The sequence below is a fragment of the Mycolicibacterium rutilum genome, from assembly GCF_900108565.1.
Lineage (GTDB): Bacteria > Actinomycetota > Actinomycetes > Mycobacteriales > Mycobacteriaceae > Mycobacterium > Mycobacterium rutilum.
Map to the genome: position 1 here is coordinate 3,456,833 of NZ_LT629971.1, position 916,495 is coordinate 4,373,327.

A 916,495-nucleotide genomic window follows, 5' to 3' on the forward strand; every position below is an offset into this window, starting at 1 on the left:
ACCCCGACGGCACGGTCGCCGAACTGCCGTGTGCGCCGCTGCCGTCGCTGCCCGGCACGCTCACCCACCTCGAGGCCACCGCCGGCGACGGCACCCGGGTGCGGTCGTGGCTGGTGCTGCCGGACGGCGACGGCGAAGCACCGCTGCTGTTGTGGATCCACGGTGGCCCGCTGAGCAGTTGGAACGTGTGGTCGTGGCGGTGGAATCCGTGGCTGCTCGCGGCGCGCGGCTACGCGGTGTTGCTCCCGGATCCGGGCCTGTCCACCGGCTACGGCCAGCAGTTCATCGAGCGCGGCTGGGGCGCCTGGGGCGGCGCACCGTTCACCGATCTGATGGCCGCGACCGACGCGGCGTGCGCGCATCCGCGCGTCGACGCGAGCCGGACCGCGGCGATGGGCGGATCCTTCGGCGGCTACATGGCCAACTGGGTGGCCGGCCACACCGACCGCTTCGATGCCATCGTCACCCACGCCAGCCTGTGGGCGCTCGACCAGTTCGGCGCCACCACCGACTCGTCGTACTACTGGTTGCGCGAGATGACTCGCGAGATGGCGCAAGCGAATTCGCCGCACCACCATGTGCACGAGATCCGCACGCCGATGCTGGTGATCCACGGCGACAAGGACTATCGGGTGCCGATCGGGGAGGCGCTGCGGCTGTGGTACGAGCTGCTGACCCACTCGGCGCTGCCCGCCGACGACCAAGGGCGAAGCCCGCACCAGTTCCTGTACTTCCCGTCGGAGAACCACTGGGTGCTCACCCCGCAGCACGCCAAACTCTGGTACCAGGTGGTGACCGCGTTCCTGGCCAGGCACGTGCTCGAAGAGGACGTCGAGGTGCCCGAGACGCTCGGGTAGCGTCGCGGGCATGAGCGGAGAACAGCGCGAGTTCGACATCGTCCTGTACGGGGCCACCGGTTTCGTCGGGAAACTGACCGCCGAATACCTGGCCAAAGCCGGCGGCGACGCCCGCATCGCGCTGGCCGGCCGGTCCCCGGACAAGCTGCTCGCCGTCCGAGACAGCCTGGGCGACAAGGCGCAATCGTGGCCGCTGATCACCGCCGACGCCGCGCAACCGTCGACGTTGAACGCGATGGCCGCTCGCACCCGCGTGGTGGTCACCACGGTCGGGCCCTACGCCCGCTACGGGCTGCCGCTGGTGGCGGCCTGCGCCGCCGCGGGTACCGACTACGCCGACCTGACCGGCGAGCCCACGTTCATCCGCGACAGCATCGACCAGCACCACAAGCAGGCCGCCGACACCGGCGCGCGGATCGTGCATTCGTGCGGATTCGACTCCATCCCTTCGGATCTCACCGTCTTCGCGCTGTACCGGCGCGCCGAGCAGGACGGCGAAGGCCAGCTCACCGACACCAACTACGTGGTGCGTTCGGCCAAGATGGGCGTCTCCGGCGGCACCGCGGCGTCGATGGTGGAGCTCGTGCGCACCGCGGCCACCGACGACGAGGCGCGCCGACTCCTCGACGACCCGTACGGCCTGAGCCCGGACCGGGCCGCCGAACCGCAGCTGGGCGGCGAACCGGACATGCGGTGGCGCCGTGGCCGCGACATCGCCCCCGAACTCGACGGATACTGGGTCGGCCCGTTCGTGATGGCGATGGTCAACACGCGAATAGTCCGGCGCAGCAACGCCTTACTCGACTACGCCTACGGTCGTCGCCTCGAGTACGCCGAGCAGATGAGCGTCGGCCGGTCGGTGCTGGCACCGGCGCTGTCGGCGCTCTCGGCCGTGGGCAACACCGCGACCGTGGCGGTGGGCAGTCGGCTGCTGCACCGGGTGCCGAACAAGGTCGTCGAGCGGATCCTGCCCGCACCCGGCACCGGCCCGAGCGAAGACATCCTCGAGAACGGGCACTACACCATCGAGACGTACACCTCGACCACCACCGGCGCGAGGTACCGCGCGACGATCGCGCAGAAGGGGGATCCGGGCTACAAGGCGACGTCGGTGCTGCTCGGCGAGTGCGGCCTGGCGCTGGCCGTCGACCGCGACAAGCTCTCCGAACTGCGCGGCGTGCTCACCCCCGCGGCCGCGATGGGCGATGTCCTGCTCAGCAGGCTGCCTGCGGCCGGCGTCACACTGGAAACCACCCGCCTCGGGTGAGCGCCCCGCCCGGCGGCGGGAAGTAACGTCCCGCCTGGGGCCCGCCCGCGCGTCGTTCCTAGAATTGCGGGGTGACCGCCAACCCCCAATCCTCTGCTGAAGCCCTGCCCAAGTCCTGGGACCCGAGCGCGGTAGAGAGCGACCTCTACGAGGGTTGGGTCAAGGCCGGCTACTTCAGCGCCGACCCGACAAGCGCCAAGCCGCCGTATTCGATCGTGCTGCCGCCGCCGAACGTGACCGGCAGCCTGCACATGGGCCACGCGCTGGACCACACGCTGATGGACGCCCTGACCCGCCGCAAGCGCATGCAGGGCTATGAGGTGTTGTGGCTGCCCGGCATGGACCACGCCGGCATCGCCACCCAGACGGTGGTGGAAAAGCAACTCGCCGTCGACGGCAAGACCAAAGAGGACTTCGGCCGCGAACTGTTCATCGACAAGGTCTGGGACTGGAAACGCGAATCCGGCGGGACGATCGGCGCGCAGATGCGCCGCCTCGGCGACGGTGTGGACTGGAGTCGCGACCGCTTCACCATGGACGACGGGCTCTCCCGCGCCGTGCGCACGATCTTCAAGCGACTGTTCGACGCCGGGCTGATCTACCAGGCCGAGCGGCTGGTGAACTGGTCGCCGGTGCTGGAGACCGCGATCTCCGACCTCGAGGTCAAATACGAGGACATCGAGGGCGAGCTGGTGTCGTTCCGGTACGGCTCGCTCTCCGACGACGAACCGCACATCGTGGTCGCGACCACCCGGGTCGAGACGATGCTCGGCGACACCGCGATCGCCGTGCATCCCGACGACGAGCGGTACCGCCACCTGGTCGGCAGCACGCTGCCGCACCCGTTCCTCGACCGCGACATCGTGATCGTGGCCGACACCCACGTCGACCCGGAGTTCGGCACCGGCGCGGTGAAGGTCACCCCGGCCCACGACCCGAACGACTTCGAGATCGGCCTGCGCCACCAGCTGCCGATGCCGTCGATCATGGACACCAAGGGCCGGATCGCCGACACCGGAACCGAATTCGACGGGCTGGACCGCTTCGAGGCGCGGGTCAAGGTGCGCGAGGCGCTCGCCGAGCAGGGCCGCGTCGTCGCCGAGAAGCGTCCGTACGTGCACAGCGTCGGGCACTCCGAGCGCAGCGGCGAACCGATCGAGCCGCGGCTGTCGCTGCAGTGGTGGGTGAAGGTGGAGTCGCTGGCCACGGCCGCCGGCGACGCGGTGCGCAACGGCGACACCGTCATTCACCCGCCGAGCCTGGAACCGCGATGGTTCGCCTGGGTCGACAACATGCACGACTGGTGCATTTCGCGGCAGCTGTGGTGGGGGCACCGCATCCCGATCTGGCACGGCCCCGACGGACAGACGGTCTGCGTCGCCCCCGACGAGACGCCGCCGGAGGGTTGGGAGCAGGACCCCGACGTACTCGACACCTGGTTCTCCTCGGCGCTGTGGCCGTTCTCGACCATGGGCTGGCCCGAGCACACCGCTGAACTGGCGAAGTTCTATCCGACCACGGTGCTGGTGACCGGCTACGACATCCTGTTCTTCTGGGTGGCCCGGATGATGATGTTCGGCACCTTCGTCGGCGACGATCCCGCGATCACCCAGAACGGGGCGCGCGGTGCGCAGGTGCCGTTCGAGAACGTGTTCCTGCACGGGCTGATCCGCGACGAGTTCGGCCGCAAGATGAGCAAGTCGCGCGGCAACGGCATCGACCCGCTGGACTGGGTGGAGAAGTTCGGCGCCGACGCGCTGCGGTTCACCCTGGCCCGCGGCGCCAGCCCCGGCGGTGACCTGGCCATCGGCGAGGACCACGCCCGCGCGTCGCGCAACTTCGCCACCAAACTGTTCAACGCCACCCGGTTCGCGTTGATGAACGGCGCCGCCCCGGCGCCACTTCCGGACGCCGCGGCGCTCACCGACGCCGACCGGTGGATCCTCGGACGCATGGAAGAGGTTCGCGCCGAGGTCGATTCGGCGTTCGACGGCTACGAGTTCAGCCGCGCGTGCGAGTCGTTGTACCACTTCGCGTGGGACGAGTTCTGCGACTGGTACGTCGAGCTGGCCAAGGTGCAGCTGGCCGAGGGTGTGGAGCACACGACCGCCGTCCTGGCGGCCGTCCTCGACACGCTGCTCAAGCTCCTGCACCCGGTGATGCCGTTCGTCACCGAGGTGCTGTGGAAGGCACTGACCGGCGGCGAGTCGCTGGTGATCGCCGACTGGCCGGCCCCGTCCGGCTTCGCGGTCGATCCCGTTGCGACACAACGGGTCGCCGACATGCAGAAGCTGATCACCGAGGTCCGCCGGTTCCGCAGCGACCAGGGCCTCAACGACCGCCAGAAGGTGCCGGCCCGGCTGACCGACATCGATGCCGCGGATCTGCAGGAGCAGGTGCCCGCGGTGCGGTCGCTGGCCTGGCTGACCGGCGACGACGACGGCTTCGCCCCGACGGCGGCGATCGAGGTGCGCCTGTCGCGCGGCACCGTGACCGTCGAGGTCGACACGTCGGGCACGGTCGACGTGGCCGCCGAGCGGCGCAGGCTGGAAAAGGACCTGGCCGCCGCCCAGAAGGAATTGTCAAGCACGACAGGCAAACTCGGCAACGAGGCGTTCCTCGCCAAGGCGCCCGCCGACGTCGTCGACAAGATCCGCGGCCGCCAGCAGCTGGCGCAGGAGGAAGTCGACCGCATCACCGCGAGGCTCGAGACGCTGAAATGACCGACCCGGCGGATCTGCCGCAACCGCCCGACGTTCCGACGCCCGACGAGATCGCGGCGCTGCTGCAGGTCGAGCACCTGCTCGACCAGCGTTGGCCCGAAACGAAACTCGAGCCCAGCACGACCCGGATCGCGGCGCTGCTGGAACTGCTCGGCTCACCGCAGCGCGGCTATCCGTCGATCCACATCGCGGGCACCAACGGCAAGACCTCGGTCGCGCGGATGGTCGACGCGTTGCTGACCGCGCTGCACCGCCGCACCGGCCGCACCACCAGCCCGCACCTGCAGTCGGCCGTCGAACGCATCTCCATCGACGGCAAACCGGTCAGCCCCGCGACCTACGTCGACACCTACCGCGAGATCGAGCCGTTCGTCCAGCTCGTCGATCAGCAGTCCGAAGCGGCCGGCGGTCCGGCTATGAGCAAGTTCGAGGTCGTCACCGCGATGGCGTTCGCCGCGTTCGCCGACGCGCCGGTCGACGTCGCGGTCGTCGAGGTCGGCCTCGGCGGGCGTTGGGACGCAACGAACGTCGTCAACGCGCCGGTGGCCGTCATCACCCCGATCGGCATGGACCACGCCGACTACCTCGGCGACACGATCGCCGACATCGCCGCCGAGAAGGCCGGGATCATCACCAAACAGGAGGATGACCTGGTGCCGACCGACACCGTCGCCGTCATCGGCCGCCAGGTGCCCGAGGCGATGGAGGTGCTGCTCGCGCAAACCGTGCGCGCCGACGCCGCGGTGGCCCGCGAGGACTCCGAGTTCGCGGTGCTGGGCAGGCAGATCGCCGTCGGCGGCCAACTGCTCGAACTGCAGGGCCTCGGTGGCGTCTACAACGAGATCTTCCTGCCGCTGCACGGCGAACATCAGGCGCACAACGCGGTGGTCGCGCTGGCGGCGGTGGAGGCGTTCTTCGGCGCCGGCGCGGACCGCCAGCTCGACGTCGACGCGGTGCGCGCCGGCTTCGCCGCGGTGACCAGCCCGGGGCGACTGGAGCGGATGCGCAGCGCACCAACGGTTTTCATTGATGCCGCGCACAACCCCGCCGGCGCCGCGGCGCTGGCGCAGGCGCTGCAGGAGGAATTCGACTTCCGCTATCTCGTCGGCGTGGTGTCGGTGATGGCCGACAAGGACGTCGACGGGATCCTGGCCGCGCTGGAGACGGTGTTCGACCAGATCGTGGTGACCCACAACGGGTCGCCGCGCGCCATGGACGTGACGGAGTTGGCGCTGCTGGCCGAGCAGCGGTTCGGCCCCGACCGGGTGGTCACCGCGGCCACGCTGCCCGACGCCATCGAGACGGCCACCGCCATCGTCGAGGAATCCAGCAGCGAGGGTGAGAGGTTCGGCGGCGCCGGAATGGTGATCACCGGTTCGGTGGTCACCGCCGGGGCGGCGCGCACGCTGTTCGGGAAGGACCCGCAATGACCGAGCAGGCGCCTGCGCACCAGCCCGATCCCTGGAAGAGCTTCCGCGGGGTCATGGCGGGCACCCTGATCCTCGAGGCGATCGTCGTGCTGCTGGCGCTGCCGGTGGTGGCCAAGGTCGGTGGCGGCCTGACCACGGCCAGCACCGGTTACCTCGTCGGCCTCGCGGTGGTGCTGGTGCTGCTGGCCGGTGTGCAGGGCAGGCCATGGGCCATCTGGGTCAACCTGGCGATCCAGCTCGCGTTGATCGCCGGCGCGGTGTTCGACGGCGCGATCGGCTTCGTCGGCGTGATCTTCCTGATCGTGTGGCTGCTGATCGCCTATCTGCGCGCCGAGGTCCTGCGCCGCCAGAAGCGCGGGCTTCTGCCTGGTCAGCAGCGTCCCCCCGAGTAGTCGACAACGGCGACTATCCTGTCGGCCGTGACTGAGCCGACTGAGCGCACCCTCGTTCTGATCAAGCCCGACGGCGTCAAACGGCGTCTCGTCGGCGAAATACTCGCCCGGATCGAGCGCAAAGGCCTGACCTTCGCCGAGCTGAAGCTCGTGACCGTCAGCGACGACCTGGCCCGCAAGCACTACGCCGAGCACGAAGACAAGCCGTTCTTCGGTTCGCTGCTGGAGTTCATCACCTCGGGGCCGGTCGTGGCCGCGATCGTGGAGGGCCCGCGCGCTGTTGCCGCGTTCCGTCAGATCGCCGGCGGCACCGATCCGGTGGAGAAGGCCACCCCGGGCACCATCCGCGGTGACCTGGCCCTGATCACCCAGGACAACCTCGTGCACGGCTCGGATTCGCCGGAGTCCGCGGCCCGCGAAATCGAGCTCTGGTTCCCCAGCAAGTAGGGCGCTGACACGGCTACCCGCCCAGCCTGGTCGGGCGGGGTGGCGTGATGTGGGATACTTGCCACGGGTAACCGGCCATCAACCGGGGTCGGAAACCCGAATGAAGACTTAGACGTGCGCGACCATCGCCACGCGTGATGCGGCGCCGACCGTCCAGCCATCATTCAGACCGGCACCGGGATGGTTCACCCAGTGGACTGCCCGGGGCAAGACCACAACAAGCTCGGGCGAAGTTTCCCGGGCCAATAGCGGAAGCCCTCGCGTGGCCGCGTCAAACACGACGCGCCCGGGGGCTTAGAGGAGACTACGTGGCTGAAGATGCCCCTACCGAAGACCTTTCCGAAGACAGCCGACACACGGAGGATGCTCAGCCCGAGAAGCTGAGGGTGCACTCCCTGGCCAGGGCGTTGGGCACCACCAGCAAGCGGGTGCTCGATGCGCTGGCGGCGCTCGACGGCCGGGCGCGAAGCGCGCACTCGACCGTCGAGGAGGACGAGGCCGAGCGGGTGCGCGACGCGCTCGCCGAGGCGTCCGACGAGTCGGCAGCGCCCGAGACACCGGCCTCCGAGGCCGAACCCGCCGCTGCCGCACCCGAGCCTGAGGCCACTGCTCCCGAGGTGCTGTTCGCTGCGCCCGAGCCGACCGCGGACAGCGCCCCGGCCGAACCCGAGCGGCCGGCGTCGAAAGACGAACAGGCCGCCGACTACCTGCCGCTGTTCGTCGCGCCGCAGCCCGTCACGTTCGACTACGACGACGATGACGACGACAGCGACGACAGCCAGGACGACCAGGACGACGACGACCAGTCCGAGCGGCCGTCGGCTCGGCGTCGCCGCCGCGGCCGCCGTGGCCGGGGCCGCGGTCGTGGCGAGCAGAACGGCGACGACTCCGACGCCGACAGCGACGACAGCCAGGACGGCGAGCAGGACTCCGACGACAGCGACGACTCCGACGACGACAACGGCGACGACGAGTCGAACGGCACCGAGGGCGCGACCCGCCGCCGGCGCCGTCGTCGTCGCCGCAAGTCCGGATCCGGAGACGACAGCGACAGCACCGGCTCGCCCGACGACCCGCCCAACACGGTCGTGCACGAGCGCGAACCGCGGAAGTCCAGCAAGGCCGACAAGGCCGGGCAGAGCGGCGACGGGGAAATCCAGGGCATCAGCGGCTCGACGCGGCTGGAGGCCAAGCGTCAGCGCCGCCGCGACGGCCGCGACGCGGGCAGACGCCGGCCGCCGATCCTGAGCGAAGCCGAGTTCCTGGCCCGGCGTGAGGCCGTCGAGCGGATGATGGTCGTGCGCGACAAGGTGCGCACCGAACCCCCGCACGAAGGCGCCCGCTACACCCAGATCGCCGTCCTCGAAGACGGCGTCGTCGTCGAGCACTTCGTGACCTCGGCCGCCTCGGCGAGCCTGGTCGGCAACATCTACCTCGGCATCGTGCAGAACGTGCTGCCCTCGATGGAGGCCGCGTTCGTCGACATCGGCCGCGGCCGCAACGGCGTGCTCTACGCCGGTGAGGTCAACTGGGAGGCCGCGGGCCTCGGCGGGCAGAACCGCAAGATCGAGCAGGCCCTCAAACCCGGCGACTACGTCGTCGTGCAGGTCAGCAAGGACCCGGTCGGGCACAAGGGCGCGCGGTTGACGACGCAGGTGTCGCTGGCCGGCCGCTACCTGGTCTACGTGCCGGGCGCCTCGTCGACCGGGATCAGCCGCAAGCTGCCCGACACCGAACGCCAGCGGCTCAAGGAGATCCTGCGCGAGGTCGTCCCGCCCGATGCCGGGGTGATCATCCGCACCGCGTCCGAGGGCGTCAAAGAAGAAGACATCCGCACCGACGTCGAACGCCTGGCCAAGCGCTGGACCGAGATCGAGGCCAAGGCCGCCGACATCACCGCGAAGAAGGCCGGCGCGGCCGTCGCGCTCTACGAAGAGCCCGACGTGCTGGTCAAGGTGATCCGCGACCTGTTCAACGAAGACTTCACCGGGCTCACGGTATCTGGCGACGAAGCCTGGGAGACCATCACCGGTTACGTCAATGCCGTTGCGCCCGAACTGCTTCCGCGGCTGACCAAGTACGAGCCCGCGTCCCCGGACGGCCCCGACGTGTTCGCGGTGCACCGCATTGACGAGCAGCTGACCAAGGCGATGGACCGCAAGGTGTGGCTGCCGTCGGGCGGCACGCTGGTCATCGACCGCACCGAGGCGATGACGGTCATCGACGTCAACACCGGCAAGTTCACCGGCTCCGGCGGCAACCTCGAACAGACCGTCACCCGCAACAACCTGGAGGCGGCCGAGGAGATCGTGCGCCAGCTGCGGCTGCGTGACATCGGCGGCATCGTGGTCATCGACTTCATCGACATGGTGCTCGAATCCAACCGCGACCTGGTGCTGCGCCGGCTGACCGAGGCGCTGGCGCGCGACCGCACCCGCCATCAGGTGTCCGAGGTGACCTCGCTGGGCCTGGTGCAGCTGACGCGCAAGCGGCTCGGCACCGGACTGGTCGAGGCGTTCTCGACGTCGTGCACCCACTGCGCCGGACGCGGGATCGTGCTGCACGGCGATCCCGTGGACTCGGCGTCGGGCAACGGGCGCAAATCCGACACCGGTGGCGGACGCCGCGGCAAGCGCGGTAAACGCGGCGCCAAGGCCGAGGACGTCCCGGTGGCCAAGGTGCCCCCGCATCCGGCCGGTGAGCACCCGATGTTCAAGGCCATGGCCGCGGCCAACGGCAAGCACGAGGACGACGAGGACGGCTCCGACGAGACCGGCGAGGCCGAGGACGTCAAACCCGCCGAAGAGGTGGGAGAGGCCGATTCCGAGGCGATCCGCGACGCGGTGGGCGAGGACCTCGTCGACAGCGACGACGACTCCGACGAGGACACCGACGACGAGGACTTCGACGACTCCGACGAGGACGACGAAGACGAGGACGAGATCGACCTCGACACCGATGACGACGAAGACGCGATCGACGACGACATCGAGGTCATCGGCGACGACCCCGACGATGATTCAGACGACGACTCGGACGACGACGAGGACTCAGATGAGGACGAGGACGAGGATCCGGCACCGCCGGTGGTCTCGGGAGGTCGCCACCGCCGACGCGCGGCGGCACGACCCGCGGGCCCGCCGACACACGATGCCTGACCGGGGGTTTCTCGGCGACCCGCCTACCTGCGGTGATTTGACCCTCGTGCGGCCGCTCAAGTAGCCTTGAGCAGTTGTCGCCAGGCTCTGGAACGTGCGAGCCGGTGGCAGTCGGGAAACCCAGACAAGCGCAGCAGCAATTGCGCGCGCCCAGTGAACGACGTAGGAGTAGCAGCACGATGGCGACGTACGCAATCGTCAAGACCGGCGGCAAGCAGTACAAGGTCGCCGTCGGCGACGTGGTCAAGGTCGAGAAGCTCGACCTCGAGCCGGGCGCCGACGTGTCGCTGCCCGTCGCGCTGGTCGTCGATGGGGCCAAGGTCACCTCGGCCGCCAAGGACCTGGAGAAGGTCGCGGTCACCGGTGAGGTCCTCGAGCACACCAAGGGCCCGAAGATCCGCATCCACAAGTTCAAGAACAAGACCGGCTATCACAAGCGGCAGGGTCACCGTCAGCAGCTGACGGTCCTCAAGGTCACCGGCATCAAGTAAGGGTTTCGACATGGCACACAAGAAGGGCGCTTCCAGCTCACGCAACGGTCGCGACTCAGCCGCTCAGCGGCTCGGCGTCAAGCGTTTCGGCGGCCAGATCGTCAAGGCCGGCGAGATCCTGGTCCGTCAGCGCGGTACCCACTTCCATCCCGGTGTCAATGTCGGCCGTGGCGGCGACGACACCCTGTTCGCCACCGCCCCCGGCGCCGTGGAGTTCGGCACCAAGCGCGGCCGCAAGACCGTCAGCGTGGTCCGGCCGGCGCCGCAGGAGGCCTGACTTCCTGCCGCGAATGTGAAGCTACTGCGAATTCTCGGCTGAATTCTTCGCAGTAGCTTCACAGTCACCGAAAGGAAGTCCGATGCCCCGCTTCGTCGACCGCGTCGTGATCCACGCGCGGGCCGGCAACGGCGGTAACGGCTGCGCCTCGGTACACCGCGAGAAGTTCAAACCACTCGGCGGTCCCGACGGCGGTAACGGCGGCCGCGGCGGCAGCGTGGTCCTCGTCGTCGACCCGCAGGTGCACACGCTGCTCGATTTCCACTTCCACCCGCACGTCGTGGCGCCGTCCGGCAAGCAGGGCGCCGGCAGCAACCGCGACGGCGCGGCAGGCGTCGACCTCGAGGTCAAGGTGCCCGACGGCACCGTCGTGCTCGACGAGAACGGCCGGCTGCTCGCCGACCTCGTCGGCGCGGGCACGCGGTTCGAGGCGGCCGCCGGTGGCCGCGGCGGTCTTGGCAACGCGGCGCTGGCGTCGCGCGCCCGCAAGGCTCCCGGCTTCGCGCTGCTCGGTGAAAAAGGTGAGGTCCGCGACCTGACCCTGGAACTGAAGACCGTCGCCGACGTCGGGCTGGTGGGGTTCCCGTCGGCGGGCAAGTCGTCGTTGGTGTCGGTGATCTCGGCGGCCAAACCGAAGATCGCCGACTATCCGTTCACCACGCTGGCCCCCAACCTCGGCGTCGTGTCGGCGGGTGACAACACCTTCACCGTCGCCGACGTGCCCGGCCTGATCCCCGGCGCGTCGGAAGGCCGCGGCCTCGGTCTCGATTTTCTGCGGCACATCGAACGCTGCGCGGTGCTCGCGCACGTGGTCGACTGCGCGACACTGGAACCCGGGCGCGACCCGATCTCGGACATCGACGCCCTGGAAGCCGAACTGGCCGCCTACACCCCGACGTTGCAGGGTGACACGACGCTGGGCGATCTGGCTGAACGCCCGCGCGCGGTGGTGCTCAACAAGATCGACGTGCCCGATGCCCGCGAGTTGGCCGACTTCGTCCGCGACGAGGTCGCCCGCCGCTACGGCTGGCCCGTCTTCGAGGTGTCCACGGTGACCCGGGAAGGGTTGCGGCAGTTGACGTTCGCGCTGTGGGACATGGTGTCGGCGTACCGCGCCGCGCAGCCGGAGGTGGTGCCGCGTCGGCCCGTCATCCGGCCGGTGCCCGTCGACGAGAGCGGGTTCTCCGTCGAGTCCGACGGTCAGGGCGGCTTTGTGGTGCGCGGCGTGCGGCCCGAACGATGGGTCAATCAAACCGATTTCGACAACGACGAGGCCGTCGGCTACCTCGGTGACCGGTTGGCCCGCCTCGGCGTCGAGGACGAGTTGCTGCGCCTGGGCGCCAAGCCGGGTTGCGCGGTGACGATCGGCGACATGACCTTCGACTGGGAGCCGCAGACCCCGGCGGGGGTGGACGTCACGCTGTCCGGGCGCGGCACCGACGCGCGGTTGGAACAGACCGACCGCGTCGGCGCGGCCGAGCGCAAGGCCGCGCGCCGCGAGAGGCGGCGCCCCGGCGGTGAGTCGTGAGCCCGCATCGGGACGCGATCCGCAAGGCGCGCAGCGTCGTCGTCAAGATCGGCACCACCGCGCTGACCGCCCCCTCGGGAGTCTTCGACGCCGGCCGGCTGGCGACGCTCGTCGAGGCCATCGAGCGCCGCATGAAGGCCGGCTCCGACGTGGTGATCGTGTCGTCGGGTGCGATCGCCGCCGGTATCGAACCGCTGCGGCTGACCAAGCGGCCCGCCGACCTGGCCACCAAACAGGCCGCCGCCAGCGTCGGGCAGGTGGCGCTGGTCAACGCATGGAGCGCGGCGTTCGCGCGGTATGAGCGCACCGTCGGCCAGGTGCTGCTGACCGCGCACGACATCTCGATGCGGGTCCAGCACACCAACGCTCAACGCACGCTGGACCGGTTGCGGGCACTGCACGCGGTCGCGATCGTCAACGAGAACGACACCGTCGCCACCAATGAGATCCGCTTCGGTGACAACGACCGGCTTTCGGCGCTGGTCGCGCATCTGGTCGGCGCCGACGCGCTGGTGCTGCTGTCGGACATCGACGGGCTCTACGACTCGGATCCTCGAAAAGGCAACGCGCGCTTCATCTCAGAGGTGTCGCAGCCGGAGGATCTCGACGGTGTGGTGGCGGGCCGGGGCAGCAATCTGGGCACCGGCGGGATGGCGTCGAAGTTGTCGTCGGCGCTGCTGGCCGCCGATGCGGGCGTCCCGGTGCTGCTGGCCGCCGCCGCCGACGCGGCCACCGCGCTCGCGGACGCGTCGGGGGGCACGGTGTTCGCCCCCCGGCCCGAACGGATGTCGGCGCGCCGCTTCTGGGTGCGCTACGCCGCGGAGGCGTCCGGAGCGCTGACCCTCGATGACGGGGCGGTGCGCGCGGTGGTCAAGCAGCGGCGGTCGCTGTTGCCGGCCGGTATCACGGCGGTGTCGGGCCGGTTCTACGGCGGTGACGTGGTCGAGTTGCGCTCGCAGGACGCGACGATGGTCGCCCGCGGCGTGGTCGCCTACGACCACGGTGAGTTGGCCACCATGCTGGGTCGCTCGACATCGGAGCTGCCGGCGGAGATGCGCAGACCCGCCGTGCACGCCGACGACCTGGTCGCCGTCTGAGCGGGTTCGGTGCGCTAGCGATCGTGCAGCGACTGGATGCGCACCGAAATCGCGTGGAGTGCGGACTTGATCTGCTCCACGCGGTCGTCGGCGTCGTCGAGGACGTCGTCGTCGGCAGGACACACCGCAACACCGTGCGCTTGCGCCGTCGCTTCCAGACACTGGCGCACCGCGGGATCGGCGAGGATCACCGCGGCCAGCACGCCCGGCGCGAGCTCGCGGGTGCGCAGCAGCCCGTCGTAGCGCACCTCGGCAGGGATCCGGATCTCCAGCGCCCCGCCGTCCAGTTGCTGCTTGGCGGCGGCGAGCAGCAGCGTCAGCGCGGCTCGCGAAACAGCGCCGATCACCTTGCGGCGGAACGGGAACCAGGGCAGCGGCAACTTGTCGACCTGCTTGTCGAGGCCGCCGGTGAACAGGTACCCGACGAGGCTGTGGGTGCGGATCTCCTCGACGTCGGCCCACTCGACCGAATCGCCGTCGAACTCGAGGGCGTCCTCGCCGATGGCCACCCCGCCGAAATGGTTGAGCTTGCGTGCCAGCCAGCGGAGCCGGCCCGGGGTCAGCGAGTGCTCGGCGACCGCGTCACCGATGCCCAGTGCCCACCGTCCCGTGACGGGGCCGGGGTCGGGTCGACGCCGGTCCAGCAGTGCCTGCAGCCATGAGGCATCGTCGGATGTCCGCGTCACGCCGCCATTCAAGCCGATGCCGCGACCTCGGGCAGCTCGTCGGCCAACAGCGCCAGCATCTCCGAACACCCGGTGTCGACCTTCACGGTCGACAGGTCGTCGCCGCGGGTGGGTCCGCGGTTGATGATCGCGACCGGCATCCGCGCTGCCGCGGCGTGCCGCACGAACCGGTAACCGGAATACACCGTCAGCGACGAACCCGCCACCAGCAGCGCATCGGCCCCGTCGACCAATGAATAGGCCTGCGCCACACGTTCCTTCGGGACACTCTCACCGAAGTAGACGATGTCGGGCTTGAGCATCCCGCCGCAGTCACCGCACTCGACGACACGGAACGACGTGGTGTCGCCGACGACGGCGTCGGCGTCCGGCGCGACCGCGATGCCGCCCACCGCCTCAGCAGCCTGCGCGGCGAAGCCCGGATTCGCCGCCTCCAGCAGTTCGGCCAGCGCCGCCCTGGACATCGTCTGCCCGCAGGCCAGGCAGATCACCTGGGCGTAGGTGCCGTGCAGGTTGACGACGCGGTGGCTACCCGCCTTGCTGTGCAGCAGGTCGACGTTCTGGGTGATCAATCCCGAGATGACACCGGCGGCCTCCAGTGCGGCCAGCGCGCGGTGCCCGGCGTTGGGCAACGTCGCGTCCATGTGGCGCCAGCCCAGATGGTTGCGCGCCCAGTAGCGCTGCCGAAAGACCGCATCCGCCGTGAACTGCCGGATCGTCATCGGGTTGCTCGGCGGGGAGTCCGGCCCGCGGTAGTCCGGGATCCCGGAATCGGTCGACATCCCCGCGCCGGTGAGCACGGCCAGGCGACGGCCACGCAACAGCTCGACGAGTTCGGGCGCTTCCACTGTGTCCAGGGTAGGCGTTATCTGAGGCATTCCGCTGCCGGCGTGATCTCGGCGCTCATGTTGCTCTTCATCATCGTCAACGCCGCGTCGCTGAGTTCGGGGTCGATGTGCGCGACTGCGTCGGGCGGCACGACCACTGGGAAGTGCCGGACGTAGGCGTCGAGCGCGGTGTAGAGGATGCACTGCTCGGTGACCTGCCCCGTCAGGATCACCCGCTCGGGCTTGAGCTGGGTCAGCAGGTACGCCAGCGAGGTGGCGTAGAACGCGCTGTGGCGCACCTTCGTCATCACCTGACAGCCCGATTGCGGAGCGATCGGCTTGACCAGGTCGGGCCGTTCCCCGTCGAGCGCGCCGCGCACGATGTCGCTGAACTCGGCGGTGAAGTCGCCGTAGTTGTCGTTGACGTAGATCAGGTCAACGTCGTCGCGGCGGCGCGCCTCGTCGACCAGGCGGGAGAGCGGATCGATGATCTCCGCGACGTGCGGGGCCAGTTTGTCGGCGTCGGGATGCCGGTAGGTGTTCATCATGTCGATGACCAGCACAGCGGTATCACTCATGGCCTCCTGCATACCCCGTTCCGTTTTCGGGCAACAATGAGGCATGGATTTCTACTCGGCGTATCGGCACGGCTTCGTTCGCGTCGCCGCCTGCACGCACCACACGGCGCTGGCCGATCCCCGCGCGAACGCCGAATCCGTGCTGCGGCTGGCGCAGGCCTGCCACGACGACAACGTCGCGCTGGCGGTGTTCCCGGAGCTGACGCTGTCGGGGTACTCGATCGAGGACATCGTGATGCAGGACGCGCTGCTCGACGCGGTCGAGGACGCCGTGCTCGACGTCGTCGCCGCCTCGGCGGACCTGATGCCGGTGCTGGTGGTCGGCGCGCCGCTGCGCTACCGGCACCGGATCTACAACACGGCCGTGGTGATCCACCGCGGCCGGTTGCTCGGCGTCGCGCCGAAGTCCTACCTGCCGACCTACCGGGAGTTCTACGAGCGACGCCAGATGGCGCCGGGCGACGACGTGCGCGGCTCGATCCGGATGGGTGGCGCCGACGTGCCGTTCGGTCCCGACCTGCTGTTCACCGCCACCGACATGCCGGGCTTCGTGCTGCACGTCGAGGTGTGCGAGGACATGTTCGTGCCGATCCCACCGAGCGCATCGGCGGCGCTGGCCGGCGCGACGGTGCTGGCCAACCTGTCCGGCAGCCCGATCACCATCGGCCGGTCCGAGGACCGCTGCCTGCTGGCGCGGTCGGCGTCGGCGCGGTGCCTGGCCGCCTACGTGTACGCCGCGGCCGGCGAGGGGGAGTCGACGACCGACCTCGCCTGGGACGGGCAGACGATGATCTGGGAGAACGGCGAGTGCCTGGCGCAGTCGGAGCGGTTTCCGAAGGGGGAGCGGCGCTCGGTCGCCGATGTGGACCTGGAACTGATTCGCGCCGAACGCATCCGGATGGGCACGTTCGACGACAACCGCAGGCATCACGGCGCGAGCACCGACGAGTTCCGCCGGGTGGAGTTCGTCCTGGACCCGCCGACCGGAGATGTCGGGCTGCTGCGGCACATCGAGCGGTTCCCGTTCGTGCCGTCGGATGCGCAACGGCTGGAACAGGATTGCTACGAGGCCTACAGCATCCAGGTGTCCGGTCTCGAGCAGCGGTTGCGCGCCTTGAACTATCCCAAGATCGTGCTCGGGCTGTCCGGCGGCCTGGACTCCACGCACGCGCTGATCGTCGCGGCGCGCGCGATGGACCGCGAACAGCGGCCCCGCAGCGACATCCTCGCCTACACCATGCCCGGATTCGCCACCGGCGATCGGACCAAGGGCAACGCGCTGCGCCTGGCCGAGGCGCTGGGCGTGACGTTCACCGAACTCGACATCAAGTCCACCGCGGAGTTGATGCTCAAGAACATGGGCCACCCGTTCGGCCGCGGCGAGAAGGTCTACGACGTCACGTTCGAGAACGTGCAGGCCGGGTTGCGCACCGACTACCTGTTCCGGCTGGCCAACCAGCACGGCGGGATCGTGCTGGGCACCGGCGACCTGTCCGAACTGGCGCTCGGCTGGTCGACGTACGGCGTCGGCGACCAGATGTCGCACTACAACGTCAACGGCGGGGTGCCGAAGACGTTGATCCAGCACCTGATCCGCTGGGTGATCGGATCCGGTCAGTTCGACGACACGGTCAACGAGGTGCTGCAGTCGGTGCTCGACACCGAGATCTCCCCGGAGCTGGTGCCTGCCGGTGAGGACGAGGAGATCCAGAGCAGCGAGTCCAAGGTCGGACCGTATGTGCTGCAGGACTTCTCGTTGTTCCAGGTGCTGCGGTTCGGGTTCCGGCCGTCGAAGGTGGCGTTCTTGGCCTGGCATGCCTGGAGCGACGCCGAGCGCGGCGATTGGCCGCCGGGATACCCGCACGACAAGCGGCCGTCGTACTCGCTCAGGGAGATTCGGCACTGGCTGCAGGTGTTCGCGCAGCGGTACTACTCGTTCGCGCAGTTCAAGCGGTCGGCGGTGCCCAACGGGCCGAAGGTGTCGCACGGCGGGTCGCTGTCGCCGCGCGGCGACTGGCGGGCCCCGTCGGACATGTCCGCGCGCGCCTGGCTCGACGAGATCGAACGCGAGATCCCCGACGAGTGATCCCGGCGCGCTACCGCCGTCCGACGCCGGGCACGAACCGCCCGACCGTGGCCAGGTAGTCGCGGTAGTCCTCGCCGTGCGTGGTGAGCAGATAGGGCTCCTCGACGATGCGCACCTGCGCCTCGATCGTCGCGAGAAGCAGCAGAAAACCCGCGACGGCAACGGCATTCGGGGTGATCAGCATCAGACCGAAGCCGAACACCAGCATCGCGGTGAAGATCGGATTGCGGACCACGCCGAAGACGCCGCGGCGCACCAGCGTCGTCGTCTCACTGGCGTCGACGCCGATGCGCCACGACTCGCCCATGTCGACCTGCGCGTAGAGCGTGGCGGCGATCCCCGCGACGGCGATCACCACACCCGCGACGAGCAACGCCGACGACTCGACCAGCGGCCGCACCAGTCCCGCGAGCTGCAGAGTCGGCGCGACCACCGCCGTCGCCATCGCCGCGATGAACCCGACGCCGGCCAGCCACTCCGCGGACAACGGCGTGCCACTGATGCCCTTGAACCCGGTCGAGCCGGTTCGGCGCCGCTGTTGCCAACTGCGCCAACCGAACCCGAGCGCGGCGAACACCACGAACAACGTCAACGCGAGCACGGGCGCGATCATCAGCAGCACGCGTCCTCGGCGGCGGCCGGGCAGCAGGCCGGGTCGACGTCGAGCACCAGGCCGACGAGGTCGTCGAGCGCGTGGGTGATGCGCCGGTCGGACAGTTCATAGCGGGTGCGACGGCCTTCGGGGTGCGTGACGACCAGACCGCAGCCCCGCAGACACGCCAGGTGGTTGGACAGGATCTGCCGCGAGACGCCGATCTTGTCCGCCATCTCGGCGGGGTAGCCGGGCCCGTCGCGCAGCATCAGCAGAATCTCCGCGCGATTTGGGTGTAGTTGGTTGCGGTCAGCGCCACCAACTACACCGAAATCGCGGCTAGAGGCGGCCCTCGGTGCGCAGGTCGGGGTGCACCCACTCCGGCGAGCGGCGCTCCTTGAACGCCCGGAACCCCTCGATCACCTCCGGCGCCGACAGGCTGGCCTGCATTCCGATCCGGTCGAACAGCCCGAGGTAGTTGTCGATGCTCGACTTGACCAGGCCGCGGGCGCCTGGCGCGGTGCGACTGCACTGGGTGAGCACTTCGCGGGCGGTGTCGAGCAGCTCATCGTGTGGCACCACGCGGGCGACCATGCCCCACTCGCAAGCTTCCTGCGCGCTCAGCGTGCGCCCGGTGAACATCAGGTCGCGGGTGCGCACCGGCCCGATGAGCCGGGTCAGCATCTGGCTGTAGTACGTGTCGGCGATGCCGCGGAACAGCTCGGGCACCCGGAACGTGGCCCGGTCGCTGACCACCGCCATGTCGCTGCACATGGCGATCTGCAGGCCGCCACCCTGGCACAACCCGTTGACCGCCGACACCACCGGCTTGACCGACTGGCGCAGCGTCTCGAACGGCGTCACGTCCATGCCCAGCGCCGAACCGAAGGTCAGCCAGTCGTCGCTGCCGTCGCCGCCGCCCATGTCGCCGCCCGGCGCGAACACGTCCCCGGTGCCGGTGATGAGCAGGCCCGCGAGGTCGGGATCGGCGTCGACGTGGCGCACCGCGTAGCGGATCCCGAAGTACATCGCCGGCGTCATCGCGTTGCGCGCCGCCGGCCGGTCCAGCCGACACACCCCGAACGCGCCCTCGCGGGTGAACTTCAGATACGGGGTGCCCAGCCAGTCGCCTTCGGGGGGCCGCGGGGTGTCGGTCGTCGTGGTCGGGTCGGCGGCTGTCATAGGTGCCTTTCTGTCTCCTTGCGATCCGATACAGCATCGTCGATGGCATCGGCGTAGGGCGCGCAGTCGCCGGCTCCCGGCACCAGCGTCGACAGCGCGGCCGCGGCGCACGCCCGCCGCAGCGCCGTCTCGTGCCCGTCGAGCCAGCCGGCGGCGAGCACGCCGGCGAACACGTCACCCGCACCGGTGGTGTCCACCGCGCGCACCGCGGGGGCCGGCACGTCGAAGCGTTCGCCGTCCCCCAGATAGGTCGCACCGCGGGAACCGCGGGTGATCACCAGATGCGGTACGGGCCAATGCCATTCGCCGGCCTCGGTTTCGTTGACCACGACGACGTCGGCGAGGTGCGACAGACCGATCAGCTCGTGCGGCGGTGCCCCGGTGGGGGAGGCGTTGACGACGACGAGCGCGCCCGCCGCGCGCGCCACCTCGGCGGCCGCGGCGACGGTCACGATCGGGATCTCCAGCTGCATCAGCACCACGTCGCTGTCGGCGATGACGGCGCGCAGTTCGGGCGCGTCGACGCTCAGCGCCGCGTTGGCGCCCGGTGCGACGACGATCGTGTTCTCCGCCGCGGCGTCGACGACGATGGCCGCCGTGCCGCTGGGGCCCGGCACCGTGACGACGCCGTCGAGGCCGACGCCGTTGCTTGCGAGGTGCTCGCGCAGCCCGGCCGCGGCGCCGTCGTTGCCGAGCGCGGCGACGAGTTGCACCTGCGCGCCCGCCCTGGCCGCCGCGACCGCCTGGTTGCCGCCTTTGCCGCCGGGCGCGAACGCCAGATTCGACGCGAGCACCGTCTGGCCGGGTCGCGGCAGCGTACGCACCGAGAAGGTGAGATCGGCGTTGACACTGCCCACCACGCACACCCGGCTGCAGCTTCGCGCCACCATGACGCCAAAGCTAATGCAGCCCGCCCTCCTGACACGTGTCGAACGGCCGAACCCTGTTCGATACCCTGGATCAATGAGTGTGCAGGCACCCTCTGGCCTGGATCTGCGCTCGCAGGTTCACGACGCCGCCCGCCGGGCGCGCGCCGCGTCGCGCGCGCTGGCCACGCTGAGCACCGAGACCAAGAACCGCGCGCTGAACACCGCCGCGGATCACGTGCTGATGTCGGCCGGTCAGATCCTGGAGGCCAACGAGGCCGACCTGGAGGCAGCGCGCGCTGCCGGCACCCCCGAGGCCATGCTCGACCGGCTGGCGCTCAATCCGAACCGCATCGACGGCATCGCCAGCGGTCTGCGTCAGGTGGCGGGCCTGCCCGACCCGATCGGCGAGGTGCTGCGCGGCCGCACGCTGCCCAACGGCCTGCAGCTCCGCCAGCAGCGGGTGCCGCTCGGCGTCGTCGGCATCGTCTACGAGGGGCGCCCCAACGTCACCGTCGACGCGTTCGGGTTGACGCTGAAGGCGGGCAACGCGGTGTTGCTGCGCGGCAGCTCGTCGGCGGCGCGCTCGAACGCCGCGCTGGTGAACGCGCTGCGCGCCGCGCTGGCCACCGAGCTGCTCGACGCCGACGCCGTCCAACTGCTGCCCAGCGAGGACCGCGCCAGCGTCACCCACCTCATCCAGGCGCGCGGTCTGGTCGACGTGGTGATCCCGCGCGGCGGCGCCGGCCTCATCGACGCGGTGGTGCGCGATGCGACGGTGCCCACGATCGAGACCGGCGTCGGCAACTGCCACGTGTACGTGCACGCCTCGGCCGACCTCGACGTCGCGGAACGCATCCTGCTCAACGCCAAGACCCGCCGGCCCAGTGTCTGCAACGCCGCCGAGTCCGTGCTCATCGACGCCGCGATCGCCGACACCGCGGTGCCGCGGCTGACCGCGGCGCTGCGCGAGGCCGGGGTCGCGGTGCACGACAACCCGTCCGAGGACGAGCTGCGCGCCGAGTTCCTGTCGATGGACATCGCCGTGGCCGTGGTCGACGGTGTCGACGCCGCTATCGCCCACATCAACGAGTTCGGCACCGGCCACACCGAGGCCATCGTGGCCACCGATCTGGCTGCGGCCCAACGGTTCACCGAGCGCGTCGATGCGGCCGCGGTGATGGTCAACGCGTCGACGGCGTTCACCGACGGTGAGCAGTTCGGGTTCGGCGCCGAGATCGGCATCTCCACCCAGAAGCTGCACGCCCGCGGCCCGATGGGGCTGCCCGAACTGACGTCTACCAAGTGGATTGTGTGGGGAGACGGCCACACCCGCCCGGCCTGAGATAGAGGAGAACTTCTCTCGTGAGTGTCCCTGCGCGTCCCGCGCCGCTGTTCGCCGACATCGAGGATGTCGGTCGGCGGCTCGCCGAAACCGGCTATCTGCCCGACACCGCCACCGCCACAGCGGTGTTCCTCGCCGACCGGCTCGGCAAGCCGCTACTGGTGGAGGGGCCGGCCGGCGTCGGCAAGACCGAACTGGCCCGTGCGGTCGCGCAGTCGACGGGCTCGGGCCTGGTGCGGCTGCAGTGCTACGAGGGTGTCGACGAGGCCCGCGCGCTCTACGAGTGGAACCACGCCAAGCAGATCCTGCGGATCCAGGCCGGGCACGGCGACTGGGACCAGACCCGCGACGACGTGTTCAGCGAGGAGTTCCTGCTGTCGCGGCCGCTGCTGACCGCGATCCGGCGCACCGAGCCGACCGTGCTGCTGATCGACGAGACCGACAAGGCCGACATCGAGATCGAGGGCCTGCTGCTCGAGGTGCTGTCCGACTTCGCGGTGACGGTGCCGGAACTGGGCACCATCACCGCCGAGCGGCCGCCGTTCGTCGTGCTGACCTCCAACGCGACCCGAGAACTGTCCGAGGCGCTCAAGCGCCGGTGTCTGTTCCTGCACATCGACTTCCCCGATCCGGACCTCGAGCGGCGCATCCTGCTGTCGCGGGTGCCCGAGCTGCCGGAGCGGCTGGCCGACGAGCTGGTCAAGGTGATCGGCGTGCTGCGCGGCATGCAGCTCAAGAAGCTGCCGTCGGTCGCCGAGACGATCGACTGGGGCCGCACCATTTTGGCGCTGGGCCTCGACACCCTCGACGACGCGACGATCGCGGCGACCCTCGGCGTGGTGCTCAAACACCAGTCCGACCAGATCAAGGCATCCGGCGAGCTGAGGCTGAACTGACATGGCGCTGCGCCGGACCCGCCCACCTCAGCCGCTGGCACCGCACGGCCTGCCCGGGCATCTGGTCGGGTTCGTCGAAGCGCTTCGCGCGCAGGGGATCTCGGTAGGTCCGTCGGAGACCGTCGACGCGGGACGGGTGATCTCGGTGCTGGGCCTGCAGGACCGCGAGGCGCTGCGCGAGGGCATCGCGTGCGCGGTGTTGCGCCGCCCCGATCACCGCGACACCTACGACGCGATGTTCGACCTGTGGTTCCCCGCGGCGCTGGGCGCCAAGACCGTGCTGATGGAGTCCGACGACGACGGCGATTCGGATTCCGATGATCAGGGGTTGCCGCCCGAGGACATCGAGGCGATGCGCTCGGCGCTGCTCGACATGCTTGCCGACAACGAGGATCTGGCCAACCTCGACGAGCGGCTGGCCGCGATGATCGCCCAGATCGTGGAGGCTTACGGCCGGTACAACTCGAGCCGCGGGCCGTCGTACTCGTCGTATCAGGCGCTCAAGGCGATGAACCTCGACGACCTCGAGGGCCGGCTGCTGGCGGGACTGCTGGCCCCGTACGGCGACGAGCCGACGCCGACGCAGGAGCAGATCGCCAAAGCCCTTGCCGCGCAACGCATCAATCAATTGCGCAAGATGGTCGAGGGGGAGACCAAGCGGCGCACCGCCGAACAGCTCGGCCGCGACCACGTGCAGATGTACGGCGTGCCGCAGCTCGCGGAGAACGTCGAGTTCCTGCGCGCCTCCGGTGAGCAGCTGCGCCAGATGCGGCGGGTGGTCCAGCCGCTGGCCCGCACCCTGGCGACCCGGCTGGCCGCGCGGCGGCGCCGGTCGCGCGCCGGTGAGATCGATCTGCGCAAGACGCTGCGCAAGTCCATGTCCACCGGCGGGGTGCCGATCGACGTGGTGCTCAAGAAGCCGCATCCCGCGCGGCCCGAGCTGGTGGTGCTGTGCGACGTGTCCGGCTCGGTGGCCGGTTTCAGCCACTTCACGCTGCTGCTCGTCCACGCGCTGCGCCAACAGTTCTCGCGGGTGCGCGTGTTCGCGTTCATCGACACCACCGACGAGGTCACCGAACTGTTCGGGCCCGACGCGGATCTGGCGGTTGCCGTGCAGCGCATCACCCGCGAGGCCGGGGTGTACACCCGCGACGGGCACTCCGACTACGGGCACGCGTTCGTGTCGTTCATGGACAAGTGGCCCAACGTGCTCTCGCCGCGCAGCGCGCTGCTGGTGCTCGGGGACGGCCGCAACAACTACCGCAACCCCGAGGTCGATCTGCTCGCGCACATGGTGAACTCCAGCAGGCACGCGCATTGGCTCAACCCCGAGCCGCGGCACCTGTGGGGCAGCGGCGACTCGGCCGTCCCGCGCTACGAGGACGTCATCACCATGCACGAGTGCCGGTCGGCCAAGCAGTTGGCCACCGTCATCGACGCGCTGCTGCCGGTCTGATTTCTCCGCGGTACTTCCCGCGAGCAGACGCAAAATCCCCCGAAAAACGGCGAAAAAGGGGCATTTGACGTCTGCTCGCCGGAAGAAGTCACTCGAACGAGACGGTGACGTCCCCGCCCGACGGATCCGCGCCGGCCACCAGTGACCACGGCGCCCGGTAGACCCGGCCGGGGGAGGCCGGCCACGGGGTGCGGTGGCGGGCCAGCACCTTGCCGTCCTGCACGGCGCGCAGCCGCGGCAGGCGCCGGTACTCGTCGACCCACATCAACAGGTCACCGCGCGGGGCCGTGTCGCCGTTCGAAACCACCTGCGGCGCAATCCATCTGATCGGCCCGGCGGTGCGGATGCGGGGTCCGGTCTGAGGCTCGTGGCTGCGGGTCAGCCACCGCGTCACCGCGTCAGCGACGTGCCGCCCGTCGAGCGCCGCGCAGTCGGCCGTATCGACCGGATGCAGCAGGTTGCCCACTGCGAACACCCCGGCCGCGCTGGTGCGCAACGCCGCGTCGACGACCGGGCCGCGGGTCGCGGCATCCATCGCCAACCCGCCGGTGCGCGCGAGTTCGTGATCGGGCACCCAGTCCCCGGTGAACACGACGGTGTCGCAGTCGATCGTCGAGCGCGCACCGGTGTCGAGGTTCTCCACCGTCACCGAGCGCACCCGGCCCTTGCCGTGGATCCCGACCACCTTGCTGCGGGTCAGCACCGGTCCGTCCATCAGCACCCGTCCGGGCACCCGGAACGCGGCGTACGCCTCCGCACGCGGATACTCGCTCACCATCGCCGCCGTGGCACAACCGGATTCGCGCAGCGTGAGCACCGCCGACCAGCTGACCAGTTCGGCGCCGACGATCACGGCGCGGCTGCCCACCTTTGCGTGGTGGATGTGCACCAGGTTCTGCAGCTGCCCGGTCGTGTAGACGCCGTCGGGCCGGTCGCCGGGCACCAGCCGGGCCGGCCGCGGCCTTTCCCGGGCGCCGGTCGCGAGCACCACCGCGTCGGCGGTCACGGTGCGCACCCCGCGCGGGGACGTCACCTGCAGCCGGCGCTCACCGGCCCACCCGGTGACCATCGCCTCGGTCTCCAGCACCGCACCGGCCGCCTGCGCCGCTTCGGTGAGCCGACGGGCATAGGCCGGTCCGGTGATGAACCGCTTGAGGTCGCGGATGCCGTAACCGAGATGGTCACTGTGGCGGGGGATTCCGCCGGTCTCGGCTTCACGCTCGATGACGAGGACCTCACCGTCGACGCTCTTGGCCAGTGCGGCGGCGGCGGTCAGCCCGGACGGTCCGCCGCCGACGATCGCCACCGCCACGTGCTGGTCGGTCATCGCACGCCGCCGTTCGCCTGCAGCAGCGCGTGAGTGTTCGCGCCGCAGTAGAAGCCCTGGCACCGCCCGTTCATCACCCGGGTGCGGCGGCGCAGCCCGTCGAGATCGGCGGGCGGGATGACCGACCCGAACGCATCGCGGATCTCCCCGGCGGTCACCCGCTCGCAGAAGCACACGATCCGGCCGTACTCGGCGTCGGCGGCGATCCGGTCGGCGTCCTGGTACGGGCGCATCCCGTTCTCGCCGATGTTCGGCATCCGCGGCGGCGCAGGCAGTTCCGGCCGTTCGGTGAGGTCGAGGCCGGCGTCGGCCAACAGTCCGGCGACGTGTTCGGCGATCGCCATGCCGGACGTCAGCCCCGTGGAGCGGATGCCGCCGACGAGGACGTAGCGCTGGCTTGGGTCGAGGTCGATGAGGTAGTCATCGCGGTCGATGGCGGCGCGCAGGCCGGCGTAGGTCGCGGTGATCTCGTCGTCGAACAGCGACGGCATCAACGCGCGGCCCTTGCTGACCAGGAAGTCGAAGCCGTCCTCGGAAGTGCCGGTGGCGGTGCGGTCTTCGAGGTTCTCCGACGTCGGCCCGACCATCACGTTGCCGTAGATCGTCGGGCTGACCAGCACGCCTTTGCCGCGCGATGACGGCACCGCGAGCACGATCAGCGGCACCATCGGCCGGGTCAGCTTGTCGAACACCAGTAGTTCACCGCGCCGCGGGGTCACGGTGAACCGGTGATAGCCGAACTGCGCGTCGAGATGGTCGGCGCCCAGTCCCGCGGCGTTGATCACCCACCGGCCCGTCACGTCCCCGGCCGTCGTGTGCACGGTGGTGACGTCGTCGCCGACGCTCACCCCGGTCACCCGTGCGCGCCGCCGCAAGTGCGCCCCGCGCTGCACGGCGTCGGTACCCAGCGCAAGGTTGGTCGTCCACGTACAGATCAGTCCCTCACCCGGGACGGTCAACCCGGCCAACGCGCCGGGGCCAAGCGCCGGAACGCGGCGGTAAACCTCGTCGGCGCCGACGATCTCGCACGCGTGATAGCCGTTGCGTTCGGCCTTGTCCTTGAGCTTGGGCAGTGCGTCGCGCTCTTCGTCGGTCCAGGCGACCAGCAGCGCGCCGGTGCGTTCGACGGGAATCCCGGTCTGCTCGGCGTAGTCGCCGAGCAACTCGTAGCCGCGGGCGACGAGCCGCGACTCGAGCGTGCCCGGCGTGGCGTCGAAACCGGTGTGCAGCAACGCGGTGTTGGCCTTGCTGGTGCCGTCGCCGATGTCGGCGCGGGCTTCCAGCAGGGTGACCGACAGGTCGGTGCCTGCCAACGCCCGCGCGATCGCGCAGCCCACGATTCCGCCGCCCACCACGATGACGTCGTAGACGTTGGCCGGGCCGCTCATGTGGTCGTCTCCTTCTGTGTCAGTTGTGATTCCGCGGCTCGACGCCACCTGTCCAGGTAGTCGGCGGCGCGGTCGGCAGGCCATTGCGGGTCGTAAGTGCGGTGCGGGGTCCACGTGCCGACCGCCTCCTCGACGGTCAGGCTCGGGTCGAGCGCCAGCCGGGCGCAGGCGGCGGCGCCGAGCGCGGTGGCGTGCAGCGACGGGTAGACCTCGACGGGGATGCGGCCGAGATCCGCCTGCGCCTGCATGAGCACGGCCGAGCGCGTCAATCCGCCGTCCACCCGCAGCCGGGTCAGCGGCTGCCCGAGGTCGGTGCCCACCAGGTCGGTGAGCGCGCACACCGAGGCGGCGATGCCCTCGATCAGCGCGCGCACCAACTGGCCGCGCCCGCTGGACAGCGTCATCCCGGTGAACGACGCGGTCGCCGACGAGTCCCACCACGGCGCCGCCAGCCCGGCCAGCGCGGGCACGCACAACACACCGTCGCTGGAATCGGCTGCGGCCGAGTCGATCTGATCGGGTGCGGGGACCAGGCCGATGTCGATGGCCCAGCGCACCGCCGACGCCGCGGTGTACACCTGGCCGTCGACGCAGTACGAGGTGTCGCCGCGCAGCCGCCACGCCACCGACGTGGTCAGCCCCGACGTCGAGCGCGCCGGGTTGCCGCCGAGCTGCGCGAGCAGGAACGCCCCGGTGCCGTAGGTGCATTTCGCCGAGCCGGGCGCCAGGCACGACTCGGCCAGCAGCGCGGCCTGCTGGTCGACGATCAGCCCGGCGACCGGGATCGGCGCCCCGAACACCTCGGTGTGCCCGACGACCTCGTCGCTGCCGACGATCTCCGGCAGGGCCTCGCCGCCGAGCCCGAACAGCTCGACCAGTTCGTCGTCCCACGCGGCCGAGTTCAGGCCCGTCAGCAGTGAGCGGCTGGCGGTCGAGGCGTCGGTGACGAACGCACCGCACAACCGGTGCACCAGCCAGGTGTCGGTGGTGGTGACGACGCCCGCGGTCGTCGAATTCGCCCGCAGCCACGCCATTTTCGGTGCCGAGAAGTAGGGGTCGAGCACCAGGCCTGTGCGTTCGGCGACGGCGGCCGCCGACGCCGACAGCGGCTCGCAGATCGTCGCCGACCGCCGGTCCTGCCAGACCACCGCCGGGGTCAGGGGCCGCCCGGTGTCGCGGTCCCAGGCCAGCACGGTCTCACCCTGGTTGGCCAGCCCGACCGCCGCCACCGGCACGCCCGCCTGCGCCAGCGCCTGCCGTCCCGCGGTGACCACGGAGTCGAACAGTTCCTCGGGGTCCTGTTCGACGCCGCCGCCGGGCAGATACTGCGGCCGCAACGGAACCTCGGAGATCGACACCACCTGGCCGGTGTCGTCGACCACCACGGCCTTCGTTCCGGAGGTGCCCTGGTCGATCGCCAGGACGTGACGCATGCTCAGCCTTTCTCCGCTTCATGCTCGAGTTCGGCGTCGATCGACTCCATGCCGGGCATGGTCAGCCCGTGCCGGCCGCGGGTGGCCAGCAGATAGCCGAGGTAGCAGGCGCCGATCACCCACATCACGATGACGTATGCCCACGCCTCCTTGAAACTCGAGTCCCGGAACAACGCGAGCTCGAACGCCAGCCACACGACCGCGACGACGAGCACCGGGATCTCCCAGGCGCCGAGGTTGAACTTGTCGCTCTCGGGCAGCGACTTGCGCTTGATCAGGTAGAGCACCACCGTCGAGGCGTACATCACCGCGGGCAGCAGCGTCGCGGCACTGAAGAGCGTGAACAGGGCGGTCTCCGACTGCGAGAAGATCGCCAGAATCAGTTGCGCGAGCACGAAATACAGCACCGTCGCCTTGAACGGGGTGCGGAAGCGGTTCGAGATCTGGCCCCACTGCTGCCAGCCGGGGAACCGTTCGTCGCGCGACATCGCCCACGTCAGCCGCACACCGGTGATCATGATGACCAAACCGCAGGCGAAGATCGCCAGCACCACCATGATCAACAGCAGGGTGGCCACGGCCGAGCCGAGCGTGTTCTCGATGACGTCGGCGATCGGGGTGCCCGATTCGGCGAGCGCGACGGGGTCGCCGGCGGCCAGCGTCACCGCGACGATGAACAGGAAGCCCAACACGCCCGAGGCCAGCACGGCCTGCCACATCGCCCGGGGCACAACGCGTTCCGGGTCGTTGGTCTCCTCGGCCAGGTTCGCCGCCGACTCGAAGCCGACGATGGTGAACGCGCCGAGCAGGAAGCCGAGCATCCACGGCCCCGCCGAGGTCAGGTCCCCGAAGCTCCAGAAGCCCTCGGTAGCAACGGCGCCCTTGCTGAACAGGTTCGCGACGTCCACCTCGCCGCGGATCGCCGCGACGACGAACAGCAGCAGGGTCAACGCGACCATGCCGACGAGTTCGAGGGTGACCAGGCTGTTGTTGACCCGCTCGGCCCACGGCGTCGAAAACGCCACCAGCAGCGCCTGACCCGTCAGGACGAGGGCGGTGACCAGCCACGTGATGGTCGCGGTGGCCTCGTAGTTGAGCAGCACCGGCATGATCGTCGACGCGATCGTGTAGTCGACGGCGACCACCACGATCGCCAGGAAGGTGAACGAGATCCAGCCCAGGATCCACCCCAGCACGGGGTTGGCCAGCCGCGACATCCACTGGTAGTGGTAGCCGGTCACCGGGATCCTGGCGGCCAGCGCGCCGAGCGCGAACGCCACCGCCAACTGTCCGATCACGGCGATCGGCCACGTCCAGATGCCGACCGGACCCGATGAGTTGAGCACCGACCCGTAGGTGGTGAAGATGCCGGTCGCGATCGAGACGAACGCGAACGCCACCGCGAAGGACGCGAATCGTCCGGTGCGGCGTTCGAGGGCTTGTTTGTAGCCGAACTGCGCGAGCTCGGCGGCGTCGCTGGAAACCGCTGGATCTGGTGCCGACATCGTTCCCTCCGGTGGTATAGACCATCTGGTTGAACCGAAGTATGGAGTGCATGCGAACCGTCGTCAACCGTTGACACAGACTGTTAACGAATCGATGGCATAGACCATGTGGTTCGTGATCGACGCGTGCTGCGGGGCGGTTTTCCCGGCTACGCTGCGAGCATGCCGCCGGCCACCCCGCGCTACATCGCGATCGCCGCCCTGGTTCGCGACCGCATCGAAACCGAGCAGCTCGGGCCCCATACCCTGCTGCCGTCGGAGCGTGAGCTGGCCGAGCAGCACGGGGTCAGCCGGATGACCGCCCGTCAGGCGCTGTCGCTGCTGGAGAGCGAGGGGGTGGTCTACCGCAAGCCGCCGCGCGGCACGTTCGTCGCCGAACCGCGGGTGCGTTTTCACATCGGCAGCTTCTCCGAGGAGGTGGCGCGGCTGGGCCTGCGCCCGGCGGCCCGCCTGCTGTGGGCCGAGCACCAGCACCCGACCCCGGCGGTGCAGCTCGCGCTGGGACTCGAGGACGGCGCGATGGTGCACGCCTTCCATCGGCTGCGTTCGGTCGATGACGTCCCGTTTGCGCTGGAGACGACGTTCCTGCCGGCGGATCTCACCCCGGGCATCCTCGACGAGTCCGGGGACGGGTCGCTGTGGGCGGTGCTGCGCGACCGGTATGGCATCGACCTGGCGCGATCGACTGCGGTGCTGGAGTCGATCGTGCTCGACGACGCCTCGAGTGCCCAGCTCGGCGTGCGCGCGGGCTCGGCGGGCACGTTGCTGACGCGCCGCACCGAGGACGCTGCGGGGCGCTGCGTCGAGTACGCCCGCGACGTCTACCGCGCCGACCGGGCGTCGTTCGAGGTGTCCGAACGTCTCGGTGCGCATCGGCTCTCACCCGTCTGAGCGGCTCGGCTACTGCCGTAAGCTGGCTGTTCGTGGCTCAAAGGCGCAGGCTCGGCGTGATGGGTGGAACGTTCGACCCCATCCACCACGGGCACCTGGTCGCCGCCAGCGAGGTGGCCGACCGGTTCGAGCTCGACGAGGTGGTCTTCGTGCCGACCGGCCAGCCGTGGCAGAAGGGCCGCGACGTCACCGCCCCCGAGGACCGCTATCTGATGACGGTCATCGCGACCGCGTCCAATCCGCGGTTCAGCGTGAGCCGTGTCGACATCGACCGGGGCGGGCCCACCTACACCAAGGACACCCTGCGGGACCTGCATCGGCTCAACCCGGACGCCGACCTGTTCTTCATCACCGGCGCCGACGCGCTGGCGTCGATCCTGACGTGGCAGAACTTCGAGGAGATGTTCTCGATCGCCAACTTCGTCGGGGTGAGCAGGCCGGGCTACGAGCTCGACGGCAAGCACATCGCGGCGGCGATCAAAGAACTGCCCGACGACGCGCTGCAACTCGTCGAGGTGCCCGCGCTGGCGATCTCGTCCACCGACTGCCGCAAGCGCGCGGAGGAGAACCGGCCGATCTGGTACCTGGTGCCCGACGGTGTCGTCCAGTACGTCACCAAACGCAAACTCTATGCCGCCCAATCACTCACAACACAGGGGAAGCATCAATGAGCGCCTCCGACGAAGCCGTCCGCATGGCCACGGTGGCCGCACAGGCGGCCGCGTCCAAACTCGCCGACGATGTCGTCGTCATCGACGTCTCGGGCCAACTCGTGATCACCGACTGCTTCGTGATCGCGTCGGCCTCCAACGAGCGGCAGGTCAATGCGATCGTCGACGAGGTCGAGGAGAAGATGCGCCTGGCCGGGCACAAGCCCGCCCGCCGCGAAGGCGCCCGCGAGGGCCGCTGGACCCTGCTCGACTACGTCGACATCGTCGTGCACATCCAGCATCAGGACGAACGCAATTTCTATGCGCTGGACCGGTTGTGGCGCGACTGCCCGACGCTGCCGATCGACGTCGACGCGCCGCCCGCAGCGGAAGGCGACCAGTGAGGGTCCGGCGCCTGGTGATGCTGCGGCACGGCCAGACCGAGTACAACGCGGGCAGCCGGATGCAGGGTCAGCTCGACACCGACCTGACCGACCTCGGCAAGGAGCAGGCCCTCGCGGCGGCCGAGGTGCTGGCCAAACGCCAACCGCTGGTGATCGTGTCCTCGGATCTGCGGCGCGCATTCGACACCGCGATCGTGCTCGGTGACCGCTCCGGCGTGCCGGTGCAGGCCGACGTCCGGCTGCGCGAAACGCATCTTGGGGAGTGGCAGGGCCTGACGCACCATGAGGTCGACGCCGTCGCGCCCGGTGCTCGGATGGTGTGGCGCAACGACTCTCGGTGGGCACCGCCGGGCGGGGAGAGCCGCGTCGACGTCGCGTCGCGCAGTATGCCCGCGGTGAGCGAGCTGATCGAGCAGCAGACCGACTGGGGTGCCGTCGATCCCGACCGGCCCGTGGTGCTGGTCGCGCACGGCGGTCTGATCGCGGCCTTGACCGCCGCGCTGCTCGCCCTGCCGGTCGACAACTGGCCGATTCTCGGCGGCATGGGCAACGCCAGCTGGGTGCAGCTGTCCGGCCACAGCGACGCCGACGCCACTGCTCAGGGCATCCGGTGGCGGCTCGACGTGTGGAACGCCTCGGCGCAGGTGGCCGGCGATGTCCTCTGAACGCCCCACGCTGCTGGTCTTCTGCGACTCGCTGTCGTACTACGGCCCCACCGGCGGCCTGCCCGCCGACGATCCCCGCATCTGGCCCAACCTCGTTGCCACACAACTGGACTGGGATGTCGAGGTGATCGGGCGGATCGGCTGGACCTGTCGCGACGTGTGGTGGGCGGCCACGCAGGACCCCCGCGCGTGGGCGGCGTTGCCGCGGGCCGGCGCCGTGGTGTTCGCAACCGGTGGCATGGACTCGCTGCCCTCGCCCTTGCCGACCGCGCTGCGTGAGCTGATCCGCTACGTGCGGCCGCCGTTCCTGCGGCGCTGGGTTCGCGACGGGTACGGGTGGGTTCAGCCGCGGCTGTCGCCGGTGTCGCGGGCCGCGCTGCCACCGCACCTGACCGCCGAGTACCTCGAGATGACCCGCGGTGCGATCGATTTCAACCGGCCCGGCATACCCGTCGTCGCCTGCCTGCCGTCGGTGCACATCGCCGAGACCTACGGCAAGGCGCACCACGGCCGCGAGGGCACCGTCCGGGCGATCACCGAATGGGCCGAGCAGCACGACGTTCCGCTCGTCGACCTCAAGGCGGCGGTCGGCGAGTACGTGATGAGCGGTCAGGGCAACCCCGACGGCATCCACTGGAACTTCGAGGGGCACCGGGCGGTGGCGGACCTGATGCTCAAGGCGCTCGCCGAAGCCGGCATCGCATGTCCGTAGTGGTGGTCACCGACTCGTCGTCGCGGTTGGCGCCCGACGAGTTGAAGCAGTGGAACATCCGTCAGGTCCCGCTGCACGTGCTGGTCGACCTGATCGACCTGCGCGACGGTGTCGACGAGGTGCCCTACGACATCCACGCGGTCCCGCGGGCCAGTACCGCGGGCGCCGCGCCGGCCGACCTGGCCGAGGCCTACCAGCACGCGCTGAGCGACAGCGACGGCGACGGTGTTGTCGCCGTGCACCTTTCGGCGGCGCTGTCGAGTTCGTACAGCTCGGCAGTGCAAGCCGCCCGCGAGTTCGGGTCCTCGGTGCGGGTGGTGAACTCGCGGTCGGCGGCGATGGGTGTCGGCTTCACCGCGCTGGCCGCCGCGCGTGCCGCAGCGACCGGAGCCGACGTCGATTCCGTTGAGGCGGCGGCCCGTTCGGCGGTCGAACGCACCTCCGCGTTCATCGTCGTGCACCGGCTCGACAATCTGCGGCGCAGCGGGCGGATCGGCACCGCGGCGTCCTGGCTGGGCACCGCGCTCTCACTCAAACCGCTGCTGGCCCTCGACGTCGACGGCAGGCTGGTGCTCGATCAGCGCATCCGGACGATCGGCAAGGCGCACGCCGCGATGGTCGACCGCGTCGTCGACCTGGTCGGGGAGCGGCGCGCGTCGATCGCGGTGCACCACGTGGACAACCACGACGGCGCCGATCAGCTCGGCGCAGCGCTGACCGACCGGCTGCCGCAGGTGGACCCGCTGATCGTCACCGACATGGGGCCGGTGCTGTCGATTCACGTCGGCGCGGGCGCGATCGGCGTCGTCGTGCAGGTCGCCGACTAAGGCCCTTTTTCACGCCGAGCGCACGCTTGTTCGCGCCTTCACTCGCGATTTACGTACACAACCGCACTCTCGGCGACCCTTGTCGGGCTCATCGGTAAGTGCTAGCTTACCGTTCGTGTCCACTTACCAAGACGCCGACGCGTGGGTGGCGATGGCAGACCGCACCCGGCGGTCGATCGTCGAGCGCCTTGCGCACCGGCCGATGGCGGTCGGTGAACTGGCCGCCGATCTGCCGGTCAGCAGGCCGGCGGTGTCTCAGCACCTCAAAGTGCTCAAGCGCGCCGGCCTGGTCTGCGACCGCGCCGAGGGGACACGGCGCGTCTACCAGTTGGAGCCCGCGGGACTCGCGGCGATGCGCGACGAACTCGACCGGTTCTGGCTGCGCGCCCTGGACGGTTTCAAAGAACTCGTCGAAGATGAAGGAGACCCACCATGAACGCTGCCCAGTCGACCGTCGTCCGGCGCGAGATCACCGTCAACGCGCCGATCGAGAAGGCGTTCCGGGTGTTCACCGAGCGGTTCGGCGATTTCAAACCGCGCGAGCACAACCTGCTGGGCGTGCCGATCGTCGAGACGGTGTTCGAATGCCGCGTCGGCGGCCACATCTACGACCGCGGCAGCGACGGCAGCGAGTGCCGATGGGCCCGGGTCGTCGCCTACGAGCCGCCCGACCGCGTGGTGTTCCTGTGGGACATCGGCCCGACGTGGCAGGTGCAGACCGACCCGTCGAAGGCCAGCGAGGTCGAGGTGCTGTTCACCGCGGCGCCCGACGGCCGGACCCGCGTCACGCTCGAACACCGCCACATCGACCGCCACGGTGACGGCTGGGAGTCGGTCGCCTCGGGGGTCGACGGCGACGGCGGCTGGCCGCTGTACCTGCGCCGCTACGGCGAACTCGTCGAGGGTCGGTGATGTCCGACCTGATGCGGATGGCCTACGACGAGCGGGCCGATCTGGCCGACCTGCTCGCGGATCTGACGCCGCAGGAGTGGGCGCACCCCAGCCTGTGTACGCGGTGGACGGTGAAAGACGTTGTCGCTCACGTGATCAGCTACGAAGGGTTGGGTGCGCTCGGCCTGGCGCGCAGGTTCGCCAAGGGGTGGGTGGTACGCGCCAACCAGGTGGGTGTCGACGAGCTTTCGGCGCTGTCGACCGACGAGCTACTCGACGGCCTGCGCAGCCATTTGCGGCCGTCGGGTCTGACCGCGGGGTTCGGCGGGATGATCGCGCTCGTCGACGGCACGGTGCACCATCAGGACATCCGGCGCGCCCTGCACCGGCCGCGCACCATTCCCGCCGACCGGCTGGTGCGGATCCTGCCCCTGATCCCGGGAAACGCGCGCCTCGGCGCGGGCCGACGAATCAGGGGCCTGACGCTACGCGCGACCGACGTCGACTGGACGCACGGCAGCGGACCCGAGGTGACCGGACCGGGTGAAGCGCTGATGATGGCGATGACCGGGCGGCCGGCAGCGCTCGACGACCTCAGCGGGCCCGGCAAACCGACGCTGACGCAACGGCTTTAGCCGACTGCGGCGCGACCGGTTACTGGAGGCAGGTCCTTCAGCGTCACGATCCCCGGCGCGGCGGCGACCACCGCCGGCACGGCATTGGTGACCGGCAGCGCGGTGTAGATCATGCCCAGACCCATGAAGCCGGGTTCGGTCCAGTCCCGCGGCGGCAGGCAGTGCAGCACGGTGCGCATGTTGGGCACCCCGAACACCTGGATGACATGCCCGTGTTCGAGCGGCTTCGGGGGAGTGACGTGTTCGCCCATGATCCAGTTGAACCCGACGCTGACGACGTTGCGGTCGCCGACCCAGCCGCGGTGGTAGCCGTACACGCCGGCGACCGTGCCCTTCGGGATCGTCATGAACCCGAGATCGGAATCGCCGGTGGCCGTGGTGAATTCGACGTCGAAGGTGATCCGGTCGAGGGTGGCGCCGATCGCGTCGGCCATCATTGCCGCGGATTCGGCGAACACCTCGCTCTCGCGGCGGACGCTCTCGGCGAGTCCGGGGGTGTCGGCGTCCTGCGAGAAGCCCATCGCGGTCTGTGTTCCCGCCGACTCGTAGGTCGAGCAGTCCACCGACTCGGTGATGCGGATCTCGTCGACGCGTTCGCAGGCGCCGCTGAGCACCATGCCGACCATGTTCGTCATCCCGGGGTGCGCACCGCTACCGAAGATCGTGGAATTGCCTTTCTCGCAAGCCTTCCGGATGCGGTCGAGGTCTTCGGGAGTCTGCTTGCCGCCGGTGATCCACGCGGCGCTCGAGCACACGTTGACCCCGGCCTCGAGCAGGCGGACCAGTTCGTCGATGTTGGGCCACAGCGGGTTGTAACAGCACGCGTCGGGGCGTTGGGCCAGCAGCGCCTCAATGTCGTTGGTGGCGGCGACGCCGGTGGGCTGAGGCCAGCCGGCCAGCTCCGCGGCGTCGACACCCACCTTGTCGGCGCCGTGGGCGTACACACCGACCAGCTCCATGTCGTCGCGGCCGATGATCGCGTGCAGCGACCGGCGGCCGATGTTGCCGGTCGTCCACTGAATGACGCGCAGGGGCCGGTCAGGTGTCACGGATTCTCCTCGGTGTCAATCGATCACATGTGGGTGCCGCCGTCGATGCGGACCTCGGTGCCGGTGACGAAGTACGCCTCCGGCGCGGCCAGCATCGCGACCACGGCGGCGACCGCGTCGGGCCGGGCGAACATCCCGCCGCCCTCGACCGCCAGGGTCGGCATGATCTTCCCGAACAGCGTGTAGTCGGCGTCGTCGGGCAGTCCCGGCCCGACGCTCTGCTTGGACTGTCCGGTGCCGTCAGTCATTCCCGACGAGATGGAACCCGGTTGCACACAGTTGAACCGGATGTTCTCCTTGCTGAACTCGAGCGCCAGCGTGTGCGTCATCGCCTGGATGCCGCCCTTGGACGCGGCGTAGGCCGCCATATAGGGGTGCGCGTAGTTGGCCGAGGTGGAACTGAAGTTCACGACGGCGGCGGCGGTGCCGGCCCGCAGCGCCGGTAACGCTTCGCGGGTGACCAGGAATGTCCCTACGAGGTTGACCCGCAGCACGTGCTCAAAGTCGGCCAGCGTGGTGTCGGCGAAATGCCACGAGCGCAGGATCCCGGCCCCGTTGACCAGTGCATCGAGTCCGTTCATCGCGTCGACGGCGCGCTGCACACCGGCGATCACCGATTCCTCGCTGCCGACGTCGAGCACGACGGTCGTCAGCCGACCGCCGGTGTCGCCCGCCTGGGTTGCGGTGTCGGCCAGCCCCGACTCGCTGATGTCGGCGGCGACCACGGTGCCACCCTCGTCGAGGATGCGCAGCGCGGTGGCCTGACCGATGCCCGACCCGGCTCCGGTGATCAGCACTCGACGGTCGGTGTATCGCTGCAACGTCGCCACCGGGGGAATGCTAGTGCGCCATCGACGCGAACCGGGCGATTCCCGGCCGATCGAACCGCGGGGCGTCCGCGTACGTGTCTATCGCATGGGTGCGGCGGGCATTGCCTCGATGGCTGCGACGGCGGTGATCGCAGCCGCGACTGTGGCGCCGGTACCGGACACCGTGCCCGCGACTTCCGCGAGTCCTTCGGTACATCTCACCGCCGGAGCGCCGCCGCTCGGCGCGATCCCGGTGGCGTTCCTCCGCAACCAGTTCGAGTACTGCAGCATCATCTGTCCCTACGCCGTACAGGCCGCGGTGACTGTGCCCGTCGGCGCGGCACTGAGCCCCGCGCAGTTTGTGGGCACGCTGACGACGACGCGGTCGCTGACGCGGGCGCTCGGCGCCGCCGCGGCATCTGTCACCGGGCCCGCGAACGCCGCGCTGACACCGCTGCTGGAGAACGACGTGTACCGGGTCGTCCCGAAGGCGTTCAACAGCCTGGGGGTGGGGGTCGTCGAGTTCATCAACGTGGCGTCGGCCGCGACGCGCCCCGCGGACTTCCTGCGGGCGGTGGCCACTGCGCGCGCGAACATCTCCGCCGCGCTGAATCAGCCGCTGCCGCCGCCGGCACCCACCGAAACCGGTGCCCGGACACTGCCGCAGGTGCTGGCCGTCGCGGCGGTCAACGTCGTCACCGCCGTCGTCTTCCAGGCGGGTGAACTCGTCTTGCTCGGGGCGGTGCAGACAGCCGACGCCGCCGCGCAGATGTTGGCGTCGACGGGGGACCCTGCGGCGGCGGTCGCGGCGGGGGCGCGCACGGCGGCCCGCTCGATCGGCACGGCCGGCGCGGTGGTGCGCGACGCGGTCGTCACCGCCGTCGACGATGTGCGTGAATCGCTGGCCGATCCGGTGCCATCGCGCGTCACGGAGCCGCGTCGTCAGTCCCGGTCGGAGCCAACCGAATCCGAGCCCGGCGACGAACCGGACACCGCGGCCGAGGAGTCGGCCGGAGCGTCGGAACCCGCTGAGTCACCCGCCGTGTCGCCTGACTCCACGTCGTCTGAGGCGGGCGAACCGGCCGGCGCGTCCGAACCCGCATCTTCCGGCAGCGACAGCGCCACGCCGAGCGCCAGGAAGAACAGCACGAACAGCGGTCCACCCAAATAGAGGTTCATCGGTCCGCCCGGTGAGATGAAGCTTCCCGGCGGACCGATGATCGTGATCGTCTCGATCAGTTGCTCGACACCGAAGACCGCCGCGGCGATGCCGACCCAGCGCGGGAAGCGACCCTCGTTCGCCGCCAACAGGATCGGCGCGGCGACCATGATGTTGGCGACGGTCAGGACGGGGACCGACATCGTCACGACGTCGGTGATGGTGCGCGCCGTCGCGGAGCCGAGTTCGCCCGGGTGCAGCGCGAGTCCCGCGGTGAACCACGTGGCGATGGTGATCTTGGCCAGCACCACCGCCGCGCCGATGGTGAACATGTATGCGTACGGCCCGGTGAGCCGACTGCGGGCCTGACTGAGCACCACGACGAGCGCCAGCGACGCGAACGTCACCAACAACGCCTGGGTGCGCATCGCCGCGGCGTGGTCGTTGACATGGGCGACGACGTCGAGACCCGACGAATCGATGCCGGGCAGCGGCGGAACCGTCAGCAGTGCAACGCCGTACAACACCGCGAACGTGATGCCGGCGACGACCGGCACTCGACGCTCCACAGCGACAACTGTAAACAGTCGAGTAATCCCCAACGCTGATTTCATCCACAGGGCGCGTCGCGCGCGGCCTCGGACACCGCTGCGGGTCGGCGCCCGGGCCTAGCGTGCGAGACATGCGAACCGAACTGCCTGCCGAACGATTGCAGCGCCGACTCGGCGCCGACGTCGAGACCGATACCGGCGGCGACACCGACGGCGACGCCGGGCCCCCGGACACCGCACTGACCCGCTGGCTGCCCGAGGCGCCGGCCGGTGGCGTGGCGGGCTGGGTCGCGGCGGTGCGTGCCGATCCGGGGCGCGCGGGGATGCTCGCACTCGCCGGGGTGGGGGTGATCGCGGTGCTGGTGACGGTGTTCGCGCTGATGCGTAACGACACCCCGGCGGTGGCTGCCGCGAAACTGCCTCCGGTGCAGATGGTTTCGTCGACGAGCCCGCCACCCGACGCCGAACCGGCCGGGCCCGTGGTGGTCAGCGTCGTCGGGCTGGTGCACAAACCCGGGCTCGTCACCCTGGACGCGGGTGCGCGCATCGCCGACGCGCTGAGCGCCGCGGGCGGGACGCTCGACGGTGCGGATCTGCTGGGGCTGAACATGGCCCGCCGGGTGGCCGACGGCGAGCAGATCGTGGTCGGGATCGCCGCGCCGCCGGGCGAGCCTGCCGCGATGGGCAGTTCGGTCACCACCGACACGGCGACGACCGCGAACGCGCCGCCGGCGCAGGGACTCGACGCGCCGCAGGGCGGTTCGGTGGACCTGAACGCCGCCACACTCGAACAACTCGACGCGCTGCCCGGGATCGGGCCGGTGACCGCGGCCGCGATCATCGCCTGGCGGGACGCCAACGGCCGGTTCTCGTCCGTCGAGCAGCTTGGCGACGTCGACGGCATCGGGCCGGCGCGGCTCGACAAGCTGCGCAACCTCGTTCATGTGTGACGGCGGTGGGCGACGCCGGTGCGGCCCCGATCGACCTGCGCCTCGTCCCGGCAGCAGCGACTGCGTGGGCGGTCACCGCGGCGGGCATCCTCTGGCACACCGTGGGTTCGGTGGTCGCTGCGGTCGCCGCGGCCGCGCTGACGGCGGCGGCGGGCCGGTTCGGTGATGCACGCCGAGCGGACCGCAACACCCGGGCGGGTGTGCTGGCGGTCGCGGCCGTGGCGACGGCGTTCGCGATCGCGATCGGATTGCAGGTCGCCGAACTACGCCAGCACCCGGTCGCCCAGCGCTACGGCACGCTCGCCGCCGTCGTCGTCACACCCACGGAGACCCCGCGGGCGCTCGGCGGGAACCGGACCATGTTCCGGGCCTCGCTGCTGTACCTCGACGGCCGCGAGACGTCCGGCCGGGTCCTGGTCTTCGCGTCGACCAACGACCTCACCGAGCTGACCGCAGGCACACCGGTCCGGTTCCGCGCGAGGATCGGCCGCCCGACTCGCCGCGACCTGTCGGTGGCGGTGCTGTCGGCGGTCGGAGACCCGACGCTGGGTGAGGCCGCGGCGATCCACCGCGCGGCCGCCGGGGTGCGCGCGGATTTCGCCGACGCCGCACGGCGCGCGCTGCCGGTCGATCAGGCCGCGATGCTGCCGGCGCTGGTGCTGGGCGACACCTCGGCGGTGCCGCGCCTGACCACCGACGAGTTCCGGGCGTCGGGGCTGACGCATCTGACCGCGGTGTCCGGGGCGAACGTCACGATCGTGTGCGGCGCGGTGTTGCTGTCGGCGGGGCTGATCGGGCCGCGCGTCGCGGTCGGCATCGCCGCCGTCGCGCTGCTGGCGTTCGTCGTCGTCGTGCAGCCCACGGCCAGCGTGCTGCGGGCCGCGGTGATGGGGGCGATCACCCTGCTGGCGGTGTTGTCACATCGGCGACGCCAGGCCATCCCCGCGTTGTCGGCCAGCGTGCTCGCGCTGATGATCGCGACTCCGGAGTTGGCGGTCGACGTCGGGTTCGCGCTGTCGGTTTCGGCGACGGCCGCGCTCGTCGTGATCGCGCCGGTGTGGTCACGCCGGCTCGTCGCGCGCGGCTGGCCCAAACCGCTGGCCGACGCGGTCAGCGTCGCCGTCGCCGCGCAACTGGTGACCGCGCCGCTCGTCGCCGGGATGGCCGGCACGTTCAGCGTGGTGGCGGTGGCCGCGAACCTCGCGGCGGCGCCGGTCATTCCGCCGATCACCATCGTCGGCACCGCGGCGGCCGCGCTGAGCCCGCTGTGGCCGGCCGGGGCCGGGCTGCTGATCCGCTTCACCGGACCCGAACTGTGGTGGCTGCTGGGCGTGGCGCGGTGGGCGGCGGGGGTGCCGGGGGCGTCGCTGACGGTGCCGTCCGGCCCGGCGGGTGTGGTGCTGATCGCGCTGTCCGGCGCGGCCCTCGTCGGCGCGTGGCGCTGGCGCTGGGTGCGTCGGGCCGCGTTCGGCGCCACGATCTGCCTGCTGGCGTGGACGGTGTCGGGGCTGTCGGCCGGACGTGACACGATCGGGGGGTGAGCGATGAGGCACAGCTGCACCTGGTGCTCGGGGACGAGGAGTTGTTGGTCGAACGCGCGGTCGCGGCGGTGCTGCGCGACGCCCGCAAGAAGGCCGGCACCCAGGACGTTCCGGTCGACCGGCTGCGCGCCGGCGACGTCAGCACCAGTGAGCTCGCCGAGCTGCTGAGCCCGTCGCTGTTCGCCGAGGAGCGCGTCGTGGTGCTCGAGGCCGCGGGCGAGGCCGGCAAGGACGCGGTCACGCTGATCGCCGACGCCGCCGCCGACCTGCCGCCGGGCACCATGCTGGTCGTCGTGCACTCCGGCGGCGGGCGCGCCAAGGCGCTGGCCGATCAGCTCAAGAAGCTTGGCGCACAAGTTCATCCGTGCGCCCGCATCACCAAGGCCGCCGAACGCGCCGATTTCGTCCGCCGCGAGTTCCGCGCGCTGAAGGCCAAAGTCGGCGACGACACGGTCACCGCGGTACTCGACGCCATCGGCTCGGATCTGCGCGAATTGGCCGCTGCCTGTTCGCAGTTGGTGACCGACACCGGCGGCGCGGTCGACGCCGCGGCCGTCCGCCGCTATCACTCCGGCAAGGCGGAGGTGAAGGGTTTCGACATCGCCGACAAGGCCGTCACCGGTGACGTCGCCGGCGCGGCGGAAGCGCTGCGGTGGGCGATGATGCGCGGCGAACCCCTGGTGGTGCTCGCCGACGCGCTGGCCGAGGCCGTGCACACGATCGCCCGGGTCGGGCCGCTGTCCGGGGACCCCTACCGGCTGGCGTCGGAGCTGGGCATGCCGCCGTGGCGGGTGCAGAAGGCGCAGAAGCAGGCGCGGCGGTGGTCACGCACTTCGGTCGCGGAGGCGATGCGGCTGGTGGCCGCGCTCAACGCCGACGTGAAGGGCGCAGCAGCGGACGCCGACTTCGCGCTGGAGTCAACGGTGAGAAAGGTCGCCGAACTCATCGACGACTGAGGCTGCGGCGTCGGTCAGAGCTTGTTGAGCGCCGACGCCAGAGCCGACTTGCGGTTGGCGGCCTGATTCTTGTGGATCACGCCCTTGCTGGCGGCCTTGTCCAGCTTGCGGCTGGTCGACACGAGCAGCTCGGCGGCCTTGTCCTTGTCGCCGGCCTCGATGGCCTCCCGGAACCCGCGGACCGCCGTGTGCAACGACGACTTGACCGACTTGTTGCGCAGCCGACGGCGCTCGTTGGTCTTGATCCGCTTTTCCTGCGACTTGATGTTGGCCACGCGTGTAGTCCTTCGTAAATGCTGTAGGGGTTGCCCAAAGTCTGGTGGCGCCCGCTCGGCGGGCAGCGAGGGTTCAGGTTACCAGCGCAGTGGGTAAATGCCCAAAGTGAGTCCGCTGGCCTGCCGAAATGTCCGAAGTGTTGCAGCATGTCAGGGGTGAGCCTGCGAACGCCCCGCGCGCGGGGCGCGGATACCGCCGCCCCGACCTCGACCGCGCGCTCGCGCGGCAACGGCAGCGGTAAGGCCGCCAAACGGTACGAGGGCGTCTTTGCCGGCTACAGCGAGCTCGGCAGCTACGCGGCCGCCTTCGACGAGATGTTCGACAACCAGGGCAACGTCCGGGGACCGTACAAGGGCATCTACACCGAACTGGCCCCCTCGGACGCCTCCGAGCTGGAGGCCCGCGCCGAAGCGCTGGGCCGCGCGTTCGTCGACCAGGGCATCACGTTCTCGCTGTCGGGTCAGGAACGGCCGTTCCCGCTCGACCTGGTGCCGCGCGTCATCTCGGCCGCGGAGTGGACCCGCCTCGAACGCGGCATCATCCAGCGGGTCAAGGCGCTCGAGCTCTATCTCGACGACATCTACGGCGAACAGGAGATCCTGCGCGACGGCGTCATCCCGCGCCGGCTGATCACCTCCTGCGAGCACTTCCACCGCGAGGCCGCCGGCATCCTGCCGCCCAACGGCGTGCGCATCCACGTCGCGGGCATCGACCTGATCCGTGACGCCAAGGGCGACTTCCGGGTGCTCGAGGACAACCTGCGGTCCCCGTCGGGCGTCTCCTACGTGATGGAGAACCGCCGCACCATGGCGCGGGTGTTCCCGAACCTGTTCGCCACGCACCGGGTGCGTGCGGTCGGCGACTACTCGTCCCACCTGCTGCGGGCGCTGCGCAACGCGGCGGCCAACAACGTCGCCGACCCGACCGTCGTCGTGCTGACCCCCGGCGTCTACAACTCGGCCTACTTCGAGCATTCGCTGCTGGCCCGCCAGATGGGCGTCGAGCTGGTCGAGGGCCGCGACCTGTTCTGCCGCGACAACGCCGTCTACATGCGCACCACGGAGTGGGAGCGGCAGGTCGACGTCATCTACCGCCGCATCGACGACGCGTTCCTCGACCCGATGCAGTTCCGGCCCGACTCGGTGCTCGGGGTGGCCGGCCTGCTCAACGCCGCCCGCGCCGGCAACGTCGTGATCTCCAGCGCGGTCGGCAACGGCGTTGGCGACGACAAACTCGTCTACACCTACGTGCCGACGATCATCGAGTACTACCTGGGCGAGAAGCCGCTGCTGGCCAACGTCGACACGTTCCGCTGCTGGCTCGACGACGAACGCGAAGAGGTGCTCGACCGCATCGACGAGTTGGTGATCAAACCGGTCGAGGGCTCCGGCGGCTACGGCATCGTGTTCGGCCCCGACGCCTCCGACAAGGAGCTCAACGCGATCGCCAAGAAGATCCGCAGCGACCCGCGCGGCTGGATCGCCCAGCCGGTGATGCAGCTGTCGACGGTGCCGACCCAGATCGGGGACCAGCTGGTGCCCCGGCACGTCGACCTGCGGCCGTTCGCGGTCAACGACGGCGACGACGTGTGGGTGCTGCCCGGCGGGCTGACCCGCGTCGCGCTGCCCGAAGGCTCGCTGGTGGTGAACTCCAGCCAGGGCGGCGGGTCCAAGGACACCTGGGTGCTGGCCTCGCGCACCTCGGTCGCCGACCGCGAGCTGGGCGCCGCCGAGGTGGTGCGCAAACTGCCGAAGTCCGCGCGCGGGCCCAAGGCCGAAAGCTCCGACTCGCAGACCCAAGACCAGCAGCAGCAGTAGGCGGTGGTGATCTGACATGTTGGCCCGCAACGCCGAGTCGCTGTACTGGATCGGCCGCTACGTCGAACGCGCCGACGACACCGCGCGCATCCTCGACGTGACCGTGCACCAGCTGCTCGAGGATTCCAGCGTCGACCCCGACCAGGCGTCGCGCACGCTGCTGCGGGTGCTGGGCATGGAACCGCCCGACCAGCCGCTCGATGTGTGGTCGCTGACCGACATCGTGGCGTTCAGCCGCGGCACCCAGGGCTCGATCGTCGACGCGATCTCGGCGGCCCGCGAAAATGCCCGCGGCGCACGCGAAGTCACGTCCACCGAGATCTGGGAGTGCCTCAACACCACCTACAACGCGCTGGCCGAACGTGAACGCGCCGCCAAACGTCTTGGGCCGCATGAGTTCTTGTCGTTCGTCGAGGGACGCGCCGCGATGTTCGCCGGGCTGGCCGATTCGACGTTGTCGCGCGACGACGGGTACCGGTTCATGGTGCTGGGCCGCGCGATCGAGCGCGTCGACATGACGGTGCGGCTGCTGCTGTCGCGGGTCGGCGACAGCGCGTCGTCGCCGGCGTGGGTGACGCTGCTGCGCTCGGCGGGTGCGCACGACACGTATCTGCGCACCTATCGCGGCGTGCTCGACGCGGGCCGGGTCGTGGAGTTCATGCTGCTGGACCGGCTGTTCCCGCGGTCGATCTTCTTCTCGCTGCGGCTGGCCGAGCACAGCCTCGACGAGCTGATGAACCGGCCGCACAACCGGCTCGGGGCCACCGCCGAGGCGCAACGGCTGCTGGGCCGCGCGCGCAGCGAGCTGGAGTTCCTGCAGCCCGGCGTGCTGCTCGAGTCGCTGGAGCAGCGGCTGGCCAACCTGCAGAAGACGTGCGCCGACGTCGGAGAAGCCTTGGCGCTGCAGTACTTCCACTCCGCGCCGTGGGTGGCGTGGCACGACGCCGGCCACAACGGTGCGGTGGTCATCGAGGAAGGCGAGATCTGATGTGGCGGCTGCGGGTGGTGCACTCGACCGGGTATGCCTACAAGTCGCCGGTGACCGCGTCGTTCAACGAGGCGCGGCTGACGCCGCGGTCGGATTCGCGGCAGAACGTCATCCTCAACCGCGTCGAGACCGTCCCGGCCACGCGGTCCTACCGCTACGTCGACTACTGGGGCACCGCGGTGACCGCGTTCGACCTGCACGCCCCGCACACCGAACTGGAGGTGACGTCGTCGTCGGTGGTCGAGACGGATCCCGACCAGATGCCCGACGACGAGGTCACCTGGGACGACCTGCGTTCCGAGGCGGTCATCGACCGCTTCGACGAGGTGCTCGCGCCGACGCACTACACCCCGGAGAGCAAGCGGATCGCCCGGGTGGGCCAGCGGATCATCAAGGAGCACACGCCGTGCGAGGCCGTCACCGCCGCCGCGAACTGGGTGCACAGCGAACTGGCCTACGTCGCGGGCACCACCGGTGTGCACTCGTCCGGACTCGACGCGCTGCGCGAAGGTAAGGGCGTGTGCCAGGACTTCGCGCACCTGACGCTGATCCTGTTGCGCTCCATGGGGATTCCGTCGCGCTACGTGTCGGGTTATCTGCACCCGAAGCGTCGCGCCGCGATCGGCGACACCATTGACGGGCAGAGCCACGCGTGGGTGCAGGCCTGGACGGGCGGCTGGTGGAACTACGACCCGACCAACGACGCGTCGATCAACGAGCAGTACGTCAGCGTCGGCGTCGGGCGTGACTACTCCGATGTCAGCCCGCTCAAGGGGATCTACTCCGGCGAGGGCTCGACCGACCTGGACGTCGTCGTGGAGATCACCCGCCTGGCCTGACCCTCCTCCTCCGTCGCTGCGCCGAACGTTGATTACCGCTCGACTATTCGGCGAAATTTCGCGCGGTAATCACCGTTCGCGCGGTTGGGCGGCGGGTTTGGCGCAGACGCCCGGGTGCACCTCGACGCGCAGCAGGTCGTCGCCCAGTTCGATCTGCCGGTCGAACCGCGACGCGGCCAGTGCCCGCCACTCGTCCTCCTGGCCCGGTTCGATCGCCGGCACGTAGTGGGTCAGGACGAGGATCCCGACGCCCGCGCGGGCCGCCGTCTCGGCGGCCTCTTCCACCGAGGAGTGGTAGTCGCAGATGTCGCGGATCCGCTGCATCGGCATCTTGTCGATCAAGTCCTTGCGGATCACGGTGTGCACCAATGCGCCTGCGCCGGTGGCCAATTCGTCGAGGCTGTCGCAGGGGACGGTGTCGCCGGCCAACACCACCGACGCGTCGGCGTGCTCGACGCGGAACCCGATCGTCGGGGCCACGGGCCGGTGGTCGGTGGGCCCGACCCGAATCGTCACGCCGCCGCTGTTCCAGACCTCGCCGTCGGTGTACTCGAACACCTGCACCGGCGGCGGGGCGTTCAGGTCGGCGTGGTGGGCGATGCGGTACCCGATGTCGAAACCGAACGCCTTGAGCGTGGCGTCGACGACCTCGGCGGTGCCGGGCGGGCCGATGATCGGCAGCGGCGCCGGATCGGGGGTGAACGTCGACACCCACCGCGTGATGATGACGTCGCCGAGGTCGGCGATGTGGTCGCTGTGCAGATGCGTCAGCAGCAGCGCCGTCAGTCCGCCCGCGCCCGCTCCCGCGGCGGTCAGCCGCTGCTGCACACCGCGGCCGCAGTCCACCAGGAACGTCTGTCCGCCGGCGCGGACGAGCGTCGACGGACCGGCCCGCCGAGCGTCGGGGATCGGGCTGCCGGTGCCGAGCAGGGTGACCTCGATCATGCCCCCACATATACCTGACGCGGTCGTCAAAAGGGCGTTATTCGCGGCCGGCCGACACCCAGCTCATGTCCTCGAAGCGGGTGCCGCTGACGGCCGCGCCCGCCGCTTCCAGCGCGTCGAGTTGCTCGGGCGTCAGCGTGACCGCCAGGGAGCCCACGTTCTCCGCGATGCGTGCGGCCCGCCGGGTGCCCGGGATCGGCACCGAGCTCACCCCGAGCGCGTCGGCCCGGTTGCGCAGCCACGCCAGCGCGACCTGCGCCGGTGTGGCCCCCTGCTGCTCGGCGACCGACGTGACCGCGTCGACCACCGCCAGGTTGGCGTCGAGCGCGTCGTCGCGGAACCGCGGCATGGTCTTCCGAAAGTCGTTGGCCGAGGCCAGGTCTGCGCGGGATCGCACAGCGCCGGCCAGAAAGCCCCTGCCCAGCGGCGAGTAGGGCACGAAACCGACGCCGAGTTCGACAGCCGCCGGCACCACGTTGCGTTCGACGTCGCGGCTCCAGATCGACCACTCGCTCTGCACGGCGGCGATCGGATGGACCGCGACGGCGGCGCGCAGCTCGTCGGCGGTGACCTCTGAGAGCCCGAGGTGCCGGACCTTGCCGGCCGCCACCAGCTCGGCCATCGCGCCCACCGTCTCCTCGATCGGCACGGACGTGTCGCGCCGATGCATGTAGTAGAGGTCGACGACGTCGGTCTGCAGCCGCTGCAGGCTCTCGTCGAGGCACTGCCGCACGTAGGCCGCGTCGCCCCGAATGCGGGGTCGACCGGCCGCGCGGTCGGTCGGGTTGCCGGCGATGCCGAATTTCGTTGCCAGCGTGACCTCGTCGCGCCGGTCGGCCAGCAGGCGCGCGATGAGCCGCTCGTTGTCGCCGTTGCCGTAGATGTTGGCGGTGTCGATGAAGGTGACGCCCAGATCGATGCTGCGGTGCAGGGTGGCCAGCGACTCGACGTCATCGACGTCGCCGTACACCGGCGTCAGCGCCATTGCTCCGAAACCGATTGCACTGACTGATAATTCGTCGCCGAGCGATACCGTCGGTACGTTGTTGGCTGTTGTCACGGTGCTCCCTTCGTTCCAGCGGTGCAGCCGATCCGGGACGGGCTTTATTCCGGGTTCAGCCGACCCAGTCGGTGATCGGTGGCCAGTCCGCCTGTGTGCCAGGGTCGGGGGCCCAGGCGACGGAATTGAGGACCCGCTCGAAGGTTTCCGTCGACCTCGACTCGCCGGGCGGGTCCATGTCGAACTGCACATAGACGCCGGGAGCCAGGAGGATCGCGGCCCAGAACAGCGACCCGTCGTAGCGACCGGCCCGGCCGCCGATCGCCCTGTCGACCTCGGCGCGGTGTGACCCGTCGGTGAACTCGTCGCGGTCCAGGATGCGCACCGACAGCGATCCGGTCGGGGCCGCCTCGTCCCGGCACTTCTGTTCCTTCGTCAGGGTGACGCACGGACCGAACCCCAACACGGTGCCGACGTCGCTGTCGGGGGAGTAGATCGGCTGGTAGGTGGTGTGCACGTGGACCAGCGGCAGCTGCGGGGGCACCGCGCCCAAGCGAAGCGGCGCCCGGACCGCGGTGCGTTCGTCGGGTCGCAGCGCGCGGGCGAGTTCGAGCAGGCGGTCGCGGCCGGCGGTGACGGGCGTCAGGCCCCGCGCCGTGGCCCAAGCGTCGTCGGCGTACTCCCAGGTGAGCGTCGCGTCGCGGAATCCGTCGGGCTCGGGGGCGGTGTTCTCGCCGAAGGGCCGGAAGAACCCGGCGCGGCCGTCGACGTCGACCGGTTGGCCGGAGCGCACCGTCGCGGGGTCGAATCTGCCCGGGGCGTAGACCTTCACGTACGCCGTCGGCGGGTTCACCCCGCAGCCCTGGCACGGGCTCGGCGTTCCCGTCTCGTCGGTCGGCCGGAAGCCGAACAGCTGGAAGTCCGGGGTGATGTGGCGTTCGAGGTCGACCCAGTTCCACGGCTGGGTCTTCGCGAAGCTCATCCACCGCGGATCGATCAGGCCGGCGACGGCGGGCGGAGTGACCGGCGCGGATGAAGTGGAGGCCGGCGGCGACGGGGACGTGCCACCGCAGCCGACGAGGGCCGCGGTGACACCCAGGGTGGCTGCGAGCGCAGCGCACCGAAGCCACCTCACCGCCGGGAACCTAGCCGAGCCCGTCGCGTGCTGCAGCGAAACGCGACGAGCGGCATTTCCTGGCATTGACGGCGGAAGCCACCTAGCCTGTGACGTACATCACGAGGGAGGCTTCGATGCGGATCGCCGATGTGTTGCGCACCAAAGGGGCCGCGGTGGCCACGATCACGCCGGAGACGTCGGTCTCGGGGCTGCTGACCGAACTGACCGTGCACAACATCGGCGCGATGGTGGTGGTGTCGCCCGACGGTGTGGTCGGCATCGTCTCCGAGCGCGACGTCGTGCGGGCCCTGCACACCCGTGGCGCCGAACTGCTGCGCGCGCCGGTGTCGGAGATCATGACCAGCTTCGTGGCGACGTGCGCCCCGACCGATTCCGTCGACAGCCTCAGCGCGCTGATGACGACGAACCGGGTGCGCCATGTCCCCGTGATGGAGAACGGCAGGCTGGCGGGCATCGTGAGCATCGGCGACGTGGTCAAGACCCGGATGGAAGAACTCGAGGCGCAGCAGGAGCAGCTGCAGGCCTACATCACCCGTGGCTGACATCGAGGTCGCGGCCGCGCAGCGGGGCGACGTGCGGCAGATGGCCGCGGTGCTGGCGCGTGCCTTCGACCGCGATCCGGTGATGATGTGGATGGTGCCCGACGACGCCGGTCGCGGGCGCGCGTTGGAGCGGATGTTCGCGACGATGGTCCGCCACCACTTCCTGCGCACCGGGGCGCCCGAGGTCGCCGGCGGTGGCCGGGTCGGCGCCGCGGCGCTGTGGGACCCGCCGGGACAGTGGAAGCAGTCGCGGCTGCAGGAGCTGCGGATGATGCCGGGGTTCATCCGCGCGTTCGGCAGGAATGTGCAACGGGGCCAAGAGGTTTCGGAGTTGATGAAAGAAAAGCACCCTGAGGAGCCGCACTGGTATCTCGCGGTGATCGGCAGCGACCCCACCGTGCGCGGCACCGGGTTCGGGCAAGCCTTGATGCGGTCGCGGCTGGACCGCTGCGACGCCGAGTACGCGCCGGCGTATCTGGAGTCGAGCAACCCGGACAACATCCCGTACTACGAGCGGTTCGGGTTCCGGGTGACCGGCGAGATCAGGCTCCCTGAGGGTGGGCCGTCGTTGTGGCCGATGTGGCGGCAGCCGGCCTAGCTCCAGGAGTATTCGGCGCGCAGGCGGCCCGCGACGACCTCGAACTTGTGGCGTTCCAGGATCGCGCCCTCCCGGCGGATGCCCTCCTCGGGCACGTCGAGCACCCGGTCCAACCGGACCCAGCTCTCGCGGCCCTCGAAGTCCCAGGTGCCCTTTCCGATGCCGACCCAGTTCGGGTCGTCGCGGTGATGGTCCTGGCTCGACAGCATCAGCCCGAGCAGCGTGGCGCGGTCGCGCCCGACGACCAGCACCGGCCGGTCCTTGCCCTGCGTCGGGTCGTCCTCGTAGACCACCCAGGTCCACACGATCTCGCCCGGGTCGGCGCGGCCGTCGAGGTCGGGCGCGTAGACGATCTTGCGGGCGCGGTGCGCGGTCGGAACGGCGTTGTTGGTGATGGGCCTGCCCGCGGTGATCGCCACTGCCTCCTGTTTCGGGGCGCCCGCGATCGCGTCCAGGCCGATCCGGATGCCCTGCTGGATGCCGCGCTGCACGGTCTCGGACTGGCCGATCTGGCGGATGAACTTCGGCGCCTCGTTGAACACCAGGTTCTCCGCGAATCTCTGAAACGATTTCCACGGCGGAGCCATGTTTTCGAGCATAAGTGAGGCCCGCTCGGCGCGATTGTGTGCGGGGGCCGTGACCTCGATACGCTGTTGGCAACCCCCGCACCCATCTACCAGGAGATTCCCATCAGCAGTTTCGCCGACCGGACATTCACGGCGCCGGCGCAGATCCGGAACTTCTGCATCATCGCCCATATCGATCACGGCAAATCGACATTGGCCGACCGGATGCTGCAACTGACCGGCGTCGTCGACGAGCGCTCGATGCGGGCCCAGTACCTGGACCGGATGGACATCGAGCGTGAGCGGGGCATCACGATCAAGGCGCAGAACGTCCGGCTGCCCTGGACGGTCGACGGTGTCGACCATGTCCTGCACCTGATCGACACCCCGGGCCACGTCGACTTCACCTACGAGGTGTCGCGCGCGCTGGAGGCCTGCGAGGGTGCGGTGCTGCTGGTCGACGCCGCCCAGGGCATCGAGGCGCAGACGCTGGCCAACCTCTACCTGGCGCTCGACCGCGACCTGCACATCATCCCGGTGCTCAACAAGATCGACCTGCCCGCCGCCGACCCCGACCGCTACGCCGCCGAACTCGCCCACATCATCGGCTGCGAACCCACCGACGTGCTGCGGGTGTCCGGCAAGACCGGTGCGGGCGTGACCGAACTGCTCGACCACGTCGTGCGCGAGGTGCCGCCGCCGGTCGGAGACCCCGATGCGCCGGCGCGGGCGATGATCTTCGACTCGGTCTATGACACCTACCGCGGCGTCGTCACCTACGTGCGCGTCGTCGACGGCAAGATCGTCCCGCGCGAACGCATCAAGATGATGTCCACCGGCGCCCACCACGAACTTCTCGAGGTCGGCATCGTCTCGCCGGAACCCAAGGCCTCCGACGGACTCGGCGTCGGCGAGGTCGGCTACCTCATCACCGGCGTCAAGGACGTCCGCCAGTCGAAGGTCGGTGACACCGTCACGACCGCGCGCCACGGCGCCCAGGAACCGCTCACCGGCTACCGCGAACCGCGGCCGATGGTGTACTCCGGGTTGTATCCCGTCGACGGCTCGGACTACCCGGACCTGCGCGAGGCGCTGGACAAGCTGCAACTCAACGACGCCGCGCTGACCTACGAGCCGGAGACGTCGGTGGCGCTGGGCTTCGGGTTCCGCAGCGGGTTCCTGGGGCTGCTGCACATGGAGATCACCCGCGAGCGGCTCGAGCGGGAGTTCAACCTCGACCTGATCTCGACGTCGCCCAACGTGGTGTACCGCGTCGAGAAGGAGGACGGCACCGAACTCGTCGTCACCAATCCGTCGGACTGGCCCGACGGCAAGATCCGCAACGTCTGGGAACCGGTGGTCAAGACCACGATCATCGCGCCCAGCGAGTTCATCGGCACGATCATGGAGCTGTGCCAGTCGCGGCGCGGCGAACTCGGCGGCATGGACTACCTGTCGCCGGAGCGCGTGGAACTGCGCTACACCATGCCGCTCGGCGAGATCATCTTCGACTTCTTCGACGCGCTGAAGTCACGCACCCGCGGCTACGCCAGCCTCGACTACGAGGAGGCCGGCGAGCAGGAGGCCGATCTGGTCAAGGTCGACATCCTGCTGCAGGGCGAACCGGTCGACGCGTTCAGCGCGATCGTGCACAAGGAGTCGGCCTACGCCTACGGCAACAAGATGACCACCAAGCTCAAGGAGCTGATCCCGCGCCAGCAGTTCGAGGTTCCGGTGCAGGCGGCGATCGGTTCCAAGATCATTGCTCGCGAAAACATCCGCGCGATCCGCAAAGACGTGCTATCGAAGTGCTACGGCGGCGACATCACGCGCAAGCGCAAGCTGCTCGAGAAGCAGAAGGAAGGCAAGAAGCGGATGAAGACCATCGGCCGGGTCGAGGTGCCGCAGGAGGCGTTCGTCGCCGCGCTGTCCACCGACTCGTCCGCCGACAAGGCCAAGAAGTAGCCGTCGATGCGCGCGGCGGCGATGACGGTGGCGGCGGCCGGCGCGTGCGTGATCCTGGCGGGCTGCTCGACGCCGACCGCTGAGCCGCCCGTCGTGCAGATCGCCGAGGCCGTGCAACCGTCACCGGACCGCACCCTGGACCGGGCGCTGCCGACGGCCGAGGAGATGAGCACCATGTTCGGCGCGGCCGGGTTCATGGGTCAGCTCGTCGAGGGCGGCCCCGACATGCTGCTGCAAGGGGTGCGCGAGGCCGAGGCGACGCCGGTCGACTGTGTCAGCACCGGCTACCAACTGCAGAAGGTCGTCTACCAGTCCGCCCCGGTGCGGTCGGTGGTCAGCCAGTCATGGGCGGGCGGAGATGCCAACGGCCCCACCGCGACCGGGTTCTTCGGCGTGGTCCAGTTCGCCGACGGCGACACCGCCGAGCAGTTCTTCGCCGCGTCGGCCGACAAGTGGCACCGCTGCAACGGGCAGACCCTGAACCTGCGCCAACCCGAGCACGGTGCCGACGGATCCAGCCGGATCACCGACGTGGGTGTCGACTCCCGGATCGTGTCGGCGGTGGTGATGCAGGACGCCGGGTCGACGGTGCAACGCGCGCTCGGCGTCGCGGCGGATTGCGTTGTGGACGTGGAGATCACCGATGTGGCCGGGCCCACCGCGACCGGTGCGCGCGACGCTGTCGCGGTGGCCAACCTGATGCTGCAGAAGCTCGGCGGGCGCTGAACCGGCCGCGGTCGAATTGACGGCCACCGCCCGAATTTGCCGGACGTCGGTCACAATTACGCGGTGACCTACATCGGTACGGCGTCGCGGCTGGCTGTGGCCGGCGCCGTCTTGGCGGTATCGGCGCTGCTCAGCGGCTGTGTGAGCACGGTGTCGGGGACGGCGGTGCGCGGGCCGGGCGGCGGCCGCCTCGACGTCCCGCCGCTGGAGGCGACTCAACTCGACGACGTGTTGCTGACCATCGGCGAGGTGAACGGCATCATGGGCTCGACGACGATGGAGGTCACCGCCGAGCTCGAGGAGATGACCGACCACTCCGACGTCGTGTCCGACCCCGACTGCCTCGGCGCGATCTACGGCGCCGAGGAACCGGTGTACGCCGGCAGCGGATGGACCGACATGCGCGACCAGGTGGCCCGCGAACCCGACGAGGACAACGAGCACTGGGTCGAGCAGACCGCGGTGCTCTACCCGTCGGCCGACGACGCGCAGCAGTTCTTCGAGGATTCCAAAGCCGCGTGGGAAGACTGCGGCAATTCGACTGTCGTCGTGACGAGTTCGGGCGACGACTACCTGTGGTCGCTGGACGAGTTGCAGGCCGAGGACACGCTGATCACTCAGGTGACCACGCAGCAGGACGCCGAGGGCTGGGCGTGTCAGCATGCGCTGTCGGTGGTGTCGAACCTGACCGCCGAGGCGTGGGCGTGCGGCTACTCCATCACCGACGAGGGCGCCGCGATCGCGACGGGGATGGCCGAGAACGCGGCCGGATAGCCGGAACGTGCGGTCGGGTTAACCCCCGCCCGGGCGGCGGGTCAGCCCCATTTCGTCACACGCCGGCGCGCCATAGCGTCGCTGCATGCGGACGACGCCTCGGGGAGTGCGGTCGATGCTCGCTGCGCTGGTCGTCGTGGCGGCGCTCAATTGTCTGCTGCCGCCGCTCGTCCCGCCTTCGGTCCCGGCCCTCCGCCTTCCGCTGTGGGTCGCGATCGCCGTCCTGAGCGTCGCCCTGGTGTGGCCCCGAGCGACCCGGGTGGTTCGGCTGAGCGTGGGCTGGCTGCTGGTCCTCGCGACGGTGGGGCAGGCGTTCGTCGTCGGCGACCTGATCGCGATGTTCGCCACGCTGTTGGCGGTGCCGGTGCTCGCGCTGCTCGCCGGGCCGCTGCGGCCCAGGCCGCGCAAGGCTCTGGTCGCCGCCCACGCCGTCGCTGCCGCGTGCTGGGTCGGCATTGCGGCGACGTTCGTCGCCATGGCGGTGCTTGCTATGTCCACCAACGACATTCACCGCTCGGCGACGGTGTATGAACTCATGGCGCTGTTCGACATCACGCTGCTGCCGTGGGCCAACTTCGCCACGATCCTCACCGGTGTCGGGTTGAGCCTCACGACGAAGTGGGGGCTGCTGCGGTACCGGTGGGTCGTCGCGAAGATCGCCATCGCGGCGGGAATCCTCATGATGGCGTTCGGCTTTCTGCACGACAGCCTCGAACGCGTCGGCGCGGAGGCCACGCAACTGGCGGCGCGCGGGGCCGCGACCGCGCACCTGTCCGGCACCGCCGACGTCGTCCTGTGGAGTTTCGGGTGCGCGCTGCTCGGCCTCATCGCCGCGCTGCTGTTGTCGCTGTACAAGCCCGGCGGGCGGACCCGGCGCGCCGCGGGCGACCTACATCGGGGCGTTCGCCGGCACGAACACGCCTGAGCTGTCGGCTTCCTCCTCGGCGCGGATCACATGCACCACCGCGTTGATCAACGCCAGGTGGGTGAACGCCTGCGGGAAGTTGCCCAGATGCCGGCCGGTGCGCGGTTCGATCTCCTCGGCGTACAGGTGCAGCGGGCTGGCGAACGACAGCAGCCGCTCACACAGGTGCTTGGCCCGGCTGATCTCGCCGATCTCCACCAGCGCGGAAACCAACCAGAACGAGCAGATCGTGAAAGTGCCTTCCTCGCCGGACAATCCGTCGTCGGTCTCCTCGACGCGGTAGCGCAGCACCAGGCCTTCCTCGGTGAGCTCGTCGGCGATCGCCAGCACCGTGGCCCGCACCCGCGGGTCGTCGGGCGGCAGGAACCGGGTCAGCACGGCCAGCAGCAGCGACGCGTCGAGCGCGTCGTCGCCGTAGCGCTGAGTGAGCACGCCGCGCTTGTCGACGCCGTGCTTGAGCACGTCGGCCTTGATCTCCTCGGCGATCGCGCGCCACTGCTGGGCATAGGACTTCTCGCCTTGCAGCTCAGCGAGTTTCGAGCCGCGGTCCAGCGCCACCCAGCACATGATCTTCGAGCTGGTGAAGTGCTGCGGGTCCCCGCGCACCTCCCAGATGCCGCGGTCCGGTTCCTTCCAGTGCTTGATCGCCTCTTCGACCTGCTGCTTGAGCACCGGCCACAGCGTGTCGGAGATCTGCTCGCGCGATTTGGCGTGCAGATACACCGAATCCAGCATCGTGCCCCAGATGTCGTGCTGCATCTGGTTGTAGGCGCCGTTGCCGATGCGCACCGGCCGCGCACCGTCATAGCCGGACAGGTGGTGCAGCTCTTCCTCGACCAGCGTGCGTTCGCCGCCGACGGCGTACATCACCTGAAGCGGGTGGCGCTCACCGTTGTTCGCGCCGGACACGTCGGCGATGAACGCGAAGAAGTCGTCGGCCTCGCGGTCCAGTCCGAGTGTGTACAGCCCCCACAGCGCGAAGGTGGAGTCACGCACCCACGCATAGCGGTAATCCCAGTTACGTTCGCCCTGCGGGGTTTCCGGCAACGACGTGGTCGGCGCAGCCAGCAGCGCGCCGGTCGGGGAGTAGGTCAGCCCCTTGAGCGTCAACGCGCTGCGCTGCAGATAGGACCGCCACGGGTGATCGGGGAAGTCGCCGACGTTGATCCACTGCCGCCACGCCTCGCTGGTCTGCCACATCTTGTCGGCGGCCTCTTCGTAAGTCTGCGGCGCCGGGTGCTTGGACCACGACAGAGCGACGAACGCGTTGTCGCCCTCCTTCATCCGGGTGCGGGCCCGCGCCTCGTGCCCTTCGAGGCCGAGCCGCAGATTCGTCGTGAGTCGCAGCGTCGGGTGCGCGTCGGCGTCGCGGCTGGCCCGCGCGATCGCCTCGCCGTAGGCCTGCGCCGAGTACTCCCAGGTGGCCGGGATGCGGTGGTAGTCGAACGCCGGCTCGCAGTTCATCACCAGCTCGACCGTGCCGCTGACGCAGCGCACCGTGCGCAGCAGGATGTGCTCGGCGTCCCAGTCCATCGGGGTGCGGCGGTGTGTGCGTGACCGCGTCTCGAGGTCGTGCCACGGACCCATCACCAGCGCCTCGCGCACGATCAGCCAGCCGGTGTGGGTCTGCCAGGTGGTCTCCAGGATCAGGCTGCCCGGCAGGTAGCGCCGCGCGGAGGGCACCGACACCCCGTACGGGCCGAGCCGGAAGTGTCCGGCGCCGCGGTCCAGGATGGCGCCGAACACGCTCGGCGAGTCCGGGCGCGGCACGCACAACCACTCCACCGAACCCGCGGACGAGATCAGGCAGGTGTTCTCGCAGTCGGAGAGAAAACCGTAGTCGGCGATGGGCGGAAACGGGTTGCGCAGCGCCCCGGTGGGCGCGTACGGCGTCGGCGCCGTGATGGTCAGCGGGGTGTTCGCGGCCACGGCCGGCGCGGGCATCGACCCCGCACCCGGCTGCGAAGTCCCGTCCGAGGGTCCGGCTTGCTGCAAAACCATGCCGACATCATCGACTGCGGACCTGCCCGGCGTCCACTCATCGGCCGCGTGTCAGCTCACCGGCGGGCAAACGCCGGGATGTGCTCGGGCAACGGGCCGATCGCCACGGCGTACGCGACCACCCGGCGCAGCAGCGGCGCCCGGCCCGCGACGCGGATCAGCAGCGGCGCGCGCACCGACCCGGGCGACGTCACCGCCACCGCGATCACCCGGCGGTGGACGGTGTGCTGCACGGCCTGGATCAGCGCGGTCGGCAACCAGCGGCGCCGCTGCACGCGGGCCAGGTGCCGGGTGGACACGGTGCCGGTCCGCAGCGGCTCGGCGAGCAGGCGGCCGGCGGCGACGGCGTCGGCCACCGCGAGGTTGATCCCGACGCCGCCCACCGGCGACATCGCGTGCGCGGCGTCGCCGATCAGCAACAGCCCGTCGGTGTACCAGCGCCGCAGCCGGTTGAGCTGCACGTCGAGCAGCTTGACGTCGTCGAACGACGACACCGTCGCCACCCGGTCGGCCAGCCAGGGGACCAGCGTGGCCGCGCCGCGGTGCAGCGCGCCGATGCCGGCCGCGCGCAACTCCGCGTCGCGGCCCTTGGGGATGATGTAGGCGCACTGGAAGTAGTCGCCACGGTCGATGGCCGCGAGCGCGTGCCCCGCGCCGAGCTCACCGGCCAGCCCGGCGGGATCGCCGTCCTCGCGCGGCACGCGGAACCACCAGACGTCCATCGGCGCGCCGAAGTCCTTGGCCTTGAGTCCCATGGCGGCGCGCAACGTCGACGAGCGCCCGTCACAGGCGACGGTCAGTGCCGCGCGCATCTCGCGCACCTCGCCGTCGGTACCGCGGTAACGCACCCCGATCACCGTGTCGCCGTCGAGCAGCGGGCCCAGTACCTCCGTGCTGCGCAGCAACGTGAACGTCGGCTCCTGCTGCGCGGCCGACGCCAGCAGCTCCAGGAAGTCCCACTGCGGCACCAGCGCAATGTGCTTGTGCGGACCCGGAATTCGGCGCAAATCCATCGCCAGCGGGCTGCCCTGCACCGACAGCCGCAGCGTCTCGATCACACGGTGCGGTACTCGGGCGAACTCGTCGCCCAGGCCCAACTCGTCGAGCAACCGCAGCGTGCTCGCGTGCACGGTGTCGCCGCGGAAGTCGCGCAGGAAGTCGGCGTGCTTCTCCATCACCGTGACGTCGACGCCCGCGCGGGCCAGCAGCAGGCCGAGCATCACGCCCGCGGGCCCGCCACCGGCGACGATGCAGGTGGTCCGTTCGGCCGGCACGGCGCCATTCTCGCATCGCATAGGGTGGCGGTGTGGGCGGCTTCCTCAATTGGTGGGACGGCGTCGAACTCTGGTTGACCGGCCTTCCGTTCATCGCCCAGACCGCTGTGGTGATGCCTGTCGTCATCGCGCTGGCCTACGGCATCGCGATGGTGCTCGACGGCGCACTCGGCAACGGCATCAAGTTGCTGCGCCGCGTCCGCCACGACGACCCGGACATCGAACGATGAGGGGCGGGATGCCGAGGTCCCGGGTCACGCTGGTGCTCGTTTTCCTGGTGGTGCTGGTGATCGTCATGTGGCTGCTCACCCGGTGACGTCCGGGAATCCCTCGACAGGAACTTCGCAGCGACTCTGTTAGGCTTCGCGCCATGCAGACGGCGTCCGGCAACAAGAGTGGCCACATCCTGGCCCTCATTGCCGTGGGTTTCAGTGCCGTCGCTGATGTCTGTTGTTGTTGCTGACTCCTCACCCGTCCGCGGTCTGGTGTCGGTGACGGCTGTAAAGGTGACGCCTGAGGGCTGAGCCGTCGGAGCCAGCGCCTTTTCCGTCGAGACGGGGTCCACCGCAGTCCCCCTCAACGAAAGGTCCCCGATGGTCAACATCCGTTCCTGGCGCGCCGCAGCAGCGCTCGCCGCCACCGCCACCCTGCTCGCCGCGTGCGGTGGCGGATCCAGCGACGTCGCCGGCGAAACCGGCGGCGAGAAGGCCGACACGACGCTGACGCTCGTCGCGTACGCCGTGCCCGAGCCCGGCTGGAGCAAGGTCATCCCCGCGTTCGCCGCGACCCCCGAGGGCAAGGGCGTGGGCGTCACCACCTCCTACGGCGCCTCGGGTGACCAGTCCCGCGCGGTCGTCGACGGCAAGCCCGCCGACATCGTGAACTTCTCCGTCGAACCCGACATCACCCGCCTGGTCAAGGCCGACAAGGTGGCCAAGGACTGGAACGCCGACGCCACCAAGGGCATCCCGTTCGGGTCGCTGGTCACGTTCGCGGTGCGGCCCGGCAACCCCAAAGGCATCAAAGACTGGGGCGATCTGCTCAAGCCCGGTGTCGAGGTCATCACGCCCAGCCCGCTGAGCTCCGGCGCCGCCAAGTGGAACCTGTTGGCGCCGTACGCGTGGGCGAGCAAGGGCGGCCAGGACCCGCAGGCCGGCCTGGACTACGTCAACGAGTTGGTCACCCAGCACGTCAAGCTGCGTCCGGGGTCGGGCCGCGAGGCCACCGACGTGTTCCGGCAGGGCAGCGGCGACGTGCTGCTGGCCTACGAGAACGAGGCGCTGAACTTCGACCTCGAGCACGTCAACCCGCCGGAGACCTTCAAGATCGAGAATCCGGTCGCGGTCGTCACCAGCAGCGCGCACCAGGACAAGGCCAATGCGCTGAAGAACTTCCTCTACACCCCGGAGGCGCAGAAGCTGTGGGCCGAGGCCGGCTTCCGGCCCGTCGACCCCGCCGTGGCCGAGGAGTTCAAGGACAAGTTCCCGGCGCCCGCCAAACTGTGGACCGTTGACGACCTCGGCGGTTGGGAGAAACTGGATCCGGAGCTGTTCGACAAGGAGAACGGCAGCATCACCAAGATCTACACCCAGGCGACCGGATGACCTCTCCTGTGACGGCCCGGCCCGAGCTCACCGACAGTGAGCCGGGCCGGGCGTCCAGTTTTCTGGGACGCCGTCATGGGACGACGTCGCTGCGGGTCGGGGCGGCGTCGATCTGGCTGAGCCTGATCGTCCTGCTGCCGCTGGCCGCCATCCTGTGGCAGGCGGTGGGCGGCGGCTGGCGGGCGTTCTGGCTGGCGGTCAGCTCGAACGCGGCCCTCGAGTCGTTCAAGGTGACGCTGACCGTGTCCTTCGGCGTGACGGCGGTCAACCTGTTCTTCGGGCTGCTGGTCGCGTGGGTGCTGACCCGCGACGACTTTCCGGGTAAGCGGCTGGTCGACTCCGTGATCGACCTGCCGTTCGCGCTGCCGACGATCGTCGCCAGCCTGGTGATGCTCGCGCTGTACGGACCCGCCAGCCCGGTCGGGCTGCATCTTCAGCACACCAAGTGGGGAATCGGGGTGGCGCTGCTGTTCGTCACGCTGCCGTTCGTGGTGCGCTCGGTGCAACCGGTGCTGTTGGAACTCGACCGCGAAACCGAGGAGGCCGCGGCGTCGCTGGGCGCCAACAACTGGGTGATCTTCACCCGGGTGATCCTGCCCGCGCTGCTACCCGCGCTGCTGTCCGGTGCGGGGCTGGCCTTTTCGCGCGCGATCGGCGAGTTCGGGTCGGTGGTGCTGATCGGCGGTGCCGTCCCGGGTGAGACCGAGGTCTCGTCGCAGTGGATCCGCACCCTGATCGAGAACGACGACCGCACCGGCGCGGCCGCCATTTCGATTGTGCTGCTGTTGATCTCGTTCGTGGTGCTGTTCGTCTTGCGGGCGGTCGGGTCCCGTGCGGCCAAACGGGAGGAGTTGTCGCAGTGATCCTGTCGCCGCCGGTGAAGTACCTCCTGCGCTTCCTCGCGCTGGCCTACATCGTGATCCTGGTCGTCGTGCCGGTGGGGCTGATCCTGTGGCGCACCTTCGCGCCCGGTTTCGGCGAGTTCGTCGCGTCGATCACCACACCGGCGGCGATCTCGGCGCTGAACCTGTCACTGCTGGTGGTGGCGATCGTGGTGCCGCTCAACGTGCTGTTCGGGGTGCCGACGGCGTTGGTGTTGGCGCGCAACCGGTTTCGCGGCAAGAGCGCGCTGCAGGCCGTGATCGATCTGCCGTTCGCGGTGTCGCCGGTCGTGGTGGGTGTGGCGCTGATCCTGCTGTGGGGTTCGGCGGGACTGTTCGGGTTCGTGGAGAACAACCTCGGCCTCAAGATCATCTTCGGCTTCCCGGGTATCGTGCTGGCCAGCGTGTTCGTCACGGTGCCGTTCGTGATCCGCGAGGTCGAACCGGTGTTGCACGAGATCGGCACCGATCAGGAGGAAGCCGCCGCCACGCTCGGATCGCAGTGGTGGCAGACGTTTTGGCGGGTCACGTTGCCGTCGATCCGGTGGGGTCTGACGTACGGCGTGGTGCTCACCATCGCGCGCACGCTCGGCGAGTACGGCGCGGTGCTGATGGTGTCGTCCAACCTGCCCGGGTCCTCGCAGACGCTCACGCTGTTGGTGTCCGAACGCTACGCCCGCGGTGCCGAGTACGGCGCCTACGCGGTGTCGACGCTGTTGATGACGGTGGCGGTGGTGGTGCTGGTCGCGCAGGTGGTGCTCGACGCCCGCCGGATCCGGGCGAGCAAATAGGTTCAGGGAGAGAGACACTCATGACCGATGCGATCATCGTGCGGGGCGCCAACAAGCGCTACGGCGACTTCGCGGCGTTGGACAACGTCGACTTCGAGGTGCCGTCCGGATCGCTGACCGCACTGCTGGGGCCCAGCGGCTCGGGCAAGTCCACGCTGCTGCGCGCCATCGCGGGGTTGGACCAGCCCGACACCGGCACGATCACGATCAACGGCCGTGACGTCACCGATGTGCCGCCGCAGCGCCGGGGGATCGGCTTCGTCTTCCAGCACTACGCGGCGTTCAAGCACCTGACCGTGCGTGACAACGTCGCGTTCGGGCTCAAGATCCGCAAGCGGCCCAAGGCCGAGATCGCCGAGAAGGTCGACAACCTGCTGGAAGTGGTGGGGCTGGCGGGCTTTCAGACCCGCTACCCGAACCAGCTGTCCGGCGGGCAGCGTCAGCGCATGGCGCTGGCCCGCGCGCTGGCCGTCGATCCGCAGGTGCTGCTGCTCGACGAACCGTTCGGCGCGCTGGACGCCAAGGTGCGTGAAGACCTGCGGGCCTGGCTGCGCCGGTTGCACGACGAGGTGCACGTCACCACGGTGCTGGTCACCCACGACCAGTCCGAGGCGCTCGACGTGGCCGACCGCATCGCGGTACTCAACAAGGGCCGCATCGAACAGGTCGGCTCACCCGCAGAGGTGTATGACGCGCCGGCCAACGCGTTCGTGATGTCGTTCCTGGGCGCGGTGTCTTCGCTGAACGGCTCGCTGGTGCGCCCCCACGACATCCGCGTCGGCCGCAATCCGGACATGGCGATCGCGTCGTCGGACGACTCGGTGCAGGCCACCGGGGTGCTGCGCGCGACGATCGACCGAATCGTCATGCTGGGCTTCGAAGTTCGGGTGGAACTGACCAGCGCCACCGACAACACGCCGTTCACCGCGCAGATCACCCGCGGCGACGCCGAGGCGCTCGGCCTCAAGGAAGGCGACACCGTCTACGTGCGCGCCACCCGGATCCCGCCGCTGCCGGGTGGGACCGAGATCCCGCACAGCGACAGCGCCGACGACGACGGCGCGCTGACCAACGCCTGACACGGGTCAACGCGGCTGCGTCGCGATGACGGTCCTGAGCTCGTCACGCGAGCGGATGCCGAGTTTCTGGTACACGTGGCGCAGGTGGTACTCGACGGTCTTGGGGCTGAGGAACAGCGCAGCCGCAGCCTCTTTCGTGGTGGCGCCGTCGCCGAGCATCTGCGCGATCCGCAGCTCCTGCGGCGTGAGGTGGGCCGAATACCCGTCGGCGCTGCGCCGAGCCCGCTCGCCGGTGGCGTCGAGTTCGGTGGCGGCGAGTTCGGCCCACGGACGCGCCCCCAGCCGCTGAAAGTCCTCGAGCGCCCGGCGTAGATGCGGCCGCGCGGCGACCCGCTGCTTGGCGCGGCGAAGACTGGAACCGAACACGAGCCGAGTGCGGGCGGCCTCGAACGTGTCCGGGTTGAGGTCGTGCAGGCGCAGAGCCTCGTCGAGGTGGCGCGCGCGGACGACAGACGTGGGGTTGACGAGTGCCATCGCGCGGTGTGCCCGGGCCAGTGCCCACGGCTGACACTTCTCCTCGGCGCGGCGAAGGTAGTCGCGGGCAATCGCCTCCGCGGTGTCCTCACGGCCGCTGCGGACACAGGCTTCCACGAGTTCCGGCGCGGGGGAGACGTCGACATCGCGGAAACCGATGTCGGACAACATCATCGAAAGCTCTTCGTAGTGCCGGCAGGCCGCGGCGGCGTCGCCGGTGGCCAGCGCGAGGTCGCCCAGCGCGTACTGTGCCCAGATCTCCGCCAACGCCATGTGGTTACGCTTCGCAAGCGCCTGTGCCTCGGCGGCGTTGGCGAGACATTCGTCGGCGCGGCCCATCCGTGCCTGCAACCAGGCCAGGCCCGCCAGGGCAGCGGCCAGGTCGGTCGTCTGACCGGTTTCACGGGCGAGCGCCGCGCTCTCACCGTAGTCAGCCAGCGCCGACTGCCACTTGTCGGTCGTCGCTTCGTCGCGGGCCACGTGGAACAGCAGGTTCGGCAGCGACCCGAGGGCGATGCGGTCGCGACGGTCCTGCACGACCCGCGTCACGAGGTCGCGCCCCACCGCAGATTCGCGCAGGAACAGCGTGCCGAGGATCGGCCAGTCCGGGCGGCGCGGATCGTCGAGCACCGATGGTGTCTCACTCAACGTCGTGACGGCCGACCGCAGCCACCCGAGGCCGTCCTCACCGGCCAGGATGCGGGCGATGCCGATCGACAACTCGCCGCGGACTTGCGTCGAGGCCGCCGTGCACGACGGCAGCAACGCCTCGATACGATCGGCCGCGACGAGGCCGGATGCCGTGTCGCACAGGCAGAAGCACGCGGTCACGGCATCGCCGAGTAGTGCGACGGCGACCTGGGGATCCACGGATTCGGCTCGCCTGGCGGCGTCGACGAGCAGATCGCGGGCGTCGCGCAGCGACCCCGTGCGCAACGCGATCGTCCCTCGCAGCGCGGCGATGTCGGTGAGCCTGCGGGCATCGTCGGTGATGGTCTCGGCGTCGACGAGCAGATCACCCGCGCGTGCGGACTGGCCCGAGAACCACGCCGCCTCCGCCGCGGCCACCAGCCTGCCGCACCGGAGCGCATCGTCGTTGGTCAATTCCGCGCTGCGCACCAACGCCCGCACGGCGACCCCGTACGCCCCGCGCGCACAATAGGTCTCGGCCACCGCGGCCAGTTGGTCGGCGACGTCGTCGTCGGCTCCGATCGCGGCCTCGCTGAGGTGCCACACCCTGCGGGCCTGCGCAGCAGCGGGAAGTGCCTGCGCGACGGCGCGATGCACCTCGCGTCGTGACTGCGGGTCGGCGCCGCGATAGATGGCCGATCTGACCAGCGGGTGGCGGAACTCGGCGCGGCCGGCAGAAACCTTCAGCAGCCCGGCGGATTCCGCTGCGGCGATCGATGCGATCGACGCTCCCGTCGCGCTCGCCGCGCGTGAGGCGAGACCGAGGTCACCGTCGGCGACCACGGCCAGCAGCAGGGCCAGTCGCGTCGCGTCGTCCAGAGCGGTCACACGGCGTCCGAAGACGGCCGCGACGGTCTCGGTGACCGGCATCGGCAGTTCGTCCGGGGTGTCGCGGATGCGGTCCAGCTCGCCGGCCAGTTCCACGATGGCCAGCGGACTGCCCAACGTCACGCGATGCAGGTGCGCAGCGTCCTCCGCCGTCGCGGGGATGGCAACCGATTGGGAGAGCAGCGCGGAGGTCGCGGCGAGGGTCAGCCCGCCGAGGTGCACCGTCGGCAGGTCGGTGAACCTGGCCTCGGCTTCCGGCCGCGTCGAGATGACGATCGCGACGGGATCGGCGAGAAGTCGGCGCGCCACGAAGCGCAGGGCGTCGGCCGACGGCGGGTCGAGCAGGTGCGCGTCATCGACGAGGATCAACAGCGGACGGTCTTCCGCGTGCCGACTGAGCAGGCTGAGTGTCGCCGCGCCGACCGCGAACCGTTCCGGTGTCGCACCTGCACGCAGCATCAGCGCGACGGCGAGCGCGTCGGCCTGGGGCGCGGGAAGTCGATCGAGAAGGTGCAGGGCAGGTCTCAGCAACTGGTGCAGCCCGGAGAACGCCAGTGCGGACTCCGCGTCGGTGCCCGCGGCCCGCAGCACCGCCATATCGCCGGCGCGTGATGCCGTGTCGTCCAGCAGCGCGGTCTTGCCGATCCCGGCCTCACCGTGCAGCACCAACACACCGCTCTGCCCGAGCCGCGCGCCTGCGACCAGTTCGGCGATGCGCTGCTGCTCGGGTTCGCGGCCGAGAAGCATGCGCCGATAGTAGGCGTCGGGAACTAGGGGGGTCACCTGATTCGCCCGAGCCGTGCGCGGTGCGACGGTGGACGTCGTGCTACCAGGAAGAAAGGCAGTCTCATGACCGACACCATCACTCCCGTTGACCCGGAAAAGCTCATGGGTTTCGTATTCCGCGCGGTCGAGGAGACCGGCGCGGCCCTCAACGCCGCGCTTGTCGTCATGGGCGACCGGCTCGGCTACTACCGCTGCCTGGCCGACCGCGGGCCCAGCACGCCCGCGGAGTTGGCCGAACACACGGCGACCGACGAGCACTACGCCCGCGAGTGGCTCAATGCGCAGGCGGCCGGATCGTTTGTGACGTATGACAATTCGACCGGCCGCTACCACCTCCCGCCGGAGCAGGCGATCGCGCTGCTGGACGAGACCAGCCCCGCGTTCGTCGGCGGTCTCTTCCAGCTCGCCTACGGAACCCTCTGCGACGCAGGCACCATCGTCGAGGTCGCCCGGACCGGTGACGGGATGGGCTGGGGCGAGCACAATTCCGATGTCCACGACGGCTGCGAAAGGTTCTTCTTCCCCACCTACGCGGCCAATGTGGTGGACAGCTGGATCCCCGCGCTCGACGGGGTGGTGGACAAGCTGAGTGCCGGGGCCCGCGTCGCCGACGTCGGATGCGGTCACGGCGCCTCGACCATCATGATGGCCACCGCTTTCCCGGCCTCGACGTTCCACGGCACCGATGCCCACGCGGCATCCGTGCAGACGGCCAGGGACCGGGCGAACGCCGCCGCGCCCGATCTACCCGTCACCTTCGACGTGACCGGCGCCGACGGAATGCGTGGCGGGCCCTACGACCTGATCACGATGTTCGACTGCCTGCATGACATGGGTGATCCGATCGGCGCTGCCAGGCGGGTGCGCGAGGTGATCGCCGACGACGGCACATGGATGATCGTGGAACCGGCCGCGGGCGACCACGTGGAGGACAACTTCAATCCGATCGGGCGGGCGTACTACGGGTTCTCCACACTGTTGTGCACCCCGTCGTCGTTGGCCCAGCCGGTCGGATTGGCGCTGGGCACGCAGGCCGGTCCGGCGCGGATCCGCGATGTGGTGACCGCCGCCGGTTTCACCCGGTTCCGGCTCGCGGTCCAGACCCCGTTCAACAACGTTTTCGAGGTTCGGCCCTGAAACCGACCGCACGGACCGAGGATAGGGCTGTGAGCGGTCCACAACGCGCGCGGCGACCGGACCTGACGGGTTCGGTGACCCGCGACGGTGTGTCGCTGCACTACGAGGTGTTCGGCGACGGACCGACCTCGGTGCTGCTCATGCCGTCGTGGTCGATCGTGGACTCCCGGTTCTGGAAGGCGCAGGTGGCGTTCCTGGCCCGCAGCCACCGCGTCGTCACCTTCGACGGCCGCGGCTGCGGACGCTCCGCCCGGCCTCGGGGCGCCGCCGCCTACCTCAACCGGGAGTACGCGGCGGACACGGTCGCGGTGCTCGACGCCACCGGTACCGAGCGCTGCGTGCTCGTGAGCCTGTCCCGGGCCGCCGATTGGGCGGTGCGTGTCGCGGCGACCGATCCCGACAGGGTCGCAGGCATCTTCGCGATCGGGCCGTCCTGTCCGGTGCCCGCCGCGAAGCTGGATCTCGAGCGCGAGTGGTTGTGGCTGGCGCCGGCCGTCGAGGAGCTGGCCGGCTGGCAGACCTACAACCGGGAGCACTGGCTGCGCGACGGACTCGACGACTTCCGCCGCTTCTTCTTCGGCGTGATGTTCTGCGAACCGCACTCGACCAAGCAGATCGAGGACATGATGTCGTGGTCAGCCGACATCGATGCGGAGACGCTGGCCGACACCACCGACGCGCGACTCGACCCGAACGTGCTTGCGGCTGAACCGTTCGAGGCGTTCGCCGCCGCCGTCCGGTGTCCCGTCCATGTGGTGCACGGCACCGAAGACCGGATCAGCCGCCCAGCGGTAGGCGAGCAGTTGGCCGCGTTGACGGGTGGGTCGCTGACGCTGATCGAGGGGGCCGGGCACGTCCCGCTCGCGCGCGACCCCGTGCGCATCAACCTGATGATCCGCGACTTCGTCGCCTCGGTGACACCGCCGAAACCCGAACGCACACAGTGGGTGCGAGCTCCGTACCGGCGCCGGCGGGCGCTGTACCTGTGCTCGCCGATCGGGCTCGGGCACGCGCGCCGCGACATCGCGATCGCCGCCGAACTGCGGAAGATCCGGACGGATCTCGAAATCCACTGGCTCGCCCAGGACCCGGTCACACGCGTCCTGGCCGCCGCCGGTGAACAACTGCATCCGGCATCGGCGCATCTGCTCGGCGAGTCGGCGCATCTCGAGCGCGAAGCCGGCGAGCACGACCTGCATGTGTTCGACGCGATCCGTCGGATGGACGAAACCATGATCGCCAACTTCATGGTGTTCGCGGAGCTCGTTGCCGAGGACCCGCCGGATCTCGTCATCGCCGACGAAGCGTGGGAAGTCGACCACTACCTGCACGAGAACCCCGACCTGAAGAACTTCGAGTTCGCCTGGCTGACAGACTTCGTCGGCTGGTTACCGATGCCCGACGGCGGTGCGCGGGAAGCGGCGCTGACCGCGGACTACAACGCCGAGATGCTCGAGCACCGGGAACGGTATCCGCGCCTGCGGGACCGCTCGATATTCGTCGGGAATCCCGACGATGTCGTCGAGCAGGATTTCGGTCCCCACCTACCGGGCATCCGCGAGTGGACCGAGCGCAACTACGACTTCTGCGGTTACGTGCTGGGATCGCCCCCGCCTACCGGACCGGAGCGAAACACGCTGCGCCGCAGGCTCGAACTCCAGCCCGAGCATCGGCTCTGTGTGGTCACCGTCGGCGGAACGTCGGTGGGTACGTCGCTGCTGCAGCGGATCCTGCAGGCGGCCCCGCTGGTCCGTCGTGCGATACCGGAGCTGCACTTCCTGGTGGTGACGGGCCCGCGGATCGACCCGGCGACACTGCCCCGACGGCAGGGGGTCCGAGTCCGCGGGTTCGTCCCTGATCTCGCGGACTACCTCGCCGCCTGCGACATCGCCGTGGTCCAAGGCGGATTGAGCACGTGCATGGAGTTGACCTCGGCCGGTACACCTTTCGTCTACGTGCCGCTCGAGCACCATTTCGAGCAGAACATCCATGTCCGGCACCGGCTCGAACGCTACGCCGCCGGCCGCCGGATGCGCTATGCCGAGGCCGCCGATCCCGACCTGCTCGCCAAGATCATCGTCGACGAGATGACCGCCGATTCGTCCTTTAGGCCGGTCGAGACGGACGGCGCGATGCGTGCCGCAGCGATGCTGGCCGAGCTGCTGTGACAACCCCTGGGGCGCCGGAGTGAATTCCTAGGGGGGCCACCGGGTTCGACGACCCGCAGCATGCTGAGAGTCTCGAAGACGTGACCGTATTCGTATACGACTCGCGACCCGGGCGGGTCACAGCACTGTGTTCGTGCGGTTGGGCCGGGCGGCGCAGGCAATCGAGGGCGTTCGCCAAACACGACGCCTGGGCCCACTTCATCGACGCCCGGTGCGAGCTCGCCAACCCCCTGGTCATTTCAGCACCCACGAGGAGGAACCCGATGATGAAAACCGCGATGATGGTGACCATGTTGGCCACCGGCCTGGTCGCGGCGGGCGGTGCGGACACCCCCGCCGGCGCGCAGATCACACCGCATCCGACAGAGTTTCACGACTTTCGCGTCGTCGGCACGGCGGCCGTCGGAACGCCGAACCGGCTCTACTCGGCGGCTGTCACGGCGCGGCCGGCCACCCAGGTGGTCGCGGCGCCCACGCCGTTCGTGGCATTGCCCTACATTGCGGGCGACGACGACGTTGTCGAGCGTGCGAAGCGACGACGGCCGCCGCGAACCGATGATTCGCCTGCGTTGTTCGTCCGGACCGTCGAAGCGGACCGTCCGGCCCTGCCGGCGAGAGGAATTCGGCCTGCCGATCAGTTCGCGCCACCGGCCGCCGATGTCGTCGGGCGCATGGTCGCCGATGTCGTCGGCATCTTCGTCAGCAACGGCGACGAACCCGGCGAGAACGCGGGCCTGCTGATAGGTAACGGGGCCGACGGAATCGACGGGCAGAACGGTGGTCGCGGTGGACTACTGTTCGGCAACGGTGGCCGCGGCGGTGACGCGATCCTGCCCGGCGGGACCGGCGGCGCGGGCGGCAACGCCGGGCTCTTCGGCAACGGCGGGACAGGCGGCAACGGTAAGAGCGAGTTCGCGGTGGGCAACACGAACACCGTCGGCGGGGCCGGTGGCCGGGGCGGCAACGGCGGCCCGCTCATGGGCAACGGCGGGCAAGGCGGTAACGGGGGTTTCATCCACAACACCGGCGCCAACAGCGACGCCTTCGGCGGTGCCGGCGGCGCAGGAGGCGACGCGGGAATCATCGGCCGGGGCGGCACCGGGGGTAGCGGCGGACATGCCGTCGCGTACGGAAAAGCGGTCGCCGGCGACGGCGGTCGCGGCGGCGACGCCGGCGCCTTCGGCGACGGAGGCTTCGGCGGTCTGGGCGGTACGGCCCAGGGCAAACAAGATGCCACCGGCGGGAACGGCGGCGTCGGCGGCACCGGCGGCTCGGTGACCGGCGACGGGGGTGAGGGCGGCAACGGCAGCCTCGCCACGAGCGGATCGGGTCGGGCGCAGGCCGGGCACGGCGGCACGGGCGGTGACAGTAGAGGCCTCGGCGACGCCGGCGACGGAGGACGCGGCGGTGCAGGCACGTCCAACGGCGAGCACGGCTTCGGCGGAAAAGGCGGAAACGGCGGCAGGTCCGCGAACGGCACGGGCGGCAGCGGCGGCGCGGGAGGAAAAGGAACCAGCACCACCGCCGTGCACAACGGCTACGGCGGCGGGGGCGGCACCGGCGGTCAAGGACGCAGCGGCGGAGACGGCGGTGCCGGAGGAGAAGGCGTCGCGAGCGGCGGAAACGGCATCGGTGGGACCGGCGGCGTTGCCGGCGCCGGGAACGGAATGGCCGGGGGCACAGGCGGTCGCGGCGGTGCAGGTACGTCGGCGACCGGCAACGGCTACGGCGCCAACGGCGGATCCGGCGGCGACGGCAGGCCGCCGGGATCCGGTGGCGCAGGCGGTTCGGGCACCACCACCAACGGCAACGCCGGAAACCCCGGGGTGCCGAACTGAGCCGTTACGCCGCCGACAGACCCGCGGCGGCGGCGCTCACCGCGTCGTAGCGGTCCAGCGCCGTCGCCGCGACGAGGTTGTGCGAGCCCAGCGGCTCGGCCATCGGAATCGACTGTCGCGCAGCGTAGTCGGCGACCCGGTCGGTGATCCGGCCATGCGCCAGGAACCACGGCGCGATGACGAGCCGCTCAGCGCCACGGGCACGCAACCGGTCGGCAGCCTCGGCGACACCGGCGTACGGTCCGGTCGCGAACGCGACTTCGGTTGCTGACCAACGCGTCCCGTGCGACAGCCGCTGCGCGACGGTCGCGGTCCTGGCATTGGCGGCCGAGTGCGACGAGCCCACCGCGACGACCAGCACCCCGAGTCCGTCGTCGTCGGGTGAGACACCGATCTCGGCCAGCCGCAGGCGGAGCACGGTCAGCAGCGCGGGATCCTCGCCGAGCACCTCGGCGCGGTCCACCACGGCACCGGACTCCTCGATCACCGCGGGAATGTCGATGCGCGCGTGGAACGCGCTCGCCAACAGGAACGGCACGACGACGCCCGGCCCGTCGAGGCCGCGCAACGTCTCACCCAGGAAGGGGCCGTTCTGCTCGAGGAAGGCGGGACGCACATCGAGCCAGGGCCTCAGCCGCCGGATCCGACCCGCCACGGCGTGGGTGACCGCCGCCGAGCGCGGATCGGCGCTGCCGTGCGCGGTCAAGACGAGCGTCACGAAGCGTGCAGCCCGCATTCGATCTTGCCGGTGCCCGCCCAGCGTCCACTGCGGGGATCGGCGCCCTCGACGGGCTTCGCGGTGCACGGCGCGCAGCCGATCGACGGGTAGCCCTCGTCGACGAGCGGATTGACCAGCACGCCGTGGGCGTCGATGTAGGCCTGCATGTCCTCGTCGGTCCACGCGGCCAGCGGGTTGATCTTCACCAAACCGAACGCCTTGTCCCAGCTGACCAACGGGGCGTTGGCGCGCGTCGGCGCCTCCACCCGGCGGATCCCGGTCACCCACGCGGAGTAACCGCTGAGCGCCTTGGACAACGGCTCGACCTTGCGCATCCGGCAGCACTCGTTGGGCTCGCGGGCGAACAGGTCCTTGCCCAGCAGCGCGTCCTGCTCGGCCACGCTGCGTTCCGGGGTGACGTTGACGATGTTCACGTCGTAGACCGCCTCGACGGCGTCACGGGTGCCGATCGTCTCGGCGAAGTGATAGCCGGTGTCGAGGAACAGGATGTCCACCCCGGGCCGCACCTGCGCCGCCATGTGCACCAGCACCGCGTCCTGCATGTTGGACGCGACGACGTAGTTTCCGCCGAAGTTCTCATCGGTCCAGCGCAGCAGGTCCGCCGCGCCGGCGCCCTCGAGCTCGGCCGCGCCGCGCTCGGCCAGTGCCTGCAGATCGATATCTGTCATCGCTTCGTTCATCGCCTTTGTCCGCTCTTCGCGCAAGCGCTCATCGCAGGTCCGCCTCGTCCGCTCGAATAGCCCACGTTGCGAAACGCTCGCCCTGCTCCCTTTGTTTCACGAAGTTGCGAACCACCCGGTCGATGTAGTCACCGAGCTCCGACGACAGCACCTTGTGCTGGCGCAGCTTGCGGCCGAACCCGCTGTCGAGGCCCAGGCTGCCGCCGAGGTGCACCTGGAAACCCTCGACCGAGCCGCCCTCGCCGTCGTCGACCATCTGGCCCTTGAACCCGATGTCGGCGACCTGGATCCGCGCGCACGAGTTCGGGCAGCCGTTGATGTTGACCGTGATCGGCACATCGAGCTGGGCGTTGATGTCCTCGAGCCGCCGCTCCAGCTCGGGCACCAGCACCTGGGCCCGGTTGCGGGTCTCGGCGAACGACAGCTTGCAGTACTCGATGCCCGTGCAGGCCATCAGGTTCTTGCGCCACGCCGACGGCCGGGCAGGCAACCCCAGCGCGTCGAGACCGGCGGTCAGCTCGTCGAGCTTGTCGTCCGGCACGTCGAGGATGACCAGCTTCTGGTACGGCGTGAACCGGACCCGGTCCGATCCGGCCGCCGCGGCCAGGTCGGCCACCTGGGTCAGGATCGTGCCCGACACGCGGCCCGCGATCGGCGCGACGCCGACGGCGTTGAGGCCGTTCTTGAGCTTCTGGATCCCGACGTGGTCGATCGGGTGCTTGACCGGCTCGGGAGCAGGCCCGTCGATCAGCTTGCGGTGCAGGTACTCGTCCTCGAGTACCTGACGGAATTTTTCGACACCCCAGTCCTTGATCAGGAACTTCAGCCGCGCCTTCGACCGCAGGCGCCGGTAGCCGTAGTCGCGGAACACCGACGTCACCGCCTCCCAGACGTCGGGCACCTCCTCCAGCGGCACCCACACGCCGACCCGCTGGGCCAGCATCGGGTTGGTCGACAGGCCGCCGCCGACCCACAGGTCCAGGCCGGGGCCGTGCTCGGGATGGTGCACGCCGATGAACGCGACGTCGTTGACCTCGTGCGCGACATCCTGCAGCCCCGAGATCGCGGTCTTGAACTTGCGCGGCAGGTTCGACAGCTCCGGGCTGCCGATGTAGCGGCGCACGATCTCGTCGATCGCCCAGGTCGGGTCGAGCACCTCGTCGAGCGACTCGCCGGCCAGCGGCGAACCCAGCACGACGCGCGGGCAGTCACCGCACGCCTCGGTGGTCTGCAGGCCGTGCTCGGCCAGCCGCCGCCAGATCTCCGGGACGTCCTCGATCCGGATCCAGTGGTACTGCACGTTCTCGCGGTCACTGATGTCGGCGGTGTCGCGGGCGAACTCGGTGGAGATCTCGCCCAGCGTGCGCAGCGCACCGGTGGTCAGCGCGCCGCCGTCGCAGCGCACCCGCATCATGAAATGCGAGTCCTCGAGCATGTCGGTGTTGTCGTCACCGGTCCAGGTGCCGTCGTAGCCCTGCTTGCGCTGGGTGTACAGGCCCATCCAGCGCATCCGGCCGCGCAGGTCCTGCTTGTCGATGCTGTCGAAGCCGCGCTTCGAGTAGATGTCGAGGATGCGGGCGCGCACGTTGAGCGCGTCGTCGTCCTTCTTGAACTGCTCGTTCGGGTTGAGCGGCTCGCGGTAACCGAGCGCCCACTGGCCCTCGGCACGGGGGCGTTTGGCGGGCTTCGGCTTGGAATCCGCAGTGGTCATGAGGTGGCTCCTTCGTGGAGCCGGCGTTCGGATCGCGCGGGATCACCGGTGGCTGTCCGGCGGCGCAGATCCGGCGGCCAGCTGAACAAACGGGTGGGCTGGGGTGCTAGATCAACGTCAAGGCAGACAGCAACACGTACATACGCGCTTGAAGTCGACGTGCCGCCGCGCCACCAGGAACACACGCTGGGGGAAGTTGCGGCCGGCATTCACGTCGCCAATTGTGCCATGAACCCCCGCACCGGCCCTAACCGGGCGAAATTTGCGCTCACCGTGAGCAGAACGATCCTCTGGGAGACTGGCTGCATGACCGTCCGAACCGCGCCCGTCGCGCTGCCCGCGATGCGCTCGACCGCGGACAGGCCGTTCGGCATCTACATCCACGTCCCGTTCTGCGCCACCCGCTGCGGATACTGCGACTTCAACACCTACACCCCCAGCGAACTCGGCGGCGCCAACCCCGACGGCTGGCTGACCGCCCTGGCCGTCGAGCTGGAGCAGGCCGCACGACACCTCGGCACGGCTCCCGAGGTCAGCACCGTGTTCGTCGGCGGCGGCACCCCGTCGCTGCTGGGCGGTGCGGGCCTGACCGCGGTGCTCGACGCGCTGCGCGGGAGCTTCTCGCTGGCCCCGGACGCCGAGGTGACCACCGAGGCGAATCCGGAGTCGACCTCGCCGCGGCTGTTCGAGCAACTGCGTGCCGCCGGCTACACCCGGGTGTCGCTGGGCATGCAGTCGACCGCGCCGCACGTGCTGGCCACGCTGGACCGCACCCACTCGCCGGGGCGCGCCCTGGCCGCAGCACGGGAGGCCGCCGCGGCCGGGTTCGACCACGTCAACCTCGACCTCATCTACGGCACGCCGGGCGAGACCGACGACGACCTGCTGCGCTCGGTCGACGCGGCCGTCGCCGCGGGGGTCGATCACCTGTCGGCCTACGCGCTGGTCGTCGAGGACGGCACCGCGATGGCGCGCCGGGTCCGGCGCGGCGAACTCGCGATGCCCGACGACGACGTGCTGGCCCGCCGCTACGAACTGCTCGACGCGCAGCTGAGCGCCGCCAGCTTCGCCTGGTACGAGGTGTCGAACTGGAGCAGGCCCGGCGGCGAGTGCCTGCACAACATCGGCTACTGGAACGGCGGCGAATGGTGGGGCGCCGGGCCGGGCGCACACGGCTTCGTCGACGCCGTCCGCTGGTGGAACGTCAAACACCCCGCCAACTACGCGCGCCACCTCGGCGACGGCATGCTCCCGATCGCCGACTACGAGCGTCTCGACGCCGACACCATGCACGTCGAGGACGTGATGCTGCGGGTCCGGCTGCGCGACGGGTTGCCCCTGGGTGTGCTCACCGCATCCGAGCGCCGGCGGGTCGACGCGCTGGTCGGCGACGGCCTGCTGCGCCGCCTCGGTGATCGGCTGGTGCTGACCGATCGCGGCCGGCTCCTGGCCGACGCGGTGGTCCGCGATCTGCTCGATTAGATGCGGCGACGGCCTGGTTGAGGCACGCTTTCCCCGGCGGGTGTGAACGACCGCCACCGTCTGATCGTTGTGCTCGGTGTGGATGACGGGAAAGCAGGGATGGCCGTTGACTGAGCATCAGGCCGAGTTGCTGCGCGCAATTCATGACGAACACCGCCAGGCACTGCTGCGCTATGTGCTGCGACTGACCCGCGGGGACATGCCGTTCGCCGAGGACGTGGTCCAGGAGTCGTTGCTGCGGCTGTGGCGCAAACCCGAGATCCTCGAGCAACCGGGCGACGCGGCCCGCGCCTGGTTGTTCACCGTCGCCCGTAACCTGGTGATCGACGACCGGCGCAGCGCCCGGTTCAGCCGTGAGATGCAGACAGACGACGTGCCCGAGCGACCGTCGCTGGACGCCATCGGCCCCGCCGTGGACAAGTGGATACTCGCCGACGCGCTGAAGTCGCTGAGCGCGGACCACCGCACCGCGATCGTGCGCTCCTACTACCTGGGCCAGACGGTCGCCGACATCGCCCGGCTCGAGGACGTCCCGCCGGGCACCATCAAATCGAGACTTCACTACGCGCTGCGCGCGTTGCGAATAGCGTTGCAGGAGAGGGGAGCGGTCCAGTGAGTACCGACCGGACGCCCGACGACATCGCCGAGTGGGACGCGGCCTATGTGCTCGGGGCGCTGAGCGTCGACGAGCGCCGCACCTACGAGCAGTACCTCGCCGCGAACCCGGCGCGCGCCGCCGAGGTGAACGCCTTCGCCGACCTGCCCGACATTCTCGACGTGCTCAGCCCCAAGGAGGCGCTGGCACTGCTCGACGCGCCGCCGGCCGCCGCGCAGGCACCGCAGGCCGAGGTGGTGTCGCTGGACGCCCAGCGGCAGCGGCGGTCGCGCCGCGCGACCGTGGTGGGCGCCGTCGCGGTGGCCGCGGCGCTGGCCGTGCTGGGCGGCGTGGTGGGAGCAACGATCTTCCCGCGCACCTCGTCGTCGGTGCAGACGGTGGCGATGTCACCGATGCAGCCCGGCCAGCGCCCCGGGTTGACCGCGCAACTGGCCGTCACCGAGAAGCAGTGGGGCACCGAGCTCAACTGGGCGTGTGAGTACACCAAGGACTGGGCCCGCGACGTCGACAGCTACGACCTCGTGGTGACGACGCGCGACGGCGCCCAGACGGCGGTCGGGTCGTGGCGCCCGGCCGGTGACGAGGCCACCGGTCTGTCGGCGGCGACGAGCATCCCGACCGCGGAGATCAGCAGCATCGACATCCGGGTGTCAGGCACCGACCAGCCGCTGGCGGTCCGCACGTTCTGACCAGTCGATCGACGTGACCGGCACCACCCGGCAGCGGCCTGCGTAAATCCCAAAAAAGGTCGCGATTGTGCCACTATTGCCGCCATGGCGCGCGGGTTATTAGGGAAGGCTAACCAGACCTCGGATCAGCTGACGTGATCAACCACGACCACACCGATCCGGAGCCCATCGCGATCATCGGGATCGGCTGCCGCGTCGCCGGCGACATCGGCACGCCCGACCAGTTCTGGAAATTCCTGCTCGACGGCGGAAGCGACGTGCGCGAGGTGCCCGCGGAGCGCTGGGAACCGTACCTGCGCCGCGACCCGCGCAACGCGGCGGTGCTCAAGGACGTGACGCGGTGGGGCACCTTCCTCGACGACCTGCCCGGCTTCGACGCCGAGTTCTTCGGGGTGTCGCCGCGCGAGGCGGAGTTGATGGACCCGCAGCAGCGGCTCGCGCTCGAGGTCAGTTGGGAGGCCCTCGAACACGCCGGGGTGCCGCCGAAATCGTTGGCGGGCAGCGACACCGCAGTGCTGATGGGCGTCAACTCCGACGACTACGGCAAGCTCATCATGGAGGACCTGCCGGGCATCGAGGCGTGGACCGGCATCGGCACCTCGCTGTGCGGTATCGCCAACCGGGTGTCGCACCTGCTGGATCTGCGCGGCCCGAGCGTCGCGCTCGACGCGGCGTGCGCGGCCTCGCTGGTCGCCGTGCACCAGGCCTGCCAGATGCTGCGGGCGGGCGAGACGTCGCTCGCGCTGGCCGGCGGGGTCAGCGCGCTGATCGGCCCGGGCCTGACCCGCGTGCTCGACGTGGCGGGCGCGACCGCTCCCGACGGCCGCTGCAAGACCTTCGACGCCGCCGCCGACGGTTACGGCCGCGGTGAGGGCGCGGGCGTGGTCGTGCTCAAACGCCTGGCCGACGCGCTGCGCGACGGTGACCACGTGTACGCGGTGGTGCGCGGCGGCGCCGTCGCGCAGGACGGGCGCACCGTCGGCATCATGTCGCCGAACGGGGACGCGCAAGCCGACATGTTCCGGCGCGCATGCGAATTCGCCGGCATCGAGCCCGCAAGCGTCGGCTTCGTCGAGGCGCACGGCACCGGCACACCGAGCGGCGACCCGACCGAGGTTAGCGCGCTGGCGGCGGTCTACGGCGCCGGCAGGCCGGCCGATCAGCCGTGCCGGATCGGGTCGGTGAAGCCCAATGTCGGCCATCTCGAAGGCGGCGCGGGAGTCGTCGGGCTCATCAAAGCCGCGCTGGCACTGCACCATCGGACGATCCCGCCCACCGCAGGAGTGACGTCGCTGACGCCGGCCGTCGACTGGGCCAACAGCGGCCTGCGGGTCCCCACCATGGTCGAGACGTGGGACCGCCCCGACGACAACCCGCGCCGCGCCGCCGTGTGCAGCTACGGGTACGGCGGCACCATCGCCCACGTGCTGCTCGAGGAGGCGCCCGGAGCCCCTGCTGCCAGAATCGATGAATCACAACGTTTTCCGCTGATCCTGCCGGTCTCGGCGCGGTCGGCGACCCGGCTGCAGGCCCAGGCGCGTGCGCTCGCCGGCCATCTCCGCGGCGACGGCGCACCCGCACTCGCGCAGGCCGCCGCCACGCTGTGGTCGCGCCGCTCACACGAACCGGTGCGCGCCGCCGTGGTGGCCGACGAGACCGACGCCGCGGTCGCCGCGCTCACCGCGGTCGCCGACGAGGACTCCTCGGCGGTCACGGGCACGGTGTTGCCCGCCGCTGCATGGGGCGCGGTGTGGGTGTTCTCCGGGCACGGCTCGCACTGGGCCGGGATGGGTCGCGAACTACTCGCCACCGCACCCGAATTCGCCGCGGTCATCGACACCATCGACCCGGTGTTCGGCGCCGAACTGGGCTTCTCGGCGCGCCAAGCGCTGACCGCAGGCGATCTCGGCGGCACCGACCAGGTACAGGCTTTGACGTTCGCGATGCAGGTGGGGCTCGCCGCGGTGCTGCGGACGCGTGGCGTCACGCCCGCGGCCGTCATCGGACATTCCGTCGGTGAGGTCGCCGCCTGCGTCACCGCCGGGGTGTTCGACCTGACCGTCGGCGCCGCCGTGGCCTGCTACCGTGCGCGCGGCTTCCGCGTCGTCATGGGTCAGGGCGCAATGGCGTTGGTGCGGTTGCCGTTCGACGACACCGAACACCGACTGTCGGGACGCACCGACGTGGTGGCGGCCATCAGCGCATCACCACAGTCGACGGTGATCTCCGGGGCGGCGTCGGCCGTCGAGGACATCTGCCGCCGCTGGACCGACGAGGGCGTGATGGTGCGCCGTGTCAACACCGACGTGGCGTTCCACAGCCCGGCGATGGACGACCTGACCGCCGAACTCGGCAGGCTCACCGCGCAACTGCCGGCGCCCCGCGCCCCCGAGATCCCGCTCTACACCACGGCGCTGCCCGACCCGCGGTCGGCGGCGCGGCGCGACCAGCACTACTGGGTGGCCAATCTGCGGGACCGGGTGCGGTTCGCCGAGGCCGTCTCCGCCGCGGTCGACGACGGGCACCGGCTGTTCCTCGAGGTGTCGGCACACCCGGTGGTCGCGCACTCGATCGTCGAAACCCTCACCGGTGTCGACCAGTATGCCGTCGTGCCGTTGCTGCGCCGCGACCGGCCCGAAAGCCATTCTGTCGCAACAGCTGTCGCGCAGCTGTACTGCCACGGCGCGCCCGTCGATTCCGGACTGCCGGCCGCCGCGCCGTGGGCTGCCGACGTGCCGGTGACGCAGTGGGAGCACCGGCGCTTCTGGCGGACGCCGACGCCGCCGCCGGGTGGGCGGGCCGTGCACGACGTCGACAGCCACACCCTGCTGGGCGGCCGCACGGAGGTGACCGGTGCGGTCGCCTCCCGCGTGTGGCAGACCCGCGTCGACCTCGACACCAGGCCGTACCCGGGCGACCACCCGGTGAAGGGGACCGAGATCGTGCCGGCCGCCGTCATCGTCAACACGTTCCTCACCGCGGCGGCCGGGCTCGACAACCGCGGCGCGGGAACCGATCTCGTCGAGGTCCGGCTGCGCACGCCGGTCGCGCCGGCACGTGCCCGCGACGTGCAGGTGGTGCTGCAGGACCGCGGGCTGACACTGGCCACCCGACTGGTCGACGACGAGGACGACGAGGACGGCGGCTGGTTGACCCATTCGAGCGCGGTGGCCGCCGCCGATGACGACATCGCCGACGTGATCGGCGACGTGCTCGACGAGGCCGCCGCCCGCGACCGCTGCGCCGAGCAGCTGCCGACGAGCCACGTGGTCGACACCCTCGCCGCACTGGGCGTGGCCGCGATGGGATTCGACTGGAACATCCTCGAATTGCACGCGGGGGAGGGCGAACTGCTCGCCAGGGTCGCTGCCCAGGGAGACGGCGCGACGCCGGCGACGTGGGCGTCGCTGCTCGACGCCGCCACCTCGGCCGCCTCGACGGTGTTCGACGGGCCCCCGCGGCTGCGCATGCCCGCCCGCATCGAACGCGTGCGGGTGCACGGCCAGCCACCCGAGGTCGCGCTACTGCACGTCCGGCGCCGGCCGGGCACCACGACGACCGACGTCGCGCTCGCCGAGGAGTCGGGCAAGGTGCTGGCGTCGCTGTCCGGGATGACGTTCGACCAGCTCGAGAACCCGTCGGGCAGTGACGTGACGCGGATGCTGCACCGGGTGGCGTGGCATCCTGTGCCGTGGGACCGCGACGCCAGACCGGCGGCCGTCGCCGTCGTCGGCGGTGACGACGACACCACCCGTCAGGCGGTGCTGCGCGACCTGTCGAACGCCGGAGTCCCGCACGCGCATTACAAGAACGCCGCCGAATTTGCGGCAGCGACGTTGACCCGCGACACCGCGGTGCTGGTGCTGCCGTGTACCCACGGTGAGCCGCAGCGGTCGGTGGATGCGGTGATGCAGACGCTGCGCGCGCTGCTCGACGCGGGCGCGAAGGCCCGGCTGTGGGTCCTCACCGAGCAGGTGCACGAGGGCGTCAACGTCGCGCACGCGCCGCTGTGGGGACTGGCCAGGGTGGCCGCGGCCGAACACCCGGACGTGTTCGGTGGTGTGCTCGACGTGGCGGCTGGTCCGCTGCCGGTCGGGGTGCTCGCGTCGGTGCACGGACATCCGGTCGTCGTCGTCCGCGACGGCGAGGCGCGCTCGGCACGGCTGGCGCCGGCGGGGCGCGGCACCGGCGCGCCGCTGCAGTGTTCGGCGGGCGGCACCTATCTGATCACCGGCGGCACCGGCGCGTTGGGGCTGCGGATGGCGCAGCGGCTGGCCGACGTGGGGGCCCGCCGGCTGGTGCTGCTGTCACGCAGCGGGATGCCCGATCGTGCTGACTGGGACCAGGATTCGGAGCTGGTGCGGACGGTGGCGGCGCTCGAGGAACGCGGCGTGTCGGTGCGTGTGCTCGCCGTCGACATCGCCGCCGCCGGGGCCGCCGAGGTGCTGCGGGACGCGCTGCGCGATCTGCCGCCGGTGCGCGGGGTCATCCACGCCGCGGGAGTCGAGGCGGGTGCGCTGCTGGTCAACACGACCGCGGACGACTTCACCGCGGCCATGCGGCCCAAGGTCGACGGCACGCTGACGCTGCACGAGCTGTTCCCGCCCGAACAGCTCGACTGGCTGGTGCTGTTCTCGTCGTGCGGGTACCTCGCCGGGTTCCCCGGCCAGGGCGCCTACGCGTGCGCGAACTCGTACCTCGACGTGATGGCCCGGCACCGGCGCCGGCTCGGCGACCGCACGGTCAGCGTCGCCTGGACCGCGTGGCGCGGGCTCGGCATGGGGTCGGCGTCGGGTTTCGTCGCCGCGCAGCTCGACGCACTGGGCATGGACACCATCGGGGTCGACGACGCGATGCGCGCCCTCGACCTGGCGATGCGCCACGACGATGCGAACGTCGTTGTGCTGCCGGTGCTTTCGGCGGCCGCGTCGGTGGAGATGCTGGCCGACGTGGCGCCGACCGACCGGGACGAGTCCGCTCCCGAGCCGTCGGCCGCGCCGGTGCTGACCGGTGCCGACCCCGAACGGGTCGCCGAGGTGGTCAGCGGCGCGATCGCCGCCCAGCTGGGCGTGGCGGCGGGCGACGTCGATACGGGGCTGCCGCTGGTGGAGCTCGGCGTCGACTCGATCATGACGGTCGGACTGCTGCGGGCGCTGGAGAAGCAGACCGGGCTGTCGCTGCCGCCGACGCTGCTGTGGGAGTATCCGACCGCGGCGGCGGTCGGCGAGCGCATCGCCGAGCTGCTCTGCGCGCCGACCGCCGAACTCTCGGCGGCAAGCGGGCGTTCAGCCGGTCAGCTGCGCGACGACCTTCTTCTTGTCGACCTTGCCGACCGCGGTCTTGGGCAGTGACGGCAGCGGGGCCAGCACGTCGGGCTTGCTGTGCGACGAGACGCCGCGCGCGTCGAGGAACTCGTGGAGCTCGGCGAGTGTGATCGGGGCGCCCTTGAAAACGACTGCTGCGCAGATTTTCTCGCCGAGGTACTCGTCGGGCAGCGCGACGGCGGCCGCGGCGTAGATCGCGGGGTGCGCGAACAGGTGCTCCTCCAGGTCGGACGCCGACACCGTCTCACCGCCGCGGTGGATGACGTCCTTGATCCGGCCGGTCACCTCGACATACCCGGCCCGCGGGCCGTCGGCGAAGATCCGCACCCGGTCGCCGCTGCGGTAGAAGCCGTCGGGGGTGAACGACCGGGCGTTGGCTTCCTCGGCGCGGTAGTAGCCGTTGAGCGTGTACGGCCCGCGCACCAGCAGTTCGCCCTCCTCGCCGGGCGCGACCTCGGCGCCGGTCTCGTCGACCACCCGCATCTCGTCGTGCGGAGACATCGGGCGGCCCTGCGTGTTGACCACCACGTCGACGGGATCGCCCGGCCGCGTGAAATTCAGCATGCCCTCGGCCATTCCGAAGATCTGCTGCAGCCCGGGAGTCAGGCCGGCCAGGATGTACTCAGCTTCCTGCGGCGTCATCCGGGAGCCGCCGACCTGCACGACGCGCAGCGACGTCGGCAGCACCGGTTCCCACTCGCAGGCCTGCGTCCACACCTTGGCCAGCGCGTTGACCAGTCCGGTGACCGTGACGCGGTGCCGGTCGATCAGCGCGAACGCGGCCTCGGGGCTTGCGTCGGAGGTGAACACCGTCGTCGCGCCGACGGTCATCGACCCCAGCAGGCCCGGACAGCCCAGCGGGAAGTTGTGCCCGGCCGGCAGCACGACGAGGTAGACGTCCTCGCCGGTCATCCCGCATTCCTGCGCGTGGGTTCTGGCGTTGTACACGTAGTCGTTGTGGGTGCGGGCGATCAGCTTCGGCAGCCCGGTCGTGCCACCGGAAACCAGCAGCAGCGCGGGCACATCGGCGTCGACCGGCGCCCGTTCGGGCAGCGGACCGTCGAAATCGGCCAGCGCTGACCAGGATTCGTACTTTCCCGGCTCGCCGTGAACGAACACGTGCCGCAGCGCCGGGTTGTTGCGCACCAGGTCGTCGGCCAGGTCGCGGTAGTCGAATCCGGCGATGACGTCGGGCACGATCAGGCCGACGGCGCCGCTCACCGCCGCGAAGTGGTTGAGCTCGGCTGACCGGTGGCCGGGCAGGCACATGACCGGCACCAGGCGCGCCCGCAGCACCCCGAACAGCGCGACCGCGAACTCGCAGATGTTCGGCAACTGCAGCAGTACGCGGTCACCGGGGGCCAGGCCGCGCTCGGTCAGCGCGGCGCCGATCCGCTCTGCCCGCGCATCGAGTTCGGCGAAGGTGTAGCTGACCTCGGTGTCGACGATCGCGGTCCGGTCGGGCCAGTGCGCCGCCGCGTCGCGCAGGATCGAGTCGAGCGGATCGTCGGTCCAGTACCGGCGGCGGTACTCCGCGGCGCGGTCGGCGGGGAACGGGACAAAACCCGTCAGCAGGTCACCGACGTCGGGCCGCTGTTCGGATCTGCGCTGCTCGGTACCGGTGCTCATGGCGGATACGCCCCTCGGGGTAGGTGTGGTCGCGAATCGAATATAAGGTAGCGTTCGCCAAGTTAGTTAGGGCAGCCTGTACTAATTTGGAGGTCAGTGTGAGCGGTGCCGGCCGCAGCGTCCGCGAAGAGGTGGCCGAACTCCTCGGCGTACACCCCGACGAGGTCGACCCCGACGCCGACCTGATCGCCTCCGGGCTGGACTCGATCCGGATGATGTCGCTGTCGGGTCGGTGGCGCAAGCAGGGCCTCGACATCAACTTCGCGGCGCTGGCCGAAAAGCCCACGGTGGCAGCGTGGTCGGCGCTGGTGGGGCAGCACTCGGACGTGCCCGCCGCCGATACCGCACAATCCGGTCCCGTGAACTCCGACGACGCCGACCAACCGTTCCCGCTGGCGCCGATGCAACACGCGATGTGGTTGGGGCGCAACGACGACCAGCAGCTCGGCGGCGTCGCCGCGCACCTCTACGTCGAGTTCGACGGTGCAGGCGTGGACCCAGAGCGGCTCCGGTATGCGGCCACCAAACTCGTTGCCCGCCATCCCATGTTGCGTGTCGAGATCCTGCCCGACGGGACGCAGCGCATCGGCGACCGCGACCTGCCGGTCACCATCTACGACCTGCGCGACCTCGACGACGCCGCCGCCGAAGAGCGGCTCGAGGAGATCCGGAACGAGAAGTCGCACCAGATCCTCGACGGCGACGTGCTCGAGCTCAGCCTGTCGCTGCGCCCCGACGGCCGCACCCGGCTGCATGTCGACATGGACATGAACGCCGCCGACGCGGTGAGCTACCGCAAGTTCATGGCCGACCTCGCGGTGTTCTACCGCGGCGGCGACCTGCCCGACCTCGGCTACACCTACCGTGAGTACCGCGCCGCGCTGACCGCCACGGACCCCGGCCCGTCCGACGAGGACCGGCAGTGGTGGGCCGAGCGGATCCCCGAGTTGCCGGAAGCGCCTGTGCTGCCGCTGGTTCCGCCCGCCGAGCAGCAAGACCCGCGGCGCAGTGTCCGGCTCTGGCACATCTTCGACGTGCCCACCCGCGACGCGCTGTTCGCCGCGGCGCACCGGCGGGGGATCACCCCGGCGATGGCGGTCGCCGCGTCGTACGCCAACGCGCTGGCCCGGTGGTCGAGCAACCCGCGATTCCTGCTGAACCTGCCGATGTTCGGCCGCGAGCCGTTCCACCCCGACGTCGAGAAGCTGGTCGGCTGCTTCACCTCGTCGCTGATGCTCGACATCGACCTCACCGACACCCGCACCCCGGCGCAGCGGGCGCGTGCGGTGCAGGAAACGTTGCACCACACCGCCCGCCATTCGCGCTACTCCGGACTGTCGGTGCTGCGCGACCTCGGCCGCCACCGCGGTCACCAGGTGCTCGCCCCGATCGTCTACACCAGCGCGCTCGGCCTCGGCGACCTGTTCGCCGGCGAGGTCACCGACCAGTTCGGTGCGCCGGTGTGGACGATCTCGCAGGGCCCGCAGGTGCTCATCGACGCGCAGGCCACCCCGCTGGCCGACGGGCTGATGATCAACTGGGATGTCCGCGTCGAGGCGTTCCGGCCGGGCGTCGCCGACGCGATGTTCGCCTACCACCTCGCCGAGTTGACCCGCCTGGCCACCGATGACGCTGCCTGGGACCGTCCCGATCCGCCGGCGGTGCCGGAGGCCTCGGCCGCGGTCCGGCACGCGGTGAACAGCACCACGGCACCGTCCAGCGGCGAGGCCATCCACGACGGGTTCTTCCGCGCCGCGTCCGTCCACCCCGAGGCGGTCGCCGTGGTCGACCGTGACGGTGAGCTGACCTACGCCGAACTGCGCACCCGCGCACTGTCGGTCACAAAAGCGTTGCAGGACAAGGGAGTCCGGCCCGGCGACCTCGTCGCCTTGGTCGGACCCAAGTGCGCCGACCAGATCCCGGCGGTGCTGGGCATTCTGGCGGCCGGCGCGGCGTACCTGCCGATCGGCGCCGACCAACCCGCCGAACGCACCGCGCGCATCCTCGACACCGACGGGGTTACGGCGGTGCTGCAGTGCGGCGGGGCCGACGCCGTACACACCGAGGTGCCGACGTTGACGGTCGCCGAGGCCACCGCGGGCGACGCCGCTCCCGGGCCCGTCGACGTGGCACCGGACGCGCTCGCCTACGTGCTGTTCACCTCGGGCTCGACCGGTGCACCCAAGGGCGTGGAACTGACCCACGACGCGGTGATGAACACGATCGAGTTCGTCACCGACCACTTCGCGCTCGACGCGACGGACCGCAGCCTGGCGCTGGCGTCGCTGGAGGCCGACATGTCGGTGCTGGAGATCTTCGCGCCGCTGCGCGCCGGCGGCACCGTGGTCGTCGTCGATGAGGACCAGCGCCGCGATCCCGACACGTGGGCGCGGCTGATCCGGCAGCACGACGTCACGTTCCTCAACTGGATGCCCGGGTGGCTCGACATGCTGCTCGAGGTCGGCGGGGACCGGCTGACGAGCCTGCGGGTGGTGCTGCTCGGCGGTGACTGGGTGCGCCCGGAACTCGTTAGCGCGCTGCGGGACTCGGCACCCAACGTGCGGGCGGCCGGGCTGGGCGGCGCGACGGAGACCGCGGTGCACGGGACGATCTGCGAGGTCGGCGAACCGCCGGCGGAGTGGACGTCGGTGCCCTACGGGGTCCCGTTCCCCAACAACGCCTGCCGTGTGGTGGCCGCCGACGGCTCCGACTGCCCGGACTGGGTGCCCGGCGAACTGTGGTTCACCGGGCGCGGCATCGCCCGCGGATACCGTGGCCGCCCCGACCTGACCGCGGAGAAGTTCGTCGAACACGACGGCCGAACCTGGTACCGCACCGGTGATCTCGTGCGCTACCTGCCCGACGGGTCGCTCGAGTTCGTCGGCCGCGTCGATCACCGGGTGAAGATCAGCGGATACCGCATCGAGCTCGGCGAGGTGGAGGCGGCGCTCAAACGCGTCGCGGGGGTCGACGCCGCGGTGGCCGCGGTGCTGTCCGGGGAGCGCGATGTGCTGGCCGCGCTGGTGCGCACCGACGTCGCGGGCGTCGACGCCGGGACCGTCACCGCGGCGCTGACCGACCTGGTCCCCGCGCACATGATCCCGAAGGTCGTCGTCGTCACCGACCGGATTCCGTTCACGGTCAACGGCAAGATCGACCGAACGGTCGTCACGCGTATGCTCGCTGATGCCGATCTGCCTGTCGCACAGGAGTTTCGGGCGCCCGCCACTCCGCTGGAGACCGCGCTGACCGCGATCGTCGCCGAGACGCTCGGCATCGGCGGCGACACACCGATCGGGGTCGACGACGACTTCTTCGCCCTCGGTGGGGACTCGGTGCTGGCCACCCAGGTGATCGCGCGGGTCCGCGACTGGCTGGACACCCCGACGGTTCTGGTCACCGACATGTTCGCCGCGCGCAGTGTCGCCGGGCTCGCCGACCGGCTCACCGCGCGCGAACCGGACGGCGAGCGGCTCAACGCCGTCGCCGAGATCTACCTAGAGGTCGCCGAGATGGACAGTGCAACAGTGCTGTCCGAGCTCGAGTCGTCAGCCTAGCGCGGCAGCCACGCGGCGCCACTGATCATGCGGGAACTCCCGCGGATCGGCGGTGAGCACCTGCACGCACACGTGGTCGGCGCCGGCGTCGAGGTGTTCGCGCACCCGCCGCACCACCGTCTCCTCGTCGCCCCAGGCGATGATCGCGTCGAACAACCGGTCGCTGACCGAGGTCACGTCCTCTTCGCTGAACCCGGACCGCAGCAGATTGTTGCGGTAGTTCGGCAACGCGAGATACGAACGCAGCCAATCGGTTCCGATGCCGCGTGCCTCCTCGCGGTCGGTCGTCAGCAGCACCGTCTGCTCGGGCAGCAGCAGCGGGCCCGCGCCGAGCTGCGCGCGGGCGTAGCGTGTGTGGTCGGTGGTCACCAGGTACGGGTGGGCGCCGCGGGACCGGGTCGCCGACAGCTCGAGCATCTTCGGGCCCAACGCCGCGAGGACGCGGTTGCCGACCGGAACCGGCTGCGCGGTCGCGTCGATGTCGTCGAGGTACTTGCGGGTCGCGGCCAGCGGCTTGCGGTACAGGCCGGGCTCCTTGGAGTCGATCAGCGGGGCGTGGCTCACGCCGATGCCCAACAGGAACCGCTCACCGTGCGCCTCGGTCAGCGCGGCGTAACGCGCGGCCACTTCGGCGGGTTCGTTCATCCAGAGGTTGAGGATGCCGGTGGCGATCACCGCCTGCTTGGTCGACGACAGCAGGTGCTCGACCGAGTCGAGGATCCCGCCGCTCACGTCGGGAATCCACAGCGCGCTGAACCCGAGCTCCTCGAGCTCGGCGGCCGCTTCGGCGGCCTGCCCCTGATCGCCGTACCGCAGCTGCGAGCTCCACACACCGACGCCTGCCAGATCCATGGCCGTCCCTTCGTTGCCGAGTAACCCTTCTTACGTTACGTAGCGACCGGCGCGCGTTAAGCGACCGGTAGGGTTAGGCGACCCTTACCCCGACCCTGGAGGGCGCATGACCGCAGTGCAGGCCGCGCCGGACGTCGAAGCGGCGGCGGAGCGATCGCCGGACGCCGCCAAGCGCGCCGCGACCTACGACAAGCTCGCGCTGCAGCAGCTGCTGGCGCCGACCAGGGCCCGTTCGGGGCGCGCCCAGCGGTATCAGCTGCTGGCGTCGGCCGCCACGATCGTGCCGTTCATCGGCATCGTGGAGATCGGCCGCGAACTGCTCGCCGACGGCGCACCGGACACCACCCGGATCTGGATCGTCGTCGCAGTGGTGATCGCCGCGCTGTTGGTGCGCACGCTCGCCGGCGGCGCCGCGCTGGCGATCACCCACGCCGCCGACGTCGATCTGCAGCGGTCGCTGCGGCTGCGCATCGTCGACAAGCTGGGTCGGCTGCCGCTGGGCTGGTTCGGGGCTCGCTCGTCCGGCGAGGTGCGCAAGGCCGTGCAGCACGACGTCGGCGAACTGCACTTCCTGGTCGCGCATTCGGCGGTGGAGAACACCGGCGCGCTGGCCACACCGCTGTTCGGCCTCATCTACTGCTTCTCCCTCGACTGGCGGCTCGGGCTGCTCGCGATGGCGACCGTGCCGTTCTACATCGGCGTGTACGTGGCGCTGGGCCGTGACACCCGCACGCAGATGGACCGCCTCGACCGGGGTGTGGAACGGATCAGCGCGACGATCGTCGAGTTCATCGCCGGGGTCTCGGTGGTCAAGACGTTCGGCGAAACCGGCAAGGCGCACAAGCGGTTCGCCGACGCGGCCGACGAGTTCAACGACGGCTTCGCCGAATGGATCGGGCCGCTGGTGCGCGTCAAGGCGATCTCGTCGATCTTCATCGACACGCCGGTCCTGCTGCTGGCCAACCTGGCCGGCGGCTACTGGTTCGTCCGCAGCGGCTGGGTGAGCCCGATCGAGGTGCTGGGCGCGACGCTGGTCGCGGTCACGATCCCGGCGGCGGTGCTGACTGTCGGCTACTCCGCGCACATCAAGCGGCAGGCGGCCGCGGCGGCGGGCCGGCTGCAGCGGCTGCTCGACACCCCGACGCTGCCGGTGGCACGCGATCCGCAACTGCCGCAGGGCAATTCGATCGAGTTCGACGGCGTGCGGTTTAGTTACGACGGTGCGCACACCGTGCTGCACGACGTGTCGCTCACCCTGCCCGCCGGCACCATCACCGCGCTGGTCGGCCCGTCGGGCAGCGGCAAGTCCACGCTCGCGACCCTGGTGCCGCGCTTTCACGACGTCGACGCCGGCGCGGTGCGCATCGGCGGGGTCGACGTCCGCGACATCGCACCCGCCGAGCTGTACCGGCACGTCGGGTTCGTCCTGCAGGACGTGCAGTTGCTCGGCATCAGCGTCGCCGACAACATCCGACTGGGCCGGGCCGACGCCACCGACGACGAGGTCGTCGCCGCCGCGAAGGCCGCCCACATCCACGACCGGATCCTGGCGTTGCCGAAGGGCTACGACTCGGTCGTCGACGAGGACGCGCACTTCTCCGGCGGCGAGGCCCAGCGCGTCAGCATCGCGCGCGCCCTGCTCGCCGACACCCCGATCCTGGTGCTCGACGAGGCCACCGCGTTCGCCGACCCGGATTCGGAGGCGCAGATCCAGCAGGCGCTGTCGCGGCTCATCGCCGGGCGCACCGTGTTGGTGATCGCCCACCGCCTGGGCTCGATCGTGTCCGCCGACAACGTCGTCGTGCTCGACGGCGGCCGCATCGTCGAACAGGGCCGCCACGACGACCTGGTCGCCGCCGGCGGGCAGTACGCGCGGATGTGGCAGACCTACACGGCGGGCAACGCACGGGAATGGGAGGTGGCCCGATGATCCGCGGGTTCCTGCAGATCCTCGGCCCCGAGCGGGGCAAGATGTTCGCCTTCCTGGCCGTGGTGAGCGTCTACGGCGTGCTGAACGGGCTGGTGATGCTGCTGCTCGTCCCGGTCACGGTGTCGCTGTTCGACGGTGACTACGCCGCCACCGGCCGGTGGCTGGCGCTGATGACCGCCGCCGTGCTCGTCGGCGCGGTGGCCAACTACGCGCAGGCCAAGCTGGCGATCCGGATGGCGCTGACCACGATGCGGCTGCTGCACCACCGGATGGGCGACCACATGGTCACGCTGCCGCTGGGCTGGTTCACCCGCGAGACCGTCGGCAAGGTGTCGCAGATCGCGGTCAAGGGCACCGTGTTCGTGGGCACCAGCGGCGGCAATCTGGTCACGCCGCTGGTGGTGAACACGGTCAGCGCCCTCACCGTCGCGGTCGGGCTGTTCTTCTTCGACTGGCGCATCGGGCTGGTCGCGATCATCGGCGGTGCGCTGCTCGTGGTGTGCGGCCGGTTCACGTCGGGCCTGGTCGCGGCGGCCGAGGTGCGAACCCACGACGCCGCGACCGAAGTGAACAACCGGGTCATCGAGTTCGCCCGCTACCAACCGGTGCTGCGCGCGTTCGGCCGCACCGGCGCGGACTACGAGCCGCTCGGGGAGGCGCTGGAGACCCAGCACCGGGCAGGCGGCTCGGCGCTGTGGCAGTCGGTGGCCGGCCTGATGCTCAACGGCGTTGCGGTACAAGCCGTTTTCTCGGTGCTGATCGCGGCGGGCGCATGGATCGCGGTGAGCGGTGAGGTCAACCCGGTCACGCTGGTGGCGATCCTCGGGCTGGCCGCCCGGTTCGCGTCGCCGCTGTCGCAGCTGGCCGAACTCGGCTCGGCGATGCGGCTCGCGACCGCCGAACTGCAGCGCATCACCTCGATCCTGCAGACGCCGGCGCTGCCGGAGCCCGCCGCACCCGCGCACGCCGGGCAGCCGGGCCGCGTCGAACTCGACGGTGTCGCGTTCGGTTACGGCGATCGAAACGTGCTGTCGGACATCAGTTTTGTCGCCGAACCCGGCACCATGACCGCGCTGGTCGGCCCGTCCGGGTCCGGCAAGTCGACGATCACCAAACTGATCGCCCGGTTCTACGACGTCGACGCGGGCGTGGTCCGCGTCGGCGGAGTCGACGTGCGCGACCAGCACACCGCCGATCTGATGGCCCAGCTGTCGCTGGTCTTCCAGGACGTCTATCTGTTCGACGACACGCTGTGGGAGAACATCCGCATCGGGCGCGCAAGCGCCACCGACGACGAGATCGTCGAAGCGGCCCGCACCGCCGGATTGCTGTCGGTGGTCGAACGCCTGCCCGACGGCTGGCACACCCGCGTCGGCGAGGGCGGCTCGGCGCTCTCCGGCGGCGAACGGCAGCGCGTGTCGATCGCCCGCGCCCTGCTCAAGAACGCCCCGATCGTGCTGTTCGACGAGGCCACCAGCGCGCTCGACCCCGAGAACGAGCACCACGTCGCCGAGTCGATCCGCACGCTGGCGCAGGGCAGCGCGGTGATCGTGATCGCGCACAAGCTGTCGACTGTCACGGCCGCCGACAACATCGTGGTGCTCTCGGCCGCGGGCACCGTCGAGGACCAGGGCCGGCACAGCGAGCTGATGGAGCGCGGCGGTCAGTACGCGCAGTTCTGGACCCAGCGGGTGGCCGCCGGCGGGTGGGTGATGGCCGCCGCCGACTAGGCGATTTCGGTGCATTACCCGTCGCCTGGCGATCGGGAGTGCACCGAAATCACCCGGAGGCGGCACGCGTCCCCGTAGGCGTATCCCGGGCGGGAAGGATAGGGTAACCTCACTTCCGACTTAGGGCAGCCTGCGCTAATCGCACGGAGGGATCTCATGGGTGTTTGTGCTGCAGACCTGTGGATCTCCGGCCTCGAATCGACTGTGACCTCTCGATGATCAAAGAACAGAGCCAACTCACCTTCGCGCCCTGGATCAAGCGCACGCCGGGGCAATCCGCGACCGGAGCGACCGTCGTCTTCCCGCATGCGGGCGGCGCGGCGGCGGCCTACCGGGGTTTCGCTGCGGCCCTCGCCCGCGGCGGCGCCGACGCGTACGTCGTGCAGTACCCGCAGCGCGCCGACCGGCTGAGCCATCCGGCGCCCGACACGGTCGAACAACTCGCCGCCGACCTGTTCGCGGCGGGGGACTGGGCGCAGCTCGGCCCGCTGACGCTGTTCGGCCACTGCATGGGCGCGGTCATCGCGTTCGAGTTCGGCCGGGTCGCCGAACGGCACGGGGTCGAGGTGGGCCAACTGTGGGTCTCCGCGAGCCAGGCGCCCTCGACGATCGCGGACTCACCGCGACTGCCGACCGCCGACGCAGAGGTCGTCGCCAACATGGTCGACCTCGGCGGGACCGACCCGCGACTGCTCGCCGACGAGGACTTCATCGAGCTGCTCGTGCGCGCCGTGCGGGCCGACTACCTGGCGTTCAACCGCTACGCCTGCGGCGCCGACGCGCGTCTGGCCGCCGACATCCACACCATCGGCGGCCGCAGCGATCACCGGATCAGCGAAGACACGTTGCGGCGCTGGGAAATTCACACCGCCGGCGCGTTCACGCTGAGCCTGTTCGATGGTGGCCACTTCTACATCAACCACCACATCGACGCGGTCGCGGAGTTGGTCAATGCCCGATAGCGGAGTCGACGATCCGGTCGTCATCGTCGGGATGGCGATCGAGGCGCCGGGCGGCATCGAGACCCCCGACGAGCTGTGGGACCTGCTGGCCGCCGAGCGCGAAGGGCTGTGCCCGTTCCCGCGGGACCGGGGCTGGGCGGTGCGCGAGGTGCTCGACGGCTCACAGCGCGACGGCTTCAAACGCATCCACGATCTCGGCGGGTTCCTTTCCAGCGCAGCAGCTTTCGACCCGGAGTTCTTCGGCATCTCACCGCGTGAAGCGGTCGCGATGGATCCGCAGCAGCGGGTCGCGCTGCGCGTGGCCTGGCGGGCGCTGGAGAACAGCGGGATCAACCCCGATGACCTCGCCGGTCACGACGCCGGCTGCTACGTCGGTGCCTCGACGATGGGGTACGGACCCGATCTCGCCGAATTCACCGACCTGACCGGACATTTGATGTCGGGAACCGCGCTCGGGGTGATCTCGGGGCGCATCGCCTACACCCTCGGACTCGCCGGTCCCGCGCTGACCGTCGACACCTCGTGCTCGTCGACCCTGACCGCTATCCACCTGGCGTCGCAGGCCTTGCGGTCCGGCGACTGCGACCTCGCGCTCGCCGGCGGGGTGTGTGTGATGGGATCGCCGGGATTCTTCGTCGAATTCGCCAAGCAACACGCGCTGTCCGACGACGGTCGCTGCCGGCCCTACAGCGCGCACGCCAGCGGAACCGTCTGGGCCGAGGGCGCAGCGATGTTCGTGCTCCAGCAACGGTCGGCGGCGCTGCGCGACGGCCGTCAGGTGCTCGCCGAGTTCAAGACCACCTGCCTGAACCAGGACGGCCGCTCCGTAGGCCTCACCGCGCCGAGCGGGCCGGCCCAGGCGCGGCTGTTCGCGCGGGCGCTGCACCGCAGCGGGGTCCGCGCCGAGGACATCGGGATGATCGAGGGTCACGGCACCGCGACCCGGCTCGGTGACCGCACCGAATTGCTCTCGCTGGCACAGACATACGGCGCCACCGCGCCCGGCGCCGGACCTCGGCTCGGCTCGGTGAAGTCCAACCTCGGCCACACCCAGGCCGCCGCCGGCGGGCTCGGACTGGCCAAAGTGCTGCTCGCCGCCGAGCACGGCGCGATCCCGGCCAGCCTGCACAGCGACGACGCGAGCCGGGAAATCGACTGGGACAGCCAGGGTTTGCGGCTCGCCACCGAGATGACGGCATGGCCCGCCGTCGACGGTGAACGCCTGGCCGCGGTGACGGCCTTCGGGATGAGCGGAACCAACGCCCACGTCATCGTGTCGATACCGGCCACCGAGGCCGAGGCGGCATGACGCCGGGCACCGGTCTTCCCGACGGGCGCGTGCCCGTGCTGCTCAGCGCGCACGCCGCCGAACTGCTGGCGCAAGACGCCGCGGCGATACTGCGCTACCTCGACCGCAAACCCGACGTCGGCGCGGTCGCCGCCACACTGCTGCGCACGCGTCGACCACGCAGACACCGCGCGGTGATCCGCGCCGCCGACACCGCAGAACTGGCCGACGCGCTGCGGGCGCTGGCCTCCGGTCAGGGGCACCCGTTGATCGCGCGGTCCTCGGCATCGGCCGCGCCGCGCACCGCGTTCGTCTTTCCGGGCCAGGGCAACCAGTGGCCGGCGATGGGCGCTGACGCCTACCGCACGTCGGCGGTCTACCGGGCCGAGGTCGACCGGTGCGCCGAGGCGTTCGTCGCCGCCGGCCAGCCGTCGCCGTTGCCATACCTGCTGGCGGCGGAGGGCGACTGGTCACAGGTCGAGATCCAGGCGGCGCAGTTCAGCCACGCGGCCGGACTGGCGAACCTGTGGCGGTCGTGCGGACTCGTGCCGGACGCCACCGTCGGACACAGCCTCGGCGAGGTGGCCGCGGCCTACGTCGCGGGCGGCATCACGCTGGCCGACGCGGCCGCGGTGGTCGTCGCGCGGGCGACCGCGGTGGACCGCCTCAGCGGCGGATACGGCATGGCGTCGCTGGGCATCTCACTTCCCGAGACCGAACAACTGATCGCCACGATCCCGGGCTGGCTGGAGATGTCGGCCGTCAACGCCGGCACGTCGGTGGTGGTGTCGGGGGAGCGCGCGGCCATCGACACGTTGGTGGCCGCCGCGACGGACCGCGGCCAGTTCGCCCGCCGGCTCGATGTGGACTATCCCGGCCACACCAGCGCGTTGGAGTCGCTGCGCGAGGACCTGGCCGCAATGCTGCCCGACGCCCGATTCGCCGACGCTCCGATCCGCTTCATCGGATCGACGACCGGCGACATGGTGCCCGCCGGCACCGCGTTCGGTGACTACTGGTACGAGAACCTGCGCCGCACCGTCCGTTTCGACCGCGCGATAGCGACCGCACGAGGTCTCGGTGTGGACGCGTTCGTCGAGATGTCGGCGCATCCGTCGCTGCTGTTCGCCCTCGGCGACCTGCTCGGCGACGACGAGTCGACCGTCGTCGGCTCCGGGCACCGCGACGTTCCGTCGCTCGAGGCACTGTCGCAGAACATCGCCGCCGTCGCCGTGGCCGACCCCGGCTACCGATGGGCCGACCTGGTCGACGTCGCCGCTCACCCGCATCTGCGCGGCTTCCCGAACGCGCCGATGCGCGACGTCCGGCTGTGGGCGGAGCCGCGCCGCCTCGCTCCGATCCAGCCGCTGACCGTCGCCCACGAAACCTGGTCGGCCACAACCGCGTCCGCGGACAGGACGGAACGGCGCGTCGCGGTCGTCGACGTCGCCGGACCGAGCGGACCGCTGTCCGACCGGCTGCGCGCCGCGCTGACTCGCCGCGACCACATCAAGTTGGTCGACGCCGCCGACGCCGACCTCGTCGTCGCGGTCGCACCCACGATCGACGAGCCCGACGTCGAACGTGCCACCGCCGCGCTGGCCGGCCTCCTCGACGACGGCCTGCTCGATTACGTCGACACCGCCGGGACGGCGTGCCGCGCCGTCTGCCTCGTCACCGCGGGCGGAGAGCGGGTCCGCGCTGGTGAGCCGTCGGCGCTGCCCGCCCAGAGCGCTCTGGCGGCGATGCACCGCAGCATCGGCTTCGAACACCCGGAGCTGGCGTTCCGCCACCTGGATCTGCCGTCGTGGGAACCGGACGACGCCAGCGCCGACGCCGCCGTCGACGCGCTGCTGGCATCGGAACCCGAAATCGCGGTGCGCCTCAACGGTTCACAGGCCGAACTATTAAACCGAGAGGTGACCGAATCGGTCGAACCGGCGCCGCCGTTCCCCGCCGTCGACGATGTGGTGATCACCGGCGGCAACGGCGCGGTCGGCCTGCACTTCGCCCGCTATCTGGCCGCTCACGGCGCGCGACGCATCGTGCTGCTCAGCCGCGGTGGCGTCGACGACGCCACACTGGCCGGACTCGCCGCACCCGGCGTCGAGGTCGTCGCCGCCCGCTGCGACGTGAGCTCGGCCGCCGACGTGGCCGAGGCCGCCCGCCGATTCGGCAAGAACGGCGCGTCGCTGCTCATCCACGCCGCGGGTGCGGCGACCTTCGCCGACCGGCCCGCGCTCACCGGCGCCGCACTCACCGACACCGCGGCCGCCAAGATCGCCGGGCTCGCACGGATGACCGAACAGTGGCCGCTGCGGCCGGACGCACGAATCCTGGTGTGCTCGTCGGTGTCCGGGGTGTGGGGCGGCCGCTCCCACGCCGCGTACTCGGCGGCCAACCGGCTGCTCGACGCGATGGCCGCCCAGCTGCGGGCCGGCGGCACACACTGCGTCGCCGCCCGCTACGGGCTGTGGCGGGGCAGCGGCATCGCCGGCGCGGGCGAGGTGACCAGGATCGAGCGGTCCGGGCTGCTCGCGATGGATCCGGAGCGGGCGGTGGAAGCCAGCCTGTGCGAGTATCGCGACGATCCGCTGCTGTACAGCGCCGACCGGGACCGGCTGCAGCTGTTCCGCGACAGCGCGGCCACCACCGAGAACCACGAGCCCGCAACGATTTCCGGGGACACCGCGGCCCAGGTCCGCGCGGAGATCGCCGCGGTGCTGGGCCAGGATGCGGCGTCGGTCGACATGGCGACATCGCTGCTCGACCTGGGCGTCGACTCCCTGCTGGCGCTGGATCTGCGCAAGCGGCTGCAGCGGGTGACCGGCCACAAGGTGGCGCTGGGCACCCTGCTCGGCGGCATCACCGGCGACGAGCTCATCGCCGACCTCGACACGAAACGATCAGAGAAGGTGGACACACGTGACTGACACGGTCGATATCGGCGAACAGGTCGAGGACCGCCGGCTGGAACTGCTGCGCCGCAAGCTCGCCGAGCGCGGCCTGCGCACCGAAGCGGGCGCCGACACCCCGCAGACCGCGCCCAGCGGCCTGTCCGACGGGCAGCGCCGGATGTGGTTCGTGCAGACCGCCGACCCCACCGGCGCGATCCTCAACATCTGCCTGTCCTACCTGATCACCGGCCACCTCGACGTGGCCCGCCTGCACGACGCCGTCGACGCCGTCGCCGCCCGCCATCCCGTGCTGCGCACCACCTATCACGCCGACGACGCCGGTGAACCGCAACTCGAGGTGCACGACGAACTCGCGCCCGGCTGGGCGGTGCACGATCTGACCGAGCTGTCCGAGCACGCCCGGAGGCTGCGGCTGGAGGTGTTGGCCCAGCGGGAGTTCGGCGCGTCGTTCGACCTGAGCACGGATTCGCCGCTGCGGATCACCATGGTGCGCACCGCACGCGACGAGCACGTCATGCTGCTCGTCGCCCACCACATCGCGTGGGACGACGGCTGCTGGGCGGTGTTCTTCGCCGACCTCACCCGCGCCTACGTCGGTGAGCCGCTGGCGCCCGCACCCGCGGCGCCGGCGCTGCCGCCCGGTTCCGTCGACGAGGATCTCGACTACTGGCGCGCGGTGCTCGCCGCGCCGCCGGAGCCACTGGAGCTGCCGGGCCCGAACGGGTCTGCGGTGCCGACGAACTGGCGTTCGCAGCGGATGTCGCTGCGGTTGCCGGACACGACCGCCGAGCGGGTGTCGGCGCTGGCCAAGGAGCTCGGCGCGACGCCGTACATGGTGCTGCTCGCGGCGTTCGGAGTGCTGATGCGGCGTTACACACACGCCGAGGACCTCCTGGTGGCGGCCCCGGTGCTGAACCGCTCCGCCGAATTCGACGACGTGGTCGGCTATTACGGCAACACCGTCGCGCTGCGGCTGCAACCCCGAGCGCGGCAGTCGTTCCGGCAGGTCGCCGAGCAGGCCCGCGACGTCGCGGTCGGCGCGTTCGCCCACCAGCGGGTCAACCTCGACCGCGTGGTGCGCGAACTGAACCCGGACCGGCGCCACGGCGTCGAGCGGATGACGCGGGTGACGTTCGGTGCGCGCGGCGCCGACAGCGCGGGATTCCGCCCGCCCGGCATCACCTGTGAGCGGGCCGAGTTGCGCGGCCAGTTCACCCAGCTGCCCCTCGGGTTCATGGTCGAGTTCGACGGCAGCGTAATCGAGATCGAGGCCGAATACCTCGTCGAGATCCTCGACGCGGCGCTGGTGCGCCAGCTCCTCGACCACTACGTGGTGCTGCTCGACGACGCCCTGCGACGCCCGGACCGCGCGATCGTCGACCTCGACGTGATGGGGCCCGCCGACGCGGACTGGCTGCGCGCGGTGTCCGCCGGCGAGGAGTTCGAGACCGCGCCGTCGACCATGACCGCGCTGGTCGAGGCGCAGGTGGCCCGGACCCCCGACGCGGTCGCCGTGGTCTACGAGGGCCGCCGGTACAGCTACCGCGAGCTCAACGAGTCCGCGAACCGGGTCGCGCACTGGCTGATCGAGCAGGGCATCGGCAGCGAAGACCGGGTGGCGGTGCTGCTGGACCGGTCACCGGAGCTGGTGATCACCGCGCTCGGCGTCATCAAGGCGGGCGCGGTGTATCTGCCGGTCGACCCCACCTACCCCGAGGACCGGCTGACGTTCATCCTGTCCGACTCCGACCCCAAACTCGTTGTCCGCGAGCCGATCACGAACATCGACCACTTCAGCGACAGCAATCCCACGGACGCCGAACGGGTCCGGCCGCTGTTCCCCGACAGCACCGCCTACCTGATCTACACCTCGGGTTCCACCGGGCTGCCCAAGGGTGTGCCGGTGCCGCACCGACCGGTCGCCGAGTATTTCGTCTGGTTCAAGGGCGACTACGGGATCGACGCCGACGAGCGGCTGCTGCAGGTCGCCTCGCCGAGCTTCGACGTCTCGATCGCCGAGATCTTCGGCATGCTGGCCTGCGGCGGGCGGCTGGTGATCCCGCGCCCGGACGGCCTGCGCGACGTCGGCTACCTCACCGATCTGCTGCACGACGAGGGCATCACCTCGATGCACTTCGTGCCGTCGCTGCTCGGGTTGTTCCTGTCGCTGCCGGGGGTCAACCAGTGGCGCACGCTGCAGCGCGTGCCGATCGGCGGTGAAGCGCTGCCGGGCGAACTGGCCGACAAGTTCCACGCCACCTTCGACGCGCTGCTGCACAACTTCTACGGGCCCACCGAGACGGTGATCAACGCCAGCCGCTACAAGGTCGAAGGCAAGCAGGGCACCCGCATCGTGCCGATCGGCAAACCCAAGATCAACACGCAGATCCACCTGCTCGACGACGCGTTGCGGCCGGTGCCGGTCGGCGTGATCGGCGAGATCTACATCGGCGGAACCCATGTCGCGCACGGCTACCACCGCAGGCCGGGGCTGACGGCCGAGCGGTTTGTCGCCGACCCGTTCACGCCGGGTGGGCGGCTGTACCGGTCCGGGGACCTGGCCCGGCGCAACGCCGACGGTGACATCGAGTTCGTCGGCCGCGCCGACGAGCAGGTGAAGATCCGCGGGTTCCGCATCGAACTCGGCGAGGTCGCCGCGGCGATCTCGGTCGACCCCAGCGTCGGCCAGGCGGTCGTGGTGGTCAGCGACCTGCCCGGCGTCGGCAAGAGCCTCGTCGGCTACGTGACCCCCGCCGACGACGCGGAAACCGTTGACGTGGAACGAATCCGCAGCCGTGTCGCCGCGGCGCTGCCCGAATACATGACGCCCGCGGCGTACGTGGCGGTCGACGAGATTCCCATCACCGCACACGGCAAGATCGACCGCGCGGCGCTGCCCGAACCCGACATCGCCTCCGGCGTCGACTACCGCGAACCGGTCGGGGACACCGAGCGACGGCTGGCCGACCTGTTCGCCGACCTGCTCGAACGCGACCGCATCGGCGCCGACGACTCGTTCTTCGACCTCGGCGGGCACTCGCTGCTGGCGACCAAACTCGTCGCCGGGATCCGCGCCGCGTTCGACGTCGACCTCGGAGTGCGGGAAGTCTTCGAACTCGGCACCGTCGCGGCGCTGGCCGACCGGATCGAATCCGCGGCGGCCGGGCGTTCCACCCGGCCCAAGCTGGTGCCGGTCCCGCACGACGGACCGCTGCTGATGTCGGCGTCCCAGCTGCGGATGTGGTTCCAGTACCGCGTCGACGGCCCGAGCCCGGTCAACAACGTGCCGTTCGCGGCGCGGATCACCGGGCCGTGCGACACCGACGCGTTCGTGCAGGCCGTGCGCGACGTGGTCGCCCGCCACGACGTCCTGCGCACCACGTACCGCGAAATCGACGGTGCGCCATACCAGATCGTCAACGACGACGCGGAGGTCGCGGTGCGTCGCGCCCGCGGCGCGGACGACGAGTGGCTGCAGGGCGAACTCGACAAGGAACGCAGGCACGTCTTCGACCTGGAACGGGATCCACCGGTGCGCGCCGCGGTGCTGGCCACCCCGGACGCGCATGTGGTGTCGCTGGTCGTGCACCACATCGCGGCCGATCACTGGTCGGCGATGGTGCTGTTCACCGACCTGCTGACCGCGTACCGGGCCCGGCGGGCCGGCGACGCACCGGCGTTCGCGCCGCTGAGCGTTCAGTACGCCGACTACGCCGCGTGGCAGGCGGCGCTGCTGGCCGAGACCGAGGGCCCGATCGCCGAGCAGCGTGAGTACTGGCGCGAGCAGCTGGCCGGACTGCGCGAGGACCCGGGGCTCACCCCCGACTTCGCCCGGCCCGCGGTGCTGAGCGGCGAGGGCGACGCCGTCGAGTTCGGCATCGACGCCACCACCCGCGAGAAGCTGGCCGAGCTGAGCCGCGAACTCGGGGTCACCGAGTTCATGCTGCTGCAGGCCGCGGTCGCGATCGCCCTGCACAAAGCCGGTGAGCTGCCGGACATCCCGTTGGGCACGCCGGTCGCCGGCCGCACCGAGGCCGAACTCGACCAGCTGGTCGGGTTCTTCATCAACATCGTGGTCCTGCGCAACGACCTGACCGACAACCCGTCACTGCGGGAAGTGCTGCGCCGCGCCCGCGACACCGCACTGGCCGCCTATGCCCATCAGGACCTGCCGTTCGATCAGGTCGTCGACGTGGTGTGGCCGACGCGGTCCCTGTCGCGCAACCCGCTGTTCGGTGTCGTCGTGCACGTGCGCGACGCACTGCCCGCCGGGCAGCTCATCGAGTCCTGCCCCGACGGCGACACCGTGTTCAGCGCGCTCGAGCCGCCGTTCGACGTCGCGCACGCCGACCTGTCGGTGAACTTCTTCGGCACCCACGACGGCTACCGCGGGCACGTCATCTACCGCACCGATCTGTACCGGCGCACCACCGCCGAGCGGTTCGTCGGCTGGCTGGGTCGCGTGCTGGCGGCGTTCGCCGACGACCCCGGCCAGCGGGTGCGCGATGTGCAGATCGCCGACCGTGACGAACGCCGCCGGGTGGAGCAGTTCAGCGCGGCGGCACGGGCCAGCGTGCTCGACGGCTGGCGCGACCCGGTCGCGATCGGCGTGGTGGGCGACGTCTACGACCACGTCACCGACGAGAGCGGAATCCACCTGCGCGCCACCGGCAAACGCGCCCGCTGGACCGCCGACGGGGAGCTGGACTTCGTCGAGGCACCCGAGCAGCGCCGCCCGTCGGCGCCGTCGGGTCCCGCCGAACCGGCGCGCACCGAGACCGAACGGGCGCTGGCCGCGCTGCTCGCCGACATCGTGCACGTGCCGCAGGTCAACCGCACCGACGACTTCTTCGAACTCGGCGGCGACTCGATCCTGGCCGTGCAGCTGGCGGCGCGGGCCCGCGACGCCGGCCTCGCCGTCACCGCGCGAATGGTGTTCGAACACCCGACCCTTCACGACCTGGCCACGGTGGTCGACGAGTCAGGCGCCGGTGCCGGGGCTGCCGATACCCGACACGAGCCGATGGCCGCGTCCGGGCTCTCACCGGAGGAGTTGGCGGCGGTGACGTCGATGTGGTCGGCCTCGCAAGACGGTGCCCCATGACCTCGACCCAGCCGAAAACCCCAGCGGCTGACATCGAGGACGTGATGGCGCTCAGCCCGCTGCAGCAGGGGCTGTTCTCGCTGGCCGCCCTCAGCACGTCCGAGGACGGCGGCGAGGACCCGTACGTCATCGCGATGGCGGCCGACATCACCGGTTCGCTCGACGCCGACCTGCTGCGGGACTGCGCGGCGGCGATGCTGGCCCGCCACCCGAACCTGCGCGCCAGTTTCCTGCGCGCCGGCACGAAACCGGTCCAGGTCGTGCCCAGCCGCGTCGAGGTCCCGTGGCGCCACATCACCGCAACCGCCGACGAGGTGGATGCGCTCGAGGCCGATGAGCGGCGCCGACCGTTCAACTTAGAACGTGGGCCGGCGATCCGGTTCGTGCTGATCGAAATCCCCGGCAGCCACTGGCGGTTCGTCGTGGTGGCCCACCACATCATCGTCGACGGCTGGTCGCTGCCGCTGTTCGTCGGCGAACTGATCGCGCTGTACCGCTCGGGCGGCGACGCCGGCGTGCTGCCCCCGCCGCCGCGCCCGTACCGCGACTACATCGGCTGGCTGGCCAACCGCGACCAGGACACCAGCCGGGGGTTGTGGCGCGAGCACCTGGCCGACCTCGGCGGCCCGACGCTGCTGGCTCCGGCGCTCACGTCGGGCGAGGCGCCGACCGGACCGCCGAGCCGCACCGAGCTCAACCTCGACCGCGCCGCCTCGAGCCGGCTGGCCGCGGCGGCCCGGTCACGCGGCGTCACCGTCAACACCCTGGTCCAAATGGCCTGGGCGGCAATCCTGTCGGCGTTCACCGACCGCCGCGACGTGGCGTTCGGCGTCACGGTTTCCGGGCGTCCCGGAGAACTCGCCGGCGTCGAGTCGATGGTCGGGCTGTTCATCAACACCGTGCCGCTGCGGGTGCGACTGGATCCGGCGGCGCGGGTCGGCGCGCAGTGCCTGGCGCTGCAGCGTGAGGCGGCCAAGCTGCGCGACCACAGCTACCTGCCGCACAACGAACTGCGTGCGCTCGGCGGCATCGGCGAGATCTTCGACACCCTGCTGGTCTACGAGAACTTCCCACCGGGCGGACTGGTCGGCGGCGGCGACTTCGACGCCAACGGCGCGACGTTCTCACCCGCCGCGCTGGAAAGTGTGTCGCACTTCCCGGTCACCATCGCCGCGCACATGGTCGACGACGAACTCACCGTGCTGGTGGAGGTCGTCGACGGCGCACTCGGCCAGATGGCGCCCGAGTCGCTGGGCCACCGCCTGCTCACCGTCGTCGAGCGGCTGATCACGCACTGGGACAACGCCTTCCGCGATGTCAGCGTGCTGCTCGACGGCGAAGGTGTGGTGCCGGGGACGGCACCGGCGGCGCAGCCCGACCACTCGGGCGTGCACACCGCGTTCACCGACGCCGCGAGCGCACGGCTCGGTTCGCCCGCGCTGAGCTGGTCCGGCGGTGAACTCACCTACCGCGAACTCGACGAGGCCGCCGACCGGCTGGCCGCCGCGCTGTCGGCGCGCGGGGTGACGGTCGAAACCCCGGTCGCGATCCGGCTTCCGCGCGGCCCGCAGTATGTGATCGCGATGTTCGCCGTGCTCAAGGCCGGCGGGGTGATCGTGCCGCTGGACCCCGCGATGCCCGCCGACCGCATCGCCGACATCCTCGCCCAGAGCGGTGCGACCGTCGTCGTCGACGACGACCTGGTCGCCGCGGCCGACCGCGAAGCCGCCGCAGACTTCGAACCGGTGCCCGCCCGGCCGGACCAAGCCGCCTACATCGTGTTCACCTCCGGCACCACCGGCAGGCCCAAGGGTGTCGTCGGCACCCACCGGGCCGTGCTGGCCTACGCCGAGGACCACGCCCGAAATGTGCTGCGGCCGGCTGCGTCCCGGCTACGCCACCCGCTGCGGGTCGCACACGCCTGGTCGTTCACGTTCGACGCCGCGTGGCAACCGCTGGCCGCGCTGCTGGACGGGCACGCGGTGCACATCGTCGACGACGCGACCCAGCGCGACGCCGAGGCGCTCGTCGAGACCATCGGCCGCTACGCGATCGACCTCATCGACACCACCCCGTCGATGTTCGCCCAACTGCACGCCGTGGGCCTGCTCACCACCGTCCCGCTCGGCGTGCTCGCGCTCGGCGGGGAAGCAGTCGGCATCCCGGCGTGGAACATGATCCGCGACGAGTGCACGCGCACCGGCATGACCGCCTACAACTGTTACGGCCCAACCGAAACCACCGTCGAGGCGGTCGTGGCGGCCATCGCCGACCATGACCAGCCGAGCATCGGGCGGCCGACCGAACCCACCCGGGCCTACGTGCTGGACTCGTGGCTGCGGCCGGTGCCCGACGGAGTGGCCGGCGAACTGTACCTCGCCGGCGACCAACTCACCCGCGGCTACCTCGGCAGGCCGGCCGAGACCGCAAGCCGGTTCGTCGCCGACCCGTTCGCCCCCGGCGAGCGCATGTACCGCACCGGTGACGTGGTGCGACGCCAAACCGACGGCGGACTGGAATACCTCGGCCGCTCCGACGCCCAGGTCAAGATCCGCGGCTTCCGCGTCGAACCCGCCGAGATCGCGGCGGTGCTGCACGGCCACCCCGCGGTGCGACACGCGCACGTCGCCGTGCGCGAACAACGCTGGGGTCCCCAGCTGGTGGCCTACGTCGCCGCCGAGCCGGCGCCGGACGTCGCCGAGCTGCGCGCGATGGTGGCAGAGCGGTTGCCGCGCTACATGATTCCGCACACCATCGTCGTCGTCGACCACATGCCGCTGACCGGCCACGGCAAGGTCGACGAGGCCGCGTTGGCCGCACTCGGGGTCGCCGACGGTCCCTCGGCGACGCCGCAGACCCCGACGGAGACCGCGCTGGCAACGGTGCTGAGCGAACTGCTCGACGGCGCCGATATCGACGTCGCCGCCGACTTCCTCGCGCTCGGACTCGACAGCATCGTCGCGCTGTCCGTGGTGCAGGCCGCGCGCCGCCGAGGAATTCCGCTGCGGGCCAGGCTGATGCTCGAATGCGCGACCATCCGCGACCTGGCCGCCGCGATCGACTCCGAGTCGGCCCCCGTCGCCGCGCCCGCCGCCGAGAGCGGCGGCCCGATCCCGGTGCTGCCGAACGTGCACTGGCTCTACGAGCACGGCGACCCGCGCCGGCTCGCGCAGACCGAAGCGATCCGGCTGCCCGCCGGCATCACCCGCGTCCAACTCGAGCAGGTGCTGCGCGCGGTCGTCGACGGCCACGAGGTGCTGCGCTCCCGGCTCGACCGGCAGGCCATGACCCTTGTCGAACACGGGGCCGGTGAGCTGCTCGCCGAGGTGGCGGTCGATGGCGACCTGACCGACGCGGTCGCGCGGCACGCCGCCGAATCGGTGGACCGCCTCGACCCGCAGAGCGGTTCGTTGATTTCCGCGGTGTGGCTGCGGCCCCCGGACGGCGGGGGCGTGTTGGTGCTCAGCGCGCACGTCCTGGCGCTGGACCCCGCCTCGTGGCGGATCGTCCTGGCCGAACTCGACGCCGGTTGGCACGCAATCGAATCCGGTACGCCGCCGGCACCCATTCGCGAACACACCAGCTACCGCCGGTGGGCGCGCCTGCTGGGGGAGCGCGCGGCCACGCTGGACACCGCCGACTTCTGGTCCGCGCAACTGGCCGGTGACGATCCGCCGCTGGGTGCGCGCCGGTTGCGCCCGCGGACCGACCGGGTCGGCGACGTCGTGGTCTCGATGTCGGCGACCGACAGCGACCTGACGCGGCGCCTGCTCGCCGCCACCGAACCGGCGCCGCACCTGCTGGCCGAGGCCGCCGCGGTGATGATCACGCGGTGGCGCGGGCACCGGGGACAAGATGGGCGACCGGCACCGCTGCTGGCGTTGGAGACCCACGGCCGCGTCGACACCCTCATCGACGGCGCCGACACCTCCGACACCGTCGGGCTGCTCACCGCGATCTACCCGCTGCGCGTGCGTACCGCACGTGACGTCGCCGACCTGCCCGGCGACCCGATCGACTACGGGTTGCTGCGCTACATGCGGCCCGACACCGCGGAACGCCTCGGCGCACTGCCCGAACCGCAGCTGCTGCTGAACTTCCTGGGCCGCGTGCACGTCGGCATCGACGGTGGCGCGCTGCGACCGGACCGTGCACTGCTGGCCAAGGTGACGCAGTTGCCGGAGCCGAACCTGGCGGTGCGGCACGAACTGACGATCCTGGCAGCCGTATTGGGCGAGACCGACGCGCCCACGCTCGTCACGCAGTGGCGCACCCTGCCCGACATCCTGACCGCCGAGGATGTCGCCGCGCTGCAGGACATCTGGCAGGAATCGCTACGAGAGGTCTTGAGGAAAGGGACTGCATGAGCCGGACACTGGCCGTGGTGGGCGCGGGGGCGAAAGCCGTCGCGGTCGCCGCCAAGGCAGCCGAACTGCGCGACATGGGCGTCGAGGTGCCCGACGTCGTCGCGGTCGAAAAGACCGGCGTCGCCGCCAACTGGCAGGCCGACGGCGGCTGGACCGACGGTCAGCACCGGCTCGGCACCAGCCCGGAGAAGGACGTCGGCTTCCCGTACCGCTCGAACCTGGTGCCGCGGCGCAACGCCGAACTCGACGAGCGGATGACCCGGCACAGCTGGCAGCAGTACCTGATATCGACCGGGCAGTTCGCCGAATGGGTCGACCGCGGCAGGCCGGCGCCCACCCACCGCCGCTGGAGCCAGTACCTGCGCTGGGTCGCGGGTAACGTCGGGCTGAACGTCGTCGCCGGTGAGGTGCAGCGCATCTCGGTCGACACCGGCGCCGACGGCCAGCGCTGGCAGCTGCACACCGCCGACCAGACCGTGGCCGCCGACGCCCTGATGATCACCGGGCCCGGCCAGCCCGAGCGGTCGATCCTGCCGGGCAACCCGCGGGTGCTGTCGATCGCCCAGTTCTGGCACCGCGCGGCGCAGCACGAACTGATTTCCGCCGAACGCGTCGCGGTGATCGGCGGCGGCGAGACCGCCGCGTCGATGCTCAACGAGCTGTTCCGACACCGGGTTTCGACGATCACCGTGATCTCACCGCAGGTCACCCTGTTCACCCGCGGCGAAGGGTATTTCGAGAACTCGTTGTTTTCCGACCCGACCGGATGGACCGGCCTGACGATGGCCGAACGCCGCGACGCGCTGATGCGCACCGACCGTGGGGTGTTCTCCGCGCGTGTGCAGGACGCGCTGCTCGCCGACGACCGGATCCGCCACCTGCGCGGCCGGGTCGCGCACGCCGTCGCCAGGGACGGCCGAATCCGGTTGACGCTGAGCACCACTGCGGGCGGCGAGTCGCTGGAGACGGTGCACGGCTTCGATCTGGTGATCGACGGTTCGGGTGCCGACGCGCTGTGGTTCGTGCCGCTGCTGGCCCAGGACGCGCTCGACGTGCTCGAACTCGGCCTCGGCGGACCGCTGACCGGTGAGGCGCTGCAGGCGGCGATCGGTGATGACCTGGCGCTGACCGACGTGGCGCCGAAGATGTTCCTGCCGGGGCTGGCCGGGCTGACCCAGGGCCCCGGATTCCCGAACCTGTCGTGCCTCGGGTTGCTGTCCGACCGGATCCTGGGCGCCGACCTGACCATCGACCCGACCCAGCCACCGTTGAGGAGAGGCCATGAGCACCAACCCGTTCGATGACGAGAACGGCACGTTCTACGTGCTGGTGAACGACGAGGACCAGCACAGCCTGTGGCCGACGTTCGCCGATGTCCCCGCGGGCTGGCGCGTCGTGTACGGCGAGAGCACCCGCGCCGACTGCCTGGCCTACGTCGAGGAGAACTGGACCGACCTGCGGCCCCGCAGCCTGCGCGAGGCGATGTCGGAGAACTGACCTCGGAACGCCGGCGGCGAGCACACCGGCGCGGGTTGTGCCCTACGTTGTTGCTATGACGACGACGGTGCACCGCCGCGCACTGGTGGCCGGCGCCGGATGCTGGATCGTCGCTTCGCTCGGGTTCGTCGTCCTCGAACTGCTCACCGCGGTGGCGGTGCCCGGCTACAGCTACACCGCGCACTACATCAGCACGCTAGGCGTACCGGCCTGGTCACCGCGGTCCTACCTGCTCAACGGCGCTCTCTATGTGCAGGGCGCGCTGTTCGTCGTCGGCGCGGTGCTGGTGGCCCGCGCGGTGCGGGCCCGGTGGAGCGGCGTGTTGTTCGTGGTGCTGGCCCTGATCGCCGCCGCGGGTGACTTCCTGGTCGCGTTCGTCTACGGCGGTTCACCGTTGTGGAACGACGGGCACGAGTCGCTGCACGCGCTGGGCGCCATCTTGGCGATCTTCGGCGGCAACCTGGCGATCATCGCGGGCACCGTGGTCGCCGGCCGGGCCATCGGCGGCCGCGCCTACCGGGTCGTGGGCCTGCTGATCGCCGCGGCCGGGCTGGTCATCTTCGCGCTGCTGCAGAACTACGACTACTGGACCGTGCGCTACGCGCCGATCGGCACCGTCGAGCGCGGCTGCGTCTACACGGTGATGCTGTGGCAGTTGCTCACCGGCATCTGCTTGCTGACGCGGCGCGTCAGATCTGCTGGCTGAGCGGCACATCCATGTCGAACACCCGCGCGTGCAGCACCGTGCGGTTCCGCAGCGCCGCGCGGACCGCGCGATGCAGGCCGTCCTCGAGGTAGACGATGCCCTTCCATCGGACCGCGTGCGGGAACAGGTCGCCGTAGAACGTCGAGTCCTCGGACAGCAGCCGGTCGAGCGCCAGCACCGTGGTGGTCGTGACCAGCTCGTCGAGGCGGATCTGGCGCGGCGGGATCTGCGCCCATTGGCGATGCGACAACCCGTGGTCCGGGTACGGCTTGCCGTCGCGCACACCCTTGAAGATCATCGAGCAAACGTCCTTCGCGTCGTTCCCCCGCACTGACATGACGTCGCCAGCAGTTAGCAAGGCTAGTTCAACCGGGGCTCGAGCGGTGGTCGGCGGCGCGCGCGAACGGTCAACGGCGCGGTCGGCCGTAAAATGGGCGGCAACACGATGCGAGGGGTAGGTGAACAGTTATGGGTAGCGCCGACGACCGTCGGTTCGACGTGCTGCGCGCGATCGTCGCCGACTTCGTGGCCACCAAGGAGCCGATCGGGTCGAAGACGCTCGTCGAGCGGCACAACCTCGGCGTCAGCAGCGCGACGGTCCGCAACGACATGGCGGTGCTGGAGGCCGAGGGCTACATCACCCAACCGCACACCAGCTCCGGGCGGGTCCCGACCGAGAAGGGCTACCGGGAGTTCGTCGACCGGATCGACAACGTCAAACCGCTGTCGTCAGCAGAACGCAGCGCGATCCTGAAGTTCCTCGAAACCGGCGTCGACCTCGACGACGTGCTGCGCCGCGCGGTGCGGCTGCTGGCGCAGCTGACCCGCCAGGTCGCGATCGTGCAGTACCCGACGCTGACCACGTCGACGGTGCGCCACCTCGAGGTCGTCGCGTTGACCCCCGCCAAGCTGCTGCTGGTGGTGATCACCGACACCGGCCGCGTCGACCAGCGCATCGTCGAACTCGGCGACGCCCTCGACGAGCACGACGTCACCAAGCTCCGCGACCTGCTCGGGCAGGCGCTGGAAAGCAAGCCGCTGGCCGCCGCCTCGGTCGCGGTGTCGGATCTGGCGTCGCACCTCAACGGCAACGGCCGGCTCGCCGACGCCGTCGGCCGGTCGGCCACCGTGCTGGTCGAGACGCTCGTCGAGCACAGCGACGAACGCCTGCTGCTCGGCGGCACCGCGAACCTGACCCGCAACACCGCCGACTTCGGCGGCTCGCTGCGGTCGGTGCTCGAGGCGCTCGAGGAGCAGGTGGTCGTGCTGCGGTTGCTGGCCGCGCAGCAGGAAGCCGGCAAGGTCACGGTGCGCATCGGCCACGAGACGGAGGCCGAGGAGATGGCGGGCACCTCGGTGGTCACCACCGCGTACGGCAGTTCGGGCAAGGTCTACGGCGGCATGGGGGTGCTCGGTCCCACCCGGATGGACTATCCGGGAACTATCGCTAATGTCGCTGCGGTTGCTCTTTATATCGGGGAAGTCTTAGGCGGCCGATGAACGCCAGTGAAGAGGCTAATTAGGTTCAGCCGGTAGCACCGGCTCGAGAAGAACAGCCGGTCACACCGGCTCATGTGAAAGGTCAGGCAAGTCAGCGTGGCACGCGACTATTACGGGCTGCTCGGAGTGAGCAAGGGCGCCTCCGACTCGGAGATCAAGCGCGCCTATCGCAAGTTGGCGCGCGAACTGCACCCGGACGTCAATCCCGACGAGGAGGCGCAGGCCCGCTTCAAGGAGATCAGCGTCGCCTACGAGGTGCTCAGCGACCCGGAGAAGCGCCGCATCGTCGATCTCGGCGGTGACCCGATGGAATCGGCGGCCTCGGCGGCCGGCAACGGGTTCTCCGGTTTCGGCGGGCTCGGCGACGTCTTCGAGGCGTTCTTCGGCGGCGGCACCACCACGCGCGGCCCGATCGGCCGGGTCCGGCCGGGGTCGGACTCGCTGCTGCGGATGCGGCTGAACCTCGAGGACTGCGCCACCGGCGTGACCAAGCAGGTCACCGTCGACACCGCGGTGTTGTGCGACCTCTGCCACGGCAAGGGCACGCACGGAAACTCCAGCCCGGTCGCGTGCGACACCTGCGGCGGGCGCGGCGAGGTCCAGACCGTGCAACGGTCGTTGCTGGGCCAGGTCATGACGTCGCGGCCGTGCCCGGTGTGCGGCGGCGTCGGCGAGGTCATCCCCGATCCGTGCCACCGCTGCGGCGGCGACGGCCGGGTGCGCGCCCGCCGCGAGATCAGCGTGAAGATCCCCGCCGGTGTCGGCGACGGGATGCGGGTGCGGCTGGCGGCCCAGGGTGAGGTCGGCCCGGGCGGCGGCCCCGCAGGCGACCTGTACGTCGAGGTGCACGAGCAACCGCACGACACGTTCGTGCGCGACGGCGACGATCTGCACTTCACGATCTCGGTGCCGATGGTCGACGCGGCGCTGGGCACCACGGTCAGCGTCGACGCGATCCTCGACGGCCCGACCGAGATCTCCATCCCCTCGGGCACCCAGCCCGGCGCGGTCATCTCGCTGCGCGGCCACGGCATGCCGCATCTGCGCTCCGGCGTTCGCGGCGATCTGCACGCCCACATCGACGTCGTGGTCCCGACCCGACTGGACCACGAGGACATCGAACTGCTCACCAAGCTCAAGGACAAGCGCAGCCGCGACACCTCCGAGGTGCGCTCGACGGCGACGAACCACTCGGGCGGCGGCCTGTTCAGCCGGCTGCGCGAGACGTTCAGCGGCCGCTGAACAGCGGGCTGACCGCACCTCCTATGAGCGCCGCGCTGTTCTACGTCGACGCGTTGCCGCCCGCCGGTGAGCTCGCCGTCGTCGACGGCGACGAGGGACATCACGCCGCCACCGTGCGCCGCATCCGCGTCGGCGAACACCTCGATCTCAGCGACGGCGCAGGCGAGCTGGCGCGGTGTGTCGTCGAAGACGTCGGCAAGGGCACGCTGACCGCGCGGGTGCTGGAGCGGTGCGACGTGCCGGCGCCCCGACCCGCCGTGACCGTCGTGCAGGCACTGCCCAAATCCGACCGGTCCGAGCTGGCGATCGAACTGGCCACCGAGGCCGGCGCCGACGCGTTCGTCGCGTGGCAGGCCGCCAGATGTGTGGCGCGCTGGGAGACGCCCGCCAAGGTCGAGAAGGGCCTGCGCCGGTGGAAGGCGGTCGCCCGGTCGGCGGCCCGGCAGTCGCGGCGCCCCCGGATTCCCGAGGTCAGCGGCGTGGTGTCGACGGCCGAATTGGTCGGCGGGCTGGCGAAGCGAGGAACCGTCGTGCTGGTGTTGCACGAATCCGCGACCCGCCCGATCACCGACGTCGCGCTGACGTCGGCCGACGCGGTCGTGCTGGTGGTCGGGCCGGAGGGCGGTATCGCCGACGACGAGGTCGCGGCGCTGTCCGATGCCGGCGCGACGGCGGTGCGGCTGGGTCCGAGCGTGCTGCGCACGTCGACGGCCGCGGCGGTGGCGCTCGGGGCGCTGGGCGTGCTGACCGGCCGGTGGACGTGATGCGACGCGTTATCCACTGGGATGCGTCCCTACCCGGCGGTAAACTGTGAGTACAGAGCAACCAGGCAGAACCCAGAAAGCAGGCACGGAACCCTCTTGACGCCCCGCGAGACGACCGCTGACTCGTCGCAGGCTGATCAGTCTCCTGAGTCGGTACGCAGCAGCATTAATGTTCCGCCCGACCTCGTCATGGGACTGCTGGGTTCCGCCGACGAGAATCTGCGCGCCATCGAGCGCTCCCTGTCGGCCGACATCCACGCGCGCGGCAACGCGCTGACCCTGTCGGGCGAACCCGCCGACGTCGCGTTGGCCGAACGGGTGATCTCCGAACTCATCGCGATCCTGGCCAACGGCCAGACGCTCACACCCGAGGTGGTGCGCCACAGCGTCGCGATGCTCACCGGCACCGGCAACGAGTCACCCGCCGAGGTGCTCACCCTCGACATCCTGTCGCGGCGCGGCAAGACGATCCGCCCGAAGACGCTCAACCAGAAGCGCTACGTCGACGCGATCGACGCCCACACCATCGTGTTCGGCATCGGCCCTGCGGGCACCGGTAAGACCTACCTGGCAATGGCCAAGGCGGTCAACGCTTTACAGTCCAAGCAGGTGTCGCGCATCATCCTGACGCGGCCCGCGGTGGAGGCGGGTGAGCGGCTCGGCTTCCTGCCGGGCACGCTGAGCGAGAAGATCGACCCGTACCTGCGGCCGCTCTACGACGCGCTGCACGACATGATGGATCCCGAGCTGATCCCAAAGCTGATGAGCGCCGGTGTCATTGAGGTCGCGCCGCTGGCGTACATGCGTGGCAGAACGTTGAACGATGCGTTCATCATCCTCGACGAGGCGCAGAACACCACCGCCGAGCAGATGAAGATGTTCCTGACCCGTCTCGGCTTCAACTCGAAAATCGTTGTGACGGGCGACATCACGCAGGTCGATCTGCCCGGCGGCGCGCCGTCGGGACTACGGGCCGCGATGCGGATCCTCGACAACATCGACGACATCCACTTCGCGGAACTCACCAGCGCCGACGTGGTGCGCCACCGCCTGGTGTCCGAGATCGTCGACGCCTACGCCCGTTTCGAAGAGCCGGCGCAGCTGAACCGGGCGCAGCGACGGACCTCCGGCGGCGGCCGGCCTCGGCGGTAACGGTTGACCGTGAGCATGCCGATATGAGCATTGAGGTGTCCAACGAGTCGGGCATCGACGTCTCCGAAGAGGAACTGATCAGCGTCGCCCGCTTCGTGATCCGCAAGATGGACGTCAACCCCGCCGCCGAGCTGTCGATGGTGCTGCTCGACACCGCCGCGATGGCCGACCTGCACATGCGGTGGATGGATCTGCCCGGTCCCACCGACGTCATGAGTTTCCCGATGGACGAACTCGAGCCCGGCGGCCGGCCCGACGCCCCCGAGCCGGGCCCGGCGATGCTGGGCGACATCGCGCTGTGCCCGCAATTCGCCGCCGACCAGGCCGCCGCGGCGGGCCACTCGTTGGGTCAGGAGCTGGCCCTGCTCACCGTGCACGGTGTCCTTCACCTGCTGGGCTACGACCACGCCGAGCCCGACGAGGAGAAGGAGATGTTCACCTTGCAGCGTGAGCTGCTCGAAGAGTGGGTCGCCGACCAGGTCGAGGCCTACCACAAGGACCGGCAGTCGGAGAAGGAACGCCGACTGCTCGACAACTCGCGATACTTCGACGAACTGTGACCGGCTTCGGACAGCTGATTTTCGCGATCGTGCTCGTCGTGCTCGGCGGAGTGTTCGCGGCGATCGACGCCGCGCTGAGCACCGTGTCGATGGCCCGCGTCGAGGAACTGGTGCGCGACGAGCGGCCCGGGGCGGTGCGACTGGCCAAGGTGATGGCCGAGCGGCCGCGCTTCATCAACCTGATCGTGCTGCTGCGGATCGCGTGCGAGGTCGGCGCGACGGTGCTGCTGGCGGCCTACCTCGACGGACACCTCGGCGTCACGTGGGGACTGTTCGCCGCCGCCGCGATCATGGTGGTGGTCAGCTTCGTCGCGATCGGGGTGGGGCCGCGCACCCTCGGGCGGCAGCACGCCTACACCATCGCGTTGCTCAGCGCGCTTCCGCTGCAGGCGCTTTCGGTGCTGCTGACACCGATCAGCCGGCTGCTGGTGCTGATCGGTAACGCGTTGACGCCGGGCCGCGGGTTCCGCAACGGACCGTTCGCCTCCGAGATCGAGCTGCGCGAGGTGGTCGACCTGGCGCAGCAGCGCGGCGTGGTGGCCGACGACGAGCGTCGGATGATCCAGTCGGTATTCGAACTCGGCGACACCCCGGCCCGCGAGGTGATGGTGCCGCGCACCGAGATGGTGTGGATCGAGAGCGACAAGACCGCCGGGCAGGCCACCTCGCTGGCGGTGCGCAGCGGGCACTCCCGCATTCCGGTGATCGGCGAGAACGTCGACGACGTGGTGGGTGTCGTCTACCTCAAAGACCTTGTGCAGCGGACGTATTACTCCACCGACAGCGGCCGCGGCACCAACGTGTCCCAGGTCATGCGGCGGGCGGTGTTCGTGCCCGACTCCAAGCCGCTCGACGAACTGCTGCGCGAGATGCAACGCGACCGCGTGCACATGGTGCTGCTGGTCGACGAGTACGGTGCGATCGCCGGACTGGTCACGATCGAGGATGTGCTCGAAGAGATCGTCGGCGAGATCGTCGACGAGTACGACGCCGGCGAGGTGGTGCCGGTCGAGGAGTTGGGCGACAAGCGTTATCGCGTGTCGGCGCGGCTGCCCATCGAGGACCTCGGCGAGTTGTACGACATCGAGTTCGACGACGACCTCGACGTCGACACCGTCGGCGGTCTGGTCGCGTTCGAACTGGGCAGGGTCCCGCTGCCAGGCGCCGAGGTCACCTGGGACGGGCTACGGTTGCAGGCCGAGGGCGGGCCCGATCATCGCGGCCGGGTCCGGATCGGCACGGTGCTGGTCAGCCCCACCGAGACCCCCGAAGGAGAGGCCGATGAGACGGTGCGCGAGGAGGATCAGGCCCGATGAGTGAGCTCGACGCGGAGGACGCCAAGCTCGTCACGCTGGCCCGCGGTGCGATGGGTCGCGCCGAGGCCGGCTCCGGTGCCGCGGTGCGCGACGCCGACGGCCGCACCTATGCGGCGGCCCCGGTGACGCTGAACACCCTGCAGCTCACCGCGATTCAGGCCGCGGTCGCGGCGGCGGTGTCCAGCGGCGCCACCGGTATCGAGGCGGCGGTGCTGGTCGGCGGGTCCGCCGACGACGCCGGTGTGGACGCGGTGCGGGAACTGTCCGCCGACGCCGCGGTGATCGTCACCGACCGATCCGGGCGCCGAGTGTGAAGCCACGGCGACAAATCCGGCCGATTCTCGCCCTCAGCGCACAGTCGGCGAGTGGTCCGCGATGAGCACCGAATTCCGTTCGGGGTTCGTCTGTTTCGTCGGACGGCCGAACACCGGCAAGTCGACGCTGACCAATGCGTTGGTCGGCGCGAAGGTGGCGATCACGTCGAACCGGCCGCAGACCACCCGGCACACGATCCGCGGAATCGTGCACCGTGAGGACTTCCAGATCATCCTGGTCGACACGCCGGGTCTGCACCGGCCGCGCACGCTGCTCGGACAACGGCTCAACGACCTGGTCAAGGACACCTACTCGGAAGTGGACGTGATCGGGTGGTGCATCCCCGCCGACGAGAAGATCGGTCCGGGTGACCGCTGGATCTACGACCAGATCCGCGCTGTCGCCCCGAAAACCACGCTGGTGGCGGTGGTCACGAAGATCGACAAGGTGCCCAAGGACCGTGTCGCCGCGCAACTGGTCGCGGTGAGCGAACTGGTCGGGCCCGACGCGGAGATCGTCCCCGTCTCGGCGACCGCCAACAACAACCTCGACGAGCTGATCGGCGTGCTCGCCGCCCAGTTGCCGCCGGGGCCCGCGTTCTATCCCGACGGTGAACTCACCGACGAGCCCGAGGAAACGCTGATGGCCGAGCTGATCCGCGAGGCCGCCCTCGAAGGCGTGCGCGACGAGCTGCCGCACTCGCTGGCCGTCGTGATCGAAGAGGTGGAGCCGCGCGAGGACCGCGAGGACCTCATCGATGTGCACGCGATTCTCTACGTCGAGCGCGACAGCCAGAAGGGCATCGTGATCGGCAAGGGCGGCGCCAGGCTGCGGGAGGTCGGCACCGCCGCGCGCACGCAGATCGAGAAACTCCTCGGTACCAAGGTGTTCCTCGATCTGCGGGTCAAGGTCGCCAAGAACTGGCAGCGCGATCCGAAACAGCTGGGGCGCTTGGGGTTCTGATACTCACATCGGCGACGTGACGTTGATGGTGACGACGGTCGGGAGGGAGTCGTCCTCGCCGTCGTAGGCGGTGTAGTAGAAGTTGTCGACTCCCACGAAACCCGGGTCGGGGGTGTAGACGAACGACTGCTCGGCCGAGTTGCGCTGCACTGTGCCGTGTGCGGGTGCGGAGACCTGCCACGGCACCAGAGCGAGCGGACCGTCCGGGTCGACGTCGTTGCCGAGCAGCGTCGTCCAGGGGATCGTCACCGGTGTGCCGGCGACCGTGGTCAGTTGGTTACCCCCGGCCTGCGGCACGGTATTGGCCGGGACGCCGACGTTGACGGTCACGAGGGCCTGGGCAGAGCCTTCCGCACCGTCGGTGATGGTGTAGGAGAAGGTGTCCTCGTCGAAGAACCCGGCGCTGGGCGTGTAGGTGTAGGTGCCGTCCATGTTGTCGGTGATCGTTCCGTGCTCGGGCTGACCCACCGTCAGGATCGACAGCGCGTCACCTTCGGCGTCGAAGTCGTTGATCAGCAGGTCATCCGGGCCGAAGGTCACCGCGGTGCCCGTCAGCGTGGCCAGGCTGTCGAAGCCGGGGACCGGGGCAGTGTTGACGACCGCCTGACCGACGGTGATGGTCACCAGCGTCGGGGTGCTGTCGGCCTCGCCGTCGAAGGCGGTGTAGTAGAAGCTGTCGGTGCCTTCGAACCCGGCGTAGGGCGTGTAGGTGTAGGTGCCGTCGAAGTTGTCCACGAGTGTGCCGTGGCTCGGCTCGGAGATGACAAAGGCACTGAGACCGTCGCCGTCGGCGTCGAAATCGTTGCCCACCAGATCCTCGTCGGAGATCACGAGCGGCGTATCGACAGCGGTGGACAGGGGATCGGCGTCGGCGACCGGTGCGGTGTTGTTCAGCTCGCCGACGTGCACGGTCACGAACGCCGGCGCGCTCTGACCGGTGGCGTCGCTGAGGGTGTAGGTGAACTGGTCTGCCCCGGTGAACCCGCCGTCCGGCGTATAGGTGTAGCTGCCGTCGCCGTTGTCGACGAGGGCACCGTTCTCCGGTGTTCCGACCGAGATCGACAGCGCGTCGCCCTCGGCGTCGAAATCGTTGCCCAGCAGATCGTTCTGCGTGAACGTCAAGGCGGTGCCCGCCGGGGTCGCCAGGCTGTCGTAACCGGCCACCGGCACCGCGTTGGCGCTCACGGTGATCGTGACAGCCGTCGGGACGCTGTCGGCTTGGCCGTCGAAGGCGGTGTAGTAGAACGTGTCAGTGCCCACGAACCCGGCGTCGGGCGTGTAGGTCATGCTGCCGTCGGGATTGCCGGACAGCGAGCCGTGCAGGGGGTCGGAAACAACGTACGGTGAGACCCCACCCTCGGCGTCGGAATCATTGTCGACCAGATCCTGGTCGAGAATGACCAGAGGAGTGTCGACAGCGGTGGACAGGAAGTCCGGTTCCGCGACCGGTGGTGTGTTGGCCGCGCCGCCGATGTTGATGGTGACAGCTGCGTTGTAGAGGCTGTTGTCGGTGCCGTCGCTGGCGGTGTAGGTGAACTGGTCTTGGCCTGTGATGCCGGCGTTCGGGGTGTAGGTGTAGGTGCCGTCGCCGTTGTTGACCAGGCTGCCCTTCGTCGGGTTGCCGGCGATGGTGATCTGAATGGGATCACCGTCAACGTCGAAGTCGTTGGCCAACAGTTGGTTTGCTGTGATGGTCAATGGCGTGCCCACCGGGGTGGCCAGGCTGTCGTATCCGGGCACCGGGGCGGTGTTCGGCCGCTCCACGACGTTGATCAGCACCACCGTCGGGAGGCTGTCAGCTTGGCCGTCGTAGGCGGTGTAGTAGAACGCGTCGGGGCCGGCGTATCCCGCGTCGGGCGTGTAGGTGAAGGTCCTGTCGCCCGTATTGCTGGTCAGGGTGCCGTGGCTGGGTTCTCCGGCGATGTAGAGGATGGGGGCCTCAGGGCCGTCGGTGTCGGAGTCGTTGGTCAGCAGGCTGTCCCAGCTGATGGTCACCGACTCGTCCTGAGTGGTCGCGGCCTGGTCGGCCTGGGTGACCGGCGGTGTGTTGGCCGCGCCACCGACGTTGATGGTGACGACGGCGGAGTACACGCTGTTGCCGGTGCCGTCGTTGGCGAAGTAGCTGAACTGGTCCGGGCCGGTGACGCCGGCGTTCGGGGTGTAGGTGTAGGTACCGTCACCGTTGGCGACCAGGCTGCCGCTGGTCGGGTTGTCGTCGATGACGATGTGGAGCGGGTCGCCGTCAGCGTCAAAATCGTTGGCCAACAGCTGGTCTGGCGTGATCGTGAGCGGCGTGCCCGCCGGGGTGGCCAGGCTGTCGTATCCGGGCACCGGAGCGGTATTGTTCGCGGCATCACCGACCTTGATGGTGACGGTGGCGGTAGCGGTGGCCTGCCCGTCGCTGATTGTGTACGTGAAGGTGTCGATGCCGTCGAAGTCCTGGTTCGGCGTGTACGTGATGCCACCGCCCATGCTCGGTGTGAAGGCACCGTGGCTGGGCAGTGTGGCGTCGATGATCTGGATGGGATCGCCGTCGGGATCGAAATCGTCGCCCAGCAGGTCCTCCACTGTGAAGTCCACCGGTGTGTTGACCGCGGTGGTCAGCTCGTCGTCGACCGCCACGGGCGGGGTGTTGGGTGCGGGCTGCCCGACCGTGATGACGACGGTGCCCGTGCTCTCGATCTGTCCGTCGCTGATCACATAGGTGATGGTGTCGACGCCTTCAAAGCCGGCTTCCGGCGTGTAGGTGATCGTCATCGTTTCCGGGTCGAAGGCGAGGCCGCCGTTGCCGAAGTAATCGACGCGGGTCAGTATCAGGGCGTCACCGTCGGGATCGGTGTCATCGCTGACCCATTCGTCCAGCGTGAACGAGATCGGGGTGTCGACCTCGGTGGCGTATTCGTCGTCGACCGCCACCGGCGCGGCGTTGGTTTGGGGATCGCCGACGTTGATGACGACGGTGGCCACGTTCGACAGGTTCTCGCCGTCGTACGCGCGGTAGGTGAAGGTGTCGGTGCCGGTGAAGCCGGCGTCGGGGGTGTAGACGAAGTTGCCGTTGGCGTCGACGTCGAGGGTGCCGTTGCTCGGCTGTCCGACCGGGAGGACCTGCAGATCGTCATTGTCGAAATCGAAGTCATTGGACAGCAGTAGATTCGACGTGATCGTCCACGGGGCGCCCGGCGGGATCTTGAGCACGTCGTCGGCGGCCAGGGGTGCGGTGCCGGTCGGCTGGTCGACGTCGATGGTGACTGTCGCGGTGCTCTCGGCCTGTCCGTCGGTGATGGTGTAGGTGAAGGTGTCCTTGCCGAAGAATCCGGGATTGGGCGTGTAGGTGTAGACCTGGGTGACGTCGTTGTACGAGATGGTGCCGTTGGCCGGCAAAGTGCCATCGCCAGCGATCTGGATGAGGTCACCATCGGGGTCGGAGTCGTTGCCCAACAGGTCGCCGATCGTGAACTCCACCGGGGTACCGGCGGTGGTTTCGAGTTCGTCGTCGACGGCGACCGGCGGTGTGTTCGGCACGGCGGCACCGACGGTGACCGTCACCTGGCCGACGTCGGAGGTCAGCCCGTCGGTGACGGTGTAGGTGAAGGTGTCGACGCCGGTGAAACCTGCTGCGGGCGTATAGGTGTATTCGCCGTTGGACTGCATGTTGACCATGCCGCCCTCGGTGCTCTGGTACTCCCCGGTGCTGGTGACGGTCAACGGTTCCGTCGGCCCGTCCGGGTTCTGCGCGATGTCGTTGGTCAGCACGTTGCCGCCGATCGGGACACCCGCCGTGGTCTGGTTGACGTCGTCGCGCGCCACCACATCATCGTTGGACGGGCCGACGTGGATGTGCACGACAGCGACATTGCTCGTCGCGGTGCCGTCGAACGCACGGTAGGTGAAGGTGTCCTCACCCACGAAGTTGGCCGTCGGGGTGTAGGTGAAGGTTCCATCCGGATTCAGTTGGAACGCCGACGCGTGGCTCGGCCCCGAAACAAGTTGTGCGGTGAGGTCGTCGTCGTCGACGTCGGAGTCGTTGAGCAACACGTTGTCGCTGATGCCCGGGAAGTCCTCGGCGGCGTAGACGGCATCGGGCTGGGCGACCGGCGCATCGTTGACACTGCTGACGGTCACGGTGACCGTACCGGTGTCACTGGCCGTGCCGTCGGAGACGGTGTAGGTGAAGGTGTCAGTGCCGTGATAATTGGCATCCGGTGTGTACGTGTAGGACCCGTCGGCGTTGACGACCGCGGTGCCGTGCGCGGGCCCGTTCTTGAGCTCGGCGGTCAGCCCCGTCGAGTCGACATCGGTGTCGTTGGTCAACACGTTGCCCGACTTGGCGGTGTCTTCGGCAGTGGTGGCGGTGTCGTCCACGGCGACCGGCGCGTCGTTGACCGCGGTGACGGTGATCGTCACGGTCGCGGTGTCGGAGTGGCTACCGCCGAAGAGTCCGAAGAACCCGTGCAGATGCGGACTGGTGGCGTCGCTGGCGCGGTAGGTGAATGTGTCTGTGCCGCTGTAGTTTGCGTCCGGGGTGTAGGTGAACGAACCGTCGGCGTTGAGCGTGAGATCGCCGTGCGCCGGTCCGGTGACCACACCCGCGGTCAGGGTGTCGCCGTCGGCGTCGGTGTCGTTGGTCAGCACGTTGCCGGTCAACGCAACGTCTTCGGAGGTCGTGTAGGCGTTGACCACTGCGTTGGGGGAGCGGTTGAAGAAGGTCCGTTGAATCTCACGGCGCACCCAGTCCAGCACCGCGAACAGGGTCAGCGGGGGTTGCGTCGGCGCGAACGGCCCTGGCGCGAGGAACGGGGACAGCACGGCCGCAACGAATACCGCCGCGATGTTGACGACCGTGGTGGGTATCGCCATGAGCGCCTGGATCGGGTTCTGGGCGGCGATGCCGACATCCTGCACCGTCGCGAAGGCAGAGTTGTCCTCGGGAACCGATGTGGTCAGTGCGGCGAAAGTCGTCGGGCCCTCCGAGTTCGAGGCGGTGAACGTCTCCGGCTCGGTGTGCACCGTCGGATCGGTGGATCCGCCGGTCGCGCCGGCGTTGTCGGCGGGCTGCGGATCGGTCGTCGCGGGTGCCGGCGATGGGCTGCCGGCAGGCGTGTTGTTCCCGGTTGGGGATTGTGTCTGCGTCGGTTGAGGTTCCGCGGTGGCGGGGTCGGCGGCCGGCTCAGGCGTGGCGGTGGGCTGGTTGCTCGGCTCCGGCTCGTGGGTCGGGCTGGGGGCCGTCTCGGTCTCCTCACCGGCGGTCGGCTCGGTGTCGGTTTCCACGGCGTTGGGCCCGTAGCTGCCCGTGACCGCGCCGCCCGAGCTCTGCACCACACCTTGTTGCGGCGCAACGCCGCCCGACGCGGGTGTCTCGGCCGAGGTGTCGGTGCCTGCGGTCGTGGTGGTCGTGGTGGTGGTCTCCGTCGACGTGGTTGTCGTCTCGGGCTCGGTGGTGTTGGCCGGTTCCGATGCGGGCGTGTCTGTCGATGCCGACGATTCGGTGTCGTCCGCCCGCGCGAAACCGGGTACTGCGGTGGTGAATCCGACGCCCACTCCGAGCGCCACGGCGAGTACGCCGACGCGGCCGACGAATCGCGCGTACCCGGACCGCGCCGTGCGCTGCGGTGGGGTGATGACCAGGCCGCGGGCCGGGACGCATGTACCGGCCGCATTCGCCCGCTCGTTGCGGTGCCGGCCCTGATGAGATTTACGCCCTGCAGACATTCCCGTCCCCCTACGGTCGTGTGATTGGGTCGGGTAGATCGTGTGCCGACCGCGGGGGGTTTGACGTGAGTAGTGGACTACTCGTCTTTGGTTCGAGTAGTGACGGCGGTACTCACATCATGGACAGATCGGGCTGTTGAGGATGGGTAGATTGACGCCACACAGCGGATGCTGCGCAGGTGGCGCGGCCGGCGCCGGTTGGTTGGCCTGCTTGCGTGACTGCGCGGCGGCGTTGTCGGCGGCGGCTTGGGCGCGGACATCGGGTGTCACGCACACGACGTCGCCGCCGTAGGCCTCGCGCCAGACGAAGCCCTGCTTGCAGGTGTTGGGTCCGTATGCGCCACCGCCGGGTTCGACGTTCTGGCCGGCGGCCGCATTCTGCTGGGCGGTGGCGGACCGGACCGCCGGTGTGACACACACGGTGTCGCCGGAACGCGCCTCCCGCCAGACATAGCCTTGGATGCAGGTGTCCGCGCCGTAGGGCAACGGTTCGGCAAGTGCCGGAGCCGCGAGGCTGGTTGCGACGGCAGCAACTACCGCGGCGAGTGTGAAGGTACGTTGGGTTGTATTGAGAGACATGATGACTCGCTTGTCAGGTGAATGCAGCACTGCGCTCGACTCAGCGCAAAGAAGGACACGGGTGACGATGCCACCCAGAGAGTCGACCGGATTTCCGGGCGACAGCGCGGTTTTCGCTCGCCGGTGGTTACGGCGGTCCGGTGTCGGAGTTCATTGACGGTCCCCAGACTTACGCCCTTGTGGCGCAACCAGGGTCGACGGTAATGCGCGGGAAATCCCGTTGAATCGGGTGTTTCCCTACTTTTGGCTCATCTCAGCCCGGTGCGCCGGCGCCGGGCTGACCGAACGGCCTGCGGGGTCCGGGTACCGGCGGGGCGGCGTCGCCCTTGCCGTAGACCGCCACCACGACGGTGCGGTCGATCGCGTTGGCCGACCACACCCCGATGTCGACGTTCGAGCAGTCGGACATGATGCCGTAGTAATCCGGCCGGTGGTACCACTGATTGATCAGCTCGATCCCGCTGATCGCCAGCGCTGGGTTGATGGCGACGGTCTCGGCGACATCCCCGACGTAGCCGGCGTTGCGCGCGCGGTCGGCGACGGTGGTGCCGTCCGACCCGATGTCACCGTTGAGTGCCCGGTTGTTGAGGGCGTCGTTGGTGTGCCACTCGGCGGCCAGCCGCAGCTTCGGGTTGATCTCGATGTCGGTGTCGCAGCCGGCCTGCGTCTTGACGGTGTAGACGTTCGACACCACGGCGTCGTTGAGCCGCTTGTTGTCCGCGCCGGCGGCGGGGGTGCCGACCACCGCGCCGCAGGCCAGAGCCAGAACCGTCACACCAAGAACGCCACGCCGCGAGCTCATGGTGCAGAACTTTACGCGACCTCGTGGGAGACGTCGTGCGTTACCGGCCGGTCCGATGGAGGTTCGGTCGTCGTGGGGGCGGTGATCGGCTGCGGCACCCACCACGGGTCGGGCTGGCGCGAGGCCCAGCCGTTGATGGCCTCGAGCTCGGCGGCCAACGACACCAGCAGCGGTTCGCTGTTGGCCGGGCCCATCAGTTGCACGCCGATCGGGAGCCCGTCGGAGGTGAAACCCGCAGGCACGTTGATCGACGGCCAGCCCAGCAGGTTCCACGGCCAGGTGACCGGGCAGGCCTTGATCATCGCCCGGTCCGTCGACAGCCCGCCGCGGTGGTCGAAGTCGTGCACCGGGGGCGCGGGCTGCGCGGTGGTCGGGGCCAGCACCACGTCGGCGATGTTGAAGATGTAGCCGATCCGGCGATGAGCGCGGGCCTCGCGGGCGCGTGCCTTGCGCAGCACGTGTTCGGACAGCAGGCGGCCGGTGCGCAGATTGGCCTTGGTGCGGGCGTCGAGCTGGACGCCGTGCCCGAGCCGGTCCGCCCAGTCGAGCAGCCCCGACGTGGAACGGGACAGGAAGTTCCACGACATCCCGACGCTGTAGTCGGGGTCGGCGGCCACGATCTGGTGTCCGAGCTGTTCGAGCTGGTCGGCGACGACCGACATGGCGGCCCGGATCTCGGGATGCAGCTTGGCCCGGAACACCGTGAACGGGAACCGGGTCGACAGCGCGATCCGCAGCGGACCGGGCGCCTGGGCGACATGGTCGGAGATCTGCACCGGCGGCGGCTGGTGGCGGTCACCGGCGACGTTGCCCGACGCGGCGTCGAGCACCAGTGCCGCGTCGGTGACCGTCCTCGCCAGCACGCCGTTGACGGTGATCCCGTTGAACGCCTCCGGCAGCGGCCATGTCGAGATGCGTCCGCGCTGCGGCTTGATGCCGACCAGGTGCGTCCACGCCGCCGGGATCCGGACGCTGCCCGCACCGTCGGAGCCGATCGCCGCGGCCACCAGCCCGGCCGCCACCGCCGCGGCGCTGCCGCCCGAGGATCCGCCCGGGATGTGCTCGCGCGACCACGGGTTGCGGGTGTGCCCGAACGCGGGCCCGCTCGTGAACGGCCACTGGCCGAGTTCGCAGGTGTTGGTCTTGCCGACGATCACCGCGCCGGCGGCCCGCAGCCGTCGCACCACTTCGCTGTCCTCGGTGGCCGCGGGCACGGTGCCGTCGGCGCCGAACCGGGTCGGCACCCCGGCGACGTCGACGTCGTCCTTGACCGCGATCGGGATGCTCAGCAGCGGTTGTTTCGAATGATCCTGGCCCGCCGCGCGTTTGCGGTCGGCCCGGGCGGCGTCGGCCAGCGCCTGCTCGGTGAACACCACCCGGAACGCGTTGAGCGTCGGCTGGCTGGCAGCGATCGCGTCGAGCGAGCGTTGCACCAGTTCCACCGACGTGACGGAACCACTCGCGAGCTGAAAAAGCTGTTGAGTCAGGGTGGGAAATCGGGTTGTTTGGGGCATCGGTTACGAGGATATCGGCGGTGCGAACCGGAATCTGACAGACCGCAATGCAAGACTGGACGAATGCGGCTGTACCGGGACCGAGCGGTGGTGCTGCGCCAGCACAAGCTGGGCGAGGCCGACCGGATCGTCACCCTGCTCACCCGCGACCACGGGTTGGTCCGCGCGGTGGCCAAGGGCGTGCGACGCACCCGCAGCAAGTTCGGCGCCCGGCTGGAGCCGTTCGCGCACATCGACGTTCAGCTGCATCCGGGCCGCAACCTCGACATCGTGACCCAGGTGCAGGCCATCGACGCGTTCGCCACCGACATCGTCAGCGACTACGGCCGCTACACCTGCGCGTGCGCGGTGCTGGAGACCGCCGAGCGCCTGGCCGGGGAGGAACGTGCGCCGATGCCGGCGCTGCACCGGCTGACGGTGGCGGCGCTGCGCGCGGTCGCCGACGGCAGCAGACCGCGTGAGCTGGTGCTCGATGCGTACCTGTTGCGAGCCATGGGCATCGCGGGCTGGGCGCCGGCGCTGACCGAATGTGCGCGCTGCGCGGCGCCGGGCCCGCACCGGGCGTTCAACGTGGCCGCCGGCGGCAGCGTGTGCGTGCACTGCCGGCCGTCCGGGTCGGTGACGCCGCCGCAGGGCGTGCTGGACCTGATGGCCGCCCTGCACGACGGGGACTGGGCGCACGCCGAGACCTCGACGCCGTCGTACCGAAGCCAGGCCAGCGGGCTGGTGGCAGCACATCTGCAGTGGCACCTGGAGCGTCAGCTCAGGACACTGCCGCTGGTCGAGCGCGTGTACCGGGTCGATAGGAGTGTCGGCGAGCAGCGGGTATCGCTGGTCGGGCAGGATGTGGCCCATGGCAACCAAACGGGCGGGCAAGAGGACCTACCCACAGCTGCCCCCGGCGCCTGAGGACTACCCGACCTTTCCCGACAAGTCGACCTGGCCGGTCGTCTTCCCGGAGATCCCGGCGGGCACCAACGGCCAGTTCGCGCGCCCACCCCAGCACACCTCGAAGGAGGCCGCGCCCCGGATCCCGGCCGACCAGGTGCCCAACCACGTCGCCGTCGTCATGGACGGCAACGGCCGCTGGGCCACCCAGCGCGGCCTGCACCGCACCGAAGGCCACAAGATGGGCGAAGCGGTGCTCATCGACATCACTTGCGGCGCAATCGAAATCGGGATCAAGCACCTGACGGTGTACGCGTTCTCCACCGAGAACTGGAAGCGCAGCACCGAGGAGGTGCGGTTCCTGATGGGGTTCAACCGCGAGGTCGTGCGCCGCCGCCGGGAGAACCTCAACGACATGGGCGTGCGGATGCGCTGGGTCGGCTCGCGGCCGCGGATGTGGCGCAGCGTGATCAAGGAGTTCGACATCGCCGAGCAGATGACCGTCGGCAACGACGTCATCACGATCAACTACTGCGTCAACTACGGCGGCCGCACCGAGATCGTGGAGGCCACGCGCGAGCTCGCGCAGCTGGCCGTCGACGGCAAGATCCGGCCGGACCGCATCACCGAGGCCAGCTTCGCCAAGCACCTGCACCGCTCCGACATCCCCGACGTCGACCTGTTCATCCGGACGTCGGGGGAGCAGCGGGCCAGCAACTTCCTGCTGTGGCAAGCCGCGTACGCGGAGTACGTGTTCCAGGACAAGCTGTGGCCGGACTACGACCGCCGCGACCTGTGGGCGGCCTGCGAGGAGTACGTCAACCGCAACCGAAGGTTCGGACGGGCCTGATGAATCTGCAGGAGCGGCTCGGCGAGATCCTCGAGGGCGTGCTGCCGGTGACCCGCGAGGACGACGGGGCGGTCACCGTCCACCACGACGAGACGTTCGCCTCGCTGCGCACGGTCCCGGTCGCCGAGGGGCTGGAGCTGGTGTCGCTGACCCAGATCCTGGCCTGGGACCTGCCGTTGGACGCCAAGCTGCGCGCCACGGTCGCCGAGCACGCGCACAACACGCTGCTGGGGACCGTCTCGCTGGCCGCCAAGAGCGCGCCGGCGCAGATCGCGGCCGGGGCCAAGCGCAATTCCAAGAAGGCCGCGGATGTGTTGCTGCGCTACAACTTTCCCGCCGCCGGGCTGACCGACGACGCGTTGCGCACCCTGATCCTGATGGTGCTCGCCACCGGCGCGGAAGTGCGTCGCGCGTTAGTCGGCTGAATTCGCCGCGCAGCCGCCGCACACGCCGAAGATCTCGATCGTGTGGCTGACGTCGGAGAAGCCGTGCTCGCGGGCGACGGCGGCGGCCCAGTCCTCGACGTCGCCGCCCTGGATCTCCACCGTCGACCCGCACGACCGGCACACCAGGTGATGATGGTGATCCTGCGAGCAGCGCCGGTACACCGATTCACCGGTGTCGGTGCGCAGGGTGTCGACGGCGCCGGCGGCCGCCATCTGCTGCAGCGTGCGGTAGACCGTCGTCAAGCCGATGCCCTCACCGCGGCGCCGCAGTTCGTCGTGCAACTCCTGCGCGGACCGGAACTCGTCGAGGTTCTCCAGCAGAGCGCTGATCGCCGCGCGCTGTCGCGTCGCGCGCACACCCGTCGAACCCGGCGCCGTCGTCATTGACCGCCCTCGGCCGCGTGCGTCACCGCCGCGACGACGATGTCGGCGAGGTGCTCATCGACGAGGCGGTACATCACCTCGCGGCCCGAGCGCTCACCGGCGACCACCCCGGCGGCCTTGAGGATCCGCAGATGTTGGCTGACCAGCGGCTGCGGCACCGCGAGCGCGTCGACGAGCTCGTGCACGCAGCGCGCCGATTCGCGCAGCTGCAACACGATCGCGATCCGCACCGGGGCGGCCAGCGCGCGCAACAGGTCCCCGGAGGTGTCCAGCACGTCGCGCGTCGGCACGTCGGGGAACGGCGCGCCGCTGTGCTCGTGCGCGGCCGCGGCGTCGCCGACCGCCAAAGTGGAAACCGTTTTCATTATGGCGCCAACAATACATGCGCATCCCTGCATGTCAACGCGGCGAGCCGGGGTCGCTACGCTGTGCACTCGTGGCTTCAATCATCGACACCGTGGCGAACCTGGCCAAGCGGCGCGGCCTGGTCTATCAATCGGGGGAGATCTACGGCGGCACCAAGTCGGCGTGGGACTACGGCCCGCTCGGGGTGGAACTCAAAGAGAACATCAAGCGGCAGTGGTGGCGCGCGGTGGTCACCGGCCGCGACGATGTCGTCGGCCTGGACAGTGCGATCATCCTGCCCCGCGACGTGTGGGTGGCCTCCGGCCACGTCGAGGTGTTCAACGACCCGCTCGTCGAGTGCCTGAACTGCCACAAGCGCCACCGGCAGGACCACATGCAGGAGGCGTACGCCGAGAAGAAGGGAATCGATGATCCCGACTCGGTGGCGATGAGCGAGATCTCCTGCCCGGACTGCGGCACCAAGGGGCAGTGGACTGAACCGCGCGACTTCAACATGATGCTGAAGACCTACCTCGGCCCGATCGAGACCGAGGAGGGACTGCACTATCTGCGGCCGGAGACCGCGCAGGGCATCTTCGTCAACTTCGCCAATGTGGTGACCACGCAACGCAAGAAGCCGCCGTTCGGGATCGCCCAGACCGGCAAGAGCTTCCGCAACGAGATCACGCCGGGCAACTTCATCTTCCGCACCCGCGAGTTCGAGCAGATGGAGATGGAGTTCTTCGTCGAGCCGTCGACGGCCCGCGAATGGCACCAGTACTGGATCGACGAGCGCCTGCAGTGGTACGTCGACCTCGGCATCGACCGCGACAACCTGCGACTCTACGAGCACCCGAAAGAGAAGCTGTCGCACTACTCCGACCGCACGGTCGACATCGAGTACAAGTTCGGCTTCGTCGGCAACCCGTGGGGTGAGCTCGAAGGTGTCGCCAACCGCACCGACTTCGACTTGTCAACGCACACAAAGCATTCCGGTGCCGACCTGTCCTACTACGAACAGGCCAACGACACCCGCTACGTGCCGTACGTGATCGAGCCGGCAGCGGGCCTGACCCGCTCGTTCATGGCGTTTCTGGTCGACGCCTACGCCGAGGACGAGGCGCCCAACGCCAAGGGCGGCGTCGACAAGCGCACCGTGCTGCGGCTGGACCCGCGGCTGGCGCCGGTCAAGGCCGCGGTGCTGCCGCTGTCGCGCAACGAGGCGCTCTCGCCGAAAGCCCGCGACCTGGCGGCCGACCTGCGCAAGTTCTGGAACGTCGAGTTCGACGACGCCGGCGCCATCGGCCGGCGCTATCGCCGCCAGGACGAGATCGGCACGCCGTTTTGCGTGACCGTCGACTTCGACACGCTCGAGGATCAGGCCGTCACGATCCGCGAGCGCGACGCGATGACGCAGGACCGGGTCGCCCTCGATCAGGTCAGCGACTACCTCGCCGCCCGCCTGAAGGGCTGCTGATCCCGCGGGTCTAGAAGCGGCCGCCGCCGCCGAACATGCCGCCGCCGCCCCCGGATCCGCCGAACGATCCGGGGTTGAAGCCGCCGCCACCGAAGCCGCCGCCGCCGAAACCGCCGAAGCCGCCGCGCATTCCGCCGCTGAGGATGTTGCCGATCAGGATGCCGCCCAGGACCGCGCCCATGTTGCCGCCGCCACCGCCGCCGCCGTAGGGGCCCATGAACGTGGTCTGCGCGTTCTGCACGTCGTTGTGGGCCAGCGTCTGCGCCTGCGACGCCAGCATGGCGGCGCCGTTGGCGTGCGCGATCGCCTCGGCGGGGTCAGTCGCGCGTTTGCTTTCCGCCGCGCCGAGTTGGCGCACCGCCTCGGCCAGCCGGGTGCGTGCCTCCGGGCCGACCGCGCCGCGCCGGGTGTCGATGAAGTCCGACACCGAGCGCACCCGCGAGCGCGCGGTGAACAGCGCCTCGTCCAGCGCGCGGTTCAACCGCTCGGCGGCCTCGCGTTCCTCCTCGACGGCGGCGAGCAGACGGTCCAGATCCGCGTCGGCCTTGGTCAGTTCGGTGACTGCGCCGAGCGGATCGACCTGGCCGGTGCGCTGGGCGGTTTCCACCGCGGCCGCCGCTGCGTCGCGGGCCTTTTCGAGTTCCGCGCGCTGAGCCGTCGAACCCTGCTGCAGCAGCGCGCCGGCCTGTTTGATGCCGTTCTGGATGTCCTCGATCGCCGCGGGCAGCCGGGTCACTGCCCGCCGGATGTCGCTGGCGGCGCTGTCGACCGCATCCAGCAGTGACTTGGCCTGCAGCAGCGCCGACTCGGCGGCCCGGACCGCGTCGATGAGCTCGCTCTGCTGCCCGACCACCGGCCGGTTCGCCAGTTCGCGGCCGCGGGTGACGTTCTCGTCGGCGAACGCCAGCAGCTCCTTGGCCGCGTCGACATTGCCCGCCACCGAAGTCAGTGCCGCGACGTCGAATTCGCGATGCAGCTCCTCGAGCTTGTGCGCGGACCCGTCGAGCCGGGCGGTGATGTCGACGATCTGCTGGGTCATCGCGTCCAGCCGGCTCGGGGCGTTGATCACCAGGTCGCGCAGCCGGGCGAACGCCTCGCTCTGCGACTCGAGCTCGCGGTCGGCCTTACCGGCGGCCACCACCACCCGGGTCAACAGGTCGCGGCGCTGGGCAGGCGTCTCGGGGATCGCGTCGTCGAGGATCTGCCGCACGTTGAACGCTTGCGTCAACGTCGTTTTCGCGTTGGTCACCGCGCGGGTGAACGGTTCAGTCCGGTCCTGGCCGAACTCCTCGACGGCCAGCTCCAGCTCGTGCTCGCTGGTGCGCACCGCGTTGTCGACCTCGACCACAATCGCCTTCGACAGGTCGTCGAGCGCGTCGATGGACACCGCGGCCAACGCATGCGGGTCGGTCGGGTCGACGCGGCGTGCGGCGGCGAACTCGGCTTCGCGACGCTTGCGCTTGCGGCGCCGACGCCACAGCAGCAACACCACCAGCGCGACTGCGATCGCGGCCAGGATCGCCAGCACCGCGAACCCGCTGATGCCCGAGCCCGAGCTCGACTGCCCGAGTCCCGTGGCCGCCGCCACCGCCGCGCCCGCCCAATCGTTCTGGCGCAGGGCGGGTTCGATGTCGTTGCGCCGCACACTGTCGACGCGGCTCGAGCTCAGGTCGGTGGCGCTGTCGGGCACCAGGAACGCGTAGGCGCGGTCGACGGTGGCCACCGCCAGCAGCGCGTCGTAGTCACCCAGGTCGCTGCGCTGGCGGGTCGCGTTCGCCCACGCCTGCGCCGACTGGCCGTTGAACGTCTCGACGTACACCACCCACAGCCGGGTCCTGCGGTCGTTGTAGAGGGTGTCGATGGCGGAGGTGACGCGGCCGCGGTCGGCGCCGTTGAGCACGCCCGCGTCGTCGGTGAGGTAGCCGCCCAGCCGGACGGGCGGTTCGGCGGCGGTGGCGGGCGCGAGCAGCAGGCTGGCGGCCAGCACCGTGAGCACGACGCTGAGCAGACGGGCGGCGCTGAACAGACGGGCGGGGCGCATGTTCGCCAATCTAGTGCCGAACGCGCCGCCGACCTCGCCGCACCGGACAACCGTGCTGGCAGACTGTGCGTCGGTGGCAGCGAAAAGTGATCCCTACGACGAGTTCGACCGGCAGCGGCTGGTGGTCGAACCGGTCAAGGGTGCCGCATTGCCGGGCACCGACACCGAACACCGCACCGACTTCGCCCGCGACCGGGCGCGGGTGCTGCACTGCGCGGCGCTGCGCCGGCTGGCTGACAAGACCCAGGTCGTCGGGCCGCGTGAGGGGGAGACGCCGCGCACCCGGCTCACCCACTCGCTGGAGGTCGCGCAGATCGGCCGCGAGATGGCCTTCGGCCTGGGCTGCGACCCCGACCTCGTCGACCTCGCCGGGCTCGCCCACGACATCGGCCACCCGCCCTACGGCCACAACGGCGAACGCGCGCTCAACGAGATCGCCAAGGCGTTCGGCGGGTTCGAGGGCAACGCGCAGAACTTCCGCATCCTCACCCGACTGGAACCGAAAGTCGTTGACCAGCAGGGCGGTAGCGCCGGGCTGAACCTGACCCGGGCGGCGCTGGACGCGGTGACGAAGTACCCGTGGCAGCGGACCGGTGAGCGCACCAAGTTCGGCTTCTACGACGACGACATGGCCGCCGCGGACTGGGTCCGCGCCGGCGCGCCCGCCGAGCGGCCCTGTCTGGAGGCGCAGGTGATGGACTGGGCCGACGACGTCGCCTACTCGGTGCACGACGTCGAGGACGGGGTGATCTCCGGGCGGATCGACCTGCGGGTGCTGGCCGATCACGACGCCGCCGACGCGCTGGCACGGCTCGGCGCCCGATCGTTCCCGGCGTTGGCGCCCGACCATCTGCTGGCCGCCGCCGAGCGGCTCTCGGCGCTGCCGACGATCGCGGCGGTCGGCAAGTTCGACGGCACGCTGGCAGCGTCGGTCGCGCTCAAACGGCTGACCAGCGAGCTGGTCGGCCGGTTCGTCACCGCGGCGATCGCCGAAACCCGCGCGGTCGCCGGTGCCGGCCCGCTGCGCCGCTTCGACACCGACCTGTCGGTGCCGACGACGGTGCGCGCCGAGGTCGCGGTGCTCAAGACACTGGCGCTGCAGTTCATCATGTCCGACCACCCGCACCTGCAGCTGCAGGCCGACCAGCGGGCCCGCGTCCACGAGGTGGCGCTGGCGCTGTGGGCGCAGGCGCCGAGCAGCCTGGACCCGCAGTTCGCCGCGCAGTTCAGCGCCGCCGACGACGACGGCGGCAGGCTGCGCGCGGTCGTCGACCAGATCGCGTCCTACACCGAGGGACGGTTCGAACGAGTGCACGAGGCCCGGTCTCCGAGGCGCATAGACTGACGCGCGTGGCCGGGCGGATTGCTGATCGAGACATCGCGGCGATTCGTGACAAGGTCCGCATCGAGGACGTCGTCGGGGACTACGTGCAGTTGCGGCGCGCCGGCGCCGACTCGATGAAGGGGCTGTGCCCGTTCCACGACGAGAAGTCGCCGTCGTTCCACGTCCGGCCCAACCACGGCCACTTCCACTGCTTCGGCTGCGGCGAGGGCGGCGACGTGTACGCGTTCCTGCAGAAGATCGAGCACGTCAGCTTCGTCGAGTCGGTCGAACTGCTCGCCGACCGGGTCGGCTACACGATCACCTACACCGGCGCGTCCAGCACCAGCGTGCAGCGCGACCGCGGCAGCCGCAGCCGGCTGATCGCCGCCAACGCCGCCGCGCAGGAGTTCTACGCCCAGGCTCTCGAGTCCGACGAGGCCGCGCCCGCGCGCCAGTACCTGCTCGAGCGCAATTTCGACGCCGACGCAGCCAAGCGGTTCGGCTGCGGGTTCGCGCCCTCGGGCTGGGACACGTTGACGAAACACCTGCTGCGCAAAGGGTTCGAGTTCAAGGAACTCGAGGCGGCCGGGCTGTCGCGGGAGGGCAAACGCGGCCCGATGGACCGCTTCCACCGCCGGCTGCTGTGGCCGATCCGGGCCAGCGGCGGCGAGGTGATCGGCTTCGGGGCGCGGCGCATCTTCGACGACGACCCGATGGAGGCCAAGTACGTCAACACCCCCGAGACGGTGCTGTACAAGAAGTCGGGGGTGCTGTTCGGCCTGGACCTGGCCAAGCGCGACATCGCCAAGGGACACCAGGCAGTCGTCGTCGAGGGCTACACCGACGTGATGGCGATGCACCTCTCGGGGGTGACGACGGCGGTCGCGTCGTGCGGCACCGCGTTCGGCGACGAGCATTTGTCGATGCTGCGTCGACTCATGATGGACGACAACTTCTTTCGCGGTGAACTGATCTACGTGTTCGACGGCGACGCGGCCGGGCGGGCGGCGGCGATCAAGGCGTTCGAGGGTGAGCAGAACCTGGCGGGGCAGTCGTTCGTGGCGGTCGCCGACGATGGCATGGACCCGTGCGACCTGCGGCTCAAGTCCGGCGAGGGTGCGCTGCGCGACCTGGTGGCCCGGCGAACTCCGTTGTTCGAGTTCGCGATTCGCACCGCCCTGGCCGAACACGACCTCGACAGCGCCGAGGGTCGGGTGGCCGCGCTGCGCCGCTGCGTGCCGATGGTCGCGCGCATCAAGGAGCCCATGCTGCGCGACGAGTACGCCCGCAGGCTGGCCGGCTGGGTGGGCTGGGCCGACGAGTCGCAGGTGCTGGGCCGGGTCCGCGAGGAGGCGCAGAAGCGCGGCATGCCCGAACGCGGAGGCCGCCGCCGCGCCGCGGCCGAGCAGCCGCGCAAGGTCCGCCCGGCCGAATCGGCGGCGCGACCCGATCCGGCCGATCCGACGTTGTGGCCGCAGCGCGAAGCGCTCAAGGCCGCGCTGCAGTACCCGGTGATCGCCGGGCCGGTGTTCGACTCGCTGACCGTGGAGAGCTTCACCCATCCGGGTTACGCGGCGGTGCGCTCGGCGATCGCCGCGGCCGGCGGGACGTCGGCGGGGCTGTCCGGCGCGGAGTGGATCGAGACGGTGCGGGCGCAGACGGCGACACCCGCCGCGGCCAGCCTCGTCAACGAGCTCGGCGTGGACGCCATCAACGTCGAGGACGAGGAGAAGCTGCCGCGCTACATCGGCGGGGTGCTGGCCCGGCTGCAGGAAGTGTGGGTGGGCCGTCAGATCGCCGAGGTGAAGTCGCGGCTGCAGCGCATGTCGCCGGTCGAACAGGGCGACGAGTACCACGCGCTGTTCGGTGACCTGGTCGCGATGGAGGCCTATCGCCGCAGCCTGCTCGAACAGGCCAGCGGCGACGACATCTCTGCGTGAGCGCGTGTAACGCGATATGGTGGGCGCGCTATTAAACCGTCGGGGGACGGTAGGAAGGCGAACACGTGACATCCACCAACAACCAGGCGCGGCGCATCATCGCTGCCGGCGCATTCGCGGTGGCCGCGGTCGCGGCGCCGTTCGCGGCGTCCGTGCTGTCCGACGCCTCTGACGTGCAGGCCGGTCCCGCCTGCCTGGCGTGGTTCGGCAACAAGGAAGACGGCAAGTGCCTGTCGTACTCCAACGGCAACGGCGTCAACGTCGGCACCCCCGACCTCGGCGTCTACGGGCCCAACTCGAGCAACGTGCCCGGCGGCGGCGTCGGCGTGAGCACCGGCCCGCTGTTCCCGGGCCAGACCTGGTCCAACGGGATCAACTGACTTCGAACGTCCCTTGACGGGTTGATCGCACGCAGATTCTGCGGGCAATCAACCCGTCAATTCGTTTTACGGGTCTCCGGGCCGATGACCGCGGTGCCCTGATCGAGCTCGGTGAGGGTGACCATCGGCGGATCGGGGGAAACGCGGTCGGCGATCTTGCGGCGGCCCGCGTCGATCACGGCCTTCGCGGCAGGGCTTTCGGTGACCGCGCGGTAGGTGCCGGCGATCTGCTCATATCGGCGGCGGCCGGCCTTGGAGCCCAGCACGTAGCCGACACCCAATACGACGACATACCCGATCACGGGGTCCCTTCCAGACGACGGTGTGTTCGGTTCCATCCTGCCTCACACACCTGAGAGCGCGCGTGGTGGCAGCGCGTTGGCAAGCCGAGCGATGCGTACGCTAGAGTCATCCCTCGGCCCGCACAGTAAGCGTGATCGCGGGTGAGCAGTCCCCTGTAGCTCAATTGGCAGAGCATTCGGCTGTTAACCGAAGGGTTGCTGGTTCGAGTCCAGCCGGGGGAGCCACGTTTTAGCGATCATCGGCCGCGCGGCGGCTAGACGGCTGCCAGTCGTTATCCAACGGCGAACAAGGCCGAATTCGTTGCCACTGATCTGGCGGTGGGTGCCCTACCGTGGGTGAAATGCTGGCCCTGTTCGACGTCTCACTCGGCAGCGCGGCGTGAATATCGAGGACTCGCCGCCATGGTCGAAGAGCCAGCTGCGTCGGCTGGGCGAATCACTGCTCGAGAGGTGCGCCCCACCCGAAGGTTGCCCCGACTACAACGCAGTGATGCTCTGGCACAACGACCTCGCTAGCGAAGTCGCGCGCATACTCACCGAAACCGAGTGGAGCTGGAAGCCCGAACAATTCAGGCTGACCGCCCGATCGAAGACCGTCGACACCTTGGTACAAAAGCTTCAGCGATCAGCGTTGAAGCTCGACCGCGTGCAAGACCTCGCGGGCGTTCGTATCGACGCCGAGATGAACCTCACGCGACAGACGCTCCTCGCAGGTGAGATCGCTCACCACTTCGGCGGAGACCAGAGGGTGACGATCCGGGACCTACGGCAGCAGCCTCATTCGGGTTATCGCGCCGTTCATCTGTGGCTCGTAGTGCCGGCTGGCCGCGTCGAGGTGCAAATCAGGACGAACTACCAGAGCTTGTGGGCCAACGTCTACGAAGGGCTCGCAGACTTGGTCGGCAGAGGAATCCGGTACGACGAGCCGCACGATGATCCGGTCGTCCAGCAGATTGTCGAACGGATGCACTCGATGTCCGCCGAGATCGCTCACGACGAAGTGGTCGCCGATCAACTCGACAATATGTTCGGCCAGGCCGTGCAGGAGATTGTCGACGATGTGGCTGCAGGCGCTGCTGAAATGGGCGTGAATGCGCCAAATCCGCACCTGCTCGACCAGGCGATAAAGGCTCTTTCCAGCGGGTCCAACCTGGAGTTCCTCGCAAGGCTGAGACAAACGGGTGACCAATTGCGTGACCTGCGTCGTATCTTGAACAAAGAGACAGAGGAGAAGTAGAACCTATGCCCGGCTTTGTAATCGAATTCAACCGACACACAGGTGTCCGCCGTGTGACGGAGTTCGCGACTGCCCGCGAAGCCATGGAGCGACGGCTCCAGCTGGAAGCCGACCGCACAGATGACAACGTCGAGATCGTGGCTCTAATCAGCGACTCTGTCGACACGCTTCATCAGACCCACTCTCGATACTTCACCGGCGAGGAACTCGCTGCAATCTGAGACCGGCGCGATGTCACATCTCGTATATCGAAGCTGTTAACCGAAGGGTTGCTGGTTCGAGTCCAGCCGGGGGAGCCACGTTTTCAACACTCCGACCTGATGGTCGAGCAGTCACGCGATCGCAGAGCATGATGGGGCGATGGCCGACGCAGGAATCTGGATCGCGTGGGGCTTGCCCGCGCGTGGACGTGAACCGCAAGCTCTCGAACTCCTGAGGGAAACCACGACGGGCTACCTCGACCAACTGCGCGGCGACGGTCGCATCGAACGCTTCGACACCGCGATCCTGCGCCCGCAGAGCACCGAGCTCGGCGGCTTCATCTTGATCCAAGGCACACAGGACCAGATCGACGCGCTGCGCCGCGCGCCCGACTTCGAGCAGTGGGCCACCCGGGTGCAACTGGTGGCCGATCGGGTCGGCATGGTGGAGGCCTGGGTCAACGACGGGCTCGGCGAAGCGATGGACCTCTACAACGAGGCACTGCACCAGGCGGGCATCCTCCCGTAACGAACGTTGCTCGTAGAGCGATATTGACGGCGAACTCCCCACGAGGTCGGCGACTGTAGCGACAGCTGTGGTTACTGGGACGATCGTCCCTTTTGCTGTATGGCTCCTCCAGGTGCTGTCTAATGGCAATGCGACGGGTTGGGGGAAGGCCTGCGGGAGGTACACATGGGAGCAGCACACTACATCGGTCGGGTCGGGGGTCTGGCCGTCGCGCTCGGGGTCGGCACCGCGATCGCGACGGGGCACGGCATCGCGACCGCCGATACGACGGAGTCGCAATCCGAATCCACCTCCGAGCAGTCGTCGACCGATAACGACACCGCCGGCACCACGACCACGAGCGGCACGACCACCGCGGGTGACAGTCACGTCGACGCCGGCGACGACGACGGCGAGGCGGAAGCTCCGACGACGTCGACGACGACCTCCACCACCGTCACCGACGGCGTGACGGTTCGTGCGCAGACCAACACCAGCGCCGAGCCGACCGAAGAGCCGACCGAAGAGCCGACGCCCACTGCAGAGCCGACCAAGACTGCCGAGCCGACGCCGACCGAAGAGCCGACACCCACTGCCGAGCCGACGAAGACCGCCGAGCCGACGCCGAAGCCCGCACCGGACAAGCGCGCCCCGGAGGTAGCGCCGACAGCGGCGACGTCGTCCGAACAGACCAACGCCACTCCGTCAGCCGCCAGGGTGCAGTCGTTGTCCGATCCGGCCGCGACCGTGCAGAAGCCCGCCAAGGTCGCGGTGTTCGCCGACGCCCGCTCGCTGGCCGCGCCGGATGCCTCGCCGCTGCTGACGACCAGCCAGCCGATCAGCACGCCGGCCGCCGCGACGCCGTCGCTGCCGAACCTGTTCACCGCCGTCACCAATGTGGTGTCCAGCACGATCAACTGGATCCTCAACCCGTTCGCCGGGACGGCGCCGTCCACGCCCGCGCAGCCGCCGCTGATCTGGGGCCTGCTGGCGTTCGCGCGCCGCGAGTTCGAGAACTTCTTCGCGGCGTTGACCGGTCGCAGCGAGACAGCGGCAGTGCAGCAACCGATGGCGGCACTCGCGCTCGCGGCGGCCCCGAACACGCCGCTGTACTCGCCGTTCCCGAACGCGCAAGTCAGTCCGTCGACCCAGTTCGTCGCGTGGGTGACCGGCAACTACCAGTACCCCAACAACGGGCAGTACTCGGATCTGATCGCCGACACCTCGACCCGGTACACCGTCGGCGGCACGGACCTCGGAATCATGTGGGACAACGGAATTCCGGACAATCCGCTGACGAAGGACATCAACGAGAACCAGATCCTGATCGCCGTCGGTGACACGTTCGCCGACGGGAACATGTCGGTCGACTGGCGGTCCAACACGATCTTCCGCAGCTCGGATCGGGACCTCAGCAACGGCATGGAGATCCCCGACGGGCAGTGGTACACCGGCAACATGTTCGGTGGCGCGCCGCTCGGGCCGGACGGGTACCCGAACCGCGCCCGCCAGGTCATCTTCGCCGAGGGGCTGCCCGCCGGCATCACGCTGATCCCCACTGCAGGTATCTCGGTACCCAATCCCGACTCGAAGTACGGTGCCCGCCAGTACGTGAGCTTCATGTCGGTCACCCAGTGGGGTGCGCCGGGTTCGTGGACGACGAACTACTCGGCCCTCGCGTACTCCGACGACAACGGCGAAACCTTCCACGTTGCGCCGCAGACCGTCCGCTACAACCAGCCGTGGAGCGGTAACCAGAACTTCCAGCAGATGGCCTTCGTGCGGCCGGGCGACGGATACGTCTACGTGTACGGCACCCCGAACGGCCGGCAGGGCGCCGCACACCTTGCGCGCGTGCAGGAACAGAACATGCTCGATCTCAGCAAGTACGAGTACTGGAGCAAGGGCAGCAGCGGTTTCTTCGGTTGGGGCGCAACCCCGGCCGGTTGGAAGAAGAACAACCCCGCCGCCGCCACCGCCGTTTTCGGGGTCGACAAAGGGGCCTGCGGTGTCGCCAACCCCGGCAACCAGGTCAGTGAGATGTCCGTGCAGTACAACAAGGCGCTGGGCAAGTACGTGGTGCTGCACGGCGACCAGTTCAACAACATCGTGATGCGCACCTCGGACACTCCGCAGGGCAGCTGGTCGAGCGCCAAAGTGTTGATGACACAACAGAACGGCGGCATCTACGCGCCGATGATGCACCCGTGGTCGCCGTCGACCTTGGGCACCGGCACCGATCTGTACTGGAACCTGTCGTTGTGGTCGGATTACAACGTGATGCTGATGCGCACCGACCTGACCAAGGTGTGACGTGTTGAGAGCCGCCGTGCTCGCGGTGCTCGTCGCGCTGGCCGGCGCACCGATGGCGTGTGCCCAACCCGGCGCCGGAAGCACCGGGTGCACAAGCGATCTCGATGGCGCGATGACGCGTACGCCCGATGCCGACGTCCCGTCGGTGTGCCGCGGCGGCGCCTGGCAGCCGGTCACCGCGCCGCAACCGCCGGCCGACCGGTGGGTGAGTTCCGAGGCGCCGGAACTGCTGCACGGTCAAGGGATGCGCAATCCCGAGATGGCCGCGGGCACCTGGACCGCGACACCACGCGATCCGTCGGCGCGCTGCCGGGCGCAACAGCGAGATGTCGTCGCGCCCGGGCAGCTCAGCGAGCCCGCGACCGTCGAGGGTCAGCCGGGTGAGCCGGTGCGCGTGCAGGTGGCGCCCCGGATGTTCACCATCGAGCTGAGCGGTAACTGCGTGTGGGTCCGCGGCTGATCGCCGCCTACCGCTTCAGTGACCCCGGCGGCCAGTCCACGCCGATCTCGTCGCAGATCGGCGGAATGATGATCAGCGATCCGCGCGGGCTGCAGAACGGTGTGCCGGGCGGCTTCTGCAGCGGAGGCGCCGGCGGGCCTTGCGGTGCCGGCGGCGGGGTGGCCGGCTGGGCGCCGGAGCCGTTCCACGGATACATCGTGTTGGTGGTGACGTCGACGATGCCGTCGGAGTTCCAGTACCAGTCGTGCGGCACGTTCCAGTCCCACGTCAGCACCTGGCCACCGGGCGGTGGCGGCTGACCCGGCAGCCAGTGCGTGCAGGTGACCCCGGGCGGGCAGTTGCCGCCCTGGTAGCTCGGGCCTTGGGCCTGCGCTGCGCCGACGGTCATGGCCGTGCCTGCCGTCAGGCCGACCGACACCGCCGCCGTCAACGCGAACCGCGCGATTCGGTTCATGAGTGGGTTCCTTCCCTTCGGCCCGACCCCAGTAGCCGTCGCCGTTGGGCCCATTCCAGCCGGACCGCGCAGCTACCGGTCCCAACTATGCGGCCGAGACCGCAGCCGTACGGCCGTTTTGGACGGATTGCCGCTGTTCAACGGGCTGATTGCATTCGCAGGAGGTTGAATCTGATTGCACTTGCAACAACGTCAATATTGATGTGCCAATCGCGCCACCCGCCGTTCGCCGAGGCGCACAATTCGAGGCGGCGGCGAACGGTCTGACTGATCCGGGGGCCGCGCCCGCGCGACTCCACGACCGGCCACGCTCTCGCGGCCGCAGTTGATCGGATGCGGAAAAAAGGGGATCGCTATGTCCGAGCAGGAGAACAAGCAACTCGTCCAGCGGGGGTACGACGCATTCGCCGCCGGCGACATCGAGACGGTCATGAGCCTGTTCGATGACGAGGTCGAATGGGTGCAGCCCGGCGACAGCGTGGTCAGCGGCACCTATCACGGCAAGGCGGAGCTGATGGAGTACATGGGCCGGATCGGGCAGAAGGCGCCGACGATCCGCGTCGAGCAGATGATCGCCGAGGGCGACACCGTCGTCGCGCTCACCGAGATCACGGTCGACGGCCACACCTCCCGCGACGCGGACGTCTACACGATCCGCGACGGCAAGACCACCGCCGTGCGGATCCACGGCGACACCGCTCTCATGGAACAGGTGTACGGCAAAAAGGAACTGGCCGCCGGCTGAGTGATGATGGGATCCGGCCCGCCCGGTCAGCGGCGGGCCGGTCTCACTTCGGCTCGATCGTTCCCGAGCTGACGGCGTCCTGCGAGGTGTGCTCGTCGGCGTCGGGGATGTGCTCGGGATGCAGCATCTCGGCATAGCGCAACGGCTCGGGGATCCCGAACCCGTCGACCAGCAACTCGGCGTACGGGCGCAGCGTGCGACAGCGTTCGTTGAGGCCCCGGGTGACCGCCTTCGCGCGCTCGGTCGAGATATAGCGGTGCTCGATGAACCACGCCTTGTCGGCCTCGATCACCGACAGCGCGTACAAGTCGCAGACCATGTTGAGGACCTTGCGGGCCTCCTCGTCGGGGCACGCGTCGATGCCGGCGACGAACGCCTCCAGGATCACGCGGTCGATGTGCGCCTGCGCGGTGTGCAGCACGTGGTCCTGCACGGCGTTGAACGCGTCGAACTCGCTCATCTCCTTGGACTTGCCCTGCAGCCGGCGGGCCACCGTCGACAGCAGGTACTCCTCGCGATCCTCGAACATCTTGACCTGGGTGCCGCGGTTGAAGAGGCTGCCCTCCTCCTCGTTGTCCTGCCGCGTGTCGAGGATGGTCTGCATGATCGTCTCGGCCGCAGTGCGTTTGAGCACCCGCTCACCGGCGAAGTTGGCCGCGAACCGCACCCACTCCACCGGGCTCATGCTCTTGACGTCGTCGGCGTAGGCGGTGAGCAACTGCTTGGCCACCAACTGCGTCAGCACGTGGTTGTCGCCCTCGAAGGTGGTGAACACGTCGGTGTCGGCCTTCAGTGCGATCAGGCGGTTCTCGGCCATGTACCCGGCGCCGCCGCACGCCTCGCGGGCCTCCTGGATCGCGCGGGTGGCGTGCCAGGTGTTGGCGGCCTTGAGCCCGGCCGCGCGAGCCTCCAGCTCGCGCTGCTCCTCGGGGTCGGGATCCTCGGCGCTCTGCAGGTCGTGGCACTTGGCGACGAGTTCGTTCTGCGCGAACTGCAACGCATACGATTCGGCGATCAGCGGGAACAGCCGGCGCTGATGCACCAGGTAGTCCATGATGACCACCTCGTGGTCGTCGCCGGGCGCCTCGAATTGCCTGCGCTGCAACGCATATCGCGTCGCGATGTCGAGCGCGACACGGGCTGCGGCCGCCGCGCTGCCGCCGACGGTGACGCGCCCGCGGACCAGCGTGCCGAGCATGGTGAAGAACCGGCGGCCCGGATTCTCGATCGGTGAGCTGTAGGTGCCGTCGGGTGCGACGTCGCCGTACTTGTTGAGCAGGTTCTCGCGCGGCACGCGCACCTGGTCGAACTGGATGCGCCCGTTGTCGACGCCGGGCAGCCCGCCCTTGTAGTGGCAGTCCGACGTCGTCACGCCCGGCAGGTCGTTGCCCTCCTCGTCGCGAATGGGCACGAGCACGCAGTGCACCCCGTGGCCCTTGCCGTCGGGCGTGATCAGCTGCGCGAAAACGGCGGCGATGCGAGCGGTTTCGGCGGCTCCGCCGATGTAGTCCTTGCGGGAGGTCGGCGTCGGGGAGTCGACGATGAACTCCTCGGTGGCCGGGTCGTAGGTGGCGGTGGTCTCCAGCGCCTGCACGTTGCTGCCGTGCCCGGTCTCGGTCATCGCGAAGCAGCCCAGCAGGTCGCAGTCGATGATCCGCTTGACGTACTTCTCGTGGTGCCGCTCGGTGCCGAGGTTCTCGATGGCCCCGCCGAACAGGCCCCACTGCACACCGGCTTTCACCATCAGCGACAGGTCGCTCATCGCCAGCATCTCGATCTGGGTGACCGCGGCACCGACATCGCCGTTACCGCCGTGCTCCTTCTTGAAGCCGTCCTCGGCGGCGCCCTTGGCCGCCATGATCTTGAGCTGCTCCGCCACCTTCGTGCGCGCGATGACGGTGTTGGGGGTGTAGTGCGGGCGGAAGATCTCGCTGGACAGTTCTTCGCGCATCCGGTTCTTCACATCGCGCCAACGGCCGTCGAGCGCATTGCGCAGATGTTCCGCAGTGGTGGTCATGAGTTTCTCCTATGTCAAGCTGCTGCCGGTTGGCAAGGTTGTTGGCGGGTTTGGTGGTCGGTGTGCAGGTGGTGAAAGACGACGCGGGCCAGGCGGCGTTTGAGGCAGCGCAGGGCTTCGGTTGGGGAATCGCCTTCGGCGAGGCGGTGTCGGTAGTAGGCCTGTCCGAGGCCATCGAGGCGGATCTGGGTCACGGCGATGCGGTGTAGTGCGGCGTTGAGTTGACGGTTGCCCGAGCGGGTCATCCGAACTCTGCCCGCGGTGTTGCCTGACCACACCGGGATGGGCGCCACACCGCTGTGGCGGGCGAAAGCCGCCTCGTTTTTGAAGCGGGTCACTCCCGCGGTCTCGCCGATGACCTTGGCCGCGGTGAGCTCGGCGCAGCCGGGCATCGCCAACAGCGCCGGGGCGATTGCGCGTACCCGCTCGCCGATACGTTTGGCCAGCATGTTGATCTGCTCGGTAAGCCGGGTGATGTCGGCCAGCTCATCGCGGGCCAACTCCGCCACCAAACCCGACTGTGTCGCCAGCCAGTCGGCGAGTAACCGGCGATGCTTGGCCAGGTCCAGCGAGCGCGGTTTCGGCGCCCGCTCAGGGTCCAGCTCGTGAACGCGCCATAACAACCGGTTGATCGTCGAAGTCCGTTGACCGACAAGGTCTTCGCGTCGATCGACCAGCAACTTCAACTCCCGTGACATCTCGTCATGCGAGGCGACCGGTAGGTCAGGTTCACGCAAGAACGCGCGCGCCACGGCCAACGCATCGATGGGATCGGACTTGCCGCGCGTACGCGCCGAGGCCCGCGTCTGCGCCATCAACTTCGGCGGCACCCGGACCACTTTCTGACCCGCAGTGAGCAGATCGCGCTCCAGGCGTGCCGACAGGTGCCGGCAATCTTCGATCGCCCACACCAGCTCTATCCCGAACTGGGTGCGGGCCCACCGCACCGCCTGCTGATGCCCGGCGGTGGTGGCTTTGACAACCTTCTCGCCGAGGTGGCGTCCGACCTCGTCGACGGCGACGAAGGTATGGGTGCGCTTGTGCACATCGGCTCCAACAACAACCATGGTGGTTGCCTCCTTCACTGTGAGGTGACGGTTGGGCCGGTCGGCGGACACATCTCAGTGGGGGCGATGCCACGCTCCTATCAAGTCACGCCGGCCGGTCCTTCACACCTGGTGCCGACAAAACGCATGAACGCCAACCCGAAGGCGGCATCGACGGTACGAGCCAGACACCAGGTGATCAGGATCCAACCACCGCGATAGGCGGCACCATCACCCTGACACTGACTCGACGGTAGCCCCCGGCGGCGTCGCGCAAACTGTGATGTCACAAACCCAGGTAATCCTCAGTAACCGCCCGCACAGGCGCGGGAGTTGAATACGGCCATGACACAGCAACAACCCGAGCCGTGGCGTCCGCACGACTTCGATCACCGCCACGGTGACGTGAGCGGCGGATGGCTGCGCGCGGCCACCTTCGGCGCGATGGACGGCCTGGTGTCCAACACGGCGCTGGTCGCCGGCGTCGGCGCGGCGGCAGGCGCGCACTCGGTGATCGTCAGCGGTTTCGCCGGCCTGGCGGCGGGCGCATTCTCGATGGCGCTGGGGGAGTTGGCGTCCGTGCAGACCGCCAACGAACAGATCGACTCGGAGGTCCGCGTGGAACGGCGCGCGCTGCACCGGCATCCGCAGGCCGAGAAGGCCGAACTCGCCGACATGATGGTCCAGATGGGGATGCAGCCCGAGACGGCCCGGCAAGCCGCCGAGGAGATCCATCGCGACGAGAACCGCGCGATCAACTTCCATCTCGTTCAGGAGATCGGGGTCAACCCCACCGAGAAGCCGTCCCCGTATGTCGCGGCGGTGTCGTCGTTTCTGACGTTCGCGGTCGGCGCGCTGGCTCCGCTGATCCCGTACCTGCTCGGCTTCGAGTCGTTGTGGCTCGGTCTGCTCTGCGGCGGGCTGGGCCTGCTGATCGCAGGTGGGGTGGCGTCCCGGTTCACCAAGAAGCCCGTCTGGTTCTCGGCGTCGCGCCAACTCGCCTTCGGAGTGGTCGCGGTCGCGGCCACTTACGTCGTGGGCACGCTCGTCGGCACCGCCGTGACATGATGTGATCGAGGTCTCGAACTAGCGTCTCAATTTGATACGCTGGCGCCGCCACAGTTGCATACTGTGGACCACGTCACACGGGACCTGGGAGGTGCGCGAGCGATGGACCGTCCACTGGCTGGGGTTCGAGTACTCGAAGTCGCACAGTTCACGTTCGTTCCGTCGGCCGGCGCGGTGCTGGCGGACTGGGGCGCCGAAGTGATCAAGATCGAGAATTCGATCACCGGCGACGGCCAGCGCGGACTGGCCACGGTGCTCGGCCACGGCACCGGCGTCGACAGCGCGGTGTTCGCACCGGTGATGGAGGGGCCCAACCGCGGTAAGCGCAGCATCGGACTCGAGCTCGGCGTCGCCGAGGCCCGCCCGGTGCTCGACGAGTTGATCCGGCGCAGCGACGTGTTCCTGACCAACTACCTGCCCACGACCAGGGCCAAGCTGCGCATCGACCTCGACGAGGTCCGCCGCATCAATCCCGACATCATCTACGTCACCGGCAGCGGCTACGGGACCAAGGGCCCCGACCGCGAGTCCGGCGCCTACGACTCGACCGCGTTCTGGGCGCGCGGCGGCAGCGCCGACGGTGTCACCCCGTCGAATGCGGAGCAGTCGGCGTACATGCCGGCCGGCGGGTACGGCGACAACATCGGCGGGATGGCGATCGCAGGCGGCGTGGCCGCCGCGCTCTACGGCCGTCGCATGACCGGCGAACCGTCGGTGCTCGACGTGTCGCTGCTGGCGGTCGGCGCGTGGGCCACCCAGTACAGCGTCAACACCGCGCTGCAGGCCGGCGGCCCGATGCCCAAGTTCGAGAGCAAGACCCAGGCGCCGTGCAACCCGTTGACGGGCAGCTACCGCACCGCCGACGGCCGCTATATCCAGCTGGCGATGCTCCAGCCCACCCGCCACTGGCCCGAGTTCTGCCGGCTGATGGGCTGCGTCGAGTTCGCGTTCGACGAGTGGTTCTCGACGCTCGAGGCGCTCACCGAAAACCTCGAAACCGCAATAGAAATCGTCGAGACGGCGATCGGCACCCGTACCCTCGCAGAATGCGCCCGGCTGCTCGATTACGGCACCGGGCCGTGGGCTGTGGTCCAGGACGGCTGGGACGTCGGCAACGATGAGGCGCTGATCGCCAACGGGCGCATCGCCGAGGTCCGCGACGCCGGCGGGCGTCCCCAAAAACTGGTCGCCAACCCGGTCAAATTCGACGAGGGCGAACTGAGTCTGCACCGCGCCCCGAAATTCGCCGAGCACACCGACGAGGTGCTGCGCGAACTGGGCCTCGACGACGAAACGCTGACCGAGCTGAAATTCGCCGGGGCCATCACGTGACCGCCAGCATCTTCGACGCCGCCGGCGAGGACGACGACTTCGTCAGGACCCGGCTGATCAGCGCCGCCGAACAGGAGTTCGCGGAAAACGCCGGGGGCACAGTGCAGATGGAGGCGATCGCGAAACGGGCCGGGGTGTCGCGGGCCACCGCGTTCCGCCGGCTGGGCAGCATCTCCGAGGTCGTCGTGCAGGTCGCGATGCGCCGCGCCCGGCGCCACATCGACGCCGTGCAGGAGGTGATGGCCGCCGAGTCGGCGGTGTTCGCAAAGATCGAGGCCGCGCTCATCTACACCGCGCGCGAACTACCGACCGACGCGTCGATCGCCGCGCTGATCGCGCAGCATTCCACCGCCGCCAACGACCCCCGGGTGCACCAGGCGGCGGTCGGCGCGATGGGCGACGTGATCCGAGAGGGACAGCGCCGCAGCGAGATTCGCGATGACGTCGAGTTGGACGACCTGATCGACTTCCTGGTCGAACAGACCTATCTGGCCGCAGAAGCCATTGACCGCTCCGAGACCGCCGTACGGAAACGGTTCCGCCAGTTCGTCGTCCCCGCGATCGAGGCCCGCGGCGGGTCCGGCGGTGAGGCCATCGCCCAAGCCCGTGAGCTCGAGGCCGCCGCGGCGGCGGCGCTGGCGGCCGCGCAACGACTGACCGAACAGTTGGAGAAAGGAACCAGCAGTGACCGCTGACGGAGCTCAGGGCAAGAAGCAGCCGAGGTAGTCGATGCTGGCGCGGGTCATCTCCGCGAGTATCACGTTGTCGCCGGCGGAATCGTTCCGGTAGGCGAGGTCGAGGCCCTTGTCGAGCATGCCGATGAAGATCTGCGCGACGACGTCGAGGGGGACCGCCGGAGCGTCGGGCCGCGTCGCGGTGACGCTGGTGGCCAGGTAGGCCGCCAGCGCATCGTCGTGCATGCGGTTGGCCTGAAGCATGCGTCCGGAGAAGTCCGCGGAGAACCAAAGTGAGCGGAATCCCGGTGAAGCATCGAAGAACTCGATGATGGTTTGGATGCCGGCGCGCACGGTGGATCGCCAGTCCGGCCCGGCGAGGCTGAAGCCGACCTCCTCGAGTCTGTGGTCGAGTTGCATCAACCCGCTGGCCACAATCTCCTCCAGCAGCGCCTGCCGGTCGTCGAAGAAGTTGTAGAGCCAGCCGATGGACACTTCGGCGCGTGCCGCAACAGTCGTGGTGGTGACGGCTTCGGCTCCGCTTTCGTCGAGTATGGCCGCCGTTGCGTGCAGCACGCGGGCCATCTTGTCTTGGCTGCGCGATTGCGCAGCCGAACGACGGGCTCCGACCTGATCCATCACCGGGACCATCAGTTGAGACAGCGAAGTAACGAGGGTTACGTCGCTTTTACCGGCCAGCACCGGATCAGAAATCTGAAAATGATTCAGTTTCACAGTCACTGACTCCACCTCATCGCCGAGGCCGCTCGGGCCTGCTCACCCGGGCAACCCTACCCGCACCACCTCGTGATCGGAGTTCCTCGATGCCCAAGTACCACCTGCCCCCAACCGCTACACCGGATGAAGTCACCGCCGCGATCCGCGAGGACGGCTTCGTCATCGTCGACAATCTCGTGTCCAACGAACTGATGGACAGGGTTGCCGAGGAACTAGAGGAGTACATCGACATCACGCCCACGGGCAACGACGACTTCGTCGGGCGGATGACCCGCAGGACCGGTTCGTTGATCGCTCGGTCGCCGGCAAGTCGCGAACTGATCATGCACCCGTTGGTTCTCGGATCCGTCGCAGATCTGTTGGCCAAGGCCACCGCCTATCAGCTGCACCTGACCCAGGTGATCTCCGTGCTGCCCGGCGAGACCGATCAACCGTTGCACCGTGACGAATTGGCATGGGACTTCTTCCCGTTCCCGCTCGACTACGACGTCCAGTGCAACACGATGTGGGCGATGACGGACTTCACCGTCGAGAACGGCGCGACGCGCTTGGTGCCGGGAAGCCATCTCACCGAGGGGAAACAAACTTACGACGACGACGCGATCGTGCGCGCCGAGACGGAGCGGGGATCGCTGTTCTTCTACTCCGGCAAGGTGTACCACGGCGCTGCGGCCAACCGCTCGCCGATGGTCCGCCAAGGCATCAACATCACGTACTGCGTCGGATGGGTACGCCAGGAAGAAAACCAGTACCTGTCGACGCCGATCGAAGTCGCCCGCACCCTCGACGACGACCTGCTCAAGCTGATGGGTTATCAGATGGGCGGACTGGCCATGGGCTACATCCGCGACTTCGAAGACCCGATGGTCGCGATCCGGGACGACGGCGTCAAGCGTCAATACGACTTCGCGTCGCTGACACAGAATCCCAACCACACCAATGCCGGTCTCATGGACTCGTTCCACGAGGAGATGGTCAGTGCCGAGACCCCGGCGGTCGCAGGAGAACTCGCGTGATCACCCGGACCAACCCCGAGGTCGGGTATGTCGACGAGTCCACCTTCACCATGCTGGGGTTCAGTCAGGTCGTGCGTGCAGACCGCACCGTGTACTACTCCGGCATCGCGCCGTTCGTCGGCGCACCACCGGATTTCACGGTTGTCGGAACCGGATCGATGGAGGAGCAAGTCGTGTTCTGCATGGACGTCCTCGAGCGGTGCATGGCGTCCGAAGGACAGAGCCTTGACGGGTTGGTGGCAGTCACTGTTTACGCAACGGATATGCCCGCTCTGATGGCCACGGCTGAAATCTTCGCCAAACGGTTCGGGGCCGCACCTCCCGCGAGCACATGGGTGGGTGTCACAGAGCTGGCGCACCCCGACCAGCTGGTCGAGATCACCGCTACCGGAGTAGATCTCACACCCAAGGACGAAGCATGACCGCCACACCCGTCGCACCCTCGGCCGAGGTAGCTGCAGAAGAGCCCGGGCTGGCAAAGGGCGTCATCAAGCTGCCCGGCGTTCTGTTCGTCGCGATCGCCACGATGGCGCCGGGCGCCGGTGCGGCGTACGCGGTGAGTACCGGCGCGTCGTTCGGAGGCGGTGCCCTTCCGCTGGCCGTGGTGTTCGCGCTTGTCGGCAGCTTGTTGGTGGCGGCGGCGATCGGCCAACTGGCCAAACATATTTCGTCGGCCGGTGGGCTGGGATCCTACGTCGGTACCTCGTTTCACTCGGCAGCCGGTTTCGTCGTCGCGTGGGCTTACCCGTTCATGTACCTGTTCGCGATGCCGTACCTGGCCCTGGTATTCGGCAACCTGCTGGCGATGACGGTGGCGCCCGACGGTGGAGGTGACTTCAACGCCGTGTGGACGATCGCGGCGTTGGCGTGTCTGGCCGGTGCGTTCGCGACGAACTACTTCGGCGTCGAGGTCGGGGTCCGGTTCGGCCTCATCCTGGGCCTGTTCGAAATCGTGGTCCTGGTGGTGGCATCGGTGTGGATGATGATCGCGGCGGGTGACGCCAACAGCCCGTCGCTGTTCACCACACACTTCGCAACAGTTCCCGGATTCGAGGGCCTCGGCGGTGTGGTTGCGGCCTCCGTCTACGGCTTCCTGGCGTTCATCGGATTCGAATCCGCCGCGCCGCTTGCCGAGGAGACGGAGAATCCGCACTGCAACGTGCCGCGCGCTGTCATTCTCTCGTGCTTGCTGATCGGCGTTTTCTACGTGCTCACCTCCTATGCCTCGGCGGTGTACTTCGGTCCCGACAAGATGGCTGACTTCATGAGCTACAACGGTGGCAACGCGTGGATCGGGCTGGCCCAAACGATGTGGGGTGGCGGCTGGATCCTGCTGTTGGTGGTGCTGCTCGTGTCCGCGTTCGCGTGCATGAACAGTGCGGCGCTGGCCGCCACTCGCAGCATGTGGGCCATGGGCCGCAGCGGCACGATCCCGTCGACGTTCGGCCGAGTGCATCCCCGGTGGCGCTCACCGTCGACGGCGATCTGGGTTTTCTTCGCTGTGGGGGCCCTGCTCACTGTGGTCGGCGGATACACCTGGGACCCGGTGACGGCTTATGCGGTGTTCGGCACGGTGCTGACGGTGTGCGTGCTGCCGATCTATTTCGTGACGGCGCTGGCGTGTCCGGTGTACTTCTTGCGTTACCGGCGAAGCGAGTTCAAGGTGCTGCTTCACCTGGTGGTGCCGGTGCTGGGGGCGATCCTGTTGATTCCGGCGTTCTTCGCGGGAGCGGGAATTCCGGCGTTCAGCTTCGCGTCTGCACTGAGTTATCCGCTGAACCTTGCGGGTCCGATTGCCGGCGCGTGGTACATGATCGGGATCGGGGTGGCGATTTACCTGCTGCGTCGGCGCCGGGCCAACCTGCAGTTGCTTGCGGAGAACGCGATTCCTGAGGAGGCTGGCTGACGGATCAGTCAGTCGCCGACGGTGAGCGCGGTGGCCTGCTCGGTGAGCTCGTCGAGGTCGGATTCCTCGGCGTCGATGCCCCGCAGATGCGACCGGGTCACGGCCAGCACGCCGGCGCCGAGCAGCACCGCGGCCGCACCCACCCAGTACGGCAGGTGCACGTTGACCTGTTCGCCGAGCACGCCGGCCAGCCAGGGCGCGACGGCCGCGCCGCTGAACCGCATGAAGCTGTAGGCCGCCGAGGCCACCCCCCGCTCGACGGGCGCGGCCTTCATGACCGTCTCGGTGATCAGCGTGTTGGTGATGCCGCACCACAGCCCGGCCACCACGACCGACGTCGCCAGCACGACCTTGTCATCGGTGCCGAGCGCCATAACGACCAGCGTCACGGCCATCACGACCAGGTTCACCAGCAGGACCGGGACGGTGCCGAAACGATGTTGCAGCCGCGGCGCGACGACCACCGACGTGAAGGCCAGCGCCACGCCCCAGCCGAAGAAGATCAGCCCGATCTCCTTCGCGCCCATGTCGAGCGGGAACGGGGTGAACGCCAGCAGCGTGAAGAAGCCGAAGTTGTACAGCAGCGCGGTCACCGCCACGCCCAGCAAGCCGCGGTGCCGCAGTGCCCGGAACGGGTCGGCCAGCGTGGTCGCGCGTTCGGCGCGCGGAGTCGCCGGCAGCAGGAAGACCGTCACCACGAGCGCGAACGCCATCAGCGCCGCCACCCCGAAGAACGGCCCACGCCACGAGATCGAGCCGAGCACCCCGCCGACCAGCGGGCCGACCGCGATGCCCAGGCCCAGCGCGGCCTCGTAGAGGATGATCGCCTGTGCGACCGAACTTTTGGCGGAGTTCACGATCGCGGCCAGCGCCGTCGCGATGAACAACGCGTTGCCCAGGCCCCAAAGTGCGCGCCAGCCAACGATTTCCATCACGGTCTCGGACATTCCGGCCAGCCCGGCGCCGGCGATGATGATCGCCAGGCCGAGCAGCAGCGTGTGTTTGGGGCCGATGCGGCTGGACACCACGCCGGTGATCAGCATGGCCACGCCCATCACCGCCATGTAGCTGGTGAACAGCAGCGACACCTGCGACGGCGACGCGTCGAGGTTCTCGGCGATCGGCTTGAGGATGGGGTCGACGAGCCCGATGCCCATGAACGCGACGACGCACGCGAAGGCAACGGCCCAGACAGCTTTCGGTTGACGCCACATACGGGCGAACACTCCTTACGAGATGACTACTTGGTGATGGTGGTCGGCGCCGAGGCATCCTCGAGCAGCCGGCGCAAGACACGGACGGCGTCGGCCAGCGTCTCGCGGTCCCCAGATGACAGGCGCTCCAGATACGGGTCGATGGCTGCGCCGCGATCGGCGCGCACCTGCCGCAGCGTCTCCACACCCTCGGGGGTGATCTCGATGAGCACCGCGCGGGCGTCCTCGGGGTCGACGCTGCGCGACACCATGCCGGCATCCTCCAGACGGCGGACCTGGGTGGTCATCGTCGGCTGCGAGCAGTGATCGAGCGCGGCCAGATCGGAGATGCGGGTCGGGCCCTGATCTTCGATCGTGGACAGCAGCCGCGCCTGGGCGTAGCCGAGCGGGAGACGGACCCGCTGGGTGGCCAGTCGGTTGATCCGGGCCACGACGGACAGCAGATCGGAGCCGAGCGTCTGGGGCATGGGTACCAGATTACATAGTTTTACTATGTGATTCAACCGGCTCGCGTCCGAGCCCGGTCCAGCGGGTTCAAGGCTCGCACATCCCGGCTGGCAGAATCGTGCAATGACCGCGACCGGGCACCCGCCGAGACGAAGCGGTGTCCTGCGTCCCGTCGAACTGGCCCAGGCCTCCGTCATGGCCGCGCTGTGCGCGGCCACCGCGATCATCGCCGTCGTCGTCCCGTTCGCGGCGGGCCTGTCGCTGCTCGGCACGGTGCCGATGGGTTTGCTCGCCTACCGCTACCGGCTGCGGGTGCTGCTCACCGCGACCGTCGCCGGCGGGGTCATCGCGTTCCTGATCGCCGGGATGGGCGGCTTCATGACGGTCGTGAACTGCGCCTACATCGGCGGGCTGACCGGCATCGTCAAGCGGCGCGGACGCGGCACGCCGACGGTGTTCGTCGCCGCGCTGGTCGCCGGGGCCGCGTTCGGCGCTGCCGTGGTGGTGGCGCTGACGGTGCTCTCCCGGCTGCGCCACCTCATCTTCGAGTCGGTCACCGCCAACGTCACCGGCACCGCCGCAATCCTGGCCCGGATCCCGAACATGGAAGGCGCGGCCGAGCGGCTCAAACACGACTTCGGCGTCGCCCTCGACTACTGGCCGCTGCTGTTCTTCGGCTCCGGGGTGCTGTCGATCACGTTCGTCAGCCTCGTCGGCTGGTGGGCGCTGTCGCGGGTGATGGACCGGCTGTTCGGCATCCCCGACGTGCACAAGCTCGAGTCCTCGACCGACGCTGGTGCCGTCGCCCCGGTGCCGACCCGGCTGCGTGACGTGCATTTCCGCTATCCGTCCGCCGATCACGATGCGCTGGGCCCGGTGTCGATGACCGTCGAACCGGGCGAACACCTGGCGATCACCGGAGCCAACGGCTCGGGCAAGACGACACTCATGCTGATGCTGGCCGGGCGCGAACCCACCGCGGGCCGGATCGAACGCCCCGGCGCCGTCGGTCTGGGCCGCATCGGCGGCACGGCGGTGATCATGCAGCACCCCGAGAGCCAGGTGCTCGGCAGCCGGGTCGCCGACGACGTGGTGTGGGGCCTGCCTCCGGGCAAGGTCACCGACGTGCCGCAACTGCTCGAGGAGGTCGGCCTCGACGGCATGGCCGAACGCGACACCGGCGGATTGTCCGGCGGCGAACTGCAGCGGCTCGCGGTGGCGGCCGCGCTGGCGCGCGAACCGTCGCTGCTGATCGCCGACGAGGTCACCAGCATGGTGGACCAGCAGGGCCGCGACGCGCTGATGGGCGTGCTGTCCGGGCTGACCCGCCGGCACCAGATGTCGCTGGTGCACATCACGCACTACAACGACGAGGCCGACGCCGCCGACCGCACCGTCGACCTGACCGGCAACGGCGGCGCCGACGACAACACCGACATGGTGGAGACCTCCGAGGCGCCGGCGGCCACGGTCGCCCCCGGCCACGACGCCGCCCCGGTGCTCGAACTCAAGGGCGTCAGCCACGAATACGGCAGCGGGACGCCGTGGGCCACCACCGCGCTGCGCGACATCACCTTCGCCGTCCACGAGGGCGACGGCGTGCTGATCCACGGCCTCAACGGCTCGGGCAAGTCGACGCTGGCGTGGATCATGGCGGGGCTGACCGTGCCGACTGCCGGCGACTGCCTGCTCGACGGCACGCCGGTCGCCGATCAGGTCGGTGCCGTGGCGATCTCGTTCCAGGCGGCCCGGCTGCAGCTGATGCGCGGCCGCGTCGACATGGAAATCGCTTCGGCGGCAGGGTTTTCCGTCCGGGACCACGCTCGGGTGACCGAGGCGCTGGCCACCGTGGGGCTGGACGCCTCGCTGGCCAGGCGCCGCATCGACCAGCTCAGCGGCGGTCAGATGCGCCGGGTGGTGCTGGCCGGCCTGCTGGCCCGCAAGCCGCGCGCCCTCATTCTCGACGAGCCGCTGGCCGGGCTGGACGCCGCCAGCGGCCGGGGCCTGCTGCGGCTGCTGGCCGAACTGCGCCGCACCGCGAACCTGACCGTCGTGGTGATCTCCCACGACTTCACCGGCCTCGAGGAGTTGTGCCCGCGCACACTGCATCTGGAAGGCGGAGCACTGGTTCCCACGCCGACGACGGCGGGGGGACGGGCATGAGCACGGTGTCGACGGGCCGTCGCCAGCGCCGCGCGGTGGTGCTGCTGCGTCCGGTGCCCGGCACCAGCGTCGTGCACCGACTGTGGGCGGGCACCAAGCTGTTGATGGTCGCCGCGATCGGCGTACTGATGACCTTCTATCCGGGCTGGGTGCCGATCGGCGCGGTGGCGCTGCTGGTGCTCGTCGCGGCGCGGCTGGCCGGCATCCCGCGCGGTGTGCTGCCGAGCATCCCGGGCTGGCTGTGGGCGCTGGTGTTCCTCGGCGGCCTGACCGCCACGTTCGCCGGCGGTGACCCGGTGATCGGGCTGGGGTCGGTCGAAGTGGGCCTGGGCGGGCTGTTGAACTTCCTGCGCATCACCGCGCTGTCCATCGTGCTGCTCGGGTTGGGCGCGATGGTGTCGTGGACGACGAACGTCGCCGAAATAGCGCCCGCCGTCGCGACTTTGGGGCGGCCGCTGCGGGTACTGCGGATACCGGTCGACGAGTGGGCGGTCGCGTTGGCGTTGGCGCTGCGGGCGTTTCCCATGCTGATCGACGAGTTCCGCGTCCTGTACGCCGCGCGACGGCTGCGGCCCAAAGAGGTGGCGGCACGGCGGCGCGGACGGCTGCGGCACTGGTGGCTGGAGGCGATCGACCTGCTGGCCGCGGCCATCACCGTCGCGCTGCGGCGCGCCGACGAGATGGGTGACGCGATCACCGCCCGCGGAGGGGCCGGGCAGATCTCGGCGGCGCCGTCGCGGCCGAAGGCCATCGACTGGTGGGCCATGCTGATCGTCGCCGCGGTGTGCGGGGTGGCGCTGGCGCTGGAGCTGACCGTGCTCGGCACCAGCGCCGTGACCCGCTGACCCCCACCGTTACGGTGGTGACCGTGACAGCAACCCGACGAGTCGACGCCGACTTCCTCGCGCTGCCGCGGACGGCGCTCGCCGATGCCGCCCTGTCCGCCGCGCTGGCCGAGGGCGCCAGTTACGCCGACCTTCGGGTGCACGCGATCACCACCGAGCTGATGCAGTTGCGGGACGGCGACCTGGAGACCGCGGTCGTCGACCGCGAGATCGGCCTGGCCGTGCGGGTGATCGTCGACGGCACCTGGGGATTCGCGTCGCACGCCGAACTCAACGTCGACGTGGCGGCCGACACCGCGCGCCGGGCGGTGCGGGTGGCGCGCACGTTGGCGCCGCTGAACGCCGAACGCATCGAGTTGGCCGCCGAACCCGTCTACGCCGACGTGAGCTGGGTGTCGGACTATGCGATCGATCCGTTTGACGTGGCCGCGGCCGACAAGCTGGCGGTGCTCGGCGAGTACTCGGGGCGGCTGCTGGCGGCCGACGGCGTCGACCACGTCTCGGCGGGCTGGCATGCCGCCAAGGAGCAGACGTTCTACGCCGACACGTTCGGCTCGTCGATCACCCAGCAGCGCGTGCGGGTGCAGCCGTCGTTGGAGGCCGTCACCGTCGACGCCGCGGCGGGCACGTTCGAAACGATGCGCACGCTCGCGCCGCCCACGGCGCGCGGCTGGGAGTACGCCGCCGGTGACGAGGTGTGGAACTGGTCCGAGGAGCTGGCCGAGCTGCCGGTGTGGCTGGCGGAGAAGGTGAAGGCGCCCAGCGTCACCGCCGCGCCGACCGACCTTGTCATCGACCCGTCGAACCTGTGGCTGACGATCCACGAATCCATCGGCCACGCCACCGAATACGACCGCGCGATCGGCTACGAGGCGGCCTATGCGGGCACGTCGTTCGCCACACCCGACAAGCTCGGCACCATGCGCTACGGCTCACCGGTCATGCACGTCACCGCGGACCGCACCGTCGACTACGGGCTGGCGACAATCGGTTTCGACGACGAAGGGGTGCGCACCCAGAAGTGGGACCTGGTGCGCGACGGGATATTCGTCGGCTATCAACTGGACCGGGTGTTCGCGCCGCGGCTGGGTGTCGGCCGCTCCAACGGCTGCTCGTACGCCGACTCACCGCACCACGTCCCGATCCAGCGGATGGCCAACGTGTCGCTGGAGCCGGCCGCCGAAGATGTCAGCACCGCCGACCTCATCGCCTGCGTCGAGGACGGCCTGTACATCGTCGGCGACAAGAGCTGGTCGATCGACATGCAGCGCTACAACTTTCAGTTCACCGGGCAGCGGTTCTTCCGGATCCGCGACGGCCGATTGGACGGGCAGGTGCGTGACGTGGCGTATCAGGCGACGACGACGGATTTCTGGGGGTCGATGGAGGCGGTCGGAGGGCCGTCGACGTGGCGCCTCGGCGGGGCGTTCAACTGCGGCAAGGCCCAGCCGGGTCAGGTGGCCGCGGTCAGTCACGGCTGCCCGTCGGCGTTGTTCCGCGGGGTGAGCGTGCTCAACACCGTGGCCGAGGCGGGGCGGTGACGATGATCGGTGCACAGCAGGTGGTGGAACGCGCGCTGGCCGAGGCGGATCGGCTGGGCGGCGCGGACGAGACGATCGTGTTGGTGACCGACCGGGCGGACGCCTCGCTGCGGTGGGCGGGCAATTCGATGACCACCAACGGGGAGTCGCGCAGCCGCTACACCACGGTGGTGTCGATCGTGCGCAAGGGCAGCGACTCGCACGTGGGGTCGGTGCGCTCGAGCGAGGTCGACCCGGCGGCGATCGCAGGGTTGGTGGCGTCGTCGCAGGAGGCGGCGCGCTCGGCGCCGGCGGCCGGCGACGCCGCGCCGCTGCTGTCCAGCGGGGACGCGCCTGCCGATTGGGACGCGCCGGTCCCGGCGACGGGCGCTGAGGTGTTCGGTTCTGTCGCAGCGGATCTGGCGCGGGGATTCCGCGGTCGCGACCAGTTGTACGGCTATGCGCGGCACATCCTGGAGACGACGTTCGTCGCGACCTCCGGCGGCTTGCGCAGGCGGTTCACCCAGCCCACCGGGTCGGTGGAGATCAACGCCAAGCGCGACGGTGCCAGCGCGTGGGTGGGGGTCAGCACCGCGGATTACGTTGACGTGCCGGTCGAATCGATGCTCGACGAGCTGTCCACGCGGCTGGGTTGGGCGCAGCGCACGGTCGAGTTGCCGGCCGGCCGCTACGAGACGATCCTGCCGCCGTCGACGGTCGCGGACCTGATGATCTACATGTCGTGGGCGATGGAGGGTCGCGGGGCGCAGGAGGGCCGCACGGCGTTCTCCGCGCCCGGCGGCGGCACGCGGGTCGGAGAGAAGCTGACCGACCTGCCGCTGACGCTGTACTCGGATCCGTTCGCCGAGGGGCTGGCCTGCACGCCGTTCGTGGCGACCGCGACCTCGTCGGAGCGGATGTCGGTGTTCGACAACGGGATGGACGTCAACCGGGTCGACTGGATTCACGACGGGGCGATCAACGCGCTGGCGTATCCGCGGGCGGCGGCCGCGGAGTTCGACACGGTGCCGGCGGTGCCGGCAGACAACCTGCTGATGACCGGCGGGGAGGCCAGCCTGGCGGACATGATCGCGCGCACCGAGCGCGGTCTGCTGCTGAGCACGCTGTGGTACATCCGGACGGTGGATCCGGCGGTGCTGCTGCTGACGGGGCTGACCCGCGACGGGGTGTACCTGATCGAGGACGGTGAGGTGACCGCCGCGGTGAACAACTTCCGGTTCAACGAGAGCCCGCTGGACGTGCTGCGCCGGGCGACCGAAGCCGGGGTCAGCGAGCCCACGTTGCCGCGTGAGTGGGGTGACTGGGCGACGCGGGCGGCGATGCCGACGTTGCGAATTCCCGACTTTCACATGTCGTCGGTCAGTCAGGCGCAATAATCGGCGGGTGGGCGACGACGGGTTGGCCGAGCGGATCGCCGGGCTGGTGGCGATGTCGTCGGGAGACAGCCGCCGGGACACGCTGATCCGGTTGACGTGCGGGCGGGCGCTGTCGGTGCCGCCGCTGCCGCTGCCGGCCGACCTGCTCGACGAGTCGACCGAAGAGGACCGGATGCTCGCGGCGTTCGCCGAGCAGTTCGCGGTCGACGTGTCCGGGATCGGGGACAATCAACGGGGCCGCTTTCTGGAGGTGTTCGGCAACAACGCGTTTCGCGTCGTGGTCGCCGTCTTCATCGCGGACTTCGTGCCGAGGGTGTGGGCGGGCTGCGAGGCGGTCGGGCTCGGGCGGCCGGGCAGCTGCGACGAAGTCGCCTGGGACGACTCGTCGGATCCGATCGGCGCATTGCTCAACGGGTTCGCGCCGGCGGTGGCGCGGCTGCGGGAGCTGGATCCGGTGACCACGGAGATCGTGCGGCTGCGCGGGGCGACGCAGCACAACTGCCGGTTGTGCAAGTCGCTGCGCGACGGGGACGCGCTGGACGCGGGCGGTTCGGAGGACCTGTACACGCAGATCGAGCGGTACGAGTCGGCCGAGGGTCTGTCCGAGGCGCACAAGGCGGCGCTGCGCTATGTCGATGCGCTGATCTGGTCACCGTCGGCGATCGCGCCGGAGGTGGCCGACGGCGTGCGCAAGCACTTCTCACGCAAGCAGGTCTGGGAGCTGACGCTCGACGTCATGCGCAATGCGTGCAACAAGATCGCGGTGTCGCTGGGGGCCGACGCGCCGCGGGTGGCATCGGGCACCGAGCGGTACTCGATCGGCGAGGACGGCCAACCGGTGTACGCCGACATCGCCTGACGCGGGGGTGCACACTGCTCAATGCCAGCCTCGCAGCGACAAAGTCGCTCACCTACTACGCGCCGTCCCAACTTCGCCGACAAAGTCGCTGTGAGGTTGGCGAGGGCGGGTGTGGGATCATGGGGCTCGCGTCACACACCGGGGGCGGTAGCTCAGTCGGTTAGAGCCGTGGACTCATAATCCATTGGTCGCGGGTTCGAGCCCCGCCCGCCCCACTCACATTTTTTCTGTATTAGGTCGGTTGATGCTGGACATATCTGTTTCGGCTGATGCTGGACAGTGTTTCGGCTGATGCTTGTCAGTTGCTTCGGTTGATCCTTGACACTCCCTAGATGAGGGAGTTGAGCGTGGCTGAGCAGCGGTATCAGGCCGTGTTGGCGGTGATCAGCGATGGTTTGTCGATTTCGCAGGTTGCATCGAAAGCAGGGGTGTCGCGCCAGACGCTGCACCCCACTCACATCGCCGACGGGCGGTACGGCCCGCCCGTGATCTCGTACGACGTGACAGTCGTCGTGGCGGTCGCCGCGTCGGTGGCTGAGATCAACAGTGTTGCTCTGCCGGTCCGATGGACCGTGAAGCCGCTGATCGTGCCGGTGAACGGCAGCGCCTTCGACTCGCCGGACGGTTCGACCACGGGGTAAGTCCCCTGGGGTGGTGGGGTTTCGGGACCGGGGCTGAGCTGGACGGGCACGTTCGGGGTGTGTCGTTGCCGGTGTTGGGGTGGGCCATCGCGTAGTGGTCAGTGAGTTACCGACGAAAGTGACTCACGAAGGACCATCCACGCGATGACCCAGGACCATTCTGCCTTGCTCGCTCAGCTCGATGTGCTCAAGTCTGCGGACTCGTCGGCGGTGTTCGCTGAGCTGATCCGCGCCGGGCTGCAGGCGCTGATTGAAGCTGAAGCCACTGCGGCGATCGGCGCCGGCCGTTACGAGCGTGCCGATGGGCGTACGGTGCACCGCAACGGGCACCGACCGAAGACGGTGTCGACGACTTCCGGTGATATTGAGGTGCAGATCCCCAAGCTGCGCGCTGGGTCATTCTTCCCGTCGCTGCTCGAGCGCCGCCGGCGCATCGACCGCGCGTTGCACGCGGTGATCATGGAGGCCTACGTGCACGGTGTGTCGACCCGCAGCGTCGATGACCTCGTCGCCGCGATGGGCGTGGGCTCCGGGGTGTCCAAGTCCGAGGTGTCGCGGATCTGCGCGGGCCTCGATGAGGAGATCGAGGCGTTTCGTACCCGCTCCCTGGCCCACACCAGCTTCCCGTACGTGTTTTGTGATGCCACGTTCTGCAAGGTCCGTGTCGGGGCGCACGTGGTCTCTCAGGCCCTCGTGGTGGCCACTGGGGTGTCCATCGACGGCACTCGCGAGGTACTGGGCACCGCGGTCGGCGACAGTGAGTCTTTCGAGTTCTGGCGTGAGTTCCTCGCCTCGCTGAAAGCTCGCGGTCTCTCGGGGGTGCACCTGGTGATCTCCGATGCTCATGCTGGATTGAAAGCTGCTGTGTCCCAACAGTTCACCAACTCATCATGGCAACGATGCCGGGTGCACTTCATGCGGAACTTGCACACCGCGGTCGCGGCCAAACACGCCCCGGCGGTGACCGCGGCGGTCAAGACGATCTTCGCTCACACCGACCCCGAGGAGGTCGCCGCCCAGTGGGACCGCGTCGCCGACACCCTGGCCGGGTCGTTCCCGAAGGTGGCTGCGATGATGGCCGAGGCCAAGACCGACGTGTTGGCGTTCACTGCGTTCCCGAAGGCGCACTGGCAGAAGATTTGGTCGAACAATCCGATCGAACGGTTGAACAAGGAAATCAAGCGTCGGGCCGATGTCGTGGAGATCTTTCCCAACCCCGCGGCGTTCCTGCGCCTGGCCACCGCGGTGGTCATCGAAGCCCACGACGAGTGGCAGGTCACCCGCCGCTATCTCTCCGATGTCTCCATGGACGAACTACGCGTCGTCATCGCGAAGAAACACGCCGCCGCGGCACTGGACAAACAACACCAAATCGCCTAACGTTCAACATGACTCGTTGATCACAACGCGTGAACCACGCCAGATCCGAAGTCCACCACTCCACGGGACGCTATCCGACCACGAGCAGCGTTGCGCTTCCTCGCGGGTTCGATTCGAGCAGTTGGTAGAGGACTCCGTCGGGTCCGAACGTCGCCGGCGACTGTGGAATGCCCGCGCCGGGGTACGTCTGGGCTTCTTGCCCGGGACGCACCACCGTGAATGCGCTCGCCGTCGGGCTAATCTGGGTGGCCACTGCGACTGTTCCGTCGGGGCCGACGATCGGAGCGCCGCGCGGGCTACCTGGCGCGCTGTACGGCGTCGGGTTCACTCGCCCGGGTCGCAGGACTGTGATCTCGGTTCGTGTGGGGTCTTCGACCGTGCCGGCGCCGCGCGCGGTGACGACGGCGAAGGTCCCGTTGTCGCCGATGGCCGCGGTGCTGCCCGGGACGTCGGTGATGGTGATGTACACGGGGTCCGCCCCCGGGCGGAGGACGACGTACTCCCGAAGCCATCCGCCCGACGGGCCGGTCAGCGTATTGAGCACGACCGTGCCGTCTGGATTCATCAGCAGGGGATTCAGGAATCCCGCGGTCGCCGTCGCCACCAACGGATCCTGGCCTGGGCGCAGCACGGTGACGGTGAGCTGGTACGGATCCGCCGAACTGCCCGAACCGGTATAGGTTTGGTAGGCGACCGTTCCGTCGTCACCGATCTGCGTACCGTAGTGCGCTCCATCCGCCGTCGACACGACGGCCCCGTGTCCGGCTCGCAGCACTGTCACCGTCGTCACGCCGCCGCCCGACCCCGTCGCGTAGGACACTGTGCCGTCCCTGCCGACGGCGATACCGCTGGAGCCGCCAAATGCGTTGCTGGTGACGGGGTCCCGCTCGGGGTGCAGGACCGTCACGGTCGTCACGACCGGGTCGCCGACAGCACCCGACCCCGAGGTCGTCGTGAAGGCGACCGTCCCATCGCCGCCCACGACCGGCTCTCCGACCAGCCGTGACGGGCCGTCCTCGGCGAAGGCGTACTTCTCTATGACGGCGCTACCGGGGCGCAGCACGTTTACGGTGCGGGAGGTCGTCGTTCCCTCGGCATCCTCCAAGCTGGTCGTGAAAACCACTGTGCCGTCGGGCGTCACCGACGGCGGAAAGAATTGCGGCAGTTCATCGATGTCGATGACGATCGGCGTTTCACCCACCCGGGCCACCCGCAGGCGCATCCGGAACCCGCCGTCGACCGCAATGTAATTGATGCCGGCTACCGCCGTCCCACTGGTGTTCGTCACCGCGAAGCCGGCCGTGCCGGGCGTCGTACTCGAATCTGTGGCCATCCCCGGCCGCATGACGGTGAAGGTGACCATACTGGGATTGGCCTCAGTCCCGGACCCGCTGATGGTGGTGACCACCGCCGTGCCGTCGGCGAGCACATCGACTGGCCCCCGCACCGAGCCGAGAACATCGGCCGTGACGGGGTCTTGGCCGGGGCGCACCACGGTGATGAACGTGCGGTACGGGTCGGCGGAAGTACCCGAACCCGTCCGGTAGCTGACGGCGAACGTACCGTCGGATCCTTGCGCCGACGAGGTCGACGTCGTCGGGACCGTGACCTCCCCGACAGCCGTGGCAGTGGGTTCGGTCATCGTGGGAACAAGCGCGACGCTGATCTCCCTGGTGGTCGTGTGTTTACCGCCGAAGAACAGGCCGGCGAGCCCGTGCACGTGCCAACCGTTTCCTCTGTCGCTGACCGTCACCGTGAAACTGTCGGTCAACACCGATGTGCCATCCCATGTCTCGGGTGCCACATAGGTGAATTCGCCTCGGTCGTCGATCGTGACGGCACCGCCGGCAGTGCTCGTCGGCTGCACCGTGTAGGTGAGGTTGTCGCCGTCGGGATCGGACCCGACGACAACGCCGGTGACCGCGCGGTCGACTTGCTCGACGTCGGTGGGGGCGGCCAGCACCGGTCGGCGATTGAAGAACGTCGTCTGGATCTCGCGCCGTATCCATCCCAGCACCGCCCACAGCAACGGCGGTTGCGCGGGTGCCGGGCCGCCCGGTGAGATGAACGGCGACAGCAGCGTCTGCACCACCGCCGACACGATTCCGACCGGTATCGCGACGAGGCTGGCGATCGGGTTGGGCATCGCGGTGAGTGCCTGCGAGTGCCGCTCACCGACGAGCGGAGACGGCACGTCGACACTCGCGGTGGTGGATTCAGCTGCGCCCAGGGTCTGCGAGAGGGGTGCACTGCCCGAAGGCTCCACGCCGCGAGCGCTCGATCGTGTGGGGGTGCTCTCGGTCGCGGCGCGGTTCTGCGCGGACGACGTGACGGCAGGCGTCGCGTGTTTGGACCCGTTGCGTTCGACCGGCGCCGTGACGATCGGCGGTGACGCCGAGAGTTCCGGTTCGGCGTCCTGCTCGTTCTGCTCGGGTTCCGGCTCGATCTCGTCAGTCTCGTCGGACGCACCTGAGGTGTGTGCTCCGCCTGAGGACGAGATCGTTACGCCGTTAGGAAGTTTCGTGGTTTCCTGCGTCGACCGCGAGGTGGTCGAGCCGGTCTCGTCAGCAGCGTCGGGCGCCTGCTCGACCGGCGAACCGGACGCCGATTCGTCGACGGCCTCGGTCGAAGCGTCGGTTTCGGCCGTGGTGTCGCTGATGTTAGCGGGTGTGGGGCGAGTCCGGTGACGGGCTCGTCGTCGACGTATCCGCGCACGCGGCTCCGGGCGATCCGGTCACCGCGATTCCGACGCCCAGCGCCACCGCCAGTGCACCCACGCGTCCCACATAGGTCGCCACCCGGCGGACCCGAACCGGGGATCGCGACTCTGAACAGGCTGCGCTTGTATCGACCACTATGTCCCGCCTCCAGGCAAAGGGAACGCTGGCTGGCGACAGGCCCCGGTGTCACAGGGCAAAGTTGCCCGGCTGTCGAACAGTAACAGCACATGGGGAGCTAGCAACGATAATTGACGATCGAAGAGATAAATTTGTTTCTTCCCGCTTCACGCAACGTCAACAGCGCGCGGTCAGCTGTCACACGCGGTCCCGTCGCCGTCGCGGTCGAGTTCGTAGATGTCATCGCCGAGCACCGTGATGGGACCGGCGACGTACTCGGGGCCATTCCCACTACCGCCGGCACAATCGACGTCGCTGGCGACAGGAACGCACCCGGAGTAGTTCGAGTCGCAATCGGAGCTCTGTCGCAGAGGTGCGTCGAAGTCCATCTCGTGCGCAGTCGCCACACCCGAGGCGCCGGCCGTGGTGGCCGCGCACAGCGCCACCGCCAAGATGAAACCGCTCGTCAACGATGCGAACCTGCCCACGAGGGCAAATACTAACTAGACCGTCAACGTTGCATAGCGAGTTTGCTGGATTTACTTCCGCCTCCCGCGCGGAGGTCAGCTGAGGAACTCGTTCAGCAGTCCGGCGACCATCTCGGGCTGGTGCTGCGCAACGCCGTGGCCCGCGTCGCAACGAGCTTTATCCTCGCCGCAGGCAATTCCATTCGCAGCCGAGCGGCCGACCTCGGCCCGTTGTTCGCTGTTTCCTGTTCACCGATGACCGCCAGGACCGGAATCCGCGCGTCCGCTATCGGTTTCAGGTCGCAGTCGCTGCGCAGCGGCCACGGCCGCGGCTGAGGATTCGACAGTGACATGCTGAAAGTCAAAGCGCCCGCGACAAATTGCTCGTTGATCAGTCCCCAAGGCGGCCGGCGCAGGAGACCGCGGGACGCCGGCGTGACCAACGAATCGAGCATCGACCACACCCGCCGCGAGCTCGGCCGCACGCCATCGAAGTCAGTCCGAGCATCAGGAACCGCGGGCGCATCCCGCCCGCGATTCCGACCGGGCACAGCAGCGCCAACCGTTCGACCCGCTCGGGATACGCCGCCGCATAGTGCGTCGCGATCCACGTCCCGCGTGACGCACCGACCAACGCGGATCGCTGAATTCCGAGGGCGCACAACACTTCGTCGAGCCAGCCGACCAGATCGGCACTGCGGATCGTCGGCCTGGCGGCCACGCTCTTGCCGACCTCGTCGATCGCGCCGACCGTGGTGACGAGGTGGGTCGCGGTGAGGACCGGCAGATTCGGCACCCACATCGTCGAGCTGATCGACGATCCGTGCAACGCGACGAGCGGCGGCTTCGACCGGTCACCGGCGGCCAGTACATGGGTGCTCCCGAACGACGTCGGCACGTCTGATTCCGTGCGTGCCCAGTCCGACCGGAATGCCGACTTTCCCATTCAGCCGAGATCCACCACCAGACGGGGCGGATCGTCGAGCACCGACACCGCGAACGGCGCCTTTTGACGCAGACCGACGACCCACGTCAGCACCGCTTCGAAGTCGCCGGCCTCCTTCACCTCGGTCACCTGCCTGGTGTCGGCCCTGACCGTCGACGGCCCGAAGTAGGTCTGCTCGCCGTCCGTCCATCCGGTCGCAGTCGCCGGGTTCAGCGTCACCAGCACCATCGCGTCGGCTCCGGGCAGCGGAATCACCTTGCCCGACGCGTCGGCGTGTGCCGGCAGCGCTCGATATCCGACCGTGTAACCCGGCACCCTGTCGGTGAACTCCAGCACCAGTCGGTCGAAGTCCTCGTGTACGCCCACCCGCACGTCGGCCAGGTGCGCGATCGGGCCGGGACGGGTCTCGCGGACATCGTCGGTGCGGCGGTCGGGCTGTGCCTCCGCCGGCCCGCAACCCGCGACGAGCGCCAGCAGCCCGGCGACCGCAAGAGTCCTGCGCATCACCTCAGCTTAACGACGCCGCCCACGAGAGAGCTGCGTCAGGCTACATTGCCTGCGCTGCAGGCGGTCTCATCAACCACACCGGGTATGCCGCCGCTGCAGGACAGCACCAGCACCGTCGCCTGCTGCTCCTGCTGCGGCCACGTCGGCGCCGGCGGAGGAAGCAACGGGAAGATCCGGGCGCCGTGGACACCGGTCAACAACGCGACGACCTGCGCCACGAGATTCGTCGGCACATACAGGATGTCGCCGACGAACGCGAACGGCGTCCCGACGGTGAAGTCCATAATGAAGTACGGGATCGACGCGAAGATCGTCCGCGCACCCAGCGCCACCTCGGTGATCAGTCCCGGCGACTTGTTCGTCGCGATCATGTCCTGAAGCGCCTGATGGAGATCGGCTGGATCTTCGTCGCTGCCGGCCAGCGACGTGAGCGACACGCCGTCCGAGTAGCCCGGCACCGGAGCGCCGAACAACGTCAGCACCGTCGGCGTCGTGTCGACGATCTCGTACTCCGGGTTCACCCACCCTTCCTTGAAGTTCGGACCCGACGCGATCACGAAAGTCGCTGTCTCGCTGGGCGTCTGGAAGCCGTGGCCGAGGCCCTGCTGCGGCTGGTGGCCGTGATCGGTCACGACGATGACCGTCCACTCGCCCTCGTCGGGGTTCGCGGTCTCCCACGCCTCGACCGCCGCGAGGATGGCCCCGAGGTTGTCGTCGACGTTGCGGATGGCCAACTTGTATTCCTCGGACGCACCGCCGTACGCGTGCCCGTTCTCGTCGACCCCGACGAAGTAGCTGAACATGAACGTCGGCTTGCCGGTCGCGGTGGCCGCGATCGCGTCCACGGTGGCCTGGCCGACCGCGTCGTCGGTCAGATCCCAGTAGGGGTCATTGGCCTGGCGCGGGATGAAGATGTTGGTGTCGGCATAGTTCTCGCCGGTGCCGGCGATCGCGTTGATGACGTCCCAGTCGGCGATGTTCGTCGTGTCGATGTTCGGGTTGTGCGTCTCGAGCATCGTGAACACCGTCGGGTACTTGTCATACGTCCACGGCGTCCAGATGTTGTTGATCACACCGGTTTTCTCGCCCCAGGCGCCAGTCAGGATCGCCGTCCACGACGGGTTCGACAGCGTGGTGTGCCCGACGATGCTCGACGCCGCGGTGGTGCCGTCGTTCATCAGGTTGAAGAAGTTCTGGTTGTAGTCGTCGGCCAGGATCCGGCTCAGGTTGGTGCCGTCCACGCCGATCACCAACACGTTCGGGTTGGGATCGTCGACCAGCGACGGCCCGGCGATCTGGGTCACCGTGTACTGCGCCGGCCGACGGTTCGAGATCCGGTCGAATTCGTTGCGCACCAACGACAACATCCCCGTCAGCAGCGTCCCGTTGAACGGTGACCAGTTACCCGGGCCGAGGAACGGCGTGAAGATCGCCGACACCACGTCGTTGACGATCTTCACCAGCGCCTCGAGCGGCTGCGGCGCCGCCGGCGTGGTGGTGGTCGTGGTGGTGACGGACGTCGTCCGGAACGCCGAGGCGGTGTCGGAGTCCTCGGGCCCGCTGTCGGGGGCGTCGCTGGTGAACGCCATCAGCGACGGCCCGGTGTCGGTGGCGGTCTCGTTGTCGCCGGGCTCCTCGTCGGCCGAACCGCTGCCGGTGTTCGTCGTGGCGGCAGGCGCTGTGCCGGTGGCGTTCTGCTGGGCCGGGCCGTCGTTGTCGGCGGGGCGGTTGTCGTTCTTCTGCGGCGGGGTCTGCTCGGTCGTCGTCGGCGGGGTCTGGGTCCCGTTCTCTCCGCCGGCCGCGAGTTCGTCATCGCCCTCACCGGCGCCTTCCTCGTCGCCGTCTTCGCCGTCGGATTCCTCTACCTCAGTTTCCTCGGCGTCGGTCTCTTCGGCGTCCGTTTCGTCGGCGTCGCTCTCGTCGGTGGCCCTTTCCGTGCCCGGTGTCGTCGCCCCGGTGGCCCCGCCACCCGTCGTCGCGTTGCCGGTCGTCGTCCCCGGTTTGTCACTCGGCGACGAATCCGTCGTCGAGCCCTCGGTCGACGAGGACGCGCCCGTCGGTTCGGCATAGGCGAACCCCGGCGTGGAAGCCACCGCGACGCCGACTCCCAGCGTCACCGCCAGAGCGCCGACCCGACCGATGTACCTGGCATAGCCCATGACGACGTCCTTTCGAAAATCTGCTGTGCCGCAAATTACGCCCTCGGCTGAGCAGGTTTGCCAGATTCGGCGAACTCCCACGCCGGACCGCGTGTCACCGGGGCGGGGGAGACGGTTGAGACGAAAGGTATTCAGCGACCGGGATCCGCGTCTGCGCGAAGTAGCCGACGGGCAGCAGCACGTCACCGGCCGTCGTCTTGTAGTACACCTGCCACCGGTGATAGCCGGCGAACGCGGCGGGATCGTCGGCCAGCACCGCGGCGTAGTCGTTGACGGCCTGCACGTAGTCGGTCGAGTTGTTGTAGCGGAACAGCGCACGATCGGGGTCGGCGGCGAAGCCGTTCGCGGCGAGGTACCGCCCGGCCGCCATGATACTGTCGCGCGGAGAGTGGATGTCGCCGCCCTCGCCGTACGCCGCGAACGTCGACGGCAGGAACTGCATCGGTCCCTGCGCGCCCGCGGTGCTCACGCCGGCGACGCGACCGAACACGGTCTCGATCATGTTGATCGCCGCCAGGTGGCTCCAACTCACCCCGGACGCTGCCTCGGCTTCGCGGTAGTAGGCCAGCAGTTCGTCGGCTGGCGGCGGCGGCACGATCCGCCACGCCGGCAGGGTGTCCTGCGCGGTGCCCTCGCTCAGCGCGGTCAGGTGCTGCCGTGCGCTGATGTTGCGGTCGTAGATCGCGGCCAGTTGCGGGGGAATCCGCGGCCGCGCCACCCGTTCCCAGTCGGCGTTGCGGCCCAGCGTCCGGTACGCGAGCTGCTGGCGATGCGCGGCCGCCACGAGCACGTCGTCCGGTGCGGACGGATCGCGCAGCGTGCGTTCATCGGCGACCAGGTCGTCGGCGATCTGCACGGGATCGGATGCCAGTTCGCGGCGGGCGGGTGCCGGCGTGGGGGCGGGCGCAGACGTCGACGGCGGAGCAGCGGTGGTCGACGGCGGCGGCTCAGCCGGCGTCGTGCATCCGGTGAGCGCGAACGCTGCGACGGCGACGACGGGCGCGGCGCGCCGAATCGCGGCGATCACCGACATGGCTCCTCCTGCCCCCGATAGCGTGGCGCCGAGCGCCGACACCGGCCCAATAGTAGAAGCCGAGGAGAACTGCATGGCTTGGGATTTCAGCACCGAACCGGAATGGCAGCAGAAACTCGACTGGGTCAGGCAGTTCTGCGAGGACAAGGTCGCCCCGCTCGACCACGTGTTCCCGCACGCGGTGCGTTCGCCGGATCCCGCCGTCAAGTCCTACGTGCGCGAACTTCAGCAGGAGGTCAAGGATCAGGGTCTGTGGGCGATCTTTCTCGACAAGGATCTCGGCGGTCCGGGCTTCGGGCAGCTCAAGCTCGGCCTGCTCAACGAGATCATCGGCCGCTATCCGGGCGCCCCGCACATGTTCGGGGCGTCGGCGCCCGACACCGGCAACATGGAGATGCTTGCGGCCTACGGTACCGAGGAGCAGAAGGATCGCTGGCTCAAGCCGCTGCTCAACCAGGACATGTTCTCGGCGTACTCGATGACCGAACCACAGGGCGGCTCCGATCCGAACCTGTTCAAGACCCGCGCCGTGCGCGACGGTGACGAGTGGGTGATCAACGGCGAGAAATGGTTCACCTCGGCAGGCCGCGTCGCCGACATCCTGTTCGTGATGTGCACCAACGGCATGTTCGTGGTGCCGCGCAAGACGCCGGGCGTGGAGATCATGCCCGAACCCCGCAACCACAACCACATCGTCTACCGCGACGTGCGGGTACCGCTCGACCATCTGCTGGGACCCGAGGACGGTGCAAAAGTGTTGGCGCAGAGGCGTCTTGGTGGCGGGCGGATCCACCACGCGATGCGCACCATCGCCCAGTGCAACCTCGCGTTCGACATGATGTGCGAGCGCGCGCTGAGCCGCCAGTCGCACGGCAAGGTCATCGCCGAACACCAGATGGTGCAGGAGAAGATCGCCGAGTCCTACGCGATGATCCGCATGCTGCGGCTGTTCGTGCTCGAGACCGCGTGGAAGATCGACAACACCTCGACCCAGGAGGCCCGCACCGAGATCGCCGCGGTGAAGTTCACGATGGCCAAGGTGCTGCGCGAGGTGTCGTTCAACGCGCTGCACATCCTCGGGTCGCTCGGCACCACCGACCTCACCCCGATCCAGGCGATGTACGCCGCAGCGCCGACGATGGGCATCGCCGACGGCGTCGACGAGGTGCACAAGGCCACCGTCGCGCGCCGCGTCCTGCGTGACTACAGCCCGCACGAGGGTGACTTCCCGACCGAGTTCCTGCCCTACAAACGTGAAGAGGCACGCCAGAAGATGCAGCCGGTGCTCGACGCGCGGCCCGAACTCGCGGCCGCCGCCGAGGCGTACGAGAAGTACCTGGCGCGTCGTCGTTAGGACAGAGCCGCCGCGATCATCTGGGTATCGGGCAGGATTCGCTCCTCGGCGAGCTTGCCCCAGACGACACGCTGGAAAGTGCAACCGCGGTACACCGGCTGACCGTCCTGCACAGCGACGTAGCGGGTCGCGATCCGCATCGACCACGGGCCGCCCTCGACGACCGTCGCCTCCGGCTCGAAACGCAGCCGGGGAAACCGGGTGAACAGATCGCGCAGCCACCCGCGCAGCGCGTCGGCGCCGCGCAAGTCGGCCGCCAACGCGTGGTCACCGAGAAAGACGAAGCGGACGTCGCCGGCCAAGGGCAGGTCGTCGATGCGGTGCTCCGACAATCGCTGCCACCCGATTTGTGTCCCTTTACGAACCAGCCATCCGTAGATCATCGAATGACGGTAAGCCGCCGCCTACTGTGAGGCCATGAGGTTCGCCATCGTCTTCGTCGGTGTGGTTGTCGCGTTGTTCGGTCTGCTGTTCGCGCTGCAGGGGTTCGGCGTCGTCGGCGGCAGCCCGATGAGCAACACCACCACCTGGTCGGTGCTCGGGCCGATCATCGCGCTGATCGGCATCGCCCTCGTAGTCGGCGGCCTGCGCAAGTCGAAGCGCTAGGCGACGCGAAAGACGGTCTCCAGCAGCATTCGGCGGCACCACGCCCGGCAGGCGGTGCGCGTCCAGCCGTCGTGACGGTTCATGCGGATGTAGGTGTCGACGCTGCAGATCACTGCCGTCGTCTCCACGAGTTCGTCGAACGCGACGTCGTCGCGCAGCCAGCCGCGACCCTCGAAAATCTCGAGGACTCTATGGATTTGGCTGTTGACGCCGGCGATCACCTCGGCGCGATACCGCTGCAGTTCGGGGTCAGCCGCGGCGCCGCCGTGCAGCGCCTGCGCCAGGTCGGCGGTGCGATGGTTCACGTCGTCCTGCAGCGCCACCATCGCATCGACCGCTGCGTCGACGTCGGCGACGGCCACCAGGTCGCGTCCCGCCTGGAGGTTCAGCAGGTTCTCTTCGCCCACCACGCCGACCGCCGCGTACTCGATCGCCGCGATGAGAAGCTTCGCCTTCGGTCCGTGCAACTGGACGGTCTCGGCGGAGACTCCGGCCTGTGACGCGATCTTGGCCAGGGTCGTGCGGGCGTAACCCTCGGCGGCGAACAGCTCGGCGGCCGCCGCCACGACGCGGGACCGCGTCTGCTCGGCCTGCCGCCGGCGCAGTTCCGAGCGGTAAGTGCGACGCCCGGGCATTGACTTGGGTGACACAGTAATGAATACTAGCTCACCATAGCGAACGCCGGGGGGCGCCATGTCATCGATCGTCATCACCAGCGTGCCGGCGCAGGGGCACATCGCACCGCTACTGACCGTCGCCGAGAACTTCGTCGCCCGCGGTGACGACGTCCGGTTCCTCACCGGCGCGGCGTTCGCGGACAGGGTCGCCGCCACCGGTGCCGAGTTCATCGCGCTGCCCGCGGAAGCCGAGTTCGACGAGCGGCCCCTGTGTGACCAGTTCCCCGAACGCGCGAAACTCAAGGGCACCCGAGCGGTCGCCTTCGACGTCGAGCACGTCTTTGCCCGGCCCGCCAAGGCGCAGTACCAGGCGCTGGCCTCGGTACTTGCCGCCCGGCCCGCCGACGTGGTGCTCTCCGAGCCCACCTTCCTCGGCGCGGCGTTCCTGCTCGGACGTGTCCGCGCGGAACGCCCTCCCGTCGTCATGTGCTGCGTCATTCCGCTGTGCATCGAGAGCCGCGACGTCGCGCCGTTCGGGATGGGATTAGCGCCTGCGCGCTTCGGAAACCGTGCCCGCAACGCGGCGCTACTGGCGATGCACCGCCGCATTCTGCGCGGCGCCTACGCCACCATCGACGCGTTCCACCGCGACGTGCACGGCACGGCGATGCCGGGAACCTTCATGAACTGGGGTCGGCGCGCCGAGGCGCTGGTGCAGTTCACGGTGCCCGCGTTCGAGTACCCGGTGTCCGACGCCCCGCCGAATCGCTGTTTCGCGGGTCCGCTGTCGGCGACCGGATCGTCGGCACCGCTGCCGCCGTGGTGGCCTGATCTGGACGGCGACCGGCCCGTCGTGCACGTCACGCAGGGCACCGTCGCCAACATCGACTACGACCAGGCGATCGCGCCGACGCTAAGCGCGCTCGCCGACGACGACGTGCTGGTCGTGGTGTCGACGGGCGGCAGACCCGTGGACACGCTGCCGCCGCTGCCGGACAACGCCCGCGCGGCGGAGTATCTGCCGTACGACGAATTGCTGCCGCGCACCGCGGTTTTCGTGACCAATGGCGGCTACGGCGGCGTGCAGTATGCACTGCGTCACGGGGTGCCGATCGTCGCCACCGGCGGCAAGGAGGACAAGCCCGAGGTCGGCGCGCGCGTGCAGTGGTCCGGTGTCGGGCGACGCCTTCGCGCCGAACACCCGTCGCCGCGCGCGCTGCGCCGCGAGATCCTGCGCGTGCTCAACGACCCGCGTTACCGGAACGCCAGCGAGCGCATCGCGGCGGACATGGCGGCCTCGCCGGGCTTCGACGGGCTGGCCGAAATCGTCGACGGTCTGGTGGGCACGTCGAGCTCCGGCGGCACGCGCTGAGCGATTTGCGGTTGTCACCGCCGCGTCCGCGGTGGAGGCTGATCGTCTGGCTGTAACACCTGAGCCAGCCCAGCGATGAATCTTCTGAGACTGGAACCGGGCCACCTTCGGGCACCCGTACCAGGCAGGTCTGTCGCAGGTCGGGGGAGTGGCGTCAACGCCACGGATGAGAAGGGAGTTGTGCACGATGGGTGCACCGCTTTATAAGCACGGCGTCGCGGTTCTCGCGTCGGGAGTCGTCATCTCGCTGACGGCGTTGACGGCCGGCCTTTCGCCGGCGGTCGCGCAACCAGGCTTCGACGACGTCGTGACGACCACGGCCGCGCCGGAACCCGAGGTGAGCGCCCCGGAGCCCGAGGAGACCGCCGAGGCGCCGGCGGCGCCGCCGTCGCAACCCGCGCAGGTGGCCCCGCAGCCGCAGGCACCGGCCGCTGTCGAGCCCGCGCCGGCGCCCGCTCCCGAACCCGAGCCCGCTCCCGAACCCGAGCCCGCTCCGGAACCCGAGCCGCAGACCCAGGCGCCGGCACCGCAGACCAGCACCGCGGTGGAGACCGCCGAGCCGGCCGACGAGCCGTCCACCACCGTCGAACGCACGCCGTCGACCTCGACCGCACCGTCGACCGCGACCAGCGCGCCGGCGACGACGTCGGCGGAGGCCGAGGCTGAGGAGCCGACCACGAGTGCGCCCGGGTCGTCGGCCGCGCTCGCGCCGGCCACCGAGAGCACGTCGGCCACGGCGACCAGTGCGTCGGAGACCCCGGCCAGCGGGACCGAGACCAGCGAGTCGCGCGAGTCCGAGACCAGCGAGTCGGCCACCGCCGAAGAGGGCAGCGAGTCCGACACCCCGACGGTGTCGATCACGCAGGCCGCCAAGGAGATCGAGACCCTCGCGCCGGAGACGCTGGAGGCCCCGACCGAGGACATCGAGCTGGCCAAGAACGCCAAGCCGGTCTTCGAGCCCGAGCCCGCGCCCGCGCCCGAGCAGGACGTCAACGCCTTCAAGCAGTCGGTGGATCTGACCCTCGGCCTCAACGGCAACGAGGCCAGCGTCAGCGCCAAGGCCGAGATCGACGCCAAGCGGGACCGCGACTTCGAGCTCGTGTCCAACGTGCGGCAGTGGCGGCCCGACTGGATCGAGTACGACGAGTACTACCGGCCCGTGCTGATGAACCCGTTCCGCAATCCGGTGCGCATCGTCTACATGTACGACATGCGTCCGCGCATCGTGTACATCCCGCCGCTGGCGCGGCTGGTGCTCGAGGCGGCGCAGTTCGCGGCGTACAGCTTCACCGCCGCGGTGCTGGCACCGGTCAACGCCGCGATCGACCTGGCGCAGGCGGCGACCAGCATCGCCGTGGGCAGCTTCTTCGGAGGCGGCTACTTCCCGGGTGCCGGGCTGCCGCTGCCGCCGCCCCCGCCGCCGGTGCTGCGCTACGACAACGTCCCCGTGCTGGTGAACTACTCGAACGCTCGCTACGAGCCGTTCCGGGTCCGCCAGATCGTCGACGTCGGTCAGGATCCCGTCTACGGCGGCCGCAAGGTGCTGCTCGACGGCGCCACCCCGGCCTGGGGTGAATGGACCCAGACCGCAGGCGGCGAGCGTCAGTTCGAGGTCCGCAAGACCCAGCAGTTCCCGGGGCTCAGCGAACCCGCCGAGGGTCCGCTGCCCGGCGACTACCGGCTGCGCCTGGCCTCCGACGAGGCGGCGTCCGGCGGCCTCAGCGGACGGGACATCTTCTTGATGGTGGCGGCCGGCGTGATCGGCACCCTGGGCTTCGGCGCCATCGGTCTGGCGTTCTTCCTGGGACGCCGTCGGCCCGAGCACTGAGCACCGCGTGGTTTCGGTGTAGTTGGTGGCGGTCAGCGCAACCAACTGCACCGAAATCCGCACTCAATATCGGTGTAGGCGTCAATAAGTGATGCATGATGGGGCGATGCCCGAAGTTCGCGTGGGGCCCCTGCTTCGGCACGTCGGCACGACCGACGCGACCGTCTGGGTCGAGACCGACAAGCCCTGCGAGGTCGAGGTTCTCGGCAGCCGCGCCGACACCTTCGAGGTCGAGGGCCACCACTTCGCGATCGTCTGCATCACCGATTTGGACCCGGACCGCGAGCATCCCTACGACGTCCGGCTCGACGGCCGGACCGCGTGGCCGCCATCCGACTACGAATTCCCGGCTCCGCGGATCCGCTTGATGCCGCGCGACGGCTCGCTGCGACTGTTGTTCGGGTCGTGTCGCGCGTCGGCGCCGCACCGGCCGCCCTACACCTACCAGCACTGGTGGCACCCCAAGGGTCAAGGCATCGACGTTCTGCGCACCTACGGTCAGCGGATGCTGCGCCAGCCGTCGGCCATGTGGCCGGACGCGCTGTTGATGATGGGCGATCAGCTCTACGCCGACCAGGTCAACGACACGATCAAAGACCTCGTCGCCGAACGCGAAGTGCACGCGAACGGTCCCGTCGAGGTGCTCGAGGACTTCGAGGAGTACTGCATCGGCTACTGGGACGCCTGGAGCGACCCGGTGGTGCGGTGGATGCTCTCGACGCTGCCGACGTCGATGATGTTCGACGACCACGAGATCAACGACAAATGGAACACCTCGCAGGCGTGGCTCGAGGAGAAACGCAAGACCGACTGGTACCAGACCCGGATCATCGGCGGGTTGATGGCGTACTGGGTCTATCAGCACCTGGGCAACATGTCGCCGGACGAATTGGCCAAGGACGAGACGTTTCAGCGGGTCATCGAGACCAGGAATGGTTTGGAGCCGATTCGAGAACTCGCGCAGATGGCCGAAAAGGACGACGGCGCCTCATATTTCAGCATGTGCCGCGACTTGGGGTCCACCCGCCTGATCGTCGCCGACGCCCGTACCGGGCGACAGTTGCGGCCGGGACAGCGCAAGATCATGACCGACGAGGAATGGAACTGGATCACGGCCAAGGTCGACGGCCACTACGACCACCTGCTGTTCGCCAGTTCGCTGCCGATGCTGCTGCCCTACGGGATGCACCACATCGAGGCGTGGTCGGAGGCGGTCACCGACGGGGCCTGGGGCCGACGGTTGTGCGGGGTGGGCGAAAAGGTCCGTATCACCGCGAACCTCGACCACTGGGCGTGTTTTCAGGACAGCTACCGCAAGTTCGAGGACCTGGTGATCGATGTGGCCACCGGCCGCCGAGGCACCGCGCCGCAGTCGATGGTGGCGTTCGGCGGCGACGTGCACCACTGCTGGGTCTCGGAGGTGTCGCTACCCGAGGACGCCCCGCCCGCGACGACGAAAGTGTGGCAGGTGGTGTGCTCGGGGCTGCGCAAGGAGCCGTCGGCGGTGGAGCGAGTCGTGTTGCGGCTCGGCCATACTCGCGTTGCAGAGAGGTTCGGCAAACTGCTGGCCAAGACCGTCGACGTGGGTGCGCCCCGGCTGCGGTGGCGTCCGGTGACGATGCCGCACTTCCGCAACCAGATCGGCACGCTCGAGATCGCCGGCGGTGAGATGGGTGTGCGCATCGAGAAGGTCACCGGCGGCTGGCGCAAGCCGCATCTGACCGCGGTGATCGAGCACAAGCTCCTCTGACGTCGTCGCGAAACCGCCTCAGCCCGCGCCTTTTCCGTTGTCCACGCGGTACACGGCGCCGTGGATCGCGGCGGCGTCGTCGCTGGCGAGGAACGCGATTGTCTTGGCCACGTCGACGGTGTCCATGAACCCGCGCGGCGAGGCGATGCGCATGATGAGGTCCCAGTCGGCGTTGTCGGGCGCGGTGAACTCGGTGGTCTGCGCGGTGGGCATGCCGCCGGGACAGATCGCGTTCACCCGGACCTTCTCCTTGGTGTACTCGACCGCCAGCGCGCGGGTGAGGCCGATGAGGCCGTGCTTGGCTGCGCAGTAGCCGGCCGAGTAGACCTCGCCCTCCACGCCCGCGATCGACGCGACGTTGACGATGTTGCCTGCCGACTCGAGCAGGTGTGGCAGCGCCGCGCGGCAGAGATAGAACGGGCCGTTGAGGTTGACCGCGAGGTCGCGATCCCACTCGTCGTCGGTCATCGTCGTGGTGTGGCGCATCTGGTGGAAACCCGCGACGTTGGCCAGCACGTCGAGCCGGCCGAACTCGGCGACGCACTGCGCGACGGCGTCGCGGCACGCTGCCGCGGACGTCACGTCGACCGACGCGAACCGCCCGCCGGGCACCTGCTCGAACACCTCCGCCATTCGCTCGGCGTCGCGGGCGATGCCGAACACCTTCGCGCCGCGTTCGGCGAACAGCTGCGCGACCGCCGCGCCCAGCCCCGCCGAAGCGCCCGTCACCAATGCGACCTTGCCGTCGAGTTGAGTCATGGTTGTAGACCCTCTCATGGCCGCGGCGAGTGAGAGGTGAGGGCTGTTCGATCGCCCGGCGCGACGGTCGGGCTGGTTTTTGCGTTGAGGGTTGTTGGGGCGGACGATCCGCGACCCTGTGTGCAAAATTCGCGGCTGGGCCCGCCGCTGCGGCGAGTGAGAGGTGAGGGCTGTTCGATCGATTGCGGCGGGACGGTCGGGCTGGTTATTGCGTTGAGGGTCGTTGCGGCGGCCGATCCACGACCCTGTGTGCAAATTCGCGGCTGGGCCCGCCGCTGCGCTATTTCGGCGCCCCGGGCGCGACGGCCCGCGGGCGTTCCGGCGGGACAGCGGCCAGCAGCGCCCGGGTGTACTCGTCGTGCGGCGACGCGAACAGCTCCGCGGCGGGCCGGTACTCGACCGCCGCCCCGTCGCGCATCACCAGCACGTCGTGGCTGACCTGCTGCACGATCGCCAGGTCGTGCGCGATGAACAGGTACGTCAGTCCCAGTTCCCGCTGCAGCTTCGCCAGCAACTCCAGCACGCGCGCCTGAACCGAAACATCCAGCGCCGCAGTCGCTTCGTCGAGGATCAACAGATCGGGTTCACCGGCGAGCGCCCGCGCGATGCTCACCCGCTGGCGTTCACCTCCGGACAGCTCGTGCGGGAACCGCGACGCGTACTCCGACGGCAGCCCGACGAGGTCGAGCAGTTCGGCGACCCGCTGCGCGCGGGCGTGCCTGCCCTTGGCCAGCCCGTGCACGATCAGCGGCTCGCTGATCGTCGCGGCGACGCGGGCGCGCGGATTGACCGACGAGAACGGGTCCTGGAACACCAGGCCGATCCGCCGTCGCATCGCCTTCTGCGCCGACCCGCGCACCCCGAACACGTCGACGTCGTCGAGGGTCGCGGTGCCCGCGTCCGGCTGCACCAGGCCGGTCAGCGCGGCCGCGACCGTCGACTTGCCCGAGCCTGATTCGCCGACGAGCCCCAGCGTCGTGCCGCGCCGGATCTGAAACGACAGGTCCTTGACCGCATGCACGCTCGACTTGCCGACCGGTGTGCTGATCTCGAAGCGCACGTCGAGACCCGCGACGTCGAGCAGGACCGAGGCGTCGGGCGCCGCCGGGGGGCCGTCGCGGCCGATCAGCGGGCGCGCGGCGAGCAACTCGCGCGTGTAGTCGTGGCCGGGGTGGTCGAAAACGTCGCTGACCGAGGCTTGTTCGACCGCCTCACCGCTGCGCAACACCGTCACGTCGTCGGCCACCTGACCGATCACCCCGAGGTCGTGGCTGATCCACACCACCGCGGTGCCGAAGTCGCGCTGCAACTGGGCCACCAGCTCGATGATCTGCGCCTGGGTCGTGACGTCCAGCGCGGTGGTCGGTTCGTCGGCGATCAGCAGCGCCGGGTCGCACGCCATCGCGATCGCGATCATCACCCGCTGCTTCTGCCCGCCCGACAACTGATGCGGGTAGGCCCCGAGCTTGGTCTCCGGATCGGGCAGGCCGACGGCGGTGAGCAACTCGAGCGCACGCCCCCGCGCCTGCTGCCGACCCATCTTGCGATGCGCCTCCAGCGATTCGGTGATCTGGCGCTCCAGCGTCAACAGCGGGTTCAGCGATGTGCCCGGATCCTGGAACACGAAACCGATCTGACCGCCGTGCACGCTGCGCAGTCGGCGGTTCGACGCACCGACCAACTGCACCGACCCCGATTCCGTTGTCAGCGTGCTGGTTCCGGCGACCGTCGCACCGGGCGCATCGAGCAGTCCGGTCGCAGCCAGCACGGTCATCGACTTGCCCGACCCGGACTCACCGACGATGCCGAGCGTCTGCCCGCGGTGCACGTCGAACGACACGCCGTGCACGATCTCGCGCCTGCCGATGCCGACCCTCAGGTCGCGCACGCTCAACACCGGGTCGGTCACTTCGCCCTCCGGGCCTCGATCATCGTGCGCTGCTTCGGATCCAACACGTCCCGCAACCCGTCGCCGAGCAGGTTGAACGCCAGCACCGCGACGAAGATCGCCGCGCCGGGGAACACCGCCATCCACCACGCCAGCGTCACGAAACCCTGCGAGTCGAAGATCATCCGACCCAGCGACGGCTGCGGCGGTTGAATCCCCAAGCCCAGGAACGACAACGCTGCCTCGGACAGGATCGCGAACGCCAACGACAGCGACGTCTGCACCACCAGCGGCCCCGCGATGTTCGGGACGATGTGGCGCCCGAGGATGTACAGGTGGCCGGTGCCCATGCTGCGCGACACCGACACGAACGGTTCGACCCGCACGCTCATCGTGCTGGCCCGCGCCACCCGCGCGAAGATCGGCGTGTAGACGATGCCGATCGCCAGGATCGTCGTCGTCACACCCGGTCCCAGGATCGCCACCACCGCCAGCGCCAGCAGCAGTACCGGGAACGCGAACATCACGTCGACCACCCGCATGAACACCGTGTCCAGCCAGCCGCCCCGGTAGCCGGAGACGACGCCGACCGTCACCCCGACCACCACCGCGAACGCCACGCTGATCACCGCGACCCGCATCGAGGCCTGCGTGGCGACCAACACACGGGAAAACACGTCGCGGCCCAGTTCGTCGGTGCCGAACCAGTGCGCCCCGCTGGGGGGCCGCAGCGCATTCGGCACGTCGACGTCGTTGATGCCGTACGGCGCAATCCAATTGGCGGTGACCGCGACGAACGCGATCACCACCAGCAGCGCGACGCTGACCACCGTGACCGGGTTGGCCATCAGCAGCCGCCACGACGACGTCCTGGTCGGTGCGGTCATGACAGCCGGATCCTCGGGTCGACGACCGCGTAGAGCACGTCCACGATCAGGTTGATCAACAGAAACAGCGCCGCGATCAGCAGGATGGTGCCCTGGATGACGGGGTAGTCGCGCGCGGCGACCGCGTTGTAGACCAGTCGGCCCAGACCGGGCCACGCGAACACCACCTCGACGACGATGACGCCCGACATGATCGTCGCCAGTTGGATACCGGTGATCGTCAGGATCGGGATCAACGCGTTACGCACAGTGTGGCGCAGCGTGACCACCTGCGGGGCAAGGCCTTTGGATCGGGCCGTGCGCACATATCCCATCGCGGCGACCTCGAGCACCGCCGAGCGCACGTAGCGCGTCATGATGGCGCCGGCGACCAGACCGACCGTCAGCGCGGGCAGGATCAGATGGCGCAGCCACCCACCCGGATCCGTCAGCAGCGGGCGGTATCCCGACGTCGGCAGCCAATGCAGCGTCGAGGCGAACAGCGCGATCAGCAGGATGCCCATCCAGAAGTCCGGGATGGACACCCCGAACTGGCTGCCGACCCGCACGATCGCGTCGCTCACCTTGCCTTCGCGCAGCGCCGACCAGATGCCGGCCGGAATCGCGATCAGCAACGCGATCACGATGCCCACCGCGGCCAGCGACACCGTCGCGGGCAGCCGGTCGAGCAGAATCTGCGTCACCGGGTCGCCGTTGCGGAAGCTGACGCCGAGGTCACCCCGCAGCGCGGAGCCGATGTAGGAGAAGAACTGCCCCACAATCGGTTGGTCGAGGCCGCTCGCCGTGCGCAGCGCCTCGTAGGCCTGCGGGGTGTAGCGGGTGCCGAGCGCGATCCGCACCGGGTCGCCGGGGACCAGGTGCACCAACGCGAAGCTGACAATCAGCACCCCGAGCAACACCACCGCCGAATACGCCAACCGCCGCGCGACGAAGCGCACGACGGGATGGCTCACCCACCGGCTCATGCGGCCCGGTCCTCGGACAGGTCCGCCGTGCGGAACCGCACGGCGCCGTCGCGGCGGGCCTCGTATCCCGACAGGTTTGGCACCCACGCCTGGATCACCGATGGGTTGTACAGGTAGATGTAGCTGACCTCGTCGGCGATGCGCGTGGCGGCCCTGCGGTAGATGTCGTTGCGCGCCGCCCGGTCGGTTTCGACGCGGCCGGCGTCGAGCAGCCGGTCGACCTCGCGGTCGGAGAACTTCTGGGCGTTGCTGGTGCCGTCGGTGTGGTGCTGGGCGTAGTAGAAGTCGTCCGGGTCGATGTTGCCCAGCCATCCCATCATCAGCATGTCGAAGTTGCCGGAGTTCTGTTCGTCGAGCCAGGTCGCGAAGTCGACGGTGCGAATGTTGACCGTAATGCCCAGCGGCGCAAGGTTATCGGCGATCACCTGCGCGGCCGTCACGGTCTCGGGGTACTCGCTGGTGACCAGCATGTCCATCGTTGCGTCACCGACGCCGGCCTCGTCGAGCAGCCGGTTGGCCTCATCGGGGTCATAGCGGTAGCGGTCGTAGTCGGTGTGCCAGGGATTGCCCTCGGGGATTGCCAGCTGGTTGGCGACAGCAGTGCCGTAACTGGTGGCCTGGACGATCGCGTCGCGGTCGATGCCGTAGGCGACGGCCTGGCGCACCCGCACGTCGTTCCACGGTCGTCGGGCCTCGTTGAGCGCGAGATACCAGTAGTCGTTGCTCGCGGTCACCGCCAGGTGCAGCGACTCGTCGTCGCGCAGCTGCGCCACCCGCTGCGGCGGAATGGAATCGGTCCAGTCGACCTCGCCGGCCTGCAGCGCCGACAGTGCCGTCGACGGTTCGGAGATGAAGCGGAACGTCACCCCGGCGACCGCGGGGGCGCCGCCCCAGTAGGACGGGTTGGCTGCCAGCGTGATCGAGTCCCCGCTCTTCTGCGACTGGAACGCGAACGGGCCGGTGCCGATCGGGTGACTCGCGATCTGCCCGCTTTCGACGTTGGCGCGCTGCACGATCGCCATGCCCTTGAACCCGCCGAGATTGGTCAGCAGGTTCGGTGTCGGCTGCTTGACCCGGATCTCCACGGTCATCGGGTCGACGGCCCGGACATCGGTGACCGCGCTGAACTTGTCGGCGTTCGTCAACTGCTCGTCGATGATGCGGCGGTAGGAGTACACGACGTCGTCGGCGGTGAACGGTCTGCCGTCGTGAAACGTCACGCCCGGGCGCAGCCGGAATGTCCAAGTCAGCTGGTCGGGGCTGACCTCCCACGACTGCGCGAGCGCCGGCCGCATCTCCAGCGCGGCGTCGGGTTCGACGAGCGTGTCGAAGACGTTCTCGAGCACCTCGAACGAGAAGTACGCGCTCGTCTTTTGGGGGTCGAGCTGGTCGGGTTCCCCGGCGATCGCAGCGATCAGATTGTCCGACGACTCACCGAGGTCGACCCCTTCGCCGGTCGAACAGCCGGCCACCATGATCGCCGCGAGCATCGCTGTGGCGAGGGCCGCCACGGCCGTCACCACTCGTTTCACAGATCTCTCCCCGAATCGCGTGCCCCGTCTTTACCCCGCAGCGGTGGTCGCCGAAACGCGGAGCCGGGCAAAGCTGTGACGGGGCGCCGTGCACACTGTGATACTCGTATGCACTGTGGACAGCGGAAGGGCACGAGGTTGAGAAAGACGATCGCGCGGATGCTCACCGCCGTGATGCTGGTCGCCGGCGTCGCGCTCAGCGCCGCAGGCGTCGCCGGCGCGCAGGGCGACGTGAAGTCGCCGGACACCCCCGAGGGCAACTACACCGTGCGGATCGACGGTCAAGCCGAGACCACGTGGGAGATCTACCCGATCTGTGTACCGACGGTCGGCGACCTGCGCGAGCCGCTGATCCTCCCGGTCGCCTGCCGGCTCAAGGTCACGCCCGCCGGCCGCGGCGGATCGGAGGCCACGCAGATAGGTGGCCGCTGGACGTTTCAGTCGAACACGTTCGACTCGGTGAAAACGTGCCCGGACGGCAGCACGGCCCTGCAGAAGGAGATCTACTCGTTCGACGGGGCGACGCTGACCGGCAGCGTGCAGATCTTCAACGGCGCCGGTGTGTGCGATCAGCCGGCCGGGATGGTGGAGCTGCCTCTGACGATGACGTACAGCCGACCGCTCGACATCCCCGTCACCCCGTATCCGTTGATCTGCGAACCGGGCGGCCTGCGCCGCTGCTTCTAGATGCCCTTTCGCGGCGGCAAACTGGTGGACCTGACCGGTCCCGGGCTGACCGACCGCTGGGGCGTCACCTGCACCGACCTCGGGGCATCGGCAATCGCGCCGAACGGCACACTGGTGTCGGTGTTCGGTGACACCTTCTCGGGCGAGCGGGTCGGGGAGGGCCACTGGCGCTCGCCGGTCGTGCTGGTCGGCAGCGGCGATGCCGACCACGAAATCGTCTACGAACGCGCCGGCGGCAGCGACCCCGACTACGCGCACCAACTGTGGCACTACGTGCATGACGACGCCGCAGGCGGCTGGCGCCGAGGCGGGATCAGCACGGTGATCCCGTCTGACCTACTGACCGTCGGCGACTCGATGTACCTGCACGCCATCGTCAACCGCGGCTTCGGCACCGTCGTGTGGACCGAGATCTGGCGGTCCGACGACAGCGGCGTCACGTGGACGCACATGGGGCGGAAGGCCAAGTTCCCGGCGGCGCTGCACGACGGCCACGCCCAGTGCTGGGCCTGGGACCACGACCCCGACGACGGCTGGGTTTACGTGGCGGCGACGGGTTTTCAGCGCGACAAGGGCATCATCCTGATGCGGGTCCGGCCGGCTCACATCGGTGACCGGACGCGCTATCACAGCTGGGGGTTCATCGACGGCCGCTGGCGGTGGGGCACCACGGCGACACCGATCACGCCCGTCGGGGAACGCTGGGGCGAGTTGACGTTCCGCCGCGTCCGGACCGGCAAGTGGGTGCTGGGCGGTTTCCTTGCCTCCGGTTACGCGCTGGGTTACCGGGTGGTGGACTCGCCGGTGGCCAACATGCACACCACGCCGATCCAGATCCCCGTCACCGGATCGGCCTGGGACACGGAGAACCACCGCGACAATCAGGTCGCCCAGCTGTACGGCGGATACCTGCTGCCCGGGTCGCGCTTCGACGTCGACGGCGGCATCGGCCTGGTTGTCTCGCAGTGGAACACCGCGACCGGCTGGCCGTACCGGGCAATGCAATTCAAGGCGTCGCTGAAGGACAGCACCGGGACCGTGCAGCCGACCGATCCGATCAACCTCTAGCTTTCGCGACGGTCGGCGGTGGCACCCGCCTATGGTGTAGCCCGTGGCAATGGATTCTGGCGCCAAGCGTGTCGTGGTGTGGGGCACCGGGTTCGTCGGCAAGATGGTGATCCCCGAGATCGTCAAGCACCCGCTGTTCGAGTTGATCGGTGTCGGCGTGAGCAACCCCGACAAGGTGGGCCGCGACGTCGGCGAGATCTGCGGACTGGACAGCCCGCTCGGGATCACCGCGACCGACGACGTCGACGCGCTGATCGCGCTGAAACCCGATGCGCTGGTGCATTACGGGCCGACCGCCGCGCACGCCGACGACAACATCGGGCTGATCACCCGGTTCCTGCGGGCCGGCATCGACGTCTGCTCGACGGCGATGACGCCGTGGGTGTGGCCGACCATGCACCTCAACCCGCCGAACTGGATCGAGCCGATCACCGCGGCCTGCGAACTGGGTGAGTCGTCGTGCCTGACCACCGGCATCGATCCGGGTTTCGCCAACGACCTGTTCCCGATGACGCTGATGGGGCTGTGCTCGGAAGTCCGCAAGGTCCGCGCGTCCGAGCTGCTGGACTACACCAACTACACCGGTGACTACGAGCGCGAGATGGGCATCGGCCGCCCACCCGAGAAGAAGGCGATGCTCGAGACGTCTGACATCCTCGTATTCGCTTGGGGTGCAACGGTTCCGATGATCGCGCACGCGGCGGGAATCATGCTCGACGAGATCACCACCACGTACGACAAATGGGTGACCCCAACCGACCGCAAGTCGGCCAAGGGGGTGATCCCGGCGGGTCACGTCGCGGCCGTGCGGTTCACCATCAACGGCGTGTACCAGGGTGAGACCCGTATCCAACTCGAACACGTCAACCGCATCGGCGACGACGCTGCGCCGGAGTGGCCGTCGGGCAACGAGAACGACGTCTACCGCGTCGACATCGAAGGCACGCCCAGCATCTTCCAGGAGACCGCGTTCCGGTTCACCGACGGCTCGGGCCGCGACGCTGCGGCCGCCGGCTGCCTGGCGACGGGCCTGCGCGCGCTCAACGCCGTGCCCGCCGTCAACGACCGGTCGCCGGGCTGGGTGACGGCGCTGGATTTGCCATTGATCCCCGGCGCGGGCACCATCCGCTGACGGGACGCGAAACAGCGGGACGGGGAGTGATGGTGGACGGCGTAGGGCTGTCGGTTGGTGCGACCAACCTGACGGCCGTCGTGGTGGGCAGGGCAGCGGTCACCCGGTCCCCGGTGCTGACGCGGTTCGCGCACCGGCCGCCGGAGGTCGGCGTGCCCAGCGAGAACCGCAACCTCAACGAGCGCGGTCTGATCCTGACCGATTTCGTCGACCGCGTCGGCGACCCGGTCGGCATCGTGGCCGCCGACGGTTCCACGCACCGCGCCGACACCGTGCTCGCCGACGCGCTGCGCGCCATGCTCTACGCCGTCGGCGGCGGCCGCCCCGTCAGCGAACCCGCCGCGGTGACGCATCCGGCGCACTGGCGGCCCGCGGCCGTGGAGGCGCTGCGGACGGCGCTCGCCGACCTCGACGAGTTCCGGCGCCCGGTGCTGGTGGCCGATTCGGTGGCGGCGCTGACCGCGCTGCAGAACGACCCCGGCCTGCCGACCCGCGGCGTCATCGCGCTGTGTGACTTTGGCGGCACCGGGACCAGCATCACCCTGGTCGACGCCGGCAACGGCTTCGCGCCGATCGGGTCGACGGTGCGCCACACCGACCTGTCCGGCGATCTGGTCGACCAGGCGCTGCTGACCCACGTCATCGAGGATCTGTCAGCGGCCGGGACCATCGACCTGTCGGGCACCTCGTCGATCGGGTCGCTGACCCGGCTACGGGCGCAGTGCCGCGGCGCCAAGGAGCGGCTCTCCACCGCGTCGTTCACCTCCCTGGTCGCCGAACTGCCCGGGCACCGCAGCGACGTGCGGCTGACCCGCACCGAACTCGACGACGTGCTGCGCGGGCCGCTGTCCGGCTTCGCCGACGCGCTGCAGGACACGATCGAACGCAACGGGGTGCGCGAACTGGCCGCGGTCGCGTCGGTCGGCGGCGGCGCGCGCATCCCCATCATCACCACGACGCTGTCGGAGCGGTTCCGGGTGCCGGTGATCACCACGGGTCAGCCCGAACTGGCCGCGGCGATCGGCGGTGGGTTGGCCGCCGTGCGTGGCACCGTCGAGGAAGGTATGACCGCGATGTCACCGGCGCCCGAGGCGGCCGCCGCAGCGGGCGCGGCGACGGCGATGGCGCCCGAGGTGCCCGCCGATGCCGCGCCGCAGTCGGGCAGCTTCGGGGCGCTCGCCTGGTCCGACGCCGACGAGCCGCCCGAGGTGGCGGCCACCGACCCGTATGAGTACGGCGGCGCGGCCGAGGTCCGCCCGCAGATGCAGTTCGAAGAGGAGTCCTGGGACGACATCCCGCCGCGGCCGGTGCCGTGGTACCGCAATCCCGCCGTACCGCTGGCCGGCGGCGTGATCGCGGTGCTCGTGGCACTGCTGGCCGCGGTGGTGTGGGTGATGACCGGCGACGAGTCGCCGCCGGAGCCCGCGTCGACGACCGCGCCGCCGATGACCGTCACCCCGAAACCCGCCACCACCGCGCCGCCCTCGCCCGAACCAGAGCCGACGGCCGAGGCGCCGCCACCGCAGACGGTCTACCAGCCGCCGCCGGTCACGCAGACCGTCACGGCGCCGCCATCCGAACCGCCGCCGTCGCCCGAGCCGCCGCCGTCGCCCGAGCCGCCCCCGGCCACCGAGCCACCGCCGCCGACCGAGCCGCCGCCCCCGAGCCCGGAACCGCCGCCGACGACGCAGCCCCCGGTGTGGACCCCGCCGACGCTGACCGCGCCGTATCCGACGATCCCGGGCCTGCCGTGGGTGCCCGCGCCGCAGATCCCGGCCCCGCCGGGCCCCTGACGCTGGCCAGATCAAGCGTCAGCGCCGGGAAATTGCCAGCCTCCTGCTAGGCTGCGGTGGTGCACACCGTCGCGGTCCTGGCACTGCCGGATACCATCGCCTTCGACCTGAGCACCGCCATCGAGGTGTTCGGCCGCGTCCAATTGTCTTGTGGTGAACCGGGATACCGGATCATGGTGTGCGGCACCGCGCCGGTCGTGAAGGCGGGGCCGATCGGCATCGCCACCGAGTACGGCATCGCCGATCTGTCCGCCGCGGACACCGTCGTCGTTCCCGGTCGCGAGGACATCGACGGCGAGGTCCCGGCGGACGTCCTCGACGCGTTACGGGCCGCCTACGACAGGGGAGCGCGGGTGACGTCGATCTGCACCGGCGCGTTCATCCTCGCCGAGGCCGGTCTGCTCGACGGCCGGCGCGCGACGACGCACTGGGCGGCCGCCGACGAGTTCCAGCGCCGGTATCCCGCCGTGCGCCTGGACCCCGACGTGCTCTACGTCGACGAGGGCCGGATCCTCACCGCGGCGGGCGCGTCGGCCGGACTGGACCTGTGCCTGCACATGGTGGCCTGCGACCACGGCACCGCGGTGGCCGCCGACTCGGCCCGCATGGCCGTCGCACCGTTGCACCGCAGCGGTGGTCAGGCGCAGTTCATCGTGCGCAACCGGCCAGGGCTCAACGCGATCGCCGCGCAGACGACGCTCGACGACCTGCTGGCTTGGATCGAGCACAACGCACACCGCGACCTCACCCTGGCCGACCTCGCCGCGCAGGCGGCGCTGAGCGTGCGCACGCTCAATCGCCGGTTCCAGTCCGAGACCGGCCAGACGCCGATGCAGTGGCTCACCGGGGTACGGATCCGGCACGCGCAGCAACTCCTGGAGAGCACCGACCACGGCGTCGAACGGATCGGACGCGAGGTCGGGTTCAGTTCCCCGGCCAACTTCCGCGACCAGTTCCGCCGGCTGACCGGTGTGCCACCGCAGAACTACCGCAACACCTTTCGCGACCGCATCGCCGGTTGAGCGCTCACTGCACCTTCGGCCTCTTCAGCAGCACCACATGCGCCATCGGGATCCGGGACTGCTCGGGCGCCGCGGCCAGGCGGGCCGCGACGCCGCGCTCCAGCCGGTCGAAGAATTCCGCCGACCGCGGGCCGGCGGCGCCGCCGTCGAGCGCGCCCGCCAGCGTCGGGAACACCGCGGCCCGGCAGAACGCCGCCCACTGCGCGCCGAACGTGGCGGCGTTGCCGTCGGCGCGGTACTGGTTCCAGTACCGGTCCTCGGCGTCGAAGATCTCCAGGTGTTCGATCTCGAGTTGCTCGAATCGGCCCTTCGGCGCGAACGGGGCGCAGAAGTCGGACTCCGAGCGGCCGACGATCGGCAGGTCCATCCGGTGCGCCTCCTCGGCGGTGATCACCCCGGCGGCCACCAACTCCTCGATCGCGTCGACCAGCGCCGTCAGCACCGGACGGTGCCCGACCTCGCCGTCGTCGCCGACGCCCATCGTCATCACCACCAGGCGGCCGCCGCGGCGCAACTCGCGGCCCCGGAACGCGATGAACTCGTGCCAGTCGTGGGCGGCCTGCCTGGCGTACGCGGCGCGCACCGCCTCGTCGCGGCTGTAGGCGACGTGGACATGATCGGGCACCGGGGCAGGGACGCGGCTGAGCCACTGCACCGCCCACGAACTCCAGCCCAGGTGAACGCTGCTGGACGGCATGATCTGGCTGTAGAACGACCGCCCGATCGCCGAGGCGAACGTGTTGGCGTCCTTGCTCAGATAGCTGTCGGGATCCTCGGACAGCGTGCGGAACAACGCGGTGAAATCGTTGTCCGGCACGTCGGTGTGCACCACCAGCGTCGAATGATCCACGCGGGTCCGCTTGCGCAGCACCGCGATTGCCGAGCAGATGGGCAGCAGCGAGTTGTGTCCGGTCGAGGCGCCGTAGTCGGCGATCACGAGCGGCTGCGGCGCCCGCGGCATCGGCACGGCCGCCGCCGCATCTTCGAACAGCTTGATCGCGGGCTGCAATCCGGCCGCCTGTAACCGCGAGCCGGCGGTGTACTTCCCGCTATCCATCGGCTCCGGCCGCACGACGATGCTGGATTCGGGCACCGCCACCTCCGTGGACTTGCAAACGACAGGTCGATCAGTTCCGACGGTAGTCCCCGCCGCTCGGCGCCGCCCAGGAAGGTTGGTCGACGCGTGGCAATGGCGCGACGCCGAGACACCTGTCATGACAGACTTTCGCGCATGAGCGCACGGGTCGCTTCACGGGTCGCCGTCATCGTCGCCGTGGTCACCCTGGTGCTGTCGGTCGTCGGATTCATCGTCACGCTGGTGCTCAGCGCGTTCGTGTTCGACGAGTTCGACGCCTACGGGGAGGTGCCGATCCCGGGCAGCGGCACCGTCGACCTGCCGGCCGGCGAGGTGACCGTGAGCTTCCACACCGTCGACACCGGCCAGCCGACGAGCGGCTTCCCGATCCCACAGATCAGCGTCAACATCGAACCGCCGCCCGGCGCCGCCGATCCCGTCGTCACCGAAAGCGTCGGCGGGACAACCACAGTGAACAGCGACACCCGCGTGCGCGTCTGGGTCGTCGACGTGGCGCAGGCCGGGGCCTACGAGGTCACCACCGACGGCGACGTCGGCGGCTACATCAGCCCGCGGCTGGCGTTCGGCCACGGCAGCTCATACGGCTGGCTGCTGTGGCTGTGCGGTGCGCTCGCCGCGGTCGGTGTGGTCGAACTCGTCGCCGCGCTGATCTGGTCGGGGCGGGTCAACAAGGCGGCGCGACCGCTCGCGCCGCACGAGGTGCTCACCGTCGACGGCCCGCCGAACCTGACGGCGGTGCCCTCGATTTCGGCGGGCCGGCCGCCGAGCGACCAGGGCATCCGGCTCGAACAGCTCCGGCAATTGGCGGCGCTGCGCGACTCGGGAGCCCTCACCGAGGACGAGTTCCAGGCCGAGAAACGCCGCATCCTCAACCAGGCCTAGTGCCACTTTCAGTGGCTCATGTTGATGGCCACTTTCAGTGGCCGCGCGCCACCCAGTCGTCGTAGTTCACGATCTCGTCGCCGATGGTGGTGGAGTCGCCGTGCCCGGTGTAGACGACGGTCTCGCCGGGCAACTTGCCGAGCCGGCCCGAGATGGACTCGAGGATGGTCGGGAAGTCCGAGTAGGACCGGCCCGTCGCGCCCGGCCCGCCCTGGAACAGGGTGTCACCGGAGAACACCGCGTTCAGTTCGGGCGCATGCCAGCACACCGAACCCGGCGAGTGGCCGGGGGTGTGCAGCGCGCGCAGTTCGGTGCCGGCCACCGTCAGCGTGTCGCCGTCGGACACCGACCGAAAGTCGATGTCCGGGTGCGTCATTCGCCACAGCACGTCGTCGGCGGGATGCAGCAACACCGGGGCGTCGAGCGCATGGCCCAGCTCCGGCGCGACGGTGACGTGATCGTTGTGGCCGTGGGTGCACACGACCGCGACCACATGCCTGCCGCCGACCGCATTGACGATCGGGCCTGCGTCGTGGGCGGCGTCGAACACCACTACCTCGTTGTCATCGCCGACGACCCAGATGTTGTTGTCGACTTCCCAACTGCCGCCGTCGAGTTCGAAGGTGCCGTGCGTGACCACCCGGCCGATCGGTCCGCCGTTCATCACAACACCACCACCGAGCGCAGTACCTGGCCGCCGTGCATCTTGTGGAACGCCTCTTCGACGTCGTCGATGCCGATGCGTTCGGTCACGAACTTCTCCAGCGGCAGGCGGCCCTGCAGGTACAGGCTGATCAGCGTGGGGAAGTCGCGCTCAGGCAGGCAGTCGCCGTACCACGAGGACTTCAGCGACCCGCCGCGCGAGAAGAAGTCGATCAGCGGCATCTCCAGCGTCATGTCGGGCGTCGGAACGCCCACCAGCACAACGGTTCCGGCCAGGTCGCGGGCGTAGAACGCCTGCTTCCAGGTCTCCGGCCGGCCGACCGCGTCGATGACGACGTCGGCGCCGAAGCCGTCGGTCAGGTCCTGGATGGTCTCCACCGGATCCAGCTCGCGGGCGTTGATCGTGTGGGTGGCGCCGAACTCGCGCGCCCAGTCGAGCTTCTTGTTGTCGGTGTCGACGGCGATGATGCGCTTGGCGCCGACGAGTCGCGCCCCGGCGATCGCGGCGTCACCCACACCGCCGCAACCGATCACGGCCACGGTGTCGTCGCGGTTGACCGCGCCGGTGTTGACCGCGGCGCCCAGCCCGGCCATCACGCCGCAGCCCAGCAGCCCGGCGACCGCGGGGTCGGCCTCCGGATCGACCTTCGTGCACTGGCCTTCGTGGACCAGGGTCTTGTCGGCGAACGCGCCGATGCCCAGCGCGGGCGTCAGCTCGGTGCCGTCGGTCAGCGTCATCTTCTGGGCCGCGTTGTGGGTGTCGAAGCACAGGTGCGGGCGACCGCGCTTACAGGCGCGGCACTGTCCGCACACCGCGCGCCAGTTGAGGATGACGAAGTCGCCCGGCTCGACGTTGGTGACCCCATCGCCGACCGATTCGACGGTGCCGGCGGCCTCGTGGCCGAGCAGGAACGGGTACTCGTCGTTGATTCCGCCCTCGCGATAGGTCAGGTCCGTGTGGCACACCCCGCAGGCGGTGACCTTGACGACCACCTCGCCGGGACCCGGATCGGGGATGACCACATCCACGACCTCGACTGGTTCGCCCTTCTTCCGTGAGATCACACCGCGCACCGTTTGGCTCATGCGTACAACCTAATAGGCGAAGGGGGCACACTCGAACCATGGCCGAACCCTTTCCGGCGCTCTATCTGTCTCACGGGGCGCCGCCGTTGGTCGACGACGAGCTGTGGGTGAGCCAGCTGGCGGCCTGGGCCCGCGAGCTGCCCCGCCCCGCGGCGATCCTCGTCGTATCCGCGCACTGGGAATCCGAGCCGCTGACCATCGGCTCGACCTCGGCGGACACCCCGTTGACCTACGACTTCTGGGGCTTCCCGCAGCGCTACTTCGAAACGACGTACAACGCGCCGGGCGCCGAACAGCTGGCCGAGCGCGTCGAGGCGTTGGTGTCGGGCGACGGCCCGGTCCGGCGCCATCCCGACCGTCGGCTCGACCACGGCGCCTACGTCCCGCTGACGGTCATGTATCCCGACGCCGACATCCCGGTGCTGCAGATCTCGATGCCGACGCTGGACCCGGCCGCGCTGCTGCGCCTCGGCGAGCGGCTGCGCCCGCTGCGCGACGAGGGCGTGCTGATCATGGGGTCCGGGTTCACCACGCACGGGCTGCCGTTCCTCGACGACTGGTCACCGAATGCCGACCCGCCGCAGTGGTCGGTGGAGTTCGACGCCTGGGCGGCCGACACCCTGGCCGCCGGCGACGTCGACGCGCTGATCGACTTCCGCCACCGCGCGCCGGGGATGCCGTACGCGCATCCGACGATCGAGCACTGGTCGCCGCTGTTCGTGGCGCTCGGCGCGTCGGCCGATCCCGGGCAGGCGCCGCGCCAGGTGATCGACGGCTACTGGATGGGCCTGGCGAAACGGTCGATCCAACTCGTTTGAACCGCGCGAGGGGCGGCGCCGTTGTGCAATTGACCGAGTGCGATTGACCTTGCACGTGCACCCCGGGGAAGGACCGGCCCATGACCGACACCGTTGACCTCACCGACACCACGGAGGAATTCGCCGGACGCATCGTCGGCGCGATCGACAGCGCGAGCCTGGCGCTGCTGCTGTCGATCGGCCACCAGACCGGGCTGTGGGACACCCTGGCCGGGCTGACCGAACCCGCGACCAGCGCGCGGATCGCCGACGCGGCCGGGCTCAACGAACGGTACGTACGGGAATGGCTGGGCGGGGTGGTGACCGCGCGGGTCGTGGACTACGACGCGGCGAGCGGGACCTATGCGCTGCCTGACCACCGGGCGGCGGTGCTGACGCGGGCGGCCGGTCCGGACAACCTCGCGCGCGTCGCGCAGTTCATCGCGCTGCTCGGCGAGGTCGAGCAGAAGATCGTCGAGCGGTTCCGCACCGGCGGCGGCCTGTCCTACAGCGAGTACCCGCGGTTCCATTCGCTGATGGCCGAGCAGAGCGGCGAGGTGTTCGACGCCGCGCTCGTCGACGTCGTGCTGCCGCTTGATCAGGGGTTGCCGCAACTGTTGCGCGACGGCGCCGACGTCGCCGACATCGGCTGCGGCAGCGGGCACGCGATCAACGTGATGGCGCGGGCCTTTCCGGCGAGCAGGTTCACCGGCATCGACTTCTCCGAGGAAGGGTTGGCCGTCGGGCGCGCCGAGGCGATGCGGCTCGGCCTGCCCAACGCATCGTTCGTGGCCGCGGACGTGGCGACTCTGGAGATGCCCGAAAGCTTCGACGTGGTCACGGTTTTCGACGCCATCCACGATCAGGCCGCCCCGGCCGCGGTGCTTTCGAACATCTACCGCGCGCTGCGGCCCGGCGGTTATCTGCTGATGGTCGACATCAAGGCGTCGTCGCAACTCGAGGACAACGTCGGCTCACCGCTGGCGACCTACCTCTACACGGTGTCGACGATGCACTGCATGAGCGTGTCGCTGGGGCTCGACGGCGCCGGGCTCGGCACCTGCTGGGGTCACCAGCTGGCCACCACCATGCTCGAGGACGCCGGTTTCACCGGCGTGCGGCTGCACGAGATCGAGTCGGACCCGATCAACAACTACTACATCGCGCGGAAGTAGTACCCGCGCCGATTAGAGTCGGCGCGGTGAGCGCGCTGGATGCGATAGCGGAGTGGCCCGTCCCCAACGCCGCCGCCGCGGTGGTGGGCCCGTCGGGAGTCCTGGCCGAGCACGGCGACACCCGGCGTCGGTTCGCGCTGGCGTCGGTGACCAAACCGCTGGCCGCGCGCGCCGCGCAGGTCGCCGTCGAGGAGGGCGCCGTCGCGCTCGACACCGACGCCGGGCCGGCGGGGTCCACGATCCGCCACCTGCTCGCGCACACCGCCGGCTACTCGATGCACGAGGCGAAGACGATGGCCGAACCCGGCAAGCGCCGGGTCTACTCGAACTACGGCTTCGCGGTGCTCGCCGAGACGATCGAGAAGGCCACCGACATCGCGTTCGACCGGTACCTGACCGAGGCGGTGTTCGAACCGCTCGCGATGACCGACTCGACGCTGGACGGCGGCGCGGCGGCGGCCGGGTACGGCGTCACGTCGACGGTCGCCGATCTGGCCGCGTTCGCCGGCGACCTACTGCGCCCGGCGACGGTGTCCGCCGAACTGCACGCCGAGGCCACCTCGGTGCAGTTCCCGGGTCTGGACGGGGTGTTGCCCGGCTTTGGGGTGCAGCGGCCCAACGACTGGGGGCTGGGCTTCGAGATCCGCGACGACAAGTCGCCGCACTGGACGGGGTCGGCGAACTCGCCGGCGACCTACGGGCATTTCGGCCAGTCAGGGACGTTTTTGTGGGTCGACCCGCGGGCGGATCTGGCCCTGGTGGTGCTCACCGACCGCGACTTCGGCGAGTGGGCGTATGAGCTGTGGCCCGCGTTGTCTGACGAAGTCCTGAGAGAATTTACCCCGGACTAGCGCAACAGGCGTCTCACAAGGCACAATAGACACGCACGACACAGCTGTAATTCGGATCTGCAGAGGCCGTTGGGGAAGACGTCCCTCGTGGAGCCGAAGGAGTAGCTGATGCGTGCGTCGAACCAGTTCGCCGAAGCGACGACGGGCGTGGTCTACATCCATGCCTCACCCGCTGCGGTATGCCCGCATGTCGAGTGGGCGTTGTCGTCGACCCTTCAAGCAAGGGCGAATTTGAAGTGGACCCCGCAGCCGGCGATGCCCGGACAGCTGCGCGCGGTCACCAATTGGGTCGGCCCGGTCGGCACCGGCGGCGCCTTGGCCAGCGCGTTGCGTTCGTGGTCGGTGCTGCGCTTCGAGGTGACCGAGGATCCCAGTCCCGGCGTCGACGGACACCGGTGGTGCCACACCCCGCAGCTCGGGCTGTGGAGCGGGGCGATGAGCGCCAACGGTGACGTGATGGTCGGGGAGATGCGGCTGCGGTCGCTGATGGCCTCGGGCGCCGACATGCTCGCCGCGGAGCTAGACTCGGTGCTGGGCACCGCGTGGGACGAGGCGCTGGAGCCCTACCGCGACGGCGGTGCGGGCGCGGAGGTCAGCTGGCTGAGCCGCGGAGTCGGGTAGCTCTTCTCTAGGGAGCAGCCGGGGTCAGGATCTTCAGCGCGCCCGGCACGGCCGACACCTCGACGGGCAGCGGGCACATGTACTCGCCGTCGGCGTAGGCGTTGATCCCGGGGGAGTCGACGGTGATGGTCTTGGCGCGGGCAGTGCGCACCTCGTCGAGGTCGGTGTGCGTGCCCTTGAACACCGTGGGAAACAACCGGATCAGTTTCGTGCGTGACGCCGACGCCACCATCGTGACGTCGAGTTGCCCGTCGCTCGGGTCGGCGTCCGGACAGATCAGCATGCCGCCGCCGTAACTGCGGGTGTTGCCGAACGCCGCGAGCGTCAGCTCCGTCGCCACCTCCTCGCCGTCGAACGACAGCCGAAACGGCAACAGCCGCAACTTCGACAGCTCGGCCACCATCGCGAGGTTGTAGCGCATCCGGCCGTGCGGCCAGCGCATGCGATTGGTCCGGTCGGTCACCAGCGAGTCGAAGCCCGCCGCCATCACCGTGCCGAACCACTTGTCGGAGCCGTCGGCGCCGCGGATGCGGCCCAGGTCGATCGTCCGCTCCACGCCGTCGACCACGACGTCGGCGGCGGCCTCGGGATCGCGGGTCGGGATCGCGAACTCGCGCGCGTGGTCGTTACCGGTGCCTGCGGGGATGATGCCCAGCGGGATGCCGGTCTGTGCAAGCACCTGCAGCGCAAGGGAAATGATGCCGTCACCGCCGACGACGACGAGCGCGTCCATGCCACGCTCCAGCGCACCCTCGACGAGTCGACGGGCGTGCTCGGCATCGGTTCCGGCGATCGCGACGACGTCGACGCCGCGCCGATGGAACTGCGCGACAGCGCGTTCGGCCGCATGCGGTGCGCTGCCGTGCCCCGACGCGGGGTTGGTCAGCATCGTGATGCGGCCCTGCGCGGTCACGGGATCAGCTTGCCCGGGTTGAGAATTCCCGCCGGATCGAGCGTCTCCTTGACCGCGCGCAGGACCGCGACACCGAGGTCGCCGATCTCGTCGCGCATCCACGGCCGGTGATCGGCGCCGACGGCGTGGTGGTGGGTGATCGTCGCGCCGGTGCGCATCATCGCGTCCGACGCGGCGGTCTTGGCCTTGCGCCACTGCTCGATCGGGTTGCCGCGCTGGCCGGCCACCACGGTGAAGTACAGCGACGCCCCGGTCGGATACACGTGCGAAATGTGGCACAGCACCAGGGCGGGCGTGCCGGTTTCGGCCAGCGCGCTGGTCAGCGCCTCGGTCACCGCGGCCTTGAGCAAGGGCACGTTCGACCAGTTGGTCGCGGTCTCCAGCGTCTCGCACAGCGCACCGGCCGCCAGCAGCGAGTCGCGCAGATACGGCGCACCGAACCGGCCGTGCTCCCACGCCCGCGCCGGATCCTCGCCGAGCGATGTGCCGCCTGCGGCTTCGAGCACGGCCCGCGTCTCGGCGTGCCGGCTGGCGACGTGCGCCTCGGTGCCTTCGAACACCGTGATCGCCAGACAGCCGCCGGTGATCTGTTGTTCGCCGATGCTCTCGGTGGTCGCCAGGTTCACGCCGGTCTCGGCTTCGTCGGACAACCGGATCACCGTCGGGCCCGTCCCGGTCTGCACGACCGCGCGCAGCGCGTCGGCGCCCGTCGCGAAGTCCGGGAACGACCATGCCTCGTAGCGAGTCGCCGTCGGCACCGGATGCACGCGCACCCGCACGCGGGTGATGACGCCCAGCACGCCCTCCGAGCCGATCAGCAGCTGGCGCAGATCGGGGCCGGCCGCCGACTCGGGCGCACGGCCGAGGTCGAGCGCCCCGGCAGGCGTCACCGCCCGCAGCCCGCGGACCATGTCGTTGAACCGTCCGTAGCCGGCGCTGTCCTGGCCCGACGACCGGGTCGCGGCGAACCCGCCGATCGTCGCGAACTGGAAACTCTGCGGGAAATGGCCCAGCGAGAAGCCGCGTTCGCCCAGCAGATGCTCGGCGTCCGGGCCGGTCAGGCCGGCACCGAGTTCGGCCTCCCCGGACACCTCGTCGAGCGAGTGCAGCGCGTCGAGGCGGCGCAGATCGAGCGAGATCACGGCGCTGAAGTCGCCGCGCAGCGGATCGAGCCCGCCGACGACGCTGGTGCCGCCGCCGAACGGCACAACCGCGATGCGGTGCTCGCTGCCGTACTGCAGGATCTCGGCGATCTCGTCTTCGTCGGCCGGCAGCAGCACCGCGTCCGGCGCGTCCTGCACACCAGAATCCTTGCGGCGCAACAGGTCCAGCGTCGACTTGCCGCCGGCGCGCAGCAGCCTGCCGCGATCGTCGACGTGGCAGTAGTCGGTTCCCACGATCCGCGCCAGCGCGTCGCGGTCGGCGTCGGCCAGTGCGGACGGCCGCAACTTCACCTCGTCGGCCGTCAACTCCGGGACCGTGGACTCGGTCACGCCGAGCGCCTGCTCCAGCAGCGCCCGGATGCCGTCGGACAGCGGTTTCGCCTCGTGCGGGTCGCCCCAGGCGTTCCACTTCATCGGGGGCAGCAGGGCGGCATCGCGAGCGTCGGGGCGCGTCATGCGTTACAGTATTACACATGTCGTCAATCCGTAACGATGAGTCGTCGGTCGAGGAGCGTGTCCTCGCGGCCGCAGCGGCCTGCGTGCTTGCCGTCGGCGTCAAACGGGTGACGATGACGGAGATCGCCCGGCGCGCCCGGATGAGCCGTCCGACCATCTACCGCCGGTGGTCGGACACCAACGGTGTGCTGGGCGCGCTGATGACCTCCCGCATCGCCGGTGTGCTCGACGCGATTCCGGGTGGTGGCGGACGCGACCGGGAGGCGTTGGTGCAGCGCGTCGTCGCGGTGGCCGAGCATCTCCGCAACGACGATGTCGTCATGTCGGTGCTGCACGACGCCCCCGACTTCGCCATGGTCTACATCGCCGAACGCCTCGGCACCAGCCAGATGATCCTGGTCGATGCGCTTGCCCAGGCGATCAGCGCCGCGCAGGCGGACGGCAGTGTGCGACAAGGGGATCCGCAGCAGTTGGCGGCGATGTGTCTGCTGATCACGCAGTCGACCATCCAGTCCGCGCAGATGGTCGAGAAGCTGCTGGACCGCGACACGCTCAACGCCGAACTCGCCCGCTCCCTGAACGGATACCTCGCCCCGTGAGCTCCACTGCGTTGAACGCGGCGCGCCGCGCTGCCGAACTCGAGGCGCTGTGCAACGGCGAGCGCGTCGACGTCGTCGTGATCGGCGGCGGCATCACCGGGGCCGGCATCGCGCTGGACGCCGCCACGCGCGGGTTGAGCGTCGCGCTGATCGAAAAGCACGACCTGGCGTTCGGCACCAGCCGGTGGAGTTCGAAGCTGGTGCACGGCGGGCTGCGCTATCTGGCGACCGGCAACGTCGGGATCGCCCGGCGCAGTGCCGTCGAACGCGGAATCCTGATGACCCGCAACGCCCCTCATCTCGTCACGGCGATGCCGCAACTGGTGCCGCTGCTGCCGTCGATGAAGCCCGCCTCGCGGGCGCTGGTGCGATTCGGCTTCGCCGCCGGCGACGGCCTGCGCAGGCTGGCGGGCACACCGGCTGCGACGTTGCCGCGGTCCCGACGGGTCGACGCCGCGCGGGCGATCGAGCTGTCGCCCACGGTGCGCCGCGACGGGCTCGACGGCGCGTTCCTGGCCTACGACGGACAGCTGATCGACGACGCCCGGCTGGTCACCGCGGTGGCGCGGACGGCAGCCCAGCACGGCGCACGGATCCTGACCCGCGTCGCGGCGTCGAACGCCACCGGCACCACGGTCACGCTCACCGACCAGCTGACCGGCGAGTCGTGTGACATCACCGCCGGCGCGGTGATCAACGCCTCGGGTGTGTGGGCGGGGGAGGTGGACCCGTCGATCAAGCTGCGGCCCAGCCGAGGCACGCATCTGGTGTTCGACGCGGCGACGTTCGGCAATCCCGTTGCGGCGCTGACCGTTCCGATCCCCGGCGAGCTGAACCGGTTCGTGTTCGCGATGCCCGAGCAACTCGGCCGCGTCTATCTCGGCCTGACCGACGAGGACGCGCCGGGCCCGATTCCCGATGTGCCCGAGCCGACGCAGGACGAGGTGAAGTTCCTGTTGGACACGGTGAACACCGCGCTGGACACGGCGTTGACCCCGGCCGACGTGGTCGGCGCGTACTCGGGCCTGCGGCCACTGGTCGACGCGGGCGCCGGTCGCACCGCCGACGTGTCGCGCGACCACGCGGTCACCGTGTCGCCGTCGGGGGTCATCAGCGTGATCGGCGGCAAGCTCACCGAGTACCGCTACATGGCCGAGGACGTGCTGAATCGGGCGGTCGCCTTGCGCGGCCTGACCGCGGGCGAGTGCCGGACCCGCAACCTGCCGCTGGTCGGCGCGCCGTCGAATCCTGTTGCGACGCTGCGCCACCCGACCGAGATGCCGGGATCGCTGGTCGCCCGCTACGGCGCTGAGGCGCCGAACGTCATCGCCGCCGCCGGCTGCGCACGGCCCACCGAGCCGGTCGCCGACGGCATCGACGTGATCCGTGCGGAATTCGAGTACGCCGTCACCCACGAGGGGGCGTTGACCGTCGACGACATCGTCGACCGTCGCACCCGCATCGGTCTCGTCGAGGCCGACCGCGAGCGGGTGCTGGCGGCCGCCGAGGAATTGCTCCCAGCCGTCGGCTAGCGCTTCTTCCACCGAGACCGACGTGATGGTCGATTTCGCTCGCGCAAACCCGCCAAAACGTCGGCTTCGGCGCCGAACGGGTTACAGCGGGATGTTCTTGTGCCGGCCGCGGCGCGCCGGGGCCTCCGCCAGCGCCTGGGTCAGCTTGGAGCGCGTGTGCGACGGGTCGATCTTCTCGTCGACGACCCCGATCTCGATCGCCGAATCGACACCGCCGGCGATCTTCTCGTGCTCGACGGCCAGCTGCTCGTGCAGAGCCTCGCGCTCGGCGGGGTCCTCGACGGCGGCCAACTTCTTCTTGTGCAGGATGCCGACCGCGGCCTTGGCGCCCATCACGGCGACCTCGGCGTCCGGCCAGGCGTAGACCTTCGTCGCGCCGAGCGAGCGGGAGTTCATCGCGATGTAGGCGCCGCCGTAGATCTTGCGGGTCACCAGCGTGACGCGGGGGACCGAGCACTCGCCGAACGCGTGCAGCAGCTTGGCGCCGCGGCGGACCACGCCGCCCCACTCCTGATCCACACCGGGCAGGTAGCCGGGCACGTCGACGACGTTGACGATCGGAATGCCGAACGCGTCGCACAGGCGCACGAAACGCGCTGCCTTCTCCGCGCTTTCGGAGTTCAGGCAGCCGCCCAGGCGCAGCGGGTTGTTGGCGATGACGCCGACGGTGCGGCCGGACAGCCGGCCCAGGCCGATGACGATCGACGGCGCCCACTTGGCCTGGAACTCCTCGAACGGCACGCCCTCATCGAGCAGTGCTTCGACGAGCGGGTGCACGTCGTAGGCGCGGCGTGCCGACTCGGGCAGCAGCGCATGCAGGTCGGAGTCGCCGGCCTCGGCCTTGGCGCGGTCGAAATGGCCCTGCTGGCAGAACAATCCGACCAGCCGGCGGCCGCGCTCGTAGGCGTCGAGTTCGTCGTCGGCGACGATGTGGCAGACGCCGGACTTCTTGTGGTGGGTGTCCGGGCCGCCGAGCGAGGCCATGTCGACGTCCTCGCCGGTGACGCTGCGCACGACGTCGGGGCCGGTGACGAACACGCGGCTCTCCGGGGCCATCACGATCACGTCGGTCAGCGCCGGCCCGTAGGCGGCGCCGCCCGCGGCGAACCCGACGACGACCGAGATCTGCGGGATGTAGCCCGACGCGCGGATCATCGCCTCGAACACCAGGCCGACCGCGTGCAGGGCTTTGACGCCTTCGGCGAGCCGGGCACCGCCGGAGTGCCAGATGCCCACGATCGGGCTCTGCTCCTCGATGGCCTGGTCGTAGGCGTTGACGATGTGCGCGCAGCCCTCGACGCCCATGGCGCCACCCATGACGGTGCCGTCCGTGCAGAACGCGATGGTGCGCACCCCGTTGACGGTGCCGGCCGCGGCCAGCACGCCGGAGCGGTCCCGCTCGTGCAGCAGCTCGACGCTGCCGTCGTCGAAGAACGTGCTCAGGCGCAGCAGCGGATCGCGCGGATCGAGCGATTCGCCGACCGTTTCGGGGGCCATCGTCGTCATGTAAACCTCCTGTTGCGCCCGGACAGCGGAATGTCAGTACTTGCCGAAGGCGAGCGCAACGTTGTGCCCACCGAATCCGAACGAGTTGTTGATCGCGTATTGATAGTTGCCCGACCGCGGCTCACCGGCGACCACGTCCAGATCGATCTCCGGATCCAGGTTACGCAGGTTCAGCGTCGGCGGGATGATGCCGTCGCGCAGGGCCAGCACGGTGAGGATGGACTCCACCGCGCCGACGGCTCCGACCGAGTGGCCGAGCGCGGCCTTGGGTGCGTAGACGGCAGGCTTGTGGCCGCCCATCGCGTTGTTGATCGCCTTGCCCTCGGCGACGTCGCCGACGCTGGTGCCGGTGGCGTGCGCGTTGACGTGGTCGATGTCGGTGGGTTGCAGCCCGGCGAGCTGGATGGCGCGGGTCATGGCGTGACCGGCCTGCTCACCGTTGGGGTCGGGGGCGACGATGTGGTAGCCGTCCGACGTGATGCTCGCCCCCATCACACGGGCGAGGATGTTGGCGCCCCGGGCTTTCGCGTGCTCCTCGGTCTCGATGACCATGAGCGCGCCCCCTTCACCGAAGACGAAGCCGTTGCGGTCCTTGTCGAACGGACGGCACGCGCCGGCGGGGTCGTCGTTGGTGGTGGACAACACGATTCGCATCTGGGCGAAGCCGGCGATCGGCACCGCCTCGATCTTGGTCTCCACGCCACCGCAGATCGCGACGTCGGCCTCGCCGAGCACGATGTTGCGCCACGCGTGCGCGATGCCCTCCGAACCCGACGCGCACGCCGACACCGGGGTGACCACCCCGGCGCGGGCCTGACGTTCCAGGCCCACCGCGGCGGCCGCGGCGTTGGGCATGTACATCTGCACGGCCAGGGGAGACACAGCGCGTAATCCCTTGGCGCGCATGCCGTCATAGCTGAACACGAGCTCCTCGGTGGAGCCCATGCCGGTGCCGATCGACACCATCAGCCGTTTCGGGTCCACCTCGGGGGTGCCTGCGTTCTCCCACACCCGCCGGCCCAGGACCGTCGACATCTTCTGCAGGTACGAGAGCCGCCGCAATTCCACCCGCGTCAACTCCTGGTCGAAGTCCTCGAGGAGATGACCGCCGATTCGCACCGGCAGGTCATACTCCTCGACGAACGGGTCCTCGAGCCTGCGGATTCCGCTCTGGCCGTCCAGCAACTTCTTCCAGGTGTCGTCAGCGCTGGTGGCCAGGGCAGTCGTCATCGCAATGCCGGTGACGACGACGTTGGGGAAACCGTTGCCGGTTGCCAACCCTCCCATGCTGCTGAAAACCCTCTCGCTCAGTAGCGCCCGAAGGCCAGGGCGACATTGTGTCCACCGAAGCCGAACGAGTTGTTGATGGCGTACTGGTAGTCGCCGTAACGAGGCTCGCCCGCAACCACATCGAGATCGATCTCGGGGTCCGGCGTCTCGTAGTTCAGCGTCGGCGGGATGACGCCGTCGCGCAGCGACAGCACCGTCAACACCGACTCCAGCGCACCGACCGCTCCGATGGAGTGGCCGAGCGCCGACTTCGGCGCATACACGGCGGCGTGCTCGACACCTGCCACGCGGATCGCGTTGGCCTCGGCGACGTCACCGATCGACGTCGCAGTGGCGTGCGCGTTGACGTGCGAGATGTCCTTGGGATCCAGACCCGCGGTCTCCATGGCACGCTTCATCGCCTGCCCGGCGCGGGCGCCGTCGGAGGCCGGAGCCACCATGTGGAAGGCGTCCGAGGTGATGCCGGCACCCATGAGGCGGGCCAGCGGCTTGGCGCCGCGGGCCTTGGCGTGCTCCTCGGTCTCGATGACCATGAGCGCACCGGCCTCGCCGAAGACGAACCCGTCGCGGTTCTTGTCGAACGGCCGCGACGCGCCTGCGGGATCCTCGTTGTTGGTCGACATCGCGCGCATCATCGAGAACGCCGCGATCGGCAGCGCTTCGATTCCGCCCTCGACGCCGCCGACAACGGCGATGTCGGCGTCACCCATGACGATCTGACGCCAGCCGTGGGCGATGGCCTCCGAGCCCGACGAGCACGCCGACACCGGGGTGATGACCCCGGCGCGGGCGCCCAGCTGCAGACCGACCACCGCGGCCGCACCGTTCGGCATGATCATCTGCACCGCGAGCGGCGAGACCTTGCGGGGCCCACCCTCGTTCATCGCGTCGTAGGTTTCGACGATCTTCTCGCCGCCACCCAGACCGGTGCCGACGACCACCGAGAAGCGGTCCGGGTCGACCTCGGGGGTACCCGCGGTCTCCCAGAGCTGGCCACTGAGGTACTTGGCCATGCGCTGGACATACGACATGCGTCGCATGTCCAGTCGCGTCATGTGGTCGTCGATTCCGTCGACCAGATGGCCGCCGATGCGGACCGGCAGGTCCCACTTCGTGACGAACTCGTCTTCGAGGATGCGGATCCCGCTTTCGCCGGCCAGCAGCCCCTTCCACGTGCTCTCGATGTCCGCCGCGATCGACGTGGTCGCCGTGACGGCGGTCACGACGACGTTGGGGAAACCGCCGTTAGCAGTGGAAGGTCGACTCATGCCCGGTCGGCTTCAATCTGCGCGCGGATGGCCGCGGCGGCTTCGGGGTTCTCTTCCTCGAGCTTCTGGATGTAGGCGACGACGTCACCGACGGTGCGCAGACCGGCGAGGTCCTCGTCGGGGATCTTCACGCCGTACTTGTCCTCGGTCTGCACGGCGATCTCGACCATCGACAGCGAGTCGATGTCCAGGTCGTCGACGAAGCTCTTCTCCGGGGTGACCTCGGACGGCTCGATACCGGTGACCTCTTCGATGATCTCGGCGAGACCGGCGATGATTTCATCCTGACTGGCGGCCACAGTGGCTCCTTCTAATTGGTGTTGTTACTTGGGAATTGACGATCTTTATGTGGTTGTACTGGTTAGAGCTGTGACAGCCCATCCAGATCAGCGGGGGACTTGACGGCGTGCGTCGGCGTTCCCCGAAGTTCTCTCTTCGCGATGCCCGCGAGCGTCCCGGCGGGCGGGAACTCGACGATCGCGGTGACATTGAGCTGACGCATGGTCTCGGTGCACAGATCCCAGCGCACCGGCTTGGTCATCTGCGCGACGAGCTTGCTCATGGCGTCGGCAGCCGACGCGACCGGCCGGCCGTCCGCGTTCGACAGGAGTGTCGTGGTCGGTTCGGAGGTCGTTACACCCTCGGCGGCGGCGGCGTAACCCGCGCTGGCCGGGGCCATGAAGTGGGTGTGGAAGGCGCCCGCGGTGGCCAGCTTGCGCACCCGTGCCTTCTCCGGCGGGTCCTCGACCAGCTTGTCGAGCGCGGCGACGGCGCCGGCCGCGACGATCTGCCCGACCGCGTTGCGGTTGGCGGGGATCAGGTCCAGCGCCTCGAGGCGTGCCAGCACGTCGGCTTCGTCGCCGCCGAGCACCGCGGCCATCCCGGTGGGCTCGACCGCGCAGGCCTTGGCCATCTCCGCGCCGCGGGTGGCGGCGAGCTTGACCGCGTCGTCGGCGGAGATGACACCGGCGATCGCGTAGGCGGCGATCTCACCGACCGAATGGCCGGCGACGACGGTCTGCTTGCCCGCGATCAGGCCACGGCGGGTCAGCTCCTCATGAGCCAGCAGCGTGGCGGCCACGACGAGGGGCTGGGTCACCGCGGTGTCGGTGATCTCCTCGGCGGTCGCGGTGGTGCCGAGGGTCGCCAGGTCGAGGCCGGCGATCTCCGACCACGCGGCGATCCGGTCAGCGGCACCGGGCAGCTCGAGCCAGGCGGCGAGCATGCCGGGAGTCTGCGAGCCCTGTCCGGGCGCCAGAAGCGCAAGCACATCGTTTTGGGGCACGAATTAAGAAAACACTGTGAAGACGGTTTTGCGCGGTGTAAGAGATTATGAACCTCGTCTTATGTTTTTGTAGAGACCTTACAAATCACCCTGTGATGCGACATTACCGATATCCGCCCGCTATATAGGGCCGTCTGCTACTCGAGAACCAGGGGTGTGGGACGCGTCACCCGGGGCAGCGTGGCGGGCGTGTTTGCTGGACTGGTCTGGTACGGCTGGCGGCCGAGGCGGCCGACGGTCGAGGCGACGCGCAGCACGTAGGCGTCGCGCGGCAGCATCGGATCACGCCCGGTGAAGTCGGCGATCCGCTTGAGTCGGTACCGGACGGTATTTGGATGAACGAACAATTTGCGGGCGCACGCTTCGATGGCTCCGCCGGAGTCCAGAAACGCGTCCAGAGTGTCGGTCAGCGCGGGTCCGGCGTCGGCGAGCGGGCGCATCACCTCCGTTTCAAGTGCCGCGATCGCCGTCGCATCGCCCAAGAGGGCGCGCTCGGGCAGCAGTTCGCGCGCGGCGACCGGACGCGGCGCTCCCGTCCACCCGGCGACGGCGTTCATCCCGGCGATGGCCTCGGTCGCGCTGCGGTGCGCTGTGCCCAGCGTCGGCGCGGTGGGTCCCACCACGACGGGGCCGTCGGCGAACACCGCCAGCAGCTCGGTGAGGAACCGGTCGGTCGGGGAGAGCGCGCCGGAGACGATCGCCACCAGCCAGGTGCCGTGCACGTCGACCAGCGCGGCCCGGCCGTTGCGCTTGACCACGTCGTGGACGTCGTCGGCTGCCAGGTCGATGCGGTCCGGCTGTGGCAGCCCGACGATCACGGTGGCCGGTGCGGTGGCGTCCCAGTTCAGCGCGGCGGCCTGCGACTGCAGGTCCGGGCCGGTGTCCCCGCGCACCACGGCGTCGACGACGTTGGCCTCCATCCGGGTGTCCCAGGCCCCGCGCGCCTCGGCCTGGTCGGCGTAGGCCGACGCCGCGGCGAACGCCAGGTCGCGGCTGTAGCGCAGGATGCCCGCGGTCAGGGCGGTCAGCTGTTCCTCGGAACGCGCCAGCAGCGGCACGACCTCCTCGAAGTACTCCATCGTCGTGCGCACCATCTCCACCGACTGGCGCAGCGCGATGCGGCGACGCAGATCCTGCGGCACCACCTCGAACGCCTGCGCCGTGTAGCTCAGGTTGTTCTGCGGGTCGCGCATCCACTCGACGAAGTTGACGACCGCGGTCTGTACGACCAGCTGCACGCTGGACCGTTGCGACGCCTCCAGCCCGGCGAAGAACGGCAGCCGCTCTTCCAACGCCCGGACGGCCTCGGTGGCCAGCCGGCCGGAGTACTGGTGCAACCGGTTGAGCACGGACTCGGGCACGTTCTCGAGCACCTCGACCGTCGACTTCGGCGGCACATACCTGTTGTTGGGCACCTATAAAGGCTACGCCGGCTCTCTTGGAGGAAACCTCCAAGCGGGGTGTCTTCCCCTCATGTTGATCCTGCGGTGAGGGCACTGAAATACCGAGTTTTCGCGCCCTCACCGCAGAGTCGACGCCCCGCTACGCCACTCCGGGCTGGATGTCGTGGCTACGCCACTCCGGGGTCCGACGTCTGCTCCGGCGCCGCCATCACATCGTCGATCTCGTACTTCTTCGCCGCCTCCACCGCGGCCGACTGGTCGATGTTGCCGTCGCGGGCCAGCCCCTCCAGCACCGCGACGACGATCGACTCGGCGTCGGTGTTGTAGTAGCGGCGCGCGGCGGGCCGGGTGTCGGAGAACCCGAACCCGTCGGTGCCCAGCGTGATGTAGGTGCCTGGCACCCAGGCGCGGATCTGCTCCGGGACACCGCGCATCCAGTCCGACACCGCGATCACCGGGCCGGCGGCGTCGGCGAGCACCTGGGTGATGTACGGCGTGCCCGCCTGCCGGTCCGGATACCGCAGCCGCTTCTTCTCGATCTCCACGCCGTCGCGGTTGAGCTCGCCCCAACTGGTCACCGACCACACGTCGGCGGCCACGTCCCACTCGTCGGCCAGCAGCTCGGCGGCCTTGAGCGCCGACGGCATCGCCACCCCCGACACCAGGATCTGGGCGACGTTCGAGCGTTTCTCCGGCGCGGGGCGGTAGCGGTAGATGCCGCGCAGCAGCCCCTCGACGTCGAGGCCCTCGGGCTCCGGGGGCTGGGCGTAGGGCTCGTTGTAGATCGTCATGTAGAAGTAGACGTTCTCCGGGTCCTCGCCATACATCCGCTCCAGGCCGCTTTCGACGATGTAGGCGATCTCGTAGGCGAACGCCGGGTCGTAGGCGACGACGGCCGGGTTGGTCGCGGCCAGCAGCAGCGAGTGCCCGTCGGCGTGCTGCAACCCCTCACCGACCAACGTGGTCCGCCCCGCGGTGGCGCCGAGCACGAACCCGCGGGCCATCTGGTCGGCGGCGGCCCACAGGTTGTCGCCGGTGCGCTGGAACCCGAACATCGAATAGAAGATGTAGAGCGGGATCATCGGCTCGTTGTGCGTGGCGTACGACGTGCCCGCGGCGATGAAGCTGGCCGACGACCCGGCCTCGTTGATGCCCTCGTGCAGGATCTGCCCCATCTCAGACTCCTTGTACGCCAACATCAGTTCGGCGTCGACGGAGGTGTAGAGCTGACCGTTGCGGTTGTAGATCTTGAGGTTCGGGAACCACGAGTCCATGCCAAAGGTGCGGGCCTCGTCGGGGATGATCGGCACGATGCGCCAACCGATCTCCTTATCGCGCAACAGTTCCTTGAACGTACGCACGGTGGCCATCGTGGTGGCCACCTCCTGCTTGCCCGAACCCTTCTTCAGCGCCTTGTAGGTGTCGCGGCCCGGCAGGGTGAGCGCCTTGGACTTGGTGCGACGCTCGGGCAGGAAGCCGCCGAGCGCGCGCCTGCGGTCGAGCATGTAGCGGATCTCGGGCGCCTCCGGGCCGGGGTGGTAGTACGGCGGCAGATACGGGTTCTCTTCGAGTTGGGCGTCGCTGATCGGGATGCGCTGCGCGTCGCGGAAGTACTTGAGGTCTTCGATCGCAAGCTTTTTCATCTGATGGGTGGCGTTGCGGCCCTGGAAGTGGGCGCCCAGCGAGTACCCCTTGATGGTCTTGGCCAGGATCACCGTGGGCTGACCCTTGTGCTCGGTGGCCGCCCGGTAGGCGGCATACACCTTGCGGTAGTCGTGGCCGCCGCGTTTGAGGTTCCAGATCTCCGAGTCCGACATCTTGTCGACCAGCGCCTTGGTGCGCGGGTCGCGGCCGAAGAAGTGGTCGCGCACGTACGCGCCGTCGTTGGCCTTGTAGGTCTGGTAGTCGCCGTCGGGCGTGCTGTTCATCAGGTTGACCAGCGCGCCGTCGCGGTCGGCGTGCAGCAGGGCGTCCCACTCGCGGCCCCAGACCACCTTGATGACGTTCCAGCCGGCGCCGCGGAAGAACGACTCCAGCTCCTGGATGATCTTGCCGTTGCCGCGCACCGGGCCGTCGAGCCGCTGCAGGTTGCAGTTGACGACGAACGTCAGGTTGTCCAGCCCCTCCAGCGCCGCGACATGCGCCAGGCCGCGGCTCTCCGGCTCGTCCATCTCGCCGTCACCGAGGAACGCCCACACATGCTGGTCGGAGGTGTCCTTGATGCCGCGGTCGTGCAGGTAGTGGTTGAACCGGGCCTGGTAGATCGCGTTCATCGGGCCCAGGCCCATCGAGACCGTCGGGAACTCCCAGAAGTCCGGCATCAGCCGCGGATGCGGGTACGACGGCAGTCCGCCACCGGGGTGGCTGTGCTCCTGCCGGAACCCGTCCAACTGGTCGGCAGTTAGCCGGCCCTCCAGGTACGCGCGCGCGTAGATGCCCGGCGACGCGTGGCCCTGGATGAACACCTGGTCGCCGCCGCCGGGGTGACTCTTGCCGCGGAAGAAGTGGTTGAAGCCGACCTCGTAGAGCGCCGCCGACGACGCATACGTCGAAATATGGCCGCCCACACCGACTCCCGGCCGCTGCGCGCGGTGCACCATGATCGCGGCGTTCCACCGGATCCAGGTGCGGTAGCGGCGTTCGGTGTCCTCGTCGCCGGGGAACCAGGGTTCCAGTTCGGTGGGGATGGTGTTGACGTAGTCGGTCGACGTCAGCGCCGGGATGGCTACCCGCTGTTCGCCAGAGCGCTCGAGCAGGCGCAGCAGCAGGTACCGCGCCCTCGCGGGTCCGGACTGCTCGAGCAGGGCGTCGAACGATTCCAGCCACTCACCGGTCTCTTCGGGATCGATGTCGGGCAGATACGACGCGACGCCTTCGCGGATCACCCGCACGCGATCGTGTTCGGCTGCGGTGGTGGAGTTTTGGGCCAGGTCCTGGCGCGCGAACTCGGTGGTCAACTTCCGCTCCTTGGTATGCGGTTATCGGGTGCCCGCGCGGTCGGCCCAGATGTTTTCTGCGCTTCCCGAGCGGGCGACGGATCTCATCCTTCTCCAATCCTGCACTACCCGCTTCGTCAGGGGGGCCGACTGGAATGATCCGCCTTCGCCGAACCCGAACCGGTAACGTCTGCAGACCGTGGTGATCGGTGCGCTGGTGCGTGAGCGGCTGCGAATCGGCGCACTGGCGGTCGGTGGCGTGGCCACCGCGGCGATGGTCATCGTCGGCTGCAGCACCGTGACCGAGGGCGCGGGCTCGGCGGACAGGGCGGAGGCGCCGGTGTACCGGGCGTCGGTGTCGGCGTCGCTCGAGGAGTCGGCGGCCAGTTCCAGCGCACGCGAGTCCGAGCGGCAGGCGTCGATCACCAAAGAGGCCATCCACGACTCGTGCGAGACGCTCAGCTCCAGCAGCGTCGACGCGATCACCGCGGTCAACGCCTACGTCGACGCGTTCAACCAGAGCGCCGGCGACGTCGGCGCCAAGGCGCGGCCCGCGATCGACGCGCTCAACCACAGCGCCGACGCCGTCGCCCGCAGCGTGTCGGACCCGCTGGCACCGGAGCTGCGGGACTCGCTCAACGCGTGGGTCGACGCGGCCAGGAGTGTCGCCACCGCGATCGAGGGCAATTACGGACCCGAGGAATTCAACGCCGCGATCAGCCGGCTCAACGACACCAAGACCTCCGCGCTGAACCTCTGCGACGCCTTATATTGACCAACCTTGCCCGCCACGCACGTGCGCTGCCATCCGGCATGCGACGATAGGCACACGACAACGCCGAGCGCAGCAGCGCCCGAGCCGGCTGAAGGAGGACCTACCGTGGTCGCGGCGGACGACGCCCCGAGCTACGCCCGCAGACTGGGCATCCAAAAAGATCAGGTTGTGCAGGAACTGGGCTGGGACGAGGACGTCGACGACGACATCCGAGCCGACATCGAGGAGGCGTGCGGGGGCGAACTGCTCGACGAGGACGCCGACGAGGTCATCGATGTCGTGTTGCTCTGGTGGCGCGACGACGACGGGGATCTGGTCGACGCGCTCATGGACGCCATCACTCCGCTGGCCGACGACGGCGTGATCTGGGTGGTGACGCCCAAGACGGGCAAACCGGGTCACGTCCAGCCCGCCGAGATCGCCGAGTCGGCGCCGACGGCGGGCCTGATGCAGACCTCGTCGGCCAACCTGGGGGACTGGATCGCCAGCCGGCTGGTGCAACCGAAGTCGAAGGCCGCGGGGAGGCGCTCGTGATCGAAACCGGTACCGAAGCACCGGATTTCACGCTCAAGGATCAGAACGGTCAGCCCGTCACGCTCAGTGACTTCCGGGGTGCGAAGAACGTGTTGCTGGTGTTCTTCCCGCTGGCGTTCACCGGCATCTGCCAAGGCGAACTCGACGAGATCCGCGACAAGCTCCCGGAGTACGAGAACGACGACACCGCGACGCTGGCGATCTCGGTGGGGCCGCCGCCGACGCACAAGGTGTGGGCCACCGAGAGCGGGTTCACCTTCCCGGTGCTGTCGGATTTCTGGCCGCACGGCGCCGTCGCGCAGGCCTACGGCGTGTTCAACGAGGACGCCGGGATCGCCAACCGCGGCACGTTCGTCGTGGACCGGTCCGGCATCGTCCGGTTCGCCGAGATGAAGCAGCCCGGCGAAGCCCGTGATCAGGCGCTGTGGACCGACGCGCTCAAGGCGCTGCAGTCCGGCTAGACGATTTCCTGTCGCAGGTCATCGCGGTGTAGCTTGCCCTGCTAGGGGCGCGTAGCTCAGTGGTAGAGCTCTGGTTTTACACACCAGCGGTCGGCGGTTCGATACCGTCCGCGCCCACCATCGTGGCTCATGACGATCAGCGGCCGTGCGCCGGTGCGCTCGCCTTGCGCCACGTGCGTCCGCTCAGCAGTCGCAGGCCGTTCACGGCGACGATGATCGTCGAGCCCTCGTGGCCCGCCACGCCCAGCGGCAGCGGCAGATGTCCGAACAGATCCCACGCGACGAGCGCCGCGATGAACGTCGCGGCGATCGCGAGGTTGGCGATGACCACGCGGCGGGCGCGCTGAGCCAATGCGATCACGGCCGGAATGGTGGTGAGGTCATCACGCACGGTGACGGCGTCGGCGGTCTCGAGCGTGAGGTCCGCGCCGCCGCGTCCCATGGCGATGGAGGCATGCGCGGCCGCCATGGCCGGGGCGTCGTTGATGCCGTCGCCGACGAACAGCACACGGTGACCGTCCGCCTCCAGCTCGCGCACCGCGGCGGCCTTCGCGTCGGGCAGCAGATCGGCCCGGACGTCGTCGATGCCCACCTGTGCAGCCAGCCGGGCCGCGGCGCGACGGTTGTCCCCGGTCAACAGGATCGGCGCGGCCGAGGTCAGTGCGGCGATGGCCTGCACCGCGCTGCCTGAGTGGTCGCGGACCGTGTCCTCCAGGCCGAGGGCACCCACGGGGCGTCCGTCGGTCACCACGACGACGGCGGTCAGGCCGCGGGACTGCAGCGCGGCCACTTCCGGGTGCTCCTCGGCAGCGAATGCGCGGGGGCTGAGGACTTCGACGACCTGACCGTCGACGTCGGCGCGTACGCCGCGGCCCGGCACCGCCCGGAAGTTGTCGGACTGCGGTATCGCCGGACCGCGCGTCTCGGCCGCGGCGAGAACGGCTCGGCCGAGCGGATGCTCGCTGAATCGTTCAGCGGCAGCAGCGATTTGGACGATGTCATCGTCATCGAGACGCTCGTCGAGGGACACGACGGCGGTGAGTCGCGGCGTTCCGGTGGTCAGCGTGCCTGTCTTGTCGATCGCGACCACCGTGGTGTCGGCGAGGTGTTCCATCGCAACGGCGGATTTGATGAGGACGCCGTGGCGGCCGGCGTTGGCGATGGCCGACAGCAGCGGCGGCATGGTGGCGAGCACGACCGCGCACGGCGACGCGACGATCATGAAGGTCATCGCCCGCAGCAGCGCAGACTGCAGGTCGGCACCGAACGCCATCGGAATGGCGAACAGCGCGAGGGTCGCGGCGACGACGCCCACGGAGTACCGCTGCTCGACCTTCTCGATGAACAACTGGGTCTTGGCCTTGGTGGCCGACGCCTCGGCGACGAGTGCGACGATGCGGGCGACGACGGTCTGCGACGGATCCTTCGTCACCCGCACGCGCAGCATCCCCGCGCCGTTCAGCGTGCCCGCGAAGACGTCGTCGTGGAGCGATTTGCCGACGGGCAACGGTTCTCCCGTGACCGAGGATTGGTCGACGTCTGATGCGCCGCCGATCACGACTCCGTCGGCCGAAACCCGTTCTGCGGGACGCACGATCACGACATCACCGACCCGCAGCTCCTGCGCGTCCACGGCGCGTTCGGTGCCGTCGTCGTCGACGCGCGTCGCCTGGTCGGGCGCCAGGTCGAGAAGTCCTTTGACGGAGTCCTCGGTGCGCTTGGTCGCCGCGTCCTCCAACGCGCCGGACGCCGCGAAGATCACGATCAACAGCGCTCCGTCCAGAATCTGACCGATGGCGGCGGCGCCGACAGCCGCGACCACCATCAGCAGGTCGACGTCTAGTGAGCGCGACCGGAGCACCTGGAGTCCTTGCCATGCCGGCTCCCACCCGCCTGTCGCGTAGCAGGCCAGGTACAGCGCAGAGGAGACCCACGCGGGTGCATCGAGAAACTGTGCGGCCAATCCCGCGACGAACAGGACCATAGCGGTCACCGCCCACCGCACTGACGGCACGGACCACAGCCCCGAAAACGGTGCTGTCGGGCGGGGGAGAGCGGAACGGGCGGTCGCCGAGGCATCGGATTCGGTCAGCGGCATCACGTTCACATTGAAACATGTACAGATTTACATGTGTCACCTACATCCACCGGTCGTGCTTCAATGAGGGCATGGGGCACGGCGTCGATGGCAGAGTCACGCCGCCGGCGACCCTCGATCCCACGTCGGCGGCCAAGGTCGCCGAGACGCTGCAAGCCCTGGCCTCGCCGAACCGCCTGATGATCCTGACCCGGCTTCGGCAGTCGCAATGTTCGGTGGGTGAATTGTCCGCGGCGGTAGGGATGGAACAGCCCGCTGTGTCGAATCAGCTACGGCTGCTTCGGGCACTCGGTCTGGTCGCGGGTGACCGCCAGGGCCGCAACATCATCTACCGCCTCTACGACAACCACGTCGCACAACTCCTCGATGAGGCGGTCTACCACATCGAGCACCTCCGGCGCCGGCGATACCACCACCGCCTGACGCTGCCTGAATCGGCGCACTCCTGAACGGTTGTTCACTTCTCGCGACCGTTTTGCTTTACGCCGTACCGCGCCGTTGTGAAGGTATCCAGCTAACGAAAAGCGCCACATAAGGCCGCATAGGTAGTTACTTCAAGTAACGATTACAGCAGTTTGCTGGAATCGCACCGATCTTGTTGAAAATGCCATTCTCAGCTGACCAAGATCACTGAATATGCAGGTAGAAGCGTAGGAATCTGTGACGAAACGGATTAAAGCGCGCAATTGCTGGGAATGAATCCAAGCGTATCGATGAGGCCGGTGCGGGGACCGGTAAGGGTGGAACACGGAATGAGGATACTGATGCAGCAAAGGGATGGTCGTCGGTTGAAGCGGCCCGTGATCAAGATTGGCTTGGTTCTCACTGCCTCTGCGGTAGTGGCAGCAGGGGCAGGCACGATCTTCTCGCAATCGTCATCAAAAGACGTGGTGACGTTGCCGTTCGTCAACGCGGCGGCGATCAACACGTCGAACACTACGGTCGGCTTCGCCGACTCCGATCTCTACGGCATGACGCCCGAAGAGATCAACCGCACGCTCGACGAGATGCAGGCGATGGGTGTCAACAACGTCCGCATCCTGATCCCTTGGGCGGGTGTGGAACTCGCCGATGACTACTACTACTGGGACACCGTCGACTATCTCGTCGAGGCGGCCGACAGTCGCGGTATGGGGATTCTCGGGGTGCTGAACTCGACGCCGGCATGGGCGACCGAGCCGGGACTGCCTGCCGTCGTCAGCCCGCCTGCGGACAACGAACAGTACGCCGAGTTCGTGTCGCTCGCCGCCGAGCGCTACGCCGGCAAGGTCTCGGCCTACGAGGTCTGGAACGAGCCCAACGCGTATTACTACTGGGCGCCCTCACCGGATCCGGCCGCCTACACCGAGCTGTTGCAGGCCGCGTACCCGGCGATCAAGGCCGCCGATCCGGACGCGACAGTCGTTGGCGGCGTAGTGGGTTGGGTCAACGACGTGCCCGGGCTGGCGTACAGCCCCGCCAACTACGTCGAGGAGATGTACGCCAACGGGGCGGCCGGCTATTTCGACGCGCTGTCCTACCATCCGTATCACTACACGCTGCCGTTCTCGCAGGGTCGGCCCTATGGCGAGATCGCGCCGATCACGCAGCTGGAGACGATGCGCGAGTTGATGGTCACCAACGGTGACGGCGACAAGCTCATCTGGACCAGCGAGTACGGCGAGCCGACGTCGGTGGTCGACGAGGGGACCCAGGCGGCGTTCATCCAGGACTACCTGAACACCTGGAGCCAGTACGACTACACGGGTCCGTCGTTCATCTACACCACGCGCGACCGCGACACCGAGAGCACCGGCGTCGAGGAAACTCTGGGCGTGCTGCGGGACGACTGGTCCTGGAAGCCGGCGGCTTACGTCATCCAGCAGTGGACGGCCACGCACCCGCAGACCGTGCCGGATCCGGTGACGCTCACCGCGTTCGCCGAGGAACTCGAGGGAGCGACCGGTGAACCGTTGACGCTGGCAGCGATGCAAGCGACCGAGGTGCCGCCGAGCTCGTTGACGACGACGGTTGCGCCGACGACCGAGACCGAGGCGCTCACGCCGGAGACCGAGGAAGCGGCGCTCGCCGATCTGGCCACCGCGACCGAAGAGGCCACGGAGGCAACCGATGTCGAGGTCGAGACGGCGCCTGTGGGTCGGTCGGCGGTGACTCCGACGGCCGTCGAGCCCACCGACGCCGACGCCACCGATGCGGACGCGACAGAGGCGGACGTGACGGAGGCCGACGCTACCGAGGCCGACGCTACTGAGGCCGACGCTACTGAGGCCGACGCTACTGAGGCCGATGCCACGGAGGCCGATGCCACGGACGCGACCGACAGCACCGATTCGACCAGCAGCACGAGCTCGACCGACAGCGACACCGGTTCGAGCGACACCGGGTCGAGCAGCGACACCAGCAGCACCAGCTCGACCGACAGCTCGGACAGCAGCGATTCATCGGACGCTGCGGCCTAGCACGAGCAGACGCAGAAACCCCCAGAACCGCGAGATTTTGGGGGTTTTTGCGTCTGCTCGCGAGGACCTCGTGTCACCGCGCCGACGACGCTGTGAGACGCTCGCGGGGTGTCCGCGTCCATCTTCCGTGCGCACACGGCCGGAATTGCGGCCGGTTACGTGGCGGACGTGTTGCTCGGCGATCCGCGCCGCGGGCACCCGGTCGCGCTGTTCGGCAGCGCGGCAGCAGCTTTGGAGCGGCGCAGCTACGTCGACACCCGCGCTGCCGGGGCGGCGCACGTCGGTGTCCTGCTCGGGGCGCTGGCCGCGGCCGGCGTGACCGCTGAATGCGCCGCCGCCCGAAGCGGTTTCGCCGCCGTCGCCTTGACGACGGGGGCGTCGGTGTTCGTCGCGCTCGGCGGGACATCGCTGGCGCGCACCGGCCATGAGATGGCGCGGCGCCTGGACCGCGGCGATGTCGACGCCGCGCGAGCGCTGTTGCCGTCGCTGTGCGGTCGTGATCCGTCCGTGCTCGATGTATCCGGGCTCACCCGGGCCGCGCTGGAATCGGTCGCCGAGAACACCTCCGACGCCACCGTCGCGCCGCTGCTGTGGGCGGCGCTCGGCGGCACACCCGCGGTGCTGCTGTACCGCGGCGCCAACACCCTCGACGCGATGATCGGCCACAAATCGCCAAAGTATCTACGGTTCGGCTGGGCCGCAGCGCGTTTCGATGACATCGCCAACTATCTGGCTGCGCGGCTGACCGGCGTCCTGGTGGCAGGCTGCGCGCCGGTGGTGGGTGGCTCACCCGTCGCCGCACTGCGCGCGTGGCGGCGCGACGCTGCCCGTCACCCCAGCCCCAACGCCGGCGTCGCCGAGGCCGCGTTCGCCGGTGCGCTGGGTGTGCGGCTCGGCGGGCCCACCCAGTACGCGCACGAACTCGAGATTCGGCCGGCGCTCGGCGACGGTCAGCCGCCGGATGTCGGCGATCTGCGCCGGGCGGTGCGGCTGTCGCGGGCCGTGCAGGCGGCCGCCGCCGTCGTGGCGGTCGGGCTCAGCGTCGCCGGCCGTAGCGGTCGGCGAGCTTTTCCTCGGTCGTGAGCGGCGCGTCGGGGGTGGCCTCCGCGGCCTCCTTGGCGGCCTTCTCCCGCCGGCGTTGCCGCAGTTCGGCGAACGCGAAATAGCCCAGACCGATCGGGGCGATGATGCCGAACGCGATCCACTGGATCCCGTACGACAGGAACGGGCCCGCGTCCAGATGCGGCAGCGGGATGACGCCGAGCCCGCCGGGCTGGTCCTCGGTGAGCTGCAGGTAGGAGCCGGCGAGCGGGACGCCGGTGAGCGCGGCGATCTGCTCGATGTTGATCGAGTACACCTGCCGCACACCGTCGGCCTCGAACGGTTCGCGGCCCTGGGCCAGCAGCTCCGAGTCACGCAGCCGGGCCTCGATCGTCACGGTCCCGTCGGGCACCGGCGCGATCTCGGGCACCCCGGAGCCCTGCACCGGCCGCACGTAGCCGCGGTCGACGAGCACCGTCGGTCCGTCGTCGACGGCGAACGGCACGAGCACCTCGAAGGCCGGCTCGCCCTCGACCGTGCGCAGCCGAGCCAGCACCTGACCTTCGGGCAGGTAGCGGCCGGTCGCGGTCACGCGATGCCACTGCTCGTCGGGCGCCGCCGAGTCCTGTTCGGGCAGAACCGATGTCACCGGCACCGGGTCGGCGGACAGCGAGTTCGAGATCTGCGCGTTCTCCCGCGACGTCTTGGTGTTCTTGCCCAGCTGCCACGGCGCCAGCACGGTGAAGCACAGATACGCGAACGCCAGTACGACCACCATCAGCGCCAGCCACGACGGCCGGAACAAGAACGCCCAGCGCCGCATCAGCTCGCGATTCCCCTGGCGGCGAGTTGCTCGTCGACCCATGCGTGCAGGCCGGGTAACGACGCCTCGATCACCGTGAACACATCCTCGAAGTCGGCGTGATCGCCGTAGTACGGGTCCTCGACATCGAGCGCGTGAGCACCCGAGCGCGGATCGAACGACCGCAGCATCCGGAGCCGCTCGTCGGGCACACCCAGGTCCTTGAGCATCCGAACGTGGTTGCGGCCCAGCGCGATCACCAGGTCGGCGGCCAGATGATCGTCGTCGACCTGGGCGGCGCGGTGAGCCGTCGGGTAGCCGTGTTCGCGCAGCACGTGACTGGCCCGTCGGTCGGCGGGCTCACCCTTGTGCCAGCCGCCGGTGCCCGCGCTGCTCACCCGCACCGCGTGCCCGAGGCCGCGCTCGCTGATCTGGTGGGCGAACATCTTCTCGGCCATCGGGGAGCGGCAGATGTTGCCCGAGCAGACGAACGTCACGTGCAGCAGTTCAGACACCCAGCACCTCACGCAGATCGGTGACGGTCGCGACGTGCGCGACGGCCGGGGCGGCGTCCGGACCCTCGAAATCTGCCCGCCCGTAACCCCATCCGACCACCACGGTGTCGATACCGTGCGCGGCGGCGCCCTCGACGTCGTGGGAGCGGTCACCGACCATCAGCACGCGTTCGGGCAGGTCGTCGATCTGAGCCAGCGCGTGGGCGACCACGTCGGCCTTCGCGGCGCGGGCACCGTCGACGCTGGCGCCGGCGATCACCTCGAAGCAGTCGTGCAGGCCGAAGTGCTCGAGGATCCGCTGCGCGGTGGGCTCGGCCTTCGAGGTGGCCACCGCGAGCCGGACACCGGCCGCCCGCAGGTCGGCCAGCAGCGCGGGGATCCCGTCGAACACCCGGTTCATCGCCCAGCCGCGGGTGCGGTAGTCCTCCCGGTAGGCGGCGATCGCGGCGTCGGTCCGCTCACCGAGCCCGAGCCCGCCGAGGGTGTGGTGCATCGGCGGCCCGATGATCATGGTGGCCAGGTCCCCGTCCGGGACCGCGGCGCCGACCGAGCCGAGCGCGTGCCGAAAGCTGGCGACGATGCCCTGCGCGGAATCGGTCAGGGTGCCGTCCAGATCGAAGATCACCAGCTGCGGTCGGGTCGCGGTCGTGGTCGGGTCCAGCGTGTCGGTCACGGCTCCATTCTCCCCGATCACTGAACCCGCCGACGGGGCGCACTACTGTCGTGATGTGGCGAGCCCCCGACGTGCGGCAGCGCGGTACCACGGCGACCAGGCCGCGGTCCCGGGCATGCTGGATTTCGCCGTCAACGTGCGCGCCGCCGAACCGCCATCGTGGCTGGTGCAGCGCCTGGCGAGCCGGTTGCCCGACCTCGGGCGCTACCCCAGTCAGGCCGACGACCTGCGCGCGCGCAACGCGGTCGCCGCGCGCCACACGCGCCGCGTCGAGGAGGTCGCGCTGCTCGCCGGCGCGGCCGAGGGCTTCGCGCTGCTGCCCGACCTGCGGCCCCGCCGCGCCGCGCTGATCGCGCCGTCGTTCACCGAACCCGAGGCGGTGCTGGCGGCGGCCGGAGTGCCGTTCGACCACGTGGTGCTCGACCCGCCATACACCCTGGCCGCCGACGCCGTGCCCGACGACGCCGACCTCGTCGTCATCGGCAACCCCACAAACCCGAGCGGCGTGCTGCACACCCGCGAGCAGGTGCTCGCGCTGCGGCGCCCCGGCCGCATCGTCGTGGTCGACGAGGCGTTCGCCGATGCGATCCCCGGCGAGCGGGGCTCGTTGGCGGCCGACGCGCTGCCCGACGTGCTGGTGCTGCGCAGCCTGACCAAGACGTGGGCGCTGGCGGGTCTGCGGGTCGGTTATGCGCTGGGCCCCGCCGACGTGCTGGCGCGGTTGACCGCGCGGCGCCCGCACTGGCCGCTGGGCACGCTGCAACTCGAGGCGATCACCGCGTGCAGCGCGCCCGAGTCGGTCGCCGAAGCCGACCGCTCGGCGCGCCGGTTGCTCGAGGTCCGCGCCGAGATGGTGGCCGGGTTGACTAGCATCGGCGTCCAGGTCGTCGACGGTGCGGCACCGTTTGTGCTGTTCGCGGTGCCGGACGCCGAACTGGTACGGAAACGACTGGAGGACAAGGGGATCGCCGTGCGTCGCTGTGACACGTTCGTCGGGCTGGACGGCCAGTTCCTGCGGGCCGCGGTGCGCCCGGAATGGCCGGTGCTGGTCGACGCGGTCGCCGAGGTGATGCGGTGAGCGCACGGCTGGCGGACGTCATCGACGTCCTCGAGGAGGCGTACCCGCCGCGACTGGCCCAGGACTGGGATTCGGTCGGGCTGGTGTGCGGCGATCCGGCCGAGACGGTCGAGTCGGTCACGGTCGCGGTGGACGCCACCGCCGCCGTCGCCGCCGAGGTGCCCGAGCGCGGCCTGCTGCTGGCCCATCACCCGCTGCTGCTGCGCGGTGTCGACACCGTCGCCGCCAGCACCGCCAAGGGTGGTCTCATCCACGGCCTGATCCGGACCGGTCGTGCGCTGTTCACCGCGCACACCAACGCCGACTCGGCCGCGCCCGGCGTGTCCGACGCACTGGCCGAGGTGCTGGGGCTGACGGTCGAAGAAGTCCTCGAACCCGTCGGCGGGGGACCGGACCTCGACAAGTGGGTCGTGTTCGTGCCCGCCGAGAACGCCGACGCGGTGCGCGGCGCGATGTTCGCCGCAGGCGCCGGACACATCGGCGACTACTCCCACTGCAGCTGGACCGCGGCCGGGACCGGCCAGTTTCTGCCGCACGAGGGCGCGTCGCCCGCGATCGGCAGCGTCGGCACCGTCGAACGCGTGCCCGAGGACCGGGTGGAGATGATCGCGCCCGCCGGGCTGCGGGCGCGCGTGCTGGCGGCGCTGCGCGGCGCGCACCCCTACGAGGAACCCGCGTTCGACATCTTCGCGCTCGCCCCGATACCCGGCGACGTCGGGTTGGGCCGCATCGGCGTCCTGCCCGAACCGGAACCGTTGGCCGCGTTCGTGTCCCGTGTCCGTGCCGCGCTGCCGGAGACGTCGTGGGGTGTGCGCGCCGCCGGTGACCCGCACGCGACGGTGTCGCGGGTCGCGGTCTGCGGGGGAGCGGGTGACTCCCTGCTGGCGCGGGTGGCGCGCGCCGGCGTCGACGCATACGTGACCTCCGACCTGCGCCACCACCCCGCCGACGAGCACCGGCGCGCCTCCGAGGTCGCCCTGATCGACGTCGCGCACTGGGCCAGCGAGTACCCGTGGTGTCACCAGGCGGCCGCCCTGCTGCGCGACCATTTCGGCGACGCACTGCCCGTGCAGGTGTCGACGGTGCGCACCGACCCATGGAACGTTGAGGATCAGACATGAAAGCCGATGTTGCACAACAGAAGTCGCTGCTCGAGCTCGCAGAGCTCGACGCCGCGCTGAGCCGGATCGAACACCGGGGCAAGAACCTGGCCGAACAGCAGCGCCTCGAGGAGGTGCAGGCCGCCCACCGGGAAGCCAACGACCGGCTCGCCGCGCTGCAGATCGCGATCGAGGATCTCGACGCGCAGATCGCCAAGTTCGAAACCGAGATCGACGGGGTCCGCCAACGCGAGGAACGCGACCGCAACCTGATGGCCGGCGGAACTGTCGACGCCAAACAGCTCACCGAACTGCAGCACGAACTCGACACGCTGGAGCGGCGACAGTCGGCGCTCGAGGATTCGCAGCTGGAGGTGATGGAGCGCCGCGAGGAGCTGCAGCGCGACCAGGAGGCCGCACTGGCCAGGATCGACGATCTCGAAGGCGAACTCGGCGCCGCGCGGACCGCGCGCGACGAGGCACTCGCCGACATCGATCAGCAGCGCCACCAAAGCGTGTCGCGCCGTGACGAACTCGTCGCCGCCATCGACTCGGAGCTGGTGTCGATGTACGAGCGGCAGCGGTCCCGCGGCGGTGCCGGCGCCGGGCTGCTGCAGGGCCGGCGCTGCGGGGCGTGCCGGATCGAGATCGACAAGGGTGAGCTGGCGCGGATCTCGGCGGCCGCCGACGACGAGGTACTGCGCTGTCCCGAGTGCGGCGCTATCCTGTTGCGTCTCAAGGGAACCGGCGCATGAAGGTGATCGTCGAGGCAGATGGCGGGTCGCGCGGCAATCCCGGGCCGGCCGGCTACGGTTCGGTCGTCTGGTCGGCTGACCACGCCACCGTGCTGGCCGAGAGCAAGGAGGCCATCGGCCGGGCCACCAACAACGTCGCCGAATACCGCGGGCTGATCGCCGGTTTGACCGAGGCGGCCGACCTGGGCGCCGACGAGGTCGACGTCTACATGGACTCCAAGCTCGTCGTCGAGCAGATGTCGGGGCGTTGGAAGGTCAAACATCCCGACATCGCGCCCCTGCACCGGGAGGCCAGCGGGCTTGCCGCGCGCTTCGGTCGCGTCAGCTTCGAGTGGATCCCCCGGTCGAAGAACAGCCACGCCGACCGTCTGGCCAACGAGGCGATGGACGCCGCGGCCGAGATGCCAGCGGCGGCAGAGCAACCCGCGCAGCCGGCGTCGAACCCGGTGGCGTGGACCGGTGCTCGCGGTAAGCCCACCCGCTTCCTGCTGCTGCGGCACGGTCAGACCGAGCTGTCGGTGGACCGGCGTTATTCGGGCCGCGGCAATCCCGCGCTGACCGAACTGGGCCGGCGCCAGGCCGAGGCAGCGGCGCAGTATCTGGGCCGCAAGGGCGGCGTCGCCGCGGTGATCACCTCACCGCTGCAGCGTGCCTACGACACCGCGGCCGCGGCGGCCAAGGTGCTCGGACTTGATGTCACCGTCGACGACGACCTCATCGAGACGGACTTCGGTGCGTGGGAGGGCTTGACGTTCGCCGAAGCGGCAGAACGCGATCCGGACCTGCACCGCCGCTGGCTGCGCGACACCAGCCTGGCGCCGCCGCAGGGCGAGAGCTTCGACGCAGCTGCGGTGCGGGTGAACCGGGCGCGCGCCCGGATCATCGCCGAGCACGCGGGCGAGACCGCGCTGGTGGTCTCGCACGTGACGCCGATCAAGTCGCTGCTGCGGGTGGCGCTCGACGGCGGATCGAACATCCTGTACCGCCTGCATCTGGATCTGGCGTCGCTGTCGATCGCCGAGTTCTATCCCGACGGTGCGGCGTCGGTGCGGCTGGTCAACCAGACGGCATATCTGGATTAGTCGTGCAGGTGCAGCCGCTCGCCGTGCGGCCCGAAGATCGTGATCGCCTCGACCGGGCCGTCGACCGCCCCGAACCAGTGCGGTGTCCAGGTTGAGAACTCAACGGCCTCACCCGCTTTGACGGTGAAGTCGCGGTCGCCGAGGATCAACCGCAGCTGACCGGACAGCACGTACATCCAGTCCTGTCCCTCGTGCACGGGCAGCTCTTTCGGTGGTGTGCGGCGCCGCGCGCTGATCCGGATCTTGAACGCCTGCAGGCCCCCGGCGGGTTGCCGGGTGAGCGGCCAGTAGGTGATGCAGTGGTGCGTGTGTGAGCTGCCGCGCACGCGCGGATCGTCGGCCTCCGGCGCGCGCAACAGTTCGTCGGTGCTGACCGACAGCGCGGCGGCCAGTCGGGGTAGATGGTCCAGGGCGAGGCGGCGCTTGCCGGATTCCAGCCGGCTCAGCGTCGAGACGTCGATGTTGGACCGGCCGGCGACTTCCTCGAGCGTGAAGCCGCGCTGCATGCGGAGTTCGCGCAGCCTGCGGCGCACACGGGCGTCGACGCTGTCCTCTTCTTTTGCCTCCATGGCAAGAAAGCTTGGCATTTCTGCGACGCGGTTGCAATGTGGTGGCATGGACATCGAATGGGATTGCGTCGTGGTCGGCGGCGGCGCAGCGGGGTTGAGTGCGGCGCTGGTGCTCGGGCGTGCGCGGCGCCGGGTGCTGGTGGTCGACGCCGGTGCGCAGAGCAACCGGGCCGCGCACGGCATCGGTGGGCTGCTCGGCCACGACGGGCGGCCACCCGCCGAGCTGTACGCGATGGGCCGTCAGGAGCTGACCGCATATCCGAGCGTCGAGGTGCGCACCGGCGAAGTCGTCGATGGTTCCAGGGACGCAGGCGGTTTCACGCTGAAGCTGGCGAACGGCAGGATCGAGCGGACCCGCCGCGTGCTGCTGGCGAGCGGCATGGAGTACCGGCCGCCGCAGCTTCCCGGCGTGGCGGAACTGTGGGGAAAATCGGTGTTCCACTGCCCGTTCTGCCACGGCTGGGAGGTGCGCGACCAGCCGCTGGGTGTGCTGGCCCGCGGTGAACGCGCGGTGCACATGGCGCTGCTGCTGCGGTACTGGAGCGACGACGTCGTCGTGCTCAGCGACGGCGACGACGAACTCGACGGGAGTCAACGGGCGCGGTTGGCCGCCGCGGGGGTCACGGTCGACCGCAGGACGATACGCGAGCTGGCGGCCCGCGGCGGGACCCTGGAGGCGGTGGTATTGAACGATGGAACCCGGTTGCCGCGAACGGGTTTGCTGGTCGCCACAACGTTGCGTCAACGGTCCGCGCTGGCCGCGCGGCTCGGCGTCGAGGCCGGCGAACCGACACCGGTGACGCAGGATCCCGTCGCCGTCGACGCCATGTATCAGACCAATGTTCCCGGCGTTTTCGCGGCCGGCGATCTCACCGCGGCGATGCCGCAGGTCGCCGCCGCGGTCGCGGGTGGCTCGGGCGCGGCCGCGGCCGTGATGCAGAGCCTGCTCGCCGAGGACAATCCAGTCATTGCGGAAGGGAGTCAGCATGTCAACGTCTGAGGCCAAACAACATTGGGAAGAGCACTACAGCGCCCGCGACCGGATCTGGAGCGGCCGGGTCAACGCGCGGTTATCGGAGATCGCGCCGACGTTGACGCCCGGCACGGCGCTCGATCTGGGCTGCGGTGAGGGCGGTGATGCGGTGTGGCTCGCCGAGCAGGGCTGGCAGGTGGTGGCCGTCGACATCGCCGAAACGGCGCTGCGGCGAGCCGCTGACGAAGCGGCAGCACGAGGGGTGGCTGACCGCATCGAGTTCCGGCAGCACGATTTGTCGGCCGGCTTCCCCGACGGCGAATTCGATTTGTTGTCAGCGCATTTCCTGCACTCGACGTTCCCGCTCGACCGGATGCCGATCTTCGCTGCGGCAGCACGGGCGGTGCGGCCGGGCGGAATGCTGCTGATCGTCGACCACAGCGGTCCGCCGCCGTGGCACTCCGACCTGGATCACCACCACACGTTCGACGCGCCGCAAGACATCGTCGCCGCGTTGAATCTCGCTGATGATCAGTGGGAGCCGGCCGAGATCCGGTCGGTCGAGCGGGAGGTCACCACACCCGACGGCGAGCCGTTCACCTGGTTCGACAACGTGATCATCCTGCGGCGGCGGTAGTTCTCATGCCGCGTCGTGGAAGATGAGGCCCAGCGTGTACCGCTCGCCCGAGCGCACCACCGAAACGCCGTGGCGCACAGGGGCAGCCGACCATCCGCGGGTCGAGCGGACGGGGCGCTCGCGGGTGGTGAACACGTAGCCGTGCCCGCGCGGCAGCAGCGTGGCCGTGCCGCGGGACTGGGCGCGGGGCCGCTGTTCGAGGAGCAGGAACTCACCGCCGGTGTGGTCGACACCCGGGTCGCTCAGGTTGATCACGACCTGCAAGGGAAAGACCAGATCGCCGTAGAGCTCTCGATGTAGCGCGTTCCAGTCGCCCTGCTGGTACTTGAGCAGGATCGCCGTCGACTTGGTCTGGCCGGCGGCGTGACACTGGTCCAGCCACTCGTCGAGGGTGTCCGGCCACGGTGTCGCCCGGCCCAGCCGGCTCCACCAGTCCTGCGCGATCGGCAGCAGGCGCGGGTACAGCGCGTGGCGCAGCGCCTCGACGGGTTCGGGATAGGGCTCGGCGAAGTAGCGGTACTCGCCTTGGCCGAAGCGATAGCGGGCCATGTCGATGGTCGCGCGGAACTGCGTGTCGGTGGGGTAGAGGGCGCGGAGCGCGGTCGTCTCGTCGTCGGTGAGCAGTCGCGGGAGCAGCGCGCCGCCGAAGTCGTCGAGGTCGCGCGCGATGCCCGCCCAGTCGGCGGAGTTCACGCGGTCGTGCCAGGTTCGCGTCATCGTCTCTCTGTCGGTGCGCATACCCGGTAGACGGTCGGCAGCACCCGAATGTGAGATCGGATCGGCAAGGAGTGGGTTATCCCCAAGTCGGGATTCATCCACAGGCGGGGCTGCATCGGTGGCTCACCACGACGCTCAGCACTAACGTCGAAAGCATGTTCGAAGAGTTGGTGGCTCAAGCGGTCGGCAGCCGGGACGCTGTCGGGGCGGTGGGCGCGTGGGCGCGGGCGGAGAACGCAGCATGCGCGCGACGGCTCGCAGCGTGCGCCGACGTGCTCGAGCGGCACGTATCCGCCGACGGATCGGCCGAGCGTGAAAACTGGTCCGCGGACAACTGGAACGCTGCGGCCGCGGAGATAGCCGCGGCCCAGGGGGTCTCCTTGGGTGTGGCATCCCATCAGCTCGTGATCGCATGGGGGTTGCGGAAACGACTGCCCAAGGTCGCGGAGGTCTTCGCTGCCGGGGCAGTCTCGTACCGGATGGTCGAGGCGATCGAGTCGCGGACCCGGCTCGTTCGCGACGCCGAGGCAAACGCCAAGATCGACGCCGAGATCGCGGCACGGGTGGAGCAGTGGGCGGGGTTGTCGGTCGCCAAGATCGAGAACGCGATCGACTTCTGGGTGGATCGCTATGACCCGTTCGCGGTGCGGCACGCGCAGACCAAGGCGCGTGGGCGCCACGTCGACGTGCATGTCTCCGACGACGGGTCGGGCACGGCGTATGTCGACGCGTTGTTGATGGCCACCGACGCCGAGGCGTTCGACCGCCGGTTGGATGCGATGGCCGCCGCGGTGTGCGAAGACGACCCGCGCACGATCGAGCAGCGGCGTGCGGACGCGATGGGTGCTCTCGGTCATGGCGCGGATCGGCTCGCATGCGCGTGCGGGCGCGATGACTGCGAAGCTGCGCAACTGACGGTCAGCTCGACGGTGATCCATGTGGTGGCACGTGAGGAATCACTATCCGATGACACTGACGTCGACCTCGACGGGGAGGATCCGCCCGGACCGTCACGTGAGGAACTGCTGAAAATGACGGTGCGGGAAGCGTTGTCGCCAAGAGCTGAGGACATGCCGTCCGCGCCGGCCGACACTGATCCGGCTTACCTGCTGGGCCGCGGAATCCTGCCCGCGCCGCTGCTGGCTGCGAAACTGGCCGGCGCCGCACAGATCAAGTACGTACGACATCCCGGCGACGCGCCGCCCGAACCACGGCACCGGCCCTCGACGGCGTTGGCGTGGTTTGTCCGATGCAGAGATCTGACCTGCCGGTTCCCTGGCTGCGATGTCCCCGCCGACCACTGCGACATCGACCACACGATCGCCTACCCGGCGGGGCCCACGCAGGCATCGAACCTGAAATGCCTGTGCAGGAAGCATCATCTGATCAAGACGTTCTGGGCGTGGCGAGAAGTTCAGCACCCGGACGGGCGGGTGGACTGGACCTCTCCGACTGGTCATACCGTTTCCACCTGCCCGGGCGCCGAACTGCTGTTCCCGGCGCTGTGCCGGCCGACCGCACCGGTAGACCCCGCGATTGTGCGACGGGCAGCCGAGGCGCCGACCGACTCCGAGGCACGCGGGCTGATGATGCCCCGCCGCAAGCGAACGCGCGCTCAAGACCGAGCCGCAGCCATCGACGAAGAACGCGAACTCAACGCACCGATCAACGCCGCCCGACTCGCAGAACGAGACGAACCTCCGCCCTTCTAAGGCGTAGTCAGCGTCGACAGGTCTGCCAGCTGCGTCAGCCGCACGCTGTTGCCCGACGGGTCGCGGAACCCGCAGTCGATGCCGTACGGCATCTCGTGGGGCTCCTCGGTGAACTCCACGCCGCGCGACTTCATCTCCTCATAGGACGCCCGGCAGTCCTCGGTCGTCAGGAAGATCGTGCCCGCGAAACCCTTGGCGGTCAGGTCCATCACCTGTTGGCGGGTCGGTTCGTCCATCACCGGCTCACCCGGCACCGCCATCAACACGATCGACACATCGTCCTGGCCGGGCGGCCCGACGGTCAGCCAGCGGAAGATGCCGTCGACATCGGGTAGTGAAACATCCTGACGCACTTCCATTCCGACCTTCTCGGTCCAGAATTTCAGTGCGGCTTCCTGGTCGTGGACCCACAGGTGGGCGCTTGCGATTTTGATCATGACAGCGACGCTACGGTCGCCGCGCGTCGCGCGTCTTCTCCCCGTGTGCTGTCTTTGGCGACGCGGCTGTCGGCGCGAGGGCGGGTGTCGCGCTTGAGGATGCAACTGGGCACCGGTGCGGTCAGCGCCGCCGGCGGCAGGCTCGCCCGGTACGCCGCGGGCGGCAGCCCGTAGACGCGGGCGAAGCTGGTGGTGAACGACCCGACGCTCTGCAACCCCACCATCACGCAGATGTCGGCCACCGAACGGTCGGTGTAGCGCAGCAGCGCCGCCGCCCGCTCCAGCCGTCGGGTCTGCAGGTACGCCCGCGGGGACTCGCCGAACGTCCGGGTGAACATCCGCGAGAAGTGCGCCCGCGACAGCCCCGCCGCGGCCGCCAGGTCGTCGACGGTGAGCGCCTCGGCGTACCGCGCGTCGACCATGTCTTTGGCCCGCATCAGGTAACGGGCCGGAGGCACCTGCGCCATGGGCACAAGTATGGCGAAGATCGTGAACTCGCAAAACTGTGTCACCAGGCAGTACCGTGGATCCGCGGATGAGTTGGCTGGGCGGCCGCGGGATCCAGGTTCGCCTGGGTTTCGAGGAAAGTCCGGACTTCACAGAGCAGGGTGATTGCTAACGGCAATCCGAGGTGACTCGCGGGAAAGTGCCACAGAAAACAGACCGCCACCACGGAGTCTTCGGGCTCTGCGGTGGTAAGGGTGAAACGGTGCGGTAAGAGCGCACCAGCATTCCGGGTGACCGGAGTGGCTAGGCAAACCCCACCCGAAGCAAGGCCAAGAAGGCCGCAACCTGGTTGCGGTCGCGCAGGCGCTCGAGGGCTGCTCGCCCGAGCCTGCGGGTAGGCCGCTCGAGGCACCCGGCGACGGTGTGTCCAGATGGATGGTCGCCGCTGCGTCGCCGTGGTCAACCACGGCGGTGCGGAACAGAATCCGGCTTACAGGCCAACTCATCCGCCCGGCCCTGGATTACCTGCGTTTTTAACTGCTCGGATCCGTCTGCGTCCGCAGTGCGTCTGCAGGGGATCCGAGCACCGCGTCAATCGCATCCCGCGTCCGGTCGTCGGAATTCGGCCACAAATGGCTGTAGGTGTCCAGCGTCTCGACGGTGCTCGCGTGGCCGAGACGCGCCGGCGCCGTCTTGACACTCCGCTGTGCCGGATCAGCAAGCTCGCTTAAGAGTGGCGGAGATCGTGGAACCCTGGGAGGCAACTCCGCCGCCTCGACCGCAACACGCCACTTTGGCCGAACGTCGACCGCCGAATCGCCTTACCCCTTCACGTGGACACCAGCCCGTCGGGACTGGCAGGGTACCGCGCCAGGTGTGCCGCCAGGGCGTTGACAAATAGACTGGGGATCGGGATCGTCCGGTTGCTCGCCAACGATTTGAGCGGACCGAACTTTGGCGGCTGCCTCTGCACCGAAACGAGCTGGTGGTCGACCACCACCATCCGGTCGACGGTCAGGCCCAAGCACTTCGCCCTGCCGCATCCCCGTACCCGCCGCCAGCGTCACCACGGCACGCAACGCCGGTGGCAGCGCCCCACGCACGGCAGCGACCTGCTCGGTCGCCAGCGGCACCATCTGCTTGCGCTGGCCCTTCGCTAATTTCGTTCCCTCGCAGGGGTTCGACGCCAGCCGGCGGTCCCGAATCGCGGACTTCATGACCGTGGACACGATGGCGTGCACCACCCCAACCGCCGACGGCGCCAACTCGGGGCTATTGACCCAAGCCTGAATGTCGCTCGGCAGAATCGATGACAGGCGGCGATTGCCAAGCGCTGGGTAGGCGTGGTGCGAGCATTGTCTCGACGTCGGCGCGGGAACTGGGCCGCTGTAGCGGAACTGACGCCACCGCTCCGCATAGTCGCGGAACGTGATGTCACCGGCTTTGGGGTCGATGTAATGGCCGGCGACGACCCGCAGCGGTTACCTCATGCAGCAACCGTTGCGCATCGACGTTGCGCCCGAAGCGTTTCGCGTGCTCGCGTCCACATAGCATGCGCGCCGCCCCAATCCACTGGCATTACTGGCTGAAAGTGTGCCGTCCGCGTTGCGCCAGCGATCCTCAACACCGCTGTGCCGGTTGAGTCTTTGAGTCATCATTATCAGCGAGCTTCAGTTCGACGTCGTCCTATCTACTAACTCCACGGAGACCCTGCGCACCAGGTTGACGTGGTCATGTTCGCTGCGCGTCCGGGAAAAGCTCGCGAAGTGTGTGGCTCTACCGCTTGTCGCTGAGCTTGCGTTTTCGGCGGTATCGGATCGATGCGAGAAGGCCAAAGGCGCACGCGGAGTGCCGGAGGAAAGACAAGAAAGCTAGAGACAAGGAAGCTTTGGCATTTGGTCGCCGGAAGGCGAGTCAAGAGTGCTAAAGATCAGGGCCGCCAGGCCGCCCCTCTGGAAGCAGTGTGACTCAGTTCTGCCATCCTCGCCGTGTGGCGTTCGGCCATGGCAAGAGCGGATCCCAGGCGGTGACGATGTGGATGTTCTGCGCCTCACGCATCATCTCCGACCAGTAGCCATAGCTCCGCAGCTTGAGACGCTTCTGTGCAGTCGACGTCAACGTCGAGTACCACAGGCGTTCGTTGAATCCTGTGTAGGCGCCCTGGTAGGCAATCGCGGCCCAATGCTCGGCGTCGGTCGTGCAGCAGACGACGGATTCCTCGACGAGCCGTTTGTCCTTGTTTGGTGGCCAGCGAATTGGCTGCAAATCGGTGGCTAGCTCGAAGTACCGTCCTGCTGCCCACATCTGAGGCCATGACATGACCTCATGCATGAAACCGTCGGTGAGCGGGTCGGCCGTGCTCGTCTCCCAATGGTCGCCGCGTCGTATCGCGACGTATCCGTAGCCGGACTTCTTGAACCGTACTACCGAGCCGTTCGCGGGTTCAGGAAGGTCTTGCCGCTGGTGGCGAGGTAGCCTCCGTCTGGTGGGTGACGAGGATTCAGGAGGCGCAGAAGGCGTCGGGACGATGCGCAGGTGACGCTGAGGTCGGTCGTTGGCAGCGTTCACGTGGGCAGTATGTCGCCACCCATCAAGACCGTGCGCCGGTTTCAGATGTCGCGCGCCTTCATCTCGACGTAGACATCGACAATCGGAGGCAACCGGAACTTCTCCGTGTTGTTATCTTGCACTACGGCGACGATAAGACCGTCCAAATTCCCGTCGCCCGCATCCATAACAGCTGCCTTGTAGTCGGCGTCCAACTCTCCGTCGCGGTTCTCGATCAGATAGTTCTGTACCTCGGGGCCGACCTTCGACCACCACTGGTCAAGGTGCTGGCGGATCCGTTCGAGTCGGTCAGGAAGCTCGCCTTGGAGTGTGAACGGCTCGTTCGGCTGTCGATTCGATGGCCAGGTCGATTGAACGGCTGCGGTGCCGCGAAGCTGGCTCAATTTCGGTACGAGTTGCGCTGGCACCGGGCCGTGAGGGCTCACCATGAGTGCGACTTTGACGTCCATCGACGTCAACGAGCGGTACACCGATAGGGCATCTTCCGTCATGTTTGCCGACCCTAGCGGGGCACTGTGACATAGATCGGTCCGTCACCGGGCGAGAACGGTAGCCGACTGAACACCTGATTCAGACGCAGGCGGTGCGTCTGCGGCTTAATCTCCGTCTGTAGTGCGTCCGCAGTTGTTCCAGCGCAGGCTTTCGCGAGCCAACTCTGCCAACGCTCTGACCTGCGGGTTCATCACACCGCCACCACATATAAGCGCCCAGATAACAGAATCCGGCTTACAGGCCAACTCATCCGCCCTGCTCTTGAACGTTCGATTGCGCTCGAAAATCCGCCGATTCATCGCACACAAGTCGCCGTTCGGCGACAAGGGTGGAGAGCTACCGCTTCTTCTTGCGGACCGCCTTGTCCAGCTTCTTGAGCGCCTTGTCGAGCTGGTCGCGCGACTGCTGGGCCAGCTCGTCCTCCAGCCGGTATAGCAGCCCGTAGGTGAACGTGTCCTCACCGGCGGCGTGAGCGGCCTCGGCCTGCTGGCTCAGATGCGTCCGGCTCACCACGCTGTCCTGATGGTCGCCCAGCAGCGACTGGATGCTCTTGGCCCGATCGGACACCTTGCCCGCGCCCGTCGCCGCCGCCGTGTAGCGAAGCCGCTTGGCGCCCTTGCGGATTCGATGCAGAGCCTCGTCCTTGTCCTCGTCGGCACCGGCTTCGGCGGCAGCCTTGGCGGCCTTGCGAACCCGCTTGTATGCCGAGTGGAGCGTCGCCGCCGGCTGTTCGTCCTCACCCGGTCGCTCGCCGGGCTCGGCGGCCACCAGCCCCTCCAGCGCGTCGAGCAGCCGGAAGTACCGCTCCGAGCGCATCGCGATGTGCGACCGTCGCAGCCCCGACGCGTACCGTCGCTGCGCACCCTCCACCAGCCGCTCACGGATCGGCCCGCGGACCAGTTCCGCCGGCAGCTCGTCGAGCGCCTTCTGGTAGCGCTCGGCGAGCACCTCGGCGTCGCGTGCCACCCCCAGGATCGAGGCCAGCTGCCGCAACTCGTCGAGGATCCACGCGTCGTCGGAGATGCCGAACGCGTCGCGCGCCGACTGCAGCAGGCTGCGGATCTTGCGGGTGGTCACCCGCATCTGATGCACGGAGTCGTAGACGTCGGCGCGGACCGCGCGGTCCCACTCGATCAGCTCGTCGACCTGCTCGGCCACCGCCCGGTGGATCGGCCCGGCCGGCGTGCGGTCCTCCGTCGGGACCGTGTCCGCCAGCACCCGCGCCAGCTTCGACCCGCTGGCCGCCGGTTCCGCACCCGCATCCAGTAGCCGGTTGGACAACCGGTCCAGCAGGTCGCGGTCGTCGCCGCCGACCAGTTCGAGTTCCCACTCGCGCCAGCTCTGCTCCTCGCCGTCCGGAAGGGCCGCCGCGCTGACCTGGTCGTCGCAGAACTCCGCCAGCGGAGCCCCGTCCGCGTCGTAGAGCATCTCCACCGTGCGCTCGGTGCTGATCCGCGCGACGGGGGACAACGGGCGGTCCCGCACGATGGCCAACACGACGTCGCGCAGGCTCTCGGGCACCCCGCCGTCGTCGTCGCCGAGCGGTTCCCTGACCTCGGTGCGGGCATCGGGCCCCGCGGGCAGCTTCAGGTGCCAGCCGGCGTCGGGCCCACCGGTGCGGCGGCGCAGCGTGATGCGGTGCGCGGCCAGGTCACGGTCGGCGGTGTCGAAGTAGACCGCCTCGAGTCGGTACGCCGGTTGCCGCTCGACCCGGCCCACCGCCGACAGCCCGTCGAACGACGGCGACACGCTCGAGGCGACCACGTCGAACTTGCGCTCGACCTCCAAGTGACGCGAGGATTTGCCAGCCGATTTGCCCATGGTGAAAATCAGCCTGCCATACGTGCATGAACACCGCGGGTTGCTGCGGGGCTAAGGTCCACCTGTGACCGATTACGAAACGCTGACCTTCGAACAGTCCGGCGCCATCACCCGCATCGCGCTGAACCGGCCCGACGCCGCAAACGGCATGAACGGCACCATGACTCGTGAACTGGCCGACGCCGCGAAACGGTGCGACACCGACGCGACCAAAGTCGTCGTGCTCACCGGCACCGGCCGGTTCTTCTGCGCGGGCGGCGATTTGAAGGACTTCGCTGCCGCGCCCGACCGCGGTGCGCACGTCAAAGGCGTCGCCGACGACCTGCACCGCGCCATCTCCAGCTTCGCCCGGATGAACGCCGTGCTCATCACCTCGGTCAACGGCACCGCCGCCGGCGCGGGCTTCTCCATCGCGGTGACCGGTGACCTCGTGCTGGCCGCCGAGTCCGCGTCGTTCACGATGGCCTACACCCGGGTGGGCCTGAGCCCCGACGGCAGCGCGTCCTACTACCTGCCCCGGCTGATCGGCATCACCAAGACCAAAGAACTCATGCTGACCAACCGCACCCTGTCGGCACAGGAGGCGTCGCAGTGGGGCCTGGTCACCGAGGTGGTGCCCGACGCGGAACTGGCCGAGCGCACCACCAAGCTGGCCGACCAGATCGCCGCCACCGCAGCCGGATCCAACGGCGGGGTCAAGGCGCTGATGCTCGCGACGTTCAAGAACGGTCTCGAGGAGCAGATGGAACTCGAGGGCCGGCTGATCGCCGACCGCGCCAACTCCGCCGACGGCCGCGAGGGCGTCGACGCGTTCCTCGGGAAGCGGAAAGCCGAGTTCGCCTAAAACGAGTGCTCGTCGGCGGGGAACACCCCGCTGGCGACCTCGTCGGCGTATTGCTCTGCCGCACGGCGCAATTCGCCGCCCACATCGCCGAAGCGCTTGACGAACTTGGCGGTCTTGCCGTTCGTCATGCCCGCCATGTCCTGCCACACCAGGACCTGCGCATCGCAGTTCGGGCCGGCGCCGATGCCGATGGTGGGGATGGTCAGCTTGCCGGTGATCTGGGTGGCCAGCTCGGCGGGCACCATCTCCATCACCACGGAGAACGCGCCGGCTTCCTGAACCGCGATCGCGTCGTGGATGGTCTGCTCGGCGGCGTCGCCGCGGCCCTGCACCCGGAACCCACCCAGCCCGTTGACGCTCTGCGGGGTGAAACCGATGTGCGCCATGACCGGAATGCCCGCGGCGCTCAGCGTGGCGATCTGGTCGGCCACCCGCTCACCGCCCTCGAGTTTGACCGCGTGCGCGCCGGTCTCCTTGAGGAACCGGGTCGCGGTGGCCAGCGCCTGCTGCGCGCCGCCCTCATAGCTGCCGAACGGCAGGTCGGCCACCACCAGCGCGTGCGGGGCGCCGCGCACCACGCCGCGTACCAGCGGGATCAGCTCGTCGATGGTGACCGGCACGGTGGTGTCGTAGCCGTAGACGACGTTGGCGGCCGAATCACCGACCAGCAGCACCGGGATGCCGGCGTCGTCGAAGACGCGGGCGGTGGAGTAGTCGTAGGCGGTCAGCATGGCCCACTTGTGGCCCTCGGCCTTCCACTTCTGCAGGTGCAGGGTGCGGGTCTTGCTGCGAGGTGCGGAGGCAGCCCCATAGACGGTCTGCTCAGACATCGTTGTCCCCCAAATCGGGTGGGTCGGGTCGAATCCTCGAGGCCCGATGCGGGTCCCCGGGTTCGTCTGACCCGACCAGTCTGCCACTTGCGCTCGGAGAAGTTGAAAGCCCTGTTGAGTGGATTTCCTCACACCCGCCGGTTGCGGGCATAGCATCGGTCAATGCAACGGCTCAGCGGGCTGGACGCCAGCTTCCTGTACCTCGAGACCGCGCAGCAGCCGCTGCATGTCTGTTCGATCCTCGAACTCGACACCTCGACGATGCCCGGCGGCTACACCTTCGACCGGTTCCGCGCCGCGCTCAACGAGCGCATCAAGGCGATGCCGGAGTTCCGGGAGAAACTCGCCGACAACCGCTTCAACCTCGACCACCCGGTGTGGGTGGAGGACAAGGACTTCGACCTCGACCGGCACCTGCACCGCATCGGGCTGCCCTCGCCGGGCGGCCGGCGCGAACTCGCCGAGATCTGCGGCCACATCGCGTCGCTGCCGCTGGATCGCAGCCGGCCGCTGTGGGAGAAGTGGGTGATCGAGAACATCGACGGCGTCGACCCGGCGCACGGCGGCAGCCTCGTGGTGATGACCAAGGTGCATCACGCCGGCGTCGACGGGGTGACGGGGGCCAGCCTGATGTCGCAGCTGTGCAGCACCGAACCCGATGCGCCGCCACCGGATCCGGTCGGCGGGTCCGGCGATGCCAGTTCGCTCGAGATCGCGGTCACCGGTGCGGTCAAGTTCGCCACCCGGCCGCTGAAACTGGTCAACGCGCTGCCGCTGACCCTGACGTCGGTGGTCGACACCGTGCGCCGGGCCCGGTCCGGTCTGTCGATGGCGCCGCCGTTCGCCGCCCCCAGGACGCCGTTCAACACCAACGTCACCGGACATCGCAACGTCGCGTTCGCCCAACTCGACCTCGAGGACATCAAGACGGTCAAGAACCACTTCGGGGTCAAGGTCAACGACGTGGTGATGGCGCTGGTCTCCGGTGTGCTGCGCAAGTTCCTGGCCGATCGCGGTGACCTGCCGACCAACTCGCTGGTGGCCATGGTTCCGGTGTCGGTGCACGAGAAGTCCGACCGGCCGGGCCGCAACCAGGTGTCGGGGATGTTCTCGCGGCTCGAGACCCACATCGAGGACCCGGCCGCCCGGCTCAAATCCATCGCCGAATCCAATTCCGTTGCCAAGCAACACAGTTCGGCGATCGGTGCGACCCTGCTGCAGGACTGGACGCAGTTCGCCGCCCCCGCGGTGTTCGGGGTCGCGATGCGCGTGTACGCCGCCAGCCGGCTCAGCGGTGCGCGCCCGGTGCACAACCTCGTCGTCTCCAACGTGCCCGGCCCGCAGGTGCCGCTGTACTACGTGGGGTGCGAGGTCAAGGCGATGTATCCGCTCGGGCCGATCTTCCACGGCTCGGGACTCAACATCACCGTGATGTCGCTGACCGGCAAGCTCGACGTCGGCATCGTCTCCTGCCCGGAGTTGCTGCCCGACCTGTGGAAGATGGCTGACGACTTCTCCGCGGCGCTCGACGAGTTGCTCGCCGCCACGCGATAGCGGCCTAGCCAGGGCCGATGCCCGGTCATGGCAGCATGTGGAGCCATGAACGCCAAGATCGGGGTCCTCGCGGCCACGGTGCTGCTCACCGTCAGCGGGTGCAGCAATATGGTCGACGGACGCGCGGTCGTTGCGGTGCCCCCGCCCGGCAGCCCGATCGAGTGGACCAAGTGCCAGACCAAGTCGCCCGACGAGTCGCGGGTCCCGGCGGGCGCCGAGTGCGGGATGCTGTCGGTGCCGGTGGACTACGACGACCCCGACGGCGACGTTGCCCGGCTCGCGATGATCCGGTTCCCGGCTACCGGCGACAAGATCGGCTCGCTGGTCATCAACCCGGGCGGGCCGGGGGAGTCGGGCGTGGAGGCCGCGGCGAACCTGGTCGGCTCGCTGCCCCCGTCGGTGCGTGAGCGCTTCGACCTCGTCGGCTTCGACCCGCGCGGTGTCGCGAACTCCACCCCCGCGCTGTGGTGCAACTCCGACGCCGACAACGACCGGTTGCGGGCCGAGCCCCAGGTCGACTACTCCGAAGAGGGCGTCGCCGAGATCGAAAAGGAGACCAAGGAGTTCGTCCAGCGCTGCGAGGACAAGATGGGCAAGGAGTTCCTCGCCAACGTCGGAACCGTCAACGTGGCCAAAGATCTCGACGCGATCCGGCAGGCCGTCGGCGACGAGAAACTCACCTACCTCGGCTACTCCTACGGCACCCGGATCGGTGCCACCTACGCCGAGACGTTCCCCGACAAGGTGCGCGCGATGGTCCTCGACGGCGCGGTCGACCCGAACGCCGACCCGACCGAGGCCAACATCCGCCAGGCCGCCGCGTTCCAGACCGCGTTCAACGACTTCGCCGCCGACTGCGCGCAGTCCCCGTCGTGTCCGCTGGGTACCGACCCGGCCAAGGCCAACGACGTCTACCACAGCCTGGTCGACCCGCTGGTCGACGCACCGCTCAAGACCCGCGACCCGCGCGGGCTGAGCTATTCGGACGCGGTGGTCGGCACGATCCTGCCGCTGTACTCGCCGAACCTGTGGCGCCATCTGTCGCAGGGGCTTTCGGAGATGAAGCAGGGCCGCGGCGACACCATGCTCGCGTTGGCCGACCTGTACATGGGTCGCGACGAGGAAGGTCACTACAACAACTCCACCGACGCGCGGGTCGCGATCAACTGCGTGGACAAGCCGCCGGTGACCGACCGGGCCAAGGTCGTCGAGGAGGACCGCCGGGCCCGCGAGGCCGCCCCGTTCATGAGCTACGGCGAGTTCACCGGGCACGCCCCGCTGGGCACCTGCGCGTTCTGGCCGGTGCCGCCCACCAGCGAACCGCACGAGATCAAGGTGGACGGGCTGCCGCCGACGCTGGTGGTGTCGACGACCAACGATCCGGCCACGCCGTACCAGGCGGGCGTCGACCTGGCCCGCCAACTCGGCGGGACGCTGGTGACCTTCGAGGGCACCCAGCACACCGTCGTCTTCCAGGGCAACACGTGCATCGACGACATCGCCGCGCGCTATCTCGTCGACGTGCAGGTGCCTCCGCCGGACACGCGCTGCTCGTAGAACCACCGCGCCGTCACAGCCTGATCACCGTTGGGTCGCGGCAGGCGATCGGCGCCCGTCGGCGTGTAACCATGTCAGCCATGTGGCGGCGGGTGGGGTCGATGGTGTGTGCGCTGACGGCGATTGCCGTCGTCGCGCCGCCCCACGCTGCGGCGACGCCGGAGGGCGAATCAAGCCAGCAGCTGTTCGGGCAGCCGCCCGCGTGGAGTAGCTGCGACCGGATGATCGGCGCCGAGAAAGCCCGGACCGTGCCGACCGCACAGTGCGGTTCGGTCGCCGTGCCCGTCGACTGGGACGCAGCCAATCCGCAAGGGGCGCAAGCGAACCTGGCGGTCATTCAGATTCCCGCGACCGGCGACCGCATCGGCGTGCTGATGGTCAACCCCGGCGGACCCGGTGCCTCGGCCGTCGACACCGTCGCCGAGATGGGCGCCGCGCTGGCGGGCAGCGAGATCGCCGAGCGCTTCGACCTCGTCGGGGTCGACCCGCGCGGCGTCGGGCACTCCACACCCGAACTGCGCTGCCGCACCGACGCCGAGTTCGACGCCTACCGCCGCGAACCGCTGGCCGACTACAGTCCCGCCGGCGTCGCCCACATCGAAGAGGTCTACCGGCAGTTCGCGCAGGCGTGCGCCGACCGGATGGGCGCCGACTTCCTCGCGAGCGTCGGCACGGCCACCGCGGCGCGCGACCTCGACATGGTGCGCGCCGCGCTCGGCGAACACCAGCTCACCTATCTGGGCTACTCGTACGGCACCGAACTCGGCGCCGCCTACGCCGAGCAGTACCCGGACCGGGTGCGGGCGATGGTGCTCGACGGCGCGATCGATCCCGGCCTCGACCCGATCGAGCACCGCATCCGCCAGGTCGCCGGATTCCAGAAGGCGTTCGACGCCTACGCCGCCGACTGCGCCCGCTCGACGGGATGCCCGCTGGGCACCGATCCGGCGCACTTCGTGACGCGCTATCACCACCTGGTGGACCCGCTGGTGCAGCGGCCCGGCCCCACCTCCGACCCGCGCGGGCTGAGCTACCAGGACGCGATCACCGGAACCGTCAACGCGCTCTACTCGCAGCGCTACTGGAAGTTCCTCACCAGCGGGCTGCTCGGCTTGCAGCGCGGCACGGACGCCGGCGACCTGCTGCTGCTGGCCGACGAATACCAGGGCCGCGACGTGAGCGGGCACTACACCAACCAGCAGGACGCGTTCACCGCGATCGGCTGCGTGGACACGCCGTACCCGGCCGACGCCGCGGCCTGGGCGGAGGCGGACCGGCGTGCGCGCGAGGCCGCGCCGTTCTTGTCCTATGGCGCGTTCACCGGCTTCGCTCCGCGCGAGGTGTGCACGATGTGGCCGGTGCCGCCGACGTCGGCGCCGCACCCGGCGTCCTCCCCGGGGCCGGGCAAGGTCGTCGTCGTCTCCACGACCGGCGACCCGGCCACGCCGTACCAGGCCGGCGTCGACCTGGCCCGCCAGATGGGCGCGCCGCTGATCACCTTCGAGGGCACCCAGCACACCGTGGTGTTCAACGGCGACGCCTGCGTGGACACCGCGGCGGTCGACTTCCTGGTCGACCTGGCGCCGCCGGCGGACGGCCTGCGGTGTTAATCGCAGCCGCCGTGTAACACAGAATTAACAGCCGGTGCCTACGCTGCGCTCATGGATCGGCAGAAGGAATTCGTGCTGCGCACGCTGGAGGAACGCGACATCCGCTTCGTCCGGTTGTGGTTCACCGACGTGCTCGGATACCTGAAGTCGGTCGCGATCGCCCCGGCCGAACTCGAGGGCGCCTTCGAGGAGGGCATCGGCTTCGACGGTTCGGCGATCGAAGGCTTCGCCCGCGTCTCCGAAGCCGACATGGTGGCCCGGCCCGATCCGTCGACGTTCCAGGTGCTGCCGTGGGCCGACGGCTCCGGTAGGCACCATTCGGCACGGATGTTCTGCGACATCACCATGCCCGACGGGTCGCCGTCGTGGGCGGACTCGCGCCACGTGCTGCGCCGCCAACTGGCCAAGGCCAGCGATCTCGGGTTCTCCTGCTACGTGCACCCCGAGATCGAGTTCTTCTTGCTCAAGCCCGGCGAGGACGACGGCACCCCGCCGCAACCCGCGGACAACGGTGGCTACTTCGATCAGGCCGTGCACGACTCGGCGCCCAACTTCCGCAGGCACGCCATCGAGGCGCTCGAGCAGATGGGCATCTCGGTCGAGTTCAGCCACCACGAGGGCGCGCCGGGCCAGCAGGAGATCGACCTGCGCTACGCCGACGCGCTGTCGATGGCCGACAACGTGATGACGTTCCGGTACCTGGTCAAAGAGGTGGCGCTGGGCGACGGCGTGCGCGCGTCGTTCATGCCCAAACCGTTCGCCGAACATCCCGGTTCCGCGATGCACACGCACATGAGCCTGTTCGAGGGCGAGACCAACGCCTTCCACAGCGCCGACGATCCGCTGCAGCTCTCCGATGTCGCCAAGTCGTTCACCGCGGGGATTCTCGAACACGCCAACGAGATCAGCGCCGTCACCAACCAGTGGGTGAACTCCTACAAGCGGCTGGTGCACGGCGGCGAGGCGCCGACGGCGGCGTCGTGGGGCGCGGCCAACCGGTCGGCGCTGGTGCGGGTGCCGATGTACACCCCGCGGAAGGCGTCGTCGAGACGGGTCGAGGTGCGCAGCCCGGACTCGGCGTGCAACCCCTACCTCACGTTCGCGGTGCTGCTGGCCGCCGGCCTGCGCGGCATCGAGAAGAACTACGTGCTGGGCCCCGAGGCCGAGGACAACGTCTGGACGCTCACGCCCGAGGAGCGCCGCGCGATGGGCTACAAGGAGCTGCCGGGCAGCCTCGGCGTCGCGCTGAGCGAGATGGAGGATTCCGAACTCGTCGCGGAAGCGTTGGGCGAGCACGTGTTCGACTACTTCCTGCGCAACAAGCGTGCCGAGTGGGAGAACTACCGCAGCCACGTCACGCCGTTCGAGCTGAAGGCCTACCTGTCTCTGTAAGCGGGGCTCGCGCTACCTTTCTAGGGTGGCCAAACCTGCGACGCAGCGCCCGAAGCTGCCCAGCGTAGGTCGGCTCGGGCTGGTCGAACCCTCGGCGCCCGCGGACCTCGACCGGCTCGGCTGGAACACCGACGAACACGTCGAGCTGCTGTGGTCGCTGTCGCGGGCTCCCGACGCCGACGCCGCCCTGCGCACGACGGTGCGCCTCGCCGAGGCGTTGGACGCCGACTGGGGCGAGCTCAACCGCAAGCTGCTCACCGACCGCGGGCTGCGCGGACGGATGTTCGGGGTGTTCGGCGCGTCGATGGCGCTCGGCGATCACCTCGTCGCGCATCCGCAGGACTGGCGGCTGCTCGCCGGCGACGTGCGCTTGCCCGACGCCGACGCGCTGCGGGAGCAGTTCGTCGCACTGGCCGACGAGGCCCCCGACAAGACGGCCGCGCTGCTGCCGCTGCGCAAGCTCTACCGCGACCGGCTGCTGGTGCTGGCCGGCCTCGACCTGGCACCCACGGTCGAGAACGAACCGGTGCTGTCGTTCCCCACCGTCGGCGCGCACCTGTCTGACCTCGCCGACGCCGCGCTGGCCGCCGCCCTGCACATCGCGGTCAAGGCCGCCGGTGGCGACAACCCGCCGCGAATCGCGGTCATCGCGATGGGCAAATGCGGTGCGCGCGAACTGAATTACGTCAGCGACGTCGACGTCATCTTCGTCGCCGAGAACGCCGACGCGATCGCGATCCGGGTGGCCGGGGAGCTGATGCGGTTCGCCGCCGACGCGTTCTTCGAAGTCGACGCGGCGCTGCGGCCCGAAGGCAAGCACGGCCAGCTGGTGCGCACGCTGGACTCGCATGTCGCCTACTACCAGCGGTGGGCCAAGACCTGGGAGTTCCAGGCGCTGATGAAGGCCAGGCCGGCCGCTGGCGACCCCGAACTCGGCCGCGCCTACATCGAGGCGCTCATGCCGATGGTGTGGACCGCCTGTGAGCGTGAGGATTTCGTGTCCGAGGTGCAGGCGATGCGCAGGCGCGTCGAGGAACTCGTGCCCGCGGGTCAGCGGTCACGGGAACTCAAGCTGGGCACCGGCGGCCTGCGGGACGTCGAGTTCGCCGTGCAGCTGCTGCAGTTGGTGCACGGCCGCAACGACGAGGCGCTGCACGTCGCGTCGACGGTCGACGCGCTGGCCGCGCTGGGCGAGCGCGGCTACATCGGCCGCGACGACGCCGCGAACCTGACCGCGTCGTACGAGTTTCTGCGACTGCTCGAACACCGGCTGCAGCTGCAGCGGCTGGTGCGCACCCATCTGCTGCCCGACGAGGACGACGACGAGGCGCTGCGCTGGCTGGCCCGCGCCGCGCACATGCGCCCCGACGGACGTCACGACGCGCTGGGTGTGCTGCGCGAGGAACTCAAACGGCAGAGCCTGCGCGTGTCGCGGCTGCACGAGAAGTTGTTCTACCAGCCGCTGCTAGAGTCGGTCGGTCAAGCGGCCGTTGAGCTTTCGGACGGAATGACGACCCAGGCCGCCGAACGGCAGCTGGCCGCGCTGGGGTACGAGGGCCCGCAGAGCGCCCTGACGCATCTGCGCGCGCTGACGAGCACCAGCGCCCGCCGCGGCCGCGTGCAGCAGGTGCTGTTGCCGACGCTGCTGAACTGGCTGTCCGACACACCCGATCCCGACGCCGGGTTGCTGTCGTACCGCCGGATCAGCGACGCGCTGTCCGAACAACGCTGGTATCTGGCGACGCTGCGCGACGAGAGCGCCGTCGCCAAACGGCTGATGCGGGTGCTGGGCACGTCGGCCTACGTCCCGGATCTGCTGATGCGCGCGCCCGAGGTGATCCAGGCCTACGCCGATGGGCCCAACGGGCCCAAGCTGCTCGACTCCGAACCCGACGGGGTGGCACGGGCGTTGGTCGCCTCGGCGGGGCGGCACGCCGACCCGCAGCGGGCCATCGCCGCGGCGCGCACCCTGCGGCGCCGCGAACTGGCCAGGATCGCCTCGGCCGACCTGCTCGGCATGCTCGAGGTCACCGAGGTGTGCCGGGCGCTGACGTCGGTGTGGGTGGCGGTGCTGCAGGCGGCGCTGGAGGCGGTGATCCGCGCCAACACCACCGACCGCGGGCCGCTGGCCAAGATCGCGGTGATCGGCATGGGCCGGTTGGGCGGCGGCGAACTGGGCTACGGCTCCGACGCCGACGTGATGTTCGTGTGCGAACCCGAAGCGGGCGTTGAGGAATCGGCCGCCGTGAAGTGGTCGGTGACGGTCGCCGAACAGGTGCGCTCGCTGCTCGGCACGCCGAGCGCCGATCCGCCGCTGGAGGTCGACGCGAACCTGCGGCCCGAGGGCCGCAACGGGCCGCTGGTCCGGACGCTGGCGTCCTACGAGGCCTACTACGCGCGGTACGCGCAGACGTGGGAGGTGCAGGCGCTGCTGCGGGCGCACCGGGTGGCCGGTGACCTCGACCTCGGCGAGCGGTTCCTGTTGATGATCGACAAGACGCGCTACCCGACGGGTGGGGTGTCGGCCGAGGCGGTGCGCGAGATCCGGCGGATCAAGGCCCGCGTCGACGCCGAGCGGCTGCCGCGGGGCGCCGACCCGAACACGCACACCAAGCTCGGCCGCGGCGGCTTGGCCGACATCGAGTGGACGGTGCAGCTGCTGCAACTGCGGCACGCAGACAAGGTGCCCGCGCTGCACAACACGTCGACACTGCAGTCGCTCAATGCGATCGGCGCCGCCGAGCTGATCGCCGAGGGCGACGTAGAACTGCTGCGACAGGCGTGGCTGACGGCCACCCGCGCCCGCAACGCGCTGGTGCTGGTGCGCGGCAAGCCGACCGACCAACTGCCCGGACCCGGCCGCCAGCTCAACGCGGTCGCGGTGGCCGCCGGCTGGGACAACGACGACGGCGGCGAGTTCCTGGACAACTACCTCAGGGTGACGCGCCGCGCAAAAGCGGTGGTGCGAAAGGTTTTCGGGGAATGAGACGCAGCCAATGAGCATGGATTTCGGGTTCGACATGATCACCGAGGACGAGTACCAGCGGCAGCGCGCGCTCTACGAGCCGCTGACCGAGGCGGTCCGCAGACTGATCTACGCGAGCCTGCACACCGATGTCGGCGCCGACGCGGCCGCTGAGGCGCGGACGAAGATCGAGGCGGTCACCGCGCTGCTGGAGACCGAACAGCGCGCGAGCGTGCCGCTGGTGCACGAGAACACCGGCCGCCCGTTGGCGTGGGCCAATCCCGCTGTGGGACTGCGCAACGCGATCGCTCCGCCGATGGTGATCCACCACGAGGACGACGGCAGCTGCTGGAGCGAGTTCACACTCAGCGGGGCCTACGAGGGACCACCGGGCTGGGTGCACGGCGGCATCTGCGCGCTGGTGCTCGACCACCTGCTCGGCGAGGCGGCCAGCGAGGGTCTCACCCAGCCGAAGTTCACCGGCACGATCTCGTTGCGGTATCTGCGCGGCACCCCGCTGGGTCCGCTGCGCGCCGAGGCGTTCGTGGAGCGCACCGAGGGGGTCAAGACGTTCGCGCGCGGCTATCTCAAAGACGCCGACGGCGCGACGGTCGAGGCCGAGGGCGTGTTCATCCGGCCGGCGTGGGCGCGGGATGCCGGATGAGGCTCTACGTCAGCCTGGCGTTCCTCGACACCCGCGAGGTCGTCGAAATCGCCAAGGCGGCAGATGATCTCGGTTACGAGGGATTGGGCGTGCCCGATCACGTCGTCAACTTGGAGACACTCAAGACGCCGTATCCGTACACCAAGGACGGGCGCCGGCGGTGGGAGCCGTTCACCGACTGGCCCGATCCGTGGGTGCTGATCGGCGCGCTCGCGCTGGTGACGTCGCGGGTGCGGTTCGTCACCACCGTGTACCTGCCCGCGATGCGCGACCCGTACTCGGCGGCGAAATCGATCGGCACCGCGGCGGTGTTGGCCGACGGCCGAGTGGAGCTGGGTGTCGGTGTCGGCTGGTGTCGCGATGAGTTCGAGCTGATGGGTCAGCAGTTCGCGCGGCGCGGCAAGCGCACCGACGAGATGCTGGTGCTGATGAAGGAACTGTGGCAGCCGGGCTACACGGAGTTCGACGGCGAGTTCTATCAGACGCCGCGGCTGGAGATGGAGCCGTCGCCGCCGCCGATCCCGGTGTACGTCGGCGGGTTGTCCGATATCGCGCTGCGCCGCGCCGCCCGCCACGACGGCTGGATCGGCGACCTGATCACCACCGACCGGGCGTTGGAGCGCATCGCCACGCTACGTCAGCTGCGCGCCGACAACGGGCTGACGATGGACGACTTCACCGTCATCACGCCGCTCACCGACGCGTTCACCCCCGAGCACTACGAGCGCGCCGAGGCCGGCGGGATCGACGGGATCATCACCATGCCGTGGATGTTCTATGCCGGCCCGCAGGCCACGCTCGCGGAGAAGATCGATGGGATGAAGCGGTTCCGCAAAGACCTCAGGCTGGATCGCTGAGCGCGCGAAACCCGTTGTTTTCTGATCTTGTTGGCGGCGCGGGGACCCTACGTCGTCGTTGCTGAAACTGGGGGCAACGGTAGGGAAACTCCCGATTCCTGCTCGCGGTCGGCGACCTAGCGTGGTCTGCAGCGCCACGGTGGTCGTCGCTGGGCGGGGGAGGACACACATGAAGCACGCCCAGTACATCGGTCGGGTCGGGGCATTGGCCGTGGCGCTGGGGGTCGGCGCCGCTGTCGCCACCCATCCCGGTATCGCCCTCGCGCAGGACGAGTCGGAGCCGTCGACCACCGGCACAACGGCGGCGGCTGATCCGATCGCGCCCGGTGTCGAGGCGCCGCCGTCGGAGCCGAACGGCACCGAACCCTCCGGTGAGCCCGGGCCGGTGGGCAGTCCGCCCGACATGAACGTCGCCGCCACCACCATCGACACCTCGACCCACGATGAGGATCCGGTTGACGGCGAGGTTCTCGAGGACGAGGAAGCAGAAGAACCTCTGGCAGAGGTACCCCGGGAGCAGACCGTCGTCGCGACCAAGAACGAGTCCGCGCCGGTCCCGACGAGGGACCCGGTGGCGCCGCAACAGGTCGACGAACCACGGCCACAACCGGTTTCGAACTTTGCCGAGGCGGACGGACCTGTCGTCGAAGAGGCCGGCTTCGTGACCGCCCGGACTCTGGTCGACACCGAGGATGCGCCGTCGAAGCCCGAGGTGGATTCATTCGCGCTGCAGGCGCCGACGGCTGCCGCACCGAATCCGATCGCCGCGCTCGTCGCGCTGCCGCTGCGCATCGTGGGTGACGTGCTGAGCGCGTTCGTCGGCGGCGGGTCGGGCGCCCCGGGTGAGAACCCGTTGCTGCTGGGTGTGTTGGCCTGGGCGCGACGGCAGTTCGAGACGTTCACCCGCACGTTCTCCAACCAGGCGCCGGTGATCACGGGCGCGCAGGTCGACGAGAACGCCGACGGCACGTTCACCATCACGGTGGACACCGAGGGCGACGACGCCCAGGCCACCGATCCCGACGGTGACGCATTGACGTTCAGTGCGACCGGCGGGTTAGAGGGCACGATCGAAAAGACCGGCGCGAACACCTTCCGGTACACGCCCGGCGAGGACTTCGACGGCGACGACGTCATCACACTGACCGCCAGCGACCCGGGCGGGCTGTTCGGATTCAACCGCAAGACCGCGACGACCGAGGTCGCCATCGAGTCCGGCGACGACGACCCTACGCAGCCCGAAAATCCGCAGCCGCCGACCCAGCAGGATGACGGAACCGTCGAGCAGACACTGAATTTCGACCCTGCCAAGGTCACCGACGTCACGATCGCACCGGGCTTCGAGCCGAAGTACTACACCTACGAAGAGTCCTACAACGAGGAAACCGGCGAGTACGAGCTCACCCTCACGCCGACGCAGGCGGGCATGCTGCGCGCGGCGCTCGGCCTGGACACCACCGATTCGGTCGGACTGCAGGTCACCACGGCCGAGGCGCCGCAGACGGTGCAGATGTTCGCCATGCGGTCGGCGTCGTTCGCGGCGGCCGCAGAGGCACCGGACTATGTCGTGAACCTGCCCGACATCCCGGCGGGCCGCTTCGTCACCGGCACTCCGATCGTGACCAGTCCCGCGGCCGAGGATCCCGCAGACAGTTATCCAGCCGGCACCGTGGTGACCGACCGCTACGCGTACGTACTGAATTCGAATGTATACACGGGCAACTCTCCAACGCTGACCGTGATCGGAGCGGACCCGAACCACCCTGTGGACTACTTGCAGGTGATCGAGGAGATTCCGGTCGACGGGTCCGCGCTGCTACTCACTCAGGCCGGCGACCGCCTGTACATCGCCGCCGGCGGTTCAGTGCAGGTCATCGACATCGACGGCGAAGACACGACCGATGAATCCGATGACAACGCGGTTCTCGCGCCGATAGAGCTTGATGAGTACGCCGCTGTCGTTCCCGTCGCGAGTCCAGACGGCAACACGGTCTACCTGATCAACCAGCAGTTAGGGAAGATCTACGTCGTAGACACCGACCCGACGAATTCAGGCACTTACCACACCGTTGTCGACGAGATTATCGTCGCTGACCCGCCGACGGTCGTTAACAACGGCGACGGAACACGAACAGTCTCCGGCCAGTTCCCGCTCAGCGCCGCATTCAACGCCGACGGTTCGCGGATGTATGTGGTTCGTGATACCCAGAGCTACACGCAGAACAGTTCGACCTTCGAGGTCACCAATTTCAGGTACTCCGGGGAGATCATCACGATCGATACGACGATCAACGAAGTGATCGGCGATCCGCTTCCGCTGCAGGGCGACTACGGCTACTTCGCATCGAGCGACGGCGAGTACGTCTACGTTCCCGTGCTGACGATGAACGACTTCGACCCGACGGTGGTGGGCGGCGACATCGCGCCGATCACCGGTTCGGTCAACGTGATCGATGTGCGAGACCCCGACAATCCCGTCATCGTCGCGACCCTGCCCGCCGGGAACTTGCCGGTCAATGTCGCCTTCAGTCCCGACAAGAGCCTTGCTTACGTCGTGGACGCGGGCCGGGGAACGGTCTACGTGATCGACACCGTCAATCAGCAGGTCCTCGATCTCGATGAGGCGGCGGGCGTGCAGGGCCTGGTGTTCGACGCTGATCCGACCGCGGCGTTGGGCCAGGTGTTCAACGTCATTGCGGCCAGCCCGGACGGCGCCCGGCTGTTCGTCACCAACTTCAGCAAGGGCACCGTCGTGCCGCTGGAGTTCGTGCGGGACGAGGTCTGATCGTCGCGGGCGCCTAGCGCCGGAACCGGCTGAACAGCCCCCCGCGCCGGACCGGCTGGCCGGTCGCGTAACCGGCGGGCGCCGCGGTCCCGGACACCACCCGACCGGGCGCCGAACGACCAACGCCACCGCGCCGCCGAGCGTCGACCGACCAGGCACCCGCACCCAACGCCGCGATCGCGAGGAAGCCGAAGCAGTACAGCAGCACGACCTCGCCGCCGTTCTCCATCGGCCAGAAGCTCGCAGGCGGACCGTCCAGGGGCGGCCAGTGCATCCAGAAGTAGGCCACCGCCATCTCGCCGGAGGCGATGAAAGCCGCTATGCGCGTGAACAATCCGACGGTGATCAGCAGGCCGGCGACCAGCTCGATGATGCCGGCCCACCAGACCGGCCAGGTGCCGGCCGGCACGGCCTCCCCGATCGGCCAACCGAACAGCTTCATGGTGCCGTGCAGTGTGAACATCAGTCCCGCGATGATCCGGAACAGACTCAGAATCGGTGACGAATAACTGGCGAGGCGAGCGTCGAAGGTCGTCATGGACAAACCTTACGCCGACAGACACTTCGGGCCGGGGGAGTTGACTCCACCCGGCCCGAAGCGTCGCCTCGTGTCTACACGTCGTAGTACAGCGCGACCTCGTACGGATGCGGACGGATCTGGATCGGCATGATCTCGTTCTCCCGCTTGTAGGAGATCCAGGTCTCGATCAGATCCTCGGTGAACACCCCGCCCTCGGTGAGGTAGTCGTGGTCCTCTTCGAGCTTGTCGATGACCGCCGACAGCGAGGTCGGCGCCTGCGGAATGTTGGCGGCCTCCTCCGGCGGCAGCTCGTAGAGGTCCTTGTCGACCGGCGTCAGCGGCTCGATCTTCTTCTTGATCCCGTCGATGCCGGCCATCAGCATCGCCGCGAACGCCAGGTACGGGTTGCCCGAGCTGTCCGGGCAGCGGAACTCGAGTCGCTTGGCCTTCGGGTTGTTGCCGGTGATCGGGATACGCACACACGCCGAGCGGTTGCGCTGGCTGTACACCAGGTTGATCGGCGCCTCGTAGCCCGGCACCAGCCGCTTGTAGGAGTTCACCGTCGGGTTGGTGAACGCCAGCAGCGACGGCGCGTGGTGCAGGATGCCGCCGATGTAGTGGCGGGCCAGATCCGACAGGCCGGCGTAACCGGACTCGTCGTGGAACAGCGGCTGGCCGTCCTTCCACAGCGACTGGTGCGCGTGCATACCGGAGCCGTTGTCACCGAACAGCGGCTTGGGCATGAAGGTCACGGTCTTGCCGGCCTGCCACGCGGTGTTCTTGATGATGTACTTGAACAGCAGCACGTCGTCGGCCGCGTGCAGCATCGTGTTGAACTTGTAGTTGATCTCGGCCTGGCCGGCGGTGCCGACCTCGTGGTGACCGCGCTCGAGCACGAAGCCCGCGTTCTGCAGGTTGGTCGCCATCTGGTCGCGCAGGTCGACGTAGTGGTCATACGGCGCGACCGGGAAGTAGCCGCCCTTGGGGCGCACCTTGTAGCCGCGGTTGGGGCTGCCGTCGGCTTCCAGCGGCTCACCGGTGTTCCACCAGCCGGACTCGGAGTCCACCTCGTAGAAGGTGCCGTTGATGCGGGAGTCGAAGGTCACCGAGTCGAAGATGTAGAACTCGGCCTCGGCGCCGAAGTACGCGGTGTCGGCGATGCCGGTGCTGGCCAGGTAGTTCTCCGCCTTGCGGGCCACGTTGCGCGGGTCGCGCGAGTAGGCCTCACGGGTGAACGGATCGTGCACGAAGAAGTTCATGTTCAGCGTCTTGGCGGCGCGGAACGGGTCGATGCGAGCGGTCTCGGGATCCGGCAGCAGCATCATGTCGGATTCGTGGATCGACTGGAAGCCGCGAACCGAGGAGCCGTCGAAGGCCAGACCGTCCTCGAAGACGTCCTGGGTGAAGGCCGAAGCCGGGATCGAGAAGTGCTGTACGACGCCGGGCAGGTCGCAGAATCGGATGTCGACGTATTCGACTTCCTCGTCCTTGATCTGCTTGAGAATGTCGTCGGCCGTCTTTTCTGCCACTGAAGTTCTCTCCTTAGTTTGATAACCCGCGCGTTGACGCTAAGGACACGATGTTGCACGGCCGTCAACCGTATGTTGCGCCGACGTTACGCAATCTCGGCTGGAGCGGGGGCCGAAGAGCCACCTCGCGTCCCGCCTATCCTGTCACTATGGCGCGAACGTTGGGGTCCTGGCTGTCGGGTCCGGATCCGACCAGTGACGCCGGACCAGACGACTACCCCGGGAAACGCCTCGGTTTGCCAGAGACCGGTCCCGGGTCGGTGGCCAGGTTCGGCCGACGCATCGCGGCTCTGCTGATCGACTGGTTCATCGCCTACGGGCTGACCTCGCTCACGGTGGCCGTCGGGGCGATCAGTCGGGAGATGTTCCTGTACACCTCGCTGGGATCGACGTCGATCGCGGCGGTGTGGCTTCTGCTCGGCATCGTCTCGGTGCGGCTGTTCGGCTTCACCCCCGGGCAGTGGGCGCTGGGCCTGCGCGTCGCGTCCGTCGACCACCGCCAGCACGTCGGGATCGGCCGCGCCACGGTGCGCGGCGTGCTGGTGTTCTTCGTCATCCCCGCGCTGTTCACCGACCGCGACTTCCGCGGCTACCAGGACCGCTTCACCAACACCGCGGTGGTCCGGCGCTAACTTTCTCCGCCCTGGCGCGACAAGAAGGGGAGGTCAGCGGCGGCGGACCGTGCGCTGCACGCCGCGCATCTTGGCCTGCGTCGGCAGCGGGCCCTTGGGCATCGCCGCCGGTCCCACCTTCGTCCCCAGCGCGGCCAGCCGCGACTCGAGCGCGTCGAGCTGCTTGACGGTGATGTTGGCGGGCAGCTTGTTGAGGTGGCGTTCGAGCTTGGCCAATGGCACCTCGCCCTCACCGTTGCCGATGATCACGTCGTAGATCGGGGTGTCGCCGACCAGCCGCGCGGTGCGCTTCTTCTCCTGAGCCAGCAGCGGCTTCACCCGCGACGGCGCGCCCTCGCCGACGAAGATCACGCCCGGCCTGCCGATCACGCGGTGCACGGCGTCGAAGTGCCCGGTCGCCGCGACGCCGGGCGTGACCCGCCACTTGCCCCGCAGATTGTCCAGCGCCCACGCCGCCGCACCGGTCTGGCCCTCCGCCTTGCGGTAGACCGACTTCTGCGCGCGGCGCCCGAAGATGATGAACGCGACCAGCGCACCCAGCACGATGCCCAGCGGGATCATCAGGTACGTGGTGAACCCGCCGGCGAACAGCCCCAGCACCACCGATGCCGCGACGACCAGCACGAACGCCGCGATCATATACGGCAGTAGCCGCTTGTCCTCTTTGCGCTGAATCTGAAACGCCTGCCACAACTGGCTGCGGCGTTGCTTGGAGGCCGCCTTGCGGGCCGCCTTCGCCTCAGCCTTGGCGGCCTTGACGGCCTCGGGGTTGCGGGTCTTCGCCATGGGTTCAGGATACGGTTCGCCGCGTGGCGACCGCCTGGGCGTACAGCCGTCCCGCCCGGTACGACGACCGCACCAGCGGACCCGCCAGCACACCGGCGAACCCGACGTCGCGCGCGAACGCCTCGTGCTCGACGAACTCCTCGGGCTTGACCCAGCGTTCGACCGGATGGTGGCGCACGGACGGCCGCAGGTACTGGGTGATCGTCACCAGGTCACAGCCCGCCTCGTGCAGATCGGTCAGCGCGCCGCGCACCTCCTCGGGGGTTTCGCCCATCCCGAGGATCAGGTTCGACTTCGTCACCAGGCCGAACTCGCGCGCCGCGGTCAGCACCGAAAGGCTGCGCTCGTAGCGGAACCCGGGGCGGATCCGCTTGAAGATCCGCGGCACGGTTTCGACGTTGTGCGCCAACACTTCTGGGCGCGACTCGAACACCTGACGCAGCAGTTCGGCCTCGGCGTTGAAGTCCGGGATCAGCAATTCGACGCCGGTATTCGGGTTGAGCTGTTTGATGGCACGCACGGTCTCGGCGTACAGCCAGGCGCCGCCGTCGGGCAGATCGTCGCGGGCGACGCCGGTGACCGTCGAGTAGCGCAGGCCCATCGCCTGCACGCTCTCGGCGACGCGGCGCGGTTCGTCACGGTCCAGTTCGGCGGGCTTGCCGGTGTCGATCTGGCAGAAATCGCAGCGACGGGTGCACTGTTCACCGCCGATCAAAAAGGTGGCCTCGCGGTCCTCCCAGCATTCGAAGATGTTGGGGCAGCCGGCTTCCTCGCACACCGTGTGCAGGCCTTCGCGTTTGACGAGTGCCTTGAGCTCCTTATATTCCGGGCCCATCTTCGCGCGGGTCTTGATCCACGGCGGCTTGCGTTCGATCGGCGTCTCGGCGTTGCGGACCTCGAGACGCAGCAGCTTGCGGCCTTCGGGTGTGACTGTCACTGTGTCAAGGCTACCCGCAGGCGCCCGTCGAGCGCGTCGCCGACGGCGTCGGCTACCTGCGTGATGACGTCGGACACCTGCACCCGCCGGCCGAGTTCAGCCGTCAGCGAAGTCACCCCGGCATCGGTGATACCGCAGGGCACGATCGCCGAGAACGCCGCCAGATCGCAGTCGCAGTTGAGCGCGAACCCGTGCAGCGTCGTCGCCCGCGATACCCGGATGCCGATCGCGCCGATCTTGCGCGCCGGACCCCGCGCGTCGGCGGGCACCCAGACGCCGGAGCGGCCCTCGACCCGGCCCGTCTGCACTCCGAAGTCCGCGCACACCTTGATCAACGACTCTTCAAGTCGGCGAACGAAATTCACGACATCGAGCGGTTCGGCCAGGCCGATGATCGGATAGCCGACCAGTTGGCCGGGGCCGTGCCAGGTGATCTTTCCGCCGCGGTCGGTGTCGATGACGGGCGTGCCGTCGAAGGGACGCTCGTGCGGTTCGGTGCGCTTGCCCGCGGTGTAGACCGGCGGATGCTCGAGCAGCAGCAGGGTGTCCGGGCCGCCGGCCACGCGCTGGTCGACGAGGTCGCGTTGCATCTGCCAGGCGTCCCGGTAGTCGACGGTGCCCAGCGGTCGCACGTCGATCGGCCCGGTCGCCGACCGGATCGAACTAGTCACGCTGATCACGCTACTCCGGCGTCGAGGTGGCGAACGCCAGCGCTTCACCGATCGTGTTTTGGTGGAAGACGAATCCCGCCCGCTCCAGCGCCGCCGGGATGGCCCGTTGCCCGCCGAGCAGTCCCTCGTCGGCGAATTCGCCGAGTGCGGCGCGCAGCGCGAAGCCGGGCACCATCAGCGGCGTCGGGCGGTTCAGCGCACGGCCCAGCGCCGTGGTGAACTCCGCGTTCGTGACCGGGGCCGGGCCGGTGAGGTTGACCGGCCCGGACAACTCGTCGTGGTTGATCGCGAACAGCAGCGCCCGGACCTCGTCTTCGAGGCTGATCCACGGCATGTACTGGCGACCGTTGCCCAGCCGCGCACCCAGTCCCAGCGAGAACAGCGACCGCAGCCGCGCCAGCATCCCGCCGCCCGGCGCGAGCACCAACCCGGACCGTGCCAGCACCACCCGGGCGCCATCGTGCCGCGCCGGCGAGGTGGCCGCCTCCCAGTCCACGCACAGGCCCGCGAGGAACCCCGAACCGGCGGGCGCGGTCTCGTCGATGATCTGCCTGCCGGTGTCGCCGTAGTAGCCGACCGCGCTGGCGTTGATCAGCGTCGGAACCCCGGCCTCGGCCACCGCCGCGGCCAGCACCTCGGTGGGCCCGATCCTGCTGTCGCGCAGGCTCTGCTTGAACGCCCCCGACCAGCGCTTGTCGCCGACGCCGACGCCGCACAGGTTGACGACGGCGTCCACCCCGGCCAGTGCGGCCGGGTCGAACTCGCCGGTGTCGGGGTTCCAGAACACCTCGTCGGCGTTGGACGGCGCGCGCCGCACGATGCGCATCACCCGGTGATCGGTGGCGCGCAACGCATACACCAGCGCGGTGCCGATCAGTCCGGACGAACCGGCAATCGCGATGACGGACACGACAGGCGTAAGCCCTTTCTGCAGACCGCTACAGACCCAGGTCGGCCTCGAACGCGCCTTCCTCGAGCCGACGCTTGATGGTCGTCAGGAAGCGTCCGGCGTCCGCGCCGTCGATCAGGCGGTGGTCGTAGGTCAGCGGCAGGTAGCACACCGAGCGCACACCGATCGACTCGTTGCCGTACTCGTCGGAGATCACCCGCGGCCGCTTGACGATCGCCCCGGTGCCCAGCATCGCCGCCTGCGGCGGCACCAGGATCGGGGTGTCGAACAGCGCGCCCTGGCTGCCGATGTTGGTGATGGTGAACGTCCCGCCGGACAGCTCGTCGGGTTTGAGATCACCCGAGCGGGCCCGCGCGGCGATGTCGGCGATCGCCCGCGCCAGCCCGGCCAGCGACAGGTCGCCGGCGTTCTTGATCACCGGAGACAGCAGGCCCTGCTCCGTGTCGACCGCGAAGCCCAGGTGCTCGGCGTCGTAGTAGGTGATCTCCTTGCTGTCCTCGTTGTAGCTCGCGTTGACGTTGGGATGCGCCTTGAGCGCGTCCACCACCGCGACGGCGATGAACGGCAGGAACGTCAGGTTCACGCCCTCGCGCTCGGCGAAGCTGTTCTTCGCCTTGGCCCGCAACGCCACGATCTTGGTCATGTCGACCTCGTGGGTCTGCGTCAGCTGCGCCGTCGCCTGCAGCGACTCGCGGGTCTTCTTCGCCGTCAGCTGCCGGATCCGGGTGGCCTTCTGCGTGCTGCCGCGCAGGTGCGCGAGCGGCGACGGCGAGGTGTTGGCATCGGCCGGCGCCATCGCCGCGGCGGGGGCCTTGCCCGGGGCCTCGGCGGCCTGCTCCGTCGACGACTCCTTGCTCGACTCCGCCGCCGCGAGCACATCCTGCTTGCGGATCCGTCCGCCGACGCCGGTGCCCTTCACAGAAGCCAGGTCAACGTTGTTCTCCGCGGCCAACTTTCGGACCAGCGGGGTGACATACGGGCCGGAGTCGCCGGATGGCTGCGGGGCAGCCTCCCGCTTGGGCTCGGGCTTGGGTTCGGGCTTGGGTTCGGGCTTCGGCTCCGGCTTGGGCTCGGGTTTGGCTTCCTGCTTGGGCTCGGGCTCCGGTTCGGGTTCTGGCTCAGGCTCGGGTTCCGGCTCGGGCTCCTCGGCGGCCTCCGCACCGGCCTCACCGATCTGGGCCAGCTCCCCGCCGACCTCGACCGTGTCGTCCTCCTCGGCGGTGATCGACACCAGTGTGCCCGCCACCGGAGACGGGATCTCGGTGTCGACCTTGTCGGTCGAGACCTCCAGCAGCGGCTCGTCGACCTCCACCGAGTCGCCGACCTTCTTCAGCCAGCGCGTCACGGTGCCCTCGGTCACCGACTCGCCGAGTTCGGGCATCAGCACCGGAGTGCTCTTGCCCGACGACGACTTCGCGGCCGGCTTCTCAGCGGGCTCGGGTTCCGACTCGGTCTCCTCGGCGGCCGGCTCGGGCTGGGCCGAGGGCTCCTCGGCGGGCTTCTCCTCCTCGGCCGGCTCCTCCTCGGCCGAGTCGTCGGCGCCCTCGTCAGCGCTCGAATCGCCGCCCGAGTCGCCGCCGTCCTCGTCCGCGTCGCCGATCACCGCCAGCTCGCCGCCCACCTCAACGGTGTCGTCCTCATGCGCGATGATCTTCTTCAGCACACCGGAAGCGGGAGCGGGAATCTCGGTGTCGACCTTGTCGGTCGAGACCTCCAGCAGCGGCTCATCCTGTTCAACCGTGTCGCCCTCTTGCTTGAGCCAGCGGGTGACAGTCCCCTCGGTGACGCTCTCGCCGAGTGCCGGCATCTGGACAGAGATGGCCATGTGATTGACTCCTCGCTCCTTTGAACGGTCGATCAGTGGTGCTGGGTCGATTGTCTTCACGCCCATCCTGTCACGTCCGGGCGCACAGCTCGCCGCAGACCGGCTGACCCGCGGCTCTGGCACTATCGAAAAAGGGGTGAGCGAAGGGAGCGCGGGCCGAGTGGGAGCCCTCGACATATTTCGCCGCAAACGCCGCGGCGGCAGGGGACCGGGTAACGACCCGGCCGCCGATCTCGACTATCTGCGCCACTGGGTCGCCACGCACACCGGAGTCGAGGCCTTCGTCGAACCGAAAACCACCGTGACGGACGTGACCGTGGTGCTGGTCGCCGCCGACGGTGAGTGGACGCGGCGCCGGGCCGGCGGCGACGCCGGTGCCCGGAGGTTGTCCGACCGGCTCAAGATCCCCGTCTACGACGTCCAGAAGGTCGGCTATCCGCAGCGGATGCGTGACTACGACGAGCGCCGCCGCATCGAGCGCCGCCGCGCCCAACGCCGCGAGCTCGACGAGCGCTGAGCGCCTGTTACCGTGCCCGCGGTACCGCCCAGTCCCATGGAGGTGTGATGGGGGAGATCGCCGAGCGCTTCGTCGACAGTACGGACGACGTCCGCATCGCGGTGTACGAGCAGGGCAACCCCGACGGTCCCACACTGGTGCTCGCCCACGGCTGGCCCGATTCCCACGTGCTGTGGGACGGTATCGTGCCGCTGCTGACGGACCGCTTCCGGATCATTCGCTACGACAATCGCGGTGTGGGCAGATCGACTGTGCCCAAGCAGGTTTCGGCGTTCCGCCTCGGTCGCTACGCCGACGACTTCGCAGCCGTCATCGCCGCGGTCAGTCCCGGCGCGCCCGTGCACGTGCTGGCCCACGACTGGGGTTCGGCGGCGCTGTGGGAGTACCTCGCGCGCCCGCAGGCCGGCGAGCGCGTCGCGTCGTTCACCTCGGTCTCCGGCCCCAGCGCCGACCACGTCAACCGCTTCATCGTGGGCTCGCTGCTGCGGCCCTACCGCCCGCGTCGGTTCGCCCGGGCGGCGGCCCAGTTCGCCCACTTCGCCTACATGGCGGTGTTCTCGACGCCGGTCCTGGGGCCGGCGACGGTGCGCCGACGGTTGCGCCGCGGCACCCTCGACCGGCTGCTGACCGTACGCGACGGGATCGCCCCCGAGCGGGTGCACCACTCGCCGAACCTGCCCGCCGACGCGCTCAACAGCCTCAAGGTGTACCGGGCCAACTACCTGCGCTCGGTGTTCAAGGCGCGCAACGACCATTACGTCGACGTGCCGGTGCAGCTGATCGTCAACCTCGATGACCCGTTCGTGCGCCCGCACGTCTACGAGGACACCCACAAGTGGGTGGCGCGGCTGTGGCGACGCGACGTGGCCGCAGGCCACTGGGCGCCGATGTCGCATCCGGATGTGCTGGCCCGCTCGGTGCGACAACTCGTCGATCACCTCGACGGCGCCGCGCCGGCCCGTGAGCTGCTGCGCGCGCAGGTCGGCCGCAAGCGCCAATACTTCGGTGACACACTGGTTTCGGTGACCGGTGCGGGCAGCGGAATCGGCCGCGCGACGGCGTTCGCCTTCGCTCGTGAAGGCGCCGAGATCGTCGTCAGCGACGTCGACGAGGGCACCGTCAAGGAGACGGCCGCGGCGATCGTCGCGCGCGGTGGCGTCGCGCACCACTACGTCGTCGACGTGTCCGACGCCGACGCCGTCGAGGAGTTCGCCGAGCAGGTCTGCGCCGAGCATGGCGTGCCCGACGTGGTGGTCAACAACGCCGGGGTCGGGCACGCGGGCCTGTTCCTCGACACCCCGCGCGGCGAGTTCGACCGCGTGCTGTCGATCAACTTCGGCGGAGTGGTGAACTGCTGCCGCTCATTCGGGCGGCGGATGGTCGTCCGCGGCATGGGCGGGCACGTCGTGAACGTCTCGTCGATGGCGGCGTACGCACCGCAACAGTCCATGAACGCCTACGCGACCAGCAAGGCCGCGGTGTTCATGTTCGGCGACTGCCTGCGCGCCGAACTCGAACAGGCCGGTATCGGGCTGACGACCGTGTGCCCGGGCGTGATCGACACCAACATCGTGCACACCACCCGCTTCGATGCGCCCGCCGGTAAGCGCGGCAAGGTGGAGTCGCGCCGTGCGCAACTCGAAAAGTTCTTCAATGCACGCCGTTACGGCCCGGACAAGGTGGCCTCGGCGATCGTCGACTCGGTGAAGAAGAACAAGCCGATCCGGCCGGTCGCGCCGGAGGCCCATCTGGTCTACGGCGTCGCGCACCTGTTCCCGCAGGTGATGCGCAGCACCGCCAGGGGACGCGTGCTCTAGCGGCGCCGAAACCGACGTATTGGCGGGTTTCTGCGCGGAAAACCCGCCAAAGCGTCGGTCTCGCGATACGAGTTAGCCGTTGGCGGCGATGTCCTCGAGGACCGCGAACATCGTGCGCGTCGGCACCCCGGTGCCGCCCTTGCCGGTGTAGCCCCACGGACCGCTGGTGTTGTACGCCGGGCCCGCGATGTCGATGTGCGCCCACTGCACGCCGTCCTTCACGAACTCGCGAAGGTACGTGCCCGCCACCAGCATTCCGGCGAACCGCGAGCCGCTGACGTTGGCCAGATCGGCCACCGTGGACTTGAGGTCGTCCTTGAGTTCCTCGGGAAGCGGCATCGCCCAGGCGTTCTCGCCGACCGACTGCGACAGGCCGGCGACCCGGTCGCGGAACTCGTCGCTGCCCATCACGCCGGGCGTCCGCGCGCCCAGCGCGACGGTCTGCGCGCCGGTCAGCGTCGACGTCTCGATCAGGTAGTCCGGGTCGTCCTCGCCGGCGCGCACGATCGCGTCGGCCAGGATGAGCCGGCCCTCGGCGTCGGTGTTGAGCACCTCGATGGTGATGCCGCCGTACTGGGTCAGCACGTCACCGGGGCGCTGTGCGGTCGACGACGGCATGTTCTCGGCCATCGGCACGGTCGCGATCACGTCGATCGGCAGCTTCTGCTTGGCGGCCAGCACGACGGTCGCGATCACCGCCGCCGCGCCACCCATGTCCGACGTCATGTGGTGCATGTTGGCGGCCGGCTTGATCGAGATGCCGCCGGTGTCGAACGTGATGCCCTTGCCGACCAACGCGACCCGCTTGCCCTTGCGCTTGGCGCCCTTGTGCGTCAGCCGCACCAGTCGCGGGGGACGCGACGAGCCCTTGCCCACGCCGATGATCCCGCCGTAGCCGCCCTTCTCCAGCGCCTTCTCGTCGAGGATCTCCACCGACAGGCCGACCGCCTCGCCCAAAGCCCTTGCGCGGAGCGCGAATTCGGCCGGGAACAGGTGGCTGGGCGGGGTGTTGACGAGGTCGCGGGCGGTGGCGACCGCGGTCGCGATGTCCGCCGCGCGCTGGGCGGCCTGCTTCTGAGCTTTCGCGTCGGCGCTCAGCGCGACGATCTCGCGCAGCCCGGCGTCCTTGGGCGCGGTCTTGGCGCTGCGGAAGTCGGTGAACCGGTAGGAGCCCAGGATCAGTCCCTCGATCGCGGCAGTGACGTCCAGGTCTGACAGCGTGGTCAGCACCGTCTCGGTGCCGTTCAACGAGCGTGCCGCCGCGCCCGCCGCCCGCCGGATCACGTCGGCGGGATAGCTGTCGCGCGGCTTGCCCAGACCGACCGCGAGCACGCTGGCCACCGGCAACGCCGGTGCGACGACGCGGGTCAGTTGCTCGGCACCGCCCTTGGCGCCCAGCGCCTGCAGCGCCGCCTCGATCTGGCGGGTCGCGTCGCCGTCGAGGAAGGGGCTGGCCACCACCTGCGCCGACGGCTCGTCGTCGCCGCCGCTGACGACCGGGACGATCAGCACCGCCGTGCCTGCCGTGCGCTTGGGCAGCGACGAACCGACGGTGACGGTGGGGGCCTGGTATCCGACGTATGCAGCGCTCACGGGACCCAACCCTAGCTTCACTGGCCGCCGAGCAGGTCGTAGGCCGTGACGGGCTCCTCGAAACCCTTGAGCGTCAACGGGTCCAGCTCGACGGCGGGCCGGTCGGGCAGCGCCGCACGGATCTCCGCGCCGGCCAGCACCTGGCCGGGCTCGGCGGCGCTGACCAGTCGGGCGGCCAGGTTCACCGGGGTGCCGAAGTAGTCGCCGCCGATCGCCAGGACCAGGCCGTAGCCCAGCCCGGCGCGCACCCGCAGGCCGGCCTCGCGCGCCCGCTCGTATCCCACCAGGTCGGCCGCGATCACCACGAGCTGTTCGGGCGACGTGGTCACCCACATCACCTCGTCGCCGATGAACTTGACCACCCGACCGCCGGCGGCGTGCACCACGTCGCTCACCTCGCCGCCGAACTCGACCAGCAGATCCGACAGCTCGGTCGGGGTGAGCCGCTGGGTCATCGCGGTGAAGCCCGACAGGTCGGCGAAGCCGACGCCGCAGGTCACGCTGGCCGACGCGTCGTGGATGACGTTCTCGAAGTACGCCCGCGCGCTGGTGATGTGATGGCGCCAGACGGAGTCCATCAGGGCCGAGATGCCGGGGATCAGCTCGGCGACCGACCGGTAGGCGCGGGCGGTGGTGAGTTCGTCGTGGGTGTGTGTCATCAGCAGGTTCGGTTCCGCGATCCGGATCATCGTCGAGCTGGCCTCGGCCAGCCGCGCCATCGTCGCGCCGACGATGCGCACGAAGTTCAGCGCCGCCTCGGGGCCGGCCGTCGCGGTGATCGAGCGCCACGACCGCAGCGCGTCGACGTCGGCGTCGCTGAGCGCGGGCGCGTCCGGGTCGGACACCGGCAGGCCCAGGGCCCGCCAAACCTGGGTGAGGTCGTCGACCGGCACGCCCAGCTGCTCGGCGGCGGCGCGCAGGCTCAGCGTCGGCCGGCCCGACCACTGCAGCGCGTCGCCGGCCAGCCCGAACAGCCGGCCCCGGCGTTCGGCCTCCACCATCTCCTCGGCGGTGAACCCCAGCGAGTCCAGATACTCGATCAGCGCCGCCCGCCGGTGCGCGTCGACCACCCCCGCGGCGTGCAGCGCGTCGAGGTCGACCACCCGCACAAGTGTGCCAACCGGGGCCGCCGCATTAGGGTGGTTCGGCGTGACCGACGTGTTGAAGGGCCCGCTGGAAGACCGCCACCGCGAACTGGGCGCGAACTTCGCCGAATTCGGCGGTTGGCTGATGCCGGTCTCGTACGCCGGCACGGTCAGCGAGCACACCGCGACCCGGACCACCGTCGGCTTGTTCGACGTCAGCCATCTGGGCAAAGCGCTGGTGCGCGGGCCCGGCGCCGCCGAGTACGTCAACTCCGCGCTGACCAACGACCTTCGCCGGATCGGACCGGGCAAGGCGCAATACACGTTGTGCTGCAACGCTTCCGGTGGCGTGATTGACGACCTGATCGCCTACTACGTCGCCGACGACGAGGTCTTCCTGGTGCCCAACGCCGCCAACACCGCAGCCGTCGTCGCGGCGCTGCAGCAGCGGGCCCCGGCCGGGCTGACGATCACCGACGAGCACCGGTCCTACGCCGTGCTGGCCGTGCAGGGACCGAAGTCGGCGGAGGTGGTCGGCGGGCTGGGGCTGCCGACCGACATGGATTACATGGGCTACGCCGACGCCGAGTTCGCCGGCGTTCCCGTGCGGGTGTGCCGCACCGGCTACACCGGCGAGCACGGCTACGAGCTGCTGCCGCCGTGGGACTCCGCCGGCGTCGTGTTCGATGCGCTGGTCGAGAAGGTGAGCGCCGCCGGCGGCGAGCTGGCCGGTCTGGGCGCCCGCGACACGTTGCGCACCGAGATGGGCTATCCGCTGCACGGGCACGAACTCTCGCCGGACTTCTCCCCGCTGCAGGCGCGTTGCGGGTGGGCCATCGGCTGGAAGAAGGACGCGTTCTGGGGGCGCGACGTGCTGCTGGCCGAGAAGGAGTCCGGACCGCCGCGGCTGCTGCGCGGGCTCAAGGCCGTCGGCCGCGGAGTGTTGCGGGCCGACCTGACCGTGCTCGACGGTGACCGGCCGGTCGGGGTGACGACGTCGGGAACCTTCTCTCCCACATTGAAGATCGGGATCGGGCTCGCGCTCATCGACACCGCCGCCGACATCGCCGACGGCCAGCGCGTCACCGTCGACGTCCGCGGCCGGGCGGTCGAGTGCGAGGTGGTCAAGCCCCCGTTCGTCGCGGCGAAAACTCGTTAGCACCCCGGATATACAATCGGTTTATGACTGACGGCCCCCTCGAGTTCACGGTTGAGCACAATGCGAACCGGGCGAGCGATGAGGTACGGGCGTCGATTCTGGCGAACCCCGGATTCGGTCAGTTCCACACCGACCACATGGTGTCGATCGACTACACCGAGGGCAGGGGCTGGCACGACGCCCGGGTGATCCCGTACGGCCCCATCGAACTCGATCCGTCGGCGATCGTGCTGCACTACGCGCAGGAGATCTTCGAGGGCCTGAAGGCCTACCGGTGGGCCGACGGTTCCGTCGTGTCGTTCCGGCCCGAGGCCAACGCCGCGCGGCTGCGCCTGTCGGCGCGTCGGCTGGCGATCCCGGAGCTGCCCGAGGAAGTGTTCATCGAGTCGCTGCGCCAGCTGATCGCCATCGACCAGCAGTGGGTGCCGCCGGCCGGTGGCGAGGAGTCGCTGTATTTGCGGCCGTTCGTGATCGCCACCGAACCCGGCCTCGGGGTGCGGCCCGCGACGCAGTACCGCTACCTGGTGATCGCCTCACCGGCGGGCGCCTATTTCAAGGGCGGGATCAAACCGGTCAGCGTGTGGCTCTCCACCGAGTACGTGCGCGCCTGCCCGGGCGGCACCGGCGCGGCCAAGTTCGGCGGCAACTACGCCGCGTCGCTGCTGGCGCAGGCCCAGGCCGCCGACAACGACTGCGACCAGGTGGTGTGGCTGGACGCCGCCGAGCGTCGCTATGTCGAAGAGATGGGCGGGATGAACCTGTTCTTCGTGTTCGGCAGCGGCGGCTCCGCGCGGCTGGTGACCCCGGAGCTGAGCGGGTCCATCCTGCCGGGCGTGACGCGGGACTCCTTGCTGCAGTTGGCATCTGACGCCGGATTCGCGGTCGAGGAGCGGAAGATCGACGTCGACGAGTGGCAGAAGAAGGCGGCCGCCGGCGAGATCACCGAGGTGTTCGCCTGCGGGACGGCCGCGGTCATCACCCCGGTCGCGCGGGTCAAGCACGCCGAGGGCGAGTTCACCATCGCCGACGGCGGGCCGGGCGAGATCACGATGGCGCTGCGCGACACCCTGACGGGGATCCAGCGCGGCACGTTCGCCGACACCCACGGCTGGATGGCGCGGCTGAGCTAGCCGACCGCCAAGCCCAGCGCGGCGACCGTCGTCGTCACCTCCACCGCGGCACCGAGCACGTCGCCGGTGATCCCGCCGAAGCGGCGCACGCAGTGCGCGACCAGCGCGGCGCCGCAAACCAGCGCCACCAGCACCGCGACCGGGCCCTGCCACGGGCGCGGGCCGGCCAGCACGGCCAGTGCCGCGGCCGCGACGACCCAGGCGGCCGCCACCGCGACGGGTTGGCTGCCCGCGACTCGCACGCCCAGCGCGCTGCCCGCCGCCGCGGGCACTCCGCGCCGGCACGCCAGCACCGCCGCCACCCGCCCGCACGTCACGGCCACCACCACGGCGACGGCGCTGAGCTGTGCGAACGCCAGGGCCTGCAGCAGTACGGCGAGCACCACCGCGGCGACGCCGAACGGGCCCGCCGCGCCGCCGCGCATCACCTCGAGCGCCCGCTCGGGCGGGCCGTAACAGCCCAGCCCGTCGAAAGTGTCGGCGAGACCGTCGACGTGCAACCCGCGGGTGGCCAGCACCAGAACCGCGACGGCGAGCACCCCCGCCAGCGCACCGGAGCCGAACGCCGCGGTCGCCGCCCACAGCGTCGCGGCCGCGAGCCCCCGAGCGCGAGGCCGACCACCGGCAACGCCGTCAGCGCGCCCCGCCCGATCGGCGGCGCCCACCGCACCGGCACAACGGTGCCGAACGCGAAAGCGCCTGCGACAGAACGGATCACGAGACCATGTCGGTTGCGACGCCCGCCTCGTCGAACGTCGCCATCGACGCCAGGGCGGCGACCGCGGCGCGCAGCACCGGCAGGGCCAGCGCCGCGCCGGTGCCCTCGCCGAGGCGCATCCGCATATCCAGGATCGGGTCCAGACCCAGCCGGTCCAGCGCGACGGCGTGCGCGGGTTCGGTCGACCGGTGCCCGGCCTGCCACCACTGACGGGCACCCGGAGCCATCCGTTCGGCCGCGAGCGCCGCGGCCGTCACCACCAGGCCGTCCAGCAGTAGCGGGGTCCGTCGCACGGCGGCCTGGGCGCAGAAACCGGCCATCGCCGCGAGGTCGGCCCCGCCGCAGATCCGCAGCAGCGCAAGGGGATCGGTGGTGCGGCGGCACCGGTACAGCGCGTCTCGGATCGCGGCGGTCTTGCGGGCCCAGCCCGCGTCGTCGACGCCGGTGCCGCGGCCCACCACCGCCACCGGCTCGCAGTCGGCCAGCGCGGCGATCAAAGTCGTTGCCGGCGTGGTGTTCCCGATACCCATGTCGCCGGCGATCAGCAGGTCGGCGCCGGCGTCGACCTCCTCGTCGGCGACCCGCCTGCCGGCATCGACCGCCGCGGTCAGTTCCTCGTCGGTGAGCGCGTCCTCGACCGCGATGTTGCCGCTGCCGCGGCGCACCTTGTGCGCGCCGATGGCGGGGGAGCGCGGCGCCTCGGTGTCGACGGCGACGTCGAGGACGCGCACCGTCGCGCCGGCCACCTCGGCGAGCACGTTGATCGCGGCGCCGCCGGCGTCGAAGTTGGCGACCATCTGCGCCGTCACGTCGGGCGGGTACGCCGACACCCCGGCCGCCGCGACGCCGTGGTCCCCGGCGAACACCACCACGCGGGCCCGCCGGAACTGGTGCGGTGGGCAGGCGCCCTGACATGCCGCCACCCACACCGACAGGTCTTCGAGCCTGCCCAGCGCCCCCGCCGGTTTGGTGAGCCGGTCCTGCCGCGCCCTGGCGGCGGCGGCCGCGTCGGCGTCGGGCGCCGCGACGGGATCGAACGGCGACGTCACACCGCCTCCTTGACCGTGACCGGTTGACCGGCGACGACCAGCACGACCCGATCGCACACCGCGGCCAGGCGCTGGTTGAGCGCACCGAGTTCATCGGCGAAGCGGCGCCCGGCGGCCGTCGCGGGCACCACGGTCAGCCCGACCTCGGGGCTGACCACCGCCAGCGGGGCCTGATATCCCGCGACCGCGTCGACGAGGTCCTCGACGTCGGTGCCCACCTTGGCGCCGGTCCACGCGCCGATGCGGTCCATCGTCGCGGTCAGCCACGCACCGGCGTCGTCGACCAGCGTCGGCACCGACTCGGCGCCCAATTGCGTTGCCACGTCGGTGGTTTCGACAGTGAACCAGCGGGATTCCCGGCGCTGCCGGTGGGAGGCGATCCTGGCCGCCCACTCGTCGTCGCCGCCGGGATCAGGACCGGTCGCCAGGTAGCGCAGCGGCTGCGGGGCGGGCGCAGCGTCGGCAAGCGCTGCCTCGGCCCACTGCGACTTGCCCGACCGGATGCCGCCGAGCACCAGCACACGCACCGGGGTCAGGTGACCTTGTCGCCGCGCTCGACCTGGGGGCGCGGCGCGCGCATGCGGCGCAGCTGCGAGGCGCGGCTGGCTGCGTAGAAGCCGAGCTTCCAGCCGCTCTCGGTGTTGTCCGGGAACTTCGCGTCGACCAGCTTGTTGACCTTGCGGCCGACGATGAAGCCGTCGATCACCATGATCACGACGAGCACCAGCATCGCGGGGGACAGCAGCCGCTGCACCTGGATCGACGGCACGGCCAGCATGACGAAGATCAGGCCGAGCGCCGACGGCATGAACAACCCGAGCACGTTGCGGCGGGAATCGACCACGTCGCGCACGAAGCGCCGCACCGGACCGCGGTCACGCGGCAGCAGGTAGGCCTCCTCGCCGGCCATCATCTTCTCGCGCCGCTGCGTCATCTCCTCGCGACGGGCCGACTTCTCGGCCTTGCGCTCCTCACGGGTCAGCGACTTGCGCATCTCCTTGCGGCGCTTGCGGGCCTCGGCGGCGGTCATCGGGGCCGGGGCCACCGGGCCGCGCCTGCGGGCCGCCTCGCTGCGTTTCGGCGTCGGCCTGCCCTTGGGCGCGGTGCCGCGGGCCGACTTGCCGGTGTCGGCAGTGTCTTCGGACACATCCGCGGACACGTCGGCGTCCGGGTTCGGCAGGTTGTCTTTCTTGCGGCCCAGCAGGTTCACACCCGCAAGGTTACTTCCGCGCCGGCGGCCGGCGACCGGCTGGGGACAAAGTCGGGAATAGCGCCCGAAAGAGGTACCGTTGTTTCAGTACGCCCCACACGATGAGGCCTTACAGGAGACCTAAATGACAGTTCAGGGAGAGACGGCCACCACCACCCACGGTGTGATCCTGACCGACGCCGCGGCCGCCAAGGCCAAGGCGTTGCTCGACCAGGAGGGCCGCGACGACCTCGCCCTGCGCATCGCAGTGCAGCCGGGCGGCTGCGCCGGCCTGCGCTACAACCTCTTCTTCGACGACCGGTCGCTCGACGGCGACCTGGTTGCGGAGTTCGGCGGCGTCAGCCTGACCGTGGACCGGATGAGCGCGCCCTACGTGCAGGGCGCGACGATCGATTTCGTCGACACCATCGAGAAGCAGGGCTTCACGATCGACAACCCGAACGCCACCGGGTCCTGCGCCTGCGGCGACTCGTTCAACTGACCCCGACGGGTCAGAACGCGCCGCCGGTGCGCGGCAGATAAGAGCAGACCAGGACCTCGTCGCCCTGCGCCAGTAGCTGGGCGACGGCCTGCTGTTCGTCGTTGCCGGGTCGGTCGCGCCGCGACGAACTCGCCGGCACCACCCGCATCGTGAACAACACCTGAGCCTGGTTGGGCGAGGGCAGCACCATCTTGTCGATCGACGTCACCTCGGCGCTGCTGTACTGCTTGCGGAACGCGTCACCGGACAGGCCGGCCAGCGCCAGGTCGGACCGCTTCTCCTTGACCGCGTCGAACAACCCGCACAGCGTGTGGCGGGCGACGGTCTCGTCGTCGCCGTTGGTCAACGCGTCCAGATAGTCCTGGATCGCGGCCTTGGCCGACTCCTCTGACAGCGCCGCCGATGACTGTGACGCCTGATCCCGGCCGCTCGTGGCGACCAGTCCCACCACCGCGGCGATCACCGCGAGGGCCAGCACCGCGCCCACGACGATCGGCCAGCGCCGCTTCTTGCGGTACGGCACCGGTGGCGGCAGCATCCCCGGGTAGGCGGAGGGCACACCGTCCGGATACGGCACGGACTGTGGAGGCATTTGCGGGCCGGCGGGGCCAGCACCGTATTGGGGCGGGTACGGACCCGTCATCGATTTGCTCCCCCGAGATGTGTGGTGGCAGAGGCCTGTCTACAGTGCTTTTTCGAGGCGGACATGTCTTTGTAGGCAGGTTAACGCACTACAATTATCTAGACGACTTAACAAACGAAGGGCTTAGTTCGTGACGATTGCGGTAACCGGATCAATTGCAACCGACCATCTGATGCGGTTTCCCGGGAAGTTCTCCGAACAGCTCCTGCCCGACCACTTGCAGAAGGTGTCGCTGAGCTTCCTCGTCGACGACCTCGTGGTGCACCGCGGCGGGGTGGCGGGCAACATGGCCTACGCGATCGGCGTGCTCGGCGGCGAGGTGGCGCTGGTCGGCGCGGTCGGCAAGGACTTCGACGACTACCGCAGCTGGCTGGAGTCGGTGGGCGTGGACACCGAGAGCGTGCTGGTGTCCGATTCGGCCTACACCGCGCGGTTCGTCTGCACCACCGACGACGCGATGGCGCAGATCGCGTCCTTCTATCCCGGCGCGATGTCGGAGGCGCGCAACATCTCCCTCGGCGAGGTCGCCAAGCGGCTCGGTGCCCCGGAGCTGGTGATCGTCGGCGCCAACGACCCCGAGGCGATGTTCTTGCACACCGAGGAGTGCCGCAGCCTCGGGCTGGCGTTCGCCGCGGACCCGTCCCAGCAGCTGGCGCGGCTGTCGGGCGAGGAGATCCGCAAGCTGATCGACGGCGCGACCTACCTGTTCACCAACGACTACGAGTGGGATCTGCTGCTGCAGAAGTCGGGCTGGAGCGAGGCCCAGGTGATGAGCCAGATCGGGCTGCGGGTCACCACGCTGGGACCCAAGGGCGTCGACCTGGTCAGCTCGGACGGCACCTTCATCCACGTCGACGTCGTCCCCGAGAAGCACCAGGCCGACCCGACCGGCATCGGCGACGCGTTCCGGGCGGGCTTCCTGACCGGCCGCAGCGCCGGGCTGAGCCTCGAACGCTCGGCGCAGCTCGCCTCGCTGGTCGCGGTGCTGGTGTTCGAGGCTCCCGGGCCGCAGGAGTGGAGCTGGGACCGCGACGAGGCCCTGCAGCGGCTCGGGGACGCCTACGGCGCCGACGCGGCCGCCGAGATCGCCGAGGCGCTGCGCTGATTTACAGCTGCACGGGGTAGGTCGGCTCGCTGATCTGCGGTGTGATGCTGTGCTCGACGAAGATCGCGTGCCACAGCATGAAGATCAGCACCGTCCACAGTCGACGGCTGTGGTCGGCGGCGCCGTCGCGGTGTTCGTCGAGCATGGTGCGCACCGCGGCGAGGTCGATCAGGTGACCCGCCTGTGACGACCCGACCATCGAGTGCGCCCAGTCGAGCAGCTCACCCGCCCGCAGCCAGTGCCGGATCGGCACCGGGAAGCCGAGCTTGGGCCGGTTCAGCACGTGCGCGGGCACGATCGGCTCCAGCGCCCGCCGCAAGGCGAATTTCGTTGTCGCCCTGGTGATCTTCTGGTCGTAGGGCAGCCGCGACGCCACCGCGAAGACCTCGGGGTCCAGGAACGGGACCCGCAGCTCGAGCGAGTTCGCCATCGTCATCTTGTCGGCTTTGACCAGGATGTCGCCGCGCAGCCAGGTGAACAGGTCGATGTGCTGCATGCGGGCCACCGGGTCCCAGCCCTTCGACGCCTCGTACACCGGTGCGGTGACGTCGGTGTGCGTCCACTCCTCGCGGAAGCCCGGCAGCACCGCGCGCAGCTGCGCGTCGGAGAAGCTGCGCGCGTTGCCGTAGTAGCGCTCCTCGAGCGTGAGCGACCCGCGGTGCAGCAGGCTCTTACCGCGCATCCCCTCGGGCAGCGGCCGCGACGCCTTGCCCAGCGATCGGCGCAGCGGCCGTGGCAGATACTCGAAAGGCTTGAGCGACAACGGTTCCCGGTAGATCGTGTAGCCGCCGAACAGTTCGTCGGCGCCCTCGCCGGACAGCACCACCTTCACGTGCTTGCGCGCCTCACGCGCGATGAAGAACAGCGGCACCAGCGCCGGGTCGGCGACGGGTTCGTCGAGATACCAGACGATTTCGGGCAGCGCGGCGACGAACTCCTCCTGGCCGACGACCTTGGTGACGTGCCGGGCGCCGATCGCCTCGGCCGACGCGACGGCCACGTCGACCTCCGAGAAGCCCTCACGCTCGAACCCCGTGGTGAACGTGATCAGCCGCGGGTTGTGCCGCATCGCCAGCGCCGCGATCGCCGTCGAATCGATCCCGCCGGACAGGAAGGCGCCGACAGTGACGTCGGCGCGCATGTGCTTGGCGACCGAGTCCTCGAGCACCGCGGTGATCTCGTCGTAGCGCTCCTGTTCCCGGCCGGCGACGAACGGCACGGGGGAGAACCGCGGGGTGAAGTAGCGCGTGACTTCCGGGGCCGCACCCGGCCGGATCCGCGCGTAGCTGCCGGACTCCAGTCGGCGGATGCCGCGCTGCAGCGTCTCGGGTTCGGGGACGTACTGCAGCACCGTGTAGTGCTGCACGGCGCGCTCGTCGATGCCCAGGTCCAGGTCCAGCGCGCCGGCCATGTCGAGCAGGCACTTCTTCTCGCTGCCGACCGCGGTGCCACCGGGCCCGGTCGCCAGGTACAGCGGTTTGATGCCGAACGGATCGCGGGCGCAGAACAGTTCGCCCTCCACGGTGTCCCACAGCGCGAACGCGAACATGCCGCGCAGCCGCGCCAGCGCGTCGGTGCCCCAGTGGTGGTAGGCCGCCAGGATCGCCTCGCCGTCACCGTCGGTGGCGAACGTCGCGCCGCACTCGGCGCGCAGCTGCTCACGAAGTTCGAGGTAGTTATAGATCTCGCCGTTGAACACCAGCACGTAGCGGTCCGGCGCCTCGGGCGGCCCCCAGCGCAACGGTTGGTGACTGTGTGCGATGTCGATGATCGACAGCCGGTTGAAGCCCAGCACGAGCCGGTCGTCCGACCAGGTTCCGGGCTCGTCGGGGCCGCGGTGACGCATCAGGTGCGACGCGCCGGACACCGCGTCGATCAGCTCGGGTCCGCCGGTCGCGGAAGGGTCACGCAACAAGGCCAGCAGTCCGCACACGGCGCCAGTATGCCCAACGCCCGCCACACCCGAGCACCGCAGTACGGAGGTGTGTCGAGACCGGCTCCCGGGCGTGGTCTACGCTGCGTAGTATTCGCTTCGAAACACCGACCGCACGCGGTCGCGCGGCATGACTCTAGGAGGCTCCAACGTGACACCTCGCGGGCTGAAGACGGCGGCGCGAACGGCGTCACTGTCAATCGTCCTTGGGGCCACGGCGTTGCTGCTCAGTGGCTGCAGCTGGTCTGAGGTCCTGGGCCTGGGCTGGCCGAAAGGCATCACGCCCGAAGCGCACCTGAACCGCGAGCTGTGGATCGGTTCGGTGATCGCCTCGCTCGTCGTCGGCGCCATCGTGTGGGGCCTGATCTTCTGGACCTCGGCGTTCCACCGCAAGAAGAAGACCGACACCGAGCTGCCGCGCCAGTTCGGCTACAACATGCCGCTCGAACTGGCGTTGACGGTCATCCCGTTCCTGATCATCTCGGTGCTGTTCTACTTCACCGTCGTCGTGCAGGAGCGGATGCTGCACGAGGAACCCAACCCCGAGGTCGTCGTCAATGTCACCGCCTTCCAGTGGAACTGGAAGTTCGGCTACAACAGCATCAACTTCGCCGACGGCACGTTCAACTACGAGGGCGGCGATCCCGAGCGCCAGGCCGCCGTCGCCTCGGGCCCGGAGGGCCTGGAGGGTGAGCACGGCGGCGAGTTCGGCGCCATCGCCGGCAAGAACCCCGAGGACCGCACCTACCTGGCGTTCGACAAGGTCGAGACGCTCGGCACGTCGTCGGAGATCCCGGTTCTGGTGGTGCCGTCCGGCAAGCGGATTCAGTTCAACATCGCCTCGGCCGACGTGATCCACGGGTTCTGGGTGCCGGAGTTCCTGTTCAAGCGCGACGTGATGCCCAACCCGCAGGCCAACAACTCCGACAACACGTTCCAGATCAGTGAGATCAACCAGACCGGGGCGTTCGTCGGGCGGTGCACCGAGATGTGCGGCACCTACCACGCGATGATGAACTTCGAGCTGCGCGTCGTGGAGCCCAACGACTTCAAGGCCTACATGCAGCAGCGGATCGACGGCAAGACCAACGCGGAGGCGCTGCTGGCGATCAACCAGTCGCCGACCGCCGAGACCACCCGGCCGTTCGACAGCCGCCGCGGTGAGCTAGCGCCCGAGATCAAGCAGGCGAGTAAGTAGGGACCAGTAGATGCATATCGAAGCCCGGCTGTTCGAGTTCCTCACCGCGTTCTTCATCCTCTGCGCGGTCGTGTACGCCGTCCTGACGTCGATGTTCCAGTACGGCGGCATCGAGTGGGCAGGCACCACGGCCCTGGTCCTGACCGCGGGTCTGACCCTGATCACCGGCACCTTCTTCCGGTTCGTGGCGCGCCGCCTGGACACCCGGCCCGAGGACTACGAGGACGCCGAGATCAGCGACGGCGCCGGCGAGCTGGGCTTCTTCAGCCCGCACAGCTGGTGGCCGGTGTTCATCGCGCTGTCGGCGTCGATCACCGCGGTCGGCGTGGCGCTCTGGCTGCCCTGGCTCATCGTGGCCGGCGGCTGCTTCGTGATCACGACGGTCGCGGGCCTGGTCTTCGAGTACTACACCGGCCCCGAGAAGCACTGACCTCTCGCAAGGTCACAATCGGGGCAACACTTCGTCCGCATAGTGCGCCGTGCGGGTCACCTCCCTGACGCCGTTGGGTAGTGTTGCCGGGGCACGGTCAGCCGCTTGTTGACGTGTCGCGCCGGTTGAGCAGTCGAGAAGGATAGGCGTAAATGAGCGGGCCGAATCCCCCCGATGACGAAGCGTCGCTTCCAGGTCAGGATCCGGGCGGTGAGCCGGCCCCGGACACCAGCGAGACCGAGTTCTACTCGCGTGCCTACTCCGCGCCCGAGTCCGAGCAGTTCACCGCGGGCCCGTACGTGCCCGCCGATTCTGCGCTGTACGACTACGAAAGCTATGAACAAGCCGACCCCGGCGAGCCCGCGCCGCCGCCGAAGTGGCCGTGGGTCGTCGGCGTGGTCGCGATCATCGCGGCCGTCGCGCTGGTCGCGTCGGTATCGGTGCTGGTGACCCGCACCGACACCGACAACCTCGCGACCCCGTCGACGTCGACGACCGCGGTGCCGCCGCCGGTGCAGGACGAGATCACCACGACCACACCGCCTCCGCCGCCCCCGCCACCGCCGACGACCGAGGAGCCCCCACCACCGCCGCCGGAGACGGTGACGGTCACCGAAGAGCCGCCTCCGCCGCCGCCTCCGCCGCCGGCGCCGGTCGAGGAGCCGCCACCGCCGGCGCCCGAGACGACGCCACCGCCCAGTGCGCCGCCCACCACGACGACGCGGTCCGGTCCCCGCCAGGTCACCTATTCGGTGACCGGCACGAAGGCACCTGGAGACATCATCACCGTGACCTACATCGACGCGTCGGGCCGCAGCCGGACCCAGCGCAACGTGTACATCCCGTGGTCGTTGACCGTGACGCCGATCTCGCAGTCCGAGGTCGGCTCGGTCCAGGCCTCCAGCCTGTTCCTGGTGAGCCGGCTGAACTGCTCGATCACCACCAGCGACGGCACCGTGCTGTCGTCGAACACCAACAACGCCGCGCAGACGAGCTGCTGATGACATACGACACCGACAGTGCGGGACGCTCACGGCTGACACCGGCCTTGGACTCCAGTGAACTCGACCGCACCGACCGCATCCTGCTGGGCTCGTGCGCGGGCATCTGGCTGGTGGCGCTGGGTACCGCGGTGGCGGCGGCCGTCGCGCTGGTGGACCTGGGCACCGGGCACGCCGAAAACACCGGCTCCTCGGGCACTCCGTGGCTGCTGTACACCGTGATCGGGGTTTCCGCGGTGGTGATCATCGGGGCGGTGCCGCTGCTGCTGCGGGCGCGCCGTGAAGCGCTGGCCTCCGCCGAGCCGGCACCGGCGCCGACCGGTCCGACTCCCGCAGGCCGGGGGAGTGCGCCGACCGAGGCGTTCGGGACGCGTGGTGCCCGCGGTGCCGGGCCCGCCCCGCGGGCGTCGTACGCGGCTCCGAGGGCGCAGCGCACGCTGGAGGCGCCCGAGCCGCACTCCGCGGCGGTGGACCAGCTGTGGCTGCGCTGCGGCGTGGTGATCGCGTGTGCCATCGGGATCGCGATGGTGGCGATCGGCGTCGCGACCTACCTGATGGCCGTCGACAGCACCATCGCGGCGTGGATCTTCTACGTGCTGGCCGCGCTGGTGACTCTCGCCATGCCGGCGGTGCCGTGGTTCTACCTCAAGGAATTGCGCACCGTTCTCGATCGGTAGCCGCCTGCGGGTCTGGGCTTCTGCCCGCGATTTCTACGTCAGGGCTGTGGTGGGCGCGAAATCACGACCGTGGTGTCGATCTCGGCGACGGCTAGCGGCCGGGTGTTTCGGGCTGGTCGCGATTTCTACGCCAGGGCTGTGGTGGGCGCGAATCTCGGCGAAGCGACAGCAGGCCCACAAAACACTGCGTGCCCTGCTCGATGAGCAGGGCACGCAGTGTCTATCGAAGTGCGCTCGTCAGTGATGCCCGTTCGACGAGTCCCCGTTGGTGGAGCCGTTGCGCGCCTGGTGTTCGGCCAGCGCGGTCAGCGCCTTGCGCTCTCCCGCATGCTGCGCCGCCTCCAGCGCCTCGTGCTCCTCGATCGGATCGGCGTACAGGAAGCTGCCGGTGCCCGGCGCGCCGGCCGAGCCGAGCTTGTTCATCCGCTTGGGCAGAGCAGCGCCCTGGTATTCCAACGGAATCGGATGACCATGCTCGTCGACCGGTCCGAGCGGCTGGTGCAACTCGATGTAGGCACCGTGCGGCAGCCGCTTGATGATGCCGGTCTCGATGCCGTGCTCGAGCACCTCGCGGTCGCTGCGCTGCAGGCCGATCGCCCAGCGGTAGGCGATGTAGTACACGATCGCAGGCAGCACGACCATGCCGATGCGGCCGATCCACGTCGTCGCGTTCAGCGAGATGTGGAACTTCAGCGCGATGATGTCGTTCATCGCGCACAGCGTGAACAGCATGTACAGCGCGATCGCCGCGGCGCCGAACGCCGTGCGCACCGGAGCGTCACGCGGACGCTGCAGCAAGTTGTGATGCGCGTCGTCGCCGGTGAGCTTCTTCTCGATGAACGGGTAGGCGATCAGCAGCGTGAACACCAGGCCCATGAACAGCGCCACCCACGTCGACGCCGGGATCGTGTAGTTGCCGAGGTAGATCTCCCACGGCGGGAAGATACGCGCCACACCCTCGGTCCACATCATGTAGAAGTCCGGCTGGCTACCCGCCGACACCTGAGACGGCTTGTAGGGCCCCAGGTTCCAGATCGGGTTGATCGTCAGCAACCCGCCCATCAGGCCGAGGATGCCGACCGTCATCGCGAAGAACGCACCGGACTTCACCGCGAACACCGGCATGACGCGCACGCCGACGACGTTGGTCTCGGTGCGGCCCGGGCCGGGGAACTGGGTGTGCTTCTGGAACCACACCAGCGCCAGGTGCATACCGATGAGCGCCAACATGATTCCCGGGATCAGCAGGATGTGCAGCGCGTACATCCGCGGCACCCAGATGCCGTACTCCATGCACTGGTTGCCGACGCCGCCGCACGGGAAGTCGCCGCCGAACAGCGCCCAGTGCAGCCAGGTGCCGATGACCGGCATGCCCAGGCTGATCGACGACAGCGCCGCCCGCAGGCCGATGCCCGAGAGCAGGTCGTCGGGCAGCGAGTAACCGAAGTAGCCCTCGAACATCGCCAGGATCAGCAGCAGGGCGCCGATCACCCAGTTCGCCTCACGCGGCCTGCGGAACGCGCCGGTGAAGAAGATGCGGGCCAGGTGCACCATGATCGACGCGGCGAAAAGCAGTGCCGCCCAGTGGTGGACCTGCCGGACGAACAACCCGCCGCGAACTTCGAAGCTGATGTCGAGCGTGGTCTGGTACGCCTTCGACATCTGCACACCGCGCAGCGGCTGGTAGACGCCGTTGTACGTCACCTCGGCCATCGACGGGTCGAAGAACAGGGTCAGGTAGACGCCGGTGATCAGCAGGACGATGAAGCTGTACAACGCGATCTCGCCCAGCAGGAACGACCAGTGGGTCGGGAAGACCTTGTTCAGCTGTCGCCGTACCGCCGCCGACGGGTGGTAGCGCGAATCGATGGCATTGCCCTGCGCCGCAGCGACTTCGGCGAGCTTCGGCGGCTTCGGCAGTGATGGACTCATACTGTTTTCCGTTCCCAGAAGGCCGGCCCGACGGGTTCGATGAAGTCGCCGTTGGCGACCAGATACCCGTCCTGGTCGATGGTGATGGGCAGCTGCGCCAACGCGCGCGCAGCCGGGCCGAATATGGGTTTCGCAAAGTGCAACGCGTCGAACTGCGACTGGTGGCACGGGCACAGGATCCGGTAGGTCTGCTGCTCGTAAAGGGATGCGGGGCAACCTAAGTGGGAGCAGACCTTGGTGTAGGCGAACAGATCGCCGAAGTTGAAGCTCTCCTGGCCCTTGCGCTTGACCACGCGGGGCAGATCTTGCGCCTTGATCCTGATGAGCATGACCGGGTTGCGCACGCCCATCGAGATCTCGGCGAGCTTGTGGTGCGACTCGGTGGTGGTGCCGTCGCCGTCGGACTCACGCCACGGGAACACCGTCTCCATGCCGCCGGCGTCGATGTCCTCGGGCCGCATCTTGACGAACGTGCCGCTGCCGGTGGAGCGCGCCAGGAAGATCGTCTCGCCCTGGTATCGCGGAGTCCAGCCCGACGTCCACAGCACGGCCTTCTTGCCCTCGGCGGTCTGCACCACCGGCTTCCACGGGTTCTTGATCAGGCCGCCGGCGAACGCGACGAGCGTGCCGAGGCCGAACGCGCCGAGGCCGATGCCCAGCGACAGCCCAACCAGCTTGCGGCGCTTGATCGTCGAGCCCTCGAGCGCGTCGCCCAGGTTGGCCACCACGGTGCGGCGCTGGATCTCGGGGGAGGCGCCGTCGTGGCGCTGCTGGATCGAGATCTCCTCGGGGATGAACTTCTTCTGGTACAGCACCGCGCCGATGCCGATCGACAGGATCGACAGGCCGAAGGTCAACCCGTACAGCGGGGTCGCGAGGCTGAACAGCAGCTCACCCTCGGAGCCGTACGGCTTGTACTCCCACGGCCAGAACAGGAACACCAGCAGCAACGCCAGGCCCGAGAAGCCGCCCAGCAGAAGCCAATACGAGATGATGCGCTGCGCGCGCTTCTCGGCCTTGGTGCCCTGGACCGGCCACCGGTCTTCCTTGTGGACGATCTCGACGCCGTCGAGCTTGCCGCCGAGCTCGACCAGTTCCTCGCGCGACATCGCGGCGAGTTCGGCGTCGGTCGGCTGCCCGGGCACGCCGGCATGACCGGGCGCGTCGGTGCCCAGCGGGGTGTTTTCTGCGCCGTTACCCGGCTCGCTCATGCTCGCGCTCCGATCCACAGGGCCGCGACGATGACGGCCACCATGCCGATGATCCAGGCCGCCATGCCTTCGGGCGCCGGGCCGAACCCGCCGAGGCCGTAGCCGCCGTAGCTGGGAGTCTCCGCCGATTCGCGGACGTAGGCGACGATGTCGCGCTTCTCCTCCGGCGAGAGCTGCCGGTCGGAGAACTTCGGCATGTTCTGCGGGCCGGTCAGCATCGCGGTGTAGATCTGCGCCGGCGTCGCGTCGCCGAGATCGGGGGCGTACTTACCCGACGACAGCGCGCCGCCCTTGCCGGTGAAGTTGTGGCACGACGCGCAGTTCAGCCGGAACAGGTCACCGCCGCGGGCGACGTCGCTGCCGATCAGCGACTGCGACGCGATCTCGCCGTTGTCATCGCGCGGGGCGACCGGGCCGCCACCGTTGGCCTGGATGTAGGCGCCGAGGGCGTCGGTCTGCTGCTCGTCGAACTGCGGCGGCTTCTGCGGCGCCTGCGCCTCGCCGCGCATCGCCGGCATGCGGCCGGTGGAGACTTGGAAGTACACCGCGGCGTCACCGACGCCGACCAGGCTGGGCCCGCGGTCGGCGACACCCTGCAGGTTGGCGCCGTGGCATGTCACGCACGACGTCTCGTACAGCTGCTTACCGGTGCGCAGCAGCGCCGACTGTGACTCGTCGGCGACCGCGACCTGCGGCGTTGGCGTGAGGGTGGCAGCCAGGCCGCCGGCAACGCCCAGTCCGAGCAGCAGCAGCACAGCACCTGACAGGCGCCTGCGTAGCCGACGGCGCGACTTGTCGGTCATCGAACCCCTTCTCATCGGATTGATCGGCACGTCAAGCCGCTCAACGGACGAAGTAAATGACGGCGAACAGCGCGATCCAGACGATGTCGACGAAGTGCCAGTAGTACGACACGACGATCGCGGCGGTGGCCTGCGCCGGAGTGAACTTGCTCATCCGGGTTCGGGCCAAGAGCAGGAGGAAGGCGACCAGCCCGCCGATCACGTGCAGGCCGTGGAAACCGGTGGCGAGGTAGAACACCGAGCCGTAGGCGCTGCTGGAGATCGTCGTGCCGTGGTGGACGAGCTGGATGTATTCGTAGCCCTGGCCGAGCACGAAGAACAGGCCCATCGCGAACGTCAGCGTGTACCAGCGGCGCAGGCCGAAGACGTCGCCGCGTTCGGCGGCGAACACGCCCATCTGGCAGGTGAACGAGGACGCGATCAGCACCAGGGTGACCGGCACCGCCTGCACGAGGTTGAGCTCCGTCGGCGGCGGCGGCCACTCGCCGCCCGCCTGCGACCGGGCGGTGAAGTACATCGCGAACAGCCCAGCAAAGAACATGAGTTCGCTGGAAAGCCAGACAATCGTGCCGACACTGACCATGTTCGGTCGGTTCAGCGAATGCACCCGCGATGTGATGGCGGTTCCGGAGGTCCCTACAGCGCTCGTCACAGGAGCAAGTATGACGCTTTGTAGTTGTTGATCTCCACCCGGGTCGGGTGTTTCGTAATAATCAGGTCGTGGTCTCACCTGAAAAATCCGATTCCTTCGCCTGGCCCCGGATTCTGGGCCGGTTGACAACCGGTCAATCCCTCGACACGGGCCAAGCGGCCTGGGCGATGGACCAGATCATGACCGGGGCGGCGACGCCGGCGCAGATCGCCGCCTTCGCGGTCGCCATGAAGATGAAAAGTCCGACGTCGGCCGAGGTCACCGGGCTGGCCGACGTGATGCTCAAGCATGCGCGACGGGTGCCGACGGACGCCTTCGGCACCGAGACCGTCGACGTGGTGGGCACCGGCGGCGACGGCGCCAACACCCAGAACCTGTCGACGATGGCGGCGATCGTGGTCGCCGCCGCGGGCGTGCCGGTCATCAAGCACGGCAACCGCGCGGCCTCCTCGCTGTCCGGTGGCGCCGACACGCTCGAGGCGCTCGGGGTGCGGATCGACCTCGGACCCGACGACGTCGCCCGCAGCGTCGCCGAGTTGGGGATCGGGTTCGCGTTCGCGCCGCAGTTCCATCCGTCGTACCGGCACGCCGGGGTGGTGCGCCGCGAGATCGGAGTGCCGACGGTGTTCAACCTGCTCGGCCCGCTGACGAACCCGGCGACGCCGCGCGCGGGGCTGATCGGCTGCGCATGGGGCGAGCTGGCCGAGGTGATGGCCGGAGTGTTCGCCACCCGCCGCTCCAGCGTGCTCGTGGTGCACGGCGACGACGGACTCGACGAGCTGACGACGACCACGACGAGCACGATCTGGCGGGTGCAGGCCGGCACCGTCGAGCGGTTGAAGTTCGACCCGGCGGCGTTCGGGTTCAAGCGCGCCGAGATCTCCGAACTGGTCGGCGGGGATGCCGAGGCCAACGCCGCGTCCGTGCGGGCGGTGCTCGGCGGGGCCACCGGGGCGGTGCGCGACGCGGTGATCCTCAACGCGGCGGGCGCGCTGGTCGCCCATGCCGGGCTATCCAGCGACGCCAAATGGGTGCCGGCCTGGGAGACGGGGCTCGCCAAGGCGGCCGAGGCCATCGACTCCGGGGCGGCCGAACAACTCCTCGCGCGTTGGGTGCGGTTCTCGCAGAAGGCTTGACGAGTCCGCGCGATCGAGCTGATCGGCGGCCAGCCGGGCCGACCGCGCCGAGGCCGCCCACGACGACCAGCGGCCCGCCGCGCGCACCGGCGAGCAGTAGCCGGACTCGGCGCGCACGATGCGCGCACCCGGCTGGTGCAGCCAGCGCGCGATGAGCGCGGTCTCTTCGACCAGCGCGCCGCCCAGCGGGGCCTGCATCGGCAGAATCGCCTGTGCGCCAGCACAAATCGCGTCGACCACCGGCATGGGCGGCACGCCTCGCGGCGCATTGCCGGCAGCGGCGAGCTGGCCGCTGCGGATCACCGCGAGGTGCCAGCCGCCCGAACCGTCGGGGCGCGCCGCCACCAGTTCCGGGACGGCGGCCAGCGCGCGCAGGCGCTGCCCGCGCCAGAGCACGTCGATCGCGGTGGCCGCGTGGTCGCGTAGGCGCGCCGCGGTCTCGTAGCGGGCCCGGCCCGCGAGGTCGGCGATCTGGTCGAGCACCGCGGCCAGGGCGCCGTCGTCGCGCCCTGAGATCAACGCTCGGGCCCGCTCGACCGCCTCGGCGTAGTCGGCGGCGGCCACGCCGCGGGCGGCCGGGCACGGGGCGATCTCGCGTTCCGGACACGCCGGACCGTGCACCGCCGCGCGCGCGAGCTTCTTGGTGCAGGTGCGCACGCCGGTGAAACGGGCCAGCAACGCGGCGGTTTCGACGGCGTCGGCGCGCACCCGGAACGGCCCGATCGCCGACTCGAAATCGTGCGGGCGGATCGCGGTGTGCGACGCCGCGGCCCGCACCGCCGAGAAGCGCGGGAACGCCTCGTCGGTCAACACCACCCACCACCACCGCTGCGGGAACTTCGACCGGCGGTTGTAGGGCGGGGCGTGCGCCGCGAGCAGCCGCAGTTCGCGCACCCCCGCTTCCAGATCGTGCGCGCACTCGACGTGGTCGACCGCGGTCGCCAGCGACGCCATCTCCTTCATGCGGGTGCGGGTGTCGGATCCATTGAAGTACTGGTTGACCCGGCGCCGCAGATCCACCGCGGTGCCGATGTAGAGCACCTCGGCAGCCGGGCCGCGGAACAGGTACACCCCCGGGCGGCGCGGCAGCGCGGTGGCCAGCCGCCGGTTGCGCCGCTGGGCCGGGGTCACGTCGGGCAGATACGCGCGCAGGTCGGCGTAGGTGTGCACGCCCTGGTTGCCGACCCGCTCGATGAGTCCGTGCAGCACATCGACGGTGGCCCGCGCGTCGTCGAGCGCGCGGTGTGTCGGGGTGGTGGCCGACCCGAACAGCCGGGCCAGCGCCGAGAGCCGCACGCTGGGTGCCTCGTCGCGGGTGAGCACCCGTCGCGCCAGCTTCACCGTGCACAGCACCGGCCGGCGAGGCCAAGGCACCTGGCAGCGCTCGGCCGCCGCGCGCAGGAACCCGATGTCGAAACCGGCGTTGTGCGCGACCAGCACCGCGCCCTGGGAGAACTCGAGGAACGCGGGCAGCACCGATTCGATGCGCGGCGCGTTGCACACCATCGCCGTGGTGATCCCGGTCAGCTGGACGATCTGCGGCGGGATGGCGCGTCCCGGGTCCACCAGCGTCGCCAACTCGCCGAGCACCACGCCGCCGCGGACCTTGACCGCACCGATCTCGGTGATCGCGTCGGGCTGGCCCCCGTTGGCAGCGTTGGCACGGCCGCCGGTGGTCTCGAGGTCGACGACGACGAACGTGGTCTCGTGCAGCGGCACGTCGCCGACCTTGAGTTGCGCATCCAGTTGAGCGTCGACGTCAGCGAAGCTCAGCTGGCCCATGCGATGACGGTAGAAAACGCCACCGACACCGGCGGGTTGCCACGCGGTTGCGGTGTCGTCGGCGGGCGAACTTGTCGGTGCCCGCGGTTAGCGTCGGCGGCACACCGACCGAGAGGAGCCATTGGTGGGCACGGTGAAGATCGACTGCGACGACTGCGCGGTCCGCGGACCTGGTTGTCAGGACTGTGTGGTGAGCGTCCTGCTCGGCGTTCCTGAGACGTTGCTGGACGACGAGCGTCAGGCGCTGGAGGTGCTCGCCGACGTCGGGTTGGCGCCGCGGCTTCGGCTGGTGCCTATTCGCCGCGAGGGTAAATCCGGTGTCGCCTGACCGAACTCGCGGGGACGCGCGTAGGAAAGATCGCTGAGGCGGCTGTTAAATTTGCGTCTTCTGTTGGACAACCCCGATGCCGTTTCGTAACCTGTCTGAGACCTAAGAGCAGTTCGACACGGCTTCGTCTTCGGAAGTTGAAGGACGCAAATCTTGAGGCTCGACCGCACGCATTGGCTCAAGCGCGGGTTTCGACGACCCCTCATCAGTGCGATAGTCGGTATCACCGTCCTCGGCGCAATGTTCGCCAGCAGTGTCCAGGCCGACCCGGCCGATGACGCGCTGGCGAAGCTCAACGAGCTGTCCCGGCAGGCCGAGCAGACCACCGAGGCGATGCACTCGGCGCAGCTCGATCTCGACAACAAGCTGGCCGTTCAGCAGACCGCCGAAGCAAAGCACGCCGCCGATGTCGAGGCGGCCGCGAAGGCGAAGGCTCAGCTGGCGAACTTCCAGGCCGCGGTCGACAAGGTCGCCGCGGCGCAGTACATGGGCGGCCGCACCGACGGCCTGGACGCCATGCTCACCGCGAACTCACCGCAGGGCCTCATCGACCAGTTGTCGGTGCAGCGCGTGATGGCCGCCGAGATGTCGGCGCAGATGAAGAACTTCCGCGAAACCGGTCACAAGGCCGCGCTGGCCGAGCAGGAGTCGGCCAAGTCGGCGGCCGAGGCCAAGACCGCCGCCGAGCAGGCCGCGGCGGTGCGCGCCGACCTGCAATCCAAGCAAAGCCGGCTGCAGGTGCAGATCGCCGTCGTCAAATCTCAGTACGAGGCCCTGACCCCGAACCAGCGCGAGGCGCTGGCCGCGATGCCGCCCGCGCCCCCGGTGCCCGCTCCCGCGCCGTTGCCACCAGGCGGTGATCCCGCGATCATGGCCGCGCCGCCGGCGCCGGGCGCGATCCCGCCGGGTGACATGGCGCCTCCGCCGGGTGGGCACTCGGCGACCGTGATCCAGGCGGCGCTGAGCCGCATCGGCTCGCCGTACTCGTGGGGCGGTTCCGGCCCGAACGCCTTCGACTGTTCCGGCCTGGTGATGTGGTCGTTCCAGCAGGCGGGCATTTCGCTGCCGCACTCCAGCCAGGCGCTGGCAAACGGCGGTCAGTCCGTCTCGAGGGACCAGATGCAGCCCGGTGACCTGGTGACGTACTACTCCGACGCCTCGCACGTCGGCATCTACATCGGCGACGGAATGATGGTGCACGCGTCGACCTACGGCACGCCGGTGCGGGTCGCCCCGGTGGACAATGCGCCGATCTACAACGTCCGCCGGTACTGAGGCCTCCGTCGGTACTGCCACGCGCTCGCGCCACCGCGCCAGGCTGGCCGCGCTGCTCATCGCCGAACTGATCTGCGCGGTGCTGCTGCTCGACCGGTCCGGCGCACCGTCGGCGCCGACGGAAGCAGCCCCCTCTGCGCTGATCACCCCCACCGGGGCGTCTAGTGCCGCCGGCGAGCGGACTTTGGCCGACGGCCGCACCGTGCACCTCATCGCGCTCGGCGGGCCGCGCGCGGAGCACCTCATCACTCGTATCGCCGCCGAGATGGACGACGCGGCAGGCGCCGTCACCGCGTTCTGGGGACCCGACTGGCCGCGCGCGGTGACCATCGTGGCCGCAGGCTCCGACGCGCAGTTCTCCGCCGTCGGTGGTGGTGACCCGGCGACCGCGGCGACCACCACCGACGACCGGATCATGTTCGCGCCCGGCGCGGCGGACATGTCCGCCGACGCGCTGCGAATCGTGCTGCGCCACGAGCTCTTTCACTACGCGGCGCGTGCGCGCACCGCCGCCGACGCGCCCCGCTGGCTCACCGAGGGGGTGGCCGACTTCGTCGGCAGGCCGGCGGCGGCTCCGCCGGGCGCCTCGGTCGCCGCACTGCCCACCGACGCCGAACTGTCCGGACCGGACCGGTCCTGGGCCTACGACCGCGCCTGGTGGTTCAGCCGGTTCGTCGCCGACCGGTACGGTGCGCCGACGCTGCGCGCGCTGTATCTGGCGGCCTGCCGGCCGGGGCACCCGGACGTCGCGACCGCGGTGCGCGACACGCTGGGCGCCGACATGGCGGCGGTGCTGGCGCAGTGGCGGCAATGGGCGGCCACCTGACGTGAGCCGGGTTCTGCTCGTCACCAACGACTTCCCGCCGCGGCGCGGCGGTATCCAGTCCTACTTGCAGGAGCTCGTCGACCATCTGATCGCCGCCGGCGGGCACACCCTGACGGTGTACGCCCCGAAGTGGAAGGGCGCCGAGGACTTCGATGCGCGCGCCGCCTACGAGGTGGTGCGGCACCCGGGCACGCTGATGCTGCCCGAACCATCGGTGATCAGCAGGATGCGCAGTCTGGTCGAAAAGCAATCCGCCGAGACGGTGTGGTTCGGTGCGGCCGCGCCGCTCGCGCTGATGGCGCCGCTGGCCCGCGACGCCGGGGCGCGCCGGGTGATCGCCAGCACGCACGGCCACGAGGTGGGGTGGTCGATGCTGCCGGTGGCCCGAACGGCGTTGCGCGGCATCGGGAACGGCACCGACACGATCACCTACGTGAGCAACTACACCCGGGGCCGGTTCGCCTCGGCGTTCGGGCCCCGGGCAGCGCTGGAGCATCTTCCGCCGGGCGTCGACACCGACCGGTTCGCGCCCGACGAGGTGGCGCGCGCCGAACTGCGGGCCCGCTACCGGCTCGGCAACCGGCCGGTCGTGGTGTGCGTGTCGCGGCTGGTGCCGCGCAAGGGCCAGGACATGTTGATCCGCGCGTTGCCGGCGATCCGGCAGCGCGCACATGGCGCGGCGCTGGTCATCGTCGGCGGCGGGCCCTACCGCTCGTCGCTGCGCCGGCTGGCGCACAGCTTCGGGGTCGCCGAGCACGTCGTGTTCACCGACGGCGTGCCGGGGGAGGAACTGCCCGCGCACCACGCGATGGCCGATGTGTTCGCGATGCCGTGCCGCACCCGCGGCGCCGGACTGGACGTAGAGGGCCTCGGGATCGTGTTCCTGGAGGCGTCGGCCAGCGGCGTGCCGGTGGTGGCAGGCCGGTCCGGCGGCGCGCCCGAGACGGTCCGGCACGGGGAGACCGGCCTCGTGGTCGACGGGTGGGACGTCGGCGCCATCGCGGCCTCGGTCAGCGACCTGCTCGTCGACCGCGACCGCGCGGCGCGGATGGGCGCGGCGGGCCGGCGCTGGGTGGTCGACCACTGGCAGTGGCACACCCAGGCGCAGCGGCTGTCCGCCCTGCTCTAGCTGGCGTAGAGCGCGTCGATGTCGCTGGCGAACTTCTGCGCCACGACTTTGCGCTTGACCTTCATCGTCGGGGTCAGCTCGCCGGTGTCCTCGGTGAAGTCGACGGGCAGGATGCGGAACTTGCGGATCGCCTCGGCCTTGGACACCGCCTGGTTGGCTTCCTTGACCGCCAGATCGACCTCGGCGAGCAGGTCCGGGTCGGTGGCCAGGTCGCCCACCGACGCGTCGGCGTTCTTGCCGTTGCGTTCCTTCCAGCCGACGATCGCCTCGGGGTCGATGGTGATCAGCGCGGCGATGAACGGTTTGGCGTCCCCGACCGCCATCGCCTGGCTGATCAGCGGGTGCGCCCGCAGCCGGTCCTCGAGGATCGCGGGGGCGACGTTCTTGCCGCCCGCGGTCACGATGATCTCCTTCTTGCGGCCGACGATGGTGAGGAATCCCTGGTCGTCGATCGCGCCGAGGTCGCCGGTGTGGAACCAGCCGTCGGAGAACACCGCGTTGGTCTCCTCCTCGTTGCGCCAGTAGCCGGAGAACACCACGCCGCCCTTGACCAGCAGCTCGTCATCGTCGTTGATGCGCATGCTGTTGCCCGGCAGCAGCTTTCCGACCGAACCGACCTTGATGTCGTCGAGGCGGTTGACGGTGATCGCGGCGCTGGTCTCGGTCAGGCCGTAGCCCTCGTAGATGGTCAGCCCGACGCCGCGGTAGAAGTGGCCCAGCCGCGCGCCCAGCGGTGCGCCGCCGGAGATCGCGCCGCGGCATTCGCCGCCAAGTGCGGCGCGCAGCTTGCCGTACACCAGCCGGTCGAACACCGCGTGCTTGGCACGCAGCAGCAGACCAGCCTTACCGGAATCCTGCGCCTTGCTCCACTCAATCGCCGTCTCCGCCGCGATCGCGAAGATCTTTCCCTTGCCGTCGTTGCGGGCGTTCTGCTCGGCGGTGTTGTAGACCTTCTCGAACACCCGCGGGACCGACACCACCAGCGTCGGCTTGAACACCGCGAACGTCGGCACGAGGTTCTTGATGTCGCTGGTGAATCCGAGCGTCACCTTGTTGGTGAACGCCGCCAACGTGATGGCCCTGGCCAGCACGTGCGCCAACGGCAAGAACACCAGCATCTTCTCGCCCTTGGTGAGCAGCGTCGGGAAGCAGTCCTTGGCGCCGCGGATCTCGTAGACGAGGTTGGAATGCGTGAGCTGGCAACCCTTCGGCTGACCGGTGGTGCCCGAGGTGTAGATCAGCGTCGCGGGATCGGCGGCCCGCAGCTCGGCCAGGCGCGCGTCGAGTTCCTTGGGGTCGATCGCCTTGCCCGCCTCGGCGAGTTCCTCGAGCGCCGGGGTCGTGCTGCCCTCGATACGCAGCACCTCGCGCAGGGCAGGGAGCTCGTCGGTGAGGTGCTCGATCTTGTCGGCGTGCGCATCGGTCTCGGCGATGATCATCACCGCCTCGGAGTCGGTGAGCACGAACTTCACCTGTTCGGCCGAATTCGTCTCGTAGATCGGCACGGTCAGCGCGCCGGTGGCCAGGATCGCCAGGTCCAGGATCGGCCACTCGTAGCGCGTCGCCGACAGCAGTGCGACGCGATCACCCGGCTTGACGCCCTTGGCGATCAACCCGAGGGCCGCCGACCGGATCTCGGCGGCGGCCTGGCTGCAGGTGACGTCGGTCCAGCTGCCGTCGACCAGCCGCCGGAAGATCACATGGTCGGGATCGTCGCGCTCATGGGCGAACACCGAGTCGACGACGTTGTCGTGCTCGCCCACCGTGAAGGACGCCGGCACACTGAACTCACGCACGATCTTGACCTCTCGTTTCGACGGTCTGCTCCTGACCAGCCTAGTCGGCCGCAATCAGCCGGGTCCGGGTCATATGTGAAGGTGGTGAGCCATGAACAGCATCCAGATCGCCGACGACACCTTCGTCGCCGCCGACCCCGTCGAGGTCGGCCGGTATGTCGCTGAGACCGCGAGCTGGCGCCGCTGGTGGCCCGATCTGCGGCTGACCGTCGTCGAGGACCGCGGCGAGAAGGGACACCGCTGGACGGTCACCGGAGCGCTCACCGGCACGATGGAGATCTGGCTGGAACCGGTGCTCGACGGCGTCGTCCTGCACTACTTCCTGCACGCCGAGCCGTCGGGGGCCAGCGCCCGGGACCTGGCGAAGATGAACCTCGCGAAGATGAACCACCGCCGCCGGGTCGCGGGTAAAGCCATGGCGTTCGAGGTCAAGCAGCGCCTCGAGGCCACCCGCCCCGTGGGTGTGTCGCGGCTGGCCTGACGACCGGCGGGCCCAACGAGCGGTTACTGCCGAGCGGGGAGGGTAGATTTTCCACGTGGCGGACAAGACGGCGCAGACCATCTACATCGATGCCGACCCCTCGACGGTCATGGACGTCATCGCCGACATCGGCTCCTATCCGGACTGGGTTGCCGAGTACAAGGAGACCGAGGTTCTCGAAACCGACGCCGACGGCTATCCGAAGACGGCCCGGCTGGTGCTCGACGCCGCGGTCCTCAAGGACACCATGGTGCTGTCCTATGTGTGGCCGCCGGACCGCAACTCGGTGACGTGGACGCTGGTGTCCAGTTCGCTGCTGAAGGCGCTGGACGGGGCATATCGGCTGTCGCCCAAGGGATCCGGTACCGAGGTCACCTACGAGCTGTCGGTGGATCTGATCATCCCCATGATCGGGCTGCTCAAGCGCAAGGCCGAGCGCAGGCTGACCGACACCGCGTTGAAGGACCTGAAGAAACGAGCCGAGGCTGAGTGAGCTGAATGCCACCGACACGCCTGCCGTCGCCCGGATCAGCCTGTTCGTCGGGAAAGGCGGCGTAGGCAAGTCGACGCTGGCGACCGCGACCGCCGTGCGCGACGCACAGGCGGGACTTCGCGTGCTGCTCGTCTCGACCGACCAGGCGCACTCGATCGGAGATGTGCTCGGCACCCCGGTGACGCCGACCGGCCTTCGGCAACCGACCCGCGTACTGACCGACCTGCACGCGGGCGGCGGCGCCGGCGGCGGCTTCCTCGACGCCCTGGCACTGGACACGCTCGCCCTGCTGGGTGCACGCTGGCGCGACGTGGCCGACCTGATCACCGGCCGGTTCCCGGAATCAGAGCTGGAAAATGTTGCCCCCGAGGAGCTTTCGGCGCTGCCCGGCATCCAGGAGGTGCTCGGCCTGCATGAGGTGGGGGAGCTGGCGTCCTCCGGTGAGTGGGACCGGGTCGTGGTGGACTGCGCCTCGACCGCCGACGCGCTGCGCATGCTGACCCTGCCTTCGACGTTCGCGTTGTACCTGGAGCGGGCGTGGCCGCGGCACCGGCGGCTGTCCACCGGCGTCGACGACGCGCGCACCTCGGCGGTGGTCCACCTGCTCGAGCGCATCAGCGCGGGCACCGAGCAATTGGGCGCGCTGCTCACCGACGGGACCCAGGTCAGCGCGCACCTGGTGATGACCGCCGAGCGGGTGGTCGCCGCGGAGGCGGCGCGCACGCTGGGCTCGCTCGCGCTGATGGGCGTGCAGGTGGCCGAGTTGATCGTGAACCAGATTCTGGTGCAAGACGATTCGTACGAATACCGCAACCTCCCCGAGCACCCGGCGTTCGACTGGTACACCGAGCGGATCTCCGAGCAGCGCGCGGTGCTCGACGAACTGGACGCCACGATCGGCGATGTCCAGCTGGTCATGGTGCCGCACCTGGCCGGCGAGCCGATCGGTCCCAAGGCGCTCGGCGAGCTGCTCGACGGTGCGCGGCGCCGCGAGGGCGCACCGCCGCCCGGGCCGCTGCGCCCGATCGTCGACCGCGAGTCCGGCTCCGGGCTCGAAGCGATCTACCGGCTACGGCTAGAGTTGCCCCAGGTCGACTCCTCGGCGCTGACGCTGGGCCGGGTCGACGACGACTTGATCATCGGCGCCGGCGGTATGCGGCGCCGGGTCCGTTTGGCGTCGGTGCTGCGTCGGTGCATCGTGGTGGACGCGCAATTGCGAGGATGTGAGTTGACCGTGCGGTTCCGACCCAACCCGGAGGTGTGGCCGAAGTGAGTGGGCCACACCCCGATCTCGGGCCCGAGTTGCGGCAGCTGGCGCAGGCGATCCTCGACAAGCTCGACCCCGCGGTACGGCTCGCCGCCGCGCGTGCCATGGGCGGCGACGCCGGCAGATGCCAGCAGGTGTGGTGTCCGGTGTGCGCGCTGGCTGCGCTGGTGGCCGGCGAGCAGCATCCGTTGCTGACGGTCATCGGCGAGCACAGCGTCGCGTTGCTCGCCGTCATCCGGGCGATCCTCGAGCAGGCCCAGCCCGACGGCCCGCCGTCGCCGCCGCCCGATGCGGGTCCCGACGGACCTCCGCCGCCACCGCCACCGGGGCGCTATCAACACATCCCCGTCACGGTCGAGGAGTAGGCATCGCGCGCTGTGGTCGCATCCACAGCGCATAGGTAAAGTTGTCGCAGAACACCGGCCGGTGTTCGGTCCCCGGGAGGCCCTATGTGGTATTGGCTGTTCAAGTATGTATTGCTGGGCCCCCTGCTCGCCTTGATCGGCCGTCCCAAAATCGAAGGCCTCGAACATATTCCGAGTTCAGGACCGGCGATCCTGGCCAGTAATCACCTGGCCGTGATGGACAGCTTCTACCTGCCGCTGATGGTCCGGCGCCGCATCACCTTCCTCGCCAAGCAGGAGTACTTCACCGGGACCGGCGTCAAAGGCCGGCTGATCGCCTGGTTCTACACCGCGGTCGGGCAGGTCCCCATCGATCGGACCGACGCCGACTCCGCGCAGGACGCGCTCAACACCGCCGCGCGCATCCTCGGCGAAGGCAAACTGCTGGGCATGTATCCCGAGGGCACCCGCTCCCCGGACGGCCGGCTGTACAAGGGCAAGACCGGGCTGGCCCGGCTGGCCCTGCAGACCGGTGTGCCGGTGATCCCCGTCGCGATGGTCGGAACCGACGTCGTGAACCCACCCGGCAAGAAAGGCCTGCGACCCGCGCGGGTCCGGGTCGTGCTCGGCAAGCCGATGGACTTCAGCCGCTTCGAGGGCCTCGCGGGCAACCGCTTCATCGAGCGTGCGGTCATCGACGAGGTGATGTACGAGCTGATGCGGCTCTCCGGTCAGGAGTACGTCGACCTGTACGCCGCCGATGTCAAGGAGGGCAAGGCCGACGGCACGACGACACCGTCGGCCCGAATGCCCGAGGTAGCCGCGGGCTGATCAGCCCGCAGCGGGCACCGGCGTGGCAGCCTGGGCCGGCTCACGGCCCCGTGTCGCGGTCGCCGACAGCGAACCGGCGGCCACGATGACCAAGACGGCCCACCACACATAGGACCCGCCCGCCAGCTGCCGCCACAGCGGCGCCGCGGTCTCGCGGTGCTCGGGCATCAGCGTGATCGGGGTCCACACCATCAGCGCGAAGCCGGCGAGCGCCACCGCGGCCAGCCCGGCGTGCCGCCTCCGGTAGGCCAGCACCGCGGTCACCACCAACGTCGGCAGCGCCCAGACCCAGTGGTGTGACCACGACACCGGGGAGACGACGAGCCCGAACATCGCCACGCAGATCAGCGCGAGCACCGGCTCGCCGGCTTTGAGCACGCGGCGCACCGCCCACACCGTCAGGCCCAGCACCGCGAAGCAGGCCACCACCCACAGCACGAACCGCGGGCCTTCGCCCAGCCCCAGCCGGGCCAGGGCGCCCGCGATGTTCTGGTTGGTGTTCAGCGTCGCGGTGCCGATGCGGTCGGTGTTGCGCACGGTCTCGGTCCAGTACTCCAGCGAGTCCCGCCACGCGAACGCGACGCCGGCCAGGGTGGCGACCGCGGCCGAGATCACGGTCACGATCATCGCGCGGGTGTCGCGGCGCAGCAGGAAGTAGAGCAGGAACACCGCGGGCGTGAGCTTGAGCGCGATCGCCAGGCCGAGCAGCATGCCCCGCGGCCACGGCGTCCGGCGCGGCACGCAGTCGGCGATGACCAGCGTCATCAGCACCACGTTGATCTGCCCGAAATCGAAGTTGGACCGGATCGGCTCGAGGTAGACGACCGCGGGCGCGACGAGGGCGGTGGCCAGCCACGCGCGGCGTAGCCACGCCGGCTCGCCGGTCACCGTGGTCGTGGGCCACACATCGAGCCGGTGCAGCACGATCGTCACTGCGACGATCAGCAGCACCAGGGTGGTCGCGGTGATCGCGACACTCGCCGCCTCCAGCGACAGCAGCGCGAACGGCGAGAAGAACACCGCGGCCAGCGGGGGATAGGTGAACGGCAGGTCGAGCCCACCGCGGGTGTGGAACATCGCGCCGTCGGCGTACAACGGCCGCCCGTCCAGCCAGGCCTGGCCGCCCATCCGGTAAACGTCCACGTCGATGCGGTAGGGGATCCGGCCGAGCAGGCGCCAGCCGGCCCAGACCAACGCGGCCAGCGTCAGCAGCTGAAACAGCCGCCAGGCGAGCGTTGGCCCCCAACCAGCCCCGCCGGGCGACCGCCACATACTCATGTCGCCGACCAGACTATCGGGGAGCCCCGTCGCATCAGCCGGTATCCCGGCCCCGACACGCGCTGGTCATAGTGCTGCTCACCGCCGCGGCGGTCGGCGTAAGTTTTCTGGGTGCGCGCGGACCTCCACTTCGACTTCGCGGTCCCGACGGGCCGGATACCGCTCGTCTTCTGCCTGGTCGCGTTCATCCTGACGTTCTTCGTGACCCGCACGATCGTGCGGTACATCCGTCGCCACGCCGGCAGCGACGCACCCCGCAAGTGGTGGCAGCCCCGCAACATCGGCACGGGTTCCGGGCTGCACATCCACCACGTGGTGATCGGTGTGATCCTGGTCATGATCTCCGGTGTGACGATGGTGACGCTGGCCGTTGACGGGGGAGTACCCGAATTCACGGTGGCGGCAACCTTTTTCGGGATCGGTGCCGCACTGGTGCTCGACGAGTTCGCACTGATCCTGCACCTGCAGGACGTCTACTGGGCCGAGGACGGCCGGACCTCGGTGGACGCGGTGTTCGCCGCGGTCGCGGTCGCCGGCCTGCTCATCCTGGGTTTCAACCCGCTGTCGTTCTTCGACATCGACATCTGGCGCAGCGACCACACCCTGCTCGCCAGGGCCAGCGTGATCGCGATCGCGGTGCTGACCCTGCTGCTGGCGGTGGTGGTGCTGCTCAAGGGCAAGGTGTGGACCGGCCTGGTCGGCATGTTCATCACCCCGCTGCTGGTCGTCGGCGCGATCCGGCTGTCGCGGCCACATGCGCCGTGGGCGCGGTGGCGCTACACCAACCGGCCCCGCAAGATGCACCGGGCGCTGGAACGGGAGCGCTGGCTGCGGCGGCCGGTCGTACAGGCCAAACTATGGCTGCAGGACGCGATCGCGGGGATGCCGAAATTCCCCGACGACGCCAAGGTCGACGAGCAACTCGACCGCGAGATTCGCGCGGCCCCTGCGCCGAAGGACCGGACCGCATCGGAGCACCTCGCAAAGGAACCCGCTTAGTGCGCTACTTCTACGACACCGAATTCATCGACAACGGCCGCACCATCGAGCTGATCTCAATCGGCGTGGCCGCTGAGGATGGACGCGAATATTACGCCGTCTCAACGGAATTCAACCCGGAACGGGCGGGCAGCTGGGTCCGCAAGAACGTGCTGCCCAAACTGCCGCCGCCCGCCTCGCAGCTGTGGCGGTCGCGGCGGCAGATCCGTTCGGAGCTGGAGGACTTCTTCGGCATCGACGGTGACGAGCCCATCGAGCTGTGGGCCTGGGTGGGCGCCTACGACCACGTGGTGCTGTGCCAGCTGTGGGGGCCGATGACCGACCTGCCGCCGGCGATCCCGCGGTTCACCCGCGAACTGCGCCAGTTCTGGGAGGACCGCGGCTCGCCGCGGATGCCGCCGCGGCCGCGCGACGCGCACGACGCGTTGGTCGACGCCCGGCACAACCTGCGCCGGTACCAGCTGATGACCGCCGGGGAAGCGCCTGGCCAGCGGTGAAAACCACCCGTCGCGGGCCGTTACCATGAACGGGTGAACTGGACCGTCGACGTACCCATCGACCAGCTGCCTGCACTGCCGCCGCTGCCCGATGACCTGCGGCAACGGCTCGACGCGGCGCTCGCCCGGCCCGCGGTGCAGCAACCCAGCTGGGACGCCGAAGCGGCCAAGAACATGCGCACCGTGCTGGAGAGCGTCCCGCCGGTGACCGTGCCCGCCGAGATCGAGCGGCTCAAGGGTCTGCTCGCCGACGTGGCCCTCGGCAAGGCGTTCCTGCTGCAGGGCGGCGACTGCGCCGAGACCTTCGTCGACAACACCGAACCGCACATCCGCGCCAACATCCGCACGCTGCTGCAGATGGCGGTGGTGCTCACCTACGGCGCGAGCGTGCCGGTGGTCAAGGTCGCCCGCATCGCGGGTCAGTACGCCAAACCGCGCTCGTCCGACATCGACGCCCTGGGGCTGAAGTCCTACCGCGGCGACATGGTCAACGGCTTCGCGCCCGACGCCGCGGCCCGCGAGCATGATCCGTCGCGGCTGGTGCGCGCCTACGCCAACGCCAGCGCCGCGATGAACCTGGTGCGGGCGCTCACGGCGTCCGGGCTGGCCTCGCTGCACCAGGTGCACGACTGGAACCGCGAGTTCGTCCGCACCTCGCCGGCCGGCGCGCGCTACGAGGCGCTGGCCGGGGAGATCGACCGGGCGTTGACCTTCATGAGCGCGTGCGGCGTCGACGACCGCAATCTGCAGACCGCCGAGATCTACGCGTCGCACGAGGCGCTGGTGCTCGACTACGAGCGCGCGATGCTGCGCCTCTCGGAAAACGCGGCGGGCGAGTCCTCGCTCTACGACCTGTCCGCGCACTACGTGTGGATCGGCGAGCGCACCCGCCAGCTCGACGGCGCACACGTCGCGTTCGCCGAGGTGATCGCCAACCCGATCGGCATCAAGCTCGGCCCGACCATGACGCCGGAACTGGCGGTCGAGTACGTCGAACGCCTCGACCCGAACAACGTGCCGGGCCGGCTGACGCTGGTGACCCGCATGGGCAACAACAAGGTTCGCGATCTGCTGCCGCCGATCATCGAGAAGGTGCAGGCGACCGGGCACCAGGTGATCTGGCAGTGCGACCCGATGCACGGCAACACCCACGAGTCCTCGACCGGCTACAAGACCCGCCACTTCGACCGCATCGTCGACGAGGTGCAGGGCTACTTCGAGGTGCACCGGGCGCTGGGCACCCATCCCGGCGGTATCCACGTCGAGATCACCGGTGAGAACGTCACCGAGTGTCTCGGTGGCGCGCAAGACATTTCGGACAGCGACCTGGCCGGTCGCTACGAGACCGCCTGCGATCCGCGGCTGAACACCCAGCAGAGCCTGGAGCTGGCGTTCCTGGTCGCGGAGATGCTGCGCGACTGATCGTCAGATCAGGTTCGGCAGATTGCTGCCGACCGTCCAGGCGGCGACGGCGATCAGCCCGGTCAGCGTGAGCACCGTGATGACCCAGAACAGCAGGGCCCGCTTGGCGCGCTGCCGCGCCCAGTAGAACTCGTCGAGGTCGATCCCGGCGAATTGTCCTGCCGCAGGCAGATGTTCGGGTTCGGGAAGCTCGTCGCGGACCAGCGCGCGGGTGCGTTGACGCGGTGCCGGGGGCGTGGCCGGGATCGGCACCACCGCGGAGGTGTGCTGCGCGGAGCTGCGCGGCGCGGGCACCCGAAACGGCGGCAACGCGAGTTCGTCGACGATCGCGGCGAGGTCGTCGCCCATCTCCTGGGCGTCGGCATACCGCTGCACGGGGTCGCGGTCGGTGGCCCTCAGCACGAATTCGTCGAATTGCGGTGGGACACCGGAGATCACCGAGCTCGGCGGCGGGACGTCGTTGTCCATGCGCTGATAGGCGACGGTGAGGGCGCTGTCCCCGGTGAACGGGGTGTGACCGGTCAGCAGCTCGTAGGTCAGGATGCCTGCCGAGTAGACGTCGCTGCCGGGTCCGGCGTCGCCGGTGCTGACCTGTTCGGGCGACAGGTAGGCCGCGGTGCCCAAAATGACGCTGGTGGAGGTGATCTTGGCGTCGGCGACCGCGCGCACCAGGCCGAAGTCGGCGATCTTGACGTCGCCGGAATCGGAGATCAGCACGTTCTCCGGCTTGATGTCCCGGTGCACCAGGCCCGCGCGGTGAGCGGTCGCGAGCCCACCCAGGACGGGACTCAGCACGGCGGCCGCGGCGTGCGGAGGCATCGGCCCGCGCTCGCGCAGCAGCTCCCGCAGCGTGCCGCCCTCGACGAGTTCCATCACCAGGAACGGTGGCGTGCCGCCCGCCTGCCCGCCGCCCTGGTCGAAGACGGCGACGACGCCGGGGTGGGCCAGCCGCGCCACCGCCCGCGCCTCGCGCTGGAAGCGCGTCAGGAACTGCGTGTCGCCCGCGTACCGCGAGTCCATGATCTTGACCGCGACCGGCCGGTCCAGCCGCAAATCCAGTCCGCGGTACACTGCGGACATCCCGCCGGTGGCGATCAGGGTGTCGACGCGGTACCGACCGTCGAGCACAGTCCCGGCCAGCGGGTCGGCGTAGGCGTCCACCGGAGACATGTTACGGACGGCTTTCCCGGCGAATATGCGCCTACGGTCGCGGGTCGCCGGATCTAGACTCGGTGCGGTGAGCAGCATTCCGGCCGCCGAGGACGTTCTCGATCCCGCCGAAGAGGTATACGACCTGCCCGCCGTCGCCGACCTGCTCGGCGTTCCGGTGACCAAGGTGCACCAGCAGTTGCGCGAAGGGCACCTGCTCGCCGTGCGCCGCGGGGGCGCGGTGGTGATCCCGAAGGCGTTCTTCGACGCCAACGGGCACGTCGTCAAGAGCCTGGCCGGGTTGCTCGTCGTGCTGCACGACGGCGGCTATCACGAAACCGAGATCCTGCGTTGGCTGTTCACCCCGGACCCGTCACTGACCATCAGCCGCGACGGCGCCAACGACAAGCAGGCTAATGCCCGGCCGGTTGATGCTCTTCACTCGCATCAGGCCCGTGAGGTGGTGCGTCGGGCCCAGGCGATGGCGTACTGACTCCGGGCGTGCGGTGCAGGCAGTACCAGGCCACCGCGGCCGATGCGGTGGCCAGCAGCACGTGCGGCCACGAGTACATGCCGTGGGCTCCGTCGGGTTTCCAGATCACGGTGATCCACGTCGACAGCGCGGCGATCACGGCGATGGAGCGGCGCGTCTGGGCCAACGCCGCCACCACGGCCAGCGGCCAGGTGTAGTACCACGGCAACGCGGCGGGCACCAGCAGCACCACGACGACCATCACCCACGCGATACCGGTCAGCGCCTCGCGGTCGGTATGGCGAAACCGCCACCACAGCAGCGGAAGTGACAGCGCGATCGCCGCGATGCCGATGATCCGGGCGATGTCGAGCACGGCGTAGAAGTTGACCGGCAGGAACAACCCGCCGAACACGTTGATCAGGTTGGCCGCCGCGGTCGGCAGGGTCAGCCAGTTGATGATCTTCACCGAGCCGGCCAACGCGGTCAGCCAGCCCAGGCCCACCCCGGCCGCCAACGACAGCACCGCGAACACCGCGACGAAGATCAGCGCCGACGCCGCCGTCGCGGCCGCGAAGGCTTTCACGGGCGCGAAGCCGCGGCGGTCGCGCAGGTCCCGCGCCCACACCCACACCATGAACGGAAGCGCCAGTCCGGCCGTGGCTTTCACCGCGACCGCCGCGCCGATCAGTCCCACCCCCGCGAAGTGGTGTCCGCTGAAGGTCAGGGCGATACCGGCCATCATCAGCCCGACCATCAGCATCTCGTTGTGCACGCCGCCCATCAGATGAATGATCACCAGCGGGTTGAGCACGCAGATCCACAGCGCGGTGGCGCCGTCGGCGCCGATGTGGCGGGCGACCCGGGGGGCGGCCCAGATCAGCAGCGCCAGGCCGGGCAGCATGCCCAGGCGCAGCAGCATCGTGCCCGCGACGACGTCCTCGCCCACCACCATCGTGACGAACTTCGCGATCAGGATGAAGCCCGGCCCGTAGGGTGCCGTCGTCGTGGTCCAGATCGGACTGACGTTGTCCAGCAACGAGTTCGGGTTGTCGATGGGGCCGACGGCGTACGGGTCGAAACCGTCGCGCAGCAGCGCCCCCTGGGCCAGGTAGGAGTAGGTGTCGCGGCTGAACAGCGGCACGCTGAGCAGCAACGGCAACAGCCAGAACCCGGTCGTCGCGACCATCGTGTATTCGGAGGTCGTGCGGCCGATCACCCGGCGGCCCAACCACAGCCACGCCGCCAGCATCAGCGCGACGCCGGCCCACAGCAGTATCGACGACAGCACCAGGCCGTGCCCGAAGCGCAGCCACGACAGGTGCAGCGACTCCAGCAGCGGATCGTGCAACCGGGTGCTGCCCGCGCCCAGACCGCCCGCGGTGATCAGCACCGCCCCCAGAAAGCCCAGCCGGGCCGGTTTGGCCTCGGCGGAGGACGCGAACGACGCGAGTCGTGAGATGTGCTCAGCGAGAAAACTTCTCGATTGCCGCACCGGCGCGGGGGTGGTCATGCCGTTATGCGGACCGGTTGGCGGCCAATCGGGCGAGCTCGGTCAGGCCGGCCTTGGCATTCGGGTCGATCGCGGCAGCATCGAGGACGCCGAGGGCGCTGCGGGTGAGTTCGTCGATCCGGCTCTCCACCGCCGCGAGCGCGCCGACGGACTCGATCACCCCGCACAGCTCTCTGACCTGCGACTCGGACAGGTCCGAGCCGATCGAGGTGCGCAGCAGCTTGGCCGCGACCGGGTCGCTCTTCTCGGCCAGCTCGACCGCCTCGGCCAGCAGTACGGTGCGCTTACCGGAGCGCAGGTCGTCGCCGGACGGTTTACCGGTGACCGCCGGGTCGCCGAACACCCCGAGCACGTCGTCGCGCAGCTGGAACGCGACCCCGAGGTCGGTCCCGAACCGCCGGAACGCCTCCTGCAAATCGGGCCGGTCGGCCGCCGCCGCAGCACCGAGCTGCAGCGGCCGGGTGATCGTGTAGGAGGCGGTCTTGTACTCGTTGACCGTCAGCGCCGATGCCACCGATTCGGCACCGCTGGCCTCGGCGACGATGTCGAGGTACTGGCCGCCGAGCACCTCGGTGCGGATCGCCGACCACACCGTGCGCACCCGCCGGGCCGCGTCGGCGGGCAGATCGGCGGTAGCGACCACGTCGTCGGCCCACACCAGCGCCAGGTCGCCGAGCAGGATCGCCGCCGACAGCCCGAACTGCTCGGCCGAACCGTGCCAGCCGCTGCTGCGGTGCCGCTCGGCGAACAGCCGGTGCACGGTGGGAAAGCCGCGGCGCGTCGCGGACGCGTCGATGACGTCGTCGTGCACGAGCGCGCAGGCGTGCAGCAGTTCCAGTGCCGAGCACAACCGCAGCACACCCGGGTCCAGCGGGTCGCCGGTGGCATCGGCGACCGCGCGCCAACCCCAGTAGGCGAACAGCGGCCGCAGCCGTTTGCCGCCCTGCAGGACGAATTGTTCGAGTGCCGCGGTCAGTTCGGCGTAGTCGTCGCCCATGTAGGCGCAGTCGGCGCGGCGGTCGCGCAGGTAGCCGCGCAACTGTTCGGTGACGGCGCCCGCCAACTCGACGGCTGACGGTGCCGCTGCATGCACGCTCAGCAGGCGCCCCTTTCTGTGTGCGTCCACCCTGCCCCCAAACGCCTTCAGAGTAGAGCCTGCCGGTGGCGTCCTAGCAAGTCAGGACGAGCGCGGCGGCCAACCTCTAATCGCGGTCTAATCGCGCGCGCCGCCGACCCGCGGCGATTGGTCGCGGGTCATGTACGCCAGCGCGCCGATGATGCCGGCCACCAGGAAAGAGCCGATACCCAGCCAGATCGCCGCGCCGGTGAACGAGCGGGCGCTCGGGTCGGTGTAGCGGGCCTGGGCGCTCATGGTGCTCACCACGCCGGGCCGCAACTTCCATTCGACGATCTCGGCCGACACCTGATCGCCGTTGGTCGAGGTGACCTCGCCGGGGAACGACACGGTCAGCGAGACGTCGGCCTCCGAGTCGCTGAGCGAGGTCAGATCGACGCGGCCCTCGAGGATGACCAGATCGCCGGCGCGCCGCAGGGAGATGTCGACGCCGGCGGCATCGCGGTTCATGTTCGCCAGCTGCGGCAGCTCGGCGAACGTCAGGTCGGAGAACACGGCCTGCGAGCCCACGTAGTCGTCGCGGCTGTACTCCGAGACCGCGACCTTGTTGGCGAAGGTCAGGTTGTTGAGCAGTTGGGGACCCTTGTCGTCGGCGTCGCGCGGCTTGGCCGCGGCCACGATCTGACCCGAGACCCGGTCGTCGGGGCTCACCGTCAGCGACGCCCGGACCCGGACGCAGCCGACGGCGGTCGGCAGGACGACGAGCAACAGCATGACGAGCGCGAGCAGCCGGGTTCTGCTGCGACGATGGCGGGCCGGCACGTGGTCATCGTGCCAGATTCGCGTCCTCACAGCGGCAGTGCCCGACCGAGGATGGCAAAAGCGCGGGGGTCGCCCGCGAAGTGGTAGCCCCGGATGACGTCGGTGAAGCCCAGCCTGCGGTACAGCCGCCACGCCCGGTTCGCCTCGCCGCTGATCTCCGGGGTCGACAGCAGGACGTAGGCCTCCGTGCGGTCGCCGAGCAGTCTGCGGGCCAACGCCTCGCCGAGGCCACGGCCCTGGGCGCGCGGGTCTATGTGCAGTTCGGTGAGCTCGAAATAGCTGCTCATCAGCTCGGCGATGCGCATGCGGTCGGCGCCGATGCGCTGCAGACCGGACACCACCTGCTGCTGCCACCACTGGTCGGGAGCACCGCAGTAGCCGTAGGCGATGCCGAGCATCGGCGCGGTGGCCAGCTCGGCGTCGCTCAGCGGCCGGCCGCCGTCGTCGACGCCGTCGCTGTCGCCGAGTTGCACCGCCGCGACGGCCTTCCAGCCCGGCCTGCGGGTGTGTTCGAGCCACATCGACGCCCGCTGATCCTCGGTGCCGCGCGGATAGCGCATGGCGTCGACGTAGACCGCGAGGGCGTCACCGAGCCGGCGTTGCATATCGCTCGGCGACAGATCGATGAGATATGTCGCCAACTTCAGCCTTTCCCCGTGTCGGGCGGTGTCGTCACACCATTATCGAGCGGGCGTCCCTATCAATCCCCACCGGCGGCGCACGTCATACAATCGACTGTCGAACAAGGTGGTACGGCTCAGATTGACCTCGTATCATGACTGTTAGGTGCCCGTTAAGGCGAGCACACCGCGAGTTTGTCTTTTTGAGTCGGCCGGATCGGCCCAGGGTTCCGAGGGAGGGACGAATGCCACTCTCCGATCATGAGCAGCGCATGCTCGACCAGATCGAGAGCGCGCTCTACGCCGAGGACCCGAAGTTCGCCTCGAGCGTCCGCGGTGGAACGCTGCGCGCCCCGTCGACCCGCCGCCGCCTCCAGGGCGCCGCGCTGTTCGTCATCGGTCTCGCTCTGCTGGTGTCCGGCGTCGCGTTCCCGGCCACCCAGATCAGTGGCTTCCCGATCCTGTCGGTCATCGGCTTCATCGTGATGTTCGGCGGCGTGGTGTTCGCGATCACCGGACCGCGCGTGCCCGGTGGCCGCGACCGTTCGCCGGCCGAGCCGGGTGCGCCGCGTCAGAAGCGCGCCAAGGGCGGCACCGGGTCGTTCACCAGCCGCATGGAGGACCGCTTCCGTCGTCGCTTCGACGAGTAGCCGTACTCGACCCCAGGGGTAGCCCGACACGGGCTGCCCCTTCTTTTTTGCGCCGGAGGGCGGCCACCGCGTGTCGCGCCCCCCACTGCGCCCCACCTCTCTAAAAAACAGCGCTCAGCTGGGCAGACGACGACCTCCTCGGCTCGCCGGGGCCGAATCAGCCGTGAAATCACCCGGCATTCGGGGTGGTTGTGGGGGTGCGTGGTGAGATTTCGCTATCAAATGGCGGAAAGTGGGGGATTGTGGGGTAAAGTGGCGGACAACGGAGCGGATCGGGGCTCCGGACGGTGGCGCAGGAGGGCGAGATGTTTCTCGGCACCTACACGCCGAAGCTCGACGACAAGGGGCGGCTCACGCTGCCCGCCAAGTTCCGCGACGCGCTGGCAGGAGGGTTGATGGTGACGAAAAGCCAAGATCACAGCCTTGCCGTGTATCCGCGCGACGAATTCGAAAAGCTGGCACGACGGGCCTCGCAGGCATCGCGGAGCAATCCGGAAGCACGCGCGTTCCTGCGCAACCTCGCCGCCGCCACCGACGAACAGCACCCCGACGCACAAGGCCGGATCACCCTGTCGGCCGACCACCGCCGCTACGCCAACCTGTCGAAGGACTGCGTGGTGATCGGATCGGTCGACTATTTGGAGATCTGGGATTCGGCGGCATGGCAGGAGTACCAGCAGACCCACGAAGAAGACTTCTCCGCGGCCACCAATGAAGCTCTGCACGACATCATCTGATCCGGCGGTCGACCGACACGGTGCCCGTGCATCGCGGCCTCTGCCCGAACCGGCCCTGGCGTACTTCCCCAACGCCAGGTTCGCGCTCTCGGACAGGGACCTCGGTGCAGGGGCGCCGACCGGAGTAATGACGAGCCGGGAGGCCGGCGACATGAATCACGGACACGTTCCCGTCCTGCTGGACCGCTGCGTCGAACTGCTCGCCCCCGCCCTGACACGGCAGTCCGCGACCGGCGACGGTGCGGTGCTGGTCGATGCGACGCTCGGAGCGGGCGGCCACGCCGAGCGTTTCCTGACCGACTTTCCCGGCTTGCGGCTGATCGGTCTGGACCGCGACCCCGACGCGCAGCACATCGCCGGTGAACGGCTGGCGCGTTTCGGCGACCGGGTCACGCTGGTGCGCACCCGCTACGACGGCATCGGCCGGGTGCTGACCGCGCCGGTGCACGGCGTGTTGTTCGACCTCGGTGTCTCGTCGATGCAGCTCGACCGTGTGGAGCGCGGCTTCTCCTACGCCTCCGACGCCCCGCTGGACATGCGGATGGACCCGGACGCCACGCTGACGGCGGCCGAGATCCTCAACACCTACGACCAGAAGGCCATCACCCGGCTGTTGCGGGAGTTCGGCGAGGAGCGCTTCGCGTCCCGGATCGCCGCGCACATCGTCCGCCGTCGCGCCCGCGCGCCGTTCCGCACCACCGCCGAGCTCGTCGAGCTGCTCTACGACGCGATCCCGGCGCCCGCTCGGCGCACGGGTGGGCATCCGGCCAAGCGCACCTTCCAGGCGCTGCGGATCGCGGTCAACGCCGAACTCGACTCGCTGCGCGACGCGCTGCCTGCCGCGCTGAGCGCGCTGGCGCCGGGCGGGCGCATCGCGGTGATGGCGTACCAGTCGCTGGAGGACCGCATCGTCAAGGCGTCCTTCGCCGCGGCCACCGCGTCGCGGACGCCGGAGGGGCTGCCGGTCGAATTACCCGGCCACGGACCGGAATTCGTCGCTCTCACGCGAGGCGCCGAGCGCGCGACTCCCGAGGAGATCGAACAGAACCCGCGTAGCGCGCCCGTGCGGCTACGAGCACTGGAGAAGGTGGGGGACGGCCGTGAAGCCTGAGCAGACCAAGCGCAAAGCAGCCAAGCGCTCCGGCGACGACCGTCGTCGCACCACCCGCGGCGGGGCGCGCCGGTCACCGGAGACGCAGGCGCGACGGGCGCCGGCGCGCGAGCAGCGGCCGGCACGGTCCGCCCCGCAGACCAACCCGATCCCGCGGCCCACCGACGCGCCGGGCAGGCCGAAGACCGCCAGCCAGGCCAAGGCGCGCGCCAAGGCTCGGAAAGCCAAGGCGCCGAAGGTTGTTCGCCCGCCGCTGCGGGAACGCATCCTCGTCCGGTTGTCGTCGATCGACCTGAACCCGCGCACACTCGTCGCCCGGGTCCCGTTCGTCGTGCTGGTGATCGGGTCGCTGGGCTTCGGCCTCGGCACCACGCTGTGGCTGTCCACCGACGCCGCCGAACGCTCCTATCAGTTGGGCAATGCCCGCGAGACGAATCGGGCCCTGCTGCAAAAGAAGGAAGCGCTCGAGCGTGACGTGCTCGAAGCGCAGGCCGCGCCGGCGCTGGCCGAGGCGGCCCGCGAACTCGGCATGATCCCGTCCCGCGACACCGCGCATCTGGTCCAGGATCCCGCCGGCAACTGGATCGTCGTCGGCACACCCAAACCCGCCGAGGGCGTCCCGCCGCCGCCGCTGAACACGCCGCTGCCCGAGGCGGCGCCCGCACCGCCGCCGGGACCGCCCGCGCCGCGGGTCGTCGAACCGCGCGAGGTTCCGGTGCGTGTTCCGGACCGCACCGCTGGGCTGCCCGGACTACAGGCGCCCGCCGGAACTGTTGCGCCGCTTACTGTTCCGCCCGGTGTCGAGGTGCCCCACGCAGTGCAACCGCAGCTGCCCGTCCCGGGGGCCGTACCGCCGGCACAGCTGCCCGCACCGATGGCCCCGCCGGTGCTGCCGGCCGCCCCGCTGGACGGCGCTGCGGCGCCGCACATCCCGACGCCGCAGGCGCTGCCGGGTCCGGTGCCGGGCGCCGAACAGGCCGTCCCTGTGCTCGCGCCCCCGGCGGGCGCCGGCGCATGAGCCGCGCCGACCGCCCGCGTCGCACGTCGGGCACGCAGGAGCGTTCGGCGAAGGCCCGGCGGACGCGCACCGTGGTCACCGACACCGGTTTGCGCAGTGCGTCTTTCGTGTTCCGGCACCGGGTCGGCAACGCCGCGATCTTCCTGGTGCTGATCGTGGCGGCCGGCCAGCTGTTCAATCTGCAGGTGCCCCGCGCCGAAGGACTGCGCGCCGAGGCCGCGAGCCAACTCAAGGTCACCGACGTCGAAAAGGCCGTCCGCGGTTCCATCGTCGACCGGAACAACGACAAGCTGGCGTTCACGATCGAGGCGCGGGCGCTGACCTTTCAGCCGGCCAAGGTGCGCAAGCAGTTGGAAGAGGCCAGGGCCAAGACGACCGAGGCCCCCGAACCCGACCGCCGGCTGCGCGACATCGCCGCCGAGGTCGCTTCGCGGCTGAACAACAAGCCGGACTCGGCGACCGTGCTCAAGAAGCTCAAGAGCAACGAGTCGTTCGTCTACCTCGCGCGTGCGGTCGACCCCGCGATCGCCGACGCGATCACCACGAAGTTCCCCGAAGTCGGTTCCGAGCGGCAGGATCTGCGCCAGTACCCGGGCGGGTCGCTGGCGGCCAACCTCGTCGGCGGCATCGACTGGGACGGCCACGGGCTGCTCGGACTCGAGGACTCGCTGGACGCGGTGCTCGCGGGCACCGACGGATCGATCACCTACGACCGCGGGTCGGACGGTGTGGTGATCCCCGGCAGCTACCGCAACCGCCACGACGCGGTCGACGGATCGTCGGTGATGCTCACCATCGACGACGACATCCAGTTCTACGTCCAGCAGCAGGTGCAGCAGGCCAAGAACCTGTCCGGTGCCAAGAACGTCTCGGGTGTGGTCCTCGACGCCAAAACCGGTGAGGTGCTGGCGATGGCGAACGACAACACGTTCGACCCCAGCCAGGACATCGGCCGCCAGGAGGACCGCGAACTGGGCAACCCGTCGGTGTCCGCGCCGTACGAACCGGGCTCGGTCAACAAGATCGTCACCGCCGCAACGGTCATCGAGGACAAGCTGTCGCATCCCGACGAGGTGCTGCAGGTGCCCGGTTCGATCGACATGGGCGGTGTCACCGTCCGCGACGCGTGGGAGCACGGCACGATGCCGTACACCACGACGGGCATCTTCGGTAAGTCCTCGAACGTCGGCACGCTGATGCTCGCGCAACGGCTGGGCCCGCAGCGGTTCTACGACATGCTGCGCAAGTTCGGCCTCGGCCAGCGCACCGGTGTCGGGCTGCCCGGTGAGAGCGCGGGCCTGGTCCCGCCGATCGACCAGTGGTCGGGCAGCACGTTCGCGAACCTGCCGATCGGACAGGGCCTTTCGATGACCCTGCTGCAGCTGGCCGGCATGTACCAGACCATCGCCAACGACGGTGTGCGGGTGCCGCCGCGCGTGGTGAAGTCCACCATCGCCCCCGACGGCAGCCGCACCGACGAGCCGCGGCCCGAGGGCATCCCGGTGGTGTCGCCGCAGACCGCGCAGACCGTCCGGCAGATGCTGCGGGCGACCACCCAGCGCGACCCGAGGGGCATCCAGCAGGGCACGGGGTCGCAGGCCGCGGTCGAGGGGTACCAGGTGGCGGGCAAGACCGGCACCGCGCAGCAGATCAACCCGGGCTGCGGCTGCTACTACGACGACGTCTACTGGATCTCGTTCGCCGGGATCCTGCCCGCCGACAACCCGCGCTACGTCGTCGCGGTGATGATGGACAACCCGCACCGCACCGCCGACGGGCAGCCGGGCACCACGGTCGCGCCGCTGTTCCACAACATCGGGGCCTGGCTGCTGCAGCGCGAAAACGTGCCGCTGTCCGCCGATCCCGGTGCGCCGCTCACGCTGCAGGCCGACTGACCCTCCGCCGACAGCCGATCGGGCCGGCCGCGACCGGCCGGTACTGTGTCAACGCCATGAACCTGCGACCAAGCCACCCCGCCGGCAGTGCGCTCGCAGCGCTGGCCGAGCAGGTCGGCGCGGTGCCGACCGGAGGCGGCGGGCTGCCCGACCTGCGCGTCACCGGGGTCACGCTGCGCAGTCAGGACGTCGCGCCGGGGGATCTGTTCGCCGCGCTGCCCGGGGCCGCCGCGCACGGCGCCGAGTTCGCCCGCGACGCCGTGGACCGCGGCGCGGTCGCGGTGCTCACCGATCCCGAGGGGCAGGCCCGCGTCGGCGCCGACTCCGTGCCGGTGCTCGTGCACCCGGCGCCGCGGTCGGTGCTCGGCGAGGTGGCCGCCACGGTCTACGGGCGGCCCTCCGAGCACCTGCGGGTCATCGGGGTGACCGGAACCTCCGGCAAGACCACCACCACCTACCTCGTCGAGGCGGGGCTGCGGGCGGCCGGGCGGGTGGCCGGCCTGATCGGCACGGTCGGCATCCGGGTGGCCGGCCGGGACCAGACCAGCGCGCTCACCACGCCGGAGGCACCTGACCTGCAGGGGCTGCTGGCAGCGATGGTCGAACAGGGCGTCGACACCGTGGTGATGGAGGTGTCCAGCCACGCACTGTCGCTGGGCCGCGTCGACGGCGTGCGGTTCGCAGTCGGCGGCTTCACCAACCTGTCGCGCGACCACCTCGACTTCCACCCGACGATGCGCGACTACTTCGACGCCAAGGCGCGGCTGTTCCACCCGCAATCACCCACGCGCGCCGAGCTTTCGGTGGTGTGCGTCGACGACGACGCCGGCCGCGAGATGGCCAGGCTGGCCGAGTCCCCGGTCACGGTCAGCGCGACGGGACAGGCCGCCGACTGGCGCATCGAGGAGGTCCGCACCGCCGAGCGCGGCGCCCAGGAGTTCTCCGCCGTCGACCCCGCCGGTGTGCACCACGCGCTGCGGATCGGGCTGCCGGGCGGCTACAACGTGGCCAACTGCCTGCTGGCGACCGCCTTGCTGGACGCGGTCGGGGTGTCCCCGGAACAGGCCGCGCCCGGGTTGTGCACCGCGACGGTGCCCGGCCGCCTCGAGACCGTCGACTGCGGCCAGCCGTTCCTGGCGCTGGTCGACTACGCACACAAACCCGGCGCGCTGCAGGCCGTGCTGGAGACGCTGCGGGCGCAGCTCGGCGGACAGGGCCGCCTCGCGGTGGTGTTCGGCGCGGGCGGCAACCGCGACCCGGGCAAGCGGGCGCCGATGGGACGCGTCGCCGCCGACCTGGCCGACCTGGTCGTCGTCACCGACGACAACCCGCGCGACGAGGACCCGGCCGCGATCCGGGCCGCGATCGTCGCCGGTGCGGTCGGCGGTGCCGACATCATCGAGATCGGCGACCGGCGCGCGGCGATCGAGCACGCCGTCGGATGGGCGCAACCGGGCGACGTCGTGCTGGTTGCGGGTAAAGGGCACGAGGCCGGGCAGACCGCGGGCGGGCAGACCCGCCCGTTCGACGACCGGATCGAGTTGGCCGGCGCCCTCGAGGCGGCAGGACACCACGCATGATCGACTTCACGCTCGCCCAGATCGCCGAGATCGTCGGAGGCCGGCTCGTCGACATCAGCCCCGAACAGGCCGCCGCGACCCGGATCACCGGCACCGTCGAATTCGACTCGCGGGCGACCACCCCGGGCGGGCTGTTCCTGGCGCTGCCCGGCGCCCGCTCCGACGGGCACGACTTCGCCGCCACCGCGGTCGAGGCCGGCGCCGCGGCGGTGCTGGCGGCGCGACCGGTGGGCGTGCCCGCCGTCGTCGTCGAACCGACACCCACGCAGAGCGGCGCCGGGGTGCTCGAGCACGACACCGACGGGTCGGGCGCCGCGGTGCTGAACGCGCTGGCCAAGCTGGCCGCCGCGGTGGCCGCCGAACTGGTCGCGGGCGGGCTGACGATCATCGGGATCACCGGGTCGTCGGGCAAGACGTCGACCAAGGACCTGGTCGCCGCGGTGCTTGCCCCGCTCGGCGACGTGGTCGCACCGCCGGGGTCGTTCAACAACGAACTCGGCCACCCGTGGACGGTGCTGCGTGCGACGCGCGCCACCGACTATCTGGTGCTCGAGATGTCGGCGCGGCACCGCGGCAACATCGCCGCGCTGGCCGCCATCGCGCCGCCGTCGATCGCCGTCGTGCTCAACGTGGGCACCGCCCACCTCGGCGAGTTCGGCTCACGCGAAGCCATCGCGGCGACGAAAGGCGAACTGCCGCAATCCGTTCCGGAGACCGGCGCGGTGGTGCTCAATGTCGACGACAGCGCGGTCGCGGCGATGGCGGAGCTGACCGCGGCGCGCGTGGTGCGGGTGGCGCGGGAACCGGCGGAGCGGGTCGACGTGTGGGCCGACGCGGTGACGCTCGACGAACTGGCCCGGCCGCGCTTCACGTTGCACGCCGGCACCGAGCAGGCCGACGTCGCGCTGGCGGTGCACGGCGACCACCAGGTCTCCAACGCGCTGTGCGCGGCTGCCGTGGCGCTCGAGTGCGGCGCGACCGTCGAGCAGGTGGCGGCCGCGCTGGCCACCGCCGGGCCGGTGTCGAGGCACCGGATGGCGGTCAGCACCCGCGCCGACGGCGTCACGGTGATCAACGACGCCTACAACGCCAACCCCGACTCGATGCGCGCGGGCCTCAAGGCGCTGGCCTGGATGGCCCGCGAGGGAGGTGCCCGGCGCCGCAGCTGGGCGGTGCTCGGCGAGATGGCCGAACTCGGCGACGACGCGATAACCGAGCATGACAACATCGGCCGACTGGCCGTGCGCTTAGATGTCTCTCGACTGGTCGTCGTCGGAACCGGGAGGACTATGAGCGCCATGCACCACGGCGCCGTGATGGAAGGCTCGTGGGGGCCCGAGGCCACCATGGTCGCCGACGCCGACGCCGCGCTGCAGTTGCTGCGCGCCGAACTGCAGCCCGGGGATGTGGTGCTGGTGAAGGCCTCCAACGCCGCCGGGCTGGGCGCGCTGGCCGACGCGCTGGCCGACTCACCAGCCGACGAGGATCGGATCCCGCCCGCATGAGGCAGATCCTCATCGCCGTCGGCATCGCGCTGACGGTCTCGATCCTGCTCACCCCGATGCTGATCCGGCTGTTCACCCGGCAGGGCTTCGGCCACGAGATCCGCGAGGACGGGCCGCCGAGCCACCACAAGAAGCGCGGCACCCCGTCGATGGGCGGGGTCGCGATCGTCGCCGGCATCTGGGCCAGCTATCTGGGCACGCATCTGGTCGGCGTGGTGATCGACGGCAGGGGGCCGTCGGCCTCGGGCCTGCTGGTGCTGTTCCTGGCCACCGCGCTGGGGGTGGTCGGCTTCATCGACGACCTGATCAAACTGCGCCGGGCGCGCAATCTCGGGCTGAACAAGACCGCCAAGACCATCGGTATCCTGGCCGCCGCGGTCATCTTCGCGGTGCTGGCGCTGCAGTTCCGCAACGCCGACGGGCTGACCCCGGGCAGCCCCGAACTGTCGTATGTGCGCGAGATCGCCACGGTCACGCTGCCGCCCGCGCTGTTCGTGCTGTTCTGCATCGTCCTGGTCAGCGCGTGGTCGAACGCGGTGAACTTCACCGACGGGCTGGACGGGCTGGCCGCCGGCGCGATGGCGATGGTGTGCGCGGCCTACGTGCTGATCACGTTCTGGCAGTTCCGCAATGCCTGCGCCACCGACCCCGGACTGGGTTGCTACAACGTGCGCGACCCGCTGGACCTGGCGATCATCGCCGCCGCGACGGCCGGCGCGTGCATCGGCTTCCTGTGGTGGAACGCCGCCCCCGCCAAGATCTTCATGGGCGACACCGGTTCGCTGGCGCTGGGCGGCATCATCGCCGGCCTGTCGGTGGCCAGCCGCACCGAGATGCTGGCCGTCGTGCTCGGCGCCCTGTTCGTCGCCGAGGTGGTCTCGGTCGTCGTGCAGATCCTGGCGTTCCGCACCACCGGTAGGCGGGTGTTCCGGATGGCGCCGTTCCACCACCACTTCGAGCTGGTCGGCTGGGCCGAGACGACGGTGATCATCCGGTTCTGGCTGCTGACCGCGATCGCCTGCGGTCTGGGCGTCGCCCTGTTCTACAGCGAATGGCTGACCACGGTCGGTGCCTGACATGGAGGTCCCGCCGCTTCGGCCCGGCGCCCGCGTGCTGGTGACCGGCGCCGGCCTGACCGGCCGCTCGGTCAGCGCCGTCCTGGAGCCCACCGGCGTGCGGCTGACCATCTGCGACGACGATCCGCTGGCCCTGCAGCGGCTGATCACCCCCGCCACCGTCGTCACCACCGCCGAGGCGGAGGCGACGATCGGCGACTACGCGCTCGTCGTCACCAGCCCGGGTTTCGCGCCGACCACCCCGGTGCTGGCCGCCGCGGCCGCCGCGGGCGTGCCGATCTGGGGCGACGTGGAACTGGCGTGGCGGCTCGACGCGGCAGGCTGGTTCGGACCGCCGCGGCGCTGGCTGGTGGTCACCGGCACCAACGGCAAGACCACGACGACGTCGATGCTGCACGCGATGCTGGTGGCCGCGGGCCGGCGGGCGGTGTTGTGCGGCAACATCGGCAACCCGGTGCTCGACGTGCTGCCCGAACCCTCGGACCTGCTCGCCGTCGAGCTGTCGAGCTTCCAGCTGCACTGGGCGCCGTCGCTGCGCCCGGACGCCGGGGTGGTGCTCAACGTCGCCGAGGACCACCTCGACTGGCACGGGTCGATGGCCGCCTACGCCCGCGACAAGGCGCGCGTGCTCGACGGGCGGGTCGCCGTCGCCGGGCTCGACGACCCGGTGGCCGCCGGCCTGCTCGACACCGCCGCGGCGCCCACCCGCGTGGGGTTCCGGCTGGGCGAGCCCGCCGCCGGCGAACTCGGCGTCGTCGACGGCGCCCTGGTCGACCGCGCGTTCGCCGACGGGATCGCGCTGGCCGACGCCGCGACGATCCCCGTCGCCGGGGCCGTCGGGGTGCTCGACGCGCTCGCCGCCGCCGCGCTCGCCCGCGCGGTCGACGTTCCACCCGAGGCGATCGCCGAGGCGCTGGGCGCCTTCCGCGTCGGCAGGCACCGCGCCGAGGTCGTCGGTGTGGTGGACGGCGTCACCTACGTCGACGATTCCAAGGCGACCAACCCGCATGCCGCGCAGTCGTCGATCGCCGCCTACCCGCGGGTGGTCTGGGTGGCCGGCGGCATGCTCAAGGGCGCCTCGGTCGACGACCTGCTCGCCGCGGAGGCGAATCGCCTGGTCGGCGCGGTGTTGATCGGCCGCGACCGGGCCCTGATCGCCGAGGCGTTATTGCGACACGCCCCGGATGTCCCCGTCATCGAGGTTGTGGCGGGGGAGGATTTTGGGGTGCAAGGGACAATTGGGTCGCAAGTTAGTCCTGTTACTAATGTGATCAGAGTTGACGGCGAGGCTTCCGGCCACGCGATCATGAGCGCCGTCGTCGGCGCCGCCCGTGACCTCGCCCGGCCGGGGGACACGGTATTGCTGGCGCCGGCTGGTGCGTCGTTCGACCAGTTCAGCGGCTACAGCCATCGCGGCGACGCGTTCGCCGACGCCGTGCGCGACCTGAGTCGGTAGCCAGTGAGCACCATCGTGACCCGGCTGCGGCTGCGCAGAGCAGGCGCCGAAGCAGAGGGTCCCGAGAAGGCGCCGCCGTCGGAACCGCGCGGCCCGCGCACTCGGTTCGGCACCTGGCTGAACCGCCCGATGACCTCGTTTCACCTCATCATCGCCGTGGTGGCGCTGCTCATCACGCTCGGCCTGACGATGGTGCTGTCGGCGTCCGGTGTCTACTCCTACGACCAGGACGGCACGCCGTGGGCGGTGTTCGGCAAGCAGGTGCTCTGGACGGTCATCGGCCTGATCGGCTTCTACGTCGCGATGCGCGTCCCTGTGCAGGTGATGCGCAGCCTGGCGTTCACCGGGTTCGCGGTCACGATCGTGCTGCTGGTGTTGGTGTTGATCCCCGGCATCGGCACGGTGGCCAACGGGTCGCGCGGCTGGTTCGTGGTCGCCGGGTTCTCCATGCAGCCCTCGGAACTGGCGAAGATCGCGTTCGCGATCTGGGGTGCGCATCTGCTGGCCGCGCGCCGCATGGAACGCGCATCGCTGCGGGAGATGCTGATCCCGCTGGTGCCCGCGGCGTTCATCGCGCTGGCGCTCATCGTCGCCCAGCCCGACCTCGGCCAGACCGTGTCGATGGGCATCATCCTGCTCGGCCTGCTGTGGTACGCCGGCCTGCCGCTGCGGGTGTTCGTGTCGTCGCTGTTCATGGTGATCGTGTCGGCGGCGGTGTTGGCCATGGCGGAGGGCTACCGGTCGGCGCGGGTGCAGTCCTGGCTCAATCCGAGCGCCGACGCCCAGGGGTCGGGGTACCAGGCCCGCCAGGCCCGCTTCGCGCTCGCCAACGGCGGCGTGTTCGGCGACGGCCTCGGTCAGGGCGCGGCCAAGTGGAACTATCTGCCCAACGCCCACAACGACTTCATCTTCGCGATCATCGGCGAGGAACTGGGCTTCATCGGAGCGGCCGGGCTGCTGTGCCTGTTCGGCCTGTTCGCCTACACCGGGATGCGGATCGCACGCCGTTCGGCCGATCCGTTCCTGCGGCTGCTGACCGCGACCACGACCCTGTGGATCATGGGGCAGGTCTTCATCAACGTCGGCTACGTCGTGGGTCTGCTTCCCGTCACCGGGCTGCAGTTGCCGTTGATCTCGGCGGGTGGAACGTCAACGGCGACAACGCTGTTGATCATCGGCATCATGGCCAACGCGGCGCGGCACGAACCCGAAGCGGTGGCGGCGCTGCGGGCCGGTCGCGACGACCGGGTGAACCGGCTGCTGCGGCTTCCGCTGCCCGCGCCCTACGTGCCGACCCGTACCGAGGCGCTGCGCGACCGGCTGCGGACCCGCCAACCCAAGCGGGCCCGCGCGGCCGATCCGAAGAAGCGCCCGCGGACCGGTAAGCCGACGGCCCGCGCCGCCGGCAAGCAGCAGGCCAAGCCCGCGCGTCAGCAGCCGTCGGGCAGCCGCCGCAAACCCCAGACGGGTGGCAGGCCGGTTCGGGCCTCAAGGCATCATGGAGGCGGCCGAACGGACGGAAGCGGGCGGCGGACATTGGAAGGTCAGCGTTACGGGTGAACGATCGCGGGGTGTCCCGATCCGTCGGGCGGCGTAGCGACCGGGGGGTAAGTGTCGTCCTTGCCGGCGGGGGCACCGCAGGTCACGTCGAACCAGCGATGGCGGTGGCCGACGCTTTGATCGCACTCGACCCGCAGGTACGGATCACCGCGCTGGGCACCGAGCGTGGCCTGGAGACCCGGCTGGTGCCCGAGCGCGGATATCACCTCGAGCTGATCACCCCGGTACCGCTGCCACGCAAGCTCACCGGTGACCTGCTGCGGCTGCCCGCGCGGGTGCGACGCGCGGTGCGCCAAACCCGCGCGGTGCTCGACGACGTCGAGGCGGACGTGATCGTCGGCTTCGGCGGGTACGTCGCGGTGCCGGCCTACCTGGCCTCCCGCAGCCGGCGGCGCGGCAGGCGGGTGCCGGTGGTGGTGCACGAGGCCAACGCCAGCGCGGGCTGGGCCAACCGCCTCGGCGCGCGCTCGGCGCAGCGGGTGCTCTCGGCGGTCGCCGACCCGGGCCTCGGCAAGGTCGAGGTGGTCGGCGTCCCGGTGCGGGCGGCGATCACGGCGCTGGATCGCGCGGCACTGCGGGCGGAGGCCCGTGCGCATTTCGGGTTTGCGCCCGACGCGCGGGTGCTGTTGGTGTTCGGCGGGTCGCAGGGGGCGCAGTCGCTCAACCGAGCGGTCGCCGCGGCCGCCAAAGACCTTGCGGCTGAAGGTATCTCGGTGCTGCACGCGCACGGGCCGAAGAACACGCTGGACCTGCCTGAACCCGCCGACGGCGACCCGCCATACCTGGCGGTGCCGTATCTGAACCGGATGGATCTCGCCTATGCGGCCGCCGACCTGGCGATCTGCCGGTCCGGGGCGATGACGGTCGCGGAGCTGACCGCGATCGGCCTGCCCGCGGTGTACGTGCCACTGCCGATCGGTAACGGCGAACAGCGGCTCAACGCGCTGCCGGTGGTCAACGCCGGCGGGGGAGTGCTGGTCGACGACGCGGACTTGTCGCCGGCGTTCGTCGCCGACACCGTGGTGAACCTGATGACCGACAGCGACCGGCTGCAGGCCATGACCGCGGCCGCCGCGATGGCCGGGCACCGCGACGCCGCGCAGCGCGTCGCCGAGATCGCGCTGGACGTCGCCCGCACCGCGGGCCGGAAGCGGTTGTCGTGACCAGCAATTCGTTGCCTGAGGAGTTGCAGCGGGTGCACATGGTCGGCATCGGCGGGGCGGGCATGTCGGGCATCGCGCGCATTCTGCTCGACCGGGGCGGCGCGGTGTCGGGGTCCGACGCCAAGGAGTCGCGGGCGGTGGCCGCGCTGCGGGCACGTGGCGCGGCGATCCGCATCGGGCACGACGCCTCCTCGCTGGACCTGCTGCCGGGCGGGCCGACCGCAGTCGTCACGACCTACGCCGCCATCCCGAAGACCAACCCCGAACTGGTCGAGGCCAGGCGGCGCGGCATCCCGGTGATCCTGCGCCCGGTCGTGCTGGCCAAGCTGATGACCGGTGACACCACGTTGATGGTGACCGGGACGGCCGGCAAGACCACCACGACGTCGATGTTGATCGTGGCGTTGCAGCACAGCGGATTCGACCCGTCGTTCGCCGTCGGCGGCGAGCTCGGTGCTGCGGGCACCAACGCCCATCACGGCAGCGGTGACTATTTCGTCGCCGAGGCCGACGAGAGCGACGGCTCGTTGCTCGAGTACACCCCCGACATTGCGGTGGTGACCAACGTCGAGGCGGACCATCTCGACTACTTCGGCACCGAGCAGGCCTACGTCGAGGTGTTCGACGCGTTCATGGAACGCGTGCGCCCCGGCGGTGCGCTGGTGGCGTGCGTCGACGACCCGGGTGCGGCGGCGCTCGCCGAACGCACTGCGGCGCTGGGGATCCGGGTGCTGCGCTACGGGAGCAGCGGCGACGGCCTGGCGGGCAGGCTCGTCGACTGGGAGCAGCACGGCACCGAGGCGGTGGCCACGGTGCAGCTGGCGGGGGAGTCGCAGCCGCGCACCATGCGGCTGGCCGTGCCGGGCAGGCACATGGCGCTCAATGCGCTCGCGGCGCTGCTGGCCGCGCTGGAGGTCGGCGCGCCGGCCGACGCGGTGCTCGACGCGCTGGCGTCGTTCGAGGGCGTGCGGCGCCGCTTCGAGCTGGTCGGCACGGCGGTCGGCGTGCGGGTCTTCGACGATTACGCGCACCACCCGACGAAGGTGGCCGCGGCGTTGACCGCCGTCCGTACCCTTGCGCAGGAGTCCGGGGGCCGGGCGATCGTCGTCTTCCAGCCGCATTTGTATTCGCGCACAGAGGTTTTCGCGCGGGAATTCGGTGTCGCGCTGAGCGCCGCCGACGAGGTCTTCGTGCTCGACGTCTATGCGGCGCGCGAACAACCCATCGCCGGGGTCAGCGGCCGGACCATCGTCGAACACGTCAGCGCCCCGGTCACCTACCTGCCCGACTTCTCCGCCGTCGCCACGCAGGTAGCTGCGGTCGCCGAACCCAACGACGTCGTCGTCACCATGGGCGCCGGTGACGTGACGATGCTCGGGGCGGAGATCCTGACCGCGCTGCGGGACAAGGCCAACCGCAGCGCGCCCGGCCGTCCGGGGGCGCGATGACCGAGCCGACCGAGAGCCCCGAGACCCCGCCGGATCAGACCGACGAAACCCCCGAAACCGCCGAAGCCACAGAAACCACCGAAACAGCTTCCGTTGCAACCGATTTCGAGGGCCCGCGGCGACGGGCGCGCCGTGAGCGCGAGGAACGCCGCGCCGCGCAGGCGCGGGCCATGGCGATCGAGCAGGCCCGGCGCGAGGCCAAGCGCAAGGTGCTCGGCAAGCCGGCGGGCGAGTCGACCAAGCCCCGCCGCGGTGCGGTCCGGGGACTCAAGGTGCTGATGTGGACGGCGCTGATCAGCGTGCTGGTCGTGGGCATCGGGCTGCTGCTGTACTTCACGCCGATCATGTCGGTGCGCGACACCGTCGTCACCGGGCTGGGCGCGGTGCCGCAGGAGGAGATCGTCGCCGCCGCGGCCGTCGCGCCGGGCACCCCGCTGCTGCAGGTCAACACCGACACGGTCGCCGAACGGGTGGCGGCGATCCGGCGGGTCGCCAGCGCACGGGTGCAGCGGCAGTACCCCTCGACGCTGCGGATCACCGTCGTCGAACGCGTGCCGGTGGTGGTCAAGGACTATCCGGACGGGCCGCACCTGTTCGACCGCGACGGCGTCGACTTCGCGATCGGGGTGCCGCCCCAGGGCGTGCCGTACCTCGACGCCGACACCCCGGGCCCCAACGATCCGCCGACCAAGGCGGCGCTGCAGGTGATGACGTCGCTGCGGCCCGAGGTCGCCGCGCAGGTCGCCAGGATCGCGGCGCCCTCGGTCGCGGCCATCACCCTGCAACTCGTCGACGGCAGGCAGGTCGTGTGGGGTACCACCGACCGCACCGAGGAGAAGGCCGTCAAGCTCGGCGCGCTGCTCACCCAGCCGGGCCGGACCTACGACGTGTCCAGTCCGGACCTGCCGACGGTGAAGTGAGCCGCGCACAGAAAAGTTGCGCGAAAAAATCCGCGCGCGTGTCGGCGCGCCTGCATGGCTAGCCCGCGACCTCGCCTTAGCGTTCTGGTTGCGCTGAACAACTTGACATAACTATAACCCTCTGGTTGAGGTTTAGGGTTTGCCAAACAGCAGTCGGCGTGTCGTCAGGCAACCTGGGAGGAAGGGCGAACGCGATGACCCCCCCACATAACTACCTCGCCGTCATCAAGGTGGTCGGCATCGGCGGTGGCGGCGTCAACGCTGTCAACCGGATGATCGAGCAGGGCCTCAAGGGCGTGGAGTTCATCGCCATCAACACCGACGCGCAGGCGTTGTTGATGAGCGACGCCGATGTGAAGCTCGACGTCGGTCGCGACTCGACCCGTGGTCTCGGCGCGGGCGCCGACCCCGAGGTCGGGCGCAAGGCCGCAGAAGACGCCAAGGACGACATCGAGGAACTCCTGCGCGGAGCCGACATGGTGTTCGTCACCGCCGGCGAGGGTGGCGGCACGGGCACCGGCGGCGCGCCGGTCGTGGCCTCGATCGCCCGCAAGCTCGGCGCCCTGACCGTAGGCGTGGTGACGCGACCGTTCTCCTTCGAGGGCAAGCGGCGCAGCAACCAGGCCGAGAACGGCATCCAGGCGTTGCGGGAGAGCTGCGACACGCTCATCGTGATCCCGAACGACCGGCTGTTGCAGATGGGCGACGCCGCGGTCTCGCTGATGGACGCGTTCCGCAGCGCCGACGAGGTACTGCTCAACGGCGTGCAGGGCATCACCGACCTGATCACCACCCCGGGCCTGATCAACGTCGACTTCGCCGACGTCAAGGGTGTGATGAGCGGCGCGGGCACCGCGCTGATGGGCATCGGCTCGGCGCGCGGCGACGGGCGTGCGCTCAAGGCCGCCGAGATCGCGATCAACTCGCCGCTGCTCGAAGCGTCGATGGAAGGTGCGCAAGGCGTGCTGCTCTCGGTCGCCGGCGGCAGTGACCTCGGGCTGTTCGAGATCAACGAGGCCGCGTCGCTGGTGCAGGACGCCGCGCACCCGGACGCGAACATCATCTTCGGCACCGTGATCGACGACTCGCTCGGCGACGAGGTCCGCGTGACCGTGATCGCCGCGGGCTTCGACTCCGCCGGACCGAGCCGCAAGCCGGTGGTCAGCCCCGCCGAGGGACAAGCGCAGGGGCAAGGCATCGCTCCCGGGCGGGCGGGCAAGGTCGCCACCTCGCTGTTCGACAGCGCCGACCCGGCCAGCGTCCCGGTGCACACCAACGGCGCGACGGTCAGCATCGGTGGTGACGACGGCGGCATCTCCGACGACGACGTCGACGTGCCGCCGTTCATGCGCCACTGATCGAGCGGCGATACTGGCGACCGTGACGGTTCGCATACGGCGCGTGACCACGACGCGGGCCGGCGGCGTCTCCGCGTCGCCGTACGACAGCTTCAACCTCGGCGACCACGTCGGTGACGATCCGGCCGCCGTCGCGGCCAACCGCAAGCGGCTCGGCGAGGCGATCGGGCTGGGTGCCGACGGGATCGTGTGGATGAATCAGGTGCACAGCAGCAACGTCGCCGTCATCGACGACAGCTGGAAAGCCGGCGGGGATCCGATCGACAAAACCGACGCTTTGGTGACCACCAGGCGACGTTTGGCTTTAGCGGTGGTGACCGCCGATTGTGTTCCGGTTTTGTTGGCCGATGCGCGCGCCGGCGTGGTGGCCGGTGCGCACGCCGGCCGGGTGGGCGCGCAGAACGGCATCGTCGTGCGCACGGTCGAGGCGATGCAGTCGCTGGGGGCGCGCGTCGAGGACATCTCGGCGCTGCTCGGACCGGCGGTCAGCGGCCGCAACTACGAGGTGCCCGCGGCGATGGCGGCCGGGGTGGAGTCGGCGCTGCCCGGAAGCCGCACGACGACGGCCAAGGGCACTCCCGGCCTCGATCTGCGAGCCGGGATCGCAAGGCAGCTAACAACTTTGGGCGTCACCGCGATCGACGTCGACCCGCGCTGCACTGTCGCCGACGTCAATCTGTTCAGCCATCGCCGCGGCGCGCCGACCGGACGGCTGGCGTCACTGGTGTGGATGGAGTGACAGACACCGTGTCGACGTCCCGGGAACGTGAACTGGCCGAGAATCTGGCGGCCGTGCGCGAGCGACTGGCCGCTGCCGCGGAGGCCGCCGGACGCGCTGTCGACGAAATCGAACTGCTGCCGGTGACGAAATTCTTTCCGGCCGCCGATGTCATTGTTTTGCGCCGTTTAGGGTGCCCGGCTTTTGGCGAATCCCGCGAGCAGGAGGCGTCGAATAAGGCCAAAGAAATCGCCGAATTAACCGATATCGCGCCGATTCGCTGGCACATGATCGGTCGTATTCAACGCAATAAAGCGCGCGCAGTGGCGGGCTGGGCCTACGCCGCGCACTCGGTCGACAGCGCCAAGCTGCTCGCGGCCCTCGACCGCGCCGCCCGCGAGGCCCTCGACGAGGGGCGGCGCTCCGAACCGCTGCGGGTCTACATCCAGTTGAGCCTGGACGCCGACGAGAACCGCGGCGGCGTCGACATCGACGACCCGCGCGCCGTCGACGACCTGTGCGCAACCGCGCACGATGCGGCCGGATTGCGGCTCGCCGGGGTGATGGCGATTCCGCCGCTGGGCTCCGACGCGGACGCGGCGTTCGCCCGGTTGCAGGCCGAACATCAACGGCTGCAACACGACTACGACCAGCGGCTTGAGCTGTCGGCGGGGATGTCCAGCGATCTTGAACTCGCGGTGAAACACGGCTCGACGTGTGTGCGTGTCGGTACCGCGTTATTGGGGCAACGTCCTCTACCGTCACCAGAAGTAGTCACTCCAGTCACATCTTCATCACAGACACCACAGTCCAGGTCATGAGAAGGGTCGAGCGATGAGCACACTTCACAAGGTCAAGGCCTACTTCGGTATGGCCCCGATGGATGACTACGACGACGAGTACTACGAGGACGACGATCGCGGCGCCTCGCGGGGGTACTCGCGTCGTGGTCGCGACTTCGACGACGACGGTTACCTCGATCGGGGTGCGCCGAGCTCGCGGTTCGACGACCGCGAATACGACGAACCGCCGGCCGGTTACCGCGGCGGCTACGCCGACGAGCGGTTCGAGCCGCGGATGCGCGTGCCGCGCGAGTTCGAGCGGCCCGCGCCCCGGTTCGGCGCGATGCGCGGCGCGACCCGTGGCGCGTTGGCGATGGATCCGCGCCGGATGGCCGAGCTGTTCGAGGCCGGCAGCCCGCTGTCGAAGATCACCACGCTGCGCCCCAAGGACTACAGCGAGGCCCGCACTATCGGTGAGCGGTTCCGCGACGGCACCCCGGTGATCATGGACCTGGTCTCGATGGACAACGCCGACGCCAAGCGGCTGGTGGACTTCGCCGCCGGCCTCGCCTTCGCCCTGCGCGGGTCGTTCGACAAGGTCGCGACCAAGGTGTTCCTGCTGTCACCGGCCGACATCGACGTCACCGCCGAGGAGCGGCGGCGCATCGCCGAAGCCGGCTTCTACGCCTATCAGTAGGTCTCACCGGGGACAGGTAGGCTGGCGTCGCGCTCGAGCTGAACAGCTCGGGCGCTGACCCCTGTATCCAATGTCACACCTCTGCCCCGCAGTGAGGACGGCTGTCGTTGTCGCTCTTCTTCGAGATCCTGGGCTTCGCCCTGTTCGTATTCTGGCTACTGCTGATCGCCCGGGTAGTGGTCGAGTTCATCCGTTCGTTCTCCCGGGACTGGCACCCGAAGGGCGCGACGGTGGTGATCCTCGAGGTGATCATGACGGTGACCGACCCGCCGGTGAAACTGCTGCGCCGGCTCATTCCCCAGCTCACCATCGGTGCGGTGCGGTTCGACCTGTCGATCATGGTGCTGCTGCTCGTCGCGTTCATCGGGATGCAGCTGGCGTTCGGCGCGGCCGCCTGAAAACGCCCGCCGCAGCGCGGGATCCGTATCGGCCGGGTTGCGCAAAACTGCTGTTTGCCGGGGCGGGTTCACACCCTTCAAATGAGCGCAGAAATCGAGTCCGGGCGTCCCCGCATGATTGAAATTCGGTCTTAATTTCAACCTCTTCTGCTACGGCCGCGGCTGGTGTGACAGGATGGACGCCAGTTACGTTCCAACAAGGCTTTACACTTTGAGATCGGTTGACGGTCCAGACTTCAAGGGGGCGACAATGCCGCTCACACCCGCCGACGTCCACAACGTCGCGTTCAGCAAGCCGCCCATCGGCAAACGCGGTTACAACGAGGACGAGGTCGATGCGTTCCTCGACTTGGTGGAGAACGAGCTGACGCGGCTCATCGAGGAGAACACCGATCTGCGGCAGCGTGTAGCCGAACTGGACCAGGAGTTGGCCAGCGCCCGCTCCGGTGGCGCCAGCTCGGGTGGGCAGTCGACGCAGGCGATCCCGCACTTCGAGCCGACGCCCGAGCCGGCGCCGCAGCCCGCTCCGCAGCCGGTCTACGAGGCGCCGTCCGCGCAGGCCAGCGAGGACCAGACGCTCAAGGCGGCCAAGGTGCTCAGCCTCGCCCAGGACACCGCCGACCGGCTGACCAGCACGGCCAAGGCCGAGTCCGACAAGCTGCTCGCCGATGCGCGCGCCCAGGCCGACGCGATGGTCAGCGAGGCCCGTCAGACCGCGGAGACCACCGTCACCGAGGCTCGGCAGCGCGCCGACGCCATGCTCGCCGACGCCCAGACCCGCTCCGAGGCGCAGCTGCGCCAGGCTCAGGAGAAGGCCGACGCGCTGCAGGCCGACGCGGAGCGCAAGCACTCCGAGATCATGGGCACCATCAACCAGCAGCGCACCGTGCTCGAGGGTCGCCTCGAACAGCTGCGCACCTTCGAGCGTGAGTACCGCACCCGGCTCAAGACCTATCTGGAATCGCAGCTCGAGGAGCTCGGGCAGCGCGGCTCGGCCGCGCCGGTGGACTCCAGCGCCGGAAACGATGGTGGCGGCGGGTTCAACCAGTTCAACCGGGGCAACAACTGAATCCACTTCAACCGAGGGTTGATCAATGCTGATCGTCGCGCTCGTCCTCGCTGTCATCGGCCTTGCGGCGCTGGTGACCGCCGTCGTCACCAGCAATGAGCTGATCGCCTGGGTCTGCATCGCGGCCAGCCTGGTGGGTGTGGTGCTGCTCATCGTCGACGCCGTGCGGGACCGGTCCAAGGGCAGAGCCGACGACGCCGGGGCCGGTGCCGCCGAGCCCGAACCCGAGGTCGAGTACTACGAGGACTACCCCGACGAGGACACCACCGCGGTGGCCGAGCCGGACCCGGCTGATACTTATTCCGACTCTGCGGACGCCGAGACCACCGTCGTGGAACAGGCCGAGACCGACGAGGACGCCAGCCGCTAAACCGTTGGCGCAGCGAGCAATTCACGGACCTCGTCGTCGCTGACCTGATGGAAGTCCTCGAACACCTGACCGACCGCCTCGAACCCGGGCGGAGTCGACGCGCACACCACGTCGTCGGCCTCACGAGCTAACTCGGTACACGCCGACGCCGGGCCGACCGGCACGGCGACGATCACCTGCGCGGGCCGCTGAGCCCGCACCGCGCGCACCGCGGCCATCATGCTGGCGCCGGTGGCGATCCCGTCGTCGACGAGCACCGCGATCCGATCCTGCAGGTCCGCCGGCGGCCGGTCGCCGCGGTAAGCCCGTTCGCGGCGGTGCAGTTCCTCGGTCTCCCGGGCGATCGCGTCGTCGATGTCCTCGTCCCGGATCCCGAGGCTGCGCACCAGGCTGTCGTTGATCACGACGCCGCCGCCGCTGGCCAGCGCACCCATCGCCAGCTCCTGCCACTGCGGCACCCCGAGCTTGCGGACCAGGAAGACATCGAGCGGGGCGCGCAGCGCGTGGGCCACCTGCCAACCGACCGGCACACCGCCGCGCGCCAGGCCCAGCACCACGAGGTCGCGGCCGCGGTAGGACGCCAACTCGCCGGCCAGCACCTCGCCGGCCTCGCGCCGGTCCCGGTAAACGCGCTTGACGTTGCGACGGGCCAGGCCGCTCCATCCGCTCATCACAGTCCCTCCGGTGGTCGGGACATCGTCAGCCTACGACTGCGGATACCCGACCCGGACGCAATCCACCACCGCGGCAGCGACGAATATCAGGTCATGGGGATCGAATTCGAGAGCGTCGTCGACCATCCGCTCGACGAGGTGTTCGGCTGGCACACCCGCCCGGGCGCGATGCGTCGACTGGTGCCGCCGTGGCAGCCGATGACGGTGGTCGCCGAGACGACATCGCTGGCCGACGGGCGCGCGGTGCTCGGCCTGCCCGGCGGGCTGCGGTGGGTGGCCCAGCACGATCCGGCCGGCTATGACCCGCCGCGCCGGTTCGTCGACACGCTGTCCTCGGCGGGCCCCGCCTCCTGGCCGCCGCGCCTGGTCAGCCGCTGGACCCACACCCACGACTTCGCCGCCGTCGGGCCCGGGACGCGCGTGCACGACCGCGTCGACACCCCCGTCCCCGCGGCGGCGCTGCGGGCGACCTTCGTCTATCGGCACCGCCAGCTCGCCGACGACCTGGCCGCGCATCGAGCCGCGGCCGACGCCGGGCTGCGGCCGCTGGTCATCGCCGTCACCGGCGCGTCCGGCCTGGTCGGCACGGCGCTGACCGCGTTCCTCAGGACCGGCGGGCACCGGATCGTCCGGCTGGTGCGCCACCGGCCCACCGGCGCCGACGACCGGCAGTGGGATCCCGACCGCCCCGCCGCCGACCTGCTGACCGGTGTCGACGCGGTGATCCACCTGGCCGGGGCGTCGATCGCGGGACGGTTCACCGACCGGCACCGGCGCGCGATCCGGGACAGCCGCATCGAGCCGACCCGCCGGCTCGCCGAGCTGGCCGCCCAGACCGCTGACGGTCCGCGGACCTTTGTGAGTGCCTCGGCGATCGGCATCTACGGGTTCGACCGCGGCGACGCGGTGTTGACCGAGGACAGTGTGCGCGGCGACGGGTTCCTCGCCGACGTGGTGGCCGACTGGGAAGAGGCGACGACGCCCGCGGCCGACGCCGGGTTGCGGGTGGTGGCGGTGCGCACCGGGATCGTGCAGTCCGCCCGGGGCGGGACGCTGCGGCTGATGCGGCCGCTGTTCGCGGCGGGGCTCGGCGGCCGGCTGGGCGACGGCAGGCAGTGGCTGGCCTGGATCGGGTTGGACGACCTGCTCGACGTGTATCACCGCGCGCTCTACGACGAGCGGCTCACCGGGCCGGTCAACGCGGTCGCGCCCGAACCCGTCCGCAACGGCGAGTACACCGCGACGCTGGCGAACGTGGTGCACCGGCCCGCGCTGGTGCCGGTGCCGTCATTCGGTCCGCGGCTACTGCTGGGAGAGCAAGGTGTCCGCGAGCTCGCCGAGGCCAGCCAGCGGGTGGCGCCGGCGAGACTCGAGTCGCTGGGGCACCGGTTCCGCCGCCCGCAGTTGCGCGACGCGCTCGCTCACGAGCTCGGGCACGGCTGATGCACCACCCGGGTGACGAAGTTGCCGACCAGCTGCTTCACCCGGGATGCGTCGGCGAACGTCGTTGTCTGCGAACGTAGTTCGTCGTGGCTGAGGCCGAACTCGGCGAGCTCGCCGTCGTCGATCGCCAGCCAGAGCTCCAGCAGCGAGCGGTCCACCTCGGGGTGGAATTGCAGCGCCAGCGTGCGCCCCAGCAGGAACGCCTGCGACGCGTCGGCGGTGCGCGCCACCTCGACCGCACCCGGCGGGAGCGTCCACCGGTCGTAGTGCCACTGAAACCACCGGCCTGCCGGTATCAGGCTGTCATCGGCCGATTCGACGTCGTACCAACCGATCTCGGGTGCCGGAGAGCGCGCCACCGAGCCGCCGAAGGTCTGGGCCAGCAGTTGACCGCCGAAACACACACCGAGAAGGGCGACCCCCGCGTCGGCGGCGTCACGCAGCATCGCCATCTCCGTCGACACCCACGTGTCCAGCAGCGCCGGGTCGTAGACCGGCCAGGTGGCGCCGAGCGGCACGACGACGTCGTAGCCGGTGGGGTCGGGGAAGACCACCTCGCCGGCCGGTTGCGCACGACGGTCGGCGGGCACCACTTCGAAGGTGTCGACGTCGAAGCCGTGTTCGGTGAACGCCTCACCGAGCAGGGCCTCGGTCGCCAGATGCTCGTTGTAGAGGAACAGAACCTTCTCGGACACGGCGCCATTATCGCCGTAGCGGGTGGGGCAGCGCACGGCCAGATAACGGCGCAGCGGGTGCGTAAATCGACCCGCAACCGGGCATCCCACACCGTGTCTGTCCTGGCCGAGTGGTTCCTCACCTCCCGTGAGCGCGGCAACCCGAGCTGGGAACTGCCCGCGTGGAGCGAGGGCAACCAGGCCGAAGCGCTGATCCACGGTGCGGCTTATTTCGATCGGCTCGTCACCGAAGTGGAGACGCTGGGCCCCGGCGACCACTTGTTCTTCGCCGACTGGCGCGGCGACGCCGACCAGCGGCTGCGCGACGCCGGGCCCACGGTCGCGGAGCTGTTCCGGTCGGCGGCCGAGCGCGGCGTGCAGGTCAAGGGACTGATGTGGCGGTCCTACCCCAATCGGCTGCAGTTCAACGAGGAGCAGAACCGCCACCTCGCCGAGGCCATCGAGCGCGCGGGCGGCGAGGTGCTGCTCGATCAGCGGGTCCTGCTCGGCGGGTCGCACCATCAGCGGCTGGTGCTGTTGCGCCATCCCCGCACCCCGCGCCGCGACGTCGCGTTCATCGGCGGCATCGACCTGTGCCACTCCCGCCGCGACGACGCCTCGCACCGCGGCGACCCGCAGGCCATCCAGATGTCGCAACGCTACGGCGAGCGCCCACCGTGGCACGACGTCCAACTGCAGGTGCGCGGCCCGGTCGTCGGTGCACTGGACCAGACGTTCCGCGAACGCTGGACCGCGCGGGCGCCGCTGAACCTGTTCAACCCGTTCGAGTGGCTGCGCGACCGGTTCCAGGGCGACGCCGCCCGGCCCGAGCTACCGGAGCAGCCGCCGGATCCGCCGCCGTGCGGTCCGCACGCCGTGCAGGTGCTGCGGACCTACGGCGACGCGTTGATCCAGTACGAGTTCGCCAAGGAGGGGGAGCGCAGCATCGCGCGCGGCTACACCAAGGCGGTGCGGCGGGCGCGTCGGCTGATCTATCTGGAGGATCAGTACCTGTGGTCCGAGGAGGTTGCCGACCTGCTGGTGGGTGCGCTCGAGGCCAACCCCGGCCTGCACCTGGTCGCGGTGGTGCCGCGCCACTTCGACCTCGAAGGCGGGCTGGGCCGGCCACCGACGCTGGTCGGCCGGGAACTGGCGCTGGGCGCCTGCCGCCGCGCGGCGCCGGACCGGGTGCATGTCTTCGACGTCGAGAACCACGAGGGCACACCGGTTTACGTGCACTCGAAGGTGTGCGTGATCGACGACACCTGGGCCTGTATCGGCAGCGACAACTTCAACCGGCGATCGTGGACGCACGACAGCGAGCTGTCGTGTGCGGTGCTCGACGCCGACGGTGGATTCGCGCGCGATCTGCGGTTGCGGCTGCTGCGCGAACACCTGGACAGGGCCGATGATGGCAGCGAGGACGGCGGGTTGGCCGACCTGGACACCGCGGTCGACGAGGTCGTCGCCGGGGCAGAGCAATTGGAGGCGTGGCACGCGTCGGGACGCGAGGGAGCGCGGCCGCCGGGGCGGCTGCGCCCGCATTCGGTCGAGCGCGTGGACCCGTGGACGCGGCTGTGGGCCGAACCCGCCTACCGGGTGCTGTTCGACCCGGACGGACGGTCCTACCGCGACCGGCTGCTGGGGCGGCGGCCGTGAAGCTCGACGAGTGGTTTCTCACCGCCGAGGAGCGCGGCAACCCCGACTCGGACCTGCCCGCCTGGTGTTCGGGCAACCACGTCGAGCCGCTCGTGCACGGTGCGACGTATTTCGATCGGCTGGTCACCGAGGTCGAGGCCCTGCAGGCGGGTGATTACGTGTTCTTCACCGACTGGCGCGGCGACCCGGACCAGAAGCTGCGCGACGACGGGCCGACGATCCGCGAATTGTTCTGCAGCGCAGCCGAACGCGGCGTGATCGTCAAGGGTCTGGTGTGGCGGTCGCACCTGGACAAGCTGGCCTACAGCGAAGAGGAGAACCGTCACCTCGGCGAGCACATCGAACGCGCCGGCGGTGAGGTGCTGCTCGATCAGCGGGTCCGCATCGGTGGTTCGCATCATCAGAAGCTCGTGGTGATCCGGCATCCGGACGAGCCGCAGCGCGACGTCGCGTTCGCCGGCGGCATCGACCTGTGCCATTCGCGTCGCGATGACGCGGCGCACCACGGTGACCCGCAGGCGTTGCAGATGCATGAGGCGTACGGCGACCGGCCGCCCTGGCACGACGTGCAGTTGCAGTTGCGGGGACCGGTCGTCGGAGCGTTGGACCAGACGTTCCGGGAACGCTGGACCGACCCGGCGTCGCTGGACATGCTCAACCCGCTGGCGTGGCTGCGGGACAAGTTCAGCGGCGCGGACATGACCGCGGACGCGCTGCCCGAGCAGCCGCCGGACCCGCCGGTGTGCGGACCGCATCACGTTCAGGTGTTGCGCACTTATCCGGATGCGCACTTCGCCTACGATTTCGCGGTCCACGGCGAACGCAGCATCGCCCGCGCCTACAGCAAGGCGGTGCCGCGGGCGCGACGACTGATCTATCTGGAGGACCAGTACCTGTGGTCCAAGCGGGTCGCCGTGCTGTTCGCCAAGGCGTTGCGCGCCAACGAGGATCTGCATCTGGTCGCGGTGGTGCCGCGGTATCCCGACGTGGACGGCAAGCTCGCGTTGCCGCCCAACCAGGTCGGGCGGTGGCAGGCGATCGAGACGTGCCGGCAGGCCGCGCCGGACCGGGTGCACGTGTTCGACGTCGAAAACCACGCGGGCACACCGGTGTACGTACACGCCAAGGTCTGCGTCATCGACGACGTGTGGGCGTGTTCGGGCAGCGACAACTTCAACCGGCGGTCGTGGACGCACGACAGCGAGCTGTCGTGCGCGGTGCTCGACGAGGACGGCGTCTTCGCGCGGGATCTGCGGTTGCGGCTGCTGCGCGAGCATCTGGACCGCGCGGACGACGGGAGCGAGGACGGCGGACTGGCCGACCCGATGACGGCCGTCGACGAGATCAACGCAGCGGCAGACGCGCTCGACGCCTGGCATGCGTCGGGACGGGTCGGGCCGCGGCCGCCCGGCCGGCTGCGTCCGCACAAGGCCGAGCGGCTGGGCTTGCTCACGCGGGTGTGGGCCGAGCCGGCGTACCGGCTGATGTACGACCCGGACGGTCGGTCGTACCGCGACCGGCTCCGGCGCCGACTGTGACTCGCGCATCGGCGTCGATTCTGCGCTGAGGGCTGTCGTCGCCCGCGAATCACCGCCCTGGCCGCAGAATCGAGCTGTTAGGCCAGGCGCCTACGATCAGCGCCATGACGGTCGTCCTGGTGCACGGTGTCCCCGAAACTGATGCGATCTGGAACGCACTCGTCGACGCGCTCGGTCGCGACGACGTGGTGCGGTTGTCGCCGCCCGGCTTCGGCGCACCGCTGCCACCCGACTTCGGCGCCGGCCACCGGGACTACCGGGGCTGGCTGGAAGCCGAATTGGAGCGGATCGGCGCACCGGTCGACCTGGTCGGACACGACTGGGGCGGGCTGCACGCGGTCAACGTGGCGATGCACCGGCCCGATCTGCTGCGCAGCTGGGTGAGCGACGACATCGGGATCTTCGACGCCGACTACGTCTGGCATGACGCCGCCCAGGTCTGGCACACACCCGGCGCCGGCGAGGAGTTTCTCGACACCATGATGGCCGGCAGCGTGGACGAGCGGGCGGGTCAGCTGACGGCGATCGGCATCCCCGGGGAGACCGCGCGGTCACTGGCGGCCGCGCAGGGCGCCGACATGCGGCGCGCGATCCTGGCGTTGTATCGGTCGGCCGCCCAACCGGTGATGGCCGAGGCCGGAGCGGACCTCGAGAAGGCCGCCGCCCGACCGGGGTTGTGCCTCGACGCGACCGAGGACCCGTTCGTCGGGACCGCAGAGAACCGGCGCCGCGCCGCGCAGCGTGCCGGTGCGCAAACCGTGGTGCTCGACGGCCTCGGGCACTGGTGGATGCTGCAGGACCCGGCCCGAGGCGCCGACGTGCTGTCCCGGTTCTGGGCCGAACTCGGCTGACCGCCGTCCTATCCGCGGCGCAGGTGATAGCGGCGTTCGGGCCGGCCGACGCCGTACTGCAGCCGCAACTCGAGCGCACCGGTGCTGAGGTAGTGCTCGAGGTACCGGCGGGCGCTGACGCGCGAAATTCCTACCAGATCAGCGCATTCGGCGGCCGACACCTCGCCCGCAGAGCGGACCGCGTCGAGGACGAGCCGGCCGGTCTCGGCGCCGAGTCCTTTCGGCAACATCGGTGCCGGGGCGCCGGCGTGGCCGAACAGCGAGTCGATCAGCGACTGGTCTACCCCGCTCGCGGACTCCAGCGCGTCGGCACGGGTGGCGAACGCCTCGAGTTTGGCTTTCAGTTGCCCGAATTCGAACGGCTTGATCAGGTAGTCCGCGGCGCCGCCGTCCAACGCGCCCTTGACCGTGTCGAGTTCGCGGGCCGCGGTGATCACGATGACGCCGACGGAGTCACCCGCCGACCGCAACCGCTGCAGGACGTCCAGACCCGTCATGTCGGGCAGGTACACGTCGAGCAGGATCAGGTGCGGCCGCAGTTCGGCTGCGGCCGACAGCGCTTCGGCGCCGGTGCGGGCGACGCCCACCGGGCGGAACCCGTCCACCCGCTCGACGAATCGGCGGTGGATCTCGGCGACCATGAAATCGTCGTCGACGATCAGCACGTCACGCATGGCCGGCCCGCTCGCTGACGAACCCGACCGGCAGGCGGACCTCGAACCGCGCGCCGCCGTCCGTATCATCGCTGACCGCAACGGTTCCGCCGTGTTGGGCGGTGACCAGCCGCACCAGCGCCAGCCCGATGCCCCGGCCGCCGGGGACCTCGGGTTTCGAGGTGACGCCGCGCGCGAAGATGGCCTCGCGCAGATGCTCGGGCACACCGGGGCCGGAGTCGACGACGGTGATCTGCAGACCGTCTCGGTCGTCGACGCGGACAGTGACCCGCGCGGGATCCGCGCCGACCGAGACGTCCACCGCATTGTCGACCAGGTTGCCGAGCAGGGTGATCACATCGGTGGCCAGCGCCGGGTCGAGTGTGCTCAGATGTGACCGCGGGTCGATCGTCAACACCACCCCGCTCTCGGCCGCCAACGTCGTCTTGGCGATCAACAGAGCGGCCACCGCAGGATCGGAGATCGCCTGTGTGACTGCATCATTGATCTCGGCGCGCCGCCGGGTCAGGGTCCCGATCAGGTCGCGCACCGACTCGTACTCGCCGAGTTGCACCAGGCCGGAGATGGTGTGCAGCTGATTGGCGAACTCGTGCGTCTGCGCGCGCAGCGTATCCGTCACGCTCTTGTGCGACGACAGCTGCCCCTGCAGGGCGGCGAGTTCGGTGCTGTCGCGCATGGTGGTGACGGTGCCGATCTGCTGACCCTGGCTCGTCGCCGCGCGCCGGTTCAGCGCCAGCACCCGGGTCCTGGTCACGATCACCACGTCGCGGCCGTCCTCTCCGGACAGCAGGAACTCGACCACGGCGGGGTCGATGCCGACCGAGTCCACCCGCTGCCCGACCGCGTCGCCGGTGATCCCGAGCAGCTCCTGGGCGCTGTCGTTGAGCACCGTGACGACCCCCTCGGGATTCACCGCGACCACACCTTCACGAATGCTGTGCAGCAACGCTTCTCGATGATCGGCGAGGCCGGCGATCTCGGCGACCTCCAATCCGCGGGTGTGGCGTTTGATGCGGCGCGACAGCAGCCACGACGCCAACAGCCCCAGCGCCGCACCGAGTCCGAGGTAGAACAGCATTCGCTCACCGGCGCCACCGAGCAGCGCCCAGGCCGACGGGTAGGGCTCGCTGACCGACGCCAAGGCCAACACCCGCCCGTCGGTGTCGAGGATCGGCACCTGCCCGATCAAATTGTGCACACCGTCGATGTCGGTGTCGCCGAACCACGCTCGGCCCTCGTCGGCGCGGCTCGGGCCGAGGTCGACCCGCGTGCCGACGCGCGACGGCTCCGAGGACGCGCGCACCGTGCCGTCGGGGTCCAGGATCTCGGCGAGTCCCGCGCCCGACAGCGCGACCGCACGGTCCACTTCCGGTGCCAGCACCCGCGACGCGAACGGGTCGGCGTACCGGTCGCGCACCACGGGAGTCGAGGCCATGTTCTCGGCGACCGCGATCATCCGCTGCCCCCTCACCTCGCGGAACTCCCGCGTCGACTGCGCCACCGAGACCGCGCCCACCGCCACCAGGACGACCGCGACGACCAGCACCTGGAACACCAGGAACTGGCCGGCGAGGCTGCGCAGGATGCGGGTGGGTGACCACGCTCGCGCCGTCATGTTCATAACGACCAAAACGTCCTTTGCGTACTTATCGGTGACGCGTGTCACTGTGCGGTCCAGTATTGCTGAGCATCACAGCAGATTGGGGACGAGGTGAAAACGACGCCCACGAGGACCGTGCTGGTTCTCCTCGCGATCGTGGCGCTGCTGCTCAGCGGCTGTGGGGTGACCCGCAACGACGACGACCGCGGGCTGCACCGGCTGCGCATGATGGTGCCCAACAGCCCCGGCGGCGGCTATGACCTGACCGCGCGGACCGCGGTGAAGATCATGGAGGACGACGACATCACCGGTCGCGTCGAGGTCTTCAACGTCATCGGCGCCGGCGGCACCGTCGCGATGGCGCGGCTGATGAACGAACGCGGCAACGACGACCTGATGATGACGATGGGGCTCGGCGTCGTCGGCGCCGCCTATACCAACGGCTCGCGGATCAAGGCCTCCGACGCGACGGCGCTCGCCAAGATGATCGAGGACCCCGGCGCGATCTTCGTGCCCGCGGATTCGCCGTTCAAGACGGTGCAGGATTTCGTCGCGGCCTGGAAAGCCGATCCGGCGAACATCACCATCGGCGGCGGCTCCTCCCCGGGTGGTCCCGACCACCTGTTCCCGATGGAGACCGCACGCGCCGTCGGGATCGACCCGCGCAAGGTCAACTTCGTCACCTACGACGGCGGCGGCGACCTGCTGACGGCGCTGCTGGGCAAGAAGATCACCGCAGGCACCTCCAGCCCCGGCGAGCTGATCGACCAGATCGAGGCCGGCCAGCTGCGGGTGCTCGCGGTGTCCAGCGACGAGCGCGTCGAGGGAGTCGACGCCCCGACGCTCAAAGAGTCCGGTATCGACCTGACGTTCGCCAACTGGCGCGGAATCCTTGCTCCACCAGGCATTTCCGATAGCGCGAAGGAGACGATGATCAAGGTGCTCGAGGAACTGCACCAGACCCAGGGTTGGAAGGACGCGCTGGTGAAGAACGGCTGGACCGACGCGTTCGTCACCGGCGAGGCCTTCGAACAGTTCCTGGTGGACCAGGACAACCGCGTCTCGTCGACGCTGACCGAACTGGGATTGCTGTGAGTACGCCCGAGCCCACTACCGAAAGACGCATCGACTGGGCGCAATTCATTGTGTGCGCCGTGCTGGTCGCGGTCGGGGCGTTCTTGATCTACGACGCGTTGTCGCTCGAGGCCGGGTTCGCCAAGGTCGATCCGGTCGGACCGAAACTGTTCCCGATCGTGATCGGCGTCGTGTTGATTGTGCTCGCGGTCGTCCTGGCGATCGCGATCCCGCGCGGCTCGGTCGGCGAGGCCGACGCGGGCGAGGACGTCGACCCGGACACGCCGGGGGACTGGCGCACGGTGGGTCTGCTGGTCGGCCTGTTCGTCGCGGTGATCGTTGCGGTCCAGCCGCTGGGCTGGGCGATCACCGGTGCCCTGCTGTTCGCGGGCGCGGCAACCATTCTCGGCAACCGGCATTACGTCCGCAACATCGTCATCGGGGTGGTGCTGTCGGTGCTCAGCTTCTACGCCTTCTACTCCGGGCTCGGAATCCCGCTGCCGGCAGGCATTCTGGATGGGATCCTGTAGATGGAACTCGACATGCTGCTTTCGGGGTTCGAGCAGGCCGTCACCCCGATGAATCTGCTGTACGCCGTGATCGGGGTGCTGCTGGGCACTGCCGTCGGCGTGCTGCCCGGCATCGGGCCCGCGATGACGGTGGCCCTGCTGCTCCCGGTCACCTACAACGTCAGCCCGAGCGCGGCGTTCATCATGTTCGCCGGCATCTTCTACGGCGGCATGTACGGCGGGTCGACGACGTCGATCCTGCTCAACACGCCCGGAGAATCGTCGTCGGTGATCACCGCGATCGAGGGCAACAAGATGGCCAAGGCGGGCCGCGCCGCGCAGGCGCTGGCCACCGCGGCGATCGGGTCGTTTGTCGCAGGCGCGATCGGCACCGCGCTGCTGGCGGCGTTCGCGCCACCGATCTCGCGGTTCGCGGTGACGCTCGGGGCGCCCTCGTATCTGGCGATCATGGTGTTCGCCCTCGTCGCGGTCACGGCCGTGCTCGGCGCTTCCAAACTGCGCGGGGCCATCTCACTGTTCCTCGGGCTGGCGATCGGGATCGTCGGCATCGACTTCCTCACCGGCCAACCGCGCGCGACGTTCGGCATGCCGCAGCTGTCCGACGGCATCGACATCGTGGTGGTCGCGGTCGCGATCTTCGCCGTCGGCGAGGCACTATGGGTCGCCGCGCACCTCCGGCGTCGGCCCTCCGACGTCATCCCGGTCGGCAGGCCGTGGATGGGCCGCGACGACTTCCGTCGCTCGTGGAAGCCGTGGTTACGCGGCACCGCATACGGTTTCCCGTTCGGCGCGCTGCCCGCCGGCGGCGCCGAGCTGCCGACCTTCCTGAGCTACATCACCGAGAAGCGGCTCTCGAAGCACAAGGACGAGTTCGGCAAGGGCGCCATCGAGGGCGTCGCCGGCCCGGAAGCGGCCAACAACGCCTCGGCGGCGGGCACTTTGGTGCCGATGCTGTCGCTGGGGTTGCCCACCAACGCCACCGCCGCGGTGATGCTCACCGCGTTCGTGTCCTACGGCATCCAGCCCGGCCCGACGCTGTTCGAGAAGGAGCCGCTGCTGATCTGGACGCTGATCGCGAGCCTGTTCATCGGCAACTTCCTGCTGCTGGTCATCAACCTGCCGCTAGCGCCCCTGTGGGCCAAGCTGTTACGCACGCCGCGGCCCTACCTGTACGCCGGCATCCTGTTCTTCGCGACGCTGGGTGCGCTGGCGGTCAACGTCCAGGCCGTCGACCTGGCGCTGCTGCTGGTGTTCGGGTTGCTCGGCTTGATGATGCGCCGGTTCGGCTTACCGGTGCTGCCGCTGATCATCGGGGTGATCCTCGGACCACGCATCGAACGTCAACTGCGGCAGTCACTTCAACTCGGCGGCGGGGACTGGTCGAGCCTGTTCACCGAGCCGGTCGCGATCGTCGTCTACGTGCTCATGGCGATCCTGCTGCTGATGCCGCTGGTGCTGCGGCTGCTGCACCGCAGCGAAGAGACGCTGCTGGTGGTCGAGGACGACGCGGACCAACGGGAGAAGGCGGTGCAGTCATGACCGACGACCGCTTGCGGGAGGAGGCGACATGATCGTCGTCGGATACAGCGCCGATCCGTTCGGCCGGGCGGCGCTCGAGCACGGCATCGCCGAGGCGCGCCGACGCGACACCTCGCTGCTGGTCATCAACTCGACATCCGGTGAGGCCTACGCCGATCCGCGGTTCGCCCAGGAAACCGAGGTGCACGACGTCGAGAAGCGGCTCGACGAGTGCGGTGTCGCCTACGAGCTCACCCAGCCCGTCGGCGTGGACACCGCACGCGAACTGCTGACGGCGATGGAGCGCCCGGACGCCGAGTTGCTGGTCATCGGGATCCGGCACCGCAGCCCGGTCGGCAAGCTGCTGATGGGCAGCGTGTCGCAGCAGGTGCTGCTGGACTGTCCCAAGCCGGTGCTCGCGGTCAAGCCCGACGACAGCTGACGTAACCCGCGCCACATTTGTTTCGGCCGCGTTTCGGGCGCCCCCTCGGCAAAGACCCGGCCAAGTGAGCGGGTGTTGACGTTTCGGACACCGAGGTGCAACGGCCGCGGAATGGCCGGCCGCCACTGTTAGGGCCGTGAACACTGCGAGCCGAACCATCGAGCACTGGGACGCCGAAGACGTCGAGGCCTGGGAGGGCACCAACGGCAACCCACCGGGCAAAGCCATCGCCAAACGCAACCTGATCTGGTCGATCTTCGCCGAGCACGTCGGCTTCTCGGTGTGGTCGATCTGGTCGGTGATGGTGCTGTTCATGCCGCAGAACGTCTACGGCATCGACGCGGCAGGCAAGTTCTACCTGGTCGCGATGCCGACTCTGGTCGGCGCCGTGATGCGGATCCCGTACACCGTCGCGCCCGCGAAGTTCGGCGGCCGCAACTGGACGATCGTCTCGGCGCTGCTGCTGCTGATCCCGACGGTGCTGACGCTGTGGGTGATGAACAACCCCGGCACGTCGTACACGACGTTCATGGTGGTGGCCGCGGTCGCCGGCCTCGGCGGCGGCAACTTCGCGTCGTCGATGACCAACATCAACGCGTTCTATCCGCAGCGGCTCAAGGGCTGGGCGCTCGGCCTCAACGCCGGCGGCGGCAACATCGGGGTGCCGGTGATCCAGCTGGTCGGCCTGTTGGTGATCGCCGCGGTCAGCAACACCGCACCCGAGATCGTCTGTGCCATCTACCTCGTGCTGATCGCCTGCGCCGCACTGGGCGCCGCGGTGTTCATGGACAACCTCGGCAACCAGCGGTCCAATCTGGGCGCGATGGCAGAAGCGTTGCGGTTCAAGCACTCCTGGGTGATGAGCTTTCTCTACATCGGTACGTTCGGGTCGTTCATCGGGTTCTCGTTCGCGTTCGGGCAGGTGCTGCAGATCAACTTCCTCGCCGGCGGAGACACCGCGGCCGAGGCGTCGCTGCACGCCGCCCAGATCGCGTTCATCGGCCCGCTGCTCGGCTCGATCTCCCGGCCGTTCGGCGGCAAGCTGGCCGACCGGATCGGCGGCGGCAAGATCACGCTCTACACCTTCGTCGCGATGATCTTCGGCGCCGGGGTGCTGGTCGCCGCCGGCGTCCTCGACGACGGCGCGCCGGGGGCGCCGACCGGCGGGCAGATGGCCGCCTACGTCGCCGGGTTCATCCTGCTGTTCATCCTGTCCGGGATCGGCAACGGTTCGACCTACAAGATGATCCCGTCGATCTTCGAGGCCAAGGCCCGGGGCCGCGACGGCCTGAGCCGCGAGGAGAAGGCGGCGTGGTCGCGCAGCATGTCGGGCGCGCTGATCGGGTTCGCCGGCGCGATCGGCGCGCTGGGCGGCGTGGCCATCAACATCGTGCTGCGGGCGTCCTACGTCAGCGACGCGAAGTCCGCGACCAACGCGTTCTGGGTGTTCCTCGCCTTCTACGTGGTCTGCGCGGTTGTCACCTGGTTCGTGTTCCTGCGGATGCAGACCTCGCGGGCCGGCGCCGGTGAGCAGATCGGCCGCGCCGCCTCCCCGGTGCCCGCCTGACGCCGATGGTGACCCGCTCGGCGTGCTCGTACTGCGGCGTGGGTTGCGGTGTCGAGGTGCACACCGCGACCGACGAGGCGACCGGCGTGCCCGTCATCGCCCGGGTCTCTGGAGACAAGCTGCATCCGGCCAACTTCGGCAGGCTGTGCACCAAGGGCGCCACCCACGCCGAGATGATGCGCGCCGACGACGGGCGGTTGACGACCGCGCTGGTGCGTCCCTCTCGTGGCGCTGAACCGGTGCCCACCTCGGTCGACGACGCGGTGGCCGAGGCGGGGCGGCGGCTGCGGGCCATCGTCGACGAACACGGGCCCGACGCGGTCGCGCTGTACGTGTCGGGTCAGATGTCCATCGAGGCGCAGTACCTGGCCACCAAACTGGCCAAAGGGTTCCTGCGCACCGTGCACATCGAATCCAACTCGCGGCTGTGCATGGCCAGCGCGGGCACCGGGTTCAAGCAGTCCCTCGGCGCCGACGGCCCGCCCGGGTCGTACACCGACTTCGACTGCGCCGACCTGTTTTTCGTCATCGGGTCCAACATGGCCGACTGCCATCCGATCCTGTACCTGCGGATGGCTGACCGGCTCAAGGGCGGCGCCAAGCTCATCGTCGTCGACCCCCGCCGTACCGCCACCGCGGAGCGCGCCGACCTGTTTCTGCAGATCCGGCCCGGCACCGACCTGGCGCTGCTGAACGGGTTGCTGCATCTGCTGGTCGAATCCGGCGACATCGACGCCGATTTCATCGCCGAGCACACCGAGGGCTGGGAGGCGATGCCGGCGTTCCTGGCCGACTACACCCCCGCGCGCGTCGCCGCTATCACCGGGCTGGCCGAAGACGACATCCGCACGGCCGCACGGATGATCGCCGACGCGGGGGAGTGGCTGAGCTGCTGGACGATGGGCCTCAACCAGAGCACCCACGGCACCTGGAACACGAACGCCATCTGCAACCTGCACCTCGCCACCGGTGCGATCTGCCGGCCGGGCAGTGGGCCGATGTCGCTGACCGGGCAGCCCAACGCGATGGGCGGACGCGAGATGGGCTACATGGGACCGGGATTGCCCGGCCAGCGGTCGGTCCTGTCAGCCGACGACCGCGCCTTCGTCGAGCGGCAGTGGGGTCTGCCACCCGGCACCATCCGCGCCGAGGTCGGCCCGGGAACCATCGAGATGTTCAAGGGCCTGGCCGACGGCGCCATCAAGGCCTGCTGGATCATCTGCACCAATCCCGTTGCCACGGTGGCCAACCGGTCCACCGTCATCGCGGGCCTGCAGGCCGCCGAACTCGTCATCACCCAGGATGCCTACCGCGCGACGGCCACCAACGCATACGCCGACATCGCGCTGCCCGCCGCCCTGTGGGCCGAGGCCGACGCGGTCATGGTCAACTCCGAACGCAACCTCACGCTGCTGCCGCAGTCGATTCCCGCAGCGGGACAAGCTCGCCCGGACTGGCAGCTGATCAGCCAGATCGCCGCACACCTGGGCTTCGGTGAGGATTTCGCCTACACGAGCAGCGAGCAGATCTTCGACGAGATCCGCCGGTTCTGGAATCCGAAGACCGGTTACGACCTGCGCGGCGCGACCTACGCGCGGCTGCGGCAGACTCCGCTGCAGTGGCCGTGCCCGCCGGGCGATGAGGCCGACCGTCACCCGATCCGGTACCTCAACGACGGCGTCAGCCAGGACCACTTCGTCGACGAGCACGGGCACGCCCCGCGACTGGCGTTCCCGACCCCGTCGCGGCGCGCGATCTTTCACCCGCGGCCGCACCTGGACCCGCGCGAACTGCCCGACGACGACTATCCGCTGGTGCTCAACACCGGTCGGCTGCAACACCAGTGGCACACGATGACCAAGACCGGCCGCGTCGAGGCCCTCAACCGGCTCGACGACGGCCCGTTCGTCGAGATCCACACCGACGACGCGCGTGCGCTCGACATCGACGACGGCCAGCGCGTGGAGATCACCTCCCGCCGCGGCCGCGCGGTACTGCCGGCGCGAGTCACCGACCGGGTCCGCCCTGGCCAGTGCTTTGCGCCGTTCCATTGGAACGACGCGCACGGCACCGATCTCACGGTCAACGCGGTGACCAGCGACGCCGTCGACCCCGACTCGCTGCAACCGGAGTTCAAGGTGTGCGCGGTCAACGTGCGGCCGGTCGCGTCGCCGACCCTCACCGACGACGAATCATTGTATGTCGCAGGCTTTCTCGGCGGCCTGGAGGCGGCGTGGGCCGAGGCTCCCATACTGCCGGAATCGGCGCCGGTGAGCGTCGCGGTGCGGCAGTGGATCAACGGACTGGTCGCCGAGCGTGCCCCCGAGACCGCGCCGGCCGGCGACGGTCCGCTGGTGGTGTGGGCCTCGCAGACCGGCACCGCCGAAGGCGTCGCGGCGGCACTCGCCGTGCGGTTACCGCAGGCCCGGCTGGTGAGCATGGACGACATCTCGCCGGCCGCTCTCGCCGCCGCCCGCGAGGTGCTGGTGGTCACGAGCACCTTCGGCGACGGCGGCCCTCCCGACAACGGTGCGGGGCTGTGGACGCGGCTGGCCGCGTCGGAGGCGCCGGACCTGACCGGCGTGCGGTACGCGGTGCTGGGCATCGGGGACCGGTCCTACGATGACTTCTGCGGACACGGCCGGGCCGTCGACGCCCGCCTCGCCGAACTCGGCGGCACCCGGCTACTCGACCGCGCCGACTGCGAGGCCCACGACGACGCGCCGATCCGCCAGTGGGCCGACGACGTGGTCGCGCTGCTCACACCGGGCCTCGACACGGGCACACCCGCGCCGGTGCGCGCCGCCGAGCCGTTCACCCGCGCCAACCCCGTCGTCGTGCCGCTGTCACGCAACGTCGAGCTGACGGGGCCGAACTCGCGGAAAGAGGTGCGCCAGTTCGGGTTCGACATCTCCGACCACGACCTGACCTACGCGGCCGGTGACTCGCTGGGGGTCTACCCGACGAACGACCCGGCCGTCGTCGACGCCTGGCTCGCGGCGACCGGCGTGCCCGCACACCACCCGGTCGAGGTCGACGGCGAGGAACTGCCGTGGCGGGACGCGCTGCTGGCGCACTACGACTTCTGCCGCATCACCCCGGACCTGCTGCGGTTCATCGCCGAGCACAGCCGCGACGCGAAGGCGCTGCGGGCGCCGAAACCGAAACTCGACCGGTGGCTGCAGGGTCGCAGCGGGCTGGACCTGGTGCAGGAGTTCGTCGTGCACGCCGATCCCGACGAATGGCGCGAGGTGCTGGTCCGGTTGACGCCGCGCAGCTATTCGATCTCGTCGAGCCCGCTGGTCAGCCCGCACGAGGCGCAGCTGACGGTCTCCGTGGTCCGTTACCGCGGCGCCGACGGCGGCGCGCGCGGCGGGGTGTGCTCGACGTTCCTGGCCGACCGGGCGTCGTCGGCGCCGGTGTTCCTGCAACGCTCGCCGCACTTCCGGCCGCCCGAGGACGGCACGATCCCGATGATCATGGTGGGACCGGGCACCGGGGTCGCGCCGTTCCGCGGCTTCCTGCAGGAGCGACGCGCCCTCGGGCACCGCGGCCGCAACTGGCTGTTCTTCGGCGAACAGCACCGCGACCAGAATTACTACTACCGAGACGATTTCGAGGACATGGCCCGCGACGGGCTGCTGCACCGGCTCGATCTGGCGTTCTCGCGGGACCAGGCGTCGCGGGTGTACGTCCAGCACAAGATGACCGACCAGGGCGCCGAGGTGTGGCGCTGGCTCGACGACGGCGCACACCTCTACGTCTGCGGCGACGCGTCGCGGATGGCCAAGGACGTCGACGCCGCCCTGACGACGATCATCTCGACCCACGGCGGGATGTCGCACGAACAGGCACACGACTACAAGCGCGAACTGGTCGCGGCCAAACGCTACGTGCGCGACGTGTATTAGATCTCGGTGAACATGGGGTCGCCCAGGCCGTCGGCCGCGGCCGGTTCTTGGCCCGATGCGGTGAAGGCGGTCAGTGCGCGCACGAGACCACGCCGCTGAGATGGCGCCATTTGCTGCACGATTCGGGCAAGGTGTTCGCGTCGGCGAACGGTGACACGGCGAACAAGATGCTGCCCGCGGTTCGTCAATGACACGACCACCTCCCGACGTGAGTCTGGGTTCTGGCGGCGGTCGACCAATCCGGCGGTCACCAGTCGATCCACCATTCGGCCGGTGCTCGAAGGCTGAACGTCCAGATGTGTGGCAAGGGTTGCGAGCTTCATTGGTCCGCGTGATGCCAGGAGCACCAACGTCCGGAACTGGGTGATCGTGATCGACTCGTCGACGGTGGCGATCGAGCGTGCCGAGATCCCGATCAACAGCCGCGAAGCCGTCAGTAGAGCGTCAGTGATGGCATCCACGGAGTCGTCGAGGTCTTTCTCCCGACGCTCGGTCATCTGTATCTCCGGGCTGTTTTGATTGTTGTGAAGTGCAATCATTGCATAGTGCTAGTATTGCCGCTATGCGCGTGATCCGGAAACCGTCGCTGCCACACGGTTTGAGCCGCAAACTGTTTCGATTCCCGATCTACGTCTACCGAGCCCGGCTGGGCTGGCTTTTCGGTGAGCGACTGCTGTTGCTGACCCATAGAGGGCGCGTCTCCGGACAAGAACGACATGTCGTGCTCGAGGTTGTCGAGCATGACCGGCGCGACGGCAGCTACGTGGTCGCCTCGGGTTGGGGAACTGGTGCGGCGTGGTATCAAAACATTCTGCGCACGCCCAACGTCGTCATCCAGATCCGCAATCGCAAGATTCAGGCGACTGCGGTTCAGTTGAGCACAGCGGATGGTGCCGAGATCTTCGCGAACTACGCCGGGCGTCACCGCGTCGCGGCGAGGTTCATGCTGCCTCGCGTGCTCGGGTTCGCTGTCGACGGTTCGGATGCGGACTTCCGCGCGGTGGGAAGGCAGATCCCTTTCGTGCGCTTCGTCCCCCGCATCTGAGAATAAGGAAAGTTGTTGACCCGGGGAGTCAGGTCGCCGATCCGTCAGGCGGTTGCGGGCTCAGGAGTGCGATCATTGCCTCGACCTGCTTACGGTCCAGCACCACGGTCGACCCGTCGGGCAACCCGAGGATCCGGTCCGTCGCGATCCCGTAGAGCTTGAGGCGCTTGACGCAGACATCAAGAATTTCCTGTCGCGATGTCGGATCGGGTGCGTTGAGCGTGCCGACCAGGGTCTTGCGCATGCTGGCGGCGAAGCCCTGGATCATGTCGCCGACACCCTCGGGATCGAAGGTGTCGAAGACGCCTTCGTATACGCCCTGGGCGATCACTTCGGTGAGCACGGGACGGAACAGGTCCTCCCAGATGGTGATGATCTGGTCGAACAGCGCTTGGTTGTGCGGTTTCAGCAGTGACGCCATCGCTGCGAGCTGTTCGGGTGCCCCCATGGCCATCTTGACCTCATAACTCGCGGCGAGCCCGGCGTTGAGCCGCTCGAGCGCGTTCGCGCCGGCCTGTTCGAAGACCGGTTTCAACCTGTCGAAGGCTTCGGCGGCGCTGCGCTCAGCCAGAGCGGTGACGAGCGCCTCTTTAGACGGAAAGTAGTGGTAGAAAGCGCCTTTCGAGGTCCCGGACACGGCAAGGAGGTCGTTGAGACTGACATTGTCATAACCGTATTCGAGGAAGAGTGCCAGTGCTTGATCGAGCACCTCGACCTGTCGAATGTCCTTCTGTTTCACTACACGCGGCATGGCACCATCGAATCAGGCGGATCTCTTCATCCATCCCACATAGGTGAGATACACGCCGCAGAGTGCGAGCAGACCGAATGCTATCCGTACGACGGCGATAGCGGGTTGCGTAGCGGTGGCGGCCTCGGCGCCGTCGATGAGCAGTTGTGGTGCCGCTAGCAGCACGAAACCCCGAAGCAGCAGAAACCAGCCGAACAGCGAGATGAGCACTGCAGCTGGTCCGCGCCAATATTGGTGGAAGGCAACGATGAACAGGCCGCTGCCGAACAGGAGTGCACCCAATGTCCATGGCCACATCGGGTCGGCCGAGAAGCTGGACAACTGTCCGAGGCTTCCCGCCCTGATGGCGACGATCGCGGGTACCACGGCGATGAAGGGTCCGAGCACGCGGGCGAATGACTGGGTCCGCTGAGTCGGGTCGATTGTCATTACGCGCATCTAGACACCTTTCGTCGAAGTGACTGGCCGACGGTTCGGGCGCATGACGGGGACCATCGCCCGCTCCTGCGATTAGACCACTGGTCTAAAACCGGGGCAAGTCCTTCCGGCACGGTCCATCGGCGAGCCTGTCGACGCACGGTCGGGTTTCGACCGCCCGCGCGCCGCAGTCCCCTTCACGAACCGCCTGATCGTAGGAGGCGACGTCATACCTGACGCATCAACGGTGTGCCGGATGGTCTGCCACACGTGCGGACGTTGATCAATAAAACGTATGATCGCAGTAATCATTCAATTCTTTAGCTGGGAGTATTCCGACAAATATTGATCGTCGGTGCACAGTGGTCATACGCTTTCATCAAGTACGTCCGTAGATCCGCCCGTGACGGCGGGAGTGGAAGGCGAGAGTTTGACGAACGCGAACAGCACTGCTCCCAGCGTCTTCGACGCCGGCCTACCCACGTTCAGCTACGACCTCAACGCCACTCCGCATGACATCCTCGAGGACGTCCGAAACGCGCAATCGCGTTCACCTATTGCAATCGGGCCGCTCGGTCCGGAGATACTGTCCTATGAGTTGGCTCGCGACCTTCTGCGCGACAACAGATTCCGCCTACCACCCGGAGTCACCCTGGCAGCACAAGGCATCACATCGGGGCCGCTGTTCGACAAGATGGCGAACAGCCTCCTGGGCCTGGACGGCGCAGCGCATGTCCGGTTGCGCAAGCTGGTATCCAAGGCGTTCACTCCTCGTGCGACCTCGCGTCTTCAGGACACAATCCGCGACGTGGTCAACGGATTGATCGACCATGTCGCGGACGCCGGACGGTGCGACGTCGTGACCGACATCTCGTACCAGTACCCCACCCCGATCATCTGCGCGCTGCTCGGTGCGCCCCCCGACGACTGGCAGATGTTCGCGGACTGGACAGAAGAGGTTTTCAAGGCCCTCAACTTCCAGCCTGACGTCAACTTCGACGAGGCCGCGATTATGCGCGCGTGGAGCGAACTCGACGCCTACGTCGACGGTATGGTCGCGGCCCGACGAGACAACCTCAGGGAAGACCTGCTGTCCGAACTAATCCGTGCCGAAAGTGACGGCGACCGGCTCGACCTCGACGAACTCCGGATGCTGGTGGCCGGATTCCTGATGGCCGGAACGGACACGACGCGAAACCAATTGTCGGCGTCAGTGCAGGTTCTGTGCGAGCATCCGGACCAGTGGGCGAAGTTGCGCGACCAACCGGAGCTTGCGATGCAGGCCGTAGAAGAAAGCATGCGCCACTCGCCCGCAGCCTGCATCGTGCCGCGAGCCGCCGCTGACGATGTCGAATTCGGTGGCTTCTTGTTCCCGGCGGGAACGCTCGTCGTCGTCAACACCTTCGCCGCCAACCGGGATCCAGCGATCTATGACGATGCGGATCGCTTCGACATCGCGCGCAACGACGTTCCCGCAATTCTCACCTTCGGTGGCGGCGCGCATTACTGCCTAGGGGCGAACCTCGCACGCCGGGAACTCGCGGAAGCACTCACGGTCCTTACGCGCCGCCTTCCGGACGCTCACCGCGTTGGTCCGGCTCCGTGGAAGCCGTTGCTGGGAATGACCGGGCCGTCGACTCTTTCGATCGAGTTCACCAGCGCAAGGGTGGTGACGGCCAGTGCGTAGTCGCGGCTGGGCAGGTTCGACGCCCTCTTCAGACGAGGAAGCGATTTCGCGCATCCTGAGTGCGGTAGACGAGGAGGTCGCCGAAAATGGAGCGACGATACGTCTCGCCGACGTCGCCCGCAGGCTCGGGGTCACACGCCAGACGGTGTACCGCTACTTTCCCAATGCCGACGCATTGCTCATGGCCAGCGGGATGCGTGCTGTCAACGGATTCATTGATCAGGTTGCCCACCACGTCAGCGGCCTCGAAGACCCGGTGGCCGTGGTGGTGGAGTGTGTTGCTTTCGGAGTCGAGAACCTCGTCGGCGATCCGCAGCTAGAAAGCCTGCTGACGGCGCGAAATGACGGCGAACCCGTCACGTCGCTATCCTCCGACACGGCAATCTCCGTCTGCTTAACCGCATTTCATCAGCTCGAGGTCGATTGGGAACTTCACGGCTTCGATGCCCTCGCCCTCCGTGCCCTTGCCGAGATGACCTTGCGCACGGTGCAGTCCATGCTGACCGATCCTGGCGAGGCACCGCGTGAGGGGCTCGCGTTGCGCCGCTTCGTTGCTCGATGGCTCGGTCCAGCGATCCTCTATCCACGGATGGCGTCGCTGTCTATTTACGATCCGCCCGCGTCACCGGATCGGTACACCGAAGTAGAAAGACGCACTCAGGTTCGTCCGCGATAGGAACGGCCTCGCCACCCCGGGAGGCGCGCACCCGGCTCCACGCTGCGACGCGCTCTGATCATCGACTCATCCCGCGGCTCATCGGGCGTCGAGGCGATCGCGGACCGATCCGGGGGCGCGCTCGTCCGCACGATGGCAAAACGGGTTGGTTCAATTGGGCCGCACGATCTGCGTCATACGTGCGTGAGTCTGGCGGTTAGTTCAGGCGCGAATGCCCTTGCGGTGTCGCGGATGCTGGGTCGTAAGGATCCGAGCGTCACCCTTCGGATCTACGCCGATCTGTTCGACAGTGACCTCGATGCGGTGGCCGTCAATCTGGACGCGAAAATCGCGGTTAGTGTCCAGAGGGCCAATCGGCCACCGCCGCAAGCGCCGCATGACCGCTTCCTAGCTGCGCCGATGCGGTTCGATGAAGAGTGTCCGAGGGGGGACTTGGCCACTTACGACACGGGTTGAGGTCTTTCAACTGCGTCCGGACTGACCGAGTTTGCGGCGCCAGCAGGCCGATGTCCGCCTACCGGTTGTTGATGGCGATGACGAACGGGATTGACATGATCGCCGAACGCACTATCCAGGGGTATGGGTCGTCAATGCCGTGGTGCGCACCTACGCGCCGTCGTCAGCCATGAACCTCGACGGCACTGGGAAAGTGGTTGTGCGACAGTCCCCATGCTCGCCACAAGCCGTCGGGGCAACGCACCATTGTCAAGATGCGGACATCGTCGAGCGGTATCTCGCCGAACGCACGCATGGCGTGGTCAACATTGGGCATGAATTTCACGTAGACGATGGTGTCGTCGTCGGGGCAGCGCTCTACGAACTGCATGAGACCGGTGCCTGACAACGATTGATCGGCCCATTCGTAATTGCCCCATGCGGGTGGGTGATAGGTCAGCGCCTTCAGAACGTCGTTCAATTCGGATCTGTCCTGCAGTGCAGCCCACCACAGGTAGGCCGCTCCCAGCGGGTCGGTGGCATCTGGCTCGTGGTCGGGGAAGAACGCTTGGTGGGCCGCCGCACCGGAGACGATCTCAAGGGGCGTCGGCCCTTCGCTGGGCAGGGAGTCTCGCTCAGCTGTCGCCGCGCGTGTGGCGAACTCCGGGACGGTCTTGGCCAAGGTCAGATAGAACTCGGTAAAGGTGAACTGCGGTCGGGTGTATTCGGTCCGTTGCCGCTGTAGACATTCCAGCGTCAATGCGGGTGACAGGTCGAGTTGGTCTTGGAGGAAGTCGTCAGGGTGGATTACTTCGATGTCGTAGGGCTCCAACGCGTCGGGTGGGAAGTCGCGAATGTTGGCGGTCACGATGAGTGCGGCGTTCCCGCGGACTGCTGCTGCGGCGACGTGGCGGTCTTTGGGTTCGGTGGTCATCGTGTCCATGAGGTTTTCGTAGCCGGTGACGTTGGCGTTGGGGAACGCTGAGCGCATGTGGTTCAACCGTTTCGTGGCCTTCTCGGTCGGGACACCAAACGTGCCGATGAGATTGCGGTGGACTTCTTCGAGGATCGCCTCCGACCAGAGTGGTTCATAGAGTTCGGCGTCAGCCAGTCGCAGGAGTAGGTCGGCGAGTTGGTAAGGCAGTAGGACGCACGCATCGAGGACGACGCGGATTCTGGGCACTGCTCAGCGGGTCCTGGTGAATCCGTTGATGGCGCGGTAGGCGTCGTCGTCTGCCGCCTCGGCGGTCATGGTCGCGAGTTCTTCACCACGGTGCTCGCGCTGGAGACGTTGGTAGTCGAGCAGGTGCTGTAGCTGTACGCGGCGGTGGCGGCCGGGTTTGGTGAACGGGATCTCGCCGGATTCGAGTAGCTTGACCAACGTCGGCCGGGAGATGCCCAGCAAGTTGGCTGCCTCTTGAGTGGAGAGCAATGTATCGAGGGATTCCAGCGTCACTGCTTGGCCGGCGCTTAGCGCAGTGAGCGCCTGCGCGAGCACCGTCTGCAGTTCAGCGGTGAGTGGGAAGGTATGACCGGACTCGTCGACCAGGTGGAACTTGCGGTCGCTGGCCAGGGCACTGGCCAGGTCTCGGCTGTCGGGAGCTTCACCTGTGGGTGGGAGCACAGTGTGCTCGGTGAGGACGCTCATGAACCCATCTTAAAACGAAAAAAACGAAAATACGAGATCTGCGCTGAATCGTACAGATAAGTAGGTGGGGCTCCGTTCCATCGCGCCGCGGGACGGACGTAGCGCATCAACACGATGATTCGCGTCAGCAAGTGAAAATGATCCGCTCCGATGCAGGTCGCAGGAGATTCTGTTACCTTTTCAGCTATGAAATTGTGTCCGAGGGGGGACTTGAACCCCCACGCCCGTTAATAGGGCACTAGCACCTCAAGCTAGCGCGTCTGCCATTCCGCCACTCGGACCTGCTGTGGGCGCTTAAGGCTATCGGATGAGACGGGCCGCACCCAAACCAGGCGGCCACCTCAATGGTACGAATGGTGACGTGACTGGTCCCGTCAACGCCGAGGCGGAGGTCGTCGACCTCGTCAGCGCGCTCATCCGGTTCGACACGTCCAACACCGGCGAGCCCGCCACCACCAAGGGCGAGGCCGAATGCGCGCGCTGGGTGGCCGAACAACTCGAGGAAGTCGGCTACCGCACCGAATACATCGAGGCCGGCGCCCCGGGCCGCGGCAACGTATTCGCAAGGCTGGAAGGCGCCGACCGATCGCGCGGCGCGCTGCTGCTGCACGGGCACCTCGACGTGGTGCCCGCCGAGGCCTCCGACTGGAGCGTGCACCCGTTCTCCGGGGCGGTGGAGAACGGCTACGTGTGGGGCCGCGGGGCGGTCGACATGAAAGACATGTGCGGCATGCTGATCGCGATCGCACGCCACTTCAAGCGCTCCGGCATCACCCCGCCGCGCGACCTGGTCTTCGCGTTCCTGTCCGACGAGGAGGCCGGCGGCAAGTTCGGCTCGCACTGGCTGGTCAAGCACCGGCCCGACCTGTTCGCAGGCGTCACCGAGGCGGTCGGGGAGGTCGGCGGGTTCTCGCTGACCGTCCCGCGTAAGGACGGCGGCGAGCGGCGGCTGTACCTGGTCGAGACCGCCGAGAAGTCGATGAACTGGATGAAGCTGACCGCGCGCAGCCATGCCGGCCACGGCTCGATGATCCACGACAGCAACTCGGTCACCGCGGTCGCCGAGGCCGTCGCCAAACTCGGTCGCCACGAGTTCCCGCTGGTGATGACCGACGCCGTCGGCCAGTTCCTGCAGGCCGTCACCGAGGAGACCGGCTACACCTTCGACGTCGACTCGCCGGATCTGCCCGGCGCGATCGCCAAGCTCGGCCCGATCGCGCGCATCGTCGGCGCCACGCTGCGCGACACCGCCAACCCGACGATGCTCAAGGCCGGCTACAAGGCCAACGTGATCCCGGCGTCGGCCGAGGCCATCGTCGACTGCCGCATCCTGCCCGGCCGCCAGGCCGCGTTCGAACGCGAGGTCGACGAGCTGCTCGGCCCGAACGTGACGCGCGAGTGGGTCACCGAACTGCCGTCGTACGAGACCACCTTCGACGGCGACCTGGTCGACGCGATGAACGGCGCGATCCTGTCGGTCGACCCCGACGCCCGCATCGTGCCGTACATGCTCTCCGGCGGAACTGACGCAAAAGCGTTCGCGCAGTTGGGAATTCGATGCTTCGGCTTCGCGCCCCTGCAGCTGCCGCCCGATCTGGACTTCAGCGCGTTGTTCCACGGCGTCGACGAGCGGGTACCCGTCGACGCGTTGAGGTTCGGTACCCAGGTTCTCGAGCACTTCCTTCTGCACAGCTGATCCGACCGAAAGGACATGTCATGGCGTTTGATTACAACCCGTACGACTTCCTGCCCGAGTTGCCGTCGTTCACGTTGACGTCGAACACCATCAGCGACGGCCAGCCGTTCGGCAACGATCAGGTCAGCGGCATCATGGGTGCCGGTGGCAGCGACATCTCCCCGCACCTGACGTGGTCGGGCTTCCCGGAGGAGACCCGCAGCTTCGCGGTCACCGTCTACGACCCCGACGCGCCGACCGCCTCGGGCTTCTGGCACTGGGCCGTGGCCAACCTGCCCGCCACCGTGACCGAACTGCCCGAGGGCATCGGTGACGGCAGCAGCCTGCCCGGCGACGCGATCACCCTGCGCAACGACGCGGGCGCCAAGCGCTTCATCGGCGCCGCCCCGCCGCCGGGGCACGGCCCGCACCGCTACTTCATCGTCGTGCACGCCGTCGGCGCCGAGAAGCTGGACCTGCCCGAGGACGCGACTCCGGCGTACCTCGGCTTCAACCTGTTCCAGCAGGCGATCGCCCGGGCGATGATCCACGCCACCTACGAGCAGAAGTAGCGATCCGTTTCGCCGAGATCTACGCAGCGGTCGTCGATTCGACGATTTCGCGACCCTGGCGTAGAAATCGGCGCGAAAAGTTAGCGCACCGCCGAGCCGACCGCCTCGGCCAGCGAGGTGAAACCCTCGTCATGCAGGCGGCGGGCGATGCCGTCGTGGATGTGTTTGGCCCACAGCCCGCCGCCGTAGACGAACCCGGTGTAGCCCTGCAGCAGCGATGCCCCGGAGACGATCCGCTCCCAGGCGTCGTCGGCGGTTTCGATCCCGCCGACGCTGATGAGCGCCAGCCGGTCACCGACGCGCCGGTAGAGCCTGCGCAGCACCTCGACCGAACGCCGCGCGACCGGCGGCCCGGAGATCCCGCCGACGCCGAGGTCGGCAACACCCGGTGTGGCCAGCCCCTCGCGCGAGACCGTGGTGTTGGTGGCGACGACGCCCGCCAAGCCCAATTCGACTGCCAGGTCGGCGATTTCGTCGACGTCCTGATCGGACAGGTCCGGTGCGATCTTGACCAGCACCGGTTTGGTGGTCTCGGCCCGCACGGCGGCCAGGATCGGGCGTAGCGACTGCACGGCCTGCAGGTCGCGCAGTCCCGGCGTGTTCGGCGAGCTGACGTTGACCACGACGAACGACGCGAGCGGGCCCAGCAGCCGGGCCGACGCCGCGTAGTCCTGCACCGCCTGCTCGGGCGGGGTCACCTTGGTCTTGCCGATGTTCACCCCGATCGGCACATCGGGGACGTGCCGGGTCAGCTTGATCGCGAGTTCGCCGGCGCCGTGATTGTTGAACCCCATCCGGTTCAGCAGCGCGCGATCCTCAGGCAGTCGGAACATCCGCGGCGCCGGGTTGCCGGGCTGGGCCTGCGCGGTAACGGTGCCCACCTCGGCGTAGCCGAAACCGAGCGCGCCCCAGGTGTTCAGGCCGCTGCCGTTCTTGTCGAACCCGGCCGCCAGGCCCAGCGGTCCGGGGAAGTGCACCCCGAACACGGTGGTCGCCAGCACCGGGTCGCGCGGGCCCAGCCATCGTTTGAGCCCGCGGCGCGGCCAGGACAGATACGTGGCCGCCCGCAGCGCGGCGAAGATCCAGGTGTGAATGCGTTCGGGCGCAACGAGAAACAGCGCCCGCCGCAGCGCGCGGTACATCAACGGGTCACTGCGCGGGCTGCTCGGGTAGGACCGCGCGGTCGGCGGCGGTCTTCTTGCGCCGCAGCAGCACCCGCCGGGACCCGTCGGTGTAGGCTCGCACGCGGGTCAGTTCCCAGCCGCGGTACTCGGCCTCGATGGACAGCCGCGTCGACGCGCTCAGGCGGGTGACGTCCGGCGGCAGCCGCAGCGGTATCCACTCGTAATCGTCGGAGAGGTCCTGGTCCCAGCCCTTCGGCATCCGGCCGTGGTTGATCGTGCTCACGGGCGACCGCCCGCGGCATCGGCGATCACCTGCACACCCGCTCCGGATCCGGACACGACGTACAGCGTGCCAGAGGATTCGTCATAGGCGAGAGAGTCAGGTTGCTGCACGGTTCGATAACGCACCTTCTCGACGGGGATACCGGTGGCCAGATCGTAGCCAACGACGGTGTTCGACGCGGTCTGCGACACCCAGGCCAGCGTCGACGAACCGGCCAGACCGTAGGGGGCGTCGCGGACCGGATACCGCTGACGCAGGATCAGCGGGTCGACGCTGAACACCAGCAGGCCCTGCCCGCGGGTGTCGGCGACCAGGACCCGGCCGACGTCGTCGGCGGCCATCGTCGTCGCGCCCTCGCCGGCCCGCAACGCCTGCTCGGCACTGTCGCCGTTCTCGGACACCGCCGTCACCGAGGTCTGGGCACGGTCCAGCACCACCGCCGTATTCCCCTGTGTGACAAGCGCATCGACGCGGGCGAAGACCTTCAGTTCGGCGGTCACCGACGTGTCGGACCCCAGCGTGTAGACCGCGCCGTCCGCGCTGCCCAGCACCAGCCGACCGTCCGCGCGGCGCGCGATCGCGGTGAACTCGGTGCCCTGGTGCCCCTCGACCTCGACCTTGTCGGCGGTACCCGCGGCCAGGTCGATGCGGTAGTAGCCGCCCCGCGTCGCGGCGACGACGCGGCCGTCGCCGTCGCCGGCCAGCGCGACCGCCCGGCCCGGCAGCGCGACCGGCCGGGCCCCGTCGGGTCCGAACACCGTCACCACCGACCCCTCCGCGGGCCCAGGCGCCAGCACCGCCAACGCGCCGGTCGCCGCGTCGACCGTCGCCGCCTGCGCCTTGGCGGACAGCGGCCGCACCTCACCGTCGGGCCGCCCGGTGACCGGCGGGGACACGGCGGCCTGCGCAGGGGCGATGGTCGGCGGCGGCGCCTCGGCGGGATTGCTCGAACACGCGCTGACCAGCGTGATTGCCAGCGTCGCCAGGATCGGGCGAAGGAGCCGGTTCGGCGAGTTTAGGCAGGGCGGCACGGGGTAGCTCTCGGTCGTGGCTTCCGGATATCGATCAAACGGCCAGTCTAGGCAGACCGTTCACCGTGTATTTCGCGCCGCTCGTCGTGGCCTCCCAGCCGGTGAGTGGGCCGGCGGTAGGGTGCGATCATGACCTTGGCCGCAGACCGGGAACTGGGCGCCGGGGCGTTTGCTCTGGAGGACATCACCACTGGTGTACACGCCAGCGGGTTTGGCCAGGTGGGTGACGGGCGGACGTTCTCGTTCCAGGTTGAGCGCCAGCAGCTGCGCGTCGAGGTCTACCGGCCCCGGCTGACCGGTCCGGTCCCGCTCGAGGAGGACGTGGTCGCGGTCGCCAGCCGCAAGCTGACCGACATCGACCTCACCGACCGGCGCAGCCTCGGCGCGGCCGTGCGCGACGCGGTCGCCGACGCGCAGCCGGTGGCGCGGGCCAGCCGCTAACACCCGCCCACGGTACGGTCGTCGTCGTGACGGACGTGCCGGCGATGTCGTGGGTGCAAGTTGTCGTACTCGCGATCCTGCAGGGCCTAACCGAATTCCTGCCGGTCTCGTCGTCCGGGCACCTGGCCATCGCGTCGCGGGTGTTCTTCACCCACGACGCGGGCGCGTCGTTCACCGCCGTCACCCAACTGGGCACCGAACTCGCGGTGCTGCTGTACTTCGCCAAAGACATCGGCCGCATCATCAAGGCCTGGTTCAACGGGCTGCTCGTCAAGGCCCACCGCAGCGCCGACTACTGGCTGGGCTGGTACGTCATCATCGGCACCATCCCGATCGGCGTGTTCGGCCTGCTGTTCAAGGACGAAATCCGAACGGGCGCACGGAACCTGTGGGCGATCGCGATCGCGCTGATCGTGTTCTCGGCCGTCATCGCCGCCGCAGAGTACTTCGGCCGCCAGGTCCGCCACGTCGAGCAGCTCACGTGCCGCGACAGCATCATCGTCGGGCTGGCGCAGTGCCTGGCGCTGCTGCCGGGCGTGTCCCGGTCCGGGGCGACGATCAGCGCGGGCCTGTTCCTCGGGCTCGACCGTGAGCTGGCGGCCCGGTTCGGTTTCCTGCTGGCCATCCCGGCGGTGTTCGCCTCCGGCCTGTTCTCGCTGCCCGACGCGTTCAACCCGGTCGGGGAGGGGATGAGCGCCAGCGGTCCGCAGCTGTTGGTGGCGACGGTGATCGCGTTCTTCGTCGGCTTCGCCGCGGTGGCCTGGTTCCTGCGGTTCCTGGTCCGGCACAGCATGTACTGGTTCGTCGGCTACCGGGTGCTGCTGGGCACCGTCGTGCTCATCCTGCTCGGCACCGGGGTGGTGGCCGCGACATGACCGTGCTGCTGCTGCGGCACGGCCGCTCCACGTCGAACACCGCGCACACGCTGGCCGGCCGCTCCGAAGGCGTCGACCTCGACGACAAGGGTCGCGAGCAGGCCCAAGCCGTGGTGGAGCGGATCGGGTCGCTGCCGATCCGCGCCATCGTGCGCTCGCCGCTGCTGCGCTGCGAACGGACCGTGGCGCCGCTGGCCGACGCGTTGGGTCTCAGCCCGGTCGTCGACGAGCGGATCTCCGAGGTCGACTATGGCGCCTGGACCGGCCGCAAGATCGGCGAACTGGTCAAGGAGCCCTTGTGGGCGGTGGTCCAGCAGCAGCCCAGCGCCGCGGTGTTCCCCGACGGCGAGGGCTTGGCCCAGGTACAAGCCCGGGCGGTGGCCGCGATCCGTGACCACGACCGGCGGCTGGCCGCCGAACACGACGGCGACGTGCTGTGGGTGGCGTGCACCCACGGCGACGTCATCAAGGCCGTCATCGCCGACGCGCTGGGCACCCACCTCGACAGCTTCCAGCGGATCACCGCCGATCCGGCGTCGGTCAGCGTGATCCGGTACACCACGCTGCGGCCGTTTGTGATCCACGTCAACCACACGGGCGCGAACCTCACATCGGGCCTGATCCCGAAACCCGCCCAGCCCGACGGCCAGTCCGGCGCCGAGCAGGGTGAGGTGCCGCCGGAGGATGCCGTGGTCGGCGGCTCCACCGGGTAGTCGCATTTACGGCCGAAGACCCCCAGCCGGTATTTTGGAAGGTGCCATGCCCCGCGCAATTCACGTCTTCCGCACACCCGACCGCTTCGTGGCCGGGACCGTCGGCCAGCCGGGCAACCGAACGTTCTACCTGCAGGCCGTCCACGACAAGCGCGTGGTCTCGGTGGTGCTGGAGAAGCAACAGGTTGCGGTGCTCGCCGAGCGGATCGCTGCGCTGCTGCTCGAGATCAACCGACGCTTCGGCACCCCGATCCCGCCCGACACCGGCGAGGTGGAGGACCTCAGCCCGCTGATCACCCCGGTCGACGCGGAGTTCCGGGTCGGCACCATGGGTCTGGGCTGGGACTCCGAGGCGCAGACCGTCGTCGTCGAGCTGCTCGCGGTGTCGGAAACCGAGTTCGACGCGTCGGTGGTGCTCGACGACGCCGAGGACGGGCCCGACGCGGTGCGCGTCTTCTTGACCCCCGAGTCCGCCCGCGAGTTCGCCACCCGCTCGAACCGGGTCATCTCCGCCGGCCGGCCGCCGTGCCCGCTGTGCGACGAACCACTGGACCCCGAAGGCCACATCTGCGTGCGCACCAACGGCTACCGGCGCGGCGCCTTCGCCGAGTCCGACGATGACGTCGACATCTGAGGGCGGGTCCGGCGACGGGGACGCCGACACAATCCTGCAGCGCGGTGAGCTGACCGTCATCGGACGGATCCGGTCGGCGAGCAACGCGACCTTCCTGTGTGAGGCCAGTCTCGGTGAGCGACAGGTGCATTGCGTGTACAAGCCGGTCGCCGGCGAGGCCCCGCTGTGGGACTTTCCGGACGGCACGCTGGCCGGTCGCGAGCGCGGCGCCTACCTGGTGTCGGCGGCGCTGGGCTGGAATATCGTGCCCTACACCATCATTCGCGGCGGACCGGCCGGCGAGGGCATGGTGCAGCTGTGGGTGGATCAGCCCGGTGACGAGGTCGACGAGGAACAGCCGACCGGGCCGGACCTGGTGGACCTGCTGCCCGCAGGGCGGGTTCCGCCGGGGTTCCTGCCGATCCTGCAGGCCTACGACTACGCCGGCGACGAGGTGACGCTGGTGCACGCCGACGACGAGCGTCTGCGCCGCATGGCGGTGTTCGACGTGCTGGTCAACAACGCCGACCGCAAGGGCGGCCACATCCTGTGCGGCGTCGACGGCCGGGTGTACGGCGTCGACCACGGGGTGACGCTGCACGTCGAGGACAAACTGCGCACCGTGCTGTGGGGCTGGGCCGGCAAACCCGTCGACGACCAGACGCTCGAATCGGTGGCGGCGTTGCGTGATGCGCTGCGCGACGGGCTGGCCGACGAGCTGTGCGCGCACATCACCGAACGGGAGATCGGTGCGCTGCTGTCGAGAACCGTTGGGCTGCTGAATGATCCGGTCATGCCGACGCCGGATCGTCGCCGCCCCATCCCGTGGCCGGCGTTCTAGATCGATGACGCAGTCTGATGCGGCGCTGGCCGCCGAGGTGGCCGCGGACGCGGGCGAGATGCTGTTGCGGGTCCGCGAGGAGATCGGCTTCTACGACCCCTACGACCTCGGCGACGCGGGTGACAAACTGGCCAACAAGTTCATCCTCGACCGCCTCCGTGACGCGCGCCCCGACGACGCGGTGCTGTCCGAGGAGGCCGTCGACGACCTGGCGCGCGTCGACGCCGACCGGGTGTGGATCGTCGACCCCGTCGACGGCACCCACGAGTTCTCCCTGCCGCGGCGCACCGACTGGGCGGTGCACATCGCGCTGTGGCGCCGCGACGGAGGACCCAACGGGCGGATCACCGACGCCGCCGTCGCGCTGCCCGCCCGCCACGAGGTCTACCGCACCGACACCGTCGCCCCGCCGCCACCGCGCAAGGAGGGGCCGATCCTGATCACCGCCAGCGCCAACCGGCCGCCGCCGGTGCTGTGGTGGCTACGCGACCGGATGGACATCCAGCTGGTGCGGATCGGGTCGGCAGGCGCCAAGGCGATGGCCGTCGTGCGCGGCGACGTCGACGCCTATCTGCACGCCGGCGGTCAGTGGGAGTGGGACTCGGCGGCGCCGGCCGGTGTCGTGCAGGCCGCGGGCCTGCACGCGACGCGACTGGACGGCTCCGAGCTGATCTACAACCGGCCCGACCCGTACCTGCCCGACCTGTTGATGTGTCGACCGGAGCTGAGCGAGGCCCTGCTCGACGGCATCCTGTCGGCCTACCGGAGCCGCTTCGGGCGGTGAACCGGGGAATGAAACAGGCCCCCGCGTTGTCGCTCACGGCGATGCCTAAAGTCGACGCTATGAACACGTGGCCGGCTCCCGAGGTTCCGGCGCTGCCGGGCCGGGGTCCGCAGCTTCGCCTCTACGACAGCGCCGACCGGCAGGTCCGGCCGGTCACCGCGGGCGAGACCGCCACCATGTACGTCTGCGGGATCACCCCGTACGACGCCACCCATCTCGGCCACGCCGCGACCTATCTGGCGTTCGACCTCGTGCACCGCGTCTGGCTCGACGCCGGGCACCGGGTGCACTACGTGCAGAACATCACCGACGTCGACGACCCGCTGTTCGAGCGCGCCGCCCGCGACGGCATCGACTGGCGCGACCTCGGCGACCGCGAGATCGACTTGTTCCGTGAGGACATGGCGGCGCTGCGGGTGCTGCCCCCGCACGACTACGTCGCGGCCACCGACGCCATCGCCGAGGTGATCGAGGTGACCGAGAAGCTGCTCGCCTCCGGCGCCGCCTACATCGTCGATGACGCCGAATACCCCGACGTCTACTTCCGCGCCGACGCCACCCCGCAGTTCGGCTACGAGTCCGGCTATGACCGCGACACGATGCGCCGGCTGTTCGCCGAACGGGGTGGCGACCCGGAGCGGCCCGGTAAGAGCGACGAACTCGACGCGCTGCTGTGGCGTGCGCAGCGCCCGGGCGAGCCGAGCTGGCCGTCGCCGTTCGGGCCGGGCAGGCCGGGCTGGCACGTGGAGTGCGCGGCGATCGCGCTGAGCCGCATCGGCACCGACCTCGACATCCAGGGCGGCGGCAGCGACCTGATCTTCCCGCACCACGAGTTCTCGGCCGCCCACGCCGAATGTGTGACCGGCGAGCGCCGCTTCGCGCGCCACTACGTGCACGCGGGCATGATCGGCTGGGACGGCCACAAGATGAGCAAGAGCCGCGGCAACCTGGTGCTGGTGTCGCGGCTGCGCGCCGACGGCGTCGATCCCGCCGCGATCCGGCTCGGGCTGTTCGCCGACCACTACCGCGAGGACCGGTACTGGAGCGACGCCGTGCTGGCCGAAGCGCAGGACCGGCTGGACCGGTGGCGCGCCGCGGTCGCACTCGACGGCGCACCCGACGCGACCGACGTCGTCGCCCGGGTCCGCCAGTACCTGGCCGACGATCTGGACACCCCCAAAGCGCTTGCCGCGCTTGATGGTTGGGCCACCGACGCGCTGACCTACGGCGGCCACGACCCGCAGGCGGGCCGGCTGGTCGCGACGGCCGCCGACGCACTGCTGGGCATCCGCCTGTAGATCCACACCGGGCCCGGCGGGTGACCCGGTAACTTGACCGCCATGAGTTCACTGAGCGGCAAAGTCGCGTTGATCACCGGCGGGGCGAACGGCATCGGCGAAGAAGTGGCCCGCCGGCTGCACGACAAGGGCGCCAAGCTGGTGCTCACCGATCTGGACGCCGACCGGCTGGCCCAGGTGGCCGCGCGGTTCGGCGAGGACGGGGTGGTGACGGCGGTCGCCGACGTGCGCGACCTGGCGGCGATGGAGGCGGCGGTCGCCAAGGGCGTCGAACGGTTCGGCGGCATCGACATCGTGATGGCCAACGCCGGCATCGCGACCTACGGCTCGGTGCTCGGCGTCGACCCGCAGGCGTTCCAGACGATCATGGACGTCAACGTCGTCGGCGTCTTCCACACCGTGCGCGCCGCGCTGCCCTCGGTGATCGAGCGGCGCGGCTACGTGCTGGTGGTGTCGTCGGCCGCCGCCTACGCCGCCTCCGCGGGCATGGCCCCCTACGACGCCTCCAAGGCGGCCGCCGAACACTTCGCCAACGCCCTGCGCCTGGAGGTTGCGCACCAAGGCGTCGACGTCGGGTCGGCGCACATGCTGTGGGTCGACACGCCGCTGGTCCGGGAGAGCCGCTCGGACCTGCCGAGCGCCCGCAAGATGCTCGACTCACTGCCCGGCCCGCTGGGCAAGACCACCTCGGTGGAGAAGTGCGGCGAGCTGTTCGTCGCCGGCATCGAGGCCCGCAAGCGGCAGATCAACTGTCCGCGGTTCGTCGGTCTGCTGCGGTGGCTCAAGCCGCTGCTGGCGTCGCCGCTGGGGGAGCGCGCCACGCTCAAGTCGGTGCCCGAGCTGCTGCCCAAGATGGACGCCGAGGTCGCCGAACTCGGCCGCTCGATGAGCGCGCGCACCGAGGCGCTCGAAAAGCGGTGATCTATCGGGCCGAGTGGCCACTTATCCGACGCGGATCAAGGAAACGCGCGGGATAACTGGCCACTCGCCACCCTAAAACCTCAGCCGCGAAAGCCTGGGCCGCGCCGGCGCAGGTAGCGCTCGAACTCCGCGGCCAGCGCGTCGCCGTCGATCTTGCCGAGCGCCTCGGTCATGTCGACCTCCGCGTCGCCGCGCTCCTCCAGCGACTGCACGTACTCGGCGATCTCGTCGTCCTCGGCCGTCATCTCCGACACGGCCTGCTCCCATTCCTCGGCCGCGCTCGGCAAGTCGGCCAGCGGAACCTCGACGTCGAGCACGTCCTCGACGCGGCGCAGCAACGCGACCGTCGCCTTCGGGTTCGGCGGCTGCGACACGTAGTGGGGGATCGCGGCCCAGAACGTCACCGCGGGGATCCCGGCCTGCACGCAGGCGTCCTGGAACACGCCCGCGATCCCGGTCGGGCCCTCGTAGCGGGTCTCCTCCAGCCCGAAGGTCTGCGCCGAATCGCGGGAGTACGCCGCACCCGACACCGGCACCGGCCGGGTGTGCGGGGTGTCGGCCAGCAGCGCGCCGAGAATGACGACGGTCTGCACGTTGAGCTTGTCGGCGACGGCCAGCAGCTCGGCGCAGAACGTGCGCCAGCGCATGTTGGGTTCGACGCCGTGCATCAGCACGATGTCGCGGTCCGACCCCGGCGGGCGGCAGTGCGAGATCCGCATCGACGGCCACACCAGTTCGCGGGTGACGCCGTCGACCATCCGGATCACCGGCCGGTTGACCTGGTAGTCGTAGTAGGCCTCGTCGTCGATCTCGATGATCGTTTCGGCCTCCCAGATCGCGTCCAGGTGCTCCAGGGCGTCACTGGCCGCGTCACCGGCGTCGTTCCAGCCCTCGAAGGCCGCGACGATGATGGTGTCGTTGAGTTGAGGCAGGTCGGGCGGTTTGAAACCGCTCGCATCCGACGGGGTCACATCGCCAGCGTAAGCCCTGCACGGGTCCCGCGACGGGCATCGACGCCCGGGTGATTTGTGTTGCCCGACTACTGTGGTCGTGTGCCCGTAGGCAGCGATCGCGGGCAGCGTCGCCCCGCTGTCCGATAGACGAAATAACGCGTGGCGGCAGTCGCGTTGACCGTGGTAAGCACGACACTGCCGGGCGTCCAGACGTCGATCTGATGACGACGTAGACTTTGTTCGTCGAGAGGCGTTGCAACGGATCCCGGTCCCGGCCGGCGTCCGCCACGCTCGGCGAAGTCAAGGACGCCTTCCGCTGAGGAAGGAGTGCACGTGACATTCACGCCCAACATCCGCCCTGACTGCACGGATGAACTCACCGCGACTCTCGGTCAGCGGATCATGGTGATCGACGGCGCGATGGGCACCGCCATCCAGCGCGACCGGCCCGACGAGGCCGGCTACCGCGGCGAGCGGTTCAAGGACTGGCCCAGCGACGTCGTCGGCAACAACGACCTGCTCAACCTGACGCAGCCCCACATCATCGAGGGGATCCACCGCGAGTACCTCGAGGCGGGCGCCGACCTGCTCGAGACCAACACGTTCAATGCGAACGCGATCTCGCTGTCCGACTACGGGATGGAAGAACTCAGCTACGAGCTGAACTACGCCGGCGCCGCGCTGGCGCGCACCGCGTGCGACGAGTTCAGCACCCCGGACAAGCCACGCTACGTCGCCGGGGCGCTCGGGCCGACGACGCGGACCGCATCGATCTCGCCCGACGTCAACGACCCCGGCGCCCGCAACGTCACCTACGACAAGCTGGTCGCCGCCTACCTCGAGGCCGCCAACGGCCTGGTCGACGGCGGCGCCGACCTCCTGATCGTCGAGACGATCTTCGACACGCTGAACGCCAAGGCAGCGATCTTCGCCATCGAGACGCTGTTCGAGGAGCGCGGACGACGCTGGCCGGTGATCATCTCGGGCACCATCACCGACGCCTCCGGGCGGACACTGTCCGGTCAGGTCACCGAGGCGTTCTGGAACTCGGTCCGGCACGCCAAGCCGCTCGCGGTCGGCCTCAACTGCGCGCTGGGGGCGCCCGAGATGCGGCCCTACATCGCCGAGATGTCGCGCATCGCGGACACGTTCGTGTCCTGCTACCCGAATGCGGGCCTGCCCAACGCGTTTGGCGAGTACGACGAGTCGGCGCAGCGCCAGGCCTCCTACGTCGCCGACTTCGCCGAGGCCGGCTTCGTCAACCTGGTCGGCGGGTGCTGCGGGACGACGCCTGCGCACATCGCCGAGATCGCCAAGGTCGTCGAGGGCAAGGCGCCCCGCCAGGTGCCGGACATCCCCGTCGCCACCCGGTTGTCGGGCCTGGAGCCGCTGAACATCGACGAAGACTCGCTGTTCGTCAACATCGGTGAGCGCACCAACATCACCGGCTCCGCCCGGTTCCGCAACCTGATCAAGGCCGAGGACTACGACACCGCGCTGTCGGTGGCCCTGCAGCAGGTCGAGGTCGGTGCGCAGGTCATCGACATCAACATGGACGAGGGCATGATCGACGGCGTCGCCGCGATGGACCGGTTCACCAAGCTCATCGCCTCCGAACCGGACATCAGCCGCGTCCCGGTGATGATCGACTCGTCCAAGTGGGAGGTCATCGAGGCCGGCCTGAAGAACGTGCAGGGCAAGCCGATCGTCAACTCGATCTCCATGAAGGAGGGCGAGGAGAAGTTCATCCGCGAGGCCCGGCTGTGCCGCAAGTTCGGCGCCGCCGTCGTCGTGATGGCCTTCGACGAACAGGGCCAGGCCGACAACCTGGAGCGCCGCAAGGAGATCTGCGGGCGGGCCTACCGGATCCTGACCGAACAGGTCGGCTTCCCGGCCGAAGACATCATCTTCGACCCGAACTGCTTCGCGCTCGCCACGGGCATCGAGGAGCACGCCACCTACGGCATCGACTTCATCGAAGCCTGCGCGTGGATCAAGGAGAACCTGCCCGGGGTGCACCTCTCCGGCGGCATCTCCAACGTGTCGTTCTCGTTCCGCGGCAACAACCCGGTGCGCGAGGCGATCCACGCGGTGTTCCTGTTCCACGCCATCAAGGCCGGCCTGGACATGGGCATCGTCAACGCCGGCGCGCTGGTGCCCTACGACTCGATCGACGCCGAACTGCGGGACCGCATCGAGGACGTCGTGCTGAACCGTCGCCCCGACGCCGCCGAGCGGCTGCTGGAGATCGCCGAACGGTTCAACAGCACGGACAAGGGTGAAGATCCCGCCGCCGCCGAGTGGCGCAGCCTGCCGGTGCGAGAGCGGGTCACCCACGCCCTGGTCAAGGGCATCGACGCGCACGTCGACGAGGACACCGAGGAACTGCGCGCCGAGATCGCCGCGGCCGGCGGGCGCCCGATCGAGGTGATCGAGGGCCCGCTGATGGACGGCATGAACGTCGTCGGTGACCTGTTCGGCTCGGGCAAGATGTTCCTGCCGCAGGTGGTGAAGTCGGCGCGGGTGATGAAGAAGGCCGTCGCGTACCTGCTGCCGTTCATCGAGGCCGAGAAGGAAGAGGCCGGTACAACCGGCTCGAAAGACACCAACGGCACCATCGTGATGGCGACCGTCAAGGGCGACGTGCACGACATCGGCAAGAACATCGTCGGAGTTGTGCTGCAGTGCAACAACTTCGAGGTGATCGACCTCGGTGTGATGGTGCCCGCGCAGAAGATCCTGGACGCGGCCAAGGAGCACGACGCCGACATCATCGGCCTGTCGGGCCTGATCACGCCGTCGCTGGACGAGATGTCGAACTTCGCCGTCGAGATGGAACGCGCAGGTTTGGAGATCCCGCTGCTGATCGGCGGGGCGACGACCTCGCGCGCCCACACGGCCGTGAAGATCTCGCCGCGCCGGTCCGGCCCGGTGGTCTGGGTCAAGGACGCGTCCCGCTCGGTGCCGGTAGCGGCCGCGCTGCTCGACGACAAGCAGCGCCCGGCGCTGCTCGAGGCGACCGAGAAGGACTACGCCTCGCTGCGGGAGCGGCACGCGCAGAAGAACGAGCGGCCGATGCTGACGCTGGAGAAGGCCCGCGCGAACCGGACGCCGATCGACTGGGCCGGCTACACGCCGCCGGCGCCGGCGACCGGCGCGGGCATCCGCGAGTTCCTCGATTATGACCTCGCCGAGCTCCGCGAATTCATCGACTGGCAGCCGTTTTTCAACGCCTGGGAGATGAAGGGCCGGTTCCCCGACATCCTCAACAACCCGGCGTCCGGCGAGGCGGCGCGCAAGCTGTACGACGACGCCCAGGAGATGCTCGACACCCTGATCAAGGAGAAGTGGCTGACCGCCAACGGGGTGATCGGTTTCTTCCCCGCGAACGCCGTCGGCGACGACATCGAGGTCTACACCGACGACACCCGCACCGAGGTGCTGACCACGCTGCACAACCTGCGCCAGCAGGGCGAGCACCGCGACGGCATCCCGAACCGGTCACTCGGTGATTTCGTCGCACCCAAGGAGACCGGCCTGGCCGACCACATCGGTGCGTTCGCCGTCACCGCGGGCCTGGGCAGCCAGGACAAGATCATCGAGTTCAAGGCCGACAACGACGACTACAGCGCGATCCTGCTGGAGTCGCTCGCCGACCGGCTGGCCGAGGCGTTCGCCGAGCGGATGCACCAGCGGGTCCGCACGGAGTTCTGGGGCTACCAGCCCGACGAGCAGCTCGACAACGAGGCGCTCATCGGGGAGAAGTACGTGGGGATCCGGCCCGCTCCCGGCTATCCGGCCTGCCCCGAGCACACCGAGAAGGTGACGCTCTGGAGGCTGATGGACGTCAAGGAGCGAACCGGTATCGAACTGACCGAGTCGATGGCGATGTGGCCCGGTGCCGCCGTCAGCGGTTGGTACTTCTCGCATCCGCAGTCGCAGTACTTCGTCGTCGGCCGGCTGGCCCAGGATCAGGTCGCTGACTACGCGAAACGAAAGGGCTGGACCCTGCAGGAGGCCGAGCGCTGGCTGGCGCCGAACCTCGGTTACAACCCGGAGGATTGAGCACTGCGTGCCGCGAACGTGAAGTTGTACATCAACATCGGGCTGAGTTTCGAACACGAGCAGCCGTTCGGCAGGTGCCGCAGATGAAAGCCGTGCTCTTCGATATGGATGGCACGCTTGTCGATTCGGAAAAACTGTGGGACGTGTCGTTGGCCGCGCTCTACGCCGAACTCGGCGGCCAGATGACTCCGGAAGTCCGCGCGTCGATGGTCGGCGGCTCGGCCGAGGACACCATCCGCACTGTCTACACCGACCTCGGGCTCGACCTCGATCCCGCGGCGATGGCTGAATCCAGCCGCTGGCTCCACGACTACACCGGTGAGCTTTTCGCCGCGGGCCTGCCGTGGTGCGACGGCGCGCGCGAATTGTTGGAAGAACTTGCCTTCGAACACACTCCGATGGCGTTGGTTACCAACACCCAACGCGCTCTGACCGACCAGGCGTTGAGAAGCATTGGCACCCACTATTTCTCAGCGACCGTCTGCGGTGACGAGGTGCCGCGCGGCAAACCGGCGCCGGACGCCTACCGCCGGGCGGCGCAGTTGCTGGGCGTGCCGCCGACCGATTGCCTGGCCGTCGAGGATTCGGTCACCGGAACCGCGGCCGCCGAGAGCGCCGGCTGCCCGGTGCTGGTGGTCCCCAACGACATAGCGGTGCCGGACGGTCCACGGCGACGGCAGGTTTCCTCGCTGGCGCAGGTGGGTACCGCCGATCTGCGCGTCATCTACCGGGAACTGATCGCGCGCACCGAAGAACACACCGCGTGACAGCCGGTCTGTGATTGAATGTGACCTCCATCACGCACTGATGCGGAAGGTCGTCGCATGACTCACGGGCCCGCTGGTGAACACACGACAGGCATCGACTACGAGGACACCGAACACAGCGGCCGCGTGGTCCGAATCGCGTCCGTGGCGGCGCTGGGCGGCCTGCTGTTCGGGTACGACAGCGCAGTCATCAACGGCGCGGTGTCCGCGGTCGAGGACTACTTCCAGATCAGCAAGACCGTGACCGGCGTGGCCGTGGCGGCCGCGCTGATCGGCGCGGCGCTGGGCGCGGTGGTGGCCGGCCGGTTGGCCGACAAGATCGGCAGGCTGTCGGTGATGAAGATCGCCGCACTGCTGTTCCTGGTCAGCGCCTTCGGTACCGGGCTGGCGACCAACGTGGCGATCTTCGGCCTGTTCCGCGTCATCGGCGGCATCGGGGTGGGCGTGGCATCGGTGATCGCGCCCGCCTACATCGCCGAGACGTCTCCGCCGCGGATCCGCGGCAGGCTCGGCTCGCTGCAGCAGCTGGCGATCGTCTCCGGCATCTTCATCTCGCTGGCGATCGACGCGCTGCTCGCGCACATCGCCGGCGGTTCACGCGAAGAGCTGTGGCTCGGTATGGAGGCTTGGCGCTGGATGTTCCTGGTGATGGCGGTGCCCGCCGTGGTCTACGGTGCGCTGGCGTTCACGATCCCGGAATCACCGCGCTATCTCGTTGCCACGTACCGGATCCCGGAAGCCCGGCGGGTGCTCACCAAGCTGCTGGGGGAGAAGAACCTCGAGCTGACCATCAGCAGGATCAAGGAATCGCTGCAGTCGGAGAAACCACCGTCCTGGCGGGATCTGCGCAAGCCGACCGGCGGCCTCTACGGCATCGTCTGGGTCGGTGTGCTGCTGTCGGTGTTCCAGCAGTTCGTCGGCATCAACGTGATCTTCTACTACTCGAACGTGCTGTGGGAGGCCGTCGGATTCGGTGAGAGCCAGGCGTTCGTCATCACCGTGATCACCTCGGTGACCAACATCGTCACCACGCTGATCGCGATCGCGTTGATCGACAAGGTCGGACGCAAACCGCTGCTGTTGGTCGGGTCGGCGGGCATGGCGATCACGCTGGGCACCATGGCGGTGATCTTCGGGACCGCGCCGGTCGTCGACGGCCAGCCCGATCTGACCGGCGCGGCCGGGCCGATCGCGTTGGTGGCGGCCAACCTGTTCGTGGTGTCGTTCGGCATGTCGTGGGGCCCGGTGGTGTGGGTGCTGCTCGGCGAGATGTTCCCCAACCGCATCCGCGGCGCCGCGCTGGGCCTGGCCGCCGCCGCCCAGTGGGTGGCCAACTGCGCGATCACCGCGTCGTTCCCGGCGCTGGGCGACTTCTCGCTGGGCATCGCTTACGGCTTCTACGCGCTGTGCGCGGTGCTGTCGTTCCTGTTCGTCTGGCGCTGGGTGCAGGAGACCAAGGGCAAGCACCTCGAGGACATGGGAGCCGACACCCGGGAGCAGCCGGTCTGAGCGGAGACGAGGAGACCGTCGACGTCCTGGTCGCCGGTTCGGCCGGTGCGCTGGCCGGTGCGTACACCGCTGCCCGCGAAGGGCTTTCGGTCACGATCGTGGAGGCCACCGACCGGTTCGGCGGCACGTTCGCCTACTCGGGCGGCGGCGGCATGTGGTATCCGTGCAACCCGGTGCTGGTGCGCGCCGGCGTCGAGGACACGATCGACGACGCGCTGCGCTACTACCGCGAAGTCGTCGGCGACCGCACACCGGCCGAGCTCCAGGACACCTACGTGCGCGGCGGCGCGGCGCTGATCGAATACCTCGAACGCGACGAGCACTTCGCGTTCAAGATCCTGCCGTGGCCCGACTACTACAGTTCGGCCGTCGGCGCCCGCAACGACGGCATGCGCCACATCGTGTCCAAGGCCGTGCCCGACGAGCGGCTCGGCCGGTTCCGCGGCCTGGTGCGCGGACCGCTGGACCACGAGCGACTCGGCGCCCCGCAGCCAGACCTGCTGACCGGCGGGCGGGCGCTGGTCGGCCGGTTCCTGTGGGCGATGGCCGACCAGCCCGCCGTCACGGCGCACCTGGACACCGCGCTCGTCGACCTGGTCGTCCAGGGTGGCCGCGTGGTGGGTGCGGTGGTCGAACATGACGGCGTCCGGCGCGTGATCAGAACCCGGCGCGGGGTGCTGCTGGCCACCGGCGGGTTCGAGTGCAACGACGCCATGCGAGCCGAATACGGCGTGCCCGGCGCCGCCCGCGACACCATGGGCGCCCCGGCCAACCACGGCTGGGCGCACCGCGCCGCGATCGCCGCCGGCGCTGCCGTCGACCTGATGGACCAGGCCTGGTGGGCGCCGGGGCTGATCCATCCCGACGGCCGGGCCGCGTTTGCGCTGTGCTTCACCGGCGGCATCTTCGTCGACCGCCACGGCCGACGGTTCGCCAACGAGTCGGCCGCCTACGACCGGTTGGGTCGCGAGATCCTGCGCGCGATGGCCGACGGGTCCGTCGCGACGCCGTTCTGGATGATCTACGACAGCCGCGCCGGCGAGCAGCCGCCGGTGCTGGCCACCAACGTGTCGTTCTCGCCGACCGAGGAGTACCTGGCCCGGCGGCTGTGGGTGCAGGCCGACACGCTGGCCGAGCTGGCTGACCAAATCGGCGTCCCCGCAGCCACTCTCGAGGCCACGGTGAACCGGTTCAACGAGTTCGCCGCCCGCGGCGACGACGACGACTTCGGCCGCGGACGAGAGGCCTTCGACCGCGCGTTCACCGGCGGGGCGTCACCGCTCGTGCCGATCGACACCCCGCCGTACCGCGCCGCGGCGTTCGGCGTCTCGGACCTGGGCACCAAGGGCGGGCTGCGCACCGACGCCGACGCCCGCGTGCTCGACACCGACGGCGTGCCGATCGCGGGCCTGTACGCCGCGGGCAACACGATGGCCGCGGTGTCCGGTGAGACCTACCCCGGCGGCGGCAACCCGATCGGGGCCTCGCTGCTGTTCAGCCACCGGGCCGCCCTGCACATGGCCGGTATCTGACGAGGTCGGGCAAACCGGCGTGACCGGGCCCCCGCCCGCGTGACACAATCGCGTGCCGTGAAGACCTTCGACACCCTGTTCGCTGAGCTCGGCGAACGCGCCCGCACCCGGCCCGCAGGCAGCGGCACCGTCGCTGCGCTGGACGGCGGCGTGCACGGGCTGGGCAAGAAGATCCTCGAAGAGGCCGGCGAGGTGTGGCTGGCCGCCGAACACGAGAGTGACGACGCCCTCGCCGAGGAGATCAGCCAGCTGCTGTACTGGACGCAGGTGCTGATGATCGCGCGGGGCCTGACCCTCGACGACGTGTACGCGAAGCTGTGATGTCGGATCTCGGTGCAAGCGGCTCGTCGGCGAGCCGGATGCTGCGGGTCGCCGTCCCCAACAAGGGCACCCTGTCGGAACCGGCGAGCGTCATCCTCTCCGAGGCCGGGTACCGGCCCCGGAGCGATCCCAAGGACCTGACCGTCGTCGACCCGGCCAACAACGTCGAATTCTTCTTCCTCCGGCCCAAAGACATCGCGATCTACGTCGGGTCGGGTCAGCTCGACTTCGGCATCACCGGACGCGATCTGGCCGCCGAATCCGACGCCCCGGTCACCGAGCGGCTGGCGCTCGGGTTCGGCAACTCGACGTTCCGCTACGCCGCGCCCGCGGGCCGCGACTGGCGCGTCGAGGACCTCGCGGGCAAGCGGATCGCCACCGCGTTCCCGAACCTGGTGCGAAAAGATCTGGCCAAGCGCGGAATCGACGCCACGGTCATCCGTCTCGACGGTGCGGTCGAGATCTCGGTCCAGCTCGGCGTCGCCGACGCCATCGCCGACGTCGTCGGCTCCGGCCGCACCCTGGGCCTGCACAACCTGGTCGCGTTCGGCGATCCGCTGTGCGACTCGGAGGCCGTGCTCATCGAGCGAACCGGGGCGACCGCCACCACCACCGCCGGCCAACTCGTGGCGCGCGTGCAGGGCGTGGTCTTCGGTCAGCAGTACCTCATGCTCGATTACGACTGTCCGCGAAAGGTTCTCGAGGCCGCGACCGCGGTCACTCCGGGGTTGGAGTCGCCGACGATCGCGCCGTTGGCCGATCCAGCCTGGGTGGCGGTGCGCGCATTGGTGCCCCGCCGCGACGTCAACGCGATCATGGACGAGCTCGCCGCGATCGGCGCCAAGGCGATCCTGGCCTCCGACATCCGGTTCTGTCGCTTCTGATTCACCAGGAACACTGCAGCTCGGCGTGTTAGCGTCCGGAGGTCGAAAACACGGCCGGAGGATGCCATGACGCAAGTCCTGATCCTGCTTCTCGCACTGTTGATCGGCGTGATCGCCGGGCTGCGTGCGCTCACGGCGCCTGCGGTGGTCGCGTGGGGCGCGTTCCTCGGCTGGATCGACGTCGACGGCAAGTGGTCGGAGTGGATGGCCCATCCGATCACGGTCACGGTGCTGAGCATCTTCCTGCTGGTCGAGTTGGTCACCGACCAGCTGCCCAACACACCGAGCCGCAAGACGGCGCCGCAGTTCCTCACCCGGCTCATCATGGGTGCGTTCGCCGGTGCGGTGATCGGCAGCGCGTACTTCCACACGTTCAGCGCGATCGGCGCGGGCATCGTCGGTGCGGTGATCGGCACGATGGCGGGAGCGGCCGCGCGCCAGCGGTTCGCCGAGCTGCGCAACGGACAGGACCGCCCCGGCGCGATTCTCGAGGACATCGTGGCGGTCGGCGGCGGATTCCTGGTCGCGTTCCTGGTCAGCCTGGTCTGACGGGTCCGCGATGGCCGAGGCGACGGAGAATTTCGACGCGATCATCGTCGGTGCGGGGCAGGCCGGACCCCCCCTGGCCGGGCGGCTGACGCAGGCCGGCCAGAAGGTCGCGGTCATCGAACGAAAACTGGTCGGCGGCACCTGCGTCAACTACGGCTGTATTCCCACCAAGACGCTCGTCGCCAGCGCGCACGCCGCGCACCTCGCCCGTCGTGGCGCGGAATACGGCATCGGCACAGGCGAAATCAGCGTCGACATGGCGAAGGTCAAGGCGCGCAAAGACGAAATCGTGCTCGGCGACCGCCGCGGCGTCGAGTCGTGGCTGGACGGAATGGACGGGGCCACCCTGATCCGCGGGCACGCCCGGTTCGAGGACCCGCACACGATCCGCGTCGACGACCGGGTGCTGCGCGGCGACAAGATCTTCCTCAACGTCGGCGGACGCGCCGTGGCACCCGACATGCCGGGGTTGTCGGACATCGACTACCTGACCAACGTCGGCATCCTCGAACTCGACACCGTCCCCGAACATCTCGTGATCGTCGGCGGCAGCTACATCGCGCTGGAGTTCGCGCAGATGTACCGGCGATTCGGCGCGCACGTGACGGTGATCGAAAAGGGGCCGCGCCTGACCTCCCGCGAGGACGAGGACGTCTCCGCGGCGATCAAGGAGATCCTCGAGGCCGAAGGGATCGACGTCGTCCTCGACGCGACCGCGATCGCGTTCACCAAGCGCGACAGCGGTTTCGAGGTGGTTCCGCGAGAGGGCGCAGAGCCGATCGCCGGCTCGCATCTGCTGCTCGCGGTCGGCCGGGCACCCAACACCGACGACCTCGGCCTGGACGCCGCGGGTGTCGAGACCGACGCCCGCGGTTACATCGTCGTCGACGACCAGCTGCGCACCAACGTCGAGCACATCTGGGCGATGGGGGACTGCAACGGCAAGGGCGCGTTCACCCACACGTCCTACAACGACTTCGAGATCGTGGCCGCGAACCTCCTCGACGACGACCCGCGCCGGGTCAGCGACCGCGTCATGACCTACGCCCTCTACATCGACCCGCCGCTCGGGCGCGCCGGGATGAGCGTGGACGAGGTCCGCAAGTCCGGCCGAAAAGCGTTGATGGGCAAGCGGCCGATGACCCGGGTCGGCCGTGCGGTGGAGAAGGGGGAGACGCAGGGCTTCATGAAGATCGTGGTGGACGCCGACACCGAGGAGATCCTCGGCGCGGCCATCCTCGGCGTCGGCGGGGACGAGGTGATCCACGCCGTGCTCGACGTGATGACCGCCAAACTGCCCTACACCGCGATCTCACGCACCATGCACATCCACCCGACGGTCAGTGAACTGGTTCCGACGATGCTGCAGGAGATGAAACCGCTGCAGTGAGTTCGCGGCCCACCCTCACCTGCCGCGCGACCATCGCGACCCGGCCACCGAGGTGGCGGCACGTCTCGACGTCGGACGGGTGCACCCCGTCCGGGTCGACGTCCACATCGGTCTGCGCGCCCGCGCCGAGGAAGAACCCGAGCCGGTTGAGGTCGGCCTCGCTGGACAGCGAATGGTTCCAGCCCGGCGGCAGTCCCAGGCTCACCCAGTGCATGTGGTGCTGAGCGGCGAAGACCGCCAGGGACACCAGGGTGTTCAGCTTGTCGCCGCTCTTGCCGCCCGAGTTGGTGAACCCGGCGGCGACCTTGTCGCGCCAGGTGCCCTCGATGCACCGGCGCCCGGTCTTCTCGGTGAACGCCTGGAACCCCGCCGACACGTTGCCCATGTACGTCGGGGTGCCGAAGATGATGGCATCGGCGGAATCCAGTGTCGCCCAGTCGGTGTCGGTGATCTCGTCGACGGCGAGCGTGGTGACGTCGGCGCCCGCCGCAGCGGCACCGGCCGCGACCGCCTCGGCCAGGCGGGCGGTGTGCCCGAAACCGGAGTGATAGGCGATGATCACCGTCGGGGTGACCGCGAAGTGGTTGTCGGTCATCGGCTTTCGAGCTCCATTCTGCTGTTGATCTCGGCGCGGCGCTGGCTCCAGTCCGGCAGGGGTTCGCCGTCCAGATGGGCCCGGAGCCGGTCCAGGTAGGCGTGGGTCCCGCCGAGGAAGCCGCCCCCGTGGCGCCGGCTCAGGCCGCGGTGGGTGAAGCGCAGATGTGTCCCTGATCCGTCGGCGGTCAGTTCGTAGCGGACCACGCCGTCGTCGACGATGGACTGCCGCCACTCGTGCTCGAACACATGCGGCGGGTCCCAGACCAGGATGCGGCCTGTCATCCGCGTGCTGTCAGCGGGCAGCGGAGGTCCGTGCGGCACCATCTCGATCGAACCACCCTGGCGGGCATCGATTTTCGTGGTACCGAACCACGCGTCCCGTTCAGCGGGATCGGTGATCGCCGCCCACACCGTGTGCACCGGATAGGGCAGACGGCGTTCGAAGGTCAGCACGGCGCGGTCGCCGTCGACGGTCAGCTGCCCGTAGGGGTCGGTCATGGTGCCTCCTCGTGTTTTCTGGCCAGGTGGCGCTCGAGTGCGTCGAGGTGATCGGTCCACAGGCGCCGGTAACGGTCGATCCAGTCGTCGATCGCCAGCAGTCCGTCGGCGCGCAACGCGTAGATGCGGCGTTGCGCGTCCGGGCGGACCTCGACCAGGCCGACCTCCCGCAGGATGCGCAGGTGTCGGGACACCGTCGGCTGTGTCAGCCCAGGCAGGGTCGCCACCAGCTCACCTGCGGTGCGCTCCCCGTCGACGAGCGCGTCCAGCAGGGCCCGACGACTGGGCTCGGCGACCGCTTCGAACACGTCCATGCCGACAGTATTGCAAGACATCTATATAGATGCAAGCGCATATAGGCTCATGTGGTCGAGCTGAACGGATCGTGTTCGGCGATCAGCCGTTCGATGCGGGCCTCGTCGAGCCGGACCCGGATCGTGGCAGCCTCCTGCTGGTCGCGGATCACCTTGGCCAGCGTGAATGCGCTGGTGACCACGAAGAGCGCGGTCATGCCGAGAAACAGCCGCTGCCACGGATCGAGGGGCAGGAACAGGATGCCGCCGAGCATGCCGAGCAGGCTGACCCCGAAGGCGATCGCGGCCTGCAGGAAGTACGCGGGGGTGGTGCGGGAGTTGGTGAGTGTGTCCATGCGGCCAGCGTGCATCGCAGCGGACCGCGGTGGGTAGGTAGAACTACCCGAATCGGCGACGTGCTGCGCGCAGCAGCCGCAGCTGTCCGATCTCCGTGATGTTCTTGGTCAGCTCGACGTTGACCCATGGCGCCGTGTGTTCGGCGGTGTGGGATGTTCCTGGATCCCAGGGGAATTGGCACGGTAGGGCCGGGTCTACGGCGGTCAGTACGTCACGCCACCGGTCGGCGAGGCTGCGCAGACCGCGCATGGCCGGGCCTCCGTCGCCCGCCAGGAGACCGCCGCGCGGTCGCGGTGCGCCGTGCCGGTCAGATGGTCGATGGCCGTCGACCACCCCGGGGCACCTCCCGCTGGGCGATGGTCGGCACCGGGATCGGCGGTCACGGTCGCCGCTGCACGAACAGGGTCTGCGCCGAGGTGCCGATGAAACCGCGCCGGTCGAACAGTTCGGCGGTCGTCACACCGATCCCGTCGGGGCCGATCGACCCGCGGGCGCGCACTGCGAAATCGTCGCCTTCGGGTAACCGGTGCAGGTGAACCGCGGTGTCGGTGTTCATGAACACGAACCGCTCGGGATCCAGCACGGCGCCCGCGCCGTTGGCGCTGTCCACCACCATCGCCAGCCGCTGCAGCGCGGTCGTCGGCTCCGAATCGACAAGTGCGACAATTGGACTCATCCAGATGACGTGACCGCTCTCGCCCGTGTCGGGCTGCCGCCGCCACGTCACGGTATCCAGGTAGCCCGGTACCCCGACCCAGCCGTGCGGCACCGCCGCCGCCTGCCCTTCGATGAGCGGGGGATAGCGGTCGGTGGCCGCGTCGGCGGTATCGCTGGTGGCCAGCAGCCACGCCGTGACCCGCGCGACGGCGCGCCACGTGCCGTCCGGTCTGGCGGCCGTCATCTCGGCGACCATCAGCGAGATGCGTGCGCCCGGGCGGTCCACCCAGGCCCGTACTCGCACCTGCGCGACCGGTATCGCGCCGAGGATGTCGAGGGTCAACCGGCCGATGCGCAGCCCCGGGTCGCGCGCCAGCTCCTCGATCATCTTGGTCATCAACGCCAGTGGCGGTGAGCCGTGCTGGATTTGCGGATCCCAATTGCTGCGGGTGCCGTCGGTGGAGGCGAACACCTGACTATCTCCGTCGCTGTCGACGCGACGGTAGTAGGAGTCGATCACGCAGCCGGCTCCGCGGTGTGCAGCACGGCGTCGTCAGCTCCCGGCGGCCCTTCGTCGGGCGCCTCTGGCCAGCCCGGGTACGGCGGCGGGGTGCCGCCGAACACCGGGCAGTGCGCGTGGTGGGCACACCAGTCGCACAGCGCCGAGGGGCGCGGCCGGAAATCGCCTGTGGCGCCTGCAGTTCGGATCGCTCGCCAGATCGCCATCAGCGTCTTCTCGAACCGCAGCAGCTCATCGAGGTCTGGGGTGTAGTCGAGGATCTGGCCGTCGGCGAGATACAGCAGCCGCAGCCGGGTCGGCATCACGCCGCGAGAGCGCAGCAGCGCCACCGCGTAGAACTTCATCTGGAACATGGCCTTGAATTCGGCCTGCGCCCGGGCCTCCGGCGGCGCCTTGCCGGTCTTGTAGTCGACCACGCGCAGCTCGCCGGTCGGCGCGACGTCGATGCGGTCGACGAAACCGCGCAGCAGCGTGCCGTCCTCGAGTTCGACCTCGACGCGTTGTTCGCAGCTCTGCGGTTCGAAGCGGGTGGGGTCCTCGAGCCGGTAGTAGCCGGACAGCAGTGCCCGGGCCTCGGTCAGCAGCGTCGCCCGCAGGCCGGGTTCGATCTCGTCGGCGAGTTCCGGTTTCTCGGCGGCGACGCGGTCCCACGCCGGGTCCACCAGCGTCAGCGCGGTGTCCGCGCCGCGCTGCGCGGCGGGCAGCGCATAGAGCTGTTCGAGCGCGGCGTGCACGACCGAACCGCGCACCTGCGCCACCGACGGCGGCTCGGGCAGCCGGTCGATGGCCCGGAACCGATACAGCAGCGGGCACTGCTTGAAGTCGGCGGCCCGCGACGGCGACAGCGCCGGCCGTCTCTTCTGCTCACCCCGCTCGGTCACGCCGCCAGCCTAGGACCGGAGCCCGACAACCCCGCGCACCCGCGGCGGCGCGCCAACTGGCAGGCTGATGGGCTGTGCCAAGAACCGGTCCGTTCGCCGTGGGCGATCGGGTGCAGCTCACCGACGCCAAGGGGCGCCACTACACGATGGTGCTCACTCCCGGCGGCGAGTTCCACACCCATCGCGGGATCATCGCGCTCGACACGGTGATCGGGCTGCCCGAAGGCAGCGTGGTCAAATCCACCAGCGGCGACCAGTTCCTGGTGCTGCGTCCGCTGTTGGTCGATTACGTGATGTCGATGCCGCGCGGCGCCCAGGTCGTCTACCCCAAGGACGCCGCCCAGATCGTGCACGAGGGCGATATCTTCCCGGGCGCCCGGGTACTCGAGGCCGGTGCCGGCTCGGGTGCGCTGACGTGTTCGCTGCTGCGTGCCGTCGGGCCGGAGGGCCGGGTGATCTCCTACGAGGTCCGCGAGGACCACGCTGTGCACGCCGAACGCAACGTCGACACCTTCTTCGGTGCCCGCCCGCAGAACTGGGATCTGGTGATCGCCGACCTCAACGAGTACGACGGCCCGCAAGTGGATCGGGTGGTGCTCGACATGCTGGCCCCGTGGGAGGTGCTCGACACCGTCGCGGGCGCGCTCGTCGCCGGCGGTGTGCTGATGATCTACGTCGCGACCGTGACGCAGCTGTCGCGGGCGGTCGAGGCGCTGCGCGAACAGCAGTGCTGGACCGAACCGCGCGCCTGGGAGAGTATGCAGCGCGGTTGGCACGTCGTCGGCCTGGCGGTGCGGCCCCAGCACACGATGCGCGGGCACACCGCTTTCCTGATCAGTGCCCGCAAGCTGGCGCCGGGTGCGGTCGCGCCGATTCCGGCCCGGCGCAAGCGCCAGCCCGGCGCCGCAGCGCCCTAGTCGTCGGTGCTGCGGCGAAGACCGCGCCGCGTCGACAGCAGTTCGAGCTCGGGGCGCGCGGCGACCAGGCGTTCGGCGGCATCGAGCACCTCGACCACGTGCGCGCGGTCCGCGGCGACCATGGCGACACCGATACTGGCGCGCCGATGCAGATCCTGGGCGCCGGTCTCGGCTGCCGAAACCGCGAAGCGCCGGTGCAGCTCGGCGATCACCGGCCGGATCGCGGAGCGTTTCTGTTTGAGCGAGCGCACGTCACCGAGCAGCAGGTCGAATTCCAGCCAGCCGATCCACATCGCTGCTCAGGGGGTTGGGGTGGGCTCGCCCATCTGCAGCAGCGAGTCGGCCGTCCGGCGGCTCAGCTGCCAGTGGTCGTCGGCAAAGCGGAACTCCATGGGGAACGTGAAGTCACCGGCCTGCGGGTTCGCGGTCCGGATGGTCACGACCGCCAGCACGACGCCCTTCTGGCCGTCCGCCCAGGTGAGGTCGTTGGCCTCGAAGGTGACCGGCGCGTAGCCGCCGTCGCGCAGTGCGGTGGTGAACCGGTCCATGGACGCGCCGTCGGCCGGGGTCGCGTTCTCGATCACGTCGAGCTTGTCGCCGCCGGGGATCGCGCCGTCGGCCAGCCGGGCCAACACGTCGGTCAGCGCGCTCGGCGGGGGCAGCGGCGCCACCGCCGCGGACGGTTCGGACGGCTCTACGGTCGGCGGTTTGGTGATTGGCGCCGGGGTGGCGGGAGCGGCCGGCGGTGCGGCCGCCGGGTCGTCACCACACGCGCAAAGCCCGAGCGCCGCCGCGATCGCGACGGCGCTCAGGACTGCAGCACGCGTTGTGGTGCGGGGCACGGACTTGTCAGCTAACGGCCGACATCAGCGCCAACAGCGACTGCTTGGACATCTGCCATCCGGTCGGGCTCGGGCCCGGCACGAACTGGATGACTTGGCTGGCGACGCCGCCGGTGGCCGCCGTCGCGGTGACGTTGGCGGTCACCACCGGGCCGTTCTGGTCGATGTTGGCGATCGCGAACGACAGCGGGAACTTGCCTTCGGCCTGTGCGTCACGCAGCTTGGAGTCGGCGGCGACCCTCTCGAACCGGCCGATGCCGCCCTGGATGTAGGGCGCCTTGCCGGCCGCACTGCCCGGCGCGCCGAGCGCCTGCAGCGTTTGCATCAGCGGGCCCTCGAGCTCGGGGGCCGGGGTCTGCGGCATCGGAATGTCCCATACGACCGGAGCAACGGTCGGCGCGGAAGCCACGGTGGTGGATGCAATGGATGTCACACCTGCCGCGGCACCGCCGACGACAGCGAGCGCTGCGACGCCGGTAACGAGGGATTTCAGGGTCACGATTTTCCTTTCGATCGGACCAGCTCACGAGAGAGGTTAACAGTGGTGCAGGTGTGTCGAATTGCTACACCGCACACAAAGGCTGAATCGCCGGTAGCGTTGAAGTTGTTACTGCACCAACTATCGGTGCGGGGAGGGGCGCAACATGAGTGAATCAGAGCGTTCTGGAGCCTACTCAGAAGGTTTCGACACTGCTGGAGCAGGCACGCCAGGCATGTCGAGTGAGGAAGCTGCCGAGCTCGAGGAACTGCGCCGGGAGGCCGCAGTCCTTCGCGAGCAGCTGGAGAACGCGGTCGGGCCGCAGAGCGGTCTGCGCAGCGCGCGCGACGTTCATCAGCTCGAGGCGCGCATCGATTCGCTGGCAGCGCGCAACGCGAAGCTGATGGAGACCCTCAAGGAGGCCCGCCAGCAGTTGCTCGCGCTGCGCGAGGAGGTCGACCGGCTCGGCCAGCCGCCCAGCGGCTACGGCGTGCTGCTCGACGTTCAGGACGATGACACGGTCGACGTGTTCACCTCCGGGCGCAAGATGCGGCTGACGTGCTCCCCGAACATCGACACCAAGACCCTCAAGCAGGGCCAGACGGTGCGGCTGAACGAGGCGCTGACGGTCGTGGAGGCCGGCAACTTCGAGGCGGTCGGCGAGATCAGCACACTGCGCGAGATCCTCTCCGACGGGCATCGCGCGCTGGTGGTCGGTCACGCCGACGAGGAGCGCATCGTGTGGCTGGCCGAGCCCCTGGTCGCCGCCGAGGACCTGCCCGACGGTTACGACGACGATCTCGGTGACGACCGGCCGCGCAAGCTGCGGCCCGGCGACTCGCTGCTGGTCGACACCAAGGCGGGTTACGCATTCGAGCGCATCCCCAAGGCCGAGGTCGAGGACCTGGTCCTCGAAGAGGTGCCCGACGTCAGCTACAACGACATCGGCGGCCTGGGACGCCAGATCGAGCAGATCCGCGATGCGGTCGAGCTGCCGTTCCTGCACAAGGAGCTGTACCGGGAGTACTCGTTGCGCCCACCCAAGGGCGTGCTGCTCTACGGCCCGCCCGGTTGCGGTAAGACGCTGATCGCCAAGGCGGTGGCCAACTCGCTGGCCAAGAAGATGGCCGAGGTGCGTGGTGACGACGCCAAGGAGGCGAAGTCCTACTTCCTCAACATCAAGGGCCCCGAGCTGCTGAACAAGTTCGTCGGTGAGACCGAGCGCCACATCCGGCTGATCTTCCAGCGGGCCCGCGAGAAGGCGTCCGAGGGCACCCCGGTGATCGTGTTCTTCGACGAGATGGACTCGATCTTCCGCACCCGCGGTACCGGCGTCAGCTCCGATGTGGAGACGACGGTCGTGCCGCAGCTGCTCAGCGAGATCGACGGCGTCGAGGGGCTGGAGAACGTCATCGTGATCGGCGCCTCCAACCGCGAGGACATGATCGACCCGGCGATCCTGCGGCCCGGCCGCCTGGACGTCAAGATCAAGATCGAGCGGCCCGATGCCGAAGCGGCGCAGGACATCTTCAGCAAGTACCTCACCGAGGAACTGCCGGTGCACGACGACGACCTCTCCGAGTTCTCGGGTGACCGGTCGCTGACGATCAAGGCGATGATCGAAAAGGTCGTCGACCGGATGTACGCCGAGATCGACGACAACCGCTTCCTGGAGGTGACCTACGCCAACGGCGACAAAGAGGTCATGTACTTCAAGGACTTCAACTCCGGCGCGATGATTCAGAACGTCGTCGACCGGGCCAAGAAGTACGCGATCAAGTCGGTGCTCGAGACCGGGCAGAAGGGCCTGCGCATCCAGCACCTGCTGGATTCGATCGTCGACGAGTTCGCCGAGAACGAGGACCTGCCCAACACCACCAATCCGGATGACTGGGCACGGATCTCGGGCAAGAAGGGCGAGCGGATCGTCTACATCCGCACGCTGGTCACCGGCAAGTCGTCGAGCGCCAGCAGGGCCATCGACACCGAGTCGAACCTGGGCCAATACCTGTAGCCCACGGCGCACGTGGGTTACCGTCGCGGCATGCCCGACGAGGAGCTGTCGGTCAGCGGCGACGTGTACGGCAAGCGGTACGGCGAGGTGCTGCTCGTGCGGTCGACGCCGTCCGGGCCCGAGGCGACGGTGTACAACACGTTCCCGCTCAACGACTGTCCCGACGAACTGTGGCGCGCACTGGACCCGCAGGCCATCGCTGCGGAGCACGGTGCCGACGCGGTGCTGCTGAACGGGCCGCGGTACTGGCTGATGAGCAGTATCGCCAAGCGGGGCCGAGCCAACTTGGAGCGCGGCCGGTTCGGCGGTCTGGACATGCTGCGCCAGGCGACGGTCAAACTGGCGTCGATGAATCCCGCGCCGTACCAACCGAACCGGGTCGACCGCAAGGCCGTGTTCACGTTCGACGCCGGGCGTGAGGTCTACGAGCTCGCCGATCCCGACGGCCGGCGCTGGATCATGCAGACCTGGAGCCAGACTGTCGACCCGTCGTTGACGGCGGCGGACCTACCGCGATTGGGCGCCCGGCTGTCGCTGCCCGCGGGCTGGAGTTACCGCGCGCACACACCGGGTGCGCCGCTGGTCGTCGACACCGCCGACGAGGAGGCCTACGTGACGCAGGACGACCTCGGCAACAGCTACAGCCTCAGCACAGGTGGATGACGGCGGCCTCGTAGATGTACTGGGCGTCGGCGATCGCGACCCCCTCACCGGTGTTCTCGTAGATCGCCTGAACGGTGGTCTCCTGAGGAACGCCGTGCTGGACGTCGGTACAGATCTGGTACCCCATCTCCAGCGCGACGTCGACGTCGCCCTCGAAGTCGTTGTTGGCCAGGTCGGTGAGGTAACTCTCCTCGTCGGCGTGTGCGGGCACCGCCGTGCCGATCGCCAGCGCCAGCGCCGCCGTCGCGGCCGCGAACAGCTTCTTCATGTCGGTGTCCTTTCCCCGCGCCGTGCACTTCGCCACATCCGACCCTCTGGTCGCGTGCCGCCCCGCATGCACGGCATTCGCGCAGTGTATGGCCAGGATTGACCAAGTGCACGATATTGAGCACCCCGGTCAATAAAGTTGCCGAGATCCCGCAGGCCGGACTAGTGGCGGGACTCCAGCGCCAGGTACGCGTCGCGGCCCGCCAGGCTCACCGCGACGTCGGCGATCAGCGGATCGAAGAACCGCTCGCGGTACAGCGGATCGACACTGGTGCTCACGGTGAAGTACAACCCCGACAGCACCGCCACGAACAACGACACGTGCACCACGGTCTGCGGAACCGACACATGGATGCCGAACCAGGTGCCCGGGCAGGGCGGTTGACCCACCACACACGCCTCCTCGGACGCCCACAGCACCGCGACGTCGTCGGGCACCGCGACGATCCCCAGCACCAGGAAGAAGGCGAACAGCCCGGCGGTGAAGAACACCACCTGGATCGCCTGCGAAACGACCATCACCGCAACAACATTGACCTGTTCGGCCAGCGACAGCGGAGTGCGGTCGACGCGGGTGTCGCCGTCGAGGGCCAGGGGAGTGCCGTCGAGCAGCGTGGCGGGATCGTTCTGCTCGGCGCGGTCTTCCCGCAACGCGCGCACCTCGTCGCGGATCGTGGTGACCATGAAGATCAGCGCCACCGCTGCCAGGAAACCGATTGTCTCCCAGAGTCGTTGACGCGTCATCCGCGCCGCGAGTTGCCACAGCTCGCCGGTGAAGTACACGACCACGGTGAGCATCAACAGCGGCAGCGCGCGGCTCATCAGCGTGCCGAGCGCACCGAGCTGCACCCACGCGAAGCGGAAGGCCCACAACGCGATCGCGCCGATTCCCAGATAGGTCAGCCAGATCGCCACCACAGCGACGACGGCGAAGCCCGCCGACTCGGCCAGCGCGAAACCCGAGAATCCGCTGTCGGCGAACGGAAGCCCGAATACGAACAGCGCCATCACGGTCAGCGCCGCCGTCCGCCGGCCGGCCTCGCTGAGCGTGGTGCCGATGCGGTGCAGCAGGTGCAGCCCGAACGGCGCCGCCACCAGCAGCCCGGTCAGCACCGCCAGGCGCAGCACGTAACCGATGTCGCGCCGGTCGCCGGTGAGGTTCGCCAGCAGCATGGTCAACGAGATCAGCGCCCCGACACCGCTGACCATCGGCGCGGAACGCTCGATCAGCGCCCCGGAGCGGACCCGGCGCGTCAGCACCAACGGCAGGCCGCGGTGCAGAAACCACTCGTGTACCTGCCGCATGTCCGACACCGGCTTATTGTGCGGCCAGATTCGCTGTTCAGTGCGCTCACCGCGCCGGTACGGCCGCCCGGTACCGGTTGCGTGCGGTTAGCGTGACCCGCAGACCGTCGATCAGCGGGGTGGTGAACTGGTCGCGGTAGGTGTCGTCGCCGACCGCCCGCGCGCTGACGTACATGAACGTCAGCGCACCGAGGAACAGCGTCACCTGGATCAGCGCGTCGGGCACCGGAATCGTCATGCCCAGGAACCGTCCGTCGCTGGAGCCGTTGCGCGTCCACGCCGCGAGCAGTTCCGGTGAGAGCAGGATCAAGCCGAGCACGAGGAACAACAACGCGGTCACGACCGCGACCACCAGGATCTGGGCCAGCTGGGACACACCCAGCACGAAGTACACGTTCATCCGCTCGACCCGGCTGAGCGGTTTGATCTCGGCGGGGTCCGGCATTGCCGCGAACGGGGTGTCGTCGAGCCGCGCCGCGTGCCGGGCGTCGGGTTGGGCCGCATTCACCATCGGGCGCATCCGGTCCACCGTCATCGACACCACGAACGCCGCAGCTATCGCACCCAGAAAACACAGCGCCAACCACAGCCGGGTGCGCGATACCGTCGCCGCCATCAACCAGACCGGTGAGTTGAAGAAGACCAGGAACGTCAGCAGCAGCACCGGCAGTGCCCGTAACAGCAGCGAACCGGCCTCGGCCAGATGCGCCAGCGTGATGTGCGACGCCCAGCCCAGGATCGAACCCAGCCCGGTCGCGGTGAGCGTCAACATGATTGCCACCACCGCGACGACGATGAGCAGGTTGGTGTAGACGTGGGGGCTCGGCCCGCCGAACACCGCGCCGAGCATTGCGACCACGAGCGACGTCGCGGCGGCGAACCGTCGACCGACGGGCGCCGCGATCCGCGAGACCCACCAGCCGACCGTGCCGGCCAGCGGCAGCACCAGCACCAGGATGAGCAACACGAACCACTCACCGCGCGTCGGCCGTCCGTCGATGTCGATCGCGTGCTTGCCGGTGACGAGGACGACGACGACGGTGTTGGCCATCACGACGGCGAAACCGGCCAGCGCCGGGGCGGATCGGGTCCACAGGCGGCGCACCAACCGGCCGGGACGCAGCACCGCGGGCAGGCCGTGGGCCAGAAACCAGCGGTCGGCGGCCTGTCGGTGCGCGGCGTCAACCATCGACGGCCCCCGCCGGATGTCGCGTGTCTGACACGGGCTCATTGTGCGCGACATTGTCGCCCGACAACCCGTCAGCGCGCCGATCTGGCGCGTCGCCTCCGGCGATGATGAACTGACGTGGACATGAAGCGGCGGCTGAGTTCCATTCGGGGCGTATCGGCACGGTCGGCGTTCGTGGCGGCCACCGTGGTCCTGGTCGCCTTCGGTCTGGCGGGCGCCGCCTTCGCGACGGGGCTGTACCGGATCATGCTGTCCAGCGTGGATTCGGCGGGCGCCGACCGGGTGGCCGCCATCGCCACCGCGATCGAGGCGGGTGAGTTGAACCGCGTCGACCAAGCGTTGCTGGCCACCGACCAGCGCATCGTCGCGGTGCAGGTGATCCGCGAGAACGGTGTCGTGGTACTGCGCTCGCCCTCGGCGCCCAGCACGCCGCTGGTGCCGTTGGGCGAGATCGGTGACGGTCTGCACATCGGAATGCCGGGACAGACATCGCCGTTCGGCTCGATCCGGCTGAGCGCACAGACCGTCGACGGGGCAGGCGGACGGTTCACCATCCTGGTCGGGGAGGACGCCGCGACGGTCGCGTCGACGGTGCGCACGGTCGTGGTGGCGTTGGCGGTGTCGGGTCCGATCGTGGTGGTCGTGTCGGCGTTGGCGACGTATCTGCTCGTCCGGCGGTCGATGCGATCGGTGGACGAAATCCGTTCGCGGGTCGCCGATATCACGACCTCCGACCTGACCGGGCGGGTGCCGGTGCCCGACAGCCGCGACGAGATCGCCGCGTTGGCCGTCACGATGAACGAGATGCTCGCCCGCATCGAGGCCGGCCACGCCGCGCAGCGCCGGTTCGTCGGGGACGCGTCGCACGAACTGCGCAGCCCGCTGACCACCATCGTGTCCGCGCTGGAGGTGGCCACCGCGCATCCCGAATTGCTCACCAGGGAACTCGCGACGACGACCTTGATCCCCGAGGTGCAACGGATGAAGGTGCTCGTCGACGATCTGCTGCTGCTGGCCCGCGCCGACGAACAGATGCTGGGCATACACCGCGACGACGTCGACCTCGACGACATCGCCGCCACCGAGGTCGAACGGCTCAGGCGCGAGACGACGTTGACGGTGAAGGCCGTCATCGCGCCGGTGCGCCTCGTCGGGGATGCCGAATCGCTCTCGCGGGTGCTGCGCAACCTGCTCGACAACGCGGCCCGCCACGCCACCACGACGGTCGAGCTTCAGGTCGCCCAGTCAGGTGACACCGCCGTGCTCGTGGTCAGCGACGACGGTCCCGGCATCCCGGTGCAGGACCGGGTCCGCGTATTCGACCGGTTCGTCCGGCTCGAGCCGGACCGCTCGCGCAGCCGCGGCGGCGCCGGGCTGGGGTTGGCGATCGTGCGTGAGATCGTCGCCGCGCACCGCGGCACCGCGGTCATCGCCGATCGCCCCGGCGGCGGTGCCGCCGTGACCGTCGAACTGCCGATCGCCTAGCTGCCCGACTCGAGGCGGTATCCCACACCTCTGACCGTGTCGATGGTGTTGGTGCCGAATGGCATATCGATCTTGCGGCGCAGATAGCCGACGTAGACCTCGACGATGTTGTCGGCACCCTCGTAGTGGGCGTCCCAAACGTTCTGCAGGATCTCCGTTTTCGTCACCACAGTGTCCATGTTGCGCATCAGGTACTCCAGCAGCCCGAATTCCCGTGGAGTCAGCGAGATGGGGGTGGCGTCGCGCAGCACCACCTTGCGGGCGGGGTCCAACGTCAGCGTGCCCGCGGTCAGCACTATGGGGCGTTGGGGAGCGGTGCGGCGGACCAGCGCCCGCAGCCGCGCCACCAGCACGATGAACGAGAACGGTTTGGTCAGGTAGTCATCGGCGCCGAGATCGAACGCGTCGGCCTGGTCGTAATCGCCGTCCTTGGCGGTCAGCATCAGCACCGGGGTCCACACCTCGCGGGCCCGCAACTGCCGCAGCACCTCGTAGCCGCTCATCGTGGGCAACATGATGTCGAGCACGATGACGTCGAAGTCGTTCTCGACCGCCTGCCACAGCCCGTCGACGCCGTTGTCGACGACGACCACCACGAAGTTCTCGGCGCGCAGCCCGGCTTCGAGCGTGGCCGCCAAGCGCGGTTCGTCCTCGACGATAAGGACTCTCATGTCCGGATCATGATGCCCCAGCCCGTGCGGGGCGGCTCGGCGACCTCAGTTCATGTTCCAGGGATCCCCGTACGTGGTGACGCTGTCGCCGGTTGTCGCGATCAGTCGCGCGAAGGGCCGCAGCAGGATGCCGCCTGCGGCGCCGGTGACCGTGCCGTGCGCATTGCTCACCGCGACCTCGCCCTCGGCTCCGGCGACGTCGACGGAGAACGTGGCGACCTCCTGGATGCCGGGGCCGTTACCGAGGTCGGCGCTGATGGACACGCCGGGAAGCAGGTTCGGGGTGATGATCGAGCTCAGCGGGTTGGTGATCGGCGCGTCGCTGATCAAGATGTTGGGGGTGGTGTAGCTGAAGTTGATCCCCACACCCAGCGACCACGGGAAACCGATCTGGTAGCCCAGCTCGAGCGTGCCCTCGAAGTCGTCGGCGCTTTCGCCGGCGACGATGTACTTGGCTCGGCCGGAGTGGAACCACTCGCGGGTCAGCCGGTTGCGGTCCAATGGGAACACGCCGTTGAGGAACGTGTCCCACTGCTGGATGGTCAGCGTCCGGCCCTGTTCGTCGTTGAGGGTGAGCTCGTTGTCCAGGCCCGCCTGGGCGGTTCCGCTGCTGACGAACACCGCTGCGAATGTCATGACCACCGCGGTGGCCGATGCGACGACGATCCGACCGATTGTCTTCATAGTCTCCCTAATCCTGTCGACGGTCACCTCTGCCGTCGCCGTTGAGCAGCAGCGCGGCAAGGGTGGCAGGTGTTCGCTGAGAGATCGCTGAGAGCGGATTACCGGCGTGGGACGACGGCACCACGCAGCCGGGACCGCTGCGTCACCTAGGCTTGGCGGTATGCAACGGATTATCGGAACGGAGGTCGAGTACGGGATCTCCTCGCCGTCTGATCCGACCGCGAATCCGATCCTGACCTCAACCCAGGCGGTGCTGGCCTACGCCGCGGCCGCCGGGATTCAGCGCGCCAAGCGCACCCGCTGGGATTACGAGGTGGAATCCCCGCTGCGCGACGCCCGCGGATTCGACCTGAGCCGCTCGGCGGGCCCGCCGCCGGTGGTGGACGCCGACGAGGTCGGCGCGGCCAACATGATCCTGACCAATGGCGCGCGGCTCTACGTCGACCACGCCCACCCCGAGTACTCCGCGCCGGAGTGCACCGACCCGCTCGACGCCGTGATCTGGGACAAGGCCGGCGAACGGGTGATGGAGGCGGCCGCCAGGCACGTCGCCAGCGTGCCGGGCGCGGCCAAGCTGCAGTTGTACAAGAACAACGTCGACGGCAAGGGCGCGTCGTACGGGTCGCACGAGAACTACCTGATGTCGCGGCAGACGCCGTTCTCCGCGGTCATCGCGGGGCTGACGCCGTTCCTGGTGTCCCGGCAGGTCGTCACGGGTTCGGGTCGCGTCGGCATCGGCCCCTCCGGCGACGAGCCAGGGTTCCAGCTCTCCCAGCGGTCCGACTACATCGAGGTCGAGGTCGGCCTGGAGACCACGCTCAAACGCGGCATCATCAACACCCGCGACGAGCCGCACGCCGACGCCGACAAGTACCGCAGGCTGCACGTGATCATCGGCGACGCCAACCTGTCGGAGACGTCGACCTACCTCAAGCTGGGCACCACCGCGCTGGTGCTCGACCTGATCGAGGAGAACGTCGACCTGTCCGATCTGGCGCTGGCGCGGCCCGTGCACGCCGTGCACGTCATCAGCCGGGACCCGTCGCTGCGCGCCACGGTCGCGCTGGCCGACGGCCGCGAACTGACCGGTCTTGCGCTGCAACGCATTTACCTGGACCGGGTGGCCAAGCTGGTGGACAGCCGCGATCCGGACCCGCGGGCGTCGCACATCCTCGAGACCTGGGCCAACGTGCTAGACCTGCTCGAGCGCGACCCGATGGAGTGCGCCGAGATCCTGGACTGGCCGGCCAAACTGCGGTTGCTCGAGGGCTTCCGTCACCGGGAGAACCTCGGCTGGTCGGCGCCGCGGCTGCACCTGGTCGACCTGCAGTACTCCGATGTGCGCCTGGACAAGGGCCTGTACAACCGGCTCGTCGCGCGGGGATCGATGAAGCGTCTGGTCACCGAACAGCAGGTGCTCGACGCGGTGGACAACCCGCCGATCGACACGCGCGCCTATTTCCGCGGGGAGTGCCTGCGCCGGTTCGGCGCGGACATCGCCGCCGCCAGCTGGGACTCCGTGATCTTCGATCTCGGCGGTGATTCGCTGGTCCGGATCCCCACCCTCGAGCCGCTGCGAGGCAGCAAAGCCCACGTCGGAGCGCTGCTCGACTCGGTCGACAGCGCGGTGGAACTGGTCGAACAGCTCACCAACTGACCGTTGCTCGGGTTCGGCGGGTCGCGAGCTATCCCCGGCAATCCGGGCGGCGAACGGTAATGTGGAGTCACGGCGGGCGCAGTGAGCCCGCCGACAACTTACGCAGGAGGCAGCGATGGCTCAGGAGCAGACCAAGCGTGGCGGTGGTGGCGGCGAGGACGACGACCTCACCGGCAGCACGGCCGCCGGACAGGAGCGTCGCGAGAAGCTGGCCGAGGAGACCGACGATCTGCTCGACGAGATCGACGACGTCCTCGAGGAGAACGCCGAGGACTTCGTGCGCGCGTATGTACAGAAGGGTGGACAGTGACCTGGCCGCACCGCGATCAGCTCTCTTTCCCGTCACCACTACCCGGAGCGCCCTCTGTCCCCGTGGACCTGTCGTCCTTCTCTGAACTGTTGCGCCGCCAGGCGCCCGAACTTCTTCCCGCCAACAAGGTCGCTGCCCAGGCCGGCGACGCGCTTCCGCACGGCACCACGATCGTCGCGCTGAAGTACCCCGGCGGCGTGGTGATGGCCGGTGACCGCCGCGCCACGCAGGGCCACATGATCGCCAGCCGCGACGTGCAGAAGGTCTACATCACCGACGACTACACCGCGACCGGGATCGCGGGCACCGCGGCGATCGCGGTCGAGTTCGCCCGCCTGTACGCGGTGGAACTGGAGCACTACGAAAAGCTCGAAGGTGTCGCGCTGACGTTCCCGGGCAAGGTGAACCGGCTTGCCACCATGGTGCGCGGCAATCTCGGTGCGGCGCTGCAAGGTTTCGTGGCCCTGCCGCTGCTCGCCGGCTACGACCTCGACGACCCCAACCCGCAGGCCGCCGGGCGCATCGTGTCCTTCGACGCCGCGGGCGGATGGAACTTCGAGGAAGAGGGCTACCAATCGGTGGGGTCGGGTTCGATCTTCGCCAAGTCCTCGATGAAGAAGCTGTATTCCCAAGTGACCGACGGGGATTCGGCGCTTCGCGTGGCCATCGAGGCGCTCTACGACGCCGCTGACGACGATTCGGCCACCGGTGGCCCCGACCTGGTCCGCGGCATCTACCCGACCGCGGTCACCATCGGTGCCGACGGGGCCGAGGAAGTGTCCGAGGACCGCATCGCCGAGCTGGCCCGTCAGGTGATCGAAAGCCGTTCGCGTGCCGACACCTTCGGCCCGGACGCTGTCCACCGTTCGACCGACGCGCGGGGAGATTCGTGAGCTTTCCCTATTTCATCTCGCCCGAACAGGCGATGCGTGAGCGTTCCGAGCTTGCGCGCAAAGGCATCTCGCGCGGACGCAGCGTGGTGGTGCTCGCCTATGCCGACGGTGTGTTGTTCGTTGCGGAGAACCCGTCGCGCTCGCTGCAGAAGGTCAGCGAGCTCTACGACCGCGTCGGCTTCGCGGCCGTCGGCCGGTTCAACGAGTTCGACAACCTGCGCCGCGGCGGCATCCAGTACGCCGACACCCGCGGCTACGCCTACGCCCGGCGCGACGTCACCGGCCGGCAGCTGGCCAACATCTACGCCCAGACGCTGGGCACCATCTTCACCGAGCAGGCCAAACCGTACGAGGTCGAGCTTTGTGTGGCCGAGGTCGCGCACTTCGGCGAGAGCAAGGCGCCCGAGCTGTACCGCATCACCTACGACGGCTCCATCGCCGATGAGCCGCACTTCGTGGTGATGGGCGGCACCACCGAGCCGATCATCACCGCGCTCAACGACTCGTACACCGAGAACGCCGGCCTGCAGGACGCGGTGAAGATCGCCGTCGACGCCCTGCACGCCGCGGGCAACGGGACCGAGCCCCGCGTGCTCGGGCCGGCCACGCTCGAAGTGGCGGTACTCGACGCCAACCGCCCCCGGCGGGCGTTCCGGCGGATCACCGGCTCGGTTTTGGAGACCCTGCTGCCCGCCGCCGAGCCCGCCCCGGCCGGCGACGACACCGAGCAGTAGCTCACCCGATAACGCGACCGGGCGGACGAACATCCGCCCGGTTAATTTCGCGTGTTCGTGTTGACGCGGGGCGCTCCGACGCGCACGATGTGTTGCGTAATTCAAAACGGGTTGCGTGTTACGCAACAATGAAGGCAACAACTCCCATCGCTCTCATCCGCAAGGCGGTCGACCCATGCCAGAAGTGCCCAAAGTGGTCGTGATCGGTGCCGGCATCGTCGGCACCTCCCTCGCCGACGAGTTGACCGCGCGCGGCTGCACGGACGTCACCGTGCTCGACCGTGGTCCGCTGTTCGCCACCGGCGGGTCGACGTCGCACGCGCCCGGCCTGGTGTTCCAGACCAACTCGTCGAAGACGATGACCGCCTTCGCCCGCTACACGGTCGAGAAGTTCGCCGCACTGCACCATCCCGACGGGTGGGCATTCAACCCTGTCGGTGGCCTGGAGGTCGCGACCACGCCGGAACGCTGGGCGGATCTGCACCGCAAGGCGGGCTGGGCGGCCGCGTGGGGGATCGAGGGCCGTCTGCTCGACCCTGCCGACTGCGTGCGGCTGCATCCGTTGCTCGACCGCGATCAGATCCTCGGCGGCTTCCACACCCCCGCCGTCGGGCTGGCCAAGGCGGTGCGTGCCGCCGAAGCGCAAGCGCGCCAAGCGATCAGCCGGGGCGCGACGTTCCGCCCGCACACCGAGGTGCTCGACATCGTGCACAGCGGCGGCCGGGTCACCGGGGTGCGCACCCAGGCAGGCGTCGTCGACGCCGACGTGGTGGTGTGCGCGGCGGGCTTCTGGGGCGCGGAACTCGCCAAGCGGGTCGGTCTGGTCGTGCCGCTGGTGCCGATGGCACACCAGTACGCCCGCACCGGGCGGATCGAACCGCTGGTCGGGCGCAACACCGAACTGGCCGAGGCCGGGCTGCCGATCCTGCGCCACCAGGACCAGGACCTGTACTTCCGCGAGCACGTCGACCGGATCGGGATCGGCTCCTACAGCCACCAGCCGATGCCGGTGGACCTCGCCAACCTGCTGGCCGACACGGCGGGCGAGCCGATGCCGTCGATGCTGCCGTTCACCGAGGACGACTTCGCCCCCGCCTGGCAGGCGGCGCGCACATTGCTTCCCGCGCTGGGTGATTCGAAGGTCGAAGAGGCGTTCAACGGGATCTTCTCGTTCACCCCCGACGGGTTCTCGATCATGGGTGAGCACCGCGACCTGCACGGGTTCTGGGTCGCCGAAGCGGTGTGGGTGACCCACTCGGCCGGCGTCGCGAAGGCCACCGCCGAGTGGATCCTCGACGGGGCCCCGCAGGTCGACGTACACGAATGCGACCTGTACCGGTTCGAGGATGTCGCGCGCAGCCCGCGGTTCATCATGCAGACCAGCACGCAGGCGTTCGTCGAGGTCTACGACATCATCCACCCGTACCAGTTCCGCAGTGCGCTACGCGGCCTGCGGACCAGCCCGTTCTACGCCCGCCAGCAGGAACTCGGCGCCTTCTTCTACGAGGGCGGCGGCTGGGAACGCCCGGCCTGGTACGAGGCCAACGCCGCGGTGGCGCAACAACTCTTCGACGACGGGTTGGCCTGCCCGCCGCGCGACGACTGGTCCGCGCGGTACTGGTCGCCGATCTCGATCGCCGAAGCGCACCTCACCCGCGAGCGGGTCGCGATGTACGACATGACCCCGCTCACCCGCTACGAGGTGGCGGGACCGGGCGCGGCGGCGTTCCTGCAGCGGATGACGACCAACAACGTCGACAAGAGCGTCGGATCGGTCAGTTACACGCTGTTGCTCGACGAAACCGGCGGCATCCGAAGCGACATCACCGCCGCCCGCCTCGCCGAGCAGCGCTACCAGGTTGCGGTCAACTCCCCGCTGGACTACGACTGGCTCGCCCGCCACGCGCCCGACGATGTGACGATCCGCGACATCACCGGCGCGACCTGCTGCATCGGGGTGTGGGGGCCGCTGGCCCGCGACATGGTGCAGCCGCTGTGTCCGGACGACCTGTCGAACGAAGCGTTCAAATACTTCCGCGCCAAACAGACCCACCTCGACGCCATCCCGGTCACCATGCTGCGGGTCTCCTACGTCGGCGAACTCGGATGGGAGATCTACACCAGCGCCGAATACGGTGCGGCGCTGTGGGATCTGCTCTATGCCGCGGGCCAGGCCCACGGCGTCGTCCCCGCCGGCCGGATCGCGTTCAACAGCCTGCGCGTCGAGAAGGGCTACCGGCTGTGGGGCACCGACATCACCACCGAACATCAACCCGCCGCGGCGGGACTGGAGTTCGCGGTGCGCACGGGCAAGGATTTCGTCGGCAAGCAAGCGCTCGGCGCGGCGCCGCGGACGCTGTTGCGCAGCATCGTCTTCGACGACGCGGCCGCCGTGGCGCTGGGCAAGGAGGCGGTCTACGCCGACGGCGGCTGTGTCGGCTACACCACCAGTGCGGCATATTCGACGACCGTGGGCCGCACCATCGCCTATGCATGGCTGCCGGCCCGCGTCGCGATCGGTGACACCGTCGTCGTCGACTACCGAGGCACCCGGCACACGGCGGTGGTGCACGGCGATCCCGTGGTGGATCCCCAGATGACCCGGATCAGGCGGTGAAGCAATGACTTACGACGTGATCGTGATCGGTGTCGGCGGCATGGGCAGCGCGGCGGCCTATCACCTCGCCGCCCGGGGCCAGCGGGTGCTCGGCCTCGAGAAGTTCACCCCGGCTCACGACCGGGGATCCAGCCACGGCGGTTCACGCATCATCCGCCAGTCCTACTTCGAGGATCCCGCCTACGTCCCGCTGCTGCTGCGCGCCTACGAACTCTGGGACAAACTCGCCGCCGACAGCGGACGCGAGGTGTACCGGATCACCGGCGGGCTGTTCATCGGTCCGCCCGACTGCCTCACCGTCTCAGGCAGCATCCGGGCCAGCAGGCAGTGGGATCTACCGCACGACGTGCTCGACGCGCGCGAAATCCGTTCGCGCTTCCCCAACTTCGCTCCCGCAGCCGACGACGTCGCGCTGTACGAGGCGAAGGCGGGGTTCGCGCGGCCCGAACTGACCGTGCAGGCCCACATCGACCTCGCCGAGCAGGCCGGCGCCACACTGCGGTTCGGCGAGGAAGTCCTCGACTGGTCCGAGACTGCCGGTGGCGTCACGGTGCGGACCGCGCAGAACACCTACACCGCAGGGCAACTCGTGATCTGCCCGGGTGCGTGGGCGCCGCAGCTGCTCGCCGAGTTCGGGATCCCGATCACCATCGAACGGCAGGTGCTGTACTGGCTCGACCCCGTCGGCGGCACGGCGCCGTTCGTCGACCACCCGATTTTCATCGAGGAGAACCCCGACGGGATGCAGATCTACGGCTTTCCGGCGATCGACGGCGCACGCGGCGGCGTCAAGGTCGCGTTCTTCCGCAAAGGCGTGGAGTGCACGCCGGACACCATCGACCGGACCGTGCACGAGCACGAGGTCGCCGAGATGCGCGCGCGGGCCGCCGAACTGCTGCCCGCCCTCGACGGACCGTGTCTGCACTCGGCCACCTGCATGTACTCCAACACCCCCGACCAGCATTTCGTGATCGCCCGCCACCCCGACAGCGCCAACGTCACCGTGGCGTGCGGGTTCTCCGGGCACGGTTTCAAATTCGTGCCGGTGGTCGGTGAGATCCTCGCCGACCTGGCCACCACCGGCGAGACCACCCACCCCATCGCGCTGTTCGACCCGAAGCGGCTGGTGAGCGTATGACCGCCGAACCACCGCTTCTCGACGCCCCCGCGCTCGGGATGCCTGCCCTGCGCCCCACCCTCGGCGGCGACTACTACGTCAGCGACGCCGTCTTCGCCGCCGAGCAGGAGCGCATCTTCGAGGCGTCGTGGATCTGCGCGGTGCGGTCGTCGGACCTCGCCGCCCCCGGCCGGTTCAAGAAAGTTCAGGTCGGCCGGGAGAGCGTGCTGCTGGTCCGCGGCCGCGACGGGCTGCTGCGGGCGTTCCTCAACATCTGCCGGCACCGCGGCGCGCAACTGTGCACGGACCCGGAGGGCACCGTCAAACGCAATCTGCGCTGCCCGTACCACTCGTGGACCTACGGGCTGGACGGCAAGCTCACCGCAGCGCCGAACCTGGCGACGCTGACCGACGAGACCGGCGCGCCGATCGACCGGTACCGCTACGGTCTGGTGCCGGTGGCGCTGACCGAATGGCTGGGCTACGCCTGGGTGTGCCTGTCCGACACCCCGCCGCCGTTCGATGACGTGATCGCCGAGGCCGCAGCCACCCTCGGCGACGCCGACGCGATCAACCGCTACGGCATCGGCGGCCTCGACGTCGGCCGCCGCATCACCTACGACGTCGCGGCGAACTGGAAGCTCATCGTCGAGAACTTCATGGAGTGCTACCACTGCAGTTCCATCCACCCCGAACTCGTCGGTGTGCTGCCCGAATTCAGCCGCGGCGTCGCCGCCCAGGCCAACATCGGCGCGGGTGCCGAATTCGGTTCCGCAGTCGCCGGTTTCACCGTCGACGGCACCGCCGGATTCGACCGGCTGCCCGGGATCACCGACGAACAGGACCGCCGCTACTACGCCATCACCGTCAAGCCGACGGTGTTCATCAACCTGGTGCCCGACCACATCATCTTCCATCGGATGTATCCCGTATCGCCGGCGCGGACCATCGTCGAATGCGACTGGCTCTACACCGCCGACGTGCTCACCTCGGGCCGGGACATCTCGTCGTCGGTGGAGCTGTTCCACCGGGTCAACCAGCAGGATTTCGACGCGTGCGAGCGAACTCAACCGTCGATGGCGTCGCGGGCCTACCGCAACGGCGGAGTGCTCGTGCCCACCGAACACCACATCGCGGGGTTCCATGAGTGGGTAGTGTCCCGTCTTGATGAACGGTGAACCCGACCTCCTGATCGGCGGAACATGGCGGCACGCCTCGGACGGGGGCACCCGCGACATCATCAACCCGGCCGACGGGTCGGTCGCCGCCGTCGTCGACGAAGCCAGTCCCGACGACGCGCGCGCGGCGGTGGCGGCGGCGCGGGCGTGCTTCGACGACGGGTCGTGGCGCGCGACGCCCGCCGGTGAACGCGCCGCGCTGCTGCACCGGGTCGCCGATCTGCTGCAACGGGACAAGGAGTCGTTGTCCCGCCTCGAGACGAGGGACACCGGAAAGACGCTGGCCGAAAGCCGGATCGACATCGACGACGTCACGTCGGTGTTCCGGTACTACGCGCACCTGATCGGCGCCGAGAGCGACCGTCTCGTCGATGTCGGCGCCCCCGCGGTCGTCAGCCGCGTCGTGCGCGAACCCATCGGCGTGTGCGTGCTCATCGCGCCGTGGAACTACCCGCTGTTGCAGATGTCGTGGAAGGTGGCGCCCGCGCTGGCCGCGGGGTGCACGATGGTGTGCAAACCCAGCGAGGTGACTCCGCTCAGCACGATCGCGTTCACGCACCTGCTGCAGGAAGCGGGTGTGCCCGCATCGGTGGTGAACCTGGTGCAAGGCAGCGGCGCCGCGCTGGGGCAGGCGCTCACCGACAATCCCGACGTCGACTTCATCTCGTTCACCGGCGGACTGGCCACCGGACGCACCATCGCCAGGACAGCCGCCGAACACGTCACCAAGGTGGCCCTCGAACTGGGCGGCAAGAATCCGCACATCGTGTTCGCCGACATCGGCAGCGACGGGTGGGACAGTGCCGTCGACCATGTGCTCACCGGCGTGTTCCTGCACTCGGGGCAGGTCTGCTCGGCCGGCACCCGGCTGATCGTCGAGCAGTCGATCGCCGACGAGTTCGTCGCCGACCTGGCCGCCCGCGCGGAGAAGATCCGCATCGGCGACGGGATGGACCCCGCCAGCGAAACCGGTCCGCTGGTGTCGGCCGATCACCGCGACAAGGTCGAAAACTATGTCGCGCTGGGTGTTTCGGAGGGCGCGACGCTGGTCACGGGCGGAGCCAGGCCGAGCGATCCCGCCCTGGCCGACGGGTACTTCTATCTGCCGACGATCTTCGACCACTGCGAGCGCACCATGCGCATCGTGCAGGAGGAGACGTTCGGGCCTATTCTCACTGTCGAACGGTTCACCACCGAGTCCGAGGCCATCGGCCTCGGCAACGACACGCAGTACGGTCTCGCCGCCGGGGTGCGCACCTCGGACTCCGCGCGGGGCGAACGTGTGGTGCGGCAACTGCGGCACGGCACGGTGTGGCTCAACGACTTCGGCTACTACACCGCCGCCGCGGAGTGGGGTGGCTTCGGCAGGTCGGGTAACGGCCGCGAACTCGGACCGACCGGTCTCGCGGAATACCAAGAGCTCAAGCACATCTGGCACAACACCGCGCCGGCTCCTGCGGGTTGGTTCAAGGGATAGACACCATGGTGATCAAACAGCCCCACGCGGACAGCGGTCTGGAGGACTTCGGGTACCGCGAATCGCTGGACCGTAGCATCGGCAAGTTCGCGAGCTTCGCCGCCGGCGTCAGCTACATCTCGATCCTGACGGGCACCTTCCAGCTGTTCTACTTCGGCTTCGGCACCGCCGGTCCGGCGTACCTGTGGTCCTGGCCGATGGTGTTCGTCGGGCAGATGGCCGTCGCGCTGTGTTTCATGGAACTGGCCGCCAAATACCCTGTGGCGGGCTCGGTTTACAACTGGAGCAAGAAGCTGGCCAGCCGCCTGGTCGGCTGGACGTCGGGATGGTTGATGCTCACCGCGTCGATCGTGACGATCTCCGCGGTCGCGCTGGCCTACCAGCTGAACCTGCCGCGGCTGTGGAGCGGATTTCAGATCATCGGCGACGGCAGCGGCACCTACGACTACGCCGCCAACGCCGTGCTGCTCGGCTCGATCCTGATCGTGTTCACCACACTGGTCAACGCCCTCGGTGTGCGCCTGATGGCCAGGATCAACTCCAGCGGGGTGTTCATCGAGCTGATCGCCGCGGTGCTGATCGTCGTGCTGCTGGCGGTCAACGCGCAGAACAGTCCCGACATCTTCTTCTCCACCAACGGTTACGGCGCCGGCGAGAGCATGGGTTTCCTCGGGGCCTTCCTGATCGCGTCGCTGGCATCGGGTTACGTGATGTACGGCTTCGACACCGCCAGCTCGCTGGGCGAGGAGACCGTCGAGCCACGCCGCACCGCCCCTAAGGCGATCGCCAGGGCGATCCTGGCGTCGTTCGTGATCGGCGGCGGCATCCTGGTTTTCGCGGTGATGGCCGCGCCCAACCTGCAGGACCCGCAACTCGGTGAGAGCAGCGGCGGGCTGCAGTACATCGTCGAACAGGTGATGTGGGGACCGCTGGGCAAGATCTTCCTGGCGTGCATCGTGGTCGCGGTGACCGTGTGCTGCCTGGCCGTGCACACCGCGGCGATCCGTCTGACGTTCGCGATGGCCCGCGACAACGCGCTGCCCTTCGGCGAGAAGCTGGCCACCGTGCACCCCAAGACGCAGACGCCGATCGTGCCCGCCGTCACCATCGGCGTCATCGCGATCATCATCCTGGTCATCAACATCGGCCAGCCCAAGATCTTCACGGTGCTGACGTCGATCGCGATCATCATGATCTATCTGGCCTACCTGATGGTCACCGGCCCGATGCTCAAGAAGCGGCTCAAGGGGGAGTGGCCGCCGAAAGACCTCAAGGAGGGCGGCTATTTCACGATGGGACGCTGGGGGCTGCTGGTCAACATCGTCGCCGTGGTGTGGGGCATCGGGATGGCGCTGAACCTGGCGTGGCCCCGCTCGGCGGTCTACGGCGATCCTTGGTACAACACCTGGGGCGCGTTCGTCTACATCGGGGTGATCGCCGGCGCCGGCCTGCTGTGGTACGCCGTCAAGGGCCGGCACCACATCGGCTGCCTCGAATCACACGCCGCAGCAAGCAAATCCGAGGCGGTGGAGCAGGCCTGATGACATCCGAGGCAGCGCAGGCGGGGGTCTTCGACTACGTCATCGCCGGCGGTGGCACCGCGGGATGCGTGCTGGCCGCCCGGCTCTCGGAGGACCCCGACGTCACGGTGTGCCTGCTCGAGGCGGGGCCCTCCGACGTCGACGACGACGACATCCTCGTGCTGTCCGAGTGGATGCACCTGCTCGACTCCGGCTACGACTGGGACTATCCCATCGAACCGCAGGAACGGGGCAACTCGTTCATGCGCCACGCCCGGGCCAAGGTGCTCGGCGGGTGCTCGTCGCACAATTCCTGCATCGCGTTCTGGCCGCCCGCCGAGGCGCTCGACGAGTGGGTGACCATGGGGGCGACCGGGTGGGGCGCCGATGAGGTGCTGCCGCTGACCCGCAAGGTCACCGAAACCGTTCTGCTGCGCGATGTTCCACCGCGCGACCCGTGCGGAGCGGCGGTACTGGAGGCCGCCGCGATGGTCGGCCTGCCGACCGTGGCGTTCAACCGCGGCGAGACCGTGCGCAACGGCGCGGGCTGGTTTCAGATCAACGCGTCCGAGGACGGCCTGCGGAATTCGACGTCGCGCGCGTACCTGCACCCGATCCTGGGCACCCGCGCCAACCTCGAGGTGCGCACCAAGTGCTGGGTCGCCGAGATCCTGTTCGACGACGCCCGCGCCGCCACCGGCGTCCGCTACCAGCGACCGGACCTCACCGGCTATGACGTCGTCACCGCGCGGCGCGAGGTGATCGTCACCGCCGGCGCCATCGACACCCCGAAACTGTTGATGCTCTCCGGAATCGGGCCCGCCGAGCACCTGCGCGAGTTCGGCATCGCCGTGCGCGTCGACTCACCCGGCGTCGGCGCCAACCTCGACGACCACGTCGAGGGCCTGGTGTTCTGGGAAGCTGCGCAACCGATGGTCACGACCTCGACCCAGTGGTGGGAGATCGGGCTGTTCACCTGTGTCGACTCGGTTTCCGGCGGGATCACGCAGCCGGACCTGATGATGCACTACGGCAGCGTGCCGTTCGACATGAACACGCTGCGGCACGGCTACCCGACCACCGACAACGGTTTCTGCCTGACCCCCAACGTGACTCAGGGACGTTCCCGGGGAACCGTGCGGCTGCGCACCCGCGACTTCCGCGACCGCGCCCGGGTGGACCCGCGGTACTTCACCGACCCCGACGGCTACGACGAACGCATCATGCTGGCCGGGGTGCGCCTGGCCCGCGAGATCGCCGAACAACCCCCGCTGGCCGACTGGGTCGGCCGCGAACTGGCCCCGGGTCCGCAGGCCACCACCGACGACGAACTGCTCGACTACATTCACAAGTGCCACAACACCGTCTACCATCCGGCCGCGACCGCGCGGATGGGCGCGGTCGACGATCCGATGGCGGTGCTCGATCCGGCGTTGCGGGTCAAGGGCGTCTCGGGGCTGCGGGTGGTGGACGCGTCGGCGATGCCCAAACTGCCCGCGGTCAATCCGAACATCACCGTGATGACGATGGCGGAGAAGTGTGCCGAGCTCATCCGAACTTCGTGAGCTGACCGACTTCCTCACGCAGCACACCCCGTTTCAGGCGGTGCCCGACGACGAGCTCGCGCAGCTGGCGTCGGGCGCGCAGAGCGAGACGTACCCCGCGGGCGCGCTCGTCGCCGACTACTCGACGCGGGTGCCCGACGACGTGTGGATGGTGCGCAGCGGGCAGGTCGTGCTGCGCTCCAGCGCCGACGGCACCGTCATCGACACCGTCGACGTCGGCGGCATCTTCGGCTATCTGCCGCTGCTGACCGGCGCCGGGTCGGATTTCGACGCCCGAACGGCGGTGTCCAGCACCCTGATTCGGCTGCCGGGAGCTTTGGTGCGCGCGCAGTTCGCCAAGCCCGCCGGGCTGGCGTTCCTGGCGTCGTCGGGTTGGACGCCCGCCGCGCGGCCGACGATCACGACCGCGATCGACAACCGGCCGGTTTCCGAACTGCTGCACGGCGATCCGTTGCTCGTCGCCCCCGACGCGTCGGTGCGCGACGTCGTCATCGCCATGACCGAACGGCACGTCGGGTGCGCGCTGATCCGGCTGCCCGGCGGCGAGTTCGGCATCTTCACCGACCGCGATCTGCGCACCAAGGTGGTGGCCGCGGGCCTACCGCTCGACACCGGCATCGACCGGGTGATGAGCGCGCCGGCCCGCACCGTCACCGCCGACCTGACCGCCGACACCGTGCTGATGGAGATGCTCGAGTGCGGGCTGCGGCACATGCCGGTGGTGACCACGCGGGGCGAGGTGGTCGGCGTCGTCGAGGACGCCGACCTGCTGGCCGCCTCCGCGCGGCAGAGTTTCCTGCTGCGCCGGGCGATCGGGTCGGCGGCGAGCACGACCGAACTGGAGACGGCGGGCGCGCGGGTCACGGCGGTGGCCGCCGACCTGTTCCGCAACGGCACCAAGGCGACCGCGACCAGCGCCATCCTCTCGGTCGTCATCGACAGCCTGGTGCGCAAGGCGCTGGAGTTGGCGATCGCCGAATCGGGGCAGGTGCCGCTGACGTTCGCCTGGCTGACGCTGGGTTCGGTCGCCCGCCGTGAGGCGATGCCGTCGTCGGACGTCGACAGCGCCCTCTCCTTTGCGCCGGCCGGCGCGAGCGACCCGTTGCGCGACATCGCGGCGCGGGTGCACCGCACGCTCGACGGCTGCGGGTTGCCGTCGGACTCCAACGGGGCCGTCGCGTACCGGCCGGCGTTCGCCCGCGCGGCACCGGACTGGGCGAGTGCCGCCGAGGGCTGGCTCAAGCACCCGCTGGTCGACCGCGGGCTGATCATGTCGTCGTTGCTGATCGACGGCCGCGTCGTCTGGGGAGATCCGGCACTGCACACGGTGCCGGCGGTGTACCGCCGGTTGCGGACCGAAGGCCGGGACGCGCTGAGGCTGCAACTGCTCAACGCGCTGTCGGGCAAGGTGCGCACGCGCGGGCTGCGAGATGTGTTGTCGCGCCGCGGCGGAACGTTCGATCTGAAGAACCACGCGGTGACGCCGATCGTGAACCTCGCGCGGTGGGGCGGGTTGACCGCGGGGGTGAGCTCGGCGACGACGCCGGCCCGGCTGGCCGCCGCCGCGCAGGCCGGGTCGATCAGCGAACGCGACGCCGACACGCTGTGCGACGTGTTCGCGATGCTGCAGCGGCTGCGGATGGCCCACCAGGTCGAGCAGATCTCGTCCGGGCGCAGCCCCGGTGACGTGGTGACGATGTCGGAGCTGTCCCCGCTGAACCGCAGCCTGCTCGGTGAGGGGCTGCGCGAGATCGCGGCCGTGCGGCGGCGTGTCGGGGGGTTCGGGGTGCCGCGCGGGTAGCCGTATAGGCTGGTCAACGATGCCCAAGAGTGACGAGGACAGGCCGGCGGCCGCGGTGCAGTCCGTCGACCGGGCGCTGCTCGTGCTCGAGATCCTCGCTGAGGCCGGTCAGGCCGGGGTCACCGAGATCGCCGCTGAACTCGGTGTCCACAAGTCGACGGTGTCCCGGCTGATCGCCGCACTGGAGGCCCGCGGCTACGTCGAGCAGGTCACCGGGCGTGGCAAATACCGGCTCGGATTCTCGATCACCAGGCTGGCGCGGGCCAGCGGTGCGCACCTGGACATGGTCAAGGTCAGCCAGGACATCTGCGACGACCTCTGTGCGCAGGTCGGTGAGACCACCAACCTGGCGATCCTCGATGTGGACCGCGTCGTGAACATCGTCGAATCCATCGGCCCCGCAGAGATCACCCTGAAGACCTGGGTCGGCCAGATCTGCCCGGCGCACGCGACGTCGAGCGGCAAGGTGCTGCTCGCCGGGCTCGACGACGCCGAGATCGCCGACCGGGTGGCGCCGCGCCTGGAGACCTTCACCGCCACCACACTCGCCACGATCGAGGACCTGCGGGCCGAACTCGTGACCGTCCGTACCCGCGGCTGGGCGTCGGTCTGCGAGGAACTGGAAGTGGGGCTGAACGCGGTTGCCGCTCCGGTGCGCGACGCCGACGCCGCAGTGGTTGCCGCACTGAGTGTTTCGGGCCCCGCCTACCGGCTGGGTGAGGACAAGTTCGACGAGACCGCCAAGCTCACGACGGCCGCGGCCGACACGATCAGCCGACGCCTCGGGTGGGTCGAGCGCGGATGAGGATCAGCTCCGCGAACTGCTCGGGGCACTCCAGCGGCGTGAAATGACCGGCGTCGAACGCCGGATACACCGACACGTCGGTGAAATAGTGGCCGAGGCGGTCGCCCCATTCCGGCGGGAACAGCGGATCATGTTGCGGCCACACCACATCGGTGGGCACGTGGATCTTGATGGCCCGGTCGGGCGGCAGCTCGGTCAGTGACTGGGCGATCATGCCCGCCCCGGCGCGGTACCACGCGATCGACGCGGTGAACGCGCCGGGCAGGGCGTAGTCGGCCACCAGCCGATCCAGATCATCCTCGGCGACAGCGAAATCCGGACCCGACCAGTGAGTCCAGAAGTGGCGCAGATAGTCCCGCACCGCGTCTGCGTTGCCGTCGATGAGCTGCGCGGCCAGCGGCAGCTGATGAAACGCCTGATACCAGAACTCGCTCTGCGCCTTGGCCGTCAGCACGCGGTCGCCGGCACCGGGCAACGGCGGGGACAACACCAGCGAGCGCACCAGGTCCGGTTGCATCCGCGCGACGCTCTGGGCGACGCGGCTGCCGACGTCGTAGCCGGCGAGCACCACCTCGGACAGCTCGAGTTCCTTGATGAGCCCGATGACGCTGCCGGCCTGCGCGGTGGCGCTGTAGAAGTGCCGCACCGCGACCGCGTGTTTGTCCGAGCCGCCGAACCCGCGTAGGTCCGGCACGATGACGTCGGCGGCGTCGCTGATCAGTGGGACGAGGCGCCGGTAGTCGTGGCGGTTGCCCGGCCACCCGTGCAGCAGCAGCACCGGCGGCGCACCTCTGGTGCCGAAACGGTCGTAGGCCAGCCGGAACCCGTCGACGGGGGAGCTGCGGGACCACATCGGCCCATTCTGTCCAGTTATCAGCCGGTTTCGGGCAGGGTTGCCGAATCCGTCCGCAGGTCGCCGGTGATCACGCCGAGGATGGTGCGCCACGAATCCGACGGCCAGTTCAACACGTCGGAGTGTGCGCGGGGGCCGGCCATCGGCCTGCCGTCGTCGTAATGGCCTGTGGGCAAACGGATCACGCCGTCCATCTCGTCTGGGTCGGCGCCGTGCGGCCCGCCGGGAATGCCCTGCACGGCAGTGATCGGATCGCCCGGCGGCGTCATGGAGAACCGCAGCACATCCGGGTTCCGGTTGTGCCAGTCACCGGCGTCGTCCACGCCCACCCCGGCCCCGGCCGCCGCGACGAACAGAGTGCGGTCCGAGGTCAGCCCCTGCGTCTCGGCGGTGCCCACGATCGAGCCGCCGTAGGAGTGCCCGATCACGGTGACCGGAATCCGGCGCCCGGTGGCGTCGACCCGGCGGTCGACGTCCTCGGTGAACGCGACCAGCCGCGGAGCCATGCCCAGCGCGTACCGCGGGTCGGCGGCCGCGGCGAGCGCGGTCAGCGGGTTGTCCCCGCGCGGGAACGGCCCGCCGAGGTAGGTGATCGCCGCGACGTCGCCGCGGGTCGCAGTGACGAACCGCCGTGCAGTCGCGGTGTTGGCCGCCGACCCGGCGATCGTGGTGCCCAGCCCGGGCACCAGCACCGCGACGCTCGACGCCGACGCGAGATTGCCGTGCAACTCGACCAGCGACGCGCGGGCCGGGTCGAACGCGAGGATCTGCCGGTCGAGGCGGGCGCCTCCGCCTGCCGGGTCGTCGATCTCGGCGAGCAGGTCGCGGTAGACGCTCAGCCGGGCGGGATCTGGTTCGTCCAGTACCGCCTGGGCGATGTTGGTCCGGTTCGCCCGGGTGCGCATGTCCCACGGCACCCCGTCGGTGTTGCCGACCTGCTCGGGAAACGCGTCGATCAGGCGGTCCCGCTGCTCGGCGGTCATCGCCGCGAGCTGTGCGGCGATCGCGTCCTGGCCGGTGCTGGGCCAGCGGGCCACGACCTCGGCGCCGAACCCGTCGGGTCCTGCGTCGGGCGGGGCGAGCGCCTCCGCGAGGTCGGCGGCGGCGTCGGCGTCGGCGGCGCCGAGCCGCTGCAGCGCCGCCGTCACCTCGGCGGTCAGGGTCTGCGCCCGGGCTGCCAGCAGGTCGTCGGCCAGCGCGGGGTCCCCGCCCGACAGGGCGACGAGCAACGACGAGGGCCGGGCGGGCGGAGACACCGTCCCGTCGTCGCCGACGACGAAACCCTCGCCGACCGCGGCGTCGACCCCTGCCAGCACCGCTGCCCGCGCGTCGGCGATCTGGTCGGCGCCGTCGCGGGCGGCTGCGGCGGCCAGCACCAGCGCTCGGGCAACCGTTTCCGCTTCGGCGACAATGCTTTTCGCGTCGGCGCGGGCGGCGTCGGCGGCCTGGCCGCGCCAGAACGCGAACTCGGCGGCCAGCGTGTCGGCGTTGGCGGCGATCAGGCGGGCGGCGCGCTCCCACTCGTCGCCCAGCCCGTTCAGCGCCTCCGGACGCCAGGCGCGGGCCTGGGCGACCGTCGGCGTCGTCACCGCCGGAAACGGTCGCCGGTGCGGTGCTCGGCGTCGTCGAACGCGTCCGCGGCTGTCCGCGCCGAGGCGGCCCACGCCCGCATGTCGGCGACCACACCGGCGAGCCGGGTCGCGACGGCTGCCGTCTCGGTCACCTCGGCGGAGGCGGCGCCGGTCAGCGCGTCGGGATCAAGTGATGGCCACGGCATCTCGGCGATGCGCCCGGCCGCGCCCGTCACCCGTTCTGCGACAGTGCGCAGCTGCCGAACGTCGAGTTCAACGATTTCCCCCATGGCTCATGCTGACAGATTCGGCCGCCCCGCCGCCCCGGTTATCCACAGCGTCGGGCAACCGATCTGGGTGTTCCGGCGCGGCTTGCCCACCGCGGCAGCCCAGCAACCAGTAGTCTCGATGAGGTGCAGCGACGAATCATGGGCATCGAGACCGAATTCGGTGTCACCTGCACGTTCCATGGGCATCGTCGGCTGAGTCCCGATGAGGTGGCCCGCTACCTGTTCCGGCGGGTGGTGTCATGGGGCCGCAGTTCGAACGTGTTCCTCCGGAACGGCGCCAGGTTGTATCTGGACGTGGGCAGTCACCCCGAGTACGCCACCGCCGAGTGTGACAACCTCACGCAGCTGGTCACCCACGACCGCGCCGGCGAGCGGGTGCTCGAAGACCTGCTCATCGACGCCGAGCAGCGGCTCGCCGACGAGGGCATCGGCGGCGACATCTACCTGTTCAAGAACAACACCGACTCGGCGGGCAACTCGTACGGCTGCCACGAGAACTACCTGATCGTGCGGGCCGGCGAGTTCTCGCGGATCTCCGATGTCCTGCTGCCGTTCCTGGTCACCCGCCAGTTGATCTGCGGCGCGGGCAAGGTGCTGCAGACCCCGAAGGCGGCCACGTTCTGCCTGAGCCAGCGCGCCGAACACATCTGGGAGGGCGTCTCGAGCGCCACCACCCGGTCCCGGCCGATCATCAACACCCGCGACGAGCCGCACGCCGACGCCGAGAAGTACCGCAGGCTGCACGTCATCGTCGGTGACTCGAACATGTGCGAAGCCACCACCATGCTCAAGGTGGGCACCGCGTCGCTCGTGCTGGAGATGATCGAGGCCGGCATCGCGTTCCGCGACTTCTCGCTGGACAACCCGATCCGGGCGATCCGCGAGGTCAGCCACGATCTGACCGGCCGCCGTCCGGTGCGGTTGGCCGGCGGGCGGCAGGCCAGCGCCCTGGACATTCAGCGCGAGTACTACTCCCGCGCGGTCGAGTATCTGCAGAGCCGCGAGCCCAACACGCAGATCCAGCAGGTCGTCGACCTGTGGGGTCGCCAACTCGACGCGGTGGAGAGCCAGGACTTCGCCAAGGTCGACACCGAGATCGACTGGGTGATCAAGCGCAAGCTGTTCCAGCGCTACCAGGACCGCTACAACATGGAGCTGTCCGACCCGAAGATCAGCCAGCTGGACCTGGCGTACCACGACATCAAGCGCGGCCGCGGCGTGTTCGACCTGCTGCAGCGCAAGGGTCTGGCCACGCGGATCACCACCGACGAGGACATCGAGGCTGCGGTCAACACACCGCCGCAGACCACCCGCGCCAAACTGCGCGGCGAGTTCATCAGCGCCGCGCAGGAAGCGGGCCGCGACTTCACCGTCGACTGGGTGCACCTCAAGCTCAACGACCAGGCGCAGCGCACGGTGCTGTGCAAGGACCCGTTCCGGTCGGTCGACGAGCGGGTCAAGCGGCTCATCGCCAGCATGTAATTCTTCTTTGGCGCGAGCGCTCACTCTTGTACGGTTTGCGCTCCAGAATCTGTACAAGGATGAGCGCTCGGCACTTATCCACAGGGGCTATTGGCGATCGAGGCCCGCGGCGGCCGACAATTCCCGCATGCCGCCCGAGCTTCGAGCTGTCCTCGCAGCGCAGGGCGGCGTCGCGACCTCGGCGCAAATCCTGTCGCATCTGAGCCGGCGCGGACTGCAGCGCCTGCTGCGCACCCGCGAGCTGGTGAAGATCTTCCCCAACATCTACAGCGCGGGCGAAGCCGATCCGTGGACCCGCCTGCGCGGCCTCGACCTTCGCTGCGGCGAACCCGTCGCCGCGTGTCTGGGCACGGCCGCCGCGATGTTCGGTTTCGACACCGAAGACGTGACGGACCTGCATGTCCTCAACCCGCAGGGGTGCCTGCTGCGAGACCAGCCCGGGCTGACGGTGCACCGCCGGGACGGCGCGCCGCTGACCGTCGAGAACGGTCGGCTGCTCACCACGCCCGCCTGGACTGCGGTCGAGGTCGCGCGTGCGCTGCGACGGCCCCGTGCCCTGGCGACACTCGACGCCGCGCTTCGCAGCCTGACCTGTGACCGCGCTGAACTACGCGCGGCGGCTCTGGCGCAGGCGGGCCGGCGCGGGATCGTCACGGTGCGCGAACTCATCGAACTCGCCCGCTCCGAGGCGGAGTCGCCGATGGAGAGCGAAGCTCGGCTCGTGATGGTCGACGGCGGACTGCCCGAACCAGAGTTGCAGTACAAGATCTTCGACCGGGACGGCCGCTTGTGGCGAGTCGACTTCGCGTGGCCGGATCTGCGGGTCGTGGTGGAGTACGACGGATTCGACTGGCACAGCTCACCGGAAGATCTGCGGCGGGATCGGCAGAAGCGGGCCGCGCTCGAGGAAATCGACTGGCGGGTGATGTCGATCGTCGGCGATGACGTCCGTCGGCACCCCGACGTGATGTTGCGCCGCATCGACGCTCTGCTCACCCGGGCCGCCGCAGCGTGAGCGCTCACGTATGTACGGATGCGACGCGGAAATTCGTACCGGAGTGAGCGCTCGGCCTACCGGCGGCACACCCTAAGCTGTTGCAAGTGGCGATCTCCAAAGTCGAACGGCTGATGAACCTCGTGATCGCGCTCCTGTCGACCCGCACCTTCATCACCGCCGAGCGGATCCGCGAAACGGTCTACGGCTACTCGGACAGCGCCAGCGACGAGGCGTTCTCCCGCATGTTCGAGCGCGACAAGAACGAGTTGCGCGATCTGGGCATCCCGCTGGAGACCGGCCGGGTCTCGCAGTACGACCCCACCGAGGGCTACCGCATCAACCGCGACGCCTACGCGCTGCCCGCGGTCGAACTGACTGCCGACGAAGCCGCCGCCGTCGCCGTGGCCACGCAGCTGTGGGAGTCGCCGGAACTCATCACCGCCACCCAGAACGCGCTGCTCAAACTGCGCGCCGCGGGCATCGACATCGACGCCGTCGACGCCGCCCCCACGATCACCTCGACCGCGGCGCTGCCTGGACTGCGCGGATCGGAGGATGTGCTGGGAATCCTCTTGTCCGCCATCGACAACGGGCAGGCGGTGCAGTTCCCGCACCGGCCGTCGCGCACCGAGCCGTACACCATCCGCACGGTCGAACCGTGGGGCGTGCTGACCGACCGGGGCCGGTGGTACCTCGTCGGCCACGACCGCGACCGAGACGCGACCCGCACGTTCCGGTTGTCGCGCATCGGCGCCGAGGTCACACCGATCGGGCCGCGCGGCGCGGTGCAGCGGCCGAAAGACGCCAACCTGCGCGAAATCGTCGAGCGGGCGGTCGGGGAGTGGCCGTCGGGCGGACAGGCCAGGGTGTGGATCGCCGACGGGCGCGGCACCGCACTGCGCCGACGCGCGACGGCGACCGAACCGCACACCCTCGACGGCCGGACCGGTGAGGTGATCACGATCGACGTCGGCATGTTCGACCGGTTGGCCCGCGAAGTCGCCAGCTACGGTCCCGACGCGGTCGCGCTGGAGCCGCAGTCGCTGCGCGACGACGTGGTGGCGCGGCTGCGGGCGCAGGCGGGAGTGAACGCGATATGAGCACCGTTTCGACGCGGCTGGTGCGGCTGCTCAACATGGTCCCGTACTTCCAGGCCAACCCGCGAATCACCTACGCCGAGGCGGCCTCCGATCTAGGTGTCAGCGAGAAGCAGCTGCGCGACGACCTCAACCAGCTGTGGATGTGCGGTCTGCCCGGCTACGGCCCCGGCGACCTGATCGACTTCGAATTCTCCGGCGACACAATCGAAGTGACGTTCACCGCGGGCATCGACCATCCGCTGCGGCTGACCTCGCCGGAGGCGACGGGGGTGCTGGTCGCGTTGCGGGCGCTCGCCGAGGTGCCCGGCATGGTCGACCCGGAGGCCGCGCGCAGTGCGATCGCCAAGATCGAGTCCGCCGCCGGCGCGGTCGGACACGGCGGTGCGCTGACTGCCGCCGCGATCGAGGACCCCGCGCCGATCGAGGACGACGCCGCCGCCGCGGTGCGCGCCGCGGTCCGCGAAGGGCGTGCGCTGAGCATCGAGTACTACTCGGCCTCCCACGACCAGTTGACCAGCCGCATCGTCGACCCCATCCGGGTCGTCCTGGTCGGCGACCACAGCTATCTGGAGGCGTGGTGCCGAACCGCCGAAGGGGTGCGGCTGTTCCGGTTCGACCGCATCGTCGACGCGCAGCTGCTCGACGAGCCGTCGGCGCCGCCACCGCCCGCAGTGCAGGCCGAGCCCGACACCTCGCTGTTCGACGCCGACCCGTCACTCCCGTCGGCCACGCTGCTGATCGACCGGTCGGCGTCGTGGATGTTCGACTACTACCCGCTGCGGGTGACCCGCGAACTGCCCGACGGCACCTGCGAAGCCGCGATGACCTACGCCTCCGACGACTGGATGGCGCGGTTCGTGCTCGGATTCGGCTCCGCGGTGCGGGTGCTCGAACCCGCCGATCTGGTCGCCAAGGTCCGCGAATCGGCCGAAGCGGCGCTGCGCGCATACGGCGAGCCCGCCACGTGACGGTAGACTGGCCGCGACGTCTGGAGGTGACCTAAATGGGCGGTCTACAACCCTGGCACTGGGTGATCGTGATCGCGGTGTTCGTGCTGCTCTTCGGTGCCAAGAAGCTCCCCGATGCGGCGCGTTCGCTCGGCAGGTCGATGCGCATCTTCAAGTCCGAGATCAAGGAGATGCAGGCGGACTCCAAGGTGGAGACGTCCGGAGCCGCCCCGGAGGCGACCCCGATCGCGTCCGAGCGGGTGGACAACCCGCTGCCGACCGAGCACCCGTCGGACAAACGTCCGGCCTGATCGTCGACGATCCGGTGAGCGCGGCCATGGCGCCGCGTCAGTAGGCGTGCCGTGCAGACCACAGGACTCTTCAAGAAGCTCGACCCCCGCCGACGACGCGCGCGGGCCAATCCCGACGGCACGATGTCGCTGGTCGAGCATCTGCAGGAACTGCGCAACCGGCTGCTGATCGCGATGGCCGCGATCGTGCTCACCACGATCCTGGGCTTTCTCTGGTACAGCCACGGCGCATTCGGTCTGCCCAGCCTCGGCGACTGGCTGCGCGGGCCGTACTGCGATCTGCCGCCGTCGTCGCGCGCGACCATCGCACCCGACGGGGAATGCAGGCTGCTCGCCACCGCACCGTTCGACCAGTTCATGCTGCGGCTCAAGGTGGCCCTGACCGCCGGCATCGTGCTGGCCTGCCCGGTCTGGCTGTATCAGGTGTGGGCGTTCATCACCCCGGGGCTGTACCGAAAGGAACGCCGCTTCGCGGTCGCGTTCGTCACTGTCGGCGCCGCGCTGTTCATCGCCGGCGCCGTGCTGGCCTACGTGGTGCTGTCCACGGCGCTCGGGTTTCTCCTCACTGTCGGCAGCGACGTGCAGATCACTGCGCTCTCCGGTGACCAGTACTTCGGTTTCCTGATCAACCTGCTGCTGGTGTTCGGCTTCAGCTTCGAGTTCCCGCTGCTGATCGTGATGCTCAACCTGGTCGGGGTGCTGCCCTACGAACGGCTCAAGGCGTGGCGGCGCGGCCTCATCTTCACGATGTTCGTGTTCGCCGCGTTGTTCACCCCGGGCTCGGACCCGTTCTCTATGCTCGCGCTCGCGCTGGCGCTGACCGTGCTGCTCGAGTTCGCCATCCAGATCGCCCGCATGCACGACCGCCGCAAGGCGCGCAAGGCAGCACTCGAGGAGGTGCCCGACGACGCGGCGGCCCCGATCGGTGCGGCCGAACCGCTCGAGACGCCGAGTGCCGTGCCCACGCCGGGGCGCGCCGTGATCGACGACGATGCCACCTAGCGAGCTGGCCGGTTTCACCGAGCAGTTGTCGTTTCGGCTCGACGACTTCCAGCGCCGGTCGTGTGAGGCGCTGGAGAACGGGCACGGCGTGCTGGTCTGCGCCCCGACCGGAGCGGGCAAGACCGTCGTCGGCGAGTTCGCGGTGCACCTGGCGCTGGCCGCCGGCGGAAAGTGCTTCTACACCACGCCGATCAAGGCGTTGAGCAACCAGAAGCACAACGACCTGGTCCGGCGCTACGGCCCCGAGAAGATCGGCCTGCTCACCGGCGACCAGTCGATCAACGGCGACGCCGACGTCGTGGTGATGACCACCGAGGTGCTTCGCAACATGCTCTATGCGAACTCCTCTGCGCTGCACGGACTTTCGTACGTCGTGATGGACGAGGTGCATTTCCTCGCCGACCGGATGCGCGGTGCGGTCTGGGAAGAGGTCATCCTGCATCTGCCCGACGAGGTGCGGCTGGTCAGCCTGTCGGCGACGGTGAGCAACGCCGAGGAGTTCGGCGGGTGGATCAAGACCGTGCGCGGCGACACCACCGTCGTCGTCGACGAACACCGTCCGGTGCCGCTGTGGCAGCACGTCCTCGTCGGCAAGCGGCTGTTCGACCTGTTCGACTACCGCGCGACCCGGGCCAACAAGGCCAACCGCGAGCTGCTCGTCGACCCGGAGTTGTTGCGCCACATCGCCCATCGGCGCGAAGCCGACCGGCTGACCGACTGGCAGCCCCGCGGCCGCGGCCGCAACCGGGGCAGGCCCACCATGTACCGCCCACCGGCGCGCCCGGAGGTGATCGGCACCCTGGACCGCGAAGGGCTGCTGCCGGCGATCACGTTCATCTTCTCGCGCGCGGGCTGCGACGCCGCCGTCAAGCAGTGCCTGCGTTCGCCGCTGCGGCTGACCAGCCAGGAGGAACGGGCCCGCATCGCCGACGTGATCGACCGCCGCTGCGGCGACCTGCCCGAGGCCGACCTGATCGTGCTGGATTACCACGAGTGGCGCGAGGGCCTGCTGCGCGGACTCGCCGCCCACCACGCCGGGATGCTGCCGGTGTTCCGCCACACCGTCGAGGAACTGTTCTCCGCCGGCCTGGTGAAGGCCGTATTCGCCACGGAGACACTGGCATTGGGCATCAACATGCCCGCGCGCACAGTGGTGCTCGAGCGGCTGGTCAAATTCAACGGTGAACAGCATGTGCCGTTGACGCCCGGCGAGTACACCCAGCTGACCGGTCGCGCCGGCAGGCGCGGCATCGACGTCGAGGGACACGCGGTGGTGCTGTGGACGCCCGACGTCGAACCCGCCGAGGTGGCCGGCCTGGCGTCCACCAGGACGTTCCCGCTGCGCAGTTCGTTCGCCCCGTCGTACAACATGACCATCAACCTCGTGCAGCAGATGGGGCCGACGCAGGCACACGAGCTGCTGGAGGCGTCGTTCGCCCAGTACCAAGCCGACCGCTCGGTCGTCGGGCTGCGGCGCGGCATCGAACGCGGCGAGCGGATGCTCACCGAGATCGGCGCCGAACTCGGCGAACACGAAGCACCCGTGCTCGAATACGCGCGGCTGCGCCAACAGATCTCCGAACGTGAACGGGCCCAGTCGCGGGCCTCGCGGCTGCACCGCCGCAGGGCCGCCAACGAGGCGCTGGCCTCGCTGCGCCGCGGCGACATCATCACCATCACCCACGGCCGGCGCGGCGGGTTGGCCGTGGTGCTCGAACCCGACCGCGACGAGGACGACCCACGGCCGCTGGTGCTGACCGAGCACCGGTGGGCGGGCCGCATCTCGTCGGCCGACTACAACGGCGGTACACCGCCGCTGGGGTCGATGACGTTGCCCAAGCGCGTCGAACACCGCAATCCCCGCGCCCGCCGCGACCTCGCGTCGGCCCTGCACTCGGCGGCGGCCGGCCTCGACGTCCCGTCCAAGCGCGGCAAGCGCAGCGGATCGGCCGATGAACCCGACATCGATCCCGAACTGGCCGCGCTGCGCAGCCGCATGCGGGCGCACCCCGCGCACCACCTGCCCGACCGCGAGGAGAGGGTCCGGGTCGCCGAGCGGTATCTGCGCATCGAACGCGACAACGAGCAGATCCGCCAGAAGGTGGCCGCCGCGACCAACTCGCTGGCCCGCACGTTCGACCGGATCGTCGCGCTGCTGACCGAGCGCGGATACATCGCCGGCCCGGCGGACAACCCCGAGGTCACCGACGACGGCCGGCTGCTGGCCCGGATCTACAGCGAGAGCGACCTGCTGGTCGCCGAGGCGCTGCGCACCGGGATCTGGGAGGGGCTCGACGCCGCCGAACTGGCCGGGGTCCTGTCGGCGGTGCTGTTCGAGGCGCGCGGCGACACCCCGGGCAGCCGGGACGGTTTCGACACCCCGACCGGACGGCTGCGGCGGGCGCTGAACCAGACGCGCCGGCTGTGGTCGGAGCTGCGCGCCGACGAGCAGCGGCACCGCCTCACCGGCAGCCGCGAGCCCGACGACGGCTTCGTCGCCGCGGTCTTCCGGTGGGCCACCACCGGCGACCTGACCAGCGCGCTGGCCGCCTCCGACGTCACCGGCAGCGGATCCCCGTTGTCTGCGGGCGATTTCGTGCGCTGGTGCCGTCAGGTGCTCGACCTGCTCGACCAGGTGCGCAACGCTGCGCCGAGTCCCGCGCTGCGGGCCACCGCCAAACGGGCGATCGCCGACGTCCGGCGCGGCGTCGTCGCCGTCGACGCGGGATAGTCGACCGCACCAGTGCGAATACCGGGACACGCCTGGTTGCCCCGGTAGGGTGTTGGGGCACGACGTCCATATCTTCGCGGCGCACCCGTCGCGAACGATCAAGGAGTGAGATGAGCGGACCGCAGGGATCTGATCCGACGCAGCCGTACCCTGGCCAGCAGCCGGACCAGGGCGCCGGCCAGCCGTCCGGGGACCCCTCGGCGAACCAGGCCTGGCAACCGCAGGGCGGCGACCCGACGCACGCGGCGCCCGCCTGGCAGCCCCCGGCCTACGACCCGCAGCAAGCCCAGCAGTATCCGCAGTACCAGCAGCCGGCCTACCAGCCGCCGCAGCAGTACCCGACGGGCGAGCAGTACGGCCAGCAGACCGGCGCGTACCCGTACCAGCAGCCCGGCCAGTACACGCAACCGCAGTACGGCCAGCAGTACGGGCAGCCCCAGTACGGTCAGCAGCCCGGTCAAACCGGACAGTACGAGCAGCAGCCGGGCCAGTTCGGCCAGTACCCGCAGTACACCGCCCCGGGCGCGGAGGAAGGGTCGAAGCGCTCGCTCGCGGTGATCGGCACCGTGCTCGGCGTGCTGGCGGCGATCATCATCGCGGTGGTGGCGGTCCTCGGGTTCTGGAAGCCCGGTTTTTTCGTCACGAAGACGCTCGACATCGACGCCGCGCAGACCGGTGTGCAGCAGATCCTGACCGACGAGGCCAACGGCTACGGCGCCAAGAACGTCAAGGACGTCAAGTGCAACGACGGCCAGAACCCGACCGTCGAGAAGGGCGCGACGTTCAACTGCGAGGTCAGCATCGACGGCACCAAGCGCCAGGTGACGGTGACCTTCCAGGACGACGACGGCACCTACGAGGTCGGCCGCCCGAAGTAGCTCAGCCGTCGAGGCCGTCGAGCGCCTTCTGCAGGCGGCCGATCGACGACATCACCCCGTACGCCTCGGCGAGGTCGACGACCTTGCGGGGGTGTTCGGCGGCCAGCGGCAGCGTGTCCGAGTCCGTCGACCATGAGATGTCGGCCTCGGTGGCGACCTTGACCACCGGCGTCGCCGCCTCGATGTAGTCGGCGGCCTTGAGCAGTTTGGTCCGGTAGGCCTTGCTCATCTTCGACGCCGGGTCGTTGGCGGCCGCGAGGATCTTCTCCAGCGATCCGTACTGCGCCAGCAGCGCGGCCGCGGTCTTCTCGCCGACGCCGGGGACACCGGGCAGCCCGTCGCTGGGATCGCCGCGCAGCAGCGCCAGTTCGGCGTAGGCCGGTCCGGCCCGGTCGACCGGCACGCCGTAGGTGTCGGCCACCTCCTTCGGACCCCACTTGGTGGCCTTGGCCAGCCCGCGGCCCAGATAGAGCACGCGGACGGGCACCGGCTCGTCGCGCACCAGCTGCAGCAGGTCGCGGTCGCCGCTGACCACCACGACCGGGTCGCGGGTCTCGCGCGCGGCCAGCGTGCCGAGCACGTCGTCGGCCTCGCAGGCGGGCGCGCCGGCGTGCGGGATGCCGAACGCGTCGAGAATCTCGAAGATCATGTCGACCTGCGGGGTGAGGTCGTCGGGCACCTCTTCGACGTCGGGGTCGCCGTCGGGGTGCTCTTCGAGCACGCGGTGCGCCTTGTACGACGGGACGAGGTCCACCCGCCACTGCGGACGCCAGTCGTCGTCGCGGCAGACCACCAGCCGGCCGGGCCGTTCCCGCGTGATGACGGTCGCGACGGCGTCGAGGAAACCGCGCAGCGCGTTGACCGGCCGCCCGTCGGGCGCGGTGATCGAGTTGGGCACCCCGAAATAGGAGCGGAACCACATGCTGGCGCCGTCGAGGAGAACCAGGGGAGCGGACACGGTCACTGACAGTAGCGTGAAGTATGGCTCTGCAAGTCGATCGGATTGACCACGTGGTGGTGAACTGCCGCGACGTCGAGCGCACCGCGCAGTGGTACGAGCGGGTGCTGGGCATGCGCCGCGACGTCTTCGGCGGCGGACGCATCGCGCTGGCGTTCGGCAACCAGAAACTCAACGTGCGGCCCACCGGCGCCCCGAACTGGGCGACCGGCGCGGTGGACGCACCCGGATCGCTGGACCTGTGTTTCATCGTCGACGCCGCGCCCGACGACGTCGCGGCGCACCTGCACTCCTGCGGGGTCGAGATCACCGAGGGGCCGGTGCCGAAGACGGGTGCGCTCGGGCCGATGACGTCGCACTACTGCCGCGACCCCGACGGCAACCTGATCGAGATCGCGACGTATTCGGCGGCCGATTAGCCTGAAAGCCATGACTGCCGGACGATTTCCCACCGATGTGTACGCCCGACGCCTGTCGGCGGCTGCGGTCGCCGCGGCCGATGCGGGATTGGCCGGTCTGGTCATCACCCCGGGCTACGACCTGCGGTACCTGATCGGGTCGCGGGCTCAGACCTTCGAGCGGCTCACCGCTCTGGTGCTGCCCGCCGACGGTGACCCGACGATCGTCGTGCCGCGGTTGGAGTTGGCCGCGCTCAAGGAATCCGCGGTGCCCGAACTCGGTCTCGCGGTGCGCGACTGGGTCGACGGCGACAATCCCTACGCCCTGGTTCTCGAGGCCCTCGGCGGTGGGACGGTGAAGACCGCGGTGACCGATTCGATGCCCGCGCTGCACCTGCTGCCGCTGGCCGACGTGCTCGGCACGGTGCCGGTGCTGGCCACCGATGTGCTGCGCCGGCTGCGGATGATCAAGGACAGCGCCGAGGTCGACGCCCTGCGCAAGGCCGGCGCGGCCATCGACCGGGTGCACGCCCGGGTGCCGGACTTCCTGGTGCCGGGCCGGACCGAAGCCGACGTCGCGGCAGATATCGCCGAAGCGATTGTCGCCGAAGGGCATTCGGAGGTCGCGTTCATCATCGTCGGCTCCGGCCCGCACGGCGCCGACCCGCACCACGAATGCTCGGACCGCGAGCTGCGCGCCGGCGACCTCGTCGTGGTGGACATCGGCGGCCCGTACGAGCCCGGCTACAACTCCGACTCGACCCGCACCTACAGCATCGGCGAACCCGCCCCCGAGGTCGCCCGCCGCTACGCCGTGCTGCAGCGCGCGCAGCAGGCCGCGGTCGCGGCCGTGCGACCCGGCGTCACCGCCGAACAGGTCGACGCCGCCGCGCGCGACGTGCTGGCCGCCGAGGGCCTGGCCGACGCGTTCGTGCACCGCACCGGTCACGGCATCGGGTTGTCGGTGCACGAGGAGCCCTACATCGTGGCGGGCAACTCGCTGCCGCTCGAGGCGGGCATGGCGTTCTCCGTGGAGCCCGGGATCTATTTCCCCGGGGAGTGGGGCGCGCGGATCGAGGACATCGTGGTCGTCACCGACGACGGCGCGGAGCCGGTGAACACGCGGCCCCACGAACTGGTCGTGGTGCCCGCGGGCCCGGGCGCGACGGCCTGATTCCTACCGCGAGCAGACGCGAACTCCCCCTAATTTTCGCAATCTTGGGGCGTTTTGCGTCTGCTCGCCGTCAGTTCTCGACCCGGTCCAACAGGTCCGAGGAGCCCAGCACCCGCTCCACGCGGACCTCGATCACCACGCGCTTGGGGTTCTCCCGCGGTGTCCGGTAGCGCTGCGCGTAGCGCAGTTCGGCGTCGCGCACCGCGTCGGCGTCGGTGTTGACCCGCGCCTTGCCCTCCAGCGACAACCACCGCGCGCCGTCGACCTGGCTCAGCACGGCGACGCCCTGCCGTTCGGCGTTGACCGCCTTCTGCGAGCCGCCGCTGGTGATCACGCGGGCGATGTGCGTCGCGGGGTCGAACGTGAAACCGACCGCGACGACGTGCGGCGAGTTGTCCGATCGCAGGGTGGTCAGCATCGCCAGGTGACGTTCCGACAGGAACGCCAGCGCGTCGTTGGTGAGCCGGGTGCTTCCCCGGCGACTGGACTGGGCCATCGGGCTTCACGGTAGCGCAGGACATAATCGCTGCCATGACTGACACGGCTGGCTCACGCGCGCCGTTGGTCGTGGTGTTCGGCGGGCGTAGCGAGATCGGTCTCGAGGTGGCCACCCGGCTGGCGCCGGGGGCGACCGTCGTGCTGGCGGCCCGGCGCGCCGACGACCTCGCCACCGAGGTGGCCGCGGTGCGGGCGGCCGGCGCCGTCGACGTGCTGGTGCGCGAGTTCGACGCCGACGAGTTGGCCGGGCACGGGCCGCTGGTCGAGTCGATCGTCGCCGAGCACGGACCGATCGGGACGGCGGTGCTGGCGTTCGGGATCCTGGGCGACCAGGCCCGCGCCGAGAAGGATCCCGCACACGCCGCGGCGATCGTGCACACCGACTTCGTCGCGCAGGTCAGCCTGTTGACCGTGCTGGCCGAGACGATGCGCGCGGCGGGTGCGGGCAACCTGGTCGCGTTCTCGTCGGTGGCGGGGGTGCGGGTGCGCCGGGCCAACTACGTCTACGGGTCCGCCAAGGCCGGCCTCGACGGGTTCTGCAGCGGGCTGGCCGACGCCCTGCACGGTTCCGGGGTGCGTCTGCTGCTGGTGCGGCCCGGGTTCGTAATCGGGCGGATGACGCAGGGCATGACGCCCGCGCCCCTGTCCAGCACACCGGCGCAGGTGGCCGACGCGACCGTGCGGGCGTTGCGCCGCGGCCGCAGCACCGTCTGGGTGCCCGCACCGCTCGCGCTGCTGGCGGCTGCGTTCAGGATGACGCCGAGGTTCGTGTGGCGGAGAATGCCGCGGTGATGAGCGCTTGCGCGAAGAGCAGAAGATGGTGATGAAAGGGCAGATGATCGTCGTGGTCGGCATCGGCGCCGACGGGATGGCCGGATTGTCACCGGCATCGAAAGCCGAACTCGCCCGCGCCACAGTCATTTACGGGTCGCAGCGCCAACTCGACCTGCTCGACGGCACCGTCACCCCGGTGCGGCGGGCGTGGCCGTCGCCGATGCTGCCTGCGCTGCGCACCCTGCTCGACGGCGCCGACGGTGACGTGCACGTCGTCGCCAGCGGGGACCCGCTGCTGCACGGTGTCGGCAGCTCGCTGATCCGGCTGTACGGCCCGGACCGGGTCGCGGTGCTCCCGCACGTGTCGTCGGTGACGCTGGCCTGCTCCCGGGTCGGCTGGGCGGTGCAGGACACCGAGGTGATCAGCCTGGTGTGGCGCGACCTGCCCACCGCCGTGCGCCGCGGTGGGCAGGCGGTCGTGATGTCACGCGACGCCGGCACTCCCGCGGCGTTGGCCAAACTGCTCACCGACACCGGCCGCGGCGACTCCGAGATCACCGTGCTCGAGCAACTCGGCGGCCCCGCCGAGCGCCGCCGGTCCGCCACCGCCCGCGAGTGGGCCACCCGCCCGCCCGGAGACGTCGACGACCTGAACGTGATCGCGGTGCGCTACCTGCCCGACGAGCGGCAGTTCGGCGTGCTGCCCGACGATGCGTACGCCAACGACGGGCAGATCACCAAGCAGCCGATGCGCGCGCTGACTCTGGCAGCGCTGGCCCCGCGGCCGGGACAGCTGTTGTGGGACGTCGGCGCCGGCTCGGGCAGCATCGCGATCGAGTGGTGCCGCAGCGGGCCGGGCTGTCGCGCAATCGCCTTCGAACGCGACGACAAGCGCCGTGCACGGATCGCCGCGAACGCCGCGGCGTTCGGTGTGCAGGTGGACGTGCAGTTCGACGCGCCCGAATCGTTCGACTTCGCGCCCCCACCCGACGTCATCTTCATCGGCGGCGGGGTCACGCAGCCGGGCCTGATCGAGGCGTGCTTCGAGCGGTTGCCGTCCGGCGGCAGGCTGGTCGCCAACGCCGTCACCGTCGAGTCGGAATCTCTTATCGCACAATGGTATACGGCATACGGCGGCGAACTGCGCCGGTTCGCCCACTATCGCGGTGAGGCGCTCGGCCAATTCACCGGCTGGCGGCCCGTGATGCCGGTGACGCAGTGGATCACGACGAAATGACCGTCTACTTCATCGGTGCCGGGCCCGGGGCTGCCGACCTGATCACGGTGCGCGGCCAACGGTTGCTGCAGCGCTGCCCGGTCTGCCTGTATGCGGGTTCGATCATGCCCGACGACCTGCTCGCAAACTGTCCGCCGGACGCCCGCATCGTCGACACCGGGCCGTTGACACTCGACCAGATCATCGACGAACTCGCCGCCGCCCATGCCGAGGGTCTCGACGTCGCACGGCTGCACTCGGGTGACCCGTCGATCTACAGCGCGCTCGCCGAACAGTGCCGCAGGCTCGACGATCTCGGCATCGCCTACGAGATCGTGCCCGGCGTCCCCGCGTTCACCGCGGCGGCCGCCGTGCTGGGCCGTGAGCTCACGGTTCCCGGTGTCGCGCAGACGATCACGCTGACGCGGGTGGCGACGCTGTCGACCGCGATGCCGCCCGGCGAGGACCTGCGGACCCTGTCGGCACCCGGTGCGACCTTGGTGCTGCATCTGGCCGCCGCGCAGATCGACACGATCGCCGGCGAACTGCTGACCGGCGGCTATCGGCCCGAGACGCCCTGCGCCGTCGTCGCTTTCGCGTCGTGGCCGCAACAGCAGGTGGTGCGGTGTACGCTCGCGGACCTGGCCGAGCAGACCAAGGCGGCCGGTATCACCCGGACCGCGGTGATCGTGGTCGGCGACGTGCTGGCCGCCGAAGGTTTCGCCGACAGCTACCTGTACTCGTCGGGACGGGTGCGGGGGAGCCGACACTGATGCCGATCCTGTTGCTGGGCGGCACATCCGAGGCCCGCGCGCTGGCGGGCCGGCTGCATCCGCACGTCGAGGTCATCAGTTCGCTCGCGGGCCGGGTGCCCGATCCCGCGCTGCCGGTCGGGCGGGTGCGGATCGGCGGCTTCGGCGGCGTCGCCGGGCTGCGCCGCTGGTTGTGCGAGAACGAGATCGACGCGGTCGTCGACGCCACCCACCCCTATGCCGCCACCATGACCGCGCACGCGGCGACGGTGTGCGCCGAACTCGGACTGCCGCACCTGGTGCTGGCGCGGCCGCCGTGGCCGCCCGGCGACGCGATCGTCGTGCCCAGCGATGTCGAGGCCGCCAAAACCGTTGCCGCCGAACGCTTCGAGCGGGTGTTCCTCACCACCGGCCGCTCCGGTGCGGCGGCGTTCTCGGCCGTCGACGCGTGGTTCCTGATCCGCGCGGTCACCTCGCCCGACACCGAGGACCTGCCGGCGCGCCACCACGTCGTGCTGTCGCGCGGCCCCTACCGGTACGACGACGAACTCGCGCTGCTGCGTGAGCACCGCATCGACGCGCTGGTCACCAAGAACAGCGGCGGGGCGATGACCCGGCCCAAGCTCGAGGCCGCCGCCGCGCTCGGGGTCGCGGTGGTGATGGTGGACCGTCCGCCGCTGCCCGCCGGTGTGCGTACCGTCGCCTCGGTGGAGGACGCGCTCGACTGGGTCAAGCAGTTCCGGGCGGACGGCGGCGATGGCTGACCATGCCCACCCCGGATGTGAACACCCTGTCCGGGACGAGCGGCAGCAACGCATTCCTGGCTGCGGCCAGTGCCCGGTACTTCGGCATCGTCACGGCCGAACCGCATCTCGACGCCCAGTACATCGCGACCATCCGATGTCTTCGACGGGCCAGTTCCGCGACACCGCCGCGAGCCAGCGCAATCGCATCCTCCATCGCCAACGCGGCGCCCTGGCCGAACAGCGGCCTCATCGCGTGCGCGGCGTCGCCCACCAGCACCACTCGACCGTGCGCGAGACGTCGCGGCGGTGACACCTCGGTGAGCTCCACCGTCGACAACCGGTCTGGCTCGACCGCGCCGATCAGCACGGGCAGCGGATCGGGCCAGCCCGCATAGCGGGTCAGCTCGGCATGACCCGGCCGCGCCCCGCCCCAGACGTACGTCCGCCCGTCCGCGAGCGGGAGAATGCCGAACTCGGCGAAGCGTCCCCAGACGGCGCCGTATCCGTCGTCCAACGTCTCATCGACCATCCAGGTCCACGCGGTGATCCCGGTACGCCGCGGTGCTGCGTCGTCGGGCCACAGGTTCCGGCGGCATACGCTGTGCACGCCGTCGGCGGCGACGACGAGATCGAAGCGCCGCTGTTCGCCGTCGATCAGTACCTCTCCGCTGGGCTGCACGTCGGTCACTCTCCGCGAGAAGCGGACACACTCGGCCGGGAGTTGCTCGAGCAGTGAGTTGAGAAGCCGTGTCCGCGGGGCGAGGCAGTACTCGGCGCCACCGGCGAACCGCGCGAGGGAGCTGCGTATCAACACCCGTCCGGTATCGGTGCGGACCGTCGCGAGCGTGTGCGCTGCGGCGCTCGGCGGGTATTCGTCGCGGACGCCAAGGATTTGCAGACATCGTAAGGCGTTGGGCGCCAGCGAGATCGCCGCACTTGTGTCGGGGATGCCGCCGGAGCGCTCGTAGACCGTCACCGCGTGCCCACACTGGCGGAAGGCGATCGCCGCCGCCAGGCCTGCGAACCCACAACCGACGACCGCAATGTCCACCGGGCGACCTAGCGATACGAGTCGATCAGCTCCAGCGTGCCAAGCTCCCGGATGGCCTGACAACCGCGGCTGAGCATGGCCAGCATCATCTCGTCGCCCCGCTCGGTTGTCGTCGCGAACGCGGTACCCAGCGCGACCAGCAGCGGCGCCTGCACGACGCCGAGCCGGTAGTCGCTCCAGCACGTGTCGAGGTCGTAGTCGGGCACGCCGTATCCGAGCAGCGCGCGGTGATAGTGCTCGACGAGCTCGCGTTCGATTCGCGCGCGGACCGCGGGTTCCAGGCTCGTCGCGGTGAAGTACGCCAGATCGCGCGCCGCCAAGCCGACACCGACCGTCTGCCAGTCGACGACCGTGATGCGCGTGCGGTCCGGGTCGAACAGCATGTTGTCGAGCCGGTAGTCGCCGTGCATCAGCGCGTAGCGGTTCGGTTCGGCCAGCAGCCAGTCGGTCACCGAAGCCATTGCGGCGGTGAGCGTTTCCTGGTCCTCGGCGCTGATCGACGCGCCGAGCCGGTCGATGACGATGTCGGCGGCCATCTTGCAGACGTCGCCCATGCCCTTGGCCGCGTCGGCGTCGCCGGGCTTAGGCATGACGACCGCCGAGAGCTGCATCCACTCCGGGGCGCACCAACTCGGCCCGTGCAGCCCGGCCAGCGCCTCCACCGCCAGGCGCGCCTCGACGGGGCTGCACCCGGCGATCTGGTCGCCCTGCACGGCCGGGGCCATGTCGGCCAGCAGCAGCACCACGTCGGCGCCGTCCTCGGAGATGTCCTGATGGAAGCTGCGCGGCACCGGGATCCCCATCTGATCGGCCACCAGCGAGTAGAACTCGAACTCCGAGCGGTAGCCCAGCGCGACCCGTTCCCGCACCGCCGCGTCCTGCGCCGACAGCTTGACCGCGAACGAGGTGGGCAGGTCGGTATCGCCTCGGTAGGTCGCCGACACCCGGTAGGTCGCGCCGGTCTGGCCGGTCCCGATCGGCGTCACCTCGACGGTGTCGACGTCGGCGCGCAGCACCGAGCCGAGCCACGCCGGCGTTACATCTTCGGGCCCACGTGGAATGCTCACGCGCCGGAGATTAACACTGCCGGATTCAGGCCAGTCGCGGAACTCCGGCCAGACTCGACTGGCCGACCCAGGTCGGTATCGCGCGCCGGACATCGGTCTGCGCGTCGATGGTGACCGAACCATCCATCATCGACCGTTGCCAGGAGACGTCGCCGCACCAGATGTGGGCCAGGGTGCGGACGTCGGTTGTGATGGTCGCCGCGATGTCATAGCCGGGATCGAAATCGCACACATCGGGCTCACCGCGGGCGACGATCAGCCACCACCTCGACGCCTTCGCCACCACGCCGGAGAGCCGGAACTCGACCACGGTGCGCTGACGCGGCCACTGGTCGACCGGGATGGTGCGACGGATGTCCCACATCAGGATGCTGGGGTCGAGGTCCTTGTCGACGAGTTCGCCGAACCAGCGCACACTCCAGGCGCCGACCGCCTCGACGACGGTGACGAGTTCCTTGCCGCACTCGGTGAGTGCGTATGTGGTGCGGCCGTTGTCCTCGGAGCGCTGGACCACACCGGCACGCGTCAGGGTTTGGAGCCGTTTCGACAACAACGCCGGCGACATCTTCGGTACGCCGCGGCGGAGATCGTTGAAGTGACTGCTGCCCAACAGCAACTCCCGGACGACGAGGACCGTCCACCGTTCATCGAGCAGTTCCATGGCTTTCGCCACGGGACAGAACTGGCCATAACCCGCCATCTCACGGCCTCCCCCGTTCGGAGTAGCAAATGTAACTCGGCAACGACGCAGGCGGGAGTCGGAGTACAGATTCAGTACCACGGTCGCTTCAGATCCGTGACTGGAGCGGTGCGGTGTGCGGATCGGACGATCTGAGTAGCCCAGTCAGACCATCGGATCGGAGCAGACATGAATACCAAACGCATCCGCCGCATCGTCGGCATCGCCGGCGTGGGGCTGAGCCTCACCCTCGGCGGCCCCGCCCTCGCACAGGCAATCTGGGACATCGGCCTCTATGACGAGTGCATGAAGGTGGCGACGACCGTCGAGCAGAAAGACCGGTGCTGCCTCGGCTCTGGCGGCCAGTTCGGGATCGGGATGCATTCCGACGGCAGCATCCGGTGCGTGGCCCCGGCCGCCGAGTCCGACAACGCGCCCGGTAACGGCGGTCCGCCCCCCGGCAGACCGCGCCCGCCGCTTTCTGATGGTTCGGTCGGAGTGGCCGACCAACCGGCGCCCGGCACCCCGCTGCCTACGACGACGCCGCCCCCGCGCCCGGTGACCGCACCGATCACGGGCGTCGGTTAGGCGGGCAACGGCCAAGTGCCACAGGCTCATGCGATACGCGTCCGCCGACGCGGGTCAACGTGGGCACGCCGCCGGCCGGTGTGGCCGACGACGGCGTGGCGGAACCTAAGTGGGGTAGCGGCGCGGCGTGAAGACGCGATCGTCGTACCACTGCGTCTGCGACGACCCGATGATGAGCAGGCAGCGCATGTCGACGTCGGCGGGGTTCAGCTCGGCCAGCCGGACCACCCGGACCTCTTCGCGGGGACCGGACACGTCGCGGCCGATCACCACCGGGGTGCCGGGGTCGCGGTGGGCCAGCAGCAGATCGCGCATGGCGCCGACCTGCCAGGTGCGCGTCTTCGACGCCGGGTTGTAGATCGCGAGCACCAGGTCGGCCTCGGCGGCGGCGGTCAACCGCGCGGCGATCACCTCCCACGGCTTGAGCCGGTCCGACAGCGAGATCACCGCGTAGTCATGGCCAAGCGGCGCGCCGACCCGGCTGGCGACGGCCTGCGCGGCGGTCATCGCCGGGATCACCCGCACCGTGACACCTGGCCACTGCTTGGCCTCCTCGAGCACCGCGGTCGCCATCGCGAACACCCCGGGGTCGCCGGAGGACACGACCGCGACCGCGCGGCCCTGTTCGGCCAGCGTGCAGGCCAGCCGGGCACGGGCCGGTTCGTCGGTGTTGTCGCTGGGATGGCGGCGTTGGCCCTCGCGGGTGCCGACGCGGTCGAGGTAGGGGCCGTAGCCGATCAGGTCGGTGGCGGCGGCCAGTTCGCGACGGCTCTGCGGGGTCATCCAGTCGGTGTCGCCAGGACCCAGCCCGACCACCGCGACGCTGCCCGTCGTCACCTGACGCCGCGGCCGGCCCGGCAGCATCGCCAGCGAGAAGTACGGCACGCCGGACTCGTCCACCTCGCCGACACCGAGCACCCGCTGGCGCGGCGTGCTGGCCCGCTCGACATAGAACGCCTCATCGAGCCGCCCCGAGGCCGAAAGCGCCTCCCGCACAGCGGGATAGGAGCGTCCGAGTTTGAGCAGCACCGCGGCGTCGGTGTCGGCGAGCCGGCGCTTGAGCTCGTCGGCGGGCAGCGTGCCCGGCAGGATCGTGAGCACCTCGTCGCCCTGGACCAGGGGAGTGGCCACCGCCGCCGAAGCGGCGCTCACCGAGGTCACGCCCGGCACGATGACCGCGTCGAACCGCTGCGTCAACCGGGTGTGCATGTGCATGTAGGAGCTGTAGAACAGCGGATCGCCCTCGGCGAGCAGCGCGACGTTGCGGCCGGCCTCCAGGTGGGCGGCGATGCGGTCGGCTGACTCGCGGTAGAAGTCCTCCATCGCGCCGGCGTACCCGCCGGGGTGGTCGGTGGTTTCGGTCGTCACCGGATAGACCAGGTGCTCCTCGATCTGGCCCGGCCGCAGATACGGCTCGGCGATGCCGCGCGCGATGCTCTTGCCGTGCCGCGCACTGTGGTAGGCGACGACGTCGGCCTCGCCGATCACCCGTGCCGCCTTGACCGTGACCAGTTCCGGGTCGCCCGGGCCGAGCCCGACACCCCAGAGCGTGCCGGTCATTCGCGTTCCGTCGCAATCGCGTTGACGGCCGCAGCGGCCATCGCGCTGCCGCCGCGTCGGCCGGTCACCACGAGATAGGACACCCCGCGGGGCCGGTCGATCAGTTCCTGTTTGGACTGCGCGGAGCCGACGAAGCCGACCGGCCCGCCGAGCACCGCCGCGGGCGTCGGCGCACCGTCGTCGACGAGCTCGAGCAGCCGGAACAGCGCCGTCGGCGCGTTCCCGATCGCCAGCACGGCGCCGCCCAGCCGGTCGGCCCACAGGTCGACCGCGGCCGCCGAGCGGGTGCTGCCGAGGCGCGCGGCCAGGTCCGCCGCGCGCGGATCGGCCACCAGTGAGACCACTTCGTTGTCGGCGGGCAGCCGCGACCGGGTGATGCCCGCGGCCACCATCGACGAATCGCACAGCACCGGCGCCCCCGCCACCAGCGCGGCGTGCGTCCTGGCGACGACGTCGGGGGAGTATGCGACGTGCTCGGCAACGTCGACCTGGCCGCAGGTGTGGATCAACCGCACGACGACGCGGGCGACGTCGTCGGGGAACCGCGCCAGGTCCGCCTCGTCGCGGATCGTCGCGAACGACTGCCGGTAGATCTCGGCGGCGTCGCGGATGTAGTCGAGCACCCGCTCACCCTAAAGGGGACGCCTTGCGCGGCCGGTAACCGTCTCCGGTTGCCACCAGCACCTCGCCGACCGGTGGGCTGCCGCAGGCCCGGTCGCAACCGACGAAGTGGCGATGTCCCGCGGCCGGTTGCTGGACGGCGGCGGCCGCGTCGGCACGCACGTCGGCCAGCGAGTGCGCGCATCCGGGGCTGCCGGTGCACGCGCTCACCGACAGCCACGGCGAGTTCTCGTCGAACACCAACCCGAGAGGCGCCAGCACCCGCAGCGCGACGTCGGCGACGCCCTCGTCGAGGTCACACACCAGCACCGACCGCCACGGCGTGATCACGATCGGCGCCTCGATCGCCGCCAGGAACTCGGCCGTGCGGGCGGGCAGCACCCCCAGCGGCACGGCCGCGCCCAGCGCGACGCGGCCGTCGTTCTGCTCGATCCAGCCGACGGGTGGCCGGGTGACCGGTTCCCACGTCGCGCCGGGTCGCTCGACCGGTGTCAGGCCGGCGGTCAACGCGACGGGATCGTCGAGTTCGACCACACGCCAAGCATTCCCGCGCGACTGCGCGAACCGCCGCGCGACGGCGCACATCGTCGCCACCGCATCGCCGGTGGGCACCCGGACGCCCGTGTCGCGGCCGGCCAGCAGCAGCGCGGCAGTGTCACCGTCGACGTGGACGCCGACGTCGGCGTCCAACCCGGAGACGTCGCCGCGGCCGTCGTCGATGCCGAACAGGAACCGGCCCGGCAGCGATGCCAATTCGTCGTCGGCGCGGATCGCCTCGTCGAGGTCGGTGATCAGCCCGCGGATATCCGCGGTCGTCCCGGTCCGCCCCGACAGCGGGGAGGCGACGATGTTGCGGACCCGCTCGTGAGTCGGCGAGGGCAGCAGTCCGGCCGCCGCGATCGCGTTCGCGGTGGCGTCGGTGTCGCCGACACCGCGGATCTGCAGATTGCCGCGGGAGGTGAGCTCCAGGGTGCCTGCGCCCCACTCGGTTGCCGCGCCGGCCAGCGCCGCCAACTGTTCGGCGGTGAGCCGCCCGCCCGGCAACCGCACCCGCGCCAGCGCGCCGTCTGCGGCCCGGTGCACCTGCAGCGCACCCGGGCACGCGTCCTGGTCGCGGGTCCTGGCCATCAGCTCACGGTACCGGCCCGCAGGCGCCGGTCAGCTGCGTAGTGCGCGGGCGAAGACAGGTAGTGCCTTACGCGTGTGTCCATTCCGCTGCGGTCGTAATTTCGGGCTCAAGCCCGGAATGCCCGGGTGAGCACGGTGGGAGATTGCCATGACCGACACGACCGAAATGACCGCGACCCAGACACCCGCTGAAAGGCCCGCACCCGCTGCGGTGGTTCCCACCGTCGAAGAACGCGTCGTGATCACCGAACAGCAGGTGCTGTTCGGTTCGGCCCCGGCCCTCGGCCGCACACCGGCGCGGCAGTGGACGGCGTCGGTGACGGCGGCGCTGACGACGGTGCGGGGACTGTTCGACGTGTCCCGCGAACCGGCCCGAAGGCAGTACCCAAAGCGGCTGAGCTACCTGGAGAACGCGCTGATGTCGCGGGAGATGGACCGGCTCTGATCAGCTGGCGAGCGCGATCGGGGTCACCACCTCGGAGTATGTCGACGCGTCACCGACGATCGGCCGGCTGTGCCTGCCGTGGATGTCGACGGGAATGTCACCGGCCAGGGTGATGCGGTTGAGTCGGCGGTACTGGTCGTCGTAGTCGGCGACGGCGTAGTGCTGGGTGGCGCGGTTGTCCCACAGGGCGACATCGCCGAGCTGCCAGCTCCACCGAATCGTGTTCTCCAGCTTGGTGACCCGCGCCTGCAGCAGGTTGAACAGGGTCGCTGACTCCGTCGCGCCCAGCCCGACGAACCGCTTGATGAAGTGGCCCAGCAGCAGCACCCGCTTGCCGGTCTCGGGGTGCACACGCACCACCGGGTGTTCGGTCTCGTAGTAGTCGGAGACGAACTCGTCGCGGTAGGCGCGCTGCTCGTCGGTCGGTGTGGCGCCCGGCTCGTCGTGCAGCGTCGCGTAGTCGTACTGGTTGGTGTGCACCGCCCACAGGTTCTCGACCAGAGCGCGCAGCGGCGGCGGAAGCTGCTCGTAGGCGGTCTCGGTGTTGGCCCACGTGGTGGTGCCGCCGTAGGGCGGCAGGGCGATGGCCCGCAGGATCGACGCCTTGGGGATCCGGTCGACGAACGTCACGTCGGTGTGCCAGCTGTTGGCCTTGTCGAACCGCGAGTCGATCGGCAGGAACTGCCTGCCGCGCGAGGTGACGGTCGGGTGCGCGGTCGTCGGGGTGCCGAGCGCCTGCGCGAACGCGAGCTGGCCGTCGTCGTCGAGGTCGTGCTGGTCGCGGAAGAAGACCACCTTGTGCTCGAGCAGCGCGGCGTTGATCTGCGACGCGGTGTGCGGGTCGACGCCGGCGGCCAGGTCGACACCGTCGATCCGGGCGCCGATGCGCGCGCCGAGCTTGACCACCCGAAGAGATGTGGGCACGTGAACCTCCAAAAGAACCGTTGAACAGGCTGCAAGGTTCCTCGTCGCGGCGCCCGCCGACCAGTCTTTGACTCACCAGGAATCGAATGCCGGGGTTTCAATCCGATCATGATCGGGTAGAGCAGCGCCGTGCGGGCACTGTGGGAGTACATCACCGCCCACCAGGCGCAGCTGGCTTTCGACTCCTACCAGCACGTCAGCGCGGTCGTGCAAAGTGTGCTGATCGCGACGGTGATCGGGGTGCTGATCGGGGTGGCGACGTACCGCAACCCGTTGGCTGCCAACCTGGCGACCTCGACGTCCAGCGTGATCCTGACGGTGCCGGCGTTCGCCCTGCTCGGTTTGCTCATCCCGCTGTTCGGTTTGGGGGTGGTGCCCAGCGTCACCGCGCTGGTGCTGTACTCGCTGCTGCCGATCGTGCGCAACACGATCGTCGGGCTCACCGCGGTGGATCCCGCGCTCACCGACGCCGCGCGAGGCATCGGGATGAGCCGGCTCGACACCCTGGCCCGCGTCGAGCTGCGGCTGGTGTGGCCGTCGATCCTGTCCGCGATGCGGATCAGCACGCAGATGTCGATGGGCGTGCTGGCGATCGCCGCCTATGTCAAAGGCCCGGGGCTGGGCAACCTCATCTTCACGGGCCTGGCCCGCGTCGGCAGCCCGACGGCGGTGCCGATGGCGTTGGCCGGCACCCTGCTGATCGTCATCCTCGCGCTCGCGCTCGACGCGGTACTCGTGCTCGTCGGCCGACTCACCACCTCGAAAGGTATTCGATGACAACGCAACTCGAGGAAGAGACGCGCGACGGCACCGGCGTGCGGATCGTGCTGGACCACGTCTCGAAGGTCTACCCGGGATCTGAGCGGCCCGCGGTCGACGACGTGTCGCTCGACATCCCCGCCGGCGAGATCGTGGTGTTCGTCGGGCCGTCCGGGTGCGGCAAGACGACGATGATGCGGATGATCAACCGGCTCTCGGAGCCGACGTCGGGCAAGATCATGATCGGCGAGAGCGACGCGCTGTCGATCCGCCCGACGGATCTGCGCCGCTCGATCGGCTACTCCATCCAGCAGGCGGGGCTGTTCCCGCACATGACGATCCGGCAGAACGTGGGCCTGGTGCCCGGCCTGCTGCGCTGGGACCGCAAGCGCATCGCCGACCGCGTGGACGAACTGCTCGACATGGTCGGGCTCGAGCCCGCGCAGTACGCGGACCGGTATCCGCGGCAGCTGTCCGGCGGTCAGCAGCAGCGCGTCGGCGTGGCCCGCGCGCTGGCCGCCGACCCGCCGGTGCTGCTGATGGACGAACCGTTCGGCGCGGTCGACCCGATCACCCGCAGCACGCTGCAGGACGAACTGCTGCGGCTGCAAAGTGAACTGCGCAAGACGATCGTGTTCGTCACCCACGACTTCGGCGAGGCGGTCAAACTCGGCGACCGCATCACCGTGCTCGGCCAGCAGTCCAAGGTGCTCCAGTACGACACCCCGCAAAACATCCTCGCGAGCCCCGCCGACGACACCGTGGCCGGCTTCGTCGGATCGGGCGCGTCGCTGCGCCAGCTCGGCCTGATGCGCATCAAGGACGTCGAGTTGCGGCCGCATCCGTCCGTGCACGAGACGGATTCGCTCGACGACGTCCGAAAAGTGTTGGCGGGCAGTGAGTTCGACTGGGTGGTCGTGCTCGACAGCCGCGACCGGCCCGTCAGCTGGGTGCGGGAGAGCAAGCTCGCGCAGGCCGCGTCGCTGGCCGAGGCGACCGAGTCGCTCGACGTGGTGAGCACCCAGTCGACGCTGGAGGATGCGCTCGAGGCGATCCTGGCCGAACAACACGCCTCGGCCGTCGTGGCCGGGCCGGGCAGCCGCTATGAAGGCGTCGTCACGCTCGACACCCTGATCGACACCATCACCTGGCTGCGGGCATCCGCGGAAGCGAGCACGGACGGGCAACCGTGACCGCTGTCGCCGACACCGCCCAGAGCGCCCGGACCAACCCGGGCGAACGCCGCCGGCTGCTCATCCAGCCGGTGCTGGTGCTGGTCGTCGCGGCCGCGGTCATCTTCTGGGCGTTCAACCGCGACTTGACCGCCACCCAGCAGGAGAACATCAACCCCGCGAACATCGCCGCGCTGATCTGGCAGCACCTGCTGATCACGATCGCGGTCACCGCGATCGTGCTGGCCATCGGGGTGCCGCTCGGCGTGCTCGTCACCCGGCCGGGCGCCAAGCTGTTGCGGCCGCTGTTCATGGGGGTGGCCAACATCGGTCAGGCCGCGCCCGCCATCGGCCTGCTGGTGCTGCTGTTCCTGTGGACCGGCAAGACGGGGTTCTGGATCGGCGTGCTGCCCATCGCGCTGTACTCGCTGCTGCCGGTGCTGGCCAGCACGATCCTGGGCATCAACCAGGTGGACCGCTCGCTGGTGGACGCCGGCCTCGGTCAGGGCATGTCGCACCGCTCGGTGCTCACCCGCGTCGAGATGCCGCTGGCGATTCCCTACATCCTGGCCGGGTTGCGTACCTCGCTGGTGCTGGCGGTGGGCACCGCGACCCTGTCGTTCCTGGTGAACGCCGGCGGGCTGGGCATCCTCATCGACACCGGCTACAAGCTGCAGGACAACGTGACGCTGATCCTGGGCAGCGTGCTGGCGGTGTGTCTGGCGCTGCTCGTCGACTGGCTCGGCGGGCTCGCCGAGTTCTACCTCAACCCCAAGGGCCTGCGATGAACCGCCGGCTGATCGCCGTCGCGCTGGCCTGCGTGCTGACGCTGACCGGGTGCGGGCTCGGCGCGGGCAGCACCGTCCCGTTGAACGTGGGCCCCGGCTCGATCACGCCGAATCCCGGTCTCGAAGGCGTGCGAATCACGGTGGGCTCCAAGGAGTACACCGAGCAGGTGATCCTCGGCTACATCCTCGAGTACACGCTGTCGGCGGCCGGTGCCGACGTGCGCGACCTGACCGGCATCGTCGGATCGCGCAGCACCCGCGAGGCGCAGCTGTCGGGCCAGGTCGACGTCGCCTACGAGTTCACCGGCAACGCGTGGATCAACTACCTCGGCCACGAGAAGCCGATCCCCGACAGCCGTGCGCAATTCGACGCGGTGCGCGACGAGGACCTGGCGCGCAACGACATGGTGTGGCTGGAGCCCGGCCCGATGGACGACACCTACGCGCTGGCCGCCAGTCGCGCGGTGGTCGAGCGCACCGGGGTGCGCACGCTGTCGGACTATGCCGAACTGGTCAAGACCAACCCGGCCGCCGCCCGCACGTGCGTCGACACCGAATTCCGTGCGCGCCAGGACGGTTACCCGGGGATGGCGGCGGCGTACGGTTTCGACCCCGCGCGGGCGCAGACGCCGGTGCTGCAGGTCGGGATCATCTACCAGGCCACCGCCGACGCGACGCAGTGCGACTTCGGCGAGGTGTTCACCACCGACGGACGCATCGCGGCGCTCGACCTCGTCGTGCTCACCGACGACAAGCAGTTCTTCGCGCACTACAACCCGTCGGTCACGATGAAACGTGCCTTCTTCGAGGCACATCCGCAGATCGCCGAAGTGACCGCCCCGGTCACGGCCGCGCTGACCAACGACGCGATCATCGAGCTCAACAAGCAGGTCGACGTCGAAGGGCGTGACCCCAGCGTGGTGGCCCGCGACTGGATGGTCGCGCAGGGTTTCGTCACGGCGCAGTAGTTGCGATTCGGCTATCGACGGCTTCGTTCGGGCGTACCCTTCCGATAGCCGAAGGGGGCCGGTGGCAGAGAAACGTGCGGTGAAGGTCGCGATCGTCGGCGCCGGAATGTCGGGCCTGTGCATGGCGGCCAAAATGCAGGACGCAGGCATCGAGACCTTCACCATCTTCGAACAAGCCGACGAGGTCGGTGGCACGTGGCGGGACAACACCTACCCCGGATTGCATTGCGACGTGCCGTCGCGGTTCTACTCGTACACCTTCCGGTCCAACCCGGAGTGGTCCCGACTGCTCCCGCCGGGCAACGAGGTCCAGTCGTACTTCACGCAAATCGCCACGGAGCGCGGCATCCGCACCCACATCAGGTTCGGCACGCCGGTGACATCGGCGGTGTTCCGCGAGGGCAAGTGGTGGATCAGCACCGCCGGCGGATCCGAACCGTTCGACGTGCTCATCACCGCGACCGGCATCCTTCGGGTGCCGCGGTATCCCGACATCCCCGGGCTGAACGAATTCGCCGGCCCGATGTTCCACTCGTCTCGCTGGGACCACTCGGTATCGTTGCAGGACAAGCGGATCGGATTGATCGGCACCGGATCGACGGGTGTTCAGATCACCGCGGAACTGGGCGGAAAAGTCCGCGGGCTCACGATTTTTCAACGCACCGCCCAGTGGGTCTTCCCGTTCCCCAATCCGCGGTATTCACCGATCACGAAGGCCGCGCTCCGGCGTGTGCCGGTGTTGAGTCGGCTCGGCTACCGCTTCTGGCAGACCGTGTACGAGAACTTCTTCGCCAAAGCGATGGTTCGGCCCGGACTTCGTCGCCGGCTGGTATCGGCGATGTGCCGGTGGAACCTCAACTTCTCGGTCCGCGACCCACGACTGCGGCGCAAGTTGACACCCGACTATCAGGCCATGTGCAAGCGCATCATCGCGGCCGGACACTATTACCAGTCGGTGCAGAAGCCGGGCGTCGACGTCGTCGTCGACCCGATCGATCACATCGCACCCACCGGCGTCGTCACCGCCGACGGCACCCTGCACGAGGTGGATCTCCTGGTGATCGCCACCGGTTTCGACGCGCACGCATACGCGCGTCCGATGGAGATCATCGGGGAGAACGGCGTCTCGTTGGACGAAGCGTGGACGGATGGGCCGCAGGCCTATCGATCGGTCGCGGTGCCGGGCTTCCCGAACATGTTCATGCTGATGGGTCCGCACTCTCCGATCGGACAACAATCGTTGGTGATCATCGCCGAAAACCAGGCCGACTACGCGATGTGGTGGATCGAGCGCATCCGCGACGGCGCCATCGATGCCGCGTCCCCGACGGAAACCGCCACCAAGGAATACAACGAGCAGATGAAATCTGCTATGCCCCAGACAGTTTGGACCACCGGATGCAACAGCTGGTACCTCGACAAGCACGGGGTGCCCGAGCTCTTCCCGTGGGAGCCCGCTCGCCATCGACGGTTGTTGGCTTCGCCCGAGCCGTCCGATTTCGACGTACAACCCGCTCAAGCGTGATGGTCGTCACATCCGAGCACCTAGTGATCCGTGCCACACAAGTCGGTCTCAAACGCCCGTTGACGTCGTAAGTTCCCGGTTACTGCACGCGTGTGTAGTAAGCGATGTCAGGAAGGAACGACGATGTTCGAACTGATCGTTTTCGGGGCTCTTCTGGTCGTGCTCATCGCAGCGCTGGGACTGCCGTACCCGCAGAGCACTTACGGACGCTGGAACCGCCGCTAGCGCGGCCCCGGGCGTGGGGTAGTAATGGTGGGTGGCTCACCCCTCTGACGGACCCGTGACCGACCCGACCGTCCTGCTGCTGTCGACGTCGGACACCGATCTGATCACCGCGCGCTCCAGCGGCGCCCGGTACCGGTGGGCCAACCCGTCGCGGCTCGTCGACGGCGAACTCGCCGACTTGCTGCGTGACGCCGACGTCGTCGTGGTCCGCATCCTGGGCGGCTACCGCGCGTGGCAGGACGGCATCGACGAGGTTGTGGCCAGCGGGGTGCCGGCCGTTGTCGTCAGCGGCGAGCAGTCACCCGACGCCGAACTGATGGGCCACTCGACCACACCCGCCGGTGTCGCGCTGCAGGCACACGTCTACCTCGCGCAGGGCGGCGTCGAGAATCTGCGGCACCTGCACGCCTTCCTTTGCGACACCCTGCTGATGACCGGGTTCGGCTTCGCCCCGCCCGAGAGCACACCGACCTGGGGCGTGGTGCCGCGCGACGGGCACGGCGACGGCCCGACCGTCGCGGTGCTGTACTACCGCGCCCAGCACCTCGCGGGCAACACCGCCTACGTCGACGCGCTGTGCGACGCGATCGAAAACGCCGGTGGCCGAGCGCTTCCCGTGTTCTGTGCGTCGCTGCGCACCGCCGACGCCGAGCTGCTGGAACTCCTCGGCACGGCCGACGCGCTGATCACCACCGTGCTCGCCGCGGGCGGCGCCACCCCGGCGACCGTGACGGCCGGCGGCGACGACGACACCTGGAACGTTGCGCATCTGGCGGCGCTCGACATCCCGATCCTGCAGGGGTTGTGCCTGACCAGTTCGAAGTCGCAGTGGCAGAACAACGACGACGGGCTCTCGCCGCTCGACGTCGCGACCCAGGTGGCCGTGCCCGAGTTCGACGGCCGGATCATCACGGTGCCGTTCTCGTTCAAGGAGATCGACGACGAGGGACTGATCTCCTACGTCGCCGACGCCGAACGCTGCGCGCGCGTCGCCGGGCTGGCCGTGCGGCATGCGCGGCTGCGCTCGATACCCGCCGCGGACAAGCGTGTCGCCGTGGTGTTCTCGGCCTATCCGACCAAGCACGCGCGCATCGGCAACGCGGTCGGACTCGACACCCCGGCGAGCGCGATCGCGCTCCTGCGCGCGATGCGCGAGCACGGCTACCGGATCGACGACATCCCGGGCCTGGAAGCCGGCGACGGTGACGCGCTGATCCACGCCTTGATCGAACGCGGCGGTCAGGACCCCGACTGGCTCACCGACGGACAGCTCGAAGGCAATCCGATCCGGGTGTCCGCCAACGACTATCGCGCTTGGTTCGCCACCCTGCCCGCCGAACTGACCGACGCGATCGTCGAACACTGGGGCCCGCCGCCGGGGGAGTTGTTCGTCGACCGCAGCGCCGATCCCGGGGGCGAGATCGTCATCGCCGCCCTGCACGCGGGCAACGTCGTGCTGATGGTCCAGCCGCCGCGCGGTTTCGGGGAGAACCCCGTCGCCATCTATCACGACCCCGACCTCCCGCCGAGCCACCACTACCTGGCCGCCTACCGGTGGATCGAGCACCAGTTCGGTGCGGACGCCGTCGTGCACCTCGGTAAGCACGGCAACCTCGAGTGGCTGCCGGGCAAGACCCTGGGCATGTCGGCGGCCTGCGGATCCGATGCCGCGCTGGGCAATCTGCCGCTGATCTACCCGTTCCTCGTCAACGACCCCGGTGAAGGAACGCAGGCCAAGCGGCGCGCGCACGCCACCCTGGTCGACCACCTGATCCCGCCGATGGCCCGCGCCGAAAGTTACGGCGACATCGCGCGGCTGGAGCAGCTGCTCGACGAACACGCCAACGTCTCCGCGCTCGACCCCGGCAAGCTGCCCGCCATCCGCCAGCAGATCTGGACGCTGATGCGCGCAGCCAAGATGGACCACGACCTCGGGCTGGAGGAACGGCCGGAAGAGGATTCGTTCGACGACATGCTGTTGCACGTCGACGGCTGGCTGTGTGAGATCAAGGACGTCCAGATCCGCGACGGCCTGCACATCCTCGGTCAGACCCCGTCCGGCGAGGACGAACTCGACCTGGTGCTGGCGGTGCTGCGGGCCCGCCAGCTCTTCGGCGGTGAACACACGGTGCCGGGGCTGCGGCAGGCACTCGGGCTGGCCGAAGACGGCCACGACGAACGCACCGCCGTCGACGCTGCCGAGGAGCAGGCGCGGAAACTGGTTGCCGCCCTGCAGGATTCAGGCTGGGACCCGGCGACAGTCGACTCGCTCACCGACAACCCCGACGTCGCCGCTGTGCTGCGGTTCGCCGCCGCCGAGGTGGTGCCGCGACTGGCGGGCACCGCCAACGAGATACCCCAGATCCTGCGCGCGCTCGACGGGCGCTTCATCGCCGCGGGCCCCTCGGGTTCACCGCTGCGCGGACTGGTCAACGTGCTGCCCACCGGGCGCAACTTCTACTCGGTCGACCCCAAGGCGGTGCCGTCGCGGCTGGCGTGGGAAACCGGTGTGGCGATGGCGGATTCGCTGCTGGCCCGGTACCGGCAGGACCACGGTGACTGGCCCCGCTCGGTCGGGCTGTCGGTGTGGGGAACCTCGGCGATGCGCACCGCGGGCGACGACATCGCCGAAGTGCTCGCACTGCTGGGCGTGCGCCCGGTCTGGGACGACGCGTCGCGTCGCGTCGTGAACCTCGAAGCGATCGACCTGGCGGATCTGGGCCGCCCGCGCATCGACGTCACCGTGCGCATCTCCGGCTTCTTCCGGGACGCGTTCCCGCACGTCGTCACCATGCTCGACGACGCCGTCGCGCTCGTCGCCGGCCTCGACGAAGCCGACGAGGACAACTACGTGCGTGCCCACGCGCAGGCCGACCTCGCCGAGCACGGCGACCAACGGCGCTCCACCACACGTATTTTCGGCTCCAAGCCGGGAACCTACGGCGCGGGGCTGCTGCAGCTGATCGACAGCCGCAACTGGCGCGACGACGCCGACCTCGCCGAGGTGTACACCGCCTGGGGCGGCTTCGCCTACGGCCGCGGCCTCGACGGCGCGCCGGCCGCCGACGACATGAACCGCCAGTACCGGCGGATCGTGGTGGCGGCCAAGAACACCGACACCCGCGAACACGACATCGCCGACTCCGACGACTACTTCCAGTACCACGGCGGCATGATCGCCACCGTGCGCGCGCTGACCGGCAAGGACCCGGTCGCCTACATCGGCGACAACACCCGCCCCGACGCCGTGCGTACCCGCACGCTGTCCGAGGAGACCACCCGGGTCTTCCGCGCACGCGTGGTCAACCCCCGCTGGATCAACGCGATGCGCAGGCACGGGTACAAGGGCGCGTTCGAGATGGCCGCCACCGTCGACTACCTGTTCGGTTACGACGCGACCGCCGGCGTGATGGCCGACTGGATGTATGAGCGGCTGTCGGCGGAGTACGTGCTCGACGACGAGAACCGCAAGTTCATGGCCGAGTCCAACCCGTGGGCGCTGCACGGCATGGCCGAGCGGCTGCTCGAGGCCGCCGAGCGCGGCATGTGGGCGGCCCCCGACCGCGCCACGATCGACGGCCTGCGCCAGGTGCTCCTCGAAACCGAGGGCGACCTCGAAGGCTGACGGTTCCTAGCGGCGTTGACCCTGCGGTGAAGGCGCTGGGCACTCGAGATTTCGCGCCGTGGGCGCAGAGTGAACACGATCAGTACTTTGGTGGGCGTGGCTGCCACCTTCGCCGATGTCGCGAAATCCGAGTACATCCTGCTGACCACGTTCACCAAGGACGGCAGGCCCAAGCCGACCGCCGTGTGGGCAGCGCCCGCCGGCGACGCGCTGGTGGTCATCACCCAAGAGAAGTCCTGGAAGGTCAAGCGCATCCGCAACACCGCACGCGTGACGATCGCGCCGTGCGACCGGCGCGGCAACCCCAAGGGTGAAGCGGCGGAGGCCGTCGCGACGATCCTCGACAAGTCGGCCAACGCCGCCACCTACGACGCGATCGGCAAGCGCTACGGGCTGGTGGGCAAGACGTTCAACGTTTTCTCCAAGCTTCGCGGGGGAATGAAGAACAACGTGACCATCCAGATCAAAGCGGGGTGACCGTGCCGGATACCTTTGCCGATGTAGCGAACTCGAAATACATTCTGCTGACCACCTTCACCAAGGACGGCCGGCCCAAGCCGACGCCGATCTGGGGCGCACCCGAAGGTGACAAGCTGCTGGTCATCACCGACGACGGGTCGTGGAAGACCAAACGGATCAACAACACGCCGCGGGTGACCATCCAGAAGTCCACGGCGCTGGGCAAACCGAAGGGCGAACCCGTCGAAGCGGTCGGGCGGGTCCTGCCCAAGGGGGACACCCGCCGCGTCTTCGACAAGGTCACCCGGCGCTACTGGTGGCACGCCTGGTGGTGGATCCCGCAGGCCCTGCTGCGGGGCGGCATCGACAAGGTGCACATCGGGCTGGAGATCAAGCCCGCGGCGTAGCCGCCAGATGCTCGTCGAAGAACGCGAAGACGCGCCGCCACGCGTCGTTCGTGACGTCCTCGTGGTAACCGAACCCGGTGATCCGCAGCAGCGGCTGCGCGGGCAGCTTGTTCGCGAAGCTGTGCCCGACGTCCGGATACTCCTTGATGTCCGCGGGAATCCCGTTGTCCTGCACCATCTTCCGTAACGCGTCTGCGGCGCCCTTGCCGATCGGATCGCGCCGGCCGAAGCTGGCGACGATCGGACAGGCGCCGGCCAGCGTCTCCTCCAGCGGGCGGGGCAGCGGCGTGCCGTAGAACGGTGCTGACGCGCCGAACCCCATCGGCGACATCACCAGCGCGAACTGCCCGCCCATGCAGAACCCCGCGATACCGACCGCGCCGGTGCATTCCGGCAAGGTCAGCACGTGGTCGCGGGCCGCCAGCACGTCGTCGAGCGCGCGGCCCCGCTTGCTCAGCAGCTCCCGGAACACCCGGGTGATACAGCGGACCCGACCGCCCCGCGCGTAGAGGTTCGGTGTGATCGCCAGGTAGCCGGCATCGGCGATCCGTCGCGAGGTCGCCTCCTTGTCCGGTCCGTAGCCGAACGCGTCGTGCACCACCACGATCGCCGGCCACGGCCCGGCACCGGCAGGCAGGTCCAGCAGCGCGTCGATGGGACCGGCCGGGGTGTCGATCTTGATCTGTGTCACGTCGACAAATCTACGGAACCGGCGGCGGTTCCCGGTCGTTGTCGGCACATGGCGATGCGGCTGTTCGGGCTCTACGTGCTCATCGAGATCGCGGTCGTGGTGGCACTGGCGGCCACGATCGGCGTCGGATGGACGCTGCTGCTGGTGCTCGGCACGTTCCTGGTGGGTCTCGCGCTGGCCGGATCGCAGGTCAGGCGGCATCTGACCCGGTTACGTCCCGGCCTGACCGCCTCGACCGTGCAGGGCGCCGCCGCCGACAGCGTGCTCGTCGCGCTCGGCACGGTGCTCGTCGTCATCCCCGGACTGGCCAGTTCGGTGCTCGGCGCGGTGCTGCTGCTGCCGCCGACCCGGGCCGCCGCCCGCCCCCTGGTGACCGCGCTGGCCGCCCGCCGGATGCCGCTGATCACCACCGGCGTCGCGGGCTGGGGCGCTGCGAACCGGCGCGCCGACTACATCGACGGCGAAGTCGTCGACGTCGTCGAGGTGGACCAGCCCGCCGTCGAGCAGGCACCCCGTCCCACGCAGCCCGAATGGCGTGAGAACCTCCCGTAGGTGACGACCCTTCTGCTCAACGGGCGGGTGCACAGCCCGTCCATGCCCGACGCCACCGCGCTCGCCGTGCGGAACGGTGTGATCGCCTGGCTCGGCAGCGACGACGTCGGTCGCGCCCAGTTTCCCGATGCGCAGATCGTCGACCTCGAGGGCGCGTTCGTCGCCCCCTCCTTCGTCGACAGCCACGTCCACCTGACCGCGACCGGCCTGACACTGTCCGGGCTTGACCTGCGGGCCGCGCGGTCCCGCGAGCACTGCCTGCAGCTACTCGGCGAGTTCGCCCGCGTCCACCCCGACGGCCCGGTCTGGGGTCACGGCTGGGACGAGTCCGCCTGGCCCGACCGGACCCCGCCCAGCACCGCGGACGTCGACGCTGCCGTCGGCGACCGGCCCGCCTACCTGGCGCGGGTCGACGTGCACTCGGCCGTGGCATCCTCCGCGCTGCGCCGACTCTGTCCCGACCTCGCCGACGCCGGCGGCTACGCGCCGCAGCAGCCGCTCACCGCCGACGCACACCACGCCGTGCGCGCCGCCGCCAGGGCCCGGCTGACCACAGCGCAGCGCGCCGCCGCGCGGTCGGCCGCCCTGAACGCCGCGGCCGCGCTGGGCATCGTCGCGGTGCACGAGTGCGCGGGCCCCGACATCGGCGGCCTCGACGACTGGGACGAGATCCGCGCCCTCACGCATGGCGTCGAGATCACCGGCTACTGGGGTGAGGCGGTGTCCGAGACCGAGCAGGCCCGCGCGCTGATCGACCGGACCGGCGCGCGCGGACTCGCCGGCGACCTGTTCGTCGACGGCGCGCTGGGCTCACGCACCGCCTGGCTGCACGAGCCCTACGCCGACTGCTCCGCCGGATCGACGGGCAACAGCTACCTGGACCGCGACGCGATCACCGCGCACCTGCGCGCCTGCACCGAGGCGGGGATCACGGCCGGCTTCCACGTCATCGGCGACGCGGCCGTCACCGCCGTCGTCGATGCCCTCGAATCCGTCGTCGCCGCCTGCGGCGCACCGGCGGTCGCCCGGTGCGGACACCGGCTCGAGCATCTCGAGATGGTGACCGACGAGCAGGCACGCAAACTCGGCGCCTGGGGGGTGATCGCCAGCATGCAACCCAACTTCGACGCGCTGTGGGGCGGCGACTCCGGCATGTACGCCCAGCGTCTCGGCGCCGATCGGGCCCGACGGTTGAACCCGTTCGCGCTGTTAGCATCTCAAGGCGTGCCCCTCGCCTTCGGCTCGGACAGCCCGGTCACCGGGATGGATCCCTGGGCGACGGTGCGCGCGGCGACGCAGCACCGCACCGACGGCAGCGCGGTGTCGGCGCGGGCCGCGTTCGGGGCGCTCACCCGCGGTGCCTGGCGCGCCGCCGGGGTGCGCGACGGTGTGACCGGCACGCTGGTGCCGGGGGCGCCGGCGTCCTACGCCGTCTGGGAGGCCGACGAACTGGAGGTCAGCGCGCCCGCCGACGCCGTACAGCGCTGGTCGACCGATCAACGCTCGCGGGTACCGGCGCTGCCCCGGCTGGACGGCCCGTCGCCTCGGTGCCGCCAGACGGTCCATCGGGGTGTCGTCATCCATGGTTGAAGTAGCCTCTCGGACACAGCGATTCGGTAAGGCGGTGGTCGACCGGCTGCCGCAACTGGGCGTGTCGATCGGCGCCGGTGTGCTGCTGTGCCTGAGCTTCCCGCCGTTCGGCTGGTGGTATCTGGCCTATCCGGCGTTCGCCCTGCTCGGGTGGGTGCTGACTCGCGAATACACCTCCGCGCGCGGTGCATTCGGCTACGGCTTCGTGTTCGGGGCGGCGTTCTATCTACCGCTGCTGCCGTGGGTGGGCGCGTTCGTCGGCCCCATCCCGTGGATCGGGCTGGCGCTCGCCGAGGCGGTGTTCCCGGCGCTGTTCGGCGTGGCGGCGGTGGCGGTTCGCCGGCTGCCGGGTTGGCCGCTGTGGTTCGCCGGCCTGTGGGCGCTGCAGGAGTGGCTCAAGTCGACGGTGCCGTTCGGCGGGTTCCCGTGGGGCGTCGTCGCCTACGGGCAGACCGAGAGCCCGCTGCGCTCGATCGCCCAGCTCGGCGGTGCGCCGCTGCTGTCCTTCGCCGTGGTGCTCATCGGATTCTCGCTTGGCGCAATCGTATTCGAGGTCATCCGGTGGTGGCAGCGGCAGGCCGACGACACCCCGCCCGCCGTCGTCGTCCCCGGCGTGTGCATCGCCGCGGTGCTGCTGGTCACCGCGCTGACGTGGCCGCATGTGCGCCAGTCCGGCATCGGCGCCGGTGATGACCAGCCGATCACGGTGGCCGTCGTGCAGGGCAACGTGCCGCGGCTCGGGCTGGACTTCAACACCCAGCGCCGCGAGGTGCTCGACAATCACGTCAGCGAGACGATGCGGCTGGCCGAAGACGTGCGGGCGGGCCGCGCGCCGCAGCCGATGTTCGTGTTGTGGCCGGAGAACTCCTCGGACATCGATCCGCTGGCCAACCGCGACGCGGCCGAGCTGATCTCCGGCGCCGCGGCGGCGATCCGCGCGCCGATCCTCGTCGGTGGGGTGGTGGCGGCCGAGGGCGCCGATCGCGACAATCCGGCGTCGACCAATTCGGTGATCGTGTGGAATCCGGGCACCGGGCCCGACGAACGCCACGACAAGCAGATCGTCCAGCCGTTCGGCGAGTATCTGCCGTGGCGCAGCTTCTTCCGGCACTTCTCGCCGTACGCCGACCGCGCCGGCTACTTCGTCCCCGGCGACGGCACCGGTGTGGTGCACGCCGCCGGGGTGCCGGTCGGCGTGACGACGTGCTGGGAGGTCATCTTCGACCGCGCCCCCCGCGAGTCGGTCCGCAACGGCGCCCAACTGCTGACCGTGCCGTCGAACAACGCGACCTTCACCGAGGCGATGAGCGAACAGCAGCTCGCGTTCGCGCGGCTGCGGGCCGTCGAGCACGACCGGTACGTCGTGGTGGCCGGCACCACCGGCATCAGCGCGGTCATCGCACCCGACGGGCGGGAACTGGCCCGCACCGCGTTCTACGAGCCCGCCTACCTCGACCAGGCGGTCCGGCTGAAGACGCAGCTCACGGTGGCGACGCGCTGGGGTCCGCTGATCGAGGGGCTACTCATCGCTGTCGGTCTGGGCAGTGTGATCGCCGCAATACTGCACAATGGAGGCTTTGTGCGTCGCCGAGCGCGCGGCGACAACAAGGACAGAGGAGCCACATGACGACGGGCCCGGGCCCGGGGGAGCGCCCAAGCCAGCGCACGCTGGTCATCATCCCCACCTACAACGAGCGGGAGAACCTGCCGCTGATCGTGCGGCGCGTCCAGCAGGCGCGCCCGGACGTCCACATCCTCATCGTCGACGACGGCAGCCCCGACGGCACCGGCGAACTGGCCGACGAGCTGGCACTGGCCGACCCCGACCGGGTACACGTCATGCACCGCAGCGCCAAGGGCGGGCTGGGCGCGGCCTACCTGGCCGGCTTCGAGTGGGGCCTGGGCCGCGAGTACTCCGTGCTGGTGGAGATGGACGCCGACGGCAGCCATCCGCCCGAGCAGCTCTACCGGTTGCTCGACGCGATCGACGGAGGCGCAGACCTGGTGATCGGCTCGCGCTACGTGGCAGGCGGGGAGGTGCGCAACTGGCCGCGGCGGCGCATGGTGCTGTCCCGCACCGCCAACGGTTACTCGCGCATCCTGCTCGGGGTGGGCATCCACGACATCACCGCCGGCTACCGCGCGTACCGCCGCGAAGTGCTCGAGAAGATCGACCTCGGCGCGGTCGACTCCAAGGGCTACTGCTTTCAGATCGACCTGACCTGGCGTTCGATCAACAACGGGTTCCTGGTCGTCGAGGTGCCGATCACGTTCACCGAGCGCGAGCATGGTCAATCGAAGATGAGCGGTTCCAACATCCGCGAAGCCCTGTTCAAGGTCGCCGAATGGGGAATCCGCGGGCGCATCGACCGCGCCCGCGGAGTCGGCGTCACCCGCTGAAAGCGGTCAGTTGCCGCGGCGGCGGGCCTTGATGATGTCGAGGCGCTCCTTGAGCAGCTCCTCGAGTTCCTCGACCGACCGGCGCTCCAGCAGCATGTCCCAGTGCGTGCGCGGCGGCTTGACCTTTTTCGGCTCCGGCGCGTCACCCTCGATCAGGGTGCCTTCCATGCCGTTGCGGCACAGCCAGGTGTGGGGGATCTCCGCGTCGTCGGCGAACGGTACGTCGAATTCCTCACCATTGTCGGTGCGGTAGCGAGCAACCTGACGCGGCGCCAGGTCGTGGTTACGGTCGGTCTCGTAGCTCACGGCTCCGAGGCGACTTCCCCTCAAGACACGATCAGCCATCGTCAACACTCCTCGATCTGCGCAAATTCGTCCGGATCACCAACGCGGCAGCAGGCAGCGAAGTTCCCGACTCGACGTTCCATGATACCGGGATCGACAGGCTCCTCGGTTTACAGTCACGTCCGTGGCACGTCGTCTTCGTCCCCAGTCCTGTCGTTGGTGCGGCCGCGAGGTCGACGACGTCGGTCTGGGGCGCCGCCGCCAGTACTGCCGCCAATCGTGCCGGCAGCGCGCCTACGAGCAGCGCACCCAGATCCGCGGCACCGCGCTGGCGCCCGACGCCGTCGTGCTCAGCGCCGACGAGGCCTCCGAGCTGTCCGACCGCGTCTACCAGGTGCGATGCGCCGCCGAAGACGTCGCGACCGCGGTCGAGGAAGGCGCCCCGCCCGAGGAACTGCGCGAACTGTGCGACGCGCTGATGCAGGCGGCCAAGGCCGCTGACGGCTGGCGCTGAGCCCGTTCACCACTGTTTCGTGGGTTTTTTCTTGCGTCGTCGAACCCTCGCGGACGCTGGCTCGTCGTTACGATGACCAGCAACATCACGAGGGGACCGCCGTGATCCTGTCCACCGAAGAACCGCCCATCGCCTCCCGGGTGTGGCGGTTCGACTCGTTCGTCCTCGATACGGCCCGCTACGAGTTGCGCCGCGGCAGCGACGTCATCCGGGTCGAGCCGCAGGTGTTCGACGTCCTCACTCACCTGATCAGCAACCATCACCGGTGCGTGTCCAAGGCCGAGTTGTTCGACTCGGTCTGGGGCGGACGGTTCGTCGGTGAGGCGGCGCTGACCAGCAGGATCAAGGCGGTGCGCCGCGCACTCGGCGACGACGGCGAATCGCAGCGCTACATCCGTACGGTGCGCGGGCGCGGCTACCGGTTCGTCGGCACCGTGACCGAGGGCGCGCTGCCGCCGGTGACTCCGCCCGCCGAACCCGTGGAGATCCCCGAACCCGGGCCGGTGCGCCAGCACATCGCGTTCTGCCGGGCCGCCGACGACGTGCGGCTGGCCTACGCGGTGGCCGGCGACGGTCCGCCGCTGGTGCGCGCGGCGAACTGGATGACCCACCTCGGCTACGACATCGAGAGTCCGGTCTGGCAACACTGGGTGCGCGACCTGTCGCACCACTACCGCTACATCCGCTACGACGAACGCGGCTGCGGTCTGTCCGACTGGGACGTCGGCGGATTCAGCTTCGAGGACTGGGTTGCCGATCTGGAGTCAGTCGTCGAAGCGCTTGGCCTGCAACGCTTCCCGCTTCTGGGCGTGTCGCAAGGCGGCGCCGTCGCGGTGGCATACGCCGCCCGTCACCCCGAGCGGGTCAGCCGCCTGGTGCTGTGTGGCGCCTACGCGCGCGGACGGGCGGTCCGTGCCGCGAGCGATGACGAAAAGCGGGTCGCCGCACTTGATCTCGAGCTCGCGAGGGTGGGCTGGGGGCGCGACGACCCGGCGTTCCGGCAGGTGTTCGCCGCTCAGTTCCTGCCCGACGGCACCCGTGCCGACTGGGCTGCCTTCGACCAACTGCAACGCCGCACCACCTCACCGCAGAACGCGGTGCGCTTCCTCGAGGAGTTCGGCCGCATCGATGTGCGCGAGATGGCCCGTCAGGTGTCGTGCCCGACGCTGATCATGCACGCTCGCAACGACCACCGGGTTCCGATGCGGTTCGGTGAGGAACTCGCTTCGCTGATCCCGGACTCCCGGTTGGTGCCGCTGGACAGCAACAACCACCTGCTGACCGGGACCGAACCGGCCTGGCAGGTGTTCCGCGCCGAGCTGGACGCGTTTCTGAGCGAGGCGGCGCAGATCTCCACGTAATCTCCACACAAACTTCATGTACCGGCGGTCCGCGCGAACCATGCTGATCCCATGAAGAAAATCCTCCGCAGCCTGCTCGTCGGGTTCAGCGCGTTGGTCGCGCTGAGCACCCTGGCCGCCTGCTCCAGCGGCACCACCAATGAGGCGACGTCCACCACCTCGGAGGTGCCGACGACGAGTCCGGCGACACCCCCCGCATTTCCGCAATCCGCCCGCTATGTCGCCGACATGACGTCGGCGGACGGCAAGACGATGACGATCGGGATCTCGGTCGACGGCGGCGAGGTCGCCGCCTACGCCTGCAACGGCACCGACGACGAAGCCTGGTTCTTCGGCACGCAGACCGACGGCAAGATCGACCTCAAGTCCCGGTTCCGCGACACGCTGAGCGCCGAACTGGCCGGCACCGACGTCGAGGGCGACCTGACCATGAACGGTGTCGCGTATCAGTTCACCGCCGCGCCGGTGTCCGGCGAAGCCGGCATGTACACCGCCGTACTCGACGGCGTGCGCGCATCCTGGGTGGTGCGCGAGGACGGCACGGCGATCGGCGTACAACTCAACGGAATCAGCGGCCGCGACTTCGAGCAGGCCGAGCTCCAGCAACTCAGCGATCTGCAGTTCCGCAACGAGGTGCGCAACAAGCGTCAACTGCAACAGGCCCAGCAGATCACCCGGTTGGCCAACGGCGCGATGAGTTCCAAGATCAACGGCAAAGACGTCACACCCACTCTGGTAACCGGCACGTTCCGGTTGAGCTGACCCTCAAAACCCCAGCGGCACTGTCGGATTGCGTACACCACCGGCAGTGCCGCTGCTTCTTTGCATCACCGAGAATCAAACCCTTCGGGTGCGGGGGCGGTGCGCGTAGCGTCGGTTCACCGTGACCAGTCCCGCCGAAGTGGCCGCACCGATCGCACCGGTGCGTCCCGTGACCGCCGGCTGGCGGCAGCGCAAGTGGGCGGCGATCCGCCTGGCGTCTCCCGTCGTGCTGCTGCTGGTGTGGCAGCTGTGCAGCGCGGTCAAGCTCATCCCGCAGGACGTGCTGCCCGCGCCATCGCTGATCCTCGAGGCGGGCGTCGAGCTGATCCGCAATGGGCAACTGGCCGACGCGCTCACGGTGTCCGGCGTGCGAGTCCTCGAGGGCCTGCTGCTCGGTGGCGTTCTCGGGGTGGCCCTGGGCACCGCGGTCGGGCTGTCCCGCTGGCTGGAAGCGACCGTCGACCCGCCCATGCAGATGGTCCGCGCACTACCGCACCTCGGGTTGATCCCGCTGTTCATCCTGTGGTTCGGCATCGGCGAGCTGCCCAAGGTGCTGCTCGTCGCGCTGGGTGTGAGCTTTCCGCTGTACCTGAACACGTTCTCGGCGATCCGGCAGGTCGACGCGAAGCTTTTCGAAGCCGCTCAGGTGCTGGGCTTCTCGTTCTGGCAGCGGTTCTGGCGCATCATCGTGCCCAGCGCGGCGCCCCAGGTGCTCGTCGGGCTTCGGCAGTCCCTGGCGATCGCCTGGCTGACGCTGATCGTCGCCGAGCAGATCAACGCCGACAGCGGGATCGGCTTCCTGATCAACAACGCCCGCGACTTCCTGCGCATCGACATCATCATCTTCGGTCTTGTCGTCTACGCGCTGCTGGGCATCGGCACCGACGCGATCGTGCGGGTGCTGGAACGACGCGCATTGGGGTACCGCTCATGACAATCACCACCGAAAGAGAACTCAGCGTCGCGGGCGAACTGCGACACGTCGACAAGTGGTACGGCACGCATCACGTGCTCGACGACGTGTCGATCCGGATCGGCCGCGGCGAGATCGTCGCACTCATCGGCCGCAGCGGATCGGGCAAGTCGACGGTGCTGCGGGTGCTGGCCGGCCTGTCGGAGGCCCACACGGGGGAGCGTCGCGTCGCGGGAGCGCCGGCGCTGGCGTTCCAGGAACCGCGGTTGTTCCCGTGGCGCGACGTGCGCACCAACGTCGTCTACGGCCTCACCCGGATTCGGCTGGACAAGACGGAGGCGCGCGCCCGCGCCGACCGCGCGCTCGCCGACGTCGGCCTCGCCGACCGGGCGCGTGCCTGGCCGCTGACCCTGTCGGGCGGTCAGGCGCAACGGGTTTCGCTGGCCCGGGCGTTGGTCGCCGAACCGCAACTGCTGCTGCTCGACGAGCCGTTCGGCGCGCTGGACGCATTGACCCGGTTGAGTATGCGGACCCTGCTGCTGGACCTGTGGCGCGAGCACGGCTTCGGGGTGCTGCTGGTCACCCATGACGTCGATGAGGCGGTGGCGCTCGCCGACCGGGTCCTGGTTCTCGACGACGGCCGCGTCGCGCACGCACTGGACATCGACGACCCGCGCACCTCGATCGGAGCCGAACGCAACCGCGCCGTGCTGCTCGACCAGCTCGGTGTGCAGGTCTGAAAATTCATGCAAGCGAGAGGGATTGGCATGTCGAGATTCGTCACCGTACTGGTGCTGCTGGGCCTGGTGCTGACCGGGTGCGTGTCGCGGGAGGACGCCGCGGATTCGCGCGACGCGCCTGCCGAAGTGCCGCTGTCCGAGCTGAGCGGGCTCACGCTCAACGTCGGTGACCAGAAGGGCGGGACAGAGGCGTTGCTGCGCGCGTCCGGTGCGCTCGACGGGGCGCCCTACGCGATCAGCTTCTCCACCTTCACCTCCGGACCGCCGCAGATCGAGGCCGCCACCGCGGGCAAGATCGATTTCGCGATCACCGGCAACACTCCGCCGATCTTCGGTGCCGCGTCCAACGCGAAGGTCAAAGTCGTCTCGGCCTACGACGGCGGGGGGCAGGGCGACCAGATCCTGGTGCCCGCCGATTCACCGATCCAGTCCGTCGCCGACCTGCGCGGCAAGAGCATCGCCGTCGCGAAAGGCAGTTCGGCACACGGCCATACGTTGGTCCAGCTGAACAAGGCGGGGCTGCAGGCGTCCGATGTCAAGCTGGTGTTCCTGCAACCAGCCGACGCGTTATCGGCGTTCACTCAGCACCGCGTCGACGTGTGGGCGGTCTGGGATCCCTACACCGCGCAGGCCGAAAACGAGCTGCCGGTGCGCAGCATCGCCCGCGCCACCGGCGTCACCAACGGCGCCGGCTTCGGAATTGCCTCCGACGCCGCGCTGGCCGACCCGAAACGCAACACCGCGCTCAGCGACCTGCTGCAGCGGTACGCCAAGGCGGTGCGGTGGGCCAACGACAACCGCGAGCAGTGGGCGCGACGCTACGGCGAGGAGGTCGGCCTGGATCCGAAGGTCGCCTCGCTGGCGCAGGGCCGCAGTCTGCGGCTGCCCACCGATCTGTCCGACGAGCTGATCGGCTCCGAGCAGGACATGGCGGACCTGTTCGCCGAGTCCGGACAGATCGCTGCCGCACCGGATTTCGCGCGCTGGGTGGATCGCCGCTACACCGACGTGCTCAAGCCCCTCTACCTCGACCGCAGTTAGGAGTCTCGTGCCCACCGGAAAGTTCTTCTGGTTCCTGCCCACCAGCGGCGACAGCCGGTCGATCGTCGGGTCGTCGCATGCCTCGTCGCAGCAGACGGTGCCCGCGAACTACCGCCCGCCGACGCGCCGCTACCTGGCCGAGGTGGCCCGAGCGGCGGATCGGCTGGGCTACGAAGGTGTGCTCACGCCGACCGGAACGTGGTGTGAAGACGCATGGTTGACCGCGTCGGCGCTGCTGGCCGAGACCGAACGGCTGAAGTTCCTCGTCGCGTTCCGCCCCGGGCTGACCCCGCCCACGCTGGCCGCGCAGCAGGCCGCAACCTTGCAGCGGTTCTCCGAGGGCCGGGTGCTGCTCAACATCGTCACCGGCGGTGACGACCTCGAACAACGGCGCTTCGGCGATTGGCTCGAGCACGACGAACGGTACGCCCGCACCGGCGAGTTCCTGCACATCGTCAACTCGGTGTGGCGCCAGGAATCGGTGGACTTCAGCGGCGACCACTACACGGTGGCCGACGCGCGGGTGTCGGCGCCGCCGGATCCGCTGCCGCAGATCTACTTCGGCGGTTCGTCGCCGGCCGCGCTGACGATCGCCGCGCAGCACGTCGACGTCTACCTCACCTGGGGTGAGCCGCCGCCGGCCGCCGCGGCCAAGATCGAACAGGTCAGAAAACTGGCCCAGGCCCGCGGCCGGTCCGTGCGCTTCGGTATCCGGCTGCACACCATCAGCCGGGACAGCTCGGAGGCCGCGTGGGCGGTCGCCGACGAGCTGCTCGCCGGGCTCAGCGCCGACCAGATCGCCAAAGCGACCGCGCTGCACGCCAAGTCGGAATCAGAGGGGCAGCGGCGGATGACCGCGCTGCACGGCGGCCGGCTCGACCAGCTGGAGATCTACCCCAATCTGTGGGCCGGTGTCGGGCTGGTCCGCGGCGGGGCGGGCACGGCGCTGGTCGGCAGCCACGAGGAGGTCGCGAACCTCATCCACGAGTACCACTCGCTCGGCTTCGACGAGTTCATCCTGTCCGGCTATCCGCATTTGGAGGAGGCGTACTGGTTCGCCGAGGGCGTGCTGCCGCTGCTGAAGCACAAGGGCATCGCCTGAGCGACGAGGACCGATTCCCCCGCGGGCAGTTCGCGGCATTTCGCGTCTGCTCGCGACGGAAGCGACCAAGCTGGCAGGCGTGGACGAATGGTTCGAGCGCAGTCCGTTCATCGGGTTCGTGCCGTGGATCATCTACTGGATCGTCGCGGACGGGCCGAGCACGTGGATGTTCGGCGCGCTGTGTGCGGTGCTCGCCGCGATCATCCTCGGCGTGTCGGCGGGGTTCGCCGGGCCGCGGCTGCTCGACCTGGTCACCATCGGGTTCTTCATCGCGGTGACGATCGCGGGCATGGTCGTCGGCGCCGAGGACCGCGACTGGATGGACACCTACGCCACCACGCTGTCGGCGGGGGCGCTGGCGGCGATGGCGCTGGCCTCGCTGGCGTTCGTGCCGTTCACCGAGCAGTACGCGCCGCGGTCGGCGCCCCGCCACGACTGGGAGAAGGCCGCGTTCCGACGCACCAACCGGGTGCTGACCCTGATGTGGGCGCTGGTGTTCGCGCTCATCGCGGTGCTGGGCTACGTCGCGGTGACCGCCCCCTCGACCGTGCACTGGACCAAGGCGGTCATCCCCGTCGTGGTGATCGTCGGCGCCGTCGGCATGACGCAGATCTACCCGGCGCGGGCGCGCGACGCCGTGCGGCCGCCGTGAAGAGGCAGCTCAGCAGCGGAACATCTCGCCGATCTGCGGCGGCGCGCTGACCGGCTGCAGACACCCGAACGGCTCGATGCCGGCGTCGCTGAACTTCACCGCCGAGCGGTTCGCGTAGTTCCCGCAGAACAGGCCGGCCGCGTCGGAGCGGCAGCGGTAATCGCCGAACGACAACAGCTGCCCGTACGGCAGCTCGGGCCCCTGCCCGGCGGTGAACCGGCCCGGATCCCCGTGCACCGACCCCACCGCGACACTGGTGCCGTCGTAGTCGACCCAGCCGCCCTTCCACTCGCCGTAGGCATCCGCCGGGCGCGGCGGCGGGTCCAACAGACCCACCAGGCACGCCAACGCGCCCTCGGCCCGTCTCGCATCGGTCATGCAGGTGGTCTTGCCGGACGGGGTGGTGAACGCGACGTCGTCGCCGAGCTGGGTGATCTCGCCCTCGCGGGTGGCCTCGTGGAACTGCGCGGTGTCGGCGGGCGCACCCGCCTCGATCCAGGTCAGCACGTCACCGACCGCTGCGCCCGGCGCGGGCGCAGCGGTGGGTGTGGGACTGCTCGGCGCCGTCGTGGTGGCCGACGGTGAGCTCGCCGACGGGGACGGCGGAATCGGCTCGATCCGTTCCGGTTGCCCGCCCGTCGTCGAGGAACACCCGGCCACCAGCACAGACGCGATCAGCACCGCCATTCGCATACCGGCCAGGCTAACGGGCCGACACGCAATCCCTGGCCAGGCGCGGCGGGAGGCCATTCGCTACCGTCGGGTGATGCACGAACACACCGTCCGCGCAACGATCGCCTCGGGCACCATCGAAGGATTCACCCGCGACGGCGTGAACCGCTGGCGAGGGATTCCGTATGCGCGTCCGCCGGTGGGACCGCTGCGGCTGCGCGCCCCGCAACCGGTGCAGCCGTGGCGCGGTGTGCGGTACTGCCACGGGTACGGCAACTGCGCGCCCCAGCAGCGGATGTACACCATCCTGGCGCCCGGCAAGTACCAGCCGATGAGCGAGGACTGCCTGACCCTCAACGTCGTCGCGCCCAAGAGGCCGCCGGAAACCGCGCTGCCGGTGATGGTGTTCATCCACGGCGGCGGCTACTTCATGGGCAGTTCGGCCACACCCATCTACGACGGTGCGGCGCTGGCCCGCAACGGCTGCGTGTACATCTCGGTGAACTACCGGCTCGGCGCGCTGGGGTGTCTCGACCTGACCTCGCTGTCCGACGGGAAGCACACCTTCGACGACAACCTGTACCTGCGTGACCTGGTGATGGCGCTGCGCTGGGTGCGCGACAACGTCGCGGTGTTCGGCGGCGACCCGGACAACGTGACGATCTTCGGTGAGAGCGCAGGCGCGCACGCCGTCGCCACCCTTCTCGCCGTGCCCGCAGCCAAAGACCTGTTCACGCAGGCGATTTCGGAGAGCCCGGCGGCCGGTATGGTGCGCACGCCGGAAGTGGCGCAGCAGTACGCGACCCGGTTCGCCGCGCTGCTGGGCGCCGAGGAGGCCGACGGTGCCGCCGCGGTGATGGCGGCGCGGCCCGCCGACCTGGTCAAGGCCTTCGAACGACTGGTCCGGCAGGGGCAGCGCGACATGCTCGGCGCCTTCGCCGCCGGTCCCACCAGCGGAACCGAGTACCTGCCGGTCGACCCGTTGGAGGCGATGCGCACCGGTACCGCGCATCGCGTACCGCTCATCGTCGGGACCAACGCCGAGGAGGCCCGCCTGTTCGGCCGATTCCTCAAGCTGTTGCCGATGTCGGAGCCGATGATCGAACGCCTGCTCGCCGAGGTCGCTCCCGATGAGCGCGAGCGGATCACCGCCGCCTACCCGGGTTATCCCAACGAGGCGGCATGCGTTCAGTTCGGCGGCGACTTCGCGTTCGGGTCGGCAGCGTGGCAGATCGCCGAGGCGCACAGCAGGCACGCGCCCACGTACCTCTACCGCTACGACTATGCGCCGCGTCCGCTGCGCTGGTCGGGTCTCGGGGCCACCCACGCCACCGAACTGCTGGCCGTCTTCGATGTCTACCGGAGCAATTTCGGCAGACTTCTCACCGCCGCCGGCGACCGCCGGACCGCGCTGCGGGTCAGCGACGACGTCCAGCGCCGCTGGCGCGCGTTCGCCGAGACGGGGGTCCCGGGTTCGGACTGGCCGGCCTACACCAGCGCCGACCGCGCGGTGCGGGTCTTCGACCGGCGCCCGCGCATCGAATACGATCCGCACGCCGACCGACGGCAGGCGTGGGAGGGCTTCACCCTGGCCGCGCGCTGACCGCGCAGTCACCCGTTTCGGCGGTGCGCGACGGGCGAATGTGGTTGCGTTGGCGGGTGGCTCACCCGCTGGATCCCCTCAGTAGCGACGAGTTTGCGGCCGTCGCGTCCATCCTTCATCGCGACCGCGACGTCGGCGAGGGGTGGCGGTTCGCCTCGATCGAACTCGCCGAACCCGACAAGGCCCAGCTCACCGCTTTCGAAGAAGCAGCGGTCACGCCGCCGAGGCGCGCAACGGTGGTTTGCCTGAACCGTGCCAGCAACGCGACGTACAAGAGCCGGGTGTCGCTGTCCGAGGATCGCGTCGAGTCCTTCGAACACGTCCCCGGCGTGCAGGCCAATTTCACCGTCGACGAGTTCGTCGAGTGTGATCGACTGCTGCGCAGCCATCCCGACGTCGCCTCGGCCCTGGCCGCACGCGGCATCACCGACATGGATCTGGTGTTCTTCGACACCTGGACTTACGGCCACGCGGTCGCGCCGCCGCAGTACCGCGACCGCAGGCTCGGCTGGTCGGACACCTGGCTGCGGGCCGCCCCGGGGGCGAATCCCTACGCGCACCTGATCAGCGGGCTGCACTGCGTCATCGACCTCAACACCATGGAACTGCTCGAGGTCGAGAACAGCGGTGACGTCGGAATCCCCATGTGATGGGCGAATACGTGCCCGCCCTCATCCCGGAGGCCATCCGCGCGCGGTCACGCCGCGAACCGCTCAAGCCGCTGCATGTCACCCAGGCCGACGGCCCGTCGTTCACGCTGGACGGCAATCTGCTGCAGTGGCAGAACTGGTCACTGCGGATCGGGTTCAACTACCGCGAGGGCATGGTGCTGCACACCGTGCGTTACCGCGACGGCGACCGGAATCGCCCTGTGGCACACCGGTTGTCGTTCGCCGAGATGATTGTTCCGTACCGTGATCCGAGCATCGATCACTATCGGCGCACCGCGTTCGACATCGGTGAGTGGGGCCTCGGCTTCATGACCACCTCGCTGGAACTGGGTTGCGACTGTCTCGGCGAAATCCGTTACCTCGACGCGGTTCTGCACAACAGCAAGGGTGAGCCGTACACGATCGCCAACGCGATCTGCATCCACGAGGAAGACAACGCGGTGCTGTGGAAACACGTCGACCACGACGTCGGCGCGGAGGTGCGGCGGATGCGTCGCCTGACGGTGTCCTTCCACGTCACCGTCGCGAATTACGAGTACCTGGTCTACTGGCGGTTCCACCAGGACGGCAACATCGAGTGCGAGGTGCGCGCGACCGGCATCATGGTCACCACGCCGCTGGCGCCGGGACAGCCGCACCCGAACGGCACGTTGGTCGACGAGCGCACGTATGCGCCGTTCCACCAACACTTTCTGGTGGCGCGGCTGGACATGGACATCGACGGTGTCGACAACACGGTGTACATGTCGGAGTCCTACGCCGAGCCGACCGGACCGGACAATCCGCACGGTCTGTCGCTGGTCGCGCGTGACGTGCCGCTGCGCTCGGAGAGCCAGGCGAAGCAGGACGTCAACTTCGCGACCCAGCGCGCGTGGAAGGTGGTCAACACCAACGTCGTCACCGCACTCGGCACCCATCCGGCGTACCAGCTGGTGCCCGGCGGAGCTATCCCGCCGATGTTTGCTCCGGACTCGCCGGTACTCGAGCGCGCCGGCGTGATCGGCCACACCCTGTGGGTCACCCCGAATCATCCCGACGAGCGTTGGCCCGCAGGGGAATTCGTCAACCAATCGGTCCGCGACACGGGACTGAGCGTGTGGACGGCGGCCGACCGGCCGGTCGATAACACCGATGTGGTGCTGTGGTATGTATTCGGCATCCACCACATCACGCGGCCGGAGGACTGGCCCGTGATGCCGGTCGACGTGGTGTCGTTCTGGCTCAAGCCGTTCGGCTTCTTCGATCGCAACCCCGCGCTGGACGTGGTGGCCACGGCGCCCGATATGTGTCACACGGAGGTGACCAGTGCCCATCACTGACGTTGTGGAGCGTCCGACCGATCTGAGTGTCGAGTGGCTGGTCTCGGTGCTGGGGGTGCCGGTCGAGCGGTTCTCCTTCGAGCGCATCGGCACCGGGCAGATGAGCGAGTGCTACCGGATCACGTTGGGTTACGGCGAGAGCGGGCAGGGGCCCGGGTCGGTGGTGCTCAAGGTCGCGGCCACTGATGCGGTGAGTAGGCAGACCGGCCTGGCGCTGGGCCTGTATGAGCGGGAGGTGCGGTTCTACACCGACATCGCTTCGCGCATCGGCGGGCCGGTGGCGCCGTGCTATTCGTCGGCGTTCGACGCGGAGTCGGGGGCGTTTCACCTGGTGCTCGGCGACGCCGGGCCCGCGGTGGTCGGCGATGAGATCCGCGGAGCCACCGCCGAGCAGGCGATGCTGGCGCTGGCGGAGCTGGGTCGGCTGCACGGCCCGCTGCTCGATGATCCGGCGGCGGCCAGTGCGGACTGGCTCAATCGCGATGCGCCGGTGAATCAGGCGTTGATCACGCAGCTTTACGCGGGGTTCGCCGAGCGGTATGCCGATCAGATCGCCCCGGAGCATCGGGTGGTGTGCGAGCGGTTGGTCGCCGGGTTCGACGCGTATCTCGCGGCGGAGGGCGGCGAAGAGCGGGTCAAGGGTCTGGTGCACGGCGATTACCGGCTGGACAACATGCTGTTCGGTCAACAGGGCGCGGACCGGCCGCTGACCGTTGTCGATTGGCAGACCGTGACATGGGGGCCGGCGCTGAGCGATGTCGCCTATTTCCTGGGGTGCGCGTTGCCGTCCGAGGTGCGCCGCGCGCACTACGACGCGCTGCTGGAGTCGTATCACCGGGCGCTGGGCGCGAAGCTCAGCCTCGACGAGGTGCGCGACGGGGTGCGCAGGCAGAGCTTTTTCGGGGTGACGATGGCGATCGTCTCCTCGATGCTCGTCGAGCGCACCGAACGCGGCGACACGATGTTCATGACGATGCTGCAGCGGCACTGCGACCACGTGCTCGACGTCGACGCGCTCGCGATCCTGCCCGAGCCCACGGTCCCCGAGCCGCTGACCCCGGCCGCCGAGGACGAGGTCGCTCACCCGGCGGGCGAGGAGCCGTTGTGGAACGAGAGTTGGTACTTCGACTTCGTCGACGCCGGCCAGCAGATCGGCGGCTGGATCCGGCTCGGGCTGTACCCAAACATCGCGACGTCGTGGGTCAACGGCCTGGTGTGCGGCCCGGACATGCCGACCTACGCGCTCAACGATTTTGAGGGCACCGGGGCAATCGACCTGACCCTGGACCCGACCGAGCCGCTGAGGACTTATCGGGTGACGATGCGCGGGCGTGGCGAGGCGTTCGACGATCCGGCGGGGCTGTTGCGCGGCGAGGCCGGGCGCCCCGTCAAGGTGACGATGAACCTGGAGTGGCGCACCGTCGGCACGCCGTACCTGTACCGGATCACGCCGCGCTACGAGATCCCGTGCACGGTGTCGGGCAGCGTCACCGTGGACGGGCGGGAGTTCTCGTTCGCCGACGTGCCGGGTCAGCGCGACCACTCGTGGGGGATGCGCGACTGGTGGGCGATGGACTGGGTGTGGAGCGCGTTGCATCTCGACGACGGCACCCGCCTGCACGGTGTCGACATCCGCATCCCCGGGGCGCCGCAGTTCGGCATCGGCTATGTGCAGACCCCCGGCGAGTCGCTGCTGGAGTCGCAGACCGTGACGGCACGGGAGACGTTCGCCGACAACGGTTTACCGCTGCAGACGACGATCACGTTGAACCCGGGCGACGTCGTCGCCACGTTCGAGCCCAAGGGCAACGCGCCGGTGCTGCTGACATCCACCGACGGCCGGGTCAGCCAGTTCCCGCGCGCGTGGGGAACCGTCACCACCGCCGACGGCCGCACGGGCGTGGGCTGGGTGGAATGGAACCGCAACAGGCCCTGACCGCTTCTGGCGCGAGCGTGCGCTAACGCGGCGCGTACATGATCAGTCCGACGCCGAAAAGACAGATCAACGCGCCGGCGACATCCCATCGGTCGGGCCGGAAGCCGTCGGCCACCATGCCCCAGGCGAGCGATCCGGCGATGAAGACCCCGCCGTAGGCGGCCAGCACCCGGCCGAAGTGGGCATCCGGTTGAAACGCCGCCACGAATCCGTAAGCGCCGAGCGCCATTACACCCGCGCCGATCCACCACCAGCCGCGGTGCTCCCGCACGCCTTGCCAGACCAGCCACGCGCCGCCGATCTCGAGCAGCGCGGCGAGCACGAACAGCAGGACCGACTTCAACACCATCACGTCACTGAGCCTGCCGCGAGCGTGCACAAAATGCTGAAATTCTGCGGCGTGTCGTGTGCAGACACGCGCGCTCGCGCCACAACGAGAGGGCTCAGAGGTGGGCGCTGTCGTCGTCGAGGTCGTCGCGGGTCAGTCCCATCGGCGTGGCCGCGGGCACGTCACCGCCCGCGACGACCTTGCGGGTGATCGGGGTCAACGCCCGGAACAGCGCCTCCACCTCATCGTCGTCCAGCGCGTCGAGCACGCCGAGCGCCAGCCGGTCGGTGCTGTCCTCGATTCGCTGCTTGAGCTCGCGGCCGGCATCGGTCAGGTCGTCGCCGTCGAGCAGGCCGCGCTGCGTGAGCCGATCCTGGTAGGACCGCCACTGCTCGTCGTCGTAGTCGCGGCTGCGCATGATCATCTCGCGCGGCACCCGACCCGCGGCGGCGTGCAGCACGTTGCACTCGCGCCCGGTGATCCCTTCCGCGATGAGCACGGCGACGTGCCCGTCGCCGCGTTGTTCGCGCAGCAGGGTGGTGGCGTGCCACAGCTTCGCCAGCGGTTCCTCCGGCCACGGCAATGCCGCGTTGGCGGCGAACAGGGGGCGACCGTCCAGCGGCGCGGCGGCCGCGGCCTTGGCGGCGAGGTCGGCCGCGGTCTGCAGGTCGTCACCGTCGCCGACGCCGTAGCGGCGCAACGTGGTGACCGCAGCCTCCTGCCGAACCCGCAGCGCGTCGGCCGGCGGAGCGACGTCCCACGCGGCCGGCAGCGCCTTCGCGACGCGGTGCGCCGCGAAGTTGTAGAACGCCGCCGTCACGACCTCCGGCGGCACCACGCCGAACGGCGCCGAGCGGGCCGCGAAATAGCCCATCCAGAAACCCTTGTACCCCAGCGCATCGAGCGCTTCGCGAGACTCGGGAGCGAAGTAGGTGACGGCGTGCACGGGTTCGAGTCGTTCGAAGAAGCGGCGCGCCAGCGTCGATAGCCTGTCCACGTTTCGCAGTTAACCACTGCCCGGGCGACGCGCTTCGGGGGGTGCGGCCGAAGCCCTAGAGTTCCTCGGCTACAGCCAGACTGGCCTCGTCGATGATCGCGCGCATCGCCCGTTCGGCGGCCGCCTCGTCGCGCATCCGGATTGCCCGCGCCACCTGGTCGTGCAGATCGATCGCGGCGGGGTTCGGCGTGGCGGGCATCATCCCGTGGTGCGTGCGCCCGGCCAGTACCTCGGCGACCACCCCGTCGAGTGCACGGAACATCTCGTTTCCGCTGGCCTCGAGCAGCGTGCGGTGAAACAGCTTGTCCGCCTCCAAATATGCCCCGAGGTCGCCGGCACGCCCGTGCATCACCATGTCCGACACCGCCGCGGCCATCAACCGGCACTGGTCCGGGTCGGCGCGGCGCGCCGCCAACGCCGCGGCGGCAGGCTCGAATCCGCGCCGCAGTTCGGACAACGAGAGGAGTTGTGCGGCACGGTCCGGGGAGTCCAACCGCCAGCGGATCAGCAGCGGGTCGAAGACATTCCACTTGTCGGTCGGTTGAATCGTGATTCCGACCCGGCGCCGCGATTCGACCATGCCCATCGATTCGAGGACCCGGATCGCCTCGCGCACGACGCTGCGTGACAGGCCGTGCTGCGCGCTCACCGCGTCGAGGGTCAGCACATCTCCGGTCGCGTACTCGCCGGACACGATCGCGGTCCCCAGCGCGGCGAGCAAACTCCCGTGCAGAGCACCGACGTTTGGCCGAGACACCACGGATACATCCTGTCATAGCTTTGCTGGGTCGGATAAAAACATATGATTCCGTAACTCTGTTGCAATCATATGCTTTTTAAGGCATGCTGTGTGACGCCAAACACAACTGGGTAGGCGGTGCAGATGGCGTCACCAATCGTCGTGATGGGCGTGTCCGGGTCGGGCAAGTCGACCGTCGGGGCCGCGCTCGCACAACGCCTGCGTGTGCCGTTCGCCGACGCGGACGACTTTCACCCGCCGGCCAACATCGCCAAGATGACGGCGGGTGAGGCGCTCAACGACGACGACCGCTACCCGTGGCTGGAAGCGATCGGGGAGTGGCTGGCCGAACGCTGCGCCACCGGTGGGGTGATGAGTTGCTCGGCACTCAAACGCAAGTACCGCGACCAACTCCGCCGGCACTGTCCGGAGGTCGAGCTGCTGCACCTGCGCGGCACCCCGGAGGTCATCGGCCGCCGGCAGGCCAGTCGGCCCGGCCACTTCATGCCCGCCTCGCTGCTGACGTCCCAGTTTGAGACCCTCGAACCGCTCGAGCCCGATGAACGCGGCGTCGATATCGACGTCGACCAGAGCATCGACGCCATCATCGAGGCCTACGTGACCGCCACCGCAGAAACCGAGCACGGCTGAGGTTCACGCCGAACACATTCTCCTTCAACCGAATTCGAACCCCAACCCGCAGACCCTCGGAGGCCTCATGGAAGCGATCGAACCGGCATACGGCGCCACCACCCTGCTGCTGATAGCGGCGGCGGCGGTCGCGGTCCTGCTCTTCCTCATCATGAAGGTCAAGATGCACGCGTTCGTCGCGCTGGTGTTGGTCAGCGCGCTGACGGCGCTGGCCGCGGGCATCCCGGTCGGTGATGTGCCGTCGGCGTTGAGTTTCGGGTTCTCCAACACGCTGGGCTCGGTAGCGCTGCTGGTCGGCTTCGGCGTCATGCTCGGCAGACTGCTCGAAGTCACGGGCGGAGCGCAGGTGCTGGCCGACACGCTGATCAGCCGGTTCGGCGAGAAGCGCGCGCCGTTGGCGCTCGGCGTGGCTGCGCTGATCTTCGGCTTCCCGATCTTCTTCGATGCCGGCCTCGTCGTCTTCCTGCCGATCATCATGACCGTCGCGCGCCGCTTCGGCGGGTCGCTGCTGCTGTACGGGCTGCCCGCCGCCGGTGCGTTCGCCGCCATGCATGCCTTGGTCCCGCCGCACCCGGGACCGGTCGCGGCCGCCGAGGCGCTGGAAGCCAGCATCGGTCTGACGCTGGTGATCGGCCTGCCGATCGCGGTGGTGTCCTGGTATATCGGTGTGCTGCTGGTTTCGCGGGCGTTGGGACGGCGCATCCACGTCGACGTTCCCACCGCGCTGTTCGGTGAGATGAACGACGGGCGCAACGGCGACACCGACACCGACGGCGGCACCTCCGGCACCGGGCGAGCTGTCACCGCAACCCGCACCGCGCCGTCGTTCGCCACCGTGCTCGGCGTCCTGCTGCTGCCGCTGGTACTGATCGGGTTCAATACCGTTCTCGATACCCTGATCACCGCCGGCGTGCTGGAGGAATCCACCTGGGCTCAGTACCTGATGTTGTTGGGCAACACCAGCATTGCGCTGCTCATCACCGTTGTCGTGGCCACCCTGGTGCTGGGTCTGCGCGGTGGTCGCTCGATGGACGACGTCAGCACGCTGTTCGACAAGGCGCTCGGCCCGGTCTGCTCGATCATCCTGATCACCGGTGCGGGCGGCATGTTCGGCGGGGTGCTGCGACTCAGCGGCATCGGCAGTGCGCTGACCGACTCACTGTCGGGCCTGGGCATGTCGCTGATCGTGCAGGCGTTCATCATCGCCACGCTGCTGCGGGTGGCGCAGGGTTCGGCGACCGTCGCGCTGACGACGACGGCCGGGTTGCTCAGTGCCGCCGCCGCCGAAGCAAGCCTCAGCAGTGTTCAGCTCACCCTGCTCGTCATCGCGATCGCCGCCGGCGCGACTGTGCTGTCCCACGTCAACGACTCGGGATTCTGGTTGGTCAGCCGGTTCTTCGGAATGGACGTCAAGACCACGTTCAAGACGTGGACGGTCATGGAGACCACACTCGGCCTGACCGCGTTCGGGCTCAGCCTGATCGTGTGGCTGGTGGTCTGACCGCAGCCGCGATCAGGCCTTGACGACCTGGGTGCCGCCCGCGAGCTGATCGTGCTTGCCCTGTTTGGTCGGGCTGCCGTTGATCGTGACGGCGATGACGACGATCGCGATGAAGCCGAGCAGCCCGCCCACGAACGGGATGACCGGCAGAACAGTCCACGAATTGCGGATCGCCGACTGTGCGGCCGTCGGTTTGGGTGTGCCGCCGGGGCCCAGCACCCGCAGGCCGAGCACCTTCTTGCCCAGCGTCGAGCCGGTGGTGGTCTCGAAGGCGAAGAAGTACACGAACATCAGCACCCCGGTGAACAGACCCGTCACCCAGATGCTCGAAAGGCTGTCGGTGAAGAACGCCAGCAGCCAGCTGATGATGCCGACGATGATTCCGTCGATGAGGCGCGCCAGCCAGCGCAACAGCAGGCCGCCGGGACGGCCCGCGGAGGGCGGGTAGCCTCCCGGCTCGCCGTACTGTCCTGGCTGGTATCCGAATTCAGGGCTGGTCACGGCGCCAATCTACCGGCGACGCCGTGACCTTTGGGGCGGATCAGCGCAGTTTGCGCTGCTGCCGCTTGGCTTCCTTGCTCGCCTGCTTGGCTTGTTTGCGAGCCTGCTTGCGGGCCGTCTCGGCGATTTCCTGAGCACGCCCCCGCGCTTCCGGCGCCCGCTCGCGGGCGACATCGGCCCACTCCGAACCGCGCTCGCGCGCAACGTCGGCCAGCAAGGCGCTGCGCTTGCGCGCAACGTCGGCGAACTCCGGTCCGCGCTCGCGCGCAACGTCGGCGAAGTCGGCGCTGCGCTTGCGGGCCAACTCGGCGAACTCCGGTCCGCGCTCGCGCGCCACCTCGGCGAGTTCAGCACCCCGCTTGCGGGCCAACTCCGCGAACTCCGGTCCGCGCTCCCGGGCGACCTCGGCGAGCTCGCTGCCCCGTTCGAGCGCGACGTGTGCGATCTCCCGGCCGCGTTCCGCCCCGACCTGCAGCCCATGGCTGACCTTGTCGGCGATGGCGCTGTCACCGAGCGCCCCGCCGGCCGCCGCCCCTGCGGGCAGTGCCGCGGTCACGGCGCCGGACACCTTCTGCGCCGCCTGGCGGCCGCGCCAGCCCAGCGACGGTTTGCCCTCGGTGTCCACCGCGGCGATGATCAATCCGCCGATCAGGCTGACGTCGGTGATGAACGCCCGCCGTTCCTCGGCCTTACGTGCTGGATCCGTCTCGCTCCAGAACGTGTGTCCACCAAGGCTGCCCGGGACCACGCTCACCGCGAGCGCGGCCGATGCCAGCCGTGGCAGTTTGCCGGTCGCCAACAACAGGCCACCGCCGATCTGCACAGCGGCGGTCACCTTGGCGACGGTTTCGGCGTTGGCCGGGACATTGGTGCCGACCGGGTCGGGCAGCTTGCTCAGCCCCTCGAGCGTGGGACGGGCGGCGTCGGCCGCCGGCTTGGGACTCCGCAGCGCTTCCACCCCACGGGCGATGAAGGCAGCTGACAGCATCGGGCGCGCGATACGACGGATCAACATGGCCCCTGTGTTCCCGGGCTGTCGGTGCCACAAACGTCAGTTTGTCCCGCGCATACGGCGTTGGCGCAGGGGCAACACGAACCAGAACATCGACAGAGTCACCAGGCTGACCCCGCCCGCGATCCACGCCGCGGTCCGGCCGGCGACCGTGTCGAAGATGATGGTGGCGACGCCGGCGAGCGCGACTCCGAGCAACAACATCCCCACGAGCGCGTAGCTGTGGGCGGTGGCCACCAGCGAGCGCATGCGCCGCCGGCGGAACAGCAGCCGGTGCATGCTCACCGGGGCGATGAGCAGGATGGTCGCGCCGATCGAGCAGACCACAGTGGTCAGGTAGACCACCCGCATCGCGGTGTCGAGGTCGTCGAAGCGGTCCGAGAACGACAGGATCAACAGGAACCCGGTGAGTAACTGGACACCGGTCTGCGCGACGCGCAGTTCCTGCAGCAAGCTCGACCAATTGCGGTCCAGCCGTTGCGTTTCCGTCTCGCCGCGGCCATCGTCTCCCTGGGGGTGCGCGTCCGGGCCCTCGGTGTCCACACCTGATTCTCGCAGTCGCCCCTCGCAGTGGCCACCGAACGGCGGTTTCGGCACCCACCCCGCCCGCGCGGCGTAGTAGTTTCGCAAGGGTGACTCTCGTTGCGGGCATCGATTCGTCCACCCAGTCCTGCAAGGTGCTGATCTGTGACGCGGACACCGGCGCGGTGGTGCGCTCCGGGTCGGCGCCGCACCCCGACGGCACCGAAGTCGACCCCCGACACTGGTGGGCCGCGCTGGAGACCGCGGTGTCGGCCGCGGGCGGCCTGGACGACGCGGCCGCCGTCTCGGTCGGTGCCCAGCAGCACGGCATGGTGTGCCTGGACGAAAACGGCCAGGTGGTGCGGAATGCGTTGCTGTGGAACGACACCCGGTCCAGCACGGCCGCCGTACAGCTCACCGACGAACTCGGCGGAGCCCACGAGTGGGCCAAACGCATCGGCGTGGTGCCGGTGGCGGCGATCACCGCGACCAAACTGCGCTGGCTCACCGACCACGAACCCGCGCAAGCCGACGCGACGGCCGCCGTGTGCCTGCCGCACGACTGGTTGACCTGGCGGCTCAGCGGTTCGACCGACATCGGCGACCTTCGCACCGACCGCAGCGACGCCAGTGGAACCGGCTACTTCTCCTCGGAGGCAGGCGAATACGACTCCGGCCTGCTCGAGCTGGCGATGCGCGGACGACGGCCGCTGGTCCCGGAGGTGCTCGGCCCGCGCGATACGGCGGGGCGGACCGCCTCGGGTGCACAGTTGGGCGCCGGCGCGGGCGACAACGCCGCCGCGGCACTGGGGCTGGGTGCGGCCGAGGGCGACTGCGTGCTGTCGCTGGGGACGTCGGGTGTCGTCAGCGCGGTGGGCGGCGTGGCACCGCACGATCCGGAGGGTGTGGTGGCTGCCTTCGCCGACGCCACCGGCCGCCAACTGCCGCTGGTGTGCACGCTCAACGGCGCGCCGGTGCTCGCGGCGGTCGCGCGGATGCTGGGCGTGGAGTTCGACGAGTTGGACCGGTTGGCGCTGTCGGCGCCCGCAGGCGCAGAAGGCCTGACGCTGGTGCCGTACTTCGAGGGGGAACGGTCGCCGAATCTGCCCGAGGCCAGTGGAGCCCTGCACGGCGCGAACACCCGAAACCTGACGTCGGCCAACGTCGCTCGCGCAGCGGTCGAAGGTCTGCTGAGTTCGATGGCGTACTGCGTCGAGAAGATCGCCGCGCACGGCGTCGACGTCCACGATGTCATCCTCACCGGCGGGGGAGCGCGTTCGGAGGCCGTCCGCCGGATCGCCCCCGCGGTGCTGGGGACGACGGTGCGGGTGCCGACTCCGGCCGAGTACGTGGCACTGGGTGCGGCGCGTCAGGCCGCGTGGACACTGTCGCAGTCGGATTCGCCACCGGAGTGGACTGCGGAGGGCGGCCAGACCTACCGCGCAGATCCCACCCCGGCAGTGCTCGACCAGTATCGCGCAGCCCAGCCGCTGACGCTCGGGCAGTGATGCCGGCTCAGTGATTCAGTGCTCGGCTTCCGGCCGCGGCCACTGCGCGCGCGGTAGTGCGGCGTCGCGGGGCGGCCGCATCCGGTCCAGGATCACGCGCAGCGGTGGCCAGATCGCGCGGCCGCGCCGGGTCACGGCGTAGGCGGTCAACACCGGTTTCGGGTCGGGCATCGGGAGCACCTTGACCCCGGCACTGGTCGGCCTGCCCAGCGGTAGCAGGCCGACGCCGAAGCCGGCGACGATCAGTTCCTCGACCAGATCGAGGCTGTCGATCTCGTGCGCGATGCGCGGTGCGAATCCGGCCAGCGCCGCCAGCGTCCGGACGGCGGTCTCGTCGGCGGTGTTGCGCGAGTTGACGATCCAGGTGTAGCCGGCGTATGTGCTCAGGTCGACCGGACCATCGGGAAAGTCCACCGGGACGCCGAGCCCCCAGGTGATCGACCACAGCGCTTCGGTCTCGAGCAGCGGTCCCGGCGAGGCCGGTGCCAGGTTGTACTCGTAGGTCAAGGCCAGATCAATGCTGTCGTCGTTGAGCAACGAGAACGCCTCGACCGGTTCGTACTCGCTGATGACGAGTTCGACCTCGGGGTAGGTCGCGGCCAGATCGGCCACGATGGGCAGCAGCGACACCCGGATACCGGTCGCGAAGCCGCCTATCCGCACCACACCGCTCGGTTCGGCGTCGGGGTCGAGGTCCAACCGCGCACTGTCGATGGCGGCCAGGATCGTCACCGCGTGATCCGCCAGTCGTCGCCCCGCCGGGGTCAGCCGCACCCGGCGTCCCTCCGGTTCGATCAACTGAGCGCCGGTTTCTTTTGCCAGTGCCGCGATCTGCTGCGACACCGTGGACGTGGTGAGGCGGTAGGTCTCGGCCACCGCGCGCATCGATCCGAGCCGCGACAGCGCGAGCAGCAGTTGGAGACGGCGGGTGTCCACGTGTCCATTGTTCACGATCAATGGACGATGCCGCTCATGTTCGGCGGTCATATCGAACGATCAGCGGAGCCGATCGGAGCAGGGTCCTGACGTAGGGTCTATCGCGTGGAGCTGCTGCTCGGGATCGACATGGGGACGGGGAGCACGAAAGGTGTCCTCGTCGACACCTCGGGGTCGGTCGTCGCGACCGAAACCATCCCGCACTCCATGGACTTGCCTCGCCCGGGTTGGGCCGAGGTCGACGCGGAGGCGGTGTGGTGGCGCGAGGTGTGCGCCATCAGCCGGGCGCTGATGGCCAAGGTGCCCAGCGGCGGTGTCCTCGGTGCGATGTGCGTCAGCGGTGTCGGGCCCTGCCTGGTGCTGTGCGACGCCGATCTGCGGCCCCTGCGGCCGGCCATCCTGTACGGCGTCGACACCCGGGCCACCGCCGAGATCGCCGCACTGACAGCCGAGTTCGGTGCGCAGAACATCATGGCCGAGGCGGGTACGGTGCTGTCGAGCCAGGCGGTGGGCCCGAAGCTGGAGTGGGTGCACCGGCACGAGCCCGACGTGTTCGACCGGGCCAGAGGCTGGTACGGGTCCAACTCCTACATCGCGGCGAAGCTGACCGGCGAATACGTGATGGACCATCACACCGCGAGCCAGTGCGACCCGATGTATGTGACCAAGGACTTCGACTGGAACCATCAATGGGCGCAACGCATTTGCCGACATCTGCCGCTGCCGCGGCTGGCGTGGCCCAGCGAGGTGGTGGGGACCGTCACCGCCGAAGCCGCCGCCGCGACCGGCGTGCCGGCCGGCACCCCGGTCGCGGCCGGTGCGGTGGACGCCTACTCCGAGGCCTTCTCGGTCGGTGTGCGTGCTCCCGGCGACCAGATGCTGATGTACGGCTCGACGATGTTCATCGTGCAGGTCATCGACGAGTACTACAGCGATCCGGCGTTGTGGATCACTGCGGGCGTCGAGCGCGGCAGCCTCGCGCTGGCGGCGGGCACGTCGACGGCGGGCAGCATGATCAGCTGGCTGCAGACCGTGACCGGCGGTGCCTCTTTCGAGGATCTGATGGCCGAAGCGCAGGCCGTTCCGCCGGGCAGCGAGGGACTGGTGGTGCTGCCGTACCTCGCCGGCGAGCGCACCCCCGTGTTCGATCCGCAGGCCAGGGGAGTCGTCGCCGGGCTGACGCTGCGGCACGGCCGCGGCCACCTGTTCCGGGCCGCCTACGAAGGCATCTCGTTCGGCATCCGCCAGATCCTGGAGCGGTTCGACGACGCCCACGCCGGCACCAGGACCGTCGCCGTCGGTGGCGGTCTGCGCAGCCCGATCTGGACGCAGGCCGTCAGCGACATCACCGGGCGCTCACAGCTGATCCCGGAACAGGCCATCGGGGCCAGCTACGGCGACGCGCTGCTCGCCGGGATCGGGGCCGGGTTGGTGCCGCCGTCGACCGACTGGGCCAAGATCGCGCGCGAGGTCAAGCCCGACCCGGCCAACCGCGCGCTCTACGACGAGCTGTATGCCGTGTGGAGCGAGCTGTACCCCGCCACCCGGCCGCAGGTGCACCGACTCACCTCGATGGACCCCGGCTGAGCGTCAGCCCATCGTGTAGCCGCCGTCGACGGGGATGTCCACACCGTTGACCATGCTCGCCAGATCCGAGGCCAACCACACCACCGCGTCGCTGACCTCGTGCGGAACGGCGAAGCGACCCAACGGAATCCGCGCAAGCATCGGGGCCGCCTTGGCCTCCTCGCCCCACACCCGCTGACCCATCTCGGTCAGTACCACCGTCGGGCACACCGAGTTCGCCCGGATGCCGTGCGGCCCGAGCTCGCGGGCCAGCACCTTGGTCGCCATGACGAGACCGGCCTTGGACGCGCAGTACGCGTAGTGATCCGGCAGCGGCGCCAGGGCGGCCGCCGACGCCACGGTGATGATCGACCCGCCGGTCCCGGCCTCCGCCATCGCGGCACCCACGATCGACGCCAGCAGCGCCGGGGCCCTCAGGTTCACCGCGATCGTCGCGTCGAACTGCGCGGGGTCGGTCTGCGTCACCGGCTGCGGATACGAGACGCCGGCGTTGTTGACGAGCACATCGAGCCCGCCGAAGGCGTCGAGCGCCGTGCTGGCGAGCGCAGCCGGCCCGTCGTCGGCAGCGAGATCTACGGCCGCCGTGCGGATCTCGACGCCGAACTCATCGGCCAGCGTTGCGCGTGCCGTGTTCAGCTCGGCGTCGTCGCGTCCGCTGAGCACCAGGGTGGCCCCGGCCGAGGCGAACGCGCGCGCGATGTCGGCGCCGATCCCCTTGGTGGCGCCGGTGATCAGCGCGCGTTTTCCGTCGAGTCGCAATGCGCCGGCGTAGCGGGCCTCGCTGACCATTGTCACGTCTGCTCCAGATGATTGAGGAGGGCCGACGCCGTCGCCGGGTCGGTGACCAACTGGTTGAAGTACCCGCCGCGGGCGCCGGCGATGATCGAGTCGATCTTGTCGGTGCCGACGGCCACCGCGATGGTGACCGGGATGTGCCGCAGCGCTTCGAGTTCCACGGCGATCAGGCGGTCGCTGCCCTCGAACTCGACCGGCTCGCCCGCGCGATCGAAGAACCGCGAGCACACGTCACCGACGGCCGCGCGCAACGACGTCGACTCGGTCGGCACGAACCGGGGGATGTCGGCACGCATCAGCGGCGGCGCCCCCACGCCCATCAGCGCACACCTGGCGTGCGGCCACAGGTGGAGCACCCGCTGAATGGTGGGGTCGTTGAGCAGTGAGGGATACAGGTCGGGACCCGGGAGTGCCGGTGCGAACAGGTAATTGGGCCGACCGGCGACACGGTCGGCGATCAAGCGGGTGATCTCGTTGGTCTGATACCAGGCCTCGGGCTGATCGTTGCCACCGACCGTCGGAGCCACCAGCACCCCGGGCAACGGCGCCAGGTCGTACTGCGCCACCTCGTAGACCGTGCGGCCCGACGACACCAGCAGCACATCACCGGGCAGCAACCCGGCCGCGGACAGCGCACGACCGACGGCGGGTGCCAGCACACCGCCCATGACGTCCAAATGGCTGCGCCCGGGACCCGGTGTCGGCAATGGCAGGCTCAGCACCACGCTGGTCAACGACAGCGCGCGCGCAAGCCTGTCGGACAGATCGCCGACCGCGACCTCGGCGGGCGGCACCACCTCGATGCGGACGATGCCGCGCCGTTTGGCCTCGGCCAGCAGCCGGCTGACCGTTGCGCGGCTGGTGCCGAGCCGGTTCGCCACCTCGGCCTGGGTGGCGTCCTCGGTGTAGTACAGCTTGGCCGCTTGGTACAGCAGCGACGCCGGAAAATGCCCGGCCTCACCGTCAGTCGCGGAATCGGCGCCTGCGGGAGTAGACGACGGCCGAGCGGTCCTGGGCATGCGCCGAGTATGCCATCTGAACATCTGTTCTCGGTAGATGTTCTATGAACATGTGTTCTGGACATTTGTGCACCGGTGGCGTTAGTGTGACTGCACCCACATCGCCGCGCAGGTGATGACTGCCGGACAGCGACGTTGACAGGAGTGCAGATGTCGGACCCGATCCGCGAGAAGATGCAAGCGGTGATCTGCCACGGCCCCCACGACTACCGACTCGAAGAGGTCGCGGTGCCGGTGCGCCGGGCGGGTGAGGCGCTGATCAAGGTCGAAGCCGTCGGTATCTGCGCCAGCGATCTGAAGTGCTACCACGGCGCCGCGAAGTTCTGGGGCGACGAGAACCGCCCGGCGTGGGCCGAGACGATGGTCATCCCCGGGCATGAATTCGTCGGCCGGGTCGTCGAACTCGACGACGAAGCCGCCGAGCGGTGGGGCATCGCCGTCGGCGACCGGGTGGTCTCCGAGCAGATCGTGCCGTGCTGGGAGTGCCGGTTCTGCAAGCGCGGCCAGTACCACATGTGCCAGCCGCACGACCTCTACGGGTTCAAGCGCCGGACCCCCGGCGCCATGGCGAGCTACATGGTGTATCCGGCAGACGCGCTGGTGCACAAGGTTTCTCCCGAGGTCCCGGCGCACCACGCCGCGTTCGCCGAGCCGCTGTCGTGCTCGTTGCACGCCGTGGAGCGCGCGCAGATCACCTTCGAGGACACCGTCGTGGTCGCCGGCTGCGGCCCGATCGGCCTCGGCATGATCGCCGGCGCCAAGGCCAAGAACCCGATGCGCGTCATCGCCTTGGACATGGCCCCCGAAAAGCTCAAGCTCGCCGAGAAGTGCGGGGCCGACCTGACGATCAACATCGCCGAACAGGACGCCGAGAAGATCGTCAAGGACCTCACCGACGGTTACGGCGCCGATGTGTACCTTGAAGGCACCGGCCACACGTCGGCGGTGCCGCAGGGCCTGAACCTGTTGCGCAAGCTCGGACGCTACGTCGAGTACGGCGTCTTCGGCAGCGACGCGACCGTCGACTGGAGCATCATCAGCGACGATAAGGAACTCGATGTGCTCGGCGCACATCTCGGACCGTACTGCTGGCCCGCGGCGATCAAGATGATCGAGTCCGGTGTGCTCCCGATGAACGAGATCTGCACTCATCAGTTGCCTCTCACCGAATTCCAGCAAGGCCTCGACCTGGTGGCCAGCGGAAAGGAATCGGTCAAGGTCTCCCTGATCCCTGCCTGACGAAAGCGACTGTGATGAGCCGAGAATTGCGACCCGGACCGCACCGCCAGTTGTCGAGGCGGAACATGTTGGCGGCCATGGGGCTGGCCGGAGCGGCGGCAGTGAGCCTGCCGGTGCTGTCGGCCTGCGGCGTCGGGGGCCGCACCAACGCGCCCAACGGGGCGTCGGAGGTCACCGGTGGGTTCGACTGGAAGAAGGCTTCCGGGTCGACCATCAACCTGCTGCAGACCCCGCACCCGTACCAGCAGTCGTATCAACCGCTGCTCAAGGAGTTCACCGAACTGACCGGGATCAACGTCAACGTCGATCTCGTTCCGGAGGCGGACTACTTCACCAAGCTCAACACCGAGCTGGCCGGTGGCACGGGCAAGCACGACGCGTTCATGCTGGGCGCCTACTTCATCTGGCAGTACGGCCCGCCCGGGTGGATCGAGGACCTCAACCCGTGGCTGCAGAACAGCTCGGCCACCAACGCCGAGTACGACTTCGAGGACATCTTCGAGGGTCTGCGCACCTCGACCCGGTGGGACTTCGAGCTCGGCAACCCGCTGGGCACCGGTGGGCAGTGGGCGATCCCGTGGGGGTTCGAGAACAACGTCGTCGCCTACAACAAGGCGTACTTCGACCAGCGTGGCATCACGCGGCTGCCGGACAACTTCGACGACTTCATTCAGCTCGCGGTCGATCTCACCGACCGGTCCGAGAACCGCTACGGCATCGCCACGCGCGGCTCGAAGTCGTGGGCCACGATCCATCCGGGATTCATGACGCAGTACGTCCGCGAGGGTGCGGTCGACTACACCTTCGACGGCACCGATCTGGTGGCGGAGATGGACAGCGACAAGGCCGTCGAATTCACACGCAAGTGGATCGAGATGCAGCACAAGGCCGGTCCGACGTCGTGGACGACGTATGACTATCCGAACGCCACCGGCGACCTGGGCGACGGCACGGCGATGATGGTCTACGACGCCGACAGCGCCACCTATCCGAAGAACAAGCCCGGCGCCAGCGCCGAGGCGGGCAACCTCGGGTGGTACGCGGGCCCGGCCGGACCGGACGGCAACTACAAGACCAACCTGTGGACGTGGACGTGGGCGATGAACGCCAACTCCCGCAACAAGTTGCCTGCCTGGCTGTTCATCCAGTGGGCCACCGGCAAGGAGTCGATGAACAAGGCCGTCGAGGGCGGCATCTACGCCGATCCCGTGCGGCAGTCGGTGTTCGACACCACCTTCAAGCGGATCGCCGCCGACCAGTACGGCTACCTCGAGGCGTTCGAGACCGTCATCGGTTCATCGAAGATCCAGTTCACGCCGCAGAAGAAGTTCTTCGACACCACCAAGGACTGGGCGGTGGCGCTGCAGGACATCTACGGCGGTGACGACGCGGCCTCCCGGTTGCGCAGCCTGGCCAAGACGAACACCTCCAAGGTCAACCTGTAGGAGCCGGCGACATGACACTGCAGACATCCCAGCACCCGGCTCCGGCAACGGAACCGGTCGACCGGCGGGCCGCGGGCGCGGTGCCGGAGGTCCCGACCTGGCGGCGCAAGCTGCGGCCCTACCTGTTGTCGGTGCCGGCGGTCCTGATCGTCGTCGGCATCCTGTACCCGTTCGCGGTGGGCGCCTACTACGCCTTCCTCAATTACGCTGCGGTGAACCCGGATCCACACTTCGTCTGGTTCGAGAACTTCAAATCTGTTCTCGGCGATCAGATCTTCTGGCAGAGCGCCAAGGTCACGGCGATCTTCGCGGTGCTGGCCACGGTCATCGAGACGGTCATCGGGGTCGGCCTGGCGCTGCTGCTGAATCGGTCGTCGTTGATCGGGCGGATGTTCGAGAAAGTGCTCATCCTGCCGCTGATGATCGCGCCGGTCATCGCGGGCGTGATCTGGAAGCTGATGTTCAACCCGCAGTTCGGCATCCTCAATCACGTTCTCGGGCTGGGCAACACGTTCGACTGGTTGTCGTCGACCAACGCGCTGTGGTCGGTGATCCTCGTCGACCTGTGGATCTTCACACCGTTCGTCGCGATCCTGGTCCTCGCCGGGATCCGGTCACTGCCCAAGGAGCCGTTCGAAGCGTCCGAGGTCGACGGCGCCGGCTGGTTCTACATGTTCCGCAAGCTGATGCTGCCGATGCTGTGGCCCTACATCCTGGTCGCGGTCATCTTCCGGTTCATGGACAACCTCAAGGTGTTCGACCACATCTACGTGCTGACGGCGGGCGGTCCCGGTGTGGCCACCCGCACCCTGCAGATCGGAGCCTTCGAGGACTCCATCATCAACCTCGACTACTCCCGCGGCAGCACCTACATGCTGCTGCTGTGGGTGATCGTGTTCATCACCGCGCGCTACCTGGTCAGCGTGCTGGGCAAGGCGCAGCGCCGTGCTGCCGGGGCGGAGTCGTGAGCATGTTCAACAAAGCCGAATTGCTGCCGGGCCAGAAGCGCTGGTCGATCGGATCGGTGGCCGCCGACGTCGGGCTGGTGTTCTGGTTCGTGTTCTCGCTGTTCCCGATCTTCTGGATGCTGATGCTGGCACTGAAGAACGCCGAAGAGCAGACCACGACGTACTTCGCGTTCAGCCCGACGTGGGAGAACTTCGCCACGGTGCTCAGCGACAAGGGCACGCAGATGACGAGCGTCGACTTCAAGGCGTCGCTGCTGACCAGCCTGCTGAACTGCGGTGGCGCGGTGCTCGTGTCGCTGGTGATCGGCATCCCCGCGGCCTACGCCGCCGGGCGTTGGCAGTACCGGGGCAGCAACGACCTGATGTTCACCATGCTGTCGTTCCGGTTCGCGCCGGAGCTGATGGTGATCGTGCCGCTGTTCGTCATCTACAACCAGATCGGGCTGTTCGACACCAAGGTCGGGATGATCTGGGTTCTGCAGCTGGTGACCATGCCCCTGGTGGTGTGGATCCTGCGGTCCTACTTCCAGGACCTGCCCGACGACCTCGAGCAGGCCGCGCTGCTCGACGGCTACACCCGCCGGCGCGCATTTCTGATGGTGGCGTTGCCGATCGTGCGTCCGGGCATCGCGGCCGCCGCGCTGCTGGCGTTCATCTTCGCGTGGAACAACTACGTGTTCCCGCTCATCCTCGCCGACACCAACGCCGGCACGGTGACGGTCGCGATCACCAAATTCCTCGGCGGCGGTGGCCAGGCCTACTACAACCTGACCGCCGCGGCCGCCATCATCGCCGCGCTGCCACCGCTGATCCTGGCTCTGACCATTCAGCGGTACCTGGTGCGCGGCCTGTCGTTCGGGGCGGTGAAAGCCTGATGGCTACGGTTTCGATAGCCGACGTGCACAAGTCGTTCGGCAAAGCCAAAGCGGTTGACGGGATCTCGGTCGACATCGCCGACGGCGAGTTCTTCGTCATCCTGGGTCCCAGCGGTGCGGGCAAGACCACCACGCTGAAATCGGTTGCGGGTCTTGTCGACATCGACTCCGGGGCGGTCCACATCGGCGGGAACGACGTCACCCGGGTGGAGCCGTACCACCGCAATGTGGCGATGGCGTTCGAGAGTTACGCGCTGTACCCGCAGAAGACCGTGGCCGAGAACCTCGCGTCCCCGCTGAAGTCCGGGCGCACCGGGCGCTACACCGAAGCGCAGCGCGCCGAGCGCATCGACCAGGTCACGTCCACGCTGGGGATCAACCACCTCCAGCAGCGGCTTCCGCGCGAGCTGTCCAACGGCCAGCGCCAGCGCGTGGCACTGGGCCGCGTGCTGGTCCGGCCTGCCGACATCTACCTCCTCGACGAACCGCTGAGCCACCTCGACGCCAAGCTGCGCGCCTCGATGCGGGCCGAACTCAAACAGCTCGGCGCGATGAGCAACACCACCACGATCTACGTCACCCACGACTACCAGGAGGCGCTGGCACTGGGCGACCGGATCGCGGTGATGCGCGAGGGCCGCCTGGTGCAGATCGGCACCCCGGAGGAGATCTGGCGCCAACCGGCGGACACGTTCGTCGCCAAGGCGCTCGGTCAGCCCGAGATCAACCTGCTCGACGGTGTCGTCGACGACGGCCGAATCCGGCTCGGAGACGGGACGTTCGACGTCGCGGTGCCCGCCGGGGTGTCCGCGCAACGTGGCGACCGGGTGCGTGTCGGTCTGCGTCCGTGCGACCTGCACGTCACCTCCACGGCAGACAACCTCCGAGGCCGCGTGCTGCTCGCCGAACGTCTCGGCCGAAACATCGAACTCACCGTCACCATCGGCGGCACCCAGCTGATCGTGCTCACCTCGGGGCGCCACGGTGTCGGCGAGGGTGACGAGGTGTCGATGACGATCGCCGACAACGACATCCACGTGTTCGCCGCGGGTGACGGCGACACCCCGCGGCTGGGTGCGTCCGGCCGCACGTCCGAACTGGAGGCAGCACAGTGAGTGTGACCACGACGCGGTCTCGCGCCGGGCGGGCCGCCGACGCGTCGACGGCCCAGAGCCTCACGCTGACCGACCTCGTCAAGGTGTACCACGGCCGCGAGGACGTGCCCGCGGTCAACGGCATCAACCTCGCGATCGAGCCCGGCGAACTGGTCGCGCTGCTCGGCCCCTCGGGTTGCGGTAAGACGACCACCCTGCGGATGATCGCCGGGCTCGAAACGGTCACCAGCGGCTCCATCCGGATCGGTGACCGGGAGGTGTCGGGCCTGCCCGCCGCCAAACGGGGTGTCGGCGTGGGCTTCGAGAGCTACGCGCTGTACCCGCCGATGTCGGTGCGCGACAACCTGCTCTACGGGTTGAAGGCCCGCAAGGTCAAAGGTGCCGAGCAGATGGTGGCCTCGATCAGTCGGCGGCTGGAGATGGACGACATGCTCGGGCTCCGCCCGGCCGGGCTGTCCAGCGGCCAGAAGCAGCGGGTCGCGCTGGCGCGGGCGCTGGTGCGCAACCCACCGGTGCTGCTGCTCGACGAGCCGCTGTCCCACCTCGACGCGTCGGCGCGTCAGCGGGTCCGGCGCGAATTGAAGGTCCTGCAGCGCGAATTCGGCTACACCACCATCGTCGTCACCCACGACCAGGTGGAGGCGCTGTCGCTGGCCGACCGGCTCGCGGTGATGGACGCCGGCGTGGTGCAGCAGTTCGGCACCCCCGACGAGGTGTTCGACGATCCGGCCAACCTGTTCGTCGCCCAGTTCGTCGGTGAGCCGCAGATCAACGTGCTGCGCGGGGTGGTGCGTGTGCGCGACGGCCGGGCACGGGTGGAGATCGGCGCCGATGCCGGCGCTCTGGACACCGCCGTCACCGGTGTCGCCGACGGCACTGCGGTCACGGTCGGTATCCGACCGCAGGACTGCGCGCTCACGACCGCAGGCAGCGGAATCGCCGCCACTGTCGCCTACTTCGAGCATCTCCTCGAATTCGGGTTGGCCACCTGCACGGTCGCCGGAATCGAGGAGGGCGTGATCGTGCAGACGCCGGCCGCCGAACGCTACGAGCCCGAGCAGCGGGTCACCGTCACGGCGCCGCCGGAGCGGGTGTACCTGTTCGACGCGGAGTCGGGGGAGCGGCTGCGATGACCATGCTGTGCAATGACCCGGCCAAGTTCACCGACGACATGCTGGTCGGCTTCCTCGACGCCAATGCGCGCTACGTCGTGGGCGTGCCCGGCGGTGTGGTGCGGGCCCACAAGACCCGGCCCGGCAAGGTGGCCGTGGTGATCGGCGGAGGCTCCGGCCACTATCCGGCCTTCTGCGGAACCGTCGGCCCGGGATTCGCCGACGGAGCGGTCGTCGGCAACATCTTCACCTCGCCATCGGCGGAGGAAGCCGCCTCGGTGGCGCGCGCCGCGCACTCCGACGCGGGGGTCCTGCTCACCACCGGCAACTACGCAGGCGACGTGATGAACTTCGGGCTGGCCGTCGATCAGTTGCGCAGCGAGGGCATCGACGCGCACTACTTCGCGGTCACCGACGACGTCGCGAGCGCACCGCGCGGTGAGGAAGCGAAACGACGCGGAATCGCAGGCGATTTCACGGTGTTCAAGTGCGCGAGCGCAGCCGCTGAGGAGGGACTGGACCTCGCCGGTGTGGTCCGCGTCGCCGAGGCGGCCAACGCCGCGACCCGCACGCTCGGCGTCGCCTTCGACGGCTGCACGCTGCCCGGCGCGGACCACCCGCTGTTCACGGTGCCCAAGGCGCAGATGGGTGTCGGCCTCGGCATCCACGGCGAACCCGGCGTGGCCGAGGAACCGATGCCCACCGCGGCGGAACTGGCCGCCACCCTGGTCGACGGCGTCCTCGGGGACCGGCCGGATGCTGCCGAACGGCGGATAGCGGTGATCCTCAACGGTCTCGGCCGCACCAAGTACGAGGAACTGTTCGTGCTGTGGGGGGCGGTATCACGGCTGCTTCGCGAGCGGGGCTACACCATCGTCGAACCCGAGGTCGGCGAACTCGTCACCAGCCTCGACATGGCGGGATGCTCGCTGACGGTGATGTGGCTCGACGACGAGCTCGAAAGGTACTGGACGGCACCCGCGGACACCCCGGCCTACCGCAAGGGCGCGTCGGCCATCGCGGCCCCAGCCGGTGAAGTCCGCAGCGCGCAGGATCTCCAAACCACCTCGGAGGCAGCCGATCTCGCCGAGCAGGCCGACGACGACGGACGCAGCGGCGGTCGGGTCGTGGTCCGCGCGCTGACCGCGATGGCGGCGATGCTGGCTGAGGCCGAGGAGGAACTCGGGCGGATCGACGCGGTGGCGGGCGACGGTGATCACGGCCGGGGCATGGTGAAGGGATCGGCCGCGGCGCAACAGGCCGCCGGCGGCGCCGCCGAGGCAGGAGCGGGGCAGGGCTCGGTGCTGGCCGCGGCAGGCAAGGCGTGGGCGGCCAAGGCGGGCGGTACTTCCGGCGTGCTGTGGGGCGCGCTGCTCACCGCGTTCGGGTCCCGGCTCGGCGATACGGGCACACCGGACCTCGCGACCGTCGCCGCCGGACTGCGCGACGGCTACAACGCGCTGATCGAGCTCGGTGGGGCGGCGCCGGGGGACAAGACCATGCTCGACGCGCTGCTGCCGTTCGTCGAGGAGATGGAACGCCGCGCCGCCGCCGGTGATTCGTGGATCGAGGCGTGGCGTGCGGCAGCGGATGTGGCCGCCGACGCTGCGCGCGCAACGGCGGACATGCGACCGAAGGTCGGCCGCGCGCGCCCGCTCGCGGAGCGCAGCGTGGGAACCCCGGACGCGGGTGCCACCTCACTGGCAATGTGCGTGCGAACCGTCGCGGACTGCTTCACCTCCGTCAAGCAGGGAGAAAACTGATGGCTCGCCTGCGGGTCGTCGTCGGCTCCGACGACGCCGGCTACGAATACAAAGAGGCGCTCAAGGGTGATCTGAGCGCCGACCCGCGCGTCGAGGTCGTCACCGACGTCGGCGTCGGCTCCGACGAGAACACCGCCTATCCGCACGTGGCGGTAGCGGCCGCCCGAATCGTCGCCGAGGGCAAGGCGGACCGGGCGCTGCTGGTCTGCGGGACCGGGCTCGGCGTGGCGATCAGCGCCAACAAGGTGCCCGGTGTGCGCGCCGTGACCGCCCACGACAGCTTCTCGGTGGAACGGTCGGTGCTGTCCAACAACGCCCAGGTGCTGTGCTTCGGTCAGCGCGTCATCGGCCTGGAACTGGCGCGCCGGCTCGCCCGCGAATGGGTGGGTTACGAGTTCGATCCGCAGAGCCCGTCGGCAGCGAAGGTCGAGGCGATCGAGAAGTACGAAGAGCCGATCGCGAACTAGATGGAGACGTCGATGGCTGCGCCGTTGCTCGAATGCTCGGGCATCACCAAGAGTTTCGGGGGTGTGCCCGTGCTCAAAGGAGTGGATCTGCGGCTCGAGCCGGGCACCGTGACGGCACTGGCCGGTGAAAACGGTGCCGGCAAGTCGACGCTGATGAAGATCATCTCCGGGCAGTACAGCGCCGACTCCGGCACCGTCGCCGTGGGCGGGCGGCACCTCGCCGCCGGGAACACCCGCGATGCGGTCAAACACGGTGTGGCGATCGTGCCGCAGGAGCTGGCCTCGATCGAGGACCTGACCGTCTACGAAAACCTGTTCGTCGGACGTGAACTCACCCGTGGACCGTTCCTCAACCGGCGCGCCATGATCGAGGAGGCCAAAGAGACGCTCGCGGTGTTCGATGTGGCGATCTCGCCGACCGCGAGGATCGGCAGCCTGCCCGTGGGCCTGCGCCAGATCGTCGAGATCGTGAAGGCTGCCCGCACCGGCGCCAAGGTGCTGATGCTCGACGAGCCCACGTCGGCGATCTCCGAGCGTGAGGTCGAAGGCCTCTACCGCATCGTGCGCCGGCTGCGTGACCACGGTGTGGCGATGGTCTACACGACGCACAAGATGGCCGAGATCCGCGCGATCGCCGACCGTGTGGTGGTGTTGCGTGACGGTGGGCTGATCCTGGACAAGACGATCGAGGACGTCTCCGACGACGACATCGTCACCGCGATGATCGGCCGTGAACTCGATGCGCTGTTCCCGCAGCGACCGCAACCCGGGACCGAACCCGTGCTCGAGGTGTCCGGTCTGCAGGTCGAGGGCGCCTCCGGGCCGGTGTCGTTCACGGTCAAGGCCGGTGAGATCGTCGGGCTCGCCGGGCTGGTCGGCGCGGGCCGCACCGAGTTGCTCGAAGCGATCTTCGGGGCGCGCCGCACGACGGCGGGCACCGTGACCGTGCGCGGCCGCGCAGTCGCACGCAACCAGCCCGCCGCGGCGATCGTCGCGGGAATGGCGATGGTGCCCGAGGACCGCAAGCTCGCCGGCGCGGTGCTGTCGATGAGCGTGCTCGACAACGCCACCCTGCCGCGGATGGGAGCGTTCTCACTGGCCGGCTGGCTGCGCGGAAAGGCCCGCAGCGCAGCGGTTTCGGAAGCGATGTCGTCGGTGCGCCTGCGCAGCCGCGGGCTCGGCCAGGAAGTCGGCACACTCTCGGGCGGCAACCAGCAGAAAGTGGTGCTGGCGCGCTGGCTGACCGAAAACGTCAACGTGCTGCTGCTCGACGAACCCACCCGCGGCGTCGACGTCGGCGCCCGCAGCGAGATCTACCGCATCATCACCGATCTCGCGGCCAACGGGATGGCGGTGCTGATGGCGTCCTCGGACATGCCCGAGGTCGTCGGGTTGTCGCACCGCGCCTTCGTCATGCGCGCCGGAATGCTGGTCGGCGAACTCGACCGCGACTCGCTCGACCACCCGGCCGTGCAGGAATCGGTCTTCCGGCTGGCCACCGCGCTGGACGCCGCACCGCCGGCCCCGTCACCCGAACCCGATCAGGAGGCCGCATCGTGACGACCAAACTCGACGGCGAGGACACCGCGTCTTCGCGTACGCCCAGCGTGGCCTCACCGGCCACCGGCGAGCCGGTGCGGCTGTTCTCCCGCGAATGGTTCGCGGGCATGGCGCTGCGTTACGCGATGGTGCTGGTGATGGTGCTCGTCATCGCCTATTTCAGTTACCGCAGCGCGCGATTCGGCACGGTGGACAACCTCGTCACGATCCTGGTGGCGGCCGCCCCGTTCGCGTTGATCGCGCTCGGCCAGACCCTGGTGATCCTCACCGGCGGCATCGACCTGTCGGTCGGCAGCGTGATCGCGGTGTCGGCGATGGCCGGTGCCGCGACCGCCAAGGCCAATCCCGGCCAGGTGTGGATGACCGTGCTGGTCGCCATGTTCGTCGGGCTGTTCGTGGGATGCATCAACGGCGTGCTGGTGTCACGGCTCAACGTGCCGCCGTTCATCGCGACGCTGGGCACGCTGACCGCGGGCTCGGGCATGGCCTATGTGATCGGCGGCGGAGCACCCATCAACGGGCTGCCCGCCGAGTTCGGGGCGATCGCCAACACCAAGATCCTCGGGCTGCAGATCCCGGTGCTGCTGATGATCGTCGCGATCATCGCGTTGGCCGTCATCATGAAACGCACCACCTACGGCCTGCGCGTCTACGCGGTCGGCGGTAATCGGCACGCCGCCGAGATCGCCGGAATCAACGCCAAGAACGTGCTGTTCAGCGTCTACGCGTTCTCCGGGCTGCTGGCCGGGCTGTCGGGGGTGATGCTCGCGTCGCGGGTCATCTCCGGGCCGCCCAACCTGGGTCAGGGTTACGAGCTCGACGCCATCGCCGCGGTGGTGATCGGCGGGGCCAGCCTGATGGGCGGTCGCGGCTCGGTGTGGGGAACCGCGTTGGGCCTGCTGATGATTCAGACACTCAACAACGGACTCGACATCCTGGTGGTGCCCGCCTACTGGCAGGACGTCATCAAGGGTGTGCTGATCGTCTCCGCCGTCGCCGTCGACGTGTGGTCGTCGAGGCGCCGAACTTGACCCCCGCCATGCACGGTTTTTAGAAGTTCACCAACACTCAACGAGAAAGAAGACACATGAGACTGGGTACGAAGATGTTCGCGGTCGCCTCCGCGGCCGCACTGGGCTTCGGCATGACGGCATGCGGTGCCGGCGACACCGAGGCCAACAGCGACACCACCCGCATCGGCGTGTCGGTGTACGACATGAGCTCGTTCATCACCGCGGGCAAGGAGGGCATGGAGGCCTACGCGAAGGACAACAACATCGAATTGGTCTGGAACTCGGCCAATCTCGACGTGTCCACGCAGGCCAGCCAGGTCGACTCGTACATCAACCAGGGTGTCGACGCGATCATCGTGGTCCCGGTCCAGGCGGATTCGCTCGCGCCGCAGGTATCGGCCGCCAAGGCCAAGGGAATTCCGCTCGTTCCCGTCAACGCCGCGCTCGACAGCCCGGACGTGGCGGCCAGTGTCCAGCCCGACGACGTGGCCGCCGGTGCGCAGGAGATGCAGATGATGGCCGACCGCCTGGGCGGTCGCGGCAACATCGTCGTGCTGCAGGGTCCGCTCGGCCAGTCCGGTGAACTCGACCGCAGCAAGGGCATCGAGCAGACGCTGGCGAAGTACCCCGACATCAAGGTGCTGGCCAAGGACACCGCGAACTGGAAGCGCGACGAGGCCGTCAACAAGATGAAGAACTGGATCTCGGGCTTCGGACCGCAGATCGACGGGGTCGTCGCGCAGAACGACGACATGGGTCTCGGTGCGCTGCAGGCCCTCAAGGAGTCGGGCCGTACCGGTGTCCCGGTCGTCGGGATCGACGGCATCGAGGACGGTCTCAACGCCGTCAAGAGCGGTGAGTTCATCGGCACCTCGCTGCAGAACGGCACGGTCGAACTGTCGGCCGGTCTCGCCGTCGCCAACGCGCTCGCCAAGGGGGAGCAGGTCAACACCAAGCCGGTGTACATCATGCCCGCCATCACCAAGGACAACGTCGACGTCGCGATCCAGCACGTGGTGACCGAACGGCAGCAGTTCCTCGACGGCCTCAGCGATCTGACCAAGAAGAACCTCGAGACCGGCGACATCGCCTACGAGGGCATCCCCGGCCAGACGCAGCCCTGAGACATGTCAGACAACCCAGTCGACTTCGACTTCCGTCTTGACGGCAAGGCCGCCCTGGTGACCGGCGGAGCCGCCGGCATCGGGGCGGCCATCGCCGCCGCCTTCGCGCGCAAGGGTGCCCGGGTCGCGGTCGTCGACCTCGATGAGCAGGGCGCGGTCGACGCGGCCGCGGCGCTGCCGACCGAGAGTCGCGGATTCCGTTGCGACGTAGCCGATCCCGATTCGGTGCGCGGCGCCGTCGACGCGGTGCTCGCAGAGTTCGGGCGGATCGACATTCTGGTCAACAGCGCCGGTGTCGCGCTGCTCGCCCCGGCCGCGGAGCTGTCGGTCAAGGCGTGGGACGCGACCATCGACGTCAATCTCAAGGGCACGTTCCTGATGTGCCAGGCGGTCGGGACGTCGATGCTCGAATCGGGCGGCGGGGTCATCGTCAACATGGCGTCGCAGGCGGCCAGCGTCGCGCTCGATCAGCACGTGGCCTACTGCGCGTCGAAATCCGGCGTCGTGGGGGTGACCAAGGTGCTGGCCTCCGAGTGGGGACCACGCGGCGTGCGGGCCAACACGATATCGCCGACGGTGGTGCTGACCGACCTGGGCCGCAAGGCGTGGGAAGGGCCGCACGGCGACGCGTTGAAGAAGCAGATCCCCACGGGCCGGTTCGCCTATCCGGACGAGATCGCCGCCGCCGCAGTGTATCTGGCCTCCGATGCGTCGGCGATGGTCAACGGCGCCGACCTGCTCATCGACGGCGGCTACACCATCAGGTAGCGCGGCTCACCGCCTGATGATCGGGACAATCGCCGAAGCGGTCGTCGAAAACGGTTACAACATGGCGATGGGCATCGATGTCGAGGTCCGCCAGATCGAGGCCGAGGCGGCGCTGTCGGGGTTCGCCAGGGGTTGGCACTGCCTCGGGCTGGTCAAAGATGTCGGGGACGGGAACTCGCGCCAGATTTTGGCGTTCGGCAAGACGCTGGTGGTCGTGTTCCGGGCAGCGGCTGCCGGCTGAACGCGGATCGTCGACGACACCGCGTAGCCGCTCACGGGCGCATCGCCGCCGGAAGGTCGGACACCCACTCATGGCCCCAGTAGCTGTCGGCGGTGATTTCCTCTGCGGTGTAATAGGTCTCGTCGACCCGTATCCCGTCGGTGCCGAACTCGATGTCCCAGTCGCCGGGCGCGCGCACGTAGAACGACACCATCTTGTCGTTGGTGTGCCTGCCCAGCGTGGAGGACAGCTGGAAGCCGTCCTTGTTCACCCGGTCGAGCGCCTGCCCGACCGCGTCGAGGCTGTCGACCTCCACCATCAGGTGGATCAGGCCGGGGTCGCGCAACGTCATCGCCGGACAGATCGCCAGGCTGTGGTGGCGCTCGTTGAGCCCCAGGAACCGCACGCGCAGCGGCCCGAACTCCGGCGGCGTCGGCACCCGAAACGCTCCGCGCGACTTGAAACCCAGTACCTCGGTGTAGAACTGGAACAGGCCGGGCACGTCGAGGGCCGGCAACACGACGTGGCCGAGTCCCTGCGCGCCGGTGACGAACCGGGCGCCAAACGGCGTCACCACCGGGCTGTGGTCGAGCACCGCGCCGTGGAACACCTCGGTGGAGGTGCCCGCGGGATCGTCGAACGCGATCACCTCTTCGACGCGGCGGGCGTCGGCCTCGGCGAGGGACAGGTCCTTGACCGGTATTCCTGCACCGTCGAGGGCGGCCTTGACCCGTGTCAGGGCCGCGTGGTCGCGGACTTCCCACCCGACGGTGACGATCTTGTCGACATCGCCGGGGACCACGATGATGCGGGCCGCGCGTTCGTCCATGCGCAGGTACAGTGCGTCGCTCTCGGGGCCTGAGCCCTCGGCGAAGCCGAGCACCTTGAACGCGAAGTGGCGCCAGCGGTCGATGTCGGTGGCCTGGACCTTGACGTAGCCGAGGCTTTTCAGGTCGCCCATTGCGTCCCTCTAGATCATCGCTCGCAGCGGACCCTGCGGATCCACGCCCAGCGAGCTCAGTGCCGAGGCGTGAAACACCGTGCCCGGCACGTGGATTGCGTGCAGCTGGCCTACGTGCACGTCACGCCAGTACCGCTGCAACGGTTTGTCCATCCGCGCGGCGTTGCCGCCCGAGCGGGCGAAGATCTCGTCGACGGCCGACACGGCGCGCCACACCGCCCGGATCTGGGTGCGGCGCCCGGCGGCCCGGTCCTCGAAGCTGACCTCCTTGCCCGCGGCCACCATGTCGTAGATGCGGTCGGCGTTGGCCAGCAGTTCCTGGCGGGCGGCGTTGATGTCGGCGGCCGCCTCGCCGACGGCGTACATGACATACGGGTCGTCCTTGATCGCGACCCCGCTGGAGTTCACCCGCTCGCACTGATAGTCCAGGTGCGCGGCCAACGCGCCCTCGGCGATCCCGATCGTGGCGGCCGAGATCCCGAGCGGGAACATCGTCGACCACGGCATCAGGTACAGCGGTTCGGTCATGCCGGCTTCGCGCTGCGCGGTGCCGTCCATCACCTTCATCGCGTCCATCGTCCGGTACTCCGGCACGAAGGCGTCTTTGACGATGACATCCTTGGAGCCCGTGCCGCGCAGGCCCACCACGTTCCAGGAGTCCTCGACGATCTGGTAGTCGGGTCGCGGCAGGATCATGTGCAGCATCTGCGGGGGCATCAGCGGTTTGCCGTCGGCGTCTCCGAGCATGGCGCCGAGGATGATCCAGGCGCATGCGTCGGTGCCGGAGCTGAACTGCCAGCGTCCGTTGAAGATGTAGCCGCCGTCGAGCGGCCTGGCCACGCCCTGCGGCGCGTACGGCGATGCCATCCAGGTGTCGATGTCGTCGGCCCAGACTTCGTCGCCGACGCGCGGATCGGCGTAGGCGAGCTGATACGGGTGCACCCCGACCACGCCGTTGATCCAGCCCGCCGCGGGATCCAGCGCCGCGGTGGCCATCACGGTTTCGGCGAACTCGCGCGGGTGCACCTCGTAGCCGCCGTGCTTCTTGGGCTGCAGCAGGCGGATCGAGCCTGCGGCCTTCATCGACTTGACCGTGGCGTCGGTCAACCGTCCGATCTTCTCGGCCTCTTCTGCTTGCTCCCTGAACTGGTCGGCCAGTTCCATCACCCGGTCGAGTACGCGCTCGCTCATGCTGGTGTCCTCACTGTGTGCGTGCGCACGACTGTGTGCCTGCACTTGATGGTCTACCGCACGGCGCGCCTCGCAGGGGGCCGATTCGAGTTCGTTGCCCGCGCCGTCCTACGTGCGTGTGAGAAACGCCAGGACAACGCTTTCCAACGCCTCCTTGGCTTCGATCATCGCCCAGTGCCCGCAGTTGGGGAACACATGCAGTTCGGCCGAGCGCATCGGGATCAACGCCATGTCCAACGGGCTGACCCGGTCGTAACGTCCCCACGTCAACAGGGTGGGTGCGGCGACCTTATGCATCTGCGCCCACGGGAGCGGCGCATCGCTGCTACGCATGAACGCCAACATCTGCGCGAATGCCGCCCTGCCGTACATGCGCCGCGCTGCCGCCAGAGTCTCCGGATCTGTTGCCAGCTGCCAGCGTTCCTCGATCAGCTGTCCGGTGACCAGCGACTGCTCGTAGACCATCGAGTTGAGCCAGTCGACCAACCGCTGCTGCGTCGGGTCCTCCATGAATTCCTGCAGGAGGAAAATGCCTTCGCTGGGGCCGGGACTGAAGATATTCATGCCGATGCCGCCGATGGTGACCCACCGGCCGATGCGGTCGGGATGGTGAATCGCGAAGTTGACCCCGCCGCCGCCCATCGAGTTGCCGATGATGGCGATGCGGTCTATTCCCAACGCATCCAGGAACGGTAAGACCGCGCTCTGCGCGGTGATCATCGGATGACCATCGACGTCGTCGCTGACCCCTAATCCGGGGAAACTCGAGGATCACGCAGCGGAAGCGCTCGGCGAACGTGGGCAGGATGCCCCGACTCGTGCGTTGAAAGCTGCTGTGCCGGGCAGATACTCAGCCTGCCACCGGCTGAGCCTTGGTGTTGGACCCCGGTCGGCCCTTTGGAAACCGTTCAGCAATCGTGAACGGTATGTCCGCGGAAATCACGTGGACGCGAACGGTGACGATCCCGTTCAATGCAGACATGCTGGGTCAGGCGCGCACGGGTGCGGTGATGGCGATCGCCGCGATGCTGTGCGTGCAGACCGGCGCCGCGATCGCGGTCACCCTGATCGACCGGGTGGGAGTGGAGGGCGCGGCCTGGCTGCGGCTGGTCTGGGCCGGTGTGCTGATGCTCGTCATCGTCCGGCCCCGGCCAACGGCGTTCACCTGGGCCACTTTTCGGATGTGTGTCGTGCTCGGCGTGGTGACCGCCGGAATCACGCTGCTGTTCATGGCGGCGCTGGCCCGCATCCCGTTGGGCACGGCGAGCGCTGTCGAGTTCCTCGGCCCGTTGGCGGTGGCGGTGACTCACGGCACCGGTCGCGGCCGACTGCTGTGGCCGGGCCTCGCCGCGCTGGGCGTGCTGCTGCTCACCGAACCGTGGACCGGCGCGGTGGACCCCGTCGGCGTGTTGTACGCGCTGGCGTCGGGGCTGTGCTGGGCGCTCTACATCCTGCTGACGCAGCGGGTCGGCGACCAGGTGGCCGGCATCAACGCGCTCGCGGTGTCGATGCCCGTCGCGGGCCTGGTCGCGACCCTGACCGTCGGACATCTTGTGCTGCCGCGGCTGACCCCGGAGGTGCTGCTGATCGGCATCGGCCTGGCGATCCTGCTGCCGGTGGTGCCGTTCGTCCTCGAACTGATCGCCCTGCGGAAGTTGACCACCGCTGCGTTCGGCACGCTGATGGCGCTCGAACCCGGTTTCGCGATGCTGATCGGGCTGATCGTGCTGACCCAGGTGCCCGGACCGACCGGGGTGATCGGCATGTGCCTCGTCGTCGCCGCGGGAATGGGTGCTGCCCGCGCGGGCGCGCGCACCCCGCCGGTGGTGCCCGCCGAGGTGGGGACCTGACGGGTCGCTGCCGCGCTCTTTTTGCGCCGATTTCGACGCCAGGGCTGTGATCTGCCCGGATTCACGACCCTGACGTCGATCTCGGCGAAGCACGCGCCGCCGACGATAGATTGGGCGCATGGAACGCGGAATCTTCGGCTCACCCCTCGTCGGGGTGGTCAACAAGCTCGTCGTCGGCCTGATCGACGCGCCCGTAGCCGGTGGGTTCGTCCGCAAGGCGATGATCAAGATCCGCTACGTCGGGCGACGTTCGGGCAAGACGATCGAGACCCCGGTCGGATACCGGCGCGACGGAGACGACGTCGTCATCGGCGTGGTGGCGCCCGACAAGAAGGTGTGGTGGCGCAACTTCCTCGACGAGGGCGGGCCCATCACGCTGCTCGGCCTCGACGGCCGTGACCGCAGCGGCCACGCCGTCGCCCACCGTGACGCGCAGGGCCGCGTCGAGGTGCGGGTGACCCTGGGCTAGGTGTCGATCCGCTTGCGCCGGTACAGCGTTCCGAGCGCCAACAGGATCAGGCTGATCACCAGGATCGCGGTCGCGAGCACGTTGATCTGCGGCGGCACCGCCGCCTTGACCGCCGCGTTGACGAACAGCGGGTAAGTGACCGTCGACCCGCTCACGAAGTACGTGATGATGAAGTCGTCGAGGGACAACGCGAACGACAGCATGCCCGCTGCGACGATGCCGGGCACGATCAGCGGCAACGTCACCCTGAAGAACGTGCGGGTCGGGCTCGCGCCCAGATCCATCGACGCATCCTCGAGTGTCCAGTCGAACCCGCGGACCCGCGCGCGGACCGTCATCGCGATGAAGCTCACCTCGAAGGCGATGTGCGCCAACACGATCGTGGTGTAGCCGGTCGCCCACCCCAGGTCCAGGAAGAGCACCAGCAGCGCGGCACCCATCACAACCTCGGGCGCGGTCAGCGGCAGGATGAGGAAGGTGTCGACCGCTCGCTGGCCCCGCCACCGTTGCCGCACAAGGGCTATGGCCACCAGCGAGCCCAGCACCAGCGCGACCGCGGTGGACACCGCCGCGACGTTGATGCTCAGCTTCAACGCCTCGGTCAGCGCCGGATACTTGAACGGGTCGGCCCAGTTGTCGAGGGTGAAGCCCTGCCAGCTGTAGTTGAACTTGCCCTTGGGCTTGTTGAACGAGAACAGCACGATCACGAAGATCGGCAGGAACAGGTAGAGCAGCACCAGGCCCGCGACAATGCGCAGCAGGACGTCGCCCCACCTCGGCGAGCCCTTCACTTTCTTGGCCGGCGCGTCGGAGGTGACGTCGGCCATCGCCTGAAGGGTCATACGAGGTCCTCCGTGCCCAGCGCCCGGGTGTAGAGCAGCACCCCGGCGAGAATGATCGCCATCAGCACCATGCTCAACGCCGCCGCGGCCGGGTAGTCCTTGACCACCAGGAACTGCTGTTGGATCACGTTGCCGATCATCGTGGTCTGTGTGCTGCCGAGATACTCGGCGTTGATGAAGTCACCCGCGGCCGGGATGAACACCAGCAGGCTGCCCGCCAGCAGACCCGGCATCGACAGCGGCAGAATCACTTTGGTGAAACTGCGGGTGTTCGACGAGTACAGGTCCTTGGACGCCTCGATCAACCGCGGGTCGATCTTCTCCAAGCTCACATACAGCGGCAGGATCATGAAGATGATCCAGTTGTAGGTCAGCCCGCCGATCACCGCCCAACTCGTCGACAGCAGCCGCCCGTCGCTGAGCAACCCGAGCGAGTCGAGCGCGCTGACCACCCAACCGTCGTCGGCGAGAATGGTTTTCCACGCGATGGTGCGGATCAGGAACGTGACGAAGAACGGCAGGATCACCAAGCCGAGGATCAAATTCTTGAACCGGCCCGCCTTGAACGCGATCACATACGCCAGCGGAAACGACAGCAGCACACACAGCACCGTCGCGGTGATCGCGTAACCGAACGACCGCAGGATCTGGTCCTGGTACTTGCCGAACGCCTCGGTGTAGTTACTGAAGTCCCACGAGAACGTCAGCGTCGGAAGAAAGATCGACCCGCTCGCCGACGACAACGACGTGCGCGCCAGAGAGAAGAACGGCACGACGAAGAAGATCGCGAGATACACCATCGCGGGCAGGATCATCAGGTAGGGGGCGATCCTGCTGCGCTGGCGGCCGCTGCTGGCAACTCCTGCCATGCATCAACCGCCGGTGACTGCGGCGTACAGGGTGGCGTACTGCTGCTTCTGCTCGTCCTGCAGGGGCGCCCACGCCTTCACCCGGTCCAGGGTTTCCTGCGGCGGGTTGATCAACGCGTTGCTTGCCAGGTTCGGGTCGATCTTGTTGAGCTCCTCGGTCATGTCGGCCAGCACGGGCACGAACTGGGTGAACGCGACCAGCTTCGCGTAATTGGCCTTGTCGTAGACGTAGTCGATGTAGGCCTCGGCCGCCTTCTGGTTCTGGCTGGTGTACGGGATGACCATGGTGTCGAGGAAGTCGGTGCCGCCCGAGTCGGGCACCACGAACTGCAGGTCGGGATTGTCGGCCTGCAGCTGCACGACGTCGCCCGAATATGCCTGGGCGATAACGACATTGCCGGCGGCCAGGTCGTCGGCGTAGTCGTTGCCGGTGAACCGGCGGATCTGGCCCTTGTCGTTCTGCTCGCGAACCAGGTCCACGGCCTTCTGCACCGACTCGGTGCTCGGCGCCGACGGATCACCGCCCTGCGACTGCATGATCATGCCGAGCCCGTCCTGGAAATCGGTGAACAGGCTGACCCGGCCCTTGAACGCCGGATCCCACAGGTCCTCGATGCGGGTGATCTCGCGGCCGGTGGCGGCGCGGTTGTAGGCCAGCCCGACCATGCCGGTCATGTACGGCGCGCTCCACTTGCGGCCCGGGTCCATCTGCGCGTCGAGCATGTCCTTGCGCAGGTTCTTCTTGTTCGGGATGCCGTCGGCGCTGAAGTCGTTGACCCAGCCCAAGTTATGGATCTGCGTGGCCATGAACGAGGTGGGCACCACCAGGTCGGCGCCGATGTCCTGCTTACGCGACAGCGGTTCCTTGGCCTTGGCGAACCATTCCTCGTTGTCGTTGAAGTCTTCCTTGTAGTCGACGGTGATCCCGGACGCCTGCTGGAATCCCGCGATGAAACCGTCGGCCATGTACAGCGGCCAGTTCGAGATGCGCAGCGTGCCGCTGGCGGGGCCACCTTCCTCGGTGGTGCTGCCGGAGGTGCCGCTGTCGGAGCCGCAGGCGGTCAGGATGGTCGGTCCGAGCGCCAGCGCGGCGGCGGCCGCCGCGCCACCACCGAGGAAGCGGCGGCGCGAGGTGCGGTTGGCGGCGAAGCGGGCGAGGCGGGGATCCAACTGGGACATGGCGTCTGAGCCTTTCGTCGAGGGGTGGGGGAGTAGCAGTCGGCGGTTACGAATCGTCGAGCATCTCCTCGAGATCCTCGGTCGTCGGGATGTCGGCGGCGGGCAGCACCAGCGACGCCTCAGGCGCCCAGCACACGTGCACCTGATCGCCCGGGCGCAGCAGCGGCAGCTGCTGTTCGGGTCCGACGTGGGCGACGATGGGCGAGTCGTCCGGCGCCGCCAGCGACAAGCGCACCACCGGCCCCTGGAACGTCAGGTCGGTGACCGTTGCGCGGACGGTGGCGACATCGCCGGCCGGGGCGTCGGTCGACACCCGGACCCGTTCGGGTCGCACCATCAGCGTGGCGTGCCCGCCGGGCTCGATCGTCGTGTCTCCGGGCCGGGCCTTGAGCGTGGTGCCCAACACCTCCACCTCGACGAAGTCGCGGTTGGCGCGGCCGGTCTGCGTCCCTGACCACAGATTCGCCTGCCCGATGAAGCTGGCGACGAAGACCGTCGACGGCCGGTCGTAGATCTCGGTGGGCGTGCCGATCTGGTCCACGTTGCCGGCGTTCATGACCGCGATGCGGTCACTCATCGTCAACGCTTCCTCCTGGTCGTGGGTCACGTAGATGAACGTGATCCCGACCTCGCGCTGGATCCGCTTGAGTTCGAACTGCATCGCGTGACGCAGTTTGAGGTCCAGAGCGCCGAGGGGTTCGTCGAGCAGCAACGCGCTCGGGTAGTTCACCAGCGCCCGCGCCAGCGCGACCCGCTGCTGCTGCCCACCCGAGAGCTGGCCGGGCCGGCGTTCGGCGAAATCGGTGAGCCGCACGATCTCGAGCAACTCATCGACGCGCTTTTTCACCTCCGTTTTGTCGAGTTTCTTGCTGCGCGGCCCGTAGGCGACGTTGTCCCAGACCGACATGTGCGGGAACAGCGCGTAGTGCTGGAAGACGGTGTTGACGTTGCGCTTGTGCGGCGGCACCCGCGACACGTCGGCCCCTTCGAGCCGGATGGCGCCGTCGGTCGGGCTCTCGAACCCGGCGATCATGCGCAGCGTGGTGGTCTTACCGCAGCCGGACGGGCCGAGCATCGAGAAGAACTCCCCGGACGCGATCGAGAAGTCGGCGTCGGCGACGGCGACGTAATCGCCGAAGCGTTTGGTGACGTGGTCGATCTCGATGACGGGCGAACCCTTGGGGCGGGTCGCCCCGTCGTGTCCCGACGATTGGTCGACGGCGGTGATACGTGAACCGGTCAGTGCGGATCCTCCTCCAACAGCCCCCCGAGCTGTGGATAAACAATCGCGGATCGGACGGACCTTCGCAAGCGATTCCGCAACGAATTTACAAATCCACAATGGATTCCTTCGTGCTTTGCCCTGTTCGGCACGGGAAACACGCTTTCTATGGGCGCGCTCACACTCGCCAACTGCGCCAGTCGGCTGCTGCGATCTCGGGCGTCTGTGTCAGTTTCTCAGCTGTGGGCGACCCTGAACGGCGGAAACGCCGTTTACCTGCCCCGCTTTGCCGGGTAACGGACAAGGCATGGCAGCAGTGGATGTTTCGGTGTCGTCGGATCTGAGCCCGCAGGAGGCGTGGGCGCTGGCGTCCGATCTGGGGCGCTTCGACGAGTGGCTGACGATCTTCGGCGGGTGGCGCAGCGAGGTGCCCGCCGTCATCGAGGTCGGCACCTGCGTGTCGTCGCTGATCAAGGTCAAGGGATTTCGGAACACGATCCACTGGCATGTCACCCGCTACGACGAGCCCAAGGTCATCGAGATGGTCGGCCGCGGCCGGCCCGGAATCCGCATCGCGCTGACGCTGTGTGTGCGCGAGGACAAGGGCGGTTCGACGTTCCAGGTGGTCGCCGACCTGTCCGGCGGCCTGTTGAACACCCGGGTGGGCAATCTCGTCGCCAAGGTCATCGAGTCCGACGTGCGCAAGTCGGTGTCGAACCTCGCCGCCTTGCGGTGAGGCTTCTCGCGCCGAGCGCACGCTTCTTGACGGTTCTTCTCGCGCGATATGTACACAACCGTGCGCTCGGCGCAATCGGGGCTCAGCCCCACTCGTGGTTCATGGCGCGGGTTTCGCAGCGCGCCTCGACGGAATCCGTGGGCCGCGCCCGCGGACCGGATACCGCGATCAACACCATCGCCAGCGCGGCGGTGACCGCACCGCCGTAGAAGATCACCTCGAAGCTGCTCTCCATCGGGACGCCGGTGCCGGGCGCCGACCGGCTGAGCAGCACGGCCACCACCGCCGCGGCGATCGAACTGCCGATGGTCCGGGCGATCGCGTTCATGCCCGTCGCCACGCCGGTCTCCTCGGCGTCGACCTCACTGACCACCAGGGCGGGCAGCGCCCCGTAACCCAGGCTGATGTACGCGTTGGCCAGGATGCTCGCCACGATGATCTGCCAGCTCAGTGAGTGTGCCAGCGCGATGAACAGGAACCCGGCGATGCCCGCCATCGCGGCGACGACGAGCACCGGCCGCGCGCCGAACCGGTCGATGAACCTGCCGCTGATCAGCGCGACGACGAAACCGGTGAACGCGCCGGGCAGCAGGTACACCAGGCTGGCCTCCAGCACCGTCGCGCCGAAACCGTAACCCGCGCCCTCGCGGGGAATCTGGACGAACATCGTCAGCCCGAGGAACGCGAAGTACAAGCCCATCCCGACGAAGATGGTGGCGAAATTGGTCAGCATGATCGGCCGGCGGCTCAGCATCGCCGTCGACACCAGCGGCTGGCGGGCCCGGCGCTCCCACCACCACCAGCCGACGAGGACGAGCACACCGCCGACCGCGCACGCGATCGTCGCGGGCGAGAGCCACCCCCAACTCTGCGCCTGAGTGATCGCCAGCAGCAGCGCGGACAGCCCGACGGCCAGGCCCGCCGCGCCGAGCCAATCGATCGTGCCGTGCACACTGCGCGGTCGACGCGGCACGACCAGCAGCACGATCGCGATGACGACGACGGTGAACGCGGTGGTCAGCCAGAACACCCGGTGATAGCCGGCGTCACCGCTCATCAGCAGCCCGACCACGACCAGGCCGGTGCCGCCGCCGAACCCCAGCGTCCCGGACAGCACCGCCATCGCCGACATCAACCGCTCGCGCGGCAGTTCCTCGCGCAGGATCGCGATGCTGATCGGATACAGCGCGTACGAGGCGGCCTGCAGGACGCGGCCGACGATGAGCAGCGGCAGCGACGACGTGGTCGCGGCGAGCACCGAGCCGGCGAGCACGACGGCGAGCACGCCGAGCAGCACACCACGCTTGCTGTGCAGGTCGGCCAGCCGACCGAGCAAGGGAGTGGCGGCCACGGCGGCGAGCAGGTTCGCGGTGACGGCCCAGCTGACCCCGATGGTCGAGGCGTGCAACTGCTCGGCGATGACACCGAGAACGGGAACGACGGCGGTCTGCAGCACCGCCACGGTCAGCACGACGATCGACAGGCCGGCGACCAGCAGCCGCGGAGACCGGACAGGCGCCGTGGCCGACGGCCGCGTCGCTTCGGTCTCGACCACAGCCCGCTCCGATCCTTAGCCGATCTTCACTTCCTCTCGTCGATTATCTCTGCGCCGTGCGCCTCGTGCCGGTGCGGGGCGTGTGCGCGACCACGGACGGCCTCGGCGTGGTCGAATATCTGCATGTCACAAGCGGAGTCGGCCAACGCGCTGACCGAACCCACGTTCTCCGGGCATCGGCCGGCCGGCGCAGGGGACCTGTCGGTGGAGAGTCACGGCATCGCGCCGGTGCCCGAAGATCAGCGCTACGGGTCGCCGGGCCGGTTGTTCACGGTGTGGTTCGCCCCGCAGGTGAACATGACCGGCGTGTTCACCGGCACGCTCGCGATCGTGCTGGGACTCGGCTTCTGGCTGGGGCTGCTGGCGATGGTGATCGGGACGGTGCTGGGCTCGCTGGTGGTGGCGTACCTGTCGACGTGGGGACCCCGCACCGGCACCGGTCAGCTGCCCAACGCGCGGATGGCGTTCGGCGGCGGTGTGGTGCTGCCCGCCGCGCTGCAGTGGTTGTCCTCGATCGCCTGGGACGCGCTGGTCGGGTTGTTCGGCGGTGAGGCGTTGGCGGTGCTACTGGGCATCCCGTTCTGGGCGGCGGTGCTCATCGTGCTGGCCGTGCAGGGCGTGGTCGGGGTTTTCGGGTACGAGCTGATCCACCGGCTGCAGGCCGTGCTGACCGTCATCCTGTTCGTGACGTTCGTCGTGTTCGCGGTGAAACTCGTTGGCGGACATGACGTCATCACACCCGCCGTGGTGCACGGCCCCGATCTCGTCGGCGCGTTCGTGCTCGAGGTGACCATCGCGTTCAGCCTCGCGGTGTCGTGGGCCAGCTATGCGGCCGACTTCAGCCGCTATCTCCCGGTCGAGTCGCCGCGCCTTCGCGTCTTCGGTTTCACCTTCGCCGGGATCGTGTCGGCCTACATCCTGGTGCAGGGCGTCGGGATCGCGGCGGCCGAGGCGATCGGCGAGCACACCGCTGAGGGCGTGCGGCAGGTGATGGGCGGCGGGCTGCTGGGCGGGCTGGCACTGCTGATCATCGCGGTCGCCTCGATCGGGTCGGGCGTGATGAACGACTACAGCGGGTCGCTCGCGCTGCAGACCATCGGGGTGCGGGTGCGCCGACCCGTGTCGGCGGTGCTGGTGACGGTGCTGGCGTTCGGGTTGATCCTGTGGCTGCACGCGGCCGACACGGCGACCCGGTTCACCGACGTGCTGCTGCTGGTGAGCTATTGGATTCCGGCGTTCGTGGCGGTCGTGGTGATCGACTGGCTGATCCGCACCCGCGGCCGGCTCAGCCTGAACCCGGCCGAGGAGCGGACCGAGCGGCGCGACGCCGCGGCCGCGCTGGTCGTGTTCGTCGTCGCCTACGCCGCGGCGATCCCGTTCATGCACACGACGCTGATCGAGGGTCCGGTGGCGCGGGCGTGGCACGGCGCCGACATCGCGTACTTCGTCAACCTCGCGGTGGCCGCGGTGCTCTACGGCGGCTACAGGTCGCTGCGGGCGCGCGGTGCCTCGTCACGCGGAGCCTCGTCCTGCTGACCTGTGGACGCGATGAAGTCGTCGAGCAGGTCGACCACCTCGCTGGGGCGTTCGACGTGCGGGAAGTGCCCGACCCCTTCGAGCACCTCGAGCCGGCACTCGGGCCGGGCGTCGAGCGCCGCGTAGGCGTGGGTGACGGGGATGATCCCGTCGTGGTCGCCCCAGATCGCCATGATCGGCAGCTGAGAGGCCACGCGCAGGCGGTTGAGGGCGCTGACGGCCTGGCCGCGGTAGTCGACGACGGACCGCAGCGTCCGCAGGAACGCCTGGCGGGTCTGGGCGTCGGCCAGCGATGAGTACGCGCTCCACATCTCCGCGCCGCGCGGCGATTGGATACCGGCCGACGAGAACCAGGTCCGCAGCTTGTTGCCCACCTTCAGCACCGGCCGCGGCGCGATCACCGGCAGGATGAACTCCGCGCCCGGGGCTGACAGCAGCCGAAGCGTCCACCCGACGTCGGGGCCCAGGCCGCCGCTGCTGATGAGCACCAGCCGCCGGCAGTAGTCGGGATGCTGGTAGACGAACTGCATGGCCACCCCGCCGCCGAGCGACTGCCCGACGATCGTGGCCTGGGAGATCTTCAGTTCGTCGAGCAGGTCGCGCAACCACACCGCGAACGCGCCCAGCGAGTAATCGCCGCGCGGCTTGTCGGACTGGCCGTGGCCGAGCAGATCGGGTGCGATCACCCGGTAGCGGCGCGACAGCTGGGGAATCACCGCGCGCCACGTCTCCGAGCTGCCTGCCATCCCGTGGATCAGCAGCAACGCCTCGTCGCCGGTGCCGACGTCGCGGTAGGCGACGCGGTCACCGTGTAGTTCCAGGTAGTTCAGCTCAGTCACAGAAGACCCTTCCCGCTGGTGCTCTCTGTCTACCCGCAATGCGCCAGTGGTATCGATGAGGTGCTCGTCACTTGACGCCGGGCGTCGTGGGAGCAGGCTGGCCTCATGAGTGTTGACGATGACCGGCCCGTCAACCACCACGCCGACCATCCGGGATTCTCGGGTGTGACGGGCGCGCTCGTCGGGCTGGTCCTGCTGTTCATGGGCCGCGCCGACGCGCGCCTGGCGGCTGATCTGACCGAAGTGGGCGCCGACGACACCGTCGTCGACATCGGCTGCGGTCCGGGCAAAGCCGCGCGAGAAGCCGCCCGCCGTGGTGCTGCGGTGATCGGGATCGATCCCGCGCCGGTGATGCTCGGGCTGGCGCGGGCCGTCACGCGGCACGGGACGATCGCCTGGGCGACAGGCACCGCCGAGCGGGTTCCGCTGCCGGACGCATCGGCGACGGTGGCGTGGTCGTTGGCGACGGTGCACCACTGGAAGGACGTCGACGCCGGGCTGAGCGAACTGCGCCGCCTGTTGGAGCCCGGTGGACGGCTGCTCGCGGTCGAACGCCAGGTCGACGGCTCCGCGACCGGGTTGGCCAGCCACGGCTGGACTCGGCAGCAGGCGGATTCGTTTGCCGCGCAGTGTAGTTCGGCTGGGTTTCGTGACGTGACCGTCACCGGACGCAAGGCTGGTCGGCGGGACGTGTGGGTGGTGCAGGCCGTCCGGCCGTGACCGGAGCGAGCCTCGCGGCAGGGCGCCGCACCGACTGTGCGAAGATCCGGCAATGTCGAGCGAACCTTCGTACTTCACGCCGGCCGACGGCGGTTTCCAGCCGACGCAGTTCGCGTTGAGCCACTGGGGCGAAGACCATCTCAACGGTCCCGCCGTCGTCGGTTTGGCGGCCCGCACGCTCGAAAAGCACTACGGGTCCGACGAGTTCATGCCGGCGCGGCTGACGGTCGATCTGTTCCGCGCGGCGCGCCGCACACTGACGACGGTCGAGGTACGCGTCGTCCGGGACGGCCGACGGGTACGTGCCGCCGAATGCGATGTGCTGCAGGATGGTCGCGCGGTCGCGCAGGCGACGTTCGTGCAGTACCGGCGGTCGGAGGCGCCCCGCGGCCAGGAGTGGACGCCGCCGACGGCCGTGCCCGAATTGCCCGAGCGCGACGACGCGCTGATGCCCTACATCGGCAGCGAGGACGGCGGCTGGACCCGCTCCCCGGCCGCGCACCAGAACGCTTCGCGCAAGCGGTTCTACTTCTCCTGCGCTGATATCGTTGCGGGAGAGAAGGTTTCGCCGTTCGCGCGTGCGGTGACGGTGGCCGAGTCCACCAGTCTGGTGACCAACCTCGGCACCGAGGGGATCGGCTACATCAACGGTGACCTGACCGTGGCGTTGTCGCGGCTACCGGTCGACGACTGGATCCTCGTGCAGGCGGATTCGCATTGGGCGGCAGACGGAGTCGCGGTCGGAACGGCGACGCTGTTCGACCCGAAGGGCCCGTTCGGATCCGGGATGGTGACGGCGGTCGCCAACCCGGCGGCGCAGATCGACTTCACCAACCGGCCTTTCCCGCGGTCCGAGACCAACTACGAGTAGTCCGCTCAGAACCAGCGGCCGCTGCCCCTGCCGTCGCCGGGGGTGGCCTTGCCCGGTGCGGGTGCGCGTACATCGGGCGCGACGCTCATCGGTGGGCGGGTGACGCCGATGTCGGGTTTGTTCGACTGCGACGGCGACGAATTGCGCGGGGGGTAGTACGGCTGGTAGGTCGGGGCGCTGTTCTCCGGCGGTGGCGGCGGAGGAGGCGGCGGCGGGGGTGGCATCGGCGGCGGGACCGTTGCGCTCATCGTCGGCTGTACGGGCGACGGGACGGTGTTGGCGGGCGAGGGTTCGGCACTGGGTGAGGGCGCCACATTGCTCGGCTCGTCGGATCCCGCTGGAGACCCTCGGAGCAGGAGCGTAGCGAGCACGATGAGCAGCACGACGGCCACGGCTGCGATCAACCCGATCACGCCGCGCTTCGTCTTGTACCAGGGGGTGGGCGCGGCCCTGAAGGTCAGCGCACTGACGGACGAACCGATTGGCCGGCCGGTGAACGCGTGCGCATATCCGGGCTCGCGGTCCTCGTACCAGTCGTCGGGTTCCTCGGCCGGCGACGCCTCTTCGGCAGCGGTCTCGGTGACCGGGTCGGGCTCAGCGACCGGCAGCGGCTCGGTGATCGGATCGTGATCGACAGCGGTTTCGTCGTCGGCTTGACGGGCGCTCGGCTCAGCCGGGGACTCGTCCAGGTCCCAGCCCCAGAGGGCTTCGCGCTCGGCTGCCATACACCGATGCTAACGCGATGACCTCGGCGACCGACGAAGGCGAAGAGCGCCCCAGTCTCCGCCTCAGGCGGTCCGCATCAGTTCCTGCATGCGCACAGCGGTCGTGAGAGCGCGACTGCTGCCGTGCACCTCGCCGAAGTGCAACAGCAGCGTGGCGCGCAGGGCTCCGGCTCGGCACGGCATGTTGGCGTGCAGGCTTCGGTAGCCCCACAGCACGTACACGTTGCCCGGGCTCATGTCGATCACCCGGCCGTAGTGCGGTTTGCCGGGACGGCGGAGAATGGCCCACCGGTAGTAGCGGCTCTGCGAAAAAGCCTTACCGAGAATATTGGCGAATGCGAACCGGCGAAATGGTCGTTTGTTGAAGAACCCGACCAATTCTCCGGAATTTCCGCGTCCGGCATCGGGGATGACAATGGGCACGATCATCGTGACGATGTTGGCGTCATAGTGATACCACCACGCGTCACCGCTCTCGCTCGGTCCGGCGATGACGCGCAAGGCGCTGCCGATCAAGCGGGCATCCGCGGTGGCGGCCGGGAAGCGGGCCCTCACCACATCCTCGAGCAGCCGAATAATATTGTCGCTCTGGATGATATCGGTCATTGCCAGGGTTTCTGGAGATCGGATGAAGTGATTCCGCTCGCCCTCGGCGGCGAGGAGCTCCTGGACGTCGGTGCGTGCCCGCTCCAGCCAGTCCTTCGAAACCGCACCCGGTACGCACACCACTCCCAAGTCGTCGAGATCGTCTGCGATCCGGAGTGGATCCGCGTCAATGTTCAGTTGCATCGCTCGAGAAGTATAAGCCATGTCATGGCACCCGATTACGCGCTTCGTCGCCGGCTTTCCAACGTATTCGGGGCGGGCCGATCTTCGTCACAGTGACGAATCGGGGTGTGGCAACCGAGTTAGCTGAGTCCTATGTCGCGGCCCGTGCGCGAAGCAGTTCCAGCTCGCGGGCGATCGCCGCATCGACGCGGAGCCGGTCGTCTGTGGCGAGCAGGTCCAGCAGTGCACCGCGCAGGATCGCCAGCGCGCGAGTGCGGTCTGCCATTCCTGTCTCGGTGTCCCGCTCGTCTCGGCGCTGGCAGCCGGCCAGGACGGTCAGCCAGTCCGTCACGGTGGCCTGGGCGAAACCAGCCCAAGCACCGTCCGGCTCGATCAGCGAGCGCGCATACGCCTCCACCCACAGGCGGAGCAGGCCTCGATGTTCTTCGGCGGACAGCCACGTCCAGATCTCGTTGACGGCGCCGGCCAGTCCGATCGATTCGCCGGATGTGGCGGGGCTGATGCGAGCCAGCAGTGCCAGTTCGTCGGCGCGGGCGCGGGCAAGAAGAGCACGCACCAACCCGTCTTTGTTGCCGAACAGGAACACCAATACGCGGGGGCTCGATCCGATGGCGGAGGCCAGGGGCCTGAGGGACATCTCGGCGATCCCGTGTTCGAGGACGTACCGGTACGCAGCCTCCAACAACTCGCGTTCGCGTGGTGAAGAGGTTGTGCGCTCGACGTCCATGGAGATAGGCTACCGCTACTGAAACAGTCGTTTCAGTAGATTGGATGCCGCGGGCCGAGGAGGCAGCGCATGACGAATCGTCCTGATACCGAGGCCATCCGGTTGCGACGTGCCGACCAGCCGGGCGATATGGGTTGGGTGGTGATGACCCACGGCGAGATCTACGCCGAGCAGTTCGGTTGGAACACCGAGTTCGAGGCGTTGGTGGCCCGGATCGTGGCCGATTTCGCCGAACGGCACGACCCCGTCAGGGAAGCGGCGTGGATCGCTGAGGTGGACGGCCGGCGTGCGGGCTGCATCTTCCTCGTGGCCGGTGCGGAACCTGATGTGGCGCGACTGAGAATTCTGTTGGTCACGCCCGGAGGTCGCGGCCTTGGCGTCGGAACCCAGTTGGTACGAACGTGTCTCGCTTTCGCCGCCGACGCCGGTTATGCCCGAGTTACGTTGTGGACCAATGACGTACTGGTGGCGGCGCGGCGAATCTACGAGGCCGCCGGTTTCGTGCTTGTCGACGAGGCGCCGCACGTCAGCTTCGGCCACCAGCTCGTGGGTCAGAACTGGGACCTCGACCTGCAGACGGTCGGCTCGATGCGAAGGGCCATGTCATAGGGAGCCGTTATCCTGTGGTTCGGACCAGCGCCACTGTCCGGGAAATGGGGGGACGTGATCGAGTGCCGGAAGTGCACAGCGGGCTTGTGCAGCCATGAGGCGCAGTGCCCCATGATGATTCGTTGGTACGACGACGCATGGGACGGCACCTTCTGGCGACGCTGTCAGTGTGCCGCGTCGATCGAAAGAGAGTCTCCGTACCCGGTGACGATCGGCTATGTCTCGAACCGCCGATCGTGAAACGTGGGCCGCACACCACGGGGGCGTGCGGCCCACGAAGTCACACTGCGACAGCTGAGAGTCGCTTCGCGGCGCGCTCAATCGCGTCCACATACGGCTGCGCCATCGCCGAACCGTGGTCGAGCGCACGCTGGGTGAGTTCCGGGCCTGCCAGATCCGGGCGGCCGACGCCGAAAAGCGGCTCCGGCGCGTACTCGGCTTGTAGCTCCATCTCGCGGGCGACCTCGTCCCCGTAGAAGTGCTGTGCCAACCGCAGTCCGGCCTCGACGCTTCCGGTGAGGGGGCCGGCGGTGATGCGGTTGCGGTCGATGACGACGTTGCCGTCGGTGGGGATCGCCCCGAAGTGGGGGAGCAGGTGCTTCTGCTGGAAGTTGCTGGTGGCGCGATATCCCTGCAGGAGCCCGGCTGCGCCCAGCAGCAGGGTTCCTCCGCAGTTCCCTCCGACCCACCGTGCCCGGCTACCCCGGTCGGCGAGGAAGTCGAGTGTCTCCTCGTCATCGAAGATCTCCGGCGACACGGCGCCGGTCCACAAAATGTCGAGGTCTGCGGGGCAGTCCGCGAAGGTCATCGTCGGGCGGGTGGGGAAATTCGGATACCCCACGACTTCGTCGAGGCTCTTCCATACCAACTGGACGTTGGCGCCGGGGGCGGTGCCGAAAATCGTGTGGATGCCGATGATGTCGACCGGCATGTAGCCGGGGCAGACCAGGATGGCCACGTTGATTTCTGGAAGCTCGGCGTCGAACTCAAAAGACGTCGTGGCATCGGACATGTTCACTCCTTTGGTGGCGGGCGTCGAACATCAGTTAGACTAACAGTCAGGCTGAAATAAGCAACCGTTCCGTGCCGGGCGATACGGTTCCCGATGGCGGATAGCGTGGAGGCCGCCGGTGAAGGGAGTGACGGAGTTGGCGAAGGCAGACAAGCGGCGGGCGGACGGGCCCGGTGCGCGAACCGTTACCGAGAGCACCACGATGCTGTTGATCGCGGCCGGCCGACTGGCTCAACGGCGGTTCGAAGCCGCACTGGCCGAGCAGAACTTGACTCTGCGTCACATCGGCGCCATCGGCCATCTCGCGCGCAATCCAGAGTTGTCCTACAGCGATCTCGCCCGCCGTGCCCGCGTCACCCCACAGAGCATGCACGCGACCATCGGCCAATTGGTCGACCTCGGCGCGGTGGTCACCGAGACGCGCGGCCGCGCCTCCTATCCGCGGCTCACCGAGCGCGGTCACGAGTTGCTGGCCTTCGCCGCCGACGCTTCCTCCGCATGTGACGAGACCCTCGGTATCGAGGAGAGCGTCGTCGCCGAGCTTCGCGAAGAACTCAAAAAGGTTGCGCTGCAGTCTTTCGCGGATGAGTCGTTATCTTGAATCCGGAGATGACGGCCGGAGCGGCGCGATCGGTTACCGTGTTGAACGGCGCGTAGCCGAGACGTGCGGCCGTGGCTGTCGTCGTCTCTCTGATGTTCTCGGCGCCGACTTCTTCTGGCCGACCGTCGACTTCGCTCGAGGAGCGGGGCGCGTTACGATTTCGGCCAGGAGCGCCATCGCAGACTCGGTCCTGGATATCAGATCAACGTTGTCAGCGTCTGCCAACCACTGTCGGTACGCCGCACGAAACACGTTGGCCCCGACCTCGGCTGCGAGTTCCGCTACTTCTGGGTCCAATCCATGGTCACGCAACACGCTGGCGAACTCACTGACCATGTGATGCTGCTTGATCAGGTCGCGCTCCCGCAGATTCGGGGTTGATGCGATCATGGCTTCGCGGCGGCGTAGAGATTCACGTGGCGCGAGACCTTCCCAGTCGAACTCCGCCAAAACTCGAGTCACTGCCCGAAGAGGCTCAGCGACGTCGGGTGCCTGGTGGAGTTCCCGGACCAGTGCCGCCCGCAACACCTCCTCGTCGGCGAACAACACCTCTTGCTTATCTGCGAAGTACCGGAAGAAAGTTCGGGTTGTGAGGCGCGCGCGCTCGGCGATCTGCACAGCGGTCGTTTCCTCAAACCCCTGCTCCTCGAACAACTCCATCGCGGCCTGCTGCAGACGCTCTTTGCTGCCGTGTTCCCAGCGTGGCATGTAGCGAAGATACTCCCTGTCGTACCCGATGTATCGCGGCGATCGCCCCGCTCGACAGCGATGTCACGGCGAGACATCAGTGTTACAGTGATGTCACGGCGCGACAACCACGTCGAGTGAGACGAAGTGAGAGGCCCATGGTGAGTGGCGATAAAGCACCTGGCGTGTTCAAGGGGCGGGCAGGGGAGTCGCCGGCGTACTGGTACCGCGGTGGGCTGTGGAACGTCTTGATGTCGGCAGACGAGACGCTCGGTGAGTTCACGTTCATGGAGCAGATCATCCCGGCGGGGGTCGGCCCGCCGGCGCACATACACGAGCGCCAAGCCGAAGGCTTCTACATCCTGTCCGGTGAACTGGAATTGGTGATCGGCCATGACGACGAGGTGGTGCATGCTGAACCGGGCTCGGCGGTGTGGATACCGAAGAACACGCGGCACGCATTCCGTATCACGTCCGACGAAGATGCTCGCGTGCTGAACTTCTACACCCCAGGCGGTTTCGACGATCATCTGCCTTATTTCGGTGTCGAGGCGACCGCACAGACGCTGCCGCCAGGGGATCTCGGAAAGTCGGTGCTCGACCGGGAACGCCAGGGCACCTCCCAGGAGAACCGGGACGCCTACCTGCAACGGCTTGCTGACATCGCCGAGGGCACCTGGGACTTTTCGATGCCGGATCCCAATGTGCAGCACTAGGGCACCGCTGTGGTGCCGACGAAGCGAAAGGCGACCATGAAGCGGATTCAGTATCACAATTACGGCGGTCCCGAGGTGATGCGCTTCGAGGATTTCCAGCCGGCACGCCCAGGGAGCGGTGAGGTCCTGATCAGAGTGCGCGCCGCCGCGGCCAACCCGTATGACTGGAAGGTCCGCAACGGCGAGATGAAGATGATGAGCGGCCGTAAGTTCCCGCGGGGCTTGGGTTATGACTTCGCCGGCGTCGTCGAAGCGGTTGGGCCGGGCGTCACGCGGGTCGGCGTGGGCGACGAGGTACTGGGAGTGGCGCCGATCAAGATGAGCGGTGCGTTCGCCGAGATGGTGCTGGCAGTTGAGAAAGCGATCGTCAAGAAGCCGGCCGAGATCTCCTTCGAGGAGGCTGCCGCGATTCCGACCATCGGCGGCGCGGCGCTGCAGGGCTTGGTGACGAAAGGGAAACTGCGAGCGGGCCAGTCGGTCTTCATCCACGGCTGTCTGGGTGGGGTCGGGCGCGCTGCTGTGCAGATCGCACGGACACGCGGAGCCTCGATTGTGGCAGGGAGTTGCCGTGCGAGCGCGATGCAAGACGCACACGACCTGGCCGTCGACCCGGTCGTCGAGTTCGATTCCGTTGCAACCACACTGGGGAAGTTCGACATCGTCTACGACACCGTGGGCACGCTTGCGCCCGCGACGGCACGCAAGTTACTGGCCCCGGGGGGACGCATCATCGATATCGTCCCTTCCGGTGCCAAGTTCCTCAAGAGTGCATTGCCGGGTCCATACACTGTGCTGATCACGCAGCACAACGTCGAGGATCTCGAGGAACTTGCGCGGATGTGCGCAACAGGAGAACTACGGCTGCCGATCGCTCGGACGGTGCCGCTGCAAGACGCCATTCCAGCGCTGACCGAACTTGAGCGCAACAACACGCCCAGGGGTGGCAAGCTGATCATCACCACCGGCTGAGCGACGCGGGGGAGGGCGCGAGGACCTGGCTCCATGCGTTCGCCTGCAACGGGTTACGCGCACGAATCGTCGACGTGACGGATTCCAGTATGTCTGCCCCTGTGAAGTAGGGGAGAGGCGCAAGGGGCGAAGGGGTCCCGGCAGTACCTGGATCAGAGGGATCTCCCTATTGCTCTCGCGCCCGCTTAATTTGGGATTGCAGTCAGCATCCCGCACGACCAGCGAAAAGGGCGCCAAGTGGTAGACGATCAATTCACAACGCATGCAGACCTGTTCGATCTGTCGGGAAAGCACGCGCTCGTCACCGGCGGCACGCGAGGCATCGGGATGATGATCACGCGTGGTCTACTCCAGGCGGGCGCACGAGTGGTCATCAGCTCACGCAACGCAGAAGCGTGTGCGCAGGCGCAGAAGCACTTGTCCCAATTCGGACAGGTGCGAGCCATCCCCGCCGACCTGTCCCGCCATGACGAGTGTCGGCGACTGTCCGAACTCGTCACCACCGGCTCGGAGCGTCTCGACATCCTCGTCAACAACGCGGGCGCCATGTGGGACGAGCCGCTGGCGACCTTCCCGGACGAGGCCTGGGATACCGTCATCGACCTCAACCTGAAGTCGCCGTTCTGGCTGGTCCAGGCGCTGCTGCCTGCGCTTCGCAGGGCCGGCACCGCCGACGACCCGGCGCGGATCATCAACGTCGGCAGCATTGCCGCCATCCACATTCCGCAGCGGCCCAATTACTCGTACTCCAGTAGCAAGGCCGGACTGCATCAACTCACCAGAGTGCTCGCCAGGGAACTAGGACCGCAGCACGTCACCGTGAACGCCGTGGCGCCAGGGCCGTTCCCGTCGACGATGATGGCTGCCACCCTCGATGAGTTCGGTGAAGAGATCGCGGCGTCGGCCCCACTGCGCCGGATCGGCCGCGACGACGACATGGCGGGTGTCGCCGTGTTCCTCGCCAGCCGGGCAGGCGCATACCTGACGGGCGCCGTGATCCCCGTCGACGGCGGCATCGCCACCACCGCGTAGGCCGTCTGCGGTGCAGCGCAGGGTTCGGGGTACCAGCGGTACCTCCCTTCGCCTGCTAGGCCGGGCTACCGTGAGGGGATGGCCGCGATGGATGTGCGCACCGAGATCCGGGAGTTCCTGAGGTCACGTCGCGCACGCATCACGCCCGAAGAGGCAGGCCTGCCCGCCTACGGTGGCAACCGCCGCGTCAAAGGTCTGCGTCGCGAGGAAGTAGCACTGCTCGCAGGAGTATCGGTCGACTATTACGTGCGTATGGAACGCGGCGCCCTGGCCGGTACCTCCGAGGGTGTGCTGGACGCGTTGGCCTCGGCGTTGAGGCTCGACGACGCGGAGCGCGATCATCTGTTCCACCTCGCACGCGAGTGCGGGCCGCCCAGCAGCCGGCGCCGGCGCAAGCCCACGGCGACGGTGCGCCCGGCGCTGCAACAGGTGCTCGACGCGATCACCAACGCCGCGGCGTTGATTCGCAACGACCGCCGCGATGTGCTCGCCATGAATCAACTGGGCCGAGCGCTGTATTCACCGGTGCTGGCGGGCCCGCGACGCCCCGCCAACACCGCGCGGTTCCTGTACCTGAATTCCGACGCAGCGAGGGCGTTCTTCGTCGACTACGACCAGATCACGTGCAATGCGGCCGCGTCGCTGCGGCTGGAGGCCGGCCGCAATCCGCACGACGAGGAGCTCATCGCTCTTGTCGGTGAATTATCAACGTGTAGCGAACTTTCCGGCAGCAGTGGGCGTCCCGGGATGTGCGGCTGCACGGGTACGGGACCATCCAGTAGTGGGCCGGCTCGACTTGGACTTCGAGTCCATGGATCTGCCCACCGACCGTGGCCTGCACTTGAATGTCTACACGACATCCTCGCAGGGATTGGCCGCTGACAACCTGGCTTTGTTGGCGTCGTGGGCGGCCAGTGAGGCCAACTTGGCGACTGAGCTTGCAGCGCCTGGCGCATAACTTCGGTACGCGAGTAGTTCGACGAAGCTCTGTAAGTTGGCCAACCCGTAGCTGATTGCGAGAAGCCTTCGACGGCGCGGGTTCCAGAGTCCGGTTCGTGCGAGCCAGTGATGACAGTTCACGGTCGCACGACCGCGGTGTCGGACAGGAAATGGCGGCGCGTCTCAACGATGATCTGGTCGAGCCGGTCACGCGTGGCGGCCAACCGGCTCACTTCAGCGTCAATGCGGGCGCGTTCGCAGATGAGGCGCTCCACCATTGCCGACGTTGCCGTACCCGAGTCGACGCAGGGCAACAACTGCACCACGCCGTCGCTACTCCGACCGGCGGCGAACAACTCTTTTATGAGCTTTACGCGCTCGACCGCATCCTGCTCATAGATTCGCTGCCCGCCGGGGGTCCGACGCGCCGATCCCACCTCTACTCGTACTCGTTTGCCCCAGTTCATGATTGGTCGAGAGTCTTCGCCGACTAGGTCGAGATTCTTGATTACATCAGAACGGTTGCCGACAGGTTCAAGGTGCGCCAACACCTACGACTCGGGCACGAACTGCTGCAGGCGGAGTGGGACGAGAAATCGGAGCGTTGGGAGATCCGCACCTCGGAGGGGTCGTTCAGCGCACAGGTGCTGATATCGGCTACCGGCGTTTTGTCCGACGGCTTCATCCCGAACATTGTCGGCCTGAACGAATTTGGGGGACAGTTCTGGCACTCGTCGCAGTGGCGTCACGACATCGCGCTCGATGACAAGCGGGTCGCCGTCGTCGGCACCGGTGCGTCAGCGATCCAGTTCGCTCCGCAGATCCAGCCCGTCGCCGCACGGATGACTGTCTTTCAGCGCACGCCCCCGTGGATAATCCCGCGCAACGATCGGGTTTACACCGCGAAGGAGAAGCGGCTGTTCGCCGATGCACCTGCCGCGCAGCGACTTGACCGACTGCGTCTGTACCTCCAGCGCGAGGGATTGGCCTTTCTGCAGGTGCATCCTGGCTTGATGGCGCCGCTTCGGCGTGTAGCGCTCCGCCATTTGAACAGCCAAGTCAGCGATCCCACGCTGCGGGTGAAGTTGACCCCGAACTACGCCATCGGTTGCAAACGCATCTTGGTCTCCAATGACTGGTATCCCGCCTTGACCAAGGACAACGTCGAGCTTGTCACTGACACCATCGACCGGATCACACCCGGCGGTATCCGTACCGCCGGCGGCACCGAGTACGAGGTCGATCACATCATCTTTGGGACCGGGTTTCAGACCACCACGCTGCCGGTCGCCGACCGCATCATCGGTTCGGGCGCCCGCACGCTAGCGCAACGCTGGGAACGCGGCATGCGCGCACATCGAAACACGACTGTCTCCGGCTTTCCGAACCTGTTCCTCATCAACGGTCCTAACACCTTCTCTGGTTATACCTCCGTCATTTACATGATCGAATCCCAGGTGAACTACGTTCTCGCGGCACTACGTGAAATGCGTTCTCGTGGCGCGCAGGTCATGGAGGTGACCGAATCCGCCGAAGCGCATTACGACGCGTGGTTGCAGCACCGCGCCTTAGGGACAGTGTGGACCGCCGGCGGCTGTGACAGCTGGTACCTCGATGCGCACGGTCGTAACAGATGGCTCTGGCCCGGGCAAAGTTTTAGTTATCGGCGGCTGACGCGCAGCTTCGACGTGAAGCACTATCGGTTGGCGTCGACGCTACGTGTCAGGAGCGGAAGCCATCCCTAGCTCAGTGTGTGGATGTTTCCGTAGCGTCCAGCCAATAACCCAGCGGGACAACCCAATTCGTCACTGTGACGTTTTATGGGTGATGGACGGGTGGTAGGTGCTGCGAGGCTGCGTAGCCCGGGCTGCCGCGTCCCTGATATCTACCGATAAGCCACATTATGTCAACTAAGGTCTGCACGCGTTGCTGCTCAACGCTTTCGAGCGACGCCCCTATCGGTGATGCGGGTGAGTAACTGACCGTAGCTCCAGCCGCGGGATTCCCGTGAAGTCGGCGGGGTTACACGTGTACAGCGGCACTCCATATGCGATTGCACTGGCCGCAATAAGCGCGTCGTAAGCGCGCGCAACAGGCTTGCGACCCGCCGCGCGCAGCGCCGCCGCGACGGCTCCAAACGCCCGGGCGCAATCTCCATCGAACGGTAGGACGTCGAAATCCGCCTCGGCCTGCTGCAGGTGCTGCTGCCGAGCGCCGCGCTCAGAATCGTCGTTGGCGACGTGTGGACCTACGGACAGCTCAGCCAGCGTGATCGCGCTGATCACCGATTCATCGGGAAGCTCGGCTGGGTCAGACAGCTGACCCAAAAGGATCACCGTCGAGGTATCCAGCATCCCCCGGCAATGGGTTTGCGTCACAGCGACGGGTCGATGAGATTGTCGATATCGCGCCGGAGGGCATCTGGGTCCACCGGCGGGAGATTCTTGCGGCGACGAATCAGTTCCGCAGGTCCTGCGCTCGAACGAGGCAACGGCCGTAGCTCAGCAACAGGTGTCCCGTCCCGAGTAATGACGATGCGCTCGCCATGCTCGACACGGCGTAGAACGTCTCCTCCACTATTGCGCAATTCGCGCACCGTGACTGCATCCACGTACGCAGTGTATCACCGGTGAGACGTCAAAGCGGCGTAGCAAGAGTGCACTAGTGCGCACGCGAAAATATGCGAGATCGAATATGCAGGGTCACCAGTAAACTACGCCGTTTTCATCCGATGAATTGCGGCGAAGGTGATACACCGTGCGTCGGCGGCGCTGGTCACCACTGCTTGAAACTCTGTGCCGAGACGAAGAAACCGTGCTCGGCACGGGTGCAGGTGACCCCGTCGGCCCGTGAAACACACACGGTGCCCGCGGCGGTGAGGCTGCGTCCGTAGTCGAGCACCTTCTGATTGGCAGACGCGTTGAAGAGCCCTTGGTTGAAGCACGACGGCGTGATGACCTCGCGCTCGTCGACGTAGTAACCCTTGGAGAGCTCGTCGCGTGGCTGGCCACCGTGATCGCAGTCCGCCCCCGGCGGTATCGCGGTCGCCTTGAACACCTGGCAGCCCGTGATGTCGGGGGTCAGGCCGCAGGCGATGTTCCGGCTCGGCGTGAAGAAGTACACGCCGGCATCTGACACTGTGTAGTCGGCGGGATCCGCCGCGCTCACTTCATCCTCGGCAGTCGGGGTAGCCGTCGGTGCGATGGGGGCACCCGGTTTTGCCGTCGCCGTCTCGCCGCTGGTGGGCTGGGGCGTGACAGTGGTTGGAGTAGCTCCACCGTGAGTCCCGCAGGCGGCGACCACGGTAGCAACGGCGATCAGGCCGATTAGTCGCGCGAACTTCACACTCGGGTCCTACACCAAACCGACCGGAAATCACACACCCCGACGAAAAACAGGCCGATCAACTACCAAAGGTGGAAACTCACGCTAGGCGTCGTCGCCTCAAGTCGCCGGCCCGCAGGGTTTGCGCGACCCCTCGCTTCGATCGGCGGCGCGATCGTGGCGCGGTCCGGCTGAGCCGGGCGCCACTCGCCCCGACAGCTGCCCCCCGCCACATCACGACCGATCCGCAGCCCGGGAGGAAGACGACGGAATCGAATAGTGCGGCTTACCAGAAAACCACTGCGTATTGCATCAGATAAATCAATGCCTCGCAGCTTGCCGGCCACCACTCCGATCATCGTTTTCGGCTGCGGTGCAGCACTTTCTGCCCACGGCCCCCGCTCTACGGGCGGCCGGCAGGCAGGTAGATCCGGGTGTCGTCACTGTGAGTCTGAATCGGCGATGCCGACCAGGCGGACATCGGAGCTGCGCGCGACGGCACCGTCGCGGCGCCGGAAACCTGCGATGACCGGCTCCCCATCAACGTCGATGAAATGATAGGGCGTGCCTTTGCTTCGGTCTGCGTGCTTGTAGCCCCACTGGCCGATTGCTCCGAGGACCACAACCAAGTCGCGACCGGATTGCGTCAACTCGTAACAGCTGCGGGCGCGGTCGCCCGGCTCCCGATACTCCACGGTCTCCAGTACACCGGCCGACACAAGTTCAGCCAGCCGGGCACTGAGGATATCCGAGGCAATTCCCAACTGCTTTTTGAACTCCGAGAATCGGGTTCTGCCGAGGAATGCTTCGCGAATGATCAGCATCGACCACCGCTGACCGATGACCGCCATAGCGCGCGCGATAGGACAGGGATCGTCGGACCACGGATCGGTACGCATCACCACACCTTATCTGAGTTGGCATTTCCAATCCAGGGTGGTACCGTCGGCACGTGATCGGCCGCGACAACGAGCTGGAGGTGATCACTGCCGCCGCGACCGCGTTGGCAGAGCGCGGATGTGCATTGGTTGTTGAAGGCGAGCCTGGGATCGGGAAGACCACTCTGCTGGCGGCTGCCGCAGGGTGGGCGAAGTGCCAGGGGTTCACCGTCTTGTCGTGTGCCGGGGTGCAGTCACAGGCCGCGGTGGGCTACGCGGGTCTGCACGAATTGGTGCACCCCATTCTCAATAGCGCCGACGCGTTGCCGGAGCACCAGCGGGCGGCTCTTCTGGCCGCGCTCGGCCTCGCCGAGGCTGGCGTGCCCAACCCGTTGCTGATCGGCGTCGCGACGCTCGGGCTGGTCGAGGAGGCCGCGGCCACCCGACCCATGCTGCTCGTGATCGACGATGCGCAGTGGCTCGACGATTCCACGCTGCACGTTGTGACCTTCATCGGGCGCCGCATCGCGAACACGCCGGTGATGATGCTGTGCGCCGCAAGGCCCCGCATCGACGGGGAATCATCACAACTCTCGTCGTTGCCGCACCTCCAGTTGGACGCACTGGATATCGCGACGTCGCGCCTCCTGATGGAGGAGGCGCTGGCCGGTGTCGACGGGCACGGGCTAAGCGCGCTTACCCAACGGCGCGTCTTGACCGAAGCTGCGGGAAATCCGTTGGCCATTGCCGAACTCACGAAGGCACTGTTGGCCGGCGGCGAGGAACAGAGGAACCCGCCGCTGACGCCTCTGCCGACGACGCGTCGCATCGAACGCGCTTTCCTGGAGCAACTACATGGCGTTCCTGAACCCAGTCGCCGGATGCTGGGATTGATCGCCGCCGGCGGAGATACTGCAATGGCTGAACTTGCCGACGCGGCGCGGCACGTCGGTCTGTCAGATGCCGATCTGGATCCACTCGAGCGGTGCGGGCTGATCACAGTCGTCGCCGGATCGCTCCAGGTGCGCCATCCCCTGATCCGGTCTGTGGCCTACCGGGCGACACCTCTGACGCAACGTTCGGCCTTCCACCACGCGCTGGCCGACGCCACCACCGATGCGATGAGAGCCGCCTGGCACCGCTCGGCGGCGGCCTACGGACCCGACGAGGGAGTCGCCGCCGACCTCGAAACCGCGGCCCAAGCCGCACAACTTCGTGGCGCCAATGCAGAAGCGGCACGCGCATGGCGGCGTGCGGCCGCGCTGTCGCCGTCGGCGAACGATCGCATCCGGTGCCTCGTCAGCGCAATCGAACCCGCGTACCGGGCAGGGCTGACCGCCGAAGCAATCGACATCCTCGACGAGGCCGAGCCGTTGGCCATTGATCTCGGGCACCAGTTCGATCTTGCGTTCGCGCGCTTCACCCTCGCCGTCACAACCGGCGTAACGGCGCCGCCGGTAGAGGATCTGGTGGCGCTGGCGGACCGGTTCGGAAGCCACGGTGAGTTGGACACGCATATCCGCCTGCTCGCCGCCGCGGCAGCGCAGTGTCGGATGCACGGACTCGACGAACGTGACCGTGATCTAATCGCCGAGCGCCTGCACCAAGTCGAGCACCTGGACCACCCGGCAGTCGAAGTGGCCTTGGCGACCCTTGAGGACACCAAGTATGCACGCCAGTTCCGTTGCCGCGCCGCAACATTGCAGGATGCCCTGAGTGATGACCTGACGGCGCTGATGTCGATGGGGCTGGCGGCCGAGTCGGCTTCTGATCTGGCGACCGCTCGGTCATGCTGGGACGGTTCCATCAAGGTGGCCCGAAGGACAGGTGCGCCCGCGATCGAGTGTGAGGCGCTGCGCGGCTCAGCGCGATCGCAGATCATCGCCGGGCAATTGACCGAGGCCGCCGTTAGCGCGCACAACGCATTCCGGATCGCCACCGATGCGGATCTCGGGCTCAGCATGGGCGCTGCAGCTGCCCTGCTGGCGCGGATCCAAGCATGGCAGGGCGATACCAAATCCGCTCAGCAGTCACTGGCGACAGCGCAACAGAACCTGCCCAGCGACACTCCCCTACTGTGGCTCGACGACCTGGCCTGGGCCAGTGGCCTGCTTGCTCTGACCACACACGACAGCGAGCGCGCCTTCACCGAACTTTCGCAGATGAACCGTGACCGCAGTTCCCGTCGCTGGGCTATCGCCGACCTCACCGAAGCCGCCGTCGCCAGCGGCCACACCCGAGTGATCTGCCAGCTGGTCGACGAAATCGACACCGAGGCGAGCGCACTGGGTTCCCCACACATCGTCATGCTGGTACACCGCAGCCGGGCACTGATCGCCGGTACGGAGAAGCACGCAGAGCACCACTTCCACGCCGCCCTGGACATCGAGGACGCCGAGGCCCAAGCGCCGTTGGAGTACGCCCGCACCCAGATGAGCTACGGCGAATGGCTCCGACGACAACGACGCATCATCGACGCACGCACCCAGTTAGCCGCAGCACTACGAGTTTTCGAACACCGCGGAGCAGCGCCCTGGGCTCAACGCACACGAGGTGAACTGCGCGCCGCCGGCGTGCAAATGCCAGGCGCGGCATCGGCAATCGACGTGCTCACGACCAAACTCTCGCCGCAGGAATTACAGATCGCACGGCTCGCCGCCGCCGGACTGACCAACCGCCAGATCGCCGACCAAATCTACATCTCACATCGGACGGTCGCGGCGCACCTGTACAAGATCTTCCCCAAGCTCGGCATCACTCGCCGCGCTCAACTACGAGACGCCATCGAACTCGACAACGCGACGCCCGCCGGCGAGTAGCCATACTTGTGGTCAACGTACTTATGCCGCGACGCCGCTCAAGCTGATGGCATGGATACATGAACTCTTATCGGGCGTATCAGGTCACTGGACAACGTGAATTCTCCCTCGTCGACCGCGAACTGCACGACCCCGCCCCCGGGCACGTGCGGATCCGGACGGCCGCGTGCGGGGTATGCCACAGCGATGTTCTGGCCGTGGAGGGACAGCGCCCAGACCCGACGACCCCGATGGTTCCCGGCCACGAGGCAGTCGGGACCATTGATGCCATCGGCGCCGGGGTGGAACCTCGGTGGCAGGTCGGTGACCGCGTCGGGGTGGGATTCCTGGGCGGCCACTGCGGTCGGTGCGACTTCTGCCGCCGCGGTGACTTCGTCAACTGCACCGACCAACCCCAACCCGGGACGACCGTCGACGGCGGGTATGCCGAGATCGTCTACGCCAGGGCTTCTGGGCTGGTGCGGGTTCCGGAGGACTTCGACGCGCTGACGGCCGCACCCCTGTTGTGTGCCGGGGTGACCGTCTTCAACGCCCTGCGCGTCGCCCAGGCGCCGGTGAACTCACTGGTGGCGGTACAGGGCATCGGAGGATTGGGCCATCTGGGCGTGCAGTACGCCAAGAAAATGGGTTACCGCGTCGCCGCACTAGCCCGCGGCACCGAAAAGGCTCGACTGGCCTCGACGTTGGGCGCCGACCACTACATCGACAGCGCCGCCGAAGACCCCGCCGCTGCGCTCACCGCACTCGGCGGTGCGACAGCGATCATCGCCACGGCCGCCAGCGGCGCATCGATGGCCGGACTGGTAGCCGGACTCCAACCACGGGGCAAGATGATCGTCGTCGGAGCCTCACCAGAACCGGTACCGGTCCACACACCCGATCTGATCTTCGGCGGGCGCAGCATCATCGGAAGCCTCACCGGATCCGCCACCGATAACGAAGACAACCTCGCATTCAGCCTCGCGCACCAGATCGCCCCGATGATCGAACCACTCCCCTTTCACGAAGCACCGCGCGCCTACGACCGAATGATGTCCGGCCGCGCACGCTTCCGCGTCGTCCTCGACTTCACCCTCGCTCAGTGATTCATGCCGCGCCGTTCATCGCCGAGACGATTTCTCCGGTCGGTAACACCGCGTGCGCGAGAAACCGATAGTTCACCAGCGCTGCCCGATACCCGTCGCCCCAGGCGGGGTGACGGGGGCCCGCCACCGCATCCACGGCCACCGCAACTTCGAATCCGTCCTCGAGAAGGTGACGCAGGTGAGACTCGACGCACATGTTCGCCAACATCCCGGCGAGGATGACGCGGTCGCATCCTCGCTTCCGTAGCTGTAGGACAACGTCGTTGGTCTGCGGCCCGAAGACCTTGTGTGGGCTCGCGACAACGGTGGTCTGGCGGTTGATAAAGGGCGCCAGCGCGGGTAGCCAGTCTGCGCCCGAACCCGCGAAGTCGGTCAGATCCAGGGCCCCAACGCGGGCGAACGTTCCGGTGGCGAACTCGTCGGACTCCAGCGGCCCGTTGAACAACCACTGCGAATCAGACGGATAGAAGTAGTGCGGCGAGATGACCAGCGGGTAGCTCTGGGCGACGGCGGTTTCCATGAGTTGGGCGAGGTGGGCCACTGTGTCGTTCTCGGTGACACTCGCCCCGACGGCCGCCCAGTTGCGCCCGGTGGGACTCAGGACGTCGATCTGCGGATCGATGACCACGATCGCGGTGTTCGTGGGGTCGAACTTCATTGCAGCAGTCCTAACAGTTGGTTGAAGCACTCCGACATGGACGGATGGGTGTAGATCTCGTCCCGCAATACCGATGCGGTGATGCCGTGGCGCATCGCCAGGGCGACGATGTTGATCACCTCCTGTGCATCGTGACACAGCAGGGCAGCGCCGAGAATCCTGTCGGTTTCCGCGTCCACCACCACCTTCATCATCCCGGTCGTGTCATCGACGATGCGGGCTCTTGCCACGGTAGCCAGGTTCACCACCGGGCTGGCCGCCACTTTGAGGTCGTAACCCGCAGTGCGCGCTTGGGATTCGGTAAGGCCGACACGTGCAAGTGGAGGGCTCAGGAACAGGCAGTTCGGAACCGCTCGGCGCTGGGCGGCAGACCTGGGTTCGGCAGCACCGCCGAGCTGATCGAGCACGATGCGGTAGTCGTCGAGAGAGATGTAGGTGAATTGCGGTCCGCCGTTGACATCCCCGACCGCATAGATGTGGGGTTGGCTGCTACGGCGATAGTCATCGACCACGACGGCACCGGTGTCGGTCATCTCCACCCCGGCTCGATCGAGTCGGAGATAGGCGGAGTTGGGCGTGCGTCCGAGCGCGATCAACACGACGTCGGCCTCGACGGTGGCGGCGCGTCCGCCGACGCGGTACCCCACGCGTGCCAACGGTGGCGTGCCCGGCCGCGGAACAGTCTGCACTTCAGTGACTTCGGCCCCGGTGAGGATCGTGGCTCCCCTACCGGACAGGACAGAAAGAGCAGCGTCGGCGACGTCTGGGTCCTCATGTGCCAGAACGGCCGGGCGTTGCTCCAGAACGGTCACGGAGGTGCCGTATCCGGCGTACATCGACGCGAACTCCAAGCCGATGTAGCCGCCGCCGAGAATTACAAGCCGGTCCGGGCGCGAGGCACGCCGCAGCAACTCCGCGCTGGTGACCACGACCGGACTATGCCGCACACCGGGTAGGTCGGGAATCACCGGTGTTGAGCCGGTACCGATGACGATGTCGCGCGCCACCACCGTGGCAAGGCCGTCCTCGGTCTCTACCGCGACCGAGTTCGCATCGATGAAGCTCGCCCGACCGGTGAGCACCCGCACTGATGGGACTGACTGCAGTGCAGCGAGATTCGCCGCCCGCAACCCGGCGGTCAGTCGCTCTGTGGCAGCGACCGCATCCGCATAAACCAAGGTTCCGGACGAGCCGCGCGGCGAGTGCTCACTGCGGTACACCAGCGACTTCGTCGGCACACAGCCGGTGTTGATGCAGGTGCCGCCGTACATCTGCGCCGACTCCTCCACCAGCACGACACGCTGACCTTGTCGGCCCACCTCAGTCGCCAACGTCTTGCCGGCTTTGCCGAATCCGATGACGAGCAGATCGGCCTCGATCACCTGCGGGGTCACGCGAGGAACTCGACGATCTCGCGGGCGAAGTCCGTGACGTGCTGGAAGAGGAACCCGTGCCCGGCATCGCTGTACAGAATGGCCTTGGCATTGGGCAACCGGCCCACCATCGCGAAGGTGGCGTAGGCATTGATCATCCGGTCGTGCGCACCGTTGGCAACCAAGGTCGGAATGGTGATCTCCCTCAGGCGATCCCAGATACTCGAACCGGTAGAGGCAATGACGGCCAACTGCGCCTGCATCGTCTCGATCGACACCGGAACATGCTCCGGCGACAGGAGGCGGTCGTCCAACCTCCGCAACGACTCCAGTCCCCGCTTGCGACCAGGGTCCTCATCGGGAAAGAACAGATAGAGAAAGTCATCGTCGTCGTTGACGGGCTTGGTGGCAACCTGCCAAATCTTCGGATCGGGTTGCGGCATGCCGGGCACACCACCACCGGGAGAGCTGCCCGCCACGATCAACCGGCGCACCAGATCAGGACGTTGCAACGTGGCCGCCTGCACCACGATCCCACCCAACGACCAACCGAGCAGATCGACCTCGGACAGCCCCAAGGTGTCGACGAATTCGGTGAGTCCGTCGGCCAGGGCTGCCATGCTGGTCGGTGCGACGCCACTGGTCCTACCGTGCCCGATGTTGTCGAAAAGGATCACATCGCGTTCGGCTCCCAGTGCGTCCAGGAACGCCGGATCCCAGTGATCCATGGTGCCGCGAAAGCGCAACGCCAGCACCAACGGGACACCGGTACCCGCACCGAAGCGACGGTACGCGAACCGCGCGCTCGGCCCGTCCAGATAGCGGGTCTCGGCCATCAAAGACAACGAATTCTCCATATGCTGTGCACCCTTCATCGATCATCGATCGCTCGCGAGATCGCCTCGGATCCGCGCCATCTCCGGATTCTCTTGCCTGCAGACCTCGAGAGCCATAGGCACATTGACTGTCTTCCATCTGGCGAAGCCGTCATCGGATCTGGGTGCCCTTAAGCAGGATGCGTCGCCTACGGTTACTCGAACGCGAAGTCGGATAGGTCCACCGAGACGATCAGTGGTTCAGCGGCCACGGTGTTGTCGTCGTTGCGCGGGAAGATGCGCAATCTGGAGGGCAGCACGATTCCCTGCACGGTGACAGGTTCGAGCAGGTAACGAGCTGCGGGATTGCTGCCTTGGATATCCACGTCGTAATCGTGGCGACGCAGCAGCCCCGTTCCGTCGACGTAGAAGGTCTGGACTGTGCTGTGGGTGGCGATGTCCTGGGGGAAGGTCACGCGCAGCCGTCGCCAAGTCTCTCCGTTCTCCGTCCACGGCTCAATCTCCTCGGTCGAGACTCCCGGTCGGGCCAGGATGAACGGAGATGTCAGGTAGGTCCACATCGTGTATCCGGCGAAGTAGGCGACCTGCGCGTTACTCCACGGGGTCTCCATGACGTATCCGGCGAACGAATCACGGGGTTCGTCGAGTTGCTCGACCACCTCGCCGGCGGGTGTTTCAATGGTGACTCGCTTCGGGGTGAACTGGGACCGGTAATCGGTGGGGGCGAAAGGCCAGTGCGACACCCATTCTCGGTTGAGGTCGACGCGAACGTTGGCCTCTTGCAATACGGTCGGCTGGCCCTTGAGTCCCCACAGCACACCGCCCTGGTGCAGTCGGGCGTTCAGGAACGCGAACTGGCGGAACCGGTCGAGGCCGCCATGCGCATCAAACATCACATCAACCAAGTCAGACATCTTGTCTCCTCGAAAGGCTGCACCCCCCGTGGGATTTACGAGGGAAGGAACTGATTCAGTTCAGCTCCATACGATGATTCTGGGCCATCGTCAGCCGACCAGGCATCCGTCAGATGACTACGTTTCGGTGCCCTCGGACGGTGGCCAGCGCAGCGAGGAGCGGTTGTGCCGGTTAATACGGCGCGTGGAATACGTCTTCTGGACGTGAGCCCGCGCGGTGCTGTCGCCACCGCACAGCTCGCCCTCAATCAGCCGTCAGTCGAGCCGGATGAGAGAACCACGAGTCGTTCGGCGACTGTTATGCCAGTTTCTACAAATCGGGAATATGCGGAAATCGAATAGGCAGTGTTACCAGTAGGGCTCTGCCTGTTGCATCAGATGAATCAACGCCTGGCGGCCTGGCGACCACCACTCCTCCCGTCGTTCTTAGCTGCGTTGCGACATCTCTGCCCACCGTCCCCGATCCGCGGACTCGTATCGGCAGCCATGCTCGCTACGCCCAGGTGTTTTCAACTCTGATCGATCGGACCACGCGCAACATTGGTGGCGACCGCACGGCCCTCATAGATCCAGGACTACCCGAAGGGCCGCGTCCACCCGGCGCATCTCGTCGGAGTTCAGGAACCGACGCTCTTGCCGAGCCGTCGTGGGTCGACCGCTGCGGTCTGCTCGGCCTGTACCCGGGTGTTAACGCCGCCGATTTCAACCTCAGGCCGGAAGCTCGCGGCACGAGCCTATGTGGACGTGGGCGCAACCAGCCATGTAGACAATGGCAGCTGATCCGACTGGACGAGTACGGCGTATCGGTATCGGACTGCTCGTGACCCCGGCTCCCCCGCGCGGCATTCAACCGAAAGACTCACCACGCACGCAGCGTCTCCATGTCGCGCAGCACCTGCACGGCCTCGGCGCGGTCGGATTCATCTTCGGCTAGCCGTTCGGCCTCGGCCCGAGTTCCCGCACCAGCCTTCCGTCGTGCGGCGTCGATAGGTGCAGATCGAACCGCAGTGGACACCGCCGTGCCGTCTTTGGTCAATACCTCTGGCGCCCTCGCGTCTTCGTCCAGTCGGAAGGTAATCGTGTCAGCCATGGCGCCGCGTACGACCTCTTGTAAGACAGTCGCGGGAGCCCAGCGAGCCAACTATCGCCGGTACCGGCAACCCCGACAGTTACTACCCCTCCAACCGTCTCTAAGGCGCCGCATTGGCGTGCGGTTCGGGCTTCGGTGCGGCCGTGAGCTGCGGTCGGCCATTCCCGCCTCGCCTAGCTCGAGGTAGCGATCCACTCACTGACAGACGGTGGTCACCGAAACCTGGAAGCGCTCGGCCGCGCGTCGACGCGACCAACCGTCATCGACAACACAACGAGCCAGACGTAGACGACCGGTTTCGGACAGAGGGGCATTACGGTGAACCACGAAGACCTCCGAGATCGGTGAGCGTTCCTAGACAGCTCGCACTCCACTCGGAGGTCTTCGTTTTGTCACCTCACCACGCCGTCACCAACTACATCTAGAACGGCACGTGCATCGCTCAATTAACGACTGGCCTGTCGCACTGTCGTGTGGCGGATACGCGTGCAGGTACGCCAGCGGGAAGCTCATACGAGCACAACGAGTCCCGAGAGGCAATACATGACCAACCCGGTCCCCCGCTCGCAGCGAGCCGAGACTGCGGCCGCGCCGATGATGGCGGTTGAAATTGCCGGCTCCGCAGCGGTACGGCTCGGTCATTCGGACCTGGTCGTGCGACCGGTGGGTTTGGGATGTATGGGCATGTCACAGTTCTACGGAGAGGCGGACGACAGTGAGTCAGTAGAGACAATCAAAGCAGCGATCGACCTCGGCGTGAACTTCCTGGACACCTCGGATGTGTACGGTGCCGCCGGTATCGCCACAGTCCAGGACGTCCGCGGTTTCGGACACAATGAACGGTTGATCGCAGAGGCGACCAACGGCCGTCGGCGAGAAGTCGTGTTGGCTACCAAATTCGGCGCAAAGGTGAGTGCGGACGGCAACAGGATCACTTACGATGGCCGACCCGAGTACGTCCACGCGGCTTGTGAAGCAAGTCTGCGACGGCTCCGCACCGATGTCATCGACCTTTACTACTGCCACCGCATCGATCCGCATGTACCGATCGAGGACACCGTAGGGGCGATGGCCGAACTGGTCACCGCCGGCAAGGTGCGTGCCCTCGGACTCAGCGAGGTCGGGGAAAACTTGATCCGTCGGGCACATGCTGTGCATCCCATCACTGCTCTGCAGAGCGAGTACTCACTTTGGGAACGACGCGTCGAAACAGGAATCACCGCGACGTGCCGCGAACTCGGAATCACCTTGGTGCCATTCAGCCCGTTGGGCCGATCCGCCCTGACGGGCACCATCAAGCCCGACGACACGTTCGCCCCGAACGACTTTCGCGCGACGAACCCAAGATTCTCCGCAGCCAACTTGGCCATCAATCTTGAGCCAGTGATGGTGCTGAAAGAACTAGCAGCCGCCAAGGGATGCCGGCCAGGACAGTTGGCACTGGCCTGGCTTCTTTCACAACCGCTTGACGTGATCCCGATCCCAGGGACGAAACGCGTCGAGTACGTCCGGGAGAATCTCGCCGCCACAGCAGTAGCGATCAGCGCCGATGAGTCCGCCTACTTGAGCAAGGTCTTCACGCCGGGACGAATCGTCGGAGAGCGATACACGGCCGAGCACGCCCGCTCCGTGGCGGACTGACAATCCCGGAACTAGCCGGTCGCACCGTGCACTTGCTGATGCAAAGACCATCTCGTCGTGTGACGATCGCTCAAGCCTAAACCCGCCGCAGCGCCGCCGCGGCGGCTCAGCATCAAATCCACACAAGCCCGACGCCGTGACCAATTGCGCGCTTAATGGCACCGACCGTCCGTGCCCATGCAGCACAACGAAAAATTATCGAAAGGCTGTCGGAAACCCAGTGCCGCCGAGGAAGTTGTTCTGCCCGAATTGAGATGTTACCGATATGGCTCCCGGCGTCCGCTCCTGATTATGGGCGGGTGTGACACCGTAATCGAGGGACGGCCCTCAAAGCCCTAGCACGGAAGGGGAATGCCAGTGAACATGTCCCTGCCGCAGAAGCCGGGCCTGGGCGGCCCAGGTGGCGTGCCCTCGAGATACAGGTCCATGGGCGCGTTGGGGTCGTACTTGTAGGCCCAGTAGTACTCGTGGCAGACGCTCATGTCCCAGTCCGGTAATAAGGCGAAGTAATGGTCGCCGGGGCACCAGTTATCGGCCTGCGCGGTACCTGCGCCCAGCACAACTCCGGCCAGACCCAGGCCGCCTGACATCACTACTGTGGTTACGAATCTCGAGATTCGGTTCATCGTTGCGTTCCTCTCGGGGTGGCGCGGCCTCATTGGCGTTGCCGGTGCGGTAAGCACAGGCCACGGGTGTGGCTACCGATCCCAACAACTTCAGCGGACTCGTAAGCGCTCAAATGCATTGTCGGCCAACGACCGGCTCCCACACATCAGGCGTTTACCTCATATTCGGCCCCAGCAATGTGCCTTGGCACGGTCATCGGGTCGGGGTCTTCCGCGCCGGTGACCGAGGACTGCGGCGCAATGAGTCACGTGGTCGCCGAAAATCATCGCCGGACTAGCCGAGCCTCGGCCCCGGCACCCCCGGTGGGCACGGTCCTGGTAGGAACCCGCCCCAGCACCACCCCGGCGGAAGTGGCGGCGGAGCCGGCTGCGGCGGACCGGGAGGCCGGCCTTCGATCATGACCGGATTAGTCAGCGGAGCGTTGGGGTCGAACCAGAAGGTATGGCAGGGACCGTTCGTGTCCCAGTGCGGGAGACCCTCCATTCCCGACGCCGGGCACCATATCTGGGCGCAGTTACCAAATGCGTCACACCCGAACGGGGGGCCCTCCGGCGGCGCACACCGCGGCGTGTTGACGTCGGCCGGCGAGCACTTGCCTTGGGCCAACGCGGTAGTTGGAGCCAGGGCCATAACCGCGAGGTTCAAGGCTCCTGAGATGACAGCCGCGGCCGCAAATCCCGCGACGACGGGTCGGTGCATGGCGGTTTCCTTTCGTCCCGTGCCACCCCGCTGGCATTGATGAGCGGTGAGTCCGCTACCAGGAAGATTGCCAGCTGACCGGTGGGTACACATGAGGCTTTCACCTCATGTTTGCCCCCCGACCGACGTCATCCGCGAGGCGAGTCACTCACGCGGGAGTGAACGTGAACCGTGTCTCGCCCACCGGGCCGCTGGTGCCGCAGGGGTTGGGGCCGTTGAGTGTGTAGATGCCGTTCGTACCGTCGAGGTTGAAGGTGGAGCGGGTGAGCACGTCGACCGGGCGCCCGTCGGGGCAGAACGCGCCGCGGGGAACGAACTGGTCGAGCACGTATTGGTTGCCCTGGATGTGCGCCTGGCCTTGGTCGGTGTTCGACGTGAGGTTGAAGATGGAGATGCAGCCGGGGCCGCAGCTGGTTACCCGCACCAGGTTTTCGGTGACGATTCCGTTGGCCATGGTGCTGCGGTAGTGGTAGTTGCCCGGAGCCAGATCCGCGTGGGCGGGTGCTGCGAGGCCGAGGCTGACGGCGGCGCAGCCGGTCGCGATCGCGCCGATGATGATGCTCTTCATGATGTTCAGTGAATACCGTGCAATCGCCTACCGATCCCAATTCCGCAGAATCAACCCGCGTTGAGATGCGCGCCTATACCCCCGCGGCCCGGCCAGGACCTTGCCCCTACCCAGAGAACGTCCGTGGTCTCTACGGACGCATTGCGGCGAACTCGATTGACCTGGAGGGCTATTCGCGGCCACCGGTTAACGTGGCGGTGTTCGCGGATCAGTCCGCGATGCGTTTCGCCCTCACCGACCCCGCCACCGGACGCCCGCCGAAGACCTGCTGGTCCCTGACGGCGTGCTGGCCAACATCAACCTGAGCGCGACCATCGACTGGCCTGACCTGGCAGTCGCTTTTGGAAGATCGACTGGCATGCCAGACTTCGAGCTGAGATGCGCGCGCCGTGTTCAGGACTGTCCGCTTCTATGCTCAACGGAAATACGGTTCAACCGTGCCAGTCAGCTTGACGACCATGGGATTCCCGCGACGATCCTTCGCAGTAGGGACTTCAACACGCACCCAACCCTCGGCCACGTTGTATTCGTGAACATTGGTTTTCTCCACGCCGTTGAAGCGAACACCCACGTCGCGGCGCAGCACCTCTTCGTTATAGAACTCGCTGCGCGGGTCGATGGAGAGGTGATTCGGTGGAATGTCTGTGTTCTGATCTTCGGACATGATGGCCTTCGTTGCATGCTGCGGTAGGTGTTCTCAAAGAATCTACGCGACGCCGCGGTAGTGGGGCGCGGCTGGCCTGAAGGAACTCGTGACCGGAACCGGTTGAGTTTATTGGCGCGACTGCGCCGCGTGAACGTCTTGACCCCGACTCCGAACTCGAGCAATGACTCCGCGGGACATATTGCCGGAGAGAATCATCACGCCGGCTTGGTCGCCATTACGACCATCCGGCAGAACTCGTGTTGAGAAGCCCTTTCTCTTGCAGCAGTCGCGCCCAACGCCCCGCGGCCATGCTGATTTCACGGCTGAATATCGACCAGCGGTCTTGATGTCCGAAGCAATCGTGCAGCGTTGTCACGTACTCGGTCAACGTGTCGATCGCACCAATCACCGCGAGGTACCGGCAGGTCCTCTCGTATTCGATGAGCAAGTTGTTGTCGACGGCGTATCGCACCAACTGCTCTGTGGTGCTTATCTTCTCCATCTCAGCCAGCACCAGGTCAAAGCCATCGCAGAGCGCGGTGGCGAACTGCTGCATGTCGGTTCGATGATCGAACCGCACCTCGTACGGCAGATCGGGTACCAATTCTTCCCAGCGGCGTTGCAGTAGTGAGCCTTTGAGAGGATGCTTCGCTCGCTCGTCTCCAACACACGCATCATCGACCTCAGCTGATCCGATGCCGACATTGACGAAGAATCCATGCCACGACATCGTGCCGTTGTGCCAGTTGGGCTGCAGGTGAATCACGTCGTAGAGCGACCCGCGTTTCCGCTCGAACCTCGAGTCGGATATCGCGAAGCCGCGTGCGTGCAGGAACGGGCCGACATCGGCGGAAACCATCGCCTCGTAAGCCCGTTGTAATGAATCACCGACTGTCCCCTTGCCCATGACCGAAGACTAAGTCACCGACCACGCCCCTTCGTGCGCCAATTTTGACGAGCGCGGGTCTCGCTCGATGGCCCACCGCCGAAGATGTCCGAACCCTCGGCCGATGATCAGCCGACGTCGGCGACCGGAACGGCGTTATCGCCTTTAGTTGCTGCTCAACATTTCTCACTCGCTCAAAGAGCGAAAGGCGGCCGCAGGTTCTTGAACATCGGGAAATGCTTCACGTTCATCGTCGCCGGCTGATAACCCTTCACATCCGCGGTTGCAGCAATCAGATAGTCGCCAAGGCCAATGCTGGAATGACTCGCCCTGTATTGCCGCCTGAAGTCCCCGGCCCGGCGTGCGATGATCTCGGTGGCTGGTTCGGTGCGGAACGCGGCTAGCAGTTGCCACACTTCCCGGCGTTCCGCACTGCGCATCCCGCCGATCACCTCGGCGATCGACACCACGCTGATCGTTAGAGGCCCCTCCCGTCGAGCTTCGACAAGCCAATCTCGCGCCGCATCCAGACCGCGTAGGTGAGCGATGAGGATGTCCGAGTCGACCAGGATCACGAGATGCGGCGCCACATTTGGTCGAGGTGCTCCTCACGGCTGCCGGGACGGCGATCGGGCGACTCAACGTCACGCAGTGCACCGAACGATCGGTAAATGGCAGTCAGGTCCCCTTCGAGACTGTCGTCGGCGTTGTTGAGCGCCTTGTCGAGCAGTTGGCGGATGAGCTCGGCACGCGAAACACCTTGTTGTGCAGCCAACTTATCGAGGCTGGCCGTCTGCTCCTCGTCGAGGTAGATGTTCGTGCGCTTCATACACCGGATCATACACCACTGCCTGCGGTGGTAGTCAGGATCGCGGATCCCCCACTATCGTGCTGGTCCACGGCGCCTGGTTGAAGTTGTGGTCATGGGAGAAGCTGATCCCGGCGCCGCGCCGACGTGGCTGGGGAGGAACGTGTTGGAAACGAGCCCTGTGGCCGAGTTCGACTTCATCATCGTGGGAGCGGGCAGCGCGGGCTGCCTGCTCGCCAATCGGCTCAGCGCCAACCCCGCTCACCGGGTACTCCTAGTCGAGGCCGGCGGCAGGGACAACTGGTTCTGGATCCGGGTGCCGGTCGGCTATCTGTACACCATCGCCAACCCCCGCACCGACTGGTGCTTCATGACCGAACCGGATCCAGGGCTGGCCGGGCGCAGCATCATCTACGCGCGGGGCCGGGTGATCGGCGGCTGCTCCTCGATCAACGCCATGATCCACATGCGCGGACAAGCCAGCGACTACGAGCTGTGGGCGTACGCCACCGGCGACCGACGCTGGCTCTGGGACGGCCCTGACGGCCAAACCCTGGCGACCTACAAAGAGTTGGAGGACTACTTCGGCGGCGCCGATGACTGGCACGGCGCCGGCGGTGAGATCCGGGTCGAGCGACCGCGGGTGCGCTGGAAAATCCTTGACGCGTGGCAGGACGCCGCGGCCGAGCTGGGCATCGAGCCGAAGGAAGAGTTCAACCGCGGCGACAACTCCGGCAGCGCCTATTTCCACGTCAACCAAAAGCGCGGCCGGCGCTGGTCGATGGCCGACGCGTTCCTGCACCCGATCAGCCGCCGCCCCAACCTGACCGTCTACACCCAGACCCAGGCGCTGAAGCTGCTGCTCGACGACCAGGTCCACGACGAGCAACGCCGCGGCGCCTGGACCACCGCGCAGCACCGTGCCACCGGTGTGCGGTTGCTCAAAGACGGCCAGATCGTCGACGTTCGGGCCCGCAAGGAGGTGATCCTGAGCGCCGGAGCCGTCGGCTCGCCGCATCTGATGCAGGTCTCGGGTCTGGGCCCGGCTGAGCTGCTCACCGAGCATCACGTGCCGGTGGCCGTCGACCTGCCGGGCGTGGGCGAAAACCTGCAGGACCATCTGCAGATTCGCAGCGTCTACCGCATTCGGGGTGCGCGCACCGTCAACACCCTCTACCGGAACTTAATCACCCGGGCGGGCATGGGAATTCAGTATGCGCTGCTGCGCTCCGGGCCGATGACCATGCCGCCGTCCACCCTCGGGGCATTCGCGAAAAGCGACCCCGACCTGGCCAGCCCCAATCTGGAGTGGCATGTGCAACCGCTGTCACTGCCCAAGTTCGGCGAACCTCTGCATCCCTACGGGGCCATCACACCCTCGGTCTGCAACCTGCGACCCACCTCGCGCGGCCACGTGCGGATCGTCGACGCGGACCCGCTGACCCACCCGAAGATCTTCTGCAACTACCTGTCCACCGACGCCGACCGCGACATTGCCGTGCGCGGACTGCGGATGACCCGGCAGATCATGGCGGCGCCGGCGCTGGCCCGCTACCAACCCGAGGAAATGCTTCCCGGGCCGCAACTGGTGAGCGACGACGATCTGCAGCAGGCCGCCCGTGAACTGGGCACCACCATCTTCCACCCGGTGGGCACCTGCACGATGGGTGCCTTCGACGCGCGCGGTCTGCCCCGGTCAGCCGCCACGGTGCTCGACACCGACTGCCGCGTGTTTCGCGTCGCCGGCCTTCGTGTCGTGGATGCCTCGGCGATGCCCACCATCACTTCTGGCAACACCAACGCGCCGGTCATGCTCATCGCCGAACGCGCAGCCCGGGCGATTCAGGATTGAGTTGCGCTTCTCCCGAGGCCCCCGCAGTGGCCCCCGGCGCCGTGCGTACAGTCGGCGCGTGACCGATCCAGCACCCGCCGCCAATCCCTTCGATCTGACCGGCCACGTCGCGGTCGTCACCGGCGGCGGCTCGGGCATCGGCTTGGGCATGGCCGAGGGACTGGCCCGCGCGGGTGCCTCCGTCGCCGTCCTCGGCCGTACAGCTTCTCGACTGGACGCCGCCGCCGAGCAGCTCCGAAGCCACGGCCGGCCGGTGCTGCCGCTGGTCTGCGACGTCACCGACGAAGACGCCACCACCGCTGCGATGGAACGCGTTCGCAGCGAGTTCGGATACCTGGATTCCTGTTTCGCCAACGCCGGGGTGCGCGGTGCCTTCACGCCGGTGCTGGAGACATCGCTGGAGGCGTTCCGCGAGGTCACGCGCGTCGACCTCGACGGCGTATTCCTCACACTGCGCGAAGCCGCCCGCCAGATGGTCGAGGCGGGCCGCGGCGGCAGTCTCGTCGCCGTGTCCAGCCTGGGCGCGTTCCAGGGGATGCCGCGACAACCCGCATACGCGGCCTCCAAGGCCGGCGTCTCCTCACTGATCGACAGTATGGCGGTCGAGCTGGCGCGCCACGGGATCCGCGCCAACACGGTCGCCCCCGGCTGGATCGACACCGACATGATCTCGGAAGGGCTGCACGACGAACGGTTCCACGCCCGGGTGATGCCGCGGGTTCCGTTGCGCCGCTGGGGATCTCCTGACGACATCGGCGGTGTCGCGGTGTATCTCGCCAGTTCGGCGAGCCGCTACCACACGGGTGACACGCTGCGGATCGACGGCGGATACCTCAAGTTCTGATCCGCAGCTTGAGTCGCTAATCGTCGTCGTCGCGGTGCGCGGCCTCGATCACCTCGGGCGGTACCGGCTTCTGCAGCCAGGCCCGCATCCGGAACAGGCCACCGGCGATCGTGCCGACGGCGAGCACCGCGATGACGATCCAGAAGACGGTCGACATGCCGCCATTGTCGCGCTCACCTCGAACGCCCGCGGCAATACGCGCGGTAGAAAAGCGCATGAAACCAGTATCCGGAATAATTCATCCGTATATTGAAGTTGGTGGTAGGTAGGCTCCGCAATAGATCGTGGATATAGCGGCAGCGGAGCCGGGCGCTTCCGCATAGAAGCAGAAGACTGGCGTCCAATTTTTTGAGCGAAGGATGGTGCTGTCGTGACGGTGGAATCCGTCCAGGATGAGGGCGCGCGACCGTTGCGCCGCGACGCGGCCGAGAATCGCAAACGGGTCCTCGCCGCGGCCGTCGCACTGTTCGCCCGGCAAGGACGCGACGTGTCGATGGCCACGATCGCCGAGGAAGCCGGCGTCGGCGTCGGGACGCTGTACAGGCGGTACCCCACACGCGAACTGTTGATGGATGCGCTCACGGAGCGCTCGTTCGAGATGGTGCATGCCGTGATCGAACGAGCCGGCAACGCGGACGCTCCGGGTATCAGCCGACTCGAGATGTTCTATGACGCCACCATCGCGCATCGTCAGGAGCTGGTGCTCCCCCTGCACGGCGGGCCGCAGAACCTCAGCGCGGCAGCACAAACCACCCGACAGCAGATCTGGGATATCGCTGAGATGATTCTCGAGCAAGGTCGACGGGACCACACCATCCGCGACGATGTCACCGCCGCCGACGTGATCGGATTCGGCGCACTGCTGGCACACACGCTGTCGACCGATCGCACCTGGGTGGCCGTTCTGCACCGGCAGAAGCAAATCTATCTCGCCGGCCTTGCGCCACGCCCGTCCGAGCTGAAGGAACTGCCGAAATGATCACCGGGACCGCGTTTGTCGTCGGCGCCGCCGGCAACGCCGCCGGCAACGTGGTGACGTCACTGGCGGCCCGTGGTGTCCGAGTCCGCGGCTTCATCCGCAGTCCGGAGAAGCGCGAAGAAGTCATGCAACGGGGAGCAGGCGAGGTCGCCGTGGGCGACCTGAGCAACCCCGCCGACGTGGAAACCGCACTGCGCGGCGTAGATTCGGTCTTCTACATCGCACCCGCCTTCATCGATGACGAAGCCAACCTCGGCGTAGCGTTCGTTCAACAGGCCCGAGCCGCCGGCGTGCGCCGGTTCGTGTTCTCCTCGGTCATCCACCCCTCGCTGAGTCTGGTGAACCATGCGGCCAAAGCGCCCGTCGAAGCCGCGCTGTACGACTCCGGTATGGAGTACGCCGTCTTCCAACCGGCGCTGTTCTTCCAGAACTATGCACCGTCCTGGAATCGCATCCGCGACACCGGCGTGCTGGCTGAGCCGTGGGCGAACGAAACCCGGTTCTCGCGAGTGGATTACCGCGACGTCGCCGAGGCCGTCGCACTCGCGCTCACCGGGGATCGGTTGATCGGCGGAACTTACGAGTTGGCGTCGCACGGTCACCTCGATCGCTACGACGTCGCCGAGCTCATCGGCCGCGTGGTCGGGCGGCCCGTCCGCCCGCAACGGGTGGATCCCGACGAGCTGGGCGGCATCAGCCCCGCGATGGCGGCGATGTTCCGCCATTACGACCACGCGGGCCTGGTGAGCACCGACGTCACGCTCACCGCTGTGTTGGGCCGGCCCCCGCGCACGCTCGAGGCGTACTTCCGGGAAATGGCCGAACTGACCGGAGACGCAACATGACCGACGAAACTCCTGTGGTCGACGTTTTCCGAGCCGAACTGCCGGACGCCGTGCTGACGCCCGGCGACGACGGATACGACGACGCGACCAGCCCCCACAATTCGAGTTTCGCGCAGACTCCCGGCGTCGTGGTCCGCCCCCGCACGGCTGACGACGTCGCGCGAGCGGTGCAGCTCGCCGCCCAGTACGAAAGGCCCGTTCTCGTACAAGGTTCCGGACACGGCGCCGCCGAACCCGTTCACGACACCGTCGTGCTGATCGACACATCGCAGTTGAACACTGTCGCGATCGACACCGCAGCGCACACCGCCACCGTCGGCGCCGGAGTTCCCTGGTCGGCGGTGAACGCAGCCGCCGAGCCGCACGGTCTGCTCGGTCCGAGCGGGACGTCCCCGACAGTGGCAGTCGCCGGCTACACCTTCGGCGGGGGCGTCGGCTGGTTCGTGCGCAAACACGGAATGGCCGCCGCGATGCTGAGATCGGTCGAATACGTCGACGCAACCGGTCGGCTGCGCCGGGCATCCGAGGACGCATCAGAGCCCGTTGATCGCGAGGCGCTGTGGGCCTTTCGCGGAGGAGCGCCCGTCGGTGTCGCCACCTCGCTGGAGATCGGCCTCATCCGAGTCCCCGAGTTGTGGACGGGCTACCTGTTGTGGCCGGCCGACGCCTTGTCGGCGGTGGCCGCGGCGTGGTCGGAAGCCACCGCCGACATCGCCGAGGACGTGACCAGCGATCTGGCGCTCTTGCAACTGCCACCCGAGGGACCGTTTCCCGAACACTTGCGCGGAACTGCCGTGGTCCACCTGTCCTACGCATCCCCGGAGGGGCCCGCGCACCTGCAGAGGCTGCGAGCGGCCGTCGTCGGCGCCGCGGAACCGGCGGTCGACACCACGGGACCCGGCGACGCCTCGGCATTGGCCGCAATCCACCTGGACCCGCCCGTCGCGGTTCCCGCCCGCGGCATTGGCCGCTGGCTCAACAGGCCCAGCGCGGAGACGATCGTCGAGATGTTCACGGCCGCCCGAGTAGGCACTCCCGGCGGAATGAACATGATTGAGTTGCGCCACACCGACTCTCGTGCGAGCTTCCCGGACGGAATGCAAACCCGAATGCCCGCACCCTTCCTGCTCCACGCGGTCGCCGCCGCACCTGACGACGACGGCCGCCGGCGCGCCGACACGGCGCTCGGCAAGGTGCTGGCCGCTGCCCGCGACGCCGATACCGGCCGCTCCGCGCCGTCGTTCTGCGAGGGAACGCTGGGCGCAGACCGTGCGTTCTCGGCGGACGACATGGCACGAGTGCGCGCGGTCAAGGACTCATTGGATCCCGCTCGGCTCTTCAGGTTTCAGCGCGATCCGGTGCGGACCGCTAACACGTTGTGACCGTTGCGGCCTCAGAGGAGACTCAGCATCGCCGCGCCAGCCAGACCCGCGACCATCACCATGACCGCGGTGCCCCATGTGGTCTTCCATCCGAAGCTCCGCGCGACCATGACCATTCCGGGCAAGCTGACCGCGGGCAGGGTGATCAACAGCGCGCCCAGCACACCCGACGAGACGCCGAGCAACGCCAGGCCCTGCAGGATCGGGATCTCCCCGGCCGTCGGGATCACCATCAGCGTGCCGACGACCGCCGCCACCACGACCAGCAGCAGGCTTCGATGCGCGGGATCGATCAGCACCAGTAGCCACCCTCGCGCAGCGCCGATCACCAAGACCATCACGAGATACTCCGGAACCAGCACCACGCACAGCCGCAACAGCGCCTTGCCGAAACGAAGCGCTGCGGATCCCGGGTCGCGCTGATCGGTGAGCGGCACCGGGACGGACGGCGCCGCGTCCTCGCAGTCCCTTGCGATCCGAGCCACCAGCGCCGCTCCCCCGACGACGACAATGACGCCGATGACCGCCCTCGTCACGGTCCACTGCCAAGGAGCGACGAGGGCGAGGAACACCAGCACCGCCGGGTTGAGCAGCGGGTTGCCCAGCCAATAGGCCACGGCTGCAGCATGATTGACGCCTGAGTTGCGCAGTGTCGCCGCGACCGGAGCCGAACAGCACGTGCACATCATCGACGGCATGCTCGCCGCTCCCCCGGTCGCTGCGCTGCCGACCAGAGTGTCGCGGTTCATCAGCTTCGGCAAAAGACTCCGCGGGACGAAGGCCTGAACGCAGGCGCTGAGCAGGAGCGCCACCAGCAGCGCAGGCCAGATGACGCCGACATAGGAGTCGAAGAACGTCGTCGCCGCGTGCCAACTCGGTGCGTCGCCGGCGCGGACACCGCCGACCGCCAGAATGTCCGAGCCCGGCCAGTGCTGGGTGCGCGCCGCGTCGAACGCCTTGTGCAGATATGGGACCCATTTCGCCCAGGTGAGTCCGGCGACGCCGACCGCGACAGTGACAAGAACCCCCGCCGCCGTCGCCCACCGCGAATCGGGCGGGGTGATGCTGTCTCGCGAAGTCACCATGCCGACGGGGATTGACCGTTGTTCCGCTTTTCGAACCTCATCGACTGGCTAGGGTAGCGGTCCTGTCTCAAGCGTCACGAACTGATCGTGTGGCGCTCCGCGAGTTCGGCGAGGTGCCCGAGCGAGTTGTCCAAGTGCGCAGGATCGAACGGCGGAAACGAGATCTCGGCGCGTACCGCCGGCGGCACCGCCGACCAGTCATAGGTCAGCGTGACTTTCGTCGTGTTGCGGTCGACCGGTTCGAGGTCATAGCGCCAGAACCATCCGCCGAACTGCAGGTCGGCGTCGTCACCGCCCTGGCCGGGCAGCCACGCGATCGCGCGCGGCGGCTCGAAGACCTCGACCCGGTTGGCGACCTCATAGTGCATACCCCCGAAATTGCTGTGATACATCGCCATTCGGAAGATCTGTCCCACCCCGGTCAACCGCCTCCCGTCCAGCGGCTCCCGCACCCACCCGGTGCCGTCGATCGCCTGATGGGTGGCCGGGTCGGCCAGCACGTCGAACACGTCCTCGGCCGGCGCAGCGATCGTGCACGCGGCGCTCATGGTTTCGTCAGTCATGCTTGTACCGACCGACTCCGCCGCCCAAACTCATCGAGACGGCGGCGCGAAGACGTCATTCCGCGGCCAGAGGACGGCCCAGGTGGTAGCCCAGACGCATCTCGTAGTCGCCGGGCTGATTGCGACCGGCCGCCATCGCGGCGGCGATCCGGCGCTGGGATCCCGGCCACTCGAACGAGCTCAGATAGATCTGCAGGGAGGACAGCATGTCGTCCGCCGACGGCAGCGTGTGCCGGTTGATCTGCTGCTTGACTGCGGCGATCGACTCCTTGTCGTAGGACGCGATCCGGCGCGCCAGCGTATCCACCACCGCGTCGAGTTCATCGTCGGCGACGGTCCGGTTCACCCATCCATACCGTTCGGCCAATTGAGCGGAGTAGTCGTCACTGGACAGCGCGACTTCCAATGCACGCGCCCGGCCCAGTAGGAGCGGAAGGTGTTCGAGTCCTCCCCCGCCGGGCAGGTTCCCGCTGCCGGTCTCCGGTTGACCGAAAAGCGCGTGCTCACTGGCGAATCGCATGTCCATCGCCTGGGTGAACTCGTTACCGATACCGCGCACACGTCCGCGGATCTTGGCGATGGACGCCACCGGCAGACGTGACAAGCGGGTGCTGGTGTCAATCGTCAACGGGTAACCGGTGATTCCCGATTGCTTCGGGGTCTCGGCGACGCGAGACGTGTCGTAGTGGTTGAGGAAGTAGTCCGGATTGGCGGACTCGAACACCACCACCCGTAGCTCAGCGGCCGCGGCCATCCGATCGATCAGCTGGGGCAGCTCGACGAGCATCTCCGGGGTCACCATGTTGATCGGCGGGCTGTCGAAGGTCACCCGCCAGAGCCGCTCGCTGTCCTCGTCGACCCAAAAGTGTGTCCAGCGCATCATGTGCGAACCCGCTTCCTCGAGGAACCCAGCGTCAACGTACGCGCACCTCGGTCGCCGGACGGGATAAATCGCGCCAAGGCGCGGCGTTCCACGGCACAGACAGGTCATCCCCCTGTCTCCGGGTACGGCGTTCACAAGGAGTAAAGGCATGAGCTTGGACAGCATTCCCCGCCTGGGCACGGCGGGAGTCGACGAGTTGGTCCCCTCGCGCTACGCGGTGCAGGTCGGCGACATCGACGTACTGGTCATCAGCGACGGCGTGCTGCCGATCACCGCCAAAACCATGGCAACCAACGCCGACCCGACGGAGTTCGGTCACTGGCTCGACGACCGCTTCCTGCCCAAGGACGTGTTGGACTGGCCGCTGAACGTGGTGGTGGTGCGCAGCGGCGACCGGACCATCCTCGTCGACGCCGGCCTGGGCCTGGAGTTTCCGGACTTCCCGCGGGCGGGAAACACCGTGCATCGACTCGAGGCCGCGGGCATCGATCCCGGCGCCGTGACCGACGTCGTGCTCACCCATCTGCACATGGACCATGTCGGCGGACTGCTCAGCGAGGGTTTGAAGGAGCGGCTGCGTCCGGATCTGCGCGTGCACGTGGCGACCGCGGAGGCCGAGTTCTGGCATGCCCCCGACTTCTCGCACACCGACATGCCGGGACCGGTGCCGGATGCGCTGCGCTCCATCGCGTCCCGGTTCCTTGCCGAATACCACGGCCAGTTGCGGACATTCGAGACGGAGTACGAACTGGCGCCCGGGGTTCTCATCAGCCGCACCGGCGGTCACACGCCCGGGCACAGCATCGTGCGGTTGGCGTCGCGCGGGGATGCGCTGACTTTCGCCGGCGACGCGGTGTTCGCCCCCGGGTTCGACAACCCCGAGTGGCACAACGGTTTTGAACACGAACCTGAGGAATCCGCCCGAGTGCGGATCGCGCTGCTCAGGGAGCTCGCGGCGACGGGCGAGGCACTGGTCGCCACCCATCTGCCGTTCCCGTCGGTGTGCCGGGTGGCCATCGCGGGTGACGCGTTCCGGTGCGTGCCCACCGCCTGGGACTACTGACTTCGCTGGCGCAACCCGCCACCCGGGAAGGTCGTCGACGGCCGCCAGGTACCGTTGCGGCCGTGATCTTCTCCCGCGCAACTTACCCCGCCGCCCTGCTCGCGTGCGCCGCCTCGCTGGCCCTGGCGCTCACCGCCTGCGGTTCGGAATCCGAGACCGCCGCGACCAGCACCTCGACCACGACGACCGTGGACCCCGCCGACGTGTTCCTGCCTTCCCCCGAGCAGCAGATGCCCGACCCCGACAGCGGATGCCCGTCGTCGACGCCGGCGAGCACGGACGCGCCGGAGTGGACGCTGCCCGGGGCCACCGGCACCATCGCGGTCACCGGGGCGACCGACACCGCGGCCCCGCGTATCGACGTGCAGACCCCGTTCAGCGTGACCGAGACCCAGGTGAAGACGCTGAAGGAAGGCGACGGCCCCGTGGTCGCCGACACCGCGACGGTGTTCGTCTGCTACATGGGCGTCAACGGACGCGACGGATCGGTGTTCGACAGCAGCTACGAGCGCGGCATGCCCGTCGACTTCCCGCTCGACGGCGTCGTGCCGGGCTTCCAGAAGGCCATCGCGGGCCAGAAGGTCGGCTCGACGGTGGCGGTTGCGATGGTCCCGGCCGACGGCTACCCCGAGGGACAGCCCGCCGCGGGCATCCAACCCGGCGACACGCTGATCTTCGCGATCAAGATCCTCGAAGCGTCACGCTGAGCCGCCGCGGCGGTTAGCCGCCGCCGGTGACCGGGTTCGAGGTCAGCGGGATGAAACCGCCGTTGACCCACACGCCCCACCGGCCGCCCCATCCCGAGTGCCACACGACGGGCTGCCCGATCCAGACCTCGGCCGGCTTCGGCGGCGCCCACGCGGGGACCGGTTCGCCCAGTGCCGGCGGCGGAGGCGGCGGTGGTGGGTCGGCCAGCGCCGGCGCGGCGCCGAATCCGAGCAGCGCCGCACTGAGTCCGCCTGCGACCGCGACGGCCGGCACGAAGGTCTTGATCGTGATCATGGGCGCACTCCTGCGGTGGGACCGGTTGGGATACTTAGAAAATATAACCACCCGCCCGCGCCCCAAACGAGGCTGCGGTACGTAGCAGTCTGCTACGCTTGTTACAGACTGCTACAGCAAGGGGTTGGCCATGCCGGAAGATCGCGTGACGCGGTTCGCCGCAGACCTGATCGACAGCGCCGCCGCCGAGGGCGCGCGCCAGAGTCGTTCGGCCAAGCAGCAACTCGACCACTGGGCCCGCGTCGGCCGCGCCGTGTCGAGCCAGCACAGCGCCGCGCGGCGCAAGGTCGAGGCCGCGCTGGCCGGCGACCTCCCGCTGCGCGAGCTGACCTCCGAAGAAGGTGTGGTCTTCAACGCCGAGATCGCCGCGGCCATCGAGGAGAACCTGGCCCGCACCGACTACGGCGCGACGCTGGCCGCCCGTGGCGTCACCACCGTCGCCATCGATGACAACGGCGACATCGTCCAGTACCGCCCCGACGGCAGCATCGCGGTGCTGACCGACTCCCGGTAAGTGCGGCGGCTCGACCTGGTTGTCGGCCCCAACGGCGCGGGCAAGTCGACATTCATCGAGCTCACTTTGGCGCCGCTGCTGGAGGGCAGCTTCTTCGTCAACGCCGACGAGATCGCCAAACGCCGCTGGCCGGACGATCCCGCCGCGCACGCCTACGAAGCCGCCCGCATCGCAGCCGGGACCAGGGCCGAGCTGATCGAGCGCGGCGAGTCGATCATCGCCGAGACCGTCTTCTCCCACCCGTCCAAACTCGATCTGGTCGACACCGCCCAGGCCGCCGGCTACACGGTGATTCTCCACGCGCTGCTCATCCCCGAAGAGCTCGCGGTGCTGAGGGTGCGGCACCGCGTCGCGGCCGGCGGTCACGACGTGCCCGAGCGCAAGATCCGGGAACGGTACCGGCGCCTGTGGAACCTGGTCGCCGCCGCCGCGCTGGACGCGGACACGGCGACTTTCTACGACAACAGCGCCAGCAAGGGCCCGCGGATCGTCGCGCAACTCGCCGGCGGATTCGTCGTCGGGGCACCGTCCTGGCCGTCGTGGGCGCCACCGGAACTGACCACCCGCTGGCCCGCCGGTTGACACGCTCAGGTGTCGTCGCTTGACCGATCGGCGCTCTCGTCCGGTTCGCTGGCGGGCACGTCGAGCTCGAGCGCGTCCTCCCCCGGAGCGGCGGGCTCCAGCGCGACGCTTCGCGCGCGGTGCCCGGCGCGCGGCGCGGGCTGATCCTCGGCCGGGCGCAGTCGCACCACACGGCCGACGGCACGCCGAAGCCCGGGCGGTCCCTCCTTGCGGACGAAGTCGCCGAAACGCCCGGCCCGGTACCGCAACGGCGAGCCCAGGAACTCGCCGAGCACGACCCCGCTGCCGAGCGCGAGACCGACCGCGCCCGCGGCCAGCATCTGGCGCAGCCCGTTGTTGAAGTCCCCGTCGACTGCGAAGGAGAACACCGCGCGGAACACCGCCAGGCCGGGCAGCATCGGCATGATGCCGGCGGTCGCGGTCACCAGGGCCGGCGCCTGCCGGCGAATCGAGATCAGCGTCGCGAAGAGGCCGACGCCCACGGCCGCCACCCCGCTGGCCACCACCTGGCTCAGTCCCGCGTTGCCGAGTCCGATCAGCACCAGCTCGGCGAGCCCGGCCACCAGCCCGGCGGTCAGTATCGCCCGCAACGGCGCGTAGCTCGTCACGGTCAGGCACGCCCCGGCCAGTGCCGCGCCGAACACGGCCAGCGATATCTGCAGTGCCCCGCTCGGCGCGATGAAGGACTCCGTCGCGTCGACATGCAATGAGATTGCGATTCCGGCACTTTCGGCCACCTGCAGTCCCGCGACGATCCCGACCACGATGCCGGAGGTCAGCAGGACCGCCTCACCGAGGCGCGCGATCGACGTCAGCATGTAGCCGGTCACCGCGTCCTGCATGGCGCCCACCAGGGTCAGCCCCGACAACAGCATCACGATCCCGGTGGCGACGAGCGCGGTCGGCCCCAGCCCGGCGTAGAGGTACGCCGCGACGGCGACCAGCGTCGCGATCGCTGCACCGGCCACATGCTGGAAGAAGAACGGCGTGCCGATCCGGTTGAGCCGCCTGCCGACCTGGTCGATGATCGCCGACGTCACCGCCGCCAGGATGCAGGTCAGCCAGGTGCCGCCGAGCAGCATCGCGATGCCAAGGGCAAAACCCGCCCAGCCGACGGTCGCCAGCCAGCGCGGGTACGGGTGCGGTCGCTCGGTCAGCTCGTCCATGGCCTCGTGCGCCTGGTCGACCGTGACGCCGCCGGAGGTGATCCGCTGCACCAGCCGGTCGAGTTCGCCCAGCCGCGTGTAATCCGTCGACCGGTTGTGCACGGCGCGCACGATGGTGACGGGCGGGCTGTCCGCCGTCGGCAGCGCCGACACGATGACGGTGGTGACGAAGATGTCGACGACGCAGTCGGTCAGGCGGTACGCCTGGGCGACGTCCTGTGCGGTGGCGACGACGTCGGCGGTGCCCGAGCCTGATGACAGCATCACCTCGGCGAGCCGGACCGTCAGGTCGAGGACCTTGCGGGTGTGCAGGTCCCCCATCCCGCTCGTGGTCCGCCTGCGCTGACCGGCGATGGGCGCAGGATCGCGGCGTCCGCGCAGCGCGTTTCGCAGGCTGCGGCGGACGCGGTCCGGTCCGGTGGAAGCATCAGGCGCCATCGGGGTGCAGGATACTGTCGCTCCCGGTCGGACCTATGCCGCCGGGGTCGCCCCGGCGATCGAATTGCCGCCGTCGATGATCAGCGTCGTGCCGGTGACGTACGACGCTCCCGGCGCGGCGAGGAATGCCACCCCGGCCGCCACCTCGTCGGCGGTGGCCGATCGGCCCGCCGGTGTGGCGTTGCCCGCGGCGACCTCGGACGCCAGTTGAGCCGCGGTGGCGATCCAGCCGGGCAGCACGAGGTTGGCGGTGATACCGGTGCGGGCGTAGTCGACGGCCAGTGACCGCGTCATGCCCAGCATCGCCGACTTGGCGGTGTGGTACCCGACATCTCCGGTGTAGGCGGTCAGCACGCCGGCCGTCGACCCGACATTCACGATGCGGCCGTACCGCCGTTCGACCATGCCCGGCAGCGCGGCCCTGGTGACGTAGAACGCGCTGTCGAGGTTGCGCCGCAGGGCCAGCGACCACTCGGCATCGGTCATCACCGCCAGCGAGTTCGGCTCCTCGGGACTGTGGACCGACGCCAGCCCGGCATTGTTGACCAGGATGTCGAGCCGGCCGAACGCCGTCTCGGTGGCCTGCACCAGTGCGGCGGCGGCGTCACGGTCGAACAGATCGGCGATGTGGGACTCGGCCGCGATCCCCTCGCTTGTGAGTTCGTCGGCGCGCTGCCGAACCCGGTCGGTGGTGCCGGTCACCATCACCGCGGCGCCCAGCCGGCCCAGGATCCTGGCCGAGGCGAAGCCGATCCCGATGTCGCTGCTCGACCCCGTCACCAACGCCACCTGGCCGGACAGGTCGAACATGTCAGGCACGGTTGTGGGCATATCTGTTGACTCCCTGTGTGTTTCAGCCTGCCGGTCCGACGCTGGCCGACCTGTCACCGCAGACTCTAAGGTCCGCGCGCGGAGCTTTCTAGGTCGAACGTACAAGTTTTGGACGTTCGTACAAGTTGGTAACGGTCATGTCATATCCCGGAAATGAGCCACGGTGAGACTTCCGGCACGACCACGTCAAAAGCATTCGACGGCAGGAGTTTCGAGCGTGAGATTTGTGACCGGCTTCGTCTCGTTGGCCACGATCGCCGCGTTGCTGACCGCGACGGCCTGCTCGGGCGGAACCGACGGCGCCACCAAGTCCGCGCCCCCGTCAACCGTTCGGACCCCGGTGATGTCGGATCCGTCGCCGCTGGATCCCGACACGTTCTATCAGCCCGAGGGACTGTTGATCATGACGTCGGCGTACCAGGGGCTGTTGCGGTACGCGTCGGGCTCCACCGACATCGAGGGGCTGCTGGCCACCGAGTGGACGATCTCGCCCGACGGCCGGACGTACACGTTCACCCTGCGCGACGGTGTGAAGTTCTCCGACGGAACGCCGTTCGACTCCGCAGCGGCCAAGGCCAGCTTCCAGCGCCGCATCGACATGAAGGCCGGGCCGTCCTACATGCTCGACGAGGTGACGGACATGCAGACGCCTGATCCGCGCACGTTCGTGGTGACCCTCGCCAAGCCCGTGGCGCCGTTCCTCGACTACCTCGCTTCGCCGTACGGCCCGCTGATGACCAGCCCGACGGCGGTGGCGCAGCACGACTCCGGCGGTGACCGGGCGTCGGCCTGGTTGACCTCGCACACTGCGGGCACCGGGCCCTACACGCTGACCGAGGCCGTGCAGGCCAGCCACTACAAGATGGTCGCCAACGAGCACTACTGGGGTTCGGCGCCGAAGGTCACGACGGTCGAGTTGCCGGTGATCGCCGCGGCCGCGGTGCAACGCCTCGAACTGAGCAACGGCGACCTCGACATGATCCTGCACGGTCTCTCCAAGGGCGACTACGAGGCGGTTGCCGCGGGACCGAACACCGAAGTCCTGCAGCAGGATGCGCTGGTGAAGGTCCTGGTCATGGTCAACCCGGAATCCGAAGTCTTCGCTGCTCCAGAGGCGCGCCGGGCTCTCGGCGCCGCGCTCGATCGTAAAGCGTTGATCGACAGCGCATTCGGCGAGCAGGCAATACCGTCGACGCAGTTCTATCCGAACGGGATGCTGCCGGATGGCGCGGTGCCCGACGAGCAGCCCCACGATCCGGCCAAGCTCGCCGCGCTCGGTCAAGGTGGCGGCGCCGTCGAGATCGGCTACCCCGCCGGCGACAGCAGCCTGCAGGCGCTGGCCAACCAGATGCAGGTGGTCCTGCAGCAGGCCGGACTGAGCGCGACCGTGCGCGACTTCCCGCTGGCGCAGATGTTCGCGTTGACCGAGAATCCCGGCCAGCGGCCGGATCTGTTCGCGGCCTCGTTCAATCCGGACGCCGCCCATCCCGACACGTGGTCGCGGATCTACAACTACACCGACGCGCCGGTCAACCTGCTCGGTTGCTCGGTACCGGCGGCCGACGCACTGCTGGACGCGGGCAGCGCCGAACCCGACCCCGACAGATCGCGTGGACTCTACATCGAGGCGGCCAAGGCGTACCGCGACTCGATGTGCTGGGTGAACCTCGCCGACCTGCACAACACCGTGGCCGCGCGGAAGGGTTACTCGGGCTGGCAGAGTCAGCCCGCCTGGATGTGGGACACCGACTTCTCGACGCTGACGTTTCAAGGATGACGGCGACGAGTCGCACCAGTGCTGTTGATCCGCAACGGAACACCGGCAACACGGCGCGAGGCGCCGCCAAGCGCACCGAGATCATCGACGCCGCCATCGAGGTGATGGCCCAGGTTGGTCTGGCGGGTCTGTCGATGCGCCTGGTCGCCCACCAGGCGGGGATCCCGCTGGGCGCCTTGAGTTATTACTTCGCCGACAAGTCCGACCTGGTCGCCCAGGCATTCCAGCAGTTGTCCGACCGCGAGATCGAGCGGGTGGTGCGCACCGCCGAGCTGCTCGAGCCGACCATGTCCGCCGAGACACTCGCCGACCTGGTCGCCGACATGATCATCGCCGGGTTCGCCGCTCCCCGCGGCGCGATCGTCACCCGCTACGAACTGGTCACCGAGGCCAGCCGCGACGAACGCCTACGGCCGATGTTCGAGGCGTGGTATCGCGCGATGGTGCCTGCGCTGAGCCGGCTGTTCCGCGAATTGGGCTCGCATCAACCCGAACTCGATTCGCGAACCGTGATGGCGGTGATGGCCGGACTGGAGATCGACAACCTGTACCGGCCGCTCGACCCGATCGACAAACGTCGCATCAGGACGACTCTGCGACACGCGTTCAGGGCAGTGATCGCGTTGTACGCCAACAACTGACGACACACCACAACGACGAAGGCGGTAACCCCCATGGCAGGCAGCTTGTTCGGTCCGGACATCACATTCCTCGGCGTGCCGCGCTGCGATCTGGCGGACCCGTCGAGCTACGCCGACGCCGACATCGTGATCCTCGGCGCACCGCTCGACGGTGGCACCAACTACCGCTCCGGTGCCCGGTTCGGCCCGTCGGCGCTGCGACAGGCGTGCTATCTACCCCAGGACGGCTCCCGGCCCAGCCTCGCGCTGCGGGTGGACGGCCTCAAGGATCTCAAGGTCTACGACGCCGGCGACGTCATGCTCTACAGCGGCAACATCGAGCAGGCCGTCGAGATGATCGAGGAGGACGTCTACCGGATCTCGGCCGCCGGCGCGATCCCGATCATCCTCGGGGGTGACCACACCATCGCCTGGCCCGACCACACCGGGGTCGCCCGGCATCACGGGTACGGCAAAGTGTCGATGATCCACTTCGACGCGCACGCCGACACCGGCGACATCCACCTGGGGTCGCTGGTGGGCCACGGCACCCCGATGCGACGGCTGATCGAGTCCGGTGCGCTGCGCGGCGACCGGTTCCTGCAACTCGGGTTGCGGGGATACTGGCCGGACGAACCGGTGCTGGAGTGGATGGCCGCCCACGGGCTGCGGTCCTACGAGATGACCGAGATCGTCACCCGCGGCCTGGAGACCTGCCTGACCGAGGCGTTCCAGATCGCCACCGCCGACTGCGACGGCGTCTTTCTGTCGGTCGACATCGACGTCTGCGACCCCGGCCACGCCCCGGGCACCGGCACACCGGAGCCGGGCGGGTTCTCGGCACGTGAACTGCTCGACGCGGTCCGGCGCATCTGCTACGAGTTGCCGGTGTTGGGCGTCGACGTCGTCGAGGTCGCTCCCCCGTATGACCACGCCGACATCACCGCACTGCTCGGCAACCGGGTGATCCTGGAGGTCATCTCGGCGATCGCCCGGCGACGCAGGGATGAGGCTGACGGCACCCGATGGGACCCGGCGCAACCACTGCTGGCGGGCCGTGGGTTCGACGAGCAGTGGCGGCTGATCACCGAGGGGGAAGACGCTCGCCGGCGCGGTGAGGGCACCGCGCGGCCGCACCACCACTGATCCGGATTGCTTGATCGGTTCGGAGCGGCATCTGGCTACCTCTGGTGCCGCCGTCACCGCGCGGCGACACAGGGAAGCTAGCATCTACGCGCCGAAAAACACTGTGGTGAAGCGCAATTGACGCAGCGGATGGTTTTTGGCTGCGCCTCGGGTGGGCGTGGACCCCAGCAACCCAATCGCCGGCTACGAGTTCTTTGCCTGCGGCTTACGCGGAGCCGAGCGACGTTGCGTCGCAATAGAATGTCGGCGTGAGGTCGATCCTCGGGGGATGGGTCGCAGCCAATCCCGCAGCGCGCGGCGGCGGGCTGATCGCCGCGGTGCTGCTCGCGGTCTCGGGGCTGTTCGGCGGGCTCGATCGCGCGAAGGTGGCCGACCGTGTCGACGACGTCGCGCCGAATTCAGCCGTCACAGTGCAACCGTTCACGTTGACGTTCAAACAGGCCGTGGCGCTCGACGAGATCGAAGACGTCACCACCCCGCGGACGCCGGGCAACCATCTGATGGTGTTGCTGCTGGATGCCGAGAACCTCACCGACGCATCGGTCGGCGCCTACCTGCTGTCGCCGGTGCCGCGGGCCAAGTCGTTCATGAACCGCAACGTGGTGGTGCTCGACGACCGGTTGAGCCCCGACCTGGTGACCGTGTACGACGCCGAATCCCACATTCCCCTCACGCAACTCAGCCCCGGGCTGACGTATCGCCTGGCCGTGGTGTGGGAGTTCGGCGGCGCCGTTCCGGACCGGTTACCGCTCGGCCTGGCCGCGCTCACCCTGCGCGGCAACACGATCTCTCCGGATGACCTCGGCTGGCAGAACCCCGCGGAGGCCGCCATGCTGACGCTGGCCGTCAACGACCTCACCTCGGACCGCACATGAGCTGGCCGGTCCGCGTCGGGATGGGCGTCGCCGTGCTGGCGGCGCTGGCACTGGGCCGGGCGGTCGAATCCGCGCTGCCCGTGGCCCACACCGACAACCGGCCCTTCCTGCACACCGCCGGCGTCGGTGAGCCCGTCCACATGCGGTACGCCGACGTCACCGCCGACGCCGTGCGCAGCGCCAGGGCGCTGGACACCCCGCAGGGCGAGGTCGGCACCCCGGGTCGGTGGCTGATCGTGTCGCTCACGGTCACACCCAGGGGGCGTCCGCTGTCGTCCCCGGCGGTCTCGCTGCAGGACGCGAAGGGGCGCACCTTTGCCGTCGACGCGCGCTCCGGCTACAGCTGGGAAGCTGCCCCCACCGGCGTGCGGTGGCAGGTCGACGTGCCGTTCGAGGTGCCGTACGACGCCCTGCCCGGCGCGGCGTTGCTCTTCTCCCACAATCCCAACGACGACCGGCGCGACGACGTGGCACGCATCGACCTGGGCCTCGATGCCGGCGACGCCGAGCGACTCTGGGCCACCGCATCGACCGTCGAGGTCTCGCCCGCACAGATGGCGACGTCATGACAACCTGGCTGCGCCGCAACCGGTGGGGCCTCGTCGCGCTCCCCGTCACCGTGGCGCTCACGATCGGTGCGAATGCGCAACGCCTGCACGACTATTGGTGGGACGCCGACCTGCGCAATCCCGCGGTGAGCGGCCGCCAGGGTGACTGGACTGCGTGGTCGGATTCGTTCACCGACGCGGCCGGCGAGGGCACCCGCACGTTCCAGGTCCGAGTGACCGCGGTGGAGCCGACCGGGACTGCCGAGCCCACAGGCGAGCAGGAGGCGCTCAAATTACCGTCGGACCTCGCCGCGATGCGGGTCACCATGGATTTCCAGGCGGCACCCGATCAGGTGCTGTTCGGCTGCCGGATGGCGCTGCTCGACCGCGACGGCAACCGCTACGTGTACCGGCCGATGATCGGCGGTGTCATGCAGACCATGTTCCCCTGCCTGCAGGAGAACCTCACCGGCCCACAGCCGTCCATCACCGCCGGCGAACCGCGGGTGGCGCTCTACGGCGAGAAACGACCGCCGCAGTGGACCACCAGGCCGGTCGTCCTGGTGCCACGTACGGCCGACATCACGCAGGTGTTGCTGTGGTGGGAGCAGCCGGATTACCTTGCGGTGCAGGTAGATTGACAGGCCGAAGCATGCGGTCCACACCCGCGGCCAACAGAGCGGCCAGCACGCTCAGCATCAGCGCGTCACCGATCGCCCCTTCGATCGGCGCCCACGCGACGTAGGTGTCACTGTCGACCGGGCCCACCGCGAGCCGCCACACCGCGCTGACCACGTACGGAATGCGCAGCGCCAGCAGCGATGCCAACCCGAACAACAGCATCGGCACCAGACCGGCCCTGGCCATCATCCGCAACCCCTCGGTGAACGCGGCGAACCGTGAGGTCACATCGTCGGCCACCCCGCCGACGGTCCGCACCACCGGTTTCGGCACCGCGCTCATCCGAGTCAGCCAGGGGTGGGCGGTCTTCGGCGGCGGGGCCAGTTTGTGTCCCAGCACCACCGCCCCCACGGTGATCCAGGCGAGCGGAACGATCACGACCGCGTCGATCGAGCCGAGCACGTCGAGGACCCAGGAGTTGACGGTGCGCACCGGTTGGGTCAGCGGGCCCAGCCGGTCGACCACGCCGTCGTAGAGCCCGGTCAGTTCGGCGACGACGACCCGGCTGGTCAACCAGTCCTTGGCCGCAGTCTTCTCCCCCTCGATGTAGCCGGCGACGTTGGCCGACCAGTACACCTCGACAAGCGCACCGAGGATCGCGAAGCCGAGGAAGCGCCAACGTTTCTCGGCCCGGCCCAGGGCGAATCGCAGCACCCAGGCCGCGAGCACCAGGCCGGCGACCAGGTACACGCTGTTGAGGAACACACGGCTGAAGTCCGGGCCGGTGCCGGTGCCGTAGAAGTCGATCTGGTTGAACTCGTCGGTGCCGGCCTCGTTGACGAACTGACCCACGTCCCGCGTCAGCAGTCCCGCGCTGACGTAGACGGCGAAGAACGGGACGACCATCGAGGTGGTGACATCGATGAGCCGACGTTCACGGCCGGTGGTCGCGTCGGCGGGCGCGGTGCCCGACGCCGCCCGCGCGGCATTGGGCAGATCGTTCCGTAGCACGTGCAGCATCGCGATCATCGCGACGAGGAACCCGAGTGGTGCAAAGATGACCAGGCCGTGCCCGAGCCAGTTGACATGATCGCTGACCTCGACCGCCGCCCACAGCGCCGCACCGCGAAACGCCATTCCGGCAAACGCGATGGCCAGAAGAACGGGCCAGTGCCGCAACAGAAGTCGGCCCGCCTCGGTCAGCACGCCGACGGCATCACGCACGACTTCCCGCGCGGAGTTCACATCGCCAGCGTACCGGCGCTACGGGATGAGCCCTTGGCGCCGGGCCCGTGATACGGCTTCGTACCGGGTGTGGGTGCCCAATTTGGTCGCGGCGCTGCGCAGGTAGCTCTTCACGGTCTCCGGTTTGAGTGAAAGACGACTGGCCGCTTCGAGATTCGTGCAGCCGAGGGCGACCTGGGTGAGCACGTCGAGTTCCCGCGCTGTCAGCGCCGCAGCGGCCGGGTCGCCGTCGCCGCACAACCGGTCGGCCAGCCGGTGCAACCGGGCGCGCAGCGGCCCATCGCTCTCGGCGGCCAGTCGGCGCAGTTCGGCGTGCACCTCGCGCACCGACTCGGTGCCCGCGGCGGTCGCCTGCCGGGCCTCCCGCAGTTTCACCCGCCGGTCCACCTCGTCGCGGATCCGCAGTTCGTCGGCGAGTCTGCGGGCCGACGACACCAGCAGCTCGGCGGCCTGGCCGGCCACCGGCGCACCCGACCGGTAGGCCCCGTACAGAACCGCGCGGGCCACACCGTCGACCAGTACCGGCACCGCCACCACCGACTTGATGCCCTCCGACAGCACCGGGGTGTCGTAATCGTGGGTGATCGTCGAGGCGCTGCGGTAGTCCGACACCGCCAACGGGCGGCCGGCGACCATGGTGGCCCCACCGAGCCCGGAGCTGGGTCGCACCACCAGTCCGCGCAACAACCCGGTCCGGGTCCCCACGAACTCGCTGAGCAACAGCGCGTCACCGGCCACCACGCCACCGAACAACACCGGCGGACCGCCGAGGGTGGCCAGCTGGCGCAATTCACCCCGCAGCGCGTCGGAATCGCGCGGCCGCAACGGCGCCGCGGGTGCCGGCACGGTCATCACCCTCTTTCGGGGGTAGCGGGTAAGCGAGTGTGACCCAGATCCTATCGGTCATGAGCAACACCGACCGCTACCGCGAGGCCCGCGACCACCTCGTCGGCGTGATCAGCGACTACGACAAGGCCGTCGACACCTTCACCTGGCCGCGGATGCAGGGCACGTTCAACTGGGCGACGGACTGGTTCGACGTCATCGCCCGCGGAAACGGCCCCAACGACCGCGCGGCGCTGTGGATCGTCGAGCAGGACGGCAGCGAGCAGAAGGTCAGCTTCGCCGAGATGGCCGACCGGTCCGACCAGGTGGCGACCTGGTTGGCCGGACTTGGCGTCGGCAAGGGCGACCGCGTCATCCTGATGCTCGGCAACCAGGTCGAACTCTGGGAGGCGATGCTCGCGGTGGCCAAGCTCGGGGCGGTGATCATGCCGACCACGGCGGCGCTCGGGCCAGCCGACGTGGCCGACCGCATCGAGCGTGGCGGCGCCCGCGCCGTCATCGCCAACACCGACGACACCGCGAAGTTCGACGGCGTCGGCGGCGACATCCTTCGGGTCGTGGTGGGCGCGCCGGTACCCGGGTGGCACTCCTATGCCGACGCGGCCGCGACCGCCTCGGCAGGCCCGTTCACCGCGTGCACCGACATCGAGGACCCGATGCTGATCTACTTCACCTCGGGCACCACCAGCAGGCCCAAGCTCGTCGAGCACTCGCAGGTGTCCTACGCGGTCGGGCACATGTCGACGATGGCGTGGATCGGGGTCCGGCCCGGCGACGTCCACCTGGCGATCAGCTCTCCGGGGTGGGCCAAGCATGCGTGGAGTTGCTTTTTCGCGCCGTGGATCGCCGAGGCGACGATCTTCGTCTACAACTACGGCCGGTTCGATGCGGCCGCGTTGCTCGGCCAACTCCGCCGCGCCGGCGTGTCGACCTTCTGTGCGCCACCGACGGTGTGGCGCATGCTCATTCAAACCGACCTCGGTGTCAGACCCGAAGGGCTGCGCGAGGTGCTCGGGGCGGGTGAGCCGCTCAACCCCGAGGTGATCAACGCCGTGGAGCGGGCCTGGGGGCTGACCATCCGCGACGGTTTCGGCCAGACCGAGACCACCCTGCAGATCGGCAACACCCCCGGCCAACCGGTGAAGGCCGGGTCCATGGGCAGGCCGATGCCCGGCGTGCCGGTCGTCCTGGTCGACCCGCTCACCGGTGAACTCGCCGACGAGGGCGAGATCTGCCTGGACCTGTCCAGGGATCCGCTGAACCTGATGACCGGCTACCTCGGCGACCCCACGCGCAACGCGTCGGTGATGTCGGGCGGGTACTACCACACCGGTGATGTCGCGAGCCGTGACGGCGACGGATACATCACCTACATCGGCCGCACCGACGACGTGTTCAAGTCATCGGACTACAAGGTGTCTCCGTTCGAACTGGAGTCCGTGCTCATCGAGCATCCCGCCGTCGTCGAGGCCGCGGTGGTGCCCCAACCCGATGACACCCGGCTGGCGGTTCCCAAGGCCTACGTCGCGTTGGCCGACGGCTGGCCCGCCGACGCGGAGACCGCGCGGGTGATCATGGAGTACGCGCGCGACCATCTGGCCCCGTATCTCAAGGTGCGCCGCGTCGAGTTCCACGACCTGCCCAAGACCATCTCGGGCAAGATCCGGCGCGTCGAGCTGCGCAAGCGGGAGGAAGAAGCGCACCGGACGGGCGCCGCCCTCGACACGGAATACCGCTACGAGGATCTGCTGAGCTGAACCGGATGGCAAGATCCCGGCGGGACGTGACTGACTGAGCACTGTCGGCGCGGCACCGAGGTCACCGACGATGACGGCATGCATGCGCAGATCGTGTTGTTCGACGGATTCGATCCGCTCGACGCCATAGCCCCGTACGAAGTCCTCGTCGCCGGTAGCGATTTCGTCGGGGGCGAGCTCGAGGTCGAACTCGTCTCCGCCGAGGGGCCGCGCCCGGTTGTCAGCGGTTCACGCGGCTTGGTGCTGCAAGCGACCGGCACCCTCGATCCGGCCAAGCCCGGGTACGTCATCGTCGCGGGGGCGGTCGGCCCGCTCGACGGCGATCCGGACGAAGGCGCGGTCACGATCCCGGTACTGCTGGCCAGGTTCGGGGAGACCGCCGCTGTCCCGTTGATGCGCAAGGCTTTCGACAACCCTGACATCACCGTGGCGACGGTGTGCGGCGGTTCGCTGGCACTGGCCATGGCCGGACTGCTCGAGGGCCGCAACGCCAACACCCACCATCTGGGGATCGACGTGCTCGAGGCCACCGGTGTCACCCCGGTCCGGGCCCGTGTGGTCGACGACGGTGACCTCGTCAGTGCGGGGGGAGTCACCTCGGGCCTGGACCTTGCGCTGCACCTGCTCGACCGCAGTTACGGTCCCCGCGTTGCGTTGGCCGTCGAGGAGATGTTCGCCTACGAGCGTCGCGGCACCGTGTGGACCGCCACGGGCCGGGAACCGAAAACGTCATGACCACAGAGCTGATCGGTGACTGGGACGTCCGCATCAAGACCCCCGTCGGATCCCTTCAGGTCGTGTACCGCTTCCTCGACGAGGCCGGAACCGTCGTCGGCACCGCCGATGGCAAAGCCGAGACGGTGCCGCTGACCGACATAGTGATCACCGATAGCCTTGACGGACAACGGATTCAGTGGCGGCAATCGGTGACCAAGCCGATGCGGCTCAACCTCGAGTTCGACGTTCTGGTGCAGGGTGACCGGATGTCCGGTCATTCGCGTGCCGGTCGGTTGCCGCGCTCGGCCGTCTCAGGACTCCGGCGCCGCTGAGCGCTGTTCTGGTGCGGCCACGTCGGCCTCCCAGCGTTCGCGTCGTTGCCGGTCGGTCTGCTCCCACCACGGCGGCGTGCCCCGCTCGCCAAGCGCCACCTTCGCCGCCTGCACGCCCGCGCGTGCCGCCGGCTCCTCCGCGGTGCCCTTGGTGCGGCGCACCTCCCGGCGCCACGCCATCAGGATCTTGGTCAACTCGGCGCGGCGCGGCTCCGGGATGGCGGGATCGGTCGCGCGCCATCGTCGCCCGTTGACGATGATGTACCGGCCGTCGGGGGTGCGTTCCGGCGTCACCCCCGCGATCGTACGAGGTGATCGCCCATATTCCGTCACATATTTCGTCGGCTCTGCGTTTTTGCCCGCCGATCCTCGGGTAAGTGCACCTCATGACTTCCCCCGAACCGCCAGAGAACATCGACGATGCCGACGACACCGGTACGCCGGTGCCACCTGCTGCGCCCGCGTATTCGACGCAGCCACCCGAGGGCGTGCCCTCGGCCGACGACGACATCCGGTCGTAGGCCGGTCAGCGGCGCGGGGGCACCGCGATCCGGGCGAGGTCCTCAGCCACCACGATGTCGCCGCCGTAGTGTTCAGCCGCCTCGTCGCGGTGCCGGGCTGCGTCGGGATACCGCTGCGAGAAGTGCGTTAGCACCAAGCGTCGCACGTTGCACTGGGCGGCCACCCGGCCGGCCTGACTGGCCGTCAAATGCCCGTACTGCGCAGCCAATTCGGCATCCTCGTCCAGGAAGGTGGCCTCGATTACCAACAGGTCGGCGTCCTCGGCGAGCGCGAACACCGCGTCACACATGCGCGTGTCCATGATGAATGCGAACTTCTGGCCCGGTTTCGGCGCCGTCACGTCTGCCAACCGCACCCGGTGCGTTCCGGTGTCGAGGAACCCGTTGCGCTGCAACATCCCCACTACCGGGCCGGTGATGCCGTGGCGGGCGAGCAGTTCGGGAACGAAACGCCGGCCATCGGGTTCGACCAGTCGGTAACCGACCGCGTCGACAGGGTGGTCCAGGCCGCGAGCCTGCAGGACGCCGAAACTTCCCTCGGCGACAGGGCCGTCACCGCTGACCGGAAACTCGAGGAGATCGGCGCGCTCGTGAAAGACGCTGGCGTGCCGAAGACGGGCGAAGAATTCGCGGCCTGATTCGGGAAAGTAGGCGCGCACAGGGTGTTTCACGTCGTCGAGGGACAGGCGCTGCACCACGCCGGGCACGCCCAAACAGTGATCACCGTGGAAGTGCGTCAGACACAGCCTGGTTATCCGACTGGATGCGACACCGGCCAGCAGCATCTGCCGTTGCGTGCCCTCGCCCGGGTCGAACAGGAAACCCTCGTCGTCCCACATCAGTAGATAACCATTCTGGTTGCGATGCCGGGTCGGCACCTGGCTGGCCGTTCCGAGCACGACGAGTTCGCGATTCGACACCTCTTGACAGTAGGCGTCGACTGTCAGCCGAGCTTTGTCACCGCCGCAGATCGGCAAGCGAATTGCGCAGACCGCCGTCGATGCGGATCTGAATCGCGGCCACGGCCAACATGATCGCAGCGGTGATCAGGTGCACCACTGCGTCGGTGATGTTGTTCGGGAACGTGAAGACGTAAGCGACCTGGTTGGAGAAGAACGCCCAGATCCCCGGCAGCGCACCGGCCACCGCGGCGGCAATCAGGTACAACACCGACCACGATTTCCGCACCGCGAAGATCAGGCCGGGTCCGAACAGCGCGACCCCGGCGACCGCGTGCCAGCCGTTGTAGTCCATCCCGAGCACCTGGGCGGTCGGCGCATCGGGCCCGGTCGCGAAGCTGGGTTCGACGATGAAACCGATGACCGCCTGGATCAGGTGAAATCCGCAGATGACCACCAATCCGACCTGCGCGAAACTCCACTTCATGCGGGCTCCTCCGAGTGTTCGTCGGTAGCGTCCCGCCGAATACTACGCTCAGTAGTAGTCGCTTGTGAAGGCTCTGGTTGCGATATTCGGGCGGCGATGTCGGCCCGACTGCCGCTACCCTGTGCGGATGGCGAATGTGCTGTCGGTGAACGTGGCCCGAGCGCGAGTCAATCCCGACGCGCCCTCGCGATCGACCGGTATCGACAAGGTCCCCGTCGACGGGGGGGTCGCGGTCAGTGCCCCCGGCCCGATGCGTGGCGGGCGCGGCAGCGGACTGGCCGGCGACACGATCGGCAACCAGAAGCTGCACGGCGGCGACGACCAGGCGGTCTACGTCTTTGCGCGAGAAGACCTGGACGACTGGGAGACTCAGCTGGGCCGTCCGCTGCGCAACGGCATGTTCGGTGAGAACCTGACGACGACCGGAATCGACGTCACCCGTACGAAGATCGGCGAGCGGTGGCGAATCGGCGCCGACGGGCCGCTGCTGGAAGTTTCCGCGCCGCGCACGCCGTGTCGGACGTTCTCCGCGTTCCTGCAGATCGACGGCTGGATCAAGACATTCACCGCGGCCGGGAAACCCGGCGCCTACCTTCGAGTGATCTCGCCGGGCGTCGTGAAAGCCGGCGACGAGATCACCGTCGAACACCGACCCGACCACGATGTGACGATCGGGCTGGTGTTCCGCGCCCGCATGACCGATGGTTCACTGTTACCGGAACTACTGGCCGCAGAAGCGCTTTCGGCCGAACTCAAAGCCTACGTGGCCAAGAAGATCGCGAAGAGCGCCTGAGGTCAGTGCACCTCACCGGTCGTGTTCGTATAGGGCGCAGTCGTGAACGGGGGCACGGCAACCGACGTCTCCGGGGCCGACGGCGCGGTGGTCTTTGTCGACGTCTCACCGGTGGTGATCTCGGGCTGCGCGACGACCGCCGGTGCCTGCTGGGCGACCGACTCCTCGAGCGCCACGGTGAGCGCACCCATCGCCAGCAGCGCGCCGCCGCCGAACATGGCCAGCATCAACTTGATTCGCTTCGTAGTCACGTGCACCCACTCCATCGGTATGGTCAGCAAACGCGTGCATATTCGACACCGTGCCGGTCCGCTGAATCCGGCACTGGCGTATACGAATCCGACAACCGCCTGCGGAAACCAAACATTCCCGATCCGCACGAACTTTCTCAACCGAATTTTCGGCAGGCTTCCCGCCTGAGGCGAGCCGACAGTCCTAGAGTCATCACGTGGCAAACACCAGCGACCGGGTACGGCTGTCGGGCGCGCACGTCGCCTCGACGGTCGAGCAACTCGAGCGCCGTATCCACGCGCGGTTCGGTGACCGCGGCCTGACCAAGACCGCACGCGACCTCGGACTGCTCGTCGTCGAGGTGGACACCGAGGCCGGCCAGTCACATCTGCGGCTGCGTCGCACCACGCTGGCCGCGCGCACGGCAAGCGTCGCGATCGTGGCGGCAACGCTGATCGCGCTGGTGTACAGCCTTCGCTCGGCCGTCCTCGACGGACTCGCGCGAACCGCCGACTGGGTACCGCTCACCGAGAGCGTGATCAATGACCTGGTATTCGCCGCGATCGCCGTCGTGTTCCTGTGGGCGTTCCCCGAACGGCTCGAGCGTCGCTCGCTGCTCGGGCTCCTGCACCGGCTCCGGTCGCTCACGCACGTCATCGACATGCACCAGCTGTCGAAGGACCCGGAGCAAGTCAGCCCGAATTACGTACCGACCGCGCAGAGCATCCGTCACGGGCTCGACGCCGACCAACTGCACCACTACCTGAACTACTGTTCTGAGCTTCTCGCGCTGACCGCCAAGACGGCCGCGCTGTGCGCCGAGCACAGCACCGACGGAGTGGTGCTCGAAACCGTCTCTGACATCGAAACGTTGACCACCGAGGTGGCCAGCAAGATCTGGCAGAAGATCTCCCTGCTGCCGCGCGACTAATTGTTCGGCGGCTGGTCCGGTGCCGAACCCCACCCCTCCCAGAACAGCAGATGCGACCGCACGCCTGGGTGATTCACCTTGTCGAGCACCTTGATTCCCGCGTTCGCGACCGCGGGGACCCCGATCAGTCGGTGGAAGAACCGGCCGCGGCGGTATTCGCTCCCCCAGTCCGCCTCGACGCGCTGCGCGTAGTTGGTGAAATCGTCGGGCCCGCCGTTCACCAGCGCCGCGACCGCGCACTCCCCCGCCGCCATTCCCGACTGCAGTGCCTTCGAAATCCCCGCTCCGGAAACGGGTCTGGCGGCGCCGAGCGCGTCGCCTGCGAACAGCACACCCGGACGCCACGGCGGCCACGCGGTGAACCCCATCGGCAACCGCCATGCCTGCAGCGCGGTCGACGGGCATCTCGGCGCGGATCGCGCGATCGCCGAATAGCCGTGGTATTTCGAGTCGAGGCGCAGCCCGCGTTTCACCGGCGAATACGCGCCGTCGGCGGCGATCACCGCGTCCGCGACTACCCGCTCGCCGCCACGAAGGGTCACGCCGATGACCCGGCCGTCGTCTACGATCGGCGCGATCACCTCGGCGCCCTGGCGCACCTCGGCGCCCGCCGCGTGGGCGTTCTCGAGTAGCAGCGCGTCCAGCGCGGTACGCCGCACCACGTGGCCGTGGTCGGGCATGCCGGGCCGCTTCGGGAATGCGAGATTCCACTCGCTCGGGCTGAACACCCGTGCCCCGGACACCCGGTAAAACGACGCGACCGCGTCGGCCAGGCCCATCTTCTGCAGGAAGCTCACGGCCCGGGGTGTCAGCCCGTCGCCGCACGGTTTGTCGCGAGGGAACGTGGCCTTGTCCAGCACCACAACACTGGCGCCCGTGCGGGCGGCCTGCCACGCGGCCGCGGACCCGGCCGGCCCGCCCCCGACGATCGCCACGTCGAAATGCTGTGTCATCAGGCTCCCTCGACGTTCCGACGGTCATGCGCCCAGCACCTGCGCGAAGCGGACCAGCGCTTACCGGTCTGTGACGATCGCGGCGGGACATTCGACGCGTCCGTAACGTGGCGGTGTCAGGCGCCGACAAATGGGTAAACAGCGGCCGCGGTTCGTCGATTCCTTCGCGGCGGCTGTGTCCGTCGCGGCAGGTGTGAAGCAGCAGCATCTGAAACAGGCAGCCCACAGGGGCGCCGGTCCGCAAATCCCTGATGACCGCTGTCGCGGTCTGCTTCACGACAGGAAGTTCACAACATGAGCCTCATACGGAGTTGGGCGCGCCGGCTGACCGCCGCCGTGCTCGCCGCCCTGCTGATTCCCGGCCTGATCGCCGTCGCCGGCGGTGCGGCCACCGCCTCGGCGTACTCGCGGCCCGGCCTGCCGGTCGAGACGCTGATGGTGCCGTCCGCGGCGATGGGCCGCGACATCCCGGTCCGCTTCCAGGGCGGCGGTCCGCATGCGGTCTACCTGCTCGACGGGCTGCGCGCACGCGACGACAACAACGGCTGGGACATCGAGACGGCCGCGTTCGAGAACTACTACGAGTCCGGCCTGTCCGTCGTCATGCCGGTCGGCGGCATGTCGAGCTTCTACACCAACTGGCAGGCCCCCGCCGTCGGCAACGGCACGACCTACAACTACCAGTGGGAGACGTTCCTGACGTCCGAGCTGCCCGCGTACCTGTCGGCCAACAAGGGCATCTCGCCCAGCGGCAACGCGGTGGTCGGATTGTCGATGTCGGGCAGCTCCGCGCTGATCCTGGCCGCCTATCACCCGGGCCAGTTCAGCTACGCCGGCTCACTGTCGGGCTTTTTGAATCTGTCCGCGGGCATCTGGCCGACGCTGGTCGGTTTCGCGATGCGCGACGCCGGCGGATTCGATGCCACCGCGATGTGGGGCCCCGGCGGCAGCGCGGCGTGGCAGCGCAACGACCCGACACTGCAGGCCGGCCGGCTGGCGGCCAACGGCACTCGCATCTGGGTGTACACCGGCAACGGCAGGCCCGGTGACCTCGGCGGCGGCGGCGACATCCCCGGCCAGCTGCTGGAAAACATCACCCAGGACAGCAACAAGGCGTTCCAACGGGCCTACCTGGCCGACGGCGGCAGCAACGGCACGTTCAACTTCCCGCCGTCCGGCACCCACGGGTGGGGCTACTGGGGTTCGCAGCTGAACGCGATGAAGGGCGACATCCAGCGCACGCTGGGCGCCTGACCCTCCGACACGCCGCTGGGCGACCGTCCTGTGCGGTCGCCCAGCGGGCGTTGGGGACAATCACTGCGTGACCCAGCAGCCACGGCCGACGGTTCCCGCCCTGCTCGCCCGCGCCGTCGATCAGTTCGGCGACCACACCTACCTGGTCGGCCCGGACGATCGGCTGACCTACCTCGACGCGCAGCAGCGGTCGGCCCGCGTCGCGCGGTGGCTGTTGGGCGAGGGCGTCGGCAAGGGCACCCGCGTCGGCCTGTTCTTCCCCAACGGCGCCGACTGGATCGTCTGGTGGCTGGCCGTCACCCGGATCGGTGCACTGGCCGTACCGCTGAGCACGCTCTACACCCCGGCCGAGATCGCGAAGGTGGCCCGACTGGCCGACATCGCGGTGCTCATCGCGCCCGACCGGGTGCTCGACATCGACGTCGCCGAGCGCTTAGAGGCGGCCTGGCCCGAACTGCGCACCCAAGAGCCGTCCCGGCTGGCGTTGCCGGGCGCGCCGTACCTGCGCCGCATCGTCATCACCTCCGCCACAGTTCCGGCCTGGGCCACCCGCCGCGACGCTGACGACGGTGCCGTGCCCGACGACGTGCTGGCCGCCGCCGAGGCCGAGGTCTCGCCCGCCGACCTCGCCGTGGTCATCCACACCTCCGGTTCGACCGCCGACCCCAAGGGCGTCATGCACACCCACGGCACACTGGCACGGCAGACGTCGACGTGGCCGACCGCGATCCGCGCGGTGACGAAAAACGAAGGGCCGGCGCGCATCCTGTGCGCGATGCCGTTCTTCTGGGTCGGTGGGCTGCTGGCGGCCACCGGCGCGCTGCACGAGCCCGTGACCGTGCTCGCCCTGCCGCGAATGGAGCCGGGCGCCGCGCTGGACCTGATCGAGTCAGAACGCGCGACCGGGGTGGTCGGCTGGCCGGCGTTCACCCAACGGATGCGTGAACATCCGAGCTTCGCCGACCGCGATCTGACCAGCGCCCCGCTGCTGCGTGACGGTCCCCTCGACATCGCGATGGTCGACGTGCCCGACGGCTTCCCGGTGCACCGCACGATGTCGGAGACCGCGGGCGGGTTCGCCTACACCGACATGTGCATCGTCGACGACGACGGAAACCCGGTGCCCGACGGAACCGTCGGCGAACTGCTGATCCGCGGTATCGGGGTGATGGCCGGATACAACAAACGCGAGCGCTGGGAGACGTTCGACGAGGACGGGTGGTACCACACCGGCGACCGCGTCTACCGCACCCAGGGCGACCCACGGTTGTTCTACGTGGGACGGACCACCGATCTGATCAAAGCCGCGGGGGCCAACGTCTCGCCGCTGGAGGTCGAGGCCGTCATCGAGGGATTCGCCGACGTGGCACAGTGCCTCGTGCTCGGTGTCGACGATCCGGCCCGTGGCGAGGAGGTATGCGCCGTCGTCGTGCCCGCCGGCTCGGGCGTCGACATCGACACGCTGGCCGCCCGCACCCGCGAGCAGCTGTCCGCCTACAAGGTTCCGACGCGGTGGGTGGTGGTGTCGAGCGACCGGATCCCGACCCTGCCCAGCGGGAAGTTCGACCGAAAAACCCTGCGCGCCATGGTCATCGACGGTGCGCTCGACGCGGTTGGCGGGTGAGGTGATGTCGGTGCTGCGCACACCGGACGACCGGTTCGCCGCGTTGCCGGACTTCCCGTTCGAACCACGCTATGTGCAGGTCGACACCCGAGGGCTCGACCCGCTGCGGATGCACTACGTCGACGCCGGTCCGCCCGACGCGCCGGTCGTCGTGCTGCTGCACGGGCAACCCACCTGGTCCTACCTCTACCGGCACGTCATCCCGGTGCTGACCGGGGCGGGCCTTCGGGTCATCGCCCCCGACCACATCGGCTACGGCCGGTCCGACAAACTGACCGACCCGACCGACTACACCTTCAAACGGCATATCGACTGGCTGCACAGCGCGATCCGTCGACTCGACCTGCACGACATCACGCTCGTCGTCCAGGACTGGGGTGGTCCGATCGGACTGAGCGCGCTGGCCCGCGACCCGGACCGGTACGCCCGCGTCGTCGCGACCAACACGATCCTGCACACGTGCGACCCCGCCCTCGCCGGCAAGCTCGAATGGCCGCACCACGCCGTGGGCGACGGACAGGTGGTGCACCAGGAAACGCTGCTCGACTATGTGGCGTTCTACCAGCGGGCCCCGGAACTGGTGCCCAGCTTCTTTCTCGACGCGGTGGCCGGCCCGCTGGGCCCGGGCGTCGCCGCCGCCTACGACGCGCCGTTCCCCGACCGCCGGTTCACCGCCGGGCTGCGTCAGATGATCGCCTTGATCCCGTTGACCCGCAACGATATCGGCGCCGCGATCGGACGGGACACGATGGCCGCGCTGGCCGACTTCCGCCGTCCGTTCCTGACCGCGTACTCCGACGGCGATCCCGCGACGCGCGGCTGGGACCGGGTGTTCGCCGAGCACGTCCCAGGAGCCGAGGGTCAACCGCACACGACGGTGGCCGGCGCCGGGCATTTCATCCAGGAGCAGCGGGGCGCCGAACTCGGCCGCATCATCGCCGATTTCGTCGCCCGGTGATCAGAGACCGAACTGATCGTCGATGACGCCCAACCAGATCTGGGCCGCATCGATCGCCACCTTCTCGCTGATGAACGCGTGCTGGGTACCGGTGTACAAGTCGCGGAACGCGCGCTCCAGCCGGGTGCCCTCACGGATCGAACTGGTACCCGCGACCAGATGCGCCCACTCCGCGCACTGGCGCGCCACATCGGTGGCGTACACGGCCGCGACCCGCATGTCAGCGCGCAGGCCCGGGGTGAGGTCCTCCCCCGCCGCGACACTGGCTTCGGCGGTGGCGAACGCGTCGTGCACCAGCAGGCGCGCCGCCCGCCACGCCGCGACGTGGTGGGCCAGTCCTTTCTGAAAGGTGGGCCGACTGGCCAGCGACGCCATATCGCTCATCCGGAACTTCGTCGCGGCCAACTCCTGCACGTCGTCGAGCATGCTCTTGGCCACGCCCAGCGCCCACGAGGCGTGACCGGCCGCCGTCACCGGCATCATGCCCATCCGGGTCGCCGGCGAGGAACCGCGCAAGGGCTCGCGAGTGAACAGGGCGAACGTCCGTTCCGCGGGCACGAACACGTCGTCGATGCTGTAGTCGTAGGACCCGGTTCCCTTGAGCCCCTGCACATGCCAGCCGTCGTTGAAGCTGACGTCCGCGCGCGGCAGGATCGCGACCTGCATGTCGGGCACGCCCTCGCTGACCCACCGCATCTCCGTGCCGTCCATCGGCAGGAAGCCGGCCGCGACGTACTCCGAATGCCCGATGCCCGACCCGAAGCTCCACGCCCCGGTGAGCCGGTATCCGCCGGGCACGGCGGTGCCCTGCCCGTTGGGGAAGAACTGTCCGCCCATCGTCACGCGGTTGTCGTTCGCGGAGAACACCTCGGCGAAGCCGGCGTCGGGCAGGTAGGCCGCCGCTGCAAACGACGACGGCAGATTGGCGATGCCGGTCCACCCGAACGAGCCGTCTTGCCACGCCATCTCGATCCAGGTTTCGATCATCTCCGCGAACGACGGTTCGGCGCCGCCCGCCTGCCGCGGGTTGAACGCCGACATCAGCCCGGTGTCCCACATCGCCGCCACGATCGCGGGGCTGAGCGTGCGGAGCCGCTCCGACTCCGCGGCTTCGGCCGCCACCAGCTCACGCATGCTGCGCGCCCGGTCCAGCGTTCCTTCGGCAGATCCCAGTGTCGACGTCACCCGTCCTCTTTATCAGCGATCGTCGCGGCGCACCTACACTTCGGCCGTGCACGTCATCGCGCTGAACATCGCCCCGGGCAGTCGGTTGCCGACGCGCTCGGTCGAGGCGGTGGTCGCCGAGGCCGGCGTCGGGCTGGTCGGCGACCGGTATCACGGCACCAAGCACCGGCACGTCACCCTGCAGTCCCAGGAACTGCTCGACCGGGCGGCCGCCGATCTCGGTCGTCCCTTCGATCAGGCGGGCACGCGGCGCAACGTCACGGTCGACGCGGGTGAGATCCCGACGCGGCCCGGCACCCGGCTGCTCGTCGGCGACGTGCTGCTGGAGGTGGTGCGGGTGTCGGCGCCCTGCCGCCTGCTCGACGACTGGATCGGACCGGGCGCCGCCGCCGCCCTGCGTGGGCGCGGAGGCGCGGCCTGCCGCCTGCTCAGTTCGGGGACGATCCGGCTCGGAGACCCCGTCGAGGTGTTGCCGGTGTGAGGCCGTTGTTGGGATCGGTACCGCGACCGAACGGTTGAATTGCCCCATGAACCAACGCGTGACGGTCGGCGTCGCGGCCGCCGCGGCGATCCTGGTCGGCTGCTCCTCGCCGGCGACCGAGACGCCGGCCCGTACCGACTGCGCGGTCGATCCGGCCAGCGCGCCGCCAGTCGCCGTCGAGGCCTACCAGACGGTGCCCGAGGCCGACCGAATCACCCTGACACTCAGCGATATCGGGCCGGTGACGCCCGGCGGCCCGCCCGTCGAAGTCGAGGTCACGATGTGCAACGACTCCGCGGTCGACTACCCGGACGTCGGAGTCGTGCTGGTGCTCGGCCACTGCAGTTGCGCACCGAACCCGACATCGATCCCGGCGGGCACGGTGCACCGCTTCGACGAAAACACCGGCAGCTGGGCACTTGTCGAGCATCCGACCGCGGGCCTGGGGGTCGACTACCTCGGCACGTACGCCGATGTGCGGCCGATGCCCAAAGGGCAGCGCCGAACGGCGCGCTACCGCATCGCTCTCGACGGCTCGATGACCGCCGGTCAGGGTGTCGTCGAGGCGGCCGCGGTCACGCCGGAACCGCTGAACCGCATCGGTACCGCCGATACACCGTTCGCCGTCGGATAGTGCTCGGCGCGGATAGGATCACCGAATGTTTCGGATAGACGGCATCGACGGCGAGAGCATCGTCGTCGACGGCAACTGGGTCGAGAAGCTGCGCGCCGGAACCTCCCGCGGCCGCAATCCCGCCGATCAGTACTCGGGCACCCAGATCAAGGAGTTCAGCAGGCGCAAGAAGCTGTTCGGCGGCGAGAAGGAGCAGTTGCTTCAGGTGATCGTCGGTGTGGGAACGTTCTACTCGCTCAACGTTCCGGCCGAGCGTCGTCATGAGGTCGACGCGCTGATCGCCGAACTCGAGCGCGCACGGGAGCGTGCCACCTCGTAGCCGACTCAGGCTTACTTGATGATGCGAACCAGATACGGCGCCATGTTGTTGGTGCGCACCGGTGACACGGTGACGGCCGGATCGGTGGCCTCGAGCATCTGGCCGTTGCCCAGGAACAGCGCGACGCTCTGATTTCCGTTGGGGCCGTAGAAGATCAGATCTCCTGGCAGCGCCTCGGACGGCAGCACCTTCTGACCGACGGTGTATTGCGCACCCGACGACCGGGGCAGCTTCACCCCGATGCCGGCGAACGAGTAGACCATCAGCCCCGAGGCGTCGAACCCGACGGTGCTCACGGCCGGGTTCAGACCGACGATGTGCCCCTCGGTGTCGAGACCCGCGACATTGTCAGCGGTGCCGCTGCCCATCGTCGGGCCGTTGGCATCACCGCCGCCGTAGGAGAACGGGACGCCGCGCTGCGCCAGTCCGCGGGCGATGACGAGGTCGACGGCCTGCTGGTTGACCGCGGACCGTGCCGACGGTGCGGCAGTCGCCACCCCAGGGACGGTCGCCAACAGGGCGACACCGATCACCAAGGCGTAAATGCGTCTCATGACTCGTTGCTCTTTCTCGACGGCGCGCGGGCGGAAGCACTGTATTCACTTGTACCGTCAGATTTGCCCGATGCGCCAATTCGCCCATGGCTCAGGGCCAATGAGATGCCGTACCGTAACCGAACGGTGACTACCCGGGCCGGCTAACCGATGCGCAGGCCGGGCACCGACCCTGAGGTCTACGATTGGGCGCAGGTTCGCGATTCCATGCTGTTGACTCTGCCGCATCCCACGCTGGGGGACCTCGACGTCCCCGGTTCGCCCCTGCACTCCGCGCGAGGGCATCGATGAGCCGCCTCGCCGTCATAGGCGGCGGCATCGTCGGAGTCGCGGTCGCCCGCGAAATGCTGCGGCGCCACCCGGAAACCGAGGTGACGCTGTTCGAGAAGGAGGACCGCCTCGCGTCCCATCAGACCGGACGCAACAGCGGAGTCGTGCATGCCGGCCTGTACTACCAGCCCGGGTCGCAGAAGGCGCTGCTGTGTCGCCGCGGCGTGGGTCTGCTCGAACAGTACTGCGCCGAACGGGACATCCGCCGGATCGCGTGCGGCAAGGTATTGGTCGCCCTCACCGACGACGAACGATCCCGGCTCGCCGACATCGAGCAGAAGGCGCTGACCAACGGGGTTCGGGGCGTGCGGATCATCGGGGCGCAGGAGTTGGCCGAGATCGAGCCGAACGTGCGGGGCATCGCGGCGCTGCACTCGCCGTCGACGTCGATCGTCGACTTCGCCGCGGTGACCCAGGCGCTGGCCGGCGATGCGGTCGCCACAGGCGCGAAGATCTGCCTCGGCCACGAGGTGGTCGGGCTGCGCGCCACCCCCACCGAGGTGGTCGTCACCACCCGCACCGCCGGCGGCGAACAGGAGGCGGCCTTCGACCGGGTCATCGCCTGCGGCGGCCTGCAGAGCGACCGGCTGGCCGAAATAGCCGGTGACGGACCGGATCCCGTGATCATGCCGTTCCGCGGCGAGTACTACGCGCTCAAACCGCACCGCCGCAACCTCGTCAACGGCCTGGTGTATCCGGTCCCGGACCCCCGGTACCCGTTCCTGGGGGTGCACGTCACCCCGCGGGTCGACGGTGAGGTGCTGATCGGACCCAACGCCGTGCTCGCGCTGGCCCGTGAGGGTTACTCGTGGCGGGAGTTCTCGATTGCCGATCTCACCGAGGTCGCCAGGACACCGGCGTTCTGGCGGTTCGCGCGCCAACACTGGCGCACGGGTATGCGGGAGATGCACGGCTCGCTGTCGAAGCGCCGGTTCGTCGCCGCGGCGCGCGCCTACGTGCCCGACCTCAGCGACGACGACGTCGTCCCGGGCAGCGCCGGCATCCGTGCGCAGGCCCTCGACGCCGATGGCGGCCTCGTCGACGACTTCCGAATCAGCATCCGCGAGCGAGTGGTGGTATTGCGCAACGCGCCGTCTCCCGCCGCGACGTCGGCGCTCGCGATCGCCGAACATGTCGTCGAAACGTTGGAAACTGCAAGGTGATTCATTGATGACCCCACCCCCCGACGAGAGCCGTGGTGGCCACTTGGTCCTCGGGAGCATCAAGAATCAACTTTCTGCCGGGAAAGTTCGAGTGCGGACCCGCGAATTGTCGTTAGGTGTGACCGAAGGGAAAAGAGTTGGTCACAAGTCGCCTGCGCGCGGGTGCGCCGCCCGGCCAGGCCACTGCCCGGCAGCCTGGTGCCGCTGCTCGAGCAGCACCTGACCACGCTGCCCCTCCCGGCCACTCGATAAAGGAGCGTGACAATGGATCTCGGTATCGCCGGACGAACCGCCCTGGTGCTGGGTGCCAGCGGCGGGCTGGGCGGCGCGATCGCGGTACGGCTGGCCGAAGAGGGCGTCAACGTCGCGGTCGCCGGTCGGTCCAGCGAGGGCCTGGCCGCCACCGCAGCGCGGGTCCAGGCCACCGGCGCCAAGGCCGTGCCCGTGGTGTGGGACCTCGCCGACCTGGACCGCATCGATACCGGCGTGACCGAGGTGGAACGGGCCCTGGGACCGGTCGACATCCTGGTCAACAACACCGGCGGGCCACCGCCGACGTCGGCGTCCGGACAGGACGCCGGCACCTGGCGCACGAATTTCGACCAGATGGTGCTGTCGGTCATCGCGCTGACCGACCGGGTACTCCCGGCGATGCGGCAGCGAGGTTGGGGCCGCATCCTGACCTCCACCTCCTCGGGTGCGCATACCCCACTGCCCAACCTGGGCCTGTCGAACACGCTGCGCGCGAGCCTGCACGCCTGGTCCAAAACGGTGTCCGACGAGGTCGGGCGCGACGGGGTCACCGTGAACGTCATCGTGCCCGGCCGGATCGAGACCGACCGGACCCGCTTCCTCGACCAGAGGCGCGCCGACCGGGAAGGCCGCACGGCCGAGGACGTGATGCGCGACAGCGCGGCGACCATGGCGCTCGGCCGCTACGGCCGCCCCGACGAGTACGCCGACGTCGCGGCGTTTCTGTGCAGCGAAAGAGCTTCCTACATCACCGGTTCGGTCGTCCGCGTCGACGGCGGGCTGATCCGCGGCATCCACTGACCGTCCGAAAGGAGTCGTATGCGTTTACGCACCGTCCAGTTGTCCGACGGTCCCGCCCCGTGCGTCCGCCTGCGCGACGGGCGGCTGGCCCGGATCGATCGCCTGCTGCCCGACGCACCGCGAGACCTGTTGGCGCTGTTGGAGTCCGAGCGTCTCGATGCGTTGGCCGCAGTGGTCGACGGCACAGCTGCGGTGGCCGACGATTACTGCGTCGACACCGAGGCGCCGGTGCTCGCCCCGTGGACCCGTCCGCGCAAGATCCTCGGCATCGGGCTGAACTACGGCGCACACGCCGGTGATCTGGGCGAGCAGGCGCCGCGCTCCTCGCCGGCGTCGTTCCTCAAGGGCGACCACACCATCGTCGGACCCGGCCGGCCCATCGTCGTGCCGCCGGGCATCGGCAAGGTGACCGCCGAGGCTGAACTCGGTCTCGTGATCGGCCGCACGTGTCACCAGGTCGGCGTCGACGAGGCGCTGTCGTACGTCGCCGGTGTGGTGCCGGTGCTCGACCAGACCGCCGAGTCGGTGCTGATGGAGAACCCGCGCTACCTCACCCGTGTCAAGAACTATCCGACCTTCTTCGCCTTCGGTCCCGAGCTGATCACCCTCGACGAGGTGCTGGCGCACGGTCCGCTGTCGGACCTGCAGGTCGCGACCATCCACAACGGCGCCGTGCACCGCAAGGACACCGTCGCCGGGATGACCTTCTCCCCCGCCGAACTGCTCAGCTTCCACAGCCAGGTGATGCCGTTCTACCCAGGTGACATCCTGTCCACCGGAACGCCTGGCGCGGTGGGGATCTCGCCCGGTGACGTGGTGCGCTGCGAGCTCGGTGACGGTCTGGCCGCGCTGACGAACCCGGTGCGCTGATCCTCAAACCGGTCGGACCGCCCTGAAGAACGCGACGTGTCCGATCAGCCGGACGCGTTGCGTGCCGATCTGCCGGCAGTCGAAGCCGGCCTCGCGCAGCCGGCGCGGGATCGCATCACCGAGGTTGCCTGCGGCATGCGGGCTGCGGTGGATGCGGCGGGCCAGCAGGCCATCCCCGGTGTCGACGTCGCCGCCGATGTCGACCAGGTGCAGGCTGCCGCCGGGCCGCAGCACCCGGAAAAACTCCTGTGCCGCAGCTGTTTTCACGCGGTCGTCGAGGTGGTGCCACATCATCGACGAGAGCACCCGGTCGAATTCGCCGTCGCCGTACGGGAGGTCCTGGGCGTAACCCCTGTCGAAGGTGAGGTCGGTCAGCCCGCGCGCCTTGCCTTGGGCGCGGGCCAGCGCCCGCGGGTCGGGATCGCAGCCGACCGCTCTGATGGCAGCGGCTCGTCGGGCACGGACGGTGAGATTGCCTGTTCCGCAGCCCACTTCGAGAACGGACAGACCGTCGCGCAGGTCGGCCTGGTCGATCAGTGTGCGGTAGGCGCGGCTGAAGCCCAGTACCCGGGTCAGCAGGTCGTAGCCAGGCAGGAACAGGTCGTGGCCGGCGGCGGGCAGGTAGTCGGGGTGATGGGCCGGAGGTCCAGCAGGAGAATTTTTGGTCATGCTGCCATGGTGAATCGGTACCGATCCGGGATGTTGGGTGATCATCAGCGAAACCCGGACTATCTTCGGTGCCATGACGCTGGCGTCCCGGTTGGTCCGGCACCGCGACGGGGTGCCGATCTACGGCTACCCGACCGGTCCCGGCGCTCCCCCGGTTTCTGTCGCGCGGGCCAGCAACGAAGAACTGCTGCAACGGGGCAGACATATTCACGACTTCCCGGCGCTGTGGTTCGTCCCGGACTCTGCGGTGGTGTTGGTGGCGGCGGCCGGCGAAGTCCTCGACCCCGTGGCCCGGCCGGACGGTGGTGTCGGCGTGTTCTTCGATCCGGCGGCGCTGGAGTCAGAGGGTGCGCGGCCGACCTGGCGCGAGCACCCGCTGCTGTTCCCGTTCCTGCACGGCGAGGCGGGCGGGCTGCTGGAGCTGCGGCTGCCGGCCGAGCGGGTGGAGCCGTGGCGGACGGCGATCGCCTCGATCGAAGCCGAACTGGCCGAACGCCGCGACGGCTACCGGCAGGCGGCGCTGGCACACCTGGTTCTGCTGCTGATCGATCTCGCCCGTGTCGCGGTCGATGTCGTCGGCGACCTGCGCCACTCGGGAGAGCCGCTGCTCGCCGAGGTGTTCGCGGTGATCGACCGCCGCCTGGGCGAACCGCTGTCGCTGCGCGACGTCGCCGCCGACGTGGGTCTGTCGCCCGGGCACCTCACCACGATCGTGCGTCGCCGCACGGGTCGCACCGTGCAGGACTGGATCATCGAGCGGCGGATGGCCGCGAGCCGGCGACTGCTGGCCGACACCGACCTGCCGGTCGCCGAGGTCGCTCACCGCGTGGGTATCGCCGACCCGGGCTACTTCAGCAGGCTCTTCCGCCGCGTTCACGGCACCTCGCCGCGGACCTGGCGCGCACGGCCCTGCTGATAACGCCATCCCCGGCGAATAGCGGGTCGTACTGTGGGTTCATGGCCATCATCGAAACGGACGCCGCAGCCCAAACCCCGTTCGAGCGGGATGTCGCGGCCACTCAGCGGTACTTCGACAGCCCGCGGTTCGACGGGATCATCCGGCTCTACTCGGCCCGCCAGGTCGTCGAGCAGCGGGGCACGATCCCGTCGGACTACATCGTCGCGCGGGAAGCGGCCACCGCCTTCTACGAGCGGCTGCGCGAGCTGTACGCCCAGAAGAAGAGCATCACCACGTTCGGGCCGTACTCGCCGGGGCAGGCCGTGACGATGAAGCGGATGGGCATCGAGGGTATCTACCTCGGCGGCTGGGCGACCTCGGCGAAAGGGTCGACCACCGAGGACCCCGGCCCCGACCTCGCCAGCTACCCGCTCAGCCAGGTGCCCGAGGAAGCCGCCGGCCTGGTCCGCGCCCTGCTCACCGCCGACCGCAACCAGGAGTATCTGCGGTTGCAGATGTCGGAGAAGCAGCGCGCCGCCACTCCCGCGGTCGATTTCCGGCCGTTCATCATCGCCGACGCGGACACCGGGCACGGCGGAGACCCCCACGTGCGCAACCTGATTCGACGTTTTGTCGAGGCCGGTGTGCCGGGTTACCACATCGAGGATCAGCGTCCCGGCACCAAGAAGTGCGGCCACCAGGGCGGCAAGGTGCTGGTGCCGTCCGACGAGCAGATCAAGCGGCTCAACACCGCCCGCTTCCAACTCGACATCATGCGGGTGCCGGGCATCATCGTCGCCCGCACCGACGCGGAGGCCGCGAACCTCATCGACAGCCGCGCCGACGAACGCGATCAGCCGTTCCTGCTCGGCGTGACCAACCTGCGGATCCCGTCGTACAAGTCCTGCTATCTGGCGATGATGCGGCGGTTCTACGAGGCCGGCGTCACCGAACTCAACGGCCACCTGCTCTACGCGCTGCCCGACGGCGAGTACGCCACCGCCAACGCGTGGCTGGACCAGCACGGCATCGGCGAGGCGGTGCGGCAGGCCGCCGCGGAGTATCAGGATCGGCCCGACGGCGCGATCGACGAGATCTTCGACGGGGCGGAGTCGAAGTTCGTCGACGCGTGGCAGATCGACGCCGGCCTGATGACCTACGGCGAGGCCGTCGCCGAACTGCTGGAGTTCCGCGAGAGCGAGGGCGAGCGACTCGACATGAGCGTCGCCGACTGGCGCGAGTTCGCGCAGCGCGCACCGCTGTACACAGCGCGGGAGAAGGCCCGCGAGATCGGCGCCGCGGTCGGGTGGGACTGTGAACTGGCCAAGACGCCGGAGGGCTACTACCAGGTGCGCGGCGGCATCCCGTACGCGATCGCCAAGTCGCTGGCCGCGGCGCCGTTCGCCGACATCCTGTGGATGGAGACCAAGACCGCCGACCTGGCCGATGCCCGCGAGTTCGCCGAGGCGATCCACGCCGAGTTCCCCGACCAGATGCTGGCCTACAACCTGTCGCCGTCGTTCAACTGGGACACGACCGGCATGACCGACGACGAGATGCGCGCGTTCCCTGAGGAACTCGGCAAGCTGGGGTTCGTGTTCAACTTCATCACCTACGGCGGGCACCAGGTCGACGGTGTGGCGTCGGAGGAGTTCGCCACCGCGCTGCAGCAGGACGGCATGCTGGCGCTGGCCCGGTTGCAGCGCAAGATGCGCCTGGTCGAATCTCCCTACCGCACACCGCAGACGCTCGTCGGCGGACCGCGCAGCGACGCCGCGTTGGCGGCCTCCTCGGGCCGGTTGGCGACGACGAAAGCGATGGGCAAGGGTTCGACGCAGCATCAGCACCTGGTGCAGACCGAGGTGCCCAAGAAGCTGCTCGAGGAGTGGCTGGCAATGTGGGGCGAGCACTATCAGCTCGACGAGAAGCTGCGGGTGCAGCTGTTCCCGACCCGGCCCGGCTCGGATGTGCTCGAACTCGGGATCTACGGTGAGCGCGGCGACGGTGAGGACGAGAAGCTGGCCAACGTCATCGTCGATCCGATCAAGGACCGGCATGGGCGCAGCATTCTGACCGTCCGCGACCAGAACACCTTCGCCGAAAAGCTCCGTCAGAAGCGGCTGATGAGCGTCGTGCACCTCTGGCTGATCCACCGCTTCAAGGCCGAGATCGTCTACTACGTCACGCCGACCGAGGACAACATCTATCAGACCGAGAAGATGAAGTCGCACGGCATCTTCAGCGACGTGTACCAGGAGGTCGGCGAGATCATCGTGGCCGACGTCAACCAGCCGCGCATCGAGGAGCTCCTGGCAGCCGACCGCGAGGCGCTGGGCCGGCTGATCCGCAAGGAGGACTGAGGCGTCAGGACGCCGACGAGTCCGACGAGTCCGCCGACGAGTCCGCCGCCGAGCCGGCGTCGGTGTCCGTCGTCCCGGCGGTATCGCTGGAGGTGGTGTCGCCGTCGGTGGTCGGGTCGGTGACTGTGACGGTGTCGGTGGCCGGCTCCGATGTCGCCGAATCAGTCTGCGTCGTAGGCGGACTCGTCGCCGAGGTGGGCTCCTCGGTGGCCGTGCCGGTGGCCGTCGCGGTTTCGGTCGCCACCGCGGACGCCGACGTGCTCGGCGCCGGACTCGTCGCCGACGCCGACGGCGCCGCGCTGGTGCTCGGTGGCGCCGACGTCTGGGTCAGCGACGGATAGAGCTCGGTCGGGAAGGTGCCGGGCTGGTCCTCCTCGACGATCACCATGATTTGTCTGGTGTAGTCGGCGAGCGTCGCATCGACCTTGTTCAGATCGGCCTCACCGGCGGCGATCTGCTCACCATAGGCGGCGATCTCCGTCCACAGTTCGTCCAGCTCCGCCTTGGCCGAATCGGAGAGGTCCTCGTCGAGCGTGACGAACAACTGGCGCGCCAACGCATACGTCATGCAGTTGACGCAGTCGTAGTTCAACGCGCCGGCGAGGCTCTGCGGGACGGCGACGTTGTCGTTGCCTTCCTCGGCGTCGACGACGAACACCACCTGATACGCCACGGCCACCGCGGCACAGTTCTCGCATGAGGCGTACGCATGCGCCTCGTTGACGTTCATCGCGTACTCCTCGTCGGTGGCCCAGACGAGCGCGAACGCCGTATCGTACACGACGGTGTTGTCGGTGGTGTTCACCGCGAGGGCCTGGTTGTCACCCGGTTCGGGAGCGAGCGGCTTGTCGAACGGGAACACCCACCCCTGATCCTGCGCGGGTGCGGTCAGCGACGACGGCGACACGACCGCGGGCCCGCCTCCTGTCGGTGCCCCCGCCGGCGTGCGGGGCACGAGGATCACGGCCAGCTGCGGCGTGCGGAAGGTCGGCGCGGGTGTGCGGGTGTCCCACAGCGCGGGCATGACGCCGCGTTGTCCCGGCGCCAACGCTTGGGTCGCCGCCACCGGTTGCGCCGCGGCGCTCACGGCTCGTTGCCCGTCACCCAATCGCTCGACGCGCAACGCGTAGAAGATGTCGCTGAGCGTGCCGCGTTCGGATGCCTCGATGGGGCGGTAGTTGTTGTCGTGCGGCAGCCAGGCGTACGCGATCCCGGCCAGTGCCGCCGCGCCGACCAGCCCGGCGAGCAGGCGCCGCAGGGGCTTGCCCTTCGTGCCCTGCCACGCGGTCGCGACGATACGCCGCACCGTCCTGACCAACAGATAGAACAGGCCCGCCATCGGGATGACGATCGCGACCATCGCCAGTACCCGCGCCGTCGCCTGCACCATGTCGCCGTCGGCCCATGCGGTGGCCAGCACGTCCTGCTGCTTGTTCAGGCCGGCCCACGCCGAGCCGATCAGCCGGGGCAGCGCCAGGATTGCCAACGTGATCATGCCGAGCAGCAGCGGCACCACCACAATGACCCACGCGGTCACCACGATTCGGGCCCACCACTTGAGTTCGCGCGCCCGCGGGTCGCCCCAACGCCACGGCAACATTCCGAGCAGCGTCGGCTTCATCCGGCCGTACAGGTCCGGCACGCCGGTGAGGTCGGCCAGCACGTGATAACCGTCGAACCGGACCAGCGGGGTCAGCTGGCGGATCATCTGGATGATCTGCGTGGCGACCACCAGCAGCAGCGCGTCGTACCGTAGCCACAGCCACAAACCGGTGATGCCCACGGCCACAATCGCATTGAAGTACAGCCCGCCGAGGTCGGTGCGCAGTCGGCCGCTGCGTCCGAGCCGGTACGAGTCGGTGACGTCGGTGTAGAACGCCGGCCAGAGTAGATAGAGACCGAACCCCATGACGCCGGGCGTGGACCCGCCGTACCGCGCGGCCGCCGCATGCCCGAACTCGTGGAATCCCGCGGACAGCACCGTCACCGCGAAGACCAGGATCAACAGGCCGGGACGCTCGAAGGCGTCATAGGCCGCCGCGGCCAGGCCTTTGCGGAACGACACCCACCACACCACGACGGCGAACGCGGCGAGGATGGGGACCACCACCCACGGCCGGAACAACACACGGAACGGATCGGTCAGTCTGCGGGTCTGCTCCGGGTCGGTGACGGCGCGGCGCAAGCGCAATCCCAGCAACGGGTTTCGCTTCTTCAGCTCGGGTTCGCCGCCATCGGCGCCGCAGACCAGCCCCAGCGGACGCAACTTCTTGGCGACCAACTGTTCGATGTTGTCGGCGGTGACGGTCCGGCCGGTCGACGCCGACACCGCGGCCGCCACCTCGGCGGTGGTGCGCTCACCGTCGATTGCACACAGCGTGGCGTACAGCAGCGGCGTCAGCTGAACCGTCTGGCCGTCCGCGCGGCGCGCGAGGGACGGCGGCACCCGGTACCCGGATCCCGCCATCTCCCCGATCAGCTCGACGCCGTCCGGACGACGCGGAACCGCTTGCGCCGTCCCGGTGATCACCGTCATCTCCGACCTCCGCCGGTCACCTGCCGGTCAGGCTCAGCCGGCCGACGCGCCGCTGCTGTCGCCGGAGTCGCCGGTACCACCGGCCGGACCCGAGGTGTCCGCGCCCGCGGTACCGCCGGTGGCGTCACCGGCGTCAGGCTGCGAAGTGCCCTGCGCGACATCGGAAACCTGGTCGGCGCCGGCGTACGTCGTGCCGCGCAGCTCCTGGTTGATCACCGCGTCCTGATACGAGATCGCGTCCGCATCGGAATCGACCGACAGCACGTTGGCCGACACCGCTGCGCTGATCGGCGCCGCCACGTTGGCGTTGGCCGCCACCGCGCCGGCGATGGGCGCGGTCAAGTCGGTGTCGAGGTCGACGTTGACATCGACGTTGAGCAGCGGACCTTCCAGGGTGGACAGGTCGCCCACCTCGACGGTGCCGCCGTCGTCGGGGGGCGGCGGCGCGGGATCGCCGTCGGCTTCGTCGGTCTGGTCGATCGCGCTGTCCTGCGTCGAGATCGCCGTCGCATCGGCTTCGATGATCTGATCGACCGCGGCGTTCTGGTCCACCATCGCGCCGGCTGTCGAGTTGTAGGACAACACGTTGGCACCGGCAGCGGCGTCGATCGGTGCGGCCACGTTGAGTTGTGCCGCGACCGCGAGATCGATCGGTGATGCCACGTCGAGGAACACGTCGACGTCGACATTGAGATCGAGGATCGAGACGACTTCCTTGTCGGGCAGCGCCGTGGCTACTTCGGCGTCGATCTCTTCCGGGGTGAGTCCTTGCGTACTCATGCTCTTCTCCCTGGCCGGCCCGACGTTGCTGCCATCGGGACATCGGAATGGACTTCGGTGCTGAGAGACGTACCCACGAATGTTCATGATCAACAACATTTTTCGACGAAAATTGACTCACGCGGAGAACGCGCAGGTGATGTGCCGCTGACCTAATTAACTTGGCGCGGCCGTTTTTCGCAGGCCACCCCATGTCCGGCGGGCCGCCGAAAACCCGCTACGAGTTTGCTAGCTCACGAGGTCGGCGGGGCCGACCAGTGCACGACCTTCACCGCTGTCATCTCGTCGAGCAACTCGGGTCCGAACCCGAAACCGTTGCCGCTGGCGCGGCGCGGCTGTGACGCTCCGCCGGGCGCGCCGCCGAACACATCGTTGATCTTGACGGTGCCGACCGGCAGCGCGCGCCAGGCCTCCTGTGCGTGCGCCATGTCCGGGGTGAGCACGGTGGCGGCCAATCCGTAGCGGTCGTCGGCGGCCGCACGCAACGCGGCGGCGAAGTCCGGGCACACGCGCACCGGAGCGACCGGCCCGAACGTCTCGTCCCGGAGCACCGCCATATCGGGGGTGCAGTCGGCGAGCACGGTGGGCGGATAGAACGATCCGGGCCCCTCGGGCGTCGCGCCACCGATCAGCAGTCGTGCGCCGTTGGCGACCGCGTCGTCGACATGGCTCTGCACGACGGCGCGCTGCCGTCGGTCCACCATCGGTCCGATCCGGTCCGCCCAGTCGCGGGCCTGCGTGACCAGTTCGGTGAGGAACGCGTCGGACACCGATTCGTGGACGAAGATCCGTTCCACCGACACGCAGATCTGACCGGCGTTGGCGAACGCTCCCAGCGCGGCCTGCTCCGCGGCCCACCGGGGATCCACTCCGGCGTCGACGATCAGCGCATCGTTACCGCCGTTCTCCAGAACGGTTTTCGCGCCACGTTCGGCGCACACCCGCGAGATCGCGTTGCCCGTCGCGCTGCTCCCGACGTGCGACACGACGTCGACGTCGTCGGCGACGAGGTACGCACCGACAGTGCCGTCGCCGTCGACGATCTCGAGCACGCCGTCCGGCAGCTGTTCGGCCAGCAGCTCGGCGAAGCGCCGCCCGGTCTGCGGGCAGCGTTCACTGGGCTTGTGCACCACGGTGTTTCCGGTGACCAGCGCCGCGCCCAGCAGACCGGCGGCCACCGCGACCGGATCGTTCCACGGCGTCAGCACCGCCACCACGCCGCGCGGTTCAGGGATCATCAAATCCGTTGCCGCCCAAGCGCCGTGCAGACTGCGGCCGCGGTGCAGCGGGCCCAGCTCGGCGTACTGCACCAGGGTGCCCACACCCGCCTCGACCCCGCCTATCGCGTCGTCACGCAGCTTGCCTGTCTCGCGTTCGTTGAGTGCGGCCAGTTCGTCGGCCGCTGCGCGCACCGACTCGGCGGCCTTGGCCAGCGCCGCCGCGCGGTCGGCGGCCGGGGTGCGCGCCCATCCGGGGGCCGCGGCGCGCGCCCGCGCCACCGCCTCGGCACAGGTCGCGGAATCGGTGATCGGGATCCGGGTGACCAGGTCGCCGGTTCGAGGGTCCACAACGGTCAAATCCATCGTCTGCGGCATCGAACGGTGTTACCCGCTGCGGATCCGCTCAACCGCTAGCCGTAGAGCTCCTCGAACCGCCGGATCGAGCGGTCGATGTCGCCCTTGACCGCGCGCGCCGCGGCCGCCCCGATCGGGCCGAACAGCGGCGCGCCGCCGAGATTGAGGGTGAGGGTGAACGCGCTGCCGGTTTTCGTCGGCGCCACCTTCATCGTCAGGCCGTACCGGGTGCCGCCGACACCGTTGCCGCTCACCTCGATCAGCGTGGGCGGCTCGTACTTCTTGATGGTCCAGGTGACCCGGTTGCGCAGCCCCTTGGCTCCCGCCACGCCGACGATCTGGGTGCCGACCGACAGCTCGTCGGGCAACTCGCTGCGCCAGCCCTCGTGCATCACCAACCAGTCGCCGAGGGAGTTCAGGTCCGACACGTGTGCCCACGCGTCGGCCGGGCTCAGCGTCAGTTCGCGGGCCAACTCGAGTTTCGCCATGCCCGGATGGTAGTCAGCTCGGCGCCGGCAACCGCAGCACGAGTCGCGCGCCGCCGAGCGGGCTGGCCTCCATCGCGGCGGTGCCGCCGTGCAACTCGGCCTGCTGGGCGACGAGCGCCAAGCCCAGCCCGGAACCCGACCGCGCCGCCGTCGACCCGCGGGAGAACCGCGCGAAGACCGCGGCCCGCTCGTCTTCGGGGATGCCGCTGCCGTTGTCGTCGACGGTGATCGTGACACCGGCGCCGGAACTGCCCACGCCGAGCACGATCTCGGTGGCGCCGCCGTGTTTGATCGCGTTGGTGATCGCATTGTCGATGACCAGGCGCAACCCGGCTGGCAGCCCGACCATCAGCACGGTCGTCGACGACCCCAGCGACACCCGCAGCCCGGGATAGTTGCGCATCGCGTCGTGCGCGGCGCGGTCGAGCAGCTCGGTGATGTCGACGGGCACGAAGTCGTCGACGGTGGTCAGCTCACCCTGGGCGAGCCGTTCGAGCGCGGTCAGCGTGGCCTCGATGCGGCTCTGGGTGCGCATGACGTCGGCGATGACCTCCTGGCGCTGTTCGTCGCGCATCTGCAGCGTCGACAGCACCTCCAGGTTGGTGCGCATGGCGGTCAGCGGGGTGCGCAGTTCATGCGACGCCACCGCCGCGAAATCGCGGGCCGACTCCAAGGCGGCGCGGGTGCGCTGCTGTTCGTCGCCGATGCGGGCCAGCATGCCCTCGACCGCCTCGGCGATCTCGACGGCCTCCTGGACCCCGCGCACCTGCACCTCGTCAGGCTTGGACTGCGCGTTGATCGCCCGCGCCTGCTGGGCCAGCACCCGGAACGGATTGATCATGATCGACCACATCACCGACCCGACGATGACGGTGCCGACGATCACGCCCGCGCAGATCAGCAGGACGCGCCGGTGCAGTTCGTCGATGCGGCGCTGGGTCTCGGCCAGCGGCGCGCCGATCGCGATCGAGGTGTCCCCCGCGTTGAACGTGCGTACCCGGTACTCGACACCGTCGATCGTGGTGTCGGTGTAGCCGACGTCGAACTGCGGCAGCACGATGTCGCGCGGGATCGACACGGTGATCCCGTCGACGCGTGCCGTGCGCACCAACCCGCCGTCCGGGACCGGCTGGTCCACCGTGTCCTGCTGGGCGGTGCGCAGCAGGGTGCTGATGTCGCCGAGGCTGCTCACCGAGTCCAGCCGCCGATCCAGCTGGCTGTACTGATCGTTGGTGACGCCGAACCACACCCAGGCGCCCAGGATGACCACCAGCGCCACCACCGACAAGGCTGCCACGACCACGATCACGCGCAGCGACATCAGCGGGGTCAGGAGCCGGTACAGGCGTCCGCCGAGTTTCACGATCGAAACGATAGGTGCGATCAGATCGGACGCGGCAACTGCGCGCCGATCAGTGGCGCGATCTTTTCCGCCATGTAGGTGTGGCCGGCATCGGTGGGATGCACCCCGTCGGCGCCGATCAGCTCCGGCTTGCCGACGAACCAGCCCAGCGCGATCGGGTCGATGAACGTCGCGCCGGCCAACCGGGCCTGATAGCGCAGGGTGTCGCGGATCCGCACGATCGTGCCGGGCACGTCGGCGGTCGGCCACGGCGGGCCGATCACCAGGAAGTTCGCCGACGGTGCGAGCCGGCGCGCCAGCTGGAAGGTGCCGTAGACCAGGATCGAGTACTGGGTCGGGTCGACGTTCTGGTCGTTGCGGGACCCGTAGAACACCACCAACCGGTCGTCGGGTTTGACGGTGCGGGCGGTGAGGTCCTCGAACAGGCTGCCGCGGTTGCCGCGGGTGCCGTAACCGGCCCCACCCTCGGCGCCGACGTCGGCACTGGTCGCCAGCCCCTGCGCCGCGAGGAGCCGCCACGCCTGCGCGGTCCAGCCGTTGGCGCCCAGACCACCCAGCTCCCCGCCGGTCGTATAGGAATCGCCGACCACCGCGATGCGGTTGACGCTGTACTGCAGCGCGACGACGTCACGCTCCTGCACCGGTGTGCGCTGTGCGCCGGCGAACACGACGGCCGCCGCGAAGGCGAGTACCGCCGCCGCCGAGATCAACCGGCGCGGGCCGAAACCACCTGAGCTCGTTCGTCCTTCGCGTCGTGCAGGGACGCCAATCTGCCCTGACCCGAATTGGGCGATGAATCGCCGCGGGCGCTCATCATGCTGCGCATCCATTTACGGGCAGGCTCCTCGACGAAGTGATACAGCACGACCGCGCCGATCAGCGCGACGCCAAGCAACGCAACCATTATGAGCTTGCCCGCCAGGTCAGGCCGCAGACTGAGCTCGAACTGCAACACCATCCAGTTCCAGCTGGTATGCACCAGCTCGTGAACCATGTAGAGGCTGAACGAGACATGCCCCAGGTACACGACCGGTCGCAGCGCCAGCAGCCACGGCAGGCTGCCCGTCCCGATCGCCAGCGTCAGCAGCAGCGGCACGAACAAGATGTCGACGAGGCCCGCGCTGTCGAGCACCTTGGGCACCGGGTGCGCGTCGAGCCAGTACAGGATCGCCACGATGGTGGCACCGATCAGCACGGCCGCGTAGCCCGCCACGCGTCGCGCCTTGTCGCCGGGATTCAGCTTGCGCACCGCCGCGCACACCAGCGCGCCCGCGGTGAACTGCATGACGATGCGCGGCAGCCAGCTCCACGGCGTGTAGAACAACCCGGTGGCCAGCAGCAGCATGATCGGCGGCAGCGTGGCGACGAACGCCAGCACGATCAGGCCGCGCGCCCGCGTGGACCGGTTGATCCGGAAGATCACCAGGATCAGCGCGCCGAACAACAGATACGCCAACCATTCGGCGCTGATCGACCACGCGGGCCCGTCCCAACTGGACCCGTCGAAGTAGGGCACGAACCACAGCTGGATCATCAGCGCCTGGCGCAGGTAGTTCATCGCGGTCAGCGATTCGGCGGCCTCGGACGGGATGTGCCCGACGTGCAGCGTGAAGATGATCCACAGCGCGGCCAGGTGCATCGTGACCAGATACACCGGCCATACCCGGGCCAACCGCAGCCACAGGAAGCGCAGCGTCGCCTTCCAATCGAACGACGGCCCCATCCGGTCGAGATAGTTCCACGTCAGCACGAACCCGCTGAGCATGAAGAACAGGTCGACGCCCTGCGCACCGCAGTTGAGCACCGGCGCCAGCGCCGAGCGGAAGCCGGGCACCGACTGCTCGAGCAGCGGCCGGAAGTGGAACAGCACCACCCAGATCGCGGCGACGATGCGCAAGCCGGATAGGGCTTTGATTTCTCCGGTGCGCACAACACTCTCTTCGCGGACTTGCGTAGCTGGTTTCGTCTCGATCTCGCATGCCGGTCAGCCGGCGGCCCACTCCCCCGACCGCGCACGGGCCAAAGCCCAGCAGGTTCCGAAGAGTACCAGCGGTCCACCGTGTCCGGCATGTTCAACACTGCTGTGAATCTGCTGTGCCGCGTCGAAAAGCCTTGTCACTAGTCAGTTTCGGCGTCGTCAATAGGGGCGGTGGTGCCGGGACGGCCGGTGAGACACGCCGAGACAAAGTCTTGACTCATTCCAGAAAAGGGGGCATATTGGCAGCGTGCCCTCATCACCTGACTACGCGGAGCAGCTGCGCGCTGTCGATCTCCGCGTGACGCGTCCGCGGGTGGCGGTGCTCGAGGCGGTCTACGGTAATCCGCACGCCGACACCGAGACCATCGTGGGTGCCGTTCGGGTCAACCTGCCGGACGTGTCCCGCCAGGCGGTCTACGACGTGCTCGCCGCCCTCACCAGCGCCGGGTTGGTACGCCGCATCCAGCCGTCGGGGTCGCTCGCGCGCTACGAGTCGCGCGTCGGCGACAACCATCACCACGTCGTCTGCCGCTCGTGCGGCGTCATCGCCGACGTGGACTGCGCCATCGGCGAGGCGCCGTGTCTGACCCCGTCGGACGCCGACGGCGCGCTCGACGGTTTCGTCCTCGACGAGGCCGAGGTCATCTACTGGGGCCTGTGCCCGGACTGCGTCGCGCAGGCGGCCTCACAAGTTTTCCGATCACACCCGTGATCACAGCCCAATCAACCCACCGGAAGGAACGCTGTGTCATCTGATACATCCGATGCTCGCCCCCCGCACGACGACGCCAAGACGGCCAGTCATAGCGAGAGCGAGAACCCGGCGATCGATTCGCCGAAGCCGAAGACGCACGCTCCGCTGACCAACCGCGACTGGTGGCCGGAGCAGGTCGACGTCTCGGTTCTGCACAAGCAGAACGAGAAGGGCAATCCGCTCGGGCAGGACTTCGACTACGCCGAAGAGTTCAAGAAGCTCGACGTCGAGGCGTTCAAGCGCGACGTCATCGACCTCATCCGGACCTCTCAGGACTGGTGGCCGGCCGACTACGGCAACTACGCGGGCCTGTTCATCCGGATGAGCTGGCACGCCGCGGGCACCTACCGCATCTTCGACGGCCGCGGCGGCGCCGGGCAGGGAGCGCAGCGCTTCGCGCCGCTCAACAGCTGGCCGGACAACGCCAACCTGGACAAGGCCCGTCGGCTGCTGTGGCCGATCAAGCGCAAGTACGGGAACAAGATTTCCTGGGCCGACCTGATCGCCTACGCCGGCAACGCCGCCCTCGAGCAGTCGGGATTCAAGACGGCCGGCTTCGCGTTCGGGCGCGAAGACATCTGGGAGCCCGAGGAGATGCTGTGGGGTCAGGAGGACACCTGGCTGGGCACCGATCAGCGGTACGGCGGGACCAACGACAGCGACCGTAAGCTGGCCGAGCCGTTCGGCGCGACCACCATGGGCCTGATCTACGTGAACCCGGAAGGCCCCGAGGGCAAGCCGGATCCGCTGGCCGCCGCGCACGATATCCGCGAGACGTTCGGTCGGATGGCGATGAACGACGAGGAGACCGCCGCGCTGATCGTCGGTGGCCACACCCTGGGCAAGACGCATGGCGCGGGCCCCGATGAGGGCATGGGCCCCGAGCCGGAAGGTGCCCCGATCGAGGAGCAGGGCCTGGGCTGGAAGTGCCCGTTCGGCTCCGGCAAGGCGGGCGACACCATCACCAGCGGCCTCGAGGTCGTTTGGACGGGCACCAACTCCCAGTGGAGCAACGCCTTCCTGCAGAATCTGTACGGCTATGAATACGAGCTGACCAAGAGCCCCACCGGCGCGTGGCAGTTCGAGGCCAAGGACGCCGAGGCGATCATCCCGGATCCGTTCGGCGGGCCGCCGCGCAAGCCGACGATGCTCGTGACCGACATGTCGATGAGGGTGGACCCGATCTACGGCAAGATCACGCGCCGCTGGCTCGACCATCCGGAGGAAATGGACGAGGCCTTCGCCAAGGCCTGGTTCAAGCTGATGCACCGCGACTTGGGGCCGGTCAGCCGCTACCTCGGGCCGTGGGTCCCCGAAAAGCAGGAGATCTGGCAGGACCCGGTGCCGGCGGTCGATCATGAACTGGTCGACGAGTCCGACATCGCCCAGCTCAAGGAGCAGCTGCTCAACTCGGGTCTGTCCGTACAGCAGCTGATCAAGACGGCGTGGGCGTCGGCGTCGAGCTTCCGTGGCACCGACAAGCGCGGTGGCGCCAACGGAGCGCGGGTCCGGCTGGAGCCGCAGCGCAGCTGGGAGGCCAACGAGCCCGCCGAGCTGGCTCAGGCACTCCCGGTGCTCGAGCGAATCCAGCAGGAGTTCAATGCGGCGGCCGCCGGCGGTAAGAAGGTCTCGCTGGCCGACGTGATCGTGCTGGGCGGTTCGGCGGCGGTCGAGAAGGCTGCGCGCGACGCTGGTTTCGAGATCAACGTGCACTTCGCCCCGGGGCGCACCGACGCTTCTCAGGAGCAGACCGATGTGGAGTCGTTCGCGGTGCTCGAACCGCGCGCGGACGGCTTCCGCAACTTCGTGCGGCCGGGTGAGAAGAACCCGCTGGAGCAACTGCTGGTCGAGCGGGCGTACATGCTCGACCTGACGGCTCCGGAGTTGACGGTTCTGGTGGGTGGCCTTCGGGCGCTGAACGTCAACCACGGCGGCACCAAGCACGGCGTGTTCACCGACAAGCCGGGCGTGCTGAGCAACGACTTCTTCGTCAACCTGCTCGACATGGGCACGGAGTGGAAGCCGTCGCAGACCGCCGAGAACGTCTACGAGGGCCGTGACCGCGTCACCGGCGAGACCAAGTGGACGGCCACCGCCAACGACCTCGTGTTCGGGTCGAACTCGGTGCTGCGTGGTATCGCCGAGGTCTACGCGCAGGACGACAGCAAGGACAAGTTCGTCGAGGACTTCGTCGCTGCCTGGGTGAAGGTCATGAACAACGACCGGTTCGATCTGGACTGATCGTCAGCAACGTGCGGCACCCCGCGGGCTCATCGGGCTCGCGGGGTGTCGTGCGTTCGGCGCCGTTTCTGCTGTTGTCCATCCGCGGCGAGGACGAAGCCGCCGACGACGAGCACCGCGCGATGATGCGGTTCGCCGGCCTGGACACCGCGGGGATGCGGCGCATCAGGCTCACGCATGAAGCGTTGGGCCGCGTCGATCTAGCGGACTTCTCCGGTGTGATCCTTGGTGGCGGCCCCTACAACGTCAGCGACCCCGCCGAGACGAAGTCGCCGACCCAACGGCGCGCCGAAGCCGACCTGCTCGACCTGATCGCGCGGATCGTCGACGAGGACTTCCCGTTCCTGGGCTGCTGCTACGGCGTCGGAACCCTCGGCACGGTCATCGGGGCCAGGATCGACCGAAGCTATCCCGAACCCGTCGGCGGGGTCAGCGTCACGGTCACCGCCGAGGGGCGCGACGACGACCTGTTCGCCGGTGTGCCCGACGTGTTCGACGCCTACGGGGGCCACAAGGAGGGTGCCTCGCTGCTGCCCGACGCGGTGGTGCGCCTGGCGTCGTCGCCCGACTGTCCGGTGCAGGCGTTCCGGGTCGGCCGCAACGTCTACGCCACCCAGTTCCATCCCGAACTCGACCTCGGCGGCCTGATCACCCGCATCAACGTGTACAAGAACCACGGGTACTTTCCGCCCGAATCTGCCGAGTCGCTGAAAGTGGCTGCGCGCCAATGGGATGTCCGGTATCCGCCGATCATCCTGAAGCGGTTCGTCGACAAGTACGCCCGCCAGGATTGACCGGGCGGCCCGCCGGGCACCATAGGGAGATGCGCACCGTCGAGTACTCCCCCGGCCGCTCGGCCGATGTCTATGGCGACACCTCGCAGCCGACCGTGCTGATGTGGCACGGCGCGCAGACCGATTCGCGCGCGGCGATGGCTCCGCTTGCTCAGCGGTTGCATGAGCGCGGGGCGTCGGTGGTGCTGGCCGATTGGGACTCGCACGCCGACGACGGGGGCCGCTCGGATCTGCTGGCGTCGGCCCGGTTCGCGGCCTCGTGGACCGATGGTCCCCTGGTGGTCGTCGGTTGGTCGATGGGCGGGCTGGCGGCGGCCGGCCTGACGATTCAGGCCGGCCGGGTCGGCGTCGAGATCGCCCACACCGTGTGTCTGGCCGGCGCATTCATGGTGCGCGACCCGATCTCCGGTGCGCCGCTGCCCACCGAGCTGACCGGCGAACCGGCCGCCTTCACGCTGCTGCACGGTGCCGACGACGACGTCGTCCCGCCCGACGTCAGCCACTCGTTCGCCACTGTGCTGTCGCGTAACGGATGGCCCGTCGACTGCGTGGTGCTGGCGGCCGATCACGGGTCGATCGCGGGCGCGACCTACGACGCGGAGGGCGACCGCTACCTGCCGTCGTCGGACCCGGCGACGCTGGCAGTGGCCGACGATGTGGCCGCGCGGATCGCCGCGGTGGCCACTTGAGCCTCAGGGGTATCAGCGATCAACGTTTCGCCGCGAAAGTGCGAGTGCGGGCGTGCGAAACGTTGTTCGGTGTGACGCGAGGGGATCACTCCAAGGTGTCGATGCGGTGCGCCCACCGCAGATGGCCGCCGCCCATGTCGGCGCAGAAGAACGCGACCCCGTCGGAGCCCTGGGCGGACACGTCGCGCTGCGGGCAGTCCAGCGCGACGTTGTAGACGCCGATCAACGGCCCGGCGGCCGTCCACACGCCGATCTTGTTGCAGACGAACGTCTCCCCGGCCGCGCCGAGACCGTAGTTGAAGTACTTGCCCGGTGAGCACGGCGCTCCCCCGACCACGTTGCGGGCCACATTCGCAACGCAGTCGGCGGAGTAGCAGACCGCCGAGGCGGTCGGCGCGACCATCAACGGCGTGACGAGTCCGGCGACGGCGGCCGCCAACGCCGATGCTCGGAGGCGCAAACCGGTCATCGAACGATCGTGACACCTCGATGCCGCGATTTCCGGAGAATCGCTTGACCTCAACAATGGTTGAGGACGCACAGTCGGTTCATGACTACTTCTTCAGCGACGCAGAATCTGGTTCAACTTCGCCACGACCTGTGGCAGACGCGGTTGGACACCCCGCTTCCCGGCCTGACGACCCACGCGTATCTCTGGCGTGGGCCGCGCGGCAACGTGCTGTTCTACAGTCCCGCAACCGAAGCCGACTTCGACGCGATCGAGGCGCTCGGCGGCGTCCGCGCGCAGTACCTGTCACACCTCGACGAGGCCGGACCCAACCTGGCCCGGATCGCCGAGCGGTTCGGATCCCGGTTGCATGCGCCCGCCGCAGAGCTGGACGCGATCGAACGCCACGCCGCCGTTGACGTGCCACTCGGCTACGAGCGATACGTCGACGACAACGGTGTCGAGGTGCTTCCCACCCCCGGCCATTCCGACGGCAGCACAAGCTATCTCGTGACCGGATCCGGCGGCGAGCGTTATCTGTTCACCGGCGACACGATGTTCCTGACCAAGGAAGGCACCTGGGCGACGTTCTTGGTGCCGGGTCGCGGCAGCGCCGCCGAGTTGCGCAACAGCGTCGCGCTGCTGGGCACCGTCGCACCGGATCTGGTGATCTCCAGTGCGTTCGGCGGCGACACCGCGTGGGCGGTCGTCGACGGATCTCAGTGGGAGCGGTCCGTGCAGCAGGCGGCGGCGACGGTGCCGTCCTGAGTGTCGGGCCGCGGAGGGCGTTGGTCGTGGGGATCGTCGGGGTCGGGGTCGCCGAACCATCGCCATGGCCGGTGCTGGGCGTAGGAGTCGTTCCACGTCCACCACTCGTACGGTGGGTCCTGGGGGTAACCCTCGGGCGAGTCCTCCCAGTTTTCCTGCCGGCCGAGCGCGGTGATGTCGAGCAGATTCCAGGTGGTGACGAAGGTTTCGTCGCCGCGGCCACTGACGAAGTACGTGCGGTAGATGCGGTCGGCGTCGTCGCGGATGAACGCGTTGGTGCCGTGCCAGTCCTGGACGCCGAAGTCGACGTCGAAGTCGTCGGTGATCGTGAACCACGGATGGCGCCACCCCATCTTCGCCTTCATGCGTTCGAGGTCGGCCTGCGAAGCCCGCGACGCGTAGACGAACGTGGTGTCCCGCGCGTTGAGGTGGGCAAGGTTGGGCACGTGGTCGGCCATCAAAGAGCAGCCCTGGCAACCGTGTTCGGGCCAGTCACCGGTACCCGGTTCGATGAACGCCCGGTACACGATCAGCTGGCGACGGCCGTCGAACAGATTGAGCAGGCTGACTCGACCTGCAGGCCCCTCGAACTCGTAATTCTTGTCCACCGCCAACCACGGCATGCGGCGCCGTTGCGCGGCCAGTGCGTCACGAGCGCGCATGGCTGCCTTCTCTTTGACCAACATTTCCCGCCAGGCTTCCAACCACTCCTGCTCGGAGACGACGGGTGGCGTGCGCATCGTGGTCATGCCGCCTCCAACTCACTCTTGAGGTTGGCCAGCTTCCACGGCCATCCGCCAGAGATAAGGCCGCGCACAGCGCTTTCCGCCGGGAAGTCATCGTGGGTGACGGTCAGCTTCACCTGGCCCTCGTCGACGGGTTCGATCTCGAAGGTCACCTTCGATCGGCGTTCGGCGGCAGCCTTCGCGATCGTCTCCTCGTCGATGCCGAGCTCAGCCAGTTCGGGGACGAACGTGTGGAAGGTGAACGCGAGGCGCCGGTACGGATCCGATTCGAGGATCACCTGCTCGGGATGTTCGATCTCGAGGCCGTTTCGATCGGCCCAGACGTAGGTCGAGCCCTTCTCCCAGTCCGATACGACCGCATGGCCCATGTAGCGGTTCGAGAAGGCGGGGTCGGTGATGGCCTGCCACAGGCGTTCTGGCGTGGTGCGGATGTATGTGGTGTAGACGAACTCGGGGCTGCTGTCCATCGGTGAGGTCTCCAATGCGGTCTTGAGGTCCGCGAGCGTCTGCACCCGCGCACGGTCGTATTGATTGATCCAGCGATCGGAGATGGCGTTGATCGGTTCGGCGTTGAGGTAGTGCAACTTCTCGCGGCCCTGCCACACGGTGGTGATGAGGTTGGCGTCTTCCAGTACGGCCAGGTGCTTGCTCACCGACTGGCGTGCCATCGACAGCCGCGAGCACAGATCGCGCAGGGTTTGTCCGTTGCGCTCGTTGAGGCTGTCCAACAGCAGACGCCGGTTCGGGTCGGCCAGCGCCTTGAAGACCTCGTCCATCTCCGTCTCTCATTCATGCAGCCGGTTGGCTGCATGTTCGACCATAGGCAGCCGTCGGGCTGCATGTCAATGGGTGGGCAGAATTTTCTGCCGACTGTGCCGCCTGGGCGAAGAATCGCGCCTTTTACCGCCGCCATTTCACAATCGGCGGTTATCGAGGGGTGCCGGTTGGATGAGTTCGTCGAAGCGCTCCAGCGCGTGGGCGCGGTCGTCAGGGTCGAAAGTCTCGATATGTGCGACGTGGCCGTCGCGCACGATGTTGATCATCAGGAACGGAATCTCGGTGGCCGATCCGTCGGTGGTGGTCCCCCTGATCACGGCGTGCACGACGACGCCGCAGGCGGAGTGCGCGAGGATCATCGCGGGCACGATCCAGAGGTCGGGTGTCAGCGATGCGAGCGCGCGGATCGACGAGATGTAGTCAGCGGTGGGGCTTCCGAGTTGTCGATGGTTGATGTAGGTGGCGCCGCCGCAAACCGCAGTCAACGCATCCCAGTCGTGATGATTGGTGATCTCGATGATCTTGTGATGTGCCTCGATGGTGTCCGGGTGCTCGACCTCTCCCGTGGCGATCCATCGGGTCGTGAGCTCCGTCATCGCGGCGTCGATGTCGTTCGCGTCGAAAAGCGTTGCGTGGCAGATCTCCCCGTTCGCGCTGATCTCCGTTACCGAGAGATCCTCGACGGTGACGGGCCGACCCGGCGCATCGTGGTCGCGGAACCAGTCACGACAAAGGACCAGACGCTGTCCGCGGACGGCGATCGGTTCGTCGGTCCATTGCCAACTTTCCGGTGCTTCGGACAGCATGCTGGACGCGAATTCCTGCTTGAGGGATCCCGCGTTGCGCAGACCCTTACGACGATCGTCGTATCGACCATCCGGGGTGATGAAGGTACGGAAGGCGTCGAGATCGCGACGGCCGAAAGCCGTTATCAAATCCTCGCGGGTGCGCGTCGCCGCATTCACGAGTCGATGTGCCTGCCGACCGAGCTCAGCGAATCGTGCGAGGGCAGCGTCGATTTCGGATTCGTCGAACACTTCACAGCGGCTGATGGCGTCACCATCGACGGTGAGCAGTATGACCTCGCGCCATTCACCGTCGAAACCCTCCTGCGACGTCGCCTTCACGATCTGGGTCACCACGGCTGCGGTGCCGTCGAGTCGATGGACATACTCGGCGTAGGCGTGAATCTCCGGGACCACGCGCCATGTGGCGTCGACGAGTGCCATCTGCTCGCCGGGTGCGAACGCGGTGCCGCCACGCCGGTGGTCGATGTTCACCCAATCTGGTGTGGTCTTGAACAACTCTCGCCTGTTGAAGGCGGCGTACCCGTCCGCGACTGCCGCCCATGTGCGCGCGTACGTCGCCGCCTCGCCGGCGAGATACCGGGCGTCGAGTTCTGCGAACGCCGCCTCGATGCCGTCGGAGTCGAAGGCCACGGCGAAGACAATGCGTCCCGTGTCGTCGACCTCGGTGAGCATCAACAACTCGACGGCGACAGGCGACCCGGTGTCGGCGGTGTCGCGGATGGTGTCGAGGTGCAACGACAGGCGTTTGCCGCGAATCGCCAATGTCGTTGCTTCCCAGTGCCAGCCGGGCAGCGCTTCAAGGAGCGTTGCCGTCGCGAAGTTGCTGTCGACGGTGCCGCTGTCGCGAAGCCCCTGTCGCCGGTCCTCATACCGGCCGTCGTGCAGCGCCAGGAACTGCTCGACGTCGCGGCTGTTGTACCCGTCGGCAAGCTTCGAATGGGCGTGCGTGGCAGTGTTCTTCAGCCGTGCCGCGGAGCTCAGTTCGTCGAACCGCGCCAGCGCGGCGTCGAGGTCTGCTTCGTCGAAGGTCTCGCTGCGGTTGATCGTGTGACCGTCGACCGTGAGGATGTGCACCGTCCGCCACTCGCCTTCGAAACCGGCTTTGGACGTTCCGTACGCAACATGCGTGACGACCGCACCCACGGGGCTGAGACGGTGCACTGCCTCGATGTAGTCCCGCATATTCGGCGTGACAGCCCAGGCGGCGCGGATGAAAGCCGTCAGCTCGCCGGGGCCGAAGCAGGCCGCTTTGCGATGGTCGATGTTGACGAAGTCCGCTGTTGTCGAGACGAATTCGCGTCGGTTGAGCGCGGCGTATGCCTCAGCGACGAGCGACCACGCTTCCGCACTGCCCGCGGCTTCGCCTGCAGCGAACCTTGTGTCGAGCTCGTCGAACGCTGCGTCGAGGTTCTCGACGTCGAACACCACGATCGTCGTGGCGACCGGTTGCGTGGTGTCCAGTTCGACGAGGTTGAGCACCTCGGGTTCGGTGCGCACGCGGATCAGCACGAGCCGTTGCCCTCGGGTCGCCACGACCCGGGTGCTGATGTCGCCGGTCCCCACCTCGGCGAGCGCTCGCATGGCTTCGACGAATGCTTCGCGGCCGCGTCGAACTCCGTCATTGACGACACGTCTGCGATCGTCGGCAGTGATATCGGCGGCCAGGTACTGCGCCATTGCCGTCCAGTCGCGTGCTGAAAAGTACCTCCAGATTCCTTCCGCAACTTCACATGCCGCGTTGCCGGGTCGAGCGGTGCTCCCCGTGAGCTCGTCGAATCGTGCCAGCGCGGTGTCGAGGTCCGCTTCGTCGAACAGTTCCACCCGGCTCACCAGGCCGTGTTGGACCTCCAGAACGTCGACGGTTCTCCATTCAGCGTCAAAGCCCGCATGGGAGGTGCCGTGAGCGGCGTGGGTGATGACCGCGCCGCGTTCGGTCAGGCGGTGCACATCTTCGATGAGGATGCGGTAGTGGGGGGTCTGCCGCCAGCCTGCGTCGACGTACGCGGTGAGGTCGGTCGGTTCGATCGCGGACGTCACGACCTGCCGGTGATCCACCCCTACCCATCCGGGGGCAGTCTTGGGGAGCCGGTGCTGGTTGACCGCAGCGAAGTTCGCGGCGATCACCGACCAGGTGGCCGCACGGTCGGCGCACTGAGTGGCCGAGAACCGGGCATCCAGTGCGGCGAACGCAGCATCGATGTCGTTGGGGTCGAACACGGTGACCGCGGTCAGTGTGTCGTCATTGAGCTCGATCACCTGCAGGGCGTCGGCGTGGAACGACTCATCGCCGGCGTCCGAGAACCGGGAGCGGGTGAGGGCCAGGCGCTCACCCCGGGTGGCTGCGACGACGAAGCTGACGGTGGTGAAGCCCACGTCGGAGGCGGCCTGCAGGTCACCGATCTCCGCTTCTCGGCCGCGCCGGATCCCCGCGTTGATCGTGTGCCGGCGGTCGTGAACAACGAAGTCGTCGTCGACGATCGCGCGAAGACCATCCCAGTCGCGATTCTCGAACAGCGTCGTGAAACGCAAGATCATGCGATCGATCGCGGTGGCGGGTGGACGAGCGGCTGCTTCCAGCTCCTGCAGGCGCGCCAGTGCAGCGTCGAGGGCGGCCTCGTCAAAGAACTCACATCGGGTTGCGCGGCCCGCGTCGACTGTCAGGACCTGAAGGATGGGCCATTCGGCGTCGAAGCCTTCTGGCGAGGTGCCACGCGCAACGGCCGTGATGACCGCACCCAAACGTGAGAGCCGGTGTACCGACGCGATGTCGGTGCGCAGATTCGGGATGAATCCCCTTGCCGTGGCCACGATCTCCGTCATGTCCGTCGCGGGGAACGACGCGACTCGCCGATGGTCTACGCCTACCCAGTTAGTCGGGGTGGGCTCGTGGCGGTTGAAGGCTGCGTAGAGGCCGGCGATGACGCACCAGGTGTCCGCGTGGGTGGCCGCTTCCGCGGCGAGGAATCGGCTGTCGAGCTCGGCGAATGCCGCGTCGAGGTCGTCGGGGTCAAAGACCATGGCGACGCAGAACCGGCCGGAGTCGTCGACCTCGAGGAGGTTGATGACATGGGTGTGAAAGGCCTCCGGTGACTGGTCGGCTCCTGCCTGCACGCGGATGAGCAGGAGTCGATCGCCGCGCGTCGCGAGAATCGTGGGCTCGAGCGACATGACCCCGAGGGCGGCGGTCGCCTGCATCTCGTCGATCGCAGCACCCTTGCCGCGCCGAACCCCGGCGCCGACCACCGAGCGGCGGTCATCGATGAGGATGTCGTCGGCGACGACCTCAGACATCGTCCGCAGATCGCGTCGCGCATAGCCGTCCTGTAAGCGCCGGTACGTGCCCATCGCGGCGTTATCCGGCTGCCGTGCTGGGCGACTGAGTTCTTCGAAACGGGCAAGTGCAGGCTGTAGATCCGTCTCTTCGAAGATCTCGACCCGGCTGATGCGAGTGCCGTCGACAGCGACGAGGGTGACGCACCGCCATTCCCCGACGGAGCCCTCGCGAGACGCCCCTGTCGCGACCCGCGTCACCACGGCACCCGTCGCGTTGAGCCGGTGAACGGTCTCGACGTAGTTACGGATGTCTGGAACCAGCTCGAAAGACGCACGCACGAACGGATACAACTCGCCGGTCGCGAAAGTGGCGGTCCGCCGGTGGTCGACGGACGTCCAGTCCGGCGTCGTCGGTGGTAGCTCGTGCCGGTTGAAGCCGCTGAATGCACTCACCAAAAACGACCAGGTGTCCGCAAACTCGGCGGCGTCTCCCCCGATGTAGCGGCTTTCCAGTTCCTCGAATGCAGCATCGAGGTCCTCGGGATCGAACTGCGTATGTCTCGCCAATCTGCCGTCGCCGTCGATCTCGACGACGCACAACGGTTCGACGTGAAACGCCTGGGGGCCGGGCGCGCCGGAATATCGACTACGCACCAGCGCGACACGCTCGCCGCGAGTCGCCACGACCGTCACGCCCGTGTTCCTGGCGCCCATGGCGGCGACCGCCTGGATCACGTCCGGCGTCATCAGCTCCGCCATCCCTGCCCAGTCCCGCTGGGAGAAGCAGTTCTGTAGGCGTTCATACATGCGGCTCGCGGCGTTGTGCGTGCCCTGGTGCGGCCGAATGAGCTCTTCGAAACGGCTGATCGCGGCGTCGAGGTCGTTGTCCGCGAAAAGTTCGCAGTGACTGAGCTTTCCCTCGTCGACGCCGAGGACGACGACGTGCCGCCATTCGGCGTCGAATCCGTCGTCCGACGTGCCGTACGCGCAATGGCTGAGGACGACGAACCCATCATCGAGTCGATGCACCGTCTGCACGACGATCCTTGCGTCGGACGTATTGGCCCACGTGGCGCGAAGGTAGGTCGCCATGTCGCCATCCAGGGCTCCGGCGATCTTGCGCCTGTCGGCGATGGTCCAGTCCGGTGTCGTCGGCGGCAGCTCGTGTCGGTTGAGCGTGTGGTAAGCCTCTGTCACACACGCCCATGTCGTCGCGAATGCCGCCGCCTCCCCCGCGAGGTAGCGGGTGTCGAGTTCGTCGATGGCAGAGGCGAGATCGTCGGTGTCGAACGAGATGCAGGCCGTGACCCGGTCGTCTGCGTCCACCGCGGTGATCCGGAGGAAGTCGGTGCGAAAGGCGTCGGGCCGGGGGTCTCTGCCGACCGCCCGCGTGTGCACCAGTGCCAGCCGCTCACCGCGGGTCGCCAGTACCTCCGAGGACATCCGCGCGGTGCCCAGTTCGGCGAGCGCACGCACTTCGGCGAGTTCGGTATCGCCGCCCCCTTCCCGGCGCAGTCCCCGCCGGCGGTCCTCCACGCGCAGCTCGTCGTGCAGCATCGCGGCGATGTCGTCCCACCGCCGCGCGGCGAACAGCATGTTGAACTGCGCGTCGGCGCGACTCGCTGTGTTCTCGAGAGAAACTGACGGAGTGGCGATCTCGTCGAAGCGCCCGAGAGCGGCTTCGAGGTCTGCTTCACCGAAGATCTCGCATCGCATCCCGGTATCACTGTCGACGGCCAAGATCTCGATGAGTCGCCAGTCGGCGCGGAAACCGTCGACCGAGGTCCCGGTGCCCCGCATGGTGACCAGGACAGCGTTCTCGGCAAGTCTGTGCACCGTTTCGATGTACATGCTCAGGTCGGGTGTCAGTTCCCAGGATGTGCCGAGGTAATCCGCCAAACCCGTCGCGCCGATGCTGTGGTGGAGCTGGTGGTCGATGGCAACGTAATCCTCTGTCGTCATAGGTATGTCGTGGCGGTTGAGCGCTACGAAGGCCTCCGAGACCTGTGACCACACGTTGTCGTAGTGTGCCGCTTCGCCGGCCAGGAAACGTGCGTCGAGTTCGGCCACCGCGCCGTCGAGATCGTCGGGGTCGAACGCGAGGTGGGCGGCGATCCGGTCCTCGGCGTCAACCTCCACAACGCTGAGGAATTCGATTCGGAACGCGTCGGAGCGGTCACCTCGGCCCAGTATCGTCGACCGGCACAGTGCGAGGCGATCACCGCGGGTTGCAATGACCGTGGCGGTGAGCGATTCGCCTCCGATCTCCACCACCGCCCGGCTGTTGGCCAGGTGCACGTCTCGACCGTGCCGGATCCCGCCGTTGACCATGCGGCGGTGGTCATGATCGACCATGTCCTCCGCCATGGCGTCGGCCATCGCGTTCCAATCGCGGGTCGCGAACAGCGCGGTGACCCGGTCGTACGCCCGGCTCGCCACGTTGCCGGCCGGCGCGCGGTCACCTGCCTGCCGCGCATAGGCCGCCTCCATCTCGGCGACCGCCGCCGCCAAGTCGTCGGTGTCGAACCAGATCCTCATCGCGATCCGGCCGGCGTCGTCCAGGCCGTACAACTCGAGTATCTCTTCATACGGCGCCGACGGCGCTCTCTCAGCGCCTCCGATACGCAACCGGCACAGGGCTAGCCGATCACCGCGCACCGCCTCGACCACCGAGCTGTGCCGCACCGTGCCGGTGGCCGCCAACCGTTCGGCCAGCTCGCTCAGCCCGCCGGCTGGGATGTCCGCTCCGGCGAAACCGACCACTTTGCGACGGCTTTCGATCACGGCGTCGGCGGCGTACATCTGGCGGTAGTCATCCCACGCCCCGCGGTCGGCGGCCGACTCCAGGCGCCGGACCGCCCGCACACACGCGGTATCCCATTCGGTCGGAGCGGAATCGGCGACCTCGGCGGCGGGCGATGCGCTTTGCCCTCCCAGCAGCAGGCGTGCCTTGTCTGCCAGCGCGGCAGCGCCTTTGAGGTCGAACAGGTTGAGCGCCCGTTCGGCCGCGACGTGCGCTCCGGCGATATCACCGTCCGCTCGCAACACCATCGCCAACACCAGGCAGGCCTCGCCGTGGTCGACCAGCGCGTCGGTGCGTTCGGCCAGCGCCACGGCCGCTTCCGCGACACGACGGGCTTCGTCGTGCTCACCGCGCCGCGCCAGCAGTTGCGCCCGCACGGTCCGCCACGTGATCGAGGCACGCAATCCGTGCCCGGCCAAACGCTCACTCTCGGCGCAGAATTCGTCGGCATCGTCGGCGCGGTCCAGCGCGAGGTACGCACGTGCCAGCAGCGCGGCGGTCTCGGCCGTGTCGGCGTCCAGGCCCATCCGGCGGAACCCCTGATAGGCACGGCGCAGATGCGTCTCCGCGGCCGCGGGATCGTCGGCGACCAGTTCGACGATGCCGGCGAACTGATCGACCTCGAGCAGCGCGTGGCGCATCCCGAGCTCGGTGAGCGAGCGTCTGGCCGAGTCGATCAGTTGACGGCTCGCCGCGGCGCGGCCGCGGAACGCGTCGAGCACACCCTGGCATCGTGTCGAAGTGGCCTCGACGACCGGCGATCCGGTCGTGATGCGCAGCAGCCGCACCACATCCAGGCATCGTCCGCCGGCCCGCGGAACCGGGCTGGGTCCCCACAGCGCCGCGAGCGGGGCGCCGGCCAGCACCGCGTTGACCCGCCGGTGCTCACGGGCCCGTCGCGCCGCGGTGAGCGCCAGGTCCAAAGCCGTCTCGCACTCGCCGATCCGGCCGAGCCGCCCGAGGCAGGAGGCGCGCACGGTATGGGCCTTGGCCTCTCCCGCGGCGTCGTCGAGCTCGGCCAGCTTGTCGGCGGCGGCCTTCAACGCCACTTCGATCTCGTCCAGCCGTTCGGGGTGGGTGAGCATGGTCAGCTCACCGTCGAAGCACGCGCCCCATGCGGCAAGCCGCTCGGAATCGCCCGCCGCCGAGAGCAATTGAGTGATCGCGTCCGCGGCCGCGCTCACCTCGCCGGCCGCCAGCAGCGCCTCGCACCGCGCGACGAGCAGTTCAGCCTGCAACGCCTCACGGTCCGGCAGCTCCTCGTCGAGTTCTTCGAGCGCGTGCAAAGCTCGGTCGTACAGCTCGGCGGCACCCTCGTAGGCCAGCCGCGCCATCGCCTGATCCGCCGCACGGCGGCAGTATTCGACGGCCTTGACCGCGTTGCCCGCCCAAGCGCATTCGAAGTAGTGGTAGGCCAACTCGGCGAGCAGGTCGTCGGATGCACCCGATTCCGCCTCCAGCGTCACCGCGATCCGCTGGTGCAGCCGCATCCGCCGCACCGACGGCAGCTCGGCGAGCAGCGACTGCCGAACGATGGCGTGGTTGAAGCGATATCGACCACCCGGCTCCTCGATGACGATGCCCGCCTTGGCCGCCTCGTCGAATGCGTCGACGAGGTCGTCGCCCACCACGTGCTCGACCAATGTCAACGCGAACCGGCTGCCGACGACGGCCGCCGCCGCCAACGCCTTGTTCGTCTCGGCCGGGAGGCGGGTCAACCTGCGGCTGACCGCTTCCCGCACACCCTGCGGCAGTGTGCTTGCGTCCCACCGCCCGCCGCTTTCTGCCACGTGGCGCAGCGCCTCGATGAGGAAGAACGGATTGCCGCCGGTGACCGCGGCCAACGCGCGGGCCAACTCCTCGTCGTCGTAGCCGGCCTCGGCGACGTAGGTGTTCACATCCTCTTCGCCGAGCCCGGAGAGCTGCAGCCGATCAGCGGTGCCGTCGCGGTGCAGGTCGGCCAGCATCGCGGCCAGCGGGTGGGAGCGGTCGAGGTCGGTGCTGCGGTACGTCCCGAGGATCTGCACGCGGGCGTGCTCGCCGAACCGGAGAAGATGACGCAACAGCAAGAGTGTCGGCTTGGCCGCCCAGTGCAGATCGTCGAGGACCAGGACCACGGGGGTGTTCGCCGACGCCGTCCCCAACAGCGCGACGACGGCGTCGAACAGCGCGTACCGCTCGGTGTCGGGGTCGGCGCGGGTGGGTGCTGCCAAGTCGGGCAACGCATCGGACAGCCCCGGAACCAACGGCAGCAGCGCCTCGACGCCGCGCACCTCGCGAAGCCGCGTCGCACCCAAAGACGGCACCAGCGTCCGCAACGCCTCGGCGAACGGCTGGTACGGCGCCCCGAGGTCCTCGTCGCAACGCCCGTACAACACGACCGCGCCCTGCTCGTAGGCCTCGCGCGACCACTCGCCGGCCAGCCGGGTCTTCCCGACGCCGGGCTCCCCGGCGATCAGCACGGCCCGGGTTCCGGCGGTCAGCGTGGCCTGCCAGGCGGCCAGCAGGCGCTCGAGTTCGGTCGCCCGCCCGACGAACGGGCCGGCGCCCGCGAAAACCGCCGGCAGGCCGGGACGGTCGAGCGGCGCGTCGACGGTCGCCTCCGCACCCCCGGCCGTCTCCAGTCGAAGCTCGAAGACGTGCTCGGGCCGAGACAGGTTGCGCAGCTGCCGCGTTCCGAGGTCGACGAGCACGACGTCGTCGGACAAGGAGTCGACGACCAGTTCGGCCGTCGCGCCCGAGCACAGAATCTGGCCGCCGCCCGCCAGCGACCGCAACCGGGCCGCACGGTTGACCGCGCGACCGAAGTAGTCACCATCGCGGTACTCGACTTCGCCGGTGTGCAGGGCCACCCGGATGCGCATCGGATCCCGCAGGGCCCACGGCTCGTGCGCGATCGCCTCCTGCAACTCGATGGCCGCGGCGGCCGCCGCGGACGGCCGGTCGAAGACCGAGAACGTCGCGTCGCCCTCACCGCGGGTCTTGATCAACCGGCCTCCGCGGAACGTCACGACCTGCTCGACGATCTCGTCGTGGCGGGCCAACGCCCCGGCCATCGCATCGGCGTCGGACTCCCACGCCGCGGTGGACCCTTCGATGTCGGTGAGCAGGAACGTCACTGCCCGTGTCACCGCCGAAAGATGATGCGCAGCAGGCAATTCCAGTGATACATCCTGGGCGACGATGGCGGCCTCCAGGCGGCGCAGATCCGGGCCCGGGTCGACGCCGAGTTCGTCGGCGAGCAGCGCGCGCGCCCGCTGATAGGCGCCGAGCGCCTCGCCCTGCCTGCCCGCGCGGTACAGCGCCAGCATCAGTTGGCTCCACCGTCGCTCGCGCAGCGGTCCGTCGGCGATCGCCGCCTCGAGCTCACCGATGATCTCGGCGGCGCGGCCCGTCGCCAGCAGCGCGTCGGCTCTGTCCTCCACCAGCGCCGCATGCCCTTCGGCCCAGAACGTCGTCTCCGACACTCCGCGCCTGGTCGCCGGAAGCTCGGGAGCGCCGCGCCACAGCGCCAACGCCTCGTCGAACCGCACCACCGCCTGGCTGCCGTCGCCGGTGGCCATCGCGTCGCGGGCCGACCGCGCGGCCGCCGCGTAGCGCGCGGCGTCGACCTGCGCGGTCCCCAGCGTCCACCCCGCGCCCGCGGTGAGCACCGCGCCGTCGCCGAGGCAGCGACGCAACGACGAGATGTGGGTCTGCAGGGCCTTACCCGCGGTGCGCGGCGGGTCGTCTCCCCACAGCAGTTCGACGAGCGTGTCGGCGGGCACCACGGCGCCGGTGTGCAACCCGAGCAAGGTCAGGATACTGCGGGGTTTGGCGCCGGGGATCGCGACCGGCAATCCGTACTGCCGGACCTGCAGAGGCCCCAGCACCCCCAGCTCCACCTCTTGGAGCGTAATCACACCACGATCGTCTGAGAGCCGATTCAACATGCGGTCAAGATTTGGTCAAGGCCACGTTTCCGCAGGTGGTTGCCATGACAACAAGAGCGCAGGGCACGCTGTGGCAGGCTCTCGGTGTGGACCTGCCGGCGCCGGATCCGAACCTCGCTCACCTGGCCGACGTGGTGCCCTCGGTGCTCTCGGCGATGGGCGCCGACGGCTTCGAGCCCCGCATCCCGCTGCGCGCCGACATCGCCGGAGCCTGCGTGCTGCTGATCGACGGGCTGGGCGCCGAGCTGCTCGACACGTTCGCCGCCGACGCGCCGGTGCTCGCGGGACTGCGCGGGCAGACTCTGCAGGTCGGTTTTCCTTCGACGACGGCCGCCGGGCTGGCCGCGATCGGCACGGGCTGCCGGTCCGGGGAGCACGGCTTCGTCGGCTACTCCTTCCGGATACCCGACGCCGGAGTGGTCAATGCCCTGCGGTGGCGGCCGCATCCGTGGGGCGAGGACCTGCGCGGCACCGTCGTCCCCGAGGTCGTCCAACCGATGCCCACCACGTTCGAACGAGCGGCCGCCGCCGGCGTCGCGGTCAGCGTGATCTCCGGCGCCGAGTTCGCCGGCTCCGGCCTGACCCGCGCGGTGCTGCGGGGCGGGAACTACATCGGCGTCCACGCCCTCGGGGACCTCGCCGCGAATGTGCGAGACACCCTGTCGCACAGGGGTTTCTGCTACGGCTACCACAGCGAGCTGGACATGATGGGGCATCTGCACGGGCCGGGCTCGCCGCAGTGGCGAATGCAGTTGCGTCAGATCGACCGGCTCGTCGAATCGGTGGTCGAGGCGTTGCCGCCGGGCGGGCTGCTGGCGGTGGTCGCCGACCACGGCATGGTCACGGTGACGGACGACGAGAGCGTGGACATCGACAGCACGCCCGCCCTGATGGACGGCGTGCAGGCGATCGGCGGCGAGGCCCGCGCCCGACACCTCTATATAGAGCGCGGTGCCGAACACGACGTGCTGACAGCCTGGCGGGCGGAACTCGGTGATCGTGCCTGGGTGCTCCCGCGGGACGAGGCGGTCGCGGCCGGCTGGTTCGGCGAGCGCATCAGCGACGCGGTGCGGCCGCGGATCGGTGAGGTCATCGCCGCCGCGCGTGGGTCCGCAGCCCTGCTCCGACGGTCGGTCGAACCGCTCGAATCTTCGCTGATCGGACACCACGGCTCCCTGACCTTCGCTGAACAGGCCGTGCCGCTGCTGCTCGCGTACGGCTGAGCCTCGCGCGCCCGAATCCGTAACGGATCGGTGATCGGCTGACAGTCAACGAAATTCGTCCGTCACCTCGTCAGTGCCCCGGGAATCAGGTTGCCGTACGGGTCATTTCGACACTGGCAATCGGTGTTGCTGTGTCGGTTCGAAAGACGAAACTTCGCAACCATTTTCGTGAACTGCGCAATACAACCCGCAGCTTGTGGCGGCTGTCACAGATTTTGCAGCCCGAAAAGCGACTCTGTTAACGTCTGGCCGCATGTTTGCTATTGCCACGCTTCTGACGCTTGTGAACCAGGTGTCGGGCACGCCATACGTGTCCGGCGGTGATTCTCCCGCCGGTACGGACTGCTCCGGCCTGGTGTCGTGGGTGACGAACGCAGCGACCGGCCGCCCCGTCTACGGCGACCGCTTCAACACGGGAAACATCGAGCGCGAACTGCTCGAGCGCGGCTTCCAGTACGGCACCCAGCCCGGTGCGCTGGTGGTCGGCTGGAACAGCGGCCACACCGCGGCGACCCTGCCCGACGGCACGCCCGTCTCCTCCGGCGAGGGCGGCGGCGTGAAGATCGGCGGCGGCGGCGCCTACCAGGACCAGTTCACCAAGCACATGTTCTTGCCGGTGGCCCCCGAGCAGCCGGTCGACCCGTCCGCCCCGGTCGTGATGATGGCCGGGCACGAGCCGCCTCCGCCGGGTGCCCCGCTGCCGCCCCCGCCGCCGGGCGACCCGTTCGCCCCGCCTCCGCCGGCCGCCGGCCCGCCGCCCCCGCCGGGTGCCCCGCTGCCGCCCCCGCCGCCGGGCGACCCGCTGGCTCCGCCGCCGCCTCCGGCCGACCCGTTCGCTCCGCCGGCGCCGATGCCGGCCGCCTGAGCGCGGAGCGCACCCGGATAGCCTCTCCGGCGTGATCGTGCTTCTTCCGCCGTCGGAGACCAAACGGGCCGGTGGCGACGGACCGCCGCTGAAGCTGGAGTCGCTCAGCGCGCCGGAACTCAGCCCGCTGCGCGGCGCCTTGGTCGACGAACTGGTCGAACTGGCCGGCGACCCGGCGGCGTGCCGTCGGGCGCTGGGGCTGTCCGCCGCACAGGACGCCGAGATCGACCGCAACGCGCACCTGCGTAGCGCGCCCACGCTGCCTGCCATTCATCGCTACACCGGCGTGCTCTACGACGCGCTCGACGTGGCCTCGCTGCGCGGAGCCTCCGCCGAACGCGCCCGGGCCCGGCTGGCGGTCGGGTCGGCGCTGTTCGGTGTGCTCCGCGCCGACGATGCAGTGCCCGCGTACCGGCTCTCGGCGGGCTCCAAGCTGCCCGGTCAGCCCACGCTGGCCGCGCGCTGGCGCCCGCTGCTGGAACCGGTGCTGGCCGGCTGGGCTGCCTCCGAACTGATCGTCGACCTGCGCTCCGGTTCGTATGCGGCGCTCGGCCGGGTGCCGGGCGTCGTGCGCGCCGACGTCGTCGCCGAGGATTCTGACGGCCGGCGCAAAGCAGTGACGCACTTCAACAAGGCGCACAAGGGCCGGCTGGCGCGGGCGTTGGTGATGACGCGGTCCGAACCCGGCGATGCGGCCGCGGTGGCCGCGGTCGCGCGCCGGGCCGGGATGCGGGTGGAGCGCAGCGGCGACGAGTTGACGATCGTCATCGACGCCTGAGTCGGCGGCTGAGTGCTACACCGGGGCGACGAAGTCGCTGGTGTAGAACTCGGCGGGGTTCTGCGAGAACCGGTCGGGGCGGGTGATGAACACCCAGACACCGGTCGCGTTCGGTTCGATGGCGTCGCGCAGGGTGACCCTGCCGGCTCCCGCCGCGTCGATGAAGATGGGCGCCGCCGTCACACCGGGATCCCCGCCGTGGCAGGTCGCCGATGCCGGACGCGGCATCTGGATAAGCCGCACGTCGTAGTGGATGTTGGGGATCGCCGTGTTCATCTCGATGTCGGCGCTGACCTCCGACCCCGTCCGGTGCACGACCGCCGTCGCCCTGGCGTACCCGGTCGGGCCGTTGAAGTCGGTCTCGCTGAAGTCGCACCGGCGCAGCACCTGGTTGAACGGAACGAACGTGCCGCCGGCCTGACCCGCGGCGGTGCCCGCCGTCACCGGCGCGAGTGGCGCCAGCACCGCAACCGCGGCGGCCAGGCCCATCAACCGTGTCTGTCGGCGCATGCGCTTCCCGTTCCTCTCGTCGGCGGCCCGTCGTCGTAACCGTAATCCACCCACCGGCGCCGCCGGAGCACTTCGCCGAGGCGGCGGCCGAGCGGATGGCCGCGCGTACGGTGAAGGCATGAGCGTGTTGCCGGACCTCGGGAGCGTACGCAAGGGCCTGGGTCGCAGCCTGTTCGGCATGGTTGCCGGACCCGACGGGCCCGCCAACCGCGCGCGCATCCACGACACGCCGGGACCGCGCTGGTTCGGCGAGGACCGGCCGATCCGGCGGGTGCACGCCGACGCGTCGATGTTCGTCGGCGGGCTGCGCGCGCTGCTGCTGCAGTCGCTGCACCCGCTGGCGATGGCCGGGGTGGCCGAGCACTCCGACTACCGCGGCGATCCGTGGGGCCGGCTGCAGCGCACCAGCACCTTCCTCGCGGTGACCACGTTCGGCCCGTCCGCCGACGCGCAGCGCGCCGTCGACAAGGTCCGCGGAATCCATCAGCGCGTGCGCGGTGTGGCCGCCGACGGCCGGTCCTACCACGCCGCCGACCCGCACCTGCTGGAGTGGGTGCACGTCGCCGAGGTCGACAGTTTCCTGCTGGCGCACCAGATGTACGGCGAGGCGCCGCTGGACCAGCGCGGCCGCGACGGCTACGTCGCCGACACCGCGCGGGTGGCCGAGGCGTTGGGCGTCGTGGATCCGCCGCGCAGCGAGAAGCAACTGGCCGAGCGTCTCGAAGCGTTCCGCCCCGAACTGCGGGGCACGGCCGCGGCGCGCGACGCCGCCCGGTTCCTGCTTCTGACGCCGCCGTTACCACTGCCTGCCCGCGCGCCATACGCGGCGCTGGCCGCGACCTCGGTCGCGATGCTGCCCGCCTGGGCGCGAACACCGTTGCTGCTGCCGTACTTTCCGCCGGTCGAGGCGACGGTCATCCGGGTGTCGGGCCGGGTGCTGGTCGGCGGGATCCGCTGGGCGCTGACCGCGGCGCGCACCTAGGGCGTGTCTGATAAATGTGGCAGCCAGAGGGTGATGGCCCGTAGGACTGCTGCGCCGCGGTAGACGACTGCGAGTTTGTCGTAGCGGGTCGCCAGGCCGCGCCACTGCTTGGTGGTGTTGAAGCCTCGTTCGATCACGTTGCGGCTCTTGTAGTCCGCGGTATCGAACGCTGGTGGCCGTCCACCGCGTGACCCTCGGCGTTGGCGGTGGGCGATCTGGTCGGACGGTTGTGGGATCACCGCGACGATCCCGCGACGACGCAGCTCAGCGCGGATGGCGCGACTCGAGTACGCCTTATCGCCGCGCACTCGGTCGGGTCGGGTTCGTGCCGAACCACCGCGGAGTCGGGGTACCCGCAGATGGGCCAGCAGGTGCTCGAAAACCGGCGCGTCGTTGGCCTGACCGGGCGAGACCAACACCACCAGCGGGCGTCCACGGCCGTCGACGAGATGATGAATCTTGCTGGTCAAACCCCCGCGAGAGCGGCCGATGCCGTGGTCAGGCGGCTCGATGCGCGGATTCGTGTAATTCGACCCAGCCCCCTGTGTGGCGAGTGAGGTTCGTGCCGTGTTGATGGGCGCGGGCGATCGTGGAGTCCACCGATACCGACCAGTCGATGATCCCGGCGGCGTGGGCTGCCGAGAGCAGTCGGGTCAGCACCGCGTCCCAGGTCCCATCAGCGCTCATCCGGCGATGCCAGGTCCAAATCGTCTGCCACGGTCCGAACGCCTCGGGAACATCACGCCAGGCGATTCCACACCGGTACCGGTAGATGATGCCTTCCACCATTGACCGAGCATCCCGAAAAGGCCTGCCTGGCTTACCCGTCGGAGCAGGTAGCAGGTCCTCGATCAACGACCACTGCTCATCGGAGAGCAACTGAAACCGTGACATCTCTCAAGCCTCAGGCATAACACCTGAAACCTTTGTCAGACACGCCCTAGTCGCGGCACTCGACGACGTCGTAAGCCCCCTCGGCGTAGCGGCTGCGCAGGACCTTCTTGTCGAACTTGCCGACGCTGGTCTTGGGCACCTCGTCGATGAACGTCCACCGTTCCGGCAGCCAGAAGCGGGCTACCTTGTCGCTCAGATGCTTTCGCAGTTCCTCGGCGGTGACCTCGGCGTCGGGGTTGGCGACGACCGCCGCCAGCGGACGCTCCTGCCAGCGGTCGTCCGGCACGGCGACGACCGCCGCCTCGAACACCGCGGGATGCTCCATCAGGGTCAGTTCCAGCTCCACCGAGGAGATCCACTCGCCGCCGGACTTGATGACGTCTTTGGCGCGGTCGGTCAGCGTGATGAATCCCTGCGGGTCGATCCGGCCGACATCGCCGGTGCGTAGCCATCCCGAATCGAACTTGGCTGCGTCGGCGTTCTGGTAGTACGAGCCGGTGATCCATGGGCCGCGAATCTCGATCTCACCCACTGCTTTACCGTCGTTGGGCAGCACGGCGCCCTCGTCGTCGACGATGCGGATCTCGACGCCGCACAACACCCGGCCCGCGGCCGCGCGCAGTGTCCAGTGCTCGGCGCCGGTGGCTTCCGGCGGCGGGGTGGCGATCGCGGCCAGCGGTGAGGTCTCGGTCATCCCCCAGCCCTGCCGGATGACCACGCCGTAGCGCTCCTGGAACTCCTTCATCATTCCCAGTGGGACGGCCGAACCACCGCAGCACACGGTGCGCAGCGAGGAGATGTCGCGGTCGGGGTTGGCGTGCAGGTACTTCAGCACGTCGTTCCAGATGGTCGGGACGGCACCGGCCACCGTCGGGCGGTGTCGTTCGATCAGGTCCACCAGCGGTGCGGCCTGCAGAAACCGGTCCGGCAGAAGCAGATCCGCGCCCGCCATCATCGCCGCATATGGTTGGCCCCACGCGTTGGCATGGAACATCGGCACGATCGGCAGCACCCGGTCGCCGTCGACCAGACCGATGTTGTTGGCCGCGCACACCGCCATCGAATGCAGGTATGTGGACCGGTGGCTGTAGACGACGCCCTTGGGGTTGCCTGTCGTGCCGCTCGTGTAACACATTGCGGCCGCGCTTTTCTCGTCGAGATCGGGCCAGTCGTATTCGAGCGGCCTGCCCGCGATCAGGTCGTCGTAGCGGATCACCGTCTTGCCCGCGGTGCTCAGCGGTTCCAGGTCGCCGTCGCCCACCGCGATGACGGTGTGCACCGTGTCGAGCTTCGGCAGGATCGGTGCCAGCAGCGGCACCAGCGAAACATCAACCAGCACAACGGAATCTTCGGCCTGATTCGCGATGAAGGCGATCTGGTCACCGGCCAGGCGGATGTTGAGGGTATGCAGCACCGCGCCCATGCACGGTGCGGCGAAGTAGGTCTCGAGGTGCTCCTGGTTGTTCCACATGAACGTCGCGACCCGCTGGCCCGCAGTGACGCCGAGGTCGGCCAGCCCGTGCGCCAACTGCGCCACCCGGGTCCCCAGTTCGCCGTAGCTGATCTCGCGGTGACCGTCCGCCGTCGCAGTGATCGCCTTGCGGCTCGAGTGCCACCCGGTGCCGTGCCGCAGGATCGCGGTCACGGTGAGCGGAAAGTCCTGCATCGTGCTGTCCATCGCTGCCTCCCCTGCGCCGGACCGGATAGCGACATGATCTCCGACGGCACGGTCTTTGGGCGGGAAACCGGGCAATGCGCCGATAGCATCGACCGTCATGACGCAGCCGAGCTACCCCGCACCGGTGACGACGCGTTCGGTGTCGGGTGTCGATCTGGCGGTGTCGATCACCGCGCTGCTGCTGACCGTGGTGATGATCGGGGTCGGCGCGGTGTTCGGGATGTTCTCGCTGGCGTTCCTCGATCACTGCCCGCCCGAGTCCTGCAGCGAGCAGGGCGCGGTCAACGCGGTCTTCACCGCGGTGCTCGTCGCCGGCGGTATCGGTGTGACCGGGCTGGTCGTCAAGATCGTGCAGCTGGCCCGCCGGCGGCGCGGCTGGCCGTTCGCCGCGGCGACGTTCGGGCTGTGTCTGCTCACCTTCGTGCTCGGCGGTGTCGGCCTGAGCACGGCCGTCGGCTGAAACCGGCCGCGCCAGGCGGTAACTGGATTACCGTTTGCGGTTGGTGTCGTATCGACCTGTGGATGGGAGCGCCGCGTGCTGCGGGATATCCGGGAACTGACCGACTCGCCCGAGGAGTACGCCGAGGAACTGCGCAGGCGGTGGGGCGGGCTGCTGAGCTATCGCTACATCGGCCGCAGCTACGCCTCGATGGATCTGGTCGAGGAGGACAACACCGTGGAGGTGCGGCGCGACATGCGCAACGCCGCAGGCGGCCTGTTGTTCGCGGTGCTGGGCATCTCCGCGCCCGAGAGCGGGCACATGTCGGATCTGGAAGCGGTGCCCAACCCCGTCATCCACTCGTGTCAGATCCTCGATCCCGGCGACGGGGTGCAGCGCTTCGAGGTGATCTCCGAGGAACTGCGGGTGGGACGGCAGATGGGCTACAGCCGCGCCAAGATCGTCGACGCCGACGACCCGGGCCGGACGCTCGCCCTGATCGAAGGCCAGGGCGTCAGCATCGGCACGCCGCCGGAGGGCCTCGAGCGGATGGAGGCCAACCCGCTCGAGATCGTCGACTCCCCCGATCTGCCGCCGCTGTGGCAGGTGTTCGGCGGCTACCGCCGGCCCGACGGCCGGTGGGGCCTGCCGGAACTGTCGGTCGAGGTGGCCAGCCCCGACGCGGCGCTGCACATCGGCCCGCAGTTCGTCATCCTCGAGACCGCCGCGATCGACGCCGCGGCGGCCGCGGCCGGCACCGATCGCGTGCAAGGGCTGTCGTGTCACGTGATGTTCATGGCGCGCGGTAAGGCCGGCCCGTTCCGGGTCGACACCGAAGCGGTGCTCGGCGCGGACGGCACGGTCGCCGTGCGCGTCCTGATGCGCGACGAGGGCGTCGAGGACCGGGTCGTCACCGCGGCGTCCTACGTGTTCCGGACGGTATAGCGCGAATCGGCCGATGTGTGCCGTGCGACACTTCGGGCATGGTTGTCGCAATCGCCCGCCCCAAGCTCGAGGGCAACGTCGCCGTCGGTGAAGACCGTCGCATCGGGTTCGCCGAGTTCGGCGACCCGCAGGGCCGCGCGGTGTTCTGGCTGCACGGCACACCCGGAGCGCGCCGGCAGATCCCGATGGAGGCGCGCCTCTACGCCGAGAAGGCGAACATCCGCCTGATCGGGCTCGACCGGCCCGGGATCGGTTCGTCGACCCCGCACCGCTACGAGCAGGTCGTTGCGTTCGCCGACGACCTGCGCACCATCGCCGACACGCTCGGCATCGACCGGATGGTCGTCGTCGGCCTGTCCGGCGGCGGCCCCTACACCCTGGGCTGCGCGGCGGCGATGCCGGACCGCGTGGTGGCGGCCGGCGTGATCGGCGGCGTGGCGCCCACCGTCGGGCCCGACGCGATCACCGGCGGGCTGATGGGCAACCTCGGCACCCGCGTCGCGCCGCTGCTGCAGGTGGCAGGCACCCCGGTCGGCCTGGTGGCCTCGGCGCTCATCCGGTTCATCAAACCGGTCGCCTCCCCCGCCGCCGACCTCTACGGCCGGGTGTCGCCCGAGGGCGACCGCCGGCTGCTGGCCCGCCCCGAGATCAAGGCGATGTTCCTCGACGATCTGCTCAATGGCAGCCGCAAGCAGCTCGCCGCACCGTTCTCCGACATCGTCGTGTTCGCACGAGACTGGGGCTTCCGGCTCGACGAGATCACCGTGCCGGTGCGGTGGTGGCACGGCGACGCCGACCACATCGTCCCGTTCCGTCACGGCGAGCACGTGGTGTCGCGGCTGGCCGACGCGCAGCTGTACCCCATGCCCGGGGAGAGCCACCTCGCCGGGCTCGGCCGCGCCGAGGAGATCCTGCAGACGATGATGAAGGTCTGGGACGAGTACCAGGACTCGGCCGAGCAGCAGCGGTCCTAGAAGCCGAAGCCCAGCGCCGCCTGCACCTCGGTGGCGAACGCGGCGTCCAGCGCGGTGACCGCCGCGGACGTGGTGGCGCGCAATCGATTCGCCGTGGCGAACGCCGACGCGCGGTGGCTACCCAGATACAAACTGCCGAGCACGTCGAGGTCGATCTCCACCTCCGCGGCGGCGTCGGTGGGTGCGCACTGCGCGCGGCCGTCGCGGATCTGAAGCGCGAACCGCCCGCCGGTGCCGCGGAACGCGTCGCTCACCGCGACGACCGTCGACACGTCCGCCGCGTAGGTGCGCGCCTCGAGCGCGGCCGGGATGTCGACGATGCGCAGCCACAGGTCGTCCTGGTGATGCGTGAGGCGGGCGGCCCGCGGATCGGTCAGCAGATACGGCAGCGGGTCCGCCGGATGCGTCGCGAACCGCACCGTGTCCACCAGGTCGAGCCCGATCAGCGCCCGGCACAGCGCGACGTGTGCATCGTCGGTGGCCGGGATGAGCTCGGCGACGCGCACGAACATCGGGTCGTCACCGAAAACCCGGTACAGCGCGTAGCCGCCGGGATGCAGCAGCGTGAACCAGGCGCTGCCGCCGCGGCGCTGCTCGTCACGGTCGGCGAACAGCTCGTCCCACAGCGGGCGCGGCCGCTGCAGCCCGCCGGGCGTCGCCGTGCGCCACCGCTCGTAGAGCGCCTCGATCTCGTCGCGGTGGTCCGCGGCGGCGACGATGCGCACGCCGCCGGGATCGGGCGCGTCGTCGCGGAACCGCGCGGTTCGGCGGTCGACGGTGAGTTCCTGCTCGATGGTGGCGGCGCCGTAGCCGAACCGGCCGTAGATGCCGCCCTCGCTGGCGGTCAGCCCGGCCACCGGATAGCTGCGCTCGATGCGCGTGTGCAGCTCGGTGAACATCGCCCGCAGCAGACCGCGGCGCCGGTGCGTCGGCGCCACCGCGACGATCGTGACGCCCGCCATCGGGAGCACCGCTCCGCCCGGCACCGTCAGCCGCAGATCGAGATAGTGGGCCATGCCGACCACGTCGCCGCCGTCGCAGGCCAGCACGGAACCGTCGGCCGCGATCAGCGTCCGCCACGCCTGGAACGTCGCGGGCGCGTTGTACACCCCGAAGCAGGTGGCGTCGAGCCGCGCGATGGCCGGCCAGTCGGCGTCGGTCGCCGACCGGATTTCTAGCGAGGTGCCAACCTGTTGATCTCGGGCGTCCAACACGGATCCCGACGCTGCCATACCGGCGTGCGTCGGTGCACCCCGTTTTTCAGCGGCTGCGGTCCAGCCAGCCCGAGACGGTCGGCAGGTCGCGGGAGTAGGCCATCAGGATGTCGTCGTGGTAGAGCGCGCCGCCGCTGATCGCCTCGGTGCCGCGCCAGATCACGTGGACCCGCACCGGGCTTCGCGTGTAGTAGTCGGTGCGGTCGGCGTCCCGGCGATGCCATCCGGCCGCCTCGGCGCGCTGCGACAGCTCGTCACGCGTCATCGGTACCTCCTGTGTCGCCCACGTACGTTAGCCGATCGGCGACCGGCGGTACGCCGGCGGTCAGGTCAGCACGCGGCGGAGCAGATGCATCGCGACGGTCGTCGACCGCTCGCGGATGTCGGAGCGTCCGCCGGGGAGCCGCATCGTCCGGGTGACCGAGGTGCCGTCAGCGAGTTTGACGGTGAAACACACTGTGCCGACCGGTTTTTCGTCGGTGCCGCCGCCGGGTCCGGCGATGCCGGTGATCGCGACCGCGGTGTCGGCGCCGAACTTGGCCAGCGCACCGTCGGCCATGGCCTCGGCGACGGGCTCGGACACCGCGCCGTGGGTGTCGATCAGCGCGGGGTCGACGCCGACCACCTCGGCTTTGGCCTGGTTCGCGTAGGCGACCGCACCGCCGACGACGTAGGCCGAGGAACCGGGCAGATCGGTCAACCGGGCGGCGAGCAGGCCGCCGGTGCACGATTCGGCCGTCGCGATGCGCCGACCGGCGAGCAGGCGCGCGATCTGATCGTCGATGCGTGAGCCGTCCTCGGAGAACAGCGCCTCCCCGTGGTGCTCGCGCAGCAGCGCGACCAGGCCGATGTAGCTGTCGGCGGCATCGGGTTCGAAGCGGGTGACGATCTCGAGCTCGCCGCGCCGCAGGCAGGTGGTGATCTCGAGGCGGTCGAAGCCGGCGACGGTGCGTTCGGCTTCGCGCAGCGTGTCGGCCAGGCCGGACTCGGGCAGCCCGAACATGCGCAGCATCTCCTGGCGGTAGGTGGTGCGCCCGGCGATCGCCTCCTGCACGGCCGGGGTCTGCAGCGCGCGCGGCCACATCGGCTGCAACTCGCGGGGCGGCCCGGGCAGCACAACGACCGTCGGCGTGCCGGGCACCACCACGCCCGGTGCGGTGCCGACGGGGTCGAGGATGTGCGCGCCGTCGGGCACCAGCGCCTGCTTGCGGTTGGAGGCGCGGATGGCGTCGGGGTCGACGTTGGGGAACCGCGCCATCAGCCGGGTGACGATGTCGCCGATCGTGGCCTCGAGTTCCTTGTCCAGCACCAGTTCTCGGCCGGCGAAGCGGGCGACCGTCTCGACGGTCATGTCGTCGGCGGTCGGCCCGAGGCCGCCGCTGGTGACGATCAGGTCCACGCCTTCTGCGGCGAGGAACCGAAGTTGCGCCTCGATGTCGCCGGGGCGGTCACCGCAGATGGTGATGTGCGCCAGTTCGACGCCGAGTTCGAGGAGACGGTCGGCGACCCAGGGTCCGTTGAGGTCCTGCACCCGGCCGGTGAGAACCTCGGTGCCGGTGACGACGATGCCCGCGCGTGCGCTCACAGCACCCGAGACTACGGGTCCGCGGGGCGCGGCAGCCCACCGGTAATGTCGTTACCCATGACGGCGCCCAAGTCGCTTCGCGAGTTGTTCGACCAACTGGGTTTGGCGGAGGTGCCGTCCGACGAGGGAACCGTGACGATGGAGATGCCGGTCGATGAGCGGACCACCAACACCGCGGGCGGCCTGCAGGGCGGGTTGATCGCGACGATGGCCGACGTCACCGCCGGTCAGCTCGCCGCGCGGGTCACCCCGCTCGGGCACGGCATCGCGACCACCGACCTGTTCATCCGGTATCTGCGGCCGATCAAGGTCGGCCCGGCTCGTGCCGTCGCACGCATCCTGCGCACCGGCAAGCGGTCGGTCGTCGTGCAGGTCGACATCTACCGCGGCAACGACGACGAGGTCGGCGCGACCGCGACGGTGAACTTCGCCGCGGTGGACTGACTCCCCTGGCTTCGCCGAGTGTGGGCTTACGTCACGCTTCGGGCGCGAGTGGTGTGCGGGTAACCCACGTTCGCGCGGAGGGGCGGCTACTTGTGCGGGACGTCGTTGGTGAGGCCGCCGTCCATCACGTACTCGGCGCCGGTCGAATAGCGCGACTCGTCGCTGGCGAGGAAGACGATGAACGTCGCGACCTCCTCGGGCTGGCCCGGCCGGCCCAGCGGAATGCGCAGCATGTTGTCCGGGAAATGCTTGGTCATCGGGGTGCGGATGAAACCCGGATGCACCGAGTTGACCCGGATGTTGTGCGGACCCAGTTCCAGCGCCGCCGATTTGGTCAGCCCGCGCACCGCCCATTTGGACGCCACGTAGGGGTGCACCATCACCGCGCCGCGCAGGCCCTCGATCGAGGAGATGTTGATGATCGATCCGCCGCCTGCGGCTTTCATCGCCTCCACCGAATGCTGCATGCCCAGGAAGGTGCCGGTGAGGTTGACGTCGATGACCTTCTGCCACTTCGCCATGTCGAACTGGCCGATCAGACCCAGCGCCACCGCGCCCGCGTTGTTGACCAGGACGTTGAGCTTGCCGAAGTCGTTGACGGCGGTGGCGACGGCGGCCTCCCACTGGTCGGCCTGGGTGACGTCGAGGTGGACGTAGCGGGCGGCCTCGCCGAGTTCGTCGGCCAGCGCCTTGCCCTCGTCGTCGAGGATGTCACCGATCACGACCTTGGCGCCCTCGGCGACCAGAGCCCGTGCGTCGGCGGCGCCCATTCCGCGCGCGCCGCCACTGATGAGTGCCACTTTGTCGTCCACACGTCCCATGGGGCGTCAGGCTACCGCAACCCGTTTCGAACTAGAACCTGTTCCAATTTGGCGGGCCGCCACGCATACTGCTGGCCATGGCTATTCGTGTGGCGCTCATCGGAACGGGGAACTGCGGCAGCCTCGCGCTCAAGCAACTCATCGAGGACGCCCGCTTCGACCTGACCGGCGTGTGGGTGTCGACGCCGGCGAAGGTGGGCAAGGACGCCGGCGACCTGGCCGGTCTCGACGTCACGACGGGGATCGCCGCCGTCGACGACCTCGACGCGATCATCGACGCCCGACCGGACTGCGTCGTGTACTGCGCGATGGGCGACACCCGCCTGCCCGACGCGATGGCCGACGTGCGCAAGCTCCTGGCCGCGGGCATCGACGTCGTCGGCTCGGGTCTGGGCGTGCTGCAGTACCCATGGCAGGTCATCCCCGACAAGTACATCCAGCGCATCGAAGACGCTGCGCGGGAAGGCAATTCGACGGTCTTCATGACCGGGGTCGATCCGGGCTTCGCGACGGACCTGCTGCCGTTCGCGCTCGCCGGAACCTGCCAGCGCATCGAGCAGATCCGCACGATGGAGATCGCCGACTACGCCACCTACGACGGGGCCACCGTGATGTTCGACGTCATGGGGTTCGGCAACGAGATCGGCGACCTGCCGATGCTGTACCAGCCAGGCGTGCTGAGCATCGCGTGGGGCACCGCGATCCGCCAGCTGGCGGCCGGCCTCGGAATCGAGGTCGACGAGATCCGCGACGCGGTCGAACAAGAGCCCGCGCCCGAGGATTTCGACGTCGCGGTCGGCACGATCAAGAAGGGCACGGTCGCGGCGGTGCGGTTCCAGATCGAGGGCATCGTCGACGGCAGGCCCGCGATCGTCGTCGAGCACGTCACCCGCCTGCGCCCGGACCTGCGGCCCGACTGGGCCCAACCTGCCCAGCCCGGCGGCTCGTACCGCGTCGAGATCACCGGCGAACCGTCCTACACGTTGGACATCTGCCCGACCAGCCGCAACGGTGACCACAACTACGCGGCGATCCTGGCCGCGGCCGGCCGCATCGTCAACGCGATCCCCGACGTCGTCGGCGCGGCGCCGGGGATCCGCACCACCCTGGACATGCCGCTGGTGACCGGCAAGGGCGTGTACTCACCTCTAAGCTGAGGTGCGACATGAACGCGCCCCCGGACCCGATCGCCGAGATCGCCGCGAGCCCGGAGGGGCCGCAGATCGGCGCGTTCTTCGACCTCGACGGCACCCTCGTCGACGGGTTCACCGCCACCGCGCACGCGGCCGATCGCATCCGCCGCCGCCAGGCGCGCATCGGCGAAGTGCTCGGCGTCATGGAAGCCTCGCTGCGATATCGGTTGGGCCGCATGCAATTTGAGCGGCTGCTCACCCGAGCGGCCGGGTACCTGCGCGGAGAGTCGCTGGCCGAACTCGACGAACTCGGCGACCGGCTCTTCACCGAGCGGGTGGCGGCGCGGGTGTTTCCCGTCATGCACGAGATCGTGCAGGCCCATCAGCGGCGCGGACACACCGTGGTGCTCAGCAGTTCGGCGCTGACCATCCACGCCGAGCCCGTCGCGCGGTTCACCGGGATCGACCACGTGCTGTGCAACCACTTCGAACTCGACGACGCCGGACGGCTCACCGGCCAGATCGCCAAGCCGGTCATCTGGGGGCGCAACAAGTCCACCGCTGTCCAGGGCTTCTGCGAAGTCAATGACATTGCGCTGCAACGCAGTTACTTCTATGCCGACGGCGACGAGGACACCGCGCTGATGGTGCTGGTCGGTAACCCCCGGCCGGTCAATCCGCGGCCCCGACTGGCCGCGATGGCGGCCGAAGAAGGGTGGCCGGTGCTGCGCGTCGAGGGGTCCGGGAACCGCAAACGGGTGTCGCTGCGCCGGTTCATCGGATACGACTGAGCGCGCCGAGCTTACGGTTTCTGACGAATTTCGCCCGAATCGCGTCATAAAGCGAAGTCTCGGCGAAAGATCCGAGCGTGGCCGGATTCAATGACGTCGCCGCGGTCGTCGCGACCCGGGACTACGCGGCCGCGCGTTCCTGGTACAGCAGCATCTTCGGCCGCGAACCCGACCTCGAACCGGTCGACGGGGTCGCCGAGTGGCAGATCGCCGCCACCGCCTGGCTGCAGCTCATCGTCGATCCGCACCGCGCCGGCCGGACGGCGGTCCGCATCGGTGTCGACGACCTCGATGCGCAGATCGCCGCCCTGGCCGCCCTCGGCATCGGAGCCGGAGAGGTCGTCGTGATCGCCGACCTGGTCAAGGTCGTCGACGTGGCGGATCCGGACAATAACGAGGTGTCCTTCGTCCAGGAGCTCGGTACGTACTAAACTAGAACACGTTCCAATTTGAGCGCCCATCAAGGAGCAGGCATGCGCACCCCGATCTGTGACGACCTCGGCATCGAGTACCCGATCTTCGCGTTCACCCACTGCCGCGACGTCGTCGTCGCCGTGAGCAAGGCCGGCGGTTTCGGCGTGCTCGGTGCCGTCGGCTATACGCCCGAGCAGCTCGAGATCGAGCTCAAGTGGATCGACGAGAACATCGGCGACCACCCGTACGGCGTCGACATCGTCATCCCGAACAAGTACGAGGGCATGGACGCAGCGGACCTGTCGCCCGAGGTGCTCAAGAAGACGCTCAACGACCTGGTGCCCCAGGAGCACATCGACTTCGCCAAGAAGGTGCTCGCCGACCACGGTGTGCCGGTCGAGCACAGCGACGACGACGCCCTGCAACTGCTCGGCTGGACCGAGGCCACCGCCACCCCGCAGGTGGAAGTCGCGCTGCAGCACCCGAAGTGCACGTTGATCGCCAACGCGCTGGGCACTCCGCCCGCCGACATGATCGAGCACATCCACGCCGAGGGCCGCAAGGTCGCCGCGCTGTGCGGATCGCCGTCGCAGGCGCGCAAGCACGCCGACGCCGGCGTCGACATCATCATCGCCCAGGGCGGCGAGGCGGGCGGACACTGCGGCGAGATCGGCTCGATCGTGCTGTGGCCGCAGGTCGTCAAGGAGGTCGCACCGGTGCCCGTGCTGGCGGCCGGCGGCATCGGCAGCGGCGAGCAGATCGCGGCGGCGCTCGCGCTGGGCGCGCAGGGCGCGTGGACCGGTTCGCAGTGGGTGATGGTCGAGGAGTCCGAGAACACCCCGGTGCAGCACGCCGCCTACGTCAAGGCCAGCAGCCGCGACACCGTGCGCAGCCGCTCGTTCACCGGCAAGCCCGCGCGGATGCTGCGCAACGACTGGACCGAGGCGTGGGAGGACCCGAACAACCCCAAGCCGCTCGGAATGCCGCTGCAGTACATGGTTTCGGGCATGGCCGTGGCCGCGACGCACAAGTACCCCAACGAGTCTGTCGACGTCGCGTTCAACCCGATCGGTCAGGTCGTCGGGCAGTTCACCAAGGTGGAGAAGACCGCCACCGTCATCGAGCGCTGGGTCCAGGAGTACCTGGAGGCCACCGGACGCCTCGACGCGATCAACGAGGCGGCCAGCGTCTGAATCACGGCGCTGAGGCGCCGAAAAGAGTGACGCGCACCGCGTCAACGCCGTGCGGCGGGGTACCCGCTGATCATGACGCACATAAGACGGTGGGGCGCCGTATACATACTGCTCCTGCTGTTCGTCGGCTCGTGGCTCGGCCAGTTCTTCACCCAACTGGCCGAGTTCACCAGCACCCAACAGCAACACGGCCAACCCTTCGTATGGGGTGAGTATCTGCACGAGTTCTTTGCCAGCACCTTCGAGAACTGGCAGAGCGAGTGGTTGCAGCTGATCTTCCAGGCGATCCTGCTGCTGGGGGCCAAGCACTGGCTGTTCAAGGTCGACGCCGAGGACCTCGAGCGCATCGAGGCCAAGATCGACGACATCAAAGACCGGTTGGGGCTGCCGACTCCCCCGCCGGACTAGTCCAGGAGGCGTTGCGTCGCGTTCTCCAACACCTGTCGCCTGCTGCGGCCGCGGTGCCCGGCCGCGATGAAGTGGTGGCCGATCGCCAGCGAGAACGCCAGCATGGCGCGGGCCTCGACCTCGTCGGCGTCGTCGACGTACGTGCCGATCAACCCGCGCAGGTAGTCCATCCTCCGGTTGTCCACCCGCCGGAGTCGGCTCGCGACACCGGAATCGCGCCGGGCCCAGTCGCGCACCGCGAGGTCGATCGGCAGTAGCCGCTTCGAGAAGGTCAGTGCGCCGGCCTTGCGCACCTTGGCTTTCGCGTCACCGCCCTCGGACTCCACCCGCTCGAGGACGTCGTCGGTGCAGCGCTGTTCCCATTCCTGCAGCAGCGCGTCGAGAAAGGCCTGGCGGTTCGCGAAATGCCAATAGAAACCGCCGCGGGTGACGCCGAGCGACTTCGCGAGCAGGTCCACCCGCACCGCGTCGGGCCCACCGGCTGCGAGTGCCGCCAACCCGGCGTCGATCCATTCGCTGCGCGGTGTGCGGGTCTGGGCGACCATTGTTCTCCTCTACTGCCTTGACGCTGTGCGGTTTTCAAGCATACAGTTGTGTATGTTTGGACGAACACAAATCGGCGCTCGGCAAGTCCCTCCGAACGACGGACTGCTGGCGCTCAGCACGCTGGGGCGCGTCGACTATGCCGACGCATTCGAAGTGGACATCGCGGAGGCACACGACCGCAGCCCCGAGCAGTGGATGCGGGCGATGCTCGACGGCGCGCCGCTCAGTACCCGGCTGCGCCTGGTGGCGGCGTGGTCGACGATCGGGCTCAAGCTGCGGGTGCCGGGAGCGGACCACTCGATACTCGGATGGGACATCCGGGTCAGCGACGACGATCTCGTGCTGCTCGGCGCGGACTCGCGCATCGGGATGCCCGGCGAGTTGCTGTTGCGTCGCCGCGACGGCGGACTGCTGTTCGCGACGCTGGTGCGCCAGGACAACGCAGTCGTCCGCCGGCTGTGGGCGACGATCGAAGCGTCCCACGTGACGACAGTGCGCGCGCTGCTCGACCGTCTGTGATTTGGGTGTCGTCAGTGGCGGTCAGCGCCACCAACTACACCGAAACCGCTACGGGGCGGCGGGCGGTGCGGGAATCGGCGCGGGCGCCGGCGGCGGAAGCCACGGCAGCGCGGGGGCCGGCGGGGGCGGCGGTGGTGCGGCCGCCGGATCGACCGGGGCGATCGGCACGTTAGGGCCGGGCGCCTGGTCGGGATACGGCGTGTTCATCCCCCGCTGCGCCAGGCCCATGATCAGCGCTTCCTTACCGCTGATCTCCTGGTTCTGCACGGCGTGCCACAGGTCCTTGAGATAACTGACGTTCGGGTTCTCGAGCGGCTTGACCGTGGGATCGAGCGTCGTCCCCGGCGGCAGGGCGTCGGGGCTGGCCAGATGGGACACGCCTTCGGGCGGCGTGGGCAGCGGGGCGTCGGCCGGCGCCGGTGCGGGCGCACCCGGCAGCGGGGCGGCCGCCGGCGCGGCGGGAACCGGCGCGGGAGCGGGCGCAGCGGGCGGCGCCGGACGCAGGAAGGCCAGCGGATCGGGTGCGGGCGCCGGAGCGGCGGCCGCCACGATCGGCGCCGGCGGCGGAGGCGGTGCGGGGACCGGGACGACGGGGTCGGCCAGCGCCGACGGCATGCCGGCCATCAGTGCCGCGGCCATTCCCGCGCCCACCACCGACAGCTTCCTGGCGTCGATCACGATCCTCAACGCTGACCCCTCTCTGACGAGCGTCCACCCGGCATCGCCGATGTGGCGTTACTGATGTCTCGAACAGTCTCGCAAAATTGTTACACCAGTGCTCGGTGTGACGAAGCGGTCAATATGAAACGGGTGGTCGAACACGTTCCACTTCCCATTTGCGGCGAGTTTCCCGAACCCGCCGCACCCCGCCCCAACTGTGGTGTAGCAATGCGGAGAGGGCACTAGACCACGTCATCAAAAGGGGTGCATCGATGCCGACTCCCAATCTGCCGCCCGGGTTCGACTTCACCGATCCCGACATCTACGCCGAACGGCTCCCGGTCGAGGAACTCGCCGAGATGCGCCGGGTCGCGCCGATCTGGTGGAACGAGCAGCCCAAGGGCGTCGGCGGGTTCGACGACGGCGGCTTCTGGGTGGTCACCCGGCACAAGGACGTCAAGGAGGTGTCGCGGCGCAGCGACGTGTTCTCCAGCCTGAAGAAGACCGCGCTGCCCCGCTACAAGGACGGCACCGTCGGCGAGCAGGTCGAGCGGGGCAAGTTCGTCCTGCTCAACCAGGACGCGCCGCACCACACCCACTTGCGCAAGATCATCTCCCGCGCGTTCACCCCGCGCGCGGTCGAACTGCTGCGCGACGAGTTGAACCAACGCGCGCAGGAGATCGCCAAGACCGCTGCCGCGGAGGGATCCGGCGACTTCGTCGAGCAGGTGTCCGCGGAGCTGCCGCTGCAGGCGATCGCGGGGCTGATGGGCGTGCCGCAGGAAGACCGGATGAAGTTGTTCCACTGGTCGAATCAGATGGTCGGCGACATGGACCCCGAGTTCGCGGGCAACGACGCGATCGCCGCCTCAGTCGAGTTGATCATGTACGGCATGAAGCTCGCCGCCGAGCGCGCGGAGAAGCCGGGCGAGGATCTGGTGACCAAACTGGTGCAGGCCGACGTGGAGGGGCACAAGCTCTCCGACGACGAGTTCGGGTTCTTCGTCATCCTGCTCGCGGTCGCCGGCAACGAGACGACCCGCAACTCGATCACCCAGGGGATGATGGCGTTCGCCGACTACCCCGACCAGTGGGAGCTGTTCAAAAAGGAGCGGCCGGTGACCGCCGCCGACGAAATCGTCCGCTGGGCAACGCCGGTCACGTCGTTCCAGCGCACCGCGCTCGAAGACACCGAACTGTCCGGGGTGAAGATCAAAGAAGGCGAGCGGGTGGTGATGTTCTACCGCTCGGCCAACTTCGACGAGGACGTGTTCGAAGATCCCTACACGTTCAACATCCTGCGCGACCCCAACCCGCACGTCGGGTTCGGCGGCACCGGCGCCCACTACTGCATCGGGGCGAATCTGGCCCGGATGACCATCGACCTGATGTTCAACGCGATCGCCGATCACATGCCCGATCTGCGGCCGCTGGCTGCGCCGGAGCGGTTGCGTTCGGGTTGGCTCAACGGCATCAAGCACTGGCAGGTCGATTACGTCGGCGCCACCCGTCAGTAATTGATGATCGACCGCCAATAGTCCTCGGGGATCTCGCCGTTGGCGCGCAACACGATCGCCAGTCCGGTCGCCATCGCGATCCCGAGCAGCCCGAGCCACAGCCCGAACAGGCCGATGATTGCCCACAGCGCGGCGGTGACCGTCGGCCACGGCGACAGCACCGCCAGCACCGGCGCGAAAAAGAACCCGGCGCCGATGTACCAGGCGGACCCGGCGCGGTCGGAGATCAGCACGAATCGCAACCAGCGCGGAATCGGCGTGTCCGCAGGAAGAACCGTTTTCATCGTTCCCCACTTCCCTCGGTGGACACCCCCACACTCCCCCGTCCCAGGTAGGCAGAGCAATTACCTGCGAGGTAGTGGCCCGGCGCCCATCGGTGCGCGAGACTGGTCGCCGTGACGGCCACCGCGGACCTGCCGCAGCCCCCGGCCTTCGGCACGCTGATGAAGCAATGGCGCCAGCGGCGTCGCCTGAGCCAACTGGACCTGGCGGTCGAGGCCGAGGTGTCGGCCCGGCACCTGAGCTTCATCGAGACCGGTCGCGCCTCCCCGAGCCGGGCGATGGTGTTGCGGCTCGCCGGCGTGCTCGACGTGCCTGCGCGCGAACAGAACCGGTGGCTGCTGGCCGCCGGGCTCGCGCCCGAATACACCGAGCGCTCGCTCGACGATCCGGACATGGCCGCGATCGCCGACGGTGTCGAGCGGGTTCTCCACGCCTACAACCCGTTTCCCTGCGTGGTGGTCGACCGGCAGTGGCGCATCGTGCGCGCCAACGACGGTGCCGGCCTGCTGATGGACGGTGTCGCCGCCGAGCTGCTGGCCGCGCCGAACGCGCTGCGGATCGCGCTGCACCCGCAGGGTCTGGCGCCGCGGATCCGCAACCTCGGCCAGTGGCGCCACCATCTCGTCGAGCGGCTCCGGCGTGAGGTGAGCGTCAGCGGATCGGCCGAACTGTCCGCGCTGCTGACCGAAATCGATTCGTATCCCGGCCAATCCGACGAGAAGCACGACCTCGGCGGCGTCGCGGTGCCGCTCGAGCTCTACACCCGTGACGGTCGCCTGCTGAGGTTCCTGTCGATGGTGACCACCTTCGGCACCGCGCGCGACCTCACCGCCGCCGAACTGTCGATCGAGGCGTTCCTGCCCGCCGACGAGGCGACCGCGGACGCGTTGCGCTGACACCCCGCGCGGTGTTGTCTGGCGGCAGTCCGGCTGAAGCGGCTGTGCGCGGTACATCACCGCAATAGAGTTTGACGACATGAACACTCGACTCGTTGCGGCGGCCACCGTCCTGCTCGCCGCCGGCGCCGCGGGGTGCTCGGCGCCGCCCGCGGCACTCGGCGGCACCACCGCGAAGGTGACGATCAACGGCAAGAGCACCGGTGACCCGCATCCGGTGCGGTGCTCACAGAGCGGCTGGCTGTGGACGATCGAGACGCCCGATCAGGGCAAGGGGTTCAGCGCCGACCTCGACACCGGCGACGCCGTGACGGTCCGGGCGGTCACCTTCTCGGACTTCGCCGGATTCACCGGCAACTTCTGGCGCGACAACATCGGCGAGGCCGAGGTCACCGGCAACGGTGGCAAGTTCACGATCACCGGATCCGCCGACGGCTCGTTCGCCGACAACCCGAGCAACGCGGTCACCGCCACCTTCCGGATCGAAGCCAACTGTTGACGGCGCAGGCGTTCCGCCGGGCCGTCGAGGCCAGTGACCTCGACGCCGCGATGGCGCAGTTCAGCGACGACGTCGTGTTCCGCAGCCCGGTGGTGTTCACCCCGTATCAGGGCCGCGAGGCACTGCGCACCATCCTCGCGGCGGTGATGGAGGTCTTCGAGGACTTCCGGTACGTGCGCGAGATCGGTGCGCCCGAGTCGCGCGACCATGCCCTGATGTTCGAGGCCCGCGTCGGCGACAAGCAACTCGAGGGCTGCGACTTCATCCGGGTCGACGACGACGGTGCGATCAGCGAGCTGACCGTGATGGTGCGACCGCTGCAGGCGACGCTGGCGCTGGCCGAGGCGATGAAGGCCAGGCTGACCGCGGGCTAGAACTTCCCACAGCCACTGGTAAGACCACTTGACCTCTGGCCGGTTGACTGGCAGGCTGCCCGTGTGGCGTTGCAACCGGTGAACCGGCGGTCCGTGCCCGAGGACGTGTTCGACCAGATCATGTCCGAGGTGCTCAGCGGCGCGATGCAGCCGGGCGAGGCGCTGCCCAGCGAACGCAGGCTGGCCGAGGTGCTCGGGGTGTCGCGCCCCGCCGTGCGGGAGGCGCTCAAGCGTCTGACGGCGGCGGGCCTGATCGAGGTGCGGCAGGGCGATGCCACGACGGTGCGCGACTTCCGCCGGCACGCCGGGCTCGACCTGTTGCCGCAGCTGCTCTTCCGGTCCGGCGAGCTCGACGTGTCCGTGGTGCGTTCCATCCTCGAGACCCGGCTGCACAACGGCCCCAAGGTCGCCGAACTTGCCGCCGAGCGTCGGACGCCGGACCTGGCGGCGCTGTTGGAGGAGTCGGTGCAGACCTTGGCCGACGAGGACGACCCTGTCGAGAAGCAACGCCATGCCCTGGCGTTCTGGGACCACGTCGTCGACGGTGCCGACTCGATCGCCTTCCGGCTGATGTACAACACCCTGCGCGCGACCTACGAGCCCGCCCTGCCCGCGCTGGCCGTCGTGATGGCCGGTGAGGTCGGCAGACCGCAGGCCTACCGGGTGCTGGCCGACGCGATCGCCGCCGGTGACCCGGCCGCGGCCCGTCGCGCCGCCGAGGATCTTCTGCAACCCGCCACCGCGACGTTGCTCGATGCGCTGGGAAGTTTGGGGGACTGATGACAACCGGTGTCCGCAAGGGCTTTTCGCTCACCGATGCGCAACGCGAATTTTGGCGGCACCCGTCGCCCTGGTTGATCGGCGCGACGCTGGTCGCCGCGGTGGCCGCCCGTATCGCCGTTGGAGACTGGCAGATCACCGACGCGGTCGTCCCGCTGGCGATGCTGGCCGTGTTCCCGTTCTTCGAGTGGATCATCCACGTGTTCGTGCTGCACTGGCGGCCGAAACGGTTGGGCGCGTTGACGATCGATCCGCTGCTGGCTCGCGAGCACCGGGCCCACCACAGCGATCCGCGCAGCGTGCCGCTGATCTTCATCCCGTGGCAGTCGTTGGTCAGCTGGGTGCTGCCGCTGACGGTGGCCGTCGGTTTGCTCGCGTTTCCGCGGCTCGGAATGGGGCTGACGTTCCTGGTGTGTATCGGGGCGCTCGGCCTGGTCTACGAGTGGACGCACTACCTGATCCACAGCGACTACAAGCCGAAAACGCGTGTCTACCGCGCTGTCTGGCGCAACCACCGGCATCATCACTTCAAGAACGAGCACTACTGGTTCACGGTGACCAGCACGGGCACTGCGGACCGGGTGCTGGGCACCTACCCCGACCCCGCCACCGTGCAGAACTCCCCGACTGCGAAGAACCTGCACGCGCAACCGGTGTGACGCGGAATCAGGCCTGCACGATCACCGGGTCGCCGACGCCCACGGTGTTGTAGTACCAGTCGGCGTTGTCGGGGCTGAGGTTGATGCAGCCGTGGCTGACGTTGGCATACCCCTGCGACCCGGTCGACCAGGGGGCGCCGTGTACATAGACCCCGCCCCAGGTGATGCGGACCGCGTCGTACACCGTGAGCTTGTAGCCCTCGGGGTCGTCGAGCGGGATGCCGATGGTGCGCGAGTCCATGATCACCACGTCCTCTTTGCCGAGCACCCGGAACGTTCCGGTCGGTGTCGGGAACTTCGCCTTGCCCATCGATGCGGGCATTTCGCGCGCCACCTCGCCGTCGATGCTGACGGTGAACGTGTGGGCGTCGATGTCGGCGACGCTGACCACCGATGCCCCGGTCTGGAAACTGGCCTTCGTGTTGCCCGCGGTGACCGTGATGGTCGAATGCGCGGGCCAGAACCGCGTCGGATTCCATTGCAGTTCACGGTCACTGAGCCAGGTGATGGTGCCGTCCGGGGTGTCCGGTGAGGACACGTCGATGCTCTGCTCGACGGCGGTGCGGTTGCGCACGGGGTGGTCGAACGTCACGGTGATCGGATGGGCCACCCCCACCGTCTGTCCGGCGGGATCGATGCTGGCCCCGGCGGTCGGTGACGGGATGCCCGCCGCGCTCGTCGCGGTGGATCCCGCCAGGGCGAGGACCGCGAGGCTCGCTGTGGCGAGCATGTGTCGAAGCTTCAGCACACTCTCATCCTAGTTCGTCGGGCGCGGTTACCTCGGTATCCGCAAGTCACGCATATGCATGCATGTCTCGGTGGGCTTATCGAACGCGCTGCTCAGAACGTTTCACGTCGCGTCGATACGCGCCGGGGTGGCGAGCCGGTTCACGGCCAGCAACAGGTAGCCCACGACGAGCACCGCGGCGCCGAGCACACCGATGTTGGCGGCCACCGCCGGCACACCCACCTGGTCGGGGTCGAGGAAGTAGTACGGGGCGCGCCGGCCCATCCGGTTGAGCACGACCAGCGCCACGACCGCGTAAGCCGCCGGATACGCCAGCCACACCAGCGGCTGCCACCACCGCACCCGGCCCGCGCCGCGGCCGACCAGCAGCCAGTCCGACAGCGCCAGTACGGGCACGACGACGTGCAGGAGGATGTTGGCCACCGTGTATCCCATGCTGTAGTTGGTCAGCAGCAGGTTCCAGGTCACCCCGGCGAGAAGCACATAGAGCACGACAGCCCCGCGCAGCCCGACCCTGGCGTCGGCGCGCGGTGAAGCCAGCGTCCACAGGTAATAGGCGGCCGCGAGCACATTGGCCTGGTAGGTGAACGTGACCAGCCGCCAGGTCACTCCCGATCGCGACGACACCTCGACGACGGCCAACGCCAGCACCACGGCGGCGATGACCGCGATCCGCAGCACCAGCCGCAGGGCCGACGGCCCCGGGCCCGGTGCGGTCACGGCGGCGGCAGCAGCGGCGGTGCCTCCGGCGGCGGTGGTGGGGGAAGAACGGCCTCGGGCGGCGGCGGAACCGGTGCGGGCGGCGCCGCCAGCGCGGGATCCGGCGGCGGTGCCAGCGCGGGATCGACCGGCGGCGGTGCCAGCGCGGGATCGACCGGCGCCGGCGCGGCCGGCGCGTTGTCGCCGGCGTTCGAGAACCGGTCCCTGATGCGCTGCAAGAATCCGCGTCGCTCGGGCACCGGCGTGGGCTGTGCGGGGACGAGCCCCGGGGCCATCGACTCGGGCGGCAGGACGGGCGCACCGGGAATGCCCCCGACCGGCACCTCGGGCGCGAGCACCGCGCTGTCGGGCGGCGGTGCGGTCTCGATCGCGACAGGTGGCTCGGCAGGAAGTTCGGCCGGCGGTTCGACCAGCGGAGGCGCCACCTCGGCGGGCGGCGCGACGGGCAGCGCCACCGGTGCCGGCGACGCGACCGGGCGCGGCGCGGCGACGGGTACGTCGGGTGAGGACTTGGCGGCCGGACTGGGTGCCATGTCCCGGCCGGGCCCTAACTGCATGCTCAGCGCCGCCGAGACCGAGACGACGAATGTGACAGTGCCTGCGGCCAGCAGTGCCAGCGGGGCGGTCACGGTGGCCGCGCGGGCACCGGCCTTCGGGCGCCGGTCTGCGGCCCGCTCGTCGCGGGGGCTCAGCGTCACCTCGCCGGTGTGTGCCGCCGCGAGCGCCGCGCCGCGGGCCAGCGCCAGTTCCGCCTCGGCGGGCGCGAACACCGGCACCGCCAGCACGTCTTCGAGCCGCGGCATGAGCGCGTCGAGACCCGAGCCGGAGCCCACCAGCACCAGCGCCTCGGGCCGCCAGTCGGCCTTGGCGAACACCGTGTGCAGCCAGCGGACCAGCGCCTCCTCGTCGGCGATCGAGTGGTTCACCGCCGTCTGCACGGCGCCTTCGCCGGTGTGCACGACTAGCGCGATCACCGTGTGGGATTCGACCACGCACACCGCGGTCACGTCGTTGCCGATGACGTCGGCGACTCCCCACGCCAACGCCTCGGATGCCTCCGGCAGCCGAACCGGGACCACGTTGTCGAAGCCGCATTGGCTCAGCGATCGCAGCAGCAGCGTGGCCTCGAGGTTCGCGTCGTCGCTCCACGTCACGCCGATCGAACGGATCCGGTGGCCACGCTCGACGGCCAGCGCCTCGGATCGCAGCACCGCCGCGGCGGCCTCGTCGGAGGTCTGGCGTGGCGTCGACCGCCGCCCCGGATAGATGGCGTCGCGGTCGACGGTGGCGCCGTCGGCGTCCGGCCCCTCGACGAGGACCAGGCCGACGGCTGATGGTGTCACCGACAAGCCAAGTACGGCGTCCACTCACACCCCTTCGGACGTCCAGTTACCGGGGTGACGGTAACAGGAGCGCGAGCCGTCGGCTTGCCGGGCACCGGGTCAGCGCCCGCTTCGCGCCCGTCAATTGTCAACGCGAAATGTGCTGTGCGCCAAGAATGTCCTGCACGACAGCATGACCGTCTTTGCCGCTCGAAATTCGGTTGACAACCCGCACGACCGGCGCGCCGAAGTGGCAGGGTGGACTTCCATGGCATCAGTCGAGCGCACGCAGGACCGCCCGGGCGGTCGGACCATCTTCGGGCATCCGATGGGGCTGGCCAACCTGTTCGGCGTCGAGTTGTGGGAGCGGTTCTCCTTCTACGGGATGCTGACGATCCTCGGCTACTACCTCTATTACTCGGCCACCGAAGGTGGGCTGGAGCTGTCGAAAGCCACGGCAACCGGCATCGTCGGTGCCTACGGCGGCCTGGTGTATCTGTCGACGGTGCTCGGCGGCTGGATCGCCGACCGGATCCTCGGCATGGAGCGCACCGTGTTTTACGGCGGTGTGGTGGTGATGTTCGGCCACCTCGCGCTGGCGGTGGTGCCGGGGATCGTGGGCGTCGCCGCCGGCTTGGTGCTCGTCGCACTCGGATCAGGTGCCCTCAAAGCCAATGCGTCGTCGTTGCTGGGAACCCTCTACGACAAGGGCGACCCGCGCTGCGACGGCGGGTTCACGCTGTTCTACCTGGGCATCAACCTCGGCGCATTCGTCGGACCGCTGATCACCGGACTGTTGCAGACTCGCATCGGTTTCCACTACGGGTTCGGCGCCGCCGCCATCGGTATGGCACTCGGGCTCGCACAGTACGTGGTGTTCCGGCGCAACCTTGGCGACCACGGACGTCATGTACCGAACCCGTTGCCCCGCAACATGTTCGGGCGTGTCGCCGCGATCGCGGCGGCGGGCATCGTGGTGATCGCGGCGGCCTTCGCGATCGGTCTGGTCACCCTGTCGAACCTGTCGCAGGTCACCACCGCGGTGATCGTGGCCGCGTCGATCGCCTACTTCGCCGTGATGCTGACCAGTGCGAAGGTGCAGCCCGTCGAACGGGTCCGGGTTCGGGCGTTCATCCCGCTGTTCGTCGCCAATGCGGTTTTCTGGTCGCTGTTTCAGCAGATCTTCACCGTGCTCGCGGTCTATTCCGATGAGCGGATGAACTGGTCGATCTTCGGCTGGACCGCGCCGTCAAACTGGATCGGCTCCATCGAGCCGGTGTGGATCATCGCGCTCTCACCGGTGTTCGCGATGCTGTGGACGCGACTGGGCAACCGCGCACCCACGACACCGCGCAAGTTCGCCTACGGGGTGATCGGCATGGGCGTGGCGTTCCTGCTCTTCCTCCCGATGGCGGGCACCACGGGCAGAGCCGTCCCGGCGCTCTACATCGTCGGTGTGATGGCGATTTTCGCGATCAGCGAGCTGATGCTGTCGCCGATCGGTCTGTCGGTCACCACCAAGCTTGCGCCCGAGGCGTTTCGCGCGCAGATGATGGCGCTGTACTTCTTCTCGGTCGGCTTGGGCACGTCGATGTCGGGTGTGCTGGCCGGTTACTACGACCCGGCGCGCGAGTTCGCCTACTTCGGCATCATCGGGGCGGTCGCGATCGCGGCCGGAGTGGTGGTCTTCGCGTTGGCGCCGTGGATCAGTCGCCAGATGGAAGGCGTGCACTGAGCGGACCTGTGTGTGGCCAAGTCGTGACCGCACCGCGACGGTTTTCGGTGTCGCGCCCGGCGATCATGGTGGAACCGGACGGAGGAGGCCGACGATGTCGATTGCGGTAGCCGTTGATGATCTGCCGGTCCTGTCCGCGGTAGGCACGGTGACAGTTCACGACTCCGGCGTCGCGCGGAGCTGCGCGCGCTGCTCGTGCGGCTGGACCGGTAAGCGGCGGCTGCTCAAGGCCGCCGCGGAGCAGGACGCCTGGATGCACTCGATCCACCAGCGCTGTGTGGTCGGTGTGCCGCTGGTCCGCCCCGGGAACTGAGCGCTACCCCGCCAGGATCTCCCGCAGCAGCGCCGGTTCGACATTGCCGCCGGACACGATGACGACCGTCCGGCCCGGCGGAAAGTCCATGGCTCGGTAGGCAGCCAACGCGACCGCGCCGCTGGGCTCCGCGACCAGATGGGCTCGGAACACCAATTCGGCGACCGCCGAACGGATCTGGTCCTCGGTCACCGTGACCACCTCGTCGAGCACATTCTGTAGGTGGGTGAATGTCAGTTCGGACGGTTGTGAGCGCAGCCCGTCGGCGATGGTGCGGTTGCGGTCCTCGATGGACCAGTCGACCCGATGGCCGACCCGAAACGCCTGCGCGGTGTCGGCGGCGAGTTCCGGTTCCACGCCGATCACCCGCGCCGAGGGACACAACGCCTTGACCGCCGTGCCGATCCCCGAGGCCAGCCCGCCGCCGCTGACGGGCACCAGCACCGTGTCGACGGTGGGCAGATCCTCGGCGATCTCCAGCCCGATGGTGCCCTGCCCGGCGATGATGTCGGGGTGGTCGAACGGCGGAATCAACACGCCACCGGTCTCCTCGACGACTTCGGCGGCCACCCGTTCCCGCTGGCCGGCTCCGCACAGCACGACCCGCGCGCCGTGCCCGCGGGTGGCGGCGACCTTCACCGCGGGCGTCTCCTCGGGCATGACGATGTGCGCCGGAATCGCGTAGACCGCAGCCGCATAGGCCACCGCCTGCGCGTGGTTGCCGCTCGAATAGGCGACCACTCCCCTGGTCCGCACCGACTCGTCGAGGCGCCCGATCGCGTTGAAGGCGCCGCGTACCTTGAACGCGCCGATCGACTGCAGATTCTCCGGCTTGATCCACAGCGGCCGCTCGTCGTCGCCGGCCCAGGGCGCCGGGAGCAGCGGGGTCCGCAGCACGAACGCACGGATCCGGGCGGCGGCCTGCTCGATATCCTCGATCGTCACCAGCTCCACCGGTTCAGTCTGGCCCACCGAGACCCGTCGGCACCAACGGGGATCGGCTGCCGGCTCAGACGCGGCGCGCGGTGAAACCGGCCCCGGTTGCCGGGGACTCGACCGTGAAACCGCGACCAGCCAGCAGCCGCCGGAAGAACTCGGCGCTGACCGCGCTCTTCAGCCTGACCCCGTACCGGCGGGAGAACACCCGGCCCTGCGGCAGCACGACGGGAGCCGGGCCCCGCGGTGCCGACTCGAACCGGATCGTCGTGCCGTCGGCGACGACGCTTGCGTACTGGTACTCGGTGAGCGGTTCCCAGCTGTCGCCGCGCCGTACCGACACCGACCCGTCGGCGTGGATTTCAAACTCGTTGCCGCGGTTGAAAAGTGGGATCGCGTTATACCACAGCAGAAGCAGGCCGGGCAGAATCAACAGGAACAGCGCGTAAGCGCGCGTGTTCTCGAGCTCGGCGTCATACGTCGGCGCGATCAGTTCGACGAACCACCCCTCGAGGAACACCCCGATGTCGGTGAACACGTCACCCACCGTCGCCCGGCCGGTGCTCAGGTCATACACGGCTGCGCCGGCGCCCGCCACGCCGGCCGTCGTCAACACGGCGCCGATGATCAGCAGCGCCCAGTTGGTCCGGGACACGAACGCGCCCAACAGATGCTGCGGCTGAGACAGGTCGACCTCGGGCCCGCCCAGCGGTCGGGCCATGCACCAGACGCTGACTCCGACCGCCACCGACAATGCCAGCCACTCCAGTGGGCCGAAGTAGACGCTCTGCGAATTAGCCACGGCCACACCGAGAAACGTCAGCCACGTCCCCCAGCGCAGCGCGCGCTGCCACCAGGTGAGGAGCCGCTCGCCGGTCTCCTCGGGCTGCTGTCGCGCTTGATGACCGGCCGGTGGTTGCCACTGTTCGGTCATTACGTGCGCTCGCTGCTGAACACGCCAGAATCCTAGCTGCGCACAGCGTTGCCGGCGTGTGGTGCAGCAAACTCGTCGTCGTGATCCGCAAACACGCCCTGAAATGTGGTCGGCGAGGCACTACGGTCATCGCATGGGGGACGATCACGACCATCGCCGCGAACTTCCCCCCGGCATGGCCGAACAACTCGATCTGGCATATGCGGGCCTGGCGTCCTTCGGGCACCGCCCGTTCCTGACCGAGGCCGAACAACTCGACTCATGGCGCCCCGACGTCGCGATCGTCGGCGCACCGTTCGACATCTCGACGACCAATCGCCCTGGCGCCCGGTTCGGTCCGCGCGCCATCAGGGCGACGGCCTACGAGCCAGGGACCTACCACATGGACCTCGGCCTGGAGATCTTCGACTGGCTGGAGGTCGTCGACTTCGGCGACGCGTACTGCCCGCACGGGCAGACCGAGATCTCCCACGCCAACATCCGCGAGCGCGTGCACACCGTGGCGTCCCGCGGCATCGTGCCGGTCGTGCTCGGCGGCGACCACTCGATCACCTGGCCGGCCGCGACCGCGGTGGCCGACGTGCACGGCTACGGCAATGTCGGCATCGTGCACTTCGACGCGCACGCCGACACCGCCGACGAGATCGAAGGCAACCTCGCCAGCCACGGCACCCCGATGCGCAGGCTCATCGAGTCCGGGGCCGTGCCGGGCGCCAACTTCGTGCAGGTCGGCCTGCGCGGCTACTGGCCGCCGCGAGACACCTTCGAGTGGATGCTCGAACAACGCATGACATGGCACACCATGCAGGAGATCTGGGAACGCGGCTTCAAAGACGTGATGCGCGACGCCGTCGCCGAGGCGCTGGACAAGGCAGACAAGCTGTACGTGTCGGTCGACATCGACGTGCTCGACCCGGCGCACGCCCCGGGCACCGGAACACCCGAGCCGGGCGGCATCACCACCGCCGACCTGCTCCGCATGGTGCGCCAACTCTGCTACGAACACGACGTCGCCGGTGTCGACGTGGTCGAGGTGGCACCCGCCTACGACCACGCCGAGTTGACCGTCAACGCCGCGCATCGGGTGGTGTTCGAGGCGCTGGGCGGGATGGCCGCGCGCCGCCGCGACGCGGCCCAGGAGAAGCCCGGCCCACCCGCGCGCTGAACGTGAGATCGGCGACTGTGCGCCCCGAACAGTTTCGTCGGCGCCGGCACAGGTGGACACTGAAGTCATGGCCGGAACCCTGTACTTCGACGGCAACTGCGGGATGTGCACCCGGGCGGTGTACTTCATCCAGAACCTGGACCGCACCGGAGCGCTGCGAACCGCACCGCTGCAGGGCGACGGTGTCGCCGAGCGGCTCGGCGTCGCGCCGGCCCGAATCCTGGACGCCGCGCGCTGGCTGGACGCCGACGGCACGGTCTACGAAAGCGCCGAGGCGATGAACGCCGCGGTGTCGGCGGCGCTGGGAAGGCGCTGGCCGCTGCAGATCTACCGACTTCCCGGGATCCGCGCACTGCAGGACGCGGTGTACCGCTACGTGGCCGGGCACCGCTACCGCTTCCCCGGTACGACTCCGCACTGCGAATCGCACCCGGTCGCCTGCTGACCGCCGGTGACGACCGCCGTCGAACTGCGCCCGGCGCGGCCGCAGGACCTGCCCGCGATCGGCCGGATCTACGCGCACTACGTCGAAAACACCGTCGCCACATTCGAACTCACACCGCCAGGCCCCGCCGAGTGGAGTCGCCGCTTGGAAGCGATCGCGGCCGCCGGCCTGCCGTTCATCACCGCCACCGTCGACGGTGAGGTCGCGGGCTACGCGTACTGCGGCCCGTGGAAATCCCGGCCTGCCTACCGGCGCACGGTCGAGGATTCGGTGTATGTGGCACCGGACGCGCACGGGCGTGGCATCGGCGGCCGGCTCGTCGACGAACTGCTCACCCGGTGCGCACGAGCGGGTGCCCGTCAGGTCATCGCCGTCATCGTCGACGCCGACGGAGCGGCTTCGGTTGCGCTGCACCGCAACCGCGGGTTCGTCGAGGCGGGCCGCCTGCATGCCGTCGGCTTCAAGCACGACCGGTGGCTCGACACCGTGCTGCTGCAACGCAGCCTGATCGGTTGAAGAAGACCTCGACCAGTCAGCCGCCGCGACCGGCGATTCCGTCGACCAGTCGATCGCACACCGCGTGCATCTCGTGGCGGGCCCGCTCGCGGTCCGTCGCCCGCGACACGTACAGCGCCGCCTCGTCGAGCGCCCCCAACAGCACGTGCGCCGTCGCCCGCAGCGGTTGCTCGGGGATCGCCCCCTCGGCGACGGCGTTGGCGAGCATGGCCTCGATGACACCGAGCCCGTAGCGCGCGCCGACCTCGCGCCAGCGGTCCCAGCCGAGCACTGCCGGAGCGTCGATGAGAACGATCTGCTGCACGTCGGGCGCCGCACACCCGTCGAGGAACAGCCGGGCACCCACCCGCATCGCCTCCAGCGGGTCCAGCGGCGCACGCTGGGCGAGCTGCCCGGCGATGTCGGCCACCAGATCACGCTCGACCTGCTCGTACACCGCGGCGAACAGGTCGGTCTTGTCGGAGAACTGGTGATAGAGCGCACCGCGGGTGACGCCGGCGCCTGCCACGATCGCCTGGGTGGATACCTCGGCGAAACCCTTGTCGGAGAACAGCTTCCGCGCAGCGTCGATCAGCTGGGCGCGGGTGGCGGCGGTGCGCTCAGCCTGGGTGCGACGGGCCGGCGCCGAGTCATTGACTTTCATACAGTCTGCACGTAACTTCCATACCAGGTGTCTGTAAGTTGCTCTCGGAAGGATAGCCAACATGCCGCAACTTGCGCTCGAACAAGCCACCATCGACTACCGCGTGTTGGGGCCCGAGGACTCCGCACACCCGCCGGTGGTGTTCGTGCACGGCATCCTGGTCGACAGCCGGTTGTGGGACCAAGTCGCCGAGGACCTCGCGGCGCGCGGCTACCGCTGCTATCTGCCGACCTGGCCGCTGGGTTCTCACACCATCCCCACCAATCCCGGCGCGGTGCTGACGCCGGACTCGGTGGCGGCGATGGTGCGCGAGTTCCTGATCGCACTCGACCTGTCCGACGTGACCCTGGTCGGCAACGACACCGGCGGCGGCCTGTGCCAGCTGGTCGTCGACCGCGATCCCGAGCGTGTCGGGCGGCTCGTGCTCACCAATTGCGATGCCTTCGACAAGTTCCCGCCGTTCCCGTTCAATCTGGTGTTCGCGATGCTGCGCGGGCCGGTCACCATCAAGGTGCTCTTCGAGCAGATGCGGGTGACCGCGCTGCGGCACTCCCCGCTGGGCTTCGGGCTTCTGGCGCAACCGGATCCCGCGCTGACCAACTCCTGGTTGGAGCCGGCGCGCGCCGACGTGCGGATCCGCCGCGACCTGGCCGGACTGCTGCGGGCGGTGGCCCGAACCGACCTGACCGATGTGGCGACGCGATTGCCGCGATTCACCAAGCCCGTCACCCTCGTCTGGGGCCAACGCGATCGGGCGTTCACCCCGGCGCTGGGCCGGCGACTGGCCGCAGTGTTCCCGAATTCGACGCTGATCGAGGTACCGGGGGCCAGGACGTTCGTGTCGCTCGACGCGCCCGCCGCGGTGGTCGGCGCGATCGTCGACGTCGGGGCCGCCCACCGCTGAACCGATTTCGGCTGCGTGAACCGCCGCGAGCTGGGTACTCCCTACCCGGTTGCGCGACGGGCGAGGAGGCTGCCGATGAGTTCAGGGGTCGAAACCGGCACCATCACCACGCAGGTCCCCGGTCGGCTCGACCGCCTGCCCTGGTCGCGATTCCACTGGCGGGTGGTGCTCGGGCTCGGCGGCGTGTGGATCCTCGACGGCCTGGAAGTCACCATGGTCGGCAACGTCGCGTCCCGGCTGACCGAGAGCGGCAGCGGAATCGAGTTGACCGCAGGCGAAGTCGGCATCGCCGCCGCCGTGTACATCACCGGCGCATGTCTGGGCGCGTTGTTCTTCGGCCAGCTGACCGACCGGCTGGGCCGCAAGAAGCTGTTCCTGCTCACGCTCGCGGTCTATCTAGCCGCAACGGTCGCAACGGCTTTCGCGTTCGCGCCGTGGTACTTCTACCTCGCGCGGTTCTTCACCGGCGCAGGCATCGGCGGCGAGTACGCGGCGATCAACTCCGCCATCGACGAACTGATACCGGCGCGGGTGCGCGGCCGCGTCGACCTCATCATCAACGGATCGTATTGGCTGGGCGCGGCGGGAGGCGCCGTCGGTGCGCTGCTGCTGCTTAACACCTCGATCTTCCCCGCCGACATCGGCTGGCGGATCGCCTTCGGCATCGGCGCGATCTTCGGCCTCGTGGTGCTGCTGGTCCGCCGCAATGTGCCGGAAAGCCCGCGCTGGCTGTTCATCCATGGCCGTGAGGACGAGGCCGAGCGCATCGTCGGGGAGATCGAACGCGAAGTCGAACGCGAGACCGGGCAGTCGCTGCCCGACCCGGAGGGCTCGCTGACCGTCCGGCAGCGCACCGCGATCTCGTTCCGGGAGATCGCCAAGGTCGCGTTCACCAAGTATCCGCGGCGGGCGGTCCTCGGCCTCGCCCTGTTCATCGGGCAGGCGTTCCTCTACAACGCGTTCACCTTCAACCTCGGCACGCTGCTGAGCAATTTCTTCGACGTCGCATCCGGTTCGGTGCCGATCTTCTATGCGGTGTGGGCGCTGAGCAACTTCGCCGGACCCATCCTGCTCGGGCGGCTGTTCGACACCGTCGGCCGAAAACCGATGATCGCGTTGGCATATCTCGGTTCGTCCGCGGTGGCGGTCGGCCTGACCGGACTGTTCGTCGCCGAGACCGGTGGCGTGTGGCTGTTCATGCTCGTACTCGGCGTGTGTTTCTTCCTGGCCTCCTCCGGTGCCAGCGCGGCGTATCTGACCGTCAGCGAGATCTTCCCGATGGAGACCCGGGCGCTGGCGATCGCGTTCTTCTATGCGGTCGGCACCGCCGTCGGCGGCATCACCGGCCCGCTGCTGTTCGGACAGCTGATCGAGTCGGGCGACCGCGGACTGGTTGCGGTGTCCTTCCTGATCGGCGCCGCGGTGATGGCGGTCGGCGGCGTCGTGGAATTGGTCTTCGGCGTCAAGGCCGAAGGCCAGAAGCTCGAGGACCTGGCGATGCCGCTGACCGCCGACGACGAGACCGGCGAGCAGGAACCCGACGCCGACGAGGAGCGCCGGGCCCGCCAGGCGCGCATCGCCGAACGCACCCGGCGCCAACGCGAACAACAGAGCCGCGCGCGCCGCTACCGGCCCGGGCCGCCGCCGGGATGGCAGGGGGCCTGGCGCGAGCCGCCGGCCCCCGGTGTGCCGGAGAGCGCGCTCGACCACGAGATCGATTCGATCGAGCGGGCGGTGCGCGAGAATGAGCCGATGACGGCGCGGGAGTTGCACCGAGCGGTCGGCGCTCGCTACTGGGGCCCAGGCGAATTCCGCAAAGCGGTGCGGGAAGCGTTGGCGGAGAACCGGATCGCGCGGCACCCACGCGGCCGGATCGGGCTGCCGCCCGGGGCGCAACAGCAATGACCGCCGCGTGCCGGGTCTTCGGGCACGATCCGACGTTCGAGGCGCAGGGCCGCACCATGCGGTGGGCGTGCCGGCGCTGCGGGCACGCGCAGGGCGCCAAGGAGTACGCCACGTCCGCTGATGCACGGCGCTACGCCGCCGCGTTCAACAAACGCGACAGCGAGGATCTCGGTAAGCGCGCGCCGCTACTCGGGTTGCTGCCCCTGCGGCTGTGGCGCGCGCTGCGCAGGCGTTAGTCGCCCTTGGCCAGGGTGAACTGGCAGATGTCGGTGTAGCCCTGGCGGAACAGGTCGGCGCACCCGGTCAGGTACTTCATGTACCGGTCGTAGACCTCTTGTGACTGGATGCGGATCGCGTCGTCCTTGCGTGACTCCAGCGCCGCGGCCCAGATGTCAAGGGTGCGGGCGTAGTGCTCGCGCAGGCGGTGGGCCCGCTTGAGGGTGAACCCGGCGCGGGCGGCGTGCTCCTCGACGACGTTCGGCTTCGGCAGGTCACCGCCGGGGAAGATCTCCTCCATGATGAACTTCGAGAAGCGCAGCAGCTTCATCGTCAAGGGCAGACCGGTGGCGGCGAATTCCTCGTCGCTCGGCTTGATGATCGTGTGCAGCAGCATCACGCCGTCGGCGGGCAGCGCCGAGTAGGCCATCTTGAAGAAGTCGTCGTAGCGGTCGCGGCCGAAGTGCTCGAAGGCGCCGATCGAGACGATCCGGTCGACCGGCTCGTGGAACTGCTCCCAGCCCTGCAGCAGCACACGCCTGCTGCGGGGGCTGTCGATGCCGTCGAGCACCTTCTGCACGTGCGCCTGCTGGTTGCGGCTCAGGGTCAACCCGATGACGTTGACGTCGTACTTCTCCACGGCCCGCTTGACGGTCGCGCCCCAGCCGCAGCCGACGTCGAGCAGCGTCATACCGGGCTCGAGTCCGAGCTTGCCCAGCGACAGGTCGATCTTGGCGATCTGGGCTTCCTCGAGCGTCATGTCGTCACGCTCGAAGTAGGCGCAGCTGTAGGTCTGGGTGGGGTCAAGGAAGAGCTGATAGAACTCGTCGGACAGGTCGTAGTGCGACTGGACGTCCTCGAAGTGAGGTTCGAGGTCCGGTGTTGAGTTCGTGGTCTGTTCTGGCACGGTGGCAGCCTCTGGCGTCATATGTGGTGGTTCGAAGCTCCGCACGGTTGGAAGCCTCCCCCGTTGCAGGGCAGTTTACGCACAGCTCCTGGGTGTCGACCTCATTGACCTGGTCAGCGCATCGCTGTCGAAGTGGTCAATTAACCCTTCGGGCCGGGCGGATCGGATGCCGCGCCGGCCGGCGGGGAGTAAGCATGGGGCATGGACATGGATCTGCGCGCGGAACTGGATCGCATCGAGGCCGACCCCGGCGCGGCACGGGTCTTCGGTCAGCCCTACGACACGGCCGACGGTACGACGGTCATCCCGGTCGCCAAGGTGCGGGCCCGCGGCGACCGGTCGGGGGCGCGTCCCGTCGGGGTGTTCGTGGTCAGGGACGGCCGGGCGCGGTGGGTGCCCGCGGTCGACGCCACCCGGATCTCGTTGACGGGCATCCTGGTCGGCCTGGTGTCGGCCACGCTGGCCGGGGTGGCGATGGTGCGTCGCCCGCCGTGGCCGGATCTGCACGGTGACATCTCGAACCATCCGCTCGGGGACCGGTTTCGCCGGTAGCCCGTCGGGTACGCCCGCGGCCATGAATACAGGACGCGACAACGGGGTCGACGGGATCGACAACGACGACCCGGACGGCGATCCCGAGATGACGCAGGACAAGGCGGTCCGCCAGCCCGACCAAGCCGAGGGCGACGACGACGCCGCCGAGACCGGCGGCTGACGTCAGTTCTGCCGTGGCGCGAGTTCTTCGACGAACCGGTCGACGAACCGCTCCATCGGGGTCGAGCCCCCGGACCGCAGCACGAACTTCGTCAGACCCGCTTCCAGGTAGGCGTCGAGTTGGCGGTGCAACTGCGACCAGTCGGCCGCGATCAGTTCCATCGGGTCGACATCCGGCCTGCGCTGCCGGACCGCCGCCAGCAGCCGCGCCGACGGCTCGCCGTCCACGACCGCCAGGTTGATCCCGAAGTGGTCCGGTTCGACTTCGCGGCCCGCTTCGGTGGCCGCCCGCTGAATCGCCTCGCGGGCCTGGCGGGCCTCGTCGGGGGTGACGAAGCTGGCGAGCCAGCCGTCGGCGAGGCGCCCGATGCGGCGGAACGCGGCCGGCGCCGATCCGCCCAACCAGATGTCGAGGGGTTTGAGCGGGCGCGGCCCCACCGCCGCGTCGGTCACTGTGTAGTACTCGCCGTCGAACGACACCGCATCGCCGTCGAGCACCGCGCGCAGCACCTGCAGCGCCTCATCGAAGACGGCGGCCCGCGCGCCGTCGGGCACCGGAAAGAGCTCGCGTTCGCCGGCGAGCGCCGGACGCAGACCGAACACCGGCAGCACCCTGCCGGGCGCGAGCGCGGCCAGCGACGCGAGCTGCTTGGCGACCAGCACCGGATGGCGGCCCGGCAGCACCGCGACCGAGGTGCCGACCTTGAGCGCGGAGGTGCGCGCCAGCGCGAACGTCATCCCGACGAACGGTTCGACGGCCTCGGAGTACACCAGTTCCGAAAACCACAGCGAATCGACGGAACGGGCCTCGAGATGGTCGACGATGCCTGCCAATTGCGCCGGGGCGGTGTCGGCGCCGAGCCCGATCCCGAATCGGATCTTCACGTCCGCTCATGCTACTGGCCGCCCCGCGGTGACGCCGTTCTGCAATGACACAGTGGACGAAACCCTCGAAGAGATCGGAGCAAAGGTGGACGGAGCGGTGACGGTGAGGATGGCGGCGCCCGCACAGCAGATCTGGGAGCTCATCGCCGATGTGCGCAACACCGGCAAGTTCTCCCCCGAGGTGATGGAGGCCGAGTGGCTCGGCGGGGCCACCGGGCCCGCGCTGGGCGCCCGGTTCCGCGGGCACGTCAAACGCAACGAGATCGGCCCGGTGTACTGGACGACGTGCGAGGTGACCGCCTGCGAGCCCGGACGCGAGTTCGGGTTCGCCGTGCTGGTCGGCGACAAGCCGGTGAACAACTGGCACTACCGGCTCACCCCGACCGACGGCGGCACCGACGTCACCGAATCGTTTCGGCTCAACGACTCGGCGCTGATGAAGCTGTTCGCCGTGTTCGGTGGTCAGCTCCGCCGGCGCCGCAACATCCGCGACATGCGCAAGACGCTGGAACGCATCAAGGCTGTCGTGGAAGCACCCGAAGCGGCGCTGTAGCGGCCGTCAGGCGACGCCGATCCCGAAGATCGGGATCCACAGGCCGAACAACCAGATGCCCCACTGGCGGAACCCGTCATCCCAGACCGGGTTCACGTCATAGCCCCAGTACTTGAACGGGCGAGGCGGCCCGCCCGCCCAGTGGTACGGCGGCGGCGGTCCCCAGCCCCACGGCGGCGGGCCCTGACGGTCGTCCCACCAGTCGTGGCGGTTGCTCGCCCACCAGGGGCCCTTGTCGTCGTGCCGGTCGTGGCCCCGGTCATGCTTGGGCCCCTTGGGCCCCTGAGGCCCGTTGCACCACGGCGGGCAGAAGTCGTTGTGGCCGGGCTTCTGCGGTGCGGGCACCGCCGGGGCCGCGGACGCGACGGCGCCGATCGGCCCGAGCCCGCCCAGTCCCAGCGCGCCGACGATCACGGCTGCGGACAGCGCTTTGTTGAGAGCCATCGGCTCCTCCTAGCGTCACTACTTGGTCTTATCGAACTACAGCACCCGCAGGTGCATCGGATATTCCGCTTCCTATGTCGGTGTCGCCCGACGGTTCGTTACAACGTATACGGTTGTCCGCCAAGCGCTTCGGTCGCCTGAAGATCCCCGGCTGGAGGCTTTGCGGGGATCGAAACCTGCGCAGGCTGCGGACCGATCGCGGGTTGCCGCGGTGACGCCTGCGGTGCGATGGCGACGAGCACACTATTGTGACCGGGCGTGGTCGCGGATCATGGTCGTCCCGTCTTCGCCTTCGCCTCGGCCCCGGTGCTGTCGATCGCCGGGGTGACAGCCGTATTGCATTGTGTAGCAGCGGTTTTGGGCAACGAGTATTGGTTCGACGAGATGTACATGGTGGCTATCGGGCGCCACCACCTGGACTGGGGTTCGGCCGACCAGCCTCCCCTGGCCCCGGCGCTGGCCGCGCTGATGGAGAGCATCGCGCCCGGTTCGATGCTCGCGATCCGCCTCCCTGTGGCGCTGGCCACGGCGGGCACGGTGGTGCTTGCCGGCCTGATCGCCCGCGAACTCGGATGTGACCGGCGCGCACAGGGATTCACGGCGGCGGCGCAGGCCACCGTCATCTGGACCGCACTGGCCGGGCACTGGCTGACTCCGTACTCGCTTGAACCCCTGCAGTGGTTACTGCTGATGTGGTTGCTGGTGCGCTGGATCCGAGTGCGCGACGACCGGTTGCTGCTGGCCTCGGGCGTCGTCGTCGGGGTCGCGGCGCTGACCAAGTTCCAGGTCGCGGTGCTGTGCGTCGTCGTGCTCGCCGCGGTGGCTGCGGTCGGGCCCCGGGACCTGCTGCGCCGGCCGCTGCTGTGGCTGGGTGCGGCGGTCGCGGCGCTGATCGCGGCGCCGACGCTGATCTGGCAGGCGAGCAACGGCTGGCCCCAACTGCAGATGGCCCCGGTGGTGGCCGGCGAAGCCGAAGCGCTCTACGCCGGCAGAGCAGGCATCGCCGTGCAACTGATCGTCTTCGCGGGCGTGGCCGGGATCGCGCTGATGCTGTACGGGCTGTGGCGGCTGCGGGACCCGCAGTTGCGCGACTACCGCTTCCTCGGCGTCACCTTCGTCGCGCTCTTCGTGCTGTTCGTGGTCACCGCCGGACGGCCCTACTATCTCGCGGGGCTGTACGCGCCGCTGATGGCGATCGGGGCGCTCGCCCTGCAGCAGCGCCGCGCCGCGGCGCCCCGCAGGCAGCGTTGGCTGGTGTGGCCGACGTATGCAGTCGGCACTGCGTTAGCCCTTGCGACACTGGCACTTTCGGTAATCGTCGTCGACGACGAAGCCGGTGAGCGGATCGCGGCGCAGACCGCGGCCGCCTACCACGGGTTGCCCGAGCACCAGCGCGAGCGCACGGCGCTGATCGGCGCGTCCTACATCCTGGCCGCCTACGCCGACGGTTACGCGCAGCGGTATTCGCTGCCCCAGGCGTTCAGCCCCAGCCGCAGCTACGGGTACTTCCCACCGCCCCCGGAGTCCTGCGACACCGCCCTGTACCTCGGACGCGACGCGGCACTGCTGCGGCCGTACTTCGCCGACGTGCGGGTGGTCGGCGACATCGGTGACGACATGCGGGCCTACCTGTTGACCGGACGCCAAGAGTCCTGGGCCGGGATCTGGTCGCAGACGCGGACTTTGACCGTGTCCTGATTCCGCCTCGGCGGCGGGGGCACCTTTGGTAGAACGGTGCCAGTTTCAGCGGCGAACGAGGGAGCCTGCGATGGGCCGGTGGTCACACGACGAGATCGACGAGGCGTTCCGCGCGTATCAGGACGTGGTCGCCGGCATCGCCACGACATGGGACTGGTCGAGTTACGCCGATCAGTTCACCGAGGACGCGACATACGTCGAGCACGCATTGGGCAACATGTCCGGCCGCGAGACGATCCGCGACTGGATCGTCTCGACCATGAACATGTTCCCGGGCAGCGAGATGCCGTTCTATCCGGTCGAGTGGTACTCCATCGACGTCGACAAGGGCTGGGTCATCAACCGCAACGTCAACACGATGAAGGACCCGGGCGACGGCAGCGTGCACGGCACCCCGGTCATCACCGTGCTCAGATACGCCGGCGACGGCAAGTGGAGTTACGAGGAAGACGCCTACAACCCGATGAACTTCCTGGTGATGGTGCAGAGCTACATCCAACGCTGCCACGAACTGGGCACCGTCTCCGACGACGCGCGCGTGTTTGCCAAGAACATGAACTGGCAGCTGTCATAACCAATCTGGCTTGTGCGGGCCGCGGTCGGCCTACTCTCGAGGCGTGAGCACGACCACCCCGCGCAGCCCCGCGGCGCATCTGGTCCGGGCGAACGGCACGCCGCCTCCGGAGGTGCCGCTCGCCGATGTCGACCTCAGTTCCTGGAAGTTCTGGCTGAGTTCGGACGATTTCCGCGACGGCGCCTTCGCCACGCTTCGGCGCGAGGCGCCGGTGTCGTTTCACGAGCCGCCCGACTACCCGGGTGTGGACGTGGGGCCGGGTCACTGGGCGATCACCCGGTTCGACGACGTCTGGTACGCCAGCAGGCATCCACACATCTTCAGTTCCAGCCCGAGCATCACCATCAACGACGCCAACCCCGACCTGTCGGAGTACTTCGGCTCGATGATCGTGATGGACGACCCGCGGCATCTGCGGTTGCGCAACATCGTCAGCCGCGCCTTCACCCCGAGGGTCGTCGCACGCACGGAGGAGTCGGTACGCAACCGGGCGCGACGCCTGGTGCAGAACATGATCGCCGAGCATCCCGACGGCACCGGTGACGTGGTCTCCGAACTGGCCGGACCGCTACCGCTGCAGGTGATCTGCGACATGATGGGCATCCCCGAAAGCGACCATCAGCAGATCTTCCACTGGACCAACGTGATCCTCGGATTCGGCGACAAAGACATCGCCCAGGACTACAACGAGTTGGTGCAGGTCGCGATCGACATCGGTGCGTACGCCACCGCGCACGCCGAAGATCGCCGGGCCCGCCCGCAGGAGGACCTCACGACGGCCCTGGTGCAGGCCGAGGTCGACGGCGAACGGCTGACCTCGGCCGAGATCGCGTCGTTCTTCATCCTGTTGGTCGTCGCGGGCAACGAGACCACCCGCAACGCGATCAGCCACGGCGTGCTGGCGCTGACCCGCTTCCCCGATGAGCGGGCCCGCTGGTGGGCCGACTACGAGGCGCTTGCCCCCACCGCCGTCGAGGAGATCGTGCGTTGGGCGTCACCGGTGATCTACATGCGGCGCAGACTGACCCAGGACTGCGAGCTGGGCGGCGTCAAGATGGCTGCCGGCGACAAGGCCACGCTGTGGTACTGCTCGGCGAACCGCGACGAGGCCAAGTTCGCCGAACCGTGGACCTTCGACGTCGGTCGCAGCCCGAACCCGCACGCGGGATTCGGCGGGGGCGGCGCGCACTTCTGCCTGGGCGCCAACCTCGCCCGCCGCGAGATCAGCGTCGTCTTCGAGGAGTTGCACCGACAGGTCCCCGACATCGCCGCCACCGAAGAGCCCGCGCGGCTGTTGTCGCCGTTCATCCACGGCATCAAGCGCTTACCGGTGTCCTGGACACCCCCGACACCACCGCGATGAGCTCGTCGCGGGTGGGCCCGGGCGGCGGAGCGGGTCGCCAACCGCTCGCATAGCGGGCCCTGGCGCGTGGTTCGCCGGCCTCCAGGCTGGCCGGCAGTGCGTCCATGCTGGCGTACGGCGCGACGACGGCGGCGAGCTCCGCATCGGCTCCGGCCGCGGCGACGATCAGATCGGACGGCAACCGCGCGCCGAGATCGACGTCCTGGCCCGACCAGCGGCGCATCCGCGCCGCGTCGGCGTAGCAATGGTCCTCGTACCAGGGCCTGATCGTGGTCTCACACCAGGTGTCGAAAGCCATTGTCGCGGAGGCGATATCGCTGCCGTGCGCGTCGAGTGCGCCGACCATCGCCCGTGCCTGCAGCAAGGCGAGCGCCACGCCGCGCCCGGCCAGCGGCGTCGTCGTGCACACCGCGTCGCCCACCGAGATGAGCCCGACCAGCGCGGGCCGCCCGGTGCTGTCGAGCTGGCCACGGTAGCTGTTGACCAGTCGGCCCCCGGGCAGCGGTGGGGACAGCGCACGGCAGCGGGCCGGGTCGACCCAGTCGGCGAGCTGCGGTATCCGCTGTACGGCGGTCTCGAACAGTTCCGGGTGCCGGAGCCGACGCAGCCGATCGTCGGTGCCGTCGTGCACGAGCGTGACCGAGAACATCGCGTTGTCGTGCAGATACGCCAGTGCCCAGTAGCGGGGAAACGCCAGCACGGTGCCGAACGGCGTCGTCGCTGCCGGCGCCGCGGTGCCGGGGCGCAGCCGGTACTGCCTGCTGACGTAGGCGGCGCCGCACGGCCGGCTGGACGCCGGCGGACGCAGCGCACGGGTGAATCGGCTGTCGCGTCCGGACGCGTCGACCACGAGATCCGCGGAATGACTCGTGGCGCCCGCCGTCACCCCGGCGGCCCGGCCGTCCGCCACGATCACCCGGTCGACGTTGCCGGTGACCATGTCGACACCGGGCTCGCGCGCCGCACAGTTCCACAGCACGCGGTCGAAGGTGGCGCGGCTGCACAGCAGACCGACCGCCCCACCCGCCCCGTCGCGCGCGATCACCGCACCCGCCGCGCGCAGCTCGCCCAGCACGTCGGGCAGTTCGGCGGCGAGCGCGTCGATGACCTGCCGGCGGAAGGTGTGGGCCTGCTCGAACTGCATGACGGCGCGCCGGTGCCACCGGCCGGACCGCGGGGGTCCGGGATCGCGGTCGACGACGGTGACGCGGTGCCCGCGCCGGGCCAGTGCGAGCGTGCTGAACAGCCCGGCCGGCCCGGCCCCTACCACCGCGATACGCATCGGCGCTCCCGAAATTGAGGTAACATATTGTGTAATGAATACGTCGATGGCCACCTGAATGAGTGAAGCTGTCAAGCGCACGTACTCGTCGCAGTTGCGCTCCGCGCAAGCCCGCGAGACGCGGCGCGCGATCGTGGCGGCGGCGTCGCGCCTGTTCGTCGAGTCCGGGTACGGCGCGACGACGACCGAGGCGATCGCCGAAGCCGCCGGGGTGAGCCGCAAGACGGTGTTCACCGCGGCGGGCGGCAAGGCCGACATCCTGCGGCTGGCCATCGAATGGGCGGTCGCCGGCGACGACGAACCCACCGCACTCGTCGACCGCGACGTGGTTCGCCGACTGCTGGCCGAGGCCGACCCGGTAGCGCTGCTGCGGGGCTGGGCCGCGGTCATCGCCGACATTGACGCACGCACGGCCCGGTTGCTCACCGCGCTGGAGGCGGCCGCGGCGTCGGACGCCGACGCCAGGGAACTGGCCGACCGGTTCGAGCGGCAGCGCCTGGCCGGCGCGCGCCGCGTCGTGGACCGGCTGAGTGCACTCGGTGCGCTGGGGCTCAGCCGCCGCGACGCGGTCGACCTGGCGTGGCTGTCGACCGATCCGGTGCTCTACCACCGCCTGGTGCACACGCGGGGCTGGTCGGCGCGCCGGTTCGAAAAGTGGTTGGCCGAAACCCTGTGTCGGCAGCTGCTCGGCGGGTAACCCCACAGCCATGCAATCGGAACACTTTCGCACGCTGCTGACCTCGACCGGCCCCTTCGCCTCGGTGTACTTCGACGACTCCCACAACACCGAGGACGCGGCCGCCCAGATGGATCTCAAGTGGCGCGCGCTGCGCGAACAACTCGAGCAGCAGGGCGCCGATCCGGCGGTGACCGAGAGCGTCGAACAGGCCGTCGTCTCGGCCAAGCCGCCGGTCGGCCGCAGCGGGCGTGCCGTCGTCGCCAGCCCTGACGGCGTCCTGGTCAACGAACACCTGATCCGGCCCACCGGCCCCACCGTGCGGGTCTCCGAGTTGCCGTACCTCGTGCCGCTCGTCGAGCACGGCCTCGACCGGCCGACCTACGCGGTGGTGATCGTCGACCACGAGGGCGGTGACCTCACGCTGTACCGCGAGGGCACCGCGGTCACCGACACCGTCGACGGCACCGCCTATCCGGTGCACAAGGCGGGCGGCGCCGAATCGCCCGGCTACGGTGATCCGCAGCGCGCCGCCGAGGGTGCCCGCGAGCAGAACATTCGGGCGGTGGCAAGCCAACTGACCACGCTCGTCGACGACGCCTCCCCCGAGGTGGTGTTCGTCGTCGGTGAGGTCCAGTCGCGCACCGACCTCACCGCGCAGCTCCCCGAGCGGGTCACCGATCTGCTCGTCGATCTGAACGTCGGCGCACGGCACAGCGGCTTCGACGACGCCGACCTGCGCCACGAGATCGACCAGGAGTTCCAGCGGCGGCGGGTCGCGGCGATCGACGATGCGGCACAACGCTTCACGGCCGAGAAGGGCCGCGGCGAGGGACTGGCCACCGAGGGGCTGGACGGCGTCACCGCCGCGTTGCGGGCCGGTGCGGTCGAGACGCTGATCATCGGCGACGTCGGCGATGCGACGGTGGTGGCCGGCGACGACCTGTCGACGATCGCGCCGAACGCCAACGTGTTGTCCGAACTCGGCACCGCGCCGACACGCACGCTGCGGGTCGACGAGGCGCTGCCGATGGCGGCGATCTCGACCGGCGCCGCGTTGATCCGCACCGACGAGCGCATCGACCCTGCCGACGGTGTGGCTGCGATCCTGCGGTACGCGCTGCCCCGGTCGTGAGGGCTTAGCGGGCGCCGACGATGTTGGCCAGCGCCGCGATCGGGGTGTCGTCGAGGTGCTGGCACAACTCCTTCGGATGTTCGAAAACCCGTTGAGCGCCTGCGGTTTCCAGCTCGTCGCGGGACACTCCCCCGCTGAGCACGCCGAGGCTGTCGACACCGGCCCGCGCGCACGCCTCCATGTCCCACACCGAGTCGCCGACGAACACGGCGTGCGCGGCGACCACACCCGCCCGCTCGAGCGCGACGTTGACGATGTCGGGTTTGGGCTTGGCGGTGTCGACGTCCTCCGATGACGTCACCGCGGACACCAGGTGGTCGCTGTCGAGCACCTCACGCAGCACCGCGAGTTCGTCCTCGGGCGCCGAGGTCGCCAGCACGACCTGGACACCGAGTTTGTGCACGGCCTCGAGCAATTCCCGCGCACCGGGCAGGCGCTTGAGGTATGGCGCCGACTCCTTGTAGTAGCGCGAGTGCAGATCCTTGGCCTGTTCTCGGGTGGCGGTGTCGGCGTCCGGTGTCAACGTCTCGACCAGAGTGGTGCCGTCCATGCCGATGAGCCGGTGGATCCGCCACGCCTCGACCGCGCACCCCGCCTCCTGGAAGGCGCGGTACCACGCGTGCACGTGCAGGTAGTTCGAATCGACCAGCGTGCCGTCGATGTCGAACAGCACCGCGGCGCCCTGGCCGGTCACGGGCGCCGGTGCTCCACCGGCGTGCCCGGCGCCTTGGTGAGCGAGTCATACCCCGTCTGCTCGTACCCTGTCTGTCCGCTGCCGGCCTGCCCGCGGACCGCGTCCGGCCCCTGGGCATCGGCCTTCTGGCCGTGGTCGTTGACGCGGGGATCGAGCGCGTCGGCACGCGCCCGCTGCTCGTCGAGTTCGTCGCGCTTGGTGTTCACGGCGTCGCGGTGCGTACGAGCGGCGTCCTGCAGCCGGGCGGCCTCGGCGGCCTTGGCCTCGGCTTCGGCCTGCGCGGCGCGGGCGCGGGCTTCGGTCTCCTGCGCGACGGTTTCGCGCTTCTCGACGTGCTGCGACTTCTGGTCGACCTCGGCGCGGAGCCGCTCGGCCTCCACCCGGCGCCGTTCGGTGCGTGCCCGCCGGGCCAGGTAGGCCACCAGGGCGATGGCCACGATCGCCGCTATCGCGACCACGATCCACACGATGACGTTGTTATCCATGTCGGCTCCTTCGCTCGGTCGAGCCGGCTCATTGACGAACCCGCTAATTCGGCGTGTGCCCCGGCAGGCGACCGGTTAAACGAGCACCGGTTCAGAAGTAGCCGTTGGCCGCCGGCCACACGCCGTTGACGGCGTAGTTCCCGGCGGCGTACGCCTTGTACGACAGCGGGCTGTGGCTGGCGATCGTGCGGACGTTGCGCCAGTGCCGGTCGAGGTTCAGGGTCCGAGCCGTGGCCGACGCTCCCCCGGTGTCGAACAACCGCTCGGCCGCTGCGAGTGCCAGCCGCTCGCTGATCAGTTGGGCCTTGGCGACCGTCACCGCCAGCTCGGCGAGCGCGTCCGGGTCGTCCTGGCTGTGCGTGTCGACCAGCGCGTCGATCGCCTCGGCGGCGCTGAGCACGATCGCCTCGGCGGCGGCCGCCTCGGCGGTGATGGTGCCGACGGCCTGCAGCACGAACGGGTCCCCCGATGCGGAGTCGGCCAGCGAATGCGCGGCCGGGCGTGCCCTGGTGCGCACGAACGTCACCGCATCGTCGGCGACCGCGTGCGCGATCCCCGCAGTGACCGCCGCCAGGTACAACTGCAAGAACGCCGTGCCGTGGCCCAGGTGCCTGCCGTCGGACACCGTCGTCACCTCGGTCGGGTGCACCACCACGTCGGTGAACCGGGTGCCGCCGCTGGCCGTCGCGCGCTGCCCGAAACCGTCCCAGTCGTCGTAGAGATCGACGCCGTCCCGGTTGGCCGGGATGATCGCCTGCAGGTCCCTGCCGTCGGCGTCGACCGCGGACACCGCGATGAGATCGGCGAACAGGGTTCCGGTGGAATAGAACTTGTACCCGTTGAGCCGCAGCACCCCGTCGGCGTCGGCGATGACGCGAGTTTCTGCACTCGACGGCGATTTGCCGTTGCCGTCGGTGATGGCGTTGCCGAACACCTGGCCCGCGATGATCTGCGGGAACCAGCGCTGCCGTTCATCTTCGGTCGCGCGGTTGCTCAACAGCCGTTCGGCGAACCCGAAGTGCGGCCGAAGTGCCTGCGCCACATTGGAACTGCCGCGGGCGATCTGGATGACGGCGGCAATCACCTGTCGTGCGCCTGCGCCGGGCCCGCCGTAACGGACCGGCACCCGCAGCCCGAGCAGGCCGGCGCGGCGCAGCCGTCCGACGGCGTCGACCTGCAGCACCCGATCGCGCTCGGCGGCGGCGTCGGCGTGCCGGAGGTCGGCGACGATCTGCGGCAGCCGCGCCAGCCGGTCGTTGACCGAGCCGGCCAACGGCTCGTCGATGAACGCTGCGCGCGGCGTCACGGCGGCGGTCATGAACTGGCCAGATAGCGTCGGCGTTCCCAGTCACTGACGTGCCCGAGGTACTGCTGCCACTCGCTGCGCGCGATCGCGGCGAAGTCGTGCACGGAGTCCGCGCCGAGGATGTCGGCCATGGTGTCGTCCTGCGTCGCCAGCGCCAGTGCCACCCCCAGGGACTCCGGCAGCGGGGTGCCGGTGCCGTAGAGGTTGCCGTCGCCACGCTCGGGTGGCCGTCGGCGGCTCTCGATGCCCGCTACGACCGCCGCCAGTGCCGAAGCGACCAACCAGTACGGGTTGGAATCGGATGCGCCGCTGCGAAGTTCGATGCGGGTCGCGGCGGGATCGGCGTCGACCAGTGACCGCACCGCGGCGCTGCGGTTGTCGCGGCTCCAGCTCACGGTGGCCGGCGCGAACGAGTCGGGCGCGAACCGGCGGTAGGCATTCACCGAGTGCGCGCCGAACAGGGTGATCGACGGCAGGTGTTCGAGCAGGCCGGCGATGGCGTGCAGGGCCAGTTCGTTCTCGGCGCCGTCGACGGCCGCGAACGCGGGCGTCTCGTCGCGCCACAGCGAGATGTGTAGGTGCGCCGAGCTTCCCGAATGCTCCGAGAACGGTTTGGGCATGAAGGTGGCGAGCTTGCCGTGCTTGCGCGCCACTTCCTTGGCGGCGTACTTCAACCGGGCCGCGTCGTCGGCGGCCTCGAGCGCGTCGGTGTAGACCAGGTTGGTCTCGACCTGCCCGGGCCCGTATTCGGTCTGGATGCCCTCCAGACGGGTGAAGGCGCCCAGCGTTTCGTAGAGGTCGGTGAGCAGCGGGTCGAGTGCGTTGGCGTTCTCCAGCGAATAGGCGTGGATGTCGGGCTGGAACGGTGAGCCGTCAGGGTCGAGCAGATAGAACTCGAGTTCCACGCCGACCTTGGCGGTGTATCCGTGCGACGCGAGCCGGGCCAACACGCGCTTGAGCACCGCACGCGGGTCCAGTAGCGACGGATTGCGGTCGTGGGCAACGATATCGGCGATCACGTGGCCCGCCTGCGGCCGCCACGGCACCGCCCGGAACGTCGCCAGGTCTGGCACTGCGTAGACGTCGGGGTAGCCGCCGTCCCAGTTGGTCAGCCGCAGCGAGTCGATGACGGTGCCGTCGCTGTTCCAGCCGAGCGAGGCCTCGCAGAACGCGAACCCCACACCGCGGGCACGGTCGAGGAACTGCGCCGACGGGATGCGTTTGCCCTGTGCGTGGCCGAACGGATCACTCCAGGCCACCTCGACCTCGGTGAGTGCTCGCAGGCGCTCGATGAGTTCGCGTTCTGCGGTCGGCGCGGTGTCCAGCGTCTGGGTCATGCGTCCGCCCGCTCGCCCACCCGGGTGCCGACGACGGCCCCGGCCGCGAACGCGCCGACCAGCAGCACGATGATGATCCACGCCAGGATGCTCGAACCACCCACGAGGTCGCTGAGGTTGGTCAGGATCAGCACCAGCGACGCGGCCAGTCCGAGCAGTCCCAGCGCCGGTGCGATGCGCACGCGCCACGGCGAGTGGCCGCGACGGTCGCGGGCGAAGAACACCAGCACGGCCACCGACGTCGCGATCAGCAGCACGACGAACCCGACGGTCGTCGTACCGGCGAACCAGGTGTAGAACTGCGCGGCCGGGTCCAACCGGAACAGCGCGGCGAGCGCGATGCTGACCGCGACCACACCGGAGATCCAGAGCGACGCCCGGTGCGGCGAGCCGTGTTGTGGATGAGGGTAACTCAGCGACGCGGGCAGCACGTCGCGCTGAGCCAACGCGAACACGTAGCGCGACGCCACGTTGTGAAACGCCAGGATGCAGGCGAACAAGCTGGTGAAGTACAGCACCGTGATGATGTCGGTGCCGACGATGCCCAGGTAGCGCTGCGTGGTGTCGGCCAGGAAGGTCCCGCCGGCCTCGGTCGCCTGATGGACTGCCTGTTCGTCGCCCCAGCCGGAGATCAGCGCCCAGCTGGTGACGGCGTAGAACACCCCGATCAGCAGCAGCGCGGCGTAGGTCGCGCGCGGGATGGTGCGCTCGGGTGTGCGGGCCTCGTCGCGGAAGATCGCGGTCGCCTCGAACCCGACGTAGCTGATCATCGCGAACAGCAGCCCGATGCCCAGCGAGCCGGACACGATTGCGTTCGGGCTCACGATGCCGCTGGACAGGCCGTGGTCCCCGCCGCGCAGCACGATCACCAGGTCGAGCACCAACACAATCGCGATCTCGGCGGTCAACAGCACGCCGAGTACTCGGCTGGACAGTTCGATGTTGCGGTACCCGAGGTAGGTCGTCACCACGAACGCCGCCGCGGCGAACAACCACCACGGCAGCGTCGGGCCGCCGAACAGCTCGACCACGCTGACGCCGGCCGGGCCGAGCAGCCCGTAGACACCGGCCTCGAGCGCCACGTAGCTCAGCAGCGCGACAAACGCGATGCCGATGCCGACCGGGAAGCCCAGCGCCTTGCGCACGTAGGAGAAGAACGCGCCCGCCTCCTCGACGTACGGTGTCAGCGCGGTGAAACCGACCGCGAAGAACAGCAGCACGATGGTCGCCGCGACGAAGGTCGCCGGGAACCCGACGCCGTTGCCCGACGCCAGTCCCAGGGGGACGACGCCGCCGATGACGCCCAGCGGCGCGGCAGCGGCAACCACCATGAAGACGATCGCGGGCACCCCGAGGTTGCCGCGCAACTTCCGGGCCGGACCGGCAGGCTCTGTCAAAGCCGCTGGCGTGGTGACGATTTCGGACAACTGGCACCGTCCTTCGGTAAGAGTTACCGGCACGATAAAGATGGTTGGCCCGCGGACACCACATCTGAAGTCACCGTGAGTCCTAGCCCGTAACAATCGGACACATTCGGCTCGTGCGGACGACTTGCACAGGCTGACGGCGTCGGTAGTCTTCGGGCGATGAGCAGCTCGGTGCGCGCCGTGGCGACCAGGGGTATGCGCCCGCTGCGCGTGGGTGCCACACCGGTGCCGCACGCCGAGATCCTCGACTTCGTCCGGGAACCGTTGGCCGACTGCGGTATCGACCTGCAGATCGAGATCTTCGAGAGCTTCGAGGAGCCCAACGAACTGCTCGCCGCGGGCCGGCTGCACGCGAACTTCTTCCAATATCTGCCGTTCCTCGACGATTTCAACAGACGCACCGGCAACGCCCTGGTACCGGTGGTGCCGGTGCACATCGAGCCGTTCGGTCTGTACTCGGCGACCATTGCGGACCTCGAGGCGATCCCGGAGTTCGCGGAGGTCGCGCTGCCGTCGGATCCGGTCAACGTCGACCGGTCGCTGGTGATGCTCGACGAGCTGGGGTTGATCTCCTGTCCCCGCCGCGGGCTGGCCACCGTCACCGACATCGCGGCCAACCCCCGCCGGCTGATCTTCAAGGAGTTCGCAAGCTGGACGCTCGGCGGTGTGCGCGAGGACTTCGACGTGGTCTTCCTGTTCGGCAACCAGGCGATGGAATGGGGCGTCGACACCGGCACGGCACTGCACTGCGACCGGGCCAACGCCGCGTACGCCGAATACCTGGTGGCCAGGCCGGACAACGCCGACGGATTCGTGGTGCGCGCGCTGGCCGAGGCGCTGAACTGCGAATCGACCAGGGACTTCATCGACGCGACGTACGCCGGTCAGGTGCTGGCGGCGTTCTGAGGCCGGTTGCGCTCACGGCGAATCAAACTCTGTGCGCCCGTGCACTCGTTCGTGACAGTGATCTGGTGTACCAGTCCGCAGCCCGACCGTACTCCCCGCACGAACCTGTCCAGGTGGTGCTGGTGTTCGACGTTCCCGCGGAGTCGCCGCTGTTGGCAAGCCGCACAGCGGATCTCGCCGACGAGTACGGCCGGCTGATAGCGGCCTCGGTGCCGGGGGTGCGGGCGCGAACGGCGGTGATCGCACGGCAGGCGGTTCCGGCGGGCCCGGCGCGCCGCGAGACCGGCCTGCGCATCGACCGGGCGCGGCGCGACGTCCGCATCGACGGGCAGCCGGTGCGGCTGACCTACCGCGAGCTCGAGTTGTTGTGTTGTCTGGCCGCGTCGCCCGGCCGAACGGTGTCGCGCGCCGCCCTGATCGCGAGCGTGTGGCACGACAACCTGCCGGCTGACTCGTCGCGCACCGTGGACACCCACGTGCGGCGGGTACGCGCCAAGCTCGGGCGGTTCGCCGGGGTGCTGACCACCATCCGCGGCAGCGGTTATCGATTCGATCCGCGGCCGGACGTCCACGTCGCCGCGTGACGCTACAGCGTCGCGGTCACCGGGCCCGTCGTGCCGCAGAACGGTTGCGGCGGATTGCCTTTGGTGGCGCAGCCGCGCCCGGTGGCGACGTAGGTGGCGCCCGGCTGATAAGGCGAGTAGTACACCACCGCGGTCAACGGGCCGTTGTTCTGTCGGCAGCGCCCAGGGCCCGGACTGCCCTCCAGTTGCACGCAGGCGACCGACATGTAGGGGGTGGCGCCGTCGCAGCCTGCCGGTGCCATCGTCACGGCGACCATGTCGGTGCTGCCCACGCGGACCACATGCGGCGCCGAGAGGTTGTAGTCGCAGGGCGCGGTCTCGGGTTGGGCCGCCGCGGTCGACGGGAACATGGCCATCGCGCCGACGACGAGGGCCGCGGCCATGGTCACCCTGAGCATCCTCGAATCGTAGAGCACCACCATCCGGCGAGCGTCGCAATCGGCCGTGGCTACCGCCCGGCGCCCGCGCCGCTCAAGGCCTGCAGCATTCCGGTCGCCGCACTCGGCCAGGTGAACTGCTCGGCGCGGCGACGGGCGTCGCTGCGCCGCACCGCCTCGGGCCTGCGGATGATCGCCGCGACGGCGCCTGCGATCGCCTCGGCGGTGTTGTCGGCGGCGGCGCCGCTGTCGACGCTGAGGATCTCGGCCAGCGCCGACGTGCGCGATACCACCGCGGGGGTGCCGCACGCGAGCGCCTCCAGCGCCGCCAGCCCGAACGTCTCATGCGGGCCCGGAGCGACCGCGACGTCGGCGGTCGCGAGCATGGTCGCGACCGTGTCGCGGCAGCCGATGTAGCCGGTGAACTCCACCGGCAGACCCGCGGCCCGGCGTTGCAGCCGGTTGCGCATCGGACCCTCCCCGACGACGACCAGGGTGGCGTCGACGCCGGCGTCCCGGAGGGCCGCGACGCTGTCGATGCTGCGGTGCGCATGTTTTTCCACGGACAGGCGACCGCAGTGCACCAGCAGTGTCTGGCCCGGCCGCGCCCACCGTCGCCGCATCGACGCCGAGCGCCGGCTGGGATGGAACATGTCGAGGTCCACGCCGAGCGGCACGTTGTGCACGTTGGTGGCGTGGATCCGGTCGAACTCCTCGCGCGCGAACGTCGTCGTGCACACCACGGCGTCGTAGCTGTCGGCGGTGCGCCGGTTCGCGGCGTCGGCCACCGCCCGCGCGGCCCGCGCCGGAAGCAGCTGCCCGACCAGCCGATCGAGGCGTTCGTGCGAGATCATCACCGTCGCCACCCCGTGCCGTCGGCCCCACTGCCCCAGCGAGCGCAGGGTCAGCCGGTCGGACACCTCGATGGCGTCGGGTGCGAGTTGTTCCAGCAGCGTGGTGACCGGTCCGGGCAGCACCGCCCGGTAGCCGTCGGTAAACGGAATGCGGTGTGCCGGCAACGAGATTCGCACCACGCCAGACGCAAGCTCGTGCCGCTCGGGCCGGCTCCCGGGCACGACGAGGTACACCTCGTGCCCGCGGGCGCGGTACTCGGCGCCGAGGCGGTCGACCGCCGTGCGCAGACCACCCGACCGGGGACCGTAGAAGTTCGCCACCTGCACCACCCGCATGCGGTGAATGTGGCCGCGGCGGGTGTGCGCACACCGACTGTGCGCTGGCCGCCCGACGAACAGCGGGTGAACGGGCCGCTCAGGCGAGGTAGCGGGTGAACCAGTCCTGGACGCGCCGCCAGGCGTCGGCCGCCGCGGTGGCGTTGTAGCGTTCGCCGGTGTCGTTGAAGAACGCGTGGTTGGCGTCGGGTTCGGTGACCAGTTCGAACGTCAGGCCGGCCTTTTCCAATGCCGCCCGCGCGACGGGTTCGGTCGCGTTCACCCGCTGATCCTGTGCTGCGTAGATTCCCAGCACCGCAACGTCTTTCGAGCCGGCGAAGTCCGGGTTGTCGGGTGTCGGCCCGTAGAACGGCACCGCCGCCGCCAGGCGCGGCTCGCCCGCGGCCAGCAGCCGCCACACGAACCCGCCGCCCATGCAGAACCCGACCGCTGCGACCTTCTTGCCGGGCAGCCGCCGCTGCAGTTCGTCCACCCCGGACCTCAGGTCGGCCACCGCGTCCTCGGGCGGGATCTCCCCGAGCGCGGCCGTCGCCTCGGCGGGGTCGGCGAACGTCGCGGTGCCGCCCCGCGCCGAGAGAAGGTCGATCGCTAACGCGGAGTAGCCGATTCCCGCGAACCGGCCCGCCACCGAGCGGATGTAGTCGTTGAGCCCCTTGTTCTCGTGAGTGACGAGGACACCTCCGCGGGCGTCCGGTGCCTCGGCCCACGCGCCCTGCAGTTCGCCGCGCGGACCCGCCCAGGTGACCGGCGCGGTCGTCAGCGCGGTCTCGGAACCCGGGGGCGGCGCGCTCGTCGTCACCGCACCGCTCGAGGTGACCGGCGCCTCGGCCGTCGGCTCCTTGTTCTTGCTGCACGCGGTGAACAGTGCGGTCGCGGCGGCGGTGCCGACGCCGAGCAGCGCGAGCCGGCGCAGCGCTTCGCGCCGCGACAGCAGGCCGTCGACGTGATCGGTGGCGATTTCTTCGGCGATGTAGCGCTGCAGCGGGGTCACCTCCGCGAGTATGCACCTATGGCAGCGCCGACGGACCCCGATGCGCTACGCGGTCGGATCGCGGTCGTCGCCGGGGCAACGCGAGGTGCCGGACGCGGAATTGCGGCGGCCCTCGGCGAAGCCGGTGCGACGGTGATCTGCACCGGGCGCAGCAGCGCGGGCGGAAACCTGACCTCTGACTATGACCGGCCCGAAACCATCGAGCAGACAGCCGAACTCGTCACAGCGCTCGGCGGCACCGGCGTGCCGGTCGCGGTCGACCACCTCGACATCGCGCAGGTGCGCGCGCTGGCCGCGCGGATCGGCGGCGATTTCGGCGGCATCGACATCCTGGTCAACGACATCTGGGGCGCCGAGGTGCTCAAGGGCGCGCCGCCGACGTGGAACCGCCCGATGTGGGACCACGATCTGGCCGACGGACTGCGCATCCTGCGGCTGGGCCTCGACACCCACCTGATCACATCCCACTGCCTGCTGCCACTGATGGTCGGGCGGCCCGGCGGGCTGCTGGTCGAGGTGACCGACGGCACGGCGCGCTACAACGCCGAGCACTACCGGCTGTCGGTGTTCTACGACCTGGTGAAGTCCGCGGTCAACCGGTTGGCGTTCAGCCACGGTCACGAACTGGAACCGTTCGGTGCGACCGCCGTCGCGGTGACTCCCGGATGGCTGCGCTCGGAGATGATGCTGGACAACTATCGCGTCACCGAGGACACCTGGCGCACGGCGCTGACCCCGAACCGGCCGGACGGTCCGACCGCGCCACCCGGGTTCGCCGACTCCGAGAGCCCCCGCTTCGTCGGCCGCGGGGTCGCCGCGCTGGCCGCCGACCCGACCCGCGCCCGCTGGAACCAGCAGTCGCTGACCTCGGCCGAACTGGCGCGCGAGTACAACTTCACCGATATCGACGGGCGCCGGCCGGACGGCTGGGCCGGGGCATAACCGCACGTCACGGCCCGCTGTAGACACAATCAGAAATCTGTTCACCGATTTCGTTGACACCGCAATGTGCGGACGGTTCTATGACGTGGTGACCTACGACACGATCATCCGCAACGGCCGGTGGTTCGACGGAACGGGTGCCCCGTCAGCGGTGCGCACCCTCGGCATCCGCAACGGCCAGGTGGTGACCATCAGCGCCGACGACCTCGACGCGACCGGCTGCCCGCAGGTGATCGACGCGACCGGCCAGTGGGTGCTGCCTGGCATGCTCGACATCCACACCCACTATGACGTCGAGGTGCTCAACGGACCGGCGCTGGCCGAATCGCTGCGCCACGGCGTGACCACGGTGATGCTCGGCTCGTGCTCGCTGTCGACGGTCCACGTCGACGCCACCGACGCCGGGGACATCTTCGGCCGTGTCGAGGCCATCCCCCGCGAACACGTCATCGACGCGGTCACAGAGCACAAGACCTGGACGAACTGCGAGGAGTACATCGAGGCGCTCGAAGACCGACCGCTCGGCCCGAACGTCGCGGCCTTCATCGGGCATTCCGACATGCGTGCGGCGGTGATGGGCCTGGACCGCGCCACCCGCAAGGACGTGCGCCCGACCCGCGGTGAACAGGCGCAGATGGAACGGTGGCTGACCGAGGCGCTGCGCGCGGGGTTCGTCGGAATGTCTTCGCAGCAGCTGCTTTTCGACAAGCTCGACGGCGACGTGTGCCGGTCGCGGACGTTGCCGTCCACCTACGCCAAGCCGCGCGAGCTGCGCCGGCTCAAGTCGCTGCTGCGCCGCGCGGGCCGGATCCTGCAGTCCGGGCCCGACATTCAGAACCCGCTGAACCTCGCCTCTCAGCTGGTGCAGTCGCTGGGCATCGTCCGCAATCCGCTCAAGACCAGCCTGCTGTCGGCGGCCGACGTGAAGTCCAACCCCTACAGCATCCACGCGCTCGGGCCGGCGGCGCGGCTCATAAACCGGCTGGGCGGCAACTTCCGCTGGCAGCACCTGCCTGTGCCGTTCGAGGTGTACGCCGACGGCATCGATCTGGTCGTCTTCGAGGAGTTCGGCGCGGGTGCGGCCGCGCTGCATTTGCGCGACGAGGTCGAGCGCAACGAGTTGATGCGCGACGAGGCCTACCGCCGCCGATTCCGCAAAGAGTACGAGAGCAAGCTCGGAATCCGGGTGTGGCAGCGCGACTTCTTCGACGCCGAGATCGTCGACTGTCCCGACGCGTCGGTGATCGGTAAGTCGTTCGGTGCGGTCGGCCAGGAACGTGGCGGCCTGCACCCTGTCGACACCTTCCTCGACCTCGTGCTCGAGCACGGCCGAAAGCTGCGGTGGCGCACCACCATCTCCAACCACCGCCCGCAGATGCTCAAGAAGCTGGCCGCCGACGCCGGTGTGCAGATGGGCTTCTCGGATGCCGGCGCGCATCTGCGCAACATGGCGTTCTACAACATGGGGCTGCGTCTGCTGCGCCACGTACGGGACGCCGAACAGGCCGGCGCGCCGTTCATGTCGATCGAGCATGCCGTGCACCGGCTCACCGGCGAACTCGCCGACTGGTATCGCCTCGACGCCGGACACCTGCGCATCGGGGACCGTGCCGACGTGGTGGTCATCGACCCGGCCCGCCTCGACGAATCGCTGGAGCGCTACGCCGAGGAACCCGTCGACCGGTACGGCGGGCTGTCGCGGATGGTCAACCGCAACGACGACACGGTCACCGCGGTGCTCGTCGCCGGGCAGGCGGTCATTCTCGACGGCCGGCCCACCGAGGTCGTCGGCCGCCGGCGGACCGGACGCTTCCTGCGGGCCGCGCACAAGGCGCCCGCGATGCCCCAGCAGAAAGGTGAACTGGCCAGTGTCGGTTGAGGATCCGGTGCTCGGCATGTGGGCCGCGCTGTCGGAGCGCGATTGGGAAGCGGTCAAGACCTACCTGGCCGACGACTGCATCTACCTCGACGTGCCGGTCGGCCCGGCCGCGGCCGCGCGCGGGCCCGAAGACATCGTCAAACGGCTCAAGATCGGCCTGGAGCCGCTGGCGTCCTACGAGAACTTCACCGGCCTGATGGTCGACAACGGCGCCGACGTCATGTATGAGCACCGCGAGGAATGGCATTGGGCCAGCGGCGAATCCGCGGTGCTGAACTTTGTCAGCGTCCATCGCGTCGAGAACGGCAAGATCACGCTGTGGAAGGACTACTGGGACATGGGCGCGCTGGCCAACAACGCCCCGCCCACCTGGCTGGAGGACTTCGCCAACGCCGACATGAGCTGGATGTTCGACGCGACCGGTCTGGTCTGAATCAACCGAGACGGTAGACGCGCTGGGCGTTGCCGGACGCGATCAGGTCGACGACGCGGATCGCGTCGACCTGCGACCACTCCCCCGTGTCGACGAATCTCTGTAGCGTCGCCGACATTCCGCGGCGCCACAGCCGGGCGCCGAGGAAGTGCAACTCCGGCGGGCCGAAGCCGTCCGAGGAGTACAGGATCTTGCGAAACGGCGCCATCTCCAGCAGGCGCCCGACGAACGACCCGGCCCGCGCCCCCAGGTAGTTGATCGCCAGGCCGCCGTCGAGGTACACGTTGTTGAACGCCTGCGCCAGGTATCCGGCCTCGCGCTCGTAGGGATAACAGTGCAGCAGCATGATCGGTGTGTCGCCGCTGCGCTGCAGAAACTCCCGCAGATACAGCGGGTTCGCGGTGCGCAGATCACCATCGCGGTCGCCGAACCCGACGTGGAACTGCAGCGGAATGCCCAGTCGCAGCGCCTGATACAGACCAAAGCGCAACAACACCCGGTCGGTCAGCCGGCGGCTCCCGGCGTCGCGCCACCGCCGCGCGGCATCGGCGACCTCGGTTGCGTCGGGCTCGGACAGGTCGCCGGCGAACCCGCCCCGATACGCGAGGATCGACTTCGTCGCCACCGCGGTCGCGGCCCGTCGCGCCAGGATCTCCTCGAACGCGGCCGCATAGTCGCCTGGTGCCGCGGCGGCCTCCTCGGCGACCGATTCCAACCGGACGATCTCGGCGACCTCACCGACGGCGAGATCGGTCATCGCGTCCAGATCGGCTACCCCGTCGGCGAATCCGGTGTCGACCAGCCAGTGCGACACCTGCGCCGCCGACAGGAACAACCGGGCCAGGTCCGGCCCGGCGTACTGTGCGCGGCGCGACCAGTACGCGTCGGGATCGGCGTGGCCGGGCAGCCCCAACAGCGGCGCGCAATGCGTCCGCACCGCGAAACCCAGTTGCGTGTCGAACGCCGAGTCGAAGTCGGCGAGTGGATCGGTGTTCGCCTCGTTGAGCCGGTTCTCGAACGTCGGGCGGTCGACGGTGTCCAGCCAGCAGCCGTGGACGTGGTGGTCGACGAGCGTCACCTGCTCGATGAGCTCACTCAGAGCCGAATCCGTCATACGCTCCAGGCCAGCCGGAACCGGTCGGCGGCCTCCTCGGGGGTGAGCGCGCCGAACTGCTCGTGCTCGTAACGGCGCACCGCGACCACGGAGTCGACGACCTCGTCGCCCAGGATCTTCCTTAGTAGCGCCGACCGGTCGAGCGCATCGATCGCCGCGATCTGTTCGCCGGGCAGGACTGTGACACCGGCGTCGCTGCGCTGCTGGTCGGTCAGCGAGGCGGGATCGACCGTCGTCTCCGGCGGCAGCGGCAGGCGGCGCTCGATGCCGTCCAGGGCCAGGCCCAGGACGGCCGCCGACGCCAGGTAGGGGTTGGCCGACGGGTCGATGACCTTGACCTCGAGGTTGGCACCCAGTGGATTGCTCGGGCCGCCGATCAGGAAACGCACTGCGGCTTCGCGGTTCTCGGTCCCCCAGCAGACCGACGCGCCGGACCAGTGGCCGGGCTGCATCCGTTGACCGGACAGTACCGAGCCGGCCAGTACGCCCTGGGCCTCGGGCAGGCCGGCGACGAGCCCGGCCACCGCGGCCTCCCCGTCCGGTGTCAACCCGTTCGCCCCGGTGCCGCCCGAGAACAGTGGCTCATCATCGCGCTTCATCGAAAAGTGTTGATGCGAACCGGATCCCACCTCGCCGGCGAACGGCACCGGCGACAGGCTCACCCGCATCCCGTACCGGCGCGCGACCCGGCTGATGATGATGCGCATCAGCACCAGGGCGTCCGCCGCCGCCACCGGCGCCAGCGGCGCCAACGAGATCTCGAACTGGTTGGCCCCGTACTCGGGGTGGAACTGCTCGATCGACACCCCGGATCCGGTGGCGGCGTCGGTGACGTCGCGCACGAACCCCTCGTACTCGAGCACGCCGGCCAGACCGTACTGCGCCCACAGTCGCGACGGCAGTCGGGCGCCGTCCGGGCCGACGAGGACGAACTCCATCTCGTGGCCGACCACGGTGCTCAGACCGGCGGCCTGGAGGCGCTCCTCGACGCGGCGCAGGGCGCCGCGGCTGCAATACGGGTCCGGTGTCCCGTCCTGGTTGAAGAAAGCCCCTGGCGCCCAGGCCAATCCGTCACCAAGGATGCGCAGTGCGCCCAGGTCGATGCGGATCCGCTGATCTCCCACCACGGTGATGGCGTCGCTGAACACGATGCCGGTCTGGTCGATGGTGAAGGCGTGCCACACCGGGCTGGCGCCGAGGCCCGGGTCGGCGAACGTGCCCATCCGGCGCAGCGGCACGGTTTTCGCGTGGGTGAGGCCGGCCGGGTTGACCACGGTGCCGATCAGCGTCGCGACGCCGTCGGCCTCGAGCTGGGCGATGGCCGCGGCGGCGAGGGGTTTGGCTGCGCTGGGACTCACGTCAGCCATTGTGCGCGGACGCGCGGAAAGTTACAGCGTGATCTTGCAGCTTTGGCCGATGTCGAGGGTGCGCAGCATGCGGCCCATGCCCAACCACATCGCGCAGGACAGCGCGAGATCGGTGAGGAGTTCGTCGGAGAACTCGGCGCGGCACCGCTCCCAGAAGTCCTCGTCGTCGCGCAGCCCGGTGTGGTCACTGGCGAACCGCTCGGCGAACTCGGCGGCGATGCGTTCCTGCGCGCTGTATCCAGGCCACGTACGCCATTCGGCGGCGTGGTCGTAGAGGTCCTCGTCCACGCCGGCCGCCAGGCCCTCGGAGTCGCGGGTGTTCTGGCACACCACGCATTCGTTGTCGAGCGCGATGACCATCCGGGCCAGCTCCCGCACCCGCATGGGGAGCCGGTTCTTGGTGTAGACGGCGTTGGTGAAACCTGCCATCGCGACGCCGATGTCGGGCGATTTCACCACCCACGCTGCGGCGTCGTCGTCGGCGAATTCTCCGATTCGGCTCATGAACGGCATGCTACGCCCGGAGTCGCGCAATTGGAACGCGTTCTAGTTTTCTGGTCAGCGGGCGGCGGCGGCGAGCGGGCGGTCGTCGGTCCAGTCGCGCTGCACCAGCATCCGGTGGGCGATCCGCTCGAGCGCCGTCTCGACCTGGAACCGGTCCGGGCGGCCCTCGAACGACGGCGAGGTCGCCAGCTTGTCGACGATGCGGCCGACGATCGCGCTCGAGATCGCGTCGACCTGGCGGATCCCGCCCTGCGTCAGCCAGAGTCGGCCGCCGGTGCGCAGCGCGAGGTTGTGTGCGACGAGTTCGTCGAACGTCGGCTCGATCACCTCGTAGGGCACGCGCAGTCGTTCGGCGATGTCGGTCAGCGTCGCCGACCCGAACACCTGGTTCTGCCGGTAGATCTGCAGCAGCGCCCACATCTGGCTGACGTCGAGGTCGCAACCGGGCTGCGTGGCCAGGCTGCGCAGGCGCAGGTCCGGCGAGTCGCGGAACAGGCGCCCGACGGCCAACTCCAGGATCTTCTCCGGCGACTCGGTGCTCGGCATGCCGAACCCCTCGCCGAGGTCACTGGCCGACACGGTCTCGACCTCGCGCAACCGAACTTCTTTGAGGAACAACGACACGATGAACCCGACGACCGCGACCGGCGCGGCGAACAAGAAGACCTGGCCGAGCGAGTCGGCGTAGGCGTCGACGATCGGCGCGGCGGCCTCGGGTGGCAGTGCGTGCAGCGCCTGCGGCGACTCGGCGGCCCGCGGTGTGGCACCGCTCGCGGCCAGCGCGGGGGCGATGCGGGAGGCCAGGAAGTTGGCGAACATGCTGCCGAAAATGGCTGCGCCGAACGAACTTCCGATGGTCCGGAAGAACGTCACGCCCGAGGTCGCGACGCCGAGATCGCTGAACGCCGACGTGTTCTGCACGACCAGGATCAGCACCTGCATGCACAGGCCGATCCCGGCGCCGAGGATGAACAGGTACAGCGACTGCTGCCACGTCGGGGTGGCCGCGGTCATCGTGGCCAGCAGCAGGAACGCCACCGTCATGATCGCGGTGCCCGCGACGGGGAACACCTTGTATCGCCCGGTGCGGCCGACGATCTGGCCGCTGCCGATCGAGGTGAGCAGCATGCCGGCCACCATCGGCAACGTGCGCAGACCCGACGTCGTCGCCGAGACCCCGTTGACGAACTGCATGAACGTCGGCAGGAACGTCAGCGCCCCGAGCATCGCGAAGCCGACGATGAAGCCGAGGATGCAGCACACCGTGAAGACCGGGCTGGCGAACAGCCGGATCGGCAGGACCGGCTCGGCGGCACGGGTTTCCACCCGCACGAAGATCGCCAGCGCCACCACCGACGCGACGAACAGGCCGATGATCACCGGCGACGACCACGCGTATGTGCTGCCGCCCCAACTGGTCGCCAGCGTCAGGCCGGACGCGCCCAGCCCGACGAACAGGATGCCCGCGTAGTCGATGACCGGTTTGGTGGTCTTGGCCATCGCCGGAATGGCCACGGCCGCGACCGCTAGGACGATGAGCGCCACCGGAACGTTGATCCAGAACGCCCACCGCCAGGTGAGGTGGTCGGTGAAGAAGCCGCCGAGCAGCGGGCCGATGACGGTGGTGACGCCGAACACCGCGCCGAGGGCGCCTTGGTAGCGGCCGCGGTCGCGCAGCGGGATCACCTCGCCGATCACCGCCATCGCGGTCACCATCACCGCGCCGCCGCCGATGCCCTGCAGGGCACGCGACGCGACGAGCATGGTCATCGAGCCGGCGATACCGCACAGGATCGAACCGGCCAGGAAGAACAGCACCGAGACCTGGAACACCGCCTTGCGGCCGAACAGGTCGCCGAGCTTGCCGACCACCGCGGTGACGATCGTCGACGCGAGCAGGTAGCTGGTGACCACCCACGACTGGTGGCCGGCACCGCCGAGGTCGGCGACGACGGTCGGCAGCGCGGTCGCCACGATCGTCTGGTCCAGCGCGGCGAGCAGCATGCCGAGCAGCACCGCAACGAACACCAGGTTGCGGCGCTGGGGGCTGATCGTCGCGCTGCCCGACTCCGGGTCAACGGCAGCGGCAGGCGGGGCCTGGCTCGTCATGGTTCCCTTCCAACGCGGTTCTCTCTTCCCGGCCTATCGTTAGATAGGCTAGAAAAGTTACGCGTCCGGTCAGGATTGCCCCCGCGAGCGTGCACAAAACGCGCACCCTCGCGCTAGAGAACTCAGAGCGCCGTCGGCGGACGCGACACGCACTGCGCCGCGTAGAGCTCGTCGCCGAGCTTGTCCATCAGCTGCAGCTGCGTCTCGAGGTAGTCGATGTGGTCTTCCTCGTTGGACAGGATCTTCTCCAGCAGCGTGGCCGAGGTGGCGTCGCCCTTCTCGCGGCACATCATGATGCCCGGGCGCAGCCGCTCGACCACCTCGTACTCGATCGCGAGGTCGGCCTCGAATTGCTCGCGCAGCGTCTGGCCGATTCGCAGGGAGAACAGCCGCTGATAGTTGGGCAGGCCGTCGAGGAGCAGAATGCGGTTGGTGATGTCCTCCGCATGATTCATTTCTTCGAACGACTCTTTGCGCGTGTATTCCGCGAGTTCGGTGAAGCCCCAGTTGGCCTGCATTTTGGAATGCAAGAAATACTGATTAATGGCTGTCAATTCACTCGTCAATTGCTCGTTGAGCAATTTGAGAACGTCCGGATCGCCTTGCATGGTCGCTCCTAAGCACCTGAGGGCTGGTCAGAGATCGCTGTAGGTCGTGCGCCTTCCAATCTAGTGCAGACGACACCCGATTGGTCACCGTTGAGCCCTGCGCCACGCGCGTTTTCGGCTCGCTTTCGGGCCGCCGGCGGCCCGCTGGGCGCAGATCAGCGCGCTAGTCTGGACTGGCTACGCTAACTAATGTTAGGCTGCGCTAACTTCCCGCCGGGACGCGCGACAGACAGGAATCAGCAATGAGTGAGTACGATTTGCACTCACTGATTTTGGCGTGCGATTTCTGCGTCGACGACGTCGACCGGATGTGGAAATGGCTGAAGAAGCATCACGACGAATTGGAATCGATCGGCGCCCATCACGTCGTGCTCTACGAATCGATCTGGGAGCCCAATCGCGTCCTGGTGACCATTGGCATTCGGCACGTCCAGTCCATTCGTGAGGTTTTGCGGTCGCCGGCGATCTTCGAGTGGTTCAACATTGCCGGCGCGGTCGACATCCCGCCGATCTTCGGCGGTGAAGTGGTCGAGAAGATCGACCTCTATGCGCCGACAGCGATCGACCGGGTGGGACGCGTGGTCGTCGGCGTCATGTCGTCGGTGGAGGACGTGTCCGCGCTGATGGCCAAGGTGCACGACGGCCTCGACCGGTTCAAGCAGGGCGGCGTGCGCAAGATCTGGGTCTACCGCGCCCTCGACGACGGGCAGGAAGTCATGATCCTGCAGGAGATCGAGGACGAGGTGGCGGCCAGGAACTGGATCGACCACCCCGACGCGGCGGCCGAGTGGATGTCGAACGCCGGGCTGGGCGCCTACCCCACCCAGTTCGTCGGGCGTTTCGCCCACCTGATGAGCGTCGAGCAGGGTTGAGGGGGCCCGCATGTTCGTCTGCCTGTGCCACGGGATCACCAGCCACGTTGTCAGCGAGTGCGTGGCCAACGGGGCGCGGACGTCCAAACAGATCGCCGAGGCGTGCGGTGCCGGCGGCGACTGCGGGCGGTGCCGACGGACCCTGCGCGCGATCATCGCCTCGCAGTGCGAGGCCGACGAGAAGGCCCACACCGCGGCGCGGCACTGACCGCCGCGCTACGCCCCGCCGCCCTTACCGGTGAACTCGGCCAGCGCGCTGGCGTTGGCCGCCGCACCCATCAGCGCGGCGAAGTGCTCGATCTCTCGGGCGGTGGCCGCGGCGATCCCCTCACCGGTGGGCGCGGTGATCGTCTGCTTGACCGCCATCAAACTCGCGATCGGGCGCGCCGCCAGGATCTCGGCGTGCCGACGGGCCTCGGCCAGCAGCTCGTCGGGTGCGCACACCTTCCACACCAGGCCCATCCGGTGGGCTTCCTCGGCGTCGACCCACTCCGAGGACATCAGCAGCCACGCGGCGTTCTGCCGGCCCATCAGCCGCGGCAGCAGATACGACGACGCGGCCTCCGGGGCGACGCCGAGACTGGTGAACGGCGTCTTCAACCGCGCGGCCGTCGACATGAACACCAGATCGGCGTAACCGAGAATCGTTGCGCCGATGCCCACTCCGACACCGTTGACCGCGCAGATCAGCGGTTTGGGGAACTCGGTCAGCGCATCGATCATCGTGGTGAAGTGGCTGCCCTGCTGGTTGAACTCGGGATCGGTGATGCGCCTTTGCATCTCGTTGAGGTCGTTGCCTGCGCTGAATGCCCGGCCCGCGCCGGTGAGCACGACGACCGCGACCTCGGGGTCGGCGGCCGCGTCGCGCAACGCGTCCGCCGTCGCCTTGTACAGGGCCTCGTTGAAGGCGTTGAGCACCTCGGGGCGGTGCAGGGTCACGGTGCGGACGCGGTTGTCGTCGGCGATCTGCAGGGTCGATTCGGCCACCGCAGCAGCCTAAGTGCTAACCGTTGCTGTAGACGCGGGTGGGTTCGACAAGCACCACGGTGCGGCGCTGCTCGGCCATCACCCGGTCGTACTCGGCCCAGTTGTCGTGGGTGCCACCGGCGGCGGTGAACACGTCGCGCAGCAGCAACCGCAACGCATCCGCGTCGGCCAGCCACGGTTGCGGATCGTCGGGGCCCGCGAGGACCGCCCGGCCCTCCACGGTCGCCCACTGCCAGCCCTGGCGGAACGTGACGGCCAGTTGCGGACGCGCCCGCAGGTTGGCGAGCTTGACCCGGCCGTAGGTGACGAAGCCCAGCGCCGGTGCGCCGGTGGCCGGATGGGCGAGCTTGCCGACGTTGACCAGCGACGCCTGAATCGTCGCGTCGCCCCGCAGGGTCGACACCACGGCCAACCCGTTGTCGGCGGCGGCCAGCGTGACCGCCTCATCGAGTGTCGTCATGAAACTCCTTGTGCGGCAACATCAACGAACGGTACGCGGTACACGTAGCGGCTGGTCGGCACAGTGTCGACATCGCGATTGGCGCCGAACGCGGCGGTGCTGGCCACCATCCGGTCCATGCGGTCGCGCAGGTCGTCGTCGTCGGCGGCGCCGAAGAACGCGTGCAGGTCCGACAGCGCGGCCAGCGGGAACTGTTCCTCGACGATCGCGTCGATCGCCGGTGCGTCCGGGGTCAGCGCCCGCACCACCGCGTTCTGCGTGTACCCGAACGTCGACTGCGTCGCGATGGCCACCGGGGTGTGGTCGAGGTGCCAGCGCTGCAGCCATGCGGACTCGTCGAGGTCCGCGGGTCGGCGCAGCAGCGCGACGTTGGCGAACCCGTCGGCGCGATCACCCGGTGCGGTCGGGGGCAGCGCCACCGGAACCGACTCGGTGACCAGGTAGGCGGCCACCTGGTCGGCCTCGTGCCGCAGGCGTGCGACGGCGGCGGTCACCTGCTCGCCGTAGGACTGCTGGGTCCACAGGCTGACGAACCCGACCACCGGCGGGTCCAGCGTCGTGAGCGTCATCAGCGAGTCGCGCACCTGGCCGTCACGGACGTTGATCGTCAGCCCGGGGACCTCGAGAGCCAGCAGATCGGCCGCGACGTGCTCGCGCAGCCGTGCGCACCAGGCGTCGTCACCGTCGGCCCGCCGCAGCGTGATGATCACTTTCTCCACGAAGCGAACCTAACGCGTGGCGCCGGTCAGGCTTCCAGCCGCTCGCGGACGTTGGCCAACCGCCTCCGCAGTTCCTGCTCGTCGATGACGCCGCGGGCCACCAGCGAGTGCGCGAGCGAGACCAACTGGTTCTCGGGATACGGCAGGTCGGCGTAGCGCGTCGCCGCCAGCGCGTCCTCTTCGTCGCGGCGCTCCTTGAAGTCCGGGACATCGGCGTCACAGGCCGCCCGGTCGAGCGCGTCGCACATCCCGTCCAGGCTGGTCTTCCACGGCGGCACCGGGTTCTCCACGCCGTACTTGGCGGCCATCCGCGACCACACCTGGTTGCGCTCGACGATCTCCTGCAGCGCCGGGACAGTCGTCTGCTCGATGCCGGGATCCGGTGTGGCGCTCATGCTTCCGAGGCCGGATGCACGGCAGGGCGGGTGTCGGTGATGACGTTGGCCGTGACGCCGGCCTTGGGCAGCGCGACACCGATGAGACAGTCGCGGGTGATGATCTCGACCAACTGGTCCTCGGACCAGCCGTCGGTGCCCTCGGGGCGCATCGGCATCACCATGAAGCGGTGCTTCTGGTTGGAGTCCTGCACCCGGACGCTGACCTCGTCCGGCAGGTAGAGGCCGAACTCGGCCAGCACCTGGCGCGGCCAGCGCACCATGCGGCGGCGGTAATTCGGGGTGCGGTACCACTCCGGGGAGTTGCCGAGGATGGGCCGTGGATAGCACGAGCACAACGCGCAGACGATCACGTTGTGCACCGTCGGGGTGTCCTCGAGGATCTCGAACGCGGTGAAGTCGCTCGGGGTGCCGAAGCCGGTGGGCTCGAGCCAGTCGACGCCGACCTCCTTGCTGGCCGTCATCGGCTCGGACAGGGCCAGCGCCTTGAAGTCCGGATCGAGCCACGCCCGGGCCACCAGACGTGCCGCCGGGGTCGGTCCGATCTGCTCGGCGAACTCGGTGAACAGCCGGTGCTCCTCGGCGGTGAAGATGCCCTTCTCGATACACAGTTCGCGCAGCGCGATCTCGAGCACCTCGAAGTCGGTGATCTCGTCGACCATCGGCGCGACGGTGCGCTCGTGATCGTGGTCGTGATCGTGGGACATCAGGCGGCCTCCAGCCAGTGCTCGGGGATCTCGGTCTGAATGACGTCGGCCGCGGTGCCGGTGTAGCCGTGCCACAGGTCGGCCATGGTGAACCGCACGACGTAGAACCACTCCGGCTTGGCAGGCCGGTCCCAGGTCTCGTCCTCGGCCGCCGGACTCTCGTAGGCGACGGTGGCGATCTCGCCGCGCGCGCCGCGCACGTATTCCGGTGTGCGGGTGTAGAAGATCACCGGCAGCTCGCGCACCACCACCGCGTCGCCGACCTTGAACTTCGGTTCCCCGGCCTGCCCGGCGTACACCTGCGGATCCCCCTTGCCGACCGCATGTTTGTGGTGGGCGTTGCGCTTGACCGCGGACCCGTCGCCCTCGGACTTGGGTCTGGCCTCCAACTTCTTTCCGGCCAGACCGCCCTCGTACCGCGACTTCACCTCGGCCATCCGCTCGCTCAACTCGGTCAGCCCGATGTGGTGCTTTTCCACCAGCACCCGGGCGACCGCGAGCAGCCAGCGTCCGTAGTACGGCAGACCCAGGTATTGGGCGCGGCCCACGTCGACGTTGCCGATGCGGCGGCGTTCCTCCGACAGCCAGATCCCGCGCCACGCGAGCACCTCACAGATCACATAGGTCATGTGCTCCCAGAGCTCGTACTGCTTGTTCTCGTACTTCATCGGCGCGTCCGGTTCACCACCGACGTCATGGACGGGTTTGAGATACGCGGTGATCCGGTCGTGGTCGAGCAGGTCGGGTGTCGGCGCGTCCGGCAGTTCGGGGTATGCCGACTTCAGCCGGGCCACCAGGTCGAGTTGGGCTGCGCGCTCGGCGGCAGTACTCATTCGGAATCCCTCTCGTAGCCGCGGCTTACGTGGACCAAACCCCGCCGGCTGACTCTAACGCCGGACGTGGCCGCCCGCAGACGAATCGGGCCAGGCCGCTCCCCCGGACCCGGGTGTGCACGCGGTTGCGCTGTGTCTCAGCACAATTGACGACGGCGTCGAGCTGTGCCCGGCAACCACCCGCGTGGTGCGCCCCCCTCGGCGAGGCGACACGTCAGAATGGGGGCGTGAGCACCGCCAGCCGGATCGTCGACGCCTTGCGCCCGACCATGTCCGACGGCGGCGCGGTGGCCAGGAGCCTGGCGGCGGTGTTGGCGACCACCGTGCTGACGCTGCTGTGGGTTTCGGGACCCGCCGCGCTGTGGGTGGCCGGCGCGGGCGCCGTCGCGGGGGCGATCGCGCTGCAGGACAGCCCCGGCGGACGCATCTCGCGGGTCGGCATCGTGGCCGTGCAGATGGGCGCGGCAGTGTTTCTCGGGGCGCTGACCGCATCGCTGGACATCGTCTTCGTGGCCGTGGTGGCGCTCTGGTGCTTCGCGGCCGGACTGCAGTGGGCCGTCGGTGGTAACGCGGGCCTGGTCGGTGCCGGCGCGAGCGCACTGCTCGTGGTCGCGCCACCGCTGGCCCCGACGGCCGCGTCGGTGCTGGTGCCGACGCTGCTGACGGTGCTGGCCGGCGGTGTGCAGGCCGCGCTGATCGCGATGTGGCCGCCGCAGCGGTGGCGCACGCAGCGCGATGCGCTGTCCGACGCGTACCGGGCGCTGGCCGACGAGGCCCGCCAGATCGGTGCGGACGGCTCATCGCCGACGACAGAGATCCTCGACCCGTCGCTGCGCGACGCGTTCATCGACACCCAGGCCAGCCGTCGGCCGGAGGCCTATCACGGTGGCCACCGGCCGCCCGAACGCATCATGGCCACGCTGCGGGCGCTGCGCGAATCGCCGGGCGTCAACGACGAAGACGTGTCGCGCATGGCGGCGGCGGCGGCCGAGGTGCTCGACGCGATCGCCGGGCAGGACCACACCGCGCGGCGCGACACCGAGCACGGCCTGATTCGCCTCGACGCCACGGTGGCGTTGTTGAGCGGCCCGGAAGAAGAACTCGCGCAACGACTTTCGCGCCAACTCCACGAAGTCGCGAAACTGCGCTTCCCCGACCTGAACCGGGCCGACCTGATCAGCCCGGTCCGCACGACGGTCGATGTCATCCGCTCGCACATGACCTTGACGTCGCCGATTCTGCGGCACGCGATCCGGCTGTCGGCGGCGGCCGCGCTGGGGGTCGCGGCCGACCGGTTCGCGCCGGTGGCACACGGCCACTGGATCGCGCTGACGGTGCTGATGGTGCTGCGTCCCGAGACCGCGCACACCTATACGCGCTGCGTCGGACGACTGACGGGCATCGCCGGTGGCATCGTGGCCGCCTCGGTCATCGCGTGGCTGCTGCATCCGACGGGCGCCGTCGCGGTCGTGCTCGCGGCCGCCTGCCTCGCGGTGACCTACGCGGTGCACCGGACGGGCTACATCGCGGGCAGCGCCGCACTGGCCGCGGCAACGGTGTTCCTGCTCGACATCGACGCGGTGACCTCCGGTGCGACGCTGGAGGACCGGTTGTTCTCGGTGATCATCGGCGGCGGCCTCGCGGTGGTGGCCCACGTCGCCCTGCCCGACCATGCGCTGACGCGGTTGCACCAGCGCGCCGGGGAACTGCTGAAGTCCGAGATCGATTACGCCGCAACGGTGGTCAAGGCCTACGTGCATGAGATCGACCACCAGGCCGACACCGTGACCACCGCCTGGCAGCGCGCGTACCGCGCCAGGGCCGGATTCGAGGCGGCCTCCGGCGCGACCCGGATGGAGACCCGGGAACTGCGCCGGTGGCTGCGGTCGTACCGGACCGCGCTCAACGCGGTGACCGCCTCCTGCACGGCGCTCGAGGACAGCCTGCCGCCGCACCCGCCGACCGCCCTGACGCGCGATTTCGTGGCGGCCGTCGACGATTACGTCGACGCGCTGCGCGGCGCGCCCCCGACGCCGGCGACGCCGTGGACGGTGGACGTGGCGGCGCTGACCGCGGCCGCTCAGCAGGTGCGGGACCGCGCCGCGGGCGTGTCCGGCGACGACGGGGCCGTGCGCGTGCTGGTGTCGGAGATCGCCTCGATCACCCGCAGCCTGGCGGGCATCGCCTCGATCAGCGAGCCCATTTCGGCTGGATGAACACGCCTTCGGCCTCGACCGTCGGGCCCTCGGCGTCGGCGAGATAGCCCGCGGCGTAGGCCTTCACACCGTCGGTGCCGGTGATCCTGGCTTCGGCGTGCAGCCGGCCCAGCGGGGTGGGCCGTAGATATCGCAGCGTGATGGTGCCGGTGAAGCGCGGCGATTCGGCGTTGGCCGCCACCTCGCCGAGCAGGTGGTCGAGGATCAGCGCCGCCACACCGCCGTGCACATGTCCCGGTGGCCCTTCGAACGCCGCGCCGAGTTCGAAATCGGTGTGCACACGGCCGTCGGGATCGCGCATGACCTCGACCGGCGGGGCCACCGGGTTGCGGATCCCGATCACCGGGTTGCCCCACGCCATCCGGTCCCCTCCGCTGGTGAACCGCACCCCGAACGGGCCGTCGGTCTGGCGTGACCGCAGCCGCGCTGTCGCGGCGTCGATCTGCGCCTTGACGGTTGCCACGGTGTCCACGTCGACCTCGGTGCGGATCGTCGCGTCGATCAACTCCCGCACCGAGTCGGCGAGCGGGCCGTACACCGCGCGCAACCGCTCGACCTCAGCCGACGGGACGTCGCCGATATCGGTCCACTGCACCACGCATGCACTAGAACACGTTGCAGAGCCTGGTGTCGAATCAGCTCGGCGCCGGCCCGACCAGCAGTTGCCGGATGACCGGGCGCGCCCACGCGATCAACTCGTCGTGGCTGAGATCGGCGACCGCGGGATTGGCCAGTACGTAGCGGGTGGTGGCCAACCCGATCACGAACGCCCCCATCAGGCCGGCCCGCTGCGCCGGGTGGTCGGGCGCCACCTTGCTCAGCGCCGGCGCCACCTGCGTGGCGAACACCTGGCGCATGGTGTCGGCGGCGCTGCTGCTGGTCATCGCCGCCCGCAGCAGCGCGACGAACGTGGTGTCGTCCTCCCACACCGCGAAGAACCGTGGCAACAACGCGTCGGCGACCTCGTCGGGCGCCACCTCGGTGAGGTCGGGCAGGTCGAGGGTGAACTCCGCGGCCGCGGCGAACAACTCCTGCTTGCTGCCGAAATACCGGATCACCAGCGCCGGGTCGATGCCGACGTCGGCCGCGACGGCCCGCAACGTGGTGCGTTCGAAGCCGTCGGCGCCGAAGCGCCGCCGCGCGGCGGCCAGGATGTCGGCGCGGGTCGCCCGGGCGTCGCGGGTGCGTGCTGCAGCCATGGGACCAGGGTATGTCATCAGCTGTTGACAACGGCTGGGGGTCGGCCTAGCGTCAAGTCACCAGCTGTTGACTTGATCGGGAGGCGCGGACATGACCGGATCACTCGAAAGCCCCGGCGTCCTGGTCGTCGGGGCGGGACCCACCGGGCTCACCGCGGCCATGGAGCTGTCGCGCCTCGGCGTGGCGGTGCGCATCGTCGACCGCGCACCCGAGCCGTCTCCCACGTCCCGCGCGCTCGGTGTTCAGGCGCGCACGCTGGAGTTGCTGCGCGTGCGCGGGGTCGGCGACGAGCTGCTGCGCGCCGGCAACCGGGCCTCGGCGACGACGCTGTACGCGCGTGGCCGCAGGCTCGCCGCCCTGCACTTCGACCGGATGGCGAGCGATTTCAACTTCATCCTGCTGCTCGCGCAGTCGGAGACCGAACGCCTGCTCGCCGAGCAACTCGCCACGCAGGGCGTGAAGGTCGAGCGCGGCGTGGAAGTGGTCGGCCTGCAGCAGGGCCCCGGCGATGTGCAGGTGCGGCTGCGCACGACCCACGGTGACCAGGAGACCGTCACCGCGGCGTACGTGATCGCCGCCGACGGCGCGCACAGCCCGATCCGCAAGGCACTCGGGCTGCCGTTCGAGGGCAGGTCGATGACGCACAACTACGTCCTCGGCGACGTCCACCTGGTCGGTGGCGTGCCCGAGGATCAATTGTCGATCTTCCTGGCGCCCAACGGATTTCTCGCGGTCTTCCCGATGGGCGACGGACGGTTCCGATTCATGGCCACCGACCCCGACGGGCTGGCCGGCGAGGCGCCCGAGCCGGACCTGACGGCGATCCAGCGCCTCTACGACCGCGTCGCGCCCATTCGGGCCGAGCTCTACGAGCTGAACTGGAGTTCGCGCTTCCGGATCAACAGTCGGCACATGACCACGCTGCGCAGCGGGCGGGTGTTCTTCGGCGGCGACGCCGCGCACGTGCACAGCCCCGCGGGCGGACAGGGCATGAACGCAGGCATCCAGGACATGATCAACCTGGCGTGGAAGCTGGCGATGGTGCTCGACGGGCGCGCTCACGAGCATCTGCTCGACACCTACGAAACGGATCGCCTGCCGGTGATCACCCAACTGGTCCGCATGACCGAACGCGCGACCACGCTCTTCAACTCCACCAACCCGGTCGCGCACGCCGCGCTGACCGCGCTGGCCCCGCGGCTGCTGGGCCGGTCGGCCGTACAGGACAAAGCGGTGCCGCGGCTCGGCCAGCTCGCCGCGACCTACCGCAACGCCCCGCTGGCCGCGGGCGGCGGGCGGACCGGCTCGCTGCGCGCCGGTGACCGGGTGCCCGACTCCGAGGTGACGACCGTCGCGGGCGAGCATCGCCGGCTCTACGACCTGCTCGACCTGTCCCGGCTCACGCTGCTCACCGCGACCGGTGATGCGCCCGAGCAGTATCTCAACATCGTTGCGGTGCAGCATGTCTCGGCCGGTGTCGACGGCTGGTGGCTGGTCCGTCCGGACGGCTACCTCGCGGCCGCGGGCCGGGCAGGCGATCAGCGGACGATGACGCGCTGGCTCGACCGCTGGTTCATCCCGCGCAGCGCGGCCACCGGATAGTTCCTACGATGGCCGCCATGGCGGCACCGACATCCGGCGCGCGGCACGAGCTGCCCGGCACCCTCGTCGAGGTCGTCGGCAACCGGCTGCGCGACGCCATCCTCAGCGGGGTGCTCGCGCCCGGCGAGAAGATCCGGGAGGAGCAGGTCTGCGCCGATTACGGGATCAGCCGGGCGCCTCTGCGCGAGGCGCTGCGACTGCTGGCTCAGCAGGGACTCGTCGAACATCTCCCCCGCCGCGGCTCCCGTGTCGCCGAGTGGTCCGCGTCAGACATTCTGCAGCTTTACGGGTTACGCGCGGTCCTGGAGCGCCACGCCATCGAAACCGCGCTACCGCTGGCCGATCCGAAACGCGCGCTGGCGCCGGTGCGCCGCGCGTTCGACCGGATGCGCGCGGCCACCGACCAACTCGCCCGCGACGACGCGCACCGGATGTTCCACGCCGCGGTGGTGGGGCTGGCGGGTAACCGTCAACTCGACATCGCGCTCGAGCCCATCCTGCTCAAGCTGCAGGTGCCGATGGCAATGAACATGCGCGAGGAGGCCCGCCGCAGCACCACGCGCGACGGCATCGCCCGGCACCGCGCGATCCTGCGCGCGCTCGAGGCAAACGACGCCGACACCGTGCTCGCGGCGCTCGACAGCCACGGCCATCTCGACTTCAACGGAGCGCTAACACAACCGACACACGACTGACGCGCGATCGCCATGATTCTGTCGACAATCGACAGACATGGTGGTGGATGCGAGAGGACCGTCGATAGGACCGTCGGTCGCCGAGATCCTGGCGTCGCACGCGAGCGGTACCGGGTCGCCGACCAAGACCGCGGCCCGCGTCGCCGACGCCGTCGCGGCCAGGGGCGAGGACGGCACCTGGCTGTCCACTGTGCCCCGCGAGCAGCTGATCGCGGCCGCCGCCGAAATCGAAAACCGGCCCGGTGCACGCACTCTGCCGCTCTACGGGGTGCCGTTCGGGGTCAAGGACAGCATCGACGTCGCGGCCGTACAGACCACGCTGTCGTGTCCGGACTACGCCTACACCGCGACCGCGACGGCGCCGGTGGTGCAGCGACTCCTCGACGCGGGCGCGCTGTATGTCGGCAAGACCAACCTCGACCAGTTCGCGACCGGGCTCAACGGGACCCGCACGCCGTATCCGGTGCCGCGCAGCGTCTACGGCGGCGACATGATCTCCGGCGGCTCGAGTTCGGGATCGGCGCTGGCGGTCGCGCTCGGCCAGGTGCCGTTCGCGGTCGCCACCGACACCGCCGGGTCGGGACGGGTGCCCGCCGCGCTCAACGGCGTGATCGGGTTCAAACCCTCACGCGGGCTGATCAGCACCGTGGGCCTGGTCCCGGCGTGCAAGTCGTTGGACTGCATCAGCATCATGGCCGGCTCGATCGACGACGTCGACCGGGTCTTCGACGTGGCTGCCGGTCGTGACGACGCCGACCCGTGGTCGCGGGACCGCGGGCCGCGGCGCGCGGCGACGCCGCCGAGGGTGGGCTTGCCGCCGGCACACGAACTCGAGTTCTTCGGCGACGAGCAGATGCGCGACGCGCATCTGGCGTTCCGCGACCACCTGGCCCGCACGCACGACGTCGTCGAGGTCTCGCTGGCGCCGTTCCTGGCGGCCGGTGAGCTGCTGTACCAGGGACCGTGGGTGGCCGAACGACTGGTCGAGTTCGCCGATTTCCTTGCCGAACAACCGGATTCGATCCACCCCGTGGTCCGCGAGATCCTGCAGGGCGGACACCGCTACACGGCCGTCGACGCGTTCGCCGCGCTGCACCGCATGCGCGAACTCAAGGTGCAGGTGGACCGGTTGTGGCGCTCGCTGGACGTCCTCGTGGTGCCGACGATCGGCACCACGTTCACCGTCGACGAGGTGATCGCCGCGCCGATCGACTGCAACACGACGCTGGGCCACTACACGCATTTCGGCAACCTGCTCGACCTGCTCGGGGTGGCGATCCCGCTCGGGATCACCGCCGACGGGCGCCCGCACAGCGCGACGCTGCTGGGTGCCGCGCTGACCGACGACACCGTGCTCGAGTTCGCCGCGCAGCTGCTCGACGAACCGCGCGCGGTCCCGCCCACCCCTTCTGCCGTCCCCACCGTCGTCGAGGAGCACGCATGACCCGCACTGTCGAGGTCGCCGCCGAACCGTCGCCCTATGAACTCGCGGCCGGCCGCACCGCGCTGATCGTCATCGACATGCAACGAGACTTCCTGCTGCCGGGCGGATTCGGCGAAAGCCTCGGCAACGACGTGGACAGGCTGCGGGTGGTGGTGCCACCGCTGGCCGCGCTGCTGGCCGCGGCCAGGACCGCGGGACTGATGGTGATCCACACCCGCGAGGGCCACCTGCCCGACCTGTCGGACTGTCCGCCGGCCAAGCTCAACCGCGGCGCTCCGAGCAAGCGGATCGGTGACCCCGGCCGCTACGGCCGCATCCTGATCCGCGGCGAGTACGGCCACGACATCATCGACGAGCTCGCGCCCGCCGACGGCGAAGTCGTCATCGACAAGCCCGGCAAGGGCGCGTTCTACGCGACCGCACTGCACGACACGCTCACCGCGGCCGGCATCACCCACCTGCTGATCACCGGTGTCACCACCGAGGTCTGCGTGCACACCACCACGCGTGAGGCCAATGACCGCGGCTACGAGTGCCTGGTCGTATCCGATTGCGTCGGTTCGTATTTCCCGGAATTCCAGCGGGTCGGGCTCGAGATGGTCAAGGCCCAGGGCGGGATCTTCGGCTGGGTCGCCGACACCGCCGCCGTCATTCCCGCGCTGAACGCGCTGACCACCACCGCCGCCTAGAGAGGACCCGCGATGACCGCCGACGTCACCGATCCGCCCGCCGCCCCGTCCGCCACCAGGCCGTCGCCCATCCCGTGGTGGACCCGCGGCGACCTCAACGCGTTCTTCGGGCTGGGCTTCAACATCCTGGTCAACGTCTTGACCCTGACCGCCCTGATGATCGGCGTCATCGCGGTGCCAGCAGCCGATGTGCTGGGCACGGTGCTGCCCGCGCTCGGCGTGGCCCTGATCTTGGGCAACCTGTACTACACGTTCCTGGCCCGCCGACTGGCCCGCCGCGAGAGCCGCACCGACGTCACGGCACTGCCGTACGGGCCGAGCGTGCCGCACATGTTCATCGTGGTCTTCGTCGTCATGCTGCCGGTCTACCTCAACACCGACGACCCGATCCGCGCCTGGCAAGCCGGCCTCGCCTGGGCCTTCCTGATCGGCGTCATCGTGATGATCGGCGCGTTCGTGGGGCCCTACATCCGCAAGCTCACCCCGCGGGCCGCGATGCTCGGCACGCTGGCGGGCATCTCGATCACGTTCATCTCGATGCGGCCGGCCGCACAGATGTGGGAGGTCGCGTGGATCGGGCTGCCGGTGCTGGCGATCATCCTGATCGGGTTCTTCACCGACGTGAAGCTGCCGGGCAACATTCCGGTCGGCCTCGTCGCGCTGCTGGTCGGCACCGCGATCGGCTGGGCGGGTGGCTACATGTCGGCACCCGATGTGGGACAAGCGGTTTCCGACATCGCGATCGGCATCCCCGATCTGCGGATCGACCTGCTGTTCAACGGGCTGGCCGATCTGGCCCCGCTGCTGGGCACCGCGATCCCGTTGGGCGTCTACAACTTCACCGAGGCGATGAGCAACGTGGAAAGCGCCGCGGCCGCCGGCGACAGCTTCAACCTGCGTAGCGTGCTGCTCGCCGACGGTGCGGGCGCGGTGATCGGTTCGGCGTTCGGTTCGCCGTTCCCACCTGCGGTCTACATCGGCCACCCCGGCTGGAAGGACGCCGGTGGCCGCGCGAGCTACTCGCTGGCCAGCGGGGTGGTCGTCGGAATCCTGTGTTTCCTCGGCCTTTTCGGGGTGCTCGACGCGCTGCTGCCCGTGCCGGCCATCGTGCCGATCCTGCTCTACATCGGGCTGCTGATCGGGGCGCAGGCATTCCAGGCCGTGCCCCGGTTGCACGCGGTCGCGGTCGTTGCGGCGATCCTGCCCAACCTCGCGCAGTGGGCGCACGGGCTGATCGACAACGCGCTCAACGCCGCGGGCACGTCGGCGACCGAGGTTGGCGTCGAGGCGCTCAACGGTGCCGGCGTGGTCTACGACGGCCTCAAGACATTCGGCGAGGGCGCGGTGCTCGTCGGCCTGATCCTCGGCACCATGGTGACGTTCGTCCTGGAGAAGAAATTCCACTACGCCTCGATCGCGGCGGGCGTGGGTGCGGTGCTGTCGTTCATCGGCTTGATCCACGCCCCCGAAGTCGCCTGGGCCGCAAGCCCGGCGGTGGCGCTGGGCTACCTGATGTTCGGGTTGGTGTGCCTGGCGTACGCGCTGCTTCCCGGCGCCAAGGACCCGGTCGAGGTCGACGAGTCCGACGTGGTCGCCGGCCACTGAACGCCGGGTGCCGGGCGTCACAGCCCGCGTCGACCCTGCATTAGATCACCTAACGTTTCGTGGTCAGTTGTCCACGAAATCGCTTAGGCTGCCGGTATGGCCGCCCGCACCCACAGCGCCGATCCCCGCGCCGAACGCGTCCGCACCCGGCTGCGGGAAGCGGCGTTCGCGCTGGCGCACGAACAGCCGGTCGACCGGCTGACCGTCGGCGACATCGTGGCCCGTGCCGGCGTCAGCAGGCAGGTCTTCTACCGGCACTTCGCCGATCGCGACGATGCCGTCGCGACCGCTTTCACCACGGCCTTCGCCACCACGATTGCGGAGGCGACCGGCGGCATCTCCGGCGAGGCGCCGGACAGGATCGTGCGGCTGTTCGACTTCGCCGCCGAGCACCGCTCCATGTACCGCAACGTCGTGCCGAGCACGGTGGCCCAGCGCGTGGTCGCCGCCTTCCGCGCCGAACTGCTGCCGGCCTGCGAGCAGTTGGCGGCGGCGATGTCGACGGTCGCGGACGTCGCCTCCGAAGCCGTCACCCGATTCCTGGTCGGCGGGTTCATGGAAGTCCTGCGGTCCTGGATGGAAGACCCGGACTCCGCCGACCTCGGCGGCCGGGTGCGGGCCGCGCTCGCCACCGTCAACTATTTCCGCGAGCAGACGCAAACTGCCCCGAAATAACGGGTTTCCGGGGCAGTTTGCGACTGTTCGCCATAGAGAGGTTCACACACAGTGGGTAGACACCACGCCGCCGCCCGGCGATCACCGGCCGTGCGCAACACCGTGCTCGCGCTCGGCGGGCTGATCCTCGTCGTCCTGGCGATGATCGCCAGCTATTCCGGTGCCTTCGCCAACCCGACGTTGCACGATCTGCGGGTGGCCGTCGCCGGTCCCGAACAGCTCGTCGACAGCCTGCGCGGCCAGGATGCGTTGCGGGTCAACGCCGTCGGAGATGCCGGCGCGGCGCGTGACCAGGTGCTGCAACGCGATGCCGACACCGCGTTCGCGGTCGACCCGGCCGGCGTCCTGACCGTCTACGTGGCAGGCGGTGGCGGGCGCAGTGTGGCCGTGGCCGCCGAGAACGTCGGCGAGGCCGTCGCGGCGCAGGCCGGGCTGCGCGCGGTCGTCGAGGACGTCGCGCCCGCGTCGGCCGGCGACCCGTCGGGCACCGTCGAGTTCTATGCGGTCATCTTCCTCTCGATCGGCGCCTCGGTCGGGGCAACCATCCTCGGCCGCTTCATGGGCACCGTGCGACGGCCGGCCACTCTGCTGTTGCGCACGCTCACCCTCGCCGGGTATTCGGCGGTGCTGGCCGGCGGCGTCACGCTCTACGTCGACGGGGTGCTCGGCGCACTGGTCGGACACACCTGGCAGGTGTTCGGCGCGCTGTGGCTCTACTCGATGGCGGTGGGCGGGGCGATCACCGGCGTCGCCGCCGCGCTGGGCACCACGGCCTCGCTGATCCTGACCGGGTTTTTGGTCATCATCGGCAACGCCGCGGCGGCCGGCCCGGTCGGCCGGCCCCTGCTGTCGGGGTTCTACGCCACGTTCAGCGGGATCGTGCCCCAGGGTGCGGGCGTCTCGTTGCTGCGCAGCATCGCCTACTTCGGCGGCAACGGCGCGCAGACCCCGGCGGTCACGCTCGTGTTGTGGGGCGCGGCGGGCTGCGTGCTGGCAATCCTCGCCACCGCTGCGCGGGTGAATTATCGTGCTCTGCATGACCATTTCGGCCGCGGACGAGACCTACTACGACCTCGGGTCCTATCACCGGCCGATTGAGACGCCGTCGCAGCAGGCGCAGTCGTGGTTCGACCGCGGCATGGTGTGGTCCTACGCGTTCAACCACGAAGAAGCGATCCGCTGTTTCGAGCGGGCGCTCGAACTCGACGCCGACCTCGCGATCGCGCGGTGGGGGGTGGCCTACGCGATCGGGCCGAACTACAACAAAGGGTGGGACGCTTTCGACCCCGTCGACGCGGCGGCCTCACTGGCCCGGGCCCGAATGGAGTTGGGGCTGGCCGAACACGGCCGGGCGTCTGCGGTCGAACGCGGGCTGATCGACGCGCTGCAGGCCCGCTTCCCCACCGACGACCCCGGCGACGCCGAGGCGTTGAGCGCCGGCGGGGCCGCCTACGCCGACGCGATGGCCGCGCTGGCCCAGGCTTACCCCGACGACGTCGACGTCCAGGCGCTGGCCGCCGACGCGCTGGTCAACGTCACCGCATGGGCGTTGTGGGACACCAGGACCGGAGAACCGGCGCCCGGTTCGCAGGTGCTGGCGGCCAAGCGGATCCTCGACGACGCGCTGGCCACCGACGTCGGGCGCAGCCATCCGGGCATCCTGCACCTCTACATCCACACCATGGAGATGTCGGCCGCCCCGCAGGACGCGCTGCCCGCGGCGGATCTGCTGCGCGACCTGGTCCCCGACGCCGGCCACCTGCAGCACATGCCCAGCCACATCGACGTGCTGTGCGGCAACTACCGCGACTCGGTGGTGTCCAACCAGTCCGCGATCGTGGTCGACCATCGCTTCGTCGACCGCGAAGGGCCACTGAACTTCTACTCCCTGTACCGGGCGCACAACCTGCACTTCGTCGTGTATTCGGCGATGTTCGAAGGCAATTCGCGTGCCGCGTTCGCCGCTGCCGACGAGCTGGCCGCTCAGCTCAGCCCGGAGTTGCTGGCGATCGAGTCGCCGCCGATGGCCGACTGGCTGGAGGCGTTCGTGCCGCTGCGCACCCACGTGCTGATCCGGTTCGGCCGCTGGGACGACCTGATCGCCCAGCCGCTGCCCGACGACCGCGACCTGTACTGCAGCACGGTCGCGACCATCCACTACGGGCGCGGCGTCGCGCACGCGGCCGGCGGACACCTGGATCAGGCCCGCGCCGAGCGGGAAGCGTTCGAAGTCGCCCGCGCCCGGATCCCCGACAGCCGCTACCTGTTCAACAACACCGTGGCCGACATCCTGGCGATCGCCGCCGAAATGCTCGACGGTGAAATCGCCTACCGCGCAGGCGAATACGACGACGCGTTCGCGCACCTGCGGCGCGCCATCGAGCTCGACGACGCACTCCCCTACGACGAACCGTGGGGCTGGATGCAACCCACCCGGCACGCCTACGGCGCGCTGCTGCTCGAGCAGGGCCGCGTCGAAGAGGCCGCCGCGGTGTACGCGGCCGACCTCGGCCTGGACCCGACCCTGCCGCGGCCGTGCCAGCACCCGAACAACGTGTGGAGCCTGCACGGCTATCACGAGTGCCTGCAGCGGTTGGGCCGCAGCGCAGAGGCGGCGATCGTCGCGCAGCAACTCACCCTCGCCGCGGCGCGCGCCGACGTTCCCATCACCGCATCGTGCGCGTGCCGGCTGGAGGTGCACGACGCCTGCTGTGACTGATCCGTAGACTGCCGACTGTGGCGCTCAGTGACGACGACCTCGGTCGCCTGCAACGCTGCGTGGAGCTGGCGCGCGAGGCGCTCGACGACGGGGATGAACCGTTCGGCTCGGTGCTGGTCGGCGCCGACGGCCGGACCCTGTTCGAGGACCGCAACCGCGTCAAGGACGGGGACCACACCCGCCACCCCGAGTTCGCGATCGCCCAGTGGGCGGTGGCGCACCTGACCCCCGACGAGCGCGCCCGCGCCACCGTCTACACCTCCGGCGAGCACTGCCCGATGTGCGCGGCCGGCCACGCCTGGGTGGGCCTGGGCCGGATCGTCTACGCCGCGTCGTCGGCGCAGCTGAGCCAGTGGCTGGCCGAGTGGGGTGCGCCGCCGCCGCCGGTCGCGCCGCTACCCATCAGCGCGGTGGCCCCGGCCGCGGTGGTCGACGGGCCCGCCGCGGAGTTCACCGACGCGATGAAGGCTCTCTACGCCGCGAAGTTCCGCCCGTGACCCGCGCCGAACCCGCGTGGGTCGAACACGTCATCTGGTGGCACGTGTATCCGTTGGGGTTCGTCGGCGCCCATCCCGCCGACCCCGCGCCCGGCCCCGAGGAACACCGGTTCCGGCGCATCGTCGACTGGCTCGACCACGCCGTCGAACTCGGCGCGTCGGGTATCGCGCTGGGCCCGATCTTCGCGTCGCGCACCCACGGCTACGACACCACCGACCACTACGCCGTCGACCCCCGCCTCGGTGACGACGACGACTTCGACGCCGTCGTCGGTGAGGCCCGCCGGCGCGGTCTGCGGATCCTGCTCGACGGTGTGTTCAACCACGTGGGCACCGACTTCGTCGAACCGTCGTTCGTGCGCAGGCGCGGCGACGGTGTCGACACCTTCGAGGGACACGGCGACCTGCTCGCCCTCGATCACGACAACCCCGCGGTGGTCGACTACGTCGTCGACGTGATGACGCACTGGCTACGCCGCGGCGCCGACGGCTGGCGACTCGACGCCGCGTACGCCGTCGCCGACACCTTCTGGGCCCGGGTGCTGCCCCGGGTCCGCGAACAGTTCCCCGACGCGTACTTCCTCGCCGAGATCATCCACGGCGACTACGCGGCGCGCGTGCGGGAGTCGGGCTTCGACTCGGCGACGCAGTACGAGCTGTGGAAAGCGGTGTGGAGCGCGCTCAACGACGGCAACTTCCACGAGTTGGACTGGGCGTTGGTGCGGCACAACGAGTTTCTGGATTCCTTCGTGCCGCTGACGTTCGTCGGCAACCACGACGTCACCCGCATCGCCAGCCGGCTCGACAACATCGCCCACCTCGAGCACGCGCTGGTGTTGCTGATGACGACCGGCGGCACGCCGAGCGTGTACGCCGGCGACGAGTTCGCCTTTCGCGGGGTCAAAGAGGAGCGGTTCGGCGGCGACGACGCGGTGCGGCCCGAGTTCGGTGCGCCGCCCGTGCCGGTCGACGCGCACGGCGCCGACGTGTTCCGGCTGCACCAGTTCCTCATCGGCCTGCGCCGCAGACACGCGTGGCTGCACACGGCGCGCACCGCGCCGCTGCTGCTGACCAACCGCCACTACGTCTACCGGACGAGTGCCGGGTCCGACGCGTTGATCGTCGCGCTCAACATCGACGACACGCCGCTGCGGCTCACCCTGGCCGATCTCGGTGTCGACCGCGGCGAGGTGCTCGGCGGGTCCGGCGCGCCGCCGACGGAGACCGTGCGGACCGCCGAGGTGGCGCCGCACGGCTGGCTGATCATCGCTGCGCGCTGAGCTTCTCGACGGTCAGCGGGTCGGGTTCACCGGAGTAGTACTTGTCCAGTACCGCCGAGAACACGGCAGCAAGATCGGGGTCGTCGGCCGCGCGGCTGAACAGCGTCATCGACGAACGCACCTTGAGGTCGTCCGGCCGACCGAACAGCTCCACGGCCGACACCTGGGCGCTGCCCGCGACCAGCTGCGCGCACTCCCGCAACCGCGGCCCGAGCACGTCGTGGTCGAGATAGGCCCGTGCCTCGTCCAGCGACCCGATGCCGAACCGCTCGGCCGTCGCGCTGCGGCCCAGCCCGCGGAGCTGCGGGAACACGTACCAGATCCAGTGGCTGCGTTTGCGTCCCGCGCGCAGCTCGGCGAGCACCGTGTCATAGACGGGTGCCTGCGCGGCGACGAAGCGCTGCAGGTCGTACGGGTCCTCAGAAGCTAACGATTTGTCCCTAGGCATCTCATCCGCCAGTTTTGCAAGCTAACCTTTGCAATTCAATGACGACACCGACCGAGCCGGCCACGTCGCCCCCGCCCGCTCCGAGACCCCGTGGCCTGGCGCGTCGCGCGCTGTCGCGCATCAGCATCCAGTCCAAGCTGCTAGTGATGCTGCTGCTGACCAGCATCCTGTCGGCGGCGGTGGTCGGCGCCATCGGCTATCAGTCGGGCCGCTCGTCGCTGCGCGAAGCGGTGTTCGACGGGCTGACCGAGATCCGGTCGTCGCAGGCGCGCCAGTTGGAGGCGACGTTCACCGATCTGCAGAACTCGTTGATCATCTACACCCGCGGCGCCACCAGCGTCGACGCGCTGCGCGCGTTCAGCGCCGGTTTCGACCAACTCGACGCGGCCCCGATCGACCCCGCGCAGTGGCAGTCGGTGGTGGACTACTACCGCGACCGTTTCGAGCGCGACGAGAAGCGTCAGACCGGCCACACACTCGATGTCCGGGCGCTGCTGCCGACCACGAACGCGCAGAAGTACCTGCAGGCCTACTACACCGCACCGTTCGACGACTGGGACAAAGCGATCCAGTTCGACGACGCCCGCGACGGCAGCGCCTGGTCGGCGGCCAACGCCCGCTACAACGACTTCTTCCGCGAGATCGTGCAGCGCTTCCAATTCGAGGACGCGCTGCTCTTGGACACCGACGGCAACGTCGTCTACACCGCCTACAAGGGCGTCGACCTCGGCACCAACATCCTCACCGGACCGTACCGCGAGGGCGACCTGCGCGACGCCTACCAGAAAGCCTTGGCCGCCAACGCCGTCGACTACGTCGGGGTCACCGACTTCAGCGACTACCAGCCCGCCGACGAGCCCACCGCGTGGATGGTCGCGCCGGTCGGTGCGCAGGGACGCGCGGAAGGTGTTCTCGCCCTGCAGTTCCCGATCTCCAAGATCAACAAGCTGATGACCGTCGACCGGCACTGGGAGGCGGCGGGGATGGGGAGCACCGGCGAGACGTTCCTGGTCGGCCCCGACGACCTGATGCGCTCGGATTCCCGGCTGTTCCTCGAGGACCCCGACCGGTTCAAGCGCGAGGTGGTCGACGCCGGAACTCCGCCCGATGTGGCCGACACGGCGATCCGCCAACACGGCACCACACTCGTGCAACCGGTGGCCTCGGAGGCGACGCGGTCGGCGCAGCGCGGGCAGACCGGGACGATCGTCGAGCGCGACTACCTCGGCCAGGAGACACTGCAGGCCTACGCCCCGGTCAACCTGCCGGGTCTGCATTGGTCGGTGATCGCCAAGATCGACACCGCCGAGGCGTTCGCGCCGGTCTCGGCGTTCACCCGCACGCTGGTGTTGTCCACGGCGGTCATCATTTTCGTGGTCTGCATCGCCGCCATGCTGCTGGCCCGGTTGTTCGTCCGGCCGATCCGCCGGCTCGAGGCCGGCGCCCAGCGGATCAGCGGCGGTGACTACCGGATCAGCCTGCCGGTGCAGTCGCGTGACGAGTTCGGCGATCTGACGGTGGCGTTCAACGAGATGAGCCGCAACCTGGCGATCAAGGAGGATCTGCTCGCCGAGCAGCGCCGCGAGAACGACCGGCTGCTGCTGTCGCTGATGCCCGAACCCGTCGTGCAGCGCTACCGCGAGGGCGAGGAGACCATCGCCCAGGACCACCAGGACGTCACGGTGATCTTCGCCGACATCGTCGGCCTCGACGAACTGACCGGCCGGTTGAGCTCCGACGAACTGCTGGCGATCCTGAACAAGCTGACGCGCCAATTCGACGCCGCCGCAGACAATCTGGGCGTCGAGCACGTCCGCACGCTGCACAACGGATACCTGGCCAGTTGCGGCCTGAGCGTCCCGCGGCTCGACAACGTGCAGCGCACGGTGGACTTCGCGATCGAGATGGAACGGATCGTCGAGCGCTTCAACGCCGAGAGCGGTGACAACCTGCGCCTGCGTGCCGGCATCGACACCGGCACCGTCACCAGCGGTCTCGTCGGCCGGTCCAGCCTGGCTTACGACATGTGGGGCGCGGCGGTGAACCTCGCCTATCAGGTGCAGAGCGGCTCACCGCAACCCGGGGTGTACGTCACCACCCGGGTGTTCGACGTCGTGCGCGACAGCCACAACTTTGAGGCGGCGGGCTCGATCGCCGTCGACGGCGAGCAGGAACCGATCTGGCGGCTCACGGAAGGCGAACCGTGACAACCGTGTTCGACGCGCCGTGGTTCTACTGGGCGGTCGGCGTGGCGGTCGGGCTGCCGATCTGCCTGGTGCTGCTCACCGAACTGCACAACGCACTGCTGCGCCGGAACAACGTCCTGGCGCGGCCGGTGCACCTGCTGCGCAACTACATCCTGCCGCTGGGCGCGCTGCTGATCCTGCTCGTTCAGGGCATGCAGATCTCCGGCGAGACGACGCCGGTGCGCATCGTGGCGACCGTGTTCGGGTTCGTGGTACTGGTGCTGCTGTTGTCCGGCCTGAACGCCACGCTGTTCCAGGGCGCACCGGAAGGCACCTGGCGCAAGCGGATTCCGTCGATCTTCCTCGACGTGGCCCGCTTCGTACTGATCGCCGTCGGCGTCGGGCTGATCTTCGCCTACATCTGGGGCGCCAACGTCGGCGGACTGTTTGCCGCGCTCGGCGTGTCGTCGATCGTGCTGGGCCTGGCGCTGCAGAATTCCGTCGGGCAGATCATCTCCGGGCTGCTGGTGCTCTTCGAGCAGCCGTTCCAACTGGGTGACTGGATCGAGACGCCGTCCGGACGCGGCCGGGTCGTCGAAGTGAACTGGCGGGCAACACACATCGACACCGGCGGTGGCATGCTGATCATGCCGAACTCGGTGCTGGCGGCCGCGTCGTTCACCAACTTCAGTCGTCCCCCCGGTACCCATTCGCTGTCGGTGGACACGGTGTTCGCCGTCGACGACCCGCCCGACGACGTGATCGCGATGCTCGAAAAGGTCGCGGCGATGCTGCCGCAGCTGCGCCCGGACGCGACGCCGTCGAGTGTGCACCTGGGCGGATTGCGCTACAGCACGTCGATTCCGCTGACGACCCCCGCCGACGACTACGCCGCGAAGACGCAGTTCCTGCGCTGGGTCTGGTACGCCTCGCGGCGCGCCGGGCTGCACCTCGACGAGGCCGAGGACGAGTTCGAAACCCCTGAGCGCCTGCAGAAGTCGGTGCGCATCATCGCGCCGACCCTGCGACTGAACAAGGCCGAGCAGGAGGCCTTCCTCCCCCACGTCCGGCTGGCGCGTTACGGCACCCATGAGTATTTGCAGTACGCCGGCGAGGTGCCCAAGCGGATGCTGTTCGTCGTCACCGGCACGGTGCGGTTGGTCGTCACCACGTCCGACGGCGCGACCATCGCCGTCCGGACGCTCGAGGCGGGCGACTTTCTCGGCCAGACCACGCTGACCCGCGAACCGGTGACCGCCTCGGCCTACGCGCTCGAGGAGGTCACGGTGCTGCTGGTGGAGCGGGCGCACATCGAGGAGCTCACCGCGCGCAAACCGGTACTGCTCCAGGACTTCGGCCACGCGATCGAGGAGCGCCGGTCCAGTGTGCAGAGGGCAGTGGCCGCTGCGGGCGAGTGAGTTTGCTGGACGGCGGCAGGCACCGCGTGTCGACCATATCGCCGTCGCGCGGGCCGATGTGGTGGCCACCGCCGGTGTGATGGGTCGCTCCCTGCGCTACATCGAGGTCGGAGGCGCAACGCGCCGTCTGCCGCGCGGCGTGTGGCGCGCCGTGGCCGAGTCACACGAGTAACACCGTCCCCACAGGTCACAGCCGCATTCCGGTGTCGGTGAGTCCGCGCCGAGTCAGAATCGTTAGCCAACCGCGACTTCATCACCGCATGTCGGGCGGGGTGTCGGGCACTCCGTGCGTGTTTCATTACGCAGGCATAGCAACGGCAATTGCTTGTGGAAAGCGATGAAAGGTGGGTTGGTTGCCGTTATGAAGTTCTTGGAGAGGTACCGAGGTACCGGCAGAAAATTGATGCGCCGCATGGCGGTCGCTGCCCTCACGGCGGCGGCCCTGCCCGGCCTGATCGGCTTCGTCGGGGGGTCGGCGACGGCCGGGGCGTTCTCGCGGCCGGGGCTGCCGGTCGAATATCTGGATGTGTTCTCGGCGGCGATGAACCGCAACATCCGGATCCAGTTCCAGGGCGGCGGACCGCACGCGGTCTATCTGCTCGACGGGCTGCGCGCGCAGGACGATTACAACGGCTGGGACATCAACACCCCGGCGTTCGAGTGGTACCACCAGTCGGGGTTGTCGGTGGTCATGCCGGTCGGCGGCCAGTCGAGCTTCTACACCGACTGGTATCAGCCGTCGCGGGGCAACGGCCAGGACTACACCTACAAGTGGGAGACGTTCCTGACGCAGGAGCTGCCCGCGTGGCTGGAGGCCAATCGCGGTGTGTCGCAGACGGGTAACGCGGTGGTCGGCATCTCGATGGCCGGCAGCTCCGCGCTGACCTACTCGATCTACTACCCGCAGAAGTTCATCTACGCGGCGTCGCTGTCGGGCTTCTTGAACCCGTCCGAGGGCTGGTGGCCGATGTTGATCGGGCTCGCGATGAACGATGCGGGCGGCTACAACGCCGAGAGCATGTGGGGTCCGTCGTCGGATCCGGCGTGGAAGCGCAACGACCCGATGGTCAACATCAACCAGCTGGTCGCCAACAACACCCGCATCTGGATCTACTGCGGCACCGGCACCCCGTCGGACCTGGACTCCGGAGCGGCGGGCCAGAACCTGATGGCCGCGCAGTTCCTCGAAGGGTTCACGCTGCGGACCAACATCACCTTCCGCGACAACTACGTCGCGGCCGGTGGCACCAACGGCGTCTTCAACTTCCCGGCCCAGGGAACTCACAGCTGGGGCTACTGGGGCCAACAGCTGGAGATGATGAAGCCTGACATCCAGCGGGTGCTCGGAGCGCAAGCCAGCGCCTAGGAACCCGCTCGATCCACCCGGATCCACCCACAACAGGGAGCCTGCCGTACCCCCCGAACGGCAGGCTCCCTGCCATGTGTGGGGTCAGTTCTGCACGGTCGGGCGGATCACCAGCTCGCCGATCTCCACGTCGCGCGGCTGCTCGAGCGCGAACGCGACCGCACGGGCGACGGCCTCGGGTGCGATCGCGAAAGCGGGCATGTGCGAACCGGGTTCGACGTTCTCGCCCGGAGCGCCGAGGTCGGTGCGCACGTAGCCGGGTGAGATCGCGGTCGTGCGGATCACGCCGTCGGTGGACTCCTGGCGCAGCGCCTCCAGCGCGGTCCTGACCGCATTCTTCGTAGCCGCGTAGACGCCCATCTCGGGCACGATCTTCATGCCCGCCGTCGACACCGTCGTGACAAAGTCACCGTGGCCCTGCCGCAAGAACACCGGCATCGCCGCCGCGATCCCGTGCAGCACGCCGCGCAGGTTGACGTCGATCATCGCCGTCCAGGCCTCGATATCGCCGTCGGCGAACGGGCCGAGCGAGGCGACACCGGCGTTGTTCACCAGGACGTCGAGCCGGCCGAACTCGTCGACCGCGGTCGACACCAGCCGGACCAGGTCGTCGGCGCGCGTGACGTCGGTGGCGACGGTGCGGACTCGCTCGGGGGCAAGGTCGGCGGCGATCCGGTCGAGTCGGTCGGTGCGGCGGGCGCCCAGCACCAGGCGGGCGCCGCGGGCGGCGAGCAGACGGGCGACGGCCTCGCCGATGCCGCTGCTGGCACCGGTCACGGCCGCGACCGTGTCGTAGAGGGGTTCTTCAGTCACGTTGGTCACGACTCCGGGCGGGCCGTCGGTATTCCGCCGGGGAACAAACCCGGCGCTGGTGGAGTTGAGCGCATCAGACTCAAACTTTGGAGGATTGATGGCTGAAGTCAAGACGGTTCCGGTCTTGTTCTCGAGCGAGTCGATCGTGCTGCCCGGCATGGTGGTGCCGATCGAGCTCGATGATGCCGCCCGCGCCGCGGTCGACGCCGCACGCGCCAGCGAGTCCGGTGAACTGCTGATCGCCCCGCGGCTCGACGACCGGTATCCCTCGTACGGCGTGCTGGCCACGATCGTGCAGATCGGCCGCATGGTCGGCGGGCCCGCCGCCGTGGTGCGCGGCGGCAGCCGGGCGCACATCGGCGCCGGCGCGACCGGCCCCGGCGCTGCGCTGTGGGTGGAGGTTACCGAGGTCGCCGAGAACCAACCCGGCGACGAGACGTTCAAGCTGGCCGCGGAGTACAAGAAGCTCCTGCTGGCCATGCTGCAGCGACGCGAGGCGTGGCAGATCATCGATTTCGTCAACCAGCTGTCGGATCCGTCCGCGCTGGCCGACACCGCCGGCTATGCGTCGTATCTGACCCAGGTGCAGAAGCGGCAACTGCTCGAGACGCCCGACGTCGCCGAGCGGCTGCGCGCGCTGATCGAGTGGACGGGCGATCAACTGGCCGAGGTCGAGGTCAACGAGAAGATCGCCGAGGACGTCCGCGAGGGCATGGAGAAGACGCAGAAGGAGTTCCTGCTGCGCCAGCAACTGGCGGCGATCCGCAAGGAACTCGGCGACGACGACGGGACCGGTTCCTCGGACGACTACCGCAGCCGCATCGAGGCGGCCGACCTTCCCGACAACGTCCGCGAGGCGGCGCTGCGCGAGGTCGGCAAGCTTGAGCGCGCCGGCGACCAGAGCCCGGAGAGCGGCTGGATCCGCACCTGGCTGGACACCGTGCTCGACCTGCCGTGGAGCGTGCACACCGACGACTCCACCGATCTGAAGGCGGCGCGCGACATCCTCGACGCCGACCATCACGGTCTGGAGGACGTCAAGGACCGCATCGTCGAGTACCTGGCCGTGCGGGCGCGCCGCGCCCAGCGTGGTCTGCAGGTCGTCGGCGGCCGCGGTTCGGGCGCGGTGATGGTGCTGGCCGGTCCGCCCGGGGTCGGCAAGACCTCGCTCGGCGAGAGCGTCGCACGGGCGCTGGGCCGCAAGTTCGTCCGCGTCGCCCTGGGCGGCGTGCGCGACGAGGCCGAGATCCGCGGGCACCGGCGCACGTACGTCGGCGCGCTGCCCGGCCGCATCGTGCGCGCCATCGGCGAGGCGGGTTCGATGAACCCGGTCGTGCTGCTCGACGAGATCGACAAGGTGGGCTCCGACTTCCGCGGTGACCCCGCGGCGGCGCTGCTGGAGGTGTTGGATCCGGCGCAGAACCACACGTTCCGCGACCACTACCTCGACCTCGACCTGGACCTGTCGGACGTGGTGTTCCTGGCGACGGCCAACGTCATCGAGAACATCCCGTCGGCCCTGCTGGACCGCATGGAGCTGGTGCAGATCGACGGTTACACCGAAGACGACAAGGTCGCGATCGCGCGTGACTTCCTGCTGCCGCGGCAGCGGGAAAGGGCGGCCCTCACCGATGGTGAAGTCGAGGTCACAGATGCCGCGCTGCGCAAGGTCGCCGCCGACTACACCCGCGAGCCTGGCGTGCGCCAGTTCGAGCGGTTGCTGGCCAAGGCGATGCGCAAGGTGACGACGAAGCTGGCCTCGACGCCGGGTCCGATCGTCATCGACGAGCCGGATCTCGTTGAGTACCTGGGCCGTCCGCGGTTCCTGCCCGAATCGGCCGAACGCACGGCGGTGCCCGGGGTGGCGACCGGGCTGGCGGTCACCGGGCTCGGCGGCGATGTGCTCTACATCGAGGCCGGCGCGACCGACGGCGAACCGGGCCTGCAGCTGACCGGGCAGCTGGGCGACGTCATGAAGGAGTCCGCGCAGATTGCGCTGTCCTACGTGCGCTCGCACGCCGAGCAACTCGGTGTCGACCCCAAGGCGCTCGACCGGCGCATCCACGTCCACGTGCCCGCCGGTGCGGTCCCCAAGGACGGACCGTCGGCGGGTGTGACGATGGTGACGGCGCTGGTCTCGATGGCCACCGGCCGGCAGGTGCGGTCGGACGTCGGGATGACCGGCGAGGTCACGCTCAACGGTCGGGTGCTGCCGATCGGCGGCGTCAAGCAGAAGCTGCTCGCCGCGCAACGGGCCGGTCTGGCAACCGTTTTCATCCCGCAGCGCAACGAGGCGGATCTCGATGACGTGCCCGCCGATGTGCTCGACGCGTTGGAGGTCAAACCGATGACCGACGTCGCCGACATCGTCGCGCAGGCGCTGGCGCCGGTCGAGGAGCGCGCCACCGTCGCCGCCTGATGTGAAGATTGCCTTCAGGGTCGTGATCGTTGTCCGGTCACGACCCTGAACGCAATATACGGTCGTCGCATGGCCTATGACGAAGACCTGGCCCACCGCATCCGCGAACTGCTCACCGGGCAGCGCGGTGTCGACGAGAAGCGGATGTTCGGCGGACTGGCGTTCCTCGTCGACGGTCACATGGCGGTGGCGGTCAGCGGACGCGGCGGCCTGATGGTGCGGGTGCCACCGGCCGAGGCCGCCACGCTGCTCGCCCGCCCGCACGTCGAGCCGATGACGATGGCGGGCCGCGAGATGCGTGGGTGGCTGCTGGTCGGCGTGGACGGGTTGCGGACCAAACGACAGCTGCAGCCCTGGGTCGCGCGCGGTGTGGACTTCGCCAGGAGTTTGCCCCCGAAATAGCCCGGGTACGTCAGCCGGGATGGACGCCGCAGCGCAGAAGAAGACCGTCGCGAACCTGCTCGAGCAGGCCGGCACCACCTACGCCCGGCAGGCCGGAATCCGGTTGGCGGACAAACCGATGCCGCTGTTCCAGCTGCTGACGCTGTGCATGCTGGCCAGCAAACCGATCGACGCCGGCATCGCGGTGGCCGCGGCCAGGGAGCTGTTCGGCGCCGGACTGCGCACGCCCAAAGCCGTCACCGCCGCCGACCGCGCCGAGATGATCCGTGCGTTCGGCCGCGCGCACTACGTCCGCTACGACGAGAGCTCGGCCACCCGCCTGACCGACATCGCGGCGGCCACCGTCGAGGAGTACGGCGGCGACCTGCGCAGGCTCGACGGGGTCGCCGAGCACGACGCCGCCGCACTGACCGGTGCGCTCAAACAGTTCAAGGGCATCGGCGACACCGGCGCCGACATCTTCCTGCGCGAGGTGCAGGACACCTGGACGTGGCTGCGTCCGTACTTCGACGACCGTGCCGTGGCGGCGGCCCGCTCACTCGGATTACCGGGTGCGCCAGACAAACTCGGTGCCCTGGCGCCGCGGCGCAACGCCGACCTGGCCGCGGCGCTGGTGCGGGTGTCGCTCGACGACGAGCTGCGCGACGCGGTGCGGGGATGAGACCGCGGTGATCCGGATCGGCACGTCGGGATGGTCCTACGACCACTGGAAGGACGTGCTGTATCCGACGGGCACACCGGTGGCCAAGCGGTTGGCGCGCTACGTCGCCGAGTTCGACACCGTCGAGCTCAACGCGAGCTTCTACCGGTGGCCCAAGGACGAGGCGTTCGCCGGCTGGCGCCAACGGCTGCCCGACGGGTTCACCATGTCGGTCAAGGCCCAGCGCGGACTCACCCACTACCGGCGGCTGCGCGAACCCGAGCCGTGGATCGAGCGGTTCGACCGGTGCTGGACGCTGCTCGGGGACCGCAGCGAGGCGCTGCTGGTGCAGCTGCATCCGGAGCTGGAGCGCGACGACGCCCGCCTCGAGCACTTCCTCACCCTGATGCCCGAGCGCATCCCCGTCGCGATGGAACTGCGGCACCCGTCCTGGGGCGACCCCGCCGTCTACGAGCTGCTCGAACGGCACGACGCCGCCTACGTGGTGATGAGCGGCGCCCACCTCCGCTGCGTGCCCAGGGCGACCAGCGGCCGGGTGTACATCCGCATGCACGGCCCCGATCAGGACTCGCTGTACGCCGGGTCGTACCCCGACGACGAACTGCGGCGGTGGGCCGACCGGATCCGCGCCTGGGACGAGGAGGGCCGACGGGTCCTCGTCTACTTCAACAACGACCTCGGCGGGCACGCCGTGCGCAACGCCTGCACGCTGCGGGCGATGCTGGCCGAGCGGTGAGCGACCCCGCATGCCGGCGCCCGGAGCGGTTGCGGCACGCTGAGAGCCGAAATGCGTGCGACATGTCTGATCGCGGCCGCCGCGGTCCTCGCGGCGGGCTGCTCGGGTGAGCGGATCTTCACCACCGACGAACCACGGGTCACGATGCCGACGACCCCCACCAGCACCCCGGCGCTGCCGCCGCCGGCCGGGCCGCACCTGGTCGACGCGTTCGACTACGTCGCGCACCCGCAGGGTGCGGCGGTCTACTACTTCACCTCCCCCAGCGGCCGCTGGGCGTGCGCGATCCTGCCGCGTGACCGGGCCGGGTGTCAGTCCACGGCCGGGCAGGCCATCGGCGTCACCGGCGCTCCCGATTCCGTGCTCGACGCCGCAGGCGAGGAGACCGCGCCGAACGCCATCGTCGTCGACCGCGACGGCGACCCGCGCTTTGTCGCGGTGGAACCGGACGAATTCGTGGCCGAGGATGCAAAAGTGTTGCCGTTCAACCGCATTCTCGCCGTCGCCGGTTTCCGCTGCAACATCCAGGAAGAGACCGGGGTCTCGTGCGCGAGCGAGCGCACCGGCAAGGGGTTCAGTTTCGCGGCCGACGGATTCGTGCCGCAGTACACCGAGGTGCCCCCGGGCGCCCCGTAGCGCGCGAGGAAGGCGGTCGACGTGAAGATCGAATCCGGACAGGTCGCGGTCGTGACCGGCGGAACCAGCGGCATCGGCTTCGCGCTCGCCGACCACCTGACCCGACGCGGTGTCGCGGTGATGATCGCCGACATCCGCGAGGACGCGATCCCCGCGGCGGTCGACGCCCTGTCGGACCGCCCGGGCGCCGCCGCCGGGGTGCGGGTCGACGTGCGCGAGGCCGCCGAGGTCGACGCCCTGGCCGACACCACCCTCGACCGCTTCGGCCGCGTCGACCTGGTGTGCAACAACGCGGGCGTCGTCTGCGAACAGACGCCGGCGTGGGAGCAGGCGTTGCCGACGTGGCGCCGGCTGATCGACGTCAAACTCATGGGAGCCGTGAACGGGGTGCGGACCTTCGCGCCGATCCTCATCACCCAAGGGACGGGCCACTTCCTCAACACCGCCTCCGCAGGCGGCCTGATCGCACTGCCCGACCTGGCGCCCTACAGCGCGACCATGCACGCCGTGGTCGGCCTGACCGAGACGTTGAATGTCGAATTGCGCTCCGCATCACCGCAATTGGGCGCCACCGTGCTCTGCCCCGGCATGGTCGACACGCCGCTGGGCCCGAACTCGGCGGCGCTCACCCCACCCGGCGCGGTCAGCGTGCCCAACGACCGCGACGACGACGCGATGCGCGGTGCGATCAGCCCGGCGGTGGTCGCCGACGCCGCGATCGCCGCGGTCGAGGCGGACCGGGTGCACGCCGTCGTCGGTCCCGGCGCCGCAGAGGCCGCGCGGAACCGGATCGACCGGCTGCTGGCGGATCTCGAGTGATCAGACCAGCGCCGCGGTCCCATCGGCGTTGACCCGCACCTTCGCCCCGGCGATGTCGTCGTCGACCGTCGCCGCCGCCTCGGCCGCATCGCCGATCACCGCGAGCACCCGCGCGTCGTCGGGGGTGCGCACCGACAGGAACGCCTTTTCCGGCGCGCCGTCGCGATCGAACGGTGTCGTCCAGCTCTCCACCGTCCCGACACCTTCCCACTCGACCACGGCGGTCCGGGTCGGTTCCCGGTCGACGGCGGGCTGGACGTCCTCCCAACGGAATCCGTGTGCCGGCGGTTCGGCGCTGTAGACGCCGAAACTGTGCTTGGTGAGGTAGCCGCCGTTGGCGGTGACCAGCCCGCGCTTGCCCGGCTCGGCGGCGAGCCGTTCGGCCATGGTGGCGATCGAGTGGGTGACGTAGTTGTTCCACGGCCCGCCCGCGAACGTCAGACCGCCCGTCACGGTGAGGGGCCGGGCGGGATCGCCGATCGGCAGCCCGAGTTCGGTGGCGGCGACCTGCACCGCGGACGGGAAGCACGAATACAGGTCGATCAGGTCGACGTCGTCGATGTCGAGGCCGGCCAGTTCGAGGGCGCGCCGGCCGCCGATCCGGATCGCCGGGGAGGTGTGGAACTCGGCCCGCTCGCCGATCGCATAGGTGTCGTGGGAGTCGGTGCCCGCGTAGGGAAACACCCAGCGCTCCTTCGGGATCTGCAGATACTCGGCCTTCTCGGCGGCCGCCAGCACCAGCACCGCGGCCTGGTCGACCATGTTGTTGGAGTTCATCAGCTTGGGGTACGGCCAGCTGATCATCCGGTTGTCGGGACCCTCGCGCCAGATCTGCTCACCGGACAGCGCGGTGCGGTTCCACGCGTGCGGATTGGCCGCGGCCGCCGCGCTGAACTGGGCCCACAGTTCGCCGAGGTGCCGCCGGTGCTCCTCGGGCGAGCGGCCCGCGGCGATCCGCAGTGCCTGCTCGAACATCGGGTAGACGTAGGCAGGCCGGTCGAGGTGGATGCGGTTCTCGGCGGGTCCGGCCATCGGCACCCCGCCGTCGTCGGCGCCGTCGGCCATCGGCACCGACTCGTCCTGGCGCGTCCAGTCCGGTTTGCGGCCGTTGCGCCGCAACCGGCTTCGCGTGCGCCACGTCTCGGCGCCGGCGATCAGCACGACGTCGGCGCGCCCGGCTTGAATGTCGCGGCAGGCCTCGTTGACCAGTGACTGCGGCGTGTTGCCGCCGATGCCGGTATAGCGGGTGCGGGCATCGGAAGCGCGAATACGTTGCGCCAGAAGCAGACCCGGATCGCGGTACCGCCACGACAGCAGATTGACCACCCGCACCGAGTCGACGGTCTGCAGTACCCGTGGATCGGCGCCGGCGCGCGCGGCCGCGACCATCAGATCGACCGGCTCGACCTCGGGGTGCTCGTCGCGCTGGTTGACCTGTCCGTAGCCGACCAGCACCGGTGTCCTGGGATCCATCATGTCCTTTCGTCATCGGCGAACAGCGCGCCGCACGCGATCAGCCGCTCGGTCTCGTCGCCCGGCATGCCGAGCAATTCGCGGCAGATCTCGCGGGTGTGCTCCCCCGCCGTCGGGGCCGGACGCAGCTCGGCCGGCGGGATGTCGATGAACGGGGCGGGCCCGGTCTCGGTCAGCAGCGGCGATTCGAACAGCCGGTGCGTCATGTCGGTGAACACCTTTCGCGCCCGCACCTGCGGATCGGTCGGGATGTCGACCGCACGGTTCATCGGGGCCGCCGCCACGCCTGCCTCCTGCAGCAGCTGCGCCACCTCCGTCTTGTCCCGGCTACCGGTCCAGCCCACCATATCCACGCTCCCGGTCAGCCCGGCGAGTCGCCCACCGTCCGCGTCGGATTCGAGGGAGACGACGCACCATTCGTCGTCGCCGGCGCACGGATACACCGCATGCACGTCGGTGCCCTCGGCCACGTCCAGGCCCGCGGCGCGGGCGGATTCGGCGATGTAGCTTGCCGCCAACTGATGGATGGCCGTTTCGGCCTGGGAGACGTGCACGTGCGCGGGGGCGCCGGTGCGCTCCCGCCGGATCAGCGCGGCGAGCGCACCGATCGCGGTGGTCCGCGCCGACACGTGGTCCGGAAAGATCGTGGTCGCGTCGTAGTACTCCCCGTCGTCGGCCCACAGTGAGCTGACGCCGGTGGCGGCCCGCACCAGCGGCCCGTAGCCCATCCGCTCGCTCCACGGGCCCGTCGCCCCGAACGCGCTGCTCTCGGCGAGCACGATCCGAGGGTTGAGCTGCCGCAGCCGTTCATACGGGAATCCCAGTGCGGCAAGCGTTCCGGGCTTGAAGTTGGCGAAGACCGCGTCGGACTCGGCGACCAGCCTGGCGAACAGCGCGGCACCGTCGGGGTGGCGCAGGTCGAGTCCGAGGCTGCGTTCGTTGCGGTGTGTCAGCGCCCACGACCTGCTCATCACCTGGCCGGGCGGGGTCTGCCGCAGACCGTCGGGGTAGGCGGCGCTCTCCACCTTGATGACGTCGGCGCCGAGGTCGGCGAACAACCGGCCCAGTTCGCCGCCGGCGACGATCACGCCCAGGTCGAGGATGCGCACCCCGTCGAACGGCCGTCGCGTCGCGGCCGTGCCGGCGCCCAGCGGTGGGTCCGACCACGCCGGTGCGCTCGATCCGGCGGGCGGCGCGAACCAGCGCACGCCGGCGCGGCCACCGTCGACGACGAACGGACCGACGGGTGCCACGACGTCGGCGCTGCCGAGTCGCACGGTGGTCAACGCCCCGGCGGCGCGAAAGTGCTCGGCCGCCAACGCCTCTGCCGGGGTCAGCACCGCCGCGACCGGCACGCCGCGGGCCTGGCCCTCGGCGACCAGCTCGCCCATCGTCCGGCCGGCGAACAGCGCGGCGATCGCGGCGTTGAGTTCCCGCGACGCCGCGTAGCGCGCCGCGATGGTGTCGAACTTCGGGTCCGCGAACTGGAGGGGTTCGCCGAGCCAGGCGCGCATCCCGCGCCACTGCCGCGGCGAGAGCAGGCACAGCCGCACCCGCCCGTCCGCACAGTCGAAGATCGGGTAGATGTTCTGGTTGCGCGGCCTGCCGCGCCAGATCTCGGTGGTCTTCTTGATCCCGACGGCCGCCTGCCCCTCCGAACCGAAGGGCGGGTCCAGCGACTGCAGCACCCCCTCGAAGCGGGAGAAGTCGATGTATTCGCCTGCGCCGCTGCGCAACCGGCGGTAGTACGCGGCCAGCGCCGCCCACGCCGCCTGGGCGGCCGCGGTTCCGGAGGCCAGGCCGACCGGCGGCGACACCGGGGTGCCCGCCGTCGGCCCGGTGCGCGACAGCGCGGTCGACAACGCGTACAGCACCGGGTCGGTCGCGCGCCACGACGCGTACGGTCCGGTGGTGCCGAAGTCGGTGACCGACAACGCGACCAGGTGGCCGAACCGCTGCGCCAGTTCGACACAGGAGGTGCCGAATTGCGCTGCACCGCCGGGAATCCCGCCGTCGACGACGATGTCGGCGCCGCCGGCGAGTTCGACGAGCGCGCGGCGGTGTTCGGGATCGGCCGGATCCAGCACGGCGCAGCGCTTGTTCGCGTTGTGCACCGCGAACGCCACGCTCATCCCGGCCACGGCGGGAGCGGCGCCGCGGTCCGGGCTGCCCCCGGGCGGCTCGATCTTCAGCACGTCGGCCCCGAGGTCGGCGAGTAACCGGCCGACGCCGTCGGATCCCGCGCCGCCTAGGTCGAGGACCCGCACCGCGTCGAGCAGCGGCTGGTTCATGCCAACAGCCGTTCCGCCCATCGCAGGTAGTCGTCGGTGTCCTCGGCGACATACATGAGGTCGACGAACACGTCGGGGTAACCGCCGTCGGCCAGCACCCGCACCGCTTCGGCGACGGTGTCGGGGGTGGCGCCCTCGGAGACGTTGATGCGCACCGCGGTGTGGATGTCGGCGGGATCGCGGCCCGCCGCCCGGGCCGCGTCGTCGATGGTCTGACGCTGCATGGTGAGCACGTCGGGCATGACGAAGTCGGGCACCACCGCCACGGGCAGCCAGCCGTCGGCGCGCTGCCCCACCCGCTCGAGCGCGGCCGGGGTCAACGCCGACAGGTAGATCGGCGGGCGGGGCCGCTGCGCGGGTTTGAGGTCGATCCACGACGGCGGCAGCGTCCAGTGCTCGCCGTCATGGGCGGCCGGGTTGGTGGTCCAGATCGACTCGAGCGCGTCGAGCATCTCGTCGAGCTGCGCCCCGCGGCGGCGGAACGGTGCGCCGGCGGCGGTGAACTCCTCAGGCGACCAGCCGATCCCCAAACCGGGCCGCAGCCGCCCGCCGCTGGCCACGTCGATCGCGGTCAGCTGCCGGGCCAGCATCACCGGCTGATACCAGGGGGCGACGAGAACGCTGGCCCCCAGCGTCACCCGCTCGGTGACCGCCGCGGCCAGCGCCAGCGCGATGAACGGATCGAAGCCGGCGCGGAACTGCTCGGGGATGGTGTCCGAGCCGGGGTAACCGACGCTGGGGTCCACGGCCGCGATCAGCCGGTCACCGACCCAGAGGCTGTCGGCGCCCATCTCCTCGGCGGCGGACGCGAAGCGAGCGATATCGGCGCGGGCCGATGCTCCGTACTGTGGCAGCGCGAATCCCAACACGCTGGACAGGCTAGACGGTCCGGTTTGCCGCTGCCTGGACCAGTTATGCCCACCCTCGGCGCATGCGTAGCGACCGGCTCAGCGGGTACCCGACTGCCGATGACTGCGCAGGCACTGTCCCCCACACTCTCCGATGACGAGCTCACCCTGCTCGACGCCTACTGGCGAGCGGCCAACTACCTGTCCGTCGGACAGATCTACCTGCTCGACAATCCGCTGCTGCGCGAGCCGCTCTCGGCCGACCACGTCAAACCGCGACTGCTCGGCCACTGGGGCACCACCCCGGGCCTGAACCTGATCTACGCGCACCTCAACCGGATCATCCGCGAGCGCGACGCCGACGTCATCTACATCACCGGTCCGGGCCACGGCGGTCCCGGCCTGGTGGCCAACGCGTATCTCGAGGGCACCTACAGCGAGGTGTACTCCAACATCTCCGAGGACACCGACGGGCTGCGAAAGCTGTTCCGGCAGTTCTCCTTTCCCGGTGGCATCCCCAGCCACGTCGCGGCCGAGACGCCCGGGTCGATCCACGAGGGCGGCGAACTCGGGTACGCGCTGGTGCACGCCTACGGCGCCGCGTTCGACAACCCCGAACTGGTGGTGGCCTGCGTCATCGGCGACGGCGAGGCCGAAACCGGCCCGCTGGCGGCGAGCTGGCACTCCAACAAGTTCCTCAACCCGGTCACCGACGGCGCGGTGTTGCCGATCCTGCACCTGAACGGCTACAAGATCGCCAATCCGACCGTGCTGTCGCGGATTCCGCAGGAGGAGCTGGAGTCGCTGCTGTTCGGCTACGGCTACCGGCCGATCACCGTTGCCGGCGATGATCCGGCCAACGTGCACCAGCAACTGGCCACCGCGTTCGACGAGGCGTTCGACCAGATCGCCGCGATCCAGCGGGCCGCGCGGCTCGACGGCGAGTCCGGCCGTCCGCTGTGGCCGATGGTGGTGCTGCGCACGCCGAAAGGCTGGACCGGGCCGCGCACCGTCGACGGCAAGAAGGTCGAAGGCACCTGGCGGTCGCATCAGGTTCCGTTGTCGCAGACCCACACCAACCCCGAACACCGCGCGCAGCTGGAGGACTGGCTGCGCAGCTACCGGCCCGAGGAACTGTTCGACGACGACGGCGCGCTGCGGCCACACCTGCGGGCCCTCGCCCCGCAGGGCCCGCGGCGGATGAGCGCCAACCCCCACGCCAACGGCGGACAGCTGCTCAAGGACCTCGACCTGCCGCCGTTCACCGACTACGCCGTGACGGTCGACGAGCCCGCGTCGGAGTCGGCCGAGGCGACCCGCGTGCTCGGCACCTTCCTGCGCGACGTCATCGTCCGCAACGCCGACCGGTTCCGGCTGATGGGCCCCGACGAGACGGCGTCGAACCGCCTGTCGACGACCCTGGAAGCCACCGACAAGGTGTGGCTGGGTGAGCTCGACCCCGACGACGAGAACCTCGGCCCCGAGGGCCGGGTGATGGAGGTGCTCTCCGAACACCTGTGTCAGGGCTGGCTCGAGGGCTATCTGCTGAGCGGTCGGCACGGGTTGTTCAACTGCTACGAGGCCTTCGTGCACATCGTCGACTCGATGCTCAACCAGCACGCCAAGTGGCTCTCGAGCAGCAGGGAGCTGTCCTGGCGGCGGCCGATCGCGTCGCTCAATTACCTTCTGACGAGCCATGTCTGGCGGCAGGACCACAACGGAGCCTCGCACCAGGACCCCGGCTTCATCGACCACGTCGCCAACAAGCGCCCCGAGGTGGTGCGGGTGTATCTGCCGCCGGACGCCAACACGCTGCTGTCGGTGGCCGACCACTGCCTGCGCAGCCGCCACTACGTCAACGTGATCGTCGCGGGCAAGCAGCCGGCGCTGACGTACCTGAGCATGGACGAGGCGATCGCGCACTGCGCCCGGGGGCTGGGCATCTGGGAGTGGGCGAGCAGTTCGACCGGGCGCGAACCCGATGTGGTGCTGGCGTGTGCCGGGGACATCCCGACGCTCGAAACGGTGGCCGCCGCCGACATCCTGCGCCGCGAACTGCCCGAGCTGGCGGTGCGCGTGATCAACGTCGTCGACATCATGCGCCTGCAACCCGACACCGAACACCCGCACGGGATGTCCGACCACGAGTTCGACTCGCTGTTCACCGCGGACAAGCCGGTGATCTTCGCCTACCACGGCTATCCGTGGCTGATCCACCGGCTGACGTACCGGCGCACCAACCACGCCAACCTGCACGTGCGCGGGTTCAAGGAGCGGGGCACCACCACCACGCCGTTCGACATGGTGATGCTCAACGACCTGGACCGGTTCCACCTGGTGCTCGACGTCATCGACCGTGTTCCGGGACTGGCCAACCGCGCCGCGGTGCTGCGCCAGCGGATGATCGACGCCCGGCTGGCGGCCAGGAGCTACACCCGCGAGCACGGCGAGGACGACCCGGCGATCTCCGACTGGACCTGGGACCCCGCCTATCAAGGCCCGTCGCTGTCGCAGGACACTCGCAGCGAACGCGATCGCTAGACTGAATTCTCGTGTCCGACCACGCCGCGTCAGCCCAGCACCCGCTGGTCGAACAGCTCTCCGCGCTGCACCACTTCCGCACCTACGTCGACATCGCCGTGGTCGTGGTGGTGCTTGCGCTGACGAACCTGATCGCGCACTTCACCACGCCGTGGGCCAGCGTCGCGACGGTGCCCGCGGCGGCCGTGCTGCTGGTGGCGCTGGTCCGCTCCCGCGGGCTGGGCTGGGCCGAACTGGGGCTGAGCCGCGAGCACTGGCGGGCCGGCGCGGGCTACGCGCTGGCCGCCGTCGGCGTGGTGCTCACGGTCATCGCGGTCGGCGCGCTGCTGCCGTGGACCCGGCCGATGTTCATGAACAACAACTACGCGACGATCTCGGGCGCCCTGATCGCGTCGATGATCATCATCCCGCTGCAGACCGTGATCCCCGAGGAGCTGGCGTTCCGCGGTGTCCTGCACGGCGCGCTGAACCGCGCCTGGGGCTGGCGTGGGGTGGCCGCGGGCGGCTCACTGCTGTTCGGGCTCTGGCACATCGCCACCTCGTTCGGGCTGACCAGCAGCAACGTCGGGTTCACCCGGCTGTTCGGCGGCGGGATCCTGGGCACCGTCGCGGGTGTGGTGCTCGCGGTGGCCGCGACCGCCGTCGCCGGGTTCGTGTTCACCTGGCTACGGCGGCGCAGCGGCAGCCTGATCGCTCCGATCGCGCTTCATTGGTCGCTCAACGGGCTCGGGGCCCTGGCCGCGGCCTTCGTGTGGCACCTGTCGACCTGATCAGTTCGGCGCGCGCCTGCGGGCGCGGAACTCGCGGTTCTTGAGCTTGTTGCCGCACGTCGACATCGAGCACCACGTCCCGCCGTGGTTGCGGGACCGGTCGTAGAACGCCCACAGGCACTCCTCGTTCGCGCAGGCCTTCAGAAGCGGCCAGGTGCCGTCACGCTGGGCGTCGCGGACCGCGAGCAGCAGCTCGACGACCCGGTCGCGCAGCGAGTCACCCGTCGCCCCCAACCGCACCTGACCGTCGTCGCCGAGTTCGGCGTGCGCCGCGCCGGCGGCCGCGACCGCCCGCAGCGGCGCCAGCGCCGCCGCGGTCGGGGCCGGCCCACCCGCATTGCTGACCACCATCGCGCGGAACGCCTCGCGCACCTCGCGCAGGAACCGCAGGTCGTCGTCGTTCACGTCGTCGGCGGCGCCGAGCAGGCCCTGTTCGTGCAGCCACGGCCGGGCGTCGTCGCGGTGCGCCAGGCGGTCCGGGCCCGTCGGCAATTCGAAGGTGTTGATCAGGCTCTGGATGCGTGCCAGCCCCGGCGGCGCCGGCTTGGTCTCGGTGTCACCGAGCCAGGTGCGTGGTGCAGAGCTCATGCCTCCAGAGTACGGACACGTAACCGGTAAAGCAATTTGACTAGTCACGCGTGACCTGTGTAACGTGATTAGTGGTCATTACGTCACACACTGCCGAACGAACGAAACCGATGGATATGTCTGACAACTCAGTGCACCAGGTCCTGCCCACCCGTCCCGCTCCCGCGCCGGCCGCCCCCGCACCCGCGCCGCTGCTCGCCCGCGTGGTCGCCCGCGTGAAAGCGGGCAGCTTCGACCGCCGGATCGCGGTCGGGGGCCCGGCCCCCGCAGGCAGCGCGCTGGCGGCCCACTGCGCACGGCTGACGTCGCGCAAAGAACGCGAGTCGCTCGCGCGCGCACTGCGCCGCGTCGTGCAGGACGCCCGCGGACGCGGACCCCTGATGTCCTCACGGGTGCCGCTGAACACCCGCAACATCGCTGCCGCCGAAGACCTGATCGACGCCATCACCCTGCGGTTGCACTCGCCGCGTCCGGTGTCGGCCCGCGGGATGGCCCGGCTCCGCACGCTGCTCGCCGACGGCACCGGGCCGCTGTACCGGTACGGCCGCGGCGATCTGACGGGCCGGTTGGGTGCGGCGCTGGCCGAACTCTAGATCGTCAGCACCGCGGCGCCCGAGACGCGGCCGGCCGCCAGGTCGGCAAGCGCCTCGTCGGCCCGGTCCAGCGGATACTGCGGGCTGGTGACCGCGATGCGGTGCGCGGCCGCGAACTCGAAGAACGCCCGGGCGTCGGCACGCGTGTTCGACGTCACCGAACGCAACTGCCGCTCCTGGAACAGGTGGCGCTGGTAGTTCAGCGTCGGGATGTCGGACAGGTGGATACCGGCGACGGCCAGGATGCCGCCGCGGTCGAGCGCCTCCAGGGCCGGCGGCACCAGATCGCCGACCGGTGCGAACAGGATGGCCGCGTCGAGGGCGACCGGCGGCCGGTCGGCGGCCCCCTGAGCCGACGCCGCGCCCAGCTCCAGCGCCAACTCGCGCGCTCGCTCACCGCGCGTCATGACGTGGACCTCGGCGTCCTGGGCCAGCGCCACCTGCGCGGTCAGGTGTGCGCTGCCGCCGAACCCGTAGATGCCCAGCCGCCCGCCGGCGGGCAGCTCGGCCCGCATGAGCGCGCGGTAGCCGATGATGCCCGCGCACAGCAGCGGCGCCAGCTCCGCGTCGCTGTAGCCGTCCGGCAGGCGATGGGCGTAAGCGCTTGGCACCGTGGCATATTCGGCGTACCCGCCGTCGGCGTCCCAGCCGGTGTAACGGGACTGCGGGCACAGGTTCTCGGATCCGCGCAGACAGTACCGGCACCGCCCGCAGGTGTGGCGCAGCCACGCGATGCCGACCCTGTCCCCGACCGCGAACCCGCCGGCGTCCTCTCCGAGAGCGACCACCTCGCCGACGACCTCGTGGCCAGGCACGACGTCGGCCCGGTGCACGGCCAGATCGCCCTCGGCGACATGCAGATCCGTGCGGCACACCCCGCAGGCGCGCACCGCGACCAGAAGGTCACCGGGACCCGGATGCGGTACCGGAACCTGCGCGCGCTCCAGCGGTCGGGTCCGCACCGGGCCCGGACGCCGGACCTGCCAGGCCGTCATGGTCGAGGTCATCACGCCATCGTCGCGCCGGATCTGCCACGGCACCAGTCGTTCACCGTCGAACGATGCGGATTTGCGTTCCGCCACCGGGAGAAGGTAGGGAAAATCCCGATTCCTATGTCATAACGACGGAATAACCTGGAGGTCACGGCGGCTGTCCGACGGTCCGCGTGAAGGGGCTTCGTACCGGTCGCAGAATGCCGGTACCGCGAAGAGAGGGTGGAAGATGAAAACACTTGTCGCACTGGCGGTCGGCGCGATGGCGGCCGGCAGCATCGCCTTCGCCGCGCCGGCCAGCGCCGGGTGCCAGGGCGGGTGGACGCCGTGGGGCGGCGGCACGATCTGTGACGGTCCGGTCAGCGCCGACGGCAACTTCGAACGGTGCCAGACCGCGGGCGCCATGGGCTTCGGCGGGACGAACTGCTTCATCCTGAACGTCGCGAATGCGAACCCGCCGCGCGTCGGTCCCTGAAACACCGTCCGCTGAAACGACATCGGGTTCACTCCCCGGCCGAAGCCGCGGAGTGAACCCGATTCGTTTCTGTCAGCTGGGAGGAAGCATCCCCGGCGCGTTCTCCGGTGCGACCGGGACGGCCACCCCGACACCGGGGCGGGCCGGCGGTGCGTTCGGATCCGCCGGCGGTGGCGGTGCGTTGGGATCCGGCGGCGGCGCGTTCGGGTCCGGCGGCGGTGGCGGCGCGTTGGGATCCGCGGGCGGCGGAGGCGGCGGCGCGACATACGGCCGGATCGAGTTGGCGAGCGTCACCGCTTCGTCCTTGGGCACCGGATTGTTCGCGGTGCCGAGCCAGACCACGAACCAGCGTTCGGGGGTGCGCTGGCCGCGCGGCGTGCCGGGCTCGACCGGATTGCCCACGACGCCCGCCCAGATCTGACCGTTCGGCTTGTTCGTGTCGGTGAACTTCACCTCGTAGTACGACGCCACCCCGGGCATGCCGTTCGCGTCGAGCGGCACCGTCTCCTGGTTGAGCCGGGTGCCCGGGAAGGGCATGAAGAACTCGCCCATGTCCGAGGCCAACCGCTGCGCGGCCTTGGTGTTGTCGGTCTCGGCGCCCGCGAACAGCTTCAGGTCGAGGCGGCCCAGCAGCACGCTGGTGTCGCTCGGCGGTTCGGCGCCCTCGGGGGTGATCTTGGTCAGCAGTGCCTGACCGTACGACAACTGGGTGGAGTCGGAGACCTTCCAGCCCGCGGGAACGACATAGCTGAGTCCGCCTTCGGGGACATCGACCCGGCCGGGATCGGCCGGCGGAGGGGGCGGCGGTGCGTTCGGGTCCGCAGGCGGCGCCGGCGGTGCGCCCGGCGGCAGCGGCTCACCCGGTGGTGGCGGAGGCGGGGGCGGAGCGTTGGGGTCCGCGGGCGGCGGGGCGGGCGCGCCCGGCGGCGGCGGAGGAGGCGGACCCTGCAGGAAGGTGTTGCCCGGCGGAGGCGGCGGCGGTGTGGGTTCGGGCTGCGCCTGCGCCACCGAAGGCAGCGCGAGCGCCGCCGCAGTGGCACCGGCCAGCGTCGCCATCGCCAACTTCGTCGAGCGGCGCCTGCGGTGGTGAGAATTCGCGTCCGGCAGATCCATGGGGAAGAAACTACCGTGTTACCGCCGTGACGCAAGTGTGTGTTGCTGAAAAAGGGTCACGATTTGAAATAGCTGTGTAGAGAAAAACCTCAGATAGACAGCGTTTATCGAATTGCTGACACAGCAGCGCGTCCCACGCCCGTCTGGGCGTGGGCGGGTCGCGGGTATCGCCGTCGCAACCGGTCCTCTTCTCCGTTTCTCGCGGCGCGGCGCGCCTCCGTTACGCAGAAGGATGCAGCATGACCGCCTGCGCCTTGACCGCGAAGTGGACCCGGTCGCCGGGCGTGAGGCGCAGCTCGGCCGCGGAGTCCGGCGTGACGTCGGCGGCCAGGCCCGGCCCGCCGTCCGGCTGGGCCTCGGCACGGATCCGGATCACCGGGCCGCGGCTGTCGAGTTCGGCGACCACGACGTCGACCGTGTTGCGCGGGCTGCCGGACGGTTTGTCCCGGTAGACCGCGACGGCCGCCGGGTTGAACAGGGCCACCGCCGGTCGGCCCGTCACCACGTCGTCGGCGGCCACGCCGTGCCATGTCTGTCCCCACGGCGTGGTCAGCACCCCGCTGTCGCCCGCGGTACCCGCGACCAGGTTCACCCCGGCGAACCGGGCCCCGAACCTGCTGCGTGGAGTCGCCAGAACCGTTGCGGTGGAACCGGTTTCGGCGATCTTCCCGTCTTCGAGAACCAAAACCCGGTCGGCCAGCGTCAGCACGTCGAGCACATCGTGGGTGACCAGGACGGCGGACCGTCCGTCGCGGGTGAGCACGCGGCGCAGCACGGTGCGCATGGCCGCCGCCGCGGCCACGTCGAGCCCGGCCAGCGGCTCGTCGAGCAGCAGCACGTCGGGTTCGGCGGCCAGCGCCCTGGCCAGCGCCACCCGCTGCGCCTGTCCCCCGCTCAGCTGACGGGGCCGGCGCCCGGCGAGGTCGGCGGCGTCGACCTCGGCCAGCCAGTGCTCGGGGCGGCTGCTGCCCGGCGGGAACGCGACGTTGGCCAGCACGCTCAGGTGCGGAAACAGCAGCGCATCCTGCAGCAGCAGGCCGACCCGCCGGTCGTGGGTGGGCACGTGGCGGCCGGATCCGGTGTCGGTCAGCACCCGCTCTCCCACGCGCACGACCCCGGCGTCCGGTCGCAGCAGGCCCGCGATGACGTGCAGCAGCGTGGACTTCCCCGCCCCGTTCGGGCCGAGCACCGCCAGCACCGCACCCGCAGCGACGTCGAAGGCCGCCTCGATGCCGCGGCTCTCGACCACCGCGCGCACCTCGATGCCAGTCACCGCGCGCTACCAGGCACTGGCGCCCCGTAACCGGCGGCTGCCGACGCCGAGCACGACGACAGCGGCCACCGCGACCAGCAGCAGGGACAACGCCACCGCGGCGTCGGGGTCGGCCTCGCGCTGCAGATAGATCTCCAGCGGCAGGGTGCGCGTGACGCCCTGCCGGGAGCCCGCGAAGGTCAGCGTCGCGCCGAACTCCCCCAGTGACCGGGCGAACGCCAGCACCGCGCCGGACACCAGTCCGGGCGCCAACAGCGGCAGCGTGACCCGCCACCACACCCGGCTGGGCCGGGCGCCCAGCGTCGCGGCCACCTGCTCGTAATCGGCGCCTGCCGTGCGCGCCGCCCCTTCCAGCGCGATGACCAGGAAGGGCAGCGATACGAACGTCTGCGCCAGCACGACAGCCGTCGTCGTGAACGCGATCCGGATCCCGGCCGCCTCGAGGTGCTCGCCGACCAGGCCGAGCCTGCCGTAGGCGTAGAGCAGGGCCAGCCCGCCGACGACCGGCGGCAGCACCAGCGGCAACAGGATGACCGGCCGGGCGGCGCGCACCAAGCGGCTGTCGGTGCGGGCCAGCACCAGCGCCAGCGGGACGCCGAGCAGCAGGCACAGCGCCGTGCTGGCGGCGGCCGTGCGCAGGCTGAGCAACAACGCGGTGACCGAGGACTCGCTGCTGATCAGGTGCACGAAGTCGGGCCAGTCGACCCTGGCCGCGATCGCGATCAGCGGCAGCGCGACGAACACCGCGCCGAGGGCGGCGGGTACGTAGATCCACCGCGGCAGACCAGCGGAAGCGTTCACCCCGGTGCCACCCTCCGGCTCACGGACCAAACCCTAGGACATCGGCCCGCGTGCCGGTTTCGTCTGCTAGCTACTGTCCAGTAACATTGGCGGGGATTCAGCGTCGAACACGACAGGGAGGTCGCGCCATGGAGGTGCTCGTCACCGGTGGTGACACCGATGTTGGCCGCACAGTCGCCCAGGGCTTCCGCGAGGACGGCCACCACGTCGTGGTCGCCGGCGCCCGCCGCGACGAGCTCGAGGTCGCCGCCAAGGAACTCGACGTCGACGCGATCGTGTTCGACAACACCGATCCGGCCAGCCTCGAGGCCGCCCGGCCGCAGTTCCCGCACCACCTGGACACCATCGTCAACGTGCCGGCCCCGCGCTTCGATGCCGGCGATCCGCGCACCTACTCGCTGGCCGACCTGGCCACCGCCTGGCGCTCGGCGCTGGACGCGACCGTGGTGTCGGCGGTGCTGACCGTGCAGATCCTCGGCGACCATCTGCGCTCGGGCGGCTCCATCGTGACCGTGGTGCCCGAGAACCCCGCCGAGGGCAGCGCCGAAGCGGCGATCAAGGCCGCGGTCTCCGACTGGACCGCCGGCCAGGCCGCCCACTTCGGTACCCGTGGGATCACCGTCAACGCGGTCGCCTCCGGTCGCAGCGCCGAACCGGGCTACGACGGGCTGTCCCGCACCCCGCCCGCGGTTGCCGACGAAATCGCAAGGCTCGCACTGTTTCTCAGCACCCCTGCGGCCCGTCACATCACCGGCCAGACGCTGCATGTCAGCCAGGGCGCACTCGCGAACTTCGGCTAGGCGGATTTATTCCGGCGTTCGCCGGTAGCTAAACGGGGTGCTCGCCCCGCTTAGCTGTGATTACGTGAAGCCCATGATCAAACTCGGACTTCAGATCCCGAACTTCTCCTACGGCACCGGTGTGCCGCAGATCTTCCCCACCGTCATCGCGCAGGCGCAGGAAGCCGAGGCCGCCGGCTACGACTCGGTCTTCGTGATGGACCACTTCTACCAACTACCGGGGCTGGGCACCCCCGATCAGCCGATGCTCGAGGCCTACACCGCGCTGGGCGGGCTGGCCACCGCGACCGAGCGGGTGCAGCTGGGCACGCTGGTCACCGGTAACACCTACCGCAACCCCACCCTGCTGGCCAAGGCGATCACGACGCTGGACGTGGTCAGCCAGGGCCGCGCGGTGCTGGGCATCGGCACCGGCTGGTACGAACTCGAGCACGACAGCCTCGGCTACGAGTTCGGCACGTTCACCGATCGCTTCAACAAGCTCGGCGAGGCCCTGGAGATCATCCTGCCGATGCTGCGTGGTGAGCGCCCCACCGTCGAGGGCAAGTACTACCGCGCCAAGGAGGCGATGGCCGAACCCCGCTTCCGCGACCACATTCCGCTGATGATCGGTGGCAGCGGCGAGAAGAAGACGATTCCGCTGGCCGCGCGGCACTTCGACCACCTCAACATCATCGCGGGCTTCGACGAATTGCCGCGCAAGGTGCAGGTCGTCAAGGAGAACTGTGAGCGCATCGACCGCGACCCCGCGACGCTGGAGACCAGCGTGCTCGCGGTCGCGATCATCGACGAGAACGTGACCGCCGACGTCATTCCCGACGACTTCAAGCAGCAGGCCGTCTACGGCAGCCCGGAGCAGATCGCCGAGCAGGTCCAGACCAAGATCCTCGACGCCGGCGTCGGCGGGGTGATCCTCAGCCCGGTCACGAGCCTCAACGGTTACCAGCCCGGCGGGATCACCGAGTTGGGCAAGCTGCTGACCCCGCTGCTGGGCGGTTAATCCCGGCTGCGACGTGGGATATGCCACAGCAAAGGGAATCGTCGATAGCAGGTTCGGGCGACTACCGTAACGGGTAGAACTGCACGTGAAGCACCGTCGAGGAGCCCAACATGAGCCATCCCGGAGCCACTGCATCTGATCGACACAAGGTCGTGATCATCGGGTCAGGGTTCGGTGGGCTGACCGCTGCCAAGAAACTCAAGCGGGCCGACGTCGACGTCAAGATGATCGCCAAGACCACGCACCACCTGTTCCAGCCGCTGCTGTACCAGGTCGCGACCGGCATCATCCCGTCCGGCGAGATCGCGCCGCCCACCCGGATGATCCTGCGCAAGCACAAGAACTGCCAGGTGCTGCTCGGCGACGTCACCCACATCGATCTGGCCGCCCGCACGGTCAAGTCGGAGTTGTTGGGCCACACCTACGTCACGCCCTACGACACGCTGATCGTCGCGGCCGGCGCGGGTCAGTCCTACTTCGGCAACGACCACTTCGCGGAGTGGGCACCGGGCATGAAGTCGATCGATGACGCGCTGGAGTTGCGGGCGCGGATCCTGAGCGCGTTCGAGCAGGCCGAGCGTTCCAGCGATCCGGCGCGCCGCGAGAAGCTGCTGACCTTCACCGTGGTCGGTGCCGGGCCGACAGGCGTCGAAATGGCCGGGCAGATCGCCGAATTGGCCGATCACACGCTCAAAGGCGCGTTCCGCCATATCGATTCGACGACCGCCCGGGTGATCCTGCTCGACGCGGCGCCCGCGGTGCTGCCGCCGATGGGCGAGAAACTGGGCAAGAAGGCCCAGGCGCGGCTCGAGAAGATGGGCGTCGACATCCAGCTCGGCGCCATGGTCACCGACGTCGACCGCAACGGCATCACGGTCAAGGACTCCGACGGCACGATCCGGCGCATCGAGTCGGCCACCAAGGTGTGGTCGGCCGGTGTGCAGGCCAGCCCGCTGGGCCGGATCATCGCCGAGCAGTCCGAGGCCGAGGTCGACCGCGCCGGGCGCGTGCTCGTGCAGCCCGATCTGACGATTCCCGGACACCCGAATGTGTTCGTCGTCGGCGACATGGCGCACGTCGAGGGCGTGCCCGGGCAGGCGCAGGGCGCGATCCAGGGCGCCAAGTACGCCGCCGACGCGATCAAGGCCGAGCTCAAGGGTGCCGACCGCAGCCAGCGCGAGCCGTTCAAGTACTTCGACAAGGGCTCGATGGCGACGGTGTCGCGGTTCTCGGCGGTCGCCAAGATCGGTCCGCTGGAGTTCGGTGGGTTCATCGCGTGGCTGGCGTGGCTCGGGCTGCACCTGATCTACCTGGTCGGGTTCCGGCGCAAGCTGACCACGCTGGTGTCGTGGACGGTGACGTTCCTGTCGACGCAGCGCGGCAACCTCACGATCACCGAGCAGCAGGCGTACGCGCGAACCCGTATCGAGGAACTCGAGGAGATCGCCGCCTCGCTGCAGGATTCCGAGAAGGCGGCCAGCTAGAGCCGTCGGCCCTGCCACGTCGACAGGCAGCCGCCCGCGGCCAGTGCCAACGGCGTGCCCGCGGTCGGTGCGCCGTCGTCGGGGTAGTGCAGTTCGCTGATCGCCGCCATCGGGGTGCCGAGCTCGTCGTCGGTGACCGAGCCGGCGCCCAGCTCGACGCGGTGCCGCAGCAGCGGTGTGTCGTCCACGTCGGCGTGCAGCGCACCGGACCAAAAGCCATGGCGCTCATCGGTTCTGCCGATCTGCACCCGCTCGCGCAGGCGGACGCTGCCGGTGCTGCCGATGCGTAGCCGGGTCGACGCGTGGTGCCGCGACGCGGCCGCGACGATCGTCGGCTCCGGATCCAGGTCGAGGTGCCCGTCGACGTCGAGCGTCCACACCGCGTGCGACTCCAGCGTGGCCGGACCCGGCAGCGCGACCGTGGCGGCCGCGCTGCGCACCCGCAGGGTGGCGCCGGCCTCCACCACCACCCGGATGTGGAGGTAGTCGCCGCCGAGTGGGGTGGCCGCCGCCGACACCAGATGCACGGTCTGCGGTTCGGTGAGCCGGGCGGCCAGCGCCCCCGTGCACTCGATGTGCGGGCGGCGGTGCGGGCGCGCGGCGATCAGGACCTCGGAGCGCACTAGACCGGCACCCGCAGTTGCTCGCGCACCCACGCCAGCACCGGGGTGGCCGCGGGATCCTCGGCCAGCGACACCAGCACGAAGGGCCGTTCCCCGCGGACAGCGGCGGCGTCGCGGCGCATCACGTCGAGGTCGGCGCCGACCAGTGGCGCGAGGTCGGTCTTGTTGATGACCAACAGATCCGAGAACGTCACCCCGGGTCCGCCCTTGCGCGGCACCTTGTCCCCGCCCGCCACGTCGACGACGAAGATCTGCACGTCGACCAGGCCCGAGGAGAACGTGGCGGTCAGGTTGTCGCCGCCCGACTCGACCAGGATCAGGTCCAGGCCGGGGTGTGCGGCGACGAGGTCGTCGATCGCGTCCAGGTTCGCGGTGATGTCGTCGCGGATCGCGGTGTGCGGGCACCCGCCGGTCTGAACGGCGGCGATCCGCTCGTCGGGCAGGACCGCGTTGCGCCGCAGGAAGTCGGCGTCCTCGGTGGTGTAGATGTCGTTGGTCAGCACCGCCAGCGACAACTCGTCGCGCAGCTGCCTGCACAGTGCCGCCACGAGCGCGGTCTTGCCGGAGCCGACCGGCCCGCCCACGCCGATGCGCAACGGCTCGCCCTGCCGCCGTTCGCGTTTGGGCCGCTGCGGGTGCTGGTGGAGGTCTCCGTCGAGGTAATGCGGTGGCATGGTGGTCCTTTCACGACACGAACAGGGGGCGCTCGCGTTGCGTGTGCCGCTGGGCCAGCACGTCGAGCAGCGGGTCGGACAGATCGGCGAGTTCTTTGACCGCCGCGGCGGCGGTCAGGTCGCAGCACGGCGCCAACTCGAACGTGAGCGCGGCGACGTCGCCGGGATCGAGGGCCAGCAGGCGCTGCGCGGCGGTCGCGCTGCCCGTCATGGTCGTGTAGACCACCGACAGCGCGGTCTGCTCGGGTGTCAATCCCGCTGCGCGGCCGACCATTCCGGCCGCGACCGCGAGATGCGGCGTCGCGCCGAGCCCGGTCCAGTCCTCTGCGGGCCACACCCGGCGGGCGAGCCGCACCAGCCCGCGGCCCTGCGCGCGCGACGCCTCGCGGGCGGCGGGCGCCGGGGTGCGTGCGTCGGTCTCGCGGTCGGCGGCCGCCACCGACAGGCTGCCCGCGTGCACGGCCGCGGCCAGCGACGCCGACACCAGCCCCTGCGTGCGGACCCGGCGCCGCAGATACGCGCCCAGCGTCGGCACGTCGGAGACCAACCCGCTGGTCACCGCCTCCTCGACGCCACCGGAGTGCACGTGCCCACCGGTCGGCAACCGCGAATCGGCCAGCGCCAGCAGCGTCGTGAGGTGCGTCATCAGAACAGGAAATAGCGTTGCGCCATCGGCAGTTCGGCGGCCGGCTGCTCCTGCCACACCTCCCCGTCGATTCGCACCGTGAACGTGTCGGGGTCGACCTCGATGCGGGGCAGCGCGTCGTTGAGCGGCATCTGCGCCTTGCCGACGTGCCGGACGTTGCCCACCGGCGCCAGCCGGCGCTTGACGTCGATGCGGTCGGCCAGCCCGTCCTCGATGGCCTGCGGCGCGACGAAGTGCACCGACGTGGCGGCGGCCGCCGGTGCCGCGGCGCCGAACATCGGCCGCGGCAGCACCGGCTGCGGGGTCGGGATCGAGGCGTTCGCATCCCCCATCGCTGCCCAGGCGATCATGCCGCCCTTGATCACCGCGTGCGGTCGGACACCGAAGAACGCCGGCTCCCACAGCACCAGGTCGGCGAGCTTGCCGACCTCGACCGAGCCGATCTCACCGTCGAGGCCGTGGGCCACCGCCGGGCAGATCGTGTACTTCGCGACGTAGCGGCGCGCGCGGTTGTTGTCGGCCGCCCCGTCGCCCTCGAGTGCGCCGCGGCGGCGCTTCATCACGTGCGCGGTCTGCCAGGTGCGCAGCACCACCTCGCCGATGCGGCCCATCGCCTGTGCGTCGCTGCCGATCATCGAGATCGCGCCGATGTCGTGCAGCAGATCCTCGGCCGCGATGGTCGACGGCCGGATCCGGCTCTCGGCGAACGCAAGATCTTCTGGCACAGCAGGATTGAGGTGATGGCAGACCATCAGCATGTCGAGGTGTTCGTCGAGGGTGTTGACGGTGTGCGGCCGCGTCGGGTTCGTCGAACTGGGCAGCACGTTCGGTTGACCGGCGACGGTGATGATGTCGGGTGCGTGCCCGCCGCCGGCGCCCTCGGTGTGGTAGGCGTGGATCGACCGGCCCTTGATCGCGGCGAGGGTGTCCTCGACGAACCCCATCTCGTTGAGCGTGTCGGTGTGGATGTTGGCCTGCACACCGGCCGCCTCGGCGACGGTCAGGCAGGCGTCGATCGCGGCCGGTGTGGTCCCCCAGTCCTCGTGCAGCTTGAAACCGGCTGCGCCACCGCGCAACTGCTCCCACAGCGCGTCGGTGCTGACGGTGTTGCCCTTGCCGAGCAGCGCGACGTTCAACGGCCAGGTGTCCAGCGACTCGAGGATCCTGGCCAGATGCCAGGCGCCCGGGGTGACGGTGGTGGCCTTGCTGCCCTCGGCGGGTCCGGTGCCGCCCGCGACGATCGTGGTGATCCCGCCGCCGAGCGCCTCCTCCATGATCTGCGGGCAGATCAGGTGGACGTGGCAGTCGATCGCCCCGGCGGTGACGATGCGGCCGTTGCCTGCGATGACCTCGGTCGACGGGCCCACCACCAGGTCGGGGTGGACACCGGGCATGATGTCGGGGTTGCCGGCCTTGCCGATGGCGGTGATCCGCCCGTCGCGAATCCCGATGTCGGCCTTGATGACTCCCCAGTAGTCGAGGATCACCGCGCCGGTGATGACGGTGTCGGGGGCGCCGTCGGCGCGGGTCGCGCGGGACTGCCCCATCGACTCGCGCAGCACCTTGCCGCCGCCGAACACCGCCTCGTTGCCCGCCAGGCCCGGGCCGCCGCTGCGGTCCTCGGTGATCTCGATGAACAGGTCGGTGTCGGCCAGCCGGATCCGGTCGCCGGTCGTCGGCCCGAACAGCGCGGCATACCTGGCCCGCGACAGCCCGCTCATCGGGCGTCCAGCCGGCCGGGCGGGGTCAGGCTCAACCCGTAGACCTCACGGCTCCCGCCCAGCGGGACCAGCGAAACCTGCTGGGCGACACCGGGTTCGAAGCGCACCGCGGTGCCGGCCGGGATGTCGAGCCGGTGGCCGTGCGCGGCGTCGCGGTCGAACGACAGCGCGGCGTTGGCCTGGGGCAGGTGGACGTGGCTGCCGACCTGGACGGGTCGGTCGCCGGTGTTGACCACCTCGAGCTCGAGCCGCGCGGCACCCGCGTTGATCTCGACGTCGCCGTCGCCGTGCAGGACCTCACCGGGGATCATCGGCCGGCTCACGGGATCGGGTGGTGGACGGTGACGAGCTTGGTCCCGTCCGGGAACGTGGCCTCCACCTGGACGTCGTCGAGCATCTCCGGCACTCCCTCCATCACGTCGTCGCGGCTGAGCACCTCGCGGCCGCTGACCATCAACTCCGCCACGGTGCGGCCGTCCCTGGCGCCTTCGAGAAGGTGGTCGGTGATGACCGCGACGGCCTCGGGATGGTTGAGCTTGAGCCCGCGGGCCTGTCGGCGGCGGGCGAGTTCGGCCGCGTACGAGACGAGCAGCCGGTCCTGTTCATGCGGCGTCAATCGCATAGTGCGCGATATTGCCACGGCGCGCGGCCCTCAGCAGCGCACGCGGGTGGCGGCGTGGCTACTCGGCAGGCAGGTTCTGCAGCCGGACCTGACCGCGCGCGACGGTCCGGCCGTCCTCGTCGGTGATGGTGATCAGCCACAGTTGCTGGCGCCGGCCGCGGTGGATCGGGGTGGACTCCGCGGTGACGGTGCCCGCTCGGATGGCGCGCAGGAAGTCGGTGTTGTTGTTGACGCCCACGACGGTCCCGCCGCCGTGCTCGGCGAGCCAGACCGAGGCGGAGACGCTGGCCAGGCTCTCGATGACCGAGCAGTACACGCCGCCGTGCACGATGCCCCACGGCTGCAGCAGTCTGTCGGTGATCTCGAGCTGGGCGCGACCGCCGTCGGGACTGAGTTCCAGATAGGTCAGGCCCAGTTCGGTGTCGAAACCCTTCCCCAGCTCAGATGGGATGTCGGTGCTCACCCGGACTGTTTACACGTCTGCGCGAAACGCTCTGGTGCCGGGGCGGCGGAGTTAGGGTCGGCCATGGCCAAAACCGCGAAGGACCTCGTAGCCGCCGCCAACGAGGTGGTGCCCAAGATCTCGCACGACGAGGCGCGGGACCTCATCGCCAAGGGCGCGCTGGTCGTCGACGTCCGGGACGGACCGGAACTGGAACAGAGCGGCAAGGTGGCCGGCGCCGTGCACGTTCCGCGCGGCATGCTCGAGTTCCGGGCGGACCCCGAGTCGCCGTACCACGACGCGAACTTCGCCAAGGACAAGCCGGTCATCGTGTACTGCGCTTCGGGCGGGCGGTCGGCGCTGTCGGGTCAGGCGCTCAAGGAACTCGGCTACGGCGAGGTGTACAACCTCGGCGCCTTCGGTGACTGGGCCGAGAACGGCGGGGCCACCGAAAAGGTGTGACCGCAAGGGTTTTGACGAATGCGGAAGGGCCCCACACCGATGGTGTGGGGCCCTTCCTTCGTGTGGACCGGGGGTCTCTGCAGCCCTCAGGACTCCGGCGCGGTCCGGTGGTCGATCGTTTTCGTCGTGCGCTGGAATGAGCATAGGCAAGGCTTGCCTAATTAAGCAAGACCTTCCCCGCAGTCGCCCGTGACGTGCCGCGCACCGGCAGCCCGAAGCCGACCAACGCATCGAGCACCGACTGTCCGCGGCGCATGCTGGTCAGCTCGCTCGAGCCGGCCAGCAGCGGCACCTGGGTGGCCGCGCTGACCACGGCACCGCCGACGACATGCCACATCGCCGCGACCGACATCGCGCCGTCGCTGATGTCGGCCAGCTTGGCGAACAGCGGAGCCAGCGTGCGGTGACTCCGGTGCGCGACCCAGGTCGTCAGCGCCGCCTCGCTGGGCAGCGCGACGATGCCCTCGCGCGTGCTGCGGCCGAGCCGCATCGAGCGCCCACCGAAGTAGGGATCGTCGGGCAGCGCCCGCACGGTCGGATCGACGACGCCGACCCAGTCGATGGCGCCCTCGGAGTCGACATGCACCCACAGGTTCTCCAGGCCGGTGTCCCACGCACGGCCCTCGAGCACGACGAGCGGGATGACGCGGCCGATCACCACGTGTGCAAGCGTCGCGGCCAACTGGTGGGCGACCGCGGTTCGGCTGTCGGTCTCCTCAGCGGCCAGCTCGAACATCGCCTCGAGCCGGTTACCGGTGAGCGCCTCGGCCAGCGGCCACCACCGGCGTCGCGACAGGTCGCCCATCACCGCGACGCCGTAGACCCGCGGACACTCCGGATAGAGCTCGCGCAGCCGTCTGCTCGACTCGTGCAGCGGCAGCGTCCGGCGGATCGCCATGCTCGCGATCAAAGGGTCGTCGACCAGAACCGTCATGTGACCTCCCATTGGCGACTTAGGTTAGCCTTACTATAGCTAGCGAGGTCACCATGACCAGACCCTGTGAGCCGACTCACAGGACGGGCAGAACGCGCGGTGGGAGCGCGGGAAACCGCCGGTCACCGTGCGGCGGGGCAGGTCCGGCGTGCGGGATACGACGCACGGTAGTAAACCCGTAGTAAGCTGGAACGACAGCCTCTAGGAGATGACGAGCATGGCGAAACTGACACGTCTCGGGGAGCTGGAACGGGCGGTGATGGATCACCTCTGGTCTGCGCCCGAGCCCCAGACCGTGCGCCAGGTTCACGAGGCGCTGGCCGCGCACCGGGACCTGGCCTACACGACGATCATGACCGTGCTGCAGCGGTTGGCGAAGAAGAACCTCGTCGTCCAGCACCGCGACGACCGGGCGCACCGCTACGCCCCCACCCACGGACGCGACGAACTCGTCGCCGGCCTGATGGTCGACGCGCTCGATCAGGCGGCCGATTCCGGCAGCCGCGAGGCCGCGCTGGTGCACTTCGTCGAGCGCGTCGGCGCCGACGAGGCCGCCGCGTTACGCCGCGCGCTCGCCGAACTGGAGAGCAAGGACCACATTTCGCCGCCCGCTGGTAATCCGGGCACCGGCTGAGAGACACTGACAGCGTGTCCGCGCTGGCCTTCACTGTCATGGCACTGGTCCTGTCCGGACCAGTGCCGGCAATGTTGGCGCGTGCGACCTGGCCGACCCGCGCGCCGCGCGCGGCGATCGTGCTCTGGCAGGCCATCGCGCTGGCCGCCGTCCTGTCGGCGTTCTCGGCCGGGATCGCGATCGCGAGCCGGCTGTTCGCGCCCGGACCCGACGGCAGGCCGACCGCCACCATCACCAGCGAGATCGCCGTGCTCGGCTGGCCGGTCTGGACCGCCTACGTGGTGGTCTTCGCGCTCACCCTGGTCATCGGTGCCCGGCTGATCGCCGCGGTGCTCCAGGTCGCGATCGCGACCCGGCGCCGCCGCGCCCACCACCGCATGGTCGTCGACCTCGTCGGCACCTGCGAGAAATCTCGACACCTCGCCCGCGCGGGCGTCGGGCTGCGGATCCTCGACGTGGCGCAGCCGCTGGCCTACTGCCTGCCCGGCGTGCGCAGCCGCGTCGTGGTCAGTCAAGGCACACTGACGACGTTGGCGGACAACGAGATTGCCGCGATCCTGTCGCACGAGCGGGCCCACCTGCGTGCCCGCCACGACCTGGTGCTCGAGATGTTCACCGCGGTGCACGCGGCCTTCCCGCGGTTCGTCCGCAGCGCCAGCGCACTGGACGCCGTGCGGCTGCTGATCGAGATGCTCGCCGACGACGCCGCGGTGCGCGCCGCGGGCCGCACTCCCCTGGCCCGCGCACTGGTCGCCTGCGCAGGCAGCCGCACCCCGTCGGGCGCCCTGGCCGCGGGCGGCCCCACCACCGTCGAGCGGGTGCGCCGCCTCGGCGGTGACGGCAACAGCCTGGCGTTGTCGGTCGCCGCATACGCGGCCGCCGCAGCCGTCCTGGTGGTCCCGACCTACGCCGTCGCGCTGCCCTGGCTGACCGAACTGCACCGGCTGTTCAGCGCCTAGGAAGAACTCACGCCTCGCGAAGCGTTCACTGACAACAAAAGAATGAAAGGCTGCCCGAATGAGCTCTGACGCATCTGCCCCGACCACCGGTACCGCTCAGATCGGGGTCACCGGCCTGGCGGTGATGGGATCGAACATCGCGCGCAATTTCGCCCGGCACGGCTACACCGTCGCACTGCACAACCGGTCGATCGCCAAGACCGATGCGCTGCTCGAAGCACACGGGTCCGAGGGCAAGTTCGTGCGCAGCGAGACCATCGCGGAGTTCCTCGACGCGCTGGAGAAGCCGCGCCGCGTGCTGATCATGGTCAAGGCCGGCGATCCGACCGACGCGGTGATCAACGAACTCGCCGACGCGATGGAGCCCGGCGACATCATCATCGACGGCGGCAATGCGCTCTACACCGACACCATCCGCCGCGAGAAGGCGATGCGCGAGCGGGGCCTGCACTTCGTCGGCGCCGGCATCTCCGGCGGTGAGGAGGGCGCGCTCAACGGGCCCTCGATCATGCCGGGCGGGCCCGCCGAGTCCTACAAGTCGCTCGGCCCGCTTCTCGAGGAGATCTCCGCGCACGTCGACGGCACCCCGTGCTGCACCCACATCGGCCCCGACGGCGCCGGGCACTTCGTCAAGATGGTGCACAACGGCATCGAGTACTCCGACATGCAGCTCATCGGCGAGGCCTACCAGTTGCTGCGCGACGGGCTGGGCAAGACCGCCGGGGAGATCGCCGACGTCTTCGACGAGTGGAACTCCGGCGACCTGGACAGCTTCCTGGTCGAGATAACCGCCAAGGTGCTGCGCCAGACCGACGCCAAGACCGGCAAGCCGCTCGTCGACCTCATCCTCGACGAGGCCGAGCAGAAGGGCACCGGCCGCTGGACGGTCAAGTCCGCCCTGGACCTCGGCGTGCCGGTCACCGGGATCGCCGAGGCGGTGTTCGCCCGGGCGCTGTCGGGCTCGGTGGCCCAGCGCAAGGCCACCACCGGCCTGGCGTCCGGCGATCTCGGCGAAAAGCCCGCAGACGCAAAACAATTCGTCGAGGACATCCGCCAGGCCCTGTACGCGTCGAAGATCATCGCCTACGCGCAGGGCTTCAACCAGATCCAGGCCGGCAGCGCCGAGTACGACTGGAACATCACCCCCGGCGACATGGCCCGGATCTGGCGCGGCGGCTGCATCATCCGGGCCAAGTTCCTCAACCGGATCACCGAGGCCTTCGACAACAACGCCGACCTGCCGACGCTGATCGTCGACCCCTACTTCCGCGACGCCATCGAGAACGCCATCGACAGCTGGCGCCGCGTCGTCGTCAAGGCCACCGAGCTCGGCATCCCGATCCCCGGGTTCTCCTCGGCGCTGTCGTACTACGACGGCCTGCGCCAGGAACGGCTGCCCGCGGCGCTGACCCAGGGCCTGCGCGACTACTTCGGCGCGCACACCTACGGCCGCATCGACGCCGACCCGGCCAAGCGGTTCCACACGCTGTGGAGCGGCGACCGCAGCGAGGTCGAGGCCTGACGCGCGTCCTTTTCTCCCGCGAGCAGGTGTGCGGCGACAACTAGACTGAAGCCGACATGCGATTTCTCGAGGGCCACCGGCCCGCCTACGACCTGACCTACAACGACGTCTTCATCGTTCCCGGACGCTCGGACGTGCAGTCCCGGATGGACGTCGACCTGTCGACCGCCGACGGCTCGGGCACCACGATCCCGGTGGTCGTCGCCAACATGACCGCCGTCGCGGGCCGCCGGATGGCCGAAACCGTCGCGCGCCGCGGCGGCATCGTCGTGCTGCCGCAGGACCTGCCGACCTCAGCGGTCAAGGAGACCGTCGACTTCGTCAAGAGCCGCGACCTGGTGGTCGACACCCCGGTGACGCTGTCGCCGGACGACTCGGTCTCGGATGCGACGGCGCTGATCCACAAGCGCGCCCACGGCGCGGCCGTCGTGGTGTTCGAGAACCGGCCGATCGGCCTGGTCACCGAGGCCAACTGCGTCGGGGTCGACCGGTTCACCCGGGTCCGCGACGTCGCGATCGCCGACTTCGTCACCGCGCCCGTCGGCACCGACCCGCGCAAGGTCTTCGATCTGCTCGAACACGCGCCCGTCGACGTGGCGGTGCTGACCGAGCCCGACGGCACGCTGGCCGGCGTGCTGACCCGCACCGGCGCCGTCCGGGCCGGGATCTACTCCCCCGCGGTCGACGCCATCGGACGGCTGCGCATCGCCGCCGCGGTCGGCATCAACGGCGACGTCGGCGCCAAGGCCCGCAGCCTGGTCGAGGCCGGGGTGGATCTGCTGGTCATCGACACCGCGCACGGCCACCAGCTGAAGATGCTCGACGCGATCAAGGCGGTGTCCTCGCTCGACCTGGGTGTCCCGCTGGCGGCGGGCAACGTGGTCTCGGCCGAAGGCACCCGCGACCTGATCAGCGCCGGCGCGTCGATCGTCAAGGTCGGCGTCGGACCCGGCGCGATGTGCACCACCCGGATGATGACCGGCGTCGGCCGGCCCCAGTTCTCGGCCGTCGTCGAATGTGCCGCGGCCGCAAGGCAACTCGGCGGGCACGTGTGGGCCGACGGCGGCATCCGGCACCCCCGCGACGTCGCGCTGGCACTCGCCGCCGGCGCGGCGAACGTGATGATCGGCTCCTGGTTCGCAGGCACCTACGAATCGCCCGGCGACCTGATGCGCGACCGGGACAACCAGCCGTTCAAGGAGAGCTACGGCATGGCGTCCAAACGCGCCGTCGCCGCCCGCACAGCCGGTGACGGCGCGTTCGACCGGGCCCGCAAGGCGCTGTTCGAGGAAGGGATCTCGACGTCGCGGATGGGGCTGGACCCGTCGCGCGGTGGCGTCGAGGACCTGCTCGACCACATCACCTCCGGGGTGCGCAGCACCTGCACCTACGTCGGCGCCGCCACCCTGGCCGAACTGCACGAGAAGGTCGTGCTGGGGGTGCAGTCGGCGGCCGGGTTCGCCGAGGGGCATCCGCTGCCGACAGGTTGGTGATCCGGGGTCTAGCACCCGTTACCATGGTTTTTCCGCAGTCCTCTACGCGAAAGGTTCCCCGTGCCGCAGGCACCCGTCGAGGCCCGGCCGGAAGGGCCCGCCAGGGCCGAGCGGCCCGAGCCTCCCGACGCCGAGCCTTCCTCTAGACGGCCGGGCACCAGGCCCGGCACCGGTGCGGCGGACTCATGACCGTCGCGACCTCGCTGCTCTCCCTGCTGGCGATCGTGCTGCTGACCGCGGGCACCGCGGTCTTCGTCGCCGCCGAGTTCTCGCTGACCGCGCTCGAACGCAGCACCGTGGAGGCCAACGCCCGCGGCGGCGGCAAGCGTGACCAGATGGTCCGGCGCGCACACCGCACGCTGTCGTTCCAACTCTCGGGCGCGCAGGTCGGCATCTCGGTCACCACGCTGGCCACCGGTTTCCTCGCCGAACCCGTCGTCGCCCGGCTGATCCAGCCCGGCCTGGACGCGATCGGGATCCCCGCCCGGTACGCCGGCGGGATCGCGCTGGTGCTGGCCATCGTCATCGCCACCTCGCTGTCGATGGTGTTCGGCGAGCTGGTGCCCAAGAACCTCGCGGTGGCCAGGGCGGTGCCCACCGCCCGCTGGTCGGCGCCGCCGCAGCTGGTGTTCTCGGCGCTGTTCACCCCGCTGATCCGGCTGACCAACGGCACCGCGAACCTGATCCTGCGCCGGCTGGGCATCGAACCCGCCGAGGAACTGCGTTCGGCGCGGTCCCCGCAGGAGCTGGTGTCGCTGGTGCGCAGCTCGGCGCGCAGCGGCTCGCTGGACCCGGTGACCGCGCTGCTGGTCGACCGGTCGCTGCGGTTCGGGGACCGCTCCGCCGAGGAGTTGATGACCCCGCGGCAGAAGATCGAGGCACTCGATGCCGACGACACCGTCGCCGACCTGGTCACCGCCGCCATCCGCACCGGCTACTCGCGGTTCCCGATCATCCGCGGCGACCTCGACGAGACCATCGGCATCGCGCACGTCAAGCAGGTGTTCGAGGTGCCGACCGACAAACGGGCGTCGACCCGGCTCGCGTCGCTGGCCCTGCCCGTCGCGAAGGTCCCCTCGACCCTGGACGGCGACGCGGTCATGACGCAGATCCGCGCCAACGGCCTGCAGACCGCGCTGGTGGTCGACGAGTACGGCGGCACCGCCGGCATGGTCACTGTCGAGGACCTGATCGAGGAGATCGTCGGCGACGTCCGCGACGAACACGACGACGAGGCCCCCGACGTGGTGCCCGCGGGCCGCGGCTGGCAGATCTCGGGGCTGCTGCGCATCGACGAGGTCGCCAACGCCACCCCGTTCCGCGCCCCCGAAGGCGACTACGAGACCATCGGCGGCCTGGTGCTCGAGACGCTCGGCCACATCCCCGAAGAAGGCGAGTCGGTGGAACTCGAGGCGTTCGACCCCGACGGCGCGCCGGAGGACCCCGCCCGCTGGCTGGCGACCGTGCTGCGGATGGACGGGCGCCGCATCGACCTGCTCGAGCTGACCGAACTGGGCCGCCGCGGCACCGACGAGGAGCGCGCCGATGGGTGACATCCTGGGCGTCCTGCTGACCGTGCTGCTGCTGGCGGTCAACGCGTTCTTCGTGGCCTCGGAGTTCGCGTTGATCTCCGCGCGCCGCGACCGGTTGGAGGCGCTGGCCGAACAGGGCAAGAAGAGCGCGGTGACAGTGATCCGGGCCGGCGAGCACCTGTCGCTGATGCTGGCCGGCGCGCAGCTGGGCATCACGATCTGTTCGATCCTGCTGGGCCGCGTCGGCGAGCCCGCGGTCGCGCACCTGCTGGAGAAACCGTTCCACGCGCTGGGCATCTCCGATGCGGTGCTGCACTCGGTGTCGTTCGTGGTGGCGCTGGTCATCGTCGTCGTGCTGCACGTGCTGCTCGGCGAGATGGTGCCGAAGAACATCGCGATCGCCGGGCCGGAATCGGCGGCGATGCTGCTGATCCCGACGTATCTGGTGTGGATCCGGATGGCCCGGCCGCTGATCGCGTTCTACAACTGGTGCGCCAACACCACGCTGCGCGCGTTCCGCGTCGAACCGAAGGACGAACTCGACGTCGCCGTGTCTACCGTCGAGTTGTCCGAGATGATCGCCGAGTCGCTGTCGGAGGGGCTGCTCGATCCCGAGGAGCACAGCCGCGTCACCCGCGCGCTGCAGATCCGCGACCGCGCGGTCAAGGATGTGGCATTCCCGCTGCGCGACATCCGGGCCGTCGAGGTCGCGCACGAGGGGTCGGGGCCGACGGTCGGCGCCATCGAGCAGGCGTTGACCGAGACCGGCTACTCGCGGTTCCCGATCACCGACGCGGCCGGCACCTACCTGGGCTATCTGCACATCAAGGACGTGCTGGCCTTCGTCGACGACCCGACCGCCGTGCTGGACTTCTCGATGGTCCGGCCGCTGCCGCTGGTGCCCGCCTCGCTGCCGCTGCCCGAGGCGCTGTCGCGGCTACGGCGCACCAACAGCCACCTCGCGCTGGTCACCGGCGCCGACGGCAGCGTGGAGGCGATGGTCGCGCTGGAGGACCTCGTCGAGGATCTGGTCGGCACGGTGCGCGACGGGACCCACCGTGTCTGAGACCGCGCTGCGCGCCAGACCCGCATCGGTGCTCGCCGAAGGCGACTGGCAGCAGCGCGCCCGCCAACATCACATTCGCGCCGACGAGTTCTGTGCGCCACACCGCATGCGTGCCCAGGCCGGCCGAAAGCATCCGGTGTGGGACTTCCTGTTCACCTATTACAGCCTGCGGCCCCGGCAGTTACGGGTCTGGCATCCCGGCTACGGCGTCACGCTCGCCGGTGACGGTGCCTCGAGCTACCTGAGCAGGTCCGGCTACGGCGCCGAGGCCGACGGCGTCTCGGTCACCCGCGACTACCTGCTGTCGCGGGTGGACACGGTCGCGTTCATCGCCCGGCTGTTGCGCGCCACGGCGGGCCGGCCGATGCGGCTGAACTGCTTCGGCCTGCACGAGTGGGCAATGGTGTACCGCGCGCCGACGGTGCGCCACGACGGTGTGCCGCTGCGCCTGGGCGCCGCGGGCACCGATGCCGTCGTGGACTCGATTCCGTTGCGCTGCAGCCATTTCGACGCGTTCCGGTTCTTCACCGAACCGGCCGCCGAGCGCAACGCCGACCGGCTGACGCGGCAGGGGCAGGTCGACGCCGAGCAACCCGGCTGCCTGCATGCCGGGATGGATCTCTACAAGTGGGCGTTCAAGCTCGGCCCGCTGGTGCGATCCGAGCTCGTGATGGACTGCCTGCAGCTGGCCGCCGATGCCCGTGAACTCGACATGCGGGCCAGCCCCTATGATCTCCGCGAATACGGATTCGGGCCGATCGCGATCGAGACGCCGGCCGGTCGCGCCGAATACGTCCGAATGCAGCAAAACCTTGCGGAGCGGACCGCGCCGCTGCGGGCCGAACTCGCCGATCGGTGTGAACGGCTCCTCGACGCGGCGGGCCACGGACCGGTTCAGGGCCGACCCACCGCTCGCGGCTAGGGCCGATTACCGCTGGGTAAGCTGGATCGACAGTCCAAGGGAGGAATGATGACCGATCGCGTGACGGTGGGTAACCTGCGCGTGGCCCAGGTGTTGTACGACTTCGTCAACAACGAGGCGCTGCCCGGGACCGACATCGATCCCGACACGTTCTGGTCCGGCGTGGACAAGGTCGTCGCCGACCTGACGCCGAAGAACGAGGAACTGCTGGCCAAGCGGGACGACCTACAGGCCCGCATCGACAAGTGGCACCGGCAGCGGGTCATCGAGCCGCTCGACGCCGACGCGTACAAGGCGTTCCTCACCGAGATCGGCTACCTGCAGCCCGAGCCGGACGACTTCACCATCAGCACCGCCGGCGTCGACGACGAGATCACCACGACCGCCGGGCCGCAGCTGGTGGTGCCGATCCTCAACGCGCGGTTCGCGCTGAACGCCGCCAACGCCCGCTGGGGCTCGCTGTACGACGCGCTCTACGGCACCGACGTCATCTCCGAGGACGACGGCGCCGAGAAGGGCTCGAGCTACAACCGGGTCCGCGGCGACAAGGTGATCGCCTACGCCCGCCGCTTCCTCGACGGCGCCGCGCCGCTGGCCGCCGGGGCGTGGAGCGACGCGACCGGTCTGCGCATCGACGACGGTCAGCTGCTCGTCGACCTGGGCGACGACAACTCGGTCGGCCTGGCCACTCCCGAGCAGTTCGTCGGCTACACCGGTGAACTGGGTTCGCCGCAGTGGTCGGTGCTGTTGCGCAACAACGGCTTGCACATCGAGATCCTCGTCGACCCCGAGTCGCCGGTCGGGTCCACCGACGCCGCGGGCATCAAGGACGTGATGCTCGAGTCGGCCATCACCACGATCATGGACTTCGAGGATTCGGTCGCCGCCGTCGACGCCGACGACAAGGTCCTCGGCTACCGCAACTGGCTCGGCCTCAACCGCGGCGACCTCACCGAAGAGGTGACCAAGGGCGGCAAGACGTTCACCCGCACGCTCAACGAGGACCGCACCTACACCACGCCCGACGGCGAGGGCGAGCTGACGCTGCCCGGCCGCAGCCTGCTGTTCGTGCGCAACGTCGGCCACCTGATGACCAACGACGCGATCGTCGACGCCGAGGGCAAGGAGATCTTCGAGGGCATCCAGGACGCGCTGTTCACCAGCCTCATCGCGATGCACGGGCTCAAGGCCGGCTCCGACAATGGGGGGGCGAACGGCCCGCTGGTCAACAGCCGGACCGGTTCGGTGTACATCGTCAAGCCCAAGATGCACGGGCCCGAGGAAGTGGCTTACACCGTCGAGCTGTTCAGTCGTGTCGAGGACGTCCTCGGGCTGCCGGCCAACACGCTCAAGGTCGGCATCATGGACGAGGAGCGACGCACCACCGTCAACCTCAAGGCCTGCATCAAGGCGGCCGCGGACCGGGTGGTGTTCATCAACACCGGCTTCCTGGACCGCACCGGCGACGAGATCCACACCTCCATGGAGGCCGGGCCGATGATCCGCAAGGGTGCGATGAAAGGCACCGAGTGGATCAAGGCCTACGAGGACCAGAACGTCGACATCGGTCTGGCGGCCGGCTTTTCCGGACGGGCCCAGATCGGCAAGGGCATGTGGGCCATGACCGACCTGATGGCCGACATGGTCGACCAGAAGATCGGTCAGCCCAAGGCCGGCGCCACCACCGCGTGGGTGCCGTCGCCGACGGCGGCGACCCTGCACGCGATGCACTACCACGAGGTCGACGTGTACGCGGTGCACAAGGAACTCGAGGGCAAGCGGCGCACCAGCGTCGAGCAGTTGCTGACCGTGCCGCTGGCCAAGGAGCTGGCCTGGGCGCCCGAGGAGATCCGCGAAGAGGTCGACAACAACTGCCAGTCGATCCTCGGCTACGTGGTGCGGTGGATCGACGCCGGTGTCGGCTGCTCGAAGGTGCCCGACATCCACAACGTCGCCCTGATGGAAGACCGTGCGACGCTGCGTATTTCGAGCCAGCTGCTGGCGAACTGGCTGCGGCACGGGGTGATCACTCCCGACGACGTGGTGGCCAGCCTCAAGCGGATGGCCGCGGTGGTCGACCAGCAGAACGCGTCGGACCCCGACTTCAAGCCGATGGCGACGGACCCCGATCACAGCATCGCGTTCCAGGCCGCGCAGGAGCTGATCCTGTCGGGCGCCGAACAACCCAACGGCTACACCGAACCGATCCTGCACCGCCGCCGGCGCGAATATAAGGCCGCCAACGGCGGTGCGTGATCCGGTGACCGGTCGGCGTCGCAAGTAAGGGCGGAAGTGGGCAGGCACAGCAAACCGGATCCCGAGGACTCGGCAGGCGAGGAATTCGGCGACCAGCACGACGAATCGGTGACCGAGCGCTTCGGTCACTTCGGCGGCTCCGATGCACCGGACGCGGGTCGCGACGACGAGTTCGACGCGCCCGACTACGGGGACTATCCGGACTACACCGATTCGGCGGACTTCCCCGAAGACGACGACGAACCCGACTTCGGCGAGACCGAACCGGGCGGCGCGACTCCCCCGCCGCGGGTGCCCCCGCGGTCGGGTCCGCAGCACAGCGGCGAGTGGGAGGGCGGCGAATGGACCGGCAGCCACCGCGCCGTCACCGCGGGCCGGCGCGGTGTCAGCGTCAGCGTGATCGCGGCACTGGTCGCGGTCGTGGTGGTCGTCGGTGCGGTGATCGTGTGGCGGTTCGTCGGCGACGCGCTGTCGGACCGCACCAGCGCTGATGCCGCCCGCTGCGTCGACGGCGAGGTGTCCGTCGCGGTGGTGGCCGACCCGAACATCGCGGCGCCGATCCAGACGCTGGCCCAGCGCTACAACGACACCGCCGCCCCGGTCGGCGACAAGTGCGTCAAGATCGGCGTCAAACCCGCCGAGTCCGACCAGGTGGTCAACGGGTTCATCGGCCCGTGGCCGGCCGAACTGGGCGAGCAGCCCGCGCTGTGGATTCCGGGAAGTTCGGTGTCGGCGGCCCGGCTCGAGGCGTCGACCGGCGCCGAGACCGTCGTGGACAGCCGGTCGCTGGTGACGTCGCCGGTGCTGCTGGCCGTGCGGCCGCAGCTGAAGAATGCGCTGGCACAACAGAACTGGTCGACGCTGCCGGGGTTGCAGACCAATCCGACGTCGCTGGATGGTTTGAACCTGCGCGGCTGGGGGGCGCTGCGACTGGCGCTGCCGATGAGCGGTGACAGCGACGCCTCCTACCTGGCCGCCGAAGCAGTGGCGGCCGCGGCGGCGCCCGCGGGCCGACCGGCCGGTGACGGCACCCGCGCGGTCAACACGTTGGTGGCCGGCCAGCCGAAGCTCGCCGACAAGAAGTCGTCGACCGCGATGGGTGCGCTGCTCGACACCGCCGATCCCGCGGCGGCCCCGGTGCACGCCGTGGTCACCACCGAACAGCAGCTGTTCCAGCGCGGCGCCGGGTTGCCCGACGCCAAGAATGTGCTGGCGTCCTGGCTGCCGCCCGGACCGACACCGACAGCCGACTTTCCGACGGTGCTGCTGTCGGGGAACTGGCTGTCGCAGGAGCAGAAGACCGCGGCCAGCGAGTTCGCCCGGTTCATGCGCAAACCCGAGCAGCTCGCCGAACTGGTCAACGCGGGGTTCCGTGTCGAGGGCGCGTCCCCGCCGCAGAGCGACGTGACCGACTTCGCGCCGGTGCCCGCGCCGCTGTCGGTCGGCGACAACGAGTCGAGGGCCACGCTGGCCAGTGCGCTGACGGCGCCGGTCGCGAACCCGGCGGTGACGATCATGCTCGACCAGTCGATGCCCGCCGACGAGGGCGGCCGCAGCCGGCTGGCCAACGTCGTCGCGGCGCTCAACGCGCGGCTGCAGGCGCTGCCGCCGTCGTCGGCGGTCGGGCTGTGGACCTTCGACGGCACGGCGGGCCGCTCCGAGGTCAGCACCGGGCCGCTGAGCGACCAGGTCAACGGCCGGCCCCGCTCGGCCGCGCTGACCTCGGTGCTCGACGAGCAGTCAGCTTCCGGCGGCGGCGCCGTGTCGTTCACTACGCTGCGGCTGGTCTACACCGAGGCGATGGCGAATTACCGTGACGGGCAGAAGAATTCGATCCTGGTGATCACCACCGGCCCGCACACCGACCAGAGCCTCGACGGTGAAGGGCTTCAGCAGTATGTGCGCGGTGCGTTCGACGAGACCAAGCCGGTCGCCGTCAACGTGATCGACTTCGGTTCCGACGCCGACCGCGCCACCTGGGAATCCGTCGCCCAGATCAGCGGCGGTCGGTATCAGAACCTGCCCACCTCGGACTCCCCCGAGCTCACCGCCGCGATCGCCGACTTCCTCGGCTGATACTTCCCCGCCGAGCAGACGCGAAGTGCCCAGAAAACGACCGAAAATGGGACACTTCGCGGCTGCTCGCGCAGGGAAACGTCAGGCGAATGCCTCCACTGGCGGGCACGAGCACATCAGGTTGCGGTCGCCGTACGCGCCGTCGATGCGACGCACCGGCGGCCACACCTTCGGCCGGTAGTTCTTGCCCAGCGGATAGGCGGCCTGCTCGCGGGTGTACGGGTGGTTCCAGTCGTCGACCAGCAGCGACTCCGCGGTGTGCGGCGCACCGCGCAGCGGGTTGTCCGCCGCGCTCCAGGTGCCGTCGCCGACCTTGTCGATCTCGGCGCGGATCGCGATCATCGCCTCGCAGAACGCGTCGACCTCGGCGAGGCTCTCGCTCTCGGTCGGCTCGACCATCAGCGTGCCGGCCACCGGGAAGCTCATGGTCGGGGCGTGAAATCCGTAGTCCGCCAACCGCTTTGCGACGTCGTCGACGGTCACGCCGGTCTGCTTGGTGATCGGGCGCAGGTCGAGGATGCACTCGTGGGCGACCATGCCGTTTTCGCCGGTGTAGAGCACCGGGTAGTACTCGTCGAGGCGGCGGGCGATGTAGTTGGCCGACGCGATCGCCGTCAGTGTCGCCGCGCGCAGGCCGCCTGCGCCCATCATCCGGATGTAGGCCCAGCTGATCGGCAGGATCGATGCCGACCCGTACGGCGCCGCCGACACGGTGTGGTCGTCGCCGAGTTCGTCGGCGAGCGGGTGGCCCGGCAGGTACTTCGCCAGATGCTCGCGCACCGCGACGGGCCCCACGCCGGGGCCGCCGCCGCCGTGCGGGATGCAGAACGTCTTGTGCAGGTTGAGGTGGCTGACGTCGCCGCCGAACCGGCCCGGACGCGCCAGACCCACCAGCGCGTTGAGGTTGGCGCCGTCGACGTACACCTGGCCGCCGGCGTCGTGCACGGCCGCGCAGATGTCGGCGATGTCGTGCTCGTACACCCCGTGCGTGGACGGATAGGTGATCATCAGCGCCGACAACCGGTCGGCGTGATCGGCCACCTTCGCCCGCAGGTCGTCGAGGTCGACGTCGCCGTTCTCCCGGCACGCCACCACCACGACCCGCATCCCGGCCAGCGCCGCCGACGCCGCGTTGGTGCCGTGCGCGCTCGACGGGATCAGGCAGACGTCGCGATCCGGTTGGCCCCGCTCGGCGTGATACGCCTGGATCGCCAGCAGGCCCGCGTACTCGCCCTGCGAACCGGCGTTGGGCTGCAGCGACACCGCGTCATAACCCGTGATGTCGACCAGCCACTTCTCCAAATCCGCGATCAGCTTGCGCAGACCCGGCGTGTCAGAGGCCGGCGCGAACGGGTGCTGCCTGCCGAACTCCGCCCAGGTGATCGGTTCCATCTCGGCGGCCGCGTTGAGCTTCATCGTGCACGACCCCAGCGGAATCATGCTGCGGTCCAACGCGATGTCCTTGTCCGCCAGCGACCGCAGGTAGCGCATCATCTCGGTTTCCGTGCGGTACCGGGTGAACGCCAGATGGGTGAGGAACTCCGAGGTGCGCGTCGTGATGCGCGGGCCGTCGAACTCCGTGTCGACCGGCGCCGCCGAGAACGCCGACAGCACCGCCTCGACGTGCGCGGCCGTCGTCGCCTCATCACACGACACCGAGACGTGGTCGTCGTCGACCAGCCACAGGTTGACCCCGCGCGCCTTGGCCGCGTCGCGCACCGCGGCCGCCCGGCCGGGCACCCGCGCCAGCACCGTGTCGAAGAATGCCCGGTGCACCACCTCGACGCCGGCCTCGGTCAGCCCGGCAGCCAGCGTCCGCGCGTGCCGGTGCACCCGCTCGGCGATACCGGTCAGGCCGTCGGCGCCGTGATAGCTGGCGTACATCGCGGCCATCACCGCCAGCAGCACCTGCGCGGTGCAGATGTTGCTGGTGGCCTTGTCGCGGCGGATGTGCTGTTCGCGGGTCTGCAGCGCCAACCGGTACGCCGAGACGCCGTCGGCGTCCACCGACACCCCGACCAGCCGGCCGGGCAACTGCCGCGCGTGCTTGGCGTGCACGGCCAGGTAGCCGGCATGTGGGCCGCCGAATCCCATTGGCACACCGAATCTCTGGGTGCTGCCGAACGCGACGTCGGCGCCGATCTCGCCGGGTGGGGTGAGCAGCGTCAACGCCAGCAGGTCCGCGCCGATCGCGACGAGGGCGCCCCGCTCGTGCGCCTGGGCGACGAGCTCGGCCCAGTCCACCACCGCGCCGGATGCGCCCGGCAGCTGGGTGATGACGCCGAAGAAGTCGCCGTCGGGCAGCCCGTCGCGCAGGTCTGCGGTGACGATCTCGATGCCGAGCGGTTCGGCGCGGGTGGCCAGCACCGCGGCGGTCTGCCGGTACAGGTCGGCGTCCACGGCGAGCCGGTTCGACCGATTTCCCTTCACCGCCCGCTGCATCAACGTCATCGCCTCGGCGGCGGCAGTGCCCTCGTCCAGCATCGACGCGTTGGCGACCTCGAGCCCGGTCAGGTCGGTGACCATGGTCTGGAAGTTCAGCAGCGCCTCGAGCCGGCCCTGGCTGATCTCCGGCTGATACGGCGTGTAGGCGGTGTACCAGGCCGGGTTCTCAAGAACGTTGCGGCGCAACACCGGCGGGGTCAGCGTGTCGAAGTAGCCCTGCCCGATCATCGACACCGCGACGGTGTTCGTGTCGGCCAGCGCCCGCAACTCGGCGAGCGCCTCCTCCTCGGTGGCCGGTGGGGGCAGCTGGTCCAGCCCGGGTGCCAGGCCGCCGGCCGACAGCGCGTCGAGGATGTTGGCGGGCAGCGCCTTGTCGGCGAGTTCGTCGAGGGATCCGACGCCGATGGTCTTGAGCATGACCGCGACGGCGTCCGCGTCCGGGCCGATGTGGCGGTCGGCGAAGTTGGGCTGGTGGTGATCGAACACTTCGGGTTACTCCAGACGCGTCGGGCGCAGAAACCGCTGGGTTCCTCCCCCTCTGTCGTCGACCCGTCGCGGGCGCCTGAGAGATTCGGCGTCCGCACCGGTGCGACGCGCCTTTCCCCATGGGCGGGTGAGAGTGCTCACCGCTTTCCAGAGGCATCGGGGTCTCGCGCGGTCCGGGTGCCTGAGAGGTTGACGGAGAGGTGTTGCTCCTTCGGCGTCCGTGACTGGCCGCCACGAAACTCTCCCGCACGAGTGCGATGCGTTGACGATTCTACCGGCGAGCGGACGCAGCGTCGCACTCAGCGGGTCAGGAGGTCAGCCGATCTTGCGGTCGCGGTGCTTGCGTCGCGACGCCAGTTCATCCTCGGGCGCGGCGATCGACTCGCCGCCGTCGGCCCGCTCGCCGGGGAAGTCGGCGATCGCGCCGGTCAGCTCGCGCATGGCACCGGACACGGCGATGCCGAACACGCCCTGCCCGCCCTGCAGAAGGTCGACGACCTCTTCGGCCGACGTGCACTCGTAGACGGTGGTGCCGTCGGAGAACAGCGTGATGTTGGCCAGGTCGCGCACCCCGCGCTGGCGCAGGTGGTCAACGGCCACGCGGATGTTGTGCAGCGAGATCCCGGTGTCGAGCAGCCGCTTGACGATCTTGAGGACCAGGATGTCCTTGAACGAGTACAGCCGCTGGCTGCCCGAGCCGGCCGCGCTGCGGATCGACGGCACCACCAGTGAGGTGCGGGCCCAGTAGTCGAGCTGACGGTAGGTGATGCCGGCGATCTGGCAGGCGCTGGGCCCGCGGTAGCCGACCAGTTCGTCGGGCACGGAGTTGTCGGGGAAAAGACCCGCCTGCACGGGCTCAGCGGCCTCCGTGGTGGCCGTCGGTGCGGATTCAGCGGGGCCGCTCGCAGCAGTGAGATCCAGCTGCTCCTGACGTGGCGTGTCTCCCACTTCTAGATTCCTCTCGCCGATCGAACCCGCGTCTGTGAGCTGCTGGGCGCACATTTGCCAAGCCCGAGTGTGTCGAGCATACGCTTCTCGCCGATCCTTCGACTGCTCATCAGTGGTCCGGCCCCCAAAGTATGGCTGCCCGAATCGAGGTTGCGGAAAACCCGCCCCGCGTGTCGAGGCCGACGAGACGTATCCGTGACAAACCCGCAGGCGGCGTTCAGGTTGCCTTGAAGTCGTCCGGCGAGACGCTGTCGAGGAACTCCTTGAACTTCTCCACCTCGTCCTCGCGCACCGCGCCGGCGGCCTCGTCGTCGTTCTCGTCGGGGATCAGCAGTCCGGCCTCGGCCAGCACCGCCTCCTCGACGTAGATCGGCACCCCGACCCGCAGCGCGATCGCCACCGAGTCCGACGGCCGCGCCGAGACCTTGATGTCGCGGTCGAAGATCAGGTCGGCGTAGAACGTGCCTTCCTGCAGGTCGACGATCCGCACCTCTTTGAGCGAATGACCAAGCGCGGCAATGACATCTCTGATCAGGTCGTGGGTCAGCGGACGGGCCGGTTCGACGCCCTGCTGTTCGAGCGCGATGGCGGCGGCCTCCGACTGGCCGATCCAGATCGGCAGATACCGGTCGCCATTGGATTCCCTCAGCAGCAGGACCGGCTGGTTCTGGGGCTGTTCCACGCGAATGCCGACAACACGAACCTCACCCATATGTGTCTGCCCTCCGCACCGATGAAGCCAGCCTGAAAGTCACCATTTCGAGTCTAATCCTCAGCGATCCAGTACGTCGCGCACAGCCGACTTGATCAGCGACGTGTGCAGTGTGATCGCCAACGCGGCCACCTCGCGGGCCAGGTCGTCGGCGCGGTCGCGGGCGCCGGCCTTGCCGGCCTTGACGACCGGACCGGCGATCTGCGCGATCAGATCGGACTGCCGGTCGGCCGCCGACCGGAACGCCCGCAGGTGCCGGGGCTCCACGCCGTAGTCGGCGAGTGCCCGCGCGCACTGTGCGATCACCACGGAGTGCTCGTCGAAGAAGATCCCGCCGCCGCCCTTCGACGACGGCGTGATCACTCCGGCCTTGACCAGCGCGTTGAGCAGGTCCTCGGGCACCCCGGACCGGGCGAGCAGATCCTCCCGCGACAGCCGCACCTGCGTCGGCGCGACCGCGGCGACCTCGTGTTCGGCCTGCTCGCGTTCGGTCACCGGAACCAAACGCGGTACGCCGTAAGCGGATCCGCTCTGCGGGAGTTCCCCGTCGGGCAGCGCGTCGAGCTGCGCCTTGATCACCTTCAGCGGCAGGTACTGGTCGCGCTGGGCGGTCAGGATGAACCGCAGACGCGCGCAGTCGTAGGCGGTGAACCGCCGATAGCCCGACGCAGTGCGCTCAGGGGTGACCAGGCCTTCGGCCTCCAGGAACCGGATCTTGGAAATGGTCACGTCCGGGAAGTCCGGTCGCAGCAGATCGAGGACCGCTCCGATCGACATCCCAGTGAGCGCGGGAGTGTCGGGGGCTGTCACTACTAGCTGCCCGGACCGCTGTCGTCGCTCTTCGGGCCGGTGAGGAACACCAGGCGGAACTTGCCGATCTGCACTTCGTCACCGTTGGCGAGCACCGCGGAGTCCACCGGTTCCCGGTTGACGTAGGTGCCGTTGAGGCTGCCGACGTCGACCACCTGGAACTCGCCGCTTTCGAGCCGGAACTCGGCGTGCCGGCGGCTCACCGTGACGTCGTCGAGGAAGATGTCGCTGTCGGGGTGCCTGCCAGCCGACGTGGTCGGCTGGTCGAGCAGGAAGCGTGAGCCTGCGTTGGGGCCACGCTTCACCACGAGCAGGGCCGAGCCGACCGGGAGGCCCTCGACGCCGGAGACGGCGCCCTCGGTGCCTGCCGCCGCCGGAGCGTCCAGCTCGTTGAGGAAGTCGGCGCGGAATACCGATGTCGTTTCCACGGTGACTTCGTCAGACGTCTGGTCGGCTCCAGAGTTCTGGTCGTTTTCCGTCACCCGCTGCTCCTAACTGGCTGCTGTGGCGATACCGCGTCTGATGTCGACCGTACCGCGCGGTGGACGTCGTTGTGCCCACCACCGCCGGATCCGCCCTAGTTGGCGTCCGGTCTGCAAAACCCTAACAACTCGTCATTCGGTCACTGTCTGGCGGTAGCCCTCGGCATCGAGCAGGCCGGACAGCCCCGCCTCGAGCGCCGCGGCGTCGGCCTGCAGCTCGACCAGCCAGCCCTCGCCGTACGGGTCGGAGTTGACCAGCTGCGGATTGCCCTCCAGATCACCGTTGACCGCAACGACTTTCGCGGTGATCGGCGCGTACAGGTCCGACACCGACTTGGTGGACTCCACCTCGCCGAACGACTCCCCGGCCGTCACCTCGGAGTCCACGTCGGGCAACTGGACGAACACCACGTCGCCGAGCGCGGACTGCGCGTAGTCGGTGATCCCGACGCGCACGGTGTCGTCACCGGTGCGCAGCACCCACTCGTGCTCCTCGGTGTAGTGCAGGTCGGCTGGGATCTCGCTCACGGCGCTCCTCGTTCGTCGGCGGTGGGGCTCACTTGACTGGCTGAGCGTATTGGCGCTGTTTCGGTTGCCGCAAGGCGGTCACGTCCACCCGGTCGGCCTGCTGGACGGTCATCGTGCCGCCCACCCGTTCGACGCTGTCCATCGCGCCACCGGGAATCGTCATCGCGGCCGCCAGCGTGGGTGGATCACCAATCGCCAGAACCGAATACGGCGGGTTCATGGTGACCTCGTCGATCACCAGCGCGCCCGGGCTGCCGACCACCCAGGTGTCGACGCCGACACGCACCGCGGTTTGCCGGTCCCCTGTGTCGCCGCGGATCTCCATCGCCTCGGCGCCGGCGTTGCGCAACTCGTTGATCACGTCGAGCAGCGTTTCGGCCGGCACCCCGGGCGTGTCGTCGGTGATGGTCAGCGTGACACCCGGGCCGGTCGCGGGCACGGTGCCGATCAGGATCGACAGCGCGGCCAGCCGGGCCTGGGCGTTCTCGATGGCGGTCTGGTCGCTGCTGCCGGACGCCTGCAACTGCGCCAGCGTCCGCTGCAGGTCGGCCACCTCGGTGTTGAGCGCCGCCTCGCGCTGCTGCAGTGAGTCGAGCAGCACCAGCAGGTCGGCGGGTCGCGCGGTCTCCAGGTTGTCGCCGGACTCGTTCTGACGCACCTGGGTGACGATGCCGATGCCCAGCAGCACGCACAGCAGCACCGCCAGCGCGCCGAACACCACCTGGGTGCGGCCGCGGCGCACCACGCCGTTGACGCCTCCGCCGTGCAGGTCGCCGATCTCGGGGGCGGGCTGGTCCGGCGGCAGTTCGTGGCGGCCGTGATGCTCGGGATCGGACCGGTGCGGGGTGTGCTCACTCATGTCGACACCTGACTATGCGCCGAACAGCCTGCGCCGCAACGCGGCTGCGTTACCGAAGATGCGGATGCCGAGGACGACGATGATCGCCGTCGACAACTGGGTGCCGACGCCGAGCTGGTCGCCGAGGTAGACGATCAGCGCGGCGACCAGCACGTTGAACACGAACGAGACCACGAACACCTTCGAGTCGAAGATCCGCTCCAGATACGCCCGCAGCCCGCCGAACACGGCGTCGAGCGCGGCCACCACCGCGATCGGCAGATAGGGCTGGACGAACTCCGGCACGTCGGGCTGGAACACCAGCCCGAGCACGATGCCGACGACCAGTGCGGCGATTCCGATCATGTGTCTGGTGTCATCCTTCGGTTACGGCGCAAGGGGTTTGGCGAAGTTGATCTCGCGGACGGACCCGGCGGGCAGCGTGAGCGCGTCGCCCGTGCTCACATTGACTCCCACGCCGTAGGACGTCTCCAGCAGGCGCAGCCGCTGTAGGCCCGGACTGCGGTCGAACACGTCCTTCATCGCGTGTGGCGGGCCGACGGCCAGTACTTCGTAGGGGCTGCTGATGGGTTGATTGTCGACCAGGATGCCGCCGCCCGCTTGGCGGATCGTCACATTCGGCCCGATCCGGACCCCGCCGACCGAGACCGCCTCCGCGCCGCTGACCCACAGCGAGTTCACGACGAGTTGCAGGTCGCGATCCAGGATCACCTGCCGGTTGCCGGGCAGCCGCTGCTTGGACACGTCGCTGAGGTTGGCCGACGCCCCCGGCTCAGTGACCGTGATCGTCAGGCCGGGCCCGATCACCGGGGTGGCCGCCGCCGCGAAGTTCGCCTCGTCGAGCTGGGCGAGCAGCTGCTGGCCGCGCGCGTCGCCCTCGAGGCGGCTGCGCCGTTCGGCGTTCACCTGGGCAGCCAGCTCGTCGCGGCGGTCGGTGGCCGCCGTGGCCTCGGTCTCGGCGGTGCGCACGCTGTCGGCGAGCACATGCTGGGTTTCGCGCACGCCGGGCGCGGTGGCCCGCGCCTGCGCCATCGCCACGGCGAACACGACGACGAGCAGCGCCGCGCCAGCCAACTGCCAGGCCCACGCCTGCCACCACGGCCGCACCCGGCCGGCCGCCTTGGCCTCGGCGGCGGCCGCGTACCCGGGGTCGAGGTGCTCGGTCAGCAGCGAGCGCAGCAGCGACGGGACCGGGATCAGCGTCGGCCGGTTCGCCTCGTGGGCGTTGCGGCCGGCCTGCGGGTCGTAGCCGCCGAGGGTCTTGCGGAAGCTCTGCGTCATCGCGGCACCTTCGGCAGCTGCCGAACCACCATCGCGACCTGGATCAGGTACAGCACGCCCGACCACAGGTACATCGCCAGGCCCCAGATCAGAAAGCCCCATCCGATGGCCAGCACCACCCGGCTCCACGTCGCGTCCCACTGCCCCAGCAGGATCAGCGGCAGCCCGGACATCAGCGCGAACGTCGCGGCCTTGCCGATGTAAGTGACGGGCAGCGCGGTCAGCCCGCGCCGCCGCAGCAGCGGCAGCGCCGCGGCCAGCACGGCGTCGCGGCCGAGCAGCGTCAGCACGATCCACCACGGCACCGAACCGTGGATCGCCATCGCGATCGGCACGGTGATCATGTAGATCCGGTCCACCAGCGGGTCGAGCAGCTCCCCCAGCCGCGACGACTGGTTGTCGACGAGCCGGGCGATCTTGCCGTCCGCCCAGTCCGAGAAGCCGCTGAACATCAGCACCGCGACCGCCCACCCGTGCGCCTGCGTGCCCAGCAGCAGCCACAGGAAGACCGGCACCAGCACCAGGCGCAGCGCGCTGAGCACGTTGGGCAGCGTCAGCACGCGGTCGCGGTCCGGCGGCGAAGGCGCCCGGCCATGCGCCTCGGTCATGGGCTCAACCTAGCGGAACACGCCCGGCAGGCTCAGCGCCGACAGCGAGTCGTCGGCGAGCGGGTTGTCGTGCACCATGTACGTCCACGTCGACGTCGGGCGCGCCAGTTTGGACAGGTCCACCCCGGGTTCGTCCTCGATGGCCGGCGCCGTCTCGAACGTCTGCTGGGCGGCCTCGATGGCGTCGGCGGCCAGCGAGGCGAACGCATCGACGGCCATCCGGTGGAACTCGTCGATCGGGGTCTGGTTGCCCAGCGCCCGCAGGTGGATGCTCTCGCGGATGTCGGCCAGGTATGCGAGGTGATCGGCCCAGCCGCGGTCCAGGTGGTAGAGCATGATCAGCCGGCAGATCGACTCGAGCTTGTCCTCGCCCAGCCGCTCGACGGCCTCCTCGTAGCGTTTCGGCGCCAGGTCGGCGAGCTCTTCGCGCGCAGTGGGCGTGCGCAGCAACGTGTTTCGGCGGTCGACGATGATCGCGCGCTGCTGGGCGATGAGCTGGTTGTAGCGCCAGTTGGTGGCGTGGATGTCGAGCATGCGGCCCTCGGCGATGCGCTGCGCGTGGTCGAGCAGGCTCGACGCCTTGCGGCTGATGACGCGCCCGTCCTCGTCGGTCTCCATCGGCAGCTTGTTGGCCTCCAGGTGCGCGGTGATGACGTCGTCGTCCCAGCTGGAGAAGAACACCGACGAGCCGGGGTCACCCTGACGGCCGGCACGGCCGCGCAACTGGTTGTCGAGGCGCTCGGTGTGGTGGCGCCCGGTGCCGATGACGTGCAGGCCGCCGAGCTCGGCCACCTGATCGTGGTCGGACTCGTCGGAGCCGCCGAGCCGGATGTCGGTGCCGCGCCCGGCCATCTGGGTGGACACCGTGACGCTGCCGCGCTTGCCCGCCTCGGCGATCACCGCGGCCTCCTCGGCGTCGTTCTTGGCGTTGAGCACCACCGCGGGCACGCCGGCCTTGACCAGTTTGGCGTGCAGCTCTTCGGATTCGGCGACGTCGCGGGTGCCGACCAGCACCGGCTGCTTGGTCTCGTGGACGGCCTTGATGTGCTCGACGATCGCCGCGGTCTTGGCGGCCGCGGTGACGTACACGCGGTCGGGCTCGTCCTCGCGGATGTTGGGTTTGTTCGGCTCGATCGGCGACACGCCGAGCTTGTAGAACTGGCGCAGCTGCTCACCGGCGGCCAGCGCCGTGCCGGTCATGCCGCACACCGTGTCGTAGCGGTTGATCAGCGCCTGCACCGTGATGGTGTCGAGCACCTCGCCGGTTTCGGTGGTGGCGATGCCCTCCTTGGCCTCGACCGCCGCTTGCAGGCCGTCGGGCCAGCGCTGCAGCTGCGCGATGCGGCCGCGGGAGGCGTTGATCAGGTGCACGGCGTCGTCGCGGACGATGTAGTGCACGTCGCGCTGCAGCAGCACGTGGGCGTGCAGGGCGACGTTGATCTCGGTCAGCGTGGTCGCGACATGCTCCTCGGAGTACAGGTCGATGCCGCCGAGCCTGGCCTCCATCTTCTGCGCGCCGACCTCGGTCAGGTGCACGTTGCGGTTGTCGGTGTCGGTGTCGTAGTCGACGCCGGGGGTGAGTTCGCCGACCATCCGGATGATCTCGACCTTCGGCGTCTCGCGGTGGCTGGTGCCCGCCAGCACCAGCGGCACCAGCGCCTCGTCGACGAGCACCGAGTCGGCCTCGTCGATCAGCGCGACGTCGGGGTTCGGCGAGACCAGATCGTCGACGTCGGTGACCAGCTGGTCGCGCAGCACGTCGAAGCCGATCTCGTTGACCGAGGCGTAGGTGACGTCGCACTTGTAGGCGGCGCGGCGTTCCTGCGCCGTCGAACTCTCGGTGAGCCACCCGACGGTCAGGCCGAGCGCCTCCAGCAGCGGGCCCATCCATTCGGCGTCGCGGCGCGCGAGGTAGTCGTTGATCGTGATGACGTGCACGCGGCGCCCGCCCAGCGCGTAGCCGGCCGCGGCGATCGCCCCCGACAGCGTCTTGCCCTCGCCGGTGGCCATCTCGACGACGTCACCGGCCAGCATCCGCAGCGCACCGAGAAGCTGGACGTCGAACGGGCGCATGCCGGTGGCGCGGTCGGCGGCCTCCCGGGCGATGGCGAGGAACTGCGGGATGTCGTTGGAGTCGGCCAGGTCGCCGAGGTTGAGCAGTTTGGCGGCCTTGCGCAGCTGTTCGTCGTCGAGGGCCGAGGCCTTGTCGTCGAAGTCGGCCGAACTGCGCACCTGCCCCATCGACTGCGCCTGGTCCCGGTCGGTGCTGGCGCCGAGCAGCCGCCAGAACCGATTGCTGACACGACCTGAAGTGCGGGTCTTCGTCTTCGCCACACAAATACGGTACGCGGTCGCCGACCGGTCGCCGTCAGGCGAGGGCGCCGAATTCGATGCGCACGCTGTCGCTGACGGGACGAAACCCGATCCGCTGATAGATGGCGTTCGACGTCGGGTTGGCCAGATCGGTGAACAGCACGACACCGTCGTCGCCGCGATCCAGCGCCATGGCGGCCGAAGCGGCGGTGACCGCGGACCCGTAGCCGTGTCGCCGGTGCTGCGCGGGGGTGAAGACCGGCCCGATCCGCGACACCCCGGCCGCGGAAGCGCGCAGCATCGCCATGCTGACCGGCGCGCCGCCGTCGGACCAGACGACGAACACGTCGCCCTTGTCGCGCGCGCCGTCGACGAACCGTGCGCCCGCCGCGTCGTCACGCGGATGACCGAACGTCTCACCGAAGAACCGTTCGGTCCAGTCGATCAGCACCGGCCGGTCGGCGTCGTCGGCGACCCGCGGCTCGCCCGGCACCGTCACCGGTGACAACAGGGTGGCCAACTCGTACAGCCGTTCCTCCACCGTGACGACACTTGCGCTGCCCGTGAGGCCCCGCCACGCCGCACTGAACGCGCGGGCGATTTCAGGTGCCCCGCGCACGCCGGGCAGGCCGGGCCGCGCCGCGGCGATCTCTGCGGCCACGGCATCGACGGCGTGCGGCGGAATCATGCTGCACGCCAACGGATATGGCGGTGTCTGCAGGGCCGCGCCGACCAGCGCGTCGTCCTGCCACACCGTGAGCAGCAGCGAATCGTCCGGCAGTTCAGCGTTGAGGACGGTCAGCTCGATGGTGTTCGCGACCGGGTCGCGCCGATAGAGCGGGCCGGCGACCGCGCGGAAGTCGTCGGCCGAGTCGTGGAACCGGACGTGCATGGCATCCAGCATGGGCGGCGCGCACCGGGCGGGCGACCGAATTTTTCGTCACCGTGATTCGGACCGGTCGCGGCGGCGCGGTTGGGCGCTTCGAAACGCCGTCCCAAGGTTGTCGCGGTAGGTTGCGCGGGTGGAAATGTTCGTCCCCTCGCTCGACTGGGGCAACGAAGTCTGGGTGTCGCTGGCCTGGATCGGCAAAGCCTGGCTGATGACGGCCGCCGCGACGATGTTCATCCTGTTCCTGATCGCCCGGTTCACCGGATGGGGCCGACAGTGGTGGCGCATCACCGGCGATTACTTCAAGGGCTCCGAGAGCGTCAAGGTCTGGCTGTGGCTGGGCGGGATCCTGCTCCTCGTCATCGCGGGTGTGCGCCTCGACGTGCTGCTCAGTTACTACTCGATGGACATGTCGAACGCGTTCCAAGTCGTGGCCGGGGGGCTGCAGGCCGACAACGCTGAACTCAAAGAGTCCGGCAAGAACGGCTTCTACCTGTCGATCACTGTGTTCGCGGTGCTGGCCGCACTGTTCATCGCCCGACTCTTGTTCGACATGTGGGTGTTTCAGCGATTCGCGCTGCGCTGGCGCGCCTGGCTGACCGACCGGCTCACCGGCGACTGGCTCGACGGCAAGGCCTACTACCGGGCCCGGTTCATCGACGACAAGATCGACAACCCGGACCAGCGCATCCAGAACGACATCGACATCTTCACCGCCAACAACGGACCGCTGCCCAACGTGCCCTACTACGGCTCGGGCAACACGCTGCTGTTCGGCGCGATCAACGCGGTGGTCTCGATGGTGTCGTTCACCGCGATCTTGTGGAACCTGTCCGGACCGCTGACCATCCCGGTGATCCAGTACGAACTGCCCCGCGCGATGTTCTGGATCGGCATCGTGTTCGTGGTCTTCGCATCGGTGATCGCGTTCTGGATCGGCCGCCCGATCATCTGGCTGTCGTTCCGCAACGAGAAGTTCAACGCCGCGTTCCGCTACGCGCTGGTCCGGCTGCGTGACTCCTCGGAGGCCGTCGCGTTCTACCGCGGCGAGGTCGCCGAACGCAGCGGGCTGCGCAAGCTGTTCCGCCCCGTCGTCGACAACTACAAGCGCTACATCGCGCGGTCGCTCGGCTTCAACGGCTGGAACTGGTCGATGGGTCAGCTCATCGTGCCGCTGCCCTACCTACTGCAGTTCCCCCGCTTCCTCAACGGCGAGATCATGCTGGGCGCGATGTCGCAGTCGGCGTCGGCGTTCGGCAACATCCAGGACGGCCTGTCGTTCTTCCGCAACGCCTACGACCTGTTCGCCGGCTACCGCGCGGCGATCATCCGTCTCGACGGCCTGGTGATGGCCAACCAGGAGGGCCGCGCGCTCCCCGAGATCACCACGACGGCGTGCGTCGACGGCACCGTCGAACTCACCGACGTCGAGGTCCGCACGCCCGACGGCAAGCAGCTCATCAAACCGCTGGACCTGCGCCTCGAGGTCGGCGACTCGCTGGTGGTCACCGGCGAGTCCGGCGTCGGCAAGACCACGCTGCTGCGCAGCCTCGCCGAACTGTGGCCGTTCACCTCCGGCACGCTGACCCGTCCGTGCGGGCCCAACGAGACGATGTTCCTGTCGCAGATGCCCTATGTGCCGCTGGGCGATCTGCGCGCGGTGGTCAGCTATCCCAACGAGGAAGGCACGATCGACGACCAGACGCTCAAGCGGATGCTGCACAAGGTGGCGCTGTCGCACCTGGAGCCACGCCTCGACGAGGTGCTCGACTGGGCCAAGGTGCTCTCGCCGGGCGAACAGCAGCGCGTCGCGTTCGCCCGCATCCTGTTGACCAAACCCAAGGCGGTGTTCCTCGACGAGTCCACCTCGGCGCTCGACGAGGGGCTGGAGTACTTGCTCTACAACCTGGCGCGCACCGAGCTGCCCGACACCATCCTGGTCAGCGTCAGCCACCGCAGCACGGTCGAACAGCACCACACCCACCAGCTCGCACTGCTCGGTGATGGTGAGTGGCGGTTCGGCCGCCTCGAGGGCGAAAAGCCGGTGCCGGTCTAGCTTGCGGTGGCGTGCCTGCCGGCCTGCTGCGCGGCGTGGGCTCCCGCCCGCCTGCCGAAGAACGAGCCCTCGCCGAGCTGGGTGCCGCTGGCGTAGCCCTTGCCGTCCTGGGCGATGTTGGATGCGCACGCGCCCGCGGCGTACAGGCCCGGCACCGGTGAGCCGTCTTCGCGCAGCACCTCGCCGTCGACCGACACGTCCAGCCCGCCCATGGTGAAACCCGAGTACATCGCGACACCGAGCGACAGGTCGAAGGCGCCCCACGGGCCGGTGTCCTGTGCGGCGAGGTAGTCGGGCTGCTTGTGGAAGTCCGGGTCCTCGCCCGCGGCGGCGTGCTGGTTGTACCGGTCCAGCGTCGCGGCCAGGTTGCCTGCCGGAATGCCCAGCGCCTCTTCCATTTCCGCGATCGTCTCCCAGCCGTCGATGAACTTGATCAACGGCATCTCGGGCATCTGCAGGTGCGCCTCGTCGACGATCAGATAGGCCTTCTGTTCGGGCTGTTCGAGCACGAACGCCGACGTCCGCGAGTGGTAGGAGTCCTCGGCGACGAACCGATTGCCGTCCTTGTTGACGATGACCCCGGTCAGCAGGATCTCCGGCGGGTAGGCGGCCGCGGTGATGAACAGGCCGTCGAGGTTCTTCGCGACGCCGCCGCCCGACACTCCGAGCCGGATGCCCAGCCCGTCGTCGTTGGGGTTGCCCAGGATGTAGGGCTCCACCTCGCCGTGGTGTTTGGTGCGGCGCTTCTGCCCGAGCGCGGGCGTGTGCTGCGCGACCATCTCCGGGTTCATCGCGAACCCGCCCGCGGCGATGACGACCGCGTCGGCGCGCACCTCGCCGGTCTCGGTGAAGTGCTTCCAGCGCACACCCACCACGGCCCCGTCGTCGACGACGAGGTTGGTCGCGCCCGTCTCGTAGCGGATCTGCACGCCGAGTTCCTCGGCGCGTTTGAGTAGCAGGTCGGTGACCATCGCCGCGCCGCCGAGTTCACCGGGCACCGGCACCGAGTGGCCGCGCGGCGCGGGCTTGGCCTTCTCGTAGAACGGCCACACCTTCTCGTTGCCGGTGTAGGACAGGCCCTCGGTGCCCGGCGGGACCACCACCTTGCCGGGGTAGTAGCTGCGCTCGAACTGAAAACCCAAGCCCTCCAACCAGTTGAAGTGCTCGACGCTGCCCTCGCAGTACGCCCGGATCTTGTCGTGGTCCGGTTCGGGAGACACCGCGACGAGGTACTTGTACATCTCCTCGACGCTGTCGTCGTGCCCGGTCGCCTGCTGCACGGCGGTGCCGCCGCCGAGATAGAAGTGTCCGCCGGCCATCGCGGTGGTGCCGCCGATCGCGGCCGCCTTCTCCAGCACCAGCACCCGGGCCCCGGCGGCGGCCGCGCTGACCGCCGCGCACCCGCCCGCGATGCCGAACCCGATCACGACGACGTCGACCTCGTCGGACCACGACACCTCGGCGGCGCTGACGGTGTCAGGAATCTCGGTACTCACTTCTGCTCCCGCTTGATGTAGTCGAAGAACGATTTGATCTCGTCCGGAATGTGGGCCAGCTCGAGGTAGGGCACGCCGGCCGCCGGCGCCGACACGTAGGCGAACTCCATGCCGCCCGGCATGACCCCGCGCGCGACCACCTCGGCGTCGCGTTCGGACAGCGCGGCGGCGACGTCGTCGACCTCGACGCACACGTGGTGCAGGCCGGGGCCGCACGCGTCGAGGAACTCGGTGTAGACGCTCGCGCCCGGCCCTGGCGCGATGACCTCGAGTTGCGTTGCGCCGGCGTAGCTCAGCGAGATGTCGGCGACGAAGTCGGCGGGCTCACCGCGGTAGGTGCACGTCTCCGGTCCGAAGTGGACGCCGGGCATGCGGACCCATTTCTTGGCGCCCAGCAGCGAGGTGAGCGCCCCCTCGGTCGCGTCGAGGTCCCGCGTCACCCACGCGATCTGGACAGGTGTCTGGGCAAGCATCGCGTCGAGGATATCCTCGGCCTGCCCGGTTGGCTAGAACGTGTTCTAGTTCAGCCTTCGCCGTAGTACGCCGCCAGGCAGCGGTCGGCTGCTCCGCGGGCCTCGGCGGGGTCGGCGCCTGCGGCCACGTTCTCCTGGTACCAGGCCTCGTTGGACAGCGCGAGGAAGCGCCTGCCCTCGGGGGTGGTCACCCACTGCTCGCCGAACCCGGGGTCGATCGACTCACCGGTCGCCAGGTGCAGCGCCAGGCCGAGCACCATGGAGTCCCAGCCGATGCCGACGGCCCCGGGCCCGAACTGCAGGGCCATCTCGTCGCCGACGACAGCGATGTGCTCGATCACCAGCCGCGCCCGCTCGTCCTCGGCGTCCACGGTGACGTCGATCCAGCTGACGTTGCCGGCGTACTCCCAGGTGGCGGTGAAGTTCTTGGGTGGATCGCAGGTCAGCACCGTGCCGCCGGCGTTGCCGTGCAGCTGGTAGGAACCGCCGATCTTCAGCTCGCCCGAGATGGGCATCAGCCAGCGCGGGATGCGCTCGATGTTGGTGACCGCGTCCCACAGATCGTCGCGGTCGGTGTCGTAGGTCTGGGAGATGGTGACGACGTGCGCCTCCCCCGCGTCGATCGTCCTGGTGCCGAGCTTGCGCTGGACGGCGTTGATCTGGTGGTCGACGTCGATCTCGGTCATGGTGCCTTCTTTCGTCGTTGCCGTTTTCCTCGTGCGATCTCGGTGCCCAACGCGTCCAGGCGCGGGGCCCAGAACCGGCGGAACCCCGCGAGCCATTCGTCGATGTCGCGCAGCGCCTCGCCGTTGACGGCGTAGAGCCGTCGCTGACCGTCGGGGCGGACCGAGGTGAATCCGTTGTCGCGCAACACCTTCAGGTGCTGCGAGACGGCGGGTTGGCTGATCGCGAACTCGGCCTGGATGGTGTCGGCGATGGCCCCCGCCGCCAACTCGCCGTCGGCGAGCAGTTCCAGGATCCGGCGGCGAACCGGATCCCCCAGGATGTCGAACGCGTGCACGGGCTCGAGTCTAAGCGTCTGCTTATATAAGTCAAGCCTTTAGTATTTCGTGGTCAGCACGTCGAGCAGCAGCCCCAGCTGACGGTCGAACAGCAGCGCCGGCTCGGTGAGCGTGTCGGGACCGTACTGGCCGAACACCTCCAGGCTGATCGCGCCGATCAGGCCGGCCCACAGCAGCAGGGACTTCGTCACCGCCGCGTCGTCGCCGTGGAAGTCGAACTCCTCGCGCAGCCGCTCGAAATCGCCCGACAACGGTTGCGGGGCAGCGGTTTCCGACGACGGGATGTCGCCGACGGCGATCCCCGCCGCGACCGCGTCGAGCAGGGCGGCCACCACGCGCGTACCGGGGACGACGGTGCGCTCGCGGGGCGCGTGGTAGCCGGGTACCGGGCTGCCGTAGAGCAGCGCCCACTGCGCCGGTCGCTCGACCGCCCACTGTCGGGCCGCGTGGGACATCGCGCGCACCTGCTCATGCCAGGAACCGTCGCGCGCGCGTTCGACTTCGTCGGCGAGGCTGGAGTAGCCGTCGATCAGCAGCAGCGTCAACAGCTCGTCGCGGCTGGCCACGTAGCGGTAGACCGCCGACGACACCATGCCCAGGTCGCGCGCGATCGCGCGCAGCGACAGGCCCGCCGCCCCCTCGGTCGCCAGCTGGCTGCGCGCCAGGTCGATGATCTGCGCCTCGATCCGGTCTCGACTCTCCTGCCGCTTGCCCACGCGCCGAGTGTCGCACAAATCGAGATCACTGCTCTTGTTTTCCGGCGACGGGCGTGGCACCCTGATTAGAGAGCAGTGCTCTCAAATACTTCATTGTGCGGTTTCGTCCGCGACACGCCGCAACGGCGTACCGATCCGCACAGTCGCGAGACAGCAGAGGAGATCGACATGACCGAGCGTTACGACCAACCGTCCACCGCCGCCCGCGCCGTCAACACGGTGTTCCGGTGGCTGGCCGAAGTCGGGATCAGCGTCGCCGGGACCAGGGTGTTGGAGGTGCGCGGACGCAAGTCGGGGAAACCCCGCACCGTCGTGGTCAACCTGCTCACCCTCGACGGGCACGACTACGTCGTCTCGCCGCGGGGCAACACCCAGTGGGCCCGCAACGCGCGCGCTGCGGGTGCGGTCGGGATCGGCCCGCGCTGGCACCGCCGACCGGTCGACATCACCGAGGTGCCCGACGCCGCGAAACCGGTGCTGCTCAAGCGCTATCTCGACCGGTGGTACTGGGAGGTCAAGGGCCACGTCGGCGGGTTGACGCCGCAGTCCAGCGACGAGGAGATCAGCGCGGTCGCGCCGACGATCCCGGTGTTCGAGTTGGTGCGCTGAGGTCAGGGCATCGGCACGGTGGGCGGCGGCGGAGGCCCGACGTTGGCCGAGGCCGCCGAGATGACGTCCTCGCGGGCCTGCTGGCTGGCGATCTGCCAGGACACCGCGGCCGGGTAGCGCCCCCAGGTGCTGTTGAACATCCCGATGATCGCCGCGCGGTGGTCGGGGGTGACCACATACACCGGCCCACCCGAATCGCCCTTCTGGCTGACCACCCCGTTACCCATGGTGAACCAGCCGTTGTTGACGGCCTCGACCGTGCCGCAGCTCTCGCCGGTGACCACACCGAAGTGGCACACCGGCTGACCGGCGGCCGGCGCGAACCCGGGGTCGACGACGAGCATGCGGCCGCCCGGCAGGATGTTGTTGACCTGCACGTCGGGGGCCAGCGTGATGGCTTCCCAGTCGGCGATCTGGTGGTTGGTGTCGACGGTCGCGCCGTTGGGGGTGTTGTCGCGGAACACCGCCTGCATGCCGATGAGGTTGCCGTTGCGGTCGCGGACCGGCCCGCTGCCGCGGCAGTGCCCGGCGGTGAACGCGATCCGGGCCTGGGGTTCGACGAAGCCGAGCGTGCAGACGTTGGAGTCCTGGCGGATCTCCATTCCCGGGTAGACGACGACGCCGGGATTGGCGGGTGCGGGCGCCGACGGCAAGACGAGCGCAGCCACCGGGGCGGCCACCGCTGCGATCACTCGAATCCATCGTCGGCCCATGGCCGCCTCCGCTCTTCCGGTCCAATGACGGTGTCCGGTACCAGGTGTTGCGGACTCCTCTACCCGGGCGTGTGAAGCCACAATCACGCCCGATGCGGAGCAACCACTCGACGAAGGTCCCGTGATTTGCCCATCGATCACCGTGACCGAAACGTTACGCCGCGCGGCGATTGCCGTCTCGGCAGTCAGCTAAGCCGGCCGCTAGGAGTCGAAACCGAGGCCGACCGCGTCGAGCGCCCGCAGGAACAGATTCCGCCGGCCCGCCGAGTGATCGGCGCGGTCCAGCGACCAGCGCGTCGCCTGGATGCCCACGCTGGCCAACGGTTCGGGCGGGAACGGCAGCGGGCGGCGGCGCACCATCTGCAGTTCGGTGCGCGGGGTCGCCCGGCCGTCGAGCAGGTCCAGGCACACGTCGGCGGCGAACCGGGCGGCGCCCACCCCCAGGCCGGTGAAGCCGTTGACATAGGCCACCCGGCCGTCGCGGGCCAGCCCCCAGTGCGCGCAGAACCGGGTGTTGGTGTCGATGGCGCCGGCCCAGCGATGGCTGAACCGGACGTCGTCGAGTTGCGGGAACGTGACGAAGAAGTGCGCGGCCAGGCGGCGATAGGTCTCGGGCCGGTCCTCGTAGGCGGGGTCGACCTTGCGGCCGAAGTGGTAGACCGCGTCGTAGCCGCCCCACACGATCCGGTTGTCCATGGTCAGCCGGTAGTAGTGGAACTGGTTGGCGCAGTCGCCGACACCCTGCCGATCCTTCCAGCCGATGCGGTCCAGTTGGGCGTCGGTGAGCGGTTCGGTGGCCAGCACATAGTCGTACACCGGCACGGTGTGCAGCCGGTTGCGCTTGAGCAGGCTCGGGAAGACGTTGGTGGCCAGGACCGCTTGGCGCGCGGTGATCACCGCGCGGTCGGTCTCGATGCGCAGCCCCACTCCCCCGGAGTCCACCCGCCGCGCGGCGGTGTGCTCGTAGATGTGCACCCCGGCCTGCTCGCACGCCCGCGCCAGTTCGAGCGCGAGTTTGGCGGGATGCACGATCGCGCAGGTGTCGGCGCTGAACAGACCCGCAAGATAGGTCGGCGACGCGACCTGCGCGCGCACCTCGGCCGTGTCGAGCAGGCGGCCGTGCCCGTCGGCGGCACTGTCCTGCAACCACTGCAGCTGGTGCGGTTCGGTGGCCACCGTCAACATGCCGGTGCGCTGCCATTCGGTGTCGAGGCCCAGGCGCGCCAGTTCGTCCTGCATCCCGTCTAGGTTCTCCAGGCCCATCGCATCGAGCGTGTCGATCTCGTTGGGCCAGCGTGCTTTTCCGTTCTCCTCCCCGTGGGTGAGGCTGGCGTCGACGAAGCCGCCGTTGCGTCCGGACGCGGCCCACCCGATGCGGTCCGCCTCGATCAGCACGATCCGTTTGCCGGGTTCGCGTTGCGCGGCGTGCAGCGCGGTCCACAGCCCGGTGTACCCGCCGCCGACCACCACCAGATCGCAGGTGCTCGGGCCGGTCAGCCGCGGCCGCTGCGGCCTGGGAATGTCCAGCCACATCGAGCCGAACGCGCTTGTCGCAAGCGCACGTTCGACCAACGCGGTGTCGACGGGAGCGTCGAAGACGGTATCCACGACAGCGGGCTAGGAGCCGACGGTGGTCGCTTCGCGTGCCGGCTCACGCAGCGCCGGTGCCCAGCCCGGCGGGCCGAAGACGTAACCCAGCCGGTCGCGCCACCGCCGCGCTGCCCGCACGTCGCGCGCGATGGCCACGTACTCGTGGGTCTGCAGCGTCCAGATGTTGTAGGTGTCGACCTGTTTGGTCAGCCCGTAGTGCGGGCGGGTGGTCTCGGCGGCGAACGTGCCGAACATCCGATCGAACAGGATGAAGATGCCGCCGTAGTTCTTGTCCAGATACTGCTGGTCCATCCCGTGGTGCACCCGGTGATGCGACGGCGTGTTGAACACGAATTCGAATGGCGCCCATAGCTTCCCGATGCGCTCGGTGTGGATCCAGAACTGGTAGATCAGGTTGATCGAGAAGCTGGCGAACACGATCCACGGCGGCACCCCGAACAGCGGCAGCAGCGCCCGCAGGAACACGTCACCGCTGATGTTCCACTTCTGGCGCAGCGCGGTCGCGAAGTTGAAGTACTGGCTGGAGTGGTGCGCCTGATGGGTGGCCCAGATGAGCCGGACACGGTGCGCGATCCGGTGGTACGCGTAATAGCAGAGGTCCACCCCGGCGATCGCGATCACCCACGTGTACCAGGCGGTGGACGGCAACTGCCACGGCGCCACATAGACGTAGAGCGCCGCATAACCCAACAGCGCGATGAAGTTCATCACCCCGCTGGTGCCGATCGAGACCACGCCCATCCAGATGCTGGCCCACGCGTCGGCCCGCTGATACGCCCCGGCGGGCGCCCGCTCGGCTTCCTCGTGCGCCAGTCGGCGCGCCGCTGCCCACTCGATGATCAGCAGCAGCAGAAAGAAGGGCACCGCGAACGTCACCGGGTCGTGCATCAGCGGCGGCAATACGTGCGCAAAAGCGGCACTCACGTCCACATCGACACCTCCGGGCAAAGCATACGACTCACCGGAAGCTGAGCACCTGATCGCCCCAGGCCGTCCGCAGGGGCCGGTCGATGTCGTCGACCACCCGGTCGGCGGCGTCGATCACCAGCGTCGCGCGGTCCGCGGCGCGGTACGGCCGCCACACCGGGTCGCCGGGCAGCCCGGCCGGGGTGTGGTCGGCGGCGAAGCTCAACCAGCGGGTGCGCATCCGCGCCGAGACCGTCCTTCCCGCCTTGAGCCCGCCCAGCTTGAACGTCGGGTCCTTCGGCCCGGCGACCAGATTGCCCCAGACATAGGGCAGTTCGGTGGCGTGGGCCGCGCCGAGCCGCAGCAGCCGCAGCATGGGGGTGGCGAAGTCGAACCGGTAGAGATACACCGGCGCCACGTCACGGTGCCCCTCGGCGAACCACACCGACGGCATGCGGAAGCCGATGTCGCTGGCCACCCCCAGGCCGAGGGTCTTGCCGCGCCCCCGGTACGTCGACCGGATCTGCTGCTCGTCGGGCAGTTGCAGGTCCGGCTGCTCGGCGGCGATCTCGGCGAACATCGCGCGGATCGCGGTCGGGGTGATCGGCATCAGCGGGGACTTCATCCACCGGAACAGCGCGGCCTCGTGCTTGTTGGTCCCGATGATCAGCGGCACCGGGTGCGTGCGCCCGGACCGGGCGAGTTCGACCGGGTGCCCGGGCACGATGTCGCCGTCGATGATCGGCGCGAACGCCAGCGTGCCGGGCGTGCGGACCGGGACATGGTCGAACACCCGCTTCGACGCCATCATCAGCGCCGGCGTCGGCACCTCGGTCAGGGTCGAGGCGTCGTCCGGACGCACCTGCAGCTCGTCGAGGAACAGTTCGGCGACCCGCCGCGCCCGTTCGCGGTCGTAGATCGAGGTGGCCGGCGAGCTCTGCGCGATCGCCGCGCCGAACAACCCGGCGGCGGCCGGGCTGGCCAGCAGCGCGGTGATGATCCCGCCCCCGGCGGACTCGCCGAACAGCGTCACCCGGTCCGGGTCTCCCCCGAACCCGGCGATGTTCTCCCGGACCCATTGCAATGCGCACAGCACATCGCGCAGCCCGAGGTTGGTGGCGAACTCGTCGCCGAACGCCGAGAGGTCCAGAAACCCGAGGGCGCCGAGCCGGTAGTTGACGGTGACGATGATCGCCTCTCCACCGGAGGCCAGCGCGCGACCGTGATACAGCGGCTGCGCCGACGAGCCCAGCACATAGGCGCCGCCGTGCACCCACACCAGCACCGGGCGGCCCGCGCCGGGTTCGGTGTCCGAGGACGCCCAGACATTGAGGGTCAGGCAGTCGTCGCCCTGCGGGGCACCGAGATCCAGTGGTATCCGCGGGTCCGTCGGCTGCGGGCAGACCGGGCCGACGCGCGTGGCATCGGCCGGTTCCGTCCAGCGCCGCGGCGGCTCGGGCGGCCGCCAGCGCAGCGCCCCGGCGGGCGGGGCGGCGTACCGGATACCCTTCCAGGACTTGACAATTCCGTCGTCGATGCCACGGACGGGGCCGTAGTTGGTGTCGACGACCAGGCCGTCGCCGGTGGTGCGCCGGGCGTCGGCCGTCACCGGCCGCCTCCCGCGGCCGCCCGACGGTCGTCGTCACTGAACCCGGCGACCTCCGCGGCGACCGGGGCGGCGTTGCGACGCGACACGAAGGCCGAGGTGGACGCCCACGCGGCCCCGACACCGTCGCCGTCGGCGGCGTAGGTGATCGACCGGTCGGCGGAGAAGCCGAGCTGCTGACCGATGGCGACCGCGTCCATGTTCGCGCCGAGAAAGACGAAATCCCAGGAGTATTCGCTTTCCTGACGCCCGATCGCCTTGCTCACCGCGTCGTGCGTCCACTCCTTGCTGGAGTTCTCGTGCCCGTCGGTCAGCACCACCACGGTGACCCGGCCGGGCCGCTGCTCTTCGGGCAGCGCGGCCAGCTCGGCACCGACGTCGGTGATCAGCTTGCCGACGGCGTCGTAGAGGGCCGTCGCCCCGCGCGGTTGCAGCTGCAGCGGCGGAACGTCGGCAACCGGCCGGTTCGCATAGACCACCTCGTACTCGGTGTCGAACTGCGCCAACGTCACCCGGACATCGAGGTCGCCGCCGCGCTGGTCGCCGATGAACGCGTCGAACCCGCCCTCGGTGTCGGACTTGATCGACTCCATCGACCCCGACCTGTCGAGCAGGACAGCGATGAGCGCGCGCTGGGAATCGGTCATGAAAACTCCTCGGGTCGATGAGAACAGCAAATCCAGGCTACGCGCGGGCACCGACAGTCCCGGCTCACCGCGGCAAGCCATTAGCGTGGTGGAGTGCACAAGTGGGCGCTGCTGGGCGCGGCTATCAGCGTGGAGGTCGCGGCGACACTGTCGTTGCGCGCATCGCAGGACCATCGGGCGTGGCTGATCGTCGTCGTCGGCGGCTACCTCGGCGCGTTCGTGTTGCTGACCATGGTGCTGCGTACCGGCATGGCGGTCGGCGTGGCCTACGGCATCTGGGGAGCGATGGGCACCGCCTGCACCGCCGTGCTCGCCGCGGTCCTGTTCGGTGATCCGTTCACCACACCCGTCGTCGTCGGCATCGCGTTGATCATCGGCGGGGTGCTGCTGATCGAACTCGGATCCCATCACGCGGTGCCGCGCCGGTGATGTACGGGACGCTGGCCGCCGCGATCGTCATCGAGGTGGTGGCGACGCTGGCGCTGCGGGCCTCCGACGGCTTCCGGCGCAAGGTGTGGATCGCACCGGTGGTCGCAGGTTACGTCGCCTCCTTCTACCTGCTGTGGCTGACGCTCGGGCTGGGCATGCCGGTCGGCATCGCCTACGGGGTGTGGACGGCGTGCGGGGTGGCGCTGGTCGCGGTGATCGCCCGCTTCCTGTTCGCCGAGCCGCTGACCTGGGTGATGGCGCTGGGCATCGCGCTGATCGTGGGCGGTGTGCTCACGATCGAACTCGCCGGTGTCGCGCACTGAGCGCACCGGCCAGCACCACGATCACCACCCCGACCGCCGGGACCGCCAGCAGCCCCGCCCGCAGGCCCGCCGCGTCGGCGATCACCCCGACCAGCAGGGGCGCGCCGAAGAAGCCGATCCGCATGAGCCAGGTCAGGATGGTCAGCCCGCTGCCGGGCCGCAGCCCGGGTAACTGGTCGGCGGCGTGCATCGCCGACGGGATCACCACCGCCACCCCGAGCCCGGCCAGCGCGAACCCGGCGATGGTGCCCGGCACCGACGGGAACGCCAGCGCCAGCCCCATGCCCAGCGCGGTCACCGCTCCGCCCGCCCGCACCACCGCGCGTTCGCCGAACCGGTCGACCAGCCGGTCGCCCACCAGCCGGCCCACGAAGATGGACCCGACGACGGCGATGTAACCCGAGACCGCGAGGGCCGCGGGGGCGTCCAGGCTGTCGCGCAGATACAGGATCGCCCAGGTGTTTCCGGCGTCCTCGACGGTGGCGCCGGCCACCGCCAGCACCACCAGGGCCAGCAGCGTCGCGTACACCGCCACACCGGCGCGGCCCCGCCCGGACTCCTGCGCGGCCGGATGCCCGTCGTCGTCGGCGCCGGGCAGCAGGTGGCGGTAGGCGACCAGCACCACCGCGCTGCACAGGGCGCCCGCGACGCCGAGGTGCACCGCGCGCGAGATGCCGAGCGCGATCGCGGCGCCGCCCATCAGACCGCCGAGGATGGCCCCGGCCGCCCACACCGCGTGCAGCGAGTTGATGATCGAGCGCCGGTAGATGCGCTGGACCCGCAGCCCGTGCGCGTTCTGCGCGACGTCGGTGACCGAATCGCAGGCGCCGGCCACGAACAGCGCGCCCGCCAGCATCGCCGGTGAGGTGGCCACCCCGGCGACGAGGACGAACACCCCGATGCCGATGGTGCCGACGACCGCGACCCGCGACGAGCGGTACCGCCGGATCAGCGCGGCCGCGGTCAGCCCCGCGGCCAGCGCGCCGACGGAGAACGCCGCCACGGCGGCGCCGTAGGCCGAGTTGGACAACCCCAGATCGGACTTGATCTCCGGATACCGCGGCAGGATGTTGGCGAACACCGCGCCGTTGGTGAGGAACAGCGCCGCCACCGCGACGCGTGCCCGCCGGGTCTGCGCCCGGTCCGGCTCGGTCTGAGTCCGGTCGGCGCCCATACGCACCGACCCTACCGATCCGCCGGGATTGGCTTTCCGTGCAACGGGTATCTGCGAGTGCGTGACGAGACGCGACTGCGCCCGCCGGGCAAGATTGGCGCCATGACGAATCCGGCGGCCGCACTGGTCGAGTTGGCGCACCGCTACGGTGTCGCAACGGAATACGAGGACTGGACGGGAACGGTGACGCCGGTCGCCGCGTCGACCCTGGTCGCGGTGCTCGCGGCGTTGGGGGTGCCCGCAGGCACCGACGCGGAGTGCCGCGCCGCGCTGGCGGCGCACGACCGCGAGTACTGGGCGCGGCCGCTGCCGCCGACGGTGATCGGCCGCGCGGGCACCGCCTCGCGGTTCTGGGTTCATGTCACGCACGGAGATCCGGCGCACCCGTGGCTGCGGCTCGAGGACGGCACCGTGCGCAGCGGCCTTCGTCAACTCGAAAACAACAGCGGCCCTTACGATCTCGACGGCCGGCTGGTCGGCGAGGCGACATTCGAGCTGCCCGTCGATCTGCCGATCGGGTACCACCGGCTGCATCTGCAGCTCGCCGACGCCGAGGTCAGCGCACCGGTCATCGTCTCGCCCGCCTCGCTGCAGCCGCCGGCCGGCAGGCAGTGGGGGCTGGCCACCCAGCTCTACAGCGTGCGGTCGCGGTGGTCGTGGGGCATCGGCGACCTGACCGACCTGACCGATCTCGCGGTGTGGTCGGCGGCCCGGCACGGCGCCGACTTCGTCCTGGTAAACCCGCTGCACGCGGCGGCGCCGACGGCGCCGATGGAACCGTCGCCGTATCTGCCAACCTCGCGGCGCTTCGTCAATCCCATCTATCTGCGGGTGGAGGCCATCCCGGAGTATGCCCACTTGCGCAGGCGTGGCCGGCTGCGCAAGGCGCGCGAGGACGTGCAGGCGCGCGCCGACAAGTCCGACCGGATCGACCGCGACGCGGCCTGGAAGGCCAAGCGCGCCGCGTTGAAGGAGGTGCACGCGGTGCCGCGGTCAGCGGGCCGCGAGCTCGCCTACGCCGCGTACCGGGAGCGCGAGGGCGCCGACCTCGACGACTTCGCGACCTGGTGCGCGGTCGCCGAACGCCACGGCGGCGACTGGCGGACGTGGCCCGAAGATCTGCGGCACCCCGCGGGGCCGGCGGTCGCCGCGTTCGCCGGCAAGCACGCCGACACCGTCGACTTCCACCGGTGGCTGCAGTGGCAGCTCGACGACCAGCTGACCGCGACACAGGCCACCGCCGAGCAGGCCGGGATGGGCCTGGGCGTCATGCACGATCTCGCGGTCGGTGTCGACCCGGGCGGCGCCGACGCGTGGGCGCTGCAGGACGTGCTCGCGCTCGGCGTGACCGCCGGCGCGCCGCCCGACGAGTTCAACCAGCTCGGACAGGACTGGTCCCAGCCGCCGTGGCGGCCCGACGAACTCGAACGCCGGGCCTACGAGCCGTTCCGGGCGCTGGTCCGCGCGGTGCTGCGGCACGCGGGCGGGGTCCGTATCGACCACATCATCGGTCTGTTTCGGCTGTGGTGGATCCCGGAGGCCGCGCCACCCACCGAGGGCACCTACGTCCGCTATGACCACGACGCGATGATCGGCATCGTCGCGCTGGAGGCGCACCGCGCCGGCGCTGTCGTCGTCGGCGAAGACCTCGGCACGGTCGAGCCGTGGGTGCGCGACTATCTGCACGAGCGCGGCCTGTTCGGGACGTCGATCCTGTGGTTCGAGGCCGACCGCGACGGGGGCGGCGGACCCCTGCCCGCCGAACGGTGGCGCGAGTACTGCCTGTCCGCGGTCACCACCCACGATCTGCCGCCGACGGCCGGCTACCTGGCAGGCGAACACGTCCGGCTACGCGACGAACTCGGATTGTTGACCCGGCCCGCGGCCGAGGAACTCGCCGCCGACCGCGAACAGCAGGCGGCCTGGCTCGAAGAGCTGCGCCGCGTCGGGCTGCTCGACGACGACCCGGATCCCGGTACCGCCGCGGTCGTCGAGGCGCTGCACCGCTATCTCGGCCGCACCCCGTCGCGGCTGCTGGCGATGTCGCTGGCCGACGCGGTCGGTGACCTACGCACCCAGAACCAGCCCGGCACCAGCGACGAGTACCCGAACTGGCGGGTGCCCCTGACCGGACCCGGCGGCAGGAAGGTGCTGCTCGAAGACCTGTTCGGCGACGCCGCGGCGGCCCGGCTCGGGGAGATCATGCGGGCCGCGGTGCAGCCCTCCCCCTCGAGCCCGCTGTAACGCCGGCGCACTCTCCTCCGGTTTCACATTCGTCACGTCTGCGATATGTTCGCACCGCACCGACCGAGGAGAGATCACGTGAAGAAGCTTGTAGTGCTCAGCGGCGGGCTGGTCGCGGTCGGTTCCGCGGCGCTGGTCGGCGCCGGGATTGCGATGTCGCAGCCCGCGGCGAACAACTACAACGTGGTCGGCGAGCCCTACCAGAAGGCGCTGCAGCTGCTGAAGTCCCAGGGCGTGAAGGCCTACTTCGGCGGTTCGTTCGGCAGCGTGCTCCCCCAGGCGCAGTGCCTGGTCGACCAGCAGAAGATCACCGGTGGCGGCCGGATGCTGCTGATGCTCGACTGCAGCCAGAAGGCGGCCGACATGCTCGCGGAGATGGGTTCGGGCGGCGGCCCGACCGTCGGTGGCAACGGCATCACGACCGTGACGCCGACGCCGGTGGTCCCGATTCAGGGCGCGCCGGGCGCGGGAGCCCCGCCCCCGCCGGCCTGAGTCAGCTCTCCACCATCTGGCGGAGGTTCTTCAGCGTCGCGCTCATCGTGCGACCGACCTGGCGCGCCGCGACCCGGTCGGCGATCAGCCCCAGCAGGTTGCCGGCCGACTCGTAGGCGAGCCGGAACGTCACCTTCGTGCGGCCGTCGTCGGTACTGCGCAACCGGAACCGGCCGCGCTGCGACACCCCGGTGATGCCGATCCACGACACCTCGCGCGGTACGTCGAACTCCACCACCTCGACCGTGCCGCCGATCGGCACCGAACCCACCTTCCAGTGCACGGTGTAGCGGGACCCCAGCCCCGCGTCTCCTTCGGTCAAGGTCTCCCAGCGCTCCAGGCTGGCCATGAACTGCGGATAGCTGCCGGGGTCGCTGACCACCTTCCACACCTGCTCGCGGTCCGCGTCGATCACGCACTGGCGCTGCACTCTCATGGCGTCACCTCAGCCGATCACCGGGAACCGCCGGCGCGCGGCCAGCGCGTCCACGCCGCTCTGCAGGCTGGCCAGCACCTTGTCGTTGATCACGTCGTCGTCGCTGGCGGCGATGTCCTCGGCGCTGATCGGGTCCTGTACCTCGATCGCGATCTTCGTCGGCAGCGGTAGCCGCGGGAGCATGTCGCTGACCGTCAGTCCCCACGGCGGGGCGAACAGGATCGGCACGCTCTTCAGGCGGGCGGCCTGGTCGACCCGCAGCAGCCGGGCCAGCCACTGCCCGCGGTCGAGGAACAGCGCCGCCTCCTGGCCGCCGACGCTCGCGACCGGCACGATCGGCACGCCCGCATCGCGGGCGAGTTTCACGTACCCCTTGCGGCCGCCGAAGTCCACCTTGTGGCGCTCCCACGACGGCCGGAACACCTCGTAGTCGCCGCCGGGATACACCAGCAACGCCGCGCCCTCGCTCAGCGCCAGCGTGGCGTTGTCGTGGTTGGCCGCCACCGTGCCGAACTTGCGTAGCGACCCCAGCCCGGGCATGGACACGACCAGGTTGTGCGCCAACTGGTAGAACGGCCGCTCGACCCCGAAGTACGAACAAAACGCCAACGTGAACACGAATGTGTCGGGCGGCAGGTTGCCGCCACTGTGGTTGCCCACCAACAACACCGGGCCGTCGGCCGGGATGCGGTCCAGACCGCGCACGTCGGCGCGGAAGTACAGCGACGCCAGCAGCCACAGCCCCGGCAGTTGCTCGCGGATGTAGTCGGCATCGCGCTGGTCGAGGTCGGCCTTCGGGACGCGGGCGGTCACCTGTTGTTTGGCCCAGTCGAAGATCCCCGGCATGGCAGTCCTATTGACGCCACGCAACTACCTGAAACCTGCGTTCCCGGGTAACCGATTAAACTGCAGGCCACAACCATCGGAGGTGAAGCCGCGATGACGCTTCGACCACGCCGGTTCAGCGAGGAGATCGACCCGGGCCCGGTGCAGATCCAGGCGCGCAAGGTGCATTTCGACCTGTCCGGCATCCCGCTGGAATGGATCCCCGGCCATCCCGTCGCCTCTACGATGATCAACCTGTTCAACGTGGTGCTGCCCGCGGCCGAACACTGGTTCGTCGCCGCGCTCGACGAGGCGCTGCCGCTGGTGCGAGACCCCAAGCTGGCCGACGACATCCGCGGGTTCAGCGGGCAGGAAGCCACCCACGCCGCCGCCCACGACGAGGTCATCCGCGACTTCCTGATCGGCAACGGCCTCGATGTGGCGCCGATGCTCGACCTGGTCGACTACATGTTCGGAAAGGTGTTGGCGGCCAAGCCTTTCGACGATCCCGACCGGCGACTGAGCAATCTGTGCGAGCGGCTGTGGCTGATCGCGGCGCTCGAGCACTACACCGCCGTGCTCGGCGACTTCGCGCTGAACTCCAGCTGGGACGACCACGGCGCACACCCGACGATGGTCGACCTGTTCCGCTGGCACGGCAGCGAGGAGGTCGAGCACCGCTGCGTGGCCCACGACGTCGCGGTCTACTTCCACGACAGCTACCCCGATCGCATCCGGGCCATGGCGGTGGCGGCGACGGCGATGTTCGTGTTCTTCCAGCGCGGTACCTGGTACCTGATGAAGTCCGACCCCGCGACCGACATCGGTTGGCTCGAGATGCAGCGGATGCGCCGACGCGACTCGGCTCTCGGGCTGCTGCCGCGGTTCCGCACCCTGTTCGGCACCAACACGCTGTCCTATTTCCGGCCCGGATACTCCCCGGAGGACATGGGCTCGACCGCCCAGGCCGTCGCCTACCTGGCCGCCTCCCCCGCCGCCCGCGCCGCGCATCTGTGATGAGCCTGCGCGAACGCTATCGGGCGCTGCCACCCAACCCGTTTCGCCGGCGCCGCCGCGACATGCTGATCGGCGTGGCCGGAGCGGTGATCTCGGGCATGGAGACCGTGTCCGGCCGCGCCCGGCGGGTGCGACTGCCCGACGCGCACGACTCGACGCTGATGCTGACAGTGGTCGAGCGCTCGGTGGTCGCCCACGACGAGAACGTGGTGGCGCTGCGGTTGGCCGCCGCCGACCACCGGCCGCTGCCGCGCTGGCATCCCGGTTCGCATCTCGACATCGAGTTGCCCAGCGGTCGGCTACGGCAGTACTCGCTGTGCGGAGACCCGCAGGACCGTGACTCGTACCGAATTGCGGTGCGGCGCATCCCCGATGGCGGCGGCGGCTCGGTCGAGGTGCACGACGTGCTGGACGTGGGTGCGACGGTGGCCACCCACGGGCCCCGCAACGCGTTTCCGCTCACCGTGCCGGGATACGGCTCACCGACCCGCCGGCTGCGGTTCATCGCGGGCGGGATCGGCATCACCCCGATCCTGCCGATGCTCGGGCTGGCGCAGCGGCTCGGCGTCGACTGGTCGATGGTCTACACCGGCCGCAGCCGCGACAGCCTGCCGTTCCTCGACGAACTGGGCGCCCTCGGTGGCCACGTCGAGATCCGCACCGACGACGTCGCCGGCCTGCCGTCCGCCGACGACCTGCTCGGCGACTGCCCCGACGGCACCGCCGTCTACGCGTGCGGACCCGCGGCGCTGCTGACCGCGGTGCGGGCCCGGCTGGTCGGGCGTGCGGGCGTGGAACTGCACTTCGAACGGTTCGCCGCCCCGCCGGTGGTCGACGGGACCGCGTTCACCGCCACGGTCGCGTCCACCGGCGCCACCGTCGAGGTCGGCGCCGACGAGACGCTGCTGGCCGCGCTGACCAGGTCCGGGGTGCCCGCGCGGTACTCGTGCCGACAGGGGTTCTGCGGAACGTGCCGCGCCCGGGTGCTGGCCGGGGAAGTCGACCACCGCGACGCACTGCTGACCGATCCGGAGCGAGCCGCGGGACAGATGCTGATCTGCGTGTCGCGCGGCGCCGAGGGCACCGATCTCACGCTCGACCTGTAACCCGTCTCGTAGTATTCGCCCATGCCGTTGGCCGATGGTGCGACGTTCGCCGGTTACACCATCGTCCGGTTGCTCGGCTCGGGCGGGATGGGCGAGGTCTACCTGGCTCAGCATCCCCGGCTGCCCCGCCGCGACGCGCTCAAGGTGCTCCCCGCCTCGGTGTCGGCCGACGCCGAGTACCGCCAGCGGTTCCACCGCGAGGCCGACATCGCGGCCACCCTGTGGCACCCGCACATCGTCGGCGTGCACGACCGCGGCGAGGCCGACGGCCAGATCTGGATCTCGATGGACTACGTCGAGGGCACCGACGCGGCGCGGCTGCTGCAGGACCATCCCGACGGGCTGCCCCCGCGTGAGGTCGCCGCGATCGTCGCCGCCGTCGCCGACGCCCTCGATTACGCCCATCAGCGCGGCCTGCTGCACCGCGACGTCAAGCCCGCCAACATCCTGCTCGCCGGCCCTGACTCGGCGGATCGACGAATCTTGTTGGCGGACTTCGGTATCGCACGCTGGGCCGACCAGATCAGCGGGCTGACCGAGACCAACATGACGGTGGGCACCGTGTCCTACGCCGCGCCCGAGCAACTCATGGGTCAGGCCCTCGACGGCCGCGCCGACCAATATGCGTTGGCGGCCACCGCGTTTCACCTGCTGACCGGTTCGCCGCCGTTTCGTGACTCCAACCCCGCGGTGGTCATCAGCCGGCACCTGTCGGCCGCGCCGCCGGCCCTCGGTGCGCACCGGCCCGACCTCGCGAACCTGGACCCGGTGCTGGCCAAGGCGCTCGCCAAGATCCCGAAGGGCCGGTTCGAGCGGTGCGCGGATTTCGCCCGGGCGCTGAGCCACCACCTCGACGGTTCGGCCGGCGACGACCGCACGACACTGGCGCCGGTCGTGTCGAAACGCTCGCTGATGCGCACGAGCGTGCTCGTGCCGGCGGTGCTCGCGGTCCTGTTGATCGTCGCGGTGGCGGTGGCGCTGTTCGAGTTCCGCCGCGCCGACGAGGAACGCCCGGCCGCCACGGCCCCGACCACCGCGACCACCACGGCGGCCGCCACGACCACCACGACAACGCCCCCGCCGACGACTACCCCACCAACGACCACCCCACCAACAACTACGGCCGCCCCCACGACGACCGCGGCACCCGCCGCCGCCGTCATCGGCGCCGACTGCTCGCCGGTCGGCAGCACCGCGACGACCGCCGACGGCGCCACCGCGTACTGCTCGACGCTGCAGACCACCGGAGCGTCGATCTGGTCGCTGACCGACGGCGACATCCCCAGCCCGACCCTGACCCCCGAACCGACCGAGGAGCCGTTGCCGTTCGCCGAGGAGTCCCCGGTGCGGGTGTGTATGCAGCAGACCGGCGAGACCCGCCGCGAATGCCGGCGCACCATCCGGGAAAGCAACGGACTGCCGCCGCTGCCGTGAAGTTCGCCGTCGTCGCACCCGTCGCCTCCGGGGTCACCGCCGACCCCGGCTACATGGCCGCGTTCGCCGCGCATCTGGAGGCATGCGGGTTCGAGTCGATCGTCGTGGTCGAACACACCGTGCTGATGTCGCAGTACACCAGCGTGTACCCGTACGACCCGTCCGGGCGGGTCGAGCTGCCCGCCGACTGCCCGGTGCCCGATCCACTTGACCTGCTGGCGTTTCTGACCGCGCACACCCGCACGCTGGGACTGGCCACCGGTGTGCTGGTGCTGCCCAATCATCATCCGGTGGCGCTGGCCAAGCGGGTCGCCACCGTCGACGCGCTCTCGGGCGGCCGGCTGCGGCTGTGCGTGGGGATGGGCTGGCTCAAAGAGGAGATCGAGGCGTGCGGAGCGGACTTCGCCAGCCGCGGGCGCCGCGCCGACGAACAGCTCGCGGTGCTGCGGCTGCTTTGGGAGGACCAACCCGACGGCGCCGAATTCCACGGCGAGTTCTTCGATTTCGCGCACGCGATGTGCTACCCCAAGCCGGCCGGGCGGATTCCCGTGCACATCGGCGGGCACAGCCGCGCGGCGGCGATCCGGGCGGGCCGGTTCGGCGACGGCTTCCAGCCGCTCGGCGTCGGCGGCGCCGACCTCACCGCGCTGGTCACCCTGATGCGCGACGAGGCCGAGCGCGCCGGACGCGACCCCGACGCGCTGGAGCTGTCGCTGGGCCATCTGGTGCCCAAGATCGACGCCGAGCGGGCCGGGAAACTCGCCGCGCTCGGGGCGGACCGGCTGATCCTGGCGATGCCACCGGTCGCCGCCATCGGCGAGGCCCGCGACATGCTGTCGGCGTGCGCGGACCGGCTGGGGCTGAGGCGATGACGCTGCGCATCGCCGACCGGTTGGCCGTCGCCGACCTCGTGCACCTGTACGCGTCGGCAGTCGACGACCGCCGCTTCGACGACGTCGCCGAACTGTTCACCGAGACCGCCGAACTGCGGTTGCCCGACCCGCCGCGAACCCTGGAACCGGTGCGCCGCCACCACGGCCGCGACGGCGTGCGGACGGCCATGGCGGCGCTGGCCGCCGTGACCCGCACCGAGCACGCGATCGTCGGTGAGGTGTACGCCGCGGCCGACGAACCCGACTACGCGCTGGGCCGCATCACCTGCATCGCCCACCACTGGACGGTCAGCGACGGCAATCCCACCGACCTGGTGTGGCACGTGCGCTATGACGACGAGTATCTGCGCACCCGCGCCGGATGGCGGATCCACGGCCGCGCGCTGACCATCAACGCGATCGAGACCCGTCCGCTGCGTCGTCTTCGACCACCGTCAGCAGGCGGTCGAGCAGGGGGCGCTGACCTTTCAGCAGCTTCGACCGAGCCTCGGCCACGGGAAACCAAGCCACCCGGTCGATTTCCGGAAACTCCCTGACCTTGCCCGACCCCTTCGGCCATTCCAGGCTGAAGGTGTTGGAGAACGTGCCCTCGAGGTCGAGATCGCCCCGCACGGCGAACGCGGTGATGATCTTGCCGCTGGGTTGCCGGACGGGTGCGAAGTCGACCCGCGGGCCGGTGGGCGGCGGCTTGCCCAGTTCCTCCTCGAACTCCCGGCACGCCACCGTCCACGGGTCCTCACCCTCGGCGTACTCGCCTTTCGGGATCGACCACGCGCCGTCGTCCTTGCGCGCCCAGAACGGACCACCCGGGTGACCGATCAGCACCTGCAATTCGTCGTCGACGATCCGGTACAGCAGCAACCCGGCACTCAACTTCGGCATGCCCACCGTTCTATCGCGAGCGTGCAGAACGCGTCAGTACTTGCGGTCGCCCTCGCTGCTGTCGAAGAAGTCCCAGTCCCCGTCGTCGGTCTTGACCTCCATGCGCCAGCCGAGTTCCGGTTCCGCCTTCTGGTCGACGAACCACGCATGGGCGTCGTCGGCACTCTCGATGTCCTTCGTGTCGACAACCTCGCCCTTGGGGTTCAGCACGCGATATGTAGCCATGCCGAAACAGTTCCCCGCAATCGGGGGTTTGAATCAGTCCGCTTTCGGCATCGGGATGCCCTCGCTGGCGGAGAACTGCGCGTCCTCGCGCGAGGACAGCCCGAACGACACGACGGAGCGGTCCCAGAAGAGATCGGTCAGGTACGCCAGCGTCACCGCCCACCGGTTGACCCCGCGCGGGATGGCCATCACGTGGTAACCACGCGTCACCACCTTCGCCGGAAACCCCGACAGTTGGATGTTCAGCGGATTGGCCACCGCGTAGCGTGGCCCGAGGTCGACGACCAGGCCCATGTTGCGGTGCTTGTACCGTTTGGTCGTCCCGTAGCCCAGGCTCGCGGCGACGTTGTGCGCCAACACTTTTCCCTGCCGGGTGGCGTGCTGGGCGGTTGGCGGCGTAATCTTGCCGGGCTGCGTCACGTCGGGCACCGCCGCGGCGTCCCCGGCGGCGAACACGTCCGGATGGCCCGGTACCTGCAGCTCCGTGGTGACCTTCAGCCGTCCCCGTTCGGTCTCCAGGCCCAGCTTCTCGATCAGCGGCGCACCGGTGACCCCGGTGACCCATGCCACGGTGTGCGTCCGCAGCAACGAATCATCGCTGAGCACAACGTGTTCGGGGTGGACCTCCTTGAGGGTCACGCCGAGCCGCACGTCGATGCCGCGCGATTTGAGCACCCGCTGCGCGGCGGCGCCGAGCTTCTCCCCCACCTCGGGCATCACCTGCTCGGCGAGGTCCAGCAGCACGAAGGTGACCTGGTCGGCGGCGAAGCCCATGTGCTTGGCCGCGGCGTCGGCGAGCGCCCGAAGCTGCACTGCCAGTTCGGTACCCGAGTACGACGCGCCGACGACGACGATGGTGCGCCGGGCCGCGGCACGGCCGGCGTCGTCGTCGACGTTGGCCAGCTGCAGTTGTTCGAGCACATGGTCGCGCAGGTACAGCGCCTCGGCGGTCGACTTGAGGCCGCGGGCGTGCTCGGCGAGGCCCGGCACATCGAACAACCGGGTCACCGAACCGGGTGTCAGCACCAGCCGGTCCCACGGCACCGCCCGGGAACGTTCCTCGGGATCGGTGACGGTGACGGTGCGTCCCTCGAAGTCGACGTCGTCGACCCGACCGCGGATCGCCCGCACCCCGCGCAGCGCGTTCGCCAGCGGGATCGCCACGAAGCGCGCGTCCACCAGGCCGCCGGCGACGTCGGGCAGCAGCGGCGTGTAGAGCATGTAGTCGACGGGTGAGATGATCGAGATGTCGACGTCGGCGCCCGCCTTGCGGAACTTGCGGGACAACGCCCGCGCACACTCGAACCCGGTGAAGCCGCTGCCGACGATTACCACGGAGGTCATTGGCCCCAATGTACGGAACCGGTCGCGAACGGGAATGCTGAAGCCATGACGCGCCCGCTGTCCCTGCGCCGATTCGACCCGTTGCGGCCCGTCGAAATGCTCTCCGCGCTGTGGTCGGCGGCGGCGGTCGCGCCGATCAGCAGCGGTGCGGCGGCGGCGTACCGGACGCTGTTCTTCACGCTGCGCCGGCTCGTGATCGGGCGGCGGCTGACCGTCGGCCTCGACACCGGTGACCTCGTCCTGACCGTCACGCAGTTCGACTCGCGGCTCGACGCGCGCGGACTGTCCGTCGGTCAACTCAACGACGTCCGGCTCGCTGCGCGCGACATCCGTTGGCAGAACGCCGAATTCGATCATGCGACAGCGGTGCTGCACAATGTGCACATCCGGCCGTCGGTGCCGCCGGTGCTGGTGGCCGCGCCGGTCGAGCTCACCCTCGAAGTCCCCGCGCCGGTGCTCGACGGGCTGTTCGAATCCGCCGCGCCGCGGCTGTCCGGCGAGATCGGTCCCGACGGCGTCGCGCGGTTGCGGCTGGCGCGCCGGCCCGGCGCCGGCCACGTCGAGGTCGACGCACGGCTGGACGGCTCGACGCTGTGGCTGCACCCGCGCGGCCTGACGCTGCGCCGCACCCGCTGGACGCTGCCCGGCGGACTGCCCGCCTACCCGGTGCGGCTGCCCGAACTGCCGCACGGCCTGCAGTTCACGGCCATCACGTTCGCGCCCGGGGTGGTGCGGCTGTCGGCGTCGGTGCCGCAGTGGCGGATGGAGCTGCCGCTGACCCACCTCGAGGACATCCTCGGCCAGCTCAGCGTCATCGGCCGCCCGCTCCGGCTGCCCCGGCTGCTGTGACGTCACCCGCGTCGCAGCCTCCGCGCGCCGCTGTGCACAATTCTCGCGTGGTCGAACTCGCCCACTATCAGGACGGGCCGGCGTCGGTGGCGATCTGCCGCGACGACGCCGACGTGGTGTTCCGCATCGACTACGACGACGGCGGACGCTCCGTGGTCACCGAATCCCGGCTGCCGGTCGACGACTTCGTCGCCAAGGGCGAAGGACCCTGGCCGTGGTATGACCTGGGCGTCAAGCGCGACGCCGTGCTGCGGGCGCTCGAGCTGCTCGGGGTGACGCCGCCGGCCTGGACGCGCGCGCTGTCGGCCGACGTCCTCGACCTGTTCGCCCGGGCGCACCGCGGCGACTCCGCGGTGATCGAACTGCTCGCGATGGGCGCCGACCCCGATCCGGTCGACCCGTGCGGCGCCTCGCCGCTGTGGTACGCCGTGCGCTCGCTGGCCTCGGGTATCGCGGTCGCGCTGATCGACGCCGGCGCCGACGCGGGCCGCCGCATCGAGTTGTCCCCGCGTGGCGAGCACTACACGACGATCCTGCACGAGATCGTGCGGGCGGGCCGCACCGTCGCGCTCAACCACGCGCTGGCCAACGGCGTGGACCCGTCGCTCGTCGACTCGGCGGGCGCCACCCCGATGCACGTGTTCGGGGACAACGACAACGTCAACCCGGAGATGGTGCGGACCCTGGTGCGCGCGGGTGCGTCGGTGCACGCGCAACTGCCCGGCGGCACCCAGCCGATCGAGGTCGCCGCCCGCCGGTTGCTGCCCGCGACGGCGGCCGCGATGCTCGACGCCGGCGCCGACCCCGGCCGCGGCCTGGACGCGTTGTTGGCGTGGTGGGCGGTCGCGGCGGAGTTCAACGGCTACCGCGCGGGCGCCGTGACCGATCTCGTCGTGCTGCTGTGTGCGGCCGGCGCCGAGGTGAGCGCGCACCACCGCGAGCTCGCGGCCACCGCCGGCGTCGAACAGGTGACGGCGGCGCTTCCTCACTAGAGTGCGCAACGTGTACTCCCGCTATGTCGCGATCGGCGACAGCCAGACCGAAGGACTATGGGACGGCGACGATTCCGTGGGCCTGCTCGGTTTCGCCGACCGGCTCGCCGCCGTCATCGACCAGCAGCGCCCCGGCCTTCGTTATGCGAACCTCGCGGTGCGCGGCCGCCGGATCCGCGACGTGCTCGACGAGCAGGTGCCGCAGGCGCTGGCCATGCAACCCGATCTGATCACGGTGTGCGTCGGGATGAACGACGTCACCCGGCCGGGCCGCAAGTTCGACCGCGCCCTGGCCGATCTCGACGAGTTGCACGCCCGGCTGGCCGGTTCCGGCGCCGTCGTGGCGACCACGACTTTTCCCGACCTGACGCGGATCCTGCCGATCGGACGGCTGATAGCCGGGCGGGTCCAGCAGATCAACCATGAGATCCGCACGGCCGCCGAGCGGCACGGGTTCCGGCTCGTCGACCTCTACAACGCACCGTCGATGACCGAGCTGGACACCTGGAGCGACGACCGCGTGCACGGCTCCCCGAAGGGGCACATGCTGTTCACCGCCGCCGCGGTCGAAGCGCTCGGCCTGCCGGGCGGCAACCATGACTGGGCGGCCACGGGACCGCGGCAGGGACCGCCGTCGCTGCGGTCGCAGGCGTACTCGCAGGTGCTGTGGACCAAGAACCTGCTGATGCCGTGGGTCTGGCGGCATCTGCAGGGCCGGTCCAGCGGAGACGGACGCGGGCCCAAACGCCCGCAGTTGACCGCGTTAGATGCCGAGGAACGGCAGCGGGATCGGCGAGACGCCGTTTCCGATCGATGACACCACCGTCGGGCAGAACATCGAGATCGCGATACCGGTGAACATCGTCGCCGGGCCCAGCGACATGCCGCCCATGTCGGCGACCTTGGCGGCGACGTTGGCGGCGTTCTGGCCGGGTTCGGCGAGCATCGGGCAGACCTGCTCCCCGATCGCCACGGCGCTGCCGGGATCGCCCATCATCACGCCCGCCTCACTGACCGCGTTCAGGAACGCGTCATCGACGGGGTCGGCGTGCGCAGGGCCGGCGACGGCGGCCGCCGCGGCGAGAAGTCCAGAGGTCAGCGCGAGCGCCGTGAGGGGTTTGCGAAACACCCGCGAATCGTACGCTGCCGGCCGGTCAGACGCCCGTCCAGGCGGTGTCGATGGTCGCCCCCACGTCGATGACCTTCGCCTTCTGCGACGCCGGGCTGTCGATCTCCCCGGCGACGTGCGCGGCGATGAACCGGCGGATCTCGGCGTCGATGCCGCCGAGGATGCGCACCACCTCACCCCGCAGCGATTGAGACGTGACGTGGATCGAGATATCCGAGGCCCGCGGCTTGTCGACGTCGAGAATCAGTAGCAGCGGTTCGGCGGCCCGCGCGGTCGCGCGCAACGCGATCTCGCCGAACACCATGAACTTCGGCTTGTCGATGCGCAGGTCGACGACCATGTCGATCTCCAGCGGGATGCGGATCGCGAACGTGATCAGCGGACCGACCTCCCGGGTCAGCCGCGGTTCCTGGATACGCACCTTGGCCGTGACCTTGGCGATCTTGCCGGGGCCCTGCGCGATCGGTCCCATCTCGAACTCGTCGCCGGCGATGTCGGCGATCGCGCTGCCGACCCGGTCGACGGTCACGGCGGTCTCGAAGAATTTACGGCCGAATTCCTCGTAGGTGATCTCGTCGTCGATGCGCATGGTGCTCATACCGTCTCACGAGCCGCACGGCACCAGCACGAGACGCGACCGAATCGAGACGTCACCCCCCGCGGCACCTGCTTCCGTCAGCGACCGTCGTTGCTGCGCGCCTCGGCGCCCGTCTCGCCGGCGTCGATCGAATCATCGGAGAACGTGCGACCGACGTAGGTTCCGTCGTCGTCGCCTTCTTTGCCGGCGCGCGACGACGCCACGTTGTCGTCCTCGTCGACGTCCTGTTCGCTGTTGTCGTCGTCAGGGCGCGGTGTCATGCGATCCGGTTACCCGTCGCCGGAATGGCCAAACGGTCGTCGGTGCGTGCGGGCACCAGCTGCAGCGCCAGAAAGCCGAGCGCGAGGACCAACGTGACCGGCGTTCCCAGCAGGAACACGCCGGCCGCGAGCGTGGTGCTGGAACCGTTGAGCGCCGACACCGCGACGACGAGGGACAGTGCTCCGGTGGCGGCCAGGGCGACGGCGGTGACGGCGAGCGCGACCGCCACCGCGCGGCCCGGTCCGTAGTGCCGCATCCCGGTGCCGGCCAGCACGGCGGCGAGCGGGACACCGAGGATCGCGGCGGCCGGCGCGGTGCCGTCGACGGTGGCCAGCCTGCCGAGCGCAGGCAGGATCAGGCACGCCGCGAGCACCGCCGCCCCGACCACACCCGCCGCGGCGATCTTGCGCGGAGATGGCATACCCGCCGGTTGCCCGTACCGGCCGATCGCGAAACGACCAGGTCAGTCCCCGGCGGCGGAGTAGTAGCGAATCCGGCTGATCGCGAACGGTTTCGCCGCGACGTCGGCGATCAGCACGGCACGCCCGTCGGCGCGGTCGATGCCGGCCGCGAGGCTGTACCCGGATGCGATCACCTTGCGGGCCCGGCCGCCGGTCAGTCGCGACAACAGTTCGGGGACGCTCATCGGGGTGTGGTCGCCGACGGTGATCCGGGTGGCGCCGAGCCGACGCCGCAGCCCCACCTCGTCGCCCGACGTGGCGGCGCCGAGGAACTCGCCGAACCGCCGCTTGCCCGCCGGCCCGGTCCCGCGGAATCCGCCAAGGAATCCCAGCGTGCCGACCAGACCCTGGTTCGTCAGCAGCCCCCGGGACAGCTGCACCCCGGCGGGCACCGACCGCACGCCCGCGCGCAGGAACTGCCCGACCATCGCGGGCAGCTCCCAATACGCCGACATCTCAGCGATTTTCGGCTCGTCGAGATCGTCTTCGAGGTGGTAACGCAGATAGGCGGGAATGCGCATCCTCACCCCAGCCGACATCGCCACCTCCAACTCGAGATCGCGCACCACCGTGGCTCCGCTGACGATGTCGACGTCGCGGTGGAAGGTGATGTCGCGCGGCCCGATGAACGTGTCGTAGAAGCGGATCAGCGCGGTACTCCCCCTGTGCGGCTGCGACCCCACCGGGTCCTCGACGACGCCGTCGAAGGTGAACGCGCCGACCCAGGCGTCGCGGTCATGGGCGCCGACCGCGGCCGGGGACCGCTCGACCGCGCTCAACGCGTCCGCCGGGGAGATGGCCATACCGTTGCCTACCACCCCGGGGTCACCTCAGTCGACTACCGCCCCTCCCGCGGGCACACTGGTGTCACTGCCGCGCTGCGGTGCGGGGCGGTGAGGAGGAAGCGTCATGAGCAGCAACGGGCCGTTCGGGTTCGATCCCGAGGACTTCGACCGTGTCGTCCGCGAGGCCGGTGAGGGGTTGCGCGACGCGCTCGACGGCCTCGGCAAGTTCCTCAACACCTCCGGCGAACGCGCCGGGTGGGCCAGCCTCGTCGACGAGTTCACCCGCTCCACCCGGCCCCGCCGGGAGCCGGAGACCACCGGTGAGACCGGCGACGGTGTGTGGGCGATCTTCACCGTCGACGCCGACGGCGGCGCCCACATCGAGCAGGTGTATCCGACCGAGCTGGACGCGCTGCGGGCCAACAAGAACAACACCGACCCGGCCCGCAAGGTGCGGTTCCTGCCGTACGGCATCGCGGTCAGCGTGCTCGACGCGAGCTCGGCGGCGGCCGACGGTGAAACCGGAAACCAGGGCGCCTAACCGCCGAACCGGTCCCGGATGCCGTCGAGCATCTCGCGGTGTGCCTTGACCGCCTCGCGGGCGGTGAACGACGCCAACGGCCGCGGTGCCTCGATCGTCATGTGCTCGGTCAACCGGGTGCCGTCGTCCCCGGCGGCGGCGAACGTGACGACGGTGTGCATGCGGATCCCCGGGAACTGCCGTACCTCGGCGGTCACCTCGCCGTGGGCCGGCACTGTCATCCGCGCGCGGTAGCGGGTTCGCACGACGACCGGGCCGACCGGGATCCGGTCCGTGATCCGGTAGTCCTGGCGGTAGCCGTGGGCCGACGGGATTCGCGGACCGGCGTGCACCGCGACGACGAGCGGGTGGATACGCACGATGTTGCGCAGGTCGGTGTAGAACGCCCGCACATTTTCGGGCGGCGCCCCGATGACGGCGGTGACGACGCGGTGCGCCCGCACCATCGGGATCAGCGGGCGCTCCCGGCGATCCGCAGCACGGCGGCCAGGCTGCGCTCGACGTCGTCGTCGGTGGTGGCCCAGGACGAGACGCTGACCCGCATCGCCGCGCGGCCCTGCCAGACCGTGCCGCCGAACCAGCACGTGCCGTCGGCCTGCACCTGCTCGATCACCCGGCGGGTCGCCTCGTCATCGCCGAACGACACCAGCGCCTGGTTGAGCACGACATCGTTGAGCACCTGGTAGCCGGCGCTGCGCAAGCCGTCGGCGAACCGCCGTGTGTGCCGGCAGCACCGGTCGACGAGGTCGGCCACTCCGGCGCGGCCCAGTGAGCGCAGCCCCGCCCACACCTCCACGCCCCTGGCGCGCCGCGACATGTCCGGCGTGAAGTGGCACGGTTCGCGGTCCGCGCCGGCGATCAGATAGGCCGCGCCCACCGTCATCGCGGCCCGCAGGTCATCGGCGTTGCGCACGAACGCAATTCCGCTGTCGTACGGGACGTTGAGCCACTTGTGCGCATCGGTGGCCCACGAATCGGCGTCGGCGGCACCGGCGGCTAGGTGTGCCAGCCGCGGGTTGGCCGCGGCCCACAGGCCGAACGCGCCGTCGACGTGCACCCAGGCTCCGGCGTCGTGCGCAGCGGCGCAGATCTCGGCGGCCGGGTCGAACGCCCCGGTGTTCACGTTGCCCGCCTGCAGGCACACGATGGTCGACGGGGACAGCGCGGGCAGCGCGTCGGCGCGCATCCGGCCCTGGTCGTCGGTGGGCACTCGTTCGACGCGGGCGCGCCCCAGCCCGAGCAGCGACAGCGCCTTGAGCACGCTGGCGTGCACTTCGTCGCCGACCACCACGCGGATCGGCGGGGCGCCGAACAGCCCGTCCTGTTCGACGTCCCAACCGGCGGTGCGCAGCAGCGCGTGCCGCGCCGCGGCGAGTGCGGTCAGGTTCGCCATCGTGGCGCCGGTCGTGAAGCCGGCGCCCGCCTGCCCCGGCAGGCCGAGCAGGTCACGCAGCCATGCCGCGCTGACCTCTTCGAGTTTCGCGGCCACCGGCGACATCACGCGGTACGCGCCGTTCTGGTCCCACACGGCGGCAAGCAGATTCGCGGCCAGCGCGGCGGGCAGCGTGCCGCCGGTGACGAAGCCGAAATAGCGTCCGCCGGTGGTCGCGACCGTCGCCGGTGAGCCGATCTCGTCGAGCATGTGCAGCACCGCCGCGGGGTCTTCGGGGTGCTCGGGCAGCGGCTCGTCGAACCGTGCCAGCGCGGCGATGTCGGCCGGGGCGGGCGCGACGGGACGGGTGGCGAGCGCGTCGGTGTACCGCGCGGCCCGCGCGCAGGCGTCGGACAGGAGTTCTCTCACTGCGGTAACGCTAGCGCGGCGACGAGGTCGTCGAGGATCGGTGCGGCGGCCGAGGTCGCCAGCGGGCGCAGTTCGCGGTCGATGTGCGCGACGGCGTGGGTGGTCTGCCCGGACTCGACCAATTCGCGCAGCGGCGCGATCGCCGCCGCGCCGAGGACCGATCCGAGCACGTCGACCAGTTCCCAGTCGCGCCACAACGCCAATGACCGTTCATAGAAGCCGAATCCGCTGATTTCCTGGCCGCGCCAGGTGCCGTGGTATCGGTACGGGCCCTCCATGTACTCCAGCGGCAGGGCGTGCGCGGGCGCACGCACCACCGGCTCGCCGGTCAGTTCCAGGCCGAGCGTGGGCGAGCTCAGGTGGTGCCGGTCGGGCAGATAGCGGGCCGCCCGCGGCGGCCGGACCAGTGTTCGGACGGTCTCCGGCCATCGGACGTAGCTGTCGACGGTCACCTCGACGTCGCCGGCGTACTCGGGCGGCGCGTCGGGATGGCTGACGGTGACACCCGAGAAGGGTTGCGGCGCATTGTGATCCGTGCGGTCGAATTGATGCCAGATGCTCAGGTCCACCCCATTGTCCAGGTTGATCGTGCGCCACTCGTGTGCCCGCCACCGGACGTCGCCGCCGGGTCCACCGGCGTTGGCGACCAGCGGGAACCACTGGCGGTCGACGTGGCCCGCGCTGCCCGAGACGTGTTCGGTCACCCCGCCCCACGTCAGCGTGCCGGTCATCGTCATGCCGGTCTGGAAGTACGAGTACGTGTCGGGCTGCCCGAAGCATTCGATCCTGCCGTTGTGTGCGGCCGCCCCCAGCGGCACCGGGCCCCGGGTCGGGGTGACGTGCAGGGCGACGCGCATGGCGTCACCGGTGGCCGGGTCGCACCCGACGAAGTCGACGCCGTAGGTGTAGGGCACCAGCTCACCCCGGTCGTCCCGGCTGGTCTGCCAGGTCGCGGTGCCTGCCGGGCAGGCGTAGGACAGCTCCAGATGTCCCTGTGCCAGTGTGAGTTTCGGTTCTGCGCCGGGGCGCATGTTGGCCGGCGGCATGTCGTAGTCGGTGTAGGTGGCGTACCGGCCGTCGGTCAGGTCGAACAACGCCAACGTGTAGAAGTCGGCCACGATCGACTCGGCGGGCCGGTTCTTGTTGACGATCGACAGGAACGCATAGCCGCGACCGGTGTCCGCGACCAACTCCCCCGCCAGGAACCAGGTGTCGGACTGGCAGTCGGGGTGCTCGGCCTCAGCGGCGGGGAAGTCCAACTGCGGATCGCCGGGAACCAGCGCGTACGGATATCGGCGCCAGTCGTCACCCATGTGTCCACTCCCGGGGTCCCATTTTTGTTATGTTTGCAGCAATAGCAACCTTAGTGGGAGGTGACCATGAGAGCGCTGAGTTACGACGAACTGTTCATCGGCGGTCGCTGGCAGGCTCCCGCCACTGCACAGCGCATCTCGGTGATCTCGCCGCACACTGAACAGCCGATCGGCGAGACGCCGGCCGCCGCCGCCGCCGATGTCGACCGGGCCGTGCGCGCCGCCCGCGAGGCGTTCGATGACGGCCCCTGGCCGCGGATGAGCGTCGATGAGCGGATGGCCAAGGTGGAGAAACTGGCCGCGCTGTACGCCGCGCACACCGACGCGATGGCCGACCTGATCACCGCCGAGATGGGTTCGCCGCGCAGCTTCAGCAGGCTCGGGCAGGCGACGGGCGCGGTCGCGCAGATGCATCTCAATCTGGTTGCCGCGCGCGACTATCCGTGGGTGGAGCGGCGGCGTGGGCTGTTCGGTGACGTGCAGGTGCGCCGCGCGCCGGTCGGTGTGGTCGGCGCGATCGTGCCGTGGAACGTCCCACAGTTCCTGATCATGCCGAAGATGATCCCCGCGCTGATCGCGGGCTGCTCGGTGGTGGTCAAACCGGCACCCGAGACCCCGATCGACGCGATGTGGCTGGCGGAGATGCTGGCCGAGACCGAATTCCCTGAGGGCGTCGTGTCGATCCTGCCCGGCGGACGCGAGACGGGCGAAGCCCTGGTGCGCCACCCGGGCGTCGACAAGATCTCGTTCACCGGATCCTCGGCGACGGGACGGCACATCGCCGCGGTCTGCGGGGAACAACTCAAGCGGGTCAGCCTCGAGCTGGGCGGCAAGTCGGCGGCGATCATCCTCGACGACGCCGACATCGACCGCACCGTCAAGCACCTGAAGACCGCGAGCCTGATGAACAACGGCCAGGCGTGCGTCGCCCAGACCCGGATCCTGGTCAGCGAACGCCGCCATGACGACGTAATCGACGCGCTCGCCGGGATGATGGCGGACCTGCAGGTCGGCGATCCCGCCGACGAGGCCACCGACATCGGTCCGTTGGTCGCCCAGCGTCAGCAGCAGCGGGTGCAGGGCTACATCCAGTCCGGGATCGACGAGGGCGCGCGAATGGTGCTCGGCGGCACCGAATCCCCGCGGGATCGCGGCTGGTACGTCCGGCCCACCCTGTTCACCGGTGCGACGAACACGATGCGCATCGCCCGCGAGGAGATCTTCGGCCCGGTTCTCACCGTGCTCACCTACAGCGACGAGCGCGACGCGGTCCGCATCGCCAACGACACCGAGTACGGGCTCGCCGGCTCGGTGTGGACCTCCGACGCCGCGCACGGCCTGGACATCGCCGCCGAGATCCGTACGGGCACGTACGGGATCAACATGTACACCCTCGACACCACAATGCCGTTCGGCGGGTTCAAGCAGTCGGGGATCGGCCGCGAGTTCGGCGCGGAAGGGCTCTCGGAGTACGTCGAGCTGCAGACCACCGTCAGCGCCGATCCGTTGCCGCCGGTGCCGGCTTAACCGGACAGCTCGAGGGTCACCTCGGCGGGACAACACAATTCGCCGCGCTGGTTGGACACGCTGATCTCGAGGTCGACCAGCCGGCCGTCCCGCTTGCCCACCACCCGGCCCGCGCCCACCATCGAGTCACCGGCGTAGATCGAGCCGAGCAGGGTCATACGGCGCCGCACCACCCGGCTGCACGGCCCGGCCCAGCTCGTCGCGACCCGGTCGATGAAGCCGGCGATGTGCATGGTGTTCACGAAGATGGCCGGATGACCCTGCGCCGCGGCGTATTCGGGATCGTAATGGCCGGGAAAGTAGTCCCACGTCGAACCGGCGTTCATCACGACCCGCTGGTAGTCGATCGGGTCGGCGACTCCGGGCAGTTCGGTTCCGGGCACGATCTCGGCCCAGAGGGGATGGCTCACCGGGGTTGCCGCTCGGGGGTGAAGCGGAACAGGGTGTTGCGGTTGACCGCGACCAGCGTCCCGTCCTCGCGGTGGAACTCGTCGCGGGTCTCGACGAAATGTCCGCTGCCCACTCGCGTCTTCTTGTGCGGCGACACCGACACGACCTCTTCGATCACGTGCAGGCGGTCGCCCTCGACGATGGCGGCCGGTAGCTCGACCTCGTTGGCGGCGTTGATGAACGTCGTGCCGGGCAGCGGCACCCGCAGCGCGATCGCGGCGACGGGCGGTTCCCCGCCGGGCGTCCACGGCGGTGGAATCAGCCAGCCCATCAGTAGCGCGGGCGGCGCCAGCAACCCGCCCCACTGCCGGCACGCGAAGTCGGCGTCCCAGAAGGACGCGTTGTCGTCGCGCACCATCGCGGCGAAGTGCTGGATGCGGGCGGCGCTGACCGCGGTGCCGGCATACCTGGGCGCGGTCCGTGTGCCGACCATGCGCAGCGCGTCGCCGTACGTACCGAACGCCAGGTCGTAGCGGATCGTCACACCGGTAGCACGTCGTGACGCGCGGCGGTGTCCCAGTCGAGCCGGCGCGATGTGAAGTACCAGCCGCCGCGCTCGTAGACGAGGGCGTCGGTGTAGCTGCCGGTGGCCCGGAGGGTGTTGTCGCAGAACAGCAGTGCGATGCACTGTTGCGTCGCCTCGACGCCGTCGACGGTGATGTCGTGGTCGACGGTGACGAGCCGTTGGCCGTCGCCGCCGTCGAACGCGGCGCGCAGGTCGGCCGCCGGCTCGCCGTCGCGCGTGAAGGTCGCACCCGCGTGCCGGAAGGTGGCCAGCCACCCGGCGAGATCACCGGACGAGAACAGCCGGTCGTAGCGCGCGTTCAGGTTGAGGATCGCCGCGCGCGCGGCCAGGCCGTCGAGCACGAACTGCTGCTGGTACGTCAACGTCATAGGTTCTCCTTCACCGACTCAGCGAGTTTTTAGGGTGAGGGGGCGTCGCGCGAAACGACAACGCCGGGCGCGGACGACGCATACCCCTCGCTCATCGATGCGCTGCCCGCGGCCGGCAGGCGATCTCGCCGATCTGGTCCGGAGCCACGGCGCGACCGTCGTCGCCGACGGTGCGCACGTCGAACACTTCGTTGACCGGACCTGATGTACCCGGGAAACCGTTATGCGAAACGTCACCGGCACGTCGCCGATTACCGTCATCACCCGGTCGCCGAATTGTGCTGCGCGGCAGTCGAGCACGGCGGACACGGTGAAGCGGTCGACCCCGAACGCCGCGGGAGCCGGGGCGACGCGCATCAGGCTCCTGCTGCGGCCGGGTCGGGCCGGCCGTCGGCGGTGTAGCCGAAGTCGGTCGGCGACGGGTCGGCGCCGGGATAGAACCGGTGCGCCCACCGGCGCAGCGCGGCGTAATCGCGCGCCTCCTCGGGGGCAAGGTTCGGCTTCTCCAGGTACTTCATGTTCTCCCAGGTGAAAAAGTCCTGCTTGATGACTTCCTGCTGCAGTTGCAGGAATTTCGCGGCGCGACCGGTCGGCCGGTCCCCCGCGTCGCCCTGCTCCCGGATCGACGCCTGGGTGTAGAAGTAGTCGGTGTAGTCCTCGTCGACCGGCGTCTGTCCGGTGACCTGCACCGTCGCCACCAGCTCCGACGGGAAGCGGACCACGCCCAGGCCGAGCGAGTAGTTGTCGTAGATGATCTTCGCGTCCACCGGGCCGTTCGGTGTCAACCACGTCTTCGCCCGTCCCCCACCGAAATTCGCGTTCACCGTGGCGTGCAGGTGGTATCCGGACACCTCGAACGACGCGGTGTTGGCCGGGTTCGCGGCCTTGTGCACATACTGCACGTGGTACGGATCGGCGGCGTTCTCGATGATCATCTGCGCGTGCACCTTGACCCGGTTGACCATGCGGGTGTGCGGATGCAGCGGGTAGTACTCGTCGGTCTCGAGTTCGGGCAGTACCGGCGGTTGCCAGTACGGCGGACGGCCGTGGCGTTCATGCCACACCAGGATGAATCCGTACCACTCCATACAGGGGTAGGGCTTGATGCGGACGTTCTGCTTGCACCCGATCTTGCTGTACGGGATCAGCGCGTTGGTGCCCTCGCCGGTCCAGTGCCAGCCGTGCCACGGGCAGACGATGTTCTCCCCCTCGACCGTGCCGCCGACGCCCATGTTGGCGCCCAGATGCTGGCAGTACGCGTCGAGGACGTGCACCGCGCCGGACGCGGTCCGGAAGATCACCAGTTCCTCGCCGAAGTAATGCGCGCGCTTGACCGCGCCCGGGCCCAGGTCACTGGCGAAACCGACGATGAACCATCCGGTCGGGAAACGGTAGGTCGACAGGCTGATGCCGCTGGCGCCGAACTCGCGCTCAGACGGATCGATGGTGGGCTCGTCGACCGTCTCAGTCATATTGGCTCCGTTCGAACGCAGGTCAGCGCGTCTGCCCGTTGCCTATTTTTACTATTTTAGGCATTCTAGGTCAAGAATCACGAAGGAGCGCTGAATGCCCACGACAACGCCGGTAGACCTGTCCGATCCGATGTTGTGGCAGAACGGCTTTCCAGACGAGCTGTTCGCGGAACTGCGGCGCGACCGCCCGGTTTTCCACCACGAGCTCACCGACGGCGTGGCCGCGACGCTGACTCGGGACTTCTGGATGACTACGAAACTGCGGCACGCACAGCGCATCCACCGAGACACCGACTCGTTCACCGCGGCCGACGGTCCGCTGATCCAGGGTGTGGGAGCGGTCGGAGCGTTTCCCACGATCATCAACATGGACCCGCCGCTGCTGGTCAAGCGCAGGCGGGTGCTGTCGCACGCGTTCACGCCGAAGGCCATCGCCAAACTGGAACGAGACATCCGGCGACGCGCCACCGAGATGGTCGACCGACTCCTCGAGTCAGGTGGCGGCGACTGGGTCGAAGATGTCGCCGACGTGCTGCCCATGTCGGTGATCGGCGACATCATCGGGATACCGGAGGCCGACCGGGCGGAGGTCTTCAAGACCTTCGACCTCATCCTCGAAGTCAGCGACACCGGCTCGGAGGCGGGCGCCCAGGAGCACCTCGAACTGTTCGCCAAGGTGTTCTCCTACGCGCAGGAGCTGACGGCAGAAAAGCGCAGGCATCCCGCTGACGACATTTGGAGCACCCTGACCACCGCCGTCGTCACCGACGACGACGGTGAGCAGCTGTCCATCCCGGCCAACGAGCTGGAGATCTTCTTCTTCGTGCTGGCCTTCGCAGGCAGCGACACCACGAAGATCGCACTGGCACAAGGGTTACGAGCACTCGTCGAACACCCCGCGCAGATCGACCGCTACCGCGCCGATGAGTCCGTGCGGTCGACGGCGGTCGAGGAGCTGCTGCGCTGGGTCTCTCCCATCGCCTTCTGGACCCGCACCACCAAGGTCGACGTGGACATCGACGGCGTGATCATCCCGAAGGGTGAACGCGTGGTGTCGATGCTGCGCTCGGCCAACCGCGACGAAGAGGTGTTCGGCGATCCCTTCGCATTCGACATCGGCCGTCCCGACAACCCCCACGTGGCGTTCGGCGGCGGCGGACCGCACCACTGCCTCGGCGCGATGCTGGCCCGCACCGAGATCCGCGCCGTCCTCGACGAGCTGCTGCTGCGTGCCGACGACATCACGCTGGGGCAACCACAGGTGACCTACCCGAGCTTGGTCAACAACATGACCCTGTTCGAGTCGATGCCGATCTCGCTGCGCGCACGCTGAAACCGCTGCGCTACAGCCCCTTCGGCCGGGTGCCGATCACGCCCTCGGCGGTCAGCGTCGCGAGCTCATCGGGCGTGACCCCGCACAACCCGGTGAGCACCTCCTCGTTGTGCTGCCCGAGGCGGGGCGGCGGGCGTCGCAGCCAGCGTTCGGCGCCGTCGAGACGGGTGAATGGCGGGCACGGGTAGAGGTTTTCGCCGACACTGGGACGGTCGAGGGCTTCGAAGAACCCGCGGTGACGCAGTTGCGGGTTGCCCACTGCCAACGACGGGGAGATCACCACCTCCGCGGGGACTCCCGCCGCGGTGAGTGTTTGGGCGGCTTCCTCCGCGTCGCGGGTGGCCAACCAGGCCGCCACCTCGTCGCCAGTTCCGCCGGTGAGTCCGGCCAGCGCGATGCGCTGCTGCTCGGTGCCTGCGGTGACGGCGAGCCACGTGTCCGGGCCCGCGCACCGGTAGACGTCCTGGATCGCGGGTCCGTGCCCGCGGTTGCCCCGGCGCTCCATGACCCGGCCGAATACCTGGTACTCGATGGTCTGGATCGCCGTGACGTTGAGCACCGTCTCGATCATCGGCACCTCGACGAGCTGCCCGGTGCCGGTGCGTGCCGTGCACTCCAGTGCGGCGAGCAGCGCGAACGCCGCGTGCGCGCCGGCCAGCGGATCGCATGCGCCGCGGGGGGCGACGGGCGGGCCGTCGGGCTGACCGGTCACCCATGCCAGGCCGGCGATCTGCTCCATGGTCGGCGCGAAGCCGACCCGGTCGCGCCAGGGTCCGTCGAGCCCGAAGGCCGGCATCCGCAGCATCACCAGCCGCGGATTGGCCTCGAGGAGCGTCTCGGCGTCGAGGCCGAACTGCTCCATCACCCGCGGCGAGAAGTTCTCCACCACGACGTCGGCCTGCGCGATCAGCCGCAACACGAGCGAGCGGCCCCGCTCGGACTGCAGATCCAGGGTGACCGACCGCTTGTTGGTGTTCATCGCGTGGAAAACCCAGCTGTACTCCCACCAGTCGTCGACGTCCTTGCGCATCCCGCCCGAGTAGCGGATACCGTCGGGTCGCTGCACAGACTCGATCTTGATGACGTCGGCTCCGAACGCGGCCAGCGCGTGGGTGGCCGCCGGGCCTGCCCAGAACGCGGTGAAGTCGACGACGCGTATCCCGTTCAGCGGCAGGTGATTCGGGGTGGCCGGGGCGGCCGCCGAGCGTGGCGGCCACGGGGCGTCTCCGCCGCCGGTTGTCGGTGCGGGACGGACCGGCGCCGGTGCGGCCGCCGACATCAGCCACGGCGGTCGCGGCTGCCGGAAGCCGGCCGGGTTGTCGACGTACACACCGCGCTCACGGAGGTGATCCATCTGCGGGATCGTCGCGCCGTTGCCGATCGGCGCCAGCGGCAACCGGAACAGCTGGCCGAGTTCGACGATCTCCTCGACGGTGCGCCCCGCCAGCCACGGGCCGATGCGCTCCCGGATCCAGTCCCGATAGTCCCAACGGCCGATCTGAAACTGCAGTTGCGGGATTTCGGTCAGCTCAGGGCATTCCACCATCGCGGCGAAGTCGAGCCACTGTTGTCCGGTCACCATGCTGATGCCGACGTAGCCGTCCCTGGCGGGTTCGATCGACGGGACCTCCACCGAGCGCCGCACCGGGGGCACCTGCAGCAGCGCGGAGTGCAGCCACTCGCCACTCTGCATCAGCGTGATCGCCTCGAGCACCGACAGGTCGAGGAGGCCGCCGGGCCCGCCGCCGCGCACCCGGTGGCGCAACGCGAGCGCGCCGTAGGCGGCCCACGCACCGGCCATGTATTCGCCGACCTCGCCGCCGACGGAGATCGGCGGGCCGGCGGGATCACCCCGGAATCCGGTCAGGCCGCTGGCGGCCTGCAGGGTGAACTCGCTGGCCGGACGGTCCGACCAGGGCCCGTGACGGCCGAAGTCGGTGATCGAGACGACGACGCATCGTGGCGACGCCTCGAGCAGTGCCGCGGCATCGACACTGCCGGCGGTGCCGGTGAGGACGACGATATCGGCGCCTGCCAGCAGATTACCGGAAAGCTCTGTGCGACTGCGCTTCCCGGCGTTCAAATAGCTGAACAACGGCGAGTCGGCGGCCTCGTCGAGCGGTGCACCCGTGACGGTGACCCGCCGCAACGCGCTGCCCTCGGGCGGTTCCACCGTGACGACGTCGGCACCGGCGTCGGTCAACAGCTTGCCGCAGTATGCGCCGGCGATCCGGTCGCTGATCTCGACGACCCGCACGTCCCGCAGCGGCGTCGGTGCCGGCTGTGTCACGCACCGTCTCCTGGTTTCTTTGTCATCTTAATAACTATTGTCAGATAGCGACCGCTGGTGAGGACGCTATCGCTGTTAATATTGCCAAGACATGACAACGCTGGGAATCGGACCCGAGGCGCGTCGCCGGCTCGGCGCCCGCCGCACCGCCGAGATCGTCGCCGACGAACTGCGACGGCAGATCATCGAGGGTGAACTCGTCGACGGCGACCTGCTCCCGCGCCAGGAAGTGCTCGTCGAACAGTTCAACGTGAGCCTGGTATCGCTGCGAGAAGCGTTGCGGATACTGGAAACCGAGGGACTGATCTCGGTGCGGCGCGGCAATCGCGGCGGTGCCGTCGTGCACGCCCCCGCCAAGGCCAATGCGGCCTACATGCTGGGGCTGTTGCTGCAGAGCGACTATGTCCCGCTGGCCGACCTCGGTACCGCGCTGCAGGAACTCGACCCGATGTGCGCGGCATTGGCCGCCCGCAGACCCGACCGCGCTGACGCGTTGATCCCCAAGCTGCGGGAGCTCAACGACGCGATGGCCGAACACATCGCGGACGGCGCCCGCTTCACCGAGATCGGCGGCCAGTTTCACGACGAGATCGTCCGCGGCTGCGGCAACCACACGATGGTGGCGGTGGTGGGCAGCCTCGAGACCCTGTGGACCGGGCACCTGAACTGGTGGGCCCAGGAATCGGCCGCCAAGGGCGAGTATCCGTCGATAAGCAGGCGCCGGATCGCGTTGGGTGTGCACATCAAGATCACCGACGCGATCGAGGCCGGCGACGCCGATCGCGCCCGCAAACTGGCCGCCCGCCACGTCGCCGACACCCAGACCTATCTGCTGGCCGGTGACCCCGAACAGCGGATCGTGGCGCTGTCGCCGCAGGCGCTGGCCCAGCGTCAACGGTGAAAGGTTCACTGTGCGAACGGCTTTGATCACCGGCGGCAGCGGCGGGATCGGTAAGGCGTGCGGACGCAGGCTGGCCGAGGCCGGTTACGACGTGGTGCTCACCGCGCGCCGGGAAGCCCCGCTGCGCGCGGCCGCCGAGGAGATCGGCGCCCGCTATGTCGTCGCCGACGCCAGCAGCCCGGAGACCTTCGCGCCGGCCGCCGAGGCGGCCGGCGCGATCGGACTGGTGGTCCACGCATCCGGGATACTGGGCGGAACCTACGCGCGTAAACAGACTTTCGAGCAGTGGCGCGCGACGATGTCGGCCAACCTCGACTCCTGTTTCGTGGTGACGTCGGCGGCGCTGCCCCGGATGACGGCGGGTTCGCGGTTCGTGTTCATCTCGTCGTCGGCCGCGCATGAACCGATGCGGGCGCGGACCGCGTACTCGGCGGCCAAGGCCGGCATGAACGGGTTCGCCGGCGCACTGGCTCAGGAGGTCGACCGCGACGGAATCGCCGTACACATCGTCACGCCCGGCCCGGTGGAAACGGACATGCTGCAGGACGTGCCGTTCGAGATGTACGCGATCCGGGCCGCCGATGTCGCCGAAGCGGTCGCCTGGCTCGACACCCTCGATCCCGGGGTGGACGTGCCGGAGATCAGGCTGCACGCGGTCACCCGCGGTCCGTCAGCTCGGCCACCGGTGGTTCCCCTCGAGGTTCAGCGCCGCGCGTCGTCGGGAGCGCCTTGACCGTCGCGGGCAGCCCGTAGAGCGCGGTCGCGTTGCCGCGCATGATGCGTTCGCGTTGATCGGCGGGGAACCGGCGTACCGCCCACTCCGGCGAGTCGTAGCTCCAGTGCGGGTAGTCGGTGGAGAACATCAGATTGTCGCCGAGATCCATCATCTCGAGATACTCGCGGTACTCGCGAACGTTGACCTCCTCGAGCGGTTGCGTGGTGAAGCGCACGTGCTCACGGACGTAGTCCGACGGCCTGCGCCGGACATACGGCAGGTCTCCGCGGCGCTGCTCCCAGATCCGGTCCATGCGCCACATCAGCGGCATCGCCCACGTGAAGCCGCCCTCGACGAACACCACCCGCAACTGCGGGTGGCGGTCGAACGCGCCGTCGAACACCAGGCTCATCAGGTGCGCCGCGTACAGCAGCGGCCACGACGCGAAGAAGTCGTGCCAGTGCGCGGGGTTGCCGACCGGATAGATCGGGATCAGCTCGTACGGCGTCTGCCCCATCAGGTGGGTCGCGACCGGCAGCCCGTGCCGGGCCGCTGCGGTGTAGAGTGGGTCGAAATACGGGCTGCCGAACGGGATTCCGCGAGTCTGCGGTGTCATCAGCACCTCGGCCATATACGGGTGGTCTGCCCAGCGCTCGATCTCGCGGGCGGCAGCGTGGGGGTCCTGCGCCGTCACGCTGATCGCCCCGCGCCACCGGCCGTGCCAGTTGTTCGCGCCCAGCCACACGTCGGCCAGCCAGTCGTTGTAGGTGGCCTTCAGCACGTGCTCGGCCTGAGGCAGCTGGGCGTCGCACATCGGTTCCAGCATCGCGATGCTCACGCCCGCACGGGTCAGCAGTTGTTCGGCCGCGAAGTCCGGATCGCTGCCGGGCAGTCCCCCGCCGGGCGGTTTGGCGTCCACCCGAAGCGAATTCGTCTTGTACGAGTCGGGGGTGTCGTAGAAGTACCCGACGGGCGCGACGGCGTTGCCCGTCGGCCACAGCGTGTCCTTCCATTCGGCCGGTGCGTAGGACTTCAGCACGTCGGCCGACACCGGCATCGGATGCACATCGGTGTCGACGATCGTCACCGCGACATCCTCGGCCGCTGCCTGCCGCCGCTCCTCCGTCGTCGTCATCACACTCCCGCCTCGACATCGTTCATCAACCCGTACAACTCGTTGGCGTTGCGCCACAACACTTTCTCGCGCTGCTCCGCGCTGAGCCCGGCGGCCGCAGCGGCCGGGTCCGTCGTCGACCAGTGCGGATACTGCGAGCCGTACATCACCAGCTCCGCCTTGTCGGTGAACTCCATCCACCGCTCGGCCAGCCCCGCATCGGTCGGGCCGTCGAACGCCGACGTGCAGAACCGCACGTGCTCGCCGAGGTACTCACTCGGATAGCGGTCGACCCACGGAGTCTGGTCGCGCATCGACAGCCAGAAGGTGTCCAGCCGCCACATCAGCGGAGTGAGAATGTCGTAGCCGCCGTCGGTGAACACGAAGCGCAGGCCGGCGTGTCTGCCGAACGTCCCTTCCACGATCAGCGTCGCGAGGTGGACGAACGCGTTGAGCGGCATGAAGGAGGCGTAACCGGGATAGGTGTGCGCGTGACCGGCGAAGGTCGGCGGGTGATCGACGCCGTTGCCGCCGTTGATGTGGACCGCCACCGGCAGTCCGTGCGCCGCGGCCGCCTCCCAGATCGGTTCGAACATCGGTTTGCCGTACGGTTCGCGCGACTGCAGGGGCACGCCCACCTGCACCATCTGCGGATGGCCGGCCCACCGCTCGATCTCGGCGACGGCGCCTTTGACGTCTTCGGGGTTGACCCGGATCGTGCCGCGGAACCGGCCCGCACCGGCTTCCAGCCAGCGGTCCGCCAGCCAGTCGTTGACCGCCGCGCAGATCCTGCTGTTGAGCAGATAGTCGGCGATGTTCCCACGAGTCAACGGGTTCAGGATCGCCCAGTCGACACCGCCCTGCTCGAACAGATGGTGCGAGACAGCCTCCGGATCCGATCCGGGATAGGGCGCGCCGTAGAGGTCCTGCCGGTAGTCACCGCCGGGTGCCTGGTACCACTGCTGCTCCACGTCGGGGATCGCGCGCAGCTTGTGGGGCGCCGCCAGATACCGCCGGATTTCGGCGTTGTAGCGGAAGTGCGGTTGCACGCACGTGTCGATGACGGTCATGCGGTCAGGAACACCTGCCCATCGGTGACGTCGACCTCGTAGGTGCGCACCCGCTTGGTCGGGTCGGCCAGATTGACTCCGGTGGTGATGTCGAACTCCCACTGGTGCCACGGGCAGCGCACGACGCTGCCGTCGCGCACATGCCTGATCCGGTCGGGCGACTCGGGCGCGTATTCGGTTGTGCCCCTGACGTATCCCTCGCACAGCGGAGCGCCCTCGTGCGCGCAGTAGTTCGCGATCGCGTACAACGCCCCGCCGATGTTGTAGACCCCGACACCGAACGCGCCCGCCGACACCAGCTTCATGCTCCCCGGCGGCAACTCCTCGATCGCGCAGACGGGTCGGCGCTGCATGACGTCTCCTCGGTTCTTGACCTAGACTACCTAAAATAGTAAAGATAGGCGCACCGAGTTGTCGGGGAGGCCATTTGACCGACGGAGAGGACCGGGCGCCGTGAGGAGCCGGGCGGCGATACTGCACGACGTCGGCGGGCCGTGGTCGGTCGAGGACTTCGAGCTCGCTCCCCCGCGCGCGGGCGAGGTGCTCGTCGAGATGGCCGCAGCCGGGCTGTGCCACTCCGACGACCACATCCTGCAGGGCGACATGTCGGTGTCCAACGCGATCGCCGAGGAGTACGGGCTGACCCCGATGTTCCCGATGATCGGCGGGCACGAGGGAGCCGGCACTGTCGTCGCGATCGGCGATCACGTCAGCGAATTCGCGCCCGGCGATCACGTCGTGATGTCCTTCGTCGCGGTCTGCGGCCAGTGCCGCTGGTGCGCGTCGGGCATGGAGTATCTGTGCGACGAGGGCGCCGGGACGATGACGCCCGGCATGCCGACCGACGGTACCTTCCGCCACCACACCCTCGACGGGCGTCCGCTCGGTCATCTGTCCAAGATCGGCGCGTTCGCCACGCACACCGTCGTGTCGGCGCACTCACTGGTCAAGATCGAACCGCACCTGCCCCTGGTGGCCGCCGCGCTGCTGTCCTGTGCGGTGCCCACCGGATACGGGTCGGCGGCCAACCGGGCCGGTGTGCGCGGCGGCGACACGGTCGTGGTCGTCGGTGCCGGCGGGATCGGCACCGCGGCGATCCAGGGTGCCCGGATCAACGGCGCGGCGCAGATCGTGGCCGTCGACCCGGTCGAGTTCAAACAGAAGGCCGCGCTGCGTTTCGGTGCCACCCACAGTGTTTCGTCGATTCCCGAGGCGCTCGACCTGGTCCGCGACCTGACCCAGGGCGTGATGGCCGACAGCGTGGTGGCCGCGCCGTCGCTGATCGCCGGCGACGACGTCGGCGCGTACCTCAAACTGACCCGCAAGGGCGGCACCTGCGTGCTGACCGGGATGACCCCGCAGACCACCCGCTCGGCGAAGATCGCGCTGCAGGACTTCATCCTGTGGAACAAGAGCCTCGTCGGCACCGTCTTCGGGTCGTGCAATCCGAAGGCCGACATCAACCGGCTGGCCCGGCTCTACCAGTCGGGACAACTCCAACTCGAGGAGATGATCACCCGCCGGTACCGGCTCGACGACATCAACGCTGCCTATGACGACCTGCGCAACGGCGAGATCATCCGCGGCGTCATCGATTTCGCGCTGCGCTGACGGTCAGTTCAGGCTGTAGAAGCGCTGCGCGTTGCGGGCGCCGACCTTCGCGCGGGCGGCATCGGAGATGTCGTCGCGTCCACGCAGCGGTTTCGTGCTCTCCGGCCAGTCCCCGTCCCAGTGCGGGTAGTCGCTGGCGAACATGATGAAGTCGTCACCGAGCACATCGATGACGCCGGGCAGAATCGGTTCGCCCGCCTCGCAGGTAACCCAGATGTTGCCCGCCGCAAGGTAGTCGTGCGGATCGCGCCGCCAGCCATCCTCGATCCAGTGACCCCGCTTGACGTAGTGGTCCTGCAGGCGGTCGATGAAGTACGGCAGCCAGCCGACGCCGGCCTCCAGGAACGCCACCCGCAGCGCCGGATGCCGGTCGAACACCCCGCCGGACACCAGCGACGTCATCGCGACCATCTGGTCGAACGGGAAGCTGATCGTGTGCACCTGAACGTAATTGGTGAAGCGGTCCACGCCGATCTTCGGCAGGTGCATGCCGGGGGCACCGTGGACGCCCAACGGCATGTCCAGATCAACGGCCGCGGCGTAGAACGGGTCGAGGTCGGGGTGGTCCAAGTTCTTCGTCCGCAGCCCGGGCGGCAGATGGGTGGCGACCAGGCCGAGGTCCTTGGCCTCGCGCATGATGTCGATTGCGGTGCGGCCCAACTCGATCGGGGTGACCGCGACCCCGCGCAGCCGGCCTCGCGACGATGCGCAGTAGTCGGCGATCCAGCGGTTGTAGAGCCGGGCGAAGCCGGCGGCGAACCCGGGATCGCGCAGTGTCGGCGTGCACAGTCCGAGGCTCGGATACAACACCATGACATCGATGTGGTCGCGCTCGGCGTTGGCGGCGACACCCTCGGCGGTGCGGCAGTTCAGACCGGGCGCCGAAGTCAACCCGTGCTCGGTGGGGCAACCCGCGCCCGGTCCGGTCGACTCCGGGTAATGCCGCCCCTCGATCACCAGGCCGAGACCATCTGTGCGGGGTGCGATGTGCCGCGGCCATCGCTGCATCGCCTCGACCGCCAGCGACGCACCTTCGGCGACGTGCCCGTCGGCATCGATGATCCGCATCAGTTTGCTAAAACTAGCAGGCAAAGCCGAAATCGCAGCCAGTCTCGGCAAGGTTGCGCTCAGGCGCGGTGCGGAAACCGGCCGTCCGTGCGCACTATGGGGGCGTCAGTACTGGCCGAGCGGCCGGCACACGTTCGAGATGGGATTCCAGTACTCCCCAGGCGCGCACGCCAGCGGGGCCGTCGCCACCGGGCCCCGGCACACGTTGGCCACGGGGTCCCACCACCCGCCGGGGCAGTTGAGCGGCTGCGCCGCCGCGGACGGCGCCATCAACAGGGAAAGTGCCGCGACCGGAGCAGCAGCTGCGGTGGCGACCATCGAACGACGAATGATCTTGTGCATGCGTCGAGCTTGCCCCGAACCGGGCCGCCATAAACAGCCGGGTCGCACGTCCTAATTCACTACGACGTCGAGGCGTTCCCAGCCGCGCACCGTCGACGTCGGCGCCAGCCGCGCGGTCGTGGTGTCGATGTCCCATTCGGGCCAGCGGTTGAGCAGCTCGTCGAGCGCGACGCGCCCCTCGAGTCGCGCCAGGTTGGCGCCCAGGCAGTAATGCACACCCTTGCCGAACGTGATGTGGCTGATGTTGTCGCGGCGGATGTCGAACACATCGGGGCGGTCGTAGCGGCGTGGGTCGCGGTTGGCCGATCCGAACATCAGCAGGATGGCCGCGCCGGCCGGCGCGGTGCGTCCGTGCGCCTCGAAATCCCGGGTCACCAGGCGAGCGACATTGTGGCCGGTCGGCTCGAATCGCAGCGTCTCGTCGACCGCGCGGGCCAGCAGCGACCGGTCCTGCACCACGTCGCGACGCTGGTCGGGGTGTTCGGCGAGCACCTTGGCCAGCCAGCCGATCAGCCGCCCGGTGGTCTCGTTGCCGGCGCCGGCCACCACCTGGGTGTAGTGCAGCACCTCCTTGCGGGTGAGCTTGCGCGTGACCCCCTGCTCGTCTTCGAACTCGACGTTCAGCAGCGCGGTCATCAGATCGTCCGACGGGTTCTGCGCGCGCCAGTCGACGTACTCGGCGTAGATGCTGCCGTCGGCGATCTTGTCGGCCCGCACCACTTTCATCGGTGAGCCGGGCTTGGTGCGCAGGCTGGCGTCATTGGCGTCGCGCACCGAGACCTGTTCGGACTCAGGGATGCCCAACAGCATCCCGATCACGCGCATCGGCATCATCGAGGCCAGTTCGGCGATGATGTCGAACCGGTCGACGCCCACCAGCGGGTCCAGGCAATTGACGCAGTACTGCCGGATCTGATCCTCGAGCTCGGCCATCCGCCGCGGGGTGAAGACCCGGGACATCAAGCCCCGCAGCATGGTGTGGACCGGTGGATCCTCCATCATCATCACGCCTTTGGGCATGTCGAACTGCGACTGGATCAGTTCGAGGATGTCGCCGCGGCTGTTGGAGAAGGTCTGCCAGTCGAGCAGCGCGCGCTCGACGTCCTCGTGCCGCGACAGCGCCCAGAAGTCGTACTGCTCGTTGTGGTACAGCGGCGCTTCCTCGCGGAGCCGCTCGTAGGTCGGATACGGGTCGGCCACGATGTCCACCCGGTACGGGTCGTAGTAGACGGCCTTTTCGTCGATTGCGGTCACGTAGGCTCCCTACTTCAGAAGGCTGCCGGCGTCGACCGGCAGTGGCACGCCGGTGATGTAGCGAGCTTCGTCGGAGGCCAGGAACAGCACGGCGTTGCTGATGTCGACCGGCTCCACCCACGGGATCGGCAGGAAGTGGAACGACTGGCAGATCGGCGCCAGGTCCTCGGGTCCGGGGTTCTCGAGGTCGGGGCGGAACAGCCGATAGGTCGGCTCGTTCATCAGCAGCGGCGTGCACACATGCGTCGGGTGCACGCTGTTGACCCGGATCGAATGCTGGCCGAGTTCGACGGCGAAGGTCCGCATCAACCCGACGACACCGTGCTTCGCGGCGATGTAGTGACCCACCTGCGGGTAGGCCTTGGTGCCGCCGACCGAGCTGGTGAGGATGATCGAGCCGCCGGGACCGCCGGCGAGCAGATGCGGAACGGCCGCCTTGACGGTCTTCCACACGCCGCCGAGGTTGACGTCGATCGTCTCGTCGAAGCGGTCTTCGGCCATCTTGTGCAGCTTCACGCCGGTGGTGCCGATCCCCGCATTGGCCACGACGATGTCGAGCCTGCCGAGCTGTTCGACGCCGCTGTCCACGGCCGCCTTCAGCGCGTCGTAGTCGCGGACATCGACCTCGGCGGTCACGATGCGCCGGTCGAGGTTCTTCACCATGTCCGCGGTCTCGGCGAGATCTTCGGGGGTGGCGGCCGGGGCGGTCGAGTACGCGAAGCCGCGGCAGATGTCGACGGCGATGATGTCGGCGCCCTCCTGCGCCAGGCGCACCGCGTGGCTGCGCCCTTGACCGCGCGCGGCACCGGTGACGAATGCGACCTTGCCCTCTACCCGACCGGTCATCGGCGCCGCTCCCCTCACTTGTTGGGCGATCGCCCAACATCTAGGCTGGCGCCATGTCTAGCAGCCCCGTCGGGGAGCGGTCAAGGGGTGGCCGGGAGTCGGCGACGCGGGCCGCGCTGATCGAGGCGACGGCGCAGGTCATGCTCGAAGAGGGCTACGCGGCGGCGACGTCGCGACGGGTCGCCAACCGCGCGGGGGTCAAGCCGGCGCTCGTGCACTACTACTTCCCGAGCATGGACGACCTCTTTCTGGCCGTGCTGCGCGAAGGCGCGGAGGCGAACCTGGCGCGCCAGCGCGACGCGGTGGTCTCCGACGAACCGCTGCACGCGCTGTGGCGGCTCAACAGCACCCACGGCGCGCGGCTGTTCATGGAGTTCATCGCGCTGGCCAATCACCGCAAGGCCATCCGCAGCGAGATCGCGGCCTACGCCGAGCGTTTCGGCGACGCCGAGGAGGCCGCGGTGGCCGCGGCGATGACCGCGCACGGCGTCGACCTGCAGGCGTTTCCGCCGGTGGTGATGTCTATGATAGTCACCAGCTTGGCTCGAATCGTGCTGCTGGAGCGCGGGCTCGGCATCACCCGAGGCCACGCCGAAGCCGAGGCGTTCATCCAGCGCTATCTCGACCGCTTCGAACGCCCGTCGTCGTGACCCCCGTGTGTGACCTGGATCACGCTGCGGAGTCGGTGGTGACCAGCAGCACGATGACTTGAGTTAATCTGTGCCTCAGTGAGAACTTATACGGGCTAAGTTATGTTCAGCGAGATCACAGAGACCGAAAACGACTGAGGGCGGATATGCGCGGCACTGGGCGGGACAAATAGATGCTCCGACTCGCGAAAAAGGTCTGGATCCCCATCGTCATCATCGTGGTGGTGGTGATCGCCGGCTTCACGGTCAGCCGTATCCGCACCTTCTTCGGCGCTGAGGGCATCATCGTGACGCCCAGGGTGTTCGCCGAGGATCCCGAACCGTTCGACCCGAAGGTCGTCAAGTACGAGATCTTCGGAACGGGTTCCTACGCCGACATCAACTACCTCGATCTCGACGCACGACCGCAACGTGTCGACGGTGCATCGCTGCCCTGGTCTCTGACGCTGCAGACCACGGCGCCATCGGCGGCTCCCAACATCGTCGCCCAGGGCGACGGCGGGAGCATCACCTGCCGGATCACCGTCGATGACGAAGTCAAAGACGAAAGAACCTCCACCGGCGTGAACGCTCAAACCTTCTGCTTTGTGAAATCCGCATGAGTTCGGCGACGAACGAACCGCAAACCGACCCCTTCCCGCCGGTCCGGCACGCCAAGCGGCCGTTCATCCCGCGGATGATCCGGACCTTGGCGGTCCCCATCATCATCGGCTGGGTCGCGGTGATCGCGGTGCTCAACATCTCGGTGCCGCAGCTCGAGACCGTCGGCCAGCAGCGCGCGGTCTCGATGAGCCCGGATTTCGCGCCGTCGATGATCGCGATGAAGCGGGTCGGCAAGGTCTTCGAGGAGTACGACTCCGACAGCTCGGCGATGATCGTCATCGAGGGCGACAAGCCGCTCGGTGAGGACACCCGCGCGTTCTACGGCGAGATGGTCGCCAAGCTCGAGGCGGACAAGCGACACGTCCAGAGCGTGCAGGACTTCTGGAGCGATCCGCTCACCGCCTCCGGCGCACAGAGCAGCGACGGCAAAGCCGCCTACGTGCAGGTCTACCTGTCCGGCAACCAGGGTGAGGCGCTGGCCAACGAGTCGGTCGAGGCGGTGCAGTCCCTCGTCGACGGCATGCAGCCACCGCCGGGCGTGAAGGTGTTCGTGACCGGTCCGGCCGCGCTCGCGGCCGACCAGCACATCGCCAGCGACCGCAGTATGCAGGTGATCGAGGCGCTCACCTTCACGGTGATCATCACGATGCTGCTGCTGGTGTACCGCTCGATCATCACGGTGCTGCTGACGCTGGTGATGGTCGTACTCCAGCTGGCTGCGACCCGCGGCATGGTGGCGTTCCTCGGCTACCACGAGATCATCGGGCTCTCCCCGTTCGCGACCAACCTCCTGGTGACCCTGGCGATCGCCGCGGGCACCGACTACGCGATCTTCCTGACCGGCCGATATCAGGAGGCCCGCGGGACCGGTGAAGACCGAGAGTCGGCCTATTACACGATGTTCCACGGCACGGCGCACGTCGTGCTCGGTTCCGGCCTGACGATCGCCGGCGCCCTGTTCTGCCTGAGCTTCACCCGGCTGCCGTACTTCCAGACCATGGGCGTGCCGTTGGCGGTCGGCATGGTCACCTCGGTGCTCGCGTCGCTGACGCTCGGGCCCGCGATCATCAGCGTCGCCAGCCGGTTCGGCAAGGTGCTCGAGCCCAAACGGGCGATGCGGGTGCGCGGTTGGCGCAAGATCGGCGCGGCGGTCGTGCGGTGGCCTGGGCCGATCCTGGTCGCGACGATCGCGCTGTCGCTGGTCGGTCTGCTCGCGCTGCCGGGCTATCGGACCAACTACAACGACCGCAACTATCTGCCGGCTGATCTGCCGGCCAACGAGGGCTACGCGGCCGCCGACCGGCACTTCTCGCAGGCCCGGATGAACCCCGAACTGCTGATGGTCGAAAGCGACCACGACCTACGCAACTCCGCGGACTTCCTGGTCATCGACAAGATCGCCAAGCAGATCTTCCGCGTGCCGGGGATCTCCCGCGTGCAGGCCATCACCCGGCCCGACGGTAAGCCGATCGAGCACACGTCGATCCCGTTCCAGATCAGCATGCAGGGCACCACCCAGCAGATGAACCAGAAGTACCTGCAGGACCGGATGGCCGACATGCTAGTGCAGGCCGACGAGATGTCCAAGACCATCGAGACCATGGAGAAGATGTCCGCCCTCACCGAGGAGATGGCGGCCACCACCCACAACATGGTCACGAAGATGAAGGACATGACGGTCGACGTGGCCGAATTGCGCGACAACATCGCCAATTTCGACGACTTCTTCCGGCCGATCCGCAACTACTTCTACTGGGAACCGAAGTGCTACAACATCCCGATCTGCTGGGCGCTTCGGTCGATCTTCGACACGCTTGACGGCATCGACACGATGACTACCGACATCCAGGAACTGATTCCCGACATGGAGCGGCTGGATCAGCTGATGCCGCAGATGGTCACCCTGATGCCGCCGATGATCGACACCATGAAGACCATGCGCACGATGATGCTGACGATGTATGCCTCGCAGAAGGGCATGCAGGATCAGATGGCGGCGCTGCAGGAGAACTCGACTGCGATGGGCGACGCGTTCGACGCGTCGATGAACGACGACTCGTTCTACCTGCCGCCGGAGGTCTTCGACAACGAAGAGTTCAAGAAGGGCATGGAGAACTTCATCTCCCCCGACGGCAAGTCGGTGCGGTTCATCATCGCCCACGACGGTGACCCGATGACCGAAGAGGGCATCGCCCGGATCGACTCGATCAAGCAGGCGGCCAAGGAAGCCATCAAGGGCACCCCGCTCGAAGGCTCCAAGATCTACCTGGCCGGAACCGCGGCGGTCTACAAGGACATGTCCGACGGCAACAACTACGACCTGATGATCGCGGCGATCCTCGCTCTGGCGTTGATCTTCACGATCATGCTGATCCTCACCCGCAGCGTGGTCGCCGCCGCGACAATCGTTGGCACCGTGGTGATCTCGCTGGGCGCCTCGTTCGGTTTGTCGATCCTGATCTGGCAGCACATCCTGGGCATCGAGTTGCACTGGATGGTGATGGCGATGGCGATCATCATCTTGTTGGCGGTCGGCGCCGACTACAACCTGCTACTGGTGTCACGGCTGAAGGAAGAACTGCACGCCGGGGTCAACACCGGGATCATCCGGGCGATGGGCGGCAGCGGTTCGGTGGTCACCTCAGCAGGTCTGGTGTTCGCGTTCACGATGATGTCGATGGCGGTCAGCGAACTCACAGTCATCGGACAGGTCGGCACCACCATCGGGCTGGGTCTATTGTTCGATACGTTGGTGATCCGCGCGTTCATGACGCCTTCGATCGCCGCGCTGATGGGTAAATGGTTCTGGTGGCCGCAGCGGGTGCGGAGCCGGCCCGTGCCGGCTCCGTGGCCCAAGCCCAAGGAATTGACGACGTCCGGTTCGGAAGGGGCCCAGTAATGAAACGACTGATTGCCGCAATCGCCACTGCCACAGCAGCGTTGGTGCTGGCCGCGCCGGCACACGCCGATCCCGACACCGACTTCGCCAACGAGTTGCACACGTACGGGATCTACGGGCAGAAGGACTACAACGCCTGGATCGGCAAGATCACCTGCAAGCGGCAGCGCAACGGCGTCGACAAGAGTGCGCACGACTCGGCGCGGTTCGTCCAGGCTCAGCTGGACAAGGAGCAGGACAGCACCGAGCAGTCCTATCAGTTCCTGGCCGCGGCACTGCGGTTCTACTGCCCGGACCTGCTGCCGATCCTGGATCAGGCGCGATGAACATGAGGAGTCGAAAAGTGTTCCGTAAGGCGAGCATTGCGCTGGCATCCCTGGGGTGCGCAGCGATGCTGTTCCCCGCCGCCGCGTCCGCCGACGCGACCGACGACTACCCCATCCCGAACCGGATGCTCAAGACGACGTGCACGGTCGACCAGTACATGGCGGCGGTTCGCGACACCGATCCGGTGTACTTCGAGCGGTACATGATCGACTACCACAACCGGCCGCTCGACGTTCAGCAGGGCGCCCGCGACCGGATCTACTGGTTCTTCTCGTTGGACTACGCCGGCCGCCGGCAGTACTCCGAGAACACCGCGACCAACGTCTACTACGAGCAGATGGCCACCCGGTGGGGCAACTGGGCCAAGCTGTTCTTCAACAACAAGGGCGTCGTCGCGCACGGCACCGAGATCTGCATGAACTACCCGCCGAGCCAGCCCGAGATCTGGAACTGGCGCTAGTCGTCAGGGCAGCCCGCCGAACAGCGGGCTGAGCACCATCTGGATCGGGTCCGGCGGCGGTGGTGCCGGCGCGGGCGGTGCCGGCACCGGATCAAGCGGTGCCGCCGGGGCGGGTGGAAGCACCGCGGGTGGCGGAAGCACCGGCGCGGGCAGTAACGGCGCCGGAAGGATCTGCGGCGCGGGCGCGGTCGCCACCACCGGTGCCGCGGGCGCCGGAGCTACCGGCGCGACCTCGGCAGGCGCTTCGGCGACGGCGGGCACCGCCTCCGGCACCGGCTCCGCTTCGGCCACCGTGGGGACCTCGGGCGCGAGGTAGACCTCCGCGACAGGTGGCGCTTCGGGGACCGGTGCGGCCGCCAACTGCTGCACCACCGCGGGCGGTTTCGGCGCCGACGGCACCGCATGCACGCTGATCGACGTCGTCGAGGCCGTCGAGGAACTGGCCGCCTCGGTCGGCACCGGGGTTTCCTCGTCGGCGGTGAACTCCGGACCGATCGCGAACAACGCGACCGCCGCGACCGCGACCACGGTCGCAACACGGGCATGCGGCTTGAACCGAGCATACGAGCGCGGCCTCGACGTCGCGAGCCGCACGGTCTCCTCCGCGACGTCGGCCTTTGCCGCCGGCTCCGGCTGGACCACCGCGCGTAGGGCGGCGCCGCGTGCCAGCGCCAGTTGCGCGTCGTCGGAGGCGACGACCGGCATCGGCAGCGCCTCGTCGAGCGTGCCCGCGATGAGTTCGAGGTCGCCCCGCGTCCCGAGCAGATACAGGCTTTCGGGCTGCGAGCGGTTGACCTCGAAGACACCCGTCAGCCAGCGCGCGATGCCGTCGGCGCTTTCGCGCATCTGCGTCGTCGCCGTCCGCACGAAGTTGTACAGCACCGACACCACGGTCACCGCCGACGGTTCGACCACGCACAGCGCGCACCGGTCGAATCCGAGGTGACGGCCGTACGCCTGCGCCCACTCCTGGGTGGCGTCCGCGAGCGGGACAGCGGCCACCGTGTCAAAGCCCATGTCGGGCAACGATTTCAACAGCAGCGCCGCCTTCGCCTCGACGTCGTTGCTCCACGTCAGGCCGATCATCCGCACCTGGTGGCCGCTGGCCTCGGCGATCGCCCGCGCCCCGCGGACCGCGGCTTCATGCTTGGTGATGTCACCGTCGGTGGCGACGTCGGAGAGCACGGAGAAGTGGTCGTGGTCGAGGGTGAGCGCATCGGCGCCGGTGCCCTGTTGCAGCACCCAGGCGATTCCGGACGACGTCATCGACATGCCGAGCACCGTGTCCACGCTGCCTCACCTTCGTCGATGTTCGATTCATGCCGTGCCCGCCCTGAGGGTGTCGCCGGGCGCGGCGAATCGAGCATAGTTTGCTCCGCGGTGCGGGGCACGTCGAAGCGGAGATGAGCTTCGGCGCTACCGCAGATATCGCGGCGCTGTGTCAGGTGTTACATATGGGGCTCATCTGACGGATGAGCCGAAACGGCGGTCAGCCTCCTGCGCCGCCCGCGCCGCCTGCACCTCCGGCGCCGCCCGCCCCACCGGCGCCACCTGCACCTCCGGCGCCGCCGGCACCACCCGCGCCCCCGGAGCCTCCGGCGCCTCCGCCGTCCTGCCCGCCCTGGCCGCCTGCTCCGCCGCGGCCGCCGGGCGCACCGTCCGGCCCGGCCGGGCCGTCGGGCCCGTCCGCACCGTCGGGTCCGCGTTGTGGCTGCTCAGAGGGCGACGGCGAGGCCGGCGGCGGCGTCGTGCTTGTGGCGCGAGGCGCGGACGGCTCCGAGGGTCTGGAGGTCGCCGAGGTGGTTTCGGGATCGCTCGGCGTCGAACCGGCATCGCAGCCGGTCACCCCCAGGATCACCGCGTGTGCGCCCGCGATCGCTGCGACCGCGAACCGTCGTCCACCGGCGAACAAACGCCGCCCTGACATCTTTGTCTCCCCCATGCCGCCACCGTAGCCGAGTTTGCTCGGTGAATGTCCGGTTAACGCGACGGTAAATTTCTCGGCGGCCAGGCGACGTGCCACCGATAGAGAATGTCGGCGTACGCAACGAGTCGCGCCGACACGGAATTGGTTAACCAGGCTGCGCAGTTCGCTGCAGCGCGATTCCGACTACCCGCTGAGGACCCTCATCTGGTAGGACTAAGGCGGTCCTAACAACGTCGGGAGGAGCTCCGCCGAGGTGAATTCCTGGTGAGCGCTCCGACCCAGCACGCCCAGGCCGCTCGACGGTCTCCGTTGGCCAAGTGGATCCGCCGGTTGTCGATCCCGATCATGATCGGCTGGCTCCTGCTGATCGGCGTGTTCAACATGACCGTCCCGCAGCTCGAGGTCGTCGGCCAGATGCGGTCGGTGTCGATGAGCCCGTCGGAAGCCCCGTCGGTGATCGCGATGAAGCGCGTCGGCGAGGTCTTCGAGGAGTTCAAGTCCGACAGCGCGGCGATGATCGTGCTGGAAAGCGACGAACCGCTCGGCGGCGAAGCGCGGCAGTACTACGACCGGCTCGTCGCCAAGCTCGAGGCCGACGACAAGCACGTCGAACACGTGCAGGACTTCTGGGGCGACCCGCTCACCGAGGCGGCGGCGGTCAGCGCGGACGGCAAAGCCGTCTACGTCCAGGCCTACCTCGCAGGCAACATGGGCGAGGCGCTGTCGAACGAGTCGGTCGAGGCGGTCCAGCAGATCGTCGACGGTCTCCCGGCCCCGCCCGGGCTGAAGGTCTTCGTGACCGGCGGATCGGCTCTGGTCGCCGACCAGCAGATCGCCAGCGACCGCAGCATCCGGATCATCGAATACGTCACGTTCGCGGTCATCATCACGATGCTGCTGCTGGTCTACCGCTCGATCGTCACCGTGCTGATCACGCTCGTGATGGTCGTGCTGGCGCTGGCGGCCACCCGCGGCGCGGTGGCGTTCCTCGGCTATCACGAGCTGATCGGCCTGTCGACGTTCGCGACCAACCTGTTGGTGACGCTCGCGATCGCCGCGTCGACCGACTACGCGATCTTCCTCATCGGGCGCTATCAAGAGGCCCGCACCCTGGGCGAGGACCGGGAGTCGGCGTTCTACACGATGTTCCACGGCACCGCGCACGTCGTGCTGGGCTCGGGCATGACGATCGCCGGCGCGACGTTCTGCCTGTCGTTCACCCGGCTTCCGTACTTCCAGTCGCTCGGTGTGCCGCTGGCGGTCGGGATGACGACCGCGGTGCTCGTCGCGCTGACGCTGGGACCGGCCATCATCACCGTCGCCAGCCGGTTCGGGCTGCTGGAACCCAAACGCGCCATGCGCATCCGGGGGTGGCGCAAGATCGGCGCCGCCATCGTCCGCTGGCCGGGTCCGGTGCTGCTCGCGACGGTGTTCCTGTCGCTCGTGGGGCTGCTGGCCCTGCCCGGCTACCGGCCCAACTACAACGACCGCCTGTACCTGCCGCCGGATCTGCCGGCGAACCAGGGCTTCGCCGCGGCCGAGCGGCACTTCTCGCCGGCCACCATGAACCCCGAGCTGCTGCTGATCGAGAGCGACCACGACCTGCGCAACTCGGCCGACTTCCTGGTCATCGACAAGATCGCCAAGGCCGTGTTCCGGGTGCCGGGGATCTCGCGGGTGCAGGCCATCACCCGGCCCAACGGCAAGCCGATCGAGTTCAGCACCATCCCCGCCCAGCTCAGCCTCAGCGGTGTCAACCAGGAACTGAACCAGAAGTACATGGACGACCGGATGGCCGACATGCTGGTCCAGGCCGAGGAGATGCAGGTCAACATCGACACCATGTCGCGCATGATGGCGTTGATGGGCGAGATGAGCGCCACCACCCACAGCATGGTCGAGAAGACCCGCACGATGACCGTCGACATCGCCGAATTACGGGACCACATCAGCAATTTCGACGACTTCTTCCGTCCGATCCGCAACTACTTCTACTGGGAACCGCACTGCTACAACATCCCGATCTGCTGGTCGATGCGGTCGGTGTTCGACGTCATCGACGGCACCAACCTGCTGACCGACAACGTCCAGGAGCTGCTGCCTGATCTCGAACGCCTCGACGCGCTGATGCCGCAACTCATGGCGCTGATGCCCGAGCAGATCGAGACGATGAAGAACATGAAGCAGATGATGCTGACGATGCACGCCACGCAGGGTGGTTTGCAGAAGCAGCAGGCCGCGCTGACCGAGAACCAGTCGGCGATGGGCGACGCGTTCAACGACTCATGGAACGACGACACGTTCTATCTGCCGCCGGAGATCTTCGACAACGAAGAGTTCAAGCGCGGCATGGAGAACTTCATCTCGCCCAACGGGCACGCGGTGCGGATGATCATCCAGCACGAGGGTGATCCGTTGAGCGCCGACGGCATCGACCGCATCGACGCGATCAAGCAGGCCGCCAAGGAGGCGATCAAGGGCACTCCGCTGGAGGGTTCCACGATCTACATCGGCGGTACGGCTTCGGCGTTCAAGGACATGCAGGAAGGCAACAACTACGACCTGATGATCGCGGGCATCCTCGCGCTCGCGCTGATCTTCACGATCATGTTGATCATCACCCGCAGCCTGATCGCGGCCGCGGTCATCGTGGGCACCGTCGTGTTGTCGCTGGGCGCCTCGTTCGGTCTGTCGATCCTGGTGTGGCAGCACATCCTCGGGGTCGAACTGCAGTTCATGGTCATGGCCATGGCGGTGATCATCCTGTTGGCCGTGGGCGCGGACTACAACTTGTTGCTGGTGGCGCGGCTGAAAGAGGAGATCCACGCCGGGCTGAACACCGGCATCATCCGCGCGATGGGCGGCAGCGGCTCGGTGGTGACCGCGGCCGGCCTGGTGTTCGCGTTCACGATGATCTCGATGGTGGTCAGCGAGCTGACGGTGGTGGCACAGATGGGCACGACGATCGGCATGGGTCTGCTGTTCGACACGCTGGTGATCCGCGCGTTCATGACGCCGTCGATCGCTGCCCTGCTCGGCCGCTGGTTCTGGTGGCCGCAGTTCGTCCGGACCCGGCCCAAGCCCGCTCCGTGGCCGACGCCGGCGAAGACCGACGCCTGACGTCAAGCCTTGGCGCGCACGCAGATTCGCGCAGCTGCCAGGGCCCCGATGAAGCAGCCGAGCATCGCCCATCCCATCGATCCGGTCAGGCCGTTCTTGGCCAGCAGCAGCAGCGCGACCCCGGACGCGATCACCAGGGCGCCCGCCGCCGTGGACGCCGCGCCGGTGGCCGCGGCAGGCGCGTCCCACCACGGCAGCCGACGGTGCTCGAGCGGCGACAGCAACCGGAACATCACGAACATCACCACCGCGAACACCGCGGCCCGCAGCGCCAGTCGAGCCCAGAACCCTGGCGCGTCAACGTCATAGGCGTCGAGGCCAGCGGCGTGCAGTGAGAACGCGGCGATCGCGATCGCGACGATGTGCCACAGGTACAGCGTCATCGCTCCCCCGTTGCCGACGGCGACGACGTACCAGACCCGCGGCCGCCGCGCCCACCGCTGGATCCATCCCGCGGCCGCGACGAACGCACACGACATCCATGTGCAGTGCAGGGCCAGCAGCAGGGTCGGCGGGGAGACGTTCGACAACCGCTCGGTGCCGGTGACGACGAGCGAGACCTCGTACGGCCCGGCCATCGCCAGCGCGATCTGCGCGGCGAGCGCACCGGCCGCGACCGCGAGCGCGGTGCGGTGGGCGATCAGCCGGCGGGCGTAGGCGACACCGATGACGACGGGGATGAGCCAGACGACGACGAAGTTGGGCACACCTGCCATGGCGCTGCCCGCCGCGATGCGGATCGCGTCGATGAGCCCCGCGCCGACAAGTAGACCGGCGACGACGGCCGCGGCGGTGCGGCCGGTGGTCAGGCGGGTCAGCAGCGGGACGAACGCCAGCACCACGAGGTAGACACCCAGGAACCACAGCAGCGCCACGGATTCGCGACCGAGGTCGGCGGCCGATTCCGCGCCGAGGGTCAGCCGGACACCGAGCAGCGCCACCGACCACACCGCGAGGTACCAGAACACCGGGCGGCACAACCGCTGCGCGCGGGTGAACAACCACGAGCCCCAGGCCCGGCCGCGGTGCCAGCCGTAAGCCCCTGCGGCACCGCCGGCCAGGAAGAACAGCGGCATGACCTGCACGACCCAAGTGATCGGCGTGAGGGCGGGGATCTCGCCGAGGATGTTGCCGATGCGGACGCCGTCGTCGATGGTCGCCAGCAGCAGCGCGCAGTGCCCGAAGATCACCACGACGAGCGCGCCCAGCCGCGCGACGTCGATGGCACGGTCGCGGTCCGGCGGGGTGTCGGCGGCGAACTTGTCGGCGCGGGACGCAGGAGTGGTCAGCGGCATGGGTTCAGGATGCCCGGCGTCGTGGTCAGCGGCCATGAGTAGTACTACGTGTCGCTGCCGAGCAGCCGCCAGTACGCCGTCTCGCGTTCGGTCATCGTGTTCGACGTGATGGCCCCGAACGCCGCCGCGTCGCGGGCGAACCGCTGCGTCGCGTCGGGTGCCGCGTCGGGTCCCTCGAGGCGAAAGCAGCTGGGCGCGAGCGGGCCGAAGAGCAGGGCGCGGTGGAGCCCCGGCCAGTGTGACAGGGTCGGCTCGACGCCGGCGGCCCGCGCGAACGTCACCGCAACCAGGTTCATCCGCGTCTTCTGAGGTTCCCCGGGTGGCCGCTCCGGGGTGACGACGGGCGGCTCGACGAGCCCGGCCCAGGCGTAGGCGATCCAGCGCGCCTGCAGCTCCAGCGGCACGAAGTAGCCGCCGGACTGGTCCCACATCCCGACGAACGCCAGTCCCGGTAGCTCCGGGTGGAAGGTGTGGCGGTCCAGCACGCGGTGCATGGTCTCGTCGAGAAACGGCATGGCGACCCGGAAACCGGTGCCGAACACGATGCCGTCGAACTGCTCGCTGCGCCCGTCGGCGAACGTGACGCGATCACCGGCCACCGCAGTCAGCCACGGCCGCACCACGATCCGGCCCTCGGCGACCAGCGGCAGGTAGTGCTGACTGAGCGTGACACCGGCGACCGAGAGCGACGGGTGCGGGGCGGGCGCGCCGTACTGCTGCGGCTCGCCGGCCGCCTCGAGCACGATCTCTTTGAGCTGCCGGTCGATCTCGTCGGCGGGCAGTCGTTCGGCGGCCAGCGCGCCGTAGCGGGTGAACACGCGGTGGTCGGTCGGCACACCGCCGGCGAGCTTGGGCAGCACGTAGCGCTGGCGCCGCTGCGTGAGAACGACGCGGTCGGCACCGGCGAAGACGAGTTCGGCGGTGATCTCGAGCGCGCTGATCGCTCCGCCTGCCACCAGGACCCGCTTGCCGCGGTAGCGCGCCGGGTCGCGGAAGTCGTAACTGCTGTGTGCGCCAACCGAACCCGTGAAGGTGTCCAGGCCGGCGACGGCCGGGAGCACCGGGGTCTGGAAGCGCCCGGTCGCGACGACAACGCGCTCGAACGTCTCGACCCCGCTGTCGGTCGCGACGAGCCATCCGCCGTCGGTGCGACGCACCCGCCGGACCCGGGTGCCGAGCCGCGTGATCGCCGGTAGGTCGAACTGGTCGGCATAGCGATGCAGGTAGCCGAGGACCTCGTGGTTGGACGGGAAGGTGGCCCCGGGCCCGGGATCGAGGTCGCCGAAGGCGGTCAGGACGCGGCTGGTGTTGGTGTGCATCGCCGGCCAGACACCGCTTCGGCCCGGCCGGCCGGTCCATTGGCCGCCGATCTCGTCGCCCTGCTCGAAGATCGTCGTCGTGAAGCCCTGCGACCGCAGCCAGCGGGCCGCGACCAGCCCGCCGGGACCGGCGCCGATCACCGCGACACGGCCGGTTGCGGTCATTGCCGTTCGTCCATCGGGCCTCCCCCGTGGCGGAATCTACGGCAGCACGCGGGACTTGACCTGCCAACCGCGCAAGAGGCGGCCGGCCCGCCACCGGGGGGTGTGACGGGCCGGCCGGGTGGGGATGGTCAGGGCAGACGGGTGAGCACGGGCAGCTTGTCCGCGGGCAACGTGGGGCGGATGCTGGCGCCGTTGCGCTGGGGGGCGGTGGTGGTCGTGATCTTGCCGCCGCGGCAGGAGACGATCTTGCCGTCGACGAAGACGTCCTGGCCGTCGTCGATCGGGATGGGATAGCCGTCGGCGTCGGTGTAGGTGCAGCCGCCGCTGGGCGTGGGCCCGTTGTCGACGGCGTGTGCGGTGGCCGGGGTGAGCACGAGCACGGCGAGTGCGCCGAGGAGCGTGGCGGCGTAGCGGGAGCGGGAGACGGTGGTCGAGCTCATCGTGGGGTCCTCTCGGGAGTGGGTGGTGCGGGTGCTGTGAGAGGAATGATTCCGAGCTGACGGGGGTGTCCGTAATCGCCGCCGGGCCAGTCTTCTGCGCCGCGGGGATAGGTTTTCCTATCCGCGAGGTAAGGGTGGGATCGTCGCGGTTATCCGAGAATTGTTGGCCTGCAACGAAATAGGTGTATTGCCCTGGTTTGGGCGCGGAGGCGGCAGCTTAATCGTTACCACAACCGTTGCGCATCGTTATCCGAAACTCCGCAGATATCGCCGAGTCGGCGGCACCGCTGGTACACCATGGGCTTCCGTCGCGATTTCGGGGGACATCGCCACGGTGGTCGGTTGAAGAAGGCTGCGTTGGGGAGGGACATATGCGCCGATCCACGGCGGCGCTCGGCGCCGCGATGGTGTGTGTGCTGGTGGGCGGGTGTGCGGACACGGTGAGCAACGCGGTGTCGACGACGACCACTCGCACGATGGTCCCCCGTCCGCTGGTGGCTCGCGAGTTGCCGGAACTGCTGTTGAGCCCGGGAGAGGTCGACGCCGCGATGGGGGCGGTGGGGATGGCGGTGACGAGCACGCAGACGGTGATGTCGGACAACAGCGCGACCATGGCGCCGCGGGAGTGCCTGGCGGTCGACGGCGCGGCCGAGGCGCCGGTCTACGTCGACAGCGGCGCGACCGCCACCCGCGACCAGAGCCTCAACGACGGGGACAACTTCGCCCATTACCTCAAGCAGGCGGTGGTGCTGTTTCCGTTGGTTCGCAAGGGCCGCGCCTTCTTCGACGCATCCGCTCAGCAGTGGCAGGCGTGCCGTGAGTACACGCATCTGCAGAGCGGCACGCAGTGGACCGTGGGCCGGGTCGCGACGGAGAACGATGTGCTCAGCGTCGTGGCGACGCAGCGCGACGCGGCTGCACCCGGATGGGCGTGCGGGCGGGCGCTGGCGGTGCGGAACAACGTCGTCATCGACGTCAACACGTGCAGCGCGAAGCCCGCGGACTCGGCGGTGCGGATCGCCAACCAGATCGGCGAGAAGGTCGCGGCCCGGTGGTGAGCGATTCGCCGGAAGCGACGAGGGGTACTTCTCCCCCTGTCCACGTGAACTGCGGGGGAAGGCGAATCGATGGCTGATCAGGACAACGGTGACGGCGGCCGGTGGGACGTCGGGGCCAAGGACGGTGTGGTGCTCGTCGAGCGGCGCAGCGAGGACAACGAGCAGTTGTTCACCGACCGGCTCGAACCCGAGGACGCCCGCCAGCTGGCCGGGCTGTTGACCAAGTTCGCGGACAAGGCCGAGACGGCGGCGCCGCGCGACGACGACTCCGACGACGATGACTCCGAGGACAAATCGGAGGACGACTCGGACGAGGACTCGAAGGACGACAAAGACAAAAAAGACAAAGACAACAAGGACGACTAGCCGGCGCTCGCCAGGCCGCGATCGGGTGCGGCCATGTCGCCGGTTGCAGGGACGCCGTCGGCCCGCGCGTACTGCACGTAGACGGTGCCGTTCGGGCTGACTGCCGGCGGTCGCAGCAGCGTGAGGTTGGTCGGGACCGCGCCGCCGTCGAACACCTTCTTGCCGACGCCGAGCACGATCGGGTGGATCCACAGATCGATGCGGTCGAACAACTTCTCGCGCAGCAGCGTCTGGACGAGGTTGAGGCTGCCGACGACCTTGATGTTGTCGTGGCGGTCGCGGATCTCGTTCACGGCGGCGGCCAGGTCGGGGCCGAGTTGGGTCGATCCGGCCCACGACAGGTCGGGCGTGCCGCGGGACCCAACGTATTTGGGGATGCGGTTGAACAACCGGGCGATGTCGTCGTCCTCGCCACCTTCCTGGTACGGCCAGTGGGCGGCGAAGACGTCGTAGGTGCGGCGGCCGAGCAGGAGTGCGTCGGTGCCCTGGTAAGCCTCGGCGATCTGGGCGCCGGTGACTTCGTGGATCAGCGGCGCCTGCCAGCCGCCGAACGGGAAGCCGTCGGGATCCTCGTCCGGCCCGCCGGGCGCCTGCCCGACGAGATCGAGGGTCGCGAACAGTTCGAGGTAGATCAGGCCCATGTCGTTCTCCGATGTCGATGAAGTCGTCGACAAAGTAGACACGCGCCGGCCGACGAAGTCATCGCCGAGACGCGCAAAGGCGGCTCCCGATTCCTCGGAAACCGCCTCTGACCTGGAAAAACTCCGGTCGGGCTGACAGGATTTGAACCTGCGACCACTTGACCCCCAGTCGGACGTGTGCCGAGTTCAGCTGCCGCGCAATGCTTTCCGGGTGACATTGACCAGGCGAAACCGTGTCACGACGTCTCACCTCAACCCCACCGTTTTGCATCTAGTTGTGACAACGTCGTGACGACGTCCGCATCTGCACACCACTGCGCGGGTGATCTACTGGCGTTTGCTGGAATCGGATCACTACCCACGCACGATCCGGTCGGGCGCCGTTCGCAGAGCCCAACTGCCTGCGGGGTAAGACTCGAAACGATTTCGCTCGGCAGCGAGGATTTCAGCCACGCGCTCCGAGAAAGAATCGAGACACGACGCCCTGGAGCTAAAGGGCCTGACTCCGCGACGGCAACCAATGCCTTGCGCCGGCCGAGCATCTAAACCACACGCGCACAAGTAATCCACAGCGGCCTCAGCTTGTCGGACCTCGGACGTACCATCAGGAGCGGCAGCTTCATATGAACTGCTCAGAGACGCCGAGGCCCTGCCGAAGCGGACTCCGACAGGGCTCGACGTGTATTGGCGAATACCGCGTCACAGCCTAGAGGCTAGGCCGCACCCGCAGTAGGGGCTCGGTCACATCGGGGTCGCTTAACGTCTGGGTCGCGGCGACGCACCAGGAGGTTGACCCTTGCCCGATGACCCACCCTTACGCCGATCCGTCCGCGACTTCATCAAGCACTACGGGCTGAGCCGGGACCAATATCTCGTCGCGCGCAGCAAGGCCAAGATCAGGCCCAAGGACTGGAGCGCGATGCTATCGGCCAAGGACGAGACGGCCCTGCTGAACCACATCAGCGCGGAGAAACGCACCGACCAGGTGTTTCAGCACATCCGTGAGCGGCAATTGGAGGTGAATACGCAGTTCGCACCGCCGCCCCCACCGCCGATCGACTACGACGCAGAGGTCGAGCGGGTGTCGAAATCGTTGGACAAGTGGCGCCACGTCCTCAGGGAGTTCGCGCATAGTCACGTTACCGACGACCGCACCCACCGGTGTAAACGCTGCCACGCACAGGCACCTTGCCCGACTAAGAGAACGTTGCACCGACTCGACAACGACCTGGTCGAGAGAGTCGCGGTAGCCGATTCCGGCATTCCATCGTCTGGGCTCACTGCCGCGAACCGCCCCGTCGATGTGCAGTCCGAACTCACGCTGAGTCAACTTTATGAGGCGCGCAACCGATGGCGGCGGGCGCTAGTTGATTTGACCATCGACCACATGATCGAGGACAGCAAGGGGCGCTGCGGACAGTGCCCCGCTGGAACGCCATGCGACATAAGCAAGGTAGTCGCACGAATTAATAGGGGGATTGCTCGCCAGATAGAGGACTACGCGTGCATGGACGACGGGCAACGCGAGTTGGCGCTCGGCGAAAGGCCGATCGTCCGCTTGTACGAGGACGACGACTGGGACGCGATATAGCCGTGCCGACGGCGCAGAACGCAACGGGCAAGGATGCGAAGCTGCACCACACGGTGCCACAGTTCTATTTACGCGGTTTCGCCGACAGCCAGGACCGAATCACGACAGTTCATCTTCCCGGCGACAAGTCACGTACAGGGAAGGTCCGGAAGACCGCGGCGACGAACCGCTTCTACTCGATCGACGGACATCCCGATGGCACTGATGTGTTCGAAAAGGCCCTGAACGTCCTCGAGACTGACACGGCTCCGATACTGAAGGAGATTGCCAATGGCGTATGGCCATTGGCCGATCTGCAACGAGAAAAACTGAGCACGTTCTTGGCCGTTCAACACCTGCGCGGTCACACCACACGGCGATCGATGTCATACATCGCCGCTCAGATGGTGCGTCTGCAGGTCCAGTTCGTTGGGCGGGAGCGTCTTCAGGGGTGGGTGCAAGAAAAGTACGGTCACGATGTCACGGACGGCGAGGCTGAAACACTTTGGCAGTACGTTACCCAGGCGGAGGGACCGCCGGTTACGGTCAAACCCACGTTACACATCGAGAGCATTATCGACGGCGCGGGAAAAGTCATTCCCTTCATTATCGCCAGACCATGGACACTCGTCCGGTTCAACAGAAGGTCACTAATTACCTGCGATTCGCCGGTCGCACTCATCCCCGATCCCGACAGCGGGCCATCGCACGGCGTTGGATTTATGACCGCGGCGGCGATCACATTCCCACTTACCCGCGGGCTAGGCCTGATCATGGGCGACGTGCGGCCAATCATCGAATCGAAGTACCCGGTATCACGAGTCCGAGCCGGCGAGTTGGATACCGAGGTGTCCGGCACAACGGCACTGGCGAACTTCATCAACGACAGCACCGTACAGTCGGCTAGCGAGTATCTGTACCACCACCCCGCCGACGAGACCACTGTGCCGTCGCATCTGCCCAACCCCTCGTTGATAACCATCGGGGGCCCAGAATCAGTGGATATTCAGGATCTTCTTTGAATCGTGGTGCTGCGCCCCAGATCGTTGGCGCAGCGGAGTCTGCTCGCCGCACCAGGGCCGAGGCCGGAGCCAACGGCCGCCTTTGGGGATTGAGTTGGTTCCTGCGATCCTCGATTGTGATGTGTGCGTGGAACTTGTCCCGGACGGCGTGTGGATTGCCACCGCACAGTACGTGTAGCGCAGCTCCCAGGAGGCCTTAGAGATCCAGGCTGCCGCTGGAGTCTCGGCTCAGGCCAACACCTCGATCGCGCATCACGCTCCTCACCTGTGCCTGCTGAGCTGCTATCTGCCAGGCTTCGAAGCCGTTGCGCCGCGATTGGACGGCCCGTCGGTGGCATTCCGCGAACTCGGCAATACGAGTGGGCAATGCAGCAGGGTTCGTTTCGGATGCGACTTCGTGGGCGGTGCGCGGAGAGTCGTCTCGGGCGATCAGAGATCGGACGAATTGCATTGCGTCAGTGGGGTTCCCGCGCACTAATGGCGTATTCGCGGTTGAATGTTCTTGGGTATCGGCGATCCGTTCGTAGAGGTGTGGAGTGTTGGTGTGGCGGCCGCGAGTCTGGCTACGTAGAGCAGGTTTCGGGTGGTGTTTTCGCCGAGGACGGCGTGGCTGGTGTCGGCGGTGACGCCTTGGGCGGAGTGCACGGTGACGGCGTATCCGAGGTTGATGTGCTCGCGCAGGTAGTCGCCGCTGAAAACTGCACCGGCGCCGTCGTCGAGCCGCACCGCAGCAATCCGGTACTTCTTCGAATCGATCCCTGCAATGCGCCAACGATTCCCGTTCCTCACCATGGGGGCGGGCTCGGTGGCTCCCGGTTTCTCCAGGATCGTGACGTCGGGATCGTTGCGGCGGCTGACAATCAGATCCCCCACCCCGACCTGCTCTCCGTTCGCGACGGTCAGGGCGGGCTCGTCTCTACCGATGCGTTGTTCATGGAGGCGCCGATTAAGGGCGCGGGTCATTTCGGCGGTGTCGCAGATCAACAGCGCGTCATGGCCTTCCGACAGGTCAGCCTCGTAGGCGGCCAGGGCGTCGTGGGCCATGGTCACGGTGTCCCCGCAGTGCAGCCGGTCACGCGTCCGGTACCAAGAAACGGCGCGGGCGACCTCGGCGGGATTGCCGTCGCGCAATGCGAGTGAGGCGCTGCGTTCGTCGGGGTCGCGCATGCGCCACACCTCGGACAGCTTCTGCGTCCAGGGCAGGTCGTTGCAGAGTTGGGCGAACGCCGCCACGGGCTTTCACCGGGGCCAGCTGATGCTGATCACCGACCAGAACGGTCTTGGCACCGGCTGCGGTGGTGGCGGTGAGGAGCTTTCGCAGATCGTCGGTGCCCACCATCGCGGCCTCGTCGACGACGACCAGCGTCGCCGGACTCAGGTCGAGCTGATGGTCGCGCAGTAGTTGGAGGGCTTTGGCGACGGTGTGTCCGGTGTCGCCGGCCCCCTCCCGCATCGCGACATCGACGGCCTTGCCCGTTGGGGCGAGGACCAGGACGTGGCCGTAGTGGCGGCGGTGCACCGCCGGCATCAGGGCGCGCATCGTGGTGGTCTTGCCCGCACCCGCCGGGGCGGACAAGGGCTGCACCAACCACGGCGAGGCGCCGATGTTCTCCACGGCGCGGCGCTGATCTTCTGATAGCCCGGTCGTGTCTTCGGGCTTGATCCACAGCATGGCGCGCGGCTCCTGCGCGTCGACCAGATCCAGTACCGCTTTCTCTTCATTGAGGATCTGATCGAGGGTGAACCGCTCATGCCCTTCGCGTTGATGCGCGGCGCGCACCCCGGTCACGCGCACCGCCACCGCATCGACCGCCGCGCGCGGCGCTTGTGCGGTGTCCACCGGCAGCTGCGCACCCACGATCTCCACCAGATCGGCGCGCGTGAACGCCGCCTTCTCAATCTTTTCGGCGGCCGCGGCCAGGTGCTCCCGATCAAAGAGTGCGCCCCCCGCTGTGCGCCGCGCGATGCGCGCCGCACGCGCCGTCTCGAACGATGTGCGGTCCAACCGTAGTCCCCGCGCATCCGCAGCCCACTGTTCTTGCAGCTGCCCCCACGAGAGCTCTTCGGGTTGGCGGGGCGGGTGGCTTTCTGCGCGGCCGCCAGCTGCGCCGCCGACACCTTCCCGTCCACCACGGTGAGGTTTCCGGCGGCCCACTCGCGCAGCGCGCTCGAGCGCCGCGACCACGCAGTAATGGAATCCCGGCCGACCCCGGCGAGCTCCGCCATCCCCGTCGCCGGGTCGACGGGCTCCCACTCGAAGCCTAGGGAGCGCTGCATCTCGCGGCGCAGCGTGGCCTGATAGATCACCCCCGCGGCGCGGGCCTCGTGATACAGCGACGTCCCATCAATAGAGATGAGTTGCCCGTCGCCGCGCGGCTGGCGGTTCGGGACGATGACATGGGTGTGCAGGTGCGAATCCCCGCACCGGGAGGTCTCGTGCTGGTAGGCGATCGCCACCAAGCCCGGCAGGCGCACCAGATCCTTCTCCCCTGTGACCGGGTTGTGCAACCTCGTGTAGCCGGCGTGCGCGCTCAGGTACTCCATCGCCTCCGCCAGTGCGGTGGTGTGCGCATCAGTAATCGCTTTCGCACCGACATCGTCGGCGCGCAGCGCCCGCAGCAGCGACACACTTTTGGGTGCGCAGAACGTCAGATCGAACCCGTGCACACCACGCACCCCGAAGGTGCGCCCGTGCGCACCGTTAGGTGCGGTGCCGTCATCGAGCCAGCGCGCCACCACCTCGGCGTCGGCCTCACCGCCCGCCCGTTCGCCATCGGTGAGCCCGACCAGTCGGGCGGCCGTGTGGGTGTCGCCGGCCAGCAGCCACACCGGGGTGCGGGTCTCGTGCTCGCTGTAGTACTCCCCCAGCCCGCCGCCGGCGCGGGCACGATCCTCGGTGGCGCGCTCAGCGGCCTGGGCGGTGTCTATGTAGTAGTTGATCGACCACCGCTTGAGCTTCGCGATCGTCAACACCAGAATCACCCACCCGGGATCGGAGACGGCGGCACTTGCTGCGCCACAACCATTCTCGCACCACTGTGCCATGCAGCATTTCGAGTGTTGATTACGCGGAACTGTTGCTGTGGAGCATATTTGAATAACAGGAGAGACGTGGAGACTGAGAGGGACGTGGAGTGGCAGTGTGAACACCTTTGAGAGTTATGGTGTGAAGTATTGATTAAGGATTGATTCCGCGACCGGAGAATCCATCCGATCGACCGCGCCCGTATTGACCGTGGTTCGCGGATTGTCGATCAAGGCGCGGTGGCGCCAAGTCGCACTCCAGAAGATGGGCGAGGCTACACCTTGCCGGAGACTTCAGGCTGAAGGAGGTACGGGCTCTCAAAAGCACTCACGAGTTGTGCGCTGAGCTTCTTCAAGAAGCGCTTGCCCTCGGCGGTGAGCTGTAGTTTTGGCCCGAGTTCTGCCAAGCGCGCCGCGATAATCTTGTGGCTTACGCCGCCGTCGATCCCAAGCACGGACTTAGCGTAGGTATCAACAGCTTTCGCGATTGTGCAATCGGACTGAAGTCGATCCTGATCTAGCGAGTGCCCCAACTCCTGGAGGAAGCCGTCGACTACCGACAAGTAAGTTGCTCGGTCAACGAGGTCCTCCAATGCCTTTCCTTCAGGAAGTTGAAACACGTGCGATGTCGGAACGCCGGCGGCGATCAACTGCTGCCGCTTCTCGTTGCCGGAATCATCTCCATCGACCAAGAAGGTCGTTATCAGTGCAACAGAACCGATCGCCTTCGAAGCTGACATGCTTGAAAGACCAAACGCCACCTGGAAATCGAGCGTTTCTGTGTTCGTCGCATTGCGCAACAAAGTCGGCAGCAGAATCATGTCGCTTACACCCTCCGCGAGGACCGCACGCCTGAACGCCGAGAAAGCGGCAGCTTCGGCTCCCATCGCGAATAGCAAGTTCGAAAACCCAGGGTCGTTTCGGATCCAAAAATTATTGCTCAGCTTGCTCCGCCCGGGAAACTCGGTGTCTCGCACCACCACGCGGATGCCCGTGCCCAAGTCCAGCGGAAGGCATCCCGGTGAATGTGTTGTATATAGGACTTTGTGAACTTTCAACTCGCTGGTCAGCACACGTACTAGGTCCGCCTGGGCGTCGTAGTGCAGGTTCCTTTCGGCTTCGTCGATCATCAGCACTGGTGGTATCGACAGCTCGGCCGCGATCAGGAAACAAACGAGGGCAAGGAAGGCCCGTAGACCATCACTCCGCTCCCCGATAGGAGTGATGGTTAGCTCCGGACTATCTAGCTCCTCGATATTTACCTCGAGCATTCCGTCCGTGTTGAGGACTATGTTCACCGTGAGTTGCGACTGGCTCCACATAGGCTGGAGTCGAGCCTGAAGAGTCCGGTTAATGCGCTTTTCGAATGTGCGAAGTTGAGCTGTGTCGCCGCGGTCAAGATAGCCCCACACCTCAGCCACTGTTGTACCGGCGACATAGAGGAGATTCCGAAGAGGAGGCGGCGCTTCGGCACGAAGAGCTTCGTCACCAAGGGGGTAGGTCTCGGCGATATTTCTATCGTCATCGGTGAACAGCACAAATTTCGGTACCCGCTGCTGCAACGCGTCTCGCATCGCATCTGCCGGTTCGCCGAGCCGGCCAGCGTTGATCGAATCACCTATCAACCGGGAGAGAGTAACCAGCTGTTCGCGCAAAGCTGCGAAATCCTCGGGCGCGTCTTCGATTCCCTCGATGTTCCTCCACATTGTGTCTACCGAATCAAGCGTACCGGCGAGATTCTCTAACCGATCATCCGTCCAATCTGGATCGGACGGATTGAGAAGAGCGGAGCCTACGCGGAGCACGTTTTCGACCGGCCCGATCCGCTCATCATCGGGTAGCGATTCTGAGTGCTCCAGTAACGCCATGACGCTCGCTATCTGAGCGTTCGCCGCCTTGAAGATGTGGGTGCTGCGCTGCACCTCAGTCGTTATTCCAGTCACGGTAGTGCCGTCCGCCCTGCGTGAGAGTCGAAACTCGGTGACTGTCTTGGCGGTGATCGCGGGCTCGACATCCAGGTCGAGTTGGTTAAGCGCCTCGATGTCGTCCTCATCGAGCTTGTAGCGCGCCCTTACCACTAGCGTTTCTGACTCTGGCGGCGCATCACGATTCTGTTCTTGAATTCGGAGATGACGGGGTGTGTCGGTTAACCATTGAAGGCCCTGCAACACGCTACTTTTCCCAGACTCATTCGGTCCAACCAGTGCAATTACCTTGCCGAGCACGTTGCATTCCGCTTCGACCAGGCGTTTGTAGCCGCGGAACTCAACCTCTGAAAGCCTCAATCTTCCCCCGCTTCAATCGAATAGCTCGTTTCGCAAAACCAGTGGGAAATGTTAAGCGATTCGGTCTATTGCCTTCAGCTGATCCGAAAGATGCTCCCGAGCAATCTCGGCGTCGTACTGAGCCTGCATGTTGATGAAGAACATGTCACTGAGGCCCAGCGCACGCGACAGCCTCAGCGCAGTGTCGGCGGTGATGCTCCGCTTGCCGTGGACGATCTCATTGATCCGACGCGCGGGTACGTCGATTGCCTTGGCGATCCGGTACTGCGTGATACCCATGGGCTCAAGGAACTCCGTCAACAGGATCTCGCCGGGGTGAGTAGGGGCGAAGTCGGCCATTCGTCCTCTCCTTTCAGTGATAGTCGACGAGCTCGACATGCGAAGCGCCGCTGGCGCTCCAGGCGAAGCACACGCGCCACTGGTCGTTGACGCGGACGCTGTACTGGCCGGCGCGGTTGCCGGACAGCTTCTCCAGCCGGTTGCCGGGCGGGACTCGCAGGTCGTTGATGTTCTCGGCCGCATTGATGAGGACGAGTTTGTTGTAGGTGAGCCTGCTGAGCTCGGGACTGAGCTTCTTGACGTACCGGCGCTGCCAGATCGCCTCGGTGTCCTTATCCCGGAACGAGCGGATCACGGTTCAATAGTAACGTCAGTCGTTATTAACGGCAAGCGTTATCATCCTCGAGGGCCTGGGTAGCAGAGAAAATTGTGCATAAAGTAGTCATAGGGCCGAAATACAGTGGTGGAATACAACCCAACACGAGGGGACCTTATGACCCACCACCACTCCCCCGGTGCAACTGATCATAATGCCTTCACCGGGAGACCCATCAAGGGCAGTTTGTTGCTGACAGTCTCAGAAGCAGCTGGCGCTCTTCGCATCTCGCGCTCGTCCATTTACCGGCTCTTCGACGCTGGCGAGCTCGCCTGGGTGCAGATCGGGGCTGCCCGCCGCGTCACGTCAGCCGAGATCCACCGCTTCATCGCTGCCCATACAGAGGCAGCCTCCTAATGTGCGGCCGCGATGGCTGAACGCCGGCAGCTGCCGCCGCAGATCCGACGCGTTGAGCTGGCGCGGCGTGCTGGCAGCAAGCCGGTCGTGCGCTACCAGCTCACCGTGGACACCGGCGTGGTCAACGGTAAGCGCAAGCAGCTGCGCCGCCGCTATCGAACCGAGAAGGAAGCCCGTGCCGCTCTGGCCGAGATTCAGGGTCAAGTGAACGCGGGAACCTACGTCCAGCCATCCACGCTCACCATCGAAAACGCTTGTGCCGACTGGCTGAAGTCTCGACACAGGATTCGCCCCACGACCGCCGCGGGCTACGAGTACGTCCTTCAGCCGGTACGCAGCGAGCTGGGTGAGTTGGCCGTTCAGGATCTGACCCGCCGCCATATCGACGAGTTACTCGTCAAGCTTCGCGCGGGCAGCGTTGTCCGGCCAAGGCGGAAAAGCCCGTAAGCCGTGGAGCGCGCGGTCCTGCAACTACATGCTTGGCGCCTTGTCCCAGGTGCTAGATCAGCTTGTCGCCGAAGGCCGCTTGACAGAAATGTCGCTTCACTTGTCGACCGCGTGCCTGGGAAGGCCAAGAAACTTCAGACGTTCACGCCTGAGCAGGTCCAGACCGTGTTGCGGGGGATCGCAAACGATCGCAACCGTCACGCGTGGCACCTCGCGCTCGCCGGCCTTCGCCGTGGCGAGATCGCCGGCCAGAGGTGGGCAGATATCGACCTCGCGAACAGGACACTTCGCATCGGTGCGACTCGCGTCGATGTCGGGGGTCGTGCTCTCGATCAGGATGAGCCTAAGACTGCCCACGCCGGTCGTGTGTTGCCGATCCCGGACGCGCTCCTGGCGGAACTGGCCGCAGCCCGCAACCGGCAGGCCGCGGAGAAGCTCGCGTTGGGCGAGGCCTACTCCGACCGGGGTTATGTCGTCTGCAACGAGGCTGGCGAGCCCTATCACCCGTCAACTTTGAGCACGCTGTGGCAGGCCGTTATCCGCGACCTCAACGTTCCCCAGATCCGTCTCCACGATGCTCGGCACACCTGCGCGATGCTCATGCATCTGCAGGGCGTCCCGATTGCACTCGTGGCTGCATGGCTCGGCCATGCCGACGTGTCGTTCACCATGCGGACCTATGTCCACGCCCAGCCCGAGGCGCTCGCATTGGCGGCGCAAAGCTTTGCTCCGCCGCTGGCCGATTCTGGCCACTGAAGCACCTCGCACAAGCGTGCGGTGACACCCGCTGTGCTCTGTGACAATCTGTGACAAATTTCGAACTGTCGAACTTTCGTGCGACACCTACTCTTCAGAAAAGAGCAGGTCAAAGACCTTTTCATGGTCGGGCTGACAGGATTTGAACCTGCGACCACTTGACCCCCAGGCTAAAAGGCGGTATGCGTGGGTGTCCGCCAGAGTCCATTTATACCCCTGTGGCACAACGAATTACGTCGTGCGCGGACAGTGACGGACGTATGCGGAAAACCGCGTTCAAATGGACGCAATGGCGGTACGAAAGGCGGTACGGACAGCGATGTAAGCCAGGGCCGGCAGCACCGCATTTCGCCCCGTCCTGCAAGACCCTCGCCGGCCTACTTCACGCCGAGGGCGCGCTCGCCAGCCTTGTGGGGGTGGACGCTCGACTGGTCGCCGACACGGTTTCGTTTGACGTCTGCACCGCGGCGAACCCGGTCGGGTCGCTGCGCCGCCGTCCCGCCGCGATCCGCATCGGCCGCGGGCCTCGTTGTCTCGACGCCGCCAGCTCGCCCAGGCGCTCGACGTCTCCGCGGCCGTGCTGGACGTGATGCGAGCGGGCCCGCTTTGTACCTCGCGGCCGAGGCTATCGCGCAGTCAGGACGGCCAGCATTCTCGCGTGGTTCGGCCGGTAGGCGGCGCTGGACGTCACAGTTGCGCAACTGAAAACAACTTGTTGACCTCGGCATCGATCAACGCTTCATTGGTCGCAATCGCCGCCTGGGTACGCTCAATTTCCCCAAGACGATCTGTGTACCACTCAAGAAACTCCTCTGTCTCTGGGATCGTCAGCCGGTTCCGTTTCTTCACGGCAGCGGCAAGTTGCGCGCCATCGGGCAGGCCTTTTACCTTCACGTTGTACCGCCTGAACAGGAAGGCACCAGTTCTAGCGGCCAGGTTGGCGAAGTCATCTGTTAGCCTCATGACTTCTTTTACTGCATCGCGAACCGTGCGCTGTGTCTGAGCGTCAGCCACAATAAACGGCAATTCCTTGAGATAAGAAAGTTTGACTTGAGGAAATAGGCGACCGCTTTCCAGAACTTTCTGGCGGTACAATTTCTCATATAGGGATGAGTTTAGAACCCCGAGTACAAAGTATGGGTCGACCTTGTCTTTATACTCTTCGCGAATTATGGCGCCTTGTACAGTATTTGCGAACCACTGGTCTTTAGCTAAAGTTGCCCTGATCTTATCGGCCGTTTGACGCCACAGGAGCTTTTCGCCTGCTCGCATCATCGCTTCATCAAAATAGACAATTTCGTTGTCCCGCAGAACTGATTTGTAGTTCTTCCGCAAGTAGAGACTTACCATGCTGGGAGATGAATACCGATTTATATCTGAGCCGGTCAACAACGGATACGTATCGGCCTCTGGCTCAAGCGAATACAGTCGCTGCCGTAGGTCGGTCTTACCCTTATTCACGAGGCCAACACCAACGCGTTGATGCTTGACGCCGGCGTCTTTCATGAGCAGAACCTTATCTAGCGGCACCACTGCTGCATTGCTCATGATTAATAATGGGTCGATCTCCGCGTACTGCGCCAATTCATTAGACGCTAGTATGGAGTGGAGTTCGTCGCGAGGAACCTCCGTGAGATTGAATAGTCTCCGCTTCTTGGTGGCGGACTCCTTCTTCACAAGAATTAGACAGCACGGCAGATTAACGCGAGGAAAGATCTTCTCGCCTAAATTTATGCAAGTCCAATTGTAATTGTCCAGATATTCGCGCACATCTGTGTAGCGCGGTTGATAGAGGAGAGTGCTGGGAGTGACGAAGCCGAGGTAGCCACCCGGACGAATCAAGCCGAGCGCCAACTCAATGAAATGCTTGTAGGTATCCTTGTGTTGCTGCGACGAGTGGGGATATCTCCGAACGATGTAATCGCTCGGACCTTCCGGCAGCTCCGCGCCCCAAGGCGGGTTTCCGATAACGACGTCGAATCCAGCGTGATCGCTGAGAATTTCGGGGAACTCTTCAACCCAAGTGAACGCCTTCTCGAAGGCTAGCGAAGGGTCATCAATAAGGCTGTTACCTACTTTAATATTCTTTTCGAGATTTTCGAGCGGTTCGTCGGCTCTAGCGGTCTTAAGCCACAGGCTAAGTTTTGTGATCTCAGCGCTTTCTTCGTTTAAGTCGACGCCAAATAAGTGGCGGAGCAGAGCAGCGTCATTCGCGTAGGCCCATTCCTGGCTTAGGTCCCTTCGAACCGCGATTCCGTCCTTTGTGGCTTCGAAGAGGCCGGCCACTCGTGCGGACCTCTTTCTCCGCTTCTGTGCATCGAGTTGCGCTTGTTCTTGCTGTTCGAGGGCGGCAGCCTCGATCTCGTCGCGGCGGAGAGCGTACGACTTCTTGAGGTGTGTATGCGCTTGGTTCAAAAACGCTCCACTCCCGCACGCAGGATCTAGAACCTTGAGCGTCTCGAGCCGGTCTGGATGTTCTTCCAGGTAAGCACCCAGGGTCATCTCGACGATATATCTGGTCAAGTATTCAGGCGTGTAGTAGATGCCTTCTTTTCGTTGCTTGGTAGATCGCTTGGCAACAGGCGTCCCCTCGAGTTCTGCTTTTATCGCCTCTATGTCAGCGACGCTCTGCTCGAAGACGTGACCTAACACATTTACATCTAGGTCACTGTGGAAGTCGTATGCATGCAGTTCAAGAACGGGCTTAAGGACGGCGTCGCGGATTACTAAGGCATCAAGCTGGTCGTCCTGTGCAAACAATCCTCCGTTGTATGCGTTGATAGGCGGAATGCGTTGAAGATTTCCGCGGTCGATAGCCCTGAACAGACCACGGCACTGCTTCCAGAGTTCGACTCCGGTTTGTTCGAATGATTGGGCGGCCGACTTGATTATTCCGTCAACCGTGTTGGTCGGCAGCAGGCGCACACTGCTGTCCTCACAGAAGCAAACGAAGATCAGCCGATCGAGGATCTTCTGCGTCTTCTCTAAAAGGACCGGCGGAGCCACTTGCGGGTTTTCTAACACCAAGTCATCGAAAAGAGCTAGACGTCGCTCACTGTAATCATCGTAGAACTGATCGGTTATGTTGCGCGAATACTGGCTGCTTTGGGCCAGAAGGTTATCGATCTCCGATGTGCCGGAGGGATCAATCAAATTTTGACGACATAATAGGTAATAGAAAGTTTTGAATTCTGAAGGATCCGCGAGCTTTTCGAGCGAGAACGATTCGAAATAGTCTTCCGATCGATATTTGCTGTACAGCCTTATCTCGCGGAAGTTGGAAACGATAATCCATTTGCAGGAGTCGATTTTATTGGCGTACCGGTAGCCCTGCTCTACGGGAGTTTCTTTCCGGGCTCGGCCGAGCTGCTTCTTATCTAACGACGTGCCGGCGTCTTTCAGCTCGACTACAGCGAGGTCTGTCTTGAGGTTTCGGCTATAGAACCCGAGGCCGGCGTCTGCCGAGTCCTGTCCAATCGAGAGCTCCGGTATCAGGTGATAGGTTGCGTCTCCCCCTCCTTGGAGCTTGTAACCCAAACAGTCTTGGAAAATCTTCGTGAGAAAAGGGCCCTGGACGCTTGTCTCTTTGGTGATAGAAAGGCCGCTCGACTTCAGCGAGGACGCCCAACCATCGATAATCTGCGCCGCTGCCCTGATCGTCTCATCTGCAACATCGAAGCTCGCACTCTGCCGACGGAGCAGTGGTGTGTTGAACAACTTCACCGCTCAGAGTCCTCCGCCTGTGCAAGCCGGCTCGCGTCAACCGGGCGTCGGGTGGCAGGCGTCGCCCACAGCACCCTCTTTCGTTCAGCTGACGGGCTGACCGCGAATGGCTTTGAGGACAGGTCATCGCTTACGGAAGCCTTCGATAGCGGCATAGTCACGAAGCCTAATTGGGTAGCGCCGCGGCGAGTGGTCACGACTGGCCGTTAGCCACGTCGCGTTCCTGTTCCGGTTCGTCGTGAGGCGGCCCCGCGCCTGGATTATCGACCCGTCCCACGGCCCCGTCGGGCGTCATCGCGGTGCTGAGTGTCTGCTCGCGCTAGGGCGATCGGTCTGGTCCGACATGGAATCGGATGCTATGGCGCGCGCTCCGCGGTATCGCGACATAGCGGGTCCGGTGTCGATCCGTACCCGCATCATCCGCATGTACCCGCGCATCCAGAGCTTCAGGAGGACGAGCGCTTGGCCGGCGTAAGGGTTGCGGTCGCCGGGTTCAGCGAGTGAGCCCTCGTAGAGCGCCATCGTGTATCTCGCGCGCTCCGTCACCCGCCAAGCATGCGGCCGTGCAGGGCAGAGCGGCGGATCCCACGCCGGGCGATGGGGCCCTTAAAGGTTGATGAGAGCAGCACCGACCTCGCTTAGGAGCTCACTCGGCGCAAGCCCGCATCTTTCGCCGGCGACCTTCACCGTGAGGTTCATGACGGCAGTCATCCCGGAGAACAGTTGCATTATTGCCTCCTCAGAATCGAGCCCGGCGTCCGTGAGGTCGTTGAGCGTCGATGTAAGGAAGTTGTCCGGCTCGGTCATGCCCGTGCCAGAAGGGCGGGAGTGTAAGACCGTGATGTATGCCAGCGCGTTTTGGGCGGCTTGCAACCGGCTTTGAGGCGTCCACTGAAATGTCATGGGCGAATGTTAGGAAGCCAGGGTGCATCAGGCGCCGTTGCCGGCGAGGCCGCGGCGATACGCTTCCCCGGCCGATCCAGTGCGCTACTTCCGGTGTGACGATCATCGACAACTGGCACATGTCCTGTGTGGCGGCTACTTCAAGCCCGAGGACACCGGTGTCGAGATCGCGAACGGCCCGACGCGCAATACCGCGGTCACCGGCGCGCACCGTCGGCGGTTGCCTGATCTTCCCGACGACGCCGACCCTGTTTGAATCAGCTAGGCCGGTAGCTTCTCAGCCGCGGCGGGCTCACCGTCCCGGTCCACGCACCTGCCGAGTGTCCGGTGCCAGGCAGTCCTCGCATCCGGCGGAGACGCGGTCGCAGCCACTTCCTCTCACCTGTGGTTTCCTGTGCACACGCCACTTTGTGGTGGTGTACCGACGCGCCATGCGTGCCATCGCAACCGGTGCGTCGCACGGGCTTCAGTCTGAGGTCACCAGCACTCGTGCTTGCCCGATTCCATCTCAGCTGGTGTATACGGAAGGAAGCAGGTACCGCACTTCGTTGGAGTTGCAGGCGCCGTGCAGCCGCATCGCTGGCAATGCGGGCACTTGAAGTCCTGACAGTTCTCGCAGCGGCCGCTGGATTGCTTTGCCTGAAAGGTCTTTTCGCACGCGGGGTTAGAACACTCCTGTGGGGGGAAGGTCCAGGTGCCCGCCCCGTTCGCGGTCGTTGGGCGCAGGGCGAGGAACACGTACCGCTCCTCGTAATCGAGAGCGGCCTCCACCCGCATACCGTCGAGCACAGACCCGGTTTTGTACTCGATGCCCTCGTGGAACTCCCTTCGCACGGCGGACTCCATCGCCTCGGCGGCGACGCGCCTGAACCCCTTTTGCGCGAATCCCTTCGGCGGCTGTGGATCGTCATAGGTGCTCGCTGACGTGGTGACCACCCCGTCGAGGTCCGCGACAGCCAGTAGCCAGCGCGCGCCCTCGGGCAGCATCTCGCGCACACGCTGTAGGGCGGCGGATCGGGAGGCCGCGGATCGCGCGAACAGTCCGGACATAACGTCAGCGGGGTGAAGCGAGGTGGCGTGGCGATCGGTGTCGTCGACCGGCATTAGAATTTGGGCGGCGAACTGGTCGCACACAGCCTCCTCGATCTCGCGGCGCTCCCGGTCGGTCATGTCGATGAGCGCGAAACCCCATTGGTCGTGCGACTGCTGCAGGTGATGGGCGAGCTCATGGAGCAGCGTGAAGTTGTCGCGGCGCGACGTCGCTGGGTGCAGGTGGATCGTGGGCGGTGATGGGCGGTAGTAACCGCCTCCACCGCAACCGGTGGCGGCGAGGCCGTCCTCGATCTCAATGGTGATCTCGGTGCTCCGCACCAGCGTCCCGAGGGGATCATCGCGTAGGGCTGCGAGGTTAAAGGTGGTGCACTCCGCGGCGATCCGAGCGGCGATCGCCTGGGCATCTCGGCCGAATGCGAGATCGTCCCAGCCGTCCACAGCGCTAATTCCTATCCCGTCCGGCACGTCTGATGGCGTCGCGAAGCTTCGTCTCCCGCAGCGCGTCGCCGTCATCGCGGGCGGCGAGCGGGAACTCGCGCCGGACAAGGCGGCGAATGTCCGCCTCGGCGAGACCGGTCTCCTCGGTGCGCGCCACGATGTCCTGCTTGTACCTAGGAGAGGCGATGTCGATTACCACATCTGCGAGGGGATCTTCTCCGACCAGCGACTCGGCCTCGACGCCGAGGCGCTCGGCGACCGCGGCGAGCTGCTCGGCGGTGACCGGCACGACGCCGGTCATGAGCGACCGCAATTCGGGCAGCGCGAGTCCCAACACCTCGCCGACGATGCGTGAGTTGCCGCCGGCCTGCTGAACCTTTTCCGAGTCGAGGAACGCCCCCTCTTCGGCGCCGCCGGTGTTGAAGCACAGCTCGGTCCAGTGGTCGACCATCAGGCGGTCCGCGCCATTGTTCGCGGCGTCACTGGCCGAGCCCGGTGCGAAGGCGAAGCCGGGGTCGTCGCCGTCGTCCATCGCGGACGACAGCGGAAGGATCCGGGCGGGCGGCAGCAGCTGGCCAAGGCTGCGGTCGAGGAGATGGCCTCCCAACCCGGTCTCGCGCGTCGGCCACAAGGTCACGGGCACCCCAAGTGGGGAGTCCTCGACGACGAGTCCGGGTGCGAACGACACCTCACCGGGAAGTGTGACCGGCCAGGCCAACACGAACCCGAGCTTCGCCGCCGCGATCATTGCGAGCCCGACATCGTCGCCGTCCCAGGAGAGGATCCACAGATCACCTGCGCGGACCTGCTTGCTTTGCGCTCCGCGGTCCCACAGCTGGTACGCAGATACCGGTAGGCCGGCCGGTCGATCACCGCCGCTCACTGCTCACCTCCCGTGGTCGTCGCTGCAAAAAGAATCGCCAGAGTACAGGTCATGAGTCGTAAAGCCGACCCCGGTAGACCTCTCGCGCCACCTTCACCTCGTCGTTGGGCAGTTTGCCGAGGTAGTCGCATTTGCCAGCGTGGCCCGTGACGTCCTTCAGGACCGGGTGGATGTAGCGGGCAGTCCACCACCCCGCGGCACCGAGGCGCGTGGCGTGGATCTCGGGCATCGCCCTGCTGGGCTGGTCTCCCGGCTTCTCGTCGCTAGTGATTCGGGGGAGCCCGGACCAAACGGTGTCCGCGTGGCGCTCGGCCATACATGCCATCGGACGGGCGGCCTTCCCGACGCGCGCCGGGTTCTCGGTGGCCTCCTTGGTGACCCAGTACGCGTCGCCGAACTTGGCATCTCCGTCGGGCATGCGCGGCAGCTTACAAGCCGAAGGTGACAGCGTGCGTCGGTATCCGGCGGGGCGCTCGCACGTCCAATTGGCTTCCGGTCACTCATGTCTCACGTGCGAGCCGCTGTCGAGAGTCGGGGCCACAGTGGGTTGGATGAACAGAGTGTGGCCCGCGGGACCCGGTCCCGGGTCGTAGAACGGCTCCCATCCGAGCCGCGCCCAGAATCCGTCGGCCTGCTCGCTGTATGCGAAGAGCCGCCGGCCGGGGTGCCGACGGCTGAGTGCCTGTACCACCCGCGTGCCGACGCCGCGGTTGTGCGAGGCGGCGGCCACCTCGATCAGCTGGATCTCTAGGCGATCGGTGCCGAGTTCCGGCACGTTGAGGTAGGTCGGATTGATGCCGCCCGGATCGTCGAGTTCAATCCGGGCCACCTCGACGCCGTCCTCCAGCACTTGCACGAACCACGGATCGTCGGCGTAGTACCGGACCTCGTCCCACCACCGCTCGTTCGTATAAGCGATCTCCCAGTCGAAGGGCGGCATCCAGGAGTACTTGTCCGCGGGGCCGCGGCGGTGGTCGACTAGATCGAGGCCCATGGGCCAAGCCTATGGACAGGTGCTGACGGAGAGCAGGTGCCGACAGGCGCACTGTTATCGGCGGGGTTTCGCACAAGAAGGAATGAGGGCGCGCCCGTGGTCTCCCGAACCTCGAGCGATAACAAGACGAACGCACTGACCTCGATACGGTGTCCCCGCACGTGGACAGGCAGCCCGCCCCTCATGTACACGCTGGCCTCAGCGCTCGCCTCCGACTTCGACGAGGTGTGAACTACCCCAGGTTTTCTTCCGATCTCTATAGGAGGATTGGAAGTTATGCCCCGTCAGTATTCGCCCGAGTTTCGGGTGCGTGCGTTGCGTTTGGTGGACACCACAATGGAGTCTGCGGAAGTGTCTGAGTTCGAGGCGATCAAGTCTGTTGCGAGCAAACTCGGGGTTGCCGAGGAGTCGGTGCGTCGGTGGCGGCGTAAGTCGCAGATCGATGCCGGCGAACGCCCTGGCGTGACGACCTCCGAGCACGCTGAGATTCGCCGCCTCAAGCGCGAGGTCGCCGAATTACGAAGAGCGAACGAGATTTTGAAGTCTGCGTCAGCGTTTTTCGCAGCGGAACTCGACCGCCCAGGAACGAAATGATCGCCTACATCGATGCGCATCGCGATCAGTTCGGGGTCGAGTTCATCTGCCGTGTTCTGCGGGCAGCTATCCCTGGGTTTTTCACGTCCCGCGGTTACCGCGACGCCAAGACCCGCCCCCGCTGCGACCGCGCTCTGCGCGATGAGCTGCTGATCGCCGAGCTGGCCACCGTGCACCGGGCGAACTACTCGGTCTACGGCGTCAAGAAAATGCAGCACGCCATGATCCGGCGTGGCTGGTCGATCGGACGCGAACAAACCCGCAGGTTAATGCACTTGGCTGGCCTGCGCGGTGTGCGGCGCGGCAAACCGGTATTCACCACAATCACCGACCCCGCCGCGGCCCGACCGGCCGATCTGGTCAACCGGCAGTTCGCCACCAGCGCACCCAATCGGCTCTGGGTCGCCGACATCACCTACGTGCGGACCTGGCAGGGGTTCTGCTACACCGCGTTCGTCATCGATGCCTGCACTAAACGGATCGTCGGGTGGGCGGTGTCGCCCACGATGAGCACCGAAGACTTACCTCTTCAGGCGTTCAATCATGCTGTTTGGCAACAGAACTCAGATCTTTCTGAGTTGATCCATCATTCCGACCGCGGATCGCAATACCTATCGCTGACCTATACCGAGCGGCTACTTGAGCTCGACATCGCGCCATCGGTGGGATCTCGCGGAGATAGCTATGACAACGCCCTGGCCGAAGCAGTCAACGCCGCCTACAAAACAGAACTGATCTACCGCGGCCGGCGCTGGCGCGGCGTCGACGACGTCGAACTGGCAACCGCTCAATGGGTGGCCTGGTACAACCAGGAACGCCTGCACGAAGCCCTCGGCTACCTCACCCCAGCCGAGTACGAGACCGCCCTCACCGCGGACTCACACCATGCGAGCCAGCCAGCCCCGGCCCTCGCAACCGCATAGGAAGAAAACCTGGGGTAGTTCAGTGCGCCCGCTCCGGTGCACGGACCTGTTGCTGATGGCCACAGACGTCACGCGAGGAGCTCGAAGCTAGTGGTGTGTCACGCAATTAGTTAACTGCATGTTCGGGATTATGTGTCGGTGAGTGCATCACCAGCAGCCGCGTTGCCGATTTTGCCGCGATTGACCGCTGCTGCCTGGTGAATGGAGGCCTTGAGCTCTTCGTAGGCACACTCGTGCGGACGGAGGGCTTTCAGCCGTCCGAGTCGAATCGTCTTCTGCTCCGTGACGTTTCGGTTGAGAACACTCGTCGGCAGCACGTAGAACCTCCATTGCGCGACGTCGAGCGGGCGGACATGTTCGCGGTCCGTACCCGTGAGCAGACAGAAGACGTACACGTCGGCGCTTCGCTCCGCACTGGCCACAAAGGTGTTGGCGCGGGCGTCCCAGCCCTTTGCGGGGCGGATGTTGAACGCGATCTCTGATAGCCGGGTTTGCTTCCACGTTTGCACGTAGGCAGCCGACTTCACCTCGACACCGATATCGCCGATGACGAGGTCGTACTTGTCCCATTCGACGCGCTTCGTGTCGCAAATGCCGAGTGCTTTGGCCACGATGTACTCGGCCAGCACACCACGGGTGGTGTTCGTGAGCAGGTCGTCGTACGCCCAGGCTAGAAATTCCTGTTTATCCAAGTAACTCATCGTCGAGCCTTCATCGCTTGCGCAGTTCCCTTTCCCAGTACCGTCGTCACTTTGTGCCGGTCGATGTCGTCGAGGGTCAGCACCGATTCGGGTCGGGCGATCCACTCCATGTCCCTGGCATTCTGCATGTTCCAACATGCGGTTAACCAATAATGAGACGGACCACTAGCGCCGCGAAGCTCGTCACTACGCCGCCGCGCGTCTACGGGTCGATGCCGCCTTAACCTCGCGGCCGGTGCTCGGCTCCCTGGTGCCGTAGGTCGAAGAGATCCGCGTACGGCAGTCGACGTCGCGCAGCGACTTGAGGTTTCGGCCGAAGCTGCGACGTCTCCGGTAGGACAGTGAGCCAGTAAGTTCCCTGCATCTCGCTATCCCTCTCCCACAGTCCGATTCCCGCGCATCAGATCATCGCCTCGTCCCATGGCTCTGACGCTGGCATGGCCAGGATCGCCGCCAGCCAGTCACCCGACGTGTCCCTCCCGCGGGCAGGTTTGTCGATCGCCTCAATCTCGGCCGCGATCAACGTCTGCTGCCGGATCAACGCGGCCAGCGCCGTCGGCTTCGTGGCCGGATCGTCAAGAGCAGCCGCGATCCGATTCCGCATCGCCACCAACAGCTGCCGGCGATCACCAGAGCGCGCAGCAGCCGTCACCGACACCGGCGTCACCTTCCGCGGTGCCCGCTTCGCCGGCACCTTCCGCGCCGCAGCCTTCTTCGCCGACGCCTCGCCGTCCCTCACCACTTGCAGCGTCGCCGGCGACGCCGGCCGCTTCCGTGGAGTCATCAGATCGGCCTTCCTACTTGTAAAAAAAATTTCTGGGCAGGGGGAGAGCCGCCTGTGCTGCGAAGTGCGGCGTGGGGGCTCCCTGGGGGTACCTCCCCCTGGTCTGCTCGGTGTCGCTGGCGGTCACGTCATGGTCCTCGTCGTGGTGGGCCTCGCGGCTGGCGTGCGCGGTGTGCGCTTCCCGGTGCGCCGGCCGCGAGGCGGTCATGCTCCCCATAGGTAGGTGAGGGTGCGGTCGAAGGACCGCTGTTGGAGTTCGGCAAGGTCGCGGAGATCCTTGAGGTCTTCGCCGGCGCTGGGGTTCTCGCTGATGTACGCGTTGATGATGCTGGGCCAGCCGGCTTCGAGTGCTCGCGCGAGGACCGCGGCGGCGAGGGTCTTGTCGTCGGAGCGCAGGGCTGCTGCGAACACCTGCTCTGCCTCGTCGCTTCGCGCGAGGCGCGCTGCTCGGTCCTGCGAATCTCGGTAGAGCAGAACCTGTGCGGGATCGCTGCTCGTCACGCTCGGCAGCCCGAATAGCTTCCGCTCTAGCGTCTGCTTCTTGGTGTTGATGAGCTCGGTTTCTTTGCGCTTGAGGTCGCGGAGCTGCTCGCGGGTCCGGTCACGTTCGGCGTCGAGCTTGGCCTGTCGGCCCTGTTCGGACAGGTTGCGGTCGTTCGCGATGCTGTCTTTGGTTTGGCTCGATCGCTTCTGGATGCTCGCGCCCTGTGCGCGCAGATCTTCGATCTGGGACTTGAGTTGTGTGAGAGACATTGTGCGCGTTTCCTTTCGGTGAGTTAGGCCGCGGTGCGGCCTGTGGTGAGGTTCCAGAGTTCCTGTATGCGGGCTGCTACCGGGTGTTCGCCGAAGTGGCGGATGCCGGCCTGAACGACGTCGCTCCATCGGTGGTCGATGGCGATTTGCAGAATCGCGAGGACAGCGAACCCGTCTGCCGACTGGCTGGCGCAGATGAGGTATCGGGCTGCGGCGGACTCGTCTGCGATGTCGATATCGCCTCGGCCGCGTGCAGCATTGCGGAACACGATGTGTCGCAACTGCGCGATGCGTTCGGTCGTTGCGCGCGCAGCTTCGTCCCGGCGCCGGCGTTCGACGTCTGCCCGGTCGACATTTCGGACGGCCCGTTCGACGATGGTCAGCCCGTCGCGCGCGCTAGTCATCGCGGCCCAGCAGTGATTTGACGAACTGTCGATTGGCTGTGCGGTGCGGGTCGACGTCTTCCGGTTCGGCGTCCTCGGTTTCGGCGAGTACGTCGCGGAGCAACTCGATCTCGTCGTCGGTCATGCTGGCGACCAACCGCGCGATTTCGTCTCTGTTCATAGCCTTCCTTCGATGTGTTCGCGTAACGCTGTCTCGTCGACGAACCAGCGGCCAGCGATCTTTCGGCCTCCTAGTCGCGGGGCGAGTCGGCGGGCCTGCCTGTCCGAAATGTGAAGGCGGGCAGCGACTTCGTCGGCTGGCACGGTGGGTTGTTCCACGGCGACAGCCTTGCTGATCGCAGATGAACGGACGTCCGAGTGACCGGCTACGGCCATCGCCGCGGCAAGTTCGCAGGCCAGAGCCTCGTATTTCTGATATGGAACTCCGCCCCATTTGCGGTGTTTGACTGCGATCAGTGCGCATTCGAGCGCGGCGCGCAGCGCCGGTCCGCTCAACACCACGACACCTTCTGCGCGCAGTAGACCGGTTTCGCTCATGAGTCCGCCGCGGCGGCCGGGGCGGGTGCGCGTGTTTTCCGGCTGCGTGGGCCGTGTGAGCGGTCCGCGCGGGGCGGGGCGGCGATGTCGACGGCCACGACGCTGTGCACGCCGATGCACAGCGGGCCGCATGGCGTGAGTTCGGCTGCGGCAGAGCGCGCTTGCTCGATGGTCTCCCAGTGCGTCCACTCGGCGTTATTCGGCGGGTAGCGGTGGCAGACCAGCACGGCGCGCAAGCTCATTGCTCGGCCTGCTGTCGCTGCGCTTGTCTGCGATGCCATTCGCAGATATGGCCTTCGGCGCGTACCCGGACCCGGCACGGCGGGCCGGCCAATGTGGGTCGGCCGCAACGATAGGTTCGCCGGATCTCAAGATCTAGCTGGAGCTGGCTCGGTGGCCGGCGTCGCACGCACGGCACACGTCGCCGGCGCGGGCCGAGAATGCGGTCGTCGACAGCGAGACAGAACTCGCCCGCCGCGACGCCACACGTTGCACACGGCCAGTCGATCCGGCCGAGGTACGCCGGTGGGATGGATGCAGTCGTCGGCGCCTCACTGCCGTACTCCAGAAGTGCGCTCATGGCGTGCTTGTCGGGCATCGTGATCAGTCCTCGGGATCGGTTGGGCTGTGCGGGGGTTGGTAATACAGGTCGGGTTCGTGGATGGGGACCGTGATGTCTCTGACCGCCGGGGAGGTCGGCGTCCTGTGGGTGCAGCGGACGGCCGGGTCGATCGGTGTGCGGTCCGGGCCGAGCAGCCAGCCGCATGGGTCGCAGCGGCGGCACCGGCGGATCGCGGACGCTCGTTCCTCGCGTGCGGCCTTTTCGATGACGCGACGGCGGCTCATGCTGACGTCCCGGCTGCGATCGCGGCGTCGTGGCATCGGGTGCAAGCAGGGGGTGCGGTCGGCAGATGGCCGTGACGCCGGCAGCGTGGCCGGCCGTCGGGTCCGGGAACCCACGCCGGCGGTTCGGGCTTTGGCAGGGGTTCTCGGCGCACTGGCGTTGTCGGCTCGGCTGTCTTCGAGAAGGCCGTCATGAGGAAGCGCGCCTGTTGTCGCTGCTGCCATTCGTCGCGGATCTTTCGGCGCCGGCCGCACGCGCCACACGACGCGTCAGTGCCCTCGGGCATGTGTGCGTCGCAATAGCGCTGCGGCCCGGGGTCGGGGTCGGGGTCGTCGTCGACGAGTTCGGCGTCGACCCACGCGCCAGCGGGGTCGGTTGACTGTGCGGGGAGATTTCGCGGGGGTGGGTCGTCGTCTGGGTCGGGGACGGGTTCGACGTCGAGCGGTTCGTCCGCAGCCGGCTCGGCCTTCTCCCCCACTTCTTCACTTAGTTCTCCAGATATAGGAAGAATGTTGTGTTTCGCCGCACCTGCTTGTTGTGTTTCGCCGCACCTGCTTGCTGCATTCCGCGCAATGGATTCGGCATTTTCGCGTAATGGCACGTCAGAGCCTTGTTGCATTCCGCGTAATGGCACGTCAGGGACTCGATACGCTTGCGCCCGGTCGCCGTAGAACGAGTCCACCGGCGTCCTTGCCAGCAGCTCGCCCGCGCCTTGCAGCTTGACCAGTGCTCGACGGATCGAATCGCGATGCACGCCGCCGAGCGCTTGGCCGATGTCGTCCTGCGATGCGCGCCACCACATCTCGCCGTCTACCGTCTTGCGGCCGTTCGTTTCACCGGGCAGCCCGTTCACGTATCGGACCAGTGCCAGAATGGCGGCGCCGAGCACACCGACGCGGCCGACGTCGGCGGGCAGCACCATGAGGAACTCGGGCGATCTCATCGCGCACCCGATTTCTTGGCGCGCAGATACCGCGCCCGAACCAACTGCCGAGACCACAACTTGCCGCCAGGCCTGCGCCACTCCAAATACGAGTAGTTCAGCCGGTGCGCGATGTCGGCGTACGCCTTGCCGTTCTCGCGCATGATGACGATGGCCTGGTTAGGGTCTACCGGCTCCGGCTTGCCGCCCCAAACACCCTTGGCGTACCGCCGCGGCAGCGGCCCCGTCTTCTCGTGCTCGGGCACATCGAGTCGGTACCGGCTGCGGTCGGTGTCGAAGAGTTCGTCATTGACGACCAGGAGCACGTCCCGACCGTCTGTGTCGACGGCGACCGCGAGGAGGTAGCCGGCCAGACCGACGTCGCAGAGGCATACGGAGCGCTTCCAGTCGACGAGCGCGGACCCATCGAAACTACGGGCGTCCATCAACCGGCAGCGCTGCGATGCGTGCCGCCCCCGCGGCGGCAGCCAGCTGGTCGGCAAGTTCGATCGCGAACTCAGGCGTGACGCTGTACGGATTCCCGATTCCGCTCCCGACCGCGAGCACGACCAGACCGGGACGCGACGCATTCGCCGCGACGTGAATAGCGGGCTGATCGGGTGGCCGGTTCACGCCACACCGCCGTCGAGCAGACCAGCGACGAAGGCGTCGACGTCAGCTTGCGGAATCAATGTTCTCGCACCGATTTTCACGCGGCGCAAGGTGCCGTCGTCGATCAGCCCATACACGGTGCTGCGGCCGACGCTGAGTTGTCCGCAGACGTCCGGAATGGTGGCCAATTTGCGCTGAGTGGGTGTGGCGCTCGCATTCTCAAGCACAGGGGATCCCCTTCTGAAACGGGAACGCCGAGCAACAGACAAGACCATCTGGGTCATGTCCGTGCTCGGCTGCCGGTTCAGCAAGTCCCGGTGCGGGACTCAGCGGGTGGACCCCAGTGCGGGGCGTGCGCCGTTCGTCTCAGCTCCTACGATCTCGCCGGCCCGGAGTTCCCGGAGGGTAATGCGCCGGTCGAATCCCGCCTGTGTAGCGGGCGTGTCGCCTGTAAGCCTTTGATTAGCGTTCGGAGTTCGGTAGCCGCGACTGTACCCGCCGATTTCGTGCGCGTCCGTGAAGACACGCGCGTACGCCTCCGGCTACCCTGCGGGTGCGACCACTTGACCTCATAGGGGACGGATATGGGAACACGCCGGGCTGATGGCGAGGGTTCATACCGGCAGCGATCCAATGGGCTCTGGGAGGCGTCGACCAGGTACACCGCGGCCGACGGGGAGCGAAAACGGCTCAGCGTCTATGGCAAGACTCGCGCCGAGGCACGCGGCAAGCTCAACGATGCCCGCAAGCGGATCGCCGAGGGCGCTCCCCCGCGCGACGACAGGCAGACGATCGGGCTGTGGCTCGCGTCCTGGCGGACGACGGCGTTGCCGGCGTCATCCCGGAAGGCGACCACCCAGGAGCTCTACGCCAATTTGTGCCGCAAGCACTTGGAGGGCGACACCGAACTCGCCACCCGGCGGCTCGACCAGATCCGGCCGACGCACGTCGAAGCGCTCGTATTGCGCCTGCGCGGTAAAGGGCTGTCCGACAGCACGGTTCGACAGGTGTACACGGTGCTGCGGGCCGCGCTGGACATCGCTGTCCGCGACGGCTTGCTCGCGAACAATCCGACGGCCAAGGTGAAGCGTCCCGCCGTGGCGCCGAAGGAAGCGCGGTACCTGTCCACCGAAGACGTGCGCCGGCTCCTGAACCAACTCGATGGGCTTCGCTACCGGCTCGCGGTGCTCTTGATGGCGGCGACCGGGATGCGCCGCGGTGAAGTCGCCGGGCTGCGCTGGTCCGACGTCGACCTGACCAAGGGTGAGTTGACCGTGGCCGGCATCGTCGTGCGCGTCGCCGGCGCGTTGGAGTGGACCGCGCCGAAGACCGATCGGTCGCGGCGACGCATCCCGTTGACGACCGGGCTCATCACCGAGTTGAAGAAGCACCGCAAGACGCAGATCGCCGAGCGGCTGCACGCCGGCGATCAGTGGACTGACACCGGCGCCGTGTTCGCGACGGAGGTCGGCGGCTGGCTCGACCCGCGCAACCTACTGCGCACCGTTGAGATTGCAGCGGGCAAGGCTGGGATCGAGAACGTCGGCGCGCACACGCTGCGACATTCGGCAGCCGTCGGCTGGCTGGAATCCGGCGTACACATCAAAGCCGCGGCCGACCTGCTCGGGCACGCGTCGATCAACATCACCGGCGATCTGTACGGGCACACCAGCGATGACGCCGCGCGGGCTGCGGTGAAAGGGCTCGGCGATGCGCTCGGACTGTGAAGGCGGTATGCAAAGGCGGTACGCAATGGAAAAGGCACGATCCAATCTCTCGGAAAGTGCCTCTGACCTGCTGTCGGGCTGACAGGATTTGAACCTGCGACCACTTGACCCCCAGTCAAGTGCGCTACCAAGCTGCGCCACAGCCCGCGCGCTGCCGAGGATCGCCCGGCAGCGTGGAAATGCTACCCCAGCCCACCCGCGCGATCCCAACCGCCGCACGGGGTACTCCCCCGCCGTGACCGCCACCGTCAACGACGACACCCCGCTCTGGCTGTTCGCCGACCAACTCGGCCCTGCCGTCCACGGCGGTGAGCACGCGCACCGCGAGGTGCTGCTCATCGAGTCCGACGCCGCGCTGCGCAAGCGTCGCTACCACCGCCAGAAGCTGCACCTGGTCCTCTCGGCGCTGCGGCACGCGCACCGCGACCTCGGCGACCGGGCCACCCTGCTCAAGGCCGACACCTACACCGAAGCGCTGGAACACTTCGGCCGGCCGGTCCTGGTGCACCAGCCGACCTCGCATGCCGCCGAGAAGTTCGTCGAGCGTCTGCAGAAGGTCGGCCTGGTCGCCGACGTACTGCCTACCCCCACATTCGCATTGCCCCGCAGGGACTTTGAAGAGTGGGCGGGTGACCGCACCCGGTTCCGCATGGAGGACTTCTACCGCGAGCAGCGCCGCCGCTTCGACGTCCTGATGGACGGCGTCGACCCGGTCGGGCGCCGCTGGAACTACGACGAGGACAACCGCGAGTCGCCGCCGAAGAAGCAGGCCACCCTTGGCGTGCCCAAGCCCTATCAGCCGCGCGAGGACGACATCGACGAGCAGGTCCGCCGCGACCTCGACCGGATGGACATCGACACCGTCGGCGCCGACGGGCCCCGACTGTTCGCGGTCACCCCGAGCGAGGCTCGCCGCGCCCTCAAGCGCTTCATCGACCACCGCCTGCCCACCTTCGGCCGCTACGAGGACGCGATGATGGGCCAGGACTGGGCGATGTCGCACTCGCTGCTGTCGGTTCCGCTCAACCTCGGCGTGCTGCACCCACTGGATGCAGTCCACGCCGCCGAACAGGCCTACCGCACCGGGGCGGCACCGCTGGCCGCGGTCGAGGGTTTCGTCCGGCAGATCCTCGGCTGGCGCGAGTACATGTGGCACCTGTACTGGCATTTCGGCCCGGACTACACCCGCAACAACGAACTGGACGCGCGTACCGAACTGCCGCGGTGGTGGGCCGATCTCGACGCCGACTCCGTCACCGCCGAATGCCTGCGGCACGCCCTGATGGGCGTCCGCGACCGCGGCTGGACGCACCACATCCAGCGGCTCATGGTGCTCGGCAACCACGCCCTGCAGCGCGGCTACTCACCGCGCCAGCTGACCGAATGGTTCGCCACCGCCTACGTCGACGGGTTCCGCTGGGTCATGCCCACCAACGTCATCGGCATGAGCCAGCATGCCGACGGCGGCAAGCTCGCCACCAAGCCGTACGCCGCAGGCGGCGCCTACATCAACCGGATGAGCGACCACTGCGGTGCCTGCGCCTACGACCCCACCAAACGGCTCGGCGACGACGCGTGCCCGTTCACCGCCGGCTACTGGAATTTCGTGCACCGCCACCAGGACCGGTTGTCGCGCAACCGGCGCACGCAGCGCACCGTCTCGCTGATGGAGCGTCTCGGCGACATCGACGCCGTGCTCGCGCAGGAGAAGGCGCGCCGCTCGTTCTGAACGCCGCTAGCGGCCGACGGCAGCGACCGGCTCGGCGTCGGCCGCCGTCGCGGCGGGCTCCACGACCCGGCGGTACCGCCACGCCACGTACAGCGCCGCCGCCCAACCGAGCACGATCAGCGTGTACACCGCTGTCGACCACGGCCAGTGAATACCGAAGTAGTGCACCAGCTTCTGGCTGTTGGTGAGCACGATCACGCCGCCGACCGCGGTGCCCAGCAGTGCCGGCCGGATCCGGCTGACCAGCCACGCCGCGAACGGCGCCGCGATCACCCCGCCCACGGCCAATCCGAGGACCACCGGCAGGTTCTGCACGAACTCCTCGCGCAGCCCGACGCCGAAACCGATCGACGCGGACGCGGCCACCAGGAACTCCGATGCGCTGACCGATCCGATCACCGTGCGCGGCGCGGTCTTGCCGCGCGACAGCAGCGTGCTCGTCGTGACCGGGCCCCAACCGCCGCCACCGGAGGCGTCGATGAACCCGCCGAACAACCCGAGCGGGCTCAGGAACTTCGCCGAGTGCGGGGTCTCACCGTGCCGCAGCACCGGCGGATTGCGCAACGAGAACCGCAGCAGGACGTAGACGCCGATCGCGACGAGGATGGCCGCCATCAGCGGCGCCGCGTGCTCGGTCGACAGCGACGACAGCACCGTCGCGCCGGCGAACGCCCCGATCGAGCCGGGCAGCCCCAGCTTCAGCACGATCGACCAGTCGATGTTCTTGAACCGCCAGTGCGAGAGCCCCGAGGCCAACGTCGTGCCGACCTCGGCCAGGTGCACCGCCGCACTCGCCTGCGCCGCGCCCAGTCCGCTCAGCACCAGCAGCGTCGACGCGGTGACACCGAACGCCATCCCCAGGGCGCCGTCGACCAGCTGGGCTCCGACACCGACGAGCGTGAAGATCAGAAGCGAACGCACAGGTTCGGCTGCTTTCGAGAATGGTCACCGCGGCAACGGCGACCGGACGGACAGGGGGCGCGCGATCAGATGCGCGCCCGACACCATTCGTCGAAGGCGATGATCCGGCGCGACGGCCAGAACGGCTCCAGCGCGCAGAGGGCCGACGGCGCGGTGCGGAAGCGACGTGCAGCCACCGGGCGGTCCTCTCTTCGAATCATGCGAACGGCTCCACATTACCCAAGGCGCTCAGAGTGTCACCAATCGCCACAGCCCGATGAGCCCCACGACGACGATCACGGCCCGCAGCACCGCCGGCGACATCCGTCGCCCGTAGTGCGCGCCGAGGAAACCCCCGATCAGCGAGCCCGCCGCGATCAGCCCGGCCGCCAGCCAGCTGATCCGGTCGAACGCCACCACGACGTAGGCGACCGCGGCCACGATGTTGACGACCAGCGACAGCAGGTTCTTGGCCGCGTTCATCCGCTGCATGTCCTCGGGCAGCAGCGCACCCATCGCGGCGATCAGCAGAATCCCCTGTGCCGCAGTGAAATAGCCGCCGTAGATGCCGACCGCGAACGTCGCAAACACCACCGCGGCCATCCGCAGCCGCGACACGTCCTGCGCGGACTGGCCGGCCGCCTCGGCCCGGCGCCGCGCGTAGGCCTGGATGCGCGGGCCGACCACCACCAGGATCAGCGCGGCGATCAGCAGGGCTGGCACCACCTGCTCGAACACCTTCTCCGGCAGGTGCAGCAGCAGCCATGCGCCGACGCCCGCGCCGAGGAACGACGCCGGGATCTGCCAGGCCAGGCGGTTCCACTGGCCGCGCAGTTCGCGGCGATAACCCCAGGTGCCGGAGACGCCGCCGGCCACCAGGCCGATCGCGTTCGACATCGTCGCGGTGACCGGCGGGAAGCCGAGCGTCACCAGCGTGGGGAACGTGATCAAGGTGCCGGAGCCGACGAGCGCGTTGATGGCGCCTGCCCCGACGCCGGCCAGCGCGATCAGAACCAGGTCGACGACGGGCACTGGCGCCAGGCTAGTCGCGTCCGCTGGACCGACGCTGAGCGGCTACCGGCCCTTCTTGGCGAAGCGCTTCTCGCGCACCCGCACGTTGATCCGGATCGGGCTGCCCTCGAAGCCGAACGTCTCGCGCAGCCGTCGCTCCAGGAACCGGCGGTACCCGGCCTCGAGGAACCCGGTGGTGAACAGCACGAAGGTCGGCGGCCGCGCGGTGGCCTGGGTGGCGAACAGCACCCGCGGCTGTTTCCCGCCGCGCACCGGCGGCGGGTTGGCCGCGATGACTTCCTTGAAGAACGTGTTCAGCCGGCCCGTCGGCACCCGGGTGTCCCATGACGCCAACGACTTCTCCAGCGCAGGCACCAGACGCTGCACCGCGCGCCCGGTCTTGGCGGAGATGTTGACCCGCGGCGCCCACTGCAACTGGACCAGCTCGCGGTCGATCTCGCGCTCCAGCAGGTAACGGCGGTCCTCGTCGACCAGGTCCCACTTGTTGAACGCCAGCACCAGCGCCCGGCCCGCCTCGACCACCATCGTCAGCACCCGCTGGTCCTGCTCGGTCAGCGGCTGCGACGCGTCGATCAGCACGATCGCGACCTCGGCGGCGTCGATCGCGCCGTGGGTGCGCACCGACGCGTAGAACTCGTGCCCGCTGGCCTGGCCGACCTTGCGCCGCAACCCGGCGGTGTCGACGAACCGCCACAGCTTGCCGTCCATCTCGATCAGCGAGTCGACCGGGTCGACCGTCGTGCCCGCGACGTCGTGCACGACCGACCGCTCGTCCCCGGAGAGCCGGTTGAGCAGCGAACTCTTGCCGACGTTCGGCTTGCCGACCAACGCGACCCGGCGCGGCCCGCCGCCGCCGGAGCCCAGCTCCGACATCGCCGGCAGCGCCTCGATCACGGTGTCGAGCAGGTCGGCCACCCCGCGCCCGTGCATCGCGCTGATCGGGTGCGGCTCCCCCAACCCGAGTGACCACAACGCGGCCGCGTCGGCCTCGCCGCGCTCGGAGTCGACCTTGTTGGCGGCCAGGAACACCGGCTTGCCGGACCGCTGCAGCAGTTTGGCCGCAGCCTCGTCGGCGGCAGTGGCGCCGACGACCGAGTCGACGACGAAGATGATCGCGTCGGCGGTGCGCATCGCCACCGACGCCTGCTCGGCCACCAGTTGCTGCAGACCCTTGGCGTCGGGCTCCCAGCCTCCGGTGTCCTGCAGCACGAATCGCCGACCCGACCACAGCGCGTCGTAGGACACCCGGTCCCGCGTCACGCCGGGCACGTCCTGCACGACCGCCTCCCGGCGCCCCAGGATCCGGTTGACCAGCGTCGATTTGCCGACGTTGGGCCGCCCCACGACGGCCACCACCGGCGGCGCGGCCGACGCCTCGTCGACGGCCTCGGCGATGTCGTCGGCGCTGATCTCCCAGTCGCTCTCGTCGACCCAGGTGCCGTCCTCGCTCATCGCTGCGCCCCCGCGCGTTCCCGTACGAGCTGCTTCAAGTGCTCGATCACCTCTGTCTGCGTCATCGCGCTGGTGTCGACCACCACCGCGTCGTCGGCGGGGCGCAGCGGCGACACCGCCCGGGTGGAGTCCAGGTGGTCGCGTCGCTGCACGTCGGCGAGCACGGACTCGTAGTCGTCGGGCAGGCCGGCCGCGACGTTCTGGCTGTTGCGGCGCCGGGCCCGTTCCTCGGCCGACGCGGTCAAGAAGATCTTCACGTCCGCGTCGGGCAGCACCACGGTGCCGATGTCGCGGCCCTCGACGACGACGCTGTCCTGCCCACCGGCCAGCGCCCGCTGCAGGTCGACCAGTCGCGTGCGCACCGCGGGCACCGCCGACACCGCCGACACCGCCTTGGTCACCGCGTCGCCGCGGATCTCGGCCGAAACGTCTTGTCCGTCAAGGTAAGAGCGGTCCTCGTCGGGGTCGTAGCCGACCGCCAGCTCGGCGCCTTGCGCCACGGCGGCGACGGCCTGCGCGTCGGCCAGGTCGGCGCCCGCGCGCAGCACGGCCAGCGTGACGATGCGGTACATGGCGCCGGTGTCCAGATACCGCGCTCCCAGCGCACGCGCCAAACCCCGTGACACCGTGGACTTTCCGGTGCCGGCCGGCCCGTCGATCGCCACCACCAGTGAGGTCACAACCCCACCGCCTTGTACAGCTCGCCGAGCTCCTTCTGGGTCAGCACCCGGATGCTGCCCGGCCGCTGCTCACCCAGCGACACCGTGCCGATGTCGGTGCGCACCAGCTCCTGCACCGGGAAACCGACCGCGGCCAGCATCCGCCGCACGATGCGCTTGCGGCCCTCGTGCAGGGTCACCCGCACCAGCGTCTTGCCCGGCACCTTGTCGACCACCGCGAAGTCGTCGACGCTCGCCGGTCCGTCCTCGAGTTCGACACCGTCGCGCAGTTGGCGGCCCAGCCCACGGGGCACGGTGCCGACCACCGTCGCCACATACGTTTTCGGCACCTCGTACGACGGGTGCATCAACCGGTGCGCGAGTTCGCCGTCGTTGGTCAACAGCATCAGTCCCTCGGTGTCGGCGTCGAGCCGGCCGACGTGGAACAGCTTCTTGTTGCCCCGCACCCGGTGCTCGACGAGGTCACCGACGCACGGCCTGCCGCGGTCGTCGGACATCGTGGAGTGCATCCCCTTGGGCTTGTTGATCGCCAGGTGCACCAGCGTGTCGTCGACCTTCACCCGCGCGCCGTCCACCCGGATCACCGAGACGTCGGGATCGACGCGGGTGCCGAGTTCGGTCACGACGCGGTCGTCGACCTCGACCCGGCCGTCCCGGATCATCTTCTCCGCCACCCGTCGCGACGCAATCCCGGCCTGCGACAACACTTTCTGCAGCCGGACGCCTTCACCCTCAGTCATGCGGATCGGTGTCCACGTCGAAGGACGCCGGCTGGGCGGGTGCCGGCGCGCCGCCGCTCAACTTGACGAATCGCGGGTCGTCGTCGAGGGATTCGCTCAGGTCGTCGATCACGTCGACGTCCGGCAGCAGCGGCGCGATGTCGGGCAGATCGGCCAGCGACGTCAATCCGAGCCGCTCCAGGAACAGCTCGGTGGTGGCGAACGTCACCGCACCGGAGTCGGGGTCGGTGCCGGCTTCGGTGATCAGTCCGCGGGCCACCAGCGTGCGGATCACCGCGTCGACGTTGACGCCGCGCACCGCGCTGACCCGCGCTCGGGTCACCGGTTGGCGGTAGGCGATCACGGCCAGCGTCTCGAGCGCGGCGCGGGTGAGTTTGGTCCGCGCCCCGTCGAGTAGCAGCCGCTCCACGTACGGCGCGTAGCGCGCCCGCGTGTACATGCGCCAGCCGCCGCCGGCCTCGCGCAGGTCGATGCCGCTGTCGCGGTCGGCGTACTCCTGCGCCATCAGCTGCAGTTTGGCCGCGACGCGGTACGGCGGCTGATCGGTCGCCGACGCGAGCTGTTCGACCGGTGCCGGTGTGTCGACGACCAGCAGCAGCGCTTCGAGCGCCGCGCCGAGTTCGTCGTCGTCGAGTTCGGGCGCCTCGGTGGCCTCGATCCCGAGGTCCGGTGCGGTCGCGACGTCCCCGAGGTTGTCGTCATCCATATTGATCTTCTTCCACCGCCAGCTGCTGATGCGTCGGACGCTCACCGGTCCACGAAATCTGCAGCACTCCAAGCGGTTCCGGTTGTTCGAACGCTACTGCCCGGGCGCGGAAGAGCTCGAGCAGCGCCAGGAACCGCCCGACGATCTCGATCGGGGCCTGGCAGTCGGCCACCAGGTCCCGGAACGAGGCCCACTGGCCGATTCCGCGGCTCTCCAGCAGTGCCATCAGATTACCGACCTGCTCGGGCACCGACACAGCGACGTGGTGCAGATGCTCGGTGCCCACCGTCGGGACCGGCCGCGGCGTGAACGCGGCGGCCGCGATCTGCGCGAACGCCTCGGCGTCCACGCCGATCATCACCTCGGGCAGCAGTTCCTGGTAGCGCTCCTCGAGCGCGACCGACCGCGGGTAGCTGCGCAGCGCCGCGGCCTCCAGTTCGGCGAACATCTCGGCGACGTGCTTGAACGCCCGGTACTGCAGCAGCCGGGCGAACAGCAGGTCGCGAACCTCGAGCAGCGCGAGGTCCTCGTCGTCGTGCACCTCGCCGGCCGGCAGCAGGCGCGCGGCCTTCAGGTCCAGCAGCGTGGCCGCGATGACGAGGAACGCCGTGGTCTCCTCGAGTTCGAGTTGGCGGCCGATCGTCTTGGTGTAGGCGATGAAGTCGTCGGTGACCTGGTGCAGCGCCACCTCGGTGACGTCGAGGCGGTGCGCGAAGATCAGCTGCAGCAGCAGGTCGAACGGGCCCTCGAAGTTGGCCAGCCGGACCTGGAAACCTGACTGCTCTTCGGACTCGGACGTCGCCGCCTGCGTGGCCTCCGGATCCGTCACCGCGGCATTCACGCGCCGAACCGGTCGATGACCTCACGGGCCAGCGAGCGATAGGCTTGTGCACCACCGGATTTCGGCGCCCACGTGGTGATCGGCTCACCCGCGACACTGGTCTCGGGGAACCGCACGGTGCGGGTGATGACGGTGTCGAACACCAGGTCGCCGAACCGCTCCAGCACGCGGGCCATCACCTCGCGGGAGTTGACGGTGCGCGGGTCGTAGCGGGTGATCAGGATGCCGCTGATCGACAGTTTCGGGTTCAGCCGGTCGTGCACCTTGTCGACGGTGTCGGTGAGCAGCGCCAGGCCGCGCAGCGAGAAGAACTCGCATTCGGTGGGGATGATCACCCCGTCGCTGCAGGCGAGGCCGTTGACGGTGAGCAGCCCGAGCGACGGCTGGCAGTCGATCAGCACGTAGTCGTACCGGTCGAGTACCGGATACAGCGCCCGCGCCAGCGACTGTTCGCGGCCGACCTCGTTGACCAACTGGATCTCGGCGGCCGACAGGTCGATGTTGCTGGGCACCAGGTCGAGGTTCTTGACCCGCGTGTTGATCAGCACGTCGTCGATGGACACCCGCGGTTCGACCAGCAGGTTGTGCACGGTGTGCTCGAGCTCGTAGTGCGGTACGCCCAGCCCCGCCGACAGCGCGCCCTGGGGATCGAGGTCGACCAGCAGCACCCGGCGGCCGTACTCGGCGAGGCTGGCACCCAGGTTGATGGTCGACGTGGTCTTGCCGACGCCACCCTTCTGGTTGCACATCGCGATGACCTTGGCCGGCCCGTGCTCGGTCTTGGGTCGCGGCTCGGGAATGTCCCGCGGTGGGCGGCCGGTCAGGCCCAACTCCACCGCTGCTGCGTCGTCGCTCATATCCGACCGTCGCTGGTCAGGCGGTTCATGGACATGGCGGACATCCGGGCAAGTTTAACGGGACACGCCTGCCAGGTCAGCCAGACCCGCGGGCAACTTCGGACCCGATTGCCGAGCGACGCGGCTTAGGCTGACGCCATGGGCCTGAGGCGACGGATGCCGTTCCTGCGCTGGTCGATCTGGCGCCTGGCGTGGGCCATGCCGGGCTTCCTCAAGACGGGCCAGATCGGCGACGGCCGCGAGGCGGCATGCGCGGCGTACGTGGAGGCCAACGCCCGCCGCGGCGACATCGACGACGTGCTGGCGACCATCGACGAGTTTGCCTACGAGCGGTCGATGCTGATGAACGTCGGCGACGAGAAGGGCGCGCTGCTCGACGCCGCGGTCAGCCGCGCCGATCCGGCCCGCGTGCTCGAACTGGGCACCTATTGCGGCTACGGCGCCCTGCGCATCGCCCGCGCCGCCCCGTCGGCGCGGGTGTACTCCGTCGAGTTCGCCGCGGCCAACGCCGACGTGGCCCGCCGCATCTGGTCACACGCCGGCGTCGGGGATCGCGTCACCTGCGTGGTCGGCACGCTGGGTGACGGCGGCCGCACGCTCGCTGCGCTGGCCGATGAGCACGGCTTCACCCGCGGCTCGCTTGACCTGCTGTTCATCGACCACGACAAGAACGCCTACTTGTCCGACCTGCAGAGCATCCTCGACCGCGGGTGGCTGCATGACGGGTCGATCGTCGTCGCGGACAACGTCAAGGTCCCCGGCGCCCCGAAGTATCGGCAGTACATGCGCGAGCAGCAGGGCAAGCTGTTCGACACCGTCGAGCACAAGACTCACGTCGAGTACCAGACGCTGCTGGCCGACCTGGTGCTCGAGTCGCGGTACCGGGGCTGAGCTGTGACTAGCGCGCCCGCGGATGGGCGCCGGCCCACACCTCGCGCAAGGCGTTGACGGTCACCATCGTGTAGATCTGCGTGGTGGTCACCGACGCGTGGCCGAGCAGTTCCTGCACGACGCGCACGTCGGCGCCGCCGTCGAGCAGATGCGTGGCGAACGAGTGCCGCAGCACGTGCGGAGACACCGCAGCGGTCACGCCGGCCCGCTCGGCGGCGTCCTGCAGCACCTGCCAGGCGCTCTGCCGCGACAGCCGCCCGCCCCGCGCGTTGAGGAAGATCGCCGGCGTGCCGCGGCCGCGACGCGCCAACTCGGGCCGCCCCCGCACCAGGTAGGTGTCCAACGCGCTGATCGCCGGACGGCCCACCGGCACCAGGCGGTGCTTGCCGCCCTTACCGCGCAGCAGCACCGAGCGCGCATGGGTGTCGACGTCGTCGAGGTCGAGCCCGACGGCCTCGGAGATCCGGGCGCCCGTCGAGTAGAGCAGTTCGAGCAGTGCGCGGTTGCGCAGCGTCAGCGGGCTGTCGGCGTCGCTGTCTCCGCCGGCACCCTCGAGCAGCGCGACCACCTCGTCGATGGACAGGCTCTTCGGCAGCCGACGGCCGGGTGTCGGCGGCTTGACCGCGGAGGCGACGTCGAGCTCGATGAGTCCCTCGGCCGCGGCGAACTTGTGCAGCCCGCGCACCGCGATCACCGCCCGGGCCGCGGACACCGCCGACAGCGGCGCGGTGCCGGTGTCGGGGTCGCCGCGGCGCAGCGCGACCAGGAACTCGCTGACGTCGGCCTCGGTGACCTTGGTCAGATCGTCGATGCCGCGGGCCCGCAGGAACTCGGTGTAGCGCCGCAGATCGCGCCGGTAGGAACTCAACGTGTTGGCCGCCGCGCCGCGTTCGATGGTCAGGTGGTTGACGTAGTCCTGCACCTGGTTGTCGAGCGCGGAGATGAGTGTCGTCACGGATGCCCCTTGCGGCGACCGAACGCGGTCGGCCGGTCGGTCCACGGCGCGTCGACGGACCGCAGCGTGGACGGGTCGGCGACGGTGTTGGCCGCCAGGATCCCCGCCACGGCAAGGGAATTGACGATGTCGCCGGCCAACACCATGCGCACGGCCTCCTCGAGCGACACCCACTTGAGCGTCAGGTCGGCTTCCTCGTCGGTGGCCTCGGGCCGCCCGACGTCGGTCAGGCCGGTGGCCAGATACACCCGCACGCTCTCGTCGCTGAAGCCCGGCGCCGAGTCGAGGTCGACGAGCACGCTCCAGTCGGTGGCCGACAGCCCGGCCTCCTCCTCGAGTTCGCGTGCGGCGGTCACATGCGGTGGTTCACCGCCGAGGTCGAGCAGCCCGGCGGGCAGTTCCCACAGGCGGCGCCCCAACGGGTGCCGGTACTGGTACACCAACGCGATGTTGCGGTCGTCGTCCATCGCGACCACGGCGACCGCGCCGTAGTGCTCGACGACCTCGCGGCGCGCGGTGTGCCCGCCCGGCATGCGCACCTCGTCGGCGCGCAACGCGAAAATCTTGCCGATGTAGAGCGTTTCGGAGGAGACCGTCTCGAAGTCGTGGTCAGCCACGGGTCGCGGGCTCTTGCAGCAGGGCCCCGACCTCGTCGGCGTGCTCCGCGCCGTTCGAGCGCTCACCGGCGATGTCCATCCCGGGCAGGCGCTCCTCGGCCTTGTAGTCGAGCGCGGCGCCGACGAACGCGACGAACAGCGGGTGCGGCCGGGTGGGCCTGCTCTTCAGCTCGGGGTGCGCCTGGGTCCCGACGATGAACGGGTGCACCTCGGGCGCGTACTCGACGAACTCGACGAGGTGGCCGTCCGGCGAGGTCCCCGAGAACCGCAGCCCGCTCTCGGCGATGCGGTCCCGGTAGGCGTTGTTGACCTCGTAGCGGTGCCGGTGCCGCTCGGATACCTCCGTCGCCTCGTACGCGCGCGCGACGATCGAATCCTCCTGCAGCACAGCGGGATACGCACCAAGTCGCATGGTGCCGCCGAGATCGGCCTCACCGGCGACCGCGTCGCGCTGGTCGGCCATCGTGGAGATCACCGGGTCGGAGGTCTTGGGGTCGAACTCCGCGGAGTTGGCGCCGGTGATGCCGACCGAGCGGGCCGCCTCGATCACGATGCACTGCAGGCCCAGGCACAGCCCGAGTACCGGCAGCGCCCGCTTGCGGGCGTACTGGATCGCGCCGATCTTGCCTTCGATACCGCGGATGCCGAACCCGCCGGGGATCAGCACGCCGTGCACGTCGGACAGCGCCGCGGCCGCGCCGGCGTCGGTCTCGCAGTCGTCGGAGGCGACCCAGCGCATCTCCACCTTCGCGTGGTGGGCGAACCCGCCGGCCCGCAACGCCTCGGCGACCGAGAGGTACGCGTCGGATAGGTCGATGTACTTGCCCACCAACGCGATCCGCACCGTCTCGCGTGGCTCGTGCACCCGGCGCAGCAGGTCGTTCCACTGCGTCCAGTCGACGTCACGGAACGGCAGGTTCAGCCGCCGCACGACGTAGGCGTCGAGTTCCTCGCGGTGCAGCACCTTCGGGATGTCGTAGATCGACGGTGCATCCGGTGTCGAGATGACACCGTCGACGTCGACGTCGCACATCAGCGCGATCTTGTTCTTCAGCGGTTCGGGCACGTCGCGGTCGCAGCGCAGGATCAGCGCGTCGGGCGTGATACCGATGCTGCGCAGCGCGGCCACCGAATGCTGGGTCGGTTTGGTCTTCAACTCCCCCGACGGCGCCATGTACGGCACCAGCGAGCAGTGCAGGAAGAAGCAGTTCTCCCGGCCGACCTCGTGGCGCACCTGCCGGGCGGCCTCCAGGAACGGCAGCGACTCGATGTCGCCGACCGTGCCGCCGATCTCGGTGATCACGACGTCGGGACGGTCGCCGTCGGCGTCGGGGGCGGCCATCTCCAGGATGCGGTTCTTGATCTCGTCGGTGATGTGCGGGATGACCTGCACGGTGTCGCCGAGGTACTCGCCGCGACGTTCCTTGGCGATCACCTGCGAATACACCTGGCCCGTCGTGACGTTCGCCGACCCGGACAGGTTGCGGTCCAGGAAACGCTCGTAGTGGCCGACGTCGAGGTCGGTTTCGGCGCCGTCCTCGGTGACGAACACCTCGCCGTGCTGGAACGGGTTCATGGTGCCGGGGTCGACGTTGAGGTACGGGTCCAGCTTCTGCATCGTCACCCGCAGGCCGCGCGCGGTGAGCAACTGGCCCAGGCTCGACGCGGTGAGCCCCTTGCCGAGCGAGGACACGACGCCGCCCGTGACGAAGAGGTGCTTGGTGGCCGTTTGCGGGTGCTTGCGTAATGCTGGCAAGAGCAACCTCCGTGACGACGGGCAGGGCTTACTTTTCTAGGGGAATTCCTAGTTTGGGGCCTGCCGACCCACGGAACCCCACCCTAACACCGTCGCCGACAAGTCGTCGCTGACGCGCCGCGGGCAGGCGCTTGTGAGACCGAGTCGACGGCTACTGCGGGACGGTGACCGACGTCGCCCCCGGTCCGATGCCGTACTGGCTCGGCCGGCCGCCGTTGATCAGATCGCTCAGCGCGAGCACCGCCGTGATGCGGCCCGATTCGCTGCCGATGTCGTCGACGGTAGTGACCGCCGAACTCAACGCCGCATCGGAACGGATGACCGCGACGGCCGCGGTGCCCGACGCCGAACCGTCCCGGCCGGCCAACACCGTGCCCGCACCGTGCGGTGCCAGCCCGGCGGCCAGGCGGGCGACGGTGGCGCCCCGGTTGCCCGCGTCGTCGCCGAGCGGTCCGCCGGTCACGATCACCGCGGTGTCGGCCGCGCCCACCCGGTCGGCGTAGGTGATGAAGCCGGTGTCGCGCAGCGTGGCCAGCACGGTGTCGCGCTGCGCGTCGTCGACGGTGTTGACCTTGGAGTCGCGATTGATCAGCAACGCGATGCCCAACAGGTCGCCGGCCTGCGAGCCCTGATCGACCGCCACGGTGCTCAACTGCTTGCCCGCGGGCACGATCGGCGAGTTCACCACCGACAGCAGCTTCTCGGCGGCGTTGGCGTCGACGAACTGCTGGGTGAGCGTCACCGCGCCGCTGACCGTGCCGCCGGCCTGCCCCACCAGCCGGGTGACCGCCTCGACGTCGTCGTCGGTGGCATCGGGTGTGCGGAACAGCACCACCGACTTGTCCACCAGCGCGTCGCGCACGATTCGCGCCGACATCTGCGCATCGAATTCACCGGCAGCGCTGAGTTTTTCGTTCAGACCGTTTCGCTCGTCGGTGAGGGTGTTGATCTGGTCCTGCAGTTCGTGCTTGTCGTCGCGCAGGCCCGACAGCACCGTGTTCGACAACAGCCCGGAGCCCAGCGCGACCCCGATGGCCAACGCGAGGAACACCGCCGCGAGCGAGATCGCGTGTGAGCGAAGAGAAATCATGGATGTGCTCCTAGGTGACCCAGCCCTGGACCCACAGCGAGAACCGGTTCCAGTAATCGACGACCCAGTCCAGCAGCGCGGCGTCCACCCGCGCCACCCACAGCGCGACGATCACCGCGACCAGCATCGCCAGCACCAGCAGCGCGATGGCCCCGCCCGAGACCCGGCTGCGGTACAGCGTCGCGACGGCTTTGGCGTCGACGAGTTTCTCGCCCACCTTGAGCCGGGTCAGAAACGTCGACGGGTTGCTCTGCTGCCGCGAGCGGTCGAAGAACTCCTCGATGCTCGCGGTGTGGCCGGCGGTGACGATCAGCGACGCGCCGTGGTGGTCGCACAGCAGCAGCGCCAGGTCGGCGGCCGAACCGGCGGCCGGGAACGTCATCGCTCCGACGCCGAGGTCCTGGATGCGCTCCAACCCGGCGGCGTGCCCGTCGGCGTCGGCGGGCAGCACGACCTGCGCGCCGCACCGCAGCACCTCGGCGCTGATCTTGTCGGGGTCGCCGACGATCAGCTGCGGACGGTAGCCCGCCTTGCGCAGCACGTCGGCGCCGGTGCCGACGCCGACCAGCACCGGCTGGTACTCCTTGATGAACGGCTTGAGCGCCCGCAGGTCGGCGGCCGCGCCGTCGTCCTCGGCGACGATCACAACGTGACGGCGGTTGAGGTCGACGTCGATGTCGGGGATGCCGATGCCGTCGATGAGCAACGGGCTCTCGCTGCGGATGAACTCGATCGTGTTGCCGGCGAACGCCTCGAGGTGGGCCACCAACCCGCTCTTGGCCTCGTGCATGAGTTCGTGGATCTCGTGGTCGGTGCGCTCGGCGCCCAGGATCAGCCGGCGGTCGCCGCTGTAGATGCCGCCCTCGTGCAGGCGCACCCGCGCGCCGTCCTTGACCTTCTTGAAGACGTCGGGCCCGGTGTTGTCGATCAGCGTGATGCCGTTGGCGACCAGAACCTCGGGGCCCAGGTTCGGGTAGCGCCCCGAGATCGACGGGGAGGCGTTGACGACGGCGGTGACGCCCGCCTCGACGAGCGCGTCGGCGGTGATGCGGTCGAGGTCCAGGGCGTCGATGACGACGATGTCCCCGGGGCTGATGCGGCGCAGCAGTCGGTCGATGTCGCGGTCGACGCGGGCGGTGCCGGTGATGCCCGGTCGTGAACTGGCATTACGGGTGAGCAGCGCTGACATCTTCATGGGCCGATTCTGGCGAGACCGCAGCGTGATCCGGTGGAGGCGCGCCGTAACACCAGTCACATAAGTATCAAGCGTCCCACCCGCCACAGCGTTCGGCGTGGCCGCCAGCAAAGTCCCGGCGCGCGGCAGCACGGGTAATTGTCGCTATAGCAAATAATCTGGATCGACCCGCGCGGTCAGGCTTCCGCGCGGTCCTTCTGCGCGGCCTCGAGCAGTTCGCGGGCGTGGGCGCGGCCGCTGTCGGACTCGCCCAGACCGGCGAGCATCCGCGCCAACTCGGCCACCCGGGCGTCGTCGTCGAGGCGCAGCACCTTGCTCGCCTTCAACTTGCCGCCGCCGCTGTCGACCACGAGGTGCACGTCGGCGTAGGCGGCGACCTGCGGCAGGTGGGTGACGACGATGACCTGATGGGTGTCGGCCAGCCGCGCCAACCGGCGCCCGATCTGCACTGCGGCCCGTCCGCCGACACCGGCGTCCACCTCGTCGAAGACCATCGTGGTGCCCTCCACCGAGGCGGCCAGCACCACCTCGAGCGCCAGCATCACCCGCGACAGTTCGCCGCCCGACGCGCTCTTGTTCAGCGGCAGCACGTCGGTGCCGCGATGGGCGGCGAAACCGAACTCGACGAGATCGACGCCGTCGCGCCCGGCATGGACGACGTCACCGGACGGCAGGGTCAGCGGCGCGGAATCGTCGGCCTTCGCGGCCAGCGGTCCGACCGACACGGTGAACTCGGCGTCGGCCATCGCCAGCCCTCCGAGCTCGGCGGTCACCGCCTTGGACAGGCCCTTGGCCGCCTTCGTCCGCGCCTTGGTCAAATCGGCGGCCGCCGCGACGACCTTGCGCTGCAACTCCTCGACACGCCGCTCGAGACCGGTCAGCGCTTGCTCGGACACGTCGAGTTGGGCCAGGCGGTCGCGTGATTCGCGTGCCCAGGCCAGGACGCCGTCGATGTCGGGGGCGTATTTGCGGGTGAGCGTGCGCAATTCGGCTTGCCGCGCGAGCTTGGTTTCGAGCGCGCTGGCATCGTCGGGCAGCCCGGACAGGAAGGAGCCGAGTTCGCCACTGACGCTGGCGATCACGGCCACGGCTTCGCTGAGCTGTTGGGCCAGCGACACCAGCGCGGTGTCACCGGTGGACTCCAACGCCGACTTGGCGTGCGCGACCCCGTGCGATGCCGAAACGTCTTCCGGCGACGGGTCGTCGGGGCCGGCCAGCGCCGCCCGCGCGGTCTGGACGGATTCGCGCAGCGCGTCGAGTTCGGACAGCCGGCGGATGTCGTCGACGAGCGCGTTGTCTTCGCCGGGTTCGGGTGCGACGGCGTCGATTTCGTCCAGCGAGAACTTGAGCCGATCGGCTTCCTGCGCCAGTTCCCTGGTCCGCTGCCTGCGGTCGATCAGGTCCCGACGCGCGGCCACCCACTCGTCGCGGGCGGTGCGGTACTTCTTCAGCGGCCCCTCCACATCGGCGAACCGGTCGAGCGCCGCGCGCTGCTCCTCGGGCCGGATCAGCCGCAACTGATCGTTCTGCCCGTGCAGGGTGAGTAGTTCGGTGGTGAAGCTGCTCAGCGACTTCGCGGGCACGCTGCGCCCACCGAGGTAGGCCCGCGACGGGCCGTCGCGGCTGACCGAGCGCGCCGCGATGATGCTGCCGTCGTCGTCGCGTTCGGCACCGGAAGAATCGAGGATCTCGTCGACGAGGGCGGCGACGTCATCGGTGAGTTCTGTTGTGGTGAAACGTCCTTCAACGACAGCGCGGTCGGCGCCCGAGCGCACCCGGTTGGCGTCGGCGCGGGCGCCACCCAGCAGGTGCAGGCCGGTCACCACCATCGTCTTGCCGGTGCCGGTCTCGCCTGTCAGCACCGTGAACCCACGGTCGAACTCGGCGGTCGCGGTGCTGATCGCGCCCAGGGACTCGATACGGATCTCGGAGAGCACTACTGACCGCGCCACCCTGTGACCGGCAACCGGAACTTGCGCACCAGACGGTCGGTGAACGGGGCGCTGTCGAGGCGCACCCACTTCACCGGTGTGCCGCAGCGGGTCACCTCGAGGCGCCCGCCGGCAGGCACCACCATTTCCCGTCGGCCGTCGCAGAACACCAGCGCGTCATGGCCCCTGGCCTCGATCTCGATCGCGATCGCCGCGTCGGGGCTGGTGACCATCGGGCGGGCGAACAGTGCGTGCGCGTTGTTGGGTACGACCAGAATCGCCTCCAGGTCCGGCCACAGAATGGGCCCGCCCGCCGAGAACGCCCACGCCGTCGACCCGGTGGGCGTCGCGACCAGCACCCCGTCGCAGCCGAAGGACGACACCGGCCGACCGTCGACCTCGAGCACGGCGCCCAGCACCCCGAGGCGCGGCCCCTTCTCGAGGCTGGCCTCGTTCAGCGCCCAGCCCCGGTCGACGATCTCGCCGCCCACCCGGACCACGACGTCGAGCGTCATCCGTTCCTCGACGCTGTAGTCGCGCGCCACGACATGGTCGAGCACCGCATCGATGTTGTCGGCTTCGGCCTCGGCGAGGAATCCGATGCGGCCGAGGTTGACGCCCAGCACCGGGATCTCGACGTTGCGGGCGAGTTCGGCCGCGCGCAAGAAGGTGCCGTCGCCGCCGAGCACGAGGACCAGTTCGCATCCCTCGGCGGCCCGCTCCTCGGCGTCGACCACCTCGATCTCGACGCCGAGCGCGCGCATGTCGTCCGGCGACAGGTGCACCGGGCCGCGGTCGACCGCTTCGGCGGAGAGCACTTTGAGCGCGATCCCGTTGTCGCCGAGCACTTTCTGGACCCGTCGCGCGACCTCGGTGGCCTCCTCGCGACCGGTGTGCACGACCATGAGGATGGTCCGTTCGGTGTTCACTGAGGTCCCTCCGCGACGGCGGTGTGCACCGCCCGCTCCAGTGCCGACCCGTGCAGCGGGGCGTCGGCGCGGGCGCGCAGGTGCAGGAAGTACTCGACGTTGCCGGACGGGCCCGGCAGCGGGCTGGCCACGACCGCGACGGTGTGCCAGTTCAACTCGGCGGCTCGGCGGGCCACGGTCAGCACGGCGTCGGCACGCAGTTCCGGGTCGGCGACGACGCCGCCGGCACCGACCCGGTCCTTGCCCACCTCGAACTGCGGCTTCACCATCGGCACGATATCCCCGTCGGGTGACGTGCACGCCGTCAGCGCGGGCAGCACGGTGGACAGCGAGATGAACGACAGGTCCGCGACGACCAGGTCGACGGGCCCGCCGATCGCGTCGGCGGCCAATTCGCGCACATTCGTGCGTTCCATCACCGTGACGCGGGGGTCGGTGCGCAGCACCCAGGCCAATTGGCCGTAGCCGACATCGGCGGCGACCACCTCGCGGGCGCCCCGGTCGAGCAGCACTTCGGTGAAACCACCGGTCGAGGCGCCGGCGTCGAGACAACGCCGCTGCTCGACCGCGATCTCGAAGGCGTCGAGCGCGCCCAGCAATTTGTGCGCACCCCGCGACACCCAGGTCCGCTCATCGGTGCCCTCGACCGTCAACGACGCCGTGACCGCGACCGCGGTGGCCGGCTTGGCGGCCGGCATGCCGTCGATGCTCACCCGGCCCGCGCCGATCAACTCGGCGGCCTGCTGGCGGGACCGGGCCAAACCGCGTCGCACCAGCTCGGCGTCCACTCGCGCCCGCCGCGTCACGGCGGTCAGCCCTTCTCGACCGACTCGAGCGCCTGCACGAGCACGTCGTGCGCTTCTTCCAGCCGTGCCGCGATGACCTCGATGTCGGCATCGGCCAGACCGTCGAGGTTGGCGCCGTCCGGCCCCGGATCGGGCAGGTCGGCGAGCAACTCCGCGATGCGCGCGCGAATCTGATCGGGATCGGTACTCATGTCGGTGTTCACGCTAGTCGATCAGGACCGGTTAGCAGGGACCAGCGGTGCGCGGCCTGCCGCGCGGTGTCGTCGCCGGCGGCGATGGCCAGCGAGGCGGCGTCGAGCCCGGAATCCCAGACCGCGCTGGCCGTCGCGCGCACCACCGACAGCTCATCGCCCGGGTCGGCGCCGGTGAAGTGAATCGTCACGGCCGCCGCGTCGACATCGACACGCCACGCCGGGTGCGGGCCGATCCGCAAAGCGTCCGCGGGTCCGGTCAACGACCTCAGGTCCGGCGCCAGGAAGTCCGGTCGCTCGTCGAGCGCGGCGCGGACCATCTCCGCGGCGGTGCTGACTCCGGTGAGCACGAGCAGGCTCGGCAGCCCGGCGGCGTTGGCGCCGGCGATGTCGGTGTCGAGCCGGTCGCCGACCACCAACGGCGCAGTGAAGGTGCCGCGGGCGAGCGCATCGTTGAGCAGCGTCGGCTGGGGCTTGCCCGCGACCTGGGGTTCGCCGCCGGTGGCCGTCCGCAGCGCGGCGACCATCGAGCCGTTCCCGGGCAGCAACCCGCGTTCGGACGGCAGGGTCAGATCGACGTTCGCCGCGACCCACAGTGCGCCGGCGCGGATGGCCAGCGCAGCCTCCGCCAGGTCGGGCCAGCTCGTCTGCGGCGAGTGACCCTGCACCACGGCGACCGGGCCGTCGGCGAACTGCCGAACGGGTTTGAGGCCCACGCCGCTGACCTCGGCGGCCAGTGCATCGGTGCCGACGACGAGAACCACTGCGCCGCTGGGCAATTGGTCGGCCAACAGTTTCGCGGCGCTCTGCGCGCTGGTGACCACGTCGTCGGGCTCGGCGGCGAAGCCCAGCGCGTGCAGGTGCTCGGCGACTTCGGCCGGGGCGCGTGACGCATTGTTGGTCACGTAAAGGGTGCGCGCGTCGATGGCGGCCAGGGTGTCGACGGCGCCCTCGGTCGCTTCGTGCCCCCGGAACACGGTGCCGTCGAGGTCGAGCAGCAGGCAGTCGTGGTCCTGCGCGAGGGTGCTCACCTCAGGAGAGCTCCGTGATGCGCTCTTCGGCGTCGGTGAGACCGTCGACGTCGGCGGTCGCGGCGTGGAGGAACCACTGTCGTGCGTCATCGTTACGGCCAAGGGCCAGAAGCGTTTCGGCGTACATGTAGAACAGCCGGGCGGCGGTCTGCCCGGTGCGTGAGGGATCCGGCTGCGGGCTCGACAGCACCGCGAGGGCCTGCTCGTGCTGACCGAGATCCGAGCGGGCGCCGGCCACCACGATCCGCAGTTCGTCGGCGTCGTCGCCGGTGAGCTGAGCGGCCTCGGGACTGCGGGCCAGTTCGATCGCCCGTTCCGGACGACCGACGCCGCGCTCGCAGTCGGCGATGAGCGCCAACAGCGGTGAGCGACTTCCCATTCGGCGCGCGGCGCGCAATTCGGCGAGCGCCTGCGCCCAGTCACCACAGTGGTAGGCGGCGATGCCGACCGCTTCGCGCACCGCGGCGATCCGGCCGGCGCGAGTGCGGGCGGCGCGCGCGTGTTCGAGTGCGGCGGCGGGATCGTCGTCGAGCAGTTCGCCGGCGGCGACCAGATGCCGGGCCACGTAGTCGGCGGACGACTTGTCGAGCGTGGTCAGCTCGCCGCGCACGTCCGGCGCGAGCTGGCGGGCCTCGATGCGTTCGGGCAGCGGCGGGCCGGCCGACTGGCGCGCATCGCCGTCGGGTCGGGGTTGTGCGCGGCGGGCCCGATTCGGTCCCGAGGAGCGCGGCGCCGACCGCTGTGGGCGCCCGTTGTTGCCGCCCCGTCTGTCCTCAGCCACGTATGCCTTTCTACCCGATGACCCTGTGCATGAGCAGCCGTAATGACTTCTCGCGAAATAGAATTACCCCCCACGCAATTGTGGGGGGTAATCCTAATGTGTGTTCGGCGGTGTCCTACTTTTCCACCCGTGTTGGGCAGTATCATTGGCGCTGGCAGGCTTAGCTTCCGGGTTCGGGATGGGTCCGGGCGTTTCCCTGCCGCTATTGACCGCCGTAACTCTATTCACTTGTTGTCAAGTGTTCCACGGTGTGTTGTGGGTGGTGTGTTTTGGTGGTGGGGTGCGGTTGTTTGGTCCGCGTGGAGTGTGTGGTTGCGAGTTTGTGTGTAAGTTTTCGGCCGGTTAGTGCCAGTTCCCTGAACACATTGCTGTGCGTGTAGGTCTGGTCTATCGATCCCGTGGTCTGCGGGGGGCCTTATCCCACTTGATGGGTGAGAAGCCTGGTCTTGGAAGAGGTTTCCCGCTTAGATGCTTTCAGCGGTTATCCTGTCCGAACGTGGCTATCCAGCGGTGCCCCTGGTGGGACAACTGGTGTACCAGAGGTTCGTCCGTCCCGGTCCTCTCGTACTAGGGACAGGTTTCCTCAAGCTTCTGACGCGCGCGGCGGATAGAGACCGAACTGTCTCACGACGTTCTAAACCCAGCTCGCGTGCCGCTTTAATGGGCGAACAGCCCAACCCTTGGGACCTGCTCCAGCCCCAGGATGCGACGAGCCGACATCGAGGTGCCAAACCATCCCGTCGATATGGACTCTTGGGGAAGATCAGCCTGTTATCCCCGGGGTACCTTTTATCCGTTGAGCGACACCCCTTCCACTCGGGGGTGCCGGATCACTAGTCCCGACTTTCGTCCCTGCTTGACATGTACGTCTCGCAGTCAAGCTCCCTTGTGCACTTACACTCAACACCTGATTGCCGTCCAGGTTGAGGGAACCTTTGGGCGCCTCCGTTACATTTTAGGAGGCAACCGCCCCAGTTAAACTACCCACCAGGCACTGTCCCTGAACCGGATATACGGTTCGAGGTTAGAGGCCCAATACGATCAGAGTGGTATTTCAACAACGACTCCACAATCACTGGCGTGACTGCTTCATAGTCTCCCACCTATCCTACACAAACCGTATCGAGCACCAATACCAAGTTGTAGTGAAGGTCCCGGGGTCTTTTCGTCCTGCCGCGCGTAACGAGCATCTTTACTCGTAATGCAATTTCGCCGAGTCTATGGTTGAGACAGCTGAGAAGTCGTTACGCCATTCGTGCAGGTCGGAACTTACCCGACAAGGAATTTCGCTACCTTAGGATGGTTATAGTTACCACCGCCGTTTACTGGGGCTTAAATTCTCCGCTTCACCCCGAAGGGTTAACGGGTCCTCTTAACCTTCCAGCACCGGGCAGGCGTCAGTCCGTATACATCGTCTTGCGACTTCGCACGGACCTGTGTTTTTAGTAAACAGTCGCTTCTCACTGGTTTGTGCCACCCCCTGCCGCTGCCCACCGCGAAGGTGTTGACGGTATGGGGGTCCCCCTTCTCCCGAAGTTACGGGGGCATTTTGCCGAGTTCCTTAACCATAGTTCACTCGTACGCCTCGGTATTCTCTACCTGACCACCTGTGTTGGTTTGGGGTACGGGCCGTGTATGCGCTCGCTAGAGGCTTTTCTCGACAGCATAGGATCACCGAATTCGCCTCACTCGGCTATGCATCACCTCTCAGGATAAGTGTCAGACGGATTTGCCTATCTGACTCCCTACAGGTTTGCCCCAGTATTACCACTGACTGGTACGGCTACCTTCCTGCGTCACCCCATCGCTTGACTACTACCACCGAAGGTCCCGCGCAGCCCCAGAAACCATCACCCCGAAGGGATCAGTGATTCTGGTTTTGGGCGGTTAGTACCGGTGATTCATCAGGGACGCTCATACACGGGTACGGGAATATCAACCCGTTGTCCATCGACTACGCCTGTCGGCCTCGCCTTAGGTCCCGACTCACCCTGGGCGGACTGGCCTGGCCCAGGAACCCTTGGTCTTTCGGCGGGCAAGGTTCTCACTTGCCTTATCGCTACTCATGCCTGCATTCTCACTCCCACACCCTCCACAACACGTTCACACGGCTGCTTCACCGGATGCAGGACGCTCCCCTACCCAACCTATTGTCACCAATAGATTGCCGCGGCTTCGGCGGTGTGCTTGAGCCCCGCTACATTATCGGCGCACAATCACTTGACCAGTGAGCTATTACGCACTCTTTCAAGGGTGGCTGCTTCTAAGCCAACCTCCTGGTTGTCTTCGCGACTGCACATCCTTTTCCACTTAGCACACGCTTAGGGGCCTTAGCCGGCGATCTGGGCTGTTTCCCTCTCGACGCACGGAGCTTATCCCCCGCCGTCTCACTGCCACACTTTCACTTGTCGGCATTCGGAGTTTGGCTGACGTCAGTAACCTAGTAGGGCCCATCGGCCATCCAGTAGCTCTACCTCCAACAAGAAACATGCGACGCTGCACCTAAATGCATTTCGGGGAGAACCAGCTATCACGGAGTTTGATTGGCCTTTCACCCCTACCCACAGCTCATCCCCTCAGTCTTCAACCTAAGTGGGTTCGGGCCTCCACGCGGTCTTACCCGCGCTTCACCCTGGCCATGGGTAGATCACTCCGCTTCGGGTCCAGAACACACCACTACACACGCCACTATTGACGTGATACGCCCTATTCAGACTCGCTTTCGCTGCGGCTACCCCACACGGGTTAACCTCGCGACATGTCCCTGACTCGCAGGCTCATTCTTCAAAAGGCACGCCATCACCCCACCACAAGGGAGGGCTTTGACGGATTGTAGGCACACGGTTTCAGGTACTATTTCACTCCCCTCCCGGGGTACTTTTCACCATTCCCTCACGGTACTGATCCGCTATCGGTCACTGAGAAGTATTCAGGCTTACCGGGTGGTCCCGGCAGATTCACAGCAGATTCCACGGGCCCGCTGCTACTCGGGGAAAACATTTCACGAAAGCCGCCAAGTTTTCGTCTACGGGGCTCTCACCCTCTACGACAGGCCATCCCAGACCACTTCGACTAACCCAACGGTTTATCACTTTCGCCCTCACCGGCGGATGAGAGAAGAAACGCCCCACAACACCGCACACACAACCCCCGCCGGGTATCACATGCACACGGTTTAGCCATCCTCCGCTTTCGCTCGCCACTACTCACGGAATCACTCTTGTTTTCTCTTCCTACGGGTACTGAGATGTTTCACTTCCCCGCGTTACCCCCTGCACCCTATATATTCAGGAACAGGTGACACGACATCACTCGTGCCGGGTTTCCCCATTAGGACATCCTCGGATCCACGCTCGGTTGACAGCTCCCCGAGGCATATCGCAGCCTCCCACGTCCTTCATCGGCTCTCAGTGCCAAGGCATCCACCATGCGCCCTTAAACACTTACAACACAAAACAGTTCAAAAATTCTCGGAAGAATCAAAAAATTGCATTATCAACGCAACAAACCACCCACCCAAGCCGGGTGAGCAATCCATCGCGAGATGCTCGCAACCACTATCCACAAATCAAACACCACACCCCACCACCAAAGCAGGGCAACAACACGCCTCCCACCACACACAGTGGCCAGGGAAACACGGGCCTGTTGTCTCAAAGCCCAATAGTGTGTCTGATGATCTTTTCGCCGCCGGCTTCCCAACCGAACGGACATGTCTGTTGTGCACCCAGCCGGCGCCACTACAGCGACCGACTCCTTCACGGCATCACGTATCCCCCACTGGGACACGCATTCTCGTGGTGCTCCTTAGAAAGGAGGTGATCCAGCCGCACCTTCCGGTACGGCTACCTTGTTACGACTTCGTCCCAATCGCCGATCCCACCTTCGACGGCTCCCTCCCACAAGGGGTTAGGCCACCGGCTTCGGGTGTTACCGACTTTCATGACGTGACGGGCGGTGTGTACAAGGCCCGGGAACGTATTCACCGCAGCGTTGCTGATCTGCGATTACTAGCGACTCCGACTTCACGGGGTCGAGTTGCAGACCCCGATCCGAACTGAGACCGGCTTTGAAAGGATTCGCTCCACCTCACGGCATCGCAGCCCTTTGTACCGGCCATTGTAGCATGTGTGAAGCCCTGGACATAAGGGGCATGATGACTTGACGTCATCCCCACCTTCCTCCGAGTTGACCCCGGCAGTCTCTCACGAGTCCCCACCATAACGTGCTGGCAACATGAGACAAGGGTTGCGCTCGTTGCGGGACTTAACCCAACATCTCACGACACGAGCTGACGACAGCCATGCACCACCTGCACACAGGCCACAAGGGAACCGACATCTCTGCCGGCGTCCTGTGCATGTCAAACCCAGGTAAGGTTCTTCGCGTTGCATCGAATTAATCCACATGCTCCGCCGCTTGTGCGGGCCCCCGTCAATTCCTTTGAGTTTTAGCCTTGCGGCCGTACTCCCCAGGCGGGGTACTTAATGCGTTAGCTACGGCACGGATCCCAAGGAAGGAAACCCACACCTAGTACCCACCGTTTACGGCGTGGACTACCAGGGTATCTAATCCTGTTCGCTCCCCACGCTTTCGCTCCTCAGCGTCAGTTACTGCCCAGAGACCCGCCTTCGCCACCGGTGTTCCTCCTGATATCTGCGCATTCCACCGCTACACCAGGAATTCCAGTCTCCCCTGCAGTACTCCAGTCTGCCCGTATCGCCCGCACGCCCACAGTTGAGCTGTGAGTTTTCACGGACAACGCGACAAACCACCTACGAGCTCTTTACGCCCAGTAATTCCGGACAACGCTCGGACCCTACGTATTACCGCGGCTGCTGGCACGTAGTTGGCCGGTCCTTCTTCTGTAGGTACCGTCACTTGCGCTTCGTCCCTACCGAAAGAGGTTTACAACCCGAAGGCCGTCATCCCTCACGCGGCGTCGCTGCATCAGGCTTGCGCCCATTGTGCAATATTCCCCACTGCTGCCTCCCGTAGGAGTCTGGGCCGTATCTCAGTCCCAGTGTGGCCGGTCACCCTCTCAGGCCGGCTACCCGTCGTCGCCTTGGTAGGCCATCACCCCACCAACAAGCTGATAGGCCGCGGGCCCATCCCACACCGCAAAAGCTTTCCACCACAATCCATGCAGACCGTGGTCCTATCCGGTATTAGACCCAGTTTCCCAGGCTTATCCCAAAGTGCAGGGCAGATCACCCACGTGTTACTCACCCGTTCGCCACTCGAGTACCCCGAAGGGCCTTTCCGTTCGACTTGCATGTGTTAAGCACGCCGCCAGCGTTCGTCCTGAGCCAGGATCAAACTCTCCAAACAAAAACAACCCAACCAAACAAGGCCAGGTGGAATTCGAATCAGAAAAATCCGATCACAAACAAAAGACACCAAAAACTGGCATCAAAAAACACCACACCCACAAACGGGAAAACAGGGCATGGCAAAAAAACAACAAACAAAAACCACCAAACACACTATTGAGTTCTCAAACAACACACCCACCTACCCGCGCAGCGAACCCGCGGCCAAAAGCCGCGTACTCGTCGTGCGGACAGTCAGGAACCCACCGAAGTGAATCTCCCTCTGGAAGTCTGCCGCGCTCTCCGGTCCGGGGACCGTGTCGCGGCGACCTGAGATAAGTTACGTCAGTGGAAACTCGGAGTCAAATGGGCTGGTAGGGCGGGTTTTTCGGACTCCGCATCTACCGCGCGCACCAGGGTGAGTCGACTCCGACATACAGCCCAACGGCCGTGGTGCCCAATTTGTTCCCCAACCTCATCCGGTGCGTTGCACGCCGGCGATGTTGCGCTTGCCACGCCGCAACACCAACCACCGCCCATATAGGAAGTCCTCGGACTGCGGGGTCCAGTCGTCGCTCGCGACGCGGGTGTTGTTGACGTACACCCCACCCTCGGCGACGGTGCGCCGCGCGGCCCCCTTGCTCGCCGCCAGGCCACTGGCCACCAGCAGGTCGGTGATCGCATCCGGCCCGCCCGGCGCCAACTCCGCTACCTGGTTGTTGCTGGCCTCCCGCAACGCCGCCGCCAGCGTCGACTCATCGAGTTCGGCCAGTTCAGCGCGGCCGAACAACGCCTGGCTGGCGTGTTCGACCGACCGGGTCGCGGCCTCGCCGTGCACCAACGTGGTGAGTTCACGCGCCAGTCGCCGCTGTGCCGCCCGCTCGTGCGCGCGTTCGCGCGTCGCTTCGTCGAGTTCGGCCAGGTCGTCGGGCGACAGGAACGTGAACCAGCGCAGGTAGCGCACCACGTCGGCGTCGGCGGTGTTGATGAAGTACTGGTACCAGGCGTAGGGACTGGTCATCTCCGGGTCCAGCCACAGGCTGCCGCCGCCGGTCGACTTGCCGAACTTCTTGCCTTCGGAGTCGGTGACCAACGGCGTCGTCAGCGCATGCACCGTTGCGCTGTCCTTCTGGCGCACCAGCCGTACCCCGGCGATGATGTTGCCCCACTGGTCGGAGCCGCCGACCTGCAATGTGCAGTTGTGGCGCCGGTGCAACTCCACGTAATCGTTGGCCTGCAGCAGCATGTAGCTGAACTCGGTGTAGGAGATGCCTTCGCCTTCGAGCCGGCGCCGCACGGTCTCGCGGTCGAGCATCACGTTGACCGAGAAGTACTTCCCGATGTCGCGCAGGAATTCGATCGCCGACAACGGACCCGTCCAGGACAGGTTGTTCTCGATGATCGCGCCGCTGGCGGTGTCGTCGAACTCGACGAACCGCTCGAGCTGCCCGCGGATCCGGTCGGCCCATTCGGCGACGGTGTCGGCGGTGTTGAGTGTCCGCTCACCGGTCTCGCGGGGGTCGCCGATCATGCCGGTGGCGCCGCCGGCCAGCACGATCGGACGGTGCCCGGACTGCTGGAAGCGCCGCAGCGTCAGCAGTGGGATGAGATGTCCGGCGTGCAGGCTGGGGGCCGTCGGATCGAAACCCGAATAGACGGTGACAGGTCCGGCGGACAGCGCCTCGGCCAGCGCGTCGCGGTCGGTGGACTGTGCGACCAGCCCACGCCATTCCAGTTCGTCGAGGATGTTCGGCGTGCCCATAACAGTCACCTGGTCGATCTTTCCGTACTAGTCGCTCTCGCCGAGAGCCGGTGCCCGCGGGCTGCGCCGATACGCCGACACCTCCGGTCGGCCGGTCAACCAGAACCGCCACGGCCGGTCGGCAGCCTTACTCACGCCCACCCGGGGACCGTCCGCGGCGTCCGCCCGCTCATCGAGGGTCAGCTGGATCGGGCTGTCCGGGTCGAACAGGTCGATCCCGTTGTCGTCCATGGTGATTCCGAGCGCCGAGCACAGATTGCCCGGACCGCGGGCCAGGCCGACGGGCCGCACCGATTCGCCGCGGCGGGCGTGCGCGGTACTCAGCCCGGCCTCGATCGCGGCGGCCCGCAGCAGCACCGCGCCGGCGACCCCGTCGGTGGCGCACACCACGTTGGCGCATACATGGATGCCGTGGCTGCGGTAGGTGTACAGCCGTCCCGGCGGTCCGAACATCACCCGGTTACGCGGTGTCGGCCCGCGGAACGAATGCGCCGCCGCGTCAGGCCACGGGCCATCGGCCGGCCCACCGTAGGCCTCGACCTCGACGATCATCGCGCTCACGCCGCGGCCGGTCAGGTCGGCGCCGAGCAAGCGCCGGGCCGCGGTCAGCGGATCGACCGCCAGCGGATGCGCGGTCATATCCGCATGTCACATCGGCCGGGGAACGCTGCGCTGACCATCGCGAAGGATCCTACGGAACGGTCTTGACACACCGCCGATGCGGAGCGCAGTATTCATCATATGATGACTTCATCGTCTGATGAATTTCCTGCCCGGCCCCGCGCCGCGGTCGACATCGCAGGCCTACGGGTGGTGCGCGGCGGTCGCCCCGCCGTCGACGACGTCTCGCTGCGGATCGCCGCCGGCACCATCACCGGCCTGCTCGGCCCATCCGGCTGCGGAAAGACAACCCTGATCCGCAGCATCGTCGGCACGCAGATCGTCGCCGCCGGCACGGTCACCGTCCTCGGCCAACCGGCGGGCGCGGCCGCGTTGCGTCACCGCGTCGGATACGTCACCCAGGACCCGACCATCTACGACGACCTCCGCGTCATCGACAACGTGCGCTACTTCGCCGCGCTGTACGGCACCGCGCCCTCAGACGCCGACGACGTCGTCGTCGTGGTCGGACTCGAGGACCACCGAACAGCGCTGTGCCGCAACCTGTCCGGCGGCCAACGAATCCGGGTCTCGTTGGCCTGTGCCCTGGTGGCGCATCCGGATCTGCTGGTGCTCGACGAGCCCACCGTCGGGCTGGACCCCGTCCTGCGGGTCGAGCTGTGGGCACAGTTCCGCGAGATGGCCAGGCGCGGAACGACACTGCTGGTCTCGAGCCATGTCATGGACGAGGCCGATCACTGCGACGAGTTGCTGCTGATGCGCGAGGGCCGCCTCCTCGCGCAGACCACACCGGCCGAACTACGGGAGGACACCGGATGTCAGTCACTGGAGGAAGCGTTTCTGTCCGTCATCAAGCACAGCACCGCAGCCAACGCCGCAACCGGCTGAGCGCCCAGGCCTACCTGGCCACCACCACCCGCATCCTGCGGCAACTGGCGGGCGATCACCGCAGCGTCGCGATGATCCTGGTGGTGCCCAGCCTCATCATCACGCTGATGTACTTCATGTTCGACAACGCGCCGCACCCACCCGGCGGACTGTCACCGTTCAACACCGCGTGCCTGATCATGCTCGGTGTCTTCCCGCTGGTGGTCATGTTCCTGATCACCTCGATCACGATGCAGCGCGAGCGCGCATCCGGCACGCTCGAACGCATCCTCACCACTCCCCTGCGCCGCTCCGACCTGCTCGCGGCCTACGGCACCGCGTTCTCGCTCGCCGCCGCGGCGCAGGCCACCCTCGCCTGCCTGGTGTCCTATGTGTTCCTCGGCCTGCACACCGAGGGCAGCCCGGTACTGGTGTTCACCATCGCGATCATCAACGCAATCCTCGGTGTAGGCCTGGGCCTGCTGTGTAGCGCGTTCGCGCGCACCGAGTTTCAGGCGGTCCAGTTCATGCCCGTGGTAATCGTCCCGCAGCTGCTGCTGTGCGGGGTGATCGTGCCGCGCGCGGTGCTGCCGGATTGGCTGCAGTGGATCAGCAACGTGCTGCCGGCAAGCTACGCTCTGGAGGCGCTGCAGCAGGTCGGCACGCACGCCGAACCCACGGCCACCGTCGTGCGTGACATCGCGGTGGTGGTCGGGTTCGCGGTCGTCGCGCTGTGCCTGGCGGCGGCGACGCTACGACGAAGGACACCCTGACGACGTTGACGACCAACGCTGAGCGCAAACGGCCCGGGCGCCCACCCGGGCCGTCGGACACCCGTGAACGCATCCTGACCGTCGCACGAGAACTGTTCGCACGCAACGGAATCGACAAGACATCGATCCGCGCGATCGCGGCGCAGGCCGGCGTCGACCCCGCGCTGGTGCACCACTACTTCGGGACCAAGACCCAGTTGTTCGCGGCGGCGATCCACATCCCCATCGACCCGATGGATGTCATCGGTCCGCTCAAAGAGATCCCGGTGGAGGACATCGGCCGCACGCTGCCGTCGATGCTGTTGCCGCTGTGGGAATCGGAACTGGGCAAGGGCTTCATCGCGACGCTGCGGTCGCTGCTGGCCGGCAACGACCCGTCGCTGTTCCGGTCGTTCCTGCAGGATGTGATCACCAAGGAGATCGGCTCGCGGGTGGACGACCCGCCCGGCAGCGGCCGCGTGCGGGTGCAGTTCGTCGCATCGCAACTCGTCGGCGTGGTGATGGCCCGCTACATCCTCGAACTCGAACCGTTCAAGTCCCTGCCGATCGAGCAGATCGCCGAGACCATCGCGCCGAACCTGCAGCGCTACCTCACCGGCGAGTTACCCGGGCTGAGCTGACGCGCGCTGCAGCATCCGCTGGTGCTCGTCGTCGTCGCCCACCGTCACCGCCTCGTCGACCAGCAGCACGGGGATACCGTCGTCGATGCGGTAGGCCCGCCGCAACCGCGGGTTGTAGAGGAACTCGTCGCCCACCAGCAGCAGCGGGCCGCGGTCCTGCGGGCAGACCAGGATGTCGAGGAGTTTCTCGTCGAGTGCCACAGATCAGCCGAGCGGGACGTTCATGCCGGGAAGCACGGGCACCGGACCGGCGACGGGGCCGTTGGTCGTGATCGAGGCCTGCGCCTGCGCCTGCAGCTTGCGCTGGTAGGAAATGGTGCTCTTGAGCGCCTCGATCAGCGGGGTCTGGTTGGGCCTGCGCTCGAGCGCATCGGCGAGTGCGGCGGCGTTCAGCTGCGACGGCTTGAAACCCTGCTGGCGCAGCTTCATCGCATCGTCGATCAGCGTGGAGATCTGCCCGCCGCCGTCGCCCTGCCGGTACTGCTCGTAGATGGCCATCAGGATCTGGTCACCGTTGACCTTCGGCGCGGTCGCTTCCTCGGCCCGCTTGCAGTCGTCGCCGGTGCACGGCTTCTTCGGGCCGGCCGCCTGGGCCTCGGGTGCCGGCGCCTCTGTAGTCGTCGGCTCGGACGGCTGGGCGAGCGCGGTGGGCGTCGCGACTCCGCACAGCAGGCCGGCGGCCATCACTCCGCCGGCGCCGCCGATGAGGAGGCGACGCCAGAGGTCGCGGTGCATACCGGTCTGCGATGTCATCAATCCTCCAGCTCGGTGGCGCGACTGCCCGGTCCGGCGACGGCCTGCCGCCAGCGGGAGCCTAACAGCGACCGCACCGGGTGGCACGGTCATCCAGGCTGGCCCTCGGCGATCTCGGTGCGGATCGCGACGGTCAGCCGCTTGTATCGATTCGTATCGGCATCGAAATACCAGGCGTTACGGGACGGCTTCGGAATTCCCTCCGCGCGCAGCGGGCTGACCAGCGGGCGGTACGACGCGCTGAGCGCCATCTTCGGCACCACATGGACGATGTCGGGTGGCTCACCGACCGGCAGATCGGCCAGCGCTTCGGACAGGTCGGCCGACGGGATGCTGCCACCTGGGCGCACCGCCAACGCGGTGACGGCCAACTGCTGGCCGTTCACCTCCACGCCGTAGGTCACCGCGAGGTCCACCGCGCCCAGGCAGCCGACGGCGTCGTTGACGGCCGAGGCGTACACGCAGCCGCGCTCGGTGTGAATGATCGCGCCGCGGTTGTCGACGAGCCAGAAATCGCCGTCGTCGTCGCGGCGGAACAGGTACTCGGTGGACACCCAGGTGTCGGCCGGAGCGAACACGCCGCGCTTGACGGGCGCGGTCGGGTCGACCGGTCCGCGGGGCCGGGCCAACAGCACGCCGATCTCGCCGGGTTCGGCCCGGCGGACGAACCCGCGGTCGTCCTCGAGGATCAGATCTTCCTGCGGGTCGTAGGCCGCCAGCTCGAGTTGCCTGCCACCGGGCAGCGGTCGGCCTTTGGCGCCGATCTTGGCCCCGGAGACGTTGGCCAGCACCGCCTGGCCGTCCGTCGTCGCGAAGAACTCGACCACATGCGCCGGCTCGAACACCTCGACGACGCGTTTCCACAGCCCGGTCGGCATGCCCGACCCGATGAACAGCCGCACCGGGTGGTTGCCGTACAGCGCGAACGACGGGTCGTTGATGACCTCGCGCAGCATCGCCCAGGTGTAGGTCACCACGGTGACGCCGTACTGGCGGATCTCTTTGAGGAACCGGTCCGGCTGCAGTCCACGCGACAGCGCGATCCGCGAGCCGCCCACCACCGCGCCGCCCAGGGCGACCAGCAGCCCGGACTGGTGGTGCAGGGGCGTCAGGCAGTAGACGGTGTCCCCGCGGCCGAGGTTGGCCGCCGACGCGGTGCCGAACGCCGAGATCGCCCAGCGGGCGTTGGTGATCTGCCGGGCGATGAGTTCGCCGCCGATCGAGCTGAACGCGACGAACGCCAGGTCGCGGGCCAGCCCGGGGTTCGGCCGGTACCAGCCGGGCAGGGCGACGGCGTCGGGGTCGATCTTTTCCATGTCGACGACGTCGGCGTCCTCGGGCAGGTGCAGATCGCGCGCCTCGCCGCCGCCGAGCACCAGCACCCGCATGTCGAGTCGGCGGGCAACGTCGAGATAGTTCGGGTCGGTGATGATGTCGGTCACCGCGCCGAGTCGGGCGGCGTCGGCAAGGTCGACGTCGGGCGGCATCAGCACCGCGACCGCGCCCAGCCGCGACAGCGCCGTGATGGCGACCAGCGCGCTGGGCCGCGTCTCCATCAGGACGCCGACGCGGGCACCCTGCCGCACACCGACCTCGATGAGACCGCGCACGACGTTGTCGATGCGCCGGTCGACCGCTTCGTAGGTGTGCACCCGGCCGTCGAACAGCAGGCAGTCACCGTTGGGGGCGTCGCGGGCCTGCTCACTCATGATCCGGCCGAGCGAGATCCGGGTGTGCTCGTTGATCTGGCCGAGGCGGGCGAGTCGAGGCAGCGTGCGGGCGGTCTCTACGGCCAGCGCCCGCGCGGACTTGTTCGCCGACACCAGCGCTCCAGCCGCCGATTTGGCGAAGGTGAACGCCATCTCGGTGGCGGCGGCGGTGCTGTGCGCGACCCGCGAGCTCAGCGTCACCCCGGACTCGTGCGGTTCGCTCGGCTGCAGCGCCATCGGGTTGACGCCATCGGGCAGGTCGCCCGTGCCGTCGAGCCACCGGACCCACTGCGCGACGGTCGGCCACGTCTGGCTGGCTGCCTTGGACCCGACGACGAGGCCGAAATGCCCGGCGCGGATGAGGAATTCGTAGACATCAGCTCTGGGTGCGGCACGCTTGATGCCGCGCACCGAGGCCGGCTGGCCGATGTCGTCGACCTCACCGATGACCGCGAGCACCGGGCAGTCGATGTCCGACAGCGTCACCAGGTCGCCGTGGATGGAGAAGCCGCCGCTCATCATCCGGTTGTGCGCGATGAACTGTTTGAGCAGTTCGGCGATCGCGGGACCTGACCAGGCGATCCACCCCTCGGAGGCCAGGAAGCGGCGCTGTTGTTCGCGCGGCAACAACGCCTCGCGGTCGTGCAGCTGGCGCAGGAAGTCGATGCGCGACTGCGCGGTCTTGATCGGATCGAGCATCTGAAACCCGGTGCGCGCCAACCAGCCCGGGATGTCGATGCGGCTGAACACGTGGTCGGCCATGAAATCGGCCGCGGCGGGTGCGATGCTGGCGGGCAGGTTCATCGGCAGCGCGGCCAACGTGTCGACCGGCGAGCCGAACGCGATGATGCTGGCGAGGTCCTTGGAGTGGCGATAGGCCGCGGTCTGGTAGGCGAACATGCCGCCCTGCGAATAGCCGGCCAGGTGGACGTCGCGCCCGGTGACCTCCTTGACGGTGTCGATGGCCTCGCTGAGGGCGACGACGTGGTCGGCGAGGGTGCGCTCCATGCCGCCCTCGATCTGGTCGGGTGAGCCGAAGTCGATCACCCACGGGTCGATCCGCGACTTGTGCAGGATGCCGACGGCGCCGTCGTCGCGGGTCACGTCCCACATGTCGGCCGACATCATCATCGGGTGCACCATCAACACCGGCGGTCCGGGCGGCCGGGCTCCCGGCCGGCTGTCGGGCGGGAAGTAGCGCCGCAGCCGGTACATCGGGACGCTCTGGATGATCTGGAACGGCGACGGCACCGCACCGGTCTCCAACCCGCCGTACCGCAGCACCTCGAGCCCGTTCTGCGCGGTGGCCACCAGCCGTCCGACCGGCCTGGTTATCGCCGACAGATCCACCGCCACGCTCCCCATATGTCCGTGCCCTCGATGACGACGCAATCATGGCACAGCAGGCGGTACATCAGCGTCGACCTATCATCGGCGGGCGATGGCGAACCTGATCAATGTCGAACGCGCGACGGTCGGCTACGGCACCCGCACCCTCCTCGACGGGGTCAGCCTGGGCATCGAGGACGGCGACGCGGTCGGTGTGGTCGGCCGCAACGGGGACGGCAAGACCACCCTGCTGCAGATCCTGACCGAGACGCGCGAACCCGACTCGGGCCGGGTGACCCACACCTCCGGGCTGTCGGTGGGCTACCTGCGCCAGAGCGACGACTTCGCCGCCGACGCGACCGTGCGCGAGGTGATCGTCGGGGGCCGCGCCGACCACGTCTGGGCCGCCGAGCCCGACACCCGCGACGTGGTCTCGCACTTATTGGCCGGCGTCGACCTGGACCGGGTGATCGGCGCCCTGTCCGGCGGCGAGCGGCGACGGGTGGCCCTGGCGGCGGTGCTGATCGCCGGGCACGACGTGCTGGTCCTCGACGAGCCCACCAACCATCTCGACGTCGAGGTGATCGGTTGGCTGGCCGACCATCTCAACACCCGTCGCGCCAAGGCCCTGGTGGTGGTGAGCCACGACCGCTGGTTCCTCGACGCGGTGTGCACCAGGACCTGGGAGGTGCACAACGGGGCAGTCGACGCCTACGAGGGCGGGTACGCGGCGTACGTGCTCGCGCGCGCCGAGCGGATGCGGCTGGCCGCGGGCACCGAGGCGCGTCGGCAGAACCTGATGCGCAAGGAACTGGCGTGGCTGCGCCGCGGCCCGCCCGCGCGCACCTCCAAACCGAAGTTCCGGATCCAGGCCGCCAACGAGTTGATCGCCAACGAGCCGCCGCCCCGCGATTCGCTTGTGCTGCAACGGTTTGCGACCACCCGGCTCGGTAAGGACGTCTTCGACCTGCACCGGGTGCGGCTCGAGGCGGGCGACAACATAGTGCTGGACAAGGTCGACTGGTCGATCGGGCCGGGCGCCCGCATCGGGTTGGTCGGGGTCAACGGCACAGGCAAAACGACCGTGCTGCGGCTGCTGGCCGGTGACCTCGAACCCAGCTCGGGCACGATCAAGCGGGGCAGCACGCTGCGCATCGGGCACCTCAGCCAGGCGCTGGCCGAACTCGAGGGCTCCGAACGGGTACTGGACGCGGTCGAGAACCGGCGCCGGGTCACCGAGCTGGCCGGCGGCCGAGAGATCACCGCCGACACCCTGCTGCGCGACTTCGGCTTCACCGGGGACAAGCTGACCGCGCGGATCGGCGAGCTGTCCGGCGGTGAACGGCGGCGGCTGCAGTTCCTGCGACTGCTCCTCGACGAACCCAACGTGCTGCTGCTCGACGAGCCAACCAACGACCTGGACATCGACACGCTGACCGTGATCGAGGACTACCTCGACGGCTGGCCCGGCACGTTGATCGTCGTCACCCACGACCGCTACTTCCTCGAGCGGGTCTGCGACGTCACCTACGCGCTGACCGGCGGCGGCCGCTGCGACCTGCTGCCCGGCGGCGTCTCGCAGTATCTCGAGGGCCGCGCCGCCGCGTCGACGGCAGCGGGGTCGTCGCCGGCACAGTCGTCGTCGGCGCAAGGCGAGACAGCCTCGGCGCGCGAACGGCGCACCGGCAAGGAGATGGCGCGCATCGAGGGTCAGCTGACCAAACTCGAGGACCGCATCGCCAAGCTGCACGAGACGATGGCCGCCGCGGCCTCCGACCACGTCCGGCTGGCGGAACTCACCGCGGACTTACAGGAGTTGTTGCAGCGCAAGGAGTCTCTTGAGGAAGCCTGGCTGAGCGCCGCCGAGGACTGACGCTAGTCGCGCAACCGCAGCCGTAACCGGTCCGCGGTGTCGCGCACGACGGAGAGCTGGCGGGCCACCTGGACCGGGGCCGTACCACCGCGGGCGTCGCGGGAGTTCACCGATCCCTCGACGGTGAGCACCTCGCGCACCTGCGGGGTCAACTCCGGATGGATCCCGGCCAGTTCGGCGTCCTCGAGCTCTTCGAGCCCGACGCCGCGGGCCTCGGCCGCGCGCACCGCCGCTCCCGCCGCCTCGTGCGCCACCCGGAACGGCACCCCACGGCGCACCAGCCACTCGGCGACATCGGTGGCCAGCGTGTACCCCAGCGGGGCGAGCTCGGCCATCCGGTCGGCGTCGAAACGCAGGGTCGCGACCAGGCCCGCCATCGCCGGCAACAGCAACTCGAGTTGGGCGACCGAGTCGAAGACCGGCTCCTTGTCCTCCTGCAGGTCGCGGTTGTAGGCCAGCGGCTGCGCCTTGAGCGTGGCCAGCAACCCGGTCAGGTTGCCGATCAGCCGGCCGGACTTGCCGCGGGCCAGCTCCGCGATGTCCGGGTTCTTCTTCTGCGGCATGATCGAACTGCCGGTCGACCACGAGTCGTGCAGCTCGATATACCCGAATTCGGTTGTGCTCCAGAGGATGATGTCCTCGGCGAGCCGCGACAGGTCGACACCGATCATCGAGAACACGAATGCCGCCTCGGCGGCGAAGTCACGGGATGCGGTGGCGTCGACGGAATTGTCGGCGGCCGCCGTGAAACCCAGGTCCGCCGCGATCGCGTCGGGGTCGAGGCCCAGCGACGAACCGGCCAGCGCCCCGGACCCGTATGGCGACACCGCCGCCCGCTTGTCGAAGTCAGCGAGCCGGTCGACGTCGCGCAGCAGCGGATGCGCGTGCGCCAGCAGGTGATGCGCGAGCAGGATCGGCTGCGCGGACTGCAGATGCGTCTTGCCCGGCATGATCGCGGTCGGATGGGCGGCGGCCTGGGTGGCCAGCGCGCCGACCACCTGCAGCGCACCGTCGGCGACACGGCGGATCGCGTCACGCAGCCACATTCGAAACAGCGTGGCCACCTGGTCATTTCGTGATCGGCCCGCGCGCAGCCGACCGCCGAGTTCGGGCCCGACACGGTCGATCAGCCCGCGTTCGAGCGCGCCGTGCACGTCCTCGTCGGTGACCAGCGGTTCGAAGGTGCCGTCGGCGACGTCGGAGGCCAGGCTGTCGAGGCCGGCGAGCAGTCCGTCACGCTGCTCGGCGGTCAACAGGCCCGCGTTGAACAGCACCTTGGCGTGCGCCTTGGACGCCCGGATGTCGTAGGGCGCCAGCACCCAGTCGAAGTGGGTCGACTTGCTCAGCGCCGCAAGCGCATCCGATGGTCCGTCGGCGAACCGACCGCCCCACAGCGAGCCTTCATTGGTGCTCACCTGCGCGCCCCCCGTCCAGCGCCGAGACCGACGCAATGGCGGTTTCCGCGGCCACTTTTCGACCAAAACGTCGGTTTCGGCGTCACGTTGCCAGGTCCCGACGCGCGGAGATGCTCGACGACAGCCCGTGGATCTGCACGAAACCGCGTGCCGCGGACTGGTCGAAGGTGTCGCCCTCGTCGTAGGTGGCGAGGTTGAAGTCGTACAGCGACTCGGCGCTGCGGCGGCCGTTCACCGCGATGTGCCCGCCGTGCAACACCATCCGGATCTCGCCGGTGACGTGCTCCTGCGTCTTGGCGACGAACGACTCGAGCGCGGTCTTCAGCGGCGAATACCACAGGCCGTCGTACACCAGCTCGCCCCACTTCTGGTCGACGCCGCGCTTGAACCGGCCGAGCTCCCGTTCGAGCGTGACGTGTTCGAGTTCGGTGTGGGCGGTGATCAGCACCATCGCGCCTGGCGCCTCGTAGATTTCGCGGCTCTTGATGCCGACCAGCCGGTCTTCGACCACGTCGAGCCGGCCGACACCCTGCTCGCCGGCGCGCCGGTTGAGTTCCTCGATCGCCTGCAGCACGGTGACCGGACGCCCGTCGATCGACACCGGCACGCCGCGCTCGAAGCCGACGATGACCTCGTCGGGGGTGCTCCAGTTGACGGTGGGATCCTCGGTGTAGTCGTAGACGTCCTTGGTCGGCGCGTTCCACAGGTGTTCGAGGAACCCGGTCTCCACGGCGCGGCCCCACACGTTCTGGTCGATCGAGAACGGCGAGCGCTTGGTGACGTTGATCGGGATGGCGTTCTCCTCGGCGAACGCGATGGCCTTCTCCCGCGTCCACGCGTAGTCGCGCACCGGCGCCAGCACCTCGAGATCGGGTGCGAGCGAATTGAATCCGACCTCGAAGCGGACCTGATCGTTGCCCTTGCCGGTGCAGCCGTGCGCGACGATGCCGCCGCCGTGCGCGCGGGCCGCGTCGACCAGATGCTTGACGATCAGCGGCCGGCTCAGCGCCGACACCAGCGGGTAGCGGTCCATGTAGAGCGCGTTGTTCTGGATCGCCGGCAGGCAGTACTGCTCGGCGAACTCGTCTTTGGCGTCGACGACGACGGCCTCGACCGCACCGCAGTCGATGGCGCGCTGGCGCACCACCTCCATGTCCTCGCCGCCCTGACCGAGGTCGATCGCGACGGCGACCACCTCGCGGCCGGTTTCCTTGCCGATCCAGCTGATCGCCACCGAGGTGTCCAGACCGCCGGAATAAGCCAAGATGACGCGATCGGACATCAGTTGCTCTCCTTTTGTCGAATGCTTTCGAGTTTCGCCGCCAGTTCGGCGCCGGTCATCGGTTCACGCGCGACGACCAGGATGGTGTCGTCGCCGGCCACGGTGCCGACGACGTAAGACGGTGCCGCGCGGTCGATCGCGCTGGCGAGGTAATGCGCCGCGCCGGGCGGCGTGCGCAGGATGGCCAGGTTGCCGCTGGCGTCGGTCGACACCAGCAGTTCGGTCATCAGCCGCGACATCCGCTCGGTGCCGCCCGAGACCCCGCGCACCGGACTGCCGTCCTCGGGTACGACGTACACGCCGACGCCGCCATCGGCACCGCGCAGTTTGACCGCGCCGAGTTCCTCGAGGTCGCGCGACAGCGTGGCCTGGGTGACTTCGATGCCCTCATCGGCCAGCATCGCGGCCAACTCGGACTGGCTGTGCACCGACTGCGACGACAGGATCGACACGATCCGGGCCTGCCGTCCGGCGCGGGTTGCCGCTGACGTCACGAGTGCTCCAGCAGCCACACCAGCAGCGCCTTCTGGGCGTGCAACCGGTTCTCGGCCTCGTCCCACACCGCGCTGTGCGGGCCGTCGATCACCTCGTCGGTGATCTCGTGACCGCGGTGCGCGGGAAGGCAGTGCAGCACAACGGCATCCGCATCCGCCAACGACATCAGCTCGGCGTTGAGCTGGAATGGCTTGAACGGCCGGACCCGGTCAAGCCCGTCGTTCTCCTGACCCATCGAGGTCCAGGTGTCGGTGACCAGCACGTCGGCGCCGTCCGCGGCGGCTTTGGCGTCAGCGGTGAGGGTGACCGTGGCGCCGGTCTCGGCGGCCCGTTTACGCGCAGCGGCAACGAAATCCGGGTGCGGCTCAAAGCCCGTCGGGGCGGCGATCGTGACGTTGACGCCGGCGGTGACGCCGCCGAGCATCAAGGAGTGCGCCATGTTGTTGGCGCCGTCGCCGAAGTAGGACATCCGCAAGCCCGCCAGCGCGCCCTTGCGCTCGGCCAGCGTCTGCAGGTCGGCGAGCACCTGGCACGGATGGAACTCATCGGACAGCGCGTTGACGATCGGCACGTCAGCGCCGGAAGCCATGGCGGTCAACCGCTCCTGGGCGAAGGTGCGCCACACGATCGCCTTGACGTAGCGCGACAGCACCCGCCCGGTGTCCTCCAGCGTCTCCTCGCGACCGAGTTGCGTGCTGCGGCCGTCGACGACGACCGCGTGCCCGCCGAGGTGCGCGATGCCGATCTCGAAGGAGAACCGGGTCCGCGTGGAGTTCTTGTCGAAGATCACCGCGACCCCCTGCGGACCTTCGAGCGGGCGGCGGCTGAACGGCGCGCGTTTGAGTTCAGCCGCCATCGCCAGGACCTCGGCCTGCTCGTCGGGGGTCAGGTCGTCGTCACGCAGGAAATGACGGATCACGAGGCAGCCCCTTTGTCGAGGACGTCGGGTAGAGCGGTCAGGAAGCCATCGATCTGGGCCTCGTCGATCACCAGCGGCGGTGCCAGCCGGATGACGTCGGCCGCCGCGGCGTTGATCAGGAAACCGGCGTCCCGGGCCGCGGCCTCGACGGCCTTGGCCTTCTCGGCGGTCAGCACGACGCCGAGCAGCAACCCGCGGCCCCGGACATGATCGACCAGCGGGTGGCCCAGCGCTTCGATACCGGACGCCAGCGTCTTGCCCAGCACGTCGGCGCGGCCGACCAGGTCGTCGTCGGCGAGCACCTTGAGGACGGCCAGCGCCGCGGCGGTGCACACCGGGTTGCCGCCGAACGTGCTGCCGTGCAGCCCGGGGGTCAGCAGGTCGGCGGTCGGTCCGACGGCCAGGCACGCGCCGATCGGCAGCCCGCCGCCCAGCCCCTTGGCCAGGGTCACGACGTCCGGGGTGATCCCGTCGTGCTGGTGGGCGAAAAACGCTCCGGTGCGGCCCATTCCGGTCTGTACCTCGTCGAGAACCAGCAGCGCACCGTGTGCCGCGGTGATCTCGCGAGCGGCCACCAGGTAGCCCGCCGGCGGGGTCACCACACCGCCCTCCCCCATGATCGGTTCGAGGAAGACGGCCGCAGTCTGGTCGTCGACGGCAGCCCGCAGCGCGTCGATGTCGCCGTACGGCACGTGGGTGACGTCGCCGGGCAGCGGGGCGAACGGTTCCTGCTTGGTGGGCTGTCCGGTCAGCGCCAGCGAACCCATCGTGCGGCCGTGGAACGCGCCTTGGGCGGCAACGAGTTTCGTCCGGCCGGTCAACCGGGTGATCTTGAAGGCCACCTCGTTGGCCTCGGTGCCCGAATTGCAGAAGAACACCCGGGCCGGGGCGCCCAGCAGCCCGACGAGCGCTTCGGCCAGCGCCACTCCGGGTTCGGTCGCATACAGGTTCGACGTGTGGCCGAGGGTGTTGAGCTGGCGCGTGACCGCCTCGATGACGGCGGGGTGGCGGTGGCCGAGGATGTTGACCGCGATGCCGCCGAGCAGGTCGAGGTACGACTTGCCGGCGTCGTCGGTCACCACGGCGCCGTCGCCGCCGACCAGTGCCAGCGGCGGGGTGCCGTAGTTGTCCATCATCACGGCCTGCCACCGGTCCAGCAGACTCATGAGCGCACCACTTTCGTCCCCGTTCCCTCGTCGGTGAGAAGTTCCACCAGCACACAGTGTTCGACGCGGCCGTCGATGACGTGGGCGCTGGGCACACCGCCCGCGACCGCGCGCAGGCACGCCTCCATCTTCGGCACCATCCCGGTCTCCAGGCTGGGCAGCAGCTGCGTCAGCGCCGCCGAGTCGATCTCGCTCACCAGCGAGTCACGGTCCGGCCACCGGGTGTAGAGGCCCTCGACGTCGGTCAGCATGACCAGCTTCTCGGCGCCCAGGCCCTCGGCGAGCGCCGCGGCCGCGGTGTCGGCGTTGATGTTGTGCACCACCCCGTCGGCGTCCGGGGCGATGGTCGAGACCACCGGGATCCGGCCGGCGGCAATGAGATCGAGCAACGAGCCGGCGTTGACCTGCTCGACGTCACCGACCAGCCCGATGTCGGTGGCCACCCCGTCGACCATGACATCGCGGCGGACCGCGGTGAACAGCTGCGCGTCCTCGCCGGTGACACCGACGGCGTACGGCCCGTGCGCGTTGATGAGGTTGACCAGCTCGCGGCCCACCTGACCGAACAGCACCATCCGCGCCACATCGAGCACCTCGGGCGTGGTCACCCGGAAGCCGCCCTTGAAATCGCCCTGGATGCCGAGGCGTTTGAGCATCGCGCTGATCTGCGGCCCGCCGCCGTGCACGACGACCGGATGCACGCCACAGTTGCGCAGGAACACCATGTCGGCGGCGAACGCGGCCTTGAGCACGTCGTCGGTCATCGCGTTGCCGCCGTACTTGACCACGACGATCTTGTTGTGGAGTTGCTTGAGCCACGGCAGGGCGGCCGCCAGAACCTGTGCCTTGAGCGGGGTTTCGACGCTCATGAACTGTAGGCCGAGTTCTCTTCGACGTAGCCGTGCGACAGGTCCGTGGTGCGGACCGACGCCTGCGCAGCACCGGCGGCCAGGTCGATCGTCACGGCGATGTCCGCCCCGGACAGGTCCACGTCGCGCGCTCCAGGGGTGGGAGCGCCGTCCTGCCAGACCGGAATCCCGTTGAATTGCAGCGTAGTTCGCTCGGCGTCGACCTTGAACGGTGCCATTCCGATGCAGGCCAGCACGCGGCCCCAGTTCGGATCGGACCCGAACAGTGCGGTCTTGACCAGGCTGTCGCGGGCGACCATCCGGGCGCCGACGAGCGCGTCGTCCTCCGACGCTGCACCGGTCACGGTCACCGTGATGCGCTTGGTGACGCCCTCGGCATCGGCCTGCAGTTGCGCGCACAGGTCGTCGCACACCCGCAGCACGGCCTCGTCGAGCTCGCTTTGGCTGGGCGTGATTGCGCTGGCGCCCGAGGACAGCAGCAGCACCGTGTCGTTGGTCGAGCAGCAGCCGTCGATGTCGAGCCGGTCGAACGTGTGGGCGGCGGCCTTGCGCAGCGCCTCCTGCAACGCGGCTGGTCCGGCGACGGCGTCGGTGGTCAGCACGCACAGCATGGTCGCCAGCGAGGGCGCGATCATGCCCGCGCCCTTGACCATCGCGCCCACGGTCCAGTTGTCGGCATGGTGCAGGGCGACCTGTTTGGGCACCGTGTCGGTGGTCATGATCGCGCGCGCCGCCTCGTCGCCGCCGGTCAGCCCGCCGGCGAGTTCGTGCACGATCTCGGTCACCCCGGACAGCACCTTGTCCATGGGCAGCCGATCGCCGATCAGGCCGGTCGAGCAGACCGCGACCTCGATCGCGCCGGTCTCGGTGCCCCAGTCGCTCAGCGCGGTGGCCACCGCCTCGGCCGTCGCGTGCGTGTCCTGAAAGCCCTGCGGCCCGGTACAGGCGTTGGCGCCGCCGGAGTTGAGGATCACCGCGCGCAACCGTCCGGTGGTGAGCACCTGCTGCGTCCACAGCACCGGCGCGGCCTTGACCTGGTTACGCGTCACCAGGCCGGCGGCCGCATAGTCGGGGCCCTCGTTGAACACCAGCGCCAGATCGAGCGCACCGGAGGCCTTGATGCCGGCGGCGATCCCTGTCGCGCGGAAACCCTCCGGGGCCGTGACACCCTGGGTGCGGATCATCCGGCTCTCGGTCACGGCGCCACTCCCACGATCGAAAGTCCTTCTGTCTCCGGCCATCCCAGGGCCAGGTTCATCGACTGCACGGCCGCCCCGCCGGTGCCCTTGACGAGATTGTCGATCGCGGCGACCGCGACGAGCGTCTTGGCGTCCTCGTCGACGGCGACGGCCAGCTGCGCGGCGTTGCTGCCCAGCACCGCACCGGTCTTCGGTAACTGCCCCTCGGGCAGCAGGTACACGAACGGCTCGCTGCCGTAGGCCTTCTCGTAGGCGGCCCGGATCTCCGACACCGACGCGGTGGTGCGCGCGGTGCATGTCGCCAGGATGCCGCGCGAGGTCGGGATCAGCACCGGCGTGAACGACACCGTGATCTCCCGGTCGGTCAGCGCGCTCAACCCCTGTGCGATCTCCGGGGTGTGCCGGTGCTTGCCGCCGATGTTGTAGGCGCGCGCCGATCCGATCACCTCGGCGCCCAGCAGGTCGACCTTCGCCGCCCGGCCTGCGCCGGAGGTGCCGCTGACCGCGACGACGGTGACCGCGGGCTCGATCAGGTCGGCCGCCACCGCGGGCCACAGGGCCAGCAGCGCCGCGGTCGGATAGCAGCCGGGCACCGCGATCCGGCGCGCGTCGCGCAGCTTGTCGCGCCCGCCGGGCAGTTCGGGCAGCCCGTAGGGCCAGCTGCCGGCGTGTGTGGAGCCGTAGAACCGCTCCCACGCCGCGGGGTCGGTGAGGCGGAAGTCGGCGCCGCAGTCGATGATCAGCGTGTCCGGGCCGAGTTGCTCGGCCAGCGCCGCGGAATGCCCGTGCGGCAGGCCCAGGAACACGACGTCGTGGCCGGCCAGGGTGTCCGCGTCGGTGGCAACCAGGGTGCGGTCGGCCAGGGGCAACAGATGCGGGTGATGCTCACCGAGGGTGGAGCCCGCGCTCGCGGCCGCGGTGAGCGCGCCGATCGTCAGCCGTCCGTCAGCGTGAGCGGGATGGCCGAGTAGGAGTCGAAGGATCTCGCCGCCGGCATAGCCGCTGGCGCCGGCCACCGCCACAGAAACCATGCAGCCAATTCTGCATGTTTATGCAGCCAGTTGCAAATTCATTAAGCGGCTTCGGTGCGCTGCCCGTCGCTCAGCGATCGGCAGTGCACCGAAATCGCCATTTCAGCCGCGCTGGACGGCGCCGACGCGCTCCGCCGCGGACTGCACCGCCGCTTCGCGGGCCGCGCTGGCCTCATCCTCGGTCAGCGTCCGGTCGGCGGCGCGGAACCGCAACGCCAGCGTCACCGACTTGCGGCCCTCACCGATCTGCGGGCCGGTGTACACGTCGAACAACCGGACATCCTCGAGCAGCGGCCCGGCGCCCGCGCGCACGGAATCGACCACGTCCGCCGCGGCGACGTCGGCGTCGACGATGAGGCTGACGTCCTGGAACACCGCCGGGAACGGCGACACCCGCGGCGCGGGCAACGTCTCGACGATCGGCACGGCGTCCAGGTCCAGTTCGACGGCGCAGGTGCGCTTCGGCAGGCCGGACCGCTCGACCACCGCGGGATGCAGTTCACCGGCGTACCCGACCACCACCTCGCCGAGCACCACCTCGGCACACCGGCCCGGATGCCACGGCAGATGCTGTGCGGGCCGCAACCGCAGCGTCACGCCGGCGGCGCGGGCGACGATCTGCACCGCCTCGAACGCGTCGGCGGCCTCGGCGGCGCGTCCGGCGCCCCACGGCCCCGCCGGTTCGCGCAGCCCCGCCAGCACGGCGGCGACATGCTGCGGCTGGCGCGGCAACGACGCGTCCAGCCCGGCGATCTCGTCATCGGTCGGTCGCCGGTCGGTGGGAATGCGCTCGACGGCGCGGGTCTCCGACGTCGGCTCCACCACCTGCTGGATGGCGAACAGCGCCACATCGGCGGCACCGCGAGACACGTTGCGGGCCAGCGCCTCCAACAAGCCCGGCAGCAGTGTCGTGGCGAGCTGCGGGCGGTCCGCCTCGAGCGGGTTGAGCACCCGGGTCGTGGCGCGGCGCGCGTCGTCGGCGGGCAGCCCCCACTGGTCGAACACGCCGGCGGGCAGGAACGGCGTCGGCAGGATCTCCACGTACCCGCTGAGCGCCAACGACTTTCCGATCGCGCGGCGGCGCTTCTGCACCGGCGTCAGTCCGCGGCCGGCCGGCGCGCTCGGCAGCACGGACGGGACCGCCTCCAGCCCCTCCAGGCGCAGCACTTCCTCGACGAGGTCGGCGGGTTGGCGCAGGTCGGGTCGCCAACTCGGCGGCGTCGCGGTCAACCGGGCGCCGGCGACGACGACGCGCGCGCCGATCTGGGTCAACCGCCGCTCGGCGGTGCCCGGGGCGTAGTCGATGCCCGCGGTGCGGTCGGGCAGGTCGACGGCCATGGTCACCGGCGGGTGCGACCAGTCCTCCCGCGGCGGATCGCCGCGCCAGTCGGTCAGCGTGGGTTCGGCTGTGCCACCGGCGATCTCGGCCAGCAGTGCGGCGCAGCGATCCAGCGCAGCCACCGACACCGCGGGGTCGACGGTGCGTTCATAGCGGCGCCCGGCCTCGCTGTAGAGGCGCAACCGCCGTTGGGTGCGTGACACCGCGGCCGGATCCCACACCGCGGCCTCGAGCAGCACGTCGGTGGTGCTGTCGCGGACCTCGGTGGTACCGGCGCCCATCACACCGCCGATCGCGGCGGTCGCCACGTCGTCGACGATCAGCACGTCGGCCGGATCGAGTTTGCGTACGACATCGTCGAGGGTGACGACCGTCTCCCCCGGTTCGGCGAACCGCACCCGGAATCCACCGGTGATCAGGCTGCGGTCGTGGGCGTGCATCGGATGCCCGAGCTCGAGCATCACGTAGTTGGTGACGTCGACCGCCGGCGAGATCGCACGGATGCCCGACAACAGCAACCGCCGCTGCAGCCACCACGGCGACACCGCCGCGGGATCGATGCCCGTGACGGGTCGCAGTCCGAACCGCAGCACCCCGGTGCCGTCGTCGATGGTCACCGGCAGCGCCTCGCCCTCGGCGGGCAGCGGGGTCACGTCGGCGGGGTCGACGAAGTCGAGGTCGTAGGCGTTGGCGATCTCGCGCGCCAACCCGCGCACCGACAGGCAGTAGCCGCGGTCAGGCGTGACAGCCAGATGGAACACCACGTCGTCGAGGCCGAGCACATCGGCCGCGGGTGTGCCGGGTTCGGCGGTCCCCGGCGGCAGCACCAGGATCCCCGAGTGGTCGGTGCCGAGGTTGAGCTCGGCCGTCGAACAGATCATGCCGTCTGAGACCCGGCCGTAGGTCTTGCGGCTGGCGATCGTGAAGTCGCCCGGCAGCACGGTGCCCGGAAGCGCGACGACGACCAGGTCGCCGACCGCGAAGTTCGTTGCCCCGCAGACGATGTCGCGCAGCGCTGACTCGCCGGCGTCAACCTTGACCGCGCGGATCGGCTTCTTGAACTCGGTGAGCTCCTCGATCTCGGCGACCCGGCCGACGGTCAGCGGGCCGGTGACCGGGCCGACGGGAATGATCTCCTCGACCTCATGGCCGATCCGGATCAGGGCGCTCTCGAGTTCCTCGGTGGACACGTGCCACCCCGGAGCCCCGGCCTGCACGACATCGCGCAGCCAGCTGTACGGCAACCGCATCAGGCGCCTACCCCGAACGGCAGCGAGAACCGGACGTCGCCCTCGACCATGTCGCGCATGTCGGGAATCCCGTTGCGGAACTGCAACGTACGTTCGAGGCCCATGCCGAACGCGAAGCCGGAATACACCTCGGGGTCGATGCCGCAGGCGCGCAACACATTCGGGTTGACCATCCCGCAGCCGCCCCATTCGACCCAGCCGGGGCCGCCCTTCTTGTTCTCGAACCAGATGTCGACCTCGGCCGACGGCTCGGTGAACGGGAAGAAGTGCGGCCGGAACCGGGTGCGGCCCTGGGGGCCGAACTCCGAACGCGCGAATGCGTCGAGCGTGCCGCGCAGGTGCGCCATCGTCAGTCCCTTGTCCACCGCCAGTCCCTCCACCTGGTGGAACACCGGTGTGTGGGTGGCGTCGAGTTCGTCGGTGCGGAACGTGCGCCCGATCGAGATGATGTACACCGGCAGGTCGCGCTCGAGCAGCGCCCGGATCTGCACCGGCGAGGTGTGGGTGCGCAGCACCTGACGTGAGCCGTCCGGTGCGACGTGGAAGGTGTCCTGTTCGCTGCGCGCGGGATGGTCGGGCGGGAAGTTCAGCGCGTCGAAGTTGAACTGCTCGGTCTCGACCTCGGGGCCCTCGGCCAGCTCCCAGCCCATCGCGACGAACGTGTCGGCGATCCGCTCGGACAGGATCGTGATCGGGTGGCGGGCGCCGACCGGCTGCCGCGTCGAGGGCAGCGTGACATCGATCCGCTCGGCCACCAGCACCGCGGCGTCGCGTTCGGCCCGCAGCGCGGCGATCCGCTCGTCGTATGCGCGTTGCGCCTCGCCGCGCGCGACGTTGACCCGTTTGCCCGCGTCGGCGCGCTCGGACTTGGCCAAGGTGCCCAGCGACTGGCGCGCGAGCGCGATCGGCGAGCGATCGCCGAGGTGCTCGGTCTTGGCGCGCGCCAAGGCCTCGAGGTCGGCGGCCGCGTCGAAGGCATGACGGGCCGCACTGACCGCCTTGGTCAGCGCGTCTTCGGACAGGTCTATGGGCTGATCAGCCACCCGGCGATCATAGGCGATGCCCGAATCGGCCCTCGAACGCATATCGACGTGCCCGAACCGGGCGGCGGCCAGCATGCCCGCCGACAGCGCGACGGCATGTCCGACGCCGGTGAAATCCCCGGCGGCCGCGATCCCGGATCCGCACCGCAGCCGCGACGAACCCGACCGCCACGGCAGCCACTATTCGTGCGCGGGCTGCTCCGCATCGTCCCCGCCATCTGGCACGTGCCTGCGGGTTTTCAGCCGGTACATCACGAAGTCGGCGGGCACGCCGTCCTGCTTGATCGGAAACACCTGTCGGCGAAGGCGTTTGGCGTCGACGCCGAGCGCGTCGAATTGCTCGTCGGGAATGCGCTCCAGCGTGGCTTGCGACACCATCAGCTCGCCGCGCGTCGCGCGCTCCATCACGCGCGCGGCGATGTTGACGTCGACACCGACCCAGTCCGAGCCGATGCGCTGCGGATGGCCGGTGTGCACACCGACCCGCATCCGCGGCGTGAAACCATCCACCTCAACGGCTTTCACCGCTTCACGGGCCGTGATGGCGGCGCGCACGGCCGTCGTCGGCTCGTAGAACACGGCCATGATGCCGTCGCCCAGGCGCTTGACGATGTGACCGCCGGCCGCCAGCAGCGGCGGCTCGACCACCTGCGACACGCGCCGCAGCAGCCGCAGGGTCGCTTCGTCACCGGCGTTCAGCGACCACGCCGAGAACCCCACCAGGTCGGTGAAGACGATCGTCGCCTCCCGGTTGGCCGGTTTCCCCGACACCCGCTCGGTCAGCGCCTGCCACACCTGCAGGGCCCCCAGGCTCACCTCGCGCGTGGCGGCCTCGCGTTCGAGCAGGCGGTCGGCGGCCCTGGCGGCCGCGCTGGGTCCGCCGACACCGGTCGCCGACAGCGGGTCGCCGAACTCCGGGTCGCCGGGCAGTGCCCGCCGCGCGCGGCGCAGGAACGCGATGACGCTCTCGTTGTGGTTGGTGTTCTTGAGCCACCAGAACGGTCCCGAGGACTGTTGGGGCTCGACATCCACCCGACCAGCCTATCCTCCGCTCACCGCCGAGCAATTCCGCGCTGGCAGAACACAATCCGACATGCGAAGGAACCGCCACCAAACGCACTGGTCACAAACGCATGGAGCGACAATTGCCGCTGCGTAACGGTGTGGTGCGGCACGCCCGGCAAATCGTAGACAACGCCTGTTGTCAACATTATCGTGGAAATCACACCGATTCAGCGAGGAGCCGGATGACCGCAACATCGCGTGCTGACACCGCCGGAGCGCACCCGCTCGGGCCCGATTCCCTGACGTGGAAGTACTTCGGTGATCTGCGCACCGGGCTGCTCGGCGTCTGGATCGGCGCCATCCAGAACATGTATCCGGAACTGGGCGCAGGCGTCGAGGACCATTCGATCCTGCTGCGCGAACCGCTGCAGCGCGTCGCCCGCTCGGTGTACCCGATCATGGGCGTCGTCTACGACGGTGAGCGCGCCGCGCAGACCGGCGAGCAGATCAAGGGCTACCACACCACGATCAAGGGCGTGGACGCCGAGGGTCGCCGCTATCACGCGCTGAACCCGGAGACGTTCTACTGGGCCCACGCCACGTTCTTCATGCTGATCATCAAGACCGCCGAGTATTTCTGCGGCGGGCTGACCGAGGCCGAGAAGCGCCAACTGTTCGACGAGCATGTGCAGTGGTACCGGATGTACGGCATGAGCATGCGGCCGGTGCCGGACAGCTGGGAGGAGTTCTGCGAGTACTGGGACCGCAAGTGCTGCGAGGAACTCGAGATCAACCGCGCCACGCTCGACATCTTCTCGATCCGCATCCCCAAGCCGTGGTTCGTGCTGATGCCGACCGGAATCTGGGATCAACTCTTCAAGCCGATGGTGGGCGCGCAGCGCTGGATCGCGGCGGGCGTGTTCGACGACGCCGTCCGCGAGAAGGCGAACATGCGCTGGACCCCCGGCGACGAGGTGCTGCTGCGGCTGTTCGGCAAGCTCGTCGAGCTCGCGTTCGTCGCCGTTCCCGACGAAATCCGTTTGCATCCACGGGCTTTGGCGGCCTATCGGCGAGCGGCGGGCAAGCTGGCCGCCGACGCGCCGCTGGCCGAGGCGCCGTCGTTCATGGCACCGCCCAGTGACCGGCGCGGCATGCCCATGCACTACGTCCCGCCGCGCAGATCGCTGCTCGACCGGGCCGGCTCGCTGGTGCACACGACGTTCGCTTTGACGGGCCTGCGTCCGGCCCGCGGACGGCATAAGGCAGCCTAGGGGGCATGCTCGATTGGTCTGATGTCGATCTCGCGGTGCGCGATGCGGTGCGCGAGTTCGTCGACAAGGAAATCCGCCCGCACGTCGACGCGCTGGAAAGCGGCGAGATGGAGCCCTACCCCATCATCCGCAAGCTGTTCGCGACGTTCGGCATCGCCGACATGGCCCGCGAGTCGCTGAACAAGCGGCTGGCCAAGCTTCGCGACGGCGGCGGGGACGGCTCGAAGTCCTCCTCCGGCGGCGGCGGGATGTTCGGCGACGGCTCCGGCGGCATGGGCTTCGTCGTCGTCAGCGAACTGTGCCGGGTGTCGATGGGCATCGTCACCGGGATGGGCGTCAGCCTGGGACTGACCGTGCCGACGATCATGAGCCGCGGCACGCTGGCCCAGCAGGAGCGGTGGCTGCCGGACCTGGTCACCTACGACAAGATCGGCGCCTGGGCGATCACCGAGCCGGATTCGGGTTCGGATGCGTTCGGCGGGATGAAGTCCTACGTCGTGCGCGACGGCGACGACTACATCCTCAACGGCCAGAAGACGTTCATCACGAACGGGCCCGACGCCGACGTCGTCGTGGTCTACGCCAAGCTCGACGAACCCGGCGTCGACAAGCGCGACCGCAAGGTGCTGACGTTCGTGCTGGACCGCGGCATGGAGGGCTTCGTGCAGTCCCAGCCGCTCCGCAAGATGGGGATCCACAGCTCGCGCACCGGCGAGTTGTTCTTCAACAACGTGCGGCTGAGCCGCGACCGGCTGCTCGGCGAGACCGAGGGAGACGGTGGCACGTCCGACGGCCGCGCCAGCGCCCGGTCCAACTTCTCCGCCGAGCGGATCGGCGTCGCCGCGATGTCGCTGGGCGTGATCGAGGAATGCCTGCGGCTCTGCGTCGACTACGCCAAGACCCGCAAGCTGTGGGGCCAGGAGATCGGGCAGTTCCAGCTGATCCAGCTCAAGCTCGCGAACATGGAAGTCGCGCGAATGAACGTGCGCAACATCTTGTTCCGCGTCATCGAGGCCGCACAGACCGGCACGCCGATCTCTCTGCCGGAGGCCTCGGCGATCAAGTGGTACTGCTCGCAGGCCGCCACCGACGTCGCGATGGATGCGGTGCAGTTGTTCGGCGGCAACGGCTACATGACCGAGTACCGCGTCGAACAGTTGGCGCGCGACGCCAAGTCGCTGATGATCTACGCCGGCAGCAACGAGGTCCAGATCACCCACGTGGCGCGCGGGCTGCTGAGCTAGCTGCGGCGGTGCGCGGCGGCGCTCTGGTACAGGCAGATCGCCGCCGCCGAGGCCACGTTGAGACTCTCGGCGTGGCCCGGCATCGGAATGCAGACCCGGTGCGTCGCCTCGCGGGCCAGTTCGGCGGGCAGACCGTGCGCCTCGGGTCCGAACAGCCACGCTGTCGGTGAGGCCAGCTCGGCGTCATCGAGCGACACCTCGCCGTCGACGGTGGTGGCCAGCACCTGCAGATCCGCCGCCCGCAGCGCGCCGACAACGGCCGCGGAATCAGTCTGGGAGACAACGGGGATCGAGAAGATGCTGCCTGCCGAGGCGCGCAGGCACTTCCCGTTGTACGGGTCGACGCTGTGGCCGGCCAGCACCACGGCGTCGGCGCCCATCGCGTCGGCGATGCGGATCAGCGTGCCGGCGTTGCCCGGTTCGGAGATCTCCACCGCGACCGCCACCAGCCGGGGCGACGCGGCCAGCACGTCGGCCAGCGAGGTCTGCGGCATCGTGCACACCGCGACCAGGCCGACCGGAGTCACCGTCTCCGACAACGCTTTTGCGGCCCGCTCGGTGACCAGCTGAACCGGTGCGTCGGCGAGCAGCGCAGCGAACCGCTCATGCGCGGATTCGGTGGCGAAGACCTCGGATACGAGTCCGCGCCGCAGCGCCGCCTCGACGAGGTTGGGTCCCTCGGCGAGGAAGCGCTCGGCGCGGCGTCGTCCTGTGTGGCGCTGCAGCTTGACCGCTGCGGCCACCCGTGCTGAGCGTTCGGTGAGCGTCAGGCAGCCTCGTCGGCGTCCGACTGCGCGTTCACGTCAGCGGGCAGCGCACCCTTGGCCACGTCGACCAGCGCGGTGAAGGCATCCGGGTCGCTGACGGCGATCTCGGCGAGGTTCTTGCGGTCCACCTCGACGCCGGCCAGCTTCAGGCCCTGGATCAGCCGGTTGTAGGTGATGTCGTTCGCGCGGGCGGCCGCGTTGATCCGCGAGATCCACAGCTTGCGGAACTCACCCTTGCGGGCACGCCGGTCCCGGTAGGCGTAGTTGAGCGAATGCAGCTGCTGCTCTTTGGCCTTGCGGTACAGGCGGGAGCGCTGGCCGCGGTAGCCCTTCGAGGCCTTGAGGATCGTGCGCCGCTTCTTCTGGGCGTTGACTGCGCGCTTGACGCGTGCCATGGCAAATTCCTTCTTCGTTCAGGTCGTACGGGTGTGAGTCGGTCAGCCGTTGAGCATCTTGGTGATGCGGGCGGTGTCGTTGGCCGACACGACGGTGCGCCCGTCAAGACGCCGGGTCCGCTTGCTCGGCTTGTGCTCGAGCAAGTGGCGACGGTTGGCCTTCTGGCGCACAATCTTGCCGGTTCCGGTGCGGCGGAACCGCTTCGATGCGCCGCTGTGGGTCTTCGCCTTGGGCATGAATGTCCTCAGTCTCTGGTCGTTAGTTCGATGTATCGGGTTCTGGGGCCGGGGTCGCTCCGCCCTCGGCCTGCTGCGCCGCCTTGGCGCGAGTCTTCGCGCCGCGGTGCGGGGCCAGCACCATCGTCATGTTGCGGCCGTCCTGCTTGGCGGACGTCTCGACGAAGCCGTACTCGGCGACGTCGGCGCCCAGCCGCTGCAGGAGCCGGAATCCCAGTTCGGGTCGCGACTGCTCGCGGCCGCGGAACATGATCGTCACCTTGACCTTGGACCCCGCCTCGAGGAAGCGGATCACGTGACCCTTTTTGGTCTCGTAGTCGTGCGGGTCGATCTTGGGCCGGAGCTTCTGCTCCTTGACGACGGTCTGCTGCTGGTTCTTGCGAGACTCGCGCGCCTTTTGAGCCGTCTCGTATTTGAACTTTCCGTAGTCCATGATCTTGCAGACCGGCGGCTTGGCGTCCGGTGCTACTTCGACGAGATCGAGATCGGCATCCGCGGCGACGCGGAGTGCATCTTCGATGCGCACAATGCCTACCTGTTCACCACCCGGTCCGATCAACCGGACTTCAGGTACGCGGATGCGCTCGTTGACGCGGGTCTCAGTGCTGATGGGCCCTCCTACTGTTGTCCTCTAGGAGCCCACACCATCAGCGCTCTGTTCACCCAAGAACAGAAAAGCCCTGCTCAAAGCAGGGCCCAAGCCGACCAGGACAGGCATAGGATGCCTGTGACCGGACCGCTGAGCCTGTGGAAAGATCCGGTGGCCAGCGGTGGGAGTGGGACTCCACTTGCTGTCCCTGGCGGATGCCGGGACGGTCGCGCATGCCAGTCTAGCAGGCATGACCGAAAATCCTGACACAGGTGATCTGCCCGACTCGGCCGGCTCAGGCGATCTGAACGGCACAGCCGTTCGTGAGTTGGCCGACATTCCTGCGGTCGAGGTGATCACCCGATCGGCGGTGATGCTGATGAGCGCCGCGGCCGAGAAGCTCGGCCTGTCGGCGGAGAACCCCGACGACAGCCCGCACCGCGACCTCGACGAGGCGCGGCGGCTGATCACCGCGCTGGCGGGTCTGGTTACCGCGTCCGCCGAGTACCTGGGCCCGCACGCCGGCCCGGTGCGCGACGGCCTCAAGACCCTGCAGTTGGCGTTCCGCGAAGCCAGCGCGGCCCCCGACGAACCCGGGCACGGTCCGGGCGAGAAATACACCGGCCCCGTCTGGTAGCCCGGTTTCCGCGGGTCATCACACCAAATTGACCGGTCGAGCGAATATCCTCGCGGCCTATGACCGTCAGTAGCCCCGCTCGTCCTCCGGTGTCGCGCGGGACTTCGTCCCGATACTCGTGGTGGGTGCCCGCCGCGGCCGGCTGGACGGTCGGCGTCATCGCCACGCTCTCGCTGATCGCCAGCGTCTCCCCGTTCGTGCGTGCGGTGATCCGGGTGCCGCGCGAGTTCGTCAACGACTACATCTTCAACTTCCCCGACACCAGCTTCGCGTGGGCGTTCGTGCTGGCCCTGCTGGCCGCGGCGTTGGCGGCACGCAAGCGGATCGCGTGGTGGATCCTCATCGGCTACATGATCGCCGCGGTCGGCTGGAACGTCGGCGGGCTGGTCACCGGCGACGAGTCGGTCGTCGAGGAGATCGGCGAGGTCATCGGCCTCGGCTTCCACCTCGCGGCGATCCTGTTCCTGCTGCTGGCCCGCCGCGAGTTCTGGGCGAAGGTGCGCCGCGGTGCGCTGCTCAAAGCCGCCCTCGTGCTGGTGGCCGGCATGGCGGTCGGCACCCTGATCGGCTGGGGCCTGCTCGAGCTGTTCCCCGGCTCGCTGGCCCGCGGTGACCGGTTCTTCTACGCCCTCAACCGGGTCAGCGCGTTCGCCGGCGCCGACTCGTCGAACTTCTCCGGGCACCCGCACGTCCTGGTCAACGCGCTGCTCGGACTGTTCGGTGCGTTGGCGCTGATGGTCGCGGCCATCGTGCTGTTCCAGTCGCAGCGCGCGGAGAACGCGCTCACCGGCGAGGACGAGTCGGCCATCCGCGGGCTGCTCGAGTTGTTCGGCAAGAACGACTCCCTCGGCTATTTCGCCACCCGCCGCGACAAGGCGGTGGTGTTCGCGCCGAACGGCCGCGCCGCAATCACCTACCGGGTCGAGGTCGGGGTCTGCCTGGCCAGCGGGGACCCCGTGGGCGATCCGAAGGCCTGGCCCGCCGCCATCGAGGCGTGGCTCGCGCTGTGCGAGGCCTACGGCTGGGCCCCCGGGGTGATGGGCGCCAGTTCGGCCGGCGCGCAGGCGTTCCGCGAGGCGGGCCTGAACGCACTGCAACTCGGCGACGAGGCGATCCTGCATCCCGACACCTTCCGGCTGTCCGGGCCGGACATGCGCGCGGTCCGCCAGGCGGTGACCCGGGCCCGGCGCGCCGGTGCCGGCGTGCGGATCCGCAGGCACCGCGACCTCGACGCCGCCGAGATGGCCGAGGTGATCGCGCGCGCCGACGCGTGGCGCGACACCGAGGACGAGCGCGGCTTCTCGATGGCGCTGGGCCGGCTCGGCGACCCCGCCGACGGGGACTGCCTACTGGTCGAGGCGGTCCAGGACATGCGCGTCGTCGCCATGCTGTCGCTGGTGCCGTGGGGCACCAACGGCGTCTCGCTGGACCTGATGCGCCGCTCCCCGCAGTCGCCCAACGGCACCATCGAGTTGATGGTCAGCGAGCTGTGCCTGCAGGCCGAGGACATCGGGATCTCGCGCATCTCACTGAACTTCGCGATGTTCCGGTCGGCGTTCGAGCAGGGCGCCCAGCTCGGTGCCGGGCCGGTCGCCCGGTTGTGGCGCAGCCTGCTGGTGTTCTTCTCCCGGTGGTGGCAGCTCGAGACGCTGTACCGGTCGAACATGAAATACCAACCGGAATGGGTGCCGCGCTACGCCTGCTACGACGACGCCCGGCTCGTCCCGCGCGTCGGGGTCGCCTCGGTGATCGCCGAAGGCTTTCTCGTGCTGCCGTTCTCGCGGCGCCACCAGCAACCGCACACCGGACACCATACGGCGGCGCCGCAGAACCTGATCGAATCCGGCCGGCTGCACCACGACGGCTCCGCACCCGACATGGCCGGGTTGCAGGCCGAGCTGCCCGACGAGGACGAAGCCCGGCTGCCCGAACAGGTGCGGGTCCGGATGGCCAAGCTCAAGACGTTGCAGGACAACGGAATCGACGCCTACCCGGTGGGCAGCCAGCCCTCCCACACGGTCGCGGAGGCGATCGCCGCCGACGATGACGTGCCCGTGACGGTGGCGGGCCGGGTGCTGCGCAACCGCGACTACGGCGGGGTGCTGTTCGCCCAGCTGCGCGACTGGTCGGCCGAAGTGCAGCTGCTGCTGGACAATTCGCTGCTGGATTCGGGGACGACGGCCGATTTCACCCAGGCGATCGACCTGGGCGACCTCGTCGAGGTGTCGGGCACGATGGGCTACAGCAAGAAGGGCACCCGGTCGCTGCTGGTGCACAGCTGGCGGCTGATCGGCAAGTGCTTGCGCCCGCTGCCCGACAAGTGGAAGGGGCTGACCGACCAGGAGGCCCGGGTCCGCGCCCGCTACGTCGACCTGGCGATCAACACCGAAGCCCGCGACCTGATCAGGGCCCGCAGCGGCGTCCTGCACGCCATCCGCGAAACCCTGGTCGGCAAGGGCTTTCTCGAAGTCGAGACGCCGATCCTGCAGCAGATCCACGGCGGCGCCAACGCGCGGCCGTTCCTCACCCACATCAACGCCTACGACCTCGACCTGTACCTGCGGATCGCCCCCGAGCTTTACCTGAAACGGCTCTGCGTCGGCGGCGTCGAGCGGGTCTTCGAACTCGGCCGCGCGTTCCGCAACGAAGGGGTGGACTTCAGCCACAATCCCGAATTCACCCTGCTGGAGGCGTATCAGGCCCACGCGGACTACCACGTGTGGATCGACGGGTGCCGCGAGCTGATCCAGAACGCCGCCCAGGCCGCCAACGGCGCGCACGTGTTCCTGCGCCCGCGCGAGGACGGCACGTTCGAACCCGTCGACATCTCCGGTCAGTGGGCGGTCAAGACCGTGCACGGCGCGGTGTCCGAGGCGCTCGGGGAGGAGATCGGGCCCGAGACCGAACTGCCGGTGCTGCGCAAGCTGTGCGACGCCGCCGACATTCCGTATCTGACGCACTGGGACGCCGGCGCGGTGGTGCTCGAACTCTACGAGCGGCTGGTCGAGGACCGCACCACCGAGCCCACCTTCTACAAGGACTTCCCGACGTCGGTGTCACCGCTGACCCGGCCGCACCGCAGCATCCCCGGTGTCGCCGAGCGCTGGGACCTGGTCGCGTGGGGCGTCGAACTCGGCACGGCCTACAGCGAACTGACCGATCCGGTCGAACAGCGCAGGCGGCTACAGGAGCAGTCACTGCTGGCGGCAGGCGGTGATCCCGAGGCGATGGAACTCGACGAGGACTTTCTGCAGGCCATGGAGTACGCGATGCCGCCGACCGGCGGACTGGGCATGGGCGTGGACCGCGTCGTCATGTTGATCACGGGCCGCAGCATCCGCGAGACGCTGCCGTTCCCGTTGGCCAAACCGCGTTGACAGCCGCCTCACAGCGCGTCCCAAGGATCGGCCGTCACGCTGGACGCCGTGACACTGGCGACACTGGCCGCTTCCCTGCGCACGCATCTGTCGTTGATGCACGGCTGGATACCGGTGACTGTGCAACTGCTCGCGGCGGCCGCCCTGCTCGCCGCGATCGGCTGGCGCACGCGGCGGTGGCGACTGGTGTGGGTGCCATGGGCGGTGCTGTGCGGCGTCGCGCTGGCGGTGGCGGCTTACTGGTTCATCGCCTCGGAAGGTTTGGCCGACAACCCCGCCCCGCGTGAGCTGTGGGTGTGGATCGCGCTGACGGGAACCGCTGCGGCGGTGCTGTTCGCCGGTTGGCGCGGGGCGCGCTGGTGGCGACGCGGCGCCTCGCTGGCGGCGCTGCCGCTGTGCCTGCTGGCGGCGGCACTCGCGGTGAACCTGTGGGTCGGTTATGTGCCGACGGTGCAGTCGGCGTGGAATCAGCTCACCGCCGGGCCGCTGCCCGACCAGACCGATGCGATCACCATGGCCGCGATGCAGCAGCGCCACCAGATCCCGCAGAATGGCACCGTGGTGCCGGTCAGCATCGGCGATTCCGCGTCGGGCTTCCGACACCGCGGTGAACTCGTCTACCTGCCGCCGGCGTGGTACGCGACCGATCCCCCGCCGCCGCTTCCGGTCGTGATGATGATCGGCGGCGAGTTCAACACCCCCGCCGACTGGGTGCGGGTCGGCAACGCCGTCGCCACGGCCGACGCGTACGCCGCCGCGCATGGCGGCAACGCGCCCGTGATGGTGTTCGTCGACGCAGGCGGAGCGTTCAACAACGACACCGAATGCGTGAACGGCAGCCGGGGCAACGCGGCGGACCACCTGACCAAAGACGTTGTGCCGTTCATGATCTCGAACTTCAGGGTGAGCGCCAAGCCGGCGAACTGGGGCGTGGTCGGGTGGTCGATGGGCGGCACCTGCGCAGTCGACCTCGCCGTCATGCACCCCGAACTGTTCAGCGCCTTCGACGACATCGCCGGCGACCTGAGACCGAACTCGGGAACCACCGAGCAGACGATTCAGCGGTTGTTCGGCGGCAACGCGGCGGCCTATGCGTCGTTCGACCCCACCACCGTGATCACCAGGCACGGCCGCTACACCGGCCTGACGGGCCGCTTCGACGTCAACTCGCAGGCGGCCGCGGCGCAGAGCGGGGCGGCCAACTCGCTGTGCGCGCTGGGCAGCGCCAACGGGATCACGTGCTCGGTCGTCACCCAGCCGGGCACCCACGACTGGCCCTACGCCGCGCACGCCTTCGCGACCGCACTCCCCTGGCTGGCCGCGCAGATCGGCACGCCCGGGGCCACCCGCTAGCGAGTAGCGTGAGGTCATGGGTGATGAAGCCGGGGCCGACCAACCCGCGAACGACGAACCCGCCGTCGACGCCGAGATCGTCGACCCCGAACCGCAGGCCACCGCGCCCGTGGAACCGGTCGACAGCGGATACACCCCGGGCGGCGTCCCCACCTTCGACTCGGTGCGCGAGAAGATCGAGACGCGGTACGGCGCGGCGATCGGTTCGGCCGAACTCGACGCCGAGACCCCGGAAGGGCGCAGCGTCGCCGAACAGTACGACGAGCGCCAACGCGCGGCGGCCGCCCGCCTCGACCAGATCCGCGAGCAACTGCGCAAACAGACCGGCGACTCTCAGTAGTCCGCCTCGGCGGCCAGGATCTCGGCGAGGAACGCGTCGTCACCCGGCCGGTTCAACCGCGCCCGCGCCACCGCCCGCACCCGGTCCCGCGTCTGCGCCGACTCCTCGACGTCCGGTCCGACGGTCACCGCGGTGTCGCGCCAATCATGGTTCCACGCCGCCGATTCCGGCACGGGCCGTCCATCGGCGTCCGTCAGCGGGAACCGGCAGCGCCCGTCGGCGGCCAGCACACCCGAGCCGGTGAGCGCGCCCGCGCGCAACCGCACCTCGATCCCGTTCGGCGAGCCGAGGCCGAGCAACTCCACCCGAACCGCCGCCTCCACCGCATCACCGTCGGCGAGGATCGTCCAGTCGACCGTGTTTTCCGCGGCGTCGAAGACTCCCGGCGGCACCGCCGACCAGTTGAGCGACGCGACACCCTCGGCGACGACGCCCGGCACCCGGCGGGCACCGTCGGTGCCCGCAGCGAGCGCGTAGTCGTCGCGCCGCCCGGCGCCCACGTCTGATGCGGCGTCGAGTCCGAGGTCCAGCGCGATCCCCACATCGTCGGCGATCTCGCGGCACCGGTCGACGAGCGCGCTGACCCGCGGATCACCCTGCGTGACCGCGGCATCGAGGGCCGCGACATGGGGAACCAGCAGCTGCGTCACGTCCGAATCGAACGTGTCATCGTCGAAGAACTCCTGCGCGGCCGCGGTCAACAGGGCAACCTCGGCATCCAGGACGGCGGCGTCGAGCACCGCGATCGCGTCGCGCTGACTCGCCGGCCACCAGCGCCGCAACCAGTGTCCGAGCGCGAGCCGGCGCAGGTCGTCGAGTGCTCCGGGCATCAGCTCCACGCCGGCCACGTCGAGGGCGCCGACGGCCGCGCCCGCGTCCAGTGCCGACGCCAGGGCTGCATGCCCGGCCTCGCCGACCACGCGCCAGAGCCAGTCGGCCCGGCCGGGATCGGTGAAGGTGAGCTGCGGCTCGGCGGCCGCATCGTCGACCGCCCAGGACAGTACGGCGCCGCTGACCTCGAGCACCGCCACCAGCGGTGTCGGGGTGTCGAAGCCGCGGGTGCACCACAGCCCCGCATCCGTCATCAGCTTCATCCCGCCACCTGCAATTCCAGCATCGTCTTGATCCGTTGGCGGTGGTCGAGGCTCACCGACCGCGCGACTCCCTCCAGCACCGAGCGGATCTCATCGACGTCATCACAGGGTTCCTGCCACACGTCGCGGCCGTGCAGCCGGGCCCACAGCCGGCTCAGGTACGGCCGCGCGAACGCGGCCAGGTCGTCGATGACCTGTTGCTGACGCGGATGGATCGGCCCGCCGTCGGCCAGATAGCGCCGCGCGTGCAGCACGTACGCCTCCTTGCGCAGCCGGGCCTGCATGACGCTGCCCAAATCGTAACGCGGCTCGGCGTTTTCGCTCAGCGGCGCCAGGTCGACGGCGAGCTCGATGCCGGCGACCAGCGCCGCCTGTTTGTCCTCGGCGAGCAACCCCCACGGCGCGGATGCGCGGTCGACCTCCTCGGCGCACAGCAGCGGCACATCGGGCAGCTCCTCGCGGTCCAGTGCCCGTCGCAGCGTCGCACGCACCCGCTCGACCACGCTGCGGTCCAGCGGGCGTCCTTTGTCGGTGCCGGTGATCCCGGGAGCCTGTTGTGGTTCTGTGGCGCTGAGGCCGACCGCGACGATCGACCATGGCAGCCCCGCAGCGTCGACACGCGCGGCGGCGCCGAGGTTGTACGGCGTGGCGTCGGCGATCATCGCGCGCCACACCCGTTGCCGGGCAACGGAGTCGTGGTATCCGCCGACGGATCCGAGCACGGTCGTCAAGCCGGCCATGAAGGGTTCGGTGATCTCGGCGCCGGCCCGCACATCGCGCCAGCTGGCGTCGAGTTGGCGTTGCAGGCCGGCGATCACGGCGCGGTCCGAGACGTGCTGGTTGAGGACCTCGATCGCGGTGCGGTCCCGGTCGCCGTGCAGCTCGCGCAGCACCTGTTCGGCGGCGGCATCGTGTTGGCCGGGAGCGCCTTTGGTCACCGCCAGCTCGTAGCACACGGGGAAGTACAGTTCCTGGGCGTTGCCGGTGGTGATGCGCAGCCGGCGACGTTCGCGTTTGAGCAGCGCGAACCACTGTGCGGCCGCCCGTAATTGGTCGCCGTGCCCGACGATGACATCGTGCATCGCCTCGGCGACATCGGCCGCCACGAACGGCGCCGAGAACTCGGAGTTCACCCGCAGCCGCAGCACCAGCGGGTCGATGATCCGTTTGACGGTGCGGCGCAACGGCCCGCCGTCCTCGCCGCTGAGCACCTCCACGCCGGGGCCGATCGCACGCCACGCGCGGTCGATGACCGCCCGGCGCGGATGGGCGACGGCGACGGCCGTCTCGGTGCTCATCAGGACAGGATAGGAGGCGGGGCGGCGCGGCGACAGCGGCAAAGTTGGGTTCGGTAGCCGCGCGGGCACGCGAATCTGAGGACCATGTTCACCGCGCTGGTCCCCTTCGTCGTCATCCTGTTCATCGCCATGGCGGCGGCATCGTTACTCGCCGGCCGCGGTGCCGCGCCGCCGGACTCCGACGAGGCCGACGAACGGCTGGCCACCGCCGACGACATCCTCGCCGCGCGCGCCGAGTTCGACCGCATGATGGTCCGCAAGGGCTTGGTGACGAGCCGCCAACTCGAGCTGATCCGGTACGGCACCCGGTCACCGGCCGTCGTCACCGGAATGCGCGCCACCGGGCAGACTCTCGAGGACTACCGCGAGGTCGAACTGGACGTGATGGTGAGAAAGCCTGAAGGCGGTCAGTTCCCGGCGCGACAGACGGCGCTGGTGCCGATCTCGGCGCTGGCCAAGGTCGCCCCGGGCAGCGTCGTGGACACCTACTACCGGGCGGGCGACGAGACCGCGGTGGCGGTGTGCGTAGCGCCGGAATGATCAGCGGGCCCCGTCGACGGCGAAGCTGACCAGCGCCGCCCAGTACAGCGGGTTGGCGGTGAGATCGCCGGCGCACCAGTCGCGCATCCGCTGTCGCTGCCAGCGGTTCACCGCGCAGCCGGCGTCATGGGCCTCGTGCGCGTCGTCGACCGCGACGATCGCCTCGCTCATCGGATCGGCGTCGAGCCCGGCGAACTGGCGGTAACCCGCGGCGGTCGGCAGCGACCACAGCGTGGCTGTGACCAGCTGCGCGCCGCCGAGGATCGACGCCGCCACCAGACCGCTGGCCTCGTCGAACTGGTAGTCGCCCCCGGATGCGCACGCCAGCAGCGCGACTCGCGGCGGAAAGGGCACCCGCGAGGACATCAGGTCCGCCGCGGTCAGCGGGCGGTCTTCGGCCAGGTGCAGGGCAGCCCGGTCGGCGTGACCCACGTCGCCGTCGGCGGCCGTGGCGTGCCCGACGTAGAGCAGGCGACTCGGCCTGCGCGCGAGGTGGTCGGCCAGCCACCGGCGGTCGATGTCGGTGCGGCGGAACAGGTCGACGGGTGCCGACACCTCTGGCAGGACCGGGCGTCGCTTCGCGAGAACGGCGTAATGGCGGGCCAGCGGCGTCTCGGCCGACGGGCGGCCCAGCACCGATCCGAGTGCCGCGTCCGGACGCTGACCGGGCACCCGCGGATCGAGCACCAGCAGCGCGGGCTGCTCGCGCCTGCGCGACCAATCGGCCGCGGCGCGTGGGGCGTTGACGATGTTCGGCGGCGCGGCCATCAACACCTCGACCTGTTCCATCAACCGGTCACCGCCGGGCGCCGCCAGCATCGCCCACGGCACCTGGGCCAGCCGCGCGCTGGGTGAGACGAACATCGTCGCCGTGCCCGCCCGCACGGCGATCAATTGCCAGCCCTCCGGTGCGATGAGCCGCTCGCCGAGCCCGCGGGACAGCTCGAGTTCGGTTGCGGGAGAACGAAACGCGCCTCGTGTCAGGGCGCGGTCGAGCGCGTCGCGACGCGTCTCCTCGCCGACCGGGTCGGGCAGCGCGTCGCGGAGGCGGTTCACCGCGTCGAGCAGTTCGGCCTGCTCGACGACCCAGGTGACGGTCTCGGCGGGTTCGCCCACCAGGCGCAGGCTGGCATAGGTCGCGACGCCGACGTCGGCGAACCGCAGCACCAGCGTCGCGGTCAGGGCCACGTGGACCACGCGGGTTCGTCGGCCGTGACCTCGCGGCCGTAGCGTTCGGCCGCCAGCGCGCGGTAGCGGCTGATGATCGGCGCGCTGCTGGGGTCCATCACCAGCGGCGGGAGGGGCCCGAGCTTGGTCAGCGCAGAACCGCCGACGACGGCGGGCCCCGCCGCGACGAGCGCGTAGTCGTCGACCGATTCGACGGGCACCGCCGCCGTGGCGGTGTCCGCCCAGTCGAGGGCATCGGAGGAGCCTGGTTCAGCGCTGAAAGTGCCTCGCGCACTGTGGTATTCGACCAATTCGCTGACGAGCTCGGTGTTGCCCCACTCCCACGCCACCGCGAAGGCGCTAGCCAGGATCGGCGCGGACACGTAGGTGGCCCAGCGCATCCGCGCGTCGGCGTCGGGAATGGAGTGCCGGACCGAGTCGACGGCCAGCGCCGCGGGCAGCTTGAGTTCGGCGGCCCGCTCCAACTTGTCGGCCGCGCCGGCCGGGTCGGCGAGCGCGTCGGCACGCCAGATGTTGCCCAGCTGGTCGTCGAGGCGCGCGTACTGCAACCAGCTGTGCCGCGGCCAGCCGTCGAGCAGTTCACGGGCCTGGGCGACCCGCTCGACGGCGGCCGCGAAGTCACCGCGGAAGATGTCGACCCAGCTGCGCTGCAACAGGATCCGGTGGATGTGGAGGGGCTTCTCGATCTCACGCCAGTGCCGTTCGGCGTGGCCGAGGCGTTCGTCGGCGTCGTCGAGCGCCCCCACTGCGATGCTGATCAGCCCGAAGTACAGCCAGCACCGCGACACATCGTGGGCGCGCAGGTGTTCGGCGATCGCCGGATACGCGGCGTGCACGAGGTCCTGCGCCTGTGGCCGGTCCCCCGCCGACCACGCGGCGGTCGCCCGCTCGAACTGGGCGCGCGCCGTCGCCAGCCGCCACCCGCGCGCTTCGGCACGCGCGCCCGCGCGCCGCAGCCACGGCTCGGCCTCCGACAGCCGGCCGGTCTCCACGCAGAACCGGCCATAGCCGATCGCGCCGAGCACCAGCAGGTGGTCGTGCGATTCGGTTCCGTCACCGGGCCGCTGGATCACGTCGATCACGCTCTGCCACAACGGTATCGAGCGGACGTGCAGATCGTCGTCGCACAGCGCCACCGCGCAGAGGATCTGCGCGTAGGTGATCAGGAAGCCGTGCTCACCGGCCAGGTCGGGATGCGATCGACCGTCGCCGGCCAGTACTGACAGCGCCGCCTCGGCGGCCTCGTGATCACCGTGCGCGGCGGCCAACCCGATCCGCAGGAACTGCGCCCGCCGCGCATAGCGGCAGACCATCCGCTCGATCTCGGCGGCGGGCATGCTCACCTGGGCGGCGGCCTCGGGAGCGGTTCCGGCGAGGACCGCCTGGTACACCGCCAGGCAGTCGTCGATGCGCCGCACGCACTCCTCGGTGCCGTTGTAGGCGGTTCGCACCAGGTAGAGCTCGCCGAGCAGCGCGAAGATCTCCAGCGCCCAGTCGTCACGGTCGGCGTCCTCGACCTGCGGCAGCAGTTCGAGCAGCAGGTCTTTGGCCGCCTCCTCGTTGGCGGCGAAAACCAGGTGACGCGCGCGCTCGAGGTCCGCGGGAATCGTCACGGTCGAATCATAGGAAGCGGCGGACGCGCAGGCACGCCCGCCGCTTCCCGGGACGCAGGATCAACTGCAGCTGACCGTCACGGTGAACGGCTTGGTGATCATGCCGGCCATCGGGTTGGAGATGTCGGCGCCCGTCGCCTCGCCGGTGATCGTGTACTTGTCGCCGTCGACCTTGACCTCGGCCGAGCCAACCTTGGCGCCCATGGTGTTGGTGACCGCGAGCGCGTTGCCGTCGACGACCATGCCCAGCGATTCCACCGTCGGGGTGGCCTCGTCGCTCATCACGATGCCCAGACCCTGCTGACCGCCGATCGCGCCGCTGGCCACGTTGATCTTGCCGCCCTGCTTCACGCAGGTCACCGAGTTCAGGTCCAGGCCGGCGAGATCCTTGCCGTCGACCTTGACCTCGGTGCTGCCGCCCTGCGCGATATCACCGGCGGCGGGCGAGACCGGGGCGCTGCTGCCCTTGTCGTCCGAGCATCCGACCAGAACGGCGGCGCCCGCGGCGAGCCCGACCATGCCTACGACAACTCGATTCATCGAAGTTCCCTTCGTTTCGGACGTCGCCCCGATGGCGTCCGTCGTGGGACAAGTGAATGCCGGCGAGGCCGCTACCGATCCCAAACTTTGTCCGGCCCCGCAGGTACGGTGTCGAGGCGATGCGCAGGTTCACCGATGACGAGAGACGGGCACGCCTGGCGCGCAGGCATTTCCTCAGCGAGCCCGCCGACGCCGTCGACCGCGTGGTGGGCGCCGTCGTCGGCCTGCACGCCACCGACCCGGCGACGCCGTATCTGTCGCTGTGGAGTCGGCTGCCCGTGTTCACCACCGCCGACCTCGACGCCGAGCTGTACGAGCGGCGCTCGCTGGTCAAGCATCTCGCGATGCGCCGGACCCTGTGGACGGTGCGGTCCGGCGATCTGCCTGCGGTGCAGGCCGCGGCCAGCGACCGGGTGGCCGACACCGAACGCCGCCGCCTGATCGCCGACGCGCAGAAGGCCGGGGTGTGCGCCGACGGCGAGGTGTGGCTCGACGCGGCGCGCGGCGCGGTGCTGCAGTACCTGGCGGCGAACGGGCCCACCGACGCCAAGGCGCTACGCGTCGCGCTGCCGGAACTCGCGGGTGTCTGGGATCCGGCTCCCGGAAAGCGCTGGGGCGGCGAGACTCCGTTGGCGCCAAGGATTCTGACTGTGCTGTCCGTGCAGGGCGACATCGTGCGCGGCCCCAACGACGGCCGGTGGACGACGTCGCGGCCGCGCTGGACATCGGCGGAGACGTGGATCGAACCTACGCAGGCCGTCGCGTCGGAGGCGGCCCGCGCGCTGGTGCTGCGGCGCTGGCTCGCGGCGTTCGGCCCGGCCACGCTCACCGACGTCAAGTGGTGGTTCGGCAACACGTTGACCTGGGCGCGGCAGGGGTTGCGTGACATCGACGCCGTCGAGGTCGACCTCGCCGGCACACCGGGCTTCGTGCTGCCCGACGACCTCGACGAGGAGCCGGAACCCGATCCGTGGTGCGCGCTGCTGCCCGGGCTCGACGTCACCACGATGGGCTGGTTCGAACGCGACTGGTACCTCGGCCCGCACCGCGGCCAGGTGTTCGACACCAACGGCAACGCCGGCCCGACCGCATGGTGCGACGGCCGCGTGGTCGGCGCCTGGGTTCAGGACGACGGCGGCCGCGTCGAGGTCCGGCTGCTCGAAGACGTCGGCACCGCGGCGCACCGGGCGCTGCAACGACGGGCCGCCGAGCTCACCGACTGGCTGGACGGTGTGCGGGTCAGTCCCCGCTTCCCGTCACCGCTGACTAAGCGCTGACCTTGCGCTTGCGGGACTTGGGCTTCGGCCGCTCGACGTCGAGGCACTCGGCCAGGAAGTGCCCGGTGTAGCTGGCGGGATTGGCGGCGACGTCTTCGGGTGTGCCGCTCGCGACCAGCGTGCCGCCGCCGGCGCCACCCTCGGGCCCCATGTCGACGATCCAGTCCGACGTCTTGATCACATCGAGGTTGTGCTCGATGACGATCACCGTATTGCCTTTGTCCACAAGGCCGTTGATCACCTTGAGCAGTTTGCGGATGTCCTCGAAGTGCAGGCCGGTGGTGGGCTCGTCGAGGATGTACACCGTGCGGCCCGTCGAGCGCTTCTGCAGTTCGGAGGCCAGCTTGACGCGCTGCGCCTCGCCGCCGGACAGCGTCGGCGCCGGCTGGCCCAGCCGGACATACCCGAGCCCCACATCCACCAGCGTCTTCAGGTAGCGATGGATCGAGGTGATCGGTTCGAAGAACTCCGTGGCCTCCTCGATCGACATGTCGAGGACCTCGGCGATGGTCTTGCCCTTGTAGTGCACCTCGAGCGTCTCGCGGTTGTACCGGGCGCCCTGGCACACCTCGCACGGCACGTACACGTCGGGCAGGAAGTTCATCTCGATCTTGATGGTGCCGTCGCCGGAACACGCCTCGCAGCGGCCGCCCTTGACGTTGAACGAGAACCGGCCCGGCTGATAGCCGCGCACCTTGGCCTCCGTGGTGGCCGCGAACAACGTGCGGATCTTGTCGAACACCCCGGTGTAGGTGGCCGGGTTGGACCGCGGGGTCCGCCCGATCGGCGACTGGTCGACCCGCACCAGCTTGTCGAGCTGGTCGAGCCCGTTGACCCGGGTGTGCCGGCCCGGCACCTGGCGGGCGCCGTTGAGCTTGTTGGCCAGCACCGACGCCAGGATGTCGTTGACCAGCGTCGACTTGCCCGAGCCCGAGACGCCGGTGACCGACGTCAGCACCCCGAGCGGGAAGCTCACGTCGATTTCGCGCAGGTTGTGTTCACGCGCGCCGACGACCGTCAGCTGCCGCTTCTTGTCGACGGGCCGCCGGATCGCCGGGACCTCGATCTCCTCCTTGCCCGAAAGATACGCTCCGGTAAGCGATTCCGGGTTCTTGAGCAGATCCGCGTAGGTGCCGCTGTGCACGATCTGGCCGCCGTGCTCGCCGGCGGCGGGCCCGATGTCGACCACCCAGTCGGCGTGGGCGATGGTGTCCAGGTCGTGTTCGACGACGATCAACGTGTTGCCCAGGTCCCGCAACCGGACCAGCGTGTCGATGAGCCGCCGGTTGTCGCGCTGATGCAGCCCGATCGACGGCTCGTCGAGCACGTAGAGCACGCCGACCAGGCCCGAGCCGATCTGGGTGGCCAGCCGGATGCGTTGCGCCTCACCGCCGGACAGCGTGGCCGCGGCCCGCGACAACGACAGGTAGTCGAGGCCGACGTCGAGCAGGAAGCCCAGCCGCGACTGGATCTCCTTGAGCACCTGCCCGGCGATGGCCTGCTCGCGGGTGCCCAGCGTCAACGCGTTGAGGAACCCGGAGCAGTCCGCGATCGACAGTTCGGCGACCTCGGCGATCGACTTCGGGCCGAACTCCCCCGCCTCCAACGTCACCGCGAGGATCTCCGGCTTGAGCCGCGTGCCGTCGCACTCCGGGCACGGCACATCGCGCATGAAGCCCTCGTAGCGCTCCTTCATCTGCTCGGAGTCGGTCTGCTCCATGCGGCGCTGCAGAAACGCCATCACGCCTTCGAAATCGGCGTAATACGAACGGGTTCGGCCGTAGCGGTTCTTGTACCGCACGTGCACCTGCTCGTCGCAGCCCTCGAGGATCGCGCGCCGCGCCTTGGCGGGCAACTTCTTCCACGGGGTGTTGACGTCGAAGCCGAGCGCGTCACCGAGCCCGGCCAGCATCCGGGTGAAGTACTCGGCCGTCTGCCCCATCGACCACGGCGCGATCGCGCCTTCGGCGAGGGTCAGGTCCGGGTCGGGGACGACGAGTTCGGGGTCGACCTCCTTGCGGATGCCCAGCCCGGTGCACTCCGGGCAGGCGCCGTAGGGCGAGTTGAACGAGAACGACCGCGGCTCGAGGTCGTCGACGGCCAACGGGTGCCCGTTGGGGCAGGCCAGCTTCTCCGAGAAGCGCTGCTCGCGGTGCGGGTGATCGTCCTCGCGGTCGACGAACTCGAGCACGACGATGCCGTCGGCCAGGTTCAGTGCGGTCTCCACCGAGTCGGTCAGCCGCTGCTTGGCGCTCGCCTTGACCGTCAGCCGGTCCACGACGACCTCGATGTCGTGCTTCTCCTGCTTTTTCAGCTTCGGCGGCTCGGTCAGCGGATAGACCACCCCGTCGACCCGGACGCGGCTGTAGCCCTGCGTGTTGAGTTTGTCGAACAGGTCGACGAACTCGCCCTTGCGGGTGCGCACCACCGGCGCGAGCACCTGGAACCGCAGCCCCTCGTCCATCGCGAGGACCTGGTCGACGATCTGCTGCGGGGTCTGGCGCGCGATGCGCTCGCCGCACACCGGGCAGTGCGGTGTGCCCGCGCGCGCGTAGAGCAGCCGCAGGTAGTCGTAGACCTCGGTGATGGTGCCGACCGTCGACCGCGGGTTGCGGTTGGTCGACTTCTGGTCGATGGACACCGCCGGGGACAGGCCCTCGATGAAGTCGACGTCGGGTTTGTCCATCTGCCCGAGGAACTGACGGGCGTAGGCCGACAGCGACTCGACGTAGCGGCGCTGCCCCTCGGCGAAGATCGTGTCGAACGCCAGCGACGACTTGCCCGAACCGGACAGCCCCGTGAAGACGATCAGCGCGTCGCGTGGTAAATCAAGATCAACACTGCGCAGGTTGTGCTCGCGCGCACCCTTGACGACAAGGCGGTCAGCCACCCGGTGATTCCTCCCAAGACATAGTTGAAACCCACTCTATGTGGACCCTCCGACAACCCCCAGACGAGCCAGATACCGTGAGGACCATGACCGTCGTCGACGACAACTACACCGGCCACGTCGAGCCAGGAACCGCGGCCCGGCGAACACTCCCGGGCGCCTCGATCGTCAAGGTCTCGGTCGGCCCGATGGACAACAACGCGTACCTCATCACCTGTTCCCGCACCGGCGAGACGCTGCTGATCGACGCCGCCAACGACGCAGCGGTCCTGCTCGAGCTCATCGAGAAGCACGCGCCGACACTGGCGTTGATCGTGACCAGCCACCAGCACTTCGACCACTGGCAGGCGCTCGAAGAGGTGGCCAAGGCCACAGGCGTGCCGACCGCCGCGCACCAGCTCGACGCCGAACCGCTGCCGGTGGCCCCCGACCGCATCCTGGCCCACGGCGACAAAGTCGAGATCGGCGATCTGTCGTTCGACGTCATCCATCTGCGCGGCCACACTCCCGGGTCGGTGGCGCTGGCGCTCGACGGCGCCGACGAGTCGACGCACCTGTTCACCGGCGACTGCCTGTTCCCCGGCGGCGTCGGCAAGACCTGGGAGGACGGCGCGTTCGAGCGGCTGCTCGACGACGTCACCGCCCGCGTGTTCGACGTCTACGGCGACGCCACCGTCGTCTATCCCGGCCACGGCGACGACACCACGCTGGGCACCGAGCGCCCCCACCTGGCCGAGTGGAAAGCACGCGGTTGGTAGACGCGCCGGTCGCAGTCGTGACCGGCGCGAGTCGCGGCGCCGGCCTGGGCATCGCGCACGCGCTGGGTGATCACGGCTGCACGGTCTACGTCACCGGGCGCAGCGACGCCGTCCACGACTCCGCGGAACGGGTGACCGCCGCCGGCGGCACCGGAGTCGCGGTCACCGTCGACCACGCCGATGACGCGCAGACCAAGGCGCTGTTCGACCGCGTGGCCGCCGACCACGGGCGCGTCGACATCCTGGTGAACAACGCCGCGGTGATCCGCGACGAGATGATGGGCCGCACCCGGTTCTGGGAAGAACCCATCGAGGTCGCCGACATCCTTGACGTCGGGCTGCGCAGCGCCTATGTCGCGACCGTGTACGCCGCGCCGCTGATGCTCCCGCAGCGACGCGGCCTGGTCGCGTTCACCTCCGCGCCGGGCGCCGCGCACTACGTGTTCGGCCCGGCCTACGGCGTGCAGAAGGCGGGCGTGGACAAGATGGCCGCCGACATGGCGGTCGACTTCCGCGACTTCGGCATCGCCACCGCGTCGATCTGGATGGGCGTACTGCTCACCGAACGTTTCAAGGCCCTGGTGGCGAGCGCACCGGAGCAACTCGCTCACCTGCTCGACAACACCGAGACCCCGGAGTTCACCGGCCACGTCATCTGGGCGCTGTTCACCGATCCGGCGGTGATGGACAAGAGCGGCCGCACGTTCATCGGCGCCGAACTCGCGGCCGAGTACGGGATCACCGACGACGGCGACCGCCGACCGGCGTCGTACCGGGACCTGCACGGCGTGCACCCGATCCCGCAGTTCGACCGGATCCTGCGGTGAAATCCGTTCCCGGTCGGGAAGATGGCGACACGGACAGTGGCCCCCGGCAACGCCGGAAACCCGCTGGCCTAGGGTGATCGCTGAAGTCTGTGAGGAGACAAGGATGAATGACGATCAGTTGAAGAAGGCGCAGAGCGGCGCAGGGTTCATCGCGGCCCTCGATCAGAGCGGCGGCAGCACTCCGAAGGCACTGAAGCTCTACGGCATTGCCGAGGACAGCTACTCCGGCGACGAGCAGATGTTCGACCTGGTGCACGAGATGCGCAGCCGCATCATCACCAGCCCCGCCTTCGACGGCGACCGCATCATGGGCGCGATCCTGTTCGAGATGACGATGGACCGCGAGATCGACGGCCGTCCCACCGCCGACTACCTGTGGAACGTCAAGAACATCGTGCCGTTCCTGAAGATCGACAAGGGCCTCGCCGAGGAGAAGGACGGCGCCCAGACGATGAAGCCGATGCCCGGCCTGGACGACCTGCTCGACCGCGCGGTCGCCAAGGGCATCTTCGGCACCAAGGAACGCTCCGTCATCAAGCTGCCCGGCGCCGGCCTGCAGGCCGTGGTGGACCAGCAGTTCGAGGTGGCCCGTCAGGTGCTCGCCAAGGGCCTGGTCCCGATCATCGAACCCGAGGTCGACATCAAGAGCCCGAAGAAGGCCGAGGCCGAGGACCAGCTCAAGGCCGCGCTGCTCGACGGCCTGAACAACCTCGGTGACGATCAGAAGGTCATGCTCAAGCTGACCCTGCCCGACACCGACAACCTGTACAAGGACCTCGTCGACCATCCGAAGGTGCTGCGCGTGGTCGCGCTGTCGGGCGGCTACAGCCGCGACGAGGCCAACGAGAAGCTGACCCGCAACACCGGCGTCATCGCGAGCTTCTCCCGCGCACTCACCGAGGGCCTCAGCGCCCAGCAGAGCGACGAGGAGTTCAACTCCACGCTCGACCAGGCGATCGCCAGCATCGCCAAGGCGTCCGCGACCTGATCTCGGTGCGGGGCTCCGCGTCGGCGCTCGTCGCCGGCGCGTTGCCCGCGCTCGCGTTCCCGGCACCCGCGTGGTGGTGGCTGGCGTGGGCCGGGCTCGTCCCGCTGCTGCTCGTCATCCGCAGCGCGCCGACGGCCAAGCACGGCGCCGTCCGCGCATGGCTGGGTCTGGCGGCGTTCGTCGGCGTCACGCAGTACTGGCTGTGGCCGAGCGCCGGTCCCCTGTTGCTCGTGCTGGCCGCCGCGCTCGGCGCGCTGTGGGCGCCGTTCGGCTGGGCCGCGCAGCGGTTGCTCGCGGGAGACCTCACCTTTCGCAGACTGCTCACGGCCGTGATCGTGCTGCCGTCGGTGTGGGTCCTCGCCGAGGCCGTGCGGTCCTGGGACCGGCTCGGCGGCCCGTGGGCCGTGCTCGGCGCGTCGCAGTGGAACCAGCCGGCCACGCTGGCGCCCGCCTCGCTCGGCGGGGTCTGGTTGGTCAGCGTCGTGGTGGTGGCCGTCAACACGGCCCTGGCCGGTGCCGTCCTCGTGCGCACACCCGGTCCGGTCGTCCTCGCCGTTGCGCTGACCGCCGTAGGTCCGGTGTGGTTCTGGTTGGGTCCGGCGCCCGAGCCCGGTCCGACGATGCGGGTGGCGCTGGTCCAGCCGGGCGAACCGGCCGGCGACGCGTTGACCGAGCGGCTGGTCGGGCAGCAGGTGGACCTCGTCGTGTGGGGCGAGAGCAGCGTCGGTGTGGACCTGGCCGCCAATGCGGAGGCGGCTGCGCGGCTGGCCGGGCTGTCGCGTCGGGTCGGCGCCGACCTGCTGGTCAACGTCGACGCCCGCAGCGACGACGGCGGCATCTACAAGACTGCGGTGCTGGTCGGTCCGGACGGGCTGCTGGGGTCCTATGCGAAGACGCGGTTGGTGCCGTTCGGCGAGTACGTGCCGCTGCGGGCCCTGCTCGGGCGGCTGACAGCGTCGACGCAGGCCGCCGCCGAGGACCGGCAACGCGGCACCGGGCCCGTCGTGCTCCACACCCGCACGGCCGCCGTCGGCCCGCTGATCAGCTTCGAGACGCTGTTTCCCGACCTATCGGTCGACCTGGCGCGACTCGGCGCCCAACTGCTCGTCTACCAGAGCTCGACATCGTCCTACCAGGGCAGCTGGGCGCAACCGCAGCTGGCCGCCATGCCTGCCGTGCACGCGGTCGAGACGGGGCGCCCGACCGTACACGCAGCGCTCACCGGGATCAGTTCGGCGTTCGACGCCTCAGGCCGGCGGCTGGCGTGGCTGCCGGCCGACGAGCGCGGCACGATAGTCGTGGACGTCCCATTGGACGCCCGGACCACCGGCTATCAGCGCTACGGCGACTGGACGCTGATGGCGGCGCTGGTGGTCGTTACGGCGTGGTGTGCACGATCAGCACGTCGGTCTTGGACCGGCGCGCGACGTTGGCAGGAACCGAGCCGAGCAGGCGGCCCGCGATGGTGGACAGGCCGACGTTGCCGACGACCAGCAGATCGGCCTTGACCTCTTCGGCCAGTTCCACCAGCGCGTCGACGGGCGCACCGACGATCGCCTTCTCCTCGACGTTCTTGGCGCCGGCCTGGTGGGCGCGTTCCTTGGCCTCGCGCAGGATCGCGTAGATGGGGGCGTTGCCCGCCATCTTGTAGCCCTCGTCCTTGAGTACGTCGGCGGCGCGCTGGTCCTCGGACTGGGGGAAGTACGCCGTCGCGACGATCAGCTTGGCATCGGCACCGGCGATATGACCGGCCTTCTCCACCGCACGCAGCGACGAGTCCGATCCGTCCGTGCCAACCAAGACGGTCTGATAGGCGCTCATCCATATCCTCCCAGTGTCAATTCCTTCGCCATCCGGAACAGTAGCCTCTCATAGGCCGTTTGCCTGCTATTTCGTCCCACATTGGCCGGTACGTCACCCCGGCGTACCCGACGTGACGGCGCCTACACCCCCGCGAAGTGGCTGTCTGAGTGGCCATCTCGATGCCGCCACCGTCCAATCGCGAGCGTCAATTCCGTCGAGCCGGTGTATTCGCCTGTCCTCGGGACGGATTCGCCGACGCGCTGTTGGGTATCCGCTCTGCATGGCTGCACGGACGACTCGTACCGCCGCGGAGTTCGTCCCGGACACCGCGGATATCGCGGTGCTCGCCGACGCCGCGCACGGATGTAAGGGCTGCGATCTGTATCTGGACGCCACGCAGGTGGTGTTCGGCGGCGGCGCCGCGCGCGCCGACATGATGCTCGTCGGTGAGCAACCCGGTGACCAGGAGGACAAGGCGGGCGAACCGTTCGTCGGTCCCGCGGGCCGGGTGCTCGACAAGGCGCTCGACGAAGCGGGCGTCGACCGCGACGGGTTGTACGTCACGAACGCGGTGAAGCACTTCAAATTCACGCTGCCCGAACGTGGCACCCGTCGCATCCACAAGACACCCAGCCGCACCGAGGTCGTCGCGTGCCGGCCCTGGCTGCTCGCCGAGCTCGAAGCCGTCAGGCCCGACGTGTTGGTGCTGATGGGCGCGACCGCGGCACAGTCGTTGCTGGGCAGCACATTTCGGCTCACCCAGCATCGCGGCGAGGTGCTGCGGTTGCCGGAGTCGGATGCCGACCTCGGCATCGACCCGAGCGTCGTGGTGTCCGCGCATCCGTCCTCGGTGCTGCGCGGGCGCCCGGAGGATCGGGAGGAAGCGTTTCAGGCGTTGGTGTCCGATCTGCGGTTCGCCGCCGGCAGGCGAACACGCTGAGGTTCAGCCGAACGCGGGCGCGACGAAACGACGGATGGCCTCTTCCTCGTCGCGCGGGTCGTCGATCGGCCAGTAGGCCAGCGACACCACGACGCGGACGATCCACTGCGCGGCATGCGGATCGTCGTCGGTGATGCCGGTGAGGTCCGCCGCCAGCCGGCTCAGCACCGGCGACGAATGCAGACCGCCGACTTGCGGCACCCGTGAGGCGAACATCAGCCGGCGCAACCGCTCCGAGCGGATCTGTTCGAGGGCGACCGAGATCGCGGTGACGATCCGCTGCCTGCCGACCAAACCGTCGACCGCATCGCGGACCGCGCCGATGATCCCGGCCGACAACCGCATCAGCACGGCGTCGCGAATCTGGGCTTTGCCACCCGCGTAGCGGTAGACGGTCGCCCGGGAACAGTGCACGGCCGCGGCCAGCGTGTCGATGTCCACGGCGTCGAGACCCTCACGCAGCACGAGATCGGTCGCCGCGGCGTAGATCCGCTCGGCCGCCGCCGCATGCCGGTCACCGCCGACCACCCAATCTGACCGCACCATCGCCTGCTCCCCTGCACGTCTCCCAGGAAGTTTCTCAAGTTTGAGATGGAAGGCGCGGGTGAATGCCCTATCTACGCAGCTCAAGGTATGGCCGTGAGACGACGAGCGAGGGCGGCGCGTGGAGGCGGTGGCGATCTGGTGCGCTGCCGTTGACACGCCGGTCGCCGCCGCTCAGCGTTGACGACATGAGCAGCCTCGGCCTCGCGCTCTTCGAGGACCGCTACGTCCAGGACCCGTATCCCCTCTACGCGCACATGCACCGCGAGGGCCCGGTGCACCGGATCGGCGACTCCGGATTCTTCGCGGTCAGCAGTTGGGATGCCGTCGAGGAGGCGGTGGCCCGACCTGACGACTTCTCATCGAACCTGACGGCGACGATGATGTACCAGCCCGACGGATCGATCTCCGCATTCACCATCGGTGAAATCGGCGGCGACACACAGGCATTGGCGACGGCCGACGAGCCGACACACTCGCTGCACCGCAAGATGCTGTTGCCTCACCTGGCGGCGAAGCAGATCGGCGGGTTCGAGCGGTTGGTTGCAGACACCGCGAATGAGCTCTGGGACAATGCGTTTCACGACGGCAGCATCGAGTGGATGTCGGCGATCGCCAACCGGCTGCCGATGATGATCGTCGCGCGCATCATCGGGGTGCCCGACAGCGACGTCGACAAGCTCATCCGCTGGGGCTACGCGGCGACCCAGGTGGTGGAGGGGCTGGTCACCGACGACCAGCTGGCGGCAGCCGGCGTCGCGGTGATGGAACTCGGCGCCTACATCACCGAGCAGTTCGAGAACGCGCTGCGCGACCCACACGATGACCTGATGGGCGACCTCGCCGCTGCCCGGGCGCGCGACGAGATCAGCGCCACCACGGCGCTGGCCATGATGGCGACCCTGTTCAGTGCGGGCGGCGAATCCACCGCCTCGCTGCTGGGTTCTGCGGCCTGGCTGCTGGCGACGCGTCCCGACATCCAGCGCCAGGTTCGTGGAAATCCGGCAATGCTCGGTGCCTTCATCGAGGAGGTCCTGCGCTACGAGCCACCGTTCCGGGGCCACTACCGCCATGTGGTCAACGACACCGAGCTGTTCGGTGTCGAGCTCCCGGCGGGCTCACGCCTGCTCCTGCTGTGGGGAGCGGCGAACCGCGATCCGGACCACTTCGACGAGCCTGACGACTTCCGGCTGGACCGCCCGAGGGGCAAGAACCACATCGCGTTCGGTAAGGGAGCCCACTTCTGCGTCGGCGCGGCCCTGGCCCGGATGGAGGCGCGCGTCGTCCTCGACTTCCTGTTGCGGCGAACCGGCTTCTTCACCGCAAGCCGGACGGGCGAATGGCTGCCGAGCCTGCTGGTCCGGCGCCTCGACCGCCTCGACATCGTCGCTGAGTGACACGCGGCGACTTTGCAGGATGGACGTATGCATCGCGAACTCCTGCAGCGTTGCAGCACAACGACTTTGCCGCGGCACCTGTCGTCGCTTCGCGCGCCGATCAGGGATAAACTCGATGCGGGTCGGATCGCGCGATATTGCTGCAGTAGGGGTTTGATCGTGAACGTAAAAGTGTTGGGAAGCGCAGCTGTCATGGCCGGTGCACTCGCGATGCCGGTGCTCGGGATCGGGGCGGGAATTGCCGGCGCCGAGCCTGGTTCGCCGGCGGTCACCTGGAAACTGGACCGCCCGCACTGGGATGACGACTGGAACGACTGGGACAACGGCCCGCGTGGTCGCGGCTGGGACGGCCGGGGTCACCAGAACGCGTGCGCGTGGGTGCCTCCAGCGGTCTCGATGTGGGTACCGCCAGCGGTCTGCTGACACGAACCCGCATAAACGGCTTTGCAGGCCGGTACCTAGCCATTCAGCCACACCCGCATCGACACGGAACTCTGCCAGGGTGAAGTCCGGCGAGCCAGCTTTGTATTCGCCGTGATCGCCACCTCCCGCGCAAGCGGGTCCGCGGCGGGTTTACTGATCGCATGCACCTGTGGTTGGCGGACGCGCCGTTCTTCGGTGGTCCCGGGCGAGGCACCCGCCAGATCATCGAGTTGTTCGTCGCGTTCGGGTTGACGGCACTCATCGGCCTGGAACGCGAGATCCAGGGCAAGAGCGCCGGCCTGCGCACGCAGACCATCGTGGGAACAGCCGCTGCGCTGATCCTGCTCGTCAGCAAGTACGGCTTCACCGATGTGCTGCAGGACAACCTGGTCGTCGTCGACCCGTCCCGGGTGGCCGCCCAGATCGTCTCGGGCATCGGCTTCCTCGGCGCCGGCATCATCATCTTCCGGCGCGGCTCGGTGCACGGGTTGACCACCGCGGCCGCCGTCTGGGAGTCCGCGGCCATCGGCATGGCTGCCGGCGCCGGCCTGCTGCTACTGGCCACCACCGTGACCGCCATGCACTTCCTGATCATCCTGGGCTTCATGCCGCTGGCCCGACGGCTGACCTCCCGGTTGAGCGGTTCGATCCGGATGCACGTCACGTACGCCGAGGGCGCGGGTGTGATGAGCCGGCTCCTGCAGGCCTGTGAACGCCGGCAGTGGCAGCTCACCGATCTGGAGGCCGATGCGCCCGGTGAACCGCTGGGCGCGGCGCCCGGCCACTCCGGCGTCGTGCTGACACTGGTCGGACGCGGGATCCTCAACGCGCCGATGGTGCTTGCGGCCATCGACGGCGTGACAGCGATCCGGCAGTTCGACGAGGACGCCGACGCCGACTAACGCGGCTGCCCGTAGCGCGGACCGAACGCCTGCGCCGGGATCAGTCCGGCCCCGGCCACCGCGGCGCGAACCGCGTCGGCGACAACCGTCACGTGGTCACGGTCGCCGTCGGTCACGGTCGCCCACGGCGCGTATCCCAGGTCGTCGGTGAGGTCCTCGACGCGGGCTCGGAGCCGCGTGCCCGCCTCGGTGAGCTGACCGTCGCTGCCCACCAGTCCGCGCGTCCGCAACCGCTCGAGCCCGGCGTCCCACTGCTCCTCGCTCCAGCCGCGCAGCGACTGCGCGAACGGCACGGAGAACCCGATGCCCGCCACGGTGTGGCTGACGAGCGCTTCCAGCCCGCTCAAGCCGTTGGCGACCAACGCCGCGGTGTGCCCGTCGCCGCGGTACTCGCGCAGCAGGGTCACCGCGTGCCACAACTGGCAGTGCGCCGACTCCGGCCACGGAAGCGAGGTGTGCGCGGCGAACAGCGGCCGGCCGTCGCCGTCGGGGATCGACTCCGCTGTCCGCCGCAGGATGCCCGCCGCGCGGAACAATTCGGCCGAACGCGTCAACTCCTCCCCCAGGATCCGCGGGAGCACCTCGTCGAGCATCTCGTAGCGCATCGCGATCACCGCGTCCGGTGCCGCCAGCGTCCATGCGCGCGGAATGGATTGTGCGACGAACTCGGGGTTGAAGTTGTAGAACACGGCCGCGACGACCTCGGCGGGCACAGCGCCCATCGGCGCCGCGCGCACCGCGAAATACGGTGTCATGCCCTGCATTCCGAGCGCACCGAAGCGCTCGAAGAACTCCGGCAGGAAATACGACAGCGAATGCAGTGGGTCGATGCTGCGGCACAGGCGGCCCGCGGTGTAGGCATCCACCGACCCGACTCTACGCAATCGTCCGCCCGCTGCGGGTGGACGCCACCAGACCCAGCGCGGCCAACACGGCGAACCCGGCGAGTAGCCAACGCGCAGGCGCGGCGCCGCCGTCGTCGGTCATGTTCACCACGACTCCGGCCAACCCCGCGCCGAACGCCCCGCAGATCAACTGGACGGTGTTGATCGCGGCAGCGGCGGTCGGCCCTTCGGCCGGGTCGGCAACGCGGCTCATCGCCCACGCCGACAGGTGCGGCCAGGCGATGCCCACACCCACCCCCGTGATCAGCATCGCGACCGCCCACACCGCCACCACGGCGAGCGGCGCGCCTGCCCGCATCGTCACCGCCCCGATGGCGAGCCCGGCGGCCATCACCGCCGGCGCGAGCGCCACGACCCGCCGGATCGCCCGCGGGCTGCCCATCGACGCGCTACCGAGTTCGCCTGCCGTCCAGCCGATCGCCAGACCCGCGCCGAGGAACCCCGCCGCCACCGGAGTCAGACCCGCCAGTCGCTGACCGAACAGCGGCACGTACATGTCGGCCATCGTCGCGGCCATCAACACACCCAGCGTCAGGTAGATCCACTTCAGCGGGCCGCGCCCGAAAGCGCTCGGCGGCAGCACACCAGCCGCCGTGCGCCGGTCGACGACCAGGAAGACCCCGACCAGAACCGCCCCGAGACCCAGCAGCGCCGCGGTGGCCCGCGCGTCGTGCGGCACGCCGGCGACACTGACCGCCAGCGCGGCCCCGCCCAGCAACAACAGCGACCAGACCGGCACCGGAATACTCGGCACATCGACCTCGGCGTCGCGGCGGGTCGGCAGCGCAAGCGGAACCAGCACGGCGATGACCGCGGTGAGGATCGCCAGCGCGCCGAAAGCCCAACGCCACGAACTATATTGGGCGAACAGCCCGCCGGCGGCCGGCCCCAGCAGCGTGCCGACACCCCACATCGCCGACACCAACGCGGACGCCCTGGTCCACAAGTACTCCGGCAGCGCGGCATTGATCACCGCGTAACCCAGGCCGGCCAACAGGCCGCCGGCCAATCCCTGCACCGTGCGCCCCGCGAGCAGCAGTTCCATCGTGGGCGCCGTCGCACACCACACGCTGCCCACCCCGAACACGCTGAGCGCCAACAGATACGACAGCCGCGGGCCGAAGCGCATCAGCGTCGCGGACACGGTCGTGGCGGCCACCACCGACGCGACGAGATACACCGTCGTCACCCACGCGTAGAGGCGCTGCCCGCCGATATCGGCGACCGCGCTGGGCATCAGGCTGATCGTCAGGAACTCGTTGGTGGCATACAGCGCCACCCCACCGGCGAGTACGGTCGCCGCCCCGAGGTTCTTCGGGCCCAGCAGTTCTCGCCAGGTCCCCGCCGGGGTGGTCGCGGTTTCGGTCACCGGGTCAGGCTAGGAGCTGAACCGCAGTTGAGGTCAACGGCCGGCCGGCGCTCACTTCAGGCCTGCGGCATCCATGCCGCGCAGTTCCTTCTTCAGGTCGTGGATCTCGTCGCGGATGCGGGCGGCCAGTTCGAACTGCAGATCCCGCGCCGCGGTCATCATCTGCTCGGTCAGGTCCTTGATGAGATCGGCGAGCTCGGCGCGCGGCATGTTCGACGTGTCGCGGCCCTCGATGATGCCCGCGCTGACCGCACGGCCCGGCTCGCCCTGCGCGCGCCTGCCCCGCGACGCGTTGCGGCCGGAACCACCCACCTCGACGTCGTCGGCCTCCCGGTACACCTGGTCGAGGATGTCGGCGATCTTCTTGCGCAACGGTTTCGGATCGATGCCGTGTTCTTCGTTGTAGGCGATCTGCTTGGCGCGGCGCCGCTCGGTCTCGTCGATGGCCTCGCGCATCGACTCGGTGATGTTGTCGGCGTACATGTGCACCTCACCCGAGACGTTGCGGGCGGCGCGACCGATGGTCTGGATCAGGCTGCGGGTCGACCGCAGGAACCCTTCCTTGTCGGCGTCGAGAATCGCCACCAGCGACACCTCGGGCAGGTCGAGTCCCTCACGCAACAGGTTGATGCCGACCAGCACGTCGTACTCGCCGAGCCGCAACTGACGCAGCAACTCGACGCGGCGCAGCGTGTCGACCTCGGAGTGCAGGTAGCGCACCCGGATGCCCATCTCGAGCAGGTAGTCGGTGAGATCCTCGGCCATCTTCTTGGTCAGCGTGGTGACCAGCACGCGCTCGTCGCGTTCGGTGCGCAGCCGGATCTCCCCGATCAGGTCGTCGATCTGACCCTTGGTCGGCTTGACCACGACCTGCGGGTCGACCAGCCCGGTCGGCCGGATCACCTGCTCGACGAACTCGCCGCCCGACTGGCTGAGCTCGTACGGGCCCGGCGTCGCCGACAGGTAGACCGTCTGCCCGATCCGGTCGGCGAACTCCTCCCACGTCAGCGGCCGGTTGTCGACGGCCGAGGGCAACCGGAAGCCGAAGTCGACGAGATTGCGCTTGCGCGACATGTCGCCTTCGTACATGCCGCCGATCTGCGGCACCGTCACGTGCGACTCGTCGATGACGAGCATGAAGTCTTCCGGGAAGTAGTCCAGCAGCGTGGCGGGCGCCGAGCCGGCCGGCCTGCCGTCGATGTGCCGCGAATAGTTCTCGATCCCCGAGCAGAAGCCGACCTGCCGCATCATCTCGATGTCGTAGTTGGTCCGCATCCGCAGCCGCTGCGCCTCCAGCAGCTTGCCCTGCCCCTCGAGTTCGGCGAGCCGCTGCTCGAGCTCCTGTTCGATGGTCGAGATCGCGTGCGCCATCCGCTCCGGGCCTGCCACGTAGTGGGTCGCCGGGAAGATCCGCAGCGACTCCACCTTGCGCACCACGTCACCGGTCAGCGGGTGCAGGTAGTACAGCGCCTCCACCTCGTCGCCGAAGAACTCGATGCGCACCGCCAGCTCCTCGTAGCTGGGGATGATCTCCACCGTGTCGCCGCGGACTCGGAACGAACCGCGGGTGAACGCCATGTCGTTGCGGGTGTACTGCACATCGACGAGCAGCCGCAGCAGCCCGTCGCGGGGCACCTCGTCACCGATCTTCAGCTCGACGCTGCGGTCCAGGTAGGACTGCGGGGTGCCCAGGCCGTAGATGCACGACACCGACGCCACCACGACCACGTCGCGCCGCGACAGCAGGCTCGACGTCGCCGAGTGCCGCAGCCGCTCGACATCGTCGTTGATCGAGCTGTCCTTCTCGATGTAGGTGTCGGTCTGGGCGATGTACGCCTCGGGCTGGTAGTAGTCGTAGTACGACACGAAGTACTCGACGGCGTTGTGCGGCAACATCTCCCGCAGCTCATTGGCCATCTGCGCCGCGAGTGTCTTGTTCGGCTCCATCACCAGTGTCGGCCGCTGCACGCGCTCGATGAGCCACGCCGTCGTCGCCGACTTGCCGGTGCCGGTGGCGCCGAGCAGCACCACGTCGTGCTCGCCCGCGTTGATGCGGCGCTCGAGCTCGTCGATGGCGGCCGGCTGGTCTCCCGCGGGCGCGTACGGGCTGACCACCTCGAAACGGCCGCCGGCGCGCACGACCGAGTCGACAGGGCGGTACTCGGAATGCGCCAGCACGGGGTGTTCAGTAGCGAAAGCCATAATCAACCAGGGTAAGCGCGGCCACCGACAAGTTCATTCCCGTCGCGCCTTGCGCGCGCTAGCGTGACCGGGTGCCCGAACCGTTGCGCGTCGCGCTGCGCCTGCTGGGACTGGCCCTGCTGCTGGTCGCCGTCGCCTGCGTGGTGTTGATGTTCACGCCGGGCCCGTACGCGGTGGCGCAGGCCATGGGTGTCTCGTGCCGGTATGACAGCGGCCTCGGCCCGAACGAACAGTGCACCTGGTGGGACGCGGCGAGCCTGCTGTGGGCCGGGTTCTGGGTCACGGCCATCGCCGGCGCGATACTGCGCATCGCGACCCGCCGCCGCGGCAAGGGCCCGTTGACGCTCGATCTGCGCCGCCGCCCCCGGTTCTGATCTCCTATCCTGGGCTCATCCACGCTCCCAAACACGAGACGTTCGACCTGCTCGCCCGCACCAACACCGACCCGAAGGGCATCGTGCGGGCGGTCGATGTGTACACGGTCGAGCCGTGGGGGCTGTACCTCGCCCGGCCCACCCCCGACCGGGCCCAGTTCCACTACCTGGAGTCCTGGCTGCTGCCGTCGCTGCGGCTACGGGCGACGGTGTTCCACTTCAATCCTGGTCACGAACGCGACCAGGACTACTACCTCGACGTCGGCGAATACACCGCTGGTCCGCAGGTGTGGCACTCCGAGGATCACTATCTGGACCTGATGGTGCGCACCGGTCGGGGCGTCGACCTGTGCGACGTCGACGAACTGCTCACCGCCGTCCGGCACAACCTGCTGACACCCGAGACCGCCGAACAGGCCGTGCACACCGCGGTTGCCGCGGTCGACGGCCTGGCCCGGCACGGCTACGACCTCAACCGCTGGCTGGCGTCGCAGGGCATGCCGGTGACGTGGCGCGGAGCGTCGCCGGGCACCGCGTAACAGAACGCCACCGACGGCCGATCTTGATTGTGATGGCAACGACTTCGAATTTGTGCTGGCCGACGCTGACGGTAATCTCTGGTCACGTGAGCCCCACCACGCGCACCCGGCTCGCGGCGGCCGCCGCTGCGGGCGCGCTGCTGGCCGGCTCGGCGCTGGTCCCCGCGACGGCGTCGGCGCAGCCCGTCGACCCCGAGCCCACGGACACCGCGGTGGCGCCTGCTCCCGCGGAGCAGGACCTGCTGCACAACGTCATCTACCGGGCCCGCGCCGACGGCACCTCCCGGGGCGCGGTCGTCGCGTACAAGATGGACGACCACAACGTCAACAGCGCGACGCCGACCCTGCTGCCCGGGCAGACGTTCGAGGTGAACGCGGTGCT

Annotated in this window: 870 protein-coding genes, 5 tRNA genes, 3 rRNA genes, 1 other RNA gene, 12 pseudogenes, 2 riboswitches and 1 other annotated feature (2 of these 894 cut by a window edge); of the genes and pseudogenes, 481 read left to right on the plus strand and 410 right to left on the minus strand. The window is 68.9% G+C overall.

Features of this window, described 5'->3' with window-relative positions; translation table 11 throughout:
- The 11 genes from BLW81_RS16880 to proB all read left to right on the plus strand — a co-directional run.
- On the plus strand, positions 1-857 hold the 3' portion of the coding sequence (locus tag BLW81_RS16880) for a S9 family peptidase (protein WP_083408163.1). It extends 1,144 nt beyond the left edge of the window; the window shows 857 of its 2,001 coding nt (coding positions 1,145-2,001); its start codon lies beyond the left edge, outside the window; the stop codon is at positions 855-857.
- Positions 858-867: 10 nt separating this feature from the next.
- Complete coding sequence (locus tag BLW81_RS16885) at positions 868-2,124, plus strand: saccharopine dehydrogenase family protein (RefSeq protein ID WP_083408164.1); 1,257 nt, start codon at positions 868-870, stop codon at positions 2,122-2,124.
- Between the two features lie 71 nt (positions 2,125-2,195).
- On the plus strand, positions 2,196-4,847 hold the full coding sequence (locus BLW81_RS16890; RefSeq protein ID WP_083408165.1) for a valine--tRNA ligase: 2,652 nt from the start codon (positions 2,196-2,198) through the stop codon (positions 4,845-4,847).
- Positions 4,844-6,277, plus strand: a complete 1,434-nt coding sequence (folC, locus tag BLW81_RS16895) for a bifunctional tetrahydrofolate synthase/dihydrofolate synthase (RefSeq protein WP_083408166.1) — start codon at positions 4,844-4,846, stop codon at positions 6,275-6,277. Before BLW81_RS16890 ends, folC begins: the two co-directional genes overlap by 4 nt.
- Positions 6,274-6,669: a DUF4233 domain-containing protein gene (locus tag BLW81_RS16900; RefSeq protein WP_083408167.1), complete on the plus strand. Its 396-nt coding sequence runs from the start codon at positions 6,274-6,276 to the stop codon at positions 6,667-6,669. Before folC ends, BLW81_RS16900 begins: the two co-directional genes overlap by 4 nt.
- A gap of 27 nt (positions 6,670-6,696) precedes the next feature.
- Positions 6,697-7,116 carry a nucleoside-diphosphate kinase gene (gene ndk / locus BLW81_RS16905; protein WP_083408168.1) on the plus strand — a complete coding sequence of 140 codons (420 nt, stop codon included), beginning with the start codon at positions 6,697-6,699 and terminating at the stop codon, positions 7,114-7,116.
- Between the two features lie 308 nt (positions 7,117-7,424).
- On the plus strand, positions 7,425-10,274 hold the full coding sequence (locus tag BLW81_RS16910) for a ribonuclease E (RefSeq protein WP_083408169.1): 2,850 nt from the start codon (positions 7,425-7,427) through the stop codon (positions 10,272-10,274).
- 179 nt (positions 10,275-10,453) lie between these two features.
- On the plus strand, positions 10,454-10,765 hold the full coding sequence (rplU, locus tag BLW81_RS16915) for a 50S ribosomal protein L21 (protein ID WP_083408170.1): 312 nt from the start codon (positions 10,454-10,456) through the stop codon (positions 10,763-10,765).
- Between the two features lie 10 nt (positions 10,766-10,775).
- Entirely contained in the window at positions 10,776-11,042 is a 267-nt protein-coding gene (gene rpmA, locus BLW81_RS16920) for a 50S ribosomal protein L27 (RefSeq protein ID WP_067085011.1), read from the plus strand.
- An 82-nt stretch (positions 11,043-11,124) separates the two neighbouring features.
- Entirely contained in the window at positions 11,125-12,570 is a 1,446-nt protein-coding gene (gene obgE, locus BLW81_RS16925) for a GTPase ObgE (protein WP_083408171.1), read from the plus strand.
- Entirely contained in the window at positions 12,567-13,667 is a 1,101-nt protein-coding gene (proB, locus tag BLW81_RS16930; protein ID WP_083408172.1) for a glutamate 5-kinase, read from the plus strand. Before obgE ends, proB begins: the two co-directional genes overlap by 4 nt.
- A gap of 14 nt (positions 13,668-13,681) precedes the next feature.
- Here proB and BLW81_RS16935 read toward each other — a convergent pair whose 3' ends face one another.
- From BLW81_RS16935 to BLW81_RS16945, 3 genes are read right to left on the minus strand one after another with little or no spacing between them, the layout of a single operon-like run.
- Complete coding sequence (locus BLW81_RS16935; RefSeq protein ID WP_235632021.1) at positions 13,682-14,353, minus strand: hypothetical protein; 672 nt, start codon at positions 14,351-14,353, stop codon at positions 13,682-13,684.
- 8 nt (positions 14,354-14,361) lie between these two features.
- The gene (locus BLW81_RS16940) at positions 14,362-15,201 is read right to left on the minus strand and encodes an NAD-dependent protein deacetylase (RefSeq protein WP_083408173.1); all 840 of its coding nucleotides are present in this window, start codon (positions 15,199-15,201) and stop codon (positions 14,362-14,364) included.
- A gap of 17 nt (positions 15,202-15,218) precedes the next feature.
- Complete coding sequence (locus BLW81_RS16945; RefSeq protein WP_083410601.1) at positions 15,219-15,758, minus strand: cysteine hydrolase family protein; 540 nt, start codon at positions 15,756-15,758, stop codon at positions 15,219-15,221.
- Between the two features lie 43 nt (positions 15,759-15,801).
- Here BLW81_RS16945 and BLW81_RS16950 point away from each other — a divergent pair, with 43 nt between their 5' ends.
- A complete protein-coding gene (locus BLW81_RS16950) occupies positions 15,802-17,844 on the plus strand; it encodes an NAD(+) synthase (protein WP_083408174.1) in 2,043 nt (680 codons plus the stop codon).
- Positions 17,845-17,854: 10 nt separating this feature from the next.
- Here the strand turns inward: BLW81_RS16950 and BLW81_RS16955 are convergent, their stop codons facing one another.
- The 4 genes and pseudogenes from BLW81_RS16955 to BLW81_RS16970 form a co-directional block, all read right to left on the minus strand.
- A complete protein-coding gene (locus tag BLW81_RS16955; RefSeq protein WP_083410602.1) occupies positions 17,855-18,457 on the minus strand; it encodes a methyltransferase family protein in 603 nt (200 codons plus the stop codon).
- Positions 18,457-18,729: pseudogene (locus BLW81_RS16960) on the minus strand (ArsR/SmtB family transcription factor); the annotation flags it as partial. The pseudogene BLW81_RS16960 and the gene BLW81_RS16955, both read right to left, overlap by 1 nt.
- A gap of 46 nt (positions 18,730-18,775) precedes the next feature.
- Positions 18,776-19,618 (minus strand): enoyl-CoA hydratase/isomerase family protein, encoded by an 843-nt coding sequence (locus BLW81_RS16965; protein ID WP_083408176.1) that lies wholly within the window; start codon positions 19,616-19,618, stop codon positions 18,776-18,778.
- Positions 19,615-20,508 (minus strand): PfkB family carbohydrate kinase, encoded by an 894-nt coding sequence (locus BLW81_RS16970; protein WP_083408177.1) that lies wholly within the window; start codon positions 20,506-20,508, stop codon positions 19,615-19,617. Before BLW81_RS16970 ends, BLW81_RS16965 begins: the two co-directional genes overlap by 4 nt.
- A gap of 73 nt (positions 20,509-20,581) precedes the next feature.
- Between BLW81_RS16970 and BLW81_RS16975 the strand changes: the two genes are divergently transcribed.
- Genes BLW81_RS16975 through BLW81_RS16985 form a run of 3 tightly spaced genes read left to right on the plus strand, consistent with a single transcriptional unit; the run spans position 20,582 to position 24,181 of the window.
- Positions 20,582-21,829 (plus strand): glutamate-5-semialdehyde dehydrogenase, encoded by a 1,248-nt coding sequence (locus BLW81_RS16975; protein ID WP_083408178.1) that lies wholly within the window; start codon positions 20,582-20,584, stop codon positions 21,827-21,829.
- A gap of 20 nt (positions 21,830-21,849) precedes the next feature.
- Positions 21,850-22,725, plus strand: a complete 876-nt coding sequence (locus BLW81_RS16980) for an AAA family ATPase (protein WP_083408179.1) — start codon at positions 21,850-21,852, stop codon at positions 22,723-22,725.
- 1 nt (position 22,726) lies between these two features.
- Entirely contained in the window at positions 22,727-24,181 is a 1,455-nt protein-coding gene (locus BLW81_RS16985) for a vWA domain-containing protein (protein WP_083408180.1), read from the plus strand.
- Between the two features lie 88 nt (positions 24,182-24,269).
- Here BLW81_RS16985 and BLW81_RS16990 read toward each other — a convergent pair whose 3' ends face one another.
- Genes BLW81_RS16990 through BLW81_RS17005 form a run of 4 tightly spaced genes read right to left on the minus strand, consistent with a single transcriptional unit; the run spans position 24,270 to position 29,834 of the window.
- Positions 24,270-25,508, minus strand: a complete 1,239-nt coding sequence (locus tag BLW81_RS16990) for an NAD(P)/FAD-dependent oxidoreductase (RefSeq protein ID WP_083408181.1) — start codon at positions 25,506-25,508, stop codon at positions 24,270-24,272.
- On the minus strand, positions 25,505-26,896 hold the full coding sequence (locus BLW81_RS16995; protein WP_083408182.1) for an NAD(P)/FAD-dependent oxidoreductase: 1,392 nt from the start codon (positions 26,894-26,896) through the stop codon (positions 25,505-25,507). Before BLW81_RS16995 ends, BLW81_RS16990 begins: the two co-directional genes overlap by 4 nt.
- Entirely contained in the window at positions 26,893-28,329 is a 1,437-nt protein-coding gene (locus tag BLW81_RS17000; protein WP_083408183.1) for an FGGY family carbohydrate kinase, read from the minus strand. Before BLW81_RS17000 ends, BLW81_RS16995 begins: the two co-directional genes overlap by 4 nt.
- 2 nt (positions 28,330-28,331) lie before the next feature.
- Entirely contained in the window at positions 28,332-29,834 is a 1,503-nt protein-coding gene (locus BLW81_RS17005) for an amino acid permease (RefSeq protein ID WP_083408184.1), read from the minus strand.
- Between the two features lie 162 nt (positions 29,835-29,996).
- Here BLW81_RS17005 and BLW81_RS17010 point away from each other — a divergent pair, with 162 nt between their 5' ends.
- The 9 genes from BLW81_RS17010 to BLW81_RS17050 all read left to right on the plus strand — a co-directional run bounded on the left by BLW81_RS17010 (position 29,997) and on the right by BLW81_RS17050 (position 35,509).
- Positions 29,997-30,725 (plus strand): GntR family transcriptional regulator, encoded by a 729-nt coding sequence (locus tag BLW81_RS17010; RefSeq protein WP_083410603.1) that lies wholly within the window; start codon positions 29,997-29,999, stop codon positions 30,723-30,725.
- A 32-nt stretch (positions 30,726-30,757) separates the two neighbouring features.
- Entirely contained in the window at positions 30,758-31,396 is a 639-nt protein-coding gene (gene nadD, locus BLW81_RS17015) for a nicotinate-nucleotide adenylyltransferase (RefSeq protein WP_083408185.1), read from the plus strand.
- Positions 31,393-31,779 carry a ribosome silencing factor gene (gene rsfS / locus BLW81_RS17020; protein WP_083408186.1) on the plus strand — a complete coding sequence of 129 codons (387 nt, stop codon included), beginning with the start codon at positions 31,393-31,395 and terminating at the stop codon, positions 31,777-31,779. The genes nadD and rsfS overlap by 4 nt, the downstream gene beginning before the upstream one ends.
- Positions 31,776-32,444: a glucosyl-3-phosphoglycerate phosphatase gene (gene gpgP / locus BLW81_RS17025; RefSeq protein WP_083408187.1), complete on the plus strand. Its 669-nt coding sequence runs from the start codon at positions 31,776-31,778 to the stop codon at positions 32,442-32,444. The genes rsfS and gpgP overlap by 4 nt, the downstream gene beginning before the upstream one ends.
- Positions 32,434-33,156: a diglucosylglycerate octanoyltransferase gene (gene octT / locus BLW81_RS17030; RefSeq protein WP_083408188.1), complete on the plus strand. Its 723-nt coding sequence runs from the start codon at positions 32,434-32,436 to the stop codon at positions 33,154-33,156. Before gpgP ends, octT begins: the two co-directional genes overlap by 11 nt.
- The gene (locus tag BLW81_RS17035; RefSeq protein WP_083408189.1) at positions 33,147-33,983 is read left to right on the plus strand and encodes a DegV family protein; all 837 of its coding nucleotides are present in this window, start codon (positions 33,147-33,149) and stop codon (positions 33,981-33,983) included. Before octT ends, BLW81_RS17035 begins: the two co-directional genes overlap by 10 nt.
- Before the next feature lie 115 nt (positions 33,984-34,098).
- Positions 34,099-34,419 (plus strand): ArsR/SmtB family transcription factor, encoded by a 321-nt coding sequence (locus BLW81_RS17040; protein WP_083408190.1) that lies wholly within the window; start codon positions 34,099-34,101, stop codon positions 34,417-34,419.
- Positions 34,416-34,895 (plus strand): SRPBCC family protein, encoded by a 480-nt coding sequence (locus tag BLW81_RS17045; RefSeq protein ID WP_083408191.1) that lies wholly within the window; start codon positions 34,416-34,418, stop codon positions 34,893-34,895. The genes BLW81_RS17040 and BLW81_RS17045 overlap by 4 nt, the downstream gene beginning before the upstream one ends.
- The gene (locus BLW81_RS17050) at positions 34,892-35,509 is read left to right on the plus strand and encodes a maleylpyruvate isomerase family mycothiol-dependent enzyme (RefSeq protein ID WP_083408192.1); all 618 of its coding nucleotides are present in this window, start codon (positions 34,892-34,894) and stop codon (positions 35,507-35,509) included. Before BLW81_RS17045 ends, BLW81_RS17050 begins: the two co-directional genes overlap by 4 nt.
- On the opposite strand, the gene BLW81_RS17055 is transcribed toward BLW81_RS17050, so the two are convergent.
- The 5 genes from BLW81_RS17055 to BLW81_RS17065 all read right to left on the minus strand — a co-directional run bounded on the left by BLW81_RS17055 (position 35,506) and on the right by BLW81_RS17065 (position 39,095).
- Positions 35,506-36,558: an NAD(P)H-dependent amine dehydrogenase family protein gene (locus BLW81_RS17055; RefSeq protein ID WP_083408193.1), complete on the minus strand. Its 1,053-nt coding sequence runs from the start codon at positions 36,556-36,558 to the stop codon at positions 35,506-35,508. The genes BLW81_RS17050 and BLW81_RS17055 overlap by 4 nt on opposite strands.
- A gap of 23 nt (positions 36,559-36,581) precedes the next feature.
- Positions 36,582-37,388: an SDR family NAD(P)-dependent oxidoreductase gene (locus BLW81_RS17060; protein WP_173839636.1), complete on the minus strand. Its 807-nt coding sequence runs from the start codon at positions 37,386-37,388 to the stop codon at positions 36,582-36,584.
- A gap of 279 nt (positions 37,389-37,667) precedes the next feature.
- Complete coding sequence (locus BLW81_RS29405) at positions 37,668-37,964, minus strand: hypothetical protein (protein ID WP_157897719.1); 297 nt, start codon at positions 37,962-37,964, stop codon at positions 37,668-37,670.
- A 15-nt stretch (positions 37,965-37,979) separates the two neighbouring features.
- Positions 37,980-38,243 carry a hypothetical protein gene (locus BLW81_RS29410; RefSeq protein ID WP_157897720.1) on the minus strand — a complete coding sequence of 88 codons (264 nt, stop codon included), beginning with the start codon at positions 38,241-38,243 and terminating at the stop codon, positions 37,980-37,982.
- Positions 38,244-38,309: 66 nt separating this feature from the next.
- Positions 38,310-39,095, minus strand: a complete 786-nt coding sequence (locus BLW81_RS17065; protein ID WP_083408194.1) for a hypothetical protein — start codon at positions 39,093-39,095, stop codon at positions 38,310-38,312.
- Positions 39,096-39,208: 113 nt separating this feature from the next.
- On the opposite strand from BLW81_RS17065, the gene BLW81_RS17070 reads away from it, so the two are divergent.
- Genes BLW81_RS17070 through holA form a run of 3 tightly spaced genes read left to right on the plus strand, consistent with a single transcriptional unit; the run spans position 39,209 to position 42,524 of the window.
- On the plus strand, positions 39,209-40,027 hold the full coding sequence (locus BLW81_RS17070) for a ComEA family DNA-binding protein (RefSeq protein WP_083408195.1): 819 nt from the start codon (positions 39,209-39,211) through the stop codon (positions 40,025-40,027).
- A 5-nt stretch (positions 40,028-40,032) separates the two neighbouring features.
- On the plus strand, positions 40,033-41,568 hold the full coding sequence (locus tag BLW81_RS17075) for a ComEC/Rec2 family competence protein (RefSeq protein ID WP_083410605.1): 1,536 nt from the start codon (positions 40,033-40,035) through the stop codon (positions 41,566-41,568).
- Entirely contained in the window at positions 41,565-42,524 is a 960-nt protein-coding gene (gene holA, locus BLW81_RS17080) for a DNA polymerase III subunit delta (protein WP_083408196.1), read from the plus strand. Before BLW81_RS17075 ends, holA begins: the two co-directional genes overlap by 4 nt.
- A gap of 14 nt (positions 42,525-42,538) precedes the next feature.
- Here the strand turns inward: holA and rpsT are convergent, their stop codons facing one another.
- Positions 42,539-42,799: a 30S ribosomal protein S20 gene (rpsT, locus tag BLW81_RS17085; protein ID WP_083408197.1), complete on the minus strand. Its 261-nt coding sequence runs from the start codon at positions 42,797-42,799 to the stop codon at positions 42,539-42,541.
- 147 nt (positions 42,800-42,946) lie between these two features.
- Here rpsT and BLW81_RS17090 point away from each other — a divergent pair, with 147 nt between their 5' ends.
- The 3 genes from BLW81_RS17090 to BLW81_RS17100 are packed head-to-tail and all read left to right on the plus strand — an operon-like array spanning position 42,947 to position 46,444.
- A complete protein-coding gene (locus BLW81_RS17090) occupies positions 42,947-44,617 on the plus strand; it encodes a circularly permuted type 2 ATP-grasp protein (protein ID WP_083408198.1) in 1,671 nt (556 codons plus the stop codon).
- Between the two features lie 16 nt (positions 44,618-44,633).
- Positions 44,634-45,605, plus strand: coding sequence for an alpha-E domain-containing protein (locus BLW81_RS17095; RefSeq protein WP_083408199.1), 972 nt, complete (start codon positions 44,634-44,636; stop codon positions 45,603-45,605).
- Complete coding sequence (locus BLW81_RS17100) at positions 45,605-46,444, plus strand: transglutaminase family protein (RefSeq protein WP_083408200.1); 840 nt, start codon at positions 45,605-45,607, stop codon at positions 46,442-46,444. The genes BLW81_RS17095 and BLW81_RS17100 overlap by 1 nt, the downstream gene beginning before the upstream one ends.
- A 69-nt stretch (positions 46,445-46,513) precedes the next feature.
- On the opposite strand, the gene BLW81_RS17105 is transcribed toward BLW81_RS17100, so the two are convergent.
- Genes BLW81_RS17105 through BLW81_RS17115 form a run of 3 tightly spaced genes read right to left on the minus strand, consistent with a single transcriptional unit; the run spans position 46,514 to position 49,524 of the window.
- The gene (locus tag BLW81_RS17105; protein ID WP_083408201.1) at positions 46,514-47,389 is read right to left on the minus strand and encodes a ribonuclease Z; all 876 of its coding nucleotides are present in this window, start codon (positions 47,387-47,389) and stop codon (positions 46,514-46,516) included.
- Between the two features lie 37 nt (positions 47,390-47,426).
- On the minus strand, positions 47,427-48,449 hold the full coding sequence (locus BLW81_RS17110; protein ID WP_083408202.1) for an aldo/keto reductase: 1,023 nt from the start codon (positions 48,447-48,449) through the stop codon (positions 47,427-47,429).
- 55 nt (positions 48,450-48,504) lie between these two features.
- Positions 48,505-49,524, minus strand: coding sequence for a hypothetical protein (locus BLW81_RS17115; protein WP_157897721.1), 1,020 nt, complete (start codon positions 49,522-49,524; stop codon positions 48,505-48,507).
- 116 nt (positions 49,525-49,640) lie between these two features.
- Between BLW81_RS17115 and BLW81_RS17120 the strand changes: the two genes are divergently transcribed.
- On the plus strand, positions 49,641-50,069 hold the full coding sequence (locus BLW81_RS17120; protein WP_083410607.1) for a CBS domain-containing protein: 429 nt from the start codon (positions 49,641-49,643) through the stop codon (positions 50,067-50,069).
- Positions 50,062-50,667 (plus strand): GNAT family N-acetyltransferase, encoded by a 606-nt coding sequence (locus tag BLW81_RS17125; RefSeq protein ID WP_173839637.1) that lies wholly within the window; start codon positions 50,062-50,064, stop codon positions 50,665-50,667. Before BLW81_RS17120 ends, BLW81_RS17125 begins: the two co-directional genes overlap by 8 nt.
- Here BLW81_RS17125 and BLW81_RS17130 read toward each other — a convergent pair.
- Positions 50,664-51,266, minus strand: coding sequence for a type II toxin-antitoxin system PemK/MazF family toxin (locus BLW81_RS17130; protein ID WP_083408204.1), 603 nt, complete (start codon positions 51,264-51,266; stop codon positions 50,664-50,666). The genes BLW81_RS17125 and BLW81_RS17130 overlap by 4 nt on opposite strands.
- A gap of 54 nt (positions 51,267-51,320) precedes the next feature.
- On the opposite strand from BLW81_RS17130, the gene lepA reads away from it, so the two are divergent.
- The 4 genes from lepA (at position 51,321) to BLW81_RS17150 (ending at position 55,623) form a co-directional block, all read left to right on the plus strand.
- Entirely contained in the window at positions 51,321-53,198 is a 1,878-nt protein-coding gene (gene lepA, locus BLW81_RS17135; RefSeq protein WP_407662268.1) for a translation elongation factor 4, read from the plus strand.
- A 6-nt stretch (positions 53,199-53,204) separates the two neighbouring features.
- Positions 53,205-53,924, plus strand: a complete 720-nt coding sequence (locus BLW81_RS17140) for a sensor domain-containing protein (protein WP_083408206.1) — start codon at positions 53,205-53,207, stop codon at positions 53,922-53,924.
- A gap of 72 nt (positions 53,925-53,996) precedes the next feature.
- Positions 53,997-54,698, plus strand: coding sequence for a sensor domain-containing protein (locus BLW81_RS17145; protein ID WP_083410608.1), 702 nt, complete (start codon positions 53,997-53,999; stop codon positions 54,696-54,698).
- 85 nt (positions 54,699-54,783) lie between these two features.
- Positions 54,784-55,623, plus strand: coding sequence for a hypothetical protein (locus BLW81_RS17150; protein ID WP_157897723.1), 840 nt, complete (start codon positions 54,784-54,786; stop codon positions 55,621-55,623).
- On the opposite strand, the gene BLW81_RS17155 is transcribed toward BLW81_RS17150, so the two are convergent.
- Positions 55,588-57,624, minus strand: a complete 2,037-nt coding sequence (locus BLW81_RS17155; protein ID WP_083408208.1) for a glycoside hydrolase family 15 protein — start codon at positions 57,622-57,624, stop codon at positions 55,588-55,590. The two genes, BLW81_RS17150 and BLW81_RS17155, sit on opposite strands and share 36 nt — an antisense overlap.
- Positions 57,625-57,680: 56 nt before the next feature.
- A complete protein-coding gene (locus BLW81_RS17160; protein ID WP_083408209.1) occupies positions 57,681-58,919 on the minus strand; it encodes an FAD-dependent oxidoreductase in 1,239 nt (412 codons plus the stop codon).
- 11 nt (positions 58,920-58,930) lie between these two features.
- On the opposite strand from BLW81_RS17160, the gene BLW81_RS17165 reads away from it, so the two are divergent.
- The 6 genes from BLW81_RS17165 (at position 58,931) to BLW81_RS17185 (ending at position 63,253) form a co-directional block, all read left to right on the plus strand.
- Positions 58,931-59,128: a hypothetical protein gene (locus tag BLW81_RS17165; RefSeq protein ID WP_083408210.1), complete on the plus strand. Its 198-nt coding sequence runs from the start codon at positions 58,931-58,933 to the stop codon at positions 59,126-59,128.
- A 140-nt stretch (positions 59,129-59,268) separates the two neighbouring features.
- Positions 59,269-59,361, plus strand: a complete 93-nt coding sequence (locus BLW81_RS30285; RefSeq protein WP_407662269.1) for an Ms4533A family Cys-rich leader peptide — start codon at positions 59,269-59,271, stop codon at positions 59,359-59,361.
- Between the two features lie 130 nt (positions 59,362-59,491).
- Entirely contained in the window at positions 59,492-60,502 is a 1,011-nt protein-coding gene (locus BLW81_RS17170) for a sulfate ABC transporter substrate-binding protein (protein WP_083408211.1), read from the plus strand.
- Entirely contained in the window at positions 60,499-61,365 is an 867-nt protein-coding gene (gene cysT / locus BLW81_RS17175) for a sulfate ABC transporter permease subunit CysT (protein WP_083408212.1), read from the plus strand. The genes BLW81_RS17170 and cysT overlap by 4 nt, the downstream gene beginning before the upstream one ends.
- Entirely contained in the window at positions 61,362-62,174 is an 813-nt protein-coding gene (gene cysW / locus BLW81_RS17180; protein WP_083408213.1) for a sulfate ABC transporter permease subunit CysW, read from the plus strand. The genes cysT and cysW overlap by 4 nt, the downstream gene beginning before the upstream one ends.
- 20 nt (positions 62,175-62,194) lie before the next feature.
- Positions 62,195-63,253, plus strand: a complete 1,059-nt coding sequence (locus tag BLW81_RS17185) for a sulfate/molybdate ABC transporter ATP-binding protein (protein ID WP_083408214.1) — start codon at positions 62,195-62,197, stop codon at positions 63,251-63,253.
- A 6-nt stretch (positions 63,254-63,259) separates the two neighbouring features.
- Here BLW81_RS17185 and BLW81_RS17190 read toward each other — a convergent pair whose 3' ends face one another.
- Positions 63,260-65,992 (minus strand): AAA family ATPase, encoded by a 2,733-nt coding sequence (locus tag BLW81_RS17190; protein WP_083408215.1) that lies wholly within the window; start codon positions 65,990-65,992, stop codon positions 63,260-63,262.
- A gap of 102 nt (positions 65,993-66,094) precedes the next feature.
- Between BLW81_RS17190 and BLW81_RS17195 the strand changes: the two genes are divergently transcribed.
- From BLW81_RS17195 to BLW81_RS30170, 3 genes are all read left to right on the plus strand, one after another.
- Entirely contained in the window at positions 66,095-67,168 is a 1,074-nt protein-coding gene (locus BLW81_RS17195) for a class I SAM-dependent methyltransferase (protein WP_083408216.1), read from the plus strand.
- Between the two features lie 29 nt (positions 67,169-67,197).
- Positions 67,198-69,336, plus strand: a complete 2,139-nt coding sequence (locus BLW81_RS17200; protein ID WP_197680324.1) for an alpha/beta hydrolase — start codon at positions 67,198-67,200, stop codon at positions 69,334-69,336.
- Between the two features lie 263 nt (positions 69,337-69,599).
- The gene (locus tag BLW81_RS30170) at positions 69,600-71,174 is read left to right on the plus strand and encodes a PGRS repeat-containing protein (RefSeq protein WP_157897724.1); all 1,575 of its coding nucleotides are present in this window, start codon (positions 69,600-69,602) and stop codon (positions 71,172-71,174) included.
- A gap of 4 nt (positions 71,175-71,178) precedes the next feature.
- Here the strand turns inward: BLW81_RS30170 and BLW81_RS17210 are convergent, their stop codons facing one another.
- From BLW81_RS17210 to BLW81_RS17220, 3 genes are read right to left on the minus strand one after another with little or no spacing between them, the layout of a single operon-like run.
- Positions 71,179-71,910 (minus strand): sirohydrochlorin chelatase, encoded by a 732-nt coding sequence (locus tag BLW81_RS17210; RefSeq protein ID WP_083408217.1) that lies wholly within the window; start codon positions 71,908-71,910, stop codon positions 71,179-71,181.
- Complete coding sequence (locus BLW81_RS17215; protein WP_083410610.1) at positions 71,889-72,581, minus strand: phosphoadenylyl-sulfate reductase; 693 nt, start codon at positions 72,579-72,581, stop codon at positions 71,889-71,891. Before BLW81_RS17215 ends, BLW81_RS17210 begins: the two co-directional genes overlap by 22 nt.
- 40 nt (positions 72,582-72,621) lie before the next feature.
- A complete protein-coding gene (locus tag BLW81_RS17220) occupies positions 72,622-74,304 on the minus strand; it encodes a nitrite/sulfite reductase (RefSeq protein ID WP_083408218.1) in 1,683 nt (560 codons plus the stop codon).
- Positions 74,305-74,610: 306 nt separating this feature from the next.
- Between BLW81_RS17220 and hemW the strand changes: the two genes are divergently transcribed.
- The 4 genes from hemW to BLW81_RS17240 all read left to right on the plus strand — a co-directional run bounded on the left by hemW (position 74,611) and on the right by BLW81_RS17240 (position 82,442).
- Positions 74,611-75,786: a radical SAM family heme chaperone HemW gene (hemW, locus tag BLW81_RS17225; RefSeq protein WP_083408219.1), complete on the plus strand. Its 1,176-nt coding sequence runs from the start codon at positions 74,611-74,613 to the stop codon at positions 75,784-75,786.
- Between the two features lie 82 nt (positions 75,787-75,868).
- The gene (locus BLW81_RS17230) at positions 75,869-76,402 is read left to right on the plus strand and encodes a sigma-70 family RNA polymerase sigma factor (protein WP_083408220.1); all 534 of its coding nucleotides are present in this window, start codon (positions 75,869-75,871) and stop codon (positions 76,400-76,402) included.
- Complete coding sequence (locus BLW81_RS17235) at positions 76,399-77,091, plus strand: anti-sigma factor (RefSeq protein ID WP_083408221.1); 693 nt, start codon at positions 76,399-76,401, stop codon at positions 77,089-77,091. The genes BLW81_RS17230 and BLW81_RS17235 overlap by 4 nt, the downstream gene beginning before the upstream one ends.
- A 137-nt stretch (positions 77,092-77,228) precedes the next feature.
- On the plus strand, positions 77,229-82,442 hold the full coding sequence (locus BLW81_RS17240) for a type I polyketide synthase (RefSeq protein WP_083410611.1): 5,214 nt from the start codon (positions 77,229-77,231) through the stop codon (positions 82,440-82,442).
- Here BLW81_RS17240 and BLW81_RS17245 read toward each other — a convergent pair.
- Positions 82,377-84,044, minus strand: a complete 1,668-nt coding sequence (locus BLW81_RS17245) for a (2,3-dihydroxybenzoyl)adenylate synthase (RefSeq protein ID WP_083408222.1) — start codon at positions 84,042-84,044, stop codon at positions 82,377-82,379. The two genes, BLW81_RS17240 and BLW81_RS17245, sit on opposite strands and share 66 nt — an antisense overlap.
- A 98-nt stretch (positions 84,045-84,142) precedes the next feature.
- On the opposite strand from BLW81_RS17245, the gene BLW81_RS17250 reads away from it, so the two are divergent.
- Complete coding sequence (locus BLW81_RS17250) at positions 84,143-87,601, plus strand: non-ribosomal peptide synthetase (protein WP_235632023.1); 3,459 nt, start codon at positions 84,143-84,145, stop codon at positions 87,599-87,601.
- Here BLW81_RS17250 and BLW81_RS17255 read toward each other — a convergent pair.
- Positions 87,593-88,453 (minus strand): LLM class F420-dependent oxidoreductase, encoded by an 861-nt coding sequence (locus tag BLW81_RS17255; RefSeq protein WP_083408224.1) that lies wholly within the window; start codon positions 88,451-88,453, stop codon positions 87,593-87,595. The two genes, BLW81_RS17250 and BLW81_RS17255, sit on opposite strands and share 9 nt — an antisense overlap.
- A 106-nt stretch (positions 88,454-88,559) precedes the next feature.
- Between BLW81_RS17255 and BLW81_RS17260 the strand changes: the two genes are divergently transcribed.
- From BLW81_RS17260 to BLW81_RS17305, 10 genes are all read left to right on the plus strand, one after another.
- On the plus strand, positions 88,560-90,383 hold the full coding sequence (locus BLW81_RS17260) for an ABC transporter ATP-binding protein (protein WP_083408225.1): 1,824 nt from the start codon (positions 88,560-88,562) through the stop codon (positions 90,381-90,383).
- The gene (locus tag BLW81_RS17265) at positions 90,380-92,113 is read left to right on the plus strand and encodes an ABC transporter ATP-binding protein (protein ID WP_083408226.1); all 1,734 of its coding nucleotides are present in this window, start codon (positions 90,380-90,382) and stop codon (positions 92,111-92,113) included. Before BLW81_RS17260 ends, BLW81_RS17265 begins: the two co-directional genes overlap by 4 nt.
- 215 nt (positions 92,114-92,328) lie before the next feature.
- On the plus strand, positions 92,329-93,075 hold the full coding sequence (locus BLW81_RS17270; protein WP_083408227.1) for a thioesterase II family protein: 747 nt from the start codon (positions 92,329-92,331) through the stop codon (positions 93,073-93,075).
- On the plus strand, positions 93,065-94,384 hold the full coding sequence (locus BLW81_RS17275; protein WP_083408228.1) for a beta-ketoacyl [acyl carrier protein] synthase domain-containing protein: 1,320 nt from the start codon (positions 93,065-93,067) through the stop codon (positions 94,382-94,384). The genes BLW81_RS17270 and BLW81_RS17275 overlap by 11 nt, the downstream gene beginning before the upstream one ends.
- Complete coding sequence (gene mbtD / locus BLW81_RS17280; protein ID WP_083408229.1) at positions 94,381-97,296, plus strand: mycobactin polyketide synthase MbtD; 2,916 nt, start codon at positions 94,381-94,383, stop codon at positions 97,294-97,296. Before BLW81_RS17275 ends, mbtD begins: the two co-directional genes overlap by 4 nt.
- On the plus strand, positions 97,289-102,385 hold the full coding sequence (locus tag BLW81_RS17285; RefSeq protein ID WP_083408230.1) for a non-ribosomal peptide synthetase: 5,097 nt from the start codon (positions 97,289-97,291) through the stop codon (positions 102,383-102,385). The genes mbtD and BLW81_RS17285 overlap by 8 nt, the downstream gene beginning before the upstream one ends.
- Positions 102,382-106,752, plus strand: a complete 4,371-nt coding sequence (locus BLW81_RS17290; protein WP_083408231.1) for a non-ribosomal peptide synthetase — start codon at positions 102,382-102,384, stop codon at positions 106,750-106,752. Before BLW81_RS17285 ends, BLW81_RS17290 begins: the two co-directional genes overlap by 4 nt.
- Positions 106,749-108,056, plus strand: a complete 1,308-nt coding sequence (gene mbtG, locus BLW81_RS17295; RefSeq protein ID WP_083408232.1) for an NADPH-dependent L-lysine N(6)-monooxygenase MbtG — start codon at positions 106,749-106,751, stop codon at positions 108,054-108,056. The genes BLW81_RS17290 and mbtG overlap by 4 nt, the downstream gene beginning before the upstream one ends.
- Complete coding sequence (locus BLW81_RS17300; RefSeq protein ID WP_083408233.1) at positions 108,034-108,249, plus strand: MbtH family protein; 216 nt, start codon at positions 108,034-108,036, stop codon at positions 108,247-108,249. The genes mbtG and BLW81_RS17300 overlap by 23 nt, the downstream gene beginning before the upstream one ends.
- Positions 108,250-108,304: 55 nt before the next feature.
- Positions 108,305-108,955 carry a DUF998 domain-containing protein gene (locus BLW81_RS17305; protein ID WP_083408234.1) on the plus strand — a complete coding sequence of 217 codons (651 nt, stop codon included), beginning with the start codon at positions 108,305-108,307 and terminating at the stop codon, positions 108,953-108,955.
- On the opposite strand, the gene BLW81_RS17310 is transcribed toward BLW81_RS17305, so the two are convergent.
- On the minus strand, positions 108,939-109,253 hold the full coding sequence (locus BLW81_RS17310) for a type II toxin-antitoxin system VapB family antitoxin (protein WP_069413035.1): 315 nt from the start codon (positions 109,251-109,253) through the stop codon (positions 108,939-108,941). The genes BLW81_RS17305 and BLW81_RS17310 overlap by 17 nt on opposite strands.
- A 170-nt stretch (positions 109,254-109,423) precedes the next feature.
- Here BLW81_RS17310 and hrcA point away from each other — a divergent pair, with 170 nt between their 5' ends.
- The 8 genes from hrcA (at position 109,424) to era (ending at position 116,767) form a co-directional block, all read left to right on the plus strand.
- On the plus strand, positions 109,424-110,455 hold the full coding sequence (gene hrcA, locus BLW81_RS17315; RefSeq protein ID WP_083408235.1) for a heat-inducible transcriptional repressor HrcA: 1,032 nt from the start codon (positions 109,424-109,426) through the stop codon (positions 110,453-110,455).
- Between the two features lie 96 nt (positions 110,456-110,551).
- A complete protein-coding gene (gene dnaJ / locus BLW81_RS17320) occupies positions 110,552-111,697 on the plus strand; it encodes a molecular chaperone DnaJ (protein WP_083408236.1) in 1,146 nt (381 codons plus the stop codon).
- A gap of 23 nt (positions 111,698-111,720) precedes the next feature.
- Entirely contained in the window at positions 111,721-112,461 is a 741-nt protein-coding gene (locus BLW81_RS17325) for a 16S rRNA (uracil(1498)-N(3))-methyltransferase (protein ID WP_083408237.1), read from the plus strand.
- 96 nt (positions 112,462-112,557) lie between these two features.
- Positions 112,558-113,613 carry a PhoH family protein gene (locus BLW81_RS17330; RefSeq protein WP_083408238.1) on the plus strand — a complete coding sequence of 352 codons (1,056 nt, stop codon included), beginning with the start codon at positions 112,558-112,560 and terminating at the stop codon, positions 113,611-113,613.
- A gap of 23 nt (positions 113,614-113,636) precedes the next feature.
- Entirely contained in the window at positions 113,637-114,173 is a 537-nt protein-coding gene (ybeY, locus tag BLW81_RS17335) for an rRNA maturation RNase YbeY (RefSeq protein ID WP_083408239.1), read from the plus strand.
- Positions 114,170-115,489: a hemolysin family protein gene (locus BLW81_RS17340; RefSeq protein WP_083408240.1), complete on the plus strand. Its 1,320-nt coding sequence runs from the start codon at positions 114,170-114,172 to the stop codon at positions 115,487-115,489. Before ybeY ends, BLW81_RS17340 begins: the two co-directional genes overlap by 4 nt.
- A complete protein-coding gene (locus tag BLW81_RS17345) occupies positions 115,486-115,803 on the plus strand; it encodes a cytidine deaminase-like protein (protein WP_083408241.1) in 318 nt (105 codons plus the stop codon). Before BLW81_RS17340 ends, BLW81_RS17345 begins: the two co-directional genes overlap by 4 nt.
- Before the next feature lie 61 nt (positions 115,804-115,864).
- On the plus strand, positions 115,865-116,767 hold the full coding sequence (era, locus tag BLW81_RS17350; protein WP_083408242.1) for a GTPase Era: 903 nt from the start codon (positions 115,865-115,867) through the stop codon (positions 116,765-116,767).
- A gap of 3 nt (positions 116,768-116,770) precedes the next feature.
- Here era and BLW81_RS17355 read toward each other — a convergent pair whose 3' ends face one another.
- The 4 genes from BLW81_RS17355 to BLW81_RS17370 all read right to left on the minus strand — a co-directional run bounded on the left by BLW81_RS17355 (position 116,771) and on the right by BLW81_RS17370 (position 125,371).
- Entirely contained in the window at positions 116,771-122,476 is a 5,706-nt protein-coding gene (locus BLW81_RS17355; RefSeq protein WP_083408243.1) for an Ig-like domain-containing protein, read from the minus strand.
- A gap of 117 nt (positions 122,477-122,593) precedes the next feature.
- On the minus strand, positions 122,594-123,055 hold the full coding sequence (locus BLW81_RS29720; RefSeq protein ID WP_197680325.1) for a hypothetical protein: 462 nt from the start codon (positions 123,053-123,055) through the stop codon (positions 122,594-122,596).
- A 253-nt stretch (positions 123,056-123,308) separates the two neighbouring features.
- The gene (locus tag BLW81_RS17365; RefSeq protein WP_083408244.1) at positions 123,309-123,857 is read right to left on the minus strand and encodes a CAP domain-containing protein; all 549 of its coding nucleotides are present in this window, start codon (positions 123,855-123,857) and stop codon (positions 123,309-123,311) included.
- A gap of 11 nt (positions 123,858-123,868) precedes the next feature.
- Complete coding sequence (locus BLW81_RS17370) at positions 123,869-125,371, minus strand: amidase (RefSeq protein WP_083408245.1); 1,503 nt, start codon at positions 125,369-125,371, stop codon at positions 123,869-123,871.
- 63 nt (positions 125,372-125,434) lie between these two features.
- Between BLW81_RS17370 and recO the strand changes: the two genes are divergently transcribed.
- The 3 genes from recO to BLW81_RS17385 are packed head-to-tail and all read left to right on the plus strand — an operon-like array spanning position 125,435 to position 127,534.
- The gene (gene recO, locus BLW81_RS17375) at positions 125,435-126,280 is read left to right on the plus strand and encodes a DNA repair protein RecO (RefSeq protein WP_083408246.1); all 846 of its coding nucleotides are present in this window, start codon (positions 125,435-125,437) and stop codon (positions 126,278-126,280) included.
- Positions 126,225-127,109: a decaprenyl diphosphate synthase gene (locus BLW81_RS17380; RefSeq protein ID WP_083408247.1), complete on the plus strand. Its 885-nt coding sequence runs from the start codon at positions 126,225-126,227 to the stop codon at positions 127,107-127,109. The genes recO and BLW81_RS17380 overlap by 56 nt, the downstream gene beginning before the upstream one ends.
- Positions 127,109-127,534, plus strand: coding sequence for a hypothetical protein (locus BLW81_RS17385; RefSeq protein ID WP_083408248.1), 426 nt, complete (start codon positions 127,109-127,111; stop codon positions 127,532-127,534). Before BLW81_RS17380 ends, BLW81_RS17385 begins: the two co-directional genes overlap by 1 nt.
- On the opposite strand, the gene BLW81_RS17390 is transcribed toward BLW81_RS17385, so the two are convergent.
- Both BLW81_RS17390 and BLW81_RS17395 read right to left on the minus strand, forming a co-directional pair.
- A complete protein-coding gene (locus tag BLW81_RS17390) occupies positions 127,523-127,939 on the minus strand; it encodes a Fur family transcriptional regulator (RefSeq protein ID WP_083408249.1) in 417 nt (138 codons plus the stop codon). The genes BLW81_RS17385 and BLW81_RS17390 overlap by 12 nt on opposite strands.
- Positions 127,936-128,304, minus strand: coding sequence for an ArsR/SmtB family transcription factor (locus BLW81_RS17395; protein ID WP_083408250.1), 369 nt, complete (start codon positions 128,302-128,304; stop codon positions 127,936-127,938). Before BLW81_RS17395 ends, BLW81_RS17390 begins: the two co-directional genes overlap by 4 nt.
- A 71-nt stretch (positions 128,305-128,375) precedes the next feature.
- On the opposite strand from BLW81_RS17395, the gene BLW81_RS17400 reads away from it, so the two are divergent.
- Positions 128,376-129,761, plus strand: a complete 1,386-nt coding sequence (locus tag BLW81_RS17400) for a glycine--tRNA ligase (RefSeq protein ID WP_083408251.1) — start codon at positions 128,376-128,378, stop codon at positions 129,759-129,761.
- Positions 129,762-129,771: 10 nt separating this feature from the next.
- On the opposite strand, the gene BLW81_RS17405 is transcribed toward BLW81_RS17400, so the two are convergent.
- On the minus strand, positions 129,772-131,802 hold the full coding sequence (locus tag BLW81_RS17405; RefSeq protein ID WP_083408252.1) for a TPM domain-containing protein: 2,031 nt from the start codon (positions 131,800-131,802) through the stop codon (positions 129,772-129,774).
- A 73-nt stretch (positions 131,803-131,875) separates the two neighbouring features.
- Between BLW81_RS17405 and BLW81_RS17410 the strand changes: the two genes are divergently transcribed.
- The 3 genes from BLW81_RS17410 (at position 131,876) to BLW81_RS17420 (ending at position 135,446) form a co-directional block, all read left to right on the plus strand.
- Positions 131,876-133,147 (plus strand): deoxyguanosinetriphosphate triphosphohydrolase, encoded by a 1,272-nt coding sequence (locus BLW81_RS17410; RefSeq protein ID WP_235632024.1) that lies wholly within the window; start codon positions 131,876-131,878, stop codon positions 133,145-133,147.
- 5 nt (positions 133,148-133,152) lie between these two features.
- Entirely contained in the window at positions 133,153-135,066 is a 1,914-nt protein-coding gene (gene dnaG / locus BLW81_RS17415; RefSeq protein WP_083408254.1) for a DNA primase, read from the plus strand.
- A 65-nt stretch (positions 135,067-135,131) separates the two neighbouring features.
- Entirely contained in the window at positions 135,132-135,446 is a 315-nt protein-coding gene (locus BLW81_RS17420; RefSeq protein WP_083408255.1) for a DUF7155 family protein, read from the plus strand.
- Between the two features lie 56 nt (positions 135,447-135,502).
- On the opposite strand, the gene BLW81_RS17425 is transcribed toward BLW81_RS17420, so the two are convergent.
- Complete coding sequence (locus tag BLW81_RS17425) at positions 135,503-135,748, minus strand: hypothetical protein (protein WP_083408256.1); 246 nt, start codon at positions 135,746-135,748, stop codon at positions 135,503-135,505.
- Between the two features lie 149 nt (positions 135,749-135,897).
- Between BLW81_RS17425 and BLW81_RS17430 the strand changes: the two genes are divergently transcribed.
- The 6 genes from BLW81_RS17430 (at position 135,898) to BLW81_RS17455 (ending at position 140,466) form a co-directional block, all read left to right on the plus strand.
- A tRNA-Asn gene (locus BLW81_RS17430) sits at positions 135,898-135,973 on the plus strand.
- A gap of 154 nt (positions 135,974-136,127) precedes the next feature.
- Positions 136,128-136,985, plus strand: coding sequence for a RelA/SpoT-related domain-containing protein (locus BLW81_RS17435; protein ID WP_083408257.1), 858 nt, complete (start codon positions 136,128-136,130; stop codon positions 136,983-136,985).
- 53 nt (positions 136,986-137,038) lie between these two features.
- Positions 137,039-137,206 (plus strand): hypothetical protein, encoded by a 168-nt coding sequence (locus BLW81_RS17440; protein WP_235632025.1) that lies wholly within the window; start codon positions 137,039-137,041, stop codon positions 137,204-137,206.
- A gap of 139 nt (positions 137,207-137,345) precedes the next feature.
- The gene (locus BLW81_RS17445; protein WP_083408259.1) at positions 137,346-137,714 is read left to right on the plus strand and encodes a hypothetical protein; all 369 of its coding nucleotides are present in this window, start codon (positions 137,346-137,348) and stop codon (positions 137,712-137,714) included.
- Positions 137,715-137,879: 165 nt separating this feature from the next.
- A complete protein-coding gene (locus BLW81_RS17450; RefSeq protein ID WP_083408260.1) occupies positions 137,880-140,006 on the plus strand; it encodes a glycoside hydrolase family 183 protein in 2,127 nt (708 codons plus the stop codon).
- A gap of 1 nt (position 140,007) precedes the next feature.
- Positions 140,008-140,466: a hypothetical protein gene (locus tag BLW81_RS17455; protein ID WP_157897726.1), complete on the plus strand. Its 459-nt coding sequence runs from the start codon at positions 140,008-140,010 to the stop codon at positions 140,464-140,466.
- A gap of 7 nt (positions 140,467-140,473) precedes the next feature.
- On the opposite strand, the gene BLW81_RS17460 is transcribed toward BLW81_RS17455, so the two are convergent.
- The gene (locus BLW81_RS17460) at positions 140,474-140,920 is read right to left on the minus strand and encodes a hypothetical protein (protein WP_235632026.1); all 447 of its coding nucleotides are present in this window, start codon (positions 140,918-140,920) and stop codon (positions 140,474-140,476) included.
- 355 nt (positions 140,921-141,275) lie between these two features.
- Here BLW81_RS17460 and BLW81_RS17465 point away from each other — a divergent pair, with 355 nt between their 5' ends.
- Entirely contained in the window at positions 141,276-141,665 is a 390-nt protein-coding gene (locus BLW81_RS17465; RefSeq protein ID WP_083408262.1) for a nuclear transport factor 2 family protein, read from the plus strand.
- A 43-nt stretch (positions 141,666-141,708) separates the two neighbouring features.
- Here BLW81_RS17465 and BLW81_RS17470 read toward each other — a convergent pair whose 3' ends face one another.
- Both BLW81_RS17470 and BLW81_RS17475 read right to left on the minus strand, forming a co-directional pair.
- A complete protein-coding gene (locus BLW81_RS17470; RefSeq protein ID WP_083408263.1) occupies positions 141,709-143,682 on the minus strand; it encodes an acyl-CoA dehydrogenase family protein in 1,974 nt (657 codons plus the stop codon).
- A gap of 14 nt (positions 143,683-143,696) precedes the next feature.
- Complete coding sequence (locus tag BLW81_RS17475; protein WP_197680326.1) at positions 143,697-144,767, minus strand: IS110 family RNA-guided transposase; 1,071 nt, start codon at positions 144,765-144,767, stop codon at positions 143,697-143,699.
- Between the two features lie 306 nt (positions 144,768-145,073).
- Here BLW81_RS17475 and BLW81_RS17480 point away from each other — a divergent pair, with 306 nt between their 5' ends.
- The 3 genes from BLW81_RS17480 (at position 145,074) to BLW81_RS17490 (ending at position 147,823) form a co-directional block, all read left to right on the plus strand.
- On the plus strand, positions 145,074-145,796 hold the full coding sequence (locus BLW81_RS17480) for a VIT1/CCC1 transporter family protein (protein WP_083408264.1): 723 nt from the start codon (positions 145,074-145,076) through the stop codon (positions 145,794-145,796).
- 102 nt (positions 145,797-145,898) lie between these two features.
- On the plus strand, positions 145,899-147,128 hold the full coding sequence (locus tag BLW81_RS17485; RefSeq protein ID WP_083410614.1) for a CaiB/BaiF CoA transferase family protein: 1,230 nt from the start codon (positions 145,899-145,901) through the stop codon (positions 147,126-147,128).
- Complete coding sequence (locus BLW81_RS17490; RefSeq protein WP_083408265.1) at positions 147,125-147,823, plus strand: TetR/AcrR family transcriptional regulator; 699 nt, start codon at positions 147,125-147,127, stop codon at positions 147,821-147,823. Before BLW81_RS17485 ends, BLW81_RS17490 begins: the two co-directional genes overlap by 4 nt.
- Positions 147,824-147,829: 6 nt before the next feature.
- On the opposite strand, the gene BLW81_RS17495 is transcribed toward BLW81_RS17490, so the two are convergent.
- Positions 147,830-148,543, minus strand: a complete 714-nt coding sequence (locus tag BLW81_RS17495; protein ID WP_157897727.1) for a TetR/AcrR family transcriptional regulator — start codon at positions 148,541-148,543, stop codon at positions 147,830-147,832.
- Positions 148,544-148,626: 83 nt separating this feature from the next.
- Between BLW81_RS17495 and BLW81_RS17500 the strand changes: the two genes are divergently transcribed.
- Genes BLW81_RS17500 through BLW81_RS17510 form a run of 3 tightly spaced genes read left to right on the plus strand, consistent with a single transcriptional unit; the run spans position 148,627 to position 151,462 of the window.
- Positions 148,627-149,556, plus strand: a complete 930-nt coding sequence (locus BLW81_RS17500) for a phytanoyl-CoA dioxygenase family protein (protein ID WP_083408267.1) — start codon at positions 148,627-148,629, stop codon at positions 149,554-149,556.
- Complete coding sequence (locus tag BLW81_RS17505) at positions 149,553-149,978, plus strand: RidA family protein (RefSeq protein ID WP_083408268.1); 426 nt, start codon at positions 149,553-149,555, stop codon at positions 149,976-149,978. Before BLW81_RS17500 ends, BLW81_RS17505 begins: the two co-directional genes overlap by 4 nt.
- Positions 149,975-151,462 (plus strand): APC family permease, encoded by a 1,488-nt coding sequence (locus tag BLW81_RS17510; RefSeq protein WP_157897728.1) that lies wholly within the window; start codon positions 149,975-149,977, stop codon positions 151,460-151,462. Before BLW81_RS17505 ends, BLW81_RS17510 begins: the two co-directional genes overlap by 4 nt.
- A gap of 8 nt (positions 151,463-151,470) precedes the next feature.
- Here BLW81_RS17510 and BLW81_RS17515 read toward each other — a convergent pair whose 3' ends face one another.
- Both BLW81_RS17515 and BLW81_RS17520 read right to left on the minus strand, forming a co-directional pair.
- Positions 151,471-152,676 carry an MFS transporter gene (locus tag BLW81_RS17515; protein ID WP_083408270.1) on the minus strand — a complete coding sequence of 402 codons (1,206 nt, stop codon included), beginning with the start codon at positions 152,674-152,676 and terminating at the stop codon, positions 151,471-151,473.
- A 26-nt stretch (positions 152,677-152,702) separates the two neighbouring features.
- Positions 152,703-153,143 (minus strand): MarR family winged helix-turn-helix transcriptional regulator, encoded by a 441-nt coding sequence (locus BLW81_RS17520; RefSeq protein WP_083408271.1) that lies wholly within the window; start codon positions 153,141-153,143, stop codon positions 152,703-152,705.
- Between the two features lie 103 nt (positions 153,144-153,246).
- On the opposite strand from BLW81_RS17520, the gene BLW81_RS17525 reads away from it, so the two are divergent.
- The 8 genes from BLW81_RS17525 to BLW81_RS17560 all read left to right on the plus strand — a co-directional run bounded on the left by BLW81_RS17525 (position 153,247) and on the right by BLW81_RS17560 (position 161,928).
- Positions 153,247-155,286, plus strand: a complete 2,040-nt coding sequence (locus BLW81_RS17525) for an ABC transporter ATP-binding protein (protein WP_083408272.1) — start codon at positions 153,247-153,249, stop codon at positions 155,284-155,286.
- A complete protein-coding gene (locus BLW81_RS17530; RefSeq protein ID WP_083408273.1) occupies positions 155,283-156,131 on the plus strand; it encodes a CbiQ family ECF transporter T component in 849 nt (282 codons plus the stop codon). Before BLW81_RS17525 ends, BLW81_RS17530 begins: the two co-directional genes overlap by 4 nt.
- A gap of 23 nt (positions 156,132-156,154) precedes the next feature.
- Entirely contained in the window at positions 156,155-157,672 is a 1,518-nt protein-coding gene (locus tag BLW81_RS17535) for a TldD/PmbA family protein (protein WP_083410615.1), read from the plus strand.
- A 2-nt stretch (positions 157,673-157,674) separates the two neighbouring features.
- Positions 157,675-159,048, plus strand: coding sequence for a TldD/PmbA family protein (locus tag BLW81_RS17540; protein ID WP_083408274.1), 1,374 nt, complete (start codon positions 157,675-157,677; stop codon positions 159,046-159,048).
- A gap of 52 nt (positions 159,049-159,100) precedes the next feature.
- Entirely contained in the window at positions 159,101-159,907 is an 807-nt protein-coding gene (locus BLW81_RS17545) for a carboxymuconolactone decarboxylase family protein (protein WP_083410616.1), read from the plus strand.
- Between the two features lie 141 nt (positions 159,908-160,048).
- Positions 160,049-160,122 (plus strand) — tRNA-Ile (locus BLW81_RS17550).
- A gap of 132 nt (positions 160,123-160,254) precedes the next feature.
- Entirely contained in the window at positions 160,255-160,548 is a 294-nt protein-coding gene (locus BLW81_RS30290; RefSeq protein ID WP_407662372.1) for a hypothetical protein, read from the plus strand.
- A gap of 144 nt (positions 160,549-160,692) precedes the next feature.
- Positions 160,693-161,928, plus strand: a complete 1,236-nt coding sequence (locus BLW81_RS17560) for an IS256 family transposase (protein WP_083408276.1) — start codon at positions 160,693-160,695, stop codon at positions 161,926-161,928.
- A 70-nt stretch (positions 161,929-161,998) separates the two neighbouring features.
- On the opposite strand, the gene BLW81_RS17565 is transcribed toward BLW81_RS17560, so the two are convergent.
- Positions 161,999-164,122, minus strand: coding sequence for an Ig-like domain-containing protein (locus tag BLW81_RS17565; RefSeq protein ID WP_083408277.1), 2,124 nt, complete (start codon positions 164,120-164,122; stop codon positions 161,999-162,001).
- 181 nt (positions 164,123-164,303) lie between these two features.
- Here BLW81_RS17565 and BLW81_RS17570 point away from each other — a divergent pair, with 181 nt between their 5' ends.
- The gene (locus BLW81_RS17570; RefSeq protein ID WP_157897729.1) at positions 164,304-164,615 is read left to right on the plus strand and encodes a hypothetical protein; all 312 of its coding nucleotides are present in this window, start codon (positions 164,304-164,306) and stop codon (positions 164,613-164,615) included.
- 341 nt (positions 164,616-164,956) lie between these two features.
- On the opposite strand, the gene BLW81_RS17575 is transcribed toward BLW81_RS17570, so the two are convergent.
- Complete coding sequence (locus tag BLW81_RS17575; RefSeq protein WP_235632027.1) at positions 164,957-165,253, minus strand: excalibur domain-containing protein; 297 nt, start codon at positions 165,251-165,253, stop codon at positions 164,957-164,959.
- Between the two features lie 120 nt (positions 165,254-165,373).
- Between BLW81_RS17575 and BLW81_RS29425 the strand changes: the two genes are divergently transcribed.
- Positions 165,374-165,568: a hypothetical protein gene (locus BLW81_RS29425; protein WP_157897730.1), complete on the plus strand. Its 195-nt coding sequence runs from the start codon at positions 165,374-165,376 to the stop codon at positions 165,566-165,568.
- A gap of 55 nt (positions 165,569-165,623) precedes the next feature.
- Here the strand turns inward: BLW81_RS29425 and BLW81_RS17580 are convergent, their stop codons facing one another.
- The 4 genes from BLW81_RS17580 to BLW81_RS17595 all read right to left on the minus strand — a co-directional run bounded on the left by BLW81_RS17580 (position 165,624) and on the right by BLW81_RS17595 (position 169,877).
- Positions 165,624-166,130 carry an alpha/beta fold hydrolase gene (locus BLW81_RS17580; RefSeq protein ID WP_157897731.1) on the minus strand — a complete coding sequence of 169 codons (507 nt, stop codon included), beginning with the start codon at positions 166,128-166,130 and terminating at the stop codon, positions 165,624-165,626.
- 48 nt (positions 166,131-166,178) lie between these two features.
- The gene (locus BLW81_RS17585) at positions 166,179-166,682 is read right to left on the minus strand and encodes an AMIN-like domain-containing (lipo)protein (RefSeq protein WP_083408280.1); all 504 of its coding nucleotides are present in this window, start codon (positions 166,680-166,682) and stop codon (positions 166,179-166,181) included.
- Positions 166,683-166,720: 38 nt separating this feature from the next.
- Positions 166,721-168,844 (minus strand): alkaline phosphatase family protein, encoded by a 2,124-nt coding sequence (locus BLW81_RS17590; protein ID WP_083408281.1) that lies wholly within the window; start codon positions 168,842-168,844, stop codon positions 166,721-166,723.
- 94 nt (positions 168,845-168,938) lie between these two features.
- Complete coding sequence (locus tag BLW81_RS17595; protein WP_083408282.1) at positions 168,939-169,877, minus strand: lytic transglycosylase domain-containing protein; 939 nt, start codon at positions 169,875-169,877, stop codon at positions 168,939-168,941.
- Between the two features lie 73 nt (positions 169,878-169,950).
- Here BLW81_RS17595 and BLW81_RS17600 point away from each other — a divergent pair, with 73 nt between their 5' ends.
- Complete coding sequence (locus BLW81_RS17600; protein WP_083408283.1) at positions 169,951-171,231, plus strand: acyl-CoA dehydrogenase family protein; 1,281 nt, start codon at positions 169,951-169,953, stop codon at positions 171,229-171,231.
- On the opposite strand, the gene BLW81_RS17605 is transcribed toward BLW81_RS17600, so the two are convergent.
- Entirely contained in the window at positions 171,228-171,614 is a 387-nt protein-coding gene (locus BLW81_RS17605) for a nuclear transport factor 2 family protein (RefSeq protein WP_083408284.1), read from the minus strand. The genes BLW81_RS17600 and BLW81_RS17605 overlap by 4 nt on opposite strands.
- 34 nt (positions 171,615-171,648) lie before the next feature.
- Here BLW81_RS17605 and BLW81_RS17610 point away from each other — a divergent pair, with 34 nt between their 5' ends.
- Positions 171,649-171,837, plus strand: coding sequence for a hypothetical protein (locus tag BLW81_RS17610; RefSeq protein ID WP_083408285.1), 189 nt, complete (start codon positions 171,649-171,651; stop codon positions 171,835-171,837).
- Here BLW81_RS17610 and BLW81_RS17615 read toward each other — a convergent pair.
- Complete coding sequence (locus BLW81_RS17615) at positions 171,834-172,547, minus strand: TetR family transcriptional regulator (RefSeq protein WP_220096825.1); 714 nt, start codon at positions 172,545-172,547, stop codon at positions 171,834-171,836. The two genes, BLW81_RS17610 and BLW81_RS17615, sit on opposite strands and share 4 nt — an antisense overlap.
- Here BLW81_RS17615 and BLW81_RS17620 point away from each other — a divergent pair.
- The 3 genes from BLW81_RS17620 to BLW81_RS17630 all read left to right on the plus strand — a co-directional run bounded on the left by BLW81_RS17620 (position 172,531) and on the right by BLW81_RS17630 (position 177,404).
- Positions 172,531-173,826, plus strand: coding sequence for a glycosyltransferase (locus BLW81_RS17620; protein ID WP_083408287.1), 1,296 nt, complete (start codon positions 172,531-172,533; stop codon positions 173,824-173,826). The two genes, BLW81_RS17615 and BLW81_RS17620, sit on opposite strands and share 17 nt — an antisense overlap.
- A 187-nt stretch (positions 173,827-174,013) precedes the next feature.
- On the plus strand, positions 174,014-175,654 hold the full coding sequence (locus BLW81_RS17625) for a hypothetical protein (RefSeq protein ID WP_083408288.1): 1,641 nt from the start codon (positions 174,014-174,016) through the stop codon (positions 175,652-175,654).
- A gap of 106 nt (positions 175,655-175,760) precedes the next feature.
- A complete protein-coding gene (locus BLW81_RS17630; protein WP_157897733.1) occupies positions 175,761-177,404 on the plus strand; it encodes a DUF7800 domain-containing protein in 1,644 nt (547 codons plus the stop codon).
- Between the two features lie 18 nt (positions 177,405-177,422).
- On the opposite strand, the gene BLW81_RS17635 is transcribed toward BLW81_RS17630, so the two are convergent.
- From BLW81_RS17635 to BLW81_RS17655, 5 genes are all read right to left on the minus strand, one after another.
- The gene (locus tag BLW81_RS17635; RefSeq protein WP_083408290.1) at positions 177,423-178,163 is read right to left on the minus strand and encodes an SDR family NAD(P)-dependent oxidoreductase; all 741 of its coding nucleotides are present in this window, start codon (positions 178,161-178,163) and stop codon (positions 177,423-177,425) included.
- A 280-nt stretch (positions 178,164-178,443) separates the two neighbouring features.
- Positions 178,444-180,072 carry a dipeptide ABC transporter ATP-binding protein gene (locus tag BLW81_RS17640; protein WP_083408291.1) on the minus strand — a complete coding sequence of 543 codons (1,629 nt, stop codon included), beginning with the start codon at positions 180,070-180,072 and terminating at the stop codon, positions 178,444-178,446.
- Positions 180,069-180,938, minus strand: coding sequence for an ABC transporter permease (locus tag BLW81_RS17645; protein ID WP_083408292.1), 870 nt, complete (start codon positions 180,936-180,938; stop codon positions 180,069-180,071). The genes BLW81_RS17640 and BLW81_RS17645 overlap by 4 nt, the downstream gene beginning before the upstream one ends.
- Positions 180,935-181,903 carry an ABC transporter permease gene (locus BLW81_RS17650; RefSeq protein WP_083408293.1) on the minus strand — a complete coding sequence of 323 codons (969 nt, stop codon included), beginning with the start codon at positions 181,901-181,903 and terminating at the stop codon, positions 180,935-180,937. Before BLW81_RS17650 ends, BLW81_RS17645 begins: the two co-directional genes overlap by 4 nt.
- A complete protein-coding gene (locus BLW81_RS17655; RefSeq protein ID WP_083410618.1) occupies positions 181,900-183,393 on the minus strand; it encodes an ABC transporter substrate-binding protein in 1,494 nt (497 codons plus the stop codon). The genes BLW81_RS17650 and BLW81_RS17655 overlap by 4 nt, the downstream gene beginning before the upstream one ends.
- A gap of 180 nt (positions 183,394-183,573) precedes the next feature.
- On the opposite strand from BLW81_RS17655, the gene BLW81_RS17660 reads away from it, so the two are divergent.
- From BLW81_RS17660 to BLW81_RS17680, 5 genes are read left to right on the plus strand one after another with little or no spacing between them, the layout of a single operon-like run.
- Positions 183,574-184,122, plus strand: a complete 549-nt coding sequence (locus BLW81_RS17660) for a hypothetical protein (protein ID WP_157897734.1) — start codon at positions 183,574-183,576, stop codon at positions 184,120-184,122.
- On the plus strand, positions 184,123-185,190 hold the full coding sequence (locus BLW81_RS17665; RefSeq protein WP_083408295.1) for a glycoside hydrolase family 183 protein: 1,068 nt from the start codon (positions 184,123-184,125) through the stop codon (positions 185,188-185,190). It abuts the gene before it with no gap.
- A 49-nt stretch (positions 185,191-185,239) separates the two neighbouring features.
- Positions 185,240-186,322 carry an NAD(P)H-dependent amine dehydrogenase family protein gene (locus tag BLW81_RS17670; protein ID WP_157897958.1) on the plus strand — a complete coding sequence of 361 codons (1,083 nt, stop codon included), beginning with the start codon at positions 185,240-185,242 and terminating at the stop codon, positions 186,320-186,322.
- Between the two features lie 29 nt (positions 186,323-186,351).
- Entirely contained in the window at positions 186,352-188,115 is a 1,764-nt protein-coding gene (locus BLW81_RS17675) for an Hsp70 family protein (RefSeq protein WP_083408297.1), read from the plus strand.
- A gap of 59 nt (positions 188,116-188,174) precedes the next feature.
- A complete protein-coding gene (locus BLW81_RS17680; protein WP_083410619.1) occupies positions 188,175-189,137 on the plus strand; it encodes a GlxA family transcriptional regulator in 963 nt (320 codons plus the stop codon).
- Positions 189,138-189,141: 4 nt separating this feature from the next.
- Here the strand turns inward: BLW81_RS17680 and BLW81_RS17685 are convergent, their stop codons facing one another.
- On the minus strand, positions 189,142-190,230 hold the full coding sequence (locus BLW81_RS17685) for a class I SAM-dependent methyltransferase (protein WP_083410620.1): 1,089 nt from the start codon (positions 190,228-190,230) through the stop codon (positions 189,142-189,144).
- 138 nt (positions 190,231-190,368) lie between these two features.
- Between BLW81_RS17685 and BLW81_RS17690 the strand changes: the two genes are divergently transcribed.
- A complete protein-coding gene (locus tag BLW81_RS17690) occupies positions 190,369-191,115 on the plus strand; it encodes an SHOCT domain-containing protein (protein ID WP_083408298.1) in 747 nt (248 codons plus the stop codon).
- 34 nt (positions 191,116-191,149) lie between these two features.
- Here the strand turns inward: BLW81_RS17690 and BLW81_RS17695 are convergent, their stop codons facing one another.
- Positions 191,150-191,779, minus strand: a complete 630-nt coding sequence (locus tag BLW81_RS17695; RefSeq protein ID WP_083408299.1) for an MBL fold metallo-hydrolase — start codon at positions 191,777-191,779, stop codon at positions 191,150-191,152.
- Positions 191,779-192,864, minus strand: a complete 1,086-nt coding sequence (locus BLW81_RS17700) for an S-(hydroxymethyl)mycothiol dehydrogenase (RefSeq protein WP_083408300.1) — start codon at positions 192,862-192,864, stop codon at positions 191,779-191,781. Before BLW81_RS17700 ends, BLW81_RS17695 begins: the two co-directional genes overlap by 1 nt.
- Before the next feature lie 38 nt (positions 192,865-192,902).
- Between BLW81_RS17700 and BLW81_RS17705 the strand changes: the two genes are divergently transcribed.
- The 4 genes from BLW81_RS17705 to BLW81_RS17720 all read left to right on the plus strand — a co-directional run bounded on the left by BLW81_RS17705 (position 192,903) and on the right by BLW81_RS17720 (position 196,308).
- On the plus strand, positions 192,903-193,682 hold the full coding sequence (locus tag BLW81_RS17705) for a dioxygenase family protein (protein ID WP_083408301.1): 780 nt from the start codon (positions 192,903-192,905) through the stop codon (positions 193,680-193,682).
- A gap of 80 nt (positions 193,683-193,762) precedes the next feature.
- Entirely contained in the window at positions 193,763-194,836 is a 1,074-nt protein-coding gene (locus BLW81_RS17710) for a class I SAM-dependent methyltransferase (protein WP_083408302.1), read from the plus strand.
- 26 nt (positions 194,837-194,862) lie between these two features.
- Entirely contained in the window at positions 194,863-195,687 is an 825-nt protein-coding gene (locus BLW81_RS17715) for a serine hydrolase domain-containing protein (protein ID WP_083408303.1), read from the plus strand.
- A 108-nt stretch (positions 195,688-195,795) separates the two neighbouring features.
- The gene (locus tag BLW81_RS17720) at positions 195,796-196,308 is read left to right on the plus strand and encodes a DUF3145 domain-containing protein (protein ID WP_083408304.1); all 513 of its coding nucleotides are present in this window, start codon (positions 195,796-195,798) and stop codon (positions 196,306-196,308) included.
- Between the two features lie 7 nt (positions 196,309-196,315).
- Here the strand turns inward: BLW81_RS17720 and BLW81_RS17725 are convergent, their stop codons facing one another.
- Both BLW81_RS17725 and BLW81_RS17730 read right to left on the minus strand, forming a co-directional pair.
- Entirely contained in the window at positions 196,316-197,197 is an 882-nt protein-coding gene (locus BLW81_RS17725) for a diacylglycerol kinase (protein ID WP_173839731.1), read from the minus strand.
- Between the two features lie 20 nt (positions 197,198-197,217).
- Complete coding sequence (locus BLW81_RS17730) at positions 197,218-198,798, minus strand: FAD-binding oxidoreductase (RefSeq protein ID WP_083410622.1); 1,581 nt, start codon at positions 198,796-198,798, stop codon at positions 197,218-197,220.
- A 59-nt stretch (positions 198,799-198,857) separates the two neighbouring features.
- Here BLW81_RS17730 and BLW81_RS17735 point away from each other — a divergent pair, with 59 nt between their 5' ends.
- Both BLW81_RS17735 and BLW81_RS17740 read left to right on the plus strand, forming a co-directional pair.
- Positions 198,858-199,439, plus strand: a complete 582-nt coding sequence (locus BLW81_RS17735) for a TetR/AcrR family transcriptional regulator (protein ID WP_083410624.1) — start codon at positions 198,858-198,860, stop codon at positions 199,437-199,439.
- Positions 199,436-200,971 (plus strand): glycerol-3-phosphate dehydrogenase/oxidase, encoded by a 1,536-nt coding sequence (locus tag BLW81_RS17740; protein ID WP_173839639.1) that lies wholly within the window; start codon positions 199,436-199,438, stop codon positions 200,969-200,971. Before BLW81_RS17735 ends, BLW81_RS17740 begins: the two co-directional genes overlap by 4 nt.
- Before the next feature lie 81 nt (positions 200,972-201,052).
- On the opposite strand, the gene BLW81_RS17745 is transcribed toward BLW81_RS17740, so the two are convergent.
- The 7 genes from BLW81_RS17745 to aceE all read right to left on the minus strand — a co-directional run bounded on the left by BLW81_RS17745 (position 201,053) and on the right by aceE (position 210,680).
- Positions 201,053-202,477: an acyl-CoA carboxylase subunit beta gene (locus BLW81_RS17745; RefSeq protein ID WP_083408305.1), complete on the minus strand. Its 1,425-nt coding sequence runs from the start codon at positions 202,475-202,477 to the stop codon at positions 201,053-201,055.
- Positions 202,478-202,510: 33 nt separating this feature from the next.
- Entirely contained in the window at positions 202,511-203,764 is a 1,254-nt protein-coding gene (gene kasB / locus BLW81_RS17750) for a 3-oxoacyl-ACP synthase KasB (protein ID WP_083408306.1), read from the minus strand.
- Between the two features lie 20 nt (positions 203,765-203,784).
- Positions 203,785-205,035, minus strand: coding sequence for a 3-oxoacyl-ACP synthase KasA (gene kasA / locus BLW81_RS17755; protein WP_083408307.1), 1,251 nt, complete (start codon positions 205,033-205,035; stop codon positions 203,785-203,787).
- Positions 205,032-205,334: a meromycolate extension acyl carrier protein AcpM gene (acpM, locus tag BLW81_RS17760; RefSeq protein WP_068148804.1), complete on the minus strand. Its 303-nt coding sequence runs from the start codon at positions 205,332-205,334 to the stop codon at positions 205,032-205,034. The genes kasA and acpM overlap by 4 nt, the downstream gene beginning before the upstream one ends.
- A 62-nt stretch (positions 205,335-205,396) precedes the next feature.
- The gene (locus BLW81_RS17765; RefSeq protein WP_173839732.1) at positions 205,397-206,305 is read right to left on the minus strand and encodes an ACP S-malonyltransferase; all 909 of its coding nucleotides are present in this window, start codon (positions 206,303-206,305) and stop codon (positions 205,397-205,399) included.
- 152 nt (positions 206,306-206,457) lie between these two features.
- Positions 206,458-207,735, minus strand: coding sequence for a PucR family transcriptional regulator (locus tag BLW81_RS17770; protein WP_083408309.1), 1,278 nt, complete (start codon positions 207,733-207,735; stop codon positions 206,458-206,460).
- Between the two features lie 155 nt (positions 207,736-207,890).
- A complete protein-coding gene (aceE, locus tag BLW81_RS17775) occupies positions 207,891-210,680 on the minus strand; it encodes a pyruvate dehydrogenase (acetyl-transferring), homodimeric type (RefSeq protein ID WP_083408310.1) in 2,790 nt (929 codons plus the stop codon).
- Between the two features lie 178 nt (positions 210,681-210,858).
- On the opposite strand from aceE, the gene BLW81_RS17780 reads away from it, so the two are divergent.
- The 4 genes from BLW81_RS17780 to BLW81_RS17795 all read left to right on the plus strand — a co-directional run bounded on the left by BLW81_RS17780 (position 210,859) and on the right by BLW81_RS17795 (position 212,549).
- Positions 210,859-211,434 (plus strand): Rv2240c family protein, encoded by a 576-nt coding sequence (locus tag BLW81_RS17780; RefSeq protein ID WP_407662270.1) that lies wholly within the window; start codon positions 210,859-210,861, stop codon positions 211,432-211,434.
- 105 nt (positions 211,435-211,539) lie between these two features.
- Entirely contained in the window at positions 211,540-211,968 is a 429-nt protein-coding gene (locus BLW81_RS17785) for a DUF3052 domain-containing protein (RefSeq protein ID WP_083408311.1), read from the plus strand.
- Positions 211,965-212,429, plus strand: a complete 465-nt coding sequence (locus BLW81_RS17790; RefSeq protein ID WP_083408312.1) for a peroxiredoxin — start codon at positions 211,965-211,967, stop codon at positions 212,427-212,429. The genes BLW81_RS17785 and BLW81_RS17790 overlap by 4 nt, the downstream gene beginning before the upstream one ends.
- Positions 212,430-212,474: 45 nt before the next feature.
- A tRNA-Val gene (locus BLW81_RS17795) sits at positions 212,475-212,549 on the plus strand.
- A 16-nt stretch (positions 212,550-212,565) separates the two neighbouring features.
- Here BLW81_RS17795 and BLW81_RS17800 read toward each other — a convergent pair.
- Entirely contained in the window at positions 212,566-214,527 is a 1,962-nt protein-coding gene (locus BLW81_RS17800; RefSeq protein ID WP_083410626.1) for a heavy metal translocating P-type ATPase, read from the minus strand.
- 71 nt (positions 214,528-214,598) lie between these two features.
- On the opposite strand from BLW81_RS17800, the gene BLW81_RS17805 reads away from it, so the two are divergent.
- From BLW81_RS17805 to BLW81_RS17815, 3 genes are all read left to right on the plus strand, one after another.
- Positions 214,599-214,976, plus strand: a complete 378-nt coding sequence (locus tag BLW81_RS17805; protein ID WP_083408313.1) for an ArsR/SmtB family transcription factor — start codon at positions 214,599-214,601, stop codon at positions 214,974-214,976.
- Positions 214,977-215,417: 441 nt separating this feature from the next.
- Positions 215,418-216,986 (plus strand): cellulase family glycosylhydrolase, encoded by a 1,569-nt coding sequence (locus tag BLW81_RS17810; RefSeq protein WP_235632028.1) that lies wholly within the window; start codon positions 215,418-215,420, stop codon positions 216,984-216,986.
- A 108-nt stretch (positions 216,987-217,094) separates the two neighbouring features.
- Positions 217,095-218,069: a cobalamin biosynthesis protein gene (locus tag BLW81_RS17815; RefSeq protein WP_083408315.1), complete on the plus strand. Its 975-nt coding sequence runs from the start codon at positions 217,095-217,097 to the stop codon at positions 218,067-218,069.
- Here the strand turns inward: BLW81_RS17815 and BLW81_RS17820 are convergent.
- The 3 genes from BLW81_RS17820 to BLW81_RS17830 are packed head-to-tail and all read right to left on the minus strand — an operon-like array spanning position 218,023 to position 220,017.
- A complete protein-coding gene (locus BLW81_RS17820; RefSeq protein ID WP_083408316.1) occupies positions 218,023-218,850 on the minus strand; it encodes an SURF1 family cytochrome oxidase biogenesis protein in 828 nt (275 codons plus the stop codon). The genes BLW81_RS17815 and BLW81_RS17820 overlap by 47 nt on opposite strands.
- Positions 218,850-219,344, minus strand: a complete 495-nt coding sequence (locus tag BLW81_RS17825) for a low molecular weight protein-tyrosine-phosphatase (RefSeq protein WP_083408317.1) — start codon at positions 219,342-219,344, stop codon at positions 218,850-218,852. Before BLW81_RS17825 ends, BLW81_RS17820 begins: the two co-directional genes overlap by 1 nt.
- Complete coding sequence (locus BLW81_RS17830; RefSeq protein ID WP_083408318.1) at positions 219,337-220,017, minus strand: HAD-IA family hydrolase; 681 nt, start codon at positions 220,015-220,017, stop codon at positions 219,337-219,339. Before BLW81_RS17830 ends, BLW81_RS17825 begins: the two co-directional genes overlap by 8 nt.
- Positions 220,018-220,072: 55 nt before the next feature.
- On the opposite strand from BLW81_RS17830, the gene cobC reads away from it, so the two are divergent.
- From cobC to BLW81_RS17850, 4 genes are read left to right on the plus strand one after another with little or no spacing between them, the layout of a single operon-like run.
- Positions 220,073-221,095 (plus strand): Rv2231c family histidinol phosphate aminotransferase CobC, encoded by a 1,023-nt coding sequence (gene cobC / locus BLW81_RS17835; RefSeq protein ID WP_083408319.1) that lies wholly within the window; start codon positions 220,073-220,075, stop codon positions 221,093-221,095.
- Positions 221,092-222,216, plus strand: coding sequence for a Nif3-like dinuclear metal center hexameric protein (locus BLW81_RS17840; protein WP_083408320.1), 1,125 nt, complete (start codon positions 221,092-221,094; stop codon positions 222,214-222,216). Before cobC ends, BLW81_RS17840 begins: the two co-directional genes overlap by 4 nt.
- A complete protein-coding gene (locus tag BLW81_RS17845; RefSeq protein WP_083408321.1) occupies positions 222,213-222,950 on the plus strand; it encodes a zinc ribbon domain-containing protein in 738 nt (245 codons plus the stop codon). Before BLW81_RS17840 ends, BLW81_RS17845 begins: the two co-directional genes overlap by 4 nt.
- Complete coding sequence (locus BLW81_RS17850; protein WP_083408322.1) at positions 222,947-224,032, plus strand: bifunctional RNase H/acid phosphatase; 1,086 nt, start codon at positions 222,947-222,949, stop codon at positions 224,030-224,032. Before BLW81_RS17845 ends, BLW81_RS17850 begins: the two co-directional genes overlap by 4 nt.
- Here BLW81_RS17850 and BLW81_RS17855 read toward each other — a convergent pair.
- A complete protein-coding gene (locus BLW81_RS17855; protein WP_083408323.1) occupies positions 224,029-224,601 on the minus strand; it encodes a type II toxin-antitoxin system RelB family anti-toxin in 573 nt (190 codons plus the stop codon). The two genes, BLW81_RS17850 and BLW81_RS17855, sit on opposite strands and share 4 nt — an antisense overlap.
- A 46-nt stretch (positions 224,602-224,647) precedes the next feature.
- Here BLW81_RS17855 and BLW81_RS17860 point away from each other — a divergent pair, with 46 nt between their 5' ends.
- Both BLW81_RS17860 and BLW81_RS17865 read left to right on the plus strand, forming a co-directional pair.
- Entirely contained in the window at positions 224,648-225,601 is a 954-nt protein-coding gene (locus BLW81_RS17860) for an NAD(P)/FAD-dependent oxidoreductase (protein WP_083408324.1), read from the plus strand.
- On the plus strand, positions 225,588-226,211 hold the full coding sequence (locus BLW81_RS17865; RefSeq protein WP_083408325.1) for a class I SAM-dependent methyltransferase: 624 nt from the start codon (positions 225,588-225,590) through the stop codon (positions 226,209-226,211). Before BLW81_RS17860 ends, BLW81_RS17865 begins: the two co-directional genes overlap by 14 nt.
- 3 nt (positions 226,212-226,214) lie before the next feature.
- Here the strand turns inward: BLW81_RS17865 and BLW81_RS17870 are convergent, their stop codons facing one another.
- Positions 226,215-226,928: a 2OG-Fe(II) oxygenase gene (locus BLW81_RS17870; protein WP_083410627.1), complete on the minus strand. Its 714-nt coding sequence runs from the start codon at positions 226,926-226,928 to the stop codon at positions 226,215-226,217.
- 155 nt (positions 226,929-227,083) lie between these two features.
- On the opposite strand from BLW81_RS17870, the gene BLW81_RS17875 reads away from it, so the two are divergent.
- Positions 227,084-228,640 carry an HNH endonuclease signature motif containing protein gene (locus tag BLW81_RS17875; RefSeq protein WP_083408326.1) on the plus strand — a complete coding sequence of 519 codons (1,557 nt, stop codon included), beginning with the start codon at positions 227,084-227,086 and terminating at the stop codon, positions 228,638-228,640.
- On the opposite strand, the gene BLW81_RS17880 is transcribed toward BLW81_RS17875, so the two are convergent.
- Both BLW81_RS17880 and BLW81_RS17885 read right to left on the minus strand, forming a co-directional pair.
- A complete protein-coding gene (locus tag BLW81_RS17880) occupies positions 228,637-229,077 on the minus strand; it encodes a VOC family protein (RefSeq protein WP_083408327.1) in 441 nt (146 codons plus the stop codon). The two genes, BLW81_RS17875 and BLW81_RS17880, sit on opposite strands and share 4 nt — an antisense overlap.
- A 10-nt stretch (positions 229,078-229,087) precedes the next feature.
- Positions 229,088-229,544: pseudogene (locus BLW81_RS17885) on the minus strand (helix-turn-helix transcriptional regulator).
- Between the two features lie 69 nt (positions 229,545-229,613).
- Between BLW81_RS17885 and rnpB the strand changes: the two are divergent.
- An RNA gene (gene rnpB, locus BLW81_RS17890) (RNase P RNA component class A) lies at positions 229,614-230,033 on the plus strand.
- Between the two features lie 1,459 nt (positions 230,034-231,492).
- Here the strand turns inward: rnpB and BLW81_RS29430 are convergent.
- The 3 genes from BLW81_RS29430 to BLW81_RS17910 all read right to left on the minus strand — a co-directional run bounded on the left by BLW81_RS29430 (position 231,493) and on the right by BLW81_RS17910 (position 234,405).
- A complete protein-coding gene (locus BLW81_RS29430) occupies positions 231,493-232,092 on the minus strand; it encodes a hypothetical protein (RefSeq protein ID WP_157897737.1) in 600 nt (199 codons plus the stop codon).
- Between the two features lie 41 nt (positions 232,093-232,133).
- On the minus strand, positions 232,134-232,583 hold the full coding sequence (locus tag BLW81_RS17905; RefSeq protein WP_083408330.1) for a hypothetical protein: 450 nt from the start codon (positions 232,581-232,583) through the stop codon (positions 232,134-232,136).
- Between the two features lie 337 nt (positions 232,584-232,920).
- Positions 232,921-234,405, minus strand: coding sequence for a CYTH and CHAD domain-containing protein (locus BLW81_RS17910; RefSeq protein ID WP_083408331.1), 1,485 nt, complete (start codon positions 234,403-234,405; stop codon positions 232,921-232,923).
- A 64-nt stretch (positions 234,406-234,469) separates the two neighbouring features.
- On the opposite strand from BLW81_RS17910, the gene BLW81_RS17915 reads away from it, so the two are divergent.
- Positions 234,470-235,249, plus strand: a complete 780-nt coding sequence (locus BLW81_RS17915; protein WP_083408332.1) for an enoyl-CoA hydratase/isomerase family protein — start codon at positions 234,470-234,472, stop codon at positions 235,247-235,249.
- Here the strand turns inward: BLW81_RS17915 and panB are convergent.
- Entirely contained in the window at positions 235,246-236,079 is an 834-nt protein-coding gene (gene panB, locus BLW81_RS17920) for a 3-methyl-2-oxobutanoate hydroxymethyltransferase (protein WP_083408333.1), read from the minus strand. The genes BLW81_RS17915 and panB overlap by 4 nt on opposite strands.
- A gap of 162 nt (positions 236,080-236,241) precedes the next feature.
- Here panB and BLW81_RS17925 point away from each other — a divergent pair, with 162 nt between their 5' ends.
- The 8 genes from BLW81_RS17925 (at position 236,242) to BLW81_RS17960 (ending at position 249,463) form a co-directional block, all read left to right on the plus strand.
- Positions 236,242-237,633, plus strand: a complete 1,392-nt coding sequence (locus BLW81_RS17925) for a WS/DGAT/MGAT family O-acyltransferase (protein WP_083408334.1) — start codon at positions 236,242-236,244, stop codon at positions 237,631-237,633.
- Between the two features lie 45 nt (positions 237,634-237,678).
- A complete protein-coding gene (locus BLW81_RS17930; RefSeq protein WP_197680327.1) occupies positions 237,679-239,190 on the plus strand; it encodes an alpha/beta hydrolase in 1,512 nt (503 codons plus the stop codon).
- 71 nt (positions 239,191-239,261) lie between these two features.
- Complete coding sequence (locus tag BLW81_RS17935) at positions 239,262-240,800, plus strand: alpha/beta hydrolase (protein ID WP_083408336.1); 1,539 nt, start codon at positions 239,262-239,264, stop codon at positions 240,798-240,800.
- Between the two features lie 51 nt (positions 240,801-240,851).
- On the plus strand, positions 240,852-242,192 hold the full coding sequence (glnA, locus tag BLW81_RS17940) for a type I glutamate--ammonia ligase (protein WP_083408337.1): 1,341 nt from the start codon (positions 240,852-240,854) through the stop codon (positions 242,190-242,192).
- A 25-nt stretch (positions 242,193-242,217) separates the two neighbouring features.
- Positions 242,218-245,178, plus strand: a complete 2,961-nt coding sequence (locus BLW81_RS17945) for a bifunctional [glutamine synthetase] adenylyltransferase/[glutamine synthetase]-adenylyl-L-tyrosine phosphorylase (RefSeq protein ID WP_083408338.1) — start codon at positions 242,218-242,220, stop codon at positions 245,176-245,178.
- Positions 245,179-245,188: 10 nt separating this feature from the next.
- A complete protein-coding gene (locus tag BLW81_RS17950) occupies positions 245,189-245,821 on the plus strand; it encodes a PaaI family thioesterase (protein WP_083408339.1) in 633 nt (210 codons plus the stop codon).
- On the plus strand, positions 245,818-246,678 hold the full coding sequence (locus BLW81_RS17955; protein WP_083408340.1) for a TIGR03619 family F420-dependent LLM class oxidoreductase: 861 nt from the start codon (positions 245,818-245,820) through the stop codon (positions 246,676-246,678). Before BLW81_RS17950 ends, BLW81_RS17955 begins: the two co-directional genes overlap by 4 nt.
- Positions 246,679-246,847: 169 nt before the next feature.
- A complete protein-coding gene (locus BLW81_RS17960) occupies positions 246,848-249,463 on the plus strand; it encodes an Ig-like domain-containing protein (RefSeq protein ID WP_083408341.1) in 2,616 nt (871 codons plus the stop codon).
- Between the two features lie 13 nt (positions 249,464-249,476).
- Here the strand turns inward: BLW81_RS17960 and BLW81_RS17965 are convergent, their stop codons facing one another.
- Both BLW81_RS17965 and glnA (BLW81_RS17970) read right to left on the minus strand, forming a co-directional pair.
- Positions 249,477-250,001, minus strand: a complete 525-nt coding sequence (locus BLW81_RS17965) for a DoxX family protein (RefSeq protein ID WP_083408342.1) — start codon at positions 249,999-250,001, stop codon at positions 249,477-249,479.
- A 74-nt stretch (positions 250,002-250,075) separates the two neighbouring features.
- Positions 250,076-251,512 (minus strand): type I glutamate--ammonia ligase, encoded by a 1,437-nt coding sequence (glnA, locus tag BLW81_RS17970; RefSeq protein ID WP_083408343.1) that lies wholly within the window; start codon positions 251,510-251,512, stop codon positions 250,076-250,078.
- Between the two features lie 149 nt (positions 251,513-251,661).
- On the opposite strand from glnA (BLW81_RS17970), the gene BLW81_RS17975 reads away from it, so the two are divergent.
- Positions 251,662-252,144, plus strand: coding sequence for an RDD family protein (locus BLW81_RS17975; protein ID WP_083408344.1), 483 nt, complete (start codon positions 251,662-251,664; stop codon positions 252,142-252,144).
- A 33-nt stretch (positions 252,145-252,177) separates the two neighbouring features.
- On the opposite strand, the gene BLW81_RS17980 is transcribed toward BLW81_RS17975, so the two are convergent.
- The 5 genes from BLW81_RS17980 to sucB are packed head-to-tail and all read right to left on the minus strand — an operon-like array spanning position 252,178 to position 257,273.
- Entirely contained in the window at positions 252,178-252,930 is a 753-nt protein-coding gene (locus tag BLW81_RS17980) for a DUF4191 domain-containing protein (RefSeq protein WP_083408345.1), read from the minus strand.
- Positions 252,931-252,934: 4 nt separating this feature from the next.
- Positions 252,935-253,867 carry a lipoyl synthase gene (gene lipA, locus BLW81_RS17985; RefSeq protein WP_083408346.1) on the minus strand — a complete coding sequence of 311 codons (933 nt, stop codon included), beginning with the start codon at positions 253,865-253,867 and terminating at the stop codon, positions 252,935-252,937.
- Positions 253,864-254,538, minus strand: coding sequence for a lipoyl(octanoyl) transferase LipB (gene lipB, locus BLW81_RS17990; protein WP_083410628.1), 675 nt, complete (start codon positions 254,536-254,538; stop codon positions 253,864-253,866). The genes lipA and lipB overlap by 4 nt, the downstream gene beginning before the upstream one ends.
- 10 nt (positions 254,539-254,548) lie before the next feature.
- Complete coding sequence (locus tag BLW81_RS17995; RefSeq protein WP_083408347.1) at positions 254,549-255,448, minus strand: TIGR01777 family oxidoreductase; 900 nt, start codon at positions 255,446-255,448, stop codon at positions 254,549-254,551.
- Between the two features lie 28 nt (positions 255,449-255,476).
- Positions 255,477-257,273 (minus strand): 2-oxoglutarate dehydrogenase, E2 component, dihydrolipoamide succinyltransferase, encoded by a 1,797-nt coding sequence (sucB, locus tag BLW81_RS18000; RefSeq protein ID WP_157897738.1) that lies wholly within the window; start codon positions 257,271-257,273, stop codon positions 255,477-255,479.
- 160 nt (positions 257,274-257,433) lie between these two features.
- On the opposite strand from sucB, the gene BLW81_RS18005 reads away from it, so the two are divergent.
- Together BLW81_RS18005 and BLW81_RS18010 are read left to right on the plus strand one after the other, a co-directional pair.
- The gene (locus BLW81_RS18005) at positions 257,434-257,790 is read left to right on the plus strand and encodes an oxidoreductase (RefSeq protein ID WP_083408349.1); all 357 of its coding nucleotides are present in this window, start codon (positions 257,434-257,436) and stop codon (positions 257,788-257,790) included.
- Between the two features lie 47 nt (positions 257,791-257,837).
- Positions 257,838-259,607 carry an SDR family oxidoreductase gene (locus tag BLW81_RS18010; protein WP_083408350.1) on the plus strand — a complete coding sequence of 590 codons (1,770 nt, stop codon included), beginning with the start codon at positions 257,838-257,840 and terminating at the stop codon, positions 259,605-259,607.
- Between the two features lie 72 nt (positions 259,608-259,679).
- Here BLW81_RS18010 and BLW81_RS18015 read toward each other — a convergent pair whose 3' ends face one another.
- Both BLW81_RS18015 and BLW81_RS18020 read right to left on the minus strand, forming a co-directional pair.
- The gene (locus BLW81_RS18015; protein WP_083408351.1) at positions 259,680-261,200 is read right to left on the minus strand and encodes a leucyl aminopeptidase; all 1,521 of its coding nucleotides are present in this window, start codon (positions 261,198-261,200) and stop codon (positions 259,680-259,682) included.
- Positions 261,201-261,217: 17 nt separating this feature from the next.
- Positions 261,218-262,303 carry an adenylate/guanylate cyclase domain-containing protein gene (locus BLW81_RS18020; protein WP_083410629.1) on the minus strand — a complete coding sequence of 362 codons (1,086 nt, stop codon included), beginning with the start codon at positions 262,301-262,303 and terminating at the stop codon, positions 261,218-261,220.
- A gap of 46 nt (positions 262,304-262,349) precedes the next feature.
- Here BLW81_RS18020 and gcvT point away from each other — a divergent pair, with 46 nt between their 5' ends.
- Complete coding sequence (gene gcvT / locus BLW81_RS18025) at positions 262,350-263,444, plus strand: glycine cleavage system aminomethyltransferase GcvT (protein ID WP_083408352.1); 1,095 nt, start codon at positions 262,350-262,352, stop codon at positions 263,442-263,444.
- Positions 263,445-263,467: 23 nt separating this feature from the next.
- The gene (locus BLW81_RS18030; protein ID WP_083408353.1) at positions 263,468-264,574 is read left to right on the plus strand and encodes a branched-chain amino acid aminotransferase; all 1,107 of its coding nucleotides are present in this window, start codon (positions 263,468-263,470) and stop codon (positions 264,572-264,574) included.
- Here the strand turns inward: BLW81_RS18030 and BLW81_RS18035 are convergent.
- The 4 genes and pseudogenes from BLW81_RS18035 to BLW81_RS18050 all read right to left on the minus strand — a co-directional run bounded on the left by BLW81_RS18035 (position 264,571) and on the right by BLW81_RS18050 (position 267,500).
- Positions 264,571-265,292 (minus strand): annotated as a pseudogene (locus tag BLW81_RS18035) (adenosylcobinamide-GDP ribazoletransferase). The gene BLW81_RS18030 and the pseudogene BLW81_RS18035 sit on opposite strands and share 4 nt — an antisense overlap.
- Positions 265,289-266,341, minus strand: a complete 1,053-nt coding sequence (gene cobT / locus BLW81_RS18040; protein WP_083408354.1) for a nicotinate-nucleotide--dimethylbenzimidazole phosphoribosyltransferase — start codon at positions 266,339-266,341, stop codon at positions 265,289-265,291. The pseudogene BLW81_RS18035 and the gene cobT overlap by 4 nt, the downstream one beginning before the upstream one ends.
- A complete protein-coding gene (locus tag BLW81_RS18045) occupies positions 266,338-266,868 on the minus strand; it encodes a bifunctional adenosylcobinamide kinase/adenosylcobinamide-phosphate guanylyltransferase (RefSeq protein ID WP_083408355.1) in 531 nt (176 codons plus the stop codon). The genes cobT and BLW81_RS18045 overlap by 4 nt, the downstream gene beginning before the upstream one ends.
- 5 nt (positions 266,869-266,873) lie before the next feature.
- Positions 266,874-267,500, minus strand: a complete 627-nt coding sequence (locus BLW81_RS18050; protein WP_407662348.1) for a DUF3043 domain-containing protein — start codon at positions 267,498-267,500, stop codon at positions 266,874-266,876.
- 175 nt (positions 267,501-267,675) lie between these two features.
- On the opposite strand from BLW81_RS18050, the gene BLW81_RS18055 reads away from it, so the two are divergent.
- Complete coding sequence (locus BLW81_RS18055) at positions 267,676-268,032, plus strand: HesB/IscA family protein (RefSeq protein WP_083408357.1); 357 nt, start codon at positions 267,676-267,678, stop codon at positions 268,030-268,032.
- A gap of 10 nt (positions 268,033-268,042) precedes the next feature.
- On the opposite strand, the gene BLW81_RS18060 is transcribed toward BLW81_RS18055, so the two are convergent.
- Positions 268,043-268,675 (minus strand): Rv0361 family membrane protein, encoded by a 633-nt coding sequence (locus BLW81_RS18060; protein ID WP_083408358.1) that lies wholly within the window; start codon positions 268,673-268,675, stop codon positions 268,043-268,045.
- Between the two features lie 130 nt (positions 268,676-268,805).
- Between BLW81_RS18060 and BLW81_RS18065 the strand changes: the two genes are divergently transcribed.
- Positions 268,806-269,780, plus strand: a complete 975-nt coding sequence (locus BLW81_RS18065) for a carbohydrate kinase family protein (RefSeq protein ID WP_083408359.1) — start codon at positions 268,806-268,808, stop codon at positions 269,778-269,780.
- A 1-nt stretch (position 269,781) separates the two neighbouring features.
- Here the strand turns inward: BLW81_RS18065 and asnB are convergent, their stop codons facing one another.
- On the minus strand, positions 269,782-271,713 hold the full coding sequence (asnB, locus tag BLW81_RS18070; protein ID WP_083408360.1) for an asparagine synthase (glutamine-hydrolyzing): 1,932 nt from the start codon (positions 271,711-271,713) through the stop codon (positions 269,782-269,784).
- 151 nt (positions 271,714-271,864) lie between these two features.
- On the opposite strand from asnB, the gene ctaC reads away from it, so the two are divergent.
- From ctaC to BLW81_RS18090, 4 genes are all read left to right on the plus strand, one after another.
- Entirely contained in the window at positions 271,865-272,911 is a 1,047-nt protein-coding gene (gene ctaC, locus BLW81_RS18075) for an aa3-type cytochrome oxidase subunit II (RefSeq protein WP_083408361.1), read from the plus strand.
- 10 nt (positions 272,912-272,921) lie between these two features.
- The gene (locus tag BLW81_RS18080) at positions 272,922-273,341 is read left to right on the plus strand and encodes a cytochrome c oxidase subunit 4 (protein WP_083408362.1); all 420 of its coding nucleotides are present in this window, start codon (positions 272,922-272,924) and stop codon (positions 273,339-273,341) included.
- A 152-nt stretch (positions 273,342-273,493) separates the two neighbouring features.
- Positions 273,494-274,342 (plus strand): MmpS family transport accessory protein, encoded by an 849-nt coding sequence (locus BLW81_RS18085; RefSeq protein ID WP_083408363.1) that lies wholly within the window; start codon positions 273,494-273,496, stop codon positions 274,340-274,342.
- The gene (locus BLW81_RS18090) at positions 274,342-275,019 is read left to right on the plus strand and encodes a DUF2561 family protein (RefSeq protein WP_083408364.1); all 678 of its coding nucleotides are present in this window, start codon (positions 274,342-274,344) and stop codon (positions 275,017-275,019) included. The genes BLW81_RS18085 and BLW81_RS18090 overlap by 1 nt, the downstream gene beginning before the upstream one ends.
- Positions 275,020-275,256: 237 nt before the next feature.
- Here the strand turns inward: BLW81_RS18090 and qcrB are convergent, their stop codons facing one another.
- The 4 genes from qcrB to ctaE are packed head-to-tail and all read right to left on the minus strand — an operon-like array spanning position 275,257 to position 279,617.
- Positions 275,257-276,951, minus strand: coding sequence for a cytochrome bc1 complex cytochrome b subunit (qcrB, locus tag BLW81_RS18095; protein ID WP_083408365.1), 1,695 nt, complete (start codon positions 276,949-276,951; stop codon positions 275,257-275,259).
- Positions 276,948-278,162: a cytochrome bc1 complex Rieske iron-sulfur subunit gene (gene qcrA, locus BLW81_RS18100; RefSeq protein WP_083408366.1), complete on the minus strand. Its 1,215-nt coding sequence runs from the start codon at positions 278,160-278,162 to the stop codon at positions 276,948-276,950. The genes qcrB and qcrA overlap by 4 nt, the downstream gene beginning before the upstream one ends.
- Positions 278,159-278,965, minus strand: a complete 807-nt coding sequence (qcrC, locus tag BLW81_RS18105) for a cytochrome bc1 complex diheme cytochrome c subunit (protein ID WP_083408367.1) — start codon at positions 278,963-278,965, stop codon at positions 278,159-278,161. Before qcrC ends, qcrA begins: the two co-directional genes overlap by 4 nt.
- A gap of 40 nt (positions 278,966-279,005) precedes the next feature.
- Positions 279,006-279,617: an aa3-type cytochrome oxidase subunit III gene (gene ctaE, locus BLW81_RS18110; protein ID WP_083408368.1), complete on the minus strand. Its 612-nt coding sequence runs from the start codon at positions 279,615-279,617 to the stop codon at positions 279,006-279,008.
- A 47-nt stretch (positions 279,618-279,664) separates the two neighbouring features.
- Between ctaE and trpD the strand changes: the two genes are divergently transcribed.
- Entirely contained in the window at positions 279,665-280,753 is a 1,089-nt protein-coding gene (trpD, locus tag BLW81_RS18115; protein WP_083408369.1) for an anthranilate phosphoribosyltransferase, read from the plus strand.
- On the opposite strand, the pseudogene BLW81_RS18120 reads toward trpD, so the two are convergent.
- Positions 280,691-282,535: pseudogene (locus BLW81_RS18120) on the minus strand (DEDD exonuclease domain-containing protein); the annotation flags it as partial. The gene trpD and the pseudogene BLW81_RS18120 overlap by 63 nt on opposite strands.
- Positions 282,536-282,659: 124 nt before the next feature.
- On the opposite strand from BLW81_RS18120, the gene BLW81_RS18125 reads away from it, so the two are divergent.
- The 4 genes from BLW81_RS18125 (at position 282,660) to BLW81_RS18140 (ending at position 286,093) form a co-directional block, all read left to right on the plus strand.
- Positions 282,660-282,863 carry a hypothetical protein gene (locus tag BLW81_RS18125; protein ID WP_083408371.1) on the plus strand — a complete coding sequence of 68 codons (204 nt, stop codon included), beginning with the start codon at positions 282,660-282,662 and terminating at the stop codon, positions 282,861-282,863.
- 153 nt (positions 282,864-283,016) lie between these two features.
- Entirely contained in the window at positions 283,017-284,138 is a 1,122-nt protein-coding gene (gene ripC / locus BLW81_RS18130) for a peptidoglycan hydrolase RipC (protein WP_083408372.1), read from the plus strand.
- On the plus strand, positions 284,107-284,964 hold the full coding sequence (locus tag BLW81_RS18135; protein ID WP_083408373.1) for a peptidase: 858 nt from the start codon (positions 284,107-284,109) through the stop codon (positions 284,962-284,964). Before ripC ends, BLW81_RS18135 begins: the two co-directional genes overlap by 32 nt.
- Position 284,965: 1 nt before the next feature.
- Positions 284,966-286,093, plus strand: a complete 1,128-nt coding sequence (locus BLW81_RS18140) for a glycosyltransferase family 4 protein (RefSeq protein WP_083408374.1) — start codon at positions 284,966-284,968, stop codon at positions 286,091-286,093.
- Here BLW81_RS18140 and BLW81_RS18145 read toward each other — a convergent pair.
- On the minus strand, positions 286,090-287,889 hold the full coding sequence (locus BLW81_RS18145; RefSeq protein ID WP_083408375.1) for an AMP-dependent synthetase/ligase: 1,800 nt from the start codon (positions 287,887-287,889) through the stop codon (positions 286,090-286,092). The genes BLW81_RS18140 and BLW81_RS18145 overlap by 4 nt on opposite strands.
- 91 nt (positions 287,890-287,980) lie before the next feature.
- Between BLW81_RS18145 and BLW81_RS18150 the strand changes: the two genes are divergently transcribed.
- The 5 genes from BLW81_RS18150 to BLW81_RS18170 all read left to right on the plus strand — a co-directional run bounded on the left by BLW81_RS18150 (position 287,981) and on the right by BLW81_RS18170 (position 291,305).
- The gene (locus BLW81_RS18150; protein ID WP_083408376.1) at positions 287,981-288,370 is read left to right on the plus strand and encodes a polyketide cyclase / dehydrase and lipid transport; all 390 of its coding nucleotides are present in this window, start codon (positions 287,981-287,983) and stop codon (positions 288,368-288,370) included.
- Between the two features lie 55 nt (positions 288,371-288,425).
- The gene (locus tag BLW81_RS18155) at positions 288,426-288,863 is read left to right on the plus strand and encodes an SRPBCC family protein (protein ID WP_083408377.1); all 438 of its coding nucleotides are present in this window, start codon (positions 288,426-288,428) and stop codon (positions 288,861-288,863) included.
- Between the two features lies 1 nt (position 288,864).
- Entirely contained in the window at positions 288,865-290,136 is a 1,272-nt protein-coding gene (locus BLW81_RS18160) for an ArsA family ATPase (protein ID WP_083408378.1), read from the plus strand.
- Entirely contained in the window at positions 290,133-290,495 is a 363-nt protein-coding gene (locus BLW81_RS18165; protein WP_083410630.1) for a hypothetical protein, read from the plus strand. The genes BLW81_RS18160 and BLW81_RS18165 overlap by 4 nt, the downstream gene beginning before the upstream one ends.
- An 84-nt stretch (positions 290,496-290,579) precedes the next feature.
- Positions 290,580-291,305: a lysophospholipid acyltransferase family protein gene (locus tag BLW81_RS18170; RefSeq protein ID WP_083408379.1), complete on the plus strand. Its 726-nt coding sequence runs from the start codon at positions 290,580-290,582 to the stop codon at positions 291,303-291,305.
- Here BLW81_RS18170 and BLW81_RS18175 read toward each other — a convergent pair whose 3' ends face one another.
- A complete protein-coding gene (locus BLW81_RS18175; RefSeq protein ID WP_083408380.1) occupies positions 291,306-292,583 on the minus strand; it encodes a glycosyltransferase 87 family protein in 1,278 nt (425 codons plus the stop codon). It abuts the gene before it with no gap.
- A 111-nt stretch (positions 292,584-292,694) separates the two neighbouring features.
- Between BLW81_RS18175 and BLW81_RS18180 the strand changes: the two genes are divergently transcribed.
- The 3 genes from BLW81_RS18180 to BLW81_RS18190 are packed head-to-tail and all read left to right on the plus strand — an operon-like array spanning position 292,695 to position 295,501.
- Positions 292,695-293,582, plus strand: coding sequence for a hypothetical protein (locus BLW81_RS18180; protein ID WP_083408381.1), 888 nt, complete (start codon positions 292,695-292,697; stop codon positions 293,580-293,582).
- The gene (locus BLW81_RS18185; RefSeq protein WP_083408382.1) at positions 293,582-294,079 is read left to right on the plus strand and encodes a polyadenylate-specific 3'-exoribonuclease AS; all 498 of its coding nucleotides are present in this window, start codon (positions 293,582-293,584) and stop codon (positions 294,077-294,079) included. The genes BLW81_RS18180 and BLW81_RS18185 overlap by 1 nt, the downstream gene beginning before the upstream one ends.
- A gap of 33 nt (positions 294,080-294,112) precedes the next feature.
- Positions 294,113-295,501, plus strand: coding sequence for a class II 3-deoxy-7-phosphoheptulonate synthase (locus BLW81_RS18190; protein WP_083408383.1), 1,389 nt, complete (start codon positions 294,113-294,115; stop codon positions 295,499-295,501).
- Positions 295,502-295,504: 3 nt separating this feature from the next.
- On the opposite strand, the gene BLW81_RS18195 is transcribed toward BLW81_RS18190, so the two are convergent.
- Entirely contained in the window at positions 295,505-296,671 is a 1,167-nt protein-coding gene (locus BLW81_RS18195; RefSeq protein WP_083408384.1) for a protein kinase domain-containing protein, read from the minus strand.
- 67 nt (positions 296,672-296,738) lie between these two features.
- On the opposite strand from BLW81_RS18195, the gene BLW81_RS18200 reads away from it, so the two are divergent.
- Positions 296,739-297,143, plus strand: a complete 405-nt coding sequence (locus BLW81_RS18200; protein WP_083408385.1) for an Rv2175c family DNA-binding protein — start codon at positions 296,739-296,741, stop codon at positions 297,141-297,143.
- Here BLW81_RS18200 and BLW81_RS18205 read toward each other — a convergent pair.
- From BLW81_RS18205 to BLW81_RS18220, 4 genes are all read right to left on the minus strand, one after another.
- Positions 297,064-298,635: an alpha-(1->6)-mannopyranosyltransferase A gene (locus BLW81_RS18205; protein WP_083408386.1), complete on the minus strand. Its 1,572-nt coding sequence runs from the start codon at positions 298,633-298,635 to the stop codon at positions 297,064-297,066. The genes BLW81_RS18200 and BLW81_RS18205 overlap by 80 nt on opposite strands.
- Positions 298,636-298,639: 4 nt before the next feature.
- Positions 298,640-299,728, minus strand: a complete 1,089-nt coding sequence (idsA2, locus tag BLW81_RS18210) for a bifunctional (2E,6E)-farnesyl/geranyl diphosphate synthase (protein ID WP_083410631.1) — start codon at positions 299,726-299,728, stop codon at positions 298,640-298,642.
- 120 nt (positions 299,729-299,848) lie between these two features.
- Positions 299,849-300,484: an LppM family (lipo)protein gene (locus BLW81_RS18215; RefSeq protein ID WP_083408387.1), complete on the minus strand. Its 636-nt coding sequence runs from the start codon at positions 300,482-300,484 to the stop codon at positions 299,849-299,851.
- 74 nt (positions 300,485-300,558) lie between these two features.
- On the minus strand, positions 300,559-301,173 hold the full coding sequence (locus tag BLW81_RS18220; RefSeq protein WP_083408388.1) for a GNAT family N-acetyltransferase: 615 nt from the start codon (positions 301,171-301,173) through the stop codon (positions 300,559-300,561).
- A 224-nt stretch (positions 301,174-301,397) separates the two neighbouring features.
- On the opposite strand from BLW81_RS18220, the gene BLW81_RS18225 reads away from it, so the two are divergent.
- The 20 genes from BLW81_RS18225 to BLW81_RS18320 all read left to right on the plus strand — a co-directional run bounded on the left by BLW81_RS18225 (position 301,398) and on the right by BLW81_RS18320 (position 322,663).
- On the plus strand, positions 301,398-301,802 hold the full coding sequence (locus tag BLW81_RS18225) for an SCO2097 family morphological protein (RefSeq protein WP_083408389.1): 405 nt from the start codon (positions 301,398-301,400) through the stop codon (positions 301,800-301,802).
- A 305-nt stretch (positions 301,803-302,107) separates the two neighbouring features.
- Complete coding sequence (gene mraZ / locus BLW81_RS18230; protein ID WP_083410632.1) at positions 302,108-302,539, plus strand: division/cell wall cluster transcriptional repressor MraZ; 432 nt, start codon at positions 302,108-302,110, stop codon at positions 302,537-302,539.
- On the plus strand, positions 302,514-303,650 hold the full coding sequence (gene rsmH / locus BLW81_RS18235) for a 16S rRNA (cytosine(1402)-N(4))-methyltransferase RsmH (RefSeq protein WP_083408390.1): 1,137 nt from the start codon (positions 302,514-302,516) through the stop codon (positions 303,648-303,650). Before mraZ ends, rsmH begins: the two co-directional genes overlap by 26 nt.
- Positions 303,640-304,668 carry a cell division protein FtsL gene (locus BLW81_RS18240; RefSeq protein ID WP_083408391.1) on the plus strand — a complete coding sequence of 343 codons (1,029 nt, stop codon included), beginning with the start codon at positions 303,640-303,642 and terminating at the stop codon, positions 304,666-304,668. The genes rsmH and BLW81_RS18240 overlap by 11 nt, the downstream gene beginning before the upstream one ends.
- Positions 304,665-306,563 (plus strand): peptidoglycan D,D-transpeptidase FtsI family protein, encoded by a 1,899-nt coding sequence (locus BLW81_RS18245; protein ID WP_083408392.1) that lies wholly within the window; start codon positions 304,665-304,667, stop codon positions 306,561-306,563. The genes BLW81_RS18240 and BLW81_RS18245 overlap by 4 nt, the downstream gene beginning before the upstream one ends.
- 56 nt (positions 306,564-306,619) lie before the next feature.
- Positions 306,620-308,143 (plus strand): UDP-N-acetylmuramoyl-L-alanyl-D-glutamate--2,6-diaminopimelate ligase, encoded by a 1,524-nt coding sequence (locus BLW81_RS18250; RefSeq protein ID WP_083408393.1) that lies wholly within the window; start codon positions 306,620-306,622, stop codon positions 308,141-308,143.
- Positions 308,140-309,648, plus strand: coding sequence for a UDP-N-acetylmuramoyl-tripeptide--D-alanyl-D-alanine ligase (locus tag BLW81_RS18255; RefSeq protein WP_083408394.1), 1,509 nt, complete (start codon positions 308,140-308,142; stop codon positions 309,646-309,648). Before BLW81_RS18250 ends, BLW81_RS18255 begins: the two co-directional genes overlap by 4 nt.
- Positions 309,645-310,724, plus strand: coding sequence for a phospho-N-acetylmuramoyl-pentapeptide-transferase (gene mraY, locus BLW81_RS18260; protein ID WP_083408395.1), 1,080 nt, complete (start codon positions 309,645-309,647; stop codon positions 310,722-310,724). Before BLW81_RS18255 ends, mraY begins: the two co-directional genes overlap by 4 nt.
- Position 310,725: 1 nt before the next feature.
- On the plus strand, positions 310,726-312,180 hold the full coding sequence (gene murD, locus BLW81_RS18265; RefSeq protein ID WP_083408396.1) for a UDP-N-acetylmuramoyl-L-alanine--D-glutamate ligase: 1,455 nt from the start codon (positions 310,726-310,728) through the stop codon (positions 312,178-312,180).
- Between the two features lie 3 nt (positions 312,181-312,183).
- Entirely contained in the window at positions 312,184-313,740 is a 1,557-nt protein-coding gene (ftsW, locus tag BLW81_RS18270; protein WP_083408397.1) for a putative lipid II flippase FtsW, read from the plus strand.
- Positions 313,737-314,903 (plus strand): undecaprenyldiphospho-muramoylpentapeptide beta-N-acetylglucosaminyltransferase, encoded by a 1,167-nt coding sequence (gene murG / locus BLW81_RS18275; RefSeq protein WP_083408398.1) that lies wholly within the window; start codon positions 313,737-313,739, stop codon positions 314,901-314,903. The genes ftsW and murG overlap by 4 nt, the downstream gene beginning before the upstream one ends.
- Positions 314,900-316,351, plus strand: a complete 1,452-nt coding sequence (gene murC / locus BLW81_RS18280) for a UDP-N-acetylmuramate--L-alanine ligase (protein ID WP_083408399.1) — start codon at positions 314,900-314,902, stop codon at positions 316,349-316,351. Before murG ends, murC begins: the two co-directional genes overlap by 4 nt.
- The gene (locus BLW81_RS18285; RefSeq protein ID WP_083408400.1) at positions 316,348-317,271 is read left to right on the plus strand and encodes a cell division protein FtsQ/DivIB; all 924 of its coding nucleotides are present in this window, start codon (positions 316,348-316,350) and stop codon (positions 317,269-317,271) included. The genes murC and BLW81_RS18285 overlap by 4 nt, the downstream gene beginning before the upstream one ends.
- 194 nt (positions 317,272-317,465) lie before the next feature.
- Positions 317,466-318,629 carry a cell division protein FtsZ gene (ftsZ, locus tag BLW81_RS18290; RefSeq protein WP_083408401.1) on the plus strand — a complete coding sequence of 388 codons (1,164 nt, stop codon included), beginning with the start codon at positions 317,466-317,468 and terminating at the stop codon, positions 318,627-318,629.
- Positions 318,630-318,651: 22 nt separating this feature from the next.
- Positions 318,652-319,368, plus strand: a complete 717-nt coding sequence (gene pgeF / locus BLW81_RS18295) for a peptidoglycan editing factor PgeF (protein ID WP_173839642.1) — start codon at positions 318,652-318,654, stop codon at positions 319,366-319,368.
- Positions 319,365-320,168 (plus strand): YggS family pyridoxal phosphate-dependent enzyme, encoded by an 804-nt coding sequence (locus BLW81_RS18300; protein WP_083408403.1) that lies wholly within the window; start codon positions 319,365-319,367, stop codon positions 320,166-320,168. Before pgeF ends, BLW81_RS18300 begins: the two co-directional genes overlap by 4 nt.
- A gap of 13 nt (positions 320,169-320,181) precedes the next feature.
- Complete coding sequence (locus BLW81_RS18305; RefSeq protein ID WP_083408404.1) at positions 320,182-320,826, plus strand: cell division protein SepF; 645 nt, start codon at positions 320,182-320,184, stop codon at positions 320,824-320,826.
- Positions 320,827-320,933: 107 nt separating this feature from the next.
- Positions 320,934-321,224, plus strand: a complete 291-nt coding sequence (locus BLW81_RS18310) for a YggT family protein (RefSeq protein WP_067215360.1) — start codon at positions 320,934-320,936, stop codon at positions 321,222-321,224.
- Positions 321,225-321,474: 250 nt separating this feature from the next.
- Positions 321,475-322,293: a DivIVA-like cell division protein Wag31 gene (wag31, locus tag BLW81_RS18315; RefSeq protein WP_083408405.1), complete on the plus strand. Its 819-nt coding sequence runs from the start codon at positions 321,475-321,477 to the stop codon at positions 322,291-322,293.
- Between the two features lie 25 nt (positions 322,294-322,318).
- Positions 322,319-322,663 (plus strand): hypothetical protein, encoded by a 345-nt coding sequence (locus BLW81_RS18320; RefSeq protein ID WP_083408406.1) that lies wholly within the window; start codon positions 322,319-322,321, stop codon positions 322,661-322,663.
- Here the strand turns inward: BLW81_RS18320 and BLW81_RS18325 are convergent.
- The gene (locus BLW81_RS18325) at positions 322,660-323,334 is read right to left on the minus strand and encodes a phosphoribosyltransferase (RefSeq protein ID WP_083408407.1); all 675 of its coding nucleotides are present in this window, start codon (positions 323,332-323,334) and stop codon (positions 322,660-322,662) included. The genes BLW81_RS18320 and BLW81_RS18325 overlap by 4 nt on opposite strands.
- A 96-nt stretch (positions 323,335-323,430) precedes the next feature.
- Between BLW81_RS18325 and BLW81_RS18330 the strand changes: the two genes are divergently transcribed.
- On the plus strand, positions 323,431-324,780 hold the full coding sequence (locus tag BLW81_RS18330) for a TIGR01777 family oxidoreductase (protein ID WP_083408408.1): 1,350 nt from the start codon (positions 323,431-323,433) through the stop codon (positions 324,778-324,780).
- On the opposite strand, the gene BLW81_RS18335 is transcribed toward BLW81_RS18330, so the two are convergent.
- On the minus strand, positions 324,759-325,475 hold the full coding sequence (locus BLW81_RS18335; protein WP_083410633.1) for a type 1 glutamine amidotransferase: 717 nt from the start codon (positions 325,473-325,475) through the stop codon (positions 324,759-324,761). The two genes, BLW81_RS18330 and BLW81_RS18335, sit on opposite strands and share 22 nt — an antisense overlap.
- 93 nt (positions 325,476-325,568) lie before the next feature.
- Between BLW81_RS18335 and BLW81_RS18340 the strand changes: the two genes are divergently transcribed.
- The 3 genes from BLW81_RS18340 (at position 325,569) to BLW81_RS18350 (ending at position 329,502) form a co-directional block, all read left to right on the plus strand.
- Positions 325,569-327,113 carry a phospholipase D family protein gene (locus tag BLW81_RS18340; protein WP_083408409.1) on the plus strand — a complete coding sequence of 515 codons (1,545 nt, stop codon included), beginning with the start codon at positions 325,569-325,571 and terminating at the stop codon, positions 327,111-327,113.
- The gene (locus tag BLW81_RS18345) at positions 327,110-328,651 is read left to right on the plus strand and encodes a phospholipase D family protein (protein WP_083408410.1); all 1,542 of its coding nucleotides are present in this window, start codon (positions 327,110-327,112) and stop codon (positions 328,649-328,651) included. Before BLW81_RS18340 ends, BLW81_RS18345 begins: the two co-directional genes overlap by 4 nt.
- Positions 328,652-328,755: 104 nt before the next feature.
- Positions 328,756-329,502 carry an alpha/beta fold hydrolase gene (locus BLW81_RS18350; RefSeq protein WP_083408411.1) on the plus strand — a complete coding sequence of 249 codons (747 nt, stop codon included), beginning with the start codon at positions 328,756-328,758 and terminating at the stop codon, positions 329,500-329,502.
- A gap of 8 nt (positions 329,503-329,510) precedes the next feature.
- Here BLW81_RS18350 and BLW81_RS18355 read toward each other — a convergent pair whose 3' ends face one another.
- Together BLW81_RS18355 and BLW81_RS18360 are read right to left on the minus strand one after the other, a co-directional pair.
- The gene (locus BLW81_RS18355) at positions 329,511-330,176 is read right to left on the minus strand and encodes a response regulator (protein ID WP_083408412.1); all 666 of its coding nucleotides are present in this window, start codon (positions 330,174-330,176) and stop codon (positions 329,511-329,513) included.
- Positions 330,169-331,791 (minus strand): sensor histidine kinase, encoded by a 1,623-nt coding sequence (locus BLW81_RS18360; protein WP_083410634.1) that lies wholly within the window; start codon positions 331,789-331,791, stop codon positions 330,169-330,171. Before BLW81_RS18360 ends, BLW81_RS18355 begins: the two co-directional genes overlap by 8 nt.
- A gap of 120 nt (positions 331,792-331,911) precedes the next feature.
- Between BLW81_RS18360 and BLW81_RS18365 the strand changes: the two genes are divergently transcribed.
- The 6 genes from BLW81_RS18365 to BLW81_RS18390 all read left to right on the plus strand — a co-directional run bounded on the left by BLW81_RS18365 (position 331,912) and on the right by BLW81_RS18390 (position 340,818).
- Complete coding sequence (locus BLW81_RS18365) at positions 331,912-332,871, plus strand: Bug family tripartite tricarboxylate transporter substrate binding protein (RefSeq protein ID WP_173839643.1); 960 nt, start codon at positions 331,912-331,914, stop codon at positions 332,869-332,871.
- Positions 332,868-333,380 (plus strand): tripartite tricarboxylate transporter TctB family protein, encoded by a 513-nt coding sequence (locus BLW81_RS18370; protein ID WP_083408414.1) that lies wholly within the window; start codon positions 332,868-332,870, stop codon positions 333,378-333,380. Before BLW81_RS18365 ends, BLW81_RS18370 begins: the two co-directional genes overlap by 4 nt.
- Entirely contained in the window at positions 333,381-334,919 is a 1,539-nt protein-coding gene (locus BLW81_RS18375; protein ID WP_083408415.1) for a tripartite tricarboxylate transporter permease, read from the plus strand.
- Between the two features lie 28 nt (positions 334,920-334,947).
- Positions 334,948-335,340 (plus strand): universal stress protein, encoded by a 393-nt coding sequence (locus BLW81_RS18380; RefSeq protein ID WP_083408416.1) that lies wholly within the window; start codon positions 334,948-334,950, stop codon positions 335,338-335,340.
- 136 nt (positions 335,341-335,476) lie between these two features.
- Positions 335,477-336,907 carry a nitrate/nitrite transporter gene (locus BLW81_RS18385; protein ID WP_083408417.1) on the plus strand — a complete coding sequence of 477 codons (1,431 nt, stop codon included), beginning with the start codon at positions 335,477-335,479 and terminating at the stop codon, positions 336,905-336,907.
- A gap of 5 nt (positions 336,908-336,912) precedes the next feature.
- Complete coding sequence (locus BLW81_RS18390) at positions 336,913-340,818, plus strand: bifunctional nitrate reductase/sulfite reductase flavoprotein subunit alpha (RefSeq protein WP_173839644.1); 3,906 nt, start codon at positions 336,913-336,915, stop codon at positions 340,816-340,818.
- Here the strand turns inward: BLW81_RS18390 and BLW81_RS18395 are convergent.
- Positions 340,815-341,315 carry a MarR family winged helix-turn-helix transcriptional regulator gene (locus tag BLW81_RS18395; RefSeq protein ID WP_083408418.1) on the minus strand — a complete coding sequence of 167 codons (501 nt, stop codon included), beginning with the start codon at positions 341,313-341,315 and terminating at the stop codon, positions 340,815-340,817. The two genes, BLW81_RS18390 and BLW81_RS18395, sit on opposite strands and share 4 nt — an antisense overlap.
- Before the next feature lie 65 nt (positions 341,316-341,380).
- Between BLW81_RS18395 and BLW81_RS18400 the strand changes: the two genes are divergently transcribed.
- Complete coding sequence (locus tag BLW81_RS18400; protein ID WP_083408419.1) at positions 341,381-341,863, plus strand: nitroreductase family deazaflavin-dependent oxidoreductase; 483 nt, start codon at positions 341,381-341,383, stop codon at positions 341,861-341,863.
- Between the two features lie 28 nt (positions 341,864-341,891).
- Here the strand turns inward: BLW81_RS18400 and BLW81_RS18405 are convergent, their stop codons facing one another.
- Positions 341,892-342,614 carry a TetR/AcrR family transcriptional regulator gene (locus BLW81_RS18405; protein WP_083408420.1) on the minus strand — a complete coding sequence of 241 codons (723 nt, stop codon included), beginning with the start codon at positions 342,612-342,614 and terminating at the stop codon, positions 341,892-341,894.
- A 12-nt stretch (positions 342,615-342,626) separates the two neighbouring features.
- On the minus strand, positions 342,627-343,052 hold the full coding sequence (locus tag BLW81_RS18410) for a hypothetical protein (RefSeq protein WP_083408421.1): 426 nt from the start codon (positions 343,050-343,052) through the stop codon (positions 342,627-342,629).
- A 382-nt stretch (positions 343,053-343,434) separates the two neighbouring features.
- Between BLW81_RS18410 and BLW81_RS18415 the strand changes: the two genes are divergently transcribed.
- The gene (locus BLW81_RS18415; RefSeq protein WP_235632032.1) at positions 343,435-344,718 is read left to right on the plus strand and encodes a cytochrome P450; all 1,284 of its coding nucleotides are present in this window, start codon (positions 343,435-343,437) and stop codon (positions 344,716-344,718) included.
- Positions 344,711-345,394, plus strand: coding sequence for a TetR/AcrR family transcriptional regulator (locus tag BLW81_RS18420; protein ID WP_083408422.1), 684 nt, complete (start codon positions 344,711-344,713; stop codon positions 345,392-345,394). Before BLW81_RS18415 ends, BLW81_RS18420 begins: the two co-directional genes overlap by 8 nt.
- 619 nt (positions 345,395-346,013) lie before the next feature.
- Here the strand turns inward: BLW81_RS18420 and BLW81_RS18430 are convergent.
- From BLW81_RS18430 to BLW81_RS18440, 3 genes are all read right to left on the minus strand, one after another.
- Entirely contained in the window at positions 346,014-347,012 is a 999-nt protein-coding gene (locus BLW81_RS18430; RefSeq protein ID WP_197680328.1) for a VapC50 family PIN domain-containing toxin, read from the minus strand.
- Positions 347,013-347,015: 3 nt separating this feature from the next.
- Positions 347,016-347,477, minus strand: a complete 462-nt coding sequence (locus BLW81_RS18435; RefSeq protein ID WP_083408423.1) for a helix-turn-helix domain-containing protein — start codon at positions 347,475-347,477, stop codon at positions 347,016-347,018.
- Positions 347,478-347,672: 195 nt separating this feature from the next.
- A tRNA-Leu gene (locus tag BLW81_RS18440) sits at positions 347,673-347,758 on the minus strand.
- A 26-nt stretch (positions 347,759-347,784) separates the two neighbouring features.
- Between BLW81_RS18440 and BLW81_RS18445 the strand changes: the two genes are divergently transcribed.
- Both BLW81_RS18445 and BLW81_RS18450 read left to right on the plus strand, forming a co-directional pair.
- On the plus strand, positions 347,785-349,173 hold the full coding sequence (locus tag BLW81_RS18445) for a M20/M25/M40 family metallo-hydrolase (RefSeq protein WP_083408424.1): 1,389 nt from the start codon (positions 347,785-347,787) through the stop codon (positions 349,171-349,173).
- A gap of 20 nt (positions 349,174-349,193) precedes the next feature.
- A complete protein-coding gene (locus tag BLW81_RS18450) occupies positions 349,194-349,724 on the plus strand; it encodes a YbhB/YbcL family Raf kinase inhibitor-like protein (RefSeq protein WP_083408425.1) in 531 nt (176 codons plus the stop codon).
- Positions 349,725-349,804: 80 nt separating this feature from the next.
- On the opposite strand, the gene BLW81_RS18455 is transcribed toward BLW81_RS18450, so the two are convergent.
- From BLW81_RS18455 to BLW81_RS18465, 3 genes are read right to left on the minus strand one after another with little or no spacing between them, the layout of a single operon-like run.
- The gene (locus tag BLW81_RS18455; RefSeq protein WP_083408426.1) at positions 349,805-350,866 is read right to left on the minus strand and encodes a quinone-dependent dihydroorotate dehydrogenase; all 1,062 of its coding nucleotides are present in this window, start codon (positions 350,864-350,866) and stop codon (positions 349,805-349,807) included.
- 7 nt (positions 350,867-350,873) lie between these two features.
- On the minus strand, positions 350,874-351,107 hold the full coding sequence (locus BLW81_RS18460; protein ID WP_083410639.1) for a DUF5703 family protein: 234 nt from the start codon (positions 351,105-351,107) through the stop codon (positions 350,874-350,876).
- 20 nt (positions 351,108-351,127) lie between these two features.
- Positions 351,128-352,162: a hypothetical protein gene (locus tag BLW81_RS18465; RefSeq protein ID WP_197680329.1), complete on the minus strand. Its 1,035-nt coding sequence runs from the start codon at positions 352,160-352,162 to the stop codon at positions 351,128-351,130.
- Between the two features lie 129 nt (positions 352,163-352,291).
- Between BLW81_RS18465 and BLW81_RS18470 the strand changes: the two genes are divergently transcribed.
- Genes BLW81_RS18470 through BLW81_RS18505 form a run of 8 tightly spaced genes read left to right on the plus strand, consistent with a single transcriptional unit; the run spans position 352,292 to position 358,648 of the window.
- Complete coding sequence (locus tag BLW81_RS18470; RefSeq protein ID WP_083408427.1) at positions 352,292-352,603, plus strand: hypothetical protein; 312 nt, start codon at positions 352,292-352,294, stop codon at positions 352,601-352,603.
- Between the two features lie 44 nt (positions 352,604-352,647).
- Positions 352,648-353,478, plus strand: a complete 831-nt coding sequence (locus BLW81_RS18475; RefSeq protein WP_083410640.1) for an undecaprenyl-diphosphate phosphatase — start codon at positions 352,648-352,650, stop codon at positions 353,476-353,478.
- Positions 353,475-354,191, plus strand: a complete 717-nt coding sequence (locus BLW81_RS18480) for a histidine phosphatase family protein (protein WP_083408428.1) — start codon at positions 353,475-353,477, stop codon at positions 354,189-354,191. The genes BLW81_RS18475 and BLW81_RS18480 overlap by 4 nt, the downstream gene beginning before the upstream one ends.
- Positions 354,192-354,237: 46 nt before the next feature.
- The gene (locus BLW81_RS18485; RefSeq protein ID WP_083408429.1) at positions 354,238-354,825 is read left to right on the plus strand and encodes an Rv2134c family protein; all 588 of its coding nucleotides are present in this window, start codon (positions 354,238-354,240) and stop codon (positions 354,823-354,825) included.
- Positions 354,809-355,645 (plus strand): Rv2133c family protein, encoded by an 837-nt coding sequence (locus tag BLW81_RS18490; RefSeq protein ID WP_157897744.1) that lies wholly within the window; start codon positions 354,809-354,811, stop codon positions 355,643-355,645. The genes BLW81_RS18485 and BLW81_RS18490 overlap by 17 nt, the downstream gene beginning before the upstream one ends.
- Positions 355,646-355,649: 4 nt before the next feature.
- Positions 355,650-356,429 carry a 3'(2'),5'-bisphosphate nucleotidase CysQ gene (locus BLW81_RS18495; protein ID WP_083408430.1) on the plus strand — a complete coding sequence of 260 codons (780 nt, stop codon included), beginning with the start codon at positions 355,650-355,652 and terminating at the stop codon, positions 356,427-356,429.
- 59 nt (positions 356,430-356,488) lie between these two features.
- A complete protein-coding gene (mshC, locus tag BLW81_RS18500) occupies positions 356,489-357,727 on the plus strand; it encodes a cysteine--1-D-myo-inosityl 2-amino-2-deoxy-alpha-D-glucopyranoside ligase (protein ID WP_083408431.1) in 1,239 nt (412 codons plus the stop codon).
- Between the two features lie 42 nt (positions 357,728-357,769).
- A complete protein-coding gene (locus tag BLW81_RS18505) occupies positions 357,770-358,648 on the plus strand; it encodes an SDR family oxidoreductase (protein WP_083408432.1) in 879 nt (292 codons plus the stop codon).
- A gap of 80 nt (positions 358,649-358,728) precedes the next feature.
- Here the strand turns inward: BLW81_RS18505 and BLW81_RS18510 are convergent, their stop codons facing one another.
- Entirely contained in the window at positions 358,729-359,619 is an 891-nt protein-coding gene (locus BLW81_RS18510; RefSeq protein ID WP_083408433.1) for a PAC2 family protein, read from the minus strand.
- Between the two features lie 309 nt (positions 359,620-359,928).
- Between BLW81_RS18510 and metH the strand changes: the two genes are divergently transcribed.
- From metH to BLW81_RS18550, 8 genes are all read left to right on the plus strand, one after another.
- Complete coding sequence (gene metH, locus BLW81_RS18515; protein WP_083408434.1) at positions 359,929-363,666, plus strand: methionine synthase; 3,738 nt, start codon at positions 359,929-359,931, stop codon at positions 363,664-363,666.
- A gap of 83 nt (positions 363,667-363,749) precedes the next feature.
- A complete protein-coding gene (locus BLW81_RS18520) occupies positions 363,750-364,433 on the plus strand; it encodes an HAD family hydrolase (RefSeq protein ID WP_083410642.1) in 684 nt (227 codons plus the stop codon).
- Between the two features lie 57 nt (positions 364,434-364,490).
- Positions 364,491-365,942, plus strand: coding sequence for a sugar porter family MFS transporter (locus BLW81_RS18525; protein ID WP_083408435.1), 1,452 nt, complete (start codon positions 364,491-364,493; stop codon positions 365,940-365,942).
- Positions 365,939-367,474 carry an FAD-binding protein gene (locus BLW81_RS18530; protein WP_083410643.1) on the plus strand — a complete coding sequence of 512 codons (1,536 nt, stop codon included), beginning with the start codon at positions 365,939-365,941 and terminating at the stop codon, positions 367,472-367,474. Before BLW81_RS18525 ends, BLW81_RS18530 begins: the two co-directional genes overlap by 4 nt.
- Positions 367,475-367,513: 39 nt before the next feature.
- Complete coding sequence (locus BLW81_RS18535; protein ID WP_083408436.1) at positions 367,514-367,795, plus strand: phosphoribosyl-ATP diphosphatase; 282 nt, start codon at positions 367,514-367,516, stop codon at positions 367,793-367,795.
- Between the two features lie 38 nt (positions 367,796-367,833).
- Positions 367,834-368,679 (plus strand): ATP phosphoribosyltransferase, encoded by an 846-nt coding sequence (hisG, locus tag BLW81_RS18540; RefSeq protein WP_083410644.1) that lies wholly within the window; start codon positions 367,834-367,836, stop codon positions 368,677-368,679.
- 66 nt (positions 368,680-368,745) lie between these two features.
- Positions 368,746-369,228, plus strand: a complete 483-nt coding sequence (locus BLW81_RS18545; protein WP_083408437.1) for a DUF4126 family protein — start codon at positions 368,746-368,748, stop codon at positions 369,226-369,228.
- 10 nt (positions 369,229-369,238) lie between these two features.
- Positions 369,239-370,618: an FAD-containing oxidoreductase gene (locus BLW81_RS18550; protein ID WP_083408438.1), complete on the plus strand. Its 1,380-nt coding sequence runs from the start codon at positions 369,239-369,241 to the stop codon at positions 370,616-370,618.
- Here the strand turns inward: BLW81_RS18550 and BLW81_RS18555 are convergent.
- The 7 genes from BLW81_RS18555 to BLW81_RS18585 all read right to left on the minus strand — a co-directional run bounded on the left by BLW81_RS18555 (position 370,569) and on the right by BLW81_RS18585 (position 374,421).
- Positions 370,569-371,213 carry a flavodoxin family protein gene (locus tag BLW81_RS18555; RefSeq protein WP_173839645.1) on the minus strand — a complete coding sequence of 215 codons (645 nt, stop codon included), beginning with the start codon at positions 371,211-371,213 and terminating at the stop codon, positions 370,569-370,571. The genes BLW81_RS18550 and BLW81_RS18555 overlap by 50 nt on opposite strands.
- On the minus strand, positions 371,210-371,713 hold the full coding sequence (locus BLW81_RS18560; protein WP_083408439.1) for an SRPBCC family protein: 504 nt from the start codon (positions 371,711-371,713) through the stop codon (positions 371,210-371,212). Before BLW81_RS18560 ends, BLW81_RS18555 begins: the two co-directional genes overlap by 4 nt.
- On the minus strand, positions 371,710-372,027 hold the full coding sequence (locus BLW81_RS18565; protein ID WP_083408440.1) for an ArsR/SmtB family transcription factor: 318 nt from the start codon (positions 372,025-372,027) through the stop codon (positions 371,710-371,712). The genes BLW81_RS18560 and BLW81_RS18565 overlap by 4 nt, the downstream gene beginning before the upstream one ends.
- A gap of 47 nt (positions 372,028-372,074) precedes the next feature.
- Entirely contained in the window at positions 372,075-372,362 is a 288-nt protein-coding gene (locus BLW81_RS18570) for a YiaA/YiaB family inner membrane protein (protein WP_083408441.1), read from the minus strand.
- Positions 372,363-372,405: 43 nt separating this feature from the next.
- Entirely contained in the window at positions 372,406-372,612 is a 207-nt protein-coding gene (locus BLW81_RS29725; RefSeq protein WP_083408442.1) for a hypothetical protein, read from the minus strand.
- Between the two features lie 130 nt (positions 372,613-372,742).
- The gene (locus tag BLW81_RS18580; protein WP_083408443.1) at positions 372,743-373,540 is read right to left on the minus strand and encodes a thioesterase family protein; all 798 of its coding nucleotides are present in this window, start codon (positions 373,538-373,540) and stop codon (positions 372,743-372,745) included.
- A complete protein-coding gene (locus BLW81_RS18585) occupies positions 373,537-374,421 on the minus strand; it encodes a RecB family exonuclease (protein ID WP_083408444.1) in 885 nt (294 codons plus the stop codon). Before BLW81_RS18585 ends, BLW81_RS18580 begins: the two co-directional genes overlap by 4 nt.
- Before the next feature lie 74 nt (positions 374,422-374,495).
- Between BLW81_RS18585 and BLW81_RS18590 the strand changes: the two genes are divergently transcribed.
- Positions 374,496-375,338 (plus strand): tRNA (adenine-N1)-methyltransferase, encoded by an 843-nt coding sequence (locus BLW81_RS18590; protein ID WP_173839646.1) that lies wholly within the window; start codon positions 374,496-374,498, stop codon positions 375,336-375,338.
- Here the strand turns inward: BLW81_RS18590 and BLW81_RS18595 are convergent.
- From BLW81_RS18595 to BLW81_RS18605, 3 genes are read right to left on the minus strand one after another with little or no spacing between them, the layout of a single operon-like run.
- A complete protein-coding gene (locus BLW81_RS18595) occupies positions 375,335-375,631 on the minus strand; it encodes a DUF503 domain-containing protein (protein WP_083408446.1) in 297 nt (98 codons plus the stop codon). The two genes, BLW81_RS18590 and BLW81_RS18595, sit on opposite strands and share 4 nt — an antisense overlap.
- Positions 375,632-375,637: 6 nt before the next feature.
- Complete coding sequence (locus BLW81_RS18600) at positions 375,638-376,180, minus strand: lipoprotein LppK (protein WP_235632035.1); 543 nt, start codon at positions 376,178-376,180, stop codon at positions 375,638-375,640.
- Between the two features lie 7 nt (positions 376,181-376,187).
- Entirely contained in the window at positions 376,188-376,679 is a 492-nt protein-coding gene (locus tag BLW81_RS18605; RefSeq protein ID WP_083408447.1) for an MTB12 family secreted protein, read from the minus strand.
- Between the two features lie 145 nt (positions 376,680-376,824).
- Here BLW81_RS18605 and arc point away from each other — a divergent pair, with 145 nt between their 5' ends.
- Both arc and BLW81_RS18615 read left to right on the plus strand, forming a co-directional pair.
- Positions 376,825-378,672 carry a proteasome ATPase gene (arc, locus tag BLW81_RS18610; RefSeq protein ID WP_083408448.1) on the plus strand — a complete coding sequence of 616 codons (1,848 nt, stop codon included), beginning with the start codon at positions 376,825-376,827 and terminating at the stop codon, positions 378,670-378,672.
- Between the two features lie 30 nt (positions 378,673-378,702).
- Positions 378,703-379,335: a hypothetical protein gene (locus BLW81_RS18615; protein WP_083410647.1), complete on the plus strand. Its 633-nt coding sequence runs from the start codon at positions 378,703-378,705 to the stop codon at positions 379,333-379,335.
- Here BLW81_RS18615 and BLW81_RS18620 read toward each other — a convergent pair.
- From BLW81_RS18620 to BLW81_RS18630, 3 genes are all read right to left on the minus strand, one after another.
- A complete protein-coding gene (locus BLW81_RS18620; RefSeq protein WP_157897745.1) occupies positions 379,319-379,603 on the minus strand; it encodes a DUF732 domain-containing protein in 285 nt (94 codons plus the stop codon). The two genes, BLW81_RS18615 and BLW81_RS18620, sit on opposite strands and share 17 nt — an antisense overlap.
- A 161-nt stretch (positions 379,604-379,764) precedes the next feature.
- Positions 379,765-380,907, minus strand: a complete 1,143-nt coding sequence (locus BLW81_RS18625; protein ID WP_083410648.1) for a hypothetical protein — start codon at positions 380,905-380,907, stop codon at positions 379,765-379,767.
- Positions 380,908-380,953: 46 nt separating this feature from the next.
- Entirely contained in the window at positions 380,954-382,096 is a 1,143-nt protein-coding gene (locus BLW81_RS18630; protein WP_083408450.1) for a hypothetical protein, read from the minus strand.
- A gap of 123 nt (positions 382,097-382,219) precedes the next feature.
- Between BLW81_RS18630 and BLW81_RS18635 the strand changes: the two genes are divergently transcribed.
- Positions 382,220-383,581, plus strand: a complete 1,362-nt coding sequence (locus BLW81_RS18635; RefSeq protein WP_083410649.1) for a sensor histidine kinase — start codon at positions 382,220-382,222, stop codon at positions 383,579-383,581.
- Here the strand turns inward: BLW81_RS18635 and BLW81_RS18640 are convergent.
- Entirely contained in the window at positions 383,578-384,252 is a 675-nt protein-coding gene (locus BLW81_RS18640) for a response regulator transcription factor (RefSeq protein WP_083408451.1), read from the minus strand. The genes BLW81_RS18635 and BLW81_RS18640 overlap by 4 nt on opposite strands.
- Positions 384,253-384,297: 45 nt before the next feature.
- Positions 384,298-384,888, minus strand: a complete 591-nt coding sequence (locus BLW81_RS18645) for a porin MspA (RefSeq protein WP_407662349.1) — start codon at positions 384,886-384,888, stop codon at positions 384,298-384,300.
- A 208-nt stretch (positions 384,889-385,096) separates the two neighbouring features.
- On the opposite strand from BLW81_RS18645, the gene dop reads away from it, so the two are divergent.
- From dop to BLW81_RS18705, 12 genes are all read left to right on the plus strand, one after another.
- On the plus strand, positions 385,097-386,593 hold the full coding sequence (gene dop / locus BLW81_RS18650) for a pup deamidase/depupylase (RefSeq protein ID WP_083408453.1): 1,497 nt from the start codon (positions 385,097-385,099) through the stop codon (positions 386,591-386,593).
- 115 nt (positions 386,594-386,708) lie between these two features.
- Complete coding sequence (locus BLW81_RS18655) at positions 386,709-386,903, plus strand: ubiquitin-like protein Pup (RefSeq protein ID WP_003887572.1); 195 nt, start codon at positions 386,709-386,711, stop codon at positions 386,901-386,903.
- Positions 386,900-387,796 (plus strand): proteasome subunit beta, encoded by an 897-nt coding sequence (gene prcB, locus BLW81_RS18660; RefSeq protein ID WP_083408454.1) that lies wholly within the window; start codon positions 386,900-386,902, stop codon positions 387,794-387,796. Before BLW81_RS18655 ends, prcB begins: the two co-directional genes overlap by 4 nt.
- On the plus strand, positions 387,793-388,530 hold the full coding sequence (gene prcA, locus BLW81_RS18665; RefSeq protein ID WP_083408455.1) for a proteasome subunit alpha: 738 nt from the start codon (positions 387,793-387,795) through the stop codon (positions 388,528-388,530). Before prcB ends, prcA begins: the two co-directional genes overlap by 4 nt.
- 175 nt (positions 388,531-388,705) lie before the next feature.
- A complete protein-coding gene (locus BLW81_RS18670; RefSeq protein WP_083408456.1) occupies positions 388,706-391,147 on the plus strand; it encodes a GcvT family protein in 2,442 nt (813 codons plus the stop codon).
- Positions 391,148-391,151: 4 nt separating this feature from the next.
- Positions 391,152-392,285, plus strand: a complete 1,134-nt coding sequence (gene solA, locus BLW81_RS18675) for an N-methyl-L-tryptophan oxidase (protein WP_083408457.1) — start codon at positions 391,152-391,154, stop codon at positions 392,283-392,285.
- Positions 392,282-393,442 carry an aromatic ring-hydroxylating oxygenase subunit alpha gene (locus tag BLW81_RS18680; RefSeq protein WP_235632036.1) on the plus strand — a complete coding sequence of 387 codons (1,161 nt, stop codon included), beginning with the start codon at positions 392,282-392,284 and terminating at the stop codon, positions 393,440-393,442. Before solA ends, BLW81_RS18680 begins: the two co-directional genes overlap by 4 nt.
- Complete coding sequence (locus BLW81_RS18685; RefSeq protein ID WP_083408458.1) at positions 393,432-394,919, plus strand: aldehyde dehydrogenase family protein; 1,488 nt, start codon at positions 393,432-393,434, stop codon at positions 394,917-394,919. Before BLW81_RS18680 ends, BLW81_RS18685 begins: the two co-directional genes overlap by 11 nt.
- Positions 394,920-394,924: 5 nt before the next feature.
- Entirely contained in the window at positions 394,925-396,460 is a 1,536-nt protein-coding gene (locus BLW81_RS18690) for an APC family permease (RefSeq protein ID WP_083408459.1), read from the plus strand.
- A complete protein-coding gene (locus BLW81_RS18695) occupies positions 396,460-398,004 on the plus strand; it encodes a GMC family oxidoreductase (RefSeq protein ID WP_083408460.1) in 1,545 nt (514 codons plus the stop codon). Before BLW81_RS18690 ends, BLW81_RS18695 begins: the two co-directional genes overlap by 1 nt.
- A complete protein-coding gene (locus tag BLW81_RS18700; protein WP_083408461.1) occupies positions 397,979-399,805 on the plus strand; it encodes a putative nucleotidyltransferase substrate binding domain-containing protein in 1,827 nt (608 codons plus the stop codon). Before BLW81_RS18695 ends, BLW81_RS18700 begins: the two co-directional genes overlap by 26 nt.
- Before the next feature lie 19 nt (positions 399,806-399,824).
- Entirely contained in the window at positions 399,825-400,610 is a 786-nt protein-coding gene (locus BLW81_RS18705; RefSeq protein ID WP_083408462.1) for an IclR family transcriptional regulator, read from the plus strand.
- On the opposite strand, the gene BLW81_RS18710 is transcribed toward BLW81_RS18705, so the two are convergent.
- Genes BLW81_RS18710 through BLW81_RS18720 form a run of 3 tightly spaced genes read right to left on the minus strand, consistent with a single transcriptional unit; the run spans position 400,576 to position 403,324 of the window.
- The gene (locus tag BLW81_RS18710) at positions 400,576-401,463 is read right to left on the minus strand and encodes an alpha/beta fold hydrolase (protein ID WP_083408463.1); all 888 of its coding nucleotides are present in this window, start codon (positions 401,461-401,463) and stop codon (positions 400,576-400,578) included. The genes BLW81_RS18705 and BLW81_RS18710 overlap by 35 nt on opposite strands.
- Before the next feature lie 20 nt (positions 401,464-401,483).
- Complete coding sequence (locus BLW81_RS18715; protein ID WP_083408464.1) at positions 401,484-403,052, minus strand: alpha/beta hydrolase; 1,569 nt, start codon at positions 403,050-403,052, stop codon at positions 401,484-401,486.
- Positions 403,049-403,324, minus strand: a complete 276-nt coding sequence (locus tag BLW81_RS18720; protein WP_083408465.1) for a DUF7162 family protein — start codon at positions 403,322-403,324, stop codon at positions 403,049-403,051. The genes BLW81_RS18715 and BLW81_RS18720 overlap by 4 nt, the downstream gene beginning before the upstream one ends.
- Before the next feature lie 123 nt (positions 403,325-403,447).
- Here BLW81_RS18720 and pafA point away from each other — a divergent pair, with 123 nt between their 5' ends.
- The 8 genes from pafA (at position 403,448) to BLW81_RS18760 (ending at position 412,772) form a co-directional block, all read left to right on the plus strand.
- Entirely contained in the window at positions 403,448-404,806 is a 1,359-nt protein-coding gene (gene pafA / locus BLW81_RS18725; RefSeq protein ID WP_157897746.1) for a Pup--protein ligase, read from the plus strand.
- A gap of 127 nt (positions 404,807-404,933) precedes the next feature.
- Positions 404,934-405,821: an endonuclease domain-containing protein gene (locus BLW81_RS18730; protein ID WP_083408467.1), complete on the plus strand. Its 888-nt coding sequence runs from the start codon at positions 404,934-404,936 to the stop codon at positions 405,819-405,821.
- A gap of 86 nt (positions 405,822-405,907) precedes the next feature.
- Positions 405,908-406,903 carry a helix-turn-helix transcriptional regulator gene (locus BLW81_RS18735; RefSeq protein ID WP_083408468.1) on the plus strand — a complete coding sequence of 332 codons (996 nt, stop codon included), beginning with the start codon at positions 405,908-405,910 and terminating at the stop codon, positions 406,901-406,903.
- Positions 406,900-407,871 carry a helix-turn-helix transcriptional regulator gene (locus BLW81_RS18740; protein ID WP_083408469.1) on the plus strand — a complete coding sequence of 324 codons (972 nt, stop codon included), beginning with the start codon at positions 406,900-406,902 and terminating at the stop codon, positions 407,869-407,871. Before BLW81_RS18735 ends, BLW81_RS18740 begins: the two co-directional genes overlap by 4 nt.
- Before the next feature lie 35 nt (positions 407,872-407,906).
- Positions 407,907-408,161 (plus strand): Sec-independent protein translocase subunit TatA, encoded by a 255-nt coding sequence (tatA, locus tag BLW81_RS18745; RefSeq protein WP_083408470.1) that lies wholly within the window; start codon positions 407,907-407,909, stop codon positions 408,159-408,161.
- Positions 408,162-408,212: 51 nt separating this feature from the next.
- The gene (gene tatC / locus BLW81_RS18750) at positions 408,213-409,163 is read left to right on the plus strand and encodes a twin-arginine translocase subunit TatC (RefSeq protein WP_083408471.1); all 951 of its coding nucleotides are present in this window, start codon (positions 408,213-408,215) and stop codon (positions 409,161-409,163) included.
- Positions 409,153-411,894, plus strand: coding sequence for a DEAD/DEAH box helicase (locus BLW81_RS18755; protein ID WP_083408472.1), 2,742 nt, complete (start codon positions 409,153-409,155; stop codon positions 411,892-411,894). The genes tatC and BLW81_RS18755 overlap by 11 nt, the downstream gene beginning before the upstream one ends.
- Before the next feature lie 110 nt (positions 411,895-412,004).
- The gene (locus BLW81_RS18760; RefSeq protein ID WP_083408473.1) at positions 412,005-412,772 is read left to right on the plus strand and encodes a DUF4333 domain-containing protein; all 768 of its coding nucleotides are present in this window, start codon (positions 412,005-412,007) and stop codon (positions 412,770-412,772) included.
- 1 nt (position 412,773) lies between these two features.
- Here BLW81_RS18760 and BLW81_RS18765 read toward each other — a convergent pair whose 3' ends face one another.
- Positions 412,774-413,730, minus strand: coding sequence for a 5'-3' exonuclease (locus BLW81_RS18765; protein ID WP_083410651.1), 957 nt, complete (start codon positions 413,728-413,730; stop codon positions 412,774-412,776).
- 23 nt (positions 413,731-413,753) lie between these two features.
- Here BLW81_RS18765 and BLW81_RS18770 point away from each other — a divergent pair, with 23 nt between their 5' ends.
- On the plus strand, positions 413,754-414,149 hold the full coding sequence (locus BLW81_RS18770) for a VOC family protein (RefSeq protein WP_083408474.1): 396 nt from the start codon (positions 413,754-413,756) through the stop codon (positions 414,147-414,149).
- 10 nt (positions 414,150-414,159) lie between these two features.
- A complete protein-coding gene (locus BLW81_RS18775; protein WP_083408475.1) occupies positions 414,160-415,302 on the plus strand; it encodes a M24 family metallopeptidase in 1,143 nt (380 codons plus the stop codon).
- A 70-nt stretch (positions 415,303-415,372) separates the two neighbouring features.
- On the opposite strand, the gene BLW81_RS18780 is transcribed toward BLW81_RS18775, so the two are convergent.
- On the minus strand, positions 415,373-415,798 hold the full coding sequence (locus tag BLW81_RS18780) for a F420-dependent biliverdin reductase (RefSeq protein ID WP_083408476.1): 426 nt from the start codon (positions 415,796-415,798) through the stop codon (positions 415,373-415,375).
- Between the two features lie 35 nt (positions 415,799-415,833).
- Here BLW81_RS18780 and BLW81_RS18785 point away from each other — a divergent pair, with 35 nt between their 5' ends.
- From BLW81_RS18785 to BLW81_RS18800, 4 genes are read left to right on the plus strand one after another with little or no spacing between them, the layout of a single operon-like run.
- A complete protein-coding gene (locus BLW81_RS18785; protein WP_083408477.1) occupies positions 415,834-416,592 on the plus strand; it encodes a decaprenylphospho-beta-D-erythro-pentofuranosid-2-ulose 2-reductase in 759 nt (252 codons plus the stop codon).
- A gap of 43 nt (positions 416,593-416,635) precedes the next feature.
- Positions 416,636-417,811: a precorrin-6y C5,15-methyltransferase (decarboxylating) subunit CbiE gene (gene cbiE / locus BLW81_RS18790; RefSeq protein ID WP_083410652.1), complete on the plus strand. Its 1,176-nt coding sequence runs from the start codon at positions 416,636-416,638 to the stop codon at positions 417,809-417,811.
- Complete coding sequence (gene cobM / locus BLW81_RS18795; RefSeq protein ID WP_083408478.1) at positions 417,808-418,563, plus strand: precorrin-4 C(11)-methyltransferase; 756 nt, start codon at positions 417,808-417,810, stop codon at positions 418,561-418,563. Before cbiE ends, cobM begins: the two co-directional genes overlap by 4 nt.
- Positions 418,563-419,306 (plus strand): cobalt-precorrin-6A reductase, encoded by a 744-nt coding sequence (locus tag BLW81_RS18800; protein WP_157897747.1) that lies wholly within the window; start codon positions 418,563-418,565, stop codon positions 419,304-419,306. Before cobM ends, BLW81_RS18800 begins: the two co-directional genes overlap by 1 nt.
- On the opposite strand, the gene BLW81_RS18805 is transcribed toward BLW81_RS18800, so the two are convergent.
- From BLW81_RS18805 to BLW81_RS18815, 3 genes are read right to left on the minus strand one after another with little or no spacing between them, the layout of a single operon-like run.
- Positions 419,272-420,339 (minus strand): FAD-dependent monooxygenase, encoded by a 1,068-nt coding sequence (locus BLW81_RS18805; RefSeq protein ID WP_162277405.1) that lies wholly within the window; start codon positions 420,337-420,339, stop codon positions 419,272-419,274. The genes BLW81_RS18800 and BLW81_RS18805 overlap by 35 nt on opposite strands.
- Before the next feature lie 8 nt (positions 420,340-420,347).
- On the minus strand, positions 420,348-421,406 hold the full coding sequence (locus tag BLW81_RS18810; protein WP_157897748.1) for a phosphotransferase family protein: 1,059 nt from the start codon (positions 421,404-421,406) through the stop codon (positions 420,348-420,350).
- Positions 421,407-421,431: 25 nt separating this feature from the next.
- On the minus strand, positions 421,432-422,106 hold the full coding sequence (locus tag BLW81_RS18815) for a winged helix-turn-helix transcriptional regulator (RefSeq protein WP_083408481.1): 675 nt from the start codon (positions 422,104-422,106) through the stop codon (positions 421,432-421,434).
- A 168-nt stretch (positions 422,107-422,274) separates the two neighbouring features.
- On the opposite strand from BLW81_RS18815, the gene BLW81_RS18820 reads away from it, so the two are divergent.
- Positions 422,275-422,673 (plus strand): hypothetical protein, encoded by a 399-nt coding sequence (locus BLW81_RS18820; protein ID WP_083408482.1) that lies wholly within the window; start codon positions 422,275-422,277, stop codon positions 422,671-422,673.
- Between the two features lie 105 nt (positions 422,674-422,778).
- Here the strand turns inward: BLW81_RS18820 and BLW81_RS18825 are convergent, their stop codons facing one another.
- From BLW81_RS18825 to cobG, 3 genes are read right to left on the minus strand one after another with little or no spacing between them, the layout of a single operon-like run.
- Positions 422,779-424,233 carry a precorrin-2 C(20)-methyltransferase gene (locus tag BLW81_RS18825; protein ID WP_083408483.1) on the minus strand — a complete coding sequence of 485 codons (1,455 nt, stop codon included), beginning with the start codon at positions 424,231-424,233 and terminating at the stop codon, positions 422,779-422,781.
- A complete protein-coding gene (locus BLW81_RS18830; protein WP_083408484.1) occupies positions 424,230-424,856 on the minus strand; it encodes a precorrin-8X methylmutase in 627 nt (208 codons plus the stop codon). The genes BLW81_RS18825 and BLW81_RS18830 overlap by 4 nt, the downstream gene beginning before the upstream one ends.
- 4 nt (positions 424,857-424,860) lie before the next feature.
- Complete coding sequence (cobG, locus tag BLW81_RS18835) at positions 424,861-425,982, minus strand: precorrin-3B synthase (RefSeq protein ID WP_083408485.1); 1,122 nt, start codon at positions 425,980-425,982, stop codon at positions 424,861-424,863.
- 148 nt (positions 425,983-426,130) lie between these two features.
- Between cobG and BLW81_RS18840 the strand changes: the two genes are divergently transcribed.
- Positions 426,131-426,427 carry a hypothetical protein gene (locus BLW81_RS18840; protein ID WP_083408486.1) on the plus strand — a complete coding sequence of 99 codons (297 nt, stop codon included), beginning with the start codon at positions 426,131-426,133 and terminating at the stop codon, positions 426,425-426,427.
- Here BLW81_RS18840 and BLW81_RS18845 read toward each other — a convergent pair whose 3' ends face one another.
- A complete protein-coding gene (locus BLW81_RS18845) occupies positions 426,428-427,351 on the minus strand; it encodes a TauD/TfdA dioxygenase family protein (RefSeq protein ID WP_083408487.1) in 924 nt (307 codons plus the stop codon).
- Positions 427,352-427,480: 129 nt separating this feature from the next.
- On the opposite strand from BLW81_RS18845, the gene BLW81_RS18850 reads away from it, so the two are divergent.
- From BLW81_RS18850 to BLW81_RS18885, 8 genes are all read left to right on the plus strand, one after another.
- Complete coding sequence (locus tag BLW81_RS18850) at positions 427,481-428,128, plus strand: ABC transporter permease (protein ID WP_083408488.1); 648 nt, start codon at positions 427,481-427,483, stop codon at positions 428,126-428,128.
- Positions 428,125-429,303 carry an ABC transporter ATP-binding protein gene (locus tag BLW81_RS18855; RefSeq protein WP_083408489.1) on the plus strand — a complete coding sequence of 393 codons (1,179 nt, stop codon included), beginning with the start codon at positions 428,125-428,127 and terminating at the stop codon, positions 429,301-429,303. The genes BLW81_RS18850 and BLW81_RS18855 overlap by 4 nt, the downstream gene beginning before the upstream one ends.
- Complete coding sequence (locus BLW81_RS18860; RefSeq protein WP_083408490.1) at positions 429,300-430,070, plus strand: ABC transporter permease; 771 nt, start codon at positions 429,300-429,302, stop codon at positions 430,068-430,070. Before BLW81_RS18855 ends, BLW81_RS18860 begins: the two co-directional genes overlap by 4 nt.
- Complete coding sequence (locus BLW81_RS18865) at positions 430,067-431,038, plus strand: glycine betaine ABC transporter substrate-binding protein (RefSeq protein WP_083408491.1); 972 nt, start codon at positions 430,067-430,069, stop codon at positions 431,036-431,038. Before BLW81_RS18860 ends, BLW81_RS18865 begins: the two co-directional genes overlap by 4 nt.
- Positions 431,039-431,099: 61 nt before the next feature.
- On the plus strand, positions 431,100-432,563 hold the full coding sequence (locus BLW81_RS18870; RefSeq protein WP_083408492.1) for a flavin-containing monooxygenase: 1,464 nt from the start codon (positions 431,100-431,102) through the stop codon (positions 432,561-432,563).
- A 280-nt stretch (positions 432,564-432,843) separates the two neighbouring features.
- On the plus strand, positions 432,844-436,413 hold the full coding sequence (cobN, locus tag BLW81_RS18875) for a cobaltochelatase subunit CobN (protein WP_235632037.1): 3,570 nt from the start codon (positions 432,844-432,846) through the stop codon (positions 436,411-436,413).
- 96 nt (positions 436,414-436,509) lie between these two features.
- A complete protein-coding gene (locus tag BLW81_RS18880; RefSeq protein ID WP_083408494.1) occupies positions 436,510-436,890 on the plus strand; it encodes a PPOX class F420-dependent oxidoreductase in 381 nt (126 codons plus the stop codon).
- Between the two features lie 2 nt (positions 436,891-436,892).
- Entirely contained in the window at positions 436,893-437,279 is a 387-nt protein-coding gene (locus BLW81_RS18885; protein WP_083410654.1) for a PPOX class F420-dependent oxidoreductase, read from the plus strand.
- Here the strand turns inward: BLW81_RS18885 and BLW81_RS18890 are convergent.
- Positions 437,263-437,970, minus strand: coding sequence for a dienelactone hydrolase family protein (locus BLW81_RS18890; RefSeq protein WP_083408495.1), 708 nt, complete (start codon positions 437,968-437,970; stop codon positions 437,263-437,265). The genes BLW81_RS18885 and BLW81_RS18890 overlap by 17 nt on opposite strands.
- 48 nt (positions 437,971-438,018) lie before the next feature.
- Between BLW81_RS18890 and BLW81_RS18895 the strand changes: the two genes are divergently transcribed.
- From BLW81_RS18895 to BLW81_RS18910, 4 genes are read left to right on the plus strand one after another with little or no spacing between them, the layout of a single operon-like run.
- Entirely contained in the window at positions 438,019-438,522 is a 504-nt protein-coding gene (locus BLW81_RS18895) for an FxsA family protein (protein ID WP_083408496.1), read from the plus strand.
- Complete coding sequence (locus BLW81_RS18900; protein WP_083408497.1) at positions 438,523-440,112, plus strand: amidohydrolase; 1,590 nt, start codon at positions 438,523-438,525, stop codon at positions 440,110-440,112.
- Positions 440,105-441,739 carry an apolipoprotein N-acyltransferase gene (gene lnt / locus BLW81_RS18905; protein ID WP_083408498.1) on the plus strand — a complete coding sequence of 545 codons (1,635 nt, stop codon included), beginning with the start codon at positions 440,105-440,107 and terminating at the stop codon, positions 441,737-441,739. Before BLW81_RS18900 ends, lnt (BLW81_RS18905) begins: the two co-directional genes overlap by 8 nt.
- Positions 441,736-442,512, plus strand: a complete 777-nt coding sequence (locus BLW81_RS18910; RefSeq protein WP_083408499.1) for a polyprenol monophosphomannose synthase — start codon at positions 441,736-441,738, stop codon at positions 442,510-442,512. Before lnt (BLW81_RS18905) ends, BLW81_RS18910 begins: the two co-directional genes overlap by 4 nt.
- Before the next feature lie 6 nt (positions 442,513-442,518).
- Here the strand turns inward: BLW81_RS18910 and rbpA are convergent, their stop codons facing one another.
- Positions 442,519-442,857 carry an RNA polymerase-binding protein RbpA gene (gene rbpA, locus BLW81_RS18915; protein ID WP_069413427.1) on the minus strand — a complete coding sequence of 113 codons (339 nt, stop codon included), beginning with the start codon at positions 442,855-442,857 and terminating at the stop codon, positions 442,519-442,521.
- Between the two features lie 124 nt (positions 442,858-442,981).
- Between rbpA and BLW81_RS18920 the strand changes: the two genes are divergently transcribed.
- The 8 genes from BLW81_RS18920 (at position 442,982) to BLW81_RS18955 (ending at position 449,882) form a co-directional block, all read left to right on the plus strand.
- Positions 442,982-443,311: a hypothetical protein gene (locus tag BLW81_RS18920; protein WP_083408500.1), complete on the plus strand. Its 330-nt coding sequence runs from the start codon at positions 442,982-442,984 to the stop codon at positions 443,309-443,311.
- Positions 443,312-443,415: 104 nt separating this feature from the next.
- Positions 443,416-444,672 carry an alpha/beta hydrolase gene (locus BLW81_RS18925; protein ID WP_083410655.1) on the plus strand — a complete coding sequence of 419 codons (1,257 nt, stop codon included), beginning with the start codon at positions 443,416-443,418 and terminating at the stop codon, positions 444,670-444,672.
- 51 nt (positions 444,673-444,723) lie between these two features.
- Positions 444,724-445,434: a hypothetical protein gene (locus BLW81_RS18930; RefSeq protein WP_083408501.1), complete on the plus strand. Its 711-nt coding sequence runs from the start codon at positions 444,724-444,726 to the stop codon at positions 445,432-445,434.
- Between the two features lie 160 nt (positions 445,435-445,594).
- Entirely contained in the window at positions 445,595-446,368 is a 774-nt protein-coding gene (locus BLW81_RS18935) for an ABC transporter permease (protein ID WP_407662350.1), read from the plus strand.
- Entirely contained in the window at positions 446,365-447,087 is a 723-nt protein-coding gene (locus BLW81_RS18940; protein WP_083408503.1) for an ABC transporter ATP-binding protein, read from the plus strand. The genes BLW81_RS18935 and BLW81_RS18940 overlap by 4 nt, the downstream gene beginning before the upstream one ends.
- Positions 447,088-447,114: 27 nt before the next feature.
- The gene (locus BLW81_RS18945; protein WP_083408504.1) at positions 447,115-448,128 is read left to right on the plus strand and encodes an ABC transporter substrate-binding protein; all 1,014 of its coding nucleotides are present in this window, start codon (positions 447,115-447,117) and stop codon (positions 448,126-448,128) included.
- Between the two features lie 7 nt (positions 448,129-448,135).
- Positions 448,136-449,230 carry an LLM class flavin-dependent oxidoreductase gene (locus BLW81_RS18950; RefSeq protein ID WP_083408505.1) on the plus strand — a complete coding sequence of 365 codons (1,095 nt, stop codon included), beginning with the start codon at positions 448,136-448,138 and terminating at the stop codon, positions 449,228-449,230.
- Between the two features lie 79 nt (positions 449,231-449,309).
- The gene (locus BLW81_RS18955; protein ID WP_173839647.1) at positions 449,310-449,882 is read left to right on the plus strand and encodes a hypothetical protein; all 573 of its coding nucleotides are present in this window, start codon (positions 449,310-449,312) and stop codon (positions 449,880-449,882) included.
- Positions 449,883-449,891: 9 nt separating this feature from the next.
- Here BLW81_RS18955 and BLW81_RS18960 read toward each other — a convergent pair whose 3' ends face one another.
- On the minus strand, positions 449,892-450,575 hold the full coding sequence (locus BLW81_RS18960) for a hypothetical protein (protein WP_083408507.1): 684 nt from the start codon (positions 450,573-450,575) through the stop codon (positions 449,892-449,894).
- Positions 450,576-450,648: 73 nt separating this feature from the next.
- On the opposite strand from BLW81_RS18960, the gene BLW81_RS18965 reads away from it, so the two are divergent.
- From BLW81_RS18965 to BLW81_RS18975, 3 genes and pseudogenes are all read left to right on the plus strand, one after another.
- Positions 450,649-452,157, plus strand: coding sequence for a carboxylesterase/lipase family protein (locus BLW81_RS18965; RefSeq protein WP_083408508.1), 1,509 nt, complete (start codon positions 450,649-450,651; stop codon positions 452,155-452,157).
- 38 nt (positions 452,158-452,195) lie between these two features.
- Positions 452,196-454,147: pseudogene (locus BLW81_RS18970) on the plus strand (primary-amine oxidase).
- Positions 454,134-456,083 (plus strand): DUF7064 domain-containing protein, encoded by a 1,950-nt coding sequence (locus tag BLW81_RS18975; RefSeq protein ID WP_083408509.1) that lies wholly within the window; start codon positions 454,134-454,136, stop codon positions 456,081-456,083. Before BLW81_RS18970 ends, BLW81_RS18975 begins: the two are co-directional and overlap by 14 nt.
- Before the next feature lie 22 nt (positions 456,084-456,105).
- Here BLW81_RS18975 and BLW81_RS18980 read toward each other — a convergent pair whose 3' ends face one another.
- The 3 genes from BLW81_RS18980 to BLW81_RS18990 form a co-directional block, all read right to left on the minus strand.
- Positions 456,106-456,432, minus strand: a complete 327-nt coding sequence (locus BLW81_RS18980; protein WP_083408510.1) for a YnfA family protein — start codon at positions 456,430-456,432, stop codon at positions 456,106-456,108.
- A 94-nt stretch (positions 456,433-456,526) separates the two neighbouring features.
- Positions 456,527-457,408 (minus strand): SCO6745 family protein, encoded by an 882-nt coding sequence (locus tag BLW81_RS18985; RefSeq protein ID WP_083408511.1) that lies wholly within the window; start codon positions 457,406-457,408, stop codon positions 456,527-456,529.
- Between the two features lie 55 nt (positions 457,409-457,463).
- The gene (locus BLW81_RS18990) at positions 457,464-458,168 is read right to left on the minus strand and encodes a FadR/GntR family transcriptional regulator (protein WP_083408512.1); all 705 of its coding nucleotides are present in this window, start codon (positions 458,166-458,168) and stop codon (positions 457,464-457,466) included.
- A gap of 123 nt (positions 458,169-458,291) precedes the next feature.
- Between BLW81_RS18990 and BLW81_RS18995 the strand changes: the two genes are divergently transcribed.
- Both BLW81_RS18995 and BLW81_RS19000 read left to right on the plus strand, forming a co-directional pair.
- On the plus strand, positions 458,292-458,798 hold the full coding sequence (locus BLW81_RS18995) for a gluconokinase (protein WP_083410656.1): 507 nt from the start codon (positions 458,292-458,294) through the stop codon (positions 458,796-458,798).
- Between the two features lie 67 nt (positions 458,799-458,865).
- Entirely contained in the window at positions 458,866-460,299 is a 1,434-nt protein-coding gene (locus BLW81_RS19000) for a GntP family permease (RefSeq protein WP_083408513.1), read from the plus strand.
- Between the two features lie 12 nt (positions 460,300-460,311).
- On the opposite strand, the gene BLW81_RS19005 is transcribed toward BLW81_RS19000, so the two are convergent.
- Genes BLW81_RS19005 through BLW81_RS19015 form a run of 3 tightly spaced genes read right to left on the minus strand, consistent with a single transcriptional unit; the run spans position 460,312 to position 462,355 of the window.
- The gene (locus BLW81_RS19005; RefSeq protein ID WP_083408514.1) at positions 460,312-460,800 is read right to left on the minus strand and encodes an RDD family protein; all 489 of its coding nucleotides are present in this window, start codon (positions 460,798-460,800) and stop codon (positions 460,312-460,314) included.
- 40 nt (positions 460,801-460,840) lie between these two features.
- The gene (locus BLW81_RS19010) at positions 460,841-461,815 is read right to left on the minus strand and encodes a DoxX family protein (RefSeq protein ID WP_083408515.1); all 975 of its coding nucleotides are present in this window, start codon (positions 461,813-461,815) and stop codon (positions 460,841-460,843) included.
- Positions 461,816-461,851: 36 nt separating this feature from the next.
- Positions 461,852-462,355: a DUF6328 family protein gene (locus BLW81_RS19015; RefSeq protein ID WP_083410657.1), complete on the minus strand. Its 504-nt coding sequence runs from the start codon at positions 462,353-462,355 to the stop codon at positions 461,852-461,854.
- Between the two features lie 89 nt (positions 462,356-462,444).
- Here BLW81_RS19015 and xylB point away from each other — a divergent pair, with 89 nt between their 5' ends.
- Positions 462,445-463,842: a xylulokinase gene (gene xylB, locus BLW81_RS19020; protein WP_083408516.1), complete on the plus strand. Its 1,398-nt coding sequence runs from the start codon at positions 462,445-462,447 to the stop codon at positions 463,840-463,842.
- A 15-nt stretch (positions 463,843-463,857) separates the two neighbouring features.
- Here xylB and BLW81_RS19025 read toward each other — a convergent pair whose 3' ends face one another.
- A complete protein-coding gene (locus tag BLW81_RS19025) occupies positions 463,858-464,778 on the minus strand; it encodes a LysR family transcriptional regulator (RefSeq protein ID WP_083410658.1) in 921 nt (306 codons plus the stop codon).
- 105 nt (positions 464,779-464,883) lie between these two features.
- Here BLW81_RS19025 and BLW81_RS19030 point away from each other — a divergent pair, with 105 nt between their 5' ends.
- The gene (locus BLW81_RS19030; protein ID WP_083408517.1) at positions 464,884-466,365 is read left to right on the plus strand and encodes an FGGY-family carbohydrate kinase; all 1,482 of its coding nucleotides are present in this window, start codon (positions 464,884-464,886) and stop codon (positions 466,363-466,365) included.
- A 3-nt stretch (positions 466,366-466,368) separates the two neighbouring features.
- Here BLW81_RS19030 and BLW81_RS19035 read toward each other — a convergent pair whose 3' ends face one another.
- Together BLW81_RS19035 and BLW81_RS19040 are read right to left on the minus strand one after the other, a co-directional pair.
- Positions 466,369-467,154 carry an SDR family NAD(P)-dependent oxidoreductase gene (locus tag BLW81_RS19035; RefSeq protein WP_083408518.1) on the minus strand — a complete coding sequence of 262 codons (786 nt, stop codon included), beginning with the start codon at positions 467,152-467,154 and terminating at the stop codon, positions 466,369-466,371.
- A 2-nt stretch (positions 467,155-467,156) separates the two neighbouring features.
- On the minus strand, positions 467,157-468,179 hold the full coding sequence (locus BLW81_RS19040; RefSeq protein ID WP_083408519.1) for a sugar-binding transcriptional regulator: 1,023 nt from the start codon (positions 468,177-468,179) through the stop codon (positions 467,157-467,159).
- A 150-nt stretch (positions 468,180-468,329) separates the two neighbouring features.
- Here BLW81_RS19040 and eltD point away from each other — a divergent pair, with 150 nt between their 5' ends.
- The 13 genes and pseudogenes from eltD to BLW81_RS19105 all read left to right on the plus strand — a co-directional run.
- Entirely contained in the window at positions 468,330-469,418 is a 1,089-nt protein-coding gene (gene eltD / locus BLW81_RS19045; protein WP_083410659.1) for an erythritol/L-threitol dehyrogenase, read from the plus strand.
- Positions 469,419-469,483: 65 nt separating this feature from the next.
- Positions 469,484-470,863, plus strand: a complete 1,380-nt coding sequence (locus tag BLW81_RS19050; RefSeq protein WP_407662351.1) for an extracellular solute-binding protein — start codon at positions 469,484-469,486, stop codon at positions 470,861-470,863.
- 11 nt (positions 470,864-470,874) lie between these two features.
- Positions 470,875-471,831 carry a carbohydrate ABC transporter permease gene (locus tag BLW81_RS19055; RefSeq protein ID WP_083408521.1) on the plus strand — a complete coding sequence of 319 codons (957 nt, stop codon included), beginning with the start codon at positions 470,875-470,877 and terminating at the stop codon, positions 471,829-471,831.
- A 2-nt stretch (positions 471,832-471,833) separates the two neighbouring features.
- Entirely contained in the window at positions 471,834-472,706 is an 873-nt protein-coding gene (locus tag BLW81_RS19060) for a carbohydrate ABC transporter permease (RefSeq protein ID WP_083408522.1), read from the plus strand.
- Positions 472,706-473,821 (plus strand): ABC transporter ATP-binding protein, encoded by a 1,116-nt coding sequence (locus tag BLW81_RS19065; RefSeq protein ID WP_083408523.1) that lies wholly within the window; start codon positions 472,706-472,708, stop codon positions 473,819-473,821. The genes BLW81_RS19060 and BLW81_RS19065 overlap by 1 nt, the downstream gene beginning before the upstream one ends.
- Entirely contained in the window at positions 473,818-474,954 is a 1,137-nt protein-coding gene (locus BLW81_RS19070; RefSeq protein ID WP_407662272.1) for an ABC transporter ATP-binding protein, read from the plus strand. The genes BLW81_RS19065 and BLW81_RS19070 overlap by 4 nt, the downstream gene beginning before the upstream one ends.
- On the plus strand, positions 474,951-476,696 hold the full coding sequence (gene derK / locus BLW81_RS19075) for a D-erythrulose 4-kinase (protein WP_083408525.1): 1,746 nt from the start codon (positions 474,951-474,953) through the stop codon (positions 476,694-476,696). The genes BLW81_RS19070 and derK overlap by 4 nt, the downstream gene beginning before the upstream one ends.
- Entirely contained in the window at positions 476,696-477,163 is a 468-nt protein-coding gene (locus BLW81_RS19080; RefSeq protein ID WP_083408526.1) for a ribose-5-phosphate isomerase, read from the plus strand. Before derK ends, BLW81_RS19080 begins: the two co-directional genes overlap by 1 nt.
- A 12-nt stretch (positions 477,164-477,175) precedes the next feature.
- Positions 477,176-478,723, plus strand: a complete 1,548-nt coding sequence (locus tag BLW81_RS19085; protein WP_083410660.1) for a sugar ABC transporter ATP-binding protein — start codon at positions 477,176-477,178, stop codon at positions 478,721-478,723.
- Positions 478,724-478,830: 107 nt separating this feature from the next.
- Complete coding sequence (locus tag BLW81_RS19090) at positions 478,831-479,754, plus strand: ABC transporter permease (RefSeq protein WP_407662352.1); 924 nt, start codon at positions 478,831-478,833, stop codon at positions 479,752-479,754.
- A gap of 56 nt (positions 479,755-479,810) precedes the next feature.
- A complete protein-coding gene (thpA, locus tag BLW81_RS19095; protein ID WP_083408528.1) occupies positions 479,811-480,860 on the plus strand; it encodes a sugar ABC transporter xylitol/D-threitol-binding protein ThpA in 1,050 nt (349 codons plus the stop codon).
- Positions 480,861-480,863: 3 nt separating this feature from the next.
- Entirely contained in the window at positions 480,864-481,628 is a 765-nt protein-coding gene (locus BLW81_RS19100; protein WP_083408529.1) for an SDR family oxidoreductase, read from the plus strand.
- A 67-nt stretch (positions 481,629-481,695) separates the two neighbouring features.
- Positions 481,696-481,842, plus strand: a pseudogene (locus tag BLW81_RS19105) (3-ketosteroid-9-alpha-hydroxylase); the annotation flags it as partial.
- Positions 481,843-481,900: 58 nt separating this feature from the next.
- On the opposite strand, the gene bphC reads toward BLW81_RS19105, so the two are convergent.
- The 3 genes and pseudogenes from bphC to BLW81_RS19120 all read right to left on the minus strand — a co-directional run.
- Entirely contained in the window at positions 481,901-482,809 is a 909-nt protein-coding gene (gene bphC / locus BLW81_RS19110; protein WP_083408531.1) for a biphenyl-2,3-diol 1,2-dioxygenase, read from the minus strand.
- Between the two features lie 9 nt (positions 482,810-482,818).
- Positions 482,819-484,000, minus strand: coding sequence for an acyl-CoA dehydrogenase family protein (locus tag BLW81_RS19115; RefSeq protein ID WP_083410661.1), 1,182 nt, complete (start codon positions 483,998-484,000; stop codon positions 482,819-482,821).
- A gap of 108 nt (positions 484,001-484,108) precedes the next feature.
- Positions 484,109-484,823, minus strand: a pseudogene (locus tag BLW81_RS19120) (alpha/beta fold hydrolase); the annotation flags it as partial.
- 157 nt (positions 484,824-484,980) lie between these two features.
- Here BLW81_RS19120 and BLW81_RS19125 point away from each other — a divergent pair.
- Complete coding sequence (locus BLW81_RS19125) at positions 484,981-485,850, plus strand: EamA family transporter (protein ID WP_083410662.1); 870 nt, start codon at positions 484,981-484,983, stop codon at positions 485,848-485,850.
- A gap of 118 nt (positions 485,851-485,968) precedes the next feature.
- Positions 485,969-486,319, plus strand: coding sequence for a PNPOx family protein (locus BLW81_RS19130; protein WP_083408532.1), 351 nt, complete (start codon positions 485,969-485,971; stop codon positions 486,317-486,319).
- Here BLW81_RS19130 and BLW81_RS19135 read toward each other — a convergent pair.
- Genes BLW81_RS19135 through BLW81_RS19150 form a run of 4 tightly spaced genes read right to left on the minus strand, consistent with a single transcriptional unit; the run spans position 486,316 to position 490,437 of the window.
- Entirely contained in the window at positions 486,316-487,161 is an 846-nt protein-coding gene (locus tag BLW81_RS19135; protein WP_083408533.1) for an ABC transporter permease, read from the minus strand. The genes BLW81_RS19130 and BLW81_RS19135 overlap by 4 nt on opposite strands.
- Positions 487,158-488,030, minus strand: a complete 873-nt coding sequence (locus tag BLW81_RS19140) for an ABC transporter permease (RefSeq protein ID WP_083408534.1) — start codon at positions 488,028-488,030, stop codon at positions 487,158-487,160. The genes BLW81_RS19135 and BLW81_RS19140 overlap by 4 nt, the downstream gene beginning before the upstream one ends.
- A 3-nt stretch (positions 488,031-488,033) precedes the next feature.
- Positions 488,034-489,209, minus strand: coding sequence for a polyamine ABC transporter substrate-binding protein (locus BLW81_RS19145; RefSeq protein ID WP_083408535.1), 1,176 nt, complete (start codon positions 489,207-489,209; stop codon positions 488,034-488,036).
- Positions 489,210-489,255: 46 nt separating this feature from the next.
- On the minus strand, positions 489,256-490,437 hold the full coding sequence (locus tag BLW81_RS19150) for an ABC transporter ATP-binding protein (RefSeq protein ID WP_322788835.1): 1,182 nt from the start codon (positions 490,435-490,437) through the stop codon (positions 489,256-489,258).
- Positions 490,438-490,738: 301 nt separating this feature from the next.
- Between BLW81_RS19150 and BLW81_RS19155 the strand changes: the two genes are divergently transcribed.
- Positions 490,739-491,167: a type II toxin-antitoxin system Rv0910 family toxin gene (locus tag BLW81_RS19155; RefSeq protein WP_083408536.1), complete on the plus strand. Its 429-nt coding sequence runs from the start codon at positions 490,739-490,741 to the stop codon at positions 491,165-491,167.
- An 82-nt stretch (positions 491,168-491,249) separates the two neighbouring features.
- On the opposite strand, the gene BLW81_RS19160 is transcribed toward BLW81_RS19155, so the two are convergent.
- Positions 491,250-492,722 (minus strand): MFS transporter, encoded by a 1,473-nt coding sequence (locus BLW81_RS19160; protein ID WP_083408537.1) that lies wholly within the window; start codon positions 492,720-492,722, stop codon positions 491,250-491,252.
- A 123-nt stretch (positions 492,723-492,845) separates the two neighbouring features.
- Between BLW81_RS19160 and BLW81_RS19165 the strand changes: the two genes are divergently transcribed.
- Positions 492,846-494,258, plus strand: coding sequence for a purine-cytosine permease family protein (locus BLW81_RS19165; RefSeq protein WP_083408538.1), 1,413 nt, complete (start codon positions 492,846-492,848; stop codon positions 494,256-494,258).
- Here the strand turns inward: BLW81_RS19165 and BLW81_RS19170 are convergent.
- Positions 494,204-495,088 carry an alpha/beta fold hydrolase gene (locus tag BLW81_RS19170; RefSeq protein ID WP_407662353.1) on the minus strand — a complete coding sequence of 295 codons (885 nt, stop codon included), beginning with the start codon at positions 495,086-495,088 and terminating at the stop codon, positions 494,204-494,206. The genes BLW81_RS19165 and BLW81_RS19170 overlap by 55 nt on opposite strands.
- A 114-nt stretch (positions 495,089-495,202) precedes the next feature.
- Here BLW81_RS19170 and BLW81_RS19175 point away from each other — a divergent pair, with 114 nt between their 5' ends.
- Positions 495,203-495,817, plus strand: a complete 615-nt coding sequence (locus BLW81_RS19175; RefSeq protein WP_083408540.1) for a class I SAM-dependent methyltransferase — start codon at positions 495,203-495,205, stop codon at positions 495,815-495,817.
- Positions 495,818-495,869: 52 nt separating this feature from the next.
- Positions 495,870-496,688, plus strand: coding sequence for an acyl-CoA thioesterase domain-containing protein (locus BLW81_RS19180; RefSeq protein ID WP_083408541.1), 819 nt, complete (start codon positions 495,870-495,872; stop codon positions 496,686-496,688).
- A 5-nt stretch (positions 496,689-496,693) separates the two neighbouring features.
- Here BLW81_RS19180 and BLW81_RS19185 read toward each other — a convergent pair whose 3' ends face one another.
- The 3 genes from BLW81_RS19185 to BLW81_RS19195 form a co-directional block, all read right to left on the minus strand.
- Positions 496,694-497,413, minus strand: coding sequence for a hypothetical protein (locus tag BLW81_RS19185; protein WP_157897751.1), 720 nt, complete (start codon positions 497,411-497,413; stop codon positions 496,694-496,696).
- Between the two features lie 63 nt (positions 497,414-497,476).
- Positions 497,477-498,202 carry a hypothetical protein gene (locus tag BLW81_RS19190; protein ID WP_083408542.1) on the minus strand — a complete coding sequence of 242 codons (726 nt, stop codon included), beginning with the start codon at positions 498,200-498,202 and terminating at the stop codon, positions 497,477-497,479.
- A 130-nt stretch (positions 498,203-498,332) separates the two neighbouring features.
- Complete coding sequence (locus BLW81_RS19195) at positions 498,333-498,929, minus strand: TetR family transcriptional regulator (protein WP_083408543.1); 597 nt, start codon at positions 498,927-498,929, stop codon at positions 498,333-498,335.
- Positions 498,930-498,998: 69 nt separating this feature from the next.
- On the opposite strand from BLW81_RS19195, the gene BLW81_RS19200 reads away from it, so the two are divergent.
- Positions 498,999-499,538, plus strand: a complete 540-nt coding sequence (locus tag BLW81_RS19200; RefSeq protein ID WP_083408544.1) for a GNAT family N-acetyltransferase — start codon at positions 498,999-499,001, stop codon at positions 499,536-499,538.
- Positions 499,539-499,818: 280 nt separating this feature from the next.
- Here the strand turns inward: BLW81_RS19200 and BLW81_RS19205 are convergent, their stop codons facing one another.
- Positions 499,819-500,550: a DJ-1/PfpI family protein gene (locus tag BLW81_RS19205; protein WP_083410665.1), complete on the minus strand. Its 732-nt coding sequence runs from the start codon at positions 500,548-500,550 to the stop codon at positions 499,819-499,821.
- Positions 500,551-500,752: 202 nt separating this feature from the next.
- Between BLW81_RS19205 and BLW81_RS19210 the strand changes: the two genes are divergently transcribed.
- Complete coding sequence (locus tag BLW81_RS19210) at positions 500,753-501,151, plus strand: MarR family winged helix-turn-helix transcriptional regulator (protein WP_157897752.1); 399 nt, start codon at positions 500,753-500,755, stop codon at positions 501,149-501,151.
- A gap of 33 nt (positions 501,152-501,184) precedes the next feature.
- On the opposite strand, the gene BLW81_RS19215 is transcribed toward BLW81_RS19210, so the two are convergent.
- The gene (locus BLW81_RS19215; RefSeq protein WP_083408546.1) at positions 501,185-501,859 is read right to left on the minus strand and encodes a TetR family transcriptional regulator; all 675 of its coding nucleotides are present in this window, start codon (positions 501,857-501,859) and stop codon (positions 501,185-501,187) included.
- Between the two features lie 164 nt (positions 501,860-502,023).
- Between BLW81_RS19215 and BLW81_RS19220 the strand changes: the two genes are divergently transcribed.
- From BLW81_RS19220 to BLW81_RS19235, 4 genes and pseudogenes are all read left to right on the plus strand, one after another.
- Complete coding sequence (locus BLW81_RS19220) at positions 502,024-502,554, plus strand: cupin domain-containing protein (protein WP_235632038.1); 531 nt, start codon at positions 502,024-502,026, stop codon at positions 502,552-502,554.
- 9 nt (positions 502,555-502,563) lie between these two features.
- Positions 502,564-503,523, plus strand: coding sequence for an NADP-dependent oxidoreductase (locus BLW81_RS19225; protein ID WP_235632039.1), 960 nt, complete (start codon positions 502,564-502,566; stop codon positions 503,521-503,523).
- Positions 503,524-503,760: 237 nt separating this feature from the next.
- The gene (locus BLW81_RS19230; protein ID WP_083408548.1) at positions 503,761-504,555 is read left to right on the plus strand and encodes an SDR family oxidoreductase; all 795 of its coding nucleotides are present in this window, start codon (positions 503,761-503,763) and stop codon (positions 504,553-504,555) included.
- Between the two features lie 159 nt (positions 504,556-504,714).
- Positions 504,715-505,513: pseudogene (locus BLW81_RS19235) on the plus strand (helix-turn-helix transcriptional regulator).
- Positions 505,514-505,631: 118 nt separating this feature from the next.
- On the opposite strand, the gene BLW81_RS19240 reads toward BLW81_RS19235, so the two are convergent.
- Complete coding sequence (locus BLW81_RS19240; protein ID WP_083408549.1) at positions 505,632-505,961, minus strand: MerR family transcriptional regulator; 330 nt, start codon at positions 505,959-505,961, stop codon at positions 505,632-505,634.
- Positions 505,962-505,994: 33 nt separating this feature from the next.
- On the opposite strand from BLW81_RS19240, the gene BLW81_RS19245 reads away from it, so the two are divergent.
- Positions 505,995-507,239: a flavin-containing monooxygenase gene (locus BLW81_RS19245; RefSeq protein ID WP_083408550.1), complete on the plus strand. Its 1,245-nt coding sequence runs from the start codon at positions 505,995-505,997 to the stop codon at positions 507,237-507,239.
- 210 nt (positions 507,240-507,449) lie between these two features.
- Here BLW81_RS19245 and BLW81_RS19250 read toward each other — a convergent pair whose 3' ends face one another.
- The 4 genes from BLW81_RS19250 to BLW81_RS19265 all read right to left on the minus strand — a co-directional run bounded on the left by BLW81_RS19250 (position 507,450) and on the right by BLW81_RS19265 (position 509,717).
- Entirely contained in the window at positions 507,450-507,848 is a 399-nt protein-coding gene (locus BLW81_RS19250) for a type II toxin-antitoxin system VapC family toxin (protein ID WP_083408551.1), read from the minus strand.
- Positions 507,849-507,868: 20 nt separating this feature from the next.
- Positions 507,869-508,105, minus strand: a complete 237-nt coding sequence (locus tag BLW81_RS19255) for a type II toxin-antitoxin system Phd/YefM family antitoxin (protein ID WP_173839648.1) — start codon at positions 508,103-508,105, stop codon at positions 507,869-507,871.
- 164 nt (positions 508,106-508,269) lie between these two features.
- Positions 508,270-508,839, minus strand: coding sequence for a hypothetical protein (locus BLW81_RS19260; protein WP_157897753.1), 570 nt, complete (start codon positions 508,837-508,839; stop codon positions 508,270-508,272).
- A gap of 419 nt (positions 508,840-509,258) precedes the next feature.
- On the minus strand, positions 509,259-509,717 hold the full coding sequence (locus BLW81_RS19265) for a winged helix-turn-helix transcriptional regulator (RefSeq protein WP_083410667.1): 459 nt from the start codon (positions 509,715-509,717) through the stop codon (positions 509,259-509,261).
- A 53-nt stretch (positions 509,718-509,770) separates the two neighbouring features.
- On the opposite strand from BLW81_RS19265, the gene BLW81_RS19270 reads away from it, so the two are divergent.
- Together BLW81_RS19270 and BLW81_RS19275 are read left to right on the plus strand one after the other, a co-directional pair.
- Entirely contained in the window at positions 509,771-512,515 is a 2,745-nt protein-coding gene (locus BLW81_RS19270) for an ATP-binding protein (protein ID WP_083408553.1), read from the plus strand.
- 59 nt (positions 512,516-512,574) lie between these two features.
- Positions 512,575-513,600, plus strand: a complete 1,026-nt coding sequence (locus BLW81_RS19275) for an alcohol dehydrogenase catalytic domain-containing protein (protein ID WP_083408554.1) — start codon at positions 512,575-512,577, stop codon at positions 513,598-513,600.
- A 1-nt stretch (position 513,601) separates the two neighbouring features.
- Here the strand turns inward: BLW81_RS19275 and BLW81_RS19280 are convergent, their stop codons facing one another.
- From BLW81_RS19280 to BLW81_RS19310, 6 genes and pseudogenes are all read right to left on the minus strand, one after another.
- A complete protein-coding gene (locus tag BLW81_RS19280) occupies positions 513,602-514,258 on the minus strand; it encodes an isochorismatase family protein (RefSeq protein ID WP_083408555.1) in 657 nt (218 codons plus the stop codon).
- Complete coding sequence (locus BLW81_RS19285) at positions 514,255-515,652, minus strand: FAD-dependent oxidoreductase (RefSeq protein ID WP_235632041.1); 1,398 nt, start codon at positions 515,650-515,652, stop codon at positions 514,255-514,257. Before BLW81_RS19285 ends, BLW81_RS19280 begins: the two co-directional genes overlap by 4 nt.
- Positions 515,649-516,488, minus strand: a complete 840-nt coding sequence (locus BLW81_RS19290) for an alpha/beta fold hydrolase (protein ID WP_083408556.1) — start codon at positions 516,486-516,488, stop codon at positions 515,649-515,651. The genes BLW81_RS19285 and BLW81_RS19290 overlap by 4 nt, the downstream gene beginning before the upstream one ends.
- Before the next feature lie 173 nt (positions 516,489-516,661).
- Positions 516,662-517,381: a hypothetical protein gene (locus BLW81_RS19295; protein WP_083408557.1), complete on the minus strand. Its 720-nt coding sequence runs from the start codon at positions 517,379-517,381 to the stop codon at positions 516,662-516,664.
- An 859-nt stretch (positions 517,382-518,240) separates the two neighbouring features.
- Positions 518,241-518,471: a hypothetical protein gene (locus BLW81_RS19305; RefSeq protein WP_083408558.1), complete on the minus strand. Its 231-nt coding sequence runs from the start codon at positions 518,469-518,471 to the stop codon at positions 518,241-518,243.
- Positions 518,472-518,570: 99 nt separating this feature from the next.
- A pseudogene (locus BLW81_RS19310) lies at positions 518,571-518,798 on the minus strand (leucine zipper domain-containing protein); the annotation flags it as partial.
- A gap of 270 nt (positions 518,799-519,068) precedes the next feature.
- On the opposite strand from BLW81_RS19310, the gene BLW81_RS19315 reads away from it, so the two are divergent.
- On the plus strand, positions 519,069-520,112 hold the full coding sequence (locus BLW81_RS19315; protein WP_197680391.1) for an aldo/keto reductase: 1,044 nt from the start codon (positions 519,069-519,071) through the stop codon (positions 520,110-520,112).
- Positions 520,113-521,586: 1,474 nt separating this feature from the next.
- Here BLW81_RS19315 and BLW81_RS19325 read toward each other — a convergent pair.
- From BLW81_RS19325 to BLW81_RS19345, 5 genes are all read right to left on the minus strand, one after another.
- Positions 521,587-522,006, minus strand: a complete 420-nt coding sequence (locus tag BLW81_RS19325) for a hypothetical protein (protein ID WP_083408560.1) — start codon at positions 522,004-522,006, stop codon at positions 521,587-521,589.
- 415 nt (positions 522,007-522,421) lie between these two features.
- Complete coding sequence (locus BLW81_RS19330) at positions 522,422-522,670, minus strand: DUF3297 family protein (protein WP_083408561.1); 249 nt, start codon at positions 522,668-522,670, stop codon at positions 522,422-522,424.
- A gap of 217 nt (positions 522,671-522,887) precedes the next feature.
- A complete protein-coding gene (locus BLW81_RS19335; protein ID WP_083408562.1) occupies positions 522,888-523,559 on the minus strand; it encodes a DUF4304 domain-containing protein in 672 nt (223 codons plus the stop codon).
- A 173-nt stretch (positions 523,560-523,732) separates the two neighbouring features.
- Positions 523,733-524,113 (minus strand): type II toxin-antitoxin system VapC family toxin, encoded by a 381-nt coding sequence (locus BLW81_RS19340; RefSeq protein WP_083408563.1) that lies wholly within the window; start codon positions 524,111-524,113, stop codon positions 523,733-523,735.
- Positions 524,110-524,367 carry a ribbon-helix-helix domain-containing protein gene (locus tag BLW81_RS19345; RefSeq protein WP_083408564.1) on the minus strand — a complete coding sequence of 86 codons (258 nt, stop codon included), beginning with the start codon at positions 524,365-524,367 and terminating at the stop codon, positions 524,110-524,112. Before BLW81_RS19345 ends, BLW81_RS19340 begins: the two co-directional genes overlap by 4 nt.
- 160 nt (positions 524,368-524,527) lie before the next feature.
- Here BLW81_RS19345 and BLW81_RS19350 point away from each other — a divergent pair, with 160 nt between their 5' ends.
- Both BLW81_RS19350 and BLW81_RS19355 read left to right on the plus strand, forming a co-directional pair.
- Positions 524,528-526,198 carry a GMC family oxidoreductase gene (locus BLW81_RS19350; protein ID WP_157897969.1) on the plus strand — a complete coding sequence of 557 codons (1,671 nt, stop codon included), beginning with the start codon at positions 524,528-524,530 and terminating at the stop codon, positions 526,196-526,198.
- 58 nt (positions 526,199-526,256) lie between these two features.
- A complete protein-coding gene (locus BLW81_RS19355; RefSeq protein WP_083408565.1) occupies positions 526,257-527,042 on the plus strand; it encodes an SDR family NAD(P)-dependent oxidoreductase in 786 nt (261 codons plus the stop codon).
- A gap of 16 nt (positions 527,043-527,058) precedes the next feature.
- Here BLW81_RS19355 and BLW81_RS29635 read toward each other — a convergent pair whose 3' ends face one another.
- On the minus strand, positions 527,059-527,199 hold the full coding sequence (locus tag BLW81_RS29635; protein WP_157897754.1) for a hypothetical protein: 141 nt from the start codon (positions 527,197-527,199) through the stop codon (positions 527,059-527,061).
- 213 nt (positions 527,200-527,412) lie between these two features.
- On the opposite strand from BLW81_RS29635, the gene BLW81_RS19360 reads away from it, so the two are divergent.
- The 3 genes from BLW81_RS19360 to BLW81_RS19370 are packed head-to-tail and all read left to right on the plus strand — an operon-like array spanning position 527,413 to position 530,248.
- Positions 527,413-528,021 (plus strand): TetR/AcrR family transcriptional regulator, encoded by a 609-nt coding sequence (locus BLW81_RS19360; protein ID WP_083408566.1) that lies wholly within the window; start codon positions 527,413-527,415, stop codon positions 528,019-528,021.
- Positions 528,018-528,866 (plus strand): NmrA family NAD(P)-binding protein, encoded by an 849-nt coding sequence (locus tag BLW81_RS19365; RefSeq protein WP_083408567.1) that lies wholly within the window; start codon positions 528,018-528,020, stop codon positions 528,864-528,866. Before BLW81_RS19360 ends, BLW81_RS19365 begins: the two co-directional genes overlap by 4 nt.
- A complete protein-coding gene (locus tag BLW81_RS19370) occupies positions 528,863-530,248 on the plus strand; it encodes an FAD-binding oxidoreductase (protein ID WP_083408568.1) in 1,386 nt (461 codons plus the stop codon). The genes BLW81_RS19365 and BLW81_RS19370 overlap by 4 nt, the downstream gene beginning before the upstream one ends.
- A gap of 11 nt (positions 530,249-530,259) precedes the next feature.
- Here the strand turns inward: BLW81_RS19370 and BLW81_RS19375 are convergent, their stop codons facing one another.
- From BLW81_RS19375 to BLW81_RS19385, 3 genes are all read right to left on the minus strand, one after another.
- Entirely contained in the window at positions 530,260-531,333 is a 1,074-nt protein-coding gene (locus BLW81_RS19375; RefSeq protein WP_083408569.1) for a permease, read from the minus strand.
- A gap of 74 nt (positions 531,334-531,407) precedes the next feature.
- Positions 531,408-531,896, minus strand: a complete 489-nt coding sequence (locus BLW81_RS19380) for an SRPBCC family protein (protein WP_083408570.1) — start codon at positions 531,894-531,896, stop codon at positions 531,408-531,410.
- A gap of 55 nt (positions 531,897-531,951) precedes the next feature.
- The gene (locus BLW81_RS19385; RefSeq protein ID WP_083408571.1) at positions 531,952-532,779 is read right to left on the minus strand and encodes an enoyl-CoA hydratase/isomerase family protein; all 828 of its coding nucleotides are present in this window, start codon (positions 532,777-532,779) and stop codon (positions 531,952-531,954) included.
- A gap of 148 nt (positions 532,780-532,927) precedes the next feature.
- On the opposite strand from BLW81_RS19385, the gene BLW81_RS19390 reads away from it, so the two are divergent.
- Positions 532,928-533,842, plus strand: coding sequence for an MBL fold metallo-hydrolase (locus BLW81_RS19390; RefSeq protein ID WP_083408572.1), 915 nt, complete (start codon positions 532,928-532,930; stop codon positions 533,840-533,842).
- A 62-nt stretch (positions 533,843-533,904) separates the two neighbouring features.
- Positions 533,905-534,549 carry an FKBP-type peptidyl-prolyl cis-trans isomerase gene (locus tag BLW81_RS19395; RefSeq protein WP_235632043.1) on the plus strand — a complete coding sequence of 215 codons (645 nt, stop codon included), beginning with the start codon at positions 533,905-533,907 and terminating at the stop codon, positions 534,547-534,549.
- A gap of 13 nt (positions 534,550-534,562) precedes the next feature.
- On the opposite strand, the gene BLW81_RS19400 is transcribed toward BLW81_RS19395, so the two are convergent.
- The gene (locus tag BLW81_RS19400; protein ID WP_173839649.1) at positions 534,563-534,844 is read right to left on the minus strand and encodes a hypothetical protein; all 282 of its coding nucleotides are present in this window, start codon (positions 534,842-534,844) and stop codon (positions 534,563-534,565) included.
- Positions 534,845-534,974: 130 nt separating this feature from the next.
- Between BLW81_RS19400 and BLW81_RS19405 the strand changes: the two genes are divergently transcribed.
- Both BLW81_RS19405 and BLW81_RS19410 read left to right on the plus strand, forming a co-directional pair.
- A complete protein-coding gene (locus tag BLW81_RS19405; protein WP_157897755.1) occupies positions 534,975-535,358 on the plus strand; it encodes a TA system antitoxin ParD family protein in 384 nt (127 codons plus the stop codon).
- Complete coding sequence (locus BLW81_RS19410) at positions 535,359-535,940, plus strand: ATPase (RefSeq protein ID WP_083408574.1); 582 nt, start codon at positions 535,359-535,361, stop codon at positions 535,938-535,940.
- A 5-nt stretch (positions 535,941-535,945) separates the two neighbouring features.
- Here the strand turns inward: BLW81_RS19410 and BLW81_RS19415 are convergent, their stop codons facing one another.
- Entirely contained in the window at positions 535,946-537,544 is a 1,599-nt protein-coding gene (locus tag BLW81_RS19415) for a threonine/serine exporter family protein (protein ID WP_083408575.1), read from the minus strand.
- A 33-nt stretch (positions 537,545-537,577) separates the two neighbouring features.
- The gene (locus BLW81_RS19420; RefSeq protein ID WP_235632338.1) at positions 537,578-538,354 is read right to left on the minus strand and encodes an SDR family NAD(P)-dependent oxidoreductase; all 777 of its coding nucleotides are present in this window, start codon (positions 538,352-538,354) and stop codon (positions 537,578-537,580) included.
- A gap of 247 nt (positions 538,355-538,601) precedes the next feature.
- Here BLW81_RS19420 and BLW81_RS19425 point away from each other — a divergent pair, with 247 nt between their 5' ends.
- The 6 genes from BLW81_RS19425 to BLW81_RS19450 all read left to right on the plus strand — a co-directional run bounded on the left by BLW81_RS19425 (position 538,602) and on the right by BLW81_RS19450 (position 543,982).
- Entirely contained in the window at positions 538,602-540,152 is a 1,551-nt protein-coding gene (locus tag BLW81_RS19425) for an ABC transporter substrate-binding protein (RefSeq protein WP_235632044.1), read from the plus strand.
- The gene (locus BLW81_RS19430; protein WP_083408578.1) at positions 540,149-540,793 is read left to right on the plus strand and encodes a TetR/AcrR family transcriptional regulator; all 645 of its coding nucleotides are present in this window, start codon (positions 540,149-540,151) and stop codon (positions 540,791-540,793) included. The genes BLW81_RS19425 and BLW81_RS19430 overlap by 4 nt, the downstream gene beginning before the upstream one ends.
- A 33-nt stretch (positions 540,794-540,826) precedes the next feature.
- Positions 540,827-541,918, plus strand: coding sequence for an agmatinase (speB, locus tag BLW81_RS19435; protein WP_083408579.1), 1,092 nt, complete (start codon positions 540,827-540,829; stop codon positions 541,916-541,918).
- A gap of 248 nt (positions 541,919-542,166) precedes the next feature.
- On the plus strand, positions 542,167-542,793 hold the full coding sequence (locus tag BLW81_RS19440; protein WP_083408580.1) for a hypothetical protein: 627 nt from the start codon (positions 542,167-542,169) through the stop codon (positions 542,791-542,793).
- On the plus strand, positions 542,790-543,362 hold the full coding sequence (locus BLW81_RS19445) for a hypothetical protein (protein WP_083408581.1): 573 nt from the start codon (positions 542,790-542,792) through the stop codon (positions 543,360-543,362). Before BLW81_RS19440 ends, BLW81_RS19445 begins: the two co-directional genes overlap by 4 nt.
- Positions 543,359-543,982, plus strand: coding sequence for a hypothetical protein (locus BLW81_RS19450; protein ID WP_083408582.1), 624 nt, complete (start codon positions 543,359-543,361; stop codon positions 543,980-543,982). The genes BLW81_RS19445 and BLW81_RS19450 overlap by 4 nt, the downstream gene beginning before the upstream one ends.
- Here BLW81_RS19450 and BLW81_RS19455 read toward each other — a convergent pair.
- Both BLW81_RS19455 and BLW81_RS19460 read right to left on the minus strand, forming a co-directional pair.
- The gene (locus BLW81_RS19455; RefSeq protein ID WP_083408583.1) at positions 543,924-545,207 is read right to left on the minus strand and encodes a hypothetical protein; all 1,284 of its coding nucleotides are present in this window, start codon (positions 545,205-545,207) and stop codon (positions 543,924-543,926) included. The two genes, BLW81_RS19450 and BLW81_RS19455, sit on opposite strands and share 59 nt — an antisense overlap.
- Before the next feature lie 18 nt (positions 545,208-545,225).
- Positions 545,226-546,059 carry a helix-turn-helix transcriptional regulator gene (locus BLW81_RS19460; protein WP_083408584.1) on the minus strand — a complete coding sequence of 278 codons (834 nt, stop codon included), beginning with the start codon at positions 546,057-546,059 and terminating at the stop codon, positions 545,226-545,228.
- Positions 546,060-546,112: 53 nt separating this feature from the next.
- On the opposite strand from BLW81_RS19460, the gene BLW81_RS19465 reads away from it, so the two are divergent.
- The 3 genes from BLW81_RS19465 (at position 546,113) to BLW81_RS19475 (ending at position 548,859) form a co-directional block, all read left to right on the plus strand.
- Positions 546,113-547,810 (plus strand): AMP-binding protein, encoded by a 1,698-nt coding sequence (locus BLW81_RS19465; protein WP_083408585.1) that lies wholly within the window; start codon positions 546,113-546,115, stop codon positions 547,808-547,810.
- Positions 547,811-547,888: 78 nt separating this feature from the next.
- Positions 547,889-548,545 (plus strand): DJ-1/PfpI family protein, encoded by a 657-nt coding sequence (locus BLW81_RS19470; RefSeq protein ID WP_083408586.1) that lies wholly within the window; start codon positions 547,889-547,891, stop codon positions 548,543-548,545.
- Positions 548,542-548,859, plus strand: a complete 318-nt coding sequence (locus BLW81_RS19475; RefSeq protein WP_083408587.1) for a hypothetical protein — start codon at positions 548,542-548,544, stop codon at positions 548,857-548,859. Before BLW81_RS19470 ends, BLW81_RS19475 begins: the two co-directional genes overlap by 4 nt.
- On the opposite strand, the gene BLW81_RS19480 is transcribed toward BLW81_RS19475, so the two are convergent.
- Positions 548,839-549,153, minus strand: coding sequence for a hypothetical protein (locus BLW81_RS19480; RefSeq protein WP_407662273.1), 315 nt, complete (start codon positions 549,151-549,153; stop codon positions 548,839-548,841). The genes BLW81_RS19475 and BLW81_RS19480 overlap by 21 nt on opposite strands.
- 92 nt (positions 549,154-549,245) lie before the next feature.
- On the opposite strand from BLW81_RS19480, the gene BLW81_RS30175 reads away from it, so the two are divergent.
- Positions 549,246-549,380, plus strand: a complete 135-nt coding sequence (locus BLW81_RS30175) for a hypothetical protein (protein ID WP_268875568.1) — start codon at positions 549,246-549,248, stop codon at positions 549,378-549,380.
- A 5-nt stretch (positions 549,381-549,385) separates the two neighbouring features.
- On the opposite strand, the gene BLW81_RS19485 is transcribed toward BLW81_RS30175, so the two are convergent.
- Together BLW81_RS19485 and BLW81_RS19490 are read right to left on the minus strand one after the other, a co-directional pair.
- Positions 549,386-550,300, minus strand: coding sequence for a ribonuclease Z (locus BLW81_RS19485; RefSeq protein WP_083410673.1), 915 nt, complete (start codon positions 550,298-550,300; stop codon positions 549,386-549,388).
- Between the two features lie 37 nt (positions 550,301-550,337).
- Positions 550,338-550,766 (minus strand): DUF4383 domain-containing protein, encoded by a 429-nt coding sequence (locus BLW81_RS19490; protein WP_083408589.1) that lies wholly within the window; start codon positions 550,764-550,766, stop codon positions 550,338-550,340.
- Between the two features lie 127 nt (positions 550,767-550,893).
- On the opposite strand from BLW81_RS19490, the gene BLW81_RS19495 reads away from it, so the two are divergent.
- Positions 550,894-551,559: an MOSC domain-containing protein gene (locus BLW81_RS19495; RefSeq protein ID WP_083408590.1), complete on the plus strand. Its 666-nt coding sequence runs from the start codon at positions 550,894-550,896 to the stop codon at positions 551,557-551,559.
- Between the two features lie 2 nt (positions 551,560-551,561).
- Here BLW81_RS19495 and BLW81_RS19500 read toward each other — a convergent pair whose 3' ends face one another.
- On the minus strand, positions 551,562-551,810 hold the full coding sequence (locus BLW81_RS19500) for a hypothetical protein (RefSeq protein WP_157897756.1): 249 nt from the start codon (positions 551,808-551,810) through the stop codon (positions 551,562-551,564).
- 197 nt (positions 551,811-552,007) lie between these two features.
- Between BLW81_RS19500 and BLW81_RS19505 the strand changes: the two genes are divergently transcribed.
- A complete protein-coding gene (locus BLW81_RS19505) occupies positions 552,008-552,721 on the plus strand; it encodes a hypothetical protein (protein ID WP_083408592.1) in 714 nt (237 codons plus the stop codon).
- On the opposite strand, the gene BLW81_RS19510 is transcribed toward BLW81_RS19505, so the two are convergent.
- Positions 552,718-553,674, minus strand: a complete 957-nt coding sequence (locus tag BLW81_RS19510; protein WP_083408593.1) for an NAD(P)/FAD-dependent oxidoreductase — start codon at positions 553,672-553,674, stop codon at positions 552,718-552,720. The genes BLW81_RS19505 and BLW81_RS19510 overlap by 4 nt on opposite strands.
- A gap of 294 nt (positions 553,675-553,968) precedes the next feature.
- On the opposite strand from BLW81_RS19510, the gene BLW81_RS19515 reads away from it, so the two are divergent.
- The 3 genes from BLW81_RS19515 (at position 553,969) to BLW81_RS19525 (ending at position 557,510) form a co-directional block, all read left to right on the plus strand.
- Positions 553,969-554,928 carry an esterase family protein gene (locus BLW81_RS19515; RefSeq protein ID WP_083408594.1) on the plus strand — a complete coding sequence of 320 codons (960 nt, stop codon included), beginning with the start codon at positions 553,969-553,971 and terminating at the stop codon, positions 554,926-554,928.
- A 67-nt stretch (positions 554,929-554,995) separates the two neighbouring features.
- Positions 554,996-556,552: a class I adenylate-forming enzyme family protein gene (locus tag BLW81_RS19520; protein WP_157897757.1), complete on the plus strand. Its 1,557-nt coding sequence runs from the start codon at positions 554,996-554,998 to the stop codon at positions 556,550-556,552.
- On the plus strand, positions 556,527-557,510 hold the full coding sequence (locus BLW81_RS19525; protein WP_322788756.1) for a haloalkane dehalogenase: 984 nt from the start codon (positions 556,527-556,529) through the stop codon (positions 557,508-557,510). Before BLW81_RS19520 ends, BLW81_RS19525 begins: the two co-directional genes overlap by 26 nt.
- Here the strand turns inward: BLW81_RS19525 and BLW81_RS19530 are convergent, their stop codons facing one another.
- Positions 557,511-558,644 (minus strand): acyl-CoA dehydrogenase family protein, encoded by a 1,134-nt coding sequence (locus tag BLW81_RS19530; RefSeq protein ID WP_157897970.1) that lies wholly within the window; start codon positions 558,642-558,644, stop codon positions 557,511-557,513.
- A gap of 97 nt (positions 558,645-558,741) precedes the next feature.
- On the opposite strand from BLW81_RS19530, the gene BLW81_RS19535 reads away from it, so the two are divergent.
- From BLW81_RS19535 to BLW81_RS19545, 3 genes are read left to right on the plus strand one after another with little or no spacing between them, the layout of a single operon-like run.
- Positions 558,742-559,176 carry an MOSC domain-containing protein gene (locus BLW81_RS19535; protein ID WP_083408597.1) on the plus strand — a complete coding sequence of 145 codons (435 nt, stop codon included), beginning with the start codon at positions 558,742-558,744 and terminating at the stop codon, positions 559,174-559,176.
- 46 nt (positions 559,177-559,222) lie between these two features.
- Positions 559,223-559,810 (plus strand): hypothetical protein, encoded by a 588-nt coding sequence (locus BLW81_RS19540; protein ID WP_083408598.1) that lies wholly within the window; start codon positions 559,223-559,225, stop codon positions 559,808-559,810.
- Between the two features lie 25 nt (positions 559,811-559,835).
- A complete protein-coding gene (locus BLW81_RS19545; RefSeq protein ID WP_083408599.1) occupies positions 559,836-560,129 on the plus strand; it encodes a hypothetical protein in 294 nt (97 codons plus the stop codon).
- Positions 560,130-560,140: 11 nt separating this feature from the next.
- Here BLW81_RS19545 and ripD read toward each other — a convergent pair whose 3' ends face one another.
- Positions 560,141-560,683: an NlpC/P60 family peptidoglycan-binding protein RipD gene (gene ripD, locus BLW81_RS19550; protein WP_083408600.1), complete on the minus strand. Its 543-nt coding sequence runs from the start codon at positions 560,681-560,683 to the stop codon at positions 560,141-560,143.
- Between the two features lie 287 nt (positions 560,684-560,970).
- On the opposite strand from ripD, the gene lhgO reads away from it, so the two are divergent.
- The 3 genes from lhgO (at position 560,971) to BLW81_RS19565 (ending at position 564,099) form a co-directional block, all read left to right on the plus strand.
- Complete coding sequence (gene lhgO, locus BLW81_RS19555; RefSeq protein ID WP_083408601.1) at positions 560,971-562,176, plus strand: L-2-hydroxyglutarate dehydrogenase; 1,206 nt, start codon at positions 560,971-560,973, stop codon at positions 562,174-562,176.
- Positions 562,177-562,440: 264 nt separating this feature from the next.
- Positions 562,441-563,229: an SDR family oxidoreductase gene (locus tag BLW81_RS19560; protein ID WP_083408602.1), complete on the plus strand. Its 789-nt coding sequence runs from the start codon at positions 562,441-562,443 to the stop codon at positions 563,227-563,229.
- A gap of 18 nt (positions 563,230-563,247) precedes the next feature.
- Positions 563,248-564,099, plus strand: coding sequence for a fumarylacetoacetate hydrolase family protein (locus BLW81_RS19565; RefSeq protein WP_083408603.1), 852 nt, complete (start codon positions 563,248-563,250; stop codon positions 564,097-564,099).
- 3 nt (positions 564,100-564,102) lie between these two features.
- Here BLW81_RS19565 and BLW81_RS19570 read toward each other — a convergent pair whose 3' ends face one another.
- On the minus strand, positions 564,103-564,768 hold the full coding sequence (locus BLW81_RS19570; RefSeq protein ID WP_083408604.1) for a class I SAM-dependent methyltransferase: 666 nt from the start codon (positions 564,766-564,768) through the stop codon (positions 564,103-564,105).
- A gap of 73 nt (positions 564,769-564,841) precedes the next feature.
- On the opposite strand from BLW81_RS19570, the gene BLW81_RS19575 reads away from it, so the two are divergent.
- Positions 564,842-565,684: a helix-turn-helix transcriptional regulator gene (locus tag BLW81_RS19575; protein ID WP_083410675.1), complete on the plus strand. Its 843-nt coding sequence runs from the start codon at positions 564,842-564,844 to the stop codon at positions 565,682-565,684.
- Between the two features lie 41 nt (positions 565,685-565,725).
- Positions 565,726-568,026: an isocitrate lyase ICL2 gene (gene aceA / locus BLW81_RS19580; protein WP_083408605.1), complete on the plus strand. Its 2,301-nt coding sequence runs from the start codon at positions 565,726-565,728 to the stop codon at positions 568,024-568,026.
- Between the two features lie 4 nt (positions 568,027-568,030).
- Here aceA and BLW81_RS19585 read toward each other — a convergent pair whose 3' ends face one another.
- From BLW81_RS19585 to BLW81_RS19615, 7 genes are all read right to left on the minus strand, one after another.
- Complete coding sequence (locus BLW81_RS19585; RefSeq protein WP_083408606.1) at positions 568,031-570,562, minus strand: zinc metalloprotease; 2,532 nt, start codon at positions 570,560-570,562, stop codon at positions 568,031-568,033.
- Positions 570,563-570,595: 33 nt separating this feature from the next.
- The gene (locus BLW81_RS19590) at positions 570,596-571,342 is read right to left on the minus strand and encodes a peptidoglycan-binding protein (RefSeq protein ID WP_083408607.1); all 747 of its coding nucleotides are present in this window, start codon (positions 571,340-571,342) and stop codon (positions 570,596-570,598) included.
- Positions 571,343-571,575: 233 nt separating this feature from the next.
- The gene (locus BLW81_RS19595; protein WP_173839650.1) at positions 571,576-572,937 is read right to left on the minus strand and encodes an aldehyde dehydrogenase family protein; all 1,362 of its coding nucleotides are present in this window, start codon (positions 572,935-572,937) and stop codon (positions 571,576-571,578) included.
- A 35-nt stretch (positions 572,938-572,972) separates the two neighbouring features.
- Positions 572,973-573,404, minus strand: a complete 432-nt coding sequence (locus BLW81_RS19600) for a type II toxin-antitoxin system Rv0910 family toxin (protein ID WP_083408608.1) — start codon at positions 573,402-573,404, stop codon at positions 572,973-572,975.
- 13 nt (positions 573,405-573,417) lie between these two features.
- Entirely contained in the window at positions 573,418-574,725 is a 1,308-nt protein-coding gene (locus BLW81_RS19605; protein WP_083410677.1) for a sensor histidine kinase, read from the minus strand.
- A 62-nt stretch (positions 574,726-574,787) separates the two neighbouring features.
- On the minus strand, positions 574,788-575,474 hold the full coding sequence (locus BLW81_RS19610; RefSeq protein ID WP_083410678.1) for an Rv0518 family GDSL lipase: 687 nt from the start codon (positions 575,472-575,474) through the stop codon (positions 574,788-574,790).
- Positions 575,474-576,697: an acyltransferase family protein gene (locus BLW81_RS19615; RefSeq protein WP_083408609.1), complete on the minus strand. Its 1,224-nt coding sequence runs from the start codon at positions 576,695-576,697 to the stop codon at positions 575,474-575,476. The genes BLW81_RS19610 and BLW81_RS19615 overlap by 1 nt, the downstream gene beginning before the upstream one ends.
- Positions 576,698-576,992: 295 nt before the next feature.
- On the opposite strand from BLW81_RS19615, the gene BLW81_RS19620 reads away from it, so the two are divergent.
- The 4 genes from BLW81_RS19620 to BLW81_RS19635 are packed head-to-tail and all read left to right on the plus strand — an operon-like array spanning position 576,993 to position 581,223.
- Positions 576,993-577,457 carry a Fur family transcriptional regulator gene (locus BLW81_RS19620; RefSeq protein WP_157897759.1) on the plus strand — a complete coding sequence of 155 codons (465 nt, stop codon included), beginning with the start codon at positions 576,993-576,995 and terminating at the stop codon, positions 577,455-577,457.
- 33 nt (positions 577,458-577,490) lie between these two features.
- Positions 577,491-579,740 carry a catalase/peroxidase HPI gene (gene katG, locus BLW81_RS19625; RefSeq protein WP_083408611.1) on the plus strand — a complete coding sequence of 750 codons (2,250 nt, stop codon included), beginning with the start codon at positions 577,491-577,493 and terminating at the stop codon, positions 579,738-579,740.
- Between the two features lie 11 nt (positions 579,741-579,751).
- Positions 579,752-580,534, plus strand: coding sequence for a glutamine amidotransferase (locus BLW81_RS19630; RefSeq protein WP_083408612.1), 783 nt, complete (start codon positions 579,752-579,754; stop codon positions 580,532-580,534).
- A gap of 29 nt (positions 580,535-580,563) precedes the next feature.
- On the plus strand, positions 580,564-581,223 hold the full coding sequence (locus BLW81_RS19635; RefSeq protein ID WP_083408613.1) for an alpha/beta hydrolase: 660 nt from the start codon (positions 580,564-580,566) through the stop codon (positions 581,221-581,223).
- 85 nt (positions 581,224-581,308) lie between these two features.
- On the opposite strand, the gene BLW81_RS19640 is transcribed toward BLW81_RS19635, so the two are convergent.
- On the minus strand, positions 581,309-581,692 hold the full coding sequence (locus BLW81_RS19640) for a hypothetical protein (RefSeq protein WP_083408614.1): 384 nt from the start codon (positions 581,690-581,692) through the stop codon (positions 581,309-581,311).
- A gap of 81 nt (positions 581,693-581,773) precedes the next feature.
- Here BLW81_RS19640 and BLW81_RS19645 point away from each other — a divergent pair, with 81 nt between their 5' ends.
- On the plus strand, positions 581,774-582,439 hold the full coding sequence (locus BLW81_RS19645; protein ID WP_083408615.1) for an MBL fold metallo-hydrolase: 666 nt from the start codon (positions 581,774-581,776) through the stop codon (positions 582,437-582,439).
- Here the strand turns inward: BLW81_RS19645 and BLW81_RS19650 are convergent.
- The 3 genes from BLW81_RS19650 to BLW81_RS19660 all read right to left on the minus strand — a co-directional run bounded on the left by BLW81_RS19650 (position 582,391) and on the right by BLW81_RS19660 (position 594,731).
- A complete protein-coding gene (locus BLW81_RS19650; RefSeq protein WP_083410679.1) occupies positions 582,391-583,179 on the minus strand; it encodes a DUF899 domain-containing protein in 789 nt (262 codons plus the stop codon). The genes BLW81_RS19645 and BLW81_RS19650 overlap by 49 nt on opposite strands.
- Before the next feature lie 5 nt (positions 583,180-583,184).
- Complete coding sequence (locus BLW81_RS19655; RefSeq protein ID WP_083408616.1) at positions 583,185-583,961, minus strand: ArsR/SmtB family transcription factor; 777 nt, start codon at positions 583,959-583,961, stop codon at positions 583,185-583,187.
- Between the two features lie 138 nt (positions 583,962-584,099).
- A complete protein-coding gene (locus BLW81_RS19660) occupies positions 584,100-594,731 on the minus strand; it encodes a BTAD domain-containing putative transcriptional regulator (protein ID WP_235632340.1) in 10,632 nt (3,543 codons plus the stop codon).
- A gap of 134 nt (positions 594,732-594,865) precedes the next feature.
- Between BLW81_RS19660 and BLW81_RS19665 the strand changes: the two genes are divergently transcribed.
- The 3 genes from BLW81_RS19665 to yaaA all read left to right on the plus strand — a co-directional run bounded on the left by BLW81_RS19665 (position 594,866) and on the right by yaaA (position 597,645).
- Entirely contained in the window at positions 594,866-596,002 is a 1,137-nt protein-coding gene (locus BLW81_RS19665; RefSeq protein WP_083408618.1) for an alkaline phosphatase family protein, read from the plus strand.
- A gap of 253 nt (positions 596,003-596,255) precedes the next feature.
- Positions 596,256-596,867 carry an NlpC/P60 family protein gene (locus tag BLW81_RS30000; RefSeq protein WP_083408619.1) on the plus strand — a complete coding sequence of 204 codons (612 nt, stop codon included), beginning with the start codon at positions 596,256-596,258 and terminating at the stop codon, positions 596,865-596,867.
- 31 nt (positions 596,868-596,898) lie between these two features.
- Positions 596,899-597,645, plus strand: coding sequence for a peroxide stress protein YaaA (gene yaaA / locus BLW81_RS19675; protein ID WP_083408620.1), 747 nt, complete (start codon positions 596,899-596,901; stop codon positions 597,643-597,645).
- 15 nt (positions 597,646-597,660) lie between these two features.
- Here the strand turns inward: yaaA and BLW81_RS19680 are convergent, their stop codons facing one another.
- The gene (locus BLW81_RS19680; protein WP_083408621.1) at positions 597,661-598,155 is read right to left on the minus strand and encodes a hypothetical protein; all 495 of its coding nucleotides are present in this window, start codon (positions 598,153-598,155) and stop codon (positions 597,661-597,663) included.
- A gap of 118 nt (positions 598,156-598,273) precedes the next feature.
- Between BLW81_RS19680 and BLW81_RS19685 the strand changes: the two genes are divergently transcribed.
- Positions 598,274-599,137: an oxygenase MpaB family protein gene (locus BLW81_RS19685; RefSeq protein WP_083408622.1), complete on the plus strand. Its 864-nt coding sequence runs from the start codon at positions 598,274-598,276 to the stop codon at positions 599,135-599,137.
- On the opposite strand, the gene BLW81_RS19690 is transcribed toward BLW81_RS19685, so the two are convergent.
- Both BLW81_RS19690 and BLW81_RS19695 read right to left on the minus strand, forming a co-directional pair.
- Positions 599,134-600,031 (minus strand): IS5 family transposase gene (locus BLW81_RS19690; protein WP_407662274.1). Its coding sequence is split into 2 segments (ribosomal slippage): positions 599,134-599,686 and positions 599,685-600,031, totalling 900 coding nucleotides; the frame shifts between segments, so codons are not numbered across the junction. The genes BLW81_RS19685 and BLW81_RS19690 overlap by 4 nt on opposite strands.
- 46 nt (positions 600,032-600,077) lie before the next feature.
- The gene (locus BLW81_RS19695) at positions 600,078-601,709 is read right to left on the minus strand and encodes a fatty acid--CoA ligase (RefSeq protein ID WP_083408623.1); all 1,632 of its coding nucleotides are present in this window, start codon (positions 601,707-601,709) and stop codon (positions 600,078-600,080) included.
- Positions 601,710-601,806: 97 nt separating this feature from the next.
- Here BLW81_RS19695 and BLW81_RS19700 point away from each other — a divergent pair, with 97 nt between their 5' ends.
- From BLW81_RS19700 to BLW81_RS19710, 3 genes are all read left to right on the plus strand, one after another.
- Positions 601,807-602,169, plus strand: a complete 363-nt coding sequence (locus BLW81_RS19700; protein WP_083408624.1) for a hypothetical protein — start codon at positions 601,807-601,809, stop codon at positions 602,167-602,169.
- 75 nt (positions 602,170-602,244) lie between these two features.
- The gene (locus BLW81_RS19705) at positions 602,245-603,093 is read left to right on the plus strand and encodes a hypothetical protein (RefSeq protein WP_083408625.1); all 849 of its coding nucleotides are present in this window, start codon (positions 602,245-602,247) and stop codon (positions 603,091-603,093) included.
- Positions 603,094-603,131: 38 nt separating this feature from the next.
- Positions 603,132-604,067, plus strand: a complete 936-nt coding sequence (locus BLW81_RS19710; protein WP_083408626.1) for an alpha/beta fold hydrolase — start codon at positions 603,132-603,134, stop codon at positions 604,065-604,067.
- Here the strand turns inward: BLW81_RS19710 and BLW81_RS19715 are convergent.
- The 3 genes from BLW81_RS19715 to BLW81_RS19725 are packed head-to-tail and all read right to left on the minus strand — an operon-like array spanning position 604,064 to position 606,866.
- A complete protein-coding gene (locus BLW81_RS19715; protein ID WP_083408627.1) occupies positions 604,064-605,299 on the minus strand; it encodes an enhanced intracellular survival protein Eis in 1,236 nt (411 codons plus the stop codon). The two genes, BLW81_RS19710 and BLW81_RS19715, sit on opposite strands and share 4 nt — an antisense overlap.
- A 28-nt stretch (positions 605,300-605,327) precedes the next feature.
- Complete coding sequence (locus tag BLW81_RS19720; RefSeq protein ID WP_083408628.1) at positions 605,328-605,546, minus strand: hypothetical protein; 219 nt, start codon at positions 605,544-605,546, stop codon at positions 605,328-605,330.
- 60 nt (positions 605,547-605,606) lie between these two features.
- Complete coding sequence (locus tag BLW81_RS19725) at positions 605,607-606,866, minus strand: competence/damage-inducible protein A (RefSeq protein ID WP_083408629.1); 1,260 nt, start codon at positions 606,864-606,866, stop codon at positions 605,607-605,609.
- A gap of 57 nt (positions 606,867-606,923) precedes the next feature.
- On the opposite strand from BLW81_RS19725, the gene BLW81_RS19730 reads away from it, so the two are divergent.
- Positions 606,924-607,310 carry a PaaI family thioesterase gene (locus BLW81_RS19730; RefSeq protein ID WP_083408630.1) on the plus strand — a complete coding sequence of 129 codons (387 nt, stop codon included), beginning with the start codon at positions 606,924-606,926 and terminating at the stop codon, positions 607,308-607,310.
- Between the two features lie 86 nt (positions 607,311-607,396).
- On the opposite strand, the gene BLW81_RS19735 is transcribed toward BLW81_RS19730, so the two are convergent.
- A complete protein-coding gene (locus BLW81_RS19735) occupies positions 607,397-608,131 on the minus strand; it encodes a glucose 1-dehydrogenase (protein ID WP_083408631.1) in 735 nt (244 codons plus the stop codon).
- Between the two features lie 77 nt (positions 608,132-608,208).
- Here BLW81_RS19735 and BLW81_RS19740 point away from each other — a divergent pair, with 77 nt between their 5' ends.
- From BLW81_RS19740 to BLW81_RS19760, 5 genes are all read left to right on the plus strand, one after another.
- The gene (locus tag BLW81_RS19740; protein WP_083408632.1) at positions 608,209-609,288 is read left to right on the plus strand and encodes an NAD(P)H-dependent amine dehydrogenase family protein; all 1,080 of its coding nucleotides are present in this window, start codon (positions 608,209-608,211) and stop codon (positions 609,286-609,288) included.
- An 8-nt stretch (positions 609,289-609,296) separates the two neighbouring features.
- The gene (locus BLW81_RS19745) at positions 609,297-610,055 is read left to right on the plus strand and encodes an HAD family hydrolase (RefSeq protein WP_083408633.1); all 759 of its coding nucleotides are present in this window, start codon (positions 609,297-609,299) and stop codon (positions 610,053-610,055) included.
- Positions 610,056-610,132: 77 nt separating this feature from the next.
- Complete coding sequence (locus BLW81_RS19750) at positions 610,133-610,486, plus strand: VOC family protein (RefSeq protein WP_083408634.1); 354 nt, start codon at positions 610,133-610,135, stop codon at positions 610,484-610,486.
- Positions 610,487-610,528: 42 nt separating this feature from the next.
- Complete coding sequence (locus tag BLW81_RS19755) at positions 610,529-611,662, plus strand: nitronate monooxygenase (protein ID WP_083408635.1); 1,134 nt, start codon at positions 610,529-610,531, stop codon at positions 611,660-611,662.
- A gap of 72 nt (positions 611,663-611,734) precedes the next feature.
- Positions 611,735-612,070 carry a DUF6766 family protein gene (locus BLW81_RS19760; RefSeq protein WP_083408636.1) on the plus strand — a complete coding sequence of 112 codons (336 nt, stop codon included), beginning with the start codon at positions 611,735-611,737 and terminating at the stop codon, positions 612,068-612,070.
- On the opposite strand, the gene BLW81_RS19765 is transcribed toward BLW81_RS19760, so the two are convergent.
- Entirely contained in the window at positions 612,067-612,615 is a 549-nt protein-coding gene (locus BLW81_RS19765) for a TetR/AcrR family transcriptional regulator (RefSeq protein WP_083408637.1), read from the minus strand. The genes BLW81_RS19760 and BLW81_RS19765 overlap by 4 nt on opposite strands.
- A 154-nt stretch (positions 612,616-612,769) precedes the next feature.
- Between BLW81_RS19765 and BLW81_RS19770 the strand changes: the two genes are divergently transcribed.
- Complete coding sequence (locus tag BLW81_RS19770; RefSeq protein ID WP_235632045.1) at positions 612,770-613,135, plus strand: hypothetical protein; 366 nt, start codon at positions 612,770-612,772, stop codon at positions 613,133-613,135.
- Between the two features lie 48 nt (positions 613,136-613,183).
- Here BLW81_RS19770 and BLW81_RS19775 read toward each other — a convergent pair whose 3' ends face one another.
- Positions 613,184-613,813, minus strand: a complete 630-nt coding sequence (locus tag BLW81_RS19775; RefSeq protein WP_235632046.1) for a hypothetical protein — start codon at positions 613,811-613,813, stop codon at positions 613,184-613,186.
- A 254-nt stretch (positions 613,814-614,067) separates the two neighbouring features.
- Here BLW81_RS19775 and BLW81_RS19780 point away from each other — a divergent pair, with 254 nt between their 5' ends.
- Positions 614,068-615,312, plus strand: coding sequence for a cytochrome P450 (locus BLW81_RS19780; protein WP_083408638.1), 1,245 nt, complete (start codon positions 614,068-614,070; stop codon positions 615,310-615,312).
- On the opposite strand, the gene BLW81_RS19785 is transcribed toward BLW81_RS19780, so the two are convergent.
- Positions 615,306-615,596 carry a hypothetical protein gene (locus BLW81_RS19785; RefSeq protein WP_083408639.1) on the minus strand — a complete coding sequence of 97 codons (291 nt, stop codon included), beginning with the start codon at positions 615,594-615,596 and terminating at the stop codon, positions 615,306-615,308. The two genes, BLW81_RS19780 and BLW81_RS19785, sit on opposite strands and share 7 nt — an antisense overlap.
- Positions 615,597-615,707: 111 nt before the next feature.
- Here BLW81_RS19785 and BLW81_RS19790 point away from each other — a divergent pair, with 111 nt between their 5' ends.
- The 5 genes from BLW81_RS19790 to BLW81_RS19810 all read left to right on the plus strand — a co-directional run bounded on the left by BLW81_RS19790 (position 615,708) and on the right by BLW81_RS19810 (position 618,802).
- Positions 615,708-616,490, plus strand: coding sequence for a helix-turn-helix domain-containing protein (locus BLW81_RS19790; RefSeq protein WP_268875569.1), 783 nt, complete (start codon positions 615,708-615,710; stop codon positions 616,488-616,490).
- Positions 616,491-616,569: 79 nt separating this feature from the next.
- A complete protein-coding gene (locus BLW81_RS19795) occupies positions 616,570-616,989 on the plus strand; it encodes a lipoprotein LpqH (RefSeq protein ID WP_083408640.1) in 420 nt (139 codons plus the stop codon).
- Positions 616,986-617,363 (plus strand): nuclear transport factor 2 family protein, encoded by a 378-nt coding sequence (locus tag BLW81_RS19800; RefSeq protein WP_083408641.1) that lies wholly within the window; start codon positions 616,986-616,988, stop codon positions 617,361-617,363. The genes BLW81_RS19795 and BLW81_RS19800 overlap by 4 nt, the downstream gene beginning before the upstream one ends.
- Before the next feature lie 63 nt (positions 617,364-617,426).
- Positions 617,427-618,143 (plus strand): FadR/GntR family transcriptional regulator, encoded by a 717-nt coding sequence (locus BLW81_RS19805; protein ID WP_083408642.1) that lies wholly within the window; start codon positions 617,427-617,429, stop codon positions 618,141-618,143.
- A complete protein-coding gene (locus BLW81_RS19810) occupies positions 618,143-618,802 on the plus strand; it encodes a sterol desaturase family protein (RefSeq protein ID WP_083408643.1) in 660 nt (219 codons plus the stop codon). The genes BLW81_RS19805 and BLW81_RS19810 overlap by 1 nt, the downstream gene beginning before the upstream one ends.
- Before the next feature lie 7 nt (positions 618,803-618,809).
- Here BLW81_RS19810 and BLW81_RS19815 read toward each other — a convergent pair whose 3' ends face one another.
- The 3 genes from BLW81_RS19815 to BLW81_RS29740 all read right to left on the minus strand — a co-directional run bounded on the left by BLW81_RS19815 (position 618,810) and on the right by BLW81_RS29740 (position 621,637).
- Positions 618,810-619,532 carry a L,D-transpeptidase gene (locus tag BLW81_RS19815; RefSeq protein ID WP_083408644.1) on the minus strand — a complete coding sequence of 241 codons (723 nt, stop codon included), beginning with the start codon at positions 619,530-619,532 and terminating at the stop codon, positions 618,810-618,812.
- Between the two features lie 120 nt (positions 619,533-619,652).
- Positions 619,653-620,270, minus strand: a complete 618-nt coding sequence (locus tag BLW81_RS29735) for a Pr6Pr family membrane protein (protein WP_083408645.1) — start codon at positions 620,268-620,270, stop codon at positions 619,653-619,655.
- The gene (locus tag BLW81_RS29740; RefSeq protein ID WP_083408646.1) at positions 620,267-621,637 is read right to left on the minus strand and encodes a DUF7159 family protein; all 1,371 of its coding nucleotides are present in this window, start codon (positions 621,635-621,637) and stop codon (positions 620,267-620,269) included. The genes BLW81_RS29735 and BLW81_RS29740 overlap by 4 nt, the downstream gene beginning before the upstream one ends.
- A 223-nt stretch (positions 621,638-621,860) precedes the next feature.
- On the opposite strand from BLW81_RS29740, the gene BLW81_RS19830 reads away from it, so the two are divergent.
- Together BLW81_RS19830 and BLW81_RS19835 are read left to right on the plus strand one after the other, a co-directional pair.
- Positions 621,861-623,327 carry a peptide MFS transporter gene (locus tag BLW81_RS19830; protein WP_083408647.1) on the plus strand — a complete coding sequence of 489 codons (1,467 nt, stop codon included), beginning with the start codon at positions 621,861-621,863 and terminating at the stop codon, positions 623,325-623,327.
- Between the two features lie 94 nt (positions 623,328-623,421).
- Positions 623,422-623,640 (plus strand): hypothetical protein, encoded by a 219-nt coding sequence (locus BLW81_RS19835; RefSeq protein ID WP_083408648.1) that lies wholly within the window; start codon positions 623,422-623,424, stop codon positions 623,638-623,640.
- 3 nt (positions 623,641-623,643) lie between these two features.
- On the opposite strand, the gene BLW81_RS19840 is transcribed toward BLW81_RS19835, so the two are convergent.
- A complete protein-coding gene (locus tag BLW81_RS19840) occupies positions 623,644-624,594 on the minus strand; it encodes a threonine ammonia-lyase (protein WP_083410683.1) in 951 nt (316 codons plus the stop codon).
- A 55-nt stretch (positions 624,595-624,649) separates the two neighbouring features.
- Positions 624,650-625,510 carry a hypothetical protein gene (locus BLW81_RS19845; protein WP_083408649.1) on the minus strand — a complete coding sequence of 287 codons (861 nt, stop codon included), beginning with the start codon at positions 625,508-625,510 and terminating at the stop codon, positions 624,650-624,652.
- A gap of 133 nt (positions 625,511-625,643) precedes the next feature.
- Here BLW81_RS19845 and speB (BLW81_RS19850) point away from each other — a divergent pair, with 133 nt between their 5' ends.
- The 3 genes from speB (BLW81_RS19850) to BLW81_RS19860 all read left to right on the plus strand — a co-directional run bounded on the left by speB (BLW81_RS19850) (position 625,644) and on the right by BLW81_RS19860 (position 627,636).
- The gene (gene speB, locus BLW81_RS19850) at positions 625,644-626,675 is read left to right on the plus strand and encodes an agmatinase (protein WP_083408650.1); all 1,032 of its coding nucleotides are present in this window, start codon (positions 625,644-625,646) and stop codon (positions 626,673-626,675) included.
- Between the two features lie 67 nt (positions 626,676-626,742).
- Positions 626,743-627,120: a thiol-disulfide oxidoreductase DCC family protein gene (locus BLW81_RS19855; RefSeq protein ID WP_083408651.1), complete on the plus strand. Its 378-nt coding sequence runs from the start codon at positions 626,743-626,745 to the stop codon at positions 627,118-627,120.
- A gap of 6 nt (positions 627,121-627,126) precedes the next feature.
- Entirely contained in the window at positions 627,127-627,636 is a 510-nt protein-coding gene (locus BLW81_RS19860; protein ID WP_157897761.1) for a GNAT family N-acetyltransferase, read from the plus strand.
- 16 nt (positions 627,637-627,652) lie between these two features.
- Here BLW81_RS19860 and BLW81_RS19865 read toward each other — a convergent pair whose 3' ends face one another.
- Entirely contained in the window at positions 627,653-628,279 is a 627-nt protein-coding gene (locus tag BLW81_RS19865; protein WP_083408652.1) for a TetR/AcrR family transcriptional regulator, read from the minus strand.
- Positions 628,280-628,340: 61 nt separating this feature from the next.
- On the opposite strand from BLW81_RS19865, the gene BLW81_RS19870 reads away from it, so the two are divergent.
- From BLW81_RS19870 to BLW81_RS19880, 3 genes are all read left to right on the plus strand, one after another.
- Positions 628,341-629,183 carry an alpha/beta fold hydrolase gene (locus BLW81_RS19870; RefSeq protein ID WP_083408653.1) on the plus strand — a complete coding sequence of 281 codons (843 nt, stop codon included), beginning with the start codon at positions 628,341-628,343 and terminating at the stop codon, positions 629,181-629,183.
- A gap of 75 nt (positions 629,184-629,258) precedes the next feature.
- Positions 629,259-631,088, plus strand: a complete 1,830-nt coding sequence (locus BLW81_RS19875) for an MFS transporter (RefSeq protein ID WP_083408654.1) — start codon at positions 629,259-629,261, stop codon at positions 631,086-631,088.
- Complete coding sequence (locus BLW81_RS19880) at positions 631,085-631,324, plus strand: hypothetical protein (RefSeq protein ID WP_083408655.1); 240 nt, start codon at positions 631,085-631,087, stop codon at positions 631,322-631,324. Before BLW81_RS19875 ends, BLW81_RS19880 begins: the two co-directional genes overlap by 4 nt.
- Here the strand turns inward: BLW81_RS19880 and BLW81_RS19885 are convergent.
- On the minus strand, positions 631,321-632,211 hold the full coding sequence (locus tag BLW81_RS19885) for a cyclopropane mycolic acid synthase family methyltransferase (RefSeq protein WP_083408656.1): 891 nt from the start codon (positions 632,209-632,211) through the stop codon (positions 631,321-631,323). The two genes, BLW81_RS19880 and BLW81_RS19885, sit on opposite strands and share 4 nt — an antisense overlap.
- A gap of 201 nt (positions 632,212-632,412) precedes the next feature.
- On the opposite strand from BLW81_RS19885, the gene BLW81_RS19890 reads away from it, so the two are divergent.
- Together BLW81_RS19890 and BLW81_RS29645 are read left to right on the plus strand one after the other, a co-directional pair.
- On the plus strand, positions 632,413-632,763 hold the full coding sequence (locus BLW81_RS19890) for a hypothetical protein (protein ID WP_083408657.1): 351 nt from the start codon (positions 632,413-632,415) through the stop codon (positions 632,761-632,763).
- 22 nt (positions 632,764-632,785) lie between these two features.
- Positions 632,786-632,926, plus strand: coding sequence for a hypothetical protein (locus BLW81_RS29645; protein WP_173839652.1), 141 nt, complete (start codon positions 632,786-632,788; stop codon positions 632,924-632,926).
- 2 nt (positions 632,927-632,928) lie between these two features.
- Here BLW81_RS29645 and BLW81_RS19895 read toward each other — a convergent pair whose 3' ends face one another.
- Positions 632,929-633,810: a TIGR03854 family LLM class F420-dependent oxidoreductase gene (locus BLW81_RS19895; protein WP_083408658.1), complete on the minus strand. Its 882-nt coding sequence runs from the start codon at positions 633,808-633,810 to the stop codon at positions 632,929-632,931.
- A gap of 85 nt (positions 633,811-633,895) precedes the next feature.
- On the opposite strand from BLW81_RS19895, the gene BLW81_RS19900 reads away from it, so the two are divergent.
- Positions 633,896-634,363 (plus strand): SRPBCC family protein, encoded by a 468-nt coding sequence (locus BLW81_RS19900; RefSeq protein WP_083410685.1) that lies wholly within the window; start codon positions 633,896-633,898, stop codon positions 634,361-634,363.
- Positions 634,364-634,369: 6 nt separating this feature from the next.
- On the opposite strand, the gene BLW81_RS19905 is transcribed toward BLW81_RS19900, so the two are convergent.
- Positions 634,370-634,807 (minus strand): hypothetical protein, encoded by a 438-nt coding sequence (locus BLW81_RS19905; RefSeq protein WP_083408659.1) that lies wholly within the window; start codon positions 634,805-634,807, stop codon positions 634,370-634,372.
- Between the two features lie 258 nt (positions 634,808-635,065).
- Between BLW81_RS19905 and BLW81_RS19910 the strand changes: the two genes are divergently transcribed.
- The 3 genes from BLW81_RS19910 to BLW81_RS19920 all read left to right on the plus strand — a co-directional run bounded on the left by BLW81_RS19910 (position 635,066) and on the right by BLW81_RS19920 (position 638,442).
- Positions 635,066-636,505, plus strand: coding sequence for a glycosyltransferase family 39 protein (locus BLW81_RS19910; RefSeq protein ID WP_235632047.1), 1,440 nt, complete (start codon positions 635,066-635,068; stop codon positions 636,503-636,505).
- Between the two features lie 70 nt (positions 636,506-636,575).
- Positions 636,576-637,079 carry a Cif family virulence factor gene (locus BLW81_RS19915; RefSeq protein WP_083408660.1) on the plus strand — a complete coding sequence of 168 codons (504 nt, stop codon included), beginning with the start codon at positions 636,576-636,578 and terminating at the stop codon, positions 637,077-637,079.
- Positions 637,080-637,122: 43 nt separating this feature from the next.
- Entirely contained in the window at positions 637,123-638,442 is a 1,320-nt protein-coding gene (locus BLW81_RS19920) for a cytochrome P450 (RefSeq protein ID WP_083408661.1), read from the plus strand.
- Here BLW81_RS19920 and BLW81_RS19925 read toward each other — a convergent pair.
- Positions 638,396-639,724 (minus strand): FAD-dependent oxidoreductase, encoded by a 1,329-nt coding sequence (locus BLW81_RS19925; RefSeq protein ID WP_083408662.1) that lies wholly within the window; start codon positions 639,722-639,724, stop codon positions 638,396-638,398. The genes BLW81_RS19920 and BLW81_RS19925 overlap by 47 nt on opposite strands.
- Before the next feature lie 58 nt (positions 639,725-639,782).
- On the opposite strand from BLW81_RS19925, the gene BLW81_RS19930 reads away from it, so the two are divergent.
- Together BLW81_RS19930 and BLW81_RS19935 are read left to right on the plus strand one after the other, a co-directional pair.
- The gene (locus BLW81_RS19930) at positions 639,783-640,421 is read left to right on the plus strand and encodes a TetR/AcrR family transcriptional regulator (protein WP_083408663.1); all 639 of its coding nucleotides are present in this window, start codon (positions 639,783-639,785) and stop codon (positions 640,419-640,421) included.
- A gap of 10 nt (positions 640,422-640,431) precedes the next feature.
- Positions 640,432-641,535, plus strand: coding sequence for an Rv2629 family ribosome hibernation factor (locus BLW81_RS19935; protein WP_083408664.1), 1,104 nt, complete (start codon positions 640,432-640,434; stop codon positions 641,533-641,535).
- Between the two features lie 4 nt (positions 641,536-641,539).
- On the opposite strand, the gene BLW81_RS19940 is transcribed toward BLW81_RS19935, so the two are convergent.
- The 5 genes from BLW81_RS19940 to BLW81_RS19960 form a co-directional block, all read right to left on the minus strand.
- The gene (locus BLW81_RS19940; RefSeq protein ID WP_083408665.1) at positions 641,540-642,229 is read right to left on the minus strand and encodes an HAD family hydrolase; all 690 of its coding nucleotides are present in this window, start codon (positions 642,227-642,229) and stop codon (positions 641,540-641,542) included.
- Positions 642,226-642,714 carry a hypothetical protein gene (locus BLW81_RS19945; protein ID WP_083408666.1) on the minus strand — a complete coding sequence of 163 codons (489 nt, stop codon included), beginning with the start codon at positions 642,712-642,714 and terminating at the stop codon, positions 642,226-642,228. Before BLW81_RS19945 ends, BLW81_RS19940 begins: the two co-directional genes overlap by 4 nt.
- Before the next feature lie 91 nt (positions 642,715-642,805).
- Positions 642,806-644,032, minus strand: coding sequence for an acyl-CoA dehydrogenase family protein (locus BLW81_RS19950; RefSeq protein WP_083408667.1), 1,227 nt, complete (start codon positions 644,030-644,032; stop codon positions 642,806-642,808).
- A complete protein-coding gene (locus tag BLW81_RS19955; protein WP_083408668.1) occupies positions 644,029-645,357 on the minus strand; it encodes a glutamine synthetase family protein in 1,329 nt (442 codons plus the stop codon). Before BLW81_RS19955 ends, BLW81_RS19950 begins: the two co-directional genes overlap by 4 nt.
- Positions 645,354-646,784: an APC family permease gene (locus tag BLW81_RS19960; protein WP_083408669.1), complete on the minus strand. Its 1,431-nt coding sequence runs from the start codon at positions 646,782-646,784 to the stop codon at positions 645,354-645,356. Before BLW81_RS19960 ends, BLW81_RS19955 begins: the two co-directional genes overlap by 4 nt.
- Before the next feature lie 159 nt (positions 646,785-646,943).
- Between BLW81_RS19960 and BLW81_RS19965 the strand changes: the two genes are divergently transcribed.
- Positions 646,944-647,690 carry a MetQ/NlpA family ABC transporter substrate-binding protein gene (locus tag BLW81_RS19965; RefSeq protein ID WP_083408670.1) on the plus strand — a complete coding sequence of 249 codons (747 nt, stop codon included), beginning with the start codon at positions 646,944-646,946 and terminating at the stop codon, positions 647,688-647,690.
- 65 nt (positions 647,691-647,755) lie between these two features.
- The gene (locus BLW81_RS19970; RefSeq protein WP_083408671.1) at positions 647,756-648,274 is read left to right on the plus strand and encodes a winged helix-turn-helix domain-containing protein; all 519 of its coding nucleotides are present in this window, start codon (positions 647,756-647,758) and stop codon (positions 648,272-648,274) included.
- A 2-nt stretch (positions 648,275-648,276) separates the two neighbouring features.
- Here BLW81_RS19970 and BLW81_RS19975 read toward each other — a convergent pair whose 3' ends face one another.
- The 3 genes from BLW81_RS19975 to BLW81_RS19985 form a co-directional block, all read right to left on the minus strand.
- Positions 648,277-648,672 (minus strand): hypothetical protein, encoded by a 396-nt coding sequence (locus tag BLW81_RS19975; RefSeq protein ID WP_083410687.1) that lies wholly within the window; start codon positions 648,670-648,672, stop codon positions 648,277-648,279.
- Positions 648,673-648,722: 50 nt separating this feature from the next.
- Positions 648,723-649,841 (minus strand): glycosyltransferase, encoded by a 1,119-nt coding sequence (locus tag BLW81_RS19980; protein ID WP_083408672.1) that lies wholly within the window; start codon positions 649,839-649,841, stop codon positions 648,723-648,725.
- A gap of 79 nt (positions 649,842-649,920) precedes the next feature.
- Complete coding sequence (locus BLW81_RS19985) at positions 649,921-650,832, minus strand: dienelactone hydrolase family protein (RefSeq protein ID WP_083408673.1); 912 nt, start codon at positions 650,830-650,832, stop codon at positions 649,921-649,923.
- 18 nt (positions 650,833-650,850) lie between these two features.
- On the opposite strand from BLW81_RS19985, the gene BLW81_RS19990 reads away from it, so the two are divergent.
- The 3 genes from BLW81_RS19990 (at position 650,851) to BLW81_RS20000 (ending at position 654,086) form a co-directional block, all read left to right on the plus strand.
- Positions 650,851-651,774 (plus strand): SDR family oxidoreductase, encoded by a 924-nt coding sequence (locus tag BLW81_RS19990; protein ID WP_083408674.1) that lies wholly within the window; start codon positions 650,851-650,853, stop codon positions 651,772-651,774.
- 88 nt (positions 651,775-651,862) lie between these two features.
- Positions 651,863-653,653, plus strand: a complete 1,791-nt coding sequence (locus BLW81_RS19995; protein ID WP_173839738.1) for an N-acyl-D-amino-acid deacylase family protein — start codon at positions 651,863-651,865, stop codon at positions 653,651-653,653.
- Positions 653,643-654,086, plus strand: a complete 444-nt coding sequence (locus tag BLW81_RS20000) for a nuclear transport factor 2 family protein (protein WP_083408676.1) — start codon at positions 653,643-653,645, stop codon at positions 654,084-654,086. The genes BLW81_RS19995 and BLW81_RS20000 overlap by 11 nt, the downstream gene beginning before the upstream one ends.
- A gap of 1 nt (position 654,087) precedes the next feature.
- On the opposite strand, the gene BLW81_RS20005 is transcribed toward BLW81_RS20000, so the two are convergent.
- From BLW81_RS20005 to bfr, 5 genes are all read right to left on the minus strand, one after another.
- Positions 654,088-655,200: an amidohydrolase family protein gene (locus BLW81_RS20005; protein ID WP_083408677.1), complete on the minus strand. Its 1,113-nt coding sequence runs from the start codon at positions 655,198-655,200 to the stop codon at positions 654,088-654,090.
- Positions 655,197-656,558, minus strand: coding sequence for a type I glutamate--ammonia ligase (locus tag BLW81_RS20010; protein WP_157897763.1), 1,362 nt, complete (start codon positions 656,556-656,558; stop codon positions 655,197-655,199). Before BLW81_RS20010 ends, BLW81_RS20005 begins: the two co-directional genes overlap by 4 nt.
- 30 nt (positions 656,559-656,588) lie before the next feature.
- Positions 656,589-657,071 carry a carboxymuconolactone decarboxylase family protein gene (locus tag BLW81_RS20015; RefSeq protein WP_083410688.1) on the minus strand — a complete coding sequence of 161 codons (483 nt, stop codon included), beginning with the start codon at positions 657,069-657,071 and terminating at the stop codon, positions 656,589-656,591.
- Between the two features lie 54 nt (positions 657,072-657,125).
- Complete coding sequence (locus tag BLW81_RS20020; RefSeq protein WP_083408679.1) at positions 657,126-659,180, minus strand: MDR family MFS transporter; 2,055 nt, start codon at positions 659,178-659,180, stop codon at positions 657,126-657,128.
- Between the two features lie 122 nt (positions 659,181-659,302).
- A complete protein-coding gene (bfr, locus tag BLW81_RS20025; RefSeq protein ID WP_083408680.1) occupies positions 659,303-659,788 on the minus strand; it encodes a bacterioferritin in 486 nt (161 codons plus the stop codon).
- A 242-nt stretch (positions 659,789-660,030) separates the two neighbouring features.
- Here bfr and BLW81_RS20030 point away from each other — a divergent pair, with 242 nt between their 5' ends.
- Both BLW81_RS20030 and BLW81_RS20035 read left to right on the plus strand, forming a co-directional pair.
- Positions 660,031-660,660 (plus strand): fatty-acid--CoA ligase, encoded by a 630-nt coding sequence (locus BLW81_RS20030; protein ID WP_083408681.1) that lies wholly within the window; start codon positions 660,031-660,033, stop codon positions 660,658-660,660.
- Positions 660,661-660,670: 10 nt separating this feature from the next.
- Complete coding sequence (locus BLW81_RS20035; RefSeq protein ID WP_083408682.1) at positions 660,671-660,868, plus strand: (2Fe-2S)-binding protein; 198 nt, start codon at positions 660,671-660,673, stop codon at positions 660,866-660,868.
- 8 nt (positions 660,869-660,876) lie between these two features.
- Here the strand turns inward: BLW81_RS20035 and BLW81_RS20040 are convergent, their stop codons facing one another.
- From BLW81_RS20040 to BLW81_RS20065, 6 genes are read right to left on the minus strand one after another with little or no spacing between them, the layout of a single operon-like run.
- Complete coding sequence (locus BLW81_RS20040; RefSeq protein WP_083408683.1) at positions 660,877-661,647, minus strand: enoyl-CoA hydratase/isomerase family protein; 771 nt, start codon at positions 661,645-661,647, stop codon at positions 660,877-660,879.
- 16 nt (positions 661,648-661,663) lie between these two features.
- Positions 661,664-662,107: a TIGR03618 family F420-dependent PPOX class oxidoreductase gene (locus BLW81_RS20045; protein WP_083408684.1), complete on the minus strand. Its 444-nt coding sequence runs from the start codon at positions 662,105-662,107 to the stop codon at positions 661,664-661,666.
- Positions 662,104-662,826 carry an EthD domain-containing protein gene (locus BLW81_RS20050; protein ID WP_083408685.1) on the minus strand — a complete coding sequence of 241 codons (723 nt, stop codon included), beginning with the start codon at positions 662,824-662,826 and terminating at the stop codon, positions 662,104-662,106. Before BLW81_RS20050 ends, BLW81_RS20045 begins: the two co-directional genes overlap by 4 nt.
- Positions 662,827-662,852: 26 nt before the next feature.
- Entirely contained in the window at positions 662,853-663,221 is a 369-nt protein-coding gene (locus BLW81_RS20055; protein ID WP_083408686.1) for a thiocyanate hydrolase, read from the minus strand.
- Positions 663,218-663,928, minus strand: a complete 711-nt coding sequence (scnC, locus tag BLW81_RS20060; RefSeq protein ID WP_083408687.1) for a thiocyanate hydrolase subunit gamma — start codon at positions 663,926-663,928, stop codon at positions 663,218-663,220. The genes BLW81_RS20055 and scnC overlap by 4 nt, the downstream gene beginning before the upstream one ends.
- On the minus strand, positions 663,928-664,761 hold the full coding sequence (locus BLW81_RS20065) for an SH3-like domain-containing protein (RefSeq protein ID WP_083408688.1): 834 nt from the start codon (positions 664,759-664,761) through the stop codon (positions 663,928-663,930). Before BLW81_RS20065 ends, scnC begins: the two co-directional genes overlap by 1 nt.
- A gap of 227 nt (positions 664,762-664,988) precedes the next feature.
- On the opposite strand from BLW81_RS20065, the gene BLW81_RS20070 reads away from it, so the two are divergent.
- Positions 664,989-666,977, plus strand: coding sequence for an FUSC family protein (locus BLW81_RS20070; RefSeq protein WP_407662275.1), 1,989 nt, complete (start codon positions 664,989-664,991; stop codon positions 666,975-666,977).
- Here the strand turns inward: BLW81_RS20070 and BLW81_RS20075 are convergent.
- Complete coding sequence (locus BLW81_RS20075) at positions 666,952-667,575, minus strand: PaaI family thioesterase (protein ID WP_083408689.1); 624 nt, start codon at positions 667,573-667,575, stop codon at positions 666,952-666,954. The genes BLW81_RS20070 and BLW81_RS20075 overlap by 26 nt on opposite strands.
- Positions 667,576-667,612: 37 nt before the next feature.
- A complete protein-coding gene (locus BLW81_RS20080; protein ID WP_083408690.1) occupies positions 667,613-668,176 on the minus strand; it encodes a TetR/AcrR family transcriptional regulator in 564 nt (187 codons plus the stop codon).
- A 91-nt stretch (positions 668,177-668,267) separates the two neighbouring features.
- Here BLW81_RS20080 and BLW81_RS20085 point away from each other — a divergent pair, with 91 nt between their 5' ends.
- The 10 genes from BLW81_RS20085 to BLW81_RS20130 all read left to right on the plus strand — a co-directional run bounded on the left by BLW81_RS20085 (position 668,268) and on the right by BLW81_RS20130 (position 679,383).
- Positions 668,268-669,779 (plus strand): FAD-dependent oxidoreductase, encoded by a 1,512-nt coding sequence (locus BLW81_RS20085; RefSeq protein WP_083408691.1) that lies wholly within the window; start codon positions 668,268-668,270, stop codon positions 669,777-669,779.
- A gap of 17 nt (positions 669,780-669,796) precedes the next feature.
- Positions 669,797-670,474 carry a GntR family transcriptional regulator gene (locus tag BLW81_RS20090; protein WP_083408692.1) on the plus strand — a complete coding sequence of 226 codons (678 nt, stop codon included), beginning with the start codon at positions 669,797-669,799 and terminating at the stop codon, positions 670,472-670,474.
- Between the two features lie 37 nt (positions 670,475-670,511).
- Positions 670,512-671,918 carry an allophanate hydrolase gene (locus BLW81_RS20095; RefSeq protein WP_083408693.1) on the plus strand — a complete coding sequence of 469 codons (1,407 nt, stop codon included), beginning with the start codon at positions 670,512-670,514 and terminating at the stop codon, positions 671,916-671,918.
- Complete coding sequence (locus tag BLW81_RS20100) at positions 671,915-672,607, plus strand: cysteine hydrolase family protein (RefSeq protein WP_083408694.1); 693 nt, start codon at positions 671,915-671,917, stop codon at positions 672,605-672,607. Before BLW81_RS20095 ends, BLW81_RS20100 begins: the two co-directional genes overlap by 4 nt.
- 12 nt (positions 672,608-672,619) lie before the next feature.
- Complete coding sequence (locus tag BLW81_RS20105; RefSeq protein WP_083408695.1) at positions 672,620-674,212, plus strand: SulP family inorganic anion transporter; 1,593 nt, start codon at positions 672,620-672,622, stop codon at positions 674,210-674,212.
- A 96-nt stretch (positions 674,213-674,308) separates the two neighbouring features.
- Positions 674,309-674,887, plus strand: coding sequence for a TetR/AcrR family transcriptional regulator (locus BLW81_RS20110; RefSeq protein WP_083408696.1), 579 nt, complete (start codon positions 674,309-674,311; stop codon positions 674,885-674,887).
- A 51-nt stretch (positions 674,888-674,938) separates the two neighbouring features.
- A complete protein-coding gene (locus tag BLW81_RS20115) occupies positions 674,939-675,985 on the plus strand; it encodes a hypothetical protein (RefSeq protein WP_083408697.1) in 1,047 nt (348 codons plus the stop codon).
- Entirely contained in the window at positions 675,924-677,606 is a 1,683-nt protein-coding gene (locus BLW81_RS20120) for a tetratricopeptide repeat protein (RefSeq protein ID WP_083408698.1), read from the plus strand. Before BLW81_RS20115 ends, BLW81_RS20120 begins: the two co-directional genes overlap by 62 nt.
- A 17-nt stretch (positions 677,607-677,623) precedes the next feature.
- Positions 677,624-678,103, plus strand: coding sequence for a nucleoside deaminase (locus BLW81_RS20125; protein ID WP_083408699.1), 480 nt, complete (start codon positions 677,624-677,626; stop codon positions 678,101-678,103).
- Complete coding sequence (locus BLW81_RS20130) at positions 678,100-679,383, plus strand: alpha-amylase family protein (protein WP_083408700.1); 1,284 nt, start codon at positions 678,100-678,102, stop codon at positions 679,381-679,383. The genes BLW81_RS20125 and BLW81_RS20130 overlap by 4 nt, the downstream gene beginning before the upstream one ends.
- Here the strand turns inward: BLW81_RS20130 and BLW81_RS20135 are convergent.
- A complete protein-coding gene (locus BLW81_RS20135; RefSeq protein ID WP_083408701.1) occupies positions 679,367-679,831 on the minus strand; it encodes a DUF1810 domain-containing protein in 465 nt (154 codons plus the stop codon). The genes BLW81_RS20130 and BLW81_RS20135 overlap by 17 nt on opposite strands.
- Before the next feature lie 38 nt (positions 679,832-679,869).
- Here BLW81_RS20135 and BLW81_RS20140 point away from each other — a divergent pair, with 38 nt between their 5' ends.
- From BLW81_RS20140 to BLW81_RS20150, 3 genes are all read left to right on the plus strand, one after another.
- Positions 679,870-682,038: an adenylate/guanylate cyclase domain-containing protein gene (locus BLW81_RS20140; RefSeq protein ID WP_083408702.1), complete on the plus strand. Its 2,169-nt coding sequence runs from the start codon at positions 679,870-679,872 to the stop codon at positions 682,036-682,038.
- Entirely contained in the window at positions 682,035-683,435 is a 1,401-nt protein-coding gene (locus tag BLW81_RS20145) for a mechanosensitive ion channel domain-containing protein (protein WP_083408703.1), read from the plus strand. Before BLW81_RS20140 ends, BLW81_RS20145 begins: the two co-directional genes overlap by 4 nt.
- 361 nt (positions 683,436-683,796) lie before the next feature.
- Positions 683,797-684,801, plus strand: coding sequence for an esterase family protein (locus BLW81_RS20150; RefSeq protein ID WP_083408704.1), 1,005 nt, complete (start codon positions 683,797-683,799; stop codon positions 684,799-684,801).
- A gap of 84 nt (positions 684,802-684,885) precedes the next feature.
- Here the strand turns inward: BLW81_RS20150 and BLW81_RS20155 are convergent, their stop codons facing one another.
- Positions 684,886-685,614, minus strand: a complete 729-nt coding sequence (locus BLW81_RS20155) for an SDR family oxidoreductase (protein ID WP_235632048.1) — start codon at positions 685,612-685,614, stop codon at positions 684,886-684,888.
- A 97-nt stretch (positions 685,615-685,711) separates the two neighbouring features.
- On the opposite strand from BLW81_RS20155, the gene lon reads away from it, so the two are divergent.
- The 6 genes from lon to BLW81_RS20185 all read left to right on the plus strand — a co-directional run bounded on the left by lon (position 685,712) and on the right by BLW81_RS20185 (position 691,287).
- The gene (lon, locus tag BLW81_RS20160; RefSeq protein ID WP_083408705.1) at positions 685,712-688,033 is read left to right on the plus strand and encodes an endopeptidase La; all 2,322 of its coding nucleotides are present in this window, start codon (positions 685,712-685,714) and stop codon (positions 688,031-688,033) included.
- A gap of 69 nt (positions 688,034-688,102) precedes the next feature.
- Entirely contained in the window at positions 688,103-688,435 is a 333-nt protein-coding gene (locus BLW81_RS20165; protein WP_083408706.1) for a TfoX/Sxy family protein, read from the plus strand.
- Positions 688,436-688,454: 19 nt separating this feature from the next.
- A complete protein-coding gene (locus tag BLW81_RS20170) occupies positions 688,455-689,096 on the plus strand; it encodes an HhH-GDP family DNA glycosylase (RefSeq protein ID WP_083408707.1) in 642 nt (213 codons plus the stop codon).
- Between the two features lie 7 nt (positions 689,097-689,103).
- The gene (locus BLW81_RS20175) at positions 689,104-689,832 is read left to right on the plus strand and encodes a DUF72 domain-containing protein (RefSeq protein ID WP_083408708.1); all 729 of its coding nucleotides are present in this window, start codon (positions 689,104-689,106) and stop codon (positions 689,830-689,832) included.
- 51 nt (positions 689,833-689,883) lie between these two features.
- The gene (locus BLW81_RS20180; RefSeq protein WP_083408709.1) at positions 689,884-690,468 is read left to right on the plus strand and encodes a hypothetical protein; all 585 of its coding nucleotides are present in this window, start codon (positions 689,884-689,886) and stop codon (positions 690,466-690,468) included.
- 21 nt (positions 690,469-690,489) lie between these two features.
- On the plus strand, positions 690,490-691,287 hold the full coding sequence (locus BLW81_RS20185) for an SDR family NAD(P)-dependent oxidoreductase (protein ID WP_083408710.1): 798 nt from the start codon (positions 690,490-690,492) through the stop codon (positions 691,285-691,287).
- Here BLW81_RS20185 and BLW81_RS20190 read toward each other — a convergent pair whose 3' ends face one another.
- Genes BLW81_RS20190 through BLW81_RS20200 form a run of 3 tightly spaced genes read right to left on the minus strand, consistent with a single transcriptional unit; the run spans position 691,288 to position 695,920 of the window.
- A complete protein-coding gene (locus BLW81_RS20190; RefSeq protein WP_157897976.1) occupies positions 691,288-692,760 on the minus strand; it encodes an acetyl-CoA acetyltransferase in 1,473 nt (490 codons plus the stop codon).
- Complete coding sequence (locus BLW81_RS20195; protein ID WP_083408712.1) at positions 692,760-695,051, minus strand: CoA transferase; 2,292 nt, start codon at positions 695,049-695,051, stop codon at positions 692,760-692,762. The genes BLW81_RS20190 and BLW81_RS20195 overlap by 1 nt, the downstream gene beginning before the upstream one ends.
- Positions 695,048-695,920, minus strand: coding sequence for a TIGR03619 family F420-dependent LLM class oxidoreductase (locus BLW81_RS20200; RefSeq protein ID WP_083408713.1), 873 nt, complete (start codon positions 695,918-695,920; stop codon positions 695,048-695,050). The genes BLW81_RS20195 and BLW81_RS20200 overlap by 4 nt, the downstream gene beginning before the upstream one ends.
- Positions 695,921-696,019: 99 nt before the next feature.
- Here BLW81_RS20200 and BLW81_RS20205 point away from each other — a divergent pair, with 99 nt between their 5' ends.
- The gene (locus BLW81_RS20205) at positions 696,020-698,440 is read left to right on the plus strand and encodes a phosphoketolase family protein (protein WP_083408714.1); all 2,421 of its coding nucleotides are present in this window, start codon (positions 696,020-696,022) and stop codon (positions 698,438-698,440) included.
- 11 nt (positions 698,441-698,451) lie between these two features.
- Positions 698,452-699,210: a CPBP family intramembrane glutamic endopeptidase gene (locus BLW81_RS20210; RefSeq protein WP_083408715.1), complete on the plus strand. Its 759-nt coding sequence runs from the start codon at positions 698,452-698,454 to the stop codon at positions 699,208-699,210.
- On the opposite strand, the gene BLW81_RS20215 is transcribed toward BLW81_RS20210, so the two are convergent.
- A complete protein-coding gene (locus BLW81_RS20215; RefSeq protein ID WP_083408716.1) occupies positions 699,211-699,798 on the minus strand; it encodes a CGNR zinc finger domain-containing protein in 588 nt (195 codons plus the stop codon).
- Positions 699,799-699,914: 116 nt separating this feature from the next.
- Here BLW81_RS20215 and BLW81_RS20220 point away from each other — a divergent pair, with 116 nt between their 5' ends.
- Positions 699,915-700,391: a hypothetical protein gene (locus BLW81_RS20220; protein ID WP_083408717.1), complete on the plus strand. Its 477-nt coding sequence runs from the start codon at positions 699,915-699,917 to the stop codon at positions 700,389-700,391.
- Here BLW81_RS20220 and BLW81_RS20225 read toward each other — a convergent pair.
- The gene (locus BLW81_RS20225) at positions 700,388-701,398 is read right to left on the minus strand and encodes a zinc-binding alcohol dehydrogenase family protein (protein ID WP_407662354.1); all 1,011 of its coding nucleotides are present in this window, start codon (positions 701,396-701,398) and stop codon (positions 700,388-700,390) included. The two genes, BLW81_RS20220 and BLW81_RS20225, sit on opposite strands and share 4 nt — an antisense overlap.
- A 214-nt stretch (positions 701,399-701,612) precedes the next feature.
- Between BLW81_RS20225 and BLW81_RS20230 the strand changes: the two genes are divergently transcribed.
- Positions 701,613-701,858, plus strand: a complete 246-nt coding sequence (locus BLW81_RS20230; protein ID WP_083408718.1) for a CDGP domain-containing protein — start codon at positions 701,613-701,615, stop codon at positions 701,856-701,858.
- A gap of 72 nt (positions 701,859-701,930) precedes the next feature.
- Here the strand turns inward: BLW81_RS20230 and BLW81_RS20235 are convergent, their stop codons facing one another.
- The 3 genes from BLW81_RS20235 to BLW81_RS20245 all read right to left on the minus strand — a co-directional run bounded on the left by BLW81_RS20235 (position 701,931) and on the right by BLW81_RS20245 (position 705,045).
- The gene (locus BLW81_RS20235) at positions 701,931-702,971 is read right to left on the minus strand and encodes an APA family fibronectin-binding glycoprotein (RefSeq protein ID WP_083408719.1); all 1,041 of its coding nucleotides are present in this window, start codon (positions 702,969-702,971) and stop codon (positions 701,931-701,933) included.
- Between the two features lie 220 nt (positions 702,972-703,191).
- The gene (locus tag BLW81_RS20240; RefSeq protein ID WP_083408720.1) at positions 703,192-704,244 is read right to left on the minus strand and encodes a sulfate/molybdate ABC transporter ATP-binding protein; all 1,053 of its coding nucleotides are present in this window, start codon (positions 704,242-704,244) and stop codon (positions 703,192-703,194) included.
- 6 nt (positions 704,245-704,250) lie between these two features.
- The gene (locus BLW81_RS20245) at positions 704,251-705,045 is read right to left on the minus strand and encodes an ABC transporter permease (RefSeq protein ID WP_083408721.1); all 795 of its coding nucleotides are present in this window, start codon (positions 705,043-705,045) and stop codon (positions 704,251-704,253) included.
- A 128-nt stretch (positions 705,046-705,173) separates the two neighbouring features.
- On the opposite strand from BLW81_RS20245, the gene BLW81_RS20250 reads away from it, so the two are divergent.
- The 3 genes from BLW81_RS20250 (at position 705,174) to BLW81_RS20260 (ending at position 708,329) form a co-directional block, all read left to right on the plus strand.
- On the plus strand, positions 705,174-705,845 hold the full coding sequence (locus tag BLW81_RS20250; protein ID WP_083408722.1) for an SDR family oxidoreductase: 672 nt from the start codon (positions 705,174-705,176) through the stop codon (positions 705,843-705,845).
- A 73-nt stretch (positions 705,846-705,918) separates the two neighbouring features.
- Positions 705,919-706,845: an LLM class F420-dependent oxidoreductase gene (locus tag BLW81_RS20255; RefSeq protein WP_083408723.1), complete on the plus strand. Its 927-nt coding sequence runs from the start codon at positions 705,919-705,921 to the stop codon at positions 706,843-706,845.
- 110 nt (positions 706,846-706,955) lie between these two features.
- Entirely contained in the window at positions 706,956-708,329 is a 1,374-nt protein-coding gene (locus tag BLW81_RS20260; protein ID WP_083408724.1) for a type II NADH:quinone oxidoreductase Ndh, read from the plus strand.
- Here BLW81_RS20260 and BLW81_RS20265 read toward each other — a convergent pair.
- From BLW81_RS20265 to BLW81_RS20295, 7 genes are read right to left on the minus strand one after another with little or no spacing between them, the layout of a single operon-like run.
- Positions 708,326-708,952 carry an urease accessory protein UreD gene (locus BLW81_RS20265; protein WP_083408725.1) on the minus strand — a complete coding sequence of 209 codons (627 nt, stop codon included), beginning with the start codon at positions 708,950-708,952 and terminating at the stop codon, positions 708,326-708,328. The two genes, BLW81_RS20260 and BLW81_RS20265, sit on opposite strands and share 4 nt — an antisense overlap.
- Entirely contained in the window at positions 708,952-709,626 is a 675-nt protein-coding gene (ureG, locus tag BLW81_RS20270; RefSeq protein WP_083408726.1) for an urease accessory protein UreG, read from the minus strand. Before ureG ends, BLW81_RS20265 begins: the two co-directional genes overlap by 1 nt.
- A 10-nt stretch (positions 709,627-709,636) precedes the next feature.
- Complete coding sequence (locus BLW81_RS20275; RefSeq protein ID WP_083408727.1) at positions 709,637-710,272, minus strand: urease accessory protein UreF; 636 nt, start codon at positions 710,270-710,272, stop codon at positions 709,637-709,639.
- A complete protein-coding gene (locus BLW81_RS20280; protein ID WP_083408728.1) occupies positions 710,272-711,993 on the minus strand; it encodes an urease subunit alpha in 1,722 nt (573 codons plus the stop codon). The genes BLW81_RS20275 and BLW81_RS20280 overlap by 1 nt, the downstream gene beginning before the upstream one ends.
- Positions 711,990-712,304: an urease subunit beta gene (locus tag BLW81_RS20285; RefSeq protein WP_083410692.1), complete on the minus strand. Its 315-nt coding sequence runs from the start codon at positions 712,302-712,304 to the stop codon at positions 711,990-711,992. The genes BLW81_RS20280 and BLW81_RS20285 overlap by 4 nt, the downstream gene beginning before the upstream one ends.
- 8 nt (positions 712,305-712,312) lie before the next feature.
- A complete protein-coding gene (locus tag BLW81_RS20290; RefSeq protein ID WP_083408729.1) occupies positions 712,313-712,615 on the minus strand; it encodes an urease subunit gamma in 303 nt (100 codons plus the stop codon).
- Positions 712,616-712,673: 58 nt separating this feature from the next.
- Positions 712,674-713,078: a PaaI family thioesterase gene (locus BLW81_RS20295; protein WP_173839653.1), complete on the minus strand. Its 405-nt coding sequence runs from the start codon at positions 713,076-713,078 to the stop codon at positions 712,674-712,676.
- A 63-nt stretch (positions 713,079-713,141) separates the two neighbouring features.
- On the opposite strand from BLW81_RS20295, the gene BLW81_RS20300 reads away from it, so the two are divergent.
- Positions 713,142-713,519, plus strand: coding sequence for a rhodanese-like domain-containing protein (locus BLW81_RS20300; protein ID WP_083408730.1), 378 nt, complete (start codon positions 713,142-713,144; stop codon positions 713,517-713,519).
- A 157-nt stretch (positions 713,520-713,676) separates the two neighbouring features.
- On the opposite strand, the gene BLW81_RS20305 is transcribed toward BLW81_RS20300, so the two are convergent.
- A complete protein-coding gene (locus tag BLW81_RS20305) occupies positions 713,677-714,453 on the minus strand; it encodes an iron reductase (RefSeq protein ID WP_083408731.1) in 777 nt (258 codons plus the stop codon).
- A 217-nt stretch (positions 714,454-714,670) separates the two neighbouring features.
- Here BLW81_RS20305 and BLW81_RS20310 point away from each other — a divergent pair, with 217 nt between their 5' ends.
- The 9 genes from BLW81_RS20310 (at position 714,671) to BLW81_RS20350 (ending at position 726,913) form a co-directional block, all read left to right on the plus strand.
- Positions 714,671-715,087: a BlaI/MecI/CopY family transcriptional regulator gene (locus BLW81_RS20310; RefSeq protein ID WP_083410694.1), complete on the plus strand. Its 417-nt coding sequence runs from the start codon at positions 714,671-714,673 to the stop codon at positions 715,085-715,087.
- Between the two features lie 14 nt (positions 715,088-715,101).
- Positions 715,102-716,046, plus strand: coding sequence for a M56 family metallopeptidase (locus BLW81_RS20315; protein WP_083408732.1), 945 nt, complete (start codon positions 715,102-715,104; stop codon positions 716,044-716,046).
- Between the two features lie 58 nt (positions 716,047-716,104).
- Positions 716,105-717,568, plus strand: a complete 1,464-nt coding sequence (gene gndA / locus BLW81_RS20320) for an NADP-dependent phosphogluconate dehydrogenase (protein ID WP_083408733.1) — start codon at positions 716,105-716,107, stop codon at positions 717,566-717,568.
- A gap of 56 nt (positions 717,569-717,624) precedes the next feature.
- Complete coding sequence (locus BLW81_RS20325; protein ID WP_083408734.1) at positions 717,625-719,061, plus strand: GuaB1 family IMP dehydrogenase-related protein; 1,437 nt, start codon at positions 717,625-717,627, stop codon at positions 719,059-719,061.
- A gap of 185 nt (positions 719,062-719,246) precedes the next feature.
- A complete protein-coding gene (locus BLW81_RS20330) occupies positions 719,247-720,614 on the plus strand; it encodes a hemolysin family protein (protein ID WP_083408735.1) in 1,368 nt (455 codons plus the stop codon).
- A complete protein-coding gene (locus BLW81_RS20335) occupies positions 720,607-721,659 on the plus strand; it encodes a hemolysin family protein (protein WP_083408736.1) in 1,053 nt (350 codons plus the stop codon). Before BLW81_RS20330 ends, BLW81_RS20335 begins: the two co-directional genes overlap by 8 nt.
- Entirely contained in the window at positions 721,652-722,581 is a 930-nt protein-coding gene (locus tag BLW81_RS20340) for a 3-methyladenine DNA glycosylase (RefSeq protein WP_083408737.1), read from the plus strand. Before BLW81_RS20335 ends, BLW81_RS20340 begins: the two co-directional genes overlap by 8 nt.
- Before the next feature lie 48 nt (positions 722,582-722,629).
- Positions 722,630-724,837, plus strand: coding sequence for a malate synthase G (locus tag BLW81_RS20345; protein ID WP_083410695.1), 2,208 nt, complete (start codon positions 722,630-722,632; stop codon positions 724,835-724,837).
- A 36-nt stretch (positions 724,838-724,873) separates the two neighbouring features.
- Positions 724,874-726,913, plus strand: coding sequence for a substrate-binding domain-containing protein (locus BLW81_RS20350; RefSeq protein ID WP_083408738.1), 2,040 nt, complete (start codon positions 724,874-724,876; stop codon positions 726,911-726,913).
- Positions 726,914-726,994: 81 nt separating this feature from the next.
- Here the strand turns inward: BLW81_RS20350 and gcvP are convergent, their stop codons facing one another.
- The 12 genes from gcvP to BLW81_RS20410 all read right to left on the minus strand — a co-directional run bounded on the left by gcvP (position 726,995) and on the right by BLW81_RS20410 (position 739,277).
- The gene (gene gcvP, locus BLW81_RS20355) at positions 726,995-729,844 is read right to left on the minus strand and encodes an aminomethyl-transferring glycine dehydrogenase (protein ID WP_083408739.1); all 2,850 of its coding nucleotides are present in this window, start codon (positions 729,842-729,844) and stop codon (positions 726,995-726,997) included.
- A 42-nt stretch (positions 729,845-729,886) separates the two neighbouring features.
- A riboswitch (glycine riboswitch) is annotated at positions 729,887-730,003 on the minus strand.
- A riboswitch (glycine riboswitch) is annotated at positions 730,004-730,101 on the minus strand.
- Between the two features lie 58 nt (positions 730,102-730,159).
- On the minus strand, positions 730,160-730,792 hold the full coding sequence (locus tag BLW81_RS20360) for a MerR family transcriptional regulator (RefSeq protein WP_083408740.1): 633 nt from the start codon (positions 730,790-730,792) through the stop codon (positions 730,160-730,162).
- A gap of 217 nt (positions 730,793-731,009) precedes the next feature.
- Complete coding sequence (locus BLW81_RS20365; protein WP_083408741.1) at positions 731,010-731,504, minus strand: bifunctional nuclease family protein; 495 nt, start codon at positions 731,502-731,504, stop codon at positions 731,010-731,012.
- Positions 731,505-731,564: 60 nt separating this feature from the next.
- The gene (ftsR, locus tag BLW81_RS20370; protein ID WP_083408742.1) at positions 731,565-732,314 is read right to left on the minus strand and encodes a transcriptional regulator FtsR; all 750 of its coding nucleotides are present in this window, start codon (positions 732,312-732,314) and stop codon (positions 731,565-731,567) included.
- 2 nt (positions 732,315-732,316) lie between these two features.
- Positions 732,317-732,796: a glycogen accumulation regulator GarA gene (gene garA, locus BLW81_RS20375; RefSeq protein WP_083408743.1), complete on the minus strand. Its 480-nt coding sequence runs from the start codon at positions 732,794-732,796 to the stop codon at positions 732,317-732,319.
- Positions 732,797-732,928: 132 nt separating this feature from the next.
- Positions 732,929-733,324: a glycine cleavage system protein GcvH gene (gene gcvH / locus BLW81_RS20380; protein ID WP_083408744.1), complete on the minus strand. Its 396-nt coding sequence runs from the start codon at positions 733,322-733,324 to the stop codon at positions 732,929-732,931.
- 28 nt (positions 733,325-733,352) lie between these two features.
- Positions 733,353-734,183, minus strand: coding sequence for a DUF881 domain-containing protein (locus BLW81_RS20385; protein ID WP_083408745.1), 831 nt, complete (start codon positions 734,181-734,183; stop codon positions 733,353-733,355).
- Positions 734,184-734,195: 12 nt separating this feature from the next.
- Positions 734,196-734,528, minus strand: coding sequence for a small basic family protein (locus BLW81_RS20390; protein WP_069416596.1), 333 nt, complete (start codon positions 734,526-734,528; stop codon positions 734,196-734,198).
- A gap of 21 nt (positions 734,529-734,549) precedes the next feature.
- Positions 734,550-735,464, minus strand: a complete 915-nt coding sequence (locus tag BLW81_RS20395) for a DUF881 domain-containing protein (RefSeq protein ID WP_083408746.1) — start codon at positions 735,462-735,464, stop codon at positions 734,550-734,552.
- Positions 735,461-736,072, minus strand: coding sequence for a CDP-alcohol phosphatidyltransferase family protein (locus BLW81_RS20400; protein WP_083408747.1), 612 nt, complete (start codon positions 736,070-736,072; stop codon positions 735,461-735,463). The genes BLW81_RS20395 and BLW81_RS20400 overlap by 4 nt, the downstream gene beginning before the upstream one ends.
- A 9-nt stretch (positions 736,073-736,081) precedes the next feature.
- Positions 736,082-738,406 (minus strand): accessory Sec system translocase SecA2, encoded by a 2,325-nt coding sequence (gene secA2, locus BLW81_RS20405; RefSeq protein ID WP_197680330.1) that lies wholly within the window; start codon positions 738,404-738,406, stop codon positions 736,082-736,084.
- A 34-nt stretch (positions 738,407-738,440) separates the two neighbouring features.
- Positions 738,441-739,277, minus strand: a complete 837-nt coding sequence (locus BLW81_RS20410; RefSeq protein ID WP_083410697.1) for a GNAT family N-acetyltransferase — start codon at positions 739,275-739,277, stop codon at positions 738,441-738,443.
- Positions 739,278-739,413: 136 nt separating this feature from the next.
- Between BLW81_RS20410 and BLW81_RS20415 the strand changes: the two genes are divergently transcribed.
- Positions 739,414-741,330, plus strand: coding sequence for an ABC transporter ATP-binding protein/permease (locus BLW81_RS20415; RefSeq protein ID WP_157897979.1), 1,917 nt, complete (start codon positions 739,414-739,416; stop codon positions 741,328-741,330).
- Here BLW81_RS20415 and BLW81_RS20420 read toward each other — a convergent pair.
- The 5 genes from BLW81_RS20420 to BLW81_RS20440 are packed head-to-tail and all read right to left on the minus strand — an operon-like array spanning position 741,327 to position 745,037.
- Positions 741,327-742,826 carry an FAD-binding protein gene (locus BLW81_RS20420; protein ID WP_083408749.1) on the minus strand — a complete coding sequence of 500 codons (1,500 nt, stop codon included), beginning with the start codon at positions 742,824-742,826 and terminating at the stop codon, positions 741,327-741,329. The two genes, BLW81_RS20415 and BLW81_RS20420, sit on opposite strands and share 4 nt — an antisense overlap.
- Positions 742,823-743,299 carry a VOC family protein gene (locus BLW81_RS20425; protein ID WP_083408750.1) on the minus strand — a complete coding sequence of 159 codons (477 nt, stop codon included), beginning with the start codon at positions 743,297-743,299 and terminating at the stop codon, positions 742,823-742,825. Before BLW81_RS20425 ends, BLW81_RS20420 begins: the two co-directional genes overlap by 4 nt.
- 50 nt (positions 743,300-743,349) lie before the next feature.
- Positions 743,350-743,985 (minus strand): SRPBCC family protein, encoded by a 636-nt coding sequence (locus tag BLW81_RS20430; RefSeq protein WP_083408751.1) that lies wholly within the window; start codon positions 743,983-743,985, stop codon positions 743,350-743,352.
- Positions 743,982-744,320 carry an ArsR/SmtB family transcription factor gene (locus BLW81_RS20435; RefSeq protein ID WP_083408752.1) on the minus strand — a complete coding sequence of 113 codons (339 nt, stop codon included), beginning with the start codon at positions 744,318-744,320 and terminating at the stop codon, positions 743,982-743,984. Before BLW81_RS20435 ends, BLW81_RS20430 begins: the two co-directional genes overlap by 4 nt.
- 39 nt (positions 744,321-744,359) lie before the next feature.
- Complete coding sequence (locus BLW81_RS20440; RefSeq protein WP_197680331.1) at positions 744,360-745,037, minus strand: TetR/AcrR family transcriptional regulator; 678 nt, start codon at positions 745,035-745,037, stop codon at positions 744,360-744,362.
- Positions 745,038-745,205: 168 nt separating this feature from the next.
- Between BLW81_RS20440 and BLW81_RS20445 the strand changes: the two genes are divergently transcribed.
- Positions 745,206-745,646, plus strand: a complete 441-nt coding sequence (locus BLW81_RS20445; protein ID WP_083408754.1) for a nitroreductase family deazaflavin-dependent oxidoreductase — start codon at positions 745,206-745,208, stop codon at positions 745,644-745,646.
- Between the two features lie 2 nt (positions 745,647-745,648).
- Here BLW81_RS20445 and BLW81_RS20450 read toward each other — a convergent pair whose 3' ends face one another.
- From BLW81_RS20450 to BLW81_RS20470, 5 genes are all read right to left on the minus strand, one after another.
- A complete protein-coding gene (locus tag BLW81_RS20450; RefSeq protein WP_083408755.1) occupies positions 745,649-746,359 on the minus strand; it encodes an Rv1815 family serine proteinase in 711 nt (236 codons plus the stop codon).
- 201 nt (positions 746,360-746,560) lie between these two features.
- On the minus strand, positions 746,561-747,967 hold the full coding sequence (locus BLW81_RS20455; protein ID WP_083408756.1) for an NAD(P)/FAD-dependent oxidoreductase: 1,407 nt from the start codon (positions 747,965-747,967) through the stop codon (positions 746,561-746,563).
- A gap of 9 nt (positions 747,968-747,976) precedes the next feature.
- Positions 747,977-748,858 carry a sterol desaturase family protein gene (locus tag BLW81_RS20460; RefSeq protein ID WP_083410698.1) on the minus strand — a complete coding sequence of 294 codons (882 nt, stop codon included), beginning with the start codon at positions 748,856-748,858 and terminating at the stop codon, positions 747,977-747,979.
- Positions 748,859-748,928: 70 nt separating this feature from the next.
- Positions 748,929-750,485 (minus strand): carboxylesterase/lipase family protein, encoded by a 1,557-nt coding sequence (locus BLW81_RS20465; protein ID WP_083408757.1) that lies wholly within the window; start codon positions 750,483-750,485, stop codon positions 748,929-748,931.
- The gene (locus BLW81_RS20470; RefSeq protein WP_173839654.1) at positions 750,482-751,129 is read right to left on the minus strand and encodes a vWA domain-containing protein; all 648 of its coding nucleotides are present in this window, start codon (positions 751,127-751,129) and stop codon (positions 750,482-750,484) included. Before BLW81_RS20470 ends, BLW81_RS20465 begins: the two co-directional genes overlap by 4 nt.
- Before the next feature lie 93 nt (positions 751,130-751,222).
- Here BLW81_RS20470 and BLW81_RS20475 point away from each other — a divergent pair, with 93 nt between their 5' ends.
- Together BLW81_RS20475 and BLW81_RS20480 are read left to right on the plus strand one after the other, a co-directional pair.
- A complete protein-coding gene (locus BLW81_RS20475; RefSeq protein WP_083408758.1) occupies positions 751,223-751,558 on the plus strand; it encodes a DMT family transporter in 336 nt (111 codons plus the stop codon).
- A complete protein-coding gene (locus BLW81_RS20480; RefSeq protein ID WP_083408759.1) occupies positions 751,558-751,881 on the plus strand; it encodes a DMT family transporter in 324 nt (107 codons plus the stop codon). Before BLW81_RS20475 ends, BLW81_RS20480 begins: the two co-directional genes overlap by 1 nt.
- Here BLW81_RS20480 and BLW81_RS20485 read toward each other — a convergent pair.
- Complete coding sequence (locus BLW81_RS20485; RefSeq protein WP_083408760.1) at positions 751,850-753,055, minus strand: MFS transporter; 1,206 nt, start codon at positions 753,053-753,055, stop codon at positions 751,850-751,852. The two genes, BLW81_RS20480 and BLW81_RS20485, sit on opposite strands and share 32 nt — an antisense overlap.
- Positions 753,056-753,157: 102 nt before the next feature.
- Between BLW81_RS20485 and malQ the strand changes: the two genes are divergently transcribed.
- Together malQ and BLW81_RS20495 are read left to right on the plus strand one after the other, a co-directional pair.
- Positions 753,158-755,299 carry a 4-alpha-glucanotransferase gene (malQ, locus tag BLW81_RS20490; protein ID WP_083410700.1) on the plus strand — a complete coding sequence of 714 codons (2,142 nt, stop codon included), beginning with the start codon at positions 753,158-753,160 and terminating at the stop codon, positions 755,297-755,299.
- Between the two features lie 78 nt (positions 755,300-755,377).
- The gene (locus BLW81_RS20495) at positions 755,378-755,791 is read left to right on the plus strand and encodes a hypothetical protein (RefSeq protein WP_083408761.1); all 414 of its coding nucleotides are present in this window, start codon (positions 755,378-755,380) and stop codon (positions 755,789-755,791) included.
- 1 nt (position 755,792) lies between these two features.
- Here the strand turns inward: BLW81_RS20495 and BLW81_RS20500 are convergent, their stop codons facing one another.
- Both BLW81_RS20500 and BLW81_RS20505 read right to left on the minus strand, forming a co-directional pair.
- Complete coding sequence (locus BLW81_RS20500) at positions 755,793-756,227, minus strand: SRPBCC family protein (protein ID WP_083408762.1); 435 nt, start codon at positions 756,225-756,227, stop codon at positions 755,793-755,795.
- A 9-nt stretch (positions 756,228-756,236) separates the two neighbouring features.
- Positions 756,237-757,073: a lysophospholipid acyltransferase family protein gene (locus BLW81_RS20505; protein WP_083408763.1), complete on the minus strand. Its 837-nt coding sequence runs from the start codon at positions 757,071-757,073 to the stop codon at positions 756,237-756,239.
- 93 nt (positions 757,074-757,166) lie between these two features.
- On the opposite strand from BLW81_RS20505, the gene BLW81_RS20510 reads away from it, so the two are divergent.
- From BLW81_RS20510 to BLW81_RS30005, 5 genes and pseudogenes are all read left to right on the plus strand, one after another.
- Complete coding sequence (locus BLW81_RS20510) at positions 757,167-758,069, plus strand: metal-dependent hydrolase (RefSeq protein WP_083408764.1); 903 nt, start codon at positions 757,167-757,169, stop codon at positions 758,067-758,069.
- On the plus strand, positions 758,069-759,175 hold the full coding sequence (locus tag BLW81_RS20515) for a PDR/VanB family oxidoreductase (protein ID WP_083408765.1): 1,107 nt from the start codon (positions 758,069-758,071) through the stop codon (positions 759,173-759,175). The genes BLW81_RS20510 and BLW81_RS20515 overlap by 1 nt, the downstream gene beginning before the upstream one ends.
- Before the next feature lie 21 nt (positions 759,176-759,196).
- The gene (locus BLW81_RS20520; protein ID WP_083408766.1) at positions 759,197-760,609 is read left to right on the plus strand and encodes a serine/threonine-protein kinase; all 1,413 of its coding nucleotides are present in this window, start codon (positions 759,197-759,199) and stop codon (positions 760,607-760,609) included.
- Positions 760,606-761,481 (plus strand): LLM class F420-dependent oxidoreductase, encoded by an 876-nt coding sequence (locus BLW81_RS20525; RefSeq protein ID WP_083408767.1) that lies wholly within the window; start codon positions 760,606-760,608, stop codon positions 761,479-761,481. Before BLW81_RS20520 ends, BLW81_RS20525 begins: the two co-directional genes overlap by 4 nt.
- Positions 761,478-761,870 (plus strand): annotated as a pseudogene (locus tag BLW81_RS30005) (nuclear transport factor 2 family protein); the annotation flags it as partial. The gene BLW81_RS20525 and the pseudogene BLW81_RS30005, both read left to right, overlap by 4 nt.
- A gap of 22 nt (positions 761,871-761,892) precedes the next feature.
- On the opposite strand, the gene BLW81_RS20535 reads toward BLW81_RS30005, so the two are convergent.
- Genes BLW81_RS20535 through BLW81_RS20545 form a run of 3 tightly spaced genes read right to left on the minus strand, consistent with a single transcriptional unit; the run spans position 761,893 to position 763,953 of the window.
- A complete protein-coding gene (locus BLW81_RS20535; protein WP_083410701.1) occupies positions 761,893-762,384 on the minus strand; it encodes an NUDIX hydrolase in 492 nt (163 codons plus the stop codon).
- Positions 762,385-762,417: 33 nt separating this feature from the next.
- Positions 762,418-762,609 carry a hypothetical protein gene (locus tag BLW81_RS20540; protein ID WP_059165795.1) on the minus strand — a complete coding sequence of 64 codons (192 nt, stop codon included), beginning with the start codon at positions 762,607-762,609 and terminating at the stop codon, positions 762,418-762,420.
- Positions 762,610-762,642: 33 nt separating this feature from the next.
- The gene (locus BLW81_RS20545) at positions 762,643-763,953 is read right to left on the minus strand and encodes an NAD(P)/FAD-dependent oxidoreductase (protein WP_083408768.1); all 1,311 of its coding nucleotides are present in this window, start codon (positions 763,951-763,953) and stop codon (positions 762,643-762,645) included.
- A gap of 45 nt (positions 763,954-763,998) precedes the next feature.
- Here BLW81_RS20545 and BLW81_RS20550 point away from each other — a divergent pair, with 45 nt between their 5' ends.
- The 3 genes from BLW81_RS20550 to BLW81_RS20560 are packed head-to-tail and all read left to right on the plus strand — an operon-like array spanning position 763,999 to position 766,611.
- Positions 763,999-764,802, plus strand: a complete 804-nt coding sequence (locus BLW81_RS20550) for a hypothetical protein (protein ID WP_083408769.1) — start codon at positions 763,999-764,001, stop codon at positions 764,800-764,802.
- 47 nt (positions 764,803-764,849) lie between these two features.
- Positions 764,850-765,794 carry an ankyrin repeat domain-containing protein gene (locus tag BLW81_RS20555; protein WP_083408770.1) on the plus strand — a complete coding sequence of 315 codons (945 nt, stop codon included), beginning with the start codon at positions 764,850-764,852 and terminating at the stop codon, positions 765,792-765,794.
- A 10-nt stretch (positions 765,795-765,804) separates the two neighbouring features.
- Positions 765,805-766,611 (plus strand): SGNH/GDSL hydrolase family protein, encoded by an 807-nt coding sequence (locus BLW81_RS20560; protein ID WP_083410702.1) that lies wholly within the window; start codon positions 765,805-765,807, stop codon positions 766,609-766,611.
- Here the strand turns inward: BLW81_RS20560 and BLW81_RS20565 are convergent.
- The 5 genes from BLW81_RS20565 to BLW81_RS20585 all read right to left on the minus strand — a co-directional run bounded on the left by BLW81_RS20565 (position 766,558) and on the right by BLW81_RS20585 (position 769,046).
- Entirely contained in the window at positions 766,558-766,923 is a 366-nt protein-coding gene (locus BLW81_RS20565; RefSeq protein WP_083408771.1) for a DUF732 domain-containing protein, read from the minus strand. The genes BLW81_RS20560 and BLW81_RS20565 overlap by 54 nt on opposite strands.
- 25 nt (positions 766,924-766,948) lie before the next feature.
- Entirely contained in the window at positions 766,949-767,521 is a 573-nt protein-coding gene (locus BLW81_RS20570; RefSeq protein WP_407662276.1) for a hypothetical protein, read from the minus strand.
- Positions 767,522-767,598: 77 nt separating this feature from the next.
- Positions 767,599-767,781 (minus strand): hypothetical protein, encoded by a 183-nt coding sequence (locus tag BLW81_RS20575; RefSeq protein WP_083408772.1) that lies wholly within the window; start codon positions 767,779-767,781, stop codon positions 767,599-767,601.
- Positions 767,778-768,203 (minus strand): hypothetical protein, encoded by a 426-nt coding sequence (locus BLW81_RS20580; protein ID WP_083408773.1) that lies wholly within the window; start codon positions 768,201-768,203, stop codon positions 767,778-767,780. Before BLW81_RS20580 ends, BLW81_RS20575 begins: the two co-directional genes overlap by 4 nt.
- 42 nt (positions 768,204-768,245) lie before the next feature.
- Positions 768,246-769,046, minus strand: coding sequence for a nuclear transport factor 2 family protein (locus BLW81_RS20585; protein ID WP_083408774.1), 801 nt, complete (start codon positions 769,044-769,046; stop codon positions 768,246-768,248).
- A gap of 106 nt (positions 769,047-769,152) precedes the next feature.
- On the opposite strand from BLW81_RS20585, the gene BLW81_RS20590 reads away from it, so the two are divergent.
- Positions 769,153-769,569 (plus strand): Rv0313 family protein, encoded by a 417-nt coding sequence (locus tag BLW81_RS20590; RefSeq protein ID WP_083408775.1) that lies wholly within the window; start codon positions 769,153-769,155, stop codon positions 769,567-769,569.
- Here BLW81_RS20590 and BLW81_RS20595 read toward each other — a convergent pair.
- Genes BLW81_RS20595 through BLW81_RS20605 form a run of 3 tightly spaced genes read right to left on the minus strand, consistent with a single transcriptional unit; the run spans position 769,566 to position 772,683 of the window.
- Positions 769,566-770,015 (minus strand): SRPBCC family protein, encoded by a 450-nt coding sequence (locus tag BLW81_RS20595; RefSeq protein WP_173839655.1) that lies wholly within the window; start codon positions 770,013-770,015, stop codon positions 769,566-769,568. The genes BLW81_RS20590 and BLW81_RS20595 overlap by 4 nt on opposite strands.
- Positions 770,016-770,020: 5 nt before the next feature.
- Positions 770,021-771,370 carry a pyridoxal phosphate-dependent decarboxylase family protein gene (locus tag BLW81_RS20600; RefSeq protein ID WP_083408776.1) on the minus strand — a complete coding sequence of 450 codons (1,350 nt, stop codon included), beginning with the start codon at positions 771,368-771,370 and terminating at the stop codon, positions 770,021-770,023.
- The gene (locus BLW81_RS20605) at positions 771,367-772,683 is read right to left on the minus strand and encodes a lipocalin-like domain-containing protein (RefSeq protein WP_083408777.1); all 1,317 of its coding nucleotides are present in this window, start codon (positions 772,681-772,683) and stop codon (positions 771,367-771,369) included. The genes BLW81_RS20600 and BLW81_RS20605 overlap by 4 nt, the downstream gene beginning before the upstream one ends.
- A 66-nt stretch (positions 772,684-772,749) precedes the next feature.
- On the opposite strand from BLW81_RS20605, the gene BLW81_RS20610 reads away from it, so the two are divergent.
- Positions 772,750-774,210 carry an aldehyde dehydrogenase gene (locus tag BLW81_RS20610; protein WP_083410705.1) on the plus strand — a complete coding sequence of 487 codons (1,461 nt, stop codon included), beginning with the start codon at positions 772,750-772,752 and terminating at the stop codon, positions 774,208-774,210.
- On the opposite strand, the gene BLW81_RS20615 is transcribed toward BLW81_RS20610, so the two are convergent.
- The 4 genes from BLW81_RS20615 to BLW81_RS20635 all read right to left on the minus strand — a co-directional run bounded on the left by BLW81_RS20615 (position 774,207) and on the right by BLW81_RS20635 (position 777,026).
- Positions 774,207-774,620 carry a MaoC family dehydratase gene (locus BLW81_RS20615; RefSeq protein ID WP_083408778.1) on the minus strand — a complete coding sequence of 138 codons (414 nt, stop codon included), beginning with the start codon at positions 774,618-774,620 and terminating at the stop codon, positions 774,207-774,209. The genes BLW81_RS20610 and BLW81_RS20615 overlap by 4 nt on opposite strands.
- Positions 774,617-775,093 (minus strand): MaoC family dehydratase, encoded by a 477-nt coding sequence (locus BLW81_RS20620; protein ID WP_083410706.1) that lies wholly within the window; start codon positions 775,091-775,093, stop codon positions 774,617-774,619. Before BLW81_RS20620 ends, BLW81_RS20615 begins: the two co-directional genes overlap by 4 nt.
- A gap of 47 nt (positions 775,094-775,140) precedes the next feature.
- A complete protein-coding gene (locus BLW81_RS20625) occupies positions 775,141-775,554 on the minus strand; it encodes a nuclear transport factor 2 family protein (protein WP_083408779.1) in 414 nt (137 codons plus the stop codon).
- A gap of 356 nt (positions 775,555-775,910) precedes the next feature.
- Positions 775,911-777,026 carry an aromatic ring-hydroxylating oxygenase subunit alpha gene (locus BLW81_RS20635; RefSeq protein ID WP_083408781.1) on the minus strand — a complete coding sequence of 372 codons (1,116 nt, stop codon included), beginning with the start codon at positions 777,024-777,026 and terminating at the stop codon, positions 775,911-775,913.
- A gap of 94 nt (positions 777,027-777,120) precedes the next feature.
- Between BLW81_RS20635 and BLW81_RS20640 the strand changes: the two genes are divergently transcribed.
- Complete coding sequence (locus tag BLW81_RS20640; protein ID WP_083408782.1) at positions 777,121-778,359, plus strand: cytochrome P450; 1,239 nt, start codon at positions 777,121-777,123, stop codon at positions 778,357-778,359.
- Positions 778,360-778,369: 10 nt separating this feature from the next.
- Here BLW81_RS20640 and BLW81_RS20645 read toward each other — a convergent pair whose 3' ends face one another.
- Positions 778,370-780,649 carry a CaiB/BaiF CoA-transferase family protein gene (locus tag BLW81_RS20645; RefSeq protein ID WP_083408783.1) on the minus strand — a complete coding sequence of 760 codons (2,280 nt, stop codon included), beginning with the start codon at positions 780,647-780,649 and terminating at the stop codon, positions 778,370-778,372.
- A 91-nt stretch (positions 780,650-780,740) separates the two neighbouring features.
- Between BLW81_RS20645 and BLW81_RS20650 the strand changes: the two genes are divergently transcribed.
- Positions 780,741-781,550 carry a FadR/GntR family transcriptional regulator gene (locus tag BLW81_RS20650; RefSeq protein WP_083408784.1) on the plus strand — a complete coding sequence of 270 codons (810 nt, stop codon included), beginning with the start codon at positions 780,741-780,743 and terminating at the stop codon, positions 781,548-781,550.
- A gap of 10 nt (positions 781,551-781,560) precedes the next feature.
- Positions 781,561-782,283: an SDR family oxidoreductase gene (locus BLW81_RS20655; protein ID WP_083408785.1), complete on the plus strand. Its 723-nt coding sequence runs from the start codon at positions 781,561-781,563 to the stop codon at positions 782,281-782,283.
- Here the strand turns inward: BLW81_RS20655 and BLW81_RS20660 are convergent.
- The 3 genes from BLW81_RS20660 to BLW81_RS20670 are packed head-to-tail and all read right to left on the minus strand — an operon-like array spanning position 782,207 to position 784,802.
- Positions 782,207-783,400: an amidohydrolase family protein gene (locus BLW81_RS20660; RefSeq protein ID WP_083408786.1), complete on the minus strand. Its 1,194-nt coding sequence runs from the start codon at positions 783,398-783,400 to the stop codon at positions 782,207-782,209. The genes BLW81_RS20655 and BLW81_RS20660 overlap by 77 nt on opposite strands.
- Positions 783,400-784,449, minus strand: coding sequence for an amidohydrolase family protein (locus tag BLW81_RS20665; RefSeq protein WP_083408787.1), 1,050 nt, complete (start codon positions 784,447-784,449; stop codon positions 783,400-783,402). Before BLW81_RS20665 ends, BLW81_RS20660 begins: the two co-directional genes overlap by 1 nt.
- A complete protein-coding gene (locus BLW81_RS20670) occupies positions 784,446-784,802 on the minus strand; it encodes a Rieske (2Fe-2S) protein (RefSeq protein WP_083408788.1) in 357 nt (118 codons plus the stop codon). The genes BLW81_RS20665 and BLW81_RS20670 overlap by 4 nt, the downstream gene beginning before the upstream one ends.
- Before the next feature lie 100 nt (positions 784,803-784,902).
- On the opposite strand from BLW81_RS20670, the gene BLW81_RS20675 reads away from it, so the two are divergent.
- Entirely contained in the window at positions 784,903-786,060 is a 1,158-nt protein-coding gene (locus BLW81_RS20675) for a Zn-dependent alcohol dehydrogenase (protein WP_083408789.1), read from the plus strand.
- A 3-nt stretch (positions 786,061-786,063) separates the two neighbouring features.
- Here the strand turns inward: BLW81_RS20675 and BLW81_RS20680 are convergent, their stop codons facing one another.
- From BLW81_RS20680 to BLW81_RS20695, 4 genes are all read right to left on the minus strand, one after another.
- A complete protein-coding gene (locus BLW81_RS20680) occupies positions 786,064-787,128 on the minus strand; it encodes an amidohydrolase family protein (RefSeq protein WP_083408790.1) in 1,065 nt (354 codons plus the stop codon).
- A 105-nt stretch (positions 787,129-787,233) separates the two neighbouring features.
- Complete coding sequence (locus BLW81_RS20685) at positions 787,234-787,470, minus strand: hypothetical protein (RefSeq protein ID WP_083408791.1); 237 nt, start codon at positions 787,468-787,470, stop codon at positions 787,234-787,236.
- A 51-nt stretch (positions 787,471-787,521) separates the two neighbouring features.
- A complete protein-coding gene (locus BLW81_RS20690; RefSeq protein WP_083408792.1) occupies positions 787,522-788,724 on the minus strand; it encodes a cytochrome P450 in 1,203 nt (400 codons plus the stop codon).
- Between the two features lie 9 nt (positions 788,725-788,733).
- Complete coding sequence (locus tag BLW81_RS20695; RefSeq protein WP_083408793.1) at positions 788,734-789,570, minus strand: mycofactocin-coupled SDR family oxidoreductase; 837 nt, start codon at positions 789,568-789,570, stop codon at positions 788,734-788,736.
- A gap of 53 nt (positions 789,571-789,623) precedes the next feature.
- Here BLW81_RS20695 and BLW81_RS20700 point away from each other — a divergent pair, with 53 nt between their 5' ends.
- The 5 genes from BLW81_RS20700 (at position 789,624) to BLW81_RS20720 (ending at position 794,509) form a co-directional block, all read left to right on the plus strand.
- Entirely contained in the window at positions 789,624-790,220 is a 597-nt protein-coding gene (locus BLW81_RS20700) for a TetR/AcrR family transcriptional regulator (RefSeq protein ID WP_083408794.1), read from the plus strand.
- Positions 790,221-790,393: 173 nt separating this feature from the next.
- The gene (locus tag BLW81_RS20705) at positions 790,394-790,822 is read left to right on the plus strand and encodes an MmpS family transport accessory protein (RefSeq protein WP_083408795.1); all 429 of its coding nucleotides are present in this window, start codon (positions 790,394-790,396) and stop codon (positions 790,820-790,822) included.
- Positions 790,819-793,722 carry an MMPL/RND family transporter gene (locus BLW81_RS20710; RefSeq protein WP_083408796.1) on the plus strand — a complete coding sequence of 968 codons (2,904 nt, stop codon included), beginning with the start codon at positions 790,819-790,821 and terminating at the stop codon, positions 793,720-793,722. Before BLW81_RS20705 ends, BLW81_RS20710 begins: the two co-directional genes overlap by 4 nt.
- Positions 793,722-794,048, plus strand: coding sequence for a DUF732 domain-containing protein (locus BLW81_RS20715; RefSeq protein ID WP_083408797.1), 327 nt, complete (start codon positions 793,722-793,724; stop codon positions 794,046-794,048). Before BLW81_RS20710 ends, BLW81_RS20715 begins: the two co-directional genes overlap by 1 nt.
- 65 nt (positions 794,049-794,113) lie before the next feature.
- Complete coding sequence (locus BLW81_RS20720) at positions 794,114-794,509, plus strand: DUF5078 domain-containing protein (protein WP_235632050.1); 396 nt, start codon at positions 794,114-794,116, stop codon at positions 794,507-794,509.
- A 3-nt stretch (positions 794,510-794,512) separates the two neighbouring features.
- Here BLW81_RS20720 and BLW81_RS20725 read toward each other — a convergent pair whose 3' ends face one another.
- Positions 794,513-795,799, minus strand: a complete 1,287-nt coding sequence (locus tag BLW81_RS20725) for a DUF7159 family protein (RefSeq protein ID WP_083408799.1) — start codon at positions 795,797-795,799, stop codon at positions 794,513-794,515.
- A gap of 199 nt (positions 795,800-795,998) precedes the next feature.
- Positions 795,999-796,436, minus strand: a complete 438-nt coding sequence (locus BLW81_RS29445; RefSeq protein WP_157897765.1) for a hypothetical protein — start codon at positions 796,434-796,436, stop codon at positions 795,999-796,001.
- 345 nt (positions 796,437-796,781) lie between these two features.
- Between BLW81_RS29445 and BLW81_RS20735 the strand changes: the two genes are divergently transcribed.
- Positions 796,782-799,556 carry an MMPL/RND family transporter gene (locus tag BLW81_RS20735; RefSeq protein ID WP_235632343.1) on the plus strand — a complete coding sequence of 925 codons (2,775 nt, stop codon included), beginning with the start codon at positions 796,782-796,784 and terminating at the stop codon, positions 799,554-799,556.
- A 2-nt stretch (positions 799,557-799,558) separates the two neighbouring features.
- Here BLW81_RS20735 and BLW81_RS20740 read toward each other — a convergent pair whose 3' ends face one another.
- The 3 genes from BLW81_RS20740 to BLW81_RS20750 form a co-directional block, all read right to left on the minus strand.
- Positions 799,559-800,851, minus strand: a complete 1,293-nt coding sequence (locus tag BLW81_RS20740; protein ID WP_083410707.1) for an acyltransferase family protein — start codon at positions 800,849-800,851, stop codon at positions 799,559-799,561.
- 44 nt (positions 800,852-800,895) lie between these two features.
- Positions 800,896-802,335, minus strand: a complete 1,440-nt coding sequence (locus tag BLW81_RS20745; protein WP_083408802.1) for a flavin-containing monooxygenase — start codon at positions 802,333-802,335, stop codon at positions 800,896-800,898.
- Between the two features lie 128 nt (positions 802,336-802,463).
- Positions 802,464-802,775, minus strand: coding sequence for a hypothetical protein (locus BLW81_RS20750; RefSeq protein WP_083408803.1), 312 nt, complete (start codon positions 802,773-802,775; stop codon positions 802,464-802,466).
- Between the two features lie 371 nt (positions 802,776-803,146).
- On the opposite strand from BLW81_RS20750, the gene BLW81_RS20755 reads away from it, so the two are divergent.
- Together BLW81_RS20755 and BLW81_RS20760 are read left to right on the plus strand one after the other, a co-directional pair.
- Positions 803,147-803,833, plus strand: coding sequence for a sensor domain-containing protein (locus BLW81_RS20755; RefSeq protein ID WP_083408804.1), 687 nt, complete (start codon positions 803,147-803,149; stop codon positions 803,831-803,833).
- A gap of 69 nt (positions 803,834-803,902) precedes the next feature.
- Positions 803,903-804,199, plus strand: a complete 297-nt coding sequence (locus BLW81_RS20760; RefSeq protein ID WP_083408805.1) for a hypothetical protein — start codon at positions 803,903-803,905, stop codon at positions 804,197-804,199.
- Here BLW81_RS20760 and BLW81_RS20765 read toward each other — a convergent pair.
- Complete coding sequence (locus tag BLW81_RS20765; RefSeq protein WP_083408806.1) at positions 804,196-804,840, minus strand: dihydrofolate reductase family protein; 645 nt, start codon at positions 804,838-804,840, stop codon at positions 804,196-804,198. The genes BLW81_RS20760 and BLW81_RS20765 overlap by 4 nt on opposite strands.
- Before the next feature lie 796 nt (positions 804,841-805,636).
- On the opposite strand from BLW81_RS20765, the gene BLW81_RS20770 reads away from it, so the two are divergent.
- Both BLW81_RS20770 and BLW81_RS20775 read left to right on the plus strand, forming a co-directional pair.
- On the plus strand, positions 805,637-806,431 hold the full coding sequence (locus BLW81_RS20770; RefSeq protein WP_083408807.1) for a hypothetical protein: 795 nt from the start codon (positions 805,637-805,639) through the stop codon (positions 806,429-806,431).
- Between the two features lie 2 nt (positions 806,432-806,433).
- Positions 806,434-807,432, plus strand: a complete 999-nt coding sequence (locus BLW81_RS20775) for a DUF4238 domain-containing protein (RefSeq protein ID WP_083408808.1) — start codon at positions 806,434-806,436, stop codon at positions 807,430-807,432.
- 474 nt (positions 807,433-807,906) lie between these two features.
- Here BLW81_RS20775 and BLW81_RS30295 read toward each other — a convergent pair.
- The 5 genes and pseudogenes from BLW81_RS30295 to BLW81_RS20795 form a co-directional block, all read right to left on the minus strand.
- Positions 807,907-809,104 (minus strand): annotated as a pseudogene (locus BLW81_RS30295) (ATP-dependent DNA helicase).
- A gap of 113 nt (positions 809,105-809,217) precedes the next feature.
- Complete coding sequence (mobF, locus tag BLW81_RS30300) at positions 809,218-810,405, minus strand: MobF family relaxase (RefSeq protein ID WP_407662277.1); 1,188 nt, start codon at positions 810,403-810,405, stop codon at positions 809,218-809,220.
- A gap of 326 nt (positions 810,406-810,731) precedes the next feature.
- Complete coding sequence (locus tag BLW81_RS20785) at positions 810,732-812,741, minus strand: AAA family ATPase (protein WP_157897766.1); 2,010 nt, start codon at positions 812,739-812,741, stop codon at positions 810,732-810,734.
- Between the two features lie 51 nt (positions 812,742-812,792).
- Positions 812,793-813,080, minus strand: coding sequence for a HigA family addiction module antitoxin (locus tag BLW81_RS20790; RefSeq protein WP_083408810.1), 288 nt, complete (start codon positions 813,078-813,080; stop codon positions 812,793-812,795).
- Between the two features lie 13 nt (positions 813,081-813,093).
- The gene (locus BLW81_RS20795) at positions 813,094-813,375 is read right to left on the minus strand and encodes a type II toxin-antitoxin system RelE/ParE family toxin (protein ID WP_083408811.1); all 282 of its coding nucleotides are present in this window, start codon (positions 813,373-813,375) and stop codon (positions 813,094-813,096) included.
- Positions 813,376-813,513: 138 nt separating this feature from the next.
- Between BLW81_RS20795 and BLW81_RS30305 the strand changes: the two genes are divergently transcribed.
- The 3 genes from BLW81_RS30305 to BLW81_RS30015 all read left to right on the plus strand — a co-directional run bounded on the left by BLW81_RS30305 (position 813,514) and on the right by BLW81_RS30015 (position 814,956).
- Positions 813,514-813,753 carry a helix-turn-helix domain-containing protein gene (locus BLW81_RS30305; protein ID WP_083408812.1) on the plus strand — a complete coding sequence of 80 codons (240 nt, stop codon included), beginning with the start codon at positions 813,514-813,516 and terminating at the stop codon, positions 813,751-813,753.
- Positions 813,754-813,765: 12 nt separating this feature from the next.
- Positions 813,766-814,200: an Arm DNA-binding domain-containing protein gene (locus BLW81_RS30010; protein ID WP_235632051.1), complete on the plus strand. Its 435-nt coding sequence runs from the start codon at positions 813,766-813,768 to the stop codon at positions 814,198-814,200.
- A 111-nt stretch (positions 814,201-814,311) separates the two neighbouring features.
- On the plus strand, positions 814,312-814,956 hold the full coding sequence (locus tag BLW81_RS30015) for a site-specific integrase (RefSeq protein WP_235632052.1): 645 nt from the start codon (positions 814,312-814,314) through the stop codon (positions 814,954-814,956).
- Between the two features lie 687 nt (positions 814,957-815,643).
- Here BLW81_RS30015 and BLW81_RS20815 read toward each other — a convergent pair.
- From BLW81_RS20815 to BLW81_RS20825, 3 genes are all read right to left on the minus strand, one after another.
- Positions 815,644-818,679: an N-6 DNA methylase family protein gene (locus BLW81_RS20815; RefSeq protein ID WP_083408813.1), complete on the minus strand. Its 3,036-nt coding sequence runs from the start codon at positions 818,677-818,679 to the stop codon at positions 815,644-815,646.
- A 291-nt stretch (positions 818,680-818,970) separates the two neighbouring features.
- Positions 818,971-819,201 (minus strand): ribosome modulation factor, encoded by a 231-nt coding sequence (locus BLW81_RS30325; RefSeq protein WP_456093747.1) that lies wholly within the window; start codon positions 819,199-819,201, stop codon positions 818,971-818,973.
- A gap of 84 nt (positions 819,202-819,285) precedes the next feature.
- Positions 819,286-819,582: a hypothetical protein gene (locus BLW81_RS20825; protein WP_083408815.1), complete on the minus strand. Its 297-nt coding sequence runs from the start codon at positions 819,580-819,582 to the stop codon at positions 819,286-819,288.
- A 22-nt stretch (positions 819,583-819,604) separates the two neighbouring features.
- Here BLW81_RS20825 and BLW81_RS29450 point away from each other — a divergent pair, with 22 nt between their 5' ends.
- Positions 819,605-819,838: a hypothetical protein gene (locus BLW81_RS29450; protein WP_157897767.1), complete on the plus strand. Its 234-nt coding sequence runs from the start codon at positions 819,605-819,607 to the stop codon at positions 819,836-819,838.
- A gap of 221 nt (positions 819,839-820,059) precedes the next feature.
- On the opposite strand, the gene BLW81_RS20830 is transcribed toward BLW81_RS29450, so the two are convergent.
- The 4 genes from BLW81_RS20830 to BLW81_RS20845 all read right to left on the minus strand — a co-directional run bounded on the left by BLW81_RS20830 (position 820,060) and on the right by BLW81_RS20845 (position 822,950).
- Entirely contained in the window at positions 820,060-821,073 is a 1,014-nt protein-coding gene (locus BLW81_RS20830; protein ID WP_157897768.1) for an ImmA/IrrE family metallo-endopeptidase, read from the minus strand.
- A 4-nt stretch (positions 821,074-821,077) separates the two neighbouring features.
- On the minus strand, positions 821,078-821,956 hold the full coding sequence (locus tag BLW81_RS20835; protein WP_083408817.1) for a hypothetical protein: 879 nt from the start codon (positions 821,954-821,956) through the stop codon (positions 821,078-821,080).
- Positions 821,957-822,005: 49 nt separating this feature from the next.
- Complete coding sequence (locus BLW81_RS20840; RefSeq protein WP_083408818.1) at positions 822,006-822,374, minus strand: hypothetical protein; 369 nt, start codon at positions 822,372-822,374, stop codon at positions 822,006-822,008.
- Positions 822,375-822,452: 78 nt separating this feature from the next.
- On the minus strand, positions 822,453-822,950 hold the full coding sequence (locus BLW81_RS20845; protein ID WP_083408819.1) for a GNAT family N-acetyltransferase: 498 nt from the start codon (positions 822,948-822,950) through the stop codon (positions 822,453-822,455).
- Positions 822,951-823,226: 276 nt separating this feature from the next.
- On the opposite strand from BLW81_RS20845, the gene BLW81_RS20850 reads away from it, so the two are divergent.
- Positions 823,227-824,467 (plus strand): IS3 family transposase gene (locus BLW81_RS20850; protein ID WP_407662278.1). Its coding sequence is split into 2 segments (ribosomal slippage): positions 823,227-823,509 and positions 823,509-824,467, totalling 1,242 coding nucleotides; the frame shifts between segments, so codons are not numbered across the junction.
- Positions 823,502-823,619, plus strand: a sequence feature (AL1L pseudoknot). Its footprint overlaps the gene before it by 118 nt.
- 128 nt (positions 824,468-824,595) lie before the next feature.
- Here the strand turns inward: BLW81_RS20850 and BLW81_RS20855 are convergent.
- The 12 genes from BLW81_RS20855 to BLW81_RS20900 form a co-directional block, all read right to left on the minus strand.
- On the minus strand, positions 824,596-825,168 hold the full coding sequence (locus BLW81_RS20855) for a hypothetical protein (RefSeq protein WP_083408820.1): 573 nt from the start codon (positions 825,166-825,168) through the stop codon (positions 824,596-824,598).
- Positions 825,169-825,568: 400 nt separating this feature from the next.
- Entirely contained in the window at positions 825,569-825,907 is a 339-nt protein-coding gene (locus tag BLW81_RS20860; RefSeq protein WP_157897771.1) for a hypothetical protein, read from the minus strand.
- A 249-nt stretch (positions 825,908-826,156) separates the two neighbouring features.
- The gene (locus BLW81_RS20870; RefSeq protein WP_083408822.1) at positions 826,157-826,705 is read right to left on the minus strand and encodes a hypothetical protein; all 549 of its coding nucleotides are present in this window, start codon (positions 826,703-826,705) and stop codon (positions 826,157-826,159) included.
- 23 nt (positions 826,706-826,728) lie between these two features.
- Positions 826,729-827,109: a hypothetical protein gene (locus tag BLW81_RS20875; protein ID WP_083408823.1), complete on the minus strand. Its 381-nt coding sequence runs from the start codon at positions 827,107-827,109 to the stop codon at positions 826,729-826,731.
- Positions 827,102-827,269 carry a hypothetical protein gene (locus BLW81_RS29455; RefSeq protein ID WP_157897772.1) on the minus strand — a complete coding sequence of 56 codons (168 nt, stop codon included), beginning with the start codon at positions 827,267-827,269 and terminating at the stop codon, positions 827,102-827,104. Before BLW81_RS29455 ends, BLW81_RS20875 begins: the two co-directional genes overlap by 8 nt.
- A complete protein-coding gene (locus BLW81_RS29460) occupies positions 827,266-827,646 on the minus strand; it encodes a hypothetical protein (protein WP_157897773.1) in 381 nt (126 codons plus the stop codon). Before BLW81_RS29460 ends, BLW81_RS29455 begins: the two co-directional genes overlap by 4 nt.
- Complete coding sequence (locus BLW81_RS20880) at positions 827,643-827,888, minus strand: hypothetical protein (protein WP_083408824.1); 246 nt, start codon at positions 827,886-827,888, stop codon at positions 827,643-827,645. Before BLW81_RS20880 ends, BLW81_RS29460 begins: the two co-directional genes overlap by 4 nt.
- Before the next feature lie 361 nt (positions 827,889-828,249).
- Positions 828,250-828,492, minus strand: coding sequence for a hypothetical protein (locus BLW81_RS20885; protein ID WP_083408825.1), 243 nt, complete (start codon positions 828,490-828,492; stop codon positions 828,250-828,252).
- A complete protein-coding gene (locus BLW81_RS29465; RefSeq protein ID WP_157897774.1) occupies positions 828,489-829,433 on the minus strand; it encodes a hypothetical protein in 945 nt (314 codons plus the stop codon). Before BLW81_RS29465 ends, BLW81_RS20885 begins: the two co-directional genes overlap by 4 nt.
- Positions 829,430-829,858 carry a hypothetical protein gene (locus tag BLW81_RS20890; RefSeq protein ID WP_083408826.1) on the minus strand — a complete coding sequence of 143 codons (429 nt, stop codon included), beginning with the start codon at positions 829,856-829,858 and terminating at the stop codon, positions 829,430-829,432. Before BLW81_RS20890 ends, BLW81_RS29465 begins: the two co-directional genes overlap by 4 nt.
- Complete coding sequence (locus BLW81_RS20895) at positions 829,845-830,045, minus strand: hypothetical protein (RefSeq protein WP_083408827.1); 201 nt, start codon at positions 830,043-830,045, stop codon at positions 829,845-829,847. The genes BLW81_RS20890 and BLW81_RS20895 overlap by 14 nt, the downstream gene beginning before the upstream one ends.
- A complete protein-coding gene (locus BLW81_RS20900; RefSeq protein ID WP_197680332.1) occupies positions 830,042-830,251 on the minus strand; it encodes a helix-turn-helix transcriptional regulator in 210 nt (69 codons plus the stop codon). The genes BLW81_RS20895 and BLW81_RS20900 overlap by 4 nt, the downstream gene beginning before the upstream one ends.
- 357 nt (positions 830,252-830,608) lie before the next feature.
- On the opposite strand from BLW81_RS20900, the gene BLW81_RS20905 reads away from it, so the two are divergent.
- On the plus strand, positions 830,609-831,751 hold the full coding sequence (locus BLW81_RS20905) for a tyrosine-type recombinase/integrase (RefSeq protein ID WP_083408829.1): 1,143 nt from the start codon (positions 830,609-830,611) through the stop codon (positions 831,749-831,751).
- Between the two features lie 73 nt (positions 831,752-831,824).
- Here the strand turns inward: BLW81_RS20905 and BLW81_RS20910 are convergent.
- Positions 831,825-831,898 (minus strand) — tRNA-Pro (locus tag BLW81_RS20910).
- Positions 831,899-831,986: 88 nt separating this feature from the next.
- On the opposite strand from BLW81_RS20910, the gene BLW81_RS20915 reads away from it, so the two are divergent.
- Positions 831,987-833,480 carry a cryptochrome/photolyase family protein gene (locus BLW81_RS20915; protein WP_157897775.1) on the plus strand — a complete coding sequence of 498 codons (1,494 nt, stop codon included), beginning with the start codon at positions 831,987-831,989 and terminating at the stop codon, positions 833,478-833,480.
- 6 nt (positions 833,481-833,486) lie between these two features.
- Here BLW81_RS20915 and BLW81_RS20920 read toward each other — a convergent pair whose 3' ends face one another.
- The 8 genes from BLW81_RS20920 to BLW81_RS20955 form a co-directional block, all read right to left on the minus strand.
- Positions 833,487-834,401: a sulfite exporter TauE/SafE family protein gene (locus BLW81_RS20920; RefSeq protein ID WP_083408831.1), complete on the minus strand. Its 915-nt coding sequence runs from the start codon at positions 834,399-834,401 to the stop codon at positions 833,487-833,489.
- 228 nt (positions 834,402-834,629) lie between these two features.
- On the minus strand, positions 834,630-835,412 hold the full coding sequence (locus BLW81_RS20925; protein WP_083408832.1) for a sulfite exporter TauE/SafE family protein: 783 nt from the start codon (positions 835,410-835,412) through the stop codon (positions 834,630-834,632).
- Between the two features lie 42 nt (positions 835,413-835,454).
- Complete coding sequence (gene der, locus BLW81_RS20930; RefSeq protein WP_083408833.1) at positions 835,455-836,864, minus strand: ribosome biogenesis GTPase Der; 1,410 nt, start codon at positions 836,862-836,864, stop codon at positions 835,455-835,457.
- Positions 836,861-837,544 carry a (d)CMP kinase gene (cmk, locus tag BLW81_RS20935; RefSeq protein ID WP_083408834.1) on the minus strand — a complete coding sequence of 228 codons (684 nt, stop codon included), beginning with the start codon at positions 837,542-837,544 and terminating at the stop codon, positions 836,861-836,863. Before cmk ends, der begins: the two co-directional genes overlap by 4 nt.
- Positions 837,541-838,284, minus strand: coding sequence for a pseudouridine synthase (locus tag BLW81_RS20940; protein WP_083408835.1), 744 nt, complete (start codon positions 838,282-838,284; stop codon positions 837,541-837,543). Before BLW81_RS20940 ends, cmk begins: the two co-directional genes overlap by 4 nt.
- Complete coding sequence (gene scpB / locus BLW81_RS20945) at positions 838,277-838,990, minus strand: SMC-Scp complex subunit ScpB (protein ID WP_083408836.1); 714 nt, start codon at positions 838,988-838,990, stop codon at positions 838,277-838,279. Before scpB ends, BLW81_RS20940 begins: the two co-directional genes overlap by 8 nt.
- A complete protein-coding gene (locus BLW81_RS20950) occupies positions 838,983-839,819 on the minus strand; it encodes a segregation/condensation protein A (RefSeq protein WP_083410708.1) in 837 nt (278 codons plus the stop codon). The genes scpB and BLW81_RS20950 overlap by 8 nt, the downstream gene beginning before the upstream one ends.
- 8 nt (positions 839,820-839,827) lie before the next feature.
- Positions 839,828-840,688: a ParA family protein gene (locus BLW81_RS20955; protein WP_083408837.1), complete on the minus strand. Its 861-nt coding sequence runs from the start codon at positions 840,686-840,688 to the stop codon at positions 839,828-839,830.
- A 138-nt stretch (positions 840,689-840,826) separates the two neighbouring features.
- Between BLW81_RS20955 and BLW81_RS20960 the strand changes: the two genes are divergently transcribed.
- On the plus strand, positions 840,827-841,579 hold the full coding sequence (locus tag BLW81_RS20960) for an O-methyltransferase (protein ID WP_083408838.1): 753 nt from the start codon (positions 840,827-840,829) through the stop codon (positions 841,577-841,579).
- Positions 841,580-841,586: 7 nt separating this feature from the next.
- On the opposite strand, the gene xerD is transcribed toward BLW81_RS20960, so the two are convergent.
- The 16 genes from xerD to BLW81_RS21040 all read right to left on the minus strand — a co-directional run bounded on the left by xerD (position 841,587) and on the right by BLW81_RS21040 (position 860,574).
- Positions 841,587-842,534, minus strand: coding sequence for a site-specific tyrosine recombinase XerD (gene xerD, locus BLW81_RS20965; protein WP_083408839.1), 948 nt, complete (start codon positions 842,532-842,534; stop codon positions 841,587-841,589).
- Positions 842,531-843,151, minus strand: coding sequence for an NUDIX domain-containing protein (locus BLW81_RS20970; protein WP_083408840.1), 621 nt, complete (start codon positions 843,149-843,151; stop codon positions 842,531-842,533). The genes xerD and BLW81_RS20970 overlap by 4 nt, the downstream gene beginning before the upstream one ends.
- Positions 843,144-844,907, minus strand: a complete 1,764-nt coding sequence (locus tag BLW81_RS20975; RefSeq protein WP_083408841.1) for a CTP synthase — start codon at positions 844,905-844,907, stop codon at positions 843,144-843,146. The genes BLW81_RS20970 and BLW81_RS20975 overlap by 8 nt, the downstream gene beginning before the upstream one ends.
- Before the next feature lie 151 nt (positions 844,908-845,058).
- Positions 845,059-845,997, minus strand: a complete 939-nt coding sequence (locus BLW81_RS20980) for a copper transporter (protein WP_083408842.1) — start codon at positions 845,995-845,997, stop codon at positions 845,059-845,061.
- Between the two features lie 10 nt (positions 845,998-846,007).
- Positions 846,008-847,192, minus strand: coding sequence for a putative cytokinetic ring protein SteA (gene steA / locus BLW81_RS20985; RefSeq protein WP_083408843.1), 1,185 nt, complete (start codon positions 847,190-847,192; stop codon positions 846,008-846,010).
- A gap of 176 nt (positions 847,193-847,368) precedes the next feature.
- A complete protein-coding gene (recN, locus tag BLW81_RS20990) occupies positions 847,369-849,129 on the minus strand; it encodes a DNA repair protein RecN (RefSeq protein ID WP_083408844.1) in 1,761 nt (586 codons plus the stop codon).
- Positions 849,129-850,052: an NAD kinase gene (locus BLW81_RS20995; protein WP_083408845.1), complete on the minus strand. Its 924-nt coding sequence runs from the start codon at positions 850,050-850,052 to the stop codon at positions 849,129-849,131. Before BLW81_RS20995 ends, recN begins: the two co-directional genes overlap by 1 nt.
- Positions 850,049-850,858, minus strand: a complete 810-nt coding sequence (locus BLW81_RS21000; RefSeq protein ID WP_083408846.1) for a TlyA family RNA methyltransferase — start codon at positions 850,856-850,858, stop codon at positions 850,049-850,051. Before BLW81_RS21000 ends, BLW81_RS20995 begins: the two co-directional genes overlap by 4 nt.
- A gap of 5 nt (positions 850,859-850,863) precedes the next feature.
- Positions 850,864-851,049, minus strand: coding sequence for a hypothetical protein (locus tag BLW81_RS21005; RefSeq protein WP_083410709.1), 186 nt, complete (start codon positions 851,047-851,049; stop codon positions 850,864-850,866).
- A gap of 8 nt (positions 851,050-851,057) precedes the next feature.
- Positions 851,058-852,080: an HAD-IIA family hydrolase gene (locus tag BLW81_RS21010; RefSeq protein ID WP_083408847.1), complete on the minus strand. Its 1,023-nt coding sequence runs from the start codon at positions 852,078-852,080 to the stop codon at positions 851,058-851,060.
- 1 nt (position 852,081) lies between these two features.
- Entirely contained in the window at positions 852,082-852,861 is a 780-nt protein-coding gene (locus BLW81_RS21015) for a tetratricopeptide repeat protein (RefSeq protein ID WP_083408848.1), read from the minus strand.
- 102 nt (positions 852,862-852,963) lie between these two features.
- Positions 852,964-853,078: ribosomal RNA gene (gene rrf / locus BLW81_RS21020) — 5S ribosomal RNA — on the minus strand.
- Positions 853,079-853,183: 105 nt separating this feature from the next.
- A 23S ribosomal RNA gene (locus tag BLW81_RS21025) occupies positions 853,184-856,310 on the minus strand.
- Between the two features lie 362 nt (positions 856,311-856,672).
- Positions 856,673-858,192, minus strand: a 16S ribosomal RNA gene (locus BLW81_RS21030).
- Together the 16S, 23S and 5S rRNA genes form the textbook arrangement of a ribosomal RNA operon.
- 456 nt (positions 858,193-858,648) lie before the next feature.
- Positions 858,649-859,935: a tyrosine--tRNA ligase gene (gene tyrS, locus BLW81_RS21035; protein ID WP_083408849.1), complete on the minus strand. Its 1,287-nt coding sequence runs from the start codon at positions 859,933-859,935 to the stop codon at positions 858,649-858,651.
- A gap of 27 nt (positions 859,936-859,962) precedes the next feature.
- A complete protein-coding gene (locus BLW81_RS21040) occupies positions 859,963-860,574 on the minus strand; it encodes a DNA-3-methyladenine glycosylase (RefSeq protein ID WP_083408850.1) in 612 nt (203 codons plus the stop codon).
- Positions 860,575-860,676: 102 nt separating this feature from the next.
- On the opposite strand from BLW81_RS21040, the gene BLW81_RS21045 reads away from it, so the two are divergent.
- The 3 genes from BLW81_RS21045 to BLW81_RS21055 are packed head-to-tail and all read left to right on the plus strand — an operon-like array spanning position 860,677 to position 862,816.
- Positions 860,677-861,444, plus strand: coding sequence for an ABC transporter ATP-binding protein (locus BLW81_RS21045; RefSeq protein ID WP_083408851.1), 768 nt, complete (start codon positions 860,677-860,679; stop codon positions 861,442-861,444).
- A complete protein-coding gene (locus BLW81_RS21050; RefSeq protein WP_083408852.1) occupies positions 861,372-862,196 on the plus strand; it encodes an ABC transporter permease in 825 nt (274 codons plus the stop codon). Before BLW81_RS21045 ends, BLW81_RS21050 begins: the two co-directional genes overlap by 73 nt.
- Positions 862,197-862,201: 5 nt before the next feature.
- Entirely contained in the window at positions 862,202-862,816 is a 615-nt protein-coding gene (locus BLW81_RS21055) for a TetR/AcrR family transcriptional regulator (RefSeq protein ID WP_083410710.1), read from the plus strand.
- On the opposite strand, the gene BLW81_RS21060 is transcribed toward BLW81_RS21055, so the two are convergent.
- From BLW81_RS21060 to BLW81_RS21070, 3 genes are all read right to left on the minus strand, one after another.
- Positions 862,799-863,017: a Trm112 family protein gene (locus BLW81_RS21060; RefSeq protein WP_083408853.1), complete on the minus strand. Its 219-nt coding sequence runs from the start codon at positions 863,015-863,017 to the stop codon at positions 862,799-862,801. The genes BLW81_RS21055 and BLW81_RS21060 overlap by 18 nt on opposite strands.
- 3 nt (positions 863,018-863,020) lie before the next feature.
- On the minus strand, positions 863,021-863,569 hold the full coding sequence (locus BLW81_RS21065; RefSeq protein ID WP_157897778.1) for a hypothetical protein: 549 nt from the start codon (positions 863,567-863,569) through the stop codon (positions 863,021-863,023).
- An 89-nt stretch (positions 863,570-863,658) separates the two neighbouring features.
- Positions 863,659-866,628, minus strand: coding sequence for an acyl-CoA synthetase (locus BLW81_RS21070; protein WP_083410711.1), 2,970 nt, complete (start codon positions 866,626-866,628; stop codon positions 863,659-863,661).
- 91 nt (positions 866,629-866,719) lie between these two features.
- Here BLW81_RS21070 and BLW81_RS21075 point away from each other — a divergent pair, with 91 nt between their 5' ends.
- Positions 866,720-868,480 (plus strand): ABC-F family ATP-binding cassette domain-containing protein, encoded by a 1,761-nt coding sequence (locus tag BLW81_RS21075; RefSeq protein WP_083408855.1) that lies wholly within the window; start codon positions 866,720-866,722, stop codon positions 868,478-868,480.
- Between the two features lie 2 nt (positions 868,481-868,482).
- On the opposite strand, the gene argH is transcribed toward BLW81_RS21075, so the two are convergent.
- The 11 genes from argH to BLW81_RS21130 all read right to left on the minus strand — a co-directional run bounded on the left by argH (position 868,483) and on the right by BLW81_RS21130 (position 881,520).
- Complete coding sequence (argH, locus tag BLW81_RS21080; RefSeq protein WP_083408856.1) at positions 868,483-869,895, minus strand: argininosuccinate lyase; 1,413 nt, start codon at positions 869,893-869,895, stop codon at positions 868,483-868,485.
- Between the two features lie 82 nt (positions 869,896-869,977).
- Entirely contained in the window at positions 869,978-871,177 is a 1,200-nt protein-coding gene (locus tag BLW81_RS21085) for an argininosuccinate synthase (RefSeq protein ID WP_083408857.1), read from the minus strand.
- A complete protein-coding gene (locus tag BLW81_RS21090; protein ID WP_083408858.1) occupies positions 871,177-871,671 on the minus strand; it encodes an arginine repressor in 495 nt (164 codons plus the stop codon). The genes BLW81_RS21085 and BLW81_RS21090 overlap by 1 nt, the downstream gene beginning before the upstream one ends.
- Positions 871,668-872,591, minus strand: a complete 924-nt coding sequence (gene argF / locus BLW81_RS21095; RefSeq protein ID WP_083408859.1) for an ornithine carbamoyltransferase — start codon at positions 872,589-872,591, stop codon at positions 871,668-871,670. The genes BLW81_RS21090 and argF overlap by 4 nt, the downstream gene beginning before the upstream one ends.
- Entirely contained in the window at positions 872,588-873,757 is a 1,170-nt protein-coding gene (locus BLW81_RS21100) for an acetylornithine transaminase (RefSeq protein WP_083408860.1), read from the minus strand. Before BLW81_RS21100 ends, argF begins: the two co-directional genes overlap by 4 nt.
- Complete coding sequence (argB, locus tag BLW81_RS21105) at positions 873,754-874,626, minus strand: acetylglutamate kinase (protein WP_083408861.1); 873 nt, start codon at positions 874,624-874,626, stop codon at positions 873,754-873,756. Before argB ends, BLW81_RS21100 begins: the two co-directional genes overlap by 4 nt.
- Positions 874,623-875,867 (minus strand): bifunctional glutamate N-acetyltransferase/amino-acid acetyltransferase ArgJ, encoded by a 1,245-nt coding sequence (gene argJ, locus BLW81_RS21110; protein ID WP_083408862.1) that lies wholly within the window; start codon positions 875,865-875,867, stop codon positions 874,623-874,625. The genes argB and argJ overlap by 4 nt, the downstream gene beginning before the upstream one ends.
- The gene (gene argC / locus BLW81_RS21115; protein ID WP_083408863.1) at positions 875,822-876,856 is read right to left on the minus strand and encodes an N-acetyl-gamma-glutamyl-phosphate reductase; all 1,035 of its coding nucleotides are present in this window, start codon (positions 876,854-876,856) and stop codon (positions 875,822-875,824) included. The genes argJ and argC overlap by 46 nt, the downstream gene beginning before the upstream one ends.
- A 102-nt stretch (positions 876,857-876,958) precedes the next feature.
- Positions 876,959-879,445, minus strand: coding sequence for a phenylalanine--tRNA ligase subunit beta (gene pheT, locus BLW81_RS21120; protein WP_083408864.1), 2,487 nt, complete (start codon positions 879,443-879,445; stop codon positions 876,959-876,961).
- On the minus strand, positions 879,445-880,488 hold the full coding sequence (pheS, locus tag BLW81_RS21125; RefSeq protein ID WP_083410712.1) for a phenylalanine--tRNA ligase subunit alpha: 1,044 nt from the start codon (positions 880,486-880,488) through the stop codon (positions 879,445-879,447). The genes pheT and pheS overlap by 1 nt, the downstream gene beginning before the upstream one ends.
- Before the next feature lie 180 nt (positions 880,489-880,668).
- Positions 880,669-881,520, minus strand: coding sequence for an adenylate/guanylate cyclase domain-containing protein (locus BLW81_RS21130; RefSeq protein ID WP_083408865.1), 852 nt, complete (start codon positions 881,518-881,520; stop codon positions 880,669-880,671).
- A 215-nt stretch (positions 881,521-881,735) separates the two neighbouring features.
- Between BLW81_RS21130 and BLW81_RS21135 the strand changes: the two genes are divergently transcribed.
- Both BLW81_RS21135 and BLW81_RS21140 read left to right on the plus strand, forming a co-directional pair.
- A complete protein-coding gene (locus BLW81_RS21135) occupies positions 881,736-882,764 on the plus strand; it encodes an oxygenase MpaB family protein (protein ID WP_083408866.1) in 1,029 nt (342 codons plus the stop codon).
- A 5-nt stretch (positions 882,765-882,769) separates the two neighbouring features.
- Positions 882,770-884,008 carry an acyl-CoA dehydrogenase family protein gene (locus BLW81_RS21140; RefSeq protein WP_083408867.1) on the plus strand — a complete coding sequence of 413 codons (1,239 nt, stop codon included), beginning with the start codon at positions 882,770-882,772 and terminating at the stop codon, positions 884,006-884,008.
- Here BLW81_RS21140 and BLW81_RS21145 read toward each other — a convergent pair.
- Genes BLW81_RS21145 through infC form a run of 4 tightly spaced genes read right to left on the minus strand, consistent with a single transcriptional unit; the run spans position 884,005 to position 886,017 of the window.
- Positions 884,005-884,751 carry a TrmH family RNA methyltransferase gene (locus BLW81_RS21145; protein WP_083408868.1) on the minus strand — a complete coding sequence of 249 codons (747 nt, stop codon included), beginning with the start codon at positions 884,749-884,751 and terminating at the stop codon, positions 884,005-884,007. The genes BLW81_RS21140 and BLW81_RS21145 overlap by 4 nt on opposite strands.
- Positions 884,752-884,774: 23 nt before the next feature.
- Positions 884,775-885,170 (minus strand): 50S ribosomal protein L20, encoded by a 396-nt coding sequence (rplT, locus tag BLW81_RS21150; protein WP_083408869.1) that lies wholly within the window; start codon positions 885,168-885,170, stop codon positions 884,775-884,777.
- A 42-nt stretch (positions 885,171-885,212) separates the two neighbouring features.
- A complete protein-coding gene (gene rpmI, locus BLW81_RS21155; protein ID WP_083408870.1) occupies positions 885,213-885,407 on the minus strand; it encodes a 50S ribosomal protein L35 in 195 nt (64 codons plus the stop codon).
- A gap of 22 nt (positions 885,408-885,429) precedes the next feature.
- On the minus strand, positions 885,430-886,017 hold the full coding sequence (gene infC / locus BLW81_RS21160) for a translation initiation factor IF-3 (RefSeq protein ID WP_083408871.1): 588 nt from the start codon (positions 886,015-886,017) through the stop codon (positions 885,430-885,432).
- Positions 886,018-886,246: 229 nt separating this feature from the next.
- Here infC and BLW81_RS21165 point away from each other — a divergent pair, with 229 nt between their 5' ends.
- From BLW81_RS21165 to BLW81_RS21180, 4 genes are all read left to right on the plus strand, one after another.
- A complete protein-coding gene (locus BLW81_RS21165; RefSeq protein ID WP_083408872.1) occupies positions 886,247-886,633 on the plus strand; it encodes a DUF1844 domain-containing protein in 387 nt (128 codons plus the stop codon).
- A gap of 59 nt (positions 886,634-886,692) precedes the next feature.
- Positions 886,693-890,010, plus strand: a complete 3,318-nt coding sequence (gene lysX, locus BLW81_RS21170) for a bifunctional lysylphosphatidylglycerol synthetase/lysine--tRNA ligase LysX (RefSeq protein WP_083408873.1) — start codon at positions 886,693-886,695, stop codon at positions 890,008-890,010.
- 96 nt (positions 890,011-890,106) lie between these two features.
- Positions 890,107-891,363 (plus strand): alpha/beta hydrolase, encoded by a 1,257-nt coding sequence (locus tag BLW81_RS21175; RefSeq protein ID WP_083410713.1) that lies wholly within the window; start codon positions 890,107-890,109, stop codon positions 891,361-891,363.
- A 16-nt stretch (positions 891,364-891,379) separates the two neighbouring features.
- Complete coding sequence (locus BLW81_RS21180) at positions 891,380-891,703, plus strand: hypothetical protein (RefSeq protein ID WP_157897779.1); 324 nt, start codon at positions 891,380-891,382, stop codon at positions 891,701-891,703.
- Here the strand turns inward: BLW81_RS21180 and BLW81_RS21185 are convergent.
- Both BLW81_RS21185 and BLW81_RS21190 read right to left on the minus strand, forming a co-directional pair.
- On the minus strand, positions 891,697-892,797 hold the full coding sequence (locus tag BLW81_RS21185) for a hypothetical protein (protein ID WP_083408874.1): 1,101 nt from the start codon (positions 892,795-892,797) through the stop codon (positions 891,697-891,699). The two genes, BLW81_RS21180 and BLW81_RS21185, sit on opposite strands and share 7 nt — an antisense overlap.
- A complete protein-coding gene (locus BLW81_RS21190; protein WP_083408875.1) occupies positions 892,794-894,095 on the minus strand; it encodes a hypothetical protein in 1,302 nt (433 codons plus the stop codon). The genes BLW81_RS21185 and BLW81_RS21190 overlap by 4 nt, the downstream gene beginning before the upstream one ends.
- Before the next feature lie 84 nt (positions 894,096-894,179).
- On the opposite strand from BLW81_RS21190, the gene BLW81_RS21195 reads away from it, so the two are divergent.
- Positions 894,180-894,635 carry a hypothetical protein gene (locus BLW81_RS21195; protein ID WP_083408876.1) on the plus strand — a complete coding sequence of 152 codons (456 nt, stop codon included), beginning with the start codon at positions 894,180-894,182 and terminating at the stop codon, positions 894,633-894,635.
- Here BLW81_RS21195 and BLW81_RS21200 read toward each other — a convergent pair whose 3' ends face one another.
- Genes BLW81_RS21200 through BLW81_RS21210 form a run of 3 tightly spaced genes read right to left on the minus strand, consistent with a single transcriptional unit; the run spans position 894,636 to position 897,976 of the window.
- Positions 894,636-895,832: a CHAT domain-containing protein gene (locus BLW81_RS21200; protein WP_157897780.1), complete on the minus strand. Its 1,197-nt coding sequence runs from the start codon at positions 895,830-895,832 to the stop codon at positions 894,636-894,638. It abuts the gene before it with no gap.
- Entirely contained in the window at positions 895,814-897,436 is a 1,623-nt protein-coding gene (locus tag BLW81_RS21205; protein WP_083408877.1) for an NACHT domain-containing protein, read from the minus strand. The genes BLW81_RS21200 and BLW81_RS21205 overlap by 19 nt, the downstream gene beginning before the upstream one ends.
- A 60-nt stretch (positions 897,437-897,496) precedes the next feature.
- Entirely contained in the window at positions 897,497-897,976 is a 480-nt protein-coding gene (locus BLW81_RS21210; RefSeq protein WP_083408878.1) for a lipoprotein LpqH, read from the minus strand.
- 119 nt (positions 897,977-898,095) lie between these two features.
- Between BLW81_RS21210 and BLW81_RS21215 the strand changes: the two genes are divergently transcribed.
- On the plus strand, positions 898,096-899,253 hold the full coding sequence (locus tag BLW81_RS21215) for a winged helix DNA-binding domain-containing protein (RefSeq protein WP_083408879.1): 1,158 nt from the start codon (positions 898,096-898,098) through the stop codon (positions 899,251-899,253).
- Here the strand turns inward: BLW81_RS21215 and uvrA are convergent.
- Positions 899,243-902,143 carry an excinuclease ABC subunit UvrA gene (uvrA, locus tag BLW81_RS21220; protein WP_083408880.1) on the minus strand — a complete coding sequence of 967 codons (2,901 nt, stop codon included), beginning with the start codon at positions 902,141-902,143 and terminating at the stop codon, positions 899,243-899,245. The genes BLW81_RS21215 and uvrA overlap by 11 nt on opposite strands.
- Before the next feature lie 86 nt (positions 902,144-902,229).
- Here uvrA and BLW81_RS21225 point away from each other — a divergent pair, with 86 nt between their 5' ends.
- The 4 genes and pseudogenes from BLW81_RS21225 to lnt (BLW81_RS21240) all read left to right on the plus strand — a co-directional run.
- Positions 902,230-902,901: an MBL fold metallo-hydrolase gene (locus BLW81_RS21225; protein WP_083408881.1), complete on the plus strand. Its 672-nt coding sequence runs from the start codon at positions 902,230-902,232 to the stop codon at positions 902,899-902,901.
- Positions 902,895-903,728, plus strand: a complete 834-nt coding sequence (locus tag BLW81_RS21230) for an SDR family NAD(P)-dependent oxidoreductase (protein ID WP_083410716.1) — start codon at positions 902,895-902,897, stop codon at positions 903,726-903,728. Before BLW81_RS21225 ends, BLW81_RS21230 begins: the two co-directional genes overlap by 7 nt.
- 103 nt (positions 903,729-903,831) lie before the next feature.
- On the plus strand, positions 903,832-904,716 hold the full coding sequence (locus BLW81_RS21235; RefSeq protein WP_083408882.1) for a fructose bisphosphate aldolase: 885 nt from the start codon (positions 903,832-903,834) through the stop codon (positions 904,714-904,716).
- Between the two features lie 5 nt (positions 904,717-904,721).
- Positions 904,722-906,128, plus strand: a pseudogene (lnt, locus tag BLW81_RS21240) (apolipoprotein N-acyltransferase); the annotation flags it as partial.
- Here the strand turns inward: lnt (BLW81_RS21240) and BLW81_RS30020 are convergent.
- Positions 906,094-906,537 carry a universal stress protein gene (locus BLW81_RS30020; RefSeq protein WP_083408884.1) on the minus strand — a complete coding sequence of 148 codons (444 nt, stop codon included), beginning with the start codon at positions 906,535-906,537 and terminating at the stop codon, positions 906,094-906,096. The pseudogene lnt (BLW81_RS21240) and the gene BLW81_RS30020 overlap by 35 nt on opposite strands.
- Positions 906,538-906,799: 262 nt before the next feature.
- Here BLW81_RS30020 and BLW81_RS21250 point away from each other — a divergent pair, with 262 nt between their 5' ends.
- Positions 906,800-907,459, plus strand: a complete 660-nt coding sequence (locus BLW81_RS21250) for a UdgX family uracil-DNA binding protein (RefSeq protein ID WP_083408885.1) — start codon at positions 906,800-906,802, stop codon at positions 907,457-907,459.
- A 3-nt stretch (positions 907,460-907,462) separates the two neighbouring features.
- On the opposite strand, the gene BLW81_RS21255 is transcribed toward BLW81_RS21250, so the two are convergent.
- Complete coding sequence (locus BLW81_RS21255; RefSeq protein ID WP_083408886.1) at positions 907,463-908,005, minus strand: TetR/AcrR family transcriptional regulator; 543 nt, start codon at positions 908,003-908,005, stop codon at positions 907,463-907,465.
- Between the two features lie 185 nt (positions 908,006-908,190).
- Between BLW81_RS21255 and BLW81_RS21260 the strand changes: the two genes are divergently transcribed.
- From BLW81_RS21260 to BLW81_RS21270, 3 genes are all read left to right on the plus strand, one after another.
- Complete coding sequence (locus tag BLW81_RS21260; protein WP_083408887.1) at positions 908,191-909,399, plus strand: cytochrome P450; 1,209 nt, start codon at positions 908,191-908,193, stop codon at positions 909,397-909,399.
- A 192-nt stretch (positions 909,400-909,591) separates the two neighbouring features.
- Positions 909,592-909,822, plus strand: coding sequence for a hypothetical protein (locus tag BLW81_RS21265; protein WP_157897781.1), 231 nt, complete (start codon positions 909,592-909,594; stop codon positions 909,820-909,822).
- A 161-nt stretch (positions 909,823-909,983) separates the two neighbouring features.
- Entirely contained in the window at positions 909,984-910,724 is a 741-nt protein-coding gene (locus BLW81_RS21270) for an MgtC/SapB family protein (RefSeq protein WP_083408889.1), read from the plus strand.
- On the opposite strand, the gene BLW81_RS21275 is transcribed toward BLW81_RS21270, so the two are convergent.
- The 3 genes from BLW81_RS21275 to uvrB are packed head-to-tail and all read right to left on the minus strand — an operon-like array spanning position 910,721 to position 915,200.
- On the minus strand, positions 910,721-911,590 hold the full coding sequence (locus BLW81_RS21275) for an SCO6745 family protein (protein WP_083408890.1): 870 nt from the start codon (positions 911,588-911,590) through the stop codon (positions 910,721-910,723). The two genes, BLW81_RS21270 and BLW81_RS21275, sit on opposite strands and share 4 nt — an antisense overlap.
- Before the next feature lie 10 nt (positions 911,591-911,600).
- On the minus strand, positions 911,601-912,998 hold the full coding sequence (locus BLW81_RS21280; RefSeq protein WP_083408891.1) for an MFS transporter: 1,398 nt from the start codon (positions 912,996-912,998) through the stop codon (positions 911,601-911,603).
- 51 nt (positions 912,999-913,049) lie between these two features.
- Positions 913,050-915,200 (minus strand): excinuclease ABC subunit UvrB, encoded by a 2,151-nt coding sequence (gene uvrB / locus BLW81_RS21285; protein WP_083408892.1) that lies wholly within the window; start codon positions 915,198-915,200, stop codon positions 913,050-913,052.
- A gap of 71 nt (positions 915,201-915,271) precedes the next feature.
- On the opposite strand from uvrB, the gene BLW81_RS21290 reads away from it, so the two are divergent.
- The 3 genes from BLW81_RS21290 to BLW81_RS21300 all read left to right on the plus strand — a co-directional run.
- The gene (locus tag BLW81_RS21290) at positions 915,272-915,574 is read left to right on the plus strand and encodes a hypothetical protein (RefSeq protein ID WP_083410718.1); all 303 of its coding nucleotides are present in this window, start codon (positions 915,272-915,274) and stop codon (positions 915,572-915,574) included.
- A 17-nt stretch (positions 915,575-915,591) separates the two neighbouring features.
- Positions 915,592-916,113, plus strand: a complete 522-nt coding sequence (locus BLW81_RS21295) for a ribonuclease FAU-1 family protein (protein ID WP_197680392.1) — start codon at positions 915,592-915,594, stop codon at positions 916,111-916,113.
- Positions 916,114-916,199: 86 nt separating this feature from the next.
- Positions 916,200-916,495 carry the 5' portion of a hypothetical protein gene (locus tag BLW81_RS21300; RefSeq protein WP_083408893.1) on the plus strand. Its footprint extends 262 nt past the window's final position, so the window shows 296 of its 558 coding nt (coding positions 1-296); the start codon lies at positions 916,200-916,202; its stop codon lies beyond the right edge, outside the window.

Coding starts and splice junctions, on each gene's coding strand:
- BLW81_RS16885 (WP_083408164.1), top strand. CDS start 868: ATGAGCGGAGAACAGCGCGAGTTCGACATCGTCCTGTACGGGGCCACC.
- folC (WP_083408166.1), top strand. CDS start 4,844: ATGACCGACCCGGCGGATCTGCCGCAACCGCCCGACGTTCCGACGCCC.
- BLW81_RS16900 (WP_083408167.1), top strand. CDS start 6,274: ATGACCGAGCAGGCGCCTGCGCACCAGCCCGATCCCTGGAAGAGCTTC.
- rplU (WP_083408170.1), top strand. CDS start 10,454: ATGGCGACGTACGCAATCGTCAAGACCGGCGGCAAGCAGTACAAGGTC.
- rpmA (WP_067085011.1), top strand. CDS start 10,776: ATGGCACACAAGAAGGGCGCTTCCAGCTCACGCAACGGTCGCGACTCA.
- obgE (WP_083408171.1), top strand. CDS start 11,125: ATGCCCCGCTTCGTCGACCGCGTCGTGATCCACGCGCGGGCCGGCAAC.
- BLW81_RS16945 (WP_083410601.1), bottom strand. CDS start 15,758: ATGAGTGATACCGCTGTGCTGGTCATCGACATGATGAACACCTACCGG.
- BLW81_RS16950 (WP_083408174.1), top strand. CDS start 15,802: ATGGATTTCTACTCGGCGTATCGGCACGGCTTCGTTCGCGTCGCCGCC.
- BLW81_RS16955 (WP_083410602.1), bottom strand. CDS start 18,457: ATGATCGCGCCCGTGCTCGCGTTGACGTTGTTCGTGGTGTTCGCCGCG.
- BLW81_RS16965 (WP_083408176.1), bottom strand. CDS start 19,618: ATGACAGCCGCCGACCCGACCACGACGACCGACACCCCGCGGCCCCCC.
- BLW81_RS16970 (WP_083408177.1), bottom strand. CDS start 20,508: ATGGTGGCGCGAAGCTGCAGCCGGGTGTGCGTGGTGGGCAGTGTCAAC.
- BLW81_RS16975 (WP_083408178.1), top strand. CDS start 20,582: ATGAGTGTGCAGGCACCCTCTGGCCTGGATCTGCGCTCGCAGGTTCAC.
- BLW81_RS16985 (WP_083408180.1), top strand. CDS start 22,727: ATGGCGCTGCGCCGGACCCGCCCACCTCAGCCGCTGGCACCGCACGGC.
- BLW81_RS16990 (WP_083408181.1), bottom strand. CDS start 25,508: ATGACCGACCAGCACGTGGCGGTGGCGATCGTCGGCGGCGGACCGTCC.
- BLW81_RS16995 (WP_083408182.1), bottom strand. CDS start 26,896: ATGAGCGGCCCGGCCAACGTCTACGACGTCATCGTGGTGGGCGGCGGA.
- BLW81_RS17000 (WP_083408183.1), bottom strand. CDS start 28,329: ATGCGTCACGTCCTGGCGATCGACCAGGGCACCTCCGGAACGAAGGCC.
- BLW81_RS17005 (WP_083408184.1), bottom strand. CDS start 29,834: ATGTCGGCACCAGATCCAGCGGTTTCCAGCGACGCCGCCGAGCTCGCG.
- BLW81_RS17010 (WP_083410603.1), top strand. CDS start 29,997: ATGCCGCCGGCCACCCCGCGCTACATCGCGATCGCCGCCCTGGTTCGC.
- rsfS (WP_083408186.1), top strand. CDS start 31,393: ATGAGCGCCTCCGACGAAGCCGTCCGCATGGCCACGGTGGCCGCACAG.
- octT (WP_083408188.1), top strand. CDS start 32,434: ATGTCCTCTGAACGCCCCACGCTGCTGGTCTTCTGCGACTCGCTGTCG.
- BLW81_RS17035 (WP_083408189.1), top strand. CDS start 33,147: ATGTCCGTAGTGGTGGTCACCGACTCGTCGTCGCGGTTGGCGCCCGAC.
- BLW81_RS17045 (WP_083408191.1), top strand. CDS start 34,416: ATGAACGCTGCCCAGTCGACCGTCGTCCGGCGCGAGATCACCGTCAAC.
- BLW81_RS29405 (WP_157897719.1), bottom strand. CDS start 37,964: ATGTTCGCGCGCGCAGTGGCCACCGCCCGCAGGAAGTCCGCGGGGCGC.
- BLW81_RS17070 (WP_083408195.1), top strand. CDS start 39,209: ATGCGAACCGAACTGCCTGCCGAACGATTGCAGCGCCGACTCGGCGCC.
- BLW81_RS17090 (WP_083408198.1), top strand. CDS start 42,947: ATGTCAGGGGTGAGCCTGCGAACGCCCCGCGCGCGGGGCGCGGATACC.
- BLW81_RS17095 (WP_083408199.1), top strand. CDS start 44,634: ATGTTGGCCCGCAACGCCGAGTCGCTGTACTGGATCGGCCGCTACGTC.
- BLW81_RS17100 (WP_083408200.1), top strand. CDS start 45,605: ATGTGGCGGCTGCGGGTGGTGCACTCGACCGGGTATGCCTACAAGTCG.
- BLW81_RS17105 (WP_083408201.1), bottom strand. CDS start 47,389: ATGATCGAGGTCACCCTGCTCGGCACCGGCAGCCCGATCCCCGACGCT.
- BLW81_RS17120 (WP_083410607.1), top strand. CDS start 49,641: ATGCGGATCGCCGATGTGTTGCGCACCAAAGGGGCCGCGGTGGCCACG.
- BLW81_RS17130 (WP_083408204.1), bottom strand. CDS start 51,266: ATGCTCGAAAACATGGCTCCGCCGTGGAAATCGTTTCAGAGATTCGCG.
- BLW81_RS17140 (WP_083408206.1), top strand. CDS start 53,205: ATGCGCGCGGCGGCGATGACGGTGGCGGCGGCCGGCGCGTGCGTGATC.
- BLW81_RS17150 (WP_157897723.1), top strand. CDS start 54,784: ATGCGGACGACGCCTCGGGGAGTGCGGTCGATGCTCGCTGCGCTGGTC.
- BLW81_RS17155 (WP_083408208.1), bottom strand. CDS start 57,624: ATGGTTTTGCAGCAAGCCGGACCCTCGGACGGGACTTCGCAGCCGGGT.
- BLW81_RS17160 (WP_083408209.1), bottom strand. CDS start 58,919: ATGCGATGCGAGAATGGCGCCGTGCCGGCCGAACGGACCACCTGCATC.
- BLW81_RS30285 (WP_407662269.1), top strand. CDS start 59,269: ATGCAGACGGCGTCCGGCAACAAGAGTGGCCACATCCTGGCCCTCATT.
- BLW81_RS17170 (WP_083408211.1), top strand. CDS start 59,492: ATGGTCAACATCCGTTCCTGGCGCGCCGCAGCAGCGCTCGCCGCCACC.
- cysT (WP_083408212.1), top strand. CDS start 60,499: ATGACCTCTCCTGTGACGGCCCGGCCCGAGCTCACCGACAGTGAGCCG.
- BLW81_RS17185 (WP_083408214.1), top strand. CDS start 62,195: ATGACCGATGCGATCATCGTGCGGGGCGCCAACAAGCGCTACGGCGAC.
- BLW81_RS17190 (WP_083408215.1), bottom strand. CDS start 65,992: ATGCTTCTCGGCCGCGAACCCGAGCAGCAGCGCATCGCCGAACTGGTC.
- BLW81_RS17195 (WP_083408216.1), top strand. CDS start 66,095: ATGACCGACACCATCACTCCCGTTGACCCGGAAAAGCTCATGGGTTTC.
- BLW81_RS30170 (WP_157897724.1), top strand. CDS start 69,600: ATGATGAAAACCGCGATGATGGTGACCATGTTGGCCACCGGCCTGGTC.
- BLW81_RS17210 (WP_083408217.1), bottom strand. CDS start 71,910: ATGCGGGCTGCACGCTTCGTGACGCTCGTCTTGACCGCGCACGGCAGC.
- BLW81_RS17215 (WP_083410610.1), bottom strand. CDS start 72,581: ATGACAGATATCGATCTGCAGGCACTGGCCGAGCGCGGCGCGGCCGAG.
- BLW81_RS17220 (WP_083408218.1), bottom strand. CDS start 74,304: ATGACCACTGCGGATTCCAAGCCGAAGCCCGCCAAACGCCCCCGTGCC.
- hemW (WP_083408219.1), top strand. CDS start 74,611: ATGACCGTCCGAACCGCGCCCGTCGCGCTGCCCGCGATGCGCTCGACC.
- BLW81_RS17230 (WP_083408220.1), top strand. CDS start 75,869: ATGACGGGAAAGCAGGGATGGCCGTTGACTGAGCATCAGGCCGAGTTG.
- BLW81_RS17245 (WP_083408222.1), bottom strand. CDS start 84,044: ATGAGCACCGGTACCGAGCAGCGCAGATCCGAACAGCGGCCCGACGTC.
- BLW81_RS17255 (WP_083408224.1), bottom strand. CDS start 88,453: ATGGATCTGGCAGGCGTCGGTGTGTGGAGCTCGCAGCTGCGGTACGGC.
- BLW81_RS17260 (WP_083408225.1), top strand. CDS start 88,560: ATGACCGCAGTGCAGGCCGCGCCGGACGTCGAAGCGGCGGCGGAGCGA.
- BLW81_RS17265 (WP_083408226.1), top strand. CDS start 90,380: ATGATCCGCGGGTTCCTGCAGATCCTCGGCCCCGAGCGGGGCAAGATG.
- BLW81_RS17270 (WP_083408227.1), top strand. CDS start 92,329: ATGATCAAAGAACAGAGCCAACTCACCTTCGCGCCCTGGATCAAGCGC.
- BLW81_RS17275 (WP_083408228.1), top strand. CDS start 93,065: ATGCCCGATAGCGGAGTCGACGATCCGGTCGTCATCGTCGGGATGGCG.
- mbtD (WP_083408229.1), top strand. CDS start 94,381: ATGACGCCGGGCACCGGTCTTCCCGACGGGCGCGTGCCCGTGCTGCTC.
- BLW81_RS17290 (WP_083408231.1), top strand. CDS start 102,382: ATGACCTCGACCCAGCCGAAAACCCCAGCGGCTGACATCGAGGACGTG.
- mbtG (WP_083408232.1), top strand. CDS start 106,749: ATGAGCCGGACACTGGCCGTGGTGGGCGCGGGGGCGAAAGCCGTCGCG.
- BLW81_RS17300 (WP_083408233.1), top strand. CDS start 108,034: ATGAGCACCAACCCGTTCGATGACGAGAACGGCACGTTCTACGTGCTG.
- BLW81_RS17305 (WP_083408234.1), top strand. CDS start 108,305: ATGACGACGACGGTGCACCGCCGCGCACTGGTGGCCGGCGCCGGATGC.
- BLW81_RS17310 (WP_069413035.1), bottom strand. CDS start 109,253: ATGATCTTCAAGGGTGTGCGCGACGGCAAGCCGTACCCGGACCACGGG.
- hrcA (WP_083408235.1), top strand. CDS start 109,424: ATGGGTAGCGCCGACGACCGTCGGTTCGACGTGCTGCGCGCGATCGTC.
- BLW81_RS17325 (WP_083408237.1), top strand. CDS start 111,721: ATGAGCGCCGCGCTGTTCTACGTCGACGCGTTGCCGCCCGCCGGTGAG.
- ybeY (WP_083408239.1), top strand. CDS start 113,637: ATGAGCATTGAGGTGTCCAACGAGTCGGGCATCGACGTCTCCGAAGAG.
- BLW81_RS17345 (WP_083408241.1), top strand. CDS start 115,486: ATGAGTGAGCTCGACGCGGAGGACGCCAAGCTCGTCACGCTGGCCCGC.
- era (WP_083408242.1), top strand. CDS start 115,865: ATGAGCACCGAATTCCGTTCGGGGTTCGTCTGTTTCGTCGGACGGCCG.
- BLW81_RS17355 (WP_083408243.1), bottom strand. CDS start 122,476: ATGTCTGCAGGGCGTAAATCTCATCAGGGCCGGCACCGCAACGAGCGG.
- BLW81_RS29720 (WP_197680325.1), bottom strand. CDS start 123,055: ATGTCTCTCAATACAACCCAACGTACCTTCACACTCGCCGCGGTAGTT.
- BLW81_RS17365 (WP_083408244.1), bottom strand. CDS start 123,857: ATGAGCTCGCGGCGTGGCGTTCTTGGTGTGACGGTTCTGGCTCTGGCC.
- BLW81_RS17370 (WP_083408245.1), bottom strand. CDS start 125,371: ATGCCCCAAACAACCCGATTTCCCACCCTGACTCAACAGCTTTTTCAG.
- recO (WP_083408246.1), top strand. CDS start 125,435: ATGCGGCTGTACCGGGACCGAGCGGTGGTGCTGCGCCAGCACAAGCTG.
- BLW81_RS17380 (WP_083408247.1), top strand. CDS start 126,225: ATGGCAACCAAACGGGCGGGCAAGAGGACCTACCCACAGCTGCCCCCG.
- BLW81_RS17385 (WP_083408248.1), top strand. CDS start 127,109: ATGAATCTGCAGGAGCGGCTCGGCGAGATCCTCGAGGGCGTGCTGCCG.
- BLW81_RS17390 (WP_083408249.1), bottom strand. CDS start 127,939: ATGACGACGGCGCCGGGTTCGACGGGTGTGCGCGCGACGCGACAGCGC.
- BLW81_RS17395 (WP_083408250.1), bottom strand. CDS start 128,304: ATGAAAACGGTTTCCACTTTGGCGGTCGGCGACGCCGCGGCCGCGCAC.
- BLW81_RS17405 (WP_083408252.1), bottom strand. CDS start 131,802: ATGCGCCCCGCCCGTCTGTTCAGCGCCGCCCGTCTGCTCAGCGTCGTG.
- BLW81_RS17445 (WP_083408259.1), top strand. CDS start 137,346: ATGGCCGACGCAGGAATCTGGATCGCGTGGGGCTTGCCCGCGCGTGGA.
- BLW81_RS17450 (WP_083408260.1), top strand. CDS start 137,880: ATGGGAGCAGCACACTACATCGGTCGGGTCGGGGGTCTGGCCGTCGCG.
- BLW81_RS17460 (WP_235632026.1), bottom strand. CDS start 140,920: ATGAACCGAATCGCGCGGTTCGCGTTGACGGCGGCGGTGTCGGTCGGC.
- BLW81_RS17465 (WP_083408262.1), top strand. CDS start 141,276: ATGTCCGAGCAGGAGAACAAGCAACTCGTCCAGCGGGGGTACGACGCA.
- BLW81_RS17470 (WP_083408263.1), bottom strand. CDS start 143,682: ATGACCACCACTGCGGAACATCTGCGCAATGCGCTCGACGGCCGTTGG.
- BLW81_RS17480 (WP_083408264.1), top strand. CDS start 145,074: ATGACACAGCAACAACCCGAGCCGTGGCGTCCGCACGACTTCGATCAC.
- BLW81_RS17485 (WP_083410614.1), top strand. CDS start 145,899: ATGGACCGTCCACTGGCTGGGGTTCGAGTACTCGAAGTCGCACAGTTC.
- BLW81_RS17500 (WP_083408267.1), top strand. CDS start 148,627: ATGCCCAAGTACCACCTGCCCCCAACCGCTACACCGGATGAAGTCACC.
- BLW81_RS17510 (WP_157897728.1), top strand. CDS start 149,975: ATGACCGCCACACCCGTCGCACCCTCGGCCGAGGTAGCTGCAGAAGAG.
- BLW81_RS17515 (WP_083408270.1), bottom strand. CDS start 152,676: ATGTGGCGTCAACCGAAAGCTGTCTGGGCCGTTGCCTTCGCGTGCGTC.
- BLW81_RS17520 (WP_083408271.1), bottom strand. CDS start 153,143: ATGCCCCAGACGCTCGGCTCCGATCTGCTGTCCGTCGTGGCCCGGATC.
- BLW81_RS17525 (WP_083408272.1), top strand. CDS start 153,247: ATGACCGCGACCGGGCACCCGCCGAGACGAAGCGGTGTCCTGCGTCCC.
- BLW81_RS17530 (WP_083408273.1), top strand. CDS start 155,283: ATGAGCACGGTGTCGACGGGCCGTCGCCAGCGCCGCGCGGTGGTGCTG.
- BLW81_RS17540 (WP_083408274.1), top strand. CDS start 157,675: ATGATCGGTGCACAGCAGGTGGTGGAACGCGCGCTGGCCGAGGCGGAT.
- BLW81_RS17545 (WP_083410616.1), top strand. CDS start 159,101: ATGTCGTCGGGAGACAGCCGCCGGGACACGCTGATCCGGTTGACGTGC.
- BLW81_RS17560 (WP_083408276.1), top strand. CDS start 160,693: ATGACCCAGGACCATTCTGCCTTGCTCGCTCAGCTCGATGTGCTCAAG.
- BLW81_RS17585 (WP_083408280.1), bottom strand. CDS start 166,682: ATGCGCAGGACTCTTGCGGTCGCCGGGCTGCTGGCGCTCGTCGCGGGT.
- BLW81_RS17590 (WP_083408281.1), bottom strand. CDS start 168,844: ATGGGCTATGCCAGGTACATCGGTCGGGTCGGCGCTCTGGCGGTGACG.
- BLW81_RS17595 (WP_083408282.1), bottom strand. CDS start 169,877: ATGTCGGTGATCGCCGCGATTCGGCGCGCCGCGCCCGTCGTCGCCGTC.
- BLW81_RS17600 (WP_083408283.1), top strand. CDS start 169,951: ATGGCTTGGGATTTCAGCACCGAACCGGAATGGCAGCAGAAACTCGAC.
- BLW81_RS17605 (WP_083408284.1), bottom strand. CDS start 171,614: ATGATCTACGGATGGCTGGTTCGTAAAGGGACACAAATCGGGTGGCAG.
- BLW81_RS17610 (WP_083408285.1), top strand. CDS start 171,649: ATGAGGTTCGCCATCGTCTTCGTCGGTGTGGTTGTCGCGTTGTTCGGT.
- BLW81_RS17620 (WP_083408287.1), top strand. CDS start 172,531: ATGTCATCGATCGTCATCACCAGCGTGCCGGCGCAGGGGCACATCGCA.
- BLW81_RS17615 (WP_220096825.1), bottom strand. CDS start 172,547: ATGACGATCGATGACATGGCGCCCCCCGGCGTTCGCTATGGTGAGCTA.
- BLW81_RS17625 (WP_083408288.1), top strand. CDS start 174,014: ATGGGTGCACCGCTTTATAAGCACGGCGTCGCGGTTCTCGCGTCGGGA.
- BLW81_RS17630 (WP_157897733.1), top strand. CDS start 175,761: ATGCCCGAAGTTCGCGTGGGGCCCCTGCTTCGGCACGTCGGCACGACC.
- BLW81_RS17635 (WP_083408290.1), bottom strand. CDS start 178,163: ATGACTCAACTCGACGGCAAGGTCGCATTGGTGACGGGCGCTTCGGCG.
- BLW81_RS17645 (WP_083408292.1), bottom strand. CDS start 180,938: ATGACCGCACCGACCAGGACGTCGTCGTGGCGGCTGCTGATGGCCAAC.
- BLW81_RS17650 (WP_083408293.1), bottom strand. CDS start 181,903: ATGAGCCGGTGGGTGAGCCATCCCGTCGTGCGCTTCGTCGCGCGGCGG.
- BLW81_RS17655 (WP_083410618.1), bottom strand. CDS start 183,393: ATGCTCGCGGCGATCATGGTGGCCGGCTGTTCGACCGGCGAAGGGGTC.
- BLW81_RS17665 (WP_083408295.1), top strand. CDS start 184,123: ATGCCCTTTCGCGGCGGCAAACTGGTGGACCTGACCGGTCCCGGGCTG.
- BLW81_RS17670 (WP_157897958.1), top strand. CDS start 185,240: ATGGATTCTGGCGCCAAGCGTGTCGTGGTGTGGGGCACCGGGTTCGTC.
- BLW81_RS17675 (WP_083408297.1), top strand. CDS start 186,352: ATGGTGGACGGCGTAGGGCTGTCGGTTGGTGCGACCAACCTGACGGCC.
- BLW81_RS17690 (WP_083408298.1), top strand. CDS start 190,369: ATGAGCGCACGGGTCGCTTCACGGGTCGCCGTCATCGTCGCCGTGGTC.
- BLW81_RS17695 (WP_083408299.1), bottom strand. CDS start 191,779: ATGAACGGCGGACCGATCGGCCGGGTGGTCACGCACGGCACCTTCGAA.
- BLW81_RS17700 (WP_083408300.1), bottom strand. CDS start 192,864: ATGAGCCAAACGGTGCGCGGTGTGATCTCACGGAAGAAGGGCGAACCA.
- BLW81_RS17705 (WP_083408301.1), top strand. CDS start 192,903: ATGGCCGAACCCTTTCCGGCGCTCTATCTGTCTCACGGGGCGCCGCCG.
- BLW81_RS17710 (WP_083408302.1), top strand. CDS start 193,763: ATGACCGACACCGTTGACCTCACCGACACCACGGAGGAATTCGCCGGA.
- BLW81_RS17720 (WP_083408304.1), top strand. CDS start 195,796: ATGCGTGCGTCGAACCAGTTCGCCGAAGCGACGACGGGCGTGGTCTAC.
- BLW81_RS17725 (WP_173839731.1), bottom strand. CDS start 197,197: ATGCTGACCAACCCCGCGTCGGGGCACGGCAGCGCACCGCATGCGGCC.
- BLW81_RS17730 (WP_083410622.1), bottom strand. CDS start 198,798: ATGAAGTGGAACGCCTGGGGCGACCCGCACGAGGCGAAACCGCTGTCC.
- BLW81_RS17735 (WP_083410624.1), top strand. CDS start 198,858: ATGTCGTCAATCCGTAACGATGAGTCGTCGGTCGAGGAGCGTGTCCTC.
- BLW81_RS17745 (WP_083408305.1), bottom strand. CDS start 202,477: ATGACGACGATGGCCCCCGAAACGGTCGGCGAATCGCTCGATCCGCGC.
- kasB (WP_083408306.1), bottom strand. CDS start 203,764: ATGGGAGGGTTGGCAACCGGCAACGGTTTCCCCAACGTCGTCGTCACC.
- kasA (WP_083408307.1), bottom strand. CDS start 205,035: ATGAGTCGACCTTCCACTGCTAACGGCGGTTTCCCCAACGTCGTCGTG.
- BLW81_RS17800 (WP_083410626.1), bottom strand. CDS start 214,527: ATGCCGCTGACCGAATCCGATGCCTCGGCGACCGCCCGTTCCGCTCTC.
- BLW81_RS17805 (WP_083408313.1), top strand. CDS start 214,599: ATGGGGCACGGCGTCGATGGCAGAGTCACGCCGCCGGCGACCCTCGAT.
- BLW81_RS17820 (WP_083408316.1), bottom strand. CDS start 218,850: ATGCGGCGCTGGGCGTTCTTGTTCCGGCCGTCGTGGCTGGCGCTGATG.
- BLW81_RS17845 (WP_083408321.1), top strand. CDS start 222,213: ATGAAAGCCGATGTTGCACAACAGAAGTCGCTGCTCGAGCTCGCAGAG.
- BLW81_RS17850 (WP_083408322.1), top strand. CDS start 222,947: ATGAAGGTGATCGTCGAGGCAGATGGCGGGTCGCGCGGCAATCCCGGG.
- BLW81_RS17855 (WP_083408323.1), bottom strand. CDS start 224,601: ATGGAGGCAAAAGAAGAGGACAGCGTCGACGCCCGTGTGCGCCGCAGG.
- BLW81_RS17860 (WP_083408324.1), top strand. CDS start 224,648: ATGGACATCGAATGGGATTGCGTCGTGGTCGGCGGCGGCGCAGCGGGG.
- BLW81_RS17865 (WP_083408325.1), top strand. CDS start 225,588: ATGTCAACGTCTGAGGCCAAACAACATTGGGAAGAGCACTACAGCGCC.
- BLW81_RS17870 (WP_083410627.1), bottom strand. CDS start 226,928: ATGACGCGAACCTGGCACGACCGCGTGAACTCCGCCGACTGGGCGGGC.
- BLW81_RS17875 (WP_083408326.1), top strand. CDS start 227,084: ATGTTCGAAGAGTTGGTGGCTCAAGCGGTCGGCAGCCGGGACGCTGTC.
- BLW81_RS17880 (WP_083408327.1), bottom strand. CDS start 229,077: ATGATCAAAATCGCAAGCGCCCACCTGTGGGTCCACGACCAGGAAGCC.
- BLW81_RS17905 (WP_083408330.1), bottom strand. CDS start 232,583: ATGACGGAAGATGCCCTATCGGTGTACCGCTCGTTGACGTCGATGGAC.
- BLW81_RS17910 (WP_083408331.1), bottom strand. CDS start 234,405: ATGGGCAAATCGGCTGGCAAATCCTCGCGTCACTTGGAGGTCGAGCGC.
- panB (WP_083408333.1), bottom strand. CDS start 236,079: ATGTCTGAGCAGACCGTCTATGGGGCTGCCTCCGCACCTCGCAGCAAG.
- BLW81_RS17925 (WP_083408334.1), top strand. CDS start 236,242: ATGCAACGGCTCAGCGGGCTGGACGCCAGCTTCCTGTACCTCGAGACC.
- BLW81_RS17930 (WP_197680327.1), top strand. CDS start 237,679: ATGAACGCCAAGATCGGGGTCCTCGCGGCCACGGTGCTGCTCACCGTC.
- BLW81_RS17935 (WP_083408336.1), top strand. CDS start 239,262: ATGTCAGCCATGTGGCGGCGGGTGGGGTCGATGGTGTGTGCGCTGACG.
- glnA (WP_083408337.1), top strand. CDS start 240,852: ATGGATCGGCAGAAGGAATTCGTGCTGCGCACGCTGGAGGAACGCGAC.
- BLW81_RS17950 (WP_083408339.1), top strand. CDS start 245,189: ATGAGCATGGATTTCGGGTTCGACATGATCACCGAGGACGAGTACCAG.
- BLW81_RS17955 (WP_083408340.1), top strand. CDS start 245,818: ATGAGGCTCTACGTCAGCCTGGCGTTCCTCGACACCCGCGAGGTCGTC.
- BLW81_RS17960 (WP_083408341.1), top strand. CDS start 246,848: ATGAAGCACGCCCAGTACATCGGTCGGGTCGGGGCATTGGCCGTGGCG.
- BLW81_RS17965 (WP_083408342.1), bottom strand. CDS start 250,001: ATGACGACCTTCGACGCTCGCCTCGCCAGTTATTCGTCACCGATTCTG.
- BLW81_RS17975 (WP_083408344.1), top strand. CDS start 251,662: ATGGCGCGAACGTTGGGGTCCTGGCTGTCGGGTCCGGATCCGACCAGT.
- BLW81_RS17980 (WP_083408345.1), bottom strand. CDS start 252,930: ATGGCGAAGACCCGCAACCCCGAGGCCGTCAAGGCCGCCAAGGCTGAG.
- sucB (WP_157897738.1), bottom strand. CDS start 257,273: ATGGCCATCTCTGTCCAGATGCCGGCACTCGGCGAGAGCGTCACCGAG.
- BLW81_RS18010 (WP_083408350.1), top strand. CDS start 257,838: ATGGGGGAGATCGCCGAGCGCTTCGTCGACAGTACGGACGACGTCCGC.
- BLW81_RS18030 (WP_083408353.1), top strand. CDS start 263,468: ATGACTGACGGCCCCCTCGAGTTCACGGTTGAGCACAATGCGAACCGG.
- BLW81_RS18055 (WP_083408357.1), top strand. CDS start 267,676: ATGACAGTTCAGGGAGAGACGGCCACCACCACCCACGGTGTGATCCTG.
- BLW81_RS18060 (WP_083408358.1), bottom strand. CDS start 268,675: ATGACGGGTCCGTACCCGCCCCAATACGGTGCTGGCCCCGCCGGCCCG.
- BLW81_RS18080 (WP_083408362.1), top strand. CDS start 272,922: ATGCATATCGAAGCCCGGCTGTTCGAGTTCCTCACCGCGTTCTTCATC.
- BLW81_RS18085 (WP_083408363.1), top strand. CDS start 273,494: ATGAGCGGGCCGAATCCCCCCGATGACGAAGCGTCGCTTCCAGGTCAG.
- BLW81_RS18090 (WP_083408364.1), top strand. CDS start 274,342: ATGACATACGACACCGACAGTGCGGGACGCTCACGGCTGACACCGGCC.
- qcrB (WP_083408365.1), bottom strand. CDS start 276,951: ATGAGTCCATCACTGCCGAAGCCGCCGAAGCTCGCCGAAGTCGCTGCG.
- qcrA (WP_083408366.1), bottom strand. CDS start 278,162: ATGAGCGAGCCGGGTAACGGCGCAGAAAACACCCCGCTGGGCACCGAC.
- qcrC (WP_083408367.1), bottom strand. CDS start 278,965: ATGACCGACAAGTCGCGCCGTCGGCTACGCAGGCGCCTGTCAGGTGCT.
- BLW81_RS18135 (WP_083408373.1), top strand. CDS start 284,107: ATGCGCCGATCTACAACGTCCGCCGGTACTGAGGCCTCCGTCGGTACT.
- BLW81_RS18150 (WP_083408376.1), top strand. CDS start 287,981: ATGAACAGCATCCAGATCGCCGACGACACCTTCGTCGCCGCCGACCCC.
- BLW81_RS18170 (WP_083408379.1), top strand. CDS start 290,580: ATGTGGTATTGGCTGTTCAAGTATGTATTGCTGGGCCCCCTGCTCGCC.
- BLW81_RS18175 (WP_083408380.1), bottom strand. CDS start 292,583: ATGAGTATGTGGCGGTCGCCCGGCGGGGCTGGTTGGGGGCCAACGCTC.
- BLW81_RS18195 (WP_083408384.1), bottom strand. CDS start 296,671: ATGTCTCCGGTGGACGCCTACGCCGACCCGCTGGCCGGGACTGTGCTC.
- BLW81_RS18205 (WP_083408386.1), bottom strand. CDS start 298,635: ATGACCACCCCCGCGCCGGTGCGGCAATCGAGAAGTTTTCTCGCTGAG.
- BLW81_RS18215 (WP_083408387.1), bottom strand. CDS start 300,484: ATGCTGTTGCTCGTCGTCCTGCCGACCGCCGTCGGCTGCGTCCGGGTC.
- BLW81_RS18225 (WP_083408389.1), top strand. CDS start 301,398: ATGCCACTCTCCGATCATGAGCAGCGCATGCTCGACCAGATCGAGAGC.
- mraZ (WP_083410632.1), top strand. CDS start 302,108: ATGTTTCTCGGCACCTACACGCCGAAGCTCGACGACAAGGGGCGGCTC.
- rsmH (WP_083408390.1), top strand. CDS start 302,514: ATGAAGCTCTGCACGACATCATCTGATCCGGCGGTCGACCGACACGGT.
- BLW81_RS18245 (WP_083408392.1), top strand. CDS start 304,665: ATGAGCCGCGCCGACCGCCCGCGTCGCACGTCGGGCACGCAGGAGCGT.
- BLW81_RS18250 (WP_083408393.1), top strand. CDS start 306,620: ATGAACCTGCGACCAAGCCACCCCGCCGGCAGTGCGCTCGCAGCGCTG.
- BLW81_RS18255 (WP_083408394.1), top strand. CDS start 308,140: ATGATCGACTTCACGCTCGCCCAGATCGCCGAGATCGTCGGAGGCCGG.
- mraY (WP_083408395.1), top strand. CDS start 309,645: ATGAGGCAGATCCTCATCGCCGTCGGCATCGCGCTGACGGTCTCGATC.
- murD (WP_083408396.1), top strand. CDS start 310,726: ATGGAGGTCCCGCCGCTTCGGCCCGGCGCCCGCGTGCTGGTGACCGGC.
- BLW81_RS18285 (WP_083408400.1), top strand. CDS start 316,348: ATGACCGAGCCGACCGAGAGCCCCGAGACCCCGCCGGATCAGACCGAC.
- ftsZ (WP_083408401.1), top strand. CDS start 317,466: ATGACCCCCCCACATAACTACCTCGCCGTCATCAAGGTGGTCGGCATC.
- BLW81_RS18305 (WP_083408404.1), top strand. CDS start 320,182: ATGAGCACACTTCACAAGGTCAAGGCCTACTTCGGTATGGCCCCGATG.
- wag31 (WP_083408405.1), top strand. CDS start 321,475: ATGCCGCTCACACCCGCCGACGTCCACAACGTCGCGTTCAGCAAGCCG.
- BLW81_RS18320 (WP_083408406.1), top strand. CDS start 322,319: ATGCTGATCGTCGCGCTCGTCCTCGCTGTCATCGGCCTTGCGGCGCTG.
- BLW81_RS18325 (WP_083408407.1), bottom strand. CDS start 323,334: ATGAGCGGATGGAGCGGCCTGGCCCGTCGCAACGTCAAGCGCGTTTAC.
- BLW81_RS18330 (WP_083408408.1), top strand. CDS start 323,431: ATGGGGATCGAATTCGAGAGCGTCGTCGACCATCCGCTCGACGAGGTG.
- BLW81_RS18350 (WP_083408411.1), top strand. CDS start 328,756: ATGACGGTCGTCCTGGTGCACGGTGTCCCCGAAACTGATGCGATCTGG.
- BLW81_RS18355 (WP_083408412.1), bottom strand. CDS start 330,176: ATGCGTGACGTGCTGATCGTCGACGACGATTTCATGGTCGCCGAGATC.
- BLW81_RS18360 (WP_083410634.1), bottom strand. CDS start 331,791: ATGACGGCGCGAGCGTGGTCACCCACCCGCATCCTGCGCAGCCTCGCC.
- BLW81_RS18375 (WP_083408415.1), top strand. CDS start 333,381: ATGGAACTCGACATGCTGCTTTCGGGGTTCGAGCAGGCCGTCACCCCG.
- BLW81_RS18380 (WP_083408416.1), top strand. CDS start 334,948: ATGATCGTCGTCGGATACAGCGCCGATCCGTTCGGCCGGGCGGCGCTC.
- BLW81_RS18390 (WP_173839644.1), top strand. CDS start 336,913: ATGGTGACCCGCTCGGCGTGCTCGTACTGCGGCGTGGGTTGCGGTGTC.
- BLW81_RS18395 (WP_083408418.1), bottom strand. CDS start 341,315: ATGACCGAGCGTCGGGAGAAAGACCTCGACGACTCCGTGGATGCCATC.
- BLW81_RS18400 (WP_083408419.1), top strand. CDS start 341,381: ATGCGCGTGATCCGGAAACCGTCGCTGCCACACGGTTTGAGCCGCAAA.
- BLW81_RS18405 (WP_083408420.1), bottom strand. CDS start 342,614: ATGCCGCGTGTAGTGAAACAGAAGGACATTCGACAGGTCGAGGTGCTC.
- BLW81_RS18410 (WP_083408421.1), bottom strand. CDS start 343,052: ATGCGCGTAATGACAATCGACCCGACTCAGCGGACCCAGTCATTCGCC.
- BLW81_RS18435 (WP_083408423.1), bottom strand. CDS start 347,477: ATGAGCGTCCTCACCGAGCACACTGTGCTCCCACCCACAGGTGAAGCT.
- BLW81_RS18445 (WP_083408424.1), top strand. CDS start 347,785: ATGAGACGGGCCGCACCCAAACCAGGCGGCCACCTCAATGGTACGAAT.
- BLW81_RS18450 (WP_083408425.1), top strand. CDS start 349,194: ATGGCGTTTGATTACAACCCGTACGACTTCCTGCCCGAGTTGCCGTCG.
- BLW81_RS18455 (WP_083408426.1), bottom strand. CDS start 350,866: ATGTACCGCGCGCTGCGGCGGGCGCTGTTTCTCGTTGCGCCCGAACGC.
- BLW81_RS18460 (WP_083410639.1), bottom strand. CDS start 351,107: ATGCCGAAGGGCTGGGACCAGGACCTCTCCGACGATTACGAGTGGATA.
- BLW81_RS18470 (WP_083408427.1), top strand. CDS start 352,292: ATGACCTTGGCCGCAGACCGGGAACTGGGCGCCGGGGCGTTTGCTCTG.
- BLW81_RS18475 (WP_083410640.1), top strand. CDS start 352,648: ATGTCGTGGGTGCAAGTTGTCGTACTCGCGATCCTGCAGGGCCTAACC.
- BLW81_RS18480 (WP_083408428.1), top strand. CDS start 353,475: ATGACCGTGCTGCTGCTGCGGCACGGCCGCTCCACGTCGAACACCGCG.
- BLW81_RS18485 (WP_083408429.1), top strand. CDS start 354,238: ATGCCCCGCGCAATTCACGTCTTCCGCACACCCGACCGCTTCGTGGCC.
- BLW81_RS18490 (WP_157897744.1), top strand. CDS start 354,809: ATGACGTCGACATCTGAGGGCGGGTCCGGCGACGGGGACGCCGACACA.
- BLW81_RS18495 (WP_083408430.1), top strand. CDS start 355,650: ATGACGCAGTCTGATGCGGCGCTGGCCGCCGAGGTGGCCGCGGACGCG.
- mshC (WP_083408431.1), top strand. CDS start 356,489: ATGAACACGTGGCCGGCTCCCGAGGTTCCGGCGCTGCCGGGCCGGGGT.
- BLW81_RS18505 (WP_083408432.1), top strand. CDS start 357,770: ATGAGTTCACTGAGCGGCAAAGTCGCGTTGATCACCGGCGGGGCGAAC.
- BLW81_RS18520 (WP_083410642.1), top strand. CDS start 363,750: ATGAAAGCCGTGCTCTTCGATATGGATGGCACGCTTGTCGATTCGGAA.
- BLW81_RS18525 (WP_083408435.1), top strand. CDS start 364,491: ATGACTCACGGGCCCGCTGGTGAACACACGACAGGCATCGACTACGAG.
- hisG (WP_083410644.1), top strand. CDS start 367,834: ATGCTGCGGGTCGCCGTCCCCAACAAGGGCACCCTGTCGGAACCGGCG.
- BLW81_RS18545 (WP_083408437.1), top strand. CDS start 368,746: ATGACGCAAGTCCTGATCCTGCTTCTCGCACTGTTGATCGGCGTGATC.
- BLW81_RS18550 (WP_083408438.1), top strand. CDS start 369,239: ATGGCCGAGGCGACGGAGAATTTCGACGCGATCATCGTCGGTGCGGGG.
- BLW81_RS18555 (WP_173839645.1), bottom strand. CDS start 371,213: ATGACCGACAACCACTTCGCGGTCACCCCGACGGTGATCATCGCCTAT.
- BLW81_RS18560 (WP_083408439.1), bottom strand. CDS start 371,713: ATGACCGACCCCTACGGGCAGCTGACCGTCGACGGCGACCGCGCCGTG.
- BLW81_RS18565 (WP_083408440.1), bottom strand. CDS start 372,027: ATGGACGTGTTCGAAGCGGTCGCCGAGCCCAGTCGTCGGGCCCTGCTG.
- BLW81_RS18570 (WP_083408441.1), bottom strand. CDS start 372,362: ATGGACACACTCACCAACTCCCGCACCACCCCCGCGTACTTCCTGCAG.
- BLW81_RS29725 (WP_083408442.1), bottom strand. CDS start 372,612: ATGCGCGGTCTGCGCAGCCTCGCCGACCGGTGGCGTGACGTACTGACC.
- BLW81_RS18595 (WP_083408446.1), bottom strand. CDS start 375,631: ATGTGGATCGGCTGGCTGGAATTCGACCTGCTGCTCGGTGACGTGCGC.
- arc (WP_083408448.1), top strand. CDS start 376,825: ATGAGTGAATCAGAGCGTTCTGGAGCCTACTCAGAAGGTTTCGACACT.
- BLW81_RS18615 (WP_083410647.1), top strand. CDS start 378,703: ATGCCCGACGAGGAGCTGTCGGTCAGCGGCGACGTGTACGGCAAGCGG.
- BLW81_RS18620 (WP_157897745.1), bottom strand. CDS start 379,603: ATGAAGAAGCTGTTCGCGGCCGCGACGGCGGCGCTGGCGCTGGCGATC.
- BLW81_RS18625 (WP_083410648.1), bottom strand. CDS start 380,907: ATGCGGCAGGTACACGAGTGGTTTCTGCACCGCGGCCTGCCGTTGGTG.
- BLW81_RS18630 (WP_083408450.1), bottom strand. CDS start 382,096: ATGGTTGACGCCGCGCACCGACAGGCCGCCGACCGCTGGTTTCTGGCC.
- BLW81_RS18635 (WP_083410649.1), top strand. CDS start 382,220: ATGAAGCGGCGGCTGAGTTCCATTCGGGGCGTATCGGCACGGTCGGCG.
- BLW81_RS18640 (WP_083408451.1), bottom strand. CDS start 384,252: ATGAGAGTCCTTATCGTCGAGGACGAACCGCGCTTGGCGGCCACGCTC.
- BLW81_RS18645 (WP_407662349.1), bottom strand. CDS start 384,888: ATGACATTCGCAGCGGTGTTCGTCAGCAGCGGAACCGCCCAGGCGGGC.
- dop (WP_083408453.1), top strand. CDS start 385,097: ATGCAACGGATTATCGGAACGGAGGTCGAGTACGGGATCTCCTCGCCG.
- BLW81_RS18655 (WP_003887572.1), top strand. CDS start 386,709: ATGGCTCAGGAGCAGACCAAGCGTGGCGGTGGTGGCGGCGAGGACGAC.
- BLW81_RS18670 (WP_083408456.1), top strand. CDS start 388,706: ATGCCAGAAGTGCCCAAAGTGGTCGTGATCGGTGCCGGCATCGTCGGC.
- solA (WP_083408457.1), top strand. CDS start 391,152: ATGACTTACGACGTGATCGTGATCGGTGTCGGCGGCATGGGCAGCGCG.
- BLW81_RS18680 (WP_235632036.1), top strand. CDS start 392,282: ATGACCGCCGAACCACCGCTTCTCGACGCCCCCGCGCTCGGGATGCCT.
- BLW81_RS18685 (WP_083408458.1), top strand. CDS start 393,432: ATGAACGGTGAACCCGACCTCCTGATCGGCGGAACATGGCGGCACGCC.
- BLW81_RS18690 (WP_083408459.1), top strand. CDS start 394,925: ATGGTGATCAAACAGCCCCACGCGGACAGCGGTCTGGAGGACTTCGGG.
- BLW81_RS18695 (WP_083408460.1), top strand. CDS start 396,460: ATGACATCCGAGGCAGCGCAGGCGGGGGTCTTCGACTACGTCATCGCC.
- BLW81_RS18705 (WP_083408462.1), top strand. CDS start 399,825: ATGCCCAAGAGTGACGAGGACAGGCCGGCGGCCGCGGTGCAGTCCGTC.
- BLW81_RS18710 (WP_083408463.1), bottom strand. CDS start 401,463: ATGTGGTCCCGCAGCTCCCCCGTCGACGGGTTCCGGCTGGCCTACGAC.
- BLW81_RS18720 (WP_083408465.1), bottom strand. CDS start 403,324: ATGGGGGAAATCGTTGAACTCGACGTTCGGCAGCTGCGCACTGTCGCA.
- BLW81_RS18730 (WP_083408467.1), top strand. CDS start 404,934: ATGCCGCCCGAGCTTCGAGCTGTCCTCGCAGCGCAGGGCGGCGTCGCG.
- BLW81_RS18740 (WP_083408469.1), top strand. CDS start 406,900: ATGAGCACCGTTTCGACGCGGCTGGTGCGGCTGCTCAACATGGTCCCG.
- tatA (WP_083408470.1), top strand. CDS start 407,907: ATGGGCGGTCTACAACCCTGGCACTGGGTGATCGTGATCGCGGTGTTC.
- BLW81_RS18755 (WP_083408472.1), top strand. CDS start 409,153: ATGCCACCTAGCGAGCTGGCCGGTTTCACCGAGCAGTTGTCGTTTCGG.
- BLW81_RS18760 (WP_083408473.1), top strand. CDS start 412,005: ATGAGCGGACCGCAGGGATCTGATCCGACGCAGCCGTACCCTGGCCAG.
- BLW81_RS18770 (WP_083408474.1), top strand. CDS start 413,754: ATGGCTCTGCAAGTCGATCGGATTGACCACGTGGTGGTGAACTGCCGC.
- BLW81_RS18775 (WP_083408475.1), top strand. CDS start 414,160: ATGACTGCCGGACGATTTCCCACCGATGTGTACGCCCGACGCCTGTCG.
- BLW81_RS18780 (WP_083408476.1), bottom strand. CDS start 415,798: ATGGCCCAGTCCAGTCGCCGGGGAAGCACCCGGCTCACCAACGACGCG.
- BLW81_RS18785 (WP_083408477.1), top strand. CDS start 415,834: ATGACTGACACGGCTGGCTCACGCGCGCCGTTGGTCGTGGTGTTCGGC.
- cbiE (WP_083410652.1), top strand. CDS start 416,636: ATGATCGTCGTGGTCGGCATCGGCGCCGACGGGATGGCCGGATTGTCA.
- cobM (WP_083408478.1), top strand. CDS start 417,808: ATGACCGTCTACTTCATCGGTGCCGGGCCCGGGGCTGCCGACCTGATC.
- BLW81_RS18800 (WP_157897747.1), top strand. CDS start 418,563: ATGCCGATCCTGTTGCTGGGCGGCACATCCGAGGCCCGCGCGCTGGCG.
- BLW81_RS18815 (WP_083408481.1), bottom strand. CDS start 422,106: ATGGCGGGTTATGGCCAGTTCTGTCCCGTGGCGAAAGCCATGGAACTG.
- BLW81_RS18820 (WP_083408482.1), top strand. CDS start 422,275: ATGAATACCAAACGCATCCGCCGCATCGTCGGCATCGCCGGCGTGGGG.
- BLW81_RS18825 (WP_083408483.1), bottom strand. CDS start 424,233: ATGACCGGCACGCTCTGGGGTGTCGGGCTCGGCCCGGGCGACCCGGAA.
- cobG (WP_083408485.1), bottom strand. CDS start 425,982: ATGGCCAGGACCCGCGACCAGGACGCGTGCCCGGGTGCGCTGCAGGTG.
- BLW81_RS18840 (WP_083408486.1), top strand. CDS start 426,131: ATGACCGACACGACCGAAATGACCGCGACCCAGACACCCGCTGAAAGG.
- BLW81_RS18855 (WP_083408489.1), top strand. CDS start 428,125: ATGACAACGCAACTCGAGGAAGAGACGCGCGACGGCACCGGCGTGCGG.
- BLW81_RS18865 (WP_083408491.1), top strand. CDS start 430,067: ATGAACCGCCGGCTGATCGCCGTCGCGCTGGCCTGCGTGCTGACGCTG.
- BLW81_RS18895 (WP_083408496.1), top strand. CDS start 438,019: ATGGCGATGCGGCTGTTCGGGCTCTACGTGCTCATCGAGATCGCGGTC.
- lnt (WP_083408498.1), top strand. CDS start 440,105: ATGGTTGAAGTAGCCTCTCGGACACAGCGATTCGGTAAGGCGGTGGTC.
- BLW81_RS18910 (WP_083408499.1), top strand. CDS start 441,736: ATGACGACGGGCCCGGGCCCGGGGGAGCGCCCAAGCCAGCGCACGCTG.
- rbpA (WP_069413427.1), bottom strand. CDS start 442,857: ATGGCTGATCGTGTCTTGAGGGGAAGTCGCCTCGGAGCCGTGAGCTAC.
- BLW81_RS18930 (WP_083408501.1), top strand. CDS start 444,724: ATGAAGAAAATCCTCCGCAGCCTGCTCGTCGGGTTCAGCGCGTTGGTC.
- BLW81_RS18940 (WP_083408503.1), top strand. CDS start 446,365: ATGACAATCACCACCGAAAGAGAACTCAGCGTCGCGGGCGAACTGCGA.
- BLW81_RS18945 (WP_083408504.1), top strand. CDS start 447,115: ATGTCGAGATTCGTCACCGTACTGGTGCTGCTGGGCCTGGTGCTGACC.
- BLW81_RS18960 (WP_083408507.1), bottom strand. CDS start 450,575: ATGCGAATGGCGGTGCTGATCGCGTCTGTGCTGGTGGCCGGGTGTTCC.
- BLW81_RS18965 (WP_083408508.1), top strand. CDS start 450,649: ATGCACGAACACACCGTCCGCGCAACGATCGCCTCGGGCACCATCGAA.
- BLW81_RS18980 (WP_083408510.1), bottom strand. CDS start 456,432: ATGGTGTTGAAGTCGGTCCTGCTGTTCGTGCTCGCCGCGCTGCTCGAG.
- BLW81_RS18995 (WP_083410656.1), top strand. CDS start 458,292: ATGGCGTCACCAATCGTCGTGATGGGCGTGTCCGGGTCGGGCAAGTCG.
- BLW81_RS19000 (WP_083408513.1), top strand. CDS start 458,866: ATGGAAGCGATCGAACCGGCATACGGCGCCACCACCCTGCTGCTGATA.
- BLW81_RS19010 (WP_083408515.1), bottom strand. CDS start 461,815: ATGTTGATCCGTCGTATCGCGCGCCCGATGCTGTCAGCTGCCTTCATC.
- BLW81_RS19035 (WP_083408518.1), bottom strand. CDS start 467,154: ATGGTCAGCGAGGCCCGCTACGCCGGCGCATTGCGACTCGACGGAAAA.
- BLW81_RS19040 (WP_083408519.1), bottom strand. CDS start 468,179: ATGCCCAGGACCGCTCGGCCGTCGTCTACTCCCGCAGGCGCCGATTCC.
- eltD (WP_083410659.1), top strand. CDS start 468,330: ATGTCGGACCCGATCCGCGAGAAGATGCAAGCGGTGATCTGCCACGGC.
- BLW81_RS19050 (WP_407662351.1), top strand. CDS start 469,484: ATGTTGGCGGCCATGGGGCTGGCCGGAGCGGCGGCAGTGAGCCTGCCG.
- BLW81_RS19055 (WP_083408521.1), top strand. CDS start 470,875: ATGACACTGCAGACATCCCAGCACCCGGCTCCGGCAACGGAACCGGTC.
- BLW81_RS19060 (WP_083408522.1), top strand. CDS start 471,834: ATGTTCAACAAAGCCGAATTGCTGCCGGGCCAGAAGCGCTGGTCGATC.
- BLW81_RS19065 (WP_083408523.1), top strand. CDS start 472,706: ATGGCTACGGTTTCGATAGCCGACGTGCACAAGTCGTTCGGCAAAGCC.
- derK (WP_083408525.1), top strand. CDS start 474,951: ATGACCATGCTGTGCAATGACCCGGCCAAGTTCACCGACGACATGCTG.
- BLW81_RS19080 (WP_083408526.1), top strand. CDS start 476,696: ATGGCTCGCCTGCGGGTCGTCGTCGGCTCCGACGACGCCGGCTACGAA.
- BLW81_RS19085 (WP_083410660.1), top strand. CDS start 477,176: ATGGCTGCGCCGTTGCTCGAATGCTCGGGCATCACCAAGAGTTTCGGG.
- BLW81_RS19090 (WP_407662352.1), top strand. CDS start 478,831: ATGGCGCTGCGTTACGCGATGGTGCTGGTGATGGTGCTCGTCATCGCC.
- thpA (WP_083408528.1), top strand. CDS start 479,811: ATGAGACTGGGTACGAAGATGTTCGCGGTCGCCTCCGCGGCCGCACTG.
- BLW81_RS19100 (WP_083408529.1), top strand. CDS start 480,864: ATGTCAGACAACCCAGTCGACTTCGACTTCCGTCTTGACGGCAAGGCC.
- bphC (WP_083408531.1), bottom strand. CDS start 482,809: ATGGGCGACCTGAAAAGCCTCGGCTACGTCAAGGTCCAGGCCACCGAC.
- BLW81_RS19115 (WP_083410661.1), bottom strand. CDS start 484,000: ATGAGCGAGCGCGTACTCGACCGGGTGATGGAACTGGCCGACCAGTTC.
- BLW81_RS19125 (WP_083410662.1), top strand. CDS start 484,981: ATGCTGGGTCAGGCGCGCACGGGTGCGGTGATGGCGATCGCCGCGATG.
- BLW81_RS19130 (WP_083408532.1), top strand. CDS start 485,969: ATGGAACGCGGAATCTTCGGCTCACCCCTCGTCGGGGTGGTCAACAAG.
- BLW81_RS19135 (WP_083408533.1), bottom strand. CDS start 487,161: ATGACCCTTCAGGCGATGGCCGACGTCACCTCCGACGCGCCGGCCAAG.
- BLW81_RS19140 (WP_083408534.1), bottom strand. CDS start 488,030: ATGGCAGGAGTTGCCAGCAGCGGCCGCCAGCGCAGCAGGATCGCCCCC.
- BLW81_RS19145 (WP_083408535.1), bottom strand. CDS start 489,209: ATGTCCCAGTTGGATCCCCGCCTCGCCCGCTTCGCCGCCAACCGCACC.
- BLW81_RS19155 (WP_083408536.1), top strand. CDS start 490,739: ATGGCAGCAGTGGATGTTTCGGTGTCGTCGGATCTGAGCCCGCAGGAG.
- BLW81_RS19165 (WP_083408538.1), top strand. CDS start 492,846: ATGTCACAAGCGGAGTCGGCCAACGCGCTGACCGAACCCACGTTCTCC.
- BLW81_RS19175 (WP_083408540.1), top strand. CDS start 495,203: ATGAGTGTTGACGATGACCGGCCCGTCAACCACCACGCCGACCATCCG.
- BLW81_RS19180 (WP_083408541.1), top strand. CDS start 495,870: ATGTCGAGCGAACCTTCGTACTTCACGCCGGCCGACGGCGGTTTCCAG.
- BLW81_RS19185 (WP_157897751.1), bottom strand. CDS start 497,413: ATGGCAGCCGAGCGCGAAGCCCTCTGGGGCTGGGACCTGGACGAGTCC.
- BLW81_RS19190 (WP_083408542.1), bottom strand. CDS start 498,202: ATGCAACTGAACATTGACGCGGATCCACTCCGGATCGCAGACGATCTC.
- BLW81_RS19195 (WP_083408543.1), bottom strand. CDS start 498,929: ATGGACGTCGAGCGCACAACCTCTTCACCACGCGAACGCGAGTTGTTG.
- BLW81_RS19200 (WP_083408544.1), top strand. CDS start 498,999: ATGACGAATCGTCCTGATACCGAGGCCATCCGGTTGCGACGTGCCGAC.
- BLW81_RS19205 (WP_083410665.1), bottom strand. CDS start 500,550: ATGTCCGATGCCACGACGTCTTTTGAGTTCGACGCCGAGCTTCCAGAA.
- BLW81_RS19210 (WP_157897752.1), top strand. CDS start 500,753: ATGCTGTTGATCGCGGCCGGCCGACTGGCTCAACGGCGGTTCGAAGCC.
- BLW81_RS19215 (WP_083408546.1), bottom strand. CDS start 501,859: ATGCCACGCTGGGAACACGGCAGCAAAGAGCGTCTGCAGCAGGCCGCG.
- BLW81_RS19240 (WP_083408549.1), bottom strand. CDS start 505,961: ATGAACTGGGGCAAACGAGTACGAGTAGAGGTGGGATCGGCGCGTCGG.
- BLW81_RS19250 (WP_083408551.1), bottom strand. CDS start 507,848: ATGCTGGATACCTCGACGGTGATCCTTTTGGGTCAGCTGTCTGACCCA.
- BLW81_RS19265 (WP_083410667.1), bottom strand. CDS start 509,717: ATGCGTACCGATCCGTGGTCCGACGATCCCTGTCCTATCGCGCGCGCT.
- BLW81_RS19275 (WP_083408554.1), top strand. CDS start 512,575: ATGAACTCTTATCGGGCGTATCAGGTCACTGGACAACGTGAATTCTCC.
- BLW81_RS19280 (WP_083408555.1), bottom strand. CDS start 514,258: ATGAAGTTCGACCCCACGAACACCGCGATCGTGGTCATCGATCCGCAG.
- BLW81_RS19290 (WP_083408556.1), bottom strand. CDS start 516,488: ATGGAGAATTCGTTGTCTTTGATGGCCGAGACCCGCTATCTGGACGGG.
- BLW81_RS19295 (WP_083408557.1), bottom strand. CDS start 517,381: ATGTCTGACTTGGTTGATGTGATGTTTGATGCGCATGGCGGCCTCGAC.
- BLW81_RS19305 (WP_083408558.1), bottom strand. CDS start 518,471: ATGGCTGACACGATTACCTTCCGACTGGACGAAGACGCGAGGGCGCCA.
- BLW81_RS19315 (WP_197680391.1), top strand. CDS start 519,069: ATGGCGGTTGAAATTGCCGGCTCCGCAGCGGTACGGCTCGGTCATTCG.
- BLW81_RS19325 (WP_083408560.1), bottom strand. CDS start 522,006: ATGAAGAGCATCATCATCGGCGCGATCGCGACCGGCTGCGCCGCCGTC.
- BLW81_RS19330 (WP_083408561.1), bottom strand. CDS start 522,670: ATGTCCGAAGATCAGAACACAGACATTCCACCGAATCACCTCTCCATC.
- BLW81_RS19335 (WP_083408562.1), bottom strand. CDS start 523,559: ATGGGCAAGGGGACAGTCGGTGATTCATTACAACGGGCTTACGAGGCG.
- BLW81_RS19345 (WP_083408564.1), bottom strand. CDS start 524,367: ATGAAGCGCACGAACATCTACCTCGACGAGGAGCAGACGGCCAGCCTC.
- BLW81_RS29635 (WP_157897754.1), bottom strand. CDS start 527,199: ATGTCGACCGTCTTCTGGATCGTCATCGCGGTGCTCGCCGTCGGCACG.
- BLW81_RS19365 (WP_083408567.1), top strand. CDS start 528,018: ATGATCACCGGGACCGCGTTTGTCGTCGGCGCCGCCGGCAACGCCGCC.
- BLW81_RS19370 (WP_083408568.1), top strand. CDS start 528,863: ATGACCGACGAAACTCCTGTGGTCGACGTTTTCCGAGCCGAACTGCCG.
- BLW81_RS19375 (WP_083408569.1), bottom strand. CDS start 531,333: ATGGTGACTTCGCGAGACAGCATCACCCCGCCCGATTCGCGGTGGGCG.
- BLW81_RS19380 (WP_083408570.1), bottom strand. CDS start 531,896: ATGACTGACGAAACCATGAGCGCCGCGTGCACGATCGCTGCGCCGGCC.
- BLW81_RS19385 (WP_083408571.1), bottom strand. CDS start 532,779: ATGATGCGCTGGACACACTTTTGGGTCGACGAGGACAGCGAGCGGCTC.
- BLW81_RS19390 (WP_083408572.1), top strand. CDS start 532,928: ATGAGCTTGGACAGCATTCCCCGCCTGGGCACGGCGGGAGTCGACGAG.
- BLW81_RS19400 (WP_173839649.1), bottom strand. CDS start 534,844: ATGATCACGATCAAGACCTTCGTGCCGGCCGTCGCGGTCGCAGGCGGA.
- BLW81_RS19405 (WP_157897755.1), top strand. CDS start 534,975: ATGCCGGAAGATCGCGTGACGCGGTTCGCCGCAGACCTGATCGACAGC.
- BLW81_RS19415 (WP_083408575.1), bottom strand. CDS start 537,544: ATGGCGCCTGATGCTTCCACCGGACCGGACCGCGTCCGCCGCAGCCTG.
- BLW81_RS19420 (WP_235632338.1), bottom strand. CDS start 538,354: ATGTTCGACCTGTCCGGCCAGGTGGCGTTGGTGACGGGGTCGAGCAGC.
- BLW81_RS19430 (WP_083408578.1), top strand. CDS start 540,149: ATGACGGCGACGAGTCGCACCAGTGCTGTTGATCCGCAACGGAACACC.
- speB (WP_083408579.1), top strand. CDS start 540,827: ATGGCAGGCAGCTTGTTCGGTCCGGACATCACATTCCTCGGCGTGCCG.
- BLW81_RS19445 (WP_083408581.1), top strand. CDS start 542,790: ATGAGCTGGCCGGTCCGCGTCGGGATGGGCGTCGCCGTGCTGGCGGCG.
- BLW81_RS19450 (WP_083408582.1), top strand. CDS start 543,359: ATGACAACCTGGCTGCGCCGCAACCGGTGGGGCCTCGTCGCGCTCCCC.
- BLW81_RS19460 (WP_083408584.1), bottom strand. CDS start 546,059: ATGACCGTGCCGGCACCCGCGGCGCCGTTGCGGCCGCGCGATTCCGAC.
- BLW81_RS19465 (WP_083408585.1), top strand. CDS start 546,113: ATGAGCAACACCGACCGCTACCGCGAGGCCCGCGACCACCTCGTCGGC.
- BLW81_RS19470 (WP_083408586.1), top strand. CDS start 547,889: ATGCATGCGCAGATCGTGTTGTTCGACGGATTCGATCCGCTCGACGCC.
- BLW81_RS19475 (WP_083408587.1), top strand. CDS start 548,542: ATGACCACAGAGCTGATCGGTGACTGGGACGTCCGCATCAAGACCCCC.
- BLW81_RS30175 (WP_268875568.1), top strand. CDS start 549,246: ATGACTTCCCCCGAACCGCCAGAGAACATCGACGATGCCGACGACACC.
- BLW81_RS19490 (WP_083408589.1), bottom strand. CDS start 550,766: ATGAAGTGGAGTTTCGCGCAGGTCGGATTGGTGGTCATCTGCGGATTT.
- BLW81_RS19495 (WP_083408590.1), top strand. CDS start 550,894: ATGGCGAATGTGCTGTCGGTGAACGTGGCCCGAGCGCGAGTCAATCCC.
- BLW81_RS19510 (WP_083408593.1), bottom strand. CDS start 553,674: ATGACACAGCATTTCGACGTGGCGATCGTCGGGGGCGGGCCGGCCGGG.
- BLW81_RS19515 (WP_083408594.1), top strand. CDS start 553,969: ATGAGCCTCATACGGAGTTGGGCGCGCCGGCTGACCGCCGCCGTGCTC.
- BLW81_RS19530 (WP_157897970.1), bottom strand. CDS start 558,644: ATGCGTGAGCTGGTGGCGGCCGAAGCCGCGGAGTCGGAGCGGCTCCGC.
- BLW81_RS19540 (WP_083408598.1), top strand. CDS start 559,223: ATGAACCAACGCGTGACGGTCGGCGTCGCGGCCGCCGCGGCGATCCTG.
- BLW81_RS19545 (WP_083408599.1), top strand. CDS start 559,836: ATGTTTCGGATAGACGGCATCGACGGCGAGAGCATCGTCGTCGACGGC.
- ripD (WP_083408600.1), bottom strand. CDS start 560,683: ATGAGACGCATTTACGCCTTGGTGATCGGTGTCGCCCTGTTGGCGACC.
- lhgO (WP_083408601.1), top strand. CDS start 560,971: ATGAGCCGCCTCGCCGTCATAGGCGGCGGCATCGTCGGAGTCGCGGTC.
- BLW81_RS19560 (WP_083408602.1), top strand. CDS start 562,441: ATGGATCTCGGTATCGCCGGACGAACCGCCCTGGTGCTGGGTGCCAGC.
- BLW81_RS19565 (WP_083408603.1), top strand. CDS start 563,248: ATGCGTTTACGCACCGTCCAGTTGTCCGACGGTCCCGCCCCGTGCGTC.
- BLW81_RS19570 (WP_083408604.1), bottom strand. CDS start 564,768: ATGACCAAAAATTCTCCTGCTGGACCTCCGGCCCATCACCCCGACTAC.
- BLW81_RS19575 (WP_083410675.1), top strand. CDS start 564,842: ATGACGCTGGCGTCCCGGTTGGTCCGGCACCGCGACGGGGTGCCGATC.
- aceA (WP_083408605.1), top strand. CDS start 565,726: ATGGCCATCATCGAAACGGACGCCGCAGCCCAAACCCCGTTCGAGCGG.
- BLW81_RS19585 (WP_083408606.1), bottom strand. CDS start 570,562: ATGACGGTGATCACCGGGACGGCGCAAGCGGTTCCGCGTCGTCCGGAC.
- BLW81_RS19590 (WP_083408607.1), bottom strand. CDS start 571,342: ATGAGTACGCAAGGACTCACCCCGGAAGAGATCGACGCCGAAGTAGCC.
- BLW81_RS19595 (WP_173839650.1), bottom strand. CDS start 572,937: ATGCCGCAGACGATGGATTTGACCGTTGTGGACCCTCGAACCGGCGAC.
- BLW81_RS19600 (WP_083408608.1), bottom strand. CDS start 573,404: ATGGCGAAACTCGAGTTGGCCCGCGAACTGACGCTGAGCCCGGCCGAC.
- BLW81_RS19605 (WP_083410677.1), bottom strand. CDS start 574,725: ATGTCGCTGCGCGTGATCGTGGTCGTGGCAGCCTTGTCGGTGGTGGCG.
- BLW81_RS19635 (WP_083408613.1), top strand. CDS start 580,564: ATGCGCACCGTCGAGTACTCCCCCGGCCGCTCGGCCGATGTCTATGGC.
- BLW81_RS19640 (WP_083408614.1), bottom strand. CDS start 581,692: ATGACCGGTTTGCGCCTCCGAGCATCGGCGTTGGCGGCCGCCGTCGCC.
- BLW81_RS19645 (WP_083408615.1), top strand. CDS start 581,774: ATGACTACTTCTTCAGCGACGCAGAATCTGGTTCAACTTCGCCACGAC.
- BLW81_RS19650 (WP_083410679.1), bottom strand. CDS start 583,179: ATGCGCACGCCACCCGTCGTCTCCGAGCAGGAGTGGTTGGAAGCCTGG.
- BLW81_RS19655 (WP_083408616.1), bottom strand. CDS start 583,961: ATGGACGAGGTCTTCAAGGCGCTGGCCGACCCGAACCGGCGTCTGCTG.
- BLW81_RS30000 (WP_083408619.1), top strand. CDS start 596,256: ATGTTTGCTATTGCCACGCTTCTGACGCTTGTGAACCAGGTGTCGGGC.
- BLW81_RS19680 (WP_083408621.1), bottom strand. CDS start 598,155: ATGCGCCGACAGACACGGTTGATGGGCCTGGCCGCCGCGGTTGCGGTG.
- BLW81_RS19685 (WP_083408622.1), top strand. CDS start 598,274: ATGAGCGTGTTGCCGGACCTCGGGAGCGTACGCAAGGGCCTGGGTCGC.
- BLW81_RS19695 (WP_083408623.1), bottom strand. CDS start 601,709: ATGGACAGCACGATGCAGGACTTTCCGCTCACCGTGACCGCGATCCTG.
- BLW81_RS19700 (WP_083408624.1), top strand. CDS start 601,807: ATGACGCAGCCGAGCTACCCCGCACCGGTGACGACGCGTTCGGTGTCG.
- BLW81_RS19710 (WP_083408626.1), top strand. CDS start 603,132: ATGGTTGTCGCAATCGCCCGCCCCAAGCTCGAGGGCAACGTCGCCGTC.
- BLW81_RS19715 (WP_083408627.1), bottom strand. CDS start 605,299: ATGGCAGCGTCGGGATCCGTGTTGGACGCCCGAGATCAACAGGTTGGC.
- BLW81_RS19720 (WP_083408628.1), bottom strand. CDS start 605,546: ATGACGCGTGACGAGCTGTCGCAGCGCGCCGAGGCGGCCGGATGGCAT.
- BLW81_RS19730 (WP_083408630.1), top strand. CDS start 606,924: ATGACGGCGCCCAAGTCGCTTCGCGAGTTGTTCGACCAACTGGGTTTG.
- BLW81_RS19735 (WP_083408631.1), bottom strand. CDS start 608,131: ATGGGACGTGTGGACGACAAAGTGGCACTCATCAGTGGCGGCGCGCGC.
- BLW81_RS19740 (WP_083408632.1), top strand. CDS start 608,209: ATGGCTATTCGTGTGGCGCTCATCGGAACGGGGAACTGCGGCAGCCTC.
- BLW81_RS19745 (WP_083408633.1), top strand. CDS start 609,297: ATGAACGCGCCCCCGGACCCGATCGCCGAGATCGCCGCGAGCCCGGAG.
- BLW81_RS19755 (WP_083408635.1), top strand. CDS start 610,529: ATGCGCACCCCGATCTGTGACGACCTCGGCATCGAGTACCCGATCTTC.
- BLW81_RS19760 (WP_083408636.1), top strand. CDS start 611,735: ATGACGCACATAAGACGGTGGGGCGCCGTATACATACTGCTCCTGCTG.
- BLW81_RS19765 (WP_083408637.1), bottom strand. CDS start 612,615: ATGGTCGCCCAGACCCGCACACCGCGCAGCGAATGGATCGACGCCGGG.
- BLW81_RS19780 (WP_083408638.1), top strand. CDS start 614,068: ATGCCGACTCCCAATCTGCCGCCCGGGTTCGACTTCACCGATCCCGAC.
- BLW81_RS19785 (WP_083408639.1), bottom strand. CDS start 615,596: ATGAAAACGGTTCTTCCTGCGGACACGCCGATTCCGCGCTGGTTGCGA.
- BLW81_RS19795 (WP_083408640.1), top strand. CDS start 616,570: ATGAACACTCGACTCGTTGCGGCGGCCACCGTCCTGCTCGCCGCCGGC.
- BLW81_RS19810 (WP_083408643.1), top strand. CDS start 618,143: ATGACAACCGGTGTCCGCAAGGGCTTTTCGCTCACCGATGCGCAACGC.
- BLW81_RS19815 (WP_083408644.1), bottom strand. CDS start 619,532: ATGCTCGCCACAGCGAGCCTCGCGGTCCTCGCCCTGGCGGGATCCACC.
- BLW81_RS19830 (WP_083408647.1), top strand. CDS start 621,861: ATGGCATCAGTCGAGCGCACGCAGGACCGCCCGGGCGGTCGGACCATC.
- BLW81_RS19835 (WP_083408648.1), top strand. CDS start 623,422: ATGTCGATTGCGGTAGCCGTTGATGATCTGCCGGTCCTGTCCGCGGTA.
- BLW81_RS19845 (WP_083408649.1), bottom strand. CDS start 625,510: ATGACCGAACAGTGGCAACCACCGGCCGGTCATCAAGCGCGACAGCAG.
- speB (WP_083408650.1), top strand. CDS start 625,644: ATGGGGGACGATCACGACCATCGCCGCGAACTTCCCCCCGGCATGGCC.
- BLW81_RS19855 (WP_083408651.1), top strand. CDS start 626,743: ATGGCCGGAACCCTGTACTTCGACGGCAACTGCGGGATGTGCACCCGG.
- BLW81_RS19865 (WP_083408652.1), bottom strand. CDS start 628,279: ATGAAAGTCAATGACTCGGCGCCGGCCCGTCGCACCCAGGCTGAGCGC.
- BLW81_RS19870 (WP_083408653.1), top strand. CDS start 628,341: ATGCCGCAACTTGCGCTCGAACAAGCCACCATCGACTACCGCGTGTTG.
- BLW81_RS19875 (WP_083408654.1), top strand. CDS start 629,259: ATGAGTTCAGGGGTCGAAACCGGCACCATCACCACGCAGGTCCCCGGT.
- BLW81_RS19880 (WP_083408655.1), top strand. CDS start 631,085: ATGACCGCCGCGTGCCGGGTCTTCGGGCACGATCCGACGTTCGAGGCG.
- BLW81_RS19890 (WP_083408657.1), top strand. CDS start 632,413: ATGGACATGGATCTGCGCGCGGAACTGGATCGCATCGAGGCCGACCCC.
- BLW81_RS29645 (WP_173839652.1), top strand. CDS start 632,786: ATGAATACAGGACGCGACAACGGGGTCGACGGGATCGACAACGACGAC.
- BLW81_RS19905 (WP_083408659.1), bottom strand. CDS start 634,807: ATGGCTCTCAACAAAGCGCTGTCCGCAGCCGTGATCGTCGGCGCGCTG.
- BLW81_RS19915 (WP_083408660.1), top strand. CDS start 636,576: ATGGGCCGGTGGTCACACGACGAGATCGACGAGGCGTTCCGCGCGTAT.
- BLW81_RS19925 (WP_083408662.1), bottom strand. CDS start 639,724: ATGCGTATCGCGGTGGTAGGGGCCGGGCCGGCCGGGCTGTTCAGCACG.
- BLW81_RS19930 (WP_083408663.1), top strand. CDS start 639,783: ATGAGTGAAGCTGTCAAGCGCACGTACTCGTCGCAGTTGCGCTCCGCG.
- BLW81_RS19935 (WP_083408664.1), top strand. CDS start 640,432: ATGCAATCGGAACACTTTCGCACGCTGCTGACCTCGACCGGCCCCTTC.
- BLW81_RS19945 (WP_083408666.1), bottom strand. CDS start 642,714: ATGGATAACAACGTCATCGTGTGGATCGTGGTCGCGATAGCGGCGATC.
- BLW81_RS19950 (WP_083408667.1), bottom strand. CDS start 644,032: ATGACCGCCGCCGTGACGCCGCGCGCAGCGTTCATCGACGAGCCGTTG.
- BLW81_RS19955 (WP_083408668.1), bottom strand. CDS start 645,357: ATGACCCAGACGCTGGACACCGCGCCGACCGCAGAACGCGAACTCATC.
- BLW81_RS19965 (WP_083408670.1), top strand. CDS start 646,944: ATGAGCAGCTCGGTGCGCGCCGTGGCGACCAGGGGTATGCGCCCGCTG.
- BLW81_RS19975 (WP_083410687.1), bottom strand. CDS start 648,672: ATGCTCAGGGTGACCATGGCCGCGGCCCTCGTCGTCGGCGCGATGGCC.
- BLW81_RS19980 (WP_083408672.1), bottom strand. CDS start 649,841: ATGCGGGTGGTGCAGGTGGCGAACTTCTACGGTCCCCGGTCGGGTGGT.
- BLW81_RS19990 (WP_083408674.1), top strand. CDS start 650,851: ATGGCAGCGCCGACGGACCCCGATGCGCTACGCGGTCGGATCGCGGTC.
- BLW81_RS20005 (WP_083408677.1), bottom strand. CDS start 655,200: ATGACGGATTCGGCTCTGAGTGAGCTCATCGAGCAGGTGACGCTCGTC.
- BLW81_RS20015 (WP_083410688.1), bottom strand. CDS start 657,071: ATGAGCCGAATCGGAGAATTCGCCGACGACGACGCCGCAGCGTGGGTG.
- BLW81_RS20020 (WP_083408679.1), bottom strand. CDS start 659,180: ATGACGAGCCAGGCCCCGCCTGCCGCTGCCGTTGACCCGGAGTCGGGC.
- bfr (WP_083408680.1), bottom strand. CDS start 659,788: ATGCAAGGCGATCCGGACGTTCTCAAATTGCTCAACGAGCAATTGACG.
- BLW81_RS20030 (WP_083408681.1), top strand. CDS start 660,031: ATGAGTGAGTACGATTTGCACTCACTGATTTTGGCGTGCGATTTCTGC.
- BLW81_RS20035 (WP_083408682.1), top strand. CDS start 660,671: ATGTTCGTCTGCCTGTGCCACGGGATCACCAGCCACGTTGTCAGCGAG.
- BLW81_RS20045 (WP_083408684.1), bottom strand. CDS start 662,107: ATGACGACACTCGATGAGGCGGTCACGCTGGCCGCCGCCGACAACGGG.
- BLW81_RS20055 (WP_083408686.1), bottom strand. CDS start 663,221: ATGAGCGCCACACCGGATCCCGGCATCGAGCAGACGACTGTCCCGGCG.
- scnC (WP_083408687.1), bottom strand. CDS start 663,928: ATGTCCCACGATCACGACCACGATCACGAGCGCACCGTCGCGCCGATG.
- BLW81_RS20065 (WP_083408688.1), bottom strand. CDS start 664,761: ATGAGTACTGCCGCCGAGCGCGCAGCCCAACTCGACCTGGTGGCCCGG.
- BLW81_RS20080 (WP_083408690.1), bottom strand. CDS start 668,176: ATGGCTGCAGCACGCACCCGCGACGCCCGGGCGACCCGCGCCGACATC.
- BLW81_RS20085 (WP_083408691.1), top strand. CDS start 668,268: ATGACCGGATCACTCGAAAGCCCCGGCGTCCTGGTCGTCGGGGCGGGA.
- BLW81_RS20090 (WP_083408692.1), top strand. CDS start 669,797: ATGGCGGCACCGACATCCGGCGCGCGGCACGAGCTGCCCGGCACCCTC.
- BLW81_RS20095 (WP_083408693.1), top strand. CDS start 670,512: ATGGTGGTGGATGCGAGAGGACCGTCGATAGGACCGTCGGTCGCCGAG.
- BLW81_RS20100 (WP_083408694.1), top strand. CDS start 671,915: ATGACCCGCACTGTCGAGGTCGCCGCCGAACCGTCGCCCTATGAACTC.
- BLW81_RS20105 (WP_083408695.1), top strand. CDS start 672,620: ATGACCGCCGACGTCACCGATCCGCCCGCCGCCCCGTCCGCCACCAGG.
- BLW81_RS20110 (WP_083408696.1), top strand. CDS start 674,309: ATGGCCGCCCGCACCCACAGCGCCGATCCCCGCGCCGAACGCGTCCGC.
- BLW81_RS20120 (WP_083408698.1), top strand. CDS start 675,924: ATGACCATTTCGGCCGCGGACGAGACCTACTACGACCTCGGGTCCTAT.
- BLW81_RS20135 (WP_083408701.1), bottom strand. CDS start 679,831: ATGCCTAGGGACAAATCGTTAGCTTCTGAGGACCCGTACGACCTGCAG.
- BLW81_RS20140 (WP_083408702.1), top strand. CDS start 679,870: ATGACGACACCGACCGAGCCGGCCACGTCGCCCCCGCCCGCTCCGAGA.
- BLW81_RS20150 (WP_083408704.1), top strand. CDS start 683,797: ATGAAGTTCTTGGAGAGGTACCGAGGTACCGGCAGAAAATTGATGCGC.
- lon (WP_083408705.1), top strand. CDS start 685,712: ATGGCTGAAGTCAAGACGGTTCCGGTCTTGTTCTCGAGCGAGTCGATC.
- BLW81_RS20165 (WP_083408706.1), top strand. CDS start 688,103: ATGGCCTATGACGAAGACCTGGCCCACCGCATCCGCGAACTGCTCACC.
- BLW81_RS20170 (WP_083408707.1), top strand. CDS start 688,455: ATGGACGCCGCAGCGCAGAAGAAGACCGTCGCGAACCTGCTCGAGCAG.
- BLW81_RS20180 (WP_083408709.1), top strand. CDS start 689,884: ATGCGTGCGACATGTCTGATCGCGGCCGCCGCGGTCCTCGCGGCGGGC.
- BLW81_RS20190 (WP_157897976.1), bottom strand. CDS start 692,760: ATGGATCCCAGGACACCGGTGCTGGTCGGCTACGGACAGGTCAACCAG.
- BLW81_RS20195 (WP_083408712.1), bottom strand. CDS start 695,051: ATGAACCAGCCGCTGCTCGACGCGGTGCGGGTCCTCGACCTAGGCGGC.
- BLW81_RS20205 (WP_083408714.1), top strand. CDS start 696,020: ATGACTGCGCAGGCACTGTCCCCCACACTCTCCGATGACGAGCTCACC.
- BLW81_RS20215 (WP_083408716.1), bottom strand. CDS start 699,798: ATGAGCTCTGCACCACGCACCTGGCTCGGTGACACCGAGACCAAGCCG.
- BLW81_RS20220 (WP_083408717.1), top strand. CDS start 699,915: ATGTCTGACAACTCAGTGCACCAGGTCCTGCCCACCCGTCCCGCTCCC.
- BLW81_RS20225 (WP_407662354.1), bottom strand. CDS start 701,398: ATGACCTCGACCATGACGGCCTGGCAGGTCCGGCGTCCGGGCCCGGTG.
- BLW81_RS20230 (WP_083408718.1), top strand. CDS start 701,613: ATGAAAACACTTGTCGCACTGGCGGTCGGCGCGATGGCGGCCGGCAGC.
- BLW81_RS20235 (WP_083408719.1), bottom strand. CDS start 702,971: ATGGATCTGCCGGACGCGAATTCTCACCACCGCAGGCGCCGCTCGACG.
- BLW81_RS20250 (WP_083408722.1), top strand. CDS start 705,174: ATGGAGGTGCTCGTCACCGGTGGTGACACCGATGTTGGCCGCACAGTC.
- BLW81_RS20255 (WP_083408723.1), top strand. CDS start 705,919: ATGATCAAACTCGGACTTCAGATCCCGAACTTCTCCTACGGCACCGGT.
- BLW81_RS20260 (WP_083408724.1), top strand. CDS start 706,956: ATGAGCCATCCCGGAGCCACTGCATCTGATCGACACAAGGTCGTGATC.
- ureG (WP_083408726.1), bottom strand. CDS start 709,626: ATGCCACCGCATTACCTCGACGGAGACCTCCACCAGCACCCGCAGCGG.
- BLW81_RS20275 (WP_083408727.1), bottom strand. CDS start 710,272: ATGACGCACCTCACGACGCTGCTGGCGCTGGCCGATTCGCGGTTGCCG.
- BLW81_RS20280 (WP_083408728.1), bottom strand. CDS start 711,993: ATGAGCGGGCTGTCGCGGGCCAGGTATGCCGCGCTGTTCGGGCCGACG.
- BLW81_RS20285 (WP_083410692.1), bottom strand. CDS start 712,304: ATGATCCCCGGTGAGGTCCTGCACGGCGACGGCGACGTCGAGATCAAC.
- BLW81_RS20290 (WP_083408729.1), bottom strand. CDS start 712,615: ATGCGATTGACGCCGCATGAACAGGACCGGCTGCTCGTCTCGTACGCG.
- BLW81_RS20300 (WP_083408730.1), top strand. CDS start 713,142: ATGGCCAAAACCGCGAAGGACCTCGTAGCCGCCGCCAACGAGGTGGTG.
- BLW81_RS20305 (WP_083408731.1), bottom strand. CDS start 714,453: ATGACGGTTCTGGTCGACGACCCTTTGATCGCGAGCATGGCGATCCGC.
- BLW81_RS20310 (WP_083410694.1), top strand. CDS start 714,671: ATGGCGAAACTGACACGTCTCGGGGAGCTGGAACGGGCGGTGATGGAT.
- gndA (WP_083408733.1), top strand. CDS start 716,105: ATGAGCTCTGACGCATCTGCCCCGACCACCGGTACCGCTCAGATCGGG.
- BLW81_RS20325 (WP_083408734.1), top strand. CDS start 717,625: ATGCGATTTCTCGAGGGCCACCGGCCCGCCTACGACCTGACCTACAAC.
- BLW81_RS20330 (WP_083408735.1), top strand. CDS start 719,247: ATGACCGTCGCGACCTCGCTGCTCTCCCTGCTGGCGATCGTGCTGCTG.
- BLW81_RS20335 (WP_083408736.1), top strand. CDS start 720,607: ATGGGTGACATCCTGGGCGTCCTGCTGACCGTGCTGCTGCTGGCGGTC.
- BLW81_RS20345 (WP_083410695.1), top strand. CDS start 722,630: ATGACCGATCGCGTGACGGTGGGTAACCTGCGCGTGGCCCAGGTGTTG.
- BLW81_RS20365 (WP_083408741.1), bottom strand. CDS start 731,504: ATGGGTGAGGTTCGTGTTGTCGGCATTCGCGTGGAACAGCCCCAGAAC.
- BLW81_RS20385 (WP_083408745.1), bottom strand. CDS start 734,183: ATGAGTGAGCACACCCCGCACCGGTCCGATCCCGAGCATCACGGCCGC.
- BLW81_RS20390 (WP_069416596.1), bottom strand. CDS start 734,528: ATGATCGGAATCGCCGCACTGGTCGTCGGCATCGTGCTCGGGCTGGTG.
- BLW81_RS20395 (WP_083408746.1), bottom strand. CDS start 735,464: ATGACGCAGAGCTTCCGCAAGACCCTCGGCGGCTACGACCCGCAGGCC.
- BLW81_RS20400 (WP_083408747.1), bottom strand. CDS start 736,072: ATGACCGAGGCGCATGGCCGGGCGCCTTCGCCGCCGGACCGCGACCGC.
- BLW81_RS20410 (WP_083410697.1), bottom strand. CDS start 739,277: ATGCACGTCCGGTTCCACGACTCGGCCGACGACTTCCGCGCGGTCGCC.
- BLW81_RS20415 (WP_157897979.1), top strand. CDS start 739,414: ATGTTCGTCCCCTCGCTCGACTGGGGCAACGAAGTCTGGGTGTCGCTG.
- BLW81_RS20425 (WP_083408750.1), bottom strand. CDS start 743,299: ATGCTTGCCCAGACACCTGTCCAGATCGCGTGGGTGACGCGGGACCTC.
- BLW81_RS20430 (WP_083408751.1), bottom strand. CDS start 743,985: ATGACCGAGATCGACGTCGACCACCAGATCAACGCCGTCCAGCGCAAG.
- BLW81_RS20445 (WP_083408754.1), top strand. CDS start 745,206: ATGACCGAGCGTTACGACCAACCGTCCACCGCCGCCCGCGCCGTCAAC.
- BLW81_RS20450 (WP_083408755.1), bottom strand. CDS start 746,359: ATGGGCCGACGATGGATTCGAGTGATCGCAGCGGTGGCCGCCCCGGTG.
- BLW81_RS20460 (WP_083410698.1), bottom strand. CDS start 748,858: ATGCACGACCCGGTGACGTTCGCGGTGCCCTTCTTTCTGCTGCTGCTG.
- BLW81_RS20470 (WP_173839654.1), bottom strand. CDS start 751,129: ATGACCGATTCCCAGCGCGCGCTCATCGCTGTCCTGCTCGACAGGTCG.
- BLW81_RS20480 (WP_083408759.1), top strand. CDS start 751,558: ATGTACGGGACGCTGGCCGCCGCGATCGTCATCGAGGTGGTGGCGACG.
- BLW81_RS20485 (WP_083408760.1), bottom strand. CDS start 753,055: ATGGGCGCCGACCGGACTCAGACCGAGCCGGACCGGGCGCAGACCCGG.
- malQ (WP_083410700.1), top strand. CDS start 753,158: ATGACGAATCCGGCGGCCGCACTGGTCGAGTTGGCGCACCGCTACGGT.
- BLW81_RS20500 (WP_083408762.1), bottom strand. CDS start 756,227: ATGAGAGTGCAGCGCCAGTGCGTGATCGACGCGGACCGCGAGCAGGTG.
- BLW81_RS20505 (WP_083408763.1), bottom strand. CDS start 757,073: ATGCCGGGGATCTTCGACTGGGCCAAACAACAGGTGACCGCCCGCGTC.
- BLW81_RS20510 (WP_083408764.1), top strand. CDS start 757,167: ATGACGCTTCGACCACGCCGGTTCAGCGAGGAGATCGACCCGGGCCCG.
- BLW81_RS20515 (WP_083408765.1), top strand. CDS start 758,069: ATGAGCCTGCGCGAACGCTATCGGGCGCTGCCACCCAACCCGTTTCGC.
- BLW81_RS20520 (WP_083408766.1), top strand. CDS start 759,197: ATGCCGTTGGCCGATGGTGCGACGTTCGCCGGTTACACCATCGTCCGG.
- BLW81_RS20535 (WP_083410701.1), bottom strand. CDS start 762,384: ATGCCGAAGTTGAGTGCCGGGTTGCTGCTGTACCGGATCGTCGACGAC.
- BLW81_RS20540 (WP_059165795.1), bottom strand. CDS start 762,609: ATGGCTACATATCGCGTGCTGAACCCCAAGGGCGAGGTTGTCGACACG.
- BLW81_RS20545 (WP_083408768.1), bottom strand. CDS start 763,953: ATGACCTCCGTGGTAATCGTCGGCAGCGGCTTCACCGGGTTCGAGTGT.
- BLW81_RS20550 (WP_083408769.1), top strand. CDS start 763,999: ATGACGCGCCCGCTGTCCCTGCGCCGATTCGACCCGTTGCGGCCCGTC.
- BLW81_RS20570 (WP_407662276.1), bottom strand. CDS start 767,521: ATGAGCACCATGCGCATCGACGACGAGATCACCTACGAGGAATTCGGC.
- BLW81_RS20575 (WP_083408772.1), bottom strand. CDS start 767,781: ATGACACCGCGCCCTGACGACGACAACAGCGAACAGGACGTCGACGAG.
- BLW81_RS20580 (WP_083408773.1), bottom strand. CDS start 768,203: ATGCCATCTCCGCGCAAGATCGCCGCGGCGGGTGTGGTCGGGGCGGCG.
- BLW81_RS20585 (WP_083408774.1), bottom strand. CDS start 769,046: ATGGCCATCTCCCCGGCGGACGCGTTGAGCGCGGTCGAGCGGTCCCCG.
- BLW81_RS20590 (WP_083408775.1), top strand. CDS start 769,153: ATGAGCAGCAACGGGCCGTTCGGGTTCGATCCCGAGGACTTCGACCGT.
- BLW81_RS20595 (WP_173839655.1), bottom strand. CDS start 770,015: ATGGTGCGGGCGCACCGCGTCGTCACCGCCGTCATCGGGGCGCCGCCC.
- BLW81_RS20605 (WP_083408777.1), bottom strand. CDS start 772,683: ATGGGTGACGACTGGCGCCGATATCCGTACGCGCTGGTTCCCGGCGAT.
- BLW81_RS20610 (WP_083410705.1), top strand. CDS start 772,750: ATGAGAGCGCTGAGTTACGACGAACTGTTCATCGGCGGTCGCTGGCAG.
- BLW81_RS20620 (WP_083410706.1), bottom strand. CDS start 775,093: ATGGTCGGCACACGGACCGCGCCCAGGTATGCCGGCACCGCGGTCAGC.
- BLW81_RS20625 (WP_083408779.1), bottom strand. CDS start 775,554: ATGACGTTGACGTACCAGCAGCAGTTCGTGCTCGACGGCCTGGCCGCG.
- BLW81_RS20635 (WP_083408781.1), bottom strand. CDS start 777,026: ATGACTGAGACGGTCGACGAGCCCACCATCGATCCGTCTGAGCGCGAG.
- BLW81_RS20640 (WP_083408782.1), top strand. CDS start 777,121: ATGCCCACGACAACGCCGGTAGACCTGTCCGATCCGATGTTGTGGCAG.
- BLW81_RS20650 (WP_083408784.1), top strand. CDS start 780,741: ATGACAACGCTGGGAATCGGACCCGAGGCGCGTCGCCGGCTCGGCGCC.
- BLW81_RS20660 (WP_083408786.1), bottom strand. CDS start 783,400: ATGACGACGACGGAGGAGCGGCGGCAGGCAGCGGCCGAGGATGTCGCG.
- BLW81_RS20665 (WP_083408787.1), bottom strand. CDS start 784,449: ATGACCGTCATCGACACGTGCGTGCAACCGCACTTCCGCTACAACGCC.
- BLW81_RS20670 (WP_083408788.1), bottom strand. CDS start 784,802: ATGCAGCGCCGACCCGTCTGCGCGATCGAGGAGTTGCCGCCGGGGAGC.
- BLW81_RS20680 (WP_083408790.1), bottom strand. CDS start 787,128: ATGCGGATCATCGATGCCGACGGGCACGTCGCCGAAGGTGCGTCGCTG.
- BLW81_RS20685 (WP_083408791.1), bottom strand. CDS start 787,470: ATGCACAAGATCATTCGTCGTTCGATGGTCGCCACCGCAGCTGCTGCT.
- BLW81_RS20695 (WP_083408793.1), bottom strand. CDS start 789,570: ATGACCGGTCGGGTAGAGGGCAAGGTCGCATTCGTCACCGGTGCCGCG.
- BLW81_RS20700 (WP_083408794.1), top strand. CDS start 789,624: ATGTCTAGCAGCCCCGTCGGGGAGCGGTCAAGGGGTGGCCGGGAGTCG.
- BLW81_RS20705 (WP_083408795.1), top strand. CDS start 790,394: ATGCTCCGACTCGCGAAAAAGGTCTGGATCCCCATCGTCATCATCGTG.
- BLW81_RS20710 (WP_083408796.1), top strand. CDS start 790,819: ATGAGTTCGGCGACGAACGAACCGCAAACCGACCCCTTCCCGCCGGTC.
- BLW81_RS20715 (WP_083408797.1), top strand. CDS start 793,722: ATGAAACGACTGATTGCCGCAATCGCCACTGCCACAGCAGCGTTGGTG.
- BLW81_RS20720 (WP_235632050.1), top strand. CDS start 794,114: ATGCTGTTCCCCGCCGCCGCGTCCGCCGACGCGACCGACGACTACCCC.
- BLW81_RS29445 (WP_157897765.1), bottom strand. CDS start 796,436: ATGTCAGGGCGGCGTTTGTTCGCCGGTGGACGACGGTTCGCGGTCGCA.
- BLW81_RS20735 (WP_235632343.1), top strand. CDS start 796,782: ATGATCGGCTGGCTCCTGCTGATCGGCGTGTTCAACATGACCGTCCCG.
- BLW81_RS20740 (WP_083410707.1), bottom strand. CDS start 800,851: ATGCCGCTGACCACTCCTGCGTCCCGCGCCGACAAGTTCGCCGCCGAC.
- BLW81_RS20745 (WP_083408802.1), bottom strand. CDS start 802,335: ATGACCGCAACCGGCCGTGTCGCGGTGATCGGCGCCGGTCCCGGCGGG.
- BLW81_RS20750 (WP_083408803.1), bottom strand. CDS start 802,775: ATGAGCTCGACCACCGTCTCCCGCTCCCGCTACGCCGCCACGCTCCTC.
- BLW81_RS20755 (WP_083408804.1), top strand. CDS start 803,147: ATGCGCCGATCCACGGCGGCGCTCGGCGCCGCGATGGTGTGTGTGCTG.
- BLW81_RS20760 (WP_083408805.1), top strand. CDS start 803,903: ATGGCTGATCAGGACAACGGTGACGGCGGCCGGTGGGACGTCGGGGCC.
- BLW81_RS20765 (WP_083408806.1), bottom strand. CDS start 804,840: ATGGGCCTGATCTACCTCGAACTGTTCGCGACCCTCGATCTCGTCGGG.
- BLW81_RS20790 (WP_083408810.1), bottom strand. CDS start 813,080: ATGGCCGACTTCGCCCCTACTCACCCCGGCGAGATCCTGTTGACGGAG.
- BLW81_RS30305 (WP_083408812.1), top strand. CDS start 813,514: ATGACCCACCACCACTCCCCCGGTGCAACTGATCATAATGCCTTCACC.
- BLW81_RS30010 (WP_235632051.1), top strand. CDS start 813,766: ATGGCTGAACGCCGGCAGCTGCCGCCGCAGATCCGACGCGTTGAGCTG.
- BLW81_RS30325 (WP_456093747.1), bottom strand. CDS start 819,201: ATGGCGCTCTACGAGGGCTCACTCGCTGAACCCGGCGACCGCAACCCT.
- BLW81_RS20825 (WP_083408815.1), bottom strand. CDS start 819,582: ATGACATTTCAGTGGACGCCTCAAAGCCGGTTGCAAGCCGCCCAAAAC.
- BLW81_RS20840 (WP_083408818.1), bottom strand. CDS start 822,374: ATGCCCGACGGAGATGCCAAGTTCGGCGACGCGTACTGGGTCACCAAG.
- BLW81_RS20845 (WP_083408819.1), bottom strand. CDS start 822,950: ATGGGCCTCGATCTAGTCGACCACCGCCGCGGCCCCGCGGACAAGTAC.
- BLW81_RS20855 (WP_083408820.1), bottom strand. CDS start 825,168: ATGAGTTACTTGGATAAACAGGAATTTCTAGCCTGGGCGTACGACGAC.
- BLW81_RS20870 (WP_083408822.1), bottom strand. CDS start 826,705: ATGTCTCTCACACAACTCAAGTCCCAGATCGAAGATCTGCGCGCACAG.
- BLW81_RS20875 (WP_083408823.1), bottom strand. CDS start 827,109: ATGACTAGCGCGCGCGACGGGCTGACCATCGTCGAACGGGCCGTCCGA.
- BLW81_RS29455 (WP_157897772.1), bottom strand. CDS start 827,269: ATGAACAGAGACGAAATCGCGCGGTTGGTCGCCAGCATGACCGACGAC.
- BLW81_RS29460 (WP_157897773.1), bottom strand. CDS start 827,646: ATGAGCGAAACCGGTCTACTGCGCGCAGAAGGTGTCGTGGTGTTGAGC.
- BLW81_RS20880 (WP_083408824.1), bottom strand. CDS start 827,888: ATGAGCTTGCGCGCCGTGCTGGTCTGCCACCGCTACCCGCCGAATAAC.
- BLW81_RS20885 (WP_083408825.1), bottom strand. CDS start 828,492: ATGAGCCGCCGTCGCGTCATCGAAAAGGCCGCACGCGAGGAACGAGCG.
- BLW81_RS29465 (WP_157897774.1), bottom strand. CDS start 829,433: ATGAGATCGCCCGAGTTCCTCATGGTGCTGCCCGCCGACGTCGGCCGC.
- BLW81_RS20890 (WP_083408826.1), bottom strand. CDS start 829,858: ATGGACGCCCGTAGTTTCGATGGGTCCGCGCTCGTCGACTGGAAGCGC.
- BLW81_RS20905 (WP_083408829.1), top strand. CDS start 830,609: ATGGGAACACGCCGGGCTGATGGCGAGGGTTCATACCGGCAGCGATCC.
- der (WP_083408833.1), bottom strand. CDS start 836,864: ATGAGCGAGGACGGCACCTGGGTCGACGAGAGCGACTGGGAGATCAGC.
- BLW81_RS20940 (WP_083408835.1), bottom strand. CDS start 838,284: ATGACTGAGGGTGAAGGCGTCCGGCTGCAGAAAGTGTTGTCGCAGGCC.
- scpB (WP_083408836.1), bottom strand. CDS start 838,990: ATGGATGACGACAACCTCGGGGACGTCGCGACCGCACCGGACCTCGGG.
- BLW81_RS20955 (WP_083408837.1), bottom strand. CDS start 840,688: ATGAGCGACGACGCAGCAGCGGTGGAGTTGGGCCTGACCGGCCGCCCA.
- BLW81_RS20960 (WP_083408838.1), top strand. CDS start 840,827: ATGGGCCTGAGGCGACGGATGCCGTTCCTGCGCTGGTCGATCTGGCGC.
- BLW81_RS20980 (WP_083408842.1), bottom strand. CDS start 845,997: ATGATTTCTCTTCGCTCACACGCGATCTCGCTCGCGGCGGTGTTCCTC.
- steA (WP_083408843.1), bottom strand. CDS start 847,192: ATGAAGATGTCAGCGCTGCTCACCCGTAATGCCAGTTCACGACCGGGC.
- BLW81_RS21005 (WP_083410709.1), bottom strand. CDS start 851,049: ATGAGTACCGATCCCGATCAGATTCGCGCGCGCATCGCGGAGTTGCTC.
- tyrS (WP_083408849.1), bottom strand. CDS start 859,935: ATGGGCACGCCGAACATCCTCGACGAACTGGAATGGCGTGGGCTGGTC.
- BLW81_RS21040 (WP_083408850.1), bottom strand. CDS start 860,574: ATGACCGCGCATCCGCTGGCGGTCGATCCGCTGACCGCGGCCCGGCGC.
- BLW81_RS21045 (WP_083408851.1), top strand. CDS start 860,677: ATGATGACTTCATCGTCTGATGAATTTCCTGCCCGGCCCCGCGCCGCG.
- BLW81_RS21050 (WP_083408852.1), top strand. CDS start 861,372: ATGTCAGTCACTGGAGGAAGCGTTTCTGTCCGTCATCAAGCACAGCAC.
- BLW81_RS21065 (WP_157897778.1), bottom strand. CDS start 863,569: ATGACATCGCAGACCGGTATGCACCGCGACCTCTGGCGTCGCCTCCTC.
- BLW81_RS21075 (WP_083408855.1), top strand. CDS start 866,720: ATGGCGAACCTGATCAATGTCGAACGCGCGACGGTCGGCTACGGCACC.
- BLW81_RS21085 (WP_083408857.1), bottom strand. CDS start 871,177: ATGTCCGATCGCGTCATCTTGGCTTATTCCGGCGGTCTGGACACCTCG.
- BLW81_RS21100 (WP_083408860.1), bottom strand. CDS start 873,757: ATGAGTCTGCTGGACCGGTGGCAGGCCGTGATGATGGACAACTACGGC.
- argB (WP_083408861.1), bottom strand. CDS start 874,626: ATGAGCGTCGAAACCCCGCTCAAGGCACAGGTTCTGGCGGCCGCCCTG.
- argJ (WP_083408862.1), bottom strand. CDS start 875,867: ATGGCCGGAGACAGAAGGACTTTCGATCGTGGGAGTGGCGCCGTGACC.
- argC (WP_083408863.1), bottom strand. CDS start 876,856: ATGGTTTCTGTGGCGGTGGCCGGCGCCAGCGGCTATGCCGGCGGCGAG.
- pheT (WP_083408864.1), bottom strand. CDS start 879,445: ATGCGGTTGCCGTACAGCTGGCTGCGCGATGTCGTGCAGGCCGGGGCT.
- BLW81_RS21135 (WP_083408866.1), top strand. CDS start 881,736: ATGACCGCAACATCGCGTGCTGACACCGCCGGAGCGCACCCGCTCGGG.
- BLW81_RS21140 (WP_083408867.1), top strand. CDS start 882,770: ATGCTCGATTGGTCTGATGTCGATCTCGCGGTGCGCGATGCGGTGCGC.
- rplT (WP_083408869.1), bottom strand. CDS start 885,170: ATGGCACGCGTCAAGCGCGCAGTCAACGCCCAGAAGAAGCGGCGCACG.
- rpmI (WP_083408870.1), bottom strand. CDS start 885,407: ATGCCCAAGGCGAAGACCCACAGCGGCGCATCGAAGCGGTTCCGCCGC.
- BLW81_RS21165 (WP_083408872.1), top strand. CDS start 886,247: ATGACCGAAAATCCTGACACAGGTGATCTGCCCGACTCGGCCGGCTCA.
- lysX (WP_083408873.1), top strand. CDS start 886,693: ATGACCGTCAGTAGCCCCGCTCGTCCTCCGGTGTCGCGCGGGACTTCG.
- BLW81_RS21175 (WP_083410713.1), top strand. CDS start 890,107: ATGCACGGCTGGATACCGGTGACTGTGCAACTGCTCGCGGCGGCCGCC.
- BLW81_RS21180 (WP_157897779.1), top strand. CDS start 891,380: ATGGGTGATGAAGCCGGGGCCGACCAACCCGCGAACGACGAACCCGCC.
- BLW81_RS21185 (WP_083408874.1), bottom strand. CDS start 892,797: ATGAAGCTGATGACGGATGCGGGGCTGTGGTGCACCCGCGGCTTCGAC.
- BLW81_RS21190 (WP_083408875.1), bottom strand. CDS start 894,095: ATGAGCACCGAGACGGCCGTCGCCGTCGCCCATCCGCGCCGGGCGGTC.
- BLW81_RS21195 (WP_083408876.1), top strand. CDS start 894,180: ATGTTCACCGCGCTGGTCCCCTTCGTCGTCATCCTGTTCATCGCCATG.
- BLW81_RS21210 (WP_083408878.1), bottom strand. CDS start 897,976: ATGAATCGAGTTGTCGTAGGCATGGTCGGGCTCGCCGCGGGCGCCGCC.
- BLW81_RS21215 (WP_083408879.1), top strand. CDS start 898,096: ATGCGCAGGTTCACCGATGACGAGAGACGGGCACGCCTGGCGCGCAGG.
- BLW81_RS21225 (WP_083408881.1), top strand. CDS start 902,230: ATGACCGTCGTCGACGACAACTACACCGGCCACGTCGAGCCAGGAACC.
- BLW81_RS21235 (WP_083408882.1), top strand. CDS start 903,832: ATGAATGACGATCAGTTGAAGAAGGCGCAGAGCGGCGCAGGGTTCATC.
- BLW81_RS30020 (WP_083408884.1), bottom strand. CDS start 906,537: ATGAGCGCCTATCAGACCGTCTTGGTTGGCACGGACGGATCGGACTCG.
- BLW81_RS21250 (WP_083408885.1), top strand. CDS start 906,800: ATGGCTGCACGGACGACTCGTACCGCCGCGGAGTTCGTCCCGGACACC.
- BLW81_RS21255 (WP_083408886.1), bottom strand. CDS start 908,005: ATGGTGCGGTCAGATTGGGTGGTCGGCGGTGACCGGCATGCGGCGGCG.
- BLW81_RS21260 (WP_083408887.1), top strand. CDS start 908,191: ATGAGCAGCCTCGGCCTCGCGCTCTTCGAGGACCGCTACGTCCAGGAC.
- BLW81_RS21265 (WP_157897781.1), top strand. CDS start 909,592: ATGGCCGGTGCACTCGCGATGCCGGTGCTCGGGATCGGGGCGGGAATT.
- BLW81_RS21270 (WP_083408889.1), top strand. CDS start 909,984: ATGCACCTGTGGTTGGCGGACGCGCCGTTCTTCGGTGGTCCCGGGCGA.
- uvrB (WP_083408892.1), bottom strand. CDS start 915,200: ATGGCTTTCGCTACTGAACACCCCGTGCTGGCGCATTCCGAGTACCGC.